Origin of the sequence: Vibrio sp. 10N.261.54.E10, assembly GCF_002877735.2 — a bacterium.
Lineage (GTDB): Bacteria > Pseudomonadota > Gammaproteobacteria > Enterobacterales > Vibrionaceae > Vibrio > Vibrio crassostreae_C.
Map to the genome: position 1 here is coordinate 57672 of NZ_MCXE02000003.1, position 670238 is coordinate 727909.

At 45.2% G+C, this 670238-nt stretch carries 594 protein-coding genes, 44 tRNA genes, 21 rRNA genes, 4 pseudogenes and 3 riboswitches (1 of these 666 only partly in view); of the genes and pseudogenes, 331 read left to right on the forward strand and 332 right to left on the reverse strand.

The annotated features are described in order from the left end of the window. The 3 genes from BCU07_RS19090 to cysD all read right to left on the reverse strand — a co-directional run. Window positions 1-826, reverse strand: partial view of an SLC13 family permease gene (locus tag BCU07_RS19090; protein WP_017067554.1) — the start only. The gene continues 899 nt to the left of window position 1, outside the view; only the first 826 of its 1725 coding nucleotides appear in the window; its start codon is at window positions 824-826; the stop codon falls past the left edge of the window. A 65-nt stretch (window positions 827-891) separates the two neighbouring features. Beyond that, window positions 892-2322, reverse strand: coding sequence for a sulfate adenylyltransferase subunit CysN (gene cysN, locus BCU07_RS19095; protein WP_017058887.1), 1431 nt, complete (start codon window positions 2320-2322; stop codon window positions 892-894). An 18-nt stretch (window positions 2323-2340) separates the two neighbouring features. Next, on the reverse strand, window positions 2341-3285 hold the full coding sequence (gene cysD / locus BCU07_RS19100) for a sulfate adenylyltransferase subunit CysD (protein ID WP_226088532.1): 945 nt from the start codon (window positions 3283-3285) through the stop codon (window positions 2341-2343). A gap of 414 nt (window positions 3286-3699) precedes the next feature. On the opposite strand from cysD, the gene BCU07_RS19105 reads away from it, so the two are divergent. From BCU07_RS19105 to BCU07_RS19150, 10 genes are all read left to right on the forward strand, one after another. Then, entirely contained in the window at window positions 3700-5676 is a 1977-nt protein-coding gene (locus BCU07_RS19105) for a bifunctional 2',3'-cyclic-nucleotide 2'-phosphodiesterase/3'-nucleotidase (RefSeq protein ID WP_102427910.1), read from the forward strand. A 286-nt stretch (window positions 5677-5962) separates the two neighbouring features. After that, the gene (locus tag BCU07_RS19110; RefSeq protein ID WP_017071303.1) at window positions 5963-6550 is read left to right on the forward strand and encodes a DedA family protein; all 588 of its coding nucleotides are present in this window, start codon (window positions 5963-5965) and stop codon (window positions 6548-6550) included. Beyond that, on the forward strand, window positions 6547-7680 hold the full coding sequence (locus tag BCU07_RS19115) for an ATP-grasp domain-containing protein (protein ID WP_102427909.1): 1134 nt from the start codon (window positions 6547-6549) through the stop codon (window positions 7678-7680). Before BCU07_RS19110 ends, BCU07_RS19115 begins: the two co-directional genes overlap by 4 nt. A gap of 19 nt (window positions 7681-7699) precedes the next feature. Continuing rightward, entirely contained in the window at window positions 7700-8242 is a 543-nt protein-coding gene (locus BCU07_RS19120; protein WP_102427908.1) for a hypothetical protein, read from the forward strand. 2 nt (window positions 8243-8244) lie between these two features. Beyond that, window positions 8245-8994, forward strand: coding sequence for an NRDE family protein (locus BCU07_RS19125; RefSeq protein WP_102427907.1), 750 nt, complete (start codon window positions 8245-8247; stop codon window positions 8992-8994). Between the two features lie 12 nt (window positions 8995-9006). Further along, the gene (locus tag BCU07_RS19130) at window positions 9007-9444 is read left to right on the forward strand and encodes a YHS domain-containing (seleno)protein (RefSeq protein WP_102333018.1); all 438 of its coding nucleotides are present in this window, start codon (window positions 9007-9009) and stop codon (window positions 9442-9444) included. A 12-nt stretch (window positions 9445-9456) separates the two neighbouring features. Beyond that, the gene (locus BCU07_RS19135) at window positions 9457-11211 is read left to right on the forward strand and encodes a lysophospholipid acyltransferase family protein (RefSeq protein ID WP_102427906.1); all 1755 of its coding nucleotides are present in this window, start codon (window positions 9457-9459) and stop codon (window positions 11209-11211) included. A 71-nt stretch (window positions 11212-11282) separates the two neighbouring features. Next, on the forward strand, window positions 11283-11849 hold the full coding sequence (locus BCU07_RS19140; RefSeq protein ID WP_017067547.1) for a Crp/Fnr family transcriptional regulator: 567 nt from the start codon (window positions 11283-11285) through the stop codon (window positions 11847-11849). A gap of 57 nt (window positions 11850-11906) precedes the next feature. Then, on the forward strand, window positions 11907-12359 hold the full coding sequence (locus BCU07_RS19145) for a GNAT family N-acetyltransferase (protein WP_017058878.1): 453 nt from the start codon (window positions 11907-11909) through the stop codon (window positions 12357-12359). Continuing rightward, the gene (locus tag BCU07_RS19150) at window positions 12359-13207 is read left to right on the forward strand and encodes a DMT family transporter (RefSeq protein ID WP_102427905.1); all 849 of its coding nucleotides are present in this window, start codon (window positions 12359-12361) and stop codon (window positions 13205-13207) included. The genes BCU07_RS19145 and BCU07_RS19150 overlap by 1 nt, the downstream gene beginning before the upstream one ends. A gap of 59 nt (window positions 13208-13266) precedes the next feature. Here the strand turns inward: BCU07_RS19150 and BCU07_RS19155 are convergent, their stop codons facing one another. Further along, on the reverse strand, window positions 13267-13851 hold the full coding sequence (locus tag BCU07_RS19155) for a LysM-like peptidoglycan-binding domain-containing protein (protein WP_017068022.1): 585 nt from the start codon (window positions 13849-13851) through the stop codon (window positions 13267-13269). Window positions 13852-14064: 213 nt separating this feature from the next. Between BCU07_RS19155 and BCU07_RS19160 the strand changes: the two genes are divergently transcribed. Together BCU07_RS19160 and BCU07_RS19165 are read left to right on the forward strand one after the other, a co-directional pair. Continuing rightward, window positions 14065-14685 carry an FKBP-type peptidyl-prolyl cis-trans isomerase gene (locus BCU07_RS19160; protein WP_017078817.1) on the forward strand — a complete coding sequence of 207 codons (621 nt, stop codon included), beginning with the start codon at window positions 14065-14067 and terminating at the stop codon, window positions 14683-14685. Window positions 14686-14819: 134 nt separating this feature from the next. Then, window positions 14820-15314, forward strand: a complete 495-nt coding sequence (locus tag BCU07_RS19165; protein ID WP_017058875.1) for a DUF2780 domain-containing protein — start codon at window positions 14820-14822, stop codon at window positions 15312-15314. Window positions 15315-15656: 342 nt separating this feature from the next. Here the strand turns inward: BCU07_RS19165 and rplQ are convergent, their stop codons facing one another. The 37 genes from rplQ to fkpA form a co-directional block, all read right to left on the reverse strand. Then, entirely contained in the window at window positions 15657-16037 is a 381-nt protein-coding gene (gene rplQ, locus BCU07_RS19170) for a 50S ribosomal protein L17 (protein WP_004729812.1), read from the reverse strand. 24 nt (window positions 16038-16061) lie between these two features. Beyond that, window positions 16062-17054, reverse strand: a complete 993-nt coding sequence (locus BCU07_RS19175; protein WP_004729813.1) for a DNA-directed RNA polymerase subunit alpha — start codon at window positions 17052-17054, stop codon at window positions 16062-16064. Between the two features lie 22 nt (window positions 17055-17076). Continuing rightward, on the reverse strand, window positions 17077-17697 hold the full coding sequence (gene rpsD, locus BCU07_RS19180) for a 30S ribosomal protein S4 (protein ID WP_004738777.1): 621 nt from the start codon (window positions 17695-17697) through the stop codon (window positions 17077-17079). A gap of 31 nt (window positions 17698-17728) precedes the next feature. Next, window positions 17729-18118: a 30S ribosomal protein S11 gene (gene rpsK / locus BCU07_RS19185; RefSeq protein ID WP_004738778.1), complete on the reverse strand. Its 390-nt coding sequence runs from the start codon at window positions 18116-18118 to the stop codon at window positions 17729-17731. A 19-nt stretch (window positions 18119-18137) separates the two neighbouring features. After that, a complete protein-coding gene (rpsM, locus tag BCU07_RS19190) occupies window positions 18138-18494 on the reverse strand; it encodes a 30S ribosomal protein S13 (protein WP_004738779.1) in 357 nt (118 codons plus the stop codon). Window positions 18495-18642: 148 nt separating this feature from the next. Beyond that, window positions 18643-18756, reverse strand: coding sequence for a 50S ribosomal protein L36 (rpmJ, locus tag BCU07_RS19195; protein WP_000868186.1), 114 nt, complete (start codon window positions 18754-18756; stop codon window positions 18643-18645). Window positions 18757-18797: 41 nt separating this feature from the next. Continuing rightward, window positions 18798-20132 carry a preprotein translocase subunit SecY gene (gene secY, locus BCU07_RS19200; protein ID WP_004738781.1) on the reverse strand — a complete coding sequence of 445 codons (1335 nt, stop codon included), beginning with the start codon at window positions 20130-20132 and terminating at the stop codon, window positions 18798-18800. 20 nt (window positions 20133-20152) lie between these two features. Next, window positions 20153-20587 carry a 50S ribosomal protein L15 gene (rplO, locus tag BCU07_RS19205; protein WP_004736758.1) on the reverse strand — a complete coding sequence of 145 codons (435 nt, stop codon included), beginning with the start codon at window positions 20585-20587 and terminating at the stop codon, window positions 20153-20155. A gap of 5 nt (window positions 20588-20592) precedes the next feature. Beyond that, the gene (gene rpmD / locus BCU07_RS19210) at window positions 20593-20769 is read right to left on the reverse strand and encodes a 50S ribosomal protein L30 (RefSeq protein WP_004736756.1); all 177 of its coding nucleotides are present in this window, start codon (window positions 20767-20769) and stop codon (window positions 20593-20595) included. A gap of 7 nt (window positions 20770-20776) precedes the next feature. Further along, entirely contained in the window at window positions 20777-21277 is a 501-nt protein-coding gene (rpsE, locus tag BCU07_RS19215) for a 30S ribosomal protein S5 (protein WP_017061307.1), read from the reverse strand. Window positions 21278-21291: 14 nt separating this feature from the next. After that, entirely contained in the window at window positions 21292-21645 is a 354-nt protein-coding gene (gene rplR, locus BCU07_RS19220; protein WP_004738784.1) for a 50S ribosomal protein L18, read from the reverse strand. Window positions 21646-21654: 9 nt separating this feature from the next. Continuing rightward, window positions 21655-22188, reverse strand: a complete 534-nt coding sequence (gene rplF / locus BCU07_RS19225) for a 50S ribosomal protein L6 (RefSeq protein ID WP_017063712.1) — start codon at window positions 22186-22188, stop codon at window positions 21655-21657. Window positions 22189-22198: 10 nt separating this feature from the next. Then, window positions 22199-22591, reverse strand: coding sequence for a 30S ribosomal protein S8 (gene rpsH, locus BCU07_RS19230; protein WP_017061309.1), 393 nt, complete (start codon window positions 22589-22591; stop codon window positions 22199-22201). 29 nt (window positions 22592-22620) lie between these two features. Next, a complete protein-coding gene (rpsN, locus tag BCU07_RS19235; RefSeq protein WP_004738789.1) occupies window positions 22621-22926 on the reverse strand; it encodes a 30S ribosomal protein S14 in 306 nt (101 codons plus the stop codon). Window positions 22927-22942: 16 nt separating this feature from the next. After that, window positions 22943-23482 (reverse strand): 50S ribosomal protein L5, encoded by a 540-nt coding sequence (rplE, locus tag BCU07_RS19240; protein WP_004738790.1) that lies wholly within the window; start codon window positions 23480-23482, stop codon window positions 22943-22945. 24 nt (window positions 23483-23506) lie between these two features. Further along, window positions 23507-23824 (reverse strand): 50S ribosomal protein L24, encoded by a 318-nt coding sequence (gene rplX, locus BCU07_RS19245; protein ID WP_004738792.1) that lies wholly within the window; start codon window positions 23822-23824, stop codon window positions 23507-23509. 11 nt (window positions 23825-23835) lie between these two features. Then, window positions 23836-24207: a 50S ribosomal protein L14 gene (gene rplN / locus BCU07_RS19250; protein ID WP_004736740.1), complete on the reverse strand. Its 372-nt coding sequence runs from the start codon at window positions 24205-24207 to the stop codon at window positions 23836-23838. A gap of 162 nt (window positions 24208-24369) precedes the next feature. Continuing rightward, window positions 24370-24624: a 30S ribosomal protein S17 gene (gene rpsQ, locus BCU07_RS19255; protein ID WP_004736739.1), complete on the reverse strand. Its 255-nt coding sequence runs from the start codon at window positions 24622-24624 to the stop codon at window positions 24370-24372. After that, the gene (gene rpmC, locus BCU07_RS19260; protein WP_004736737.1) at window positions 24624-24815 is read right to left on the reverse strand and encodes a 50S ribosomal protein L29; all 192 of its coding nucleotides are present in this window, start codon (window positions 24813-24815) and stop codon (window positions 24624-24626) included. The genes rpsQ and rpmC overlap by 1 nt, the downstream gene beginning before the upstream one ends. Then, window positions 24815-25225 (reverse strand): 50S ribosomal protein L16, encoded by a 411-nt coding sequence (rplP, locus tag BCU07_RS19265; protein ID WP_004736736.1) that lies wholly within the window; start codon window positions 25223-25225, stop codon window positions 24815-24817. Before rplP ends, rpmC begins: the two co-directional genes overlap by 1 nt. Before the next feature lie 11 nt (window positions 25226-25236). Then, window positions 25237-25935: a 30S ribosomal protein S3 gene (gene rpsC, locus BCU07_RS19270; RefSeq protein WP_004736734.1), complete on the reverse strand. Its 699-nt coding sequence runs from the start codon at window positions 25933-25935 to the stop codon at window positions 25237-25239. Between the two features lie 18 nt (window positions 25936-25953). Then, on the reverse strand, window positions 25954-26286 hold the full coding sequence (gene rplV, locus BCU07_RS19275; RefSeq protein WP_004736732.1) for a 50S ribosomal protein L22: 333 nt from the start codon (window positions 26284-26286) through the stop codon (window positions 25954-25956). 10 nt (window positions 26287-26296) lie between these two features. Further along, window positions 26297-26575 (reverse strand): 30S ribosomal protein S19, encoded by a 279-nt coding sequence (gene rpsS / locus BCU07_RS19280; protein ID WP_004736729.1) that lies wholly within the window; start codon window positions 26573-26575, stop codon window positions 26297-26299. A 19-nt stretch (window positions 26576-26594) separates the two neighbouring features. Beyond that, window positions 26595-27419 (reverse strand): 50S ribosomal protein L2, encoded by an 825-nt coding sequence (rplB, locus tag BCU07_RS19285; protein ID WP_010435149.1) that lies wholly within the window; start codon window positions 27417-27419, stop codon window positions 26595-26597. Between the two features lie 14 nt (window positions 27420-27433). Beyond that, entirely contained in the window at window positions 27434-27736 is a 303-nt protein-coding gene (rplW, locus tag BCU07_RS19290) for a 50S ribosomal protein L23 (protein WP_004736765.1), read from the reverse strand. Then, window positions 27733-28335, reverse strand: coding sequence for a 50S ribosomal protein L4 (rplD, locus tag BCU07_RS19295; RefSeq protein WP_004738803.1), 603 nt, complete (start codon window positions 28333-28335; stop codon window positions 27733-27735). The genes rplW and rplD overlap by 4 nt, the downstream gene beginning before the upstream one ends. Window positions 28336-28351: 16 nt before the next feature. After that, window positions 28352-28981 carry a 50S ribosomal protein L3 gene (gene rplC, locus BCU07_RS19300; protein ID WP_004736763.1) on the reverse strand — a complete coding sequence of 210 codons (630 nt, stop codon included), beginning with the start codon at window positions 28979-28981 and terminating at the stop codon, window positions 28352-28354. 14 nt (window positions 28982-28995) lie between these two features. Beyond that, window positions 28996-29307 (reverse strand): 30S ribosomal protein S10, encoded by a 312-nt coding sequence (gene rpsJ, locus BCU07_RS19305; RefSeq protein WP_004736761.1) that lies wholly within the window; start codon window positions 29305-29307, stop codon window positions 28996-28998. 446 nt (window positions 29308-29753) lie between these two features. After that, the gene (gene tuf, locus BCU07_RS19310) at window positions 29754-30938 is read right to left on the reverse strand and encodes an elongation factor Tu (protein WP_010435158.1); all 1185 of its coding nucleotides are present in this window, start codon (window positions 30936-30938) and stop codon (window positions 29754-29756) included. A gap of 147 nt (window positions 30939-31085) precedes the next feature. Further along, the gene (fusA, locus tag BCU07_RS19315) at window positions 31086-33182 is read right to left on the reverse strand and encodes an elongation factor G (protein ID WP_065584305.1); all 2097 of its coding nucleotides are present in this window, start codon (window positions 33180-33182) and stop codon (window positions 31086-31088) included. Between the two features lie 166 nt (window positions 33183-33348). Next, window positions 33349-33819 carry a 30S ribosomal protein S7 gene (rpsG, locus tag BCU07_RS19320; protein WP_010435163.1) on the reverse strand — a complete coding sequence of 157 codons (471 nt, stop codon included), beginning with the start codon at window positions 33817-33819 and terminating at the stop codon, window positions 33349-33351. 107 nt (window positions 33820-33926) lie between these two features. After that, window positions 33927-34301 carry a 30S ribosomal protein S12 gene (rpsL, locus tag BCU07_RS19325; protein ID WP_004737194.1) on the reverse strand — a complete coding sequence of 125 codons (375 nt, stop codon included), beginning with the start codon at window positions 34299-34301 and terminating at the stop codon, window positions 33927-33929. Window positions 34302-34483: 182 nt separating this feature from the next. Beyond that, complete coding sequence (tusB, locus tag BCU07_RS19330) at window positions 34484-34759, reverse strand: sulfurtransferase complex subunit TusB (RefSeq protein ID WP_017063711.1); 276 nt, start codon at window positions 34757-34759, stop codon at window positions 34484-34486. Between the two features lie 8 nt (window positions 34760-34767). Next, the gene (gene tusC / locus BCU07_RS19335; protein WP_102428189.1) at window positions 34768-35124 is read right to left on the reverse strand and encodes a sulfurtransferase complex subunit TusC; all 357 of its coding nucleotides are present in this window, start codon (window positions 35122-35124) and stop codon (window positions 34768-34770) included. Beyond that, entirely contained in the window at window positions 35121-35510 is a 390-nt protein-coding gene (gene tusD / locus BCU07_RS19340) for a sulfurtransferase complex subunit TusD (protein ID WP_017063709.1), read from the reverse strand. Before tusD ends, tusC begins: the two co-directional genes overlap by 4 nt. Next, window positions 35504-36229, reverse strand: coding sequence for a transcriptional regulator (locus BCU07_RS19345; RefSeq protein ID WP_004729851.1), 726 nt, complete (start codon window positions 36227-36229; stop codon window positions 35504-35506). Before BCU07_RS19345 ends, tusD begins: the two co-directional genes overlap by 7 nt. Window positions 36230-36434: 205 nt before the next feature. Continuing rightward, entirely contained in the window at window positions 36435-37211 is a 777-nt protein-coding gene (fkpA, locus tag BCU07_RS19350; protein ID WP_017061105.1) for an FKBP-type peptidyl-prolyl cis-trans isomerase, read from the reverse strand. Between the two features lie 131 nt (window positions 37212-37342). On the opposite strand from fkpA, the gene BCU07_RS19355 reads away from it, so the two are divergent. Beyond that, window positions 37343-38320 (forward strand): WD40 repeat domain-containing protein, encoded by a 978-nt coding sequence (locus BCU07_RS19355; protein WP_102428188.1) that lies wholly within the window; start codon window positions 37343-37345, stop codon window positions 38318-38320. 5 nt (window positions 38321-38325) lie between these two features. Beyond that, the gene (locus BCU07_RS19360; RefSeq protein ID WP_009848930.1) at window positions 38326-38553 is read left to right on the forward strand and encodes a SlyX family protein; all 228 of its coding nucleotides are present in this window, start codon (window positions 38326-38328) and stop codon (window positions 38551-38553) included. A 180-nt stretch (window positions 38554-38733) separates the two neighbouring features. Here BCU07_RS19360 and BCU07_RS19365 read toward each other — a convergent pair whose 3' ends face one another. From BCU07_RS19365 to kefG, 5 genes are all read right to left on the reverse strand, one after another. Then, on the reverse strand, window positions 38734-39699 hold the full coding sequence (locus tag BCU07_RS19365; RefSeq protein ID WP_102428187.1) for an isoaspartyl peptidase/L-asparaginase family protein: 966 nt from the start codon (window positions 39697-39699) through the stop codon (window positions 38734-38736). A gap of 217 nt (window positions 39700-39916) precedes the next feature. Then, window positions 39917-40507, reverse strand: coding sequence for a peptidylprolyl isomerase (gene slyD, locus BCU07_RS19370; RefSeq protein WP_017061108.1), 591 nt, complete (start codon window positions 40505-40507; stop codon window positions 39917-39919). 94 nt (window positions 40508-40601) lie between these two features. After that, window positions 40602-40802, reverse strand: a complete 201-nt coding sequence (locus BCU07_RS19375; RefSeq protein WP_029235422.1) for a YheV family putative zinc ribbon protein — start codon at window positions 40800-40802, stop codon at window positions 40602-40604. 156 nt (window positions 40803-40958) lie between these two features. Then, the gene (gene kefB, locus BCU07_RS19380) at window positions 40959-42755 is read right to left on the reverse strand and encodes a glutathione-regulated potassium-efflux system protein KefB (protein ID WP_102428186.1); all 1797 of its coding nucleotides are present in this window, start codon (window positions 42753-42755) and stop codon (window positions 40959-40961) included. Further along, the gene (kefG, locus tag BCU07_RS19385; protein ID WP_010435196.1) at window positions 42742-43326 is read right to left on the reverse strand and encodes a glutathione-regulated potassium-efflux system ancillary protein KefG; all 585 of its coding nucleotides are present in this window, start codon (window positions 43324-43326) and stop codon (window positions 42742-42744) included. The genes kefB and kefG overlap by 14 nt, the downstream gene beginning before the upstream one ends. A gap of 173 nt (window positions 43327-43499) precedes the next feature. Between kefG and BCU07_RS19390 the strand changes: the two genes are divergently transcribed. The 6 genes from BCU07_RS19390 (at window position 43500) to crp (ending at window position 49295) form a co-directional block, all read left to right on the forward strand. Beyond that, window positions 43500-45422 carry an ABC transporter ATP-binding protein gene (locus tag BCU07_RS19390; RefSeq protein WP_102428185.1) on the forward strand — a complete coding sequence of 641 codons (1923 nt, stop codon included), beginning with the start codon at window positions 43500-43502 and terminating at the stop codon, window positions 45420-45422. Further along, the gene (locus BCU07_RS19395) at window positions 45419-45889 is read left to right on the forward strand and encodes a TIGR02444 family protein (RefSeq protein WP_102428184.1); all 471 of its coding nucleotides are present in this window, start codon (window positions 45419-45421) and stop codon (window positions 45887-45889) included. Before BCU07_RS19390 ends, BCU07_RS19395 begins: the two co-directional genes overlap by 4 nt. A gap of 271 nt (window positions 45890-46160) precedes the next feature. Next, the gene (locus BCU07_RS19400; protein WP_102428183.1) at window positions 46161-47168 is read left to right on the forward strand and encodes a hydrolase; all 1008 of its coding nucleotides are present in this window, start codon (window positions 46161-46163) and stop codon (window positions 47166-47168) included. A 95-nt stretch (window positions 47169-47263) separates the two neighbouring features. Beyond that, a complete protein-coding gene (locus BCU07_RS19405; protein WP_010435208.1) occupies window positions 47264-47476 on the forward strand; it encodes a YheU family protein in 213 nt (70 codons plus the stop codon). Window positions 47477-47553: 77 nt separating this feature from the next. Then, the gene (locus BCU07_RS19410) at window positions 47554-48423 is read left to right on the forward strand and encodes a phosphoribulokinase (RefSeq protein ID WP_010435210.1); all 870 of its coding nucleotides are present in this window, start codon (window positions 47554-47556) and stop codon (window positions 48421-48423) included. A gap of 239 nt (window positions 48424-48662) precedes the next feature. Then, on the forward strand, window positions 48663-49295 hold the full coding sequence (gene crp, locus BCU07_RS19415) for a cAMP-activated global transcriptional regulator CRP (RefSeq protein ID WP_004729651.1): 633 nt from the start codon (window positions 48663-48665) through the stop codon (window positions 49293-49295). A gap of 177 nt (window positions 49296-49472) precedes the next feature. On the opposite strand, the gene BCU07_RS19420 is transcribed toward crp, so the two are convergent. The 18 genes from BCU07_RS19420 to pilM form a co-directional block, all read right to left on the reverse strand. Further along, complete coding sequence (locus tag BCU07_RS19420; protein ID WP_016795267.1) at window positions 49473-50264, reverse strand: DUF1338 domain-containing protein; 792 nt, start codon at window positions 50262-50264, stop codon at window positions 49473-49475. A 213-nt stretch (window positions 50265-50477) separates the two neighbouring features. Beyond that, on the reverse strand, window positions 50478-51935 hold the full coding sequence (gene astD, locus BCU07_RS19425; RefSeq protein WP_017066203.1) for a succinylglutamate-semialdehyde dehydrogenase: 1458 nt from the start codon (window positions 51933-51935) through the stop codon (window positions 50478-50480). 39 nt (window positions 51936-51974) lie between these two features. Further along, complete coding sequence (astA, locus tag BCU07_RS19430; protein WP_017061116.1) at window positions 51975-52994, reverse strand: arginine N-succinyltransferase; 1020 nt, start codon at window positions 52992-52994, stop codon at window positions 51975-51977. 107 nt (window positions 52995-53101) lie between these two features. Then, a complete protein-coding gene (locus tag BCU07_RS19435) occupies window positions 53102-54313 on the reverse strand; it encodes an aspartate aminotransferase family protein (protein ID WP_102428182.1) in 1212 nt (403 codons plus the stop codon). Between the two features lie 464 nt (window positions 54314-54777). Beyond that, window positions 54778-55356 (reverse strand): aminodeoxychorismate/anthranilate synthase component II, encoded by a 579-nt coding sequence (locus BCU07_RS19440; protein ID WP_010435229.1) that lies wholly within the window; start codon window positions 55354-55356, stop codon window positions 54778-54780. Between the two features lie 200 nt (window positions 55357-55556). Next, window positions 55557-58151 (reverse strand): ExeM/NucH family extracellular endonuclease, encoded by a 2595-nt coding sequence (locus BCU07_RS19445; protein ID WP_102428181.1) that lies wholly within the window; start codon window positions 58149-58151, stop codon window positions 55557-55559. A 385-nt stretch (window positions 58152-58536) separates the two neighbouring features. After that, entirely contained in the window at window positions 58537-59553 is a 1017-nt protein-coding gene (gene trpS, locus BCU07_RS19450) for a tryptophan--tRNA ligase (protein ID WP_016796005.1), read from the reverse strand. Between the two features lie 176 nt (window positions 59554-59729). Further along, window positions 59730-60416: a phosphoglycolate phosphatase gene (locus tag BCU07_RS19455; RefSeq protein ID WP_017061120.1), complete on the reverse strand. Its 687-nt coding sequence runs from the start codon at window positions 60414-60416 to the stop codon at window positions 59730-59732. Window positions 60417-60518: 102 nt separating this feature from the next. After that, the gene (rpe, locus tag BCU07_RS19460; RefSeq protein ID WP_102428190.1) at window positions 60519-61193 is read right to left on the reverse strand and encodes a ribulose-phosphate 3-epimerase; all 675 of its coding nucleotides are present in this window, start codon (window positions 61191-61193) and stop codon (window positions 60519-60521) included. Window positions 61194-61393: 200 nt separating this feature from the next. Beyond that, on the reverse strand, window positions 61394-62242 hold the full coding sequence (locus tag BCU07_RS19465; RefSeq protein WP_102428180.1) for a Dam family site-specific DNA-(adenine-N6)-methyltransferase: 849 nt from the start codon (window positions 62240-62242) through the stop codon (window positions 61394-61396). 69 nt (window positions 62243-62311) lie between these two features. Continuing rightward, complete coding sequence (locus tag BCU07_RS19470) at window positions 62312-63829, reverse strand: SPOR domain-containing protein (protein WP_102428179.1); 1518 nt, start codon at window positions 63827-63829, stop codon at window positions 62312-62314. 79 nt (window positions 63830-63908) lie between these two features. Beyond that, window positions 63909-64997 carry a 3-dehydroquinate synthase gene (gene aroB, locus BCU07_RS19475; protein WP_102428178.1) on the reverse strand — a complete coding sequence of 363 codons (1089 nt, stop codon included), beginning with the start codon at window positions 64995-64997 and terminating at the stop codon, window positions 63909-63911. Between the two features lie 25 nt (window positions 64998-65022). After that, window positions 65023-65541 carry a shikimate kinase AroK gene (aroK, locus tag BCU07_RS19480; protein WP_017061125.1) on the reverse strand — a complete coding sequence of 173 codons (519 nt, stop codon included), beginning with the start codon at window positions 65539-65541 and terminating at the stop codon, window positions 65023-65025. 176 nt (window positions 65542-65717) lie between these two features. After that, a complete protein-coding gene (locus BCU07_RS19485) occupies window positions 65718-67436 on the reverse strand; it encodes a type IV pilus secretin PilQ (RefSeq protein WP_032545762.1) in 1719 nt (572 codons plus the stop codon). Between the two features lie 35 nt (window positions 67437-67471). Further along, a complete protein-coding gene (locus BCU07_RS19490) occupies window positions 67472-67990 on the reverse strand; it encodes a pilus assembly protein PilP (protein WP_017063694.1) in 519 nt (172 codons plus the stop codon). Continuing rightward, window positions 67977-68588 (reverse strand): type 4a pilus biogenesis protein PilO, encoded by a 612-nt coding sequence (locus tag BCU07_RS19495; protein ID WP_048659164.1) that lies wholly within the window; start codon window positions 68586-68588, stop codon window positions 67977-67979. The genes BCU07_RS19490 and BCU07_RS19495 overlap by 14 nt, the downstream gene beginning before the upstream one ends. Next, window positions 68581-69180, reverse strand: coding sequence for a PilN domain-containing protein (locus BCU07_RS19500; protein ID WP_102428177.1), 600 nt, complete (start codon window positions 69178-69180; stop codon window positions 68581-68583). The genes BCU07_RS19495 and BCU07_RS19500 overlap by 8 nt, the downstream gene beginning before the upstream one ends. Then, window positions 69164-70189, reverse strand: a complete 1026-nt coding sequence (gene pilM / locus BCU07_RS19505; RefSeq protein ID WP_017061130.1) for a type IV pilus assembly protein PilM — start codon at window positions 70187-70189, stop codon at window positions 69164-69166. The genes BCU07_RS19500 and pilM overlap by 17 nt, the downstream gene beginning before the upstream one ends. Window positions 70190-70340: 151 nt before the next feature. On the opposite strand from pilM, the gene BCU07_RS19510 reads away from it, so the two are divergent. Then, window positions 70341-72902 (forward strand): penicillin-binding protein 1A, encoded by a 2562-nt coding sequence (locus BCU07_RS19510; RefSeq protein WP_198599051.1) that lies wholly within the window; start codon window positions 70341-70343, stop codon window positions 72900-72902. Between the two features lie 111 nt (window positions 72903-73013). Here the strand turns inward: BCU07_RS19510 and oxyR are convergent, their stop codons facing one another. Next, window positions 73014-73907 carry a DNA-binding transcriptional regulator OxyR gene (oxyR, locus tag BCU07_RS19515; protein ID WP_102428175.1) on the reverse strand — a complete coding sequence of 298 codons (894 nt, stop codon included), beginning with the start codon at window positions 73905-73907 and terminating at the stop codon, window positions 73014-73016. Here oxyR and BCU07_RS19520 point away from each other — a divergent pair. The 3 genes from BCU07_RS19520 (at window position 73906) to BCU07_RS19530 (ending at window position 76599) form a co-directional block, all read left to right on the forward strand. Continuing rightward, on the forward strand, window positions 73906-74085 hold the full coding sequence (locus tag BCU07_RS19520) for a hypothetical protein (protein WP_017096544.1): 180 nt from the start codon (window positions 73906-73908) through the stop codon (window positions 74083-74085). The genes oxyR and BCU07_RS19520 overlap by 2 nt on opposite strands. A 44-nt stretch (window positions 74086-74129) precedes the next feature. Further along, entirely contained in the window at window positions 74130-74858 is a 729-nt protein-coding gene (locus BCU07_RS19525; RefSeq protein ID WP_017061133.1) for a glutathione peroxidase, read from the forward strand. A 274-nt stretch (window positions 74859-75132) separates the two neighbouring features. Next, window positions 75133-76599 (forward strand): dihydrolipoyl dehydrogenase, encoded by a 1467-nt coding sequence (locus BCU07_RS19530; protein WP_102370803.1) that lies wholly within the window; start codon window positions 75133-75135, stop codon window positions 76597-76599. A gap of 323 nt (window positions 76600-76922) precedes the next feature. On the opposite strand, the gene BCU07_RS19535 is transcribed toward BCU07_RS19530, so the two are convergent. Further along, on the reverse strand, window positions 76923-77270 hold the full coding sequence (locus BCU07_RS19535) for a RidA family protein (RefSeq protein ID WP_004729674.1): 348 nt from the start codon (window positions 77268-77270) through the stop codon (window positions 76923-76925). Between the two features lie 87 nt (window positions 77271-77357). Between BCU07_RS19535 and BCU07_RS19540 the strand changes: the two genes are divergently transcribed. Then, entirely contained in the window at window positions 77358-77606 is a 249-nt protein-coding gene (locus tag BCU07_RS19540) for a DUF3624 domain-containing protein (protein ID WP_029235423.1), read from the forward strand. 255 nt (window positions 77607-77861) lie between these two features. Here the strand turns inward: BCU07_RS19540 and argH are convergent, their stop codons facing one another. The 4 genes from argH to argC all read right to left on the reverse strand — a co-directional run bounded on the left by argH (window position 77862) and on the right by argC (window position 83214). Further along, on the reverse strand, window positions 77862-79736 hold the full coding sequence (gene argH / locus BCU07_RS19545) for an argininosuccinate lyase (RefSeq protein WP_017061136.1): 1875 nt from the start codon (window positions 79734-79736) through the stop codon (window positions 77862-77864). Window positions 79737-80083: 347 nt separating this feature from the next. After that, window positions 80084-81295, reverse strand: a complete 1212-nt coding sequence (locus BCU07_RS19550; protein ID WP_017061137.1) for an argininosuccinate synthase — start codon at window positions 81293-81295, stop codon at window positions 80084-80086. A 113-nt stretch (window positions 81296-81408) separates the two neighbouring features. Beyond that, complete coding sequence (gene argB, locus BCU07_RS19555) at window positions 81409-82197, reverse strand: acetylglutamate kinase (protein WP_017063686.1); 789 nt, start codon at window positions 82195-82197, stop codon at window positions 81409-81411. A gap of 12 nt (window positions 82198-82209) precedes the next feature. Further along, entirely contained in the window at window positions 82210-83214 is a 1005-nt protein-coding gene (argC, locus tag BCU07_RS19560) for an N-acetyl-gamma-glutamyl-phosphate reductase (protein ID WP_017061139.1), read from the reverse strand. A gap of 153 nt (window positions 83215-83367) precedes the next feature. Here argC and argE point away from each other — a divergent pair, with 153 nt between their 5' ends. After that, window positions 83368-84504: an acetylornithine deacetylase gene (gene argE / locus BCU07_RS19565; protein ID WP_009848891.1), complete on the forward strand. Its 1137-nt coding sequence runs from the start codon at window positions 83368-83370 to the stop codon at window positions 84502-84504. 60 nt (window positions 84505-84564) lie between these two features. On the opposite strand, the gene BCU07_RS19570 is transcribed toward argE, so the two are convergent. Then, window positions 84565-85872, reverse strand: a complete 1308-nt coding sequence (locus BCU07_RS19570) for an IS4 family transposase (protein ID WP_413286086.1) — start codon at window positions 85870-85872, stop codon at window positions 84565-84567. A 306-nt stretch (window positions 85873-86178) separates the two neighbouring features. Here BCU07_RS19570 and ppc point away from each other — a divergent pair, with 306 nt between their 5' ends. Then, window positions 86179-88815: a phosphoenolpyruvate carboxylase gene (ppc, locus tag BCU07_RS19575; protein WP_017071318.1), complete on the forward strand. Its 2637-nt coding sequence runs from the start codon at window positions 86179-86181 to the stop codon at window positions 88813-88815. A 348-nt stretch (window positions 88816-89163) separates the two neighbouring features. Continuing rightward, window positions 89164-89703 (forward strand): PadR family transcriptional regulator, encoded by a 540-nt coding sequence (locus BCU07_RS19580; RefSeq protein ID WP_017061141.1) that lies wholly within the window; start codon window positions 89164-89166, stop codon window positions 89701-89703. A 124-nt stretch (window positions 89704-89827) separates the two neighbouring features. Here the strand turns inward: BCU07_RS19580 and metF are convergent, their stop codons facing one another. The 3 genes from metF to BCU07_RS19595 form a co-directional block, all read right to left on the reverse strand. Then, the gene (gene metF / locus BCU07_RS19585) at window positions 89828-90727 is read right to left on the reverse strand and encodes a methylenetetrahydrofolate reductase (RefSeq protein ID WP_009848888.1); all 900 of its coding nucleotides are present in this window, start codon (window positions 90725-90727) and stop codon (window positions 89828-89830) included. A 276-nt stretch (window positions 90728-91003) separates the two neighbouring features. Then, entirely contained in the window at window positions 91004-93415 is a 2412-nt protein-coding gene (locus BCU07_RS19590) for a bifunctional aspartate kinase/homoserine dehydrogenase II (RefSeq protein WP_102429020.1), read from the reverse strand. A 2-nt stretch (window positions 93416-93417) separates the two neighbouring features. Further along, window positions 93418-94599 (reverse strand): O-succinylhomoserine (thiol)-lyase, encoded by a 1182-nt coding sequence (locus BCU07_RS19595; RefSeq protein WP_017063681.1) that lies wholly within the window; start codon window positions 94597-94599, stop codon window positions 93418-93420. A 208-nt stretch (window positions 94600-94807) separates the two neighbouring features. On the opposite strand from BCU07_RS19595, the gene metJ reads away from it, so the two are divergent. Continuing rightward, on the forward strand, window positions 94808-95128 hold the full coding sequence (metJ, locus tag BCU07_RS19600; RefSeq protein WP_004415993.1) for a met regulon transcriptional regulator MetJ: 321 nt from the start codon (window positions 94808-94810) through the stop codon (window positions 95126-95128). Between the two features lie 166 nt (window positions 95129-95294). On the opposite strand, the gene BCU07_RS19605 is transcribed toward metJ, so the two are convergent. The 3 genes from BCU07_RS19605 to BCU07_RS19615 all read right to left on the reverse strand — a co-directional run bounded on the left by BCU07_RS19605 (window position 95295) and on the right by BCU07_RS19615 (window position 97402). Further along, window positions 95295-96584, reverse strand: coding sequence for a malic enzyme-like NAD(P)-binding protein (locus BCU07_RS19605; RefSeq protein WP_017061144.1), 1290 nt, complete (start codon window positions 96582-96584; stop codon window positions 95295-95297). Window positions 96585-96918: 334 nt separating this feature from the next. Next, window positions 96919-97137, reverse strand: coding sequence for a 50S ribosomal protein L31 (gene rpmE, locus BCU07_RS19610; RefSeq protein ID WP_004737142.1), 219 nt, complete (start codon window positions 97135-97137; stop codon window positions 96919-96921). A 139-nt stretch (window positions 97138-97276) separates the two neighbouring features. Continuing rightward, window positions 97277-97402: a hypothetical protein gene (locus tag BCU07_RS19615; protein ID WP_277871503.1), complete on the reverse strand. Its 126-nt coding sequence runs from the start codon at window positions 97400-97402 to the stop codon at window positions 97277-97279. A 73-nt stretch (window positions 97403-97475) separates the two neighbouring features. Here BCU07_RS19615 and priA point away from each other — a divergent pair, with 73 nt between their 5' ends. From priA to BCU07_RS19630, 3 genes are all read left to right on the forward strand, one after another. Beyond that, window positions 97476-99677, forward strand: a complete 2202-nt coding sequence (gene priA / locus BCU07_RS19620) for a primosomal protein N' (RefSeq protein ID WP_102429021.1) — start codon at window positions 97476-97478, stop codon at window positions 99675-99677. Between the two features lie 240 nt (window positions 99678-99917). Next, a complete protein-coding gene (gene cytR / locus BCU07_RS19625) occupies window positions 99918-100922 on the forward strand; it encodes a DNA-binding transcriptional regulator CytR (protein ID WP_017061147.1) in 1005 nt (334 codons plus the stop codon). Window positions 100923-101044: 122 nt separating this feature from the next. Next, entirely contained in the window at window positions 101045-101584 is a 540-nt protein-coding gene (locus BCU07_RS19630; protein WP_017061148.1) for an SPOR domain-containing protein, read from the forward strand. Between the two features lie 108 nt (window positions 101585-101692). On the opposite strand, the gene BCU07_RS19635 is transcribed toward BCU07_RS19630, so the two are convergent. Continuing rightward, complete coding sequence (locus BCU07_RS19635; RefSeq protein ID WP_017061149.1) at window positions 101693-101953, reverse strand: hypothetical protein; 261 nt, start codon at window positions 101951-101953, stop codon at window positions 101693-101695. A gap of 298 nt (window positions 101954-102251) precedes the next feature. Here BCU07_RS19635 and hslV point away from each other — a divergent pair, with 298 nt between their 5' ends. The 4 genes from hslV to rraA all read left to right on the forward strand — a co-directional run bounded on the left by hslV (window position 102252) and on the right by rraA (window position 105864). After that, window positions 102252-102800: an ATP-dependent protease subunit HslV gene (gene hslV, locus BCU07_RS19640; protein ID WP_004729692.1), complete on the forward strand. Its 549-nt coding sequence runs from the start codon at window positions 102252-102254 to the stop codon at window positions 102798-102800. 58 nt (window positions 102801-102858) lie between these two features. Continuing rightward, complete coding sequence (gene hslU / locus BCU07_RS19645) at window positions 102859-104199, forward strand: HslU--HslV peptidase ATPase subunit (RefSeq protein WP_016767976.1); 1341 nt, start codon at window positions 102859-102861, stop codon at window positions 104197-104199. A 155-nt stretch (window positions 104200-104354) separates the two neighbouring features. Continuing rightward, entirely contained in the window at window positions 104355-105272 is a 918-nt protein-coding gene (locus BCU07_RS19650; protein ID WP_017061151.1) for a 1,4-dihydroxy-2-naphthoate polyprenyltransferase, read from the forward strand. Window positions 105273-105345: 73 nt separating this feature from the next. After that, on the forward strand, window positions 105346-105864 hold the full coding sequence (gene rraA, locus BCU07_RS19655) for a ribonuclease E activity regulator RraA (RefSeq protein ID WP_102429022.1): 519 nt from the start codon (window positions 105346-105348) through the stop codon (window positions 105862-105864). Between the two features lie 97 nt (window positions 105865-105961). On the opposite strand, the gene zapB is transcribed toward rraA, so the two are convergent. Then, entirely contained in the window at window positions 105962-106204 is a 243-nt protein-coding gene (gene zapB, locus BCU07_RS19660) for a cell division protein ZapB (RefSeq protein ID WP_008219652.1), read from the reverse strand. A gap of 324 nt (window positions 106205-106528) precedes the next feature. On the opposite strand from zapB, the gene glpX reads away from it, so the two are divergent. The 3 genes from glpX to BCU07_RS19675 all read left to right on the forward strand — a co-directional run bounded on the left by glpX (window position 106529) and on the right by BCU07_RS19675 (window position 108825). After that, window positions 106529-107536 carry a class II fructose-bisphosphatase gene (gene glpX, locus BCU07_RS19665; protein WP_017061153.1) on the forward strand — a complete coding sequence of 336 codons (1008 nt, stop codon included), beginning with the start codon at window positions 106529-106531 and terminating at the stop codon, window positions 107534-107536. A gap of 198 nt (window positions 107537-107734) precedes the next feature. Continuing rightward, window positions 107735-108355 (forward strand): helix-turn-helix transcriptional regulator, encoded by a 621-nt coding sequence (locus tag BCU07_RS19670; protein ID WP_017063674.1) that lies wholly within the window; start codon window positions 107735-107737, stop codon window positions 108353-108355. 122 nt (window positions 108356-108477) lie between these two features. Beyond that, on the forward strand, window positions 108478-108825 hold the full coding sequence (locus BCU07_RS19675; protein WP_017061155.1) for a DUF3135 domain-containing protein: 348 nt from the start codon (window positions 108478-108480) through the stop codon (window positions 108823-108825). Window positions 108826-108886: 61 nt separating this feature from the next. On the opposite strand, the gene BCU07_RS19680 is transcribed toward BCU07_RS19675, so the two are convergent. Both BCU07_RS19680 and BCU07_RS19685 read right to left on the reverse strand, forming a co-directional pair. Then, on the reverse strand, window positions 108887-109315 hold the full coding sequence (locus BCU07_RS19680) for a DUF805 domain-containing protein (protein ID WP_017063673.1): 429 nt from the start codon (window positions 109313-109315) through the stop codon (window positions 108887-108889). A 45-nt stretch (window positions 109316-109360) separates the two neighbouring features. Next, complete coding sequence (locus tag BCU07_RS19685) at window positions 109361-109708, reverse strand: 5-carboxymethyl-2-hydroxymuconate Delta-isomerase (protein WP_017061157.1); 348 nt, start codon at window positions 109706-109708, stop codon at window positions 109361-109363. A 249-nt stretch (window positions 109709-109957) separates the two neighbouring features. On the opposite strand from BCU07_RS19685, the gene tpiA reads away from it, so the two are divergent. Continuing rightward, window positions 109958-110728 carry a triose-phosphate isomerase gene (tpiA, locus tag BCU07_RS19690; RefSeq protein WP_017061158.1) on the forward strand — a complete coding sequence of 257 codons (771 nt, stop codon included), beginning with the start codon at window positions 109958-109960 and terminating at the stop codon, window positions 110726-110728. A 147-nt stretch (window positions 110729-110875) separates the two neighbouring features. On the opposite strand, the gene pfkA is transcribed toward tpiA, so the two are convergent. From pfkA to BCU07_RS19705, 3 genes are all read right to left on the reverse strand, one after another. Next, window positions 110876-111838 carry a 6-phosphofructokinase gene (pfkA, locus tag BCU07_RS19695; RefSeq protein WP_017061160.1) on the reverse strand — a complete coding sequence of 321 codons (963 nt, stop codon included), beginning with the start codon at window positions 111836-111838 and terminating at the stop codon, window positions 110876-110878. 317 nt (window positions 111839-112155) lie between these two features. Next, on the reverse strand, window positions 112156-113064 hold the full coding sequence (gene fieF / locus BCU07_RS19700; protein ID WP_029235400.1) for a CDF family cation-efflux transporter FieF: 909 nt from the start codon (window positions 113062-113064) through the stop codon (window positions 112156-112158). A gap of 164 nt (window positions 113065-113228) precedes the next feature. Then, window positions 113229-113738, reverse strand: a complete 510-nt coding sequence (locus BCU07_RS19705) for a CpxP family protein (RefSeq protein WP_102429023.1) — start codon at window positions 113736-113738, stop codon at window positions 113229-113231. Window positions 113739-113916: 178 nt separating this feature from the next. Between BCU07_RS19705 and BCU07_RS19710 the strand changes: the two genes are divergently transcribed. From BCU07_RS19710 to trmL, 4 genes are all read left to right on the forward strand, one after another. Then, the gene (locus BCU07_RS19710) at window positions 113917-114606 is read left to right on the forward strand and encodes a response regulator (RefSeq protein WP_017066566.1); all 690 of its coding nucleotides are present in this window, start codon (window positions 113917-113919) and stop codon (window positions 114604-114606) included. Further along, on the forward strand, window positions 114606-115985 hold the full coding sequence (cpxA, locus tag BCU07_RS19715) for an envelope stress sensor histidine kinase CpxA (RefSeq protein WP_017068848.1): 1380 nt from the start codon (window positions 114606-114608) through the stop codon (window positions 115983-115985). Before BCU07_RS19710 ends, cpxA begins: the two co-directional genes overlap by 1 nt. A 76-nt stretch (window positions 115986-116061) precedes the next feature. Then, entirely contained in the window at window positions 116062-116679 is a 618-nt protein-coding gene (locus tag BCU07_RS19720; protein ID WP_102429024.1) for a superoxide dismutase, read from the forward strand. Between the two features lie 83 nt (window positions 116680-116762). Continuing rightward, a complete protein-coding gene (trmL, locus tag BCU07_RS19725; protein WP_009844716.1) occupies window positions 116763-117242 on the forward strand; it encodes a tRNA (uridine(34)/cytosine(34)/5-carboxymethylaminomethyluridine(34)-2'-O)-methyltransferase TrmL in 480 nt (159 codons plus the stop codon). 161 nt (window positions 117243-117403) lie between these two features. On the opposite strand, the gene BCU07_RS19730 is transcribed toward trmL, so the two are convergent. Then, window positions 117404-117928 (reverse strand): FxsA family protein, encoded by a 525-nt coding sequence (locus tag BCU07_RS19730; RefSeq protein WP_012604974.1) that lies wholly within the window; start codon window positions 117926-117928, stop codon window positions 117404-117406. A gap of 284 nt (window positions 117929-118212) precedes the next feature. Between BCU07_RS19730 and aspA the strand changes: the two genes are divergently transcribed. The 11 genes from aspA (at window position 118213) to BCU07_RS19785 (ending at window position 132891) form a co-directional block, all read left to right on the forward strand. Next, entirely contained in the window at window positions 118213-119664 is a 1452-nt protein-coding gene (gene aspA, locus BCU07_RS19735) for an aspartate ammonia-lyase (RefSeq protein ID WP_017063668.1), read from the forward strand. A gap of 181 nt (window positions 119665-119845) precedes the next feature. After that, window positions 119846-121153 (forward strand): anaerobic C4-dicarboxylate transporter, encoded by a 1308-nt coding sequence (locus BCU07_RS19740; protein ID WP_004729714.1) that lies wholly within the window; start codon window positions 119846-119848, stop codon window positions 121151-121153. Between the two features lie 542 nt (window positions 121154-121695). Next, a complete protein-coding gene (locus tag BCU07_RS19745; RefSeq protein WP_017062726.1) occupies window positions 121696-123144 on the forward strand; it encodes a YfcC family protein in 1449 nt (482 codons plus the stop codon). An 806-nt stretch (window positions 123145-123950) separates the two neighbouring features. Continuing rightward, the gene (arcA, locus tag BCU07_RS19750; RefSeq protein WP_017062724.1) at window positions 123951-125174 is read left to right on the forward strand and encodes an arginine deiminase; all 1224 of its coding nucleotides are present in this window, start codon (window positions 123951-123953) and stop codon (window positions 125172-125174) included. 73 nt (window positions 125175-125247) lie between these two features. After that, window positions 125248-126159, forward strand: a complete 912-nt coding sequence (arcC, locus tag BCU07_RS19755; RefSeq protein ID WP_017062723.1) for a carbamate kinase — start codon at window positions 125248-125250, stop codon at window positions 126157-126159. A 141-nt stretch (window positions 126160-126300) separates the two neighbouring features. Then, on the forward strand, window positions 126301-127311 hold the full coding sequence (locus BCU07_RS19760) for an ornithine carbamoyltransferase (RefSeq protein WP_017071175.1): 1011 nt from the start codon (window positions 126301-126303) through the stop codon (window positions 127309-127311). 489 nt (window positions 127312-127800) lie between these two features. Next, the gene (gene pyrB, locus BCU07_RS19765; protein ID WP_017062721.1) at window positions 127801-128730 is read left to right on the forward strand and encodes an aspartate carbamoyltransferase; all 930 of its coding nucleotides are present in this window, start codon (window positions 127801-127803) and stop codon (window positions 128728-128730) included. A gap of 15 nt (window positions 128731-128745) precedes the next feature. Then, window positions 128746-129210 (forward strand): aspartate carbamoyltransferase regulatory subunit, encoded by a 465-nt coding sequence (gene pyrI / locus BCU07_RS19770; protein WP_017062720.1) that lies wholly within the window; start codon window positions 128746-128748, stop codon window positions 129208-129210. 327 nt (window positions 129211-129537) lie between these two features. Continuing rightward, window positions 129538-130026, forward strand: coding sequence for an arginine repressor (locus BCU07_RS19775; protein ID WP_017063664.1), 489 nt, complete (start codon window positions 129538-129540; stop codon window positions 130024-130026). A gap of 175 nt (window positions 130027-130201) precedes the next feature. Beyond that, window positions 130202-132049 (forward strand): protein-disulfide reductase DsbD, encoded by a 1848-nt coding sequence (locus BCU07_RS19780; protein WP_102429025.1) that lies wholly within the window; start codon window positions 130202-130204, stop codon window positions 132047-132049. Window positions 132050-132261: 212 nt separating this feature from the next. Further along, window positions 132262-132891 carry a response regulator transcription factor gene (locus tag BCU07_RS19785; RefSeq protein WP_004729724.1) on the forward strand — a complete coding sequence of 210 codons (630 nt, stop codon included), beginning with the start codon at window positions 132262-132264 and terminating at the stop codon, window positions 132889-132891. Here the strand turns inward: BCU07_RS19785 and BCU07_RS19790 are convergent. After that, window positions 132888-134639 (reverse strand): potassium/proton antiporter, encoded by a 1752-nt coding sequence (locus tag BCU07_RS19790; RefSeq protein WP_102429026.1) that lies wholly within the window; start codon window positions 134637-134639, stop codon window positions 132888-132890. The genes BCU07_RS19785 and BCU07_RS19790 overlap by 4 nt on opposite strands. 448 nt (window positions 134640-135087) lie before the next feature. On the opposite strand from BCU07_RS19790, the gene BCU07_RS19795 reads away from it, so the two are divergent. The 4 genes from BCU07_RS19795 to BCU07_RS19810 all read left to right on the forward strand — a co-directional run bounded on the left by BCU07_RS19795 (window position 135088) and on the right by BCU07_RS19810 (window position 139053). Then, window positions 135088-135354: a DUF4212 domain-containing protein gene (locus BCU07_RS19795; RefSeq protein WP_010435433.1), complete on the forward strand. Its 267-nt coding sequence runs from the start codon at window positions 135088-135090 to the stop codon at window positions 135352-135354. Window positions 135355-135364: 10 nt separating this feature from the next. Beyond that, window positions 135365-137068, forward strand: a complete 1704-nt coding sequence (locus BCU07_RS19800; protein ID WP_017062715.1) for a sodium:solute symporter family protein — start codon at window positions 135365-135367, stop codon at window positions 137066-137068. A gap of 200 nt (window positions 137069-137268) precedes the next feature. After that, window positions 137269-137655 carry a hypothetical protein gene (locus BCU07_RS19805; RefSeq protein ID WP_017068852.1) on the forward strand — a complete coding sequence of 129 codons (387 nt, stop codon included), beginning with the start codon at window positions 137269-137271 and terminating at the stop codon, window positions 137653-137655. Between the two features lie 12 nt (window positions 137656-137667). Then, window positions 137668-139053 carry a class II fumarate hydratase gene (locus BCU07_RS19810; RefSeq protein WP_017062713.1) on the forward strand — a complete coding sequence of 462 codons (1386 nt, stop codon included), beginning with the start codon at window positions 137668-137670 and terminating at the stop codon, window positions 139051-139053. Window positions 139054-139171: 118 nt separating this feature from the next. Here BCU07_RS19810 and BCU07_RS19815 read toward each other — a convergent pair whose 3' ends face one another. Beyond that, window positions 139172-142603: a PAS domain-containing hybrid sensor histidine kinase/response regulator gene (locus BCU07_RS19815; protein ID WP_032545914.1), complete on the reverse strand. Its 3432-nt coding sequence runs from the start codon at window positions 142601-142603 to the stop codon at window positions 139172-139174. A 118-nt stretch (window positions 142604-142721) separates the two neighbouring features. After that, window positions 142722-143918 (reverse strand): 3-phenylpropionate MFS transporter, encoded by a 1197-nt coding sequence (locus BCU07_RS19820; protein WP_102429027.1) that lies wholly within the window; start codon window positions 143916-143918, stop codon window positions 142722-142724. A 232-nt stretch (window positions 143919-144150) separates the two neighbouring features. Here BCU07_RS19820 and BCU07_RS19825 point away from each other — a divergent pair. The 9 genes and pseudogenes from BCU07_RS19825 (at window position 144151) to fis (ending at window position 153938) form a co-directional block, all read left to right on the forward strand. Then, window positions 144151-145982 (forward strand): annotated as a pseudogene (locus tag BCU07_RS19825) (DUF294 nucleotidyltransferase-like domain-containing protein). Window positions 145983-145992: 10 nt separating this feature from the next. Further along, window positions 145993-146625 (forward strand): 3'-5' exonuclease, encoded by a 633-nt coding sequence (locus BCU07_RS19830; RefSeq protein ID WP_017062708.1) that lies wholly within the window; start codon window positions 145993-145995, stop codon window positions 146623-146625. A 218-nt stretch (window positions 146626-146843) separates the two neighbouring features. Then, window positions 146844-148793 (forward strand): acetate--CoA ligase, encoded by a 1950-nt coding sequence (acs, locus tag BCU07_RS19835; protein ID WP_009844693.1) that lies wholly within the window; start codon window positions 146844-146846, stop codon window positions 148791-148793. Window positions 148794-149115: 322 nt separating this feature from the next. After that, window positions 149116-149565 (forward strand): type II 3-dehydroquinate dehydratase, encoded by a 450-nt coding sequence (gene aroQ, locus BCU07_RS19840; protein ID WP_010435475.1) that lies wholly within the window; start codon window positions 149116-149118, stop codon window positions 149563-149565. A 74-nt stretch (window positions 149566-149639) separates the two neighbouring features. Further along, complete coding sequence (gene accB, locus BCU07_RS19845) at window positions 149640-150092, forward strand: acetyl-CoA carboxylase biotin carboxyl carrier protein (protein ID WP_017062707.1); 453 nt, start codon at window positions 149640-149642, stop codon at window positions 150090-150092. Between the two features lie 15 nt (window positions 150093-150107). Next, window positions 150108-151451, forward strand: a complete 1344-nt coding sequence (gene accC / locus BCU07_RS19850; protein ID WP_102429029.1) for an acetyl-CoA carboxylase biotin carboxylase subunit — start codon at window positions 150108-150110, stop codon at window positions 151449-151451. Window positions 151452-151621: 170 nt separating this feature from the next. Further along, a complete protein-coding gene (gene prmA / locus BCU07_RS19855; protein ID WP_017055901.1) occupies window positions 151622-152509 on the forward strand; it encodes a 50S ribosomal protein L11 methyltransferase in 888 nt (295 codons plus the stop codon). A gap of 140 nt (window positions 152510-152649) precedes the next feature. Beyond that, window positions 152650-153618, forward strand: coding sequence for a tRNA dihydrouridine synthase DusB (gene dusB, locus BCU07_RS19860; RefSeq protein WP_032546269.1), 969 nt, complete (start codon window positions 152650-152652; stop codon window positions 153616-153618). 23 nt (window positions 153619-153641) lie between these two features. Then, on the forward strand, window positions 153642-153938 hold the full coding sequence (gene fis / locus BCU07_RS19865) for a DNA-binding transcriptional regulator Fis (RefSeq protein WP_004729744.1): 297 nt from the start codon (window positions 153642-153644) through the stop codon (window positions 153936-153938). A gap of 88 nt (window positions 153939-154026) precedes the next feature. Here fis and zntR read toward each other — a convergent pair whose 3' ends face one another. After that, a complete protein-coding gene (gene zntR / locus BCU07_RS19870) occupies window positions 154027-154467 on the reverse strand; it encodes a Zn(2+)-responsive transcriptional regulator (RefSeq protein ID WP_102429030.1) in 441 nt (146 codons plus the stop codon). Window positions 154468-154792: 325 nt separating this feature from the next. On the opposite strand from zntR, the gene purH reads away from it, so the two are divergent. Together purH and purD are read left to right on the forward strand one after the other, a co-directional pair. Continuing rightward, on the forward strand, window positions 154793-156403 hold the full coding sequence (gene purH / locus BCU07_RS19875) for a bifunctional phosphoribosylaminoimidazolecarboxamide formyltransferase/IMP cyclohydrolase (RefSeq protein WP_102429031.1): 1611 nt from the start codon (window positions 154793-154795) through the stop codon (window positions 156401-156403). 214 nt (window positions 156404-156617) lie between these two features. After that, the gene (purD, locus tag BCU07_RS19880; protein ID WP_017062702.1) at window positions 156618-157907 is read left to right on the forward strand and encodes a phosphoribosylamine--glycine ligase; all 1290 of its coding nucleotides are present in this window, start codon (window positions 156618-156620) and stop codon (window positions 157905-157907) included. A gap of 181 nt (window positions 157908-158088) precedes the next feature. On the opposite strand, the gene BCU07_RS19885 is transcribed toward purD, so the two are convergent. Next, on the reverse strand, window positions 158089-158787 hold the full coding sequence (locus tag BCU07_RS19885) for a DUF1481 domain-containing protein (RefSeq protein WP_017063655.1): 699 nt from the start codon (window positions 158785-158787) through the stop codon (window positions 158089-158091). A 47-nt stretch (window positions 158788-158834) separates the two neighbouring features. Further along, the gene (gene hupA, locus BCU07_RS19890; RefSeq protein WP_004729753.1) at window positions 158835-159107 is read right to left on the reverse strand and encodes a nucleoid-associated protein HU-alpha; all 273 of its coding nucleotides are present in this window, start codon (window positions 159105-159107) and stop codon (window positions 158835-158837) included. Window positions 159108-159377: 270 nt separating this feature from the next. On the opposite strand from hupA, the gene BCU07_RS19895 reads away from it, so the two are divergent. Continuing rightward, a complete protein-coding gene (locus BCU07_RS19895) occupies window positions 159378-160529 on the forward strand; it encodes a CNNM domain-containing protein (RefSeq protein ID WP_102429032.1) in 1152 nt (383 codons plus the stop codon). A gap of 104 nt (window positions 160530-160633) precedes the next feature. Here the strand turns inward: BCU07_RS19895 and BCU07_RS19900 are convergent, their stop codons facing one another. Beyond that, the gene (locus tag BCU07_RS19900) at window positions 160634-161221 is read right to left on the reverse strand and encodes a YjaG family protein (protein WP_017062699.1); all 588 of its coding nucleotides are present in this window, start codon (window positions 161219-161221) and stop codon (window positions 160634-160636) included. Window positions 161222-161292: 71 nt separating this feature from the next. Here BCU07_RS19900 and BCU07_RS19905 point away from each other — a divergent pair, with 71 nt between their 5' ends. Next, the gene (locus tag BCU07_RS19905; protein ID WP_017062698.1) at window positions 161293-162219 is read left to right on the forward strand and encodes a D-2-hydroxyacid dehydrogenase; all 927 of its coding nucleotides are present in this window, start codon (window positions 161293-161295) and stop codon (window positions 162217-162219) included. Beyond that, window positions 162219-162812 carry a uracil-DNA glycosylase family protein gene (locus tag BCU07_RS19910; RefSeq protein WP_102429033.1) on the forward strand — a complete coding sequence of 198 codons (594 nt, stop codon included), beginning with the start codon at window positions 162219-162221 and terminating at the stop codon, window positions 162810-162812. Before BCU07_RS19905 ends, BCU07_RS19910 begins: the two co-directional genes overlap by 1 nt. Before the next feature lie 103 nt (window positions 162813-162915). On the opposite strand, the gene hemE is transcribed toward BCU07_RS19910, so the two are convergent. Further along, window positions 162916-163983 (reverse strand): uroporphyrinogen decarboxylase, encoded by a 1068-nt coding sequence (gene hemE / locus BCU07_RS19915; protein ID WP_017060530.1) that lies wholly within the window; start codon window positions 163981-163983, stop codon window positions 162916-162918. Between the two features lie 299 nt (window positions 163984-164282). Beyond that, on the reverse strand, window positions 164283-165092 hold the full coding sequence (gene nudC / locus BCU07_RS19920) for an NAD(+) diphosphatase (protein ID WP_102429034.1): 810 nt from the start codon (window positions 165090-165092) through the stop codon (window positions 164283-164285). Between the two features lie 165 nt (window positions 165093-165257). On the opposite strand from nudC, the gene BCU07_RS19925 reads away from it, so the two are divergent. Then, window positions 165258-165755 (forward strand): Rsd/AlgQ family anti-sigma factor, encoded by a 498-nt coding sequence (locus BCU07_RS19925; RefSeq protein WP_032546263.1) that lies wholly within the window; start codon window positions 165258-165260, stop codon window positions 165753-165755. A gap of 386 nt (window positions 165756-166141) precedes the next feature. Then, window positions 166142-167449: an IS4 family transposase gene (locus tag BCU07_RS19930; protein ID WP_413286179.1), complete on the forward strand. Its 1308-nt coding sequence runs from the start codon at window positions 166142-166144 to the stop codon at window positions 167447-167449. Window positions 167450-167509: 60 nt separating this feature from the next. On the opposite strand, the gene rpoC is transcribed toward BCU07_RS19930, so the two are convergent. The 13 genes from rpoC to BCU07_RS19995 form a co-directional block, all read right to left on the reverse strand. Continuing rightward, the gene (rpoC, locus tag BCU07_RS19935; protein ID WP_017060527.1) at window positions 167510-171712 is read right to left on the reverse strand and encodes a DNA-directed RNA polymerase subunit beta'; all 4203 of its coding nucleotides are present in this window, start codon (window positions 171710-171712) and stop codon (window positions 167510-167512) included. Between the two features lie 92 nt (window positions 171713-171804). Beyond that, the gene (gene rpoB, locus BCU07_RS19940; protein ID WP_017060526.1) at window positions 171805-175833 is read right to left on the reverse strand and encodes a DNA-directed RNA polymerase subunit beta; all 4029 of its coding nucleotides are present in this window, start codon (window positions 175831-175833) and stop codon (window positions 171805-171807) included. A 235-nt stretch (window positions 175834-176068) separates the two neighbouring features. Next, a complete protein-coding gene (gene rplL / locus BCU07_RS19945; protein WP_017060525.1) occupies window positions 176069-176437 on the reverse strand; it encodes a 50S ribosomal protein L7/L12 in 369 nt (122 codons plus the stop codon). 57 nt (window positions 176438-176494) lie between these two features. Next, window positions 176495-176989, reverse strand: coding sequence for a 50S ribosomal protein L10 (gene rplJ, locus BCU07_RS19950; RefSeq protein WP_017060524.1), 495 nt, complete (start codon window positions 176987-176989; stop codon window positions 176495-176497). A 250-nt stretch (window positions 176990-177239) separates the two neighbouring features. After that, complete coding sequence (gene rplA / locus BCU07_RS19955) at window positions 177240-177944, reverse strand: 50S ribosomal protein L1 (protein WP_017063651.1); 705 nt, start codon at window positions 177942-177944, stop codon at window positions 177240-177242. A gap of 4 nt (window positions 177945-177948) precedes the next feature. Then, window positions 177949-178377, reverse strand: coding sequence for a 50S ribosomal protein L11 (rplK, locus tag BCU07_RS19960; protein WP_010435555.1), 429 nt, complete (start codon window positions 178375-178377; stop codon window positions 177949-177951). A 213-nt stretch (window positions 178378-178590) separates the two neighbouring features. Continuing rightward, on the reverse strand, window positions 178591-179139 hold the full coding sequence (nusG, locus tag BCU07_RS19965) for a transcription termination/antitermination protein NusG (RefSeq protein WP_010435556.1): 549 nt from the start codon (window positions 179137-179139) through the stop codon (window positions 178591-178593). Between the two features lie 13 nt (window positions 179140-179152). Beyond that, window positions 179153-179530: a preprotein translocase subunit SecE gene (secE, locus tag BCU07_RS19970; RefSeq protein WP_010435558.1), complete on the reverse strand. Its 378-nt coding sequence runs from the start codon at window positions 179528-179530 to the stop codon at window positions 179153-179155. A 223-nt stretch (window positions 179531-179753) separates the two neighbouring features. Beyond that, a complete protein-coding gene (tuf, locus tag BCU07_RS19975) occupies window positions 179754-180938 on the reverse strand; it encodes an elongation factor Tu (protein WP_010435158.1) in 1185 nt (394 codons plus the stop codon). A gap of 95 nt (window positions 180939-181033) precedes the next feature. Then, window positions 181034-181109 (reverse strand) — tRNA-Thr (locus BCU07_RS19980). 13 nt (window positions 181110-181122) lie between these two features. Further along, a tRNA-Gly gene (locus tag BCU07_RS19985) sits at window positions 181123-181197 on the reverse strand. Window positions 181198-181236: 39 nt separating this feature from the next. Continuing rightward, a tRNA-Tyr gene (locus BCU07_RS19990) sits at window positions 181237-181321 on the reverse strand. 44 nt (window positions 181322-181365) lie between these two features. Next, window positions 181366-181441 (reverse strand) — tRNA-Thr (locus BCU07_RS19995). A gap of 210 nt (window positions 181442-181651) precedes the next feature. Here BCU07_RS19995 and coaA point away from each other — a divergent pair. After that, window positions 181652-182575 (forward strand): type I pantothenate kinase, encoded by a 924-nt coding sequence (coaA, locus tag BCU07_RS20000; RefSeq protein WP_017066910.1) that lies wholly within the window; start codon window positions 181652-181654, stop codon window positions 182573-182575. Between the two features lie 7 nt (window positions 182576-182582). Here coaA and birA read toward each other — a convergent pair whose 3' ends face one another. Then, window positions 182583-183548, reverse strand: coding sequence for a bifunctional biotin--[acetyl-CoA-carboxylase] ligase/biotin operon repressor BirA (gene birA / locus BCU07_RS20005; RefSeq protein WP_017059800.1), 966 nt, complete (start codon window positions 183546-183548; stop codon window positions 182583-182585). Continuing rightward, window positions 183545-184591 (reverse strand): UDP-N-acetylmuramate dehydrogenase, encoded by a 1047-nt coding sequence (gene murB, locus BCU07_RS20010; protein ID WP_102429266.1) that lies wholly within the window; start codon window positions 184589-184591, stop codon window positions 183545-183547. Before murB ends, birA begins: the two co-directional genes overlap by 4 nt. 66 nt (window positions 184592-184657) lie before the next feature. On the opposite strand from murB, the gene BCU07_RS20015 reads away from it, so the two are divergent. The 3 genes and pseudogenes from BCU07_RS20015 to BCU07_RS20025 all read left to right on the forward strand — a co-directional run bounded on the left by BCU07_RS20015 (window position 184658) and on the right by BCU07_RS20025 (window position 188184). Beyond that, entirely contained in the window at window positions 184658-185089 is a 432-nt protein-coding gene (locus BCU07_RS20015) for a GNAT family N-acetyltransferase (RefSeq protein WP_102429265.1), read from the forward strand. A gap of 91 nt (window positions 185090-185180) precedes the next feature. After that, complete coding sequence (gene pssA, locus BCU07_RS20020; protein ID WP_102319992.1) at window positions 185181-186521, forward strand: CDP-diacylglycerol--serine O-phosphatidyltransferase; 1341 nt, start codon at window positions 185181-185183, stop codon at window positions 186519-186521. 626 nt (window positions 186522-187147) lie between these two features. Further along, window positions 187148-188184, forward strand: a pseudogene (locus BCU07_RS20025) (IS630 family transposase). An 82-nt stretch (window positions 188185-188266) separates the two neighbouring features. On the opposite strand, the gene BCU07_RS20030 reads toward BCU07_RS20025, so the two are convergent. From BCU07_RS20030 to BCU07_RS20090, 13 genes are all read right to left on the reverse strand, one after another. After that, window positions 188267-188343 (reverse strand) — tRNA-Asp (locus BCU07_RS20030). A 78-nt stretch (window positions 188344-188421) separates the two neighbouring features. Further along, a 5S ribosomal RNA gene (gene rrf, locus BCU07_RS20035) occupies window positions 188422-188537 on the reverse strand. A gap of 134 nt (window positions 188538-188671) precedes the next feature. Then, window positions 188672-191564: ribosomal RNA gene (locus BCU07_RS20040) — 23S ribosomal RNA — on the reverse strand. A gap of 354 nt (window positions 191565-191918) precedes the next feature. Further along, a tRNA-Val gene (locus BCU07_RS20045) sits at window positions 191919-191994 on the reverse strand. A 32-nt stretch (window positions 191995-192026) separates the two neighbouring features. Further along, window positions 192027-192102, reverse strand: a tRNA-Lys gene (locus tag BCU07_RS20050). Window positions 192103-192104: 2 nt separating this feature from the next. Further along, a tRNA-Glu gene (locus tag BCU07_RS20055) sits at window positions 192105-192179 on the reverse strand. 121 nt (window positions 192180-192300) lie between these two features. Next, window positions 192301-193855 (reverse strand): 16S ribosomal RNA (locus BCU07_RS20060). A 445-nt stretch (window positions 193856-194300) separates the two neighbouring features. After that, window positions 194301-194416: ribosomal RNA gene (rrf, locus tag BCU07_RS20065) — 5S ribosomal RNA — on the reverse strand. 137 nt (window positions 194417-194553) lie between these two features. Beyond that, window positions 194554-197446, reverse strand: a 23S ribosomal RNA gene (locus BCU07_RS20070). 388 nt (window positions 197447-197834) lie between these two features. Next, window positions 197835-199389: ribosomal RNA gene (locus BCU07_RS20075) — 16S ribosomal RNA — on the reverse strand. A 445-nt stretch (window positions 199390-199834) separates the two neighbouring features. Further along, window positions 199835-199950 (reverse strand): 5S ribosomal RNA (gene rrf / locus BCU07_RS20080). Between the two features lie 139 nt (window positions 199951-200089). Next, window positions 200090-202983 (reverse strand): 23S ribosomal RNA (locus BCU07_RS20085). Window positions 202984-203336: 353 nt separating this feature from the next. Then, window positions 203337-204891 (reverse strand): 16S ribosomal RNA (locus BCU07_RS20090). 661 nt (window positions 204892-205552) lie between these two features. Between BCU07_RS20090 and BCU07_RS20095 the strand changes: the two genes are divergently transcribed. Beyond that, complete coding sequence (locus BCU07_RS20095) at window positions 205553-206005, forward strand: RNA recognition motif domain-containing protein (RefSeq protein WP_017061054.1); 453 nt, start codon at window positions 205553-205555, stop codon at window positions 206003-206005. Here BCU07_RS20095 and murI read toward each other — a convergent pair. From murI to BCU07_RS20110, 3 genes are read right to left on the reverse strand one after another with little or no spacing between them, the layout of a single operon-like run. Then, window positions 205968-206774, reverse strand: coding sequence for a glutamate racemase (gene murI, locus BCU07_RS20100; RefSeq protein ID WP_102428647.1), 807 nt, complete (start codon window positions 206772-206774; stop codon window positions 205968-205970). The genes BCU07_RS20095 and murI overlap by 38 nt on opposite strands. Before the next feature lie 60 nt (window positions 206775-206834). Continuing rightward, a complete protein-coding gene (locus tag BCU07_RS20105; protein ID WP_102428646.1) occupies window positions 206835-207500 on the reverse strand; it encodes an ATPase in 666 nt (221 codons plus the stop codon). 48 nt (window positions 207501-207548) lie between these two features. Next, window positions 207549-209369 carry a TonB-dependent receptor domain-containing protein gene (locus BCU07_RS20110; protein ID WP_102428645.1) on the reverse strand — a complete coding sequence of 607 codons (1821 nt, stop codon included), beginning with the start codon at window positions 209367-209369 and terminating at the stop codon, window positions 207549-207551. A 39-nt stretch (window positions 209370-209408) separates the two neighbouring features. Continuing rightward, window positions 209409-209613, reverse strand: a riboswitch (cobalamin riboswitch). 154 nt (window positions 209614-209767) lie between these two features. Here BCU07_RS20110 and trmA point away from each other — a divergent pair. After that, window positions 209768-210877, forward strand: coding sequence for a tRNA (uridine(54)-C5)-methyltransferase TrmA (gene trmA / locus BCU07_RS20115; protein WP_061034228.1), 1110 nt, complete (start codon window positions 209768-209770; stop codon window positions 210875-210877). Window positions 210878-210957: 80 nt separating this feature from the next. Here trmA and BCU07_RS20120 read toward each other — a convergent pair whose 3' ends face one another. Beyond that, window positions 210958-211329 (reverse strand): YijD family membrane protein, encoded by a 372-nt coding sequence (locus BCU07_RS20120; RefSeq protein WP_004736696.1) that lies wholly within the window; start codon window positions 211327-211329, stop codon window positions 210958-210960. Continuing rightward, window positions 211329-211970, reverse strand: a complete 642-nt coding sequence (gene fabR, locus BCU07_RS20125) for an HTH-type transcriptional repressor FabR (RefSeq protein ID WP_010438693.1) — start codon at window positions 211968-211970, stop codon at window positions 211329-211331. The genes BCU07_RS20120 and fabR overlap by 1 nt, the downstream gene beginning before the upstream one ends. Window positions 211971-212297: 327 nt before the next feature. Between fabR and sthA the strand changes: the two genes are divergently transcribed. Further along, window positions 212298-213698 (forward strand): Si-specific NAD(P)(+) transhydrogenase, encoded by a 1401-nt coding sequence (gene sthA / locus BCU07_RS20130; RefSeq protein ID WP_017061048.1) that lies wholly within the window; start codon window positions 212298-212300, stop codon window positions 213696-213698. Window positions 213699-213881: 183 nt separating this feature from the next. Here the strand turns inward: sthA and dinF are convergent, their stop codons facing one another. The 4 genes from dinF to BCU07_RS20150 form a co-directional block, all read right to left on the reverse strand. Next, window positions 213882-215237 (reverse strand): MATE family efflux transporter DinF, encoded by a 1356-nt coding sequence (gene dinF / locus BCU07_RS20135; RefSeq protein ID WP_017067882.1) that lies wholly within the window; start codon window positions 215235-215237, stop codon window positions 213882-213884. A 117-nt stretch (window positions 215238-215354) separates the two neighbouring features. Beyond that, entirely contained in the window at window positions 215355-216233 is an 879-nt protein-coding gene (locus BCU07_RS20140; RefSeq protein WP_048610739.1) for a class I SAM-dependent methyltransferase, read from the reverse strand. A gap of 97 nt (window positions 216234-216330) precedes the next feature. Next, complete coding sequence (gene lexA / locus BCU07_RS20145) at window positions 216331-216951, reverse strand: transcriptional repressor LexA (protein WP_019820514.1); 621 nt, start codon at window positions 216949-216951, stop codon at window positions 216331-216333. Between the two features lie 94 nt (window positions 216952-217045). Further along, window positions 217046-217408, reverse strand: coding sequence for a diacylglycerol kinase (locus BCU07_RS20150; protein WP_017061045.1), 363 nt, complete (start codon window positions 217406-217408; stop codon window positions 217046-217048). 220 nt (window positions 217409-217628) lie between these two features. Here BCU07_RS20150 and plsB point away from each other — a divergent pair, with 220 nt between their 5' ends. Next, entirely contained in the window at window positions 217629-220052 is a 2424-nt protein-coding gene (gene plsB, locus BCU07_RS20155) for a glycerol-3-phosphate 1-O-acyltransferase PlsB (RefSeq protein ID WP_102428644.1), read from the forward strand. 103 nt (window positions 220053-220155) lie between these two features. Here the strand turns inward: plsB and ubiA are convergent, their stop codons facing one another. Both ubiA and BCU07_RS20165 read right to left on the reverse strand, forming a co-directional pair. Then, window positions 220156-221010: a 4-hydroxybenzoate octaprenyltransferase gene (gene ubiA / locus BCU07_RS20160; RefSeq protein ID WP_017061043.1), complete on the reverse strand. Its 855-nt coding sequence runs from the start codon at window positions 221008-221010 to the stop codon at window positions 220156-220158. Further along, complete coding sequence (locus BCU07_RS20165; RefSeq protein WP_164091128.1) at window positions 221011-221553, reverse strand: chorismate lyase; 543 nt, start codon at window positions 221551-221553, stop codon at window positions 221011-221013. Window positions 221554-221715: 162 nt separating this feature from the next. On the opposite strand from BCU07_RS20165, the gene BCU07_RS20170 reads away from it, so the two are divergent. Continuing rightward, complete coding sequence (locus BCU07_RS20170) at window positions 221716-222123, forward strand: flagellar basal body-associated protein FliL (RefSeq protein WP_017063771.1); 408 nt, start codon at window positions 221716-221718, stop codon at window positions 222121-222123. Between the two features lie 87 nt (window positions 222124-222210). Here BCU07_RS20170 and glpG read toward each other — a convergent pair whose 3' ends face one another. From glpG to ftsY, 6 genes are all read right to left on the reverse strand, one after another. Continuing rightward, window positions 222211-223053, reverse strand: coding sequence for a rhomboid family intramembrane serine protease GlpG (glpG, locus tag BCU07_RS20175; protein ID WP_102428643.1), 843 nt, complete (start codon window positions 223051-223053; stop codon window positions 222211-222213). 58 nt (window positions 223054-223111) lie between these two features. Next, window positions 223112-223432 carry a thiosulfate sulfurtransferase GlpE gene (gene glpE / locus BCU07_RS20180; RefSeq protein ID WP_017061039.1) on the reverse strand — a complete coding sequence of 107 codons (321 nt, stop codon included), beginning with the start codon at window positions 223430-223432 and terminating at the stop codon, window positions 223112-223114. 440 nt (window positions 223433-223872) lie between these two features. Then, the gene (gene rpoH, locus BCU07_RS20185; protein WP_017055518.1) at window positions 223873-224730 is read right to left on the reverse strand and encodes an RNA polymerase sigma factor RpoH; all 858 of its coding nucleotides are present in this window, start codon (window positions 224728-224730) and stop codon (window positions 223873-223875) included. Window positions 224731-224907: 177 nt separating this feature from the next. Continuing rightward, entirely contained in the window at window positions 224908-225876 is a 969-nt protein-coding gene (gene ftsX / locus BCU07_RS20190) for a permease-like cell division protein FtsX (RefSeq protein WP_102428642.1), read from the reverse strand. Then, the gene (ftsE, locus tag BCU07_RS20195; protein ID WP_004736585.1) at window positions 225863-226540 is read right to left on the reverse strand and encodes a cell division ATP-binding protein FtsE; all 678 of its coding nucleotides are present in this window, start codon (window positions 226538-226540) and stop codon (window positions 225863-225865) included. Before ftsE ends, ftsX begins: the two co-directional genes overlap by 14 nt. Before the next feature lie 78 nt (window positions 226541-226618). Further along, window positions 226619-227944: a signal recognition particle-docking protein FtsY gene (ftsY, locus tag BCU07_RS20200; RefSeq protein ID WP_413286180.1), complete on the reverse strand. Its 1326-nt coding sequence runs from the start codon at window positions 227942-227944 to the stop codon at window positions 226619-226621. Between the two features lie 230 nt (window positions 227945-228174). Here ftsY and rsmD point away from each other — a divergent pair, with 230 nt between their 5' ends. Then, window positions 228175-228777 carry a 16S rRNA (guanine(966)-N(2))-methyltransferase RsmD gene (gene rsmD / locus BCU07_RS20205; RefSeq protein ID WP_065679913.1) on the forward strand — a complete coding sequence of 201 codons (603 nt, stop codon included), beginning with the start codon at window positions 228175-228177 and terminating at the stop codon, window positions 228775-228777. 10 nt (window positions 228778-228787) lie between these two features. Then, window positions 228788-229054 (forward strand): DUF1145 domain-containing protein, encoded by a 267-nt coding sequence (locus BCU07_RS20210; protein ID WP_016784000.1) that lies wholly within the window; start codon window positions 228788-228790, stop codon window positions 229052-229054. 117 nt (window positions 229055-229171) lie between these two features. Here the strand turns inward: BCU07_RS20210 and BCU07_RS20215 are convergent, their stop codons facing one another. From BCU07_RS20215 to BCU07_RS20230, 4 genes are all read right to left on the reverse strand, one after another. After that, window positions 229172-229756 carry a YhgN family NAAT transporter gene (locus tag BCU07_RS20215; RefSeq protein ID WP_017061035.1) on the reverse strand — a complete coding sequence of 195 codons (585 nt, stop codon included), beginning with the start codon at window positions 229754-229756 and terminating at the stop codon, window positions 229172-229174. Between the two features lie 206 nt (window positions 229757-229962). Then, complete coding sequence (locus tag BCU07_RS20220) at window positions 229963-230199, reverse strand: YecH family metal-binding protein (RefSeq protein ID WP_017066763.1); 237 nt, start codon at window positions 230197-230199, stop codon at window positions 229963-229965. Window positions 230200-230289: 90 nt separating this feature from the next. Further along, complete coding sequence (locus BCU07_RS20225; protein ID WP_017061033.1) at window positions 230290-230910, reverse strand: lysoplasmalogenase; 621 nt, start codon at window positions 230908-230910, stop codon at window positions 230290-230292. A gap of 926 nt (window positions 230911-231836) precedes the next feature. Continuing rightward, entirely contained in the window at window positions 231837-232211 is a 375-nt protein-coding gene (locus BCU07_RS20230; protein ID WP_004736595.1) for a hypothetical protein, read from the reverse strand. Window positions 232212-232455: 244 nt separating this feature from the next. Between BCU07_RS20230 and BCU07_RS20235 the strand changes: the two genes are divergently transcribed. Continuing rightward, window positions 232456-232785, forward strand: a complete 330-nt coding sequence (locus BCU07_RS20235) for a DUF2500 domain-containing protein (RefSeq protein ID WP_017061032.1) — start codon at window positions 232456-232458, stop codon at window positions 232783-232785. Between the two features lie 60 nt (window positions 232786-232845). Here BCU07_RS20235 and BCU07_RS20240 read toward each other — a convergent pair whose 3' ends face one another. The 7 genes from BCU07_RS20240 to rhtB all read right to left on the reverse strand — a co-directional run bounded on the left by BCU07_RS20240 (window position 232846) and on the right by rhtB (window position 239358). Then, the gene (locus BCU07_RS20240; RefSeq protein WP_017061031.1) at window positions 232846-233859 is read right to left on the reverse strand and encodes an acyltransferase; all 1014 of its coding nucleotides are present in this window, start codon (window positions 233857-233859) and stop codon (window positions 232846-232848) included. Window positions 233860-234028: 169 nt separating this feature from the next. Beyond that, window positions 234029-235249 (reverse strand): organoarsenical effux MFS transporter ArsJ, encoded by a 1221-nt coding sequence (arsJ, locus tag BCU07_RS20245; protein ID WP_102428641.1) that lies wholly within the window; start codon window positions 235247-235249, stop codon window positions 234029-234031. A 96-nt stretch (window positions 235250-235345) separates the two neighbouring features. Then, complete coding sequence (locus BCU07_RS20250) at window positions 235346-235837, reverse strand: cyclin-dependent kinase inhibitor 3 family protein (RefSeq protein ID WP_102428640.1); 492 nt, start codon at window positions 235835-235837, stop codon at window positions 235346-235348. A gap of 21 nt (window positions 235838-235858) precedes the next feature. Then, window positions 235859-236860 (reverse strand): ArsJ-associated glyceraldehyde-3-phosphate dehydrogenase, encoded by a 1002-nt coding sequence (locus BCU07_RS20255; protein WP_017061027.1) that lies wholly within the window; start codon window positions 236858-236860, stop codon window positions 235859-235861. A 173-nt stretch (window positions 236861-237033) separates the two neighbouring features. Continuing rightward, entirely contained in the window at window positions 237034-237375 is a 342-nt protein-coding gene (locus BCU07_RS20260; protein WP_017063763.1) for a metalloregulator ArsR/SmtB family transcription factor, read from the reverse strand. Window positions 237376-237474: 99 nt separating this feature from the next. Continuing rightward, entirely contained in the window at window positions 237475-238695 is a 1221-nt protein-coding gene (locus tag BCU07_RS20265; RefSeq protein WP_102428639.1) for an EAL and HDOD domain-containing protein, read from the reverse strand. A 45-nt stretch (window positions 238696-238740) separates the two neighbouring features. Further along, window positions 238741-239358: a homoserine/homoserine lactone efflux protein gene (gene rhtB, locus BCU07_RS20270; protein ID WP_017061024.1), complete on the reverse strand. Its 618-nt coding sequence runs from the start codon at window positions 239356-239358 to the stop codon at window positions 238741-238743. Window positions 239359-239439: 81 nt separating this feature from the next. Between rhtB and BCU07_RS20275 the strand changes: the two genes are divergently transcribed. Together BCU07_RS20275 and BCU07_RS20280 are read left to right on the forward strand one after the other, a co-directional pair. Then, window positions 239440-240420: an alpha/beta fold hydrolase gene (locus tag BCU07_RS20275; RefSeq protein ID WP_102428638.1), complete on the forward strand. Its 981-nt coding sequence runs from the start codon at window positions 239440-239442 to the stop codon at window positions 240418-240420. A gap of 182 nt (window positions 240421-240602) precedes the next feature. Next, complete coding sequence (locus BCU07_RS20280; RefSeq protein WP_017061022.1) at window positions 240603-241430, forward strand: Cof-type HAD-IIB family hydrolase; 828 nt, start codon at window positions 240603-240605, stop codon at window positions 241428-241430. A gap of 87 nt (window positions 241431-241517) precedes the next feature. Here the strand turns inward: BCU07_RS20280 and BCU07_RS20285 are convergent, their stop codons facing one another. Further along, window positions 241518-241985, reverse strand: coding sequence for an EVE domain-containing protein (locus tag BCU07_RS20285; protein ID WP_017061021.1), 468 nt, complete (start codon window positions 241983-241985; stop codon window positions 241518-241520). Window positions 241986-242024: 39 nt separating this feature from the next. Between BCU07_RS20285 and BCU07_RS20290 the strand changes: the two genes are divergently transcribed. After that, window positions 242025-243569, forward strand: coding sequence for a COG3650 family protein (locus BCU07_RS20290; protein WP_102428637.1), 1545 nt, complete (start codon window positions 242025-242027; stop codon window positions 243567-243569). Window positions 243570-243571: 2 nt separating this feature from the next. Next, complete coding sequence (locus BCU07_RS20295) at window positions 243572-244168, forward strand: tRNA-uridine aminocarboxypropyltransferase (protein WP_017061019.1); 597 nt, start codon at window positions 243572-243574, stop codon at window positions 244166-244168. 145 nt (window positions 244169-244313) lie between these two features. Here BCU07_RS20295 and BCU07_RS20300 read toward each other — a convergent pair whose 3' ends face one another. The 8 genes from BCU07_RS20300 to lptM form a co-directional block, all read right to left on the reverse strand. Next, window positions 244314-246794 (reverse strand): EAL domain-containing protein, encoded by a 2481-nt coding sequence (locus tag BCU07_RS20300; protein ID WP_017063759.1) that lies wholly within the window; start codon window positions 246792-246794, stop codon window positions 244314-244316. A 192-nt stretch (window positions 246795-246986) separates the two neighbouring features. Further along, window positions 246987-249485, reverse strand: a complete 2499-nt coding sequence (locus tag BCU07_RS20305; protein ID WP_102428636.1) for an EAL domain-containing protein — start codon at window positions 249483-249485, stop codon at window positions 246987-246989. 168 nt (window positions 249486-249653) lie between these two features. Next, window positions 249654-250370: a 5-amino-6-(5-phospho-D-ribitylamino)uracil phosphatase YigB gene (yigB, locus tag BCU07_RS20310; protein WP_017068593.1), complete on the reverse strand. Its 717-nt coding sequence runs from the start codon at window positions 250368-250370 to the stop codon at window positions 249654-249656. A gap of 15 nt (window positions 250371-250385) precedes the next feature. Beyond that, window positions 250386-251318 (reverse strand): tyrosine recombinase XerC, encoded by a 933-nt coding sequence (gene xerC, locus BCU07_RS20315; protein ID WP_017061015.1) that lies wholly within the window; start codon window positions 251316-251318, stop codon window positions 250386-250388. Then, on the reverse strand, window positions 251287-251985 hold the full coding sequence (locus tag BCU07_RS20320; RefSeq protein ID WP_017061014.1) for a DUF484 family protein: 699 nt from the start codon (window positions 251983-251985) through the stop codon (window positions 251287-251289). Before BCU07_RS20320 ends, xerC begins: the two co-directional genes overlap by 32 nt. A 44-nt stretch (window positions 251986-252029) precedes the next feature. Next, the gene (dapF, locus tag BCU07_RS20325) at window positions 252030-252860 is read right to left on the reverse strand and encodes a diaminopimelate epimerase (protein ID WP_017061013.1); all 831 of its coding nucleotides are present in this window, start codon (window positions 252858-252860) and stop codon (window positions 252030-252032) included. Between the two features lie 11 nt (window positions 252861-252871). Further along, window positions 252872-254125, reverse strand: coding sequence for a diaminopimelate decarboxylase (lysA, locus tag BCU07_RS20330; protein WP_017066756.1), 1254 nt, complete (start codon window positions 254123-254125; stop codon window positions 252872-252874). A gap of 42 nt (window positions 254126-254167) precedes the next feature. Further along, window positions 254168-254284 carry an LPS translocon maturation chaperone LptM gene (gene lptM / locus BCU07_RS20335; RefSeq protein ID WP_017063757.1) on the reverse strand — a complete coding sequence of 39 codons (117 nt, stop codon included), beginning with the start codon at window positions 254282-254284 and terminating at the stop codon, window positions 254168-254170. A gap of 75 nt (window positions 254285-254359) precedes the next feature. On the opposite strand from lptM, the gene cyaY reads away from it, so the two are divergent. After that, window positions 254360-254674 (forward strand): iron donor protein CyaY, encoded by a 315-nt coding sequence (gene cyaY, locus BCU07_RS20340; RefSeq protein ID WP_017061010.1) that lies wholly within the window; start codon window positions 254360-254362, stop codon window positions 254672-254674. Window positions 254675-254745: 71 nt separating this feature from the next. Here cyaY and BCU07_RS20345 read toward each other — a convergent pair whose 3' ends face one another. After that, window positions 254746-257274 (reverse strand): class I adenylate cyclase, encoded by a 2529-nt coding sequence (locus BCU07_RS20345; protein WP_017066755.1) that lies wholly within the window; start codon window positions 257272-257274, stop codon window positions 254746-254748. Window positions 257275-257618: 344 nt separating this feature from the next. Here BCU07_RS20345 and hemC point away from each other — a divergent pair, with 344 nt between their 5' ends. The 4 genes from hemC to BCU07_RS20365 are packed head-to-tail and all read left to right on the forward strand — an operon-like array spanning window position 257619 to window position 261715. Continuing rightward, a complete protein-coding gene (gene hemC / locus BCU07_RS20350; RefSeq protein WP_017061008.1) occupies window positions 257619-258557 on the forward strand; it encodes a hydroxymethylbilane synthase in 939 nt (312 codons plus the stop codon). A 2-nt stretch (window positions 258558-258559) separates the two neighbouring features. Further along, entirely contained in the window at window positions 258560-259288 is a 729-nt protein-coding gene (locus BCU07_RS20355; RefSeq protein ID WP_017061007.1) for a uroporphyrinogen-III synthase, read from the forward strand. Between the two features lie 19 nt (window positions 259289-259307). Then, window positions 259308-260534: a uroporphyrinogen-III C-methyltransferase gene (locus BCU07_RS20360; RefSeq protein ID WP_017061006.1), complete on the forward strand. Its 1227-nt coding sequence runs from the start codon at window positions 259308-259310 to the stop codon at window positions 260532-260534. Beyond that, a complete protein-coding gene (locus BCU07_RS20365) occupies window positions 260534-261715 on the forward strand; it encodes a heme biosynthesis protein HemY (RefSeq protein WP_017061005.1) in 1182 nt (393 codons plus the stop codon). Before BCU07_RS20360 ends, BCU07_RS20365 begins: the two co-directional genes overlap by 1 nt. 716 nt (window positions 261716-262431) lie before the next feature. Here the strand turns inward: BCU07_RS20365 and BCU07_RS20370 are convergent. The 18 genes from BCU07_RS20370 to trxA form a co-directional block, all read right to left on the reverse strand. Continuing rightward, window positions 262432-263467 (reverse strand): IS630 family transposase gene (locus BCU07_RS20370; protein ID WP_413286181.1). Its coding sequence is split into 2 segments (ribosomal slippage): window positions 262432-263007 and window positions 263009-263467, totalling 1035 coding nucleotides; the frame shifts between segments, so codons are not numbered across the junction. Between the two features lie 146 nt (window positions 263468-263613). Beyond that, window positions 263614-263690: transfer RNA gene (locus tag BCU07_RS20375), tRNA-Asp, on the reverse strand. 78 nt (window positions 263691-263768) lie between these two features. Beyond that, window positions 263769-263884, reverse strand: a 5S ribosomal RNA gene (gene rrf, locus BCU07_RS20380). Between the two features lie 137 nt (window positions 263885-264021). Then, window positions 264022-266915 (reverse strand): 23S ribosomal RNA (locus tag BCU07_RS20385). A gap of 315 nt (window positions 266916-267230) precedes the next feature. Further along, window positions 267231-267306, reverse strand: a tRNA-Ala gene (locus BCU07_RS20390). A 14-nt stretch (window positions 267307-267320) separates the two neighbouring features. After that, a tRNA-Ile gene (locus BCU07_RS20395) sits at window positions 267321-267397 on the reverse strand. 67 nt (window positions 267398-267464) lie between these two features. Continuing rightward, window positions 267465-269019 (reverse strand): 16S ribosomal RNA (locus BCU07_RS20400). Window positions 269020-269460: 441 nt separating this feature from the next. Further along, window positions 269461-269576: ribosomal RNA gene (gene rrf / locus BCU07_RS20405) — 5S ribosomal RNA — on the reverse strand. A gap of 139 nt (window positions 269577-269715) precedes the next feature. Then, a 23S ribosomal RNA gene (locus BCU07_RS20410) occupies window positions 269716-272608 on the reverse strand. A gap of 332 nt (window positions 272609-272940) precedes the next feature. Then, window positions 272941-273016, reverse strand: a tRNA-Ala gene (locus BCU07_RS20415). A gap of 21 nt (window positions 273017-273037) precedes the next feature. Beyond that, window positions 273038-273114, reverse strand: a tRNA-Ile gene (locus tag BCU07_RS20420). Window positions 273115-273180: 66 nt separating this feature from the next. Continuing rightward, a 16S ribosomal RNA gene (locus BCU07_RS20425) occupies window positions 273181-274735 on the reverse strand. A 583-nt stretch (window positions 274736-275318) separates the two neighbouring features. Next, complete coding sequence (gene fre / locus BCU07_RS20430; protein ID WP_102428202.1) at window positions 275319-276032, reverse strand: NAD(P)H-flavin reductase; 714 nt, start codon at window positions 276030-276032, stop codon at window positions 275319-275321. A 20-nt stretch (window positions 276033-276052) separates the two neighbouring features. Next, window positions 276053-276322, reverse strand: a complete 270-nt coding sequence (locus tag BCU07_RS20435; protein WP_008224727.1) for a 2Fe-2S iron-sulfur cluster-binding protein — start codon at window positions 276320-276322, stop codon at window positions 276053-276055. Further along, complete coding sequence (gene ubiD / locus BCU07_RS20440) at window positions 276319-278160, reverse strand: 4-hydroxy-3-polyprenylbenzoate decarboxylase (RefSeq protein WP_017059250.1); 1842 nt, start codon at window positions 278158-278160, stop codon at window positions 276319-276321. Before ubiD ends, BCU07_RS20435 begins: the two co-directional genes overlap by 4 nt. Window positions 278161-278258: 98 nt before the next feature. Next, complete coding sequence (locus BCU07_RS20445) at window positions 278259-279254, reverse strand: hypothetical protein (protein WP_017059249.1); 996 nt, start codon at window positions 279252-279254, stop codon at window positions 278259-278261. A 110-nt stretch (window positions 279255-279364) separates the two neighbouring features. Continuing rightward, window positions 279365-280624 carry a transcription termination factor Rho gene (gene rho / locus BCU07_RS20450; RefSeq protein ID WP_017062978.1) on the reverse strand — a complete coding sequence of 420 codons (1260 nt, stop codon included), beginning with the start codon at window positions 280622-280624 and terminating at the stop codon, window positions 279365-279367. A 200-nt stretch (window positions 280625-280824) separates the two neighbouring features. Next, a complete protein-coding gene (gene trxA / locus BCU07_RS20455; RefSeq protein WP_010440700.1) occupies window positions 280825-281151 on the reverse strand; it encodes a thioredoxin TrxA in 327 nt (108 codons plus the stop codon). A 111-nt stretch (window positions 281152-281262) separates the two neighbouring features. On the opposite strand from trxA, the gene rhlB reads away from it, so the two are divergent. After that, a complete protein-coding gene (gene rhlB / locus BCU07_RS20460; protein ID WP_017062979.1) occupies window positions 281263-282573 on the forward strand; it encodes an ATP-dependent RNA helicase RhlB in 1311 nt (436 codons plus the stop codon). Between the two features lie 6 nt (window positions 282574-282579). Beyond that, complete coding sequence (gppA, locus tag BCU07_RS20465) at window positions 282580-284073, forward strand: guanosine-5'-triphosphate,3'-diphosphate diphosphatase (RefSeq protein ID WP_017062980.1); 1494 nt, start codon at window positions 282580-282582, stop codon at window positions 284071-284073. A 102-nt stretch (window positions 284074-284175) separates the two neighbouring features. Here gppA and BCU07_RS20470 read toward each other — a convergent pair whose 3' ends face one another. From BCU07_RS20470 to recQ, 3 genes are all read right to left on the reverse strand, one after another. Next, the gene (locus BCU07_RS20470; protein ID WP_017061333.1) at window positions 284176-284847 is read right to left on the reverse strand and encodes a 7-cyano-7-deazaguanine/7-aminomethyl-7-deazaguanine transporter; all 672 of its coding nucleotides are present in this window, start codon (window positions 284845-284847) and stop codon (window positions 284176-284178) included. 245 nt (window positions 284848-285092) lie between these two features. After that, on the reverse strand, window positions 285093-285404 hold the full coding sequence (locus BCU07_RS20475; protein WP_017061332.1) for a DUF3630 family protein: 312 nt from the start codon (window positions 285402-285404) through the stop codon (window positions 285093-285095). A gap of 49 nt (window positions 285405-285453) precedes the next feature. Next, a complete protein-coding gene (gene recQ, locus BCU07_RS20480; RefSeq protein WP_017065746.1) occupies window positions 285454-287292 on the reverse strand; it encodes an ATP-dependent DNA helicase RecQ in 1839 nt (612 codons plus the stop codon). A 179-nt stretch (window positions 287293-287471) separates the two neighbouring features. On the opposite strand from recQ, the gene rarD reads away from it, so the two are divergent. The 5 genes from rarD (at window position 287472) to tpx (ending at window position 293152) form a co-directional block, all read left to right on the forward strand. Next, a complete protein-coding gene (gene rarD, locus BCU07_RS20485; protein WP_017061330.1) occupies window positions 287472-288380 on the forward strand; it encodes an EamA family transporter RarD in 909 nt (302 codons plus the stop codon). An 86-nt stretch (window positions 288381-288466) separates the two neighbouring features. After that, a complete protein-coding gene (locus BCU07_RS20490) occupies window positions 288467-289261 on the forward strand; it encodes a helix-turn-helix transcriptional regulator (protein ID WP_102428201.1) in 795 nt (264 codons plus the stop codon). A gap of 98 nt (window positions 289262-289359) precedes the next feature. Further along, window positions 289360-290022, forward strand: a complete 663-nt coding sequence (locus BCU07_RS20495; protein WP_102428200.1) for a LysE family translocator — start codon at window positions 289360-289362, stop codon at window positions 290020-290022. A 91-nt stretch (window positions 290023-290113) separates the two neighbouring features. Continuing rightward, window positions 290114-291871, forward strand: a complete 1758-nt coding sequence (gene ggt / locus BCU07_RS20500) for a gamma-glutamyltransferase (protein ID WP_017062985.1) — start codon at window positions 290114-290116, stop codon at window positions 291869-291871. 783 nt (window positions 291872-292654) lie between these two features. Then, complete coding sequence (gene tpx, locus BCU07_RS20505; RefSeq protein WP_017061326.1) at window positions 292655-293152, forward strand: thiol peroxidase; 498 nt, start codon at window positions 292655-292657, stop codon at window positions 293150-293152. A gap of 121 nt (window positions 293153-293273) precedes the next feature. Here the strand turns inward: tpx and uvrD are convergent, their stop codons facing one another. After that, a complete protein-coding gene (uvrD, locus tag BCU07_RS20510) occupies window positions 293274-295448 on the reverse strand; it encodes a DNA helicase II (protein ID WP_102428199.1) in 2175 nt (724 codons plus the stop codon). A gap of 264 nt (window positions 295449-295712) precedes the next feature. On the opposite strand from uvrD, the gene BCU07_RS20515 reads away from it, so the two are divergent. The 4 genes from BCU07_RS20515 (at window position 295713) to BCU07_RS20530 (ending at window position 298122) form a co-directional block, all read left to right on the forward strand. Continuing rightward, on the forward strand, window positions 295713-295973 hold the full coding sequence (locus BCU07_RS20515; RefSeq protein WP_004736650.1) for a DUF2282 domain-containing protein: 261 nt from the start codon (window positions 295713-295715) through the stop codon (window positions 295971-295973). A 64-nt stretch (window positions 295974-296037) separates the two neighbouring features. Continuing rightward, window positions 296038-296898: a DUF692 domain-containing protein gene (locus BCU07_RS20520; protein WP_017061324.1), complete on the forward strand. Its 861-nt coding sequence runs from the start codon at window positions 296038-296040 to the stop codon at window positions 296896-296898. Beyond that, entirely contained in the window at window positions 296895-297662 is a 768-nt protein-coding gene (locus BCU07_RS20525; protein ID WP_102428198.1) for a DNA-binding domain-containing protein, read from the forward strand. The genes BCU07_RS20520 and BCU07_RS20525 overlap by 4 nt, the downstream gene beginning before the upstream one ends. A 1-nt stretch (window position 297663) precedes the next feature. Next, window positions 297664-298122, forward strand: a complete 459-nt coding sequence (locus BCU07_RS20530; protein ID WP_017061322.1) for a DoxX family protein — start codon at window positions 297664-297666, stop codon at window positions 298120-298122. A 99-nt stretch (window positions 298123-298221) separates the two neighbouring features. Here the strand turns inward: BCU07_RS20530 and BCU07_RS20535 are convergent, their stop codons facing one another. Then, window positions 298222-298503 (reverse strand): hypothetical protein, encoded by a 282-nt coding sequence (locus tag BCU07_RS20535; protein WP_102428197.1) that lies wholly within the window; start codon window positions 298501-298503, stop codon window positions 298222-298224. A gap of 102 nt (window positions 298504-298605) precedes the next feature. Continuing rightward, complete coding sequence (locus BCU07_RS20540) at window positions 298606-299805, reverse strand: multidrug effflux MFS transporter (RefSeq protein ID WP_029235524.1); 1200 nt, start codon at window positions 299803-299805, stop codon at window positions 298606-298608. A 101-nt stretch (window positions 299806-299906) separates the two neighbouring features. Between BCU07_RS20540 and BCU07_RS20545 the strand changes: the two genes are divergently transcribed. Both BCU07_RS20545 and BCU07_RS20550 read left to right on the forward strand, forming a co-directional pair. Further along, window positions 299907-300848, forward strand: a complete 942-nt coding sequence (locus tag BCU07_RS20545; protein WP_004736656.1) for a LysR substrate-binding domain-containing protein — start codon at window positions 299907-299909, stop codon at window positions 300846-300848. A gap of 122 nt (window positions 300849-300970) precedes the next feature. After that, a complete protein-coding gene (locus BCU07_RS20550; RefSeq protein ID WP_102393433.1) occupies window positions 300971-302761 on the forward strand; it encodes an aminopeptidase P family protein in 1791 nt (596 codons plus the stop codon). A 114-nt stretch (window positions 302762-302875) separates the two neighbouring features. On the opposite strand, the gene thiH is transcribed toward BCU07_RS20550, so the two are convergent. The 16 genes from thiH to BCU07_RS20630 form a co-directional block, all read right to left on the reverse strand. Continuing rightward, complete coding sequence (gene thiH, locus BCU07_RS20555) at window positions 302876-303988, reverse strand: 2-iminoacetate synthase ThiH (protein ID WP_102428196.1); 1113 nt, start codon at window positions 303986-303988, stop codon at window positions 302876-302878. Between the two features lie 7 nt (window positions 303989-303995). Further along, window positions 303996-304760, reverse strand: a complete 765-nt coding sequence (locus BCU07_RS20560; protein WP_102428195.1) for a thiazole synthase — start codon at window positions 304758-304760, stop codon at window positions 303996-303998. Between the two features lie 2 nt (window positions 304761-304762). Further along, window positions 304763-304972: a sulfur carrier protein ThiS gene (gene thiS, locus BCU07_RS20565; protein ID WP_102428194.1), complete on the reverse strand. Its 210-nt coding sequence runs from the start codon at window positions 304970-304972 to the stop codon at window positions 304763-304765. Continuing rightward, on the reverse strand, window positions 304969-305751 hold the full coding sequence (locus BCU07_RS20570; RefSeq protein WP_017062994.1) for a HesA/MoeB/ThiF family protein: 783 nt from the start codon (window positions 305749-305751) through the stop codon (window positions 304969-304971). The genes thiS and BCU07_RS20570 overlap by 4 nt, the downstream gene beginning before the upstream one ends. Continuing rightward, window positions 305741-307033, reverse strand: a complete 1293-nt coding sequence (locus tag BCU07_RS20575) for a thiamine phosphate synthase (protein ID WP_102428193.1) — start codon at window positions 307031-307033, stop codon at window positions 305741-305743. The genes BCU07_RS20570 and BCU07_RS20575 overlap by 11 nt, the downstream gene beginning before the upstream one ends. After that, a complete protein-coding gene (gene thiC / locus BCU07_RS20580; protein WP_102428192.1) occupies window positions 307033-308982 on the reverse strand; it encodes a phosphomethylpyrimidine synthase ThiC in 1950 nt (649 codons plus the stop codon). Before thiC ends, BCU07_RS20575 begins: the two co-directional genes overlap by 1 nt. Before the next feature lie 130 nt (window positions 308983-309112). Then, window positions 309113-309211, reverse strand: a riboswitch (TPP riboswitch). Window positions 309212-309273: 62 nt separating this feature from the next. Beyond that, window positions 309274-309657: a fluoride efflux transporter CrcB gene (crcB, locus tag BCU07_RS20585; protein WP_004736665.1), complete on the reverse strand. Its 384-nt coding sequence runs from the start codon at window positions 309655-309657 to the stop codon at window positions 309274-309276. A gap of 100 nt (window positions 309658-309757) precedes the next feature. Next, window positions 309758-311140 (reverse strand): multicopper oxidase family protein, encoded by a 1383-nt coding sequence (locus tag BCU07_RS20590; protein WP_102428191.1) that lies wholly within the window; start codon window positions 311138-311140, stop codon window positions 309758-309760. A gap of 319 nt (window positions 311141-311459) precedes the next feature. Further along, a tRNA-Trp gene (locus BCU07_RS20595) sits at window positions 311460-311536 on the reverse strand. A 60-nt stretch (window positions 311537-311596) separates the two neighbouring features. Next, a tRNA-Asp gene (locus BCU07_RS20600) sits at window positions 311597-311673 on the reverse strand. A gap of 67 nt (window positions 311674-311740) precedes the next feature. After that, window positions 311741-311856: ribosomal RNA gene (gene rrf, locus BCU07_RS20605) — 5S ribosomal RNA — on the reverse strand. Window positions 311857-311957: 101 nt separating this feature from the next. After that, window positions 311958-314851 (reverse strand): 23S ribosomal RNA (locus BCU07_RS20610). A 400-nt stretch (window positions 314852-315251) separates the two neighbouring features. Further along, window positions 315252-315327, reverse strand: a tRNA-Val gene (locus BCU07_RS20615). Between the two features lie 70 nt (window positions 315328-315397). Further along, window positions 315398-315473 (reverse strand) — tRNA-Lys (locus BCU07_RS20620). A 2-nt stretch (window positions 315474-315475) separates the two neighbouring features. Next, window positions 315476-315551, reverse strand: a tRNA-Glu gene (locus tag BCU07_RS20625). Window positions 315552-315673: 122 nt separating this feature from the next. Next, a 16S ribosomal RNA gene (locus BCU07_RS20630) occupies window positions 315674-317228 on the reverse strand. A gap of 588 nt (window positions 317229-317816) precedes the next feature. Here BCU07_RS20630 and BCU07_RS20635 point away from each other — a divergent pair. Beyond that, window positions 317817-318362, forward strand: a complete 546-nt coding sequence (locus tag BCU07_RS20635) for a gamma carbonic anhydrase family protein (RefSeq protein WP_017058763.1) — start codon at window positions 317817-317819, stop codon at window positions 318360-318362. Here the strand turns inward: BCU07_RS20635 and BCU07_RS20640 are convergent. The 4 genes from BCU07_RS20640 to BCU07_RS20655 form a co-directional block, all read right to left on the reverse strand. After that, the gene (locus tag BCU07_RS20640; RefSeq protein WP_017058764.1) at window positions 318359-318628 is read right to left on the reverse strand and encodes a DUF1488 domain-containing protein; all 270 of its coding nucleotides are present in this window, start codon (window positions 318626-318628) and stop codon (window positions 318359-318361) included. The genes BCU07_RS20635 and BCU07_RS20640 overlap by 4 nt on opposite strands. 17 nt (window positions 318629-318645) lie before the next feature. Then, window positions 318646-319476 (reverse strand): shikimate dehydrogenase, encoded by an 831-nt coding sequence (aroE, locus tag BCU07_RS20645; RefSeq protein WP_102429018.1) that lies wholly within the window; start codon window positions 319474-319476, stop codon window positions 318646-318648. Between the two features lie 75 nt (window positions 319477-319551). Next, complete coding sequence (gene hemF, locus BCU07_RS20650) at window positions 319552-320469, reverse strand: oxygen-dependent coproporphyrinogen oxidase (RefSeq protein ID WP_102429017.1); 918 nt, start codon at window positions 320467-320469, stop codon at window positions 319552-319554. A 19-nt stretch (window positions 320470-320488) separates the two neighbouring features. After that, a complete protein-coding gene (locus tag BCU07_RS20655; protein ID WP_017058767.1) occupies window positions 320489-321046 on the reverse strand; it encodes an L-threonylcarbamoyladenylate synthase in 558 nt (185 codons plus the stop codon). A 195-nt stretch (window positions 321047-321241) separates the two neighbouring features. Here BCU07_RS20655 and purE point away from each other — a divergent pair, with 195 nt between their 5' ends. Both purE and BCU07_RS20665 read left to right on the forward strand, forming a co-directional pair. Then, window positions 321242-321727, forward strand: a complete 486-nt coding sequence (purE, locus tag BCU07_RS20660; RefSeq protein ID WP_004735777.1) for a 5-(carboxyamino)imidazole ribonucleotide mutase — start codon at window positions 321242-321244, stop codon at window positions 321725-321727. A gap of 5 nt (window positions 321728-321732) precedes the next feature. Next, window positions 321733-322863: a 5-(carboxyamino)imidazole ribonucleotide synthase gene (locus BCU07_RS20665; RefSeq protein ID WP_102321074.1), complete on the forward strand. Its 1131-nt coding sequence runs from the start codon at window positions 321733-321735 to the stop codon at window positions 322861-322863. An 88-nt stretch (window positions 322864-322951) separates the two neighbouring features. Here BCU07_RS20665 and BCU07_RS20670 read toward each other — a convergent pair whose 3' ends face one another. From BCU07_RS20670 to BCU07_RS20685, 4 genes are read right to left on the reverse strand one after another with little or no spacing between them, the layout of a single operon-like run. Further along, window positions 322952-323521 carry a type I DNA topoisomerase gene (locus tag BCU07_RS20670; protein WP_017063003.1) on the reverse strand — a complete coding sequence of 190 codons (570 nt, stop codon included), beginning with the start codon at window positions 323519-323521 and terminating at the stop codon, window positions 322952-322954. 12 nt (window positions 323522-323533) lie between these two features. Then, window positions 323534-324010: a DUF494 family protein gene (locus BCU07_RS20675; protein WP_029235873.1), complete on the reverse strand. Its 477-nt coding sequence runs from the start codon at window positions 324008-324010 to the stop codon at window positions 323534-323536. A gap of 2 nt (window positions 324011-324012) precedes the next feature. Beyond that, window positions 324013-325125, reverse strand: a complete 1113-nt coding sequence (gene dprA / locus BCU07_RS20680; RefSeq protein WP_102429016.1) for a DNA-processing protein DprA — start codon at window positions 325123-325125, stop codon at window positions 324013-324015. Continuing rightward, window positions 325122-326207: a LysM peptidoglycan-binding domain-containing protein gene (locus BCU07_RS20685; protein WP_017063005.1), complete on the reverse strand. Its 1086-nt coding sequence runs from the start codon at window positions 326205-326207 to the stop codon at window positions 325122-325124. The genes dprA and BCU07_RS20685 overlap by 4 nt, the downstream gene beginning before the upstream one ends. A 140-nt stretch (window positions 326208-326347) precedes the next feature. On the opposite strand from BCU07_RS20685, the gene def reads away from it, so the two are divergent. From def to BCU07_RS20715, 6 genes are all read left to right on the forward strand, one after another. After that, a complete protein-coding gene (def, locus tag BCU07_RS20690; RefSeq protein ID WP_017058772.1) occupies window positions 326348-326860 on the forward strand; it encodes a peptide deformylase in 513 nt (170 codons plus the stop codon). A 37-nt stretch (window positions 326861-326897) separates the two neighbouring features. Continuing rightward, a complete protein-coding gene (fmt, locus tag BCU07_RS20695; RefSeq protein ID WP_017063006.1) occupies window positions 326898-327845 on the forward strand; it encodes a methionyl-tRNA formyltransferase in 948 nt (315 codons plus the stop codon). Window positions 327846-327937: 92 nt separating this feature from the next. Then, complete coding sequence (gene rsmB / locus BCU07_RS20700; RefSeq protein ID WP_102429015.1) at window positions 327938-329218, forward strand: 16S rRNA (cytosine(967)-C(5))-methyltransferase RsmB; 1281 nt, start codon at window positions 327938-327940, stop codon at window positions 329216-329218. 109 nt (window positions 329219-329327) lie between these two features. Further along, window positions 329328-330704 carry a Trk system potassium transporter TrkA gene (trkA, locus tag BCU07_RS20705; RefSeq protein ID WP_004735766.1) on the forward strand — a complete coding sequence of 459 codons (1377 nt, stop codon included), beginning with the start codon at window positions 329328-329330 and terminating at the stop codon, window positions 330702-330704. A 96-nt stretch (window positions 330705-330800) separates the two neighbouring features. Further along, on the forward strand, window positions 330801-332246 hold the full coding sequence (locus tag BCU07_RS20710) for a TrkH family potassium uptake protein (RefSeq protein ID WP_017077319.1): 1446 nt from the start codon (window positions 330801-330803) through the stop codon (window positions 332244-332246). A 26-nt stretch (window positions 332247-332272) separates the two neighbouring features. Further along, on the forward strand, window positions 332273-332848 hold the full coding sequence (locus BCU07_RS20715; protein ID WP_102429014.1) for a DUF3157 family protein: 576 nt from the start codon (window positions 332273-332275) through the stop codon (window positions 332846-332848). Here BCU07_RS20715 and trhA read toward each other — a convergent pair. Together trhA and BCU07_RS20725 are read right to left on the reverse strand one after the other, a co-directional pair. Then, window positions 332845-333498 carry a PAQR family membrane homeostasis protein TrhA gene (trhA, locus tag BCU07_RS20720; RefSeq protein WP_017063010.1) on the reverse strand — a complete coding sequence of 218 codons (654 nt, stop codon included), beginning with the start codon at window positions 333496-333498 and terminating at the stop codon, window positions 332845-332847. The two genes, BCU07_RS20715 and trhA, sit on opposite strands and share 4 nt — an antisense overlap. A 156-nt stretch (window positions 333499-333654) precedes the next feature. Continuing rightward, the gene (locus tag BCU07_RS20725) at window positions 333655-334446 is read right to left on the reverse strand and encodes a sporulation protein (protein ID WP_017058778.1); all 792 of its coding nucleotides are present in this window, start codon (window positions 334444-334446) and stop codon (window positions 333655-333657) included. 283 nt (window positions 334447-334729) lie between these two features. Here BCU07_RS20725 and BCU07_RS20730 point away from each other — a divergent pair, with 283 nt between their 5' ends. The 6 genes from BCU07_RS20730 to BCU07_RS20755 all read left to right on the forward strand — a co-directional run bounded on the left by BCU07_RS20730 (window position 334730) and on the right by BCU07_RS20755 (window position 339848). Then, a complete protein-coding gene (locus BCU07_RS20730; protein ID WP_004739323.1) occupies window positions 334730-334897 on the forward strand; it encodes a hypothetical protein in 168 nt (55 codons plus the stop codon). A gap of 131 nt (window positions 334898-335028) precedes the next feature. Beyond that, entirely contained in the window at window positions 335029-335292 is a 264-nt protein-coding gene (locus BCU07_RS20735) for a YihD family protein (protein WP_009848104.1), read from the forward strand. Between the two features lie 326 nt (window positions 335293-335618). Beyond that, window positions 335619-337037, forward strand: a complete 1419-nt coding sequence (ccoG, locus tag BCU07_RS20740; protein ID WP_102429013.1) for a cytochrome c oxidase accessory protein CcoG — start codon at window positions 335619-335621, stop codon at window positions 337035-337037. Window positions 337038-337110: 73 nt separating this feature from the next. Beyond that, on the forward strand, window positions 337111-338097 hold the full coding sequence (locus BCU07_RS20745; RefSeq protein ID WP_017058781.1) for a serine/threonine protein kinase: 987 nt from the start codon (window positions 337111-337113) through the stop codon (window positions 338095-338097). 55 nt (window positions 338098-338152) lie between these two features. After that, the gene (locus BCU07_RS20750; RefSeq protein WP_017063015.1) at window positions 338153-338752 is read left to right on the forward strand and encodes a thiol:disulfide interchange protein DsbA/DsbL; all 600 of its coding nucleotides are present in this window, start codon (window positions 338153-338155) and stop codon (window positions 338750-338752) included. A gap of 139 nt (window positions 338753-338891) precedes the next feature. Further along, complete coding sequence (locus tag BCU07_RS20755) at window positions 338892-339848, forward strand: DUF2860 domain-containing protein (protein WP_065584153.1); 957 nt, start codon at window positions 338892-338894, stop codon at window positions 339846-339848. A 62-nt stretch (window positions 339849-339910) separates the two neighbouring features. Here the strand turns inward: BCU07_RS20755 and BCU07_RS20760 are convergent, their stop codons facing one another. Beyond that, entirely contained in the window at window positions 339911-341434 is a 1524-nt protein-coding gene (locus BCU07_RS20760) for a YifB family Mg chelatase-like AAA ATPase (RefSeq protein ID WP_017058783.1), read from the reverse strand. A gap of 472 nt (window positions 341435-341906) precedes the next feature. Between BCU07_RS20760 and ilvG the strand changes: the two genes are divergently transcribed. Genes ilvG through ilvA form a run of 5 tightly spaced genes read left to right on the forward strand, consistent with a single transcriptional unit; the run spans window position 341907 to window position 348243 of the window. Then, complete coding sequence (gene ilvG, locus BCU07_RS20765) at window positions 341907-343553, forward strand: acetolactate synthase 2 catalytic subunit (RefSeq protein ID WP_017058784.1); 1647 nt, start codon at window positions 341907-341909, stop codon at window positions 343551-343553. 1 nt (window position 343554) lies between these two features. Further along, a complete protein-coding gene (gene ilvM, locus BCU07_RS20770) occupies window positions 343555-343839 on the forward strand; it encodes an acetolactate synthase 2 small subunit (RefSeq protein WP_017055442.1) in 285 nt (94 codons plus the stop codon). A gap of 12 nt (window positions 343840-343851) precedes the next feature. Continuing rightward, window positions 343852-344820, forward strand: coding sequence for a branched-chain amino acid transaminase (locus BCU07_RS20775; protein ID WP_017063017.1), 969 nt, complete (start codon window positions 343852-343854; stop codon window positions 344818-344820). A 33-nt stretch (window positions 344821-344853) separates the two neighbouring features. Next, window positions 344854-346695, forward strand: coding sequence for a dihydroxy-acid dehydratase (gene ilvD / locus BCU07_RS20780; protein WP_065584155.1), 1842 nt, complete (start codon window positions 344854-344856; stop codon window positions 346693-346695). 3 nt (window positions 346696-346698) lie between these two features. Then, on the forward strand, window positions 346699-348243 hold the full coding sequence (ilvA, locus tag BCU07_RS20785; protein ID WP_102429012.1) for a threonine ammonia-lyase, biosynthetic: 1545 nt from the start codon (window positions 346699-346701) through the stop codon (window positions 348241-348243). A 100-nt stretch (window positions 348244-348343) separates the two neighbouring features. Here the strand turns inward: ilvA and punR are convergent, their stop codons facing one another. Then, a complete protein-coding gene (gene punR / locus BCU07_RS20790) occupies window positions 348344-349258 on the reverse strand; it encodes a DNA-binding transcriptional activator PunR (protein WP_017067697.1) in 915 nt (304 codons plus the stop codon). Between the two features lie 163 nt (window positions 349259-349421). On the opposite strand from punR, the gene punC reads away from it, so the two are divergent. Further along, window positions 349422-350633, forward strand: coding sequence for a purine nucleoside transporter PunC (gene punC, locus BCU07_RS20795; protein WP_017063021.1), 1212 nt, complete (start codon window positions 349422-349424; stop codon window positions 350631-350633). A 71-nt stretch (window positions 350634-350704) separates the two neighbouring features. Here punC and BCU07_RS20800 read toward each other — a convergent pair whose 3' ends face one another. The 24 genes from BCU07_RS20800 to BCU07_RS20915 all read right to left on the reverse strand — a co-directional run bounded on the left by BCU07_RS20800 (window position 350705) and on the right by BCU07_RS20915 (window position 372744). Beyond that, window positions 350705-352324 carry a sensor domain-containing diguanylate cyclase gene (locus tag BCU07_RS20800; RefSeq protein ID WP_102429019.1) on the reverse strand — a complete coding sequence of 540 codons (1620 nt, stop codon included), beginning with the start codon at window positions 352322-352324 and terminating at the stop codon, window positions 350705-350707. A 227-nt stretch (window positions 352325-352551) separates the two neighbouring features. Continuing rightward, the gene (gene glmU, locus BCU07_RS20805) at window positions 352552-353910 is read right to left on the reverse strand and encodes a bifunctional UDP-N-acetylglucosamine diphosphorylase/glucosamine-1-phosphate N-acetyltransferase GlmU (protein WP_102429011.1); all 1359 of its coding nucleotides are present in this window, start codon (window positions 353908-353910) and stop codon (window positions 352552-352554) included. 182 nt (window positions 353911-354092) lie between these two features. Then, window positions 354093-354515, reverse strand: a complete 423-nt coding sequence (locus BCU07_RS20810; RefSeq protein WP_017058791.1) for a F0F1 ATP synthase subunit epsilon — start codon at window positions 354513-354515, stop codon at window positions 354093-354095. A gap of 18 nt (window positions 354516-354533) precedes the next feature. Then, on the reverse strand, window positions 354534-355937 hold the full coding sequence (gene atpD, locus BCU07_RS20815) for a F0F1 ATP synthase subunit beta (protein WP_017058792.1): 1404 nt from the start codon (window positions 355935-355937) through the stop codon (window positions 354534-354536). Window positions 355938-355971: 34 nt separating this feature from the next. Next, on the reverse strand, window positions 355972-356838 hold the full coding sequence (gene atpG, locus BCU07_RS20820; RefSeq protein ID WP_017058793.1) for a F0F1 ATP synthase subunit gamma: 867 nt from the start codon (window positions 356836-356838) through the stop codon (window positions 355972-355974). 48 nt (window positions 356839-356886) lie between these two features. Beyond that, the gene (gene atpA, locus BCU07_RS20825) at window positions 356887-358428 is read right to left on the reverse strand and encodes a F0F1 ATP synthase subunit alpha (protein ID WP_017063023.1); all 1542 of its coding nucleotides are present in this window, start codon (window positions 358426-358428) and stop codon (window positions 356887-356889) included. Between the two features lie 13 nt (window positions 358429-358441). Continuing rightward, entirely contained in the window at window positions 358442-358975 is a 534-nt protein-coding gene (gene atpH / locus BCU07_RS20830) for a F0F1 ATP synthase subunit delta (RefSeq protein ID WP_010433233.1), read from the reverse strand. Window positions 358976-358990: 15 nt separating this feature from the next. Further along, entirely contained in the window at window positions 358991-359461 is a 471-nt protein-coding gene (gene atpF, locus BCU07_RS20835; RefSeq protein WP_010433231.1) for a F0F1 ATP synthase subunit B, read from the reverse strand. A gap of 59 nt (window positions 359462-359520) precedes the next feature. Then, on the reverse strand, window positions 359521-359778 hold the full coding sequence (gene atpE, locus BCU07_RS20840) for a F0F1 ATP synthase subunit C (protein ID WP_004411110.1): 258 nt from the start codon (window positions 359776-359778) through the stop codon (window positions 359521-359523). Window positions 359779-359827: 49 nt separating this feature from the next. Beyond that, window positions 359828-360625, reverse strand: coding sequence for a F0F1 ATP synthase subunit A (gene atpB / locus BCU07_RS20845; RefSeq protein WP_009848124.1), 798 nt, complete (start codon window positions 360623-360625; stop codon window positions 359828-359830). A gap of 8 nt (window positions 360626-360633) precedes the next feature. Continuing rightward, window positions 360634-361023 carry a F0F1 ATP synthase subunit I gene (locus BCU07_RS20850; protein ID WP_010433210.1) on the reverse strand — a complete coding sequence of 130 codons (390 nt, stop codon included), beginning with the start codon at window positions 361021-361023 and terminating at the stop codon, window positions 360634-360636. Between the two features lie 191 nt (window positions 361024-361214). After that, window positions 361215-362096, reverse strand: a complete 882-nt coding sequence (locus BCU07_RS20855) for a ParB/RepB/Spo0J family partition protein (protein ID WP_017063024.1) — start codon at window positions 362094-362096, stop codon at window positions 361215-361217. Between the two features lie 23 nt (window positions 362097-362119). Then, window positions 362120-362893 carry a ParA family protein gene (locus BCU07_RS20860; protein WP_029235097.1) on the reverse strand — a complete coding sequence of 258 codons (774 nt, stop codon included), beginning with the start codon at window positions 362891-362893 and terminating at the stop codon, window positions 362120-362122. Between the two features lie 14 nt (window positions 362894-362907). Then, window positions 362908-363540: a 16S rRNA (guanine(527)-N(7))-methyltransferase RsmG gene (rsmG, locus tag BCU07_RS20865; protein ID WP_017058801.1), complete on the reverse strand. Its 633-nt coding sequence runs from the start codon at window positions 363538-363540 to the stop codon at window positions 362908-362910. After that, window positions 363540-365435, reverse strand: coding sequence for a tRNA uridine-5-carboxymethylaminomethyl(34) synthesis enzyme MnmG (gene mnmG, locus BCU07_RS20870; protein ID WP_102429010.1), 1896 nt, complete (start codon window positions 365433-365435; stop codon window positions 363540-363542). The genes rsmG and mnmG overlap by 1 nt, the downstream gene beginning before the upstream one ends. Window positions 365436-365917: 482 nt before the next feature. Next, entirely contained in the window at window positions 365918-366352 is a 435-nt protein-coding gene (mioC, locus tag BCU07_RS20875) for an FMN-binding protein MioC (protein ID WP_017058804.1), read from the reverse strand. A gap of 50 nt (window positions 366353-366402) precedes the next feature. Then, window positions 366403-367764 (reverse strand): tRNA uridine-5-carboxymethylaminomethyl(34) synthesis GTPase MnmE, encoded by a 1362-nt coding sequence (gene mnmE, locus BCU07_RS20880; protein WP_029235098.1) that lies wholly within the window; start codon window positions 367762-367764, stop codon window positions 366403-366405. Window positions 367765-367894: 130 nt separating this feature from the next. Continuing rightward, window positions 367895-369517, reverse strand: a complete 1623-nt coding sequence (yidC, locus tag BCU07_RS20885; RefSeq protein WP_017058806.1) for a membrane protein insertase YidC — start codon at window positions 369515-369517, stop codon at window positions 367895-367897. Between the two features lie 2 nt (window positions 369518-369519). Next, window positions 369520-369777: a membrane protein insertion efficiency factor YidD gene (gene yidD / locus BCU07_RS20890; RefSeq protein ID WP_004735802.1), complete on the reverse strand. Its 258-nt coding sequence runs from the start codon at window positions 369775-369777 to the stop codon at window positions 369520-369522. Next, window positions 369744-370067: a ribonuclease P protein component gene (rnpA, locus tag BCU07_RS20895; protein WP_017055478.1), complete on the reverse strand. Its 324-nt coding sequence runs from the start codon at window positions 370065-370067 to the stop codon at window positions 369744-369746. The genes yidD and rnpA overlap by 34 nt, the downstream gene beginning before the upstream one ends. 45 nt (window positions 370068-370112) lie before the next feature. Continuing rightward, the gene (rpmH, locus tag BCU07_RS20900) at window positions 370113-370247 is read right to left on the reverse strand and encodes a 50S ribosomal protein L34 (protein WP_004735800.1); all 135 of its coding nucleotides are present in this window, start codon (window positions 370245-370247) and stop codon (window positions 370113-370115) included. A 206-nt stretch (window positions 370248-370453) separates the two neighbouring features. Continuing rightward, window positions 370454-371191: an amino acid ABC transporter ATP-binding protein gene (locus BCU07_RS20905; RefSeq protein ID WP_017058807.1), complete on the reverse strand. Its 738-nt coding sequence runs from the start codon at window positions 371189-371191 to the stop codon at window positions 370454-370456. Then, window positions 371188-371859, reverse strand: a complete 672-nt coding sequence (locus BCU07_RS20910; RefSeq protein WP_009848134.1) for an amino acid ABC transporter permease — start codon at window positions 371857-371859, stop codon at window positions 371188-371190. The genes BCU07_RS20905 and BCU07_RS20910 overlap by 4 nt, the downstream gene beginning before the upstream one ends. Before the next feature lie 135 nt (window positions 371860-371994). Beyond that, on the reverse strand, window positions 371995-372744 hold the full coding sequence (locus tag BCU07_RS20915; RefSeq protein WP_009848135.1) for an amino acid ABC transporter substrate-binding protein: 750 nt from the start codon (window positions 372742-372744) through the stop codon (window positions 371995-371997). A gap of 311 nt (window positions 372745-373055) precedes the next feature. Between BCU07_RS20915 and dnaA the strand changes: the two genes are divergently transcribed. From dnaA to BCU07_RS20940, 5 genes are all read left to right on the forward strand, one after another. Beyond that, the gene (dnaA, locus tag BCU07_RS20920; RefSeq protein WP_017058808.1) at window positions 373056-374477 is read left to right on the forward strand and encodes a chromosomal replication initiator protein DnaA; all 1422 of its coding nucleotides are present in this window, start codon (window positions 373056-373058) and stop codon (window positions 374475-374477) included. Window positions 374478-374558: 81 nt separating this feature from the next. After that, window positions 374559-375659, forward strand: coding sequence for a DNA polymerase III subunit beta (gene dnaN, locus BCU07_RS20925; RefSeq protein WP_017058809.1), 1101 nt, complete (start codon window positions 374559-374561; stop codon window positions 375657-375659). Window positions 375660-375712: 53 nt separating this feature from the next. Continuing rightward, window positions 375713-376792: a DNA replication/repair protein RecF gene (gene recF / locus BCU07_RS20930; protein ID WP_017058810.1), complete on the forward strand. Its 1080-nt coding sequence runs from the start codon at window positions 375713-375715 to the stop codon at window positions 376790-376792. 17 nt (window positions 376793-376809) lie between these two features. Next, entirely contained in the window at window positions 376810-379227 is a 2418-nt protein-coding gene (gene gyrB / locus BCU07_RS20935) for a DNA topoisomerase (ATP-hydrolyzing) subunit B (protein ID WP_017058811.1), read from the forward strand. Between the two features lie 504 nt (window positions 379228-379731). Then, a complete protein-coding gene (locus BCU07_RS20940; protein ID WP_009848140.1) occupies window positions 379732-380166 on the forward strand; it encodes an Hsp20 family protein in 435 nt (144 codons plus the stop codon). Window positions 380167-380440: 274 nt separating this feature from the next. On the opposite strand, the gene BCU07_RS20945 is transcribed toward BCU07_RS20940, so the two are convergent. The 4 genes from BCU07_RS20945 to glyQ all read right to left on the reverse strand — a co-directional run bounded on the left by BCU07_RS20945 (window position 380441) and on the right by glyQ (window position 387225). Next, window positions 380441-381694: a valine--pyruvate transaminase gene (locus BCU07_RS20945; RefSeq protein ID WP_102429009.1), complete on the reverse strand. Its 1254-nt coding sequence runs from the start codon at window positions 381692-381694 to the stop codon at window positions 380441-380443. Between the two features lie 254 nt (window positions 381695-381948). After that, a complete protein-coding gene (locus BCU07_RS20950) occupies window positions 381949-384036 on the reverse strand; it encodes an alpha-amylase (protein ID WP_102429008.1) in 2088 nt (695 codons plus the stop codon). Between the two features lie 202 nt (window positions 384037-384238). After that, window positions 384239-386305, reverse strand: coding sequence for a glycine--tRNA ligase subunit beta (gene glyS / locus BCU07_RS20955; RefSeq protein WP_017058814.1), 2067 nt, complete (start codon window positions 386303-386305; stop codon window positions 384239-384241). Window positions 386306-386307: 2 nt separating this feature from the next. Further along, window positions 386308-387225 (reverse strand): glycine--tRNA ligase subunit alpha, encoded by a 918-nt coding sequence (gene glyQ, locus BCU07_RS20960; protein ID WP_017058815.1) that lies wholly within the window; start codon window positions 387223-387225, stop codon window positions 386308-386310. 210 nt (window positions 387226-387435) lie between these two features. Then, a riboswitch (yybP-ykoY riboswitch) is annotated at window positions 387436-387611 on the forward strand. Between the two features lie 34 nt (window positions 387612-387645). On the opposite strand from glyQ, the gene BCU07_RS20965 reads away from it, so the two are divergent. Together BCU07_RS20965 and BCU07_RS20970 are read left to right on the forward strand one after the other, a co-directional pair. Beyond that, entirely contained in the window at window positions 387646-388200 is a 555-nt protein-coding gene (locus BCU07_RS20965; protein ID WP_017058817.1) for a TMEM165/GDT1 family protein, read from the forward strand. A 151-nt stretch (window positions 388201-388351) separates the two neighbouring features. After that, window positions 388352-388606 (forward strand): hypothetical protein, encoded by a 255-nt coding sequence (locus BCU07_RS20970; protein ID WP_017058818.1) that lies wholly within the window; start codon window positions 388352-388354, stop codon window positions 388604-388606. A gap of 83 nt (window positions 388607-388689) precedes the next feature. Here the strand turns inward: BCU07_RS20970 and tusA are convergent, their stop codons facing one another. Then, entirely contained in the window at window positions 388690-388941 is a 252-nt protein-coding gene (tusA, locus tag BCU07_RS20975) for a sulfurtransferase TusA (RefSeq protein WP_004736675.1), read from the reverse strand. A gap of 149 nt (window positions 388942-389090) precedes the next feature. Here tusA and BCU07_RS20980 point away from each other — a divergent pair, with 149 nt between their 5' ends. Both BCU07_RS20980 and BCU07_RS20985 read left to right on the forward strand, forming a co-directional pair. Then, the gene (locus BCU07_RS20980; protein ID WP_004736674.1) at window positions 389091-389276 is read left to right on the forward strand and encodes a hypothetical protein; all 186 of its coding nucleotides are present in this window, start codon (window positions 389091-389093) and stop codon (window positions 389274-389276) included. 156 nt (window positions 389277-389432) lie between these two features. Beyond that, window positions 389433-390374 (forward strand): LysR family transcriptional regulator, encoded by a 942-nt coding sequence (locus tag BCU07_RS20985; protein ID WP_004736673.1) that lies wholly within the window; start codon window positions 389433-389435, stop codon window positions 390372-390374. Window positions 390375-390509: 135 nt separating this feature from the next. On the opposite strand, the gene BCU07_RS20990 is transcribed toward BCU07_RS20985, so the two are convergent. The 3 genes from BCU07_RS20990 to fadB form a co-directional block, all read right to left on the reverse strand. Further along, window positions 390510-391490, reverse strand: coding sequence for an MDR family oxidoreductase (locus BCU07_RS20990; RefSeq protein WP_017058820.1), 981 nt, complete (start codon window positions 391488-391490; stop codon window positions 390510-390512). 242 nt (window positions 391491-391732) lie between these two features. Next, window positions 391733-392896: an acetyl-CoA C-acyltransferase FadA gene (gene fadA, locus BCU07_RS20995; RefSeq protein WP_102429007.1), complete on the reverse strand. Its 1164-nt coding sequence runs from the start codon at window positions 392894-392896 to the stop codon at window positions 391733-391735. Window positions 392897-392922: 26 nt separating this feature from the next. Next, window positions 392923-395094 carry a fatty acid oxidation complex subunit alpha FadB gene (gene fadB / locus BCU07_RS21000; RefSeq protein WP_102429006.1) on the reverse strand — a complete coding sequence of 724 codons (2172 nt, stop codon included), beginning with the start codon at window positions 395092-395094 and terminating at the stop codon, window positions 392923-392925. A gap of 227 nt (window positions 395095-395321) precedes the next feature. Between fadB and BCU07_RS21005 the strand changes: the two genes are divergently transcribed. The 11 genes from BCU07_RS21005 to BCU07_RS21055 all read left to right on the forward strand — a co-directional run bounded on the left by BCU07_RS21005 (window position 395322) and on the right by BCU07_RS21055 (window position 404135). Next, on the forward strand, window positions 395322-395945 hold the full coding sequence (locus tag BCU07_RS21005) for a YigZ family protein (protein ID WP_004736669.1): 624 nt from the start codon (window positions 395322-395324) through the stop codon (window positions 395943-395945). 34 nt (window positions 395946-395979) lie between these two features. Beyond that, on the forward strand, window positions 395980-397437 hold the full coding sequence (locus tag BCU07_RS21010; RefSeq protein ID WP_008223210.1) for a TrkH family potassium uptake protein: 1458 nt from the start codon (window positions 395980-395982) through the stop codon (window positions 397435-397437). Between the two features lie 10 nt (window positions 397438-397447). Further along, window positions 397448-397975 (forward strand): menaquinone-dependent protoporphyrinogen IX dehydrogenase, encoded by a 528-nt coding sequence (hemG, locus tag BCU07_RS21015; protein WP_017058824.1) that lies wholly within the window; start codon window positions 397448-397450, stop codon window positions 397973-397975. 507 nt (window positions 397976-398482) lie between these two features. Then, window positions 398483-400037, forward strand: a 16S ribosomal RNA gene (locus tag BCU07_RS21020). 121 nt (window positions 400038-400158) lie between these two features. Then, window positions 400159-400234 (forward strand) — tRNA-Glu (locus BCU07_RS21025). Window positions 400235-400236: 2 nt separating this feature from the next. After that, window positions 400237-400312, forward strand: a tRNA-Lys gene (locus BCU07_RS21030). A 25-nt stretch (window positions 400313-400337) separates the two neighbouring features. Next, window positions 400338-400413: transfer RNA gene (locus BCU07_RS21035), tRNA-Ala, on the forward strand. Between the two features lie 28 nt (window positions 400414-400441). Then, a tRNA-Val gene (locus tag BCU07_RS21040) sits at window positions 400442-400517 on the forward strand. A 345-nt stretch (window positions 400518-400862) separates the two neighbouring features. Next, window positions 400863-403756, forward strand: a 23S ribosomal RNA gene (locus tag BCU07_RS21045). A gap of 101 nt (window positions 403757-403857) precedes the next feature. Continuing rightward, window positions 403858-403973 (forward strand): 5S ribosomal RNA (gene rrf / locus BCU07_RS21050). A 71-nt stretch (window positions 403974-404044) separates the two neighbouring features. After that, window positions 404045-404135, forward strand: a tRNA-Ser gene (locus BCU07_RS21055). Between the two features lie 116 nt (window positions 404136-404251). Here BCU07_RS21055 and ilvY read toward each other — a convergent pair. Continuing rightward, window positions 404252-405142, reverse strand: a complete 891-nt coding sequence (ilvY, locus tag BCU07_RS21060) for an HTH-type transcriptional activator IlvY (protein ID WP_017061966.1) — start codon at window positions 405140-405142, stop codon at window positions 404252-404254. A 146-nt stretch (window positions 405143-405288) separates the two neighbouring features. Between ilvY and ilvC the strand changes: the two genes are divergently transcribed. Continuing rightward, on the forward strand, window positions 405289-406773 hold the full coding sequence (ilvC, locus tag BCU07_RS21065; protein ID WP_017061965.1) for a ketol-acid reductoisomerase: 1485 nt from the start codon (window positions 405289-405291) through the stop codon (window positions 406771-406773). Window positions 406774-406935: 162 nt separating this feature from the next. On the opposite strand, the gene ubiK is transcribed toward ilvC, so the two are convergent. From ubiK to BCU07_RS21085, 4 genes are all read right to left on the reverse strand, one after another. Beyond that, window positions 406936-407187: a ubiquinone biosynthesis accessory factor UbiK gene (gene ubiK / locus BCU07_RS21070; RefSeq protein ID WP_017061964.1), complete on the reverse strand. Its 252-nt coding sequence runs from the start codon at window positions 407185-407187 to the stop codon at window positions 406936-406938. Window positions 407188-407306: 119 nt separating this feature from the next. Next, window positions 407307-410435, reverse strand: a complete 3129-nt coding sequence (locus BCU07_RS21075; protein WP_017061963.1) for a multidrug efflux RND transporter permease subunit — start codon at window positions 410433-410435, stop codon at window positions 407307-407309. 11 nt (window positions 410436-410446) lie between these two features. Continuing rightward, window positions 410447-411553: an efflux RND transporter periplasmic adaptor subunit gene (locus BCU07_RS21080; protein ID WP_102428492.1), complete on the reverse strand. Its 1107-nt coding sequence runs from the start codon at window positions 411551-411553 to the stop codon at window positions 410447-410449. Between the two features lie 18 nt (window positions 411554-411571). Beyond that, window positions 411572-412153: a TetR/AcrR family transcriptional regulator gene (locus BCU07_RS21085; protein ID WP_198137852.1), complete on the reverse strand. Its 582-nt coding sequence runs from the start codon at window positions 412151-412153 to the stop codon at window positions 411572-411574. 180 nt (window positions 412154-412333) lie between these two features. Between BCU07_RS21085 and rep the strand changes: the two genes are divergently transcribed. Then, window positions 412334-414352, forward strand: coding sequence for a DNA helicase Rep (gene rep / locus BCU07_RS21090; RefSeq protein WP_102428491.1), 2019 nt, complete (start codon window positions 412334-412336; stop codon window positions 414350-414352). Window positions 414353-414433: 81 nt separating this feature from the next. Here the strand turns inward: rep and BCU07_RS21095 are convergent, their stop codons facing one another. Further along, a complete protein-coding gene (locus tag BCU07_RS21095; protein WP_017063036.1) occupies window positions 414434-414847 on the reverse strand; it encodes a c-type cytochrome in 414 nt (137 codons plus the stop codon). 298 nt (window positions 414848-415145) lie between these two features. On the opposite strand from BCU07_RS21095, the gene BCU07_RS21100 reads away from it, so the two are divergent. From BCU07_RS21100 to BCU07_RS21150, 11 genes are all read left to right on the forward strand, one after another. Continuing rightward, window positions 415146-415222, forward strand: a tRNA-Arg gene (locus BCU07_RS21100). Between the two features lie 48 nt (window positions 415223-415270). Further along, a tRNA-His gene (locus tag BCU07_RS21105) sits at window positions 415271-415346 on the forward strand. 77 nt (window positions 415347-415423) lie between these two features. Beyond that, window positions 415424-415500: transfer RNA gene (locus tag BCU07_RS21110), tRNA-Pro, on the forward strand. A gap of 44 nt (window positions 415501-415544) precedes the next feature. After that, a tRNA-His gene (locus BCU07_RS21115) sits at window positions 415545-415620 on the forward strand. Window positions 415621-415675: 55 nt separating this feature from the next. After that, window positions 415676-415752 (forward strand) — tRNA-Pro (locus BCU07_RS21120). 890 nt (window positions 415753-416642) lie between these two features. Next, window positions 416643-418370 carry a dipeptide ABC transporter ATP-binding protein gene (locus tag BCU07_RS21125; RefSeq protein WP_102428490.1) on the forward strand — a complete coding sequence of 576 codons (1728 nt, stop codon included), beginning with the start codon at window positions 416643-416645 and terminating at the stop codon, window positions 418368-418370. Window positions 418371-418464: 94 nt separating this feature from the next. After that, window positions 418465-420018, forward strand: a complete 1554-nt coding sequence (locus tag BCU07_RS21130) for an ABC transporter substrate-binding protein (protein ID WP_017060133.1) — start codon at window positions 418465-418467, stop codon at window positions 420016-420018. A 178-nt stretch (window positions 420019-420196) separates the two neighbouring features. Further along, window positions 420197-421174: an ABC transporter permease gene (locus tag BCU07_RS21135; RefSeq protein WP_008218600.1), complete on the forward strand. Its 978-nt coding sequence runs from the start codon at window positions 420197-420199 to the stop codon at window positions 421172-421174. Window positions 421175-421176: 2 nt separating this feature from the next. After that, a complete protein-coding gene (locus BCU07_RS21140) occupies window positions 421177-422115 on the forward strand; it encodes an ABC transporter permease (protein ID WP_017060135.1) in 939 nt (312 codons plus the stop codon). A 187-nt stretch (window positions 422116-422302) separates the two neighbouring features. After that, complete coding sequence (locus BCU07_RS21145) at window positions 422303-423259, forward strand: SPOR domain-containing protein (RefSeq protein ID WP_102428489.1); 957 nt, start codon at window positions 422303-422305, stop codon at window positions 423257-423259. Between the two features lie 198 nt (window positions 423260-423457). Next, entirely contained in the window at window positions 423458-424699 is a 1242-nt protein-coding gene (locus tag BCU07_RS21150) for an NADH:ubiquinone reductase (Na(+)-transporting) subunit B (protein ID WP_054542084.1), read from the forward strand. Window positions 424700-424791: 92 nt separating this feature from the next. On the opposite strand, the gene BCU07_RS21155 is transcribed toward BCU07_RS21150, so the two are convergent. From BCU07_RS21155 to BCU07_RS21165, 3 genes are all read right to left on the reverse strand, one after another. Then, window positions 424792-425043 carry a DUF6482 family protein gene (locus BCU07_RS21155; RefSeq protein WP_102428488.1) on the reverse strand — a complete coding sequence of 84 codons (252 nt, stop codon included), beginning with the start codon at window positions 425041-425043 and terminating at the stop codon, window positions 424792-424794. A gap of 130 nt (window positions 425044-425173) precedes the next feature. After that, window positions 425174-426529 carry a glutathione-disulfide reductase gene (gene gorA / locus BCU07_RS21160; protein WP_017070093.1) on the reverse strand — a complete coding sequence of 452 codons (1356 nt, stop codon included), beginning with the start codon at window positions 426527-426529 and terminating at the stop codon, window positions 425174-425176. A gap of 188 nt (window positions 426530-426717) precedes the next feature. Next, window positions 426718-427557 (reverse strand): 23S rRNA (adenine(2030)-N(6))-methyltransferase RlmJ, encoded by an 840-nt coding sequence (locus BCU07_RS21165; RefSeq protein ID WP_017060143.1) that lies wholly within the window; start codon window positions 427555-427557, stop codon window positions 426718-426720. Window positions 427558-427836: 279 nt separating this feature from the next. On the opposite strand from BCU07_RS21165, the gene prlC reads away from it, so the two are divergent. After that, entirely contained in the window at window positions 427837-429879 is a 2043-nt protein-coding gene (prlC, locus tag BCU07_RS21170; protein ID WP_017071475.1) for an oligopeptidase A, read from the forward strand. A 91-nt stretch (window positions 429880-429970) separates the two neighbouring features. On the opposite strand, the gene asnC is transcribed toward prlC, so the two are convergent. Next, a complete protein-coding gene (asnC, locus tag BCU07_RS21175) occupies window positions 429971-430435 on the reverse strand; it encodes a transcriptional regulator AsnC (protein ID WP_008218581.1) in 465 nt (154 codons plus the stop codon). A 126-nt stretch (window positions 430436-430561) separates the two neighbouring features. Between asnC and BCU07_RS21180 the strand changes: the two genes are divergently transcribed. The 3 genes from BCU07_RS21180 to BCU07_RS21190 all read left to right on the forward strand — a co-directional run bounded on the left by BCU07_RS21180 (window position 430562) and on the right by BCU07_RS21190 (window position 435308). Further along, window positions 430562-433684, forward strand: a complete 3123-nt coding sequence (locus BCU07_RS21180; protein WP_065583838.1) for an EAL domain-containing protein — start codon at window positions 430562-430564, stop codon at window positions 433682-433684. 112 nt (window positions 433685-433796) lie between these two features. Next, window positions 433797-434576, forward strand: a complete 780-nt coding sequence (locus BCU07_RS21185; protein ID WP_102428487.1) for a class I SAM-dependent methyltransferase — start codon at window positions 433797-433799, stop codon at window positions 434574-434576. A gap of 141 nt (window positions 434577-434717) precedes the next feature. Next, window positions 434718-435308: a hypothetical protein gene (locus BCU07_RS21190; protein WP_017060147.1), complete on the forward strand. Its 591-nt coding sequence runs from the start codon at window positions 434718-434720 to the stop codon at window positions 435306-435308. A 112-nt stretch (window positions 435309-435420) separates the two neighbouring features. Here the strand turns inward: BCU07_RS21190 and BCU07_RS21195 are convergent, their stop codons facing one another. Then, window positions 435421-436299 carry a carboxylate/amino acid/amine transporter gene (locus tag BCU07_RS21195; protein WP_017060148.1) on the reverse strand — a complete coding sequence of 293 codons (879 nt, stop codon included), beginning with the start codon at window positions 436297-436299 and terminating at the stop codon, window positions 435421-435423. 52 nt (window positions 436300-436351) lie between these two features. Then, window positions 436352-436786 carry a universal stress protein UspA gene (uspA, locus tag BCU07_RS21200; RefSeq protein ID WP_017060149.1) on the reverse strand — a complete coding sequence of 145 codons (435 nt, stop codon included), beginning with the start codon at window positions 436784-436786 and terminating at the stop codon, window positions 436352-436354. 189 nt (window positions 436787-436975) lie between these two features. Between uspA and ftnA the strand changes: the two genes are divergently transcribed. The 4 genes from ftnA to BCU07_RS21220 all read left to right on the forward strand — a co-directional run bounded on the left by ftnA (window position 436976) and on the right by BCU07_RS21220 (window position 440755). Next, window positions 436976-437503 carry a non-heme ferritin gene (ftnA, locus tag BCU07_RS21205; protein ID WP_004735556.1) on the forward strand — a complete coding sequence of 176 codons (528 nt, stop codon included), beginning with the start codon at window positions 436976-436978 and terminating at the stop codon, window positions 437501-437503. A 68-nt stretch (window positions 437504-437571) separates the two neighbouring features. Then, window positions 437572-437895 carry a universal stress protein UspB gene (uspB, locus tag BCU07_RS21210; protein WP_004735557.1) on the forward strand — a complete coding sequence of 108 codons (324 nt, stop codon included), beginning with the start codon at window positions 437572-437574 and terminating at the stop codon, window positions 437893-437895. A 250-nt stretch (window positions 437896-438145) separates the two neighbouring features. Continuing rightward, window positions 438146-439339 carry an NAD(P)/FAD-dependent oxidoreductase gene (locus tag BCU07_RS21215; protein ID WP_017091433.1) on the forward strand — a complete coding sequence of 398 codons (1194 nt, stop codon included), beginning with the start codon at window positions 438146-438148 and terminating at the stop codon, window positions 439337-439339. Between the two features lie 525 nt (window positions 439340-439864). Beyond that, window positions 439865-440755: a LysR family transcriptional regulator gene (locus BCU07_RS21220; RefSeq protein ID WP_017079352.1), complete on the forward strand. Its 891-nt coding sequence runs from the start codon at window positions 439865-439867 to the stop codon at window positions 440753-440755. A 10-nt stretch (window positions 440756-440765) separates the two neighbouring features. Here BCU07_RS21220 and BCU07_RS21225 read toward each other — a convergent pair whose 3' ends face one another. From BCU07_RS21225 to BCU07_RS21235, 3 genes are all read right to left on the reverse strand, one after another. Further along, window positions 440766-442298, reverse strand: coding sequence for an AbgT family transporter (locus tag BCU07_RS21225; protein WP_102428486.1), 1533 nt, complete (start codon window positions 442296-442298; stop codon window positions 440766-440768). Window positions 442299-442354: 56 nt separating this feature from the next. After that, complete coding sequence (locus tag BCU07_RS21230; protein ID WP_181258100.1) at window positions 442355-443527, reverse strand: amidohydrolase; 1173 nt, start codon at window positions 443525-443527, stop codon at window positions 442355-442357. A 328-nt stretch (window positions 443528-443855) separates the two neighbouring features. Then, window positions 443856-444764: a DMT family transporter gene (locus BCU07_RS21235; protein ID WP_102428485.1), complete on the reverse strand. Its 909-nt coding sequence runs from the start codon at window positions 444762-444764 to the stop codon at window positions 443856-443858. A gap of 138 nt (window positions 444765-444902) precedes the next feature. Here BCU07_RS21235 and rmuC point away from each other — a divergent pair, with 138 nt between their 5' ends. The 7 genes from rmuC (at window position 444903) to tatC (ending at window position 451237) form a co-directional block, all read left to right on the forward strand. Beyond that, window positions 444903-446435, forward strand: coding sequence for a DNA recombination protein RmuC (gene rmuC / locus BCU07_RS21240; RefSeq protein ID WP_102428484.1), 1533 nt, complete (start codon window positions 444903-444905; stop codon window positions 446433-446435). A gap of 65 nt (window positions 446436-446500) precedes the next feature. After that, entirely contained in the window at window positions 446501-447280 is a 780-nt protein-coding gene (ubiE, locus tag BCU07_RS21245) for a bifunctional demethylmenaquinone methyltransferase/2-methoxy-6-polyprenyl-1,4-benzoquinol methylase UbiE (protein WP_026012235.1), read from the forward strand. 97 nt (window positions 447281-447377) lie between these two features. Beyond that, window positions 447378-447983 carry an SCP2 domain-containing protein gene (locus tag BCU07_RS21250; RefSeq protein WP_017063051.1) on the forward strand — a complete coding sequence of 202 codons (606 nt, stop codon included), beginning with the start codon at window positions 447378-447380 and terminating at the stop codon, window positions 447981-447983. Then, window positions 447980-449614 carry a ubiquinone biosynthesis regulatory protein kinase UbiB gene (gene ubiB, locus BCU07_RS21255; RefSeq protein WP_017065813.1) on the forward strand — a complete coding sequence of 545 codons (1635 nt, stop codon included), beginning with the start codon at window positions 447980-447982 and terminating at the stop codon, window positions 449612-449614. Before BCU07_RS21250 ends, ubiB begins: the two co-directional genes overlap by 4 nt. A gap of 53 nt (window positions 449615-449667) precedes the next feature. After that, a complete protein-coding gene (gene tatA / locus BCU07_RS21260; protein ID WP_017060154.1) occupies window positions 449668-449922 on the forward strand; it encodes a Sec-independent protein translocase subunit TatA in 255 nt (84 codons plus the stop codon). Between the two features lie 3 nt (window positions 449923-449925). Further along, the gene (gene tatB, locus BCU07_RS21265; protein WP_017060155.1) at window positions 449926-450333 is read left to right on the forward strand and encodes a Sec-independent protein translocase protein TatB; all 408 of its coding nucleotides are present in this window, start codon (window positions 449926-449928) and stop codon (window positions 450331-450333) included. Between the two features lie 148 nt (window positions 450334-450481). Beyond that, on the forward strand, window positions 450482-451237 hold the full coding sequence (gene tatC, locus BCU07_RS21270) for a twin-arginine translocase subunit TatC (RefSeq protein ID WP_017060156.1): 756 nt from the start codon (window positions 450482-450484) through the stop codon (window positions 451235-451237). A gap of 288 nt (window positions 451238-451525) precedes the next feature. Here tatC and BCU07_RS21275 read toward each other — a convergent pair whose 3' ends face one another. Continuing rightward, window positions 451526-452287, reverse strand: coding sequence for a TatD family hydrolase (locus tag BCU07_RS21275; RefSeq protein ID WP_017063053.1), 762 nt, complete (start codon window positions 452285-452287; stop codon window positions 451526-451528). A gap of 208 nt (window positions 452288-452495) precedes the next feature. On the opposite strand from BCU07_RS21275, the gene hemB reads away from it, so the two are divergent. From hemB to polA, 3 genes are all read left to right on the forward strand, one after another. Further along, window positions 452496-453539 (forward strand): porphobilinogen synthase, encoded by a 1044-nt coding sequence (gene hemB, locus BCU07_RS21280; RefSeq protein WP_017060158.1) that lies wholly within the window; start codon window positions 452496-452498, stop codon window positions 453537-453539. A gap of 76 nt (window positions 453540-453615) precedes the next feature. Beyond that, on the forward strand, window positions 453616-454050 hold the full coding sequence (locus tag BCU07_RS21285; RefSeq protein ID WP_102428483.1) for a GNAT family N-acetyltransferase: 435 nt from the start codon (window positions 453616-453618) through the stop codon (window positions 454048-454050). Window positions 454051-454730: 680 nt separating this feature from the next. Next, the gene (polA, locus tag BCU07_RS21290; RefSeq protein WP_102428482.1) at window positions 454731-457529 is read left to right on the forward strand and encodes a DNA polymerase I; all 2799 of its coding nucleotides are present in this window, start codon (window positions 454731-454733) and stop codon (window positions 457527-457529) included. Window positions 457530-458036: 507 nt separating this feature from the next. On the opposite strand, the gene BCU07_RS21295 is transcribed toward polA, so the two are convergent. After that, window positions 458037-458642 carry a GTP-binding protein gene (locus BCU07_RS21295; protein WP_102428481.1) on the reverse strand — a complete coding sequence of 202 codons (606 nt, stop codon included), beginning with the start codon at window positions 458640-458642 and terminating at the stop codon, window positions 458037-458039. Between the two features lie 218 nt (window positions 458643-458860). Then, the gene (gene yihA, locus BCU07_RS21300) at window positions 458861-459520 is read right to left on the reverse strand and encodes a ribosome biogenesis GTP-binding protein YihA/YsxC (protein ID WP_017060162.1); all 660 of its coding nucleotides are present in this window, start codon (window positions 459518-459520) and stop codon (window positions 458861-458863) included. Window positions 459521-459668: 148 nt separating this feature from the next. Here yihA and BCU07_RS21305 point away from each other — a divergent pair, with 148 nt between their 5' ends. The 5 genes from BCU07_RS21305 (at window position 459669) to hemN (ending at window position 464272) form a co-directional block, all read left to right on the forward strand. Then, window positions 459669-460286: a c-type cytochrome gene (locus BCU07_RS21305; protein ID WP_012602993.1), complete on the forward strand. Its 618-nt coding sequence runs from the start codon at window positions 459669-459671 to the stop codon at window positions 460284-460286. 557 nt (window positions 460287-460843) lie between these two features. Continuing rightward, a complete protein-coding gene (locus tag BCU07_RS21310) occupies window positions 460844-461482 on the forward strand; it encodes a class I SAM-dependent methyltransferase (RefSeq protein ID WP_010433503.1) in 639 nt (212 codons plus the stop codon). Beyond that, on the forward strand, window positions 461482-462039 hold the full coding sequence (yihI, locus tag BCU07_RS21315; RefSeq protein ID WP_017060163.1) for a Der GTPase-activating protein YihI: 558 nt from the start codon (window positions 461482-461484) through the stop codon (window positions 462037-462039). Before BCU07_RS21310 ends, yihI begins: the two co-directional genes overlap by 1 nt. 6 nt (window positions 462040-462045) lie before the next feature. Further along, window positions 462046-462534: a DUF2489 domain-containing protein gene (locus BCU07_RS21320; protein WP_017060164.1), complete on the forward strand. Its 489-nt coding sequence runs from the start codon at window positions 462046-462048 to the stop codon at window positions 462532-462534. Between the two features lie 346 nt (window positions 462535-462880). Then, window positions 462881-464272 (forward strand): oxygen-independent coproporphyrinogen III oxidase, encoded by a 1392-nt coding sequence (hemN, locus tag BCU07_RS21325; protein WP_102332593.1) that lies wholly within the window; start codon window positions 462881-462883, stop codon window positions 464270-464272. Between the two features lie 83 nt (window positions 464273-464355). Here hemN and BCU07_RS21330 read toward each other — a convergent pair whose 3' ends face one another. The 5 genes from BCU07_RS21330 to glnA form a co-directional block, all read right to left on the reverse strand. After that, window positions 464356-466938, reverse strand: coding sequence for a GGDEF and EAL domain-containing protein (locus tag BCU07_RS21330; RefSeq protein WP_017059225.1), 2583 nt, complete (start codon window positions 466936-466938; stop codon window positions 464356-464358). A 108-nt stretch (window positions 466939-467046) separates the two neighbouring features. Beyond that, the gene (glnG, locus tag BCU07_RS21335; RefSeq protein WP_017059224.1) at window positions 467047-468450 is read right to left on the reverse strand and encodes a nitrogen regulation protein NR(I); all 1404 of its coding nucleotides are present in this window, start codon (window positions 468448-468450) and stop codon (window positions 467047-467049) included. Between the two features lie 121 nt (window positions 468451-468571). Continuing rightward, a complete protein-coding gene (gene glnL / locus BCU07_RS21340) occupies window positions 468572-469648 on the reverse strand; it encodes a nitrogen regulation protein NR(II) (RefSeq protein WP_019826501.1) in 1077 nt (358 codons plus the stop codon). Window positions 469649-469816: 168 nt separating this feature from the next. Continuing rightward, complete coding sequence (locus BCU07_RS21345; RefSeq protein ID WP_102428480.1) at window positions 469817-470380, reverse strand: DUF4124 domain-containing protein; 564 nt, start codon at window positions 470378-470380, stop codon at window positions 469817-469819. Window positions 470381-470594: 214 nt separating this feature from the next. Next, window positions 470595-472004, reverse strand: coding sequence for a glutamate--ammonia ligase (gene glnA / locus BCU07_RS21350; RefSeq protein ID WP_017059221.1), 1410 nt, complete (start codon window positions 472002-472004; stop codon window positions 470595-470597). 562 nt (window positions 472005-472566) lie between these two features. Here glnA and typA point away from each other — a divergent pair. Then, window positions 472567-474402 (forward strand): translational GTPase TypA, encoded by a 1836-nt coding sequence (typA, locus tag BCU07_RS21355; protein ID WP_017059220.1) that lies wholly within the window; start codon window positions 472567-472569, stop codon window positions 474400-474402. Between the two features lie 162 nt (window positions 474403-474564). Here the strand turns inward: typA and BCU07_RS21360 are convergent, their stop codons facing one another. Then, window positions 474565-475095, reverse strand: coding sequence for an AAA family ATPase (locus tag BCU07_RS21360; RefSeq protein WP_102428479.1), 531 nt, complete (start codon window positions 475093-475095; stop codon window positions 474565-474567). A gap of 31 nt (window positions 475096-475126) precedes the next feature. Beyond that, on the reverse strand, window positions 475127-475768 hold the full coding sequence (locus tag BCU07_RS21365) for a DUF2959 domain-containing protein (RefSeq protein ID WP_102428478.1): 642 nt from the start codon (window positions 475766-475768) through the stop codon (window positions 475127-475129). Window positions 475769-475810: 42 nt separating this feature from the next. Here BCU07_RS21365 and BCU07_RS21370 point away from each other — a divergent pair, with 42 nt between their 5' ends. Genes BCU07_RS21370 through BCU07_RS21380 form a run of 3 tightly spaced genes read left to right on the forward strand, consistent with a single transcriptional unit; the run spans window position 475811 to window position 478110 of the window. Beyond that, the gene (locus BCU07_RS21370; protein WP_032546762.1) at window positions 475811-476752 is read left to right on the forward strand and encodes a virulence factor BrkB family protein; all 942 of its coding nucleotides are present in this window, start codon (window positions 475811-475813) and stop codon (window positions 476750-476752) included. Further along, a complete protein-coding gene (gene dtd / locus BCU07_RS21375) occupies window positions 476724-477158 on the forward strand; it encodes a D-aminoacyl-tRNA deacylase (RefSeq protein ID WP_004735590.1) in 435 nt (144 codons plus the stop codon). Before BCU07_RS21370 ends, dtd begins: the two co-directional genes overlap by 29 nt. A 16-nt stretch (window positions 477159-477174) precedes the next feature. Then, the gene (locus tag BCU07_RS21380) at window positions 477175-478110 is read left to right on the forward strand and encodes a bifunctional GNAT family N-acetyltransferase/hotdog fold thioesterase (RefSeq protein WP_102428477.1); all 936 of its coding nucleotides are present in this window, start codon (window positions 477175-477177) and stop codon (window positions 478108-478110) included. A gap of 58 nt (window positions 478111-478168) precedes the next feature. On the opposite strand, the gene BCU07_RS21385 is transcribed toward BCU07_RS21380, so the two are convergent. The 4 genes from BCU07_RS21385 to hslR form a co-directional block, all read right to left on the reverse strand. Beyond that, on the reverse strand, window positions 478169-480133 hold the full coding sequence (locus BCU07_RS21385; RefSeq protein WP_102428476.1) for an AsmA family protein: 1965 nt from the start codon (window positions 480131-480133) through the stop codon (window positions 478169-478171). A gap of 154 nt (window positions 480134-480287) precedes the next feature. After that, window positions 480288-481913, reverse strand: a complete 1626-nt coding sequence (gene pckA / locus BCU07_RS21390; protein WP_017062492.1) for a phosphoenolpyruvate carboxykinase (ATP) — start codon at window positions 481911-481913, stop codon at window positions 480288-480290. Window positions 481914-482250: 337 nt separating this feature from the next. Next, complete coding sequence (gene hslO / locus BCU07_RS21395) at window positions 482251-483144, reverse strand: Hsp33 family molecular chaperone HslO (RefSeq protein ID WP_017063067.1); 894 nt, start codon at window positions 483142-483144, stop codon at window positions 482251-482253. 18 nt (window positions 483145-483162) lie between these two features. Next, entirely contained in the window at window positions 483163-483549 is a 387-nt protein-coding gene (hslR, locus tag BCU07_RS21400; protein ID WP_017090220.1) for a ribosome-associated heat shock protein Hsp15, read from the reverse strand. A gap of 330 nt (window positions 483550-483879) precedes the next feature. On the opposite strand from hslR, the gene gspC reads away from it, so the two are divergent. From gspC to BCU07_RS21460, 12 genes are all read left to right on the forward strand, one after another. Beyond that, window positions 483880-484761: a type II secretion system protein GspC gene (gene gspC / locus BCU07_RS21405; RefSeq protein ID WP_017062489.1), complete on the forward strand. Its 882-nt coding sequence runs from the start codon at window positions 483880-483882 to the stop codon at window positions 484759-484761. Between the two features lie 41 nt (window positions 484762-484802). Continuing rightward, window positions 484803-486827, forward strand: a complete 2025-nt coding sequence (gene gspD, locus BCU07_RS21410) for a type II secretion system secretin GspD (RefSeq protein ID WP_102428475.1) — start codon at window positions 484803-484805, stop codon at window positions 486825-486827. Further along, entirely contained in the window at window positions 486827-488329 is a 1503-nt protein-coding gene (gene gspE, locus BCU07_RS21415; RefSeq protein ID WP_065585034.1) for a type II secretion system ATPase GspE, read from the forward strand. The genes gspD and gspE overlap by 1 nt, the downstream gene beginning before the upstream one ends. Window position 488330: 1 nt before the next feature. Continuing rightward, window positions 488331-489551, forward strand: a complete 1221-nt coding sequence (gene gspF / locus BCU07_RS21420; protein ID WP_017070113.1) for a type II secretion system inner membrane protein GspF — start codon at window positions 488331-488333, stop codon at window positions 489549-489551. Between the two features lie 88 nt (window positions 489552-489639). Next, window positions 489640-490083 carry a type II secretion system major pseudopilin GspG gene (gene gspG, locus BCU07_RS21425; RefSeq protein ID WP_017062485.1) on the forward strand — a complete coding sequence of 148 codons (444 nt, stop codon included), beginning with the start codon at window positions 489640-489642 and terminating at the stop codon, window positions 490081-490083. A gap of 78 nt (window positions 490084-490161) precedes the next feature. Next, complete coding sequence (gspH, locus tag BCU07_RS21430) at window positions 490162-490755, forward strand: type II secretion system minor pseudopilin GspH (protein WP_017062484.1); 594 nt, start codon at window positions 490162-490164, stop codon at window positions 490753-490755. Then, window positions 490742-491137 carry a type II secretion system minor pseudopilin GspI gene (gene gspI, locus BCU07_RS21435; protein WP_017062483.1) on the forward strand — a complete coding sequence of 132 codons (396 nt, stop codon included), beginning with the start codon at window positions 490742-490744 and terminating at the stop codon, window positions 491135-491137. Before gspH ends, gspI begins: the two co-directional genes overlap by 14 nt. Next, entirely contained in the window at window positions 491124-491891 is a 768-nt protein-coding gene (gene gspJ / locus BCU07_RS21440) for a type II secretion system minor pseudopilin GspJ (RefSeq protein ID WP_017063073.1), read from the forward strand. Before gspI ends, gspJ begins: the two co-directional genes overlap by 14 nt. Continuing rightward, the gene (gene gspK / locus BCU07_RS21445; RefSeq protein ID WP_017062481.1) at window positions 491875-492924 is read left to right on the forward strand and encodes a type II secretion system minor pseudopilin GspK; all 1050 of its coding nucleotides are present in this window, start codon (window positions 491875-491877) and stop codon (window positions 492922-492924) included. Before gspJ ends, gspK begins: the two co-directional genes overlap by 17 nt. Beyond that, window positions 492893-494122: a type II secretion system protein GspL gene (gspL, locus tag BCU07_RS21450; RefSeq protein WP_017066632.1), complete on the forward strand. Its 1230-nt coding sequence runs from the start codon at window positions 492893-492895 to the stop codon at window positions 494120-494122. Before gspK ends, gspL begins: the two co-directional genes overlap by 32 nt. 20 nt (window positions 494123-494142) lie before the next feature. Continuing rightward, window positions 494143-494631, forward strand: a complete 489-nt coding sequence (locus BCU07_RS21455; protein WP_102332602.1) for a type II secretion system protein M — start codon at window positions 494143-494145, stop codon at window positions 494629-494631. Window position 494632: 1 nt separating this feature from the next. Further along, window positions 494633-495412 carry a type II secretion system protein N gene (locus tag BCU07_RS21460; protein WP_017070118.1) on the forward strand — a complete coding sequence of 260 codons (780 nt, stop codon included), beginning with the start codon at window positions 494633-494635 and terminating at the stop codon, window positions 495410-495412. A gap of 119 nt (window positions 495413-495531) precedes the next feature. Here BCU07_RS21460 and cysQ read toward each other — a convergent pair whose 3' ends face one another. From cysQ to BCU07_RS21480, 4 genes are all read right to left on the reverse strand, one after another. After that, a complete protein-coding gene (cysQ, locus tag BCU07_RS21465; RefSeq protein ID WP_017062477.1) occupies window positions 495532-496359 on the reverse strand; it encodes a 3'(2'),5'-bisphosphate nucleotidase CysQ in 828 nt (275 codons plus the stop codon). 36 nt (window positions 496360-496395) lie between these two features. Then, window positions 496396-496947, reverse strand: a complete 552-nt coding sequence (nudE, locus tag BCU07_RS21470; RefSeq protein ID WP_017062476.1) for an ADP compounds hydrolase NudE — start codon at window positions 496945-496947, stop codon at window positions 496396-496398. Window positions 496948-497236: 289 nt separating this feature from the next. After that, window positions 497237-497821 (reverse strand): Fe-S biogenesis protein NfuA, encoded by a 585-nt coding sequence (gene nfuA, locus BCU07_RS21475; RefSeq protein WP_004741449.1) that lies wholly within the window; start codon window positions 497819-497821, stop codon window positions 497237-497239. Between the two features lie 109 nt (window positions 497822-497930). After that, a complete protein-coding gene (locus BCU07_RS21480; protein ID WP_170962350.1) occupies window positions 497931-498644 on the reverse strand; it encodes a ComF family protein in 714 nt (237 codons plus the stop codon). 93 nt (window positions 498645-498737) lie between these two features. Between BCU07_RS21480 and bioH the strand changes: the two genes are divergently transcribed. Continuing rightward, on the forward strand, window positions 498738-499514 hold the full coding sequence (bioH, locus tag BCU07_RS21485; RefSeq protein ID WP_017063077.1) for a pimeloyl-ACP methyl ester esterase BioH: 777 nt from the start codon (window positions 498738-498740) through the stop codon (window positions 499512-499514). 353 nt (window positions 499515-499867) lie between these two features. Continuing rightward, a complete protein-coding gene (locus tag BCU07_RS21490) occupies window positions 499868-500341 on the forward strand; it encodes a hypothetical protein (RefSeq protein ID WP_017063078.1) in 474 nt (157 codons plus the stop codon). Between the two features lie 126 nt (window positions 500342-500467). On the opposite strand, the gene BCU07_RS21495 is transcribed toward BCU07_RS21490, so the two are convergent. Then, window positions 500468-502798 carry a Tex family protein gene (locus BCU07_RS21495; RefSeq protein ID WP_102428474.1) on the reverse strand — a complete coding sequence of 777 codons (2331 nt, stop codon included), beginning with the start codon at window positions 502796-502798 and terminating at the stop codon, window positions 500468-500470. Window positions 502799-503461: 663 nt separating this feature from the next. Further along, on the reverse strand, window positions 503462-503944 hold the full coding sequence (gene greB / locus BCU07_RS21500; protein WP_102428473.1) for a transcription elongation factor GreB: 483 nt from the start codon (window positions 503942-503944) through the stop codon (window positions 503462-503464). A 178-nt stretch (window positions 503945-504122) separates the two neighbouring features. Here greB and ompR point away from each other — a divergent pair, with 178 nt between their 5' ends. Both ompR and envZ read left to right on the forward strand, forming a co-directional pair. Next, a complete protein-coding gene (ompR, locus tag BCU07_RS21505) occupies window positions 504123-504842 on the forward strand; it encodes a two-component system response regulator OmpR (RefSeq protein WP_008218409.1) in 720 nt (239 codons plus the stop codon). A gap of 153 nt (window positions 504843-504995) precedes the next feature. Beyond that, on the forward strand, window positions 504996-506291 hold the full coding sequence (envZ, locus tag BCU07_RS21510) for a two-component system sensor histidine kinase EnvZ (protein ID WP_102428472.1): 1296 nt from the start codon (window positions 504996-504998) through the stop codon (window positions 506289-506291). A gap of 276 nt (window positions 506292-506567) precedes the next feature. On the opposite strand, the gene recG is transcribed toward envZ, so the two are convergent. The 4 genes from recG to gmk form a co-directional block, all read right to left on the reverse strand. Then, window positions 506568-508646 (reverse strand): ATP-dependent DNA helicase RecG, encoded by a 2079-nt coding sequence (gene recG / locus BCU07_RS21515; RefSeq protein WP_102428471.1) that lies wholly within the window; start codon window positions 508644-508646, stop codon window positions 506568-506570. A 177-nt stretch (window positions 508647-508823) separates the two neighbouring features. Then, window positions 508824-510950, reverse strand: a complete 2127-nt coding sequence (spoT, locus tag BCU07_RS21520; RefSeq protein WP_017062467.1) for a bifunctional GTP diphosphokinase/guanosine-3',5'-bis pyrophosphate 3'-pyrophosphohydrolase — start codon at window positions 510948-510950, stop codon at window positions 508824-508826. 39 nt (window positions 510951-510989) lie between these two features. After that, window positions 510990-511262 (reverse strand): DNA-directed RNA polymerase subunit omega, encoded by a 273-nt coding sequence (gene rpoZ / locus BCU07_RS21525; protein ID WP_009848003.1) that lies wholly within the window; start codon window positions 511260-511262, stop codon window positions 510990-510992. A gap of 119 nt (window positions 511263-511381) precedes the next feature. After that, window positions 511382-512005, reverse strand: a complete 624-nt coding sequence (gmk, locus tag BCU07_RS21530; RefSeq protein ID WP_017062466.1) for a guanylate kinase — start codon at window positions 512003-512005, stop codon at window positions 511382-511384. 766 nt (window positions 512006-512771) lie between these two features. Between gmk and BCU07_RS21535 the strand changes: the two genes are divergently transcribed. From BCU07_RS21535 to BCU07_RS21545, 3 genes are all read left to right on the forward strand, one after another. Then, window positions 512772-514142, forward strand: a complete 1371-nt coding sequence (locus BCU07_RS21535; protein ID WP_017062465.1) for an NCS2 family permease — start codon at window positions 512772-512774, stop codon at window positions 514140-514142. 221 nt (window positions 514143-514363) lie between these two features. Further along, window positions 514364-514789: a phosphate-starvation-inducible protein PsiE gene (locus BCU07_RS21540; RefSeq protein WP_017062464.1), complete on the forward strand. Its 426-nt coding sequence runs from the start codon at window positions 514364-514366 to the stop codon at window positions 514787-514789. Between the two features lie 310 nt (window positions 514790-515099). Continuing rightward, a complete protein-coding gene (locus tag BCU07_RS21545) occupies window positions 515100-515312 on the forward strand; it encodes a cold-shock protein (RefSeq protein ID WP_004735656.1) in 213 nt (70 codons plus the stop codon). Between the two features lie 332 nt (window positions 515313-515644). On the opposite strand, the gene BCU07_RS21550 is transcribed toward BCU07_RS21545, so the two are convergent. Beyond that, complete coding sequence (locus BCU07_RS21550; RefSeq protein ID WP_017059268.1) at window positions 515645-516511, reverse strand: YicC/YloC family endoribonuclease; 867 nt, start codon at window positions 516509-516511, stop codon at window positions 515645-515647. Window positions 516512-516759: 248 nt separating this feature from the next. On the opposite strand from BCU07_RS21550, the gene rph reads away from it, so the two are divergent. Both rph and pyrE read left to right on the forward strand, forming a co-directional pair. Beyond that, window positions 516760-517476, forward strand: a complete 717-nt coding sequence (gene rph, locus BCU07_RS21555) for a ribonuclease PH (RefSeq protein WP_019826449.1) — start codon at window positions 516760-516762, stop codon at window positions 517474-517476. Window positions 517477-517708: 232 nt separating this feature from the next. After that, window positions 517709-518350, forward strand: coding sequence for an orotate phosphoribosyltransferase (gene pyrE, locus BCU07_RS21560; RefSeq protein ID WP_017059267.1), 642 nt, complete (start codon window positions 517709-517711; stop codon window positions 518348-518350). A 138-nt stretch (window positions 518351-518488) separates the two neighbouring features. Here the strand turns inward: pyrE and lpxL are convergent, their stop codons facing one another. The 3 genes from lpxL to coaBC all read right to left on the reverse strand — a co-directional run bounded on the left by lpxL (window position 518489) and on the right by coaBC (window position 521480). Next, complete coding sequence (lpxL, locus tag BCU07_RS21565) at window positions 518489-519469, reverse strand: LpxL/LpxP family Kdo(2)-lipid IV(A) lauroyl/palmitoleoyl acyltransferase (protein ID WP_102428470.1); 981 nt, start codon at window positions 519467-519469, stop codon at window positions 518489-518491. Window positions 519470-519508: 39 nt separating this feature from the next. After that, window positions 519509-520099 (reverse strand): nucleoid occlusion factor SlmA, encoded by a 591-nt coding sequence (slmA, locus tag BCU07_RS21570; protein WP_004741428.1) that lies wholly within the window; start codon window positions 520097-520099, stop codon window positions 519509-519511. A 139-nt stretch (window positions 520100-520238) separates the two neighbouring features. Beyond that, window positions 520239-521480 carry a bifunctional phosphopantothenoylcysteine decarboxylase/phosphopantothenate--cysteine ligase CoaBC gene (gene coaBC, locus BCU07_RS21575; RefSeq protein WP_102428469.1) on the reverse strand — a complete coding sequence of 414 codons (1242 nt, stop codon included), beginning with the start codon at window positions 521478-521480 and terminating at the stop codon, window positions 520239-520241. A 224-nt stretch (window positions 521481-521704) separates the two neighbouring features. On the opposite strand from coaBC, the gene radC reads away from it, so the two are divergent. The 12 genes from radC (at window position 521705) to tnpC (ending at window position 531833) form a co-directional block, all read left to right on the forward strand. Further along, a complete protein-coding gene (radC, locus tag BCU07_RS21580; RefSeq protein WP_102428468.1) occupies window positions 521705-522379 on the forward strand; it encodes a RadC family protein in 675 nt (224 codons plus the stop codon). A 291-nt stretch (window positions 522380-522670) separates the two neighbouring features. Continuing rightward, a complete protein-coding gene (gene rpmB, locus BCU07_RS21585; protein ID WP_004728407.1) occupies window positions 522671-522907 on the forward strand; it encodes a 50S ribosomal protein L28 in 237 nt (78 codons plus the stop codon). 13 nt (window positions 522908-522920) lie between these two features. Beyond that, complete coding sequence (gene rpmG / locus BCU07_RS21590; RefSeq protein ID WP_002535344.1) at window positions 522921-523088, forward strand: 50S ribosomal protein L33; 168 nt, start codon at window positions 522921-522923, stop codon at window positions 523086-523088. A 204-nt stretch (window positions 523089-523292) separates the two neighbouring features. Further along, window positions 523293-523817, forward strand: coding sequence for a hypothetical protein (locus tag BCU07_RS21595; protein ID WP_032546317.1), 525 nt, complete (start codon window positions 523293-523295; stop codon window positions 523815-523817). A 2-nt stretch (window positions 523818-523819) separates the two neighbouring features. Beyond that, complete coding sequence (mutM, locus tag BCU07_RS21600; RefSeq protein WP_102428467.1) at window positions 523820-524629, forward strand: bifunctional DNA-formamidopyrimidine glycosylase/DNA-(apurinic or apyrimidinic site) lyase; 810 nt, start codon at window positions 523820-523822, stop codon at window positions 524627-524629. 46 nt (window positions 524630-524675) lie between these two features. Next, on the forward strand, window positions 524676-526697 hold the full coding sequence (locus BCU07_RS21605; RefSeq protein ID WP_017066305.1) for an LTA synthase family protein: 2022 nt from the start codon (window positions 524676-524678) through the stop codon (window positions 526695-526697). Window positions 526698-526730: 33 nt separating this feature from the next. After that, entirely contained in the window at window positions 526731-527834 is a 1104-nt protein-coding gene (locus BCU07_RS21610) for a hypothetical protein (RefSeq protein ID WP_017066304.1), read from the forward strand. A gap of 30 nt (window positions 527835-527864) precedes the next feature. Further along, on the forward strand, window positions 527865-528425 hold the full coding sequence (locus BCU07_RS21615) for a YrbL family protein (RefSeq protein WP_017066303.1): 561 nt from the start codon (window positions 527865-527867) through the stop codon (window positions 528423-528425). Between the two features lie 20 nt (window positions 528426-528445). Further along, a complete protein-coding gene (locus BCU07_RS21620) occupies window positions 528446-529495 on the forward strand; it encodes a glycosyltransferase family 9 protein (protein WP_017066302.1) in 1050 nt (349 codons plus the stop codon). An 81-nt stretch (window positions 529496-529576) separates the two neighbouring features. Further along, window positions 529577-529894: an IS66 family insertion sequence element accessory protein TnpA gene (gene tnpA / locus BCU07_RS21625; protein ID WP_017068715.1), complete on the forward strand. Its 318-nt coding sequence runs from the start codon at window positions 529577-529579 to the stop codon at window positions 529892-529894. Beyond that, complete coding sequence (gene tnpB, locus BCU07_RS21630; protein WP_017037716.1) at window positions 529891-530244, forward strand: IS66 family insertion sequence element accessory protein TnpB; 354 nt, start codon at window positions 529891-529893, stop codon at window positions 530242-530244. The genes tnpA and tnpB overlap by 4 nt, the downstream gene beginning before the upstream one ends. 59 nt (window positions 530245-530303) lie before the next feature. Then, the gene (gene tnpC / locus BCU07_RS21635) at window positions 530304-531833 is read left to right on the forward strand and encodes an IS66 family transposase (protein ID WP_413286182.1); all 1530 of its coding nucleotides are present in this window, start codon (window positions 530304-530306) and stop codon (window positions 531831-531833) included. Window positions 531834-531872: 39 nt separating this feature from the next. On the opposite strand, the gene BCU07_RS21640 is transcribed toward tnpC, so the two are convergent. Both BCU07_RS21640 and BCU07_RS21645 read right to left on the reverse strand, forming a co-directional pair. Then, window positions 531873-532667: a glycosyltransferase family 2 protein gene (locus BCU07_RS21640; RefSeq protein WP_017066301.1), complete on the reverse strand. Its 795-nt coding sequence runs from the start codon at window positions 532665-532667 to the stop codon at window positions 531873-531875. Between the two features lie 19 nt (window positions 532668-532686). Beyond that, entirely contained in the window at window positions 532687-533745 is a 1059-nt protein-coding gene (locus BCU07_RS21645) for a glycosyltransferase family 9 protein (RefSeq protein WP_017066300.1), read from the reverse strand. Window positions 533746-534134: 389 nt separating this feature from the next. Here BCU07_RS21645 and BCU07_RS21650 point away from each other — a divergent pair, with 389 nt between their 5' ends. Genes BCU07_RS21650 through BCU07_RS21680 form a run of 7 tightly spaced genes read left to right on the forward strand, consistent with a single transcriptional unit; the run spans window position 534135 to window position 541226 of the window. Further along, window positions 534135-535325, forward strand: coding sequence for a UDP-N-acetylglucosamine 4,6-dehydratase (locus BCU07_RS21650; RefSeq protein WP_102428040.1), 1191 nt, complete (start codon window positions 534135-534137; stop codon window positions 535323-535325). An 8-nt stretch (window positions 535326-535333) separates the two neighbouring features. Beyond that, window positions 535334-536491, forward strand: a complete 1158-nt coding sequence (locus tag BCU07_RS21655; protein ID WP_102428039.1) for a LegC family aminotransferase — start codon at window positions 535334-535336, stop codon at window positions 536489-536491. Continuing rightward, the gene (gene neuC, locus BCU07_RS21660; protein ID WP_069597296.1) at window positions 536491-537657 is read left to right on the forward strand and encodes a UDP-N-acetylglucosamine 2-epimerase; all 1167 of its coding nucleotides are present in this window, start codon (window positions 536491-536493) and stop codon (window positions 537655-537657) included. Before BCU07_RS21655 ends, neuC begins: the two co-directional genes overlap by 1 nt. A 48-nt stretch (window positions 537658-537705) precedes the next feature. After that, complete coding sequence (gene neuB, locus BCU07_RS21665; protein ID WP_102428038.1) at window positions 537706-538779, forward strand: N-acetylneuraminate synthase; 1074 nt, start codon at window positions 537706-537708, stop codon at window positions 538777-538779. Continuing rightward, window positions 538772-539425 (forward strand): acetyltransferase, encoded by a 654-nt coding sequence (locus tag BCU07_RS21670; protein WP_017066295.1) that lies wholly within the window; start codon window positions 538772-538774, stop codon window positions 539423-539425. The genes neuB and BCU07_RS21670 overlap by 8 nt, the downstream gene beginning before the upstream one ends. A gap of 47 nt (window positions 539426-539472) precedes the next feature. Then, window positions 539473-540534: a nucleotidyltransferase family protein gene (locus BCU07_RS21675; RefSeq protein ID WP_017066294.1), complete on the forward strand. Its 1062-nt coding sequence runs from the start codon at window positions 539473-539475 to the stop codon at window positions 540532-540534. Further along, entirely contained in the window at window positions 540534-541226 is a 693-nt protein-coding gene (locus BCU07_RS21680) for a cytidylyltransferase domain-containing protein (protein WP_017066293.1), read from the forward strand. Before BCU07_RS21675 ends, BCU07_RS21680 begins: the two co-directional genes overlap by 1 nt. A 6-nt stretch (window positions 541227-541232) precedes the next feature. Here the strand turns inward: BCU07_RS21680 and BCU07_RS21685 are convergent, their stop codons facing one another. The 6 genes from BCU07_RS21685 to coaD all read right to left on the reverse strand — a co-directional run bounded on the left by BCU07_RS21685 (window position 541233) and on the right by coaD (window position 547691). After that, window positions 541233-542228 carry a glycosyltransferase 52 family protein gene (locus tag BCU07_RS21685; protein ID WP_102428037.1) on the reverse strand — a complete coding sequence of 332 codons (996 nt, stop codon included), beginning with the start codon at window positions 542226-542228 and terminating at the stop codon, window positions 541233-541235. After that, window positions 542229-543497 carry a lipid IV(A) 3-deoxy-D-manno-octulosonic acid transferase gene (waaA, locus tag BCU07_RS21690; protein WP_017066291.1) on the reverse strand — a complete coding sequence of 423 codons (1269 nt, stop codon included), beginning with the start codon at window positions 543495-543497 and terminating at the stop codon, window positions 542229-542231. Window positions 543498-543500: 3 nt separating this feature from the next. Beyond that, window positions 543501-544550, reverse strand: a complete 1050-nt coding sequence (waaF, locus tag BCU07_RS21695) for a lipopolysaccharide heptosyltransferase II (RefSeq protein ID WP_017066290.1) — start codon at window positions 544548-544550, stop codon at window positions 543501-543503. Between the two features lie 4 nt (window positions 544551-544554). Next, the gene (locus BCU07_RS21700) at window positions 544555-545877 is read right to left on the reverse strand and encodes an O-antigen ligase family protein (RefSeq protein WP_157939981.1); all 1323 of its coding nucleotides are present in this window, start codon (window positions 545875-545877) and stop codon (window positions 544555-544557) included. Continuing rightward, window positions 545861-546841, reverse strand: a complete 981-nt coding sequence (gene lpxM, locus BCU07_RS21705) for a lauroyl-Kdo(2)-lipid IV(A) myristoyltransferase (protein ID WP_102428035.1) — start codon at window positions 546839-546841, stop codon at window positions 545861-545863. Before lpxM ends, BCU07_RS21700 begins: the two co-directional genes overlap by 17 nt. Window positions 546842-547208: 367 nt before the next feature. Continuing rightward, window positions 547209-547691: a pantetheine-phosphate adenylyltransferase gene (coaD, locus tag BCU07_RS21710; protein ID WP_017066287.1), complete on the reverse strand. Its 483-nt coding sequence runs from the start codon at window positions 547689-547691 to the stop codon at window positions 547209-547211. A gap of 162 nt (window positions 547692-547853) precedes the next feature. Between coaD and BCU07_RS21715 the strand changes: the two genes are divergently transcribed. Both BCU07_RS21715 and BCU07_RS21720 read left to right on the forward strand, forming a co-directional pair. Further along, window positions 547854-548231, forward strand: a complete 378-nt coding sequence (locus BCU07_RS21715; protein WP_017066286.1) for a diacylglycerol kinase — start codon at window positions 547854-547856, stop codon at window positions 548229-548231. A 12-nt stretch (window positions 548232-548243) separates the two neighbouring features. Then, complete coding sequence (locus BCU07_RS21720; protein ID WP_017066285.1) at window positions 548244-548951, forward strand: 3-deoxy-D-manno-octulosonic acid kinase; 708 nt, start codon at window positions 548244-548246, stop codon at window positions 548949-548951. An 82-nt stretch (window positions 548952-549033) separates the two neighbouring features. On the opposite strand, the gene rfaD is transcribed toward BCU07_RS21720, so the two are convergent. Further along, window positions 549034-549975, reverse strand: coding sequence for an ADP-glyceromanno-heptose 6-epimerase (rfaD, locus tag BCU07_RS21725; RefSeq protein ID WP_102428034.1), 942 nt, complete (start codon window positions 549973-549975; stop codon window positions 549034-549036). Between the two features lie 152 nt (window positions 549976-550127). Here rfaD and BCU07_RS21730 point away from each other — a divergent pair. Further along, window positions 550128-551291: pseudogene (locus BCU07_RS21730) on the forward strand (nucleotide sugar dehydrogenase). Between the two features lie 125 nt (window positions 551292-551416). Continuing rightward, window positions 551417-552055, forward strand: a complete 639-nt coding sequence (locus tag BCU07_RS21735) for a TetR/AcrR family transcriptional regulator (RefSeq protein WP_017063104.1) — start codon at window positions 551417-551419, stop codon at window positions 552053-552055. Window positions 552056-552117: 62 nt separating this feature from the next. Here the strand turns inward: BCU07_RS21735 and BCU07_RS21740 are convergent, their stop codons facing one another. The 5 genes from BCU07_RS21740 to BCU07_RS21760 all read right to left on the reverse strand — a co-directional run bounded on the left by BCU07_RS21740 (window position 552118) and on the right by BCU07_RS21760 (window position 556468). Then, on the reverse strand, window positions 552118-553269 hold the full coding sequence (locus tag BCU07_RS21740; protein ID WP_102428033.1) for a murein hydrolase activator EnvC family protein: 1152 nt from the start codon (window positions 553267-553269) through the stop codon (window positions 552118-552120). Between the two features lie 78 nt (window positions 553270-553347). Next, window positions 553348-554169 carry a serine O-acetyltransferase gene (cysE, locus tag BCU07_RS21745; protein WP_009847961.1) on the reverse strand — a complete coding sequence of 274 codons (822 nt, stop codon included), beginning with the start codon at window positions 554167-554169 and terminating at the stop codon, window positions 553348-553350. 47 nt (window positions 554170-554216) lie between these two features. Continuing rightward, window positions 554217-555281 carry an NAD(P)H-dependent glycerol-3-phosphate dehydrogenase gene (gpsA, locus tag BCU07_RS21750; protein ID WP_102428032.1) on the reverse strand — a complete coding sequence of 355 codons (1065 nt, stop codon included), beginning with the start codon at window positions 555279-555281 and terminating at the stop codon, window positions 554217-554219. 178 nt (window positions 555282-555459) lie between these two features. Then, on the reverse strand, window positions 555460-555927 hold the full coding sequence (gene secB / locus BCU07_RS21755; RefSeq protein WP_009847959.1) for a protein-export chaperone SecB: 468 nt from the start codon (window positions 555925-555927) through the stop codon (window positions 555460-555462). 106 nt (window positions 555928-556033) lie between these two features. Then, complete coding sequence (locus tag BCU07_RS21760) at window positions 556034-556468, reverse strand: rhodanese-like domain-containing protein (protein WP_016786319.1); 435 nt, start codon at window positions 556466-556468, stop codon at window positions 556034-556036. Between the two features lie 286 nt (window positions 556469-556754). Between BCU07_RS21760 and rfbB the strand changes: the two genes are divergently transcribed. The 13 genes from rfbB to BCU07_RS21825 are packed head-to-tail and all read left to right on the forward strand — an operon-like array spanning window position 556755 to window position 571402. Continuing rightward, complete coding sequence (gene rfbB / locus BCU07_RS21765) at window positions 556755-557843, forward strand: dTDP-glucose 4,6-dehydratase (RefSeq protein WP_102428041.1); 1089 nt, start codon at window positions 556755-556757, stop codon at window positions 557841-557843. Continuing rightward, the gene (gene rfbA / locus BCU07_RS21770; RefSeq protein ID WP_017066279.1) at window positions 557843-558727 is read left to right on the forward strand and encodes a glucose-1-phosphate thymidylyltransferase RfbA; all 885 of its coding nucleotides are present in this window, start codon (window positions 557843-557845) and stop codon (window positions 558725-558727) included. Before rfbB ends, rfbA begins: the two co-directional genes overlap by 1 nt. Beyond that, window positions 558727-559608 (forward strand): dTDP-4-dehydrorhamnose reductase, encoded by an 882-nt coding sequence (gene rfbD, locus BCU07_RS21775; RefSeq protein WP_102428031.1) that lies wholly within the window; start codon window positions 558727-558729, stop codon window positions 559606-559608. Before rfbA ends, rfbD begins: the two co-directional genes overlap by 1 nt. A gap of 5 nt (window positions 559609-559613) precedes the next feature. Continuing rightward, window positions 559614-560171, forward strand: coding sequence for a dTDP-4-dehydrorhamnose 3,5-epimerase (gene rfbC, locus BCU07_RS21780; protein WP_102428030.1), 558 nt, complete (start codon window positions 559614-559616; stop codon window positions 560169-560171). Between the two features lie 13 nt (window positions 560172-560184). Further along, window positions 560185-560961, forward strand: a complete 777-nt coding sequence (locus tag BCU07_RS21785; RefSeq protein WP_017065820.1) for an ABC transporter permease — start codon at window positions 560185-560187, stop codon at window positions 560959-560961. Further along, on the forward strand, window positions 560958-562007 hold the full coding sequence (locus BCU07_RS21790; protein WP_017065819.1) for an ABC transporter ATP-binding protein: 1050 nt from the start codon (window positions 560958-560960) through the stop codon (window positions 562005-562007). Before BCU07_RS21785 ends, BCU07_RS21790 begins: the two co-directional genes overlap by 4 nt. Continuing rightward, window positions 561997-563955: an HAD family hydrolase gene (locus BCU07_RS21795; protein ID WP_017065818.1), complete on the forward strand. Its 1959-nt coding sequence runs from the start codon at window positions 561997-561999 to the stop codon at window positions 563953-563955. The genes BCU07_RS21790 and BCU07_RS21795 overlap by 11 nt, the downstream gene beginning before the upstream one ends. Further along, window positions 563945-566014 carry a hypothetical protein gene (locus tag BCU07_RS21800; RefSeq protein ID WP_102428029.1) on the forward strand — a complete coding sequence of 690 codons (2070 nt, stop codon included), beginning with the start codon at window positions 563945-563947 and terminating at the stop codon, window positions 566012-566014. The genes BCU07_RS21795 and BCU07_RS21800 overlap by 11 nt, the downstream gene beginning before the upstream one ends. 7 nt (window positions 566015-566021) lie before the next feature. Next, a complete protein-coding gene (locus tag BCU07_RS21805) occupies window positions 566022-567638 on the forward strand; it encodes a polysialyltransferase family glycosyltransferase (protein WP_102428028.1) in 1617 nt (538 codons plus the stop codon). After that, window positions 567635-568282 carry a cytidylyltransferase domain-containing protein gene (locus BCU07_RS21810; RefSeq protein WP_017067580.1) on the forward strand — a complete coding sequence of 216 codons (648 nt, stop codon included), beginning with the start codon at window positions 567635-567637 and terminating at the stop codon, window positions 568280-568282. Before BCU07_RS21805 ends, BCU07_RS21810 begins: the two co-directional genes overlap by 4 nt. 8 nt (window positions 568283-568290) lie before the next feature. Continuing rightward, entirely contained in the window at window positions 568291-568974 is a 684-nt protein-coding gene (locus tag BCU07_RS21815) for an inositol monophosphatase family protein (protein WP_017067579.1), read from the forward strand. Between the two features lie 2 nt (window positions 568975-568976). Next, window positions 568977-570518: an N-acetylneuraminate synthase family protein gene (locus BCU07_RS21820; protein WP_017067578.1), complete on the forward strand. Its 1542-nt coding sequence runs from the start codon at window positions 568977-568979 to the stop codon at window positions 570516-570518. Then, window positions 570518-571402: a glycosyltransferase gene (locus BCU07_RS21825; RefSeq protein ID WP_102428027.1), complete on the forward strand. Its 885-nt coding sequence runs from the start codon at window positions 570518-570520 to the stop codon at window positions 571400-571402. The genes BCU07_RS21820 and BCU07_RS21825 overlap by 1 nt, the downstream gene beginning before the upstream one ends. A gap of 43 nt (window positions 571403-571445) precedes the next feature. Here BCU07_RS21825 and BCU07_RS21830 read toward each other — a convergent pair whose 3' ends face one another. Further along, window positions 571446-572189 carry a glycosyltransferase family 2 protein gene (locus BCU07_RS21830; protein ID WP_017067664.1) on the reverse strand — a complete coding sequence of 248 codons (744 nt, stop codon included), beginning with the start codon at window positions 572187-572189 and terminating at the stop codon, window positions 571446-571448. 10 nt (window positions 572190-572199) lie between these two features. After that, the gene (locus BCU07_RS21835) at window positions 572200-574062 is read right to left on the reverse strand and encodes a polysaccharide biosynthesis protein (protein WP_102428026.1); all 1863 of its coding nucleotides are present in this window, start codon (window positions 574060-574062) and stop codon (window positions 572200-572202) included. A 181-nt stretch (window positions 574063-574243) separates the two neighbouring features. Here BCU07_RS21835 and BCU07_RS21840 point away from each other — a divergent pair, with 181 nt between their 5' ends. The 3 genes from BCU07_RS21840 (at window position 574244) to BCU07_RS21850 (ending at window position 577086) form a co-directional block, all read left to right on the forward strand. After that, the gene (locus BCU07_RS21840; protein WP_017067149.1) at window positions 574244-575188 is read left to right on the forward strand and encodes a UDP-glucose 4-epimerase family protein; all 945 of its coding nucleotides are present in this window, start codon (window positions 574244-574246) and stop codon (window positions 575186-575188) included. Between the two features lie 114 nt (window positions 575189-575302). Then, window positions 575303-575851 (forward strand): sugar transferase, encoded by a 549-nt coding sequence (locus BCU07_RS21845; protein WP_029235868.1) that lies wholly within the window; start codon window positions 575303-575305, stop codon window positions 575849-575851. Beyond that, a complete protein-coding gene (locus BCU07_RS21850; protein WP_017067151.1) occupies window positions 575851-577086 on the forward strand; it encodes a hypothetical protein in 1236 nt (411 codons plus the stop codon). The genes BCU07_RS21845 and BCU07_RS21850 overlap by 1 nt, the downstream gene beginning before the upstream one ends. On the opposite strand, the gene BCU07_RS21855 is transcribed toward BCU07_RS21850, so the two are convergent. Genes BCU07_RS21855 through BCU07_RS21865 form a run of 3 tightly spaced genes read right to left on the reverse strand, consistent with a single transcriptional unit; the run spans window position 577083 to window position 580018 of the window. Beyond that, window positions 577083-577796: a class I SAM-dependent methyltransferase gene (locus tag BCU07_RS21855; protein ID WP_133154762.1), complete on the reverse strand. Its 714-nt coding sequence runs from the start codon at window positions 577794-577796 to the stop codon at window positions 577083-577085. The genes BCU07_RS21850 and BCU07_RS21855 overlap by 4 nt on opposite strands. 15 nt (window positions 577797-577811) lie before the next feature. Continuing rightward, window positions 577812-578918, reverse strand: coding sequence for a hypothetical protein (locus tag BCU07_RS21860; protein WP_102428025.1), 1107 nt, complete (start codon window positions 578916-578918; stop codon window positions 577812-577814). Next, complete coding sequence (locus tag BCU07_RS21865) at window positions 578918-580018, reverse strand: sugar transferase (protein WP_157939980.1); 1101 nt, start codon at window positions 580016-580018, stop codon at window positions 578918-578920. The genes BCU07_RS21860 and BCU07_RS21865 overlap by 1 nt, the downstream gene beginning before the upstream one ends. A gap of 882 nt (window positions 580019-580900) precedes the next feature. Between BCU07_RS21865 and gpmM the strand changes: the two genes are divergently transcribed. From gpmM to BCU07_RS21880, 3 genes are all read left to right on the forward strand, one after another. Beyond that, window positions 580901-582433, forward strand: coding sequence for a 2,3-bisphosphoglycerate-independent phosphoglycerate mutase (gpmM, locus tag BCU07_RS21870; RefSeq protein ID WP_017063155.1), 1533 nt, complete (start codon window positions 580901-580903; stop codon window positions 582431-582433). A gap of 343 nt (window positions 582434-582776) precedes the next feature. After that, entirely contained in the window at window positions 582777-583223 is a 447-nt protein-coding gene (locus BCU07_RS21875; RefSeq protein ID WP_017093683.1) for an HI0074 family nucleotidyltransferase substrate-binding subunit, read from the forward strand. Continuing rightward, entirely contained in the window at window positions 583213-583536 is a 324-nt protein-coding gene (locus BCU07_RS21880; protein WP_017067158.1) for a nucleotidyltransferase family protein, read from the forward strand. The genes BCU07_RS21875 and BCU07_RS21880 overlap by 11 nt, the downstream gene beginning before the upstream one ends. A 15-nt stretch (window positions 583537-583551) precedes the next feature. On the opposite strand, the gene BCU07_RS21885 is transcribed toward BCU07_RS21880, so the two are convergent. The 3 genes from BCU07_RS21885 to BCU07_RS21895 all read right to left on the reverse strand — a co-directional run bounded on the left by BCU07_RS21885 (window position 583552) and on the right by BCU07_RS21895 (window position 585825). Beyond that, the gene (locus BCU07_RS21885) at window positions 583552-583740 is read right to left on the reverse strand and encodes a hypothetical protein (protein ID WP_017067159.1); all 189 of its coding nucleotides are present in this window, start codon (window positions 583738-583740) and stop codon (window positions 583552-583554) included. Window positions 583741-583848: 108 nt separating this feature from the next. Then, on the reverse strand, window positions 583849-584334 hold the full coding sequence (locus BCU07_RS21890) for a methylated-DNA--[protein]-cysteine S-methyltransferase (RefSeq protein WP_102428023.1): 486 nt from the start codon (window positions 584332-584334) through the stop codon (window positions 583849-583851). A 141-nt stretch (window positions 584335-584475) separates the two neighbouring features. Continuing rightward, window positions 584476-585825, reverse strand: a complete 1350-nt coding sequence (locus tag BCU07_RS21895) for an MATE family efflux transporter (protein ID WP_065584506.1) — start codon at window positions 585823-585825, stop codon at window positions 584476-584478. Window positions 585826-586043: 218 nt separating this feature from the next. On the opposite strand from BCU07_RS21895, the gene BCU07_RS21900 reads away from it, so the two are divergent. Together BCU07_RS21900 and groL are read left to right on the forward strand one after the other, a co-directional pair. Further along, window positions 586044-586334, forward strand: coding sequence for a co-chaperone GroES (locus BCU07_RS21900; protein ID WP_010433998.1), 291 nt, complete (start codon window positions 586044-586046; stop codon window positions 586332-586334). 206 nt (window positions 586335-586540) lie between these two features. Next, window positions 586541-588187, forward strand: a complete 1647-nt coding sequence (groL, locus tag BCU07_RS21905; protein WP_017061290.1) for a chaperonin GroEL — start codon at window positions 586541-586543, stop codon at window positions 588185-588187. A gap of 152 nt (window positions 588188-588339) precedes the next feature. On the opposite strand, the gene BCU07_RS21910 is transcribed toward groL, so the two are convergent. Further along, window positions 588340-590760: an ATP-binding protein gene (locus tag BCU07_RS21910; protein WP_017061291.1), complete on the reverse strand. Its 2421-nt coding sequence runs from the start codon at window positions 590758-590760 to the stop codon at window positions 588340-588342. A 440-nt stretch (window positions 590761-591200) separates the two neighbouring features. On the opposite strand from BCU07_RS21910, the gene BCU07_RS21915 reads away from it, so the two are divergent. Together BCU07_RS21915 and BCU07_RS21920 are read left to right on the forward strand one after the other, a co-directional pair. Continuing rightward, the gene (locus BCU07_RS21915; protein ID WP_017061293.1) at window positions 591201-591758 is read left to right on the forward strand and encodes a VC2662 family protein; all 558 of its coding nucleotides are present in this window, start codon (window positions 591201-591203) and stop codon (window positions 591756-591758) included. A gap of 255 nt (window positions 591759-592013) precedes the next feature. Next, window positions 592014-593492 carry a sensor domain-containing diguanylate cyclase gene (locus tag BCU07_RS21920; RefSeq protein WP_102428022.1) on the forward strand — a complete coding sequence of 493 codons (1479 nt, stop codon included), beginning with the start codon at window positions 592014-592016 and terminating at the stop codon, window positions 593490-593492. A gap of 86 nt (window positions 593493-593578) precedes the next feature. On the opposite strand, the gene BCU07_RS21925 is transcribed toward BCU07_RS21920, so the two are convergent. Continuing rightward, window positions 593579-594067 (reverse strand): MgtC/SapB family protein, encoded by a 489-nt coding sequence (locus BCU07_RS21925; RefSeq protein WP_004733333.1) that lies wholly within the window; start codon window positions 594065-594067, stop codon window positions 593579-593581. A 203-nt stretch (window positions 594068-594270) separates the two neighbouring features. Next, window positions 594271-595293, reverse strand: coding sequence for an EF-P beta-lysylation protein EpmB (gene epmB, locus BCU07_RS21930; protein ID WP_102428021.1), 1023 nt, complete (start codon window positions 595291-595293; stop codon window positions 594271-594273). Between the two features lie 33 nt (window positions 595294-595326). Between epmB and efp the strand changes: the two genes are divergently transcribed. Next, window positions 595327-595893 (forward strand): elongation factor P, encoded by a 567-nt coding sequence (efp, locus tag BCU07_RS21935; RefSeq protein ID WP_009847919.1) that lies wholly within the window; start codon window positions 595327-595329, stop codon window positions 595891-595893. Window positions 595894-596237: 344 nt separating this feature from the next. Here efp and frdD read toward each other — a convergent pair whose 3' ends face one another. From frdD to frdA, 4 genes are read right to left on the reverse strand one after another with little or no spacing between them, the layout of a single operon-like run. Continuing rightward, entirely contained in the window at window positions 596238-596624 is a 387-nt protein-coding gene (gene frdD, locus BCU07_RS21940; protein ID WP_017063167.1) for a fumarate reductase subunit FrdD, read from the reverse strand. Window positions 596625-596636: 12 nt separating this feature from the next. Then, window positions 596637-597020 (reverse strand): fumarate reductase subunit FrdC, encoded by a 384-nt coding sequence (frdC, locus tag BCU07_RS21945; protein WP_017061300.1) that lies wholly within the window; start codon window positions 597018-597020, stop codon window positions 596637-596639. A gap of 1 nt (window position 597021) precedes the next feature. Further along, a complete protein-coding gene (locus tag BCU07_RS21950; RefSeq protein ID WP_009847917.1) occupies window positions 597022-597786 on the reverse strand; it encodes a succinate dehydrogenase/fumarate reductase iron-sulfur subunit in 765 nt (254 codons plus the stop codon). Beyond that, window positions 597786-599627: a fumarate reductase (quinol) flavoprotein subunit gene (gene frdA, locus BCU07_RS21955; protein WP_102332660.1), complete on the reverse strand. Its 1842-nt coding sequence runs from the start codon at window positions 599625-599627 to the stop codon at window positions 597786-597788. Before frdA ends, BCU07_RS21950 begins: the two co-directional genes overlap by 1 nt. Window positions 599628-600077: 450 nt before the next feature. Here frdA and epmA point away from each other — a divergent pair, with 450 nt between their 5' ends. Then, the gene (epmA, locus tag BCU07_RS21960) at window positions 600078-601049 is read left to right on the forward strand and encodes an elongation factor P--(R)-beta-lysine ligase (RefSeq protein ID WP_102428020.1); all 972 of its coding nucleotides are present in this window, start codon (window positions 600078-600080) and stop codon (window positions 601047-601049) included. Between the two features lie 58 nt (window positions 601050-601107). On the opposite strand, the gene BCU07_RS21965 is transcribed toward epmA, so the two are convergent. The 5 genes from BCU07_RS21965 to rsgA form a co-directional block, all read right to left on the reverse strand. Beyond that, on the reverse strand, window positions 601108-601995 hold the full coding sequence (locus BCU07_RS21965; protein WP_102428019.1) for a DMT family transporter: 888 nt from the start codon (window positions 601993-601995) through the stop codon (window positions 601108-601110). 162 nt (window positions 601996-602157) lie between these two features. After that, window positions 602158-604038, reverse strand: a complete 1881-nt coding sequence (locus BCU07_RS21970; RefSeq protein WP_102428018.1) for a methyl-accepting chemotaxis protein — start codon at window positions 604036-604038, stop codon at window positions 602158-602160. Between the two features lie 292 nt (window positions 604039-604330). Beyond that, window positions 604331-605746: an SLC13 family permease gene (locus tag BCU07_RS21975; protein WP_102428017.1), complete on the reverse strand. Its 1416-nt coding sequence runs from the start codon at window positions 605744-605746 to the stop codon at window positions 604331-604333. Between the two features lie 308 nt (window positions 605747-606054). Continuing rightward, a complete protein-coding gene (gene asd / locus BCU07_RS21980; RefSeq protein ID WP_017063172.1) occupies window positions 606055-606975 on the reverse strand; it encodes an archaetidylserine decarboxylase in 921 nt (306 codons plus the stop codon). A gap of 125 nt (window positions 606976-607100) precedes the next feature. Further along, complete coding sequence (gene rsgA / locus BCU07_RS21985) at window positions 607101-608156, reverse strand: small ribosomal subunit biogenesis GTPase RsgA (RefSeq protein ID WP_017061306.1); 1056 nt, start codon at window positions 608154-608156, stop codon at window positions 607101-607103. A gap of 150 nt (window positions 608157-608306) precedes the next feature. Here rsgA and orn point away from each other — a divergent pair, with 150 nt between their 5' ends. The 17 genes from orn (at window position 608307) to BCU07_RS22070 (ending at window position 611074) form a co-directional block, all read left to right on the forward strand. Continuing rightward, window positions 608307-608852 carry an oligoribonuclease gene (orn, locus tag BCU07_RS21990; protein ID WP_010434065.1) on the forward strand — a complete coding sequence of 182 codons (546 nt, stop codon included), beginning with the start codon at window positions 608307-608309 and terminating at the stop codon, window positions 608850-608852. Between the two features lie 180 nt (window positions 608853-609032). Next, a tRNA-Gly gene (locus BCU07_RS21995) sits at window positions 609033-609108 on the forward strand. 53 nt (window positions 609109-609161) lie between these two features. Continuing rightward, window positions 609162-609237, forward strand: a tRNA-Gly gene (locus tag BCU07_RS22000). Between the two features lie 70 nt (window positions 609238-609307). Further along, window positions 609308-609384, forward strand: a tRNA-Met gene (locus BCU07_RS22005). 56 nt (window positions 609385-609440) lie between these two features. Further along, window positions 609441-609516: transfer RNA gene (locus tag BCU07_RS22010), tRNA-Gly, on the forward strand. Window positions 609517-609586: 70 nt separating this feature from the next. Beyond that, a tRNA-Met gene (locus tag BCU07_RS22015) sits at window positions 609587-609663 on the forward strand. A gap of 56 nt (window positions 609664-609719) precedes the next feature. Beyond that, a tRNA-Gly gene (locus BCU07_RS22020) sits at window positions 609720-609795 on the forward strand. Window positions 609796-609865: 70 nt separating this feature from the next. After that, window positions 609866-609942: transfer RNA gene (locus tag BCU07_RS22025), tRNA-Met, on the forward strand. Between the two features lie 56 nt (window positions 609943-609998). Next, window positions 609999-610074: transfer RNA gene (locus BCU07_RS22030), tRNA-Gly, on the forward strand. 70 nt (window positions 610075-610144) lie between these two features. Beyond that, window positions 610145-610221: transfer RNA gene (locus BCU07_RS22035), tRNA-Met, on the forward strand. 56 nt (window positions 610222-610277) lie between these two features. After that, a tRNA-Gly gene (locus BCU07_RS22040) sits at window positions 610278-610353 on the forward strand. 53 nt (window positions 610354-610406) lie between these two features. Continuing rightward, window positions 610407-610483: transfer RNA gene (locus BCU07_RS22045), tRNA-Met, on the forward strand. Window positions 610484-610539: 56 nt separating this feature from the next. Next, a tRNA-Gly gene (locus BCU07_RS22050) sits at window positions 610540-610615 on the forward strand. Between the two features lie 51 nt (window positions 610616-610666). Continuing rightward, a tRNA-Met gene (locus BCU07_RS22055) sits at window positions 610667-610743 on the forward strand. A gap of 33 nt (window positions 610744-610776) precedes the next feature. Next, window positions 610777-610852, forward strand: a tRNA-Gly gene (locus BCU07_RS22060). A 36-nt stretch (window positions 610853-610888) separates the two neighbouring features. Further along, window positions 610889-610965: transfer RNA gene (locus tag BCU07_RS22065), tRNA-Met, on the forward strand. Between the two features lie 33 nt (window positions 610966-610998). Beyond that, window positions 610999-611074, forward strand: a tRNA-Gly gene (locus BCU07_RS22070). 613 nt (window positions 611075-611687) lie between these two features. On the opposite strand, the gene queG is transcribed toward BCU07_RS22070, so the two are convergent. Continuing rightward, window positions 611688-612866 carry a tRNA epoxyqueuosine(34) reductase QueG gene (gene queG, locus BCU07_RS22075; RefSeq protein WP_102428648.1) on the reverse strand — a complete coding sequence of 393 codons (1179 nt, stop codon included), beginning with the start codon at window positions 612864-612866 and terminating at the stop codon, window positions 611688-611690. A gap of 240 nt (window positions 612867-613106) precedes the next feature. Here queG and tsaE point away from each other — a divergent pair, with 240 nt between their 5' ends. The 8 genes from tsaE to hflC all read left to right on the forward strand — a co-directional run bounded on the left by tsaE (window position 613107) and on the right by hflC (window position 622647). Then, window positions 613107-613571, forward strand: coding sequence for a tRNA (adenosine(37)-N6)-threonylcarbamoyltransferase complex ATPase subunit type 1 TsaE (gene tsaE / locus BCU07_RS22080; protein WP_017059923.1), 465 nt, complete (start codon window positions 613107-613109; stop codon window positions 613569-613571). After that, entirely contained in the window at window positions 613565-615280 is a 1716-nt protein-coding gene (locus tag BCU07_RS22085; protein ID WP_102428649.1) for an N-acetylmuramoyl-L-alanine amidase, read from the forward strand. The genes tsaE and BCU07_RS22085 overlap by 7 nt, the downstream gene beginning before the upstream one ends. Before the next feature lie 102 nt (window positions 615281-615382). Beyond that, window positions 615383-617599, forward strand: a complete 2217-nt coding sequence (mutL, locus tag BCU07_RS22090) for a DNA mismatch repair endonuclease MutL (protein WP_102428650.1) — start codon at window positions 615383-615385, stop codon at window positions 617597-617599. A gap of 97 nt (window positions 617600-617696) precedes the next feature. Then, the gene (gene miaA / locus BCU07_RS22095) at window positions 617697-618629 is read left to right on the forward strand and encodes a tRNA (adenosine(37)-N6)-dimethylallyltransferase MiaA (protein ID WP_017059926.1); all 933 of its coding nucleotides are present in this window, start codon (window positions 617697-617699) and stop codon (window positions 618627-618629) included. A gap of 192 nt (window positions 618630-618821) precedes the next feature. Continuing rightward, window positions 618822-619085, forward strand: coding sequence for an RNA chaperone Hfq (gene hfq, locus BCU07_RS22100; protein WP_017059927.1), 264 nt, complete (start codon window positions 618822-618824; stop codon window positions 619083-619085). 44 nt (window positions 619086-619129) lie between these two features. Continuing rightward, window positions 619130-620437 (forward strand): ribosome rescue GTPase HflX, encoded by a 1308-nt coding sequence (gene hflX / locus BCU07_RS22105; protein WP_017059928.1) that lies wholly within the window; start codon window positions 619130-619132, stop codon window positions 620435-620437. 27 nt (window positions 620438-620464) lie between these two features. Next, entirely contained in the window at window positions 620465-621667 is a 1203-nt protein-coding gene (gene hflK, locus BCU07_RS22110; protein ID WP_017067930.1) for an FtsH protease activity modulator HflK, read from the forward strand. A gap of 2 nt (window positions 621668-621669) precedes the next feature. Further along, on the forward strand, window positions 621670-622647 hold the full coding sequence (gene hflC, locus BCU07_RS22115; RefSeq protein ID WP_017059930.1) for a protease modulator HflC: 978 nt from the start codon (window positions 621670-621672) through the stop codon (window positions 622645-622647). Window positions 622648-622819: 172 nt separating this feature from the next. Here hflC and BCU07_RS22120 read toward each other — a convergent pair whose 3' ends face one another. Next, window positions 622820-623008 carry a DUF2065 domain-containing protein gene (locus BCU07_RS22120; RefSeq protein ID WP_102428651.1) on the reverse strand — a complete coding sequence of 63 codons (189 nt, stop codon included), beginning with the start codon at window positions 623006-623008 and terminating at the stop codon, window positions 622820-622822. A gap of 172 nt (window positions 623009-623180) precedes the next feature. Between BCU07_RS22120 and BCU07_RS22125 the strand changes: the two genes are divergently transcribed. Next, entirely contained in the window at window positions 623181-624497 is a 1317-nt protein-coding gene (locus tag BCU07_RS22125) for an adenylosuccinate synthase (RefSeq protein ID WP_010434108.1), read from the forward strand. 298 nt (window positions 624498-624795) lie between these two features. After that, the gene (gene motX, locus BCU07_RS22130) at window positions 624796-625431 is read left to right on the forward strand and encodes a flagellar protein MotX (protein ID WP_102428652.1); all 636 of its coding nucleotides are present in this window, start codon (window positions 624796-624798) and stop codon (window positions 625429-625431) included. A 155-nt stretch (window positions 625432-625586) separates the two neighbouring features. On the opposite strand, the gene BCU07_RS22135 is transcribed toward motX, so the two are convergent. Further along, window positions 625587-626996: an amidohydrolase gene (locus BCU07_RS22135; RefSeq protein WP_102428653.1), complete on the reverse strand. Its 1410-nt coding sequence runs from the start codon at window positions 626994-626996 to the stop codon at window positions 625587-625589. 247 nt (window positions 626997-627243) lie between these two features. On the opposite strand from BCU07_RS22135, the gene rnr reads away from it, so the two are divergent. From rnr to rplI, 5 genes are all read left to right on the forward strand, one after another. Continuing rightward, on the forward strand, window positions 627244-629745 hold the full coding sequence (gene rnr / locus BCU07_RS22140; protein ID WP_017059933.1) for a ribonuclease R: 2502 nt from the start codon (window positions 627244-627246) through the stop codon (window positions 629743-629745). 176 nt (window positions 629746-629921) lie between these two features. Beyond that, window positions 629922-630662, forward strand: coding sequence for a 23S rRNA (guanosine(2251)-2'-O)-methyltransferase RlmB (rlmB, locus tag BCU07_RS22145; RefSeq protein ID WP_017063180.1), 741 nt, complete (start codon window positions 629922-629924; stop codon window positions 630660-630662). A gap of 277 nt (window positions 630663-630939) precedes the next feature. Next, window positions 630940-631329, forward strand: a complete 390-nt coding sequence (rpsF, locus tag BCU07_RS22150) for a 30S ribosomal protein S6 (RefSeq protein WP_004741278.1) — start codon at window positions 630940-630942, stop codon at window positions 631327-631329. A 112-nt stretch (window positions 631330-631441) separates the two neighbouring features. Then, complete coding sequence (rpsR, locus tag BCU07_RS22155) at window positions 631442-631669, forward strand: 30S ribosomal protein S18 (RefSeq protein ID WP_000090472.1); 228 nt, start codon at window positions 631442-631444, stop codon at window positions 631667-631669. A gap of 38 nt (window positions 631670-631707) precedes the next feature. Further along, window positions 631708-632160 carry a 50S ribosomal protein L9 gene (rplI, locus tag BCU07_RS22160; RefSeq protein WP_010434182.1) on the forward strand — a complete coding sequence of 151 codons (453 nt, stop codon included), beginning with the start codon at window positions 631708-631710 and terminating at the stop codon, window positions 632158-632160. 180 nt (window positions 632161-632340) lie between these two features. Here rplI and BCU07_RS22165 read toward each other — a convergent pair whose 3' ends face one another. Then, window positions 632341-633258 (reverse strand): DUF481 domain-containing protein, encoded by a 918-nt coding sequence (locus BCU07_RS22165; RefSeq protein ID WP_102428654.1) that lies wholly within the window; start codon window positions 633256-633258, stop codon window positions 632341-632343. A gap of 176 nt (window positions 633259-633434) precedes the next feature. On the opposite strand from BCU07_RS22165, the gene BCU07_RS22170 reads away from it, so the two are divergent. From BCU07_RS22170 to BCU07_RS22180, 3 genes are read left to right on the forward strand one after another with little or no spacing between them, the layout of a single operon-like run. After that, complete coding sequence (locus tag BCU07_RS22170; RefSeq protein WP_016767560.1) at window positions 633435-634826, forward strand: replicative DNA helicase; 1392 nt, start codon at window positions 633435-633437, stop codon at window positions 634824-634826. 6 nt (window positions 634827-634832) lie between these two features. Then, complete coding sequence (gene alr / locus BCU07_RS22175) at window positions 634833-635918, forward strand: alanine racemase (protein ID WP_017065624.1); 1086 nt, start codon at window positions 634833-634835, stop codon at window positions 635916-635918. A 23-nt stretch (window positions 635919-635941) separates the two neighbouring features. Beyond that, on the forward strand, window positions 635942-637147 hold the full coding sequence (locus tag BCU07_RS22180) for a BamA/TamA family outer membrane protein (protein ID WP_017059937.1): 1206 nt from the start codon (window positions 635942-635944) through the stop codon (window positions 637145-637147). A 117-nt stretch (window positions 637148-637264) separates the two neighbouring features. Here the strand turns inward: BCU07_RS22180 and BCU07_RS22185 are convergent, their stop codons facing one another. Next, complete coding sequence (locus BCU07_RS22185) at window positions 637265-637684, reverse strand: secondary thiamine-phosphate synthase enzyme YjbQ (RefSeq protein WP_017059938.1); 420 nt, start codon at window positions 637682-637684, stop codon at window positions 637265-637267. A gap of 326 nt (window positions 637685-638010) precedes the next feature. Between BCU07_RS22185 and pgi the strand changes: the two genes are divergently transcribed. Then, complete coding sequence (pgi, locus tag BCU07_RS22190) at window positions 638011-639663, forward strand: glucose-6-phosphate isomerase (RefSeq protein ID WP_017065622.1); 1653 nt, start codon at window positions 638011-638013, stop codon at window positions 639661-639663. A 153-nt stretch (window positions 639664-639816) separates the two neighbouring features. Here pgi and BCU07_RS22195 read toward each other — a convergent pair whose 3' ends face one another. Both BCU07_RS22195 and zur read right to left on the reverse strand, forming a co-directional pair. Continuing rightward, window positions 639817-640278 (reverse strand): chemotaxis protein CheX, encoded by a 462-nt coding sequence (locus BCU07_RS22195; RefSeq protein WP_017059940.1) that lies wholly within the window; start codon window positions 640276-640278, stop codon window positions 639817-639819. Between the two features lie 17 nt (window positions 640279-640295). Continuing rightward, window positions 640296-640754: a zinc uptake transcriptional repressor Zur gene (gene zur, locus BCU07_RS22200; protein ID WP_102428655.1), complete on the reverse strand. Its 459-nt coding sequence runs from the start codon at window positions 640752-640754 to the stop codon at window positions 640296-640298. 433 nt (window positions 640755-641187) lie between these two features. Here zur and BCU07_RS22205 point away from each other — a divergent pair, with 433 nt between their 5' ends. The 8 genes from BCU07_RS22205 to BCU07_RS22240 all read left to right on the forward strand — a co-directional run bounded on the left by BCU07_RS22205 (window position 641188) and on the right by BCU07_RS22240 (window position 648562). Continuing rightward, on the forward strand, window positions 641188-641397 hold the full coding sequence (locus BCU07_RS22205; RefSeq protein ID WP_017059942.1) for a hypothetical protein: 210 nt from the start codon (window positions 641188-641190) through the stop codon (window positions 641395-641397). A 24-nt stretch (window positions 641398-641421) separates the two neighbouring features. Beyond that, window positions 641422-642576 (forward strand): hypothetical protein, encoded by a 1155-nt coding sequence (locus BCU07_RS22210; RefSeq protein WP_102428656.1) that lies wholly within the window; start codon window positions 641422-641424, stop codon window positions 642574-642576. A 216-nt stretch (window positions 642577-642792) separates the two neighbouring features. Next, window positions 642793-644268: a glycerophosphodiester phosphodiesterase gene (locus BCU07_RS22215; protein WP_102428657.1), complete on the forward strand. Its 1476-nt coding sequence runs from the start codon at window positions 642793-642795 to the stop codon at window positions 644266-644268. Between the two features lie 43 nt (window positions 644269-644311). Next, window positions 644312-646675 (forward strand): hypothetical protein, encoded by a 2364-nt coding sequence (locus BCU07_RS22220; RefSeq protein ID WP_017059945.1) that lies wholly within the window; start codon window positions 644312-644314, stop codon window positions 646673-646675. 85 nt (window positions 646676-646760) lie between these two features. Next, a complete protein-coding gene (locus BCU07_RS22225; protein WP_017059946.1) occupies window positions 646761-646892 on the forward strand; it encodes a hypothetical protein in 132 nt (43 codons plus the stop codon). After that, entirely contained in the window at window positions 646893-647087 is a 195-nt protein-coding gene (locus tag BCU07_RS22230) for a hypothetical protein (RefSeq protein ID WP_102428658.1), read from the forward strand. A gap of 78 nt (window positions 647088-647165) precedes the next feature. Next, window positions 647166-648065, forward strand: coding sequence for a hypothetical protein (locus BCU07_RS22235; RefSeq protein WP_102428659.1), 900 nt, complete (start codon window positions 647166-647168; stop codon window positions 648063-648065). Further along, window positions 648065-648562 carry a Panacea domain-containing protein gene (locus tag BCU07_RS22240; protein ID WP_102428660.1) on the forward strand — a complete coding sequence of 166 codons (498 nt, stop codon included), beginning with the start codon at window positions 648065-648067 and terminating at the stop codon, window positions 648560-648562. The genes BCU07_RS22235 and BCU07_RS22240 overlap by 1 nt, the downstream gene beginning before the upstream one ends. Window positions 648563-648622: 60 nt before the next feature. Here the strand turns inward: BCU07_RS22240 and BCU07_RS22245 are convergent. From BCU07_RS22245 to BCU07_RS22255, 3 genes and pseudogenes are all read right to left on the reverse strand, one after another. Then, window positions 648623-649342, reverse strand: a pseudogene (locus BCU07_RS22245) (site-specific integrase); the annotation flags it as partial. Window positions 649343-649655: 313 nt separating this feature from the next. Continuing rightward, window positions 649656-650075 carry a type II toxin-antitoxin system PemK/MazF family toxin gene (locus BCU07_RS22250; protein ID WP_102533707.1) on the reverse strand — a complete coding sequence of 140 codons (420 nt, stop codon included), beginning with the start codon at window positions 650073-650075 and terminating at the stop codon, window positions 649656-649658. A gap of 12 nt (window positions 650076-650087) precedes the next feature. Further along, window positions 650088-650699: a S24 family peptidase gene (locus BCU07_RS22255; RefSeq protein WP_102428662.1), complete on the reverse strand. Its 612-nt coding sequence runs from the start codon at window positions 650697-650699 to the stop codon at window positions 650088-650090. A gap of 160 nt (window positions 650700-650859) precedes the next feature. Between BCU07_RS22255 and BCU07_RS22260 the strand changes: the two genes are divergently transcribed. The 21 genes from BCU07_RS22260 to BCU07_RS22360 all read left to right on the forward strand — a co-directional run bounded on the left by BCU07_RS22260 (window position 650860) and on the right by BCU07_RS22360 (window position 661378). Next, entirely contained in the window at window positions 650860-651114 is a 255-nt protein-coding gene (locus tag BCU07_RS22260; protein WP_102428663.1) for a pyocin activator PrtN family protein, read from the forward strand. Window positions 651115-651123: 9 nt separating this feature from the next. Next, window positions 651124-651306, forward strand: a complete 183-nt coding sequence (locus tag BCU07_RS22265) for a hypothetical protein (protein ID WP_029224279.1) — start codon at window positions 651124-651126, stop codon at window positions 651304-651306. A 2-nt stretch (window positions 651307-651308) separates the two neighbouring features. Next, entirely contained in the window at window positions 651309-651467 is a 159-nt protein-coding gene (locus tag BCU07_RS22270; RefSeq protein ID WP_017081571.1) for a hypothetical protein, read from the forward strand. Next, the gene (locus BCU07_RS22275) at window positions 651448-653331 is read left to right on the forward strand and encodes a replication endonuclease (RefSeq protein WP_102428664.1); all 1884 of its coding nucleotides are present in this window, start codon (window positions 651448-651450) and stop codon (window positions 653329-653331) included. Before BCU07_RS22270 ends, BCU07_RS22275 begins: the two co-directional genes overlap by 20 nt. A gap of 66 nt (window positions 653332-653397) precedes the next feature. Beyond that, on the forward strand, window positions 653398-653715 hold the full coding sequence (locus BCU07_RS22280) for a hypothetical protein (RefSeq protein WP_102428665.1): 318 nt from the start codon (window positions 653398-653400) through the stop codon (window positions 653713-653715). Continuing rightward, window positions 653693-654268: a hypothetical protein gene (locus tag BCU07_RS22285; RefSeq protein WP_372123335.1), complete on the forward strand. Its 576-nt coding sequence runs from the start codon at window positions 653693-653695 to the stop codon at window positions 654266-654268. Before BCU07_RS22280 ends, BCU07_RS22285 begins: the two co-directional genes overlap by 23 nt. Then, window positions 654252-654719: a hypothetical protein gene (locus BCU07_RS22290; RefSeq protein ID WP_102428667.1), complete on the forward strand. Its 468-nt coding sequence runs from the start codon at window positions 654252-654254 to the stop codon at window positions 654717-654719. Before BCU07_RS22285 ends, BCU07_RS22290 begins: the two co-directional genes overlap by 17 nt. Continuing rightward, entirely contained in the window at window positions 654679-655443 is a 765-nt protein-coding gene (locus tag BCU07_RS22295) for a hypothetical protein (protein WP_102428668.1), read from the forward strand. The genes BCU07_RS22290 and BCU07_RS22295 overlap by 41 nt, the downstream gene beginning before the upstream one ends. Window positions 655444-655574: 131 nt before the next feature. Continuing rightward, window positions 655575-655703 (forward strand): hypothetical protein, encoded by a 129-nt coding sequence (locus BCU07_RS22300; protein WP_017081565.1) that lies wholly within the window; start codon window positions 655575-655577, stop codon window positions 655701-655703. 12 nt (window positions 655704-655715) lie between these two features. Then, window positions 655716-656531 (forward strand): major capsid protein P2, encoded by an 816-nt coding sequence (locus tag BCU07_RS22305; protein WP_102428669.1) that lies wholly within the window; start codon window positions 655716-655718, stop codon window positions 656529-656531. A gap of 9 nt (window positions 656532-656540) precedes the next feature. Then, the gene (locus BCU07_RS22310) at window positions 656541-656813 is read left to right on the forward strand and encodes a hypothetical protein (protein ID WP_048666224.1); all 273 of its coding nucleotides are present in this window, start codon (window positions 656541-656543) and stop codon (window positions 656811-656813) included. A gap of 3 nt (window positions 656814-656816) precedes the next feature. After that, window positions 656817-656963: a hypothetical protein gene (locus tag BCU07_RS22315; protein ID WP_170960973.1), complete on the forward strand. Its 147-nt coding sequence runs from the start codon at window positions 656817-656819 to the stop codon at window positions 656961-656963. Then, a complete protein-coding gene (locus BCU07_RS22320; protein ID WP_048658788.1) occupies window positions 656963-657169 on the forward strand; it encodes a hypothetical protein in 207 nt (68 codons plus the stop codon). The genes BCU07_RS22315 and BCU07_RS22320 overlap by 1 nt, the downstream gene beginning before the upstream one ends. Further along, complete coding sequence (locus BCU07_RS22325) at window positions 657150-658106, forward strand: hypothetical protein (protein WP_102428670.1); 957 nt, start codon at window positions 657150-657152, stop codon at window positions 658104-658106. The genes BCU07_RS22320 and BCU07_RS22325 overlap by 20 nt, the downstream gene beginning before the upstream one ends. Next, window positions 658103-658726, forward strand: a complete 624-nt coding sequence (locus BCU07_RS22330) for a hypothetical protein (RefSeq protein WP_102428671.1) — start codon at window positions 658103-658105, stop codon at window positions 658724-658726. The genes BCU07_RS22325 and BCU07_RS22330 overlap by 4 nt, the downstream gene beginning before the upstream one ends. Next, window positions 658726-659148: a hypothetical protein gene (locus BCU07_RS22335; protein ID WP_102428672.1), complete on the forward strand. Its 423-nt coding sequence runs from the start codon at window positions 658726-658728 to the stop codon at window positions 659146-659148. The genes BCU07_RS22330 and BCU07_RS22335 overlap by 1 nt, the downstream gene beginning before the upstream one ends. Next, window positions 659145-659477 (forward strand): hypothetical protein, encoded by a 333-nt coding sequence (locus BCU07_RS22340; protein WP_102428673.1) that lies wholly within the window; start codon window positions 659145-659147, stop codon window positions 659475-659477. Before BCU07_RS22335 ends, BCU07_RS22340 begins: the two co-directional genes overlap by 4 nt. A gap of 59 nt (window positions 659478-659536) precedes the next feature. Next, on the forward strand, window positions 659537-659965 hold the full coding sequence (locus BCU07_RS22345; protein WP_048666341.1) for a M15 family metallopeptidase: 429 nt from the start codon (window positions 659537-659539) through the stop codon (window positions 659963-659965). Then, window positions 659962-660372 carry a hypothetical protein gene (locus BCU07_RS22350; protein WP_048666340.1) on the forward strand — a complete coding sequence of 137 codons (411 nt, stop codon included), beginning with the start codon at window positions 659962-659964 and terminating at the stop codon, window positions 660370-660372. Before BCU07_RS22345 ends, BCU07_RS22350 begins: the two co-directional genes overlap by 4 nt. Then, window positions 660372-660503, forward strand: coding sequence for a hypothetical protein (locus BCU07_RS22355; RefSeq protein ID WP_258166914.1), 132 nt, complete (start codon window positions 660372-660374; stop codon window positions 660501-660503). The genes BCU07_RS22350 and BCU07_RS22355 overlap by 1 nt, the downstream gene beginning before the upstream one ends. 176 nt (window positions 660504-660679) lie before the next feature. Then, window positions 660680-661378, forward strand: a complete 699-nt coding sequence (locus BCU07_RS22360) for a hypothetical protein (RefSeq protein WP_229648344.1) — start codon at window positions 660680-660682, stop codon at window positions 661376-661378. 137 nt (window positions 661379-661515) lie between these two features. Here BCU07_RS22360 and BCU07_RS22365 read toward each other — a convergent pair whose 3' ends face one another. Further along, window positions 661516-662580 carry a site-specific integrase gene (locus BCU07_RS22365; protein WP_102428675.1) on the reverse strand — a complete coding sequence of 355 codons (1065 nt, stop codon included), beginning with the start codon at window positions 662578-662580 and terminating at the stop codon, window positions 661516-661518. Window positions 662581-662684: 104 nt separating this feature from the next. Here BCU07_RS22365 and dusA point away from each other — a divergent pair, with 104 nt between their 5' ends. From dusA to BCU07_RS22400, 7 genes are all read left to right on the forward strand, one after another. After that, the gene (dusA, locus tag BCU07_RS22370; RefSeq protein WP_019822275.1) at window positions 662685-663689 is read left to right on the forward strand and encodes a tRNA dihydrouridine(20/20a) synthase DusA; all 1005 of its coding nucleotides are present in this window, start codon (window positions 662685-662687) and stop codon (window positions 663687-663689) included. 206 nt (window positions 663690-663895) lie between these two features. Beyond that, window positions 663896-664117, forward strand: a complete 222-nt coding sequence (gene pspG, locus BCU07_RS22375; RefSeq protein ID WP_017059950.1) for an envelope stress response protein PspG — start codon at window positions 663896-663898, stop codon at window positions 664115-664117. Window positions 664118-664252: 135 nt separating this feature from the next. Then, entirely contained in the window at window positions 664253-664924 is a 672-nt protein-coding gene (locus BCU07_RS22380) for a TIGR04219 family outer membrane beta-barrel protein (RefSeq protein WP_102333451.1), read from the forward strand. Window positions 664925-665116: 192 nt separating this feature from the next. Further along, window positions 665117-665347 (forward strand): hypothetical protein, encoded by a 231-nt coding sequence (locus BCU07_RS22385; RefSeq protein WP_004735813.1) that lies wholly within the window; start codon window positions 665117-665119, stop codon window positions 665345-665347. Window positions 665348-665470: 123 nt separating this feature from the next. Continuing rightward, window positions 665471-667336, forward strand: coding sequence for an assimilatory sulfite reductase (NADPH) flavoprotein subunit (locus BCU07_RS22390; protein WP_065584778.1), 1866 nt, complete (start codon window positions 665471-665473; stop codon window positions 667334-667336). Next, complete coding sequence (gene cysI / locus BCU07_RS22395) at window positions 667336-669063, forward strand: assimilatory sulfite reductase (NADPH) hemoprotein subunit (protein WP_065584776.1); 1728 nt, start codon at window positions 667336-667338, stop codon at window positions 669061-669063. Before BCU07_RS22390 ends, cysI begins: the two co-directional genes overlap by 1 nt. After that, window positions 669056-669832: a phosphoadenylyl-sulfate reductase gene (locus tag BCU07_RS22400; RefSeq protein ID WP_017059954.1), complete on the forward strand. Its 777-nt coding sequence runs from the start codon at window positions 669056-669058 to the stop codon at window positions 669830-669832. The genes cysI and BCU07_RS22400 overlap by 8 nt, the downstream gene beginning before the upstream one ends. Window positions 669833-670238: the final 406 nt, after the last annotated feature.

Here is a 670238-nt window from a genome sequence, read left to right on the forward strand (position 1 = left end):
TTTCTTGCAGTGTCGCCACGCTCTCAACATCACCACAAAACAGCAATCGGTCACGAGCTTGAAGAATAAAATCAGGGTCAATCGACGCGGTGGTTTTACCGTCTCGAATCACTTCGGCTAAGAACAGTTTTCTAAGAGCTCTAAGATTATTTTCACTGACGCTACGGCCAACTAATGGAGAACCTGGCTCAACTCGCGCCTCGAGAAAGTAAGGCAGATCATCTTGAGAACCATCATCGTAGCTGGGTAGAAAATAGCTAAGAGGAATAAGGATCAATACCCCACCGACCAAAACCGCTAAACCGATCAAGGTAGGTGTGAAAAAGTTTAAGCTCGGTAAACCTGCATCTTCAACAAAACTATTGATGATCAAATTGGTAGAGGTGCCGATCAATGTCAGGGTGCCACCTAAGATGGCAGCGTATGACAAAGGGATAAGTAACTTAGACGGCGCGTGCTGTTGATTACGTTTGATCGCCCCGATCAAAGAAACAACCACCGCGGTGTTATTAGTAAAAGAAGAAAGTAACGCTGTAGAAATACCCAACTTCGCAACCACGGTACCTAGCCTACCTTCAGAGATATTGCGGCTAACCCAGCTGATTAAGCGAGTTTTCTCCAACGCACTTGATGCGAGGATCAGAAGAATTAAAGTCAGTAACGAGGAGTTAGTGAAGTTATTAGCCAAGCTCGACAAGTCGATCATGCCAGCCATAAAAGCAATAAACGCCGCGCCAGCAAAGATAAAGCTTGGCTTAATACGGGTAACGAGCAGGCAAGTAATGATGCCGAGCAAAATCGCTAATACAAATCCTTGTTGCCACATATACCCGTCCTTTATGGCGGAAACGATCGGTTTCCGCCTGATTCAATAAGCTGTTACTTGGTCGTTTATGACTTCAGTAGTTGGCTTAGATCTTTGGCATCCCAATGAGGGAAATGTTTGCGAACCAATGCGTTGAACTCAAGTTCAAATGCAGAGAAGTTACCGACTTGCTGTTCAACAGAGTCCAAACGGTCTCGAATCAAACCCGCGCCAACCGTCACGTTGGTTAGTCGGTCGATAACGATGAAGCCACCGGTATCGGCACTTTCACGGTATTTATCCAGCGCGACAGTCTCGTTCAATGACCATTCACACAAACCAATACCATTCAATGGCAACTCATCGACAGCGTGAGTCGATAGGTTGTTGATGTCGTATTGGTGACGAACCGTTTCAACCTGACCAACGGTTTTCTTGCCTGCGATCTTGATGTCGTAAGCTTTGCCCGGTTGCAATGGTTGCTCTGTCATCCACACGATGTCAGCCAATACGTGGTTAGTGGATTCAATCTGCGCGTTTTCTAGCACAATCAAATCACCACGACTGATATCAATCTCATCTTCAAGGGTCAGTGTTACTGCCAAGCCCGCTTGCGCAGACTCCAAATCACCATCAAAAGTTACAATGCGTGCAACCTTAGAGGTTTTACCCGACGGCAGCGCCTTGATTTCATCACCGACACTGACACGGCCAGAGGCAACGGTGCCAGCAAAACCGCGGAAGTCTAAGTTAGGACGATTGACGTACTGAACTGGGAATCGGAATTCACCTGCCGAACGCTTTTGGTCAATGTCGACGTTCTCTAACACTTCTAGCAGAGATGGGCCTTCGAACCATGCAAGCTCTTTGCTTGGCGCAGCAACGTTAATACCTTCAAGTGCCGATACTGGCAAGATCTGAATATTGGTTTCGCCTTCTAGGTTTTCTGCAAACTCTAGGTATTCATCGCGAATTTCTTCAAAACGATCTTGCGCGTAATCCACGAGATCCATCTTGTTTACAGCAACGATGAAATGCTTCAAACCAAGCAGGTTAGAGATAAACGAGTGACGACGTGTTTGATCCAGAACGCCCTTACGAGCATCAATCAAGATCACCGCCAGATCACACGTTGAAGCGCCTGTTGCCATGTTGCGCGTATACTGCTCATGCCCAGGAGTATCAGCAATAATGAACTTACGTTTTTGAGTCGAGAAGTAGCGGTAAGCCACATCGATCGTGATCCCTTGCTCACGCTCAGCCTGCAGACCATCAACAAGCAGTGCCAAATCAGGTTTCTCACCTGTCGTTCCCACTCGTTGGCTATCCGAGTGAACCGCCGCTAGCTGATCTTCATAAATCTGTTTTGTATCATGGAGTAAGCGACCGATTAGCGTACTTTTACCGTCATCTACCGAGCCACAAGTTAAAAATCTAAGCATAGATTTATGCTGATGCTGACTTAGATAACCTTCAATCCCTAGTTCAGCCAATTCGGCTTCTACTGCACTATTCATTTTTCTTTCCTTAGATTCTTAGAAATAACCTTGGCGCTTTTTCAGCTCCATAGAGCCCGACTGATCATGGTCAATCGCTCGACCTTGACGCTCACTAGACGTCGCCACCAGCATTTCTTCAATAATGCCCGTTAGCGTATTCGCCTCAGATTCAACCGCTCCGGTTAGTGGGTAACAGCCTAAAGTACGAAAACGAACGCTTTTCTCTTCAATCACTTCACCTTCTTGCAGCTCCATACGGTCATCATCAACCATGATCAGCATGCCATCACGCTCAACTACAGGGCGTTTGTCTGAAAGGTAAAGTGGAACAATATCGATGCTCTCTAGATAGATGTATTGCCAGATATCGAGCTCAGTCCAATTAGATAGCGGGAAGACACGAATGCTTTCGCCCTTATTAACCTGACCGTTGTAGGTGTGCCAAAGCTCTGGACGCTGGTTTTTTGGATCCCACGTATGGTTCTTATCACGGAAAGAATAAACACGTTCTTTCGCACGAGATTTTTCTTCATCACGACGCGCACCACCAAAAGCCGCATCGAACCCATACTTGTTTAACGCCTGCTTAAGGCCCTGTGTTTTCATGATGTCAGTGTGCTTCGAAGAACCATGTACAAATGGGCTACAACCCATCTCAATACCTTCTGGGTTCTTATGTACTAAAAGGTCGAAGCCGTACTTTTTAGCCGTACGATCACGAAACTCAATCATCTCGCGGAATTTCCAATCCGTATCTACATGCAATAGCGGGAATGGAATCTTGCCTGGATAAAACGCTTTGCGAGCTAAATGAAGCATCACAGAAGAATCTTTTCCGATGGAGTACATCATCACTGGGTTATCAAACTCAGCCGCCACTTCACGGATAATATGAATACTTTCCGCTTCGAGCTGTTTTAGGTGGGTTAAACGTTCTTGGTCCATTTCAGTGCTTCCTTTAAGGCTCGCGTTACGAGCAATTCATTACTTGGTCTTGCCAAGCATGGGATTTAACTCATCCACTTGAGTGAATGGGAGTATTGGCACTAGAAGAAAACAGAAGCTTCGTGTTGAGCTATCCTTGCTATTCGTCTGCCTGATACGTCCTTGATATAGGCATTATGACGAGCCTCTCATATTACTGGAAATTCTAAAATTTCATTTTTTATTCGAAAAGCTGATAAGGGATTGAATTTATCGATAAGCAGGTGAAATGAATGGACTAATATTATCGATATCAGTTGCACATCGATTAATCAGGTTTGGGAGGCGTCTTGCAGAACACCATAAAGTAATCGATCTAAGTCACGAATTAACATTCGTTGTAATCATTGTTTCATTCCATTTTGTTACATTACGCAACGAATTTTCTACTATCCACTTTGGAGCTACAAAATGAAAGTTGCAATGAAACCTTTGTCATTGGCTGTACTTGCGGGTCTTGGTTTGACTTTAGCAGGCTGCACAACAACACCAGATACCGATGAAGTGATTAAATTACGTGTCGTAGAAACGACGGATATCCATACCAACCTAATGGATTACGACTACTACAAAGACAAGCCATCGAAAAAAATTGGCTTAGCACGTACTGCAACTCTAGTAAAAGAAGCTCAAAGCGAAGTAACCAACAGCGTATTAGTTGATAACGGTGACTTGCTGCAAGGTAGCCCAATGGGTGACTACATGGCAGACAAAGGCATCGAAGCGGGTGAAGTTCACCCTGCATACAAAGCTATGAACCAGCTAAGCTACGACGCTGCAAACCTAGGTAACCACGAATTCAACTACGGTCTTGATTTCCTAGAAGAGTCAATCAACGACGCTGATTTCCCGTACATCAGTGCTAACGTTTACGACGCAAAAACCAAAGAACACTACTTCACACCTTACATCATCAAGACGCACACGTTTGAAGATACTGCAGGCGTAGAGCATGAAGTAAAAGTCGGCTACATCGGTTTCGTTCCACCACAAATCATGACGTGGGATAAGAAGAACCTTGAAGGTAAAGTAATCGCTCGCGATATCATTGAGACAGCTAACGAGTTAGTGCCTCAAATGAAAGCGGAAGGCGCTGAAGTTATCGTTGCTATCCCTCACTCAGGCGTATCAACTGACCCATACAAAAATGGCGAAGAGAACTCAACGTTCTACCTATCTGAAGTAGACGGCATCGATGCGATCGCATTCGGCCACTCTCACGCAGTTTTCCCAGGTAAAGGTTTTGATGACATTCAAGGCATCGACAACGAAACTGGCACAATGAACGGCGTTGCGGCAGTAATGCCAGGTCGTTGGGGTAGCCACGTTGGTGTTATGGATCTAACACTTGCACAAAAAGACGGTAAGTGGGAAGTCGTTAAAGGCCAATCAGAAGCACGCCCTATCTACGACAAGATCGAGAAGAAATCTCTTGCTGCTGCTGATGAAGGCATCGTAACGGCACTAGAAAAAGATCACGCTGGTACTCGTGAGTTTGTTAACCAACCGATTGGTAAAGCAGACGATGTGATGTACAGCTTCTTGTCTCTAGTACAAGACGATCCAACAGTTCAAATCGTTAACCTTGCACAGAAAGATTACGTTGAACAGTTCATCCAAGGTGACCCAGACCTAGACGGTACGCCAGTACTTTCTGCTGCTGCGCCATTCAAAGCCGGTGGCCGTAAGAATGACCCAGCGAACTTCACTGAGGTTGAATCTGGCCAACTGACATTCCGTAACGCGGCTGACTTATACCTTTACCCGAACACGCTAGTTGCAATGAAGGTAACAGGTCACGAAGTAAAAGAGTGGCTTGAGTGTTCTGCTGGCCAATTCAACCAAATCGATGTGAACTCAACAGCACCACAACAGCTGATTGAGTGGGATAACTTCCGTACTTACAACTTCGATGTTATCGACGGTGTGGATTACCAAATCGACGTAACTCAGCCTGCGAAATACGATGCAAACTGTAAAGTCGTTAACCCTGATTCTCAGCGTATTGTTGGCCTAACTTACCAAGGTAAGCCAATCGACATGAAGCAAGACTTCCTGATCGCAACCAACAACTACCGAGCTTACAGCGCTAAATTCCCAGGCACAGGTGAAGACTTCATCGCATTTGATGCACCAGATGAGAACCGTACTGTACTGGCGAACTACATCTCTCGCGTAAGCAAAGAGCAAGGTCAAGTTAGCCCAAGCGCGGACAACAACTGGTCATTCGCACCAATCAAAACGGATAAAAAGCTAGATATCCGCTTTGAAACGTCGCCAAGTGAGAAAGCGGCACAGTTCATTAAAGAGAAGGGTCAATACCCAATGAAACGTGTTGCCACTGACGATGTTGGTTTCGGCGTTTACCAAATTGATCTAACTAAATAGATTACTCTAGTAATCAATAGTTAACCTTCTAAAAGGCTGAGTTTAACGACTCAGCCTTTTTCTTTTCTTATCTAAATTCTTAGTGTAAGGCCTCAGCTTTCGAAGCTTAAACTCCTGCTCATTCTTCGCCTAATATCGCACACCTCAAATCACCTATTGAATCCAATCAACGTAAAAAAGCAGCAATTCGCTGTAAGTTTTTCTGAGCTCCTCCTGTCTATTTAATTTACTACACTCAATGAATGGCCGACAAGCCATTCATCTATAGGATAGATAAGGACATTTGATGGGCACCGTCGAGAGCATTCAAGCATGGTTACATTCAGGGGAGGAGTCGCTGCTATGGCTGATGCTTGGCATTATCGCGCTTTCTTACCTGCTTGAAGATCTGGCAATCGTGACGGCCGCTGGTTTAGCGACTCAAGCACTCATCCCACCGCAATATGCGTTACTTGCAATTTTCATTGGCATTGCCACTGGTGATCTTGGTCTTTATTACCTTGGTAAATCAGGACGTTACTTCCGAGGCGTTCGATATAAAGCCCTCACCAATAAGTACTTTCGTTCGCTTCGTACCAAATTACGCCAAAACGCATTCAGCAGCCTTTTTGTTATCCGCTTTATTCCTGGGCTACGCACCGTTGGTTTTACTCTGAGTGGCTTTTTCGCCATCCCACTGCCTACTTTCTTATTTGCCGTCATCAGCGCAACTGCGCTCTGGACTGGCATTGTCTTCTCTGCCATCTACTATTTAGGGACATCAGCCTGGCTGCAAGCCTCTGAATATCAATGGATCATCATCCCGTGTGCCATCGTTTTGCTGTTTATCGGCAATCGATTAATGAATAAAACCTACTCTAGAGGGCTATCATGAGTTCACCGCAAGATATTCGCATCATTCCCGCACATCAAATTAATGCAGGTATGCCTCTGCTTGAAAAAGATACCGTGCGAAGTGTCTCTCCTTATGAGTTTCTTCCGACTTGGTTCTTCTACACGCCAGTGGTCATTCAAAGCCTGATGCAAGGGTTACGGCACTTTGACTGGGCGCTGCCGCTCATCGCCAACCCGAGCATCAAGTTAAGCGGCATGGTAGGCGAATCAAAACACGAGATATTGAGCCTTGCCGGATCTTCAAGTCAGCGTTGGATCTCACCGTTTATAACCCTAACCAAAACGGATCTCGGCAGTAAAAAACAAGCCGAAGACGCACGCAGCGCACTCATACAAACGGATCTTGATTTCCCTATCGTGGCAAAGCCGGATCTTGGCTGTCGAGGTGTTGGCGTTAAGCTGATCAACAACCAAGATCAACTTGAGCAATATGTTGAATCTTTCCCAAATAATGCTCGCTTTCTATTGCAGAAAAAGGCGCCTTATCAAGCCGAAGCGGGTGTTTTCTACGTTCGTTACCCAAACAAAAAGCAAGGTGAGATCATCTCGATCACACTCAAATATGCGCCAATGGTGATGGGTGATGGCAAGTCGACACTCAAGCAGTTAATTGAAAACAGCCCGCGCGCTGGGCAACTCAGCCACCTGTATCTACCAAGGCATGAAGATAAATTGGATCAAGTGCTCGCAGAGGGTGAAGAGTTCCAACTCGCGTTTGCAGGCAGCCATAGCCGTGGCTGTATCTTCCGAGACGGTAATCAATACATCACTCAGGCTCTAACAGAACGCTTAGACGAGATATTCGACGACTTCGATGGCTTTCACTTTGGTCGACTCGACGTCAAGTTTAAAGACATGTACAGCCTAATGAACGGTGAGGATTTCACGATTCTTGAGGTCAATGGCGCAAGCAGTGAGGCTGGACATATCTGGGATCGCAACACCCCATTACGAGAGATATTTTCTACGCTACTCCTGCAATATCGCATTCTTTTTGATATTGGCGCTCAGCAAAAACAACGAGGCCACCAATCCCCTTCTTTCAAGAGCTTATTTGCGGCGTGGCAAGAAGAGCGACGTCTTGTTCAACAATATCCGACTACCGACTAACTTTGCACGAGGATCATGAATGAACCCCATAGCCCAACCGAGCGCCCTTACTTCTTTCTCTCCTAGTATCAAGGGAGCGGTAGAGATATTGAATCAGGGTCTAGAGTTTTTGTTAGCGATTTCTGACAGCGATTACCTGACACGAGCAAAGCCACACGTTACAAGCTCTATCGGTGAACATACTCGTCACACACTGGATCTTTTTCACGCCTTGATTTTAAAAGAGGATGAGGCCGTTGATTACAACACTCGTCGTCGTGGTCATCCTGTCGAATACGACCGCTCTATTGCAGTCAAAGAGATCCACTATGTGATCAACTGGCTTGAACGATTAGACCGTCGAGATCTCGAAGCGCCTATCATGATCCAAACCGAGGTTTCGATGGATGCTCAAGTGTTCGCAAGCCTGCCTTCAACGCTCGAAAGAGAGGTCACCTTTGCCGCACTGCATGCCAATCATCATTACGCGATGATCAAGGTGATCACCACCTTCCTAGACGTCGAGACCTGCAACACCTTTGGTTATGCCCCAACCACCAGCAGCTATCTGAGGGAGCAATAATCATGTGTTCAGTATCTTGGCTACTTGAAGACAATGGCTATCAGGTCTTCTTTAATCGTGATGAACAAAAGACACGGGCACTGGCGATGCCACCTAAACAATATCGAGTTAACGGCGTCGATATCATCATGCCACTCGACCCAACTGGCGGCGGTAGCTGGATAAGTATTAGTGAGTTCGGGCTTTCGCTATGCCTACTCAATAACTATCAAGGCACAGTGCCCGCTGGCCCTTTAGTCAGCCGCGGTTTGCTACTTAAAAACCTATCATCGAGTCGTAATATCAGTCAGCTATCTGAAGCGTTTCACAAGCTAGACCTACACTCTTTTGCCCCATTTACCTTGCTAGCTTTCGCGCCCAATCTAACCCAACACAATGGTCTGGTTATCGCCTACATGTGGGATGGTATTCAACAGAAAATAGTCGACACTGATTCTCCACTCTTCTCATCCGGTGTTGATTTAGAGCGAGTGCAAGCCTACCGACAAGCAAAATATGATCAGCTCATGGCGGCAGGTAAGAATCAACAGAACTTACTGATGTTCCACTCTCACCATCACAATGAGCAACCTCATTTAGCGACCTGTATGCATCGCGAAGACGCACATACCGTGAGCTTTACACACTTACGTAACCTGCATGGTCAAGCCTCTATGTTTTATGCACCCGGCTCACCATGCGAACCCATTAAACCATGTCAGATAAATCAGCAGCGCTTTACCTTTGATTTATCACCCGCAATCAATCTATAGATGGAGTCCATCATGAGAAAACTATTCACCATGGTTCTGCTACTTGTTAGCCCGTACGTATTTGCCGCCGATGAAATCTACACTGGTTTCTTTAGCAGTAAGGCGCTCGATGGCTACGATACCGTCGCATATTTCACTTCCGGTAAGCCCATTGAAGGCAGTAAAAAATTCAGCACTGAGTACAAAGGGGCGGATTGGTATTTCTCTTCTGAAAAGAATCTGACTTTATTTGTTAATAATCCTGAAAAATATGCCCCTCAATATGGTGGCTATTGCGCTTGGGCAGTATCAGCGAAGAGCGACTTTGCACCGAGTGACCCACATCAATGGACGATTGTTGATAACAAGCTTTACCTCAACTACGACCAAGAGATTAAGCAGCGCTGGGAACAAGACCAAGCACAGCATATTCAACAAGCCGATAAAGTTTGGCCGCAACTGATTAAGTAAGGTAATTTCATTATGATTGATAGTCCTTTTCGTTTACCACGTTACACGCCTTTTGGTTTAGGTGAGTCTGTTGTCGAGTGGGCAACTGGGCTATCTAAGCTAGACCGACTCTACCAAGATCGTAAAAACGAGTTATCTAGCTTCGAATTCATGAATTACACTCTGTCGGCGCTCAATATCGACTACTCGGTTGCATCGGGAAGCACGGAAAACATCCCGGAAGAAGGGCCTGTCGTGATTGTGGCGAACCACCCGCTTGGCGCCATCGAAGGCGTGATCCTTGCCGATCTCGTAGGATCAGTAAGAAAGGATGTGAAGGTGCTGGCCAATGAGTTACTTAAGCGCCTGCCTGAACTGGATGATCTTTTCATCGGTGTCGATGTCTTTAACAGTAAAGAATCGAAACGCACCAATGCCAAAGCGATTCGAGATGCCAATCGTCATTTGGCTGATGGTGGACTATTGATTGTATTCCCAGCAGGTGAAGTATCAAGCTACCGTAAAGGGGCAAAAACACTGACAGACATCGAGTGGAGCAAGTCGGTAGCGAAATTCGTCAAACGTCACCAAGCCACCACGGTACCTATCTTTATCAATGGCAAGAACAGTGAGCTTTTCTATCAAGCGGGTCGTGTTCATCCACTGTTGAGAACCGCTCTACTCGGGCGTGAACTTCTTAATAAACAAGCGACAACTATCTCTATCTCGATTGGCTCATCGATTCCGTATTCAGAGATAAAATCGTTTGAAAAAGAGATGGATATCGTCAACTACCTACGACTTAATACCTATCTAATGAGTCAACAAGATAGTCCGAACACGCCAATCCACGCGCCCTCTTTCGATACCCAAGTGATAGCGCCTATTCCACCAGAAGTCTTATCAATAGAGATAGACTCACTCCCTGAAGAGATGAAACTGCTCGAGCAAGGGAACTTTGAGGTCTACTGCACACCAAGCCAATCCATTCCTAACTTAATGCGCGAGATTGGTCGAGTAAGAGAAGAAAGCTTTAGAGAAGTCGGAGAAGGCAGCGGGCTGGCCTGTGATTTAGATGAGTATGACCTTTACTACCATCAACTGTTTGTGTGGAATAAAACCAAGGCAGAACTGGTTGGCGCGTATCGACTCGGTATGGTCGACAAACTCATCGCTGAGCACGGGCTTGATCAGCTCTACTCTCGTAGCCTGTTTAACTACAACCAAGAATTCATTGATACGTTAGAAAACAGCATTGAGCTTGGGCGATCGGTAGTAAGTAAACCTTACCAAAAGAGCCTGAACTCCCTGTTACTATTGTGGAAAGGCATTGCGACTTTTGTTTCTCGTCACCCTCAATATACCCATCTGTTCGGCCCAGTCAGTATCAGCAATGATTACAGCCACAATGCGCGTCTGTTGATCGCGACCACGTTATCAATCCACCATTATGATGAGGAAAAGGCGAATTTGGTTTCACCTTCGTCACCACTCAATACCAGCAGTCATGTGTTCTGGCAAAATCACCTGCTCTCTTCACTGGCGAGTGTGCCTCTGCTCTCTAAAGTGTTAGCACGCATGGAGCAAGGTAAAGGCCTGCCGGTACTGCTGCGCCAATATCTAGGGATGAACGGTAAACTGGTGTGTTTTAATGTCGACCCATCGTTTAATGAGGCCTTGGATGGCTTGATTGTGGTGAACCTTAAGAAGGTTCCATTGAAGACCTTAGGTAAATACATGGGCAGAGAACTTGCTCAAGATTACCTAGAGCAACACGCACGCCTCTGATTTATCCTGCTCTGTACCTCTCTCCAAATAAGTGCGATGATTTCGGCACTTATTTGGGATAGGTTATTTTCATGCACACCTCTTTTATCGAACAACTGCAAAGCTTCGACTTCTCTGAAAGCCAGATTGAATCTCTACTCGCTGTCGCCAAGCCACTTGAGCTGCCAACCAGACACATCTTGATCAATCAAGGTGAGATGGCGAGTTCAATCTACTTTGTACTTGAAGGCTTGTGCCATGCCTGCTACCTCACTGATGATGGTAAGCAATACAGCAAAGAGTTCTATTGGGAACAAGATTGGATCATCGGCTTTGAGAGTCTGATAAAGAACCAAGCCTCTCCTTACCTATTAGAAACGCTGACACCCATCACCATGTTAGAGCTGCCAATGAATGCGGTTATCGAGTGGCGTGCATCAAATAATCCTTTGTATTTAAAGCTGTTAGAAACACAACTGATGCATAAGGAAAACAAAGAACGCTTCATGCTGCTCTATACACCAGAGCAACGCTATCAGCTGTTCTGCGAGCACTATCCCGACCTTGAGCAGCGCTTGAACGACAATCAAATTGCAGCCTACCTAGGAATAACCGCAATCAGCCTGAGCAGAATTAAAGGTCGAATTAACAATAGTTAATGCCAACAATCATCGCGCATAGTACATTCAGAGCATCGATAATCTCTGGATGTAAACATGATCACTTGGCACTCAATTCCTTTTTCTGAACTCTCAACACAACAGCTTTATCAACTACTTAAATTAAGAGTCGATGTATTTGTGGTCGAGCAGACTTGTCCTTATCCAGAGCTGGACGGTAAAGATACACTCGCGGGTGTTGAGCACCTGCTTGGCTATGCTGATGAAGAGTTGGTAGCGTGTGCACGTTTATTACCACCAGGTACCTCTTACGACAACACCAGCATCGGTCGAGTCGCAACCAAGCAATCGGCAAGAGGTGGTGGCTTGGGGCATCAATTAATCAAAGAAGCATTAACACGCTGCGAGGCTCTTTGGCCAAATACGGCCATTGATATTGGCGCGCAGCAACACCTAGAAAACTTCTATGCGAGCCACGGCTTCAACACCATCTCGGATATGTATCTCGAAGATGACATTCCTCATATAGACATGAGATTAGAAAAATAATGACGAATATCACTGCCGGTATTCTATTGTTGGTTGCAGGTAACTTGTTTGCCTCGCTTTCCGACGTAGCGGTGAAGCTGTTAAATGGCGAAGTACCGCCCTTACAGTATATTTTTTTCCGACAGTTGATATCTCTGGTCATCATCACCCCTTTGTGGCTACAGCAGAAAAAAGAACAACGGCGCTTACAGCAGGCTAAGGTAACCTTCATTCGAGGTCAGTTAATTCTGATCGGCAGTGGGTGCATGGTGGTCGCGATCACTCACTTGTCTTTGGCAACCGCCAACGCAGTATTTTATGTCGCGCCTTTACTGATGTTGCCGCTCTCAATGTTGCTATTGAAAGAGCAACCGGCACTCGGCAAGGTTATCGGCACAACCATAGGTTTTATTGGTGCATTGATTGTCTTGAGGCCATCACAATTTCATTGGGCGGCACTGTTTGCTTTGGGGACAGCACTCACCCTAGCACTATTTAATGTACTCGTAAGAAAGCTTCCTAGTGAGCAAACGGTGGTCACTACGCTGTGGTGGACAACCTTATTCTCTATCCCAGCCTCATTAGTACTGTGCTTCTTATACTGGCAGCCAGTGTCTGTGGAGCATTTGGGATACATAGCCCTGAGTGCGACGCTAATCTTAAGTTACAACGGCCTTGCGATTGCTGCCTATCAAAAAGCACACTCTAGCCAAATTGCCTTGGCTGAGTATTCAGGATTGGTGTTTGTCGCGCTAATAGGTGCAATATGGTTCGATGAGATTCCGGATACATTAACCTTTATCGGAATCATGCTTATCATCTTGCCACTCGCCCCTTTCAAGCGACCAAAAAAAAGAGCTAATGCTTAGCTCTTTTCTATCGTTTATCTGTGTCTGGTGAAGCGCTTTAACTCAGGCTCACTATTCATCTACTTACTGCGACCAAAGCCACCATCGGATAAGCGGAAGAACATCACCGAAGTGTCGCCTTTCTCTAGCTGAAGAATGTCCAACTGCCCAGTTTCAGCAAGTTTGAAACGAACCAGCTGGCCTTTACGAATCTGACTGAGCGGCTTATCTGCACCTTCAATTCGCACTAACGCATTCAAGTCAGACAATGGCAAATCGTTGTTTCGAAAAACCTGCGCTAACGTATCCCCTTGCTTAACAAGGTACTCCTGCCAATTTTTGTTACTCGGTTCTAATGAGCTGTTCTTGGCATTTTGCTGTTCGCTTAAGCCGACGGTGTTTATTTCAAGCTCAACGCGCGATGTTGTTGGAGCTGTGTCTACTTTAGGTTCTGGTAGCGGCACAAAAAGTAATATCAGTACGATCGGAGAAATCACCATCAACAGTCTTTGGTGTAACTTCGGCAATGAACCCCAAGTTTGCGCTGTCGAGGTTTTCATTTTCTTCACATCGATCGAACTCAATTTCTCTTTGACCTGATTCAGTCGATCCTTGAATTCTGCTAAGTGGTCAACTTTCTGTTTTTTCTTTTGACGACGATTCATACCACTGCGTCCTATACATTGAATAACTACAGTATAAAAACCAAAGTACCAACAGTATAGATCTTTCCGTCACAACAAGGCCCAAAGCGAGAAAATTGACATGGCTGTGATTTGGGCACGGTAAAGCGCAAGTGATCAGGGACTAGCCGTTTCTTCACGCTGCTAATACTGGTATTCTTACCCTTTTCGTACTGACAAAAAGAGTGACTTTTCATGTCTGAAGTAAAATTTGAAACTGTAGAGCAAAAAGCTAGCTACGGTATCGGTCTACAAATGGGCCAACAACTTGCTGGTTCTGGTCTTGAAGGCCTAAACGTTGACGCAATCGCTGCTGGTATCGCAACAGCTCTAGTTGGTGACATGCCAGCTATCGAAGTTGACGAAATCAACAACGCACTACAAGAGCTACACACTCGTGGTGAAGCTGCACGTCAAGAACTAGCTAAAGCAGCAGCAGCTGACGGCGAAGCTTTCCTAACTGACAACGCTCTTCGTTCAGAAGTAACAGTTCTTGAGTCTGGTCTTCAGTACGAAGTACTAACTGAAGGTACTGGCGAAATCCCTACTGCAGACAAGCAAGTACGTGTTCACTACCACGGCGAACTAACTGACGGTACTGTTTTCGACAGCTCTGTATCTCGCGGTCAACCTGCTGAATTCCCAGTAACTGGCGTAATTCAAGGTTGGGTACAAGCTCTACAAATGATGCCTGTTGGCTCTAAGTGGAAGCTATACATCCCTCAAGATCTAGCATACGGTGAGCGTGGCGCAGGTGCTGCAATCCCACCATTTGCTGCTCTAGTATTTGAAGTAGAACTTCTAGCTATTCTTTAATTTTTATAAAAACCTTTAGTAAAACAAAATACTATTGGCAAATAAAATTGAAATAATCCAACGGCGATGTGACTACATCGCCGTTTTTCGTTTATAGTGAAAGAGTAAATTACTTTATTACTTAAGGACGAATAATGAAGAAAGTACTCATCACAGTTTTAAGCAGCCTTGCTGTTGTCTCTTGCGCTAGCACTAGCGACTCTGAACAAACCAGTTCATCATCAGATACCAACTATTCCCAACTATCACAAACTGCACTAATGGCAGCAGTGAATATGTGGTCTCAGCAGAACGAAACAACACCACTTGTGGATACGGTAGCTGACCAAGCTTCTGTTACCAGCGACCAAGCAGTTGGCGGTATTGGTTCAATGTTGGCCCTTGCACAAAACTCACTTGGCACAGCCGACAACAAAGAACTCGCGACACTTATTCCAGGCATGTCGAGCCTTGAGTCTACGGGGCTATCATCGCTACTAAGCTCACAAGGTGCCGTTGAAAGTGCGTTTTCTGGATTAGGTATGGATCCATCAATGGTTACAACATTTGCACCCATCATTCTTCAAGCACTGCAGTCACAAGGTGCAACGAGCGGCCTGATGGATTCACTTTCAGCTATATGGCAATAATCGTTAGTTATTAATAGCTAGCTTAAAATCTAATAAGGGCACTTCGGTGCTCTTTTTTGTGCGTGGAAGAAAAGATATTTGAGATACGAGATACGAGATACGAGATACGAGATACGAGATACGAGATACGAGATACGAGATACGAGATACGAGATACGAGATACGAGATACGAGATACGAGATACGAGATACGAGATACGAGACATTTTTGAAAATTGGAGCAGATAAGACAAGCAAAAAGTGCCAAACATCATGGTGCAATTTCTATTATCTTTTCCTTGTTCTACAGACACAAAAAAGCCGAGCTAATGCTCGGCTTTTGTATTAAGAATCTAGTATAGATTACTCAGCAGCTTCTTCAGCAGCTGGGCGGTCTACAAGCTCAATGTAAGCCATTGGAGCTTTATCACCAGTACGGAAACCACATTTAAGAATGCGAGTGTAACCACCTTGGCGAGCCGCGAAACGCGGGCCTAGTTCATTAAATAGTTTTGCCACAACTTCGTTATCACGAGTGCGAGCAAATGCAAGACGACGGTTAGCAACACTGTCTGTCTTAGCTAGGGTAATCAATGGCTCAATTACGCGACGTAGTTCTTTTGCTTTAGGCACGGTAGTTTTAATAACTTCGTGACGAACAAGAGAGCTAGCCATGTTGCTGAACATCGCTTTGCGATGACTGCTGTTGCGGTTGAGTTGACGACCACTTTTACGATGGCGCATGACCTAATCCTTCTAACTTTTCGATTAATCTTCAGCGATTGACGCTGGTGGCCAGTTTTCTAGACGCATGCCTAGAGAAAGACCACGTGAAGCAAGCACATCTTTAATCTCTGTAAGAGATTTCTTACCAAGGTTTGGCGTTTTAAGTAGCTCAACCTCAGTGCGCTGTACAAGATCACCGATGTAGTGAATCGCTTCTGCTTTCAAACAGTTAGCAGAGCGAACTGTTAGTTCAAGATCGTCTACAGGACGTAGTAGGATAGGATCGAATTCTGGCTTCTCTTCCTTCTCCTCAGGTACACGTACATCACGAAGATCTACGAACGCATCCAATTGTTCAGCTAAAATAGTAGCTGCACGACGGATTGCTTCCTCAGGTTCTAGAGTACCGTTCGTTTCCATATCGATAACAAGCTTGTCTAAATCAGTACGTTGTTCTACGCGTGCCGCTTCTACAGCGTAAGCGATTTTATCAACCGGGCTGTAAGTAGCGTCAACTAGTAGACGACCGATAGGACGCTCATCTTCTTCAGTATGGATACGAGCTGAAGCTGGAACGTAACCACGACCACGTTCTACTTTGATACGCATAGCGATCTCAGCGTTGTCATCCGTTAGGTGACAAATTACGTGCTCAGGGTTAGCGATCTCTACATCACCATCGTGGGTGATGTCACCTGCAACAACAGGGCCTGAGCCTGATTTGTTCAGTGTAATAAACACTTCATCTTTGCCTTCAGCAACGCGTACAGCCAAACCTTTAAGGTTTAGAAGGATTTCCAGGATATCTTCCTGAACGCCTTCTTTAGTGCTGTATTCGTGTAGCACACCTTCAATTTCAACTTCTGTTACGGCACAACCCGGCATAGAAGATAGAAGAATGCGGCGAAGAGCATTACCTAGAGTGTGGCCGAAACCGCGCTCTAATGGCTCAAGAGTTACTTTCGCGTGTGTCGTATTGATCTGTTCAATGTCAACAAGACGCGGCTTAAGAAATTCTGTTACAGAACCCTGCATTGTGTCCTCTCTTTTTTTAACCTTACTTAGAGTAAAGTTCGACGATCAAGTGTTCATTGATGTCAGCTGATAGGTCAGAACGCTCAGGCATACGCTTGAATGTACCTTCCATTTTGCCAGCATCTACTTCAATCCAAGTTGGCTTTTCACGTTGTTCAGCAACTTCTAGAGCCGCTTTAATACGAGATTGCTGTTTAGCTTTCTCGCGGATAGAAACAACGTCGTTTGCCGCTACTTTGAAAGAAGGAACGTTTACAACTTTACCGTTAACTAGAATAGACTTGTGGCTAACTAGTTGACGAGATTCAGCACGAGTAGCGCCAAAGCCCATACGGTAAACTACGTTATCAAGACGACCTTCAAGAAGCTGAAGCAGGTTTGCACCTGTGTTGCCTTTAAGACGTGCAGCTTCTTTGTAGTAGTTGCGGAATTGTTTTTCTAGAACGCCGTAAATACGACGAACTTTTTGCTTCTCACGAAGCTGAACGCCATACTCAGATAGACGACCGCGACGAGCGCCGTGTACACCTGGTGCGTTATCAATTTTACACTTGGTATCGATCGCACGGACACCAGACTTAAGGAATAAGTCAGTACCTTCGCGACGGCTAAGCTTAAGCTTAGGACCCAAATATCTTGCCATGATCTTTCTCCAATATTCCTAGAAACGAAACTTAAACGCGACGTTTCTTAGGTGGACGACAACCGTTATGAGGGATTGGTGTCGCATCAACAATGTTAGTGATACGGAAACCAGCAGCGTTCAGTGCACGAACAGTAGATTCGCGACCTGGACCTGGACCCTTAACCATAACTTCCAAGTTCTTTAGGCCATATTCTTTAGCCATTTCACCACAACGCTCAGCTGCAACTTGTGCTGCGAACGGAGTAGATTTACGAGAACCACGGAAACCTGAACCACCTGCTGTAGCCCATGCAAGAGCGTTGCCTTGACGGTCAGTGATAGTTACGATTGTGTTGTTGAAAGAAGCATGAATGTGCGCTACGCCATCAGCTACTTGCTTGCGTACGCGCTTACGCGCGCGAGTTGGTTGTTTTGCCATTGTACTCTACCTTATCCGACTATTTCTTGATCGGCTTGCGCGGACCCTTACGGGTGCGAGCGTTGGTTTTAGTACGCTGTCCACGTAGTGGTAGACTGCGACGATGACGAAGACCGCGGTAACAGCCAAGGTCCATAAGACGCTTGATGTTCATCGATACTTCACGACGTAGATCACCTTCTACAGTGTACTTAGCTACACCATCACGCAGTTGATCGATCTGCTCTTCAGTTAGTTCACTGATCTTAGCATCTTCAGCAATACCCACTTCAGCTAGAATAGCTTGAGAGCGAGTTTTACCGATACCGTAGATTGCAGTAAGTGCAATTACAGAATGCTTATGATCAGGAATGTTAATGCCGGCTATACGGGCCATTATTCACTCCTAAGGGGTTCATAAAAGAATTATCCGCAGCAAAGCCCGTTATGGATACGCTGCGGCATACTACTTCTTTTGCACGCAAAAGGTAGGCCGAGGAATATACTCGACTCTACCTTGTATTTCAAGTAAAAATTTCTGCTAATTAGCCTTGGCGTTGCTTATGCTTTGGCTCACTGCAAATCACGCGAACGACACCGTTACGCTTGATAACTTTACAGTTACGGCAGATTTTTTTAACGGAAGCACGAACTTTCATTGCTAAACTCCGTAAATGGAATCGAAATTGTTACCACCGAATTAACGGCCGTAACCCTTCAGATTCGCTTTCTTTAACACAGAATCATACTGTTGTGACATCAGATGAGTCTGTACCTGTGCCATGAAATCCATGATAACTACCACTACGATTAGTAGTGATGTGCCGCCAAAGTAGAAACGAACGTTCCACGCGACCATCATGAACTCAGGAATCAGACATATAAAAGTAATGTATAGAGCGCCCGCAAGGGTTAGTCTAGTCATCACTTTATCGATATATTTCGCTGTCTGCTCACCTGGGCGGATACCGGGTACGAATGCACCAGACTTCTTCAAGTTATCAGCTGTTTCACGTGGGTTAAACACCAACGCTGTATAGAAGAAACAGAAGAAGATTATAGCTGCTGCATAAAGCATTACATACAAAGGTTGACCTGGGCTAAGAGCTAATGACACGTCAGTTAACCAACCGAACGCGCTGCTTTCACCATTTTGACCAAACCACTGCGCTAATGTTCCTGGGAACAAAATAATACTTGATGCGAAAATCGCTGGAATAACACCTGCCATATTAATCTTAAGAGGCAAGTGAGAGCTTTGTGCTGCAAAAACTTTACGACCTTGTTGACGTTTCGCATAGTTAACGACGATACGACGTTGACCACGTTCCATGAAAACTACGAAGTAAATAACAGCAAAAGACAATACAGCAATCAACAGCAGAAGAAGCACATGCAATTCACCTTGACGCGCTTGCTCGATTGTTTGACCGATTGCAGAAGGCAATCCAGCAACAATACCTGCAAAAATCAGAATGGAAATACCATTACCGATTCCTCGCTCAGTGATTTGTTCACCTAACCACATTAAGAACATGGTACCAGTTACTAAACTCACGGTAGCAATAAGCGTAAACATGGTTTGGTTGATAACAACCAGATTGTCGACCATGTTTGGTAAGCCTGTTGCGATACCAATAGCTTGGAATGTTGCAAGTACAAGCGTGCCGTAGCGTGTATATTGGCTTATCTTACGACGGCCTGCTTCACCCTCTTTCTTGAGTTCCGCTAACGCTGGATGAACTACAGTTAGCAATTGGACTACGATCGATGCCGAAATGTACGGCATGATACCCAATGCTAATATAGATGCACGCTCAAGAGCACCACCGGAGAACATGTTAAACATTTCTACGATGGTACCTTTTTGCTGATCGAACAAATCGGCAAGTACAGCTGCGTCAATACCAGGGATCGGCACAAAAGAGCCGGCTCGGAATACTAAAAGTGCACCAATTACGAATAATAAGCGCGACTTTAGTTCACTTAAGCCGCTCTGAGCACTACGAAAATCTTGTCCTGGTTTCTTAGCCATCTGTACCTCGTTCCTCGAGATTATTCCTCGATTTTACCGCCTGCAGCTTCGATTGCAGCTTTAGCGCCTTTAGTCACGCGTAGACCTTTAACAGTCACAGCTTTGCTTAGGTCACCAGAAAGAACGATCTTAACAAACTCGATGTTCTTAGTGATAACGTTAGCAGCTTTAAGGCTGTTAAGATCAACTACGTCACCTGTTACTTTCGCTAGCTCAGCTAGACGAACCTCAGCAGACACTAGGCTCTTACGAGAAGTGAAACCGAATTTAGGTAGACGTTGTTTTAGAGGCATTTGACCGCCTTCAAAACCTGGACGAACAGAGCCGCCAGAACGTGACTTTTGACCTTTGTGACCGCGGCCACCTGTTTTACCAAGGCCAGAACCGATACCACGACCTACACGCTTCTTAGAAGGTTTAGAGCCAGCAGCCGGTGATAGAGTATTCAAACGCATTCTGATTACTCCTCAATCTTAACCATGTAGTAAACCTTGTTGATCATACCGCGTACGCACGGTGTATCTTCAAGTTCTACTGTATGGTTGATGCGACGAAGACCTAGACCTTTAAGACACGCTTTGTGCTTAGGTAGGCGACCAATTGAGCTTTTAGTTTGAGTTACTTTAATAGTTGCCATCGTGTGCTTACTCCGAAATAGATTCAACAGTTAGACCACGTTTAGCAGCAACCATTTCTGGTGACTTAACGTCTACTAGAGCACCAATCGTTGCACGAACGATGTTGATCGGGTTCGTTGAACCGTATGCTTTAGAAAGTACGTTATGTACGCCCGCAACTTCAAGTACAGCACGCATTGCACCGCCGGCAATAACACCTGTACCTTCTGCAGCTGGCTGCATGTAAACTTTAGAGCCCGAATGACGACCTTTCACCGGGTGGTGAAGAGTGCCTTCGTTAAGCGATACTGTAACCATGTTACGGCGCGCTTTTTCCATTGCTTTTTGAATCGCAGCAGGTACTTCACGAGCTTTGCCGTAACCGAAACCTACGCGACCGTTACCGTCACCAACTACTGTTAGTGCAGTAAAGCTCATGATTCGACCACCTTTAACCGTCTTAGATACACGGTTAACTGCGATCAGCTTTTCTTGCAAATCATTAGCTTGTTGTTGTTCTTTAGCCATCTTCCAACCCTACCTTAGAATTTCAGACCAGCTTCGCGAGCAGATTCTGCTAGCGCCGCTACTCGACCGTGGTATTGGAAACCAGAACGATCAAATGCAACTGAAGCTACGCCTTTTTCAAGAGCGCGCTCAGCAACAGCTTTACCAACTGCTTTAGCTGCATCAACGTTACCAGTGTTCTTAACTTGCTCACGGATCGCTTTTTCTACAGTAGAAGCAGCTGCGATAACCTCAGAGCCGTTTGCCGCGATAACTTGTGCGTAAACATGGCGAGGAGTACGGTGTACTACCAGGCGAGTTGCACCAAGTTCTGCAATCTTACGACGTGCACGTGTAGCACGACGGATGCGAGATGCTTTCTTATCCATAGTGATACCTTACTTCTTCTTAGCTTCTTTAGTACGCACATTTTCATCTGCGTAACGAACACCTTTGCCTTTGTAAGGCTCAGGAGCACGGTAAGAACGAATGTCAGCCGCAACTTGACCTACTACTTGCTTATCGCAACCAGTAATGATGATCTCAGTTTGGCTAGGGCACTCAGCTTTAATACCTTCAGGTAGAGCGTGCTCTACTGGGTGAGAAAAACCAAGAGTTAGAGCTACAGAGTTGCCTTTCATAGCAGCACGGTAACCAACACCCTTAAGAGTTAGCTTCTTAGTGAAGCCCTCAGTAACACCCACAACCATGTTATTAACTAGAGCGCGAGCTGTACCAGCTTGTGCCCATGCGTTAGTAACACCTTCTTTCGGACCGAAAGTTAGGTTGGTTTCTTCCTGTGCAATAACTACGGCGCTGTTAAGAACGCGAGTAAGCTCACCTTTGCTACCTTTTACAGTAACTTCTTGGCCGTTTAGTTTCACCTCTACGCCAGCTGGAATAGCGACAGGTGCTTTAGCAACACGAGACATAATCTACTCCTTAAGCTACGTAACAGATGATTTCACCGCCAAGACCTGCTTTACGAGCAGCACGGTCAGACATCAGACCCTTGGAAGTAGAAACAACTGCAATACCAAGACCACCCATCACTGTAGGTAAAGAGTCTTTATTTTTATAAACTCTTAGACCAGGACGTGATACACGCTTGATTTGCTCGATTACAGGTTTAGCTTGGAAGTACTTAAGAGTAACTTCTAGCTCAGGTTTTGCTTCGCTGTTAACAGCGAAGTCTACGATGTAACCTTCAGCTTTAAGTAATGCAGCAATTGCAACTTTAAGCTTTGAAGAAGGCATTTTTACAGCAACTTTGTTTGCTGCCTGACCGTTACGAACTCGGGTCAGCATATCCGAAATCGGATCTTGCATGCTCATAAGATTTACTCCAAATGATTAAGTGGCAATTACCAGCTAGCCTTACGAAGACCCGGAATCTCGCCTTTCATGCAAGCTTCACGAACCTTAATGCGGCTTAGACCGAATTTACGTAGGTAACCGTGTGGACGACCAGTTTGGTTGCAACGGTTGCGCTGACGTGATGCACTTGAATCACGTGGAAGAGATTGCAGTTTAAGAACCGCATTCCAACGATCTTCTTCAGATGCGTTTACATCGCTAATGATAACTTTTAGCGCAGAACGCTTTTCAGCGAACTTAGCTACTAGTTTTGCACGTTTAGCTTCACGTGCTTTCATTGATTGTTTAGCCATAACAGTAACCCTACCCTTACTTACGGAATGGGAAGTTAAAGGCAGCCAGCAGAGCTCGGCCTTCCTCATCGGAACCCGCAGAAGTCGTGATAGTGATATCAAGACCGCGGACACGATCGACTTTATCGTAGTCGATTTCCGGAAAGATGATTTGCTCGCGAACGCCCATGCTGTAGTTACCGCGACCGTCAAAAGACTTAGCGCTAACACCACGGAAATCACGTACACGTGGAAGTGCGATAGAGATTAAACGCTCTAAAAATTCCCACATGCGCTCACCACGCAAGGTTACTTTACAACCAATTGGGTAGCCTTCACGAATTTTGAAACCAGCTACAGATTTACGCGCTTTAGTGATAAGTGGCTTTTGACCAGAGATCGTTGCCATATCAGCTGCTGCGTTTTCTAGCAGTTTCTTATCGTTGATTGCTTCACCAACGCCCATATTTAGGGTGATTTTCTCAATCCTAGGGACTTGCATGACGCTTGTGTAGCTGAACTCTTTGGTAAGCTCAGCGACTACAGACGACTTGTAGTAATCATGCAGTTTCGCCATAGTAGAACTCCAAATTACTTCTAATTAGTTAGAAACAGTTTCGCCGTTAGATTTGAAGAAACGAACTTTCTTGCCATCTTCGATACGGAAACCGATACGGTCTGCTTTACCAGTAGCCGCGTTAAAAACAGCAACGTTAGAAGCATCAATAGCTGCTTCTTGTTCAACGATGCCACCTTGTTGACCTAGAGCCGGAACCGGCTTTTGGTGTTTCTTAACAAGGTTGATGCCTTCAACGATAACTTTACCAGTTGTCAGAACCTTAGTTACTTTACCTTTCTTGCCTTTATCTTTACCAGCAAGAATGATTACTTCGTCATTACGACGGATTTTAGCTGCCATATTGCCGCTCCTTACAGAACTTCAGGTGCTAGTGATACAATCTTCATGAATTTCGCGTTACGAAGTTCACGAGTCACAGGACCAAAGATACGTGTGCCGACTGGTTGCTCAGTAGTGTCATTTAACAATACACAAGCATTACTGTCGAAGCGAATGACAGAACCGTCTGGGCGACGAACGCCTTTACGGGTGCGCACTACTACCGCCTTCAGAACATCACCTTTCTTTACTTTACCGCGAGGAATCGCTTCCTTCACTGTAACCTTGATGACGTCACCGATATGTGCATAACGGCGGTGAGAGCCACCCAGAACCTTAATACACATTACCTTGCGCGCGCCAGAGTTATCTGCTGCGTCAAGTGTACTTTGCATCTGGATCATTGTTAGTGCTCCGCTAAATATTAAAACTAGACCCTCTCGGGTCGGGCTGCCTCTTTAAAAGGGACGCGAATTGTACCACCCTTTTTTTAAATTGGGTAGACAAAAAACAAGCGGCTCCAAAAAATAATTTGGAGCCGCTTATAAGTTATAGAATTACAAAGATTAAATCTTCGCTTTTTCTAGAACTTTAACCAATGTCCAAGACTTAGTCTTAGACAGAGGACGACACTCAGCGATTTCAACTTTGTCGCCTAGGCCACAAGTGTTGTCTTCGTCGTGTGCGTGTACTTTAGTCGTGCGTTTGATGAACTTACCGTAAATTGGGTGTTTTACAGTGCGTTCAATAGCAACAACGATAGACTTGTCCATCTTGTCGCTTACTACACGGCCTTGCTGGATGCGGTTAGTTTCGCTCATTATGCGCCTGCCTTTTCAGTCAAAACAGTTTTCACACGTGCGATGTCACGGCGTACAGCTTTTAGAGTATGAGTTTGCTGAAGTTGACCAGTTGCAGCTTGCATGCGCAAGTTGAACTGTTCACGTAGCAAATTCAATAGCTCAGCGTTAAGCTCTTCAACGTTCTTTTCGCGTAGATCTTGTGCTTTCATCACATCACCTGCTTAGTTACAAAAGTAGTTTTAACAGGCAGTTTACGTGCCGCTAGGCGGAACGCTTCACGTGCCAACTCTTCAGGTACGCCATTCATCTCGTACATAACTTTGCCTGGTTGGATTTGAGCAACCCAGTACGCAACTGAACCTTTACCTTTACCTTGACGAACTTCAAGAGGCTTTTCAGTAATTGGCTTGTCTGGGAATACACGAATCCAGATTTGACCTTGACGCTTAATGTGACGTGTCATAGCACGACGTGCCGCTTCGATTTGACGTGCAGTCAGACGACCACGGCCAACAGCTTTAAGACCGAATTCGCCGAAGCTTACTTCAGTACCTTTAGCTAGACCACGGTTACGACCAGTCATAACCTTGCGGAACTTAGTACGTTTTGGTTGTAGCATCGTTCGACTCCTTACTTACGGCCTTTACGCTGCTTCTTAGGCTTATCGCCTTTTGGCTCTACTGCGTTAGCAGCTGGCATACCGCCTAGAATCTCACCTTTGAAGATCCAAACTTTAATGCCGATCACACCGTATTGAGTGTGAGCCGAAGAAGTTGCGTAATCAATGTCTGCACGTAGAGTGTGTAGAGGCACACGGCCTTCACGGTACCACTCTGAACGTGCGATTTCAGCACCGCCAAGACGGCCGCCTACTTGTACTTTGATGCCTTTAGCGCCTAGACGCATAGCATTTTGTACCGCACGCTTCATTGCACGACGGAACATAACACGACGCTCTAGTTGAGACGCGATGCTATCAGCTACAAGCTGACCATCTAGCTCAGGCTTACGTACTTCAGCGATGTTAATTTGCGCTGGTACACCTGCGATTTTAGCTACAGCTGCGCGTAGCTTCTCTACGTCTTCACCTTTCTTACCGATAACAACGCCAGGGCGAGCAGTGTGAATAGTCACACGGATGCTCTTAGCTGGACGCTCGATAACGATACGAGATAATGATGCTTTTTGTAGTTCCTTTGTAAGGAACTGACGTACCTTGAAGTCGCCGTCTAGGTTGTCAGCGAATTCGTTGGTATTAGCAAACCATGTAGCATTCCAAGGCTTAACGATGCCAAGACGAATACCATTAGGATGTACTTTCTGACCCATTGCTTACTCTCCTAGTCTTTAGCGATCTGCTACAACAATAGTGATGTGGCTTGAACGCTTCAAGATACGATCCGCACGACCTTTAGCACGAGGCATAATACGCTTCATGATAGGGCCCTCATCTACGAAGATTTTAGCGACATTTAGATCGTCGATATCTGCACCTTCGTTATGTTCCGCGTTAGCGATAGCTGACTCAAGAACCTTCTTAACTAATACAGCAGCTTTTTTGTTGCTGAAAGTTAGAATTTCTAGAGCTTGGTCTACCGACTTACCGCGAATTTGGTCTGCAACTAAGCGAGCTTTCTGTGGAGAAATACGAGCAAAGTTATGTTTAGCTAAAGCTTCCATCATCTACTCCTTATTTCTTCTTAGCTTTCTTATCTGCAGCATGACCGCGATAAGTACGAGTTGGTGCAAATTCGCCCAGTTTGTGACCGATCATTTCTTCGGTAACGAAAACTGGAACGTGCTGACGACCATTATGGACAGCGATGGTCAAACCAATCATTGTTGGGATGATCATTGAGCGACGGGACCAAGTCTTAATAGGCTTTTTGTCTCCGCTTTCCACCGCTTTCTCTACCTTCTTCAGCAAGTGTAGGTCAATAAAAGGACCTTTCTTGAGAGAACGTGGCATGGCGATTCCTCTTTATAAATTATTTAGTGCGACGACGTACGATGTACTTGTCAGTGCGCTTGTTCTTACGAGTCTTGAAGCCCTTAGTAGGAACGCCCCAAGGAGAAACTGGGTGACGACCACCAGATGTGCGGCCTTCACCACCACCATGTGGGTGATCCACCGGGTTCATTACTACACCACGTACGGTTGGACGTACGCCGCGCCAGCGTGAAGCACCAGCTTTACCAAGTTCACGTAGCATATGCTCAGAGTTACCAACTTCACCGATCGTTGCACGACCTTCAGAAAGAACTTTGCGCATCTCACCAGAACGTAGACGGATAGTTACGTATGCACCATCGCGAGCGATGATTTGAGCATAAGCACCAGCCGAACGAGCTAGTTGAGCACCTTTACCAGGCTTAAGTTCAACACAGTGTACAGTAGAACCTACTGGGATGTTGCGCATCGGCAGAGTGTTACCTGCTTTGATTGCAGCATCTACGCCAGATTGAATCTGGTCGCCTGCGTTAACACCTTTAGGTGCAATGATGTAACGACGCTCACCGTCTGCGTACAGAACTAGAGCGATGTTAGCACTACGGTTTGGATCGTATTCTAGACGCTCAACTTTCGCTGGGATGCCATCTTTAGTACGCTTGAAGTCAATTACACGGTAATGGTGCTTATGACCACCACCGATGTGACGTACTGTAATACGACCGTTGTTGTTACGACCACCGTTCTTAGAGTTTTTCTCTAGAAGTGGTGCGTATGGCTTACCCTTGTGTAGGTCAGCGTTAACAACTTTAACGACGTGACGACGACCAGGGGAAGTCGGCTTACATTTAACAATAGCCATTTTTACTACTCCTGTTATTCCGCGCCGCCAACGAAGTCAAGATCTTGACCTTCTTTCAAAGTAACGTAGGCTTTCTTAACGTCTGAACGACGGCCTTCACGCATACCTTGACGTTTGGTCTTACCCTTTAATACAAGAGTATTTACAGACTTAACTTCAACTTCAAATAGCTTTTCTACAGCTGCTTTGATCTCTTTCTTAGTTGCATCTTTAGCTACTTTGAAAACGATAGTGTTCGCTTTCTCAGCTGCCATAGTTGCTTTTTCAGAGATGTGCGGAGCACGTAGAACTTTTAAGATACGCTCTTCAGTGATCATGCTAGCATCTCCTCAACTTGCTTAACTGCGTCAGCAGTCATTAGAACCTTGTCGAAAGCGATTAGTGATACTGGATCAACACCAGCAACATCACGTGCATCTACTTTGTATAGGTTACGAGCAGCTAAGAATAGATTTTCATCTACTTCGCCAGTCACAATCAGAACGTCGCTTAGCTCAAGCTCTTTAAGCTTAGCTACAAGTTCTTTTGTTTTTGGTGCTTCTACAGAGAAGTTATCAACAACGATTAAACGCTCTTGACGAACTAGCTCAGAAAGAATGCTCTTCATAGCACCGCGGTACATTTTTTTGTTTACTTTTTGGCTGTGATCTTGTGGTTTCGCAGCAAAAGTAACACCACCTGTACGCCAGATTGGGCTACGAATTGTACCAGCACGTGCGCGGCCAGTACCTTTTTGACGCCATGGCTTAGCGCCACCGCCAGATACTTCAGAACGAGTCTTTTGAGCACGAGTACCTTGACGAGCACCTGCTGCATATGCAACAACTACTTGGTGTACAAGAGCTTCGTTGAAGTCACGTCCGAAAGTAGTCTCGGAAACAGTTAGTGCATCAGCACCTTTAACCATCAATTCCATTACTTACTCCTAGACGTTATGCTTTAACAGCAGGTTTTACGATCACGTTTCCGCCTGTTGAGCCCGGTACTGCACCTTTAATAAGGAGTAGATTGCGCTCAGCGTCAACACGTACGATCTCTAGGTTTTGAGTCGTTACACGCTCAGCACCCATGTGACCTGCCATTTTCTTGCCTTTAAACACGCGGCCTGGAGTTTGACATTGGCCAATTGAACCCGGTGCGCGGTGAGACAAAGAGTTACCGTGAGTCATATCTTGAGTAGAGAAGTTCCAACGCTTGATAGCGCCTTGGAAGCCTTTACCTTTAGATGTACCAGTAACGTCTACTTTTTTAATTTCGTTGAAAAGTTCTACGTTTAGCTCAGCGCCAACTTCAAACTCTTCGCCGTTTTCTAAACGGAATTCCCAAAGACCGCGACCTGCTTCTACACCCGCTTTCGCGAAGTGACCAGCTTCAGGTTTAGTTACACGGTTAGCTTTCTTAGCACCAGTAGTTACTTGGATTGCTGCGTAGCCGTCTGTCTCAAGAGTTTTAACTTGAGAAATACGGTTCGCTTCAACCTCAACAACAGTTACTGGGATAGAAACGCCTTCTTCAGTAAATACGCGGGTCATACCCACTTTACGTCCGACTAGACCAATCATTATTCTTATCTCCCTTAACCTAGGCTGATTTGAACATCAACGCCAGCTGCAAGATCAAGACGCATTAGAGCATCAACAGTTTTATCTGTTGGCTCAACGATGTCGATCAAACGCTTGTGAGTACGGATTTCGTACTGATCACGTGCATCTTTGTTGACGTGTGGAGAGGTAAGAACAGTGAAACGCTCTTTACGAGTAGGAAGTGGAATAGGACCACGAACCTGTGCGCCAGTACGTTTTGCTGTTTCAACGATTTCCGCAGTTGAAGCATCGATTAGCTTGTAATCAAACGCTTTAAGGCGGATACGAATACGTTGGTTCTGCATGAGACAGAGCTCCAATTATTAAAAATTACACAAACAATATCGCCACTCAAACCCGATAAAACGAGAGAATGCCGATTGATTTATGTGAAACCGTAGCACCCAAAATTAGGACGCATTGTCAGTTAACTTTTGAAGTAAACAAGAAGTTTACTATTTTTATTAACCGCGAACATAAGCTGAGTATACATTACTAGGTAAGACCTACTCCTCAGTGCTCATTGGTTCACAACCAGCGTTAGCCAGTGCGATGCATTATACAGATCACACTTTAGTATGCAAGTAGTGTTGGAAAAATAATCGCAATTTATTGGAAGTTGGTTTTGTATCGAGAGGGAAGAAGATAGATGGAAGGTAATATTTCTTTTGAGAAAACAAAAGGGAAGCCGAAGCTCCCCTTTTCAGATGCGTGCTCTTCTAATGAAGAGAGTGCAAAAATCTAAATGCTATTAAGCGAAGATTTTAGCTACAACACCAGCACCAACTGTACGGCCACCTTCGCGGATTGCGAAACGTAGACCTTCGTCCATTGCGATTGGAGCGATTAGCTCAACAGTCATTTGAACGTTGTCACCTGGCATTACCATTTCTACGCCTTCTGGTAGAGTGATGTCGCCTGTTACGTCAGTTGTACGGAAGTAGAACTGTGGACGGTAACCTTTGAAGAAAGGAGTGTGACGGCCGCCTTCGTCTTTAGAAAGTACGTATACTTCAGACTCAAACTTAGTGTGTGGGTTGATAGAACCTTTCGCAGAAAGTACTTGACCACGTTCAACGTCATCACGCTTAGTACCACGTAGAAGTGCACCAACGTTCTCACCTGCACGACCTTCGTCAAGCAGTTTACGGAACATTTCAACACCAGTACAAGTAGTAAGAGTAGTCTCTTTGATACCAACGATTTCTACTTCGTCACCTACACGTAGGATACCGCGCTCGATACGACCAGTTACAACAGTACCACGACCTTGAATTGAGAATACATCTTCAATTGGTAGTAGGAACGGTTGGTCAACTGCACGCTCTGGCTCAGGAATGTAAGAATCTAGTGCTTCTGCAAGCTCAACGATCTTGTCTTCCCACTGCTTCTCGCCGTTTAGTGCGCCAAGTGCAGAACCTTGGATAACTGGTAGGTCATCACCTGGGAAGTCGTATTCAGAAAGAAGTTCACGAACTTCCATCTCAACTAGCTCAAGTAGCTCTTCGTCATCTACCATGTCACATTTGTTCATGAATACGATGATGTAAGGGATACCAACTTGACGACCAAGTAGGATGTGCTCACGAGTTTGAGGCATAGGGCCGTCAGTCGCAGCAACAACTAGGATACCGCCGTCCATTTGTGCAGCACCAGTGATCATGTTTTTAACATAATCCGCGTGTCCTGGACAGTCTACGTGTGCGTAGTGACGTGCTGGAGTGTCGTACTCAACGTGAGAAGTTGCGATTGTGATACCGCGCTCACGCTCTTCTGGAGCGTTATCGATAGATGCGAAATCTTTAGCAACACCGCCGTATACTTTTGCAAGAGTAGTACAGATAGCAGCAGTTAGAGTTGTTTTACCGTGGTCAACGTGGCCGATAGTACCAACGTTTACGTGCGGTTTCGTACGTTCAAATTTTTCTTTAGACACAATCGTGTTCCTTCCTAGTTATGATTCGCCACGTTCATTATTGAGCGAGACGCGCCAGAAATTGCTATTTTATGCGCCAACTCTCGTTAGCGCAATATTTGGACGCATTGTTCTTTCAAAAAATGAAAAAAAATGCCTTCCTTTTGTTTAACCACGCTCTGCAATGATTGCTTTTGCAACATTGTTAGGCACTTCAGCGTACTCACTAAACTCCATAGAGTAAGAAGCACGACCTTGTGTCGCAGAACGTAAATCAGTTGCGTAACCGAACATGACAGACAACGGAACTTGTGCACGAATTATCTTCAGGCCAGCTGTCCCCTCGTCCATACCTTCGATGATGCCGCGACGACGGTTAATATCGCCAACAACGTCACCCATCCAGTCTTCTGGAGTAGTTACTTCAACTTTCATCATAGGCTCAAGCAGAACCGGTTGCGCTTCAAGTGCACCCGCTCTGAAAGCCATAGAGGCAGCGATTGTAAACGCCATCTCACTTGAATCTGTTTCATGGTAAGAACCATCATATAGTGTAGCTTTGATATCCAAAACTGGATAGCCAGCAAGCACACCATTGTTCATCTGCTCTTCAACGCCTTTAGCAACTGAAGCGATAAACTCTTTCGGTACGATACCATTGGCAATTTCATCCACAAAGACAAAGCCTTCGCCAGCTTCTGATGGTTCTAGTTTCAGCCATACGTGACCGTACTGACCTTTACCACCATGTTCACGGATAAATTTACCTTCCGCTTTCGCTGTACCACGAATAGTCTCACGGTAAGCCACTTGCGGGTTACCAACGTTGCAGTTCACGCTAAATTCGCGCTTCATACGGTCAACGATGATATCTAAGTGTAGTTCACCCATACCAGAAATCAGAGTCTGGCCAGTTTCCGCATCCATATCAACGCGGAACGATGGGTCTTCCGCTGCTAGTTTACCTAGAGCGATAGTCATTTTATCTTGATCAGCTTGAGAGCTTGGCTCTACAACGATCTGAATAACTGGGTCTGGGAACTCCATGCGCTCAAGAACAATCTTATGGTTCTGGTCACAAAGGGTTTCACCAGTAGTCACATCTTTCAGGCCAATGATGGCTGCGATGTCACCTGCTCGTACTTCTTTTACTTCTTCTCGCTTGTTTGAGTGCATTTGAACAATGCGACCTAAGCGTTCACGTTGTTTCTTCACAGAGTTATAAGCTGTTTTACCGCTTTCAACAACACCAGAGTAAACACGGATGAAAGTTAAAGTACCAACGAATGGGTCTGTTGCAATCTTAAATGCTAGCGCTGAGAACGGTTCTTTGTCGTCTGCGTGACGCTCTGCTTCGTTCTCATCTTCATCGATACCTTTAATTGCAGGTACATCGACTGGAGAAGGAAGGAAATCAACAACTGCATCTAGAACAGCTTGTACACCTTTGTTTTTGAATGCACTACCACAAGTAGCAAGTACGATTTCATTATTAAGGGTACGAGTACGAAGACCTTGTTTGATTTCAGCTTCTGTTAGTTCACCTTCTTCAAGGTACTTATCCATCAGCTCTTCATTTGCTTCTGCAGCAGCTTCAACAAGTTCTGTACGATATTCTTCAGCCATTTCTTGCATGTCTGCAGGAATATCTTCGTACGTGAAAGTCATGCCTTGGTCAGCTTCATTCCAGTTAATTGCCTTCATCTTGATAAGATCGACAACGCCTTGGAAGTTTTCTTCAGCACCAATGTTCAGTTGAATTGGAACAGGAGTTGCGCCTAAGCGGTCCTTGATCTGTTCAACTACGCGCAAGAAGTCAGCGCCGGTACGGTCCATTTTATTAACGAAAACCATACGTGGAACTTGGTACTTATCAGCTTGACGCCATACTGTCTCTGACTGAGGTTCAACACCAGATGAGCCACAGAACACAACAACTGCACCATCAAGCACACGCAGAGAACGTTCTACTTCGATTGTGAAGTCAACGTGTCCAGGAGTGTCGATGATGTTAATACGGTGGTCCGAGAACTGAGCTTCCATACCACGCCAAAACGTAGTGGTTGCTGCTGAAGTGATCGTAATACCGCGCTCTTGCTCTTGCTCCATCCAGTCCATGGTTGCTGCACCATCGTGAACTTCGCCGATTTTGTGAGAAAGACCGGTATAGAACAGAATACGTTCACTTGTGGTTGTTTTACCTGCATCTACGTGAGCAACGATACCGATATTACGGTATTGCTCTATAGGAGTTTTACGAGCCACGGTTGAATCCTCTTATTAGAGACTTAGGGACTATTGCTATGTCTAGATTAGGCGTTAAAAGCGATGCTTCGCTAAAAATTGCTTGCCCTAGAAATAGCAATAGTTCCTAGCATAAGCATAGGAACTAAAGAAGTGCTGCAAGGAACCTTGCAGCACTAAAAAGGTATTACCAACGGTAATGTGCGAACGCTTTGTTTGCGTCAGCCATGCGGTGAACGTCTTCACGTTTCTTAACCGCAGTACCTTTGTTCTCAGACGCGTCTAGCATTTCAGCAGCTAGGCGTTGAGCCATAGATTTTTCACCACGCTTACGCGCAGCTTCAACTACCCAACGCATAGCAAGAGCGTTACGGCGAACCGGACGAACTTCTACAGGTACTTGGTAAGTTGAACCACCTACACGGCGAGATTTAACTTCTACCGCTGGGCGAACATTTTCAAGAGCTTCTTCAAATACAGCTAAGTGGTCTTTACCAGACTTCTCAGCCATTGAATCTAGTGCAGTGTAAACGATTTTTTCTGCAGTAGATTTCTTTCCGTCAACCATAAGGATGTTAACGAATTTTGCCAGCAATTCAGATTTGAACTTAGGATCTGGAAGGATCTTACGCTGACCTATTACGCGACGACGTGGCATGGATATTCTCCGTTGTCTTCTTCAGGTTTTTTCCAAAACTTTTCAGAATAATAAATAAAATAGTGTTTGGCCTTACTTAACGATTTCTTTTTAAAAAAGAGAATCAATTAAGACTTAGGACGTTTCACACCGTACTTAGAACGACCTTGTTTACGGTCGTTAACGCCAGCACAGTCAAGTGCGCCGCGAACAGTGTGGTAACGAACACCCGGAAGGTCTTTTACACGACCGCCACGGATTAGTACAACACTGTGCTCTTGTAGGTTGTGGCCTTCACCGCCGATGTACGAAGTTACTTCGAAACCGTTAGTTAGACGTACACGACATACTTTACGTAGTGCCGAGTTAGGTTTTTTAGGTGTAGTAGTGTAAACACGAGTACATACACCACGTTTTTGTGGGCACGCTTCTAGTGCAGGCACGTTGCTTTTAACAACTTGCTTTACACGAGGTTTGCGAACCAACTGGTTAATAGTTGCCATTAACTAGCTCCTGAAATTTACTTGAAAGTAAGCTTTGTGAAAAATCTATCCCTAATCACAAGTCGTAATTAGGGACGCAAAATTCTATTCAGCAGTGGGAGGTGTGTCAAGAAATATACAGATCTTTTTTAGCCGTCTAGAGCTCAGGATGGTCTACTTTTAACCAAACTGATAAAACACAGCTACCAAGTGACTGATTTGTCGTTCAAAACCGTCAGTTTAACGAAGCCATCGAAGTCAACTTGATCAATGGTACTTGAGACAAGTAGTTGTAAACCTCGGCTATCGAGATCTGGTTTTAACACCGACACCTGCTCTACTGCGCAGATTTGAGTGAATAACTCATGATTGGGAAGGCAAACATACACCGCATCTTCCACCAAAAGATACTGATCTTGTGGCTGAGAATAGGTCAATGCGAGTTTAAGTTTGTCGACTGATTTTACAATATGAAGCATAGCGTCCCCTAGAAAGTCAGTATCTGTTGGCACTGAGCTAACTTCTGCGTTAACTCGTCGGCTTCAACGGTGGTCACATCGATCAGCAGGTTGTCTGCTGAAAGACCAAACTGACTCAGACTACGCTGACACACATACACCTGTTCGATGTCGTACAGGTCCATAAGTTTGAATGCAGAGATGTAGTCACGCGATAGTGTTTCGTCGGGCTGCTGCGCCTTGAGAAGCTGTGTCACGCCATCGCCAACAAAGAACACGGCGATATTTTCACTGTAAGCAGATGCAGCAAGTAATGCGTCTAACCCTTCTCTACCCGCAGCGGTCGTATGAGGGAAACTGTTAAATATAAAGGCTAACTTTCTCAAAACTGCACAACCCTATCTTGCGTTAGTAGCGCTTCCGATAAGCTCCCTAATCCGGCTTGAGTAAATCCAGTGGCTAGGTTAGAGGCACTTAGTTGATGTTGCTCTGCTTCTTCAGAGCTAATCACTCCGCGTCTTAGCGCAGCTGCCACACAGGTTTCAAGGCTAACATCGTGTTCATCAGCCAGCTTTTGCCAAGCAGAAGCTAAATCAAATTCATCGTTAGCCGGTACGGTAAGGTCTGAGCCGTTACTGACGCCATCTTGATAGAAGAACACACTGTGAAGTTTGTGGCCCTGTTTAATCAGAGCCACGGCAAACTGGTAGGCACTTCTTGCTGACTGTGAGCCATAGACTGGCCCATTCACTAGGAGTGTATAGCTTAGCAACCCTCTTCATCCTCTGTTTTACGTTGGCGGATGTATAGGTACACGGTGTGCTTAGAGATGTTCAGTCGCTCAGCAACGCGGTTGATCGCGTCTTTAATATCGAAAATACCTTTGTCGTACAGCTCCATCACGATCTGACGGTTCTTAGTATTGTTCGATACCGATTTGTCAGCGTTAATTTCTTCAATGGTGCGTTCAACCGTTTGGTCGACAAGTTCTTCAACGTCACTAGCGAAGTTAACCGATGATGCGGCTTCGTCTGCGTCTTGTGTAGGCATGAACGATTGCAGCACTTGTGAGAATGGCGCGTCTAGATTCACGTTAATACACAGTAGGCCAATCACTCGGTCTTCACCGTTGCGGATAGCAACCGTGATCGACTTCATCAACACTCCGCCTTTAGCGCGAGTGAAGTATGAACGTGAGAAGTTACGCTTAGAACCTTCAATATCTTTTAGCATCTTCAATGCAAGATCGGTGATCGGCGAGCCAACCTGACGACCTGTATTTTCGCCGTTGGCAATTTTAATCGCAGAAGTATTGAGGTCTTCTAAAGAGTGCAAAACGATTTCACAAAACGGACCAATAAGGCTCGCAATACCGTCAACAACGGCCTCATAAGATCTTAGAATGATTTTATCGTGTTCACTGAATGGCATAACGTGGACTGATTCCATTTCAAGTAACACATCTGCATTGACTGTTTCTGTAGTAGTCACTTATTCCTTACCTTCGTGTGAAAAATCAACAAATTTATGTAAGTTTATCAGAAAATTTTAATTGCACACCTAGCTAACATTGCAACTAGTGATTTAGAACAAGTTTAAAAATCAAATACTCATCTTCAAATCATAAAAAAAGCCTAACTCAAAGTTAGGCTTTTTATTCAATCAACGTATTTTAGTACGAGGCTTTTAACCGATATTACTGTGCAGGAGCTGCTTCAGCGTTATCGATGTTTAGTAGTTCTACTTCGAATACTAGCGTTGAGTTAGCTGGGATAGTCGGTGTGTCTTGCTCACCGTATGCTAGCTCTGGCGGGATAACGAACTTGTACTTAGAACCAACTTGCATCAGTTGTACGCCTTCAGTCCAGCCTGGGATTACGCGGTTTAGTGGGAATGTTGCTGGTTCGCCACGATCGTAAGAGCTGTCGAACTGAGTACCGTCTGTTAGCGTACCTTTGTAGTGTACTTGAACGGTATCAGTGTCTTTTGGAGAAGCGCCTTCACCAGCAGTCATTACTTGGTAAAGTAGACCAGATTCAGTTTGCTTAACGCCTTCAGTTTTAGCGAACTCAGCGCGGAAGTCATCACCGGCTTTCTTCACTTCTGCAGATTTTTCTGCCGCTTGTGCTTGCATCGTTTCAGCAACACGCTTGTCTAGAGCTTCAAGAGCTGCGCGAGTTTCTTCTTCGTTAAGTGCTGTTTTCTCTGCGAATACGTCTTCGATACCTTGAAGAACCATATCTTTGTCTAGGTTGATACCTAGCTCGCTTGGCTTATCAATGCTTGTGCTTAGGTAGTTAGCGAAAGATACACCGATTGCGTAAGCCGCTTTGTCATCTTCTGTTTTAAAGTTTACTGCTTCAACTTTAACTTCTTCTACCTGTGGAGCTTCTGCCTTTGGTTCTTCTTTCTGACAACCAACTGCTAGCATAACCGTTGCGGCAAGCAGTGATACTTTTAAAACTGATTTCATTGAATTCTCCAATTAATGGCCAAGCCATTGGTTATTGTGCACAAATCTAATGATTAGATTGGTGTGAATACGTTAGTTATAACAATATACTAGTCATATGTCTTTCGACACAAACCGGATTATTAGATGTGATGCGAATATTTTTCCACTCATTGCTATGTACAATTGTCATCACCTTGTTAAATGGTTGCTTTTTCTTCCAAGATGATGAGCAGCGTTGGGAAATTGAACCCAATGGTGCCACCAGCTTTGCCCTTAGCAGAGATGGACGCTTCGCCCTGCTCTACTCTCAGCAAAAGCAACTGCTCCTTTGGGACCTCGCCGAAGACCAAGAGTTGGCTCGGCTTGGTCCACAAGACCAGTTAGAAAACCAAGTATCGCGTATCCGTATCTCGGACAATGGCCGTTTTGCCATTACCGCTAGCCAGATGAACTTCGCCGTTTGGGACTTATCTTGGACTCAAGCACAAGGGCTCTGGTCTATCTCCGACGGCTTGATTCGCGATGTCGATATCTCTAGCAATGGTGAAAAAGTACTGCTTGGCCTTTCTAATGGAAAAGCCATCTATGTGGACTTAGTCACCGGACGCCGTCTGGAGTTCCTTGCTCACCGAGAAAAAGTGAATTCAGTCTCCCTCTCTTCTAATGGCCGCTACGCATTATCAGGCGGCAACGACTACAAAGCTTACCTTTGGGATACCGAGTCGGGCTTGGTGTTGCGCACCTTTGAGCATGAACAAAGAGTAGTACGAGTCGCGCTACAACGCGATGGTGAACTGGCTTTTACCTCTGATGGCGGCAATCAAGCGATGATTTGGGATCTTGAAACGGGCGAACCTCAAGCGCAATTGCAAAGCTGGTCTCGACAGTTGATTTTCTCGAGTGCGCGTTTTTCTGATGACGGCAGTCTGTTGGTGACGGGCACACCATCCAGCCAAGTGAGTGTGTGGAATACTCAGGATGGCAAGCGAATTTCTCGCCACGATGCTGAGCCATTAAAAGATGCTCGCCCTCCTCGTGCGGTAGTGTATGATGCAGCCTTTGATGATAAGAACCGTGTGATATCGGGCACCTCTGCGGGCATTGCCCAAGCTTGGAATGTGGATTAAGAACGATGACAGAAAAGCGAGTTGAACAACTAGAAAGCCGCGTAAATGACCTAGAGTGTCAGCTAGCTTTCCAAGAACAGACCATTGAAGAACTCAATGAAGCGCTTAGCCAACAACAAATGTTAATCACGAGAATGCAAGATCAGATGAAGTTCGTGGTTGGCAAAGTAAAAAATATGGATGGCTCTAATCTAGCTGACGCATCAGAAGAGACGCCACCTCCACACTATTAAGTGCGGTTCAAAATAACCAATTAAATCTAACGACGCATATCGTTAGTTTCTCGTCCTCAATGTGTAAACACATTTCAGGACGGGACATAGAAAACTAAGAGGGCGACAGATACTTATCTGTCGCCCTTTTGTTTATTTCATCTCAGTGAATAAGCTAAAGCCAATTAAGCCGATACCAACTTAGTCGTCGGCATAAATCTTCACTTCAACACGACCTTGAGTATCAACGCTTGCACGATACATTCCTGAGCTGTTCATACCAAAATGTATATCGCCTTGGCCATCGATAGCGATCAAGCCACCTTCTCCACCCATGGTTTTCAATCCACCTTGAATGATCGTTTCACAAGCGGTGTGCACATCTTCTTTCAGATAACGCATTCGTGCTGCGACATCACTGGCGACCATTTTACGTAGGAAGAACTCACCCATCCCGGTTGTTGAGACGGCAACATTGCCATTTTCAGCGATGGTTCCTGCACCAATGATCGGAGAGTCACCCACACGACCGTATTTCTTATTGGTCACGCCACCGGTACTGGTTGCTGCCGCTAAGTTACCCGCTTGGTCTAATGCGACCGCACCAACCGTGCCGTACTTTTTATCGTCAGGGTATTTCTCAGCTTGCTGTTCATCATATTTCGCTTCAGACAGAGCAAAGATGCCTTTCTCTTTCATCGACTGAAGTTGGTCATAGCGGCGCTCAGTAAAGAAGTAGTCTTGCTCGGTAAATGTGTAGTCATGCTCAAACGCAAACTTCTCGGCACCTTCACCAATCAGCAACACATGGTCGCTTTTCCGCATCACATCACGTGCAAGCTCAATTGGGTTTTTGATATGGCGAACGCCTGCAATAGCACCTGCATCCATTTCGCGGCCATGCATCACAGAAGCGTCCATCTCAACAAATTCATCATGCGTTAAAACAGAGCCCCTACCGGCATTAAAGTGCGGGCTGTCTTCCATCACCTTAACCGATGCCACTACCGCATCCAGAGCATCACCACCCGATTGCAATATTTGATAACCAGCCAAAACCGATTTTTCCAAAGCCTCGGTAATACCCGCTTTTAATTCATAGCTCATTTGCTCGCGCAAGATGGTTCCTGCACCACCATGAATGGCAATTGAAAAAGGCTGTGACATACAAACTCTCCACTGACGTCGTCTTATAATGTTGTGCTATCAATACCACATCCATGGTTCGATGTCTGATAACGAAAACCAAACTTTTACGAATGCTTAGATTTGCGGACACTTAGTTTGGTAGAGAAAAGCGAGGTCAAAAAGCGAGACTCCTAAACGCAAAAAGCCTCCACAAGGGAGGCTTTCAAGATTCTTAAACTAAACCGTTAATTCGGTATTAGTGAGAACCACAGCTACCGCCGCCGCAGCAGCCGTCTTTTTTCTCTTCACCGTGGTCATGGCCTTCGCCACCACAGCAACCGCCTTCGTGGTCATGATCGTGGTCGTGACCGCCACAGCCGCCTTCTTGGTGTACGTGACCGTGTTGAACTTCTTCTTCAGTCGCTTCACGAACCGCTACAACTTCAACGTCAAACGTTAGAGTTTGGCCAGCTAGCATGTGGTTACCATCAACAACAACTTCGTCGCCATCTACTTCAGTAACTTCAACTGGGATTGGACCTTGGTCAGTATCCGCTAGGAAACGCATGCCAACTTCGATTTGCTCAACACCTTGGAATACGTCAGCAGGAACACGTTGAACTAGTGCGTCGTTGTGTTCGCCGTATGCGTCTTCTGGAGTAACAGTTGCAGAGAACTTGTCGCCAGCTACTTTGCCTTCAAGCTCTTTTTCAAGACCTGTAATTAGGTTGTTGTGACCGTGAAGGTAATCTAGTGGAGCTTCTGCAGTTGATTGGTCAACTACTACGCCATCTTCAAGTTTCACTTGATATGCAACACTAACTACTACGTTCTTTTCAATTTTCATGAGAGCTCCAAGGAGGTTTGGACTAAGCTCGAACAGTTGAGCTTAGGAAAAATTCTGTACCGGGATATTATGGGGATCAATCAACGAAACTCAATCATTCTGGCTTAAAAATACCGATCATTTCTTGATTCGCGTGTTCAGATTTCTCTACAGTTTTCGGTTTACGCTGTTCTGTGAAGTCACAATCGACACATTCCACCAGCTCGATATTATTTTCAATCCACCAACGGAGTGTGTCTTGAGTGTTGCAACTTGGGCAGCTTGCCCCTGCGATAAAGCGTTTTTTCTGTTTCACGTTCATATCCTTTACTGCTCTGGATTCGCGGTTCTTCCCACTCACTTTATTGATAAGTTAAGCAGAGACCGCGTTTATTATTAGGTTAGTTCTATAGTCTGTTATTTCTATGCCCAAGCTCTATTTCTAAGCTCAAGCATGAGTTATCACTTCAAGCTACTGCCAATAGTTTCGAGATTGGTGATCGTTTTCCATCTCGTGTCCAAAGATCTCTTCAAGTTCTTTACGAGCCTCTTTCGCTCTTTGGGCTAACTCGGCATCTTCGTTATGCTGAGGCAGCAACTCTTTCAGCATACCATTATCCAACTTTCTAAAGTGTGCTTCTGCTCGCTTCGCTTTATATGGATGCATGCCAAGTTCAGTCAATGTTTGACGACCTAAATCCAATGCTCCAAGGAAGGTTTCACGCGAATAGTTACTCACACCGTGGTTAAGTAGTTGATACGCTTCAACACGGCTTCGTGCACGCGCCAAGATCTTTAAGCGTGGGAAGTGCTGCTTACATAAATCGACGGTTTTCATGATTTCATCTGGGGAGTCAGTACACAACACAATCGCCTCTGCTTTATCAGCACCGGCTGCGCGTAATAGCTCTAGGTGAGTCGAGTCTCCGTAAAACACCTTGTAGCCGAACTTTCTAAGGATGTGTATTTGGCTGGCATCACTTTCAAGGACAGTGATACGAATCTTGTTGGCATACATCAGACGACCAATGATCTGACCAAAACGACCAAAGCCCGCAATAATCACTCGAGGGCTGCGATCAACCACATCCGAAGACATCGCACTTTCACTGATTTGATTAAGCTGACGTGCAAAGAATCGGTCTTGCAGTTTAAGCATCAATGGCGTGGTCACCATAGAAAGGCTCACAACCACCAGTAAGAACGACACTTGTTCGCCACTTAAGATGCCTTGAGCACTCGCCGCAGTAAAAATAACGAAAGCGAACTCACCACCTTGGCTGAGTATCATCGCCATTCGGCTACGCGCTTTTGCCTGTGTTCCAAAGATACGAGCTAGCGCGTACAGCACTAAACCTTTCAACACCACGAGGGCCATTACAGCTATTAGTATTGCGAATGGGCTTTCTGCCAATAAACCTAGATTTACCGCCATGCCAACCGAGATAAAGAACAGGCCGAGCAGTAACCCTTTGAATGGGTCAATCGCAATTTCAAGCTCGTGTCGGTATTCACTTTCAGCCAGAAGCACGCCCGCAAGGAAGGTACCTAATGCCATCGATAAGCCAATCTGTTGCATGATCACGGCAATACCAATCACAAGTAACAGCGCTGCAACGGTGAATAACTCACGCACACCACTCATCACTACGTATCGGAAAAGTGGTCTCAACAAGAAGTGGCCACCGACCAGTAGGCCAATCACGCCACCCAGCATCCACAGCATGTCAGCCCAGCTACCGCCGGTATTACCCGCAAGTAGAGGCAACATTGCTAGCATTGGAATAACAGCGATATCTTGGAAAAGCAGTACTGCAAAGCCCGACTGCCCGGCTTCTTTGCCGCCGAGCTCTCGCTCTTCAATAACACGCAAGGCAATCGCAGTCGAAGACAGCGCCAAACCCATACCTATCACGAGACTGGTTTGCCAGGTTAATCCAAATAGACAGGCGATGGCGGTAATAATCAAGGTGGTGATCAACACTTGCGCCCCCCCTAAGCCGAGAATAGGCGCCCGCATCTGCCACAGTTTTTTGGGGTTAAGCTCTAAACCAATAAGGAAGAGCAGCAGCACCACCCCGAACTCTGAGAAATGTAGAATGGCCTCTACGTCACTGATTAGGCCAAGCCCCCATGGACCAATAGCGACACCCGCTAATAAGTAACCTAATACTGAACCTAAGCCTGCTCGCTGCGCGATAGGAACCGCAACCACAGCCGCCGCTAAAAATATAGCGCTACTTTGTAGGAAATCATTAGTCAGAGCCATCATTCGCTCCTATATCTTGTAGCGGATCTCGCAACCAATTTCGATATTCTTCAGCGTGTTGGTAACGCGTCATATCCGAGACATTTCTAGCCCAATGTAAAACTAAAGGTGACATCCAGTGCATCTGGCACAAAGCGGCAGTTAGCTCAAACGGTTGCAAGATCTCTTGTAAGGGATACTTATTATAGCCTGCAGCACCAAACGCCTCTTCTTTACCACCCGTGGTGATAACACTGCGCCAATGCTTACCCTTAAGTGCACTTTGCTCACCAAACGCAAAGCCCTTGCCTAATACTCGATCAAACCACTCCTTCAATAACGAAGGACAAGAATACATAAACAGAGGATGCTGGAACACAATCACATCGTACTGCAGAAGCAGTTCATGCTCATAAGGCACATCAATAAAGAAGTCAGGATAGAGGGCATAAAGATCGTGGATTTTAACATTCCCAAGCGACTCTATCTTTTTAACCATGATCTGGTTAGCGATAGAGGTTTGCGGCTCTGGGTGCGCATAGATCACTAATACCTTTGGCACGGGTTTGTCTATCGAGGGAGTAATACTCATTCCTTTGAAACATTCCTTTAAGGGCTAAACGGTGGCAAGGCCACTAGAATTTAAATAAAAGTTATTAATATGTTATTGGCATCATAACGCAAATTGCATTGTGATCGACTTTTATCTGGATTCAGCCTACTATGCAGGCGTCTGTTCACCTCTAATTTCTATGCTACCTCTATATGATTACTTTCTCTGATATTCAATTGCTACGCGGCGGTAAGCCACTCCTCGACCAAGCATCTGCGACTTTTCATCCTGGCGACAAGATCGGTTTGGTTGGTAAAAACGGCTGTGGTAAATCTACGCTGTTCGCCTTAATTAAAGACGAGCTGTCTATTGATGCTGGCTCATTCAGTAAACCAGCCCATTGGGAAATGGCTTGGGTTGCTCAAGAAACGCCAGCACTAGAAAGAACAGCGATTGAATACGCGATTGATGGCGACCGTGAATATCGTGGCCTTGAAGATCAACTAGAGAAAGCTGAACAAGCCGACAACGGCACATTAGTAGCAGAGATCCACGGCAAAATTGAAACCATTGGTGGTTACAGCATCAAAGCACGTGCTGCCGAGTTACTGGATGGCCTAGGCTTTAGCCAAGAACAAATGACATGGAACCTGACTCAATTCTCAGGTGGTTGGCGTATGCGTTTGAACCTAGCGCAAGCCCTACTGTGTCGCAGTGACCTACTGCTACTCGATGAGCCTACCAACCACTTGGATTTAGACGCAGTAATGTGGCTCGAGCGTTGGTTACAAAGCTACCCTGGCACGCTAGTGCTTATCTCGCACGATAGAGACTTCTTAGACCCTATCGTCAACCGCATCGTGCACGTTGAAAACCAACAGCTCAATGAGTACACGGGTAACTACTCATCGTTCGAAACCCAACGAGCGCAAAAACTGATTCTGCAACAAGCGATGTACCAAAAGCAGCAGAAACAGATGTCTCACATGCAGAGCTACATTGACCGTTTCCGTTACAAAGCTTCAAAGGCTCGCCAAGCGCAAAGCCGTATTAAAGCGCTAGAGAAAATGGAACAAGTGCTGCCTGCTCAGTTTGATAACCCATTCAGCTTTGAATTTAGAGAACCAGACGCACTACCAAACCCAATCATGATGATGGATGAAGTATCAGCGGGCTATGATGACAATCTGATTCTAGAAAAGATTCGCTTGAACCTAGTACCGGGCAGTCGTATTGGTTTGCTTGGCCGAAATGGCGCTGGTAAGTCAACGCTGATTAAACTCCTTTCTGGCGAACTGAAACAGCAAGGTGGTGAACTGAGCTATTCACAAGGCGTTAAGATGGGTTACTTTGCACAGCACCAGTTAGAGACGCTGCACCCAGAAGAAACACCGCTGCAACACATGATGCAGATTGCCCCTAAACACACAGAGCAACAACTGCGTGATTACCTAGGTAGCTTCGGTTTCCAAGGTGAAAAAGCGCTCGATAAAGTAGCCCCCTTCTCAGGCGGTGAAAAAGCGCGTTTAGTTCTGGCGCTACTAGTATGGCAAAAACCGAATCTGTTGCTGCTCGATGAACCAACCAACCACTTGGATCTCGACATGCGTCAGGCGCTGACGTTTGCATTGCAGACGTTTGAAGGCGCAATGGTTATCGTATCGCATGACCGTTACCTACTCCGTGCGACTACCGATGATTTGTATTTGGTACACGACCGCCAAGTGGCACCGTTTGATGGTGACCTAAGCGATTACTACAAGTGGCTAACCGAACAGCAGAAAGTTGAACGCAAAGAAGCACAAGCATTGGCACCAGCAAAAGACGGCGCCAACAGTGCAGCAGCGAAAAAAGAGCAGAAACGAAAAGAAGCCGAGTTCCGTAAACTGACGGCACCACTTCGTAAAAAGCTCACTCAATTTGAAAAGCAGATGGATAAGTTAACGCAGGCTCTTGAAGAAGCCGAACAAGAATTATCCGACACTTCACTGTATGAAGCTGAAAATAAGGCTAAACTGAATAAAGTACTCGCTCTCCAAGCGAGCAGTAAGTCACAGCTAGAAGAAGTTGAAATGGATTGGATGTCCACTCAAGAAGAGCTTGAGCAGATGGAACAGGATATGGATAGCTTATGAGTCCAGAGCACGCCCCAATATCACTAACACTGGAACGACTATGGCAATTTAGCCTTCAGTATTACAGTGTGCGCGGTGTAAAGGATGCGTGCCTAGCTTTGCAAAACCAGTTCCACGGCAACGTCAATCTACTGCTGCTTCTCAAATGGCTTGATGAGCAGCAATTGTCTTTTGCTGAAGAGGAGTGGCACAAGGTTCAACAGTGCTTGAGCCGCTCTGAAACCCTGCTTCATAGCTATCGAGAGCTACGTAAACATCTCAAAGCACACGTTGTCGACTCGATATACCGTGAAGCGCTAAAGTTTGAGTTACAGCTTGAAAAGCAACAACAGTCCGATCTGGTCGACTGTATAAACTCCCTACAGCTGTACGCTAACCAGCAATCACCGCTCACTTTTCAGTACTGTCGTTTATTAGGGGCTGAAAACCTCTATGTTGCTTTTTCTGAACCAACCCCTCAGCCCTAAGGCATTCCCTTTTCCTTTTGTTAGATCAAGATCCAAGCTTATTGGGGACTATCGTTCTTCGTGTTCACGCGATGGTGGCTCGGATTATTAGCAATATATAGAGCTTAACCTCGATAGTATTCAACCAGTTACCTACAACCTGTTTTGTAACCTGTATGAGTGAAACTCTTGCGCTTATGCCGAGAATCAACCAAGCTCAAATAAAAACATGGGCGTTTCACTAAAAGCTCAACACTTTATCAAAGCCCATAAAAGAAGCATGGACTGTTTTATGACAATATTTACCGCAGCGGCTGGTCTCTCTAATCCGCACTTACAAACCTTAGTGCCACGGTTTATTAGAAAGCAGGCGTTATTTGATCCTCAATGGCAAACCTTAGAAACTCCCGACGGTGATTTCCTCGACCTTTCATGGAGCGAGGACCCGAAGGGAGATAGCCCCAATAGTGATAATAAAAGCAGAGGAGATGCGAATAATAAGCCCATTTTCGTTCTATTCCACGGTTTGGAAGGCAGCTTTGAAAGCCCTTACGCCAATGGACTGATGAATGCGTTTGCTAAAGATGGTTGGTTATCCGTGATGATGCACTTTAGAGGATGCAGCGGAAAACCGAATCGCTTGGCTCGCGCGTACCATTCAGGAGAAGTAGAAGATGCTCGTTTCTTTCTACGACACTTACACGCGCAATTTCCCAATAACCCAAAGGTTGCGGTTGGTATATCTCTAGGCGGAAACATGCTGGCGAACTACTTGGCTGAGTACGCAGACGACCCATTGCTGTCGGCGGCGACCATCGTATCTGCTCCTTTTGACTTAGCGTGTTGCTCTAGTCGTATTGAGCGTGGTTTCTCCAAGCTCTATAAGAAGTACCTGCTCAACTCTCTAAAATCGAATGCGCTAAAAAAGGTTAACCTGCTGCAGGAAAAACTTGGCATCACCGCTGAAGCCATCAAGAACATCACCAAACTGTATGAGTTTGATGAACGAATCACTGCGCCTCTGCACGGCTTCAAAAATGCCCAAGATTATTATGCGAAATGTTCTGCTCTGCCTAAGCTCAATAAGATCAAACTACCGACTCAGATCATTCATGCCAAAGACGACCCTTTCATGACCGATGATGTGATCCCAAAATTTGTTCTGCCCGATAACATCGATTATCGACTGTTTCAAAAAGGCGGCCATGTTGGGTTTATTACTGGCAGTACACTCAAGCCAAGGTTTTGGTTAGAAGAAGCCTTGCCTGCCTACTATGAAAGTATCCAAGATTCGGCATAATGACCGAGCCTTAGTAAATAGAAGTAAAACAATACTAAGCACACGCATTTCTACATCAATAAACCTATTTATGAACATAAAAGAGAGAAGTATTTATGATCATCCCATGGCAAGACATTGCGCCAGAGACACTGGAAAACCTCATCAAAGAGTTCGTGCTGCGTGAAGGCACAGACTACGGCGACGTAGAGGTTTCACTGCAAAACAAGATTGATCAAGTGAAACATCAATTAGCTTCAGGAGAAGTCAGCATTGTGTTTTCTGAGCTCCATGAAACCGTTGATATTCAAGTCACAAAACGCTTCTAAGCTGCGCTCATAAAGGAGCCGTGTTATAGTGGTAAACGATTGCTAACAAGTAAGTTACTCAAAAGACAAGGGTTGTCATGTCCGCTAAACATCCAATTATTGCGGTGACGGGTTCATCTGGAGCCGGCACCACCACCACCTCAGAAGCCTTCCGTAAAATGTTCAATATGATGGACGTGAAGGCCGCTTGGGTTGAAGGGGATAGTTTCCATCGCTTCACTCGCCCAGAGATGGATGTCGAGATCCGTAAAGCGCGCGAGCAAGGTAAGCACATCAGCTACTTTGGTCCTCAAGCCAACGACTTTGGTGCGCTAGAAGAGTTCTTCCGTAAATACGGTAACGAAGGTACAGGTAAAGTAAGAAGCTACCTACACACCTTCGATGAAGCCGTGCCTTACAATCAAATGCCGGGCACCTTCACGCCATGGCAAGAGATCCCTGAAAACTCCGATGTGATGTTTTACGAAGGCCTGCACGGCGGTGTGGTTGATGGCGACATTAACGTTTCTCAACACGTCGATTTGCTGATTGGCATGGTACCTATCGTCAACTTAGAATGGATCCAGAAATTCGTTCGCGACACACGCGATCGTGGTCATTCTCGTGAAGCAGTAATGGATTCCATTGTTCGTTCGATGGATGATTACCTTAACTACATTACCCCGCAATTTTCGCGCACTCACATCAACTTTCAGCGTGTTCCAACCGTAGATACATCTAACCCTCTCAACGCCAAAGGGATTCCAAGTTTAGACGAAAGCTTCGTTGTTATACGTTTGCGCGGCATCAAAAACGTCGATTTCCCTTACCTTTTAGCTATGATTGATGGCTCATTTATGTCTCGCCACAACACGCTTGTGGTACCAGGAGGGAAGATGAGTTTTGCTATGGAGCTCATTGTAAGGCCGATCCTACAACAACTCATCGAAACCGGAAAAATTGGTTAACAGAGCACCATTCTGGTTGATTACTTTTCATACCGTGATCATGTGCACAATTTTGCGTAAAGAATCGTAGCTTGGTCACGATTAAAATCAAGAAATAGTACCTGAAAAAGGATACTATTCTTAAACGAAACACAAGATAGCTTGCAGCGCTCAACGAGTGCTCTTATCCTACAAGTCAATCCAGGCTTAGCTAAAATACGGAAAGCGGCAAGCATACCCTGCAGAGGAAGTGAGATATTATGGTTCTAGGTAAACCTCAAACCGATCCAACATTAGAGTGGTTCCTTTCACACTGTCATATTCATAAGTACCCATCAAAAAGTACTTTGATTCATGCTGGTGAAAAGGCAGAAACCTTGTACTACATTGTTAAAGGTTCTGTGGCAGTTCTTATCAAAGACGAAGAAGGTAAGGAAATGATTCTTTCTTACCTAAACCAAGGCGACTTCATCGGTGAGCTAGGCTTATTCGAAGAAGACCAAGAGCGTACAGCTTGGGTTCGTGCAAAATCTCCTTGTGAAGTAGCTGAAATTTCTTTCAAGAAATTCCGTCAACTTATCCAAGTGAACCCAGACATCCTAATGCGTCTATCAGCGCAAATGGCAAACCGTCTACAAGTAACTAGCCAAAAAGTTGGTGACTTAGCGTTCCTTGACGTAACTGGTCGTATCGCACAAACGCTACTAAACCTAGCAAAACAACCAGATGCAATGACTCACCCTGACGGCATGCAAATCAAGATCACTCGCCAAGAGATTGGCCAGATCGTTGGTTGTTCTCGTGAGACAGTTGGTCGTATCTTGAAGATGCTAGAAGAGCAGAACCTAATTTCTGCACACGGTAAAACTATCGTGGTATATGGCACTCGTTAATCTCGATTAACTGAGCCTAAAATTTGAAAGCCACCAAATGCAAATTTGGTGGCTTTTTTGTTTTCTAAAGATCTACAAAGAAAATACGAATGAAACACCTACAGCTTCGAAGCGCAAACACTCTCGAAGCGAAGCCTATCTGCATCTTTAGGGTAAAGTCCGTACTCGTATCTTTCTTTAACCGTTAGTGCTTTCGAAGATCTTGTCAGCCGATGCTGCCACAAAACCGGTATAAAGCTCACCATTAGCCATCGCATAACGCTTAGCGAACTCATAGAAGCCTCCAGGAATCATCTCATTGCCCTCAACAAATGAAACTGGGACTTTATCTGCCATTGTTGATGATTGCTCTAATAAGACCTCTGGAGAGCCTTTAACCTCGCCACCAGATGCATTGATCGTGAAGCCTGATTCGCTCAAATAATCATTCACTGCCTGCACTTCATCAAAAGCATCGAGTTGATTAACGCTCACTGTAAAGTGGTTGGCACCGTAACCATGAGCTGCGAGCCAAGACGCGTATTCACTCTCTTTTGCAAGCACTTGGAAATCTGCGAAGCTCAAGTCCCATAGACGACCACCAAACAAGAATTCATGGCCTTGAAGCTTGCTTACGTCGACTTGCTCAACCAATTTAGCAACGATCTGTTGTAAGTCACTTGAACACTCTTCGACCTTCAACTCACTAATGAACACTTTAGGTTGATTTGGATCTGGGTGCTCGTAATGCTTCGCGACTAGCTTCTTACTCTCAAACAAGTAATCGCCACACGCTTTATAACCTAGCTCAAGGAAAGGCTTAGCCAATGTTTCAATACCTAGCGGAGCAACATTGAAAGTACGCAGTGCAATGTGATCATTAATCAGAGCTTCGTCTTCTTTCAGCAAGTGATGTACTTTCTCAGCCGATGGACAAAGCCTGTGAATGTAATCGTCCCAAAGTGATTTAAAGAGTAGATCGGGCGTCATGGTGACTCCTTGTCAAAGGTTCTAGCAAGCTAGTAATTTGGATAAGAGAGGGAGAGGCTGAGACACAGAGTCAGCAGCCATCAGCCTGTGACATACTTTTTCTATTATTATCTACCGCCCAATCTAGGTGTCGGACGTGATGGAAAAGGAAAGCGATAACACCACTTCCCTATTTCAAGCTTAACGCATGAGCCTAAGACTCATTAGCCTAAATTAAAGCTCAATACCCGGGCTAAACGTTGCTGGAAGTTGAGTTTCACCGCCTTCCATTGAAGCCATAGGATAAGCACAGTAGTCCGCCGCATAGTAAGCACTTGGGCGTAGGTTGCCTGAAGCACCCGGACCACCAAATGGTGCATCACCACTTGCGCCTGTTAGCTGACGGTTACGGTTAACAATACCCGCACGGATATGGTCAACGAAGTATTCCCATTCAGAATCATCTGTTGATACAAGACCCGCAGACAAACCAAAACGAGTGTCGTTCGCTAACTCAACCGCTTGCTCTAGTGACTGGTAACGAACAACTTGTAGCAATGGACCGAAGTACTCTTCATCCGGCAGTTCAGCAATATTGGTTGCATCGATAATGCCCGGAGAAACAAACGCCGCTTGACCCGCTTTTGCTTCTACTAGGCTGACACCACCTAACGATTGCAGATTAGCTTGCGCGTCTAGAATAAATTTAGCGGCAGCTTCAGAGATCTGAGGGCCCATGAAAGGAGCTGGTTCCGCGAAAGGCTGATCGACACGAATCTTTTGCGTAGCTGCGACCAGTTTATCTAGAAGCAGATCGCCCTTCTCGCCAACAGGCACATACAAGCGACGAGCACATGTACAACGCTGACCAGCACTGATGAACGCCGATTGGATGATAGTGTATACCGTTGCGTCTGCATCACCGTATTGGTCGCTGATCACCATAGGGTTGTTGCCGCCCATTTCTAGTGCCAGCATCTTGCCCGGTTGGCCCGCGAATTGACGATGCAGGATATGACCAGTATTCGCACTACCCGTAAATAGCACGCCATCAAGACCTTTAGCATCAGCCAGTGCGATACCTGTCTCTTTAGCGCCTTGCACTAGGTTGATTACGCCAGCAGGAAGACCCGCTTCTTGCCATAGCTTCATTGCGAATTCACCCGTCCAAGGTGTCTGCTCTGAAGGCTTGAATACTACGGTGTTGCCCGATAGCAGAGCTGGAACAATATGACCGTTAGGTAGATGACCAGGGAAGTTATAAGGCCCAAATACCGCCATCACGCCCAATGGACGGTGACGAAGTACAATTTGGTTGCCAGCCGCTTCACGTGAAGCTTCACCTGTACGCTCGTGGTAAGCACGGATAGAGATGGCGATCTTGCCTGCCATCGCGCCCGCTTCAGTGCGAGTTTCCCAAATCGGTTTACCCGTCTCTTTTGCAATAATCTGTGCAATCTCTTCGCTGTTCTCTTTTACCTTCTCAGCAAAGTTCAACACGATCGCTTCACGCTCTGCAAAGCTCAATTTTTTCCAAACCAAGAAGGCTTCACGAGCTGCTGCTACTGCAGATTCAACCTGCGCTGGTGTTGCGCTATCACCCTGCCACACTACTTCATTGTTGTATGGGCTTACTGATGTCATGGCGTCACCTTGACCTGCCACCCACTGTCCTGCTATCCACTGAGTCATACTTCTATCCTTAAAATCTTCGACAGATAATCGCCGCTCTTACTGAGCCAACATGCGAACGAATTCGCCTTCTTTTACTTCAAGAGCGCTCGCTACTTCAGATGATAAAATCACTGTGTCGCTTGCTTGGTCATACGCACCTTTCGCGGCTACTGCGCGGAAGTTCTCAAACGAGGTATTACCAATTAGGAAGTCTTTAGAGCTAGAGTGCTCTGCAATTTGAACCTGTGCTCGAATTGAGTGACGCACAGATTCGATGTTTCTTAGATCACACTCAACCGTTGGGCCTGCATCAAAGATGTCGACATAACCACGGTTGGTGAAACCTTCACGTTCCAGCAACTTAAGTGCAGGGCGCGTATTGTCATGTACCTCTCCGATCACCGCTTGAGCTTCTTTGCTCAGTAGGTTCACGTAGATAGGTAGCTTAGGCATTAGGTCAGCAATGAAGCCTTTCTTACCAATACCGGTTAGGTAATCGGCAAGCGTGAAGTCAATCGAGAAGAAATGTTCTTGCAGCCATTGCCAGAAAGGAGAATTGCCTTCCGCATCTGATACACCACGCATCTCAGCAAAGATCGTTTTTGAGAAACGCTCTGGGTGCTCAGCCATCAGTAGGAAACGACACTTAGACATCAGTCGACCGTTTAAGCCTTTGCGGTAATCAGGACGTAAGAACAGCGTACAAATTTCGCTGCAGCCTGTGTAGTTATTACCAAACGTCAACAGCTTAACCACGTTATTCACTTTAAGGCGCTGTGAAGAGTGAACCACTTTACTGATGTGGTACGAGTAAAAAGGCACATCCCAGCCAATGGAAGCTTCGATACCCGTTGTACCAGCAACTTCGCCAGTTTCAGCGTCGAAACCCACCATTAGATAGCCTTCATCACCGGGTTCGGTCACGTCTGCTTTCGCAAAGCTGTATTCAGAATGGGTAATTCGGTTAGTTAACAATTCTTCGTTAACCGGAAGAGATGTGAATCCATGACCTGATTCAACTGCACAGGTGTGCAGCGCATCGTAATCAGACAGTTTTATTGGGCGAACAACTAGCATCAATATTCCCTCCAGATGCAAAATAGGCCCAAAACCAGAAGCTTGGGCCTTTAGCAGTACGTCATGAGATCGCTCTAATGGCGATCATTCCTATGACGCCGCTCAGGCTAAACTAGCGTAGCGATTGCTTTGTCTAGTTTTGATAAACCTTCTTCAATTTCTTGTTTAGTGATAACCAGTGATGGAGTAAAACGAACCACGTTTGCACCCGCAACCAGTACCATTAGGCCTTGCTCGCCTGCTGCTACTAATACGTCACGCGCACGCCCTTGCCATTCGTCATTCAGTGCAGCACCTAACAATAGGCCTTTACCACGAATCTCACTGAAAATTTGGTATTTGTCGTTAATCTTAGTTAGACCATCACGGAATAGCGCTTCACGCTCTTTTACGCCTTCTAGAGTCTCAGGTTGGCTAACTACGTCAACCACTGCTTCAGCTACCGCACACGCCAGTGGGTTACCACCGTATGTAGAACCGTGCGTACCAACCTTAAGGTGTGTAGCCAGTTCAGACGTCGTCAGCATTGCGCCGATAGGGAAACCGCCACCTAGAGACTTCGCTGTGCTTAGAATGTCTGGCGTCACGCCCAGACCTTGGTAAGCATAGAAGTTACCAGTACGACCATTACCTGTTTGTACTTCATCAAAAATCAACAATGCATTGTGCTTGTCACACAGTTCACGAACCGTATTCACGAACTCAGCCGTTGGAGAGATGATACCGCCCTCGCCTTGCAGAGGTTCCATCATGATGGCACAAGTGCGAACAGAGATATGCGCTTCTAGAGCGGCAATATCGTTGTAAGGTAGGTGAGTTACATCGCCAGGTTTTGGACCGAAGCCATCTGAGTAAGCTTCTTGACCACCTACAGTTACAGTAAAGAAAGTACGACCATGGAAACCTTGTTTGAATGCAATGATTTCAGATTTCTCAGGGCCATGAACATCTGCCGCCCAACGACGAGCCAACTTCAATGCTGCTTCATTCGCTTCTGCGCCAGAGTTGGCAAAAAATACTTTTTCTGCAAAACATACGTCGGTTAGCTTCTTCGCTAGACGCAGTGCAGGTTCGTTGGTCATCACGTTACTCAGATGCCAAATCTTGTTTGCTTGCTCAGTAACGGCATTCACCATTGCTGGGTGACAGTGACCCAAGCAGCTCACAGCGATACCGCCAGCAAAGTCGATATACTCTCGGCCTTGTTGGTCCCAAACGCGTGCGCCTTCCCCTTTTACCGGGATCATTTCCATTGGGTTATAACAAGGCACCATCACCTCATTAAAAAGACTACGTTCTACATTATTTTCCACTGTCATCGTACATTCCTTCTCGATACCGCAAGCTTCGCAAATAAGCGTAATGGTTCATAAGTGAGATAAAGATATTTTGTCCCGCCATAATCCCGCTGCAGCATTATATTTACATTTAATTAACCTTTTCAATAGTAGATTATTCTTTAGCCATCCCTAACAACCAGCTAAACGTCACTACCTATGACTATTTATGCATCAAACAATCTGTTTTATGAAGCTTTTTTTAACTAAACGTCTATCCATCAACAGCAAAGCCTTACTGGTACAGCGGTATAAGGGGTTCGAGAGGAAATAAGGCGAATAATATTGCATAGACTAAAAACTTAGCCGGAAGAGGGAGAAATGTTATAAAAAGTGATCGGCGTCAGAGGGATGAAGACGCGGCGCGCCCGAATTAAAACGCTTAACGAACGAGGTAATACGTTTAACTGGCTTATTTGAACGAATGAAAAGCCAAATTTAAACACTCAACGCGCTAAGAAGTTAGCAAGAAGCTGGTGTCCTTGCTCTGTTTTAATCGATTCAGGGTGAAATTGGACGGCATCAATCGGCAAGGTTTTGTGTTGATAACCCATGATCTCATCCATACTGCCATCTTCAAATTCTGTCCAAGAAGTGAGTTCAAAGCAGTCAGGGAGCGTACCATTTTTCACCACTAAAGAGTGGTAACGAGTCACAGTCAGAGGATTATTGAGACCTTGAAAAACGCTCTTACCGTTATGACGGATCGGAGAGGTTTTACCATGCATCACTTGTCTGGCTCTCACCACTTCACCACCAAAGACTTGAGCAATGGCTTGATGACCAAGACACACACCTAAGATCGGCAACTTACCCACGAAGTGCTCAATGACTTGCAGAGAGATTCCCGCATCATTCGGCGTACAAGGACCCGGAGAGATAACAAGATGGCTAGGGTTCAGCGATTCTATACCCGCAATATCAATCTCATCGTTGCGAACAACTTTCACAGTGACCCCTAACTCACAGAAATACTGATACAAGTTATAGGTAAAAGAGTCGTAGTTATCGATGATAAGTAACATGGGTCGAAATCGTTTGCTAAATACTAAATGATTGAGAGATATAGGGGCGGTATTGTGCAATACCCATGGCGAAAGGCAAGTGGAAACTGCATTTCGCCAATAATTAAGGCCAACCTAAGTTGACCTTAATTGTTTACAGATAGCCCTAAGTTATCTGAATTGGCTTACTTGTATGGCAAGCCAATCTATTTGTGATTGAGCTACTTACGACGACGCCACATTGCTAAGCCAAATAGTGACATAAGAGCACCGAAGCCAAATGAACCGCCTACTCTTAGCTCAAGAACGGCAGGATCATGATCCGATGAACGGAAGTGATCTTGGTACTTAGGTAGGTCACCTTTGTACTCTTCGTTGTAGTCAAACAACGTCGACTCACCACCATTGATGTGCCAATCGGTAGCATCGACAACCCTATCTTTCAGGCTTTCGCTGATCAGCAGGTGGTCTAGAGCGCCAACTTCATCATTGTATGAGTAGCTCCAGCTGTCTGGGTGCTTTTGAGCCACAGCATTGATATAACCGTAGTTCTTCGTAATCACCGCACCGCTATCACCAAACTGCTCAACACCATCAATGTAGGTATTACGAGCTGCTTTGATCTGCTTGCCGTATTTCTCTTCCGAGTAATCGGTTAGCACCAGCATTGGATCTTCCATGCCGTACGAGTTCATATCACCCAGGATCACTTTGTGACCTTTGATGCCATCGAGCGCTTCACCTAATGCAACCGCCGCAGCAACACGGAAGTTCTCACATGAACCTTGCTTATCGGCATCAACGCCGCCTTGGCCGCCCAGCTCAATCGGAGCAGCATCTTCCCAACACTTAGAGCCTTTCGATTTAAAGTGGTTGATCGCTACGGTGAGTTTCTCTTTGGTGCCTTTAACTTTAAAGGTTGGCGCCAATGAGTCACGTTGGTAGTTCTTACCGTCTTCAATCACCTTGCCTGAATCGTCTAACACCTCTGGTGCTTGTTGGCTTGGCATCGCGATAACACGGCTGTCTTTAAGCTTAACCACCTTCTTACGGTAGATAACACCCGTTGTGATAACGTCAGTACCAATAGAGTCCATCTCGTCGGTTACGCCGTCTTCGTTCGAGTCGACAGCCACAAAGGTATAACGGTCTTTCTTACGCTCAATGCGATCATTCAGTTGGTTTACAAGTTGCTGAATGGCAGAGCCTTCACCAAAGCCATTGTTCTCAATTTCCATCAAGCCAATGATGTCTGCATCTAAGCGAAGAATCGCGTTCACAATCTTCTCTTGCTGCATCTCAAACTCAGTGATGGTGTTCGCGCCACGGTTATTGCCGTGCTGATTCGCGTCGCCACCAAATGGAGAGTTGAAGTAGTTCAATACGTTGAAGGTCGCAATACGTAGGTCGCCTTCATCCATGTCTGGGTTGTCGGTACGCGGATCGTTACGCACATAGTTTTCAGCCGAGATCTGGTTAGTCGCAATTAAACGGTACTCACCGTAGCTGTAAGTCAGCACGCCTTCTAGGCCAACAATGGTGTCATCAATGCGGATGTAATCTTCTGTTGAACCATCTTGGTCGATATCAGTGCGGCCAAAATCTGGGTAGAAAGGGACTTGTCCATCAGCCGCTTTTTGATCGGTTTCAACGAAAAGACGGCGGTCTGCGTTGTCTTCAGTTTGCTGCTTCGCTTCGTCAGATCCCGCGGCGAAAAGCTGGTTCGGCTGCATGTTAATACGCTCATGCGCCAGTACCATGTTGTTACGACGACCTGCGTAGTCATAACCAAAGGTACGCGTCACACGCATATCAAGCGCTTCGGTTGTTTTCACCAACATGCCTTCGTAGCGTTCAAGCGTTGCAGCGAAGTTCTCGTCACTGTCTAGCACTTCAATCGCCGTAGCTTCAGGTGCCTGCTGCTCGCCCTGTTTTAGCCATTGGTTGTTTTCTACTTTCAGCTGAGTGTGGCTGTAGTATTCTTGAACCTTGCCTTTCACACACACTACATCACCGGCTACTAGCTCTGAGCTCGACTGGTTGGTATGAATAAATAGACCCTCAGAAGTGCTTGAGTTGAAATCATCCTCAAGTGCTTGCAGGTAGAAGCCTTTAGTTAGGCCTGTTGTTACCGCACTTACCACACCTTTTACGAAATATTCATCGTCGGTGATGTATGGGTAGCCATCGATGAATGGCGATGTAGCGCCCTCACCTTGGATTTCTTGAATGGTGGTGAATACTGGGTCAGAGCCATCTTGTGTACAAGTGAACGCTTCTGGCAGTTCAACGCTGTCTAGTGAACCTAGGCCTTCAATGCTGTCTTTTGGTAGCGATACCCATTGTGAAGCATCAAACGTCGCAGAAGGTGTTTGTGTCGCACGAACCAAAGTAACATCTTTGCCCCAGTCCACATCGCCCATCAAACCAACAACATCATGTACCGAGCCGTCTGAATTCAAGATAGCCAGCGGGTCGTCACCATTATGATTGGCGATAGAGGCATTAATGATGTCAGCTTGAGCTTTAATCTCATCACTCGCACTAGAATGTGCGACCACGAGTACTTCACCGGGTGCTAAAACGTGTCCATCTAAAGGTAAAGTGGCACCCCATGATCCGTTGCCATTGGCAGATTTCGCCAATGAGTAACCATCTAAACTAATGCTGCTATCGCCACTATTGGCAATCTCAACCGCTTTGTTATAGCTGCCGCCTTCCACATATTGTGAAATAAACAAATCAGCGTGTGCGCTTGTAGTTAACAAGCTACCAATTGCCACTGCTAGCAATGAAGGTTTGTGTAAAAGAGCCATCCGTTTCACCTGAGTTCATCGAGTTATAGTCACTGCCATCTATGGGCAGTCATGTATTTTGTGGTAACTATCAGATTTATTTATGAAAGGAATAAGTCAGTTGGCAAGAAAATGAGGAACTTATCACTTTGGAATCATCAATTGTTTGGCACGTTATATATTTCCAACATATATAGAAACGAGTGTAATTTTATAAAGCTTGAGGGTACCAAATAAGATCATCTGCACAGCATTACAGCGATGGATATGCTAGCTAAATACTGGGTAAATTATCAATTCAAACAAGGGGGTTTCGAGGAAGGCAAATGGAATGGGCATGAAAAAGCCCAAAGTAAACAACAGCTACTTTGGGCTCAAATTCTCAAGCGAGTTGTGTTAGTTCACCCTATGGGCGAGTAACAAAACCTACTGCTTCGTATGCTTTTTTCAGTGTCACTGCAGCACGTTCAGAGGCTTTTTCAGCACCGGCTTTCATTACTGCGTCCATGTAGGCACGGTCAGCACGGATACGGTGATATTCAGCTTGAATCGGCTCAAGCATCTCAACCAATGCTGCGCCTACGTCTTTCTTGAACGGACCGTACATTTCAACGCCTTGGTACTGCGCTTCGATCTCTTCGAACGTTTTACCCGTCGCTGCAGAGTACAGACCCATTAGGTTAGAGATACCCGCTTTGTTTTCCCAATCGTGAGCAATGCGTGGTGGTGTTTCTGCATCGGTTTGCGCTTTGTTGATCTTCTTGATGATCGACTTAGGCTCTTCTAGCAGAGTAATCACGTTCTTACGGTTGTCGTCCGACTTAGACATCTTCTTCGTCGCGTCTTGCAGGCTCATTACACGTGCATTCACTGTTGGAATGTAAGGTTCTGGTACTTGGAAGATTGGCGTTTCAGGACCGTAGATGTTATTGAAGCGAGTTGCGATATCACGCGCTAGCTCTAGGTGTTGTTTCTGGTCGCTACCTACAGGTACTTGGTGAGCACCGTAAAGCAGGATGTCTGCAGCCATCAACACTGGGTAGTCGTATAGGCCTACGTTTACGTCATTTGAGTGGCGTGCAGACTTATCTTTAAACTGAGTCATACGGCTCAGTTCACCCATTTGTGTGTAACAGTTAAGAAGCCAACCAAGTTGAGCATGCTCTGGTACGTGTGACTGAACAAATAGAGTGCTCTTCTTTGGATCAACACCGACAGCAAGACAGATTGCTAATGCGTCTAGAGTCGCTTCATGCAGTGCTTTCGGGTCTTGACGAACCGTAATTGCGTGAAGGTCTACAACACAGTATTGGCAATCGTAATCATCTTGCATCTGTTGCCATTGACGTAGAGCACCCAAGTAGTTACCGATACTTAGTTCACCAGATGGTTGAACACCACTCAATACGATGGGCTTGCTCATGGTTTTAATTCCTTTGCTTGTTCGCTAAGCTCGTTAACTTAGTTTCTTAACCTAGTATCTGAAAAACTTAGCTTCTTAACTTAAATATAGAAAAGCCGCACAGCTCTTCTGTACGGCTCATCCAGTGTACTCATTGATAAGTATTTTGCTAGTAGGTTAGCTAACTTTTGTCCGCTTTATGCTGAAACTAGAACGACATCTAGTAATTGCGCGACGTTATCCGCGACATAGTCAGGGTTTGATGCTGAAATCGGCTCGCCGTGGTTATAACCGTAAGTCAGACCAAACGAGTGACAACCTGCATTCTTAGCCGCTTTAATGTCGTTGCTTGAATCGCCAACCATCAACATCTCTTCCGCTTTTACATTGTGCTTTTCTAGCAACCAGTTCAGAGCGACTGGGTTCGGTTTTTTCTCTGGGAAAGAGTCGCCACCCAACACATCAACAAAGTACTTATCAATACCGTGTTGCGCCAGTACGTCTGGTACAAACTTCGATGGCTTGTTGGTAACCAGCGCCATAGTGAAGCCGGCTTTATCCAGCTCAGCCAGCGTCTCTTTAACCGATGGGTAAAGGTGACTTAGCTTGTGACCGCCCTGCTCATAGAAATCATCAAACAGGATGCGTGCTTTTTTCAGTAGCTCTGGCTCTAGGCTTGGGTCAACCGTCAAGTTACGGCTGAGTGAACGTCCGATAAGAACATCAGCACCATTACCTACGTAGTCGCGAACTTGTTCTTCGCTCACTGAAGGGAAGCCCAACTCCTGACAAGCTTGGTCAGCAGCAACGGCCAAATCAGGCACGCTGTCTAACAAGGTTCCATCCAAATCAAAGGCGATCAGTTTTATTGAGCTTAATGACATCTTACTTTCCTATTTATTATGTTCGTCTTATGAGTTGAGCTATAAGACGTAAAAAAGGGGCAAATTAGCCCCTTAATATTCAATCTATCTGTAGTTTTACGATTATGCGTTTACTTTTGCAAGCTCTGCACGCATCTCATCAATCACTTCTTTGTAATCTGGTTGATTGAAGATAGCTGAACCCGCAACGAACATATCTGCGCCCGCTTCTGCGATTTCACGGATGTTATCAACCTTCACGCCGCCATCAATCTCAAGGCGAATGTCACGGCCTGACTCATCAATCAGCTTACGAACAGCACGTAGTTTATCTAGCGTGTGCGGAATGAAAGATTGACCGCCGAAGCCTGGGTTCACAGACATCAGTAGAATCATGTCTACTTTGTCTAGGATGTAATCTAAGCAAGAAAGCGGCGTTGCAGGGTTAAGAACCACACCCGCTTTACAGCCGTGCTCTTTGATTAGCTGTAGAGTGCGATCGATGTGCTCTGAAGCTTCAACGTGGAAGGTAATCATTGATGCGCCGGCTTTAGCAAACTCAGGCACGATGCAGTCTACTGGCTTAACCATAAGGTGAACATCGATAGGAGCCGTAATACCGTAGTCGCGCAGCGCTTTACAGATAGGCGCGCCAAAAGTCAGGTTAGGTACGTAGTGGTTGTCCATCACATCGAAGTGCACAACATCAGCACCAGCTGCGAGTACTTTTTCTACGTCTTCACCAAGACGAGCAAAATCTGCAGACAAAATCGATGGAGCGATTAGAAAATCTTTCATACCAAACCTCTTAAGAGTGAGTAAATTGCGAATATCACCGCCTTGTGACATCTCATATACAAATACAAGACTCAATTCCAAGACTATTTGGTGTGCAATTCTACCTAAGCAACTAAGCAGATCCTAGCAGTTCGAAAGATTAGTTTATGAAAGTACCCGTTGGTCACTCAATTTAATGAGTTCGAGGGTTATGTTGGCCGCTACAATTCTTCTGAAGCGTGTTGCTGGTTTTTCTCTTTATGAAAAAGTGCCAGTAACTCATCGACTTTATTGCGCCCTGCGCCATTACGGCTAATGGTGCGCTTAACCTTGACCACGTTCAGTTCTGCACCATGGTATAAACGGCGCGTTAAGGTGGTGTCATGGTTTGAGATCAAGACAGGGATGCCTCGTTCCATCGCTGCTTTTTCAGCAACATCCGCCAGTGCAGCTTGGTCATCTAAGCTAAAGCCATTACCTGCGTAAGAGGTAAAGTTTGCCGTGTTCGACAGTGGTGCGTATGGAGGATCGCAGTAAACCACACAGCCTTTGCGCGCGCGGCTAAAGGTTTCATGGTATCCCTCACAGACGAAGGTGGCTTTTTTCGCTTTCTCGGCAAAAAATTCCAGCTCAGCTTCTGGGAAGTAAGGTTTTTTATAAGAACCAAATGGAACGTTAAAACCGCCCTTCTTGTTGTAACGACATAGGCCATTGAAGCCAAATCGGTTCATATACAAGAAAGCCAATGAACGATACATGACGTTATCTGTACCATTGAACTCAGCGCGAATATCTAAGAAGGCTTCTTTACGGTTGTTCTCAGGACAGAACCAGCGCTTCGCTTCCGTGATATAAGTTTCAGGTTCGGTTTTAAGCAGGTTGTACAGGTTGATAAGATCGGGATTGATATCTGCAAGCAGGTACTGTTCAAAGTCAGTATTCAGAAATACTGAGCCGGCACCGACAAACGGTTCTACCAATTTACGAGCAGGTGGCAGGTGACGTTGGATGTCTTCAACTAGGCCATATTTACCACCAGCCCATTTTAGAAAGGCACGCTGCTTTTTCATTTACTGCTCTATCTATCAACTCAAAAATAAGGCTGCGGAATGTAACATATTTTGAGGCTAAGCTCAGGGTTATTTCGCACGTTCTATCTCTCGATGCACTTGATTCATCGATTTTGCCCAAGGTTCCAACTGTTGAAGGGGTTTTGATAACGCACTTACCGCGTCTCTCGCCACTTGAATCGTTGGGTAATCTTGATAAGTGATAATAAACCACTTGGTGTCGTTGCGAAGTGTTGGGTAAATACGAACCTTGTTCTCAAGGTCATACTCTTCAATGAAAGACTGTACGTCGTCCAATGAGGTCATCGCACTCAACTGCAAAGTATAAGCTCGCGGAGAGATAGCTTGTAACTCTTCGCGAGAAAATGAGAATGTAATTTTCTTAGTCGGTGGCGTGGACTGTGTTAGGTCTGTTGCTTCATCGGCTGAAGGCTGTGACTCCACTTTGTCTGCATCTGATTGCGAACTCACCGCGGCACCTGTGTTTTCTTCAACAGCAGCATCAATCGCACTGGTATCGGCACTTTCAGGTTTATCATCAAGCAAGGCATCAACCACATCAGAGGTGATTACGACACGCTGCTGATCTTGTTCGACTTCTCCAACACTCGCGGTATCTTCAACGACAGTCGGTGGCAAAGATGAGCTGTCGTCATCAGCACCTTGATAACTCATGTCAGCTTCGGCTTCAGAATCGTCCATTCCGTCGATTCCAGCTTGCTCGGTACCACTTTCCACTTCAAAAGTTGGGATAGCTGTCTGTTCAATCGGAGCGATAAGCGACTGCGCTTTATCGTCTGGTGTTGGTTGACTGAACATCCACCAATAACCACCACCAATTAACAACAATAACAAAGCCACCACGATCGCGATATTGATGGGTGAGCCAATGATTGAGCGAATAATAATCCTTTTTTCCACTTTCAATTCTCCTAAAGCCATTAACTCGCCGGGCAGAGGTTGCGCTTTACTAAACGCACGTCGCACGCGAGTTTCAGACTCATCATCAACATATCGAATCACCAGTGATTCAAAGAAATGTTCAGCTTCTGGTTGCGAAAGGTCATCGATCTCAAGATCGATAGGTTTGTGTTGTTGACCGTAGCTCAAACGCGTTAATAACGTATCTAAGTGGCCAGGTTCCGAGAAGAGAACGATATTGATCGTCCATTGAGGGTTTGATTGAGCTTCCAGTACCAACATCCATAATTCGGATACCAATAGCTCAGAAAGTCGTTGGGCATCATCAACGACGATAACCACATTACACGGTTCTCCATCCAGTAACCTTGTTAGGCTATCCGATAAAGAATCATGTTGATTAAACAGGGGATCAGAAACAATTTGGCTAAGAATGAGCGCACGGCGTTGTTGATCGTCTTGGCTTGGATGACAAAGCAGTAAACACTGATTTTTTTCTGTCGACCATGCTTCAAGATAACGCTGAGCCAACCAAGATCGGCCAGAGCCAGCTTTGCCCGCCACCGTCACAAGGTTTGAACCAAAGTTAGTCAAAAGCTGTAAGCGCTCTAGCAGCTCAACTTGAGATTCTAACTCTAATACTCTTAATTCATGAGCCAAACTCATTGGGGATCCCTACTGATAAGATCGATCAGTAAAACGCTTCAGTTGCCTAGAGTTTAGCTAGGCAACCTCACAACCAAATTTAAAGAGTACGGCAGAAATCGATCGCTTGTTTAATGATGTCTTGAGGCACATCAGCAACCACTTCAGCAGTACCAATACTTGTTGGTAATACCAAACGCAACTGACCAGACAGCACTTTTTTATCGCGCATCATGTGCTTCATAAAGTCTTCAAAAGACATGCTTTCTGGCGTATGGATTGGTAGTTTCGCACTCTTGAGTATAGAAATAATTCGCTCAAGTTGCTGCTGAGAGATCAGTCCCTGTAATTGAGCTGTTTTAGCTGCCATTACAGTGCCTGACGACACAGCTTCACCATGTAGCCAATTACCATAGCCTAGTTCTGCTTCAATCGCATGACCAAATGTATGACCTAGGTTCAATAACGCTCTGATTCCTGACTCTTTTTCATCTAGAGCCACCACTTCAGCCTTAATTGCACAACAACGAGCAATCGCGGTAATCAGTGCTTCTTCATCAAGTTGATAAAGTTTCTCTAGATTCTGCTCCAACCAATCAAAGAAGGCTTCATCGTAAATGATGCCGTATTTGATCACCTCAGCAATGCCCGCTGCAAACTCACGCTCTGGAAGCGTTGATAAACAGTTGGTATCGATGATCACAGATTTCGGTTGGTAAAAAGCGCCGATCATATTCTTACCAAGAGGATGGTTTACTGCGGTTTTACCACCAACAGAAGAGTCCACTTGAGAAAGAAGGGTCGTCGGGATTTGAATGAAATCAATACCGCGCTGGTAACAAGAGGCAGCAAAACCGACCAAGTCACCGATAACACCACCTCCTAAAGCAATCACCACCACATCGCGGCTGTAATTTCCTTCAAGCATGTAGCTCATCACTGAATTGAACGTTTCAAGGGTTTTGTACTGTTCACCGTCTGGCAGCTCGAGAAGAGATGTCTGACAGCCGACTTGATCCAATAGCGATAAAATTTTATCAGCATAAAGAGGCGCTACTGTCACATTACTGATAACAACAACTTTCTGCTTACCTGATAAAAAAGAAAGGTACGCCGGGTCTTCAAATAACCCGGCGCCAATAGAGATAGGGTAGCTACGCTCAGCTAGATTGACCGTAATCCGTTCCATGGGTTTGCTCTCCGAAAAAATGAACTTAACGTTCTTCTAGCATTTTTACGATCTGGTTGGCTACCACTTTTGCACTTTGGTCGTCAGTACGAACTGTGTAGTCCGCCACTTCTTCGTATAGTGCGTTGCGAGATACAGCTAGATCTTCTAGCACATCACGCGGGTTGTCTGTTTGAAGTAGAGGGCGTTTCTTGTCGCGGTTAGTGCGAGCAAGTTGCTTTTCAATTGTTGTCTCTAGGTATACAACAATGCCTCGTGCAGATAGACGGTTACGGTTTTCTTTGCTCAACACTGAACCACCACCTGTCGCAAGAACAATACCTTGTTCTTCTGTCAGATCATTGATTACAGATTCTTCGCGCTTACGGAAACCTTCTTCGCCCTCAACATCAAAAACCCATGCGATGTCTGCGCCAGTGCGCTCTTCGATCACAGTGTCAGAGTCTAGAAACTCCATATGAAGTTGGGAAGCTAGGTGTCTACCAATTGTACTTTTGCCGGCGCCCATTGGGCCAACAAGAAAAATATTGCGTTTCTCAGCCATGTTTTTAGCAGTAATTTACAACGTTAATTCAATGACATCGCCACAAGGTAGGTCAGTACAAGTACTGAAATTAAAAGGCCCGTGGCACCGATTCCTCACAGATAATTCGTGATAAGACCCGAAATTATCAAGGTTAGGTGCCACTAATGCAACTTTATTTTTAATCTAATTGTTCATTACTGAATCACAACTTTGGGTGTGACAAAAATAAGTAGTTCACTTTTACCCACATTTTCATAGCTGCGACGGAACAATGCGCCCAAAACTGGCAGGTCCCCCAACAGAGGAACTTTATCCACTGTACTGCTCACGCTGTGCTGAAATATCCCGCCAAGCACGACAGTTTCACCATTATTAACAAGCACTTGCGTACCTATTCTTTGCGTATCAATGGCGACCGCTTCACCGGTTCCAGTTTTTACCACTTGCCCTGGCCTATCTTGAGTCACGCTCAAATCCAATACCAAACGATTATCGGGCGTGATCTGCGGTGTCACCTTAAGACTCAACACGGCTTTCTTAAATGCAACCGACGTAGCGCCACTTGAAGATGACTCTAAGTAAGGAATTTCAGTACCTTGCTCAATATAAGCCGGCTTTTTATTGGTGGTGATTAAGCGTGGACTAGAAATGATTTCAGCTTTTGACTCTTGTTGCAGTGCCGACAGTTCAAGATCGAGTAAGGTATCTGAACCCAGTTTGGCCACCTGAAACGCAATACTCGAGGCGTTCGGCGATGTTGCCCCTAAATTGACGTTGAGATAGTCATCAATCACGCTGCTGCCGCTATCGTCGTCATACGGCGTAATCGCTGATGGGTGGTTACCTTCGATTGAGCCACCAACGGTGAAGCTTCCGTTGGTTGAGGAAACGCCCCAGCGCACGCCAAGCTCATCAAGATTACCCTCAGTAACCGTGACAATACGTGCCTCTATCTGTACCTGCTTCACGGGAATGTCTAACGATTCAATGATGCCTCGGATCACGGCAATGTTTTCTTCCAATTCACGAATGAGCAGTGAGTTGGTGCGCTCATCAATGGTAATCGAACCACGATCGGACAACATGCTGACCGCACCTTCACCTCCAATCATGTCAGCGATGTCGGTGGCTTTAGCAAAGTTAATCTTGATGATTTCCGATTTAAGCTCCCCTAACTCCTCTTCTAAGCGCGATTTCTCTAACGCTTGTTGCTCTCGAAGGTCGAGCTCCGCTTTCGGCGCGACCAAGATAACATTGCCATCAACACGCTTATCCAAGCCTTTAACTTGCAAGATAATGTCGAGAACTTGCTGCCAAGGTACGCCATCTAAGCGTAACGTCAGGTTTCCGGCTACCGAATCAGACACCACGAGATTGAAGTCGTTGTAATCGGCAATCAGTTGCAGGACATTTCGTACCGGGATATCCTGGAAGTTAATCGATATCAGCTTGCCCTCTTTCTCTAGAACGCTTTTTTCTTTGGTCGCTTCATCGAGCACCGGTTTGCTGATCACCACCTCAATAAAGCGCCCCTTTAGGTTGTATTCATACTGATAGTCATTGCTAATCGTCGCTAGAAGCCGAGTGCTTGGTGTCTCTTTATAGACTTCAATGCCTTCAACCAAGGTAGCGAAATCCTTCACATCCAGCAGGTAGAGCTTGTCATCATCAACTTGAGTATTGATTAGCTCGATACTTAACCCTTCCTGAGCTCGTTGAACATCCACCACTGCTGTGCTGGTCGCCAGCTCAATAATGATGACGGCGTCTTTATCCTTATTGACCCTAAAATCAATATTCTCCAATTTGTTCGGTAAGCTCTCGGCATGGCTGAGCACGCTAACAACCAACATCACAGACACAGCAAAACCTTGTAGAGCCTTGCTCACTAATCCACTTATTCCTTTAATCATATTTACATCTCATATCCACATCATGTGACATTGGTTTACTTCAGAGCCAGCCTAACGTTGCGCTTATGCCAACAACCTAAGCCATCTGGAAGAGTTTCATTAATCTGAACGTATTGGCTCGTCACCTTAGTAACTCGGCCATTGTTTAAGCCGATAAACTGGCCTTTCTTGACGTTTACCACGTTGCCTTTGGGTGTTTGCACTAAGCCAAACACGCTTGAGCCACTGCCCATCACGCCTCTTAAACGAAGCTTACTCAGCGGGTACTTCTCTAACTTGCCATTACGAGAACGGGCGCTGGGTTGCCAACAGTCTTTCTTAACCAAGGGTTGGTTTTGCACAATGGCTTCTTTAGGCAGTTCAAAGGGAGGACGCAAAGATCGGCGCTGATAAGTCGCCGCCGTGAATTCAGTTGCTGGGACAAGTTGCTCGACATCTTTTCTCGCCTTGGCTTCAACCTGCGCCACAAAATCTTGCAGTGAGTCTTGATTAGCTTTGCAGCCTGACAACGCAAGCATCAATACGATTGAGTAAAACGCGCTATTGGGTTTCATCATTAACCTCCGATTTAAACTGGTAGGTATAAGCTCGAACCCTAAAGTGCAGAGTGCTACTTTCTTGGCTAACTCGCTGCCAGTTCACATCATCAAAGCTAATGATGCGCGGCAGCTTAGCGATGGCAGCCGAAAAGTCACCAATCTCATGGTAGTCACCCGTCAGCTCGATATTGAGCGGTAAACGATAGAGAAACTCCTTGTTCTGTTTTTGTCCCCAATCGATTCGAGTAAAGGTCAGCGAATTATCCAAGCCGAGTTCATTCACAGACGCCAACATACTTGCTAGCTCTTTTTGAACAGGCAGCTGCTCTAACAGGTAATCGTAGCGACTGGTTAGTTCATCCAGCTGACTCTGCAATTTAGGCAAGGCTGCAACCTTGTTGGCCTTTATTCGCAAGGTCGTCTTTAAGGTTTGTTCTTGTTGCTTCATCTGTTGCAGTTCATCGTCGAGTGGCAACACATAAAGCCAAGTGCCTACACCTTGGATTAACACTATCAACACCAGAATCACGAGAAGCTGAGGCAGCAATGGCCATTCGGTGATCTCATCAACATCGAGATCTTGCAAGCTCATCCTATTTTGAAGGTTAGCCATGATGTGCCTCCTTCTCTTTTCTGCTCGCGGTTGTGTTTTCTAAAGAGACAGGGCTAAACACAAAAGAGACCTTGAAGGTCTGAAACTCTTTATTGAAGCGCTTGCGGTTATGAACGATAGAGTGCATCTCGACCCCTTCCAGGGAATCTGAGCGCTCTAAGTTGTCCAACATAGTCGCGAGACGAGCAGTGCTGTCACTGATGCCCGACATCTCAATCTCCTGACCATTCATCTTTATCTTGTCGACATACACGCCCTCTGGAATCAGCTCCGGCATCAAGTTCATGAAGTCGGTGGTCTTATTACGGCCAAGCTGCAGCGACTCAACCACATCAAGTCGAGTCAGAATGGCTTTGTGTTCTTGCTCTGCGACTTTTAACGACTGAATTTGTCGGTCGAGCTCAGCAATGTACTGATTGAGGTAATTGAGGCGAGCTTGCTGCTTGGCTTGTTGATCGTGAAAATAGTGACCAACCGCCCATTGCCCTATAAGCGCAATGATGACGCCAAGAATGACCAGATGGATAAAACGCTTCTTGTGCTGAGCACGAATCTCATCACGCCACGGCAGCAGGTTAATTTGATGCAACATGCTTCTCTCCCTGCCACTTGAGCCCACTCATCGCCATACCCGCCGCGATACCAAAGTGTTGCCAGTCAATCGGCAGTCGGCGTCTCTTGGCGACCTTATTCTCAAATAAAGACAAAGGATTCAATGACTCGCAGCTCAACTGAAAATGGCGTTCTAGCTCTTCGGTTACCATAGGGATGCTGGCGCCCTCGCCCATCAACCAAATCCCTGAGATAGGTTGCTGCGCATTTCCCGATGAATAGAGCTGCAATTGACGCTTGAGCTTCTCAATCAGGTTAACAATGAATTGATGTGTCTCTTCCATAGTACCGAACACGCTCTCGATATCACTCGGGTCATCTGAGCTGCGAAGATCTTGAGTGCCAAAGGCGATGTCTTTATAGAAAGGCGCCGAATTCTGCGGGATAACCCCTAGCGAGGTTTGGTCGATTCCAACATCCACTAGCAACCAGTTTTTCTTATCGGGATACAGGCGCGAGGCCAATTGCCAGATATTAAGTAGCCCATGCGCCTGTGTATCCACCACCACAGGTTTGAAGCCAGCCTTGGTTAATGCATCCGCTCGGCTATCCACAACTTCTTTACGAGTGGCGTATACCTGATAACTGCTTGTCGAACCTTTACCAAATCGTTTGTCTTCCAGCTTTACAAAATCTAAACTCAGCTCCTCGATAGGAAAGGGAGATTGATGGGCGAAGGTTTGATAGATAGAAAACTCTTTTTCTCTGTCTTCTAACTCACTCTCTATTTGCAGTACTTTGCTGATCACCGTGTTATCAGGTACCGAAATGGCGACGTTGCGACAGCCAAAAGGCAGTCCTTTCCTAAGTTCTTTAAGTTTCTTAACAGTTTTCTGATACTCCAAAGTATGGTTAGCTGTAAAAATGTCGTCCGAAATCGGCAGCTCTTTGTATCCCACTAGGGCATACAACTCCCCCACGGGTTTTAGTACCACGGCTTTGATGCTGTGATGATTTATATCTATACCTGTAATTAATGATGAACCCATGTGACCTAGCTCCTGAAGTGCCAAGCATTTCGTTGATTATCTAGGGGTTGTGATTATTAGTTAAATAAGCGTTAATAAACGAAAGCTAAGTTTTTAGCCTAGAGTACAAGGGTTTGCTGCTTATCAGCCTTAACTAATCAGGGATTATCCGGTGAAGTTCATAAAGCGATTATTCATATTTACATTGATTTGCATGATTCTTGGAGTCAGTACAATTTTCGGGTTTTATTTTTACGTAAAACCAGAGTTGCCTGATGTTGCCACTTTGCGCGACGTAGAACTCCAAACGCCGATGCAAGTCTTCAGTCAAGACGGTAAGCTGATCTCTCAATTTGGTGAAAAGCGTCGTAATCCAGTCACTTATGACGAGATTCCTCGCCACTTAGTTGAGGCTCTGATTGCCACCGAAGATAGCCGTTTCTATGAACACCCAGGTATTGACCCAATCGGTATCACACGTGCAGCACTCGTGGTTGCAATGTCGGGTTCAGCCAAACAAGGTGCTAGTACCATTACTCAGCAGCTTGCGCGTAACTTCTTCTTATCTAATGAGAAAAAGATTATGCGTAAGATCAAAGAGATCTTCATTGCGATCCACATTGAGCAACTTCTTAGTAAAGAAGAGATCATGGAGCTTTACGTCAACAAGATCTTCCTTGGTCACCGTTCGTATGGTTTTGGCGCGGCAGCACGTGTTTACTTCGGTAAAGATCTTCCTGATCTCACGCTGAGTGAAATTGCGACCCTTGCGGGTATGCCAAAAGCACCTTCGACAATGAACCCTATTTACTCTGTTGAGCGCGCGACTAACCGTCGTAACGTTGTATTGCGTCGTATGTTAGACGAGAAATACATCACTCAAGCAGAGTTCGATGACGCTCGTAGCGAAGAGCTTATCTCGAAATACCACGGTGCAGAGATCGAACTGAGCGCGCCATATGTTGCTGAAGTTGCACGTGCTTGGATGGTGGAACGCTATGGTGAAGAAGCTTATACATCAGGCATGAAGGTCTACACGACCGTTGATTCGAAACTGCAAAAAGCAGCGAACCAAGCCGCAATTAAGAACCTACTTGGCTACGATGAGCGTCACGGCTACCGTGGTGCTGAAAAAGTATTGTGGCAGACTGCGCAATCAGCGTGGGATCAAGAACAAATCGTTAAACACCTTAAGTCTCAACCAACCTATGGTGACCTAGTCCCTGCTGTTGTTACCGCGGTTGATTCGAAAAGTGCTCAAATTTGGGTTAAGAACCAAGGTGAAGGCACTATCGAATGGCAAGGCATGAACTGGGCGCGTAAATTCCTAACGGATAACCGCCAAGGACCAGCGCCTTCTCAAGCGAAAGAAATTCTGGCGGTTGGTGAACAAATCTGGGTTCGCCATGAAGCCGTTACCGGCGATGAAGTCTCTGAAGAGCCGACAGAAGAGTCAGCGACTGCAGAATCAGAAACACCGATTGTATGGCGACTAAGCCAAGTACCGAATGCGAACACAGCATTTGTTGCAATGAACCCGAACAACGGCGCGGTATTGTCGATGGTCGGTGGCTTTAACTTTATCCACAACAAGTTCAACCGTGCAACGCAATCTATTCGTCAGGTGGGTTCTGGTATCAAACCCTTTATCTACTCAGCAGCGATTGAGAAAGGCTTAACGCTAGCCTCACTGATCAACGATGCACCGATTAACCAATGGGATAAGAGCCAAGGTACCGCATGGCGACCAAAGAACTCGCCACCGACTTACGTGGGTCCAACTCGTTTACGTATTGGCTTAGCTCAGTCTAAAAACGTAATGGCGGTACGTGTACTGCGCGAAGTAGGTCTAGATGATACTCGTAACTACCTAACTCGATTTGGCTTTGATATTGATGAAGTTCCGCGCTCTGAAACCATTGCTCTGGGTGCGGGTAGCTTAACGCCAATGAAAGTAGCTCAAGGTTACTCAGTATTCGCTAATGGCGGCTACTACGTTGAACCTTTCTACATCAGCCGCATTGAGACACCATTTGGTGAGACTGAATTTGAAGCGACACCAAAAGTGGTTTGTAAAGACGATTGCCAACAGCAAATGACCTCAGACCCAATGGCTGATGAGTTTGCAGAGCAAGATGTGGATGCCAAAGTACAATACGCACCTCAAGTTATCTCTGAACAGAACGCATTCCTTGTTCGTGAAATGATGTACAGCAACATCTGGGGTGGCGGTGATTGGAGCGCTGGCACTGGTTGGAACGGTACTGGTTGGCGTGCACAACCGTTGAAGCGTCGTGACATTGGCGGAAAAACGGGTACCACCAACGATTCTAAAGATACTTGGTACAGCGGCTACGGCCCTGGCATGGTGGCTACGGTATGGGTTGGTTTTGATAACCACAACCGAAACCTAGGCCGTACTAAAGCGAACTCGAACCTTGGTAAAAATCAGATTACTGGTGCAGAAGCTGGCGCGAAAACAGCAGAACCTGCATGGGTTGATTTTATGGGTACGGCGTTAGCGGGTGTTCCTGCTGAGCGTAAAGAAATTCCGGAGAACATCGTCCGTGTTCGAATCGACCGTGAAACTGGCTTACTGACCAACAAGTTCGATAGCTCATCAATGTTCGAGTACTTCGAGAAAGGCACAGAGCCAACCGAGTACATCACTGAGCGTTTCAATGATGACATCTACTCAACCTCATCAGGTGAAGCAGTAGAAGAACTGTTCTAACTAGGGTTTGTAGAACCTAGTAACATGAACCAACAAAAAGGGTTGATATGAATTCATATCAACCCTTTTTATATATCTATATCTGACCAGACTAGGCTCTAAATTCAAGCGCTAAGCCGTCTTCTCCAGTTGAGTTCGAATCGTCTCAGCCAATTGCTCGAAACGTCCCTTCAATGGAGAGCCCGGACGGTAGGCAACAACAATGCGACGTGAAGGTGTTGGATTCACAGCAGGTACGTAACACACACCGTCTTTCTGCTTCTCTTTCGGCACCGATAGCTGAGGAAGCAAGGTAATCCCCGCCCCCGCCGCGACCATGTTACGCAGCGTTTCTAAGCTGGTTGCCTTAAAGCGCTCATCATCTTTGGCGCCCGCAGCAAAACAGAAGCCCAAGGCTTGGTCTCTCAAACAGTGACCGTCACCTAGCGCAAGTACGGTTTGTCCATTTAGCTGCAGCATATCGACAGTGTCTTGCTGAGCCCACTCGTGGTCACATGGAACGGCAACACTTAACGGCTCGTCATACACATCGATCTCTTTGAACACCGACGTTTCATCAACCGCAGCCAGTACTAAGCAATCAAGCTTGCCATCTTCAAGTTGGCTCACTAACTGATGGGTCTGAGCTTCATGCAGGTAAAGCTCAAGATCTGGGAAGCTCTCTTTAAGATGAGGAACAATCTTAGGCAAGATGTAAGGACCCACGGTTGGAATAAAACCAATGTGCATTGGCCCCGTCATCGCTTCACCGTGTCCACTCGCCATATCTTTAAAAGTTTTCACTTCATTGAGAATACGCTTGGCTTGTTCAACAAGTTGTAACCCTGATTCTGTAAATATCACCTTCCTTGGACTACGCTCGGTTAACTGAAGTCCAATTTCATCTTCGAGTTTGCGTATTTGACCGCTTAGTGTCGGCTGACTGACAAAGCACGCTTCTGCCGCTTTTCGGAAGTGTTTATGCTCTGCGAGCGCCACCAAGTATTCAAAGTCACGAATGTTCATGATCAGTCTCTTACCTCAGGTTTTAATAAGAACAAGGGTTCTAATAGAAACATTTAAAAGAAAAATGCTCTTGATAGAATTTACCTATCAAAACCATAACATCAAACGATTAGAGCTATCAAAGGATTTATCTAATAATGGGCTCAACGAAACGAAACAGAGCGAAGAAAAACGTTAAGCTCTGATAGAACAAAATTAAAAATACTATTTAAGGAAATCAATATGTTTGCATCTAAAGAAGGTCAATCAATCCCTCAAGTAACATTCCCAACTCGCCAAGGTGATGCATGGGTTAACGTAACTACTGAAGAGCTATTCAAAGACAAGACAGTTATCGTATTCAGCCTACCAGGTGCGTTTACGCCAACATGTTCGTCAAGCCACCTACCTCGTTACAACGAGCTACACTCTGTATTCAAAGAAAACGGTGTTGATGACATTCTGTGTGTTTCAGTAAACGACACATTCGTAATGAACGCTTGGAAAGCAGACCAAGAAGCGGAAAACATCACATTCATCCCAGATGGTAACGGTGATTTCACAGACGGCATGGGTATGCTAGTTGAGAAAAACGACATCGGCTTCGGCAAACGTTCATGGCGTTACAGCATGCTGGTTAAAAACGGCGTGGTAGAAAAAATGTTCATCGAAGAAGACGTACCAGGCGACCCGTTCAAGGTTTCTGATGCAGATACTATGCTTAACTACCTTGCTCCTGAGCACAAAGAGCAAGAGTCAATCACAGTATTCACTAAGCCAGGCTGTCCTTTCTGTATGAAAGCAAAACAGAACCTAATCGACAAAGGTCTGAACTACGAAGAAGTGGTTCTAGGTAAAGATGCAACAACAGTAAGCCTACGTGCAATCTCTGGTCGCACTACCGTTCCTCAAGTATTCATCGGTGGCAAACACATCGGTGGTAGTGAAGAACTAGAAACTTTCCTAGGCTAATCGCTTCATCGCCGATATAGGCTTAGAAGTATCAGCTAACCCACCCTCTTGTGGGTTAGCTATTCCAAACACTCTTATCTGAGTTTTGGGAAAAAGAATATAGCTGGTGACTCGCCTGTCTTTTACTAACCTATAGTTAGCAATAAAAGCAGAGTCACAAGCTAAACCTAATAAAACAGAATCACAAAACTGACCCGCAATCCTGACTCTCAAAAAATCATCAGAGTTGGAGGGGTTCGTTCAAACCAAATTTAGCCATTGCGAGAAAATTATTATGAAACAAGTCAATGTAGATGTAGCAGTTATCGGGGGCGGTACGGCAGGTCTAGGTTCTTACCGCGCTGCAAAAGCACACACTGACAGTGTCGTGATGATTGAAGGCGGCCCTTACGGTACTACCTGTGCTCGCGTTGGTTGTATGCCATCTAAACTGCTTATTGCAGCTGCAGAAAGCGTACACCAAATCGAGAAAGCTCCGGCTTTTGGCGTTCACCCACAAGGCGATATCGTGATTAACGGTCGTGAAGTGATGGAGCGAGTGAAGTTTGAGCGTGACCGTTTTGTTGGTTTTGTTTTAGAAGGCGTTGATGAAATCCCAGAGCAAGACAAGATCTCTGGTTACGCAAAATTCTTAGACGATAACACGCTACAAATTGATGACCACACGGTTGTCACCGCTAAGCGTATTGTTATCGCGACCGGTTCTCGCCCTGCATACCCTGCCGTTTGGAATGAACTTGGCGATCGCCTGATCATTAACGACGACGTGTTCAGCTGGGATGATTTACCAGAATCGGTTGCGGTATTTGGCCCTGGTGTTATTGGTCTTGAGCTTGGTCAGTCACTGCACCGCTTAGGTGTGAAGACCAAACTGTTCGGTTTGGGTGGTCAAGTTGGCCCAGTAACTGATCCAGAGATCATGGCTTATGCAGATAAAGCTTTCAATGAAGAGTTCTATCTCGATGCCGACGTGAAAATCGAAAGCATGAAGCGCATTACCACTGAATCGGGTGAGCCACGTGTCGAAATCCAGTTCATCAATAAACAAGGTGAATTAGAAACTAACGTCGTTGAATACGTACTAGCAGCAACAGGTCGTCGCCCTAACACTGACAAGCTTGGCTTAGAGAATACCTCTCTAGAGCTTGATGAACGTGGTGTGCCAATCGCAGACCACTACACGCTACAAACATCACTACCATCAATATTTATCGCTGGTGATGCGAGTAACCAACTGCCTCTACTGCATGAAGCAGCAGACCAAGCTCGTATTGCGGGTGACAATGCAGGTCGCTTCCCAGAGATTCGTGCAGGCCTACGCCGCTCTAAAATCTCGGCAGTATTCTCTGACCCGCAAATCGCGATGGTTGGTGAAACCTACAAAGAGATCACCACACGCTTGGGCACATGTGGCTGTTTCGCAACGGGTGAAGTGTCTTTCGAAAACCAAGGTCGTTCTCGAGTGATGCTGCGCAACAAAGGTATTCTGCACGTATACGGCGAGCAAGGTACAGGCCGCTTCCTTGGTGCTGAGATGATGGGACCAAACGCAGAACACTTGGCTCACTTGTTAGCTTGGGCACACCAGAACAAGATGACGGTTTCTGAAATGCTAGACATGCCGTTCTACCACCCAGTAATCGAAGAAGGTGTACGAACAGCGCTACGTGACCTGAATGCGAAACTGCACCTAGGTCCAGAGATGGTGAAACACTGTCTGGATTGTGGCCCGGGCTGTTAATCTCAGACTAGCGCCAGTCAATTAGCAGTTAACAAACGTTAGATACTAAAAAGGAAAGCCATTGGCTTTCCTTTTTGTTTTTGGCAACGAGTAAACTATAGATTCCCGATTACGCTCCTTCGTCGCTCTCGGGAATGACAGCAATTTTCATACACGTCTAGGCGAAGCTAACCAGAATAACGGTGCTTTTCAAAACGCGTCTAAACTGAAGCAAATCAAAGTGACGCATCAGCTAAACCAAAACTAAACTCGTCATTCCAGAACCGAGGGACGAGGTATCTGGAATCTCTTGAAGCCATTGCGTCACTAAAAGCTTTAAGCAATTACTTCTCAGCAGCAATCACAGAGATCTCAACAAGTAGCGCTTCGCGAGCCATGTCGCCTGTCACACATGCGCGAGCTGGAGCGTGACCTTCTGGTACCCATGCGTCCCACACTGCGTTCATTTCTTGGAAGTCTTTCATGTCTTTCAAGTAAATCGTTGCTGACAGCATGTGCTCTTTGTCGCTGCCTGCTTGCTCAAGTAGCGCTTCTACTTTATCTAACATGGTTTGAGTTTGTTCAGTGATGTCTTTAGTTGCATCAGCACAAACTTGGCCACATAGGTAGATAGTACCGTTGTGTTTAACAATACGGCTCATACGTTGCTTGGTTTCTTGGCGCTCAATCATCGACTTTCTCTCTCTGTGTCACCGTGATCCAATATCTTGTGACGTGTTATTATCAGGGCAACAAGCATAACGCGAATCAAACCCAAGATGACATGCATTCATTGCAATAAAAGTGAAAAAATCCGTAACAAACTCGGTCGCTGCCAGCGTTGCATGAATCAGCTGATGGTGTTGTCGATTTTGAGTTGGGGAGTATGGTGGCTGTTTTTCAGAGAAGACCCAAAAACCATCAATGCCATCGCGTTGATGATGGCCGCTTTCGCGTTCAGTGGCTTGCTGTCGTTGCATTGGGTCATGAAGTTTGTGGTGCTACCGTTAAAGGGCAAAAAACGTTAGCTGGAAGTCTTTATTGGATAAAGAGTAGTGATTAGAGACAGGGCTAAACAATCCGATAATTCATCATAATTTTCGAGCTATTGTCATTTCCCGAACAGCAGATAGAAAAAAGCCCCAGAACCAATCGATTCTAGGGCTTTCTTAGAAAATTCTAAGAAAAAGCAGTGGTACTTTAATAGACCGGGCTTTTCTTAGTTTGTTCCCAAAAAAGATCAGATTTTTGATCTTTTTTTTAGGAGCTATAAAATCAATGCCTTATGCAACATTAACCTTAGCAATTATCTGCTCTACCAAGTTCACTTCCAATGCCACTTCATCACACGCATGTTGACGAGGACACTGGTCACAATCTTTCAGTACCTTCTCAGGCAGCAGAGATTTCGATGTTGGTAAGAAATCATGCTTCATAAAGAACTCTGGAGTACGAGTCAGCACAAACACCTTCTTGATGGCCATTTGTCGCGCTTTCTCAACCAAGTGCTGCACAATTGCGGTACCCTGCCCTTGACCTTGCCAGCCAGCTTCGACACCCAGTGAACGGATTTCCGCTAAGCCAGAGTCATACACATAGAGTGATGCACAACCTGTCACCTCACCATGATGCTCTGCGACCGCAAACGAGCCAATATCACGCACCAGTTCATTACGAGAACGAGGTAGGTTTTCACCCATATTCGCCCAGTAAGCAACCATGCCTTCCAACGCTTCAATATCGGTCAGACGAGCAGGACGAACCTTGACGATGGAAGTGTCACGCTGTGATAAACGTTTCTCAGCTTGGTCAACCGCGTAAGCCACTTGCTGTGGAGATACACCGCCTAGCGCGCTACGTTTTTCAAGACACGATTCAATGGTCAGGATGTCATACACATCCTCTTCAATCACCTCAGAGAACTCTTTCATCTCTGCGATGGTTAATTCTTCTAATGCGCAGCCTTTGGCAATCGCCGCTACTACTGTTACACCAACAATATGGTGAGCTTCACGGAAAGGAATGCCTTTTGCTACTAGGTAATCAGCCAGTTCAGTTGAGTTTGCATAACCTTGCTTCGCCGCTTCAAGTGTACGTTCGCCGTTCACTTTAATGCCGTCAAAACAGAGCGCTGCCATTTCCATACAATCATTCCAAGTATCTAAAGCGTCGAACAGACCTTCTTTATCTTCTTGCATGTCTTTGTTGTACGCCAAAGGCAGAGCTTTTACTGTCATCATCATCGCAGCTAATGAACCGTATACACGGCCAGTTTTGCCACGGATAAGTTCTAGCGCATCTGGGTTTTTCTTTTGTGGCATCAGAGATGAACCTGACGTCACGGTATCCGCTAACTCGATGAAGTTTGATTCACCTGAGTTGTAGAAAATCATATCTTCTGCAAGACGAGAAAGGTGAAGCATAGAGATAGAAGCAATCGACATTAGCTCCATCACATGGTCACGGTCAGATACTGAATCTAGAGAGTTGCGCGTTGCACGACGGAAACCTAAGTTGTGAGCTAACTCTTCACGGTCCATCGGGTAAGCTGTTCCTGCAAGGGCACCAGAACCCAGCGGACATGTGTCTAGACGCTTAATCGCATCATTCAAACGTGAATAATCACGCTCAAGCATTTCAACGTAAGCCAAGCACCAGTGAGCAAAAGTTACCGGCTGAGCACGTTGTAAGTGAGTGTAGCCAGGAAGCACGGTTTCTTGATGCTGAGAAGCAACGTTCACCATTTGGCTTTGTAGGCGATCCAATGCCAGTAGCAGTTGGTTACCTTGCTGACGACACCATAGTTTCAGGTCTGTCGCCACTTGGTCGTTACGAGAACGGCCAGTGTGAAGTTTTTTGCCCAAGTCACCGACTTTGCCGATAAGTTGCTGCTCAACCCAGCTGTGAATATCTTCTGCATCAGAACGTAGAATCTGTTCAGGATCTTCCATCACCTCAAGTTTTAGCTCATTCAGCGCTAACTCAAGCTTCTGTTGCTCTTCTTCTGTTAATACGTTGACCGACAGTAGAGCTTTAGACCAGGCAATTGAGCCCACAATGTCTTGCTCAGCCAATCGGTAATCAAAACGAAGAGAATCGTTAAAATCTTTGAACCGGGTGTCTGCTGCTTGGGTAAATCTACCGCCCCATAATGCCATTGTGTATCTCCTAATTGCACAGTGCTCACTGTTTTTGCAAATGATAATTCTGATTAAGATTCAGTATTTTTCTGATGGTTTAAACTTACGGCAATTCAAAATGAAAATAAAGTATTAATTCATTATTTTCACATATTTATTCACCAACAGTTCAATCCATTGATTATTTTTAGCGTGGAGCGCGAATTATATGCCATCCGATAGGAAAAACCGAAGCTGATTTATTAGGCAAATAGAAAGTAAAAAGCCCACTCACTAATCAATAGTGAATGGGCTTTGCATAATAATGTCTGTTTACTAACCTTCAATCTTTCATCAAAGGCTAGCTCACTAACTCATTGTTAGGATTACTTTTGGCTATTCAAAGCACGGATACGGCTTGATAGCGAGTAAAGGCGGATGAAGCCTTCAGCATGGCTTTGGTCGTAAACTTCATCTTCACCAAAGGTTGCAAACTCTTCTGAGTACAGGCTGTTGTCAGAACGCTTCTGAGTCACCGTTGCATGGCCTTTGTAAAGCTTGATAACCACTTCACCATTCACGTCTTGTGCTAGCTCTTCTGTCGCGGCAAGGATTGACTTACATAGTGGAGTGAACCAACGACCATCGTATACAAGGTGAGAAGCCTTAACACCGAGCTCTTCACGGAATTCGAATGCCGCTTTATCAAGAACCAGTTGCTCTACTGCACGCAGTGCTTCCATCATGATTGTGCCACCCGGAGTTTCGTAACAACCACGAGACTTCATGCCAACAAGACGGTTCTCTACGATATCGATACGACCAACACCGTGCTTAGCACCTTTCTCGTTTAGGTAAACCAGTGCGTTGTATGGCGTCATTGTTTCGCCATCAACCGCAACCACTTCGCCTTTTTCAACTTTAAGCGTCACTGTTTCAGATTCGTTTGGCGCTTGCTCAGGGTCTACAGTCCAAGCCCAGCAATCTTCGTTAGGTGCATTCCATGTGTTTTCTAGAACGCCGCCTTCTGTTGAGATGTGCCATGCGTTTGCATCACGCGAGTAAATCTTAGTAAGAGAAGCCGTACAAGGGATGTTACGCTCAGCCAGGTAATCTAGACACTCTTCACGACTCACTAGATCCCATTCACGCCATGGTGCAATTACGTGTAGATCAGGTGCTAGTGCAGCAAATGCGCCTTCAAAACGAACTTGGTCATTACCTTTACCAGTACAGCCGTGACACAGTGCGTCTGCACCTACTTTACGTGCGACTTCAACCTGTGCTTTCGCGATGATTGGACGCGCCATCGACGTACCTAGTAGGTATTTACCTTCGTAGTAAGCGCCCGTTTTCAGCGTTGGGTAGATGTAGTCAGCAACCATCTCTTCTTTAAGGTCTGCGATGTAACACTCAGATGCACCAGAAGCTTTTGCTTTCTCTTCGATACCAATCAACTCTTCGTCGCCTTGACCAACATCCGCAACAAACGCAACCACTTCACAGTCATAGTTCTCTTTCAACCATGGAATGATTACTGATGTGTCTAGACCGCCAGAGTAGGCTACTACAACTTTCTTTACGTTAACTTTGCTCATTTTCTTTCTCCTAGTTTCCATACTGCACATGGCGGTCAGCGTTGGAAATGACTTCATAATTATATGTTTATTTAATTTGTCTAAATTCTTTAAGTAGTGACTCGTTGTGAGACCTACTGAGGTAAAAACTGTGTTCCTATGCTTTTACCTGAAAACAGTTGTGTTAGCTTTTCTGGGTATCGCCAAGTGGCAACTTCGATTGGTCGTCCAAGGTCGTTAGCGGCTTCTAGTGCAGCTTGAACCTTAACGATCATGCCGTCGGTAATCACTTTGCCGGCAATAAGGTCATCGGCTTGCTGTTGATTAAGACTTGGAATGAGGTGGCCTTTGCCATCCAACACACCACTTACATCAGAAAGCAGTACCAGTTCAGCATCAAGTGCGCCCGCAACGGCAACCGCAGCTTGGTCGGCATTGACGTTCATCAGTTGGCCTTGCTCAGTCAGACCAATTGAGCTAATGATTGGCAGTGCGCCCGCATTAAGAATCGCTTGCAGAACGGTTGAGTCGCCCGGCTCCGCTTTTCCTACCGCGCCCAGTTCAGGGTTCAGTTCGCTCACTTTGCATAAACCACCGTCTGCTAGGCTTAAACCAACGGCATTGATACCGTCTTTAATTGCCTGACCTTGAAGTAGTTTGTTGGCCGTGCCCGCTAGTGCACCAGCGATCACAGGGATCTGATCATAAGGAGTAACACGTAGCCCTTCTTTCTTAACGGTTTCGAGGTTCAACTTATTCATCAAATCATCAACAAGGTAACCGCCGCCGTGAACAATCACGATTGGTCGTTGTGCCTGTTGTTGGTAAGCAGAGATAGCACCAAATAACTTGCTAAGTGTTTCACCACAAGATAGCGCAGCGCCACCTAACTTTATGATTAATGGTTGATTATTAAGGCTCATATCTAGATTTCCTTACACTAACGCAGTTAATGGCGCAAAACCATAACGTAAATTCAAACACTGCATCGCTTGGCTAGATGCACCCTTTAATAAGTTATCAATCGCTGAAACAACGATGATGTGATGACCTTGAACCTTCCAACCTAAGTCGCAGAAAGGCGTCTGCTCTACATCTTGAATTCTTGGCAATGTCTCTTCGAGTAATCTCACCGCAGGTTTACCTTGGTAAGCTTGCTCGAAGGCATCTTGTATCTGTTGTTCTGTCACGCCTTCAGCCAATTTCATGGTAATGGTTGCCAAAATGCCACGCTTAAAGTTGCCGAGGTGCGGGGTAAAAATCACATCACATCCTAAATGTGCAGCCATTTCAGGTTGATGACGGTGATTGAATACACCATAAGCTTGCAAGCTCACTTCGCAGAAGCTGTTGACCATCGTCGCCTTGCGGCCTGCACCAGTCACACCGCTGGTTGCGTTAATCACTGGCCATTGGTTTTCATCCAGTAACTTGGCTTCAACCAAAGGCTTAATCGCCAGTTGTGATGCGGTTGGGTAACAACCCGCGACAGCGACAAGCTGAGCTTCTTTAATTTCTTGTTCGTTCCATTCCGCTAAACCGTAAGCCGCTTTGTCTAGCCATTGTTCGTGTTGATGTTCAAAACCGTAAAACTCTTGATAGAAGTTTTCGCCTTTAACTCTGAATGCTCCCGATAGGTCGAAGACTTGGCAATCGTTCTCTAGAAAGATTGGCGCTAGGTCGTGACTAACCTCGTGTGCCGTTGCTAAGAAAATCACATCAGACTGTTTAGCTACTTCTTCCGGATTTGTTAAAGGTTGTACTGGCATATCAATCAAACCAGCTAACTTACCGTGCAGTGCCGCTATAGGTTTACCTGCGTCTACACTATTGGCTGAGACATATAAACCTGATAGCGTGAGCTCAGGGTGTCTGTTTATCATTAGAGCCAGTTCTGCTCCTGTGTAGCCGCTTGCGCCAATGATCGTGGTTTTCAACATCTCAACACATCCATTTCTGAGGTAAGTTACATTTCAAATTTGACTATTCATACTTAATTTTTAGCTTTATTTGATTTCTTATGCATTAAATATGATTTAATATGTGTTTTACCGACTTATGGTTTTCCTGTCAATAGTAGAAGTGAAGTTATTATGCAATTACCGAGTTTTCTTGAGGTCTACAAAGGCCTAATTTCCACAGACTCTATTAGCTCGACCGATCCAAGCTGGGATCATGGCAACGAGAAAGTGATCGAAAAAATGGCTCAATGGTTTAAAGACGTAGGCTTTAGCGTTGAAGTCGTGGAAGTCGAACCCGGCAAGCATAATATGGTCGCTAAGATGGGATCGGGCGAAGGTGGCTTGCTACTCGCAGGACACAGCGACACAGTGCCATTTGATGAAGGACGTTGGAACTTCGACCCTCACGCACTAACAGAACACAACAATCGCTTCTATGGATTAGGCACAGCCGATATGAAAGGCTTTTTCGCTTTCGTTTATGAAGCGGCAAAGAAGATGGATTGGAGCAAACAGACCAAGCCGCTATATGTATTGGCAACCTGTGACGAAGAGACCACCATGCTGGGTGCGCGTCATTTCACTGAAAATGCACCGTTTAAACCGGATTACTGCATTATTGGTGAGCCAACCAGCCTTGTGCCGATTCGTGGCCATAAAGGCCATGTTGCTAACGCTGTGCGAGTAACGGGTAAATCAGGTCACTCTTCTGATCCTGCATTAGGTGTCAACGCCATCGAGATCATGCATGAAGTGTTGTTCGCTTTAATGCAACTGCGTGACAAGCTAGTCAAAGAGTATCACCACCCGGGTTTCGCAATTCCAAGCCCCACTCTAAACCTTGGCCATATTCACGGTGGCGACAGCGCGAACCGTATCTGTGGTTGCTGTGAGCTGCACTACGATGTACGTCCTTTACCGGGTATCAGCTTAGATGGTTTGGATAACATGCTGCGCAGCGCACTCAAAGAAGTAGAAGCAAAATGGCCGGGCAGAATTGAGATTACGCCACTGCACGAACCTATCCCGGGTTACGAGTGCCAACATGACCATCCATTTATCGGTGGCATGGAATCAGTTTGCGAAACTGAATCACAAACCGTGAACTACTGTACAGAAGCACCTTTCCTTCAAGAACTTTGCCCAACCTTAGTGCTGGGGCCGGGCTCTATCGACCAAGCTCACCAACCAGATGAGTTCCTAAGCTTCGATTTTATCGATCCAACGATTGATGTTCTGAGTAAATCTATTCGTAAATATTGTTTCTAGTTATTGCTACCCTTGCGATACTTTTTATAAAAGCTGCCCTAAAAGGTTAATGCCGTTCACTTAAGAGTGAACGGCATTTTTGTTCTTAGCATACCGTTGTGGTCTGGGTTTAACTCTTCTAGGGAATGTCCTTTCCCTTCGCCCTTCAAGTATTAAGCTTTCAGCCATGTTGTGGAACCCCTTTAGCTGACGAGGTATTGCGCCTGGTGTTGAATAAGGTAAGCCTACAAGTAACGCTGATACATGAGCTAACGTGCCGTTAAAACTCAGTTGATAAGGAAGGTAATTTCCCTTTAAATTGAAGCAGAGCTCGACCATCTGATATCGGATTAAATTGTAAGTAAGCAAGATGCCCCATAACTCCTGCTTGACCAGCTCTGGTAAACGACTTCGCAGCGTAAGACGGTTTCCAAGCATGTATTGTTTTTGCTCTCGGTAGCCCAGCTCTATTTCCCAACGATGCTCATAAAGGCCTGCAATATCTTTTGATGGGTAACGCAGGGAGTCCGTCATGGAGGTTAATATTTGGTAGTCTTTTCCTTTAATTTTACGAGTGACAAGTCGAGCGGTTATCGACTTTGGTAAATCAGGCCATAGCTTTCTAGCTCTTGGATTACTGTGTAATTGAACAAGTTTGTCATTTCGCCCTAAAGATTGAACAATGTCATATTGTGTATTTTTCTTGAGGGGGATAAGCCAATGGCGCTCTGAGCCAGAGTCTTGCCATTTATGTAATAAACCTAAAGAATAGAACCCCTTATCGAACATTGTTACGCTATGGTTTGGTGTTGTTTCTATCAGTTTTTCAGCTAATATCATTTCGTTTGTATTGTAATTATCAAATGCACTGGCCGTAATAATGTGACTGCTTAGTTCCATTTGGCAGACCATTCTCACTTGCGGATATTGCGTCCCTTTTTGTCGAGAAAATGCCTTTTCATTTTGCGGGTTATCGGGCGTTCGCCAAACAACGCCATCGACGCCAAGCAGCGTTAATCCATTCCATTGGGGTAACTTTGCACTGTTTAACCATGACGTAGTCATTCGCTCAAAGACCGCTTTAATTGCGTCTTCACCCAACGTCTTTCGACGTTGAGTTAACGCACTCGGTGCGACAAAAGCTTTACCTGTACGGTCGACAATATCAAGTTGGTTCACTAAATCTTTCATGGATTTACTGTTATAGATAGCCATTCCAACAAGCAGCCACACCATGGATTCTAAAGTTAATTTCCTCTTTCTCATCGTGACAGTATCAGTAAGAGAATAGGCTTCGTCGATGAGTTCAATTGGAAGCAAGTCAGACAAAGTCTCAACGCTGCTAGGTTTCCAATCATTAATTATGTTTAGAGCTTGAGAAACATCCATAAAAAAATCCAAGTGCATTAAATACACTTGGATTTTGACAGCTCTGAAGGATCCTTCAACCGATCGCTTTGGCTTTAACTGATCGGCATTAGCCCTAAAAGGTGGCTTTTATTCTGTTATCCCAGCCAAAGCCTGATCTTGTAATTAAATTTCACTTTATTCCGAAGTCTTGGAAAATTTACTTCTCCCGCATTTCGAAAACTAATAATTGCAAACTTAGAATGCTTTATTTGACTAGATACAGCACTTTTCGCTAGATTGTGTACTTAACAAGGAACAATGGATGTAATTTTTTTACGAGGCAGGATGACAATGAACGAGAAATACGCCGCTCTCAAGAGTAACGTAAGCATGCTGGGACGCTTGCTAGGTAACACAATCCAAGATGCACATGGTGACGTTATCTTAGAGAAAGTGGAGACTATCCGTAAACTTTCCAAATCCGCCCGCGCAGGCAACAAAGCTGACCGTGACAGCCTAGTTGAAGAAATCAAAAACCTGCCGAACGAACAACTCACTCCTGTTGCTCGTGCATTTAACCAATTTCTCAACCTCACCAACATGGCAGAGCAGTACCACACCATCTCTCGCCACTGTGAGGAGCATGTTTGTGAACCAGACGTGCTGCAATCTCTATTTTCCAAATTAAACCAGAATGACATCAGCAAGCTAGACGCGGCTCAAGCCGTTCGCGACCTGAACATTGAACTCGTTCTGACTGCACACCCAACAGAAATCACTCGTCGCACCATGATCAACAAGCTAGTTAAGATCAACGAGTGTCTGTCTAAATTAGAATTAAGCGACCTATCACACAAAGAGCGCGTGAAAACCGAACGCCGCCTAGAGCAACTGATCGCTCAAGGTTGGCACTCAGATGTGATTCGTCAGCAACGCCCCACGCCACTTGATGAAGCGAAATGGGGCTTTGCGGTTGTTGAAAACTCACTTTGGGAAGCTGTACCAGATTTCCTACGTGAAATGGACGGCCGACTAAAAGGCTACCTTGGTGAAGGCCTGCCGATCGATGCACGCCCAGTACACTTCTCATCTTGGATGGGCGGTGATCGCGATGGTAACCCATTCGTAACGCACACCATCACCAAAGAAGTACTGCGCCTATCTCGCTGGAAAGCCGCTGACCTTTACCTAGGTGACGTAAACGAGCTGATTACCGAACTATCGATGACTAAGTGTAATGATGCCGTTCGTGAACTAGCGGGTGATGAGCATGAAGCTTACCGAGCAATCCTAAAGAGCCTACGTACTCTGCTGAACAACACGTTAGAAGTGCTCGATGCAAAACTGCATGATGCTGAAGTACCGAAGAAAGAAACACTACAGAACATCGACCAACTTTGGACACCGCTTTACGCATGTTACCAATCGCTGCACGAATGTGGCATGGGCGTAATCGCAGACGGTTCTCTGCTTGATACTCTGCGCCGCCTAAAAGCGTTCGGTGTACACCTAGTTCGTCTCGATGTTCGTCAAGAAAGTACTCGTCACTCAGATGTACTGTCTGAACTGACTCGCTACCTAGGCATTGGCGACTACGACCAATGGAACGAGCAAGACAAGATTGCTTTCTTAACCAATGAATTAAGCTCTAAGCGTCCGCTTCTTCCTCGCGATTGGGAGCCATCTGAACAGGTTAAAGAGGTTTTAGACACCTGCAAGGTTATTGCTGCTCAACCTCGTGAAGCCTTCGGTGCTTACGTAATTTCTATGGCTCGTACTGCATCAGATGTACTGGCTGTTCACTTACTACTGCAAGAGTGTGGTTGCCCGTATCGCATGGACGTGTGCCCACTGTTCGAAACGCTAGACGACTTGAACAACTCAGAAGCGGTAATGAAGCAGCTAATGAGCATCGACTTGTACCGTGGCTTTATCCAAAACCATCAAATGGTGATGATTGGATACTCTGACTCAGCGAAAGATGCGGGCGTAATGTCTGCAGGTTGGGCGCAATACGATGCGATGGACAAGCTGGTTAAGGTTTGCGACGAAGAAGGCATTGAACTGACTCTATTCCACGGTCGTGGCGGTACAGTTGGTCGTGGTGGTGCTCCGGCGCACGCTGCTCTTCTTTCTCAGCCACCTAAGAGCTTGAAAGGCGGTTTACGTGTAACAGAGCAAGGCGAAATGATCCGCTTTAAACTTGGCTTACCAGACGTTGCTGTAAACAGCTTCAACCTTTACGCAAGCGCGATTCTAGAGGCGAACCTTCTGCCGCCACCTGAGCCAAAACAAGAGTGGCGCGACCTAATGGAAGTGCTATCTCAAGTATCTTGTGAGGCTTACCGCAACGTGGTTCGTGGCGAAGAGAAATTCGTACCTTACTTCCGTCAAGCGACACCTGAACTGGAGCTAGGTAAACTGCCTCTTGGCTCTCGCCCTGCGAAACGTAACCCGAACGGCGGCGTAGAAAGCCTACGTGCGATTCCATGGATCTTCTCTTGGAGCCAAAACCGTTTGGTACTGCCTGCATGGTTAGGCGCTGGTGAAGCGATTCAGTACTCTGTAGATCAAGGCCATCAAGCCCTGCTCGAAGAGATGTGTCGCGAGTGGCCGTTCTTCTCTACCCGTCTCGGTATGTTGGAAATGGTGTACTCGAAGTGCAACATGGAAATCGCTAAGTACTACGACCAACGCCTTGTTGACGAAGAGCTATTACCATTAGGTGAGTTACTGCGTGAACAGCTGCAAAAAGACATCAAAGCCGTGCTAAATGTTGAGAACAACGAGAACCTAATGCAGAGCGACCCTTGGGGACTTGAGTCAATCCGCCTACGTAACATCTACGTTGAGCCACTAAACATGCTTCAAGCTGAACTGCTTTACCGTACTCGTAAGTGTGAAACACCACCAGCAGAGCTTGAAGAAGCGCTAATGGTGACGATTGCAGGCATTGCAGCAGGCATGCGAAACACTGGTTAATTAGTGATTCCTACCATTCAACAGACAAAAGGTCGCCTAGTGCGACCTTTTTATTTCACAAAATAAGCAATACTGAGTTTTTTGTCAGTTTTTTGGGTTATTTTGTCCATGTATTCTACTTTATGCTTATTATTTAGATATACTACTGCTCCGCTGCGGAAACACTCCAAAAAATAATCTGCAGCATCTTGACCAATAAACTGGTCAACCTAGGTGATAAACGGCTTTGTAAGGTGACATAACCAACCGATGAGTTGGTGCTACTTAGACATAACCAATATAACGTGCCATTAGAAGCACACTTGTTGTTTAAGTATTTGTTTACTGTTTACCATTTGGATTTCAGACATGTCATTACCACACGTAATTCTAACCGTTTTAAGTACACGCGATGCTACTGGTTACGATATCACAAAAGAATTCTCCGCAAGCATTGGTTACTTCTGGAAAGCTAGCCATCAACAAGTTTACCGCGAGCTAAATAAAATGGCTCAGAACGACCAGGTAACTTGCGTGCTTGAGCCTCAAGAAGGCAAACCTGATCGTAAAGTTTACTCTATCACTGATGCTGGCCGTGGCGCGCTAGGTGAATGGTTTGAACAACCAACTGCACACCCAACCGTTCGTGACGAGTTCTCAGCTAAGCTAATGGCTTGTGCTGTACAACCTTCTGACGCTTACCGTGTACAACTTGCTGAGCTAGTAGAAGAGTCTCGCAAACTGGTTTCTCACTACCGTGAAATCGAAGCAGCTTACTACGCAACGCCATCGACACTAGACAAGCAAGCACGCCTTGAGCGTCTAACACTTCGTCGTAACCTACTTATCCGTGAAGCATGGATTGTATGGGCTGAAGAAGTACTGCTTGAACTTGGCGCTCTAGCTTAAGTTAAGCTAGAAAAGCAAAAGGCTTGAACTCTATGAGTCCAAGCCTTTTTTGTATCTATAGGATTTGAAATGTTACTGCCAGAGGCTTTTTACAAGTGCTTAGGCTTTACTTCTTAGACTTTTCTTACAGCGCAGCGACTTGCGGACGAACACCTAGCGTATGGCAAAGTGCATAAGTCATTTCTGCACGGTTTAGCGTGTAGAAGTGGAAATCTTTCACACCTTCACGGCTCAGTGTACGAACCATATCAATTGCTTGGCTAGCACCAACAAGCTGACGAGTCGTTGGATCATCATCCAAACCTTCAAACTGCTTCGCCATCCAACCCGGTACTTTTACGTTGTTCATCGCAGCAAAGCGAGACGCTTGCTTGAAGTTAGAAACCGGTAGGATGCCCGGAACAATTTCAACATCTACACCAGCCGCCACACAGCGGTCTCGGAAACGTAGGTAGCTTTCAACATCGAAGAAGAACTGAGTGATAGCACGGTTAGCACCCGCATCGACTTTACGCTTTAGGTTAATAAGATCAGATTGAGCGCTTTTTGCTTCAGGGTGAACCTCAGGGAATGCCGCTACTGAGATATCAAAATCGTGGCGAGATTTAAGTAGCTCGACTAGGTCAGATGCGTACATATCTGGCGCGCCGCCGCCTGCTGGAATATCACCACGTAGCGCAACAATACTCTCGATACCATTTGCCCAGTAATCGTCGGCAATTTGAATCAGCTCTTCACGGCTTGCATCAATACACGTTAGGTGCGGTGCAGCCACTAGGCCGGTTTGGTTTTTAATTTCTTTAATGATTGAGTGGGTACGGTCACGTTCACCCGAGTTTGCACCGTAAGTTACCGATACAAATTTTGGTTGAAGTGTTTTAAGGCGGTGAACAGAGTTCCACAGGGTCTCTTCCATCTTCTCACTGCTCGGTGGAAAAAACTCAAATGACACATTGATGTTGTCAGAAAGCTCAGCGATATTCTGATTTAAAGCGTCGATATGACTAGCGTGTGTGTATCCCATCTTACTCTCCCTGTGGCAAAAGCAACCACTAAAAACTCAAATCCTTAAACGACGTTTAGACGTCTATATGTCTGTAGAATGTATTGAATACGATTTAATGTCAACAGATCCATTATGAATTTTTCTCAAGTAGATCGTGAGTAAAACTCAAGTCGTTAGATGGGTCGCAAAGCAGAAATAATGTAGAAAAAAGGCTGAAAAACACATCGTGCTTTCAGCCTTATTTATCTTAGTGAATAGTATGCCATTTAGACACTAAACCAACCGATCTGAGTATCAGAACAGGCTAGACATTCTGTTTAAATCAGATTGAATTGCACCTGCCGTTACTTCACGACCGGCACCTGGGCCACGAATAACCAATGGATTATCTTTGTACCATTTGCTCTCAATCGCAAAGATGTTGTCGCAAGGCAACAAGTTCGCCAGAGCATGTTCTTTAGACAGTGCTTCAACGCCTACGGTTGCCTTACCGTTCTTCTCCAAACGCGCTACGTAACGCAGAACTTTCTGTTGAGAGTGCGCTTTCTCTAAACGCTCAGCCAGCTCTTCGCTCAGTACAGAAGCTTTGTCGAAGAAGTCATCCACAGATAGATCTTGCAGCTCTGCAGGTACGAGCGATTCCACTTTTACGTTTTCAGGTTCGATATCCAAACCAGATTCACGCGCCAGAATCACCAGCTTACGCATCACGTCTGAGCCATCTAGGTCAGCACGAGGGTCAGGTTCCGTAAGGCCTTGTTGCCATGCTAAGTCAACCAACTCGCTGAACGGCACGGTGCCATCAAACTGTTGGAACAACCAAGACAACGTGCCCGAGAAAATGCCAGACAACGCAATGATATCATCGCCACTTTCACGTAGGTCACGTACCGTGTGGTTAATCGGCAATCCAGCACCCACTGTCGCGTTGTACAACCAATGACGGCTGATCTTAGCGAAAGCATCTTGTACTTGATGGTAATACTCGCTCGATGCAGAACCTGCCACCTTGTTCGCCGAGATTAGGTGAATACCTTGTTGTGCGATTTGCAGATACTTTGCTGCAAGCACTGGGCTCGCAGTCACATCCAGAACCACTGCTTCGTCATAACCTTGAATAGAGCCCAAACGCTCTAACCAGTCGTTACCATTGTTAGCAATAGCTTCGTCGTCAAAGCGCTTACCTACCGAAGTCGCATCAATGCCTTGATCGTCGAACCAATAGGTTTGGCTATCAACCACGGCAACCAATTCAAAGTTCATTCCACGGCGCTTTTCAAGTTCCGCTTTTTGCTCAGCAAACAGGCTTAACCAGCTTGAACCAATATTGCCCTTACCACACAAGGCAATCGCAACACGCTTCTGCGCTTGGAACAGTTGAGAATGAATGCCTTTCACTAGACTTGATGTTTCACTCTTACGAATCACAGCCACCAAGCTTAAGCCTGAGTTCGCTTCTGAGATGAACTCAACCGGCGAGCTCTTAAGCTGCTGGTAGAAACCGTAGCAATGGTTAGGGTTCTTAGTCACACCCGCACCCACTGCAGCAATCAGAGAGAAACCTTCTTTTAGCTTAATTTCCGCTTCAATCGCATGGTCTTGGAGATATTCTAATGCACCACCAGCGATCTCTTCTGTGTAGGCAAGACGCAAACAGTGTTGATCCGGTTCAAGCTCATAAGCAAGCGGCTCAAGTTGAGCACGCTTAAGCCCTTCAAGCACTTCACTCTCTAGACGGTCGAAATCATGGCCGTGACCAAAGGTCAGTTGCACGATAAGCACTTCATCCAAAGAGGTAATGATTTTTGCGCCACGACCCGATGCCAGTACACGCTCGATCTGTGTAGAGCCCGCCTCCGGCTGATAGCTGCAGCGTAAGCTGAGATCCATAGCACTTTGCGCGACTGGCTGTAGTGTGCGGCTATGAAGCACAGGTGCGGCAAGACGAGCGAGTTCACTTGCTTCATCAAGACGAAGTAGAGGCAGTAAACACGCATCCGACACCAAGCGAGGGTCAGCACTGTATACGCCTGCTACATCACTCCAAATCGTTACGCGATCCACTTCAGCTAAAGCGCCAATCACGGTTGCTGAATAGTCTGAACCATTGCGACCAAGTAATACCGTTTCACCTTCAGTGTTTTGCGCCATAAAGCCGGTAATCACCACACGACAATGGGCATGTTGCGCCAAGGCTTCTTTAATCAGAGGATAAGAACGAGCACGATCCACTTCAGGCTGAGCGCCCACTTCTGCACGTAAGAAAGCACGAGCATCTTGTGCGACAGCTTGTAAATCATGCTGGCACAACAAAGCCGCGAGTATACGTGAAGACCAAACCTCACCGTGTCCAAGCACTTTTGCTTTTTGTGCTTCGCTCAAGGGAGCCGTTAGCTCACCCAAAGCGGTAAATTCTTGTTGAATGGTTGAAGTAAGTTGTGCGGCTGATTCACCCTCAAGCAGTGCTTCAATCAGATCGAGTTGGAACTGACGAAGTGCTTGTAGGCATTCATGGGCAATACGACCATCTTTGTCGAGCGCTTCAACAAATTCAATCAAACGGTTGGTTGTTTTGCCTGCTGCCGATACCACCACCAAATCAGATGCTGATGAGTATTCTCTAAGAATGTTGACCACGCGTTGGTAACATTCAGGATTCGCTAAACTGCTGCCACCAAATTTATGTAGCTGGCGAAAGGTTGCCATTATTAACCCTCCCCTTCAGCGATAAAGCGCTGTGTTCTTTCAAACGCTTGCTTGAGGTCATCGATTAGGTCTTCTGCATCTTCAAGGCCAACAGATAGACGCAGTAGTTGCTGAGAAACACCCGCTTCTGCTAAGGCTTCTTCACCCATCGCGCGGTGAGTCATCGACGCAGGGTGACAAATCAGGCTTTCAACACCGCCCAATGATTCTGCCAAAGAAAACAGCTCTAACTTATCAACAAAGTATTTAAGCGCCTCGAATGAGCCCGCAAACTCAAAACTGAGCATGGAACCAAAGCCCGATTGCTGTTTCTTCGCGATATCATGACCCGGATGTTCAGGAAGGCTTGGGTGGTAAATAGTGCCAACAAGATCTTGTTGCTGCAGAGACGCTAGAATTTCACGTGAGCTTTCTTCGTGAACTCGCATACGCGCACCTAGCGTACGAATACCACGTAAAGTCATGTAGCTATCAAATGGTGTGCCGGTCGCACCAATACAGTTGCCCCACCATGCTAACTCTTCAGCGTGTTCTTCTGTCTTAGTGACCACAACGCCACCAATAACATCTGAGTGTCCATTGATGTACTTAGTGGTTGAGTGGATAACAAAATCAGCACCCAGCTCTAAAGGCTTTTGGAACACAGGTGTCAAAAACGTGTTGTCGACAGCAACCAGAGCACCAACCTCTTTCGCTTTACGGCAAGTTTCTGCAATATCAACCACGCGAACCAGTGGATTCGATGGGGTTTCAATTAAGATCAACTTTGGCTTAAGCGCGAGCGCCGCATCCAGCGCTGCTTGATCCGATTGATCAACGAACAGAACTTTGAAGTCACCTTTTAGCGAGCGAGTGTTAAACAGACGGTAAGTACCGCCGTAGCAATCGTGCGGTGCAATAATAAGATCATCGCCGCCTAAGAAAGCCGAAACCCATAAGTTAAGCGCCGAAGTACCACAGTTAGTCACAACCGCGCCTTTGCCTGATTCAAGCTCAAACAGTGCCGTCTCTAATAAACCGCGGTTTGGGTTACCAGAACGGGTGTAATCGTACTTTGGCACTTCACCAAAAGCGGGAAACCCATAGTTAGTCGAAAGATAAATGGGTGGGACAACGGCATGGTGTTGCGTGTCTGACTCGATACCAGTACGTACTGCGATTGTTGCTGGCTTCCGGCTGCTCATAGGTGCTTCCTTACAAGTTTTGCGTCTGAGAATCACAGCGGCTTGTCGGCATTTTGCGGCTGTGTTAGATATATGTTATTCACTTTACTTTCATAAACGTGAGACGTCAACACTTCTAGACGTCTATATGTCTTTGCTTATGGCAGTAAATCCCGCTAAAATCACCACTATTAATTTATTCTAACAACTAAAGTGATGAAGGTACGCAATGGCCGACTGGAATGGTGAATACATAAGCCCATATGCTGAGCATGGAAAGAAAAGCGAACAAGTAAAGAAAATTACAGTTTCTATCCCTCTAAAAGTGTTAAAGGTTCTTACTGACGAGCGTACTCGCCGCCAGATTAATAACCTACGCCATGCAACAAACAGTGAGCTACTGTGCGAAGCCTTTCTACATGCGTACACAGGCCAACCACTACCAACGGATGAAGACCTTCGTAAAGACCGCCCAGACGATATTCCTGCTGAAGTGAAAAAGCTGATGACAGAGATGGGTATCGAGTTCGAAGCGTTTGACGAAGAATAAAAACAACTCAGTCACTGCCTTCATTATTGATTCGCTCTAGCTGAACCTTATTTATCACATCGCGCATAGCTTTTTATGATTGCGCTGTGAATGATAGACATAAAAAAACCGACTCCAGATGAGTCGGTTTTTTATTATTCTTTTTGGCTCAATAGAGCAACAGCTATTAAGCCATATAGTTAGCAGGCATCTCGATACGAGCTACGCCAGATTCAACAGCCGCTTCCGCAACTGCTCGTGCTACGCGAGGAAGTAGACGTGGGTCCATTGGCTTAGGAATGATGTAACCCTTACCGAACTCCAGTGCAGTCTCGCCCGCAGCTGCTAGTACTTCAGCTGGAACTTCTTCTTTCGCCAGTTCACGAATCGCTTTAACCGCCGCTAGCTTCATTTCGTCATTAATTTCGCTCGCACGCACGTCTAGTGCACCACGGAAAATGAATGGGAAACAAAGTACGTTGTTTACTTGGTTAGGGTAATCACTGCGGCCTGTACCCATGATTAGGTCAGAACGAACTTCGTGTGCAAGCTCAGGCTTGATCTCTGGATCTGGGTTTGAACATGCAAACACAACAGGCTTATCAGCCATCAGCGTTAGTGCTTCAGCAGGCAGTAGATTCGGCCCCGATACACCCAAGAACAGGTCAGCGCCTTCGATAACATCTTCAAGCGTACGCTTATCAGTGTTATTTGCGAACAGCTCTTTGTATTCGTTTAGGTCATCACGACGAGTATGGATCACACCTTTACGGTCAAGCATGTAGATTTTTTCACGCTGAGCGCCACACTTAATCAGTAGTTCCATACAAGCAACCGCCGCTGCGCCAGCACCTAAACAAACGATCTTACACTCTTCAAGTTTCTTACCTTGAAGCTCGATCGCATTCAGCATACCCGCTGCCGTTACAATCGCAGTACCGTGTTGGTCATCGTGGAATACCGGAACATCACAACGTTCAATCAGGCGACGTTCAATCTCAAAACAGTCTGGTGCTTTGATGTCTTCCAGGTTAATACCGCCGAATGTATCTGCGATATTCGCAACTGTATCAACGAACTCATCGATTGTGCGGTGTTTTACTTCAATATCGATAGAATCTAAACCAGCAAAACGCTTAAACAGGAGCGCTTTGCCTTCCATAACAGGTTTAGAAGCAATAGGGCCAAGGTTACCTAGGCCAAGAATCGCTGTACCGTTAGAGATAACTGCAACCATGTTGCCTTTACCTGTGTACTTATAAACGTTATCAACGTTCTGTGCGATCTCGCGAACAGGCTCAGCCACGCCTGGGCTGTATGCAAGTGCTAGGTCTTCTGCAGAGTTTGCAGGCTTCGTCAGTTCTACGGCAATTTTGCCTGGAATTGGGAACTCATGGTAATCAAGAGCTTGCTGACGGAATTGTTCTTGAGGTGATAATTCTTGAGAGGATTGAGCTTGGCTGCTGTCTTCAGACATAGGTGTAGGTTCCTAGGATATTATTATTTGGGGGATCTTGTTCATGTTAATGGATGTACTTCAAAGTTCCTAGGTGGTTGAAGCCTCTGTCTCATTAAAAAACGAGATTTCACTACTAATAAGACCAGTGAGCAGTTGAAATTACTATCGCTTGTTGAAGTTTCGTGCTGAATTTTGGTGAAGAGAGATACGCAAGGAATTGCCCTGAAATAGAATAGAGAGGCAACTTATCGTTGGGTGAGAGTGATGCTTGAATAGAAGTCAGTGCTTTCTCAAATTGCAGGCAACAAAAAAGGACACCGAAGTGTCCTTTTTCATGTCTAAATAGCGAGAATTACTTCTTGCTAGAAAGAGCACCGAAACGCTTGTTGAAGCGATCAACACGGCCGCCAGTATCTACGATACGTTGCTTACCAGTGTAGAACGGGTGACATTTGTCACATACGTCTAGGTGGATTGATTCTTTTGCTAGCGTTGAGTTGAACTCAAATGTGTTGCCGCAAGAACAAGTTGCAGTAACTGCTTTGTATTCTGGGTGGATTCCAGCTTTCATGGGATAACCTCAAGTAGGCCGTGTCGCTATACGATTCTAAGCCGCACACCACACGTAGTTTAAAAAAAGAAATAAAGACACCGCATCGACACAAAAGAGTGATGAAGCCATACCTTTAAGGCGCAGTATAGTAATGAATCTATAAAGCAGGATCAACCGATTTGATACATTTTTCACCAATTCTCTCTTTATTTCCTTTATCGGCCTGAGATTTCGGGCTGTCGTTGTCGTTGTCGGTATACGCTAACTCGCCACCTTCATCCAAACTGCTTCTCGAATTTAACCGCCTTATCCTTTAGACTGTTCGCTCTCGTCAACTCAGATAAAGCCGTCCCTTTATGCGTCCAATGATTGCCCGCGTGGCACTGCCTGTTCCACTCGACAAGCAGTTCGATTACAAGATTCCAAACCACCTATTCCCGATTATTGGTGGTCGCGTCTCTGTGCCTTTTGGACGACAAACCTTAACTGGGATTGTCACGGCTCTGGTTAACGAATCAGAATTCGAGCTAGATAAGCTCAAGCCCATTAAAGCCTTATTAGACAACCAACCCGTTTGGCCGGAATCTGTCTATTCACTGTTAATGTGGTGCAGTCAGTTTTATCAGTACCCCCTTGGCGAAACCTTTGCTAACGCCCTTCCGAGCGCTCTAAGAAAAGGCAAAGCCGCCGACTTCGCGACGCTGGTTGAGTGGCAGTTAACACCATCAGGCAAAGACCAACTGATGCAAGGTTTTGGTCGCGCGGTCAAGCAAGCCAAAGTGATGCACATGCTTGAGCACGGTCCGGTTCCTCATCAAGAGTTCATTGATGAAGAAGTTGGCAGTGCCGTACTCAAAACGCTAGAAGAGAAAGGCTGGATTGAATCAGTAGAGAAAAAGCCAAAACGTCAGCCATGGCCAGTTGAACTTGAGAATGACCAAGACAAACCTAAGCTCAATGCCGAACAAGCCATCGCGATTGCGACCGTAAATAGCCAAACCGACTTTGGTTGTTTCCTGTTAGAGGGCGTTACTGGCTCAGGTAAGACCGAGGTTTACCTGAATATGATTAAGCCGATTCTCGATCAAGGTAAACAAGCGTTAGTGCTCGTGCCCGAGATTGGTCTCACTCCTCAAACGATTAACCGCTTTAAGCGACGCTTTAATGTGCCTGTTGAGGTTATCCACTCAGGTTTAAACGATTCAGAACGCCTGAATGCGTGGTTATCGGCGCGCGATAAAATAGCAGGCATCGTGATTGGTACCCGTTCAGCTCTGTTCACGCCATTTGCTGACCTAGGTATTATCATTGTCGATGAAGAACACGACGCGTCTTATAAACAGCAAGATAGCCTGCGCTACCACGCTCGTGATGTGGCGATCATGCGTGCGCACAAAGCGCAGATCCCGGTTGTGTTAGGCTCTGCAACTCCAGCATTTGAAACACTGCACAACGCTCAAATAGGTAAATACAGTTATCTCACCCTGACTTCACGTGCAGGTGTCGCACTGCCGACCACCAATAAGGTGTTGGATGTTAAAGGTGAATATCTAGAAAGTGGTTTGTCTGCGTCGTTAATTGCAGAGATGCAAAGACACCTCAAAGCTGGCAACCAAGTGATGCTGTTCCTCAATCGTCGAGGGTTTTCTCCGGCATTAATGTGTCACGATTGTGGTTGGACAGCCGAGTGTAAACGTTGCGATGCTTACTACACCTATCACCAATACAGCAATGAGATGCGCTGCCACCACTGTGGTTCTCAGCAGCATATCGTGCACAATTGCCAAGGCTGTGGGTCTGCAAACTTAGTGACAGTGGGTGTCGGGACCGAGCAGTTAGAAGCTCAACTTGGTCAACTATTCCCTGAATACAAAACCATTCGTATTGACCGCGACAGCACCCGCCGTAAAGGCAGCTTAGAAAGCGCACTCGAGTCGATTCGTAAGGGTGAATTCCAAATTCTTATCGGCACGCAGATGCTTGCTAAGGGTCACCATTTCCCTGACGTGACACTTGTGGCGTTATTGGATGTGGATGGCTCTTTATATAGCAGTGACTTCCGAGCGTCTGAACGTCTTGCCCAGCTATTCATCCAAGTAGCGGGACGCGCAGGACGAGCAAGCAAACCCGGTGAAGTGATCTTACAGACTCACCACCCAGAACATGGGTTGTTGCAAGCCTTGCTACACAAAGACTATAACCACTTTGCTCAGACGGCACTGGCAGAGCGTAAGCAAGCAATGTTACCGCCCTATACCTTTATGACGCTGTTTAGAGCAGAAGCCAATGACACTCGCTTGGTGGAAGAGTTCTTGCGTCAGGTTCGTCACACATTGGAATCGCACCCTCTGTTTGACCAATATTGCATGGTGTTAGGGCCAACCCCGGCTCCGTTAGCAAAACGAGCGGGTAAATCGCGCTGGCAGTTAATCTTACAAACTCAGACGCGCTCGTTAATGCAGAAGCTATTGATGAGTGCCAAGCCGGCCATCAATATGTTACCTGCTGCGAAAAAAGTTCGCTGGTCACTCGATATTGAGCCGCAAGATTTGAGTTAAACCCACTTGGGTTAAAACTAATGATAAGTTTGTTCACAAATATTTCATATTTCTCGTGAGCAACTTCACACTAGTCATGTGATTTTTGTTAATCTAGCCGTAACTTTACACGGATTAAACGAATAAAATATTGCAATAAAAAAAGTGTTAGCAACACTTTCATAATATCTATTCGATTACATTTATTATTCACGCCTTAGATGCTTAGGCGGCAAAGGAACTTAAAAGAGGGTTTAATTTATGGCGACAATGAAGGATGTTGCCCAGCTAGCAGGCGTCTCAACAGCCACGGTATCACGTGCATTGATGAACCCTGAGAAAGTCTCAGTTTCGACTCGCAAACGAGTGGAAACAGCAGTACTTGAAGCTGGATACTCACCCAATACATTAGCTAGAAACTTACGTCGCAACGAATCAAAAACCATCATCACTATTGTTCCTGATATCTGTGACCCTTATTTCGCCGAGATCATTCGTGGTATCGAAGATGCCGCAGTAGAAAATGATTACCTTGTTCTACTGGGTGATAGCGGCCAGCAAAAGAAGCGCGAGTCTTCGTTTGTTAACTTAGTTTTCACCAAACAAGCCGACGGCATGTTGCTGCTGGGTACTGACCATCCGTTTGATGTCAGCAAACCTGAACAAAAGAATTTACCGCCGATGGTAATGGCGTGTGAGTTTGCCCCTGAGCTTGAACTGCCTACGGTACACATCGATAACCTGACCTCTGCCTTTGAAGCGGTGAACTACCTAGCTCAGTTAGGTCATAAGCGTATTGCTCAAATTTCAGGACCAGTATCGGCAACACTGTGTAAGTTCCGCCAACAAGGCTACCAGCAAGCGCTGCGTCGCGCCGGAGTCTCAATGAATCCAGCCTATAGCACGGTCGGTGACTTCACCTTTGAAGCGGGCGCTCAAGCGGTTCGTCAATTACTGGCACTTCCTGAACAACCTACAGCTATCTTCTGTCACAACGATGCGATGGCGATTGGTGCGATTCAAGAAACGAAGAAGCTGGGCTTGCGCGTTCCTCAAGACCTATCGATTGTCGGCTTCGATGACATCCAATTCGCTCAATACTGCGATCCACCGCTAACCACCATTTCTCAGCCTCGTTATGAGATTGGACGCCAAGCGATGTTGATGATGCTTGATCTATTAAAAGGCAACGATGTGCAAGCAGGTTCGCGTCTGCTTGAAGCTAAATTAGTGGTTCGAGGCAGTACAGCGCCACCTCGAATATAACCCTTAGAAATACCCTTATAAATCTGCGGCACATTTTGATGTGCCGCTTCCATTTCTGCACTATTATCCTCGCGCAATCTAGATTACCATGAGGGCAGAATCAGCAACTATTGAATTGTCTTGTGGCTAATAGAGATTATGTAAAGCGCGGTCGTGGCACGAAAAAACCGACCAAAAAACAAGCCCCTCGCCGTAAACCTTGGCGCAGTGGTCTTTTGGCGATCCTCCTTGCCGGTGGTTTTGGTTACGGACTTTACCTATTGAGTAATGATCCTGAGCCGCCTGCACCAACGCCTGTGGCAACCAAACCAAAACCTAAGCCAAAACCAGCGAAAGTGATTCCGCCGCCTCCTGAAGAGAAGTGGGACTACGTTGAAACGCTGCCAAGCCGCGAGATTGAAGTAAAAGCCAAAGAGCAACAGATCTCTAAGATCCCTTACATCATGCAGTGTGGCGCTTACAAAACCTCGTCGCAGGCAGAAGCACGTAAGTTGGATATTGCCTTCCAAGGTATCTCAAGTGAGATCCGCAAGAAAGATGGCAGTAGCTGGTACCGTGTGGTTTTAGGGCCATACAAGTTGAAGCGTGACGCAGAACGCGATCGCCATAAGCTGCAACGAGCGAAAATTGAACCTTGCGCTATTTGGAAAGACGGGTCTTAATCAACTCAATATATAATAGGGGGAAGAGGATTCCCCCTATTGCTGTTTGAAAGCGTTCAATAGTTCATCGCACAAGCAATACCAGTATGTTAATCAAAAGAGTGCGTTTTAACGAAACTGAGGTACTTGTTCGTAGTACTCAAGCCCAAAGTCAGTCAGGTAGACCTGCTCCTTATTTATCTCGATGTAACCAAAAAAATCCAAGTGCGCTAAAACGTTAGGAAATGGACGTTTAAGAAAAACGTTGACCGAGTTTTTTAGATGTTCTGTTGAACACTCGCCCGCCTCCTGATACATCAGATGATGCAGTATAGACAGCTCATCCAGATCCATATCTCTATTAAAAAAACTGATATTGTCACTATTCATCACACTACTCCTTATGCAGTGAATACCACTGATTAGTGAACATCATTCCTTATAAATCAAACAAAAAGTGTTAACCATTTCACGTTAGAAATTTGTTTTATCTTTTTTTATATTTATCACAAACTATTAACCCACCAACCCTTACCACACATAGGCTCAACAGGTAATGGATGTTTGAAACAACTGGTAACATTTGGTTTTTTTGATATGACATACCCTTAAAAGTGGCACTTGAATTCATGATAGTGGAGCCACATATAAGTAGTAACCATAAATAATAATCAAAAGAGGTCGACTCGTGACTACCATTGTATCTGTACGTCGTAATAATAAAGTCGTCATCGCGGGTGATGGACAAGTATCTCTGGGCAATACAGTAATGAAGGGCAACGCCCGTAAAGTACGTCGCCTATACAACAACAAAGTACTGGCCGGTTTTGCTGGCGGTACGGCTGATGCTTTCACGCTATTCGAAAAATTTGAAAGCAAGCTGCAAATGCACCAAGGCCATCTCACCAAAGCGGCAGTTGAGCTAGCGAAGGATTGGCGTAGCGACCGTGCTCTACGTAAGTTAGAAGCACTGTTAGCAGTAGCGGATGAGACCGCTTCACTGATCATCACAGGTAACGGTGACGTAGTTCAACCTGAGAACGACCTGATTGCGATCGGTTCGGGCGGAAACTTCGCTCAAGCAGCCGCTACTGCACTATTAGAAAATACTGATTTAGATGCGCGTGAAATCGCAGAAAAGTCGCTGAACATTGCAGGCGACATCTGTGTCTTCACCAACCATCACCACACTATTGAAGAACTAGAAAGCACCGTTGAGCTGCCAAAGCCAGAGTAACGACCGCTTCCATCAATAACGTTGTATTCAACAGTGATTAAAGAATTAAGGAAAAACCATGTCTGAGATGACTCCTCGCGAAATTGTTCACGAACTCAATCGCCACATTATCGGCCAAGACAACGCTAAGCGCTCAGTGGCTATCGCTCTTCGTAACCGCTGGCGGCGTATGCAGCTTGAAGAAAGCCTACGTGTTGAAGTATCGCCAAAAAACATCCTGATGATTGGCCCAACGGGTGTAGGTAAAACTGAAATCGCTCGCCGCCTAGCGAAATTAGCAAACGCGCCTTTCATCAAGGTAGAAGCGACTAAGTTCACCGAAGTGGGTTACGTTGGTAAAGAAGTTGAAACCATCATCCGTGATCTAACGGACGTTGCGATCAAGATGACGCACCAACAAGCGATGGAAAAAGTACAATACCGCGCTGAAGAACAAGCTGAAGAACGCATTCTTGATGCCCTTCTACCACCAGCGCGTGATGCTTGGGGTCAGAACGAGCAATCAACTGAAGACACAACCTCTTCAAACACTCGTCAGATTTTCCGCAAGAAACTGCGTGAAGGTAAGCTAGATGACAAAGAGATTGAAGTTGATGTAGCCGCACCGCAAATGGGCGTTGAAATCATGTCACCTCCAGGCATGGAAGAGATGACAAACCAGCTGCAAGGCATGTTCCAAAACCTAGCGGGCGACACCAAGAAAAAGCGTAAGATGAAAATCAAAGACGCATTCAAAGCACTGACGGAAGAAGAAGCTGCGAAGCTTGTGAACCAAGAAGAGCTGAAAGAGAACGCGATCTTCAACGCTGAAAACAACGGTATCGTGTTCATCGATGAGATCGACAAAATCTGTAAACGTGGTGACAGCTCAGGCCCAGACGTATCTCGCGAAGGTGTTCAACGTGACCTACTGCCTCTTATCGAAGGCAGCACAGTATCAACGAAACACGGCATGGTTAAAACTGATCACATCTTGTTTATCACATCAGGCGCATTCCAAGTGGCTAAGCCATCTGACCTGATCCCTGAGCTGCAAGGTCGTCTACCAATCCGTGTAGAACTTGAAGCGCTTTCTGCACATGACTTCAAACGAATTCTTACTGAGCCAAAAGCATCTTTAACAGAGCAATACATTGCCCTGATGAAAACAGAAGATGTGAGCATTGAGTTCACTGAAGATGGCATTAATCAGATTGCTGACGCGGCATGGCGTGTTAACGAAACCACGGAGAATATCGGTGCGCGTCGCCTACATACTGTTATGGAACGCCTAATGGATGAGATTTCATTCGACGCAACAGAAAAAGCCGGCAGCAAACTCGTCATTGATGAAGCTTACGTAACGTCGAAGCTCGGTGAATTCGTTGAAGACGAAGACCTAAGCCGCTTCATCCTGTAGCACACGAAACTCCAACTTATTGCTCTATCTCAAAGAAATAGCAGCTAATAAGCGAATTCAAGGCCCACTTTCGAGTGGGCTTTTTATTACTTGAAGAATGGGCGTATACTCAAATCACAGTTTGAAACGAAGACTTACAAAGAAATAGACCTACGATGAAACAATCTCTACTGATTTGGCTTGATGCCGCACGACCGAAAACTCTGCCTCTCGCACTTGTCTCTATTCTTACAGGAAGTAGTTTAGCGTTCGCCGGTGGTCAGTTTTCTTTATCGATAGCCCTACTGGCATTTTTAACCGCCACCCTATTACAGATTTTATCGAACCTAGCCAATGACTATGGCGACGCCGTAAAAGGCACAGACAACGAAAATCGTCTGGGGCCAACACGTGCCATGCAATCTGGCGCGGTAACAGCGAAAACCATGAAGCAAGCGATCATCCTCAACATCGTGTTTACTATGGTCGCTGGGCTGATTCTTATTTTTCATGCCTTAACCTCGATTGAAAGTATCTTATCTTTCATTGCGTTAGGCATATTAGCCATTGTTGCTGCCATCGCTTATACCGTCGGTAATAAGCCTTATGGCTATATTGGCCTTGGCGACTTATCGGTATTTATCTTCTTCGGTTTATTAGGTGTTTCAGGGACTTACTTCTTGCACACTGGCCATGTTGAACCAAGCCTATTCCTTCCGGCATTGGGCTGTGGCTTGATGGCGGTTGCGGTACTCAATATCAACAACATGCGTGATATCGAAAACGACAGCGAATGTGGTAAGCGCACCATGGCGGTTCGCCTAGGACAACGCAAAGCCAAACACTATCATTTTGCTCTGCTTGGCCTCGCCCTTGCGTCTTTCGCTATCTACCTGCTTATTCAAGAAAAACCGGTCTGGATCAGCCTGCCGTTTTTGCTGAGCATTATTATTGTTTACAAGCATGGCAAAGCCGTTTGGGAAACCGAAAAGCCAGCGCAAATTGCACCAATGATGCCCGTGATTGTGAAATGCTCACTGGTCACTAACCTATTGTTTGCAGGGGTTGTCGTAGCTCAAACTCTATTGAGTTAAATGAGACTAATCATTGCAAAGGGATCAAGCGCCGATATACTCAAAGTAAGCTCATTGTTCAAAAGGTATACTAATGGAATACAACACTTCAGCACTGTGCGACATATATTTGGATCAAGTTGATGTCGTGGAGCCAATGTTCAGCAACTTCGGTGGACGTGCATCCTTCGCAGGACAGATCACGACATTAAAGTGTTTTGAAGACAACGCTTTGATTCGCTCTGTACTAGAGCAAGACGGTCTGGGGCGTGTGTTGTTAATCGATGGGGGCGGCTCACTACGTAAAGCGCTGATCGATGCTGAGATAGCCCTACTTGCCGAAGACAATGAGTGGGAAGGGATTGTGGTTTACGGGTGCGTTCGTGAAGTCGATGAGCTTGAAGACATGAACCTAGGTATCCAAGCCTTGGCTTCTATCCCTGTTGGTGCGAGCCAAGAAGGTGTCGGTGAATTAGACGTTCCAGTGAACTTTGGCAGCGTGACCTTCTTACCTGAAGATTACCTCTACGCAGACAACTCTGGCATCATTCTTTCTGCCGAACCTCTAGATGTAGAACTCGATTTGGATGTCGAGGAAGAAGACGTCGAGTAACTCTCACTCAGCTTCAAATAATAAAACAAATCATAAGAACACAAACAAAAACGCCCGCTACTGAGTAGCGGGCGTTTTTTTAAATCTGAAGAGTCGATTACTCTACTTCATCCATTTTACCAAGAAGGTTACGGATGCGATCTTGCCATGCTGAATGCTCTTCCTGCATTTGCTGAGTTTTTTGCTCTAGCTCGTGACGGCTTGCTTTAAGCTCACCAGCTTCTGTTGCTAGTGCTTGTTTCTCTTCTTTAAGCTCTTCCACTTCCATTTGAAGAAGTGCAATTGTATCTACTGCTGTTTGAATTTTTGCTTCTAGCTGCTCTAGTACTTCAAAAGACATTCTGGCCTACCTTTAAGTTATCCGTTTGATGGTGAAGGTTCACTCCACTTATTTCCCCATTCTACTCAGCAGAGCAAGGATAAACACTCAATATATTCGATATTTTGCGCCATTCGATGAAAAAAACAGCGCTTTTTACCGAATATTGACGTGAACGATTACCGCCACAACGGCAAACCGATTATTTTGATGAATAATAACTGTTTTCCACTGCGAATTGATCGAGAGCAATCTCCAAAAAACAAAAAGGCAAACGTTTCCTTTTGGATATGGTAAAATTCGCCGCGAAATTTCTATTCCCCCTTTGAAAATTTTGGAGTCCGCATGAAACGCGATTTAGCAATGTCATTCTCTCGTGTCACAGAAGGTGCAGCACTAGCTGGTTACAAGTGGCTTGGCCGTGGCGATAAAAACGCTGCAGATGGCGCTGCTGTAGAAGTAATGCGTAGCCTATTAAACAAAACCGAAATTAGCGGTGAGATTGTTATCGGCGAAGGTGAAATCGATGATGCACCTATGCTATACATCGGCGAAAACGTAGGTGTGGGCGGCGACGCTGTCGACATCGCAGTTGACCCAATTGAAGGGACACGCATGACAGCAATGGGCCAATCAAATGCATTGGCTGTATTGGCTGCGGGCGAAAAAGGCAGCTTCCTTAAAGCGCCTGATATGTACATGGAAAAGTTGGTTGTTGGCCCTGGCGCTAAAGGCGTGATTGACCTAGAACTGCCACTAACAGAAAACCTAGAAAACATCGCTAAAGCACTAGGTAAAACACTTGATACTCTAGTCGTAACCACGCTTGCTAAGCCTCGTCATGATCAAGTCATCGCCGACATGCAAGCAATGGGCGTTCGTGTATTTGCTGTGCCAGACGGTGATGTTGCGGCTTCTATCTTAACCTGTATGCCAGACAGTGAAGTAGACGTCATGTACTGCATCGGCGGCGCACCTGAAGGTGTGGTCTCGGCGGCGGTAATTCGCGCACTCGACGGCGACATGCACGGTCGTCTTCTACCTCGCCACGAAGTGAAAGGCGACACAGAAGAGAACCGCAAGCACGGTGAACTTGAACTTGAGCGCTGCGCAGAAATGGGCGTAACGGCGGGTATCGTGTTGAAGATGGAAGACATGGCACGCAGCGACAACGTTGTATTCTCAGCAACAGGCATCACTAAGGGTGACTTGCTAGAAGGTATTTCTCGTCAAGGTAATATCGCAACCACAGAAACCCTGCTTATCCGTGGCCGCTGCCGTACAATTCGCCGCATCAAATCTATCCACTACCTAGAGCGTAAAGATCCAGAAGTAGTAGGTCATATCCTGTAAGCCTAAATTCGGTGAAACAGAATATTCCAAGGCTGATACCTAGTATCAGCCTTTTGTTTTATTAGCGCACCAGAATCTGACCATGGCAGCCAATAGAGTAAAACGCTATCTATAGAGTAAATTATCATCAATATAGTAAATGGTTTGCTTTATAAACACCTTGCCTCATAATAGTAAGGTTCATTAGGTAGGGATAGTATGAAAACAAGCGACAGAATCTTACAGACCATTAAGCGTCAAGGCGCGGTAACCGCGAAACAACTGTCAGAAGAATTTGGCATGACGACAATGGGGGCAAGGCAACATCTGCAAAGCCTGGAAGATGACGGTATTCTTGCGTTTCATGATGTGAAAGTGAAAGTGGGTCGCCCGACTCGCCACTGGTCCCTGACTCAACAAGGTCATAACCAATTTTCAGACCGACATGGTGAACTCACCATTCAAGTGATTGATGCTGTCGAGAATCTATTTGGTAAAGAAGGGCTGGCTAAGGTTGCTGCCGAGCGTGAACAACACACTCTTAAGCAGTATCAAACTGCGCTGTCTGGCTGTGATTCACTCATCAGCAAGCTTAAAAAACTCACCCAGCTTCGTGAAGACGAAGGCTACATGGCTGAGCTTCAAGAGCATGATGATCACTACATCTTGATTGAGAACCACTGCCCTATCTGTAAGGCTGCAACTCGCTGCCCTAGCCTGTGCCAATCTGAGCTCAACGTGTTTACTGAGTTACTAAAAGATGAGTGTCACGTGAGCCGTACAGAGCACATCATTGCTGGCGAACGACGCTGCACTTACACCTTAACACCCGCCCTTTGATTGCAAAGGTAATCGGCTAATACCGTCTCAATATTGAGAAAATACAAATAGATTAAAATTTGTACAGATTTCTTTCTTAAGCTTAGAGCATATGAAACACGCTTAATGCTAAGGAAGGAATGATGGCGCATCCACAACCCGCTCAAAAACTGCCACCCTTTGATGAACTTGTCCAACTCGCGAAAAGCGACCCGAAAGCATTCAATCAATTCAAACACGAGATGTGCGAACAGATGATTTGTTCGGCTTCAGACGTGATGCAAGACCGACTTCGTGCGCAGCAAAGTCACATCGACTTAGTGGTTAGCCGTTGTAAAAACCCACACCACGCCAATGTCGTACTCATGCAAGAGCTGCGCTGTCAGGTCTGTAAGTTCCAAGATGCACTCGAAGGGCGCTGCGGCTTTGAAGAATCTCTGCCTGAAAATGTCGTGCCTTTTAAGCCGAATACCGAACCTAAAATGTACTGAAATTAGCAAAGCACTAAAAAGAAAAAGGGAGCGTAATGCCCCCTTCTTATTGGTTCGCTGTTCAATATTTACATGGGTCTTCGCCGTAGTCATTACGGCCTTCTGTACCTTTCAACAAACCACACTCAATCAGAATCCAGAAACCACACACTAATGCCGCGACGGTTGCCGCCATATGAATTGGCGATACCGGCTCTGTCGTCGTTGCAACCATTGGCGAAGCTAAACGACCCAATACTAATGGCACATTCAATAGTAGCCAGTAATTAGACTTATTGCGGTCGTGCCAGCGCTTAGCGGTTACCGCAAGGTCTGGGATCACAAGCATCAATAGGATGATTGGTAGCAGGATATAAGAGTAAGCAGGGAACAACACAGAGATACCTGAAGCAAAACCGGTAATCGCTATGTAGTAGAAAACATTCCAAATCCAGTAAGTCTTACGACCAATTCTCCCCTTGAAAGAGAGCAGTAATTCTTTCATCGACATCTTAAATACTCAAATTTATACGCCGCTAAAAGTCAGCAGCAATGGTTAGTTTATTACTTTTTGAAAGCAACTTTTATCCATATCACGAATATTCACCGTTAAGCTTCTTACATGACTCGCTTGTTCTTGCAGGATCTGCATTAACGATCGTGACAATTCTCGCTTTTGCTCTTCCGTTCGTCCCGAAAGTAACTCAAAGCTGATATGAATAAAGTCTACACTATCTTCCTCATCACCGACCAACCAATTATGGCAACGCAGTGAACGAGATTTCACTGATGGCACATCAAACAAGCCACATGTGAGAGCGACTTGGTGGAGATCTTCCAGTAAGCCTTGGATATTTACTCGCTCATCCACTGAATTGGAGTACTCTAGAACTAGATTCGGCATTGTTACTTCCTGTTGTTAACGCAATCGTTTGTCCCTTAATAACAACTAACGATGAAAAATCCGAGAAGTTAGCTATTATTCTGTCTGCCGGATCACTGATATATGCTCAAAATCTACTCTGACCATTGAGTAAGATCCAAGAAAGTCATGACCACAGTCATGATCTGTTGATATTAATCTGTTATATTATTTCGTAATAAAGTTTACTTTTTTACATTCGATTTATTTAAATACTTTGGAGATATTCCTATGCGTCATCCTGTAGTTATGGGTAACTGGAAACTAAACGGCAGCAAAGAAATGGTTGTTGATCTACTAAACGGTCTTAACGCTGAACTTGAAGGCGTAACAGGCGTAGACGTAGCAGTTGCTCCACCAGCACTTTTCGTTGATCTAGCAGAGCGTACGCTTACTGAAGCGGGCAGCGCGATCATCCTAGGTGCTCAAAACTCTGACCTAAACAACAGCGGTGCATTCACTGGCGACATGTCTCCAGCAATGCTTAAAGAGTTCGGCGCATCTCACATCATCATCGGTCACTCTGAGCGTCGTGAATACCACAACGAATCAGATGAGTTCGTAGCTAAGAAATTCGCATTCCTAAAAGAGAACGGCCTAACTCCAGTTCTTTGTATCGGTGAATCTGAAGCACAAAACGAAGCAGGCGAAACTGTTGCAGTATGTGCTCGTCAACTTGACGCTGTTATCAACACTCAAGGTGTTGAAGCTCTTGAAGGCGCTATCATCGCTTACGAACCAATCTGGGCTATCGGTACTGGTAAAGCAGCTACAGCTGAAGATGCACAACGCATCCACGCTCAAATCCGTGCACACATCGCAGAGAAATCTGAAGAAGTTGCTAAGAAAGTTGTTATCCAATACGGCGGTTCTGTTAAGCCAGAAAACGCAGCAGCTTACTTCGCACAACCAGACATCGACGGTGCTCTAGTTGGCGGCGCAGCTCTAGACGCGAAAAGCTTCGCAGCTATCGCTAAAGCAGCAGCTGAAGCAAAAGCTTAATTTAAACCTCACCGTTTAGATTAGATGAAAGGTCAACTTAGGTTGGCCTTTTTTATTACCTGTCGTTTCTGAAACCCAAACGGCAGGCACAAAAAAACCGCTGAATAATCAGCGGTTTAAATTCTTTAAGAGAACGCTAAGCGTGGCTTAGAACAACTCTTCTGCAACGCGGAACAGCTCAGAACGGTCTGGGTTCTGCATGTTCTCGATACAATCGATGATGTCGTGGTGAACAAGTTCTTCTTTCTCGATACCAACACAACGACCACCGTGACCTTCTTGAAGAAGGTGAACAGCGTAGTTACCCATACGAGAAGCCAATACACGGTCAAATGCAGTAGGACGACCACCACGTTGGATGTGACCAAGAACCGTTGCACGAGTTTCACGACCTGTTGAAGATTCGATCTCTTTAGCCAGTTCGTTAGCATCCATCATTAGCTCAGTTAGAGCGATGATTGCGTGCTTCTTACCTTTCGCAATACCATCTTGGATGTTGCTGATAAGCTGTTCTTTATCTAGGCCAGTCTCTGGAGTAATGATGTACTCACAACCACCCGCGATTGCTGACATAAGCGTAAGGTCACCACAGTGACGACCCATGATTTCAACAATAGAAATACGTTGGTGAGAAGAAGACGTGTCACGTAGACGGTCAATTGAATCAATAACAGTGTTAAGCGCTGTTAGGTAACCGATTGTGTAGTCAGTACCCGCGATATCGTTATCGATTGTGCCTGGAAGACCGATACATGGGTAACCCATTTCAGTCAGCTTCTTAGCACCCATGTAAGAACCGTCACCACCGATAACAACAAGTGCTTCGATACCGTGCTTCTTAAGGTTCTCAATGCCTTTCTCACGAACAGCAACGTCTTTAAATTCAGGGAAACGTGCAGAACCTAAGAAAGTACCACCACGGTTGATCACGTCAGATACGCTTGAACGGTCAAGCTTTTCGATACGGTCTTCAACAAGGCCTTGGTAGCCATCGTAAATACCGTAAACTTCAATGCCAACTGATAACGCAGTACGAACAACGCCGCGAACTGCTGCGTTCATACCTGGAGCGTCACCACCACTGGTCAAAACACCGATCTTCTTAATCATGCTCACCCTCGATTTTTGGGAATCTATTATTCAATTCTTGTTCTTGCTGATTGTATATCAACAAGATTTTAAATCTATATTTGTGCGTTATGTTACATTTCCTCAACAGGAATAGCACTCAAATCGCGTAAAATTATGTAACATTTCTACTTCTGTAAGAGTATTACAGTTTTACTCAATAACTTTGTTGATTCACATCAGAATCAACATTAATTGTTACTAAGGTGGTTTTTGAATCACCTAACAGTTAATAATTTTTACTCACTTTAGTTCAAAAGCCACTCACTTACCATTTGCCCGCTGATTTTTAGCACGCATTACCACGAGTGGAATTTCTGCTGCTTCTCTGGTCCAAATACGACCGAATACGGGTCTTGGTGAATTAATACATCAGCATCAGGGAACACGGAGATAAGCTTAGCCTCTACTTCGTCAGAAATGCGATGCGCTTCAATAAGTGGGATATTATCTTCCAATTCTAGATGCAGTTGGATGAAGCGTATTGGCCCCGAGCGACGCGTTCGTAATTGATGCACACCCAACACGCCTTCCACGCTCAATGATGTCTCTTTAATCTGTTTCAGCTCATCATCTGGCAGCTTATGATCAAGCAGAGACTGAACCGCTTCCATCGCCATTTGATAAGCGCTGTACAGAATGTAGATACCGATACCGACCGCGAATACTGAGTCCGCCTGACCAATCCCAAACCAGCTCAATGCCAGTGCCAGCATGATCGCAGCGTTCATATAAAGGTCTGATTGATAGTGCAGAGAGTCGGCCGCAATAGCTTGGCTGCCTGTTTTGTTGACCACATGCTTTTGGAAGCGAACCAAACCGAAGGTCATCACCATCGCAAATAAGCTGACATAGATACCAATCTCTGGAGAATTCAGTTCATGAGGTCGGAAGAAGCGCTCAATACCATTGAGAATAAGGAAACATGCAGAGCCTGAAATAAACATTGCCTGCGCTAATGCAGCGAGAGATTCAGCCTTACCATGACCAAAGGTGTGCTCTTTGTCGGCAGGCTGCAGAGAGTAACGAACCACGATAAGGTTAACGACAGAGGCCGCGATATCCAGCATTGAATCCACGACGGAAGCCAGCAGACTCACAGAACCTGTTACCCACCACGCTGCGACTTTCACTATCAATAAAATAGTGGCGATGGTGGTGGCTGCCCAAGCGGCGAGCGTAACTAAACGTGCGTATTCTTGTTTCATAACTTGGCTATAAAGTGACTGATAGCACAAAGTATAACCTGCAAACAACCAATTGAATATGACAGCTATGATGTAAAACATTCATTTTTAAGGATCAAAAAAAGCGGCACTCGGCCGCTTCTTTCTAAACACTTTCATTCAACGCTGATTTTTCAAGCAATGAATTACTTGTCTTTGTTCATGCGTTTTCCCATTTTGTCAGCACACTTAGTCATGCGCTCTTGTTGGATTTCTTTCAGTTGAGTCTTTTGCTCAGCCGTTAGTACGCTCATCATTTGGTGTTGCTTCTTAAGCATTACTACGCGACGCTCAGTTTGCTTCTCAACCATTTGGCTTGCTAGGTCGTTTGCTGCTGCTTCGTCAAAGTTGTCAGCAAGTACCAATGCTTGAACCTTTTCGTGATGCGCTTTCATTTGCGCCATTTTTGCCGTTTTGTTTGCACCGCGCTTTGCTTTCATCTCAGCACGGTCTGCTTCACGCATCTCTTTTAACTGTTCTTTTTGAGCGTCGGTTAGGTCTAGTTGGCGCATTACTTTTTTATCGAAACCGCCACACTTGTCGTGCATACCTTTGTGGTCACCTTTATCACCACCACCGTAAGCATACGCGCTTGCTGTACCAAAAATAAGTGGAAGTGCCGCAGCTGCTAGTACAAGTTTCTTAGTCATTTTCATAATTGTTGCCTCAATTCGGTATAATAAGTCATGTGTTGCGTCTGTTTCTCAGCGCTTGAATATAGATTAGTCTTTCCCTCGTAAAGTGACGTTTAGAAAGCGTAAAGAATCGTAAAGAGTGAAAGTTGACGAATAATTAGCAGTATTATTAACCTAACTAAATGATTAAGGCTTCCCAATGGCGAACATTCTTCTTATTGATGACGACACAGAGTTAACCAGCTTACTTAAAGACATTTTGAGCTTTGAGGGCTTCACTGTCTCCGAAGCCAATGATGGCTATGCCGGGCTTGAAGCGATCAATGATGAGATTGATCTGGTCCTTTTGGATGTGATGATGCCGCGCCTTAATGGCATGGAAACGCTAAAAAAGCTGAGGGAAAATTGGGAAACGCCGGTACTAATGCTGACCGCAAAAGGCGAAGAGATCGACCGTGTGATTGGTCTTGAACTTGGCGCGGATGATTACCTGCCTAAACCTTTCAGTGACCGAGAGTTGTTAGCTCGTATTCGAGCTATCTTGCGTCGTACTCAAACCAACACCGCACCTAAGGCGGCCAGTGATAGAGTTCAATATCAAGACATCGAAGTCTTCCCGGGCAAACAAGAAGCCTACTGCAATGGGGAGCTCATCGACCTCACCACAACCGAGTTCGCCCTACTGAGTCACCTTATCCAAAACCCAGGGCAAGTGATCACCAAAGAAGCATTGAGTTTGGATGTGCTGGGTAAAAGGCTCGCAGCGTTTGACCGCGCGATAGACATGCACATCTCTAATCTACGTAAGAAGATTCCTGAGCGCACTGACGGCAAATCACGTATCAAAACCTTACGAGGCCGTGGCTACTTATTGGTAGAGGAAGATTAATGCGTATACCTAAAATCACCAGCTTATATGGACGTATCTTTGCTATCTTTTGGTTCACCATGTTACTGGTGCTTTTGTCGGTGCTGTCACTTCCCCATTTAGACCCTCGAGTCGCGCGAGATGTGCCCGCAGATCACCTCGATAAACTCGAGCGTATCGCTAAAATCACAGAGAAACGCTACGCCAAAGAACCTAATCTGGGCAAGATTGTCTTCCAACTGGAGGCGCCACGCAGCCGCAAGGATTCTAGAGCTCGCATCTACCTGACCGATCTTGAGGGCGCAGTCCTTACCTCGAAAAGGCATTCAGACTATAAGCTAAAGGCGATTCGTAACTTTGTTACCTCGATTGATAACCCTGAGATACCGAAGCAAAAACTCTACGGACACTACATGGTCGCAGGGCCAGTGCCAATTACTCTCGCTGGTGAAGAGTTGCTGATGTATGCCGGAGTGAAGTGGAACCAACCACCGCCATTCTTACTGCGCCTGTTTGATAGACCTCTGCAGCTATTGCTTGCCGTGATGTTGGCGAGTACCCCGCTATTACTTTGGTTAGCTTGGGCACTGAGTCAACCCGCTCGCAGGCTAGAACGCGCGGCACAACGCGTGGCGAAAGGTCAATTCGAGGTCGATCCAACACTCGAAAAAGGTACTTCAGAGTTCAGACAAGCAGGTGAGAGCTTTAACCAGATGGTCGAAGCGGTGAACCAGATGATTTCGGGGCAACAACGCCTGCTCTCTGATATCTCACACGAGCTCCGCTCGCCACTGACACGTCTTCGCATGGCCAATGCACTGGCGATTCGTAAACAAGGCGAGAGCCAAGAGTTAGAACGCATTGATACCGAAGCACAGCGTTTGGAACAGATGATCAGTGAGCTGCTAACGCTATCGCGCATGCAGGTCGACAGCCACATTACTCGTGAGGTTCAGCCTATCTCTAGCCTGTGGGAAGAGATCTTAAAAGACGCAGAGTTTGAAGCCGAACAGATGGGCAAACAACTGACGTTCTCGGAGATCCCAGAACGCTCTATTTCGGGGAACCCTAAACTGCTGATGAGTGCGCTAGACAACATTACACGCAATGCCATCTACTACGGTAAAGACCAAGTGGATGTACAGTTCCATGTGGTTCAAGATCAGCTAACAATTTGCGTCAATGATAATGGTGATGGTGTTCCAGAGGATGAACTCGATTCTATCTTCAGACCTTTTTACCGTGTCTCAACAGCGCGTGACAGAAACTCTGGCGGCACAGGGCTTGGATTAACCATTACTGAAAGTGCGATTCGCCAACACAGCGGAACCATCACCGCAACCCGCAGCCAGCTCGGTGGATTACAACTCGAAATCACCCTGCCTATCTTACCGGTGTAATACCCCCACAAAGATCACAGTTGATAATGATTGTTATTATCATTATGGTAAATCCTCTAATTAAGGAGGATTTACCATGTCGCACACTTTCCCTGCTTTACCCTACGCTTACGATGCCCTAGAGCCTTACATTGACGCTAAGACAATGGAAGTGCATTACAACAAGCACCATAGAACCTACTACGATAAGTTTGTTGCGGCAGTGTCTGGCAGCGAGCTAGAACAGCAATCTCTGACCGAGATCTTTGCCAACATATCTCAGCACAGCCCTGCCGTGCGTAACAATGGCGGCGGCTACTACAATCACATCTTGTATTGGAATTGCATGTCGCAAGACGGTGGTGGTGAACCTACGGGCGAGCTTGGTGAGGCTATCAAGAGTACCTTCGGTGATTTCGAGACATTCCAAGATCAGTTCGCCCAAGCGGCGATCAATACCTTTGGCTCCGGCTTTGCTTGGCTAGTGGTAGAGCAAGGGCAACTGAAGATCATCTCAACCTCGAACCAAGATAATCCGTGGATGGATACCGTGGCGAGTGATGGCGAACCGATTCTCGCGCTCGATGTTTGGGAACACGCCTACTACATCAGCTACCAAAACCGTCGTCCTGATTACATCAATGCATGGTGGAATGTGGTGAATTGGAATGCCGTATCTGAAAACTACGCGCAAGCACTAACGAACCAAGCGTAAGCGAATGGTGACGGTGGCGAACTGTACTCACTCAGCTTGCCACCGTATACTCGGGCTATCTTTGATTACTCTTGTGAACCAACATGTTTGATATCGCTCTATACGAACCAGAAATTGCACCCAATACGGGTAACATCATCCGCCTATGTGCTAACTGCGGCGCAAATCTGCACCTGATTGAACCGCTTGGCTTTGATTTTGAAGAGAAGAAGGTTCGTCGTGCTGGCTTGGATTACCACGACCTTGCGCGAGTTAAGCGTCACAAGAACCTAGAAGCTTTCCTTGAGTATCTAGAGAATGAACGTGAGGGTGATTTCCGCATCTTTGCTTGCACCACAAAAACGACAGGCCACCACGTTGATGCGAAATTCCAACAAGGCGATGTGCTGATGTTTGGCCCTGAGACTCGCGGCCTGCCTGCTGAGTTCATTGAAAGCATGCCAATGGAACAACGCATTCGTATTCCAATGATGCCAGACGCGCGCAGCCTCAACCTGTCTAACGCAGTGGCAATCATTGCTTTTGAAGCATGGCGACAAATGGGTTTTGAAGGCGCGGTATAACCGAACACTCAAGCTTATCTTTTATCTGTTATCGATAGTAAACAGTAAGTAACAGCTAGCGACAGACAATAAAAAAGGCTCTTACCATTATCACTTTCTTGCGAAGGATAAAGGTAAGAGCCTTTTCTGTTTTCCCTCTATATAAAGGGAGAAAAAATTAATTAGTTTAAGCGGTTACGATCGTTGTCGTCGTCTTTCTTCTCAAACTCACCTTCAAAGGTGTTGCCGTCTTTTGATTGGTCAGATGGATCGCGATTGAATGGGTCTTGTCCAAATGGGCTCTGGCCAAAACCAGCTTGCCCACCGGCATGGAAACCGCCAGACATGTTGGTCACCACCATTTTTTCCATCATTTTCTTGGCAATCATCGCTCTTGGTGCTGGCAATAATACCAACATACCGAGTGCGTCCGTCATAAAACCCGGAGTCAGTAGCAATACACCGGCAACTGCAAGCATCACGCCTTCAAGAATCTGTTGTGCTGGCATTTCGCCTTGTTGCAAACGACCTTGCACAGACATAAGTGTCTGAATGCCTTGGCTACGAACCAGCGATGCACCCACAAATGCAGTGATCAAAACCAACGCAATAGTTGGCCACAATCCTAAGAAGCCACCAACTTGAATAAATAGCCCAATCTCAATGATGGGTACGAAGATAAATAGTAATAATAAGATAGGAAACACACGCCCTCCTTTGTTACTTGCAGTTTACGCTGAAAGCCCTAACAATCTCAAATTTATCCTGTAAATAAGCGTGTTTATTGACCAAGAATAACTTTGCAAAATATTGACGAAACAAAACCGAAAAAGGTGATCCACTTAATATTTTTATGCGCTAAGTACAGTATCATGTGCCACATAAGTCAGGACGGATTTATCAGCCCAATATTCTAGCGAACGGAGTATTTGCACACAGAATAGGCTAATAACTAACTATATAATCAGAATAATTCTCTAAGGATCCTGTTATGGCTACTCAATCAGAAGCTCAAGTTGAAGCTCCTCAAGCTACTCGTCTCGAAGAAGATCTATTAGGTCAACGTCATGTTCCGGCTGATGCTTACTACGGCATCCACACTCTACGCGCAGTTGAAAACTTCAACATCTCAAATGTAACGATCTCAGATGTACCTGAATTCGTTCGCGGTATGGTGATGACTAAGAAAGCGGCGGCTTTAGCAAACAAAGAGTTAGGTGTAATTCCAAGCGAAGTGGCTAAATACATCATCCAAGCTTGTGACCTAATTCTAGACACGGGTAAGTGCATGGATCAGTTCCCATCGGACGTTTTCCAAGGTGGTGCTGGTACTTCTGTAAACATGAACGCAAACGAAGTTGTTGCGAACGTGGCTCTTGAACTTATGGGCAAAGAAAAAGGCCAATACGAGTTCATCAACCCGAACGACCATGTAAACCGCAGCCAATCTACAAACTGTGCTTACCCAACTGGCTTCCGTATCTCTGTTTACAACAGCGTTCGTAAACTGATTGATGCGATCGAATACCTAAAAGGTGCATTCGAGCTTAAGAGCCAAGAATTCAACACGATTTTGAAGATGGGTCGTACTCAGCTTCAAGACGCAGTTCCAATGACGGTTGGCCAAGAGTTCCACGCTTGGGCTGTAACCATCAATGAAGAAATCAAAAACCTAGAATACACTTCAAAACTACTGCTTGAAGTAAACCTAGGCGCAACGGCTATCGGTACAGGTCTGAACGCAGCACCGGGTTACCAAGGCCTAGCAGTGAAACACCTAGCAGAAGTAACAGGCCTAGAGTGTGTAGCGGCTGAAGATTTAATCGAAGCAACGTCTGACTGTGGCGCATACGTAATGACGCACGGCGCACTTAAGCGTCTAGCAGTTAAGCTATCTAAGATCTGTAACGACTTGCGTCTACTTTCTTCAGGTCCACGTACTGGTTTGAACGAGCTAAACCTACCTGAACTGCAAGCAGGTTCTTCAATCATGCCTGCTAAAGTAAACCCAGTTGTACCTGAAGTAGTAAACCAAGTTTGCTTCAAAGTTCTAGGTAACGACAACACGGTTTCTTTCGCTGCGGAAGGTGGTCAACTTCAACTGAACGTAATGGAACCTGTTATTGCACAAAGCATGTTTGAGTCTCTAGACATTCTGACAAACGCTTGTGTGAACCTGCGCGACAAGTGTGTAGACGGCATTACGGTAAACAAAGAAGTATGTGAAGCGCACGTATTTAACTCTATCGGTATCGTCACTTACCTAAACCCATACATTGGCCACCACGAAGGTGACATTGTTGGTAAGATCTGTGCAGAAACAGGTAAGAGTGTTCGTGATGTAGTTCTAGAACGCGGTTTATTGACCGAAGAAGAACTTGATGACATTTTCTCTGTTGAAAATCTAATGCATCCTCAGTATAAAGCTAAACGCTACGAATAACGGTAGCGAGAAAGGGCTCCAAACGGAGCCCTTTTTTAGGCTCCAATACGGTTAACCCTGCTGATCTTGTGGATTTCCGTTAGTTGCGTTTTTGCTTAATTAAACCTAAACCATAGAACTATTATGTGAACATTCCAGTGGCGAATGTTCACATAATAAAATCTAAAATGAGGTGTTACTTATGATTGCAGTAGAACTATTTGTCGTCCTGCTCTTTATCTTTTTGGGGGCCAGAATTGGCGGTATCGGTATTGGTTTTGCCGGTGGTGCTGGTGTTATTGCCCTTTCATTAATTCTTGGTGTTCCAACAAGCCAATCTTTTATCCCGGTCGATGTAATTTTGATCATCATGTCGGTTATCACCGCAATTGCAGCAATGCAGGTTGCTGGCGGTATGGACTGGTTGGTACAAATTGCAGAAAACTTTTTGCGTAAACACCCTGAACGTATCACCTTTTACGCGCCGATTGTGACCTTTGTAATGACACTAATGGCGGGTACTGGTCACACAGCATTCTCTACGTTGCCTGTTATTGCAGAAGTAGCAAAAGGCCAAGGTGTTCGTCCTTCTCGTCCACTGTCTATCGCAGTTGTAGCCTCTCAAATTGCGATCACAGCTTCGCCTATTTCGGCAGCAGTTGTGGCTTTCGCAGCGATGCTGGCACCCTTTGGTGTCGATTACCTAACGCTATTGATGGTTTGTATTCCAACAACCTTCATCGCTTGTATGGTTGGTGCGGTTGTCGCGAACTACATGGGCAGCGAACTGAAAGACGATCCTATTTACCAAGAACGTCTAGAGAAAGGTCTAATCAAGCTAGCAACAGAAGAGAAACGCGAAATTCTACCAACAGCGAAGAAGGCGACTTACATCTTCCTTGCAGCGATTGGTTTTGTTGTTTGCTACGCAGCCGCTATCTCTAGCTCTGTTGGCCTAATTGAAAACCCAGCACTGGGCCGTAACGAAGCGATCATGTCTGTGATGCTGGCAGCAGCAGCGGCAATCGTGATGTTCACTAAGATTGATGCAGCGAAGATTTCTTCGGCTCCAACATTCCGCTCTGGTATGACAGCATGTGTTTGTGTACTGGGTGTGGCTTGGTTAGGTTCAACGTTTGTGAATGCACACGTTGCTGAAATCAAAGACGTTGCTGGTGCTCTACTTGCTGACTACCCTTGGATGCTGGCTCTTGTTCTGTTCTTCGCTTCTATGCTGCTTTACTCTCAAGGCGCGACAACGGTTGCACTGATGCCTGCAGCTCTAGCGATTGGCGTAGCACCACTAACAGCCGTGGCTTCTTTTGCTGCGGTAAGTGCACTGTTCGTACTTCCAACTTACCCTACGCTACTGGCAGCGGTTGAGATGGATGACACAGGTTCAACTCGTATTGGTAAGTACGTATTTAACCACCCATTCTTCATTCCTGGTGTGGCAACAATCAGTACAGCGGTAGCACTCGGCTTCGCATTCGGCGGTCTGTTTATCTAACACTCGCTGAAAAACCAAACCTAAAAGGAAGCTTCGGCTTCCTTTTTTCTTTTCTGCACAATGTGTTTATTTGATACGTATCAAATAAACATTATAAACCTAAAAACCCGAACAAAAATAAAGTTTGAATAAAATTCCAATAATATTCACGCCATTAATTAACAATGCCTGCCAACGCAACCACCCCTTGTTTCTATCTAATTCACATCGAATATTAATCCAAGCTAACTAACCAAAAAACCTTGCTCTTTTTCTAACGTTTTTCATCCTATTCATTGGTCACTATTTTTGTGAACAATACCAAACTTAAATGGCGACGTAAGGAATAAAATAACCGCAGTTAAATTAAATCTTAATTCATTTGGATATATAAATATAAAGATACTTATATTTAAAGTCGGCAACGTCATATAGATGTTCGCTCTATAAGGGCAAGAATTTTATATCGTTGAATGCTTTATAAATATCACTGTATTTACAATCTATAAACATTAGTCGCTAATTCACGTCAATTCTATTTAAGATGATGTAAGGAGATAGCCATGACAACTCAAACGATACCAAGCGAGAAAAAAAAGGGCGGCTTCTTTGCCAACTTTAAATTCCCTTCTGCCTACACCATTCTATTTATTCTGATTGCGTTCGTCGCACTGCTTACCTGGATTGTTCCAGCAGGCCAATACGACCGTGCAATGAATGAAGAGCTAGGCCGAGAAGTACCCGTAACCGGAACCTATCAAGCGGTAGAAGGTAACCCTCAAGGCGTGATTGATGTACTGCTCGCGCCTATTGACGGCTTCTATGACCACAATAGCTATGAAGCGGCGGCTATCGACGTTTCGCTGTTCATCTTAATCATTGGTGGCTTCTTAGGGCTAGTAACCAAAACGGGTGCCATTGATGCCGGTATCGAGCGCGTCACCGCCCGCTTAGAAGGGCGAGAAGAGTTGATGATACCAATACTGATGGCGCTATTTGCCGCAGGTGGTACCGTCTACGGCATGGCGGAAGAATCACTGCCCTTCTATACATTGCTAGTGCCGGTAATGATGGCAGCTCGCTTTGACCCTCTTGTTGCCGCTGCGACCGTACTGCTTGGTGCAGGTATTGGGGTGCTGGGTTCAACGATTAACCCATTCGCAACCGTGATCGCTGCCAACGCCTCTGGTATTCCATTTACAGACGGTATCGTGTTGCGCATTGCGATGTTGATTATTGGTTGGGGTATTTGTGTTGCCTACGTAATGCGTTACGCAAGAATGGTTCAAGCCGATCCAACAACATCAATTGTCTACGACAAATACGAAGAGAACAAAGCGCACTTCTTAGGTAATGCGAGCGGCGAAAAACTTGAATTCACCGCGACTCGCAAACTGATTCTGACCATTTTTGGTGGCTCGTTCGCTGTAATGATTTATGGTGTATCCGTTGCTGGATGGTGGATGGCTGAGATCTCAGCGATGTTCTTAGCAGCAACCATCATCGTTGGTATTGTGGCTCGCATGAGCGAAGAAGAGTTTACCACCAGCTTCATTGATGGTGCCCGCGACCTACTTGGTGTAGCGCTCATCATAGGTATTGCACGTGGTATCGTAGTGGTGATGGACCGCGGTATGATCACCGATACCATTCTCTTCTCAGCAGAACAGATGGTAACGGGGCTTTCTTCGGTTATCTTCATTAACGTGATGTTCTTCTTAGAGATTCTACTGTCGTTCTTAGTGCCATCGACCTCTGGCTTAGCGGTACTGACCATGCCAATCATGGCACCACTGGCCGACTTTGCTGGCGTAGGTCGTGACTTGGTTATCACTGCGTACCAATCTGCATCTGGCTTGGTGAACCTAATCACCCCAACCTCCGCGGTGGTGATGGGTGGTTTGGCGATTGCTCGTGTCCCTTACGTGCGCTGGGTTAAATGGGTGATGCCACTAGTCGGTATATTGATGGTGTTCTGCATTGTTGTACTGAGTATTGGTGCGCTGATCTAACTAACAGCACTTCACTCCTTTCTCATCCAAAGCCGCTTCTCACAGCGGCTTTTTTATTGTTCCCTCTCAATGTAACCCTCTGCCACTGAAACAGCTCCTCAAAGCCATACACGCGATATTCAAGGTTCTTCTGTTCGTAGCCAAGCTCAACTAAACTCAAAGCACTCGCAATAGAAGAATCAATCCTACTTTTAAACATCTAATTTTCTTGATGAAATAACACTCTATTTTCAACCATGATGTTTAAACAAATAGTTAGTCACTTATTAACGTTAATTATATTTAAAGTAATTAATAGCCTAATAAACAGACGAGGATTAATGCCCTTTTCTATCAAAAAACACACTTAAACAGCCGATTTTAAAATGTGATCGCAACAGCTTTATTCGCATTTACTTTGTTAATAAACAATTAATTCCACATCCAAAATTAAATATCTAAATAAAAACACTGCATACTTCCAAGCTAAGTACACTCTTATCAATAAAACTATTCTGCATATAATCCCTCGTAAATTAGATTCTAGTAAGTTTCGTCAAAAAAGCGTGCATAAAGTTCCCTAACTGCTAACTATTTAGAATGTATTATTCATAACTGAAAGTGCATAAAGTTTGTTAAAACCCTTAAATTTTAAAGGGCTGCGGGATAAAAAACGATTTGTGATAGATCTCTAAGAATACCTGACTAGCAGGCGTAATATTAATTCCAGACAAGAGATATGAATAAATAATTCATTCTTCTCAACTGAAAATAAATAATTACTCTTAGCGATAAAAGTAATTCAAATATATAAGAGAGAGACGATCATGAGTAAGTTCTATGTAGGTTCTGAAATAGGTCAATTACGCCGCGTTCTAGTTCACCGTCCAAGACGCGCACTGACTCACCTAACACCCTCTAACTGTCACGATTTACTATTTGATGACGTACTGGCTGTTGAACGTGCTGGTAAAGAGCATGACGCATTTACTCAAACGCTGCGTGATCAAGGTGTTGAAGTTCTTCTTCTTACTGACCTACTAGCAGACACGCTAGCAGTGCCAGAAGCGAAAGATTGGCTTTTGAATCATCAAGTTTCTGATTACCGCTTAGGCAAAACCTTTGCTAACGATGTGCGCTGCTACTTGGGCGACTTACCAAACCTAGAACTAGCAAAAATCCTAACGGGTGGTCTGTCTTACGCTGAGATGCCAATGAAATCATCTTCAATGATGCAAGGCATGCACGCACCAACCGACTTCATTATCGAACCGCTACCAAACCACCTATTTACTCGTGACACATCTTGCTGGGTATACGGTGGCGTATCCATCAACCCGATGGCGAAACCTGCTCGTCAACGTGAAACCAACCACGTTCGCGCTATTTACCGCTGGCACCCAACATTTGCTGGCCAAGACTTCATTAAGTACTTCGGCGATGAAGAAAACATCAGCTACGACAACTCAACCATTGAAGGCGGTGACGTTCTTGTAATCGGTCGCGGTACGGTTCTTATCGGTATGTCTGAGCGTACAACAGCACAAGGTGTTGAGCACTTAGCATCTAGCCTATTCAAACACGGTCAAGCGAAACAAGTTATCGCAATGCAGCTACCAAAACACCGCTCTTGCATGCACTTAGACACCGTTATGACGCACATGAACGAAGATACGTTCTCTGTTTACCCTGAAGTGGTGAGTAAAGACGTACAGTGCTGGAACCTAACTGGTGATGAGTCTGGCGCAGTGAAAGTGAAAGAAGAAGGCTACTTCGTAACAGCTATCGAAAAAGCACTTGGCGTAGACAAGCTAAACCTAATCACGACCGGTGGTGACAACTTCCATGCAGAACGTGAGCAGTGGAACGATGCAAACAACGTTCTAACGGTTAAACCTGGCGTTGTGATTGGCTACGAAGGCAACACCTACACCAATGAAAAATACGATAAAGCAGGCATCACAGTTCTTCCTATCCCTGGAGATGAACTTGGCCGCGGTCGCGGTGGCGCACGCTGCATGAGCTGCCCAATTGAGCGTGATGGTATCTAATCACTAAGACGAAAACGGCCAAGTTGAATGATCTTAAATAATCTCAGCTTGGCCAAAATGAGAGAACACAATTATGACTAAGCAAACTGTTGTTGTTGCACTCGGCGGTAATGCCTTACTTCGTCGCGGTGAGCCGTTAGAAGCCGATGTTCAACGCCGTAATATTGAAACAGCGGTTAAAACCATCTCTGAAATCGCGAAAGTGTACAACGTGGTTCTAGTACATGGTAATGGCCCACAAGTTGGTTTACTGGCTCTGCAAGGTTTGGAATACAAAAAAGTAAACCCGTATCCGCTAGATGTATTGGGCAGTGAGACTCAAGGCATGATCGGCTACATGCTGATGCAAGAGTTCAAGAACTATCTACCTAACCGCAACATCTCGTGCATGTTGACGCAAATGACCGTTGATCCAAACGATCCTGCATTCGCCGATCCAACGAAGCCGATTGGCCCGATCTACGAAGAAGCGGAAGCGCGTGAATTGGCGGAGAAATTCCACTGGATCGTCAAACCAGACGGCCAACACTTCCGTCGCGTTGTGCCAAGCCCACGCCCTACTGGCATTGTTGAGCACGAAGCGATCACCCAACTTATCGATGCAGGCCACCTAGTGATTTGTACTGGCGGCGGTGGCATCCCAGTGAAAAAAGAGAACGGCAAATTAGTGGGTGTTGAAGCGGTTATCGACAAAGACATGTCAGCGGCTTTCTTAGCGAAACAACTGGATGCGGATGCACTGCTTATTTTGACCGACGCGGACGCTGTTTACCTTGATTGGGGCAAACCGACTCAACACGCACTGCGCAGCACCACACCAAGTGAACTGGCGAAATTCGAATTTGATGCAGGCTCTATGGGACCAAAAATTGAAGCATCGTGCGAATTCATTCAGCAAGGCGGCAAAGTCGTCGGTATTGGTGCACTCGAAGATGGTTTGCAAATCCTGCAAGGCTTGGCAGGCACCAACATCACCAAAGATTAATCTACTCGCGAGCTTTTCAAACCTTGCGAGAAAACTGAATCACCGTTTGAACTGAAATTAATACACAAAAATTGAATCGCGCTTTCTTGAATTTTCTTTCCCTGTAACAAGAAAGCGCCTAAATCTAAGAAGGAATACATCATGGCTTTTAACCTACGCAATCGTAACTTCCTAAAGCTACTAGATTTCACTCCACGCGAAATTCAACACTTGTTAGATCTTTCTATGGAGCTAAAAAAAGCGAAGTACAACGGTTACGAACAGCCAACACTAACTGGCAAAAACATTGCGCTTATCTTTGAGAAAACCTCAACTCGTACTCGCTGTGCATTCGAAGTAGCGGCATTCGACCAAGGCGCTCGCGTGTCTTACTTAGGCCCATCTGGCTCTCAAATTGGCCACAAAGAATCAATGAAAGATACCGCTCGCGTTCTTGGCCGTATGTACGATGGCATTGAATACCGCGGCTTCGGTCAAGAAATCGTTGAAGAGCTCGGCGCTTACGCTGGAGTTCCAGTATGGAATGGTCTGACTGACGAATTCCACCCTACACAAATCCTGGCTGACTTCCTAACTATGACGGAATACGCCCGTGGTAAACAACTGCATGAAATCAGCTTTGCTTACCTAGGTGATGCTCGCAACAACATGGGTAACTCTCTAATGGTTGGCGCTGCGAAAATGGGTATGGACATTCGCCTTGTTGCTCCAAAACAATTCTGGCCACAAGAAGAGCTACTGGCTCAATGTCGTGAAATCGCAGAACACACTGGCGGCAAAATCACGCTAACAGAAGATGTTCAAGAAGGCGTGCAAGGTTGTGACTTCCTATACACCGACGTTTGGGTATCAATGGGCGAAGCAAAAGAGGCATGGGCTGAGCGTATCAACCTAATGATGCCTTACCAAGTGAACATGGAAATGATCAAAGCAACAGGCAACCCACATGTGAAATTCATGCACTGCCTACCCGCTTTCCACGGCGAAGATACAACAGTCGGCAAACAACTTGCTGCTGAATATCCACAGCTTAAAGATGGCGTAGAAGTGACGGATGAAGTGGTCGAGTCTGAATACTCAATCGTGTTCGATGAAGCAGAAAACCGCATGCACACCATCAAAGCAGTAATGGTTGCAACACTAGGCAGTTAATTACCTAAACAGCTAAGAATCGAAACAACTAAGAAGTTAAGCACTCACTTGTTCGCGAGACATTGACAAGTTAAGTGTAATGACAGGGAAATGCGGGCGGCGAACTTGGGATTTAGCCCTTGGATAAAGCCCGCATTTTTTTTCATGTACTTGAGGGCATTATCGCCCCAAAAACCCTGAGATTTTCTGTTTCAACAAGGGCTTAAATCAAAGCAAAATGTAGAGGTTATTTCGCATAAAAATCCATTAAATGAATACTTTACAGAAAGTATTGCATGCAGTTTTTATCTGAGTATAATCCTCCGCAATTTGTCTTAAGAGAGCAAAATATGAACTGCAATTCTGTCGCACATGATTGTCAAACTACACGCCAAAGAGTGGCGGTGGTGTCATTTTTATTTTGCTCTATTGATCGTTTCGAAGCCTCCTATTTTTAGGGGGCTTTTTTTTGTCCGCAATTTGACTGTATGCATAGAAGGAAGACCCGTTATGGCGCATTCGTTATTTAACAAGCACATCATCTCCATACCTGAGCTCACTCGTAATGAACTGGAGCTTATCGTCGACACAGCAGCAAGACTCAAGGCCGAGCCAAACCCAGAGTTGCTGAAAAATAAAGTCGTTGCGAGCTGCTTCTTTGAGCCTTCAACTCGAACTCGCCTTTCATTTGAGACCGCCGTCCAGCGCCTTGGTGGCACGGTCATTGGCTTTGATAATGGCGGTAACACCTCACTGGCGAAGAAAGGCGAAACACTTGCCGATTCAGTGCAGGTTATTTCATCCTACGTCGATGCCTTTGTAATGCGTCACCCACAAGAAGGGGCAGCACGTTTAGCGTCTGAATTTTCTAACGGTGTGCCGGTAGTAAACGGCGGCGACGGTGCTAACCAGCACCCGACGCAAACCTTGCTGGACCTGTTCTCGATTTACGAAACACAAGGCACGCTCGATAACCTCAATGTGGCGTTCGTCGGCGACCTAAAATATGGCCGTACCGTGCACTCATTGACCCAAGCACTATCGAAATTCAATAACGTGCGTTTCTTCTTTATCGCGCCAGAAGTCTTAGAGATGCCAGATTACATCTGTGAAGAATTGGAAGAGATGGGCATCCAATACAGCACTCACAGCAGCATTGAAGAAGTCGTGCCGGAACTGGATGTTCTGTACATGACTCGCGTGCAGAAAGAGCGCTTTGATGCGTCGGAATACGCACACATGAAATCGGCTTACATCCTCACCGCCGATACATTGAAAGACGCTCGTCAAAACATGAAGGTACTTCACCCGCTGCCACGCGTCGACGAAATCACCACCGACGTTGATAAAACGCCACACGCTTACTACTTCGAACAAGCTGAAAACGGTGTATACGCTCGCGAAGCCCTATTGGCCCTAGTTCTTAACGACACTTTATAAGCAGGAGAAACAGTCATGGTTAAACAAACTCAGCTACAAGTAGAAGCGATCCGTAACGGCAGCGTGATTGACCACATCCCTGCTCACCTTGGTATCAAAATCCTTAAACTGTTTAAGCTACACAAGACAGAACAGCGCATCACTATGGGCTTAAACCTGCCATCATCGGCACTTGGCCATAAAGATCTAATCAAGATTGAGAACATCTTCCTGACCAAGGAACAAGCCAACCAATTGGCTCTTTATGCTCCGCAGGCAACGGTCAATCAGATTGAAGAGTATAAAGTGGTTAATAAGCTAACCCTTGTGCTGCCAGAGCAAATCCACAGTGTCTACTCTTGCCCGAATAGCAACTGTATTTCGCACGGTGAGCCAGTCGAAAGCAGCTTTAAAGTGCAGCTAAAACAGGAAAACGTGCAGCTAAAATGTCACTACTGTGAAAAAGTATTCTCTCGCGAGATCATGAGTGAAATTCGCTAACCCTTAGCGCCATTATCACGGTCTCCAAAGCACCCTAATACCGATGGATATTTATGCCAAACTTGGAATAAATATCCATTTAACAAAAGAATAAAACTCCAAAATAAAAGCAATTAACTAGAATTTTATTTGGTGATCCCCTTCAAAAAGATAACTATCCTTTAGTGGTAGACTCAATGGATAGACGATCATACATCACGCATACCTTCCCTCTTTATTTCGGGATTCATCGGTAAGCCCTATTTAACAATCGTACTCTACGGCTTTGGGAGTACGCTCGGCGCTATGGACAAGCGATAACCACATGTTGACCTTAAGGAGTTGTTCATGAACCCAATCACTGAGCACGGTTGCTTGTATTCAGCTGAAGATAAAACACTGACTGCAGCGTGCAAACGCTTACTACAACAACAAAGCTTCTCGACCCAAAATCAACTGCGAGAGAAACTCGTCGATATTGGCTATACCGGTATCAGCCAATCGACCGTATCTCGTATTTTGTCACAGCTTGGTGTTGTCAAAATTCAGAATGCTTGCGGTAAAAAGGTTTACTGCATCACGGTTGAAAGTGCACCGGTTCGTGTCGATGCATCCATCTCATCGCAAATCGAATTCATCACTCATAACCAAGCGATGGTCATCGTAAAAACTCATCCAGGTTGTGCTCAATTAGTCGCAAGATTAGTCGATATCGACCCACATACTGAGATTATCGGCACCGTTGGCGGTAATGATACCGTGCTTATTATTCCAAAAGATACGATGAATATTGATGCTTGCGAACAAGTAGTAAAAGCACGCTTGGGTGTAGCTTAAATGTCTCTTTTACAAAGGCAAGTCACTCAAGTTGAATTGCAGCTCCCCACTCGATTACCCAATAAAATCGCTATCCCGCCTTAGGGGATATTTGTTTGCCGATGAAACTAATAGCAAACTATTACGGTCTGATTGAGTTAAGATACCTTCAACTCCATTTTGATGACTAAATAGTATGCGACGACTTGCCACATTACTTTTTGTTTGTGTTTCCCTATTCACCCAGCCTGCGTGGGCGCTATTTGGGAACGACAACGCCGAGCCAAGCTTCGGAGGCAATAACAATGGTTTTGTCCCTGTAGACCAAGCTTTCCCTTTCAATTACTACCAGCAAGACGACAAAGTCCTTCTCGACTGGCAAGTAAAAGAGGGCTACTACCTCTATCAACATAGCCTCTCGTTCACTGGCCAAAATCTCGCTATCGGTAATGTTGAATTAGAAGATGGTAAGCCGCACCAAGATGAATTCTTCGGTGAGGTGAGCATTTATACTCAGCCGTTATTCGTGCAAGTTCCTCTGCAGAGTTACCAAGATGGCTCACAGCTGATCGTTAAGTATCAAGGCTGTGCGGACGCAGGGTTCTGCTACCCACCAGAGACTCGTATCATCGACATTGAACCTTTCACAGCAACAGGTTCTGCTAATTCGCAAGGTAGTGACTCACAAGCTTCATCTTCTGCTGGCAACGAAACCGATGTTTCTACGCAACCAACATCTCCGAAAGCAGACGTTGTAAGTAACACGACTCAACAGCCAAATGCCCCTGTTTCAAAAGAAGAAGGCTTAGCCGATAAGCTCGGTGACAGTTGGTGGACCCCTCTATTATTCTTAGCACTCGGTGTTGGTTTAGCCTTTACGCCGTGTGTGCTGCCTATGTATCCGATTCTAACGGGTATCGTTTTAGGTGGTGGCAAACTCAGCCAAGGTCGCGCGCTGATGCTGTCCTTTATTTACGTGCAAGGCATGGCGTTAACCTACACCTTATTAGGTTTAGTGGTTGCTTCAGCAGGCATGCAATTCCAAGCCGCTATGCAGCACCCTTACGTGCTGATCGCGCTGAGTGTTCTGTTCGTGGCGTTAGCAATGTCGATGTTTGGCGTTTATAACCTGCAACTGCCAAGCAGCATCCAAACTTGGCTCAACAACCAAAGCAACAAGCAGCAAGGTGGCAATACCTTGGGCGTATTCGCAATGGGCGCTATCTCTGGCTTGGTGTGTTCACCTTGTACCACGGCGCCATTGTCAGGCGCACTGCTGTATGTGGCTCAGAGTGGTGACCTATTTACCGGTGCAATTGCTCTGTACGCGTTGGCTATGGGTATGGGTATCCCACTGATTTTAGTGGCAGTGTTTGGTAATAAGCTATTGCCTAAAGCGGGCAGCTGGATGAACAAGGTGAAGATCGTATTCGGCTTTATCTTGCTTGCCGCGCCTATCTTCCTGCTAGAGCGCATCATTCCTGAATTGTGGGCAACCGTGCTTTGGTCTGGCCTTGGCTTCATCGCCTTTGGTTGGCTTTACCACAGTAAGAATGCACTGCCATTTGGTGGCTGGAAGCAAAGCGCTGTGGGCATCATTGCGATGCTTGGCCTGTTCGCATCAGCTCAACCTGCGCTCAATTACTGGTTTGCAGAAAAGAGCGTGACGGTAGAACAACACATCCAATTTGCACGCATCAACACGGTTGAAGAGTTAGAAATCCAGCTCATCGAAGCGAAGAAACTCGGTAAGCCAGTGATGCTCGACTTCTACGCCGATTGGTGTGTGGCCTGTAAAGAGTTTGAGAAGTACACCTTCCACCAAGCTGATGTTGAGAACAAGCTTTCTGATTTCGTCTTACTTCAGGCTGACGTAACGAGAAATATGCCTCAAGACATTGAACTGCTTAAACAATTACAGGTACTCGGCTTACCAACAATTGAGTTCTGGGATAGCGAGGGTAACCATGTTCCAAATGCTCGTGTTACTGGATTTATGGCTGCCGATGTATTCTTAAAACACATGCAAGACCACCAGCTATAACGGCAATATTCACCGGAATATCTGCCTAAACGAAAGCCGCACTGTCCCTCCGTAACGAGATGACAGTGCGGCTTTTTTGCTATTCAGAGTAACGCTTTCTTATTCCGGGGATAAAAGTCGATATGGTTCAGACTTTTAATGCATAGATATTGTCCACATACTCAATCAGGATGATAATAAATATTAACTAAATTGTTAAAAGTATGAACGTCATGGACTCGACCTATACCATCATCATTGCTGATGACCACCCTCTCTTTCGCAACGCCCTGTTTCAGTCAGTTCATATGGCGATCAGCGGTGCGAACCTGCTTGAGGCTGATTCCCTCGATGCCTTACTGACTCTGCTAAAGAAAGAAGATGAACCAGACCTGTTGCTTCTCGACCTTAAAATGCCGGGAGCAAACGGGATGTCTGGCCTAATTCAACTGCGTGCTGAATACCCAGATTTACCAATTGTGGTGATCTCTGCCAGCGAGGATGCCAGCGTTGTCACTCAAGTGAAGAGCCACGGTGCCTTTGGCTTTATTCCTAAATCGAGTGATATGCGTGAATTGGTCAGCGCACTCAATCAAGTGCTGAATGGCGACCCGTTCTTCCCTGAAGGGCTGATCACCAACAATGCAGCCTGTAGCGACCTTGCGGAAAAGCTTTCCACATTGACGCCTCAACAATACAAGGTGTTAGGAATGCTATCTGACGGCCTACTTAACAAGCAAATTGCGTACGAATTGAATGTTTCGGAAGCGACCATCAAGGCACATATGACAGCCATCTTCCGTAAACTGGATGTGAAAAACCGAACTCAAGCAGTTATCTTGCTACAAGAAATCCACAATTAAGCTTCGTTTACATCCTCTTCTAAAGTCGTCTTAGGCAAACATAAACCTAGCTTGACGACTTTATGATCATCTATATCTGCAACCACCCAAGTGATGTCATGCCACTCAAAGCTGTCACCTAATACCGGGTGTGCCCCAAGCTCTTGAACAACCAATTGTTTTAGCGTCATTTCCCGCTCTTCTTCCGAGCCAAGTTCAATACCATAACAATCGCTTACCGCAGCGACCGATAACCCAACATCTAAGAAGAAGTCACCAAAGAATCGAGCCGCCTCTTCTGCTAGAGGCGCCTCACTGAACAACGAACTTAAGCTGTCCAAATCTTTGTCTTGACCAAGCACACATAAGATATCGTTCGCCTCTAACACGGTGCTGCCTGATGGGTGAAGCATGGCATCTTGTCGAAACACTGCCGCAATGCGCGTCCCTTCTGGCATAGATAAGCGTTTAAGCGGCTCGCCGACACACCACTTCTCTTCTTTCAGCTTGTAGACAAACATCTCCCACTCACTAGCAGGGTAAATTTCAATGCCAGTACGAGAAATCGGTGTCGGCGTTGGAGGTAGCGTCACTTGAGCCAATCTCGCGACTTTCATCAAGCTACCGCCTTGAACAATCAGCGAAACCATAACCACGAAGAAGGCGATATTGAAATACAGCTGAGCATTGGGCAGGCCTGCCATCATCGGGAATACCGCTAAGATGATTGGTACTGCACCACGCAAACCTACCCAAGAAACAAACCAACGTTCCTTGGTGGTAAAGCTTCTGAACGGCAGCAAACCCAACCAAACCGACAGCGGACGAGCAAACAAAATCATACCGAAGGCCAGTGCCAGCGCAGGCAGAGCAATGTCCATCAACGTTGATGGCGTCACCAATAAACCCAATACCAAGAACATCACGATCTGGCTTAGCCACGTCATGCCATCAAGAACATTAAGAATCGAGTGTCGCGAGCGCGTCGGACGATTACCAATGAACAAGCCCACTAAGTAAATCGATAAGATGCCGCTGCCGCCAAGCATGTTAGAGAACGCAAACAGAGCCACGCCCCCACTGAGTACCAGAATGGAATAAAGGCCATCAGCCAATTGTACTCGATTGATTAAGCTCCATAGAACCCAGCCGCCGCCAATACCAACAAGAGTACCGATACCAAACTGCATCGCAAAACTTTGCAGTAGGAAGTTCATTCCCATCTCAGCGTCAGGGTTACCTAACAGCGCAATTAAGGTCACCGTCAGGAAGACCGCCATTGGGTCGTTAGTGCCCGATTCGATCTCTAGGGTTGAGCCAACACGCTCATTGAGACTCTGTCCTTTCAGCAAAGAGAATACCGCTGCCGCATCGGTTGAACCAACAATCGCCCCGACCAAGATGCCCTGCATTAATGACAAGTCAAACAGCCAAGCCGCCATTAATCCGGTTAAGGTTGCTGTACATGCGACACCTATCGTCGCCAGCGAGAGCGAAGGCCAGAAAGCGACCTTGAAGCTCGCCACCTTGGTTCGCATACCGCCATCCAACAGAATCACGGCAAGCGCAAGGTTACTCACCAAGTAGGTCAGTGAGTAATCATCGAAATGAATATTACCGGGTCCATCTTCACCCGCTAACATACCAACGAACAAAAAGATCAAAAGAATAGGAACGCCCAATCGAGAGGACACTTGTGAGAAAAGCACGCTGATGGCGATGAGTACGGCACCAGTCAAGAATAAGTGGTTAATGGTTATTGCGTCCAATTCGTTCCCCCAAAGAATAAAATCCGAGCTTTAAGCCTGTTGATCTTTTGCCACTAGCTTGTTGATCTTCTGCCGTTTAGCAAGGCACGGTCGGTGAAAGTGCCGTTGTTACTATAACAAACTTATGTTTCGCTTCGTGTCATAAGCAGGGCTAAATACCGTTTCTCGGTCATTTAGTTGTTAAATTTTATGACTCGCAGTCTAATTCATCCCTTTTTGTTAGACCTTTGGCTAATTTAACAACATTTTAACATCACATTTTTCTATGGTTATGTCTCCTAGCTCCCATATTTCAGTACATTAGCGCTAATACCATCCCGACTAAAGTTGCACAGATCCCTTGACTTATCCTTGCTACATTCTAAATCGTAACATTACGTTAACACGCTATTTTACAAAACGGTTTCACAAAAACAGTTTCTACGAAAACGGAATAAAGGAGAAGGCAATGGCGTTCGAATCTACGGAACATGCTCAAGCCTACTGGAAGGAAAACTTGGGAATTATGGGAACACTGCTCGCGGTCTGGTTTGCGGTGTCTTACGGCGCTGGCATCTTATTTGTGGATGCCCTCAATACCGTTCAGTTTGGCGGGTTCAAGCTAGGATTTTGGTTCGCTCAGCAAGGTTCGATATACACCTTCGTGGCGCTGATATTTATTTACGTTGTCCGCATGAATGCGCTCGACAAAAAATACAACGTACAGGAAGACTAGAGGCTAGAACATGGATATTCAAACTTGGACGTTTATTCTCGTCGGTATTACTTTCGCGGTATATATCGGCATCGCAATCTGGGCTCGTGCAGGGTCTACTAGTGAGTTCTACGTTGCTGGCGGTGGTGTACACCCAGTAGCAAACGGCATGGCGACCGCCGCTGACTGGATGTCGGCAGCATCATTCATCTCAATGGCAGGTATCATCTCATTCGTTGGTTACGACGGTGCGGTTTACCTAATGGGTTGGACAGGTGGTTATGTACTACTTGCGCTATGTTTAGCACCTTACCTACGTAAGTTCGGTCAGTTTACGGTTCCTGATTTCATCGGTGAGCGTTACTACTCGAAAACGGCACGTATGGTAGCGGTATTCTGTGCAATCTTCGTATCGTTTACGTACGTTGCAGGCCAGATGCGTGGTGTGGGCGTTGTATTCTCTCGTTTCCTAGAAGTTGATATTAACCTAGGCATCATCATTGGTATGGGTATTGTGTTCTTCTACGCAGTACTAGGTGGCATGAAAGGCATCACTTATACGCAGGTAGCTCAATTCTGTGTCCTCATTTTCGCCTTCCTTGTTCCAGCAATCTTTACCTCAATCATGATGACAGGTAACCCACTTCCACAAGTTGGTATGGGCTCTACGCTATCAGGCACAGATGTTTACCTTCTTGATAAACTGGATGGACTGACCGAAGAACTCGGATTTACCGCCTATACCGAAGGTAACAAGAGCATGGTAGATGTATTCTTCATCTGTGCGGCTCTAATGGTCGGTACTGCGGGTCTTCCACACGTAATCATTCGTTTCTTCACGGTACCAAAAGTACGTGATGCTCGTATCTCAGCGGGTTGGGCACTACTGTTCATCTCATTGCTATACACAACAGCACCAGGCGTTGCAGCATTCGCTCGTGTAAACATGATCGAAACAATCAACGGCCCTGACATGCAAGGTGTCGCTGCAGCGGACGCACCAAGCTGGTACAAAAACTGGGAAAGCACTGGCCTAGTAGGTTGGGAAGATAAGAACGGCGATGGCAAAATGTTCTACTCGGGCGATGAGCGCAACGAGATGAAGATTAACCGTGACATCATCGTACTGGCTTCTCCAGAGCTAGCGAAACTACCAAACTGGGTTGTAGCACTGCTTGCAGCCGGTGGCCTAGCAGCCGCACTATCAACAGCCGCGGGTCTACTATTGGTCATCTCAACGTCGATTTCACATGACTTGTTGAAGAAAGGCTTCAGACCAAACATGACCGACAAGCAGGAGCTGTTAGCCGCTCGTCTGGCAGCCATGGTCGCGATTGTCGGTGCCGGTTACTTAGGTATTAACCCACCAGGCTTTGTAGCACAGGTAGTAGCGTTTGCCTTCGGCTTAGCCGCAGCATCCTTCTTCCCAGCGATTATCCTAGGTATCTTCTACAAGAAGATGAACAAGGAAGGCGCAATTGCAGGTATGTTGTCAGGTATTGCCTTCACAGCAAGCTACATCATCTACTTCAAGTTCATTAACCCAGCAGCAAGCACACCTGAAAACTGGTGGTTTGGTATCAGCCCAGAAGGCATCGGTACGCTAGGTATGTGTCTAAACTTCGTAGTATCGATTGCTGTAAACAAAGTAACTGCTGAAGTACCACAAGATGTACAAGATATGGTTGAGAACATCCGTTACCCGAAAGGTGCAGGTGAAGCTCACGACCACTAAGCACGACCATTAAACAAAGATGTTTAGCAAAAAATGAATCAGTACTTACATTGTAGGGATTAGGTACTGACTCCAGAAAGCCGATACTTCGTGTATCGGCTTTTTCTTTTTCTGCTCACTTTATAAAAAGATAAACAAAGGGTTGTTTTTAAAATTTTATTTGATAATAATTATCATTAACATCCAATAAAGAGATGCAGATGATGATGAAAGAGCAGCAGGTTCTCTATTCGAGATTTTACAAAGCACAGGATCGCTTTGCTTCATTAGAACAAGTTCAAGGCCATGAGCCGTTTGTAATTCGAGAGTATATCGAGTGTGCACTGACGCTTTCGGCTTACTATGAAAAGCATGCCGCTCAAGAAAACATCTTGTTGTGCGAGCTGTATCTACGCCAAGTTTTCTTTCATTTGATTGAAGCGATTGAGTCTCCTCAGCGCAGTTTCGCCTTTCGTCATATCTGCCTAGACTCTATTCACTCACCACTATTTTATTTGAAGCGCCACTACTGCCAGCAACCTCAAGGCCAAGCGCGTTTTTTGAATCTCAGCCAAACACTAAAACAAGTCCAAGCCCCACTTGGCTAACAAGGATAGAACATGACCCTACAATTTCGGATTGAAAAAGACAGCATGGGCGAAGTGAAAGTCCCTGCCGATGCGCTATACCAAGCACAAACTCAGCGTGCAGCGGATAACTTCGCGTTTAGCTCTCACAAGATGCCGACCAGTTTTATTCAAGCACTGGCGTTAATTAAACAGGCAGCGGCAGATACCAATGCTCAGTTAGGTCTACTGGAAGGTGATATTGCCAACGCGATAGCCGAAGCCAGCCAAGAGATCATTGAGGGTAAACACCTCGATCAATTCCCTATCGATGTCTACCAAACCGGTTCAGGTACCAGTTCCAACATGAATGCCAATGAAGTGATTGCTACGCTTGCCTCAAGAAGCTTGCAAGGCGACGTGAACCCCAATGATCACGTCAACATGGGCCAAAGCAGTAACGATGTGGTGCCAACCGCAATTCAAGTGAGCGTTGCTTTGATGGCTGAAAATAAGCTATTACCTGCATTAACTCACCTTTCTGAAGCACTCACCATCAAACAACAGGAACTTGCGGAGGTCGTGAAGACCGGCCGCACTCATCTAATGGATGCGATGCCAATGACCTTTGCTCAAGAGCTAGGTGGTTGGAAATTTCAGATAGAACACGCTAAGCAAGCAATAGAGAACACCCTGCCCGCTATCAAGGCTTTAGCACAAGGTGGTACTGCGGTTGGAACAGGGATCAATGCTGACCCACGCTTTGCCGATAAGTTTGCGAGTAACCTGTCTCAATCGACAAAGATCAGTTTTAGCTCGAGTGAAAACTTCTTTTTTAGCCTCAGCAGTCAAGACGCGATCGTTGCGCTGTCAGGTCAGCTCAAAACGGCAGCAGTTGCGATCATGAAGATCTCAAACGATCTTCGCTGGATGAACTCTGGGCCGTTGGCTGGCTTAGGGGAAATTGAATTACAGGCTCTACAACCAGGCTCATCGATCATGCCTGGCAAGGTAAATCCTGTGATTCCAGAAGCTGCAGCTATGGCGGCGGCGCAAGTCATTGGCAACGACACCACCATTACCGTAGCCGGACAATCAGGTAACTTCCAACTTAATGTGATGCTGCCAGTGATTGCTCATAACGTGTTGGAAAGTATTGAGTTATTGGCAAACAGCTCAGTCGCTTTAGCGGACAAAGCCATCGCGACCTTCACGGTACGCCAAGACAATCTCGATTTGGCACTGTCAAAGAACCCAATCCTAGTGACCGCACTTAACCCTGTGATTGGCTACTTGAAGGCGGCTGATATTGCCAAGAAAGCTTACAAAGAAGGCTTACCAATTCTGGATGTCGCAGAAAGAGAAACCGATCTTAGCCGAGAAGAGCTCAGTAAACTGCTTGATCCAACCACACTGACACAAGGTGGCATTGCTGGTTAGTTATTGAATTAACAAGCGAATCGGCGTTCGCAAAAAAAAACAGAGACAAAAAAGGCCTCATCTGAGGCCTTTTCACTATCCGCTCACGAACGTACTAATCCGAGCCTGTTAACCCAAACTAGCTCACTCGATTCAAGACCGCTCTTAACTTAAGTGGCTTCACTGGCTTGGCAATAAAGCGAAAGCTGTTGGCCTTTATCGCTGCCAACATGTCATCGGTTCTATCGGCACTAATGATGACCCCTTCAAAAGAGTCTCCGAGGCGCAAGCGACACTGCTGCAGGACTTCGAGACCCGTTCTGCCATTATCTAAACGGTAATCAGAGAAAATCACATCAGGTAGCCAACCCTCATCTAGGCACTGCAAGCTTTCGACCAAATCAACCGCCGTCTTAACCTCACAGCCCCAACGTCCGATCAGGTTTTCCATACCGACTAAGATTTCTCGTTCATTATCGACACACAATATCTTGAGATGTTCGATGTCGCTGGTCGCCATTGGCGTCGAAGCTTGCACAACTGGAGCCACTTTTTCCGCTCTAGCTAAGGTGATGGAAAAAACACTGCCTTGCCCCGGCCATGAGCGCATCGAAATTTGATGGCCAAGCACATGAGCAATACCTTTCGAGATAGCCAGCCCTAACCCCAATCCTTGATCGGCTCGTACTTGGCTGCCACGAGTAAACTCTTCAAAGATTTCTTGTTGCTTGTCTTCATCGATACCGGTTCCATTATCCCACACATCAATTCGAACCTGTCCATTCACTCTTCTCGCACCCAGTACCACTTTCCCTTCCGGGTTATAGCGGAACGCATTGGTCAAAAAGTTCTGAATCACACGCCTCAACAGCTTAGGGTCTGAATGAATGAACAATGACGACGGAATCATCTTAAACTCAATTTTCTGTTGTCTCGCTAGAGCGCTAAATTCCGCGTTCAAATTGGTTAATACGTCATGCACGGCAATCGCGTGAATGTTGGTTTCTAACTTTCCGGACTCCAATCGAGAGATATCCAGCAAGTCACCAATCAAATCTTCTGCGGCGCCAAGTGCACTCTCGATGTGAGATGACAATTGCTTCACCTCTTGCTCTTTTGCCACCTCAGACAGTGACGAAGCAAATAGACGTGCGGCATTGAGCGGCTGCATCAAATCGTGGCTTACCGCGGCTAGAAAACGACTCTTAGATTGTGATTCTTGATCCGAAATCTGCGTGGCTTTTACCAAGCGATGGTTCAGTTTTTCGAGTTCTTGAGTTCGCTCATGCACTCTCGATTCCAAACTTTCGTTGGCATCTTTTAGCGCTTGCTCTGCTTGTCGGAATACCGTGATGTCGGTAAAGCTCATCACAAAGCCACCACTTGGCATCGGGTTACCTTGCACTTCAATCACTCGACCATCAGGACGAATGCGAGAAGAGGTATGTCGAGTGCCTTGCTCCAAATGATAAACACGGCGACGCACATGATCTTCAGGGTCACCCGGGCCACACAAACCTTGCTGAGCATTATGGCGAATCACATCGGAGATCGGCCTGCCCACTTGTATCAAACCAGCAGGGAACTCAAACAATTCTAGATAGCGCTGATTCCACGCCACCAGCCTCATTTGTTTGTCGATTACTGCGATGCCTTGGCCAATATGTTCAATCGCGCCTTGCAGTAAACCACGGCTGAAGTCGTACAGTTCCGAAGCTTCATCCACGATGGTCGCGACTTCTTCAAGCTGCATGTTTCTTCCCTGTAAAGCGGAAGTAAGTACTAACTTAGCAGACGAAGCACCGAATACTCCGGCGAGCACGCGCTCTGCGTGTCGAATCAGACTTGCAGGCGCTTGTTGATTAGGAAGCAGCGGCTGACCGTGTTGTTGCCAATAGCTGTGTAAGGCACTTTTGGCACGCTTACGGCCTACAAAACGCGACGCCAGCATCTCTAATTCAGCGACCGTCACTCGGTTCTGGTAAAGGCTGATATTCTCGTTTTCAGGCAGCGGCGTGCCAACAAATGCTGCTGATTGTAAGCGCTCACTTAGGCTTGGGCGAGTCGTCATCGAAACCACGGCATAGCACAAGGTATTAAGTACAATACTCAGCACAATGCCCCAGTTTGAACTGCTGATATTCCAGCTACTGAGCAGTTCTGGCGGCGTGATAATCCACAGTAAAAGGTTACTTTCACTGTCGCCAGCCAACATGCTGGTTTGGCTCATCAAGGTAATCAGCCAAATCAACGAGCCCACCATTAAGCCGACATACACGCCCTTGCGGTTACCCGGGCGCCAGTACAAACCACCAATAAGTGCTGGCGCGAATTGAGCAATCGCAGCAAAGGAAAGAAAGCCAATCGCTGACAGTGAATGGATGGTATCGAGCGCCTGATAAAACAGCCAAGCACCCAGTAACAGCAGTAAAATTAGCCCGCGGCGAATCACCAATAGCAGGCCAGAAAAGTGTCGATGGGTTCTTTGAGTTAGGCGCATACGGCGCAGTAACAATGGCATCACTAAATCATTCGACACCATGATCGCCAAGGCGATGGTCGACACTATCACCATGCCACTTGCCGCAGACGTACCACCAAGGAAAGCCAGCAAGGCAATGTGATTAGCGCCTTCTGACATTGGCACACTGATCACATAGGTATCCGCTGGCATACCAGTAAGTAGTCCTTGTCCTGCCCAAGCAATTGGCAGCACGAACAGTCCCATCAAAATCAGGTAAAGCGGAAACAACCAACGAGCGGTATGCAGGTCTTGAGGACGTTCGTTCTCTACCACCATGGTATGGAACTGGCGTGGCAGACAGACAATCGCCAACATGGTCAAAACGGTATGAATAATTAAGGTCGGAATATTGGGTGATTCGTAGGTGGAAGCCGCCACATCAAGCAAGTCGATCTTGTCGCTGCTCATCGCCAGATACATGATGAATAGGCCAACGATCAGGAATGCCGCGAGCTTAACGATGGATTCAAACGCCACCGCCATCATCATGCCACGGTGATGCTCTGTGTTATCAATGTGTCTTGTACCAAACAGCATGGTGAAAATAGCCAAAGCACCGACCACAAACCAAGACACATGATAGTCCTGATAACCGAAGTCAGCCGCTAGGTTGGGTGCAACAATATCCAACCCCATGGTAATACCACGCAGTTGCAGAGCAATATAAGGAAGGATACCAACCACGGCGATAACCGTCACCGCCACCGCTAAGCCCTGAGATTTTCCATAACGAGCCGCGATAAAGTCGGCAATGGAGGTGATATGTTCCCGCTTCGCAATCAGGATCAGCCGCGCCAAGATCCGCCAGCCTAGTGTAAAGACTAGAATCGGGGCGAGGTAAATGGGTAAAAAAGACCAAGGGTTGTTACTCGCCTGCCCGACCGTTCCATAGAAGGTCCAAGAGGTACAATACACGGCAATCGAAAGGCTATAGATCCACGGGCGCCAACGCGATAGCCAACGAACCTGCCTGTCTCCATACCAAGCGATCAGAAATAACACGCCCAAGTAGGCTAAAGAGACTGGAATTACTATCCATCCTTGCATTGAAAACCCTTTTTTCATCCATAAAAAAACCTCTCCATAAGGGAGAGGTTTCATTTAACTAAGGATGGGTGATTAACTCAATCGCATCGCTTAAATTCTGTGCTTTAGACTCTAATTATCAGCATTTGCTGTGAGATTCTGACTGTTCCGAATCTGATTGATTAATCTCAACCACTGAACTTCTTTCATCCAACTTAATGAACAGAGCAAGTGCACCCATTGCAGCCATGCCCCAGAAGATATTTGCGCCCCAAAGCTCATAACCCCAACCACTTAAGGTGGTCATCAGTGCAATAAAGGCACCTAATGGAATCGCGTTATACAGGGCTTGTAGCGCAACCATCTTGTTTTGTTCTTCAGATTGGATGTATTGAATCGCGGCGATGTGTGCCATGGCAAATGTCACACCGTGCAGCAACTGCACCATCACCAGTGCAAAAATCGCCGTGGTTGATGCGGTAATACCCCAACGCGCCATCACCCCAATAGCCGCGACGACAAACAAAGTACGCAGTGACCAGCCTGAGAATAATCGCTTACTCAGAGCAAATACGGCCACTTCAGCAACAACACCTAAACTCCACAAATAACCGATGATAGCTTCTGAGTGACCCGCTTCTTTCCAATAAATCGCACTAAAACTGTAGTAAGCCGCATGACTACCTTGCAGCAGCGCCATCAAGGCTAAAAACTTTACCACTGACGACTCACGCAGCAGTTCACCTAGTTTTGGTCGCGCCGCTTGTTGCTCAGATTGTGTTACTGGCATCACATTGGGGTTTCTCATCGCAAGAATCAATGACAGCAACACACCGGCAAGCGCAGTATACAAAATCATGTCGGTGCCGAATTGTGCCACCAAATAGCCAACAACCGTTGAACCTGCGATAAAGGCAATTGATCCCCAAAGACGAGTTCGGCCGTAGTCGAGCATTTTCAAACGACTGTAATGGTTAGCCATCGCATCAGAAAGAGGAATGATCGGCCCACAACAGAGGTTAAACAGTACCGTTGCCAACAACATCAGTATAAAGCTGCCACCGGTGAAGAAGTGGAAACCGACAAACAGCAGCGCAGCGAAACTCAAACAGCGTAGCGCTGGCATCAAGTGTTCCACTTTATGGATACGCGGCGTAATCACTAAGTTGGCCACACAACGAGTCGCAAAGCCGATACCAATCAATATGCCAATATCACCAGCAGACACGCCTTGGTCTTCAAACCACAACGCCCAAAATGGCAAATACACGCCATACGCAAAAAAGAAACCAAGAAAATACTGAGAGATCCAGCCATAGGGTGAAGGGCTAAACATAAATGACCTATAAAGTGTGCGGAAAAAGGCAGCACCAATTATGCCTATCTCGCATACGATGAAAAAGGGAATTATTACTGGGATAGTATTCCCATATTCAATGGGTCTGGATATCGCATTTCAACAAGAGATTTCACGCTCATCAATACTCATACTCGCATTTAGACTAAAGTCGTCTGGAGCTTCGCTGGTATTTTGTCAGACTGATTAAAGACTCCCATTTCTTCTTGTGATGCTTATGCCTGACAAATTTAATATGCAGCACCCGCCCTTCGATAGCCTGTCCGACGCCGAACAGTTGAAGCTTCGCTCTTCATTAGACGTGGTGTATTACCGCTCTCAAGAAGTGATACTGGAAGCTGAAAGGCCGAGCCGACACCTGCATATTTTGATCAAAGGAGCTGTTGAAGAGCGCGCGAGCAGTGATGGTGAGATTTACGCACACTATGCCAATGACGATATTTTTGATGTCCGCAGCCAGTTTGAACCCCACACCAAACACCAATATATCGCACTCGAAGATACATTAAGTTATCTGCTGCCCACCGATATTTTTCTTGAGCTTTACCACGCCAATGGCCAATTCGCTGCCTACTTTGATAGCAACCTATCAACACGAAAAGCTTTGATAGAAGCCGCCCAGCAGCAACAGAATCTTGCCGAGTTTATATTAACCAAAGTGGATGACTCTATCTATCACCCACCACTGATACTTGAACCAAACCAACCGATCAACCAAGTCACTCAAACCCTTAAAGAACAAGGGTTAGACTCGGCCCTAGTCCATTTGGAACATAATGATCCAAAAGCTTTTGGATCATCATGTTCCTTGTCGTATGGAATCGTCACTCGAACCAATTTATTGCATGCTGTGATGCTCGATAATTTCACACTGGATGCGCCTGTCGGTGAGATCGCAACGTTTCCGGTGATGCACGTGAACCAAGGCGATTTCTTATTTAACGCCATGATTACCATGACCAGAAATCGAGTAAAAAGGTTGATGGTTTGTGATGGTAAAAATGCGGTCGGCATGGTGGATATGACACAGATTCTCAGTGCATTCTCCACACACTCCCACGTTCTTACTTTGCGTATTGCGCGCGCCACCAGCGTTGAAGAATTGGCAATGGCATCCAACAAACAACGTCAACTGGTCGAGAGCTTGCTCAGTAATGGGATTCGCACACGCTTTATCATGGAGCTGATTTCTGCGGTCAACGAACAGATCATAGAGAAGGCTTTTGAGTTGGTGATCCCACCTGCACTGCATAATCATTGCTGCCTAATCGTGTTGGGTTCTGAGGGGCGTGGAGAGCAAATTCTCAAAACCGATCAAGACAACGCTCTGATTATTCAAGATGGTTTGGAATGGCATCAATGCCAAAGTGCCATGAACGACCTCACCCATACCCTTCAACAATTGGGTTACCCACTGTGCCCGGGCAACGTAATGGTCAACAATCCGAAATGGGTGCATTCAGAACAAGAGTGGAAACAAACCCTCACCCATTGGGTAAAAAAAGCCACGCCAGACACCGTGATGGATATCGCGATCATGGCAGATGCACACGCAGTAGCGGGGAATAGAGAGTTATTAAAACCTGTAAAGCAGCACCTCAGTGATTTAATGCTCGGACAAGAATTGATTCTGACGGAGTTCTGCCGCCCGGCGCTGAACTTCTCAGTTCCCTGACCCTGTTTGGTAATGTGAAGCAATCTAAGTCCGGACTCGATATCAAACAAGGCGGTATTTTCCCTATCGTGCATGGTGTGAGAGCGCTTTGCCTAGAACATGGTGTCACGGTCAACAACACCTTCGAACGCATTGAGCAGCTGGTCAGCAAGAAAGTATTAGAGCAAAGTACTGCCGATAATCTCAGTGAAGCACTCAAGCAATTCTTTAAGTGGCGCTTAGCCCAAAGGCTTTCTCAGCAGCACAGCAGCAACAAGATTAACGTCAAACTGATGGAACGAGCAGACAGGGATCTGCTTCGTCATAGCCTGCACGTGGTGAAGAAATTCAAGCAATGGCTCGGCTACCACTATCAGATACGGGATTAGGCATTGAACGATGAATAGGTTGGTTCGCTATTACTGGCATCACAAGCTCAAAGGCTCCCTCTATCAGCCTCTGTTTACCGCGCCTATTGATCATGAATATGTATCGCTCGATTGTGAAACCACCAGCCTAGATCCCAATCAGGCAGAATTAGTTACCATTGCCGCGACCAAGATCATCGGTAACCGAATCATTACCAGCCAACCTTTTGAAGTCCGGTTGCGCGCCCCCCAATCGCTCGATTGCAATTCAATAAAAATCCACCGTATCCGTCATCAAGATCTAAAGCACGGCATCGAAGAAAAACAGGCTTTAATCGAGCTACTGAACTTCATTGGAAATCGTCCTTTAGTCGGCTATCACATCCGCTATGATAAAAAAATTCTCGACCGCGCTTGTTTAAAACAGCTTGGATTTCCACTGCCTAACCGATTAGTCGAAGTGAGCCAACTCTATCAAGACAAACTCGAAAGACAGCTGCCCAATGCCTATTTTGATCTCAGTATGGACGCCATCTGTCGCCAACTCGATTTACCTATCCCGGTCAATAAACATGATGCATTACAAGACGCTATCTCCGCTGCGCTGATCTTTGTGCGCCTGAAACATGGTGACCTTCCCCGTTTCAACTCTTCTTATTCTTAATTCAACCACTGGCGCTTCACATAGAGAGCAACATCTCAAAATTGAACTTAACTCGCTATTTTGTAAGTGAAAAGCAGCGTCTCATCCTAAAGTCTAATTGTGGAAATCGCCGTCCTAGCCGAGAGTGATAACACAAAGACGGTTCTGTAATAGACCTAGAAACTGAACACAAAGGAAGTTGCCAGTTCATTAGGAATGTAGGCACAAGGAGAGATGCAATGAGTGAAGCCCACGTTTATCCGGTAAAAGAAAATATTAAATCAACCACACACGCGGATAATGACACTTACCTAGCCATGTACCAGCAATCTGTTTCTGACCCTGAAGGCTTTTGGGGTGAACACGGAAAAATCGTTGATTGGATCAAACCTTTCACACAAGTAAAAAACACCTCTTTCGATCCTGGCCACATTGATATTCGCTGGTTTGAAGATGGCACGCTTAACGTTTCGGCTAACTGTATCGACCGCCACCTTGCTGAGCGCGGTGATGAAGTCGCTATCATCTGGGAAGGCGATGACCCGGCAGATGATAAAACTCTAACTTTTAATGAACTGCATAAAGAAGTGTGCCTGTTTTCGAATGCTCTAAAAGAGCAAGGCGTGCGCAAAGGTGATGTGGTTTGTTTATACATGCCAATGGTGCCAGAAGCGGCAGTAGCCATGCTGGCGTGTACCCGTATCGGTGCGGTTCACACAGTCGTATTTGGTGGTTTCTCACCAGAAGCACTGTCTGGTCGTATTATCGATTCAAATTCTAAAGTCGTTATCACTGCCGATGAAGGCGTGCGTGGCGGCCGTGCTGTTCCACTGAAAAAGAATGTCGATGAAGCACTGACGAACCCTGAAGTGAAAAACATCGAGAAGGTTGTTGTATTCAAACGCACTGGCGGTGATGTGGCATGGCACGAACATCGCGATGTGTGGTGGCACGATGCTATTGCTAATGTATCTGCAGATTGCCCACCAGAAGAGATGAACGCAGAAGATCCACTATTCATCCTTTATACGTCAGGCTCAACAGGTAAACCTAAAGGCGTTATGCACACCACAGGTGGCTACCTTGTTTATGCTGCGATGACCTTCAAATACGTATTCGATTACCAAGAAGGCGAGACTTTCTGGTGTACAGCCGATGTGGGTTGGATTACCGGTCACACATATCTTGTTTACGGACCGCTTGCTAATGGCGCAAAAACGATTCTGTTTGAAGGCGTGCCAAATTACCCGAACACCAGCCGCATGAGCGAAGTGGTCGATAAGCACCAAGTTAATATTCTTTATACGGCGCCAACGGCTATTCGTGCATTGATGGCGAAAGGCAATGAAGCCGTTGAAGGTACTTCTCGTGACAGCCTAAGAATCATGGGCTCAGTGGGTGAACCTATCAACCCAGAGGCGTGGGAGTGGTACTACAAAACAATCGGTAATGAGCAATCTCCAATTGTTGATACATGGTGGCAAACAGAAACGGGCGGTATCTTGATTGCACCGCTACCAGGCGCAACAGACCTGAAACCGGGCTCTGCAACTCGTCCATTCTTCGGTGTGCAACCGGCACTGGTTGATAACATGGGTAACATCATTGAGGGTGCAACAGACGGCAACCTAGTGATTCTTGACTCTTGGCCAGGCCAAATGCGTACCGTTCATGGCGATCATGACCGCTTCGAACAGACTTACTTCTCGACCTTTAAAGGCATGTACTTCACCAGTGACGGCGCTCGTCGTGATGAAGACGGTTACTACTGGATTACGGGGCGTGTCGATGATGTACTTAACGTATCAGGTCACCGTATGGGTACTGCTGAGATTGAATCGGCTCTAGTCGCGTTCGATAAGATTGCAGAAGCCGCGATTGTGGGCATCCCTCATGATATTAAAGGCCAAGCGATTTACGCTTACATCACGCTGAATGATGGTGAGTTCCCAACCGCAGAGCTTCATAAAGAAGTAAAAGACTGGGTACGTAAAGAGATTGGCCCAATTGCAACGCCAGATGTACTGCACTGGACCGACTCTCTACCAAAAACTCGTTCGGGTAAAATCATGCGTCGTATCCTGCGTAAAATCGCGACTGGCGATACAGGTAACCTAGGTGATACCTCGACACTGGCCGACCCAAGTGTGGTTGATAAGCTGATTGCCGAGAAAGCAGAACTGGCATAAGCAACCAGTCACAGCAGCTAATCACTGTTTAAAACAGCACTTTCTAAACCGTCACCTATGTGGCGGTTTTTTTATGGCTGATCTTGATCTCAAATATCCCGCCCCAAATTAAGGCTAAGACGCTTTTTTGTTAAGTTGGTAACAATTCCAAGCTGTATCAATAGGAGATTAGACCAGTAAATTGCTGCGATTTGCGCTGAATTAGCTATAATCTGGTTCTAATTTTTAAATTTGGGTTTTTCTCACTGGAAATTAACCGCAAATTTTCAATAAAATGGCAACATTCACGTTCGTAAACACGATAAAGGAAGATAGCCCCACGATGTCTACAAAGTTTCGCATTCTAGTTTTAAATGGCCCAAACCTTAACCTGTTAGGCCTTAGAGAGCCCGCACACTACGGTTCTCAAACACTTGACCAGATTATTAGCTCACTGACCGAGCAAGCGAAAGCACACGATGTTGAGCTATCTCACTTACAGTCAAATCGTGAGTACGAACTGATTGAAGCTATCCATAGTGCTTATCAAAATGTTGATTTTATTATTATCAACCCAGCAGCCTTTACACATACCAGTGTGGCACTGCGTGATGCACTACTTGGCGTTGCCATACCATTTATTGAGGTTCATCTATCGAATGTTCACGCGCGTGAACCATTCCGTCACCACTCTTACCTATCTGATAAAGCAGAAGGTGTGATTTGTGGCTTAGGTGCCCAAGGTTATCAATTTGCTTTGACCGCTGCGCTCAGCAAGCTCAACTCAAAGTAAACATAAACAACGAACTATTACTAACCTACTCAGTCATAGAGTAAGTTCAATTAACAGATAAAGAGAAAGAAACAATGGATATTCGCAAAATCAAAAAGCTAATCGAATTGGTTGAAGAGTCTGGTATTTCTGAGCTAGAAATCTCTGAAGGTGAAGAGTCAGTACGAATCAGTCGTAACAGCACTGCACCTGTAGCACCTGTTCAATATGCAGCTGCTCCAGCACCTGTAGCGGCAGCAGCTCCTGCGGCGGCACCTGTAGCAGCAGAAGCAGCAGCTCCTGCAGTTCCAGCTGGTCACCAAGTTCTTTCTCCAATGGTTGGTACTTTCTACGGCGCTCCAAGCCCAGACGCAAAACCATTCGTTAAAGTTGGTCAATCTGTAACTGCTGGCGAAACGCTATGTATCGTTGAAGCAATGAAAATGATGAACCAAATCGAAGCTGATAAATCTGGTGTTGTAACAGCTATCCTAGTTGAAGACGGTCAACCAGTAGAATTCGACCAAGCTCTAGTAATTATCGAATAATAGAGAGCACTCATTATGTTAGATAAATTAGTAATCGCGAACCGTGGTGAGATTGCACTACGTATTCTGCGTGCATGTAAAGAGCTTGGCATTAAAACGGTAGCGGTTCACTCAACTGCTGACCGTGACCTTAAGCACGTACTGCTTGCAGACGAAACCATTTGTATCGGTCCAGCTCGTGGTATCGATAGCTACCTAAACATCCCTCGTATCATCAGCGCAGCTGAAGTTACAGGTGCAGTAGCTGTTCACCCTGGCTACGGCTTCCTATCTGAAAATGCAGACTTTGCAGAACAGGTAGAGCGCAGTGGCTTTATCTTCGTTGGCCCTAAAGCTGAAACCATTCGCATGATGGGTGACAAAGTGTCAGCTATCACGTCAATGAAGAAAGCTGGCGTACCTTGTGTACCAGGTTCTGACGGCCCTCTTGATGATGATGAAGTGAAAAACAAAGCGCACGCTAAACGCATTGGCTTCCCAGTTATCATCAAGGCATCTGGCGGCGGCGGCGGTCGTGGTATGCGTGTTGTTCGTTCTGAAGCAGAATTAACAGAAGCTATCGCGATGACTCGTGCTGAAGCAAAAGCATGTTTCAACAACGACATGGTTTACATGGAGAAATTCCTAGAAAACCCACGTCACATTGAAGTACAAGTGCTTGCAGATGGCCAAGGTAATGCTATCCACCTAGGTGAGCGTGACTGTTCAATGCAACGTCGTCACCAGAAAGTTGTGGAAGAAGCGCCAGCTCCAGGTATCACTGAAGAGATGCGTAAGTACATTGGCGAACGTTGTACTCGTGCATGTATTGAGATCGGTTACCGCGGTGCAGGTACATTTGAATTCCTATACGAGAACGGTGAATTCTACTTCATCGAAATGAACACTCGTATCCAGGTTGAACACACGATTACTGAAATGGTAACGGGTATCGACCTAGTGAAAGAACAGCTACGTATTGCAGCTGGTCAGCCTCTATCATTCACTCAGGATGACATTAAGCTGCGTGGCCACTCAATCGAATGTCGTATCAATGCTGAAGATCCAGTTCGTTTCCTACCTTCACCAGGTAAGATTGAACGTTTCCACGCACCAGGCGGCATGGGCGTACGTTGGGAATCTCACATCTACACGGGTTACACAGTGCCACCACACTACGATTCAATGATTGGTAAGCTGATCACTTACGGTGAGAACCGTGATGTTGCTATCGCTCGTATGAAGAACGCATTGGGTGAAATGATTGTTGAAGGTATTAACGTTAATACTGAGCTTCAACTGTCTATTATGAACGACGAAAACTTCCAACACGGTGGTGCAAACATCCACTACCTTGAGAAGAAACTTGGTTTGTCATAATCCGTTCGTTTAAGAACAGTCAAAATGCTCACTTCGGTGAGCATTTTTGTTTTTGAACCGCCGAAAAAATCAATCTTTAATCCCCATTATATTCCGTGGGGTTTTGGTGAATTTGCTCATATTTTCTGCTAGACTCGCCATCCAATTTTTCTCATATAGAAGATGCAGCCATGCCTTGGATTCAAATCAAGCTTAATGCTACCAATGAAAATGCCGAACAAATCGGCGACATGTTAATGGAAGAGACTGGTGCTCTTTCTGTAACTTTCCTGGATGCACAAGATACCCCTGTATTTGAGCCTCTGCCAGGCGAAACTCGCCTTTGGGGTGATACTGACATTCTCGCGCTTTACGACGCTGAGACTGATACTGGTGTCGTTCTAGCGCAGATTAAAGCAAGCAACATGTTCCCTGCAGACTTTGCTCATAAAGTAGAGCAAATTGAAGACAAGGATTGGGAGCGTGAATGGATGGACAACTTCCACCCAATGAAGTTTGGTGAGCGTTTATGGATCTGCCCTAGCTGGCGCGATATCCCTGAACCTGACGCTGTTAACGTAATGCTAGACCCTGGCCTTGCATTTGGTACAGGTACTCACCCGACAACGGCATTGTGTCTTGAGTGGCTTGAAGGCTTAGACCTTGCAGGCAAAACCGTGATCGACTTCGGTTGTGGCTCAGGCATCCTAGCGATCGCTGCGATCAAACTAGGCGCAGCAAAAGTTATCGGGATCGACATTGATCCTCAAGCTCTGCTTGCATCAAAAGACAACGCACAACGCAATGGCGTTGCTGAGCAACTAGAGGTGTTCTTGCCACAAGATCAACCGGAAGGTTTGCTAGCAGACGTTGTTGTTGCCAACATTCTTGCGGGTCCATTACGCGACCTTTCTGGCATCATCAAGGGCCTAGTTAAGCCAAATGGTGTACTTGCGATGTCGGGTGTTTTAGATACACAAGCAGAAGATGTTGCCACTTATTATCGTGATGAGCTTCACATTGATCCGATCATCGAACAACAAGAATGGTGTCGAATCTCAGGTCGCAAGCAAGGCTAGACAAGACTTTGGGCGCTAATTGACTGAAATTTAAACAAATTACAAAAACAAATTGTAAATGCTCAAATATTAGTCTTTTCACGCAGCGAAAAAATGCGTAAAATGCGCGCCCTTGCTGGTACAGAACTGTGATGACATTTTTGAAAATCGGAAATTATCAACTTAAGAACAATCTAATCGTCGCTCCTATGGCTGGCGTAACGGATAGACCATTCCGTGAGTTGTGTCTTCGCTACGGTGCGGGGATGGCAGTCAGTGAAATGATGTCCTCCAATCCGAAAGTTTGGAAAACGTCAAAGTCTCAGCAGCGTATGGTACATGAAGGCGAATCGGGCATTCGTTCAGTACAAATCGCTGGTGCAGATCCACAGCTTATGGCCGAGGCTGCTCAATTTAATGTCGATAACGGTGCGCAAATCATCGATATCAACATGGGTTGTCCAGCCAAAAAAGTGAATAAGAAGCTTGCGGGCTCAGCTTTACTGCAGCATCCAGAACTCATTGAAGACATTCTGAAAGCGGTGGTAAATGCTGTCGACGTTCCAGTAACGTTGAAAACGCGCACAGGCTGGGATACAGACAATAGAAACTGTGTCCAAATCGCGAAAATAGCCGAAGACTGCGGCATACAAGCTCTTGCGCTCCATGGAAGAACTCGCGCTTGTATGTACAAAGGTGAGGCAGAATACAAACACATTAAAGCAGCGAAACAAGCAGTATCTATTCCGGTTATCGCTAACGGTGATATCGATAGTCCGGAAAAAGCGAAGTTTGTGCTGGAGTACACCGGCGCTGATGCTTTAATGATAGGTCGACCTGCCCAAGGACGTCCTTGGATTTTTAACGAAATCCTACACTATTTGGAAAACGGCACCACGATGGACCCACTCCCGATTTCGGAAGTGAAAGACATCATGCTTGGTCATGTGCACGCTCTACATGAATTTTATGGAGAGTTTTTAGGCCCTCGCATCGCTCGTAAGCATGTGGGTTGGTATCTAAAAGAACATGAACAAGCGAGTGAGTTTCGCCGTACCTTCAACGCATTCGAAGCAGGTGATCTGCAGCTTGAAGCGCTAGAAGGTTTTTTTGATAACGTTGCACCATAATTACGAGAAGAGCTAGACCGAATATGTTCGAACAAAATCTGACTTCAGAAGCATTGACAGTAACTACAGTTACATCACAAGACCAAATCACGCAGAAGCCACTACGTGACTCAGTTAAAGCATCATTGAAAAATTACCTTGCTCAATTAAACGGTCAAGAAGTCAGCGAGTTATACGAATTAGTATTAGCTGAAGTTGAACAGCCACTACTAGACACTATCATGCAGTACACTCGCGGTAACCAAACTCGCGCAGCAACCATGATGGGTATTAACCGCGGTACTCTTCGCAAGAAACTTAAAAAATACGGCATGAACTAATCGTTCTTTCGTAATTTATTGAATTGAAAGCCAAGCTCATTGTTGAGTTTGGCTTTTTTTTGGCTTGTCGATCCGTGATAGTGGCTGATTACTCTCCAGTGCGACAACAGCGCCCTTTGTCGACGTTTGCGGAATCCAAGGCTGCTAGAATCGAACAATGGCTTGCATCATCGTCTACGTGACCACAACACGCATCATTAATCTTTTTAAGTGCGGTGCGAATCTTAGTTAACTCGGTAATCTTCTCATCAATCATCTCTAATTTTGCTGAGGTAATCGACTTCACTTCAGAGCAACTGTGCTGTGTGGCCTCGAGGCGAATCTCAAGCAATTCTTTAATCTCGTCCAAACTCAGCCCCAACGCTTTAGATTTGAGAATAAACGTCACCTGTTTCTGGTTATTTTCATCATATAGGCGATAACCCGAGTCACTGCGACTGGCTGGCGCGATCAGGTTATTCTTCTCATAAAATCGCAAGGTATCGGCTGTCACACCGCATCGCTTCGCTAATTCACCGATCTGAAACATGTTTTTTCCTACTGTTTCGTCCATTCCACAATTAACCTTATCGTTACTTTTCAGGCTAAAATGGCACTTTTCATAATTAATTTTGAGATGCCAAACGATTGCGCGAGCTTTTTTGTAATAAATTAGTTAGAATCTGCGCCATCAAATTTGGAGTTGGTTATCTTATAGCTTAATCATAAGACTAACCCAAAAGGTCTTTACCAAAACTGGCCAATATTTTATCTCTTACTGGTATCTAAGATAATCCACGCTAAGAAGATAGAAACAAGTTCTTTTTTGGCAAATATCTTTATTTTAACCCCATGAATTTGAGGAAGATGGAAGCATGAATAACGCTCGTCCAATTCGCCGCGCTCTAATCAGCGTATCAGACAAAACTGGTATCGTTGAATTTGCACAAGCTCTTGCTAACCGTGGTGTAGATATCCTATCTACCGGTGGCACTGCTCGCCTGCTTGCTGATAAAGGCATCTCTGTTACAGAAGTATCTGACTACACTGGTTTCCCAGAAATGATGGATGGCCGTGTTAAGACTCTGCACCCAAAAGTTCATGGTGGTGTTCTAGGCCGTCGTGGCCAAGATGATGACGTGATGGAAACTCACGGTATCAACCCTATCGATATGGTTGTTGTAAACCTATACCCATTCGCAGAAACCGTTGCTAAAGAAGGTTGTACCCTTGCTGATGCTGTTGAGAACATCGACATCGGCGGCCCTACAATGGTTCGCTCTGCAGCGAAAAACCACAAAGACGTAACGATCGTTGTTAACGCACACGACTACGAGCGCGTTGTCGCTGAAATGGACACGAACGATAAATCTCTAACACTAGAGACTCGCTTCGACCTCGCTATCGCAGCATTCGAGCACACCGCTTCTTACGACGGCATGATCGCAAACTACTTCGGCACTATGGTTCCATCTTACGGTGCCTCTCTACTTGATGAAGAAGGAAAGAAGGCTGACGAAGAGTCTAAATTCCCTCGCACGTTCAACCAACAGTTCGAGAAAAAGCAAGACATGCGCTACGGTGAGAACAGCCACCAGGCAGCCGCATTCTACGTTGAAGCAAACCCTGAAGAAGCATCAGTTTCTACAGCTCGCCAGATTCAAGGTAAAGCCCTTTCTTACAACAACATCGCTGACACCGACGCAGCACTTGAGTGTGTGAAAGAGTTCGACCAGCCAGCATGTGTGATCGTTAAGCACGCTAACCCATGTGGTGTTGCACTAGGTGAAGACATCCTAGAAGCTTACGACCGTGCATTCAAAACAGACCCAACGTCTGCATTTGGCGGCATCATCGCTTTCAACCGTGAGCTAGACGCTGCAACAGCAACGGCTATCACTGAGCGTCAATTCGTTGAAGTTATCATTGCACCATCAGTTTCTGCTGAAGCAGTAGCAATCGTAGCGGCTAAGAAAAACCTTCGCCTACTTGAGTGTGGTGAGTGGACAACGAAGACAACTGGCTTTGACGTTAAACGCGTTAACGGTGGTTTGCTAGTTCAAGACCGCGACCAAGGCATGGTGTCTGAAGATGACCTTAAAGTGGTTTCTAAGCGCCAACCTACAGCTGAAGAATTGAAAGATGCTCTATTCTGCTGGAAAGTAGCGAAATACGTTAAATCTAACGCTATCGTTTACTCGAAAGGCGACATGACAATTGGTGTTGGCGCTGGCCAAATGAGCCGCGTTTACTCTGCGAAAATCGCAGGCATCAAAGCTGCAGACGAAGGTCTACAGGTTGAAGGCTGTGTGATGGCATCAGATGCATTCTTCCCATTCCGTGACGGTATCGACGCGGCTGCAGAGGCTGGCATCAAGTGTGTTATCCAACCGGGCGGCTCTATGCGTGATGACGAAGTTATCGCAGCTGCAGACGAGCACGGCATGGCGATGATCTTTACGGGCATGCGTCACTTCCGCCACTAATCAGAATAGGCTCTAGGTTTTCCTAGAGCCTTTTTTATTCGTTTAACCGTTCATTAATGTTGGCGTTTTACTCATCAACGTTAATAGAAATTTTAATTTTTAGAGCAAAATCAGATTGCCTAGTTCAAGGAAAACACGCGGAGCTTATGACTATAAGTGAGCATGTTTGACGCCGAAATAGGTAATCTGATGAAGCTATCAAAGGTAAAATAAAATGAATGTATTAATTATTGGTGCCGGCGGTCGTGAGCACGCACTAGGTTGGAAAGCAGCACAAAACCCAAACGTTGAAACAGTATTCATCGCTCCAGGTAACGCAGGTACTGCACTTGAGCCAAAACTAGAGAACGTAAACATCGGCGTTGAAGACATCGCTGGTTTAGTCGCGTTTGCTCAAGATAAAAAAATCGAACTGACTATCGTGGGCCCTGAAGCACCATTGGTTATCGGTGTGGTTGATGCATTCCGCGAAGTAGGTTTGCCAATCTTCGGCCCTACTCAAGCTGCAGCACAGCTTGAAGGCTCTAAAGCATTCACTAAAGACTTCCTAGCTCGTCATGATATCCCAACAGGTTACTACTCAAACTTCACTGAGATTGAGCCAGCTATCGCTTACGTTCGCGAGCAAGGCGCTCCTATCGTAGTGAAAGCTGACGGTCTTGCGGCAGGTAAAGGCGTTATCGTTGCGATGACCCTTGAAGAAGCAGAAGACGCAATCAAAGACATGCTAGCGGGCAACGCCTTTGGCGAAGCAGGCAGCCGCGTTGTTATCGAAGAGTTCCTCGAAGGCGAAGAAGCAAGCTTCATCGTAATGGTTGACGGCTCTAGCGTGCTTCCTATGGCCACCAGCCAAGATCACAAACGTGTTGGCGACAAAGACACTGGGCCAAACACGGGCGGCATGGGTGCTTACTCTCCTGCGCCGGTTGTAACTCCAGAAATCCACAACCGTATCCTTGAGGAAGTTATCTACCCAACGGTACGTGGTATGGACGCAGAAGGCGCACCTTACACAGGTTTCCTTTACGCTGGCCTAATGATCGATGCTGACGGCACACCTAAAGTTATCGAATACAACTGCCGCTTTGGCGACCCTGAAACGCAACCTATCATGATGCGTATGGAGTCAGACCTTGTTGAACTTTGCCTAATGGCTATCGACGAGAAGCTCGACGAAGCAGAATCGAAGTGGGATCCACGCGCTTCTATCGGTGTTGTTCTTGCGGCTGGCGGTTACCCTGCTGACTACGCAAAAGGTGACGTTATTTCACTACCAACAAGCGAAGTTGAAGGCCAAAAGGTTTTCCACGCGGGTACGACAAATAATGAAGCTGGCGACGTTGTGACAAACGGCGGTCGTGTACTTTGTGCAACAGCACTGGGCAATACGGTTTCTGAGGCTCAAGAGCGCGCTTACGCGTTGACGAAGCAAGTTAGCTGGAATGGTATGTTCCACCGCAATGATATTGGTTACCGTGCGATTGCGCGCGAACAAGAGCAGTAAACAATCTTGTTGCTCGCTTACTTTCCAATAACAGTAAGCAAATGACAGCAAGTGAATAACAGAAAAAGGCGCCTCAATAGGCGCCTTTTATTATCTCATTTACACAAGAATCTGTATTTGTACAGACAAATAGGCACTTGGCCTACAGTAGGCCAAATACTCTCAATCCTTTGATTACTCGCTATTCTTTCAACAATGATGGCCTAACGACACAATCATGGCTGTCTTCAGCCAGCATCAGTAACTCTTCCACGCTCATCTTACCCAGTGAATCACTGCCAAGAAACGCCGCATAGCTTTCCACAGACGCCAATCGGTCAATCACGAAGCCTGGCAAGGTCTGGTTAAATTCAATGCGATCAAACTCACCACCAGCGCACGTTTTAAAAGAGCTGCCATTCCAGTAACCCTGAATCAGCCTAAGCCCTTCATCATGCTGCTTCGTTGTGGTCTCTAGAACCGACGTCGCTTCTTTCTGATAGTTTTCAAGCTGCTTGGCTTGGATAGGTAAGATTTTGCTATCAATACGATACTGTTGATACACAGCTTCGCCTGACTTATTGAAACGCACATGGACTCGATAGGGAACCAGCTCATTAGAAGAGTTACGCTGCTCGCCTTCACGAATGAATTCACGAAGCACGCCTTCTGACCAAGCATAATCAGTTTGGTACCAGCCGTAATCGCCGACAGTGACGTAGTCAGCTGAAGTATGAGGTTGTGTTAGCTTGTTTGTAACCCAGTAGAAACTCGTCGCGTCGCCCATGACTTGGCCGCCAGTGTGAGTTTCAAATTGCTCTAGGTTTTTGCGAGGGCTTGTTGAAGAACAGCCAATAAGAAATGTAGATAATAGTGAAACGAGAAGAAATGCTTTTTTCATAAAAACCTGTACCGAGGTGGAATACGACTACCTCGGTACAGTTTAGATTATTTCACTGAATCTTTCAGCGCTTTACCTGCAACAAATGCTGGAACATTTGCAGCAGCGATTTGGATCTCATCACCAGTTTTTGGGTTACGACCAGTGCGAGCTGCACGGTGGTTTACTTTAAAAGTACCAAAACCAATTAGCTGAACTTGATCGCCATCTTTAAGAGCATCTGTAACACCGCCAAGAGTCGCTTCTAGAGCAGCTTTAGCTTGTGCTTTAGAAAGGTCCGCTTTTTCAGCAATAAAGTCGATTAATTGAGTCTTGTTCATTTTAGGTTTCCCTTCTTTGTATTTTTGAATTCAATTCACTCTAAAACATAAATGCCCCATCTGGCAAAGGTTTGTCGTCGATCTTTAGCTCTAATGCCGTAGTTTTAGCCATAATATGAGTAATAACTCACAATTTGTTACTGATTTTATTAAGCAAGCCCTTGTTTAAAAGGGGCTGAGAGCAAAATTAATGATGACCTAGCCACTACTTTTTCACTATAATCCACGCTGAATCGCTGCTAAAGCGTACAATTTAATTTAAGGGCAAACATGCTGCTGCTATCTATTTACATCTCCATTGCTATTGGAGTTTCTTTCATTTGTTCTGTTTTGGAAGCTGTACTTTTGAGTATTAGTCCGAGCTACATTGCTCAACTAAAACAAAATGGGCACCCTGCAGCAGAGTCTTTAGACAAACTGAAAACAGATATTGACCGCCCGCTTGCGTCAATTTTAACGCTCAACACCATCGCCCATACTATCGGTGCTGCGACAGCAGGTGCACAAGCGGCTGTCGTTTTTGGTAGCCAATGGTTAGGTGTCTTCTCTGCCGTGCTAACGCTAGGTATCTTGGTATTATCTGAGATTGTTCCAAAAACCATTGGTGCAACCTACTGGCGTCAACTTGCTCCTGCTTCGGCAAGCGTGCTTCGTTGGATGGTGTTCTTCCTAACACCGTTTGTATGGTTCTCAGAACAGATCACCAAACGTCTTGCTCGTGGCCACCAAGCACCAAAAATGCGTGATGAGTTATCTGCAATGGCGATTTTGGCAAAAGAGAGCGGTGAATTTGCAGAAGGCGAGTCAAAAATCCTGAGCAACCTACTGGGTATTCAAGATGTACCCGTGACTCAGGTAATGACGCCGCGCCCAGTGGTATTCCGTGTTGATGCGGAAATGAGTGTGAATACGTTCCTAGAACAACATAAAGACACGCCATTCTCACGTCCGCTGGTTTACAGCGAGCAGAGTGACAACATCATCGGTTTTGTTCACCGCTTAGAGCTGTTTAGATTGCAGCAAGCCGGTTGTGGTGAGAAAGCTTTGGGTGAAGTAATGCGCCCTATCCACGTGTTGCTGAACAACATGGGCTTGGCTAAGGCCTTTGACCAGATGATGGCAAACCGCCTGCAACTGTCTTTAGTTGTGGACGAATACGGCACTATTCAGGGCATCATCACCCTAGAAGACATCTTTGAGCACCTAGTGGGCGAAGAGATTGTCGACGAAGCGGATAAGACGACTGACATGCAAGAACTGGCGTTCCAACGCTGGGAGAAGTGGAAAGAGACACACGGTGTTATCGAAAACCGCGATGACGAGGACGAGGAAGAAACTCCAGCAGACAACGACTCTTCAGATGCAAAATCAACGAATGACGACGACGCATCAAAAGATAAGGCATCAAAAGACAAAGTGTAGAACGAAGACAAAAAAGACGCTTAATCTAAATTTGATACCGTCAGATACAACAAAGGCTCCCTAGGGAGCCTTTGTTTTTATTCGTACCTTGGTGCAATTGCGAATTATAGCGCAACACCAATGTTACTGACTGGGTCTTCACGCAGTTCGTGGCGTAGGTCTTTGATCAGCTCTAAGTCACGCTCAGTCGTTTCACGTAGAGGTCGGAAAATGGCCCACTGAACGTCCCACTCTTCACACACCGCTTCGTTTTCTTTCTGGTTTTCGTTCGTCACTTCTTCAGCGCCTTGAGCAAACTCAAGCTCAGCAACCGTCTTCACCGATTGTTGACTCACTTTAATTACCGCTTCCAACATATGTTCACGGTCAAGCAGACCATGAATTAGCGTTGCTAGGCCTTGGCATGCGTCCATTGCTGGGTAAACACCATAAAAATCAAAATCATCACCGCTAGGGAATAGCTCTTCAACCTTCTCAAGTTGACGCTCAAAGTTCACCTTTGCTGTTTTAACCGTCAGGATTTCCCAAATGCTATCCAAAACATCACGATAGATTCGAGCTTCCGCAAATTCTGTATTCTCACAAAACATGGCATAGTTAGGGTACATACGCTCACATAGACACGCCATAAAGGTAATTTGTTGCCAAGGTTCTAACTTTTCAAGACGAACCTGCAGTGGATTCTGAAGCATAGTCACTCAATAATTGCAGAAAAAGACAGCGAAAGTGTACTTGATAAACCCTGGGGGGAAAAGGTAAGCCGATGAACAATTTTACGAATAAGCTCTATATTCTTACTGAGCATGACGATACCTATACGCAACTGATTCTAAACCAGGATTTACCCGACCTAGAAATCACTCAAAACCCCAAATCAGCACAGATTGTCTTGGCGTCACCACCTCTAATCGCAGAGCGCCTCGGCGAGTTTAAAGAGCTAGACTGGGTACAGAGTACCTATGCCGGAATCAATAAACTCACTCAGCCAGATCTGCGTCAGGACTATACGCTAACCAACGTCAAAGGCATCTTTGGTCCGGCTATCGCAGAATACGTATTGGGTTACACAATCAGTCACTGTAGACACTTCCCTCATTACCACCAGCATCAACAACAACGAAACTGGCAGCCACAGCTTTATACTAGCCTAACTGACAAAACTATGGTGATTTTAGGAACAGGTTCAATCGGCAGTCATTTAGCAAAAACCGCGGCGGCTTTTGGTATTCATACCATAGGTGTCAACCGTACCGGCATCCCATCCAAACAAGAAACCTTTAAAGAGACTTTCCACATCAATGAGATAGAGGCTGCCCTTAAGCAGGCCGATATTGTGGTCAACACCTTGCCATCAACCGCTGAAACCTATCAACTGTTGAACCAAACCACGTTAGGTTACTGCTCTAATGTGTTGCTGTTTAATGTCGGTCGAGGGGAAAGCATCGACAATAAAGCCTTGTTGCTCGCCATAAAAAACAGATGGGTAGAACACGCATTTTTAGATGTGTTTGAAAGTGAACCCCTCTCTCAGGAACATCCTTTCTGGAAACTACCGCAAGTCACCATCACTCCACACATCGCTGCACTCAGTGAGCCAAGACAAGTAGTCGAGATCTTCGCAGAGAATTACAAACAGTGGCGAGATGGCTTTACACTTAATCATGTCATCGATTTTGAAAAAGGTTACTGATGTCCTCTTCGTTACTTAAAGAGATTCGACAATGCCGAGCTTGTGAGCCTCACCTATCACACGGTGCTAACCCGGTGATTCAAGCGCATCCAAACGCGCGCTTGCTGATCATAGGTCAAGCGCCGGGTATCAAGGTGCATGAGTCGTCCATCCCTTGGAATGACGCCAGTGGCGAACGATTAAGAGGATGGTTAGGGATAGATAGCGATACTTTTTACGACGAGCAAAAAGTCGCGATTGTGCCTATGGGGTTTTGTTATCCGGGGAAAGGGAAAAGTGGTGATCTCCCACCACGCAAAGAGTGCGCGGAGCTTTGGCACAACAAAGTGCTGCAATCTCTACCCAATGTTCAAATGACACTGCTGATTGGCCAGTACGCACAAAACCATTACCTAACAAACAAAACCACCAGCACATTGACCGAAACCGTGCGTGATTGGCAAAGGTGGGCGCCTGAGTTTTTGCCATTACCCCACCCTTCGCCACGCAATAATATCTGGCTCAAGAAGAACCCTTGGTTTGAAAATGAAGTCATTCCTTATATCAGGAAACACATCTCAGAGCATTTGGCCTACCATGATCCAAATACCTAATTAACTGCACACAACAAGATTAAACCGCCATCAAATGCCAATTTCAGGCAATAAAAAAGCGCTGTTGGTTTCCCAACAGCGCTTTCAATAATCTTACTCAGAATTACTTGTGGTAAGGCTTAGACAATTCGTGAACAGCGTCAACGAATACACCAGCGTTCTCTGGCGGTACATCTAAGTGGATACCGTGGCCTAGGTTAAATACATGACCTGTACCACCGTCGCCGAAGCCTTCAAGGATGCTGCCCACTTCTTCGCGAATACGTTCAGGCTGAGCGTAAAGCATTGAAGGATCCATGTTACCTTGCAGAGCAACTTTGTCGCCGATGCGAGCTTTTGCATCTGCGATGTTGATTGTCCAGTCTAGACCAACCGCATCACAACCTGTTGCTGCGATAGACTCAAGCCACATGCCACCGTTCTTAGTGAACAGAGTAACCGGTACTCGACGACCTTCGTTTTCACGGATTAGGCCATCAACGATTTTGTGCATGTATTGCAGTGAGAATAGGTTGTAGTCACGAGGAGTCAGTACACCACCCCATGTATCAAATACCATTACCGATTGAGCACCCGCTTTAATTTGCGCGTTCAAGTATTCGATAACACTGTCAGCCAGCTTGTCTAGAAGCAGGTGCAGCGTTTGTGGTTCTGCGTACATCATCTTCTTGATCTTAGTGAATGCTTTAGAGCTTCCACCTTCAACCATGTATGTCGCTAGAGTCCATGGGCTACCAGAGAAACCAATCAGTGGCACTTCGCCTTTCAGGTCTTTACGGATCTGACGAACGGCATTCATTACGTATTGAAGCTCGCCTTCTGGATCTGGTAGGCCAATCTTCTCTACGTCAGCTTTACACGTGATAGGACGCTCAAATTTAGGGCCTTCACCTGTTTCAAAGTACAAACCTAAGCCCATTGCATCAGGGATAGTTAGGATGTCTGAGAACAAGATTGCCGCATCAAGCGGGAAACGACGTAAAGGTTGAAGTGTTACTTCGGATGCCAGTTCCGCGTTTTTGCACAAAGACATGAAATCGCCCGCTTCAGCGCGCGTTGCTTTGTACTCAGGAAGATAGCGGCCAGCTTGGCGCATCATCCATACCGGTGTGTAATCAACAGGCTGTTTTAAAAGTGCGCGTAAATAGCGATCGTTTTTTAATTCGGTCATTCCGTTAAATTCCAATTCAATCTTGTCTAGTTTTGATGGCAAGTATTCTAACACTGATTGAAGGGTAAAAACTGTGTGCTTTGCAACCTAGATCAAGTTATTAACTTTTAAATCAATGCTTAATTTGCACCCAATTACGGGAGCATGTTAAAAATTTGTTCGCTAGCGAAAATTACAATTATAACATCTGAGTAGTCACTACTCAGCATCTCATAACGACATCTTACTTACCCCCTCCACTTGTGGAGGGTTTTTTTTAGCTTTTGACCACCCATAGGCCAAATACTATTACAGGCAAATTAGTGCTCTAGCATCTGCTCCGTCACACCATCTTTCATCACGTCATCAACGGTTTTCTCAATCAACTGTCTCGCAATGGTTCCAACAGGAGCAACATCAGGTAGGCTTGTTACGTCAAACCATTGAGCATCCGATAGCTCGCTGTAATCAGGCTTAAGCGTACCACCAGCATAATCTGCGAGAAAGCCCATCATCATACTTGATGGAAACGCCCATGGCTGGCTGCCAAAATAACGAATATTATCGACATCGATACCCGTTTCTTCTTTGACTTCTCTTGCCACACACTGCTCTAAGGTCTCTCCGACCTCTAGGAAGCCCGCTATCACGGTATACATACCTGTCTTATGTCTTGGGTGCTGCGCAAGCAATATCTTGTTGTCGTTTCGTACAGCGACAATGATGCACGGGAAGATACGAGGATAATGAAGTGTGCGGCAATCTCCACACTGCATCGCCACCTGGTTATGGTTGAGATGATTTCGACCACCACACTGAGGGCAAAAACGCATACTTTGAGTCATATGCCCATATTGGATGGCTTTGCTTGCAGTCAAGAAACTCACTTCAGGCCAGTGCAGTAACTCTCTTAGGCTGACCATGCTCAGCTCATTCTCCACATCACAATCGTTGAGCCAATACACCTTGCGACCTTGATGCTGACCAATACAGATTGCATGCTCCACACTCAGCCCAAGCTCTTCAGCAGAGCCAAACGGAAACTGATCATTATTAACCCAAATATCACTACCAGAAACGACGCACCAATAAGCTTGCTCTGTCATTTTGTTATCACTTTTTTTTAACATCCCTATGCCTCATTGCTTGCAGTTCGTTCATTTTACTGGCAATCTAATTTCATACTAGAGTTGTAGCAGAGAATATTTCAAGCTATTACTTTTAGTAGCTACCAATAAAACGGACCCTGCTTAGGCAATTACTTGATCACAAGGTTGTGATCAGATCATGAGGACATGGTCATGCTAAATAAATTCAAACAAATACAAGAACAATGGGGTGGCTCTAATGAGGTCATCGATCATTGGCTCGAAACTCGACAGTCTCTAATCGTTGAGTATTGTAAGCTAGGTGCCTTGCAGCCAGCTAGCAACGGGCAATCAAACGTTGTTGAACTCCCTTCCCCTAAAGAAATAAGCTCATTCTGTGATCATGTTGTCGATTATATCTCAGAGGGTCATTTTAAGATCTACGATATGGTCATGAAAAAATGGCAAGCAACAGGCTTTAAAACCAATGACGAGATTGATACAACTTACGCGAAGATCGTACTTACAACCGAGCCGCTTCTAGAATTCAATGATAAGTACGTTAAAGTAAATGCAGACGATGAGTTGCCTAACTTCGAAGGAGATATGTCCAAAGTAGGTGAACTACTCGAACTACGTTTTGAAGTAGAAGATAATCTTATCCAGCTTATTGCAGACAGTTTAGCGATTCCACCAGGCGCTTAGTTAGCCGAATCCTTAATAAGCTTGCCTCTGTACAAGCTTTTTGTTTTGTCTGTAAGGTTATCCAAACTACCCAGAACCTTTCAGACAGAGCTTACTCGCTCGCCCTGACCTTTAGCCATAAGCATATGGTTACAGCCCTAATCAGCCTAGTCATCTCTACCCTTTATCTTACTGGCCTCAAAGAGCACTCTTCAGGACATAAATCCAACCTCACCAGCTAGATAAGCACACCTATCACTTTATAAGTCATAGCTAAATACCAATACGCCAGATACAAAAAAGGCACCCGAAGGTGTAATGCCGATCAGTTAAAGCCAAAGCGATCGGTTGAAGGATCCTTCAGAGCTGTCAAAATCCAAGTGTATTTAATGCACTTGGATTTTTTTATGGATGTTTCTCAAGCTCTAAACATAATTAATGATTGGAAACCTAGCAGCGTTGAGACTTTGTCTGACTTGCTTCCAATTGAACTCATCGACGAAGCCTATTCTCTTACTGATACTGTCACGATGAGAAAGAGGAAATTAACTTTAGAATCCATGGTGTGGCTGCTTGTTGGAATGGCTATCTATAACAGTAAATCCATGAAAGATTTAGTGAACCAACTTGATATTGTCGACCGTACAGGTAAAGCTTTTGTCGCACCGAGTGCGTTAACTCAACGTCGAAAGACGTTGGGTGAAGACGCAATTAAAGCGGTCTTTGAGCGAATGACTACGTCATGGTTAAACAGTGCAAAGTTACCCCAATGGAATGGATTAACGCTGCTTGGCGTCGATGGCGTTGTTTGGCGAACGCCCGATAACCCGCAAAATGAAAAGGCATTTTCTCGACAAAAAGGGACGCAATATCCGCAAGTGAGAATGGTCTGCCAAATGGAACTAAGCAGTCACATTATTACGGCCAGTGCATTTGATAATTACAATACAAACGAAATGATATTAGCTGAAAAACTGATAGAAACAACACCAAACCATAGCGTAACAATGTTCGATAAGGGGTTCTATTCTTTAGGTTTATTACATAAATGGCAAGACTCTGGCTCAGAGCGCCATTGGCTTATCCCCCTCAAGAAAAATACACAATATGACATTGTTCAATCTTTAGGGCGAAATGACAAACTTGTTCAATTACACAGTAATCCAAGAGCTAGAAAGCTATGGCCTGATTTACCAAAGTCGATAACCGCTCGACTTGTCACTCGTAAAATTAAAGGAAAAGACTACCAAATATTAACCTCCATGACGGACTCCCTGCGTTACCCATCAAAAGATATTGCAGGCCTTTATGAGCATCGTTGGGAAATAGAGCTGGGCTACCGAGAGCAAAAACAATACATGCTTGGAAACCGTCTTACGCTGCGAAGTCGTTTACCAGAGCTGGTCAAGCAGGAGTTATGGGGCATCTTGCTTACTTACAATTTAATCCGAGATCAGATGGTCGAGCTCTGCTTCAATTTAAAGGGAAATTACCTTCCTTATCAACTGAGTTTTAACGGCACGTTAGCTCATGTATCAGCGTTACTTGTAGGCTTACCTTATTCAACACCAGGCGCAATACCTCGTCAGCTAAAGGGGTTCCACAACATGGCTGAAAGCTTAATACTTGAAGGGCGAAGGGAAAGGACATTCCCTAGAAGAGTTAAACCCAGACCACAACGGTATGCTAAGAACAAAAATGCCGTTCACTCTTAAGTGAACGGCATTACACCCGAAGGTGCCTTTTTCTTATCTCTTAGAGACTACTCGTAGAGCTTACTCTTCTGAAGAGAAACCAGCGTTTAGAAGTGCTGCTAGATTGTCAGTAGCTTGTTCAGCTGAAGGACCTTCTTGCTCTTCTTCACGTTGTTTTTGACGCTCTTGGTGGTATGCGAAACCAGTACCAGCTGGGATCAGACGACCAACAATTACGTTCTCTTTCAGACCGCGAAGGTCATCACGCTTACCAGAAACCGCAGCTTCTGTTAGTACGCGAGTCGTTTCTTGGAACGATGCAGCTGAGATGAATGACTCAGTTGCAAGAGATGCTTTAGTAATACCTAGTAGATCACGTTCGAAACGTACTAGTTCTTTACCTTCAGCTTCTAGCTTACGGTTAGCAATCTTAACATTGTGGTACTCAACTTGTTCGCCAGGTAGGAACGGAGAGTCACCAGAATGAGTGATTGTACACTTACGTAGCATTTGACGAACGATAGTCTCGATGTGCTTATCGTTAATCTTTACGCCTTGTAAGCGGTAAACTTCTTGAACTTCGTTCGCGATGTACTGAGTTACTGCGTGGATACCACGTAGACGCAGGATATCGTGTGGAGTTTCAGGACCGTCGGCGATTACATCACCACGTTCAATCTTCTCACCTTCGAACACGTTCAATTGACGATGCTTAGGAATCATCTCTTCGTAAGCGTCACCGCCTTCACGAGTGATGACTAGACGACGCTTACCTTTCGTTTCTTTACCGAAAGACACAGTACCTGTGTGCTCAGCAAGGATCGCAGGCTCTTTAGGCTTACGAGCTTCGAATAGGTCAGCTACGCGTGGTAGACCACCGGTGATATCTTTGTTTCCGCTCGATTTTTGAGGGATACGAGATAGTGTGTCACCGATGCCAACTTCAGCGCCATCTTCGATGTTTACAATCGCTTTGCCAGGTAGGAAGTAGTGAGCTGGCATATCAGTACCAGGGATCATTACGTCGTTACCTTGCTCATCAACAAGTTTGATAGCTGGACGCATATCTTTACCTGCTGCTGGGCGAGCTGCTGCGTCTGTAACTTCACTTGAAGAAAGACCCGTTAGATCGTCAGTTTGACGAGAAACTGTAATACCATCGATCATATCTACGAATTGGATACGACCTGCCACTTCAGTGATGATTGGCATGGTATGCGCTTCCCAGTTAGCTACAACTTCACCAGCAGTAACTGCTGCGTTGTCGCCTTTGGTTAGCATCGAACCGTAAGGAAGTTTGTGCTTCTCTTTAGTACGGCCGAATTCATCAATAATCGTCATCTCAGATGCACGAGAAGTGATAACCAGTTTCTTATCTTTGTTAACTACGAACTTAGCATTGTGAAGTTTCACAGTACCAGTTGTCTTAGCTTGGATGCTGTTCTCTGCTGCTGCAGTAGATGCCGCACCACCGATGTGGAACGTACGCATCGTTAGCTGTGTACCCGGTTCACCGATAGATTGTGCAGCGATAACACCAACTGCTTCACCTTGGTTCACTAGGTGACCACGTGCTAGGTCACGACCGTAACACTGTGCACAACAACCGAAGTCTGCATCACAGGTAACAACAGAGCGCACTTTCATGCTATCTACTGAGTTGTCTTCCATGATTTGACACCACTTCTCATCAATCAGAGTATTACGTGGAATCAGTACATCTTCAGTACCAGGCTTAAGAACGTCTTCAGCTACTACACGACCTAGAGCAAGCTCAGAAAGTGCAACTTTAACGTCACCACCTTCGATGTGAGGCATCATGTCGATACCTTCATGCGTGCCACAGTCATGTTCGTGTACTACAACGTCTTGAGCAACGTCTACTAGACGACGAGTTAGGTAACCCGAGTTTGCTGTTTTCAGTGCTGTATCCGCAAGACCCTTACGAGCACCGTGCGTTGAGATAAAGTACTGAAGGACGTTTAGACCTTCTTTAAAGTTCGCTGTGATCGGCGTTTCGATGATTGAACCATCTGGACGCGCCATCAGACCACGCATACCTGCTAGCTGACGAATCTGAGCTGCAGAACCACGTGCGCCCGAGTCGGCCATCATGTAGATGCTGTTGAACGATTCTTGCTGTTCTTCTTCGCCGTCACGGTTGATAACGGTTTCAGAAGATAGGTTATCCATCATTGCTTTCGCAACGCGGTCATTCGTAGATGCCCAGATATCGATAACTTTGTTGTAACGCTCACCCGCAGTAACAAGACCAGATTGGAATTGCTCTTGGATTTCGCGAACTTCTTCTTCAGCAGATTCAATTTCATCGTATTTCGCTTGAGGTACAACCATATCGTCGATACCTACAGAAACACCAGAAAGTGCAGCGTATGCAAAACCTGCGTACATGATTTGGTCAGCAAATACTACTGTATCTTTTAGACCAAGCTTACGGTAACACTCGTTAAGAAGAGTAGAGATCTGCTTCTTACCTAACTTTTGGTTAACGATGCTGTACGGTAGGCCAGCTGGAACGATTTGCCATAGCATTGCACGGCCGACAGTTGTATCAACCATCTTCGTTTCAGTAGTGCTGTTACCATCTTCGTCTACTACAGTTTCGGTGATACGTACTTTAACGCGAGCGTGTAGCTCAGCAGTCTTAGTACGGTATGCCTTTTCAGCCTCAGCAGGGCCAGCAAGGTACATACCTTCGCCTTTCACGTTGATCTTGTCACGTGTCATGTAGTAAAGACCCAATACAACGTCCTGAGAAGGTACGATGATCGGATCACCTGACGCTGGCGACAGAATGTTATTCGTCGACATCATCAGTGTACGTGCTTCAAGCTGTGCTTCTAGAGTTAGAGGCACGTGTACCGCCATTTGGTCACCATCGAAGTCGGCGTTGTATGCCGCACACACTAGTGGGTGAAGCTGAATCGCTTTACCTTCGATTAGTACTGGTTCAAACGCTTGGATACCTAGACGGTGAAGTGTAGGTGCACGGTTAAGCAGTACTGGGTGTTCGCGGATTACTTCGTCCAGGATATCCCAAACGATAGCTTCTTCGCGCTCTACCATCTTCTTAGCAGCTTTGATTGTCGTAGCCATGCCACGAGTTTCTAGCTTGCTGTAGATGAACGGCTTAAATAGCTCAAGTGCCATCTTCTTAGGAAGACCACACTGATGTAGACGAAGGTATGGACCTACTGTGATTACAGAACGGCCAGAGTAGTCTACACGTTTACCTAGAAGGTTCTGACGGAAACGACCTTGTTTACCCTTGATCATATCAGCAAGAGATTTCAGAGGACGCTTGTTAGAACCAGTGATAGCACGACCACGACGACCGTTATCTAGAAGTGCATCAACAGACTCTTGCAGCATACGCTTTTCGTTACGTACGATGATGTCCGGAGCAGCTAGCTCTAGAAGGCGCTTCAAACGGTTGTTACGGTTGATCACACGACGGTAAAGGTCGTTCAGATCTGAAGTCGCAAAACGACCGCCATCTAGTGGTACTAGAGGACGTAGATCTGGCGGCAGAACCGGAAGTACAGTCAGAATCATCCATTGCGGATCGTTACCCGATGCAATGAACGCTTCAACTAGCTTCAGGCGCTTAGTAACTTTTTTACGCTTAGTTTCTGAGTTAGTCGTTTCTAACTCTTCGCGCATTTCTTCCACTTCTTGATGAAGGTCCATTGTTGCAAGCAGATCTTTGATCGCTTCAGCACCCATCTTAGCAGTAAATTCGTCACCCCACTCTTCTAGACGATCCAGATACTCTTCTTCAGTAAGCATCTGAGATTTTTCTAGATCAGTCATACCTGGTTCAGTTACTACGTACATCTCGAAGTAAAGAACACGTTCGATATCACGTAGAGGGATATCCATTAGTAGACCGATACGAGACGGCAGTGATTTTAGGAACCAGATGTGAGCAACTGGTGAAGCTAGCTCGATGTGGCCCATGCGGTCACGACGAACTTTAGTTTGTGTAACTTCAACGCCACACTTCTCACAGATAACACCACGGTGCTTCAGGCGCTTGTATTTGCCACAAAGACATTCGTAGTCTTTAACTGGACCAAAAATACGTGCACAGAACAGACCATCACGTTCAGGTTTGAACGTACGATAGTTAATTGTTTCCGGCTTTTTAACTTCACCAAAAGACCATGAACGGATCATATCTGGTGAAGATAGACCGATTTTGATTGCATCAAATTCTTCGGTCTTATGCTGTGCTTTTAGAAAGTTTAATAAGTCTTTCACATTCAGCTCCTGTAAGGAGTTAAAGGAGCTCACTGCTGTAGCAAGCTCCCTTTTACCAAATAATCCTATCTTCTTTTAAAAAGAAGGAGGGATTACTCTTCGTCTTCTAGCTCGATGTTGATACCTAGCGAGCGAATCTCTTTCAACAGTACGTTGAACGACTCAGGCATACCAGGTTCCATGCTATGGTTACCGTCTACGATGTTCTTATACATCTTAGTACGGCCGTTAACGTCATCTGACTTAACTGTTAGCATTTCTTGTAGAGTATATGCAGCACCGTATGCTTCTAGTGCCCATACTTCCATCTCACCGAAACGCTGACCACCGAACTGAGCTTTACCACCAAGTGGTTGCTGAGTTACTAGGCTGTAAGAACCAGTTGAACGAGCATGCATCTTGTCATCAACCAAGTGGTTCAGTTTCAGCATGTACATGTAACCAACAGTTACAGGACGCTCAAACGAATCACCAGTACGACCATCAAACAGTTTAAGCTGACCAGATTCTGGCAGATCACCCAGTTTAAGTAGTTCTTTGATTAGAGACTCAGAAGCACCGTCGAACACAGGAGTAGCAATCGGTAGACCGCCACGTAGGTTCTTGATCAGTGTACGAACTTGATCATCAGACAGTTCAGCAATATCAACTTTCTGACGAGTATCACCAAGATCGTAAACCTTCTGTAGGAACTCACGGAACTTATGCAGTTCTTGTTGTTCCTTAACCATTTGGTTGATCTTGTCACCGATACCTTTCGCAGCCAAACCTAAGTGAACTTCTAGGATCTGACCGATGTTCATACGCGATGGTACACCCAGCGGGTTAAGTACGATGTCTACAGGCTGACCTTTCTCATCGTATGGCATGTCTTCAACAGGGTTAATCTTAGAGATTACACCTTTGTTACCGTGACGACCGGCCATCTTATCACCAGGCTGGATACGACGTTTAACCGCTAGGTAAACTTTAACAATCTTAAGAACGCCAGGCGCTAGATCATCACCTTGAGTGATTTTACGACGCTTAGTTTCAAACTTCTTATCGAAGTCTGCTTTTAGCTCATCCCACTGCTCAGCAAGTTGCTCAAGCTGTGTTTGTAGCGCATCGTCTTCTAGAACTTGCTCTAGCCATTGCTTACGACCGATAGTATCAAGCTTAGCTTCAGAGTAACCACCTGACAGAAGTACAGCTTTAACACGGTTAAGAAGGCCACCCTCAAGAATTTGGAACTCTTCAGTTAGGTCTTTCTTAGCTTCTTTAAGCTGCATCTGTTCGATTTCAAGTGCACGCTTGTCTTTCTCTACGCCATCGCGAGTGAAGACTTGTACATCGATGATAGTACCCGAAACAGAGTTTGGTACACGTAGAGAAGTATCTTTAACATCAGATGCTTTCTCACCGAAGATAGCACGTAGCAGCTTCTCTTCAGGAGTCAGTTGAGTTTCACCTTTAGGGGTTACTTTACCAACTAGGATGTCGCCACCCTTAACTTCAGCACCAATGTAAACGATACCTGACTCGTCTAGTTTAGACAGAGCAGACTCACCTACGTTTGGAATATCAGCTGTGATCTCTTCAGAACCCAGCTTAGTATCACGAGCCACACAAGATAGTTCTTGGATGTGGATTGTCGTGAAACGGTCTTCTTGAACTACGCGCTCAGATACTAAGATCGAGTCTTCGAAGTTGTAACCGTTCCAAGGCATGAATGCGATACGCATGTTTTGGCCAAGAGCTAGTTCACCAAGGTCTGTTGAAGGACCATCAGCAAGAACATCGCCACGTGCAACTGGTTCACCAGGAAGTACAGTTGGACGTTGGTTAATACATGTGTTTTGGTTCGAACGCGTGTACTTAGTTAGGTTGTAGATATCGATACCAGCTTCGCCAGGTACCAATTCATCTTCGTTAACCTTAACTACGATACGAGAAGCGTCTACAGACTGAACTTGACCACCACGTTTAGCAACCGCTGTAACACCAGAGTCAACTGCGATGTTACGTTCGATACCAGTACCTACTAGAGGCTTATCAGCCTTAAGTGTTGGTACAGCTTGACGTTGCATGTTGGCACCCATCAATGCACGGTTCGCATCATCGTGTTCTAGGAACGGGATAAGCGAAGCAGCGATAGATACTACTTGGTTTGTCGCAACGTCCATGTAGTCAACGTGATCGCGTGGGTGAAGACCAGATTCACCTTTTTGACGAGCTGTGATTAGCTCATCTGCAAACGTACCTTCTTCAGTAAGAATGGTGTTTGCTTGCGCGATTACGAATTGACCTTCCTGGATTGCAGACAGGTAATCAACTTCTTCTGTTACTACACCATCTACTACACGACGGTACGGAGTTTCTAGGAAACCGTAATCGTTACAACGTGCAAACGCAGATAGTGAGTTAATTAGACCGATGTTTGGACCTTCAGGCGTTTCGATCGGACATAGACGACCGTAGTGAGTTACGTGAACGTCACGTACTTCGAAGCCTGCGCGCTCACGAGTAAGACCACCAGGACCTAAAGCAGAGATACGACGTTTGTGCGTAACTTCTGACAATGGGTTGTTTTGGTCCATGAACTGTGAAAGCTGTGAAGAGCCAAAGAATTCTTTAACTGCAGCAGAGATCGGCTTAGCGTTGATAAGATCTTGAGGCATGATTGCATCAAGGTCACCAAGGCTTAGGCGCTCTTTAACGGCACGTTCTACACGAACTAGACCAACACGGAATTGGTTTTCTGCCATTTCACCTACAGAACGGATACGACGGTTGCCAAGGTGGTCGATATCGTCCACTTCACCAATACCGTTACGGATACCAATCAGTTTCTTCATCACTTCGATGATGTCTGATTCATCCAGAGTACCGCGCTCTTCTTCTTCTTCACGCTCGATAGAGCTGTTGAACTTCATACGGCCTACAGTTGATAGGTCGTAACGTTCTTCAGAGAAGAATAGGCTTTCGAATAGAGACTCTGCAGCTTCTTTCGTTGGTGGCTCGCCAGGACGCATCATGCGGTAGATTTCTACCAATGCAGAGATGCGATCTACTGTGCTATCTGCACGTAGAGTGTCTGACATGAATGGACCGTGATCTAGGTCATTCGTGAACAGAGTTTGTAGAGCCTTGTGGCCTGCTTGAGACAGGTTAGCAAGAGCTTCTAGGCTAATCTCTTGGTTCGCGCCAACGATGATCTCGCCAGTTGCTTCGTTGATGTAATCTTTAGATGCAACTTTACCAACGATGTACTCTACTGGTACTTCGATGTGCTCAACGCCATCTTTTTCAAGTTGACGGATATGGCGAGCAGTAACACGACGACCAGTCTCAACGTAAGTTTTACCGTTTGCTTCGATGTCGAATGACGCAGTTTCACCACGTAGACGATCAGGAACCAACTCCATAAGAAGAGTTTGGTCTTTAACTTCGAAGTTCACCTTGTCGAAGAACAGATCTAGGATCTCTTCAGTCGATTTACCAAGTGCACGAAGAATAATCGATGCTGGTAGCTTACGACGACGGTCGATACGTACGAATAAGTTATCCTTAGGATCGAACTCAAAGTCTAACCATGAGCCACGGTAAGGAATTACACGTGCGTTATAAAGAACTTTACCTGATGAGTGGGTCTTACCCTTATCACTGTCGAAGAACACGCCTGGGCTTCGGTGCAGCTGGGATACGATAACCCTCTCGGTACCATTAATTACGAAAGTACCATTGTCTGTCATAAGCGGAATTTCGCCCATGTAGACTTCTTGTTCTTTAATGTCTTTTACAGTACCTGCTGGTGCATCTCGATCAAAGATAACTAGACGTAGTTTTACGCGTAGTGGCTTTGAGTAAGTAACACCGCGGATTTGACATTCTTTAACGTCAAAAACTGGCTCACCAAGACGGTAGCTAACGTATTGCAGCTCAGAATTGCCGTTGTAGCTCTGAATTGGAAATACAGAACGGAAAGCAGCTTCAAGACCGTATTGACCTTCTGGATCCTGTTCGATGAATTTGTCGAAAGAATCAAGCTGGATCGATAACAGGTATGGAATGTCCAAAACTTGTGGACGAGTACCAAAATCCTTACGGATGCGCTTTTTCTCGGTATAAGAGTAAACCATGGGGTTCCTCAGCTCGCTGATAAGTGACCCAAACCACCCAAAACACTCTTCAGAGGGGGTGGTGACAAACAGCTGTTTAGTGGTAGTGAACAATCATTTCGAAAAAATGACTGTTTTTTTGCTCGGATTATGACGGTTAAACAGCGGAAATTTCGTCATAGCCCTACAGCGCAAAAAGGCCGGTGGTTAATAAACCACCAGCCATTAGCCTTGCGGCTATGAAATTAAGTAATAATTACTTGATTTCAACAGAAGCGCCAGCTTCTTCTAGCTGTGCTTTAAGAGCTTCAGCTTCAGCTTTGTCAACGCCTTCTTTAAGCGCTGCAGGAGCTGAGTCTACAAGACCTTTAGCTTCTTTAAGACCTAGGCCAGTTGCGCCACGTACAGCTTTGATAACTTGTACTTTGTTAGCGCCAGCAGCAGTTAGGATAACGTCGAATTCAGTTTGCTCAGCAGCAGCGTCGCCGCCAGCTGCGCCACCAGCTACAACTGCAGCTGCAGCTGAAACGCCGAATTTCTCTTCCATAGCTTCGATAAGCTCAACAACTTGCATTACAGACATTTCTGCAACTGCGTCTAGGATTTGCTCGTTAGTAATAGACATAACAATTCTCTTTTAAGTCAACAATAAGTTTAATTTGCAACCAGTGAAAAGCAAGGCTTAAGCCGCTGCTTCTTCTTTTTGGTCACGTAGTGCAGCGATAGTACGAACCAGCTTGCCAGCAGAAGCTTCTTTCATGCACATCATTAGGCGTGCGATAGCTTCGTCGTAAGTTGGTAGTGTCGCTAGTACTTCAGCATCAGTAACTGCGCCTTCAAATGCAGCAGCTTTGATCTCGAAATCTTTGTTCTCTTTAGCGAAGTCTTTGAAAAGACGCGCTGCAGCACCTGGGTGCTCGTTAGAGAACGCGATCAGAGTTGGACCAGTGAAAGTGTCTACTAGACACTCGTAGTCTGTACCCTGAACCGCACGGCGTGCTAGTGTGTTACGAACAACTTTCATGTAAACACCCGCTTCGCGAGCTTGTTTACGTAGAGAAGTCATTGCGCCAACTTCAACGCCACGAGAATCAGCTACAACTGCAGAAAGTGCACCACTGGCAGCTTCGTTGACTTCAGCAACAATTGCTTTTTTGTCTTGAAGATTTAAAGCCATTTGGATTAACCTCTGGTTGTGATTACAGCACCCAATACAAAATGTATTGAGCGTTTACGATGTTATTTAAAAATGAATAAATCCACTTCAAACCACAACATCGCCTACGTAGGTTTTATTAAGCTATCAATAATCTAATGAAAATCGACAGCGCCTACGGTCTTGGGATAGATGATTTCAAATTGCTTTAAAACCACCCAACCACAAATATTAGGCGCAGAAGTATACACTAAATCTGCGCCTAAGCAAATTAGTTTGCTTGAGTATCAAGACTAGCTTGATCAACAGCAACACCAGCACCCATCGTAGTAGAGATGCTTACTTTCTTCAGGTAAGAACCCTTAGCTGAAGAAGGCTTAGCTTTCTTAAGAGCAACTAGAAGTGCTTCTAGGTTCTCTTGTAGCTGGTTAGCTTCGAAAGATGCTTTACCGATAGTAGTGTGGATGATGCCGTTCTTGTCGTTACGGTAACGAACCTGACCAGCTTTAGCGTTCTTAACCGCTTCAGCAACGTTAGGAGTTACAGTACCAACTTTAGGGTTTGGCATAAGGCCGCGTGGACCTAGGATTGTACCTAGTTGACCAACAACACGCATTGCATCTGGAGAAGCAACAACTACGTCGAAGTTCATTTCGCCTTTTTTCACTTGCTCAGCAAGATCTTCCATACCAACGATATCTGCGCCAGCAGCTTTAGCAGCTTCTGCGTTTGCACCTTGAGTGAAAACAGCAACGCGGATGTCACGGCCAGTACCGTGAGGTAGCACTGTTGCGCCACGAACGTTTTGGTCAGATTTACGAGCATCGATGCCTAGGTTAACAGCAACATCTACAGACTCAACGAATTTAGCAGTCGCTAGTTCTTTAAGAAGAGCAACAGCTTCGCTGATTTCGTATTCTTTAGTTGAGTCAACTTTGTCGCGGATTACGCGCATACGCTTAGTAAGTTTAGCCATGATCTTATCCCTCTACCACTAGGCCCATTGAACGAGCAGTACCAGCAATAGAACGTTTCATTGCTTCGATGTCAGCACCAGTCATATCAGCAGCTTTAGTTTCTGCGATTTCCTGAACTTGAGCGTCAGTAACAGTACCAACTTTCTCAGTGTTTGGACGACCTGAACCAGACTTAACGCCAGCAGCTTTCTTAAGAAGAACAGCAGCAGGTGGAGTCTTAGTTACGAACGTGAAAGAACGGTCGTTGTAAACAGTAATAACTACTGGAGTAGGTAGACCTTTCTCAACAGATTCTGTTTTTGCGTTGAACGCTTTACAGAATTCCATGATGTTCACGCCGTGTTGACCTAGAGCAGGACCAACCGGTGGACTTGGGTTTGCCATACCAGCTGCAACTTGCAGTTTGATATAAGCTTCAACTTTCTTAGCCATGATATTTCCTAATATTTTGGGTACATGCGCTAGCCGCAAGGCGAGCTCCCCATAAATTCAATTAACTCTTTTTCACTTCCACAGAAGCAAAAAGGCGCGAAATTATAATCATAATTCGCGCCTTTAACAACCCTAAAAAGGTGATTTTTTATACTCTTTTATTTTGAACAACTTATGAAGTATTTATCCACAGCTTGTTCAAAACTTAGAGTTTTAGTCCAGTTTTTCAACCTGACCAAATTCAAGCTCAACCGGTGTTGCACGACCAAAGATCGATACAGATACCTTAATGCGGCTTTTCTCGTAATCTACTTCTTCAACAGTACCGTTGAAGTCAGCAAATGGACCATCGTTCACACGAACCACTTCACCCGCTTCGAACATTGTCTTAGGACGTGGAGACTCGCTCGCTTTCTCTAGACGGTTCAAGATAGCATCAGCTTCTTTATCAGTGATTGGTGCAGGACGATCAGAGGTACCACCAATGAAGCCCATAACACGCGGAATGCTGCGTACTAAGTGCCATGATTCATCATTCATGATCATTTGAACTAATACGTAGCCAGGGAAGAATTTACGTTCACTTTTACGGCGTTGGCCTGCACGCATTTCCACTACTTCTTCAGTAGGTACTAGCACATCGCCAAATAGTTCTTCCATGTTGTGCATTTTAATATGCTCGCGTAGCGACTGTGCAACACGACCTTCAAAGCCAGAAAAGGCTTGAACTACATACCAACGTTTTTTTGGAGCTTCACTCATGAATCAGAACCCTCTACACCCCAGTTGCTAGAGAAACTAGACGGACCATAATGCCGTCAATTCCCCAAAGCACTAGAGACATAACAATACATACAGCTAAAACGATCAATGTAGTTTGCATAGTTTCTTGGCGAGTAGGCCAAACAACTTTACGAATCTCCATACGAGATTCTTTTGCAAAATCGATCGCAGCTTTACCTTTAGTTGTTGTTGCTGCAACGCCTAGTGCGGCAGCAATCAGCACAACTACACCTGCAGCGCGAATTACAACAGACAATTCACCATACAGGTAATTACCCACAACAGCAGCAGCCAACAGAACAAAAGCGACAATCCACTTCATTGTATCTGCTGCACCTGAGCTATCAGGAGTTTCAGCGTTTGCTTTCATAAAACCAACCTGTGATAAGTCTTAAATATAGACGACAATAACCCCGCTGTTGCAGGGCACATTCCTTTGCGTTGCAAAACAACACATCTAACAGTCATTTTAGTCAAAAAGACCGTTTAATTCTTTGCTAAGAGCAAAAATCGATGTCAAAACATCCAACTCTTTTTTTAGCGCAGAAAAAGGGCATCAAATGATGCCCTTTTTACTAGTGGTTCGTCAAATCTTATGCAAAGATTTTAGCTACAACACCAGCACCAACTGTACGGCCACCTTCGCGGATTGCGAAACGTAGACCTTCGTCCATTGCGATTGGAGCGATTAGCTCAACAGTCATTTGAACGTTGTCACCTGGCATTACCATTTCTACGCCTTCTGGTAGAGTGATGTCGCCTGTTACGTCAGTTGTACGGAAGTAGAACTGTGGACGGTAACCTTTGAAGAAAGGAGTGTGACGGCCGCCTTCGTCTTTAGAAAGTACGTATACTTCAGACTCAAACTTAGTGTGTGGGTTGATAGAACCTTTCGCAGAAAGTACTTGACCACGTTCAACGTCATCACGCTTAGTACCACGTAGAAGTGCACCAACGTTCTCACCTGCACGACCTTCGTCAAGCAGTTTACGGAACATTTCAACACCAGTACAAGTAGTAAGAGTAGTCTCTTTGATACCAACGATTTCTACTTCGTCACCTACACGTAGGATACCGCGCTCGATACGACCAGTTACAACAGTACCACGACCTTGAATTGAGAATACATCTTCAATTGGTAGTAGGAACGGTTGGTCAACTGCACGCTCTGGCTCAGGAATGTAAGAATCTAGTGCTTCTGCAAGCTCAACGATCTTGTCTTCCCACTGCTTCTCGCCGTTTAGTGCGCCAAGTGCAGAACCTTGGATAACTGGTAGGTCATCACCTGGGAAGTCGTATTCAGAAAGAAGTTCACGAACTTCCATCTCAACTAGCTCAAGTAGCTCTTCGTCATCTACCATGTCACATTTGTTCATGAATACGATGATGTAAGGGATACCAACTTGACGACCAAGTAGGATGTGCTCACGAGTTTGAGGCATAGGGCCGTCAGTCGCAGCAACAACTAGGATACCGCCGTCCATTTGTGCAGCACCAGTGATCATGTTTTTAACATAATCCGCGTGTCCTGGACAGTCTACGTGTGCGTAGTGACGTGCTGGAGTGTCGTACTCAACGTGAGAAGTTGCGATTGTGATACCGCGCTCACGCTCTTCTGGAGCGTTATCGATAGATGCGAAATCTTTAGCAACACCGCCGTATACTTTTGCAAGAGTAGTACAGATAGCAGCAGTTAGAGTTGTTTTACCGTGGTCAACGTGGCCGATAGTACCAACGTTTACGTGCGGTTTCGTACGTTCAAATTTTTCTTTAGACATGGGGTGTCCCTCTAGGTACGGATTAGGTGGCTTAAAATAAGACCACGCAACCAAAAAAAATGGTTTTCTTTATTAAAGGAGAAGAAGCTTTAGACTGGTGCTAATACCCAGAGTCGAACTGGGGACCTCACCCTTACCAAGGGTGCGCTCTACCGACTGAGCTATATCAGCACACAAAATGAGTTGGAGCGTGCAGCGGGAATCGAACCCGCATCATCAGCTTGGAAGGCTGAGGTAATAGCCATTATACGATGCACGCAACACGTAACTCTGTTTGAGCTATTTAACCTTTAGAATATGGTGGAGAGGGACGGATTCGAACCATCGAAGGCAGTGCCAACAGATTTACAGTCTGCTCCCTTTGGCCACTCGGGAACCTCTCCAAATTTTGAGCTTTCTCTCGCTTGCCTTATAGGAAGGGAGAAAGTGGTGCCGACTACCGGAATCGAACTGGTGACCTACTGATTACAAGTCAGTTGCTCTACCTACTGAGCTAAGTCGGCACAAGTGGGGCGCATTTTATTGAATGATTTTCCACCTTGCAATAGTAAATTGAAAAAAAGTGCAAAATTCTCTGACCAAACTCCTACATACGGCTATTTAGCTCAAGGTTTACGTCTTTAACCCGCATCTAGTACAGGAAGATATTTTATTTATCTATCGCTTGATGTATTTTCCATGCACTTGTTTTGTTATCCACTATAGAGTTTTGTATGAGCCCATTTATGTCATTTGACCGCGAACGTTGGTCTGAGCTAAGGAATTTAGTTCCGATGACACTTTCTGAGAGCGACTTAAAAGAGCTTCAAGGCATCAATGAAAAGCTCACAATGGAAGAGGCAGTAGAGATCTATCTACCGCTATCTCGTCTATTGAACCTCTATGTGGCAGCCAGACAGAATAGAAACTCGGTACTCCACCAATTTCTAGATAAGAAAGAGAAAGCGCCACCTTTTATCATCGGTATTGCGGGTAGCGTAGCTGTTGGCAAAAGTACCACTGCGCGTCTGCTTAAAGCCCTACTCTCTCGCTGGGAAAACCACCCAAAAGTTGAACTAGTGACAACCGATGGCTTTTTATATCCAAACGAGGTGTTAGAAGAGAAAGGGTTGATGAGCAAAAAGGGCTTTCCTGAATCTTACGATATCAAGCGTTTAGTGAACTTTGTTTCGGATGTAAAAGCTTGCAAGAGAAATGTCACAGCCCCTGTTTACTCGCATCTTACGTACAATATTACTGATGACGTTAAGTGCGTCGACCTACCAGATGTGCTTATTATTGAAGGGCTTAATGTTTTACAAACCGGAATGAATTATCCACACGAGCCACATCGCGTGTTTATTTCAGACTTCCTTGATTTCTCACTCTATGTTGACGCTGATAGCCAACAAATCAAAGAATGGTACGTCAATCGCTTTATGAAATTCCGCGATGGCGCGTTTACTAAGCCTGGCTCTTACTTTAGTCATTACACTAAATTATCGAACCAAGCCGCATTGGACAAAGCAGAAGGTATCTGGAGTTCAATTAATGGCTTGAACCTTGAACAAAATATCCTTCCGACAAGAGAAAGGGCTCACCTGATTCTACGTAAAGGCGCAGATCATATGGTTGAAGAAGTGTTACTAAGAAAATAGTAACGCCTTAGTCGCCTTTTCTTAGCGATATCTCGCCACCAATATAGCTCTCGACACCATTCTCAGTTTTGAGCAATACAGCACCTTGTTCATCGATGCCTTGAACAACACCTTCAATTTCTCTAGGTCCAATGATCAATCTAACATTGCGACCTAAGAAATTATCCAAGCGGTTCCAACGCTCTAAAAAATTGGACATTCCTTTCAACTCGTAGTCGACAAGTGACTTATCCCAAGCATTGATCAGAGCCTGCGCTAACTGGTTACGGTCTGGCACCTTCCCATCACACACTTCTTTAAGGGAAGTCCATGGCTGGCCAATACCTGATGTTGTTGGATCCATGGATAGGTTTAGCCCTAAACCAATCACAATATGCGCAGCGCCACCAGACTGTCCTGACAGCTCGACCAAGATACCTGCAAGCTTCTTGTCATTGTGGTAAAGGTCGTTCGGCCATTTAAGCTTTACACCTTCTACGCCCATCTCTTCCAAAGCTTCAACAACAGCTACACCAACCACAAGGCTTAAGCCCATTGCGGCAGCCATCCCCGCGTCGAGTCTCCAATACATTGAAAGATAGAGGTTTGCACCAAATGGTGATACCCACTCTCGTCCACGGCGTCCACGACCCGCAGCTTGATATTCAGCAATACAGACAGAACCCGATTCGAGGGTGTTAGTGCGCTCTAATAGGTGTTGGTTTGTAGAACCTATGATGGGAATGAGTTCAAGAGAAGCATCGCGACTAACTGCAGACAATTTGTCTTGGTCAAGCATATCCAAACGACTGGCTAGTTTGTAACCCTTGCCTTGTACTCGGTAGATATCTAAACCCCACTCTTGAATACCTTTAATGTGCTTACTGATAGCCGCTCGTGATACGCCAATCATTTCACCTAGGTCTTCACCTGAATGAAACTCACCGTCAGCAAGACATCTCAATAGTGCAAGCTTGGTGCTGTGCTCTCTCATGCCAATGACTCCAAAGCCTTATCCAGGTTTGTCTCGCAGTCTCGTCCCATAAAGCGCACTTCATGTTCCAATCGAATATCGAATTTATTCAAAACGGACTGGCGCACTCGCTCTGCAAGCTTAAGGATATCCACAGCAGAAGCCTCATCATAATTGATAATAACCAATGCTTGGTTGGGGTGAACCTGAGCGCCACCTTCTGTCACACCCTTGAACTGGCATTGATCAATCAGCCAGCCAGCAGCAACTTTGATCATGTCATTACTCTCATAACCAACCATATTTGGATATAGAGCTAACAAGCGATCAAAATGATCTTTGGTGATCACAGGGTTTTTGAAGAAGCTACCCGCATTCCCTTGTACTCTAGGGTCTGGCAGCTTACTTGAACGGATAGCACACACTTCATCAAATATAGTGCGAGGGGAGAGCGTATCGGCTGCTAGGCTTTTTAACGGGCCATAGTGATTGCATGGCTCCCACTCTTTCGGCAACGTTAAACCAATCGCAACAACAATCGCTTTATCGTAGAGAGCGTGTTTGAAAATAGAATCTCGGTAACCAAAGAGACACTCTTCTTTGCTTAATCGCTTAACTGTATAAGTATCCAGACACAGGATATCGACATACTCGCATACGTCTTGTAGCTCAACACCATACGCACCAATATTCTGAATCGGAGCAGAGCCGGAACAGCCGGGTATCATTGCTAGGTTTTCTAGACCACCCAGCTCTTTATCCACACTCCACTCAACCAAGCTTGGCCAATCCTCGCCACCACTCACATGCAGTAGGTGATGACTGTCCGTCTCGGCCAGCTCAATCCCGGCTAATTTATTCACGATGACCAGGCCAGCGAAGTGCTCAGTAAAAAGCATATTACTGCCCTTACCCAGTATTAACTTAGGCAAAGCTGACCATTTAGGGTCTTTGTAAAGCGAAATAAGTTCTTCGGTAGTGGTGACTTCAACCAACGCATCACACGTCTGATCGATGGAAAAAGTATGAACATTTTTTAAACTAGCATTGAGATGGAATTGCATGGCGATATTCAATTAACTTACACTGCGGTCATTCTACAGCAGATAAACCAATGGCGCAGTGACTGAATGAACAATGTCATCATTACTCAATTAGACCCAGTAAAGGTTCCCCTAGTTAAACGTTTCTATAAAGAACATTACCCAACGGGAAAAGCGAATAAGAGTGAACTGATCTATTCGTTATTGCTGAATAACGAACTGTGCGGTGTCGTGCGTTTTCGTACAATAGAAAATAATCGCTTACTTACCGGTATGGCGATATCAAAACAACATCGTGGTCAGCAATTAGGCTCCCAGCTTATGGATTATTGTGCGCAACATACGCTTACGGAAGATGATTACTGCTTTGCGTACGCTCATCTCATCAATTTTTACGCGCGACACAAATTCGTACAAGTAGACCCTAAAGATCTACCAAATGGTTTAAGAGTTTTATACGAGCGCTATTCGAATAGCGGAAAAGATCTCATTCCTATGCATTATCAGCAAAATTGTTAGAGAATGCCTCGATTATCTAGTATTTGGTGCTATCCCTTTGGTAAAATTAAAGGTTCGCAATTTTGCATATTTTAAAGGTAAAACAGTCAATATGATTGCCAGTAGGAATCCATTCATACAGTTGCCAACCATAGCGCAGAATCCTGACAAGTTTGAAGTACTACTATCAGCGCAAGAGTTTCGAACTCGTCTACTTGATGAGATATCTCGCGCAACGACTCGTATTAGTTTAGTCGCTTTGTATCTTGAAGATGATGAGGCTGGCCGTGAGATCCTAACTGCCTTATATGAAGCAAAGCAAAAGAATCCAGAATTAGACGTGAGCGTTTGTGTCGATTGGCACCGAGCGCAGCGCGGATTGATTGGTGCAGAGTCTTCTGAAGGCAATGCAGCCATGTATAAAGAGTTTGCTGAAAGATATCAGCATTCTGTGCCTGTCTATGGCATTCCAGTTCGTGGCAAAGAAGTCTTTGGCGTATTGCACTTAAAAGGCTTTATCGTCGATGACAGCGTAATATACAGCGGTGCAAGCCTTAACAATATCTACCTGAATTACCATGACCGCTATCGCTTTGATCGTTACCACGTTTTAAACAACGCGGCTCTTGCTGACTCAATGTTTGCCTACGTACACGAACAGATGGTTGCGGACAGCGCTGTTTATGACCTGGCTGATAAGAACAAGCCTGCGACCAAAGAACTGAAACCAGCGATTCGTCAGTTTCGTGCATCATTGGCAAGGTCTCAGTATCAATTCGATGGTCAAGACGTTTCAGCAGACCAAGTTGCTGTAACACCATTAGTTGGTATCGGTAAAAGACGTAACCGTCTGAATCAGGGTATCAATCAACTCGTCGCTCAAGCTAAAGATGAAATCTTTATCTGCACACCTTACTTCAACTTCCCACCTAGCTTAGCTAAAGAAGTCAAGAAAGCGCTTAAGCGTGGCGTAAAGGTCAGCATTGTTGTTGGTGATAAGACAGCGAATGATTTCTTTATCTCACCAGAAGAAGAGTTTAAAACGATTGGTGGTTTGCCATACCTTTACGAACTGAACTTACGCCGTTTCGCTAAAGCGAATGAAGCTCATATTGCTAGCCGTAATCTATCAATTCGACTTTGGCAACACGATTCCAATAGCTTCCACCTAAAGGGCATTTGGGTAGATAAGCGCTACATGCTACTAACAGGTAATAATCTAAATCCACGCGCATGGAAGTTGGATCTAGAGAACGGTATCTTTATCCAAGATAACTACCATCACCTAACAGACAAGTTTCAGGCTGAAGTGGATAACATCCTTCAACACACTCAGCTTATCTGTACTTATAAGCAGTTAGACAAGGTAGAGAGCTACCCGATGGAAGTTCAGAAGTTGATTCGTAAGATCACTCGTGTGAAAGCCGATAGGGTGCTTAAGCAAATACTGTAGTCGATGTATTAGAGACACTATTTATCAACGCCTAGCAAACGCTAGGCGTTTTTGTATCTACGAGATAGCTATTTAGGTTTGTTTGATGGTCTTTCGAATCAACATCTCTATTTATGCATAGTGAGTGTGATAGCTTGAAGTGTTAAGCATCCTACCTTTTCCTTAGTCAGTCTCAGGGTTCCAGATACGTGTATCAGGTATGGTTTAGATAGCAGCTAAACGAGTACCAATACGAACATAATCGACAATTACCCTTTACGTATTCAAGCAATAAAGTCTCACTCCTTAGGGCGAAGTACGTACGCGATAGAGAATTTCACATAGTAAAACAATCAGATTAGTGCTCTGCTCTATTTAGCTTAAGAGTTAGAAGTGACCACCTATATTCCCAAGCAGCACCTCCCGATATATAGAGAAGTACTTCATAGCTAGCGATAAGGATCTACTACTAAAACCCAAAACACATACGCAGGAAACGATGAAAGCCTAGTCGTCAGACTAGGCTTTCTGATATGTGCCGGAATAGCATGAAGTGCAGGGGCTCGGTGCCTTTACAGCACTCATAATACCAATTAAAGTAAAAATGTGATCTAATTAAGATTGATGAATTATTGTGAAATTTAGCTATGGATAGCCTTAATAACACTGACTTCAAAAAGCTTGCGAGCCAGCAAAAAACCATTCAGATGAAGATGCGTTTACTTGCGCTCGCACACTTTAAAGACGGCCTCTCTCGTACACAAATTGCAAAATCTCTCAAAGTCAATCGAACCAGTGTCAATAAATGGGTTCGGATTTTTTTTGAAGAAGGCCTAGAAGGACTTCAAGAAAAACCTCGGACTGGTAGGCCTGCATACCTCACCGATGAGCAGCGGGCTCAACTCAGTGCCTTCATAAAAAAAGAAGCTGAATCACCTTCTGGTGGCCGCCTTGTTGGAAGCGATATACATGACTACATCGTTAAACACTTTGACAAGCACTACCACCCTAATTCCATCTATTATCTCCTCGACCACATGGGTTTTTCTTGGATAACTTCTCGTTCCAAACACCCTAAACAATCACAGCAAATACAGGACGATTTTAAAAAAATTCCAAATCGAAACGATCCTTAAGATCCCCGGCCATATTGGGCTAGAGAGTGTTGATGTCTGGTTTCAAGACGAAGCTAGGTTTGGTCAGCAGAAACACAACAACACGTCTTTGGGCTACTCGTGGAACTAGACCTCGCGTAGTAAAACAGCAGCAATTTGAATACGCTTATTTGTTTGGCTCAGTGTGCCCATCGAGAGGGATTGGTGAGGCAATGGTCGTCCCTTGGGTTAACAAAGACATCATGATAAACCATCTAGAGCAGATATCTAAAGTCACAGAAAAAGACCGTCATTCAGTGGTAATAATGGATGGCGCAGGATGGCATACCGATGATATTGCTAACCCATTTGATAATGTCAGTATTATCAAATTGCCGCCATACTCACCAGAGCTTAACCCTATAGAGCAAGTGTGGAGTTGGTTAAGGCAACACTATCTAGCAAACCAAAACTTCATTGATTATAACGATATTGTTTCGAAGGTCTGTAGCGCTTGGAATGGATTTCTTGAGTGCAAAGATCGCGTCACAAAAATGTGTACAAGAGATTGGATTGACCTGATCAGTTAATTTTCCGGATTGGTATAACAACAAACACTTTTCTTCAAATGTAAAAAAGCCCTGCTATTGCTAGCAGGGCTTCTCTAATAAGTGGCGGAGTGGACGGGACTCGAACCCGCGACCCCCGGCGTGACAGGCCGGTATTCTAACCAACTGAACTACCACTCCGCAGTGGAATACTTGTCGTCGCTGACAAGTGTTCAAACTTTTTGTCTTCACTTTTAAAAAAGTGAAAATAAATTTGGAGCCTGGCGATGTCCTACTCTCACATGGGGAAGCCCCACACTACCATCGGCGCTATTGTGTTTCACTTCTGAGTTCGGCATGGAATCAGGTGGGTCCACAATGCTATGGTCGCCAAGCAAATTTTGCTTTTACTTTCAGCTTTTTTAAAAACTGAAGGCAAAATAATCTGGAAAACTGATTTAAAAGTTTCTCTTCAAACTCATTCAAGGTCTGGTCTTTCTTTGAGTCCACAAAACCCCTTGGGTGTTGTATGGTTAAGCCTCACGGGCAATTAGTACAGGTTAGCTCAATGCCTCGCAGCACTTACACACCCTGCCTATCAACGTCGTAGTCTACGACAACCCTTTAGGACGCTTATAGCGCCAGGGAAAACTCATCTCAAGGCTCGCTTCCCGCTTAGATGCTTTCAGCGGTTATCGATTCCGAACTTAGCTACCGGGCAATGCCATTGGCATGACAACCCGAACACCAGAGGTTCGTCCACTCCGGTCCTCTCGTACTAGGAGCAGCCCCTTTCAATTTTCCAACGCCCACGGCAGATAGGGACCGAACTGTCTCACGACGTTCTAAACCCAGCTCGCGTACCACTTTAAATGGCGAACAGCCATACCCTTGGGACCGACTTCAGCCCCAGGATGTGATGAGCCGACATCGAGGTGCCAAACACCGCCGTCGATATGAACTCTTGGGCGGTATCAGCCTGTTATCCCCGGAGTACCTTTTATCCGTTGAGCGATGGCCCTTCCATTCAGAACCACCGGATCACTATGACCTGCTTTCGCACCTGCTCGAATTGTCATTCTCGCAGTCAAGCGGGCTTATGCCATTGCACTAACCACACGATGTCCAACCGTGTTTAGCCCACCTTCGTGCTCCTCCGTTACTCTTTGGGAGGAGACCGCCCCAGTCAAACTACCCACCAGGCACTGTCCGTAATCCCGATTCAGGGACCAACGTTAGAACATCAAAACTACAAGGGTGGTATTTCAAGGACGACTCCACCACATCTAGCGACGCGGTTTCATAGTCTCCCACCTATCCTACACATGTAGGTTCAATGTTCAGTGCCAAGCTGTAGTAAAGGTTCACGGGGTCTTTCCGTCTAGCCGCGGGTACACTGCATCTTCACAGCGATTTCAATTTCACTGAGTCTCGGGTGGAGACAGCGTGGCCATCATTACGCCATTCGTGCAGGTCGGAACTTACCCGACAAGGAATTTCGCTACCTTAGGACCGTTATAGTTACGGCCGCCGTTTACCGGGGCTTCGATCAAGAGCTTCGACCGAAGTCTAACCCCATCAATTAACCTTCCGGCACCGGGCAGGCGTCACACCGTATACGTCATCTTACGATTTTGCACAGTGCTGTGTTTTTAATAAACAGTTGCAGCCACCTGGTATCTGCGACTCTCGTCTGCTCCATCCGCAAGGGACTTCACTGATAAGAGCGTACCTTCTCCCGAAGTTACGGTACCATTTTGCCTAGTTCCTTCACCCGAGTTCTCTCAAGCGCCTTGGTATTCTCTACCCGACCACCTGTGTCGGTTTGGGGTACGATTCCTTACAATCTGAAGCTTAGAGGCTTTTCCTGGAAGCATGGCATCAATGACTTCACTACCGTAGTAGCTCGACATCGTATCTCAGCGTTAAGAAAGTCCGGATTTACCTAAACTTTCCGCCTACATACTTGAACCTGGACAACCGTCGCCAGGCCCACCTAGCCTTCTCCGTCCCCCCATCGCAATTGTAAGAAGTACGGGAATATTAACCCGTTTCCCATCGACTACGCCTTTCGGCCTCGCCTTAGGAGTCGACTTACCCTGCCCCGATTAACGTTGGACAGGAACCCTTGGTCTTCCGGCGAGGGAGTTTTTCACTCCCTTTATCGTTACTCATGTCAGCATTCGCACTTCTGATACCTCCAGCAGCCCTTACAGACCACCTTCAACGGCTTACAGAACGCTCCCCTACCCCACATACCCTAAGGTACGTAGCCGCAGCTTCGGTGTATAGCTTAGCCCCGTTACATCTTCCGCGCAGGCCGACTCGACCAGTGAGCTATTACGCTTTCTTTAAATGATGGCTGCTTCTAAGCCAACATCCTGGCTGTCTGAGCCTTCCCACATCGTTTCCCACTTAGCTATACTTTGGGACCTTAGCTGGCGGTCTGGGTTGTTTCCCTCTCCACGACGGACGTTAGCACCCGCCGTGTGTCTCCCGGATAGTACTTACTGGTATTCGGAGTTTGCAAAGGGTTGGTAAGTCGGGATGACCCCCTAGCCTTAACAGTGCTCTACCCCCAGTAGTATTCGTCCGAGGCGCTACCTAAATAGCTTTCGGGGAGAACCAGCTATCTCCAGGTTTGATTGGCCTTTCACCCCTAGCCACAAGTCATCCGCTAATTTTTCAACATTAGTCGGTTCGGTCCTCCAGTTGATGTTACTCAACCTTCAACCTGCCCATGGCTAGATCACCTGGTTTCGGGTCTAATCCTAGCAACTGTACGCCCAGTTAAGACTCGGTTTCCCTACGGCTCCCCTAAACGGTTAACCTTGCTACTAAAATTAAGTCGCTGACCCATTATACAAAAGGTACGCAGTCACACCACGAAGGTGCTCCTACTGCTTGTACGTACACGGTTTCAGGTTCTATTTCACTCCCCTCACAGGGGTTCTTTTCGCCTTTCCCTCACGGTACTGGTTCACTATCGGTCAGTCAGTAGTATTTAGCCTTGGAGGATGGTCCCCCCATATTCAGACAGGATATCACGTGTCCCGCCCTACTCGTTTTCACTGATGATGAGATGTCGATTACGGGGCTATCACCCTTTATTGCGGCACTTTCCAGAGCCTTCATCTGTCTCATTAAAAGCTTAAGGGCTAATCCAATTTCGCTCGCCGCTACTTTCGGAATCTCGGTTGATTTCTCTTCCTCGGGGTACTTAGATGTTTCAGTTCCCCCGGTTTGCCTCCTGTTGCTATGTATTCACAACAGGATACTTACTTATGTAAGTGGGTTTCCCCATTCAGGAATCCCAGACTCAAAAGGTTATTACTACCTAATCTGGGCTTATCGCAAGTTATTACGCCTTTCATCGCCTCTGACTGCCAAGGCATCCACCGTGTACGCTTAGTCACTTAACCATACAACCCGAAAGGGTCTTAGCGTATGGCAACTAACCAAGGTTTTTGGTTGTCATTAAGAAGGGTTAATTCTCAATGACTGTTTGCCGGACTCAATTGTGATTCAAACAAGTTTGAATCGAATACAAGACACTTGAATGTGTTTGTTGTGTTTATCTAATGAAAGATAAACATTGAGAACTTTTAAATTTGATTGAATTACTCGTAAGTAATCAATCAGTCAGCTTTCCAAATTGTTAAAGAGCAATGAGACTTCTTGTGAAGTTCATTTTCTAAAGACTCTCACAGTCGAAAAATCCAACCAGCGACATAAGAAGTGGTTTGGAGATTTAACTTCCAAGAATATTTAGAGAATGGTGGGCGATACCGGGCTCGAACCAGTGACCCCCTGCTTGTAAGGCAGGTGCTCTCCCAACTGAGCTAATCGCCCACGATAGTTTTAATTCCTTCGTGGAGAAAGAATGGTGGGTCGTGCAGGATTCGAACCTGCGACCAATTGATTAAAAGTCAACTGCTCTACCAACTGAGCTAACGACCCAATGGTATCCCGTAGGGGAGTCGAACCCCGTTACCGGCGTGAAAGGGCGGTGTCCTAGGCCTCTAGACGAACGGGACACTGCAATTCATCTCTACTTTAAAAGTAGAAACAAACTTCGAAGAACTTGGGAGTTCTTCATCTCTTTACTTTTCTAAACCTAATCAATCTGTGTGGGTACTCATCAAAGATATCTTCGTATAAGGAGGTGATCCAGCCCCAGGTTCCCCTAGGGCTACCTTGTTACGACTTCACCCCAGTCATGAACCACAAAGTGGTGAGCGTCCTCCCCGAAAGGTTAAACTACCCACTTCTTTTGCAGCCCACTCCCATGGTGTGACGGGCGGTGTGTACAAGGCCCGGGAACGTATTCACCGTGACATTCTGATTCACGATTACTAGCGATTCCGACTTCATGGAGTCGAGTTGCAGACTCCAATCCGGACTACGACGCACTTTTTGGGATTCGCTCACTATCGCTAGCTTGCTGCCCTCTGTATGCGCCATTGTAGCACGTGTGTAGCCCTACTCGTAAGGGCCATGATGACTTGACGTCGTCCCCACCTTCCTCCGGTTTATCACCGGCAGTCTCCCTGGAGTTCCCGACATTACTCGCTGGCAAACAAGGATAAGGGTTGCGCTCGTTGCGGGACTTAACCCAACATTTCACAACACGAGCTGACGACAGCCATGCAGCACCTGTCTCAGAGTTCCCGAAGGCACACCTGCGTCTCCGCTGGCTTCTCTGGATGTCAAGAGTAGGTAAGGTTCTTCGCGTTGCATCGAATTAAACCACATGCTCCACCGCTTGTGCGGGCCCCCGTCAATTCATTTGAGTTTTAATCTTGCGACCGTACTCCCCAGGCGGTCTACTTAACGCGTTAGCTCCGAAAGCCACGGCTCAAGGCCACAACCTCCAAGTAGACATCGTTTACGGCGTGGACTACCAGGGTATCTAATCCTGTTTGCTCCCCACGCTTTCGCATCTGAGTGTCAGTATCTGTCCAGGGGGCCGCCTTCGCCACTGGTATTCCTTCAGATCTCTACGCATTTCACCGCTACACCTGAAATTCTACCCCCCTCTACAGTACTCTAGTTCACCAGTTTCAAATGCAGTTCCGAGGTTGAGCCCCGGGCTTTCACATCTGACTTAATGAACCACCTGCATGCGCTTTACGCCCAGTAATTCCGATTAACGCTCGCACCCTCCGTATTACCGCGGCTGCTGGCACGGAGTTAGCCGGTGCTTCTTCTGTTGCTAACGTCAAGAGATGCCGCTATTAACGACACCCCCTTCCTCACAACTGAAAGTACTTTACAACCCGAAGGCCTTCTTCATACACGCGGCATGGCTGCATCAGGCTTTCGCCCATTGTGCAATATTCCCCACTGCTGCCTCCCGTAGGAGTCTGGACCGTGTCTCAGTTCCAGTGTGGCTGATCATCCTCTCAGACCAGCTAGGGATCGTCGCCTTGGTGAGCCATTACCTCACCAACTAGCTAATCCCACCTAGGCATATCTTGACGCGAGAGGCCCGAAGGTCCCCCTCTTTGGCCCGTAGGCATTATGCGGTATTAGCCATCGTTTCCAATGGTTATCCCCCACATCAAGGCAATTTCCTAGGCATTACTCACCCGTCCGCCGCTCGACGCCCATTAACGCACCCGAAGGATTGTTAGTGTCGTTTCCGCTCGACTTGCATGTGTTAGGCCTGCCGCCAGCGTTCAATCTGAGCCATGATCAAACTCTTCAATTTAAGATTTTGTGACTCAACGAATACTGACTTCAAAACTAATATTTACCGAAGTAAACATGTAATTCTAAAGCTATTACCATTCCAACAGAATGGTAATGAATTGACTGTGCCGAATAACTACAAGTAGTTAAACGTATTGGTCACTCAGTTCATTGAAATCAATTTTGATTCCGAAGAATCTGTTTTATCTAACGATAAAACGTTTTGATATTCATCAACGAGTGCCCACACAGATTGATAGGTTTAAATTGTTAAAGAGCTTGTTCTCTAAAAAGAGAACGCTTTCAGTGCCTTAGCACTCAAGCAGGACGCGTATAATACGCTTTCCACTTTGAAAGTCAACATAAAATACTAAGAAAACTTAGAACTCTATGGTGACTTGTCTACTTAATAGACAAAGTCGAACTTTTGTCTTCACTTTTAAAAAAGTGAAAATAAATTTAAAGCCTGGCGATGTCCTACTCTCACATGGGGAAGCCCCACACTACCATCGGCGCTATTGTGTTTCACTTCTGAGTTCGGCATGGAATCAGGTGGGTCCACAATGCTATGGTCGCCAAGCAAATTTTGCTTTTACTTTTAGCTTTTTTTAAAAACTGAAGGCAAAATAATCTGGAAAACTGATTTAAAAGTCTATCTCTTCAAACTCATTCAAGGTCTGGTCTTTCTTTGAGTCCACAAAACCCCTTGGGTGTTGTATGGTTAAGCCTCACGGGCAATTAGTACAGGTTAGCTCAATGCCTCGCAGCACTTACACACCCTGCCTATCAACGTCGTAGTCTACGACAACCCTTTAGGACACTTATAGTGCCAGGGAAAACTCATCTCAAGGCTCGCTTCCCGCTTAGATGCTTTCAGCGGTTATCGATTCCGAACTTAGCTACCGGGCAATGCCATTGGCATGACAACCCGAACACCAGAGGTTCGTCCACTCCGGTCCTCTCGTACTAGGAGCAGCCCCTTTCAATTTTCCAACGCCCACGGCAGATAGGGACCGAACTGTCTCACGACGTTCTAAACCCAGCTCGCGTACCACTTTAAATGGCGAACAGCCATACCCTTGGGACCGACTTCAGCCCCAGGATGTGATGAGCCGACATCGAGGTGCCAAACACCGCCGTCGATATGAACTCTTGGGCGGTATCAGCCTGTTATCCCCGGAGTACCTTTTATCCGTTGAGCGATGGCCCTTCCATTCAGAACCACCGGATCACTATGACCTGCTTTCGCACCTGCTCGAATTGTCATTCTCGCAGTCAAGCGGGCTTATGCCATTGCACTAACCACACGATGTCCAACCGTGTTTAGCCCACCTTCGTGCTCCTCCGTTACTCTTTGGGAGGAGACCGCCCCAGTCAAACTACCCACCAGGCACTGTCCGTAACCCCGATTCAGGGGCCAACGTTAGAACATCAAAACTACAAGGGTGGTATTTCAAGGACGACTCCACCACATCTAGCGACGCGGTTTCATAGTCTCCCACCTATCCTACACATGTAGGTTCAATGTTCAGTGCCAAGCTGTAGTAAAGGTTCACGGGGTCTTTCCGTCTAGCCGCGGGTACACTGCATCTTCACAGCGATTTCAATTTCACTGAGTCTCGGGTGGAGACAGCGTGGCCATCATTACGCCATTCGTGCAGGTCGGAACTTACCCGACAAGGAATTTCGCTACCTTAGGACCGTTATAGTTACGGCCGCCGTTTACCGGGGCTTCGATCAAGAGCTTCGACCGAAGTCTAACCCCATCAATTAACCTTCCGGCACCGGGCAGGCGTCACACCGTATACGTCATCTTACGATTTTGCACAGTGCTGTGTTTTTAATAAACAGTTGCAGCCACCTGGTATCTGCGACTCTCGTCTGCTCCATCCGCAAGGGACTTCACTGATAAGAGCGTACCTTCTCCCGAAGTTACGGTACCATTTTGCCTAGTTCCTTCACCCGAGTTCTCTCAAGCGCCTTGGTATTCTCTACCCGACCACCTGTGTCGGTTTGGGGTACGATTCCTTACAATCTGAAGCTTAGAGGCTTTTCCTGGAAGCATGGCATCAATGACTTCACTACCGTAGTAGCTCGACATCGTATCTCAGCGTTAAGAAAGTCCGGATTTACCTAAACTTTCCGCCTACATACTTGAACCTGGACAACCGTCGCCAGGCCCACCTAGCCTTCTCCGTCCCCCCATCGCAATTGTAAGAAGTACGGGAATATTAACCCGTTTCCCATCGACTACGCCTTTCGGCCTCGCCTTAGGAGTCGACTTACCCTGCCCCGATTAACGTTGGACAGGAACCCTTGGTCTTCCGGCGAGGGAGTTTTTCACTCCCTTTATCGTTACTCATGTCAGCATTCGCACTTCTGATACCTCCAGCAGCCCTTACAGACCACCTTCAACGGCTTACAGAACGCTCCCCTACCCCACGCACCCTAAGGTACGTAGCCGCAGCTTCGGTGTATAGCTTAGCCCCGTTACATCTTCCGCGCAGGCCGACTCGACCAGTGAGCTATTACGCTTTCTTTAAATGATGGCTGCTTCTAAGCCAACATCCTGGCTGTCTGAGCCTTCCCACATCGTTTCCCACTTAGCTATACTTTGGGACCTTAGCTGGCGGTCTGGGTTGTTTCCCTCTCCACGACGGACGTTAGCACCCGCCGTGTGTCTCCCGGATAGTACTTACTGGTATTCGGAGTTTGCAAAGGGTTGGTAAGTCGGGATGACCCCCTAGCCTTAACAGTGCTCTACCCCCAGTAGTATTCGTCCGAGGCGCTACCTAAATAGCTTTCGGGGAGAACCAGCTATCTCCAGGTTTGATTGGCCTTTCACCCCTAGCCACAAGTCATCCGCTAATTTTTCAACATTAGTCGGTTCGGTCCTCCAGTTGATGTTACTCAACCTTCAACCTGCCCATGGCTAGATCACCTGGTTTCGGGTCTAATCCTAGCAACTGTACGCCCAGTTAAGACTCGGTTTCCCTACGGCTCCCCTAAACGGTTAACCTTGCTACTAAAATTAAGTCGCTGACCCATTATACAAAAGGTACGCAGTCACACCACGAAGGTGCTCCTACTGCTTGTACGTACACGGTTTCAGGTTCTATTTCACTCCCCTCACAGGGGTTCTTTTCGCCTTTCCCTCACGGTACTGGTTCACTATCGGTCAGTCAGTAGTATTTAGCCTTGGAGGATGGTCCCCCCATATTCAGACAGGATATCACGTGTCCCGCCCTACTCGTTTTCACTGATGATGAGATGTCGATTACGGGGCTATCACCCTTTATTGCGGCACTTTCCAGAGCCTTCATCTGTCTCATTAAAAGCTTAAGGGCTAATCCAATTTCGCTCGCCGCTACTTTCGGAATCTCGGTTGATTTCTCTTCCTCGGGGTACTTAGATGTTTCAGTTCCCCCGGTTTGCCTCCTGTTGCTATGTATTCACAACAGGATACTTACTTATGTAAGTGGGTTTCCCCATTCAGGAATCCCAGACTCAAAAGGTTATTACTACCTAATCTGGGCTTATCGCAAGTTATTACGCCTTTCATCGCCTCTGACTGCCAAGGCATCCACCGTGTACGCTTAGTCACTTAACCATACAACCCGAAAGGGTCTTCTATTTGCTTTCACTTTAAAAAGTGAAGACAAATAAGCGTATGGCAACTAACCAAGGTTTTTGGTTGTCATCAAGAAGGGTTAATTCTCAATGACTGTTTGCCGGACTCAATTGTGATTCAAACAAGTTTGAATCGAATACAAGACACTTGAATGTGTTTGTTGTGTTTATCTAATGAAAGATAAACATTGAGAACTTTTAAATTTGATTGAATTACTCGTAAGTAATCAATCAGTCAGCTTTCCAAATTGTTAAAGAGCATAAAGCAAAAAGCTTTAATCAATAACTTACGTTATTAATTAAAGCTCTGGCTTTAACTAAATCTAAACCATCAATCTGTGTGGGTACTCATCAAAGATATCTTCGTATAAGGAGGTGATCCAGCCCCAGGTTCCCCTAGGGCTACCTTGTTACGACTTCACCCCAGTCATGAACCACAAAGTGGTGAGCGTCCTCCCCGAAAGGTTAAACTACCCACTTCTTTTGCAGCCCACTCCCATGGTGTGACGGGCGGTGTGTACAAGGCCCGGGAACGTATTCACCGTGACATTCTGATTCACGATTACTAGCGATTCCGACTTCATGGAGTCGAGTTGCAGACTCCAATCCGGACTACGACGCACTTTTTGGGATTCGCTCACTATCGCTAGCTTGCTGCCCTCTGTATGCGCCATTGTAGCACGTGTGTAGCCCTACTCGTAAGGGCCATGATGACTTGACGTCGTCCCCACCTTCCTCCGGTTTATCACCGGCAGTCTCCCTGGAGTTCCCGACATTACTCGCTGGCAAACAAGGATAAGGGTTGCGCTCGTTGCGGGACTTAACCCAACATTTCACAACACGAGCTGACGACAGCCATGCAGCACCTGTCTCAGAGCTCCCGAAGGCACACCTGCGTCTCCGCTGGCTTCTCTGGATGTCAAGAGTAGGTAAGGTTCTTCGCGTTGCATCGAATTAAACCACATGCTCCACCGCTTGTGCGGGCCCCCGTCAATTCATTTGAGTTTTAATCTTGCGACCGTACTCCCCAGGCGGTCTACTTAACGCGTTAGCTCCGAAAGCCACGGCTCAAGGCCACAACCTCCAAGTAGACATCGTTTACGGCGTGGACTACCAGGGTATCTAATCCTGTTTGCTCCCCACGCTTTCGCATCTGAGTGTCAGTATCTGTCCAGGGGGCCGCCTTCGCCACTGGTATTCCTTCAGATCTCTACGCATTTCACCGCTACACCTGAAATTCTACCCCCCTCTACAGTACTCTAGTTCACCAGTTTCAAATGCAGTTCCGAGGTTGAGCCCCGGGCTTTCACATCTGACTTAATGAACCACCTGCATGCGCTTTACGCCCAGTAATTCCGATTAACGCTCGCACCCTCCGTATTACCGCGGCTGCTGGCACGGAGTTAGCCGGTGCTTCTTCTGTTGCTAACGTCAAGAGATAGCGCTATTAACGCTACCCCCTTCCTCACAACTGAAAGTACTTTACAACCCGAAGGCCTTCTTCATACACGCGGCATGGCTGCATCAGGCTTTCGCCCATTGTGCAATATTCCCCACTGCTGCCTCCCGTAGGAGTCTGGACCGTGTCTCAGTTCCAGTGTGGCTGATCATCCTCTCAGACCAGCTAGGGATCGTCGCCTTGGTGAGCCATTACCTCACCAACTAGCTAATCCCACCTAGGCATATCTTGACGCGAGAGGCCCGAAGGTCCCCCTCTTTGGCCCGTAGGCATTATGCGGTATTAGCCATCGTTTCCAATGGTTATCCCCCACATCAAGGCAATTTCCTAGGCATTACTCACCCGTCCGCCGCTCGACGCCCATTAACGCACCCGAAGGATTGTTAGTGTCGTTTCCGCTCGACTTGCATGTGTTAGGCCTGCCGCCAGCGTTCAATCTGAGCCATGATCAAACTCTTCAATTTAAGATTTTGTGACTCAACGAATACTGACTTCAAAACTAATATTTACCGAAGTAAACATGTAATTCTAAAGCTATTACCATTCCAACAGAATGGTAATGAATTGACTGTGCCGAATAACTACAAGTAGTTAAACGTATTGGTCACTCAGTTCATTGAAATCAATTTTGATTCCGAAGAATCTGTTTTATCTAACGATAAAACGTTTTGATATTCATCAACGAGTGCCCACACAGATTGATAGGTTTAAATTGTTAAAGAGCTTGTTCTCTAAAAAGAGAACGCTTTCAGTGCCTTAGCACTCAAGCAGGACACGTATAATACGCTTTCCACTTTGAAAGTCAACATAAAATACTAAGAAAACTTAGAACTCTATGGTGACTTGTCTACTTAATAGACAAAGTCGAACTTTTGTCTTCACTTTTAAAAAAGTGAAAATAAATTTAAAGCCTGGCGATGTCCTACTCTCACATGGGGAAGCCCCACACTACCATCGGCGCTATTGTGTTTCACTTCTGAGTTCGGCATGGAATCAGGTGGGTCCACAATGCTATGGTCGCCAAGCAAATTTTGCTTTTACTTTCAGCTTTTTTAAAAACTGAAGGCAAAATAATCTGGAAAACTGTATTTAAAAGTCTATCTCTTCAAACTCATTCAAGCGTTTGGTATTTCTATTGAGTCCACAAAACCCCTTGGGTGTTGTATGGTTAAGCCTCACGGGCAATTAGTACAGGTTAGCTCAATGCCTCGCAGCACTTACACACCCTGCCTATCAACGTCGTAGTCTACGACAACCCTTTAGGACACTTATAGTGCCAGGGAAAACTCATCTCAAGGCTCGCTTCCCGCTTAGATGCTTTCAGCGGTTATCGATTCCGAACTTAGCTACCGGGCAATGCCATTGGCATGACAACCCGAACACCAGAGGTTCGTCCACTCCGGTCCTCTCGTACTAGGAGCAGCCCCTTTCAATTTTCCAACGCCCACGGCAGATAGGGACCGAACTGTCTCACGACGTTCTAAACCCAGCTCGCGTACCACTTTAAATGGCGAACAGCCATACCCTTGGGACCGACTTCAGCCCCAGGATGTGATGAGCCGACATCGAGGTGCCAAACACCGCCGTCGATATGAACTCTTGGGCGGTATCAGCCTGTTATCCCCGGAGTACCTTTTATCCGTTGAGCGATGGCCCTTCCATTCAGAACCACCGGATCACTATGACCTGCTTTCGCACCTGCTCGAATTGTCATTCTCGCAGTCAAGCGGGCTTATGCCATTGCACTAACCACACGATGTCCAACCGTGTTTAGCCCACCTTCGTGCTCCTCCGTTACTCTTTGGGAGGAGACCGCCCCAGTCAAACTACCCACCAGGCACTGTCCGTAACCCCGATTCAGGGGCCAACGTTAGAACATCAAAACTACAAGGGTGGTATTTCAAGGACGACTCCACCACATCTAGCGACGCGGTTTCATAGTCTCCCACCTATCCTACACATGTAGGTTCAATGTTCAGTGCCAAGCTGTAGTAAAGGTTCACGGGGTCTTTCCGTCTAGCCGCGGGTACACTGCATCTTCACAGCGATTTCAATTTCACTGAGTCTCGGGTGGAGACAGCGTGGCCATCATTACGCCATTCGTGCAGGTCGGAACTTACCCGACAAGGAATTTCGCTACCTTAGGACCGTTATAGTTACGGCCGCCGTTTACCGGGGCTTCGATCAAGAGCTTCGACCGAAGTCTAACCCCATCAATTAACCTTCCGGCACCGGGCAGGCGTCACACCGTATACGTCATCTTACGATTTTGCACAGTGCTGTGTTTTTAATAAACAGTTGCAGCCACCTGGTATCTGCGACTCTCGTCTGCTCCATCCGCAAGGGACTTCACTGATAAGAGCGTACCTTCTCCCGAAGTTACGGTACCATTTTGCCTAGTTCCTTCACCCGAGTTCTCTCAAGCGCCTTGGTATTCTCTACCCGACCACCTGTGTCGGTTTGGGGTACGATTCCTTACAATCTGAAGCTTAGAGGCTTTTCCTGGAAGCATGGCATCAATGACTTCACTACCGTAGTAGCTCGACATCGTATCTCAGCGTTAATAGCGGTCCGGATTTACCTAAACCACCCGCCTACATACTTGAACCTGGACAACCGTCGCCAGGCCCACCTAGCCTTCTCCGTCCCCCCATCGCAATTGTAAGAAGTACAGGAATATTAACCTGTTTCCCATCGACTACGCCTTTCGGCCTCGCCTTAGGAGTCGACTTACCCTGCCCCGATTAACGTTGGACAGGAACCCTTGGTCTTCCGGCGAGGGAGTTTTTCACTCCCTTTATCGTTACTCATGTCAGCATTCGCACTTCTGATACCTCCAGCAGCCCTTACAGACCACCTTCAACGGCTTACAGAACGCTCCCCTACCCCACATATCCTAAGATACGTAGCCGCAGCTTCGGTGTATAGCTTAGCCCCGTTACATCTTCCGCGCAGGCCGACTCGACCAGTGAGCTATTACGCTTTCTTTAAATGATGGCTGCTTCTAAGCCAACATCCTGGCTGTCTGAGCCTTCCCACATCGTTTCCCACTTAGCTATACTTTGGGACCTTAGCTGGCGGTCTGGGTTGTTTCCCTCTCCACGACGGACGTTAGCACCCGCCGTGTGTCTCCCGGATAGTACTTACTGGTATTCGGAGTTTGCAAAGGGTTGGTAAGTCGGGATGACCCCCTAGCCTTAACAGTGCTCTACCCCCAGTAGTATTCGTCCGAGGCGCTACCTAAATAGCTTTCGGGGAGAACCAGCTATCTCCAGGTTTGATTGGCCTTTCACCCCTAGCCACAAGTCATCCGCTAATTTTTCAACATTAGTCGGTTCGGTCCTCCAGTTGATGTTACTCAACCTTCAACCTGCCCATGGCTAGATCACCTGGTTTCGGGTCTAATCCTAGCAACTGTACGCCCAGTTAAGACTCGGTTTCCCTACGGCTCCCCTAAACGGTTAACCTTGCTACTAAAATTAAGTCGCTGACCCATTATACAAAAGGTACGCAGTCACACCACGAAGGTGCTCCTACTGCTTGTACGTACACGGTTTCAGGTTCTATTTCACTCCCCTCACAGGGGTTCTTTTCGCCTTTCCCTCACGGTACTGGTTCACTATCGGTCAGTCAGTAGTATTTAGCCTTGGAGGATGGTCCCCCCATATTCAGACAGGATATCACGTGTCCCGCCCTACTCGTTTTCACTGATGATGAGATGTCGATTACGGGGCTATCACCCTTTATTGCGGCACTTTCCAGAGCCTTCATCTGTCTCATTAAAAGCTTAAGGGCTAATCCAATTTCGCTCGCCGCTACTTTCGGAATCTCGGTTGATTTCTCTTCCTCGGGGTACTTAGATGTTTCAGTTCCCCCGGTTTGCCTCCTGTTGCTATGTATTCACAACAGGATACTTACTTATGTAAGTGGGTTTCCCCATTCAGGAATCCCAGACTCAAAAGGTTATTACTACCTAATCTGGGCTTATCGCAAGTTATTACGCCTTTCATCGCCTCTGACTGCCAAGGCATCCACCGTGTACGCTTAGTCACTTAACCATACAACCCGAAAGGGTCTTAGCGTATGGCAACTAACCAAGGTTTTTGGTTGTCATCAAGAAGGGTTAATTCTCAATGACTGTTTGCCGGACTCAATTGTGATTCAAACAAGTTTGAATCGAATACAAGACACTTGAATGTGTTTGTTGTGTTTATCTAATGAAAGATAAACATTGAGAACTTTTAAATTTGATTGAATTACTCGTAAGTAATCAATCAGTCAGCTTTCCAAATTGTTAAAGAGCATAAAGCAAAAAGCTTTAATCAATAACTTACGTTATTAATTAAAGCTCTGGCTTTAACTAAATCTAAACCATCAATCTGTGTGGGTACTCATCAAAGATATCTTCGTATAAGGAGGTGATCCAGCCCCAGGTTCCCCTAGGGCTACCTTGTTACGACTTCACCCCAGTCATGAACCACAAAGTGGTGAGCGTCCTCCCCGAAAGGTTAAACTACCCACTTCTTTTGCAGCCCACTCCCATGGTGTGACGGGCGGTGTGTACAAGGCCCGGGAACGTATTCACCGTGACATTCTGATTCACGATTACTAGCGATTCCGACTTCATGGAGTCGAGTTGCAGACTCCAATCCGGACTACGACGCACTTTTTGGGATTCGCTCACTATCGCTAGCTTGCTGCCCTCTGTATGCGCCATTGTAGCACGTGTGTAGCCCTACTCGTAAGGGCCATGATGACTTGACGTCGTCCCCACCTTCCTCCGGTTTATCACCGGCAGTCTCCCTGGAGTTCCCGACATTACTCGCTGGCAAACAAGGATAAGGGTTGCGCTCGTTGCGGGACTTAACCCAACATTTCACAACACGAGCTGACGACAGCCATGCAGCACCTGTCTCAGAGCTCCCGAAGGCACACCTGCGTCTCCGCTGGCTTCTCTGGATGTCAAGAGTAGGTAAGGTTCTTCGCGTTGCATCGAATTAAACCACATGCTCCACCGCTTGTGCGGGCCCCCGTCAATTCATTTGAGTTTTAATCTTGCGACCGTACTCCCCAGGCGGTCTACTTAACGCGTTAGCTCCGAAAGCCACGGCTCAAGGCCACAACCTCCAAGTAGACATCGTTTACGGCGTGGACTACCAGGGTATCTAATCCTGTTTGCTCCCCACGCTTTCGCATCTGAGTGTCAGTATCTGTCCAGGGGGCCGCCTTCGCCACTGGTATTCCTTCAGATCTCTACGCATTTCACCGCTACACCTGAAATTCTACCCCCCTCTACAGTACTCTAGTTCACCAGTTTCAAATGCAGTTCCGAGGTTGAGCCCCGGGCTTTCACATCTGACTTAATGAACCACCTGCATGCGCTTTACGCCCAGTAATTCCGATTAACGCTCGCACCCTCCGTATTACCGCGGCTGCTGGCACGGAGTTAGCCGGTGCTTCTTCTGTTGCTAACGTCAAGAGATAGCGCTATTAACACTACCCCCTTCCTCACAACTGAAAGTACTTTACAACCCGAAGGCCTTCTTCATACACGCGGCATGGCTGCATCAGGCTTTCGCCCATTGTGCAATATTCCCCACTGCTGCCTCCCGTAGGAGTCTGGACCGTGTCTCAGTTCCAGTGTGGCTGATCATCCTCTCAGACCAGCTAGGGATCGTCGCCTTGGTGAGCCATTACCTCACCAACTAGCTAATCCCACCTAGGCATATCTTGACGCGAGAGGCCCGAAGGTCCCCCTCTTTGGCCCGTAGGCATTATGCGGTATTAGCCATCGTTTCCAATGGTTATCCCCCACATCAAGGCAATTTCCTAGGCATTACTCACCCGTCCGCCGCTCGACGCCCATTAACGCACCCGAAGGATTGTTAGTGTCGTTTCCGCTCGACTTGCATGTGTTAGGCCTGCCGCCAGCGTTCAATCTGAGCCATGATCAAACTCTTCAATTTAAAGTTTTGATTACCTAAATTAATAGGTGTGACTCAACGAATACTGACTTCAAAACTAATATTTACCGAAGTAAACATGTAATTCTAAAGCTATTACCCCTCTCTTCTTAAATAAATAGGAACAGAATGGTAATGAATTGACTGTGCCGAATAACTACAAGTAGTTAAACGTATTGGTCACTCAGTTCATTGAAATCAATTTTGATTCCGAAGAATCTGTTTTATCTAACGATAAAACGTTTTGATATTCATCAACGAGTGCCCACACAGATTGATAGGTTTAAATTGTTAAAGAGCGCTAGCGTTTTGTGATTCACATCTCAGTCGCTAGGGGTGCGTACTATACCTGCACCACTTTGAGAGTCAAGGGTTATTTTCAAACTCTTTTTCTCTACCGATTTCGCTGTGTGACTTTCGTCTCACTCCGTGTCGGTGAGGCGGCATTATAGAGAGATTGAGATGGAGCACAAGGGCTTTTTGAAATAAAAGTTTTGTTCGCCTAAAAAGCCACCAGATCCGCATTTTTCGAATAAAAACTAAACATTTGAGACGTATCACAGCAATACATTGGAAAAATGGAAGCCATGAACGTAAGATTCATGTGTCTATTTTGTTAATGGTAGATGCGTCTATTTCGTTTATTAATATGTAGTATTCCGATATGAACTCAAAAAAATCGATGTTGTTAATTGTCGCACTGGCTGTATTAGGCGGCATTGTTTTCTCTCAGGTAGATATATCGCCTGCAATTACCTTTATCCTTGGTGTCTTGGCTTCCGCTTTTGTTGTTAACTTTTCAAGCACCGACTCAAAATCAGATTCAGAACCTAAGGCTTCAACCAAAACACTTTATGTGGGTAACCTTCCATACAAAGCGAACGAATCACATGTACGTGAATTATTCTCAGAGCATGGTGAAGTATTTGCAGTACGTTTAATGAAAGACAAACGTACTGGTAAAAGAAGAGGCTTTGGATTTGTTGTTATGGCAAGTAATGATGTGAATCATGCAATCTCTGCACTTAACGATAAAGATTACATGCAACGCACTTTAAAAGTACGTGTTGCAAATGATCCTAAACATCCTGAAGCGGACGAATCTGAACTGAGCTAAACCCTAACTGCTTTAACATACTATTTAGTGCACTTTCTTTTTTAGGAAGTGCACTACAAAAAACCTCACGCACTCCCACTTCTTTATTAATGCTTTCCAAACCCAACAAATCTTGAACTCGCTTCGCTATTGCTTTACCAGAATCTATCAGCATTACACTTTCACCTAGTACTTGTTGAATCTCAGATTTGATAAGTGGGAAATGAGTACATCCTAAAACAGCCACATCAATCGTGTTGATCATCGGTTGAAGGATTTTCTGTAACTCTTCAAGGCTAATTTCCTCACCTCTGAGTTTATCTTCAGCCATATCCACCAGCCGAGTAGAACCTAAAAGCTCGACTCTTTTATTACTCGAGAAGTTTTTGATGAGCTCGTGTGTGTATTCACGAGTAATCGTCGCAGGGGTTGCAATAAGTCCAACCGCTTTATTAGCCAGTAACGAGGCAGGTTTGATTGCCGGGACAACACCGACAATAGGGATAAGGTTATTAGCGCGAAGTGCAGGCAGGACTATCGTACTGGCCGTATTACAAGCTATCACCACAATATCAATAGCGTGACTCGCAACAAAACTGGCGACGATACTTTGGACTCGCTGAATGAGGACTTGCTGATCGAGCTCACCATATGGGTAAGCCTCGTTATCGAATACATAGATATAGTTGTGATTTGGTAGTAACTGGCTTATCTCTTTATATACAGAGAGGCCGCCAACTCCAGAATCAAAGACCAATATGTTTTTTTGTATGCTTTTCGACACAACCATTACCTGTAAGAAGTTCCGCAGCAATGATACCCCTTCACTTAGTTTTCGCCAATCATCACTCTATATAATGCAAGCTCGGTAGCGTTGATGCCCAAAGCGCTCACCTTGATCTACATTTTCTAGATCTATCTTGAGCTTACCTTTAAAGCATGGCGCTGACGTCACTAAGGTGTGGAACTCACCATCTTCGCCACATGGATCGACATGACTCGGTAAGCTACCTATGAGCTCAAGTGTGTACTCCTTCCCGCAATAGCTCATATCTAATGCATCGCTATCGACCGTGACGAGAAAGGTTTCGATTCCTCTGTCTATTATTTCACTCGCAAGTGCCTGACTGCTCTCTCCCATTAGGGGAAACACACACTCCCAACCCGCTGGTTCTATATAGCTTCTTCGATAATCGGCAATGCCATTACAAAACATGTCTCCAAACGCGACCGCATCGATTGATAAGCCAGAACCTTTAAGTGCGGAGACAATGATACTTTGATAAATCTCATTACTAGGGAACACTTCTGGAAGCTCAATCGTGATTAATGGCAACCCGACTAACTTAGCTTGCATAGCAACCACATCAATCGGAGTCACTTGGAAAGGAACTTCATCTCCAACATATGTCGTATAGAGAGCTACAACTTCATATTCGGAGCTTTCAAGTAGACGCTCCAGCGTTAATGTCGAGTCTTTCCCTGATGACCAACTTATGATGACTTTCTTTTTCATTGATATACCCAATAAGAAAAAACCGCCCGAAGGCGGTTTAGGTGTAAATTAGAATTGGTAAGCTAGATTAGCAAAGTACCTGCGTTCAGGAGCGTTATATCCTAGCGTTGTTTGGTATTTCTCGTTAGTTAAGTTATCAACTCGACCACGAACAACTAGCTCAGGGGAAATCCAATACCCCACAGAAACATCCCACAAGCTCACTGATGGCAAAATATTATCTGGATCGGTTGTTTCTTTTGGATTACCCGCTCTATCACCCGTGTATGTATAAGTAAGGTTCACATCAAAATCTTCATATGAAGTATCCATCAACCACTTGTAGTTTTCATCAGCACGCTTCGCTAATTTGTTGCCCGCAGAGTCTTTATGATCTTTAAACTCAGCAACAACCGTGTGATGGATAAACCACGTGTCAAAATTACCTGTGATTTCTAAACCTTTAAGTTTTGCATCTACGTTTTGAGGATACCAAAATGGGCTACCTTCATACCAAATAATTAAGTTATCGACTTCATTATCGTATGCAGTCACATCCAGCTTGAATAAATCGAATTCACCGGTGTATCCAATTTCGCGATTTTCGGCCTCTTCAGGCTTTAGGTCTGAGTTTGTTGTTAGATCAGAATAGCTCGGAGCTTTAAATGATGTACCTGCGGCAGCTCTTAACGAGTGTTTCTCCGTTAGGTAATAGCGAGTACCTAAAGACCAAGTCGTATGATTGTCGTATGTATCGTGTTTATCGTTACGCACACTACCAACGATTTGAATATCACCGAATCTAAGTTCAGAAGAAGCGTAAACACCCGTCGTATCGCGAGACTCACCAGCTAGAGCATCAGGAGATCCATATGACAAAGCATCATCATCAAGCTTTTCTCTACGCCAATCTGCGCCAGCACCAACAGAAACGTTCTCGTTGATGTAATACTGATTTAAGAACTGTAAGTTCGTTAGGTCTATTTTCTTTTTAGTACCAGCATTATCTTTACCCTGAGCTTGTGAATAGTCTAGGTTCTCGATCGCTTGTTGATTAGCCCTAAGAGTCGAGCTTAAGTTATCACCTTTATAATCAAGAGCAGCTGTAACACTCAGATTCTCAGAGTAGCCATAGTTCTTACCACCAGAATCGTACTCAGTTAAACTATCGAACCAGCGAACTGAAGCACTACCTGAAAAGGCCTCATTAATAGGTTGAGAATACGATGCAAAAAGATTTTGGCTTTCATACCCATAATTAAGTCCAGTAGCAGGATCTTTGATATCGTAACCTTCAGTCTCATCAAAACCACCAGCGAGCTTTAATGTTCCGCCGTTCGACAATTTTCGGGTCGTTGAAAAGTTAGCTTCCTTTTGAGCGTCGCTACCAGCTCCAACGGAAATCATTGTCGATTCAGTTGAACTACCAGAGGTTGTAATAACATTAATTACACCCGCTACAGCATCAGAACCATAAAGAGCTCCGCCAGAACCACGAATCACTTCAACTCTCTCAATAATGCCTACTGGGATATGATTAAAATTAATACCGCCAGCAGCAGAGTCAATACGGACACCATCAACTAGAAACAATACTTGATCACTATTATAGCCGCGCATAAAAACAGATGCGCTATGTCCACGTCCGCCACTTTGAGAAACTTCAACGCCAGGTACTCGTTTCAATACATCCACTAGAGATTTAGCTTGGGTTTCTTCGATTTCTTGTTTAGAAACAACCGTTGTTGATGCAATAACATCACTTAAAGGCTGCTCAAAACGGTTAGCCGTTACTACCATGGTTTCGTCAGTAGATGCTTCTTGGGCGTGTAAATTGGAGATAGGTGAAAGCAGCGATGCTACAGCAACCGCTAAAAGGGATTTGTTCATGTTGTGATCCTAAATCGCGTAAAGTCCTACCAAACCACATCGTGTGGCTTAGCCGCTGGCAGGTATTCGGACTCAAGAGCACAACCTTATGGTTACCTAATATTCGACTTCCCACAAAAAGCTATTTGCAGTGTCTTATGAATATTCGTTCTCTTTTACCGCTGCGCGTCAGTTCTGGATTCACACCAGATTCCCTCTTCAGCCATCTATACATCTAAATGGCACCAGCTTGCCGAAGATAGTATTGACCTCTGAATCATTTGTCTAGTCTAAGATAGTTATAAGCTATAGTTTTCATGGCCTATTTACACTGATTGGCTCTCAACACTGGACAAGCGCCTGTGATTGAATAAAATCTGCGCTCTTGATTTAAAAGCACGACAGCAAAAGGCATAACAATGGCGAATTTAGATGTAAACCCGCAACGCTACCAAGAACAACTGGCAGAAAAGACTGAGCGTCTTACTGAAATGTTCTCAGAATATAATGTGCCTGAGCTGGAAGTGTATGAATCTCCAGAACAACACTACCGCATGCGTGCTGAGTTCCGCGTGTGGCATGAAGGTGACGATATGTATTACGTCATGTTCAATCAAGAGACCAAAGAAAAATATCGTGTAGACCAGTTCCCTGCTGCTAGTCGTCTTATCAATGACTTGATGCCTTTGTTAGTCGATGCAATGAAGGACAACCATTCTCTACGCCACAAGCTATTCCAAGTAGACTTCCTATCTACACTAAGCGGCGAAATTTTGGTGTCACTGCTTTACCACCGTCAATTGGGTGAACAGTGGATTCAAGATGCTAAAGCACTTAAACAGCAATTAAACGATGAAGGTTTCAATCTAAACCTGATTGGCCGTGCGCGTAAGATGAAAATCGTACTAGACCGCGACTACGTCATTGAAAAGCTAGACGTGAATGGTGACAGCTACATCTACCAACAAGTAGAAAACAGCTTTACTCAACCAAACGGCAAAGTAGCAGAGAAAATGTTGGAATGGGCTGTCGATTGTACTCAAGACAGCAAAGGCGACTTACTTGAGCTTTACTGTGGTAACGGTAACTTCTCATTAGCTCTGGCACAAAACTTTGAGCGTGTACTTGCAACAGAGCTAGCGAAGCCATCTGTAGAATCTGCTCAATACAACATTGCGGCGAACAAGATTGATAATGTTCAGATCATTCGTATGTCTGCAGAAGATTTTACTGTAGCAATGGAAGGCAAGCGTGAGTTCCGTCGTCTACAGCAAGCGAACATCGATCTTAAGAGCTACAACTGCAACACTATCTTTGTTGATCCACCGCGTTCAGGTATGGATGTTGATACTTGTAAGATGGTTCAAGGCTACGAGCGTATCATGTACATCTCTTGTAACCCTGAAACATTGAAAGAGAACCTAGACATCCTAAGCGAAACGCACGACATCACTCGTTTTGCTCTGTTTGACCAGTTCCCTTACACGCACCACATGGAAGCTGGCGTATTCCTAGAGCGTAAAGCGTAAGTATCGCTTTCAGGTCTAAGCCAAACAGCAGATACAAAAAAACGAGCCCATTGGCTCGTTTTTTTAATTTCTAAATCAGCTTAAGCAGTTTTGCCGATAAAGCCGAGTTTCTTACCTACCCATGCAAGAAGCAACATCGCGACAATAATCGCAAAGAAGTTTGAGCCAGCATCAGGGTGTTGTGCCTTCACAAAAGCCGAGTGGCCAAATGCACCCACGAAGAAACAAGCTAAACCTACTAGTGGGATATCTTCAGATACTGGATTAGTTAGGTATTCTTGGTAAAGCGCTTGTACAGCCAAAACTAAAGCAATCAGCGGGAAAATAGAGAAGCCCACTTCGCTCATTGTTACCCAAGATAACAGTGCATCACCACACACACCTGCAACAACAGCAAGTACGAGTGTTTTTCTTTCAGAACCACGGTTTACAGTATTATTTTCATTCGACATTATTCAATCCCGCCTTTTAATCGGTTACGTTCACGTTCTTTACGATACCAAAAAGCCCCTTTGGCCATCATTCGCAATTGCATGATCAAGCGTTCAGCCAGTTCATCTCGCTGACGTCGATCTAAATCTAATGCTTCTGCCCCTGAGTTGAAGACCAAGATAACGGAGGCTTCAGCTTGAGTAAAAGCTTCGTCTCGTGTCATGCCAGTCGTTATCAAATATTCGGTTAACTCAGCAGAGAAGTGCTGTATCTCACGAGCTACCGCTGCACGAAACTCAAATGAAGTTCCTGAGCGCTCTCGCAATAACAGTCTGAATACGTTAGGGCTGCTTTCAATGAATTCCATAAAGGTTTCAACCGATGTACGAATCACACTGCCTTCTTTTACTATGCGTTGCCTAGCTTGACGCATTAACTGGCGCAGCAGTAAGCCACCTTCATCAACCATGGTTAAGCCAAGCTCATCCATGTCTTTGAAGTGACGATAAAAGGAAGTCGGTGCTATTCCAGCCTCACGAGCGACTTCTCTCAAGCTTAGATTGGAAAAACTACGATCGGCGCTGAGTTGGCTAAATGCTGCATCGATTAAGCTGCGACGAGTTTTTTCTTTTTGCTGTGCGCGAATGCCCATTGGTTTCATACTTTATCAATTTCTTCTTTTACAGCCTAAACAGGCATGTCTAATACTCTATTCAATATAACGCGAATCACTTATTTATATAAGGCACTCTGGTTATATAAGACACTAAACATACCTCTTTGTTCACGTACCGAAGTAAATACGTTCGAAGAAAAAATTTCAATATCCACACTGTCATTTGGAGACATACGACATACCAAATATTATTTTTTCGATAACACTGCGTGATCCCACCGACTCTCTGATGCCCTTTTCATGTACCCAAGAACAGAATCAGTTAAAATCTCGCTAAAGCAATGTTACTCAAATATAACAAGGAAGATATCTATGCCGCACTCCAACCACTTTGATGTAATCGTAATTGGTAGTGGCCCCGGAGGAGAAGGGGCAGCGATGGGATTAACCAAAGCCGGGTTGAACGTTGCAATCATTGAGAAAGAGAGCAGCGTTGGTGGTGGTTGTACTCACTGGGGAACCATTCCTTCAAAGGCACTGCGTCATGCCGTAAGTCGTATTATCGAATTCAACAGTAATCCGCTGTTTTGTCAGAACAACAAAAGCATACACTCAACGTTTTCTAACATTTTGGGGCATGCCAAATCGGTTATCGACAAGCAGACTCGATTACGCCAAGGCTTCTACGACCGCAACCAGTGCACGTTGGTCTTTGGTACTGCACGTTTTATCGATACCAACACTGTCTCGGTAATGCAAAGCGATGGCACTGAAGAACATTACAGTGCAGACAAATTTGTTATCGCGACAGGCTCTCGCCCTTACCAACCAGATAACGTCGACTTCCTGCATGAACGTATCTACGACAGTGACTCGATTCTTTCTCTTAAACACGACCCGCAACACATCATCATCTATGGTGCTGGCGTTATTGGTTGTGAATACGCGTCGATTTTCCGCGGTTTGGGTGTAAAAACCGATCTTATCAATACTCGTGACCGTCTGTTGTCATTCCTAGACAATGAAACCTCAGATGCACTTTCTTATCACTTCTGGAACAGCGGTGTCGTGATTCGCAACGATGAAACCTTTGAGAAAATTGAAGGCACTGATGATGGCGTGATCATTCACCTAGAGTCAGGTAAAAAGATGCGCGCTGATTGCCTACTGTATGCCAATGGCCGAACGGGTAATACCGATAAACTGAACCTTGGTGCTGTTGGCTTAGAAGCGGACTCGCGTGGGCAAGTCTCAGTAAATACCAATTACCAAACCAATGTTGACCATGTTTACGCTGTCGGTGATGTGATTGGCTACCCTAGCCTAGCAAGCGCGGCTTATGACCAAGGTCGATTTGTGGCTCAGGCAATTGTGAAGGGTGAAGCTGAACGCCACCTTATCGAAGACATTCCAACCGGCATCTACACCATTCCGGAGATCAGCTCTGTTGGTAAAACCGAGCAAGAACTTACCGCAGCTAAAGTACCGTATGAAGTAGGACGTTCTTCTTTCAAACACCTAGCTCGTGCTCAAATTGCGGGTAAAGATATTGGTAGCTTGAAGATCCTGTTCCATCGCGAAACCAAAGAGATTTTAGGTATCCACGTGTTTGGTGAGCGTGCCGCTGAAATCATCCATATCGGACAAGCGATCATGGAGCAGAAAGGTGAAGCAAATACCATCGAGTACTTTGTGAATACGACCTTTAACTATCCAACGATGGCGGAAGCTTATCGTGTTGCAGCACTCAACGGGCTTAACCGTTTATTCTAGATATAGAACCAATAGGAGTATTTGACCACCCATAGGCCAAATGCATAAAACAGCAAGCCATTCGCTTGCTGTTTTTATTTAAGATATTGAATGTTAAGGTATTGATAGTAATTAGATCATGATACTCTAAATACCCCTTTACCTGTACAGCCTCATTTACTCTCCACAAACAGAGCCCTCGAGCTAAGCGAGAAACTCCCCTTTCTTCCACTGAGAAACAAACAACACACCAAGACCAATTCCGCGCATTGCCATAAAGCTCAGCATCGCTAACCACAGTGCATGGTTCTCTAAACCTGATGCTAAATAGAAAATCGCGAAGAAACTACAGGTCGCAACAAACATACTATTGCGCATATCCTTGCCCTTGGTTGCTCCAACAAAAATACCATCCAACAAGAAGCACCACATAGACACCAATGGCATTGCGACTAACCACGGTAAATACACCTCGGCTTGGTTCTTCACGTCAGGAATGGTAGTGATCATATTAATCAAACTCGAGCCAGCGAGTGCGAACGCTATGGTCAGTACCAAACAAATATTAAAGCTCCAGAAGAAAGTACCAATCAATGACTGGTTCAGTTCATCTTTGTCTTTCGCGCCTATCGCCTTACCGACCATAGCTTCCATTGCGTAGGCAAAGCCATCCATCCCATAAGAGATGATCATCAAGAAACTCATCAACACTGCATTGGCCGCAACAACATCATCGCCAAAGCTTGCACCTTGGAAAGTCATGAAAGTGAAAGTCGCTTGTAGATACAATGAACGAAGAAAGATATCGCGATTCAATTTCACGAAACGACTCAAACCTTGGCTGGTTTTCTTAAGCAGATCCCATGGCGATGGTAACTGCTTCTTCGCCCAGATTCGGTAAACACAAATCAAGCCAAATGTTAGACCGGCATAATCAGCCATTACAGATGCCAATGCTGCACCTTCCACTTGCCATCCTAAGCCGATAACAAAAACAATATCCAAAACGATATTGGTGATATTGGTGATGATCACCATCCACATGGGCGCTTTGGCATTTTGAGTCCCGAGTAACCAACCTAGAATCACAAAGTTAGTTAGCGCAGCAGGCGCACTCCAAGCGCGGATTGAGAAATATTGCTGACCATAGTGCTTAACTTGATCACTGGCGCTACTCAATGAGAAAACTAAATCGGCGACTAGACTGTGTAAAAGCAAAAAGACACCAGCAAACCCTAAGGCCATGGTCACGCCTTGCACAAAGACTAAACCAAGTTGCTTGCCATCATTCGCACCATAAGATTGTGCGGCTAGCCCTGTTGTCGACATGCGCAGGAAACCAAGCAACCAAAAGGTCACGCTGATCATTGTGCCGCCCAGCGCCACACCACCTAAATACCAAGAGTGCTCGAGGTGACCGATAACCGCCGCATCGACTAAGCCCAGCAGTGGAACAGTAATATTAGAGAGAACCATCGGGATCGCGAGCAGCAGCACTTTTTTGTGCATCGCCTGATTGGATAGCGTTTGAAAAATAGTTTGGGGATTAAATAGCTTCACGATCACCTCTTAGATTAGAGGCGATAGTTTAACCTAGTGGGTGGGCTTTCACTATGTTGTGGAATTTTACTTATACCGGCTATGTACTCAGTTACTCGAAATACAGAACCACTAGGGTTACCACTTAACGAGCACTAACTGCGGCGTTAAACGCTTTTTGACCTGAGAGATCTTACAAAGAAGCCGCTGCCACAATTTCCAACGATTGCATTGTTGGTCTAGGGGAGAAAACGCTTTTACCCATTGTGCCCATGGCAGCCAATTAAGAACGCTGTCTATTGGTGAAGACAACCCATGAGCATACTTTCCTGAACCAAGCTTTTGTCCCAACGTACTTGAGCTTTTATCTCCAGCTAAGACTAAACACGCATGTGCATGAGTAAAGTAGCGGCTCAAAGACTGAATGAAGTTCGCGGTCTGTTGTTCATTACAATCCAGCAAAGCATGTTCACACACCACCATCACCGAGGCTTGTTCTGGAATATTAAGTTCATCCAACCAAGTCAGGTCATCGACAGAACCACACTCCAAACGATAGCGTTCATTTTTGTGGAACAGACGTTGGCGCCACACAAGGTTTTCCGTGACATCCAGCTCAACCCAATGGCAGCGTCCATTATCTAAACGGTAGAAGCGGGTATCGAGCCCTGCTCCAACATTGATGATCCAAGCATCTGGGTTATGAGATAAAAACTGTTGAACTTGAGAATCACAAAGTTGAGTCAGTGTCGCGTAAAGGAGTTGCTGTTGGTCGAGTTCACCGGTAAGACATTCTGGTGCGAGCTGGCAACGCTTGCAGGCTTGAGCTGCGATAGGATCATAAACGAGACCATCATCAGCTAGGCTTTCACGGCTACGAAACCAAAGATGCTGAACGAGGTTCGTCGGAACTTGGAATTCTTGATGTGCAGACCCTTGTTCAGAAGAAGCCTTTTGAACAGAGGAGCGCGGCTTACGAGTAAGCGGCTTCATTTGAGGTTTGGTTGGGTTTGGCATCATCATCTTCCTTGTATCTCGACAAAGAAGATGATAATGAATATCAATTACAATGACAAGTTATTGAGAATAAATATCAATAAGCTGTTTGTACTGACTACATCCAGTCGGTGTTGCGAATAATACCAACCGCAAGCCCTTCAATAGACAAGTGTTGAGATTCTAGATCGACATGGATTGGAGAAAACTCTTCATTTTCAGCATGTAACAGAACCGTTGAACCTTTACGTTCTAGGCGTTTTACCGTTACATCATCATCGACACGAGCCACTACAACCTGACCATCGCGTACATCTTGTGTTTTATGAACAGCTAATAAATCACCATCCATAATACCGATGTCTTTCATACTTTCGCCATTTACACGAAGTAAGAAGTCAGCTTGTGGTTTAAACATGCCTGGATCAACTTGGTAATGCATTTCTACATGCTCTTGAGCCAAGATAGGCTCACCAGCGGCAACCTGACCGATTAATGGTAAACCTTGCTCTTCGTTTGCTGCATCTTCAAGCAAAATACGAATACCGCGAGACGCACCCGGGATAATCTCAATCGCTTCTTTACGAGCAAGAGCTTTCAAATGTTCTTCTGCAGCATTAGCAGAACGGAAGCCTAGTTCACGCGCGATTTCTGCACGTGTCGGTGGCATACCGGAATCTTCGATCTTACCTTTGATAAGGTCAAAGACTTGTTGCTGGCGGGGCGTTAACGGCTTCATGATTCACCTGTCTTTTTATACAGTTGACTGTGAGTATATCCAGTAACTGAACAAAAGCAAAGCAATTGGTTGTTTTTAGTTCATTTTTAGCAAATTACAAAAACAGGATCTCTAGCCACACATAACCTGCGAGTGCCAAACAGATGAAAACTGCTGCCGAACCGACATCTTTAGCCATCCCAGAAAGCTCATGATGTTCACTGCCGATTCGGTCGACAACCGCTTCAATCGCGGTATTGATTAGCTCGACAACCATCACCAATACCACCGATGAGATCATTAAGATTCGTTCAACTTGGCTTACATCTAGGTAAAATGCCAACGGAATAAGCACGACCGCCATGAACACTTCCTGTCGAAATGCAGCCTCATTTTTAAACGAACTCGTAATGCCTTGCCATGAAAAGCCTGCTGCTTTGATGATGCGTTTGAATCCGGTGTTTGATTTTTTGGTCATTTTTAACCCTATACTCAATCAGTCGATGAATGATTTTCCACAAACTTAACGGCAATATGACTATTTCCATTAAAAGGTTAGACCAGTTTCTGGTATTCTTGCATCGATTAAATTTACGCCTAGGCTTATCCCTATTTCACTCATAGGATTTATCCTTTTTATCAGAGAAATAGAGATACGCTTCAGCACATTGAAATAACTATTGAGGCAGTGAACCTATATGTCTTCTGGACAATCTTTTTCACGTTCATTAATGAAGCTACCTTTATCCGTATTGGTAAAGGGCACATCAATTCCTTCAAACCCTGTTGAGGATTTGAACATTGATTTGAGCAAACCGATTGTATACGCCTTACCGTTTCGCTCAAGTGTCGACATTCTTACATTGCAAAAACATGCACTTGAATTAGGCCTACCTGATCCGTTGAGCAAGCTTGAAATCAAAGGCAAATCACTGCAACGCTACGTTTTCATCTCTTCTCGCAAAACTCTGCTGCAAGACGATGATTATGTACCAAGCTCTTCAATTGAAGTGTTCTCTGAATTGCTTTCACTGCACGCCGACGACTCTGAACTCGATGTTCAAGTTATCCCTGCTACCGTTTTGTGGGGGCGCAAACCTGGTAAAGAGAATAACCAGAAGCCTTACCTACAGGCAATGAACGGCTTAGAGAAATCAAAAGCGGTATTGCTAGCCGGTCGTGACTGCTTGGTTCGCTTTAGTCCTGTGGTTTCTCTGCGTTACATGGCCAACTCACACGGCACCGACAGCACCATCGCGCACAAACTGGCGCGCGTGGCACGTATTCACTTCTCTCGCCAAAAGCTTGCAGCATCAGGTCCTAACCTGCCCAGTCGCCAAGCTCTGTTTGACCGCCTACTAAAATCTGAAGCGATCAAGAAAGCGATTGAAGATGAAGCACAAGCAAAAAACATCTCGATCGAGAAAGCGAGCAAAGAAGCTCAAGACATCATGGACGAGATTGCTGCGAACTTCTCTTACTCGCTAATCAAACGCGGTGAGAAGATTCTTGGTTGGTTGTGGAATAAGTTGTATCAAGGCCTGCATATCAGCAACGCTTCAACAGTTCGTAAGCTGGCTCAAGATGGTCACGAGATTGTTTATGTGCCTTGTCATCGTAGTCACATGGATTACTTACTGCTTTCTTACGTGCTTTACCACGAAGGCATGGTGCCGCCGCATATCGCTGCGGGTATCAATCTGAACTTCTTCCCTGCCGGTCCTATTTTTCGTCATGGTGGTGCGTTCTTTATTCGTCGGAGCTTCAAAGGCAACAAGCTGTACTCGACTATTTTCCGTGAATATCTGGCAGAATTGTTCGCTAAAGGTTACTCAGTTGAGTACTTCAGTGAAGGTGGTCGCTCTCGTACGGGTCGTCTACTGCAAGCTAAAACCGGCATGTTGGCGATGACTATTCAGGCTATGCTGCGCGGCATGAACCGTCCAGTAACGTTAGTACCTGTGTACATCGGCTATGAGCACGTAATGGAAGTGGCGACCTACGCAAAAGAACTTCGTGGTAAGCGCAAAGAAAAAGAAAATGCGAGCCTAGTGATTCGTACACTCCGTAAACTGCGCAATTTTGGTAAAGGCTACGTCAACTTTGGTGAGCCGATTCAGCTTAACCAATATCTGAACGAGCACGCTCCAGAGTGGACTAAAGATATCGATCCAATGGGAACCAGCAAGCCACAATGGATGAATCCAGTGGTCAATGACCTGGCAACCAAAATGATGACACACATTAACGATGCGGCAGCGACCAACGCACTAACACTTTGTGCAACGGCGTTACTGGCTTCAAGACAGCGTGCATTGTCTCGTGACTCTTTGGTTTCTCAGATCAACTGTTACCTGTCTCTGCTTAAGAACGTGCCTTACTCTGATACATTTACGGTACCAAAAGACAGTGCTGAAGATCTGGTAAAACACGCTGAATCGCTGAACAAGTTCCTAATTGAATCAGACTCAATGGGCGACATCATTTCGCTAGACCGTCACCAGTCAATTCTGATGACCTACTACCGTAATAACATCATTCATTTGTTTGCTCTACCATCATTAATTGCTCAGATGACCATTCGTCAGCACGGCCTAACCATTGACACGATTCAAAAGAATGTTGCAGCAATTTACCCGTTCTTGAAGAAAGAGTTGTTCTTAAGCTATGACGAAGATCAGCTTGAAAGCGTGGTAGCGAACATCATTGAAGAGCTTGTTGGCCAAGGTATGCTTGTGGTGTCGGACAACCAAGTCACCATCAACCAGTCAAACAGCCAAGCACTGATGCTGTTAGGCCGTACGATTTCAGAAACGCTACAGCGCTACTCTATTGCTTTGAACCTATTGGCAGAAAACCCTGATCTGGATAAATCTGATCTTGAGCAGAAGAGCCAAGACATCGCACAACGACTGGGACGTCTACAAGGCATTAATGCACCAGAGTTCTTCGATAAAGGCGTGTTTGCGTCGATGTTCGCCACTTTGAAACAGCAGCAATATCTGGATAACGATGGTAACTGCGATTTAGAAAAGACTCAGCAATTCGCTAAGCTTCTCTACTCAATGCTTTACCCTGAAGTACGTTTGACGATTCAAGAGAGTATCCACCAAGCGGAGTAATCATCAGCTTAGAATCTCTTGAATAGCGAGACCGAACACGATCAAAAAAGGCACCCAATGGGTGCCTTTTTCTTTAGCGTTCGTTAACTCGAAAAGCGGATGCTTACCAGAAGGTAATGAACAAGCCCGCTGTCACTGCCATTCCAACATAGTTGTTGTTTAGAAAGGCTTGGAAACAAAGGTCTCGATCACGGTGGCGCATCAGGTGTTGTTGATACACAAATAAGCTTCCCGCTACCAACAGTGCCCAATAGAAGGTATCTCCTAGTTGGTAATGCATGCCTAACGCAATCAGCATCGCTAGGGTGACGAGTTGCAAAGAGCCAACAATCAGTTTATCGAAGCGACCAAATAAAATAGCCGTCGATTTAATACCAATCTTCAAGTCATCATCTCGGTCAACCATCGCATATTGCGTGTCGTAAGCAATCGTCCACAACGCGTTAATCACGAAGACAAACCACACAATGCTTGGCAGTTCATTGGTTTGTGCCGCCCAAGCCATTGGTATCGCCCAACTAAACGCTAAGCCAAGAAACAACTGTGGAAGATGCGTAAAACGCTTCATGAAAGGGTAAATGAACGCCAGACCCACACCAATAAATGAGAGCTTAATGGTCAGTGGATTCATGGTGAGTACCAGCAAGAATGAAACTACGGCTAGCACTAAAAAGAGCAGAATCGCTTCCTTACTGGAAACCAAACCAGACGGCAGTGGACGCTGCTTGGTACGTTTAACATGACCATCTACTTTACGGTCCGCAAAGTCATTGATCACACAGCCAGCTGAACGCATCAACACCACGCCGAGTACAAAAACAACCAAGACATCAAAATCAGGCATACCTTGTGCGGCGATAATCAGTGACCACAAGGTCGGCCAAAGGAGTAATAGGGTACCAATCGGGCGATTCATTCGCGTTAATTGCCAATACGCCTTCGCTTTGGTGGCAAGCATTTACACACTCTCCTTAGAGTAAATGGGTGATGTTGGTAAAAACAGTTCTGCCACAAGCATCGGTTTATGGTTCATCCATAATCGAGAACGACGCGCGAGTAATCGCTCATCGCCTGCGATAACCCAACCAACTTGCAGCGCATCTCGCTCCACGTTCTCAGCACTAAAAACGGTCAATCCAAGCGGGACATTACCTTGTTGAGAAAGGTCTGAGTGCTGATGATCTTCTAATGTGACTCGGGGAATCAAGGTTCGACCTAACACCCACGGTTCGTCATCACCCTTTAAAATCACTTTACGCAGTAAGCAATCAAACGATGATAAAAGATGTTCCTCGTCTTGTTGCAGCATTGAGCGTTCTACAACTTGATTATGAAGCAACTCAACAGACAGGTGCTGACAGCACTTCCCCAACTTGCGGGAAAGAGAACCTTGCTCCATCAGCCACTCTTTGGTGGTTTCATTAGGAAAATCAAATGTTTCTGTACTTTGCCAATCTACATTCATTAACGAATTAAGATACAGCGATATTGGCTGATTCATACTAGTATTCAATAGGTGACTTTACACGTACAATAAAGCTTCAACTTTCGAACAAAATTAAAGCGTTCTTCGAATTGTAAACGTATTTAGATTTAGACCGCTCATTGTAACAAGACTAATGCGTTTCGAATATCGCGAATAAACTAAAGAAAAGTCACAAATATGCACAAACGTTATGTAGCCCAAATATTTCTTGCGATTACCCTACTCTTTTCAGCATCAAGTTTCGCGGAAGAGGAGTCGGCAGCTAAACTCGCCTACTTCACGCTAGAGCCAGACCTGACCACCAATTTTTACACTAAAGGTAAAAAACTGGGCTACATTCAGGTTCGCCTCGACATCATGGTGGCAAATAGTAGCGACTTGGCCGCTATTGAGCATCACCAACCACTGATTCGCGATGCGGTGATTGAATTGCTTGGCAAACAAAACGAAGAAACCATTAAATCTCTATCTGGCCGTGAAGACTTAAGAAAATCCTTAGTTGAACACCTCAACAAGATTTTGCTTCCAGAGACAGGTAAAACCCTGATTGCTGACTTACTGTTTACCAAATACCTTTATCAGTAATGATGTAAAACGAATCCCAATAAAAAAGCGGCTCATCTGGCCGCTTTTTTTGTCTCTATCGTTTGGCTACTCATTAGAAGATATGAATTAGCTTCTTGTCGAGCTTGGTGCTTTCATCGCATCGATAAAGCCAATAATCACACCAGCGGCTAGACCAGCTAAATGCGCCGTATTGGCGATAGCCATAAATGGCTGCATGTACCCAAGCACCAACCACACCAACATAAAGCCGACAATCTGTCTTGGGATACCTAAACCAAGTTGTGGCGCCTTCGCACCAACCACCCATAAGTAACCAACCAAGGCATACACAACACCAGACAAACCACCGAAGTTCGCCCCTTCAACCCAATACTGCCCAGCACCTGAAAGCGCAGAAGAGACAGCAAAGATCTGAAGTAGCTTGAGGCTGCCAAGTTTCTTCTCAATGTCTCCACCTAGCTGCCACCACCACAAAATATTAAATGCGATGTGCATAACAGAGAAATGTAGAACGGCATGACTCAACCAACGCCACAGCTGCCATTGCTGTCCATCCACCGCTGGGAAATGTAGGGCATTGAAAATAGCTTGGCCAAAACCGATCTGTTGCAGCGCAAAAATCACCACACACACCAACATCAGGCTTAGTGTCACTGGGCCTGCTTTGGCTTTGATCATGCCCATGAAGCTTGGCGTGTGGTAATGGAAGTTGCTCTTTCTGGTCTCTGCCATGTCCCAAGATGCAGCTTGATAGCGCTTATGATTGGGCTCAGCCAGAAAACGATTCAGCTCAGCTTCGGTTTCAACCTGAAATTGGCCATCAAGAAGCCAAAGAGCAAAACGCCCTTCTCCCTCTGGAGACATCTGAATAGGGATCTGACGAGAGGCCATATAATCAATAAATGCTTGAGCAAGACGTGGATTGTCTAACACCATCAATCTAATCATTGTTACTTCCTATTCATTCTATGAGGGATGCTTGAGGCGGTTCAGGTGATGAAAGTCATTAACCTGCGATCACTGGAAGTTCAGCACGATGCCAAGCTTCGAAACCACCATCAACACTATATACCTCTTCAAAGCCTTGGTTCACTAAATATTGTGCCGCACCTTGGCTACTGATGCCGTGGTAGCACATCACTAAGATAGGTTGTTCGAACTCAACCTCATCCATGAATGACACCATCGTATCGTTAGTCAGGTGGTAGGCTGTTTTTGGGTGGGCAACCGCAAAAGACTGCGGGTCACGTATATCGACAAGTCGAGCTTCGCCTTGTTCGATGAGGGCTTGAGCGCCTTTAACATCGATATGTTTAAACTGGTCCATGACTTTCTCTTTTTATACTGATTTACTTTGCTGCCATTGTAACCTATCCCAAGGCTAACATTCACATCCACTTAATAAGGTTATCCACCAGCGATCACTTTTACACCATTTGTGGATAAATCTGTGAATTTCGTGAATAAAGTGTCTTTTCAAAAATAGATCCACAACATGTAGTAATGATCCTGATCTAACTGTGGGTTAACTGAAACATATCCCCACTCGAAAAACCCCGTCAAAGCCTTACTACACACTGCTTTTAGATAGCTGACGAATAAACTTCTCACAGAGTTATCCACAAAATCATTTTGCAAATTTCGATCGCAAAAGTTGAGAAATCGATCCAAAACAAAAAGGCCGAGATCTCTCGATCTCGGCCTTTTCAAAATTCAGCTATTTGTTAGCTCTACTAGAAAGTAGAAGCTAATAGAAACTAGATGCTATTAGAAATCACCAACGGCTTGTTTCAATTTCTTCATCGCATTCTTTTCTAACTGGCGAACACGCTCAGCTGATATACTGTAGGTATCCGCTAAGTCTTGCAGGGTTGCCTTGTTGTCGTCTAACCAACGTGAGCGAACAATGTGTTGGCTACGCTCGTCTAAGCTTGCTAGTGCTAGCCCTAGGCGATTATTGGTGTGTGACTCCCAGTTAGCCGCTTCAACCGTCTCAGCAACGTCTGACGCCTTGTCTTCTAGGTAGTAAACTGGAGCAGTGTAAGCAGAACCGCCATCGTCATCGTCCATAGGCGCTTCAAACGTCGCATCTTGTGCTGCTAAGCGAGATTCCATCTCACGAACTTCTGAAGGCTCAACACCCAGTTCACGAGCAACCGTCTCAACTTCACCGTTATTGAACCAACCCAAACGCTTTTTAGACTTACGAAGGTTAAAGAACAGTTTACGCTGTGCCTTAGTGGTCGCAATTTTAACGATACGCCAGTTACGTAGAACGTATTCATGGATTTCAGCTTTGATCCAGTGAACAGCAAACGAGACGAGACGAACACCAACTTCTGGATTGAAGCGCTTAACAGCCTTCATCAAGCCGATGTTACCTTCTTGGACGAGATCAGCCATTGGTAGCCCGTAGCCAGAGTAGCCTCTTGCAACGTGCACCACGAATCTTAGGTGGGAAAGGATCAAGCCTTTCGCAGCGTCGATCTCACCTTTGTAATGTAATCGCTCTGCAAGTCCACGTTCCTCTTCAGGAGTCAGCATAGGGTAGCTGTTCGCTGAGCGGATATAGCTATCTAAACTATCTTGTGTGACTAAAGCCATTTGATACGCTTGGTTTGCCATTCGGTTCCTCATCAATCTCTGATCTGGAGTAATACATCTATTAAAACCCTACAATCTTGAACCTAAAATGAACAGGTTTCAAGGAGGGGGAAGTAATTATGCATAATCAATTCGTCTATACAAGGCAAAAACTGGTTAAGAAGTGCCTATTTTTCGTCTAAATATGACTCTATTCACCTAAACTGGTTCAATTTCTTTTAGGTGACGCTGTGCAGAAAGCTTTGCAGCCACACTACCAAGCAGAGTTCCGACGATCAAAAGCAGTAAAGATTCATCCCAACTCAGGCCAATTAAACGGAAGTGGCTGTCGTATAGCTGAGCCAAGTCATCCACCGCGCTGTTCAGCAATACGGTAATCAATGCCGTCATTATCCAAGCGCTAATCGAACCTAAAACGCCAAACCACATCCCAGCATAAAGGTATGGTCGAAGAATGTAGCTGTCGGTCGCACCAATCAGCTTCATGGTTTGAATCTCTTCTTTATGCGCCAACACATTAAATCGTAGTGTATTGCCGATAATCAGAAATACCGCGCCCAGCATCAATACCGTTAAGGTAATCACGATGACAGCCGCTAATGCTTTGATCGCATCTAATCGCGCTAACCAATCTTCGTCTAGGCGAACATCGGTCACTAATTCTTGTTGTTTAACTGTGCCTGCCAGCTCTTTAATTAAGGTATCGCTGTGCACGCTTGGCGTAATCACCAACACACCTGGCAGTGAATAATCGTCGAGAATGGTTAGGGCGTCTTCAAAACCAGAATACTGGCTGAGGTCTGCAAGCCCTTGCTGCGGAGAAATGTACTCCACGAGCTCAACTTGATCCCAACTTTCGATTTCATCCTTAAGCACCATTACTCGTGGCTCAGGAATACCATCCTCTACATAAGCACTTATTTGTGACGGGCTAGTGACATCTTGCGCCACTTCCCCTACATTTTTACCTAATAGGTACAAACAAGCTGGCATCGCCAACGCCATAGAGATCACCGCAAGGGTCAGCAAGTTGCCTAACGGACGCTGCCACATTTGCGAGAACGATGACTTGGCTTGTTTCCAGTGAACAACAAAGAAGCCGTCGCTTGAAGCGCGGCTTGCTGCTCGATTAGATTGAGGTTTTTTGATGCGCTTATTCGCGGCCATAGTCTTCAACCTCACTCAAAAATCCTTGGTTTAATTCAAGATGGCGGTACTGAGGGCGAGTGTTCACTAACCCGATATCGTGCGTCGCTAGGATGATCGTCACACCTGCGCGGTTGAATTCTTCAAATAATCGCAACACACGGTTAGATAATTCAGGGTCTAGATTACCGGTAGGCTCATCGGCTAAAAGCAGAGTTGGACGGTTAACCACGGCGCGAGCAATACCCACGCGTTGTTGTTCACCACCAGAAAGTTGGCTTGGCAAACAACGGGCTTTATCTAATAAACCGGTTTTATCCAACGCAGCACTGACTCGGCGTTTTATTTCGTTTTCAGAAATAGATTCAATACGCATAGGCAGAGCGACGTTATCGAAAATCGAACGGTCCATCAGCAGGCGATGGTCTTGAAAAACAATCCCAATATTACGGCGTAAGAAAGGAATGTCTTTGGCTGGGATACGAGTGATATCGTGATCGTTGAACCAGACACGTCCATCAGTTGGACGCTCTATCGCGCAGATCAACTTCAGCAAGGTACTTTTACCAGCCCCAGAGTGCCCACCCAAAAAAGCCATCTCTCCACGTTTCAGGTGAAAGTCCACTTTTTGGAGCGCTTGTCTTCCACCTCGGTAGGCTTTACTCACTTGCTGAAATTTGATCACCGAAAATTCCTCTTACGATCACTAATATCAAATTTAAAAACGGTAGCAGATTAAGGATAAACCACTTTGCTACTCGCGTTACTCTTCGCGGCTAAATAGTGCTTCAATGAAGTCTTTAGATTCAAATGGACGCAGGTCATCAATACCTTCACCCACACCAATGTAGCGGATTGGAATCTGGAACTGGTCAGCAATTGAGAAAATTACACCACCTTTCGCCGTACCATCTAGCTTAGTCAGTGTAATACCCGTAACTGGAGCCACTTCACTGAACAACTTCGCTTGGCTGATAGCGTTCTGACCTGTACCTGCATCGAGCGTTAGCATGATTTCGTGTGGCGCAGAGTCATCAATCTTCTTCATTACACGAACGATCTTGCGTAGCTCTTCCATCAGGTTGCTCTTGTTCTGCAAACGACCGGCTGTATCAGCAATCACAACATCAACACCACGAGCCTTCGCTGCTTCAATCGCATCGTAGATAACAGACGCACTGTCCGCACCAGTGTGTTGAGCGATAACTGGCACATCGTTACGCTGACCCCAAACCTGAAGCTGTTCAACGGCTGCAGCACGGAAGGTATCACCCGCTGCTAGCATCACTTTCTTGCCTTCATTTTGGAATTGTTTCGCCAGCTTACCGATCGTAGTTGTCTTACCTACACCGTTCACACCCACCATTAAGATAACGTAAGGTGTTTTAGTGGTATCAACAACCAGTGGCTGTTCCACTTGGCTTAAGATGTCTGCCATCTCTTCTTTGAGCAGACCATAAAGCGCTTCACCGTCTTTTAGGTCATTGCGAGATGCTTTTTCTGTCAGGTTTTCAATGATTTTAACCGTGGTATTCATACCCACGTCAGCAATCAGAAGTTGCTCTTCTAGCTCTTCAAACAGGTCTTCATCGATTTGCTTGCCTTTGAACAGACCAAAGAAACCAGCACCGATGTTTGCTTTAGTGCGGCTTAGGCTGCGCTTAAGACGAGCAAAGAAGCTTTCTGTCGGCTTCTCTTGTACTTCTTCAACCTTAGCTTGAGGAACTGCCACTTCTTCCTGTTCTGCTTCTGCTTCTGCTTCTGCTTCTGCTTCTGCTTCTGCTTCTGCTTCTGCTTCTGCTTCTGCTTCTGCTTCTGCTTCTGCTTCTGCTTCTGCTTCTGCTTCTGCTAGGACAGGTTGCTGCTCTTCTTGAGTCTCTTCAAGCGCTTGATCTGATTCAGCAAGCTCAGATTCAACTGACTGAGGTTCAGCTGGCTTAGCTACTTCAGCTTCAGCCTCGACTTGTGATTCAACTTCAGTTTGATCTTCAACGTTTTCTACGTTCGCTTCATTCTGAGTTTTTGGGCTTTGTTCTTCGTCACCAAAACCAAGCCACGATAATAATCCGCGCTTCTTTTTTTCCGTCATCAGAGGAGTTTCCTAGATCTACTAATTAGCTGTATTGACTTAATACACGTCGACTCTTTGCTATTGTTATACAATACAAGCTTGTACAAACGAATAGTAAAGAAAAATGACAAAGCAGTGATAAGTTTGCTTTTAGCTTGATACACTTTGTCATTGCAAATTTATTTAATACTCGAACCCACTTAAATTGGGCTCGGTATAGTATCACTTTATTAGCGGTCAAAAAATCTATGGTAAGACGTCGCCAGCAAAACACATCACAAAAAAAGCCATCCGGAGGCTTTGTTCGAATTATTAGTGGCTCATGGAGAGGTAGAAAGCTACCTGTTCATGATTTAGAAGGATTACGCCCAACCATTGACCGAGTAAAAGAGACACTCTTTAACTGGGTGGCTCAAGATATCCCACATTCAACTTGCTTGGATGTATTTGCAGGTTCTGGCGGTCTAGGTTTTGAAGCAGCTTCTCGCCAAGCAAAAATGGTGACACTGCTCGAAATGAATCAAAAGGCGGCCAAACAGCTTTCTGATAACGCGAAAGAGCTTAAGGCAGACAACATCAATGTCGTGAATACTGATGCTATCTCTTTCCTTAAGAAGCCAGGTACTCCTTACGATATGGTTTTCCTTGATCCACCATTTCGTAAAGGCTTACTTGCAGAAACTGTACAACTGCTTGAGAGCAATGGCTGGTTGGCAGACAACGCCATCATTTACGTCGAGACAGAAAAAGAGCTGCAGCTTGAGGCTATGCCAGAGAACTGGGAATTGCATCGCGACAAGACCACCGGACAGTCAAGCTACCGACTGTTCAATCGAATCACTGAAGAATAGGAGTTATTGAATGAAGTTCTTGCTTCCACTAGCAAAAGCAGCCATCGCCTTTGTTTGGTTTATCTTAATCGTAAATATTTTCTACCCGTTTCCGGGTAATGCTGCGATTGCGCTTTATATCATGACCGCATTCTTGTTCTTCATGCACGGCCTGCAGATGCTGATTTTCATCGGTGCATTCGGCGATAAGATCGAGATGTCACGTTGGGAGAAGTGGTCAATATTGATTTTCGGTGTCTTCGCCTTACTCGATATCCGACGCAAACACATGATGTAATCGAGCTTAAGCCCAGATATAAAACGCTTAGCTACAGAAAACATCATGACAGAAACAGTAGAGACAAAAACGCCGCTCATTTGAGCGGCGTTTTTTTATTCAGCAATGATATTGATGTTAGCCCATGTAGCCTTTCACACCATCGAGGAACATTTGCGTCGACAGCATAACCAACAACAAGCCCATCAAGCGTTCGATGGCTTTAAGCCCTCTCTCTCCCAGCACTCGCAGGAAGAAGCCATTAAACATCAGAATGAAGAAGGTAGCGCCCCAAGCCAGCATCACAGCCGCTGAAAGCTCTAACATATTGTCAGGGTGCTGTGTCGACAACAGAATCAATGCCGCAATCACTGAAGGGCCAGCAATCATTGGGATCGCCATCGGCACAATAAACGGTTCTTCACCCGCCGCGAGGCCAGTAATACTACCCGCACTTGGGAAAATCATCTTAATCGCGATAATAAACAGAATAATACCGCCAGAGATACTCAAGGTTTCAGGCTGCACGTGCAGGAAGTTCATGATGCTTTGACCCGCAAATAAGAACAGCAGCAAGATAACCAGTGCGAACATCAGCTCACGAATCAGAACAATACGGCGACGCTTCGGGTCAATATGCTTAAGGATAGAGAGCACGATTGGCAAGTTGCCAAGCGGGTCCATGATAAGAAACAGCATGGTTGCTGCAGATAAGATTTCCATAAGTTTGTCTCGAAAAGCGTAAGTGCGCGGAGTATAGCAGCCTCAACATTGATTTTCGAACGCAGTGATAAGCGGGTTAACTGATGCTTTTAAAAGGGGATGTTATAAGAAGGCAAATTAGCGAAAGCAGATTGAAAGGTAATGAAAAGAGTGGAGCCGAAACATGCACCCACTCTTTATTCACGAATAAAACAAGCCACTAAGAATTAGTGATTACACACACGTTCGCGGTTAGTGCAAAGCTTATCATCGACAACGACAACCTTTTCCATCTTCAAGAAAAACTTCAACAGGCTATCTAAATCCAGACCATTGAGCTTACAAGTATGGAAGCGAGCTTCTTCGCCATAGGTTTGAGCAAGCGCTAATGTTAGCTCTTCGCGAGTCAGTGGCTTTTCACTAAGCAGGTTTAAAACGTTGTGTGCGTGAATTTCAGTCGTCATAACTCAATCTCATGTTTAATGAATTACACGTAGAGTACCGAGTTTTAGCAACGCCGTTTTGATGTAGCTCAGGCTTGAGAGAGCTCTACCCTAAATAGTAATCGATGCGACGATGAATGCGTGTGCGAGAAAGTAACTGCCCGTTACCCAAAAGTAAGCGCCCTTGATTGGGCTGCGGTAACTGTTTAGCGCATAAGCTAAGGCCGACAGGAGCAGCACGCTACAGCCAGCAAAACCGACCGCGTGTGATAACTGAGGATCCAGCAGCCAAACCTCACCAGAAGCCCATGCTAACTGAATAAGCACAATGCCCATGATGACCACGGGAAAAACGAGTTTGTCTAAGCGTGGCAGCAGTAAAAAGAAAGCAACAACGCAAGCTGCCAATAACAGCGCGAACAACCACCAAACCATTTCACCTGATAGCTGTAACCAAAAAGCTTTGCTGTAACAGAGTTGAGCCAATAAGAAGCAGACAAAATGCAGAGGGCGTTTTTGAGTGAGAGTATGAAGCACATCTGCGATCGCAGAGATAGCCAACCCCGCAACTATCCAATAGGTAAAGTCAGCCACAACCGACTGAGTTAAAGCAATTGTCGCTAATAATACAAAGGTAAATACCTTATACGATAAGGCCTGACCGATATGTCCATGTTTCGTTCCTGCTATTGCTCCGATACCAGATAAGGAAACCGCTAACCAACTCCACATACCACTTGCCCTATTGCTTTAAATCGTCGCCAGTCTAGGCACACGAGTGTTTATGTAAAGCCTAAGCCTTTCAAAATTGGATCTTGATTACGCTTCCACTAAAAAGAGCCTCTTTCAGTTGAAGCCATGACAATTACGCGGAGATGACGGTGACTCGTTTAAAACTAGAGCGATTCTTCGTTAAACCCCTCGAAAAGCACCTTACAGCACCCAGCTTTTCATTTTGGTTATTTCTAGCCTAACCAAATCGCCCAAATTCATCAAAAACAGCCAAAAACCACACTTTAAAATTAGAAAAACTCACACTAAAAACCAATAAATACATTAACTTACACATTAAAAATGAAAATTAAAAAGGAATTAAAAACCTCAAACACACCTAGCTTTGTAAAGTAAGTAACTTGCGTTAATTCAGCTCCTGTTTGTCAGAATTTTCCTAGCTCCTTGTCAAATTAGCCAACAGAACCAAGACAAAAACGCACAAACAAAACCAAATCCAACCTAGAAGCCACCAAACCCCATTAATACAGTTTAACAACCTTTAACAATATAAATCACACATAACAACCATTACAAAACAACAACTTAAATCAAATTAGAACAAACATAAATCACAACGAACAAATTAAGAACACACCATAAAACACAGTTAAACACTGCCAAACAAGCCAAAAACTCATAGTTTTCTACTACTTTTAAAGCTTTCGAAAGTAATTCTTGATCTAAGGCCATAAGTAGTGCTATTCTTTAAAACATAGCGAGAGACAACCAAATTTAGGAGTAGTGTTATGATTTCATCTTCGCAAAGACAAGGACTTGTAATGATCGCGGTAGTTGTAGGTCTAATGACACTACCGATGATGTACTAAGCAAGTTACAGATAAAAAAAGGGACGCCATGAGCGTCCCTTTTTTTGTTCAATTTTTTCACTTCGAAAACAGATGCAGTGTTAGCACATCCCAGTTCGCATAATAGAAACCTGCGGCAGCTAAAGTCATTGCCATCATCAGTAAGATCGCAACTCGCCAGATAAAACGACCACTACGTGGAGTCAGCTCCTTCTCACAGTCGTTACACATCATGATGAACTTATGTTGGTCTTCCAACTTAGCCTCATGTTCATTGACTACCTTATTACGACACGTTGCGATATAGCGCAGCTTGCTCACCATATCGTGCGGTAGCCTTTCTTCACAGCTTGTTACAAGCTCATGCAATCCTTCGCCTTCGGCATGATATTGAAGCCTCAATAATTTCTCTATATTGCGAGTTCTTGTCACCACTTTTTCAATATCGGTCATCTTAGCCCTCCCACTCCACACTATAATTCTAGTCGAGCATTTCCCTATTCTTATACAAAATCACTGTTATTTACGAGAGAAAGAGACAATAAATAACAATGCTTTATCCCAAACTGACCATTAAATGTGATGTCTGCCGAAAAATAATCAGCTTGGCTTACAACAGTTCACGAATAACGGCTTTAAACACATATCCCTATTGCCTGAAAGACTAGAATAACCATCACGACTACATGGAGGTTATATGCCTAATTCACTCTTTTTTGCCATCTTTGCTCTCGCTGCTCTAGCGGCTTGGGTATTTATTGGTTTCTATCGAAAACACTCGCAAGGTGAAAATGCGCCAGAGAAGAAAGTGAATGTCACGGTGTTAGACAAACAATCGATCGACCTTCCTGACGCAGAACCGGGCCAAGAAGATCAAGAGTACTGGATTTACGTTCAACGTGGTGTGGTTGGTCCGAAGCGAGAATTCCAAGTCGGCATCCACTATTTCCACGCCCTTAACCCTGGCGACAAAGGAACCTTAACCTACCAAGGCGATAAGTTCTTACACTTTGCGTTGAAGCGCTAAACGTCAGCCGCTTCAACTGTCGTCCCTAAGCAATCCATCAGAAAGCCTTAGCAATCACCGCTAAGGCAATAACCAACGCGTTTTCTCTGACTTAGACACCAACCAGCTCATCCATAATGCGCCAGCTCCGCTGATCACAATCCATAATGGAATAACCCATGCCGGATGTCCTTGGTACCAACCAAACTCTTTCATCGGCCACAAGAAAATCGGGTGCAGCAGGTAAATACCTAAGCTGTGCTTACTGATAAAGCCAACCACTTGGTTACTCTTCTCAGACAGGCCTTCACCATAGTAACGGCATACCATGAACACCATGCTCGCGGCTAATACGGTATTCAACGTTTTGTAAGATAGCCAGCGCCCTACCGTGTACTCTTCTGCTACCAAGCTTGCATCAACCACCATGTAAACCGTGGTTAGTAACGCTAGCCCACCCAGTAACACACTCACGCCAACGGTCATCTTGTTAAGTGGCACAATCTTATACAGCAAGTAACCCAATGGTAAGTAACCAGTGTACAACCACAATTCGTGACTCCAAGGGCCATCGATTTTCAGTAAGAACAGCAATGTTGTGAACAACCATACCGCCGTAAAGGCATAGACCGATCTATCACCGTACTTTCTAACCATGATCTGCAAGAACGGAATCACAAAATAGAGTGGGATGAAGTAATAGAAGAAACCAAGGTGGTAATAGGTGTAATGATGGTAGCTATTAAGCAACACGTCCCAACTGACGTCGGCATCAAAGCCCATTGCCGACCAGCCCGACAGATAGGTATAGAAAAGCGACCAGACAATGAAAGGTATCAGTACCTTGCCCAAACGACGCTTGAGGTAGTATTTGGCGTCAAACGGGCGCTGATCACTGAGCATCAGTGCGCCAGTAATCAAAATGAACACAGGTACTGCCCAGCGGCTGAAACCGTTTACCGTAATGGCAGTAAGCCATTCACCGAAAGGAATAGTGCCCAACTCATTGCGATAAGGCGCCAAAACATGAATCGCGATAACCGCTACGGCCGCGACACATCGTGCTAAATCAAAAAAGAGAATTCGCTGCTTCATGTAAATGCCTGATTAATATTCAATCATTCTACTATAGCAATAAAAAAGCTGACCGGAATAAATACCAAGTCAGCTTAGTGTTAAAGGAGATACTTATCGCGAATTTAGCTCATACGACTCTAGCTTCTGCGACTTGAGCTCTCACAAATGAGGCTCATGTGGCTGAAGCTTATGCCGCTGAAATTTGCGGCACTTTCGCTAAACGCAGAGAGATCACCGTCGTTATCGCCAAGAATGCGAAGGAAACCCACAGACACGCAGACAAACCTGCCATTTGGAATACCAAGCCCGACAATATCGTGCCAATCAAACGGCCCATCGCGTTTGCCATGTAGTAGAAACCGACATCAAGAGAAACGCCATCGCCTTTCGCATAACTCACAATCAAATATGAGTGAAGTGATGAGTTCACCGCAAAGATGACACCAAACACCATCAAGCCACCGATAATAACTAACTCGGGTTGCCAGCCAATCTGTACCGCATAAGCGATAGCAGCGGTCACTATAGCCAGCGCACCAGCCCATAACAGCGCGGCATGGCCATCTGGCACCTTACCTTGAGCTTTACCAGTAATCTTCGGCGCTATGCCCTGTACAAAGCCATAAGCGATAGTCCAAGCAGCTAAGAAACCGCCAACCCATGAGTGATCCCAACCAAACACACTGCCTAGGTAAATCGGCAAAGCAATCACAAACCACACATCACGAGCGCCAAACAGGAACATACGTGCTGCGGATAGGATGTTGATGGATTCAGACTTAGAGAAGATCTGTTTGAACTTAGGCTTGGTTTTCGCTTTGCCCATGTCCGCTTCTAAGCTCAACACACTGCCAACGAAGACCAATGCCAACACGGCTGCCATCGCGAGCACGGCGTATTGGAAGCCAATCGTTGAAAGCAGTAAACCACCAATAAAGAAGCCTGCCCCTTTAAGCGCATTCTTAGATCCGGTCAGAATCGCAATCCACTTATAAAGCGCGCCTTGTTGTTCATCAGGAACCAGAGTCTTAATTGAGCTCTTGGCACTCATCTTATTGAGGTCTTTAGCGATACCAGACAAGGCTTGCGCCGCCATGACCCAAGGAATGGTCAGCATTGCCGTTGGCACCGCGAGCATACCCAAGGCGACGACTTGCATGCCTAACCCAATGTTCATGGTCTTATTGAGGCCAAGACGCGCCCCTAACCAGCCACCGATTAGGTTAGTCACCACACCAAAGAATTCATAGAAAAGGAACAGTGAGGCGATTTCTAACGAACTGTAGCCAAGGTCGTAAAAATACAGAACCACCAACATGCGAAGTGCACCATCAGTAATGGTGAAGTTCCAGTAGTTAAAAGTCACCAACATGTATTGGCGAACGCTCTTACTTAGATTTGAAAACATAACGCTATCTCTGCAATCTAAACAAAAAGAGCTTTTGGATCATGATAAGTTCAACACTCCAGATACCAAAAGCTCCCTGTCTAACACTGATGACTATTAGCTATTCGCTACGCCATTAATGTATTCAACCTGGATAGGTTTAGTGAAGGCACCTGGACGCAGTGCCTGCACCTCTTGAACTACCTTGCTCAAATCCCAGCCTTTTTCTAACAGTAGGTGAGCTGCGAACAAACCAGTGCGACCAGAGCCGCCCATACAATGCATTGCAACCTTGCCGCCGTTATCGACGATGTTATGTAGCTCAGGGCTAGCTGCTTGCCACTTCGCAGCAAAACCAACACCCGGTGCACAGTCGTCTTCAATTTCGATCTGGAACCATTGCATACCTAACGCACGTGTTTTTTCACCAAGTGCCGCCACGTCTTTGCTTGCAAGCTCATGGTCATCAAGTGCTGTCACGATAGCTTCAACGCCTTGCTCTTTTAGCTGAGCCAGTGATGCATCAAGCGTTGCTTCTTTTGTGCCTGGGCACGGAGTAAGCACTAGCGCACCTTGCTCTAGGTCTAGTTGCCATGTTGGATGTATCATTATATCTTCTCCAGATTCTTATTAAGCAAGGCCAACGGTACGAACAAGCTCAGCGGTACGTGTTGCGTAACCCATCTCATTGTCGTACCAAGCGTAGATCTTAACCATGCGCTTACCGACCAACATCGTTGATAGTGCATCCACGATTGTTGAGCGTTGGTCGCCTTTGTAATCGATAGAAACCAGTGGACGCTCTTCAAAGCCAAGAATACCTTTTAGTTCATTCTGAGACGCTTCTTTCAGCATCGCGTTAACTTCTTCTGCCGTGGTGTCTTGCTTCACTTCGAAGATGATGTCTGTCAGAGAAGCGTTCGCTAGCGGTACACGAACTGCGTGGCCGTTGATGCGGTTTTCTAGCTCAGGGAAGATCTCAACAATCGCTTTGGCGCTGCCCGTCGTTGTTGGGATAAGACTCATGCCACATGCACGTGCGCGGCGTAAGTCTTTGTGCGGCGCATCAAGAATAGTTTGCGTGTTAGTTAAATCGTGAATAGTGGTGAAGGCTGCGTTCTCGATACCAAGCTTCTCGTTGATCACCTTAACCACTGGCGCGATACAGTTCGTTGTACAAGACGCTGCCGTTACGATTTTGTGTACCGCAGGGTCGAAGATATTGTCATTCACACCAACAACGATGTTTGCGATGCCTTCTTCTTTCACTGGCGCCGATACCACAACACGTTTCACGCCCTGCTCTAGGTATTTGTTTAGGAAAGAGGTCTTACGGTGAACACCTGTCGCTTCGATAACCACATCACAACCAGACCAGTCGATCGCATCGATGTCGCGCTCTTGTGTGGTCTTGATGCGCTGGCCATTAATGATCATCTCATCGCCTTCTGCAGTTACTTCGTGGTGAAAGCGACCTTGAACTGAATCAAATTCTAGAAGGTGGGCCAGTGTTGTTGTGTCGCCAGCAACATCGTTAATTTGAACAAATTCTAGCTCATCCCAATCGAATGCTGCGCGAAGTGCTAGACGGCCGATACGACCAAAACCATTAATACCTACTTTGACTGTCATTTTCTGTTCTCTCAGTTAATTGCCTTCATATTTGAAGCCGCAGCGTTGTTGACTACGTTCACTTACCGGAGCGCCGGCCGCCCTAATTACATAGAGCCACTATGCTCATAGGGATAAGTTCACTTGTCGCCTAGCTGCAACTACAACTATTTCGGCATTAAGTTTTAATGTATTTAAACGCAACATACTGGGCGTGAGTTCATCGACTCTAAGCGCTCAATATCTTGCTGGTATTCAGTTTTCAAACAGTTCGATGCAATAAGGTCGTCAATTAACTTTAGCATCCAACCTGGTAAATCTTGTGACAGGCGGTAAAACACCCACTGCCCCTGGCGAACATCAATCAAAACACCGTTTGAACGCAGCTGCGCAAGATGGCGTGAAACCTTTGGCTGACTTTCTTGCAATGCCTGAGTCAACTCACCAACCGATAAGCACTCATTGCGAACTATCAACATTAAGCAACGCACTCGCGTTTCATCGGACAGTAGTTTAAAAAATTGGTGAGGAAGCATAAAAACATACTCATATATGGATATGCACATATCTTAGATATAAAAAAACGCACGTCAAGGCGTGCGTTTCAATTGTCATAAAAGTTTAACGAAGAAATATCAGAGCTTGTTGGTCACGGTATGGCTCCAACGGCGCGCTTCAGTAAGCTCCGTTTTAACCTGATCCACGCTTAATCCTAAATCGGCGCAGTGCTCATCAATCTGTTGCCAATCGGCATGCTCAAAGCTCTCTTCAAGTGCGAGCAAGGTACCATATGGCCCTTCTCTACGTAATAGAGCAACCTTGATACTTTTACACAGCGGCAACTGATCGACTAAGTTATCTAACGACAAGTCCAACAGAGCATCCAACAAGGAGAATAAGCCAATCATAAAGGCCTGTTCTCTATACCCTTCAAATGCCTGATAGCGAGACATACGCTGACAAAACTGAGCACGCTGTAGAGACAATCCATACAGCTCTTTAGGCTTTTTATCGGACACATAAGAGGCGACGGCTAACGAGACAAACATTTTCAGTTTCTCTTGACCTAGATATACCAAAGCCTGACGAAAAGAAGAGATGGTAACTTCAAGGCGCGGCGACATAGTATTCACAAAACGCAGCAGCTTATATGAGAGCGCCACATCTTTCGCGACAATGCTCTCCACCCGTTGAAAATCCACATCGGGCTTACACACTTCTTGAAACAGCTCCATAGCAATCACTTGCTCAGGGCTAATGTATTTACTCTTGATGATTTCCGGTTTATTGAAAAAGTAACCTTGGAAAAACTTAAAGCCAGCCTCTTTGGCTTGCTGGAATTCTTGTTCGGTCTCAACGCGCTCCGCCAAAAAGCTAAACTTTTTCCCTTGATGCGCCCTAACCAAATCACACGCTTCATCCAAACCCATCTGCATAATATCGAGCTTGACGATATGCGTGTATTTAAGGAAACGTTCCCATTCTGGGGTCGAAGTAAAATCATCTAGGGCAATCATGTAACCCGCTTGGTAAAGGTCTTTAACCGCTTCCAACAATTCATCTGTTGGTTTACAGGTTTCCAGAATCTCTACCACCACCTTATCTTTCGGCAAACTTAAGGGCAGTCGACGAATCAAACTTTGATAAGGGAAGTTGATAAAGCAGCGTGAAGATGGAATAGAAGGGTTAAGACCAACAGACAAGAAGTTCTCAACAATCAGACGATACGTTGCTCGATTAGACTCAATATGCGCTGGGTACGCATTCTTTTCTCCATCGCGAAATAACAACTCATAGCCGAGTGTATTCCTCTTGCGATTTAAGATAGGTTGTCGAGCAACGTATGTAGCGGTCATTTCTTGATAACTCTGATTGGTTTAACTATAACTCAGTCGCTTAATCTAAGCTTTCGCGGCAGCTAGCAAAGCACCGCAGCCCATGAACATACCACCAAATATTTTATTTATCTTACCCATTATGCGATCAGAGCGAATAAAACGTCCCATTTGTGACGCTAATGAGGTGTAACCCAACATAACAACGCTATCAATGAATACTGTCGTCACACCTAGCACTAATAACTGAGGTGCTTGAGGTTGTGTAGGGTCAATAAACTGAGGAAACAAAGCCACCAAAAACACGATTGATTTCGGGTTAGTTAGGTTGATAAGCACAGCGTTTCTCAGCAGTTTGCCACTCGACAGAGTAGAGCTTTCTTCAGATGCTACTAGGCTCGAGCTATCACGCCACTTTTGAATACCTAACCAAAGTAAGTACACCACGCCGACCCACTTAATGATGGTGAACGCCAACGCAGACTTAGCAACGAGTGCACCGATACCCGCGCCCACCAGCATAATGTGAAACGCAAGACCAAGCTGTAAGCCAACAATTGATGCGAGTGACTTTTTAGTGCCATAGCTAAGCCCATTACTGATTGAGTTAACGGTACCCGAGCCCGGAGCCAAGCTAAACAAAATCGCTGTGACAACATAAGCAAGCCAAACATGAGTATCCATTTGCATTTCCTTACTAGTTCTTTAATCTAACAACATTAGTAGCAATAAAGCTCTCACACGCATCAGTTCAGGTAATTTCCCATGGAAAACCACAGCGAAGCCACCTTCCCTTACACTCAAGAACCTCAGTTCGATCATGCGATTAAACACCCGATCAACGCTCTTTGGCAACAAAGAAAAGAGGGGTATTTAACATCGTCTGGTAAAAAGAAACTGTACTGGTGCAGCCTCATCTCAGAAAAGCACAGCAAAGCTATTGTGATTTCAAATGGCCGTATCGAATGCTGCCAAAAATACCAAGAAATCTTTTATGATTTTTATCAACAAGGCTATGACGTTTATTCATTTGACCACCGAGGTCAAGGCCAGTCTGAACGTATGGTAACAGACTCTGACATTGGTCACATTCATGAGTTTGATGATTATGCATCTGACATGTCTGACGTCATTGCCAGTTTTGATCTCAGTAAGTATTCCAATCGCTACCTGCTCGCACACTCAATGGGCAGCACCATAGCCACTCGCTACCTACAAACCCATCCAGACCACCCGTTTGATAAGGTGACTCTGTGCGCTCCGATGTTTGGTATCAATACCGAGTGGTACCTGAAACCTATCGCGATGATCGTTGGACAAGTGCTTACCGCTTTTTATGCCAAGCCAACTTACGCGCCGGGCCAGCAAGCATATTATTCGAAGCCTTTTGAAAACAACTTACTGAGCCACAGTAAGGTTCGCTATCAGTGGTTCCGCCGCTTATATGACGAGTCTCCATCTTTGCAGGTGGGTGGACCAAGCACGCGTTGGGTGTGGCAAGGGTTAATGGCCGCCAAGCAAGCAATTCAACAAACTCGTCAAATCAAGATCCCTCTGCTATTGATTCAAGCTGGGGATGAAAAGATTGTCAGTAACAGTGCTCAAGTAAAGTTCATCTCTAAGCTGAAGAAAACCAACTCTGATTGTCAGTTTAAGTTGATTGAGGGTTCTAGGCATGAGGTGTTGTTTGAGCAGGATGAATATCGCAATCAAACACTGGATGCGATCAATCAGTTTTTCGCCTAGAGCTAATAGGCTAAGCAACCTACCAAGAAAATAAGCGCTAAAGAGGAAGAGAAGTAAGTGAGCTTTGCCCTCTTTTCTTGCATGAATTTGGCATACAATTTCTACCTAGAGATATTGTAGTTAAAACGATTCTAGCGCTGGCTAGCGTCAATATTGGTTAAGCATTTTGCAATGAGGGTTAAATGAGTATTCCTGCACTAAAAGATTCCGTGAAAATTGTTGCTTCTGATTTAGATGGTACGCTTTTGGCTCCCAACCATCAGCTAAGCGACTTTACCAAGCTAACGCTTAAGAAATTACACGACCAAGGTTATACCTTCATCTTCGCAACGGGTCGCCATCACGTCGATGTGGCGGGTATTCGTCAGATAGCAGGTATTCCGGCGTACATGATCACTTCAAACGGTGCACGCGTGCATGACCAAAACGATCAACTGATGTATAGCCAGAACGTACCTCAGGAACTCGTTCAGCCAGTTATTGATATTGTGCGCCAAGATCCAAACCTCTTTATTCACATGTACCAGAATGAAGATTGGTTACTAGACCGTGAAGATGAAATGTTGGCTAAATTCCACAGTGAGTCTGGCTTTAGCTACAAGCGCTTTGAAGCTGAAAACGCACCAAGCGAAGGCATCGCGAAAGTCTTCTTCACACATCCAGAACAAGACCACGAATATCTCGTCACGTTTGAACAAAAGCTAAGAGATGCTTTTGGCGACAAACTGAACATCGCCTTCTCTACACCTTGGTGTCTGGAAGTGATGGCAGCTGAAGTCTCTAAAGGCCACGCTCTAGACGCTGTTGCAAAATCACTAAACCTGACTCTGGATAACTGTGTTGCCTTTGGTGATGGCATGAACGACGCTGAAATGCTGGCTATGGCGGGTAAAGGTCTAATCATGGGTACATCACATGAGAAAGTGATGAAAGCACTACCTGACAATGAAGTGATTGGCAGTAACGCAGACGATGCCGTTGCTCACTACCTAGAAAAGCATCTGCTCTAATCTCGCTCGTTGAACAGATCTGAATAAATAAAAAGGCAGCCAACTGGCTGCCTTTTTTGAACCTTACGTAAAAAGCTCTCTCTAACGCTATCGAGAACCTAACACTTCTTTGCTTAAGATTGCCTGCCACTCTTGTTCGGTAACCGGCATGATCGATAAGCGATTACCGCGTTTCACCAAGGGCATTTCGGAGAGTTCAGGCATGGCTTTAAGCGTAACCAAAGGAATCAAGCGCTCAGTCACTCGCACAAACTCGACATCCACCATGATCCAGCGTGGGTTATCGGGTGAAGACTTAGGATCGTAGTAATCACTCTCAGGGTCGAACTGAAAGTGGTCTGGGTAGGCTTCTCTGGTTACTTTAGCGATCCCCGCTACGCCAACTTTTTTACATGATGAGTGGTATATCATCACCAGATCGCCAAGCTTGACGTCATCACGCATCATGTTTCGAGCCTGATAGTTGCGTACACCCTCCCAACAAGAGGTTTTTTGTACTCTAAGAGTCTGAATAGAGAAGGTGTCGGGTTCTGTTTTAAATAACCAATATGCCATAATAAATCCAATTAACGGTTGCTCCGAGGAAGATATAACATGAAGGTAATGAAAAACCCAGTGACATGGCTAGTCGCGTTCGCTCTACAAGGCTGTGTTACGGCACCTGATACGCCGCAACAACCTGAACAGCCCCCAGCAAACTTGGATGAGCCACTGAGCATTCAACCGCAAACCTTCATCATGCGTGGTCAGGTGGTGGTTGGCCATGAAAGCCGAACCTTCACTCCTTGCGGTAGCCAACAACAATACTGGTTAGACTTATCTCCAGAGTTAGCGTTAGAAGCACAAGGGCTCTCAACGAGACCTTACCAAGCCTTATATGGCGAGCTGATTGGTCACCTAACCGTGCCGAGCCAAACGGGTTATAACGCAGATTTCACAGCGCGTTTCGTGGTTGACCAAGTGAACATCCTAACCGCAGAGAACCCAGATCGCTGCGTCCAACCGCTGCGCTCAACACGAGTATTTGGTAATGAACCCTTCTGGTCAGCAACCTTCGATAAAGACCAGCTGAAATACACCAAGATGGGCGAACAGCCACAGACCCTCGATATTGAATCAAGCCGCACCACATCGAGCAGCCGTGACTACCAATTAGAAGGTAAAGCTGCACAAGGCAAACTCAACCTTACGAAAGAGAGCTGTAGCGACGGCATGAGCGATTCTATCTATGGATGGCATGCCAAGCTTAACCTCAATGACAGTAACTACAATGGCTGTGCGACGGTCTCTAACCAAGATCCAACGCTGGACTGGAGCGGACTCTACTTCGCTAGCTCAACGCAAAACTCAGGGTTCTCTATCAACCTTGAACTCAACAATGACCACAGTGCTATCACGACTTATTCATACAGCAATGGAGACCCTTCTATTGTTGAACAAGGCTTCTGGCAGCAACTGAACCAAAATCAGGTACAAGTGGTTATGACTCGCCACCAGCAACAATATTTGATCTCCGAGCGCATCTTCACACTCGATAATGGCAAGCTAATCGCTGAAAAAGAGAAAGTGGGCAACGTGGTGTATCCGATTGCCAATGGCGGTCTGGTGCTATTCGAAGCTAAGGGTGCGCAAGCACAAGTAAACACCACCACTAACGTTGATCTAACCGCAAAGCAGGTGAACTCCAGCGATCAACTTGATCCAAAAGTCGACCAAGCGATCCGCGAATACTTTAAGATCAACAACAGCTCACCTGACGACACTAAATACCGCTGGTTAACCTACGACCTCAACGGCGACGGTAAAGAAGAGCTGTTCGCCCAACTCGATTGGTGTGGTTCTGGTGGCTGTACACTGCTAATTTTCGAAAACCATCAAGATAACTGGCGCTTCAATAGCCGAGTGACACTGGTTAAGGGCGACATACGCTTAGGTAAATCGCAAAACCACGGCTGGCAGGATCTGATCTTCAATGTCAGTGGCGGCGGTGCAACACCGGCGAAACACACACTTTCATACTCTGGTGTCAGCTACCCGCTAAACCCAAGTGTCGCTCCAGTTGCAGATGATGCTGATATCAGCGACGTGGTTTTGTTTGCTGATGGTATCTCACCCGCACAAAGTGGAGTTAAGTTGTAAACATGAGTAACCAACAAGCTTGCCATGGTTGTAGCTTCACTCACCAATGTATTTGTCACCTGATACCTAGTGTCGCAAGCCAAATCGATCTTGTACTGCTCACTCATGAGAATGAACTGTCACGCGATACCAATACAGGGAAGCTGCTTCAGCAATCCCTTGATCAGTGTCAGTCCATTGTATGGCAAAGGAAAACACCACCAGCGGAGCTCATCGCACTGCTTGACGATGAAACACGACAACCGTTTCTTTTATTCCCAAGTGATCAAAGTGTCGAGTGCCAGCAAGCTGTAATGACCCAAGCCCAGAGCCGTAAGCCGCTATTCATCATCTTGGATGGCACATGGCAAGAAGCGAAGAAGATGCTTAACAAGAGCTCGTGGTTACAAGCCGTTCCGCAAGTTCACCTCGATATTACCAGCGAATCTTCATACACCTTGCGCCGCAACCAAGACAGTGGCCACTTGTGTACTTGTGAAGTGGGTATTGAGTTACTCAAATCTTTAGGTGAAAGTGAATCTGCCAAGCTCATTGATGACTACTACCAGCATTATCTAAAAGTGTTCCACGCCGACAAGTGTGGCCACGCCCTCAAATAGACCAAGCAGGCGCGCGGGAAGGTAAAAACACATTTCGGGACGAGACAGACACTAAAAACAAAAAGGGTGAGCCATAAGCTCACCCTTTTTACATCGTATTTTCGTTATTGAGCCAACCAGTGTTTCACGTGAAACGCTCGCTCCATCAAAACAAACGCTGAGGTTGACCAAAGTAATACCCTTGCAAGTAATCGACCCCCATGTCTTCAGCAATACGGCACACCTGCTCATTATGAACGAACTCCGCCACCGTCTTAGCATTCAGAATCTGGCATAAGCTCACCAACTGCTGAGCGATCTTGCGCTGCTTTTTATCTTTATCAATATTGCGAATCAAACTGCCATCAAGCTTGATCACCTGTGGTTCTAGCTTCAATATCTCATCAATGTTCGAATAGCCCGAACCAAAGTCATCAACAATAATATTCACACCAAGATCGCGGAAGTGATTACACACCTCAATCAAGCGACCGTAATCCTGAATTTGTTCCGTTTCTAACACCTCCAAGCCAATACGCTGTGGGTGACTGATTTTCTTGATCGCTTGTTCAAGGTGAAGAATGGTTTTCTCATTGCTGAAATCTTGTGGCGCTAAATTAATTGAGAACGAATCGGTTCGCTGACTCATAAAATCGAAGGTGCGCGTTATCATCTGACGACTGAGGCGTGTATAGAGATGGGTTCCTTCAATGATTGGCAAGAACTTACCCGGTGCAATTAACTGACCGTCCTCTTCAATTCGAACCAAACACTCGTAGCTCTCTACCTGATGACTGTGTGCTGAAACTATGGGCTGAGAGCACGCCACAATATTCTGATTAAGCACCGCGCGACTCACGCACGACAGCCAACCAAGTTGCTCTTGGCGATGCTTCTCCAATTGAATGAGTGCCTTGGCGCTCACTAGGTGCTTGTTCTGGCTGACAGCGCTGCGCCTCGCATCAATCGCCTTCAACAATAAGTCATCAATAGAGGTAGTCGGGAAATCTCGACGGCTGGCGATACCCGCACAGATAGACACCGACAAGTAATCAATATCGGGTAAACCGGTAGGCTCAAAATTCACATGCTCGGTTTGATCGGCAAATTCCGAGAATCGCTGATGAATATGTTCTTGGCTCGCCCAACTATCAAACACCACCGCCCACTCACCAATACCGATACTGTAGAGCTGACAGCCCTCATCAAAGAACTGCCACAGCGCCTTTTGAAAGTACTCACTCAAATCATGCAGAAGCTTGTCACCTACTCGATAACCATACTTCTCATTGATCTGACCAAAGGTCGTGACCTTCAAAGCTAGTAAGTGGCTATCACTGCTCATCTTCGACAGTTTCTCACGCAGCACACTTCGATTGGGTAAACCTGTACGGTGATCAATTCGATAGCTTGCCGTCAATGCAGTGGCTTGCTGCTGAATCTTACTCGCCATGCTGTTGTTCATGTCATCGACATCAAGCAGTGCATTTCGGATCAATGAAAACAGAGGGGATATGTTGGTCGCGGGTTGCGTCTCTAATGGCAATACCGCCTTACCCTCGCCTTCTCTAAGCGCAAGATAAGTGAGGCTATGGTGCAAGATTCGCTGTTGGCCATTCTCTTGATAAAGTTCTCCCATGCAGTAAACGCCATAGCTGTCGGCCAATTTTTGGAAAACCTCAACCTCTTGGTTGCCATCAATAAAGTCGATACGAGATGTACAGTTATAAATGAAGAACTGTTCTGGCCTATGAGAGGCGATCTGCTGCACGCCCAGTCGTATCTGCTCTAAGGTCAGTGATGGATGGTCATAACAAAACCGGACCTCATCGCCCACTTGGAACAGGCCGCTGAATTCTATCTCTCCACTTTCCGTTACCTTGAGCGGTAAGTGAATGTTTTGCTCTTTCGGGTCACCGACCATCAAGGGAAAGTTATGCAGTTGCTCAAAAGGCACTTCGAGGCCATCAGCGAGGTAACGATTGTAGAGTTCGCGAACAGGCATCCCATCCAGTTCCAACAACCGGTTCTCTTGAGCGCCTGTCACTCGAAAAGTTCGACCAATCGGATTCCATTCAGTGTAGTAACCCTTAGCGATGGAGAGCTCAACACTGTGCAGCGCCAACATCACATAGGCATTTTCATAGCAAATGCCGTCTAACATCACCCATCGCCCATTATCTGTGATGGTCGATGCACCGCCACAGATCGGTAATGAATACATCGACTGCTCAAACGCTGAAAATAGATCTCGGTTATTTATCTGCAAGCGGTCTGCGAAACAGATGATGCTTTGAGTATTATCATTGCACTCAAGCTGTTGCCACATAGCGTGGCTATCGAGCAATGGTTGTTCGCTATATTCGACAACACCACAAGAGTAAGACGTCGCGTCAAAGCGGGTAACAATCAGATAAAGACCTTGGTGCAGGATGACACCTTGACTAATGTAGTGGTTAGCACTGCAACCAATCAATTTGGCATTGGGAAAAGTCGATTGAATCACTTGGCAGGCAGCCAAAACAGAACCTTTCTCGAAAGACGAAAACACCTGAATCAGTAGGCTTTCATGTTGATGAAAATCTATCTTTTCCAATTCACGTTGGGTTTGCTCAATGTCTTGTATCAGGAGAGAAGTCGACTGCATATTCACATTAATCGTTACGTTAATGATTTATTATTGTGCTTATTATAGATAAGGCTTGCACGGAATACTTGCGATCGCGTTATGAATAATGTGACCTTAGTTAGACATCATTCATTCCGCCAAAAAGCAGTCATTAATGGCGGCGCAGTACTTTTATAGCCAGTCGTTACACAATACGGGAAGCTTTAACTGCTAAAACAGTCGCTTAGGCTCACCGAAGTAGTAACCCTGCAGATAATCGACACCCATTTGCTCTGCTATCTCACAAACCTGTTGGTTATGGACAAATTCAGCGACCGTTTTGGCATTGAACACTTGGCACAAACGAATCAACTGAGAGGCTATGTTTCTTTGTTTTTGATCTTTGTCGATATTACGAATCAAGCTACCGTCGAGCTTAATGATCTGTGGCTCAAGCTTAATGATTTCCTCGATGTTGGAGTAACCAGAGCCAAAGTCATCAACAATGATTCTCGCCCCGAGAGCACGGAAGTGATCACACACCTCAATCATGCGACCATAATCTTTAATCTGCTCAGACTCGAGAACCTCTAGGCCAAGTCGAGTGGGATCGTTCATAGCACTGATGGCGGTCTCGAGCACCTCAAGCGTCTTGTCGCTCAACAAATCTTGCGGGGATAGATTGATAGAAAATGAGCTCTGCTTATCCGCCATATAACCTATGGTGTTCTTAATCATGTGTCGGCTGAGGCGAGTGTAAAGGTGCGTGTCGGCAATGATAGGTAAGAACTTACCTGGTGGCACAATGGTACCGTCTGACTCCATGATTCTGACCAAGCACTCTTGGCCAATCATTTCGTGCGTAACCGACTCCACAATTGGCTGGGAATAAGTGATGATGTTCTGATCTAAAATCGCACGACTTACACAGCTCAGCCAGCCTAGTTGCTCTTTGCGATCTTCTTCACTCACCTGAATGTCTTTAGCATTGGTGATGTGGGTATTGTTACGTACTCCATAGCGTCGAGCTTCGATCGCTTTCAATAAGATCTGGTCACCACTGTCGGTTAAGAAGTCACAACGACTAGCAAAGCCGCCACACAGAGAAACTGACAGGTAATCAATATCAGCCAAACCATATGGCTCAAAATTTATGTGTTCGATGTCATCGGCGAACTCAACGAAACCTTCTTTTATTTTCGTACTACCAACACTAGCATTGAAGATAATCGCCCACTCTCCAACACCAATACTGAATAGCTCTACCTTCACGCGAGGCTCTTTAACCACACGAAGCTGTAATCGCTCGATAAAGTGATTAGACAGATCGAGTAGCAGCTGATCCCCCACTTGATAACCATACTTCTCGTTAACCTGATGGAAGTTGGTTAGCTTTAAGGTCAGCAGATGTTCACTGAACAGAATCGTATTGAGGCGCTCTTTCAGTACGATACGGTTCGGCAAACCAGTACGCGAGTCAATGCGATAGCTTTCGGTTAAGCGACGCGCTTGTTGATGGAGTTTCTTTTCCATCTGAGTATTCATACTGTCGAGATCAGCGACTGCATTTCTGACTAGGTTAAGCAATGGCGACACGGTTGAGCCACACTGAAAGTCTTCGCAATGAAACTCTTTAATCTCGTCAGACTCGCGCATAGCGATATAAGTCAAGCTGTGGTGCAGTATCTCTTGGCGGTCTTCATTACGGTATAGCTCCCCCATGCAGTAGGCACCACATGTATTCACTATCCCTTCAAATGGCTTGAGCTCAAGTTTACTGTCGATAAATTCAAGTCGAGATACGCAGTTATAAATGATCACCGATTCAGGCTGATGCATGGCTAGCATCTCGGCACCGTGGTGCACCTTTTCTGCAGTGAGCGATGGGTGGTTATAACAAAACTGCGCCTCTTCACCGACATGCCAAGGGCTATCAAACTCAATACTGCCATCATCATTAATACGTAGCGGCGTCGAGATACCCTTCTTTCTGCCAAGTTCTCGATAAAGTGGAAAGCTCATCAGTTGACTAAAAGGAAGGTCTTTGCCATCCGCAAGGTAATGTTTGAATACTTCAATAGCCGGCTTGTCGTTCAATGCGTATAAGCGATTTCCGATTGCGTGTGTGACTCGTAGCTTCATCCCAATCGGGTTCCACTCAGAGTACGCGTCCGACCAAACCTTCAATCTTGGGTTAGTCAGAGCCACAGCAACACAGGCGTGCTGGTAGGTTTGCTCGTTATACATAACCCAACGGCCAAATTCATTCTCATGGCACAGTCCACCAGCTATCGGCAAGGCGTAAGGCAAATTTTCAAAAGCGCTATAAATAGGATAATCACGCCCTTCAACCTGATCGCACAAGCTGATGACCGTTTTGGTTTCTTCTGTAAGGCGCAGCTGAAAAGCTAAGTCTTGGCTGTCTTGATTTGGATTGCCGGAAAAAGGCTGGACCGCAGAGGTTAGATGGGTTTCGTTGAACTCACTGATGATGACTAAGGTGCATGCACTTTCAAGGCAATTATCACAGATAACATGACGAGCACTCTGGCCAATTAGCGTCGCATTATTTAAACGATTGAGGGCAACACCCGCGATTTGACGAGCTAGATCTGAAGATTGAGCTGAGAAAATTTGAATAAGGTACTGTTTGCTGTCACACCATTCTCGCTGATCAAATTGAGCTCTAAATAACGCCTCAGTATTTGCGAGAAATGTAAATGTTTGCATGCCAACCCTTGTTCAAAATCGAGTGAAGTAACAACCCGCAACCACTGCTATGACTGAAATGAATCGATAAAAAGTAGTCGCCAATTATCCTAGCCTAATCAGGCTTTTATAGGCGACTAATGTAACAATTCAATAGCATAAATGCGACACAATAAGCTTACCGAGCCATTAAATTAGTCGCATAAGATCGCTAAGTTGGTCTATTTCAACATCAGGGAGCACACTCGCCTTCGGGGAGCGGTATAAATTGGAACCAGTGTCATTAAACCAGCACGCTTGGAAGCCATTTTGCTTGGCTCCATAGACATCCGTTTTGAGGTGATCGCCAACATGAAGAATATTCTCAGCGTCACAACCTAGGTGTTGCTGAGCTTTTTCAAACATATCTGGATAGGGTTTTGCTCTGCCATCAGGGCCGGCTTTAAGGATTAATTGAAAGTACAGCCCTAAGCCAATTTTGTGTGGATCGACATTGCCATTGGTAATCGCAACCAGAGGAATACGTTGGCTAAGTTCAGTCATCACTCGATGCGTTTCTTGAGGGACATCGACTTGATTACGCAACCACAAGGCATGCTCAATGCCCTCTCGAGCCGCTTGCTCTGCTTGCTGCAGAGAGTAACCCAATTGCAGCAAACCACTCTTAATCTGAGTTTCACGCCACACGGTGACATCATGTTTCAAAGCTGGGTTTTCAGATGCGACTTGCTGCTTAATGCCCTGCCACTCTTCAAGCGATAAAGAAGCCGACACTGGGTGCTTTTGATAAAGCCACTGTGCCATCTCTTTCTCAACCTTCATGATCACAGGCCAGTTGTCATACAGGGTGTCATCCAAGTCAAAGGTCATGGCTTTGATGGGCTTTAACCCTCGATAAATTCGCATAGTAAACCCTTTAATCTAATCTTTATTCTTCTTACGAGCTCTCGGGTGAGCCTGATCATAAGCTTGTGCTAAGTGTTGGAAATCTAAGTGGGTATACACTTGGGTCGTCGAGATGTTTTCATGGCCAAGCAACTCTTGCACAGCACGAAGATTTTGGCTCGATTCCAGCACATGCGTTGCAAAGGAGTGACGCAGTTTATGCGGGCTGATGTGGCTCGCGACAGATTGCTTCTTGCCCCACTCTTCCATGCGCTTTTGCACGCTGCGGTGAGAGATACGAGTCCCGAGCTTAGAGACAAACAGCGCGGTTTCACCCGGTGAAGCCAATTCACCACGAACTTTGAGCCATTTATCGACCCACTCTTTAGCTAAACCAGAAAAAGGCGCTTTGCGTTCTTTGTCGCCTTTACCAATCACTCGGATTTCGCCTTGTCGACCCAACACATCTTTCAGATTGATGCCGACCAGTTCTGCCAGTCGTAATCCAGCACCATACATCACCTCCATCATCGCTCGATCACGAATCGACAATGGATCGTCCTCATTCACATCAAGCAGTTGACCCACTTCATCAACATCGAGGTTTTTAGGCAAAGGGCGTTGTTTGCGAGGTGCAGAGACACCTTTGGCTGGATTGGCGGTCATTTCGCCACGCAACACAAGGAAATCAAAGAAGCTGCGCAGTGACGATAAGCGCGTTGCAATGCTGCTCGCTTTCATTCCCTCACGCATGCCTTTACTGGCCAGTTGTCTGACCCACGCCGCATCGACTTGACCCCAATCCTTTAGCCCTAGAGTGACTAAATGACCGGCCATGGTTTCAAGTTGTTGTTTGTAATTACGTTGGGTGTGTAGGCTGAGTCCCTTCTCGCTTCGGAGATATTCATAGAAGCGAGAAAGTGGCTTTTGAAGGCTGTTAGGAAGAGGTATTTTGGGCTCTAGGCTCATTATTTATCTGCCAAGGTAAGGTGTCCGCCAAATGAGCGACAACAAGTGCTAAATGGCGTAAAAAGAGCGTATCCATATGGGGTTGGAAATGTCCGCCATCTTCACTAGAAAAGGCGAGCAAACCCAATGGAGACTGCTTAGCAAGCGGTAGTACTACATAAGAGCCTAGCTCTGGAACTGGATAATCACCAAACAAATCGTGTCTGTCGGCTTTTCTCAAGCGTCCAAGATAAGCATCTTTGCCATTGAAATGGTTAAGCGAAAACTTAGAGTAACCCTCAGCACTCAACTGATAAAAGCCAGATTGCGAAAGAATACGAACATGAGCTTTAAGCCCAAGATCTAACGCTTTTTGTTCAACGGCTTTTATCACCTGCATGAAGTCACTGCATTTCAGCACTTGCGCTTGCAGATCCATAAACTCATAGAAGGTTTTATCGTTATTTGCTGCCAACGACATCAAGCCAGTGATCTCTTCTTCAAGCTCTTCGATTCGATGACGTTGGCGTTTAAGCTGAACCTCAACCAGAGAAACAGCGCCCTGCTCAACGTTATTGATAGCAAGGCGATCAACCAAATCTTTTCGGTCTTGGAAAAAATCTGGGTTATCACGTAAATATTCCGCGACCACTTCTGCGGTGAGTGCGTCGGCTTCAACGTAAGACAAAACCTATCCTTTATTTTTATGAATATATTTGTTTTGGGTCGTTATTAGCAAGAAAGTTGACCATCAAACACATGCGTTGCAGGGCCGGTCATAAACAGAGGTTTACCCGGGCCTTGCCAGCTAATGTGTAAGTCACCGCCTGGTAGACGAACCTTCACATTCTCAGCCAGTAAGCCTTGAGTGATACCCACTGCAACTGCGCCACACGCTCCGCTGCCACATGCCTGAGTTTCACCCGCGCCGCGTTCGTAAACACGTAGACGAACTTCTTCACGGTTAACGACCTGCATAAAGCCAGCATTAACACGCTCAGGGAAACGTTCATGTGATTCAAGTAGTGGGCCTAAGGTGTCCACATCAGCCGTGTCGACGTCATCAACCACGGTAACCACATGTGGGTTACCCATGCTTACCGCACCACAGAATAAGGTGTGTACATCCGTTCTTAGGATATACGTCTTCTCTGGCTGCTTGGCCTTGAATGGAATCTTGCCGGGTTCGAACTCAGGAATGCCCATGTTCACCGTGATCAGGTCATTCTCTTCAATCTTGAGAACCATTTTACCTTTCTTGGTACTCACGTTGATGCTGTACTTATTCGTTAAGCCTTTCATGCGAACGAATCGTGCAAAACAACGTGCACCATTGCCACACTGCTCCACTTCACTGCCATCCGCATTGAATATGCGGTAATGGAAATCAGTTTCTGGATCATAGGGAGCCTCAACCACAAGTAGCTGATCAAAGCCCACGCCAGTGTGACGATCCGCCAAGCGACGGATCAAATCTGGAGAAAAGAAAATATTTTGAGTAATGCAGTCCACGACCATGAAATCATTGCCCAAACCATGCATTTTAGAAAAGTGGAAGTGCATAACGCTTAAAATTACTCCGGAAGAATGTTTTCAAGTTCCCACAGACTCGTAAGCTCTTCACGCTGACGAACCAAGTGAGTTTTATCGCCATCCACCATCACTTCAGCCGCACGCGAACGAGTGTTGTAGTTAGATGACATCGCGAAGCCATAAGCACCCGCTGAACGAACTGCTAGCAGATCACCTTCTTCAAGAACAAGGTCACGATCTTTACCTAGGAAATCGCCTGTCTCACAGATTGGGCCAACCAAATCGTAAGTCACAGTTTCACCCTGACGAGGGCTCACAGGAACAATATCCTGCCAAGCTTGGTAAAGTGCTGGGCGCATTAGATCGTTCATTGCTGCATCGATGATGGCAAAGTTCTTGTGCTCTGTTGGCTTGAGGAACTCGACTTTCGTTAATAATACACCAGCGTTAGCAGCAATCGCTCTTCCAGGCTCGAAAATCAGCTCTAGATCAGAATGATTGTCTAAGCGAGCCAATAAAGCTTTCGCGTAGTCAGAAGGCTGTGGTGGTAATTCATCACGATAAACCACACCCAAGCCGCCACCGACATCAAGGTGTTTGATGTTGATACCGTTAGCACGTAGCTGGTCGATCAGCGCAAGTAGGCGATCGGTTGCATCGATGAAAGGTTCGATATCCGTTAACTGAGAACCAATGTGGCAATCAATACCATGGATAGACAAGTTATCGAGTGTTTTTGCAAACTCATAAACAGCAGGAGCACGGTCGAAAGCGATACCAAACTTGTTATCACGCAGACCTGTAGAGATATAAGGGTGAGTGTTCGCATCAACGTCTGGGTTGATACGCAGTGAAATCGGCGCTTTAACACCAAGCTCACCAGCTACTTTATTCAGTCGCTCTAGTTCTGGTTCAGACTCTACGTTGAAACACTTAATGTTCAACTCAAGCGCACGCTTCATTTCAGCGGCTGTTTTACCGACACCAGAGAATACAACTTTTGCTGGATCGCCACCGGCAGCAACCACACGCTCTAGCTCACCGCCAGAAACGATATCGAAGCCAGAGCCCAAACGAGCCAAAGTATTCAACACGCCAAGGTTTGAGTTAGCTTTAACGGCATAACACACCAAGTGCGGATGCTCACCAACCGATGAATCAAACGCATTCCAGTGGCGTTCTAATGTTGCACGAGAATATACATACAGCGGTGTACCATATTGCTCTGCTAGTTGTGAAAGTGCGACGTCCTCAGCCCAAAGCTGGCCATCTTCCTGATAGTTGAAGTAATCCAAAGTTCTTATCCCTTATAAATAACGATTTCTGCGTGTTTTCACTTATTGTGATTGTTCGGTTTGCTGAACTTCATCAGGATCGTACAAAGGACCCGTTTGACCACAACCAGAAAGTCCAATAACGGACATCATAAATAGAGCAGCAATTAATTTTTTCATTTTGCATATCGTGATTATTAACTCAATGCCCCCTATAATCGCACCACACTCAGGAAAAGCAATAGGATAGAAAGGATGAACGAGACTGAATTTCATCAGCTGGTCGATATACAGATGCAAAACATCGAAGAAGCTATCGATGAATCAGAGGCAGATATTGATTACGAAGTGACTGGTAACGTGATGACGCTGGAGTTTGAGAACCGCAGCCAAATCATCATTAACCGCCAAGAACCAATGAAAGAAATCTGGTTAGCGTCTAAATCTGGTGGCTTTCACTTCAAGCTAGTTGACGACAAGTGGACATGTTCAAAGACGGGCATGGAGCTGTTTGAGATGGTTAAAGAAGAATGCGTGAAGCACGCAGGTGAAGCGATCGATTGGGTCTAATCATTTGTAAGCAAAACTAAAAAGGAGTGAATCAATCACTCCTTTTTCAATATCAATCGGGCTTAGTAAGACTAGATGTTGACTATCTTTGAGCTCCGAGAAGCTAAAGTTGCATCGTTACGATAAGGCACAACGTAAGAATTGCCTTCTTCAGGATGAACGATTTGGTAGTACTGAGGTAGGTTAAAGTTAATCAACTTAGACGACATCTTCGACTCATCTTTTACCGATGTGTAGAAAGAATTCACGCTCGCGATCATCTCATCTTTTTCACCGCTGTACTGGTGGTAGACCTCAACTTGGTTCGACTCGTCCAATACATAAATATTGAAGCCTTTGTCGGTATCTTCGAAAAAGAACTGAATCAAGCCCTCACTCGCAAAACCATCCACCACTTCTGGTAGCTGATACTCTTGCTCTTTATCGAGCATCAGTAAAGGTGAGCCTTTGAGCTTATTGGTTGAGATGCTACGGTAGAAATCGACCGAGTTTTCCAACATCTGTACCGACACACCACGACGTTCGAAGAACAGACCAAACATCTTATTAGCTAAACGAATAGCCTTAAAGCGGCGGCGCTTCTCGGGTTCAATCGGTTTCAATCGTAAATCGATACACTCAGCAAGCAGTTGATACACCATGTTACGCATCACACCACGCAGGTTTTTGCTGTAACAGAACACATCAACCGATTCTGGCGGTAAAGCATCTTGGTGCATTTTGCCAAGCACCGTCTTCAGCGCATCCAGCATTGCCGTATCACCTTGGAAATGCAGCGTACGTACTTCATGCCAAGAGTTACGATAAACTAAGTCGACACTGCCGACTAAGCTCTTACCTTCCTCACCAAAGCTGAAGATATCGGCGTTCTTGAGGTCCACTTTTAATGCACGACCACTTAATTCAGACGTCGGGTCATTTTCAAAGTTGATGAACATCGCTAGCTGGCTTATCTCACACGGGCTCGCCAGTGCTTGCATACTTGGGCGACGCTTACGCAAAGAAAACGTATTACGCAGGTCGCTCACCATTTGATAGAACTTATCGATATCGATGTGAGCGTCACGTACCACAGAGTGCAAACGTGTCGACTCGGTAATCAAGCCATTAAAAAACGACCATGCTACCAACTTACTCAAGTACTCATGGTGCTCTAGAGAAGGCTGACCAAGAATGCGGTGTGCAACCAGTGGCTGCTTATACAAGTACCAACCTGCTTTATTCGACTGACCCTGACGAACTTCGATGAAGCTCAAGTCGGGTTCATGCAGATCCGGAGAGATTTGTGGGTTCAGCAGTGTCACTTTACCTGGCAATACCTCAAACGCAGCGTAAAGCTTACGTGCCAAGATGCTGATATCTTGTGGACTGATTGCCGAAGTGATGTCGTTACGACGCGCAAATTGAATCAGATTACGATAGCTCAGCATCAAGGCATCAAGCAGTGCATGGTGCACCACTTTAACCTGCTCAACCTTCCAGTTACGGCGGTTATCGAGCTCAGCAATGGTTTCATGTCCCCAATTCCAAGATTTAGTCATCTCGGTTAAGGCTTCACGACGCCACGCAACGGAGCCAATGCCCGCATCTCGTGACAACTTCTCGTGGGTCTTAAGATAAAAACAGCGCCTCACCAAGTCCAATCGAGTATGGTCGTTAATACGCTCTAGGTAGCGCGTTACCTTCTCAAGCATCAGATAGTAACTATCCATGCCATACAGATCCGGTTCATCCGCGAAGAAGCGACGCTTGGTATCAATACTCAGCAGTTGGGTGTTTGGGTATTCCCATGAATAGGCTTCTAACAGGATCGCCTTCAAAACCGATTTATACGGTGAGTCGATACTCTTATAGAGCTGCCACAGGTTTGAACCAAAGTACTCTTCAGCGGGAATGCGATTCAGCTTGCCGAAATCGATCCACTGCGAGCAATCAAGATAGCCATCCTGACACAAACCTTGAACATACTCGTCGTAACACTCTTCCATTTCTGGCGGAATGATTTGCCACAACAAACGCTGACCAGCCAAACGAACCGCAGAGCGATAAAACTCATCAAGCAATAATAAGTGCTGTGAAGAACCACAGTTATCGCCGGTCATCTCTTCTGAATGGTTCGAACGGAAACGCTCTTCATCCATCAAGAAGAAGTTCGCTTCTACTCCCAAGGTTTCAGCCCAATCGGTAATCAAGAGACACTTGTTGGTTAGGCTATCGCGAGAGGCGCCATCCATATCCGGGGAAACACACACCCAGATATCAAGATCACTTGAAGTGCTTTGACCAATAGAAGAAGTACTACCCATGGTGTACAAGCCAAGGATTGCTGGTTCATCCGTCTCGGTGAGTTTGCCACCCAGCGTTAATTCGGTATCAGAGACAAATTGCTTTTGGAATTCATTAAGCGTGAAGCTACGAATTCCAAAAGGAACTTGTTGGTCATAATAACCAGGCATCATCGGGTGATTGAAGTGAAGCAGTGCGGGAATAAGGTTGAATACTCGCTGGCCTTGCACATTCATCAACGCCAACGCACGATCAATGCGCTGCTGATTTAGATTGTCTAATCGTTGAATCAAAGTTTGAGTGTAAGCCTGCAAGGTAAGTCCTTGGTTTGAGGTTAAGTGCAGTTCTGTTTAGTTACTGAACGAAAGGAGCAACAAAACGTGATCAATTTAACACTTTTACCCTTAATGGTAAAGCAAAGGAACCCGTCATACTGGTCAATTCCTTGATGACAGAAAGTTAAACTCACGGCGCCGTAGTGTCCTCTTTATTGACTATTTCTAATAATAGCCCATGTTTCAAATGAGATACTAATCACACTATTTTGGTGAACTCATGAAAATCTCTCAGCTATCAAAGTATGGAATGATCAAACAGTAAGAATTCTCGCCTCATAATGGTAGGATTAGGCTATTACAGAACCTATATCGGAAACACCATGACAAATTCAGCACCAATCCGTATCGCGACCAGAAAAAGCCCTCTTGCCCTTTGGCAGGCATACTTTGTAAGGGATGCACTGCAAGCTGCTCACCCTGGTTTAGAGGTTGAGTTGGTAACTATGGTGACCAAAGGTGACATCATCCTAGACACTCCGCTTGCTAAAGTGGGTGGTAAAGGACTGTTCGTTAAAGAACTTGAAGTAGCCATGCTAGAAGGTCGTGCTGACCTAGCGGTTCACTCAATGAAAGATGTACCTGTCGACTTCCCTGAAGGTCTAGGTCTGGTAACAATTTGTGAGCGCGAAGATCCGCGTGACGCTTTCGTATCAAACACTTACAACAACATCGACGAACTCCCACAAGGTGCTGTCGTGGGTACGTGCAGTCTGCGTCGCCAATGCCAACTGTTAGAATACCGCCCAGATCTGATCATCAAAGAGCTGCGCGGCAACGTTGGTACTCGTCTAGGTAAACTCGATGATGGTCAATACGATGCGATCGTACTGGCTGCTGCAGGTCTTAAACGTCTAGAGCTAGAAGAGCGTATTCGTAGCTTCATCGAACCAGAGCAGTCTCTCCCTGCTGTTGGCCAAGGCGCTGTTGGTATTGAGTGTCGCCTTGATGACGAGCGTCTGATTAAACTCCTTGAACCACTGAATCATAAAGACACGGCTGATCGTGTACTGTGCGAACGTGCAATGAACCTTACCCTAGAAGGTGGCTGTCAGGTTCCTATCGGCAGCTACTCATTATTAGATGGCGAAAACATCTGGCTACGTGCATTAGTTGGTGAACCGGACGGTTCTAAGATGGTTCGTGGTGAGATCTCTGGCCCTCGCAAAGATGCAGAAGCACTTGGCGTGACTCTGGCAAATCAATTGCTGGATGATGGCGCGAGAGAAATCTTAACCAAGCTCTACGTTGACCAAGAATAATCATGACAGTGTTGGTGACTCGTCCCGGTTCAGAGGGACAATCGCTTTGCCAACAACTAGCGGATGAAGGGGTTCAAGCAATCCATCATCCGCTGATTCGTATCGTGGATAATCCCAACTCTGCGGATTTAAGCACCCAGCTTAATAACAGCGATATCATTATTGCAGTCAGTCACCACGCCGTGGCGGCTGCCCAAAGCATCCTTTCAAAAACCTCATCCATTTGGCCTACTTCGCCGCTTTATCTTGGCGTTGGTCAAAAAACTGCGCACGTTTTAAGCAAAGTCTGTAAACAAAAAGTAAACTATCCTCAAGTTAGTGATAGTGAACATCTTCTTAAACTTACTGAACTTAATGGCGTAGAAAATAAGTCCATTTTGATACTACGTGGCAATGGTGGGCGTGAGCTCATTAGGGATTCTCTACTCAATCGAGGTGCACAAGTCTCTTATTGTGAGACCTACCGTAGAGAATATATTCCTATTAGCGACCACAATACCTATCAAACATGGATAAACAAAAAAACGTCCAAAGTTGTCATCACTAGTCAGGAACAATTGGAGTATCTCTGCTCAATTACCCCTGATGAGTATTTGGCTTGGCTTTCAACAAGACATCTATTTGTCCCAAGCCAGCGCATTGTAGAACGAGCACAACAACTCGGCTTCTCGAATGTGACCAATACTCACAGTGCTACGAACCAAATATTACTGGCTGCTCTCCGGCCCTAGCTAGAAACAGGAAATAAGCATGACAAGCAAAAAAAATAATGAGCATATTGAACCTGAAAAGAAACAAGATACTCAGCCAGTAGTTGTTGAAAACGAAAAAGCTGACTCTACAGAGACAAAACAACCTGAACAGAAGCTTGATGCCTCTGCTTCAAATACCGCTAAAAATGAGCAGCCTCAAGCTGAGCATAAAGAGCAAATAGAGAAAGCAGAAAAGCAAGGTAAGCGCGGTGTCAAACTAGGCGCTATTGCGATCGCTATTTCAATTATCTTCAGTGGCGGTATCGCATTTCAAATGCAGCAAAAGAGCGCTGAATACTCGGCTCAAATAGCCGCTCTTCAAGCACAACTTCAAAATACCCAATCTGCGGTAAATAAAGACCTACAAACCATCAAGCAAGAGACTATCCAAGAAGCCTCACACGCGGTGGAGAAAACTCAGGTCGTGCAATCTCAACAGCAGAAGAGCATTCAAAGCCTGCAGTTAGCAGTGGCTGACGTGAAAGGTCGCCGCCCGAATGACTGGTTACTTGCCGAAGCCGATTACCTTGTGAAACTAGCAGGACGTAAACTGTTCCTCGAGCATGATGCCGTTAGCGCAACCAAGTTAATGGAAAGCGCCGATCAACGTATCGCAGCACTGAATGACCCGAGCTTAGTGTCACTGCGTCAATCAATGACCAATGACATTACCAAGCTTCGCACTATTCCTCTGATCGACCGTGACGGCTTAGTTCTGCGTATCACAAGCTTGCAACAGCAAGTCGATACACTGCCGCTTGCCAATGCGATTCTTCCGGAAGCTGCGGTTGTTGAGAAAAAAGCGGTATCGCAAGATATTAATGATTGGCAGAACAACCTGATGACGTCGATGAAAGACTTCTCAGAAAACTTCATCACATTCCGCAGTCGTGATGGCGAAGTTATCCCTCTACTATCACCAGAACAGCACTTCTACCTGCGTGAAAACATCAAAGGTAAATTAGAAACCGCGATTCGCGCCGTCTACAAAGAACAAGGTGAACTCTATAGCGCAGCTCTTAATACCGCTAGCGAGTGGTCGAAAGCTTATCTAAATCAAGATAACAACTCAGTGATTGAATTTGAGAAAGCGATTAAACAGCTAAGTGAACAGAACATCTCTGTGAAATACCCTGTAAAGCTTGAGTCTCAAAATGAGTTGTCAGATGTGATACGTGAGCGCCTACGTCGTGAAGTCACCGTTATGACCACGGAGGAAAAATAATGATTCGTTGGATTTTTCTTTTTCTCGTTCTAGGTGCTGGGTTAATTGTTGGTACTCAGTTCTCTGGTCAACAAGGCTACGTTCTGATCTCAATTGCGAATAAGACCATTGAGATGAGCGTGACAACACTGGTTATCTTCGTCATCGCTCTTCTAGCGGCTCTATTCGGCTTAGAGTACCTATTTAAAAAGCTTATGTACGCGAGCTCGACAACTTGGAATTGGTTCAGTGTTCGTAAATTGAAACGCTCTCGTCGTTATACCAATGAAGGCATCATCAAGCTGCTTGAAGGTGACTGGAAAGGCGCTGAGAAGAAGGTAACACGTTGGGCTAACCATCACGACATGCCTCTACTTTGTTATTTAGTCGCTTCTCAAGCGGCACACGAACAAGGTAATACAAGTGAGCGAGATAAGTACATCGAGCTTGCTAGCCAACAGGACGACTCTCTACTAGCGGTTGAGCTAACTAAAGCTAAACAGCAAATCAGCGAGTCAAACTACGAAGCTGCATTCGATACACTTTCGACCCTAAAAGGCACATACCCTAATAACACTGCTGTACTTGGCCTGTTAAAAGCCACTTACTTGCAACTGAAGTTATGGCAGCCATTGCTAGAGTTAACTCCTAAATTAGTTAAGAACAAACTTCTAACAGCTGATGAGCAACGTGAATTAGAACAGAAAGCACAATGTGGGCTACTTCATGATGTGGCACAACAGCAAGGTAGCGAAGGTTTAATCAGCCATTGGAACAAGCTTTCAAGAAAACAGAAACAAAGTTCGCACCTTGTATCCTGCTTTGTGAAGCAACTTATCGCTCGCAAAGCTGACTCAGAAGCCTTCACTGTGATCAAAGAGAACATTGCAAAGAGTGGGTCAAATGAACTCTACATGTTGCTTCCAGAGCTGAACTTATCCGATCACCACCCAGTAGTGGTCATGCTAGAACGTGCAATTAGTAAAGACAGTGGTAATGCCGAAGCACACAGCGCGCTGGCTCAGTTCTACTTAAGAGAGCAGAAGTGGGCGGAAGCACAAAGCCACTTCGAAAAAGCCCTAGCACTTCGCTCAAATGTTTCAGATTACGGATACCTATCTGACGCACTAGAGAAGCAAAACTTAACGAAAGCAGCTCACGAGGTTTCTCGTAAAGCGCTCGCTCTAGTTCAACCCGCTTAACTCTAAGCGACTCAAACTAAGCCGATGTCTAGCATCGGCTTTTTTGTATCTGCTATTTAACCCTAGATAACTTCTACAATAGCTATAAACCAAGCTCATCAAACACTTACCTGCCCAATACCAACTAACCATGAAATTGCTCAACTGGGCTTCTCAAACACACGGAGAACGACTTTAGTTGTGTCTGTACGTAGTTTTACCATTCTTATAAACAAGTCCTTATAAGAGGTTCGAGAGGAGTCATAGAGAAAAGTGATACCTTGAAGTTCAAGAACAAATGGAGATCAGCTTGAGAGAAGGCGCTTAAAGATATTTACCCGCAGACAGATGCCCACTTAAAGTCACGTTGAATTAACAATTAAATAGCCATCAACGTTCCAACTATAAACCGTTATAACCGGGGAGTTCACGTAACTGCCTGTAGATTAATCTATTAAGTAGAGGGAGATAGCAAGAGTTACCGACCAACAAAACCTTGTTATTAGAAACGAGGCATCTTTATCAGCCAGTTCAAATTAGTAGGAGATAGAGCTCTCAAGACGCTCAGGAAAAGTTAATCAACGAACCAATAGCCACAAGTATAAACTTACGTAATCAAGCGCTGCTAGAGAGAGCAGAGCTTAATAATAAGTGTCGGAATATCAGAGCTCGTGATCAACGTAAAGCGCCTCTACAAACTCTGAGACGAATAATAAGACTCATACCAATCCGGAAAATTAACTGATCAGGTCAATCCAATCTCTTGTACACATTTTTGTGACGCGATCTTTGCACTCAAGAAATCCATTCCAAGCGCTACAGACCTTCGAAACAATATCGTTATAATCAATGAAGTTTTGGTTTGCTAGATAGTGTTGCCTTAACCAACTCCACACTTGCTCTATAGGGTTAAGCTCTGGTGAGTATGGCGGCAATTTGATAATACTGACATTATCAAATGGGTTAGCAATATCATCGGTATGCCATCCTGCGCCATCCATTATTACCACTGAATGACGGTCTTTTTCTGTGACTTTAGATATCTGCTCTAGATGGTTTATCATGATGTCTTTGTTAACCCAAGGGACGACCATTGCCTCACCAATCCCTCTCGAGGGGCACACTGAGCCAAACAAATAAGCGTATTCAAATTGCTGCTGTTTTACTACGCGAGGTCTCGTTCCACGAGTAGCCCAAAGACGTGTTGTTGTGTTCTGCTGACCAAACCTAGCTTCGTCTTGAAACCAGACATCAACACCCTCTAGCCCAATATGGCCGGGGATCTTAAGGATCGTTTCGATTTGGAATTTTTTTAAAATCGTCCTGTATTTGCTGTGATTGTTTAGGGTGTTTGGAACGAGAAGTTATCCAAGAAAAACCCATGTGGTCGAGGAGATAATAGATGGAATTAGGGTGGTAGTGCTTGTCAAAGTGTTTAACGATGTAGTCATGTATATCGCTTCCAACAAGGCGGCCACCAGAAGGTGATTCAGCTTCTTTTTTTATGAAGGCACTGAGTTGAGCCCGCTGCTCATCGGTGAGGTATGCAGGCCTACCAGTCCGAGGTTTTTCTTGAAGTCCTTCTAGGCCTTCTTCAAAAAAAATCCGAATCCATTTATTGACACTGGTTCGACTGACTTTGAGAGATTTTGCAATTTGTGTACGAGAGAGGCCGTCTTTAAAGTGTGCGAGCGCAAGTAAACGCATCTTCATCTGAATGGTTTTTTGCTGGCTCGCAAGCTTTTTGAAGTCAGTGTTATTAAGGCTATCCATGGCTAAATTTCACAATAATTCATCAATCTTAATTAGATCACATTTTTACTTTAATTGGTATTACAGCACTCATAAAACCTAACAACAAACACTTTTCTTCAAATGTAAAAAAGCCCTGCTATTGCTAGCAGGGCTTCTCTAATAAGTGGCGGAGTGGACGGGACTCGAACCCGCGACCCCCGGCGTGACAGGCCGGTATTCTAACCAACTGAACTACCACTCCGCAGTGGAATACTTGTCGTCGCTGACAAGTGTTCAAACTTTTTGTCTTCACTTTTAAAAAAGTGAAAATAAATTTAAAGCCTGGCGATGTCCTACTCTCACATGGGGAAGCCCCACACTACCATCGGCGCTATTGTGTTTCACTTCTGAGTTCGGCATGGAATCAGGTGGGTCCACAATGCTATGGTCGCCAAGCAAATTTTGCTTTTACTTTCAGCTTTTTTTAAAAACTGAAGGCAAAATAATCTGGAAAACTGATTTAAAAGTCTATCTCTTCAAACTCATTCAAGGTCTGGTCTTTCTTTAAGTCCACAAAACCCCTTGGGTGTTGTATGGTTAAGCCTCACGGGCAATTAGTACAGGTTAGCTCAATGCCTCGCAGCACTTACACACCCTGCCTATCAACGTCGTAGTCTACGACAACCCTTTAGGACACTTATAGTGCCAGGGAAAACTCATCTCAAGGCTCGCTTCCCGCTTAGATGCTTTCAGCGGTTATCGATTCCGAACTTAGCTACCGGGCAATGCCATTGGCATGACAACCCGAACACCAGAGGTTCGTCCACTCCGGTCCTCTCGTACTAGGAGCAGCCCCTTTCAATTTTCCAACGCCCACGGCAGATAGGGACCGAACTGTCTCACGACGTTCTAAACCCAGCTCGCGTACCACTTTAAATGGCGAACAGCCATACCCTTGGGACCGACTTCAGCCCCAGGATGTGATGAGCCGACATCGAGGTGCCAAACACCGCCGTCGATATGAACTCTTGGGCGGTATCAGCCTGTTATCCCCGGAGTACCTTTTATCCGTTGAGCGATGGCCCTTCCATTCAGAACCACCGGATCACTATGACCTGCTTTCGCACCTGCTCGAATTGTCATTCTCGCAGTCAAGCGGGCTTATGCCATTGCACTAACCACACGATGTCCAACCGTGTTTAGCCCACCTTCGTGCTCCTCCGTTACTCTTTGGGAGGAGACCGCCCCAGTCAAACTACCCACCAGGCACTGTCCGTAACCCCGATTCAGGGGCCAACGTTAGAACATCAAAACTACAAGGGTGGTATTTCAAGGACGACTCCACCACATCTAGCGACGCGGTTTCATAGTCTCCCACCTATCCTACACATGTAGGTTCAATGTTCAGTGCCAAGCTGTAGTAAAGGTTCACGGGGTCTTTCCGTCTAGCCGCGGGTACACTGCATCTTCACAGCGATTTCAATTTCACTGAGTCTCGGGTGGAGACAGCGTGGCCATCATTACGCCATTCGTGCAGGTCGGAACTTACCCGACAAGGAATTTCGCTACCTTAGGACCGTTATAGTTACGGCCGCCGTTTACCGGGGCTTCGATCAAGAGCTTCGACCGAAGTCTAACCCCATCAATTAACCTTCCGGCACCGGGCAGGCGTCACACCGTATACGTCATCTTACGATTTTGCACAGTGCTGTGTTTTTAATAAACAGTTGCAGCCACCTGGTATCTGCGACTCTCGTCTGCTCCATCCGCAAGGGACTTCACTGATAAGAGCGTACCTTCTCCCGAAGTTACGGTACCATTTTGCCTAGTTCCTTCACCCGAGTTCTCTCAAGCGCCTTGGTATTCTCTACCCGACCACCTGTGTCGGTTTGGGGTACGATTCCTTACAATCTGAAGCTTAGAGGCTTTTCCTGGAAGCATGGCATCAATGACTTCACTACCGTAGTAGCTCGACATCGTATCTCAGCGTTAATAGCGGTCCGGATTTACCTAAACCACCCGCCTACATACTTGAACCTGGACAACCGTCGCCAGGCCCACCTAGCCTTCTCCGTCCCCCCATCGCAATTGTAAGAAGTACAGGAATATTAACCTGTTTCCCATCGACTACGCCTTTCGGCCTCGCCTTAGGAGTCGACTTACCCTGCCCCGATTAACGTTGGACAGGAACCCTTGGTCTTCCGGCGAGGGAGTTTTTCACTCCCTTTATCGTTACTCATGTCAGCATTCGCACTTCTGATACCTCCAGCAGCCCTTACAGACCACCTTCAACGGCTTACAGAACGCTCCCCTACCCCACATATCCTAAGATACGTAGCCGCAGCTTCGGTGTATAGCTTAGCCCCGTTACATCTTCCGCGCAGGCCGACTCGACCAGTGAGCTATTACGCTTTCTTTAAATGATGGCTGCTTCTAAGCCAACATCCTGGCTGTCTGAGCCTTCCCACATCGTTTCCCACTTAGCTATACTTTGGGACCTTAGCTGGCGGTCTGGGTTGTTTCCCTCTCCACGACGGACGTTAGCACCCGCCGTGTGTCTCCCGGATAGTACTTACTGGTATTCGGAGTTTGCAAAGGGTTGGTAAGTCGGGATGACCCCCTAGCCTTAACAGTGCTCTACCCCCAGTAGTATTCGTCCGAGGCGCTACCTAAATAGCTTTCGGGGAGAACCAGCTATCTCCAGGTTTGATTGGCCTTTCACCCCTAGCCACAAGTCATCCGCTAATTTTTCAACATTAGTCGGTTCGGTCCTCCAGTTGATGTTACTCAACCTTCAACCTGCCCATGGCTAGATCACCTGGTTTCGGGTCTAATCCTAGCAACTGTACGCCCAGTTAAGACTCGGTTTCCCTACGGCTCCCCTAAACGGTTAACCTTGCTACTAAAATTAAGTCGCTGACCCATTATACAAAAGGTACGCAGTCACACCACGAAGGTGCTCCTACTGCTTGTACGTACACGGTTTCAGGTTCTATTTCACTCCCCTCACAGGGGTTCTTTTCGCCTTTCCCTCACGGTACTGGTTCACTATCGGTCAGTCAGTAGTATTTAGCCTTGGAGGATGGTCCCCCCATATTCAGACAGGATATCACGTGTCCCGCCCTACTCGTTTTCACTGATGATGAGATGTCGATTACGGGGCTATCACCCTTTATTGCGGCACTTTCCAGAGCCTTCATCTGTCTCATTAAAAGCTTAAGGGCTAATCCAATTTCGCTCGCCGCTACTTTCGGAATCTCGGTTGATTTCTCTTCCTCGGGGTACTTAGATGTTTCAGTTCCCCCGGTTTGCCTCCTGTTGCTATGTATTCACAACAGGATACTTACTTATGTAAGTGGGTTTCCCCATTCAGGAATCCCAGACTCAAAAGGTTATTACTACCTAATCTGGGCTTATCGCAAGTTATTACGCCTTTCATCGCCTCTGACTGCCAAGGCATCCACCGTGTACGCTTAGTCACTTAACCATACAACCCGAAAGGGTCTTAGCGTATGGCAACTAACCAAGGTTTTTGGTTGTCATCAAGAAGGGTTAATTCTCAATGACTGTTTGCCGGACTCAATTGTGATTCAAACAAGTTTGAATCGAATACAAGACACTTGAATGTGTTTGTTGTGTTTATCTAATGAAAGATAAACATTGAGAACTTTTAAATTTGATTGAATTACTCGTAAGTAATCAATCAGTCAGCTTTCCAAATTGTTAAAGAGCTTGATTCAATAAAATGAACCATTTTTAAAGACTCTCGTAAGACTTTTTGTCGAACAAGAACGCTTAAAGATGGTGGAGCTATGCGGGATCGAACCGCAGACCTCCTGCGTGCAAGGCAGGCGCTCTCCCAGCTGAGCTATAGCCCCATCTAGGTCGATATTGGTGGGTCTGAGTGGACTTGAACCACCGACCTCCCGCTTATCAGGCGAGCGCTCTAACCAGCTGAGCTACAGACCCAATATCGTCTCTTTTACTTTCTAAACCTAATCAATCTGTGTGGACACTCATCGTAAGTATCTTCGTATAAGGAGGTGATCCAGCCCCAGGTTCCCCTAGGGCTACCTTGTTACGACTTCACCCCAGTCATGAACCACAAAGTGGTGAGCGTCCCCCCCGAAAGGTTAAACTACCCACTTCTTTTGCAGCCCACTCCCATGGTGTGACGGGCGGTGTGTACAAGGCCCGGGAACGTATTCACCGTGACATTCTGATTCACGATTACTAGCGATTCCGACTTCATGGAGTCGAGTTGCAGACTCCAATCCGGACTACGACGCACTTTTTGGGATTCGCTCACTATCGCTAGCTTGCTGCCCTCTGTATGCGCCATTGTAGCACGTGTGTAGCCCTACTCGTAAGGGCCATGATGACTTGACGTCGTCCCCACCTTCCTCCGGTTTATCACCGGCAGTCTCCCTGGAGTTCCCGACATTACTCGCTGGCAAACAAGGATAAGGGTTGCGCTCGTTGCGGGACTTAACCCAACATTTCACAACACGAGCTGACGACAGCCATGCAGCACCTGTCTCAGAGTTCCCGAAGGCACACCTGCGTCTCCGCTGGCTTCTCTGGATGTCAAGAGTAGGTAAGGTTCTTCGCGTTGCATCGAATTAAACCACATGCTCCACCGCTTGTGCGGGCCCCCGTCAATTCATTTGAGTTTTAATCTTGCGACCGTACTCCCCAGGCGGTCTACTTAACGCGTTAGCTCCGAAAGCCACGGCTCAAGGCCACAACCTCCAAGTAGACATCGTTTACGGCGTGGACTACCAGGGTATCTAATCCTGTTTGCTCCCCACGCTTTCGCATCTGAGTGTCAGTATCTGTCCAGGGGGCCGCCTTCGCCACTGGTATTCCTTCAGATCTCTACGCATTTCACCGCTACACCTGAAATTCTACCCCCCTCTACAGTACTCTAGTTCACCAGTTTCAAATGCAGTTCCGAGGTTGAGCCCCGGGCTTTCACATCTGACTTAATGAACCACCTGCATGCGCTTTACGCCCAGTAATTCCGATTAACGCTCGCACCCTCCGTATTACCGCGGCTGCTGGCACGGAGTTAGCCGGTGCTTCTTCTGTTGCTAACGTCAAGAGATGCCGCTATTAACGACACCCCCTTCCTCACAACTGAAAGTACTTTACAACCCGAAGGCCTTCTTCATACACGCGGCATGGCTGCATCAGGCTTTCGCCCATTGTGCAATATTCCCCACTGCTGCCTCCCGTAGGAGTCTGGACCGTGTCTCAGTTCCAGTGTGGCTGATCATCCTCTCAGACCAGCTAGGGATCGTCGCCTTGGTGAGCCATTACCTCACCAACTAGCTAATCCCACCTAGGCATATCTTGACGCGAGAGGCCCGAAGGTCCCCCTCTTTGGCCCGTAGGCATTATGCGGTATTAGCCATCGTTTCCAATGGTTATCCCCCACATCAAGGCAATTTCCTAGGCATTACTCACCCGTCCGCCGCTCGACGCCCATTAACGCACCCGAAGGATTGTTAGTGTCGTTTCCGCTCGACTTGCATGTGTTAGGCCTGCCGCCAGCGTTCAATCTGAGCCATGATCAAACTCTTCAATTTAAGATTTTGTGACTCAACGAATACTGACTTCAAAACTAATATTTACCGCTCTTTCGAAAAAGAACAGAAACATGTAATTCTAAAGCTATTACCATTCCAACAGAATGGTAATGAATTGACTGTGCCAAAATTAAGTAAACTTAATTTTGTATTGGTCACTCAGTTCATTGAAATCAAGTTTGTTACCGAAGTAACTGCCATTCCTAAGAATGACGTTTTGATATTCATCAACGAGTGCCCACACAGATTGATAGGTTTAAATTGTTAAAGAGCTTTGCTTTCAGTGCCTTAGCACTTAAGCAGGACGCGTATAATACGCTTTCCACTTTGAAAGTCAACATAAAATACTAAGAAAACTTAGAACTCTATGGTGACTTGTCTATTTAATAGACAAAGTCGAACTTTTGTCTTCACTTTCAAAAAAGTGAAAATAAATTTAAAGCCTGGCGATGTCCTACTCTCACATGGGGAAGCCCCACACTACCATCGGCGCTATTGTGTTTCACTTCTGAGTTCGGCATGGAATCAGGTGGGTCCACAATGCTATGGTCGCCAAGCAAATTTTGCTTTTACTTTCAGCTTTTTTAAAAACTGAAGGCAAAATAATCTGGAAAACTGTATTTAAAAGTCTATCTCTTCAAACTCATTCAAGCGTTTGGTATTTCTATTGAGTCCACAAAACCCCTTGGGTGTTGTATGGTTAAGCCTCACGGGCAATTAGTACAGGTTAGCTCAATGCCTCGCAGCACTTACACACCCTGCCTATCAACGTCGTAGTCTACGACAACCCTTTAGGACACTTATAGTGCCAGGGAAAACTCATCTCAAGGCTCGCTTCCCGCTTAGATGCTTTCAGCGGTTATCGATTCCGAACTTAGCTACCGGGCAATGCCATTGGCATGACAACCCGAACACCAGAGGTTCGTCCACTCCGGTCCTCTCGTACTAGGAGCAGCCCCTTTCAATTTTCCAACGCCCACGGCAGATAGGGACCGAACTGTCTCACGACGTTCTAAACCCAGCTCGCGTACCACTTTAAATGGCGAACAGCCATACCCTTGGGACCGACTTCAGCCCCAGGATGTGATGAGCCGACATCGAGGTGCCAAACACCGCCGTCGATATGAACTCTTGGGCGGTATCAGCCTGTTATCCCCGGAGTACCTTTTATCCGTTGAGCGATGGCCCTTCCATTCAGAACCACCGGATCACTATGACCTGCTTTCGCACCTGCTCGAATTGTCATTCTCGCAGTCAAGCGGGCTTATGCCATTGCACTAACCACACGATGTCCAACCGTGTTTAGCCCACCTTCGTGCTCCTCCGTTACTCTTTGGGAGGAGACCGCCCCAGTCAAACTACCCACCAGGCACTGTCCGTAATCCCGATTCAGGGACCAACGTTAGAACATCAAAACTACAAGGGTGGTATTTCAAGGACGACTCCACCACATCTAGCGACGCGGTTTCATAGTCTCCCACCTATCCTACACATGTAGGTTCAATGTTCAGTGCCAAGCTGTAGTAAAGGTTCACGGGGTCTTTCCGTCTAGCCGCGGGTACACTGCATCTTCACAGCGATTTCAATTTCACTGAGTCTCGGGTGGAGACAGCGTGGCCATCATTACGCCATTCGTGCAGGTCGGAACTTACCCGACAAGGAATTTCGCTACCTTAGGACCGTTATAGTTACGGCCGCCGTTTACCGGGGCTTCGATCAAGAGCTTCGACCGAAGTCTAACCCCATCAATTAACCTTCCGGCACCGGGCAGGCGTCACACCGTATACGTCATCTTACGATTTTGCACAGTGCTGTGTTTTTAATAAACAGTTGCAGCCACCTGGTATCTGCGACTCTCGTCTGCTCCATCCGCAAGGGACTTCACTGATAAGAGCGTACCTTCTCCCGAAGTTACGGTACCATTTTGCCTAGTTCCTTCACCCGAGTTCTCTCAAGCGCCTTGGTATTCTCTACCCGACCACCTGTGTCGGTTTGGGGTACGATTCCTTACAATCTGAAGCTTAGAGGCTTTTCCTGGAAGCATGGCATCAATGACTTCACTACCGTAGTAGCTCGACATCGTATCTCAGCGTTAAGAAAGTCCGGATTTACCTAAACTTTCCGCCTACATACTTGAACCTGGACAACCGTCGCCAGGCCCACCTAGCCTTCTCCGTCCCCCCATCGCAATTGTAAGAAGTACGGGAATATTAACCCGTTTCCCATCGACTACGCCTTTCGGCCTCGCCTTAGGAGTCGACTTACCCTGCCCCGATTAACGTTGGACAGGAACCCTTGGTCTTCCGGCGAGGGAGTTTTTCACTCCCTTTATCGTTACTCATGTCAGCATTCGCACTTCTGATACCTCCAGCAGCCCTTACAGACCACCTTCAACGGCTTACAGAACGCTCCCCTACCCCACATATCCTAAGATACGTAGCCGCAGCTTCGGTGTATAGCTTAGCCCCGTTACATCTTCCGCGCAGGCCGACTCGACCAGTGAGCTATTACGCTTTCTTTAAATGATGGCTGCTTCTAAGCCAACATCCTGGCTGTCTGAGCCTTCCCACATCGTTTCCCACTTAGCTATACTTTGGGACCTTAGCTGGCGGTCTGGGTTGTTTCCCTCTCCACGACGGACGTTAGCACCCGCCGTGTGTCTCCCGGATAGTACTTACTGGTATTCGGAGTTTGCAAAGGGTTGGTAAGTCGGGATGACCCCCTAGCCTTAACAGTGCTCTACCCCCAGTAGTATTCGTCCGAGGCGCTACCTAAATAGCTTTCGGGGAGAACCAGCTATCTCCAGGTTTGATTGGCCTTTCACCCCTAGCCACAAGTCATCCGCTAATTTTTCAACATTAGTCGGTTCGGTCCTCCAGTTGATGTTACTCAACCTTCAACCTGCCCATGGCTAGATCACCTGGTTTCGGGTCTAATCCTAGCAACTGTACGCCCAGTTAAGACTCGGTTTCCCTACGGCTCCCCTAAACGGTTAACCTTGCTACTAAAATTAAGTCGCTGACCCATTATACAAAAGGTACGCAGTCACACCACGAAGGTGCTCCTACTGCTTGTACGTACACGGTTTCAGGTTCTATTTCACTCCCCTCACAGGGGTTCTTTTCGCCTTTCCCTCACGGTACTGGTTCACTATCGGTCAGTCAGTAGTATTTAGCCTTGGAGGATGGTCCCCCCATATTCAGACAGGATATCACGTGTCCCGCCCTACTCGTTTTCACTGATGATGAGATGTCGATTACGGGGCTATCACCCTTTATTGCGGCACTTTCCAGAGCCTTCATCTGTCTCATTAAAAGCTTAAGGGCTAATCCAATTTCGCTCGCCGCTACTTTCGGAATCTCGGTTGATTTCTCTTCCTCGGGGTACTTAGATGTTTCAGTTCCCCCGGTTTGCCTCCTGTTGCTATGTATTCACAACAGGATACTTACTTATGTAAGTGGGTTTCCCCATTCAGGAATCCCAGACTCAAAAGGTTATTACTACCTAATCTGGGCTTATCGCAAGTTATTACGCCTTTCATCGCCTCTGACTGCCAAGGCATCCACCGTGTACGCTTAGTCACTTAACCATACAACCCGAAAGGGTTTCTATTTGCTTTCACTTTAAAAAGTGAAGACAAATAAGTGTATGGCAACTAACCAAGGTTTTTGGTTGTCATTAAGAAGGGTTAATTCTCAATGACTGTTTGCCGGACTCAATTGTGATTCAAACAAGTTTGAATCGAATACAAGACACTTGAATGTGTTTGTTGTGTTTATCTAATGAAAGATAAACATTGAGAACTTTTAAATTTGATTGAATTACTCGTAAGTAATCAATCAGTCAGCTTTCCAAATTGTTAAAGAGCTAGATTTCTTTCGAAACCATTTTTAAATATTTTCAGATAAAAACACTTAAAGATGGTGGAGCTATGCGGGATCGAACCGCAGACCTCCTGCGTGCAAGGCAGGCGCTCTCCCAGCTGAGCTATAGCCCCATCTTTGTATCTAGTCGATATTGGTGGGTCTGAGTGGACTCGAACCACCGACCTCCCGCTTATCAGGCGAGCGCTCTAACCAGCTGAGCTACAGACCCAATATCGTCTCTTTTACTTTCTAAACCTAATCAATCTGTGTGGACACTCATCGTGGTATCTTCGTATAAGGAGGTGATCCAGCCCCAGGTTCCCCTAGGGCTACCTTGTTACGACTTCACCCCAGTCATGAACCACAAAGTGGTGAGCGTCCTCCCCGAAAGGTTAAACTACCCACTTCTTTTGCAGCCCACTCCCATGGTGTGACGGGCGGTGTGTACAAGGCCCGGGAACGTATTCACCGTGACATTCTGATTCACGATTACTAGCGATTCCGACTTCATGGAGTCGAGTTGCAGACTCCAATCCGGACTACGACGCACTTTTTGGGATTCGCTCACTATCGCTAGCTTGCTGCCCTCTGTATGCGCCATTGTAGCACGTGTGTAGCCCTACTCGTAAGGGCCATGATGACTTGACGTCGTCCCCACCTTCCTCCGGTTTATCACCGGCAGTCTCCCTGGAGTTCCCGACATTACTCGCTGGCAAACAAGGATAAGGGTTGCGCTCGTTGCGGGACTTAACCCAACATTTCACAACACGAGCTGACGACAGCCATGCAGCACCTGTCTCAGAGCTCCCGAAGGCACACCTGCGTCTCCGCTGGCTTCTCTGGATGTCAAGAGTAGGTAAGGTTCTTCGCGTTGCATCGAATTAAACCACATGCTCCACCGCTTGTGCGGGCCCCCGTCAATTCATTTGAGTTTTAATCTTGCGACCGTACTCCCCAGGCGGTCTACTTAACGCGTTAGCTCCGAAAGCCACGGCTCAAGGCCACAACCTCCAAGTAGACATCGTTTACGGCGTGGACTACCAGGGTATCTAATCCTGTTTGCTCCCCACGCTTTCGCATCTGAGTGTCAGTGCCTGTCCAGGGGGCCGCCTTCGCCACTGGTATTCCTTCAGATCTCTACGCATTTCACCGCTACACCTGAAATTCTACCCCCCTCTACAGCACTCTAGTTCACCAGTTTCAAATGCAGTTCCGAGGTTGAGCCCCGGGCTTTCACATCTGACTTAATGAACCACCTGCATGCGCTTTACGCCCAGTAATTCCGATTAACGCTCGCACCCTCCGTATTACCGCGGCTGCTGGCACGGAGTTAGCCGGTGCTTCTTCTGTTGCTAACGTCAAGAGATAACGCTATTAACGTTACCCCCTTCCTCACAACTGAAAGTACTTTACAACCCGAAGGCCTTCTTCATACACGCGGCATGGCTGCATCAGGCTTTCGCCCATTGTGCAATATTCCCCACTGCTGCCTCCCGTAGGAGTCTGGACCGTGTCTCAGTTCCAGTGTGGCTGATCATCCTCTCAGACCAGCTAGGGATCGTCGCCTTGGTGAGCCATTACCTCACCAACTAGCTAATCCCACCTAGGCATATCTTGACGCGAGAGGTCCGAAGATCCCCCTCTTTGGCCCGTAGGCATTATGCGGTATTAGCCATCGTTTCCAATGGTTATCCCCCACATCAAGGCAATTTCCTAGGCATTACTCACCCGTCCGCCGCTCGACGCCCATTAACGCACCCGAAGGATTGTTAATGTCGTTTCCGCTCGACTTGCATGTGTTAGGCCTGCCGCCAGCGTTCAATCTGAGCCATGATCAAACTCTTCAATTTAAGATTTTGTGACTCAACGAATACTGACTTCAAAACCAATATTTACCGAAGTAAACATGTAATTCTAAAGCTATTACCCCTCTCTTCTTAAATAAATAGGAACAGAATGGTAATGAATTGACTGTGCCGAATAACTACAAGTAGTTAAACGTATTGGTCACTCAGTTCATTGAAATCAATTTTGATTCCGAAGAATCTGTTTTATCTAACGATAAAACGTTTTGATATTCATCAACGAGTGCCCACACAGATTGATAGGTTTAAATTGTTAAAGAGCTTAACTTCTTGAGCGTTCCTTTTAAGTAAGGAGCCTCTCGAAGTGGACGGCCATTCTAGCGAATTAACATTCAGTGTCAAACACTTTTTGAAAATTAATTTTTTGTCGCTTTCCGTCTTACTGATTCTTGCTGAAGCCTTGTGGCGTCTGCCGTCTCAGTGGTGTCGCATTATAGGGAACCCTCTCAGCTTAGCAACTACTTTTTCATGAAAAATGAATAAATAGGGGTTAACTGCCTAATAGTTCACCTAAACGTAAAAAAGAGAGCATTTCTGCTCTCTTTTTGCTCAAAATCTAAGGGTATTGTTAGATAAATGCGTAAGCATCAGCGTACATATGGTCACGCTTTGCTTCTTTATTCTGAGTAAATAGGTCTCTTGCAGCGCCCGCCATTTCAAAACGACCTGCAATATAGATATCGAAATCAGCTAATGATTCGAAACTTTGCATAACAGCCTCAAGCACATTACCTGTTTGGCCATGCCAAACTTCCGGTGCTTCTTCTACTACCGGTACAAAGTGCACATTGCTATGCTTTTCTGCAATGCCAACCAACTCTTCTTTAGCATATAACTGGCACTCATCTTTTGCGCCCCAGTATAGGTAGATCTCTTTCGAGCTATTTTGCGCGATGCAGTGTTCAAGAATAGAGCGCACGTAGCTGAAACCCGTACCACCAGCAATAAGTAATAGAGGGCGATCGCTTTCTTCTTTGATCCAAGCATCTCCGTGTGGAGCATCAATCGCAATATCGCCATCTTCAGCTTGTGCCTTCTTCATCGCTTCAACCACTTCTAGTGCGTAAGCGTTGTGCTCGGCAGCACCAATGTGCAGCTCAAGCTCACCTTCGTGGCGGCAAGGGCTACTTGCGATAGAGAATGGGCGCTTATCTTTCTCGCCCATTTCAACCATCAGGTACTGGCCCGCTTTAAAAGCGACCGGTGTTTCTGGGTGAAGTAGGATTTGGTAAGTATTACAAGCCAAAGGCTCGATAGACTTCACTTTACATTTAATAGTCATGTTCTTCCTCTTACTAACCCTTAATCGGCAAAGGTTAGAACTAAATTACTTTCTGCAAATGCTTGGCAAGCAAAAATCCAGCCTTGTTGCTGCTCTTTCTCTGTGAGCATGGGTTCAAGGTGGTAACTCACTTGCCCTTCTAATTTTTTGCACATACACATTGCGCATGCGCCAACTTGGCAACGGTTTGGGAAATAGATATCGCTGTTGAGCGCAGCATCCAAGACCGTTTGCCCTTTTTCTACTGTGAAACTGATGTTTTCTGGGTATAAGACTACTTGGTAGCTCATGAAATTCCTAGCTGTTCCCAGATGCTATCAATCTTTTTCACAACATCAGGATCTTTTGTGATTGGTACACCCCACTCACGCAGGCATTCACCTTCCCACTTATTGGTCGCATCGAGACCCATTTTTGAGTGTCCAGTTTCGTTCTGCAGGAATAACGTATCTCTCGCCGGATCCATTCTTGTCGTTACAGCCCAAATGATGTCATTCCAATCACTCACATTGACATCGCCATCACACACGATAACAAACTTGTTCTCATCAAATTGAGACCAAACCGCTTCCATGATTTTCTTACCATTACCGGCAGCTTGCTTATCAATAGACACCACAACCATGCTGGCATTGTCGTTTTGCAGGTGAACATCAATAATTTCAGGATGAACCTTGGTTAACTCAGCCAAGCTACCCTCAATATGTTCACTATTTACAGGTGCTGTTTGGACATCTGGCGATAACGCTAACTCTGCGTCCCACTTCTTAGTAATATCTAGACCCATCTTAGAACCTAACCCAACCACGGGTGAGGCAAAATCCAATGAATCGATCGGCGTGTTCTCTATCATCAGGCTATCGCGTGACGGATCCATATGTTCGCACATCGCTGCGGTTACTTGAGACCAATCACGTGCATTCACATCTTCATCACACACCAATACAAATTTGGTGTACATGAATTGGCGTAAGAAAGACCATACACCCATCATCACTCGCTTAGCGTGACCTGGGTATTGCTTCTTCATGGTCACGACTGCCATTCGGTACGAACAACCTTCAGGCGGTAGATAGAAATCTTCAATCTCTGGGAACTGCTTTTGAAGAATAGGCACAAACACTTCATTTAGCGCAACACCTAATACCGCTGGCTCATCAGGTGGACGGCCAGTATAGGTGCTGTGATAGATAGGGTTCTCGCGCATGGTTACATGAGTAATAGTAAACACATGGTGCTTTTCTTTCTCGTTGTAGTAACCAGTATGATCTCCGTAAGGCCCTTCATCTGCGAATTCATTCGGGTCGATGTAACCTTCCATCACGATTTCTGCACTTGCGGGAACTTCTAAGTCGTTGCTGATTGATTTAACGACCTCAGTTTTACTACCACGTAGTAAGCCTGCAAACGCGTACTCAGATAAACTATCCGGCACTGGCGTAACCGCACCAAGAATGGTGGCAGGATCAGCACCAAACGCTACCGATACTGGGAATGGTTTCCCAGGGTTAGTTTCCATCCAATCACGCAGATCCAATGCTCCACCACGGTGGGCTAACCAACGCATGATGATTTTATTCTTGCCGATCTTCTGCTGACGATAGATACCTAAGTTTTGGCGTTTCTTGTTTGGACCACGAGTAACCGTTAAACCCCATGTTAGCAATGGCGCGACATCATCAGCCCAACAGCTCATCACAGGGATTTTATCTAGGTCGACGTCATCGCCTTGCCATACCACTTGTTGGCAAGCCGCTTTGCGAAGGCGTTTAGCTGGCATGTTTAAGACTTGCTTAAACACAGGTAGTTTATCAAGAGCGTCTTTAAAGCCTTTTGGTGGCTCAGGTTCTTTTAGGTAAGCAAGCAACTTGCCCACTTCACGCAGTTCTTTGACTTCTTGACGTCCCATACCAATAGCAACCCGATTAGGTGTACCAAATAGATTGGTCAAAACGGGCATGTCATAGCCTACTGGATTTTCAAACAAAAGAGCCGGGCCACCAGCACGTAGAGTACGGTCGCTAATCTCGGTCATTTCGTAGTCTGGATCGACTGGGTGAGAAATGCGTTTCAACTGACCAATACTTTCAAGATGGTCGATAAAATCACGTAAATCTTTAAAACTCATAGGACTTCTACATGCTGATTATTCTGCGCTCAGTATATCAAAAAGGGTGACGCTGAGGTCCCCCTTTTTAGTGTGGTTATTGAGAGGCAAAATCCACTTTACGGTAATGCTTGCTCGATCAAAGAACTCTTCACCTGAGGGTTATCATTGACGAGATCTTGCAACCATCGCGTATGACCTTGTTTGGCGAGTTCACGCGCAACTAATGGTGCTTCATCAGCAATCGCCATCCTAGAGACAAGGAACAGCTTCACCTCTTCTGATAACGGGTTAACTTTGGTAAGCAAAGTAATCGCTTCATCTTTCAAACGCGGGTTCTTAGTCGCTGCCATCACCTGTTCAAGCGCGAACGTTTGTTTGGTTTCAGCAAGGCGAACTAGCTCAGCTTGGCTATGATAATCGGCCTTCATTCGCCATAGAATTTTGTAAACCTCTGGGTCTTCGCTCACTTGCGCTAATCGAACCACCACCTCAGTAGAAGGTAACCAACTAACAATAGAAGATGCGGTGAGTTGCTTAGTTAGGTAATCAACCGCTTCAGGAGACAAACTGTCTAGCTCTCTAATGAGCAACGCTTCTCGCGTTTGAACTTGATGTTCAGATCCAGATAACCACTCTTTTAGGTCGAGTTCCTGTTTCTCTGCATCTAGCACAAATACCAATGTCTTCTGATCTTGACGCCATTGTTTAATAAGGCGATTAGCAATTGAAGGGTAATTAAAGGCAGGTACCGTAAACTCATAGCCATCGCCACGTTCTAAGACTTGATAAGTGGGCGTGATAGCAAGTTGCTGCTCGATGAAGATAGACATCTTGGGTGTGAGTACGATTTTTTGCTGTTCAAGCTTCTTCAAGAGTTGGTAACGAGCCACCTCTTGCTGGGGAAATGTCAGGCGCTCAAGCGCAAAGCGTAGCGAATTGACTTCGTCACGTACGACAAGCTCTAGTAGTTCAGCAGTTTTCAGTTTTACTTGATCATTCTCAAGCCAAGACTCTACTGTAAGTGGAGACATCTCGGTGGCATAGCTCATACCAACCGGTGAAAATAACAGTGAAGTAGACAGGAGTAATGATGACAACAGTCCATGTTGCATTTTAACGTCCTTGTAACACTTTTGCTCATTCTGCAAGCTGGCGCTACAAAATGCAAATAAAAAGCGCCACCCGAGGGCAGCGCTTATTAAATACGATCAGCTAATCAATATTACTGACGACGCATTGCGTCAAAGAACTCATCGTTCGTTTTCGTCATTGCTAGCTTGTCGATAAGGAATTCCATTGCGTCGATTTCGCCCATTGGGTGAACAATCTTACGCAGGATCCACATCTTCTGTAGTTCATCGTTCTTGGTAAGAAGCTCTTCACGACGAGTACCAGAGCGGTTGAAATCAATCGCTGGGAATACGCGTTTTTCAGCAATCTTACGGTTAAGGTGCAGTTCCATGTTACCTGTACCTTTGAATTCTTCGTAGATAACTTCATCCATCTTAGAACCAGTATCAACCAGTGCTGTTGCGATGATCGTTAAGCTACCGCCTTCTTCTACGTTACGTGCCGCACCGAAGAAACGCTTTGGACGATGTAGAGCATTCGCATCAACACCACCAGTAAGAACTTTACCTGATGAAGGAATCACAGTGTTGTAAGCACGAGCTAGACGAGTAATAGAATCCAGTAGGATAACTACATCTTTCTTGTGTTCAACAAGGCGCTTCGCTTTCTCGATAACCATTTCTGCAACTTGTACGTGGCGAGATGCTGGCTCATCGAATGTTGAAGCAACTACTTCGCCTTTAACTAGACGCTGCATTTCTGTTACTTCTTCTGGACGCTCATCGATAAGTAGAACCATTAGTTCACACTCAGGATGGTTACGTGCAATGCTTTGAGCAATGTTTTGCAGAAGCATTGTCTTACCCGCTTTAGGCGGAGCAACAATCAGACCACGCTGACCTTTACCAATTGGAGATGCAAGGTCAAGAATACGAGCCGTAATATCTTCAGTCGCACCATTACCCGCTTCCATCACCATACGTTCGTTAGCGTGAAGAGGAGTAAGGTTTTCGAAAAGAATCTTGTTACGTGCGTTGTCTGGCTTGTCGTAGTTAACCGTGTTTACTTTAAGCAGTGCAAAGTAACGCTCACCGTCTTTAGGTGGACGGATTTTACCGCCAATAGAGTCACCTGTACGTAGGTTAAAACGACGAATTTGGCTTGGTGATACGTAGATATCATCTGGGCCAGCCAGGTATGAACTGTCGGCGCTACGTAGGAAACCAAAACCGTCTTGAAGAATTTCTAGAACACCATCACCAAAGATGTCTTCACCACTTTTTGCATGCGCTTTAAGGATGGAGAAGATAATGTCTTGTTTTCTTAGGCGAGCTTGATTTTCAAGACCTAAGCTTTCGCTAAGTTTAACAAGCTCAGACACAGGTCTGTTCTTCAGTTCAGTAAGATTCATAGTGGTGGAAGTTTGTTTAGTCAAAATAGGATCTGTTTTCTTAAGTTAAGAAGGATTTGGTCACAGGATCGACCAAGAAGAGAAATTCGTTCAATTAACGTGCGATAAATTAGCACTAAAACTAAGACTAGTCCATAGCTTAGAAAAAACAAAACCGCGCATTTGTTAACTGCACGGTTTCTTTTCAAATGCTGACCTGATTAAAGGTTAGCGTCTAAGAACTCTTTAAGTTGAGTTTTAGATAATGCACCAACTTTAGTCGCTGCTACGCCGCCATCTTTGAAAAGAAGTAGCGTTGGAATACCGCGAATACCAAACTTTGGTGGAGTACCAGCATTTTGGTCGATATTTAATTTACCGATTGTGAGCTTGCCTTCGTACTCGTCTGCGATTTCATCAAGAATCGGCGCAATCATTTTACATGGACCACACCATTCTGCCCAAAAATCAACAAGAACAGGGCCTGCAGCATTGATTACATCGTTATCAAAACCGTCATCAGTTAGCTGCAAAATCTTATCACTCATCTTCCACTCCAATGTATTTTTTAGAACTGGTTGGATGATAACCAGTAAATAGATGCCCTATTGGAATGTATTTACTTTCGTATTGCAAGCTTAAGCTGATATTCTATAGCAATGAAAAAGACGCATATCACAGAGCAAAAGTTCGCCGACTTGGATTTACTTCCGCAAGTCATTGAAGGATTGGAGAAAAAAGGGTTCGATTATTGTACCCCTATCCAAGCCTTGGCGCTCCCGGTACTGCTCACCGGCCAAGACATTGCAGGCCAGGCCCAAACGGGTACTGGTAAAACGCTTGCGTTTCTTACTGCTACTTTTAACCACCTGCTAAAAACATCTGAGCATGAAGGGCGTAAGCCTAACCAGCCACGTGCGATTATTATGGCACCAACGCGTGAACTCGCGATTCAGATCTACAACGATGCTGACTCTCTGGTTGAAAGCACAGGTATCAAGGCAGCACTTGCTTACGGTGGCGAAAGCTACGACAAGCAACTAGGTAAAATCGAAGAAGGCGCAGATATCTTAATTGGTACGACTGGCCGCATCATCGATTTCTACAAGCAGAAGGTATTTAACCTTAACCACATTCAAGCTGTTGTTCTTGACGAAGCTGATCGCATGTTCGATCTTGGTTTCATCAAAGACATCCGCTTCTTGTTCCGCCGTATGCCTGAGCCAAAAGATCGCCTGAACATGCTGTTCTCTGCGACATTGTCTTACCGCGTACAAGAGCTAGCGTTCGAACACATGCACAACCCTGAGCATGTTGTTGTTGAGCCAGAGCGTAAAACAGGTCACCGCATTCAGGAAGAACTGTTCTACCCATCAAACGAACACAAAATGGCACTGCTGCAGACTCTAGTTGAAGAAGAGTGGCCAGAGCGCGCTATCATCTTCGCTAACACTAAGCACAAATGTGAGTCTGTTTGGGGTCACCTAGCTGCAGATGGTCACCGTGTTGGCCTGCTAACTGGCGATGTTCCTCAGAAGAAACGTGAAAAGATTCTTGAGCAATTCACTAAAGGTGATGTTGACCTGCTTGTCGCAACCGACGTTGCAGCACGTGGTCTACACATTCCTCAAGTAACACACGTATTCAACTTCGACCTACCTGATGACTGTGAAGATTACGTTCACCGTATCGGCCGTACAGGTCGTGCTGGTGCAAGTGGTCACTCGATCAGCTTTGCTTGTGAAGATTACGCAATCAACTTGCCACCAATCGAAGAATACATTGAGCACGCGATCCCTGTGTCTGACTACGATGCTTCTGCACTGCTAGAAGATCTACCAGCACCATTGCGCTTACGTACACGTAACCCGCAACAACGCCGCTCAAACAACAATGGCCCACGCAACGGGAACCGTAAACCAAACCAGAACCGTCGCCCACGCCAACCGCGTCATAACAAGGAAGCTTAGTCGCTTATGAGTCAAACAGTGTCACCCCCGCTTTACGCTGCAATCGACCTCGGGTCGAACAGTTTTCATATGCTCGTTGTGCGTCATATCGATGGCAGCGTACAAACCATGGCTAAAATTAAGCGCAAAGTGCGTTTAGCTGCAGGCTTAGATGAAAATAATGCGCTTAGTACAGAAGCCATGCAGCGCGGTTGGGACTGTTTGAGTCTCTTTGCAGAGCGACTTCAAGATATTCCGAAAGAAAATATCCGCATTGTCGGTACAGCGACCCTACGTACTGCTATCAATGTGGATATATTTCTAGAGAAAGCGAACCAGATCCTTGGTTACGACATCAATGTTATCTCCGGAGAAGAAGAAGCTGCGACTATCTATAAAGGCGTAGCACACACTTCTGGTGGCAGCGGCCGCCGACTGGTTGTTGATATTGGTGGCGCAAGCACCGAGATGATCATTGGTGAAGGCTTCTCAGCGAAAGCCCTAACCAGCCTAAAGATGGGCTGTGTTACTTGGCTTGAGCGCCACTTTAAAAACCGCCAATTAACCGCTACCAACTTTAACAACGCCATTGAAGCGGCGAAGTCGACGTTGGCTCCTATCCTAGATAGCTACACTGATATCGGATGGGATGTGTGTGTGGGCGCCAGCGGTACCGTTCAAGCACTGCAAGAGATCATGTTGGCGCAAGGCATGGATGAAGTGATTACTCATGCCAAACTTAAGCGTCTACAGAAACAAGCGATGATTACTGAGCGCTTGGAAGAGCTAGAAATCGAAGGACTTACCCTTGAACGCGCATTAGTGTTCCCGAGTGGCCTTTCCATTCTTATTGCTATTTTTGAGTTGCTTGAAATAGATTCAATGACACTCGCAGGCGGCGCACTCCGTGAAGGCCTAGCCTACGAGATGGTTGATGAGCTTCGCCAAGAAGATATCCGAGCGCGTACCATTAAGAGTGTTCAATCACGCTACCAAATGGACGTAAGCTACGGTGAACAAGTTGCTGTAGTCGCACAAACGCTGCTAGACCAAGCGGGCGCCGAAGCGTGGGTTTCAGAACCTCAAGCTGGTGTGCTATTGCAAACGGCAGCTAAGCTTCACGAGATTGGTTTAACCATCGATTTCAAAAAAGGCGGTGAGCACAGCGCTTATCTGCTGCAAAACTTAGACCTACCTGGCTTTACTCGAGCGCAAAAGCACTACTTGGGTGAGTTAACTCGTCGCTACCGTGAACAGTTAACCTCATTACCAGAGCAACACGCTATCTCAGGCACCAGCAGCAAGCGTATTTTACGTATTCTGCGTTTAGCTATTTTGCTGACCCACCGTCGTAACCCAGCGCTAGAGCCTGAGTTCAAACTGACGACGAATGACAACAATCTAACCCTAACGCTTTCTAAGCAATGGTTAGCTGACAATCCGCTGACCGCTGCAGAGCTAGAGATCGAGTCGAATAGACAAACCGATATTGGCTGGCCATTGAATATTAAATGCCTCTGATATTAGTATCTGACGCTAGAAATTAAAAAAAGCCCAAGTTAGTAGACTAACTTGGGCTTTTTCTTATCGCTGCATTAATGCTTTGTGTTACAAATCTCAAACTTAAGCGTTCACGCCTGTCGCTTTAAAGTCAGGGTTCACTGCGGTTAGCTTTCTAACAATGTAGTTAAGAAGCACGCCGTACATAGGCACGAACAAGCCTAAGCTGATGATAAGTTTGAATCCGTAATCGACTAAGGCAATCTCAGTCCAATGCTCGGCCATAAATGGATCTGGGCTTTGGTAGAAAGCAATCGCAAAGAATGCGATGGTATCAATGGCATTACCGAATAACGTTGAGCATGTTGGGGCTACCCACCACTGTTTAAGCTGACGTAGGCGGTTAAAAACATGTACATCCAAGATCTGACCCAGTAAATAAGCCATGAAGCTCGCCGCGGCGATACGTGCAACAAACAAGTTGAACTCACCTAGTTGGCTAAAGCCTTGGAATGAACCTTCAAAGAACACCACTGACAAGAAATAAGAAACGGCCAGAGCTGGTAGCATCACTAAGAAAATGATTTTACGGGCAAGCTGCGCGCCAAAAATGCGTACGGTCAGATCGGTCGCTAGGAAGATAAACGGGAAAGTGAAAGCACCCCAAGTGGTGTGCATACCGAAGACGGTAAAAGGTAGCTGAACCAGATAGTTGCTTGACGCAATAATCACCAAATGGAACAAAACTAATAGTGCTAAGGCTTTGCGCTGTTGCGCAGGGGTAAAGTTACTCATGCTGTACCTTTTTAGTTTGGTTTGGGGGTGAGGGAACCCAAATCGAGTCATTTCTTCGAATAATCCAAGAAAGCTCTTACCAATAATGTGAATTAAAAAATGTATCTAAAAATTGCTCTGCTGAGCGGCGGGCGATTATACATTAATCAATATTGGCTGCAACGGTGAGAACAAACGCAAACGTTTATTCTCACTTTTATTGGTGAATAGCTCTAGAAGCTGTGTTTTAGAAGAGATGCCAAAAGTTAAAAACCGCGCTTAAAAAGCGTCGCGAGATAATCAAACTCTTCTCGGCTTTCTTCAGCGTTTAACGACTCAAACCAAATTGATTCACTGTAATGTTCGGACTTTAAGAACATTCGACAATCTTCAAAATCAATCAACCAAGAGTGCATATCGGCGTCCCATTGTTTTTCAACAACAGACGCTGACAGCAACGCCACCAGCTTTTCACCTAGCACTTCGTAAGAATCAAAATCAAAACTTGGAGACGTAATCAATAAACGCCCTTCCTCAGCTAAATACTCTCTTAAGCCAAATTCTGTTTGTGTTGTCATGTCCCTATCAACCTTATTCTTTTTCTATTAGTTAGACGTTTCTTGCAAACTAACCGTGTGTGGTGATGTGTTCTTGAATCAAATCTAAGAATGGGTCTGCGTACTTATCGAGTTTACGTTGACCGACACCGTTGACTGCCAGCATTTCTCCGTATGAAGTAGGTAGTATTTCAGCCATATCAATCAAGGTCGCGTCACTGAATACCACATATGGTGGCAAGCCATCTTCATCAGCAATCGACTTACGCAGCTTACGCAGTTTCGCAAACAGCTTCTTATCGTAATTCTTGCTGCTTAACTTATCGGACTTAGCATTACGCACCGCTGTATCTAAACGAGGAACAGCCAATTCCAAAGACATCTCACCGCGCAGCAGCGGGCGGGCTTCTTCTGTTAGCTGTAAAGTTGAGTTACGAGTGATGTTCTGGAACAGCAAGCCTTTATGAATCAGCTGACGGAAGATACTGATCCAGTAATCATGACTGTGATCGCGGCCAATACCGTAGGTAGATAGCTTATCGTGACCATTATCGCGGACACGGATGTTCTGCATGCCTCGCATTACTTCGACCACGTAGCCCATACCAAATGACTGATTCACACGGTACACACAAGACAACGCCTTCTGTGCTTCTTGGGTCGCGTCAAAGTGTTTTGGTGGATCTAAGCAGATATCGCAGTTGCCACATTGCTTCTCGCGATATTCGCCAAAATAGTTAAGCAGAACCTGACGACGACACGTTTGCGCTTCAGCAAAGGCACTCATCGCATTCAGCTTGTGCATCTCAACTTGTTTCTGTGGGCCTTCTTCTTTCTCATCTAGCATACGACGCAGCCAACCCATATCAGCCGGGTCAAACAACATCATCGCTTCAGCAGGCAAACCATCACGACCTGCACGGCCTGTCTCTTGATAGTAAGACTCGATATTACGTGGGATATCAAAGTGCACCACGAAACGTACGTTGGGTTTGTTGATGCCCATACCGAAAGCCACAGTCGCGACCACGATCTGAATATCATCGCGTTGAAAGGCTTCTTGAACGTAAGCACGCTCATCGGTGTCCATACCAGCGTGATAACCCGCGGCGCGAATACCGTTATTGCACAGCTTCTCGGTCACCATCTCCACTTTCTTACGGCTACCACAGTAGATGATGCCGCAATTGCCCTTTTGTGTTTCTAGGTAGCGAACCACCTGTGACACGGGTTTGTGCTTCTCAACCAAGTTGTAGCGAATATTAGGGCGATCAAAGCTGCCTAAGTAAGTATGCGGGTCCAGGAGCTGTAAGCGCGAGATAATATCTTTGCGCGTCGCATCATCAGCGGTTGCTGTGAGCGCCATGTAAGGCACATGCGGGAAATACTGTTTAAGCTGACCTAATGATGCGTATTCAGGGCGGAAGTCGTGACCCCATTGAGAGATACAGTGCGCTTCATCGACTGCAATCATCGAAAGCGGTAAACCTTGAAGACGCTCGATAAAATCACGCATCAACACACGCTCTGGTGACACATACACCATTTTCAGCTGACCTGAGTTCATGCGATTGAACACATTCAGCAATTGGTCACGTGGCATTGAAGAGTTAATACACTCAGCAGCAACACCATTGGCCTTCAGTTGATCGACTTGGTCTTTCATCAACGAGATCAGCGGCGAGATAACCAGAGTCAGCCCTTCACGAACCAAAGCAGGGATTTGGTAACACAGAGATTTACCACCACCGGTTGGCATAATCACCAAGCTGTCTTTGCCTTCAACGGCCAAATCAATGACCTCTTGCTGACCATCGCGAAAGCTTTGATAGCCAAACACATCTTGTAAGATGGTTTGCGCATCATTCGCGGGAGTTGGTATTTGCTCAGCAATCAGAGTGGCGGTCATTGTGGTTCCTAATCGAGGTATGAAATCAGCAAGCATCTTCGGCAAGCAAGTCGCACATTGTAGAGGGGAACGCTGGCGAATTAAACCGCAAATTGTTAGGTGAAAAGGGTTATCGCTCCTATACTGACCAACTCTCTTATAAATCTTATTAATAAGCACTCAGTGCTAGAGAAAGATGCATGACACAGGAAGAACAACAACGTACGCGCCAAGGAGTTTTGCTTGCCGTCGGCGCCTACACAATGTGGGGTATCGCCCCTATATATTTCAAATCTTTAAGTGACGTTTCCCCGTTAGAGATCCTCAGCCACCGTGTAGTATGGTCTTTTTTCCTACTCGCTTTCTTACTGCACATTGGCCGCAGCTGGCGTAAAGTCCGCGATACCCTGACCTCAAAACCAAAAATGCTCTATTTGGTAGCGACGTCTATTTTGGTGGGTGCTAACTGGCTGATCTTTATCTGGGCGGTGAACTCCAATCACATGCTCGATGCCAGTTTGGGGTATTACATCAACCCGCTGATTAACGTGTTACTTGGGATGCTCTTCCTTGGCGAACGCTTACGTAAGCTGCAATGGTTTGCTGTGGCTCTGGCTGCGATTGGCGTATTAATCCAATTAATTGCCTTCGGCTCAGTGCCTATCGTCGCCATTGCCCTAGCCTTTAGCTTTGGTTTTTATGGCTTGCTGCGTAAGAAAGTCAGCTTAGAAGCACAAACGGGTCTGTTCATTGAAACTCTGGTGATGCTGCCTCTCGCCGCAACCTACTTACTGTTTATTGCCGATAGCCCGACCTCAAACTTATCGATGAACCCGATGCAACTCAACCTATTACTGGTTGCTGCCGGTGTGATCACCACGGTTCCATTGCTGTGTTTTACTGGCGCTGCAACTCGCTTGAAGCTATCAACACTCGGTTTCTTCCAGTACATCGGTCCAAGCTTGATGTTCTTACTGGCGGTTCTGATCTACGGCGAAGCCTTTACCTCAGATAAAGCGATCACCTTTGCTTTCATATGGGGAGCACTGGTTATTTTCAGCTTTGATGGCCTGCGTAACAACAAGAAGAACAAACGCGCGAAACAGTGATATTGATCGTTTTTTACAAGACAATCCCTTAATACGCAGATAAGCTTGGTTGAATTGATGACTATTTGACCAAGCTTTTTTGTACCATGGATAAAGTCCACTACTACTCTACCCCAACAGAAGATATCAGCCTGATCCAAGCTCAATACCAAGAGTTTGCTTTTCAGCGTCACTATCATTTGGACTTTCACATCGGCTTAATTACCCAAGGGCAGCAAAAATTCGCCTATAAAGGGGCGAGCCACCATGTCGGTGCAGGCCAAGTGGTTATCATGCCACCTGATGAGCTGCATGATGGGCACTCCAAACTCGATTCAGGTTATCAAGTCAGTGTGTTTGCAGCTTCTCCCGAATGGTTTCAAGATCTTGCCGATCCCAAGCAAAATGGTCACACATTGGGCTTTTCTGAGTTGATCCTCTCCGATCAAGCGACTTTTTTACAATTGCGTAACCTCCATGGGCTGCTTATCAATCCAAACATCAGCCAACTCGCTCAAGATTGCTTACCATTCGAGGGGTTCTCAACGATTGTCGATCGTTATGCAAAATTTGGATCGAAGAGTGACATCAAACTGGGTAATCAATCGATTAATACACTCAAAGACTATTTGATGGCGAATTTGGACCAGCCAGTGCGATTAGAACAACTGTCTGAGCTGTGCGGCTTAACCACAACTCAATTCCAACGCCACTTTAAGAACAGAATGGGCATCACCCCTTACGCGTGGCTGAGCCGTTTACGTATGGAACAGAGCATGCGCCTGATTAAATCTGGGATCTGTGGTACTAAAGTCGCGCACCAAGTAGGCTTCTATGATCAAGCACACTTCTCCAAGGCATTCAAAACCACATTCGGCGTACCACCCTCACAAATCAACTAAGTGTTGATAATTTACAATTGCTCGATTTCAAATCGCGGTAAGCTACGCTCAATACGATTACTTATTTAATAATAGCGGCAACGTTATTGAGAACTGACATGAACGAAGTCACCATACTGATCACCCTCGCCTCTATCCATTTCATCGCTTTGATGAGCCCCGGCCCTGACTTTGCGTTAGTCGTGCAAAATGCGACACGCCACGGCAGACAAACAGGCTTGTACATTGCGCTTGGTTTATCTTGCGGGATCTTACTGCATTCGTTGCTCAGCCTGACGGGAATCAGTTACCTAGTCCACCAACAACCGACATTATTTGCCATTATCCAACTAGCCGGCGGTAGCTACTTACTGTACTTAGGTTACGGAGCACTTAAAGCAACCTGGCAAATCATTCAGAACCACGATGATGATGCCGATACCGTCAATTCCAACGATCTGATTCTGACCAACAAGCGTCAGGCATTTTCGAAAGGGTTTGCGACCAATATTCTCAACCCAAAAGCTTTGGTGTTCTTTATTAGCTTGATGTCGAGCTTAGTGCCTGCCGACATGTCTCTATCAGGTAAAGGCTTTGCGCTTATTATCTTGTTTGGTCTGTCTCTGTTTTGGTTTTCACTACTGGCGTGGATGCTTTCGACTAAGGCTCTACAGAAGAAACTTAGCGAAGCAACGGTATACATCGATGGCTTATGTGGCGTGGTATTCAGCCTGATTGGCGCGAGTATTCTTTGGCAGTCGCTGTCCGGTTTAATCGCTTAAATTCGAATCAATATTACAATTCGTTAACAACGCACTGGCTATCTAATCTTTCCGCTGCCAATCTAGCTCTGCATATTAAAAGGAGAAGATCATGCAGTGGAAAACAAAACTAACAACCCTCGCCACTTCTACCCTACTTTTTGCCTCTCACGTCAGTTGGGCAAATCAAGCTGCCGATTCCGTCGCACCCGAACAAAGTAGTGGTTTAGAAACCAAACAACTCGTTAAAGCCAACGATTGGATGGTCACCGCAGCCAACCCTCTTGCAACACAAGCCGGTGCTGATGTACTTGCCCGTGGTGGTAACGCAATTGACGCCATGGTTGCAGTGCAGCTTATGCTTGGCTTAGTGGAACCTCAGTCATCAGGTATTGGTGGCGGCGCGTTCCTTGTCTATTTTGATGGCAAAGACAAACAGCTCAAGACCTACGATGGCCGTGAAACTGCGCCACTTGATGCCACCCCACGTCTATTCCAAGACGAAAACGGACAACCGCTTAAATTCTATGATGCCGTGGTTGGCGGTCGTTCTGTTGCCACGCCGGGCACGGTGCAATTGCTGTGGGACACTCACCAGAAATACGGCAAGCTCGAATGGGCATCACTGATTAAACCTATCGCTCAGTTAGCTGAAGAAGGTTTTACTATCAGCCCACGTTTAGCCACCTTGATCGAAAACGACCAAGAACGTCTGAGCCGCTTTGCGACAACTAAAGCCTACTTCTTCAATGCCGATGGCAGCCCGAAAGCCGCTGGCACGCAACTTAAGAACCCTGAATACGCGGCAACGTTACACGCTATCTCGAAGGATGGTGCTAAAGCTTTCTACCAAGGTGAGATTTCTGCCGACATCATTAACACAGTACAAACAGCGAAAGGTAACCCGGGCGTATTGGCACAGAAAGATTTCGACGCCTATTCGATCAAGCAGCGCGAACCGGTTTGTTCTGCTTATGAAAGCTACGATATTTGCGGAATGGGGCCACCAAGCTCTGGTGCGTTAACGGTTGGACAAATCCTTGCAATGACTGAGCAGTTTGACCTCAAATCATGGGGGCCAAACGACGCAAAATCTTGGCAAGTGTTAGCAGACGCTTCTCGCTTAGCCTTTGCAGACCGTGGTATGTACATGGCAGACCAAGATTATGTGCCTATGCCAACCCAAGGGTTAGTGAATACTGACTATTTGCAGGAGCGTGCTCAGTTAATTACCGCAGGTAAGGCATTAGACAGCGCACCTTCAGGCACCCCACCGTGGGATCATGCGATGCAGAGAAGCCAAGATGTTTCTATTGAGTTGCCGTCCACCAGCCACTTCAACATTGTCGATAGTGATGGCAATGTCGTATCGATGACCACCACCATCGAGAACGCATTTGGCTCACGCCTGATGGTAAGAGGATTCCTACTCAACAACGAACTGACCGACTTCTCATTCAAGACTCATAACGATGGCAAGCCTATCGCGAACCGACTTGAACCAGGTAAGCGTCCACGTTCTTCAATGGCGCCGACCATTATCATGCAAGACGATAAGCCTTACATGGCAATTGGCTCTCCGGGAGGCAGCCGTATCATCGGTTATGTGGCACAAGCGATCATTGCTCACACCCAATGGGACATGGATATCCAACAAGCGATCAACCAACCACACTTCCTAAATCGCTTCGGTACCTTAGATTTGGAAAAAGGAACATCAGCGGAAAACTTCAAACCTGAGCTAGAAAAGATGGGATTTGAGGTCAACGTTCGCGATCTTAACTCGGGTTTACACGCTATTCGCATCACAAAAGATGGTCTAGAAGGTGCTGCAGACCCTCGCCGTGAAGGTGCAGCTATTGGCCAATAGGGAATAATCCTCCCTTTTTACTCGCAGCCTTGTGCGAGATCTCTCACAAGGCAGTGAGTAAATATCGATATTTAACTGCGAAATTAGGCACCTAGATACTGTAACCATTTGAAATTAAACAATACGTGCATTTATCATTCAAATAATTATATAGAAATTCGCTTATGCACCATTGCTGATAAATAAGGAATCGGTAATATGAATGATGTCGGAAGGATGCTGACACGGAACAGGAAACGCCAAGGACTTGGTTATCTTCAGGATGAAGATTCGATTACTCAGGATGAATAATCGGCATGGATAGCGAAATGGACATTGAATGGACGCAATAGTAACTAGGATGGTTGCTACTAAGGAAAGACAATGGACACCTCTGGACGAGGAAAGGACTGAACATCAGGATGATGTAAAGGACACCGCTCAAGGAACAAGTGACGCGCGCTAACGAGGATTGTTGGCAGATCAGGATAAGATCAAGGACACCGCTAGGAAGGCGACGAAAGGAATACGCTGAAGGATAACAGCACACTATCATGGATTTGATGCATGGAGCACACTTAGTAGCCGGATTGCTGCGAGTAAGACTATAGACCCCGATGAGCGCAAGCTCTCGGGGTTTTTCTTTATCTGTCGCTTCACTTATCCCTCTCTCAATCAAGTAAATCAAAGACCTTTGATTACAATTCGGACATTTAAAGCATTCACTTCTTAACCACTTCAGAGTAACGTAAGTCGAACTAGGCTCAACTAGTTTCATAACCATAATTAAACTAAGGACAATTCATGTCACACGTTACCTTCAAAGGCGCTGCTGTACCGCTAACTGGCACATTCCCACAAACTGGCGAACAAGCACCAAGCTTTGCACTAACTGCAGGCGATCTTTCTGAACTGACTCTTGCTTCTCTTGCAGGCAAGAAAGTGGTTCTAAACATCTTCCCAAGCATCGACACAGCAACTTGTGCAACGAGCGTACGTACGTTCAACGCAAAAGCGGCAGAGCTTGAGAACACGGTGGTTGTTTGTATTTCTGCTGACCTACCATTTGCTGCAGGTCGCTTCTGCGAACTAGAAGGCATTGAAGGCGTTCAACACGCTTCAACTTTCCGTTCTCCTACATTCGCATCAGACTACGGCGTAGCGATTGCTGAAGGTCCACTAGCAAGCCTAACAACACGTGCAGTTGTCGTTGTTGATGAAAAGGGTGTGGTAACACACAGTGAGTTGGTTGCAGAGATCACTGAAGAACCAAACTACGAAGCGGCACTTGAAGCACTGTAAGATCCATTCTAGTCAGTCATGTATTATGACCGCTTAAAGCGGTGCGCAATAAAAAAGAGCAGCCATTGGCTGCTCTTTTTGTTTTCAATAATGAACGGTTATTAGATGCTGAAGTAATAGATTAAAGCTGCTCTAAACGCGCGTAAGCCGTTACTAACCACTTAATCCCTTCACCATTAAACGCCACTTGAACTCGGCTTTGTGGGCCACTTCCTTCGAAGTTGATGATGGTGCCTTCACCAAACTTAGGGTGCTTCACGCGAGAGCCCAAGCTAAAGCCTGTTTCATTGAGGTTCTCTTTCACAGCGGTTTGGCTAAAGCGACCACTGCTTGCAGGGCGGCTGACTTGCGCTTTCATACGCACTTCATCCAGACAGGTTTCTGGCAGCTCACGAATAAAACGTGATGGCTTATGATATTTGTCCTGACCGTACAGACGACGCATCTCAGCATAAGTGATGTAAAGCTTCTCCATCGCACGGGTCATGCCTACGTAACACAGGCGACGCTCTTCTTCTAAACGCCCCGCTTCTTCGGCCGACATCTGGCTTGGGAACATGCCTTCTTCGACACCCACCATGAACACCATTGGAAACTCTAGGCCTTTAGCACTGTGCAAAGTCATTAACTGAACCGCATCGTCAAACTCATCGGCCTGACCTTCACCCGCTTCCAAAGCTGCGTGAGTTAAGAACGCCGTCAGCATGCTCATCTCATCCGCTTCTTCCGGCTTTTCAAACTGGCGCGTTGCCGTTACCAATTCTTCCAAGTTCTCGATACGTGCCTTCGACTTCTCACCCTTCTCTTGCTCGTACATAGCAAACAGACCCGACGATTTAATCACGTGGTCGGTTTGTTCATGCAGGCTAAGTTCCAACGTGTCATCTTCAAGCGCATTAATCAGCTCGATAAAACGACTTAATGCGCCCGTAGCACGACCGGGTAGCACTTGCTCTTCTATCAAAGCAACACTGGCTTCCCACATGGTTGCACCACGATCACGAGCAGCAAGACGAATCGTTTCTAACGTTTTATCACCCAAGCCACGCGTTGGCGTATTAACCACACGTTCAAACGCGGCATCATTACTGCGGTTGCTCATGAGGCGCATGTAGCTCAAGGCGTCTCTGATTTCTTGACGCTCGAAGAATCGCATGCCGCCGTAGATTCGGTAAGGTAGACCACCTTGGATCAAAGCTTCTTCAAGAACACGAGATTGGGCGTTATTACGATAAAGCATCGCGGTATCTTCTAACGCACCGCCTTTCTCTTGCCACTCTTTGATTTTGCTGACCGTGAAACGTGCTTCATCTAGCTCGTTATAAGCTGAGTACACAGAGATTGGCTCGCCATCGTTACCATCGGTCCACAGCTCTTTACCCATACGTTCGGTGTTGTTCGAGATAAGCTCGTTCGACGCCTGCAGAATGGTTTTAGTTGAACGGTAGTTTTGTTCAAGTCGAACCGTCGAAGCTCCTGGGAATTCATCCAAGAACTTCTGAATATTTTCGATCTTCGCACCACGCCAACCATAGATAGATTGGTCATCATCACCTACGATCATCACGCGACAATCTGGGCCAGCCATCATCCGAAGCCAAGCGTATTGGATGTTGTTGGTATCTTGGAATTCATCGACAAGGATATGCTTAAAGCGTGCTTGGTAATGCTCTCGAATGTGTTTCTTATCGCGTAATAGTTCATGCGATCTCAGCAAGATTTCCGCAAAGTCGACCAAACCAGCACGGTCACATGCTTCTTGGTAAGCAGAATAGATCTTTAACCACGTTTGAGTTATTGGATCATGGTAGGCGTCAATGTGACTTGGGCGTAACCCCTCGTCTTTCTTGCCATTGATCCACCAAGAAGCTTGCTTAGCAGGCCACTGCTTTTCATCGAGGTTTTGCGCCTTGATTAAGCGGCGTAGCAAACGAATCTGATCATCAGAATCAATGATCTGGAAATCTTCTGGCAGTTTTGCATCTAGGTAGTGAGCACGAAGGATGCGGTGACAGATACCATGGAAGGTGCCGTTCCACATGCCTGACGAACTACCCATCATCAACTCTTCAATACGACCACGCATCTCTGCTGCCGCTTTGTTGGTGAAGGTAACCGACATAATAGAGAACGGTGATGCTTGCTCTACGCTTTGCAGCCAAGCGATACGATGCACCAACACTCGCGTTTTACCACTGCCTGCACCTGCCAGAATAAGTAGGTTTTCTAAAGGTGCCGCGACCGCCTCACGTTGTTTATCGTTTAGGCCATCGAGTAAAAGCGAAGGATCTATCATTGGATATGCTCACTACTGGGTATTTATACATAAAAGTTGATTATAACCTAAACACTAGGCTGCGTTTAGGATAATAAGAAGAAAAAACAATCAAAAATTAACATCATTAATTCAATAACTTAAGAGATGAAACATCATTAATATTGATAATTTTTATAATACCGTGAAATTATTTCCCGGTTGTTCCAATCCTTTTTAGTAAGCAAGTTAACAATCCATTAACCTGCGATATGAAAATACTATTAAGTCCTAGAGGGAATGACTATGAAAAATTCTAATCTTGCTGTTACAGCTGCAATCACAAGTGTACTAGCGTTCGGCGGTGCAGTTCTTACATCAGCACCTGCGGAAGCAGCAGCAAAAGAAAAATGCTACGGTGTGGCAAAAGCTGGCCAAAATGATTGTGCAACCAAAACAAGCTCATGTGCGGGTACAGCAAAAGAAGACAACCAATCCGATGCGTTCGTAGTCGTACCTAAAGGGCTATGTGGCAAATTATCAGGTGGTAACACTCAATCATCATAATTGAGCTGCTTAGTATGGTGAGCTGACATTCAGCTCACCTCCACTTCTTGTTAGGAGAATCGTTGTGACTCAAACTCTTCACCCCTACGCAGGGGTTGGCCTTAGAACACCGCACTTGGACTTCTTTAGCCAAAATCCAGCCTTAGTAAGTTGGTTAGAAGTTCACAGCGAGAACTACTTCTTAGCTCAATCACCGCAACGACAACAACTCAGAGAAATTCGTCACGCACACAACATCAGTTGTCACGGTGTTGGGTTGTCGCTAGGTTCTGTTGAGCGCATCAATCAACATCATCTTGTGCAATTAAAAGAGCTCATTGATGATATCGAACCCTTCTTGGTTTCTGATCATCTCAGTTGGAGTCAGACAGGTGGTCATTACTTCAATGACTTGCTACCGCTGCCTTACACAGAAGAAGCATTGGAAGTCTTCTGTCGTAATGTCATCGAGGTTCAAGACAGCTTGCAACGCCCGATGTTGATTGAGAACCCATCGAGCTACCTATCCTTCAAGCATTCTACTATTCCTGAGTGGGAGTTTTTGGCTGAGGTACAAAAGCGTACTGAGTGTCGCCTACTGCTCGATTTCAATAATATTTTCGTCTCATCTTTTAATCATGGCTTTAGTTGTGAAGAGTACTTAAACGGAATACCAGCAGACAAAGTTGAAGAGATTCACTTGGCAGGTTTTACCAAAAAGAAGCTTGAACAAGGTGAGATCTGGATAGACACACACAGTAAACCTGTCTGTGACGAAGTGTGGAAACTCTACACTGACTGGGTTGCACAACATGGTTTGCGCCATACCTTGATTGAGTGGGATCTCGATATCCCAGAGCCACAAGTTTTATTGGCTGAAGCAACCAAAGCCAGTGATATCTTGTATCAACACGACAAGTTCAACCAAAGGAGTCGCGCCTCATGAGCCACTCCCTAGCAGAGGTTCAATTGGAGTTTGCTAACGCCCTACGCTATCAAAACAATAGTGAGTACTGCGACATAGTGAGCGACCATTTTACCGATGAACAACGCATCCAGATTTACCGTAATAACTTTGTGATCAGCTTGAGCGAAGTTCTGGCAGCAACCTACCCACTCACTGAAATGTTGGTTGGTGAAGAGTGCTTCCAACAGATGGCTCGTCAACATGTCTTACATTATCCATCGACCTCTGGTGATGTCAGTGGTTACGGTGAACACTTTGAACAGACTATCCAAGCCTTTCCTGCCGTTATTGAGGCTGCACCTTATCTCGGTGAAGTGGCTTTGTATGAATGGCAGAAAGATAGCTTGGTAAGATTTTCGTCACAAGCACATGTCGACCAGAGACCTCTTTCTTGCCTTGCAGATGTACCACAAGAGCAACAAGGCGCTTTAGTCTTTCATCTCAAAGATTCAATAACACTGATTCATTCTAGTTACACGATTATCGCGCTTGAACACGCCATCTATCAGCAGCAACTTGATGGGCTAGACATCAACCAAGCTGAATTTGGGGTGTTAATCCGAGCTGAGAATTCACAGGTTGAGAGCCATAGTTTGAGTGAAGAGAGCCACCAACTCCTCACTGAATTGCAATCAGGTCGAACACTCTCAGCAATCGATCCTTTATTACTACAACATCTGAATACTGTTATGGCGCTAAACGTCATCTCAGGGTTTTCAATCAATGCCGAATTGGAGGCATAACATGGATAACAACACAGTCACGAACATGATGGCTCAATACGACAGTTTGATTGAGAAATCACAGGCACTTTTTGTTCCAGTGCTTCTACTATTTTGTCGCCTTTGGGTGGCGTGGGTATTCTTTAATTCTGGACTCACCAAGATAGCTACTTGGGATAGCACGCTTTACTTGTTTGAATTGGAATACCAAGTGCCACTGCTACCTTGGGAATTGGCTGCTTACATGGGCACTGCCGCTGAGTTAATTCTACCGATGTTTTTAGCGCTCGGTTTATTAACACGACCTATGGCTGCGGTGTTGTTCGTTTTCAATATCATTGCTGTCGTGTCTTACCCTGTATTGTGGGATCAAGGCTTCTACGATCATCAGCTTTGGGGGTTAATGATTCTTATCGTTGTCGTGTGGGGCGCAGGACCATTCTCACTTGATAGAGTTTTGAAAGCGCAGTTCAGGAATTAAAATAAGTTTTCACCTCTTTTGAACTGCTAAAGCTAAATGCTACAGCCCAAACGCAAGAAACCACTCAATTGAGTGGTTTCTTTTTTAACTGGGATAAGCTTACTTATTTAGAAAAGCTTGTAGCTCTTCAGCAGAGATGCCTTGCTCTGCAAGTTCTTTTGCCAATAGCTGAACCTGCTCACCCTTACGAGACTCTACCACACGCTGAAATTGGTAAATGATATCTCGCAAAGTATCGATTGGAACTTGTTTTGCCGCACTGCGAATACGCTCTTCACTTTGGTTGCCTAGCTCTTTAAGCAGTTTACCAAACATGACCTTTTCAGGTGCATCTTCCATTTTTTCTAAGACGCGCGCCATTTCGTAGGTTGTTAATGACATTACAGTATTTTCCGTTGGGGACTAACGTTTCAATGAGTGACAAATATACCATGTTTTAACGTTTCGAAAACCGCCATTTGTATATTTTGTCACCCTTGTAACTTATGCCTTAGCAAACGTCGTGTGCCAAGACTTACCCGCTTTGCTCGCAAGCACTAATAACGCAGGAACAATCAGGAACATTTGCAGAGCAATCATCACTTGCGACGTTAAATCAAGACGTTGCATGGTACCCACAAGAAGCCCTGAACCGCTCATTTGGAACAAGCCAAGCAGCGCAGCAGCTGTACCCGCACGGTCACCGAAAGGTTCTAGAGCTTTACCTGCCGCAGCACCAAGAATCCAAGCAAAGCCAACTGACGATAAGAAGATCGGTAGCATGAACGCGATTGGAGTAGCGTGCTCAGCAAGCACCAACATAATCACACCCGCTAAGCCCAGCGTCGAGATACCAACCACCAGTGCTTTATAGGTACCAAAACGGTCCATAAATTTAGGTGCAGTAAACGCAGCTGCAATGTTGATGGCCGCATTAACACCAAACCAGAAAGTAAACTCTTTCATGGTCAGGCCTAGGTTTTCCATCAACACAACTGGTGCAGAGGTTACATAAGCGAGGATAACCGCCATCGCCATCAGACACAAGGTTGCGTGGAAAAGGAATGATGGTGTTTTCAATACTGACCAGTATCGCTCAAGCTTGAATACCGCAACCTTTTCTGTCGCAGGGTTAGACTCTTTCATTTGGAAGAATAAGATAGTGCCAACAACGACAGCAAAGCCTGCCATAAAGCTAAAGTTCGAGCGCCAACCAAATTGATGTGTTAACCAAGCGCCAAGAATGGGTGCCAAAGCAGGAATAAAACAGATTGCACCATTAAGGTAGCTGATCATACGGCCACTCTTCTCTGGGCCAAATAGATCGCGAACCGTTGCAAAGGCTGCTACAGAAGTCGCACAAGCTCCTAAGCCTTGTAGCAGCCGAGCCATTAGCATCATATCAATCGATTGAGCTGCCCACGCCAAGCAAGCACTCAATGCATAGATACTAACACCTCCCAATGCAACGGTTCGACGTCCTAGCTTATCAGCCAAAGGGCCAGCAAATAATTGCCCGACACCCATGGCGAATAAAAACCAGGTAATCGTATCTTGTGCTAGTGCATGTTCCACGTGAAACGCTGTCGAAATTTGTGGCAGAGCTGGTAGGTAGATATCAATAGCCAGAGGGCTAAATAAAACCAACATTGCCAATAAAGCAACCTGCAGTTTACTAGGGGTTGGAAGCGCGTTAGAAGGCACAAGATTCTCCGAATGAGTTAATTTAGGTGCATAATAACCAACTAAAGATATGAACAAAAATGGCATATACTCATTAGCATTATTCCAAATAGGAAACTCATATGAATATTGAGAAACTATCGCGCCTCGACCTCAATCTATTAGTTTGCTTGCAGGTGCTGATGGAAGAGCTAAGCGTCACGCGCACCGCACATCGATTGTGTCTGAGTCAATCGGCTGTAAGTAAATCGTTAGCCAAGCTTCGTGAACAATTTAATGACCCTCTTTTCACGCGAAGCGCACATGGCCTGAGACCAACACCGAAAGCTGTTTTCCTTAAGCCTCGCTTAGAAACGTTGATCAACCAACTTGATGTTCTCACTCAGCCTGAGACATTCATTCCCAATAACAGCGACCACAGCTTTCACATCGCTGCCGTTGAGAGTGTTTACCCGCTGATTCTTCCGCACTTCTTACCAGCAATATTTCGACAAGCGCCTAAGGTCAATATCAACACCCACGCGTGGACCGAGCAAACCTTTAAGAAGCTACAGCTTGGTGAGTTAGATATCGGACTCACAGGCAAAGACATCGACATCAACGACGCGCGCTTAACCATGCTGCCGCCAGACGACATCTGCGAACAAGAGATCTACCGTGATGCACAGATGTGTGTATTAAGGCGTAACCACCCTGCTCTAAGTGGTAAATGGGATTTGGGAACCTACCTTGCGCAGCGTCATGTACAAGTAAGATGTGATGGGAACGATCGATGGCTGCTCGACTACAAACTAGCTGATCTTGGTCATCAGCGAGATATCGCTATTTCTGTTCCAGACTTCAATAGCGCCGCAAGCCTATGTACCTACACCGACTTTGTGTTTACTGCACCAAGCCACTTTACTTACCTCGTCGCCAAGCAACTCGACTTAGTGGTTGTCCCTTTACCGATGGAATTCCCACCGATGGCATACACTCTGTTTTGGCACCGTGACAGAGAAAATGACCCAGCGTTAACTTGGCTACGAGATATCATCAAAGAAAAAACTCTGCACCTTAGATAAAAATGGCGTACAGCGTTTGCAGCAAACGAACAAAAGCGCTAGCTTATTGACCTAATAAGTCCCCTCGCATGTATATCGACTGTGAGTGTTAACAAGGACCCTAACAATAAGGATAAACACAGATGCACAATATCACTGCTGAACGCGTTGCTGCGGTTCGAGCTTGGCTTGAAACAAACAACCTAGATGCCGTTATCATTCCACATGAAGACGAATATCTAGGTGAATACGTTCCTGCTCATAACGAGCGACTTCACTGGTTAACAGGTTTCACTGGCTCTGCTGGTGCGGCAGTTATCACTCGTGAGAACGCTGCTATTTTTGTTGATGGTCGCTACACGGTTCAGGTTCGTAAGCAGGTACCAGCAGAGTTATTTGAGTATCGCCACCTTATTGAAGAGCCGGCTTTAGATTGGATCACCAGTTCTCTAGCACAAGGCAGCAAGGTTGCATTCGACCCACGCATGCACACTGCTGCTTGGTTGAAAGGCGCTCAAGCTAAACTGGCAGAGAAAGTTGAACTAACAACACTATCTTCGAATCCAATTGATGAGCTTTGGTCTGATCGTCCTGAGCCTGTCGTGTCTGATGTTCGCTTAATGGCAACAGACGCAGTAGGCCAATCAAGTGAAAGCAAACGTGCGGAGATTGCTGGCTTACTAAAAGCCAAAGGTGCTGATGCCGCTATCCTTACGGAACTCGATTCGATCTGTTGGTTGCTTAACATTCGCGGCTTGGACGTATCTCGCCTACCTGTTGTGTTATCCAATGCGATCATCCACGCCGATGAAAGCGTCGACTTCTTCCTAGACCCAGCTCGTATTCCTACGGGCTTTGAAGCACACGTTGGCAATGGTATTCGCGTATCTCACCCATCAGAGCTTGAAGCACGCCTTCAATCTTTGGAAGGCAAAAATGTATCTGTCGATTCAGGTACCAGTAACGCTTGGTACACGCTGGTTCTACAAAACTCTGGTGCTCATATCATTGAAGCAGCAGACCCATGCCTAATGCCAAAAGCAGCAAAGAATGAAACTGAAATTGCCGGCATGAAAGCGTGTCACATTCGTGATGGTGTTGCGATGGCGAAGTTCCTATCTTGGATTGATGCAGAAGTCACGCAAGGTAATCTGCACAATGAAGCTGTGCTAGCAGACAAAGTTCAATCATTCCGCGAACAAGACCCAACGCTGATGGACCTAAGTTTTGACACGATTTCAGCAGCAGGCGGCAACGCAGCAATGTGTCACTACAACCACGAGAACCAACCTGAACCAGGTCAGTTAGAGATGAATACTCTTTACCTAGTCGATTCAGGCGGTCAGTACCTAGATGGTACAACCGACATCACTCGAACTATCGCGATTGGCCAGCCAAGCGACGAAATGATCCAGCAGTTCACGTTAGCGCTTAAAGGTCACATCGGTATCGCGCGTGCACGTTTCCCACAGGGTACTCGTGGTTTCCAACTTGATATTCTAGCTCGCCAACACTTATGGGCAGAAGGCTTCGACTACGACCACGGTACTGGTCACGGTGTTGGTCATTTCCTAAGTGTTCATGAAGGTCCGCAAAGCATCTCTAAGAAGCTAATCGATGTACCTCTTGTTGAAGGCATGGTGTTATCAAACGAGCCGGGTTACTATCGTGCAGATGAATTTGGTATCCGTATCGAAAACCTAGAACTGGTGGTTGAGCTGCCAACTCAAGGTGACTTCTCAGTACTAACGTTTGAGTCGCTAACACGTTGCCCTATCGATAAGCGCAACATCAACGTCGATTTACTGACACGACCTGAACTTGCATGGCTTAATGATTACCACCAGAAAGTATGGAACGATGTTAGCCCATTAGTTGAAGGTGATACATTGGAATGGTTACGCCAATCAACCACTCCACTTGCTCATGCTTAATGCTTAGCTAATTCAAACTTAATGAAATGAAAAACGGCTACCTTAGGGTAGCCGTTTTTATTTGTCGATTTAACTTCGTCGATGTTTCACGTGGAACATAAATCTGTGTGTTCGCTAACCAGAGTAAGCACTGTGCCAGTCTCGCCACACAGGATCAAAACCACGTTGACGAATCATTGACTCAACATCGGCAGCACTTCGCTCATCACTTATTTCAAATTGCTCGAGTTCTTCTTCATCAGAAGCATAACCACCAGGCTGGGTTTTAGACGCAGCCGACATACTGGTGATTCCCAATGGCAACACATTGTCGCGGAAAGCTGCAGACTCACGAGTCGAGAGAGACAATTCAACCTCAGGGTTTAATAAGCGATACGCACAGATAAGTTGAACCAACTGTTTATCACTCATAATCGATTTAGGCTGCAAACCACCCTCACACGGACGAAGACGTGGGAATGAAATCGAGTAACGTGTTTGCCAATAAGTACGCTCAAGATAGTCTAAGTGAGCGGCCACGAAGAAACAGTCGGTACGCCAATCTTCCAAGCCAATCAAAGCGCCAATACCTATCTTATCAATACCCGCTTTTGCCAAACGATCGGGCGTTTCGAGCCGGTATTCAAAATCCATTTTATTGCCACGCAAGTGGTGTTCCGCGTAGGTACTTGGGCTATACGTTTCTTGGTAAACCATCACCGCATCTAAGCCGAGAGTTTTAAGCTCTGCGTAGTCATGTTGATCAAGCGGCTGCACTTCCATCGCAAGATAGTTAAATTGTGCCTTAATATTCGGTAGCACTTCACGGAAGTACTTCATCCCGACCTTGGTTTCATGTTCACCAGTCACCAACAATACACTATCAAACTTCATCTTTTTGATAGCGGCACTTTCAGCATCGATTTCATCTAAAGTAAGTGTGCGACGCTTAATGCGGTTCTCCATTGAGAAACCACAATACGTGCACGCATTCGCACATAAGTTTGAGAGGTACAATGGAATATACAACGACATTGTATTGCCGAATCGCTTGCGTGTGAGTGCCAACGATTGTTGCGCCATTTGCTCTAAGTAAGGTTCTGCTGCCGGAGAGATAAGAGCCTTAAAGTCTTCCAAGTCGCGTTTAGGTTTACTCAGAGCGCGCTCAACATCCGCTGCCGTTTTACTGAAGATGGACATACCAATGTCATCCCAGTTGAGCTGTTTAAATCGATCAACAAACGTCATAAGGACACTACTCGTCTAGGAATGAAGTTAGCGGACTAGAAGCAACCGCATGAGACACCTGTCCAGCAAGACCAGAAAGGTAAGCCATACGGCCAGCTTCAACTGCCAGTTTAAAAGCAATCGCCATATCAACGGGTTGTTGAGAAGCCGCAATTGCAGTATTAACTAACACGGCATCCGCGCCCATTTCCATTGCACGAGCAGCATGAGATGGCGCACCAATACCAGCGTCAACAATCACAGGGACGTTCGCTTGGTCGATAATGATCTCTAAGAAGTCTGCCGAAGCGATACCTTTGTTCGACCCAATCGGCGCACCTAGCGGCATAACCGCAGCACAACCCACCTCTTCCAATCGTTTACACAACACTGGGTCAGCATGACAGTAAGGCAACACAACAAAGCCATCTTTAACCAGTTGCTCAGCCGCTTTTAATGTCTCAATTGGGTCTGGCATCAAGTACTTTGGATCAGGGTGAATTTCCAGTTTGAGCCAGTTTGTGCCTAGCGCTTCGCGAGCCAAATGCGCAGCAAAGATGGCATCCTTCGCGTTCTTCGCCCCGGAGGTATTTGGTAACAAGTTCACGCCAGCATCAATGATGGGCTGTAAAATATCATCTTGCTCAGAGCGAATATCAACTCTCTTCAACGCCATGGTTGCCAGTTGAGAACCGGAAGCTTCGATAGCACTAGCCATTAAATGTTTATTCGCGAACTTGCCCGTTCCAGTAAAGAGTCGTGATTGAAATGTTTTATCTGCGACAGTTAACATAGTTAGCCTCCTGCAATAGCTTGGAAAAGAGAAATAGCATCGCCTTCATTGACGACCCTTTGTTGCCACTGACTTCGCGGGATAACCGCATTATTGATAGCAAAGACACAACCCAGATCGGGTAGTGAAAGCGCTTGGATGATATCCGCTAGAGACGACGATTGTGCAACCTGTTCTGGTTGCTCATTGATAGAGATCGTTATGTTGCTCATTGGGTTTCTTCTTCTAAATAGTTAACTGTAGATGTGCAGCAAACGGGGCATTCACTATCTTGAGTGACACTTAAGTTTTGCCAGTTCATCGTCTGACCATCAAACAGTTTGAGCTGATGTGTTGCAACCTGGAACTCGCCAGTGCTAATACGTTGAATCGCTGCCAGTGCTTGGAGGTTGCCTATGGTGCCAACAACTGGGCCGATGATGCCGCTATCGCTACAACGTGTCGTTTGTGGATGATGACTGAACGGGAACAAACAGTGATAGCACCCTTTCTGCATCTGATAATCAAAGACAATAAACTGACCTTTCCATCCGATCGCAGAACCAGAAACCAAAGGTGTCTTGCTACCAAAACATGCTTGGTTAACCTGCTGACGTGACTCAAAGTTGTCAGTACAATCCAACACCAAATCAGCGAGCATCACCTCAAGCTCAAGCTGGCTCTGAGTCATTCGCCTATTGATGGTTCTCACTTGGTTTCGACCATTAAGCTCAGTCAGTTTTTGCTTCAGAGCTTCGACCTTAGGCGAACCTAACTGGCTTTCCTTGAACGCAACTTGTCGTTGAAGGTTAGACGAATCCACACAATCATCATCAACTAATACGATTTTCCCGATACCGGAAGCCGCAAGATAGAGAGCCGCAGCATTGCCTAAGCCACCACAACCGATGACCAATACATGGCTATCTAATAGATTGCGTTGCCCTTGCTCACCCACTTCAGGAAGTGCGAGTTGTCGTTGATAACGAATGAATTCGAAATCATTCAGCATGACTTAGCTCCTGAGTTACCTCTTTAGCAGCACCTGAAGAACGGTCAGCCATTAATGCTTCGAAGAACTCAATCACTTGTTTTGGGTCTTCGGCTAACGTAATCGCACGTACAACAGCAAGGCTCGATACCCCACAACTCCACACCTGTGCGGCCGTCGACTGGTCAATTCCACCAATCGCAACTGTCGGATAACCGGTGAGTTCTTCTGTGTATGGGATAGTATCAATCAGCTGCTGATAGAGAGATAAACGCACAAGTCCTTGAGGCTTCGATGGCATCTGCTTAGTGGTGGTTGGGAATATATGCCCCAGCGCAATATAGCTTGGGTTGATTTGCACAATACGTAGCAACTCGTAATAGCCATGAGTCGATAGACCGATCTTAATACCAGCTTGGCTCAGTTGAGATAGGTTGGATTCTTCGATGTCCTCTTGCCCCAAATGAACACCAAAAGCATCATGCTTAAGTGCCAATTGCCAATAGTCATTGATAAAAACCTGAGCGTTGTGCTCTCTACCGAGTTCGATAGATCGCGCGATTTGTTGTTCTAAATCTGCTTGCTGTGGGTTCTTAATACGCAGTTGAACTGTGTTAATTCCAAGCTTGAGCAGCCTTTCGATCCACTCAACATCAACAACCACTGGGTATAGTCCTAGGCTACTCTTACTCAATTCCGGGAACGACAGTGATGTTCCTTGGTGCGCCCAACCAACACTAATATCCAGTCGCTCATCTTCGAGAACGGGAATAGGAAAGTTTTGATAGTTTGCTGGCCATGTTCCACGTGAAACACTAGATGCTGCGCGAGCTAAAACCAGTGCATCTTCTAATGGGAATTCCAACGCCAACAAAGTAAGTAACCAAGCAAAGTGGCCACGACTATCTAACTCCTGATGAGCTGGAGTTTCACTCTTGATAGCACGATTAGAATCTAGCTGTGACCAGATATCCAATGCAGCTGAGTCATCTAAGACACCGATATAGATGGTATTCGGAGTTTGTGCCAAGGCATCGCGGACACCAGCTAGCGCCACTGAATGACTGTAATAAACGATATGATCAAGCTCACTTGAGCGACACTCCGCCAATGAATCAACATCATGAGCAAAACCAATAGATAACGCTTGCTGAGCATCAACGATAGAGAAGCATTGAGTTGGGCTTACACCCAACTCAACTGCATCGGTTGCCAAGCCTTGTCGCTTAGCAACCAATAGACAGCTTTGCACCTCTCCCGTTAGCTCAATATTTTGAGATGGGATAAGAATCTTCACTGTCATTATTCCTCTAATTGAGCTTCTTTTGCGCCTACTGCTGGGTGATAAAGTTCAGAGCCAGTATCACGGAACTCTTGTGATTTCTGACGCATCCCTTCCAACGGATTATCAAGCATCTTAATCTCGATAGCCTGATCAGCAGCCACTTGTTCAGTGTCTTTCGCGTACTCTCGAACTTCTTGAGAGATCTTCATTGAACAGAATTTAGGTCCACACATAGAGCAGAAGTGAGCAACCTTGCCCGATTCTTGTGGCAGGGTTTCATCGTGGAAAGAACGGGCTGTTTCTGGATCTAAAGCTAGATTAAATTGGTCTTCCCAACGGAATTCAAAACGAGCTTTAGATAATGCATTATCTCGGATTTGTGCGCCCGGATGCCCTTTTGCCAAGTCTGCTGCATGTGCTGCCAGCTTGTAAGTAATCAAGCCAGTCTTCACATCTTCTTTATTTGGTAAGCCCAAATGCTCTTTAGGTGTTACATAACAAAGCATCGCACAGCCGTACCAACCAATCATCGCCGCGCCAATACCAGAGGTAATGTGGTCATAACCCGGTGCAATATCAGCGGTCAGCGGGCCTAACGTATAGAAAGGCGCTTCATGGCAGTGCTCTAACTGCTCATCCATGTTCTCTTTAATAAGATGCATAGGTACATGTCCAGGACCTTCAATGATCACCTGAACATCGTATTCCCAAGCCACTTTAGTTAACTCACCTAGAGTACGTAACTCCGAGAACTGAGCCTCATCATTGGCATCTGCAATAGAGCCAGGACGTAGGCCGTCACCTAGTGACAAAGCCACATCGTACTTCGCACAGATCTCACAGATCTCACGGAAGTGGGTATAAAGGAAACTTTCTTGGTGATGAGCAAGACACCATTTCGCGATGATGGAGCCGCCACGAGAGACAATACCAGTCACACGTTTAGCGGTCATAGGAACGTAGCGAAGCAATAAGCCTGCGTGGATAGTAAAGTAATCAACACCCTGCTCTGCTTGTTCAATCAAGGTATCGCGCATCACTTCCCAGTTAAGGTCTTCCGCAACGCCATTCACTTTTTCAAGCGCTTGATACATAGGAACCGTACCAATTGGTACTGGGCTATTACGTAGGATCCATTCGCGAGTCTCGTGAATATTACGGCCGGTGGAAAGGTCCATCACGGTATCGCCACCCCAGCGAGTCGACCAGACTAGCTTCTCAACTTCTTCTTCAATCGAAGAGCTTACTGAAGAGTTACCGATATTGGCGTTCACTTTCACTAAGAAGTTTCGGCCAATAATCATAGGTTCTGATTCTGGGTGGTTGATATTTGAAGGGATAATAGCTCGACCTTCTGCAACTTCTTTGCGCACGAACTCAGAGGTAATTTCTTTCGGTAGGTTGGCACCGAAGTTATGGCCAGGGTGTTGATGATTAAGCTGCTCATCAGCAAACTTCTGACGTCCCATATTCTCACGTATTGCAATGTACTCCATCTCAGGAGTGATAATGCCTTGACGAGCATAATGCAGCTGGGTAACACATTGGTTACCTGTAGCACGACGAATTCTAGGTAGATTGCCGTAACGAAGGTCGTCTAGGGTTTCATCTTCTAAACGTTCTTTGGTGTAAACAGAGCTTACATCGTCTAACAGTTCCGTATCGCCACGCTCATCAATCCATTGCTCTCGCAACTTAGGAAGACCTTTATACAGGTCTATTTCGTGTGTAGGGTCTGTATAAACACCTGAGGTATCGTAAACTTGAATAGGTACATTAGGTTCGAATATAGGCTCTTTTTTGCTGCCACCCACAAGGCTATCAGCGAGTGATATTTCTCGGACAGGGACTTGAATGTCCGCTCGAGATCCTTGGATGTACGCTTTTTTTGAATTTGGATAAGGTTGTACGGATAAAGAATCAATGAAATTCTTCGCTTCCAGTCTTGCTTGTTTACGACTCGACATAGCATTTTTCCTTGGCTTTTAGCCATTATTTATAGGGATAAAAATGCTTGACGGATTTGATGCTACAAGAGGGATCACAACAAGAAAATACAGTTGTGATCTGGAGATAGATCTCTAGAAGGATTCTAGTTAGATATCTACTCTTGTTCCCTTCGCAGGTATTAGCCTGATCAGGTTCAACGGATCCCGAGTTAACGGTCTCAGCCATATGGCACTCCGACAAGTTCGATCGAGTATATAAAAACGGCTTGGATAAACCAAGCCGAGTTGTTAACAAATCGTAAGAAAGTTTTAAGACTTTATCAAAAGTTGGAAGCCGATCCATGCTGCTGAGATGCTGAGAACCACGTTGAGTAGCACATTGAGTCCCATCTTAAAGAAAGCACCCTGCTGCATAAGAAGCACGTTATCCATCGAAAATGTAGAAAATGTAGTCAATGCTCCAAGGAAACCAAGACCGATGATCTGCCTCCATGGTTCTGTCGCAACCATCTCATTCTCAAACGCTGCGATGAGCAAACCCATAATTAAAGAGCCAATTACGTTAACTGTCAGTGTACCGTAAGGGAAACCACGTCCTAGCATCACCACACATAACTCTGAAATCAAATAACGCGAACAAGCACCAAATGCGCCACCAATGGCAATAAAACCTAAAATAGATAACTGACCCATGAATCCTCCCAAACAATAGTCCCTATATTCTAGCTTTACCGTCGATAAAAGCGAGGGTAGAAACTAAGAATGCATGCGCAAATATTAAACGTTACAGGTGTCACTTAACTTCAATATATCCCATCAATCCTGTTTTCATGTACTCAATTACATGACAGTGGTACATCCAGCGTCCGGGGTTGTCTGCAACAAATGCAGCTTTAGCTCGGCCATTTTTTCCAAGTAACACTGTATCGGTATGGAAAGGCTCTTCAATTTTTTTACCATCAAGTTCCAATACAGTAAATGTATGACCATGAATATGAATCGGGTGATGATATTGAGTGACGTTCTTAAGATCGAATATGTAAGTCTTACCCAACTCTAAAGTCGCCAATGGTTCAGGAATATTGTCTTTGCTCATTCCTTCCCATGCTCTTTTATTTGTTAGCCAAAACTTAGGCATCGATTTTCCATCTTTGGATACTGGAGAAACAGCCCCTTCCCATTCAAATAAAAAGTCGATCTCTTCAGCATTAGCAAGATCTAGGTTGGGCACTGGATTCAATGGTAGTAATGGCAACGAACGTCCTTGAGCAAATGCTGAATCTACGACTTCAAATTCACACAAAGAAAATGGGAAACGCCCCTTCATATGGAGAACGTTAACTCGCTCACCAGCTTTAGGAGCGATCAGTCCGATATCAACACGCATACCCGGACCAATTTTATGTTGAGTCAGTTTATAAGGCGTTTTTACAGGATTACCATCGATGGCTATAACCCATGCTTCAGCCCCTTCGACAGCAATAGGGTAAGTGATCGTATTATCGACATTAGCAATACGCAGTCTAGTCGCTGCATACTGCTTCAACTGATATACGGGTTCATGGACTCCATTAACACTACTCCACTCCCCAGGAGTGCCCATACGAGCACTGAGTCGTGGGATCATTAAATCTTTCCATTGACCCTGCTTGTCGATGTGCCAATGCTTAAGCATCAATGCGTGTTCTTCATCGAACCGTACTGGATTGCTCTCTTCTACGATAATAAGACCAACTAAGCCCATACCAAGCTGCTTCACGCTATTCATGTGTGGGTGATACCAAAACGTACCGGCATCTGGCGGCGTAAACTCATAAATGAATGTTTCACCTGGCATGATTGGTGGCTGACTTAAGAAGGGAACCCCATCCATTTCGATAGGAATTCTTAAACCATGCCAATGAATAGTCGTCGGCTCTGATAGCTTATTCGTAAAGCGGATCGTGACCTTTTCACCCTGTCGACATCGAATCGTTGGCGCTGGAATCTGGCCATTGAAACCCAAAATATTGGTATTAAATCCCTTCACTAACTCTGCTGTTGAGGGCTCAGCAGTTAAGTCATAAACATACTTTCCTTGCTCATCAGCAGACCGCTTCATTGAACAAGCGGGTAGTACTGTTAATGCAGATATAGCGAAAGATGATTGAATAAACTTACGACGGGAAATATCCATATTTGTTGCCTTTTAGTAATAACGACCAAAATGTAACAAAATATTGAGAATAATTCTCATAAAGAAGTGTGGATTGTGTTGTTAATTGCTTATAAAAGAGACTGAGATAAGTAAGCACTTACATTTCTAAGACAATATTCTATTCAAGGTAGGTAATTATCAATTAAAAATCGAACAAATATAAATCAAAAAGACTCTAGGATTTCTGCTTCGATGGGGATCAATATAGTCGACTTGGCTGACACTCCGGTCCTCAACGTCACTTTGAAAAAGTGACAGATACAAAAAAGCTCCAGCATTTCTGCTGGAGCTTTAAATATGGCAGGGGTGGAGAGATTCGAACTCCCAACACGCGGATTTGGAATCCGCTGCTCTGCCAATTGGAGCTACACCCCTAAAACTTTATCTTGCTTCAGATTCGAAAAAACCTCGCACTAGGCGAGGTTATCGAATAAGTGGCGGAGTGGACGGGACTCGAACCCGCGACCCCCGGCGTGACAGGCCGGTATTCTAACCAACTGAACTACCACTCCGCAGTGGTCAACTCACTAAGTGAGCGTCCATATCTCCAGGTTGGTCAACCTAAAGATTTAATTTAAAGCCTGGCGATGTCCTACTCTCACATGGGGAAGCCCCACACTACCATCGGCGCTATTGTGTTTCACTTCTGAGTTCGGCATGGAATCAGGTGGGTCCACAATGCTATGGTCGCCAAGCAAATTTTAAAATTCGGAAAACTGTATTTAAAAGTTATGTCTCTTCAAACGCATTCAAGGTCTGGTCTTTCTTTGAGTCCACAAAACCCCTTGGGTGTTGTATGGTTAAGCCTCACGGGCAATTAGTACAGGTTAGCTCAATGCCTCGCAGCACTTACACACCCTGCCTATCAACGTCGTAGTCTACGACAACCCTTTAGGACACTTATAGTGCCAGGGAAAACTCATCTCAAGGCTCGCTTCCCGCTTAGATGCTTTCAGCGGTTATCGATTCCGAACTTAGCTACCGGGCAATGCCATTGGCATGACAACCCGAACACCAGAGGTTCGTCCACTCCGGTCCTCTCGTACTAGGAGCAGCCCCTTTCAATTTTCCAACGCCCACGGCAGATAGGGACCGAACTGTCTCACGACGTTCTAAACCCAGCTCGCGTACCACTTTAAATGGCGAACAGCCATACCCTTGGGACCGACTTCAGCCCCAGGATGTGATGAGCCGACATCGAGGTGCCAAACACCGCCGTCGATATGAACTCTTGGGCGGTATCAGCCTGTTATCCCCGGAGTACCTTTTATCCGTTGAGCGATGGCCCTTCCATTCAGAACCACCGGATCACTATGACCTGCTTTCGCACCTGCTCGAATTGTCATTCTCGCAGTCAAGCGGGCTTATGCCATTGCACTAACCACACGATGTCCAACCGTGTTTAGCCCACCTTCGTGCTCCTCCGTTACTCTTTGGGAGGAGACCGCCCCAGTCAAACTACCCACCAGGCACTGTCCGTAACCCCGATTCAGGGGCCAACGTTAGAACATCAAAACTACAAGGGTGGTATTTCAAGGACGACTCCATCACATCTAGCGACGCAATTTCATAGTCTCCCACCTATCCTACACATGTAGGTTCAATGTTCAGTGCCAAGCTGTAGTAAAGGTTCACGGGGTCTTTCCGTCTAGCCGCGGGTACACTGCATCTTCACAGCGATTTCAATTTCACTGAGTCTCGGGTGGAGACAGCGTGGCCATCATTACGCCATTCGTGCAGGTCGGAACTTACCCGACAAGGAATTTCGCTACCTTAGGACCGTTATAGTTACGGCCGCCGTTTACCGGGGCTTCGATCAAGAGCTTCGACCGAAGTCTAACCCCATCAATTAACCTTCCGGCACCGGGCAGGCGTCACACCGTATACGTCATCTTACGATTTTGCACAGTGCTGTGTTTTTAATAAACAGTTGCAGCCACCTGGTATCTGCGACTCTCGTCTGCTCCATCCGCAAGGGACTTCACTGATAAGAGCGTACCTTCTCCCGAAGTTACGGTACCATTTTGCCTAGTTCCTTCACCCGAGTTCTCTCAAGCGCCTTGGTATTCTCTACCCGACCACCTGTGTCGGTTTGGGGTACGATTCCTTACAATCTGAAGCTTAGAGGCTTTTCCTGGAAGCATGGCATCAATGACTTCACTACCGTAGTAGCTCGACATCGTATCTCAGCGTTAATAGCGGTCCGGATTTACCTAAACCACCCGCCTACGTACTTGAACCTGGACAACCGTCGCCAGGCCCACCTAGCCTTCTCCGTCCCCCCATCGCAATTGTAAGAAGTACGGGAATATTAACCCGTTTCCCATCGACTACGCCTTTCGGCCTCGCCTTAGGAGTCGACTTACCCTGCCCCGATTAACGTTGGACAGGAACCCTTGGTCTTCCGGCGAGGGAGTTTTTCACTCCCTTTATCGTTACTCATGTCAGCATTCGCACTTCTGATACCTCCAGCAGCCCTTACAGACCACCTTCAACGGCTTACAGAACGCTCCCCTACCCCACATACCCTAAGGTACGTAGCCGCAGCTTCGGTGTATAGCTTAGCCCCGTTACATCTTCCGCGCAGGCCGACTCGACCAGTGAGCTATTACGCTTTCTTTAAATGATGGCTGCTTCTAAGCCAACATCCTGGCTGTCTGAGCCTTCCCACATCGTTTCCCACTTAGCTATACTTTGGGACCTTAGCTGGCGGTCTGGGTTGTTTCCCTCTCCACGACGGACGTTAGCACCCGCCGTGTGTCTCCCGGATAGTACTTACTGGTATTCGGAGTTTGCAAAGGGTTGGTAAGTCGGGATGACCCCCTAGCCTTAACAGTGCTCTACCCCCAGTAGTATTCGTCCGAGGCGCTACCTAAATAGCTTTCGGGGAGAACCAGCTATCTCCAGGTTTGATTGGCCTTTCACCCCTAGCCACAAGTCATCCGCTAATTTTTCAACATTAGTCGGTTCGGTCCTCCAGTTGATGTTACTCAACCTTCAACCTGCCCATGGCTAGATCACCTGGTTTCGGGTCTAATCCTAGCAACTGTACGCCCAGTTAAGACTCGGTTTCCCTACGGCTCCCCTAAACGGTTAACCTTGCTACTAAAATTAAGTCGCTGACCCATTATACAAAAGGTACGCAGTCACACCACGAAGGTGCTCCTACTGCTTGTACGTACACGGTTTCAGGTTCTATTTCACTCCCCTCACAGGGGTTCTTTTCGCCTTTCCCTCACGGTACTGGTTCACTATCGGTCAGTCAGTAGTATTTAGCCTTGGAGGATGGTCCCCCCATATTCAGACAGGATATCACGTGTCCCGCCCTACTCGTTTTCACTGATTATGATGTGTCGGTTACGGGGCTATCACCCTTTGTTGCGAGACTTTCCAGACTCTTCACCTGCATCATTAAAAGCTTAAGGGCTAATCCAATTTCGCTCGCCGCTACTTTCGGAATCTCGGTTGATTTCTCTTCCTCGGGGTACTTAGATGTTTCAGTTCCCCCGGTTTGCCTCCTGTTGCTATGTATTCACAACAGGATACTTACTTATGTAAGTGGGTTTCCCCATTCAGGAATCCCAGACTCAAAAGGTTATTACTACCTAATCTGGGCTTATCGCAAGTTATTACGCCTTTCATCGCCTCTGACTGCCAAGGCATCCACCGTGTACGCTTAGTCACTTAACCATACAACCCGAAAGGGTTTCTATTTGCTTTCACTTTAAAAAGTGAAGACAAATAAGCGTATGGCAACTAACCAAGGTTTTTGGTTGTCATCAAGAAGGGTTAATTCTTGATAACTGTTTGCCGGACTCAATTGTGATTCAAACAAGTTTGAATCGAATACAAGACACTTGAATGTGTTTGTTGTGTTTATCTAATGAAAGATAAACATTGAGAACTTTTAAATTTGATTGAATTACTCGTAAGTAATCAATCAGTCAGCTTTCCAAATTGTTAAAGAGCATGAGACTTTAAGAACAGTGTTCTAAAATTCACATTTTCTAAAGACTCTCAGGGTCAAAGATACCAACCAACGACAAAAGAAGTGGTTTGGATATGTAAATAACCAAGAATATTTAGAGAATGGTGGGCGATACCGGGCTCGAACCAGTGACCCCCTGCTTGTAAGGCAGGTGCTCTCCCAACTGAGCTAATCGCCCACGATAGTTTCTTTTGTCTTCACTTTTAATAAAAGTGAAAATAAAAGCCATCCTTTACGCGGAGAAAGAATGGTGGGTCGTGCAGGATTCGAACCTGCGACCAATTGATTAAAAGTCAACTGCTCTACCAACTGAGCTAACGACCCAATGGTATCCCGTAGGGGAGTCGAACCCCTGTTACCGCCGTGAAAGGGCGGTGTCCTAGGCCTCTAGACGAACGGGACACTGCTAATTTATCTCTACTTTTAAAAGTAGAAACAAACCTTGAAGAACTTGGGAGTTCTTCATCTCTTTGCTTTTCTAAACCTAATCAATCTGTGTGGACACTCATCGTGGTATCTTCGTATAAGGAGGTGATCCAGCCCCAGGTTCCCCTAGGGCTACCTTGTTACGACTTCACCCCAGTCATGAACCACAAAGTGGTGAGCGTCCTCCCCGAAAGGTTAAACTACCCACTTCTTTTGCAGCCCACTCCCATGGTGTGACGGGCGGTGTGTACAAGGCCCGGGAACGTATTCACCGTGACATTCTGATTCACGATTACTAGCGATTCCGACTTCATGGAGTCGAGTTGCAGACTCCAATCCGGACTACGACGCACTTTTTGGGATTCGCTCACTATCGCTAGCTTGCTGCCCTCTGTATGCGCCATTGTAGCACGTGTGTAGCCCTACTCGTAAGGGCCATGATGACTTGACGTCGTCCCCACCTTCCTCCGGTTTATCACCGGCAGTCTCCCTGGAGTTCCCGACATTACTCGCTGGCAAACAAGGATAAGGGTTGCGCTCGTTGCGGGACTTAACCCAACATTTCACAACACGAGCTGACGACAGCCATGCAGCACCTGTCTCAGAGTTCCCGAAGGCACACCTGCGTCTCCGCTGGCTTCTCTGGATGTCAAGAGTAGGTAAGGTTCTTCGCGTTGCATCGAATTAAACCACATGCTCCACCGCTTGTGCGGGCCCCCGTCAATTCATTTGAGTTTTAATCTTGCGACCGTACTCCCCAGGCGGTCTACTTAACGCGTTAGCTCCGAAAGCCACGGCTCAAGGCCACAACCTCCAAGTAGACATCGTTTACGGCGTGGACTACCAGGGTATCTAATCCTGTTTGCTCCCCACGCTTTCGCATCTGAGTGTCAGTATCTGTCCAGGGGGCCGCCTTCGCCACTGGTATTCCTTCAGATCTCTACGCATTTCACCGCTACACCTGAAATTCTACCCCCCTCTACAGTACTCTAGTTCACCAGTTTCAAATGCAGTTCCGAGGTTGAGCCCCGGGCTTTCACATCTGACTTAATGAACCACCTGCATGCGCTTTACGCCCAGTAATTCCGATTAACGCTCGCACCCTCCGTATTACCGCGGCTGCTGGCACGGAGTTAGCCGGTGCTTCTTCTGTTGCTAACGTCAAGAGATAGCGCTATTAACGCTACCCCCTTCCTCACAACTGAAAGTACTTTACAACCCGAAGGCCTTCTTCATACACGCGGCATGGCTGCATCAGGCTTTCGCCCATTGTGCAATATTCCCCACTGCTGCCTCCCGTAGGAGTCTGGACCGTGTCTCAGTTCCAGTGTGGCTGATCATCCTCTCAGACCAGCTAGGGATCGTCGCCTTGGTGAGCCATTACCTCACCAACTAGCTAATCCCACCTAGGCATATCTTGACGCGAGAGGCCCGAAGGTCCCCCTCTTTGGCCCGTAGGCATTATGCGGTATTAGCCATCGTTTCCAATGGTTATCCCCCACATCAAGGCAATTTCCTAGGCATTACTCACCCGTCCGCCGCTCGACGCCCATTAACGCACCCGAAAGATTGTTAGTGTCGTTTCCGCTCGACTTGCATGTGTTAGGCCTGCCGCCAGCGTTCAATCTGAGCCATGATCAAACTCTTCAATTTAAGATTTTGTGACTCAACGAATACTGACTTCAAAACTAATATTTACCGAAGTAAACATGTAATTCTAAAGCTATTACCCCTCTCTTCTTAAATAAATAGGAACAGAATGGTAATGAATTGACTGTGCCGAATAACTACAAGTAGTTAAACGTATTGGTCACTCAGTTCATTGAAATCAATTTTGATTCCGAAGAATCTGTTTTATCTAACGATAAAACGTTTTGATATTCATCAACGAGTGCCCACACAGATTGATAGGTTTAAATTGTTAAAGAGCTTTTCCTTTTTGAGCTTCGCTCAAATCGGACGGCCATTTTAGCGATTTAAGTTTTAGTGTCAACCACTATTTTCAAAACTTTTTTCAAGCGCTTAGCTTGGCTAATTTGACCTGCTGATTCGTTTTGGTTTCTTACGAAGCCATCCCGTGTCAGCGAGGTGGCATTATAGAGATTTCGATCACACTGGCAAGCCCTTTTTGAAGTTTTTCTTACTTTTTTGATTGTTCGAGCGTTTTTTGTTCAAAACACCCCATTTTCACTAGTATTCCTCTTAATTAAGGGCTTAAGGTGCCTATATAAAGGAGGATTTATGAGTTCAATACGCAGTTATAAAGGAATATCCCCTCAGATTGGGCAAGGTGTCTATATAGATACCAGTTCAGTACTGGTTGGTGATATCAAAATCGGTAACGACTCTAGCGTGTGGCCTTTGGTTGCAGCTCGAGGGGATGTGAACCACATTCATATTGGAGAGAGAACGAATATCCAAGATGGTAGTGTCTTGCACGTCACCCATAAGAATGCTGAAAACCCTGACGGTTATCCTCTCTTAATAGGTAATGATGTCACTATCGGGCATAAAGTAATGCTGCATGGCTGCACTATTGAGGATCGTGTACTTGTTGGTATGGGAGCGATCGTGTTGGATGGCGTGATTATCCAAAAAGAAGTGATGATTGGTGCTGGTAGCTTAGTGCCACCAAACAAGGTACTTGAAAGCGGTTACCTCTATGTAGGAAGCCCAGTAAAACAAGCTCGTCCATTAAATGATAAAGAGCGTGCCTTTCTACAGAAGTCTGCAGACAACTACGTTCAGAATAAAAATGACTATCTAGACTCTGTAATTTCAGTCTAAAGCGCTTTGATCTGAATCCGATTAGAGGAGTCATACTCCTCTTCTTCTATTAACTCTTCCGCTAGCTCTTCAATATCGAAACGTAACTCTGAAAAGATAACTAAAGCTTGATCGCCTTCTTCTATATCTTTACCTGCCAATCGTGATAATTCCTCAATAGACATGACACATTCAATCAATGCGCCCGACTGTTGTGCTGGGAACGTGATTGTTCGGCTCTCTTCATCCCAATCTTGGATATCAGGAAATAGAATTGATTGATTCATTTTTTATAAACACCCCATTACATCTCTAGATTTTTACGTAATTCTCTTAAAATCTGTTTTGTTCCCGGACGAAGACCACGCCAAAGCATAAAGCTTTCTGCTGCCTGCCCCACTAGCATACCCAAACCATCATAAGCAGCATGAACACCATTATCTAATGCCCATTGATTGAATACCGTCGTTCCAGATCCATAAACCATGTCATAAACGGCGCTAGTAGAATTGAAAATCACCTCAGACACTTCAGGAAGCTGCCCGCTTAGACCAGATGAGGTAGAGTTAATAATGACATCAAAGCCTTCATTAACATCACTTAGCCCCATCCCCTTGATGTTGCCATGCGACGAAAACATCTCAGCCAGAAGTTCAGCCTTGGAGCTGGTTCGATTAGCGACCACCAGCTGTTGTGGCTTTTGGTCGAGAAGAGGTTGAATCACTCCTCTCGCAGCACCACCAGCGCCAAGAAGAAGAACACGTGCTCCTTTTAGCGTGACTTGATGTTGAAGCAGGTCTTGAACTAAGCCCTCACCATCGGTGTTATCACCAATGATCTCTCCATCATCTAACTTCTTAAGGGTATTTACGGCACCAGCTAGTTCAGCTCTCTCAGTTAGGCGATTGGCAAACTGATACGCATCTTCTTTAAAAGGTGCTGTGACGTTACATCCTCGACCACCTTCACTGAAAAATGTTTTGGCCGCAGTGATAAATTCACCATGCTCTGGCTGTAATGCTGTATAGGTAAGTTGTTGTCTGGTTTGGCGAGCAAATAATGTGTGAATGAATGGCGATTTGCTTTGCCCAATAGGGTTACCGAAAACGGCATAACGATCTACTTGCTGTGTCATATCCTTACCTAACAGAAATAAAAAAGGGTCATCTATATAGATGACCCTATCACTATCCCTATAAGGAAGGAAGAACTACCAAACTCGAGGCTTTAGGTAGTCGCTATAAAGCAGAGCTTCTGGTGAGCCCGCTTGTGGTTCATAGCGATATTCCCAACGAACCAACGGCGGCATCGACATCAATATAGACTCTGTGCGACCACCACTTTGCAGGCCAAATAAGGTGCCACGGTCGTAAACTAGGTTAAATTCAACATAGCGACCACGACGATAAAGTTGGAAGTCACGCTCGCGCTCACCGTAAGACGTCTCTTTACGTCGTTCTACAATGGGTAGATAGGCGGCTGCAAAGCCTTCACCGACAGCCTGCATATAAGCAAAACTCTTATCGAAACCCCACTCATTAAGATCATCAAAGAACAGACCACCCACACCGCGTGTTTCGTCTCGGTGAGGCAGGTAGAAGTATTTATCACACCACTCTTTATGTTCTTGATAAACATCATCACCAAACGGCGCACAAAGATCTTTAGCGGTTTGATGCCAAGATTGGCAGTCTTCATCGAAAGGATAAAATGGCGTTAAGTCAAAACCGCCACCAAACCACCAAATCGGGTCTTCCCCTTCTTTTTCCGCAATAAAGAATCGTACGTTGGCGTGTGAGGTTGGGATATATGGGTTTTTAGGGTGGATAACTAATGAAACCCCCATCGCCTCAAACTTACGTCCAGCTAATTCAGGGCGATGAGCCGTGGCTGAGGCAGGCATTGCCTTACCCGCTACGTGAGAGAAGTTAACTCCACCCTGTTCAAATAAAGCACCATTGGTCATCACGCGAGTACGACCACCGCCACCTAGACGATCGCCAGGTTCTCGCTCCCATGCATCTTCTTCAAACAACGCTACACCATCAGCTTGCTCAAGCTGCTGGCAAATCGAATCTTGTAGGCTCAGTAAAAACTGCTTTACTGCTTCTTTATCAATTGCTGACATCTTACTTCCTTTGCAGGGTTTAACCCTGTCTTAATATTTTCGACGTTTTTGCATCTCTAATTTCGCTTGGCTTCTCACGGCCACCCGTTTGGCCTTCTAGAATCGCGACTAAGTGTTGACCCAGTTGCTGTTGAACTTCTTCAGTCGTCATACAAGGCGGCTCGCCAGTCAGGTTGGCACTGGTAGAGGTTAACGGCTTGCCGAACTCATTACACATTCTTTGAACCAAAGGGTGATCCGTCACTCGTACCGCGATGGAATCAAACTGGCCGCTGACCCAGTCAGTAACTTTGCTGCTGGTTGGCATAATCCAAGTGACCGGACCTGGCCATGTCGCTTTCACTGTTACCAACTGTTCTTCCGTCAACTGGCTTTCATCAATATAAGGAAGCAGCTGCTCGTAACTTGCAGCAATCAAGATCAAGCCCTTTTCAACTGGACGCTGTTTTAACTCGAGTAATTTCTTGATGGCATGTGGATTATCAGGATCACAACCAACCCCAAAAACGCCTTCGGTCGGGTAAGCAATGACTTCACCTTGTTGTAATGCCTGCAATGTATGTTGAAAGTTATCCACGGGTTGCCTCATTAAGTCAGTTATCGAACTCGCTAAGTGTACAAATTATCATTCACTGTGACTAAAGCTATTTGTTTATAAAATGTATCAATTAACAACTTAGACTGACGCAAACGTTTTCCTTAAGTAATTTTACCCGTATAATGCGCGCAAAATATCTAATCACTAATTAAATCGTACCTGAAGGAGTTTGAGATGACTGTCGGTATTATCATGGGTTCTAAATCTGATTGGCCAACAATGAAGCTAGCTGCAGAAATGTTGGATCAGTTTGGCGTGGCGTACGAAACAAAAGTGGTTTCTGCTCACCGCACACCTCAGTTGCTTGCAGACTACGCAACCAGTGCGAAAGAGCGCGGTATTAAAGTAATTATTGCTGGTGCTGGCGGTGCAGCGCACCTTCCGGGCATGGCTGCTGCTTTCACAAGCGTACCAGTTCTGGGTGTTCCAGTTCAGTCTAAAGCACTGAAAGGCATGGACTCTCTGCTTTCTATCGTGCAGATGCCAAAAGGTATCGCGGTAGGTACTTTGGCTATCGGTGAAGCTGGCGCTGCCAATGCAGGCATCCTAGCGGCTCAAATCATTGGTACACACAATGAAGAAGTAATGGCAAAAGTAGAAGCATTCCGTTCTGAGCAAACAGAAACGGTTTTGGCTAATCCAAACCCTGCAGAGGACTAATTTCCATGCATGTTCTTGTGTTAGGCGCGGGCCAACTTGCTCGCATGATGTCCCTAGCTGGGGCACCGCTGAATATTGAAATTTCTGCTTTTGATGTTGGCAGCAAAAATATTGTTCACCCATTAACGCAAGCGATTCTAGGTAACGGCTTAGAAAATGCGATTGAGCGTGCGGACGTCATTACTGCTGAATTCGAACATATTCCTCACGATGTACTTGAGGTGTGTGAGCGCAGCGGTAAGTTCTTACCGACAACAGAAGCAATCAAAGCTGGCGGTGACCGTCGTCTTGAAAAAGCCCTGTTAGACGAAGCGAACGTGAAGAATGCTAAGTACTACGTGGTTAACTCTCGCGAAGACTTTGACGCTGCAATTGCTCACGTTGGCTTACCAATGGTGTTGAAGAGCACACTTGGCGGCTACGACGGCAAGGGCCAATGGCGCTTAAAGACATTAGACAATGTTGACGCGACTTGGGCAGAAATGGCTGAGTGCATTACCGCGACCGACAACCAAGCGATTGTGGCTGAAGAGTTTGTTCCGTTTGACCGCGAAGTATCACTGGTTGGTGCTCGTGATACCAATGGCGAGGTTCAAGTGTATCCACTGGCTGAGAATGTTCACACCGACGGCGTGTTGAGCTTATCGACAGCGATTGATGACATTGAACTGCAAGAGCAAGCTAAAGCCATGTTCACTGCCATTGCTGAGCGTTTAGATTACGTTGGCGTGCTAGCACTTGAGTTCTTTGATGTTCAAGGTTCACTGCTTGTTAATGAGATTGCACCACGTGTTCATAACTCGGGCCACTGGACGCAACAAGGCGCAGAGACTTGTCAGTTTGAAAACCACCTACGTGCAGTGTGTGGCATGCCACTAGGTAGCACTAAACTGATTCGTCCAACCGCAATGATCAACATTCTTGGCGAAGATACTCTTCCTGAGGCTATTCTTGCTCAAGGTGGTTGTCATGTTCATTGGTATGGCAAAGAAAAGCGTGCAGGTCGCAAGATGGGTCACATTAACGTGAGCGCTGACTACAACGCAGAATTACAAAGAGCTTTGTGCTCATTGGCTGAGATTCTTGATAAGCAAGCCTACCCTGCTGTGCATGAGTTTGCTGAGCAGATGAAGTAAGCCTACATTGGCTTATTGATATAAAAAGTTTATTGGATACAAAAACGGCGCTCAGTGAGCGCCGTTTTTTTGTGTCTATAATATCGAGTTATTGAGATTGAATGTGGTGACACTTGCGATCAGCGCATTGCTTCTTGGTACCACTGGCTGTTTTCTTCTCAAGTAACAACGGGAACTGGCACTGTTCACAACGACCTATAACAGGTGGCTGATTAACGGCGAACTTACACTTAGGGTAGTTATCACACGCATAGAAGGTTTTGCCATAGCGAGATTTACGCTCAACCAAGTGGCCTCGACCACACTCAGGGCAGGCAACAAGTGGCTGCTCTTCAGGTTGTTCTTTCGGTTGGTCCAAAGATTCGATGTGATTACACTCTGGATAACTGCTACAGCCAATGAACATCCCAAAGCGACCTTGCCTTAATACCAATTCGTTTTGGCATTTAGGACACGGAACGCCCAGCTCTTTCACCACATGACCATCATTTTGATGAAGAGGCTTGATGTAATCACAGCTCGGATACTGCTTACAGCCTAAAAATGGGCCGTGCTTACCATGGCGAAGCTGAAGCTCTCCACCGCACTGTGGACATGGTTCATGCTCTAATGCATGTTCATGTGCTGAAAAAAGCTGATTATCAATCTTACTACTCATGACAAGCCTGTATTAATGCAAGATACCTTGCTCTTTGGTGTACAACAGCTCTTCCATTTGCGTGTAAGCACTTTCATTACCCGGCACATTAAATAGCACCATTAAGATAATCCATTTCAGATCATCCAATTCAAATTCGTTTGTCTCAAGCCCCATCACACGATCAATCACCATTTCACGAATCTCTGTCGTGAGCACGTTGATCTGCTCTAGGAATAGTAGGAAACCTCGACACTCCATATTAATACGTGAAATCTCTCGACTGGTATAAACACGCATCGAGGTATTAGAGCACATAGTAATCGCCGCTTGGTTATCGGTATCTTGCAGTGCCGCAAGATCTTCTAACCAATGGAGGGCCTTATAAATATCATCTTGGTGAAACCCTGCTCGCAGAAGTTCATCTTCCAGTTCGTCTTGATCCACCTGCAATTCAGAATCGCTATGGATGTAGGTTTCAAACAAGTACATCAGTATGTCCATCATCATAGCTAGCCTCTCCCCTTTCGAATATAGCCACCGGAAACTGCAACAACATGCCCTGAGAGCTCAAGCTCTAAAAGCTGCATCATGACCTCATGCACAGGTATATGGGTTCTCTGTGCTAAAATATCAACGGGTGTCGCCTCTAATCCTACGTTAGCTAACAGCTGTGGAAATGGCAATTGTTCATTTTCTTCCAAGCTTGGCGCAGGTTCGAATAAATTAGGCTGTTGATCTATAGACCAGTCTAACAGACTCTTTATTTCAACCAATACATCTTGAGCACTCTGTACCAAGCAAGCACCGGCTTTAATTAAGTTATTGCCTCCACGGCTCGTTGGACTATGAATAGAACCTGGAAGCGCAAATACTTCACGTCCTTGCTCCAAAGCATAGCGAGCGGTAATTAGTGAACCACTCTTCTCAGCCGCCTCGATTACCAAGGTTCCTAACGATAAACCACTAATAATACGATTGCGACGCGGGAAATGTTCAGGTCGCGGTTTGGCACTTGGACGAAACTCTGAAATTAGCGCCCCACTTTCACATATCCTAGCCGCGAGGTTTCTGTGTCTTACAGGATAAATAGAATCCAAGCCTGAGCCCAATACAGCAAAGGTTTCGCCTCCTTTATCTAGTGCGCCATCATGGGCATAACCATCAATACCAAGCGCTAAGCCGCTAGTGACAATCAAACCATTTTGTACAAACTCTTTAGCGAATGATTTCGCCGTCTGTAGACCTTCGATACTGGCATTACGGCTGCCAACCATCGCGATTTGAGGTTCAATCAGCTTTTCAACGTTACCTCTAACGAAAAGCACAGTAGGCGCCGAAGCAATCTCACTCAGCAATTTAGGATAATGTGGGCAACTCGGAGTCAGGATGTGATGGTTGGATTGTTTAGCTCGCCAAGCGAGACAAGCCTCTACCTCTCTTGGGGCCTGTTCTCTTAGATAGGAGATTTGTTTGGTTGATAAACCCAATGCTTGCAGCTGTTGCCCTGAGTAACCAACAATATTTAAAGGAGAATCAACACTCAGCAGGCGAGCAAGACGCTTTCCACCCAGTTGCGGAATATAACTTAACGTTAACCAAGCGATCAGTTGCTCTTCATTCACTCGCTTCCCTCTTCTGTCACTGCAAGGTCCAAAGGCGATACCGCCACAATGTCATTACTTACTGGCTTTGAACTTTGAGTGATCAACGCGAGGCTAAAATACTCATAAGGACGAATGACCATCAAGCTACCGAGCGAGGTACTTGGTAGCTGCACTTTATTACTCGCCGCAGACTCTTTATAGCTGTATTCACCCTGCTTACCAAACACCACAGCACCGCTTTCACTGAGGGTAAACATAGAACCTTGGCGAAGGTTATCCTGTGAACCTTTGTTGATCACCACTACCTGATTCTTCGCGCTGTACTGGCTGCCATCTAATGAGCCCAAGATATTAGCAAACTGACCTGCCGCACTAGGTGCAGGATAAAACGTGGTAGAGAGCTTCACCTGATCAACACCAAGTTCTGGTAGCACAAGGTCATTAAGCAGCACCTCTTGCAGCTGAGTGTCTATCTGCAAGCTGCTGAACTCAGCATCCACCTCTTTTAAGCGCGCAGTGGCGACCAGTCGCAAAGAGGTAATACTCGCTTGGGGTTGCTGCCGTTGGTAGGTTTCAACTGCGCGGTAGATACCCCACTTTTGATGTTGTTGGTTACCTGAGATAAACAACCGGTCTGCACCCGATAAGAAACGTTTACCATCACTGGTTCCTAATACTCGTTGTGCCGATTCGATATCTTGCTGCTCTACCAAGCGATCAGACTGTAAATAAGGTAGAACCAGTCCCTCGTTGACGGTAGGTACTGCTTTCTTCTCAGAAACACGAATCTTAGGGCTGAGTTTGATAACAGGCTTGAGGCTCAAGACAGGTTCACCATTAATCCAAACCAACGACAGTTTGTCTCCGGGATAAATAAGGTGAGGATTTTCTATCTCAGGGTTTACCTGCCATAACCTTGGCCACAACCACGGGCTATCAAGATACATCGCAGATATATCCCATAAGGTATCGCCCTTTACCACCACATACGCCTCAGGTGCGCCCTGCTTAATGGTTAAAGGTTGAGCGCTATTTTCAGCCGTAGCGGCGAACGAAAGCGAGGCACAAACAAGAGAAAAAATGGGAGAAAAATGACGCATGACCTAGGTTCCTTGGTCTGAATATATGACATCTGATTTGAGAATTACCTTCAGGATGCTGTCATTTGACCTCTAAAATGTCTAGAATTGAGCCAACAAGGTTTAAGCTGTTTCGGCACAGTTCAATATTTCGAGTGTATATGTCTGTATTACAAGTATTAACATTACCAGATGATCGTCTACGTACCGTGGCGAAACCGGTAAAAGAAGTTACCCCAGAGATTCAAAAGTTCGTTGATGACATGATTGAAACCATGTACGACGAAGAAGGTATCGGCCTTGCGGCAACGCAAGTAGATTTCCATCAACGCATCGTTGTTATCGATATTTCAGAAACACGTGATGAGCCAATGGTGCTTATCAACCCTGAAATTACTGAGAAGCGCGGCGAAGATGGAATCGAAGAAGGCTGCCTATCTGTACCAGGCGCTCGAGCTCTAGTACCTCGCGCTGCAGAAGTAACGGTTAAAGCACTAGACCGTGACGGCAACGAATTCACATTCGACGCTGACGACCTTCTGGCTATCTGTGTTCAGCACGAACTTGACCACCTAGAAGGCAAGTTGTTTGTTGATTACCTATCGCCACTAAAGCGTAAACGTATCCAAGATAAGCTAGCGAAGATTAAACGTTTCAACGAGAAACAAGGTTAATAACCGCTGCTATTACTAAATTAGAAGGAAGCCTACCTTGAGTCAGTCTTTAAGAATTGTCTTTGCAGGTACTCCGGATTTCGCCGCCCGTCACTTGGCGGCGTTGTTGTCTTCGGAGCATGAAGTTGTTGCTGTTTACACACAGCCAGATCGCCCAGCAGGCCGCGGTAAAAAACTCACTGCGAGCCCAGTAAAAAACATCGCACTTGAAAACAATATTCCGGTTTACCAACCAGAAAACTTCAAGTCAGATGAGGCTAAGCAAGAGCTAGCTGAATTGAACGCTGACATCATGGTTGTTGTCGCTTACGGCTTATTGCTTCCGCAGGTTGTATTAGATACGCCTCGCTTAGGTTGTATCAACGTACATGGCTCTATCCTACCGCGCTGGCGTGGTGCTGCTCCGATTCAACGCTCTATTTGGGCAGGTGATAAAGAGACAGGCGTGACGATCATGCAGATGGATATCGGCCTAGATACTGGCGACATGCTAAGCATCGCAACGCTGCCTATCGAAGCGACAGATACCAGCGCATCAATGTACGAGAAGTTAGCGGGCCTTGGCCCTGACGCGCTTGTTGAATGTCTAGCGGACATCGCTTCTGGCAAAGCAGTTGCAGAAAAGCAAGACGATGAGCTTGCGAACTACGCGAAGAAGCTAAGCAAAGAAGAAGCGCGTATCAACTGGAGTGATGAAGCTGCGCATATTGAACGCTGCGTTCGTGCCTTCAACCCATGGCCAATGAGCCACTTTGAAGCTGCTGAGAACAGCATCAAAGTATGGCAAAGCCGTGTGGCAGAGCAAACTTCTGATAAGCCTTCAGGTACAATTCTGCAAGCGGATAAAACTGGTATCTACGTAGCGACAGGACAAGGCGTACTTGTTCTTGAACAGCTACAAGTTCCAGGTAAGAAAGCCATGTCAGTTCAGGATATCTTGAACTCACGTGCAAGCTGGTTTGAAGTTGGTACTCAACTTTCTTAATCCGCTTTTAAAGCTGTTAATTACACAGCTTAGAAAACCTTTACGAGGGCAGAGATGTCCTCATGTATTCAAATAAATATTCGGTACCCCTCATGAATGTTCGCGCTGCTGCTGCAAATGTCCTATTCCAAGTTGTCGATAAAGGCCACTCTCTTTCACACGCTCTCCCTGCGGCTCAAAAAACGATCCGTCCGCGAGACCATGCTCTACTGCAAGAGATTTGCTACGGCGCACTTCGTTATCTGCCTCGTTTAGAGTCAATCGCTAACGAACTGATGGAAAACCCGCTTAAAGGTAAAAAGCGTGTATTCCACCACCTAATCTTGGTGGGCATTTACCAACTAAGCTTCATGCGTATCCCTTCGCATGCCGCGGTTGCTGAAACGGTTGAGGGTACTAAGACACTGCGCGGTCCAAGCCTGAGTGGTTTGATCAACGCTGTGTTACGTAGCTACCTACGTGACCAAGAAGAACTAGACGAGAAAGCCGTTAGTCACAATGCAGGCAAATACAGCCACCCAAGCTGGATTCTAAAAATGCTTCAAGAGAGCTACCCAGATCAATGGGAGCAACTGGTTGAAGCAAACAACAGTAAGGCACCAATGTGGCTGCGCGTTAACCGCCAACACCACACTCGTGACGAGTATGTTGAACTGCTTAAAAACGAAAACATTGAATACACATTGCACCCAGAAGCAGCTGATGCCATAAAATTAGCTGCACCTTGTGATGTTACTTTGCTTCCTGGCTTCGACAGGGGTTGGGTATCAGTGCAAGATGCTGCCGCTCAGCTTTCGGTTGATTACCTAACACCAAAAGATGGTGAGCTGATCTTAGATTGTTGTGCTGCACCAGGTGGTAAAACGGCACATATTCTTGAGCACACTCAAGATACTGAAGTGGTTGCGATTGACTGCGACATCAAACGTCTAGACCGTGTTTACGATAACCTTGAGCGCCTACAACTGCGTGCCGACGTAATTTGTGGTGATGCTCGCTACCCTGAAGAGTGGTGGATGGGCGATAAGTTCGACCGTATCCTACTTGATGCACCTTGTTCAGCGACTGGCGTAATTCGCCGTCACCCTGACATCAAGTGGCTACGTCGTGCATCTGACATTGATGCGCTGGCTGAACTGCAAAGCGAAATTATGGATGCAATGTGGCGTCAGCTGAAAGAAGGCGGCACCATGGTTTATGCGACATGTTCTATCACGCCGCAAGAAAACGTGCTGCAAGTGAAAGCATTCCTAGCACGTACTGAAAACGCAACGCTGGTTGGGTCTGATATCGAAAATCCGGGTCGTCAAATACTACCTGGAGAAGAAGATATGGATGGCTTCTACTACGCAGTTCTAGTAAAACAGGCATAACAACTAACAGCGGCTAAGAATTTATTTCTTAGCCGCTGTTTCTTTCTAGTGCATTATCAAAACAAAGTTAGATAACTAGAATTACCACGGTAAAGAAAAGAGAAAGGCTATGAAGATCATTATCCTAGGTGCTGGACAAGTTGGCGGTACCCTTGCTGAAAACCTGGTTGGTGAAAACAACGACATCACCATTGTCGACCGTAATGCTGACCGACTTCGTGAACTTCAGGATAAGTACGACCTTAGGGTTGTAAACGGTTATGCCAGCCACCCAAACACACTACGTGAAGCGGGTGCGCAAGATGCCGACATGTTGGTTGCCGTAACTAACATGGATGAAACCAACATGGCTGCGTGTCAGGTTGCTTTCTCTCTTTTCAATACGCCGAACCGAATTGCTCGTATTCGTTCTCCTCAATACCTAGAAGAGAAAGAAGCGCTATTCAAATCAGGTGCCATCCCAGTCGATCACCTGATCGCACCCGAAGAACTAGTGACCAGCTACATCGAGCGCCTGATTCAATACCCAGGCGCACTGCAGGTTGTGAGCTTTGCTGAACAGAAGGTTAGCCTAGTAGCAGTAAAAGCCTACTACGGTGGTCCACTGGTGGGTAACGCACTGTCTGCTTTGCGTGAGCACATGCCGCACATTGATACCCGTGTTGCCGCTATTTTCCGTCAAGGTCGCCCTATTCGCCCACAAGGCACCACCATCATTGAAGCCGATGATGAGGTTTTCTTTGTGGCAGCGAGTAACCATATCCGCTCAGTAATGAGTGAGCTACAACGCCTAGAGAAACCGTACCGCCGCATCATGATTGTCGGTGGTGGTAACATTGGTGCAAGCTTGGCAAAACGCCTTGAGCAGAGCTACAGCATCAAGCTTATCGAGCGCAGCTACACTCGTGCCGAAAAGCTGTCTGAAGAATTAGAAAACACCATCGTCTTCTGTGGCGATGCGGCAGACCAAGAGCTGCTAACCGAAGAGAACATCGATCAAGTGGACGTGTTCATTGCCCTAACCAATGAAGATGAAACCAACATCATGTCAGCAATGCTGGCGAAGCGAATGGGTGCCAAGAAGGTAATGGTACTGATTCAGCGTGGTGCTTACGTAGACCTTGTTCAGGGTGGCGTGATTGATATTGCTATCTCTCCACAGCAAGCGACCATTTCTGCGCTGCTTACTCACGTTCGTCGTGCTGATATTGTTAACGTATCATCTCTACGTCGCGGCGCTGCGGAGGCGATCGAAGCCATTGCTCACGGTGACGAAACCACATCGAAAGTGGTTGGCCGAGCGATTGGCGACATCAAGCTACCACCGGGCACCACTATTGGTGCGATTGTTCGCGGAGAAGAAGTACTTATCGCGCACGATAGAACCGTAATCGAACAAGATGACCACGTAGTGATGTTCCTAGTGGACAAGAAATACGTACCTGATGTTGAGTCTCTATTCCAACCGAGCCCGTTCTTCTTATAGCCTTGTTCTCGTAAGTATCTTCTCGCAACCTTCTTCTTGTGAGAACGACGCTCCGGCACAAAGCTGTAATCAATTAAAGCTATGGTCTATTAAGCTATGGTCAACTTTCGTCCGATATTATTAGTGATAGGGTTAGTGTTATCAAAACTCGCCCTTTTCATGTACATCCCCACATTGGTTGCCTTTTTCACAGGCACCGGTGGCTTCCTCGAGTTTGGTCAATCGGTAGTGATCACGCACATTGTGGCGTTCATCTGCTTGAGCTTAGGGCGCTCCGCTAAGTTCCGACTTGGGGTGCGGGACATGTTCCTGATCACCTCTCTGGTATGGACGATAGCCAGTGCCTTTGCTGCACTGCCGTTTGTCTTCATCAACCACATCAGCTTCACTGACGCCTATTTTGAAACCATGTCTGGTATCACCACAACAGGCTCAACCGTATTAAGCGGCTTAGACAGCATGGCACCAAGCATTCTGTTGTGGCGTTCTATATTGCAATGGTTAGGTGGCATCGGCTTCATCGTTATGGCGGTAGCGGTTCTGCCAATGCTCAACGTCGGTGGTATGCGCCTGTTCCAAACCGAATCATCCGACTGGTCAGATAAAAGCAGCCCACGAGCAAAAACGGTCGCGAAGAACATCGTGGCGGTTTATCTGGTTCTGACTGGCTTGTGCATCATTAGCTATCTCTTTGCAGGCATGGGCATCTTTGACGCGATCAATCATGCCTTCACAACACTGTCTACGGGTGGTTACTCAACATCAGATGGCTCGATGAACCACTTCTCTAACAGTGCTCACTGGGTGGGAACCCTGTTCATGTTCCTTGGTGGTCTGCCGTTCCTACTGTTCGTTAGCGCACTGCGTGGCAGAAAACTCTCAATCCTCTACAAAGACGCGCAAGTGAGAGGCTTCACCTATCTATTCTTAGTCACCAGTGCCGTGATATCGACATGGTTGGTGGTTAGAGATGGCTACACGGTCATGGATGCGATGCGTGTTTCGATGTTCAATATTGTGTCAGTCGTAACCACAACCGGTTTTGGCTTAGAAGATTTCACCGCGTGGGGCGCTTTGCCTACCACGCTGTTTGCCTTTTTAATGATGGCGGGCGCGTGCTCAGGTTCAACCTCTGGTGGTATCAAGATCTTCCGCTTCCAGATCGCGATGACCATGCTTCATAAGCAGATGATGAAACTGATTCACCCGTCGGGCGTGTTTGTTCAACGCTACAATCAGCGACCGGTGAATGACGATATTGTGCGTTCACTAGTCGCATTTGGTTTGATGTTCTTTATTACGATTATCTTAATTGCAGGTGGCTTGAGCGCGATGGGGCTTGATCCCGTGACCAGTATATCTGGCGCTATCACAGCCGTTGCCAACGTTGGTCCTGGTATGGGCAGCGTTATCGGTCCAACCGGGAACTTTGCTCCACTGCCCGACGCCGCTAAATGGTTGCTAAGCTTAGGAATGCTGATGGGGCGACTCGAGATATTGACGCTCATTGTTCTATTTTTCCCAGCCTTTTGGCGACGTTAACCAAGCACAAAATCAAGGAAACACAGATGAAATCATACGTACTTCTCGCTAGCGCATTGCTCGCAAACTCAGTATTCGTAAGTTCTGCCTTTGCTGATAAAATGGTCACCTTGCCTGATGGCAAGCAAGTGTTACTCAAAGATGATTTTACTTGGCAATACGTGGCACCAAAGCAAACGGAAGCAGCAACGACAACATCAGAGACTGCAGTGCCTGTCGTAGCCGTACCTGTCGCAACGAACACGCGTGGCACTACGATTGTGGTTAATAGTAAAAAGCCAAGCTTACAGCTGTCTCAGTCAGGAGTGGATGTTGTACTGGGTGCAAGTCGCTATGAAGATGGTGAGCTTATCATTCCGACAGCCATCACTAACCAAGGCACTCAAGCGGTCATTTTGGTATCACTTAACATCAGCGTATTTACTGCAGAAGGTGAGTTGTTGGCAGAAGAAGAAGTTGCTGTGTGGAAATCAATCAAACGAATGGCCGACACATACCTACGACCAAAGACGGGTGAAGAAGGCAAGCTCATCAAGCTCGACCTAGAACAACACCCTGAATATCAGATTAAAGCTGAGATTACTGAGGTACTGGCTCGCTAAACCGGAGTCACGTACAAATAAATAGCGAAGAAATGGCAAGCGCAGCCCGCCAACACAAACAAATGCCAGATGGCATGATTGTAAGGGATGCGTTTTGCCACATAGAAAATCACACCCAACGAGTAAATCACGCCACCGAGTGCTAGTAGCACCAAACCACCCATCTCGATATTCATCGCCAGTTGATAAACCACAATCAGCGATAACCAACCCATCGCCAAGTAAGTCACCAATGACAAACGCTTAAATCGGTAGACGAAGGCAATCTTCATAATGATTCCGACTAGCGCGATACCCCAAATCACTGCCATCAAACCCATCGCCAATGGTGTTCTTAAACTCACCAATAAAAATGGCGTGTAACTGCCAGCGATCAATAAGTAGATCGCACAGTGATCGAGAGTTTTCAGTAATCGCTTGGTCTTTTCTGTGGTGATCGAGTGATAAAGCGTGGAAGCGAGAAAGAGTAGGATAATACTGCTGCCATATACCGCCATACTCGCAATAGTCAGTATGTCGGCTTGATGGTCAAACGCACGAATCAGCAGCAGGATTAAACCAACCACGCCAAGCACAACACCCAAGCCATGGGTTATCGCATTGGCGCGTTCTTCGATGTCACTGTATTCGCTCGCCGATGATGCAGACATGATTATCCTACTAGAGTAAATGTTCGATTTGCCTAGTATTGCACATTAAGCTTACACGTGTAAGCTTAAATTTTTATGACATCTTTTATGACATTAATAACGCCTAAACGGTGTGATGAAGCTAAGGTCTCTAAAGCTACAGAACCAAAGAGCTAACTAAGATGCGTTGTCTAGATACTCAAGTACCATCTTGCCCGCATCTTGTGGTGACGTATCCAATGGCACACTCAATTGACGCTGCAGTTGGCCAATGCCTAACAAGCTCGCCAACATGCCTTTTGCACCATCGCGATTACGGTCTATCTCAAACCACAACTTAAGCTCGGTTTCATCACGATGAGCAACCACTTCCAGTTCACGCCAGCGGCCATGATATGGACCAGTGGTAGGGACAAACTCAAACTCTTGAACAAATGGCAGTTCAAAGCCCTCTACTGCTTCGCACTCAACTTGGCGAATGCGTAAACCTTGAGCTTCTAGTTCATTAAAAATACCATCAAGAAGTGCATCTGGGCGAACCGTTAAAATATCCTTATCCGATGGATCAATCGCCATCGCAATATCGAGCCCGGTTTCTAGCCACACCTTTGAATCACCAATCGTGACAGGTGTGTTCAGCGGGACATCAAACTCACATTCAAAATCACGGGTTTCACCCGGCTGAATAACAAAGGCATACGGCAGGCTCCATTTGGCCAACGAGTATGTCTGGTGCATTCGACGTGTTTGACCGCCCTCTTGCCTTTGCGAATTCATAGTAATTTCTTTGACGTAACGACAGCACAAGTTGAGATCGATATTGTCGATCTCTTGTGGCTGAGCGCCACCATAGACATGCACAATAATGCTCGCCTTCTTGCCTGGATAAAGCACTTCCTGTTGCAATACAGAATCCACCTTGGCAGATCCAATTCCAAAACTTGCTAACGTTTTCTTTAAGAACGACATATGCACCTCCTTTAAAGCATCATCTTAAGCCTGAAAGAGGTTCAAACTCAAATATACTGCTCACACTATTTTAGCTCTAATATCGTCTATTTATCACTCAGGCGTCGATCGATAACTTAGATAGTGATAATCTAAGCCTTGATATGCATGCATATCATTATCCTGATTTATTCTTCGGATTGGCGAAAGCCAGACGAGTGACGCTTCAAGCAATTGAGGTGGAGCTCATGGTAAATCAGGCCATTAGATTGGCAATGGATATGCCTGACCGTTAGGTAAATTAATGCGCCCAACAGCTGTCAGGTTCTCGCACACCAACCGTAGTGCGATGCGTCGTCGTAGTGGCTTTGTTGCTGCTCCAACGGCTAAGAAATTGGCTCCTACAATGACTCTAGTTGAGAAGACTGCTTTATTAGCACCGACTACAACGAAAGTGATTAAAGCCGCTTAACAAAAAGCGCAGTTTTTACTGCGCTTTTTTCTTGCCCGCTCCCATCTTGAAATGTGTTTACACATTGGTATTCCCTACCCGATTTGATACCTTAGCCACAAATCATTATAAAATTTGTGGAGAAATAAAGTATGAAGTGTCACCGCATTGAAGAACTGCTTGAACTGATGGAGCCTGAGTGGCAGAAAGATCAAGAGCTTAACCTATTAGAGTTCATCATTAAGCTATCAAAAGAAGCGGGCTACCAAGGCAAGCTTGAAGAACTGACTGACGATGTTCTTATCTATCACCTAAAAATGCGCAACAGCGAAAAAGATGAGATGATCCCGGGCCTGAAAAAAGACCAAGAAGATGATTTCAAAACCGCAATTCTAAAAGCACGTGGCCTTCTTTAGTCGCCCGTTAGTTTAGAGCTCAATTGCCGTATAGATAAAACACTCAATTTTAAAAAGCGACCACCAGGTCGCTTTTTTGTTTCTGTTCGCTATTTTTTCGTCACAACTGTTATGACTTTTGTTGTTAAAGGTTGATAGCGTTAAAGAAATGAGAACAAGATTGTCGCTATAATCGCCATCCATAAGAATCTTCTAAAATAATAAGAGTGAGTGCGATAACAACAAATGCACCAAGCTCAATTTCAACAGGTTCTCTAAACCATACTTTCAAGTAATGTCGTCATGCCCGACTTAACCGGGCAAACAAGCCACAAAAAGGATAGTCCATGAGTCAGGATAAAATCGATATCAAAGATGTGACTCCTAAAACCTTTAACCCGAAAACACATAAAGGTAATGGAGATCGATTTAACCCAAGTAACCGAATCTATGTTCGAGAAAGCAAAGGTAAATTCCAACAACTGCGTCGCTATGGCGGTTGGTTCTTACTTTTACTTTTTGCGCTTATCCCATGGATTCCCTTTGGTGAACGTCAAGCGATCTTGCTCGATATCGGCAGCCAACAGTTCAACTTCTTTGGCACCACCTTATACCCGCAAGATCTGACCCTACTCGCGATCCTATTTATGATTGCCGCGTTTGGCCTGTTTTTCATAACCACCTTCTTAGGCCGTGTCTGGTGTGGCTATTTATGCCCACAAACCGTCTGGACCTTCATGTATATCTGGTTCGAAGAGAAGCTAGAAGGCGCTGCCAATAAGCGAAGAAAACAAGACTCGGGCAAACTGACGAACAATTTAATCCTCAGAAAAACCCTCAAACACATTGCGTGGTGGGCGATTGCCATTGCGACGGGCTTAACCTTTGTTGGTTACTTCATCCCAATCAAAGAGTTAGTGGTTGGCTTCTTTACCTTTAACTCGTCTTTCTGGCCGGTGTTTTGGGTACTGTTCTTTGCTGGATGTACTTATGCCAATGCGGGTTGGATGCGTTCAATTGTTTGTCTGCACATGTGTCCTTACGCGCGTTTCCAGTCGGCAATGTTCGATAAAGACACCTTCATCGTTGGTTACAACACAGAACGTGGTGAAAGCCGTGGCCCTCGCTCTCGTAAAGCCGATCCAAAAGAGCTTAGTCTAGGCGACTGTATTGACTGTAATCTGTGTGTACAAGTGTGCCCTACGGGTATCGATATCCGTGACGGCCTGCAATACGAGTGTATTAACTGCGGCGCGTGTATTGATGCCTGTGACAACACGATGGAGCGTATGGGCTATGAGAAAGGCCTGATCAATTACACCACCGAGCACAGACTTGAAGGTCACTCGACCAAGGTAATGCGTCCCAAGCTGTTGGGCTATGGCGCTATCTTGATCGTGATGCTGGGCTTGTTCTTCGCCCAAATCGCGAGCGTTGATCCTGCCGGCCTAAGTGTTCTGCGTGACCGAAACCAACTGTTTAGAGTCAATAACCAAGGGTTGGTTGAAAACACCTACACCTTGAAAGTGATCAACAAGACTCAACAAGAGCAAGAGTACAAACTCGATGTTAGCGGACTGCCCGATTCTATCTGGTATGGTAAACAGACGATTACTGTCGATCCAGGCGAGGTTTTGAACCTACCTATCAGTTTGGGCGCCGACCCAGAAAAACTGAGCTCACCAGTTTCGACAATTCAGTTTATACTCTCGGATAATGAAGAGTTTACGATGGAAGTCGAAAGCCGCTTTATCAAGAAGCTCTGATACCCGCACCGTAGTGCTTGGTATAACAACCCAATAAATGGAAAAAGGCTCAGTAATGAGCCTTTTTTATTCTATGACGATGCAAGCCTTTAACTTTGATAACCTGACTCCTGACTTCATGTGGTACGCACTGGAGAGCATCGGAGTTCGCGCTGAATCCGGGCTTCTCGCTCTCAACAGTTACGAAAACCGTGTCTATCAGTTCACCGATGAAGACCGTAAGCGCTACGTCGTTAAGTTTTACCGTCCACAACGCTGGAACAAGGCACAGATCCAAGAAGAGCATGACTTCGCACTCGAGCTTATCGAACAAGAGATGCCGGTTGCGCCTCCAATGCGAATCAACGGTGCAACCTTACATGAATACCAAGGCTACCTATTTGCACTATTTGAAAGTGTTGGCGGCAGACAGTATGAAGTTGACAATCTAGATCAATTGGAAGGCGTAGGACGCTTTCTTGGTCGTATTCATAAAGCCAGCGCGGGAAGAACATTCCAGCATCGCCCGACCATCAGCTTAGATGAATACCTTTATCAGCCACGTAAGATTCTAGAGAACTCTCAGTTTATCCCGACGCACCTAGAAAATGCCTTCTTCAATGACGTTGACCTTCTGATCAAAGAGCTAGAGAGCCAGTGGCCGAGCAACATTGAGAATATCCGCCTGCACGGTGACTGCCACCCTGGCAATATTTTGTGGCGCGATGGGCCAATGTTCGTCGATCTTGATGACGCACGTAACGGCCCTGCGATACAAGATCTGTGGATGCTGCTCAATGGCGAGCGCCAAGATAAGCTGATGCAACTGGATATTTTGCTAGAGAGTTACCAAGAGTTTTGCGATTTTAATACCGCACAACTGAAACTAATCGAACCACTACGCGGTCTACGTATGGTGCATTACATGGCATGGTTGGCGAAACGATGGCACGATCCTGCGTTTCCTCTGGCCTTCCCGTGGTTTAATGATCCGAAATATTGGGAGCAACAAGTACTTGCTTGTAAAGAGCAAATTGCTACCCTGCAAGAGCCACCACTTTCGTTAATGCCTCAGTGGTAACAGCAATCGCAACATACAACTAGATAAAAATTCAAACATAATGGAGATTGGATAAATGAAAAAGCTATTCGCATTTTTCTCATTGATCATGTTGAGCCTTACCGCTCACGCTGCGAAATTTAACGAAGGTGAACACTACAAAGTTCTCGACCTAGAAGCATCAAAAAAACCAATGGTGACAGAGTTCTTCTCTTTTTACTGCCCACACTGTAATAGCTTTGAGCCAATCATCCAGCAGCTAAAACAACAGCTACCTAAAGACGCTAAGCTACAGAAGAACCATGTTTCATTCATGGGTGGCAACATGGGTCTGCCAATGAGCAAAGCTTACGCGACAATGATTGCACTGAAAGTTGAAGATAAAATGGTGCCAGTGATGTTTAACCGCATCCACACAATGAACAAGCCACCACGTGATGAAGAAGAACTGCGTCAAATCTTCCTAGACGAAGGCGTTGATGCGAAGAAATTCGATGCTGCGTATAACGGCTTTGCTGTAGATTCTATGGTTCGTCGCTTCGACAAAGCATTCAAAGACAGCGGCCTTTCAGGTGTACCCGCTGTTGTGGTTAACAACCGCTACCTAGTAGAAGCTCAAGGTATCAACTCTCTTGATGAGTACTTCGAGCTCGTGAACTTCTTATTAAAGAAGTAAGCCATTGATGAAAGGAAGCTTCGGCTTCCTTTTTTTTGCTAGTTCAAAAATCATTATTGATAAATAATTAACCTGGAAGTTTAAAGCTTTACTGCTATTAATAACCCGTCCTAAGAACCGGTGGGCAAGGAGCCCTTGAATGAAAATAAAAATAACTCTCTTGGCATTGAGCGTTGCGGCTTCTCCCGCTTTTGCCAAGCTTGCAGACCAACAAGGTTTCAGTGGTGAAATCTCTCTCAATACCGGGGTTACCTCTTCCACCTCGAACTTTAATACCGATGCTGATAGCAATCTTTCATCCACAGATCAGAAGGCTTCTTCGGAAAGCTCTTTTCTGGTTGCTCCTTTAGGTAGTGTTGCTTATACCTTTGGTGAAAAGCTAAACCATCAGGTATACACAGGTACCGCGCGAGATGATGTAGCAACAGGTACTGTAGTTCTCGAAGTCGGTTACAAATACCAACTTGAGTCAGGCATGGTGATCGACGCTTCACTGCTGCCAACCATTATGTCTGGTGAAACTTGGGCTGATCCATACAACACCACATCAGCTCGCACCAAGACCGATGAAACTGGCAATGCGTTTCGTTTGAAGCTAAGCAACATTGCGGGCTCAGCTTTCTCGCTAGACATGGCCTATGCGACCAAAGATGTCGACAAGGATGATATTCAAGATCAAGAGCTCAAACGAGATGCCAATACTCTCTACTTGAAAGGTCAATATCGCCTGCCACTTAGTCGTACCATGATGCTTATTCCATCCGTCATCTATCAAACACGTGATGCTGATGGTAAAGCTGAATCTTACGACCAATTCGGTGGTGAGGTAAGCTTGTTTGGTGGCATGGGGCGTCACCAGTACGCACTAACAGCGGGTTACAGCCAACGCTCTTACGATGCGAGCAACCCGATCTACGACAAGAAACGCAGCGACGACAATATCAACCTATTCGCCGCCTATGAGTATGATCAATTCATGGATTGGGAAAACTGGTCGTTTATTTCACTGGCAGGCTACGGCACCAGCGACTCGAACATTACCTTCTACGACGAGTCTCAATATATCGTTTCAGTTGGCTTGAACTACAAGTTCTAACCTTAGCGAGTATGAACTGCAATCCAACGAAAGCCTGCATCTAAGCAGGCTTTTTCTGCTTGCTAGACAGCTTGAGCCGTGAGTTGTTTCAGCAAGCGATCCATCGCGCGATAGCCTAGCGCTTCTGATAGATGTTTCTTTTCGATCTGCTCGTTACCGTCAAGGTCGGCAATGGTTCGTGCCACCTTAATAATTCGATGATAAGCACGAATCGATAAACCCAAGCGATGTAGTGCTGTCTCAAGAAACTCTGCATCTTCGCGTCGCAATGGGCAATACTTCTCAATTTCTCGGCTACCTAACAGTGCATTCGATTTATGGTTGCGAGATAGCATTAACTCTCGCGCCTGCCTAACCCTTTGCTTAACTACTTGAGTGGTTTCACCGCGATCACCGCCTTCGGCCAACATTCCTTTTGGCAACAGAGGTATCTCCAATGACATATCGAACCTATCCAGCAAGGGCCCAGATAAGCGATTGAGGTAACGCAGGATGATCTGTGGGTTGGCGCGCGCCTGGTTACCTTCGTAATAACCCGTTGGACTTGGGTTAAGTGCACCGACCAATTGAAAACGCGCAGGAAAACGAGTCTTGCCCGCAGCACGGGAGATAATGATCTCGCCCGACTCTAGTGGCTCTCGTAATGAATCAAGCACCTTGCGCTCAAACTCCGGCATCTCATCTAAGAACAATAAGCCGTTATGCGCTAAAGAGATCTCTCCGGGGCGAGGCACCGAACCACCACCCACTAATGCCGCCATTGAACTGGAATGGTGAGGAGAGCGAAAAGGTCGTTGCTTCCAGTTGTATTGATTGATTTCTTGTTGCGTTAACGAGGCCACCGACGCGGTTTCCATCGCTTCGTCATCACTCATTTCAGGTAATAGGTCACGCAGTCGAGAAGCGAGCATAGTTTTTCCGGTTCCGGGTGGGCCAAGAAACAATAAGTTATGATTCCCAGCAGCGGCTATCTCTAGAGCTCGCTTGCCTTGTTGTTGGCCGATAATATCTTGTAGGTCGCGAAGCACTGAAACATCAGCCTGATGATGTTCCGTTCTATATAGCCCAAGCTGAGCCTGTCCACACATGTCAGCACAAACCTCCAACAAGGTTTGTGCAGATTTATGCGCTCCCTTGCCCACCAGCGCAGCCTGATCACCGTTATGATGTGGGACAACTAAGCATCGCTCTACACTGTCGGCGGCTAACGTCGCAGGCAAAACGCCCTTTACCGAGCGAAGTTCTCCTGACAATGCCAACTCACCGATAAATTCATGTTGAGCTATTTTTGATGTCGGAAGCTGATCTGACGCCACCAAAATCCCAAGCGCGATGGGCAGGTCAAAACGGCCACCTTCTTTGGGCAAATCGGCTGGGGCGAGATTAACCGTGATTCTTTTCGATGGAAACTCAAAGCGAGAATTGATGATCGCGCTTCTCACTCGATCTTTAGATTCCTTGACCGTTGTTTCAGGTAGACCCACCAGCGTGAAGCCAGGCATTCCGTTGCTTATATGCACCTCAACGGTCACTTCTGGCGCCTCTACACCCACACTAGCTCGGCTATGAATTATCGCGAGTCCCATAACTTTCCTTTGTCTTTGATTTAAAAGTATTCGCTCTGGATATTCGTTGCTCACCAAAGCGATAAGGTTGTTATATAGCTTGGTGGAATGGTATTTTAATGTGAAAAAAGAATGACATTTCCCTTGTCATGCGGCAGATTTGTGTGATAACACTAGAGATGTAGACATTTACTGAAGACAATAAACGAGAAAACTCGAATATTATGATTTTTAACGCTCGCATTTACGCACTGATTAACCTGATTATCGTAGTCATTATTAAGACTGCGCGGGGGCGAGTGGGAAGAAAGTAACCACGAATTAGAAAAAACCCCCGCACTGACAAGTCCGGGGGTTTTTTCTAATTTAAACATTCGATTTTTATATTTTTGAGCATTTTCGGCTTTGCCGATTTACAGGAAGAATGGGAGCACAAGATGTGCAGAGACAAAGGAAACAGTTACCAAAATAAAGGTAATACGGGAGAATTCCGATGAAAGGCGCAGAACTAGTCGTATCCGCACTCAAGCAACAAGGAATTGAGACCGTATTTGGTTACCCCGGTGGTGCCATCATGCCAATCTACGATGCACTCTATGACGGCGGGGTTGAACATATCCTATGTCGCCATGAGCAAGGCGCCGCTATGGCCGCGATCGGCATGGCTAGAGCAACACAAGATGTCGCTGTTTGTATGGCAACCTCGGGACCAGGTGCAACCAACCTAGTCACTGGCCTTGCTGATGCCTTTATGGATTCAATCCCATTGGTTGCTATCACAGGTCAGGTTGCAAGTTCCCACATTGGTACCGATGCATTCCAAGAAATGGATGTGATTGGTATGTCTCTGTCATGTACTAAACACAGCTACCTAGTAACTGATATTGAAGAGCTAGCTCCAACCCTCGCTGAAGCGTTTGTGGTAGCAAAGTCTGGCCGCCCTGGCCCGGTTATCGTCGATATCGCTAAAGACGTTCAACTAGCAGAAGCACCTGTTAACGCTCTTCCTGAATTTACTCCACCCGCAATTCCTGTTGCGACAACTGATGCCATTGAACAGGCACAGTACTTTTTGTCTCAAGCGACCCGTCCTGTTTTATACGTAGGTGGTGGTGTTCAACTTGCTAAAGCAACCGATGCGGTTCGTGAGTTTTTACGCCTAAACCCAATGCCAGCAGTAAGCACACTGAAAGGCTTGGGCACTATCGAACGTGACGACCCACACTACCTTGGCATGCTGGGTATGCACGGCACTAAAGCCGCTAACCTTGTGGTTCAAGAGAGTGACCTGTTGATTGTTGTCGGTGCTCGTTTTGATGACCGAGTAACTGGCAAACTCGATACCTTTGCGCCGCATGCTAAGGTTATCCATATCGATATCGATGCCGCTGAGTTCAGCAAACTGCGTCTTGCCAATGCGCCAATTCGCGGTGACATCAACAAGATCATGCCTCAACTAGAGCTAAGCCAAGACATCTCCTCTTGGGTTCATCACTCTGAAGGTCTTCGTAGCTCATTCAAATGGCGTTACGACCACCCTGGTGATCTGATTTTTGCTCCACTGCTGTTGAAGCAACTGTCAGACATGATGCCAGCAAGCTCTATCGTATCGACTGATGTGGGCCAACACCAAATGTGGGCAGCTCAGCACATTCAGCCTCGCGATCCACAGAACTTCATTACCTCTGCCGGTTTAGGCACCATGGGCTTTGGCTTGCCAGCTGCAATGGGTGCTTCGGTTGGGCGTCCTGATGACCAATCTATTCTAATCTCTGGTGATGGCTCGTTCATGATGAACGTGCAAGAGCTTGGCACACTGAAACGCCGCCAAATCCCAGTGAAGATGGTGCTTCTAAACAACTCTCGCTTGGGTATGGTTCGCCAATGGCAATCGTTGTTCTTCGATGGCCGCCACAGTGAAACCATCCTAGATGACAATCCAGACTTCGTGATGCTAGCGAAAGCGTTCGATATCCCGGGTAAAACCATCACGCGCAAAGAAGAAGTAGAGCCAGCACTGAAAGAGATGCTAGAAAGCAAAACCGCTTACCTACTTCATGTTCTTATTGATGAAGAAGAGAACGTATGGCCACTAGTACCGCCAGGTGCTTCAAACAGTGAGATGTTGGAGAACACATAACATGAAAAGATACCTATTAGACATCAAAGCCGATGATAAGCCTGTACTACTAGAGCGTGTTCTTCGTGTTATCCGCCACCGTGGCTTTATTGTTAAGCAAGTCGCGGGCACTCAAAACCACGAAAGTAAAGTGGCGAGTGTAGAGATCATTGTAGACAGTGACCGTCCAATCTCTTTTTTGGTCAATCAAATCGAAAAGCTGTGGGATGTGCGTACCGTTGACGTTATCTCGATCAGCCGTAATGAACTGCCAAACAACAACTTACAACAAAAGATAAACGCATAAGGAACCGCAAACATGACAGCTAAAACAGCAGACTATATTTGGTTTAACGGTGAGATGGTTCCTTGGGCAGAGGCGAACGTTCACGTCCTGACTCACGCAATGCACTACGGTACTTCTGTGTTTGAAGGTGTTCGTTGTTACAACACACCAAAAGGGCCGGTTATCTTCCGTCACCCTGAACATGCTAAGCGCCTAAAAGACTCAGCAAAAATCTATCGCTTCCCTATTCCTTACACTGAGGAAGAAATTATGGAAGCGACTCGCGAAACGCTACGCCAAAATAAGCTAGAGTCAGCGTACATCCGCCCTCTAGGTTTCGTAGGTAACGTTGGTTTGGGTGTCTGCCCGCCAGAAAATACTGAGATGGAACTGATCATCGCTGCTTTCCCTTGGGGGTCTTACCTAGGCGAAGAAGCACTAGAAAACGGCGTTGATGCAATGATTTCTAGCTGGAACCGTGCCGCTCCAAACACGATCCCAACCGCAGCAAAAGCCGGTGGTAACTACCTATCTTCACTATTAGTTGGTGGCGAAGCTCGCCGTCATGGTTACGATGAAGGCATCGCACTGAGTGTTGATGGTTACCTTTCTGAAGGGGCTGGTGAGAACATCTTTGTGGTACGTAACGGCGTGCTATCCACACCACCAGCGACCAGTGCGATTCTGCCGGGTATCACGCGTGATTCGATCATGACACTAGCAAAAGACATGGGTTATGAGATCCGTGAAGAGAACATTGCTCGTGAAGCGCTATACCTTGCCGATGAAGTATTCATGACAGGCACAGCGGCGGAAATCGTTCCGGTTCGCAGCGTAGACAAAATTACAGTAGGTGAAGGCAAACGCGGTCCTATCACTGAAAAAGTTCAAGCGGCTTACTTTGGTCTATTCAATGGAACCACTGAAGATAAGTGGGGCTGGTTAGACTACGTTTACCCAGCAGACCAAACTTCAGAAAACCAAACGCAAACAACTAAGTAAGCAACAGCCAAATATTTTATAAGGATTTAAGCAATGCCAATCTATCGTTCAGCAACGACTACCCACGGACGCAACATGGCTGGTGCGCGCGCTTTATGGCGTGCAACTGGCGTTAAAGATGATGACTTCGGTAAGCCAATCATCGCAGTTGTAAACTCTTTCACTCAATTCGTACCAGGCCACGTTCACCTTAAAGATATGGGTCAATTGGTAGCAGGTGAAATCGAGAAAGCGGGCGGTATCGCTAAAGAATTCAACACCATCGCAGTTGATGATGGTATCGCAATGGGTCACGGTGGCATGCTGTACTCACTGCCATCACGTGAGCTTATCGCAGACTCAGTAGAGTACATGGTGAATGCTCACTGTGCGGATGCGATGGTATGTATCTCTAACTGTGACAAAATCACTCCGGGAATGATGATGGCTGCAATGCGCCTTAACATCCCAGTGATCTTTGTATCAGGCGGCCCAATGGAAGCAGGTAAAACCAAGCTTTCCGATCAAATCATCAAGTTAGACCTTGTTGATGCAATGATTCAAGGTGCCGATCCAACGATTTCTGATGAGCAAAGTGAGCAAGTAGAACGTTCTGCGTGTCCGACATGTGGTTCTTGTTCAGGTATGTTCACGGCTAACTCAATGAACTGTCTAACTGAAGCGCTAGGCCTATCTCAGCCTGGTAACGGTTCTATGCTAGCAACGCACGCTGACCGTGAAGAGCTATTCATCAATGCTGGTAAGCGTATCGTTGACCTGACTAAGCGTTACTACGAGCAAGATGACGCATCAGCACTGCCTCGTAACATCGCGAACCGCGCAGCCTTTGAAAATGCAATGGCTCTAGATATCGCAATGGGTGGCTCGAGTAACACCGTTCTTCACCTATTGGCAGCAGCTCAAGAAGGTGAAGTCGACTTTGATATGGGTGATATCGACGAGATGTCTCGCCGCGTTCCACACCTATGTAAGGTTGCGCCTTCAACACCTAAATACCACATGGAAGACGTTCACCGCGCTGGTGGTGTTATGGCTATCCTAGGTGAACTAGACCGCGCAGGCCTACTTAACAACCAAACTCGCACTGTACTTGGCCTAAGCATGCAAGAGCAGCTAGCTCAATACGACATCATGCAGACAGAAGACGAAGCGGTACTTAAGTTCTTCCGCGCGGGCCCAGCAGGTATTCGTACCACCAAAGCCTTCTCACAAGATTGCCGTTGGGATCGTCTTGATGACGACCGTAAAGAAGGTTGTATCCGTACTAAAGAGAATGCATTCAGCCAAGAAGGTGGCCTAGCCGTACTTTCAGGCAACATCGCCGTTGACGGTTGTATCGTTAAGACAGCAGGTGTTGATGAAGAGAACCTGAAATTCCAAGGTCCTGCTATCGTATTTGAAAGCCAAGATAGTGCTGTTGATGGCATCTTAGGTGGCAAAGTGAAAGCGGGCGAAGTGGTTGTTATTCGTTACGAAGGTCCTAAAGGTGGTCCGGGCATGCAAGAAATGCTTTACCCAACCACTTACCTAAAATCTATGGGTCTAGGCAAGTCTTGTGCTCTATTAACAGATGGTCGTTTCTCGGGTGGTACATCGGGTCTGTCTATCGGTCACGCTTCTCCAGAAGCAGCAAGTGGCGGTGTGATTGGTCTAGTAAACACTGGCGATATCATCACTATCGACATCCCTAGCCGTTCGATCACACTTGATGTGCCTGAAGCTGAACTAGAAGCGCGTCGTGTTAAGCAAGACGCACTAGGCTGGAAACCAGAAAACCGTCAGCGTGAAGTGTCTTTCGCACTGAAAGCTTACGCAAGCATGGCGACCAGTGCCGACAAAGGCGCCGTGCGTGATAAGTCTAAGCTAGAGGGCTAGTCTATGAGTGATGACACGGTCAGTCCCCAAAAACAAACTGGCGCAGATTATCTGCGTCAGATCCTGAGAGCGCCAGTTTACGAAGCCGCAATCGTGACACCTCTGCAAGAGATGCCTCGCTTAAGTGCTCGCATTGGTAATCAGGTTCAGCTAAAGCGTGAAGACCGTCAGCCGGTCCACTCGTTCAAGCTACGTGGTGCCTACAACATGGTATCAAGCCTTTCAGAGCAACAGAAAGCCGCAGGTGTGATTGCAGCATCGGCAGGTAACCATGCTCAAGGTATGGCGCTGTCCGGTTCTAAGCTTGGTATTCAAACCACGATTGTGATGCCAAAAACCACACCAGACATCAAGGTTGATGCGGTACGTGGCTTTGGCGGTAACGTAGTTCTACACGGCAGCAACTTTGATGAAGCTAAAGCTGAAGCAGAACGCCTTTCCGCTGAACATGGCTACACCTTTGTGCCTCCATTCGATCACCCATTGGTGATCGCCGGACAGGGCACCATGGGTATGGAAATGCTTCAGCAAAATGGTCACATGGATTACATCTTTGTGCCTGTCGGTGGTGGTGGTTTGGCTGCGGGTGTTGCCGTGCTAGTTAAGCAATTGATGCCGGAAATAAAAGTCATCGCGGTTGAACCTGAAGATTCATCTTGCTTGAAAGCAGCACTGGATGCCGGTGAGCCAGTAGTACTGGATCAAGTCAGCATGTTTGCCGATGGCGTTGCGGTTAAGCGCATTGGTGAAGAGACATTCCGTCTGTGTCAGCAGTACATCGATGGTCACATTGCCGTGTCTAGCGATGAGATCTGCTCTGCGGTCAAAGACATCTTTGAAGACACTCGTGCGATTGCCGAGCCTTCTGGTGCGCTTGCTCTGGCTGGTTTAAAGAAGTTTGCAGAGCAGAACCAACTGCAAGGCAAACAACTGGCAACTGTACTTTCTGGTGCTAATACCAACTTCCATGGTCTGCGTTATGTCTCTGAACGTTGTGAACTAGGTGAGAAGCGAGAAGGTCTACTTGCGGTTACGATTCCAGAGCGACAAGGAGCATTCCTAGAGTTCTGTAATATTATTGGTGGTCGAGCGGTAACTGAGTTTAACTACCGCCACAACGACGAAAGCCTAGCGAATATCTTCGTTGGTGTACGCCTACAAGGTGGTCAAGAAGAACTCGAACACATCATCAATGACTTACGTGAGGGCGGCTACCCGGTTGTCGATCTCTCTGATGATGAGATGGCAAAACTGCACATTCGTTACATGATTGGTGGCAAACCATCAAAACCATTGAAAGAGCGCCTATACAGCTTCGAGTTTCCTGAATACCCAGGAGCATTGATTAAGTTCCTTGATACCTTAGGTACCCATTGGAATATCAGCCTGTTCAACTACCGTAACCACGGCGCTGATTACGGCCGTGTATTGTGTGGATTCGAACTGGATGATGATGATTTAGCTCAGTTCTCAACACATCTACGAGAGCTTGGCTATCAGTGTAAAGATGAAACCGATAACCCTTCCTACAAGTTCTTCTTGTCATAAGAGTTAACGACCGAATCAAAAAAGAGCGAGTATTTACTCGCTCTTTTTATTGGTGCTGATTCAGCTCAAGCTTGAAAAGGATCTTCTTGTAAACAGATCATTAGATCGCCTTGCGATGATCCAACCAATCTTGGTGAAGTTGCTCACTCGATCCTAGGTACTTCACCATCCATTCGATCAGTTTATGGTTATCGTCTTTTCGCCATACCAAACAACAATGACTCTGCGGACTCGGTTCAGGCAGTATTTTCTCCACCAGCAGGCCTTGTTCGATAATTGGCGCGGCAATGTGCCTTGGCATATAACCCACTCCTACTCCATTTTTAAGACACTCTATGGCGCTATACCAGTTGGGTAACAACAGGCGTCTTTGACTTGAGTAGTGACCTGTGTGTCGCTTGGGGAGCACACTAGAGGTATCGTCCAAACATATCGCGGGATACTGGCTAACAAATTCTTCGTTGAGGTTTTGCTCTCGCACACACGGGTGACTTGGCGACATTACAAACGCCCAATCTAGGCGTCCCATATCTTTAACCTCAAAGTCGCCGCCGACCGGAATCGCCGAGGTCGCACCAATCACAATATCCGCTCTGCCCTGTGCAATCGCCTCCCAAGAGCCATTAAACACCTCCATGTTGATCTGAAGCTCTGCAAACTCAAAGGTTTGGTAGAACTCTTCAATCATCGGCTTCATTTTGTCGAGCTTAACCACGTTATCGAGCGTTAGGCGCAAGGTTTTCTTCCAGCCACGCGCTGCTCGGCGAGTCTGGGCACTGACCTCTTCCATCTGTCTCAGTAACGCACGTGCCTCTTCAATGAACAATTCACCTGCCGGTGTCAGCTCTACTTTTCTTGGTAAACGTCTGAAAAGTAGAACATCCAGTTCTTGCTCAACCTGCCTAACACCGTAGCTGATCGCCGATGGTACTTTGTGCAATTGTTCTGCCGCCGCAGTAAAACTGCCTAAGCGAGCTACCGTATCGAGCATTTCTAAAGAGGATTTAGAGAACATAAGCCTTCAAATTTTTTGATTGATAACCACATATTTTAGCGTTTTATTTTATCAGGTTCGAAAAATAGAATGTCAGCATAAATAAACAGGGGCTTTCACTTCTGTATATCAAACAATTTTTTTGATGATAAAAACATCACTACCTTTAGCTTAATGGCATCTTATGAATATTTCTAAATTTCAATTGGTCTACCTTGCAGTTCTTTCAATGCTTGGCTTTATTGCGACCGATATGTACCTTCCTGCATTTAAGGCAATGGAAGTTGATTTCGCAACCGGCCCAGAGCAAATTGCTCTGTCTCTAACGGTATTCCTTGGCGGTATGGCAATGGGTCAGCTTCTTTGGGGCCTAGCGAGTGACAAGTATGGTCACCGTAATACGTTGGCGGTTGGTCTTGTTATCTTTACTGCGGCTTCATTCGGCTTAGCATTCAGCACCGAGGTATGGCACCTACTGACACTACGCTTCATTCAAGCGATCGGTGTATGTGCTCCAGCGGTAATCTGGCAAGCAATGGTAATCAAGCGTTACTCACAAAGCAGTAGCCAGCAAATTTTTGCAACCATCATGCCTTTGGTTGCGCTATCTCCTGCACTAGCACCTCAGCTAGGTGTGTTACTGGCGGATAGCTTTGGCTGGCACAGCATCTTCATCACATTAACCTTGATGGGTGCACTGCTAGTGGCGACAACAATGGCTCAACCAAAAGAAGCGCCTGAAGTAAAACAGACATCGATTAAGACAGACATCAAGATGTTGCTTAAATCAAAGCCTTACATGGGCAATGTCTTAATGTTTGCTTCAGCATCTGCAGCGTTCTTCGCTTACCTAACGGGTATGCCAGAGATCATGGCTCAACTAGGTTATGAAGCAAAAGACATCGGTTTGAGCTTTATCCCACAAACAATCGCGTTCATGGCGGGTGGTTACTTCGGTAAGCAAGCAGTGAAGAAATATGGCGATGGCGTTGTACTAAGAAACCTTATCGGTTTGTTCAGCGTAGCAGCGATGCTTATCTTTATTGCATCACAATGGGAATTGACGTCAATCTGGCCTCTACTTGCGCCTTTCTGTTTGATTGCTGTCGCAAACGGCGCACTTTACCCAATCGTAGTAAACCGTGCCCTATCAAGCGCTAAACAGAGCCCTGCAACAGCCGCTGGTCTACAAAACAGCTTGCAAATCAGTATCAGTGGCCTATCAAGTGCATTGGTCGCAGCAATGGCTAGCCAAGCACTAAGCGCGACGGGTATTGCCGTTGTGATCTGTTTGGGTGCATTGTGGGTTGGTTATATTGTTTCGAACAAAGAGCTTTCTGAACACTTCGCGACACCTGACAACTCTCGAGTAGTCGCTGACGAGAAACAAGACTAGTTTCTGGATTAACGAAAACAAAAAAGAGCGAGATTACTCGCTCTTTTTTTATATCTAAATTTTACTTCTACTTATTTTGCAGCAACTTCACCATCGACTACTTCTAACGCTGGCGCTTTATGGCGGCTATATTCATCATAGTTAACCACTCGGCTGCGGCCCATATCTTTCGCCATGTACAAAGCATTATCGGCCATCTTAACCAGAGACTCGGTATCAGACGCTGGCTTAGGATAAGTGGCGACACCTATCGAAACACCCAACTGACCTAATGACAGACCTTTATGCTCAAGGTGCATTGAACGCACCGTATCACATAAGGTTTGACCAAACTCCGTCGCTTCTTGCATTGAATAATGTGGAAGCAGTACCGCTAACTCCTCACCACCGAGTCGGCAAGCAATCTCGTCTTCGCTAACACTCTGTTTGAGCAGTGCGCTGATCTCTTTCAATACGAAGTCACCTGCATCATGACCAAAGTTGTCATTGAAGCGTTTGAAGTGATCCAAATCGAGCATCAATAGCGATAATGGCTGCTCGCTGGTGGGCGAATTCATTGAGTGCTCTTCCAGTTTTTGTTCGAAGAAACGACGGTTGAATAAGCCAGTCAGCGGATCGCTCAATGCTTGAGAACGCAGTTTCTCTTGCAAGCTGAGGTTGGCTAAAGCGAGCCCCAAGTGTTCAGAAACACTAAAAGCCAACTGTTCGATAATCGGATCAATCTTGATATCACCTTGACCAAAATAGAGGTGCATAATGCCAATGGTATTGCCGTGCGCCGTCAGCGGAATACACAAGGTTTGATTGTTGTCCATTTCATGCATGTGACCACAAGTAAGAGAATGAAAATCGTTATTCGATAGATGAGCACGCCCTTTGCGCAGCGACCAGCACTCTTCCGGAGCAAAGCTGACACTGCCTGGCCATGTTTCTCCCCAATCAAGCTGAGTGATCAACTGGTTACGAGATGCACGCATCAAAGAAACACTGCCATTCACCTGACCAAGAATACGCGGCAAGATATCTGAAACGATCTGCTGCGCCTCAACCATGTTGCTGCACGCGGCCAGCATAGTCGCAAGGCGATGCATCAGCTCAATTTCATGGGTTCTTTGGCGAATCCGTTCATCTTGCTTCTTTTGCTCCTCTTCCACTCGCTGAACGATTTGGCGATTGCTCACGTAAGAGGTGCCAATCAAGAAGCTTAAACTCAGCACGACCATGCCCACCAGTATTCCCATTAATTGGAAGTTCATCTGTTTCAATTGATGCATTGGCGAGGAGATCACGACAACGAAATCTTGTCCGTTAACGCTCTCTTTCATTGAATAATAGATTCGGTCGATGGAGGTCACGGTACTAAAACGGACATCACTGCCAATACCTTGTTGAAGCGCTTGTTGGAATTCGGGGCGGTTAGCGTGGTTTTCCACTCTCGCCAATGCATGCTCAGATAAGTCCGTATCCCCTATCACTACCCCATCGGTATTGATCACTTGAATTCGAAGGCGAGTATTGGCTTGGGTTAACCCTCCAATGTAGTGATCAACATCCACGCCAGCCGTAAATAACTCACTGTCTTCACGAATTTCATAGATAACATCGGACATCAAAGAGACAAGATGATCGCGCTCATTCTCCACCACTAACTTTTCCAAGGTGACATAAAAGCCATAGAGACCTATTAACATTGAAAAAGACAAAATAATGATCGGCAATGTTTGCCATTTCTTTTCAACCAATATCACGATGTATTAACCCAACCTTACCGAACCGTAACCTGAATACTAACAAGCCTCCAACAAAATACAATTGGCAAATCTATTATTTCACTGTCAGTAAATTCTGACAAAAAAGCCAGCAACTGACGTTACTGGCTTTGATTGGAATCCAATTTTAAGTGCTGGAGGCGGAAAGGTTACTTCTTAGTCGGACGTTTCCAATCAGCGATCTTGCGCTCTTTAGCTCGGCTGATAACCAGCTCATTTTCCAACACATCACGCGTCACTGTAGAGCCAGCTCCAACGGTAGCACCATTACCAATCGTAACAGGCGCGATTAATTGGCTGTCTGAACCAACGAATACGTCGTCGCCAATGATGGTCTTAAACTTATTCGCACCATCATAATTACAAGTAATTGCACCCGCCCCTACGTTTACACGCTGACCAATTTCAGCATCGCCCAAGTACGTTAGGTGATTCGCTTTAGAACCTTCACCAAGGCGAGTGTTCTTCACTTCAACAAAGTTACCAACGTGCGAATCGTTACGCATGTCTGCACCAGGGCGTAGGCGAGTGAATGGACCAACGGTACAGTCTTCCCCCACCGTTGCCCCTTCAATAACGCTGTATGGACGAACGATGGTGTTGTCGTCAATCTCACAGTCTTTCAGTACACATCCCGTACCAATAACCACATTATCACCAATGCTGACACTGCCTTCAATGATAACGTTAGTATCGATCTCGACATCCATACCGCACTGCAGATCACCGCGTAGATCAAAGCGGCTAGGGTCGCGTAGCATCACGCCTTGCTTCAATAGCTTATCGGCTTGCGTAGCTTGGTAAGCGCGCTCTAGGCGAGCCAGTTGCGAACGATCGTTAACGCCTTCCACTTCAATTGGGCTTACTGGGTGTACCGCTTCAACTGCACGACCTTCGTCGTGAGCCGCAGCGATAACGTCAGTCAGGTAATATTCACCCTGTGCGTTGTCGTTGCTTAGACCTGACAACCAGCGCTTCAGATCGCCACCAGTCGCCACCATAACGCCGGTATTGATCTCTTTGATAAGCTTCTGCTCATCCGTTGCATCTTTCTGTTCAACGATAGCCACAACAGGGCCATTACGACGAATAATACGTCCGTAGCCCATCGGGTTGTCTAACACGACAGTAAGTAGCGCGATGCCACCGTTTGGTTGAGCGTCTAATAGGTTTTCAATGGTTTCAGGTGAGATTAGTGGAACATCACCGTAGAGCACCAATACTTTTTCATCATCAGCGAAATGTGCAGATGCTTGATCCACAGCGTGACCTGTGCCGAGCTGTTCAGCTTGCAGTGCCCAGTTTACAGATTCTTCAGCTAAGGTAGCCTTCATCTGATCACCACCGTGGCCGTAAACCAGGTTGATGTTTTGAGCGCCTAGACCATTACATGTATCGATAACATGTTTCACCATTGGCTTACCCGCAAGTGTGTGCAGAACCTTTGGTGTGTTTGAATACATGCGAGTGCCTTTGCCCGCCGCGAGAATTACCGCGCTAAACTTCATTGTAAACCTATCCAACGTTATTTTTATTAAGCCGATATTGTAACCGTTTTTGGGCAAAAAATTAAATCGCAACAACCATTTAACCGGTAGTGATACGTAAAAGAAGCATTTTTGAGAATCTAAAAATGCAAAAAGGCGACCCTTAGGTCGCCTTTATCTCAGAGTCTGTAATCTTAAAAAGATTAACGACGCTGTTTTGTCAGTTCGATAACTCGTAACTGAGCAATGGCTTTAGCCAGTTCACCGGCCGCTTGTGCGAAGTCTATGTCGCCATGCTGATTTTGGATATTCTCCACAGCCTTGCGCTTAGCTTCTTCCGCCTTTGCTGCGTCTAGCTCTTCACCACGGATAGCTGTATCAGCCAGTACAGTTGCTGTACCAGGCTGAACTTCTACCATACCACCAGAAACATAAATTATTTCTTCGTGGCCGTGCTGCTTAACAATACGCACCATGCCAGGCTTGATAGCGGTCAGCAGTGGACAGTGACCATGGAAAATACCAAGTTCACCCTCACTACCGGTCACCTGAAACGTCTCAACAAGGCCTGAGAAAATTTGTTTCTCTGCACTTACAACGTCTAGGTGAAAGGTTATTGCTGCCATATCGCCTCCTAGTTAGCCTTATAGCTTCTTAGCATTCTCGATAGCTTCGTCAATTGCACCACAGTACATGAACGCTTGCTCTGGAATGTCATCGTATTCACCAGATAGAAGACCTTGGAAGCCACGTAGAGTCTCTTTAAGAGGTACGTAAATGCCTGGGTCACCTGTAAATACTTCCGCTACGTGGTAAGGCTGAGTTAGGAACTTCTCAATCTTACGAGCACGAGATACAACTTGCTTATCTTCTTCAGATAGCTCGTCCATACCTAGGATAGCAATGATATCTTTCAGCTCTTTATAGCGCTGAAGAGTAGACTGAACGCCACGAGCGATGTCGTAGTGCTCTTGTCCAACTACCAATGGATCCAGTTGACGTGAAGTAGAATCTAGCGGGTCGATCGCAGGGTATAGACCCATAGATGCGATGTTACGGTTAAGTACAACCGTTGCATCCAAGTGAGCGAACGTTGTTGCTGGAGACGGGTCAGTCAAGTCATCCGCAGGTACGTATACCGCCTGTACAGACGTGATAGAACCAGCTTTAGTTGACGTGATACGCTCTTGTAGAACACCCATTTCTTCAGCCAGTGTAGGTTGGTAACCTACCGCAGAAGGCATACGACCTAGAAGTGCTGATACTTCAGTACCTGCTAGTGTGTAACGGTAGATGTTATCAACGAACAGTAGAACGTCACGACCTTCGTCACGGAAGCGCTCTGCCATTGTTAGGCCAGTCAGGGCAACACGTAGACGGTTACCTGGTGGCTCGTTCATCTGACCGTAAACCATCGCTACTTTTGATTCTTCAGGTTTTTCGATGTTTACAACACCTGCTTCCTGCATCTCAAAGTAGAAATCGTTACCTTCACGAGTACGCTCACCTACACCTGCAAATACAGATAGGCCTGAGTGTTGAAGTGCGATGTTGTTGATAAGTTCCATCATGTTAACGGTCTTACCTACACCAGCACCACCGAATAGACCGATTTTACCACCCTTAGCGAATGGACAAATCAAGTCGATTACTTTAACACCAGTTTCTAGAAGAGCTGTCTCGTTAGACTGCTCTTCGTAGCTTGGAGCTTCACGGTGAATGGCGTAATGCTCTTCAGCACCAATCTCGCCACACTCATCAATCGCGTCACCTAGGACATTCATGATACGACCCAATGTCTTAGTACCTACTGGTACTGAGATTGGAGCGCCAGTATTTTCAACTGTCAAACCACGACGTAAACCATCAGAGCTACCCATTACGATTGCGCGAACTACGCCACCGCCAAGTTGTTGCTGAACTTCAAGAACTAGACGTTCTTGTACTTCATTAACATTCAGAGCGTCGTATACACGAGGTACTTCACCCTGTGGGAACTCTACGTCGACTACCGCACCGATGATCTGTACGATCTTACCTGTAGCCATCGTTAATCCTCTAACTATTTAGTTTTACCTAAGCTTAAACCGCAGCTGCGCCTGAAACGATCTCAGAAAGTTCTTGTGTAATTGCCGCTTGACGCGCTTTGTTGTACACAAGTTCTAAGTCATCAATAATGTCACCAGCGTTATCTGTTGCTGATTTCATAGCAATCATTCGAGCCGCTTGCTCACAAGCAAGGTTCTCGACCACACCTTGATATACTTGAGATTCGACGTAGCGAACCAGTAGTGCATCTAGTAGTGGTTTTGGCTCAGGCTCATAAATGTAGTCCCAAGCATGATCGCGTTTCATGTCTTCGCTGTCTGATTTAGGCAAAGGAAGTAATTGATCGATCGTTGGTTCTTGTACCATAGTGTTTTCAAACTTGTTGAACACTACGAACAGGCGATCCAATTCGCCTTCATCATATTTCTTCAGCATAACGCTTACAGAGCCAATCAAGTCTTCAAGGCTTGGGCGATCGCCCAGACCAGAAACTTGAGCTGCTACTTTCGCGCCGCTGTTGTTGAAAAATGCTGTCGCTTTTGAACCTACAATTGCAAGTTCAACGTCAGCACCTTTCTCAGACCAATCTTTCATGTCGTTCATGGCTTTTTTGAACAAGTTAATGTTCAAACCACCACAAAGACCACGGTCTGTAGAAACGATGATGTAACCAACACGTTTGGCTTCACGTTCCTCAAGATAAGGATGCTTATACTCGAGGCTACCATTAGCCAAATGACCGATCACTTTACGCATTGTTTCTGCATATGGACGAGTAGCTTCCATTGCGTCTTGAGAACGACGCATTTTTGAAGCTGCTACCATTTCCATTGCTTTCGTAATCTTCTGTGTGCTTTTAACACTACCGATTTTATTACGTATCTCTTTTGCGCCGGCCATCGTTACTCTCCGTTAATGGTATGAGGTGGCCCTAAGACCACCTACCAATTACCAGGTCTGGGTTGCCTTGAAATCGTCAACAAGCTTCTTCAGCTCAGCTTCGATTTCTTTATTGAAAGCACCCGTTGTGTCGATCTGTGTTGCTAGATCGGCATATTGACCACGAGCAAACGACAGTAAAGCAGCTTCAAAGTCTAGAACTTTAGAAAGTTCAACGTCTTGAAGGTATCCACGCTCTGCAGCGAAGATTACTAGAGCTTGGTCAAATACAGACATAGGAGCGTATTGCTTCTGCTTCATCAGTTCTGTAACTTTTTGACCGTGGTCTAGCTGCTTCTTAGTCGCTTCATCAAGATCCGAAGAGAACTGAGCAAATGCTGCAAGTTCACGGTATTGAGCTAGAGCAGTACGGATACCGCCAGATAGCTTCTTGATGATTTTAGTCTGCGCCGAACCACCTACACGAGAAACTGAGATACCAGGGTCAACAGCTGGACGTACGCCCGCGTTGAATAGCTCAGTTTGTAGGAAGATCTGACCATCGGTAATCGAGATTACGTTCGTCGGTACGAATGCAGATACGTCACCAGCTTGCGTTTCGATGATAGGAAGAGCAGTTAAAGAACCCGTCTTGCCTTTCACTTCGCCTTTAGTGAATTCTTCTACGTAGTGTTCGCTTACACGAGCAGCACGCTCTAGTAGACGAGAGTGAAGGTAGAAAACATCACCTGGGAACGCTTCACGACCTGGTGGACGCTTAAGTAGTAGCGAGATTTGACGGTAAGCTACAGCTTGCTTAGATAGGTCATCATAAACAATCAGTGCATCTTCACCGCGATCACGGAAGTATTCGCCCATCGCACAACCAGCATACGGTGCAAGGTATTGCAGCGCTGCAGATTCAGAAGCCGATGCAACAACAACAACAGTGTTTGCTAGTGCGCCGTGCTCTTCTAGTTTGCGAACTACGTTAGCAATAGTCGACGCTTTTTGGCCGATAGCTACGTAGATAGAGAAAATACCAGAATCTTTTTGGTTAATAATCGCATCGATCGCCATTGCTGTTTTACCAGTCTGACGGTCACCGATTACTAGTTCACGTTGACCACGACCGATAGGGATCATTGAGTCAACAGACTTGTAACCAGTTTGAACAGGTTGATCTACCGATTTACGGTCGATTACACCTGGTGCGATAATTTCTACAGGCGAAGTCAATTTAGCTTCGATTGGACCTTTACCATCAATTGGCTCACCTAGCGTGTTTACAACACGACCAAGCATTTCAGGACCTACTGGTACTTCTAGAATACGACCAGTACCTGTAACTTTCATGCCTTCCTGTAGGTCAGCATACGGGCCCATTACAACAGCACCAACCGAATCACGGTTCAAGTTCAGTGCTAGAGCGTAACGGCCACCCGGTAGTTCGATCATTTCACCTTGCATCACGTCCGCTAGGCCGTGGATGCTAAGGATGCCATCGCTTACAGAAACGATAGTACCTTCATTGCGAGCTTCACTAACAACGTCGAAAGATTCAATACGTTGTTTAATTAGATCGCTAATTTCAGTGGAATTAAGTTGCATGCTCCAATCCCCATTAAGACTGCAATGCATCGCTCAGGCGGTCTAAACGACTGCGCGCTGAGTTATCGATGACTAGGTCTCCGGCTCGAATAATAACTCCACTAAGTAGAGTCTCATCTATACTGCAATTCAGCTGAACTTTGCGCGCAAGGCGCAGTTCCAATTTGCTGATAATGCTTGTGCGTTGTTCTTCAGAAAGTTCAACAGCTGAAGTAACTTCAACGTCGATCTCTTTCTCATACTCTTTTTTGAGTATAAAGAACTCTTTACAAACATCAGGAAAAGCCATTAAGCGGCCATTCTCTGCCATCACTTTAATTAAGTTCTGGCCGAATTCATCAAATTGTTCGCCACAAATTACAATGAATACTTCAGCTAATTTTTCAGCAGTCATAGAACCGCTTAATAAATTGTGAACATCATCATTTTGTGCCACTTCGGCAGCAAAAGTAAGCATTTGACCCCATTGGTCTAGCTCACCTTTATCTACCGCAAAGTCAAACGCTGCTTTAGCATAGGGGCGTGCGATTGTAGTCAAATCAGACATATACAGCCCCTTGCTTTAAAGTTTTGCAGTAATGTTGTTAAGAAGATCATCGTGTACATCTTTATCGATTGTACGCTCAAGGATTTTCTCAGCACCAGCTATAGCCAGAGTTGCGACTTGTTTGCGCAGGTCATCACGGGCACGTGTACGCTCTGCTTCAATTTCTGCTTCAGCTTGCGCTAAGATTTTCTGGCGTTCTGCCTGAGCTTCTTCGCGTGCTTCATCAATAATTTGAGCTTTACGTTTGTTTGCCTGATCAATAACCTCAGTTGCAGTGCGCTTTGCTTCTTTCATTTGCTCAGAAGCGTTGGCTTGTGCCAGGTTCAAGTCTTTAGCAGCGCGTTCAGCGGCTACAAGACCGTCAGCAATTTTTTTCTGACGTTCTTCAATTGCTTGCATGATTGGTGGCCATACATATTTCATGCAGAACCAAACAAACAGTGAAAAAGCAATTGCTTGACCTAGCAGAGTTGCGTTCATATTCACAACAGCTACCCCTCGTTAAGAATCAACTACAAAAATTTAATTAACTATTAAAGAGTTAATTAGCCTGCTAGTTGACCAACAAATGGGTTAGCAAACGTGAATAGTAGTGCGATTACGATACCGATCATTGGAACAGCATCCAGTAGACCAGCGATGATGAACATCTTAACTTGTAGCATTGGAGCCATTTCAGGTTGACGCGCAGCGCCTTCTAGGAATTTACCACCAAGAATAGCAAAACCAATTGCAGTACCTACGGCACAAAGACCAACAATAATAGCAACAGCGATTGCTGAAAAACTTAGTACAGTTTCCATTTACGTTCTCCGATTAACATTAATAGTTAGAATAAAGCTTAAAAATTTTTTAGTGATCACTATCTTCATGAGCCATTGATAAGTAAACGATTGTCAACATCATGAAAACAAACGCTTGAATCAATATAACTAAGATATGGAAGATAGCCCAAGGTAGTGCACCTACCCATTGTAAGTACCACGGTAGCATTGCCGCGATAAGAATAAACACCACCTCACCCGCAAACATATTACCAAATAAACGCATACCTAGAGATAGTGGCTTCGCTAATAACGAAATTACCTCAAGTACCAAGTTAAATGGGATCATGATTGGGTGATTAAATGGATGCAGTGCCAATTCTTTAGCAAATCCGCCTAGGCCTTTCACTTTGATGCTGTAGTAGATCATCAGAGCAAAAACACCCAAAGCCATTGCCATGGTTATATTTACATCAGCTGTAGGAACCACTTTCAAGTAAGGGATACCTAGCCAATGCTCTGCAGGATATGGTAAGAAATCGATAGGCACTAAGTCCATCAAGTTCATAATGATAATCCAGCAGAATATAGTCAGTGCTAGTGGGGCAATCAGAGGGTTGCGACCATGGAAAGTTTCTTTAACGTTGTCGCCAACGAATTCCACTACCATTTCAACAAAACACTGAAGCTTACCAGGTACACCTACTGTTGCTTTCTTAGCGACTGAGCGAAAAACCCAAAGGAATAACATCCCTGTCAACACCGAAAAAAACAGACTGTCTATATGTACGTTCCAGAAACTTGTCTCCTCTACAAGACCAAACTTAGCTAAAGAAAGGTTTTGTAAATGGTGTTCAATGTATCCGGATGCTGTTGGCGCAGCCATAACTCATCCTATTTTTTATTGTTAATGAAAAGCACTGGCGCAAAGATATTAATACCTAGAACCAGTAAATAGGTCAGTTTGAGGGGAATTAATTCCACCTGCATATACATGTAGACAATAGAGAATAGTAGAACTGTGATAAGGATCTTTAGTGCTTCACCTGCATAGAACGACGCCGCAACTAACTTAGTTGCGCGAGCTCCACAAAATAGGAAAGCACACACACAAAAAACCACATTCGCGATGACAAAAATACCGCCACCAACCAATGCAGCAAAACCCCAATCAGGATTAACAGCTAAACCTAACCCTATCGCCACTAATATAACCGCGCTAAGCTCGATCAATAACATTTGCTTTGCAAGCACTCGTCCTGGTCTTGCTAACGCCGCTACCATGTATTCGTTCCTCTTTAAGCCCACTTTACCACTCGCTTAAAAGCGTGCTGAGAAATTGGCGAAAATTATACGTTCAGCCAAATTGATTGCAATAAGAATGCAGCAATCATTTACATTTCTGTATACAAACCGACAACTTTTGTAAGAAATTACTTGTTTATTACATAATTGACCTAAATCAATTATCTCATTTAGTACTCTAGTTTAGCAATAAGTTGCTCTAATTTGTGAGGCTCATCAAGAGTAATTGTCACTTTTGACTTACCGCTAACAGAACGAGTAACCGAAACGTTTGCTTGCAATTTTTCCGTGAGTCTTCGTGAAAGTTCGATGGCCTCAGTGTCTTCGGGCTTCGATTCCGCTTCAACGTCTGGTTTTAAGCACTTTTTGACAAGTTGCTCAGTTTGACGCACGGTCATTTTTTTGGTTGCTGCGGTATTCGCAGCCTCAACCTGGGTAACACCTTCAAGCGCAAGCAGTGCTCTAGCATGCCCCATTTCTAGTTGTTTACTGGAAACTAAACCTTTTACTTCATTTTCGAGCTGATTTAGACGTAATAAGTTACTAACGGTAGCTCTGGATTTACCAATCACATCGGCGACCTGCTGATGTGTCAGTGAAAACTCGTTCTGCAAGCGCTCTAGCGCTTGTGATTCTTCGATAACATTCAGATCTTCACGTTGAATGTTCTCGATCAATGCCATCGCAATCGCGGCCTTGTCTTCTACTCTCTTGATCAAGCATGGAACTTGTTTAAGACCAGCTTGACGAGCCGCTCTCCAACGACGTTCACCAGCAATAATCTCAAATTGGTCGTGCGCTAAAGGGCGTACAACGATCGGTTGGATAATGCCTTGAGATTGTATAGATGCCGCTAACTCTTCTAGCGCTTCCGGCGCAATATCCTTACGCGGTTGATATACACCAGGCTTCAAGCAACCAACAGCCAGTTCAATAAGCTCACCATCAGCCGACAACGCCTGACTATGAGAAGCAACTTGCTGTTTTTCACGAGCCAATGAGCTAGTTGCAAGCAATGCATCTAGCCCTTTTCCTAAACCACGCTTAGACATTGAGCGAATTCCTTTGGTTGGACCTATACTGGGACTTCTTCACGACGCAACATTTCGCCAGCAAGAGCAAGGTAAGCCTTAGCTCCTGCGGAATATTTGTCGTAGTACATTGCTGGCTTGCCGTGACTCGGGGCTTCTGCCAGACGCACATTTCTAGGGATCACAGTTCGGTAGACTTTGCTACCAAAGTGTTTTTTGAGTTGATCAGATACTTCGTTCGATAAGCGGTTGCGAGGATCGTACATAGTACGCAGAAGACCTTCGATCTTCAGGTTCTCGTTTACAACAGCCGCTAGCTTACTGATGGTATCCATCAATGCAGTCAAACCTTCCAAAGCAAAGTATTCACATTGCATAGGAACCAATACGGAGTCGGCCGCAGCCATCGCGTTGATTGTAAGAAGGTTTAATGAGGGCGGGCAATCAATAAAGATGAAATCATAGTTATTACGAATGGGTTCGAGTGCATTTTTTAAACGAACTTCACGAGCAAACACTTCCATCAGCTTGATTTCTGCCGCAGTAACATCACCGTTCGCGGCGATGAGGTCATAATTGCCAGATGTACTCCGGCAAACCACCTCATCAAATGGGGTGTCTTCAACCAACAAATCGTAAGCTGTTGCTTCAACTTGATACTTGTCGACACCGCTCGCCATAGTGGCATTACCTTGAGGATCGAGGTCAACAACCAATATCTTGCGTTTTGTTGCCGCCATTGATGCTGCTAAATTAATGCAAGTTGTTGTTTTTCCTACGCCACCCTTCTGGTTGGCAATTGCTACGATTCTACCCACTATGGCCTCGCTGATTATCCCTGACGCGATAAAGTAACTAGATGACGCTCTCCATCAAGCTCTGGCACTTGCAAAGCTTTAATGTCTGTCACTGAACACCATTCAGGTAACAGGTCGATTTCGTCTCTAGGATGTTGTCCCTTAAGAGCCAAAAATACACCGGATTGCTCTTTAGGTAAATGGTGACACCACTCTACCATGTCTGTCATTGACGCAAATGCACGACTGAGCACTGCATCAAACTTTTCTTCTGGTTGAAATTCTTCAACGCGACTTTGAACCGGTACCACGTTGTCGATACCCAACTCATGAATCACCTGTTTGATAAAACGAATACGCTTACCTAGGCTGTCTAGCAAGTAAAACTCGCAGTCTGGATTCATGATTGAGAGCGGAATCCCAGGAAGACCAGGTCCCGTACCCACATCGATAAAGCGCTTACCTTGTAAGTGAGTGCTAACAATGATGCTATCTAAGATATGTTTCACCATCATTTCTTGTGGGTCACGAACTGATGTTAGGTTATAAGCTTTGTTCCACTTGTTCAGTAACTCAACGTAGCCAACCAACTGGCCACGTTGTTTTTCAGATACTTCAAGTTCAGTCTGGCCAATAAGGTGATCCAGTTTTTCGCGTAATGCGCTCATTATGCTTCCTCACCTTTTTTCAACAGGCCGTGTTTTTTCAAGTAAACCAACAGAATTGAGATTGCTGCAGGTGTGATACCTGAAATTCGCGAAGCAATACCAATTGAGTCAGGCTTAGCTGTCGTTAGTTTAAGAACCACTTCGTTAGAAAGTCCTTTTACCTTGCTGTAATCGATATCAGCAGGCAGTTTGGTGTTTTCATGACGCAGTGATTTTTCAATTTCGTCTTGTTGACGCTGAATGTAACCATCGTACTTCACTTGGATCTCAACTTGCTCAGACGCTTGTTGATCTTCCAGTGCAGGACCAAAACGATCCAATGCGGTTAACTGTGAATAAGTCATTTCAGGGCGACGAAGAAGATCTTCACCGCTCGCTTCACGAGACATTGGTGTTTTCAGAATTTGGTTCAGTTGATCAATATCTTCAGATTTTGGATTAATCCAAGTCTCTTTCAGACGTTGACGCTCCTTCTCCATGTTTTCCATCTTCTCGTTGAAACGAGCCCAACGAGCGTCATCAACAAGGCCAAGTTCACGCGACTTTTCAGTCAAGCGGATATCGGCGTTGTCTTCACGAAGCAGCAGACGGTATTCCGCGCGAGACGTAAACATGCGGTAAGGTTCTTTGGTACCCATGGTAGATAGGTCGTCGATAAGCACGCCCATGTAAGCTTGGTCACGACGTGGACTCCAGCCTTCTTTGCCTTGAGTAAACAAACTTGCATTCAGACCGGCCATCAAGCCTTGTGCAGCCGCTTCTTCATAGCCAGTGGTACCGTTGATTTGACCCGCAAAGAATAGACCTTTGATAAACTTAGTTTCGTAAGTCAGCTTAAGGTCGCGAGGATCAAAGAAATCGTACTCAATCGCATAGCCAGGGCGAACGATATGAGCATTTTCAAAGCCCTTCATCGAACGAACAATTTGAACCTGTACATCAAACGGCAGACTGGTAGAGATACCATTCGGGTATAGCTCGTGAGTCGTTAGACCTTCTGGCTCAATAAAAATTTGGTGACTGTTCTTGTCAGCAAAACGCATTACTTTGTCTTCAATCGAAGGGCAGTAACGAGGGCCAATGCCTTCAATCACACCCGCGTACATAGGGCTGCGATCAAGGTTGGCACGAATTACGTCATGCGTATTTTCATTGGTATGCGTGATGTAACATGGAATTTGACGAGGTTGTTGAGCTCGGCTGCCCATGAACGAGAAAACAGGCGTCGGGTTATCACCGTTCTGAACCTCAAGCTCAGAAAAATCAACGCTACGCGCATCGATACGAGGAGGAGTACCTGTTTTCAGGCGATCAACTCGGAATGGAAGATCACGAAGACGGTCAGCCAGTGCGATCGATGGTGGATCACCAGCACGGCCACCTGAAGAACTTTCCATACCAATATGGATCTTGCCGCCTAGGAATGTGCCCACAGTCAGAACCACAGCGCTTGCGCGGAACTTAAGGCCCATCTGCGTTACCACACCTACCACTTGATCCTGTTCAACGATCAAGTCATCAACCGACTGTTGGAACAAAGTCAGGTTTGGCGTGTTTTCAAGAACGTTACGAACAAAGGCTTTGTACAGTGCGCGGTCAGCTTGTGCACGAGTAGCACGAACCGCAGGGCCTTTTGATGCGTTCAATGTTCTGAACTGAATACCTGCATGATCAATAGCTTGCGCCATTAATCCACCCATTGCATCGACCTCTTTTACCAAGTGGCCCTTACCGATCCCGCCAATGGCTGGGTTACAAGACATTTGTCCTAGTGTATCGATATTATGAGTAAGTAATAACGTACTTTGACCAGTACGTGCAGATGCGAGTGCGGCTTCCGTTCCTGCATGGCCACCACCAACAACGATGACGTCAAATTTTTCGTGATAAAGCATGAACCGACCTCAGGTATTCAAACGTTTTCTAGATTGATAAAAAGGAGCGATATTCTACCTGTTTTCATAGCCTGAGAAAACGTTTTTGGGATTTTTCGAAAAAGCTGTTTTTAATTAATATAGATAAGATCTTTAAGGAGATCTTTTATTAGATCTATTATTAGGATCGAGGTTATCTGTGGATAAGTCGGAAATGATCAACGAGATCATGGATCTTTTTTGGATCAAATGATGTGATCTAACTTTGATCAGGATGAGGATTAGCTGGGATCAAAATGGCTACTTATTCACAGGAGGAAATTAGCCTAAAACTTGTTATTTGGATAACTATAGGTTAATCACCGTATATGTATGATCTTATCCACAGCAGAAATTGAAAATAGATCGCTAATTTTCGATGTTTTTGAAAAAAAGTTATTCACAATCACGATGTTCAGAGACAAAAAAAGCGGCATAAGCCGCTTTTTGAGAGAGGAGAGAGGTTAAAACTGGTCGCTATGATCGTTGAACCAAGCTTCTGCTGCGTCTTCTGGTACCGGAGTTTCCAATACATCGATGGTAAAACAGTCAGAAATAGGCTGAGCACCGAGCTCTTTCATCTGGCTGTGGACTGATTTTCCCGCCAAACAGAAGGTATCGTAACTCGAATCACCAAGCGCCACGACAGCAAAGCGAACCGGGCTTAAATCTGGAGATTGCTGGGTCAATGCGTCGATAAACGGCTTAATATTATCTGGAAATTCACCCGCACCATGAGTTGAAGTCACCAGCAACCAAAAACCTTGTTGGGGAATATCATCGAATTCAGGCTGATTATGAAGGGTGATCTCGTGGCCTTGCTCTTCAAGAAGATCATTAAGGTGATCGCCAACGTACTCTGCACCACCTAAGGTGCTGCCTGTAATAATGTGGATCATTAAGCTGTCCTTACTAAAGAAAAAGGCCAGCATGAGCCGGCCTTTAAAGGTTATTTACCAATACAGAAAGAGGTGAAGATACGGCCGAGTAGGTCATCGGAACTGAATTCACCAGTAATCTCGTTAAGGTGTTGCTGCGTTATACGCAGTTCTTCTGCCAAGATTTCCCCTGCCATATAGCCTTCGAGCTGTTGCTGGCCAATATCTAGATGCTCAGATGCGCGTTCTAGGGCATCTAAGTGGCGACGACGTGCCATGAAGCCACCTTCATTGCCACCAGCAAAGCCCATGCAATCTTTTAAGTGATTACGTAGTGCATCAACGCCTTGTCCCGTCTTTGCTGATAGTCGAATCAGAGTTGGATCATTAACATGGCAAATCCCGAGATCTTCACCGGTTTGATCGGCTTTGTTACGAATCACGGTCATTCCGATGTTATTCGGCAGACGATCAACGAAATCTGGCCAGATATCTTTCGGGTCGGTAGCATCGGTAGTGGTGCCATCGACCATAAATAAAACGCGATCGGCTTGAGCAATTTCTTCCCAAGCGCGTTCAATACCGATTTTTTCGACTTCATCCGAGGCTTCACGCAGGCCTGCGGTATCAATAATGTGCAGTGGCATACCATCAATATGGATATGTTCACGAAGTACATCACGGGTTGTACCTGCAATATCAGTCACAATCGCGGAGTCTTTACCCGATAATGCATTCAGTAAGCTCGACTTACCGGCATTAGGACGACCTGCAATCACCACCTTCATACCTTCACGCATGATGGCACCTTGATTGGCTTCTTGGCGAACCGCTTCGAGGTTGTCGATGATAGCTTGTAAGTCAGCACTTACTTTACCGTCAGCAAGGAAATCAATCTCTTCTTCTGGGAAGTCGATAGCGGCTTCAACATAGATGCGTAAGTGAATCAGAGAGTCCACCAGCGTATTAATGCGTTTCGAGAACTCACCTTGCAACGATTGCAGAGCTGATTTCGCCGCTTCTTCTGAACTGGCATCAATGAGGTCAGCAATCGCTTCTGCTTGGGTTAAATCCATCTTGTCGTTCAAGAAGGCACGCTCCGAGAACTCACCAGGGCGTGCTGCGCGTAGCCCTGGAATCGCGAGGATGCGCTTGATGAGCATATCCATTACCACAGGGCCACCGTGGCCTTGTAGCTCTAATACGTCTTCACCGGTAAACGAGTGCGGGTTAGGAAAGTAAAGCGCGATGCCTTGGTCTAGCTCTAAACCATCGTGAGATTTAAAAGGGGTGTACTCAGCGTAACGTGGTTTCAGTACTTTGCCGGTAACTTCAAGCGCAACTTGGGCTGCTTGTGGGCCTGAAACGCGAATAATACCGACGCCGCCACGGCCGGGTGCAGTCGCTTGAGCAACAATCGTATCTGTAGTCATAGTTGTGCCTGCTAGCATGTGAAAGCCAAAAAGGGGCGCTCACGATTAATCAATTAGCTGAATTGTAATCAGCTAAAAACAAAAAGGCGACCTTTTGGTCGCCTTTCTTTGTCTCTTTCTATTATCGAACTTACTTAGAATGTAAGCCTTTCTTTTCCAGCGCACGGTAGATAAGCGTTTGCTGAATCAGAGTTACGATGTTCGATACTAGCCAGTATAGAACCAGACCTGAAGGGAAGAACAGGAAGAAGAATGTGAACATAACCGGCATAAAGGTCATGATCTTCTGCTGCATTGGATCCGTTACAGTTGTCGGGCTCATCTTCTGGATTAGGAACATTGAAGCACCCATCAGAAGTGGCAAGATGTAGTATGGGTCTTGTGCTGAAAGGTCAGTAATCCAACCGAAGAACGGTGAGTGACGCAGTTCAACAGACTCCATTAGTGCCCAGTATAGCGAAATGAAGATAGGCATTTGCAGAAGGATAGGTAAACAGCCACCTAGTGGGTTTACTTTCTCTTTCTTGTAAAGCTCCATCATTTCTTGGCTCATGCGTTGACGGTCGTCGCCGATACGCTCACGCATTGCAGTCAGCTTAGGCTGAAGCATACGCATTTTCGCCATAGACGTGTACTGAGCTTTCGTTAGTGGGTACATAGCACCACGAACGATGAAAGTTAGACAGATGATTGCCAGACCCCAGTTCACAACGATGCCTTGAATGAACGAAAGCAGAGTATGAAGTGGTTTAGCAATGAACCATAACCAACCGTAGTCAACTACTAGGTCTAGGTTAGGTGCAACAGCAGCCATTTGGTCTTGAAGTTTAGGACCAACCCAAAGCGTTGCTTTGAAGTTTGCTTCGTCGCCAGTAGCGATGGTTTTGTTCGGCATGCGAACACCGATGTCGCCAAGGTTACCAATTACACGAGTGTAAAGGTTGCTGCCTGCTTCGTCGCGTGGGATCCATGCACTTGCAAAGTAGTGCTGAATCATCGCTGCCCAACCTTGACCGTTTGCTAGGTTAAGAGACAGGTTGCGATCTTGCATGTCGTCGAAGCTGTATTTTTTGTAACGCGTATCTTCCGTAGAGTAAGCACCACCACGGTAAGTTGGCATTGTTAGGCTACCGCCGTCATCCATTACGTTCTGACGCAGGTGAGCGTACATGCCGAATGTCGCGTTGTTACCAGAGTTGTTGACTACATCGTATTCAACATCCATTGCGTAGCTGCCACGCTTAAGGATGAATGTTTTCGTGTAATCAAGGCCGTTCGCTTGGTAAGTCATCGGGATGCGTAGTTCATCCTGACCATCAGCAAGCGTGAAGCTGTCTGCTGAAACTGTGTAGCTTGGGCGGTTTGTGCTGCTTAAATCGATACCTTGAGGACCCACTAGACCGCTTTGTGCGATAAATTGGTGACCTGGTTCGTTTTTAAGAAGAACAAACGTATCTTCAGAATCGAACTCAGCAGAGTAATCGTTTAGGTTTGCTTTAACGACATCACCACCAACCGTATCAATTGACAGAGTCAGTACATCAGTTGTTACTGTGATAGTTTTAGCAGAAGAAGCAACTTGACCAGGAGCCGGGTCTAGATCATCTGCATAAGATGGCGCTGGTAGGGTGCTGCCAGATTGTGCCTGCTCAACCGCTTGTGGTGCTGGATTCTGAGCTACGTTCCATTGTTGGAACAGTAGGAAAGAAACCAAAGCCAATGCGATTAACAGGATATTACGTTGAGAATCCATCGTTATTTATCTCTGTCTTGTTTTTGGACTGGTGGAACGGGGTCAAAGCCCCCTTCGTTCAAAGGATGGCATTTTAATAGACGTTTGCCTGATAACCAACACCCTTTTACAAAACCGTGAGCTTTCAACGCTTCTATCGCATATAAAGAGCAGGTTGGAGTAAATCGGCAGCGTGGGCCGATGAGTGGACTAATAAACCATCTATAAAAATAGATGGGTATTAGCGCTATCCACGCGAAGGGCGAGACAGGCGAAGCCATAATTTGTCGAGTAGCTTGAACATTTCTTCATTGCTTAAATCTTGCGCGCTCTTCTTAGCGATTACAACAAAATCTTTGTTAGGAAGTTTGTGTTGAGTGTTACGAAAGCTTTCACGAGTAAGACGCTTGAATCGGTTACGACCCACGGCGGTTTTAATCTGCTTTTTCGGAACGGCTAATCCAAGACGAGGATTTGAAAGAGAGTTATTTCGGGCAATGATGGTGAAATGAGGGGAGCCAGCTCGATGAGCTTGCTTGAAGACATTTTGATAATGTTCGGGAGTTAACAAGCGTAACTCCCGACCGAAGGCTAGCTTATTCAAAATAATCAAAGATTACTTAGAAAGACGCTTACGGCCTTTTGCACGACGTGCATTGATTGTTGCGCGACCGTTCTTAGTAGCCATGCGAGCACGGAAACCGTGAGTACGCTTACGCTTTAGAACTGTAGGTTGAAAAGTGCGTTTCATTGTAATTACCTTACTGATCAGTAGTTTTAGGTTTTTGTTAAACCCGGCGTGGGCATTTTTTCTCTTCTTTATATAAGAAAGGAAAACCGACGCCTCTCAACAAAGAGGCGGAATTGTAATCACTGTCACAAAAAGTGTCAATGATTGGGTTAACTAAAATTCCGGTCGGGGGATTATACGTAGAATAACTAAAATCACAAGAATCCTTAGTCGATCCCAACCTTATTTAAGAATTTTTTTAATTTAGGATCCTGTGGATTACCAAAAATATCCTGTGGAGATCCCTGCTCGATAATATGACCGTCAGCCATGAAGATCACTCGGTCTGCGACCTCTCTCGCGAACTGCATTTCATGGGTAACCACCAGCATGGTTTGATGCTGATTTGCCAGTTTTTTCATTAGGTTAAGCACTTCGCCAACCCACTCAGGATCGAGCGCTGAAGTCGGCTCATCAAACAGTAAAAGCTCGGGTTGTAGTGCCATTGCACGGCCAATACCCACCCGTTGTTGCTGGCCACCAGAGAGCGCGGCTGGGTAGCTATCACCTTTGTCACCTAAGCCAATATCATCAAGTATTTGTTGTGCTTTTTCATGGGCTTGCTGTTTTTTCCAACCACGAACGGTAATTAAACCTTCAGCAATATTCTGTCTCGCGGTTTGGTGAGCGAACAGTGCATAGTTTTGGAACACAAAACCGGTCTTACGACGCAGTGCAAGCACCTCTGCCTTAGTGTGTTTCTGAGTATCAACCTTGATATCATCAATCGAAATCGTGCCTTGATCGGCTTGCTCTAGAAAATTCACACAACGCAGTAGGGTAGATTTACCCGTACCACTTGAACCTATGATGACAATTATCTCACCTTGTTTGATTTCTAGGTCGATCCCTTTCAAAACTTCGGTGTCACCAAACTGCTTGTGGATATTTTGTAATTTGATCATCGTACATACGCCTTATTCAGTTTCACTTCGGCCCAAATTTGAATACGAGTGAGGATAACCACCACGCCCCAGTAAATCAGTGCGACTGCTAAGAAAGCCTCGAAGAAGCGGAAACTTGAAGAAGCCTCCATCTGAGCTTTAGCCATGATTTCGGCGACACCTAGGGTGAAGGCAAGTGAAGTCGACTTGATCATATCGATGAAGTAGTTCATCAACGACGGCAGTGCCACGCGAGTTGCTTGCGGTAAGATCACTCGGCGCATCGCTTGGCTGGTTGTCATACCGACCGAAAGGCTGGCTTCCATCTGGCTGCGATCAATACCGATAATCGCGGCACGAATACTTTCTGCCATATACGCGGCAAAGTGCAGGGTTAAGCCAATCACAGCGGCGCTGAAGGCATCCAACCCAACCATCCACGGGAAGACTTGTGGTAAGCCGTAATAAAGGAGGAACAGCTGCACCAACAGTGGTGTGCCTCGGAAGAAGCTAATGTACAGTTGGCTCAGTTGGTCGAGCACTGGGATTTTGAATACACGAATATTCGCCAGTATCAGAGACAGGATCAGAGCAAAGAACAAGCCCCAGGTCGCCATCTCCATCGTGGTGCCTAAATACTTCAGTAGTATTGGCAACAGCTCTAGCATGTAATTAAAGTCAAATCCCATAATCTATCTCGTATTTTTATTGGCAGTGTTGTTCTATATGTAAGTACTGTTGTATCAGGTTTTTTAATCAGTGCACAAAAGCAAAAAGCCCACCGCTGTATAAAGCAGTGGGCCTTGAATGGAGAAAGTGAGTAATTACTTCTGAGTAATGTCCGCACCAAACCATTTCTGAGAGATACTTTCTAGCGTACCATCTGCGCGCATTGCTGCTAATGCTTCATTTACTTCTGCTTGCAGTTTTTTGCCGTTATCGTTGTCGACGAAAGGCCAAGCGTTTTCAATTGTTTCGAATGGCTGACCTGCTAGTTGTAATGGTAGACCAGTCTTCTTGATAAGCTCTAGTGCTGATAGGCGATCCATTACGAATGCATCGGCACGACCCAGTGCCACGTCATGTTCAATACCTGTATCGTAGGTTTTTACATTGATCTTGCCATCTTTGTCGTAGCTGCGAAGCAGTTGTTCAAAGTTTGAGCCTAGGTTTACCGCAACCGTCTTGCCATCAAGGTCTTCGATGCCTTTAATGCTGTCATTACCTTTACGAACGGTAATTTGTGCGCCGTCTACTACGTATGGGTCTGCGAATAGGTATTTCGCTTTACGTGCATCCGTCATTGTAATTTGGTTTGAAATGGTATCGATGCGACCCGTTTCAAGAAGACCAAACAGACCAGAGAAGTTTGCCGTTACGTATTCAACCTTGTAATCGTTACGCTTACCGATCTCATCCCATAAATCCACTTCAAAACCCTGTAGCTGGTCTTGTTTAACGAACGTAAACGGGAAATAGCGACCAGACATGCCGACTTTAACTTCAGTCGCAGCTTGAACAGTAGCAGCAGAGAGTGCGATAGCCGCAATTGCAGCCTTAATCCAGTTATTCATTTGGTAACTCCTTATATTTATGGGTTTGGATGTTACTGGGAAAATGCTCACTAGAATAAATAACCAGATGTTATTAACCATAACCAGATTGAATTCCCGATTTGGGGATAACTAGCAAGGATCCGGGCATAAGTGGATCATTGTGTGAGTAAATTAGGGGCAAGATGTGTGGATCCACCGATAAATTACAAATTTATTGTGAATAACTTGGATCTTATTCACTGGATCTGTGATCAATTGCTGGTGATCTGACTTATCAACAGGTAAAATTAGCGGTCATTTCATATTACTTTAAATAGAGTGAGGGCACCGTGTCATCTTCGCTTTGGTTGCAGTGTTTGCAACAGCTTCAAGAAGAGTTACCAGCTACAGAATTCAGTATGTGGGTTCGTCCGTTACAAGCGGAACTCAATGACAATACTCTAACTCTATTTGCACCGAACCGTTTCGTACTCGATTGGGTTCGTGATAAGTATCTAAATAGCATTAACCGTCTGCTGCAAGAATATTGCGGTAACGATATCCCACATCTTCATTTTGAAGTGGGAAGCAAGCGTGTGATTGCACCAAAGCCTGCGACACCGACACCAACTCAGACTCGCACTGCAGCTGATGTGGCCGCTGAGTCATCAGCACCTGCGCAATTACAAGCTCGCAAACCTGTCCATAATATCTGGCGTGATGAAGAGCCTGTCGCGGTTGACTTGAATCACCGCTCAAACGTGAACCCAAAACATAAGTTCAATAACTTTGTTGAAGGTAAGTCGAACCAACTCGGTTTGGCTGCGGCACGTCAGGTTTCTGATAACCCAGGTACAGCCTACAACCCGTTGTTCCTATACGGCGGCACTGGTTTAGGTAAAACGCACTTGTTGCATGCGGTGGGTAACGCCATTGTTGATAATAAGCCGAATGCGAAAGTGGTTTACATGCACTCAGAGCGTTTTGTTCAGGATATGGTAAAGGCTCTGCAAAACAACGCGATCGAAGAATTTAAGCGCTACTACCGTAGTGTTGATGCATTGCTTATCGATGACATCCAATTCTTTGCTAATAAAGAGCGTTCTCAAGAAGAGTTCTTCCATACCTTTAACGCGCTGCTTGAAGGCAATCAACAGATCATCCTAACGTCTGACCGTTATCCAAAAGAGATCAACGGGGTAGAAGATCGTCTTAAATCTCGTTTCGGCTGGGGTTTGACGGTAGCGATTGAGCCACCAGAGCTTGAGACACGTGTTGCGATCTTGATGAAGAAAGCCGAAGACCACCAAATTCACCTTGCGGATGAAGTGGCGTTCTTTATTGCCAAGCGTCTACGCTCTAACGTTCGTGAACTGGAAGGCGCATTGAACCGTGTTATTGCGAATGCAAACTTCACTGGCCGCCCGATCACGATCGACTTCGTGCGTGAAGCACTGCGTGACCTACTTGCACTGCAAGAAAAACTGGTCACTATTGATAACATTCAAAAGACAGTAGCCGAGTACTACAAAATCAAAGTCGCCGATCTATTGTCTAAGCGTCGTTCTCGTTCTGTTGCTCGTCCACGTCAATTGGCGATGGCACTGGCGAAAGAGCTAACAAACCACAGCTTGCCTGAGATTGGCGATGCATTCGGTGGTCGTGACCACACGACGGTACTGCATGCTTGTCGTAAGATTGCTCAGCTGCGTGAAGAGAGCCACGACATTAAAGAAGATTATTCGAACTTGATTCGTACCCTTTCTTCTTAATACACAGTATTCTTAACCTTAATAAGCAGAATCTTGGCCACGTACTATTACGCAGTGCCATTTAGACCGTAAGAGCAAGATATGAAATTTACCATTGAACGTAGTCACCTGATTAAGCCATTACAACAAGTATCTGGCGCACTCGGTGGCAGGCCAACGCTTCCAATTCTAGGAAACCTACTGATTAAAGTAGAAGATAACGTGTTGTCGATGACAGCGACGGATCTAGAAGTTGAACTGATCAGCCGTGTAACGCTTGAAGGTGATTTCGAAGCGGGTAGCATTACCGTACCTTCACGTAAATTCCTAGATATCTGCCGTGGATTGCCAGATAACTCAGTGATCACGGTGGTATTGGATGGTGACCGTATTCAGGTTCGCTCTGGTCGTAGCCGCTTCTCTTTAGCAACATTACCTGCGGCAGATTTTCCAAATATTGAAGACTGGAGCAGTGAAGTTGAAGTGTCAGTGACACAAGCTGAACTTCGCGGTCTTATCGAGAAAACACAATTCTCAATGGCGAACCAAGATGTTCGTTACTACCTCAACGGTATGTTGTTTGAGATTGAAGGCTCTATCCTGCGCAGCGTAGCGACCGATGGTCACCGTATGGCAGTATCTCAAGCACAACTGGGTGCGGATTTTGCTCAGAAGCAGATCATTGTTCCTCGTAAAGGTGTTCAAGAGTTAGTGAAGCTATTGGATGCACCTGAACAGCCAGTAACACTGCAAATTGGTAACTCTAACGTGCGAGCTGAAGTGAACAACTATGTCTTCACTTCTAAGCTGGTTGATGGTCGTTTCCCTGATTATCGCCGCGTAATGCCGCAAAATACCACCAAGACACTTGAAGCTGGCTGTGATGAATTACGTTCAGCATTTTCTCGTGCTGCGATTCTATCGAATGAAAAATTCCGTGGTGTTCGCGTTAACCTTGCGGATAGCGAGATGCGCATTACCGCGAACAACCCAGAGCAAGAAGAAGCAGAAGAAGTACTCGATGTTAACTTCGACGGTGACGCGCTAGAGATTGGCTTCAACGTAAGCTACGTATTGGATGTTCTGAACACACTGCGTTGTGAACAGGTTCGCATCTCAATGTCAGACGCCAATGCGAGTGCTCTTATCGAGAACGCACAAGATGACAGCGCGATGTACGTTGTTATGCCAATTCGCTTATAAGCAGCCCTATGTTGACCTACCGAGTCGTGATTGAAGATTAATATGAAGACGTTATGCCTTTATCGCGCTTAATCGTTAAGCAGTTTAGAAATATTGAAGCCTGTGACATTCAACCGTCATCAGGCTTTAACTTTCTTATAGGGGCTAACGGAAGCGGCAAAACCAGTGTCCTTGAAGCTGTGTATCTGCTCGGACATGGTCGCTCATTCAAGAGTTCACTTACCGGTCGTATCATACAAAACGAGTGTAGTGAGCTGTTTGTACATGGCCGTTTTATGACCTCGGATCAATTTGAGCTGCCAATTGGCATTAATAAGCAGCGCGATGGCACGACAGAGGTTAAAATAAGCGGTCAAACTGGGCAAAAGTTGGCTCAGTTAGCTCAAGTCTTACCTTTGCAGTTGATTCACCCTGAAGGGTTTGATTTACTAACCGATGGACCTAAGCATCGCCGAGCATTCATTGATTGGGGAGTCTTCCACAGTGAGTCGGGCTTTTATGATGCGTGGGGCAGGGTAAAGCGCCTCAATAAGCAGCGAAACGCCTTATTGAAAACGGCAACGCACTATCGAGAGCTGAGCTATTGGGACCAAGAATTGGCCCGTTTAGCAGAAAGCATCAGTCAGTGGCGTGCCACCTACGTTGATCAGCTCAAAGAAGTCGCCGAAGAAATCTGTGCGACCTTCCTTCCTGAGTTTGAGATAAAGATTAACTACTATCGTGGCTGGGACAAAGACACCCCGTACGCCGATATATTAGAAAAGAATTTTGAAAGGGATCAGCAGCTTGGTTACACCTTTAGTGGGCCAAACAAAGCGGATCTGAAGATAAAAGTGAACGGCACTCCAGTGGAAGATGTCTTGTCACGAGGTCAATTGAAGTTGATGGTGTGCGCGCTACGAGTAGCACAAGGGCAACACCTCACTCAAATGACAGGTAAGCAGTGCATCTATTTGATAGATGACTTCGCTTCCGAATTAGATAGCCAACGCCGAGCACGTCTTGCTGAGTGTTTAAAGGCGACCCAGGCTCAAGTTTTTGTAAGCTCTATTACCGCTGATCAGATTGCAGATATGCATGACGAAAATAGCAGGATGTTTCATGTGGAACATGGCAAAATAGAGCAAGGATAATTAGTCAGAGAGTAACTATGTCAGATAATTACGATTCATCGAGTATTAAAGTACTGAAGGGTCTGGATGCGGTACGTAAGCGTCCTGGAATGTACATTGGCGACACGGATGATGGTACCGGTCTGCACCACATGGTTTTTGAGGTGGTAGATAACTCTATTGATGAAGCGCTAGCTGGTCACTGTAATGACATCATTGTAACTATCCATGAAGATAGTTCTGTGTCTGTGAGCGATGACGGCCGTGGTATTCCAACAGAATTGCACCCAGAAGAAAACGTATCTGCAGCCGAAGTAATCATGACGGTTCTTCACGCTGGTGGTAAGTTCGATGATAACTCGTACAAGGTATCTGGTGGTCTGCACGGTGTTGGTGTTTCAGTAGTTAACGCACTTTCTAAGCAAGTTACTCTTACTATCCACCGCGGTGGCAAAATCCACACTCAAACCTACAGCCACGGTGAGCCTCAAGCGCCACTAGCGGTTATCGGTGACACGGATAAAACAGGTACAGAGATTCGTTTCTGGCCGAGTGAAGAAACCTTCACTAACATCGAGTTCCATTACGACATTTTAGCTAAGCGTCTACGTGAGCTATCATTCTTGAACTCAGGTGTATCAATTAAGCTAATTGACGAGCGCGAAGAAGACAAAATGGATCACTTCGAATACGAAGGCGGTATCCAAGCGTTTGTTGAACACCTTAATACTAACAAAACGCCAATCATCCAAAAAATCTTCCACTTTAACTCTGAGCGCGAAGACGGTATTACCGTTGAAGTTGCGATGCAGTGGAATGACGGCTACCAAGAAAACATCTACTGTTTCACCAACAACATCCCTCAACGCGATGGTGGTGCTCACTTAGCAGGTTTCCGTGCGGCGCTAACGCGTACTCTGAACAGCTTCATGGACAAGGAAGGCTTCTCTAAGAAAGCGAAGACTGCGACCTCTGGTGATGATGCTCGTGAAGGTCTGACGGCGATTGTTTCTGTTAAAGTGCCTGATCCTAAGTTCTCAAGCCAAACTAAAGATAAGCTGGTTTCTTCAGAAGTGAAGTCTGCCGTTGAATCTACAATGGGTGAGAAGTTGTCTGAGTTCCTTATTGAGAACCCAGGTGAAGCGAAAACAGTTTGTTCTAAAATTATTGATGCAGCACGTGCTCGTGATGCAGCGCGTAAAGCTCGTGAAATGACTCGTCGTAAAGGCGCATTAGATTTAGCGGGTCTTCCTGGTAAGCTTGCTGACTGTCAGGAAAAAGATCCTGCACTGTCTGAACTATATATTGTGGAAGGAGACTCTGCTGGCGGTTCAGCTAAGCAGGGGCGTAACCGTAAGAACCAAGCAATCCTACCGCTGAAAGGTAAAATCCTTAACGTAGAGAAAGCACGTTTCGATAAAATGCTGTCTTCTCAAGAAGTAGCAACGCTAATCACCGCTCTTGGTTGTGGTATTGGTCGTGACGAATACAACCCAGATAAACTGCGTTACCACAACATCATCATCATGACCGATGCCGATGTCGATGGTTCTCACATCCGTACCCTGCTACTGACGTTCTTCTACCGTCAAATGCCAGAGTTGATTGAACGTGGCTACATCTACATTGCTCAACCGCCACTTTACAAAGTGAAGAAAGGTAAGCAAGAGCAGTACATTAAAGATGAAGATGCGATGAACCAGTATCAAGTATCTTTGGCTTTAGACAACGCAGAACTGCACGTAAACCCTGAAGCGCCAGCATTTGCAGGTGAAGGTTTAGAGAAGCTTGTTCAGCAATACAATGCAGGCATCAAGCTTGTTGATCGTATGAGCCGCCGTTACCCACGCGCATTGGTTCACGAACTGATTTACGTTCCTCGTCTAACGGCCGAGCAGTGTCATGATGACGCGGCAGTTGAAGCTTGGGGTAAGCAGCTTGTTGAACAGCTAAACGCGAAAGAAGTAGGTGCAAGCCAATACAGCCTTGAAGTTGAAAAACACGAAGAGCTAGGCTTAAGCGTTCCTAAGATTGTGGTTCGTACTCATGGTGTGACTCATGAACACCTACTAAGCATCGATCTTATTAACTCTAAAGAGTTTGGTAAGCTAGCGGATCTTTCTGAAGCTCTTGATGGCTTGATTGAAGAAGGCGCTTACATTAAGCGTGGTGAGCGTACTCAAGAAGTTTCTAGCTTCGTTGATGCTCTGAACTGGTTAGTGAAAGAGTCTCGTCGTGGTCTAAGCCTACAGCGATACAAAGGTCTAGGTGAGATGAACCCTGATCAACTTTGGGAAACCACGATGGATCCTGAAACTCGCCGTATGATGCAAGTAACAATTGAAGACGCTGTTGGTGCTGATTTGTTGTTTACGACGCTAATGGGTGACCAAGTTGAACCTCGTCGTAACTTCATCGAAGAGAATGCACTGAAAGTAGCAAACCTAGACGTTTAGTCTCTTTGATACTTCGCTCTTTGGCTTAATTTCTGTGTCAGAGGTGCTCACATACATTCGTATGCTCCGCGCCTCTTCCTTGAACTAAAGCCAAATAGCTTCGTCTCAAAAAACTAAAATCATAAAAAAGCACTATCCTTTGGATAGTGCTTTTTTATATTTGTAAGATATTGAAAAATATTGAGTTGCAAAAATAATTGAAAATAACCCCTTGAAACTATTTTGCTCAATCCATATATCTATTTGTGAAGAGGATGACTGTCTTGCTCTACAAGAGAAGAAACAGAACCTTCATTACCGCTAACGAAGTATCGCTCAATAGAGGATAACTTTGGCAGCACACAACTTAAAAATTGATTCATTGCCATGTCCCAGCGTTGTCGCCAATAGAGGTGAAACCCGAGGAATGCGAATTGAATCTCTTAGCTGTTTACTGGGTCACACACAGGTTAGATCCAAGTAAAATTCGCAGCTAAGACTATTGCTTACTAAAAGGATAGCATTATGAGAACTGTAGATTTCACTCCACTTTACCGCAACGCAATCGGCTTCGATCGTCTATTCAACATGATGGAAGCGAATACATCGAAGAACTCTTCTGGCGGTTACCCTCCATACAACATCGAGCAAAAAGACGAGAACAACTACCGTATTACTATGGCAGTCGCTGGTTTTGCTGATGACCAATTAGATCTGACTCAGAAAGAGAACATGCTAATTGTGAAAGGTGAGCGTAAAGCAGAAGCAGAGAAAACCTTCGTATACCAAGGTATCGCAGAGCGCGATTTCGAGCGTAAATTCCAACTGGCTGACTACGTAAAAGTGGTAGGTGCAAGCATGGAAAATGGTCTTCTTCACATCGACCTCGAACGCGAAATCCCAGAAGCGATGCAACCACGTAAGATTGCTATCAATGGTAATAGTCTACTAGAAGGCTAATACCCGTCATATTTGAAGCTACAGCGTTGTTGACGTCGTAAATTCCCCGGATCGCCGGCCGCCCAAATCACATAGGTTCCCTATGCTCATAGGGCTGAATTGCTTGTGTTTTGTGAAACGAATGGTCGCCTAGCTGAACCCCCAATTATTTAGGGTATTCAAGTGACAAAAATTATCGGAAAGTAGAAGTGAAAGAGCACCTCATGAGGTGCTCTTTTTTGTTTGTCCTATCACCGTCATTCCATAGAGGGAGGAACGACCGAGTAGGGAATCTCTATTTACTTTCGCTGTAAGCCTTTTTCACTTCTTCAGCAATGATAGCAATGCCTTTCTGCATCGCCTCATCATCTTGTACGTAGTTCATGCGTAAGCACTGGTGAGCATGATCCCACTCGTCTTCTTGGCCGATAAAGAAGTATTCACCCGGAACAATCAATACGCCGCGAGCTTTAAGGCGGTCGTACAGTTCCATTGTGGTGATCGGCAGCTCATCAAACCATAGCCATAAGAAGATAGCGCCTTCAGGCTTGTGAATACGGAAGCGAGGGTCGTCGATAGCGTCTTGTAACAGTTCAACTGCACGTAGTGACTTATCTTTATAGAAAGGTTTGATTACCTCGCTACTTAAGCGCAGTAAATCGCCTTTTTCAATCATGTGATTGGCAATTGCAGGGCCAACACTGTTTGGCGCTAAGCTAATGATGCCATTCATGTTGGTCAATGCTTGTGTTACTTCTTCACTCGCAATTACGATACCGCAACGCACACCCGGCAAACCAAGCTTAGAAAGGCTCATGCACAGAATCGTATTTTCATTCCAGAGCGGTTCGACATCTTCAAAGATGATGTTAGGAAACGGCAGGCCGTAAGCATTGTCGATCAGCAGTGGGATGTTGTTTTCACGCGCCAGTTTATCCAGTTTACGCACTTCTTCGTCGGTCAGTACGTTACCCGTTGGGTTGGTTGGACGAGATGCACAGATAGCCGCGACTGAGTCATCAACCTTTAGTTGTTCAAAATCAACGTGGTATTTAAACTGACGGTTTTCTAGCAGTTCGATCTCTGGGTGGTAAGAGATAAAAATATCGTCATCAATACCCGCGTCGCCGTAGCCGATGTATTCCGGTGCGATCGGCAGTAGGATTTTCTTATGTGAGCCGTCAGGATGTTGGCCTGCTAGCAGGTTGAATAGGTAGAAGAAGCCACTTTGACTGCCATTAGTCAGGCTGATGTTCTTCTCGCTGATGTCCCAACCGTAGGTCTCTTTCAGCATTGCCGCTAACGATTTGATGAAGCTGTCTTTACCCTGCGGACCATCGTAGTTGGCGAGGGCGGCGATGAGTTCTCCACTGGCGAGCATGTCGGCACTGGCTTGGTTAAAGTAATCGAGCATGGCAGGGATAGCGGCTGGGTTGCCACCACCGAGCATGATAGCGCCAGGAGTGCGCAGGCCATCATTCAAATCATCCATTAAACGAGTGATTCCAGAGTATCGATTAAACTTTTCGCCAAACTTAGAGAACTGCATTACTAATTTTACCTAATTCATTGTGATTGCTTGTTACGTGTCATTAAGGCAGACCTTATGTCTGCCATCAGTGTATTCCTTGAACATACCGCAATGTTTTTGCGACGCATAGCGCCAAATGCTCTAACACGTAAAAAACTTCTATAAAGTTTGGTTAATGAGTGACAGCTTGTTTATTGAACGTACCTTTAGCGATAAAAAAAGGAGAAGCCTAAGCTTCCCCTTTAGTTTCTGGTGTTTATGTTAATGAAGGTTTAGTTCGAACCGGTATAAACGACTAATACCTTGTCATCTTGGTATTGGCGTTCGAACGCATAGTAGCCCTTGCTGTTACGGATGATGTGCTTACCCTGAGCAACGGCTGGGTGGCGTTGGCGGAATTGGCCAAGCGCTTGCCAGTGTTCTAGCAGCTCTGCACGTTCGCCAGTGATTTGATCCCAAGGCATATCTGAGCGTGTGCCTTGCATTGGATCAGAACCCGTTGGGCCAAAGTCTCGGGCGATTTCATCGCCGTAATAGATCTGTACCGCACCGGGAGCCAGCATCAACGCGTTTGCAGCTTTGGTTTGTTTTGCAAAGTCACTGCCATGTTGTGTCCAGAATAGCGAGGTGTCGTGAGACGAAAGGTAACTCAGTACGTTGAACTCGCTGTCGTTGTTGATCTTCTCTGCGTATCGAAGGTAATCAGCATCAAGATCGGATAGGCACTTGAGCGCCTTTGGTGCGATATCACTCTGGAATTCAAAGTTGATGATCGAATCAAATCCGTTAGCGAAGTAATCTGATTTGACCACGCTGTGTGCCCATACTTCGCCAGTCATCCAGAAGGGTAAGTCATCCAAGGCCTTGTCTGGGTTGTTCTGTTTCCACTCGGCAAGTGCCTGGTTGGTGCTCTCTTTCAGTTCTGCCCATGCTTCGAGTTCAACGTGTTTAGCGGTATCGACCCTGAAACCATCGACACCATATTCGCGCACCCAATCCGATAACCAAGTGATTAAATGGTTACGAGGTGTTTTGAGTTCATCGGTCGCGCTGGTGGACTTATTGCGATAGAAATTAGGCAGCCCGATTGTCTCTGTCGACTCTGTTTTGAAATCGGGCAGATGCGCCAAAGACATGGTGAGGTTATTGTAGCCCGGAGAGTCATAGGCGCCGATATCGCTGCGTAGCCAAGCTTTGCCCCACCACTTTTCCCACGCTTCTTTGTCGCTGTAAGAGATGTAGTTGTTGAAGTAGTGCCAGTTCTGACCTTTGGCAGGTTGCCAATCTGTCCAGTTTTCGCCAAGTGTTTGTTTGGCTTCTTCGTCAGTTAGGTTGAGCTTACCAAAATCAAACTCTTGCATGTCGGCAAGCGTCGCATAGCCGGTGTGGTTCATTACCACATCCCAAACAACACGAATGCCTTTGCTATGCGCGGTATCGATGAAGGTTTTTAGCTCGTCTTCGGTGCCCATGTTGTCATCGAGCTTGGTCCAATCTTGATGGTAGTAGCCGTGGTAGCCATAATGCTTGAAATCACCGCGATCACCACCGCCAACCCAACCGTGGATCTGTTCTAACGGAGAGGTAATCCAGATAGCATTGGCACCGAGCGATTCTATATAGTCGAGTTTTTCGGTTAAGCCTGCCAAGTCACCACCGTGGAAGGTGCCGATTTCATCTTGTCCATCTTGGCTGCGACCATAGCTGTTGTCGTTATCAGGATTACCATTATGGAAACGGTCGGTCATGACGAAGTAAACAGTGGCGTTGTCCCAACTAAAATCGGCCTTGGTTTCTGGTTCTACTTTCTCTAGTAGCAGAACACCTTGGCTGTTTTCTGCTGGCTGCATGGTGACGCTGCCATTGGTAACTGTGACTTGTTTGCCTGAAAGAGCGTCTCTTACCAAGGTGCCATCATCAAAGGTTTGAGTAACATCGATGGTGGTTGGTTGGTCACTGGGTACAGGACAGGCAAAGCTTTGAACTTGTTGCTGCTTCGGCTTTATCTGAACCGTGAGTTCATTGGTCTGAGGGTTGAGCGTAAACTGGTAGGTGTTAGCACGAAAGACCTTTATATCTATTTCAGAATTCTCGGCGCAGTCGTCTAGGCGAAGGGGTTTATTGAATTTGATGCGACTTTCTTCAGCCAAAGCATAGTTAGTACCACAGGTATTTTGAGTATCGCTGATAGAGAAGGTATAGCTACCTTTGGCGAGTTCCTGTTCTGCAATTACGGTACCTTTACCTGATGATTCAAATACGACAGTGTCGTTATCAATTGTCAGTAATAGGATATTGTCACTGGTTTGGCTGCATGCGCTGAGTGCGAGCATTGAAAGCGCGAGTACTGTTTTTTTCATTGTTCCCTTCCCCTGAATAAACAGGTTATTTATAGCAAACAATGCCCTCTACAGTCTGAGTGCTGTTTCATTCAGTTAATCAATAATACCTCTACAAACAAATGCTTGGTTCACAAAAACAAAAAGGGAAGCTTTCGCTTCCCTTTGGGTGTTTACCGTTAATTACTCAGAGTATGACTTAGAGTAATTGTCTCACTTGTGCTTATTTTTGCAGTAGAGAGATGTCAGCAATCTGTAGGAACAGGTTACGTAGGTTGTTCAGTAGCGTTAGACGGTTCTTCTTAAGCGCTTCGTCATCAGCCATAACCATTACGTTATCGAAGAATGCATCAACTGGTTCACGTAGATCAGCAAGCTTGCTTAGGGCTTCTTGGTAGTTACCTGTTGCGAATGCTGGTTCTAGTGCTTCCGTCATTACTTCAACGTTTTCAGCCAGTGCTTTCTCTGCGTCTTCTTGAAGAAGCGTTAGGTCGATTTCAGCTGGTAGCTCGCCATCGAATTTCGCAAGGATATTACCTACACGCTTGTTCGCTGCTGCTAGTGCTTCTGCTGCTTCCAGTTCACGGAAGTGAGAAACCGCTTTAACACGTTGGTCAAAGTCAGCAGGCTTAGTTGGACGACGTGCTAGTACCGCTTGGATGATATCAACGCTGAAACCAGCATCTTGGTACCATGCGCGGAAACGACCTAGCATGAAGTCGATAACGTCAGCTTCTACGTTTTTGTTAGTCAGCTTGTCGCCTAGTAGCTCTTTCGCTTTGCCGATCAGATCGGTTAGGTCTAGGTTGTAGCCGTTTTCAACGATGATACGTAGCACACCTAGAGACGCACGACGAAGTGCAAATGGGTCAGAACCTTTTGGTGCTTGGCCAATACCGAAGATACCTACGATAGTGTCTAGCTTGTCTGCCATTGCTACTGCTGAAGAGATACCAGTGCTTGGTAGATCGTCACCCGCGAAACGAGGCATGTATTGCTCGTAAAGTGCCAGTGCAACTTGCTCGTCTTCACCGTCGTGAGTCGCGTAGTGCATGCCCATCACACCTTGAGTATCCGTAAATTCGAATACCATAGAGGTCATTAGGTCACACTTAGCCAGTAGGCCAGCACGCTTAGACTTTTCAACGTCAGCATCGATTTGCTCAGCAATGTAGCCTGCAAGCTCTGTGATGCGGTCTGTTTTGTCTTTGATAGTACCCAATTGCTTCTGGAAGATAGCCTGGTCTAGTTCAGCAAGACGGTCGATAAGCGGGCGCTTACGGTCTGTGTTGAAGAAGAATTCAGCATCAGCAAGACGTGGGCGTACCACTTTCTCGTTACCTTCGATAACGTGACGAGGCTCTTTAGACTCGATGTTCGATACGAAGATGAAGTTCGGTAGTAGCTTCTTGTTGTCATCGTAAACAGGGAAGTACTTTTGGTCACCCTTCATGGTGTAAACCAAAGCTTCAGAAGGGACTTTTAGGAATTCTTCTTCAAACTTCGCTGTCAGTACTACTGGCCATTCAACCAGAGACGTTACTTCTTCAACAAGGTCATCTTCTAGGTCAGCTGTACCGCCAACCGCAGCTGCCGCTTTTTGCGAATCAGCAAGGATGATCGCTTTACGCGCTTCGTAATCTGCCATTACTTTACCGCGCTCTTCTAGGATCGCAGGGTATTGGTCAGCAGAGTCGATTGTGAACTCTTGTTCGCCCATGAAACGGTGGCCACGGATAGTACGAGCAGATGCTACGCCTAGGATTTCGCCTTCAACAAGCTCATCACCTAGTAGTACTGTCAGTGTTTTTACTGGACGGATAAATTGAATGTCTGAGTTACCCCAGCGCATTGCTTTAGGAATTGGTAGGCCAGCCAGTGCTTTCGCAGCAATGTCCATCACCAATTCTTGAACTGGTTTGCCAGCTACTTCTTGTTTGAAAAGAAGCCACTCGCCTTTGTCTGTTTTCAGACGGTCAGCTTGCTCAACAGTAATACCGTTACCACGAGCCCAACCTTGTGCCGCTTTGGTCGCGTTGCCTTCAGCATCGAATGCCACAGAAACAGCAGGGCCACGTTTCTCAACCACTTTGTCTGCTTGGCCTTCAGCCAGTGCAGTTACTTTAAGTGCTAGACGACGAGGTGCTGCGTACCACTTGATGCCTTCGTGAGAAAGCTCAGCCGTTTTAAGACCTGCTTCAAAGTTAGAAGCAAACGCTTCTGCTAGAGAACGAAGTGCTGTTGGTGGAAGCTCTTCCGTACCCAGTTCAATTAGAAAATTCTTCGCCATGATTATTTACCTTCCTTCTTACACATTGGGAAGCCAAGCGCTTCACGTGACGCGTAGTACGCTTCAGCAACTGATTTAGTCAGGTTGCGGATACGAAGGATGTAACGTTGACGCTCTGTTACAGAGATAGCTTTGCGCGCATCAAGGATGTTGAATGCGTGACCTGCTTTTAGAATGCGCTCGTAAGCTGGAAGCGGCAGTGGCTTCTCAAGCTCAAGTAGCTCTTTACACTCTTTCTCGCACTGGTCGAAGAAAGTGAATAGGAAATCTACGTCTGCGTGCTCGAAGTTGTACGTCGATTGCTCAACTTCGTTTTGGTGGAAGATGTCACCGTAAGTCACGTTAGAACCGTCTGGTGCTACGTTCCATACTAGGTCGTAAACAGAATCTACTTCCTGGATGTACATTGCTAGACGCTCGATACCGTAAGTGATCTCGCCAGTTACTGGCTTACACTCAAGGCCGCCAACCTGTTGGAAGTAAGTAAACTGAGTTACTTCCATGCCGTTTAGCCATACTTCCCAACCAAGGCCCCATGCGCCTAGTGTTGGGTTTTCCCAGTTATCTTCAACGAAGCGAATGTCGTGAACAAGTGGGTCAACACCAAGAACCTCTAGGGAGCCTAGGTACAACTCTTGGATATTGTCTGGCGATGGTTTTAGCGCTACTTGGAATTGGTAGTAGTGCTGCAGACGGTTCGGGTTTTCACCGTAACGGCCATCGGTCGGACGACGAGAAGGTTGAACGTAAGCTGTAGACATTGGCTCTGGGCCAAGTGCTCGTAGACATGTCATTGGGTGAGAGGTGCCTGCACCTACTTCCATATCTAGAGGTTGAACAATGGTACAACCGTTTTGAGCCCAGTAATCCTGCAGCGCGAGGATCATTCCCTGGAAGGTTTTGATATCGTATTTTTGCATAGTCAGGTTCGCGCGATTCTTTTAAATGAATGAGAAAAATAACCTCTGAGTATACCGAGATATTCGTAAAGCGAGTAGGGGTAATCTTGTTTAATTAGTGGTCTAAAATGTCGTTTAGTGGATTTTTTTGCCTTTAATGTTTGTTTTTCGGCACAAGTGGATATTTTGATAAGTTTGACACTTGTGTTTGAAAGCGTGGGTGATTAAAATCTCGCGGTCTTTGGGGAGTAGCTTACTTATTCATATCCTATTGAATGAGTTCGTTCGTCAACATAATTGATGCAAAATCATCATGGCGTTCGAGGCAACCACCACCTTGGTGGCGCTTAGCAAGACCTTAGACAAGCATCGTGAACCGGGATGGGGCGCGAGGTTTGTCTTTGGTTAAATATAATAATCTCCATCCCAAATGAGCATGTCGTGAGCGTTTTAGCAATTTCAATTACAACTGTCGCCTTAGCCGAGATCGGTGATAAGACCCAGTTGCTATCCCTTTTATTAGCCAGTCGATATCGAAAACCGATACCTATCATTGCGGCTATCTTCTTTGCCACCATTGCCAATCATGCCCTTGCTGCATGGCTCGGGGTTGTGGTCGCCGACTATCTTTCACCTGAAGTATTAAAGTGGGTGCTGGTGGTTAGTTTCATCGCTATGGCGGGCTGGATTCTGATTCCGGATAAGTTGGATGACGATGAGCAGATATCAAACCGAGGCCCGTTTGTCGCCAGTTTCATCGCCTTCTTCATTGCTGAGATCGGCGATAAAACCCAAATTGCGACCTCTATCCTAGGGGCTCAATATGCGGATGCATTAGCGTGGGTGATTCTGGGTACAACCATTGGTATGTTGCTGGCAAATGTGCCTGTGGTGATCATCGGTAAGCTGTCTGCTGATAAGATGCCTCTTGATCTGATTCGTAAGATCACAGCCTTGCTATTCGTGGGTTTAGCTATCGCTGCTGCTTTCTATTAACAGGTGGTATTGAGTCTTATTATACTCAATCAGTAGAGTAATGTGTTGTAGGTCATACTCTTACAGTATTGTGGGGTTTATCGAGCGAATGGACATATAACTGTCATACTTGTCATGATATTTTAATCTTGTGAGTTAAGAACACGAGGGCATGATTATGTTGACGCGTTATATGGGTATTACTCCACAAAGCCAAAGTTATCTATTTACTTTTGGTCTTGCACTTACACTGTTAGGCATGGTGTTGACGGACATGTGGCTGCCAATGGTCGCGGGTGCCATCATCATGACTGCACTTGCGGTAGAGGCTTGGATTCGGGTCGCGCATATTATTCCGATGCGCAAAGATATCCGAGAAATTCAGCATCAGCTGGAGCATCTGCAAAACAAATCTAGAAGCGAATAAACAAAAAGCCGCTCGTACTCTGAGTTCTGTTTAAGAACATAAGGTACGAGCGGCTTTTTTGATACTTGATAGTCGGTGGGGCGTTACGCCTCCAATCCCTTTCTGATCAAATACTGGTAAGGCAACGTTTCTGTTGCTTGGCCTACCAACTGGTGATCCATGAATCGACAAAAGCTCGGAATATCTCGAGTTGTCGAAGGATCGTCAGCTTTTACCAGTAACACATCGCCATCCTGCATGTTTCTAATTGTCTTCCTGACCATCATTACTGGTTCCGGGCAACGCAGGCCTTCAGCTTCTAAAGTATGGGTTGCCAGTTCAGGTTTGAATGTCATGGTTTGTATCTCTATATCTATCTAACGAGTGAATAATACGTCTGCAGAAAAAATATGCAATAAGTGCTTGGCAAACAGAATCATTTCCTATAACTTAGTTAACAAGTTGATAACAACTTGAAGCAAAGGCAACTAGCTAAGGAGTGGCGATGTTGACAGGATTAGATAGATTAACAATTTATTCGGTTCTCTGTTTTATTTCTTTTTGTGCGTTAGTACTACGCTCATCGACAGAGACCTCACTGATGCCTATTTTTGGCATAGTAGCAACGATTATTGGTATTTGGGTAGAGATGCGCCGTTGGCAAGGCATAGCCGAAGAGCAAGAGCACTAACCCGAATACAGCAAGCGAATTCCGATACGACAACATTCCGACACTATCCCCCAATTTTCTTGGGCTTCCCCGCGTAATTGCGGGATTTTTTTTATCTAAAGCATGCTATAAACAACTTAGTGACTAATGGCAATCGTATACAGCTAGGTAAGTGGCGTGGAATTAGAAGACATCTATCGTAGAGACCTTAATTTATTGGTCGCTTTAAAGGTATTGATTGAAGAGGGCAGCGTAAGCCAGGCCGCGCTTCGTCTTAACTTAAGCCAATCCGCAACCAGTCGAGTATTAGGGCGTTTAAGAGAATTACTAAACGATCCGTTGTTTACACGTCAAGGTCAGCACCTTATTCCTACCAAGAAAGCACTCGAGATCAGTCAGCGTATTGATCAGCCTTTGGAGTCTTTTCGCCAATTGCTGAGTCCGAGTGACTTTGACCCTTACTATTGCAGCGAACGTTTTCTGATCGCTACCACCGATTATGCGATGCAAACCATCTTGCCTTATGCGTTGCCTAAGATTTATGAACAAGCACCCAATATCTCTTTGGAGTTTGCTCCGTTGCAGCATGAGCATTTGTTTAAACAGCTCAGCACCGAACGCGTTGATATGGCGATCTGTCGTCCGAGTGGCAGCATTGCACCACTTCATCAAGAAGTCTTGGGGCCGGTTGGTGTGTCGTGTCTGTTATCTAAAAACCATCCATTAGCCGATCAACCTTTAAGCCTTGAAGACTATGTTTCACTCCCACATGCGATGATTGCGATCAGTGATGGTGTTAAGGCTTTATTAGACAACGCGTTAGCCAATCAACAGCCTCGTAAAATGGTGTTGCGTGCTTATCACCTTGAAGCGGCATTGGCGATTGTCGATAGAATGCCGTTGGTGATTACTGTGCCTGCTGATTTGGCTTATTTGGTAGCAGAGCGTTATGACTTGGTTGTTAAGCCATTACCATTTGAATTTATGCCGTTTGATTACTCACTGATCTGGCACTCGCGTTGCGATTCTTCTGCTTCACAACAATGGTTAAGAAGAGTGGTAAAAGAAGAGTGTGGTGAGTTGATTCAAAAACGGATTGCGGATGTCGGTTTGGGTTAACCGGATCTGAGTCTGAGTTCACTTGACCCGAATGACAAAAACGCAAAAGGGCTGATAAAAATCAGCCCTTTGTTGTTTTGGGTTATCCAAGCCTAAAGCTGTTGCTTAAGGTTTGATAACTTTATGTTTGAGAGCCTATAGTTTAATGACTACGCGACCAGTGATTTGACCGTTAGTGATGTCTTCTGCTGCTTGAATTGCACCGTCTAAAGACACTTCTTTGGTTGCTTGAGCGTAGAAAGATTCTGGTAGTAGCTCAGCCAGTTGTTCCCACGCTTTAATACGTTTTTCACGAGGGCACATTACAGAATCAACACCTTGTAGGCGAACGTTACGCAGAATGAATGGCATTACCGTGGTTGGTAAGTCAAAACCGCCTGCTAGACCACACATCGCAACCGCACCGTTGTAATCAATTTGCGCCAATACTTTCGCAAGCACTTTGCTGCCTACCGTATCGATAGCGCCAGCCCACAGTTGTTTTTCTAGTGGCTTAGCTGGTTCTTCTAGTTCAGCACGCTCTACAATACGTGTCGCGCCTAGTGATTTAAGTAGTTCACCGTTTACAGAAGCACGGCCAGTCACTGCTGCCACTTTGTAGCCCAGTTGGTTTAGTAGAGTGATAGATACGCTACCTACACCGCCACTTGCGCCGGTAACTAGGATTTCACCGTCTTCAGGCTTGATGCCAGCATCGACAATAGCTTGAACACAAAGCATTGCTGTGAAGCCTGCTGTACCAATCGCCATTACTTTCTTAGCGTCTAGACCTTTAGGCATCGGCACTAACCAGTCACCGTTTAGGCTTGCTTTCTCAGCCATGCCGCCCCAGTGACCTTCACCAACACCCCAACCAGTTAGAACCACTTCGTCGCCTGCTTTGTAGCGAGGGTCATCAGATTGTGAAACCACACCAGAAAGGTCGATACCAGGAACCATAGGGAAGTTGCGAACAATGCGCCCTTTACCTGTAATCGCCAAACCATCTTTGTAGTTCAAAGAAGAGTAGCTAACATCAATCTTCACGTTACCTTCTGGTAATTGAGATTCTTCAATTTGAGAAACTGACGCGATAGTTTTTTTGTCTTCTTGGTTTAGTACAAGTGCTTTAAACATGATCTGCTCCGTGGAGGAATATTAGGAAACTGAAGTAACTTTAGTTGAATCATCCGAGAAAAAATAATGAAACATCAACATTGAATATATGCGTTTTGTGCATAGATGTCAGGGTTGGTTTTTCTCTCGTTGAGTTCGCTGAACACAATCGATGCATTGTTGGATGCCAAGCAATAAAAAGTGCAGCTATATAAATATAGCTGCACAAAAGATTACCCTTCAAATATTACAGTCAGTAAACGCTATGGGCGTTCAAATACCGTTGCAATACCTTGGCCTAAACCAATACACATAGTCGCCAAGCCGTATTTCACGTCTTGTGCTTCCATCAGGTTGATTAGCGTCGTCGAGATACGAGAACCAGAACAGCCTAGTGGGTGACCCAGAGCAATCGCACCGCCGTTAAGGTTTACTTTCTCGTCAACAACATCCAGTAGACCTAAGTCTTTAGCACAAGGTAGAGATTGAGCAGCAAACGCTTCGTTTAACTCAATCACACCCATGTCTTCAATGGTTAGTCCTGCACGTTTAAGTGCTTTTTGGGTTGCTGGTACTGGGCCGTAACCCATGATTGAAGGATCGCAGCCAGCGATAGCCATAGACTTCACGCGAGCGCGAATCTTAAGGCCAAGTGCGTTAGCTTTCTCTTCGCTCATGATAAGCATTGCAGAAGCACCATCAGACAGAGCTGATGAAGTACCTGCTGTTACTGTGCCGTTTGCTGGGTCAAATACCGGACGCAGCTGGGATAAGCCTTCAACTGTTGTCTCTGGGCGAATGACTTCGTCGTAATCCAGAGTGAACAGAGAACCGTCTGCAGCGTGAGCTTCGGTTGGCAGGATTTCATTTTTGAAACGACCTTCAACCGTAGCTGCTTGAGCGCGAGCATGTGAGCGTGCTGCGAATGCATCTTGGTCTTCACGGCTAATACCGTGCATTTTGCCTAACATCTCAGCGGTTAGCCCCATCATGCCGGCCGCTTTTGCTACGTGTTTTGACATGCCTGGGTGAAAATCAACACCATGGTTCATTGGTACGTGGCCCATGTGCTCCACACCACCAATCAGGCAGATTTCAGCATCACCAACCATGATAGAGCGAGTTGCATCATGCAAAGCTTGCATAGATGAACCACATAAACGGTTGACTGTTACAGCACCAATCTTAATCGGTAGACCAGCAAGCAAAGCAGCGTTACGTGCAACGTTGAAGCCTTGCTCTAGCGTTTGTTGTACACAACCCCAGTAAATGTCTTCAATCTCGACAGGGTTTACTTCTGGGTTGCGCTCTAAAATGCCTTTCATCAAATGTGCAGATAGATCTTCAGCACGAGTGTGACGGAAAGCTCCACCTTTGGAACGTCCCATTGGGGTACGAAGGCAATCAACAACAACTACATTTTTCATTTTGCTATTCCTTTTCCAAATGTGGGTTACAGAGAACTGGCTTGTTGACCGTCGTAAAAGCTTTCGCCCTTCGCTGCCATATCAAGCAATAGTTGAGGAACTTGGTACATTGCACCTAAGTCTTGGTAGCTCTTCGCCATTTCAACGAAGTTACCAATACCCACACTGTCTAAGTAGCGGAATACGCCGCCTCTGAATGGAGGGAAGCCTAAACCGTAAACCAGTGCCATATCCGCTTCTTGCGGTGTCGCGATGATGCCTTCTTCTAAACAAAGCACCACTTCGTTGATCATAGGAATCATCACACGTTGGATAATGGTCTGGTCATCAAAGTCTTGTGGCTGTTGGCATACGTCAGCCAAGATAGGAAGAATGTCTTCAGAGAAGGTCTTCTTAGGACGACCACGTTTGTCTACGCTGTACGTGTAGAAACCGCTGCCGTTCTTCTGGCCGTATTTTTCAGCGACATAAAGCGCGTCAATCGCATCACGCTCTTCTTTACCCATACGCTCAGGGAAACCTTGCGCCATTACTGCTTGGGCATGGTGTGCTGTGTCTAAACCAACAACATCTAATAGGTACGCAGGGCCCATTGGCCAACCGAACTTGCGCTCCATGACTTTATCGATCTTAGTGAAGTCAGCACCGTCGCGTAGCAACATGCTGAAACCGCCAAAGTAAGGGAAAAGTACACGGTTTACGAAGAAGCCAGGGCAGTCATTAACAACGATAGGGGATTTGCCCATTTTCGCTGCGTAAGCGACTACGCGATTAATGGTTTCTTCTGAAGTATGCTCGCCACGGATGATCTCAACCAAAGGCATGCGGTGTACTGGGTTAAAGAAGTGCATGCCACAGAAGTTTTCAGGGCGCTTTAAAGATTTCGCTAACAGGTTGATTGGAATCGTTGAGGTGTTTGATGTAAGAACCGTGTCTTCACCAACCAAACCTTCCACTTCGCTCAAAACTGCCGCTTTTACTTTAGGGTTTTCTACAACCGCTTCCACAATCACATCCGATTGCTCAACACCTGCATAATGTAGACTTGGAGTAATAGAAGACAGAATACCTGCCATCTTGAACCCATCTAGGCGACCGCGTGATAAGCGTTTATTCAACAGCTTAGAAGCTTCGTTCATACCAAGATCAAGAGACGCTTGTGCGATGTCTTTCATCATCACTGGCACGCCTTTCAATGCTGACTGGTAAGCAATACCGCCGCCCATGATGCCAGCGCCAAGTACTGCTGCGCGTTCAGTTGCTTTATTCGCAGACTTACCAGCTTGTTTTGCTAAGCCTTTAATGTATTGATCATTCAAGAATAAACCGACAAGTGCTTTTGCTTCTTCAGATTTTGCTAGCTTAACGAAGTGTTTGCGTTCGATGTCTAACGCCGCATCACGATCGCTGCACGCTGCTTCTTCAATTGCAATCACAGAAGTAATCGGAGCTGGGTAGTGAGGACCTGCTTTTTGAGCAACTAAGCCTTTCGCCATGGTAAAGCTCATCATCGCTTCGAGTTTGCTTAGTGAAAGCGCTGATGTTTTTTGTTTGCGACGTAGCTGCCAATCAAGTTTCTCATTGGCTGCCAAAGAAACAGTGTTGATCGCTGATTCTAGTAGTTGGTCTGTTTCAACAATCGCATCTAACAAGCCAACTTTAAGCGCTTCATCTGCACGGCATGCTTTGCCTTGAGTGATAATTTCCATCGCGCTGTCAGCACCGATAACACGAGGTAGGCGCACACAACCACCAAAACCAGGCATGATGCCAAGTTTGGTTTCTGGTAGACCTATGCTGGTGGTCTTGTCACCGATACGGAAATCGGTAGCGAGTACACATTCACAGCCGCCGCCAAGGGCATGGCCACGCATCATTGAAAGAGTTGGGACAGGAAGGTCTTCGAGCTTGCTGAAGATTGAATTAGCGAATCTTAACCATTCATCAAGTTCTGCTTCTGGCTTAGCAAATAGGCCAAGAAATTCAGTGATGTCTGCGCCCACAATGAACGCGTCTTTGTTTGAAGTTAAGATTAAACCACGTAATCCTGCGTGAGCATTAAGAGCATCTAACGCTTTATCTAGTGATTCTAAAGTTGCAAGGTCGAGTTTGTTTACAGATGCCGGTGCACAGAAGCTTAATTCCGCAATACCATCTTGTAATTCCTTTACCTGTAGGGTGTTAGCTTGGTAAATCATTGTCTATCTCCATGACATACAATCCACGATTGTTTGAGAGAATCTTGTTATCTTTCTATTATTGTAGAGCACCTGGTAAGACCAGTTATTCTAGTCTGTACCTCTGCTTGATTAATTTCAATACATTTTTTAAACAATTGTTTAACATTGTGCGACAGCACAGATCCTCTAACCCTTATTATTCACGCGTGATACACTTCGCCGCTCTTAATAATTAAGTTAACGATATGAATGAACAGCCCTATTTAATACCGTCAGCGTCGGCTTTATTTGAAGAAGAGATAAAAAAGAGCGTTTTTATTACTCATCTTGCTCATACTCCAAGTGTAGAAGCTGCTAAGCAGTTCGTTGAACAGGTAAAAAAAGAGCATTCTTCAGCGCGACATAACTGTTGGGGCTTTGCTGCAGGGCGACCTGAAGACTCGATGAAGTGGGGCTTTAGTGATGATGGCGAACCCTCGGGTACTGCTGGAAAGCCTATCTTGGCGCAACTGTCTGGTTCAGGTGTTGGCGAGTTAACGGCTGTAGTCACTCGCTATTCAGGCGGAATCAAGCTCGGTACTGGTGGTTTAGTTAAGGCTTATGGTGGTGGAGTACAACAAGCTCTCAAGCTGCTTCAAACTATCGAGAAAAAAATAACCACAAAATTACGGCTAGAGTTAGACTATGGCTTTGTGCCGATTGCACAATCCATCATGGCTCAGCATCAGGCTGTTGAAGTCCAAGCGGATTATGGTGTTCAAGTTGAGCTTATTATTGAAATAGAGCTCCTTCAGGTAGATTCGTTTACCCAAACCATGATCAATAAAAGCGGTGCTAAGGCACTGGTAACGAAAGTCAAAGACAACTAGGAAGTGTGAAGCATTTCGCTTCGTTCAATAGCTCATGCAATTTCGCTCAATTATTCGAATCGTCGGATTATTATTAGCACTTTTTAGTGTATCAATGCTCGCACCTGCGCTCGTCGCTCTGATCTATCGAGATGGTGCGGGTGTGCCATTTGTGACGACCTTCTTCGTTCTCTTATTCTGTGGAGCAACTTGCTGGTTTCCAAACCGACGTTATAAGCATGAATTGAAAGCGCGTGATGGCTTTTTGATTGTTGTTCTGTTTTGGACGGTAATCGGTAGTGCGGGTGCGCTGCCGTTTTTGATCGCCGATAACCCCAATGTGTCGGTAACCGATGCTTTCTTCGAATCCTTCTCTGCATTAACTACGACAGGTGCGACCGTAATTGTCGGCCTCGATGATCTGCCTAAGGCGATTCTTTTTTATCGTCAGTTCCTACAATGGTTTGGTGGTATGGGTATCATCGTATTAGCGGTAGCTATCCTCCCTGTTCTGGGTATCGGTGGTATGCAGTTATATCGTGCTGAAATCCCGGGTCCAGTAAAAGATAGCAAGATGACTCCGCGTATTGCTGAAACGGCAAAAGCGCTTTGGTACATCTACCTGAGCTTAACCATTGCTTGTGCAGTGGCGTTTTGGCTTGCTGGGATGAGCTTCTTTGATGCCATCAGTCATAGCTTCTCTACTATTGCGATTGGTGGCTTCTCGACTCACGATGCGAGCATGGGGTATTTCAATAGCCCTGCGATCAACATGATTACAGTTGTGTTCCTTCTTATATCCGCATGTAACTATTCGCTTCACTTTGCTGCATTTGCTTCAGGTGGTGTGCATCCTAAGTATTATTGGAAAGATCCTGAGTTCCGCGCCTTTATCTTTATTCAGGCAGTACTGTTCTTGGTTTGTTTCTTATTACTGCTCAATCATCACTCTTATGATTCGTACTACGATGCTTTCGACCAAGCCTTGTTCCAAACCGTGTCTATCTCTACGACCGCGGGTTTTACAACGACGGGTTTCTCAGAGTGGCCATTGTTCTTACCCGTACTGCTTTTGTTCTCTTCTTTTATAGGGGGATGTGCAGGTTCTACGGGTGGTGGTATGAAAGTGATTCGAATCTTACTACTTACTCTGCAAGGTGCTCGTGAAATGAAGCGTCTTGTTCACCCACGGGCTGTCTATACCATCAAGGTTGGCGGTTCTGCACTACCACAACGTGTTGTAGATGCGGTCTGGGGCTTCTTCTCTGCATACGCATTAGTGTTTGTGGTTTGTATGCTGGCTCTTATTGCAACTGGTATGGACGAGTTGAGTGCTTTCTCTGCGGTAGCGGCGACATTAAATAACCTTGGCCCGGGCCTTGGTGAAGTCGCGGTGCACTTTGGCGATGTGAACGACAAAGCAAAATGGGTACTTATCGTATCTATGCTGTTTGGCCGATTAGAAATCTTCACCTTATTAATCTTATTGACCCCTACGTTTTGGCGTAGCTAAGGACAACATTGTGGCAAAAGTTCTATTTTTGTATTCAAGCCGTGAAGGGCAGACCAAGAAAATCTTGAACTATATAAAAGAAGAAATGAGTGAGTTCGAATGTGAGCTTCAAGATCTGCACACTATTGGCAAGGTGGACTTTGCTCAGTACGACAGAGTGTTGATTGGCGCATCGATTCGTTATGGCCACCTTAATAAGAAGCTATATCAATTTATTGATGCCAACCTTACTCAGTTGCAATCAAGCAAGGTTGCGTTCTTCTGTGTTAACTTAACGGCGCGTAAAGAAGACCAAGGCAAAGATACACCAGAAGGCAGTGCGTATATTAAGAAGTTCCTTACCAAGTCTCCATGGCAGCCGACTTTAATCGGTGTATTTGCAGGTGCCCTCTATTACCCACGTTATAACTGGTTCGATAGAACCATGATCCGCTTTATTATGAATATGACAGGTGGTGAAACGGATACAACGAAGGAAGTTGAGTACACAAACTGGGAAAAAGTCTCTTTGTTCACTGAAAAACTGAAGAATATGTAAGATAAAAGCCTACTTTTGAGGCGTTTTGAGTTCTTTTTAATCGAACGAATAAAAAAACGAAAAAAACTTAAAAAAGGGCTTGCCAGTGTGATCGAAATCTCTATAATGCCACCTCGCTGACACGGGATGGCTTCTTAGGAAACCAGAACGAATCAGCAAGCCAAATTAGCCAAGCCAAGCGCTTGAAAAAAGTTTTGAAAATAGTGGTTGACACTAAAACTTAAATCGCTAAAATGGCCGTCCGATTTGAGCGAAGCTCAAAAAGGAAAAGCTCTTTAACAATTTAAACCTATCAATCTGTGTGGGCACTCGTTGATGAATATCAAAAATTGATTCTTAGGAATCACATTGATTTCAATGAACTGAGTGACCAATCGATAATTTATTATCGGCACAGTCAATTCATTATCATTCTGTTGGAATGGTAATAGCTTTAGAGTTACTTTTTGTAGTTTTGAAGTCAGTATTCGTTGAGTCACACCTATTAATTTAGGTAATCAAAACTTTAAATTGAAGAGTTTGATCATGGCTCAGATTGAACGCTGGCGGCAGGCCTAACACATGCAAGTCGAGCGGAAACGAGTTATCTGAACCTTCGGGGAACGATAACGGCGTCGAGCGGCGGACGGGTGAGTAATGCCTAGGAAATTGCCTTGATGTGGGGGATAACCATTGGAAACGATGGCTAATACCGCATAATGCCTACGGGCCAAAGAGGGGGACCTTCGGGCCTCTCGCGTCAAGATATGCCTAGGTGGGATTAGCTAGTTGGTGAGGTAATGGCTCACCAAGGCGACGATCCCTAGCTGGTCTGAGAGGATGATCAGCCACACTGGAACTGAGACACGGTCCAGACTCCTACGGGAGGCAGCAGTGGGGAATATTGCACAATGGGCGAAAGCCTGATGCAGCCATGCCGCGTGTATGAAGAAGGCCTTCGGGTTGTAAAGTACTTTCAGTTGTGAGGAAGGGGGTGTCGTTAATAGCGGCATCTCTTGACGTTAGCAACAGAAGAAGCACCGGCTAACTCCGTGCCAGCAGCCGCGGTAATACGGAGGGTGCGAGCGTTAATCGGAATTACTGGGCGTAAAGCGCATGCAGGTGGTTCATTAAGTCAGATGTGAAAGCCCGGGGCTCAACCTCGGAACTGCATTTGAAACTGGTGAACTAGAGTACTGTAGAGGGGGGTAGAATTTCAGGTGTAGCGGTGAAATGCGTAGAGATCTGAAGGAATACCAGTGGCGAAGGCGGCCCCCTGGACAGATACTGACACTCAGATGCGAAAGCGTGGGGAGCAAACAGGATTAGATACCCTGGTAGTCCACGCCGTAAACGATGTCTACTTGGAGGTTGTGGCCTTGAGCCGTGGCTTTCGGAGCTAACGCGTTAAGTAGACCGCCTGGGGAGTACGGTCGCAAGATTAAAACTCAAATGAATTGACGGGGGCCCGCACAAGCGGTGGAGCATGTGGTTTAATTCGATGCAACGCGAAGAACCTTACCTACTCTTGACATCCAGAGAATCCAGCGGAGACGCAGGAGTGCCTTCGGGAGCTCTGAGACAGGTGCTGCATGGCTGTCGTCAGCTCGTGTTGTGAAATGTTGGGTTAAGTCCCGCAACGAGCGCAACCCTTATCCTTGTTTGCCAGCGAGTAATGTCGGGAACTCCAGGGAGACTGCCGGTGATAAACCGGAGGAAGGTGGGGACGACGTCAAGTCATCATGGCCCTTACGAGTAGGGCTACACACGTGCTACAATGGCGCATACAGAGGGCAGCAAGCTAGCGATAGTGAGCGAATCCCAAAAAGTGCGTCGTAGTCCGGATTGGAGTCTGCAACTCGACTCCATGAAGTCGGAATCGCTAGTAATCGTGAATCAGAATGTCACGGTGAATACGTTCCCGGGCCTTGTACACACCGCCCGTCACACCATGGGAGTGGGCTGCAAAAGAAGTGGGTAGTTTAACCTTTCGGGGAGGACGCTCACCACTTTGTGGTTCATGACTGGGGTGAAGTCGTAACAAGGTAGCCCTAGGGGAACCTGGGGCTGGATCACCTCCTTATACGAAGATATACACGATGAGTACCCACACAGATTGATTAGGTTTAGAAAAGTAAAGAGATGAAGAGCTCCCAAGTTCTTCGAAGTTTGTTTCTACTTTTAAAGTAGAGATGAATTGCAGTGTCCCGTTCGTCTAGAGGCCTAGGACACCGCCCTTTCACGGCGGTAACAGGGGTTCGACTCCCCTACGGGATACCATTGGGTCGTTAGCTCAGTTGGTAGAGCAGTTGACTTTTAATCAATTGGTCGCAGGTTCGAATCCTGCACGACCCACCATTTCCTCCCAAGGAAATAAAAATATGGGGCTATAGCTCAGCTGGGAGAGCGCCTGCCTTGCACGCAGGAGGTCTGCGGTTCGATCCCGCATAGCTCCACCATTCCTTCCATTAGGAATTAAAACTTTATGGGCGATTAGCTCAGTTGGGAGAGCACCTGCCTTACAAGCAGGGGGTCACTGGTTCGAGCCCGGTATCGCCCACCATCTTTAAGCATTCTCGTAAGAGAGTATTTAAAAATGGGTTTAAAAGTTTAACACTTAAAACTCTTGCTCTTTAACAATTTGGAAAGCTGACTGATTGATTACTTACGAGTAATTCAATCAAATTTAAAAGTTCTCAATGTTTATCTTTCATTAGATAAACACAACAAACACATTCAAGTGTCTTGTGTTCGAATCAAACTTAGTTTGATTCACAATTGAGTCCGGCAAACAGTCATTGAGAATTAACCCTTCTTAATGACAACCAAAAACCTTGGTTAGTTGCCATACGCTTATTTGTCTTCACTTTTTAAAGTGAAAGCAAATAGAAACCCTTTCGGGTTGTATGGTTAAGTGACTAAGCGTACACGGTGGATGCCTTGGCAGTCAGAGGCGATGAAAGGCGTAATAACTTGCGATAAGCCCAGATTAGGTAGTAATAACCTTTTGAGTCTGGGATTCCTGAATGGGGAAACCCACTTACATAAGTAAGTATCTTGTTGTGAATACATAGCAACAGGAGGCAAACCGGGGGAACTGAAACATCTAAGTACCCCGAGGAAGAGAAATCAACCGAGATTCCGAAAGTAGCGGCGAGCGAAATTGGATTAGCCCTTAAGCTTTTAATGATGCAGGTGAAGAGTCTGGAAAGTCTCGCAGTAAAGGGTGATAGCCCCGTAACCGACACATCATAATCAGTGAAAACGAGTAGGGCGGGACACGTGATATCCTGTCTGAATATGGGGGGACCATCCTCCAAGGCTAAATACTACTGACTGACCGATAGTGAACCAGTACCGTGAGGGAAAGGCGAAAAGAACCCCTGTGAGGGGAGTGAAATAGAACCTGAAACCGTGTACGTACAAGCAGTAGGAGCACCTTCGTGGTGTGACTGCGTACCTTTTGTATAATGGGTCAGCGACTTAATTTTAGTAGCAAGGTTAACCGTTTAGGGGAGCCGTAGGGAAACCGAGTCTTAACTGGGCGTACAGTTGCTAGGATTAGACCCGAAACCAGGTGATCTAGCCATGGGCAGGTTGAAGGTTGAGTAACATCAACTGGAGGACCGAACCGACTAATGTTGAAAAATTAGCGGATGACTTGTGGCTAGGGGTGAAAGGCCAATCAAACCTGGAGATAGCTGGTTCTCCCCGAAAGCTATTTAGGTAGCGCCTCGGACGAATACTACTGGGGGTAGAGCACTGTTAAGGCTAGGGGGTCATCCCGACTTACCAACCCTTTGCAAACTCCGAATACCAGTAAGTACTATCCGGGAGACACACGGCGGGTGCTAACGTCCGTCGTGGAGAGGGAAACAACCCAGACCGCCAGCTAAGGTCCCAAAGTATAGCTAAGTGGGAAACGATGTGGGAAGGCTCAGACAGCCAGGATGTTGGCTTAGAAGCAGCCATCATTTAAAGAAAGCGTAATAGCTCACTGGTCGAGTCGGCCTGCGCGGAAGATGTAACGGGGCTAAGCTATACACCGAAGCTGCGGCTACGTATCTTAGGATATGTGGGGTAGGGGAGCGTTCTGTAAGCCGTTGAAGGTGGTCTGTAAGGGCTGCTGGAGGTATCAGAAGTGCGAATGCTGACATGAGTAACGATAAAGGGAGTGAAAAACTCCCTCGCCGGAAGACCAAGGGTTCCTGTCCAACGTTAATCGGGGCAGGGTAAGTCGACTCCTAAGGCGAGGCCGAAAGGCGTAGTCGATGGGAAACAGGTTAATATTCCTGTACTTCTTACAATTGCGATGGGGGGACGGAGAAGGCTAGGTGGGCCTGGCGACGGTTGTCCAGGTTCAAGTATGTAGGCGGGTGGTTTAGGTAAATCCGGACCGCTATTAACGCTGAGATACGATGTCGAGCTACTACGGTAGTGAAGTCATTGATGCCATGCTTCCAGGAAAAGCCTCTAAGCTTCAGATTGTAAGGAATCGTACCCCAAACCGACACAGGTGGTCGGGTAGAGAATACCAAGGCGCTTGAGAGAACTCGGGTGAAGGAACTAGGCAAAATGGTACCGTAACTTCGGGAGAAGGTACGCTCTTATCAGTGAAGTCCCTTGCGGATGGAGCAGACGAGAGTCGCAGATACCAGGTGGCTGCAACTGTTTATTAAAAACACAGCACTGTGCAAAATCGTAAGATGACGTATACGGTGTGACGCCTGCCCGGTGCCGGAAGGTTAATTGATGGGGTTAGACTTCGGTCGAAGCTCTTGATCGAAGCCCCGGTAAACGGCGGCCGTAACTATAACGGTCCTAAGGTAGCGAAATTCCTTGTCGGGTAAGTTCCGACCTGCACGAATGGCGTAATGATGGCCACGCTGTCTCCACCCGAGACTCAGTGAAATTGAAATCGCTGTGAAGATGCAGTGTACCCGCGGCTAGACGGAAAGACCCCGTGAACCTTTACTACAGCTTGGCACTGAACATTGAACCTACATGTGTAGGATAGGTGGGAGACTATGAAACCGCGTCGCTAGATGTGGTGGAGTCGTCCTTGAAATACCACCCTTGTAGTTTTGATGTTCTAACGTTGGCCCCTGAATCGGGGTTACGGACAGTGCCTGGTGGGTAGTTTGACTGGGGCGGTCTCCTCCCAAAGAGTAACGGAGGAGCACGAAGGTGGGCTAAACACGGTTGGACATCGTGTGGTTAGTGCAATGGCATAAGCCCGCTTGACTGCGAGAATGACAATTCGAGCAGGTGCGAAAGCAGGTCATAGTGATCCGGTGGTTCTGAATGGAAGGGCCATCGCTCAACGGATAAAAGGTACTCCGGGGATAACAGGCTGATACCGCCCAAGAGTTCATATCGACGGCGGTGTTTGGCACCTCGATGTCGGCTCATCACATCCTGGGGCTGAAGTCGGTCCCAAGGGTATGGCTGTTCGCCATTTAAAGTGGTACGCGAGCTGGGTTTAGAACGTCGTGAGACAGTTCGGTCCCTATCTGCCGTGGGCGTTGGAAAATTGAAAGGGGCTGCTCCTAGTACGAGAGGACCGGAGTGGACGAACCTCTGGTGTTCGGGTTGTCATGCCAATGGCATTGCCCGGTAGCTAAGTTCGGAATCGATAACCGCTGAAAGCATCTAAGCGGGAAGCGAGCCTTGAGATGAGTTTTCCCTGGCACTATAAGTGTCCTAAAGGGTTGTCGTAGACTACGACGTTGATAGGCAGGGTGTGTAAGTGCTGCGAGGCATTGAGCTAACCTGTACTAATTGCCCGTGAGGCTTAACCATACAACACCCAAGGGGTTTTGTGGACTCAAAGAAATACCAAACGCTTGAATGAGTTTGAAGAGAAATAACTTTTAGATAAGCTTTCCGAATTTTAAAATTTGCTTGGCGACCATAGCATTGTGGACCCACCTGATTCCATGCCGAACTCAGAAGTGAAACACAATAGCGCCGATGGTAGTGTGGGGCTTCCCCATGTGAGAGTAGGACATCGCCAGGCTTTAAATATCGTTACCTGTGTATACATGTAACAACATCTACAGTGTACTAATCTGTTGATGACAATTTTTTGGAGGGATGGCTGAGTGGTCGAAAGCACCGGTCTTGAAAACCGGCAACCGTTAATAGCGGTTCTAGGGTTCAAATCCCTATCCCTCCACCACCATTAGAAAGCCCGCTGAGAAATCAGCGGGCTTTTTTCTTATCTGCGATATACATAAATAAAAGGGGAAGGGCACTGACGTGCTCTTCCCTTTTTTGTATTTAAAACAATGACGACTAGTCCGCTAAATATTTCCCTTCTGCAACTTGCCAGAACGCTCGAATTAGAGGGTTATCTAGCTGTGCTCGCTTACAACATACGCCTAACTCAAATGGCTTGATAGGTTCTATCTTTAAGCGGCTAACTTTATCTCTTACTGGACTGTTGTTTATGACCACATCAGGTGCGATGCCAACTCCACATCCTAGTGCCACCATACTTACAATCGCCTCATGGCCAGAAACTTGCGCGTATATGTTGGGTTTTATCTTCATCTTTTTAAACCATGCATTGGCTCGTTCACGCGCTGTTCCTGCTTCTGGGATGATAAAGGGCACTTCATTCCAGTTTGGCTTATCGGATTGCAGTTGTTGGCTAAAGCTACTCACACCAGATGGAATGATGACTGACAGTGGAATATCGCTGATGGTTTCGAATTCTAACCTTGAAGGAAGGATGTCTGGCTTTGCTGAAATCGCGATATCCGCTTCATCGTTTAAGATCTTGTCGATGGATTGAGCTGGATCACCAGTAGAGAGTTTAAATTCAATATACGGATGAATAGCCCTAAATTCGGTTATGAGTTCAGGTAGGTGACTGTAGCTAGCCGTTACTGAACAAAATATACGGATCTCACCTTTAAGTTCTTGCTCTCCGCCCTTCAGGTGAAGGTTATATTGCTGCCACTCTCCCACGATGCTCAATGCTACAGGCAATAGGTGTTTTCCTGCTGGGGTAAGATCAACACTGCGGTTGTCTCTGATTAGCAGTTCTTGTCCTGTTTCCTCTTCAAGCTTTTGTATCTGACGGCTCAGCGCTGAAGGACTGACGTGCATAGCAGCAGCGGTTTTGCTGAAACTCTTGCTGTCGCATAAATGTATAAATAATTGTAGAGATTTTATGTTCATGTTCTGCGATCGTTTCCATGTTGCATTTATTGCAATAACTAATTGTGAATATATCACTTTCAGCAACGGAGTGTCTGTTTTAGTATGAAGTCATTCGATAGAGAGATATCGACCTTACGGACTTATTTTTAAAGGAGTGCCCTAGAATGGCTAACTATTTCAATACATTAAACCTTCGTGAACAACTAGACCAATTAGGTCGTTGCCGCTTTATGGATCGTGAAGAATTCGCGACAGAAGCTGAATACCTTGAAGGTAAGAAAATCGTAATTGTTGGTTGTGGTGCTCAAGGCCTAAACCAAGGTCTAAATATGCGTGATTCTGGTCTAGACGTATCTTACGCTCTACGCCAAGCGGCAATTGATGAAAAGCGTCAATCATTCAAAAATGCTGATGAAAACGGCTTTGTTGTGGGTAGCTACGAAACGCTAATCCCTCAAGCAGACCTAGTAATCAACCTTACTCCTGATAAGCAACACACAAACGTTGTTGAAACAGTAATGCCTCTAATGAAGCAAGGCGCTGCTCTTGGTTACTCTCACGGCTTCAACGTTGTGGAAGAAGGCATGCAATTACGTGCTGACCTTACTGTAGTAATGGTTGCACCTAAGTGTCCAGGCTCTGAAGTTCGCGAAGAGTACAAACGTGGCTTCGGTGTACCAACACTTATCGCTGTTCACCCAGAAAACGACCCTAAAGGCGAAGGTTGGGATATCGCTAAAGCTTGGGCTGCAGGTACTGGTGGTCACCGTGCAGGTTGCCTAGAGTCTTCTTTCGTAGCAGAAGTTAAATCTGACCTGATGGGTGAGCAAACTATCCTTTGTGGCATGCTACAAGCGGGTTCTATCGTATCTTACGAGAAGATGATTGCTGATGGCATAGAACCTGGCTACGCAGGCAAGCTTCTACAATACGGTTGGGAAACGATTACTGAAGCACTTAAGTTTGGTGGCGTAACTCACATGATGGATCGCCTATCTAACCCGGCTAAAGTTAAAGCGTTTGAGCTTTCTGAAGAGCTTAAAGACCTAATGCGTCCGCTTTACAACAAGCACATGGATGACATCATCTCTGGTCACTTCTCTAGCACAATGATGGCTGACTGGGCGAACGATGACGTGAACCTACTAGGCTGGCGTGAAGAGACAGGCGAAACTGCATTCGAAAACTACCCAGCTTCTGACGTAGAAATCTCAGAGCAAGAGTACTTCGACAACGGTATCCTAATGGTTGCTATGGTTCGTGCCGGTGTTGAGCTAGCATTCGAAGCTATGACGGCATCAGGCATCATTGATGAGTCTGCTTACTACGAATCTCTACATGAGCTTCCACTAATCGCAAACACAGTTGCTCGTAAGCGTCTTTACGAAATGAACGTTGTAATCTCTGATACTGCTGAGTACGGTAACTACCTATTCGCTAACGTAGCAACACCGCTACTACGTGAGAAGTTCATGCCTTCAGTAGCAACGGACGTCATCGGCCGTGGTCTAGGTGAGACATCTAACCAAGTTGATAACGCTAAGCTAATTGAAGTAAACGAAGCTATCCGTAACCACCCTGTAGAATACATTGGTGAAGAGCTACGTAGCTACATGAGCGACATGAAGCGTATCGCTGTTGGCGGTTAATCTTCCAGTTCATCACTGAATAAAAATAGCCCTGAACATTTGTTCGGGGCTTTTTTATGCTTGCAACTATTTTACCGGTGAAGGCTTGATAGATTGAGGAAAAAATAAAGGCTTACCCGAAGGTAAGCCTTTATTCGAACTTGAACTGATTGAAAAAAATGACTATTTGTCTGAAAGCTTTGCTTCTAGTTCAGCCAGTTTTTGTTCCATTTCAGTGAGCTTCTGGCGAGTGCGAAGCAGTACTTGTGTTTGAACATCAAACTCTTCACGGCTCACAACGTCTAGCTTGTTGAGTTGGCCTTGGATAACTTGGCGAACTTTTTGGTCTACGTCTGAACCAAGCTCTTTTACTGGTTGAGGCATAGAATCGTGGATCTGCTTAGCAATTTGCTCTAGTTTTTTTGGATCAAACATATCAATTAAAACTCCTGAATATTTATCACTATTCTATTTAATCACATCAAAGATGTCGCCTATGGCGTACAAAAAAAAGCCACCGAAGTAGCCTTTTTATTGTTAATACGACAGGGAAATTACTTATTGTTAGCTAATTCTCTGTGCGCCGCTTTTGCTTCATCAACACGGGCCAGCTTCTCGAGATCTTTATCTTCGAGGAAAACTGGAATTGGTTTATGTTTTTCGGCTAAGTAGCTATAAATAACCGGCAGAACAAACAGCGTAAACAGCGTACCAATCGCCAGACCAGCAACGATAACAATACCGATACTAAAGCGCTGAGCTGCACCTGCACCCGTGGCGTACATCAGTGGGATCAGGCCTGCAATCATCGCCGCTGTTGTCATTAGGATTGGACGTAGACGTACCCTTGCCGCCTCCATAACCGCCTCTTTGCGTGATAATTTATTATGCAGCTGCTCTTCTTTTGCTACCTCACAGATCAAGATACCGTGCTTGGTAATCAGACCAACCAAGGTAATCAGCCCCACTTGCGAGTAGATGTTCATCGTCGCTGCGCCCCAAGCGAGCGCAATCAATGCACCACATATTGCGAGTGGCACCGACACCATGATAACCAATGGATCTTTTAACGACTCAAATTGAATCGCCAGAACCAAGAAGATGATCGCCAGTGCTAAACCGAACGTCACATACAGTGCGCTGCCTTCTGTTACAAACTGACGCGACTCACCCATGTAGTCATGGTTATAGCCTGCAGGTAATTTGGTTTGGGCAATGTTTTCAAACCAGTTTACCGCATCACCCATCGCCGCGCCCGGCATAGGAACCGCACCGACCGTCGCTGAGTTCAACTGGTTGAAGTGAGGAAGAGAGCGAGGCTCTGCCACCACATCAATTGTTACCAAGCTACCGAGAGGAACAGCATCACCATTGCTGGCTCGAACGTAGTAATGATTCATTGACTCTGGGTTTAAGCGGAACTTACGCTCAACCTGAGGGATCACTTCATAAGAACGACCGTTGAGGTCAATACGGTTAACGTAACCATCCGACATCATGGTGCTTAGGGTGACACCGATATCTTGCATCGTTACCCCATAAGCGCCCGCCATATCTTTATCAATTTGAATCTTCATCGTTGCTGAATCGTAGTTCAAATCAAGGTCAGAGTAGACAAAGAGAGGGCTATCTTTCACATCCGTTAAAATATCGGTTGCGATAGCGAATAAGCTCTCAAAGCTGCTTGGTGTGGTAATCACAAACTGGAGTGGTAGACCAGAACCGGCACCCGGCAACTCTGGCATTTGGAACGCGGTTACTGCCATGCCTGGGATATCTTGTAGCAATCCACTGATACGGTTCGTTACCTCAGATTGGCTAGCCGTGCGCTCACTCCATGGCACCATTGAGGCAATACCAAATGCTTGGTTTGAGTTTGGTACACCAGTGAAGGATTGAGCGTATTGGATTTCAGGCTGGGTCACCAAGATACCGCTCACGTCATCCATCGTGTTACTTAGGTAGTCTAGGTTAGCCGTTGATTGACCAGTACCAATCATCATCACCACCCCTTTATCTTCTGCAGGGGCAAGTTCACTTGGGATGAATTTAAACAGCATCGGCAAGCTTAAAAATACAATGACCGCAAAGCCAATGATAACCGGACGATGATCCATGATCGCATGCAGCATCTTAGAGTAACGGCCTGTCATACGATCAAGTACGCTGTGTACCTTCAGTTCAAACTTACTCGGCTGTGCATTTTCTTTTAGCAGCTTTGAACACATCATTGGAGACAGTGTTAAAGCGATGATTCCAGAAACAAATACCGCGCCAGCGAGGGTTAATGCGAACTCTTTAAACAGCGAGCCTGTGATACCACCCATCATTGCGATAGGGGCATAAACCGCGCCCAATGTCAGTGTCATTGCAATAACCGGTACTGCAATTTCACGGGTACCAATGATGGCAGCCCTGAAAGGAGATTCCCCCAATTTGACGTGTCGATCGACGTTTTCCAGTACTACGATTGCATCATCAACCACTAGACCGATTGCTAATACCATCGCCAGTAGCGTCATTAAGTTCCATGAGAAACCCATGACTTGCATCACCATCGCAACACCAACCAGCGATAAAGGGATGGTTACGATAGGAATGATAACCGCACGCAATGAGCCTAAGAATAGCGTGATAACCACTAATACAATCAGCGCGGCTTCAACAATCGTGTGTATAACCTCTTGAATGGATTCATTAATCGCAATGGTTGAGTCATACATGATATTCATGCTGATATTGCTTGGTAGGTTTCGCTCCAACTCAGGATACAGCTGCATAACATCAGCAGCAATGTTGATCGGGTTAGCACTTGGCGCTGCATTGATGGCGGTTACAACCGTTTGTTTGCCATTAGCACTTGCGCGAACCACATCGTGGCTTTTTTCTAGTGAAACCTTAGCAATATCACCTAAGCGAACAATAGAACCGCCATTTTGACTGGTTTTGACCACCAACCTTTCTAATTCATCGGTATTGGTTACTTGGGTATTGGCACTGCCGTTGTACAGCATAAACTCACCAATTGCTTGGCCAGTTGCTGATTGGTAGTTGTTTGCATTAAGCACCGTCATCACGTCAGTGGCTGTCAGGTTTAATGCTGCCATTTTGGAAGGATCAAGCCATACACGTAATGCGTATTTGATCCCGCCGTACAAGTCGACCTTTGATACGCCGTTAACGGTAAACAGTTGTGGGTTAACCACTCGCTCAAGGTAGTCGGTAATTTGGCTTGCAGAGAGTTCATCACTCGTAAAACCAATGTAGAGTACCGCCGTTGTTGAACCGGTAGACATAGTTACGGTTGGATCTTCGGCTTCTTTAGGAAGCTGAGAACGTACCGAGTTAGTCTTGGCCAGTATGTCAGACAGCGCGGCATTCGGGTCGGTATTGAGCTTCATATTGACCGTAATAGTCGAGCTACCGAGTACGGACTGCGACGTCATATAATCAATATTATCGGCTTGAGCGATCGCTTGTTCTAATGGCTGAGTTATAAAGCCTTGGATCAGATCGGCACTGGCACCGTAATAGCTCGTCGTGACCGTCACGATCGTATTTGTCATGTCTGGGTATTCACGAACCTGCATTTTGAAGATTGCTTGGAAGCCAAGCAATGCGATCAAAAAGCTGATTGAAATAGCCAGAACTGGACGTTTAATAAAAACATCAGTAAAGCGCATGATTCCTCCAATTACAGCATTGGTGTTTCAGCTGGCGGCGTCGTTGCATCACTTTCTACAACTCGAACTTTAGCATTGTTACTTAAACGAACTTGACCCGTTGTCACGACAACATCGCCAGGCTCTACGCCTTCCAGTATGTGAGCAATACTTTCTGTACGTTCACCTACTTTCACCACTTGTTGTTTCACACGCTGCACACCATCTTCTTCACGTAAAATATAAACATTGTCACCGTAAAGTGTGAAAGTGATGGCCGTCTGAGGCAGTGTCACTTGGTTTGCTAGTTTAGGTAGAATGATGTTAGCGCGCGCAAACATACCGCTACGTAACTTACCATCGTTGTTTGGGATATCGGCTTGTACTTGGATAAGACCACTTTGGATGCTAACCGCAGGCTCAATGGCACTAATAGAACCTTTAAACGGTTTTTCTGGGTATGCATCAACGAAGATGTCGATCGCCTGACCAACCTCAATACGAGAGATGTCATTTTGAGAAATAGTGAAGCGTAGGCGCATAACACTGGTGTCTTCTAGGCGAACGATGTCAGTGCCAGATTGTAGGTATTGGCCTAGATACACATTACGAATACCGACAGTGCCGTCAAACGGAGCGCGGATCTCGCGACGGGCAATCGATGCTTTTAGGCTTTCAATATCAGCAGATAGAGAGTAGTAGTTTGCTTCTGCTTCATCGTATGCTTCTTTTGAAATAGAACCTTTCTTATACAGGCCTTGGTAGCGTTTGTATTTTGCTTTTGCCGCAGGCAGGCGAGCTTCAGAACTCTTTAGATTTGCCTTTTCTACGCCAGAATCAAGACGAACAAGAAGCTGGTCATTTTTAACATCAGTACCAGAACCAAAAGAGATTTGGTCAATAACACCGCTGGTTTCGTTCGCTAGCGTGACACCTTGGTTAGGTTCTATGAAGCCGATAGCTTCAATTACTGGAACCCAGTCGATCGGCTGAACTTCAGTAACCGTTACTGGAAACTCTGGTTCAGGGCGGTTGGCCATATACTCAGCAATTTTTTGTTGTTTGAACATGTTGAACCCAATAACGCTGCCGAAAAGAAGTACAGCGATGAGTAACATGAAGAAAGTCCACTTTTTCATTATGGTCAAAACTCCGATCTAGTGTTTAATTATTGCATCCCAACTGGCTTCTATTGCAGATTCTAGTTCTGCCTCGTCGAGTTGGTAAAATCCTAAAGAATGCTTTCGCGCTAGAGATACACTAGCCGCTAAGCTCAAGCCGCTTAATACTTCATTATCAAGTGGTTTAAACAGTCCTTGCTCTTTACCCTCATTAAATAGCAGCTCAACTTGGGCAAACATTTTACGTTCTAGCTCCCTGAAGTTTAGGCTATTTGTGATGGGCAGTGAGTCATATTGAACCCGATTTTTTATCGCGGCTAAGTTCGTTCCCGCTAAGTTCCATATGTTCAACCACATAGTACGGTAGCGTTGCTTAATTGGATCCGAATCATCAACCCCTTCTTGAACAGCATCTGCTACTCGTTGAGTCACGAGCACTCGAACATCATCTATCAAGTGGTCTTTATCGTCGAAGTAGCGGTAGATAGTGCCTGCAGCAACTCCCGCCTCTTTGGCTAATTTTTGCATTGAAAGGCCTTGAAAGCCGACCTCCGCAATGAGCTTTTCAGCGGCAGAAAGTATTTGTTGGCGTTTATCCTGAGGTGCATGAGTTGTCATTATTCCATCACCAGTGAATGAACGTTCATTCATTATAGCCCAAGAACCATACACATGTGCAACAAAGTTTTACACAAGTAGCGTAAAAATCTTGTATAAGAGAACGTAGCATTCGTGGTGTTGCAGCATTATTATAGGCGCGCAATTGAATTCGCTCCTCTAGACCAAATTGAGAATCAAATGAGACTGAACCCAAGACAAGATGAAGCCGTGAAGTATGTTTCTGGTCCCTGCTTAGTATTAGCGGGCGCTGGATCGGGTAAAACACGTGTTATCACCAACAAGATTGCTTACTTGGTTCAAGAGTGTGGCTACAAGGCTCGTAATATTGCAGCGGTAACCTTTACCAATAAAGCGGCACGCGAGATGAAAGAGCGTGTGGGTCAAACTCTAGGTAAAGGTGAATCTAAAGGTCTGATCGTTTCAACGTTCCATACCATGGGTTTAACCATCATTCGCCGAGAATACAAAGCGCTGGGTCTGAAAGCAGGCTTCTCGCTGTTTGATGACCAAGACCAGTTAGCTCTACTTAAAGAACTAACCGAAACACAGATCGATGGTGATAAGGATCTGCTGCGTTCTTTGATGAGTACCATCTCAAATTGGAAGAATGACATGCTGACGCCAGATCAGGCGAAAGCAAGAGCTCAAGGTGAACAAGAGCAGTTGTTTGCATTCTGTTTTGAGATGTATCAGAAGCAGATGAAGGCCTATAACGCACTCGATTTTGATGATCTGATTGCGATGCCAGTATTGCTACTGAAAACCAATCAAGAAGTGCGTGAACGCTGGCAGTCTCGTATTCGTTATTTGCTGGTCGATGAATATCAAGATACCAACACTAGCCAATATGAGTTGGTTCGTTTACTGGTGGGTGAACGTGGTCGTTTGACGGTCGTAGGTGATGATGACCAATCTATTTACTCATGGCGTGGCGCAAAACCACAAAACTTGGTGTTGCTGGGTGAGGACTATCCAAATCTTCGCTTGATCAAACTCGAGCAAAACTATCGTTCAACCAGTCGAATCTTACGTGCGGCGAACATCTTGATCGCCAACAACCCACACGTTTATGAAAAGTCACTATTCTCAGAGATCCCAGACGGTGAAAAGCTCAAGGTACTGAATGCTAAGAATGAAGAGCATGAAGCAGAGCGTATTACCGGCGAGATCATCGCCCACAAGTTTTTGAACCGTACTGAATACAAAGATTACGCAGTGCTTTACCGTGGTAACCACCAATCACGCTTGATTGAAAAAGCGCTGATGCAGAACCGTGTGCCTTACAAGATCTCAGGCGGTACATCCTTTTTCGCCAGAGCAGAAATTAAAGACATCATGGCTTACCTACGTGTGTTGGTGAACCCTGATGATGACAACGCCTTCCTGCGTATTGTAAACACACCACGTCGTGAGATTGGCCCAGTTACGCTTGAAAAATTAGGCAGCTACGCCAACATGCGCGGTAAAAGCCTGTTTGAAGCCAGCTTTGAGATGGGCTTAGAGCAGACACTGACGGGGCGTGGTTTAGAAAATTTGCGCCGCTTCGGTGACTGGATTGTTCGTATCTCAGACAATGCCGAGCGTGGTAATACGGTTGAAGCCGTTCGTTCTTTGGTTCGTGATATCAACTACGAAGATTGGTTGTACGAAACCTCAGCGAGCCCGAAAGCCGCTGAAATGCGAATGAAGAACGTCTCTGATCTGTATAGCTGGATTGTGGCCGATCTTGAGGGTGACAACTACGATAAAGAAGAGAAAACCCTGCGCGAGGTGGTTCAACGTTTAACGCTGCGCGATATGATGGAGCGTGGTGAGGATGATGACGATGCAGATCAAGTCCAATTAATGACATTGCATGCATCGAAAGGTCTAGAGTTCCCATATGTATTCCTGATGGGTGCAGAAGAGGGCATCTTGCCGCACCAAACCAGTGTCGATGAAGGCAACGTAGAAGAAGAACGTCGTCTTATGTATGTGGGGATTACTCGAGCGCAGAAAGAGCTGACTTTTACTAAGTGTCGTGAACGTCGTCAATATGGTGAATTAATAAAGCCAACACAAAGCCGCTTCCTCGATGAGCTGCCGCACGATGATGTGGAGTGGGAAAGCGTTAAGAAGCCTCAATCCGCTGAAGAAAGAATGGAAAAAGGGCAGGCGCACATTGCGAATATTCGAGCGATGTTCAACAAGAAGTAATGCCCTACTTTAATCGCACTATATAGAAGCCAATAAAAAAGGTGACCATGAGGTCACCTTTTCTGAATCTGGCATTTTTAATTACAGACCGGCAATCATGTGCTCGATAGCATCTTTGATTTCGTCGTCTGAACAATCCATACATGAACCTTTCGCTGGCATCGCATTGAAGCCGTTGATTGCGTGGTCAGCTAGAATGTCGCGACCTTGAGCAATGCGAGGACCCCAGTCACCAGCATCACCTGTTTTAGGTGCGCCACTTACGCCAGATGCGTGACAAGCGATACAAAAGGTACCGTAAACTGCTGCGCCATCACGAGGGCCTGTTGGTTCTGCGGCTACTGGCTCGCTGCCGACTAGGTAAACTTGGCCAACTGGTTTGATGCGTTCAGCAATTGCATCGTGCTCCGCTTCGCTTAGGCCTGCAGCCATTGCGCCAGTTGAAAAGGTTAAAACTGCGATGACAACGCTTAAAATTCGACGAGACATATCCATTAAACTCACTTTACATTCCCAAGGTAAGTACATGCTTACCAATTTATAGTGTTGGAAGGGTGTTTTGGCTTTAACCAGCAAAGAGCAACTGTTAAACCAATGTAAATAATGGGTGATTATATCCCGATAAGTTGTTGCAATAAACAACAACTTATAAGCTGTGGCGGGTTGTAGTACTCAAATAAGGGGTTTATCACATATTAACTGTCGAAAAAGAGACCAAACAGAAAAAAAAGTTAAAAAAGTACTAGACGGCATTGGGTGATATACGTATTATTCCACTCCGCCGACAGGGCATGCGCCTGTAGCTCAGCTGGATAGAGCTTTGGCCTCCGGAGCCAAAGGCCGAAGGTTCGAATCCTTTCAGGCGCGCCATCCGGTCTCTTACTTCGGTAAGTGAGAAATTGGCAAAAAGAAATAATGGTGGCTATAGCTCAGTTGGTAGAGCCCTGGATTGTGATTCCGGTGGTCGCGAGTTCGAATCTCGTTAGCCACCCCATTCTTTCTTTACAAAATATCGGTAGCTTCGGCTTCCAGTGTTGATTCATTATTCCCAAGAGTCGATACAAAACTAGTCGGTGAATAGCGCAGCTTGGTAGCGCATCTGGTTTGGGACCAGAGGGTCGGGGGTTCGAATCCCTCTTCACCGACCACTATTTCAATAATCGCTTTTAAGCGGTTATATAAAAAATTAGTGGTGGCTATAGCTCAGTTGGTAGAGCCCTGGATTGTGATTCCGGTGGTCGCGAGTTCGAATCTCGTTAGCCACCCCATTAATTTTGGTAGCTTCTTTGAAGTTCCCAGTTTGAGAAATCAAACGAAACGTCTCGGTGAATAGCGCAGCTTGGTAGCGCATCTGGTTTGGGACCAGAGGGTCGGGGGTTCGAATCCCTCTTCACCGACCACCTTAAGAAGCCCTAGTCGAAAGACTAGGGCTTTTTTACATCTGAAACTTAGATAACTTGAACAGAGTGGGGTTCGCCTGATGTTCAAAGAATGTCTCTTCACTGATCACTTAAGAAGCCTCAACTAGCCGTCCGCGTCAGAAATGACGGGGCTTCTTACATCTATCTCCCCTTCTTATATAAGACAGATTCCTAACGATCTGCTTGATAATGGTGCTGCTACAGAGTTGCTTTCTTTATCAAATGTACAGTTCTATATCTAATTTTATATAAATGGAGTGCTCAATAATTCGACATATTAATGGGTTTGGTCTAAAGACTTTTATGAAAAGTGAAACCTGACCCTAAATTTGCTCACTAAGGCCTGAATTTGACAGCTTTGTACGCATTTGGTCGTTCAAAAACTCCTCTGATTTATTAGGCCTTTCGTTTGTCTGTTTTGTATTTACCAAAATAATACAGATGGTTAAATGTATGGCTAATTAACGTTTATCTGGTTGTTTTATTTGTTCAAATTAACAAAATTAGCGCTTGTTTCTATAGTGTTAATTGTTTTTTGGAATAATTATTTGTTTTTAGTGACTGGTAGTGAGATCTGCTTTGAAGCACGGCTTTAACTCTACAAGTAAGTTGTGGTAAGGAGTTTGTGAGTATTTCTTGCCGATAATATAATGTTGATTTTTCTTACTATATGCTCTTTTGGTGAATAGTTATGTGGCACTTTTGCTTGCTAAGCGTTTAATGTCGACTTTTTATCCTATTTTTGTTGCTTTTCTGTGAATTATTTGCCAAATTGTCAACCGTATAAAATATCAGAACAATATTCTGGTAAGAATGGATTCAATTTTGCAGACAGGGCAGAAAGCTGCCAAAGCAGTAGAGGTCTGGTAATGTCACTTTTAGAAGTAAAAAATCTTCGTATCGAATACCCATCTCGTCATGGAGTTCACGCCGCAGTTAAATCACTTTCGTTCAACATTGAACGTGGTGAGATTGTTGGTGTTGTAGGCGAGTCTGGTGCAGGTAAATCAACAGTAGGTAATGCTGTGATCGATTTGCTGAGCCCTCCTGGCCGCATTGCTAGCGGCGAGGTATTTCTGGATGGCGAAAAAGTCTCTGGTTTATCTCCTGAACAGATGCGTTCTGTTCGCGGCTCAAAGATTGGTTTTATCTTCCAAGACCCAATGACTTCTCTTAACCCTCTATTCACAGTAGAACAGCAGTTAAAAGAGACGATTCATGCCAACATGAAGGTTTCGGATCAAGAAGCCTACCAGCGCTCATTAGACTTGATGAACCAAGTGGGTATCCCACAACCAGAAAACCGTTTAAAGCAGTACCCTCACCAATTCTCTGGCGGTATGCGTCAGCGTGTGGTTATCGCGATCGCATTGGCAGGTGAACCTGACCTAATCATCGCAGATGAACCAACAACAGCACTGGATGTTTCTATCCAAGACCAGATCTTGGGTTTGATTCGCGACCTATGTATTAAGAAGAACGTAGGTTGCATGTTGGTCACGCACGACATGGGCGTGGTATCTAACGTTACCGACCGCGTAGCCGTTATGTATCGTGGTGACTTAGTTGAGTTTGGCCCAACAGCGAAAGTTCTGGGTACTCCTGAGCACCCATATACACACAGTCTTATCTCTGCGGTTCCTCGTTCGGATCGTAAACTCGATCGTTTCCCTCTTGTTAGCTACATAGAAGAAGCACAAGAGATGGAACCATTGGATGTGAAGAATCACTGGTTAGGTCAAAGCCAAGATCACCGTGATTACACTGGTCCACTGTTGAATGTTGAGAACGTAAACTTGCGCTTTACCACCAAAGATTCTTTCTTTGAGAGCCGTCGTGAGTACGTTCAAGCATCAAACAACGTGAGCTTTGAAGTGCATGAGGGTGAGACGTTTGGTTTAGTAGGTGAATCAGGTTCAGGTAAATCAACGATTGCTCGTGTGATTGCTGGCTTGTACGCACCAAACTCAGGCAAGGTAACGTTTGAAGGCGTTGATCTTACTGGTCTGAAATCTGAAAAAGAACGTCGCCCTATGCGTCGTCAAATGCAGATGGTTTTCCAAAACCCTTACACATCAATGAACCCTCGAATGAAGATATTCGACATCATTGCTGAACCTATCCGATTCCATCAGCTTACTCGCAACGAAAATGAAACTCGTCAGATCGTGAACGACCTGCTAGAGCACGTGGGTTTAGGCAAAATGGCTGGGGTGAAGTACCCACACGAATTCTCAGGTGGTCAACGTCAGCGTATTTCTATCGCTCGCGCTTTGGCGACTCGCCCACGTCTTTTGATTTGTGATGAACCAACATCGGCACTGGACGTGTCGGTACAGGCTCAGATTCTTAACCTACTAAAAGACTTACAAGACGAGCTAAACCTAACCATGCTGTTCATCAGTCACGATCTACCGGTTATTCGCCAAATGTGTGACCGTGTTGGTGTGATGCAGATGGGGACATTATTGGAGGTTGCGCCAACGGAGCAGCTGTTCCAATCACCTCAGCATGAATACAGCAAACAACTGATTTCTTTAATGCCTGAATTTACAGGCTTAAGAGAAGAAAAAGCAGTGGCACAAGCCGCGGTATAAAAATCAGCAGGCTGGAGTTTAGCTTGCTAACAACAATAAACAGACGCAAATACAACAACTAGGGATCTGGATTCCCGCATGAAGGAGTTATGCAATGAAAACCATGAAAAGCAAATTAGCAGTAGCTTTAATGGCAGCTGGCCTAAGCTTTAGTGCAGCAGCAGCAGATATTACCGTTGGCTACGCAGCTGACCCAGTATCACTTGACCCGCACGAGCAGCTGTCTGGTGGCACACTGCAAATGTCTCACATGGTGTTTGACCCTCTAGTACGTTTCACTCAAGAGATGGATTTTGAAGGCCGCCTAGCATCTAGCTGGGAGCGTGTTGATGAAACGACTTTCCGCTTCAACCTACGTAAAGGTGTGAAATTCCACTCTGGTAACGAACTGACTGCTGATGATGTTGTGTGGACTTTTGAACGTCTACAAGCTTCTCCAGACTTTAAGTCTATCTTCACGCCATACGAAAAAATGGTAAAAGTGGATGACTACACAGTTGAGCTAGTATCAAAAGCGGCTTACCCACTAGTACTACAAACAGCAACTTACATCTTCCCAATGGACAGCAAGTTCTACTCTGGCCAAACAGCGGAAGGTAAAGACAAGTCTGAGCTAGTTAAGCACGGTAACTCGTTTGCTTCGACTAACGTTTCAGGTACTGGTCCATTTATCGTAACGCAGCGTGAGCAAGGCGTTAAAGTAACGTTCGAGCGTTTCAACGATTACTGGGACACAGAAACTGAAGGCAACGTAGACAAGCTAACACTTGTGCCAATCAAAGAAGACGCGACACGTGTTGCAGCACTTCTTTCTGGCGACGTTGATATGATTCACCCAGTAGCACCAAACGATCACAAGCGTGTTAAAAACGCTAAGAACATCGATCTAGTGACGCTACCTGGTACTCGTATCATCACGTTCCAAATGAACCAAAACAGCAACGAAGCACTTAAAGATGTTCGCGTTCGTCAGGCGATTGTTCACGCAATCAACAACGAAGGTATCGTTAAGAAGATCATGAAAGGCTTCGCAACAGCAGCTGGTCAGCAAAGCCCAACAGGCTACGCGGGTCACAACGAAGACCTAGTTCCTCGTTACGATCTGAAAAAAGCGAAAGAGCTGATGAAAGAAGCGGGCTACGAAGATGGCTTTACGCTAACTATGATGGCTCCAAACAACCGTTACGTGAACGATGCGAAAGTAGCGCAAGCGTCTGCGGCAATGCTGTCTAAGATTGGTATCAAAGTTGATCTTAAAACTATGCCTAAAGCACAGTACTGGCCTGAGTTTGACCTATGTTCAGCAGACATGATGATGATCGGCTGGCACTCAGATACAGAAGATTCAGCTAACTTCAACGAGTTCCTAACTATGACTCGTAACGAAGAGACTGGCCGTGGTCAATACAACTGTTCTGGCTACTCAAACCCAGAAATGGATGCGATCGTAGAAGCTTCTAACACTGAAACTGACCCAGTTAAGCGTGCTGAAATGCTGAAAGGCGTTGAAGCAACACTTTACAACGACGCAGCATTCGTACCGCTACACTGGCAAAGTGAAGCGTGGGGCGCGAAGTCTAACGTTGGTGCAGCAGACGTAGTAAACCCAATGGTTATGCCTTACTTCGGCGACCTAGTTGTAAAATAATCTAGCTTGCTAGAATCGAGAGCCTGAAGCTTTTCAGGCTCTCAAATTATTAAGATATAGATTTAAGTTTCGGTATTTGGTCTTCCTTCAGTCTGGCTAAATACCTTTTTTAAGACTGAATTTTGTTATCTAGTCGCGGATTTCGACTAGATAGTCATGGATAGATAAGGGGCAAGGAATGGTTACGTTTCTGGTCAAGCGCCTGTTTCAGGCACTGATAGTGATGTTTGTGATCAGTTTGGTGGCGTTTGCCATTCAGGATAACCTGGGCGACCCGTTGCGTGAGTTAGTCGGTCAATCTGTTTCAGAATCGGAGCGTCAAGCGCTGCGTGATGAACTCGGCTTAAATGATCCCTTCATTACAAAATACACTCGCTTTGTGGGCGCAGCTCTACAAGGTGATCTTGGTACTTCATATTTCTTTAAACGCCCAGCTGTGGACGTAATCTTAGATAAACTAGTCGCAACGCTTGAGCTTGTGTTCGGCGCTTCTCTGATCATTGTTTGTCTGTCGATTCCACTTGGCGTTTATTCTGCAATACACCCAAAAAGCTTCTTCACTAAACTGGTGATGGCGGGCAGTAGTATCGGCATTTCTGTGCCTGTTTTCTTAACCGCAATCATGTTGATGTATGTATTCTCTATTGAGTTAGGTTGGCTGCCGTCGTTTGGACGTGGTGAGACCGCAAACTGGTTTGGCTGGGAGTCTGGTTTCTTAACGATAGATGGCCTTGCACACTTAGTGCTGCCGAGTATTGCTCTAGCATCTATCATGCTGCCTCTGTTCATTCGTCTAGTACGCTCTGAAATGCTAGAGGTTCTTAGCTCTGAATATATCAAGTTTGGTAAAGCAAAAGGTCTAGCGCTGAACAAGATTTACTACCAACACGCTTTGAAAAACACAATGCTGCCAGTACTAACGGTAGGCGGTGTTCAAATCGGTACTATGGTGGCTTACACCATTCTTACTGAAACTGTATTCCAGTGGCCGGGTACCGGCTTCCTATTCCTTGAAGCGATTAACCGAGTGGATACACCACTGATTACCGCATACGTTATCTTCGTTGGCCTGATCTTCGTAGTAACTAACACCATTGTTGACCTGCTTTACGGCATCATTAACCCAACAGTGAACATCACAGGGAAAGGAGCATAATCATGGAACAAACAACAACAGCTCCATCTCGTTGGGAGCGATTCAAGCAGTCAGACATTCTGTACTACTTCTTACGTGACAAAGTGGCAATGGTGAGCTTCGCTATCTTTGCAGCTTTCCTTGTTATGGCATTAGCGGCACCTATTCTAGCGCCAACAGACCCGTATGACGTGACGTCTATCGACATCATGGATTCTGAGTTACCACCATCTTGGATGGAAGACGGCGAAGAACGCTTCCTACTGGGTACTGATGAGCAGGGTCGTGACATCTTATCTACGATGCTTTACGGCTCGCGTCTGTCATTGACAATCGGTTTCCTAGCGGTAGGTCTTCAGCTGACTCTCGGTATCATCATTGGCTTGTCTGCAGGTTACTTCGGTGGTCGTATTGATAGCTTCCTGATGCGTTTTGCCGATGTTCAGCTTTCGTTCTCAACCATGATGGTTGCGATCATTGTCTCGGCCATCTTTAAGGCGAGTTTCGGTAGTGACTTCTACGCGCAATATGCGGTTGTTATGCTGGTGGTGATCATCGGTATTGCTGAATGGCCGCAGTATGCTCGTACGATTCGTGCATCGGTATTGGCAGAGAAGAAGAAAGAGTACGTAGAAGCGGCACGTGTGATGGGCTTTAGAGCGCCTCGCATCATGTTCCGCCATATTCTGCCTAACTGTTTATCACCGATTTTGGTTATCTCTACGGTACAGGTGGCAAATGCCATCATGTCAGAAGCGGCACTTTCTTTCCTCGGTTTAGGTCTTCCGGTAGACCAACCGTCACTCGGTGCCCTGATCAGTACTGGTTTTAACTACATTTTCTCAGGAGCATGGTGGATCACAGCATTCCCAGGTGTGCTTTTGGTAACATTGGTTCTCGTTATTAACCTATTAGGCGACTGGTTACGTGACGTGTTTAACCCGAAAATTTATAAAGGGTGATAGCCCGGTTTGATTTTTAGTAAAAAAAGTCACTAAATTAAGAGCCGTAAGCAATTACGGCTCTTTTTTTGCTTAATGGATCTGGAACTTAGTATTATTGACAGTGTCAATAATAGTTAAAATGGAATTCATGTTTTATCGACATAGATTCGGTAATAATTAGCCCGCAAGGGTTTAAGTGGTGGTTATGAAATTGACAATGAATGCTGTATGTCGTGCTGTGACGAGAAATTATCGTATGGGACTTATCGCTGCATCTCTTTTGGTATCGAGCCAAGTGAATGCAGAGTCGGTTCTATGTGATGCAACTCAGGCAAGCACCAACCAATTACCACAGCTAGAGCAATCATGTCCGATCGGTAAGGGCGTGTGGGGCAGTAAAGCACCAAAACGTCATTCAGATAACGAGCTGTTTTGGGTTCAATGTGGTCTGCTGAATAAGCCTTTGTCACTGAACCGAGCAAAGCCCCTATATGAGAAGATCTCGACCAACGTTTGGATGAAGCCTGAAGGCGGAGACTATCGTTGCTTAATCGGACCTTATTCTACCTTCTCTGATGCGAGAAAAGACTTAGCTCAGGTGCGCAAGGTTCCCGGTTATGGTGAAGCCTTTATTCGCATGGTCGATAAGTCGAAAACCTCATCACAGCCTATCGTTGCAAAACCGGCAGAGTCAAAAGCTGTAACGCCTAAGGCCCCTGTAAAACCAAAACCTGCTCCGAAACCTGTGGCTGCGAAGCAAGCGGCAGCGGTAACGAGTGCTGCAGCTATTCAGACGCTACCAAGCGGTAACGCGAATTCAGACAACGATTTGGAAATTGAGATCCGTGTGACAGCCAATGTTGCGGGTAGCCAATATGCGATTCCTTACCTTCTAGACCATCAACAGCAGTTCTATATGGAGCAAGGTAAGCCTTGGAGCCGCCTAGATTTCGATAGCGCTGAATTAGTGTGTAATCAGGTTAACATGAAGCTGATGACTGAAAAGCAGTGGCAGAGCATTTTGAGCTCCAAGGTTATGGAAAAACAGAACTGGCCAATGCATCTCCCTTATTGGGGCGCAGATAAAAAAGGCCTGTTTACCAACGGAAACGTAAACCAATTGAAAGGTTCTTCATTGCTTAATGTGATGTGCGTGAAATAACGAAGACCCGTTGTAAGACTAAACAAGCCTCAGCCATTGCTGGGGCTTTGTTGTTTATACACCTTCCTTTTTCAACATCGGTTCGACTTTTGGACACCCTTTCTTCATACGAATTTGACTAAAAATCGCTATAAATTGTTCAAATAGAGCAGTTGATGCGTAGAAAACCATAACTCAAGCAATAAGGTGATTGAGATTATGAGTTTAAAAAAACGATTAGAAGACGTGGCTCCACGCTTCGAAGCTGGAGGGAAGTACGAAAAGCTTTACCCTGTGTATGAAGCGTTCGCCACCATATTTTATACGCCCGGCAACGTAAACCGAGGCCAGACCCATGTTAGAGACAGTATCGATCTCAAACGAATCATGATTCTGGTGTGGCTAGCGACCTTTCCCGCGATGTTTTGGGGGATGTATAACGTCGGACACCAAAGCTTCCTCGCATTAACGTCCAGTTATCAACTTAACGAACTTACCTCTGTTATTGAAAGCAGCTGGCGCTTGTCATGGGCATTTGGTGATGCGCAGTCATTGATAGCAAGTGGCTGGGCAAGTCAGATGTTGCTTGGTGCACTCTATTTTCTACCTGTTTATGCCACAGTGTTTGTTGTGGGTGGTTTCTGGGAGGTCTTGTTTGCAGTCGTTCGCAAGCACGAAGTTAATGAAGGCTTCTTTGTCAGCTCGGTGCTGTTTGCACTAATCCTCCCGCCAACCATTCCGCTCTGGCAAGCCGCATTAGGTATCACTTTTGGTATCGTTGTCGCCAAAGAGCTGTTCGGTGGTACAGGACGAAATTTCCTTAATCCTGCGTTAGCTGGACGGGCTTTCCTCTATTTCGCTTATCCAGCCAACATGTCGGGTGGGCTTGTGTGGGTTGCCGCTGACGGCTATTCAGGCGCGACACCACTGAGTCAATGGTATGAGGGTGGCAGTACTTCGCTTATCAATAATATGACTGGCGAGGCGATCACCTGGATGGATGCGTTTGTCGGTAATATACCGGGCTCGATGGGTGAGGTTTCTTCATTGCTTATCATGTTGACGGGTCTGATTCTGATTGCCATGAAGATAGCCTCTTGGCGCATTGTTGCGGGTGTGATTATTGGCCTTGTGGCGACCTCTAGTTTGATGAATTGGATCGGATCCGAAACCAACTCGATGTTTTCTATGCCGTTCTACTGGCACTTTGTGTTGGGTGGCGTTGCCTTTGGTACTTTCTTTATGGCGACCGACCCAGTTTCTGCCGCTTTTACCAATCAGAGTAAATGGGCTTACGGGATTCTTATCGGTGTGATGACGGTTGGTATTCGCGTGCTCAACCCTGCTTATCCAGAGGGCATCATGCTGGCTATCTTGTTCGCCAACCTCTTCGCCCCACTGTTCGATTTTATTGTGAAAGAGCAAAACATCAAACGCAGGCAGAAGCGGACATTGCGTTGATTTGAGTGAATAAGAGGGAAAGTTACTCCCATAAGAAAGGCTTACATTGATGTAAGCCTTTTAATTTTTATCGCGACTGATTTGAAGTTGATTTAACTCCACTTCAAATCAATCTCGAACGGTTGGGCGTGGCCACAATGCTCACCACACATTTCGTCGTAGGCACTGTTGTGAACCAGCATTGCCGACGCCACGCCTTGGTCGCTAAAGTGGTCGCGTGCTTGGTTAACACTCAAAAACTTCATTGGGTGCTGGTGGTCGTCTTTGATTAACTGTTTTTGCTCGCCAATGATTTGGTAAGCCAAGTAGATCCCGCCTTCAAATGATTCGATTAGTAGATTCATCACAAACTCCATTGCTGATCTAGATAGGTGGATATTTGTGTTACGTCGAATCGAGAACCAAGGTTCAAAGCGGGCATAAAAAAAGCAGGCACAAGGCCTGCTTCTAAAGAGAGCTCAACTAAGACGTTGATTATCTCATGGTAACAAACTCTTCGCTGCCCGTTGGGTGAATCGCCACAACAGAGTCGAAGTCTGCTTTGGTTGCGCCCATCTTCATTGCAACGCCGAAGCCTTGAATCATCTCATCAACCGTGAAACCGATGCCGTGTAGGCCAACGACAGTCTCTTCTTCGCCAGCACATACTAGCTTCATCTTACAAGGTTGACGGTGCTTGGTTACTGCTGTGTACATCGCAGTGAAGCCAGATGTGTAAACCTTGATGTTGTCTTTGCCGTACTTCTCTTCAGCTTCTTGAGTCGTTAGACCAATCGTGCCGATAGGTGGGTGGCTGAATACAACAGTAGGAACTAGGTTGTAGTCCATTTTCGCGTTAGTTTGACCGTTGAATAGACGCTCAGAAAGCTGACGACCTGCTTTAACCGCTACAGGAGTTAGCTCGATACCGCCTTCCATGATGTCGCCAACACAGTAGATGCCAGGAACGTTAGTCGCTTGGAACTCGTCTACCTTGATGTAGCCACGATCGTTCGTCTCAACGCCAGTTGATGCTAGGTTGATAGCGTCAGTTGCTGGATGGCGACCGATAGCCCAGATTAGGTGGTCAACGTTTTGAGTGTTGCCGTTCTCTAGGTGTAGAGTCAGTGTGCCATCCGCTTCTTTCACAACTTCTTTAGGCACTGAGTGCGTGTGAAGTGTTGGACCTTCTGCTTCCATTACTTCTACTAGCGTTTCGATGATCATTGGATCGAAGCTACGTAGTGGAGATTCTTTACGACAGAACAAGTGTGTTTCTGTGCCTAGTGCGCTTAGTACACCTGCGATCTCAACTGCGATGTAGCCAGCACCGATAACCGCAACGCGTTTTGGTTGCTCCATTAGGTCGAAGAAGCCATTTGAGTCGATGCCGTATTCTGCACCTGGGATGTTTGGAATTGTTGGACGACCACCTACCGCGATCAGGATGTGATCTGCTGTGTAGTGTTCACCGTTCACTTCAACTGTCTTTTCATCAACGAACTTAGCAAAGCCTTTGATTACGTTTACTTTGTTGTTACCTAGTACGCGGTCGTAAGATTGGTGGATACGACCAATGTACGCTTGGCGGTTTTCAATCAGCTTGCTCCAGTTAAAGCTTTTTACTTCAACGTCGAAGCCGTAGTCCTCAGAGTATAGGTTGATTGCTTCAGCGACTTGAGCGCCGTGCCACATTACCTTTTTAGGAACACAACCAACGTTTACACAAGTACCACCAAGGTCTTGAGCTTCGATAAGTGCAACTTTTGCACCGTGCATAGCTGCGCGGTTTGCTGATGCGATGCCGCCTGAACCGCCGCCGATACAGATGTAATCAAAATGAGTCGCCATTACTTTCTCCATTTATTGAAGGCTGTGGGTACAGTGAGCGCACTGAACACCTACGTCCTATAGATTCTTAAATTGTCTAATTATTATATTGAGGGCAGATCGGTTGAACTCAATCTCCCTGTTTAAAATTTATTCGTGTACGTCACAATCTGCTTAATATTTGTCAGAGCATGACGTTAAGTTCGAGATTACTCGGGTACGATCCACTCTACTTTGAAGTGACCGGTCGCTGGCGCAATTGCTTCCTTCAAGAATGGAAGAATCTCTTTCATTTGGCTTTCTAGCTTCCAAGGCGGGTTAATCACGATCATGCCTGATGCCGTCATGCCACGCTCGTTGGTGTCTGGTGATACGCCAAGTTCGATTTGTAGAATCTTGTTGATGCCTAAGCCTTCGAGACCTTCGATCATATCTTCGATATCACAGCGATTTACTACCGGGTACCAAATTGCGTAGATACCGGTTGCCCAGCGCTTGTGGCTTTGAGCGATTGCAGTCACGACATCACGGTACTCTTTTGCCAGCTCGTAAGGCGGGTCGATCAGTACTAAACCACGACGTTCTTTTGGTGGCAGGCTGCCCTTTAAGCGCTTAAAACCATCTTCTTTGTAGATAGATACCTGACGATCACGGTGGAACTCTTGCTCAAGCAGCGGGTGATCGGCTGGGTGAAGCTCAGTCAGTACCATGCGGTCTTGGTCACGCAGGTGTGCACGTGCAACACGTGGAGAACCCGGGTAGTAACGCAGTTTCTCGCCATTATTGAGAATGGAAATAGACTCAAGGTAGCTTTGAATGTCTTCAGGAAGGTCTGTTTGCTCCCACACACGAGCAATACCTTGCTTGTATTCACCGGTTTTTTCAGACCATTCATGCGTTAAGTCGTAACGACCTACACCAGAGTGAGTGTCATGATAAACAAAAGGCTTATCCTTTTGTTTCAAAGAATTAAGAATAAGGCTCTGTACGATATGCTTTACTACGTCGGCATGGTTACCTGCGTGGAAGCTGTGGCGATAACTTAACAAATTAAACTCTCGTAACACTCTCGAATTAGAGTGTGGTTAGTGTAGGTGGGGTTAATCAGACTATTATAACCCTCAATGGACCATAAATTCTCGAACAATTCAGGGACAGTCGTCAGCTATCTGCAGTTAGTTATTGGTTCTACTATTGAAATTTGCCTTTATGGGCACTATTTAATAACTATTCGCAGGTGATTTTTTAGGGCGAACTTTAGCCTGATGACTGTAAGACGACCTCATTACAAAAAAGACGAAAGTCTCTAAAGCCAAAGGAATGTTTATATGTCTAATCCGCTATTAACCTTCACGGACTTACCTCCGTTTTCACAGATCAAGCCAGAGCACGTAAAGCCTGCAGTTGAGCAAGTGATTGAAGCGTGTCGCAACAAGATAGAACAAGTACTTGAAGGTAATACTTCACCAAGCTGGGACAACCTAGTTGCTCCAATTGAAGAAGTGGATGATCGTTTAGGTCGCATTTGGTCACCTGTAAGCCATATGAACTCTGTCGTGAACAGTGACGAACTGCGTGAAGCGTATGAGAGCTGCTTACCTGTGCTATCTGAATACGGCACTTGGGTTGGCCAACACAAAGGCTTGTTCGAAGCGTATAAAGCGATCAAGGCGAGTGAAGCATTCTCTGCACTGAACCGAGCTCAACAAAAAACTATTACCGACGCACTGCGCGACTTTGAATTGTCGGGCATTGGCTTACCTGCAGATGAACAGCATCGTTACGGCGAGATCAGCAAGCGCCAGTCTGAGTTAGGCTCTCAATTCTCAAATAACGTGCTTGATGCAACCATGGGCTGGAGCAAGCAGATCACAGACGTAGCTGAGCTGGCAGGTATGCCTGAATCAGCACTGGCGGCAGCTCAAGCGGCGGCTGAGTCTAAAGAGCAAGAAGGCTACCTACTGACTTTAGATATCCCATCATACCTACCTGTGATGACCTACTGTGATAACCAAGAACTGCGTAAAGAGCTTTATGAAGCGTACGTAACGCGCGCTTCAGATCGCGGTCCAAACGCAGGTAAGTGGGACAACACTGAGATCATCACCGAGCAACTTAAGCTGCGCCACGAGATCGCGCGCATGCTTGGTTTCAGTACTTACAGCGAAAAATCACTGTCGACTAAGATGGCAGAAACGCCAGACCAAGTGCTTGGCTTCCTAAACGACCTAGCAGTAAAAGCAAAACCACAAGGTGAGCGTGAAGTTGAAGAGCTGCGTCAGTTTGCAGAGAAAGAATTTGGTGTCTCTGAGCTAAACCTGTGGGACATCGCTTACTACAGTGAGAAACAAAAACAGAAACTGTTCGAGATCTCTGATGAAGAGCTTCGTCCTTACTTCCCAGAATCTAATGTGGTTTCAGGTCTGTTTGAGGTACTGAACCGCGTGTTTGGTATGTCGGTAACAGAGCGTCAAGGCGTAGACACTTGGCATGAGTCAGTGCGTTTCTTTGATATCTTTGATGCGACTGGAACACTGCGTGGTAGCTTCTACCTAGATCTATACGCACGTGAACACAAACGTGGTGGCGCTTGGATGGATGACTGTCGTGGTCGTCGCATTACCGAATCTGGCGAGCTACAGACCCCGGTTGCTTACCTAACGTGTAACTTCAATAAGCCAGTTGGTGATAAGCCAGCACTGTTTACTCACGATGAAGTGGTGACCTTGTTCCACGAATTCGGCCACGGTATCCACCACATGCTAACGCAAGTAGAAGCGGGCGCAGTTGCGGGTATCAATGGTGTGCCTTGGGATGCGGTTGAGCTACCAAGTCAGTTCCTAGAAAACTGGTGTTGGGAAGAAGAAGCGCTGTCGTTCATCTCTGGTCACTTCGAAACGGGTGAAGCGCTACCAAAAGAGATGCTAGAGAAGATGCTAGCGGCGAAGAACTTCCAATCTGCGATGTTTATCCTGCGTCAGCTAGAGCTTGGTTTGTTCGATTTCACGCTACACACAGAATACGACCCTGAAGTGGGTGCTCGCGTACTAGAAACGCTAGCGGATGTTAAGTCTAAGGTGTCGGTACTGCCAAGCCTAGATTGGAACCGTTTCTCACACAGCTTTGGTCACATCTTTGCTGGTGGTTACAGCGCGGGCTACTACAGCTACCTGTGGGCAGAAGTGCTATCGGCAGATGCGTTCTCAGCATTTGAAGAAGAGGGTATCTTCAACACTGAAACGGGTAATCGCTTCCTGAACAACATCCTTGAAATGGGTGGCAGTGAAGAGCCAATGGAGCTGTTCAAACGCTTCCGTGGTCGTGAGCCACAAATCGACGCAATGCTGCGCCACGCGGGAATCAACGCATAATCACGGTAACTATCTAGTTTATTGCGAAAAGAGCCTCTAGTTAGAGGCTCTTTTTTTGTCTGTGCGTTATGCCAAGCAAGGCGAATCAATGTTATGGATTCACATTGCGGTTGATAGGGTTCTGCAATGAAATCAGTGTCTCTGTCGACTGAACTTCATCGATCGCTTGCAGCTTATCGATCAATACAAACTGCAGCTCTTCTATCGACTTACACATCAGCTTTACAAAGATATTGTAAGCACCAGTGGTGTAGTACGCCTCAACCACTTCGTCTAAGGCATTCAGCTTAGCGATCGCCGAGTGGTAATCTTTGGCAGCATTAAGGTTGATGCCAATAAAGCAACACACGTCGTAACCCAGTTTTTTGGTGTTTACCACAACTTCCGTTCGCTCGATAATGTCTGCCGATCTCATCTTTTCGATGCGAACGTGAATCGTCGCAGGGCTGACATCGAACTGCTTTGCCATTTCAGCGTAAGGAGTTCGTGCATCTTCCATCAAGGTTTTGAGAATGGCACGGTCTAGATCATCTAGACGAGCTGTGGTTGTGGACATGCATAATCCTTAGGTTGAATGAAAAACATACCGGCTTGAGTACACATCATAGCCAAGGGTGATAATATTAGCAGTAACTATAGGGTTAGGGTGAATTCAGTGCGATTTTCGTTATTTTTTATTGTGATGTGTTGGAGTGTTTTTGCTTCAGCTCAGGCAAAAGATGTGTTGGTTATTCACTCTTATCATCAAGGCTTTTTCTGGACAGATGATTTCCATAAAGGACTATCTGATGAGCTCGATCGCGATGGGTTATCTTACCGGGTTGTTTATCTCGATACCAAGCTAACTCAAAACGCTGAATACTTAGAGCGAATTTATCAGCTATACCGCACTAAGCTGTCGCATAAAGAGTTTGCCGCTGTAGTCGTCAGTGATAATAACGCCCTCAATCTGATGAAACGCTTAGCGCCCGAACTCAATGGCACGCCCGTTATTTTTGGTGGCATCAACAATTTTTCTCCGCAAATGATTGAAGGCTTGCACGCAACCGGTATCACTGAAGATATTGATATGGCGAGCAATATTGAGCTGATCAATCGACTTCAATCGACGGTTAAAAAAGTTTACGTGGTTACCGATCACTCGGTAACGGGTGAAGCTATTCGCGCTCAAGTGGATTTATTTCTACAAAAACGCCCTGAGTTTTCTGGGATGGTGGAGCAATATACGCCTGATTCTTATCAAGAACTGATGACGTTCGCGCAACGCGCTGATCTAACTAAAAGCTTGTTGTTCTGGGCCTACTACCGCGACATCAATGGTCGGGTCAGCAGCAAAGAAGACTGGCGTCAGCTCAACAAAAAAACTCAGATGCCATTGTATATTGTGCATGATTTAGGACTTGGGTTTGGTGCGATTGGTGGCGTGATCCACAGTGGAGAAACGCAAGGTCGAGACACGGGGCGCGTGCTGTTGAGCGTGCTGAACAATCCTAAGGCTCCATTGCCATTGGTGGTTGCTGGCGCGCCAGAAATCAAACTCGATTACCAACAGATCTCACGTTGGGATTTGGGTGCAGAGAATGAAGCCTCAGTAACCTTCCTCAATAAGCCGAAGTCATTCTTAATGCGCTATCGCGATGAAATTCGCACCATCGGTTTAATGTTCTTGAGCATGTCGTGTGTTATCGCGGTGTTGGTGTATTACCTTAACCGTCTGAAGAAGAGCGAACGTGCAAGTCGCCAAAGCCAACGACTGTTGGAGTCGATATTTGATCAGAGCCTGCAATTTATGGGCATCATTGATAAGGGTGGCGTGCTGCTGTCGAGTAACAGCAAGTTACATGAGCTGCTTTATAATCAAGGCTATAAACTGGGAACGCCGCTGCAACAACACCAACATTGGGAAAGTTCTGCGCGAGAAGTGCTAGCCGAATATTTCATCGCAAAAAGTGAGCACCCAGCCTTACGATTTGAAGCCGAGGTGTGGTGTCGAGATCGCGGTGCGATGGTGTTGGATATTTCATTGAAGCCGATGCCGGGCAGTGAAGACGAAGACATTCAGTTTCTCTTTGAGGCGCGCGACGTGACCTCACGTAAGCTTGCTGAGAATAAGCTGTTCCAACGTGAAGCAAACTTGAAGCTGTATTACGACAAACAGCCGGTGATGATGATTACGCTCGATGGCAATAATCGCATTCAACAAGTGAACCAGTTTGCCGAAGAGCTTTTGGGATACCCTCTCGATCAGTTGTTGGGCCATCGCCCTAGAGAATTCTATGTTGATGAGAACGCGATGATTCCTCGTCATATCTTGCTGCAACCTCAGCATAAGATTCGTGGTGTGTGGCGTCGTGATATCGAATATCGCCATGCCGACGGCAGCAAGAGCTGGATTCGTGAAAATATCCGCCCGTTGGTGGAGTCTGATCAGCTGTTGATTGTGGGTGAAGACATCACCGAAACGCACGAGCTTTCTGAAAAGCTAGAGTATCAGGCTCGCTATGACCTACTGACTGACACCTTTAACCGCAACCACTTTGAGCAAGAGCTGCAAAAGGCGCTGAAAGAGGTTGAGAGCCACATGCGAACTCACGCAATGTTGTTCCTAGATTTGGATCAGCTGAAAGTGCTGAACGATACCGCAGGACATGAAGCGGGTGATGCTGCGATCTTGTTTAGCGCCAAACTGCTAGAAGACGTACTGCCTTACAATGCGGTGTTAGCGCGAATGGGTGGTGATGAGTTTGCTGTGCTGATGAAAGACTGTACTGAACGAGATGCGGTGAATGTGTGTCGCAGTATTATCTCGATGATGAGTGAGAATCCATTCTTGTGGGATGATATTCGACTCAACCTGACGTGCTCTATCGGTATTCGATTGATCGACCATACAGCAGCTTCACCACAGATGGTGCACGCTCAGGCGGATGCAGCTTGTCATGCCGCTAAAGAAGAAGGTCGCAATCGCTATCATCTTTACCATCAAGATGATGAAGACCTGCGTCGTCGCCATCTTGAGATGGAGTGCGTTAACCTAGTGCATGAGGCCTTGGCTAACGATCGCTTAGAGTTGTTTGCGCAGCGAATTCTTGGCCTAGATGAAGACAGCGATAAAATGCACTTTGAAATCTTGGTCCGCATCAAGAACATCCAAGGGGAATACATCTCCCCGGGGATCTTCATGCCAGCCTCAGAGCGTTATAACATCGCGCATTTGATTGACCGCCAAGTCGTCAGTCAAACCTTGGGTTGGTTGGAGCAACGCCCTGAGGTTATTGAGGAACTGGGGATGTGTTCAATCAATCTTTCCGGTCACTCGATGGGTAACCGTGAGTTTGTCGAATTTTTGATAGATAGCCTGAGCGATTCATCGATACCGTGTCATAAGATTTGTTTAGAGATCACCGAAACAGCGGCCATGAGTAACATGAAGCAGGCGATCAAGTTCTTCACTCGAATCAAAGAGCTTGGCTGCATGATTGCATTGGATGATTTTGGCTCAGGGCTATCGTCATTTGGCTATCTGAAAAAGCTGCCTGTCGATATTGTGAAGATCGATGGCTTGTTTGTACGTGATATTGATGTGAATGAGATGGACCATGTGATGGTTCGCTCGATCAATGATCTTGCCAAGCAGATGGGCAAGCACACCGTGGCTGAGTTCGTTGAAAATACCCAGATTATCGACAAGCTTATCGAACTGGGTGTGAACTACGCGCAGGGCTACATCATAGGGCGACCTAAGCCACTCGCAGAGCTTGTTGAAGAGTTAAGACAAGAGCGAGAGACAGAGCCATTGGTTTAGGTAAGCCGACTTTAGCTGGGAATACTTTTCACCGCTAATATGTATTGTTGAGGCAATCAGGTAAACTGGTTGCCTCTTTTGTTTTGAATACTACTGTCTGTTGGAGACGACCTTGCAACTACAACTGATTTGCGAAGATGCTACCCAAATCGATCATTTGAATGACTTAACGACCCGCTGGAACTTATCTCATGATGAAAGCAGCGATTTTGCTTTGGTACTGACTAGTGAGCGACTTGAGCTACGTAAAGTCGATGAGCCCAAGCTTGGCGCTATCTTTGTTGATTTAGTGGGAGGCGCAGTTGGTCACCGACGTAAGTTTGGCGGTGGTAAAGGTCAGGCGATTGCCAAAGCAGCTGGTTTAAACAAAGGCGCAACGCCAACTATTCTTGATGGTACTGCAGGCTTAGGGCGCGATGCGTTTGTGTTGGCTTCTCTAGGTTGTAAGGTGCAAATGGTCGAGCGTCACCCCGTTGTGGCCGCACTGCTTGATGATGGCTTGCAGCGAGCGCAACAAGACCCAGATATCGGTGGTTGGGTAACTGAACGCATGAAGTTGATTCACGCATCCAGTCACGATGCGTTGGATAAGCTCAGTAACGATCCTGACTTTGAACAACCTGATGTGGTGTACCTCGACCCTATGTACCCACACCCAGAGAACAAAAAGAAATCGGCTCTGGTCAAAAAAGAGATGCGCGTATTCCAATCTTTGGTGGGTGCCGATCTGGATGCTGATGGCCTATTTGAGCCAGCGATGAAGTTGGCATCGAAGCGAGTTGTGGTTAAAAGACCGGATTACGCAGCTTGGTTAGACGAGCAAAAACCGAGCATGGCGATCGAAACCAAAAAGAACCGTTTTGACGTCTATGTGAAAGCATCAATGACTTAATTGAAGCATCAATAACTTAGATACACGCTAAGAAAATTTCCCGTCATAAATACGATAAATTGCCATTTAACACTTGCGATAGTCGCGTTACAGATGTATATCTAACTAAGAATCATTATTATTCTTAGCTGGAGTTGAAGCATGGCTAAACGCTTTTGTAAGTTAAACCGTCGAGATATCACCGAACACTTGGGCGAGATCCACAGCTTGGTGACTGAACCTAAGTTCGTGTGTCGTTCTTGCGCGCGTTCTTCGGCGGATCAAGCGAATCTATGCAAACCCACCGCAATTCCACCTCTTGGTTGTCAAAACAAACCCGTTGAAGAGAAAGTCGCATGCGGCCTGCTAGCGGAAACATTACCTGCACCAGAACTGTCGCTTGCGGAAATCAACGAGGCAATTGAACCGAGCGTACAAATGTTCGATCCAGCCGCCGCTGATATGGCCCCTGAGCTTGCCAAAAAAGAAGCCGCACAGAAAAAAGCCAAGCTGAAAAAACTGATGGCGAAGGCGAGCGGTGATGAGAAAGCTGAACTCAAACAAGCGAAGAAAGCGGCTAAGAAACAAGAGAAGTACAATAAGAAACTGGCGAAGATGATTAAGAAGCAGCAAAAGCTGTTTAAGAAAAGTCAGAAGCTGGAAAGTGAATTGGAACGAATCAACCTACAACTTGATGATGTTGCCTTCACTGAAACCAAGACTCAGGTAGTGAGCCACAATCAAATCCACTGAAGTTGATTTGAATGGTTTATTGCTACAGCGATGATTTAAAAAGAGCGACCTTAGGTCGCTCTTTTGCTTTTTGGGGTTATCCGAGCTGACTCATGTAGCTCGTTCAAATCAGCTAAGCGTTGCTTGCGGATCTTGCTACGCGCTTCTTCACCCACGTCTCATTGACGAATAAAGAGAATAAGATAACGGCGCCACCAATAGACAAGCGAACCAAATCGACATCTCTGTTCCAAATCAGGATATTCACCACCAGACCAGCAGGAACCAAGGCATTGTTCATCACTGCCAGCGCGCCAGCATTCACCATGCACGCGCCTTTATTCCACATAAAGTAACCCAGCCCCGACGCAATCAAGCCAAGGTAGATCAGGATTCCCCATTGAAGTGTGGTGGTGGGCAGTTTCTCTGGGTTGCCTAGTAGCATGAAAGCCACTGACGCGACACATAGCGCCCCTAAGTAGAAGTAACCAAATACGGTTCGCTGAGGCAACTCGGTCGATTCCTTCTCCATCACCACCTTGTAGCCCACCTGACCAATAGCAAAGCACAGGTTCGCGCCTTGCACGACGAGGAAGCCGACTAAAAAGTTTTCGTTAATACCTGCGAACTTAATGAATACCGCGCCCAATACCGCAATTGCCGCTGTCACTAGGTACCACGGAGAGAATTGCCCTTTGAGAAAGTCATAAATAAGCGTGACGTAAATTGGGGTAAAGACAGTAAACAAAAGGACTTCAGGAACGGATAGCAGTAAGAAAGACTGATAGTAGAAGCAGTACATCAGGCCAAGCTGGATACCACCAATTGCCATCAATTTAGCGATCAGCTTACGCGATACGCCGCGAAACTTTAGGAAAGGAAGAAATACGACGCCAGCAAGGGCAACACGCATTAAAACAGAGAACCAAGAATCAACCTGACCCGCAAGGTAAACGCCGATCAGGCTAAAGGAGAAGGCCCATAGGAGGGTAACACCAGCTAAATAGCTCATAGTAAAACTTCGTTAATAAGATATGAGCTGTATGTTACCTAACCTTAAATCATTAGTCTTCTGAATCTCTTAGAGGCACGACCAGCATATCAACCGGAGAGGCGTTGATCAGTTGGCGTGTTGAAGAGAGCAGCTTGCTCCAAAAGTCTTGATGGTGACCGCAAACCACGAGATCAACATTGAACTCGTTGATGGTGTCACACAGCTCATGACTCAAATCACCACTGCCTACTAGGGTATGGGTGATCGGGTATTGGGCGTGCTCCGCAAAATTTTGCAGCTGAATACGAGACGCTTCCATCGCGTTGTGCTGGGTTTCGGCCATGTTGATATCAATCAGGCCGGTATACAGCTCTGCGTAGTTAATATCGATATGGATAAAAGAGACTTTGGCTTCCAATGGCTTAGCCAATGCTACCGCTTTATCCACAATTAATTTGCTGTCTTCTGATAAATCGACCGCGACCAAAATATGTTTGTAACTCATATCGCTACCTCCTTTATTCATTGTCTGATTTAAGATTAGCACTATGCGATGGTTTTTTTTGCTGAAGTGATCTCATATCCACTGTCTTGCGTAATGACAGCTCGAAATATTGGTTAACTAATGGCCTGCGAGATATTCATTAAATAGTGATATAGTAGAGAAAATTGAGGATGTAATTAGGAGTCTTAAATGCTGTCAAAAACTATGGTTGAGCAACTGAATGATCAAATTAACCTAGAATTTTTCTCATCCAATCTATACTTACAAATGAGTGCTTGGTGTGAAGACAAAGGATTTGAAGGTGCAGCAGAGTTTCTGCGTGTTCATGCAGTAGAAGAAATGGAACATATGCAGCGTCTTTTCACTTACGTAAGCGAAACAGGTGCAATGCCAATTCTAGGTGCGATTGAAGCGCCAAAACATGAATTTGATAGCCTTGGTGCTGTGTTCCGTGAAACTTATGAACATGAGCAAATGATTACTCAAAAGATCAACAAACTGGCTCACGTTGCTTTCAGCACACAAGATTACTCAACCTTTAACTTCCTGCAATGGTACGTTGCAGAGCAACACGAAGAAGAGAAGTTGTTTAAAGGTGTATTGGATAAGCTAGAGCTTGTTGGTGAAGACGGTAAAGCACTGTTCTTTATTGATAAAGACCTAGCGCAATTGGCAAAAGATGGTTCATCTTCAATTATGGAAGCTCCTGCCGTTTAGGCAGTACGGGAAAGACACTGATTATCTTTTTCTTTTGAGTTTTCTTATGAAGATGTAGGGAGGAAAGGATGATCAGCGGCGACACTATTCTATTTGCACTAATGGTTGTGACTTGCGTGAACTGGGCGCGATATTTTACTGCGCTAAGAACACTCATTTATATAATGCGAGAAGCACATCCTCTACTTTATCAACAAGTAGACGGAGGTGGATTCTTCACAACTCATGGCAATATGACCAAGCAGGTTCGCTTGTTTAGTTACATCAAAAGCAAAGAGTACCACCATCATCACGACGAAGTGTTTATGTCGAAGTGTGATCGCGTAAGACAGTTGTTTATACTTTCTTCCGCTCTGCTGGGTGTAACGTTGCTGTCTTCTTTCATCGTCTAAGTTATTTAGTACGTGTGAAGTAGAGTTTAGGTTTTGGTGTAAAGCTTCGGTTGTTGGTTCGCTAAGCCAAGTAGTGGTTTTGCTGCTGTCTGCAAATTGTACAATTGAACATCAATTGCAAAGTTTAAAATTGCCGCTAGAATAGCGAGCAATTAGTAAGGATGTGCTGTTTATGCACATCCTTTTTTATTGATGGCATTTCGAGAACAGGGCGTACTCGAGGTGCAAAAGTGAAGAAAGCAGAACCCCAATGAGTGAAAAGTTTGATGTAATCGTAATTGGTGCGGGCGCCGCGGGCTTAATGTGTGCTGCGGAAGCGGGTAAACGCGGCCGACGAGTGCTGGTGGTTGATCATGCAAAGAAACCAGGCAGAAAAATTTTAATCTCAGGTGGCGGTCGTTGTAACTTCACTAACTATGATGTTTCAGCCAACAACTTCCTGTGTAACAACCCTCACTTCGTGAAGTCAGCTTTATCTCAATACACCAACTGGGATTTTATCTCGATGGTGAGCAAGTACGGTATTGAGTTCGAAGAGCGTGATCACGGCCAGTTGTTCTGTGTGAATGACCACACAGCAAAAGACATCGTGAGCATGTTGCTTGAAGAGTGTAAGCAAGCGAAAGTTGAACAGCGCTACCGTTGTGATGTTCACTCCATCGAAAAAACAGACGCTGGCTTTAAGATGCACCTTAATACCGACGAAGTTGAGTGTGACTCACTTGTCGTGGCGACGGGCGGTTTATCGATGCCGAAACTAGGCGCGACGCCATTTGGCTATAAGATTGCCGAGCAGTTTGGTTTGTCTGTGATGCCGACTACTGCGGGTTTGGTGCCATTTACTCTGCATAAAGAAGACAAAGAAGCCTTTGCTGAGCTTTCAGGAATCGCGATTCCTGCCGAGATCACCGCGCAAGACGGCACCTTATTCAAAGAAGCGTTGCTGTTTACTCACCGCGGCCTATCGGGTCCTTCAGTACTGCAAATTTCTTCTTTCTGGAAAGCGGGTCAATCGGTTTCGATTAATCTAGTACCAGAAGTGGATGTGGCTGAGTTGCTGGCTAACTCTCGCGAGAAGCACCCAAATCAGAGCCTGAAAAACACCTTAGCGAAAGCATTACCAAAGCGTTTTGTGGAAGTGTTGATTGATCGTAAAGAGCTGGAAGACAAGCCGCTTAAGCAGTTCAACGAAAAGCAGCTGAATGACATTGTAGAGCATCTAGAGAACTGGAAAATTGCACCAAACGGCACGGAAGGTTACCGAACAGCGGAAGTGACTCTAGGCGGTGTGGACACCAATCATCTATCTTCAAAAACCATGGAATGTAAGAGCGTGTCTGGCCTCTATTTCATTGGTGAAGTGATGGACGTAACCGGTTGGTTAGGAGGATATAACTTCCAATGGTGCTGGAGCTCTGGCTTTGCAGCAGGCCAGTGGGTTTAAGAGTGACAGACAACAGGTTTGTCTCTTAATAGTGACAGCCACTAATTATCCCTCGAGAGTAGCTATTTTGCATTCTTACATTTAGTTTCTTTGGTGACTAAATTTCAACTTTCAAACCAAAACTCAATTTGTAATCGTCTTTATTGGGCTCTGAGTTGTTAGAGCCTAGTTTGGATAACATATATGCTTCACGGTTAATTTAACTTTCAAATCTAAACCCGCAATAATTTCCTATCTAACGCTAAACTGTTAACGCACCTCACATCTCATGGAACACTGAACAACCATAAGCATCAGTAAAGTCCAACTCCTTAGTCACTTCGCACTCTAAATTGGAAGGGCACAGAACGGTTGTAAAACTTTCTGCTTGATATGATTTTTAATGAGAAGCCACACACATTGTAGCAACCCATGACGCTGAACTGACTCTATCGCTTTGTGTGAATCTTATATTGTGAGTCTTCTTATTGATGTTTCGTAATCGATACTTTGTGCAAAGAAAATACTTAAGGTGGTGTCAGTCTTATGGATGTGAGTTATCGACAACTTAAAGCGTTTATTACTCTTGCTGAAACTAAAAGTTTTACAGCCGCGGCTGAACAAATACACATTACGCAATCTGCATTGAGCCAAATGATGCAAAAACTTGCGGTACAAACTGCCTCAGAACTTATTGAGAAAAGAGGCCGAAAAATACTGCTAACTGAAACTGGTCGTACGTTCTATCAAGAAGCTTTGTTCATTGTTAACCGTTTGGATAAGTGGGAGTTGGAAAATAAAGCTCGTCAGCAAGGCTACCATCGAACGCTGGTTATCTCGTCTTTGTATTCAATGTGTTCTTCATTGGTTCCGAAAACCATCAGTGAGCTGAAAAGAACGCACCCATCTTTTTCGTTTCGGTTAATTGAGGAGCGAGTTAATGATATCCATAATTCAGTTCTAGAAGGACGTGCGGATATAGGTATTGGTACTCCCCCTAATAACTCGGAACTAAATTTTGAACTGCTGTTTCGTGATCACTTATGCTTTACCTGTAATAAGGCTCATCACTTGAGTGCAGAGAGTGAGGTTAACTGGAAGCAGGCTCATCAGTATGCTTCTATTGGTATCAGTCCAGGAAATAGTTTAAGAACACTTGCTGACCAGGCATTTATGCGAGCAGGTCTTACCTATGATCCTGAAATTAGTGCGTCACACACTTCAACATTGCTTGGTATGATCGATAGCGGTTTAGGTTCTGCTATTTTATCCTCAACCATCGCTTCATTACATGCTCATGAGAACTTGAGATTTATCCCAATAGTAAAACCAATTCAATATCGTTCAATTGGGCTAATTACAAGAAAAGAAACTCACCGACAGATCATCGATGAGTTTAATCTAATGCTCAGAAAGCAAGTCAGTCTCAAACTGTAGTTTACGCGGTCTACATAGGTCCAACAGGTAGACCTAGCATAGTGTAGGTCAAGAATACAGCTCCCCAGATTGTAAATAGAAAGAATGCATATGGGACCATCATAGCTAGAAATGTACCGAATTTTACGTTGGGGTTATATTTGGCTATCAACGCTAATACCATCGGCACGTAAGGGTTTGTTGGAGATATAATATTGGTTGTTGAGTCTGCGATTCGGTAAGCCATCTGAGTATATTCAGGTGATATATCCAGTAGCATGAATAGTGGAATAAAGACTGGGGCCATGATTGCCCATTGAGCCGAACCACTGAAAACAATCAGGTTCATGAACCCTGCAAGTATCATAAACATGGCTAACATTAATAGCTTTGGCACTTCAACCTGAGCGAGCATTTCAGCGCCATTCACAGCGAAAAATATAGCCAAGTTAGACCAATTAAACCAAGCAATAAATTGGGCAATAACAAAAACTAAGACGATGTAACCCCCAATACCATGCAATGACTTCGCCATCAGATCGGGCACATCACTCGCTTTCTTTATCTCTCCGGCTTTTACACCGTAAACCACGGCATTCATAATGAAAAACGCCATAATTATTGGGATTATGCCAGTAAGGAAGGGAGATGGAACTAAGCCGCCATCGGCGTTTTTCAATGGCGAATCACTTGGAAGTAGTAGCGCCACCATTCCTAGGATAAAAACAATTGATGCGTACCCAGACCATTTTAAAGCTCGTTTTTGAATGTCGGTGACACTATATTTCTCAGGGTTTTCAGTGCTCAGTGGAGACTCTTCGGCAGAGCGTTTTGTTTGCTTATCAAATCGCGGTTCTATGTATTTGTCTGTTATAAGTGTTCCAAGTATGACCAAGAGAGGTACCGAAAGAAGCATGAAGTACCAGTTAGCCGCGGGGCTAACTTCTACAGGTTCAACAATGCGGGCAGCTTCTGTTGAAATACCGGAGAGTAAAACATCCGTTCCTGCGATAAATACGTTGGCAGTAAAGCCTGCGGCCACAGCAACAAAGCCAGCAGCAATTCCTACGACAGGGTTTCGATTGGTCGCAGAGAAAATGATGCCAGCTAAAGGAGGCACTAAGATAAACGCCGCATCAGATGCTAAGTTACCGATGATCCCGGTTAGAAATATAGAGGCAGTTACGAAATTTTTGGGTGCGTTTAAAAGCGATTGTTTAATTGCTGAGTCTGCTAATCCTACTTCTTGAACAAGCCCTACCGCGAGCATCATGCAAAGTACCAAACCAAGAGGTTTAAACGCGATAAAATTTGATACAGCTGAATTTAGAATGTACACAAACCCTTCGCCACTGAGCAGGTTCTTTACTTTGATTTCATCTCCGCTCAAAGGGTGCGTTATATTCCCACCAAAAGTCGACACTATCCAAGACAAGAATATGACCGCTAAGCATAAGGTAATAAACATGTAGAATGGATGGGGTATTCGGTCACCAAACTTCTCAATACGATCAATTATGCTGACTTTCTGAGGGAGTTGTTTTTGCTCTAGTAAACCTGACATTTCACACTCCTGTGATTATTGAGGGTCACCGTGACCCCTGTGCTAATTTTTATGAGCTAGTTTTGTTGAAGTAGAGAGATGAAGTATGCGGCTCCGGTCGGTAACACTCGATCATTGAAATCGTAGTTCTTGTGGTGCAAGCCTATCGTTTCTCCATTGATGGTTAATCCGTTGCCGATGAACCCATAACATCCCGGTACTTGGTCTAGAAAAAAAGAAAAGTCTTCACTGGCTAATAGAGCCTCACATGTTGCGTTAACCTGATCATTACCAACGACGGAAGAGGCGGCTTTCACTGCTGTCTCGACTTCGGGGAAGCTGTTGACTGTGGGTGGGTGGGATATTGGGCCTAGGGAGAATTGTGCGTTCATGTCGAAAGCCATGGCAGTGTGAGAAACCAAAGTCTCAAGTTGAGAGACCAAGCGGTCTCGCACGTTTTGGGAGAGAGTTCTGAAAGTGCCACTCATTTGAGCGGTATCAGCGATGGCGTTAGTTGTCTCACCGCAATGTAACTGTGTGACTGAAACGACAAGCGGTTCAAACGGGCTATAAGTTCGACTGACTAAGCCTTGTATACCTTGATAGATATGGGTCGCAACTAATAATGGATCTTGGGTGTTTTGTGGTAGGCCCGCATGCCCACTTTTACCATTAATCTGAATAAAGAGACGATCGGAACTTGCCATGATCGGTCCTTCTTTGAATGCGAAATGCCCTTCTGGTATTCCTGGCATGTTATGAAGTGCGTAACATGCATCTAGTGGATAACACTCAAGCAAGCCATCCTGAAGCATTTTTTGTGCGCCACCGACGCCTTCTTCGGCTGGTTGAAAAATGAGTACGGCTTTACCATTAAATTGACGGTTTTTTGCGAGATATTTTGCTGCGTATAGCAGCATTGTAGTGTGTCCATCATGCCCACATGCGTGCATTTTTCCGGACTGACAAGAACGGTGAGAAAAGTTGTTTTCTTCGTGGATAGGCAGTGCGTCCAGATCGGCTCTTAAACCTAAAGTTTTTCCGTCACCGAGCTCTCCTTGGATAACCGCAACAATGCCTGTTCCTCCAAAGCGAGAGTCTATTTGTTCAACGCCATATTCCTTGAGCTTGGCTATTACCATACTTTGTGTGTTGTGCTCTTCAAAACCAAGCTCTGGGTGTTGATGAATATTTCGTCTAATTTCTACCATTTCTGGTAGCCACTCTTCTAGTTCTTGTAATAGGGACACGTTATTTCCTTAAGTAACATTTTCATAACATATAATCATGAAGGTGTCGTATTACCTAGTTGGATGCGTAATAGTCTTATTAGTAAAACTTATAGCAATCTATATCGAATTTTTTGATGTGGTGTTTTTGAACATCGGAGATGTTGGGACTATTCGCTGAAAATGATTTCAGTGAAACATTGGGGAATTAGCAGGAATTTAGAGGTAGATGCTTAATAGTTAAAATAAAAATGGCGAGTCATAGGACTCGCCATTTTTGTATTTACAGATTGCTATCGTTGATCGTTCAGGAAGTTGCGTATTGCGATAATCCTAATCTTTCTGGGCATTAACTTTCAGGGCTGAGGTTGTTTTTCTTCTTTCCCCATTTGATCTGCTGGATAACAAGGCCGGCAATGATCAGTACCAAGCCAAACAGGGTCGCTGGGTGAATCTCTTCGCCGATAATAGTGGAAAGTAGCATCAACGAGATAAACGGCGAGGCAAAAATTAGGTTGCTGATACGCGCCGTATTGTTGGTTAGCTTGAGTGCTGATAACCATAATACAAAGGTAATGCCCATCTCGAACAGACCAACGTAAGTCACCGCCATCCAACCCTTCGCCGTAATTTGGCTAAAGCTTTCGCCCTCAAAAAGGGTTAAACCGATCGCGAAAGGTAATGCCACTAAGAAACCAAGCAGTACGCCAACCACTGGGTCAGCCTTGTTTTTGGTGTTGAGAATCCAATATCCTGCCCAAAGCAGAGTAGAAAGCAGCGCCAGAGCCACACCAAGTGGACTATCGAACTGCATTCCTAGCACATCGCCTTTGGTGGCAATGACCACCACACCCGCATAACTGAAGGTACAAGCAATCCAATCTTGCTTACGAATCTTTTGTCCGAGAAAAACCGCCGCCATCAAGGTTAGCGTAATTGCCCAACTGTAGTTGATGGCCTGCGCTTGAGATGCTGGCAATAGGTCGTATGCTTTGAATAGAATCAGGTAGTAGGCCAGTGGATTGACCAAGCCGAGTAGTAGGTAATACCAAGGGTTTGAAAGGAACGTAGTACTCAGCTGAGAAAGCTTGCCTTGAAAGGCGCAGATGGCGATCAGTGCCATCGATGACACTATGCTGGCAATGGTCAGCATTTGAATCGGTGAAAACTCAGCAAGGGTCAGCTTAAAAGCAGTAGCGACCGTTGACCACAGCAGTACTGCGGAAAGGCCAAAGCCCAAGGCACGACGTTCGTTCATGGCAACTCATTCTAATTTGATGGGACAGAATACGGAGCGCCTAGTCTATCTGTCGAATTTTAATACGGCAAACTGGACATTTATCCAGTATCAAAATACCATTTAATGAGTTATTTCCAATTAGGCTAAATCATTATCATGCAATGGATTATCGAACATCAGGCAACGCTTATTGCTGCAATTTCTGGCGCGCTCGTCAGCGGCGGTGTCGTGGGTTGGTGGATTAAACAGAAGCTCTCTTTTCAGCAGCGATTGCTCGAGCAGCAGCTAGAGTCCGATCGTTTGTTGCATGAGTCTCAACAATCCCAGCTCAAATCCTCGCTCGCAGAGGCGCAACAAGAGCTAAATGAGTTGGATGATGACCGAGACAAAGCGGCATTCGAGCTCAAGCAAGCGCATGGCAAGGTGATGGCAGCGATGGAAAAGCTGCGCTACTTTGAGGCGGTAAAGCAAGAGCGCCAGCAGTACGCTGATGAGATCAATGTGCTTAAAGATCATAAGTCTGAATTAGAAGCCGAGCTGCGCGAGCAAGAAGCAAGGCATGACCAAGAAAACCTCGCCAATAGCGAAAAGCTGCAGTTGCTAGAGCAAGCTGAATCACGACTTAAGCAGCAGTTTGAATTATTAGCGAACCAACTGTTTGAAACCAAAACCGCCAAGGTCGATCAGCAGAATAAGCAGAGCCTAGAAGGTTTGTTGTCTCCACTAAGAGAGCAGTTGGAAGGCTTTAAGAAACAAGTGAACGACAGCTTCAGCCAAGAAGCCAAAGAGCGTCATACTTTGGTGCATGAGCTTAAAAACCTGCAGCGTCTTAATGAGAGTATGACGCGTGAAGCGGTGAACCTGACTCAAGCGCTAAAGGGTGACAACAAACAACAAGGTAACTGGGGCGAGGTGGTGCTGGCGCGCGTGCTTGCTGAATCAGGACTGCGCGAAGGCCACGAATACCAAACGCAAGTGAACCTGCAAAACGATGCGGGCAAGCGTTATCAACCGGATGTGATTGTGCATCTGCCACAAGATAAGCAAGTGGTGGTCGATTCCAAAATGGCGTTGGTGGCATTTGAACGCTACTTCAATGCCGAAACCGACCAGCAGCGTGATGCTGCATTGCGTGATCACTTGGTGTCGTTAAGAGCGCACATCAAAGGTTTGAGCCAGAAAGATTATCATCAGCTCAAAGGCATCCAAAGCTTGGATTACGTGTTGATGTTTATCCCGGTTGAGCCAGCATTCCAAGTCGCTATTCAAGCCGACCCTAGCTTGGTGAAAGACGCGATGGAGCAAAATATCATCTTGGTCAGCCCAACGACCTTGCTGGTGGCACTGCGTACCATTGATAACCTGTGGCGTAATGAAAGACAGAACCAGAACGCTCAAGTCATCGCAGAGCGTGCAAGTAAGCTTTACGACAAACTGCGCTTGTTTGTGGATGATATGGAAGGCCTTGGTAGCTCGTTAGATAGAGCCAACCAAAGCTATCAAGGTGCGATGAATAAGCTAGTAACAGGCCGTGGCAACGTGATTCGTCAGGCCGAAAGCTTCAAGCAATTGGGTGTTGAAGTGAAGAAACCGATCTCGATTGGTTTGGCTGAAATGGCGCAAAATGAGGCTTTTTCAGAAAATGCCTCCTTAGTAGAAAGACAACCTGCTGAGGATAAAGTAAACTAATCGGCCGCAGCGCCTCTAAACACAAAGAGCGCTGTCGATGAGAACTTACCATGGTAGATAACAGCATTATGGACACAAGCGTGCAGACAAATTCAGCAGTAGAGTCAGAAACCACACACTTTGGTTTCGAAACAGTCGCAAAAGACGAAAAAGTCGCGAAAGTAGCAGAGGTATTTCACTCTGTAGCCGCTAAATACGACATCATGAATGACTTAATGTCGGGTGGTGTTCACCGCTTGTGGAAGCGATTCACAATTGATTGCAGTGGCGTTCGCCCTGGTCAACGTATCCTAGATCTTGGTGGTGGTACTGGCGACCTGACTGCGAAATTCTCGCGTATCGTTGGTGAAAAAGGCCATGTGGTTCTTGCTGATATCAACAACTCAATGCTGAATGTTGGCCGCGATAAGCTGCGTGATAGCGGTATTGTTGGCAACGTACATTACGTTCAAGCCAATGCTGAAGAGCTGCCTTTCCCAGATAACTACTTCGATTGCATTACCATCAGCTTCTGTCTGCGTAATGTTACCGATAAAGACCAAGCGCTGCGTTCAATGTACCGTGTGCTGAAGCCGGGCGGTCGTCTGTTGGTTCTTGAGTTTTCTAAGCCAGTACTTGAGCCTCTATCAAAGGTTTACGATGCCTACTCTTTCCACCTGTTGCCAAAAATGGGTGAGCTGATTGCCAACGACGCAGACAGCTATCGTTACCTTGCAGAATCAATCCGCATGCACCCTAACCAAGAAACCTTGGAAGGCATGATGCAAGAAGCGGGTTTTGAAAATACGAAATACTTCAACCTAACGGGCGGCATTGTTGCGCTGCACCGTGGTTACAAGTTCTAGTCGAACTTGGTAGCAGGCTCGTAGGGCGTGCTAAAAATAAGAATAAAGACAGAACGGATAGGTTAAGGCTTATCCGTTTTCAAAGGTAAGGACAGTCATGCCATTTGATCCATTGGTAACCGCGGTTATTGAAACCTCTTTAAATACTTTTGTGAACGATGATCCAGCCTTGGTTCGTCGTTTGTCTCGTTTAAAGGGGCAGATCATTCAAGTTAATTTGAAAGAGTTGAATAAAACACTCACTTTCGTTTTCAGCCAACAGATCGATGTGTTGTCGGAATACGAAGGGCAGCCTGATTGCTACCTATCTTTGAACCTATCGGTACTGCCTGAACTGCGTGAGCAATCGAACATCACCAAGCTGATCAAGCAAGATAAGTTGATCTTAGAGGGTGATATTCAACTGGCTCAGAAATTTGCTCAACTGATGACAGACTGCAAGCCTGATTTGGAAGAGTGGTTATCGCGTGTGACGGGTGATGTGGTTGCGCATACCTTGGTGCAAGGCGTTAAAAACGTCGGTGGCTTTGTAGCAAAACAGGCGACTAAGCATCAAAACCATGTTGCTCAAGTTCTGACTGAAGAGTGGAAGATCGCACCAGCACCGTTAGAAGTCGCGCATTTTTGCGACCAAGTTGATGACGTAAAAAGCTCTGCTGCTCGTCTTGAAGCTAAGTTGAACGCTCTGTTGGAGAAAGCATGACCCCAGCAGAACTGAAACGTCTTTATCATATTATCAAGGTACAGTTGGAATATGGCCTTGATGAGTTGATGCCGGAACACCAACTGACTAAAGCTCCTTTGTTGGCGCGAAAGTCACTGTTTTGGCTTAAGAACAAGCATCAAGATAAAGAGTTGGGTCATCGCTTGCGCCTTGCGCTGCAAGAACTTGGTCCAGTGTGGATCAAGTTTGGACAGATGATGTCGACACGTCGTGATCTGTTCCCTCCTCATATCGCCGATCAGTTGGCGTTGTTGCAAGACCAAGTTGCGCCGTTTGATGGTCAACTGGCGAAGCAAGATATGGAAAAGGCGTTGGGTGGCAGTTTAGACAACTGGTTTACCGACTTTGATATCGAGCCACTGGCTTCTGCTTCTATCGCTCAGGTGCATACCGCAAAGCTTAAAGAGAGCGGTCGTGAGATTGTTCTGAAGGTCATTCGACCTGATATTCGCCCGGTGATTGACGCAGATCTAAAACTGATGCACCGAATGGCGCGTATAGTCGCTAAGTCGCTTCCTGAAGCACGTCGTTTGAAACCGGTTGAAGTGGTTCACGAGTACGAGAAAACGTTACTTGATGAACTCGACCTGCGCCGTGAGGCGGCCAATGCCATTCAACTGCGACGTAATTTTGAAGGCAGTGAAGAGCTGTATGTTCCAGAGGTTATCCCTGATCTAAGCAGCGAAACCCTGATGGTGTCAGAGCGAATCTATGGTATTCAAGTCTCCGATATTGAGACGCTAGAAGCCAACGGCACCAACATGAAATTGCTCGCGGAACGCGGTGTGACGGTATTCTTCACCCAAGTATTCCGAGATAGCTTTTTCCATGCAGACATGCACCCGGGCAACGTATTTGTTAACCCAGAGAATCCAGATAACCCTCAGTGGATTGGTTTGGATTGTGGCATTGTTGGTACGCTCAATAGCGAAGATAAGCGCTATTTAGCAGAGAACTTGTTGGCTTTCTTCAATCGAGATTACCGTAAAGTTGCTGAGCTACACGTTGATTCGGGGTGGGTGCCACACGACACTAACGTCAATGATTTTGAGTTCGCGATCCGTATGGTGTGTGAGCCAATCTTTGCAAAACCACTTGGCGAGATCTCATTTGGCCATGTGTTGCTAAACTTATTTAATACAGCAAGACGTTTCAACATGGAGGTTCAACCTCAGTTGGTGCTTCTGCAAAAGACCTTGTTGTATGTCGAAGGCCTAGGCCGTCAGCTGTATCCGCAACTTGATTTGTGGGCAACGGCGAAGCCTTTCCTTGAAACCTGGATGATGAATCAGGTGGGGCCGCAAGCTGTGATCAACGCAGTAAAAGAGCGTGCGCCATTCTGGGCAGAAAAACTGCCAGAGCTGCCAGAGCTACTTTATGACAGCTTGCGCCAAGGTAAAGCGATGAACCACAGAATGGATCAGCTTTATCAAGGTTACCGAGATAGTAAGCGTCAGCAAGCAACTGGAAAGTTTTTGTTTGGCGTTGGAGCCACTTTAGTCGTATGCTCCGCAATATTAGTTTCAAGCCCTTATGAGCAGCTATCTATGGGCTGTGGCATCGCAGGTGTCACATTTTGGTTGCTTAGTTGGCGAGCTTACCGTCGTTAGACAGTAGACTCTCTTAATATTTTTATGTGTAGACAGACCCGAGGACAATGACAATGGGTGGTATCAGTATTTGGCAACTTCTAATCATTGCTGTAATTGTAATTTTGCTATTCGGAACAAAGAAACTGCGCGGTATGGGTGGTGACTTAGGTTCAGCGGTTAAAGGCTTCAAAAAAGCGATGAGCGATGAAGACAAGCCTGCAGATAAGAAAGATGCAGACTTCGAACCAAAGAATATTGAACAGCAGAAGACAGAAGCTCACGCTGAAACAACTGCTGAAACAAAGAAAGACAAAGAGCAGGCGTAAATCGTGTTTGATATCGGTTTTTGGGAACTGGTATTAATATCTGTCGTTGGGTTAGTGGTTTTAGGGCCTGAGCGTTTGCCCGTGGCGATTCGCAGTATTTCCAAGTTTGTTGGACAAGCGAAAAGCATGGCAAACAGTGTGAAAGATGAACTTTCTCATGAGCTTAAGGTGCAAGAGCTGCAAGAAAACCTACGCAAGGCGGAAAAAATGGGTATGGAAGATTTATCTCCAGACCTTAAAGCGTCAGTCGATGAACTCAAGCAGGCCGCTGCTGAGGTTCAACGTCCGTATGCTAAGCCTGAGTCTGATAAGCCAAGTGAGACTAAACCTAGTGTCATGGAAACTGTGGAATCTGAAACCATTCAGGTCAACAGCGAAGCTTCAGCACCGTCAGATAAGAAAGCCGAATAGTCTCGCAAGGAGGAGTCGCCGGATACTTGATTCGCTAGATGTTTAAATAGATATCTATTCAAGTAAATAACTATTCAAGTGGATACCAATTCAACTGGATAGATACACGCGCGGCTCCTTTTCGATCTTCCTGTTTAAGAGGTTTGACATGTCTTCGACTGAGCAGACACAGCCTTTAATTAGCCACCTTCTAGAACTACGTAATCGCCTACTACGTGCGATTGTCGCGGTGCTAGTGATATTTGTCGGGCTAATTTATTTTGCTAATGATATTTATGAATTCGTATCAGCACCTTTGGTAGATCGTCTACCGGAAGGGGCGACGATGATCGCAACCGATGTTGCATCGCCATTTTTCACACCGCTGAAATTAACCTTGATCGCGTCTATATTCCTCGCGGTTCCGTTTATTTTGTATCAGGTGTGGGCTTTTGTTGCTCCGGGTTTATACAAGCATGAAAAACGCTTGATCATGCCGCTATTGGCTTCAAGTTCATTGCTGTTTTACTGTGGTGTGGCGTTCGCTTACTTTATTGTATTCCCGTTGGTATTTGGCTTTTTTACGGCCATATCATTAGGGGGAGTAGAGTTCGCAACCGACATCTCAAGCTATCTTGATTTTGTACTCGCGCTGTTCTTTGCTTTTGGTATTGCCTTTGAAGTGCCTGTTGCGATTATCTTGTTGTGTTGGACGGGGGCAACAACGCCTCAATCTCTGTCTGAAAAGCGTCCTTACATTGTGGTGGGTGCTTTCATCATCGGTATGATGCTGACACCACCAGATATGATCTCGCAAACACTGTTGGCGATTCCAATGTGTATTCTGTTTGAGATTGGTCTGTTTTTCGCACGCTTTTATACGCGTAAGCCAGATGCGGATGAAGAGGAAGAAGCTGAATCTTGATTCGGAATGCTTCAGTAAAAATCACATAATAAAAAAGCGGCCTAGGGCCGCTTTTTTATTATGTCTGTTTATCGAATCTTTAACTGATAGCCACAGTTCTGACATATATAGAGCTCTTTGATGCCCAAAATTTTATGCCATAGGGTTCGATGTTGACGTTGTAAGTGTTGTGAATGGTCACACATAATCAACTATCTCCATATGCAGGTGGTTGATACTATACATGTCACTTAGCTTTCTCAAATAAATTCAGGAAAAATCCGTAATAATTACTTATTAATAGATTTGTCATAAATTAAACAATGCCTTAGCATTTTTGGTGGTTATGTTTTCGACTTCTTCAAGGGTAATTCCGCGTAATTCGGCGATGCGTTTTGCTACTAATTCTGTGTAGGCTGGTTCATTGCGTTTACCGCGATTCGGTGTTGGTGCCAAGTATGGGCAATCTGTCTCTAGAATGACGTAATCCATATCGAGATGTGGGATCACCTTGTCCATCCCAGAGTTCTTAAAGGTCGAAACGCCGCCTAAACCTAAATGAAAGCCTAGCTCGTTGATCGCTTGAGCTTCCTCTAAGCTGCTACCAAAGCAGTGGAATACCCCGCGTAAGCTGCCATCTTGTTCTTTACGAAGTAGGGCAAGTGTCTCTTCAATGGAATCACGAGTGTGGATCACCACAGGTAGATCAAGCTCTTTTGCCCACTGCAGTTGAGTCACAAACGCCATCTCTTGTTCAGCCTTGAAGGTTTTATCCCAGTACAAGTCGATACCAATCTCACCCACGGCGATAAAGTCATGCTTATCAAACCAAGCTCGAATGGTTTTTAGGGTTTGCTCGATATTCGCATCCACATAACAAGGGTGTAAGCCCATCATTGAACGGCACACATCAGGAAACTGAGCTTCCGTCGCTAACATTGGCTCGATAGATTCTAAATCGATGTTCGGCAATAGAATGGTATCAATCCCTTGAGCCAGTGCGCGCTGCACGACTTGTTCGCGGTCTTCATCGAATTCACTAGCGTAAATATGAGCATGGGTGTCGATCATTGTTTTGTCCTGAAAGCGGTCTTTACTGAGTTGTCATGAGTATACGGCAGTGTGAGGAGAAGGTCATTTTTTGCCATTTATCCCTATTTTTGAGTGGGTTTCATATTTTACTGCTAGCGTCCTGAGCCATCAGTGATATGCTTTTGCCTGTATTTAGCACTTTTCATATCTAAGTATTTCGGTGCTTAGACTAGGCAAGGAGAATCTAGTGTCTGTTTCAATTCAAGGTCAATTCCCAGGTCGCCGTATGCGCCGTATGCGTAAGCACGACTTTAGCCGTCGCCTAATGGCAGAAAATCAATTGTCTGTGGATGATCTAATCTACCCAATGTTTATCCTGATGGGTAAAGACCGCCGCGAGCCTGTCGAGTCAATGCCAGGTGTTGAACGCTTGTCGATCGACTACATGCTTGAGGAAGCAGATTACCTGTCAAAGCTGGGTGTTCCTGCGATTGCTCTATTTCCAGTCGTGAACCAAGATGCTAAAAGTTTATGCGCAGCTGAAGCTCATAACTCAGAAGGTTTGGTGCAGCGCGCTGTACGTTTACTAAAAGAGCATGTGCCAAACATTGGCGTTATTACTGACGTAGCACTAGACCCGTTCACCACTCACGGCCAAGACGGCATCATCGATGAAGATGGTTACGTGATGAATGACGAGACGACTGAAGTCTTGATCAAGCAAGCATTATCACACGCTGAAGCGGGTGCTGACGTAGTTGCCCCATCGGATATGATGGATGGTCGCATTGGTAAGATCCGTGAAGCGTTAGAAGAAGCGGGCCATATTCATACTCAGATTATGGCGTACTCTGCAAAATATGCATCGTGCTACTACGGCCCATTCCGTGATGCAGTTGGCAGTGCTTCGAACCTGAAAGGTGGTAACAAGAAGAACTACCAGATGGATCCAGCCAACAGCGATGAAGCGATTCATGAAGTCGCGATGGATCTTAATGAAGGTGCGGACATGGTGATGGTGAAACCAGGCATGCCTTACCTTGATATTGTTCGTCGTGTTAAGCACGAACTGCAAGCGCCTACGTTTGCTTACCAAGTATCTGGTGAATACGCGATGCACAAAGCGGCGATTCAAAACGGCTGGCTGAAAGAGCGCGAAACCGTCATGGAATCACTGTTGTGCTTTAAGCGTGCTGGCGCTGATGGCATTCTTACTTACTTCGCTAAAGATGTCGCAGAGTGGCTTGCTGAAGATAACGCACAAGCTGCTGAGCATTTAAAAGAAAAGTAACCGTGTAGATCTCACTTAAGTGATCAGTAAAGGGTTGGCCATTGTGCCAGCCCTTTCGTTTATAAGGATGAATAAGATGTCAGTTGTCGTACGTGAAGGTTCTTTAGAAGAAGTGGTGTCTGTGGTCGAGCAGATCTCTGAGTTCGCTAAAAAAGAGAGTGTCGCTTCTCTGTCAGAGCGGCTGACAGGGAAAAAGAGCCTTATCTTAGTGGCTGAAGAAGCTGGCGTGTTGCTTGGCTTTAAGATCGGCTATGAATTGGATCAAGATACTTTTTACAGCTGGTTTGGTGGCGTGTCACCGCTCGCGAGGAACAAAGGCGTTGCACAGGCGCAATTAGACGTTCAGGAACAGTGGGCGAAAGAGCAGGGCTACAGACAGTTAAAGGTTAAGTCTCGTAACCAGTTCCCTGCAATGTTGCGCCTGTTATTGAGAAACGGTTACCTAATCGAAAGATTTGAAGAAAAAGAAGACATTAATGACCATAGAATCCATTTTTTGAAGCAAATTTAAGCACTGCTGTTAACGGTTTATAAATCAAATGAGATTTATTATCATTTAATTGTTGACTATTAAATGAGAATCATTATTATTAACTTCGTCTTAGGGAATGAGGAAATGTTCACAAGGATGTTAAGTACTCAAGTATCTACTTGGTTACCCAACAGAATTCTCGCGAACTTGTACTAAGTTCTTTTTGACACGACATTGCTCACATTGCTTCCAGTGTAATTTATAGCTTTTAGGTAAAGCTGTGGTATTCAATTTGAATGGCTTTACCGGTTTTTGCTAGGCGACATCTTCGGGTGTCGCTTTTTTTTATACCTACCATTTCAACAAGATGCATATTTAGTGGCACGTATTTTTATGAATAAAACGCCATCAGCATTCTTTTCCACAACGCAAGATCGAGAAAAGATCGTTGATCATCTGTTCGATCTGTAAAATTATTCTTTATTTTCAGTTGTTTATTGGTGTTTTTTGAGTTGTTCACCGTAGTTCTCAACAGGGTGGATAAATAATATAAACAGAGTTATCCACAGAACGCTTGCGTCTAAGAACAAAAAATAACAACAAATCGATTATAACGAACACAACCGAGTGAACGGATACAGATCGACAACGTGGAATCCAACCAACAGACGTGGCATTCTTAACAGATAATTTCTGTACTTACTGGATACACAAACATTATGGCTCGTATTCCTGATAATCCATTGATTCTGATCGATGGCTCTTCTTACCTATATCGCGCGTTTCATGCTTACCCTGGCACCATGAGCAATGGTGATATCCCGACTAACGCGGTTTACGGTGTAGTTAACATGCTGCGCAGCATGATGCGTCAATTTGCTTCTGATCGTATTGCGGTTATTTTTGATGCAAAAGGAAAGACGTTCCGTGATGACATGTACCCAGAGTACAAGGCTAATCGTCCACCTATGCCGGATGATCTACGTTGTCAGATCGAACCTTTGCACAACGTGATTCGCGCAATGGGTCTACCACTTATCTCGATCCCAGGCGTTGAAGCGGATGATGTGATTGGTACGCTAGCTTCTCAAGCATCTAAAGCGGGCATGCCGGTTTTGATCAGTACTGGCGATAAAGATATGGCGCAGCTGGTTGATGACAACGTTACTTTGATCAACACCATGACCAACGTGGTTATGGATCGCGAAGGCGTGATAGAGAAGTTTGGCATCCCACCTGAGCTGATTATCGACTACCTTGCACTGATGGGCGATAAAGTGGATAACATTCCTGGCGTTCCAGGTGTTGGTGACAAAACAGCAACTGCTCTACTACAAGGCATTGGTAGCATCGAAAAGCTGTATCAAAACCTGGATGATATTGCCGCTCTTGGCTTCCGTGGTTCAAAAACCATGGCTAAGAAGCTGATTGATAATAAAGACAACGCTGAGATGTCTTACGAGCTTGCAACGATCAAACTGGACGTCGAGTTAGAAGAGACACCTGAGTCGCTTGTAAAAGCACAACCAAATACGGATGAGCTGATTAAGCTATACGGTCAACTGGTCTTCAAATCTTGGTTGAACGAGCTACTTGAAGGCGGCAGCGGTGTGGTTGAGGCGGATGAGAAGTCGGGTGCAGTGCGCAGCAGCGAGGCATCAACTACATCTACTGTAGAAATGAACACCTCTGCAGTGACGATTGATCGCAGCAACTACGAAACCATCCTAGATGAAGCCTCTTTTAATGCGTGGCTAGAGAAACTGAAAGCGTCAGAGGTGTTTGCCTTTGATACTGAAACGGATAGCTTGGACTACATGGTGGCTAACCTTGTTGGTCTATCATTCGCAACTGAAGAAGGCGTTGCCGCTTACGTACCGGTTGCTCATGACTACTTAGATGCACCTCAACAACTGGATCGTGATTGGGTACTTGAACAGCTTAAGCCGATTCTTGAAGATGACGCACAGGCTAAAGTCGGTCAAAACCTGAAGTACGATATGAGCGTTTTAGCGCGCTACGGTATCGAGATGAAAGGCATCAAGCACGACACCATGCTAGCGTCTTATGTTTTTAATAGCGTTGGCGGCAAGCATGATATGGATAGCCTAGCGCTGCGTTTCCTTCAGCACAGCTGCATCTCATTTGAGCAAATCGCAGGTAAAGGTAAGAAACAGCTTACTTTCAACCAGATTGAGCTGGGAGAAGCGTCTCCATACGCAGCAGAAGATGCTGACGTGACACTACGTCTTCATAACCGTTTGATGGAAAACATTGAGCAAGATGAAAAGCTAAAAGCCATCTATGAAGAAATCGAAGTACCACTGATCCCTGTAATGTCTCGCATTGAACGTACCGGCGTATTCATCGATGACATGTTGCTGGGCGCTCAATCGCAAGAGATTGCGGTTCGATTGGATGAGCTAGAACAGAAAGCCTACGAGATTGCAGAGCAAGAGTTCAACATGAACTCGCCAAAACAGCTGCAAGCGATCCTGTTTGAGAAAATGGGTCTGCCTGTTATCAAGAAAACGCCATCAGGTGCACCTTCAACCAACGAAGAAGTGCTGCAAGAGTTGGCTCTTGATTACCCGCTACCTAAGCTGATCATTGAGTATCGTGGCCTTGCGAAACTAAAGTCGACCTACACAGATAAACTACCGAAGATGATCAACGCTGAAACGGGTCGTGTTCATACGTCTTATCACCAAGCGGTGACAGCAACGGGTCGATTGTCTTCTACTGATCCAAACCTACAGAACATCCCAATTCGTAATGATGAAGGTCGTCGTATCCGCCAAGCATTCGTTGCACAGCATGGTTGGAAGATTCTAGCGGTCGATTACTCTCAAATTGAATTGCGTATCATGGCGCACTTATCGGGTGACAAAGCGCTTCTGGAAGCATTCCAACAAGGTAAAGATATCCACGCAGCAACTGCGGCTGAGATCATCGGCGTTAATATTGAGGATGTAACGACGGAACAACGTCGTCGTGCTAAGGCCGTTAACTTCGGTCTTATCTACGGTATGAGTGCCTTTGGTTTGGCTAAGCAGCTAGGTATTCCTCGTGGCGAAGCACAGCACTACATGGATACTTACTTCGAGCGCTACCCTGGTGTGATGCAGTACATGGAAGACACGCGCAGTGCTGCTTCAGAGCAGGGCTTCGTTGAAACCATTTACGGTCGTCGTTTGCACCTTCCTGAAATTCAATCTCGTAATGGCATGCGTCGTAAAGCTGCTGAGCGTGCGGCGATCAACGCGCCAATGCAAGGTACAGCGGCAGACATCATCAAGAAAGCGATGCTATTGGTTGATGAATGGATCCAAGCGGAAGGCGATGGTCGAGTTAAGTTATTGATGCAAGTACACGATGAATTGGTATTTGAAGTGGAAGAGTCATCTTTAGCCGAAATTGAAAGTAAAGTACAAGAATTGATGGAATCAGCTGCAGAGCTAGAAGTGCCGCTGGTTGCGGAAGCTGGCCACGGTGACAACTGGGATCAAGCCCACTAATCAGTTTTTGACCTTAATAAGCAAATTAGTATGAGCCAGTGCGCAAATACTGGCTTTTTTTTGTCTCAAATAAAGTTAAGTCGTAATAAGAATTTAGGTGTTTTAATAAAACATTCATGAAAAAAAACTACAAAAATTGTTTTCATTTCTGAGCAATTGTTGTACATTAAATCTCGTAGGGTACAGAGGTAAGATGTTCTATCTTTCAGACCTTTTGTTTCACGTTATTGGATTAGGCTGATTCAGCCGCCCCAGTCAGTATTTGACTGGGGCGTTTTTTCTTGTGCGAAAGAAAAATATTTCCAACCTATCATTCCCCCGTAAAACCTCTCATTTTTAGTGCCTTTTATTACACTTTCTCAAGCACAGTGATAAACCCCTGATTTGCCTTAGATCTGGAATTCGATCAGCTTTTGGTAATTTAAATCCGTCTCTAAGTCGATTGTTTTATCACTTGAAATAACTTTTATTTTACAAGTTATCGATAAAGGATTGATGGCTCACGCCTTATTTATCAGTGTATTGAGTCGGTGAATGCTCAATGTAATCCATGATTTTCTGTTGTTTCTCGGTGCTATATTTCAGAGCTTCGGCGGTGATCTGGATGGATTGCGCCATTGAAGAGATATTGTTGGTCGCTTTTACCAAGGTTTGCTGCATTGGTTTCAGGATAAGCAGATAGATAGCGGTCAAAGCTATAATAATGACAGCGATAACGGCCGCCAGCGCAATGATGATCTTGGTCTGAATGTCATCCAACAGCATTTGACTGGTTTGTTTAAAGGCGAGTCGAGATTGGTCTAAGGCTTGTGGCAGTTGATTGAGTGATGTCTTGGTGGAGCTCGCAAGCTTATTGATACTTTCAACGGTTTGATTGAGGGCTTGTTGCTGGTCGTCGCTTAGGTTGGGGTTGTTGACTATCGCCTGCAAAGATTGCGATATCACCTCAAGAGACTCACTCGCGTCTTGGGCGTACTTTTCCATGCCATCGAGGTCTAAGGTCATATCGACATTGATCAGTGGGGCTTGTTCTTGTTCTTGTTCTGCTTCAGAGGCAAACCCTGTCAGTGAGACCAACATAAGTGCAATGATGGCCAATGGTGTTTTCCACATGAGTATTCCTTTCTCATTGTTCTGATTATTTAGATGTGTCTTTTAGTATGGTTCACTTCTATTGGTTTTAGTGGCTAAATCCGATTTTTAACACTAAAAACTTATGCTTAACTCACTCATTTTTGGGCAAAAAAATACCCCACCTATATAAGGAGGGGCATTGATAAGGCTAAATCACGTGTTGTAAGTGCTCTAACCTATAGCGATAAGTAGAGGAACTACTCTGAGTCGTTGTGCTCTTCGTCTGCTAACTCATCAATGATTTGATCAGCAAGCGCAGGCGCAAACCACTCATCCATCTTGGCACGCAGTTGGTCAACGCCGATGCCCTTCATTGAAGAGAAGACATCAACCGCAACATCACCACCGAAAGATTTTGCATCGTTACGGATTTTCAGTAGCTGTGCTTTACGCGCACCACTTTTCAGTTTGTCTGCTTTTGTTAACAAAACTTGTACTGGGATGCGGCTATCGATAGCCCAGTAGATCATTTGTTGGTCAAGGTCTTTCATTGGGTGACGGATATCCATCAATACCACTAAACCTTTCAGGCTTTCACGTCGTTGTAGGTATTCACCTAGCGACTTCTGCCATTTTTTCTTCATCTCAAGTGGTACTTGAGCAAAGCCATATCCAGGTAAATCGACGATATGACAACCGTCCGTTACCTTAAATAGGTTGATTAGCTGAGTTCGACCGGGTGTTTTACTGGTTTTCGCCAAGCTTTTTTGGTTTGTAACGCGATTTAGCGCGCTAGATTTACCAGCATTGGAGCGTCCTGCAAACGCAATTTCGATCCCTTCGTCTTCTGGTAAATGACGAATATCAGGTGCACTGGTAATGAAATGCGTGTTTTGATAATGAATTTTTACGCTCACTGTTAACTCCATCTCGACTTTGTGTAGTCGATTGATTACTTTTTTGTGAATTTGTGTAAAATAACCGTGCTCGGCATAAGGTCGCCTATTGTACCATGAGTGGCAACATAGAGTGGTACTGGAAGCTTGATAATTATAATGGAATGTCATGAAGAAATTAGCGCTAATTTTGAGTCTTTTAGCCAGCTGCTCAGTATGGGCTCAAGGTAGTATTGAAGCTGGTAAAGCCAAATCACAAACATGTGTTGCCTGCCACGGTGCTGACGGCAACAGCCTGATCACTCAGTACCCTAAGCTGGCTGGTCAACATGAGAAGTATCTAGAGAAGCAGTTAAAAGAGCTTAAGCTAGGTATGACAAGTGGTGGTAAGCAAGGTCGTTACGAACCTGTAATGGGTGCAATGGCGATGCCTTTATCTGAAGAAGATATGGCTGACCTAGCGGCATACTACGCCTCTCTACCTATCTCTAGTAACTCTACTCCTGAAAATGTAGTAGATGAAGGTAAGGTTCTTTACACAGCGGGTAACGCAGAACGCGGGGTAACGGCGTGTATTGCTTGTCATGGCCCTCGTGGTAATGGTACCGAACTTTCTGGTTTCCCTAAGATTTCAGGTCAGCACGCAGATTACATCAAGGCTCAACTTGAAAAATTCCGCGATGGTGACCGTAATAACGACATGAATGCGATGATGCGTGATGTAGCTAAAAAGTTAACAGACGCTGATATTGATACCTTATCGAAGTACGTTGGTGGTTTACACTAATTTGTCGGTTTCTTGCTCTTAGCCAGAGTAAAGGAATGTACGTTCGAGCGAGATTGAAGAGACGCCCCGATCAGTAATGGTCGGGGCGTTTTCTTTTGTATTGGTTTTATTAATGCGTTTTGTGTTTATGTCTGATTTATCAATGTGTGATCGATTTGTGTACAAAAGTGTGAAGTCGCACTCTTGTAGTCTTTTTGTAACACGGTAAAGTAACCGCCATCAGCTAGGAGCTGACTTAGATATGGATGATCATCTAGTCTAACGGTATAGACAGAAATGGATCAGGCTAGGACAGCCCAGCAACAAGGTGTTAGAAAAGGATAGCCAAAACTCATCAGGACGATGAACAACAAACAAATTTGGCATGGAAAGCACCAATAACAAATGGAGATTTGTGTACCAAGTTGAGTATGCAAATTTTGGCCGATATAGGCAGATTTAGAGAGCGATAGGTTTTCCTATCGCTTTTTTTATTGATTTGATGAAAAAACACCCAATACCTCTCCACTATAAACTCAGTTTCTGGTATGTTTCGCATCCCTGTTTAAGGATGTGCTATGTATACTTGCCCCTTATGCCATCACCAAGGCGTGAATCACTATTTTGAAGACAAACGCAGAGCCTATCTGCAGTGTCAGCAATGTGAACTGGTATTTGTTAAACCTGAACAAAGGTTAGAAGCAAAAGAAGAAAAAGCACACTATGATCTCCATGAGAACGATCCTAGTGATGCAGGCTATCGCCGCTTTTTATCTCGCATCGCGGATCCACTAACAGACAAAATTTCATCTAACTCACACGGGTTGGATTTTGGTTGTGGCCCAGGCCCTACGCTATCTATTATGTTAGAAGAAGCCGGACACACCATGGAGTTGTACGATATCTATTACCACCCAGAACCCTCTGTGTTGGAAAAAACGTATGACTTTATGACTGCCACGGAGGTGATAGAGCATCTTTATCACCCAGACAAAGTGTGGCAGCAATGGTTGAATTTAGTTAAACCCAAGGGCTGGATTGGTCTTATGACTAAACTAGTAATAGACGTAGACGCGTTTGCTGGTTGGCACTACAAGAATGACCCGACACATGTCGTCTTCTTTAGTCGTCAAACATTCCAGTTTTTGGCAGAGCGGGATAAGCTCGAACTAGAATTTTTTGGAAATGATGTAATTTTACTGAGGAAAGTGCAGTAATGGGTCGTAGTAAGAAATCAAGAAAGCCGGGAGCACTTGGCGCTCCGGAGCCTATGGTTACTCGTAACCGTAGTGAATCTGATGTTGAAGGTCGTGAACGTAAGCGTGTTAAAAAGCGTAAAGGCCTTAAGTCTGGCAGCCGTCACTCAGATGGTAGCGAAGCAAAACAGCGTAAAGCTGCACAAGCTCGTGATCCACGTTTAGGCAGCAAGAAAAAAATTCCGCTGATCGTTGAACCAGCGAAGAAGCCGACTAAACAAGAGCGCAAGCTATCTAACGAACAAGAGTTAGAGATGCTTGAGAATGACGCTCAACTGAACACACTCCTAGATCGTATCGAAAATGGTGAAAACCTAGGTGCTGGTCTACAGAAGTTTGTTGATGAGAAACTTGATCGTATCGAACACCTAATGGGCCGCTTAGGTCTACTAGAGCCAGAAGACGATGAAGAAGAGATCTTCGAAGAAGCACCGGTTGCCTCTAAGAAGAAAGCGAGCTCTGACGAAGACTTGCTATCTCAATTCGAAGATTTCGATTTAGACAGCTTTAAAGGTTAATAGCCAGTGAACGTAACCTTATTAGCAATTGCTGGTGGAATTATCATTCTCGGCTTGGGCTCTTACGCAGGTTACCTTCTACTTCAAGTGAAGAAGCAGACGGAGTTGCAAAAGCAGCATCAAGCACTAGCCATTGAAAAACGCAACGCGACGATTTACGAAAACGTAAATACTTTGTGCTTAGCGGGCATTCAAGGGCAATGTGACTTACCTGAGATCAGTATCCGAGTGTGTATCATTATGGATAATGTTCAGGGTGATGAGCGTGTCGATTTTGATTCTGAGTATCCTGCTCTTTCTGAGCTGTACCATATCGTAAAAGATATGGCTCGCGGAGAGGCAAGACAGGAACTGACGAAGAAAGAGCGCATGCAGCAGAATCTCACGCGCCATAAGGCAGAGACTCGCTTGAATGATGCGGTCATTGAAGATCTGAAAAGGTTGCAAGAGAAGGTTAAACCTCTCAACAACCAAATCAACATTCAGATGATCTAGTCGCTAAGACTATTTAAAATAGAGGCTTGTTTAACATTCCGTTTTTAGACGCGCTGCTTTTAATACCTATGCATTTAAGACTTTTCATCTTAAATGCATCTTGTTTTTAAGTCGCCTTATCTTTTAATAGACAATGTTAAATGAGCCTTCTTACCTTTTGCGTCTCGTTAATCCCGACGCTTTGTTAGTGATCAAGCTAGCAGTTCTGAGTTTTTGTCTGAAAAATTGATTTTGTCTTGGAACGACCTTACTGGTCGTGTGGCAAAATAACCCGTCTATATTTTAATGTATGTAAAATGATTTGAGAGACCTTAGGTTCTCGCGGATCTAAATTGGAATTACCGCTATGTCGAGCAAGCCAGTAACAACGAATCAGCAAATCGTTTGGGATCAAGAGATCTTAAACAAGTACAACTATTCGGGACCTCGTTACACTTCATATCCAACAGCGTTGGAGTTTCATGAAGCGTTTACCGTCGCTGATTACGACATGGCGTGTACTCAGTACCCTGAGCGTCCACTCTCTCTTTACGTGCATATCCCGTTCTGTCATAAGCTTTGTTACTACTGCGGTTGTAATAAAGTCATTACTCGTCACTCGCATAAAGCGGATGAGTACTTAGATGTGATTGAACATGAAATCCGCCAGCGCGCCTCTTTGTTGAATGGCCGTGAAGTGACGCAATTGCACTTCGGTGGTGGTACGCCAACGTTCTTGACCAAAACACAAATTACTCGCTTGATGATGATTCTGCGTGAGGAATTTAATTTCACTGCTGACGCTGAAATCAGTATTGAAGTTGACCCGCGTGAGATTGAGCTAGACGTACTTGATCACCTGCGTAACGAAGGCTTCAACCGCCTGAGCATTGGTGTGCAAGACTTCAATAAAGAAGTGCAGAAACTGGTTAACCGTGAGCAAGATGAAGAGTTCATCATTGCGATGGTTAAACGTGCGAAAGAGCTAGGCTTCCGTTCAACCAACCTTGATTTGATCTACGGCCTACCAAAGCAGACTCAAGCTTTGTTCGCTGAAACATTGAAGCAAGTGTTAGAAATGAAGCCGGGCCGTTTATCGGTATTTAACTACGCACACATGCCTCAGCTGTTTGCGGCGCAGCGTAAGATTAAAGACGAAGATCTACCTGAAGCGAAAGAGAAAATGGCTATCTTGCAAGATACCATCGAGACGCTAACGGGAGCGGGTTACCAGTTCATTGGTATGGATCACTTCGCACTACCTGAAGATGAGCTAGCCGTAGCACAGCGTGAAGGTATTCTGCATCGTAACTTCCAAGGCTACACCACCCAAGGTGAAGCTGACTTAATTGGTTTCGGTGTTTCTGCGATTTCTATGGTTGGTGATGCTTACGCACAAAATCAGAAAGAGCTGAAGAAGTACTACGCTCAGGTGAATGACCTGCGTCATGCACTTTGGAAAGGTGTTGCTCTAGACAGTGACGACCTTCTACGTCGTGAAGTGATCAAGCAGCTGATTTGTAACTTCAAGCTTGATAAAACAATGATCGAATCTGAGTTCTCGGTTAACTTTAATCGCTACTTCAAAGAAGATTTAGAGCTTCTACAAACCTTCATCAACGATGATTTGGTTGAAGTCGATGACAAAGAAATCCGCGTTACTCTGCGTGGCCGCTTGCTGATCCGTAACATCTGTATGTGTTTTGATAAATACTTACGTGCAAAGGCTCGCCAGCAGCAATTCTCTCGCGTTATCTAATCGCTCGATAGAGAATAGAACAATAAAAAATGCCAGCATCATGCTGGCATTTTTGTATCTGACTCATTCGATTTCTGCCTGGTTTAGGTGAGACTCTCAGTGGTATTTTGTTTGACCTTGGCACTTTGCTTGGAGTTGATGAGGTCGGTAGGCCATTGGTCAAACGGAACTGGGCGACTGTATAAGAAGCCTTGAGCAAGCGGGCACTGCAGCTGCTTGAGAAGTTCAGCCTGTTGCTGTGTTTCAACGCCCTCTGCCACCAAGCTTACTTTGAAGCCCTTAGTGATGTTAACGATGGCCGCGACGATGGAGCTATCTAGGTTCTCTTTATCAAGTTTGCTGACAAAGCTGCGGTCGATCTTAAGGCAGTCGAATGGCAGTTTGTGTAAATAAGCCAGTGACGAATAGCCGGTACCAAAGTCATCAATCGCAATTGATATCCCTAGTGCTTTTAGAGTCAGCATGTTATCGATGATGGTCGGGTCGTTGTCGACGATGCGTGATTCGGTGATCTCTAGTGTCAGGTTGCTTGCTGGTAGATTTGTGTCTCGCAACGTGCCTTTTACTTGTTCCACAAAGCCACTTTCGCTTAGCTGAACGACCGACAGGTTGACGTGAATCGAGAAGTCCTTGCTCCATTTTCCTGACTCAATCGCGATGGCTGTATCTCGACACGACTTATGCAGAATTTGTTTTCCGATATCGTCAATGAGCCCGCTCTCTTCCGCGAGAGGAATGAACTCGAGTGGCGAGATCACCCCTTCATCCGTTATCCAGCGAGCTAAAGCTTCTGCTCCTATGGTCGAGCCAGATTCCAGATCAATAATAGGCTGATAAAACGGTTCGAACTGTTGAAGCTCAATCGCTCGGTTCATCCGCGCTAACATCTTGGTGCGATGTCTCGATGCTTTGCCCATTTCAAGGCTATAAATACAGACACTGGTTTTGTCTTGTTTCGCATTGCTCAATGCAATGCTGCTGCTGCGTAGCAGGAGTGTAATGTCGTGAAGATTCGAGACATTCACTATCCCCATCGATACCTTAATCACCACGCTTTCCGATTCCATTGAAAATGGGGAAGCGAAGGTTTGAAGTAAGCGGTTAGTCAGCAGCTGAACATCATCGCTTTGCGTTACGTTTGGCGCGTAGATGGCAAACTCATCACCACCAGTGCGAGCTAGTAGGTATTCGGATGGCAGTGTGCCTCTTAAACGAGCGGCCGCAATGATAAGTAGCTGGTCGCCATTGTAATGACCTAGGCTGTCATTGATGTCTCGGAAGCGATCAATACCAATCAAATACAGTGTGCCTTTTTCGTTGTCGGGGTGTTTCTTGGCAGCGTCAATAAAGCCTTCACGGCTGTATAGCTTGGTTAATGAGTCATAGGTAAGTTGAGACTGTAATGCATGAAACGAAGCCTTTAAGTTGTTGGTCATTTCATTGAATGACTCGACCAACATGCTGGTTTCATATATATGCCCTGTTTTTGGCATGCTCGCGTCCCAATCGCCCTTAGCAAGGCGTTTTGCCGCATCCGCTGTCGAGGTGATGGGTTGGGTTGCGCGATTAAAGGCAATTAATCCTGCAATGACCCCAATGCAGCTCAGTGCTAGCCCAAGCAACCAACTGTTTCTTTGATTTTCTGGCAATTCACCGAGCAGATTGCTTTCAGGGATCGACACCCCAATAAACCACGTGAGCCCGTGCTCATCTTCGTATGGGGTGATTTGGTTGAAGTAGCGTTCGTTGTCTAGGCTAAAACTAAAGCGCTGCTCGCCCAAATTCTCGATTAGGTGGAATTGCTCTACGTAGCTAGCACTCTCACGTATGACTGGATTAGCACTCTCTGTTGCTAGTTTGCGTTGCCCTTTGTTGGTTTGTCCTGTGCCCCATGAAACGACACTGCCTCCGCCTGAGTGCGCGACCAAGCGTTGCTGCTTATCGATGATGTAAACAGAGGCATCCGTTCTATCTTTGAGCTTTCTGAGAAACGCATTGAAGGTATTGATTTTGATGTCGCTGACTACGACGGCTTTGAATTCATTATCATCATAGATAGGCGCTAGAGCAGATAAGGTGATTTCTTGACGTTCGTCAGCATTGGCATAAATTGGTGACCATAACGGTTTTTTCTGTGTCGCAATGGGTGTGTACCAAGGACGGATTCTAGGATCGTAACCTGAAATCACCGATCGAATGTCTTCACTAATTTTGCTGCCACGGTAAATGACCAGCTGATCATTGGTGCGTTCGTCTTGCACCATCAAGGTGTAGCCTTTGTTGGCTTCTTTGCGGAAACCGACGTAGTTACCATCTTCAGAACCAAAGCCGATCGCATCGAGTTGAGGTACAGCAGTGTAATGGTCTGAAAACGTATAAAAAATATAGTCTTGGACCTTACTAAGATTGCCTGCTTGATAAAGATGGTGGTAGCCGATGTTATGGCTGAGCGAGAGGTTGGCGTGAAATGGCTTTTCTAAAAAATTAGACAGGCTTTGATGAACATTGTCAGTCAGTGATGTCAGCTGGCGTGCACTAACATCACTCACCATCTCTTTGTAGCTTAGCTTTTGAGTGAAAACCATTACACCCATAGTGAACAGAAAAATCATCACGAATGGCAGAACCACTGCGGTTCTCAAAGTAATTTGTGTTTTCAAAGACATCTTTAGCTACAACTTTGGTGAATAGTGTACTGTAATTGTACCGACACTATTCAAACCAAGCGACACTTTTTTGGTTAAAAAGTAGCTGCATCGAGAATCATATAAGGTCTAGTACAGTTCTTTGAGTTTACGAGTTAGGGTGTTTCTTCCCCATCCCAAAACCTTAGCTGCATCCTGTTTATGACCATTAGTGTGGTGGAGTGCAGCTTCTAGCAGTATACGTTCAAATTCTGGCAGAGCATAAGTTAGCAGCTCTTTTTCTCCTGAATCAAGCGCACACTTTGCCCAATTAGCGAGCAGTTGCTGCCAGTTATCTCCAGTTCCTGAGGTGGTCACCACTTTTTCTTCTAGCAGCTCTGGTGGCAGGTCTGAAGGAAGAATTTCGCTGCCGCTGGCCATCACGGTAAGCCAACGACAAATGTTTTCAAGCTGACGCACGTTACCCGGCCAATTGAGCTGGTTGAGCTTCAAAATGGTCTCAGGATGCAGTGTCTTCACTTCAACACCGAGCTCTTCGGCGGCGGATGCTAGGAAGTGATGAGTCAGCTTTTCAATGTCTTGTTTACGTTCGCGAAGTGCCGGGATATGGATTCGGATAACGTTGAGTCGGTGGAAAAGGTCTTCACGGAAGTCGCCTTCATGCACTAAGCGCTCAAGATCTTGGTGGGTTGCGGCAACGATACGAACGTCTACCTTAACTGCAGAGTGACCGCCGACACGATAGAACTGACCATCAGAAAGTACACGCAACAAGCGAGTTTGGATATCGAGTGGCATGTCACCGATCTCATCCAGAAATAGGGTGCCGCCGTTGGCTTGTTCAAAGCGTCCTTGGCGAACGCTGTTAGCACCGGTAAAGGCACCTTTTTCGTGGCCAAACAGTTCAGACTCGATCAGATCTTTGGGGATTGCTGCCATGTTCAAGGCAATGAAGGGCTTCTTAGCTCTTGGGCTGTGACGATGCAGAGCGTGAGCGACCAATTCTTTACCGGTACCCGATTCACCATTGATCAGCACGGATATGGATGAGCGAGACAAACGGCCAATCGCTCGGAAAACCTCCTGCATTGCCGGTGCTTCACCGATGATTTCTGGCGCGTTGGTGTCTTCAGCGACCTCACTGGCTTGTTCGCGTTTCTGCTCTTGGCTGTGCGCGATCGCTCGTTCGACTAGAGTCAGTGTTTCATCAATATCGAACGGCTTTGGAAGATATTCAAAGGCGCCTTTTTGATAAGCATTCACCGCCGCATCAAGGTCTGAGTGCGCGGTCATAATGATCACGGGCAGGTCGGGAGAGCGTTGATGAACCTGATGCAACAGCTCAATCCCGTCAATGCCGGGCATGCGAATGTCAGACACCAATACGTCCGGTGTCTCGCGCTCAAGCGCAAGCAACACGCTCTCAGCATCAGCAAATGTTTCACACTTAATATCCGCAGATGAAAGTGTTTTCTCTACTACCCAGCGGATAGAGCTGTCGTCATCGACGACCCAAACGTATCCCTTACTCATAATTCAATTCCTTTGCAGCCAAATCTATTGTGATAATCATTGTTGTTTTTATGATGTCTTAATCTTTGTGTTACCGAGCTAAGCCTTTCATCTCGCTGTCCAATAGCGAGGTTCTTATGACCTAAATCGGTAGATAAATTGTGAATGTGGTGTTGCCTGGCCAGCTTTCAACATCAATTTTCCCATTGTGTTGATCGATCAGGTTTTGAGAAATCGATAGCCCCAGCCCTGTTCCACCTTCTCGTCCGCTGACCATTGGGTAAAACAGCGTGTCTTTTAAATCATCGGGGATGCCCGGACCGTTGTCGCTGATCTCAATACGAGCTGCGAGTTTGTGTCGCTGCCCGTGAATATTTGCTTGATGCACCGTTCTGGTGCGAATGGTGATTTTGCCAGAATCTTGAGTCTTTAGAATCTGCGCTGCATTGCTCACGATATTGAGCATCGCTTGTTCAACCTGTGCCGAATCCATCAAGATGTCCGGTAGGCTCGGGTCGTAATCCCTTTCGATGGCGAGCGTTGAACCCGATTCGAGCTCTACGAGCTGCCTGACTTTCTCAAGTATCTGGTGAAGGTTCTCTTCTGATTTAGTCCCCGGCTTCTGTGGGCCAAGCAGACGGTCGACTAATGCTCTTAAGCGGTCGGCTTGCTCAATAATGATCTGCGTATATTCATTAAGAGACTGATCAGGAAGCATTTTCCCAAGTAACTGCGCCGCACCTCTTAAGCCACCGAGTGGATTTTTGATCTCATGTGCTAACCCGCGTACCAGCAACTTAGCCGCTTGTTGTTGTGCGTGTTGGTTGAGCTCTTGGCTAAGGCGTCTTTGCTGGTCTATCTTGCGCATCTCAACCAATAACAGCGTCTCTCGCTGCCAAGATATTGGGCTAACCGTGACTTCAAGCATCAGTGGGCGGTTATCAACAACGAAGGTAACGTCACTGTCGGTAATGCTCTGGCCACTTTGTAGCGGTTGCGTCAGAAGCGCCAAATCAAGTGAAGCGTGTTGGATAAGTTGGCTCAGTGGATGATCAACGATGCGTCGTGCGCTCTGTGAAAAGAGCTGCTCAGCCGCCGGATTTGCGTATCGGACATACAATTGCTCATCGAGCATTAATGTCGAAGTCACCATATTGTCGAGAATGGCGCTGGAAAGATGGTGTGTATCTATGCTGTCGCTTTTGGCTGATCGATTCACTATTTCGTCCTTGAACTGGTGTTTTTCTCACTGCACCAAATTGGTGCGTAGCTAAGTTCAAGTATGGCGCATATCAACCAGAAGCTAAAGATAATTCATTAGAGTCGCTGAAAGCTGCTTCGATTAGGTGAAAAGTAGAGGTTATTTGGCCTCTTTTAACACATTGGCCTACTTGAGCGTCGCTCGATGTAAATACACGGTGACTGGACTAGTAGATGCAATAAGCTTGCCGCTTCTATGTGCTTGAATTGCAATGGTGTGAGTACCTCGATCGATACCTTTTAATTCCCAAATAGGCTGGGTCTGTGGGGCGCCATATCGACGGCCATCAAGCATCAATTGTAATTGCTCCCCAATACCAAGTTTTCGGTTGAGCTCTATCTGAATCGGGATTAAGCCGCGGTTGTTGCGAATGGTTTGATCATGAACTGGAGTCAGCATGGTGAGAGTTAATTGAGTGGGAACCTCGCGCTCTGTGGTTTCGGTTTCTGCCTGGTTTTTAGCTGGCGTTTTAGTTGTAGAGGAAGCTGCGGCGTCAACCGGAGTCGAGGCCTCAAATTTAGGGGCGGGTGCTGAAGCTTGCACATCTGGCAGGCGAAGAGCCTCGGCATCTTGAGCGCTAGGGTTATCACTAAAGTGGAGCACGCCATCTTCATCTACCCAGGTATACACAGTTTGAGCAGAGCACGAGAGCGCGACTGTTAACCCGATTAGGAACAGTATGTTTTTCATATCTTTAGCCTCTTTTCACCGCTAGGTGATTTCACGTTTGGCGTTGGTTTTATTGTATTTAGCGCGACAGCCTCTGAGGGCTTTTGTCTAAGGTATGGTACGAGGAAGCGGGGGGAGGGAGAATATAAAAAAGGCCCGCCTGCGAGGCGAGCCTAATATTTAGTCAGCGATTCTTACAAGGTTGCAGTAAGAAATGGCTTATCTCTACAGGAGATTAAACTGAGTAGTACAGTTCAAACTCAAGTGGGTGTGTAGCCATGTTCACGCGTTGTACGTCGTCAGATTTCAGAGTGATGTAAGAATCGATGAAATCGTCAGAGAATACGCCGCCAGCTGTTAGGAACTCACGGTCTTCGCTAAGCGCTGCTAGAGCTTCTTGTAGAGATTCTGCAACTGTTGGGATTTCAGCTGCTTCTTCTGCAGGAAGGTCGTATAGATCTTTATCCATAGCTTCGCCTGGGTGAATCTTGTTCTTGATGCCGTCAAGGCCAGCCATAAGCATTGCTGAGTAGCATAGGTATGGGTTAGCTGCTGGGTCACCAAAACGTAGCTCGATACGACGTGCTTTAGGGCTTGGTACTACTGGGATACGGATAGAAGCAGAACGGTTACGTGCTGAGTAAGCAAGCATTACAGGTGCTTCGAAACCAGGTACAAGACGCTTGTACGAGTTAGTTGATGGGTTAGCAAACGCGTTGATTGCACGAGCGTGCTTGATTACACCACCGATGTAGTAAAGAGCCATTTCAGATAGGCCGCCGTACTTATCACCAGCAAACAGGTTAACGCCGTCTTTTGCTAGAGATTGGTGAACGTGCATACCAGAACCGTTGTCACCAACTAGTGGCTTAGGCATGAATGTCGCTGTTTTACCAAATGCGTGAGCAACGTTGTGTACAACGTACTTGTAGATTTGAGTTTCATCAGCTTTCGCTGTTAACGTGTTGAAGCGAGTAGCGATTTCGTTTTGACCCGCAGTTGCTACTTCATGGTGGTGAGCTTCAACAACTAGGCCCATCTCTTCCATTACTAGACACATTGCTGAACGGATGTCTTGAGATGAATCTACTGGAGCTACTGGGAAGTAACCGCCTTTAACGCCAGGACGGTGACCTTTGTTACCGCCTTCGAAGTCAGAACCTGTGTTCCAAGCTGCTTCTACGTCATCGATCTTGAAGAAAGAACCAGACATGTCGTTTGAGAACTTAACGTCGTCAAATAGGAAGAATTCTGGCTCTGGACCAACTAGAACTGTGTCTGCGATACCTGTAGAACGTAGGTACTCTTCAGAACGTTTAGCGATAGAGCGTGGGTCACGGTCGTAGCCTTGCATTGTTGCAGGCTCAAGGATGTCACAACGGATGTTTAGTGTTGCGTCTTCTGTGAATGGGTCCAGTACAGCAGATGCTGCGTCTGGCATCATTACCATGTCAGATTCGTTAATGCCTTTCCAACCAGCTACTGAAGAGCCGTCAAACATTTTGCCTTCTTCGAAGAAGTCTGCATCAACTTGGTGAGAAGGAATAGAGATATGCTGCTCTTTACCTTTTGTATCAGTAAAACGTAAGTCGATAAATTTAACTTCGTTCTCTTGGATCAGGGATAGTACATTTTCTACTGACATCTTGGATAACCTCCAGTGTTATTAATTCGGTATTAGCTCGATTCGGTTGAAACTAGCATTGATTAATGTCTATAAGTGCATTAATCGATGCTGATTTATCTACTGCCAAAAACGTGCCAAAAAAATTATTCCATTAATTTCAATGATTTACTTGTTTTGCGATTTTTCTTAATCTGGTTTTTGCACCAAAATGATCTCTAGTTGCACTTTATTGGTGCAACTGTTTGTCTGTGCACCAATATGAGACATAAGCGAGCACCATTCAGCAATGAATTGCCTAAGTTGTCAATCCACTTTTGTTATTTTGCGGGAGATTTGGCTCGCCACTCGTAGGTGATACTTTTTTAGAGTCCTACGAATTTGGCTGCTCAACACTGTACTGAATCAAAGTTAAGCGGATATGAATCGCTAATAAAGAAAAAAGCCCCGGTTCAGATCACATATTTCTGGGTTTTTGTCTAGAATCTGGTATATTATTGACCGTTTTTTAAATCAAGCTAGCGGTTATTATCCAAACTTTTGAGATAAGTGACGGCTACTTTTATGAGTGAATCGAGAATCCATGTCTACTCCACAGATTGATAAGTTAAGAAATATCGCGATCATCGCGCACGTTGACCACGGTAAAACGACTTTGGTTGATAAACTGCTACAACAGTCAGGCACTCTTGAGTCTCGTGGTGAAGCTGAAGAGCGTGTCATGGATTCGAATGACATCGAAAAAGAGCGTGGCATTACCATTCTTGCTAAGAACACAGCAATCAACTGGAATGATTACCGCATCAACATCGTAGATACTCCGGGACACGCGGACTTCGGTGGTGAAGTTGAGCGTATCATGTCTATGGTTGACTCTGTTCTGCTTATCGTTGACGCAGTTGATGGCCCAATGCCTCAAACTCGTTTCGTAACGCAAAAAGCATTCGCACACGGTCTTAAGCCAATCGTTGTAATCAACAAGATTGACCGCCCAGGCGCTCGTCCTGATTGGGTTATGGATCAAGTATTCGACCTTTTCGACAACCTAGGTGCTACTGATGAGCAACTAGACTTCACAGTTGTTTACGCTTCAGCTCTAAACGGCTGGGCAACAATGACTGAAGGCGAAACTGGCGAGAACATGGAACCATTGTTCCAAGCTGTTGTTGATACAGTAGACGCGCCTGCAGTTGACCTTGACGGTCCACTACAAATGCAAATTTCGCAACTTGATTACAGCTCTTACGTAGGTGTTATCGGTGTTGCTCGTGTTACTCGTGGTTCTGTTAAACCAAACCAACAAGTAACTATCGTCAATGCAGAAGGCAAAAAACGTAACGGTAAAGTAGGTACAGTTCTTGGTTACCTAGGTCTTGACCGTCACGAAGTTGAGCAAGCTAACGCTGGCGACATCATTGCAATCACTGGTCTTGGTGAGCTGAAAATTTCAGACACTATCTGTGACGTAAACAATGTTGAAGCAATGACTCCGCTTTCTGTTGATGAACCAACAGTAACAATGACGTTCCAAGTAAACACTTCTCCGTTCGCGGGTAAAGAAGGTAAGTTCGTTACTTCACGTAACATCCTTGAGCGTCTAGAGAAAGAACTAGTACACAACGTTGCACTACGTGTTGAAGAAACTGATAACCCAGATCGTTTCCGTGTTTCAGGTCGTGGTGAACTTCACCTATCTATCCTGATCGAAAACATGCGTCGTGAAGGTTTCGAGCTAGCTGTATCTCGTCCAGAAGTTATCATCAAGAAAGACGAAGATGGCAACCTAACTGAACCGTTTGAAACTGTGACTATCGACGTGCTTGAAGAGCACCAAGGTGGCATCATGGAAAACATCGGTCTACGTAAAGGTGAGCTAACTGATATGTCTCCAGATGGCAAAGGCCGTGTTCGCATGGACTTCATGATGCCTTCTCGTGGTCTTATCGGTTTCCAAACTGAGTTCCTAACTCTAACGTCTGGTTCTGGTCTTCTTTACCACTCATTTGATCACTACGGTCCTCACAAAGGCGGCGTAATCGGTCAACGTAACAACGGTGTTCTAATCTCGAACGCAACTGGTAAAGCTCTGACTTACGCACTATTCAACCTACAAGAACGTGGTCGTCTATTTGCTGAGCACGCGGATGAAGTATACGAAGGTCAAATCATCGGTATTCACAACCGTTCAAACGACCTAACAGTAAACTGTCTGAAAGGTAAGCAGCTAACGAACGTTCGTGCATCTGGTACTGATGAAGCACAGGTTCTTTCGCCACCTATCCGTCACACTCTAGAGCAAGCTCTTGAGTTCATCGACGAAGACGAACTAGTAGAAGTAACGCCAGTAAGCATTCGTATCCGTAAGAAGCTTCTTACTGAAAACGAACGTAAGCGTGCAGCACGTCCAGCTAAGGCTTAATTGCCAGCTGACTAGCTTCTAGCTAACAAGCAATACGTTTTAGAATAAGTAAGAAAGCCCCGAGTAGCCTAGCAGCTCGGGGCTTTTGTTTTTTAGTTTGTTTAGATACGGTTAAACGAGATTTCGTCATCCTCAAGAGGGAGGAACGACCGAGTTGGGGATCTAGCTTTTGATACCTAAGTAACGCTCAACGAATTGAAGCCGTTCTTCGACTGGCATAAACGGCACTTCAACCACCTCATAGCCAAGTTCTTGGTAGACTCTTTCTAAAGCGTGGTGAATCTCTAGCGCTTCCTCAAACGGATAAGGTCTCACATCATCTTGTACATAAATTGAAGCCTCAGGGCGACAGAACAAGGCTTGTGAGTGGTAGCCTTTGCTTGCTTCTCGGTAGGCCGCATCTATCTCTAGGTTAGCCTGAGCCAAATAGCCACAAATGTCTGGAATAGCGCGATCGAGAAAGGCAACAGGATGCTGACTGGCTTGGTCTTTGTGTTCGCTCATGACGGTTAAACATAGGCGAGCAAAGCCTGGAAGGTCTAACCAAGGTAAGATACCGTTCTCAAGTTGACTCTGCTGTTCGATTAACTGGCGAGAGGACTCAGCGAATATCGGGTAACCCATGTCACCCAAGGCATTAATTAGTGTGGTTTTACCAGCCCCTGGGCCGCCAGTAACAATGATTGGGTTCATACGGGTTTATCTTAATTCGCTTCTAATGGCACTACTTCTGATTGAGTTGAGCTAGGAATTTATCCGACTCTGCTATTGCCGCATTCATCTGCTCTATTGCATAGGCGATGTCTTTTTCTAAGCTCATAAACTCACCTTGCAGCGAGCCGACAGCGCTCGCATTGAGGTTGTGCTTCAAGTAAAGCGTGTTGTCGCGAAGGGTATTGAGCACTGGGTCCATTTTCTTCTCGGCGCGCTTCATTGCTGACAGCATCGTTTGGTAAGACAATTTAGTTTCACGAAGTTTTTGCTCGCTCGAGCGGCGCAGTGAATCACTGGTGTAGAGAGCTAACTCACTCTGCCACTCTTCAAACAGCGCATCCGACACATCTTCAATCGCAGCAATGCGGTCACTGACATTTTGCGCGGCTTTCTCGCTGTCTTGGTATTTATCATTGATTTGGTTGTACATGTCTTCAAGGTCGCCGCCACTGAAATTAGTCAGGCTACTCAAGGCTTCAAGTGCGCTGGTAAACTCTTCCTGAGCATCCTGCTGCGACTCTTTAGCGTCTTCCACTCTATCGACCATAATGTCACGCTTGTGGTAACCCACTTGCTCCATGGCGGAGTAATAAGCTGACTGGCATCCAGTAAGAGTAAAAATAGAGAGGACTATAACTATTAAATAAGGCATCCTAGTTTCCTATAGTTAAGTAACGGAATATTAATTAGGACTATGAACGAGTTACAAGGGAGTTACAAGTTGAAGATAAAAAAGGTCGCCACACTCAGTATTCAGTTTTCTCGCTATCTTTTGGCGCGAATGACGCACGATAGAGTCAACGTGAATGCGGGCTACTTGGCGTACATTACTTTGCTCTCGATCGTACCGATGTTGACGGTTCTGCTCTCTATCTTGTCATCATTTTCCATCTTTGCTGATGTTGGTATCGTGATTCAAAACTTCGTTATTATCAACTTTGTTCCAGCGTCAGGAGATGCGGTGCACGGTGCCTTGCTCGAGTTTGTTGCCAACACGGGTAAGATGACGGCGGTCGGTAGTGTGTTCTTGTTCATTGCGGCACTGATGTTGATCTCGAATATCGATAAGAACCTAAACTACATCTGGCGTGTTAATGAGAAGCGACGTGCGGTATTGTCGTTCTCAATGTACTGGATGGTGCTAACACTTGGGCCGATCTTGGTTGGGGCGAGTATTGCTGCCACTTCGTATGTGACATCGCTCAGTCTGCTACAAAATGAAGTCGTATCTGGCGCCTTTAATACCGTAATTCGCAAACTGCCTTTGATTCTCTCTTTCTTTGCGTTTTTCGGTCTGTACCTGTTGGTTCCCAACAAAAAGATACACTTTTCTCATGCGGCTGCAGGTTCTCTAGTGGCGGCTCTGTTGTTCGAACTCAGTAAGAAAGGCTTCGCGGCCTACATTACTCAATTCCCTTCTTACCAGTTGATTTATGGCGCATTGGCGGCAATACCAATTCTTTTTGTCTGGGTTTATTTGTGCTGGTTGATTGTGCTGGTGGGTGCTGAGGTGACCGCTGCATTGGGTGAGCAGGAACAGTGGAGTGACTCGAAAGAAATGGTACACTCGTCGGATAAAGACAAAATCACAGAGCAAGGAAACAACAGTGATAGCACTGATCCAGAGAGTAAGTGAAGCTGCCGTCCGTGTTGATGGCGAAGTAGTTGGTGAGATTGAACAAGGCTTATTAGTTTTGTTAGGCGTAGAAAAAGGTGACGACGAAGCCAAAGCCAAACGTTTGATGGAACGAGTGACCACTTATCGTGTCTTTGGAGACGAAGACGATAAAATGAACCTCAATGTGAAGCAAGTAGAAGGTAAGGTATTAGTGGTGTCTCAATTCACTCTGCCGGCCGATACCAAGAAAGGGACTCGAGCAGGGTTCTCTCGTGGTGCTCACCCAGAAGATGCTGAGCGTCTTTATAACTATTTCTCTGACCAGTGTGAATCAGTGTTACCAACGGAACGTGGCCGATTCGCAGCCGACATGAAAGTGTCTTTGGTTAATGATGGCCCAGTGACATTCTGGCTGCAGGTTTAGGCTTAAAGGAATAAGCATGTTTAAACTCATAACACCAACCACCGAAAATCAGCTAAACAAGTATTACCATTTTCGTTGGCAGATGCTCCGTGAACCTTGGCGAATGCCGGTAGGTTCTGAGCGCGATGAATATGACCCAATGAGTCACCATCGCATGATTGTTGATGGTCGTGGTCGCCCGATGGCGATTGGTCGTCTGTATATCACCCCAGATCTGGAAGGTCAGATCCGCTATATGGCGGTGAAGAAATCTCGCCAAAGTAAAGGCATGGGTTCGTTGATTCTAGTCGCACTTGAGTCATTGGCTCGCCAAGAGGGTGCTAAGCGCTTGGTGTGTAATGCACGTGAAGATGCGATCTCATTCTATGAGAAGAATGAATTTGAACGTCGCGGTGAGATTAACGATCAACGTGGCCCTGTGCGTCACCAACAGATGGTTAAGCATCTTGACCCAATGGCAGACGTTCTGCGTAAGCCTGAGTGGTGTAATGAGCTTCAGCAGCGCTGGGAACATCAGATCCCGATCAGTGACAAGATGGGCATCAAGATCAACCAATACACGGGTTACCAATTTGAGTGTAGTGCTCAGCTGAATCCCAACTTGAACCCGCATAATACCATGTTTGCAGGCTCTGCCTTTACCTTAGCGACCTTAACTGGTTGGGGGATGACTTGGTTATTGATGAAAGAACGCGGGCTGACCGGTGATATCGTGCTGGCAGACAGTAATATTCGTTATCGTCACCCGGTTGAGCAAAACCCTGTTGCCTCTACTTCATTGGATGGGATCAGTGGTGACTTGGACCGCCTTGCGTCAGGAAGAAAGGCACGTATCATCATTCACGTGACCATTCATAGCGGCGATGTGGAAGCGGTAGAGTTTACGGGAACCTATATGCTGATCCCTGACTACAAAAAGCGATTATCAACAGACTCCAACGTAAGCGTATAGCTGACACTGGCTAACAGATACAGATACAGATACAGATTAAAGATACAAGGCGCTACTCCTATGGAGTGGCGTTTTTTTGTTGGCAGTCGTTAATCTCCGAATACTCAGCTTGGGTGAGCTTTCCTGAGATTTGATGGCATGGGTCCGATAGGGTAATCGAGAGGGTGTGTTGCTCAGCTTTAAGCAAGTCGAGTTCTCCAGAAGCCTCGCCATTGAGCGTTTGAACCCTTTGTTCGCCTTGCTCTGCTGATGATGCACCAATAATATGCATCGGTTCGAGAGTGAAGCGCCCACGGTCAAAATGCGCATTAAGCTCTGGAATTTCAAACACGTTATCAGTCGATGTTTCAGAAAGCTTGTCATTAAAGGTCATCACACCCTGGCGAACGCTGCCAGTGAGTTGCCCTGTGGTTGAGTAACCGAGCATCAGTGAGTCGCCATATAAACCTGCGGCTTGAAGTTCAAACTCGCCATAGCCGGTTGCATCGAGTGGTAATTCAAGTCGCTGCAGCATAGGCGCAATGGGTAACCCATCGGCAGAAATATCTAAGCTCCATGGCTTGCTGATTTGGTTAAAATCGAGCGTTGCATTGGCTTCAATGTAGCCATTCCTGAGTGGTGCAAACAGACGAGTCAGCGTCCATTTTCCTTGTTCGCTATTCATCTCAACCACAGGCTGTGCGCTGAGAATATTTTGGTAGCTGGCATCATTGGCGCTCGCCATCAGCTTCCCTTGCCATAAGCCCAGTTTTCTATCTTGCAGCAGTTGAACTTGATGCCCCTCGACATGTAATCCAGAGACCTGCCAGTAAGGCGTTTGTGCTAGTTGGATAAGTTGGCTGCGTTCTATATTAAGTCGGTTAATCTCGACGTTCTGGAGCTGTGTGAGCCAAGGCAATAGGCGAGCGGCCGGTAGAGGGCTATCTTGGTTTTCGGTAATCCACTTGATGCCTTGCAGGTCGAGCTGCGCCAATTGAATGCTGCTAGGGGCGACTTCGCCATTGAGCTGAACAGTGCCCTGCAGGAATTGAGTATAGAAATCCTCAATCAGAATCCGGTTTGCTTCTAGGTTGAGCTTGAGGCTTGGCTCGATGAACATGTCATCATCAATGGTCACTCCTTCTGCCTGTAGAGAAAAAATGGCTTTCTGTTGTTTCCAGATTTCAAAAGGCAGTTGGATATTTTCTAGTGAGGCATCAAAGGCAGCGAGGTGCCCATCTTGCCACTCTACGTCGCTGCGTAGAATATCTAAGCTATTGATGTGATTGATCTGAATACCTGCCACATCCCATTCTTTGCTTAGTAGGTTTTGGGTCTGCTTCTGATTGAGTCGTAATCCATCGACGGTCACGTTCACCAACGACCAATCTTGTTGATACTGCTCTGCTTGACCGGAAATCTTGGCGCCACGCCAGTCAAATGAAGCACCATAAAGCGTGCTATCGCTAGGTTTTAAGTCTAGGTCAATCAACAGATTATCGAATGCTTCACCTTGCCAATACAGTTGTGAGGCAGAGAGTTGGGTTTTTCCATAAGGGAGAAGTGAGTTGTCGTTGTTCCATTTTGGGGCGGAGATCTGCAGGTCGATGCCTCGCGCATTAAACTCTGGCGTCGAAAAGTCGAGATTGTTGATGGCCAGCTGGTGGAGCTTGATGTTTGGTTGGGTAAATAAAGAAGTCAGTGTTTTTAGATCGTCTGCCTCTAATTGTAGGCCGCTGATCAAAACAGATTCAAAGACCAGTTTGGCCTCTGTCATCGAGCTGGGGCTGAACCAAAGATCGATCTTGTCGATATACAGAGGTGTTTGCTTTTCTGGTTGGCTTTGGGTAATGCCCATTAAGGTGATGTGATAAGGCGCCTGATACTCAACATCTTCAATGAATACAGGTTGTTCAATCGTATGTTTGATAAAAAAGTTGGCAACATCCGCACGGTATTGGGTCTGCAGGCTTAATAGCAGCGCTGCGATAGTTGCAACGGCGATAGCCAACACAATGCCGAACACCATGAATACCTTTTTCATTCCCTGAAAGCCTTAAATTTCAATAGTCTTAAAACAGAGTGGAACAAAAAGGGTCAAGCATCAACAAAAAAGCCCCTCAAAAGAGGGGCTTGCTACAAAAATATCATTTTAAATTGGGCGTTCGCTTTTGGCTAAGCCCGAGCAGATGGTTGGATTAGTCCAGTTGAGGACCAGCTGCAACCAGTGACTTACCTTCAGCGTTGTCTGTGTACTTATCAAAGTTGTTGATGAAGCGCTCGGCTAGATCTTTCGCTTTGCTTTCCCATTGTAGAGGGTCAGTGTACGTATCGCGTGGGTCAAGGATCGCTGGGTCAACATCGTGCAGCGCTAGTGGCACTTCTAGGTTAAACATAGGGATAACCTTAGTTTCAGCGTTGTCGATTGAGCCATCTAGGATAGCGTCGATGATGCCTCGCGTATCTTGGATAGAGATACGTTTACCAGTACCGTTCCAACCTGTGTTCACTAGGTAAGCTTCAGCGCCAGCTGCTTCCATACGCTTCACAAGCACTTCAGCGTACTGAGTTGGGTGGAGAGTTAAGAATGCCGCACCAAATGCAGCAGAGAACGTTGGCGTTGGCTCAGTAATACCACGCTCAGTGCCCGCTAGTTTTGCAGTGAAGCCAGATAGGAAGTGGTACTTCGTTTGCTCTGGAGTCAGTTTAGAAACGGGTGGCAGTACACCGAATGCATCAGCAGTCAGGAAGATAACCTTTTGAGCGTGACCGGCTTTTGATACTGGTTTAACGATGTTATCGATGTGGTGAATCGGGTAAGAAACACGAGTGTTCTCAGTTTTTGAACCGTCATCAAAATCGATAGAACCATCACCACGAACTGTTACGTTTTCTAGTAGTGCATCACGACGGATTGCATTGTAGATTTCAGGTTCTGCTTCTTTAGATAGACGAATCGTCTTCGCGTAACAACCACCTTCGAAGTTGAAGATACCATCGTCATCCCAACCGTGCTCATCATCACCGATTAGCTCACGCTTAGGATCGGTTGAAAGCGTAGTTTTACCTGTACCAGATAGACCGAAGAAGATGGCTACATCGCCTTTCTCGCCGACGTTTGCACTACAGTGCATTGAAGCAATGCCTTGCAGAGGAAGCAGGTAGTTCATCATTGCGAACATGCCTTTCTTCATCTCACCGCCGTACCAAGTACCACCGATGATTTGAACGCGCTCTGTTAGGTTGAAAGCAACGAAGTTTTCAGAGTTTAGACCCTGCTTTTCCCAGTTAGGGTTAGTTGTTTTAGCACCGTTCATTACCACGAAATCAGGTTCGAACGTTGCTAGCTCTTCGTCAGTTGGACGAATGAACATGTTCTTAACGAAGTGCGCTTGCCACGCTACTTCAGTGATAATACGCACGCTTAAGCGCGTATCAGGGTTAGCACCACAATAACCGTCGATGACAAACAGGCGCTTGCCAGATAGCTGAGTTGTCACAAGCTCTTTCAGCTCATTCCATACTTCAGTTGTAATCGGTTTGTTGTCATTTTTGCCTTGATCTGACCACCACATGGTATCGCGGGTCGTGTCATCTTTAACAATGTACTTATCTTTTGGTGAGCGGCCAGTAAAGATACCAGTGTCTACCGCAACAGAGCCTAGTTCCGTTACTACGCCTTTTTCGTAGCCTTCCAAACCTGGCAGTGTTTCTTCAACGAATAACTGCTCGTAGCTAGGATTACGAAGAACTTCAGTAACGCCAGTCAGTCCGTGCTTAGTTAGATCAATTTGTGCAGCCTTTGTATGTTCCATAACGGTCATAGGTGCTCCTTGTAGGATATTTTGTAGGGATTTTGTATTAATTTTTTATTGTTATCTGCTCACCATGCTAGCAACGAGACTCGGGGGAAACAGGGATATAGCTCAAAAAATATCCATATTAGCCATGGGGTTTTAAGCGTCTCGTCACATATTGGCCCAACTAGTCTATCCTGTACGCAAACCTTTGCGCTAGGGGCGAGAACATTATTAATTGATTAAAATTAAGCGGTGATTTTATTACGAGATGTTACGGAGTTTGCGCTATTTTGATCACAAAAAAGGCCAGCTGAGGGCTGACCTTTTTGGGGTAAATTACGTGTTTTTGGTACGCCGTAAATTAATGAACCGTATTGCTGCCTTTATCTGCTGCTTCTGCGTACAGTGCATCAACATCATTCTTGTCGAACGAGTAGTTTGTGCCACAGTAATCGCAGTGTAGACCAACGCTTCCTTCGGTGCTTAGGATGTCGTAGATCTCTTCTTGAGCAACAGTAATGATTGCTGCTGCACTTCGATCGCGTGAACAGCCACAGAAGAACTCAACCGGTTGTGGTGTGAATAGCTGTACTTTCTCTTGGTTGTACAAACGGTAAAGCAGTTCGTTCGCTTCTAGAGTGAATAGCTCTTCGTTTTTCACGGTGTCTGTTAGTTGCTCTAGGTGCTCGAAGTCGTCTGGAGTACCGGTGCCGTCAGGCATTACTTGTAGCAACATACCTGCAGCGTGTGCTTTGCCTTCATGCTCGCCAGTGCGCAGCCATAGACGAGTCTTAAGCTGTTCAGAGTTAGCGAAGTAGCCTTCAAGCACTTGTGCAAGCGTGTCACCTTCAAGACCAACGATACCTTGGTAACGCTCACCTTTCTTAGGATCGATAGTGATCACTAGATGACCTTTACCCATTAGGGCATGTAGACCTGCGTCGTCTGCGATATCGCCTTCAAAGCGAGCAACACCACGGATCTTCTGATCGTGATCGCCATTGATAACTGCTAGAGATACTGGGCCGTCACCTTGCAGCTGCATCGTGATAGAACCTTCAAACTTTAGGGTCGCCGTTAGTAGCGTCGTTGAAACCAGTAGCTCACCCAACAGCTTTTGTACTGGAGCTGGGTATTCCTTGCTAGAAATAATCTGTTGGTATGCTTCGTCCATCTGTACCAATTCACCACGTACTGATAGGTCTTCAAATAGGTAGCGATTTAAAACATTACTTGTAGACATTGGGTCTGCCATTTGGCTATTCCTTCTAGCTTATTGAGTCTTGAACTTGATGATGTCACGACGTTGCTTTTTATCTGGGCGACGTTCTGGTGCTGGGCTATGAGCATTTAGCTTGCGTTGTTGTGCAAACTCTTCTCTTTTTGCCAAGCTTTCGGTGGTTTCTTCATAGAGGGTTTGAGCGACTGGCGCCCCGCCGCGGTGTGCGGATATTTTCTCTATGGTGACCGTCTTTTCTTCATTCCCTTGGCGCAGGGTAACCACTGCCCCAAGTTCTACGATTTTGCTGGGTTTACTGCGCTGACCATTATAGTGGACTTTGCCACCATCGACCATGTTGCGAGCAATTGAACGAGTTTTATAAAAGCGTGCTGCCCACAACCATTTATCGAGTCTGACAGCTTCATTAGTCGTTTTCATATAGGACAGTGCCTTTTCAGTTAGAAATGAATGCGGTTTAACTGTAACGAACAGTGCGCAACATGTTTTTGATGATGCTTATCACATTAAGTAGAAGCTTAAAGTGGAGGCGGTTGGCATTTTTTTCAAGTCATAATACAAAATAGCCATGTTATGCCGATTTATCGATTTGCTATGATATAGTTCAGGATCTTATTGCTTAAATAAGCTTGGTATCGAACGAATGAATAAAAAAGCTGAAAGTTTAATGATTTGCAGCGTTTGTCGTCATGAAAAGGGACTAGGAAAGTGAACTTTTTAGAGCTCAAAAATCGCGTAGGGAATTCTCCTATGTTGAGCCGCTTATTAGAGAATGGATTTGTACTTCAGCAGAAACTAAGCTTAGCGACCTGTTGTGTATTGATTGCAGCTTCCGCATGGATCTTAGGGCAGCTTGCATGGTTTATCGAACCTGCTGAGCAAACTATCGCGCCTTGGACAGCAACGGCTTCATCGTCTTCAGCACCTCAATCGACCCTTGATATCTCTTCTTTGCAGCAGAGCAACATGTTTGGTGCTTACAACCCAAGCACGCCCGCTGTGGTTGAACAGCAAGTTATCCAAGATGCGCCTAAGACGCGATTAAACCTCGTTTTAGTGGGTGCAGTCGCGAGCTCGAATCCAAAACTGAGCTTAGCGGTGATCGCCAATCGCGGCACGCAAGCGACCTACGGAATTAATGAAGAGATTGAAGGCACTCGAGCCAAGTTAAAAGCGGTATTAATCGACCGCGTTATCATTGATAACTCAGGACGAGACGAAACCTTGATGCTTGAAGGTATTGAGTACAAGCGTTTGGCTGTATCAGCGCCTGCGCCACCTCGTAGCTCTTCTTCGGTTCGTGGTAATAATCCGGCTTCAGCAGAAGAGAAGCTTGATGAAATTAAAGCGAAGATAATGAAAGATCCGCAACAAATCTTCCAATATGTTCGACTGTCTCAGGTGAAGCGTGACGATAAAGTGATCGGTTATCGTGTGAGCCCTGGCAAAGATTCAGAACTTTTTAACTCTGTTGGGCTCCAAAACGGAGATATTGCCACTCAGTTAAATGGACAAGACCTGACAGACCCTGCTGCTATGGGCAACATATTCCGTTCCATCTCAGAACTAACAGAGCTAAATCTGGTGGTCGAGAGAGATGGTCAACAACATGAAGTGTTTATTGAATTTTAAAACTTTGCGTCTAACGAAGGACGAAAGTGTAGGAGAAGTACGTGAAGCATTGGTTTAAGAAAAGTGCATGGTTATTGGCAGGAAGCTTGATCTGCACACCCGCAGCCATCGCGAGTGATTTTAGTGCCAGCTTTAAAGGCACTGATATTCAAGAGTTTATTAATATTGTTGGTCGTAACCTAGAGAAGACCATCATCGTTGATCCATCGGTGCGCGGAAAAATCGATGTACGCAGCTACGACGTATTGAATGAAGAGCAATATTACAGCTTCTTCTTAAACGTACTAGAGGTGTATGGCTACGCAGTCGTTGAAATGGACTCGGGTGTTCTTAAGATCATCAAAGCCAAGGATTCGAAAACTTCGGCGATCCCCGTTGTTGGTGACCGTGATTCAATCACTGGTGATAGCGTAGTGACGCGTGTAGTGACGGTTCGTAATGTATCGGTTCGTGAACTTTCTCCTCTGCTTCGTCAACTAAACGACAATGCAGGCGCGGGTAACGTTGTGCACTACGACCCAGCCAACATCATCCTTATTACAGGCCGAGCGGCGGTAGTAAACCGTTTAGCTGAAATCATCAAGCGTGTTGACCAAGCGGGTGATAAAGAGATTGAAGTCGTTGAGCTAAAGAATGCTTCTGCGGCAGAAATGGTACGTATCGTTGATGCACTAAGCAAAACCACAGATGCCCAAAACACACCAGCCTTCCTACAACCTAAATTAGTTGCCGATGAACGTACCAATGCGATCCTTATCTCAGGTGACCCTAAGGTACGTAGCCGTTTAAGAAGGTTGATTGAACAGCTTGATGTGGAAATGGCAACCAAGGGCAACAACCAAGTAATTTACCTTAAATACGCCAAAGCAGAAGATTTAGTCGATGTGCTGAAAGGCGTGTCGGACAACCTGCAATCAGAGAAGCAAACATCAACTAAAGGTAGCTCATCTCAACGTGACAAAGTGGTGATCTCAGCTCACAGTGATACCAACTCTTTGGTTATTACCGCCCAACCAGACATCATGAACGCGCTGCAAGATGTGATCGCGCAACTGGATATTCGTCGCGCTCAAGTATTGATTGAAGCCCTAATTGTCGAGATGGCAGAGGGTGATGGCATTAACCTTGGTGTGCAATGGGGTAACCTTGATACTGGTGCTGTGATTCAGTATGGCAACACAGGTGCGTCAATCGGTGGCGTAATGGTTGGTTTAGAAGAAGCGAAAGACACTGAAACGACCACCGCAGTCTATGATGATAATGGCGCCTTTTTGCGTAATGAAACGACCACAGAATCCGGTGACTACTCAACGTTAGCTTCTGCTCTTTCTGGCGTTAATGGCGCGGCAATGAGCGTAGTGATGGGTGACTGGACTGCCTTGATCAGTGCAGTAGCGACCGATTCAAATTCAAATATCCTATCTTCTCCAAGTATCACCGTGATGGATAACGGCGAAGCGTCGTTCATTGTGGGCGAAGAGGTGCCTGTTTTAACTGGCTCGACCGCAGGCTCAAGTAACGATAACCCATTCCAAACGGTTGAACGTAAAGAAGTGGGTATCAAGCTAAAAGTCGTGCCACAAATCAATGAAGGTGACTCAGTTCAGCTGCAAATAGAACAAGAAGTATCGAACGTATTAGGCGCAAACGGGGCAGTAGATGTTCGTTTTGCTAAGCGTCAGCTAAATACGTCAGTGATTGTTCAAGACGGTCAAATGCTGGTGCTGGGTGGCTTGATTGACGAGCGAGCGCTGGAAAGTGAATCTAAGGTGCCGTTCTTGGGCGATATCCCTGTTCTAGGACACCTGTTCAAATCAACCAGTACTCAGGTTGAGAAAAAGAACCTAATGGTATTCATCAAGCCGACCATTATTCGTGATGGTATGACGGCCGATGGTATTACTCAGCGTAAATACAACTTTATTCGTGCTGAGCAGTTGTATAAGTCAGAGCAGGGCCTGAAGCTGATGGATGACGATAATATTCCAGTACTGCCTAAATTTGGCGAAAGCATGAATTACCCGGCTGAACTTCAAGCCTTCATTGATCAGATGGAAACAGAATAATGGCTGAATTGGTAGGGGCGGCACGTACTTATCAGCGCTTGCCGTTTAGCTTTGCGAATCGCTATAAGATGGTGTTGGAGTATCAACATCCAGAGCGCGCACCGATACTTTATTATGTTGAGCCACTGAAATCGGCGGCGATCATTGAAGTGAGTCGTGTTGTGAAAAATGGTTTCACGCCACAAGCGATTACTCTCGATGAGTTTGATAAAAAACTGACCGATGCTTATCAGCGTGACTCGTCAGAAGCTCGTCAGCTCATGGAAGACATTGGTGCTGATAGTGATGACTTCTTCTCACTAGCGGAAGAACTGCCTCAAGACGAAGACTTACTTGAATCAGAGGATGATGCACCAATCATCAAGTTAATCAATGCGATGCTGGGTGAGGCGATCAAAGAAGGTGCTTCGGATATTCATATCGAAACCTTTGAAAAGTCACTTTGTATCCGCTTCCGAGTTGATGGTGTGCTGCGTGATGTTCTAGCGCCAAGCCGTAAACTGGCGCCGCTGCTCGTGTCACGTGTAAAGGTTATGGCGAAGTTGGATATTGCAGAAAAACGCGTGCCACAAGACGGTCGTATTTCTCTGCGTATTGGTGGTCGAGCGGTCGACGTTCGTGTATCAACCATGCCTTCTTCGCACGGTGAGCGTGTGGTAATGCGTCTGTTGGACAAAAACGCCACTCGTCTAGACTTGCACAGTTTAGGTATGACAGCAGAAAACCATGAAAACTTCCGTAAGCTGATTCAGCGCCCACACGGCATTATCTTGGTGACCGGCCCGACAGGTTCAGGTAAATCGACGACCCTGTACGCAGGCCTGCAAGAACTCAACAGCAATGAACGAAACATTTTAACCGTTGAAGACCCGATCGAATTCGATATCGATGGCATTGGTCAAACACAAGTGAACCCTAAGGTTGATATGACCTTTGCGCGTGGTTTACGTGCGATTCTTCGTCAAGATCCCGATGTGGTAATGATTGGTGAGATACGTGACTTAGAGACCGCAGAGATCGCTGTTCAAGCCTCTTTGACCGGTCACTTAGTGATGTCGACCCTTCACACCAATACGGCAATCGGTGCAATTACGCGTCTGCGTGATATGGGCATCGAACCCTTCTTGATCTCTTCTTCGCTGCTGGGTGTTTTGGCTCAGCGCTTGGTTCGCACCCTGTGTAACGACTGTAAAGAACCTTACGAAGCGGATAAAGAACAGAAAAAACTGTTTGGGTTGAAGAAGAAAGACAGCCTAACGCTTTACCATGCCAAAGGGTGTGAAAGCTGCAGTCACAAAGGCTATCGAGGCCGTACTGGTATTCATGAGCTATTGATGATTGACGATTCGGTACAAGAGCTGATTCACAGTGAGGCTGGCGAACAGGCGATTGAGAAAGCAATTCGTGGCACAACACCAAGTATTCGAGATGATGGCTTGAGCAAAGTTCTGAAAGGGGTAACGTCCTTAGAAGAAGTGATGCGAGTGACCAAGGAAGTCTAGTATGGCGGCATTTGAATACAAAGCACTGGATGCCAAAGGCAAAAGTAAAAAAGGCTCGATTGAAGCGGATAACGCTCGTCAGGCTCGCCAAAGAATCAAAGAACAAGGCTTGATGCCGGTTGAGATGACCGAAGCTAAAGCTAAAACGACGAAAGGTGCACAGCCTTCGACCAGCTTTAAGCGTGGTATCAGCACGCCAGACCTTGCTTTGATTACTCGCCAAATTTCCACTTTGGTGCAATCAGGCATGCCGCTAGAAGAGTGCTTGAAAGCCGTGGCGGAGCAATCTGAAAAGCCACGTATTCGAACCATGTTACTGGCGGTTCGTTCGAAGGTAACGGAAGGTTATTCGCTAGCCGATAGCTTGGCTGATTACCCACATATCTTTGATGAACTGTTTAGAGCCATGGTCGCGGCTGGTGAGAAATCGGGTCACTTAGATGCGGTATTGGAGCGACTGGCTGATTACGCAGAAAACCGTCAGAAGATGCGCTCTAAGTTGCTGCAAGCGATGATCTACCCTGTGGTGCTGGTGGTGTTTGCGGTGACGATTGTTTCGTTCCTGCTGGCAACCGTGGTACCTAAGATCGTTGAACCGATTATCCAAATGGGCCAAGAACTTCCTCAATCGACACAATTTTTATTGGCATCGAGTGAATTTATCCAGAATTGGGGCATCCAATTACTGTTGTTGATCATCGGTGTGATTGTGTTGATTAAGACCGCTCTGAAAAAGCCGGGTGTTCGCATGAGTTGGGATCGCAAGCTATTAAGCATTCCACTGATCGGCAAGATCGCGAAAGGAATTAATACCTCTCGTTTTGCACGAACACTCTCTATCTGTACCTCGAGTGCGATTCCTATCCTTGAGGGGATGAAGGTTGCGGTTGATGTAATGTCGAATCACCATGTGAAGCAACAAGTACTGCAGGCGTCAGACAGTGTTAGAGAAGGGGCAAGCCTGCGTAAAGCGCTCGATCAAACCAAACTCTTCCCTCCAATGATGCTGCATATGATCGCCAGTGGTGAGCAGAGTGGTCAGTTAGAGCAAATGCTAACAAGAGCGGCAGATAACCAGGATCAAAGCTTTGAATCGACCGTGAATATCGCGTTAGGTATCTTTACGCCAGCACTTATCGCTTTGATGGCAGGCTTAGTGCTGTTCATTGTGATGGCGACTCTGATGCCGATGCTTGAAATGAATAATTTGATGAGTGGTTAATCAACTGCTCATAAGACGTTAGTTTTTGGATTAACGAGAAGAAGGACATTATTACCTTCAACTCGCTGTCTGTAATTTGGAGAAAATAATGAAAAACAGAATGAAGAAACAATCAGGCTTTACCCTATTAGAAGTGATGGTTGTTGTGGTTATCCTTGGCGTATTGGCGAGCTTTGTTGTACCTAACCTATTGGGTAACAAAGAGAAGGCTGACCAACAAAAAGCCATCACTGATATTGTGGCGCTAGAGAACGCGCTAGATATGTACAAACTGGATAACAGCGTTTACCCAACAACGGATCAAGGTCTTGATGCATTGGTTTCTAAGCCAAGCAGCCCAGAGCCTCGTAACTACCGCGACGGTGGCTACATCAAGCGTCTGCCAAACGACCCATGGGGTAACGAGTACCAATACCTAAGCCCTGGTGATAACGGCACTATTGATATTTTCACTCTTGGTGCTGATGGCCAAGAAGGTGGTGAAGGTATTGCGGCGGATATCGGCAACTGGAACATGCAGGATTTCCAATAAGCTTCAGCTTATTGTTTGATTCGTTATTGATGCTTGATACGTTATTGATGGTAGGACGTAAACAGATGGAGTCTAAAGGTGAAAACTAAGCAAACACAGCCAGGTTTCACCTTGATTGAGATTCTCTTGGTGTTGGTACTACTGTCAGTAACGGCGGTTGCGGTGATCGCGACCATTCCTACCAATAGCAAAGATGTTGCTAAAAAATACGCTCAAAGCTTTTATCAGCGAGTTCAATTACTCAATGAAGAGGCTATTTTGAGCGGCTTAGATTTTGGCGTTCGAGTTGATGAAAAGAAATCGACCTATGTACTGATGGCGCTTAAGTCTGAAGGCTGGCAAGAAGTCGATTTTGAAAAAATCCCCTCTTTAACTGAACTACCGGAAGAACTCGCATTGTCACTGACCTTAGGTGGTGGCGCATGGGAAGACGATGATCGGTTGTTCAACCCAGGAAGCTTGTTTGATGAAGATATGTTTGCTGATCTTGAAGAGGAAAAGAAGCCGAAACCACCACAGATCTACATCTTGTCGAGTGCTGAAATGACGCCATTTGTATTGTCGTTTTATCCAAATACCGGAGACACCATACAAGATGGTTGGCGTATTCGAGTATTGGACAATGGTGTGATTCGACTGCTAGAACCGGGAGAAGAAGATGAAGAGGAATAACCGTTCTCCTTATCGTTTTCGTGGTATGCCCCTTGGTTCTCGAGGAATGACGCTGCTTGAGGTATTGGTTGCGCTCGCTATCTTTGCGACTGCGGCGATCAGTGTGATTCGTGCTGTTACTCAGCACATCAATACCCTCAGTTATCTCGAAGAAAAAACCTTCGCGGCTATGGTCGTTGATAATCAAATGGCTTTGGTGATGCTGCATCCTGAGAAGCTAAAAAAAGCGCAGGGCACACAAGAGTTGGCCGAGAGAGAGTGGTTTTGGAAGGTCACGCCAATCGATACTAGCGATGATTTATTAAAGGCGTTTGATGTGAGTGTGGCAACCAGTAAACAAGCTTCTCCAGTGGTCACGGTGCGCAGCTATGTGGTCAAGTAAAAGCGTGTCGTTAGCTCAGAGCAAGTCGCTAAGTAAGAGCATGTCCGCCAATAAGCGTGTGCCTCGTAAACAAGGACTATCTTCGAAAGGGAGAGGCTTTACCTTAATTGAGGTTTTGGTCTCGATCGCTATCTTTGCCACGTTAAGCATGGCGGCTTATCAGGTAGTAAATCAGGTTCAGCGCAGCAACGAGCTTTCAATCGAGCGCAGTGCTCGTTTAAATCAACTGCAACGTAGCTTAGTCATTTTAGATAATGATTTTCGCCAGATGGCGGTGCGACAATTTCGTACCAACGGTGAAGAAGCATCATCTAAGCTGATCTTAATTAAAGAGTATTTACTGGATTCCGACAGCGTTGGCATCATGTTTACTCGCCTTGGCTGGCATAACCCACAGCAGCAGTTTCCTCGCGGAGAAGTCACCAAAGTGGGTTACCGCATTAAAGAAGAAACGCTTGAGCGTGTGTGGTGGCGCTACCCCGATACTCCTGCAGGACAAGAAGGTGTGATTACGCCTTTGCTTGATGATGTTGAAAGCTTGGAATTCGAGTTTTATGACGGAAGCCGCTGGGGGAAAGAGTGGCAAGCCGACAAATCGCTACCGAAAGCGGTAAGGTTAAAGCTAACCTTGAAAGATTATGGTGAGATAGAGCGTATTTATCTCACCCCTGGTGGCACGCTAGATCAGGCCGATGATTCTTCAAACAGTGACTCTTCAAGTAGTAATGAGGGGAATAATGACTCATCGAACTAATAAGTTTGCACTGACAAGGTCTGCCATGGGGCGCAAGCAGCGAGGTGTTGCGCTGATCATTATCCTGATGCTACTGGCGATAATGGCAACCATCGCAGGCAGTATGTCGGAACGCCTGTTTACTCAATTTAAGCGCGTGGGCAATCAACTGAATTACCAACAGGCTTACTGGTACAGCATTGGTGTCGAAGCGCTGGTGCAAGACGGCATTAGGCAAAGCTACAAAGACAGTGATACCGTCAACTTGAGTCAACCATGGGCGTTAGAAGAACAGGTATACCCGTTGGATTATGGTCAAGTTAAAGGCCGTATTGTTGATGCTCAGGCATGTTTTAATCTCAATGCGTTGGCTGGTGTGGCGACGACTTCAAGTAACCAAACACCTTATTTAATTACGGTTTGGCAAACCTTGTTGGAAAACCAAGATGTTGAGCCTTATCAGGCCGAGGTTATTGCACATTCAAGCTGGGAATTTGTTGATAGTGATACCCGAACCACCTCTTCAGCTGGTGTAGAAGACAGTACTTATGAGGCGATGAAGCCATCTTATTTGGCAGCGAATGGCTTAATGGCCGATGAGTCCGAGCTACGCTCGGTTTATCAAGTCACTGGTGAGGTGATGAATAAGGTTCGCCCCTTTGTTTGTGCTCTGCCGAGCGACGATTTCCGTTTGAATGTGAATACTCTTACGGAAAAGCAGGCGCCGTTATTGGAAGCGATGTTTGCCCCCGGCTTAAGTGAATCGGATGCCAAACAGCTGATAGACAAACGCCCATTCGATGGTTGGGATACGGTGGATGCGTTTATGGCTGAGCCTGCTATTGTGGGTGTGAGTGCCGAAGTCAGCAAAAAAGCGAAAGCATATTTAACTGTAGATAGCGCCTATTTTGAGCTAGATGCAGAGGTATTAGTTGAGCAGTCACGTGTACGTATACGGACGCTTTTCTATAGTAGTAATCGAGAAACAGTGACGGTAGTACGCCGTCGTTTTGGAGGAATCAGTGAGCGAGTTTCTGACCGTTCGACTGAGTAGCGAACCACAAAGCCCTGTGCAGTGGTTAGTTTGGTCGACAAGCCAACAAGAAGTGATAGCAAGCGGTGAACTGTCTAGCTGGGATCAGCTTGACGAGTTAACGCCTTACGCTGAAAAGCGCAGCTGTATCGCTTTATTGCCGGGAAGTGAATGCTTAATTAAGCGTGTTGAGATCCCGAAAGGTGCTGCTCGCCAGTTCGATTCTATGCTGCCGTTTTTATTAGAAGACGAAGTCGCACAAGATATCGAAGACTTACACCTGACTATTTTAGAGAAAGACGCAACGCACGCGACAGTGTGTGGTGTGGAACGTGATTGGCTTAAGCAGGCGCTGGATACTTTCCGCGAAGCGAACATTATCTTTCGTAAAGTATTGCCTGATACCTTAGCGTTGCCTTTAGAAGATCAGGGCATCAGTGCGCTGCAGATCGACCAACATTGGTTATTGCGTCAAAGCAACTATCAAGCAGTGTCGATCAATGAGGCGTGGCTAGCGATGTTCTTACAAAGCGATTGGGTTGCCTTAGATGACGAAGAGCAATCACCAACGATTTTTAGCTACACCGCACTGCCAAGTGATGACGTTCAACTGCAAAGTGGCATTGAGTGGCAAGCTAAACCTGCGGAACTGGTGATGTCTTTACTGAGCCAACAAGCCATTACAAGTGGCGTAAACTTACTGACTGGCACCTTTAAAACCAAATCTTCATTCAGTAAGTACTGGCGTGTATGGCAAAAAGTAGCGATCGCAGCTTGTTTGCTGGTGGCGGTGATCGTCACTCAGCAAGTCTTAAAGGTTCAGCAGTACGAAGCACAAGCCGAAGCGTACCGAACGGAGAGTGAACGTATTTTTAGAAGCGTACTTCCGGGCAAGCAACGTATTCCGACGGTCAGCTACCTTAAGCGCCAGATGAACGACGAAGCTAAGAAGTATGGTGGCTCGGGTGATGGTGATTCCTTACTTGGATGGCTAGCGTTACTGCCAGAAACTTTAGGACAAGTGAAAGCCATCGAAGTGAATAGTATTCGCTACGACGGCAACCGCTCAGAGGTGAGATTGGAAGCGAAAAGTACTGACTTCCAATATTTCGAGACTGCGCGAGTGAAACTTGAAGAGAAGTTTACCGTTGAGCAAGGGCCATTGAATCGTAATGGTGATGCCGTATTTGGCAGCTTTACTCTTAAACCCCATCAATAACCTGCGTAAGGAGATCAGTGATGAGAAATATGATTGAGCCACTCCAAGCGTGGTGGACTTCAATAAGTCAAAGAGAGCAACGACTAGTGATTGGTTGCTCAATTCTATTGGTGGTCGGTGTCGTTTATTGGGGGCTAATCCAGCCACTCAGTCAGCGAGCTGAACTTGCGCAGACCCGCATTCAAAGCGAGAAGCAACTACTGGCTTGGGTAACCAATAAAGCCAATGAAGTGGTTGAACTACGAGGCAGTGGCGGCATTAGTGCCAGTCAACCTCTGAATCAATCTGTGCCTGCTTCTATGCGTCGCTTTAATATCGAGCTGATACGCGTGCAACCACGTGGCGAAATGTTGCAAGTGTGGGTAAAACCTGTGCCTTTTAATAAGTTCGTTGACTGGCTAACATACCTGAAAGAAAAACAGGGTGTGGAGGTTGAGTTTATGGACATTGATCGCTCCGATAACCCAGGGGTTATTGAGGTCAACCGACTACAGTTTAAACGAGGTTAATGTGAAACGCGGTTTATCTTTGAAGTTAGGTTTACTTTTTGGCGGCATCTTTATTGTCTTTTTCTCGGTTAGTCTGTTGCTGCATCTACCGGCCTCTTTTGTACTCAAACATGCACCGGCTGTGCGTGGCTTGAATATTGAAGGTGTTGAAGGAACGGTTTGGCAGGGCAGCGCCAATAATATCGCCTGGCAGCGTGTTAATTACGGTTCAGTACAGTGGGACTTTCAGTTCTCTAAACTCTTCCAAGCCAAAGCTGAATTAGCGGTTCGTTTTGGTCGTAATAGCGACATGAACTTGTCAGGAAAAGGGCGTGTTGGGTACAGCATGAGTGGTGCGTATGCGGAAAACTTAGTCGCATCAATGCCCGCTGCTAACGTGATGAAATATGCTCCAGCCATTCCAGTCCCGGTTTCAATTGGTGGAAAGGTTGAGCTGACGATCAAGCATGCGGTTCATGCTCAACCTTGGTGTCAGTCTGGTGAAGGTACTGTGGCTTGGTCTGGTGCTGCAGTCGATTCACCTGTTGGTTCATTAGACCTTGGTCCTGTGATTGCGGACATAACCTGTGAAGACAGTACAATTGCAGCCAAAGGCGTTCAGAAGAGCACTCAAGTAGACAGTGAGTTCTCAGCGAGTCTAACATCTAACCAGCGCTACACATCTGCAGCGTGGTTTAAACCGGGTGTTGAATTCCCGCCAACGATGCAAAATCAGCTTAAATGGTTGGGTAATCCTGATAGCCAAGGTAAGTACCAGTTTACTTATCAAGGTCGTTTTTAGCTAAACGGCTAAGGGTCACTAAATTACGAGATATAAAAAACGGGCACCTCACTGAGGTGCCCGTTTTGTTTGTTCTGAGAATCTAGAGGATATCTGACAGTTAAAGGGAGCAAACTCGCCTAGTCTTTGCCTTGCAAAATTTCTACCCACGGTAAATCTGCATCACCGAGTACAATGAAGTTCGGGTTTTCTAGCGTTTCTCTTTCATTGTACGAAAGCGGTTCTAGTTGAGTACTTAAGATACGTCCGCCAGCTTCTTCAACAATGCACTGCGTTGCGGCGGTATCCCACTCTCCGGTTGGTCCAAGGCGCAGATAACAATCCACAGCGCCTTCTGCGACTAAACAGGCCTTAAGCGCTGCTGAGCCTAGAGGAACCAAATCATAATTCCATGCTGAGCTCATACGGCTAGTGATGCGATTGATGTCCTGGCGACGGCTGATCGCCATGGCGATTGACTGGTTTGGCAGCTCGTGACGATGCGTTTTGATTTTCACGCTGTCATTAAGGTCTGGGATCTTCCAAGCGCCTTTGCCACTGTAAGCGTAATAGCTCACACCTGAAACGGGTGCGTATACCACGCCCATCACTGGCTTGTTATGCTCGATTAGGGCGATAATTGTCGCGAAATCACCACTTCGTGCGATGAACTCCTGGGTGCCGTCCAGTGGGTCAACTAACCAGTAGCGATCCCATTGAGAGCGTTGCTCTAGGCTGATGTCGGCGTCTTCTTCGGATAATACGGGAATATCAGGCGTCAATTCACTGAGTTTTTTTAATATCAGCTTATGTGCTGCAAGATCGGCACTGGTTACTGGAGTGTCATCACTCTTAATGAACTCTTCGTAATCCTTTTTCTCGTAGATCTCTAAGATGAGTTGACCAGCAGAGCGAGCAATCTCAATGACAGAGGGTAGGAGGTGAGACAAATCTTTTGTTATTGGCATAAATGTTCTCTTACTCTTAGAGCGAGCCTGAATGTTCTAGTTATTGTTTAATACACGAAGGCTTAAAAGCAGGGCTGTAATACTCCGAGCCTCACAGAAATCGAGATGTGTTAACAGTTCTTCGGCTTGAGCAAGTGGCCAGCGCACAATATCGAGAGGCTCTGGCTCATCACCTTCTAGCTTTTCTGGGTAGAGGTCTTCTGCAATAAACAGCGTCATTTTGCTAGAGAAGTAAGAGGGTGCAAGGATCACTTCCTTCAGCGGAGTAAGCTTGTTGGCACCGAAGCCTATCTCTTCTTTGAGTTCGCGAACGGCGGCTTCGTTTGGCTGCTCACCTGGATCGATAAGCCCTTTTGGAAAGCCAAGTTCGTAGCGTTCAGTTCCCGCTGCATATTCACGTACTAATAGAATATCGCCTTGCTCAGTAATAGGAACCATCATCACTGCGTTGCGCCCGCTGGGCTTCATGCGTTCGTAAGTGCGCTCTTCGCCGTTTGAAAAGCGTAAGTCGAGAGACTCGATAGAGAATAGTCTTGATTGAGCGACAGTTTGTTTAGCCAAAATCTCTGGCTTGGTCCTTTTCGTCATTGCGCTCGCTCCTTAGCTCATTGGAATTCTTTCTTATAAAGTCATTCTAATATAGGGGAAATGACCTTGAGTTCCTAGATCCGAGTTTTCATATCCGAAAATTATTGAAGCAGGAATCGATTACGATCACTTGAATACCTTACTCAAGATGGTAACGAGGTGAAAATATGGTTGTATAGCAAAAGAGTATAGAGAGAACGCGATAGTCCTAACTTGCTTATCCACATAACAAAAAAGGTTGATGCTTGCGCATCAACCTTTCAAATAACAACTAACACTAAATCAGTGATTAGTAGTAAGAGTGCTCACCACGATCGTGCTCAGTTGCATCACGAACAGCAGTCAGTTCACCTTCAAACTGTTGAAGAAGTTCTTTCTCGATGCCTTCTTTTAGCGTTACATCAACCATAGAACAACCGTTACAACCACCACCGAATGCTACAATAGCTGCGCCGTCTTCAGTGATTTCTACCAAGCTAACGTGACCGCCGTGACCAGCAAGTTGTGGGTTAACTTGTGTTTGAATTGCGTATTCAACACGTTCTAGAAGTGGTGCATCGTCTGCGACTTTACGCATCTTAGCGTTTGGTGCTTTAAGCGTTAGCTGAGAGCCCATTTTGTCAGTAACGAAGTCAATTTCAGCTTCATCTAGGAACGGTAGGCTTAGCTCATCTACGTATGCAGAGAAAGCTTCGAATTTAAGCTCTGTGTCAGACGCTTCGATAGCATCTGTTGGGCAGTAAGAAACACCACACTCAGCGTTTTGTGTGCCTGGGTTTACCACGAACACACGAATGTTTGTACCTTCAGGCTGCTGTGACAGCAGATTGGCAAAGTGAGTTTGAGCTGTTTCTGTAATAGTAATATTTGACACGACGAATACCTGAGTAGATTTGTAGGTTATTAGCGCCATTCTACTCCTGTCAGATTTGTAATTCAGCCCTTTTTTGTTGGATTGCTGTACAAGTAGTGATTCACAGCTTTTATCCAGAGGGCTCAGGAGTGCGGCAGATGCAGTAAATATCAATCCTTTTAACGTCCACTTCAAGTAGTAATTGGCATAATTGATACACAGTACTGCCGGTGGTTACAACATCATCAATTATCGCGACGTGAGAGGGGATAGTTCCTTGAACGTCTTGTTTTCGCAGCGCAAAAGCGCTCTTTAGATTGTGTAATCGTACGGATTTAGTCAGCCCCTGCTGGGAAGCCGTTGAGCGAATTCGACGAAAGAGCACATCACTTTCAACGCCAAGCTCTTGAGCCGTGTAGTCGGCTAGCAGCTTACTTTGATTAAAGCCGCGATGAGTATATCGACGCCAATGCAGCGGCACGCTGGTGATCAGCGGAGCAGGATATTCGATACGTGATGCCAATAGCTTAGATAGATCACGTGCAAACCAAAACTTATCAGCGTACTTCATTTGCTGAATGTAACCTGCTGTAGGGAAGGTGTAATCGCCGACACAGTAGAGGCGATGCCAAGGTGGAGGTTGAGATAAGCACTGTCCGCACTGCTCTACTGTGAGCAGTGTTTTTAAACCACATCGTTGGCAGCGTGGTACTGGCTGAAAGAGTTTGAGACAAGAATTGCACCATCGAGGATGTGTATCACTGGGCAGTTTATCAAGTTTGCACAGGTGGCATTGAGGTGTGACCAGACGTGGTGTGTGTTTTTGTAGCCAATCGGATAACATAGCTCGTGATGCTTTTGGGTTATGGTGTTCCTTTTGCTCACCATACTGAAAAGCGCGGATTATCGCTGATGGAAAAAGTAGGGAATATTGAGAATGAGTGACGCGTTATATTGGCATGTTTCTGGGCAAGGGCCTGATTTAGTACTGGTTCACGGCTGGGGAATGAACGGTGCGGTATGGCAACAAACCGTTAATGCATTACAAGCTGATTTTCGAGTGCATGTTGTCGATTTACCAGGGTATGGACACAGCGCGCACTGCCACGCTCAAGATCTTGAAGAGATTGCTCAGCAGCTTTTGGCCGAAGCACCAAAGCAAGCGATTTGGGTGGGTTGGTCACTTGGAGGCTTGGTCGCAACGCACATGGCTCTCCATCACTCAGATTACGTGAGCAAGCTGGTGACTGTCGCCAGTTCTCCCAAATTCGCCGCTGCAAAAGAGCCCGTGTTATGGCGAGGCATTCAGCCCAACGTATTAAGCGCATTCACCGAGCAACTGGTTGAAGATTTCCAAACCACCATCGAACGCTTTATGGCATTGCAAGCCATGGGCAGCCCTTCAGCAAGGCAAGATGTAAAACAACTCAAGCAAGCGGTGCTGTCTCGCCCGTTGCCGAACCCTGACTCATTATTGGCAGGATTAAAGATGCTGTCGGATGTCGATCTGCGTGAACAACTGCCTGAGATTTCAGTACCAATGCTACGCTTGTATGGTCGATTAGATGGATTGGTGCCAATCAAGGTTGCGAAAGACTTAGGCACAGCCTTGCCTCATACCGAGCAATACATATTTACCCAGTCTTCGCATGCACCGTTTATGACCGAAGCGGATGCCTTTTGCAGTGAGCTTGTCAGCTTCGCACAAAAATAATTGCTAAATATATATCCGGCTTGGTCGATATATAAGCTAATACCAATCACAGTAAGTAAGTGTTCAAAAATAGCGTAGGTAAAAGGCTTGAGAACAAGGCAGCTTTTTTTTGACAAGTAGTTTCGATAAGTAGTTATTCTACAATCAAAAAATCTAACGCCGTTATCCAGCATTTTAACAAGCTAGGATGATCAGTTATTTACTACGATTGGTATAACACCAACGTGTTGCATGATACTCAGACCTAACTCTCTCCAGAGCTGATTGCGCTAAGTTGGGCTATGCCTGTTGTGCGTTCTCGGTACAACAGTGTTATGGCAATATTGATGGGCGATTCTTGAGGAGAGTTCGCGATGATTGTGTCACCTGCAACTGCAGTGAGTGTGCCATTAATCGCCCCGTCCGTTAATGTGCAAACAGAGCAAGTTGCGCGTGATAATAGAGTCCGAGAGCCTGTTGCTCCCGCAGTAGCATTGGCGAGAACCAATGCAGAGCGTAAGGTAAAATCAGACGATAAACGAAGGCAGCAGTCGGCTTGGGATCCTTCAGACCATCCAGGTTATGAAATGGAGAACGAGTCAGAGGCCAATTCGGTTAGCCAAGAAGAGCCACAAGACCCTTTTGATCGGCTGTTCAGCTTATTGGCACTGAAAACATACAGTGCTGATCAAGGCAAAGGTTATACCATGCGTTTCCGCCTGCCAAAGCATGTTTTAGATGCGGCGATTCAGGAAGGACAGATGGAGAAACGACGTAAGGTCATAAAGTATCATTATGGTCATGCTGTTGCGCCTCATGCTCCATCAGAGATGTTGGTGGTCTTATAAATCAAAAGTTTACGAGTCAACCAAGCTTCGATGTCTTTTTTGAACACATAATAAAAAAACCTGCATACCCTAAGGGATGCAGGTTTTCTGTTTTAAGCACATCAGCTTTTTAGATGAGCTAATGGATTACTTTTTCGCTTTAGCAAAAGCGGCAGCGAATGCTCCACCCATTGCAGCGTTTTGTTGCGGCTCTTCACGACGGCGTTGGCCACCTTGCGAGTTTTGATTCGAGCGGTTTTGTGTACGAGGTGCACTTGAACGTTGAGCACGGTTGTCTTGTCCAGGCTCGTCCTTCATACGCATGCTCAGTGCAATACGTTTACGCTGAACATCCACTTCCATCACCTTCACTTTCACGATGTCGCCCGCTTTAACCACTTCACGTGGGTCAGAGACAAAGCGATCGGTCAGCGCTGAAATATGAACTAAGCCATCTTGGTGAACACCAATATCAACGAAGGCACCAAAGTTAGCCACGTTCGATACCACACCTTCTAGAATCATGCCTGGTTCTAGGTCTGAAACGCTGTTTACGCCATCTGCGAAGGTTGCAGTCTTGAACTCAGGGCGAGGGTCGCGTCCCGGCTTATCCAGCTCCTTGATGATGTCGGTGACCGTTGGAACACCAAAGTTTTCATTAGTGTAATCAACCGCGTGCAAACCACGTAAGAAGTCGGTGTTACCTACCAGAGATTTGATGTCTTTGTGGTTTTTCTCAGCAATGGTTTTCACTACTGGGTAAGCTTCTGGGTGAACCGATGATGCATCTAACGGGTTCTTACCATCCATAATACGTAGGAAACCAGCACACTGTTCAAAGGCTTTTGGCCCTAAGCGAGCGACTTTCTTTAGCGTAGTACGTGCTTCGAAGCGACCATTCTCATCACGGAAATCCACGATGTTCTGAGCGATGGTGCTAGAAAGGCCGGCTACGCGAGTAAGTAGCGCGGCAGACGCTGTATTCACATCAACGCCTACGGCGTTTACACAGTCTTCGACAATCGCATCTAGGCGCTTAGCGAGCATGGTTTGGCTCACATCGTGTTGGTATTGGCCCACACCGATCGATTTAGGGTCAATCTTCACTAGCTCTGCCAGTGGATCTTGCAGACGACGAGCAATAGACACCGCACCACGAATTGATACATCCATGTTCGGGAACTCTTTTGCAGCTAGTTCAGACGCGGAATACACCGATGCGCCCGCTTCGCTAACAATGATCTTTTGCGCTTTTAGGTTGCCGCGTTTAATTACGTCAGCCACAAAGCTGTCGGTTTCGCGTGAAGCCGTACCGTTACCAATCGCAATCAAATCAACATTGAATTGACGAACCATCTGCTCAACCACGTGTGCCGATTTGTCGTATTGCTTTTGAGGTGGGTGAGGGTAAATAGTTTCTGTTGCCAAAACCTTACCGGTTGAATCCACGACAGCGATTTTCGAACCGGTACGTAAACCTGGGTCCAAGCCTAAGGTTGCTCGAGGACCAGCTGGCGCTGCCATGAGTAGGTCTTTTAGGTTGGTTGCGAATACTTCAATCGCTTCGATCTCTGCACGCTCTTTCATTGCGCCCATCAATTCAGTTTCCATGTGCATAGAAACCTTAATGCGCCATGCCCAGCTGATCACTTGCTTACGCCACGCGTCCGCAGGAGCACTGCTCAGAGTAATGCCGTAGTGATCAGAGATAATGTTCTCACAGTATGAACCACGTACACCTTCTTCTTGCTCAGGATCGGCATTCATCGCCAGTGTTAGGAAGCCTTCATTGCGGCCACGCAGCATGGCAAGTGCACGGTGAGACGGCACTTTGCTGAGTGTTTCGTTGTGCTCGAAGTAGTCTTTGAACTTCTCGCCTTCTTGCTCTTTACCTGTCACTACACGAGCGACTAGCTCTGAGTTGCGTGTTAGGTGTTGGCGAATCTTTTCTAGTAGGTTTGCGTCTTCCGCAATGCGTTCCATGATGATCGCACGAGCACCATCGAGAGCAGCTTTGGTATCGGCAATGCCTTTATCGTTGCTGATGAAGTTCGCCGCTTCCGTTTCTGGATCGTGCTGTGGTTCATTCCACAGTGTGTCGGCAAGTGGTTCTAAGCCCGCTTCAATCGCGATCTGGCCTTTAGTACGGCGCTTTGGTTTGTATGGCAGGTATAAATCTTCTAGGCGAGTCTTGCTGTCTGCTTGAGTGATATCACGCTCGAGTTCTGGCGTGAGTTTTCCTTGGTCTTGAATCGACTTAAGAATTGTTTGGCGACGATCGTCTAGCTCGCGAAGGTATGAAAGGCGGCTATCAAGGTTACGTAGTTGGGTATCGTCTAAGCCACCCGTAACTTCTTTACGGTAGCGGGCAATAAAGGGAACGGTGTTACCGTCGTCAATTAGGTTTACTGCGGCAGTGACTTGCTCAGAACGGACATTCAGTTCTTCAGCGATCAGTCGACAGATAGCTTGGCTCATCCGATGAATCTCTTATTTAATATCGTGACAAATACATGGGGGTGAGCGTACGCTTTTTCTAGCTATGACTGTGTAATTATCCTGTCAGAAGTCGAATTTCCGTTTCTGATACCCGCTTTGTGCGAGATCTCTTACAAGTGATGTGAGACTAAGTCGCTTTAGACCGATGAAATCGTCTTGATGTTACACTAAGTTGCTGATTTTATTTGATTGTGTGTTTGTGGGCGTATTTCTCACCTGAAATGTTTTTTAAGACTATCTAGGAAACACGGCCATTTGCCGTAATATTTAACTTGTCGACAGGGAGTTGGCAGGAACAGGAAAAAGCCTAATGGACTAGGTATCTTCAGGATGAAGATTTGATTACTTAGGATGAGTGGTCAGCAAGGAAGTGATAATCTCTGGATGAGATTCGCCAGTCAGGATGACAGGCTAGAATGGACACCGCTAGGATGGCGATGAACAAAAAGGAAATTGGTTAAAGGATTTAGCCACTATCAAGGAAAGATGCAGGGAGCACCTTATCTCGAAGAGATAAACAGTAGCCGGATTGCTGCGATAGAGACTTAACCCCGCTAGGCGAAAGCCTTGCGGGGTTTTCTTTTATCTGGAGTTTGGGTTTGCTGAACACTCAGTTTATCGCTAAGTGTTTATTAAGTTTGGTTATTCGTTGTTTGCGTAGCGAATCGAGTTAATGAACCACTCTTTGTCGCCTTCCGGTGTTTTTACCGTAAACTCGTCATCTACTTCTTTCTTGAGCAGAGCTCTAGCCATTGGTGAGTCGATAGAGATATAGCCTTTAGCATCGCCGTAGATCTCTTCTGGTCCGACAATTCGAAACTTCTTAATTTCCCCATCATCATTCTCAATTTCGACCCAAGCACCGAAAAATACCTTACCTTCTTGTTGTGGCGAGTAATCAACGATCGTGACATCAGGTAGGAACTTTCTTAAAAAACGCACTCGGCGATCGATCTGACGAAGTAGACGCTTATTGAAGGTGTAATCTGCGTTTTCTGAGCGATCTCCAAGGCTTGCCGCCCAAGTGACTATCTTAGTAATTTCAGGGCGTTTCTCGTGCCATAAATGGTCATGTTCTGCTTTGAGCTTGTTATAACCTTCTCGAGTAATAAGTTTGGTTTTCATAAATCTGACTTAATGAAATGATGATCTAAGATAGAATATATAGAAAGGCAACATACGTTAACAATTATTTAGGCGACTTTTTCTCCAATAATGTTACATTTTTAATGTCTTATACCAATATACAATTTACCAAGAATGCTTAACCTTAGGTTTAAGCTTTAATAGGTGGAACCATTACATGCAAGAAAACTACAAAATTTTAGTGGTCGATGACGATGCTCGTTTACGTGCACTGTTAGAGCGCTATCTGTCAGAGCAGGGCTTTCAAGTGCGTAGCGTGGCAAACAGTGAGCAGATGGACCGCCTGTTAACCCGTGAAAATTTTCACTTGATGGTATTGGATTTAATGTTGCCGGGCGAAGATGGTCTATCGATCTGTCGTCGTCTACGAAACGCAAACAACTCGCTACCAATCCTGATGCTTACTGCAAAGGGTGATGAAGTGGATCGCATTGTGGGCTTGGAAGTGGGTGCTGATGATTACCTGCCAAAACCATTTAACCCACGTGAACTGCTTGCTCGTATTAAAGCTGTACTGCGTCGCCAAGTCATTGAAGCACCGGGTGCACCAAGCACAGAAGAGTCTGTGGTTGAATTTGGTGAATTCCGTTTGAACTTAGGTACTCGCGAAATGTTCCGCGGTGAAGAGCCAATGCCGCTTACTTCGGGTGAATTTGCGGTTCTTAAGTCCTTGGTAACGAATGCTCGTGAGCCAATGTCTCGCGATAAGCTGATGAACATGGCTCGTGGCCGTGAGTATTCAGCAATGGAACGTTCTATCGATGTTCAGATTTCACGTCTGCGTCGTCTAGTTGAAGAAGATCCAAGCAAACCTCGCTACATCCAAACGGTGTGGGGCTTGGGTTATGTATTCGTTCCAGATGGCAAAGCTGTGTAATTCAGCTTAATAAGCTCTACAGTAGCTTTATCGATTCTGTGAATCTTACGGGTCATCTCATTAATATGCGATGGCCCGTTTTCTATTCAGCACAATGGTTTAGAGTTATAGTCATATAACACTTTCTTTATCTTTCTACATCTCGGGTACCCCATGCGTATACGTAGCTCCTTTACTCAGTCGATAGTGCTTTTCTTAACGCTATTGGTCGCTAGCCAAATTTTTTCTTATTACGCGGTGTTTAACTATGCGTTGATGCCAAGTTTGCAGCAGTTTAATAAGATTTTGGCTCACGAGCTAAACCTGGTATTGGACCAAGGCAGTGATATCGAGATCGATGCGCCATTGCGTCAGCGTGTGCTTGAACAGCTCGGGGTAACCGTTCACGCGAAAAACAGCGAAGCCGCGGGTGAGTATTACCATGCGGTCGCAATCGACTTGATGAGTGAGGAGATGACCAAGGAGCTGGGTTCTGAAACTGAAGTGCGGCTGATCTTGGGGAAAGAGAGCTATGTGCTTTGGATGGACATTGCGCAGTTACCCAACTCTTTAATTCGTATTCCGTTATCAGAGCTGCAAGAAGAGGATTTTGCACCACTGTTTCGTAACAGTCTGATCATGGCGCTGTTGATTGTCGCAGGTGGTTGGCTGTTTATCCGATTGCAAAACCGTCCGTTGATAGCGCTAGAGAAAGCGGCGCAAGGTGTCGGGCGAGGTGATATTCCACCGCCATTGCCAGTTCAAGGCGCACAAGAGATTCGCTCGGTAACTCGAGCCTTTAACCAGATGTCGAAAGGCATCCAAGAGCTAGAAGAAGACCGCGCCTTGTTGATGGCGGGTATCAGCCATGATTTACGTACTCCGTTAACGCGTATTCGCTTAGCAACCGAGATGATGTCGCCAGAAGACAGCTATTTGGCGGAAGGCATCATCAGTGATACCGAAGAGTGTAACGAGATCATCAGTCAGTTCATGGATTACCTAAAGCCTGTTGACAGAGACTCATTCCAAGCGGTGTTTGTCGATGATATTGCGCGAGAAGTCTCTAGCTCTGAAGGTGGCTATGAGGTCCAGATTGAAACCGATATTCCAGAAACCATGAAACCTGCGTTGGGCAACCCGATCGCAATGAAGCGTGCTGTGAGCAACTTGGTGGTGAATGCGCTGCGTTACGGTAATGGTTGGGTCAAGGTATCAACTGGTATGACGGCGGATAACAAGCTTGCTTGGGTGACGGTAGAAGATAACGGGCCGGGTATTCCACAAGACCAGATCGGAAAGCTGTTTGAACCTTTCACGCGTGGTGACACGGCTCGTGGTAGCGAAGGAACGGGCTTGGGCTTAGCAATTGTGAAACGTATCGTTAGCCAGCATCAAGGTGCTGTTGTGGTCAATAACCGCAGTGAAGGTGGCTTAAAAGCGCAGATCAGTTTCCCGGTTAAGCCCTAGTTATCATCGGTCCGTTTGATGACGATAAGTTCGGTTCGGGGAACGGTTAAGAGATCCCCGACTCGGTCATTCTTCCCTCTCCGAGGATGACGAATTGCTAACCATGGACTTTGATGATGAAAGTTAACTTTGATCGTCATTCCCTATCGTGAGGAACGAGCGAATAGGGAATCTCGCTCTTGCTTGATGAAAGTAACGCACACTAAAAAGGCTTCCTTGAGGAAGCCTTTTTTACGTTTGAATACGGTCTCAGTGTTAACTATGCCTTAGTGTTAACTACGCCTTAGAGTAAACATCGCGTTCACCCAACCAACGGTTGATGATCGCCTTAGCATTGTCTGGGTAGCTATCGTGAATATGACGCGCAATACGCTGCACTTCAGGTATCAAACGTTGGTCACGAATTAGATCGGCGATCTTGAAATCAGCCAAGCCAGTTTGTTTGGTACCGAGCAATTCACCGGGGCCACGGATTTCTAAGTCGCGCTGTGCAATCACAAAGCCATCGTTACTTTCACGTAGCACACCTAGGCGTTTCTGAGCGGTTTTAGACAGCGGAGAGTGATACAACAATACACAATGACTTGCGACCGAACCTCGGCCGACACGGCCACGCAGTTGGTGCAGTTGCGCTAGGCCAAGACGTTCTGGGTTCTCGATGATCATTAAGCTCGAATTCGGAACATCCACACCAACTTCAATCACGGTTGTCGCAACCAATAGATGCAGCTTGTTCTCTTTGAACTCTCGCATCACCGCTTGTTTCTCGGCGGGTTTCATACGGCCATGGACTAAACCAATTTTTACGTCAGACAGTTTGCGTTGTAGCTCTTCTGCTGTATCAGCTGCAGCTTGAGCTTCCAGTACTTCCGATTCATCAATCAGCGTACATACCCAGTAGGCTTGTTTGCCTTCATTGAGACACGCATTTTTCACACGTTCAACAATGTCATCGCGCTTGGTATCAGGAATTGCCACGGTTTGAATTGGGGTTCGTCCCGGTGGCAGTTCATCAATAATCGAAGTTTCGAGGTCGGCATAGGCCGTCATTGCTAACGTTCGTGGGATTGGGGTAGCGGTCATGACCAACTGATGGGGGTAGTAGCCTTGCTTTGCGCCTTTCTCACGTAGCTCTAATCGCTGGTGGACACCAAATCGGTGTTGCTCATCAATGATCACTAAACCAAGGTTTTTGAACTCGACATGCTCTTGGAACAGGGCATGAGTACCGACCACCATTTGCGCTTCGCCACTGGCAATACGTGTTAGTTCAGTTTCACGAGCTTTGCCTTTGAGCTTACCTGCTAGCCATCCAACTTGAATACCCATTGCCTCAAACCAGTTGGCAAAGTTAATCGCGTGTTGTTCTGCGAGTAGTTCAGTGGGTGCCATAAGTGCTACTTGTTGACCGTGTTCCAATGCGCGAACCGCCGCCAGTGCAGCGACTAAGGTTTTACCAGAGCCCACATCACCCTGCACTAAACGCATCATAGGATGCGGCTTTTCCAAGTCAGCTTCGATCTCTTTGGTCACTCGTGCTTGGGCATTGGTTGGTGAAAACGGCAGCTGAGCCAGTAGCTTATCTTTAAGGGTGTTTACTGGAGGAAAAGGCATTGCCTTGTCTTGCTGCCCTTTGCTACGAACAGACAACATAGACAGGTTTTGAGCCAGTAACTCTTCCATAATTAGGCGCAGTTGCGCAGGGTGCTTGCCTTCATCAAACAGCTCTAGGTCAATGCCCGGGGGCGGCCTGTGAATGGTATGCAGTGCTTGTGCGAGGGTAATTTGGTGGTCGTATAAACCTGATGGGAGAAGCTCGTTAACTGCGGCCTTGTCGATTAGCTCTAAGGCTTGATCGGTAAGATTACGCAGCGTGACTTGTCTTAGCCCTTCGGTGGTTGGGTACACCGGAGTCAGATTGGCTTCAACGTCTGGCTGTTGCCTCGGCGCAAAGAATTTGTAGTCAGGGTGGACGATCTCAAGCCCCATATTACCGCGCTTGATCTCACCATAAGCATGCACTTGTTTGCCTTCGGCAAAGTTATTCTTCATGCCTGCAGTGAAGTTGAAAAAACGCAGTGTAATAGTGCCATTACCATCACTGATCTTTACTGCGAGCATCTTACGTTTACCGAAAATGGTATCGACGTGCATTACCTTGCCTTGCACTGCTGCCCATAAACCAGCATGCAGTTTTACGATTGGATAGATACGCGTTCGATCTTCATAGCGCAAAGGGAGGTGAAATAGCAGGTCTTGTACATTGTTAAGCCCAACCTTCTCTAGTTTCTCTGCGACTTTAGCGCCGACTCCAGATAAAGAGTTGAGAGGGATAGCAGATAAAAGCTGTGACATAACAAGGCTCATAAACGTAAGAGAGATGATCTATTCAAGCATTTTACTGGATTTTTGTACAGGCAGGAATGGGAGGGAGCGCGGTAAATACTAGGATTACGGTTATAAAAATCCCCTTAAGCGATAAAGCATTAAGGGGATTTAAATTCTTGGCAAAACTATTATCAAGTTTAAACGTTAGTTCTTACGACGTCTTACTTTCAGCGCGTGTGGCATCACACGTAGCTTTTTCATAATACTTGCAAGATGAACACGATCTTTGGTGGTCAGCAAGATAGTCACTGTGTACAGGCGTCCATCACGTTCTTCAGTTGAAATACCGTGAATGTTCGAGCCTGTTTTCGAGATAACGTTAGTTAACTCAGCCAGTGCACCTTGGTGATTCTGCAGATCAACCTGAAGTTCAGCAGTGAACTCTTGGTCGTAATCGTCAGACCATTCAACCGCCATGTATTTGTCTGGTTCTTTCTGGTAACCACGAACGTTTGGACACGTTTCACGGTGAACCACAAGGCCACGACCTGGCGATACATGGGCAATGATGTGATCATCTGGAATTGGGTGACAACAGTTAGCGAACGTCAGTAGTAGACCTTCAGCACCACGGATAGCCAATTTCTTCCTTGGTGTGTCGCTGTTGTTTTCCACTTCAGTCAGTTCGTCAGCATCACCCAGTAGACGACGAGCAATAACGATACTCATCAGCTCACCAAGACCAATCGATGCCAGTAAGTCTTCAACATTGTCTAGGCGAAGATCAGACAATACGTGGTCGATATTCTCTTGGCCGATATCGCCAATAGAGTGTTCGCCAAGTGCATGATTCAGTAGACGACGGCCTAGCGTGATCGACTCTTCACGACGCATCGTTTTCAGAACCTGACGGATCTTAGTACGTGCACGCGATGTCACCACGTAGTTGAGCCATGCTGCGTTCGGGCGTGCGCCCGGAGCACTGATGATCTCAATGGTTTGGCCATTCTTCAGCGATTTGCTCAGTGGGTAAGGGTTCATGTCTACACGAGCACCTACACACATGTTGCCGACATCGGTATGTACCGCGTAAGCAAAATCGACCGCTGTTGCGCCCGCAGGAAGTTCGACAATGCGACCTTTCGGCGTGAACACAAAGATCTCATCAGGGAACAGATCAGACTTAACGTTTTCAATGAATTCGAATGAGTTACCCGCGCTTTGTTGCAGCTCAAGTAAGCTCTGCATCCAACGTTGTGCTTTAACCTGTGCGGTTGTGCCATTACTGCTGCGTGAGCCGTTGCCTTTGTAAGACCAGTGCGCTGCGACACCTTTGTCTGCCATTTGATCCATATCTTCAGTACGGATCTGAACCTCAACTGGCACCCCGTGAGGGCCGATCATTGACGTGTGCAGAGATTGGTAGCCGTTGGCTTTTGGTACCGCAATGTAATCTTTCATGCGGCCAGGGCGAGGCTTGTACAGGCTGTGAGCCTGACCAAGTACGCGATAACAAGTATCTGGGGTATCAACCACGACGCGGAAAGCGTAGATGTCCATAATGGTGTGGAAGCGCTGCTCTTTAGTTTTCATCTTGTTGTAGATGGAGAACAGGTTTTTTTCACGACCAAGTACGCGAGCAGGCAAACCGACCTCTTCAAGGCGGCCTTCAATTTCGCTATGGATACGTTGGATCATTTCCTTACGGTTACCACGCGCAGCTTTCACTACGTTTTTAAGTACGCGATAACGGTTAGGATAGAGGGCTTCAAAGCCCAGCTCTTCTAGTTCGGTCTTGATGTTATGAATACCAAGACGGTGAGCTAGTGGAGAATAAATCTCTAGGGTTTCACGAGCAATACGACGCTTTTTGTCAGGACGAAGTGCCCCAAGCGTGCGCATGTTGTGAGTACGGTCAGCTAATTTGATCAAGATAACGCGGATGTCTTGCACCATGGCGAGAACCATCTTGCGGAAGTTCTCTGCTTGCGCTTCTTTGCGATCACGAAATTTAAGCTTATCCAGCTTAGATACACCATCAACCAATTCAGCAACGGTATTGCCAAATTTTTCCTCTAGATCTTCTTTAGTGACATCACAGTCTTCGATGACATCATGAAGCAGAGCAGCTTGCAGGGTTTCGATATCCAGACGCATTTCTGCCAGGATTCTTGAAACAGCTACAGGGTGGATAATGTATGGTTCACCGCTTGAGCGGGTTTGCCCTTCATGGGCGTCTCTCGCTACCACATAAGATTGACGCAGAGCCTCAATTTGAGGCTCTGTTAGGTATTCTTGGGCAACGTCTTTGAGGCTATCGAATAGATACAAATTAAAGGCCCGGAAGGTTAATTAGTTCGAATGACGTTCTTAACGAGTGTGAGCGATGCTGCTTACTGCTGCAAGTTCAGCTGCTTCTTGCTCTTGTTGCTCTTGACGCTCACGAGCATCTAGTACGTCTTTAGTGATAAGACCTTCTTCGATTTCGCGAAGAGCGATAACCGTTGGCTTATCGTTTTCTTCAGGCACTAGTGAATCTTTACCGCCAGTTTGCATTTGACGTGCGCGGCGAGCCGCAATAAGAACTAGGTCGAAACGGTTGCCAACTTTTTCAACAGCGTCTTGAACAGTTACGCGTGCCATGAGGACTCCAAATAGTAATTAACTAATAAATTTTTGATGACGAGAAAGTATACAAGTTTAACTAGATACTTTCTAGATCACCGTATACTTATCTCAATAGAAAATCTAGGGGATCTAGATTATTCCGCTAATAAAGCAGTAAGCATGCCGCTGTATTTCGCTGCTTGCTTATCTTCTTTTAAGCGTTCCGCACGAATGATAGCTCTGAAGTCCATTAGGGCTGCATCAAAGTCGTCATTCACGATCACATAATCATATTCTGCATAGTGAGAAATCTCTGATTTTGCTTCGCTCATGCGTTTCGCAATAACTTCGTCGCTGTCTTGACCGCGAACATTCAAACGACGCTCTAGTTCACCATTTGATGGTGGAAGAATGAATACACTCTTCGCTTGAGGCATTTGTTCACGGATCTGACGAGCACCTTGCCAGTCGATATCTAGGAATACATCGATACCGCGGTTTAGGTTTTCTTCAATCCAAACGCGTGAAGTACCGTAGTAGTTGCCGAACACTTCAGCGTACTCTAGGAATTCACCTTTAGTAATAAGGTCTTCAAAATGATGCTTCTCTACGAAGTGGTAGTGAACACCATTTTCTTCACCAGGGCGCATACCGCGAGTGGTGTGTGAAACAGATACCTTCATTGCGTAGGTTGGATTGGTTTCTAGCATTGCTGAGATCAAGCTCGACTTACCTGCGCCACTAGGTGCAGATACGATGTAAAGAGTACCTTTGCCCATCTGTATATTTCCACTGTTGGTTGGATTGAGTGAAGGCAATAAACCTACACTTTAAAAGATAGCACTGACTCTAATTTTTGTTCCGATGGCGCATCTACTAATTGTGCCGTTGGTTACGTCTATAAAGAGATAACGAGTAAAACTAATAGAAGCAACTGGTGAAAATTAGGTCAGAAAAATGGAGGCGAAGAGTAGCATATTTAGATGATTGAGAACAACTGGCTTGATCGTTATTTATTAGCGAATGATCTTCTCAAGGATCTTTGTATAAATGTAATGACTCGTCATCGGTACTTTTTTATGTGATCTGGACAAAATTTGTTGAAGTTTTAATCTCAATCCTTACAATCCGCGCAAACGATTAAATGCTGTATATATCTAGGGTCTGTTGACCTTTCGCGATGGAGTTTTGTTCGAGAAAAAATCGTTTTAGGCGCGGCAAGGAGTTTGTAGCCTAGTATTCTAAGTAAAGACTCCTTAACAAAGCATAAAACGATTTTAGCCGAACCCTTCGGGCAGCGTTTGTTGGTGATTTCTACTGCGTTATCGACTTCTTATGTAGGCTAGCTACACTTCAAAGTCTCTGCCTTGTAGAAATCCCCAACAACTCGCTGCAAAAATCATCTCGAAGGGCCAACAGACCCTACTAGACTAGATGTTTCTACTACCGAGCCTACCTTGGTGACTACAGTTTTTAGTGTAGAGACCTCTCTATTCACACAGCATTTGAATCACCAAATTCTTAATTTATTGCAAAGGTTTTGTTGTGAGTACCGATTCCACCCTGAAAGCCCAGAACACCTCTGGCTCGCTTGATTCGATGTTTAAAATCACTGAAAGAAAAACCACGATTGGCACTGAGCTGTATGCGGGTTTCATTACTTTCTTGGCGATGAGTTACATTCTGGCGGTTAACCCAGCAATTTTGGGTGATATTCCAGGCATGGACAAAGGTGCCGTGTTTACTGCAACGGCTCTGTCTGCGGCAATCGCAACCCTAATTATGGGCATTTGGGGCAACTACCCTGTAATGCTAGCGCCGGGCATGAGTATGAACGGCTTTTTCAAAGGTCTGCTGTTAAGTGGATCTGTTGCCGTGCTTTGGAATGAAGCGCTGTTCGGTATCTTCCTATCTGGTATTTTGTACCTTGCGTTCTCATTGACCAATATTCGTAAATCGATGATTGAATCGATTCCTGAAGATTTGAAGTTGGCGATTACCGTGTCTCTCGGACTGTTCATTGCTTTCTTAGGTCTTAAGAATGCGGGCATTATCGTTTCTAACCCATTCGTACTGGTTGGCTTAGGCGATATTTCCGATCCAAAAGTGATCATCGCTTATGTGAGCATCTTCATCGCATTGGGTTGTATGGTTCGTGACATCAAGCTAGCAACGTTCATCTCGTTTGTTTCAGCTATCGTATTGACGATTCTTGCTGACGTCTTCATGGGCACTTCAAATGCACCAATCCCAGAGCAGTTCATTGCTATGCCACCAAGCATGGCAGGCAGCTTCGGCGCTATCTTTGATTTCTCTGCTTTCACGCCAGAGAAAATGTTCGACCTACTGTTCATCGTACTTATATTCTTGATTGTCGATTTCTTTGATGGCTTGAGCACCATTGTCGGCGTTGGCCGTGATGCGGGCATCATCGATAAAGACGGTAAGGTGCCAAACGCGAAATCGGCTCTAGTAGCAGATGCGGGCGGTACTGTGATTGGCTCTATTCTTGGTACCACATCAATTACCGCATTCTCTGAGTCTGGCATCGCTTCTTCTCAAGGTGCGAAAACGGGCTTGGCAGCAGTCATGGTGGCTGGTCTGTTCCTAATCTCGCTATTCCTATACCCAATCTTCTCTATCTTCTCAGCAGCTATGGTTGCGCCTGCGATGGTAGTAGTTGGCATCTACATGGTAGGTCGTCTTGGTCAGATCAACTGGGAAAAGAAAGAGTCACGCATTGCAGCCTTCTTCACTATCATGTTCACAGTGCTAAGCTTCTCTCCTGCGAACGGTATGGCGATGGGCTTCATCAGCTACGCATTCACAATGGTTGTGGCAGGTAAGCGCAAAGAAGTACACCCGCTTATCTACGGACTGTGTGTGGTGTTCTTAACTTACCTGATTCTGCTTTAAGGCTAATTAGTCACTAAGAAGTCGCTAAGTAAAAGACAAACAGATGGCTCTGCAGTGAATGCGGGGCCATTTTTGTATTTGTTGCTTTTTACCGTTGCTTCTTAATGTTGGTTACCGATGAGTTGATGGCGTTAGCCTAAAGTCGGTGCTTTGACAGTACGCGACTTATATTGATGCATGCTATTGTAGAGACTGGATTAATTATTTTTTGAAGAGTGACTATGCCTTCTCACTTACCTAAATCTTTTAGTAAGCCGTTTTTAAAAGTATTCCACATTATGGAAGCGGTATTGCTGGTGGCGATCACGCTCGCGACCTTGTTTGCGATGGTCGAAGAGTTCATGCATGTCTTCGCTGAACGCCGAGTGCAATTGACCGACATTCTGCTGATGTTTATCTATTTAGAAGTGTTGGCGATGGTTCAGCAGTTTGTGATGAACGGTAAGATCCCAGTGCGATACCCAATCTATATCGCGATGATGGCGATTGCTCGTTACATCACTTTGGGCATGAAAGAACTCGATGCGGTATTGATCGTTTGGTTATCTTTAGCGGCATTTATCTTAGCAGCAGCAACTCTGTTGATTCGAGTCGGTCACCATTACTGGCCATATGTCGATCTCAGAACTAAGCAGCCGGACGAGTAAATTTTTTGAGATCAAAGTCTTACAAATCAAGCCCGGCGACCTAGCTGGGCTTGAATTCAAGCCAACCGAACAAAAAAACATCAATTATTTTCAAATAAAGCTTTACAACCCGACCCAGATCACCAAGAATGGCCTCGCTCTGTTTTCAGAGTTATTAAATGAAACATCAGTTGTAAAGTAAAACCCTTAGTATTGCTTCATTGTTATTCTCAGTGTTTCCCTTGGCTTCATAGATACATTAAATAATTCAAGCTTTCAGCGCATCGCACTTTTGGCGATTAATTTTTTATTTTTATATAAGGGACACATCATGTCTAACAAAACAAACGGCGTAGTAAAATGGTTTAACGAAGAGAAAGGTTTCGGTTTCCTAACTCAAGACAACGGCGGCGCTGACGTATTCGTACACTTCCGTGCAATCGCTTCTGAAGGTTTCAAGACTCTTAAAGAAGGCCAACAAGTGTCTTTCGAAGTAGAGCAAGGCCAAAAAGGTCTTCAAGCTGCAAACGTTGTAGCTCTATAAGATTTTAAGTCGGCGCAGGTTGCAACAGCAACTTGCGTCACTTTCTCTCTCAAATTTGTTTCCCCCCTCAGTTTTACCGCAACACTCTTCTCCATTAGCAATACCCTCTCTAAGTATTCAAAAATCCTGTTTTACGTCCGTTATCTCGTTCTAACTATCGTTGTATCTGTTCTTTGCTCTAACTCAACCTTCTACGTAACAACCAGTCACTTGCTCATCCTGATTACTATTACTGTATCCATAAAAAAAAGCCCCTAAAATTAGGAGCTCATTTTGATCTAATCAACACTGATTAAGCTGATTATTCTTTATCGTGTACAGCTTACAGACTGTTATTCAATGTTTTGGATCTGCTCACGCATCTGTTCGATAAGAACCTTAAGCTCTACGCCTGATGCTGTGATGTCTGTGCTGATAGACTTAGACGCTAGCGTGTTTGACTCACGGTTGAACTCTTGCATCATGAAGTCTAGCTTACGGCCACAAGCGCCACCTTTCTTCAGTACTGCATTTGCTTCTTTCACGTGAGAATCTAGACGGTCTAGCTCTTCTGCTACGTCTGACTTCTGCGCAAGTAGGATAAGCTCTTGCTCAACACGAGAACCTTCAAGTTCGATTTTCGCATCTTCAAATTTGGTAAGAAGACGCTCACGTTGCCACTCTAGGATCTCAGGCATGCGTGCACGAACTTTCACTACTTCTTCAGTGATTGCATCTAAGCGCTGTACGATTAGCGCCTTCATGTTCTCACCTTCACGAGCACGAGCATCAATGAACTCTGCGATAGCATCGTTGAATGCTTCAAGTAGGTCTTTGTTGATGGCATCCATGTCTTGCTCTGGCGTTTCCATCACACCAGGCCAATTCATGACTTGGAATGGGTTCAAACGGCTGTCTTCACCTGTCATCGTCATTACTTGGTTCGCAGCATTGATTACTTGCTGAGCCAAACCTTCGTTAATGCTTAGTTCGCCCTTTGCAGCAGGGTTTGCTTCAAAGCGTAGGTTACATTCAACCTTACCGCGTGCAAGACGCTTACGGAAACGCTCACGCAAGATTGGCTCTAAACCACGGAACTGTTCAGGCATACGGAAGTAAGTTTCTAGGTAGCGTTGGTTTACACTACGGATTTCCCATACTGCGCTGCCCCAATCGCCTTTTACTTCTTTGCGTGCGTACGCGGTCATACTATAAATCATCGAATTTTCCTGTCTTTTATCATTCTGAAAATAACGCGCACGCATAGTATCACGATATGGTGTGCTCTCGAAGCCTGTCGCTTTTCACTGTAAATAGCCTTTCGTGATAAATAGCTTTGAACGGTAAATAGATTTGCACGATAAACTGCTATATAATCTTGCCCCAATCAAAACTGTCTCACCCCTTTCTTAGGTGATGCACTCTTTCGATAGTAAATCACTTCAGACTGTTAATAAGGTAGATACCAATGCGTCCAAATGACCGCGCTGTAGATCAAATTCGTCCAATTAAAATTACTCGTAACTACACAGCTTATGCTGAAGGTTCTGTATTAGTTGAGTTCGGCAACACTAAAGTTCTATGTAATGCGACGGTAGAAGAAAACGTACCGCGTTGGTTAAAAGGCCAAGGAAAGGGTTGGGTAACGGCTGAATACGGCATGCTGCCACGTGCAACGCACACTCGTAACCGTCGTGAAGCGGCGAGCGGCAAGCAAGGTGGTCGTACGATGGAAATCCAACGTCTGATCGCTCGTAGCCTACGTGCTGTTGTTGACCTGAAAGTAATGGGTGAAATTATGATCACTGTCGATTGTGATGTTATCCAAGCAGACGGCGGTACTCGTACTGCTTCTATCTCAGGTGCAAGCGTTGCAATGGCTGATGCTATCAACAGCCTACTAGCAAGCGGCAAACTGAAAAAGAACCCAATGAAAGGCCACGTAGCGGCAGTTTCAGTGGGCATCGTTGGTGCACAAGCACTGTGTGACCTTGAGTACGTTGAAGACTCAGCAGCCGATACCGACATGAACGTTGTAATGACGGAAGACGGTAAGATGATTGAGATTCAAGGCACAGCAGAAGGCGAACCGTTCAGCCACGAAGAGCTGATGCAGCTTTTAGCCCTGGCGAATAAGGGCATTGCTGATATTGTTGAAGCGCAGAAGTCGGCGTTAGCAGAATAGTTTTTAGATAGCTCCTTTTTTAAGGGGCTATTTTTTTATTTTCGTCATATATAACTCTACACCAGCGTTAGCTGCAATTTTTCACCCTAATCACATAGGTCCCCTATGCTCATAGGGCTGAAAAACCTTGCTGCCTTGTTGTAGAGCTATCTATTTAGAAAATACATCATTGTTAGCTTCCTGAGCGATTGGAAGTTAGGAACTGGAAAGTAAATTAATTTAGAGGATGAGCATGAAAGCATATCAACGTGAATTTATTGAATTTGCACTAGAGAAAGAAGTACTTAAGTTTGGTGAGTTTACTTTAAAGTCTGGCCGTAAGAGCCCTTACTTCTTCAATGCTGGATTGTTTAATACAGGTCGTGACCTAGCGCGTTTAGGTCGCTTCTACGCAGCAGCATTGGCTGATTCTGGCATTGAGTTCGATGTACTATTTGGCCCTGCATACAAGGGTATCCCAATTGCAACGACGACAGCGGTTGCACTGGCAGATCACCACGATGTAGATACGCCTTACTGTTTTAACCGTAAAGAAGCGAAAAACCACGGTGAAGGTGGCAACCTTGTCGGTAGCGCGCTTGAAGGTCGCATCATGTTAGTGGACGACGTGATCACTGCAGGTACTGCGATTCGTGAGTCGATGGAAATCATCCAAGCAAATGGCGCTGATTTAGCGGGTGTGCTTGTTGCTATCGACCGTCAAGAGAAGGGCAAAGGCGAACTGTCTGCGATTCAAGAAGTTGAGCGTGACTTCGGTTGTGCGATTATCTCAATCGTTAGCCTGACTGACTTGGTGACTTTCCTTGAAGAGAAAGGCACAGACGCAGCGCATCTAGAGTCAGTAAAAGCGTACCGCGCTCAATATGGTATCTAATGCCTGAAGTTTTGAACCTGATGGTTTAGATCCCTAGGTTTAGAATTTCAAAACGAGAAAGGCCCGAGAGATAAATATCTTTCGGGCCTTTTACTTTTCTATTGAGGTGAGCTGCTTTCTTATCTGAAGATAGGTGCTCTATTTGTAACGAATGCCGCGTTCAGCTTCTGGGTCTTCCATAGTCTTAAAGCGCTTGTGCAGCCACATCCACTGTTCTGGTGCTCTTAAGATAATCTTCTCAAGGTAGCGGTTCATGTAGGCGGCAGCCGCTTTCTCATCTTTCTGCGGGTAGTTTTCTTCGATTGACTCATCAGCCATGATTTCATATTTGCTGTTGGCATTTCTAAAACCAGACCCCGGAACAAGTGCACATCGGCTGGTGTAAGCCAGAATACTGGTGCCTGTTGTGGTACACGCATCTTCTACTGCGAAGAAAGGCACAAACACAGATTTGTTACGGCCGTAATCATGATCCGGCAGATAGAAAAGGATCTCACCCTGACGCAGGATTCGAATCATACGTTTGACGTCTTTACGGTGAATCAGGCGATTGCCGTTCTGAGTACGACCGCGGTATTGAATGAATTCATAAGCTGGGTTGTTGTGCGGGCGATAAACACCTAAACCTGAAATACCGAGAACAGCCATTGCTCGCGCGGTGATCTCTAGGTTCAAGGCATGTACGCAACATAGTAGAACACCTTTACCGTTGTCTTTGTGTGTACGCAGCGTTTGGGTATCTTTATCTACTAGGATTCTTTTGAAGCGCCACGTTGGCCAAAACCAGGTAATGCCCGTTTCGATGAGTGCCATACCGGTGTTCTTGAAGTTCTCACTGACCATTGCCGCGACTTCATCTGCTGGCTTGTCTGGGAAGGCGAGCTCCAAATTACGTGTTGCTACCGCGACGCGCTTTTTACCATAGCGAGCCCCCAAAGAGCCTAACGATCGGCCTAACAGCAGTAAGAGGCGATAAGGGAGAACGTTAACGATAAGCGCCAATAACCCAAAACCGAACCATACTCCCCAGTATTTAGGGTGGAGTAACGCCAGAGTAAAGGGTGGCTTAGTAATAACGTGTTGTGCAGTGCTGTTTGTCGGAGAAGTTTTCGTCGTCATAACCATCACTTAAGATTTGATTGCTACTTAATTTGATTGTTACTTAATCTGAGCGCTTAGCAGAGCCCAATAAGCATCAAAGTTTTCTGTTGGTTGATATTTGAAGTCTGAGCGAACAAATCGATTCAAGCTGCCTTCAACTTGACCGAGCAGTTGAGCGGCTAAGATTTTCTCATCAACCGGGAATGATTTCCCTTCACGAAGCTTTCTTTCACGCAGGATCTGGCGAAGTTGCGTCTCAATGCGTTCGAAAAGTTGGTTGATGCGATCACGCAGGCGTTCATTTTCAAACATTAGAGCATGACCAGATAAAATTCGAGTCAGGCCTGGGTTACGTTCTGAGAAAACTAAGATAAGTTGTAGTACTAGGCGTATGCGCTCTAGCGTGTCTTTCTCTTCATCCAGAATACGGTTGATTCGAGACATCAACGCTTCTTCAATGAACTCGATCAGGCCTTCAAACATGCGGGCTTTGCTTGGGAAGTGGCGGTATAACGCAGCTTCAGAAACACCCACTTGCTTGGCCAACTTTACCGTTGTGATACGAGAAGCACCTTCGGTCGATTCCAACATTTGTGCGAGAGCTTGTAGGATTTCTTCACGACGGTTTGATTTTCGAGTACCAGCCATCTATTTACTTCCTTTCCTAAAGATGAGGATTGAGTGAAGAAGGATTATAAACACCATTCAATTCTGTTTCCTAGTTTTGTAAGCCCTAGGTCAACAGAATCGAGAGGTGTCAGCAGATTATCAGAGCAAATTTGTGCGTTTATACATTAATAAGCTGTTGGATCTGATCGAGGATCTGGAAACCAAGTGTGTCTTTGCTTTCCAGTGGCAGAGATTTATCGCCGCCTTTCCAATAAAGGTGCAGCTCATTGCTACTGCTATTGAAGCCTTGGCCTTCAACTGAGACGTCGTTGGCGCAGATCATATCGAGGTTCTTTCTTTCCAGTTTACCGCGTGCGTACTTCTCAACATCTTGAGTTTCTGCTGCGAAGCCGACAGTAAATGGGCGACCTTCGGTCATTGAAGCGACAGAAGCGACAATATCTGGGTTTTTAACCATTTGAATGGTCATGTCGTCTTTACCGTCGACCTTTTTAAGCTTTTGGTCTGCAATGGTCTCAGGGCGGTAATCGGCAACCGCGGCGCAGCTGATGAAAATATCGTGTTGAGAAGCGTTAGCAGTAACGGCATCAAACATCTGTTGTGCGCTGTCGACATCAATACGATTAACTTTATTTGGCGTTGCTAATGAAACAGGGCCGCTGATTAGAGTCACTGTTGCGCCTTGTTTCGCGGCTGCTTCAGCCAGTGCATAGCCCATCTTGCCCGAGCTGTGGTTGGTAATGTAACGCACCGGGTCAATCGCTTCACGAGTCGGGCCTGCAGTAATAAGCACAAAACGGCCAGCAAGTGGCTTAGGTTGGAAGAAGTCTTCACAGCGGTGCACGAGCTGCATAGGCTCTAGCATGCGACCCATTCCCACATCACCACACGCTTGTTCGCCAGCCGCCGGTCCCCAAATCTCACAACCACGACGTTTTAGTGTTGCGATGTTCTCTTGAGTGGCAGGGTGGCTGTACATCTGTTGGTTCATTGCCGGAGATACCGCAACTGGCGCATCGGTTGCTAGAACCAAAGTGGTCAGTAGGTCGTTACCCATGCCAGCTGTCATGCGCGCAATCAGATCAGCGGTTGCTGGCGCTAGTAATACCAAATCAGCCCATTTTGCGAGCTCGATGTGCCCCATGGAAGCCTCAGCAGCAGGATCAAGCAAACTATCAGACACTGGCCTTCCAGAGACGGCTTGCATGGTGAGAGGAGTGATGAACTCCTTGGCTGCATTTGTCATCACGACTTGTACTTGCGCCCCACGCTCAATTAAGCGTCGAGTCAGTTCGGCACATTTATACGCAGCGATACCACCACTAATGCCAAGTAGGATTTTTTTCCCAGCTAGGCCTTGTAGGTCAGCGTTATCCAGTTGATTAACCAATGTTTGCATGATTCTGTTCCTTAATTTCTCTGCGACTTACGATATCAGAACAAAGGATTAGTGCCTAGAAGCAGAATTAGAACAGATTTGACGCTCATCAAGTTGGTGTTATCAAACTTATCAATTACACGGTTTTGCTAGTGACTCGTTTCCTTTTATCTCTACCGAAGGATCTCCGATTATGATCTCATTAAGGTGGTGGGTCGTGTTCATGACTAGTGATTAGTTTTTATATGCCAATAGATAAAATGCCTGCCGAATCGATGCCGAGAGAAAAGTTATTGAGTCGAGGGCCTGATTCTTTGAGTGATGCGGAATTGCTCGCGATATTTCTGCGAACAGGGACACAAGGAATGAACGTGTTGGAACTTGCTGACAAGTTGATCAAAGACTTTGGCTCGCTCCGTCATCTTTTTTCAGCAACGCAGGAAGAATTTTGTGCCCATAAAGGGATGGGGCAGGCCAAGTATGTTCAATTACAGGCTGTATTAGAGATGACGCAGCGTTATCTAGCAGAGACTTTATCTCGTGGAGATGCGCTCACGAGCCCTAGCCATACTAAGCTTTATCTTTCGAGCATGTTGCGTGATCGCCAGCGAGAAGCCTTCTATATATTGTTCCTCGATAACCAAAATAGGGTAATCAAAGACGAAGTTATGTTTGAAGGAACCATCGATGCCGCATCGGTTTACCCGCGGGAAGTGGTTAAACGGTCACTTCATCACAATGCGGCGGCATTAATCTTAGCTCATAACCATCCTTCGGGTGTTGCGGAACCCAGCCAAGCGGATAGGCGGATTACACGCCGATTAACCGATGCATTAGCGCTGGTGGACATACGAATACTCGACCATTTTGTGGTTGGAGATGGCGAAGTTGTCTCTTTTGCAGAGCGTGGATGGATTTGAATCACATTTTAGGTTGTTAGTTGCGTTAAATCTGCTATTATTCCGCCCACATTTTTAGACCTAAAATCAGCTCTGATTACTCAAGCAAGCTGCGCTGCACAAAAAAAGATCACGAAATCCGTAAAAAGGATCTGTTCGGGTCTTGAGCAATGCGTGTCAAGTTAGTATAATGCGCGACCTTTGATAGCCTTGTATGGATTTTCCATAACGGTTTTTACCTTCTATTTTAATTGATAGAGAGGTTCGGCCACCAAGGTTGATATCGAGCTGAAACGATTGGAGAAGACATTCATGTCCCGAGTATGCCAAGTAACTGGTAAGCGTCCAGTAACGGGTAACAACCGTTCACACGCACGCAATGCTACTAAGCGCCGTTTTCTGCCGAACCTACAAACTCATCGTTTCTGGGTAGAGAGCGAAAAACGTTTTGTTAAACTACGTCTAACTGCTAAAGGCATGCGTATCATTGATAAGAAAGGCATCGATGCTGTTCTTGTTGATATCCGTGCACGTGGCGAAAACGTTTAAGAGGAATTAAGCAATGGCTAAAGGCATTCGTGAGAAAATTCGTCTAGTATCTTCTGCAGGTACTGGTCACTTCTACACAACTGATAAGAACAAGCGTAACATGCCAGGCAAATTTGAGATCAAAAAGTTTGATCCAGTAGTTCGCCAACACGTTATGTACAAAGAAGCTAAAATCAAGTAATTGATGCTTTTTTTGCTCTTCTTCAGTAGAAGAAAGAATTGAAAAACCCAGTTTAATCGCTGGGTTTTTTTATATCTAAAATTTGAGGAACTCAATTATTCTTGCTTGATATAGCCTCTGATAGATAGAAATCTGTACAACATAGAAAGTATTGCCACTTTCACGATATACTGAATGTTCAATAGGTTAGATGAGCAGAATCAGATGAGATATCGTGGACGCCGGTGGAACAACATACTCATGTTCAGTGTGATCGCTTTTATTGGCGTGTTAAACCTTCCAACATTGATCAAAGCGTACCTTATCGAGCCTGAACCGCAGGTTGATAGCCCTTATCCTTATCTCCTGAACCCAACAGCAAAGCTTCAAGCGTTACACTTTGCTAAGTGGTCTGTCATTCAACAAGATAATCAATGGGTTTACCAGTTCGAAGATACTGACTTTCCTCAAGCCACCAATGCACAAGAGCTGTCACAACGTTGGAAAGAGCTTGTGGGCACGGAAGTCGACTCACAGACCTACACAGACCTTACGCCTCGGTTAAATACACCACACACCATCGAAGTATGGTATCAAGACCAAGAAGAGCCCCAGCGTATTACCTATTATCAATTGCCTGAGTTCTGGTTGTTAAAAAACTGGAATGATCAGTGGTTGGCGGTGTCTATTGAAGAGAGCTACCTGTTTCCAAGCTTTAACGCTAACCACTCCTCTAAATCGGACGACTAACTATGCCTGAATTACCCGAAGTCGAAGTAAGCCGTATGGGGATCTCGCCTCATTTAGTTGGCGAGACCATTAAAACCCTTACTTTTCGCACGCCTAAGCTGCGTTGGGATATCCCACAAGAGTTAAAAGCATTAGAAGGGCAGATGATTCGCTCCATCTCGCGCCGTGCAAAGTACCTATTGATTGAAACGGATACTGGCACTGCCATTGTTCACCTTGGTATGTCTGGCTCACTACGCGTATTAGACGCTGACTTTCCAGCAGCCAAGCACGATCACGTGGATCTTAAGCTCACCAATGGCAAAGTATTGCGCTACAACGACCCTCGCCGCTTTGGCGCTTGGTTGTGGTCGGCGCCTGATGAAGTCCACTCTGTGTTGCTTGGTTCTGGTCCTGAGCCGTTAACGGACGACTTTAACGCTGACTACATTGCTGAGAAAGCAGAAAAGCGTAAAGTGGCCGTCAAGCAGTTCATCATGGACAACAAAGTGGTGGTTGGTGTGGGTAATATCTATGCCAATGAAGCGCTATTTGCTTCACGTATTAGCCCTTTGCGCCCTGCAAGCAAAGTGACAAAACAAGAGTGGGTCTTGTTGACCAAAGAGATCAAACAAGTGCTCGCCACCGCCATTAAACAAGGTGGTACTACGCTGAAAGATTTTTCTCAGGCTGATGGTAAACCAGGCTACTTCGCACAAGAGCTGCAAGTGTATGGTAAAGCAGGTGAAAAGTGTCCAAGCTGCGAAGCATTGATTCAAGAGCTAAAAATCGGACAGCGCAATACGTTTTATTGCGAAGAGTGCCAAAAGTAAACAAAACTGAATAAAAATCTTGATTGCTGTGCACAAAAGCGGCTCAATGATATACTTTTTGCAGTATTTAACCGCTTCAGACATATTTGCTATGATAAATCGCCAGACAAACTATTATCACCTTCTTAAACTAATTGCCTCACTAGTTGTGATGGCAACATGCTTGCTTTCTATTTCACGTGGCATGTTTTTACACTTGATTGCAGATGATGTATTGCTCAAGCAACACAGTGACGATATTTTCCAAGCGTTCTTTGTTGGAGCAAGATATGATTTAAAAGTGACAGCAATAGGTTTTGCTCCCATCTTTTTAACTGGTTTGATTACCGCGCAATTTCAAAACGTTTTTGGTGTTTGGAGAAAGTGGGCACCATATTACTCATTAGTTATTTTCTTTTTAATAACCGCATTCTCGATCGGCAATTACTACTATTATGTGACGTACGGAAATTACATAGACCTTTTTGCATTCGGGATTTTCGATGATGATACCTCAGCTATTTTGGGAGATGCTTGGAGGAGTTATCCTATTGTCTGGTCTTTCTTAGGCTCTATAGCAATTGCTTGTTTTTTTATGTGGGTTCATAGAAAGCTTGACCATAAGCTAATTAGTGGTTCTTCTTCAAGAAAACCTAAAGTCTGGCAAACGACAGTAGTTGTTATCTCGGTTGTCGCTGTCTACTTTGTGGCAGCTAGAGGTTCGATTGGCTCATTACCTCTCAAACGGTACCATGCAAATGTTTCCCAATATAAAGCCCTTAATATTGTGACGCCCAATGCATTTATGGCTATTGATTGGGCTCGATCAGATTACAAGGGCCAATCAAAAATTGAGCCTGTTGATAAGAGCGAGCTAGAACAACAGATGCTACAAGTGCTTGGCCAAACAACACCACATTACCCGCTGCCTATCAATCACTATTTAGAGAAAAACCAACCACATGTTGTAATGGCATTGATGGAAAGTATGGGCACCAATGTTCTGTTAGAAGATGACCAAGGCAGAAACGATATGCTAGGAGCGCTTCGTCCTCATTTTGAAAATGATTTTGTATTTGAAAGGTTTGTATCTGGTGGTAGTGGCACACTTGAAAGCATCATGATGATGTTGTTTTATAGCCCGATCCCAACAATTGCTCATAACAATTATCAAAAAGTGGCTTTAGAAAGCTCTGCCGTTTTGCCATATAAAGAAGCTGGCTATGAAGTGATTTTTTTGACTGGGGGAAATGGGATGTGGCGAAACCTGTCGAATTACCTTCCGGTGCAGGGGTTCGATAAGGTGCTAGATGAAAATGATATCAAAAAGGCCATTCCAGATGCTGCTAGTCAAGCATCAACATGGGGAGTTCCTGATGAGTATACTTTTCAATATGCAGAAGAGTTGCTAAAGAATGCCACTCAGCCAACCATGCTGTATATCTTAACTGTGACAAATCACCCTCCGTATAAAGCGCCTTCTGGCTACAAGGCTAGCTCAATAACGGTTAGCGATAGGTTAGATGAGCTTATGGGGCCTTTAGCAAAAGATGCTGACGCCATGTTGAAGACTTACCAATATGCTAACGATTCGCTAGGTCGATTTATTAGCAGTATTAAGCACTCTTCATTAGGCCAAAAAACTTTGATAGCAGCAACTGGTGATCACCGCGCTCGTTCGATTGCGACAACACGGAAGGATGAAATTGCTGTATCGGAAGGCGTTCCCTTTTATATGTATGTCCCACCGAAAATTTTAGACCAAGTTGAATATAACTACGATCCCCAAAGAGTAGGTTCGCACAAAGATGTGTTTCCAACACTATACCATTACAGCTTGTCCGGTAGAGAGTATGTGTCTTTGGCTGGTAATAATATGCTGAACAGCTTAGATATAAATGAATTTGGTTACAATCAATCTCGAACTATTACTCCAAATGGTGTGTTTTTTAATGATGACCCCACTCTAGTGTACCCTTGGCGAGATGGAGCCCAGAATGAACTAAGTGGAAAAGAAAATACGGACTCTAATATTATTGGATATAAAGTTCTTTTAGATATGTATTTGAGAAGCTTAGTTGTTAAGTGATTAAGCGAGAAATAAAAATAGAGGGTTCACTTTATGCTACAAGAAAAACATTTGATTGTTGGATACAGCAGTCATATCTTTGTAAATTTGTATATAGACATGTTGATTAATAAGTGTGCCATTCATAAAAAGAATTTATATTTTTTGACATTGGACAATAATGTTATAAAAAATTCAATCATTGAAAGCAAATATTATAAAGATTTCTCTCTAGAAGAGATATCCTCGGCTAAAAGCATTACATTCATATCATTGAATAAAAATAATAGTTTTTTATTCAATGACATTTGTTCTTTCAATGAGACTTCTATCGAAAAAATATACGTACATTTAACCGAAGATGAATTAACTCGTTGGGTTAAAACTAAGAGTAAAAATGGTTTTTTGAAAGTAACGCCTCGTAATTATATGTCTGATGATTGTATAACAGTCTTGAAAAAAATAAGAAATTTCATAGCAGCAGAAAAAGCATTTAATCAAGATTTACAATACGTTTTAGAAAGGAGTGATTTTAACATTACGGATGCGCGAGATGCATTCTCTGTTATGCCGACTAAAGAATTAGAAAAATTTCAAGAGTTGTATAAATTAAAATCACAGGCGATAAATCCCGAGGAAAAAATATTAATAGGAGCTAAACGTGGGGTGTTTACACTTTCTGAAACTATTAGTATTTTAAATGATCTTGATAAAAAAGGTGCTTTGCTAGATTACAAGTACATGATATTTACTTACAATAAAAGGCGGAAATATAGAATTCTTCTGGATGTTTACTGTGCCTACTTAAGATTTTTCAAAAGGAAAAATATTGATATTAGTTTCCCAACAGTAACGAATGGTGTTACGTACAACGCCCTAGTTATGTCTTGCAACCATATAATATTGCAAGACAGAGGTAGTATGACAACAATAAAGGAGTATATAAGAATGGAGCGGGGTATAGTGCATGTGCGAGATAAATCACGAAATTATAGAGAGCTTACTGAAACTATTGGTGTACAAGTTGAAAGTTATCAAAACTTTTCAGAATTGGCTTCAAATATTGTAAATAGTAAGATAAATATCAAGGAAAACAGTCTACTTGTAGTCAATTTCTTTAATAAGAGTTTTGAACGTTTAAGAAAGGTTTACTCTTGATAAGTCTATTTTTAAGTTAAGATTTTTGTTATGAATATTGCGGAATTAAAATTATCTGATGCTCTAGAAATTGCACGAGGTTCTGAACGCGTGGTTTATGTTCATCCAGAAAACCCAAGTTTGTGCATAAAAATTCGATACCAAACTAAACGGTCAAGAAACGAAAGTGAACGTGAGTTCTCTTATATGCAATCACTAAAGAAAAGAATGGATATTTCAGATTTACCCTTTGCTTTACCTATAGAATGGGTGGACACTAACTTAGGCTGTGGCTTGGTGTGTCCATTAATAAAAGGCGAAGATGGAAAGATAGCTAAGAACTTAGCGAAAGATCGAACTCATCCTAAGCTTGAGTTACTAGTCGATGAATTCTGCCGAAAGCTTATATCAAAAAAAATATCTGTCATAGATCTTGTATCAGGTAATTTAGTTATTGCCTATTACCAAGGAAGAGAGCAGGTTGTGATGATTGACGGTTTTGGTTTTACTAATGACTTTCTTAAACTCCTCTACCACATATCACCTGCCATCACTCAAAGGCAAACTCAGCGCAGAGTTGCTTTGCTTAAAAAGAGATTTGGTTTCAATTAGTTTTAGTAAAGGGCGTAATTATGCAAAAAATTCTTGTAGTACGTAATGACAAAATTGGTGATTTCATGCTCGCATGGCCAAGCTTTGCAATGTTAAAGGTGTCCTTACCTAATACTCATATTACTGCATTGGTTCCTAAATATACTGTCGCGCTTGCGGAACTTTGCCCATGGATAGACTCAGTATTGCTCGATCCAACAGAGAACTCGAGTAAAGAAGAACAAAAAAAACTGTTAGAAAAAATAAAGACTGAAAAGTTTGATGTTTCAATTAACTTCTTTTCAACAGCATATAACGCCAAGTTAGTGTGGAAAGCTAAAATACCTTATCGTTTGGCACCTGCAACCAAGTTTACCCAAATCCTATACAACAAACGAATTGTTCAGCGTCGTTCTAAATCATTAAAATCAGAATATGAGTACAACTTAGACTTAGTTCGTTCTTTTCTAGATGATATTAATAAACCGATCGTAGAACCTAGTACCCCGTATTTAACTTTTTCTGAGAGTGAACTAATTACTCAAAAGAACAAGCTTGCTGAAATACTAGAGCTTGATAAAAATAGGTCATGGTTGTTTGTACATGCTGGAACTGGTGGTTCAGCTAACAATTTATCACTTAACCAATACAGGGATCTTATTGCTGGCTTGGCGGCAAAGTTCGAAATAGTACTTACAGCTGGCCCTGGAGAAGAAGGTAAGGCACAAGAACTGAAAAATTTGTTAGCTAAAATAGACGTTGAAGCTCGTGTTTATGACAAAAATGACGGTTTGGTAGACTTTTCTCGCTCGCTAGCATGTGCTGATTTATTTACTGCAGGGTCAACAGGCCCATTACACATTGCTGCTGCTCTTGACGTACCTACAATTGGGTTCTTTCCGAGTAAAAGGTCAGCAACACCTTTACGTTGGCGTCCATTAAACTCAGTTGACACGCATATCGCCTTTTGTCCTCAAAATGCAAGCAGTAGAGGTGAACAAGATGATTTGACTCGCATAGATATTTCATACGTGCTTGAAACAATAGAGCCATGGATAAGCAATCTAAAGTCCTCAGTTAAAGGAATGTAACGTAAGCGTGTCATGAACACCGCATTCTAATCCTTCAGCACGAAGAATAAGATCAACTCTCCAACCCAAAGGAGAGTTGAAATGGCAAAACGACGTACCAACCTAGAATGGCAATCACTGTTTGAGCAATATGAAAGCAGCAGTGTTACCCAACGCGCTTTTTGTGAAGAGCATGGACTGAGTTTATCCACGTTCTTTGCCAAACGGCGTCAACTCCAAACAGCAAGCCAATCGGAATCTGTCGGATTTGTTAAAGCCGAAATCGTTGAAAAGACAACCAAGTATCAGGCCCAGATAGCTACGGCGAACATGACACTTCTCATCAATGATGTGGAGCTGAGCATTCCTCAAGGCACGCCAGCCACCTATCTTGCTGAACTCATTGGAGCGTTGTCATGAAAGGTATGCTCAGCGCTCCAGACATTTACCTTTATCGTGAAAGCGTCGATTTTAGAAAGTCCATCAACGGCCTTGCAGCGATTATCGAAAATGATACTGACTTGCCTCTTGGCAGCGGTGCGCTGTTCCTGTTTACCAATAAACAGCGCGATAAGATTAAAGTGTTGTACTGGGATAAAACAGGCTTCGCCCTCTGGTATAAACGCCTTGAAAAAGCCAAGTATAAGTGGCCTTCAAAAGAGAAAAATCAGGTGTTTACCCTCACTCAATTTGAGCTTGACAGACTGCTTTCAGGCTTCACAATTATCGGCCACGAACCCATCAAAATAAACGATTTTACAATGAGTTAATCGAGAATAAGGCCTTATTCTCCAAGCGTTAACGGCACGATTTTAGTATAATCAATGCTATGAAAAAGACGCCAAATATCGACCCAGAAAGCCAAGATGTTGCCGAGCTACAAGCGATGGTAGCTGCTCTGATGTCGGAGAAAAATGAGTGGAAACAAGAGCGCCAATCGCTGCTTGAACAACTCAAACTCGCCTTCGACCGTCAGTTCGCGAAACGCTCGGAGGCATTAAAGCCTTACGATGAATCACAAGGTGACCTCTTCAACGAAGCGGAATGTGAAGCCGTTAAAGAAGACGAGGTTGAGGTGACAACCACGACCACAACGAAAAAGCGCGGTAAACGTAAACCTCTGCCTAAGACCTTGCCTCGTGAGGTTATCGAACTTGATATAGACGACCATGAAAAGCAGTGCGCTTGCTGCAATCATAGCCTGCATAAAATCGGGGAAGACCGCAGCGAGAAGCTAGAGTTCACGCCAGCGGTACTCAAAGTGTTGGAATATGTTCGTCCTAAGTACGCTTGCCGCCAGTGCGAGAAAACAGGCGACAGCAGCCGAATCGTTCAGAAGCTATCCCCTCAGAGCCTCATCCCTAAAAGCTTCGCCACAGAAAGTTTGCTGACCAACATCATTCTTGGAAAATACCAATACGCGATGCCACTTTACCGTCAAGAATCGCTGTTTACCCAGTCGGGTATCGAGCTATCACGTACCACCATGGCTAGGTGGGTCATCCAAGTCAGTGAGAAGTTCGCCCCGCTGTATGCCGCCTTGAAAGAGCACCTACTTCAACAAGTGGTGGTTCAAGCGGATGAAACGCCGCTCAATGTGCTCAAAGAAGAGAAGCAGTGTTATATGTGGCTCTACTGCTCAGGCGCTGACTCACCCGAAGCGGCACTGCCGAATGTGAAAAATATTGCCTTGTACGACTATCAAAACAGTCGCGCGAGGGCGTGTCCCGTGGACTTTTTAGGTGACTACAACGGTTATCTACAAACCGATGGCTACGCGGCTTATGATGGACTTCATCACGTCACCAAGGTAGGGTGCTTAGCGCATGCTCGTCGCAAGTTCATGGATGCTAAAAAGCTTCAAGGGAAAGGTAAATCGGGCAAGGCTGATAAGGCGCTGGCTAAAATCCAAAAACTCTACGGGATAGAATCACGCTTAAAAGGTGCGCCTGCCCAAGAGCGAAAAGCAGAGCGTCAAGCGCTTGCCAAGCCGATACTGGATGAGCTTTACCAATGGATGACGACCCAGAAGGTGATTGGCTCTAGCCCACTAGGCAAAGCGATAAAATATACGCTTGGGCAGTGGTCAAAGCTTATTCGTTATATCGACGATGGTCACTTATCTATTGATAATAATCGCGCTGAACGCGCAATTAAACCACTGGTCATTGGCAGGAAGAACTGGCTGTTCTCTAACACACCAAACGGTGCTGATGCGAGCGCGATGCTTTACAGCATCATCGAGACCGCGAAAGCCAACGGTCTTATCCTCTACGACTACATGGTCAAGTGCATGAAAGAGCTGGCGAAAGCTGAGCCTGATATCGACGCACTCCTGCCTTGGAACTTCAAACACTGACAAGTCGCCCCGTGGGTTCATGGGGCGGATACAATGTAACTAGATTTTATCTTGATCAGACTGAGATCGTGTATGGGTTCTCTCCCATAAATCGGCATATTTTACAAAGGTGGAATGTGCCGATAATAAAGAAATGAGTAAGCCTTGCTTACCATCTAAAAAGCCAGCTCTAAGGAAATACATCTTTATAAAACATCCAACAGAGTGAAAGAGACCTTGAGTTAAACTTGCTGTCTTACCTTGTTTTTCTCGTTGATCTGCCCAAGCTTTCGCATAGCCAGCTGATTTTAAAAGGTAATGATTCATATCATTATAGGTATAATGCACAAGGTCTCCTTGTAATATCTTCACTTGCACATCTTTTGTAACGTAAACCTTTTCGTGTACTAGAGCGTCATTATAGCCTGTTAAACGGGTGCGATATAAGCGCAAAACTTTATCTGGATACCAACCACAATGGCGTATGTATCGACCAAAAACCCAGCTTAATCGAGTCAATCCATATACAGTGTTTGAATTGTCAGAATTGACCGCCTCTAAAATACTCAGTTTTAGTTCAGGGGTAACTCGCTCATCTGCATCAAGCCAAAGGACGTAATCCGATTCGACATGCTGTTGTGCAAGTTGCCTTTGCATCCCAAATCCAGGCCAATCAAAATTAACAAAAAACTTGTCCGTAAAACTCCTAGCTATTTGCTCAGTACCGTCGGTGCTCCCTGAGTCTAGAATCACTATTTCGTCAACCCAATCACTGACTGTATCTAGGCATGCTTTTAGGTGTTGTGCTTCATTTTTTACGATAAGAGCTACCGCAATTGTTGGTTTACTTGCCATTTGAGTTCCTGAGCTAATCTTATCGCAATAGGTTTAATTCTTGGGTGACTTTATCAAACATTTTAATGACCGAATCAGAAGAGATTCTATTCATCGCATTTTTATCTTTTGCACGTGCTCGCCAGCTTAATTGGGTCAAATCTTTGCCTGTCTCCTCTAAAATGGCTTCCTCATAGGCTGAAACTACATAGTCTAGGTAACGGAATGGCCCGGTTCGATTGGGGTTGTGATGAGCATACAAACCGATAACCGGCGTTGCCATTGTATTTGCCATGTGAGTAGGACCTGTGTCAGGAGCGATGATTAAATCAGCCTTATCAATGAGAGCAAGCATCTCTTTTAATGAGCTTTTTCCAACAAGGTCAGTAACACTCTCGTTTAGACCACCTTGCACCTCTTGTGCTAGTTCAAGTTCTACTTTAGCGGGACTGCCTGCGAGAAGAACGTTCCAACCATGACCTAAAGCGTGATTAATTACATCTTGATAGCCACTGGCATTCCAGTTTTTATATGACTTGCTAGCAGCAGGTACTACGACCAAATTCGGCTTTTCATTAGAAATGTGCTTTGATGCCCACTCTAGGTCTGTTGAGGAGTAGTGAAGGCCCCATACCGGTTGCATGTTCGTTATACCTAAAGTTTTGCCAAAGGCTAGTAAGCCATCGAGCACGTGCATAGTATTTGGTGATGGCACTTTGATGTTAGTAAACAAGGTTTGAAAGTCTTGGCTCCTACTGCTATCAAACCCAAGTTTATAACGGGATTTGATGCCTAAGGTTGCTAAACTAGCGCGCAAAGCATATTGCATATGCAGTAAGGCGTCGAAGTGATAATTTCTGAGAGCTTTCCAAAGGTTTATATACGCTTTCCAGCCTCCACTCTTATCAAACGTAACAACTTTTATGCCTTCTAGCTCGGAGATTAACTTGCTCTCTAGATGACCTGTTACCCAGACGATTTCAGTCGATGGCCATTGTCTTTGAATTGCCTTGACGGCAGCGACCGTATTGCAAACATCACCGATAGCGGAAAGTCTTAAAATACAGAGCGAATTAGGTGGTTGGCGAAACAAAGTCATGTATTAGTTTTCAGTTAGCGAGGAAGTATGAATTATGCAGAGTTATAGTAAAAATGTAAAATTCAATAGCAACATGACCCAGTCTTTTATTGGGTTAAAAGTAGGTTTTGCTCTCAGATATACAAACACATAGGACAAACAATGTGGTTTCGTTATAATGATCTGTACTAGATTCTGCACTGCCTCCGCCTCAGATAGTTTGCGACTAGAACTGAGAATTAACACGATACTTTTTTCTTGCAGTATGGTGTTACTTGCGTTTACTAGAATTAGGAAAGGCGTCTAGTCTCGATTGTTTCACCAAGAGCTAAAGTGCTTGACAGACAGTGGATAGCAAAAGTCCACCTCATTTGAATTTCAAAAATAAAGAAAACAGAGAAACTCATCCAATGAATTCTATTTTACCCCTCATCGGTCGTACCGATGCTTTGTTTACTCAAGACATCGGTCAGCATGAAGCTGAGCTATCTCGTATTGTTTCTGAATCCCGCTTCCTTGTACTTGGTGGCGCAGGCTCCATTGGCCAAGCGGTTACTAAAGAGATCTTTAAACGCAACCCTAATAAATTGCATGTTGTTGATATCAGTGAAAATAACATGGTGGAGGTGGTTCGAGATATTCGTAGCTCTTTTGGTTACATCGATGGTGACTTTCAAACTTTTGCTCTTGATATCGGTTCGATTGAGTATGATGCGTTCATTAAGGCAGATGGCCAATACGATTACGTATTGAACTTATCGGCACTTAAGCATGTCCGTAGTGAAAAAGATCCGTACACGCTAATGCGAATGATCGATGTGAATGTGTTTAATACTGATAAAACTATTCAACAATCGATTGATGCTGGGGCGAAGAAATATTTCTGTGTCTCGACAGATAAAGCGGCAAATCCAGTCAATATGATGGGAGCATCAAAGCGTATTATGGAGATGTTCCTAATGCGTAAAAGTGAAGAGATGGCTATCTCGACAGCACGTTTTGCTAACGTGGCATTCTCTGATGGTTCCCTATTACACGGCTTTAACCAACGCCTATTGAAAAACCAACCTATCGTGGCGCCAAATGACATTAAACGCTACTTCGTTACGCCTCAAGAGTCTGGTGAGTTATGCTTAATGTCGTGTATTTTTGGTGAAAACAGAGACATCTTCTTCCCTAAACTTAGTGAAGCACTTCACTTAATCTCATTTGCAGATATTGCTGTGAAGTACCTTGAGCAACGCGGTTACGAACCTCATCTTTGTGAAAGCGAAGATGAAGCCCGTGAGTTGGCGAAAACACTTCCATCACAAGGCAAGTGGCCTTGTTTGTTTACGTCTAGTGACACTACTGGTGAGAAAGACTTTGAAGAGTTTTTTACCGATAAAGAAACACTCGATATGGAGCGTTTTGCAAACCTAGGCATTATTAAAAACGACCCTTTGTATCAGCAAGAGTTACTGAATTTATTTGAAAGTACAATTGGTCAAATGAAATCAGATCGAGAGTGGAGCAAAGAGCAAATCGTCGAGCTATTCTTTACTATGATTCCTGACTTTGGACACAAAGAAACAGGCAAATATCTAGACAGTAAAATGTAGGAGAGAACATGAAACCTGCATCATTAGTTGAATTTGTTCGTGATACTTACCAAACCAATGAGTTTGTTCCTTTGCATGCGCCAACATTCAATGGCAACGAGAAAGCTTACGTCACAGAAACCATTGAGAGTACGTTTGTCTCAAGTGTTGGTAAATTTGTGGATGAGTTTGAATCGAAGATTGAAGCTTACACCGGAAGTGCTAAGGCGGTAGCTGCTGTCAATGGCACCGCAGCTCTACATGCAGCACTCTATATGGCGGGCGTACAACGCGGTGATTTGGTTGTTACACAAGCTTTGACCTTCGTTGCGACTTGCAATGCCCTGTATCACATGGGTGCAGAGCCAATTTTTGTTGATATATCTCCGGTAAGCTTAGGCTTGTGCCCTAAAGCGGTTGACCACTATCTAACACAACACGCTGAGTTGACTGAAAAAGGTTGTATCCATAGACAAACAAGACAACGCATCCGCGCTGTGGTTCCGATGCATACTTTCGGCCACCCTGTCGAACTCGATGAGTTAGTCGCCGTATGTTTAAAGTGGCAACTGGTCTTAGTGGAAGATGCAGCAGAAAGTTTGGGCTCTTTCTATAAAGGCCAACATACAGGTACATTCGGTGATTATGCTGCGATCAGCTTTAATGGCAATAAAGTTATTACAACCGGTGGCGGTGGTATGATTCTGTGTAAAACTCAAGAGCAGGGTGCTCGTACTAAGCACGTGACCACGACAGCTAAGGTCCCACACCCTTTTGAGTTTTATCATGATGAGCCTGGCTTCAATTATCGAATGCCAAATTTGAATGCCGCATTGGGTTGTGCACAAATGGAAGTGCTCGAATCATACCTAGCTCAGAAGCGCCAATTGGCTGAACAATACCAACATTTTTTCTCCGGTTCAGAATTTACATTCGTGACAGAGCCAGAATACGCGACATCGAATTATTGGCTGAATGCGATTATTTGCCCAGACACAGCATCACGAGCACAAATTTTGGAAGAAACCAACTCTGCGGGTGTCATGACGCGTCCTATTTGGCAGTTGATGCATCGTCTTCCTATGTTCGAGAACGCATTGCGTGGTGACTTGACGCAGTCTGAGTTTATTGAAGCGCATTTGATCAACATTCCGAGCACACCCATTCAACTGTCTAAAGGCGCTTAATGGAAAACAAGATTCAGAAAGTAGCGGTTTTTACTGGAACAAGAGCAGAGTATGGTCTGCTCTTTTGGCTTTTGAAAGATATTCAAAGTGATCCCGATTTAACACTGCAGCTTCTCGTTTCGGGGATGCACCTTTCGCCGGAGTTTGGGGAGACCTATCAGCAGATAGAAAAAGATGGATTTAAGATTGATGAAAAAATTGAAATCCTGCTTTCGTCTGATTCTGCCGTAGGTACAGCTAAAAGTATGGGCCTTGGTGTCCTTGGATTTTCGGACTCTTTAGCACGTCTACAGCCTGATGTATTGGTTATACTTGGCGATCGCTTTGAGGCATTAGCCGCTGCTCAAACGGCGATGATTTTGCGTATTCCTATTGTTCACTTGCATGGTGGTGAAATTACAGAAGGCGCATACGATGATGCGATTCGTCATGCAATTACCAAACTGAGCTACCTGCATGGTACGTCGACAGACGAATATCGTCAGCGCGTGATTCAATTGGGTGAGGCACCTGAGCGAGTAAGAAATGTCGGTGCAATAGGCCTTGACCACCTTAAACGTGCTGACTTCATGTCATTGGGCGAGTTGGGGGAATCTCTCAACTTTTCTTTGACTAAACCGTTTTTCTTGGTGACTTATCATCCGGTGACACTCGGCAATGAAGCACCTGAAGAGGCATTCCAAGCTTTATTGGATGCTTTAAACTGTTTCCCAGAGCATCAAGTTATCCTCACTTACCCAAATGCTGATGATGGTGGTCGCCGCATTATCCCAATGCTAGAAGCTTACGCCGCGAGCCAACCTGATCGCGTATTAGCAATTCCTTCGCTTGGGCAAGTGCGTTACCTCAGTGCAGTTAAATATGCAGCGGCTGTGATTGGCAACTCTTCTAGCGGTATTATTGAAGTACCGGCATTTGATGTCCCCACTGTTAATATTGGATCTCGCCAGAAAGGTCGCTTGGCAGCAAAAAGCGTGCTGCATTGTGAGTCGAACAGAGCTGATATTGAGCGAGCTATCAGATCTGCGAATGAACGTGAGTATAAGGATACTGCGGAAGAGATAGAGAATCCGTACGGACAAGGAAACACCAGTGAAAAAGTGATCGAGATGATCAAAACTCTGGATTTCAATCCATGCAAAACCTTCCACGATTTACCGAACTGAGAGCTATACATTTAGCTTTTAGTAACAAATAACGAAAGAGAGAGCGGTATGACTCTGATTATTGCCGAAGCAGGCGTAAACCATAATGGTGATGAAAAACTGGCATTTGAGCTTGTTGATGCAGCCTATCAAGCGGGTGCTGATATTGTAAAGTTTCAGACGTTTAAGGCAAAAAACCTTGTAACTGAAGACGCGAAACAGGCGGAATATCAGGCTGCCAACACGCAGAAACAAGAGTCGCAATTAGCTATGCTTAGTCGCTTAGAGCTCTCTTATGATGCTCACCATCAATTGGTTAAGCATTGTGAGCAACTCGGTATTGAGTTTTTATCAACCGCTTTTGATTCAGAAAGCCTAGATTTTTTAGTAAACGATCTAGGGTTAACTCGCTTGAAGTTGCCTTCTGGTGAACTTACTAATGCCCCTCTCGTACTAGAACATGCTCGAACTGGGTGTGATTTGATTGTCTCCACTGGTATGGCGACACTATCGGAAATTGAAATCGCGCTAGGTGTGATTGCATTTGGTTACACTGCTGATGACAACGCCATACCTTCTGTGCAGGCCTTCCAGGAAGCTTATGCCTCTGATAAAGGTCAACAAGCGCTTAAGAGTAAGGTCACAATCTTGCACTGCACGACTGAATACCCAGCACCAATGGAAGAGATTAACCTTAAAGCAATGAACACTTTAGGTCGTGCGTTTGACCTGCCTGCAGGTTATTCAGACCACAGTCAAGGTATTACGATTCCTATTGCAGCTGTTGCTCGCGGTGCGGTGTTGATTGAAAAGCACTTTACGCTAGATAACAACATGGAAGGACCGGATCACAAAGCTTCTCTTGAACCTCAAGACTTAACGGCCATGGTCAGCGCAATTCGACAGGTCGAGTTGGCATTAGGGAGTAACGTAAAAACACCGACGGTATCAGAAGTGAAAAATAAAGCGGTCGCAAGGAAAAGTCTGGTTGCTGCGTGTGATATTACCGAAGGTGAGGCGTTTTCGTCAGAAAATATCACCATTAAGAGACCGGGTCATGGCATGTCACCTTATCGCTATTGGGATATGCTTGAACGCTCTTCTTCTAAAGCTTATCAAGCTGGAGAGCTGATCTTTGAATAATGCTGCTTCTATGTTGCCTATTGTGCTAATCGGAGGGGGAGGTCATGCGAGCGTGCTTGCAGATATATTGCTTCGCCAAGGGCGTGAGATAGTCGCGGTGATTTGCCCTGATGATGTCTCCCAGCGTCGGATTTTCTCGGGGATTAAGCAGTTTCTCAAAGATAGTGACGTAGAACAGTTTTCTCCCAATGACGTTAGACTGGTGTTGGGTATTGGTGCGATGCCTAAATCTAACTTGCGGGAAAAGATAGCGAGTTACTTCATTGGATTAGGCTATCGATTTGAAAATGTCATTGCTGAAACTGCATTTGTCTCTGAATATGCAACTATAGAAAATGGTGTTCAAATTATGGAAGGAGCTGTTATACAAACAGGTGCGTCCATAGGGCAACATAGCATTATCAATACGAGTGTACTTGTAGAGCACGACTGCCAGATTGGCACCTACAACCATCTTGCTCCGAAAGCGACTTTGTGTGGTCAAGTAGAAACCCAGTATGGTTGTTATATAGGAGCGAATGCGACTGTGATACAAGGTATCACTTTAGGTGCGCTCTCAATTGTTGGAGCGGGTGCTATTTTAACGAAACCCCTACCAGCGCAAAGCATATGTTATCCTTTTAGATGTATAATCGAGCCATATTAGCTTACTGTAAGCTACCAAGCATTCAAGAAATTAAAATTAGGTGTGCCATGAGTCATTGTTGGAATAATGTGCTAATAAAACCTGATAGCACAATTCGAGACGCGTTAGAAATCATTAATAATGAAGCGTTAAGAGTGGTGTTGGTTGTTGATCAAGAACAAGCGTTACTTGGTGTTGTGACAGACGGCGATATTCGACGTGGTTTACTAAATAACTTGCCGTTGACTGAATCCGTATCAAAGGTGATGAACACTAATCCAACGACAGCACTAGAAGGCTCTTCTCGAGAAGAGTTGATTGGTCTAATGGACAATCGCGGAATATTGTCGGTTCCGTTACTCGATGCAAGTGATAAAGTTGTTGGTCTTGAAACTCTTCATGGTGCACTTCACCAGCCTAAACATCAGAACCCAGTGTTTATTATGGCTGGTGGGTTTGGTACGCGACTTAAACCGCTTACTGATGTGTGTCCAAAACCTATGCTGCATATTGGCAATAAGCCAATTTTGGAAACCGTGATCCGCAGTTTTATCAAGGCAGGTTTTGTTAACTTCTACATTTCGACTCACTACATGCCAGAGCTAATCCAACAACATTTTGGTGATGGCTCAGAGTTAGGGATTAATATTACTTATGTGCATGAGGAATCTCCTCTAGGTACAGGCGGTGCACTTGGTTTGTTACCAGATAGTCTTCCTAAAGACCTTCCGTTGATTATGATGAATGGTGATGTCTTGACGAAAGTGGATTTTCAACGATTATTAGAATTTCACACTGAGAACCAAGCTGACGCGACAATGTGTGTTCGTGAGTATGATTATCAGATTCCTTATGGGGTAATCAATGGTGAAGGCAATAAAATCACCAGTATGGTTGAAAAGCCAATTCAACGTTTTTTTGTGAATGCTGGTATTTATGTAGTGTCACCTGAAGTGATCGCTTCTGTACCTGAAAACTATCGAATTGATATGCCAACATTGCTCGAAGAGCATATGAATCTACGTGACAATATTTTAATGTTTCCAATTCATGAATACTGGCTGGATATTGGTCGTATGGATGATTTTAATCGTGCACAAGCCGATATTCATAACCTAGAGATGTTTTGATGATTAACACTAAAAAAATATTGGCATTTATCCCTGCTCGCGGCGGTAGTAAGAGGCTGCCAAGAAAAAATATACTTCCTTTAGCGGGAAAACCATTAATAGGATGGTCAATTGAAGCAGCCAAAGATAGCAAATATATAAACCAAATATTTATTAGTACAGATGATCAAGAGATTGCAGAGGTGGCACAGAGCTTTGGAATAGATGTGCCAGAATTGAGGCCAAGTCACTTGGCGTCGGATACCGCTTCTACAGCTGACGTTTTGACGTACACACTGGAAAAATTTGGGAATAATGTTGATATCGTAGTTTTACTTCAACCAACATCTCCGTTACGTACCGCGGTACATATTGACCAAGCTTTGGAATTATTTGTGAAAAAGCAAGCTTCTTCTGTTGTTTCTGTTACTCCATGCGAGCATCCACCTACTTGGTCGAACACTTTACCTGATGATGGTTCGTTGGGAGAGTTTGTTCGCCCTGAAGCCTTGAAACGCTCTCAGGATTTGGAGGGATTTTACCGATTTAATGGGGCGATTTATATATTTGATGTTCGTAAATTTCTTAAATGTCGAGATATATGTTATACGAATGAATCTTTTGCTTATGTTATGGAAAATAAAGACTCATTCGATATCGACCAGCAATTAGATTTTGATTTGGCAGAGTTTTTTATCAATAAAAGGCTCTGATTCTAATTATAGGTCTTTAAAGTTATTTATTTTTTTTATATTAATAGATTTAAATTGCCTCTTTAATTCTTCTCGCAATACTTTGTCAGGGTAGTCATCGGATATCGTATAAATAGGCATGTCTGGATAAAGTAGTCTACAAGTAAACATTACTGTTGAATAAGTACCTACGAATCCTGATAGTTCAATTTTTTTGTCGATTAATTCTATTTCCAGAGGATATTCACTTCGGTGATATATTATATATTCTTTGTTTTCTAAAGTTCTCCTTACTTCATCTCGCTCTGTTCTATGAGGGAAGTATATTATTTTCCTGCTACTAGACATCGCAAGGCTATCTAGACTTTCTATGTAGTCAGCGACAGACTTTTGATGCTTATCTCCTATAGCTCCTTGTCCTATATACCCAATTGGAGCATCTGGATTAAAAAGACTAGGGTTTCCATATTCAGACTTCAATCTCCCAAGCGTATTTTTATGAACAGTGTGACCTTGGAAATTAAAGCTAAATATTGTAAATAGCTCAAGATTCTCTGATTGTTGCAAGTGTCCAATTGGCTTACAACCATTTAACCTTATGACTAAATCTTGAATTAATCTAGGGCGGTAAAAAGCGGACTTTTTTTGAATGTATTTAGGATATTCAGCTAATGTAAGAGTACCATCGTCAAAGTATATTTCTTTTTCTATTTCTAGGTTTTTTATAATTAGATTCTTTCTCCAGCTAGTGTATTCCGAGTAAAAGAAGTAATTAACCCTCCCCCCATAGGTTATTTTTTTTATTTTTTTTATCGCATTTGGGATATTGATGCTACGGTTCTTTCTGCTAACTTCTACAACATGAGTCCAATCTGTTTCTGAAAATAATTGCCTTTGATGTAGTTTACCAATTTCGGTATCTTGGTTGACTAAAAGAAGAATATTTTTTTTACAATGAAAATACTCCTTCGCCTCAAGTGCGCATATATATTGAAAAGGTGATGTGACTAGGAATAAATTCATTTATTTATTGTCCAAAATAGAAATGGTTTTTTGTAATGCTCCGATATTATGAGAAACAACGGATAGAGAGTTGTTAATGCACTCTTGAATATCTTCATGTTTTCTAAAGTAGTCACTGACTGATTTAGCTATCTCATCTTTATATCGAATGATTGTAATCCCTTGAACCTGAATTAACTCATCGACAATAGATTTAAAATTGAAGTAGCTTGGTCCTATAATGACAGGGACTTCAAGTGCTATAGGTTCCAATACATTATGCCCTCCAACTTTATCTCCTAGTAAACTTCCACCCATAAAGCACACATCGGCTGCGCGCATCAGTGTTAGCATCTCACCCATAGTATCACCAAGGTAGACTTGAGTTTCTGCGGTGATGGTTTGGTTAGAAGTTCGTCTTACACTGTTAAAATTAGCATTGTTACTAAGTTCAAAGACGCTATCAAATCGCTCTGGGTGACGAGGGACAAGAATGAGTAACGCGTTAGGGTGTGATTCTAAAACTTTTTCATGAGCCTTTAGCACTTGCTCATCCTCACCCTTATGAGTGCTAGCAGCTATCCAAACTGGGCGACTTTCGCCGAGTTCCTTCCTTAGTGTTTTGCCTTTTTCTCTGACTTCATCTGATATCTGTATATCAAACTTAATTGAACCAGTAATAGCCAGCTTGTTTTTATCTACACCTAAACGTTCGAAACGTGCAGCGTCAGATTTAGTTTGGCAAAGTATGTTGGTCAGACAAGGTTCGATGATGTTGAAGACGGGTTGAAACTTTGAGTAATTATTTCGAGATTTCTCAGATAGCCTTGCGTTCACGACCGTTATTGGCACACCAAACTTAGATACTTGATGAAGTGTATTCGGCCAAAGCTCGGTTTCGATAATCAACATTTGTGTTGGGCTCACCGCTTTTAGAAAGCCCTTAACAGCAAAGCCAAAATCGATCGGCATGTAACGATGTTCAACGAGATCACCTAGTTTTCCGATTTGTTCAGCACCAGTGCTCGTCGTTGTAGTCACCAGAATAGTTTGCTTAGGGTGTCTTTTTTTTAATTCTTTGATAAGTGGTATTGCAGCAATACTCTCGCCAACAGAGACAGCATGAATCCAGATAGGGCGAAGATTGGTTGTCAATTTCGGTGTGATACCGAAATGTTCCGCCCATCGCTTACCGTATGCTGGCTTGCTCGAGTGACTTCGATACAGGCTGTAAAGCAGAAAAGGTGCAGCTAGTGTCAGTAGGGCCGTGTATATAAAGCGGATGATCACTGGTTAATTTCTCAACTTTGCCTGGTAAGTTTCAAGGCGTGCTAGAACTCTATCAGGGTGTAATTCATTCATACATTTATTGTGGCCTAATGGACACTCTCGTTTTGCGCAAGGTGAGCATTCAATCTCTGTGTACACAATATCTTTGTTATCAGTTAACGGTGGTGCATATTTCGGTGTTGTTGGGCCGTATATTCCTACAACATGGCAGCCTAATGCCGAAGCGACATGCAGTAAACCAGAGTCATTGCCGACTATACTTTCACATGCAGCAAGAAGATCGACGGCTTCTATTAGAGAGGTTTTACCAGCCAAGATAGACAACTGTGGATGTAGCTCATTTGGAACAAGATCATATAAGGTTTGACATGCATCAAGATCACCTTGAGAACCAAATATCCAAACTTGATAACCCTTTCTACACATTTTCTCGGCGACTTGAGCATAATAATGTTCTGGCCACTTTTTTGCAGAGCCAAATGCAGCCCCTGGGCACAGCCCGATTATTTTTGAACTTGTATCTAAGTCATATTTTTTGAGTGTGTCTAACTGTATTTGTTTATCAATGTGTAATTTGGGGTAAGGTGATTTTTCTATTCCGCCAAAAACCTCTGAACCCGTCATATCCTTTTTTGGGTAAGCCAGTGCGTAATATCGTTCTGTCATATATTGGAACGATTTCATGTTCGATCTTAAATCAGTGAGTAACCCGTAGCGGAACTCACCTCTCCACCCAATACGATTAGGGATAGCAGCAAACCAAGGTATGAGTGCAGACTTCGCCGATTTAGGCAAAACGTAAGCATGCGTATAGCCCGCATTTTTTAACTGTTTTCCCAGCGCACGTCGCTTCCAAAATTCAAATTGTCCGTGTCCTAGCGGCATGTCAATTGCTGAGTTTACTTCAGGCATTCTATCTAAGATAGGCATACACCATTTTGGAGCCATTACATCAATGACGCATTCAGGAAAACGTTTTTTTAGGGTGATATACAAGGATTGACTCATTACCATATCACCAATCCATGACGGCCCAATTACGAGTATTTTCATGAGTTTAATCTACCTCTTGTATGCGGTTTTCATTATTTATTACGGTGAATAGTGAAGATATAATAACTAACCCAACCACATACAGTAGCATGCCGGAATGATGATTAAGATAATTTTGAGTCAAGCAATAACCCATTACTGAAGCGACATGCACTAAGCCAAGTATGGCGACGAGTTTAACCTGTGGCTTCTTAGTTGAAACAGTTTCTCTCAATTTGGTTATGAAAAACCAACTGCTAGTCGAAAACATGAATATGATAGCCGTGAGGCCAACTAGTCCTTTTGTCTGAAGCATTTCGAGGTATTGGTTATGAGCCCCAATATGTCTCAAGATAGCTGGATTGCTCAGCTTAGCTTCTACTTGTCTTTCTTTGTCAGCTTGGCGACCCGAACGACCAACCCCTAATATAGGGTGTTCTAAAAAAGAGAAGTAAGCGCCTTGCCAAAGTGTTAGCCTCGCTCCACTTGAGTTATCGATTTCGATATGGCCTGTATTGTAGAGTTGCAGCTCCTTCGCCATCGTTTGTATACGAGGTTGAATTTGTGGGTAACCTAAAGTACCGATGATCGAGAACGCAATAATCACTCCTAAAGTAACTTTTTTGGTAAAAATCGAGCGATAAAGAAATGCGATACCTAAAAGTATAAATGGGGTCGCTAGCCAAGCTCCTCGGCCTCCAGAGAGTAGGCTTGCTGTTAGCGCCATAACACCACCCAAGCACGCTACTGCTAACAAATATTTTAGCGTTTTGGTTGAACTGGTGAGAACAGAGTCTTGATACTTTAGTTGCTCTAAAGCAAAGCCTGCCACAACGCAAGATAAGCAAGAAACCCATGCAGCCATCCCTGATGACTGGATGACCATAAAACCATGGCCATAGAATGCTCTAGTCTCAAAAGCCACCTGAAAGTACAGAGCTACCAGTCCAGTTACTATTCCCCCAATAGGAATAGCCCATAAGACAGCTTGCAAATTGGGTGGGTATTTAATTAATGCCATCAACACCAATACTGCAAATACAGCTCGGCTCGGCATATCGAGTATGCTTGCTGTTTCATCGTGATATATAAACGAAATGACATAAGCTAAAAAGTAAACGAAGAGTCCGGTTACTAACCATGTGAAAGGTTTTAGGCTGCTGAAACTGAGTCTATTCAATAGAATTAATGCTAAAGATAGAGTTAGCAGGCCAAACGGTGCTAGTCTGTAAGACTCGCCTTGAATGTTCATAATTATGAAAAAAGCCATACACAAAGAGGTTGTTGCTGCAGCTATCAATGTTTTTTTATCCAATTTAGTAATCACTTGGTTATACTTTCCAATCATTATCATATTTTTTGATAGCATCTCGATAAACTCGGCGGCCATCTTGTTGCGAATTAAATAACCGTAAAATCCACATATACTGTTCTGGCTTTGATTTAACGAAGGTCTCAATAACTCGGTTCATTTGCCTTGCGTCCTCGCTCTCGGTATCTTGCCATTCTAGTACCGATTGCAGTTCGAGAACATATTGGCCTGTTTTTTGATCGATTGAGGCAAACAAAGGAATAACCTTAGCTTTAGATAGCTTAGATAATTTGGTTATTCCGGGTAGAGTTGCCTTTTTTGTGGCAAAAAAATCTACAAATTCACTTAATTCAGGGCCATGATCTTGATCTGGCAAATAGTATCCGAGATAACCACTTTTGATTGATTTTATGAATGGTTTGATGCCTCCGCTACGCTCGTAAACTCGCCCCCCATATTGCACGCGCTGTCTGTGCATTAACCAATCGCTGACTTCATTCTTCTGTCTTTTAGCCATGGCTGAGACAGGCAAGCCTTTTGACGCTAGAAACACTGCCGGTATGTCAATTGCCCAGCTATGTGGCACCAGCAAAATGACATTGTCACCGTTATCCAGATGTTTAGTTAGGTGCTCTTCACCTTCAAAGCGACATTGAGTTTGAAGCCATTCTTTCGATCGCACAGTTAAAAGTCCGAATCTCAGTATGAATACACCTGCAGTATAGAGAGTTTGATAAATCAATTGCTCACGCTCAGCAAAGCTTTTCTCTGGAAAAGCCAGATGAAAGTTTACTCGAGCTCTGTGTGCTGGCCCCTTTTGCGACTTAGATAATCGTCTTGCAAAAAAGTTCGCCAATGCATGGTGAAATGAAATAGGAAGCAATGAAACAGGAAACATCAACAATACAATAAACCATGTTCCCCAGTATTTAGGTGCCAAAAAAGCCCACTGAAAAGTAGGGTCATAAGCTTTTGGGTCATAATCGTTTCTGCTAATCATAAGGTCTTTATTTTAGAAAATTGAGCTGTTTGGCATTATTTGCCCTGCTTTGAAAGAGGCTAAATACAATAGGAGGTTTAGATACCTCACCTTTGTTTGAGCAGCGTTGATTCATATTAATCTTAGTAAAAAGTACTGAGCGAACCAATGTTGTCATCGCGAAAAATTGGAGAATTCCAACTGTTGTCTTAGGCCTACATACTTGTATGTGCTAAGTGTTTTTCAACGCCAACCATGCCAGCATCGCAAATTACGGTGATCATAAAACTTCCTTGATGCAAAATGTTAGGTGGATTATATCAGGTAAACAACAACGGAGTCAGTACCGTTTCACTACTCATAAATAGGTCTACATTTACCGTGGTCGCTATTTATTACTTAGTTTTTGATTGATTTTGGCATTGATGGCCTTAGGTACAAATTGGGTTATATCACCACCATGAATAGCCACCTCTCGAACCAAAGTTGAAGATAAGAACGCATATTCTTCAGCTGGTGTTAAGAAGATACTTTCCAAATCGGGTTTTAACCTGCGATACATGGTGGTCAACCCAAACTCATACTCAAAATCCATGGTAGTTCTAAGGCCGCGAACGAGTACATTTGCCTTTTGTTGCTGAGCAAAATCAACCAGCAACCCACTAAACCCCTCAACGGATACATTAGAGTAGGGTTGGCAGACTTCTTTAAGAAGTGAGACACGTTCATCCAAGCTAAATAGTGTGTTCTTGCTAGGACTAGCTGCTACGCCTATTACTACATGATCAAACAATTGAGAAGCACGCTCTATGATATCGATATGACCATTAGTCACAGGATCAAAAGTACCGGGGTAAATAGCTTTCTTCATGGTTTCTTTTTTCACTATGCTTGAAATAGGCCTCAAATATAATGCATTGTGGGTGAGTTACAAAATAAAGACTCAAAAAATATGCTGAAATGATGCAGAGAGATCGGATGGATGTAAAATAGCAACTTAACGCTGAGAACTCACTTAACGACTGGCATAGATATGACACATAATAACCACGGTAAACCGGGTAACACAGGATTGATACGTATCATTAAAGCGACAGGTTATTCCATACAAGGCTTGAAAGCTGCCTTCAAACATGAAGCTGCGATTCGACAAGAGATAGCTTTACTCGTTATTGCTATAGTGCTTGTGACGTTCCTTGATGTCTCAATGATAGAGCGAGTTGCTCTGATCGGAACCGTGGTTCTCGTGTTGATTGTGGAGCTGATTAATTCTGCAATAGAGGCTGTCGTAGATCGTATAGGTATTGAATTACATGAGTTGAGTGGTAGAGCAAAAGACATAGGTTCGGCGGCTGTTATGGTCGCATTGATGTTTGCCATGTTCACGTGGTGTTACATTCTTTTCTTCTAGGTCAGGTATACTATGAAATACTTTGAAAGTAATGATGTGCATATTTGGTTCGATGAGTCCCGAGTTAATATTACCCCGTCATTGCTATTTGATATCACTTATTGGCAAAAGAATAATGCAATTATCGGCAGTGCAGAAGGGCGAGGTACAACATGGTTCGTCGATTTAAAAGGTATTCCGGCAGCATTTCGCCATTATCGTCGTGGTGGCTTGTTCGGAAAACTAATTAAAGACAGTTACTGGTTTACAACCTTAGAAAATACTCGCAGTTATGCTGAATATCAACTATTGAGTGAGTTAAGCTCTGCTGGTGTTAACGTACCTAAGCCAATTGCGGCACGTGCCCAGAAGAACGGTTTAACTTATCAAGCGGATTTACTGACTGATAAAATACACAATGCAAAAGATTTAGTCGATTTGCTTTTAGATCGAGCGCTGGCTCAAGAGCAGTATCATCAAATTGGCCAAGAAATTCAGAAGATGCATAGGGTGGGTGTGAATCACACAGACCTGAATATTCATAATATTTTGCTTGATGACCAAGGCAATGCTTGGATCATCGATTTTGACAAATGCTATAAGCAATTAGGCGACAGTTGGAAGGAATCAAATTTAGATAGGCTACTCCGATCATTCAGGAAAGAGCTGGATAAGCGACATATCCATTGGCAAGAATCTGACTTTAAATCGCTGCTGGCTGGTTATCACTCGGTAATATAAAGCCCATATCCATGAGCTTATCGTATCATTTTTTCTTACCCATAGACCTTCAGGGCGAACTATCTATTAGTTCTACGCCCTGTTACCTATTAATTACATCCATATATTCTGCAACGCCTTGCGCTACGGTTTTAAATACCACATCACAGCCTGCTGCTCGAAGCTTCGTAAGGTCAGCTTGAGTAAACTCTTGGTAAGCGCCTTTCAAATGCTCAGGGAAAGGAATCGTTTCAATCTCGCCTTTACCATGGTGCGTGATTACTGCTTTTGCGACTTCTTCAAAAGACTCTGCGTTGCCTGTACCTAGGTTAAAGATGCCAGAAACACCATTTTTTAAGAACCACAGGTTTACTGCTGCAACATCACCGACATAAACAAAATCACGCTGGAATGTTTCGCTACCTGCGAACAGTTTAGGGTTCTCACCAGCATTCATTTGGTTGTTTAGGTGGAAAGCAACAGAGGCCATGCTGCCTTTGTGATCTTCACGGGGGCCGTAAACATTGAAATAACGGAAACCAGTAATTTGAGGTAACGTCTCATTATGCGCTACAGCATCCGCGGTTAGGCGACGAACGTAGTTATCAAATTGTTGTTTAGAGTAACCGTAGACATTTAATGCGCCTTCATACTCTTTCTCTTCGATGAACGTCTCTGTCTCACCGTAAGTTGCAGCTGAAGAGGCATATAGGAAGGGGATTTCACGCTCAACACAGTAATGCAGTAACTCTTTTGAGTACTCATAGTTGTTGAGCATCATGTATTTACCATCCCACTCGGTCGTTGCCGAACAAGCACCTTCATGGAAAATAGCTTCAATAGGGCCGAAATCATCGCCAGCCATAACTTGAGTTAGGAAGTCGTCGCGATCCATGTAGTCAGTGATGTCTAGGTCTACAAGGTTCTTGAACTTTTTACCGTTCTTGAGGTTGTCGACAACTAGAATATCGTTGTGGCCTGCGTCATTGAGTGCTTTCACAATATTGCTGCCGATCATGCCAGCACCACCAGTTACGATAATCATATTTTTCCTACTCTTTTGAATATAAAACTACCGCGAGTATAGCAAGGAATGACAAAGACGGGCTAGTGGAATAATTCCTTAAGCAGAGTATGATATGAGCAGATTAGTCTTAGGTAAGTGCGCAGTAAGCACTCGAAATTATAGGTATTATCATGAAAATTGCAGTTGCGGGTACCGGTTATGTAGGTTTATCCAATGCGATGTTGTTGGCGCAGAATCATGATGTTGTTGCAGTTGATATCGTCGAAGAAAAGGTATCGATGTTGAACAACAAGCAATCGCCAATCATGGATGTAGAGATTGAAGAGTTTTTGGCTAATCGTGCTTTGAGTTTTCAAGCCACAACCGATAAGCAAGCGTATCAAGATGCAGATTTCGTTATTATCGCTACGCCAACCGACTATGACCCGAAAACGAACTACTTTAATACCAGTTCTGTAGAGTCGGTGATTCGTGACGTAATGATGGTTAACCCGAATGCCGTCATGGTGATCAAATCAACGGTACCTGTTGGTTATACTGAGCGTGTTAAGCAAGATTTAAACTGTGAAAACATTATGTTCTCGCCAGAATTTTTACGTGAAGGCAAAGCCCTGTAAGACAACCTACACCCATCACGCATTATTGTTGGTGAGTGTTCGGAACGCGCTAAAGTATTTGCTAATCTTCTGGTGGAAGGCGCAGAAAAAGAGAATATCGACGTACTGTTTACTCACTCCACAGAAGCGGAAGCAGTAAAGCTCTTCTCGAATACCTACTTGGCGATGCGTGTTTCTTATTTCAATGAGCTCGACTCTTACGCCGAAGCGCATGGCTTGGATTCTCGTCAGATCATCGAAGGTGTGGGTTTAGACCCTCGAATTGGCAATCATTACAACAATCCTTCATTTGGTTACGGTGCTTACTGCTTACCGAAAGACACCAAGCAGTTATTAGCTAACTATCAAGATGTACCAAACAACATTGTGGGCGCTATTGTTGACGCTAACCGCACCCGTAAAGATTTTATTGCGGAGTCCATTATTAAGCGCTCGCCTAAAATTGTAGGTATCTATCGCTTGATCATGAAGGCCGGCTCGGACAACTTCCGTGCGTCGTCGATTCAAGGCATCATGAAGCGTTTGAAAGCTAAAGGTATAGAAGTGGTTGTGTTCGAACCTGTGTTGGAAGAAGAGCATTTCTTTAACTCGAAGGTTTATTCTGATCTGGAAGAATTTAAAGCCGTATCGGATGTGATTGTATCCAACAGAATGGTCGATGAAATATCAGACGTTGCAGATAAGGTTTACACGCGAGACCTCTTTGGCAGTGATTGATCAAAGGTATTATGGATTGAAGGTGAATTTTAGCGCTTGCTAATTCGACCAGATGTTATCAGCTCGATCTATCCGCTTAGTGGCGATATACTGAACCACTAAACGGATAGGGATACTAATAACTAATGAAAACACGTGACAAGATTGTTTACGCTGCTCTAGAGCTTTTTAATGAGCACGGCGAGCGTAGTATTACGACCAATCATATTGCTGAGCATATCGAGATTAGCCCTGGTAACCTCTACTACCACTTCCGTAACAAACAAGAAATTGTACGTGACATCTTTACGCTCTATTCAACAGAGTTGCTTGAAAGGTTCACACCGATTCAAGGCCAACAAGAAAGCCTGACGTTACTAAAGACTTACTTAGATTCTATCTTCACACTGATGTGGAAGTACCGATTCTTCTATGCGAATCTGCCTGAAATATTGTCACGTGATGAAAAACTCCACCTTGATTACATGGCCGTACAAGAAAAGCTGCAAACGAATCTTGTCGATATCATGCGAGCCTTCGTTGAGTTGAACCTGCTCAAAGCAACGGATACGGAAATGAAATCGATGGTGACGTCTCTTCACTTGATTGCATCAGGTTGGTTGGCGTATCAATCTGCGATGTCTCCAAAAGCTCAAATTACCGAGCAAGTGGTTCATCAAGGAATGCTGCAGATGATCGCGACGGTTAAACCGATTGCGACAGCTCAAGGTTTTGAGCAGCTGACATTATTGGAAGATGGTGTAAGGGCGTTGAACTCTAAATAGAAAGAGACGAGTAAGCGATATACGGGATTCGAAGAAAGATACTCGAATCCCGTATCTGCCCTTTATCGAACCAACCAACTCTTTGGATTCTGAGCTTGGCTGTTTCTACGAATTTCAAAGTACAATGATGGGCGTGTTTGGCCGCCAGTGTCACCTGCAAGCGCGATGGCTTCACCCGCTTTAACCTTGTCACCTTCTTTCTTCAGTAGTGCTTGGTTAAAGCCATAGAGCGTCATATCACCTTTACCATGGTCGAGAAGAACCACTAAACCATAGCCTCGCAGATACTCGGAAAATACCACCGTACCTGAGTAAACGGATTTTACCTGCTGACCGTACTTGGCGTTGATCACCATGCCTTTCCAGTTAATTTGCCCCGTTTGACGTGAACCGTAGTTATGTAGAACTTTATCTTTGATCGGCCAAGGCAGTTTGCCTTTACGCTTAGCTAAACCGTCCATAGGTACAGCATTACGTCTTTCTCGAGCTGCCTTCTCTGCTTTCGCTATTTCAGCTTTAAGGCGCGTTTCATTGCGCTGAAGTTCTGCCAAATAGTTTTTGTCACCCGAAATGTTCTTCTTGATGCTACCAACAGTTTTCTTACGTTGTGTTTGGGTTTTGGCTAAAGTATCGCGCTTGGTGGTTTGTTGTTTTAACAGGGTCGCGATTTGCTCTTGTTCAAGTTGGCGCTGCTTATGGCTTTCTTCTAGATCAAGTTGAGTTTGTTCAATCGTTTTGATTTTTGCAGAGCGGGCTTTGGCAAGATGTTGGTAATAATGGCTGATGCGATCTTCTTCGACACCTGTATTGAGGATGTGCGATGAGGCTTTAGCGCGGCTTGTCATGTAGTAAGTTTGAATTAGTTGCTCTAGCTTATCGGTATGGACTTTTTTCTGCGCTGTGAGCGCTTTTATCTTGGTGTCTAAGTTCGCAATATTAGCATTAGCGGTATTCAGCTGCTTTTTACTGTCTAGGATAGCTTTTTCAAGCGAAGCAATGGAGAGCTCTTGTTTTTTGAGGCTCGCTTGTAGGCTATCGAGTTTTTTCTGTTGTGAGGATAGATTCTTTTGTTGGCGAGATATCTCGCTAGATACACCTTTCAGTTCACCTTGAGATGCAGCAAATGACGATGTAGATAAAAGAGCAACACAGAGGCTCGCTGATATCAGGAGAGTTGAACTAATGGCTCGAATTTGTTTCATCATTATCGTCATTTAGTTGTTATTCATCTACTTGTAGGTTGTTTATGTTTTATGCGAATCTCATTGATGCTCGTTTTCCGCTACTGCTGGTTAAATCCCATCACCATGAATAAAGTTCTGTGAACGACCGTTGAATCCCTGATCCATGTCTAAAGATGGTTTGTCAGTTTTAGGTTTACCTACGATCTTTGCTGGCACGCCCGCCACGGTAGTATGAGGTGGTACAGCCTGCAGAACTACAGAGCAAGAGCCAATCTTAGCGCCTTCACCCACTTCAATATTGCCAAGGATTTTAGCGCCGGCACCAATCATCACGCCTTCACGGATTTTAGGGTGACGATCACCGCCTTCTTTACCGGTACCGCCGAGAGTAACATCTTGAAGGATGGATACGTCGTTTTCGACCACCGCCGTTTCACCGATAACAATACCCGTCGCGTGGTCGAGCATGATGGCTTTGCCGATACGCGCTGCAGGGTGAATATCCACTTGGCAAGCAACTGAAATTTGGTTCTGTAGGTAAGTGGCAAGCGCAATACGACCTTGCTTCCACAACCAGTTAGCCACTCGGTAACCTTGAAGAGCGTGGTAGCCTTTTAGATAAAGCAGAGGCATCGAGTACATCTCAACCGCAGGATCTCGGTTTACCGTCGCACAGATATCACAAGCAGCCGCATCAATAATCGATTGATCTTGCTTGAATGCTTGTTCAACCACCTCACGCACCGCCATTGCGGGCATTGAAGCCGTCTTTAGCTTATTGGCTAGGATATAACTTAATGCAGCGCCTAAGCTTTCGTGGTTGATAATGGTGGCATGGTAAAAACTCGCAAGCATAGGTTCTTGCTCTGACTGCTGTCGAGCTTCCTTCACAATGCATTGCCAAACCTTTTGCTGTTCACAGTGTTTCATTTTTCCATCCATTTTATCTATTTCATTCCACGACTTAATAAGCGATGTTATCGCTCTGACTTCTTGTCTCGAGCAAGCAGATCTTGTGCCGCTAAGTGGGCATCTTTCCCTTGATACAGCACTTGATAGATTTGTTCAACAATTGGCATCTCAACGCCCATACGTTCGGATAGTAACCAAACTTCTTTAGTGTTGCGATAGCCTTCGACCACTTGGCCGATCTCTTCTTGTGCAGTATCGACGTCTTTACCTGAACCTAAAGCCAATCCAAAACGACGGTTACGTGATTGGTTATCAGTACAGGTTAGTACTAGATCGCCCAGCCCTGCCATACCCATAAAGGTTTCGGGTTGTGCACCCAGTGCAGCACCTAAGCGACTCATTTCAGCTAAGCCACGCGTGATCAGTGCAGTACGAGCATTGGCACCAAAACCAATGCCATCCGACATGCCTGCGCCAATTGCGATAACATTTTTCACCGCGCCTCCAAGTTGCATACCGATGAAATCAGAGTTTGCGTATACGCGGAATGTTTTACCGCAGTGGATCTTCTCTTGCAGCTCTTCTAAGAATACTTCATCTGGTGAAGCGACAGAGATAGCCGTTGGCATGCCCATCGCTAACTCTTTGGCGAAGGTCGGTCCTGATAGAACCGCTAACGAGTAACCATCACCCAGCACATCATGCGCGACATCTTTAAGCAGGCGGCCGGTCTCTGGCTCTAAGCCTTTGGTCGCCCAACAGATGCGAGAGTCTGAGGCTAAGTAAGGTTTAACGCTATTAAGCACAACGCCAAATACGTGGCTCGGGACTACAAGTAAAAGGTCTCGGCTTGAAGTCACTGCTTTTTCTAAGTCTGATTCAATGATCAGGCTTTCTGGGAATTCTATATTTGGTAGAAACTCATTATTAGCGCGCTCAGATTCAAGGCGAGCCATATGAGCAGGGTCATGCCCCCAAAGAACAACGTTTGCACCGTTACGCGCTAGAGATATCGCTAAAGAGGTTCCGTAAGAACCTGCACCAATGACAGTCATGGCTATCTCTTTGCCGTAAGCGCTGTCTTTACCGTAAGCGTCTGTCGTGTTCGTCGGGCGAGTTTTTTCTGTCATGCTTCCACCTAAAAATATTGAGGGAAATCGAAGAATTCTGGAAAAGCTTTCCACTAAAATAAGAAGAGCTTTCAACTTTAGTACAGTGTAAAGAAAAAATGCACATCGCAGAAGTTGCGATGTGCATTTAAAAGCGAACTAGCGCTTGAATCGTTAGAGTTAAGTTCTACTTTGAGACTTAAGCCTGTTCGCCTTCAGCTTGCTGAGCTTGGTTCTGTAGGTAGTTCATGAACAAAGCATCGAAGTTTACAGGTGCTAGGTTCAGTTGTGGGAACGTACCTTTAACCACTAGGCTAGAAATCGTTTCACGAGCGTATGGGAACAGGATGTTCGGGCAGAATGCACCAAGGCAATGAGCCAGTTGACCAGCTTCCATTTCGCTTGCAGAGAAGATACCGCCTTGTTGAACTTCACAAAGGAATGCAGTGTCTTCTGCGTTCTTAACGGTAACCGTTAGACGTAGAATTACTTCGTACACGCCTTCACCAAGCTCACGACTTTGAGTGTCTAGGTCCAGCTTTACATCTGGGTTCCACTCTTTTTGAAACATGTCTGGAGAGTTTGGCGCTTCGAAAGATACGTCTTTTAGGAAGATACGTTGGATTGCGAAGTTTTGTTGTGCGTCTTGTTGTGCTGCTTCAGCCATTTTCTTGTCCTTAAAAATTTATAATTAGGTTTTGTTCGTCATATTCGCTGGACAAAACCTTAAAGTCATATTCGTGTAATTAGGTCAGCTTACTTTTTGCCTTTAACTATTTCTTACCTTTAACCAAAGGTAGGTTAGCTTCGCTCCAAGCCACTAAACCACTTTTCAGTACGCTTACGTTTTCGAAACCTGCTTTAACCAGTAGGTTAGCGCTTTCTTGAGCAGTTTGACCTGTCTTGCATACTACGATGATTGGGTCTGCTTTGTGGCTTTCAAGGCTACCAAAGCTATTTGCTTTGATATCTGACGGTAAAATGTGAACTGCGTCCGTAATATGGCCCTTTTTGAACTCATCCTTAGTACGAATATCAACCACAACACCGTTTTCACGGTTAATCATGTGTGTAGTTTGCGCTGCCGTGATCTCTTTGTAGGCTGCGTTTGATGTCTTGATAACGTTCGCAATGATGGCAACAACTAAGCCGATCCATACGATGGCTAAAATCATATTCTCTTGAACAAATGGAACTAACTCTTGCATATCTTGAACTCTTATTCGTTATTGGGCGAAAAATTATAGGTCAGGAGTATAGCGAGATTTGGAGTTTAGTGTATATAGAGTTCTCGAACTTTGAACAAACCCATGAGTAAAAACTACGATTTTTTTGATTATAATTTCTGATACATAGATAATAGTCGCATTTACATTTTTGAATTTAAACGCGTAGTGTGGTTGCCGCTTTGTTACCAAAGGGCGGTAGCGTACCTAGTGGGGTTGCTACTCCGAGTTAAGTTTATGATTTTTAACATTTATGCAGGGGGGTTCTGTGAAGGTATTGGTCACCGGTGGTGCTGGTTTTATCGGCTCAGCAGTTATACGTCATATAATAAATAGTACATCTGACAGCGTGGTCAACGTTGATAAACTCACTTATGCAGGTAACTTAGAATCCCTTATTGATGTTGATTCGAGCGAAAGGTATACCTTTGAAAAGGTTGACATCTGTAACCGTGCAGAGCTCGACCGTGTTTTTGCAGAGCATAAACCGGATGCAGTAATGCACCTAGCCGCTGAGTCACATGTTGATCGCTCAATCACTGGCCCAGCTGCATTCATCGAAACGAACGTAGTTGGAACATATGCGTTATTGGAAGCGACGCGCGAGTACTGGAATAAACTTGAGGAACAAGCAATAGCAGAGTTTCGCTTCCATCACATCTCTACAGACGAAGTTTATGGTGACCTTCCTCACCCAGATGAAGTCCCAGAGGGAACTGAGCTCCCAATGTTCTTAGAGACGACATCTTATGAACCATCTAGCCCTTACTCTGCTTCAAAAGCATCAAGTGACCATTTGGTGCGTGCATGGCTTCGTACTTATGGTCTGCCAACTATTGTCACTAATTGCTCAAATAACTATGGCCCATATCACTTCCCTGAAAAACTAATACCTCTGGTTATCCTTAATGCTATTGAAGGTAAAGACTTACCCATTTACGGCAAAGGCGATCAAATCCGCGATTGGCTGTTTGTGGAAGATCACGCGCGCGCTCTATACAAAGTAGTAACCGAAGGTAAGGTTGGTGAGACTTACAACATTGGTGGTCATAACGAGAAGAAAAACATCGACGTTGTGAATACGATTTGTGACATCCTTGATGCGTTAGTACCAAAAGAGACCAAATACTCAGAGCAAATCACCTACGTTCAAGACCGCCCTGGTCATGACCGTCGCTACGCCATTGACTCATCTAAAATGCAACGTGAATTGGGTTGGACACCGGAGGAGACTTTCGAAACAGGTCTTCGTAAGACTGTACAATGGTACCTAGACAACCCAAAGTGGTGTCAAAATGTGCAAGATGGCAGTTACCAACGTGAGCGTCTAGGCGTAGTAACAGGGGATATGGAGTAATGAAAGGTATCGTATTAGCTGGTGGCTCTGGTACTCGTCTGTACCCTCTGACACGTGGCGTGTCGAAACAACTCTTGCCAATTTATGACAAGCCTATGGTGTTTTACCCGATTTCTACATTAATGCTTGCTGGTATTAAAGATATTTTGATCATCACGACACCAGAAGACAATGCTGGCTTTCAGCGTTTACTTGGTGATGGCTCTGATTTTGGTATTAACCTCGAGTATGCAATCCAACCAAGTCCTGATGGTTTAGCTCAAGCTTTCATTGTTGGTGAAGAGTTTATTGGTGATGACAGTGTGTGTTTGGTCCTAGGTGATAACATATTCTACGGTCAGTCATTTTCACAAACCTTAAAAAATGCAGCTTCAAGAGAGTCAGGTGCTACAGTCTTTGGCTATCAAGTTAAGGATCCAGAGCGCTTTGGTGTCGTTGAATTTGATGAAGATATGAAAGCGGTATCTATCGAAGAGAAGCCAGAAAAACCAAAATCTAATTATGCAGTAACAGGTTTATATTTTTACGATAATCGTGTAGTGGAAATGGCCAAGCAAGTTAAGCCATCTCATCGTGGAGAATTAGAAATTACAACGCTTAATGAGATGTACCTTAATGATGGCTCACTGAGCGTAGAATTACTTGGTCGTGGTTTTGCTTGGTTAGATACAGGTACACATGAGAGTCTTCATGAAGCTTCTTCCTTTGTACAAACAATTGAACATGTTCAAGGTTTAAAAGTGGCTTGTTTAGAAGAAATAGCATGGCGTAATGGGTGGTTGAGTGATGAGCAAGTTCTGACTTTGGCTAAGCCAATGATGAAAAATGAGTACGGAGAATATCTGACTCGTTTAGTACATTACAAGAAGAGGGCAATGACTTAATGCGCGTATTAATTACAGGCTGTCAAGGCCAAGTAGGTACCTGTTTAACCGAACAGCTAAACCACAATGAAAATACGACAGTATTAGCTTTGGATAGAGAGCACCTCGATATCACGAATCAAGATGAAGTTATTGCTATTATTTCTGAGTTTCAGCCGACCATCATCATTAACGCAGCTGCACATACTGCAGTTGATAAAGCTGAAGAGGAAGTTGAGCTCTCTTATGCGATAAATCGTGATGGTCCCAAGAATCTAGCACAAGCCGCACAAAACATTGGTGCGGCAATTATGCATATTTCCACAGACTATGTCTTTGAAGGTAATAAAACCGGGGACTATATAGAGACAGATACGACAAACCCTCAAGGTGTTTACGGTGAAAGTAAACTGGCGGGGGAAGTTGCGGTTGCACAGTCATGTGATAAGCACATCATTCTTCGTACCGCATGGGTTTTTGGTGAGAGTGGTAACAATTTTGTAAAAACTATGCTCCGTTTAGGCCAGACTAGAGACGCGTTGAGTATTGTCGGTGACCAGTTTGGTGGGCCAACTTATGCAGGTGATATTGCAAGTACATTGATTCAAATCGCGAAACGCATTACCCAAGGAAGTAAGATTGAATATGGCGTTTACCACTACTCGGGTTTGCCTCATGTGAGCTGGTTTGATTTCGCTGAAGCGATTTTTGATGTTGCTGTTCAACAAAAGCTTCTAGAGAGGAAGCCGACTCTAACAAGTATTAACACTGACCAATACCCAACACCGGCAAAGCGTCCAAATAACTCCCGCTTAAGTAACCAGAAAATTAGGGCAAATTTCTCTATCGAAGCGAGTGATTGGCAGGCGGCTTTAAACAATATTCAAGCGTATACTGGATAATAAAAATGAAAGTAATCGATACACGCATTCCAGATGTGAAAATTATAGAACCAAGTGTGTTTGGTGATGAGCGTGGTTTCTTTATGGAGACCTGGAATCAAAAGCAATTTGAAGAGTTAGTGACAGGTAAACCAACCAAATTTGTACAAGATAATCACTCAAAGTCGAAGAAAGGGATTTTGCGAGGTTTACACTACCAAACTGAAAATACACAAGGTAAGTTGGTTCGAGTGGTGTCTGGTGAAGTGTTTGATGTTGCCGTTGATATTCGTCAAGGTTCGCCGACGTTTGGTCAATGGGTTGGTGAGTATTTGTCTGCAGAGAATAAGCGTCAATTGTGGATTCCAGAAGGCTTTGCACATGGTTTTTATGTGACGAGCGACGGTGCTGAATTTGTTTATAAGTGTACAGATTATTATAACCCAAAAGCTGAAGTTTCGATTAAATGGGATGATAATATAATTGATATTAATTGGCCTTTACGTGAAAAAAAATTGATTGTTTCAGAAAAAGACAACCTTGCTTTATCTTTCGAAGATTTTATCAATAATACATATGGTTAAAAGAGACTGTTATATGAATCAGTATAAAATATTGAGAATAACTGAATTGATATGGACGAAGGCTACATTGAACCTCAGGTCAGAAGCGTCTGTAAACTACCTTAGCTATGTCTGGTGGTTAGTGGAGCCACTACTTCACATGCTAGTATATTATTTAGTATTTTCATTTTTTTTAAATCATGGTACAGACGATTATGTTCCATTCTTACTCAGTGGTTTAATTCCTTGGCTTTGGTTTTCTAAAAGCATATCTCACGCGATGAGTAGCATAGTTCAAGGGCGGAATCTTATGAATCAGCTCTATATACCTAAGGTTTTCTTTCCGCTGACATGTTTGATACAAGACTTTATAAAGCAAATTATAGTATTTTTTATCCTACTAGTTTTTCTTATTCTATATGGATATGAACCTAGTACTCTCTGGTGGTATTTTTTAGTTATAGTAATAATTCAGGCTGTTTTCACATTTGCCGCTGGTATGATTTCTGCCATTTTAGTGCCATTTATTCGTGATTTTTCTATTATCATTCCTACATTTTTGCAATTCTTGATGTTTGCTTCTGGTATTTTTTTTGAAACGAATAATATGTCTGAACAAACGAAAAGTATATTTTTCTTAAATCCGTTGGCTGTAATAATTGATTGCTATCGAGACGTATTAATTAGAGGTGATATACCAAACTTTTCGAATGTTTTATACGTTAGTGTTTTAGCAATCTCAATGCTACTTGTTGCACTTTTCCTATATAAGAAACTAGAGTATAGAGTCCCAAGGGTGGTGTTGGAATGATTGATTCTAAAGATTTAGCTATTTCCTTGAAGAATGTAAATGTTACTTATCAAGAAAGAAAGGGGTTAAAAAGAATAGATAGCCACTCGGCTTTGAAAGATGTCTCATTCGATATCTTTAAAGGTGAGAAACTTGGTGTCATAGGTCGAAATGGCGCAGGGAAATCAACATTGTTGAGACTTTTGACAGGTATTATCAAACCAGATGCTGGAGAGGTGGTACATAATGTTGAAAGTGTATCTTTAATGGCCTTGTCCGCTGGTTTTGATAATAACCTTTCGGGTCGACAAAACGCAATTATATCTGGAATGTTGCTTGGCTACCGAAAAAAAGAAATATTGATGAAACTTGAAGATATTAAAATATTCTCTGAGTTAGACTCTTTTTTTGATAAGCCAGTTAAAACTTATTCTTCCGGTATGCGGGCTAGACTAGGTTTTTCCATTGCTATGTATACTTCGCCAGATGTACTTCTGATTGATGAGGTATTAGCTGTTGGTGATGTAGACTTTAGGAATAAAGCAGAGTCTGCACTTAAAGATAAATTAGATTCAAATATTACAGTCGTCTTGGTTAGTCATTCGCAAGTACAAGTGTCAAAATTAGCCGATAGGGTCATCTGGATAGAAAACGGTGTGGTAAGGGAACAAGGTCTACCTAAAGAGGTGTTTCCTCTCTATAACATGAGTTTTTTATTTGATAAGTTGAACCTTAAAATATCTAATTTTGTGCTGGATGAAGATTATATATTTATATTTGAAAACTTGCGTCTTGAAAATGGTATTGTGTTTTTTGATTGTGCTTTCATTGATAAAAGATCCTATAATAGGGATGCACTAGTTGTTGATACACTAGGTTCAACAAGGCTGAATGGGCCGACTGAAACTGTGAGCTACGGCAATAAATTCCCTCAATTCAAGCAAGCTCAAAAATGTCGTTTCTGCGGTGGGAAATTCAATATAGGTGAGCCTAATAACATTTATGTCTTTACTGGAGAGGAAAAAAGAAAAGTGTTAACAATTACGTTGGAATATTATGAAAGATAATAACTTAGAATGTTATAAGAACCTAGTTGATAAAGTTGACATTGTTTCTTTTGATATATTTGATACTGCTATCTTTCGGGACGTAATTAATCCAGTAGATATATTTAAAATTATCGAACAGTTCAAAGGGTTAGATGGGTTCTATAATAGACGCATGTTGGCAGAAAAAAATGCAAGAAAAAGCAGTTCTGAAGAAGATGTCTCAATAGAAGAAATATATCGTTTTCTTCCTTATGAATCTGATCTGGAAAAAAGAACCGAATTGGATTTTTGTTCCCAGAACAGTGTAATCTTCGAAGTGTATAAATATGCCCTTAAAAAAGGGAAAAAAATATTCTTTATTTCAGATATGTATCTTGACGAAGAAACCATAAGTAACATGCTGCATAAATGCGGTTATACAACATATGATCAGCTACATATATCGGGTGTTTTAAAGAAAAGTAAAGCTACAGGTAGTCTGTATGATTATGTCAGGTCTATTAATCAGCTTTCTCCCCAAAAATGGCTTCATATAGGTGATAACCTGATATCTGACATTAGCAATGCAAAAAGCAAGGGGTTACTTACTCTTCATTATGTAGCAGTTAGAGAAAAATATAAAAACCTGATATCTACAGTATCTTCAGTTGAGAAATCAATAATAAGAGCAATTCAGATAAATTACTTAGAAAACAATCAGCAGATAAGCTATTGGAATAAATTCTCAGTACTTAATGTTAGTCATATGATGTATTTATTTACATCTTGGATTGTTGATAATGTGAAGGATAAAAATTACAAGAATATTCACTTCCTATCTAGAGATGGCTATATACCTTTTGAGATATATGAAATAATTCAAAGCTGTTATAACGAACTACCTAAGCCTAACTATCTTTATGCTTCTAGAAGTGTTTTTCAGTACAGTGAATTACTCCAATATAATAAAGATGATTGTGTCGATTTTATGACAGCAATTAATCCTGCATTAGGCTACTACATTACACCTAGACAAGTATTCTCTAGATATAATTTGGACATGGACAAGGTCTTGTCGGTGTGTTTAGGGTTGGGCTTAGATATTGATGAAGAGATACAGACAAAGCAAAGGCAATTGCTTTTAAAAAAGGCAGTAGTTGAACTTTTTGATCAGATTAAAGCGACCAACTCAAGAAATGACTCAGAATTGAGGGAGTATCTCAAACAGTCTGGCGTTGCTAATGGTACAAATAAAGACTGTTTGGTTGATGTTGGTTGGCGAGGTTCGATACACAAATCGATCGAGAAAATAAAAGCTGTAGAAATGGATGGCTTTTATTTTGGAACGATTCCACAAGTGTATTCTGAGATTAAAAGTCGCACATTTGGTTATGCCTTTAATTTAGGTTTGCCAGGCAGCACTTATGAAGAGATCAATCGCAACATTATGATGTTCGAGTTCATCTTCTCTGCTCCTCATGGGAGCTTGGTAGGGTTTAAAAAAGATGCGAATAATGAAGGTGCAATCACCCCTATCTTAGAAGAGTCGTGCCAACAAAGTGATAATCTAAAGGTCAAAAAAGAAATACGGAACGGTGTTATTGATATTGCTAATGAGCTAGTTAAGTATCACAACTATATTAAAAGTTGCTCAATTAAAGAGTCGACTAAAGAATATTTAAACTTTATTGATAATCAGGAAGTTGGGGATCTTATTGCTTTTTCTAAAGTAAATGAATCGCTCGGTGTGTCATTTTCTGAACAAGGGAGTCCGTTTGTATCATGTTACAATCAGGAAGAATTTAATGAAAACTATAAATTATTGATTAAAAATTCAATGCGCAATTTATGGAAGGGGGCTATATTAATTGATGAAGGAAAAGGTAGGAAAAACCTAAAGGCAAGAGTCTATACCTATATGTTAAAAAACCACAATGGCGTCAAGCCAAAGTTAATTAGAATAATGAAGAAAATAAATGAATCTTAAAAATATTAAACAACGGCTGTATAAAGAGCTAGTTTCAAAAAATAAATATATCGAGAACGATTTTCTTTCTGCTGTTGGAGATACTAAAAATAGATTGACTCTACAAGTTGTTTTTTTTGTGCTTGTATTAAATGTCAAGTATCGCTTACTTCGAAAGAAAAACAACCTTTCCTACTTGTTGGGGTTAAACACACCCAGATTGAATGTTGCTTGTCTTAGAGGGCCTGAATCTAACCTGAGTCGTCGTTCAAAATCACAACACTTCGCAAAAAAACTGTTGGACTACGATGTTGTCTCATTCGATATATTTGACACTTTAGTTACTCGCCCGATTAGTGAACCAAGTGATATGTTTATTTTTATGGAAAATGAACTAAATATACAAGGTTTTAGCAAGAAAAGAGTAGAAGTTGAACAAAGCCTACGTTCAATAAAATATGAAAATTCTGGTGGGGCAAGTAGAGAAATAAAATTAATTGAAATTTATAATGAACTAAGCAATAAAGTAGGTATCGATGCAACATATGGTATGGAGTTAGAGCTAAAATTTGAGTTGGAGTTTTGTTCTACGAACCAATATATGTTGGAGGTTTTAGAAATATTGAAAGCAAATAATAAGCCTTGTATTGCGATATCAGATATGTTTTTTCCAAAGGAATATATCGAAAAAATCTTGTCAAAAAACGGTTTATTAGATTATTTCGACCGAGTTTATATCTCATGTGAGTATGAAAAAAGTAAACGAGACATGGGGCTATATGAAGTTGCAGATGCTGATTTTGTCCAAGGAAGAAAAACTGCTCATATTGGTGATCACTACTTGACCGACTTTACTCATGCAAAAGACTTTGGTTGGGACTCATACCACTATCGAAACATCCATTCATATGGTAAAAAACATCGTGCTAATTTTATGTCAAACATGATATCTACAGCTTATGCTGGTATTGTTGACCAAAAGTTGCATACAACACACGAGGTGTTTTCACCCCATTATGAGTTCGGTTATATCTACGGCGGACTATTTTTATATGGATACTGCAACCATATTGATAAGTTTTCTAAGGATAATGGGATCGATAAGATATTATTTTTATCGAGAGATGGTGATGTATTGATAAAAGCATACCAAAAATATTTTGGTTCTATACCTTCGGAGTACTGTCTTTGGTCAAGAAACCCATCAAGGATAATAGCATCTTTCCAGAATCGCTCTGATTATTTGAAGCAATATATTCATGATAAAGTTCACGAAGGGTTTACTCTTGCAGATGTATTGGAAAGTATGCAGCTTTCAGACTTTGCCGAGAAGTTAGACGACTATTCGTTCAACTCCAAATCTATCCTCAATTTAGATAATGCGCTACAATTTGAAAACTTCATTATTGATCATTGGGAAGATATTTTATCTTCTTATGAAAAATATAAATCAGGAACTGAAAAGTACCTAAGACAAGTTATCGGCGACTCGAAACATATATTGGTTGTTGATATCGGATGGCATGGTTCCAGTCCTATAAGCCTTAAAACAATAATTGAAGATATCTATTCAATAGACTGTAAAGTTACAGGGATGCTAGCAGCTACTGCGAATAAAAATAGAGACTATTTAACTCCAATGTTAATGTCAGGTAAGGTCAATACTTATTTATTTTCACCAATAGATAATCGAGAGTTAATGATTAGGCATTCAAAAGTGCGATTGTCTAATGTAATGATGGAGTTGTTTCTTACTGCGAATCATCCAAGTGTACGCGCGATAACGGTAGATAAAGATGATGAGTTAGAGTTTGAGTTCGATATTCCTGAAGTTGAGAACTATCCAATAATTAAGGACGTTCAAGCGGGGATGCTTGATTTTTGTTCTGACTATGATTCAAAATTTAAGGAATACCCTTATATGAAAAACATTCCGGGAAGAGATGCTTACGGACCTATCTACCATATTATAAAGAACAACACATATATTAAAAAGTATTTTAGTGACTATAAATATAATCGTTTGGTCGGAAATATGAAGCAAGAAAACATGAAGCGCCTTGGCGATATTTTAGGTTGAATTTAATATGATATATTACTATGCACTAAGCTCTTATCAGGTTTTGGGTTGTATTTCTCATAAACTAAAATATCATTATGATGATCAAGCTGTTATTTTGGTTTCGAAAGTTAACTATTATCATGATTCTATATGCTATAACTTAGAAAAAACGGGCATCTTTAAAGAGGTTCATGCTGTAGATGATAATTTAGCTAAGTCTTATTTGAATAGAACTATTACACCTGATGAAGCAGATTATGATGATCTAAAATCTAGCTTATCAAGTTTTCGGACTAATGCTCCGAGTATTTATCCAATCGAATTCGCTACTGGACATAAATATTATACTTACCTTGATCATTGGCCTCTTGGTATTTTACTCAAGCTTAATGATATTCCATATAGTTTTCTTGAAGATGGCGCTGGAATGTTTTTTAGGTACGATAGAGCGCTTGATATGCTCAAGTCCACGGATGATTATATATATAGATTGACAATAAAGTTAGGGTTAATAGGGCGAAACCCTTTGGTTGAGAATATTTATTTGGATACGAACTCGCAGCCGAATAATAAAAATAATGAAGATGAGTACAAGAATCTTGTTGACTTTAATTTGGAGAAAGTACTTGATGAACTGTCTCTTGTTGATGTTGAACTTATTCTCTCCGTCTTCGGTGCTCATAAGCAAGAGGTGGATGAAGGGGAAACATCAACCTTGTTCCTAACCCAGAACTTTGTCAATCTGAATTTATTGTCAATGGAAGAACAGAAAAATTTATTTACCTTACTAGTGGACTATTTTTCTGATGGGAACCAACTATATATAAAACCTCATCCATTCGACTTTCACCCCAATTATGATGATTGGTTCGATAATGCAATAGTCATCGATAAGAAAGTACCGTCGGAATTGCTTAGGTTTATAATTCCGAAGAATTTTGACCAAGGGTTAACTGCTTCCTCAACAGGTATTCATGCTTTATCAAACATAATAGGAAAGAGTTTAGTTTTTGATGATGACATTCATATAGCATATACCGGAATGCATAGGTTGTTTGTTACTTTATCCATGCTTAAGTTTATTTCAGCTGATAAAATTGTTTTTGTTAATACCAAATGTAAGCAAATCCTTAACTTTAATCAATATTTCGGTCTTGATATCGACATTTGTGAAAGCATCGATTCAGTGCACGCCTCTTATCGTGGTAGTCTAGTTTTGGAATCTGTTGAAGATGCATCAGAATATTTCACACAAATAGAAAGACTTAAGTATGTGGACAACATATTCATACTTAATTCTGAAAAGAGTGATATGACATTTTTACCGAATGTAGACAGTACTGACTTCTACTTATATCATCAGGTTATACAAGCTGCTAAGCAAAAAAATGATGGTTCAATAACTATTTCAGAAGAGGATGTTTTTGTAATGTCTCGTAATAAAAAATCAAATGAAGAACTTCTCAAGTTCGAGCTAGAGAAATATTTTTCTAATAGTAACGAGCAAATAAGAGTTTCGTATAATATTGATGATCAATATCTTTCTAAGAGATTTAATCGAGCGTTAGTCCGCTCACTAGAGGCCAGAATATTAGAACAGGAAAAACTAATTTCTAAGTTAAAAAATAAGGAAATCATATGAGCAAGGTCGTTGCATTTGTACCAGTCAAGTTAAATAATCAACGTTTCCAAGGGAAAAACATAAAAAAGCTAGATAACGGTAAGCCATTAATTAGCTATATTTTAGAAACTTTAACAAAGTCAGCCTGCTTAGATGAAATTTATGTTTATTGTAGTAGTGAAGAGATTATAGAGTATTTACCTGAAGGAGTTCATTTTCTAAAAAGATCGGAATCTCTTGATCAAGATACAACGTTAATTAATGACGTTATGAGCTCTTTTTCGAGAGACGTTGACTCTGATATTTATGTACTTGCGCATGCTACGGCTCCGTTTATAAAGCGTGAATCTATTGAAAAAGCTGTTAACGCAGTTGCTACTGGAGAGTTTGACTCTGCTTTAACTGTAGAAGAAAAAAATGAGTTTCTTTGGTTGGATAACAGAGGACCTTCAAATTATGACAAAAAAACAATCCCTAGAACTCAAGATCTAGAAGCGTTTTATATTGAAACAACTGGATTGTATGTATATAAAAAAGAAGTTGTACAAGCGGAACGAAGAATTGGTGACCGACCGACTTTGATTCCAGTCGATAAGATTGAATCTATAGATATAAATGAGGAAATAGATTTCATAATCGCAAACGCAATATCAAAAGTTCTCTAAGGCTTACTATGAAATTATTGATTAATATTATTAAAGATAACTTGGGCACAATTTTGAGTTTGAGACAACTCAAGGAAATGAAAGACGATGGGAGCTTCGTATCTAAGGGTGATTTGCTTGTTGAAAGTTTGGTTAATGACTTTGTGACTGAACACTATCCAGGACATACTCTAATATCTGAAGAAATGCATTGCTCTGGAGCTTACGAAGAATTTGAATGGAATGAGAATGGTTCTTATGTTGTTTTAGACCCAATTGATGGGACTGAAAACTTTGTCAGTGGTTTAAAAGAATGGGGCGTGGGTATTTCAGTCTTTACTGATGGCGAACATGTTGAATCTTTGATCTATCTTCCAGAGCTTGACGACTATGCTTTGTCGGGTGAAAAGCAAATTCAATATGAATCAAGAATTGTTGGTTTGTCTTCCTCGCTGACTAAGTCTGACCTCGTTAACTTGGAAGAGGGCTTTGAGTATAGGATCATAGGGTGTTCTATGTACAATACTCTTAACGCTGTCCGAGGGGCTTACAAACGTTTTGAAAATGTAAAAGGCGTTAACTGCTGGGATATTTTACCTGGCTTGAACCTAGCATTAGAGAATAACAAAAAAGTACTTGTCGACGGGAAACCATACCAAGGTCAACTACTGTTTCCTACGCAAAAGTATAAGATAGTGATAGAGAGCGATTAATTATGTTATTACTTGACCCCGTATTTAGTAGTTTTGAAAAATCTGGCAAGACTAAAATTGCAGTTATAGGAAAAGGTTCATCTTTAGACTCTATCGAGTTAGATAAACTAGCTGAATTCTTTGTTATAAATATTAACGACTCAGAAACTATCTACCCTGGAGATATTGGTATCTACCATTATAAATGGGTTGAGGAATTTTTATCAGAACAAGGGGGGAAGTGTCCACTATATGTGACTTCTTTACCTGCTGATAATACTAATAGTCTAAAAGTTGAGCACCTATATGAAGGCCCTGAACATCTTGCTCCAATACAAGAGCGGTTTTTTGATGCGGACTTTTACTTAGAAGATGCTACTATTATTTCTGCTCTGAAATTGTGTAATCTAATTTCAGATTATACCAGAACCAAAATCCCTGTTTATTTGCTTGGGTTTGATTTCACTCTGACTTCCGGATATTCTAAATATACAGAAGGTCGTATAGCTTTTGGTGAAGATAACTTTATAGAAAGTTTGTTAAATAATCAGAAGGCTTATCTAGAACTTATTTTAGAGGCGAAGAAGCATCTATCCATAGAAATAGTACACATTGGCTACTGTTCTTTTAGTTCTTCAACCCCAGAATTGTTTAACAAGAAAAACTTCTCTAAAGGTATGTTAAATGTTCGCGATACCTCAGAATATAAAGTACCAGATAGAGAATTTAATGTTCAAGTGATTGCAGAGATTACTACAAACCATTTCGGCGATTTAGACTTATTAAAGAAAATGATTATTTCTGCGTCGGAATCTGGTGCTGATTGTATAAAATTGCAAAAACGTAATGTATCTACATTTTATTCACCAGAAGAACTTGCTAAGCCTTATTCATCCCCATTTGGAGACACGTTTGGGGATTACAGAAGGGGCTTAGAACTCGACGCTGATGCTTTTATGAAAGTTGATCAATGGTGTAAAGAATACGGTATAAAATGGTTTGTATCTGTCTTAGATATTGAGTCATATCATTTCATGAAGCAATTCAACCCTTACATGTTGAAACTTCCTTCAACAATTTCTGAGCACAAAGATTTATTAGAACTGGTTGCTAAAGAGTACAAAGGAGCTGTCGTTATTTCTACTGGAATGACAGATACTGCATACGAAGAGTATATTCTGAATCAGTTTTCTAATTGTAAGGAATTGTACTTATTACAATGCGTCTCTTCTTACCCTACTGCTAATGAAGATGCAAATGTTGGTGTTGTTAGGCATTATAGTGAACTTGCTTCTACCTATACCAATGTTCTTCCTGGCTACTCAAGTCACGATATTGGCTCACTCTGCTGCCAATTAGCTGTAGCTGCAGGTGCCGTAATGGTTGAAAAGCATGTTAAGTATGGCAATACCCCATGGGCTCACTTTGACAATGTGGCTATTGATATGCTAACTGATAATTTTAAGAGTTTTGTCAGTGACATTAGGTTAGCTGAGGTATGTACGGGCTCTAATAAAAAGTCAGTTCTTGAAAGTGAACACCACAAGTATAAGATATCCAAATAATGAAAATTGGTGTAATTATATGTATTTACAAGCCTCATTATTCTATGCTCGAGGAGCAAGTGCGAAGTATAAGCAATCAGCGTAAAAAAGTTGATACTATTTATTTTTTCGATGATTCGCCAGAAGAAGCATTTGAGTCAAATTGTAAATTTATATCTGAGTTGTTCACTGATCCTCAGGCACCATCTTTCGAGGCCCATCAAGGGCCTCGAAAGGGAGTTATTGAGAACTTTCTTTCGGCACTCAATTATGTGAAAGAAGATGTAATATTTTTCAGTGATCAAGATGATACATGGTTACCTAATAAAGTTGAGCTATTTGCTAAAGAGTTTGAACATACCAAAGAAGCAAAGTTAGTATTCTCTGATGCTAAGGTAGTGAGTGAAGACTTAACAAATTTATCTGATAGTTTTATTCGGTATCTAGATTTACCTCACCTTGTTATTGAAGATGATACAATATTAGTTAAAAATTGCGTCCAAGGCGCAAGTATGGCGATTAATTCAACTTTGGCCGATATTGTTTTGGAATCTAGCTCATATGTTGATAATAAAAATATTCCGATGCATGATTGGTGGATAGCGGTTTTAGCAAGGTTTTTTGGCGAATATACTTATATCAATGAGCCTACATTACTATATAGACAACATGAGAATAACTTGGTTGGGGCTAATAGACGAACACTTAAAGATAGATTTAGGTTGGATTACTTAATTGTTTTATATAAAGTTTTATATCAAACATATAAAGTGAATGAAATATATTACTCAAGTAGCGATAAAGTTCACCTTAGAAGGTTGAAAATCAGAGGTGTTAGCTTTGTTAAAATTATAATAATCAAAACAGTTTCATTCTTTTCTTATTTAAATTCACGGTTAGGTTGAATTGATAATGTAAAATATGTGACTGATGTATGAAGTTAACTTTTTATTGAAAAAAATAAGTTATAGTACTCTTGATGTAGTATAAAAATGTTTTCGAAAATAAATTTCGGTTTGAATGTCGTGCTAAATGCAACCCTTTAAATTGAGGGTAGTAAATTATATTTATATTAGCTTCTTTTGCTCTTCTGCAAATGTCAACATCTTCAAAGTACATAAAGTATTTCTCATCAAAGCCTTGTAACTGCTTGAAAGTTTTGTACTGGAATAATAGAAAGGAACCGGCCGCCCAGTCTATTTTTATTGGTGATGTAATTTCACTTTTGTCATAATAATCTGTCCGTTTTATTCCTAAAATACTTTTAATAGGATTTGCTAGTGATGGAAATTTCCGAATTGAGTTATCGAATTCAGTCATTTGTCTATTTTTAAATAAGTTTATCGTTGAAATAGGGACTGCATTTTTAGTGACTTGATTAAGAAGTTCATTGATAACGGTGCTTATGATTTCCACATCTGGGTTAAGTACTAAAAAATGGTCATTTTCTTTCATCCCTAGCTCTTGCTCTGCATAATGAAATGTTTCATTGTTATTTTCAGCAAACCCTTTTGTATCAACTCCTTGTATTAAAATAATATTTGAGTCAAGGCAGTATTCTTTTAAAACCTCAGTTGCAGTAGTGTTTGATTTGATAATGACTGTATGTTCTTTAGCAAAGCTTTTAAGAGTTGAGCTTGAACAGATCATGTTATCGTGCATATGATTTACAACTGATATATATAATGCCATTTAAAAGCCTCTATTTTGGTTTATACCCGGTTGGTGAGTCGAGCAAAATTTTCATTATACATTCTTCATCGAAGTTATGGCAGCATGCATCTAGTCGGCTTAGGAGAGGGTGCATTTCGTTCCAATTTAACATTTGTTCTTTTGCTGTCATAATCTTTTTATGCCCACTCCCTTCAACGTTGTCCCCTATCAGCAACTCTTCATAGAGTTTTTCTCCAGGACGTAATCCAGTGAACTTTATACTAATGTCACCTTCTTGGGAGGCTCCTTCAATGTTTTCTTGCATGCCCATCAAATGAATCATACGTTTTGCCAAGTCTAGAATCTTAACCGGTTCGCCCATATCAAGAACAAAGACTTGTCCGTTGTGGCCCATTGCACCAGCTTGGATAACAAGCTGAGCGGCTTCAGGAATTAGCATAAAGTAGCGAATGATATCTGGGTGAGTTACGGTTACCGGACCACCACACTTAATTTGCTTTTTAAACAGTGGAACAACGGATCCTGAAGATCCTAAAACATTGCCAAAGCGTACCATTGTGAAATTGGTGGTGTCTTGCTTATCTGCCAACGCTTGAAGAACCAACTCAGCCATACGCTTGGTCGCGCCCATTACGTTAGTTGGTCTTACTGCTTTATCTGTTGAGATGAGAGTAAAGTTCTTTACACCTGTTTGGATTGCAGCTTCAGCGCAAGCAAGTGTCCCAAACACATTGTTGCGAACACCTTCAACAATATTATCTTCAACTAAAGGGACATGTTTATAAGCTGCAGCATGGTAAACCGTTTCAATTCCGTGAGCTATCATCAGTTTTTCTAAGCGGTTTTGTCTCTGAACGGAGCCTAGAGCTGCGACTATTCGAGTCTCGCTTTTTAAGTTGATTTTAGTCGAATTTAGTTCTTGATCGATTTTGTAAAGGTTGTATTCATTTAGCTCAAACAAAACGAGTGTTTTGGGTTTTTGTGACATGATTTGGCGACATAACTCAGAGCCGATAGATCCTCCGGCGCCAGTAACCATCACATTCTTATTAAAAATGTTTTGTGCTAGAAGTGCCTTGTCAGGGTCCACTGCAGCTCTTCCGAGTAGATCTGCAACGTCTAAGTCTTTTACGTCAGTTGCTGTAGCTTTTCCTGCCGCAATATCTTCTACTGATGGAACGGATTGCACTGCGATTGGCCAATGTGACAATTTTTCAACCAATCTCAAACGCTCCCCTTTATTAATCCCATTAATTGCTAAAAGTAGTTTTACGGGTTGATAAAGTGATTGGAGGTGTTCAAATTCACTTGGGTGATGGACTTTAAGTCCAAATAATATTTGACCTGATTTTGTTGGATCATCATCAAGTAATACGACTGGATTGTATTCGTCTCCCTGAATCAGAGCATACGTTAAGTCACGACCAGTCGCTCCTGCGCCATAAATAAAGACATTGGGTTTCTGGCGTTTAAACCAGTGATAATAAATTGAACGGATGAGTATTCTGGGGCCACCTAACGTCAGGGTTGCTAAACCAGCATATATAAACGGAACACTTCTAGGTATGAATGAGTGGAAAAAAAAGCCACTCATTATTAAAGCGAGGGTTGAAATTATAACGCCAAAGAAAATGTTGCCCACGGCTGGTAGCATCATATAACGCAAGACCGCTCGGTACATTCCTAATTTAACAAAACTATAAATTGTGATTGATACCGTCGCAAATAGTGTAATTAGTTCTTCAATTTCGACTTCAAAAAAGGCATTTCCAAGCCTTAAGGCGATAGCTAGATAGAGGGAGATAATGATAGCGAAAATATCATAGCCAATACTGATAAAACGCTTATTTTTGCGCTTGGCATTTAATAGTTGCTGTAGTGGCCTGATCATTGCGTCCCTTAGTATGCGACTGAGTATATCAAATTTAATATTTATAGTTTTTTAGAAGGTATTTTAATGCTCTTAAGTGCGGTACGCTAGTTTAAATTGATGGTTATGCGGTACTCTATTGTTTTATTGCTATGCTTGCTCGTTATTTGCTCGTCATTTGTTCGGTTGAGGTCGCTTTGTTATGAATATCCTAGTCACAGGTAGCACTGGTTTTGTAGGTTCTAGAATTGTTGAGTTAGCTAGAGAGCGTGACTGGGCAGTCATTCCGGTTGTGCGTAAGCAAATAGAGCCACTAACTAATAGCTTGCTTATCCCTTCCATTGATGCTTCTACCGATTGGTCTAGTGCATTCGAAGGTGTGGATTGTGTTGTTCATTGTGCTGCTCGAGTGCATCAAATGAATGAGAGTGCGCAAGGTGCTTTAACTGCCTATCGAGATATCAACACCCTTGGCACTTTGAACCTAGCGAAGCAAGCCGCTGAAGCGGGCGTTAAAAGGTTTGTATTTGTCAGCTCTATTAAAGTTAACGGTGAATTTAGTGAGCCAAATTTACCCTTTGAGCCGAATTTAAAGAATACTCCGCAAGACCCTTATGGCTTGAGCAAGTATGAAGCTGAAGTTGAGCTGGCTAAGCTTTCAAAAGATACAGGGCTAGAAGTGGTTATCATCAGGCCTCCATTAGTTTATGGGCCTGGCGTCAAAGCAAATTTCTTATCTATGATGCGTTTGATTGATAAAGGCATTCCGTTACCGTTTGGTGCTATAAAGAACCAGAGAAGCTTGGTTTATTTGGATAATTTGTCCGATTTGATACTAACTTGTTGCGAGCACCCTTCAGCTCCGGGCTATACCTTCTTAGCTTCTGATGATCAGGATGTATCGACAACTCAATTGATGCAAACCATCGCTCATACTATGGGGAAATCACCGCGATTAATTCCAATCCCAATGTCTTGGATACAAGCTGGATCGTCAGCTTTAAAAAAGAAGCACATAGCTCAAAGGATCTGTGGCAACCTCCAGGTTGAGATAGGTTTGACGAAAGAGACCTTGGGATGGAAACCCCCTGTAAGTTTTGAGCAAGGGATCAAAAGAACCGTAGAAGCTTACTTGAAGTCGCATTGATGCGTTTTTAGGTAGTTTATGGCTTTCTTATCCATAAATTCTTCAGGTATCCTTTATTGATTAGTGGTGCTTATAGTGCCCCCACGTTTTCAATCCGAATTTGATAGGACACATATTTTGATTCGTTTGTTAGATTTTACTTTTGCTTTCTTTGGCCTGTTGTTTCTATGGCCAGTATTTCTCGTGATTTGTATCCTTGGTTACTTTGATACGGGGTCGCCTGTCTTTTTTCAAACACGAGTAGGGCGCAACAAAAAACCATTCACTTTAGTAAAATTTCGCACCATGCCAGTGGAAACAAAATCTGTTGCGACTCATCTAGTTGGAGCGAGTTCTGTGACTAAGCTCGGTGGATTCCTGCGTAAGACCAAGCTTGATGAGCTGCCTCAGCTGTACAACGTACTTAAAGGTGAAATGAGCTTAGTCGGTCCAAGGCCATGTTTGTTCAACCAAAAAGAACTGATCGATGAGAGGGAGTCAAGAGGGGTTCTCTCTGTTAGGCCTGGTGTAACGGGTTTAGCTCAAATTAATGATATCGATATGTCGACACCTAAGTTGCTGGCGGAGTGGGATAAAAAGATGATTCAAAAGTTATCAGTAAAACTCTATTTTCTTTATATTATACAGACAGTTTCAGGCAAGGGTTCTGGAGATAGGGTGTAGTGAGGAATAGCCTAGGTAAGTCGAGCGGATTAATTAAGCAGGGGGTTCAACTTGGTTCTCTTAAGGTTACAGGGGCAATCGGGGCTTTACTAGTTAACTTATTACTGGTTCGCTTATATCAACCAGAGATTATTGGGCAATATTTTATTTCTCTCGGTATTCTTGTTTTTGTATCACAATTGGCTACATTGGGAGGGGGGCGATTACTCGTAAAGAATATTGCCGCCAGTTATGACTTAAAAGAAAAATACTGCGCTATTTCTGCTGCTTTTTTGCTTTCCTTATTGGGTGCATTGATCTGTTTTGGATTGTATTTTGGGGTGTTAGTTAGGTTGCTTGACTTAACTGTTGAACTAGGTTTATTTGAAATATACGCAATGTCATTGTTTTTTTTAACGATGACTATATTTCAAGGTCATAATAAAGCTCCTTTGGGGGCGTTTTTTCAATTTGTTTTACAACCTTTTATATTTGTTGTTTTAGTTCTGAGTGTACCTAAATATTCTCTTATTAAATTGTATTCTTTTAGTGTCTTTTTGACGCTAGTTATTGCGCTAGGTTATTTGATTAAAATGGGTGATATAGGGTTTAGTCGAATATCAGTTGCTGAGTTAAATAAGACATTCAAAAGCACATTGCCATACCTGTCGATTATGGTTCTTGGTCTTGCGGTTACACATCTGGTGCTGCCTTTATCTTCATTTTGGTTAGATGATAAGAGTATTGCAGTGATGGGAGTTACTGCTCGTTTAATGAATGTTTTGTTCTTTGTAGTTGTTGGAGCAAGAATATTACTCTTACCTCGTTTTACTAAAGCGGTGAGTCTTAAAGATTCAAAAGCAGTATTGAAGTTGGGTTATGTGGGGGCATTCTTTCCTGTCGTTACCATGCTGTTTGGTGTAATGATTATATTTGTTTCCAGTGAAGATATTATGAGGATGTTTGGGGAGGAGTATGTATCTTTTCATGAATTATTGATTTATAGCTCACTATTGCTGATTCCTGCAGCTTTTTTGGGGTGGACTGAAAGCTTTTTAATAGCCCAAAATAAATTAGGCTATATTACTATTTCAACAATTATGTCAGCACTAGTCGTTTTTGTTTTACTCGCTGTGTTAACTATTAACTATGGAGTATGGGGGGCTGTGTTAACCTCGATTGGAGGAAAAACTATTTATACTTTATTCACGGCTTACTTTTCATGTAATTTTCAAAGGAGCGTACAGAAAAGTTAATTCTTATATTGAGCAATTAAAACAATATCACCGCTGTGTGTGAATAGTTTTGACTTTACTATTGACCATAAGGTTCCCAATACTCGGTGTTTTTTACCTGATTTTATTCTTCTATCTTGATCAAAATATAGTGCTTTTACTTCAAAGTTCAATCCTTTGATAAGCTTTACAAAGGTGATTGGTGTAAAAGTGTAATAGTGGTCATTACTGACTTTTTCTCTTTGTAGTAATAGAGCGGGGAGCGCATGTTTTATATTGTATGCATTTGGTACCGCAAAAATAACTTGTTTGGTTTTTACAGTGTTCATTACTTTGTTTATGAAGCCCGTTAAATCAATCATATGCTCTAAAACATGAGACAAAACGACATAATCATACTCTTCCTCTAGATACTTACTTTGACCGTTGAATATGTCGCAATGATCAACATGGTATCCTTTTTCTTGCAGTAATTTAACGCCCTTTTCATTGATATCAAGTCCTGCCGTATAGCTGGCTTTCTGGGAAATATTGTGGAATTGATGTTCTCCTTGTTCTATGTACTTTTGCATAGAGAGCATATCAATCATATCTACACAGCCAACCACTAAAACTCGCTTATCTTCACATAGTTCCGGGATTGAGTGTCGTCGGATATCTAGTACCGCCACTTTTTTAAATGAAAGTTGAGCATTATCCCCAACTTTAGTGGATGTAGTTATTATGTTCACTATTGTTTCCTTTTATTAGTTAGGAGGTTGTAATTCTTGAAGTAAATGTTGGTGATAAAGGACAACATCACTGGCTTTCCAGTCTTGATAAAAACAGTTTCCATAAAGGGTTACTGGTTTTTCAAGGAGTAAAGAATGTAACCCTCCAGTGGAGTTTATTGTATATATATGCTCACTTTGAAGAACGCTTTCAAGTAAAGCTCCTTGGTTGCAAATGAGGATGCCTTCTTGTTTACAAAAATGGATTTGTTCCTGTATTACGCAAAGTTGTTTTTCTCCAGGGTGAAGCCGAACGATAAGGGGGAGTCCTTTTGATTCTGAGTCTTGGCGTGCTTTTTTAATTGAGTCAATGGCATTTGTATTAGATTGAAATAGAGTTTGTGAATCTTGTGCTACTTGACCTATGAATAAATTGAAGTTACTTGGGCGTTGTAAGCTCTTATGGCTATGAATTACCTTTCTAACTCGATAGATCTCTATTGCTGTTTTTAATTGCTGCAAGGGCGATGAATGAGGTGCTGTTGTTTTTAGACAATAAAAGCCTATCAGGTTCACAAACTGTTCTAGAGCTTTGCTTAATATTGATGAGTCAACGTGTGGTGGACGAAAAGTTAGTAATCGTTTTTTTAGCAGTTCTATTTCTCTAGGCATCACAGTACGAGTTCTTCGTAATTCTTCTATTTTATGATGATGATCTGCATCCGCATTTACCCCTGTATAACTTGACTGGTATTTATTCGGGAAATTAGCTATTTCAAAGTAACGAATATTATGATGTGTAGTCTTTATTTCTAAAGCGACGTATTGAAACCCTGAGAATACCCATAGTTCATCATTTGGTTCTACTAATTTTTTAAAGTTACTTCGGTTAATACCATATTGATATTCTCTTTGTCCCTTAATCTCTTCAATGCTTGACTGCACTGTGTTTTTCTTAACTTTACTTTGTCTAAGTAAAATATGGCTGCCAGGATACTTTTTTGTTTTTGCTAGCGTATAGGTATAGATGTTCGAATGAAGTACATAAGAGGGTGTAGTATTTTCATTCTTAAGGACTCGTTGGAAAAATTCAAGTCGAGTGGCATTGTCAATGAGTATATGTACTACTTTTTTTTGCTTCATTACGCAGACCCATCAGTTGTTAGTAAGGTCCTAACCGTTTTTATTGCGATAGTTAAATCTAACTCGAAGCTGTAGTGCTTAATATAATAGAGATCATAACCTAGCTTTGTCTGCGTTGATTCTGAATTGTCGGTATATCCTTGATTTATCTGTGCCCAGCCGGTGACTCCTGGCTTTACCGTGTGGCGATAGTTGTAAAATGGGATTTTCTGTTTGTAGGACTTAACAAATTCAGGTTGCTCAGGTCGAGGGCCAATTAGGGACATATCTCCCTTTAATACATTATAAAACTGCGGTATTTCATCCAATCTAAATTTTCTTAACCAAGCACCAATAAAATGAATTCGATGTTTTTCTTGAGTAGCAAATTGTGTACTTTTGATTGATGCTAAATTGTACATGGTTCTGAATTTATACAGAGTAAATGTTGTGCCATTTTTGCCAACTCGAGTTTGGGTGTATATTACTTTTCCTGGATCTTGTATATAAAGTAGAGCTGAAATAATAGAGCATAAAATAAGAGTTATAGGCAAAAATAGTAAGATAAGAGTTGCTTCTAGTACCGACTTTATTTTTAAGTATCTAGAGTTTGGGATGAGAGATTGTAAGGTGGTTTCGGATAAATGAGTAGTTGATACTTGTTTATTTAATCGCTCAGTAATCACTTCTGAATGATAAACGGGTATTTGAGCAAGAGCACAATCTGCAAGGAATTGAGCTGTATCTCTTGAGTGTATTTCATGGAGATTAGTAACCAGTCCATCGGAGTTTTTTTTGATTTGATGTAGTGATATGTCTTTTTGATACTGATATACGGTAATGTTTTTATAACGTGAGTCAACATTATCTACTGACCCAGCAAGAGAATATAGTGTAATTTTTTGTTTTTTATGTAAACGATAATAGATGAGAATCCAAATAAAGGTTAAGGCAGCCCCTATAAGCAAAGCAGGACGAGAGTAATCTATTCGGATGAGTGTAATAAATAGAGCTGAAACGCCATAACTACTTATCAGTGTAATAATGAACTCATGCTGTTTATTTGAAAATAGTCTATTTTTTGATGGAAGAGTATAAGTAGTTAATAAAAATACAAACATAACCAAAACCATAGAATTAAGAACAGTGTTTGGTAAATGAGAGTATGTGAATAGACACCAACTTGTTATGATTAATTGAATGCTAAGAAGTGCCAATGAATGTTGGATCGTATAAAGCTTCATAGTAATTCGTATATTGTATTTCCTGTGGTGGAGTGTATCAAAATTTTAGGTTAGCTGCGAGGTTATAAGGTGCAGGTTTTTCCTAAATTTAGGGAGCTTAATCTCAATTTTCGACCTGTTTTACTCAGCTTTCATTCCAAGATCTAGATTAATGACCAAACTTAGTAAATCCTGGGTCACTGACGTTTGGATTGGTGAAGGAGCATGCTAACAATGACAACAACACAACCATTGCGGATCTAGTTTGACTCATGCGAACTAGCTCATTAACCAAGCGTGCATTGTTACTAGTTCCGATAATGGAGGCCAGCATTCTGGGAATTGGTTATCATCGGGAGCTAGGTGTTAGTTGTCAGAATTTATATGCTTCAAACTAGCATTGGTAAAAAGGGTGCTTCGATCATAAGTATTCTCTTTTAGATAGCGTTGTATGAAGAGTTAGAACCTTACGTGCTGATGCGTGAATTTAAGAAGCAACAACACTCAAGTTTGTTAGACTTATCCGATAAACAAAGCTTTAAGCAAGCTGGCCTGATGGATTAGCGATCACCGAATACTTAGCCTCTGCGGAATTATTTATAAAAACTTTAATTTGGAAATAAAGCATTGGTCACCATCAAATGACGCTTTTTTTCATATTCGATCATCCTACCTGCGCCCTTTCTTGATCTTCCGCTACAGTTTTGACTGTAAACTGTAGTAAAATTACGCTAATTTGTTTTTATACCGATTTATTTTGAATTGAACGAGGTCAGTCCTATGTCAGCTAAGAAGCCAATGGCTCTAGTGATCCTTGACGGTTACGGTTACCGTGAAGACAACCAAGACAACGCTATCGCGAACGCTAAGACTCCAGTTTTAGACGGTCTTATTGCTAACCAACCTAACACGCTAATCTCGGCTTCTGGCTTAGATGTAGGCCTACCTGATGGCCAAATGGGTAACTCTGAAGTGGGTCACACCAACATTGGTGCGGGTCGCGTGGTATACCAAGATCTTACTCGTATCACTAAGTCAATTTCAGATGGCGAATTCGGCCAAACTGAAACGCTAGTGAACGCTATCGATAAAGCGGTGAAAGCTGAGAAAGCGGTTCACATCATGGGCCTTATGTCTCCAGGTGGCGTTCACTCTCATGAAGATCACATCTACGCAGCTGTTGAAATGGCAGCAGAGCGTGGCGCAGAGAAAATCTACCTGCATGCATTCCTAGACGGCCGTGATACGCCGCCACGCAGCGCAGAAAACACACTAGCACGCTTCCAAGAACTGTTCGCTAAGCTAGGTAAAGGCCGTGTGGCTTCGCTTATTGGTCGTTACTACGCAATGGACCGTGATAACAACTGGGATCGCGTTCAAGAATCTTACGACCTGCTGACTCAAGCAAAAGCAGAGTTCACATTCGACACTGCAGTAGCTGGCCTAGAAGCGGCTTACGCTCGTGACGAAAACGATGAGTTCGTTAAAGCGACGGAAATCAAAGCAGAAGGCGAAGAGTCTGCCGCTATCGTTGATGGCGATGCGGTAATCTTCATGAACTACCGTGCTGACCGTGCTCGTGAAATTACACGTGCATTCGTTCCTGATTTCGACGGTTTTGCTCGTAACGTATTCCCAGCGATCGATTTCGTAATGCTGACTCAATACGCGGCAGACATTCCACTTCTATGTGCATTCCCACCGGCTTCTCTAGAGAACACTTACGGTGAATGGCTATCGAAGGAAGGTAAAACACAGCTACGTATCTCTGAAACAGAGAAATACGCGCACGTGACGTTCTTCTTCAACGGTGGTAAAGAAGACGAGTTTGAAGGCGAAGAGCGCCAGCTTGTTGCTTCTCCAAAAGTAGCAACGTACGACCTACAGCCAGAAATGAGCGCACCAGAGCTAACTGAAAAGCTAGTTGCAGCAATCAAAGGCGGCAAATACGACGCGATCGTTTGTAACTTCCCTAACTGTGACATGGTTGGCCACACTGGCGTTTACGATGCAGCAGTTAAAGCCGTAGAGTCGCTAGACGAATGTCTTGGTAAAGTGGTTGAAGCAATCAAAGAAGCTGACGGCCAACTGCTTATCACCGCAGACCACGGTAACGCAGAAATGATGGTTAACCCAGAAACGGGTGGCATCCACACTGCACATACTAACTTACCAGTGCCGCTTATCTACGTAGGTAACAAAGACGTTGAGTTCAAAGAGGGCGGTAAACTGTCTGACTTAGCACCAACGATGCTTTCTTTATCTGGTATCGCAATCCCGGCAGAAATGTCAGGTGATGTGATCGTTAAGTAATTAAATAGTTGTTTGGCTCAGCGGTTCACGTTGAGCTTTAACGATTTTGAAAGCCCGCACTTAAAAGTGCGGGCTTTTTTATAGATGTGAGATACGAGTAAGCGAGATGAGAAGAGCTTAAGAACGGATGCGTGATGTGAGATACGGGTAAACGAGTAGCGAAGAGCTTAAGGACAGGTATTGGGTAAGAAAAACATGCAGGGGAGAACATAAGGGCACGACCTTAAACAAAAGACGAAAAGAACAGTCTTGATGAATATCGAAAGAGTGACATTTCTTGAATGATTAGGTAGCTTAAGGCTCATACTATACTTGTCTTTTACCTTATATTTAGGCTGTTTATATGAACTCAAACCCAGACCGTTGGAAGCAACGACTGCAAAACTTAATGAAAGCGCAGCAAAGGCTTGAGAGAGCGTGCTCACAAGATAGCTACAATGAGTTAGAGCTCGCTGGGTTAGTACAAACTTTTGAATTTTCTTTCGAACTGACATGGAAGACCCTTAAAGACTTACTTGAGTTTGAAGGGTTTGATGTGGCTTCGCCGAGGAGCGTTTTTCGTACGGCCTTAGAGGCTAAGCACCTGTCTTCGGAGCAGTGTGAGATTATGCTTGAAGCACTCATAAAACGAAATTTATTGTCCCACACCTATGATGAGGAAAATGTCCTTGAAGCTCAGTCACTGATCTTAGAGTCATTTTCACCAGTGATAGGGCAAGTCACACTCTATTTAAAGCTTAAATGTGATCAAGAGGGTCAATGCGAACAAGAGGTTAAATGTGATCGATAGTTATTTGGTTAAACCAGACTCGGTCGGCCTTAAGCCTCATCAGTATCAGTTGATTGAGGATATTGTTTTGAGTCATGCCGCAGTCATTCATGCCTGGGTATTCGGTTCTAGAGCCCTTGGAACTTATAAAGATAACTCCGACATCGATATTGTTATCGAGGGGCATGGGATTTCGTTAAGTGTCGTCGCAGGCTTGCAAGATCGTTTAGAACAATCGTCACTTCCGTTCAAGGTTGACTTGCTCGTTAAACATAGAATTACATCGAATGAGCTACTTGCCCATATTGACACTTATGGGATTAAACTAAAGTAACCGAACGTATTATTATCAGCGTAACGGTGATGTTGATTCTTGAACCGATTGTTTACGTTTTGCCAGTTTATCTCGAATCTGAGTACCTGAATTGACTCGGTCATGTTTTTTATCATCAATAGAAAACGATAATAGTTTCATTGGCGCTATAGCTCCATCTCTACGCTTTCGATCTTCATAAGATTCAATCGTATCAGTGGACATTACCATCACCTCTTTGTATGAAATTTTAAATATAGACTATATGTTGTCTGGTGATAATGGCGCTTCTTGATGGCGAAATTTTATATTATTGATCTAGTGAGATAAGGTTTACTTCTTTTTATTTAAGATCGAACGCTCAAAATCTAACAACCACTCTTTACGGTTCATACCACCGGTGTAGCCGGTTAATGTGCCATTTGCGCCGATGACTCGATGGCAAGGTACAACAATACTAAATGGGTTCTTGCCGTTCGCACCACCCACTGCTCTTACGGCTTTTGGGTTGTCCATTCTCTTTGCTTGCTCACCGTAACTGATGGTTTCGCCATAAGGAATGGTTGTTAAAGCCTGCCAAGCTACTTTTTGAAACTCAGTGCTTTTTATCGCTCTTAATGGCAAATCGAATTCTATTCGATGACCTGCGAAGTACTCATCTAACTGTTTCGCTGCCAGTTGGCAAAGGTCATCTGGATTGCTAATCATTAGCTCTTCGTGATTTACATGGTCAATTTCAATAAGCGACACACCATTGCTAACAATGATCATCTTGCCAATCGGCGCGTCATAAAGCACTTTGTAAGTGGTATCTTCCATGTCATCTTCCTTTTTTTAGTCTTTTTCTGCTCTCAAGCTCTTCGAATCTCGTAACTGCTCTTAAGCTCTTAAATCTTTTCGCATCACGGTTACTCGCATCTCGTATCTGCTCTTATATCTTTTCGCATCCCGTATCTGCTCTTATATCTTTTCGTATCCCGCATCTGCTTTACCCCTTACACGAAGCGCAAACAAGTACCCTGAAATACCGCCGACAATGTTCCCCAAGGCTAAGCCTATAAACAGCCCTTCGACACCATCAATTTGGCTGCCTATCCAAGCGAATGGCAAGGTAAAGACAAACAAACGCATGAAGCTCCATTGAAAGGCTTTGAGTGGTTGATGCATCGCATTCATCCCACTGATCAGCATCATCACAATGCCTTGGAATCCATAGCTAAAGGGCACGACTAACAGGTAATGCCACAATATGCCTCGGACGGATTCTTCTTGAGAGAACAGGGCAGCCAAAGGAATGCTCAACGGCACCATCATTAAGAAAATCAAACCTTGGAACATCACAGCAAAACGCATACTCAGAAACAGTGCCTTAAAACTGCGTTGTGGGTTGTTTGCGCCAAAGTTCTGCGCCATGAAAGGCGTAAGCGCCGAAGTAAGAGACATCAACACAATGATAAGAATGGACTCGATACGTTGCGCTGCGCCATACGCCGCCACGGCTTCAGTCCCTTGTTTGGCCAGCATCATCATGATGATAGCGCCGGCAAGTGGGTTCAGAGCGTTAGACAAAGCCGCTGGGGTGCCTATTTTTAAGATCTGTCGCCAGTCACTGACGATGTTTGTCAGCTTAGGCGGCGCAAGCAGTTTTTCTCGCACCATCAATACGTAGAGTGAGCCACACAAAGCACCAAACCAACTGAAACCACTGGCAATCGCAGCGCCTTGAATCCCCAGTTCAGGAAAAGGCCCATACCCGAAGATGAGTAGCGGATCTAAAACGCCATTGATAAGGCCAGCCAGTAGCATAATCTTGGCGGGTGTTTTAGTATCGCCGCTGGCACGAATGGCGCTGTTGCCTGCCATGGGGATGACCAAAAATGGGATCGCGAGATACCACACCGACATGTATTCCGATATCAGCGGCAACAACTCTTGCTTTGCTCCTAGCAGGGTAAACATAGGTTCTAAGGCGATAATACCTAATGTAGACGCGCAGCCGACCAGAAGCAGAGCCAGCAATAAGCCATGACAGGTAAAGCGTGCTGCATTTTGTGCGCTGCCTTGGCCAAGCAATCGACCGATACATGTCGATAAGCCAATACCAATCCCCATGGTGATGCAGTTGATGGCAAAGGTGACTGGAAAGGTAAAACTCACCGCGGCTAAGGCTTGGGTGCCAAGCAATGAGATGAAGAAAGTATCGACGAGGTTAAACATCAAGATCGCCACCATACCGAATATGGTCGGTATGGTCATGGTACGCAATGTACTCTCAATTGGGGCAGTTAATAGCCCGTGCTTATCTTGCATGCAAAACGCCGGTAGAAACCAAAAGCGTAGGATAAACAGATGCGGGATACGAGTAAACGAAAAGCAGGGAAAGATGAGGGGTGAGAATCTGCACTTTAGCTCACAATTTTTTCGTTCCCCCCTTGGGATCTTTCACATCGCCCCCAACATATTGTTTGACCCACGCTAATCGTGGCAACTATCAAAATTTAAATGGAAATTATCAGGAGATAAGACCGATGAATATCCGTCCTCTACATGACCGAGTTATCGTTGAGCGCCAAGAAGTTGAATCTAAATCTGCTGGTGGCATCGTTCTAACTGGTTCTGCCGCAGAAAAATCGACTCGCGGTATCATTCTAGCTGTTGGCAAAGGCCGCATTCTAGAAAACGGTTCAGTGCAACCGTTGGACGTAAAAGTTGGCGATACCGTTATCTTTGCTGAAGGTTACGGCACGAAAACTGAAAAAATCGACGGCAAAGAAGTTCTGATTATGTCTGAAAACGACATCATGGCGATCGTCGAGTAATCTATTTTTCATTTAACTCTCAGTAAAAGTTATCAGAGCCAGTATTGGATGATTCATATCGTCATTCCAGAAATGAGGAACGAATTATCTGGAATCTAAACAGAGTGCGATTTGAGTAGATTCTGAATCACGTTCGTCCCTCACTGTTCAGAATGACGCGATAACGCTGAGACGCCCCGAAACAAAGAATTTGAAAGGAAATTAAGATGGCTGCTAAAGACGTTAAATTTGGTAATGACGCACGTATTAAAATGCTAGAAGGTGTAAACGTTCTGGCTGACGCAGTAAAAGTAACGCTAGGTCCTAAAGGCCGTAACGTTGTTCTAGACAAATCATTTGGCGCACCAACGATCACTAAAGATGGTGTTTCAGTTGCACGTGAAATCGAACTTGAAGACAAGTTCCAAAACATGGGCGCGCAAATGGTTAAAGAAGTGGCTTCGCAAGCGAATGACGCGGCGGGCGACGGTACGACTACAGCAACAGTTCTTGCTCAAGCAATCATCACTGAAGGCTTAAAAGCCGTTGCTGCTGGCATGAATCCAATGGATCTTAAGCGCGGTATCGACAAAGCAGTTATCGCTGCAGTTGAAGAGCTAAAAGGCCTTTCTGTTCCATGCGCAGATACAAAAGCTATCGCGCAAGTAGGTACTATCTCTGCGAACTCTGATTCGACAGTAGGTAACATCATTGCTGAAGCGATGGAAAAAGTAGGTCGTGATGGCGTAATCACGGTTGAAGAAGGTCAGGCTCTACAAGACGAGCTAGACGTAGTTGAAGGTATGCAGTTCGACCGTGGTTACCTATCTCCTTACTTCATCAACAACCAAGAAGCGGGTTCTGTTGATCTAGAAAGCCCATTCATTCTTCTTATCGACAAGAAAGTTTCGAACATCCGTGAACTTCTTCCGACTCTAGAAGCAGTTGCTAAGGCATCTCGTCCACTTCTTATCATCGCTGAAGATGTAGAAGGCGAAGCGCTTGCAACTCTAGTTGTGAACAACATGCGTGGCATCGTTAAAGTGGCTGCTGTTAAAGCGCCTGGTTTCGGTGACCGTCGTAAGTCTATGCTGCAAGACATCGCTATCCTAACGGGCGGTACGGTTATCTCTGAAGAGATCGGCCTAGACCTAGAGAAAGTAACGCTAGAAGACCTAGGTCAAGCTAAGCGTGTAACTATCACTAAAGAAAACTCAACCATCATCGATGGCGCGGGCGAAGAAACAATGATCCAAGGTCGTGTTTCTCAAATCCGTCAACAAATCGAAGATGCAACGTCTGACTACGACAAAGAGAAACTTCAAGAGCGCGTAGCTAAGCTAGCTGGCGGTGTTGCAGTAATCAAAGTGGGCGCTGCAACTGAAGTTGAGATGAAAGAGAAGAAAGACCGCGTAGAAGATGCACTTCATGCAACTCGCGCTGCAGTTGAAGAAGGTGTGGTTGCTGGTGGTGGTGTTGCACTTATCCGCGCTGCATCTAAAGTTGCTGGCCTTGAAGGTGACAACGAAGAGCAAAACGTCGGTATCCGTGTTGCACTACGTGCAATGGAAGCGCCTATCCGTCAAATCACTAAGAACGCAGGTGATGAAGAATCTGTTGTTGCTAACAACGTTCGTGCTGGCGAAGGTAACTACGGTTACAACGCGGCGACTGGCGAATACGGCGACATGATTGCAATGGGTATCCTAGATCCAACTAAGGTAACTCGCTCTGCACTTCAGTTCGCAGCGTCAGTTGCTGGTCTTATGATCACAACAGAAGCGATGATCACTGATAAGCCACAAGATTCTGGCCCTGCAATGCCTGATATGGGTGGCATGGGCGGTATGGGTGGCATGGGCGGCATGATGTAATCATCCCCCTTTCTCTATAGCAGAGAAAGTCACACATAAGCTTTAGAAAACGGAGACTTCGGTCTCCGTTTTTTTGCTCTTAAGCCTTATTTATTCGCATCCCGTATCTGTATTTCAGCTTCACCATCACCCTTTTTTCCAAAGCTCCTTGGTCAGCCTGCCTTGTGCGTAAACTGTTGTTCATCAATTTTTTGCAGCATCATGTCACGCTTAAATGGTTTTGGAAGATAATCGTTCATTCCACACTCGAAGCAACGTTTAATATCATCATCGAGCACGGATGCCGTTAAAGCGAGGATATGTGTTGCCTGAAGTTGCAGGTTTTCTTCATAGCGCCTGATTCGCTCTGTTGCCTCAAAGCCATCTACATTCGGCATCATGCAGTCCATCAAGATAAGGCCGATGTCTTGATGATGCTCTTTATATAAATCAATCGCTTCTTGTCCATCATTGGCAACCCAATATTCAATCCCTAACTTATCTAAATTGATACATACCACCTTCTGGTTTACGCGGTTATCTTCAACTACGAGGACTTTTTGACGTACAGTCGCTTCTATCGGCTCAGGTTGATGTTGAGGGGGTTGTGGCTGTGACCTTTCAAGCACGGAGTTCAACATGCTACTTAAGCGGGAACCGAGCATAGGAAGAGTCACATAGCCTGAGATAAAATGACACTCACTCATAGGATCACTAAGATTATCTTTCACTATGATGATTTTCACCTCTGGTGCTAAGCGATGCAGTGTTTTGGCTTGGTTAATATCTTCCATCAAAGCGATCTCTGGGAGGTCAGTTGCCGCCAAGTTTGTTTCGATTGATTTTAGTTGTGGTGAGTAACCAAGGCGGAACAAGTCATCGAGTAAAAGTTTCGATGGCGCATCTGAATAATAGACAACGGTTTGTTTACGATTTTTATGTTCAGAATGATCTGATGGCACTACGGTTAATTGGAAATGAAAGCAACTGCCCACGTCTTTCTCTGACTCAACGTTTATCGAGCCTCCCATCATTTCCACCATACGTGACGAAATACTAAGCCCTAATCCGGTCCCCGCAATATTGGAGGTGATGTTGGTATCTTCTTGGCAAAACGCTTTGAAAATGTGCTCTTGTTGGTCTGCTGCGATACCAATACCCGTATCTCGAACAGAAAACTCGACCACACACTCTGTTTCCAATGATGGAAGCCGTTTAGCGGTGAATACGATAGAGCCTTGTTCTGTAAATTTGATCGCATTTGAGGCTAAATTCATCAACACTTGGCGAATTTTATTCCCATCAACATGAATGTACTCTGGGAGCTCGCCATCAATTTCAACTTCCAACTTAATCTGCTTTTGATAAGCTTTAGAAGAAATCAGAGTAACGCTATCAAACAGCAGCTCTCTTAAGTCTGTCGTATGTGGATTAATTTCCAGTTTACCCGATTCAATTTTGGACAGATCGAGAACATCGTTGATCAACATAAGTAAGGTTTGAGAAGAGGTATAGATAGTCCCAAGGCAGTCTTTCTGTTCTGCGGATAGTTTGGTTTCTGCCAGTATTTCTGACATACCAATCACGCCATTAAGCGGTGTCCGTATCTCATGAGACATATTGGCAAGAAAGGCACTTTTTGCACGGTTTGCTTGTCGTGCTTTCTCTTGTGAAACAATCAATTGAGTTTCAAGTTGACTGGCACGCCACACAACATAAAGCAGCACCAGTAACGTCACCCCTCCTAATGCGGCTGTCGATAAGTAGCTGTACGACTTTATCTGCGTCAGGCTCTCTGCGATCTGCTTGGGTGTTTCGGTGAAAAGTAAGTTGAGCTCATCTTCAACATGATAAATACTGCTGGTGAGTTCTCCTTTGAGGCCGCTATCAGAGCTGTACCCGACACTCTTTAACCCTCGCTGCAATCGCCAAAAGTGGCGTTTAAAATTATTAAACGAAGCTAATGCACTGATCGTTCGGGAATTCTGTTCTATTTCATCTTGGATTTTGAACAATGAATCGACAATCTTATCTAATGTTGTCTGATCAAAATCGGTAAAGAACTGATACATGAGATCTTGTGTTTCTAAAGTCAATTCTTCAAGCTGCACATTATTGGATTCATGTACGAAGCGCTCAAGTGTCAACGCTGCATTTTTTAGTTTCTCAATGAGCCCAATTTGGTCCCTCTTGCCATGTATGCTGACTAACTCAAGGGCTAATAATGTAAAGGCGGTGTGGTACTCGTCGAGATACTCGACAACTTTGGCATAATTAAAAGAAATATTGAGGTCGCTTCGTACGATTTTCCCATCGATCTCAGCCAGCTTTTCGATCAGCTGACTTCGCTTTATATTGAGTTGTTCTTGAATCTCTGGTTGCCTTGTGGAAACAAACTGCTGCTCTTGTCGTCTGACAGAGAGCATAACGCTATAAGCTTCAGAAAGACTGAGCTGGAGATTAATCATGTCCTGCTCTTTGTTCTTCAGAGCATGGCTAACATAGATATAGAGGCCTAAAAATAACACGATAGCCAAAAAACCACGCGAAATAATCGCTTTAATGGTCTGTTTATTCGTAGGTTCCTTAATCATGCTATTCCCACTGTTTCATATCGTTCTATTCCTATATTAGAATTTAGTTTATTTTCAGAATTTTACGAACATTAGTTTTTGAATACCTGAGGTCTGTTGAGCTTTTATCAATAAATTTTTTAGGATGACATCGCTTTAGATGCGGCAATAAGTGTGTGGGCTATAAGCTTGTGAAACATGTTGATTTTCTCGCCTAGATTTTTGTTTGGAATAATAAGCGTTAGAGCGGAGGTTTCGGTCTCTGTTTTTTTTGCTTTTCGCATCTCGTTCACTCGAATCCCGCATCTGCTCTTAACCATTGCTCTTTATGATTTAGCGGCTTATATTCAACAGTACAGTTATTACATTGATTTAACATGGGTAGCTGTTGAATAAAGGACAATAAATGCTTGATTAAAAATGGATTAATCAAGTGACAATAAGTCAGTGGAGACTCCCCAATGAAAAAACTACTTTCAGTACTTGCTGTGTCTGCAGCAGTAATGGCACCGGCGGCATTTGCTTCTTCGCCTGTTATGTTTTCAACGATCAATGGCTTCAACGCACCTGACTCAGACGCTGTTGGCGGTGTGCGCTTGGCTTTACTTCACGGACAAGTGAACGACCTTAAAGGTCTTGATCTTGCTGTTGTTGGTATGTCTGAGACGCAAACGACCACAGGTGTGAACCTGGGTATTTTGGGTGCATCAAAAGTGAACCAAGAAATGACCGGTGCATCTCTAGGTTTCTTCAACTGGAACACGGGTAAAACAACGGGTGTTAACCTTGGTGCTGTGAACATTACTAATGATGTGAAAGGCGCGAACGTGAGTTTCGTCAACTACTCAGAAGGTAACACTATGGTTGATGTTGGCGCTGCGAACCTTTCAGAAGTGTCTACGGTTCAGGTTGGTATCTTCAACAAAACCAACAAAATCGAAGGCGTACAAGTTGGTCTGATCAACTGTGCTGACAACGGTTTCTTCCCGTGCTTCCCGATTGTAAACTTTGCTAAATAACGCTGTCGTTTAGCCTTTGGTTCTCCCATTGGCGAGCAACGTTCAGTTAGTGCATTAGCTTTTAGTTACGCATACGCGATTAAAGACTAAGCCTATCAACGCCTAAACCCTTGTTTGGGCGTTATTACATTCAATTCTACTTCCACGATAAACTTCTCAAATTACCCAATAAGCATGTTGTTTTATATTTGTTGTTGCGATGTTTGAATTTATAGGTACAATGTGCGATAAATTCCCAATGATGATTTATATGCTTTGATTAACCACCATACCGTCGATTTTAAAAAGGCTTTCTTAGGCCTGACCGCCAGTTTTTTAGTAGTTTTGAGCTTGTTGCTCGTTGATTCAGCGGAAGAATCAGATAAACAGTATGGAATGGAAAACCAAGGCGTAACACGCTCTTTAGCGGAGCTCACACAGATCATAAATGCGCTTGAGTACAACATCACTGCGCTTTATCCACTGCATGGGGATACCTACGTATTCTCGCATGACAAAAAGATCGAGGGTGAGACGTGTTACTTCACCAGTGAGGAGCAACATGCCCCTCGTTTTGATTTTATGTTCTCTGGCCCTCGCGAGATGTGCAACCCGGAATCGGACCTTTATACCGAAGCGGGTAAGCGCCTGTTCATCGCGCCGACCATGGCTTATTTTGCCAATACCATTGATACCATCTCTGCGATTTATTTCATTTCAAAAGAGAAATTCATTATCTCTTCGCCTTCTGATTTTGCCAGTTACATTAAGGGCGACACCTTTGATTCGGTTGTGAATAGCAGGCCTTATTGGGTGAACACGATTCGCTTTGGCTTAGCTCAAGGGCAAGACCAAGTGGTGTATACCGGCCAATATGATGACTACCTGACAGGTCAGAAAGTGGTGACCTTAACCAAAGGAATCTACGTTAATGGTGAGTTTAAAGGGGTGTTGGGTGTCGATGGTTATGTCTCGAACCTAGTATCGAACCCTACCCATGGCTATAAAGTCACCAGTACTCGAGGCGCAAACAAATACGGGTTTATGGATTTTACGTATTCCAAGCCTCTGTATGTTGATGACATTAACACCCAGCTATATCTGAGTATTGAAGAAGATAAGAACGAGCACTTTCTGCATGTATTGGAGATGGAAAGAGTCCAGTTTGTCATATTATTAGCGTTGTATTTCATCTTGTCTTTATGGCTGTGGCGTGTATATATCAAACAAGAGCACAAGCGGTTGAATGATTTAGCGATGCTTGACCCTATGACGGGGCTAATGAATCGACGCGGCTTTGAAGCTCGATTATTGGCTCAGGATGAGCAGCCGATTATTGGTGTTGGTGTGTTTGATATCGATGATTTTAAAGTGGTTAATGATCAGTATGGCCACAAAACGGGGGACGAGGTGATTTGCCATGTTGCTCAGTTGATGCTGAACAGCGTTAGGCAGCAAGACATCGTGGCACGGTTTGGCGGTGAAGAGTTTGTTGTCGCGATCACGGGTGAGTCTTCGGAGTTGCTTTCATCGATCTTTGAGCGAATTCAAAATGATATTAGCCTGCAAAGTTATCGATGCCCAACAGGTGACAAGGTGAATATCTCAGTGTCTGGTGGCGCGACGCTTTACTCTTTGTATAAGTTCGACAGCGTAGGGCACTTGTGGGAAAACCAGAGTATTCGTTCGTCTGATGAGCAGCTCTATAAGGCAAAGGCTGCGGGTAAGAATCAGGTGTGTATTCAGGTGTATTAAGTTCTCCCAAAATAATGCGAAGCCTAGTCGTTTGACTAGGCTTCTTTGTATCATTGGCATTACCACTAAGGCTATCAAGTGCTGCGCTATTTCTTCACGCGACCTTTTCGCATCCACTTTTGGTGCACACCACGACGCAGGCTCTGGAAGCTGTTTTCCACTTTATCGACACCAAGCAGAATCACTAGCGCCATTAGCGTGATAATGACCGATTGGGAAAGATGCCCTAGTGCGATCATCATACCTAATGCTGCGAGTACCCAGATAATTGCGGCTGAAGTCACGCCATGAATCTTGCCATCCAGTGTCATCATTACACCAGCCCCAAGAAATCCAACACCCGTAATTATCTGACCAAGCACACGAGCTTGATCGAGTGTGTTGGGGGATAGGCTGATCGCCATGGTGAGGAAGAAATAGGTACCACTGATGATCAGAATCGACGTTCGGATTCCGACGGGTTTACCGCGTGTTTGCCTTTCGATTCCGATTAAAGAACCACACAGCATGCATGCAGCGAGGCCTGCCCAGCTAAAGGGGGCAAGGTTGAGAGTTTGTTCTATAAATTGTGACATATCACCCCTCCTAAAAATTTAGAATAGAGCCGAGTATGCTAATAATAGACCGGACGATCGAACAAAAACTTTTTGTCTTAACGATTGATAAAGATTACTTAAAACCTAGCAGCCGCTTGTTGTTAAGGTGAAGGCTGGTGTCGTGGTCTCTGTCGCTTCTTGGTACTCAATACGATAAGAAGCGACCATTGCTCTAGATAGAGTTATTCAATATGTAGGTCGAGTGGTGTCTTACTAGTGCGGCCGCCAATTTCACGAGTTAACTTAGGTACGAGGTAGCCAGAAACCTCAGAGATTAATCCCTTAAAGTGACGCTTGGCTTCTTCATCTGAAATATAGAAATGAGCGGCGCCCTGAACCTTATCAAGTACATGCATATAGTAAGGTAAAACACCGACGTCGAATAGCTTTTCGCTTAATTCTTTCAATGAGTTAGCGCTGTTATTTACGCCTTTAAGCATCACGCCTTGGTTGAGCAGAGTCGCACCACTTAACTTAAGCTTGTGGAAAGCTTGTTTGAGCTCTAAGTTAATTTCGTTGGCATGGTTAATATGGCTCACCATCACCACATTAAGGCGAGTTTGAGCTAACAATTGGCATAGTTCATCCGTTACTCGAGCGGGAATCACAACCGGTAATCGGCTATGAATTCGAACTGTTTTCACATGTGGAATTTGTGCGATAGCATGAATTAGCCACTCTAGTTCGCTGTCTTTTGCCATCAGTGGATCGCCACCCGACAAGATAACTTCGTTGATCTCTGGGTGAGCAGCCACATAGTCGAGGCTGGTTTGCCAAACAGACTTCGAGCCCTTGTTATCTTGGTAAGGGAAGTGACGACGGAAGCAGTAGCGGCAGTTAATCGCACAACCGCCTTTCACAATCATCAGTGCACGGTTCTTGTATTTGTGCAGTAGCCCAGGAATGGCGTTGTCTTGCTCTTCCAGTGGATCAGCGGAATAGCCTTGGTGTACCTCAAACTCTTCGCTTAGCGGTAAAATTTGTCGTAGCAATGGATCGTGTGGGTTGCCTTTTTCCATTCGTTCGACAAAGCTAAGAGGTACCCGAAGTGCAAATAACTCACGAGCAGCGAAGCCTGCTTGCCATGGTGTTGGGTCTATTTCCAATGCCTCAAGCAGTTTTGTCGGGTCAGAGATCGCATTCGATAGTTGTTTGAGCCAGTTTTGCTCAACAGATTCGACTTTTCGGGTTATGATATGCGGCATTGAAATTAACTCAAAGATGTGGAAGAGAAAATCATGGCGTCAGTAAGCACCAATGAATTCAAAGGCGGTTTAAAATTCATGTTAGATAATGAGCCTTGCGCAATTATCGACAATGAATACGTTAAGCCAGGTAAAGGCCAAGCGTTTAACCGTGTAAAACTTCGTAAACTGCTGTCAGGCAAAGTGTTAGAGAAAACATTCAAATCAGGCGAAAGCTTCGAGCTTGCAGATGTTGTTGACGTTGAACTAGGTTACCTATACAACGATGGCGAATTCTACCACTTCATGAACAACGAAACATTTGAGCAAATTGCAGCAGACGTAAAAGCAGTCGCTGACTCAGCAAAATGGTTAGTTGAAAATGACGTTTGTACTCTAACGTTGTGGAATGATAACCCTATCACTGTTACTCCGCCAAACTTTGTTGAGATCGAAGTAACTGAAACCGATCCTGGCCTGAAAGGCGACACACAAGGTACTGGCGGTAAGCCTGCAACTCTAGCAACTGGCGCGGTAGTTCGCGTACCTCTATTCATCGCAATCGGTGAAGTTGTTAAAGTTGATACTCGTACTGGCGAATACGTTGGTCGTGTGAAGTAATTGACTTCAAGTATCTGAAAAAGGTCGCTTAGGCGGCCTTTTTTTGTATCCCAAGATCAGATTCGCGTAAACGAGATGCGGGATGCGGGATGCGAGATACGAAGAGCTGGAAGAGCAGATATGTGTGAACGAGATGCGAGATACGAAAAGCAGGAAGATCAGAGCCGAGTCAGAGAGATAAGATATTCAACAAATAACAAAAAAGCAGAGCTGGATAACCTAGCTCTGCTTTCGTTTTTCTGCTCTTAAGCTCTTCGATACTCGATTACTCGATTACTCGATTACTCGATTACTCGATTACTCGATTACTCGATTACTCGATTACTCGAATCCCGTATCTGCTTTTAGATCATAAAGATGAAGATAACAGACAGTGCGCTGATTAGGCCTGCAACGAAGTAGCAGCCCACTTTACCTGCAACGCCGACGTGGAACTTAAGGTCGTGCATGCCGTGGTGAAGACGGTGCATTGCGTGCCACATTGGCAGTGCTAGCGTACCGATGATGAATAGCGCACCGATAATGCTGGTGGCAAACTCAGAGACGCGCTCGTAGCTCATTGCGTCCGCATCGATGATGCCCATTGGCACTAAGATACCTAACACTAGAACCGTGATTGGTGTGATCATCGCAAACCAAGTACCGCCAGCGCCAAATAGGCCCCACCAGATTGGCTCATCAGAGCGTTGTGGGTTGTGGTTAACAGGTTTTACTTTGTAATTTGTGTTCATAACGAAAGCTCCTTACACCACAACAAGAACGATTAAAGAAATAAAAGCCACCGCTGCCCACTGGGTCAGTACGATGATTTTTTTATCAACCAATTTGCCTTTAAGACGGATTGGCATTACTTGAGGCATCATGCTGAAGAAGGTTTGAGCGTGCAGCAAGCTGCCTAGCAGTGCCACGATGTTGATACCAACGACGATAGGGTTAGCCATAAAGCTCAACCAACCAGCCCAAGCTTCAGGACCTTTCACTAGTGCACCCAAACCGAAGGTTAGGAACAGAGTGAATAAAATCAAAGGCAGTACAGTCGCTTCACGTAGCATGTAGAAGCGGTAGAACGGATGGTTGCTCCACCACGTTCTCTTCATCTCACGAACATAAGGCTTACGATTGCTCATATTATGCCTCCTCTGCTGTTTTTACTTGCGATCCGTCTGGCTTGAACATCGAGATAACGAAGTCCATTGAAGACTCAACTTTACCTTGGTTTACTGCAGCCGCTGGGTCTACTTTCTTCGGACATACGTCAGAACAGTAACCTACAAACGTACAGCCCCAAGCGCCATTGTCGCCATTGATAAGCTTCATACGTTCGGCTTTACCATTGTCACGGCTATCTAGGTTGTAGCGGTGAGCAAGAGCAAGTGCCGCAGGGCCGATGAACTCAGGGTTTAGACCAAACTGAGGACATGCTGCGTAACACAAACCACAGTTGATGCAGCCAGCGAACTGTTTGTATTTCGCCATTTGCTCTGGAGTTTGGATGTTTGTGCCGTCTTCTGGCTTACGGTCGTTACCGATGATGTAAGGCTTGATCGCTTCAAGGCGCTCGATGAACGGCGTCATGTCGACAATCAAATCTTTTTCGATTGGGAAGTTAGCCAAAGGCTCAATTTTGAAGCCGTTTGGATAATCACGTAAGAAGCTCTTACACGCCAGTTTTGGCACGCCATCAACCATGATGCCGCAAGAACCACAAATCGCCATACGACAAGACCAACGGTAAGACAGGTCTTTATCTAGGTTGTCTTTGATGTAACCGATCGCATCAAGTACTGACATGGTTTCATCAAACGGAACTTCAAAGGTTTGAAAGTGAGGTTCTGCGTCGTGCTCAGGATCATAACGCAGGATTTCAATTTTTTGGATTCGATTCGCTGACATTATGCTTGCTCCTCTTCGCTCTTCTTAGCATTCTCTTCTGCTGCTTTTTCAGCGGCAGCGGCTTTCTCTGCAGCTTCACCGTACAGACGAGCTTTAGGTTGAGATTTGGTGATCTTAACGCCACTGTAGTCGATGGTTGGTGCTGCATCTTCGTTGTAGAACGATAGAGAGTGTTTCAGGAAGTTCACGTCATCACGTTCTGTGCAGTTGTCGTCTAGACGTTGGTGTGCACCGCGAGACTCTTTACGAAGGATCGCTGAGTGAACCATCGCTTCTGCAACTTCAAGGCCGTAACCCACTTCGATAGCGTAAAGTAGGTCAGTGTTGAATACTTTGCCTTTGTCTTTAATGCTGATCTTCTTGTAGCGAGCTTTCAGTTCAGTGAGTTTGTCGATGGTCTTTTGCATCAAGTCTTCTTGACGGTAGATACCACAACCCGCTTCCATGGTGTGACCCATTTCAGTACGGATATCAGCCCAGTTCTCGTCGCCTTCTTGAGCCAAGATGCCTGCGATGCGATCTTCAACCGCTTTCACTTGCTTAGCGATAGACTCTTCGTTCCAGCCTTTGAATTCAGCAGCGCGTTTCACCGCTTCTTCACCAGCAACGCGGCCAAATACCACGAACTCAGCCAGAGAGTTAGAACCTAGGCGGTTTGCACCGTGCAGACCAACTGAAGCACATTCACCAACAGCGAATAGGCCTTTAATGCGAGTTTCACAGGTACCGTTAGTTTCAATACCACCCATGGTGTAGTGAACGGTCGGGCGAATCGGGATTGGCTCTTTTGCTGGGTCGACGTTTACGTACGCTTTTGCAAGCTCACAGATGAACGGAAGACGCTCTTGCAGGTACTCTTCACCAAGGTGGCGAAGGTCAAGGTGTACGACATCACCAAGTGGGTGCTTGATGGTGTTGCCTTTCTGCTGCTCGTGCCAGAATGCTTGAGAAACTTTGTCACGAGGACCCAGTTCCATGTATTTGTTCTTCGGCTCGCCCACTGGAGTTTCAGGGCCCATGCCGTAATCTTGTAGGTAACGGTAGCCGTTCTTGTTGACGATGATACCGCCTTCACCACGACAACCTTCGGTCATCAAGATGCCAGTGCCCGGTAGGCCTGTTGGGTGGTATTGAACGAACTCCATATCACGCAGTGGCACACCGTGGCGATAAGCCATTGCCATACCGTCGCCCGTTACGATGCCGCCGTTGGTATTGCAGTGGTAAACACGACCTGCGCCACCCGTTGCTAACACAACAGATTTCGCTTTGATCGTAACAAGTTCACCTTCAGACATGTGAATCGCGATTAGGCCTTGTACTTCGCCATCTTCAACGCCGCTCTGGTTTTCTACGAGAAGGTCCACCACAAAGTACTCATCAAATCGTTTGATTGTGTCGTACTTCATCGAAGTCTGGAACAGAGTATGAAGCATGTGGAAGCCGGTTTTATCCGCTGCGAACCACGTTCTCTCTACCTTCATACCGCCGAATCGGCGTACGTTTACTTCACCGTTTTCTTTACGACTCCATGGGCAGCCCCATTGTTCCATTTGGATCATTTCGCGAGTCGAGTTTTCAACAAAGTATTCAACAACATCCTGTTCACATAGCCAGTCGCCACCGCCAACAGTATCGTTGAAGTGGTTATCTAGGCTATCTTCGTCTTTAATTACCGCTGCTGAACCGCCTTCTGCTGCCACCGTGTGCGAACGCATTGGGTAAACTTTAGAAATCAGTGCTACTTCCAATTCAGGATTAGCTTCAGCTGCTGCAATTGCTGTACGAAGACCAGCGCCGCCTGCGCCGATGACTGCGATATCTGTGGTAATTGTCTTCACAGTTATTCTCCAGTGTGATGCGGAGTATTCCGCTTGTTATTATAAAAAGCATTTAGAGAGTACTTAAACGGCATCAACCGTTTATCACCCCTAAGCCTTAAGTGGTAGGTTCAGTGTAAGAGAGGAAGGTATTCGAAAAGTTGATGCATTTGGGTTTTTAGGTCGGTAATGCATATGGAGGCATAGAAATTATAGGTTATGTGACTGCAATCACGGCAATGAATTGTTGATAACGTTTAACCCACAGGGTGGGTGTTAACGGCTTGTTGAGTATGATTTTTGTTATCAATGTTGATGTGAAATCTGTATTGATAATTGTATTGTAGAACGTAATTTTCTGGCTTCATTAAAACAACATTTTGCTTTCACGAATAGAAAGATAGAAGCTTACAAAAGCGATGAAAGGTGGTAATTTTCGTCGCCTAGAATTCAGTAATATGGAACTCAATAATGCACTCTACATGGCAACCGGCCGCAACCATTAAACAGTTAAAGCAACGTGCTGATATCCTTAATCAAATTCGTCAGTTCTTTGTTGAGCGAAACGTGATGGAAGTGGATACGCCTGCGATGAGCCACGCCACGGTGACGGACGTGCATTTGCATACTTTCAAAACTGAATTCGTAGGGCCGGGTTATGCGCACGGTCAGCCTCTGTTCTTTATGACTAGCCCTGAGTTTCATATGAAACGTCTATTAGCGGCGGGCAGTGGCTGTATTTACCAAATTTGTAAGTCTTTCCGTAACGAAGAAAATGGCCGTTACCACAACCCTGAGTTCACCATGTTGGAGTGGTATCGCGTTGGCTTTGATCACCATGACCTGATGGATGAAATGGATTTGCTGTTACAGCAGGTACTTAAATCGGGCTCAGCAGAGCGAATGACTTACCAACAAGCCTTTATTGACGTGTTAGGTGTGTGTCCCCTGGAAGATTCGATGGCTACGCTAAAGCAAGCCGCAGCAAAACTTGGGCTCAGCGATATAGCTGACCCTGAAGAAGATCGTGATACCTTGCTGCAGTTGCTGTTTAGTATTGGGGTTGAAGCCAAAATAGGGCAACAAGTCCCTGCGTTTGTTTATGACTTTCCGGCTTCACAAGCGGCATTGGCTAAGATTAATCCTGAGGATTCGCGAGTGGCGGATCGCTTTGAGGTGTATTTCAAAGGCATCGAGTTAGCAAACGGCTTCCATGAGCTAGATAAACCACAAGAGCAGCTCAAGCGCTTTGAAGATGACAATGCCAAACGTATTGAGATGGGCTTATCGCCTCAACCGATTGACCATCACTTGATTGAGGCATTAAAAGCGGGCTTACCAGACTGTGCGGGTGTTGCTTTAGGTATTGATCGTCTGATCATGCTGGCGTTAGGTTATGACCACATCGATGACGTGACGGCTTTTCCTTTCCCACGTTCTTAGCTCTCTGTTCAGTTAGTCTTACTTACTGTTTGACTAACTGACTTGAATCCCAGTACCACTATCTTACTAGAATACCAGTACCCACTACGGCAACAATGGCACCGATCCAAGCGTAGGCATTTGGTCTCTGTTTGGTGTACAGCCAAAGTATTGGTAACAACATGATAGGTGTGGTTGAAGACAACAGAGCAACCATGCCGACATTTCCTTCTTGCAGTGCATACAAGATCAGCGTCATTCCCACCGCCATAGCAAGAAAGCCGTTCACTGCGGTAATCGCGAATATTTGACCATTCATCGGGTTAATTGCGCGTGAGAGCTTAGCGCCAGTTAGACGAAATGCGGAGTGAGCAACAAAAGCGGTGATCATACGAATCGCTGAAGCGGCAACAGGGTCTATGCTGGTTTGCATCACGGGTTTTGCAATAATACCGCCCAAGGCTTGGCAGATAGCCGCTGTGATTCCGAGAGCTACACCAATCCACACGGTGCCCTTGATGGTTTCGAGTTGGTTGTTGGCTTGTCCTCGACGACCAAAGAATATCGCGGTTAATACACCACTGAACACCAAAGCCGAGCCAATCAGCTCCACCGAAGTCATGCTTTCGCTAAATAGGAAGTAACCAAGAATTGTCGAGAACACGGCGTGACAAGAGAACAGCAAACCTGCTTGGCGCGGTCCCATTCTGTTCAAACAAGCAAATAGGGCGGTATCACCAATGAAGATGCCAATTAGCCCAGACAGCATCATCGGCGTGACTAGGTCTGCTTCGACCGTTGACCAGCCACCAGTAAACCAAGCCATGCTCGATAAGATGATAGCAGTGCAACCCATGCGCCAACGGCTATAGGCGAAAGAACCTAAGTGTTGAGCAGGCTTTACTGACATCAGGCTCGCGATAGCCCAAAGAAAAGCGGCAGCAAGAGCCAGCCATTCGAATCCCATCTGAATAACATCCTTGTGTCTGGGATAAATTAGCTCATCAATATGCATTAAACCGGACTGAGAACAAAGTGATTCTTGTGAAAAGAGTCACTTTGTTTCAGTTATCGGTTTACGTCACCTGCCGCTCGGTGGTGAGGTTTAACTTATGTTGCTTGAGATGAGTTATACCTTAAAGCGCTCCACATCTCGGCGCATCGACTCGGCAGCGTTACTCATTTCATTTGAGCTATTGCGGCTGCTTTCAGCTTGTTGTGCAAGATCGTCGGAGGCATCCTTGATTCCTTGCGTATTACGACTGATGTCTTCGCTTACTGCGCGTTGCTCTTCGGCAGCACTCGCTATTTGCAGCGCCATATCGTTGATTTCAGTGATCGCTTGGGTGATTTTAGAGAGGCTGCCATGAGCTTGCTCTGCGAAGCCAACGCTGTTCTCTGCCAGTTGGGTGCTGGTGGTCATGCTTTCAACGGCATGTTCGGTATTCTTCTGTAACGTATCAATCATCACGCGGATTTCTTCGGTCGAGCCATGCGTTCTTTGGCTAAGCACTCGCACTTCATCGGCGACAACCGCAAACCCACGACCTTGTTCACCTGCACGAGCCGCTTCAATTGCAGCATTTAATGCCAATAGATTGGTTTGTTCGGCAATGCCTTGAATGGTGGACAGGATCTGGTTGATGCTTTGCGCGTTGTTTTCCAGTTCTCGAATAACATTGGCAGCGTCTTCAACTTGAGTTGCAAGACCAGTAATCGCATCGCGGTTTTGTTGGATGACCTCTTGGCCTTCGTTACAAGCGGTGGCTGACGCTTGAGAGGCGGAGGCTGTGAGTTCGGCATGGCTAGCCACTTCAGCTGCCGTGGCTGACATCTCATGAATCGCGGTCGCTATTTGATTGATATCGTTTTGCTGATTCTCAACTCGAATGGATGATTGGGTAGCCAGTTGATTGGCTTTTTCTGCATGATTGTTGAGATCGTGGCTGTGCTCTATCACGCCCTTCAACATGCTTTGCATCTGGCTTAAGAACTGGTTTACAAGCTCGGCAAGTTTGCCAATCTCATCCATACGCGTGATATCAATACGCTGAGTGAGGTCGCCTCTGCCTTGAGCCAGCTGAGTCAGTGCTTCTGATAAGGTTTGTAGTGGGGAAAGTAGGCGGTTGATCACCATTGTGCTCGCAATCGAAATCACGATGTACAAAATCAAAGAAGTCAGGGAGATAAATTGAATCGCGTCAGAGACCGCAGAAAATGCCATTTCCTTATCGATAACAATACCCAGTGACCAATCGGTATTCGGGACATTGGCAATATAGACCATTTTATCCCCTTGGCCAGGCCAAGTTAGCGTGGTGATCATTTGGCCTTGGATCAGTTGCGACACCTTATTGGCCGTTAGTTCTGGGTTCAAACTGGTTAGTGGTTTCTGACTTAGCTCTTCATCACTGTAGGCAACGATGTTGTTGTTACCATCGATTAAAAACGCAAAGCCATCGTTATCGAGTTTCACGTTCAGCACGGTGTCGATAATGCTGGTCACAGTTAAATCTGCCGCGAGGACACCTTGTCTATCGCTATTGAATGCTTTTGCAAAGCTGATGACAATGCTGCCGTCAAAGTCTTGATAAGGTTCAGTAATGACGAGGTCTGATGTTGCGTTGGCATCTTTATACCAAGGGCGGGTGCGTGGGTCGTAGCCTGCTGGCCAATCTTCACCTTTGTCGCCATACGCGATAGTGCCGTCGCTGAATCCGGCATAAACAGACAAGAATTGTCCAGCTTGTTTGGTGATTAGCAACTCGCGGTCAGAGTTACTGTTGCTTGAAATGGTCGGTTCATTAGCAAGCATCATATCGCTGCGAGTCGAGAGCCAATCGGCAATATAATTCGTCGTGCCAGCACTGACATTTCTCATTTCTTGGTTGATCGCGACTTCAGTTTCTTGAGTCAGTTGATTAACCGATATCCAGGCTTGAGCGCCACTCACGACGGCAATAATGACCGCAATTGCGATCTGAATTTTAAATTTAATCGTATGTCTCAAGGTCCATTCCTCTCTGATTAGACAAAACCTAACTACGTTGACGTACTTAATAATGAATTGATGTGTCTTTGATTGGCGTATAGTGCCGCTGTCTTAAGTTGAATGACTGTGTTTAAAATCATAAATTCTAAATATATTTACTCTGCTTTTTGTAAAACAGTGAAGTAATATCACAGTTACCTATTGATTGAAATGTCATTTAATTGCTTGAGGTGGAGTGGTATAGATCGAAAAAAGCGCCAAATTTACATTCAGCGCTTTAGTTAGGATTAAAGGGGAGCGTTAACGCTTACTAGGTGATGATAAACAGGGCGAGGTAAACCATCAGCAAGCCCAAAATACCTAAGATGATGCCCATCTTCGCCATGTCTTTGCTTTCGATAAGCCCGGTCGAGTAGGCCAGTGAGTTTGGTGGTGTCGATACGGGCAGAATCATGCCAAGTGACGCAGAGAAGGCGACCACAACCAGCAAGCCTTGCAGACCACCAATCGCAACTAGGCTTTCCATGGAAGCACCAATTGCAGCGGCTATCGGCATCAGCAAGTTGGCCGTCGCAGTGTTTGACATGAAGTTCGCCATTAACCAACACACGATAGACAATGTCAGTACCACAGCTGCAGGTGAGAGCGATTCATAGTCAATTGCGTGTGCGAGTGCAGCGGCTAAGCCTGTTTTATCTAAGCCAATACCAATCGCAATACCACCTGCGACCAGCCACAACACATCCCAGTTAATCAGCTTGAGCTCTTCTTTGCCCATGATGCCAGTGAGCGTAAACACAGCCAGTGGAATGATAGACACGACATAGGTGTTCATGCCGTGCAGTTTGGTGGTCATCCACAATAAGATTGTCGCAGCGAAGGTGATGTAAACCACAATCGCTCGCCAGCTCTTTCTAAATTGTCCATCAAGCTTGAGCACCATGTTTCTTTCTTTAGAAGGGAAGAGTTTTTGTAGAAGAAACCAAGCGATGGTGAGTTGGATGATCACAAAGGGTAAGCCCATCATCATCCAGCTGAGGAAGTCGATGGTATTTTCACCCGTTAGGTATTGCAGCGCGATGGCATTGGGCGGTGTACCGATTGGGGTTGCGATACCGCCAGTATTGGCAGCAATTGGAATACACAACACGAGCGCTTTGATACCCATATCGCCTTTTGGTGCAGATGCCACGATAGGGCCGAGCAGCGCAAGCATCATTACCGTCGTTGCGGTATTTGACATGAACATTGAGAACACGGCGGTGATCAGCATTAAGCCGAGCATAATGAAGCGCGGTTCTGTACCAAATGGTTTAAGTAGCACTCGAGCTAGGTTGTTATCGAGTTCATACTTGGATGCGGATATCGCAAGAGCAAAACCACCCATGAAAAGGATGATGATTGGTGACGAAAATGCACCGAAGATGTCGGTATATTTGATTAACTCACCGAGATCGTGCCCCGCTGGTGGATTTCTAAATAGGTGTAAACCTTTGTCAGATATCATCACTAGTTCAAGCGCAATGATCAAAATGGAAGTGGCGAATACCGGAACAGGTTCAAGCACCCACAGCAGGGCTGCTAATAAGAATATCGCCAACAGGCGGTGTTGAATCAGCGTGAGATCATCGATTGGTATTGAATCTATCGGCATGAATAACACGCCTAAGGGAATCGCAAAACAAATCAACAGCTTGACCAGAACGCCAACATTGAGTTTAGGCATGTACAAAGACCCTATAAATAAAATATCTTCAAATAGAGTAAGTTATCTGGATTTCTGGTACTTGGAGACGGGTTGGAAAATCAAAAAGTTGTTTAAGGTTTCGACAGTTGTTTTGTTTTTGGTCAATCTTTTATCTGGGCAATTAGAGACAAGAGTGAGAAGCAGCAGGTGGCTGGGCAGGGTTTGAAAGATTGAGTTGTTAGAGCTTGAGTAGCAAATGAATCGGTAGAGTTAAGAAAAAGGCGGTTTCTTCTCTGAAATAGAAAAAGTAACGCGCCTTGAAAGCTTAAATGAGTTAACTCAAATTGTTAAGCTTGGTCAGTGTTCTCAGCAGAATCGGTAACAACATCGTCATTTGCTTGCGCTTCTTTGCCAGCAATGTGCGCGAAAGGTGTACCAAGAACCGTTTTCTCGCCATTTTGCATAGTGTCGTCAAACTTGATCGCATCTTTAGCGAACAGGTTGATAACGGTTGAACCAAGCTTAAAGCGGCCCATCTCTTCGCCTTTCTTCAAGATGATTGCTTTGTCACCTTGTGCAGGGTAATCCCATTTGTAAACCGAGTTACCACGAGGTGGGGTGATGGTACCTGCCCATACTTGCTCGATGCTACCTACGATCGTTGCGCCAACCAGCACTTGTGCCATTGGGCCAAATTCCGTATCGAAGATACAAACGACACGCTCATTACGTGCGAATAGGTTTGGAACGTTTTCTGCCGTTAACGGGTTAACTGAGAAAAGGTCACCTGGAACGTAGATCATCTGGCGCAGTGTGCCGTCGCATGGCATGTGCACGCGGTGGTAATCACTTGGAGACAGGTAAAGCGTTGCGAATTCACCGTCTTTAAATTCATCCGCTAGCGCAGCATCACCACCCAATAGCTCGCGAGCTGAGTAGTTATGGCCTTTCGCTTGAATCAGTTGACCGTCAGTAATTGGGCCAAATTGGCTCACACGTGCATCTGCAGGGTGAACAATAACAGACTCACCTTCAGCGATAGGACGCATGCCTTCTTTCAATTCACGCACGAAGAATTCATTGAATGTTTTAAAGTGTTTTGGATCGCTATGCAGAGCTTCATCCATGTTCACTTTGTATTGCTTGATGAACCAGTTGATGATCGCTGTCGTTAAGCCGCCCGCTTTAGCAGACGCAAGTTTGCCGACTAGGCGAGTTAATCCATGTTGTGGAATCCAGTACTGCAATCCAACTTTAATCTTATCCATTGTATTAATTTTCCAATGCTAATTGTTTTTCAATTAAATCTGTCGATGACGGTTTAGGGCGCGAGATGTTACTTAAATTCGCGCCAATTGTCAGTAAATGCACACATTTGTTCACAAAAACGCGATTAGAGATCGGCTTTTTTGTTGCGTGAATACTGACGGTTATCTTTGTTACTCGCCATGCTTTCAATGATGCGGTGGTAGTTGTCGAAACGTAATCGACTGATCTTTCCGTTTTCTACCGCTTCGCGCAGGATGCAGCCTGGGTCATCAATGTGTTTACAGTCACGGAACTTACAACCGCCAAGGTAAGGCTTGAACTCGATAAAGGCTTCAGTGATTTCGTCGGCCTCTAGGTGCCATAGGCCGAATTCACGCACTCCTGGTGAATCAATCAGATCACCACCAGAAGGGAAGTGGTATAAACGAGCTGCCGTGGTTGTGTGCTGACCAAGACCTGAGTTCTCAGAGACTTCGCCTTCTTCAATGTCTAGCGTAGGCATTAATGCATTCACTAGGCTTGATTTACCCACACCCGATTGACCAACAAAGATGTTGATACGGTCTTTGAGTTCAGCTTCCAGCTCTTTGATGCCGTAGCCAGACTCTTTACTCACGAACATCACTTTATAGCCGATCTTCTCGTACTCTTTAAGTGTTTCACGGTATTCAGCAATCTGCTCATCAGTCAGTAGATCGACCTTGTTCAGTACAACAAGCGGCGCGATGTTTACCGTTTCTGAAGCAATTAGGTAACGGTCGATAATATTAAGTGATAGCTCTGGTAGCACAGCCGATACGATAACCATTTGGTCGACGTTCGCAGCTACTGGCTTTAGGCCATCGTAGTAATCAGGGCGAGTCAGCATTGAAGTTCTCGGCTCAACCGCTTCCACAACGCCAGAAATACCGGCCATTGATTCTAAGCCTGCGCGCCAAGTCACTCGGTCACCAGAAACTAAAGTCTCGATACTACGGCGTAAGTTACAACGATGAACTTCGTTAGTTTCAAGATCTTCGATATCAGCATGTTGGCCAAAGCGCGTAATCACGAGTCCGCTTTTGGTTCCGCCAAGCATGTTCTCATCCCATTGGATAGAATCTTCTTTCTTGAGTCGCTTGTTCTGGTTGCTACGTACACGACGTACTTGACCTTTGGTTAACTTCTTTTTTTTAGCCACAATTTTTCACTTAACACATCTAACTTGATGATTGGGGACTCAAACAGGATGTTGCTGGTACCACGTGATTTCGATGGTCCTAAAGCTAGTTTGAGTATAGTTATTTGGGTATAGTACCTCTTTTACACATAAACAAATAGGCGACGCCTTATGTCCTTTAGCGATCAGAACCTTATTTGGGTTGATCTAGAGATGACAGGACTTGATCCTGAAACTCATAAAATCATTGAAATTGCTACTATCGTTACTGATAGTGAGCTTAACATCCTGGCTGAAGGACCTGTTTTGGCTATTCACCAACCTCAGAGTGAATTGGACAAGATGGACGAGTGGTGTACAACGACTCACACTGGCAGCGGCCTCGTGAAGCGAATTCAAGAAAGCACGGTTTCAGAGCAAGATGCCATCCAACAAACCATTGAGTTTCTTGAAAAATGGGTACCAAAAGGTAAGTCACCAATTTGTGGCAACAGCATTGGTCAAGACCGTCGTTTCCTATACAAGCACATGCCAGAGTTAGAAGAGTACTTCCACTACCGCTATGTTGACGTAAGCACTCTGAAAGAGCTGACTCGTCGTTGGAAACCTGAAGTGTTAGATGGTTTTTCTAAGTCGGGAAGTCACCTTGCGTTAGACGATATTCGAGAGTCGATCGCCGAGCTGCAGTACTACCGAAAAACGATTATTAACATCTAGTCGAATAAAATGATCACGTTTATCTAACTTTTCAGGGACATAAGAGCCGTTTTTTTTGCAAATCTGTGTGCTTTTACAGCAGTTGAGTAAAAAGTTTCGTAATTTTGCATTAAGGACTTGCATCACAAAAAAATGCTCTTATAATTCGCAGCCCTGAACGGAGAAAGACGTTTTCAGATTGCGATACTAGCTCAGTTGGTAGAGCGCAACCTTGCCAAGGTTGAGGTCATCGGTTCGAACCCGATGTATCGCTCCAATTTGTAGGTTACGGCGAAAGCGGTAATCGAAAGGTGAAAGACCTTTTATAATGCGATACTAGCTCAGTTGGTAGAGCGCAACCTTGCCAAGGTTGAGGTCATCGGTTCGAACCCGATGTATCGCTCCAAATTCTCTCTCACGCTTTATGCTGAAGATGAAAATGGTTTAGTCTCATTGTCTTAAACAATGCATCCGGACGCGGGATGGAGCAGTTTGGTAGCTCGTCGGGCTCATAACCCGAAGGTCGTCGGTTCAAATCCGGCTCCCGCAACCACATTACAGTTAGGCGCTATCTGTTGCCCAAGGCAGTATGAGCAGCGACTAACTAATGCGATACTAGCTCAGTTGGTAGAGCGCAACCTTGCCAAGGTTGAGGTCATCGGTTCGAACCCGATGTATCGCTCCAAATTCTCTCTCACGCTTTATGCTGAAGATGAAAATGGTTTAGTCTCATTGTCTTAAACAATGCATCCGGACGCGGGATGGAGCAGTTTGGTAGCTCGTCGGGCTCATAACCCGAAGGTCGTCGGTTCAAATCCGGCTCCCGCAACCACATTACAGTTAAGCGCTATCTGTTGCCCAAGGCAGTAAGAGCAGCGAATAACTAATGCGATACTAGCTCAGTTGGTAGAGCGCAACCTTGCCAAGGTTGAGGTCATCGGTTCGAACCCGATGTATCGCTCCAAATTCTATTCTTAGAGCTTTGCTCAGAATGAAAATGGTTTAGTCTCATTGTCTTAAACAATGCATTCGGACGCGGGATGGAGCAGTTTGGTAGCTCGTCGGGCTCATAACCCGAAGGTCGTCGGTTCAAATCCGGCTCCCGCAACCACATTACAGTTAAGCGCTATCTGTTGCCCAAGGCAGTAAGAGCAGCGAATAACTAATGCGATACTAGCTCAGTTGGTAGAGCGCAACCTTGCCAAGGTTGAGGTCATCGGTTCGAACCCGATGTATCGCTCCAAATTCTATTCTTAGAGCTTTGCTCAGAATGAAAATGGTTTAGTCTCATTGTCTTAAACAATGCATTCGGACGCGGGATGGAGCAGTTTGGTAGCTCGTCGGGCTCATAACCCGAAGGTCGTCGGTTCAAATCCGGCTCCCGCAACCACATTACAGTTAAGCGCTATCTGTTGTCCAAGGCAGTAAGAGCAGCGATTAACTAATGCGATACTAGCTCAGTTGGTAGAGCGCAACCTTGCCAAGGTTGAGGTCATCGGTTCGAACCCGATGTATCGCTCCACTTTCTTTTCGAAGAGAGAGGGAAGAATCATCAACTTAATTGATGCGTCCGGACGCGGGATGGAGCAGTTTGGTAGCTCGTCGGGCTCATAACCCGAAGGTCGTCGGTTCAAATCCGGCTCCCGCAACCACATTACAGTTAAGCGCTATCTGTTGCCCAAGGCAGTAAGAGCAGCGACTAACTAATGCGATACTAGCTCAGTTGGTAGAGCGCAACCTTGCCAAGGTTGAGGTCATCGGTTCGAACCCGATGTATCGCTCCAAATTCTCTCTTTTTAGAGAACAGAGTCATTAACTTAAATAATGCATTCGGACGCGGGATGGAGCAGTTTGGTAGCTCGTCGGGCTCATAACCCGAAGGTCGTCGGTTCAAATCCGGCTCCCGCAACCACATTACAGTTAAACGCGATAGCGGTTAACTTATGCGATACTAGCTCAGTTGGTAGAGCGCAACCTTGCCAAGGTTGAGGTCATCGGTTCGAACCCGATGTATCGCTCCAATTTAAAGAATCATCAACTTAATTGATGCATCCGGACGCGGGATGGAGCAGTTTGGTAGCTCGTCGGGCTCATAACCCGAAGGTCGTCGGTTCAAATCCGGCTCCCGCAACCACATTACAGTTAAACGCGATAGCGGTTAACTTATGCGATACTAGCTCAGTTGGTAGAGCGCAACCTTGCCAAGGTTGAGGTCATCGGTTCGAACCCGATGTATCGCTCCAGCTTTCTTCTAAAAAAGCTAATAAATACTTTAAACCTCTGTGTTTAAAGGCGACCACAAAGGTCACGCTCTTTCTTTAATGCTGCGAAGCATAATCCCCCCAAAAAAGCAAATAATCCTCCATCATGGTGGATATTTTTTTGTCTTAAATTTTTCTTAGCAACTGGAATGCTAGTAAATATCAGGTCTCTGAAGCAGACACTTGAGGTTTTTCACATCTATAAACAGACTTATCCACAAAATGTTAGGTGTGGATAACTTGGTTGATAAAGTTGTTTCAGGCTTAATTCTTTACCTATCCCTAAAAGATCTTTCTTGTTTTCAATATATTAGATGAATTGCAGCGTTCGTAACTTGTTGTTTTTTATCAAGTTGGATGCCTATCTTGGATTTAATAAAAGATCGTTAACTTGTTGTTTTTTGATCTTAATCATTTATCGGTACTGTGTTTAACTTTGCTCGGGTGTCGGAAGTTTACGAGAGTTCTGAATTTTTTCCACATTGTTAGAATTGAGAACAAGGTCAAACATTGTTCTAAAATTATGTGCAACGAGTTGTCTTAAATGTTGGACTGTTAGTGGGGGCTCGCTTGCCATATATTGGTATATAAAGCGTTAAGCGTCTCTTGGTAGTCCTTTCTCTACTATACGTATCAGTCTGTGCTTTTTGGTGGAGATTTTGCTGTTACTTTTTTGCACACAGCTATTTTTCTGCGTAGAGCTATCTTCTTGCACACTGCTAGCTTTGGGTAACTGCTGTAGTTGTTTATTCAAAGCCCACTCAATATGCACATCAAGCATTTCGTTTTTGCCTTGATGAGACTCCAGGGTTTCAATAATGCGTTGTTGAAATGGTGCATTGCCCATCGCAACAAAGATATTGCGTAACCACTGGGTGTGGCCGATACGTCTGATTGCTGAGCCTTCCATTTTCTTTAGGAAGGTTGCTTCGTCCCAACTTGAAAGTGAAACCAGATCGGCTTCTTGGAAATCTTCTCTGCGGTGAAAGTCTGTTTGCTCTGTGAGTTCGGCATGACGATTCCACGGGCAAACTAACTGACAATCATCGCAACCGTAGATACGGTTACCAATGGCATCTCTATACTCTTCAGGGATCACACCATCATATTCAATGGTTAAGTACGAAATACATTTGCGCGCATCAACCACGCCATCAGCAATAATGGCACCCGTTGGGCAAGAAGTGATACATGCGGTGCATTTGCCGCACTCATCAACACTGGGTTCATCCGTGGGAAGAGGGATGTTAACCAACAGCTCCCCTAGAAAGAACCAAGAGCCAGCGTCTTTATCAAGAATTAATGAGTGTTTACCTGTCCAGCCCAACCCTGCTTTTTGAGCGAGTGGTCTTTCCAAAATGGGCGCTGAATCGACGAAAGGGCGTGAGTCTAAACCCTCGACCTCTTTTTCAATTCTTTGTCCTAGCTTTTTCAACTGGTTACGGAACAATTTGTGATAGTCGCGGCCTAAAGAATAGCGGCTGATGTAGCCTTGAGTGGTATCGCTTAGGTTAGAGGCGAACTGAGCTTCTGGTGGTAGGTAGTTCATTCGAGCGCTGATCACTCGAATTGTGCCTGGGTGAAGTTCATCAGGACGTGCACGCATCATCCCATGTCGAGCCATCCAATCCATTTCGCCGTGGTTGCCTGCATCTAGCCATGCTTGAAGAGGGGCTTCGTGTTCACTTAAATCAACATCGCAGATGCCAACTTTTTGAAAGCCCAGCTCTTTTCCCCAGATTTTAATTTTTTCAGCAAGATGGTCTAGATTCATGGCTTATTTCTTATTTTCTCTGTTTTACAATTAGAGATAAGGCTAATTAAAATTAGGTTCGGCAAAAATGGGGGCGGATCTTAACGGATCTTAGTGGTGTTGACCAGAACAGACGCGTTTTGATCAGTATTTTTCATAGAACTTACACTTGAGTGCTTGTCTCCCAAAAGCATCACGGTTTACTATTCTTGTTCTTTTGATTTTTATATAGTCAACGATCGATTTTTAGAGAACGTATTCATGAGCACTAAACAATTTACTTTGAAAGATGAACAAGCAACGATTCAACTAGGAACGGAGCTTTCTAATCTTTGCTCACAGCAGACAACGATTTATCTGCATGGTGATCTTGGCGCAGGTAAAACGACGTTTAGTCGCGGCTTTGTAAAAGCACTTGGTCATCAAGGAAATGTAAAAAGCCCAACGTATACTCTAGTTGAACCTTATCAACTTGCAGATTGGCAGGTGTATCATTTTGATCTTTACCGCCTAGCCGATCCTGAAGAACTCGAGTTTATGGGAATTCGTGACTATTTTACGCCGGATGCTATCTGTTTGGTTGAGTGGCCTGAGAAAGGTTATGGGATGCTACCAGAAGCCGATTTGGATATTGATATTCGTTACCAAGACGATCACCGTGTTGTTTCTTTAACCGCTAATAGTGAATACGGACAGCGCTTACTTAGTCAGTTGGAGTTATGTTGATTTCTAAACGCCTTATTTCAACAGTGGCCATGATGGCTGCTGTTTTTTCTATACTGTTTTCTTCACTTGTTTCTGCAAACTCACTGAAAAGTTTAAGGGTTTGGCCTTCTCCAGAAGAAACTCGTGTGGTTATCGACTTAAAATCAGAAGCGGACTTTAGCTATTTCACCCTGAGTAGCCCGAGTCGCTTAGTGGTTGATTTAAAAAATACCAGTCTTGCGACTAAGTTACCGGTCGAGGTGAAAGACAGCCCTGTTCTATCTAAGATTCGTAAGAGCTCACCGCCAGACAAAAACACCTATCGCTTGGTTTTTGAGTTAAAGAAGTCGTCTAAAGCAGAATTATTCAAACTGAGCCCGACCCCAGGTGGTCAGTATGGACACCGTTTGGTGATCGACTTACCTCATGGTGCGGCAAGTAAAGCGACATCGACACCGAGTAAGCCAACGGTAAGTAAGAACATTAATCAGGTTAAGCGCCAGAAAGATATTCTAATTGTGATTGATCCTGGCCACGGTGGTGAAGACCCAGGTTCGATTGGTCCTACGCGTAAATACGAAAAAGACGCGACTCTGAGTATTTCTAAGAAGTTAGCAGCTCAACTGAATGCGGTCCCGGGGATCAAAACTCGTATGACTCGTAATGCTGATTACTTTGTGAACCTGAATCGACGTGTTGCGATTGCTCGAGAGAATGAAGCTCACCTGTTGATCTCTATTCACGCCGACGCCTTTACGACGCCTCAACCAAGAGGTGGTTCAGTGTTTGTATTGAACACTCGACGCGCAAATACAGAGATCTCTCGTTGGATTGAGAATAAAGAGAAACAGTCTGAATTGCTTGGTGGTAGCGGTGCAGCGTTCACAAGCAATATTGATGATAAGAACGTAAACCAAACCCTGCTTGATTTGCAGTTTAGCCACTCTCAAAAAGAGGGCTACAAACTGGCAACGGCAATTCTGTCTGAAATGGGTAAGGTTGCGAAACTGCACAATAGCAAGCCGATTAACACCAGCTTAGCCGTATTACGTTCACCACAGATCCCATCAGTACTGGTAGAGACAGGTTTTATTTCGAATCCGACGGAAGAGAAGCTTCTTTTCCAACGTTCGCACCAAGATAAATTGGCACGAGCAGTGACTAAAGCGGTGGTTAAGTATTTGAAGGCTAACCCGCCTGAAGGGATTATCTTGTCTAACGCAACGTCATCAACGGGCAGCGTGAGCCAACATAAAGTCTCTCGTGGTGAGTCTTTGTCTGTGATTGCGAGCAAGTATGGTACGTCGACACAGACGTTGATGAAGTTCAACAATCTGAAATCGAGCAGCCTAGCAATTGGTCAAGTACTTAAGATTCCAGGCAGTGCTTCAACTTCATCATCAAGCAGTGCGGTTCAAACTAAGACCATCACTCACACGGTTAAGTCTGGAGAGTACCTAGGTAAGATCGCCAGCCGCTATAAAGTGTCGGTGGCTGATATTAAACGTGAGAACCGTTTGAAATCAGAGACGGTGAGAGTAGGCCAAAAATTACGTATTACGGTTGAAGTTAAAGATGTTCCTCTGCGCAAACACAAAGTTGCAAGAGGTGATTACCTTGGCAAGATAGCTTCGAAATACGGCGTGAGCGTCAACAGCATTCGCCAAGCGAATAAGCTAAGATCTGACAGTCTAGCTATCGGCCAAGTGTTGATTATTCCTCACAAGTAGTCTTGGGAATGCTAAACAGCTTCAGGTATATCAATGATAAAAAATAAGAACTAGTGCAAACGTAGCAGCGTTTCCATCAATGGCAGTAAGGTAGCTATAAATATGACGATCAAAATACTGCCAGCTCGGTTAGCTAACCAAATCGCAGCGGGTGAGGTGGTAGAAAGACCCGCTTCTGTTGTAAAAGAGTTGGTTGAGAACAGTTTGGATTCTGGTGCGACACGTATCGATATTGATATCGAGAAAGGTGGCGCCAAGATGATCCGCGTTCGTGACAATGGTAAAGGCATCGTAAAAGATGAGCTTGCCTTGGCACTGAGTCGTCATGCTACCTCCAAAATCCACACTCTTGATGACCTAGAGGCGATCGTCAGCCTCGGTTTCCGTGGTGAAGCGCTGGCGAGTATTAGCTCGGTTGCGCGCTTGACCATGACTTCACGCCCTGCCACTCAAGATCAAGCTTGGGCAGCACACAGTGAAGGTCGTGATATGCAGGTAAAACTGCAGCCAGCAGCACACCCAATTGGTACTTCGGTTGAGGTGTTGGATCTGTTCTTCAATACGCCAGCACGCCGCAAATTCTTACGCACCGAGAAAACTGAATTCACCCATATTGATGAGTTGCTTAAACGCATCGCATTGAGTCGTTTTGATGTGACGATCAACCTTCGTCATAACGGCAAGATGATTCGTCAGTACCGCGCTGCAAAAACACAAGTTCAAGCAGAAAAGCGCATCGCTGCGGTATGTGGCAATCCTTTTGTTCGTCATATGCTTAAGATCGAACTTGAGCATCAAGGCCTAAAACTTCATGGCTGGATCACCACGCCAGAAGGAGCAAGACAACAAAGCGACCTGCAATACTGCTATGTGAATGGTCGTATGATGCGTGACAAGCTGATCAATCATGCGATTCGTCAAAGCTACGAAACCAGCCTGCGTCCAGACCAATTCGCGACGTATGTGTTGTTCATTGAACTCGACCCACATCAGGTGGACGTGAATGTCCACCCTGCAAAACATGAAGTGCGTTTTCATCAAGCGCGCCTTGTGCATGACTTTATTTACCAAGCATTGAGTGATGGTTTAGCACAGAGCAAGCAGATCGATGCTGCACCAATCAATCAGTCGGCTTTTCATCAGTCAGAAGTGATTCATCATCAGCAAGATAGTACGAGCTCTGCAGTTGATGGTGTTGCAAGTTTCGCTGAGCCAGAAAGCGTAATGCCTAGCAGTTCGGATCAAACCCAAGTTTCGGATAGGGTGCGACACGCTATTGAGCAAACGCCTGCCTACCCGAGAAAAGCAGAATCAGAGCACGCTTTTGATAAGCCTCAACACAGCGTTAATGATGGTGGGCGACACTATGTTTCATCAATTAGCCCAAGCTCATCAACCAGTCCAAGTTCATTAGCTGGCCGAAGCTCGGCTACTAGTGACAGCAGTTTTACCGGTTCCTCTCGCCAAGAGTGGATAGAGTCTCGACCTGTTCCGAGAAAAGAGAAAGAGCCACACCAACATCATGGTGAACCCGCGCCATCTAAGCGAGAAGTGAAAGCCTATAAAGAGCTTCTGAAAACGCCAGATTTTGATGAGCAAGTTGTACAGCCTTCACTTTCTCAAGAGCATGCGGCACCAGTAGAAACCAGAGACAACTTAGAAAATAAAGAAAATAAAGAAGCTAAGCCTGCTCAACAGAATCCTGTTCATTTAAAGCCAAGAGCACCTGTAACGGACTTGGGCAAAGCGGTCTCGATTGTGGAACGTCAGTATCTGGTAATGGGCAATAAGAACGGCAGTGTGCTGGTTTCCTTGGCTAAGGCTGAGTTATTGCGTGTTGTTGGTCAGCTTGATACTCGAGGTGGTGCGTTAAAAAGCCAACCACTATTGGTGCCTTTATCGATTAAGCTGGGTAGTGAACTTGTCGAAGTTGCTAAGGCGCTGAGTCAAACTCTGGCATTACTGGGGATTGAGCTTAAGGCGCGAAACAGCGAGGCGGTAATGGTGATGGGCGTGCCTTCTCCTTTAAGGCAGCAAAACTTACAAATTTTGATCCCAGATCTGTTATCTTACGCGGCTTCATTAAACGCTCAGATTGTTGATAAACACTCGGCTAATGTTTCTAACGACCTATTGCCATCATTGGTCAACTGGATCGGGATTCAAACCGCACAAGTAAAAAGCGACTACACTTTATCTGAAGCGGTTCAACTAGTTGGGGAACTAGAACAACTTTGGCATGGTCTACTTCCATTAGATGATCCAGAGTTTGTTAATCCTATCGACTTTTCAGCGACTATAGCCGCGTTTACGGTTTAATTTTTTCGCGACGACCTTTGTCTTTTTAGCTGAATACGTCGCGACACAAAGCCCTTTGCTAAAAAGCGCTAAAACAGAGAAGCAAATACAAAATATCATGACTGAAAAATTACCTTTAGCGTTGTTTTTAATGGGCCCAACGGCGTCAGGAAAAACAGATTTAGCTATCCGCTTACGTCAGAAATACCCTGTAGAGATCATCAGCGTCGATTCGGCATTGATCTACAAAGACATGGATATTGGTACCGCTAAACCGGATGCGGAAGAGCTTGAGCTCGCGCCTCATCGCTTGATTGATATTTTGGATCCAAGCGAAGCGTATTCTGCGGCAGATTTTCGTCGTGATGCGATCAATGAAATGAATAAGATTGTAGCGGAAGGCAAAATCCCGTTACTTGTTGGTGGCACAATGCTGTACTACAAAGCATTGTTGGAAGGTTTATCGCCATTACCAGCCGCGGATCAAGAGATTCGTAAGCAGATTGAAGCGGAATCTATCGAACAAGGTTGGCAGGCATTGCACGATCAATTAAGAGAGATAGATCCCGTATCCGCTGAAAGAATACACCCAAATGATCCACAAAGGCTTTCAAGGGCATTGGAAGTTTACCGAATTTCGGGTAAAACATTAACAGAGCTAACTCAAACGAAAGGCGATAGCCTGCCATTTCGTGTAAAACAATTTGCAATAGCTCCCAAGGAAAGGACTGAACTCCATCGCCGCATTGAGCTGCGTTTCGAGAAGATGATAGAAGCTGGGTTTGAAGATGAAATGAAGGCGTTGTACGCCAGAGAAGATCTTCACCCTGAACTGCCATCGATCCGATGCGTTGGTTATAGGCAGATGTGGGATTATTTAGACGGTAATTGTGATTTAGACGAAGCGGTTTTCCGTGGTGTCTGTGCAACCCGTCAGTTGGCCAAGCGACAAATCACCTGGTTGCGCAGTTGGGATGATTTAACTTGGTTAGATAGCGAAAACATTGATCAAGCGTTAGAAACTCTTTCAGATGCAATAGCATCTGATTAGTATTGCTGTGTATAATGTGATCGCTTTTGCGTGAATATACTCTGGAAAGGATCCGTTATTGAGGCTTTTAAAAATCACAGCCTTTCAATAACAACGGAGTTTTTTTATTCATTTAGCTCAGATGCAAAGGCCGCACCTTTTTGTGCACCACTAGCTAAATAATTACAACAAAATACAAATAAGGAAAATAAAATGGCTAAGGGGCAATCGCTACAAGACCCATTCCTAAATGCACTCCGTCGTGAGCGCATTCCAGTCTCTATCTATCTTGTTAACGGCATTAAGCTGCAAGGTCAGATCGAGTCTTTCGATCAATTCGTGATCTTATTGAAGAACACAGTAAACCAAATGGTTTACAAGCATGCGATTTCTACTGTGGTACCTGCTCGCGCAGTTAGTCACCACAGCGGCGAGCAACGCACGCCATCTGATCGTCCAGAGAAGACTGAAGATTAATCGTTCAATTTGTACAGCTTGCGCTGTAATAAGGAGTTGGTTGCTTGTTTGACCGTTATGAATCCGGCGAGCGAGCCGTACTTGTTCATATCAACTTCACGCAAGAGGGAGAATGGGAAGATCTAAGCGAATGTGAAATGCTGGTCTCCTCAGCGGGGGTAGAAACGCTACAAGTGATTACTGGTAGCCGACAATCCCCACTCCCTAAATACTACGTTGGAGAAGGTAAAGCCCTAGAAATCGCACAAGCTGTTCAGCTAACCGGTGCTGAAATTGTGATTTTTAACCACTCCCTCTCTCCTGCCCAAGAGCGCAACCTCGAGCAATTGTGTAAATGTCGTGTGATTGATCGCACGGGTTTGATCTTAGATATCTTTGCACAACGTGCGCGAACTCATGAAGGTAAGCTACAAGTTGAGCTCGCTCAGCTTCGTCATATCTCTACTCGACTGATTCGTGGTTGGACTCACCTTGAAAGGCAGAAAGGTGGTATTGGTCTTCGTGGTCCAGGTGAAACTCAACTGGAAACCGATCGACGTTTGTTGCGTGACCGTATAAAGGCAATACTACGTCGTTTAGCGAAAGTCGCTAAGCAGCGTGAACAAGGACGACGTGCTCGTAATCGAGCTGAAATCCCAACAATTTCTTTGGTTGGTTATACCAACGCAGGGAAATCAACACTTTTCAATCGCATCACAAGTGCTGGTGTTTATGCGGCAGACCAACTGTTTGCAACCCTAGACCCAACACTACGTAAGATTGATTTGGCAGATGTCGGGCCTGCAATTCTCGCAGATACCGTAGGTTTTATCCGTCATCTACCACACGACTTGGTCGCTGCGTTCAAGGCAACATTACAAGAGACGCAGGAAGCTGACATTTTGTTACATGTTGTTGATGCCAGTGATGACCGTTTTCGTGAGAACATTCAGGCTGTTCATGAAGTATTAGAAGAAATCGATGCTCATGAAGTGCCAACCCTTGTAGTCATGAACAAAATTGACTGCATGGAAGACCAAAAACCTCGAATTGAAAGAGACGAAGAGGGCGCACCTCGCGCTGTTTGGGTTTCTGCAATGGAAGGAGAAGGTATTGAGCTACTGTTTGAAGCTTTAACTGAGCGTTTAGCTAGCCAGATGGTTCAATTCCGGTTGTGTATTCCACATCAACATCAGGGTCGCATTCGCAGCTTATTCTTCGAGATGAAATGTATTCAACAGGAAGAGTATGATGAAAATGGTAACTTGTTGATAGATATCCGAATGCAACAAATAGATTGGTCTAAACTTGAAAAAAGAGAAGGGGCGCTCTTAGGTGACTTTATCGTTACCAAAGAGACTGCTACAGTATAACGTCATATCAAATGATGGAGCTTTCTAATGGCGTGGAATGAGCCTGGAAATAACAACAACGGCGATAATAACGGCCGCGATAATGACCCTTGGGGTAATAAAAATAATCGCGGCGGCCGAGATCAAGGACCGCCAGATCTAGACGAAGTGTTTAGTAAACTAAGTCAAAAGTTAGGTGGCAAGTTTGGTAAAAAAGGTGGCAACGGCAACGGACCATCTATTGGTGGTGGCGGTGCAATTGGCTTTGGTGTCATTGCCGTTATTGCTATTGCTATCTGGTTCTTCGCTGGTTTCTACACCGTTGGCGAAGCAGAAAGAGCAGTAGTACTTCGACTGGGTCAGTTCGACCGTATCGAAGAACCTGGTCTTAACTGGCACCCACGCTTCATCGATGAAATCAGTGATGAGCAACTAGTAAACGTTCAAGCGATTCGTTCTCTACGTGCTGCTGGCACGATGCTAACGAAAGATGAAAACGTTGTGACCGTTGAAATGGGTGTTCAATACCGTGTTTCTGACCCATACAAGTACTTGTATCGTGTAACGAATGCAGACGACAGTTTACGTCAAGCAACCGATTCCGCGCTTCGTGCGGTAATTGGTGACTCACTAATGGATAGTATCCTGACAAGTGGTCGTCAGCAGATTCGTCAAAGCACTCAAGAAACGTTGAACCGTATTATTGATAGCTACGATATGGGTATTCTGATTGTTGATGTGAACTTCCAGTCAGCACGTCCACCTGAGCAAGTGAAAGATGCATTTGATGATGCTATCGCGGCTCGTGAGGATGAAGAGCGTTTTGAACGTGAAGCTGAAGCTTACCGAAATGACATTCTTCCAAAAGCAACAGGTCGTGCTGAGCGTTTGAAGAAAGAAGCGGTGGGTTACTCAGAGCGCACAGTTAATGGTGCTCTAGGTCAAGTTGCTCAATTCGAGAAACTGCTACCTGAATACCAAGCTGCTCCTGAAGTAACACGTAACCGTATGTACCTAGATACAATGGAAAAAGTGTACTCAAGCACATCGAAAGTCCTGATTGATTCTGAATCAAGCGGTAACTTGCTATACCTACCAATTGATAAGCTAGGCGCACAAGGTGGTTCTCAGTCGGGCTCTCGCCCTGCAAAAGCATCATCAACTTACGATCAAATTGAGTTAGAAACTCAAGCGGATCCAAAGCCTAGCACTCAAACTCGTTCAGACAGTTCACGCCAAGGGAGATACTAATAATGCGTAAATTAATGATCCCTGTATTAGTTGTGACGATTGCCCTTCTATTGATGTCAGTGTTTGTGATTCAAGAAGGTGAGCGTGGCATGGTAATTCGTTTTGGTCGAGTTCTCGATGACAACGGCGTATCACGAATCTATGAACCAGGTCTGCACTTTAAACTACCGATGTTTGATCGCGTAAAAGTACTTGATGCTCGTATTCAAACGATGGATGGCCGTTCTGACCGTTTCGTAACATCAGAGAAAAAAGACGTTCTAATTGATACTTACGCAAAATGGCGTATTGCTGATTTTGGACGTTTCTATCTGAGTACCGGTGGCGGTAATATCATGACGGCAGAAGCACTTCTTGAGCGTAAAGTGACAGATGTTCTTCGTTCTGAAATTGGTTCTCGTGAAATTAAGCAGATCGTGTCAGGCCCTCGCAACAAGGACATCCTGCCAGACTCTGCTGATAGCGAAGTCGTCACAACGGTAGCGGCTGCAGAAGCACTAGAAGTTGATGGCGAACGCGATAAGATCATGGAAAACGTTTTGTCTGGAACGGCAGAAAGTGCGATGGCTGATTTAGGTGTTGAAGTTGTTGATTTTCGTATGAAGAAGATTAACCTTCCTGACGAAATCAGTGAATCTATCTACCGCCGTATGCGTGCAGAACGTGAATCGGTTGCTCGTAGACACCGTTCTCAAGGTCGTGAGAAAGCGGAAGTTATCCGTGCTCAAGCTGAGCTAGAAGTGGCAACAGTTCTTGCTGAAGCTGACCGTACAGCTCGAATCACTCGTGGTGATGCGGATGCAGAAGCAGCGAAGATCTACTCTGATGCGTTCAGCAAAGATCCTGAGTTCTACGGCTTCATGCGTTCATTGCAAGCTTATGAGACATCATTTAGCGATAAGAGCGACATTCTAGTACTGGATCCGAAGACTGACTTCTTCCAATACATGAATCAAGCAAGCGGCGCTCCAGCAAAATAAGCTGATGCGTTAGCGAATGCTTAGCTTAATAAGCAAAATACGTTAAAACTTAAAAGGCTCCCATTGTGGGAGCCTTTTTGTTTTCTATGACTTCTTTCAGGAGGAGACATGTTTGTGGATTCACTATTGGGGCGCGAGGGAAGGCGCTTAACAGCGTTCTACTTATAGAAACCTAGCGGTAGGTCATGAAAGCGATAACCGCTCCAGCCATCACAAGACAGCCTCCAATGCGGCGCAGTTGCGTGTCTGGTTGCTCGCTCAGTTGCGCGACCATGTTTCTCCAGCCATTGGGTGCAATCAAGGGGCCGAGCCCTTCCACAATAAGTACGAGCCCAATAGCGAGCCAAATTGATTGAGACATGGTTCTGCCTTTTGTCTGTAAAAAAGCAATGATATCAGTATCTTTACACATCTTCCCCCAGTTATGGCTGGTTTATTTTTGTACAGCGTTAACGTTTATGAACAAAAAGTGACTGCAAGAAGTGTGATTCAGTGCTAGAATCCATTTTTAATTAGCAACAGAAATTGGAAAGATGGGAAATAACGTAGTCGTTCTAGGCACCCAATGGGGTGATGAAGGTAAAGGTAAAATCGTTGACCTTTTAACTGAAGATGCAAAATACGTGGTTCGCTACCAAGGCGGTCACAATGCAGGTCACACACTTGTAATTGACGGTGAAAAAACCGTTCTTCACTTAATTCCATCAGGCATCCTACGTAATAACGTTAAATGTGTTATTGGTAACGGTGTAGTATTATCGCCTGACGCACTTCTAAAAGAAATGAAGCCTCTTGAAGATCGCGGTATTCCAGTACGTGAACGTCTTTTCATCTCTGAAGCTTGTCCTCTAATTCTTCCGTACCACATTGCAATCGACAACGCGCGTGAAATCGCTCGTGGCGCTAAAGCTATCGGTACAACGGGTCGTGGTATCGGTCCTGCTTACGAAGATAAAGTTGCTCGTCGCGGTCTACGCGTTGGCGACCTTTTCGATAAAGAAGCATTTGCTGAGAAGCTAAAAGAAGTGATGGAATTCCACAACTTCCAACTAGAGCACTTCTACAAAGCTGAAACAGTAAGCTACGAAGAAGTTCTTGAGCAAGCGATGAGCTACGCAGACATGTTAACTGCGATGGTTATCGACGTAACTGACGAACTAGACGCAGCACGTAAGCGCGGCGACAAGATCATGTTCGAAGGTGCTCAAGGTACGCTACTAGATATCGACCACGGTACTTACCCATACGTAACGTCTTCTAACACGACTGCTGGTGGTGTTGCTGCAGGTTCTGGTTTCGGTCCTCGTCACATCGGTTACATCCTTGGTATTACTAAGGCTTACTGTACTCGTGTTGGTTCAGGTCCATTCCCTACTGAGCTATACGATGGCCTTGAGAAGCAAGACCCAGTTGGTAAACACCTAGGCGATGTTGGTCACGAGTTTGGCGCAACAACTGGTCGTCTACGTCGTACTGGTTGGTTCGATGCTGTTGCTATGCGTCGTGCAATCCAAATCAACTCTCTATCTGGTATGTGTCTAACTAAACTAGACGTTCTAGATGGCCTAGAAGAACTAAAAATCTGTACTGGTTACAAGATGAAAGATGGTTCTATCCTAGAAGTTTCTCCAATGGCTGCTGAGTCATTCGAAGAAGCGACGCCAATCTACGAAACAATGCCTGGTTGGTCTGAAAACACATTTGGTGCTAAATCTATCGACGCGCTTCCACAAGCTGCTCTAGATTACATCAAGCGTATCGAAGACCTAACTGGCGTTCCAATTGATATCGTATCAACTGGCCCAGATCGTAACGAAACTATCATCAAGGTTCACCCATACGGCGCATAATGCCTGCTGAGTGATTACCAGGCACGAACAGTGCTTTGATAATAAAATAGTTTTCTAAAAGCCGACTTTATTAAGTCGGCTTTTTAATACCTGCAATTTAGCCGTTCACTCTTTGATGGTGATCTTTTAAGCGTCATCAGGCAAAATATTGCCCATTAGCGGCAAGTTTTGTCTAAAGCCGTCGGGGTTATTGCCGATACAGATATCATGGAAAGTGAAGTTCACCCTGTTTTGTGCGTGTAGAAATCCTCTGCATTCCTCAATAGATAACTTTAGCGACAGATAATAGAGTGCAGGTATGAAGCTACGAATTGTGGCAGCTTCATTAATAATGGCGCTGAGCTCACCCTTGAGTCATGCTAATTTGGCTGATGTGGGAGAGCCCGTTCCAATATATACAGAAGCTGAACTGATTAATTTAATCGAAAATAATCAACATCTAGAGCGAGTGAAAGCTGATAAGTGCCAGTTAGTTGAAGATATCGTTGCTCGTGCAACGCGTATTAGCTTGCCTTCTTATGAGTTTTTATACGGTGATATGTTGGCTTGGGGTGTGTGTGTTCCACAAGATGTAGAGCTTGGCCTTTACTATATGGAAAACGCGGCACATCAAGGTTTACCCGCTGCATTAGAGCAGTTAGGTCGTTATTACTCTCGTGGTACTTTGGTACAACAAGATCAAGAGCGTGCGATTCCGTATCTACGTGAAGCGGCCTCTATGGGCAACTTAAGTGCGAGCATTCACTTAGCGGAACTCTTGTTACGTGATTACGGTAGCCCGTTAGATTATGAAGATGCTTACCGCTGGTTATACAACTCGGTGACTGCGGATGACAGGCAACACAAACGCATCACCGTGCTTCGTAGCGGTCTGGAACAGAGAATGCCGGACAATATTATCGCTCGAGCAAAACGTCGAGACGTGTTCTGGTAATTACGAATATTAATTAAGGTTAGATGGTGAACGACTGCACTCGTTAACCATCTATCTTGATATAGAAAGATACCGTATTAAAAAGGCCTCGTAGGTAAATACCTATGAGGCCTTTTTTGATCTTAACGGTAAACCGTTTATCTCACTCGGTGGCGTTATTGAACAACTTCACCAGATTCAATCACCGTCTTACGAACAACCTTGGTGAAATCGAGTGCTTCTTGGCGGATCTTATCTTCGTCTACCGTTAGCATGTCGCGATCTTGCATGATGATCTTGCCATCAACGATGGAGTGACGAACATTGCCTGAGTTAGCTGAGTACACCAGTGCTGAGTATGGGTTGTAGACCGGAACCATATTTGGCGCCTTAGTATCGATCACTATGATGTCAGCCAGTTTGCCTGCTTCAAGAGAACCGATCTTATCTTCCATGTGCAGCGCTTTTGCTGCACCCATTGTCGCCATGTCGATCACTTTGATCGGCGGCATCGCAGCACGATCTTTGTTAACTAGCTTGTGAACTTTAGCGACTTGGTTGAACTCATCAATGGTGCTCAGTGTGTTACCAGACATTGGGCCATCAGTACCTAAACCGATACGCACGTTCTCGTCATACATCTTAAGGGCAGGTGATACACCTTTTGCTGACTTGATGTTAGCACTCATGTTATGAGCCACGCCCATATCCGATTTCTTCACCAGTTCGATATCATGTTCGTCAACGAGGATCATGTGTGCACCCACCAAGTTCTTGTTGAGTGCGCCAATGCTGTCCATGTATTGAACCGGGGACAATCCATCAGAACGCTCTGCGATTTTCTCTTCTTCACGGTGTGATTCTGCAAGGTGAATCATTACTGGAACATCTAACTCTAGGGAGAGCTTAGATATTTTCTGCAGGATCTCTGTGGTGTTGGTGTAAGGCGCATGTGGGGCAAACGCTGGTGTGATGCGTGGGTGATCTTTGTATTCTTCAATGAAGTTCAACGCGTACTTAATGCCTTCTTCTGCGTTGGCAGCGTCGGCTACAGGGAACTTAATCACCGTTTCACCTAGGATGGCACGCATACCGATCTTATCGACGGTTTTTGCGACTTCATCTTCGAAGTAGTACATGTCGGCGTAAGTGGTCACACCGCCTTTCACCATTTCAACGTTACCTAGGTTGGCACCAATGCGTACCATGTCTCGCGATACTAGCTTCTTCTCTAGCGGGAAGATGTAGCGGTGTAGGCGATCTGGCACATCATCGGCCAACGAACGAAAAACTGTCATTGATACATGAGTATGAGTATTGATGAGACCCGGCATAACGATATCGCCATCAACGTCTAACACTTGCTTAGCTTGGTACTGCTTTTCTAGTGAAGGATCTCCAACCGCAATGATTTTGTTGTCTTTGACCACAACACTACCGCTTTCATAAACCGTTTTGTCTTGGTTCATGGTTAGAACCATCGCATCGGTAATCATCAGGTCAGCCTTTTCCATTGCCGAACTTGCGAATGGGAACAGCGCTAGGCTCGCCATAGCTGAAGCCAATAAAGTGCGTTTTAGTTTCATATCATACCCAGAACAGGAGTTGGCAAAGTGCGTGGATAATAGTGTATTTCATTCATGGCGCAAACGTTTGTTTTATCGTTTGCTTGAAATTTTGATGATAATCCACGTCTATGAAGCGATGTTTCACAAAGTGAAGATATGTATCAATCTGAGGTTATTTGAGTGTTTTCTAAAGCATATCTGTAGCTTACCCCTAGCATCAGATATACTAGGGGTATATACCTTCCTTGCTTAAGCAGGCCCGCCTATGTCAAAAAACACACCAACGTCAGAAAACACGACAGCGACAACCACTGTTGATCCTTTTGCCGACCGAGAGTCGAAAAATTACGATAACCCAGTACCAAGCCGAGAGTTCATTATTTCGTTTTTAACAGACGCGAATATTCCGATGAACCGCAACGATCTATTCGAAGCTTTGGGTCTTGCTGGAGAGGAACAATATGAAGGGCTGCGTCGTCGTTTACGTGCAATGGAGCGTGATGGACAGCTTATCTTTACTCGTCGTCAGTGCTACGCATTGCCTGAGAAGATGGAACTGATCAAAGGCTATGTGATTGGTCATAAAGACGGTCATGGTTGGGTTCGCCCAGACGGCAGTGTGGGTAAAGACAATGATATCGTGCTGCCGCATCATCAGATGAAAACCATCATGCACGGTGATTACGTATTGGTTCAGCCTACTGACAACAGTAAGCGTGGCCGTCGTGAAGGTCGCTTGGTTCGTGTGCTTGAAGAGCGTAAAACGCCACTTGTTGGTCGCTTCTTCCTAGAGTACGGCCATTCTTACGTTGTTGCTGATGATTCGCGTATTAGTCACGACATCCAGATCCCTACTGAGCATAAAGGCGGTGCTCGAATGGGTAATGTGGTTGTGATTGAAATTACGGATCGCGGTGGTCGTTCTCGTAACATGATGGGGAAAGTAACCGAAGTTCTTGGTGAAAACATGGCGCCGGGTATGGAAACGCAGATTGCGATCCGTACTCACCAGATCCCACAAGAGTGGCCTGAAGCGGTAGATAAGCAAATCGAAAACCTAGGTGAGCATGTTCCTGAAGAAGCAAAAGAAGGACGTGTAGACCTGCGTAAACTGCCATTGGTTACCATTGATGGTGAAGATGCGCGTGACTTCGATGATGCGGTTTACTGTGAAGCGAAGAAAGGCGGCGGCTGGCGTCTATGGGTAGCGATTGCTGACGTAAGTTACTACGTTCGCCCAGATACAGCGCTAGACAAAGAAGCGATTAACCGTGGTAACTCGGTATACTTCCCGTCACAAGTCGTGCCAATGCTGCCAGAAGTGCTTTCAAATGGTTTGTGTTCATTGAACCCTCAGGTAGACCGTTTATGTATGGTGTGTGAGATGACTATCTCAGACAAAGGTAAACTGTCAGGCTACAAGCACTACGAAGCGGTAATGAATTCTCATGCTCGTCTTACTTATAACAAAGTAGGCGCGATCTTAGATGGCAATGAAGAATTACGTGAGCGTTACGAACCTGAAGTACCACATCTTGAAGAGCTTCATAAGATGTATAAGGTGCTTAAGAAAACGCGTGACGAACGTGGTGCGATTGAATTTGAAACGGTAGAAACTAAGTTTATCTTCAATGCGGATCGTAAGATCGACCGTATTGAACCGGTAATTCGTAACGATGCACACAAGATCATCGAAGAGTGTATGATTCTTGCGAATATCGCATCGGCATCTTACGTAGAAAAAGCGAAAGAGCCTGCGCTGTACCGTGTTCACGAAACTCCGGGCGAAGAGCGCTTAATGGGCTTCAAGAGCTTTTTAAGTGAATTAGGTTTAACACTGGAAGGTGGTCTGTCGCCATCACCAGTAGACTATGCACAACTGATGCAACAGATTAATGAACGTGAAGATCGTGAATTAATCCAAACTATGCTGCTACGCTCAATGAAGCAAGCGGTATACAACGCGGATAACGCGGGTCACTTTGGTTTAGCTCTTAAACGCTATGCTCACTTTACCTCGCCAATTCGTCGTTACCCAGATTTGCTATTGCACCGTGCGATTAAGTACCTTATTGCGAAAGAAGAAGGTCGTAACAGCGAACGTTGGACGCCAACTGGTGGTTACCACTACACTTTCGATGATATGGACTTCTACGGCGAGCAGTGTTCAATGACTGAACGTCGTGCTGATGACGCAACGCGTGAAGTAAACGACTGGTTGAAGTGTGAATACATGCAAGACCATGTCGGTGAGGTGATGGATGGTGTGATTGCCAACGTGACTGGTTTTGGCTTCTTTGTTCGTCTAACTGAACTGCACATTGATGGCTTGGTACACATCTCAGCGCTAGCGAATGATTACTACCAATTTGATGCTGTTGGTCAGCGTCTAGTGGGTGAAAGTTCAGGTAATATCTACCGCTTGGGTGATTCGGTTAAAGTGAAGGTTTCTGCGGTTAATTTAGAAACTCGCCAAATCGACTTTGACTTAGAAGACACTGATCGTCAGCCGCGTGGCAAAGGCAAAACAGCCAAGAAGCGTGCAGCCGAAGCGATGAAAAAGGCGAAAAGCAAGAAGCGCTCAGCAGTGAAGAGTAATAAGCCAGGTGTATCAGCGAAGCCTATGGTTGAGCCAACTAAGCGACCTGACGGAAGCAGCGAAGGCCCTGCTAAGAAGAAAAAGCCAGCGAATAAAACCGGTGCTGCTAAAGCTCGCGCTAAGAAAAAGCGTGCTGCAACCCGTAAGCCAAAGGCTGATAAGTCTTAAAACTGATAAATCTTAAGGCTAATAGGGCGCTCTGCTAATCAGGTTTAGCGCCTAACTGATTTAATTTAATGCGAGAGTATCAGGCGTAAGACGCTACTCTCGAAATGAACAACACAGAGAGGGATGCATCGGCATTGATGTCATTCTTCTCTGAGCAATAAGAGTAACTTGAGACAATGAGTAACGAATTTATTTACGGTATTCACGCGGTGAAAGCCGTACTAGAAAAAGATCCTGCACGTTTTATCGAAGCGTATGTATTGAAAGGTCGCCAAGACGAGCGTCTTCTTCCATTACTGAACCAACTGCAACAGTTTGGTGTGTCGATTCAACAGATGGGTCGTAAGCCGTTGGATGAAAAAGCACAAGGTGCGAATCACCAAGGTCTTATTGCTAAGGTGAAGCCTGCTAAGCAGCTTAATGAAACTCACCTAGACGATATCCTAGCGCAGCACGAACAGCCTTTGCTGTTAGTTCTAGACGGCGTAACAGACCCTCATAACCTAGGCGCTTGTCTACGTAACGCGGATGCCGCAGGTGTCGCTGCTGTTATCGTACCTAAAGATCGCTCTTCGCCGTTAACAGCAACGGTAAGCAAGGTTGCATGTGGCGCAGCTGAAACGGTTCCTCTCGTGCGCGTAACCAACCTAGCTCGCACAATGCGTGCACTGCAAGAGCAGGGCGTATGGTTTGTGGGTACGGCAGGTGAAGCAACGCATGATATCTATCAAGCGAAGCTAACGGGTCCTCTTGCGGTAGTTATGGGTGCAGAAGGTGACGGTATGCGTCGTTTAACTCGTGAAACTTGCGATGATCTGATTAAGATTCCAATGGCAGGTAGCGTATCGAGCTTAAATGTTTCTGTGGCGTCGGGTATTTGCCTGTTCGAAGCGGTAAGACAGCGTTTAGCTCAGTAATGCGTTAACGCTGCTTTAAGTCTATGAATTTATTAGCGCTCACCACTTGCTGGTGGGCGTTTCTTTTTAGGCTGTTATAGCAAAATCCATCGGTTTGTCGGATGGCTAGATGGCGACAGAAAAACTGTTTCATTATTCACCAAATAGCGCTTGCCAATACCGGGTTCTTTCTATAACATTTGCCGTCCTTAAAACTCGGTCATTTATCTTTAGTTCCTTGCTTCCTCTGGACGACCGGGCCACTCGTGGAAGCTAATAATCCGTAAGGAGCAACCAAATGCGTCATTACGAAATCGTATTCATGGTTCACCCTGATCAAAGCGAGCAAGTTGCTGGCATGATCGAGCGTTACACTGGTTCTATCACTGAAGCTGGCGGTACTATCCACCGTCTAGAAGACTGGGGTCGTCGTCAAATGGCTTACCCAATCAACAAGCTTCACAAAGCTCACTACGTTCTTATGAACGTTGAAGCTGGTCAAGAAGTGATTGACGAGCTAGAAACTGCTTTCCGTTTCAACGATGCAGTTCTACGTAACATGATCATGCGCACTAAAGGCGCTGTGACTGAGCAATCTATTATGCTTAAGCAAAAAGAAGAGCGTGCAGAGCGTGCTCCTCGTCGCGAAGAGCGTACAGAAGCTAAACCAGAAGCAGCTGCTGAGTAATTCTTTTTTGGCTTAACGCCTTAAAAAATTCTCAACTTGTTTTAGGTCATTGATAGTTATTTCGATAATTGTGAAAGACCGCTTTACTAAATTTAAGATCAGGAGATAGCCCATGGCTCGTTTCTTCCGTCGTCGTAAATTCTGCCGTTTCACTGCAGAAGGCGTACAAGAGATTGACTACAAAGACGTAGCAACTCTTAAAAACTACATCACTGAAGCTGGTAAAATCGTACCTAGCCGTATCACTGGTACAAGCGCTAAGTACCAGCGTCAACTAGCTCGCGCTATCAAGCGTTCTCGTTACCTAGCTCTACTACCGTACACTGACAAGCATCAGTAATCGGTAATAGTTAATAATAGTTTAAGAGGACTAAGATAATGCAAGTTATTCTACTTGATAAGATCGGTAACCTAGGTGGCCTTGGCGACCAAGTAAACGTTAAATCTGGTTACGCTCGTAACTTCCTTATCCCACAGGGTAAAGCAGTTATGGCAACTAAAGACAACGTTGCTATGTTCGAAACTCGTCGTGCTGAACTAGAAGCTAAAGTTGCTGAGCAACTAGCTGCTGCTGAAGCTCGTGCAGAGAGCGTTAACACTCTAGAAGGCGTTACAATCGCTTCTAAAGCTGGTGACGAAGGTAAACTATTCGGTTCTATCGGTACTCGTGACATCGCTGACGCTATTACAGCGGCAGGTGTTGCAGTAGCTAAGAGCGAAGTACGCCTACCTGAAGGCGCTCTACGTAACATCGGCGAATTCGAAGTAAGCATCCAACTTCACTCTGAAGTTTTTGCTACTGCGAAAATCGCTATCGTTGCAGCTGAGTAATTTCAGTACCAAGACGAATTCTTTCTTTTGAAAGTTTTAAACACCAGCTTCGGCTGGTGTTTTTTTATGTCTGGAATATAGGAAAGTACAAGGAAGGGCTACAGTAGGTAAAAAGCTTACGGTGATCCATAAGCTGTTATTGCTGAACAAGTTGTTCTCAAGGTTAGAGGTGGCCTAAGATTAGAACTGGAAGAGCAAGTTGATCGATAGAACAGAGTCTTGTTTGCTTAAGCCTTCAGGCACTTTATCGTGGTACTGGCGAGAGTGAGCGATCTTCAGCGCGATATTGTCAGTAATATCGTTGATGGCTTCTAACTCAGTATCAAACTTTAGGTTACTGTGACCAGAGACAAGCGTCACGTCTGCCTTGAGTTGCAAGTTCTTCAATACCTGCCAAGACGTATTCACGTTGCCACGAAAAATCGCTTCTTCAACAATCTCAGGGAAGATGATGTCATCATCGTCGATCTCATCGAGGTTTGGCTCTTGGTAACGAAAACCTGGGCCCACTTCGACTTCCAATACAAACTCTTCGGTATTCGAAAACTGGTAACCCAGACCACTCGAAATTGTGTAGTCCTTAAAGTAAGCACTGTATCTCGAGTCGACTCCTTTGAAACTGCCGTAAAGGTAGGTTTTAGGACTTAACTTGTAGTCACTCTGAGCCGAGTAAGTCGATTGCCTTTTATCTTCCTCACCATCTTTATAGAGATTGTAGTATTTCCATTCGCCACTGGTTCTATGACGACCAGCTGTATACTCACCGTTCAGGCGTGCGTTAAGCGATCGTGAATCCGAATTACCAGTATGCGACTGATATCCAAATTCGACCTCAGTCTTTAGTGGGTTAGGCAGCTCTGTATCAGCCGTATCACTTGGTGCGATATCCAACTCTTTTTCTTCAGGTGTCGGTGCAACGACGATCGGCTCAGCTGTAGTTTCTGGTACTACTATAGAGTCGAGAATAGAATCAACAGAGGTATTAGCATCAACAGAGGCTTTAGTATCATCAGCTAAGGCCATCGGAGCGCTCAGGAGACCGATGCTTAGAAGACTAGAGCTTAGAAGACCAGTGCTCAGAGCCAATAATTTGGACACGCATACCTCTAGTTATACAGTGAGTGAATGGCAGGATCGTAATGCTACCCTTGGTTAATTCCGTCAGCAATAGGTAAATTCTTCCTGAAGAATAAAACAAACTCATAGGATCGGATTACAAACGGATGTTCTTGGGTATAATGAACGATCATTATTAGTTATTGAGTGTAGTCATAGTGGATACCAAAAGTCAGAAATCAGCCAACGATCAGGTGGACGCCATCAAGGTCCCGCCACATTCATTAGAAGCTGAGCAATCTGTTATTGGCGGTTTGTTATTAGATAACGAACGCTGGGATACAGTTGCCGAAAAGGTTGTGGCCAAAGACTTTTATAGCCGTCCTCACCGTCTGATCTTTGAAGCGGTAAAGGATATCCTTGAAGAAAGTTCTCCTCTGGATCTTATTACACTCTCTGAACATTTAGAGCTGCGTGAGCAACTTGAAGAAGTGGGTGGCTTTGCTTACCTTGCTGACTTAGCGAAAAACACACCAAGTGCCGCAAACATCAATGCGTATGCGGATATCGTAGCGCAACGTGCACTTGTTCGTAGCCTGATTGGTGTCGCGAATGAGATTGCTGATTCTGGTTATGACCCTCAAGGTCGTACTTCGGAAGAGCTGGTTGATCTTGCTGAAAGTAAAGTCTTCGCGATTGCCGAAGGCCGTGCAAGTGAAAACGAAGGTCCACAAAACGTTGATAGCATTCTAGAGAAGACGCTAGAACGTATCGAGATCCTATACAAAACGCCGCAAGATGGTGTGACAGGTGTCGATACTGGCTTCAACGACCTCAACAAGAAAACAGCAGGTCTACAAGGCTCTGACTTAATTATTGTTGCTGCTCGTCCATCGATGGGTAAAACCACATTTGCGATGAACTTGTGTGAAAACGCGGCGATGAAGCAAGACAAACCGGTTTTAATCTTCTCGCTAGAGATGCCAGCCGAACAGCTGATGATGCGTATGCTTGCGTCACTTTCTCGCGTAGACCAAACCAAGATTCGTACTGGTCAGCTAGATGATGAAGATTGGGCTCGTATCTCGTCGAGTATGGGTATTCTTATGGATAAGAAGAATATGTATATCGATGACAGCTCGGGTCTAACGCCAACAGAAGTGCGTTCTCGTGCTCGACGTATCGCTCGTGAACACGATGGTATCTCTATGATCATGATAGATTACCTTCAATTAATGCGTGTACCTTCGTTATCTGATAACCGTACTCTTGAAATCGCCGAGATTTCTCGCTCATTGAAAGCGTTAGCAAAAGAGCTCAACGTTCCGGTTGTGGCACTTTCTCAGCTTAACCGTTCCCTAGAGCAACGTGCTGATAAGCGCCCAGTAAACTCGGATTTGCGTGAATCAGGTTCGATTGAGCAAGATGCCGATTTGATCATGTTCATCTATCGTGATGAGGTTTATAACCCAGATAGTTCCTTGAAAGGCATTGCTGAGATCATCCTTGGTAAGCAACGTAACGGTCCGATCGGTTCTGTTCGTCTTACGTTCCAAGGCCAACACTCCCGATTTGATAACTATGCAGGCCCTGCATTTGATGATGAGTAATCGCTAATGACTTACATGAAAGCGGCGACGGCGAGCATTGACTTAAACGCGCTCGAACATAACCTGAACCAGATAAAGTCGAAGGCTCCTCAGTGCAAGGTCATGTCTGTTGTGAAAGCCAATGGCTACGGACACGGCTTACTGCATATAGCCAAGCATTCAAAAAGCTCTGATGCTTTTGGTGTGGCGCGTATTGAAGAAGCGTTACAACTTCGTGCTGGTGGCATTGTTAAACCTATTTTGTTGCTGGAAGGATTTTACTCTTCGGGCGATTTGCCAATCTTGGTGACCAATAACATTCAAACGGTGGTGCATTGTGAAGAGCAATTAAGCGCGCTAGAGAATGCGGATTTGGAAACACCCGTTGTGGTATGGCTAAAAGTCGACAGTGGTATGCACCGATTAGGTGTTCGCCCTGAGCAATACCAAAACTTTGTTGAGCGTTTGCATCAATGTGCGAATGTTGCCAAACCTCTACGTTACATGAGCCACTTCGGTTGTGCTGATGAACTGGATAGAGCAACCACCGTTGAACAGACAGAGCTTTTCTTGTCGCTTACTGAAGGTTGTGAAGGGGAGCGTTCACTTGCTGCCTCTGCGGGTTTACTCGCTTGGCCAGACAGCCACCTTGATTGGGTTCGTCCGGGAATCATCTCTTATGGTGTTTCTCCGTTTGTTGATAAATCAGCGCAAGAGCTGGGCTTTTTGCCGGTGATGACTCTGACTTCACACTTAATTGCGGTTCGTGATGTGAAGGCTGGTGAAAGTGTGGGTTATGGTGGTAACTGGACCAGTGAGCGTGATACCAAGGTTGGTGTTATCGCAATTGGTTACGGCGATGGTTATCCTCGTACTGCACCTAACGGTACTCCAGTGTTCGTTAACGGTCGAAAAGTACCGATCGCAGGACGTGTGTCAATGGACATGCTAACGGTTGATCTAGGCCCTGATGCGGCAGATAAAGTCGGCGATGAAGCGACTCTGTGGGGTAAAGATTTACCTTCAGAAGAAGTGGCTGAACATATCGGCACTATCGCTTACGAGTTAGTCACTAAGCTGACTTCGCGTGTTGCGATGGAATATGTGAAGTAATCATGGATCTTGATAAGTAAATTATGTTCAAGCGAACGACTCGAAGCTGGCTAATGTCTGCAATGACATTACTCGGTGTCAGCTTTTCTTCTTCCGCTGTGAGTGAAGAAAAAGATTCAGCCTTTGTTCCTTTCTACTTCAGCACCGAAACCATGGGTAACACCTTTGGGGTTGCGGGTGTCGCAAAGGGTGTTTGGCAACCTCAAGCCGCTCTGTTTGGTATGGCACTCTATTCAGACAAAGACAGTTACGTCGGTTTTCTATCGGCTTTTAACTATGCCTTGTCTGAGAACGTATTGTTTAGCACTCAGATGTATCAAGCGCGCTTCAACGACAACCCGTATTACATTGGTTCTCAAGGCGATAATGATTCATCTATCGATGACAAAACCATTGCTGATGGCTTAGAGCAAAACTATCAGTTTGAGTTTAAGTATTTGCTACCTTGGGGCAACGTTGCAGAACACGGTTTACTCGGTGCTTTTCAGCCAATCAAAGATGTGAGCTTTGCTTCGCCAATCGAATCGGGTGTCAGTTCGATTCTATTTACGCCTTTTTATACTGCTCGCGAGTTGGAAGGTTTAAATAATACCGAGGAGGCAACAGGCTTTAGTTTGGCGTTTGATTGGGATAACCGTGATAGCACACGCAACCCGACCAGAGGTTCTCACACTAACCTTGAGTTCACCACTGGCGCAGAGAGTTGGTCTAACGATGACTTGTGGCTTAAGTGGACCTTCCAAAATAGCCAGTACTTTGCTTTAGGTCCTTTAGGGGACTTATTCGATCAACAAGTTTTAGCATTTGATTTCTATACCGCTGACACGCCAACGTGGGATAACTGCTCTGGGCAAGATTGTGCTCGCCCACCAGAAACGGAGCAAGCTCGATTGGGTGGCTTGTATCGTTTACGAGGTTATACCGGAGGTCGTTATCACGGTCGCTCTGCAGTTCATTATTCTGCTGAGTACCGAGTACTTCCTGACTGGCAACCACTTGGCGATATCCCACTGATAAACTACTACGATTTGCCTTGGTGGCAATGGGTAGCGTTTGCTGAATTAGGGCGCGTTGCCGATGAGTACGACATCAAAACACTGCACTCGGACATGAAATGGAGCTTAGGTGGCGCGGTGCGTTTCCAAGTGGAAGGTATTGTTGTACGTGCTGAGTTGGCGCGAGGTGGTGACGAAGGGGCCTTTAGGGTTATGATAAACCAGCCCTTCTAAACCTTTCGGCCTACAGTAGGCCAAATACTATTTTTATAAGAGTGGTCGTGGAAACACACCACTCTTTTTTATTAACAAGATATTGTTTTTATTAAGGAGATCTTGTTTTCAAGCAGTCTACTCACCTTGCATCGTAGCAATCACAGTTCGGCTTCCACCACAATCTCGGTGCTCTCCTAAGTAAATACCCTGCCATGTTCCTAAAGCTAAACGACCATTGCTAATTGGTATTGTCACACTGGTGCCAAGTGTCGATGCTTTAATGTGGGCAGGCATGTCATCATCACCTTCATAGGTGTGTCTGTAGTAGGGCGCTCGCTCTGGGACAAACTTATTAAAGTGCGACTCCATATCGGTACGGACGGTAGGATCAGCGTTCTCGTTTAGCGTGAGGCTGGCAGAGGTATGTTGGATAAAAAGATGTAATAAACCAACAGATAGAGAATTGATATCGTGTATCTGTTGTTCAATTTCATCAGTAATGAGATGAAATCCACGCTTTCTTGCATTTAGGTGTATAGTCTTCTGAATCCACATACGCCATCCTTTATAATGTGTTTGGAAAAAAAGTGGTTTAACGCTATCTTTTGAACTTGAATTTATCAGCTATCGCTCACATTTAATTATGTTAGAGCCTGAGTCAGCATCGATCTCTCTATCAGGAAATCGAATCCTGATTTATCTCAAGGTGGCGCTCTTCATATACGGCATAATACGTCGTGAAAAAAAATTACAAAGAATCTTTCAGTGGTGACGCGGTTTGGTCATCACAGAAAAATATAAACTTTCGCCTAATCGGGGGTTCTATTCATCACCCAGGTGACGTTTAGAATAAAACCTACAGTAACATCGGGATAGATACCATGTTGAAAAATATCAACCCAACGCAAACACAAGCGTGGAAAGCTCTAACGGCACATTTTGAGTCTGCTCAAGATATGGATATGAAAGAGCTGTTTGCTCAAGATGCAAAGCGTTTCGAGAGCTTTTCTACTCGTTTCGGTTCTGACATCTTAGTGGATTACTCTAAGAACCTTATCGATGCTGAAACTATGCAGCACCTATTTGCTCTTGCGAACGAGACTGAAGTTAAGTCTGCAATCGAAGCAATGTTCGGTGGTGATGCAATCAACAAGACTGAAGGTCGTTCAGTACTTCACACTGCTCTACGTAACCGTAGCGACAAGCCAGTAATGGTTGACGGCAAAGACGTAATGCCAGCAGTTAACGCTGTACTAGCAAAAATGGAACTGTTCACACACCGCATCGTTTCTGGTGAGTGGAAAGGTTACACAGGTAAAGAGATCACTGATGTTGTAAACATCGGTATCGGCGGTTCGGATCTTGGTCCATACATGGTGACTGAAGCACTAACGCCATACAAAACTCGCCTAAACATGCACTTCGTTTCTAACGTAGATGGCACTCACATCGTTGAGACACTTAAGCCTCTTAACCCAGAAACAACGCTATTCTTAGTGGCATCTAAAACATTCACGACTCAAGAAACAATGACTAACGCGCACTCTGCACGTGATTGGTTTTTGGCTGAAGCGGGTGACAACGCACACGTAGCTAAACACTTCGCAGCACTATCAACTAACGCAACTGCGGTAGCTGAGTTTGGTATTGATACTGACAACATGTTCGAATTCTGGGACTGGGTTGGTGGTCGTTACTCACTATGGTCTGCAATCGGTCTTTCTATCTCACTATCTGTTGGCTTCGATAACTTCGTTGAGCTACTAGAAGGTGCTCACGAGATGGATAACCACTTTGCTTCAACTGAGTTTGAAAGCAACATTCCAGTAATCCTTGCGCTTATCGGTATTTGGTATAACAACTTCCACGGCGCTGAGTCAGAAGCAATTCTACCTTACGACCAGTACATGCACCGTTTTGCAGCTTACTTCCAGCAAGGCAACATGGAATCAAACGGTAAGTTTGTAGACCGTGAAGGCAACCCGGTAGAGTACCAAACAGGTCCTATCATCTGGGGCGAACCTGGTACAAACGGTCAGCATGCTTTCTACCAACTGATTCACCAAGGCACTAAGCTGATCCCATCAGACTTCATTGCTCCTGCTATCAGCCACAACCCAGCATCTGATCACCACCAGAAGCTAATGTCTAACTTCTTTGCTCAAACTGAAGCACTAGCATTCGGTAAGACAAAAGAGACAGTGGAAGCTGAATTCCTAGCGGCTGGCAAAACAGCTGAAGAAGTGGCTGAGCTTGTACCTTTCAAAGTATTTGAAGGTAACCGTCCAACGAACTCTATTCTTGTTAAGCAAATCAACCCTCGCTCTTTAGGTAACCTAATCGCGATGTACGAGCACAAGATCTTCGTTCAAGGCGTTATCTGGAACATCTTCAGCTTCGACCAATGGGGTGTAGAACTTGGTAAGCAACTAGCAAACCAAATTCTTCCAGAGCTTGCTGACGATGCTCAAGTAACGTCTCACGACAGCTCAACTAACGGTCTAATCAACGCATTTAAAGCGCTTAAAGCTTAATTGAGTTGATAGCACCAAAAAAACGCCAACCTTCGGGTTGGCGCTTTTGTATCTGTATAGCAAGCATTGGTTAAATCGCAGGTAATAAAAAAGGCTGGCATGATGCCAACCTTCTTTGATTTGATACTCAGTACTGCTAGAAATAAACAGCTGTTATTCGAAACAGATCTCGATGAAAGCATTACCCCATTGAGATGAGAAAGGCATGATGATGATTGCCCCATCACACTTGTGACGAATCGTATGACCTTTACCGGAAACCACGATTGGTGTTGCCATATCGAAGTCAAAACCGCTTTCCGCAAGAATACGTTTCGCACCGCCAGTCACCATGTTAGTGATTTCACCCACCATATCGGTCACTTCTTCGTTGAGGCCGTTTGGTCGTTCACCAAGCATGTTTTCCATGATTTCGAGAGCGAGACCTTCATCAAAGGTGATCGACATAGAGCCACGAGATTGTGTACCCACCATACCAATTAGGCCGGATACATCACCACGAGCGATTTCATCTTTCTTAACTCTCGGTTTTTGTGGCTTCAATTCTAGAGAAGCCATCGTTTTTAATACGTTCATCAAAGAAGCTAAAAACGGGTTTACAAATTCAGCGCGCATAATGTTCTTCTATAATCTTATTCTTTCATCTCGGAGGAGCAAGATTGGCAAATGCCATGCGATTCAATGACATGATTCGTCAATTGAAAGCCATGCTTCTCAGCGTTACTGGCGAGTAGGGTGACAAGCGCATCGTTCTGCAGTTCTATCACAGTGCCACATTTATCGCAGATCAGTAGTTGGGAGAAATGTTTGTTGGCATTGCAAGAGCAGCAGCATATGAAGCTATTGGTTGACTCAACTCTGTGAATGAAACCTTGCTCCAACAAGAAATCCAAAGCGCGATATACTGTAGGTGGCTTGGCTTGCGGTTCACTGACTTTCAACTGCTCTAATAATTCATAAGCACTGGAGGCTTTTTTATTAGAGAGGATGAGCTCAAACACTCGCTTTCTTTGAGGTGTTAATCTAACGCCTCGCGATGCGCATATCCCTTCAACTTGCTCTATTAATGTGTGGTCCAAATTTTTCACCATTCAATCGGACATCCCTAATCAAACCTTATTTCTAGGTTACTACGTTTTGGGAGCCAATGATTTCTATTAAAGTCAGGTACAGAGCGTATTGTGACCCACGACTTTGAATAAGACAAGGTAACTCAAAATGACAGTGTGACTCAAGGCATAACTGATTAATGAGGTTGAATTAGAGATCTGGTGAATAGGTTTATAAAAAAGTATGAGGTAAAGTTGATATGACATCTTCATTTGAGTTCAATTTAGCTCAATTAATTTTTCTTACAATAATGTGCTGTTTTAAATCACATTTCTTATCGCATATTGTTCCTTATTCGCTAAAATCGATGCCTAATATAGACTAGAAGAAGACTATTGACCCCTCCTGTCAACATGAGCTTGTCATGGTGTATTGTAGTTTTAGTCTTTAATTTCAAATGCTTGGAGTTAAGCTGTGGAGCAAGTAAACAAAGAATCATTTCTGAAACTGTTGTCCATCTATAATCAAAGAGAAAAACGTTATCAACAACGTTTGGATGACTTTAAGGCCATGAGGGATAAGCTTGAAGAAGTGGAAGAACCAAGAGTTAAAAAAAATGAGCTATACATCAAACTGGCTATAGCCGCAGCTATTATTTTAGTCATCGCCTTTATCTTTATTTAAGTCGTCAAATTGGAAGGGAATAAAATGAAAAAGCATTTTGACGCTTTGGCTAAAGCTTCATTAGAAAGTAGTCATCTTAACCTTGGTGAATGGTATGAAAGCTATGGTTTAGCACTGCACTTATTCAAGTCTGATAGCAAAATTTACACAAAGGCGATGAAAAAGCGAGACGGTCATAAAAAGCACATTGCAAAATATATTGAACCTAAGTTACTCACCACGGAAGGAGTAACTGAGGAGTTTAAAAAAATAATGCGTTGGAAGACCTTTGTTGAACGATGGGACGCATATTACGAACCTATTGCAAAGCCTCAAGATCGCGTGCATCACTTGTCTGCAGTATTGGAGGCTTTGTCCGGTGAAGATGTTCCACGAGCTTTAATCGAAATCGATAATTTGCCGGTTGACTACTTGATCAACGATACTTTTTGGGGCGAGGTCATTCTCTTTATCGTTGCCGCAAGATCAGGAGATCAAGAGCAGGCCCGATCAATAACGCAAGAACTGTACAACATGGCGCAGAGCGATCACAACACAGCGTTACTTAGCCATTTGTTACCAGCTTTATGTAAGAAATATTTAGATGAAGAGTATTATCCATGGCAAATGAAGGCTCGTGTAGTGAACTGGAATGGAGAAACTTATCATTGTGTTCCGGTATTAATACACAACTTTGATGCTTTTGGTGGTCAAGAGTACATAAACCATACTCCTGTCAGACAACGTGCTCGCGTTGAAAGAAAACATAGCGTGGATTACGTGTATTCTACAGACCGTTATGGAAACCGAGGTCAAAGCATCGCGAGTGCGACTGCTAATGTTGGAATCGCCGTAGCGAGTGCGACAGGTAAAGTTATCGGCCATACTTTGCTTTTGGGCGCCGCAGGGGCGATATATCTAGCGTTAGCCGGTAAGATTCGAGTAAATCACTACAATAATTCCAATCATAAGATAGTCTTAAATCGTAAGACCGAGATGCCTGTCAATTCGTGTGGTTATATCGTGACTAAACAGAACAGTACTATTGAACCATGGCAGGATGAAGAGGGGAGCGAAAGCATAGACAATAGCTTTTCGTTTTTGAACTTCACAGATGGTTTGGCTTATCCATGTCGAAAGGGGTATGACATCCCAGATGAACAAGGGCTTATTCAATTATTATTTGATGAAATAATGTAATCATGATTTGTATTTATGAGTTTTTGAGCCTTTGCTTTCAATCAAATTAAACCATTAAACACGTCCACTCCAACAACATATCAACAATCGAAATCAATGGTTGGAGTCATCATATATTAGCACTTTGCGGTCTCCGTGCTTGGAGGCCGACTTTGTCGTGCTCAGCGTGTGAAACCCAGTTATGTCACATATAAGCTACCAACGGATAAGGATCTCATGTTTTCACCACCTTCACGTGTAACCACGCTTTCAAGAGGGCTGCTTGTCACTACTATTGCTCTTATTCAGGGATGTTCATCTACAGATAAAGTAACACCACCACAACCAACCTTGGAGGGAGGGCTTGGATTACCTGCAGATGCAAAACTAATCTCGAATCATAACTCAGCAGAGGGGCGAGAAATGTTTCGTGATATGCAGTTGGCGTTAAAATCGCGCAATCTTTATCAAACCATGGGAGGGGATATCTCTTACATCAAAGGACAGTGCCCTATTGATGTTATCGCCCACCGTGGCAGCTCTAATTATGCTGAAAACTCTCGTAATGCGATTCAAATGGCGGCGGTAAGTGGTTTTGATGGAGCAGAAATTGATGTGATGCTGACGCGTGATAAAGATTGGGTTGTACATCACGACATAGAAACAGGAAGAGCAACCGCTCGTAGTGATGGTAAGCGATATCGCGTGAGTCGTATGAAGAGTAGTGAGTGGAACTCTCTGAGTGGAAGGAGCCCTGACGGAACATTAGATGGGTATCGTCCCGCTTATTTCAATGAAGCCGTGAATGATTGGTACCATTACGCAACGATTGAACAACCCCTTAATATTGAAATAAAAACATCAGATGGCTCCATGGAAGATTTGTTTAAACTCGACGAAATGGCCAGACAAAGTCTCCCCTATAGAAACTATTTTTATTCATCAATGGATATGGACGTTCTGAAAAAAATGCGGGAAATCAATTCAAGTGTTTATCTTGGGTATGTGTGGGAAGCGCATTCAACGTCGGTTGCTAAATTTAAAAAAGATGCAAAGCGAGGCATGGGTTCTGATGATTATTATCAGAAAAATAAAAAGAATATCGATCGCGCCTTTGCTATGGAGGGGCGTTATCGTAAGCATAAGCCCAAACATTCCGCTAAAACGGTAAAACGAATACTTGGCCCCAATAGTGGATTACATGTTGATATAAGAAGTTACCGACAATATGCGACAATTTACAGCCGTGCGAAAGCGCAAGGTATGAAGGTGGTGACTTATACGATTAACGGAACGGATTACCACCAAGATCAATTGGTCTCGTTAGCTAAGGCAGGTCGACCTCTACCAGATGAGGCGATCATGGATACCAGTAAGTTCTCTATTTGTCAGCAGCTTGCTCCACAGCTTGTCGTTCAATCAAATGGCTACCAACCCACAACGTTAGCAGGCGAAACCGTTGCTGGCCTACCCAATGACGCTGATTTTCACCGACTCTATGAACAAATAGATTACCTCAAAGATGGCCATTACATCACTAACCGAGGTCTCATTAGGAGTGTGTCATATTCCAAGCCTGCTAGCGTGAAAGGTGTGAAAAAAAGAACGCAAACAACGCAGAGCGCGAAGCCAGCAGTGCTGTTTGATATTCAAGATGAAGATTTAAATTTAAGTAACGATGCGATCAGCATTTCGATGCCGACAGAAAAATGATGTTTGATGAGAACAGGGATAGACAAATTATGGAAGCGTTAAGATGAAACCAGTTCCTAGCCAGGACGTAATAACCACAAATAATAAGAAGCCGAAATGGTTGGCTGTTTTGTTGTTTTTTTGTTCACTTCTTTATCTTTTTCCTGAAGTCGCTTTCAACGCCAAGTTGGTTGAAATTGCGGGTGGAATCGATGTTAGTGATGCTCAATTACATAAAACGGAGCTATTTGGCCGAACCATCTCAGGGATCGGGGTGACTTTAATTGTTGCGGATTTTCTACTTAAAGGATGGCTGACCACGACGAAGTTTCGCGCTATTTCATCGTTGGTCGTGATTACAGCTTTGGTTTGGCCAACGGTTTTTTTTGGTCAAAAGGCGGTAATAGATAAATGGTTGATTGAACCGAGTAGTGCAAAGCAGAGACAGGAGGCTTTCTTTTCCTCTGTACTGCGATCTAGTTTAGCGATGAATGCGATTAATATCGAAGGGATCCCTTATAACTCAGAGGCGAGTACCGAGTCGTCAGAAATGACTTTTCTCGCTTTGATCGGTGGGTTGGTTTACAGCAATGATGCATTCTTAAGTCATATTGATGATAAGAAAGTTCAAATTTTGGATCGTTATATTCAAAATCGAGCAAACGCCAATTTCGATGAGCACTATGCGAACTATAAAGTATTACGGAGTGAAGTTCAGCAATCGTGGCATCAATATCAAAAACATGTTGGGGCGTATAATCAGACGGTAGAGTCTCGCCATCAAAAGGCCAATCAAGCGTGGGAAGAGGTCGAGTCGACCGTCGCGACGGGGTATCGTGATTATCAACAGGCGAGTAAGGCCTATTTAACGAGAGCAGAGGCGAGAGCACAAAGAGTTGCACAACCTATTTTTGACCTATTTGATGATAAAGAACGCTGTTATAAACGCAAAGGAAGCTCAAGAGCCAATTGTATCAGCCGCATTGAAGATCGCTATGAACGCTTATTAAAAGATAACTCGATTCCCCACCAACCGATGGATTATTGGTTAGAGAAAACCTTTCGACGAACGAAAGGTGAAACATCTTGGGGGGAAGCATTCGGTTCTCTAGGCTTATCAGTTATCCAAGCCGGTATTGAGCAGGCGACAGGGCAAGCTGGAGAAGCCATTCAAGATAAAACGTATACCAATAGTGTCGCTCATTACACACCACGAATACTGGCAGTGTGGCAAAAACAGTTCTTAAAAGAGACCGGTTATCCTATGGGAATCGACTCTATGTCGGAGTTTCGCTCCCACTCTACAACAGCAAGTAAGGTTCGTACTCAAGTTCATCGAAAGGGGATCCATTTAGACTCCAATTGGCAAATAAACCAAATTAGCGTGTTTAAAAATGCAGTCAGAAACAAAGTTATGAAGGACACCAAAGCTCGTTGGCATGCCGAGGCAAAGCAGCGGGGTTACGACATTGAACCGAACTTATCTTGGAATGATTTTCAAAAAGTAGCCGAAGTTCAGCAACAAATAAAGAATCGTATGGGCGAACGTTATTACGTCGAGCCCATGATGGCGACGTGGAATAATAAGCAATTTTACCAACAGGTTATTGTTCCAAATGTGAGGCGTGAGAGAGATTATTGGCTAGGTTATATTGAGGCGTCACGCGCTCAGTTTGCTGATGATGGCCCTTATGCTGAACAAGGCAAAGCGGCATTGCGTTCTATCATTGTGCCGCCAATATCAATGGGACTATCGCTATTTCTCGTTGTCCTAACGGTGTTTAAGCTGCCAGGAAAATTTATCGTGTTGATGAATTACCATAAACCACGGCCAGCACCGAACTTGAAGAGCAAGGCTCTGAATATAGGCAGCTCGTTTATCGTCATATTCGTTATTCTTGTTGTGCCTGTGAATGTATTTTCATCCAAGTACACTCAAACGGACTCAACGATTGGCTTTTTCTTAGAGCAAGTCAGTGACACACTATCTCCGTCGGCTTCTTATGCCGTTCGTTGGGTGATACATACTCAACCGTTGATTCATCCACTTGGCGCTCAAATAGACAAAAGTATGCGTATTACTGATGGGTTTTCTACCTCTTTGGAGCATTCGGTAGCGGAGTTGGATGGTGTTTTTGCTCGTTATTTAACTCAGCGTGCTGAGAGCGAACCGGTGAGTTCAGCTAAAAACAATAATGAAGCCCAAACGGAGTTTCCTATGTACATCAATTCAAATGCACAGAACCAACCGGGTTTTAAGGTTCGAATAATGAATATTAAGCCTAGGTACCAAGCCGGTATGCGATTGCCAGAGGGTAATTATGATGTTGAGGTCCGTGCCAATGGATACCAACCAAAGCGTTTATGGGTAAAGCACAGTAAAGGAAAAGCCTCTCACCGAATCGAACTTGAAAAGTTGGTTATTTAAGTCCGCGTCATAGAAAGTGAACAGAAGAAAATGATCTGCTCCTTCCACTAAAAAGGGTTTAGCGTTACTTGGCGCGGGAGCTGCTTTGGTAGCTGGTCACCCTGAACTTATCACCGCGAGCGTATCGGCAGACGGTGTTCAATTCGGTGGCATTATTGGCGCAAGTGCTCCAATAGTATTTGGCCTATGGGAAACCCTACGCAATGAGTTCAAGTAAATGGCAGAGTATCAAGCCATTATAATTGCAGTGATTACCGGAGGAATATCGAGTATTGCAACGATAGCCGCTGTGAAAGTTGATATGAGCTGGGTGAAAATGTCACAGAAAGAACAAAAGCAGGAGATCAACGAGTTAGAGAAAAGAACAAGAACGGTAGAAATCAAGCTTCAAGGGCTAAAAGATAAGTCTTGAATATGCAACAAAGTAAAAAACTTATAGCAATTATGATATATTGCTATAAGTTTATGGTTTATTAGAAGAAGATTTTACTTGGATACCCTTTTAGCTGAAGCACCTAGACATAAAAAAGTTCTATGGGGTGTAGCTCGATATTCATGGATAGGTGCGGCCTTGAGTGCTATGGGTTTTGCATATATTGCAGTTCCAGCAGAGCTTCAGGCGAGTGTTAGAGGTTTTGTTCCTGTTGAGTTGAGAATATTTATGCTCGATTTGTTAGGTGCGAAAGAGTGGTTATTGGTACTCCTCTCTCTTACTGTTTTCTTCGCTATTTGGGGAACCGTAGCTCCATACGCAAGTCTGAGTGTATTGAAGAACAAATTTACAAAACTTGGCGAACAACATAGAGATCTTCGTGAAGAACATGATTCGTTGCAATCAAAGTACGATGAAAGGCTGTTAGATTGTTATCAAATATTTAGTGATTACATTTACATAATTTTCAAGTATTTAAAGCTAACGAGCAATGAACGTATTAGTATATATAGAGTGGAGTTAGGGCACTTTAGGTGTATTGGACGATATTCTTTGAATGAGAGTTTTAAATCCAAGCCTGAACGAATGTATTCGAAGTCCTATGGTTACTTGGCTAAAGCATGGGAACAAGGTGGTGTTACTGATGCTACTTCACCTTGTCCTAAAACGAGTCTAGCGGATTATATAAAGTACCACGCTAGTAAGTTCGGAGTTCCAGAAGACGTCATTCGAAACAGCAATATGAAAAGTAGGTCGTTCTGTGCGATTCGTATTCTAGATACAAAACGAGATGCGTTGGCAGTTATTGTGTTTGAATCTACCAATAGTAATGGATTACCTTTTAGTAAGATTAATCGATGCATAAATGATGATGAGAGACGTAAGCTTTCATTTTTAATGGAAGGGCTTAGTAGTCATATGGTCTCAATTGAGATCGCTCACAAGGAGGGTTTCTAATGATTAATAAATTTATTATTTTAGTTAAATACTTTCTACAAAACTATCCAAATAAAGATGAATTATCGGCTTCCAGATTAACAAAAATGGTCTACTTGTCAGATTGGCGAAATGCGCTTGTGAATAACAAGCAGCTAACTGAAACTAAATGGTTTTTTGATCATTACGGTCCTTATGTCGATACCTTGAAGGAATCGTGTAACGCCAATTCAGGAATTACGTCTTATACTTCTCGCAACATGTATGGAAAGAAGAAAACTTGTTTCACATTAAACGATGATAGTTCTGACTACATGGCGCATTTATCAATATCAGAAAAGGAAATTTTGGACTTTGTTATTGAGAAAACAAAGACTAAAAATTACGATGAATTTATCAAATTAGTGTATTCAACGTATCCTGTAGCTAATAGTGAGAAATACTGCTCGCTAAATCTGACTTTGATGGCGAATGAGTACAAAGATATGCTGGATTCTCCGACAAAATATCACCATTAACTTTTAAGCTCAAAATTACAATGTTGTGATTTTGAGCTCAGAGTATGTTTGGTGTTTAACTTATTTTTCATGCAGTTTGTGTGGGAAAAGCTGGGTGTAAACTTGCCATAGAATGTTCAAGTTTCTATGCCCTGTTACTTGGGCTACTTCTTCAATCGAGTAGCCTTTTTCAAATAACCGACTTGCCCCCTCTCTTCGCAAGTCGTGATACCTCAAGTCTTCAATACCCAATTCGTTCCTGACTCGCTGAAAGCCTGCGCTAACACTACGTGAGTTGTACGGGAAAATGAGCTCGCCTTTGTTTGGTTGTTTTAGTGCGATCTCAAATGACTCACCAAGCAACGGCACAATCATGTGATTGCCTTCTTTCTTCCTTGGGTCTTTTCTGTCTCTGACGAGTATTGTTTTATGCTCTCGGTTAAGGTCTTCCCAGCGCAGCTTACAGACTTCACCAATTCGCATACAAGTAAGAATACTGAACTCAAGAATATCGGTGAATGGGATTCGAGTTGTGCCGTTTGGCCTGAAAGACTCACGTTGTTCTAATCCAAGCTTTAAGAGTTTCAGTTCTTCAGAAGTTGGGCGACGTGTTCGTTTCTGACTCTTACCGACTAACCCCATATCAATCAGAACGGGTACGGCTTCATCAAATATCTGGTGATTGGTGTCGATGTTGAAGACAGGCTTAGACTTTTTCATTACAGAACGTAGGTAAGCAATATCATGATAAATCGTTGCGGGTTTGGCTCCTGCGCCTCTTCTGTTTTTACAGTGCTCGATTGGACTGATTAAGCAGCCTTAGCAAGGGCTGAGCTAGTTTGAGGGGTACTATAGGAGTACTAGTTAGAAGTTTTGCTTCTCCAGAAAAGACAAAACCCCCGCCTAAGCGAGGGTCTTTACAGCAGCACCACGCGGGCTTGTTATCGCCTGATAAGTGGGCTGGCTACATTTCAAAAATGTAGTCTTAGCGCTCCGTTTTGGCGTAAACCAAAGAAGCTTTGACAAGATGATCATATGTTGCAGACTGGGAAAAAGCAAATACATTTATACGATATACGTACAATTTTTAGTAATTAGGAGTAATTACAGTAGATTAGAGGTGATCGCTTAAATTGCCCAAATGTAAGCCATGCAGAACGCAGGAGTAGACCTTCTTCATGCTTTCTCTACCTAATCTATTTTTGAAGTAGACTCGCTTCCCATTATCCACTCCAAGAGATACATAGTTAAAACGTTCGAAGCTAAGTGTATAAATCATGTCAGCCTTAACCCAAGTTGTCCCTCTGCTAAAAAACTTATTTCTAGGCAATTGGTTGTCTTCTAACTGCATATGGTAGTTTTGTGGTTTCTCAGGAGCGACAGTGCTCAATGCAACGACGGTTACCAGTTGATGACCGTCAGGCTTAGTGCCTACAACCAAAACGGGGCGATTCTTTACCATTTCAGGCTGCTTTAAGCCGTAAAAATCACACATAAGTATTTGCCCTACTTTAGGGGAAAATTTAATAGCCAACTCTAATAACCTCTATATTATCTGACCTGACCAAACCACCTCACCAATGATTTGAAAGTCTTTGTGCTCTAAATCTTTTTTGCTGATCTCCCACGTTTTATAAATTGGGTTATCGCTTACTACCTCGATTCCTTCAGGTAAGAATTGCAGACGCTTAACCAACAAGGCGCCTTCAAACCGAAATACATAGATCCCATCTGACGCAAAATCATCAATTTTATTGACCATAACCAAGCTTTGGTTTTTGAGCGTTGGCGCCATGCTGTCACCACGAACAGACAAGAGGAATACATTTTCTGGTTTGTAACCGAGATCTTTACGCAGGTATTTTTCGCTGAAGAGGAGAGCGGTGGAGGGATCTTCGTTTTCGACAAGTGAACCTGAACCCGCACTGGCTTCGACTTCATAGAGTTTGACTGAGACATACCCTCTGCTGGTAGGAGCAAGGCTACCGTGCAAGGAGATTTCTTCAGCTTTCGTGATTATGTGTTTCGGTATTTTTCCACGAGCACGCCAGTTCTGAATGGTAGACGACGAAACTCCTAAGCTTTCTGCCAAATCGATATTCCGAATCGTGCCGGTCATCTTTTTTAATTCTAATAATTTATCATCAATTATGTCCATGCTCCCTCCCTTTGGAGTCAATAAAGTGCTTATATAATTACAATTGAGCGTTTAAATTGCTTTTTGAGCTCATTATATGCTCATTCGTGAGTGAGCAAGATTAGAGCTACTTAATTGCTCTAGATCGTCTTGAATAAACCAGAGTATCACAGGTGACCAGATGAATATGTACTTCGCATTGCTGGCTCGTTTCGAGAGTCCGACAGTTGAATTAAAGGCCGTAAGTCAGGAGTTTTTTGGGATTTTGCCGAAAACCGCAGAGCAGAAAGCTAAGGCGTATGACTTTCCTGTTCCTACTTTCAAACTACGCGACTCTGAACGGAGTCCAACGCTGATCAGGGTGGAAGATCTAGCTATGTATATCGAGAAACGATATGAGCTAGCAAAAACCGATTGGCAATCAGTGAATGGATGAGGAGGAATTATGGAAACCCCTATGCATTCTATCAACATCGATTTTACTCATTCCAGTGAAGCTAAGTTGTTACATCGATTAATTGAAAGCCAGTTGAGCCCATCTATTGGGTCCGAGGAGGATAGTTATCTCTCTGTTGTTTTAGGCCAATTTGAAGAAGCAATTGAATTACTTGAAAGTCTGGAGGTGTAGATATGCAAACACCAACAGAGATTCGATTCGATGAGCTGAAATTGATGATTAAGCGCTATCAATATCGTCATGCAAAGTCGCCTCGTCAACGCGAGTTGATTGAGCAACAAGCTAAATTGATAAGTAAGCGAGTATCGAGCTATGCAAGACACAAATCTTAATGTAGAGGAGCAGCTCAAAGAGCAGGCCAGCCGTGATGAAGCGACTCGTTTTTCTCTAGAGACGTCAATTGGTCATCATTTTTTTAAGCTGCTCCCCCGTGTTGTTCAGGAGGATATTGAACATCAACTTATCAAGCGTAAAAAGCGTAAGAATCCTGATAGAAAAAATCTCGAACTCTTTACTGTTGATGTGTTCAGTCATGCCCTAAAACTTTCACCCATTATTGAAGATAAGTTTCCCTTTGCAGATGCTCGTAAAGAGGCTAAACCCAAACCAGTCGTGTGCTCAGAGTTGCGACCGTACATTCAACTTGATCACTTTACGCTGACCAATGACGAAGCGTTGGAACGTTTGGCGTTAAACCTGACCGAAGTGTTCCACTATGACATCCGCCAAGTAGAGCTAAAGGAAAGCTACTTGTCTGCTTTAGATATGGCTTATCAAGCGATTGAAACCCAGATGAAGGAAATCCACCTTGAGCCTCCGAAGTTATATATTACCGAACAGATGCCGATTGAGGATTGTGAGCGTGAATACGAAAGTGCAATTCGTCGTTGTTTGGATGTTCGATATTTAGTGCGCAAGCTCATTTATCTACGGAATCAATATATTGAGTTCGCTCAAATAGCACTTGAGCGGGTTGGGGGCGAAAAAGCGCAAAGAAGTTACGTATCGAGTCGTTCATTTGAAATGTGGCGCCGCAAGCAGATAGAAGCCGAAAATTATGTTCAGTCGATGGTTGTCGTCAGTGAAGAGACCGACACCGTTTTTGATTTGAGTGAAGTGGTGAAACGAACGACGGCGAATCATGAAAATCGTCGTATTGAGCTGGTGGTACGTTCTAGAGGTGACGAAGAAAGAGCGATCGATTTAGGTTATGAAGGGGTGTTTATTACTTGGACTTTACCGGGAAAGTATCACCGAAGCTCAAAGCATTGGATTGGGTGTACACCGAAAGAAGCCCATATAAATTTGATGGCTCAGTGGAAAAGAGCGAGAGCTCTCTTCAAAAAACATCAAGTTGATTGGTTTGGTCTTCGGGTGGCGGAACCACATAAAGATGGGACTCCTCACGCGCATTTGTTTTTGTATTGTCCTAAACAGCAGCTTGAGCAACTAGTGGATATATGCCGTCAGATCGCTATAGAGGAAGATAATGAAGAGCTTAAAACAAAGGAACTTCAGGAAAAACGTTTCTTGGCTAAGCAATGTGATCCATCGAAAGGGACGGCAACGGGCTACATCATTAAATACATTTCCAAAAACATTAATGGTGCTCATATGCCAGAGAAAGAAGCGGATGAAAATGCTTTATCGGCTCGTGCATGGGCATCAATTCATAGAATTAAGCAATTTTCTCAATCGGGCTCTCCTGCAGTGGGGCTTTGGCGTCAACTCCGAAGAGCTAAACCATTAGATACCGCATTCGATGAAGAACTTGATTCACTTCGTGCTCACGCTGATAACTCTAGATGGAAGGGGTTTTGTGAATTAGGTAACAAAGCCAAATTAGCCTATGAAGAGCAGTTTAATAAGTACGGTGAGAAGACCAAACGTGTGGTTGGTTTTCGTTGGTTCGGAAAACTTATTGAGACATGCAGCGAGCACTTTCGATTGGTTAAAAAATCGGACCTGAAGCAAGTGCAAGAAGCGCGGAGCGCTTTACCTTGGAGCACTGAAAATAAGTGTAACCCACCGCCGAAAATGGAGATATCCCCGCTCGAAAAAGCGTTGATGGACGTGACGGGTTGGAGCGTAAAAGGGGTTCAATGCTTACTCAAACCGCTGTCGATGGGGGCGAAAATCCCCATTGATAAGCACACCACTCTCAGCCTGATAAATGGAAGGTTGGGAGTGACTTAACCCACGCCAACGATGTGAATCAGGGGCCTTTTATCCAATACCAACGTCGAGAGACAGAGGAAGACAATGAAAAGACTATCGCTTGAGGAGTGTCAACGAGATTTAGCCGCCCTCGATGCGGCTGATAAGCTGACCGCCAGCCTAAAAGTGGAAATTGACCGTTTTAAAGAAATGGACACCGGCGCACTCATGAAAAAAGCCATGGGAATGTTGGTGAGTGGCAACCTTTCACTGGAGGCGTTAGGCCTTCCCGTTAACTTGTTTGAGCAGCTTGAACACCTCGAAAAGCTCAATGGGGTGGCTCGCCTGAAATACCGCTCAGTCGTGGAGGCTCAAAAGCAGCAGCTTGATGAGATTGAAAGTGCAGAGGTGGAGCATGGCTGAACATAAAAACCCAATCCGTGGGTATATATCTTGTCCAGTTTGTCAGTCGGTCGCCAGCGCCCATCAAGTGGGGGAAGGGAAGCTCATCGCTACAGGGGAACCGCCCAAAAACAGCCGCAACATTGGATTGATGTATTACCGTTGCCCGAAGTGCGGTAACAGCTCACATAGCCATGAAGTGACTAAGTTCATTAAAGCGAATCTTGTCGCTGACTCAACCGAACTTCAGCCGACGGTCACCGAGAAACCGTTGGTGGTTGATCCGGTTTTGATAACCGAACCTAACCGAACAGAGGTAACCGAACTAGCCGAGGGGTTAACCGAACCGGAAGAAACACAGGAAACCAGTAAAGACGCGGTTTCCAACCGAGAGGTAACCGAAACCGCCGACGATGAAGAAGCTGAAAACACCCAAAGCACGTTTTCCTTTAAACGAGTCATAACAGCGTTGGTGTCGGTTATCTTCCTCCTCTGGGCATTTTCTCAACTGCTACCTAAACCGAAAGCCACAACCGAACCAACGCAAGGGGGTGAGCATGGAGCAAACGAATGAGGTCTTGTTGGATGAGCCTACGGCGTTGGATGATTGGGGAGATTTTGGGGCGGTCATTGAGCAGCTTGAACAGCAAGAGCAAGGTGAGACCGATTCGGTTAGTCTAACCGATTCAACCGAAGCGGTAACCGAAGATAAAACCGAAGCCATGGCGGGGTTACTGAATATTGTGTTCGCCTTGACCGAACAAGCCACGTCCATTATTTCAGGGGTTGAGTTTGAATTTGACGGTAAAGGTAAACAAGCCGTCATTGATGCCGCGCAACCGGTCTTTGCCAAACATGGTTCAACCTTGATGGGAGTGTTTGGGGACTACATCGAAGAGGCCACGTTACTGCTGGCTGTTTTGGGCTTGATCTACATGTCTAAACAACAAATGGCCGTCTTGATACAAGCTAAGGAGGTCGAGGGTGAACAAACCAAAACCCCTAGCCCTACCGAATCCCGTTAACGCTAACCCATCCTTTGATGCCGAACACACCCTCTATGTAGCGGGAACGGGAGGAGGAAAAACCTCAGCCGTTAAGTATTTAGGGTTAATCCCTAAAACCGCACAAGCGGTCTTTTTTGACCCCTACGCCAATTACGCGGGGAGTAAGTTTCAAGGGCAAATGTGCCACGGCACGAAGTCACGTCTAGCGTTTGTGAAATCGCTGGTGATGGCGCGTCATCGTGGCGGCTCGTTTAAGTTGGCGTACGTACCAGCCAATGGGGCAACCTATGAAGAGTTGGAATTTTTCGCGTCAGTGGTGTGGTCGGTCGGTAACGGCCGAGCAAGCCGGCTCTATACGGTGATTGAAGAGTTAGCCTCCTGCGTAGAAACCTCTGGCAAACTTCGAGGTCGTGCGGGTGAGCTGTTGCGTGGCGGGCGTCAGTATGGCCTTGTGGTGCACTCCATATTTCAACGAGGTCAAGAGGTACCGAAAACCGTGACCGAGCAATCCAGTGTTTGGTGGGTGGGCGCAGTTAATTCTCTGAGTGATGCTCAATGGATCGCGGATAAACGCGGGTTGGATGTGAATACTATTGCGACGTTGAAATCCGCTAAGGTCAACAAGCAACGTATCGGGAAACCGATCGCGGAATACCTCTTGATCCGTGATGGTATTGGTAATATTGAGCATAAGGCGTTGAACTGTCAGTCAGGCTCAACACTCAATTTGAACTACCGGTAACCGCCCTTTTTAACCTATAGGTTACCCATCTAACCTATAGGTAACGCTTCCTTTCTTTTTCAACCTTTTTCCTCTTTGATAAACACTTCATTTGATTATTCAAGATCCAACGTCGAGAGACAGGGGAGTGTATGAAAGCTCAGCATAAAAACATCTTGATTGCTGTTGTCCTGACCTTACTGATGATTGCCATCATTAATAACGTCTCAACGTTAGAAGCAGTCAAACAACTCATCAACGGCAAACGTGGCTGGTTTTAAGGAGAGACAAACATGTCAGTAAAACCAATCAAACTGAATTCCATGGTCGGGGCCGCTTGGGGACAAAAAGGCACGCTGCCTATTCCTGTTGGGCCGACTTACCATGAGTTAGTGTTAGAGACGAATGCCGAGGCCGCCGAGATTGAACGCTTGTCTATTACGCTGAACGCAGAAGAAATCTATGTCTTAACGGGCAGTGAGATCCTCATGTTAGAGCGTTACAAGCAACGTGCTCATACCACCGGCCATTACGTGATCCCATTCAGTGACATTACCGCTCGCACTAAAAATGGGGTTCGTTACACAGGACTGGTGACAGAAGCGGGCGATAACATCCATTTGGATGTTCAGTTCAAGGCGAAATCCGGCGGCGATCCCCTGTCTATTCAGGTTCATGCTTGGGTCACCAATGCGCAACCTGCCCGAATCTTGGTTCCAATGATAAAGCGTGAAACCATGCCAGCGAACGCAGAAGGGGTAAACGAATTTACGAGCTTAGTCTCAAGTCCGTTAATCAGCTTGCGTCGTGCGCACTTTATGCACGCGGGGATCACTAAGCTAGAGGTGGAACGTGACTTTGTGAAAGAGTACGAAGCCAACAAATTCATCAATGAAGCGAACGCCAAACGAAACGAACGTACCCCGCAAGCGGGTTACTTTCACTTTGATCCGATTGTGCGTGGTTTTTCTATTGATGAGCTCTTCCCAACACAACACAGCTCTAATTTGAAATTTTCAGTGACCACGAGTGACGTTGCCGGCTCAATTCCTATTTTGATTGAATCGGTCAAAGTGGTTCGCCCTGAAATGCTCGCAGGTAAATACTAAGGAGCACGCATGAGCTTTTTTGATGACCTGTTGGAGTTTGGTGAAGGGGCACTCGATAGCGTGGGAGAAAATGCCGATTGGTTATTTGGTCACAACGCGAATTCGTCTAATCCCAACACCACGCAGCAGCCAAACACCCCAGTGGTCGACAATAATGGCAATGCCGTGACAACGCCACAAGGTGGCGCTGTCGTGGCGAAAGATAACACCTTACTTTATGTCGGTGGTGGGATAGCGGCGCTCTTGGTGGTGGTTCTTCTCATTGTTCTCTTCAAGGATTAGCGCATGCCATTACTTTTTATCGGTTTGGGCGGTCTGGGTCTAGGAACGGCACTCGGGTTTGGAGTGAGTCAGGGGCTCAAAAAAACCTTAACTGCGACTGCGGTGATGGCTTTGCTCTACCTTGCCTATAAATCGGGAGTATTTCGCTAATGCTAGGCTCACTCACCTCTTTAACGGGGGGCGGAGGCTTGACGGGGGGCTCATCGGGACCTGCAACGTCTGGGAACACCTCCAATACCACCAATAACAGCGGCTTTACGGCCGGCGCAATGAACTTTGGCAGTCATAACGGCATACCGTGGTGGGGAATAGCGCTCGTGGCGCTTTTTGCGCTGTATGTTTTTACTCGAAAGTAACTTAATTCCTGAAACGTGGGGAAACGCCAAGCCGAAGTTAACTAAAGCGCTTGGTGACTACATCAAGCAAGCTGAAATTGAAGTGAAAGCGGGGCGAGAGTCCCTCTATCGAGTCGAAGACACGTTCATGTTGTTACGCGGCGAGCAATCCCCCTCCGGCGCTAAGGAGTTGGTTGTGGTGGCTTTAGCGGGTGACATGGCCATCGGGACGCTCAGTGCTCTCAATCACGGAGTGGCGAATGGGTTTGATTCGATTCGCGCTCACTTTAATCAGCGCGGCGCTTATCGCTACATTCAACGTAAATTGCAATTGCCCGTGCGAGAGATTGAGACCCACAAGAATGAGCACGTATTACAAATAAGGTTTGATGACATGGGTGGACGGAGTAAATCAAAGAGCAATGCGAAAACCATCACCACGACCACCAACAAAAACAACAGTCTGGGCATTGGTGGTGATAACAACGGCTTTGCTCTGTCAGGGATAGAAAACTCTGACATTAATTTAAGCATGACGGACCACGGTGCCATGGCGGTGGCGGGTAAGACCGCAGAAGAGGCGTTTAACTTTGGCAATAACGCCTTAGATTTGGCGTCAGATAGCGTAGATGCATCGCTTGGTTTTGGTGAAAGCGCACTGGATGGCGCGTTTAGCTTTGGTGAGAGTGCATTAGGGTCCAACGCTGCTCTGAGTGAGTATGCGATAGGGGCAAACACGAACCTGAGTGAGCACGCGATAGATTCCATTAAATCCATGGCAGGTCAACAAACGGAAACCACCAAAGCCGCGATTGCCATGGCGAACGCGTCCAAAGCAAGAGAGCAAACGGGTGAGAACGAAAGCAATAATGAGCTGTTGAAAAACGTGTCTCTTATGGTGGGCATTCTCGGCACGTTAATGACCATGGCCTATTTAGTCTCGGGGCGTAAGAAATGAAACAACTCCATACCCTAAGCGCGGGCGAACGCGTTCAGTTTAACGCAGGTCAGGCTGGCAAATACCTCATCATTCGTGAAGCCAGCCATTCCCTCATGCTTCGCGGAGACGCGTTACGTCCTACAGAAATCGGGCGGAGTGATACGGTGGATATCACTCGTTTTGATGAGCTTGAACTTTTTAACCATCAGGCGGAACCGGTCACGGTTGAATATCAAGTGGCGGACATTCCCATCAGCACCAAATCTCAAAACATCGATATTAATAATTCCGTCACGATTAGCGAAATCTTAACCCCCATCACTGTCAGTGCCGTTCAAGCAGAAGTGAAGACGCGCATTCAAAATGACACGCTAACTGTGAAGAAGCTTGCTGACCTTTACACCTTGCAAAAGATCGATACGGGCTATCTGGATTTAACGGGAGATGAACAAAGCATTGCGGGAAATGAAGAGCGGAAAGGACTCTTTATTCAAACCTATCAAGATAATGATCGCTCTGTTTTGGTTCAAGGGTTGATTGAGGTTGTCGCCGGTGGTCATGTCCTTATCAAAAGCAATGAAGCCATTACATTGGAAGGCGTTGCTGGGGATGGTGTTCGTATTGGGGAGTTTATCTAATGTTTGAACTTCACAATCCTATTGGCAGTCGTGGTGATAAGACGGGAAACGGTGGTTTTCAGTCATTAGTATTAAGCAACCAGTATGCTCAAGTTTCAGATGCCACAAACCGAAAAGTAGAGTTTTCTCTGTCAGATGATGTAGAGCTACTGGAAGTACGAGTGGGTTGGTCGGATAGCGAAAATTCAAGGAACTTAGATCAAGTCTCCTTTTGGTCTCAATGCTTTGATGATCATGACGAGATGATAGCTAATAGCCATAGGGCAATGGTAGTTCCCTTTGTGGCTGGCTTTTCAAGGCGATTTTATTTCATTCCTATTTTGACACCGAGCAACGCGAAAAAAATCATATTTACTTGCAATTATATTGATATTCAAGTGTGCATTGTGTCTCGAACGACCTTTAAGGAGTTAGAGCGATGATACAGGTCGATACGCAGGGGCGAATTGTCACGATTAACGCGCCTCAAGCGTCAACTCAATTAATCAGTTTAGAGGTCCAACTGACGCAAGACGTCGCCCTTAATCCCGAACTCTACCGATGGACTGGTGAGGCTTTTGTCCTGTCACTAGAGGCTCAACAAAATAAAGAGCAATCTGAAAGGCGCACAAAGGCTAAACATTACCTTAATGCGACCGATTTTTACTTAGTCCGTAAAGTAGAAACCGGCGCAGACGTCCCCCAAGAGGTTCTCTCCAAGCGCGAAACCGCTCGATCGTTACTCGTGACCCTGTTACCGGACTTTGAATAATGACCATTCAAAAGTTGAGTGCGCTCGTTGTGCTCTTCACTTTACTAGGAGTGTATTTCATGAACAAAAAAACCGTGGATAAGGCACTTAGTCAGTTTGCGTTATCAGCAAGAAGTGAGTCACGCATGATTGGGGTTCATGGCGATCTCAAGCGCGTGGTTCGCAGGGCGATAGAGTTAACCCCGTTTGATTTTGGGATTACCTCGGGAAAGCGAACGGCCGAAGAGCAAAACGCCCTCTTCAAAAAAGGCGCCAGCCAATTAGACGGCTACAGCAAAAAAAGCCGGCACCAAACGGGGCATGCGATTGATTTTGTCGTGTATGACGAAAACAACAAAGTCACATGGGGCTTTAGTTATTACGAGCAAGTCAGTTGGGCGTTTAAACAAGCGGCGCAAGAGCTGAATGTCCCTATTGTCTGGGGTGGGGATTGGGTTAGCTTTAAAGATGGGCCTCATGTGGAGCTCGATAAACGGGTTTATGCATGATAGGCGCCATCGCAAACCTCATCACTGGCGGCATTGATGCCTATAAGCAGCACGGCCTCAATAAAGCGAATGCCCTCAAGCGACAAGATGAGCTTGAGCAAGAGCGTCACCGAGCTCAAGTGAAGCGTTTACAGTCTGGGGATGAAAAGGCCGCTGATTTGGATAGGGTGAGCCTCAAAGATCGTGGCCTTAAAGATGAGTTCATTCTCTTGGTGGTGTTTGTTCCTCTGATTTTATCGTTTATCCCAGACTATGCCGAGTATGTGCAAGAAGGCTTCAAAGCGTTGGAATTTGTGCCTGAGTACTATTGGTACATAGTGGGCGCAGTGGTCATCGACACGTTTGGTTTTCGCTCTATGGTGCGTTACTTACTGGAGTTCTTTTCATTTAAATTCAGGGGTAAGTAATGGAGCTACTCGTCTCACTGAACAGCATGGGCTTATCACCGACCTGGATAGCGTTACTCGTTGTGTTATGGAAGCAAGATAAACGCTTAACCATCATTGAAACAATTTTAGAGGGTAAAAAGAATGGCTAAAACAGGGGGCAAAAGAAGCGGTACGTTAAAAAATGGGTATCGCTTTGTCAAAGATGGGCGTGTTGTGAAAGCAAAACTCACTTCATAAATCACACTGAAATTATAATTATTTATTATTTTATCTTATTTGCGATTGCTAGTTTTTGCTCGAGCTTTTGTAAATAAGGATAATTGAGATGAAAGGATCAACAGTATTTTTAATTACGTCTGTATTACTTCTAGTAGGAGGTTGTGGCGGCGGTGATGAGGACAGTTCGACCTCAGAAAGCAATGATTCATTTTCAAACAATGGGATTTATTTTAATAGTACAGATTTTGCGGTGCTGTTAGTTGATTCTTCTCGTTCTGAAAATAATTTGATTGTGGGGGATTTCGGAAGTGATAGCGTCTATTTTACCGATAGCGCGACTACAACCAAGAATCAGATGAAGGCCGTAGGTGTAACGTATGCTGACGAGGTTGATTTCTTGAAAGATAGCAGCCAAGAAATAACAGCAGACTTTAATGATACCTCTGTGGAGCTAAAAGCTACTTTTAACGGTAGGAACTTAGCGTACTCGATGAACAAAGTTTCAGATTCTTTGCCGTTGGCTGAAATTGTAGGAACGCATACTGATACTGATGGTACTACTTGGGAAATCTTTGCTGACGGTTCATTTATTGTTAATGGTATTTGTACTGTTACTGGAAATTTAGTGCGTAAGGGAGCGTATTTCAATGTAGAAAAAGCAAGTGCTACATCATGTGCTTTGACGCAAATGAATGGGGCATATAGTGGGGTACTCCTCACTGTGCAGCATCAGGGAATTGATTACTTGGCAGGACTTTTAGGAAGTGAGACAGCTTTACTTTGGGGTAGTGCTCCAAAGAGTTGATAGAAAGATATTCAAAAGCCATTTTGCTACTTGATATAGTGTTTAATTAGCAAAATCGATACTGATAGACCACTCAGGTGCTCACACCTATTTTGTTTTTGGGTGTGAGACCCATAATCGCTTTACGGGTTTAAATTTTATTTATTATGCAGTTTATGTGGAAATAGCTGAGTATAAACTTGCCATAAAATATTCAAGTTTCGATGCCCAGTTACTTGAGCTACTTCTTCAATGGAGTACCCTTTCTCAAACAATCGACTCGCTCCCTCTCTTCTTAAATCGTGGTACCTCAAATCCTCAATACCTAATTCGTTCCTAACTCTCTGAAACCCCGTGCTCACACTTCGTGAGTTGTACGGGAAAATAAGCTCACCTTTATTTGGCTGCTTTAGCACGATCTCAAATGACTCACCAAGCAACGGCACAATCATATGATTACCTTCTTTCTTCCTTGGGTCTTTTCTATCTCTAACGAGTATCGTTTTGTGTTCTTGATTGAGGTCTTCCCAACGTAGCTTGCAGACTTCACCAATTCGCATACAAGTAAGAATGCTGAACTCAAGAATATCGGTGAACGGGATTCGAGTTGTGCCGTTTGGCCGGAAAGATTCACGTTGTTCTAATCCAAGCTTTAAGAGTTTCAGTTCTTCAGATGTGGGGCGGCGTGTTCGTTTCTGACTTTTACCGACTAACCCCATATCAATCAGAACAGGTACGGCTTCATCAAATATCTGGTGATTGGTGTCGATGTTGAAGACAGGCTTAGACTTTTTCATTACAGAACGTAGGTAAGCAATATCATGATAAATCGTTGCGGGTTTGGTTCCTGCGCCTTTTCTGTTTTTACAGTGCTCGATTAAGTCGCTAGTTCGTAGCTGATTACTCTCAACTTGGGCGATGTCGCAATCCCTAAGCATCTTAATCACATAGCGTTTGGTGCGGCCTGTATTGTCCCAAAGATCTCGTTCGGACATGAATAAATCGAGGAGTACCGAAAGGGGGACTGTTTTTGGCTGATTGAGTACCCCTTGAGCTTCTAGTTCAGCTACCCTTTTTTTACCGAAAGATTTAGCGAGTGCTTTCTTTTTTAGAGTTTTGCTTTCCCTGTGTATAATGCGCGAATTCTTTTTAACGATGATTGTTACCTTGAACCTTGGTTCACCGCTTTTTAGCTTTCTGGTCTCGATGGTATAACTTGCCATTGTCCAACTCCTAAAGGGGTACTTGAGGGGTACTACAGGAAGTAATTCCGTTTAATTCTAGGTAATTCACTGTATGTTTGTACAGTATTAATTGAGACTGAATCATGACAAACACTAATAAAACCAGTAAATACGCTAGTAACCGACTTTCTGTTGCACCCATGCTCGATTGGACTGACCGCCACTGTCGTTACTTTCACCGTTTGCTTTCTCAGCAGACTCTTCTGTACACGGAAATGGTAACAACGGGCGCGATCTTACATGGTAAGGGCGACTTCCTAGAATATAACGAGCAAGAACATCCTCTTGCACTTCAACTCGGTGGTTCAAACCCGGTTGATCTTGCGGCTTGTGCCAAGCTTGCTGGTGAGCGTGGTTACGATGAAGTGAATCTTAACGTAGGTTGCCCTTCAGACCGAGTTCAGAATGGTCGATTTGGTGCATGCTTGATGGCTGAGCCCGAGTTGGTGGCAGATTGTGTTTCAGCGATGAAAGAAGTCACTGATATTCCAATTACCGTGAAAACGCGTATCGGTATCGATGACCAAGACTCTTATGAGTTTCTAACTAAGTTTGTTTCGACGGTTTCTGAAAAAGGTGGCTGTGAGCAATTTACTATTCACGCGCGTAAAGCGTGGTTGAGTGGCCTTAGCCCGAAAGAGAACCGTGAGATCCCACCGCTAGATTATGATCGTGCATACCAAATCAAGAAAGATTTCTCTGATCTGGTGATTGCCGTGAATGGTGGCATTACTACTCTTGAGCAAACTAAGGAGCACTTGCAACACCTTGATGGTGTGATGATTGGTCGTGAGGCTTACCATAGCCCATTTATTTTGGCTGAAGTTGATCAACAGATCTTTGGTTTAGACACACCAATTAAGAAGCGCTCACAGGTTGTCGAAGAGATGTACCCGTACATCGAGCGTGAACTTTCAAATGGCGCAAGCTTAGGTCACATATCTCGTCACATGCTTGGTTTGTTTCAAAGCATGCCTGGTGCAAGACAATGGCGTCGCTACATCAGTGAAAACGCACATAAGAAAGGTGCAGGTATTGAAGTGATGCAAACAGCATTGGCTAAGATCCCTAAAGAGCTAAATGTTTAAGCTCCCTCTAAGTTAAAAACTTAAGGTTAAATTCGCCACTAGAGGTTAAATTTACCACTATAAGTTTCCGAAAAGCCACGCATGAAGATGTGTGGCTTTTTATTTATCTGATAAATAAGGATTTTATAGGGTTGGCATACTTGGTATGGAAGCTGCAATGTTAGAAAGTAGGAAAGATAGGTCATTAACTCATTAGGGAGACCATTATGTTTGAATTAATATTTGTTCTTATTTTCGTTGCGACTCTACTTGTCACTGGTATTACGTTTATGACGGTATTGGCTGCAACCGGAGTGGCGTTATTAGTCATGTTGGTCTTAGGTATGATGGGCGTCGTGTTTAAGTTACTGCCTTGGTTGATCGTGATTGCAATCGGTGTGTGGTTTTTCAAAAATTTTGTACACAGTTCTAACCAGAGACGTTACTAAGGTCATCGTGCCGTCAAATCTTTACTCGTCAGCGGTTTATCGTTTTAGAATTTAAGATGTGTGGTAGAATTTTCCCCAATAATCTATGAATGTGCATACAATTAGCACTACGATATGGAATTGGAGCTATCTCAAATGAATAAAATGCCATTAATTGCTTTAGTGGGAATGCTATCTTTAAGTTCAGCAGTGTCTGCTGAAGAAGAGTTTTCTTACACGGCTAAAGTCGGTGCCGATATGTGGTGGGGAAGTACAAAGCTAAACGAAGTTAGACAAGATGACGATTCTAACTCACCTTCGTTGTATTTCGCATTTGAGCATAATGCCCCGATGCTACCAAACGCTAGCTTTCGCTATACTTCTGTTGATGCAGATTCATTGGCTTTCGATAAGTACGACTACACCTTCTATTACACGTTGTTAGATCACAAGCAGATGAACTTCGATGCGGGTGTGACGTTTACTCAATACTCAAACTCGAATTACATTGAACCAAAAGCAACAGGTGCGAAAACATCGACGTTTGATGAGTTCACGTGGAGCTTCTACGGTAACGCAGAGATCAATGTGCCGGACACTAACTTCGATATCATTGGTACGATGGAGTTCGGTGATAGCAGTGGTATTAAGAGCACTGACTTGATGGCGGGTGTTCAGTACCGAATTCCAGTATCAGAATCTGAAATTGCCCTGCGTGGTGGTTACCGTGTTATCGATTTAGATTCGGATGAGTTCTTTAGCTCAGAACTAGGCAAGAGCTTTGTCATGGTCGATGGTTGGTTTGCTGGTGCTGAAGTGCGCTTCTAGGCCATATAAAGCAAATTTAGAACGAATTTTAAGAACGCCACTTTATTAAGTGGCGTTTTTTTATATCTATTGATTATATCTTTCTGGAATTAGTTAGCACATTCATCACTTTCGACCATCCTTAATACAGAGAGCCAATTTGCGTCTATTCTTATAAGGTCTATGTAGTGAGGTCAAAGCAAGGGATGGAATATGACACTCAATGAATTACGAAATTTATATAGAGAAAATCTGTTAGTTGAAGCGATCATAGAGCCCTCAATTCAAGAAGGGTCTTGGGTTGTGGAGTTTCGCCATATGGGAGGTGGCTTTGTTCTGCTTACTGATGTTCATGGTGAAGAGTGCCATTACGCGGATTTAGACCTAGCATCTAAATCGGCAATGGCGGTTGGCTTTCAGCAAGTGCGTATTGAAAACCAGTAAGTCAATTTGCGTTTCAATCGGTTTTTACTTCCAAAAAGTTATAAAACATACTTTTCTATTCTTTCTTGTTATTAAAAGGAGTGGTTAATCTATCGTCACGCAATGATTAGGGATGTCGTGACCATGTCTTTAAATAAGAAAGAGTCTTCACAAAATAATAATGCACAGTCTGGGGCTAATGAGTTACCTGGGCTAGCAGCACCACTTAATGACCAACAATTGGGTCATCTTCAGCAAACTGTTTCTGAACTGTCTTCACAGCAACTGGCATGGGTCAGTGGTTACCTTTGGGGAGTGAGCCAAGCTCAGCCTGTCGGTGCTGCTGCGCCAATCGCTCAAGCGGCCGCTGCAGTAGCGGCTAAGCCAGCGGGTAAGCTCAGCATTATCTTCGCTTCTCAAACCGGTAATGCTAAAGGCGTCGCTGAATCGCTAGAGGCAGAAGCAAAAGCCTTAGGTATCGCCGTCGAGCTTTTCGATGCGAGTGATTATAAAGGTAAGAACCTAGCCAAAGAGACACACGTCATTTTCGTCGCTTCAACCAATGGTGAGGGCGAAGCCCCTGATAACGCGATTGAGTTGCATGAATTCCTTCAATCGAAGAAAGCGCCAAAATTATCAAACCTACAATACGGTGTGATTGGTTTAGGTGACTCAAGCTATGAGTTCTTCTGCCAAACGGCTAAAGACTTCGATAACTTCCTCGCTAAGCTTGGTGCTAAATCGTTTGTCGACCGTCTTGATTGTGATGTTGATTACGAAGAATCAGCAACGGAATGGCGCGCTAAAGCATTAGAGCAAGTAAAAGAGACGCTATCGACAGGTGCCGAGGCTGATATCGTTCAGTTACCAGTAGGCCAAGCAGCTGCCGGTCATTCGCAATACACCAAACAAAATCCATATACAGCGACACTATTAACCAGTCAAAAGATCACGGGTCGTGACTCGGGTAAAGATGTTCGTCATATCGAGATTGATCTTGATGAGTCGGGCATTACCTACCAACCCGGCGATGCGCTAGGCGTATGGTATGAAAACAGTTCAGAACTCGCAAATCAGATTCTTTCTAAGGTTGGGTTATCGGGTATCGAAAGTGTCGATGTCGATGGTGAGAATCTATCTATCCATAGTGCGCTAGTGAGTAAATTTGAGATTACCACTTCAAACCCTCAACTTGTGACTAAGTTTGCTGAGTTATCGGGCAGCAAGAAGTTAATCAAGCTGGTGGAAGATAAAGACAAGCTTCGTGAATACGCGGGTAATACTCAAGTTGTCGATGTTTTAGCTGAGAAGAAAACTAAGCTATCGGCTGATGAGTTAATTGGCCTGTTACGTAAGCTGACACCGCGTCTCTATTCTATTGCATCAAGCCAAGCAGAAGTAGATGAAGAAGTTCACTTGACGGTTGGTTTGGTTGAATACCAAAAAGGCGAAGAGTCTCGTTTAGGCGGAGCTTCTAGCTTCTTAGCTCAACGTCTTGAAGAGGGTGGTGAAGTGAAGGTGTTTGTTGAGAACAACAATAACTTCAAATTACCACAAGACGACAATACACCAATCATCATGGTCGGCCCGGGTACCGGTATCGCACCGTTCCGCAGTTTTGTTCAAGAGCGTGAAAACAATGATGCTGAAGGAAAAAGCTGGTTGTTCTTTGGTGACCGTACCTTTACTCAAGATTTCTTATACCAAGTTGAATGGCAAAAGTACCTCAAGTCTGGCGCGCTAACTAAGCTCGATGTTGCCTTTAGCCGTGACCAAAAAGAAAAGGTTTATGTTCAGGACCGTTTAATCGAACAAGCAGAGCAGGTGTGGCAATGGCTGCAAGAGGGCGCGTACCTCTATGTCTGTGGCGATGCGACTCGAATGGCTAAAGATGTTCATGAAGCGTTAGTTTCGATAGCGGAAAAGCATGGCAACCAGAGCCGCGAGCAAGCTGAACAATATATTAATGATTTACGTAAAGCGAAACGTTACCAAAGGGATGTGTACTAATGAGCAAGCAAGTAATAGAGCAAGAAGTGCTAGGTCAAGTACTTGGACCTTTGGCTGACAATGAGCGTCTTAAGCGTGAAAGTAATAACCTACGCGGTACGATTGAACAAGATCTCCAAGACCGCATAACAGGTGGCTTTACTGCTGATAACTTTCAGTTGATTCGTTTCCACGGTATGTATCAACAAGACGACCGTGATATTCGTAACGAACGTACCAAACAAAAGCTCGAACCGTTACATAACGTCATGCTTCGTGCTCGTATGCCTGGTGGCATCATTACCCCTAAGCAGTGGTTGGCGATTGATAAGTTCGCAGACGAAAGTACCTCTTACGGTTCAATTCGTCTAACAACTCGTCAAACGTTTCAGTTCCACGGTGTCTTGAAGCCGAACATTAAGTTGATGCACCAAACGCTAAATAGCATTGGCATTGATTCAATTGCGACAGCGGGTGATGTAAACCGAAATGTTCTATGTACGACAAACCCGGTTGAATCTGAACTTCATCAAGAAGCTTACGAGTGGGCGAAAAAGATCAGTGAACATCTATTACCGAAGACTCGTGCTTATGCAGAAATCTGGTTAGATGGTGAAAAACTAGAAACAACGGATGAAGAACCTATCCTTGGTAGCAACTACCTACCGCGTAAGTTCAAGACGACGGTTGTCATTCCTCCGCAAAATGATGTGGACGTCCATGCTAACGATCTTAACTTTGTTGCTATTGCTGAAGACGGAAAGCTGGTGGGCTTTAATGTGTTAGTCGGTGGCGGTCTTGCTATGACACATGGTGATACCTCTACTTATGCACGTAAAGCTGACGACTTTGGTTTTGTGCCATTAGATAAAACGTTAGATGTAGCAGCGGCGGTGGTAACGACTCAGCGTGACTGGGGTAACCGTTCAAACCGTAAGAATGCAAAAACCAAATACACACTAGACCGTGTTGGTATTGATGTATTCAAAGCAGAAGTAGAAAAGCGTGCAGGCGTAGAATTTTCTGAAAGCCGTCCTTATGAGTTTACTGGCCGTGGTGATCGCATTGGTTGGGCGGAAGGCATTGATGGTAAGCACCACTTGGCGTTATTCATCGAGAATGGTCGTTTACTTGATTTTCCGGGTAAAGCTCTGAAAACAGGTGTTGCTGAAATAGCGAAGATCCACAAAGGTGACTTCCGCATGACTGCAAACCAAAACCTAATTGTTGCGGGTGTGTCGACGAGTCAAAAGGCCAAGATTGAAAAACTGGCGCGTCAATATGGCTTGATGGATGATGCTGTTTCAGAGCAACGTAAAAACTCAATGGCGTGTGTGGCTTTCCCAACATGTCCTTTAGCAATGGCAGAAGCTGAGCGCTTTCTTCCTGAGTTTGTAACGGATGTTGAAGACATTCTGAAAAAACATGGATTACCAGAAGAAGATAACATCATCCTTCGAATCACAGGTTGTCCAAACGGTTGTGGTCGTGCAATGTTGGCTGAACTTGGTTTAGTGGGTAAGGCTCCGGGGCGTTACAACATGCACCTAGGTGGCAACAAGGCCGGAACTCGTATCCCTAAGATGTATAAAGAGAACATCACATCAGCTCAGATCTTAGAAGAGATTGATGCGCTGGTGGGACGTTGGGCTACAGAACGCAACGACAAAGAAGGGTTCGGTGATTTTACAATCCGAGCTGGCATCATCGAAGAGGTGATCATTTCCAAGAGGGATCTGCATGCATAATTCTGTCGCTTCAAAATTGAAGTTAGCAGAGCTACTCGCATTGACTAAGACGGAGCAAATACTTCGTCTTGGACAAATCAACGCAGAGTTAGAGCAGCTAACCGCATTAGAAAGAGTTAAGTGGGCTTTAGATAATTTAGAAGGGACACATGTTGTGTCTTCTAGTTTCGGAATCCAAGCAGCATTGATGTTGCACCTAGTGACCCAAGCAAAACCAGATATTCCGGTTATTTTGACTGACACAGGGTATCTATTTCCGGAGACCTATCGCTTTATTGATGAGTTAAGTCAGAAGTTGACTCTAAACCTTCAAGTCTTTCGCGCCCAACAGAGCCCTAATTGGCAAGAAGCGCAATATGGAAAACTTTGGGATCAAGGTATAGAAGGGATAGAGAAGTACAACAAGCTTAATAAAGTTGAACCGATGAGAAGAGCGTTGGATGAGCTCGAGGCTGGGACATGGTTTTCCGGTTTAAGAAGAGAGCAATCTCAATCGCGTGCAAATTTGCCAATCTTATCTATCCAAAATGGTGTGTTTAAATTTTTGCCGGTAATCGATTGGACGAATAAAGATGTTCACTATTACCTAGAAGAGCATGGTCTCGGTTATCACCCGCTTCGAGAGCAGGGTTACCTTTCTGTTGGAGATACACATACAACTAAGAAGTGGGAACCGGGTATGACTGAAGAGGAAACTCGTTTTAATGGGTTGAAACGCGAATGTGGTCTCCATGAAGATGATGGAGAGCAATATGGTTCTGGGATTTAGACTCGTTGCCATTTAAAAAGCTGCCATGAGGCAGCTTTTTTGTTTTCTAGGATGAAAATTAGATCAATTGTGGATAAGTCTGTGGTTATTTTGTAAGTACTCTGTAGTTAAACTTGCACAAATAAGGCTTTGAGTGTTTATTCGCCATGTAATCGTTATTTTTGCATCTTTCTTTAATAAACACTTGCCAATGTGATGAACATCTCTATAATGCCGCCTCACTGACACGGCAGACGCCACAAGGCTTCAGCGAGAAATGTTAGTAAGGCAACTAGCTTTAAGCGATGATTCGCTTCTACTTTTAGAAAGTAGGAATTAATTCCAAATAAGTGTTTGACACTGAGAATTAAATCGCTAGAATGGCCGCCTCTTCCGAAGTGATGTAAGTCACAACGAAGAGAAGCTC

What these genes read in the sequence shown, in the direction of transcription:
- BCU07_RS21815 (WP_017067579.1), top strand. Translation starts at nt 568,291, where the DNA reads ATGAAATTATTGATTAATATTATTAAAGATAACTTGGGCACAATTTTG.
- rpoB (WP_017060526.1), bottom strand. Translation starts at nt 175,833, where the DNA reads ATGGTTTACTCTTATACCGAGAAAAAGCGCATCCGTAAGGATTTTGGT.
- pyrI (WP_017062720.1), top strand. Translation starts at nt 128,746, where the DNA reads ATGGTTAAACAAACTCAGCTACAAGTAGAAGCGATCCGTAACGGCAGC.
- rpsR (WP_000090472.1), top strand. Translation starts at nt 631,442, where the DNA reads ATGGCTCGTTTCTTCCGTCGTCGTAAATTCTGCCGTTTCACTGCAGAA.
- pgi (WP_017065622.1), top strand. Translation starts at nt 638,011, where the DNA reads ATGTTGAAAAATATCAACCCAACGCAAACACAAGCGTGGAAAGCTCTA.
- cyaY (WP_017061010.1), top strand. Translation starts at nt 254,360, where the DNA reads ATGAACGAGACTGAATTTCATCAGCTGGTCGATATACAGATGCAAAAC.
- ccoG (WP_102429013.1), top strand. Translation starts at nt 335,619, where the DNA reads ATGAGTCAGGATAAAATCGATATCAAAGATGTGACTCCTAAAACCTTT.
- purE (WP_004735777.1), top strand. Translation starts at nt 321,242, where the DNA reads ATGACTGTCGGTATTATCATGGGTTCTAAATCTGATTGGCCAACAATG.
- BCU07_RS21650 (WP_102428040.1), top strand. Translation starts at nt 534,135, where the DNA reads ATGAATTCTATTTTACCCCTCATCGGTCGTACCGATGCTTTGTTTACT.
- BCU07_RS22360 (WP_229648344.1), top strand. Translation starts at nt 660,680, where the DNA reads ATGAAAGGATCAACAGTATTTTTAATTACGTCTGTATTACTTCTAGTA.
- rmuC (WP_102428484.1), top strand. Translation starts at nt 444,903, where the DNA reads ATGCAATGGATTATCGAACATCAGGCAACGCTTATTGCTGCAATTTCT.
- rplO (WP_004736758.1), bottom strand. Translation starts at nt 20,587, where the DNA reads ATGCGTTTGAATACTCTATCACCGGCTGCTGGCTCTAAACCTTCTAAG.
- BCU07_RS21685 (WP_102428037.1), bottom strand. Translation starts at nt 542,228, where the DNA reads ATGAATTTATTCCTAGTCACATCACCTTTTCAATATATATGCGCACTT.
- thiC (WP_102428192.1), bottom strand. Translation starts at nt 308,982, where the DNA reads ATGTCGAGTCGTAAACAAGCAAGACTGGAAGCGAAGAATTTCATTGAT.
- gspC (WP_017062489.1), top strand. Translation starts at nt 483,880, where the DNA reads ATGTTGAGCCGCTTATTAGAGAATGGATTTGTACTTCAGCAGAAACTA.
- BCU07_RS21075 (WP_017061963.1), bottom strand. Translation starts at nt 410,435, where the DNA reads ATGCGCTTTACTGATGTTTTTATTAAACGTCCAGTTCTGGCTATTTCA.
- fieF (WP_029235400.1), bottom strand. Translation starts at nt 113,064, where the DNA reads ATGAAACAAGAATACGCACGTTTAGTTACGCTCGCCGCTTGGGCAGCC.
- mnmE (WP_029235098.1), bottom strand. Translation starts at nt 367,764, where the DNA reads ATGACTACAGATACGATTGTTGCTCAAGCGACTGCACCCGGCCGTGGC.
- uspB (WP_004735557.1), top strand. Translation starts at nt 437,572, where the DNA reads ATGATCAGCGGCGACACTATTCTATTTGCACTAATGGTTGTGACTTGC.
- rpsC (WP_004736734.1), bottom strand. Translation starts at nt 25,935, where the DNA reads ATGGGTCAGAAAGTACATCCTAATGGTATTCGTCTTGGCATCGTTAAG.
- BCU07_RS19800 (WP_017062715.1), top strand. Translation starts at nt 135,365, where the DNA reads ATGGATATTCAAACTTGGACGTTTATTCTCGTCGGTATTACTTTCGCG.
- BCU07_RS21645 (WP_017066300.1), bottom strand. Translation starts at nt 533,745, where the DNA reads ATGACTTTGTTTCGCCAACCACCTAATTCGCTCTGTATTTTAAGACTT.
- miaA (WP_017059926.1), top strand. Translation starts at nt 617,697, where the DNA reads ATGACTGAAAAATTACCTTTAGCGTTGTTTTTAATGGGCCCAACGGCG.
- BCU07_RS19685 (WP_017061157.1), bottom strand. Translation starts at nt 109,708, where the DNA reads ATGCCGAATCTAGTTCTAGAGTACTCCAATTCAGTGGATGAGCGAGTA.
- fre (WP_102428202.1), bottom strand. Translation starts at nt 276,032, where the DNA reads ATGACTATTAAATGTAAAGTGAAGTCTATCGAGCCTTTGGCTTGTAAT.
- BCU07_RS22365 (WP_102428675.1), bottom strand. Translation starts at nt 662,580, where the DNA reads ATGGCAAGTTATACCATCGAGACCAGAAAGCTAAAAAGCGGTGAACCA.
- BCU07_RS19680 (WP_017063673.1), bottom strand. Translation starts at nt 109,315, where the DNA reads ATGTCGATGAAAGAATTACTGCTCTCTTTCAAGGGGAGAATTGGTCGT.
- BCU07_RS21860 (WP_102428025.1), bottom strand. Translation starts at nt 578,918, where the DNA reads ATGAAGCAAAAAAAAGTAGTACATATACTCATTGACAATGCCACTCGA.
- BCU07_RS22400 (WP_017059954.1), top strand. Translation starts at nt 669,056, where the DNA reads ATGCATAATTCTGTCGCTTCAAAATTGAAGTTAGCAGAGCTACTCGCA.
- glpG (WP_102428643.1), bottom strand. Translation starts at nt 223,053, where the DNA reads ATGATTAGATTGATGGTGTTAGACAATCCACGTCTTGCTCAAGCATTT.
- BCU07_RS19355 (WP_102428188.1), top strand. Translation starts at nt 37,343, where the DNA reads ATGCGAATATTTTTCCACTCATTGCTATGTACAATTGTCATCACCTTG.
- BCU07_RS21915 (WP_017061293.1), top strand. Translation starts at nt 591,201, where the DNA reads ATGAAAAAACTACTTTCAGTACTTGCTGTGTCTGCAGCAGTAATGGCA.
- gspE (WP_065585034.1), top strand. Translation starts at nt 486,827, where the DNA reads ATGGCTGAATTGGTAGGGGCGGCACGTACTTATCAGCGCTTGCCGTTT.
- BCU07_RS20305 (WP_102428636.1), bottom strand. Translation starts at nt 249,485, where the DNA reads ATGCAAACATTTACATTTCTCGCAAATACTGAGGCGTTATTTAGAGCT.
- BCU07_RS19905 (WP_017062698.1), top strand. Translation starts at nt 161,293, where the DNA reads ATGAACAATTTTACGAATAAGCTCTATATTCTTACTGAGCATGACGAT.
- rpmB (WP_004728407.1), top strand. Translation starts at nt 522,671, where the DNA reads ATGTCCCGAGTATGCCAAGTAACTGGTAAGCGTCCAGTAACGGGTAAC.
- BCU07_RS20290 (WP_102428637.1), top strand. Translation starts at nt 242,025, where the DNA reads ATGAAGGTAATGAAAAACCCAGTGACATGGCTAGTCGCGTTCGCTCTA.
- BCU07_RS19885 (WP_017063655.1), bottom strand. Translation starts at nt 158,787, where the DNA reads ATGAAAAAAGCATTTCTTCTCGTTTCACTATTATCTACATTTCTTATT.
- pckA (WP_017062492.1), bottom strand. Translation starts at nt 481,913, where the DNA reads ATGACCGTTATGGAACATACAAAGGCTGCACAAATTGATCTAACTAAG.
- purH (WP_102429031.1), top strand. Translation starts at nt 154,793, where the DNA reads ATGAATAACGCTCGTCCAATTCGCCGCGCTCTAATCAGCGTATCAGAC.
- rpoH (WP_017055518.1), bottom strand. Translation starts at nt 224,730, where the DNA reads ATGGCAAACCAAGCGTATCAAATGGCTTTAGTCACACAAGATAGTTTA.
- mioC (WP_017058804.1), bottom strand. Translation starts at nt 366,352, where the DNA reads ATGATCCACATTATTACAGGCAGCACCTTAGGTGGTGCAGAGTACGTT.
- BCU07_RS22240 (WP_102428660.1), top strand. Translation starts at nt 648,065, where the DNA reads ATGATTAATAAATTTATTATTTTAGTTAAATACTTTCTACAAAACTAT.
- ppc (WP_017071318.1), top strand. Translation starts at nt 86,179, where the DNA reads ATGACAATGAACGAGAAATACGCCGCTCTCAAGAGTAACGTAAGCATG.
- BCU07_RS21225 (WP_102428486.1), bottom strand. Translation starts at nt 442,298, where the DNA reads ATGTCAGGTTTACTAGAGCAAAAACAACTCCCTCAGAAAGTCAGCATA.
- glyS (WP_017058814.1), bottom strand. Translation starts at nt 386,305, where the DNA reads ATGGCGAAGAATTTTCTAATTGAACTGGGTACGGAAGAGCTTCCACCA.
- mnmG (WP_102429010.1), bottom strand. Translation starts at nt 365,435, where the DNA reads ATGCTTTATCACGAAAAATTTGACGTCATCGTTGTTGGTGGTGGCCAT.
- rplL (WP_017060525.1), bottom strand. Translation starts at nt 176,437, where the DNA reads ATGTCTATTACTAACGAGCAAATCCTAGACGCAGTTGCAGAAATGTCT.
- ggt (WP_017062985.1), top strand. Translation starts at nt 290,114, where the DNA reads ATGCAGTGGAAAACAAAACTAACAACCCTCGCCACTTCTACCCTACTT.
- BCU07_RS19135 (WP_102427906.1), top strand. Translation starts at nt 9,457, where the DNA reads ATGATTGATAGTCCTTTTCGTTTACCACGTTACACGCCTTTTGGTTTA.
- fkpA (WP_017061105.1), bottom strand. Translation starts at nt 37,211, where the DNA reads ATGAAATCAGTTTTAAAAGTATCACTGCTTGCCGCAACGGTTATGCTA.
- BCU07_RS21820 (WP_017067578.1), top strand. Translation starts at nt 568,977, where the DNA reads ATGTTATTACTTGACCCCGTATTTAGTAGTTTTGAAAAATCTGGCAAG.
- hemF (WP_102429017.1), bottom strand. Translation starts at nt 320,469, where the DNA reads ATGTCAGCAATTGATAAAGAAGCAGTAAAGCAGTTTTTACTGAGCCTA.
- rfaD (WP_102428034.1), bottom strand. Translation starts at nt 549,975, where the DNA reads ATGATTATCGTAACTGGTGGTGCTGGCATGATCGGCAGCAATATTGTG.
- rpsN (WP_004738789.1), bottom strand. Translation starts at nt 22,926, where the DNA reads ATGGCTAAACAATCAATGAAAGCACGTGAAGCTAAACGTGCAAAACTA.
- slmA (WP_004741428.1), bottom strand. Translation starts at nt 520,099, where the DNA reads ATGGCTGGTACTCGAAAATCAAACCGTCGTGAAGAAATCCTACAAGCT.
- BCU07_RS19805 (WP_017068852.1), top strand. Translation starts at nt 137,269, where the DNA reads ATGATGATGAAAGAGCAGCAGGTTCTCTATTCGAGATTTTACAAAGCA.
- oxyR (WP_102428175.1), bottom strand. Translation starts at nt 73,907, where the DNA reads ATGAACATTCGTGACTTTGAATACTTGGTGGCGCTCGCAGAGCATAAA.
- slyD (WP_017061108.1), bottom strand. Translation starts at nt 40,507, where the DNA reads ATGAAAATTGAAAAGAACGTAGTAGTTAGTGTTGCATATCAAGTGAAA.
- BCU07_RS19595 (WP_017063681.1), bottom strand. Translation starts at nt 94,599, where the DNA reads ATGAGCAGCCGGAAGCCAGCAACAATCGCAGTACGTACTGGTATCGAG.
- BCU07_RS19895 (WP_102429032.1), top strand. Translation starts at nt 159,378, where the DNA reads ATGCTGCTGCTATCTATTTACATCTCCATTGCTATTGGAGTTTCTTTC.
- gorA (WP_017070093.1), bottom strand. Translation starts at nt 426,529, where the DNA reads ATGGCGACTCATTTTGATTACATCTGTATCGGCGGCGGTTCAGGCGGC.
- rpsD (WP_004738777.1), bottom strand. Translation starts at nt 17,697, where the DNA reads ATGGCAAGATATTTGGGTCCTAAGCTTAAGCTTAGCCGTCGCGAAGGT.
- hflC (WP_017059930.1), top strand. Translation starts at nt 621,670, where the DNA reads ATGCGTAAATTAATGATCCCTGTATTAGTTGTGACGATTGCCCTTCTA.
- BCU07_RS21680 (WP_017066293.1), top strand. Translation starts at nt 540,534, where the DNA reads ATGATTAACACTAAAAAAATATTGGCATTTATCCCTGCTCGCGGCGGT.
- asd (WP_017063172.1), bottom strand. Translation starts at nt 606,975, where the DNA reads ATGGATAAGATTAAAGTTGGATTGCAGTACTGGATTCCACAACATGGA.
- atpH (WP_010433233.1), bottom strand. Translation starts at nt 358,975, where the DNA reads ATGTCTGATTTGACTACAATCGCACGCCCCTATGCTAAAGCAGCGTTT.
- trhA (WP_017063010.1), bottom strand. Translation starts at nt 333,498, where the DNA reads ATGTCTGCATCATCGGCGAGCGAATACAGTGACATCGAAGAACGCGCC.
- BCU07_RS22305 (WP_102428669.1), top strand. Translation starts at nt 655,716, where the DNA reads ATGTCAGTAAAACCAATCAAACTGAATTCCATGGTCGGGGCCGCTTGG.
- thiH (WP_102428196.1), bottom strand. Translation starts at nt 303,988, where the DNA reads ATGACGTTTGTTGATCGATTTAAACAGCTCAACTGGGATGACATTGGT.
- BCU07_RS22085 (WP_102428649.1), top strand. Translation starts at nt 613,565, where the DNA reads ATGTTGATTTCTAAACGCCTTATTTCAACAGTGGCCATGATGGCTGCT.
- BCU07_RS21215 (WP_017091433.1), top strand. Translation starts at nt 438,146, where the DNA reads ATGAGTGAAAAGTTTGATGTAATCGTAATTGGTGCGGGCGCCGCGGGC.
- tnpA (WP_017068715.1), top strand. Translation starts at nt 529,577, where the DNA reads ATGGCAAAACGACGTACCAACCTAGAATGGCAATCACTGTTTGAGCAA.
- groL (WP_017061290.1), top strand. Translation starts at nt 586,541, where the DNA reads ATGGCTGCTAAAGACGTTAAATTTGGTAATGACGCACGTATTAAAATG.
- BCU07_RS22310 (WP_048666224.1), top strand. Translation starts at nt 656,541, where the DNA reads ATGAGCTTTTTTGATGACCTGTTGGAGTTTGGTGAAGGGGCACTCGAT.
- coaA (WP_017066910.1), top strand. Translation starts at nt 181,652, where the DNA reads ATGAGCCCATTTATGTCATTTGACCGCGAACGTTGGTCTGAGCTAAGG.
- BCU07_RS21675 (WP_017066294.1), top strand. Translation starts at nt 539,473, where the DNA reads ATGAGTCATTGTTGGAATAATGTGCTAATAAAACCTGATAGCACAATT.
- BCU07_RS19705 (WP_102429023.1), bottom strand. Translation starts at nt 113,738, where the DNA reads ATGAAAATGACTAAGAAACTTGTACTAGCAGCTGCGGCACTTCCACTT.
- BCU07_RS20260 (WP_017063763.1), bottom strand. Translation starts at nt 237,375, where the DNA reads ATGCTTCCTCACCAATTTTTTAAACTACTGTCCGATGAAACGCGAGTG.
- cysQ (WP_017062477.1), bottom strand. Translation starts at nt 496,359, where the DNA reads ATGCCAATAACAAAAGATTTGTCTCACCTCCTACCCTCTGTCATTGAG.
- neuC (WP_069597296.1), top strand. Translation starts at nt 536,491, where the DNA reads ATGGAAAACAAGATTCAGAAAGTAGCGGTTTTTACTGGAACAAGAGCA.
- rpmH (WP_004735800.1), bottom strand. Translation starts at nt 370,247, where the DNA reads ATGAAACGCACTTTTCAACCTACAGTTCTAAAGCGTAAGCGTACTCAC.
- rplR (WP_004738784.1), bottom strand. Translation starts at nt 21,645, where the DNA reads ATGGATAAGAAAGCATCTCGCATCCGTCGTGCTACACGTGCACGTCGT.
- BCU07_RS21800 (WP_102428029.1), top strand. Translation starts at nt 563,945, where the DNA reads ATGAATCTTAAAAATATTAAACAACGGCTGTATAAAGAGCTAGTTTCA.
- tusB (WP_017063711.1), bottom strand. Translation starts at nt 34,759, where the DNA reads ATGCTTCATATTGTAAAATCAGTCGACAAACTTAAACTCGCATTGACC.
- ubiK (WP_017061964.1), bottom strand. Translation starts at nt 407,187, where the DNA reads ATGTTTGATCCAAAAAAACTAGAGCAAATTGCTAAGCAGATCCACGAT.
- BCU07_RS20365 (WP_017061005.1), top strand. Translation starts at nt 260,534, where the DNA reads ATGATTCGTTGGATTTTTCTTTTTCTCGTTCTAGGTGCTGGGTTAATT.
- BCU07_RS21790 (WP_017065819.1), top strand. Translation starts at nt 560,958, where the DNA reads ATGATTGATTCTAAAGATTTAGCTATTTCCTTGAAGAATGTAAATGTT.
- queG (WP_102428648.1), bottom strand. Translation starts at nt 612,866, where the DNA reads ATGAATCTAGACCATCTTGCTGAAAAAATTAAAATCTGGGGAAAAGAG.
- BCU07_RS21135 (WP_008218600.1), top strand. Translation starts at nt 420,197, where the DNA reads ATGGTTACGTTTCTGGTCAAGCGCCTGTTTCAGGCACTGATAGTGATG.
- arcA (WP_017062724.1), top strand. Translation starts at nt 123,951, where the DNA reads ATGAGTAAGTTCTATGTAGGTTCTGAAATAGGTCAATTACGCCGCGTT.
- BCU07_RS21545 (WP_004735656.1), top strand. Translation starts at nt 515,100, where the DNA reads ATGTCTAACAAAACAAACGGCGTAGTAAAATGGTTTAACGAAGAGAAA.
- BCU07_RS20575 (WP_102428193.1), bottom strand. Translation starts at nt 307,033, where the DNA reads ATGACAGTGAAGATTCTTATCCCATCTCAAAATATTGAGCTAACGGGA.
- BCU07_RS19445 (WP_102428181.1), bottom strand. Translation starts at nt 58,151, where the DNA reads ATGGCTCTTTTACACAAACCTTCATTGCTAGCAGTGGCAATTGGTAGC.
- gmk (WP_017062466.1), bottom strand. Translation starts at nt 512,005, where the DNA reads ATGGGCAAAGGTACTCTTTACATCGTATCTGCACCTAGTGGCGCAGGT.
- BCU07_RS19535 (WP_004729674.1), bottom strand. Translation starts at nt 77,270, where the DNA reads ATGATTGAGCGCCAAGAAACCAAGCAACGTATGAGCCGTATTGTTAAA.
- BCU07_RS21735 (WP_017063104.1), top strand. Translation starts at nt 551,417, where the DNA reads ATGAAAACACGTGACAAGATTGTTTACGCTGCTCTAGAGCTTTTTAAT.
- BCU07_RS19400 (WP_102428183.1), top strand. Translation starts at nt 46,161, where the DNA reads ATGACAATATTTACCGCAGCGGCTGGTCTCTCTAATCCGCACTTACAA.
- BCU07_RS20475 (WP_017061332.1), bottom strand. Translation starts at nt 285,404, where the DNA reads ATGACAACACAAACAGAATTTGGCTTAAGAGAGTATTTAGCTGAGGAA.
- ompR (WP_008218409.1), top strand. Translation starts at nt 504,123, where the DNA reads ATGCAAGAAAACTACAAAATTTTAGTGGTCGATGACGATGCTCGTTTA.
- BCU07_RS21250 (WP_017063051.1), top strand. Translation starts at nt 447,378, where the DNA reads ATGCCATTTGATCCATTGGTAACCGCGGTTATTGAAACCTCTTTAAAT.
- rnr (WP_017059933.1), top strand. Translation starts at nt 627,244, where the DNA reads ATGTCAAAAAACACACCAACGTCAGAAAACACGACAGCGACAACCACT.
- glnG (WP_017059224.1), bottom strand. Translation starts at nt 468,450, where the DNA reads ATGAGTAAGGGATACGTTTGGGTCGTCGATGACGACAGCTCTATCCGC.
- BCU07_RS22135 (WP_102428653.1), bottom strand. Translation starts at nt 626,996, where the DNA reads ATGAAACTAAAACGCACTTTATTGGCTTCAGCTATGGCGAGCCTAGCG.
- sthA (WP_017061048.1), top strand. Translation starts at nt 212,298, where the DNA reads ATGCCGCACTCCAACCACTTTGATGTAATCGTAATTGGTAGTGGCCCC.
- BCU07_RS21235 (WP_102428485.1), bottom strand. Translation starts at nt 444,764, where the DNA reads ATGAACGAACGTCGTGCCTTGGGCTTTGGCCTTTCCGCAGTACTGCTG.
- BCU07_RS20730 (WP_004739323.1), top strand. Translation starts at nt 334,730, where the DNA reads ATGCGCCCAACAGCTGTCAGGTTCTCGCACACCAACCGTAGTGCGATG.
- secE (WP_010435558.1), bottom strand. Translation starts at nt 179,530, where the DNA reads ATGAAAGCAAACGCTGAAACTCCTGATAGCTCAGGTGCAGCAGATACA.
- ilvM (WP_017055442.1), top strand. Translation starts at nt 343,555, where the DNA reads ATGAAAAGATACCTATTAGACATCAAAGCCGATGATAAGCCTGTACTA.
- rfbD (WP_102428031.1), top strand. Translation starts at nt 558,727, where the DNA reads ATGCGCGTATTAATTACAGGCTGTCAAGGCCAAGTAGGTACCTGTTTA.
- BCU07_RS20750 (WP_017063015.1), top strand. Translation starts at nt 338,153, where the DNA reads ATGAAAAAGCTATTCGCATTTTTCTCATTGATCATGTTGAGCCTTACC.
- cytR (WP_017061147.1), top strand. Translation starts at nt 99,918, where the DNA reads ATGGCGACAATGAAGGATGTTGCCCAGCTAGCAGGCGTCTCAACAGCC.
- BCU07_RS22320 (WP_048658788.1), top strand. Translation starts at nt 656,963, where the DNA reads ATGCTAGGCTCACTCACCTCTTTAACGGGGGGCGGAGGCTTGACGGGG.
- BCU07_RS21830 (WP_017067664.1), bottom strand. Translation starts at nt 572,189, where the DNA reads ATGGCATTATATATATCAGTTGTAAATCATATGCACGATAACATGATC.
- rplV (WP_004736732.1), bottom strand. Translation starts at nt 26,286, where the DNA reads ATGGAAGCTTTAGCTAAACATAACTTTGCTCGTATTTCTCCACAGAAA.
- frdD (WP_017063167.1), bottom strand. Translation starts at nt 596,624, where the DNA reads ATGAACACAAATTACAAAGTAAAACCTGTTAACCACAACCCACAACGC.
- BCU07_RS20230 (WP_004736595.1), bottom strand. Translation starts at nt 232,211, where the DNA reads ATGACCGATATTGAAAAAGTGGTGACAAGAACTCGCAATATAGAGAAA.
- BCU07_RS19580 (WP_017061141.1), top strand. Translation starts at nt 89,164, where the DNA reads ATGTCATTACCACACGTAATTCTAACCGTTTTAAGTACACGCGATGCT.
- punR (WP_017067697.1), bottom strand. Translation starts at nt 349,258, where the DNA reads ATGTTCTCTAAATCCTCTTTAGAAATGCTCGATACGGTAGCTCGCTTA.
- accB (WP_017062707.1), top strand. Translation starts at nt 149,640, where the DNA reads ATGGATATTCGCAAAATCAAAAAGCTAATCGAATTGGTTGAAGAGTCT.
- tatC (WP_017060156.1), top strand. Translation starts at nt 450,482, where the DNA reads ATGTCTTCGACTGAGCAGACACAGCCTTTAATTAGCCACCTTCTAGAA.
- BCU07_RS22265 (WP_029224279.1), top strand. Translation starts at nt 651,124, where the DNA reads ATGGAAACCCCTATGCATTCTATCAACATCGATTTTACTCATTCCAGT.
- rsmB (WP_102429015.1), top strand. Translation starts at nt 327,938, where the DNA reads ATGAATGTTCGCGCTGCTGCTGCAAATGTCCTATTCCAAGTTGTCGAT.
- BCU07_RS19105 (WP_102427910.1), top strand. Translation starts at nt 3,700, where the DNA reads ATGAAAGTTGCAATGAAACCTTTGTCATTGGCTGTACTTGCGGGTCTT.
- BCU07_RS21220 (WP_017079352.1), top strand. Translation starts at nt 439,865, where the DNA reads ATGGATGTGAGTTATCGACAACTTAAAGCGTTTATTACTCTTGCTGAA.
- tsaE (WP_017059923.1), top strand. Translation starts at nt 613,107, where the DNA reads ATGAGCACTAAACAATTTACTTTGAAAGATGAACAAGCAACGATTCAA.
- BCU07_RS20015 (WP_102429265.1), top strand. Translation starts at nt 184,658, where the DNA reads ATGAACAATGTCATCATTACTCAATTAGACCCAGTAAAGGTTCCCCTA.
- glnA (WP_017059221.1), bottom strand. Translation starts at nt 472,004, where the DNA reads ATGTCAGTAGAAAATGTACTATCCCTGATCCAAGAGAACGAAGTTAAA.
- dapF (WP_017061013.1), bottom strand. Translation starts at nt 252,860, where the DNA reads ATGCACTTCCACTTTTCTAAAATGCATGGTTTGGGCAATGATTTCATG.
- BCU07_RS20255 (WP_017061027.1), bottom strand. Translation starts at nt 236,860, where the DNA reads ATGACAGTCAAAGTAGGTATTAATGGTTTTGGTCGTATCGGCCGTCTA.
- hupA (WP_004729753.1), bottom strand. Translation starts at nt 159,107, where the DNA reads ATGAACAAGACTCAATTAATCGACTTTATTGCTGAAAAAGCGGACCTT.
- BCU07_RS19130 (WP_102333018.1), top strand. Translation starts at nt 9,007, where the DNA reads ATGAGAAAACTATTCACCATGGTTCTGCTACTTGTTAGCCCGTACGTA.
- atpD (WP_017058792.1), bottom strand. Translation starts at nt 355,937, where the DNA reads ATGGCTACAGGTAAGATCGTACAGATCATCGGTGCGGTAGTCGACGTA.
- argC (WP_017061139.1), bottom strand. Translation starts at nt 83,214, where the DNA reads ATGTTGAAAACCACGATCATTGGCGCAAGCGGCTACACAGGAGCAGAA.
- BCU07_RS20140 (WP_048610739.1), bottom strand. Translation starts at nt 216,233, where the DNA reads ATGCCAAACCCAACCAAACCTCAAATGAAGCCGCTTACTCGTAAGCCG.
- rho (WP_017062978.1), bottom strand. Translation starts at nt 280,624, where the DNA reads ATGAATCTTACTGAACTGAAGAACAGACCTGTGTCTGAGCTTGTTAAA.
- trxA (WP_010440700.1), bottom strand. Translation starts at nt 281,151, where the DNA reads ATGAGTGATAAGATTTTGCAGCTAACTGATGACGGTTTTGATAACGAT.
- BCU07_RS20760 (WP_017058783.1), bottom strand. Translation starts at nt 341,434, where the DNA reads ATGGGACTCGCGATAATTCATAGCCGAGCTAGTGTGGGTGTAGAGGCG.
- BCU07_RS22340 (WP_102428673.1), top strand. Translation starts at nt 659,145, where the DNA reads ATGATACAGGTCGATACGCAGGGGCGAATTGTCACGATTAACGCGCCT.
- ubiA (WP_017061043.1), bottom strand. Translation starts at nt 221,010, where the DNA reads ATGCTTGCCACCAAAGCGAAGGCGTATTGGCAATTAACGCGAATGAAT.
- BCU07_RS22275 (WP_102428664.1), top strand. Translation starts at nt 651,448, where the DNA reads ATGCAAGACACAAATCTTAATGTAGAGGAGCAGCTCAAAGAGCAGGCC.
- rhtB (WP_017061024.1), bottom strand. Translation starts at nt 239,358, where the DNA reads ATGGATACTCATGTTTGGCTTGCTTATGTTGTCACAGCGATTTTGTTT.
- pyrB (WP_017062721.1), top strand. Translation starts at nt 127,801, where the DNA reads ATGGCGCATTCGTTATTTAACAAGCACATCATCTCCATACCTGAGCTC.
- lexA (WP_019820514.1), bottom strand. Translation starts at nt 216,951, where the DNA reads ATGAAGCCGTTAACGCCCCGCCAGCAACAAGTCTTTGACCTTATCAAA.
- BCU07_RS21950 (WP_009847917.1), bottom strand. Translation starts at nt 597,786, where the DNA reads ATGTCAGCGAATCGAATCCAAAAAATTGAAATCCTGCGTTATGATCCT.
- tpiA (WP_017061158.1), top strand. Translation starts at nt 109,958, where the DNA reads ATGCGTCATCCTGTAGTTATGGGTAACTGGAAACTAAACGGCAGCAAA.
- rpsE (WP_017061307.1), bottom strand. Translation starts at nt 21,277, where the DNA reads ATGGCTAAAGAACAACAACAAGCTAATGATTTGCAAGAAAAGCTGATC.
- kefB (WP_102428186.1), bottom strand. Translation starts at nt 42,755, where the DNA reads ATGGCTCTGACTAATGATTTCCTACAAAGTAGCGCTATATTTTTAGCG.
- glpX (WP_017061153.1), top strand. Translation starts at nt 106,529, where the DNA reads ATGAAACGCGATTTAGCAATGTCATTCTCTCGTGTCACAGAAGGTGCA.
- BCU07_RS20280 (WP_017061022.1), top strand. Translation starts at nt 240,603, where the DNA reads ATGAGTATTCCTGCACTAAAAGATTCCGTGAAAATTGTTGCTTCTGAT.
- BCU07_RS21005 (WP_004736669.1), top strand. Translation starts at nt 395,322, where the DNA reads ATGAATGAACAGCCCTATTTAATACCGTCAGCGTCGGCTTTATTTGAA.
- orn (WP_010434065.1), top strand. Translation starts at nt 608,307, where the DNA reads ATGTCCTTTAGCGATCAGAACCTTATTTGGGTTGATCTAGAGATGACA.
- BCU07_RS19490 (WP_017063694.1), bottom strand. Translation starts at nt 67,990, where the DNA reads ATGAAACCCAATAGCGCGTTTTACTCAATCGTATTGATGCTTGCGTTG.
- rpmD (WP_004736756.1), bottom strand. Translation starts at nt 20,769, where the DNA reads ATGGCAACTATTAAAGTAACTCAAACTAAAAGCTCAATTGGTCGCCTA.
- BCU07_RS21540 (WP_017062464.1), top strand. Translation starts at nt 514,364, where the DNA reads ATGCCTTCTCACTTACCTAAATCTTTTAGTAAGCCGTTTTTAAAAGTA.
- priA (WP_102429021.1), top strand. Translation starts at nt 97,476, where the DNA reads ATGCGTCCAATGATTGCCCGCGTGGCACTGCCTGTTCCACTCGACAAG.
- BCU07_RS20665 (WP_102321074.1), top strand. Translation starts at nt 321,733, where the DNA reads ATGCATGTTCTTGTGTTAGGCGCGGGCCAACTTGCTCGCATGATGTCC.
- glmU (WP_102429011.1), bottom strand. Translation starts at nt 353,910, where the DNA reads ATGAAGTTTAGCGCGGTAATTCTCGCGGCGGGCAAAGGCACTCGCATG.
- rpsH (WP_017061309.1), bottom strand. Translation starts at nt 22,591, where the DNA reads ATGAGCATGCAAGATCCGATTTCGGATATGCTGACCCGAGTTCGTAAC.
- aroK (WP_017061125.1), bottom strand. Translation starts at nt 65,541, where the DNA reads ATGGCTGAGAAACGCAATATTTTTCTTGTTGGCCCAATGGGCGCCGGC.
- trmA (WP_061034228.1), top strand. Translation starts at nt 209,768, where the DNA reads ATGGCGAATTTAGATGTAAACCCGCAACGCTACCAAGAACAACTGGCA.
- BCU07_RS21595 (WP_032546317.1), top strand. Translation starts at nt 523,293, where the DNA reads ATGAGATATCGTGGACGCCGGTGGAACAACATACTCATGTTCAGTGTG.
- ilvD (WP_065584155.1), top strand. Translation starts at nt 344,854, where the DNA reads ATGCCAATCTATCGTTCAGCAACGACTACCCACGGACGCAACATGGCT.
- tatA (WP_017060154.1), top strand. Translation starts at nt 449,668, where the DNA reads ATGGGTGGTATCAGTATTTGGCAACTTCTAATCATTGCTGTAATTGTA.
- atpB (WP_009848124.1), bottom strand. Translation starts at nt 360,625, where the DNA reads ATGGCTGCGCCAACAGCATCCGGATACATTGAACACCATTTACAAAAC.
- rpe (WP_102428190.1), bottom strand. Translation starts at nt 61,193, where the DNA reads ATGAAAGATTTTCTAATCGCTCCATCGATTTTGTCTGCAGATTTTGCT.
- crp (WP_004729651.1), top strand. Translation starts at nt 48,663, where the DNA reads ATGGTTCTAGGTAAACCTCAAACCGATCCAACATTAGAGTGGTTCCTT.
- BCU07_RS20470 (WP_017061333.1), bottom strand. Translation starts at nt 284,847, where the DNA reads ATGAGTAACTTTACCCCTGCGCAACAGCGCAAAGCCTTAGCACTATTA.
- aspA (WP_017063668.1), top strand. Translation starts at nt 118,213, where the DNA reads ATGGCTACTCAATCAGAAGCTCAAGTTGAAGCTCCTCAAGCTACTCGT.
- zapB (WP_008219652.1), bottom strand. Translation starts at nt 106,204, where the DNA reads ATGTCTTTTGAAGTACTAGAGCAGCTAGAAGCAAAAATTCAAACAGCA.
- BCU07_RS19520 (WP_017096544.1), top strand. Translation starts at nt 73,906, where the DNA reads ATGATCAGTCTCTTACCTCAGGTTTTAATAAGAACAAGGGTTCTAATA.
- BCU07_RS20265 (WP_102428639.1), bottom strand. Translation starts at nt 238,695, where the DNA reads ATGACCGCTACATACGTTGCTCGACAACCTATCTTAAATCGCAAGAGG.
- ftsX (WP_102428642.1), bottom strand. Translation starts at nt 225,876, where the DNA reads ATGGCCGCGAATAAGCGCATCAAAAAACCTCAATCTAATCGAGCAGCA.
- murB (WP_102429266.1), bottom strand. Translation starts at nt 184,591, where the DNA reads ATGCAATTCCATCTCAATGCTAGTTTAAAAAATGTTCATACTTTTTCC.
- BCU07_RS20495 (WP_102428200.1), top strand. Translation starts at nt 289,360, where the DNA reads ATGAACGAAGTCACCATACTGATCACCCTCGCCTCTATCCATTTCATC.
- BCU07_RS19760 (WP_017071175.1), top strand. Translation starts at nt 126,301, where the DNA reads ATGGCTTTTAACCTACGCAATCGTAACTTCCTAAAGCTACTAGATTTC.
- BCU07_RS19710 (WP_017066566.1), top strand. Translation starts at nt 113,917, where the DNA reads ATGGCGAACATTCTTCTTATTGATGACGACACAGAGTTAACCAGCTTA.
- gpmM (WP_017063155.1), top strand. Translation starts at nt 580,901, where the DNA reads ATGTCAGCTAAGAAGCCAATGGCTCTAGTGATCCTTGACGGTTACGGT.
- rlmB (WP_017063180.1), top strand. Translation starts at nt 629,922, where the DNA reads ATGAGTAACGAATTTATTTACGGTATTCACGCGGTGAAAGCCGTACTA.
- ftsY (WP_413286180.1), bottom strand. Translation starts at nt 227,944, where the DNA reads ATGACGGAAAAAAAGAAGCGCGGATTATTATCGTGGCTTGGTTTTGGT.
- rpsJ (WP_004736761.1), bottom strand. Translation starts at nt 29,307, where the DNA reads ATGCAGAACCAACGTATTCGTATCCGCCTTAAAGCGTTTGATTACAAG.
- ubiD (WP_017059250.1), bottom strand. Translation starts at nt 278,160, where the DNA reads ATGAGTTTTAAAGATTTACGTGATTTTATCGACCATCTTGAAAGTATT.
- recF (WP_017058810.1), top strand. Translation starts at nt 375,713, where the DNA reads ATGCCTTTATCGCGCTTAATCGTTAAGCAGTTTAGAAATATTGAAGCC.
- BCU07_RS19175 (WP_004729813.1), bottom strand. Translation starts at nt 17,054, where the DNA reads ATGCAGGGTTCTGTAACAGAATTTCTTAAGCCGCGTCTTGTTGACATT.
- BCU07_RS21805 (WP_102428028.1), top strand. Translation starts at nt 566,022, where the DNA reads ATGATATATTACTATGCACTAAGCTCTTATCAGGTTTTGGGTTGTATT.
- BCU07_RS20435 (WP_008224727.1), bottom strand. Translation starts at nt 276,322, where the DNA reads ATGAGCTACCAAGTAGTCTTATACCCAGAAAACATCAGTTTCACAGTA.
- BCU07_RS21140 (WP_017060135.1), top strand. Translation starts at nt 421,177, where the DNA reads ATGGAACAAACAACAACAGCTCCATCTCGTTGGGAGCGATTCAAGCAG.
- BCU07_RS19525 (WP_017061133.1), top strand. Translation starts at nt 74,130, where the DNA reads ATGTTTGCATCTAAAGAAGGTCAATCAATCCCTCAAGTAACATTCCCA.
- BCU07_RS21605 (WP_017066305.1), top strand. Translation starts at nt 524,676, where the DNA reads ATGATATACTTTTTGCAGTATTTAACCGCTTCAGACATATTTGCTATG.
- rph (WP_019826449.1), top strand. Translation starts at nt 516,760, where the DNA reads ATGCGTCCAAATGACCGCGCTGTAGATCAAATTCGTCCAATTAAAATT.
- alr (WP_017065624.1), top strand. Translation starts at nt 634,833, where the DNA reads ATGACTTACATGAAAGCGGCGACGGCGAGCATTGACTTAAACGCGCTC.
- tnpB (WP_017037716.1), top strand. Translation starts at nt 529,891, where the DNA reads ATGAAAGGTATGCTCAGCGCTCCAGACATTTACCTTTATCGTGAAAGC.
- secY (WP_004738781.1), bottom strand. Translation starts at nt 20,132, where the DNA reads ATGGCTAAGAAACCAGGACAAGATTTTCGTAGTGCTCAGAGCGGCTTA.
- BCU07_RS20095 (WP_017061054.1), top strand. Translation starts at nt 205,553, where the DNA reads ATGAACTCAAAAAAATCGATGTTGTTAATTGTCGCACTGGCTGTATTA.
- BCU07_RS21965 (WP_102428019.1), bottom strand. Translation starts at nt 601,995, where the DNA reads ATGGGATTCGAATGGCTGGCTCTTGCTGCCGCTTTTCTTTGGGCTATC.
- BCU07_RS19160 (WP_017078817.1), top strand. Translation starts at nt 14,065, where the DNA reads ATGTCTGAAGTAAAATTTGAAACTGTAGAGCAAAAAGCTAGCTACGGT.
- BCU07_RS19150 (WP_102427905.1), top strand. Translation starts at nt 12,359, where the DNA reads ATGACGAATATCACTGCCGGTATTCTATTGTTGGTTGCAGGTAACTTG.
- BCU07_RS20535 (WP_102428197.1), bottom strand. Translation starts at nt 298,503, where the DNA reads ATGTCATTAACAACCTACGAAATGGCGCGCGTCTTAGAAAAAATGGAA.
- rraA (WP_102429022.1), top strand. Translation starts at nt 105,346, where the DNA reads ATGGAATACAACACTTCAGCACTGTGCGACATATATTTGGATCAAGTT.
- rpoZ (WP_009848003.1), bottom strand. Translation starts at nt 511,262, where the DNA reads ATGGCACGCGTAACTGTTCAAGACGCTGTTGAAAAAGTTGGCAACCGT.
- BCU07_RS22180 (WP_017059937.1), top strand. Translation starts at nt 635,942, where the DNA reads ATGTTCAAGCGAACGACTCGAAGCTGGCTAATGTCTGCAATGACATTA.
- BCU07_RS21825 (WP_102428027.1), top strand. Translation starts at nt 570,518, where the DNA reads ATGAAAATTGGTGTAATTATATGTATTTACAAGCCTCATTATTCTATG.
- BCU07_RS20275 (WP_102428638.1), top strand. Translation starts at nt 239,440, where the DNA reads ATGGAAAACCACAGCGAAGCCACCTTCCCTTACACTCAAGAACCTCAG.
- BCU07_RS19420 (WP_016795267.1), bottom strand. Translation starts at nt 50,264, where the DNA reads ATGACGCCCGATCTACTCTTTAAATCACTTTGGGACGATTACATTCAC.
- frdC (WP_017061300.1), bottom strand. Translation starts at nt 597,020, where the DNA reads ATGAGCAATCGTAAGCCTTATGTTCGTGAGATGAAGAGAACGTGGTGG.
- gspF (WP_017070113.1), top strand. Translation starts at nt 488,331, where the DNA reads ATGGCGGCATTTGAATACAAAGCACTGGATGCCAAAGGCAAAAGTAAA.
- BCU07_RS21875 (WP_017093683.1), top strand. Translation starts at nt 582,777, where the DNA reads ATGAACTCAAACCCAGACCGTTGGAAGCAACGACTGCAAAACTTAATG.
- BCU07_RS22350 (WP_048666340.1), top strand. Translation starts at nt 659,962, where the DNA reads ATGATAGGCGCCATCGCAAACCTCATCACTGGCGGCATTGATGCCTAT.
- rfbC (WP_102428030.1), top strand. Translation starts at nt 559,614, where the DNA reads ATGAAAGTAATCGATACACGCATTCCAGATGTGAAAATTATAGAACCA.
- rplA (WP_017063651.1), bottom strand. Translation starts at nt 177,944, where the DNA reads ATGGCTAAACTTACTAAGCGTATGCGCGTAATCCGCGACAAAGTTGAC.
- fadB (WP_102429006.1), bottom strand. Translation starts at nt 395,094, where the DNA reads ATGATTTACCAAGCTAACACCCTACAGGTAAAGGAATTACAAGATGGT.
- BCU07_RS21275 (WP_017063053.1), bottom strand. Translation starts at nt 452,287, where the DNA reads ATGATCGACACCCATGCTCATATTTACGCTAGTGAATTCGATGAAGAC.
- atpG (WP_017058793.1), bottom strand. Translation starts at nt 356,838, where the DNA reads ATGGCCGGCGCAAAAGAGATACGTAATAAAATCGGTAGTGTTAAAAGC.
- envZ (WP_102428472.1), top strand. Translation starts at nt 504,996, where the DNA reads ATGCGTATACGTAGCTCCTTTACTCAGTCGATAGTGCTTTTCTTAACG.
- BCU07_RS19360 (WP_009848930.1), top strand. Translation starts at nt 38,326, where the DNA reads ATGACAGAAAAGCGAGTTGAACAACTAGAAAGCCGCGTAAATGACCTA.
- BCU07_RS21095 (WP_017063036.1), bottom strand. Translation starts at nt 414,847, where the DNA reads ATGGATATGTCTCGTCGAATTTTAAGCGTTGTCATCGCAGTTTTAACC.
- rarD (WP_017061330.1), top strand. Translation starts at nt 287,472, where the DNA reads ATGACACAGGAAGAACAACAACGTACGCGCCAAGGAGTTTTGCTTGCC.
- coaBC (WP_102428469.1), bottom strand. Translation starts at nt 521,480, where the DNA reads ATGCAAACATTGGTTAATCAACTGGATAACGCTGACCTACAAGGCCTA.
- crcB (WP_004736665.1), bottom strand. Translation starts at nt 309,657, where the DNA reads ATGGGTCAGTTATCTATTTTAGGTTTTATTGCCATTGGTGGCGCATTT.
- tuf (WP_010435158.1), bottom strand. Translation starts at nt 180,938, where the DNA reads ATGTCTAAAGAAAAATTTGAACGTACGAAACCGCACGTAAACGTTGGT.
- BCU07_RS19795 (WP_010435433.1), top strand. Translation starts at nt 135,088, where the DNA reads ATGGCGTTCGAATCTACGGAACATGCTCAAGCCTACTGGAAGGAAAAC.
- arsJ (WP_102428641.1), bottom strand. Translation starts at nt 235,249, where the DNA reads ATGTTTTCAAATCTAAGTAAGAGCGTTCGCCAATACATGTTGGTGACT.
- nudC (WP_102429034.1), bottom strand. Translation starts at nt 165,092, where the DNA reads ATGTTAAAAAAAAGTGATAACAAAATGACAGAGCAAGCTTATTGGTGC.
- BCU07_RS19500 (WP_102428177.1), bottom strand. Translation starts at nt 69,180, where the DNA reads ATGTTGCATCAAATTAACCTGCTGCCGTGGCGTGATGAGATTCGTGCT.
- BCU07_RS21310 (WP_010433503.1), top strand. Translation starts at nt 460,844, where the DNA reads ATGTATACTTGCCCCTTATGCCATCACCAAGGCGTGAATCACTATTTT.
- BCU07_RS22215 (WP_102428657.1), top strand. Translation starts at nt 642,793, where the DNA reads ATGTTTTCACCACCTTCACGTGTAACCACGCTTTCAAGAGGGCTGCTT.
- BCU07_RS19410 (WP_010435210.1), top strand. Translation starts at nt 47,554, where the DNA reads ATGTCCGCTAAACATCCAATTATTGCGGTGACGGGTTCATCTGGAGCC.
- astA (WP_017061116.1), bottom strand. Translation starts at nt 52,994, where the DNA reads ATGCTAGTTGTTCGCCCAATAAAACTGTCTGATTACGATGCGCTGCAC.
- atpE (WP_004411110.1), bottom strand. Translation starts at nt 359,778, where the DNA reads ATGGAAACTGTACTAAGTTTTTCAGCAATCGCTGTTGCTATTATTGTT.
- bioH (WP_017063077.1), top strand. Translation starts at nt 498,738, where the DNA reads ATGAGTGACGCGTTATATTGGCATGTTTCTGGGCAAGGGCCTGATTTA.
- BCU07_RS20755 (WP_065584153.1), top strand. Translation starts at nt 338,892, where the DNA reads ATGAAAATAAAAATAACTCTCTTGGCATTGAGCGTTGCGGCTTCTCCC.
- BCU07_RS20515 (WP_004736650.1), top strand. Translation starts at nt 295,713, where the DNA reads ATGAAAAATTCTAATCTTGCTGTTACAGCTGCAATCACAAGTGTACTA.
- BCU07_RS19155 (WP_017068022.1), bottom strand. Translation starts at nt 13,851, where the DNA reads ATGAATCGTCGTCAAAAGAAAAAACAGAAAGTTGACCACTTAGCAGAA.
- BCU07_RS22300 (WP_017081565.1), top strand. Translation starts at nt 655,575, where the DNA reads ATGAAAGCTCAGCATAAAAACATCTTGATTGCTGTTGTCCTGACCTTA.
- BCU07_RS20635 (WP_017058763.1), top strand. Translation starts at nt 317,817, where the DNA reads ATGAGTTCAATACGCAGTTATAAAGGAATATCCCCTCAGATTGGGCAA.
- mutM (WP_102428467.1), top strand. Translation starts at nt 523,820, where the DNA reads ATGCCTGAATTACCCGAAGTCGAAGTAAGCCGTATGGGGATCTCGCCT.
- BCU07_RS21490 (WP_017063078.1), top strand. Translation starts at nt 499,868, where the DNA reads ATGATTGTGTCACCTGCAACTGCAGTGAGTGTGCCATTAATCGCCCCG.
- hslO (WP_017063067.1), bottom strand. Translation starts at nt 483,144, where the DNA reads ATGGCAGACCCAATGTCTACAAGTAATGTTTTAAATCGCTACCTATTT.
- rplQ (WP_004729812.1), bottom strand. Translation starts at nt 16,037, where the DNA reads ATGCGCCATCGTAAAAGTGGTCGTCAACTCAACCGCAACAGCAGTCAT.
- trkA (WP_004735766.1), top strand. Translation starts at nt 329,328, where the DNA reads ATGAAGATCATTATCCTAGGTGCTGGACAAGTTGGCGGTACCCTTGCT.
- rpsS (WP_004736729.1), bottom strand. Translation starts at nt 26,575, where the DNA reads ATGCCACGTTCTCTCAAGAAAGGTCCTTTTATTGACCTACACTTGCTG.
- BCU07_RS19780 (WP_102429025.1), top strand. Translation starts at nt 130,202, where the DNA reads ATGCGACGACTTGCCACATTACTTTTTGTTTGTGTTTCCCTATTCACC.
- BCU07_RS22210 (WP_102428656.1), top strand. Translation starts at nt 641,422, where the DNA reads ATGAAAAAGCATTTTGACGCTTTGGCTAAAGCTTCATTAGAAAGTAGT.
- BCU07_RS22390 (WP_065584778.1), top strand. Translation starts at nt 665,471, where the DNA reads ATGTCTTTAAATAAGAAAGAGTCTTCACAAAATAATAATGCACAGTCT.
- BCU07_RS22315 (WP_170960973.1), top strand. Translation starts at nt 656,817, where the DNA reads ATGCCATTACTTTTTATCGGTTTGGGCGGTCTGGGTCTAGGAACGGCA.
- BCU07_RS21385 (WP_102428476.1), bottom strand. Translation starts at nt 480,133, where the DNA reads ATGAAAAAGGTATTCATGGTGTTCGGCATTGTGTTGGCTATCGCCGTT.
- waaF (WP_017066290.1), bottom strand. Translation starts at nt 544,550, where the DNA reads ATGAAAATACTCGTAATTGGGCCGTCATGGATTGGTGATATGGTAATG.
- BCU07_RS19830 (WP_017062708.1), top strand. Translation starts at nt 145,993, where the DNA reads ATGAATAGGTTGGTTCGCTATTACTGGCATCACAAGCTCAAAGGCTCC.
- BCU07_RS21010 (WP_008223210.1), top strand. Translation starts at nt 395,980, where the DNA reads ATGCAATTTCGCTCAATTATTCGAATCGTCGGATTATTATTAGCACTT.
- rplN (WP_004736740.1), bottom strand. Translation starts at nt 24,207, where the DNA reads ATGATCCAGATGCAAAGTACACTTGACGCAGCAGATAACTCTGGCGCG.
- ilvA (WP_102429012.1), top strand. Translation starts at nt 346,699, where the DNA reads ATGAGTGATGACACGGTCAGTCCCCAAAAACAAACTGGCGCAGATTAT.
- aroQ (WP_010435475.1), top strand. Translation starts at nt 149,116, where the DNA reads ATGTCTACAAAGTTTCGCATTCTAGTTTTAAATGGCCCAAACCTTAAC.
- BCU07_RS21740 (WP_102428033.1), bottom strand. Translation starts at nt 553,269, where the DNA reads ATGACGATAATGATGAAACAAATTCGAGCCATTAGTTCAACTCTCCTG.
- BCU07_RS20810 (WP_017058791.1), bottom strand. Translation starts at nt 354,515, where the DNA reads ATGGCAGCAATAACCTTTCACCTAGACGTTGTAAGTGCAGAGAAACAA.
- metF (WP_009848888.1), bottom strand. Translation starts at nt 90,727, where the DNA reads ATGGGATACACACACGCTAGTCATATCGACGCTTTAAATCAGAATATC.
- rpsK (WP_004738778.1), bottom strand. Translation starts at nt 18,118, where the DNA reads ATGGCAAAACAACCAACTCGCGCGCGTAAGCGCGTACGCAAGCAAGTA.
- rplD (WP_004738803.1), bottom strand. Translation starts at nt 28,335, where the DNA reads ATGGAATTGATGGTTAAAGGTGCTGATGCACTAACTGTTTCCGAGACT.
- BCU07_RS21085 (WP_198137852.1), bottom strand. Translation starts at nt 412,153, where the DNA reads ATGACAACTCATGCACCTCAGGATAAACGCCAACAAATACTTTCTGCC.
- argH (WP_017061136.1), bottom strand. Translation starts at nt 79,736, where the DNA reads ATGGCATTATGGGGCGGTAGATTTACCCAAGCAGCAGACACCCGGTTC.
- BCU07_RS19435 (WP_102428182.1), bottom strand. Translation starts at nt 54,313, where the DNA reads ATGACAGTGGAAAATAATGTAGAACGTAGTCTTTTTAATGAGGTGATG.
- BCU07_RS19495 (WP_048659164.1), bottom strand. Translation starts at nt 68,588, where the DNA reads ATGGCTAACCTTCAAAATAGGATGAGCTTGCAAGATCTCGATGTTGAT.
- pssA (WP_102319992.1), top strand. Translation starts at nt 185,181, where the DNA reads ATGATTGCCAGTAGGAATCCATTCATACAGTTGCCAACCATAGCGCAG.
- BCU07_RS20490 (WP_102428201.1), top strand. Translation starts at nt 288,467, where the DNA reads ATGGATAAAGTCCACTACTACTCTACCCCAACAGAAGATATCAGCCTG.
- pyrE (WP_017059267.1), top strand. Translation starts at nt 517,709, where the DNA reads ATGAAAGCATATCAACGTGAATTTATTGAATTTGCACTAGAGAAAGAA.
- rfbA (WP_017066279.1), top strand. Translation starts at nt 557,843, where the DNA reads ATGAAAGGTATCGTATTAGCTGGTGGCTCTGGTACTCGTCTGTACCCT.
- BCU07_RS19405 (WP_010435208.1), top strand. Translation starts at nt 47,264, where the DNA reads ATGATCATCCCATGGCAAGACATTGCGCCAGAGACACTGGAAAACCTC.
- fis (WP_004729744.1), top strand. Translation starts at nt 153,642, where the DNA reads ATGTTCGAACAAAATCTGACTTCAGAAGCATTGACAGTAACTACAGTT.
- motX (WP_102428652.1), top strand. Translation starts at nt 624,796, where the DNA reads ATGAAGCTACGAATTGTGGCAGCTTCATTAATAATGGCGCTGAGCTCA.
- BCU07_RS21655 (WP_102428039.1), top strand. Translation starts at nt 535,334, where the DNA reads ATGAAACCTGCATCATTAGTTGAATTTGTTCGTGATACTTACCAAACC.
- BCU07_RS21910 (WP_017061291.1), bottom strand. Translation starts at nt 590,760, where the DNA reads ATGATTAAGGAACCTACGAATAAACAGACCATTAAAGCGATTATTTCG.
- argB (WP_017063686.1), bottom strand. Translation starts at nt 82,197, where the DNA reads ATGAGCCTTAATAATCAACCATTAATCATAAAGTTAGGTGGCGCTGCG.
- thiS (WP_102428194.1), bottom strand. Translation starts at nt 304,972, where the DNA reads ATGAGCAACATAACGATCTCTATCAATGAGCAACCAGAACAGGTTGCA.
- BCU07_RS21895 (WP_065584506.1), bottom strand. Translation starts at nt 585,825, where the DNA reads ATGCAAGATAAGCACGGGCTATTAACTGCCCCAATTGAGAGTACATTG.
- BCU07_RS21285 (WP_102428483.1), top strand. Translation starts at nt 453,616, where the DNA reads ATGTCAGTTGTCGTACGTGAAGGTTCTTTAGAAGAAGTGGTGTCTGTG.
- BCU07_RS20980 (WP_004736674.1), top strand. Translation starts at nt 389,091, where the DNA reads ATGTTGACAGGATTAGATAGATTAACAATTTATTCGGTTCTCTGTTTT.
- BCU07_RS22230 (WP_102428658.1), top strand. Translation starts at nt 646,893, where the DNA reads ATGGCAGAGTATCAAGCCATTATAATTGCAGTGATTACCGGAGGAATA.
- BCU07_RS20150 (WP_017061045.1), bottom strand. Translation starts at nt 217,408, where the DNA reads ATGACCAAAAAATCAAACACCGGATTCAAACGCATCATCAAAGCAGCA.
- BCU07_RS20685 (WP_017063005.1), bottom strand. Translation starts at nt 326,207, where the DNA reads ATGCGTCATTTTTCTCCCATTTTTTCTCTTGTTTGTGCCTCGCTTTCG.
- BCU07_RS20235 (WP_017061032.1), top strand. Translation starts at nt 232,456, where the DNA reads ATGCCTAATTCACTCTTTTTTGCCATCTTTGCTCTCGCTGCTCTAGCG.
- BCU07_RS21330 (WP_017059225.1), bottom strand. Translation starts at nt 466,938, where the DNA reads ATGTCTTTGAAAACACAAATTACTTTGAGAACCGCAGTGGTTCTGCCA.
- BCU07_RS21345 (WP_102428480.1), bottom strand. Translation starts at nt 470,380, where the DNA reads ATGAAAAACATACTGTTCCTAATCGGGTTAACAGTCGCGCTCTCGTGC.
- BCU07_RS21305 (WP_012602993.1), top strand. Translation starts at nt 459,669, where the DNA reads ATGAAGAAATTAGCGCTAATTTTGAGTCTTTTAGCCAGCTGCTCAGTA.
- ilvG (WP_017058784.1), top strand. Translation starts at nt 341,907, where the DNA reads ATGAAAGGCGCAGAACTAGTCGTATCCGCACTCAAGCAACAAGGAATT.
- BCU07_RS20970 (WP_017058818.1), top strand. Translation starts at nt 388,352, where the DNA reads ATGATTATGTTGACGCGTTATATGGGTATTACTCCACAAAGCCAAAGT.
- BCU07_RS19925 (WP_032546263.1), top strand. Translation starts at nt 165,258, where the DNA reads ATGGTCATGCTAAATAAATTCAAACAAATACAAGAACAATGGGGTGGC.
- BCU07_RS20225 (WP_017061033.1), bottom strand. Translation starts at nt 230,910, where the DNA reads ATGTGGAGTTGGTTAGCGGTTTCCTTATCTGGTATCGGAGCAATAGCA.
- BCU07_RS20210 (WP_016784000.1), top strand. Translation starts at nt 228,788, where the DNA reads ATGAAGTTCTTGCTTCCACTAGCAAAAGCAGCCATCGCCTTTGTTTGG.
- BCU07_RS22270 (WP_017081571.1), top strand. Translation starts at nt 651,309, where the DNA reads ATGCAAACACCAACAGAGATTCGATTCGATGAGCTGAAATTGATGATT.
- BCU07_RS20525 (WP_102428198.1), top strand. Translation starts at nt 296,895, where the DNA reads ATGAGCCACTCCCTAGCAGAGGTTCAATTGGAGTTTGCTAACGCCCTA.
- typA (WP_017059220.1), top strand. Translation starts at nt 472,567, where the DNA reads ATGTCTACTCCACAGATTGATAAGTTAAGAAATATCGCGATCATCGCG.
- BCU07_RS21975 (WP_102428017.1), bottom strand. Translation starts at nt 605,746, where the DNA reads ATGCCTAAACTCAATGTTGGCGTTCTGGTCAAGCTGTTGATTTGTTTT.
- punC (WP_017063021.1), top strand. Translation starts at nt 349,422, where the DNA reads ATGAATATTTCTAAATTTCAATTGGTCTACCTTGCAGTTCTTTCAATG.
- BCU07_RS20240 (WP_017061031.1), bottom strand. Translation starts at nt 233,859, where the DNA reads ATGAAGCAGCGAATTCTCTTTTTTGATTTAGCACGATGTGTCGCGGCC.
- BCU07_RS20360 (WP_017061006.1), top strand. Translation starts at nt 259,308, where the DNA reads ATGACAAGCAAAAAAAATAATGAGCATATTGAACCTGAAAAGAAACAA.
- BCU07_RS19650 (WP_017061151.1), top strand. Translation starts at nt 104,355, where the DNA reads ATGAAACAATCTCTACTGATTTGGCTTGATGCCGCACGACCGAAAACT.
- rpmC (WP_004736737.1), bottom strand. Translation starts at nt 24,815, where the DNA reads ATGAAAGCACAAGATCTACGCGAAAAGAACGTTGAAGAGCTTAACGCT.
- ilvC (WP_017061965.1), top strand. Translation starts at nt 405,289, where the DNA reads ATGGCTAACTATTTCAATACATTAAACCTTCGTGAACAACTAGACCAA.
- BCU07_RS22330 (WP_102428671.1), top strand. Translation starts at nt 658,103, where the DNA reads ATGAAACAACTCCATACCCTAAGCGCGGGCGAACGCGTTCAGTTTAAC.
- rpsM (WP_004738779.1), bottom strand. Translation starts at nt 18,494, where the DNA reads ATGGCCCGTATAGCCGGCATTAACATTCCTGATCATAAGCATTCTGTA.
- secB (WP_009847959.1), bottom strand. Translation starts at nt 555,927, where the DNA reads ATGGCTGAAGCAGCACAACAAGACGCACAACAAAACTTCGCAATCCAA.
- BCU07_RS19740 (WP_004729714.1), top strand. Translation starts at nt 119,846, where the DNA reads ATGATTGCAGTAGAACTATTTGTCGTCCTGCTCTTTATCTTTTTGGGG.
- BCU07_RS20675 (WP_029235873.1), bottom strand. Translation starts at nt 324,010, where the DNA reads ATGATGATGGACATACTGATGTACTTGTTTGAAACCTACATCCATAGC.
- BCU07_RS21125 (WP_102428490.1), top strand. Translation starts at nt 416,643, where the DNA reads ATGTCACTTTTAGAAGTAAAAAATCTTCGTATCGAATACCCATCTCGT.
- BCU07_RS20725 (WP_017058778.1), bottom strand. Translation starts at nt 334,446, where the DNA reads ATGTCGTTCTTAAAGAAAACGTTAGCAAGTTTTGGAATTGGATCTGCC.
- BCU07_RS19815 (WP_032545914.1), bottom strand. Translation starts at nt 142,603, where the DNA reads ATGCAAGGATGGATAGTAATTCCAGTCTCTTTAGCCTACTTGGGCGTG.
- BCU07_RS19455 (WP_017061120.1), bottom strand. Translation starts at nt 60,416, where the DNA reads ATGTCATTAAGCTCAATAAAACTGATCGCCTTTGATTTGGATGGAACC.
- rep (WP_102428491.1), top strand. Translation starts at nt 412,334, where the DNA reads ATGAGACTGAACCCAAGACAAGATGAAGCCGTGAAGTATGTTTCTGGT.
- hemC (WP_017061008.1), top strand. Translation starts at nt 257,619, where the DNA reads ATGACAAATTCAGCACCAATCCGTATCGCGACCAGAAAAAGCCCTCTT.
- neuB (WP_102428038.1), top strand. Translation starts at nt 537,706, where the DNA reads ATGACTCTGATTATTGCCGAAGCAGGCGTAAACCATAATGGTGATGAA.
- BCU07_RS21900 (WP_010433998.1), top strand. Translation starts at nt 586,044, where the DNA reads ATGAATATCCGTCCTCTACATGACCGAGTTATCGTTGAGCGCCAAGAA.
- gpsA (WP_102428032.1), bottom strand. Translation starts at nt 555,281, where the DNA reads ATGACAGAAAAAACTCGCCCGACGAACACGACAGACGCTTACGGTAAA.
- BCU07_RS20735 (WP_009848104.1), top strand. Translation starts at nt 335,029, where the DNA reads ATGAAGTGTCACCGCATTGAAGAACTGCTTGAACTGATGGAGCCTGAG.
- hflK (WP_017067930.1), top strand. Translation starts at nt 620,465, where the DNA reads ATGGCGTGGAATGAGCCTGGAAATAACAACAACGGCGATAATAACGGC.
- BCU07_RS21890 (WP_102428023.1), bottom strand. Translation starts at nt 584,334, where the DNA reads ATGGAAGATACCACTTACAAAGTGCTTTATGACGCGCCGATTGGCAAG.
- fabR (WP_010438693.1), bottom strand. Translation starts at nt 211,970, where the DNA reads ATGAAACCAATGGGCATTCGCGCACAGCAAAAAGAAAAAACTCGTCGC.
- hslR (WP_017090220.1), bottom strand. Translation starts at nt 483,549, where the DNA reads ATGAAAACGACTAATGAAGCTGTCAGACTCGATAAATGGTTGTGGGCA.
- rpsL (WP_004737194.1), bottom strand. Translation starts at nt 34,301, where the DNA reads ATGGCAACTATTAACCAGTTGGTTCGCAAACCTCGTGTAAAGCAAGTT.
- aroB (WP_102428178.1), bottom strand. Translation starts at nt 64,997, where the DNA reads ATGGAACGGATTACGGTCAATCTAGCTGAGCGTAGCTACCCTATCTCT.
- BCU07_RS21715 (WP_017066286.1), top strand. Translation starts at nt 547,854, where the DNA reads ATGACACATAATAACCACGGTAAACCGGGTAACACAGGATTGATACGT.
- BCU07_RS21840 (WP_017067149.1), top strand. Translation starts at nt 574,244, where the DNA reads ATGAATATCCTAGTCACAGGTAGCACTGGTTTTGTAGGTTCTAGAATT.
- lpxM (WP_102428035.1), bottom strand. Translation starts at nt 546,841, where the DNA reads ATGATTAGCAGAAACGATTATGACCCAAAAGCTTATGACCCTACTTTT.
- BCU07_RS20355 (WP_017061007.1), top strand. Translation starts at nt 258,560, where the DNA reads ATGACAGTGTTGGTGACTCGTCCCGGTTCAGAGGGACAATCGCTTTGC.
- BCU07_RS20295 (WP_017061019.1), top strand. Translation starts at nt 243,572, where the DNA reads ATGAGTAACCAACAAGCTTGCCATGGTTGTAGCTTCACTCACCAATGT.
- rpsF (WP_004741278.1), top strand. Translation starts at nt 630,940, where the DNA reads ATGCGTCATTACGAAATCGTATTCATGGTTCACCCTGATCAAAGCGAG.
- BCU07_RS20850 (WP_010433210.1), bottom strand. Translation starts at nt 361,023, where the DNA reads ATGGTAGCGGCGTTAGCAAGACCAGGACGAGTGCTTGCAAAGCAAATG.
- BCU07_RS19165 (WP_017058875.1), top strand. Translation starts at nt 14,820, where the DNA reads ATGAAGAAAGTACTCATCACAGTTTTAAGCAGCCTTGCTGTTGTCTCT.
- kefG (WP_010435196.1), bottom strand. Translation starts at nt 43,326, where the DNA reads ATGAGTATTACTCCCTCGATAGACAAACCCGTGCCAAAGGTATTAGTG.
- rplE (WP_004738790.1), bottom strand. Translation starts at nt 23,482, where the DNA reads ATGGCGAAACTGCATGATTACTACAAGTCGTCTGTAGTCGCTGAGCTT.
- yidC (WP_017058806.1), bottom strand. Translation starts at nt 369,517, where the DNA reads ATGGATTCTCAACGTAATATCCTGTTAATCGCATTGGCTTTGGTTTCT.
- cysE (WP_009847961.1), bottom strand. Translation starts at nt 554,169, where the DNA reads ATGAAACACTGTGAACAGCAAAAGGTTTGGCAATGCATTGTGAAGGAA.
- BCU07_RS20570 (WP_017062994.1), bottom strand. Translation starts at nt 305,751, where the DNA reads ATGCTGAATGATTTCGAATTCATTCGTTATCAACGACAACTCGCACTT.
- BCU07_RS19810 (WP_017062713.1), top strand. Translation starts at nt 137,668, where the DNA reads ATGACCCTACAATTTCGGATTGAAAAAGACAGCATGGGCGAAGTGAAA.
- prmA (WP_017055901.1), top strand. Translation starts at nt 151,622, where the DNA reads ATGCCTTGGATTCAAATCAAGCTTAATGCTACCAATGAAAATGCCGAA.
- BCU07_RS20745 (WP_017058781.1), top strand. Translation starts at nt 337,111, where the DNA reads ATGACGATGCAAGCCTTTAACTTTGATAACCTGACTCCTGACTTCATG.
- rplC (WP_004736763.1), bottom strand. Translation starts at nt 28,981, where the DNA reads ATGATTGGTCTAGTCGGACGTAAAGTGGGTATGACCCGCGTATTTACT.
- polA (WP_102428482.1), top strand. Translation starts at nt 454,731, where the DNA reads ATGGCTCGTATTCCTGATAATCCATTGATTCTGATCGATGGCTCTTCT.
- BCU07_RS21925 (WP_004733333.1), bottom strand. Translation starts at nt 594,067, where the DNA reads ATGTCACAATTTATAGAACAAACTCTCAACCTTGCCCCCTTTAGCTGG.
- BCU07_RS19745 (WP_017062726.1), top strand. Translation starts at nt 121,696, where the DNA reads ATGACAACTCAAACGATACCAAGCGAGAAAAAAAAGGGCGGCTTCTTT.
- BCU07_RS19900 (WP_017062699.1), bottom strand. Translation starts at nt 161,221, where the DNA reads ATGCTTCAGAATCCACTGCAGGTTCGTCTTGAAAAGTTAGAACCTTGG.
- BCU07_RS19675 (WP_017061155.1), top strand. Translation starts at nt 108,478, where the DNA reads ATGGCGCATCCACAACCCGCTCAAAAACTGCCACCCTTTGATGAACTT.
- BCU07_RS19570 (WP_413286086.1), bottom strand. Translation starts at nt 85,872, where the DNA reads ATGGATGTTTCTCAAGCTCTAAACATAATTAATGATTGGAAACCTAGC.
- BCU07_RS20940 (WP_009848140.1), top strand. Translation starts at nt 379,732, where the DNA reads ATGAGAACTGTAGATTTCACTCCACTTTACCGCAACGCAATCGGCTTC.
- BCU07_RS21195 (WP_017060148.1), bottom strand. Translation starts at nt 436,299, where the DNA reads ATGAGCTATTTAGCTGGTGTTACCCTCCTATGGGCCTTCTCCTTTAGC.
- BCU07_RS21155 (WP_102428488.1), bottom strand. Translation starts at nt 425,043, where the DNA reads ATGAATCTACTAATCGAATCATTTGAAGGCGGGATCTACTTGGCTTAC.
- plsB (WP_102428644.1), top strand. Translation starts at nt 217,629, where the DNA reads ATGTCTTCTGGACAATCTTTTTCACGTTCATTAATGAAGCTACCTTTA.
- BCU07_RS22290 (WP_102428667.1), top strand. Translation starts at nt 654,252, where the DNA reads ATGGAGCAAACGAATGAGGTCTTGTTGGATGAGCCTACGGCGTTGGAT.
- coaD (WP_017066287.1), bottom strand. Translation starts at nt 547,691, where the DNA reads ATGAAGAAAGCTATTTACCCCGGTACTTTTGATCCTGTGACTAATGGT.
- atpA (WP_017063023.1), bottom strand. Translation starts at nt 358,428, where the DNA reads ATGCAACTTAATTCCACTGAAATTAGCGATCTAATTAAACAACGTATT.
- BCU07_RS20990 (WP_017058820.1), bottom strand. Translation starts at nt 391,490, where the DNA reads ATGTTTAAAGCACTTGTACTAAACCAAGAAGACAAAAAAACTATCGCG.
- rplK (WP_010435555.1), bottom strand. Translation starts at nt 178,377, where the DNA reads ATGGCTAAGAAAGTTGAAGCTTATATCAAACTGCAAGTTGCAGCTGGT.
- BCU07_RS22195 (WP_017059940.1), bottom strand. Translation starts at nt 640,278, where the DNA reads ATGCGCGCTGAATTTGTAAACCCGTTTTTAGCTTCTTTGATGAACGTA.
- cpxA (WP_017068848.1), top strand. Translation starts at nt 114,606, where the DNA reads ATGCGTATACCTAAAATCACCAGCTTATATGGACGTATCTTTGCTATC.
- dusA (WP_019822275.1), top strand. Translation starts at nt 662,685, where the DNA reads ATGACAAACACTAATAAAACCAGTAAATACGCTAGTAACCGACTTTCT.
- BCU07_RS19720 (WP_102429024.1), top strand. Translation starts at nt 116,062, where the DNA reads ATGTCGCACACTTTCCCTGCTTTACCCTACGCTTACGATGCCCTAGAG.
- BCU07_RS21360 (WP_102428479.1), bottom strand. Translation starts at nt 475,095, where the DNA reads ATGAACCCAATCATTGTTACTGGCGGCCCAGGGGCTGGTAAAACCACA.
- fadA (WP_102429007.1), bottom strand. Translation starts at nt 392,896, where the DNA reads ATGAAAAATGTAGTTGTTGTTGATTGCCTTCGTACCCCAATGGGACGT.
- def (WP_017058772.1), top strand. Translation starts at nt 326,348, where the DNA reads ATGTCTGTATTACAAGTATTAACATTACCAGATGATCGTCTACGTACC.
- lpxL (WP_102428470.1), bottom strand. Translation starts at nt 519,469, where the DNA reads ATGACGACGAAAACTTCTCCGACAAACAGCACTGCACAACACGTTATT.
- rsmG (WP_017058801.1), bottom strand. Translation starts at nt 363,540, where the DNA reads ATGAGCGCATTACGCGAAAAACTGGATCACCTTATTGGCCAGACTGAA.
- argE (WP_009848891.1), top strand. Translation starts at nt 83,368, where the DNA reads ATGCAATTACCGAGTTTTCTTGAGGTCTACAAAGGCCTAATTTCCACA.
- BCU07_RS20165 (WP_164091128.1), bottom strand. Translation starts at nt 221,553, where the DNA reads ATGAATCAGCCAATATCGCTGTATCTTAATTCGTTAATGAATGTAGAT.
- BCU07_RS22120 (WP_102428651.1), bottom strand. Translation starts at nt 623,008, where the DNA reads ATGTCTCAATCAATTTGGCTCGCTATTGGGCTCGTACTTATTGTGGAA.
- BCU07_RS20950 (WP_102429008.1), bottom strand. Translation starts at nt 384,036, where the DNA reads ATGAAAAAAACAGTACTCGCGCTTTCAATGCTCGCACTCAGCGCATGC.
- rplF (WP_017063712.1), bottom strand. Translation starts at nt 22,188, where the DNA reads ATGTCTCGTGTTGCTAAAGCACCTGTCGCTATTCCAGCTGGCGTAGAG.
- BCU07_RS22255 (WP_102428662.1), bottom strand. Translation starts at nt 650,699, where the DNA reads ATGGACATAATTGATGATAAATTATTAGAATTAAAAAAGATGACCGGC.
- BCU07_RS20710 (WP_017077319.1), top strand. Translation starts at nt 330,801, where the DNA reads ATGGTCAACTTTCGTCCGATATTATTAGTGATAGGGTTAGTGTTATCA.
- BCU07_RS21480 (WP_170962350.1), bottom strand. Translation starts at nt 498,644, where the DNA reads ATGTTATCCGATTGGCTACAAAAACACACACCACGTCTGGTCACACCT.
- uspA (WP_017060149.1), bottom strand. Translation starts at nt 436,786, where the DNA reads ATGAGTTACAAACATATTTTGGTCGCGGTCGATTTATCAGAAGACAGC.
- gppA (WP_017062980.1), top strand. Translation starts at nt 282,580, where the DNA reads ATGAGTCAAACAGTGTCACCCCCGCTTTACGCTGCAATCGACCTCGGG.
- BCU07_RS21835 (WP_102428026.1), bottom strand. Translation starts at nt 574,062, where the DNA reads ATGATCAGGCCACTACAGCAACTATTAAATGCCAAGCGCAAAAATAAG.
- BCU07_RS22325 (WP_102428670.1), top strand. Translation starts at nt 657,150, where the DNA reads ATGTTTTTACTCGAAAGTAACTTAATTCCTGAAACGTGGGGAAACGCC.
- trpS (WP_016796005.1), bottom strand. Translation starts at nt 59,553, where the DNA reads ATGAGCAAGCCCATCGTATTGAGTGGTGTTCAACCATCTGGTGAACTA.
- BCU07_RS19485 (WP_032545762.1), bottom strand. Translation starts at nt 67,436, where the DNA reads ATGATTAAAGGAATAAGTGGATTAGTGAGCAAGGCTCTACAAGGTTTT.
- BCU07_RS19110 (WP_017071303.1), top strand. Translation starts at nt 5,963, where the DNA reads ATGGGCACCGTCGAGAGCATTCAAGCATGGTTACATTCAGGGGAGGAG.
- BCU07_RS20670 (WP_017063003.1), bottom strand. Translation starts at nt 323,521, where the DNA reads ATGAGTAGTAAGATTGATAATCAGCTTTTTTCAGCACATGAACATGCA.
- BCU07_RS19440 (WP_010435229.1), bottom strand. Translation starts at nt 55,356, where the DNA reads ATGTTACTTATCATCGATAACTACGACTCTTTTACCTATAACTTGTAT.
- xerC (WP_017061015.1), bottom strand. Translation starts at nt 251,318, where the DNA reads ATGAGCCTAGAGCCCAAAATACCTCTTCCTAACAGCCTTCAAAAGCCA.
- BCU07_RS19775 (WP_017063664.1), top strand. Translation starts at nt 129,538, where the DNA reads ATGAACCCAATCACTGAGCACGGTTGCTTGTATTCAGCTGAAGATAAA.
- cysI (WP_065584776.1), top strand. Translation starts at nt 667,336, where the DNA reads ATGAGCAAGCAAGTAATAGAGCAAGAAGTGCTAGGTCAAGTACTTGGA.
- BCU07_RS21785 (WP_017065820.1), top strand. Translation starts at nt 560,185, where the DNA reads ATGAATCAGTATAAAATATTGAGAATAACTGAATTGATATGGACGAAG.
- BCU07_RS20590 (WP_102428191.1), bottom strand. Translation starts at nt 311,140, where the DNA reads ATGGATATTTCCCGTCGTAAGTTTATTCAATCATCTTTCGCTATATCT.
- BCU07_RS22280 (WP_102428665.1), top strand. Translation starts at nt 653,398, where the DNA reads ATGAAAAGACTATCGCTTGAGGAGTGTCAACGAGATTTAGCCGCCCTC.
- BCU07_RS21365 (WP_102428478.1), bottom strand. Translation starts at nt 475,768, where the DNA reads ATGCCTTATTTAATAGTTATAGTCCTCTCTATTTTTACTCTTACTGGA.
- uvrD (WP_102428199.1), bottom strand. Translation starts at nt 295,448, where the DNA reads ATGATAGATCCTTCGCTTTTACTCGATGGCCTAAACGATAAACAACGT.
- ftnA (WP_004735556.1), top strand. Translation starts at nt 436,976, where the DNA reads ATGCTGTCAAAAACTATGGTTGAGCAACTGAATGATCAAATTAACCTA.
- BCU07_RS20640 (WP_017058764.1), bottom strand. Translation starts at nt 318,628, where the DNA reads ATGAATCAATCAATTCTATTTCCTGATATCCAAGATTGGGATGAAGAG.
- BCU07_RS21380 (WP_102428477.1), top strand. Translation starts at nt 477,175, where the DNA reads ATGTTTAAACTCATAACACCAACCACCGAAAATCAGCTAAACAAGTAT.
- BCU07_RS19530 (WP_102370803.1), top strand. Translation starts at nt 75,133, where the DNA reads ATGAAACAAGTCAATGTAGATGTAGCAGTTATCGGGGGCGGTACGGCA.
- BCU07_RS22345 (WP_048666341.1), top strand. Translation starts at nt 659,537, where the DNA reads ATGAACAAAAAAACCGTGGATAAGGCACTTAGTCAGTTTGCGTTATCA.
- acs (WP_009844693.1), top strand. Translation starts at nt 146,844, where the DNA reads ATGAGTGAAGCCCACGTTTATCCGGTAAAAGAAAATATTAAATCAACC.
- glyQ (WP_017058815.1), bottom strand. Translation starts at nt 387,225, where the DNA reads ATGCAAAAATACGATATCAAAACCTTCCAGGGAATGATCCTCGCGCTG.
- BCU07_RS21080 (WP_102428492.1), bottom strand. Translation starts at nt 411,553, where the DNA reads ATGAAAAAGTGGACTTTCTTCATGTTACTCATCGCTGTACTTCTTTTC.
- BCU07_RS19635 (WP_017061149.1), bottom strand. Translation starts at nt 101,953, where the DNA reads ATGAATAGTGACAATATCAGTTTTTTTAATAGAGATATGGATCTGGAT.
- BCU07_RS19785 (WP_004729724.1), top strand. Translation starts at nt 132,262, where the DNA reads ATGGACTCGACCTATACCATCATCATTGCTGATGACCACCCTCTCTTT.
- BCU07_RS19930 (WP_413286179.1), top strand. Translation starts at nt 166,142, where the DNA reads ATGGATGTTTCTCAAGCTCTAAACATAATTAATGATTGGAAACCTAGC.
- BCU07_RS21130 (WP_017060133.1), top strand. Translation starts at nt 418,465, where the DNA reads ATGAAAACCATGAAAAGCAAATTAGCAGTAGCTTTAATGGCAGCTGGC.
- BCU07_RS20800 (WP_102429019.1), bottom strand. Translation starts at nt 352,324, where the DNA reads ATGTTAATAGGTCTCTATGGCTTTTATGTCACCTTGGAAAAGTTAGTG.
- asnC (WP_008218581.1), bottom strand. Translation starts at nt 430,435, where the DNA reads ATGTCCACAACCACAGCTCGTCTAGATGATCTAGACCGTGCCATTCTC.
- yigB (WP_017068593.1), bottom strand. Translation starts at nt 250,370, where the DNA reads ATGCGAATTTATCGAGGGTTAAAGCCCATCAAAGCCATGACCTTTGAC.
- BCU07_RS20110 (WP_102428645.1), bottom strand. Translation starts at nt 209,369, where the DNA reads ATGAACAAATCCCTTTTAGCGGTTGCTGTAGCATCGCTGCTTTCACCT.
- rpmG (WP_002535344.1), top strand. Translation starts at nt 522,921, where the DNA reads ATGGCTAAAGGCATTCGTGAGAAAATTCGTCTAGTATCTTCTGCAGGT.
- astD (WP_017066203.1), bottom strand. Translation starts at nt 51,935, where the DNA reads ATGACTCAGTGGATAGCAGGACAGTGGGTGGCAGGTCAAGGTGACGCC.
- BCU07_RS20250 (WP_102428640.1), bottom strand. Translation starts at nt 235,837, where the DNA reads ATGATACATCCAACATGGCAACTAGACCTAGAGCAAGGTGCGCTAGTG.
- nusG (WP_010435556.1), bottom strand. Translation starts at nt 179,139, where the DNA reads ATGAGTGAAGCTCCAAAAAAACGTTGGTATGTAGTTCAAGCCTTTTCT.
- BCU07_RS19470 (WP_102428179.1), bottom strand. Translation starts at nt 63,829, where the DNA reads ATGAGTTTGGCTCATGAATTAAGAGTATTAGAGTTAGAATCTCAAGTT.
- BCU07_RS21615 (WP_017066303.1), top strand. Translation starts at nt 527,865, where the DNA reads ATGAATATTGCGGAATTAAAATTATCTGATGCTCTAGAAATTGCACGA.
- metJ (WP_004415993.1), top strand. Translation starts at nt 94,808, where the DNA reads ATGGCCGACTGGAATGGTGAATACATAAGCCCATATGCTGAGCATGGA.
- arcC (WP_017062723.1), top strand. Translation starts at nt 125,248, where the DNA reads ATGACTAAGCAAACTGTTGTTGTTGCACTCGGCGGTAATGCCTTACTT.
- epmA (WP_102428020.1), top strand. Translation starts at nt 600,078, where the DNA reads ATGCACTCTACATGGCAACCGGCCGCAACCATTAAACAGTTAAAGCAA.
- BCU07_RS20105 (WP_102428646.1), bottom strand. Translation starts at nt 207,500, where the DNA reads ATGAAAAAGAAAGTCATCATAAGTTGGTCATCAGGGAAAGACTCGACA.
- gspJ (WP_017063073.1), top strand. Translation starts at nt 491,124, where the DNA reads ATGTGGTCAAGTAAAAGCGTGTCGTTAGCTCAGAGCAAGTCGCTAAGT.
- rplP (WP_004736736.1), bottom strand. Translation starts at nt 25,225, where the DNA reads ATGCTACAACCAAAACGTACTAAGTTCCGCAAGGTTATGACTGGTCGT.
- epmB (WP_102428021.1), bottom strand. Translation starts at nt 595,293, where the DNA reads ATGCCGCATATCATAACCCGAAAAGTCGAATCTGTTGAGCAAAACTGG.
- tusA (WP_004736675.1), bottom strand. Translation starts at nt 388,941, where the DNA reads ATGACATTCAAACCTGAACTGGCAACCCATACTTTAGAAGCTGAAGGC.
- yidD (WP_004735802.1), bottom strand. Translation starts at nt 369,777, where the DNA reads ATGGCTTCGCCTGTCTCGCCCTTCGCGTGGATAGCGCTAATACCCATC.
- BCU07_RS21885 (WP_017067159.1), bottom strand. Translation starts at nt 583,740, where the DNA reads ATGTCCACTGATACGATTGAATCTTATGAAGATCGAAAGCGTAGAGAT.
- rplX (WP_004738792.1), bottom strand. Translation starts at nt 23,824, where the DNA reads ATGGCAGCTAAAATCCGTCGTAATGACGAAGTAATCATTCTTGCTGGT.
- BCU07_RS20545 (WP_004736656.1), top strand. Translation starts at nt 299,907, where the DNA reads ATGAATATTGAGAAACTATCGCGCCTCGACCTCAATCTATTAGTTTGC.
- BCU07_RS19145 (WP_017058878.1), top strand. Translation starts at nt 11,907, where the DNA reads ATGATCACTTGGCACTCAATTCCTTTTTCTGAACTCTCAACACAACAG.
- purD (WP_017062702.1), top strand. Translation starts at nt 156,618, where the DNA reads ATGAATGTATTAATTATTGGTGCCGGCGGTCGTGAGCACGCACTAGGT.
- BCU07_RS22185 (WP_017059938.1), bottom strand. Translation starts at nt 637,684, where the DNA reads ATGTGGATTCAGAAGACTATACACCTAAATGCAAGAAAGCGTGGATTT.
- BCU07_RS21720 (WP_017066285.1), top strand. Translation starts at nt 548,244, where the DNA reads ATGAAATACTTTGAAAGTAATGATGTGCATATTTGGTTCGATGAGTCC.
- rsmD (WP_065679913.1), top strand. Translation starts at nt 228,175, where the DNA reads ATGGTAAGACGTCGCCAGCAAAACACATCACAAAAAAAGCCATCCGGA.
- BCU07_RS19910 (WP_102429033.1), top strand. Translation starts at nt 162,219, where the DNA reads ATGTCCTCTTCGTTACTTAAAGAGATTCGACAATGCCGAGCTTGTGAG.
- lptM (WP_017063757.1), bottom strand. Translation starts at nt 254,284, where the DNA reads ATGAAAAAATTAATTGCTGCTCTATTTATGATGTCCGTTATTGGACTT.
- BCU07_RS21610 (WP_017066304.1), top strand. Translation starts at nt 526,731, where the DNA reads ATGCTACAAGAAAAACATTTGATTGTTGGATACAGCAGTCATATCTTT.
- BCU07_RS21795 (WP_017065818.1), top strand. Translation starts at nt 561,997, where the DNA reads ATGAAAGATAATAACTTAGAATGTTATAAGAACCTAGTTGATAAAGTT.
- accC (WP_102429029.1), top strand. Translation starts at nt 150,108, where the DNA reads ATGTTAGATAAATTAGTAATCGCGAACCGTGGTGAGATTGCACTACGT.
- rhlB (WP_017062979.1), top strand. Translation starts at nt 281,263, where the DNA reads ATGAAAAAGACGCATATCACAGAGCAAAAGTTCGCCGACTTGGATTTA.
- BCU07_RS20170 (WP_017063771.1), top strand. Translation starts at nt 221,716, where the DNA reads ATGCACAAACGTTATGTAGCCCAAATATTTCTTGCGATTACCCTACTC.
- BCU07_RS21150 (WP_054542084.1), top strand. Translation starts at nt 423,458, where the DNA reads ATGAGTTTAAAAAAACGATTAGAAGACGTGGCTCCACGCTTCGAAGCT.
- dnaN (WP_017058809.1), top strand. Translation starts at nt 374,559, where the DNA reads ATGAAATTTACCATTGAACGTAGTCACCTGATTAAGCCATTACAACAA.
- BCU07_RS19115 (WP_102427909.1), top strand. Translation starts at nt 6,547, where the DNA reads ATGAGTTCACCGCAAGATATTCGCATCATTCCCGCACATCAAATTAAT.
- BCU07_RS19550 (WP_017061137.1), bottom strand. Translation starts at nt 81,295, where the DNA reads ATGAGCAAAGTTAACGTAAAGAAAGTTGTAGTAGCCTACTCTGGCGGT.
- radC (WP_102428468.1), top strand. Translation starts at nt 521,705, where the DNA reads ATGCCAATAGATAAAATGCCTGCCGAATCGATGCCGAGAGAAAAGTTA.
- BCU07_RS19820 (WP_102429027.1), bottom strand. Translation starts at nt 143,918, where the DNA reads ATGTTTAGCCCTTCACCCTATGGCTGGATCTCTCAGTATTTTCTTGGT.
- yihI (WP_017060163.1), top strand. Translation starts at nt 461,482, where the DNA reads ATGGGTCGTAGTAAGAAATCAAGAAAGCCGGGAGCACTTGGCGCTCCG.
- BCU07_RS20285 (WP_017061021.1), bottom strand. Translation starts at nt 241,985, where the DNA reads ATGGCATATTGGTTATTTAAAACAGAACCCGACACCTTCTCTATTCAG.
- greB (WP_102428473.1), bottom strand. Translation starts at nt 503,944, where the DNA reads ATGAAAACCAAACTTATTACTCGAGAAGGTTATAACAAGCTCAAAGCA.
- murI (WP_102428647.1), bottom strand. Translation starts at nt 206,774, where the DNA reads ATGGTTGTGTCGAAAAGCATACAAAAAAACATATTGGTCTTTGATTCT.
- BCU07_RS20120 (WP_004736696.1), bottom strand. Translation starts at nt 211,329, where the DNA reads ATGTCGAATGAAAATAATACTGTAAACCGTGGTTCTGAAAGAAAAACA.
- tnpC (WP_413286182.1), top strand. Translation starts at nt 530,304, where the DNA reads ATGAAAAAGACGCCAAATATCGACCCAGAAAGCCAAGATGTTGCCGAG.
- BCU07_RS22125 (WP_010434108.1), top strand. Translation starts at nt 623,181, where the DNA reads ATGGGAAATAACGTAGTCGTTCTAGGCACCCAATGGGGTGATGAAGGT.
- birA (WP_017059800.1), bottom strand. Translation starts at nt 183,548, where the DNA reads ATGAGAGAGCACAGCACCAAGCTTGCACTATTGAGATGTCTTGCTGAC.
- BCU07_RS19365 (WP_102428187.1), bottom strand. Translation starts at nt 39,699, where the DNA reads ATGTCACAGCCTTTTTCAATTGCCATTCATGGTGGTGCAGGAACCATC.
- gspG (WP_017062485.1), top strand. Translation starts at nt 489,640, where the DNA reads ATGAAAAACAGAATGAAGAAACAATCAGGCTTTACCCTATTAGAAGTG.
- BCU07_RS20215 (WP_017061035.1), bottom strand. Translation starts at nt 229,756, where the DNA reads ATGGAAATCTTATCTGCAGCAACCATGCTGTTTCTTATCATGGACCCG.
- BCU07_RS21180 (WP_065583838.1), top strand. Translation starts at nt 430,562, where the DNA reads ATGTGTTGGAGTGTTTTTGCTTCAGCTCAGGCAAAAGATGTGTTGGTT.
- zntR (WP_102429030.1), bottom strand. Translation starts at nt 154,467, where the DNA reads ATGTTTCAGATCGGTGAATTAGCGAAGCGATGCGGTGTGACAGCCGAT.
- BCU07_RS21455 (WP_102332602.1), top strand. Translation starts at nt 494,143, where the DNA reads ATGAGAAATATGATTGAGCCACTCCAAGCGTGGTGGACTTCAATAAGT.
- ubiB (WP_017065813.1), top strand. Translation starts at nt 447,980, where the DNA reads ATGACCCCAGCAGAACTGAAACGTCTTTATCATATTATCAAGGTACAG.
- recG (WP_102428471.1), bottom strand. Translation starts at nt 508,646, where the DNA reads ATGTCACAGCTTTTATCTGCTATCCCTCTCAACTCTTTATCTGGAGTC.
- BCU07_RS20300 (WP_017063759.1), bottom strand. Translation starts at nt 246,794, where the DNA reads ATGCAGTCGACTTCTCTCCTGATACAAGACATTGAGCAAACCCAACGT.
- BCU07_RS21295 (WP_102428481.1), bottom strand. Translation starts at nt 458,642, where the DNA reads ATGTGGAAAACACCATTGGCCATCATTGCACTTATGTTGGTCTCACTG.
- BCU07_RS22355 (WP_258166914.1), top strand. Translation starts at nt 660,372, where the DNA reads ATGGAGCTACTCGTCTCACTGAACAGCATGGGCTTATCACCGACCTGG.
- rplI (WP_010434182.1), top strand. Translation starts at nt 631,708, where the DNA reads ATGCAAGTTATTCTACTTGATAAGATCGGTAACCTAGGTGGCCTTGGC.
- BCU07_RS20445 (WP_017059249.1), bottom strand. Translation starts at nt 279,254, where the DNA reads ATGCAACATGGACTGTTGTCATCATTACTCCTGTCTACTTCACTGTTA.
- trmL (WP_009844716.1), top strand. Translation starts at nt 116,763, where the DNA reads ATGTTTGATATCGCTCTATACGAACCAGAAATTGCACCCAATACGGGT.
- BCU07_RS19605 (WP_017061144.1), bottom strand. Translation starts at nt 96,584, where the DNA reads ATGTCTGAAGACAGCAGCCAAGCTCAATCCTCTCAAGAATTATCACCT.
- BCU07_RS22385 (WP_004735813.1), top strand. Translation starts at nt 665,117, where the DNA reads ATGACACTCAATGAATTACGAAATTTATATAGAGAAAATCTGTTAGTT.
- BCU07_RS19120 (WP_102427908.1), top strand. Translation starts at nt 7,700, where the DNA reads ATGAACCCCATAGCCCAACCGAGCGCCCTTACTTCTTTCTCTCCTAGT.
- BCU07_RS19540 (WP_029235423.1), top strand. Translation starts at nt 77,358, where the DNA reads ATGACATGCATTCATTGCAATAAAAGTGAAAAAATCCGTAACAAACTC.
- ilvY (WP_017061966.1), bottom strand. Translation starts at nt 405,142, where the DNA reads ATGAACATAAAATCTCTACAATTATTTATACATTTATGCGACAGCAAG.
- rpsG (WP_010435163.1), bottom strand. Translation starts at nt 33,819, where the DNA reads ATGCCACGTCGTCGCGTAATAGGTCAGCGTAAGATCCTTCCAGATCCT.
- hemN (WP_102332593.1), top strand. Translation starts at nt 462,881, where the DNA reads ATGTCGAGCAAGCCAGTAACAACGAATCAGCAAATCGTTTGGGATCAA.
- BCU07_RS20220 (WP_017066763.1), bottom strand. Translation starts at nt 230,199, where the DNA reads ATGACGACTGAAATTCACGCACACAACGTTTTAAACCTGCTTAGTGAA.
- BCU07_RS19125 (WP_102427907.1), top strand. Translation starts at nt 8,245, where the DNA reads ATGTGTTCAGTATCTTGGCTACTTGAAGACAATGGCTATCAGGTCTTC.
- BCU07_RS21760 (WP_016786319.1), bottom strand. Translation starts at nt 556,468, where the DNA reads ATGCAAGAGTTAGTTCCATTTGTTCAAGAGAATATGATTTTAGCCATC.
- BCU07_RS22220 (WP_017059945.1), top strand. Translation starts at nt 644,312, where the DNA reads ATGAAACCAGTTCCTAGCCAGGACGTAATAACCACAAATAATAAGAAG.
- BCU07_RS20775 (WP_017063017.1), top strand. Translation starts at nt 343,852, where the DNA reads ATGACAGCTAAAACAGCAGACTATATTTGGTTTAACGGTGAGATGGTT.
- rpmJ (WP_000868186.1), bottom strand. Translation starts at nt 18,756, where the DNA reads ATGAAAGTTCGTGCTTCCGTTAAAAAAATCTGCCGTAACTGTAAAGTT.
- BCU07_RS19390 (WP_102428185.1), top strand. Translation starts at nt 43,500, where the DNA reads ATGATTACTTTCTCTGATATTCAATTGCTACGCGGCGGTAAGCCACTC.
- BCU07_RS19590 (WP_102429020.1), bottom strand. Translation starts at nt 93,415, where the DNA reads ATGGCAACCTTTCGCCAGCTACATAAATTTGGTGGCAGCAGTTTAGCG.
- BCU07_RS21620 (WP_017066302.1), top strand. Translation starts at nt 528,446, where the DNA reads ATGCAAAAAATTCTTGTAGTACGTAATGACAAAATTGGTGATTTCATG.
- BCU07_RS21700 (WP_157939981.1), bottom strand. Translation starts at nt 545,877, where the DNA reads ATGATTGGAAAGTATAACCAAGTGATTACTAAATTGGATAAAAAAACA.
- BCU07_RS20915 (WP_009848135.1), bottom strand. Translation starts at nt 372,744, where the DNA reads ATGAATAACTGGATTAAGGCTGCAATTGCGGCTATCGCACTCTCTGCT.
- hfq (WP_017059927.1), top strand. Translation starts at nt 618,822, where the DNA reads ATGGCTAAGGGGCAATCGCTACAAGACCCATTCCTAAATGCACTCCGT.
- efp (WP_009847919.1), top strand. Translation starts at nt 595,327, where the DNA reads ATGGCGTCAGTAAGCACCAATGAATTCAAAGGCGGTTTAAAATTCATG.
- BCU07_RS20910 (WP_009848134.1), bottom strand. Translation starts at nt 371,859, where the DNA reads ATGGGATTTGACTTTAATTACATGCTAGAGCTGTTGCCAATACTACTG.
- BCU07_RS21550 (WP_017059268.1), bottom strand. Translation starts at nt 516,511, where the DNA reads ATGATTTATAGTATGACCGCGTACGCACGCAAAGAAGTAAAAGGCGAT.
- tpx (WP_017061326.1), top strand. Translation starts at nt 292,655, where the DNA reads ATGTCACACGTTACCTTCAAAGGCGCTGCTGTACCGCTAACTGGCACA.
- glpE (WP_017061039.1), bottom strand. Translation starts at nt 223,432, where the DNA reads ATGGACCAGTTTAAACATATCGATGTTAAAGGCGCTCAAGCCCTCATC.
- mutL (WP_102428650.1), top strand. Translation starts at nt 615,383, where the DNA reads ATGACGATCAAAATACTGCCAGCTCGGTTAGCTAACCAAATCGCAGCG.
- rpsQ (WP_004736739.1), bottom strand. Translation starts at nt 24,624, where the DNA reads ATGAGCGAAACTAACCGCATCCAGCAAGGCCGTGTAGTAAGCGACAAG.
- gspK (WP_017062481.1), top strand. Translation starts at nt 491,875, where the DNA reads ATGACTCATCGAACTAATAAGTTTGCACTGACAAGGTCTGCCATGGGG.
- BCU07_RS20560 (WP_102428195.1), bottom strand. Translation starts at nt 304,760, where the DNA reads ATGTTAACTGTCGCAGATAAAACATTTCAATCACGACTCTTTACTGGA.
- BCU07_RS19465 (WP_102428180.1), bottom strand. Translation starts at nt 62,242, where the DNA reads ATGAAAAAGCAGCGTGCCTTTCTAAAATGGGCTGGTGGTAAATATGGC.
- rplW (WP_004736765.1), bottom strand. Translation starts at nt 27,736, where the DNA reads ATGATCACTGAAGAGCGTATCTTAAAAGTTCTACGTGCTCCGCACATC.
- cysN (WP_017058887.1), bottom strand. Translation starts at nt 2,322, where the DNA reads ATGAATAGTGCAGTAGAAGCCGAATTGGCTGAACTAGGGATTGAAGGT.
- BCU07_RS20905 (WP_017058807.1), bottom strand. Translation starts at nt 371,191, where the DNA reads ATGATCAAATTACAAAATATCCACAAGCAGTTTGGTGACACCGAAGTT.
- BCU07_RS21495 (WP_102428474.1), bottom strand. Translation starts at nt 502,798, where the DNA reads ATGAGCCAAGCTATCTGTCGACTGATCGCTGAAGAACTGAATGTCCGT.
- zur (WP_102428655.1), bottom strand. Translation starts at nt 640,754, where the DNA reads ATGGTGAAAAATTTGGACCACACATTAATAGAGCAAGTTGAAGGGATA.
- BCU07_RS20550 (WP_102393433.1), top strand. Translation starts at nt 300,971, where the DNA reads ATGCACAATATCACTGCTGAACGCGTTGCTGCGGTTCGAGCTTGGCTT.
- BCU07_RS20530 (WP_017061322.1), top strand. Translation starts at nt 297,664, where the DNA reads ATGGATAACAACACAGTCACGAACATGATGGCTCAATACGACAGTTTG.
- prlC (WP_017071475.1), top strand. Translation starts at nt 427,837, where the DNA reads ATGTCTAATCCGCTATTAACCTTCACGGACTTACCTCCGTTTTCACAG.
- BCU07_RS20715 (WP_102429014.1), top strand. Translation starts at nt 332,273, where the DNA reads ATGAAATCATACGTACTTCTCGCTAGCGCATTGCTCGCAAACTCAGTA.
- BCU07_RS21190 (WP_017060147.1), top strand. Translation starts at nt 434,718, where the DNA reads ATGGCTAAACGCTTTTGTAAGTTAAACCGTCGAGATATCACCGAACAC.
- BCU07_RS21865 (WP_157939980.1), bottom strand. Translation starts at nt 580,018, where the DNA reads ATGTTTGTATTTTTATTAACTACTTATACTCTTCCATCAAAAAATAGA.
- hemE (WP_017060530.1), bottom strand. Translation starts at nt 163,983, where the DNA reads ATGACCGAATTAAAAAACGATCGCTATTTACGCGCACTTTTAAAACAG.
- rplB (WP_010435149.1), bottom strand. Translation starts at nt 27,419, where the DNA reads ATGGCTATTGTTAAATGTAAGCCGACTTCCCCTGGTCGTCGTCACGTC.
- BCU07_RS21640 (WP_017066301.1), bottom strand. Translation starts at nt 532,667, where the DNA reads ATGGCAAGTAAACCAACAATTGCGGTAGCTCTTATCGTAAAAAATGAA.
- pilM (WP_017061130.1), bottom strand. Translation starts at nt 70,189, where the DNA reads ATGGGTTCATCATTAATTACAGGTATAGATATAAATCATCACAGCATC.
- BCU07_RS22380 (WP_102333451.1), top strand. Translation starts at nt 664,253, where the DNA reads ATGAATAAAATGCCATTAATTGCTTTAGTGGGAATGCTATCTTTAAGT.
- rpmE (WP_004737142.1), bottom strand. Translation starts at nt 97,137, where the DNA reads ATGAAAGCTGGAATCCACCCAGAATACAAAGCAGTTACTGCAACTTGT.
- BCU07_RS20855 (WP_017063024.1), bottom strand. Translation starts at nt 362,096, where the DNA reads ATGTCTAAGCGTGGTTTAGGAAAAGGGCTAGATGCATTGCTTGCAACT.
- recQ (WP_017065746.1), bottom strand. Translation starts at nt 287,292, where the DNA reads ATGACCGCCACTCTGATTGCTGAGCAAATACCAACTCCCGCGAATGAT.
- BCU07_RS21370 (WP_032546762.1), top strand. Translation starts at nt 475,811, where the DNA reads ATGAACGAGTTACAAGGGAGTTACAAGTTGAAGATAAAAAAGGTCGCC.
- BCU07_RS20945 (WP_102429009.1), bottom strand. Translation starts at nt 381,694, where the DNA reads ATGCAGTTCTCTAAGTTTGGCGAAAAGTTTAATCGATACTCTGGAATC.
- BCU07_RS21145 (WP_102428489.1), top strand. Translation starts at nt 422,303, where the DNA reads ATGAAATTGACAATGAATGCTGTATGTCGTGCTGTGACGAGAAATTAT.
- pspG (WP_017059950.1), top strand. Translation starts at nt 663,896, where the DNA reads ATGTTTGAATTAATATTTGTTCTTATTTTCGTTGCGACTCTACTTGTC.
- pfkA (WP_017061160.1), bottom strand. Translation starts at nt 111,838, where the DNA reads ATGATTAAGAAGATCGGTGTTTTGACCAGTGGTGGTGACGCTCCAGGT.
- BCU07_RS19670 (WP_017063674.1), top strand. Translation starts at nt 107,735, where the DNA reads ATGAAAACAAGCGACAGAATCTTACAGACCATTAAGCGTCAAGGCGCG.
- BCU07_RS19395 (WP_102428184.1), top strand. Translation starts at nt 45,419, where the DNA reads ATGAGTCCAGAGCACGCCCCAATATCACTAACACTGGAACGACTATGG.
- hslU (WP_016767976.1), top strand. Translation starts at nt 102,859, where the DNA reads ATGTCTGAGATGACTCCTCGCGAAATTGTTCACGAACTCAATCGCCAC.
- nudE (WP_017062476.1), bottom strand. Translation starts at nt 496,947, where the DNA reads ATGACGAAAAGGACCAAGCCAGAGATTTTGGCTAAACAAACTGTCGCT.
- BCU07_RS19140 (WP_017067547.1), top strand. Translation starts at nt 11,283, where the DNA reads ATGCACACCTCTTTTATCGAACAACTGCAAAGCTTCGACTTCTCTGAA.
- gspI (WP_017062483.1), top strand. Translation starts at nt 490,742, where the DNA reads ATGAAGAGGAATAACCGTTCTCCTTATCGTTTTCGTGGTATGCCCCTT.
- BCU07_RS21810 (WP_017067580.1), top strand. Translation starts at nt 567,635, where the DNA reads ATGAGCAAGGTCGTTGCATTTGTACCAGTCAAGTTAAATAATCAACGT.
- rplJ (WP_017060524.1), bottom strand. Translation starts at nt 176,989, where the DNA reads ATGGCTTTAAATCTTCAAGACAAAAAAGCAATTGTTGCTGAAGTCAAC.
- aroE (WP_102429018.1), bottom strand. Translation starts at nt 319,476, where the DNA reads ATGACACAGCAAGTAGATCGTTATGCCGTTTTCGGTAACCCTATTGGG.
- BCU07_RS22260 (WP_102428663.1), top strand. Translation starts at nt 650,860, where the DNA reads ATGAATATGTACTTCGCATTGCTGGCTCGTTTCGAGAGTCCGACAGTT.
- gyrB (WP_017058811.1), top strand. Translation starts at nt 376,810, where the DNA reads ATGTCAGATAATTACGATTCATCGAGTATTAAAGTACTGAAGGGTCTG.
- BCU07_RS22335 (WP_102428672.1), top strand. Translation starts at nt 658,726, where the DNA reads ATGTTTGAACTTCACAATCCTATTGGCAGTCGTGGTGATAAGACGGGA.